Origin of the sequence: Pantoea alfalfae, from assembly GCF_019880205.1 — a bacterium.
Taxonomy (GTDB): Bacteria; Pseudomonadota; Gammaproteobacteria; order Enterobacterales; family Enterobacteriaceae; genus Pantoea; species Pantoea alfalfae.
Window position 1 is genome coordinate 1,720,801 of record NZ_CP082292.1, and the last position, 922,746, is coordinate 2,643,546.

At 55.3% G+C, this 922,746-nt stretch carries 885 protein-coding genes, 11 tRNA genes, 1 other RNA gene, 7 pseudogenes and 2 other annotated features (2 of these 906 cut by a window edge); of the genes and pseudogenes, 400 read left to right on the top strand and 504 right to left on the bottom strand.

The genetic code is table 11. The annotated features are described in order from the left end of the window. The 7 genes from cheR to flhE all read left to right on the top strand — a co-directional run. Positions 1–258, top strand: partial view of a protein-glutamate O-methyltransferase CheR gene (gene cheR / locus K6R05_RS07980; RefSeq protein WP_161733157.1) — the 3' end only. Its footprint begins 615 nt before the window's first position; only the last 258 of its 873 coding nucleotides appear in the window; its start codon lies off the left edge, out of view; its stop codon occupies positions 256–258. Beyond that, a complete protein-coding gene (locus K6R05_RS07985; RefSeq protein ID WP_150015331.1) occupies positions 258–1,307 on the top strand; it encodes a protein-glutamate methylesterase/protein-glutamine glutaminase in 1,050 nt (349 codons plus the stop codon). The genes cheR and K6R05_RS07985 overlap by 1 nt, the downstream gene beginning before the upstream one ends. 39 nt (positions 1,308–1,346) lie before the next feature. After that, positions 1,347–1,736: a chemotaxis response regulator CheY gene (gene cheY / locus K6R05_RS07990; RefSeq protein WP_010258559.1), complete on the top strand. Its 390-nt coding sequence runs from the start codon at positions 1,347–1,349 to the stop codon at positions 1,734–1,736. Positions 1,737–1,745: 9 nt separating this feature from the next. Beyond that, complete coding sequence (cheZ, locus tag K6R05_RS07995) at positions 1,746–2,387, top strand: protein phosphatase CheZ (RefSeq protein ID WP_013358224.1); 642 nt, start codon at positions 1,746–1,748, stop codon at positions 2,385–2,387. Between the two features lie 191 nt (positions 2,388–2,578). After that, positions 2,579–3,730, top strand: a complete 1,152-nt coding sequence (gene flhB / locus K6R05_RS08000) for a flagellar biosynthesis protein FlhB (protein WP_161733155.1) — start codon at positions 2,579–2,581, stop codon at positions 3,728–3,730. Next, entirely contained in the window at positions 3,723–5,822 is a 2,100-nt protein-coding gene (gene flhA / locus K6R05_RS08005; protein WP_098050260.1) for a flagellar biosynthesis protein FlhA, read from the top strand. Before flhB ends, flhA begins: the two co-directional genes overlap by 8 nt. Beyond that, entirely contained in the window at positions 5,822–6,214 is a 393-nt protein-coding gene (gene flhE, locus K6R05_RS08010; protein WP_161733153.1) for a flagellar protein FlhE, read from the top strand. The genes flhA and flhE overlap by 1 nt, the downstream gene beginning before the upstream one ends. A gap of 61 nt (positions 6,215–6,275) precedes the next feature. Here flhE and K6R05_RS08015 read toward each other — a convergent pair whose 3' ends face one another. From K6R05_RS08015 to K6R05_RS22105, 4 genes are all read right to left on the bottom strand, one after another. Beyond that, complete coding sequence (locus K6R05_RS08015) at positions 6,276–7,274, bottom strand: aldo/keto reductase (RefSeq protein WP_222925366.1); 999 nt, start codon at positions 7,272–7,274, stop codon at positions 6,276–6,278. 125 nt (positions 7,275–7,399) lie between these two features. Beyond that, positions 7,400–8,347 carry a LysR family transcriptional regulator gene (locus K6R05_RS08020; RefSeq protein WP_222925367.1) on the bottom strand — a complete coding sequence of 316 codons (948 nt, stop codon included), beginning with the start codon at positions 8,345–8,347 and terminating at the stop codon, positions 7,400–7,402. A gap of 91 nt (positions 8,348–8,438) precedes the next feature. Continuing rightward, a complete protein-coding gene (gene argS / locus K6R05_RS08025; protein ID WP_222925368.1) occupies positions 8,439–10,169 on the bottom strand; it encodes an arginine--tRNA ligase in 1,731 nt (576 codons plus the stop codon). Positions 10,170–10,378: 209 nt separating this feature from the next. After that, positions 10,379–10,501 (bottom strand): hypothetical protein, encoded by a 123-nt coding sequence (locus K6R05_RS22105; protein ID WP_009089698.1) that lies wholly within the window; start codon positions 10,499–10,501, stop codon positions 10,379–10,381. Positions 10,502–10,812: 311 nt separating this feature from the next. Here K6R05_RS22105 and K6R05_RS08030 point away from each other — a divergent pair, with 311 nt between their 5' ends. Next, on the top strand, positions 10,813–11,376 hold the full coding sequence (locus tag K6R05_RS08030; protein ID WP_161733145.1) for a VOC family protein: 564 nt from the start codon (positions 10,813–10,815) through the stop codon (positions 11,374–11,376). Here the strand turns inward: K6R05_RS08030 and K6R05_RS08035 are convergent. Next, on the bottom strand, positions 11,373–12,518 hold the full coding sequence (locus K6R05_RS08035) for a MalY/PatB family protein (protein WP_222925369.1): 1,146 nt from the start codon (positions 12,516–12,518) through the stop codon (positions 11,373–11,375). The two genes, K6R05_RS08030 and K6R05_RS08035, sit on opposite strands and share 4 nt — an antisense overlap. An 85-nt stretch (positions 12,519–12,603) precedes the next feature. On the opposite strand from K6R05_RS08035, the gene cutC reads away from it, so the two are divergent. Then, entirely contained in the window at positions 12,604–13,356 is a 753-nt protein-coding gene (cutC, locus tag K6R05_RS08040; protein WP_161733140.1) for a copper homeostasis protein CutC, read from the top strand. Positions 13,357–13,693: 337 nt separating this feature from the next. Continuing rightward, positions 13,694–14,539 carry a hypothetical protein gene (locus K6R05_RS08045; protein WP_161733138.1) on the top strand — a complete coding sequence of 282 codons (846 nt, stop codon included), beginning with the start codon at positions 13,694–13,696 and terminating at the stop codon, positions 14,537–14,539. Positions 14,540–14,569: 30 nt separating this feature from the next. Here K6R05_RS08045 and K6R05_RS08050 read toward each other — a convergent pair whose 3' ends face one another. After that, positions 14,570–15,667, bottom strand: a complete 1,098-nt coding sequence (locus tag K6R05_RS08050; RefSeq protein ID WP_222925370.1) for a glycerol dehydrogenase — start codon at positions 15,665–15,667, stop codon at positions 14,570–14,572. 146 nt (positions 15,668–15,813) lie between these two features. On the opposite strand from K6R05_RS08050, the gene K6R05_RS08055 reads away from it, so the two are divergent. After that, positions 15,814–16,437 (top strand): LysE family translocator, encoded by a 624-nt coding sequence (locus K6R05_RS08055; RefSeq protein WP_222925371.1) that lies wholly within the window; start codon positions 15,814–15,816, stop codon positions 16,435–16,437. A 4-nt stretch (positions 16,438–16,441) separates the two neighbouring features. Here the strand turns inward: K6R05_RS08055 and cmoB are convergent, their stop codons facing one another. The 4 genes from cmoB to K6R05_RS08075 form a co-directional block, all read right to left on the bottom strand. Then, positions 16,442–17,410: a tRNA 5-methoxyuridine(34)/uridine 5-oxyacetic acid(34) synthase CmoB gene (cmoB, locus tag K6R05_RS08060; protein ID WP_222925372.1), complete on the bottom strand. Its 969-nt coding sequence runs from the start codon at positions 17,408–17,410 to the stop codon at positions 16,442–16,444. Continuing rightward, entirely contained in the window at positions 17,407–18,135 is a 729-nt protein-coding gene (gene cmoA / locus K6R05_RS08065) for a carboxy-S-adenosyl-L-methionine synthase CmoA (RefSeq protein WP_222925373.1), read from the bottom strand. Before cmoA ends, cmoB begins: the two co-directional genes overlap by 4 nt. An 81-nt stretch (positions 18,136–18,216) precedes the next feature. Beyond that, positions 18,217–18,612: an MAPEG family protein gene (locus tag K6R05_RS08070; protein ID WP_161733130.1), complete on the bottom strand. Its 396-nt coding sequence runs from the start codon at positions 18,610–18,612 to the stop codon at positions 18,217–18,219. Positions 18,613–18,681: 69 nt separating this feature from the next. Then, a complete protein-coding gene (locus K6R05_RS08075; protein WP_222925374.1) occupies positions 18,682–19,503 on the bottom strand; it encodes a DUF72 domain-containing protein in 822 nt (273 codons plus the stop codon). Positions 19,504–19,714: 211 nt separating this feature from the next. On the opposite strand from K6R05_RS08075, the gene aspS reads away from it, so the two are divergent. The 6 genes from aspS to ruvB all read left to right on the top strand — a co-directional run bounded on the left by aspS (position 19,715) and on the right by ruvB (position 25,236). After that, positions 19,715–21,493 carry an aspartate--tRNA ligase gene (aspS, locus tag K6R05_RS08080; RefSeq protein WP_222925375.1) on the top strand — a complete coding sequence of 593 codons (1,779 nt, stop codon included), beginning with the start codon at positions 19,715–19,717 and terminating at the stop codon, positions 21,491–21,493. Continuing rightward, on the top strand, positions 21,493–21,924 hold the full coding sequence (nudB, locus tag K6R05_RS08085; RefSeq protein WP_161733124.1) for a dihydroneopterin triphosphate diphosphatase: 432 nt from the start codon (positions 21,493–21,495) through the stop codon (positions 21,922–21,924). The genes aspS and nudB overlap by 1 nt, the downstream gene beginning before the upstream one ends. Before the next feature lie 284 nt (positions 21,925–22,208). Next, positions 22,209–22,952 carry a YebC/PmpR family DNA-binding transcriptional regulator gene (locus K6R05_RS08090; protein ID WP_033732924.1) on the top strand — a complete coding sequence of 248 codons (744 nt, stop codon included), beginning with the start codon at positions 22,209–22,211 and terminating at the stop codon, positions 22,950–22,952. A 34-nt stretch (positions 22,953–22,986) separates the two neighbouring features. Then, on the top strand, positions 22,987–23,514 hold the full coding sequence (gene ruvC / locus K6R05_RS08095) for a crossover junction endodeoxyribonuclease RuvC (protein ID WP_003849205.1): 528 nt from the start codon (positions 22,987–22,989) through the stop codon (positions 23,512–23,514). Between the two features lie 94 nt (positions 23,515–23,608). Next, positions 23,609–24,223 carry a Holliday junction branch migration protein RuvA gene (ruvA, locus tag K6R05_RS08100; protein WP_003849207.1) on the top strand — a complete coding sequence of 205 codons (615 nt, stop codon included), beginning with the start codon at positions 23,609–23,611 and terminating at the stop codon, positions 24,221–24,223. 8 nt (positions 24,224–24,231) lie between these two features. After that, complete coding sequence (ruvB, locus tag K6R05_RS08105; protein WP_013358170.1) at positions 24,232–25,236, top strand: Holliday junction branch migration DNA helicase RuvB; 1,005 nt, start codon at positions 24,232–24,234, stop codon at positions 25,234–25,236. On the opposite strand, the gene znuB is transcribed toward ruvB, so the two are convergent. Together znuB and znuC are read right to left on the bottom strand one after the other, a co-directional pair. Continuing rightward, positions 25,237–26,022, bottom strand: a complete 786-nt coding sequence (gene znuB / locus K6R05_RS08110) for a zinc ABC transporter permease subunit ZnuB (RefSeq protein ID WP_098050283.1) — start codon at positions 26,020–26,022, stop codon at positions 25,237–25,239. It lies immediately after the preceding gene. Next, positions 26,019–26,774 carry a zinc ABC transporter ATP-binding protein ZnuC gene (gene znuC, locus K6R05_RS08115; RefSeq protein WP_013358168.1) on the bottom strand — a complete coding sequence of 252 codons (756 nt, stop codon included), beginning with the start codon at positions 26,772–26,774 and terminating at the stop codon, positions 26,019–26,021. Before znuC ends, znuB begins: the two co-directional genes overlap by 4 nt. A gap of 77 nt (positions 26,775–26,851) precedes the next feature. Here znuC and znuA point away from each other — a divergent pair, with 77 nt between their 5' ends. The 3 genes from znuA to lpxM all read left to right on the top strand — a co-directional run bounded on the left by znuA (position 26,852) and on the right by lpxM (position 30,244). Next, positions 26,852–27,799 carry a zinc ABC transporter substrate-binding protein ZnuA gene (znuA, locus tag K6R05_RS08120; protein ID WP_095707041.1) on the top strand — a complete coding sequence of 316 codons (948 nt, stop codon included), beginning with the start codon at positions 26,852–26,854 and terminating at the stop codon, positions 27,797–27,799. A 13-nt stretch (positions 27,800–27,812) separates the two neighbouring features. Then, positions 27,813–29,144 (top strand): murein DD-endopeptidase MepM, encoded by a 1,332-nt coding sequence (mepM, locus tag K6R05_RS08125; protein WP_161733122.1) that lies wholly within the window; start codon positions 27,813–27,815, stop codon positions 29,142–29,144. A 125-nt stretch (positions 29,145–29,269) separates the two neighbouring features. Then, a complete protein-coding gene (gene lpxM / locus K6R05_RS08130) occupies positions 29,270–30,244 on the top strand; it encodes a lauroyl-Kdo(2)-lipid IV(A) myristoyltransferase (RefSeq protein WP_222925376.1) in 975 nt (324 codons plus the stop codon). Positions 30,245–30,475: 231 nt separating this feature from the next. Here the strand turns inward: lpxM and K6R05_RS08135 are convergent, their stop codons facing one another. From K6R05_RS08135 to K6R05_RS08145, 3 genes are all read right to left on the bottom strand, one after another. After that, positions 30,476–31,708: an MFS transporter gene (locus K6R05_RS08135; RefSeq protein WP_161733118.1), complete on the bottom strand. Its 1,233-nt coding sequence runs from the start codon at positions 31,706–31,708 to the stop codon at positions 30,476–30,478. A gap of 85 nt (positions 31,709–31,793) precedes the next feature. Continuing rightward, positions 31,794–33,236, bottom strand: coding sequence for a pyruvate kinase (gene pyk, locus K6R05_RS08140; RefSeq protein WP_161733116.1), 1,443 nt, complete (start codon positions 33,234–33,236; stop codon positions 31,794–31,796). A 107-nt stretch (positions 33,237–33,343) separates the two neighbouring features. Further along, entirely contained in the window at positions 33,344–34,222 is an 879-nt protein-coding gene (locus K6R05_RS08145) for a MurR/RpiR family transcriptional regulator (protein WP_202604894.1), read from the bottom strand. Positions 34,223–34,586: 364 nt separating this feature from the next. On the opposite strand from K6R05_RS08145, the gene zwf reads away from it, so the two are divergent. Together zwf and K6R05_RS08155 are read left to right on the top strand one after the other, a co-directional pair. Beyond that, the gene (zwf, locus tag K6R05_RS08150) at positions 34,587–36,062 is read left to right on the top strand and encodes a glucose-6-phosphate dehydrogenase (RefSeq protein WP_033732917.1); all 1,476 of its coding nucleotides are present in this window, start codon (positions 34,587–34,589) and stop codon (positions 36,060–36,062) included. Between the two features lie 444 nt (positions 36,063–36,506). Continuing rightward, positions 36,507–37,145 (top strand): bifunctional 4-hydroxy-2-oxoglutarate aldolase/2-dehydro-3-deoxy-phosphogluconate aldolase, encoded by a 639-nt coding sequence (locus tag K6R05_RS08155; protein ID WP_010258674.1) that lies wholly within the window; start codon positions 36,507–36,509, stop codon positions 37,143–37,145. Positions 37,146–37,179: 34 nt separating this feature from the next. On the opposite strand, the gene purT is transcribed toward K6R05_RS08155, so the two are convergent. Next, positions 37,180–38,358 (bottom strand): formate-dependent phosphoribosylglycinamide formyltransferase, encoded by a 1,179-nt coding sequence (gene purT, locus K6R05_RS08160; protein WP_161733114.1) that lies wholly within the window; start codon positions 38,356–38,358, stop codon positions 37,180–37,182. 167 nt (positions 38,359–38,525) lie between these two features. Between purT and K6R05_RS08165 the strand changes: the two genes are divergently transcribed. Next, positions 38,526–39,182, top strand: coding sequence for a tellurite resistance TerB family protein (locus K6R05_RS08165; protein WP_161733188.1), 657 nt, complete (start codon positions 38,526–38,528; stop codon positions 39,180–39,182). A gap of 126 nt (positions 39,183–39,308) precedes the next feature. Beyond that, complete coding sequence (locus K6R05_RS08170) at positions 39,309–41,372, top strand: prolyl oligopeptidase family serine peptidase (RefSeq protein WP_161733112.1); 2,064 nt, start codon at positions 39,309–39,311, stop codon at positions 41,370–41,372. Here the strand turns inward: K6R05_RS08170 and exoX are convergent. Both exoX and K6R05_RS08180 read right to left on the bottom strand, forming a co-directional pair. Then, a complete protein-coding gene (gene exoX / locus K6R05_RS08175) occupies positions 41,366–42,034 on the bottom strand; it encodes an exodeoxyribonuclease X (RefSeq protein WP_161733186.1) in 669 nt (222 codons plus the stop codon). The genes K6R05_RS08170 and exoX overlap by 7 nt on opposite strands. Beyond that, the gene (locus tag K6R05_RS08180; protein ID WP_033733020.1) at positions 42,034–42,267 is read right to left on the bottom strand and encodes a DNA polymerase III subunit theta; all 234 of its coding nucleotides are present in this window, start codon (positions 42,265–42,267) and stop codon (positions 42,034–42,036) included. The genes exoX and K6R05_RS08180 overlap by 1 nt, the downstream gene beginning before the upstream one ends. A 150-nt stretch (positions 42,268–42,417) precedes the next feature. On the opposite strand from K6R05_RS08180, the gene copC reads away from it, so the two are divergent. Genes copC through K6R05_RS08195 form a run of 3 tightly spaced genes read left to right on the top strand, consistent with a single transcriptional unit; the run spans position 42,418 to position 44,051 of the window. Beyond that, entirely contained in the window at positions 42,418–42,795 is a 378-nt protein-coding gene (gene copC, locus K6R05_RS08185; protein ID WP_161733109.1) for a copper homeostasis periplasmic binding protein CopC, read from the top strand. Between the two features lie 4 nt (positions 42,796–42,799). Continuing rightward, positions 42,800–43,675, top strand: coding sequence for a copper homeostasis membrane protein CopD (gene copD, locus K6R05_RS08190; RefSeq protein WP_222925377.1), 876 nt, complete (start codon positions 42,800–42,802; stop codon positions 43,673–43,675). A gap of 28 nt (positions 43,676–43,703) precedes the next feature. After that, a complete protein-coding gene (locus K6R05_RS08195; protein WP_161733105.1) occupies positions 43,704–44,051 on the top strand; it encodes a YebY family protein in 348 nt (115 codons plus the stop codon). A 478-nt stretch (positions 44,052–44,529) separates the two neighbouring features. Here the strand turns inward: K6R05_RS08195 and K6R05_RS08200 are convergent, their stop codons facing one another. After that, on the bottom strand, positions 44,530–44,904 hold the full coding sequence (locus tag K6R05_RS08200; RefSeq protein WP_253418868.1) for a phage baseplate assembly protein V: 375 nt from the start codon (positions 44,902–44,904) through the stop codon (positions 44,530–44,532). Between the two features lie 381 nt (positions 44,905–45,285). Here K6R05_RS08200 and K6R05_RS08205 point away from each other — a divergent pair, with 381 nt between their 5' ends. From K6R05_RS08205 to K6R05_RS08215, 3 genes are all read left to right on the top strand, one after another. Continuing rightward, a complete protein-coding gene (locus tag K6R05_RS08205; protein WP_202604893.1) occupies positions 45,286–45,570 on the top strand; it encodes a hypothetical protein in 285 nt (94 codons plus the stop codon). 302 nt (positions 45,571–45,872) lie between these two features. Further along, positions 45,873–46,895, top strand: a complete 1,023-nt coding sequence (adhP, locus tag K6R05_RS08210) for an alcohol dehydrogenase AdhP (protein WP_161733103.1) — start codon at positions 45,873–45,875, stop codon at positions 46,893–46,895. A gap of 215 nt (positions 46,896–47,110) precedes the next feature. Beyond that, a complete protein-coding gene (locus K6R05_RS08215) occupies positions 47,111–47,248 on the top strand; it encodes a hypothetical protein (protein ID WP_167493426.1) in 138 nt (45 codons plus the stop codon). 95 nt (positions 47,249–47,343) lie between these two features. Here K6R05_RS08215 and K6R05_RS08220 read toward each other — a convergent pair whose 3' ends face one another. From K6R05_RS08220 to betI, 8 genes are all read right to left on the bottom strand, one after another. Further along, complete coding sequence (locus K6R05_RS08220; protein WP_150015032.1) at positions 47,344–47,529, bottom strand: hypothetical protein; 186 nt, start codon at positions 47,527–47,529, stop codon at positions 47,344–47,346. 116 nt (positions 47,530–47,645) lie between these two features. Beyond that, on the bottom strand, positions 47,646–47,906 hold the full coding sequence (locus K6R05_RS08225; protein ID WP_013358126.1) for a hypothetical protein: 261 nt from the start codon (positions 47,904–47,906) through the stop codon (positions 47,646–47,648). Between the two features lie 163 nt (positions 47,907–48,069). Next, positions 48,070–49,212 (bottom strand): acyltransferase family protein, encoded by a 1,143-nt coding sequence (locus K6R05_RS08230; RefSeq protein ID WP_222925378.1) that lies wholly within the window; start codon positions 49,210–49,212, stop codon positions 48,070–48,072. A 200-nt stretch (positions 49,213–49,412) separates the two neighbouring features. Continuing rightward, positions 49,413–49,742: a multidrug/spermidine efflux SMR transporter subunit MdtI gene (mdtI, locus tag K6R05_RS08235; protein WP_161733099.1), complete on the bottom strand. Its 330-nt coding sequence runs from the start codon at positions 49,740–49,742 to the stop codon at positions 49,413–49,415. Beyond that, positions 49,729–50,079 (bottom strand): multidrug/spermidine efflux SMR transporter subunit MdtJ, encoded by a 351-nt coding sequence (gene mdtJ, locus K6R05_RS08240; protein WP_150015024.1) that lies wholly within the window; start codon positions 50,077–50,079, stop codon positions 49,729–49,731. Before mdtJ ends, mdtI begins: the two co-directional genes overlap by 14 nt. A 427-nt stretch (positions 50,080–50,506) precedes the next feature. Continuing rightward, positions 50,507–52,189 (bottom strand): choline dehydrogenase, encoded by a 1,683-nt coding sequence (gene betA / locus K6R05_RS08245; protein ID WP_161733097.1) that lies wholly within the window; start codon positions 52,187–52,189, stop codon positions 50,507–50,509. Between the two features lie 23 nt (positions 52,190–52,212). Beyond that, entirely contained in the window at positions 52,213–53,685 is a 1,473-nt protein-coding gene (betB, locus tag K6R05_RS08250) for a betaine-aldehyde dehydrogenase (protein WP_161733095.1), read from the bottom strand. 14 nt (positions 53,686–53,699) lie between these two features. Beyond that, positions 53,700–54,293: a transcriptional regulator BetI gene (gene betI, locus K6R05_RS08255; RefSeq protein WP_222925379.1), complete on the bottom strand. Its 594-nt coding sequence runs from the start codon at positions 54,291–54,293 to the stop codon at positions 53,700–53,702. Between the two features lie 255 nt (positions 54,294–54,548). Here betI and K6R05_RS08260 point away from each other — a divergent pair, with 255 nt between their 5' ends. From K6R05_RS08260 to K6R05_RS08275, 4 genes are all read left to right on the top strand, one after another. Further along, on the top strand, positions 54,549–56,579 hold the full coding sequence (locus K6R05_RS08260) for a choline transporter (protein ID WP_161733091.1): 2,031 nt from the start codon (positions 54,549–54,551) through the stop codon (positions 56,577–56,579). A gap of 134 nt (positions 56,580–56,713) precedes the next feature. Beyond that, the gene (locus K6R05_RS08265) at positions 56,714–58,075 is read left to right on the top strand and encodes an MFS transporter (RefSeq protein WP_222925380.1); all 1,362 of its coding nucleotides are present in this window, start codon (positions 56,714–56,716) and stop codon (positions 58,073–58,075) included. A gap of 146 nt (positions 58,076–58,221) precedes the next feature. Then, positions 58,222–58,434 (top strand): DUF1272 domain-containing protein, encoded by a 213-nt coding sequence (locus K6R05_RS08270; RefSeq protein ID WP_161733087.1) that lies wholly within the window; start codon positions 58,222–58,224, stop codon positions 58,432–58,434. A gap of 258 nt (positions 58,435–58,692) precedes the next feature. Further along, on the top strand, positions 58,693–59,340 hold the full coding sequence (locus tag K6R05_RS08275) for a metallophosphoesterase (protein WP_161733085.1): 648 nt from the start codon (positions 58,693–58,695) through the stop codon (positions 59,338–59,340). A 1-nt stretch (position 59,341) separates the two neighbouring features. On the opposite strand, the gene rsmF is transcribed toward K6R05_RS08275, so the two are convergent. The 3 genes from rsmF to yebS form a co-directional block, all read right to left on the bottom strand. Further along, positions 59,342–60,808, bottom strand: a complete 1,467-nt coding sequence (gene rsmF, locus K6R05_RS08280; RefSeq protein WP_222925381.1) for a 16S rRNA (cytosine(1407)-C(5))-methyltransferase RsmF — start codon at positions 60,806–60,808, stop codon at positions 59,342–59,344. Positions 60,809–61,098: 290 nt separating this feature from the next. Beyond that, a complete protein-coding gene (locus K6R05_RS08285; protein ID WP_161733081.1) occupies positions 61,099–63,732 on the bottom strand; it encodes a PqiB family protein in 2,634 nt (877 codons plus the stop codon). Beyond that, positions 63,701–64,945 carry a membrane integrity lipid transport subunit YebS gene (yebS, locus tag K6R05_RS08290; protein WP_161733079.1) on the bottom strand — a complete coding sequence of 415 codons (1,245 nt, stop codon included), beginning with the start codon at positions 64,943–64,945 and terminating at the stop codon, positions 63,701–63,703. The genes K6R05_RS08285 and yebS overlap by 32 nt, the downstream gene beginning before the upstream one ends. A gap of 214 nt (positions 64,946–65,159) precedes the next feature. Here yebS and msrC point away from each other — a divergent pair, with 214 nt between their 5' ends. The 4 genes from msrC (at position 65,160) to htpX (ending at position 69,643) form a co-directional block, all read left to right on the top strand. Beyond that, positions 65,160–65,660, top strand: a complete 501-nt coding sequence (gene msrC / locus K6R05_RS08295; RefSeq protein ID WP_161733077.1) for a free L-methionine (R)-S-oxide reductase MsrC — start codon at positions 65,160–65,162, stop codon at positions 65,658–65,660. Between the two features lie 96 nt (positions 65,661–65,756). Continuing rightward, entirely contained in the window at positions 65,757–66,458 is a 702-nt protein-coding gene (proQ, locus tag K6R05_RS08300) for an RNA chaperone ProQ (RefSeq protein WP_033732888.1), read from the top strand. 19 nt (positions 66,459–66,477) lie between these two features. Then, on the top strand, positions 66,478–68,517 hold the full coding sequence (prc, locus tag K6R05_RS08305; protein ID WP_161733075.1) for a carboxy terminal-processing peptidase: 2,040 nt from the start codon (positions 66,478–66,480) through the stop codon (positions 68,515–68,517). Positions 68,518–68,761: 244 nt separating this feature from the next. Continuing rightward, positions 68,762–69,643 carry a protease HtpX gene (htpX, locus tag K6R05_RS08310; protein ID WP_161733073.1) on the top strand — a complete coding sequence of 294 codons (882 nt, stop codon included), beginning with the start codon at positions 68,762–68,764 and terminating at the stop codon, positions 69,641–69,643. 341 nt (positions 69,644–69,984) lie between these two features. Here htpX and K6R05_RS08315 read toward each other — a convergent pair whose 3' ends face one another. Beyond that, positions 69,985–71,355 (bottom strand): MFS transporter, encoded by a 1,371-nt coding sequence (locus tag K6R05_RS08315; RefSeq protein ID WP_161733071.1) that lies wholly within the window; start codon positions 71,353–71,355, stop codon positions 69,985–69,987. 187 nt (positions 71,356–71,542) lie between these two features. Between K6R05_RS08315 and kdgR the strand changes: the two genes are divergently transcribed. Beyond that, positions 71,543–72,334 (top strand): DNA-binding transcriptional regulator KdgR, encoded by a 792-nt coding sequence (gene kdgR, locus K6R05_RS08320; protein ID WP_222925382.1) that lies wholly within the window; start codon positions 71,543–71,545, stop codon positions 72,332–72,334. A gap of 30 nt (positions 72,335–72,364) precedes the next feature. On the opposite strand, the gene K6R05_RS08325 is transcribed toward kdgR, so the two are convergent. Further along, positions 72,365–72,601, bottom strand: a complete 237-nt coding sequence (locus K6R05_RS08325; protein ID WP_161733067.1) for a YobH family protein — start codon at positions 72,599–72,601, stop codon at positions 72,365–72,367. Between the two features lie 204 nt (positions 72,602–72,805). Between K6R05_RS08325 and K6R05_RS08330 the strand changes: the two genes are divergently transcribed. The 4 genes from K6R05_RS08330 to rlmA all read left to right on the top strand — a co-directional run bounded on the left by K6R05_RS08330 (position 72,806) and on the right by rlmA (position 75,905). Further along, complete coding sequence (locus K6R05_RS08330) at positions 72,806–73,078, top strand: YebO family protein (RefSeq protein WP_150014979.1); 273 nt, start codon at positions 72,806–72,808, stop codon at positions 73,076–73,078. Between the two features lie 18 nt (positions 73,079–73,096). Beyond that, complete coding sequence (locus tag K6R05_RS08335) at positions 73,097–74,101, top strand: MBL fold metallo-hydrolase (protein ID WP_161733065.1); 1,005 nt, start codon at positions 73,097–73,099, stop codon at positions 74,099–74,101. Between the two features lie 647 nt (positions 74,102–74,748). Beyond that, a complete protein-coding gene (gene cspE, locus K6R05_RS08345; RefSeq protein ID WP_003852684.1) occupies positions 74,749–74,958 on the top strand; it encodes a transcription antiterminator/RNA stability regulator CspE in 210 nt (69 codons plus the stop codon). A gap of 137 nt (positions 74,959–75,095) precedes the next feature. Next, entirely contained in the window at positions 75,096–75,905 is an 810-nt protein-coding gene (gene rlmA, locus K6R05_RS08350; RefSeq protein ID WP_161733063.1) for a 23S rRNA (guanine(745)-N(1))-methyltransferase, read from the top strand. Here rlmA and K6R05_RS08355 read toward each other — a convergent pair. The 4 genes from K6R05_RS08355 to manX all read right to left on the bottom strand — a co-directional run bounded on the left by K6R05_RS08355 (position 75,902) and on the right by manX (position 79,139). Beyond that, complete coding sequence (locus tag K6R05_RS08355) at positions 75,902–76,360, bottom strand: DUF986 family protein (protein ID WP_161733183.1); 459 nt, start codon at positions 76,358–76,360, stop codon at positions 75,902–75,904. The genes rlmA and K6R05_RS08355 overlap by 4 nt on opposite strands. Positions 76,361–76,451: 91 nt before the next feature. Beyond that, positions 76,452–77,297: a PTS mannose transporter subunit IID gene (locus K6R05_RS08360; RefSeq protein WP_161733061.1), complete on the bottom strand. Its 846-nt coding sequence runs from the start codon at positions 77,295–77,297 to the stop codon at positions 76,452–76,454. 15 nt (positions 77,298–77,312) lie between these two features. Next, positions 77,313–78,113: a PTS mannose/fructose/sorbose transporter subunit IIC gene (locus K6R05_RS08365; protein ID WP_033733019.1), complete on the bottom strand. Its 801-nt coding sequence runs from the start codon at positions 78,111–78,113 to the stop codon at positions 77,313–77,315. A gap of 63 nt (positions 78,114–78,176) precedes the next feature. After that, entirely contained in the window at positions 78,177–79,139 is a 963-nt protein-coding gene (gene manX, locus K6R05_RS08370; RefSeq protein WP_222925383.1) for a PTS mannose transporter subunit IIAB, read from the bottom strand. Between the two features lie 509 nt (positions 79,140–79,648). Here manX and K6R05_RS08375 point away from each other — a divergent pair. After that, positions 79,649–81,241 (top strand): TerC family protein, encoded by a 1,593-nt coding sequence (locus K6R05_RS08375; protein WP_161733057.1) that lies wholly within the window; start codon positions 79,649–79,651, stop codon positions 81,239–81,241. 133 nt (positions 81,242–81,374) lie between these two features. Here the strand turns inward: K6R05_RS08375 and pdeD are convergent, their stop codons facing one another. The 4 genes from pdeD to pabB all read right to left on the bottom strand — a co-directional run bounded on the left by pdeD (position 81,375) and on the right by pabB (position 86,641). Then, on the bottom strand, positions 81,375–82,937 hold the full coding sequence (gene pdeD / locus K6R05_RS08380; RefSeq protein WP_161733055.1) for a cyclic di-3',5'-guanosine monophosphate phosphodiesterase PdeD: 1,563 nt from the start codon (positions 82,935–82,937) through the stop codon (positions 81,375–81,377). A gap of 224 nt (positions 82,938–83,161) precedes the next feature. Further along, complete coding sequence (locus tag K6R05_RS08385; RefSeq protein WP_161733053.1) at positions 83,162–84,526, bottom strand: L-serine ammonia-lyase; 1,365 nt, start codon at positions 84,524–84,526, stop codon at positions 83,162–83,164. A 188-nt stretch (positions 84,527–84,714) separates the two neighbouring features. After that, a complete protein-coding gene (locus K6R05_RS08390; protein WP_222925384.1) occupies positions 84,715–85,278 on the bottom strand; it encodes a CoA pyrophosphatase in 564 nt (187 codons plus the stop codon). After that, complete coding sequence (gene pabB / locus K6R05_RS08395; protein WP_222925385.1) at positions 85,262–86,641, bottom strand: aminodeoxychorismate synthase component 1; 1,380 nt, start codon at positions 86,639–86,641, stop codon at positions 85,262–85,264. The genes K6R05_RS08390 and pabB overlap by 17 nt, the downstream gene beginning before the upstream one ends. 110 nt (positions 86,642–86,751) lie before the next feature. Between pabB and K6R05_RS08400 the strand changes: the two genes are divergently transcribed. Further along, on the top strand, positions 86,752–86,946 hold the full coding sequence (locus K6R05_RS08400) for a YoaH family protein (protein ID WP_013358092.1): 195 nt from the start codon (positions 86,752–86,754) through the stop codon (positions 86,944–86,946). A gap of 12 nt (positions 86,947–86,958) precedes the next feature. On the opposite strand, the gene K6R05_RS08405 is transcribed toward K6R05_RS08400, so the two are convergent. Continuing rightward, on the bottom strand, positions 86,959–87,303 hold the full coding sequence (locus tag K6R05_RS08405; RefSeq protein ID WP_003852699.1) for a RidA family protein: 345 nt from the start codon (positions 87,301–87,303) through the stop codon (positions 86,959–86,961). 67 nt (positions 87,304–87,370) lie between these two features. Then, positions 87,371–87,730 carry a hypothetical protein gene (locus K6R05_RS08410; RefSeq protein WP_222925386.1) on the bottom strand — a complete coding sequence of 120 codons (360 nt, stop codon included), beginning with the start codon at positions 87,728–87,730 and terminating at the stop codon, positions 87,371–87,373. 351 nt (positions 87,731–88,081) lie between these two features. Here K6R05_RS08410 and K6R05_RS08415 point away from each other — a divergent pair, with 351 nt between their 5' ends. Further along, positions 88,082–88,249: a hypothetical protein gene (locus K6R05_RS08415; protein ID WP_222925387.1), complete on the top strand. Its 168-nt coding sequence runs from the start codon at positions 88,082–88,084 to the stop codon at positions 88,247–88,249. A 385-nt stretch (positions 88,250–88,634) separates the two neighbouring features. Here K6R05_RS08415 and K6R05_RS08420 read toward each other — a convergent pair whose 3' ends face one another. Then, positions 88,635–89,309 (bottom strand): ATP-dependent Clp protease proteolytic subunit, encoded by a 675-nt coding sequence (locus tag K6R05_RS08420; protein ID WP_222925388.1) that lies wholly within the window; start codon positions 89,307–89,309, stop codon positions 88,635–88,637. A 1,761-nt stretch (positions 89,310–91,070) separates the two neighbouring features. Between K6R05_RS08420 and K6R05_RS08425 the strand changes: the two genes are divergently transcribed. From K6R05_RS08425 to rnd, 6 genes are all read left to right on the top strand, one after another. Next, entirely contained in the window at positions 91,071–91,808 is a 738-nt protein-coding gene (locus K6R05_RS08425) for a carbonic anhydrase (RefSeq protein WP_222925389.1), read from the top strand. Between the two features lie 243 nt (positions 91,809–92,051). Further along, entirely contained in the window at positions 92,052–93,968 is a 1,917-nt protein-coding gene (gene yoaA, locus K6R05_RS08430; protein ID WP_222925390.1) for a DNA repair helicase YoaA, read from the top strand. 44 nt (positions 93,969–94,012) lie between these two features. After that, positions 94,013–94,711 (top strand): tRNA (adenosine(37)-N6)-threonylcarbamoyltransferase complex dimerization subunit type 1 TsaB, encoded by a 699-nt coding sequence (tsaB, locus tag K6R05_RS08435; protein ID WP_161734048.1) that lies wholly within the window; start codon positions 94,013–94,015, stop codon positions 94,709–94,711. Between the two features lie 60 nt (positions 94,712–94,771). Continuing rightward, the gene (locus K6R05_RS08440; RefSeq protein WP_061062628.1) at positions 94,772–95,368 is read left to right on the top strand and encodes a Slp family lipoprotein; all 597 of its coding nucleotides are present in this window, start codon (positions 94,772–94,774) and stop codon (positions 95,366–95,368) included. 206 nt (positions 95,369–95,574) lie between these two features. After that, positions 95,575–97,251: a long-chain-fatty-acid--CoA ligase FadD gene (gene fadD / locus K6R05_RS08445; RefSeq protein ID WP_222925391.1), complete on the top strand. Its 1,677-nt coding sequence runs from the start codon at positions 95,575–95,577 to the stop codon at positions 97,249–97,251. A 98-nt stretch (positions 97,252–97,349) separates the two neighbouring features. Beyond that, positions 97,350–98,471 (top strand): ribonuclease D, encoded by a 1,122-nt coding sequence (rnd, locus tag K6R05_RS08450; RefSeq protein WP_161734042.1) that lies wholly within the window; start codon positions 97,350–97,352, stop codon positions 98,469–98,471. A 53-nt stretch (positions 98,472–98,524) separates the two neighbouring features. Here the strand turns inward: rnd and minE are convergent, their stop codons facing one another. The 3 genes from minE to minC are packed head-to-tail and all read right to left on the bottom strand — an operon-like array spanning position 98,525 to position 100,357. Beyond that, complete coding sequence (gene minE / locus K6R05_RS08455; protein ID WP_008925314.1) at positions 98,525–98,794, bottom strand: cell division topological specificity factor MinE; 270 nt, start codon at positions 98,792–98,794, stop codon at positions 98,525–98,527. Between the two features lie 3 nt (positions 98,795–98,797). Then, positions 98,798–99,610 carry a septum site-determining protein MinD gene (gene minD / locus K6R05_RS08460; protein ID WP_003852716.1) on the bottom strand — a complete coding sequence of 271 codons (813 nt, stop codon included), beginning with the start codon at positions 99,608–99,610 and terminating at the stop codon, positions 98,798–98,800. A 33-nt stretch (positions 99,611–99,643) separates the two neighbouring features. Beyond that, positions 99,644–100,357 (bottom strand): septum site-determining protein MinC, encoded by a 714-nt coding sequence (minC, locus tag K6R05_RS08465; protein WP_222925392.1) that lies wholly within the window; start codon positions 100,355–100,357, stop codon positions 99,644–99,646. 155 nt (positions 100,358–100,512) lie between these two features. Between minC and K6R05_RS08470 the strand changes: the two genes are divergently transcribed. From K6R05_RS08470 to ycgN, 3 genes are all read left to right on the top strand, one after another. After that, the gene (locus K6R05_RS08470) at positions 100,513–100,788 is read left to right on the top strand and encodes a YcgL domain-containing protein (protein WP_161734038.1); all 276 of its coding nucleotides are present in this window, start codon (positions 100,513–100,515) and stop codon (positions 100,786–100,788) included. 316 nt (positions 100,789–101,104) lie between these two features. Then, a complete protein-coding gene (locus tag K6R05_RS08475; protein ID WP_222925393.1) occupies positions 101,105–101,764 on the top strand; it encodes a fumarylacetoacetate hydrolase family protein in 660 nt (219 codons plus the stop codon). Positions 101,765–101,829: 65 nt separating this feature from the next. Then, positions 101,830–102,276: a cysteine cluster protein YcgN gene (gene ycgN, locus K6R05_RS08480; RefSeq protein WP_222925394.1), complete on the top strand. Its 447-nt coding sequence runs from the start codon at positions 101,830–101,832 to the stop codon at positions 102,274–102,276. A 72-nt stretch (positions 102,277–102,348) separates the two neighbouring features. Here the strand turns inward: ycgN and dsbB are convergent, their stop codons facing one another. Beyond that, positions 102,349–102,879, bottom strand: coding sequence for a disulfide bond formation protein DsbB (gene dsbB, locus K6R05_RS08485; protein WP_222925395.1), 531 nt, complete (start codon positions 102,877–102,879; stop codon positions 102,349–102,351). A gap of 471 nt (positions 102,880–103,350) precedes the next feature. On the opposite strand from dsbB, the gene fadR reads away from it, so the two are divergent. Beyond that, positions 103,351–104,070 carry a fatty acid metabolism transcriptional regulator FadR gene (gene fadR / locus K6R05_RS08490; protein WP_013358075.1) on the top strand — a complete coding sequence of 240 codons (720 nt, stop codon included), beginning with the start codon at positions 103,351–103,353 and terminating at the stop codon, positions 104,068–104,070. Between the two features lie 41 nt (positions 104,071–104,111). Here fadR and K6R05_RS08495 read toward each other — a convergent pair whose 3' ends face one another. Next, positions 104,112–105,647, bottom strand: coding sequence for a SpoVR family protein (locus tag K6R05_RS08495; protein WP_033732860.1), 1,536 nt, complete (start codon positions 105,645–105,647; stop codon positions 104,112–104,114). 504 nt (positions 105,648–106,151) lie between these two features. Between K6R05_RS08495 and K6R05_RS08500 the strand changes: the two genes are divergently transcribed. Both K6R05_RS08500 and dadX read left to right on the top strand, forming a co-directional pair. Continuing rightward, a complete protein-coding gene (locus K6R05_RS08500; RefSeq protein ID WP_013358073.1) occupies positions 106,152–107,453 on the top strand; it encodes a D-amino acid dehydrogenase in 1,302 nt (433 codons plus the stop codon). Positions 107,454–107,472: 19 nt separating this feature from the next. Continuing rightward, positions 107,473–108,543 carry a catabolic alanine racemase DadX gene (gene dadX / locus K6R05_RS08505; protein ID WP_222925396.1) on the top strand — a complete coding sequence of 357 codons (1,071 nt, stop codon included), beginning with the start codon at positions 107,473–107,475 and terminating at the stop codon, positions 108,541–108,543. Here the strand turns inward: dadX and K6R05_RS08510 are convergent. The 6 genes from K6R05_RS08510 to yeaG form a co-directional block, all read right to left on the bottom strand. After that, on the bottom strand, positions 108,536–109,729 hold the full coding sequence (locus K6R05_RS08510) for a multidrug effflux MFS transporter (protein WP_222925397.1): 1,194 nt from the start codon (positions 109,727–109,729) through the stop codon (positions 108,536–108,538). The two genes, dadX and K6R05_RS08510, sit on opposite strands and share 8 nt — an antisense overlap. A gap of 127 nt (positions 109,730–109,856) precedes the next feature. Then, entirely contained in the window at positions 109,857–111,323 is a 1,467-nt protein-coding gene (wbaP, locus tag K6R05_RS08515) for an undecaprenyl-phosphate galactose phosphotransferase WbaP (protein WP_161734028.1), read from the bottom strand. A 376-nt stretch (positions 111,324–111,699) separates the two neighbouring features. Beyond that, positions 111,700–111,933, bottom strand: a complete 234-nt coding sequence (locus K6R05_RS08520; protein ID WP_013358069.1) for a DUF1480 family protein — start codon at positions 111,931–111,933, stop codon at positions 111,700–111,702. A 78-nt stretch (positions 111,934–112,011) separates the two neighbouring features. Beyond that, the gene (locus tag K6R05_RS08525) at positions 112,012–113,739 is read right to left on the bottom strand and encodes a potassium/proton antiporter (RefSeq protein ID WP_161734026.1); all 1,728 of its coding nucleotides are present in this window, start codon (positions 113,737–113,739) and stop codon (positions 112,012–112,014) included. Between the two features lie 248 nt (positions 113,740–113,987). Then, a complete protein-coding gene (locus K6R05_RS08530; RefSeq protein ID WP_222925398.1) occupies positions 113,988–115,262 on the bottom strand; it encodes a YeaH/YhbH family protein in 1,275 nt (424 codons plus the stop codon). An 89-nt stretch (positions 115,263–115,351) separates the two neighbouring features. Next, positions 115,352–117,286: a protein kinase YeaG gene (gene yeaG / locus K6R05_RS08535; protein WP_003852739.1), complete on the bottom strand. Its 1,935-nt coding sequence runs from the start codon at positions 117,284–117,286 to the stop codon at positions 115,352–115,354. A gap of 420 nt (positions 117,287–117,706) precedes the next feature. Here yeaG and K6R05_RS08540 point away from each other — a divergent pair, with 420 nt between their 5' ends. Both K6R05_RS08540 and K6R05_RS08545 read left to right on the top strand, forming a co-directional pair. Then, positions 117,707–118,456, top strand: a complete 750-nt coding sequence (locus K6R05_RS08540) for a MipA/OmpV family protein (RefSeq protein WP_222925399.1) — start codon at positions 117,707–117,709, stop codon at positions 118,454–118,456. A gap of 72 nt (positions 118,457–118,528) precedes the next feature. Further along, positions 118,529–119,380: an aldo/keto reductase gene (locus K6R05_RS08545; RefSeq protein ID WP_222925400.1), complete on the top strand. Its 852-nt coding sequence runs from the start codon at positions 118,529–118,531 to the stop codon at positions 119,378–119,380. On the opposite strand, the gene K6R05_RS08550 is transcribed toward K6R05_RS08545, so the two are convergent. Together K6R05_RS08550 and gapA are read right to left on the bottom strand one after the other, a co-directional pair. After that, positions 119,377–120,276, bottom strand: coding sequence for a D-hexose-6-phosphate mutarotase (locus K6R05_RS08550; RefSeq protein ID WP_222925401.1), 900 nt, complete (start codon positions 120,274–120,276; stop codon positions 119,377–119,379). The genes K6R05_RS08545 and K6R05_RS08550 overlap by 4 nt on opposite strands. A gap of 74 nt (positions 120,277–120,350) precedes the next feature. After that, a complete protein-coding gene (gene gapA / locus K6R05_RS08555; RefSeq protein WP_013358063.1) occupies positions 120,351–121,349 on the bottom strand; it encodes a glyceraldehyde-3-phosphate dehydrogenase in 999 nt (332 codons plus the stop codon). A gap of 342 nt (positions 121,350–121,691) precedes the next feature. Between gapA and msrB the strand changes: the two genes are divergently transcribed. Further along, positions 121,692–122,102 carry a peptide-methionine (R)-S-oxide reductase MsrB gene (gene msrB, locus K6R05_RS08560; protein WP_222925402.1) on the top strand — a complete coding sequence of 137 codons (411 nt, stop codon included), beginning with the start codon at positions 121,692–121,694 and terminating at the stop codon, positions 122,100–122,102. 4 nt (positions 122,103–122,106) lie between these two features. Beyond that, the gene (locus K6R05_RS08565) at positions 122,107–122,388 is read left to right on the top strand and encodes a YeaC family protein (protein ID WP_013358061.1); all 282 of its coding nucleotides are present in this window, start codon (positions 122,107–122,109) and stop codon (positions 122,386–122,388) included. 30 nt (positions 122,389–122,418) lie between these two features. Here the strand turns inward: K6R05_RS08565 and pncA are convergent, their stop codons facing one another. From pncA to sppA, 3 genes are all read right to left on the bottom strand, one after another. Next, entirely contained in the window at positions 122,419–123,027 is a 609-nt protein-coding gene (pncA, locus tag K6R05_RS08570; RefSeq protein WP_161734016.1) for a bifunctional nicotinamidase/pyrazinamidase, read from the bottom strand. A gap of 16 nt (positions 123,028–123,043) precedes the next feature. Beyond that, on the bottom strand, positions 123,044–124,057 hold the full coding sequence (gene ansA / locus K6R05_RS08575; RefSeq protein WP_161734014.1) for an asparaginase: 1,014 nt from the start codon (positions 124,055–124,057) through the stop codon (positions 123,044–123,046). Between the two features lie 85 nt (positions 124,058–124,142). Next, positions 124,143–126,005: a signal peptide peptidase SppA gene (sppA, locus tag K6R05_RS08580; protein WP_222925403.1), complete on the bottom strand. Its 1,863-nt coding sequence runs from the start codon at positions 126,003–126,005 to the stop codon at positions 124,143–124,145. A gap of 173 nt (positions 126,006–126,178) precedes the next feature. Here sppA and K6R05_RS08585 point away from each other — a divergent pair, with 173 nt between their 5' ends. The 3 genes from K6R05_RS08585 (at position 126,179) to K6R05_RS08595 (ending at position 129,147) form a co-directional block, all read left to right on the top strand. Continuing rightward, a complete protein-coding gene (locus K6R05_RS08585; protein WP_161734010.1) occupies positions 126,179–126,730 on the top strand; it encodes an NAD(P)H nitroreductase in 552 nt (183 codons plus the stop codon). A gap of 192 nt (positions 126,731–126,922) precedes the next feature. After that, positions 126,923–128,839, top strand: a complete 1,917-nt coding sequence (locus tag K6R05_RS08590; protein WP_161734008.1) for a DNA topoisomerase III — start codon at positions 126,923–126,925, stop codon at positions 128,837–128,839. Next, positions 128,836–129,147, top strand: a complete 312-nt coding sequence (locus K6R05_RS08595; protein WP_161734006.1) for a DUF1496 domain-containing protein — start codon at positions 128,836–128,838, stop codon at positions 129,145–129,147. Before K6R05_RS08590 ends, K6R05_RS08595 begins: the two co-directional genes overlap by 4 nt. Positions 129,148–129,180: 33 nt before the next feature. Here the strand turns inward: K6R05_RS08595 and xthA are convergent, their stop codons facing one another. The 5 genes from xthA to K6R05_RS08620 form a co-directional block, all read right to left on the bottom strand. Further along, positions 129,181–129,987: an exodeoxyribonuclease III gene (xthA, locus tag K6R05_RS08600; RefSeq protein ID WP_161734004.1), complete on the bottom strand. Its 807-nt coding sequence runs from the start codon at positions 129,985–129,987 to the stop codon at positions 129,181–129,183. A 258-nt stretch (positions 129,988–130,245) separates the two neighbouring features. Next, positions 130,246–130,330 (bottom strand) — tRNA-Tyr (locus K6R05_RS08605). Between the two features lie 36 nt (positions 130,331–130,366). Further along, positions 130,367–130,451, bottom strand: a tRNA-Tyr gene (locus tag K6R05_RS08610). A gap of 144 nt (positions 130,452–130,595) precedes the next feature. Next, positions 130,596–131,444: a formyltetrahydrofolate deformylase gene (gene purU / locus K6R05_RS08615; RefSeq protein ID WP_111140030.1), complete on the bottom strand. Its 849-nt coding sequence runs from the start codon at positions 131,442–131,444 to the stop codon at positions 130,596–130,598. 56 nt (positions 131,445–131,500) lie between these two features. After that, entirely contained in the window at positions 131,501–131,956 is a 456-nt protein-coding gene (locus K6R05_RS08620) for a YchJ family protein (protein WP_161734002.1), read from the bottom strand. 96 nt (positions 131,957–132,052) lie between these two features. Between K6R05_RS08620 and rssA the strand changes: the two genes are divergently transcribed. The 5 genes from rssA (at position 132,053) to K6R05_RS08645 (ending at position 137,561) form a co-directional block, all read left to right on the top strand. Then, positions 132,053–132,958 carry a patatin-like phospholipase RssA gene (gene rssA, locus K6R05_RS08625; RefSeq protein WP_161734000.1) on the top strand — a complete coding sequence of 302 codons (906 nt, stop codon included), beginning with the start codon at positions 132,053–132,055 and terminating at the stop codon, positions 132,956–132,958. A 99-nt stretch (positions 132,959–133,057) separates the two neighbouring features. Continuing rightward, complete coding sequence (rssB, locus tag K6R05_RS08630; protein WP_013358053.1) at positions 133,058–134,074, top strand: two-component system response regulator RssB; 1,017 nt, start codon at positions 133,058–133,060, stop codon at positions 134,072–134,074. A 193-nt stretch (positions 134,075–134,267) separates the two neighbouring features. Next, positions 134,268–135,176, top strand: coding sequence for a UTP--glucose-1-phosphate uridylyltransferase GalU (gene galU, locus K6R05_RS08635; RefSeq protein WP_161733996.1), 909 nt, complete (start codon positions 134,268–134,270; stop codon positions 135,174–135,176). 22 nt (positions 135,177–135,198) lie between these two features. Further along, positions 135,199–136,539, top strand: a complete 1,341-nt coding sequence (locus tag K6R05_RS08640) for a UDP-glucose dehydrogenase family protein (protein ID WP_222925404.1) — start codon at positions 135,199–135,201, stop codon at positions 136,537–136,539. Between the two features lie 14 nt (positions 136,540–136,553). Beyond that, a complete protein-coding gene (locus K6R05_RS08645; RefSeq protein ID WP_161733992.1) occupies positions 136,554–137,561 on the top strand; it encodes an NAD-dependent epimerase in 1,008 nt (335 codons plus the stop codon). A gap of 77 nt (positions 137,562–137,638) precedes the next feature. On the opposite strand, the gene hns is transcribed toward K6R05_RS08645, so the two are convergent. Beyond that, positions 137,639–138,049: a histone-like nucleoid-structuring protein H-NS gene (gene hns / locus K6R05_RS08650; RefSeq protein WP_161733990.1), complete on the bottom strand. Its 411-nt coding sequence runs from the start codon at positions 138,047–138,049 to the stop codon at positions 137,639–137,641. Positions 138,050–138,457: 408 nt separating this feature from the next. On the opposite strand from hns, the gene tdk reads away from it, so the two are divergent. Beyond that, positions 138,458–139,078 carry a thymidine kinase gene (gene tdk, locus K6R05_RS08655; protein ID WP_033783265.1) on the top strand — a complete coding sequence of 207 codons (621 nt, stop codon included), beginning with the start codon at positions 138,458–138,460 and terminating at the stop codon, positions 139,076–139,078. A 68-nt stretch (positions 139,079–139,146) separates the two neighbouring features. On the opposite strand, the gene adhE is transcribed toward tdk, so the two are convergent. After that, complete coding sequence (adhE, locus tag K6R05_RS08660) at positions 139,147–141,834, bottom strand: bifunctional acetaldehyde-CoA/alcohol dehydrogenase (RefSeq protein ID WP_161733988.1); 2,688 nt, start codon at positions 141,832–141,834, stop codon at positions 139,147–139,149. A 448-nt stretch (positions 141,835–142,282) separates the two neighbouring features. Here adhE and K6R05_RS08665 point away from each other — a divergent pair, with 448 nt between their 5' ends. From K6R05_RS08665 to oppF, 7 genes are all read left to right on the top strand, one after another. Next, positions 142,283–142,930: a YchE family NAAT transporter gene (locus K6R05_RS08665; RefSeq protein ID WP_161733986.1), complete on the top strand. Its 648-nt coding sequence runs from the start codon at positions 142,283–142,285 to the stop codon at positions 142,928–142,930. A 581-nt stretch (positions 142,931–143,511) separates the two neighbouring features. Beyond that, positions 143,512–145,137 (top strand): ABC transporter substrate-binding protein, encoded by a 1,626-nt coding sequence (locus tag K6R05_RS08670; protein ID WP_222925405.1) that lies wholly within the window; start codon positions 143,512–143,514, stop codon positions 145,135–145,137. A 154-nt stretch (positions 145,138–145,291) separates the two neighbouring features. Beyond that, on the top strand, positions 145,292–146,932 hold the full coding sequence (gene oppA / locus K6R05_RS08675) for an oligopeptide ABC transporter substrate-binding protein OppA (protein WP_222925406.1): 1,641 nt from the start codon (positions 145,292–145,294) through the stop codon (positions 146,930–146,932). 92 nt (positions 146,933–147,024) lie between these two features. Then, on the top strand, positions 147,025–147,945 hold the full coding sequence (gene oppB / locus K6R05_RS08680; protein WP_222925407.1) for an oligopeptide ABC transporter permease OppB: 921 nt from the start codon (positions 147,025–147,027) through the stop codon (positions 147,943–147,945). Positions 147,946–147,959: 14 nt separating this feature from the next. Further along, the gene (oppC, locus tag K6R05_RS08685) at positions 147,960–148,868 is read left to right on the top strand and encodes an oligopeptide ABC transporter permease OppC (RefSeq protein ID WP_161733977.1); all 909 of its coding nucleotides are present in this window, start codon (positions 147,960–147,962) and stop codon (positions 148,866–148,868) included. An 11-nt stretch (positions 148,869–148,879) separates the two neighbouring features. Continuing rightward, positions 148,880–149,893: an ABC transporter ATP-binding protein gene (locus K6R05_RS08690; protein ID WP_161733975.1), complete on the top strand. Its 1,014-nt coding sequence runs from the start codon at positions 148,880–148,882 to the stop codon at positions 149,891–149,893. Next, positions 149,890–150,891, top strand: coding sequence for a murein tripeptide/oligopeptide ABC transporter ATP binding protein OppF (gene oppF / locus K6R05_RS08695; RefSeq protein WP_161733973.1), 1,002 nt, complete (start codon positions 149,890–149,892; stop codon positions 150,889–150,891). The genes K6R05_RS08690 and oppF overlap by 4 nt, the downstream gene beginning before the upstream one ends. Positions 150,892–150,934: 43 nt before the next feature. Here oppF and K6R05_RS08700 read toward each other — a convergent pair whose 3' ends face one another. Together K6R05_RS08700 and cls are read right to left on the bottom strand one after the other, a co-directional pair. Continuing rightward, positions 150,935–151,258 (bottom strand): HI1450 family dsDNA-mimic protein, encoded by a 324-nt coding sequence (locus K6R05_RS08700; protein ID WP_003853921.1) that lies wholly within the window; start codon positions 151,256–151,258, stop codon positions 150,935–150,937. Between the two features lie 45 nt (positions 151,259–151,303). Continuing rightward, complete coding sequence (gene cls, locus K6R05_RS08705) at positions 151,304–152,764, bottom strand: cardiolipin synthase (protein ID WP_013358038.1); 1,461 nt, start codon at positions 152,762–152,764, stop codon at positions 151,304–151,306. A gap of 170 nt (positions 152,765–152,934) precedes the next feature. Here cls and K6R05_RS08710 point away from each other — a divergent pair, with 170 nt between their 5' ends. Then, positions 152,935–153,108, top strand: a complete 174-nt coding sequence (locus K6R05_RS08710; RefSeq protein ID WP_095707117.1) for a YciY family protein — start codon at positions 152,935–152,937, stop codon at positions 153,106–153,108. 22 nt (positions 153,109–153,130) lie between these two features. On the opposite strand, the gene K6R05_RS08715 is transcribed toward K6R05_RS08710, so the two are convergent. Beyond that, positions 153,131–153,448, bottom strand: coding sequence for a hypothetical protein (locus tag K6R05_RS08715; RefSeq protein WP_161733971.1), 318 nt, complete (start codon positions 153,446–153,448; stop codon positions 153,131–153,133). Between the two features lie 345 nt (positions 153,449–153,793). Between K6R05_RS08715 and ycgZ (K6R05_RS08720) the strand changes: the two genes are divergently transcribed. Beyond that, a complete protein-coding gene (ycgZ, locus tag K6R05_RS08720; RefSeq protein ID WP_161733969.1) occupies positions 153,794–154,036 on the top strand; it encodes a regulatory protein YcgZ in 243 nt (80 codons plus the stop codon). A 199-nt stretch (positions 154,037–154,235) separates the two neighbouring features. Here ycgZ (K6R05_RS08720) and K6R05_RS08725 read toward each other — a convergent pair whose 3' ends face one another. Both K6R05_RS08725 and K6R05_RS08730 read right to left on the bottom strand, forming a co-directional pair. Next, on the bottom strand, positions 154,236–154,421 hold the full coding sequence (locus K6R05_RS08725; RefSeq protein ID WP_161733967.1) for a hypothetical protein: 186 nt from the start codon (positions 154,419–154,421) through the stop codon (positions 154,236–154,238). 76 nt (positions 154,422–154,497) lie between these two features. Then, positions 154,498–154,794 carry a YciI family protein gene (locus K6R05_RS08730; protein WP_003853909.1) on the bottom strand — a complete coding sequence of 99 codons (297 nt, stop codon included), beginning with the start codon at positions 154,792–154,794 and terminating at the stop codon, positions 154,498–154,500. Positions 154,795–154,991: 197 nt separating this feature from the next. Between K6R05_RS08730 and tonB the strand changes: the two genes are divergently transcribed. Continuing rightward, entirely contained in the window at positions 154,992–155,735 is a 744-nt protein-coding gene (gene tonB, locus K6R05_RS08735) for a TonB system transport protein TonB (protein WP_222925408.1), read from the top strand. A gap of 36 nt (positions 155,736–155,771) precedes the next feature. Here the strand turns inward: tonB and yciA are convergent, their stop codons facing one another. From yciA to K6R05_RS08755, 4 genes are read right to left on the bottom strand one after another with little or no spacing between them, the layout of a single operon-like run. Next, positions 155,772–156,194 carry an acyl-CoA thioester hydrolase YciA gene (gene yciA / locus K6R05_RS08740; RefSeq protein ID WP_161733963.1) on the bottom strand — a complete coding sequence of 141 codons (423 nt, stop codon included), beginning with the start codon at positions 156,192–156,194 and terminating at the stop codon, positions 155,772–155,774. A gap of 58 nt (positions 156,195–156,252) precedes the next feature. Further along, on the bottom strand, positions 156,253–156,792 hold the full coding sequence (locus K6R05_RS08745; RefSeq protein ID WP_161733961.1) for a septation protein A: 540 nt from the start codon (positions 156,790–156,792) through the stop codon (positions 156,253–156,255). 51 nt (positions 156,793–156,843) lie between these two features. Continuing rightward, the gene (locus K6R05_RS08750) at positions 156,844–157,578 is read right to left on the bottom strand and encodes a YciC family protein (protein WP_222925409.1); all 735 of its coding nucleotides are present in this window, start codon (positions 157,576–157,578) and stop codon (positions 156,844–156,846) included. A 27-nt stretch (positions 157,579–157,605) separates the two neighbouring features. Further along, on the bottom strand, positions 157,606–158,022 hold the full coding sequence (locus K6R05_RS08755) for a YkgJ family cysteine cluster protein (RefSeq protein WP_161736509.1): 417 nt from the start codon (positions 158,020–158,022) through the stop codon (positions 157,606–157,608). Between the two features lie 254 nt (positions 158,023–158,276). Between K6R05_RS08755 and ompW the strand changes: the two genes are divergently transcribed. Continuing rightward, entirely contained in the window at positions 158,277–158,909 is a 633-nt protein-coding gene (gene ompW / locus K6R05_RS08760) for an outer membrane protein OmpW (protein WP_237566755.1), read from the top strand. A gap of 46 nt (positions 158,910–158,955) precedes the next feature. On the opposite strand, the gene K6R05_RS08765 is transcribed toward ompW, so the two are convergent. The 6 genes and pseudogenes from K6R05_RS08765 to K6R05_RS08795 form a co-directional block, all read right to left on the bottom strand. Next, the gene (locus K6R05_RS08765) at positions 158,956–159,270 is read right to left on the bottom strand and encodes a BON domain-containing protein (protein ID WP_009089937.1); all 315 of its coding nucleotides are present in this window, start codon (positions 159,268–159,270) and stop codon (positions 158,956–158,958) included. Between the two features lie 149 nt (positions 159,271–159,419). Further along, positions 159,420–160,223 (bottom strand): tryptophan synthase subunit alpha, encoded by an 804-nt coding sequence (trpA, locus tag K6R05_RS08770; RefSeq protein ID WP_161736508.1) that lies wholly within the window; start codon positions 160,221–160,223, stop codon positions 159,420–159,422. Beyond that, entirely contained in the window at positions 160,223–161,413 is a 1,191-nt protein-coding gene (trpB, locus tag K6R05_RS08775; protein WP_161736507.1) for a tryptophan synthase subunit beta, read from the bottom strand. The genes trpA and trpB overlap by 1 nt, the downstream gene beginning before the upstream one ends. A gap of 45 nt (positions 161,414–161,458) precedes the next feature. After that, the gene (gene trpCF, locus K6R05_RS08780) at positions 161,459–162,820 is read right to left on the bottom strand and encodes a bifunctional indole-3-glycerol-phosphate synthase TrpC/phosphoribosylanthranilate isomerase TrpF (protein ID WP_222925410.1); all 1,362 of its coding nucleotides are present in this window, start codon (positions 162,818–162,820) and stop codon (positions 161,459–161,461) included. 2 nt (positions 162,821–162,822) lie between these two features. Continuing rightward, positions 162,823–164,417 (bottom strand): annotated as a pseudogene (trpD, locus tag K6R05_RS22110) (bifunctional anthranilate synthase glutamate amidotransferase component TrpG/anthranilate phosphoribosyltransferase TrpD). Beyond that, positions 164,417–165,982 (bottom strand): anthranilate synthase component 1, encoded by a 1,566-nt coding sequence (locus K6R05_RS08795; protein ID WP_222925411.1) that lies wholly within the window; start codon positions 165,980–165,982, stop codon positions 164,417–164,419. Before K6R05_RS08795 ends, trpD begins: the two are co-directional and overlap by 1 nt. 23 nt (positions 165,983–166,005) lie before the next feature. Continuing rightward, positions 166,006–166,107 (bottom strand) — a sequence feature (Trp leader region). 153 nt (positions 166,108–166,260) lie between these two features. Between K6R05_RS08795 and rnm the strand changes: the two genes are divergently transcribed. Next, complete coding sequence (gene rnm / locus K6R05_RS08800) at positions 166,261–167,145, top strand: RNase RNM (RefSeq protein WP_161736503.1); 885 nt, start codon at positions 166,261–166,263, stop codon at positions 167,143–167,145. 12 nt (positions 167,146–167,157) lie between these two features. After that, a complete protein-coding gene (locus K6R05_RS08805) occupies positions 167,158–167,778 on the top strand; it encodes an L-threonylcarbamoyladenylate synthase (RefSeq protein WP_013358020.1) in 621 nt (206 codons plus the stop codon). A gap of 12 nt (positions 167,779–167,790) precedes the next feature. Here the strand turns inward: K6R05_RS08805 and K6R05_RS08810 are convergent, their stop codons facing one another. Continuing rightward, on the bottom strand, positions 167,791–168,438 hold the full coding sequence (locus K6R05_RS08810) for a serine protease (RefSeq protein WP_161736502.1): 648 nt from the start codon (positions 168,436–168,438) through the stop codon (positions 167,791–167,793). Between the two features lie 781 nt (positions 168,439–169,219). Here K6R05_RS08810 and rluB point away from each other — a divergent pair. Next, entirely contained in the window at positions 169,220–170,110 is an 891-nt protein-coding gene (gene rluB, locus K6R05_RS08815; RefSeq protein ID WP_061062581.1) for a 23S rRNA pseudouridine(2605) synthase RluB, read from the top strand. Positions 170,111–170,164: 54 nt separating this feature from the next. Here rluB and cobO read toward each other — a convergent pair whose 3' ends face one another. Next, the gene (gene cobO, locus K6R05_RS08820) at positions 170,165–170,755 is read right to left on the bottom strand and encodes a cob(I)yrinic acid a,c-diamide adenosyltransferase (RefSeq protein ID WP_222925412.1); all 591 of its coding nucleotides are present in this window, start codon (positions 170,753–170,755) and stop codon (positions 170,165–170,167) included. Beyond that, complete coding sequence (locus tag K6R05_RS08825; protein WP_222925413.1) at positions 170,755–171,516, bottom strand: YciK family oxidoreductase; 762 nt, start codon at positions 171,514–171,516, stop codon at positions 170,755–170,757. Before K6R05_RS08825 ends, cobO begins: the two co-directional genes overlap by 1 nt. A gap of 171 nt (positions 171,517–171,687) precedes the next feature. On the opposite strand from K6R05_RS08825, the gene sohB reads away from it, so the two are divergent. Continuing rightward, positions 171,688–172,734 (top strand): protease SohB, encoded by a 1,047-nt coding sequence (sohB, locus tag K6R05_RS08830; protein WP_222925414.1) that lies wholly within the window; start codon positions 171,688–171,690, stop codon positions 172,732–172,734. 27 nt (positions 172,735–172,761) lie between these two features. Here the strand turns inward: sohB and K6R05_RS08835 are convergent, their stop codons facing one another. After that, entirely contained in the window at positions 172,762–173,010 is a 249-nt protein-coding gene (locus tag K6R05_RS08835) for a YciN family protein (RefSeq protein WP_150015109.1), read from the bottom strand. Positions 173,011–173,381: 371 nt separating this feature from the next. Here K6R05_RS08835 and topA point away from each other — a divergent pair, with 371 nt between their 5' ends. The 5 genes from topA (at position 173,382) to acnA (ending at position 181,176) form a co-directional block, all read left to right on the top strand. After that, entirely contained in the window at positions 173,382–176,006 is a 2,625-nt protein-coding gene (gene topA / locus K6R05_RS08840; protein ID WP_161736498.1) for a type I DNA topoisomerase, read from the top strand. Positions 176,007–176,265: 259 nt separating this feature from the next. Further along, on the top strand, positions 176,266–177,240 hold the full coding sequence (gene cysB / locus K6R05_RS08845) for an HTH-type transcriptional regulator CysB (RefSeq protein WP_013358012.1): 975 nt from the start codon (positions 176,266–176,268) through the stop codon (positions 177,238–177,240). 496 nt (positions 177,241–177,736) lie between these two features. Continuing rightward, positions 177,737–177,895: a YmiA family putative membrane protein gene (locus K6R05_RS08850; protein ID WP_003853864.1), complete on the top strand. Its 159-nt coding sequence runs from the start codon at positions 177,737–177,739 to the stop codon at positions 177,893–177,895. Between the two features lie 4 nt (positions 177,896–177,899). Further along, the gene (locus tag K6R05_RS22490) at positions 177,900–178,079 is read left to right on the top strand and encodes a YciX family protein (RefSeq protein WP_497825328.1); all 180 of its coding nucleotides are present in this window, start codon (positions 177,900–177,902) and stop codon (positions 178,077–178,079) included. Between the two features lie 415 nt (positions 178,080–178,494). Continuing rightward, positions 178,495–181,176: an aconitate hydratase AcnA gene (gene acnA, locus K6R05_RS08855; RefSeq protein WP_222925415.1), complete on the top strand. Its 2,682-nt coding sequence runs from the start codon at positions 178,495–178,497 to the stop codon at positions 181,174–181,176. A 31-nt stretch (positions 181,177–181,207) separates the two neighbouring features. Here the strand turns inward: acnA and ribA are convergent, their stop codons facing one another. Then, a complete protein-coding gene (ribA, locus tag K6R05_RS08860; protein WP_161736302.1) occupies positions 181,208–181,801 on the bottom strand; it encodes a GTP cyclohydrolase II in 594 nt (197 codons plus the stop codon). Positions 181,802–182,028: 227 nt separating this feature from the next. Here ribA and pgpB point away from each other — a divergent pair, with 227 nt between their 5' ends. From pgpB to yciH, 5 genes are all read left to right on the top strand, one after another. Then, the gene (pgpB, locus tag K6R05_RS08865; protein WP_013358010.1) at positions 182,029–182,787 is read left to right on the top strand and encodes a phosphatidylglycerophosphatase B; all 759 of its coding nucleotides are present in this window, start codon (positions 182,029–182,031) and stop codon (positions 182,785–182,787) included. 134 nt (positions 182,788–182,921) lie between these two features. Further along, on the top strand, positions 182,922–183,230 hold the full coding sequence (locus K6R05_RS08870) for a LapA family protein (RefSeq protein WP_013358009.1): 309 nt from the start codon (positions 182,922–182,924) through the stop codon (positions 183,228–183,230). 6 nt (positions 183,231–183,236) lie between these two features. Further along, positions 183,237–184,406 carry a lipopolysaccharide assembly protein LapB gene (gene lapB, locus K6R05_RS08875; RefSeq protein WP_222925416.1) on the top strand — a complete coding sequence of 390 codons (1,170 nt, stop codon included), beginning with the start codon at positions 183,237–183,239 and terminating at the stop codon, positions 184,404–184,406. 196 nt (positions 184,407–184,602) lie between these two features. After that, positions 184,603–185,322, top strand: coding sequence for an orotidine-5'-phosphate decarboxylase (gene pyrF / locus K6R05_RS08880; protein ID WP_222925417.1), 720 nt, complete (start codon positions 184,603–184,605; stop codon positions 185,320–185,322). Then, positions 185,322–185,645, top strand: a complete 324-nt coding sequence (yciH, locus tag K6R05_RS08885; RefSeq protein WP_061062571.1) for a stress response translation initiation inhibitor YciH — start codon at positions 185,322–185,324, stop codon at positions 185,643–185,645. The genes pyrF and yciH overlap by 1 nt, the downstream gene beginning before the upstream one ends. 79 nt (positions 185,646–185,724) lie before the next feature. On the opposite strand, the gene osmB is transcribed toward yciH, so the two are convergent. After that, a complete protein-coding gene (gene osmB, locus K6R05_RS08890; RefSeq protein WP_003853848.1) occupies positions 185,725–185,940 on the bottom strand; it encodes an osmotically-inducible lipoprotein OsmB in 216 nt (71 codons plus the stop codon). A gap of 348 nt (positions 185,941–186,288) precedes the next feature. Here osmB and araD point away from each other — a divergent pair, with 348 nt between their 5' ends. From araD to K6R05_RS08905, 3 genes are all read left to right on the top strand, one after another. Continuing rightward, a complete protein-coding gene (araD, locus tag K6R05_RS08895) occupies positions 186,289–186,987 on the top strand; it encodes an L-ribulose-5-phosphate 4-epimerase (RefSeq protein WP_222925418.1) in 699 nt (232 codons plus the stop codon). Between the two features lie 207 nt (positions 186,988–187,194). Next, on the top strand, positions 187,195–188,178 hold the full coding sequence (kdgT, locus tag K6R05_RS08900; protein ID WP_161736298.1) for a 2-keto-3-deoxygluconate transporter: 984 nt from the start codon (positions 187,195–187,197) through the stop codon (positions 188,176–188,178). Between the two features lie 145 nt (positions 188,179–188,323). Then, on the top strand, positions 188,324–189,190 hold the full coding sequence (locus K6R05_RS08905; RefSeq protein ID WP_003853843.1) for a crotonase/enoyl-CoA hydratase family protein: 867 nt from the start codon (positions 188,324–188,326) through the stop codon (positions 189,188–189,190). A gap of 12 nt (positions 189,191–189,202) precedes the next feature. Here the strand turns inward: K6R05_RS08905 and pdeR are convergent, their stop codons facing one another. The 5 genes from pdeR to K6R05_RS08930 all read right to left on the bottom strand — a co-directional run bounded on the left by pdeR (position 189,203) and on the right by K6R05_RS08930 (position 198,251). Beyond that, positions 189,203–191,188 (bottom strand): cyclic di-GMP phosphodiesterase, encoded by a 1,986-nt coding sequence (gene pdeR / locus K6R05_RS08910; RefSeq protein WP_222925419.1) that lies wholly within the window; start codon positions 191,186–191,188, stop codon positions 189,203–189,205. Positions 191,189–191,347: 159 nt separating this feature from the next. Then, positions 191,348–191,638 (bottom strand): YbdD/YjiX family protein, encoded by a 291-nt coding sequence (locus tag K6R05_RS08915; RefSeq protein WP_013358002.1) that lies wholly within the window; start codon positions 191,636–191,638, stop codon positions 191,348–191,350. Beyond that, positions 191,631–193,700 carry a carbon starvation CstA family protein gene (locus K6R05_RS08920; RefSeq protein ID WP_222925420.1) on the bottom strand — a complete coding sequence of 690 codons (2,070 nt, stop codon included), beginning with the start codon at positions 193,698–193,700 and terminating at the stop codon, positions 191,631–191,633. The genes K6R05_RS08915 and K6R05_RS08920 overlap by 8 nt, the downstream gene beginning before the upstream one ends. A gap of 200 nt (positions 193,701–193,900) precedes the next feature. After that, the gene (locus tag K6R05_RS08925; protein ID WP_161736295.1) at positions 193,901–195,835 is read right to left on the bottom strand and encodes an exoribonuclease II; all 1,935 of its coding nucleotides are present in this window, start codon (positions 195,833–195,835) and stop codon (positions 193,901–193,903) included. A gap of 112 nt (positions 195,836–195,947) precedes the next feature. Further along, a complete protein-coding gene (locus tag K6R05_RS08930) occupies positions 195,948–198,251 on the bottom strand; it encodes an FdhF/YdeP family oxidoreductase (protein ID WP_161736294.1) in 2,304 nt (767 codons plus the stop codon). Between the two features lie 261 nt (positions 198,252–198,512). Between K6R05_RS08930 and K6R05_RS08935 the strand changes: the two genes are divergently transcribed. From K6R05_RS08935 to K6R05_RS08960, 6 genes are all read left to right on the top strand, one after another. Continuing rightward, the gene (locus K6R05_RS08935) at positions 198,513–200,099 is read left to right on the top strand and encodes a PTS transporter subunit EIIC (RefSeq protein ID WP_161736293.1); all 1,587 of its coding nucleotides are present in this window, start codon (positions 198,513–198,515) and stop codon (positions 200,097–200,099) included. A gap of 186 nt (positions 200,100–200,285) precedes the next feature. Continuing rightward, positions 200,286–201,830, top strand: a complete 1,545-nt coding sequence (locus K6R05_RS08940) for a methyl-accepting chemotaxis protein (protein WP_161736292.1) — start codon at positions 200,286–200,288, stop codon at positions 201,828–201,830. Positions 201,831–201,973: 143 nt separating this feature from the next. Next, positions 201,974–202,705 (top strand): YoaK family protein, encoded by a 732-nt coding sequence (locus K6R05_RS08945; RefSeq protein WP_222925421.1) that lies wholly within the window; start codon positions 201,974–201,976, stop codon positions 202,703–202,705. Between the two features lie 684 nt (positions 202,706–203,389). After that, positions 203,390–203,575: a con-10 family general stress protein gene (locus K6R05_RS08950; protein ID WP_222925422.1), complete on the top strand. Its 186-nt coding sequence runs from the start codon at positions 203,390–203,392 to the stop codon at positions 203,573–203,575. A 228-nt stretch (positions 203,576–203,803) separates the two neighbouring features. Beyond that, complete coding sequence (locus K6R05_RS08955; protein WP_222925423.1) at positions 203,804–204,373, top strand: DUF4142 domain-containing protein; 570 nt, start codon at positions 203,804–203,806, stop codon at positions 204,371–204,373. Positions 204,374–205,294: 921 nt separating this feature from the next. Further along, positions 205,295–206,191 carry a LysR family transcriptional regulator gene (locus K6R05_RS08960; RefSeq protein WP_161736805.1) on the top strand — a complete coding sequence of 299 codons (897 nt, stop codon included), beginning with the start codon at positions 205,295–205,297 and terminating at the stop codon, positions 206,189–206,191. Positions 206,192–206,196: 5 nt separating this feature from the next. On the opposite strand, the gene K6R05_RS08965 is transcribed toward K6R05_RS08960, so the two are convergent. The 7 genes from K6R05_RS08965 to sapA all read right to left on the bottom strand — a co-directional run bounded on the left by K6R05_RS08965 (position 206,197) and on the right by sapA (position 213,720). Continuing rightward, the gene (locus K6R05_RS08965) at positions 206,197–207,306 is read right to left on the bottom strand and encodes a CMD domain-containing protein (RefSeq protein WP_222925424.1); all 1,110 of its coding nucleotides are present in this window, start codon (positions 207,304–207,306) and stop codon (positions 206,197–206,199) included. A 217-nt stretch (positions 207,307–207,523) separates the two neighbouring features. Further along, positions 207,524–208,312: an enoyl-ACP reductase FabI gene (gene fabI, locus K6R05_RS08970; RefSeq protein WP_090960651.1), complete on the bottom strand. Its 789-nt coding sequence runs from the start codon at positions 208,310–208,312 to the stop codon at positions 207,524–207,526. Between the two features lie 141 nt (positions 208,313–208,453). Continuing rightward, entirely contained in the window at positions 208,454–209,257 is an 804-nt protein-coding gene (sapF, locus tag K6R05_RS08975; protein ID WP_161736802.1) for a putrescine export ABC transporter ATP-binding protein SapF, read from the bottom strand. Between the two features lies 1 nt (position 209,258). Further along, complete coding sequence (sapD, locus tag K6R05_RS08980; protein ID WP_161736801.1) at positions 209,259–210,254, bottom strand: putrescine export ABC transporter ATP-binding protein SapD; 996 nt, start codon at positions 210,252–210,254, stop codon at positions 209,259–209,261. Continuing rightward, the gene (gene sapC / locus K6R05_RS08985) at positions 210,255–211,145 is read right to left on the bottom strand and encodes a putrescine export ABC transporter permease SapC (RefSeq protein ID WP_013357991.1); all 891 of its coding nucleotides are present in this window, start codon (positions 211,143–211,145) and stop codon (positions 210,255–210,257) included. Further along, on the bottom strand, positions 211,132–212,097 hold the full coding sequence (sapB, locus tag K6R05_RS08990; protein ID WP_161736800.1) for a putrescine export ABC transporter permease SapB: 966 nt from the start codon (positions 212,095–212,097) through the stop codon (positions 211,132–211,134). The genes sapC and sapB overlap by 14 nt, the downstream gene beginning before the upstream one ends. After that, complete coding sequence (gene sapA / locus K6R05_RS08995) at positions 212,098–213,720, bottom strand: ABC transporter substrate-binding protein SapA (RefSeq protein ID WP_161736799.1); 1,623 nt, start codon at positions 213,718–213,720, stop codon at positions 212,098–212,100. 170 nt (positions 213,721–213,890) lie between these two features. Between sapA and K6R05_RS09000 the strand changes: the two genes are divergently transcribed. Beyond that, positions 213,891–214,094: a hypothetical protein gene (locus K6R05_RS09000; RefSeq protein ID WP_222925425.1), complete on the top strand. Its 204-nt coding sequence runs from the start codon at positions 213,891–213,893 to the stop codon at positions 214,092–214,094. On the opposite strand, the gene K6R05_RS09005 is transcribed toward K6R05_RS09000, so the two are convergent. Genes K6R05_RS09005 through K6R05_RS09015 form a run of 3 tightly spaced genes read right to left on the bottom strand, consistent with a single transcriptional unit; the run spans position 214,055 to position 215,360 of the window. Next, entirely contained in the window at positions 214,055–214,477 is a 423-nt protein-coding gene (locus K6R05_RS09005) for a hypothetical protein (protein WP_161736798.1), read from the bottom strand. The two genes, K6R05_RS09000 and K6R05_RS09005, sit on opposite strands and share 40 nt — an antisense overlap. After that, complete coding sequence (locus K6R05_RS09010; RefSeq protein ID WP_222925426.1) at positions 214,455–214,871, bottom strand: polymorphic toxin type 44 domain-containing protein; 417 nt, start codon at positions 214,869–214,871, stop codon at positions 214,455–214,457. Before K6R05_RS09010 ends, K6R05_RS09005 begins: the two co-directional genes overlap by 23 nt. A gap of 3 nt (positions 214,872–214,874) precedes the next feature. Next, entirely contained in the window at positions 214,875–215,360 is a 486-nt protein-coding gene (locus K6R05_RS09015) for an Hcp family type VI secretion system effector (protein WP_122458382.1), read from the bottom strand. 421 nt (positions 215,361–215,781) lie between these two features. Between K6R05_RS09015 and K6R05_RS09020 the strand changes: the two genes are divergently transcribed. Continuing rightward, positions 215,782–217,017, top strand: coding sequence for an MFS transporter (locus tag K6R05_RS09020; RefSeq protein WP_222925427.1), 1,236 nt, complete (start codon positions 215,782–215,784; stop codon positions 217,015–217,017). Between the two features lie 92 nt (positions 217,018–217,109). On the opposite strand, the gene pspF is transcribed toward K6R05_RS09020, so the two are convergent. Then, a complete protein-coding gene (gene pspF, locus K6R05_RS09025; protein WP_161735239.1) occupies positions 217,110–218,111 on the bottom strand; it encodes a phage shock protein operon transcriptional activator in 1,002 nt (333 codons plus the stop codon). A 164-nt stretch (positions 218,112–218,275) separates the two neighbouring features. On the opposite strand from pspF, the gene pspA reads away from it, so the two are divergent. From pspA to K6R05_RS09055, 6 genes are read left to right on the top strand one after another with little or no spacing between them, the layout of a single operon-like run. Continuing rightward, on the top strand, positions 218,276–218,941 hold the full coding sequence (gene pspA, locus K6R05_RS09030) for a phage shock protein PspA (RefSeq protein WP_098050427.1): 666 nt from the start codon (positions 218,276–218,278) through the stop codon (positions 218,939–218,941). A gap of 35 nt (positions 218,942–218,976) precedes the next feature. Next, complete coding sequence (gene pspB / locus K6R05_RS09035) at positions 218,977–219,204, top strand: envelope stress response membrane protein PspB (RefSeq protein ID WP_161735233.1); 228 nt, start codon at positions 218,977–218,979, stop codon at positions 219,202–219,204. Continuing rightward, positions 219,201–219,551, top strand: coding sequence for an envelope stress response membrane protein PspC (gene pspC, locus K6R05_RS09040; protein WP_013357981.1), 351 nt, complete (start codon positions 219,201–219,203; stop codon positions 219,549–219,551). The genes pspB and pspC overlap by 4 nt, the downstream gene beginning before the upstream one ends. 55 nt (positions 219,552–219,606) lie before the next feature. Beyond that, complete coding sequence (pspD, locus tag K6R05_RS09045) at positions 219,607–219,855, top strand: phage shock protein PspD (RefSeq protein ID WP_003853796.1); 249 nt, start codon at positions 219,607–219,609, stop codon at positions 219,853–219,855. Further along, the gene (locus K6R05_RS09050) at positions 219,836–221,233 is read left to right on the top strand and encodes a YcjX family GTP-binding protein (protein ID WP_222925428.1); all 1,398 of its coding nucleotides are present in this window, start codon (positions 219,836–219,838) and stop codon (positions 221,231–221,233) included. The genes pspD and K6R05_RS09050 overlap by 20 nt, the downstream gene beginning before the upstream one ends. Beyond that, positions 221,230–222,291, top strand: coding sequence for a YcjF family protein (locus K6R05_RS09055; protein ID WP_222925429.1), 1,062 nt, complete (start codon positions 221,230–221,232; stop codon positions 222,289–222,291). The genes K6R05_RS09050 and K6R05_RS09055 overlap by 4 nt, the downstream gene beginning before the upstream one ends. Positions 222,292–222,333: 42 nt before the next feature. On the opposite strand, the gene K6R05_RS09060 is transcribed toward K6R05_RS09055, so the two are convergent. The 3 genes from K6R05_RS09060 to K6R05_RS09070 are packed head-to-tail and all read right to left on the bottom strand — an operon-like array spanning position 222,334 to position 225,107. Beyond that, on the bottom strand, positions 222,334–223,752 hold the full coding sequence (locus K6R05_RS09060) for a hypothetical protein (RefSeq protein ID WP_222925430.1): 1,419 nt from the start codon (positions 223,750–223,752) through the stop codon (positions 222,334–222,336). A 48-nt stretch (positions 223,753–223,800) separates the two neighbouring features. Beyond that, a complete protein-coding gene (locus K6R05_RS09065) occupies positions 223,801–224,751 on the bottom strand; it encodes a glycosyltransferase family 2 protein (RefSeq protein ID WP_222925431.1) in 951 nt (316 codons plus the stop codon). Then, complete coding sequence (locus tag K6R05_RS09070) at positions 224,751–225,107, bottom strand: GtrA family protein (protein ID WP_161735219.1); 357 nt, start codon at positions 225,105–225,107, stop codon at positions 224,751–224,753. Before K6R05_RS09070 ends, K6R05_RS09065 begins: the two co-directional genes overlap by 1 nt. A gap of 229 nt (positions 225,108–225,336) precedes the next feature. On the opposite strand from K6R05_RS09070, the gene tyrR reads away from it, so the two are divergent. Further along, complete coding sequence (tyrR, locus tag K6R05_RS09075; RefSeq protein WP_161735216.1) at positions 225,337–226,902, top strand: transcriptional regulator TyrR; 1,566 nt, start codon at positions 225,337–225,339, stop codon at positions 226,900–226,902. Positions 226,903–227,231: 329 nt separating this feature from the next. Here tyrR and tpx read toward each other — a convergent pair whose 3' ends face one another. Then, a complete protein-coding gene (gene tpx, locus K6R05_RS09080; RefSeq protein ID WP_161735213.1) occupies positions 227,232–227,735 on the bottom strand; it encodes a thiol peroxidase in 504 nt (167 codons plus the stop codon). Positions 227,736–227,881: 146 nt separating this feature from the next. Between tpx and ycjG the strand changes: the two genes are divergently transcribed. Further along, the gene (ycjG, locus tag K6R05_RS09085; RefSeq protein ID WP_222925432.1) at positions 227,882–228,865 is read left to right on the top strand and encodes an L-Ala-D/L-Glu epimerase; all 984 of its coding nucleotides are present in this window, start codon (positions 227,882–227,884) and stop codon (positions 228,863–228,865) included. On the opposite strand, the gene mpaA is transcribed toward ycjG, so the two are convergent. Next, the gene (mpaA, locus tag K6R05_RS09090) at positions 228,840–229,547 is read right to left on the bottom strand and encodes a murein tripeptide amidase MpaA (protein WP_222925433.1); all 708 of its coding nucleotides are present in this window, start codon (positions 229,545–229,547) and stop codon (positions 228,840–228,842) included. The two genes, ycjG and mpaA, sit on opposite strands and share 26 nt — an antisense overlap. 152 nt (positions 229,548–229,699) lie before the next feature. Here mpaA and K6R05_RS09095 point away from each other — a divergent pair, with 152 nt between their 5' ends. The 3 genes and pseudogenes from K6R05_RS09095 to ynaL all read left to right on the top strand — a co-directional run. Beyond that, positions 229,700–231,319 carry a peptide ABC transporter substrate-binding protein gene (locus K6R05_RS09095; protein ID WP_222925475.1) on the top strand — a complete coding sequence of 540 codons (1,620 nt, stop codon included), beginning with the start codon at positions 229,700–229,702 and terminating at the stop codon, positions 231,317–231,319. Between the two features lie 118 nt (positions 231,320–231,437). Further along, positions 231,438–232,421 carry a zinc transporter ZntB gene (zntB, locus tag K6R05_RS09100; RefSeq protein WP_161735206.1) on the top strand — a complete coding sequence of 328 codons (984 nt, stop codon included), beginning with the start codon at positions 231,438–231,440 and terminating at the stop codon, positions 232,419–232,421. 300 nt (positions 232,422–232,721) lie between these two features. Continuing rightward, positions 232,722–232,826 (top strand): annotated as a pseudogene (ynaL, locus tag K6R05_RS22315) (proline-rich small protein YnaL); the annotation flags it as partial. Positions 232,827–232,912: 86 nt separating this feature from the next. Here ynaL and ttcA read toward each other — a convergent pair. Both ttcA and K6R05_RS09110 read right to left on the bottom strand, forming a co-directional pair. Further along, positions 232,913–233,848 (bottom strand): tRNA 2-thiocytidine(32) synthetase TtcA, encoded by a 936-nt coding sequence (gene ttcA / locus K6R05_RS09105; protein WP_161735202.1) that lies wholly within the window; start codon positions 233,846–233,848, stop codon positions 232,913–232,915. A 1,601-nt stretch (positions 233,849–235,449) separates the two neighbouring features. Next, a complete protein-coding gene (locus K6R05_RS09110) occupies positions 235,450–236,106 on the bottom strand; it encodes an MgtC/SapB family protein (protein WP_150010231.1) in 657 nt (218 codons plus the stop codon). A 184-nt stretch (positions 236,107–236,290) separates the two neighbouring features. Here K6R05_RS09110 and K6R05_RS09115 point away from each other — a divergent pair, with 184 nt between their 5' ends. Further along, complete coding sequence (locus tag K6R05_RS09115) at positions 236,291–236,566, top strand: putative hemolysin (protein WP_003853763.1); 276 nt, start codon at positions 236,291–236,293, stop codon at positions 236,564–236,566. Between the two features lie 46 nt (positions 236,567–236,612). Here K6R05_RS09115 and K6R05_RS09120 read toward each other — a convergent pair whose 3' ends face one another. Next, positions 236,613–237,605, bottom strand: coding sequence for a 2-hydroxyacid dehydrogenase (locus tag K6R05_RS09120; protein ID WP_222925434.1), 993 nt, complete (start codon positions 237,603–237,605; stop codon positions 236,613–236,615). A 145-nt stretch (positions 237,606–237,750) separates the two neighbouring features. On the opposite strand from K6R05_RS09120, the gene K6R05_RS09125 reads away from it, so the two are divergent. Genes K6R05_RS09125 through K6R05_RS09135 form a run of 3 tightly spaced genes read left to right on the top strand, consistent with a single transcriptional unit; the run spans position 237,751 to position 240,913 of the window. Then, entirely contained in the window at positions 237,751–240,378 is a 2,628-nt protein-coding gene (locus K6R05_RS09125) for a YdbH family protein (protein ID WP_309568528.1), read from the top strand. After that, the gene (locus K6R05_RS09130; protein WP_009090058.1) at positions 240,375–240,563 is read left to right on the top strand and encodes a YnbE family lipoprotein; all 189 of its coding nucleotides are present in this window, start codon (positions 240,375–240,377) and stop codon (positions 240,561–240,563) included. The genes K6R05_RS09125 and K6R05_RS09130 overlap by 4 nt, the downstream gene beginning before the upstream one ends. A gap of 11 nt (positions 240,564–240,574) precedes the next feature. Continuing rightward, positions 240,575–240,913 carry a YdbL family probable chaperone protein gene (locus tag K6R05_RS09135; RefSeq protein WP_161735194.1) on the top strand — a complete coding sequence of 113 codons (339 nt, stop codon included), beginning with the start codon at positions 240,575–240,577 and terminating at the stop codon, positions 240,911–240,913. 64 nt (positions 240,914–240,977) lie between these two features. Here K6R05_RS09135 and K6R05_RS09140 read toward each other — a convergent pair whose 3' ends face one another. Continuing rightward, complete coding sequence (locus K6R05_RS09140; RefSeq protein ID WP_161735191.1) at positions 240,978–241,577, bottom strand: FMN-dependent NADH-azoreductase; 600 nt, start codon at positions 241,575–241,577, stop codon at positions 240,978–240,980. 256 nt (positions 241,578–241,833) lie between these two features. On the opposite strand from K6R05_RS09140, the gene hrpA reads away from it, so the two are divergent. Further along, positions 241,834–245,736, top strand: a complete 3,903-nt coding sequence (gene hrpA, locus K6R05_RS09145; RefSeq protein ID WP_222925435.1) for an ATP-dependent RNA helicase HrpA — start codon at positions 241,834–241,836, stop codon at positions 245,734–245,736. Positions 245,737–245,790: 54 nt separating this feature from the next. Here hrpA and K6R05_RS09150 read toward each other — a convergent pair whose 3' ends face one another. From K6R05_RS09150 to rstA, 6 genes are all read right to left on the bottom strand, one after another. Next, a complete protein-coding gene (locus K6R05_RS09150) occupies positions 245,791–246,600 on the bottom strand; it encodes a trypsin-like serine peptidase (protein WP_008925243.1) in 810 nt (269 codons plus the stop codon). 114 nt (positions 246,601–246,714) lie between these two features. After that, positions 246,715–246,813, bottom strand: coding sequence for a small membrane protein YdgU (gene ydgU, locus K6R05_RS22495; RefSeq protein WP_008925242.1), 99 nt, complete (start codon positions 246,811–246,813; stop codon positions 246,715–246,717). An 81-nt stretch (positions 246,814–246,894) separates the two neighbouring features. Continuing rightward, positions 246,895–247,416 (bottom strand): acid resistance repetitive basic protein Asr, encoded by a 522-nt coding sequence (gene asr, locus K6R05_RS09155; protein WP_222925436.1) that lies wholly within the window; start codon positions 247,414–247,416, stop codon positions 246,895–246,897. Positions 247,417–247,575: 159 nt separating this feature from the next. After that, entirely contained in the window at positions 247,576–249,063 is a 1,488-nt protein-coding gene (locus K6R05_RS09160; protein WP_161735183.1) for a carboxypeptidase M32, read from the bottom strand. A gap of 19 nt (positions 249,064–249,082) precedes the next feature. Continuing rightward, positions 249,083–250,384 carry a two-component system sensor histidine kinase RstB gene (gene rstB, locus K6R05_RS09165; RefSeq protein ID WP_222925437.1) on the bottom strand — a complete coding sequence of 434 codons (1,302 nt, stop codon included), beginning with the start codon at positions 250,382–250,384 and terminating at the stop codon, positions 249,083–249,085. Beyond that, entirely contained in the window at positions 250,381–251,106 is a 726-nt protein-coding gene (gene rstA, locus K6R05_RS09170) for a two-component system response regulator RstA (RefSeq protein ID WP_013357953.1), read from the bottom strand. The genes rstB and rstA overlap by 4 nt, the downstream gene beginning before the upstream one ends. Positions 251,107–251,284: 178 nt before the next feature. Between rstA and K6R05_RS09175 the strand changes: the two genes are divergently transcribed. Next, the gene (locus K6R05_RS09175; RefSeq protein WP_161735178.1) at positions 251,285–251,698 is read left to right on the top strand and encodes a hypothetical protein; all 414 of its coding nucleotides are present in this window, start codon (positions 251,285–251,287) and stop codon (positions 251,696–251,698) included. A gap of 19 nt (positions 251,699–251,717) precedes the next feature. Here the strand turns inward: K6R05_RS09175 and K6R05_RS09180 are convergent, their stop codons facing one another. Beyond that, the gene (locus K6R05_RS09180) at positions 251,718–253,109 is read right to left on the bottom strand and encodes a basic amino acid/polyamine antiporter (RefSeq protein WP_222925438.1); all 1,392 of its coding nucleotides are present in this window, start codon (positions 253,107–253,109) and stop codon (positions 251,718–251,720) included. A gap of 204 nt (positions 253,110–253,313) precedes the next feature. Continuing rightward, entirely contained in the window at positions 253,314–254,267 is a 954-nt protein-coding gene (ydgH, locus tag K6R05_RS09185; RefSeq protein ID WP_061062532.1) for a DUF1471 family protein YdgH, read from the bottom strand. A gap of 539 nt (positions 254,268–254,806) precedes the next feature. On the opposite strand from ydgH, the gene pntA reads away from it, so the two are divergent. Next, complete coding sequence (gene pntA / locus K6R05_RS09190; protein WP_161735172.1) at positions 254,807–256,339, top strand: Re/Si-specific NAD(P)(+) transhydrogenase subunit alpha; 1,533 nt, start codon at positions 254,807–254,809, stop codon at positions 256,337–256,339. A gap of 3 nt (positions 256,340–256,342) precedes the next feature. After that, positions 256,343–257,731: a Re/Si-specific NAD(P)(+) transhydrogenase subunit beta gene (gene pntB, locus K6R05_RS09195; RefSeq protein ID WP_161735169.1), complete on the top strand. Its 1,389-nt coding sequence runs from the start codon at positions 256,343–256,345 to the stop codon at positions 257,729–257,731. 47 nt (positions 257,732–257,778) lie between these two features. Here the strand turns inward: pntB and uspE are convergent, their stop codons facing one another. After that, positions 257,779–258,735: a universal stress protein UspE gene (gene uspE, locus K6R05_RS09200; protein ID WP_013357947.1), complete on the bottom strand. Its 957-nt coding sequence runs from the start codon at positions 258,733–258,735 to the stop codon at positions 257,779–257,781. Positions 258,736–258,852: 117 nt separating this feature from the next. Then, a complete protein-coding gene (fnr, locus tag K6R05_RS09205) occupies positions 258,853–259,605 on the bottom strand; it encodes a fumarate/nitrate reduction transcriptional regulator Fnr (RefSeq protein WP_010244686.1) in 753 nt (250 codons plus the stop codon). Positions 259,606–259,922: 317 nt separating this feature from the next. Between fnr and smrA the strand changes: the two genes are divergently transcribed. Then, complete coding sequence (gene smrA / locus K6R05_RS09210) at positions 259,923–260,489, top strand: DNA endonuclease SmrA (RefSeq protein ID WP_222925439.1); 567 nt, start codon at positions 259,923–259,925, stop codon at positions 260,487–260,489. On the opposite strand, the gene K6R05_RS09215 is transcribed toward smrA, so the two are convergent. Next, a complete protein-coding gene (locus K6R05_RS09215) occupies positions 260,486–261,406 on the bottom strand; it encodes a LysR substrate-binding domain-containing protein (protein ID WP_161735160.1) in 921 nt (306 codons plus the stop codon). The genes smrA and K6R05_RS09215 overlap by 4 nt on opposite strands. A gap of 322 nt (positions 261,407–261,728) precedes the next feature. Here K6R05_RS09215 and K6R05_RS09220 point away from each other — a divergent pair, with 322 nt between their 5' ends. The 4 genes from K6R05_RS09220 to K6R05_RS09235 all read left to right on the top strand — a co-directional run bounded on the left by K6R05_RS09220 (position 261,729) and on the right by K6R05_RS09235 (position 268,304). Beyond that, complete coding sequence (locus tag K6R05_RS09220; RefSeq protein WP_222925440.1) at positions 261,729–263,063, top strand: MFS transporter; 1,335 nt, start codon at positions 261,729–261,731, stop codon at positions 263,061–263,063. Between the two features lie 67 nt (positions 263,064–263,130). Beyond that, complete coding sequence (gene hglS / locus K6R05_RS09225) at positions 263,131–264,474, top strand: 2-oxoadipate dioxygenase/decarboxylase HglS (protein WP_161735158.1); 1,344 nt, start codon at positions 263,131–263,133, stop codon at positions 264,472–264,474. A 427-nt stretch (positions 264,475–264,901) separates the two neighbouring features. Further along, the gene (locus K6R05_RS09230; RefSeq protein ID WP_222925441.1) at positions 264,902–266,422 is read left to right on the top strand and encodes a carboxylesterase/lipase family protein; all 1,521 of its coding nucleotides are present in this window, start codon (positions 264,902–264,904) and stop codon (positions 266,420–266,422) included. Positions 266,423–266,639: 217 nt separating this feature from the next. Continuing rightward, a complete protein-coding gene (locus K6R05_RS09235; protein ID WP_222923993.1) occupies positions 266,640–268,304 on the top strand; it encodes a methyl-accepting chemotaxis protein in 1,665 nt (554 codons plus the stop codon). On the opposite strand, the gene K6R05_RS09240 is transcribed toward K6R05_RS09235, so the two are convergent. Beyond that, positions 268,262–269,143 carry a LysR family transcriptional regulator gene (locus K6R05_RS09240; protein ID WP_222923994.1) on the bottom strand — a complete coding sequence of 294 codons (882 nt, stop codon included), beginning with the start codon at positions 269,141–269,143 and terminating at the stop codon, positions 268,262–268,264. The two genes, K6R05_RS09235 and K6R05_RS09240, sit on opposite strands and share 43 nt — an antisense overlap. Before the next feature lie 125 nt (positions 269,144–269,268). Here K6R05_RS09240 and K6R05_RS09245 point away from each other — a divergent pair, with 125 nt between their 5' ends. Both K6R05_RS09245 and K6R05_RS09250 read left to right on the top strand, forming a co-directional pair. Next, complete coding sequence (locus tag K6R05_RS09245) at positions 269,269–270,435, top strand: methionine aminotransferase (protein ID WP_222923995.1); 1,167 nt, start codon at positions 269,269–269,271, stop codon at positions 270,433–270,435. 62 nt (positions 270,436–270,497) lie between these two features. Then, positions 270,498–271,274 carry a transporter substrate-binding domain-containing protein gene (locus K6R05_RS09250; RefSeq protein WP_161736913.1) on the top strand — a complete coding sequence of 259 codons (777 nt, stop codon included), beginning with the start codon at positions 270,498–270,500 and terminating at the stop codon, positions 271,272–271,274. 36 nt (positions 271,275–271,310) lie between these two features. Here the strand turns inward: K6R05_RS09250 and pepT (K6R05_RS09255) are convergent, their stop codons facing one another. Continuing rightward, the gene (pepT, locus tag K6R05_RS09255) at positions 271,311–272,537 is read right to left on the bottom strand and encodes a peptidase T (RefSeq protein ID WP_222923996.1); all 1,227 of its coding nucleotides are present in this window, start codon (positions 272,535–272,537) and stop codon (positions 271,311–271,313) included. Positions 272,538–272,664: 127 nt separating this feature from the next. On the opposite strand from pepT (K6R05_RS09255), the gene K6R05_RS09260 reads away from it, so the two are divergent. Further along, positions 272,665–274,260, top strand: a complete 1,596-nt coding sequence (locus K6R05_RS09260) for an ABC transporter substrate-binding protein (protein ID WP_222923997.1) — start codon at positions 272,665–272,667, stop codon at positions 274,258–274,260. A gap of 512 nt (positions 274,261–274,772) precedes the next feature. Here K6R05_RS09260 and K6R05_RS09265 read toward each other — a convergent pair. After that, positions 274,773–275,687 carry a LysR family transcriptional regulator gene (locus K6R05_RS09265; RefSeq protein WP_161737003.1) on the bottom strand — a complete coding sequence of 305 codons (915 nt, stop codon included), beginning with the start codon at positions 275,685–275,687 and terminating at the stop codon, positions 274,773–274,775. A 140-nt stretch (positions 275,688–275,827) separates the two neighbouring features. Here K6R05_RS09265 and K6R05_RS09270 point away from each other — a divergent pair, with 140 nt between their 5' ends. Continuing rightward, entirely contained in the window at positions 275,828–277,249 is a 1,422-nt protein-coding gene (locus tag K6R05_RS09270; protein WP_222923998.1) for a M20 family metallopeptidase, read from the top strand. Beyond that, complete coding sequence (locus K6R05_RS09275; protein WP_161737001.1) at positions 277,246–278,514, top strand: MFS transporter; 1,269 nt, start codon at positions 277,246–277,248, stop codon at positions 278,512–278,514. The genes K6R05_RS09270 and K6R05_RS09275 overlap by 4 nt, the downstream gene beginning before the upstream one ends. A 463-nt stretch (positions 278,515–278,977) precedes the next feature. Here K6R05_RS09275 and aldA read toward each other — a convergent pair whose 3' ends face one another. Next, entirely contained in the window at positions 278,978–280,414 is a 1,437-nt protein-coding gene (gene aldA, locus K6R05_RS09280) for an aldehyde dehydrogenase (protein WP_222923999.1), read from the bottom strand. Between the two features lie 196 nt (positions 280,415–280,610). Here aldA and K6R05_RS09285 point away from each other — a divergent pair, with 196 nt between their 5' ends. Next, entirely contained in the window at positions 280,611–280,877 is a 267-nt protein-coding gene (locus tag K6R05_RS09285) for a DksA/TraR family C4-type zinc finger protein (RefSeq protein ID WP_098050469.1), read from the top strand. Between the two features lie 3 nt (positions 280,878–280,880). Here the strand turns inward: K6R05_RS09285 and K6R05_RS09290 are convergent, their stop codons facing one another. Further along, positions 280,881–280,979: a YoaK family small membrane protein gene (locus K6R05_RS09290; protein WP_008925225.1), complete on the bottom strand. Its 99-nt coding sequence runs from the start codon at positions 280,977–280,979 to the stop codon at positions 280,881–280,883. 43 nt (positions 280,980–281,022) lie between these two features. Beyond that, entirely contained in the window at positions 281,023–281,346 is a 324-nt protein-coding gene (locus K6R05_RS09295) for a hypothetical protein (RefSeq protein ID WP_013357928.1), read from the bottom strand. Between the two features lie 358 nt (positions 281,347–281,704). On the opposite strand from K6R05_RS09295, the gene rhaT reads away from it, so the two are divergent. Beyond that, on the top strand, positions 281,705–282,739 hold the full coding sequence (gene rhaT, locus K6R05_RS09300; RefSeq protein WP_222924000.1) for an L-rhamnose/proton symporter RhaT: 1,035 nt from the start codon (positions 281,705–281,707) through the stop codon (positions 282,737–282,739). Positions 282,740–283,268: 529 nt separating this feature from the next. Here rhaT and rhaR read toward each other — a convergent pair. Further along, positions 283,269–284,135, bottom strand: coding sequence for an HTH-type transcriptional activator RhaR (gene rhaR / locus K6R05_RS09305; RefSeq protein ID WP_161735872.1), 867 nt, complete (start codon positions 284,133–284,135; stop codon positions 283,269–283,271). A gap of 11 nt (positions 284,136–284,146) precedes the next feature. Beyond that, on the bottom strand, positions 284,147–284,968 hold the full coding sequence (gene rhaS / locus K6R05_RS09310) for an HTH-type transcriptional activator RhaS (RefSeq protein ID WP_222924001.1): 822 nt from the start codon (positions 284,966–284,968) through the stop codon (positions 284,147–284,149). 291 nt (positions 284,969–285,259) lie between these two features. Between rhaS and rhaB the strand changes: the two genes are divergently transcribed. From rhaB to rhaM, 4 genes are read left to right on the top strand one after another with little or no spacing between them, the layout of a single operon-like run. Continuing rightward, entirely contained in the window at positions 285,260–286,732 is a 1,473-nt protein-coding gene (gene rhaB / locus K6R05_RS09315; RefSeq protein ID WP_222924002.1) for a rhamnulokinase, read from the top strand. Continuing rightward, positions 286,725–287,981, top strand: a complete 1,257-nt coding sequence (locus K6R05_RS09320; protein WP_222924003.1) for an L-rhamnose isomerase — start codon at positions 286,725–286,727, stop codon at positions 287,979–287,981. Before rhaB ends, K6R05_RS09320 begins: the two co-directional genes overlap by 8 nt. A gap of 10 nt (positions 287,982–287,991) precedes the next feature. Next, positions 287,992–288,834: a rhamnulose-1-phosphate aldolase gene (rhaD, locus tag K6R05_RS09325; protein WP_222924004.1), complete on the top strand. Its 843-nt coding sequence runs from the start codon at positions 287,992–287,994 to the stop codon at positions 288,832–288,834. Then, the gene (gene rhaM, locus K6R05_RS09330; protein ID WP_161735880.1) at positions 288,824–289,138 is read left to right on the top strand and encodes an L-rhamnose mutarotase; all 315 of its coding nucleotides are present in this window, start codon (positions 288,824–288,826) and stop codon (positions 289,136–289,138) included. The genes rhaD and rhaM overlap by 11 nt, the downstream gene beginning before the upstream one ends. Positions 289,139–289,172: 34 nt before the next feature. Here rhaM and K6R05_RS09335 read toward each other — a convergent pair whose 3' ends face one another. Next, complete coding sequence (locus K6R05_RS09335; protein ID WP_222924005.1) at positions 289,173–289,823, bottom strand: TetR/AcrR family transcriptional regulator; 651 nt, start codon at positions 289,821–289,823, stop codon at positions 289,173–289,175. A gap of 308 nt (positions 289,824–290,131) precedes the next feature. On the opposite strand from K6R05_RS09335, the gene bhsA (K6R05_RS09340) reads away from it, so the two are divergent. Continuing rightward, positions 290,132–290,389, top strand: coding sequence for a multiple stress resistance protein BhsA (gene bhsA / locus K6R05_RS09340; RefSeq protein ID WP_222924006.1), 258 nt, complete (start codon positions 290,132–290,134; stop codon positions 290,387–290,389). A 36-nt stretch (positions 290,390–290,425) separates the two neighbouring features. After that, positions 290,426–290,683, top strand: a complete 258-nt coding sequence (gene bhsA, locus K6R05_RS09345) for a multiple stress resistance protein BhsA (RefSeq protein ID WP_090960886.1) — start codon at positions 290,426–290,428, stop codon at positions 290,681–290,683. Positions 290,684–290,761: 78 nt separating this feature from the next. On the opposite strand, the gene K6R05_RS09350 is transcribed toward bhsA (K6R05_RS09345), so the two are convergent. The 3 genes from K6R05_RS09350 to ynfM all read right to left on the bottom strand — a co-directional run bounded on the left by K6R05_RS09350 (position 290,762) and on the right by ynfM (position 293,912). Further along, positions 290,762–291,946 carry a sugar transporter gene (locus tag K6R05_RS09350; protein WP_222924007.1) on the bottom strand — a complete coding sequence of 395 codons (1,185 nt, stop codon included), beginning with the start codon at positions 291,944–291,946 and terminating at the stop codon, positions 290,762–290,764. A 286-nt stretch (positions 291,947–292,232) separates the two neighbouring features. Next, a complete protein-coding gene (locus K6R05_RS09355) occupies positions 292,233–292,493 on the bottom strand; it encodes a hypothetical protein (RefSeq protein ID WP_033732735.1) in 261 nt (86 codons plus the stop codon). 168 nt (positions 292,494–292,661) lie between these two features. Next, on the bottom strand, positions 292,662–293,912 hold the full coding sequence (ynfM, locus tag K6R05_RS09360) for a multidrug efflux MFS transporter YnfM/SxtP(Kp) (RefSeq protein ID WP_222924008.1): 1,251 nt from the start codon (positions 293,910–293,912) through the stop codon (positions 292,662–292,664). Positions 293,913–294,007: 95 nt separating this feature from the next. Here ynfM and K6R05_RS09365 point away from each other — a divergent pair, with 95 nt between their 5' ends. The 4 genes from K6R05_RS09365 (at position 294,008) to K6R05_RS09380 (ending at position 298,618) form a co-directional block, all read left to right on the top strand. After that, a complete protein-coding gene (locus tag K6R05_RS09365) occupies positions 294,008–294,901 on the top strand; it encodes a LysR family transcriptional regulator (RefSeq protein WP_161735890.1) in 894 nt (297 codons plus the stop codon). Positions 294,902–295,031: 130 nt separating this feature from the next. Continuing rightward, entirely contained in the window at positions 295,032–296,249 is a 1,218-nt protein-coding gene (mlc, locus tag K6R05_RS09370; RefSeq protein WP_161735892.1) for a sugar metabolism global transcriptional regulator Mlc, read from the top strand. A 113-nt stretch (positions 296,250–296,362) separates the two neighbouring features. Next, complete coding sequence (gene bioD / locus K6R05_RS09375; protein WP_222924009.1) at positions 296,363–297,061, top strand: dethiobiotin synthase; 699 nt, start codon at positions 296,363–296,365, stop codon at positions 297,059–297,061. A gap of 180 nt (positions 297,062–297,241) precedes the next feature. Further along, positions 297,242–298,618, top strand: coding sequence for a nucleobase:cation symporter-2 family protein (locus K6R05_RS09380; RefSeq protein ID WP_222924010.1), 1,377 nt, complete (start codon positions 297,242–297,244; stop codon positions 298,616–298,618). Positions 298,619–298,858: 240 nt separating this feature from the next. Here K6R05_RS09380 and osmV read toward each other — a convergent pair whose 3' ends face one another. From osmV to K6R05_RS09400, 4 genes are read right to left on the bottom strand one after another with little or no spacing between them, the layout of a single operon-like run. After that, on the bottom strand, positions 298,859–299,995 hold the full coding sequence (gene osmV / locus K6R05_RS09385) for an osmoprotectant ABC transporter ATP-binding protein OsmV (protein WP_222924011.1): 1,137 nt from the start codon (positions 299,993–299,995) through the stop codon (positions 298,859–298,861). Then, the gene (osmW, locus tag K6R05_RS09390; protein ID WP_010244802.1) at positions 299,995–300,642 is read right to left on the bottom strand and encodes an osmoprotectant ABC transporter permease OsmW; all 648 of its coding nucleotides are present in this window, start codon (positions 300,640–300,642) and stop codon (positions 299,995–299,997) included. Before osmW ends, osmV begins: the two co-directional genes overlap by 1 nt. A gap of 9 nt (positions 300,643–300,651) precedes the next feature. Further along, a complete protein-coding gene (locus tag K6R05_RS09395; protein WP_161735898.1) occupies positions 300,652–301,563 on the bottom strand; it encodes a glycine betaine ABC transporter substrate-binding protein in 912 nt (303 codons plus the stop codon). A gap of 17 nt (positions 301,564–301,580) precedes the next feature. Continuing rightward, positions 301,581–302,297 (bottom strand): ABC transporter permease, encoded by a 717-nt coding sequence (locus tag K6R05_RS09400; protein ID WP_222924012.1) that lies wholly within the window; start codon positions 302,295–302,297, stop codon positions 301,581–301,583. Positions 302,298–302,689: 392 nt separating this feature from the next. Between K6R05_RS09400 and K6R05_RS09405 the strand changes: the two genes are divergently transcribed. Then, the gene (locus K6R05_RS09405; RefSeq protein WP_161735902.1) at positions 302,690–304,156 is read left to right on the top strand and encodes an MDR family MFS transporter; all 1,467 of its coding nucleotides are present in this window, start codon (positions 302,690–302,692) and stop codon (positions 304,154–304,156) included. Between the two features lie 39 nt (positions 304,157–304,195). Here K6R05_RS09405 and K6R05_RS09410 read toward each other — a convergent pair whose 3' ends face one another. Beyond that, positions 304,196–304,492 (bottom strand): DUF1161 domain-containing protein, encoded by a 297-nt coding sequence (locus K6R05_RS09410; protein ID WP_161735904.1) that lies wholly within the window; start codon positions 304,490–304,492, stop codon positions 304,196–304,198. A 45-nt stretch (positions 304,493–304,537) separates the two neighbouring features. Next, on the bottom strand, positions 304,538–304,861 hold the full coding sequence (locus tag K6R05_RS09415) for a DUF1283 family protein (protein WP_013357904.1): 324 nt from the start codon (positions 304,859–304,861) through the stop codon (positions 304,538–304,540). A gap of 133 nt (positions 304,862–304,994) precedes the next feature. Here K6R05_RS09415 and K6R05_RS09420 point away from each other — a divergent pair, with 133 nt between their 5' ends. Further along, the gene (locus K6R05_RS09420) at positions 304,995–305,321 is read left to right on the top strand and encodes a YnfA family protein (RefSeq protein WP_061063722.1); all 327 of its coding nucleotides are present in this window, start codon (positions 304,995–304,997) and stop codon (positions 305,319–305,321) included. Positions 305,322–305,352: 31 nt separating this feature from the next. Here K6R05_RS09420 and ydfG read toward each other — a convergent pair whose 3' ends face one another. Continuing rightward, positions 305,353–306,099: a bifunctional NADP-dependent 3-hydroxy acid dehydrogenase/3-hydroxypropionate dehydrogenase YdfG gene (gene ydfG, locus K6R05_RS09425; RefSeq protein ID WP_161735918.1), complete on the bottom strand. Its 747-nt coding sequence runs from the start codon at positions 306,097–306,099 to the stop codon at positions 305,353–305,355. 400 nt (positions 306,100–306,499) lie between these two features. Between ydfG and guaD the strand changes: the two genes are divergently transcribed. The 5 genes from guaD to dcp are packed head-to-tail and all read left to right on the top strand — an operon-like array spanning position 306,500 to position 314,489. Continuing rightward, entirely contained in the window at positions 306,500–307,828 is a 1,329-nt protein-coding gene (gene guaD, locus K6R05_RS09430; RefSeq protein WP_222924013.1) for a guanine deaminase, read from the top strand. Beyond that, positions 307,825–309,267 carry a xanthine dehydrogenase small subunit gene (gene xdhA, locus K6R05_RS09435; RefSeq protein WP_222924014.1) on the top strand — a complete coding sequence of 481 codons (1,443 nt, stop codon included), beginning with the start codon at positions 307,825–307,827 and terminating at the stop codon, positions 309,265–309,267. The genes guaD and xdhA overlap by 4 nt, the downstream gene beginning before the upstream one ends. Then, complete coding sequence (gene xdhB / locus K6R05_RS09440) at positions 309,257–311,623, top strand: xanthine dehydrogenase molybdopterin binding subunit (protein WP_222924015.1); 2,367 nt, start codon at positions 309,257–309,259, stop codon at positions 311,621–311,623. Before xdhA ends, xdhB begins: the two co-directional genes overlap by 11 nt. Beyond that, complete coding sequence (xdhC, locus tag K6R05_RS09445) at positions 311,610–312,386, top strand: xanthine dehydrogenase accessory protein XdhC (protein ID WP_222924016.1); 777 nt, start codon at positions 311,610–311,612, stop codon at positions 312,384–312,386. Before xdhB ends, xdhC begins: the two co-directional genes overlap by 14 nt. A 60-nt stretch (positions 312,387–312,446) precedes the next feature. Then, complete coding sequence (gene dcp, locus K6R05_RS09450) at positions 312,447–314,489, top strand: peptidyl-dipeptidase Dcp (RefSeq protein ID WP_222924017.1); 2,043 nt, start codon at positions 312,447–312,449, stop codon at positions 314,487–314,489. Between the two features lie 42 nt (positions 314,490–314,531). Here the strand turns inward: dcp and hpxO are convergent, their stop codons facing one another. After that, complete coding sequence (gene hpxO, locus K6R05_RS09455; RefSeq protein WP_222924018.1) at positions 314,532–315,689, bottom strand: FAD-dependent urate hydroxylase HpxO; 1,158 nt, start codon at positions 315,687–315,689, stop codon at positions 314,532–314,534. Positions 315,690–316,317: 628 nt separating this feature from the next. Between hpxO and K6R05_RS09460 the strand changes: the two genes are divergently transcribed. The 5 genes from K6R05_RS09460 to K6R05_RS09480 all read left to right on the top strand — a co-directional run bounded on the left by K6R05_RS09460 (position 316,318) and on the right by K6R05_RS09480 (position 320,034). Continuing rightward, complete coding sequence (locus K6R05_RS09460; protein WP_222924019.1) at positions 316,318–317,499, top strand: glycosyltransferase family 4 protein; 1,182 nt, start codon at positions 316,318–316,320, stop codon at positions 317,497–317,499. A 67-nt stretch (positions 317,500–317,566) separates the two neighbouring features. Then, complete coding sequence (locus K6R05_RS09465) at positions 317,567–317,812, top strand: hypothetical protein (protein ID WP_161734815.1); 246 nt, start codon at positions 317,567–317,569, stop codon at positions 317,810–317,812. 30 nt (positions 317,813–317,842) lie between these two features. Then, positions 317,843–318,997, top strand: coding sequence for a class C beta-lactamase (gene ampC / locus K6R05_RS09470; protein WP_222924020.1), 1,155 nt, complete (start codon positions 317,843–317,845; stop codon positions 318,995–318,997). A gap of 87 nt (positions 318,998–319,084) precedes the next feature. Continuing rightward, positions 319,085–319,537, top strand: a complete 453-nt coding sequence (locus K6R05_RS09475) for an Xre family toxin-antitoxin system antitoxin (RefSeq protein WP_161734809.1) — start codon at positions 319,085–319,087, stop codon at positions 319,535–319,537. Then, entirely contained in the window at positions 319,537–320,034 is a 498-nt protein-coding gene (locus tag K6R05_RS09480; RefSeq protein WP_222924021.1) for an RES family NAD+ phosphorylase, read from the top strand. The genes K6R05_RS09475 and K6R05_RS09480 overlap by 1 nt, the downstream gene beginning before the upstream one ends. 13 nt (positions 320,035–320,047) lie before the next feature. Here the strand turns inward: K6R05_RS09480 and K6R05_RS09485 are convergent, their stop codons facing one another. From K6R05_RS09485 to K6R05_RS09495, 3 genes are all read right to left on the bottom strand, one after another. Further along, positions 320,048–321,871, bottom strand: coding sequence for a glycoside hydrolase family 15 protein (locus tag K6R05_RS09485; RefSeq protein WP_161734802.1), 1,824 nt, complete (start codon positions 321,869–321,871; stop codon positions 320,048–320,050). Between the two features lie 92 nt (positions 321,872–321,963). After that, a complete protein-coding gene (locus tag K6R05_RS09490; RefSeq protein WP_161734799.1) occupies positions 321,964–322,857 on the bottom strand; it encodes an SDR family oxidoreductase in 894 nt (297 codons plus the stop codon). A gap of 263 nt (positions 322,858–323,120) precedes the next feature. Next, positions 323,121–324,155: a LacI family DNA-binding transcriptional regulator gene (locus tag K6R05_RS09495; protein WP_222924022.1), complete on the bottom strand. Its 1,035-nt coding sequence runs from the start codon at positions 324,153–324,155 to the stop codon at positions 323,121–323,123. Between the two features lie 222 nt (positions 324,156–324,377). On the opposite strand from K6R05_RS09495, the gene K6R05_RS09500 reads away from it, so the two are divergent. The 4 genes from K6R05_RS09500 (at position 324,378) to K6R05_RS09515 (ending at position 329,587) form a co-directional block, all read left to right on the top strand. Beyond that, positions 324,378–325,400, top strand: a complete 1,023-nt coding sequence (locus tag K6R05_RS09500) for an ABC transporter substrate-binding protein (RefSeq protein WP_222924023.1) — start codon at positions 324,378–324,380, stop codon at positions 325,398–325,400. Between the two features lie 88 nt (positions 325,401–325,488). After that, positions 325,489–327,714 (top strand): ABC transporter permease, encoded by a 2,226-nt coding sequence (locus K6R05_RS09505; protein ID WP_222924024.1) that lies wholly within the window; start codon positions 325,489–325,491, stop codon positions 327,712–327,714. Beyond that, positions 327,711–328,772, top strand: a complete 1,062-nt coding sequence (locus K6R05_RS09510; RefSeq protein ID WP_161734788.1) for an ABC transporter ATP-binding protein — start codon at positions 327,711–327,713, stop codon at positions 328,770–328,772. Before K6R05_RS09505 ends, K6R05_RS09510 begins: the two co-directional genes overlap by 4 nt. 23 nt (positions 328,773–328,795) lie before the next feature. Then, complete coding sequence (locus K6R05_RS09515) at positions 328,796–329,587, top strand: inositol monophosphatase family protein (RefSeq protein WP_161734785.1); 792 nt, start codon at positions 328,796–328,798, stop codon at positions 329,585–329,587. A 33-nt stretch (positions 329,588–329,620) separates the two neighbouring features. Here the strand turns inward: K6R05_RS09515 and K6R05_RS09520 are convergent, their stop codons facing one another. Beyond that, positions 329,621–330,058, bottom strand: a complete 438-nt coding sequence (locus K6R05_RS09520) for a GNAT family N-acetyltransferase (protein WP_161734783.1) — start codon at positions 330,056–330,058, stop codon at positions 329,621–329,623. 180 nt (positions 330,059–330,238) lie between these two features. Here K6R05_RS09520 and hipB point away from each other — a divergent pair, with 180 nt between their 5' ends. The 5 genes from hipB (at position 330,239) to K6R05_RS09545 (ending at position 335,822) form a co-directional block, all read left to right on the top strand. Then, positions 330,239–330,487, top strand: coding sequence for a type II toxin-antitoxin system antitoxin HipB (gene hipB, locus K6R05_RS09525; RefSeq protein WP_161734780.1), 249 nt, complete (start codon positions 330,239–330,241; stop codon positions 330,485–330,487). After that, positions 330,487–331,800, top strand: coding sequence for a type II toxin-antitoxin system HipA family toxin (locus K6R05_RS09530; RefSeq protein WP_161734778.1), 1,314 nt, complete (start codon positions 330,487–330,489; stop codon positions 331,798–331,800). Before hipB ends, K6R05_RS09530 begins: the two co-directional genes overlap by 1 nt. A gap of 136 nt (positions 331,801–331,936) precedes the next feature. Next, the gene (locus tag K6R05_RS09535) at positions 331,937–332,110 is read left to right on the top strand and encodes a type II toxin-antitoxin system MqsA family antitoxin (protein ID WP_262390859.1); all 174 of its coding nucleotides are present in this window, start codon (positions 331,937–331,939) and stop codon (positions 332,108–332,110) included. A 169-nt stretch (positions 332,111–332,279) separates the two neighbouring features. Then, on the top strand, positions 332,280–333,662 hold the full coding sequence (locus K6R05_RS09540; protein WP_222924025.1) for a M24 family metallopeptidase: 1,383 nt from the start codon (positions 332,280–332,282) through the stop codon (positions 333,660–333,662). A gap of 114 nt (positions 333,663–333,776) precedes the next feature. Further along, positions 333,777–335,822, top strand: coding sequence for an FUSC family protein (locus K6R05_RS09545; protein WP_222924026.1), 2,046 nt, complete (start codon positions 333,777–333,779; stop codon positions 335,820–335,822). 373 nt (positions 335,823–336,195) lie between these two features. On the opposite strand, the gene K6R05_RS09550 is transcribed toward K6R05_RS09545, so the two are convergent. From K6R05_RS09550 to K6R05_RS09615, 14 genes are all read right to left on the bottom strand, one after another. Then, positions 336,196–336,531, bottom strand: coding sequence for a gamma-glutamylcyclotransferase family protein (locus K6R05_RS09550; RefSeq protein ID WP_161734767.1), 336 nt, complete (start codon positions 336,529–336,531; stop codon positions 336,196–336,198). Positions 336,532–336,755: 224 nt separating this feature from the next. Further along, the gene (locus K6R05_RS09555) at positions 336,756–337,472 is read right to left on the bottom strand and encodes a fimbrial assembly chaperone (RefSeq protein WP_161734764.1); all 717 of its coding nucleotides are present in this window, start codon (positions 337,470–337,472) and stop codon (positions 336,756–336,758) included. Further along, positions 337,438–338,763 (bottom strand): fimbrial usher protein StbD, encoded by a 1,326-nt coding sequence (gene stbD / locus K6R05_RS09560; RefSeq protein WP_222924027.1) that lies wholly within the window; start codon positions 338,761–338,763, stop codon positions 337,438–337,440. Before stbD ends, K6R05_RS09555 begins: the two co-directional genes overlap by 35 nt. A 4-nt stretch (positions 338,764–338,767) precedes the next feature. Then, positions 338,768–341,350, bottom strand: a complete 2,583-nt coding sequence (locus K6R05_RS09565) for a fimbrial outer membrane usher protein (protein WP_374206928.1) — start codon at positions 341,348–341,350, stop codon at positions 338,768–338,770. Further along, positions 341,301–342,047, bottom strand: a complete 747-nt coding sequence (locus K6R05_RS09570) for a fimbria/pilus periplasmic chaperone (RefSeq protein WP_222924028.1) — start codon at positions 342,045–342,047, stop codon at positions 341,301–341,303. Before K6R05_RS09570 ends, K6R05_RS09565 begins: the two co-directional genes overlap by 50 nt. 57 nt (positions 342,048–342,104) lie before the next feature. Next, positions 342,105–342,650: a fimbrial protein gene (locus K6R05_RS09575; protein WP_161734756.1), complete on the bottom strand. Its 546-nt coding sequence runs from the start codon at positions 342,648–342,650 to the stop codon at positions 342,105–342,107. Positions 342,651–342,669: 19 nt separating this feature from the next. After that, positions 342,670–343,284: a LuxR family transcriptional regulator gene (locus tag K6R05_RS22115; RefSeq protein ID WP_497825291.1), complete on the bottom strand. Its 615-nt coding sequence runs from the start codon at positions 343,282–343,284 to the stop codon at positions 342,670–342,672. 1,713 nt (positions 343,285–344,997) lie between these two features. Next, entirely contained in the window at positions 344,998–345,561 is a 564-nt protein-coding gene (locus tag K6R05_RS09585) for a fimbrial protein (RefSeq protein ID WP_222924029.1), read from the bottom strand. A gap of 12 nt (positions 345,562–345,573) precedes the next feature. Next, complete coding sequence (locus K6R05_RS09590) at positions 345,574–346,638, bottom strand: fimbrial protein (protein ID WP_161734750.1); 1,065 nt, start codon at positions 346,636–346,638, stop codon at positions 345,574–345,576. Further along, positions 346,635–349,247, bottom strand: a complete 2,613-nt coding sequence (fimD, locus tag K6R05_RS09595) for an outer membrane usher protein FimD (RefSeq protein WP_161734747.1) — start codon at positions 349,245–349,247, stop codon at positions 346,635–346,637. Before fimD ends, K6R05_RS09590 begins: the two co-directional genes overlap by 4 nt. Positions 349,248–349,332: 85 nt before the next feature. Further along, a complete protein-coding gene (locus K6R05_RS09600) occupies positions 349,333–350,019 on the bottom strand; it encodes a fimbria/pilus periplasmic chaperone (RefSeq protein ID WP_161734744.1) in 687 nt (228 codons plus the stop codon). A gap of 29 nt (positions 350,020–350,048) precedes the next feature. Next, a complete protein-coding gene (locus K6R05_RS09605; RefSeq protein ID WP_222924030.1) occupies positions 350,049–350,630 on the bottom strand; it encodes a fimbrial protein in 582 nt (193 codons plus the stop codon). 64 nt (positions 350,631–350,694) lie between these two features. After that, positions 350,695–351,252: a type 1 fimbrial major subunit FimA gene (gene fimA, locus K6R05_RS09610; protein WP_222924031.1), complete on the bottom strand. Its 558-nt coding sequence runs from the start codon at positions 351,250–351,252 to the stop codon at positions 350,695–350,697. A gap of 993 nt (positions 351,253–352,245) precedes the next feature. Next, the gene (locus tag K6R05_RS09615; RefSeq protein ID WP_222924032.1) at positions 352,246–353,055 is read right to left on the bottom strand and encodes a DsbA family protein; all 810 of its coding nucleotides are present in this window, start codon (positions 353,053–353,055) and stop codon (positions 352,246–352,248) included. Between the two features lie 77 nt (positions 353,056–353,132). Here K6R05_RS09615 and K6R05_RS09620 point away from each other — a divergent pair, with 77 nt between their 5' ends. Together K6R05_RS09620 and uraH are read left to right on the top strand one after the other, a co-directional pair. Further along, positions 353,133–353,438: a hypothetical protein gene (locus K6R05_RS09620; protein ID WP_222924033.1), complete on the top strand. Its 306-nt coding sequence runs from the start codon at positions 353,133–353,135 to the stop codon at positions 353,436–353,438. Between the two features lie 527 nt (positions 353,439–353,965). Next, positions 353,966–354,388, top strand: a complete 423-nt coding sequence (gene uraH / locus K6R05_RS09625) for a hydroxyisourate hydrolase (protein WP_222924034.1) — start codon at positions 353,966–353,968, stop codon at positions 354,386–354,388. 32 nt (positions 354,389–354,420) lie between these two features. Here the strand turns inward: uraH and K6R05_RS22120 are convergent. Next, a pseudogene (locus K6R05_RS22120) lies at positions 354,421–354,720 on the bottom strand (type 2 periplasmic-binding domain-containing protein); the annotation flags it as partial. 222 nt (positions 354,721–354,942) lie between these two features. On the opposite strand from K6R05_RS22120, the gene K6R05_RS09630 reads away from it, so the two are divergent. Further along, positions 354,943–356,043, top strand: coding sequence for an NADH:flavin oxidoreductase/NADH oxidase (locus K6R05_RS09630; RefSeq protein ID WP_161734727.1), 1,101 nt, complete (start codon positions 354,943–354,945; stop codon positions 356,041–356,043). Positions 356,044–356,085: 42 nt separating this feature from the next. On the opposite strand, the gene K6R05_RS09635 is transcribed toward K6R05_RS09630, so the two are convergent. Beyond that, on the bottom strand, positions 356,086–356,670 hold the full coding sequence (locus K6R05_RS09635) for an NUDIX domain-containing protein (protein ID WP_161734724.1): 585 nt from the start codon (positions 356,668–356,670) through the stop codon (positions 356,086–356,088). Positions 356,671–356,752: 82 nt separating this feature from the next. Between K6R05_RS09635 and K6R05_RS09640 the strand changes: the two genes are divergently transcribed. After that, positions 356,753–357,502, top strand: coding sequence for a DeoR/GlpR family DNA-binding transcription regulator (locus tag K6R05_RS09640; protein ID WP_222925478.1), 750 nt, complete (start codon positions 356,753–356,755; stop codon positions 357,500–357,502). Here K6R05_RS09640 and K6R05_RS09645 read toward each other — a convergent pair. Continuing rightward, positions 357,495–357,974 (bottom strand): glutamate racemase, encoded by a 480-nt coding sequence (locus tag K6R05_RS09645; RefSeq protein WP_237566716.1) that lies wholly within the window; start codon positions 357,972–357,974, stop codon positions 357,495–357,497. The two genes, K6R05_RS09640 and K6R05_RS09645, sit on opposite strands and share 8 nt — an antisense overlap. Positions 357,975–358,133: 159 nt before the next feature. Next, complete coding sequence (locus K6R05_RS09650; RefSeq protein ID WP_222924035.1) at positions 358,134–358,532, bottom strand: VOC family protein; 399 nt, start codon at positions 358,530–358,532, stop codon at positions 358,134–358,136. Positions 358,533–358,953: 421 nt separating this feature from the next. Between K6R05_RS09650 and curA the strand changes: the two genes are divergently transcribed. Next, a complete protein-coding gene (curA, locus tag K6R05_RS09655; RefSeq protein WP_161734715.1) occupies positions 358,954–359,985 on the top strand; it encodes an NADPH-dependent curcumin/dihydrocurcumin reductase in 1,032 nt (343 codons plus the stop codon). Positions 359,986–360,026: 41 nt separating this feature from the next. Here curA and K6R05_RS09660 read toward each other — a convergent pair whose 3' ends face one another. From K6R05_RS09660 to K6R05_RS09690, 7 genes are all read right to left on the bottom strand, one after another. Next, positions 360,027–360,887 carry a PfkB family carbohydrate kinase gene (locus tag K6R05_RS09660; protein WP_161734712.1) on the bottom strand — a complete coding sequence of 287 codons (861 nt, stop codon included), beginning with the start codon at positions 360,885–360,887 and terminating at the stop codon, positions 360,027–360,029. A gap of 2 nt (positions 360,888–360,889) precedes the next feature. Further along, the gene (locus tag K6R05_RS09665; RefSeq protein ID WP_161734709.1) at positions 360,890–361,747 is read right to left on the bottom strand and encodes a MurR/RpiR family transcriptional regulator; all 858 of its coding nucleotides are present in this window, start codon (positions 361,745–361,747) and stop codon (positions 360,890–360,892) included. Beyond that, entirely contained in the window at positions 361,747–362,718 is a 972-nt protein-coding gene (locus K6R05_RS09670) for an ABC transporter permease (protein ID WP_010244946.1), read from the bottom strand. Before K6R05_RS09670 ends, K6R05_RS09665 begins: the two co-directional genes overlap by 1 nt. 32 nt (positions 362,719–362,750) lie before the next feature. Further along, positions 362,751–364,253, bottom strand: coding sequence for a sugar ABC transporter ATP-binding protein (locus K6R05_RS09675; protein ID WP_222924036.1), 1,503 nt, complete (start codon positions 364,251–364,253; stop codon positions 362,751–362,753). A gap of 16 nt (positions 364,254–364,269) precedes the next feature. Next, complete coding sequence (locus K6R05_RS09680; RefSeq protein WP_161734703.1) at positions 364,270–365,310, bottom strand: sugar ABC transporter substrate-binding protein; 1,041 nt, start codon at positions 365,308–365,310, stop codon at positions 364,270–364,272. 55 nt (positions 365,311–365,365) lie between these two features. Then, positions 365,366–366,346, bottom strand: a complete 981-nt coding sequence (locus tag K6R05_RS09685; RefSeq protein ID WP_161734700.1) for a TIM barrel protein — start codon at positions 366,344–366,346, stop codon at positions 365,366–365,368. Between the two features lie 297 nt (positions 366,347–366,643). Next, positions 366,644–369,001, bottom strand: a complete 2,358-nt coding sequence (locus tag K6R05_RS09690) for a membrane-bound PQQ-dependent dehydrogenase, glucose/quinate/shikimate family (protein WP_161734696.1) — start codon at positions 368,999–369,001, stop codon at positions 366,644–366,646. 666 nt (positions 369,002–369,667) lie between these two features. On the opposite strand from K6R05_RS09690, the gene K6R05_RS09695 reads away from it, so the two are divergent. Together K6R05_RS09695 and K6R05_RS09700 are read left to right on the top strand one after the other, a co-directional pair. Then, positions 369,668–370,672 (top strand): GT-D fold domain-containing glycosyltransferase, encoded by a 1,005-nt coding sequence (locus tag K6R05_RS09695; protein ID WP_161732330.1) that lies wholly within the window; start codon positions 369,668–369,670, stop codon positions 370,670–370,672. Positions 370,673–370,863: 191 nt separating this feature from the next. Then, a complete protein-coding gene (locus K6R05_RS09700; protein ID WP_161732332.1) occupies positions 370,864–372,186 on the top strand; it encodes an MFS transporter in 1,323 nt (440 codons plus the stop codon). A 107-nt stretch (positions 372,187–372,293) separates the two neighbouring features. Here K6R05_RS09700 and K6R05_RS09705 read toward each other — a convergent pair whose 3' ends face one another. Beyond that, positions 372,294–373,724, bottom strand: coding sequence for a purine-cytosine permease family protein (locus tag K6R05_RS09705; RefSeq protein ID WP_222924037.1), 1,431 nt, complete (start codon positions 373,722–373,724; stop codon positions 372,294–372,296). A 355-nt stretch (positions 373,725–374,079) separates the two neighbouring features. Continuing rightward, on the bottom strand, positions 374,080–374,454 hold the full coding sequence (locus K6R05_RS09710; protein WP_237566676.1) for a winged helix-turn-helix transcriptional regulator: 375 nt from the start codon (positions 374,452–374,454) through the stop codon (positions 374,080–374,082). A gap of 210 nt (positions 374,455–374,664) precedes the next feature. Between K6R05_RS09710 and K6R05_RS09715 the strand changes: the two genes are divergently transcribed. Both K6R05_RS09715 and K6R05_RS09720 read left to right on the top strand, forming a co-directional pair. Beyond that, positions 374,665–375,876, top strand: coding sequence for an MFS transporter (locus K6R05_RS09715; protein WP_222924038.1), 1,212 nt, complete (start codon positions 374,665–374,667; stop codon positions 375,874–375,876). Next, entirely contained in the window at positions 375,873–376,757 is an 885-nt protein-coding gene (locus K6R05_RS09720; protein ID WP_033757612.1) for an EamA family transporter, read from the top strand. The genes K6R05_RS09715 and K6R05_RS09720 overlap by 4 nt, the downstream gene beginning before the upstream one ends. Before the next feature lie 16 nt (positions 376,758–376,773). Here the strand turns inward: K6R05_RS09720 and K6R05_RS09725 are convergent, their stop codons facing one another. The 4 genes from K6R05_RS09725 to K6R05_RS09740 all read right to left on the bottom strand — a co-directional run bounded on the left by K6R05_RS09725 (position 376,774) and on the right by K6R05_RS09740 (position 381,035). Then, positions 376,774–377,406: a DapH/DapD/GlmU-related protein gene (locus K6R05_RS09725; protein ID WP_010244979.1), complete on the bottom strand. Its 633-nt coding sequence runs from the start codon at positions 377,404–377,406 to the stop codon at positions 376,774–376,776. Between the two features lie 626 nt (positions 377,407–378,032). After that, on the bottom strand, positions 378,033–379,334 hold the full coding sequence (locus tag K6R05_RS09730; RefSeq protein ID WP_010670132.1) for a PQQ-dependent sugar dehydrogenase: 1,302 nt from the start codon (positions 379,332–379,334) through the stop codon (positions 378,033–378,035). A gap of 12 nt (positions 379,335–379,346) precedes the next feature. Further along, complete coding sequence (locus K6R05_RS09735; protein ID WP_010244987.1) at positions 379,347–379,754, bottom strand: DUF2231 domain-containing protein; 408 nt, start codon at positions 379,752–379,754, stop codon at positions 379,347–379,349. Positions 379,755–379,919: 165 nt separating this feature from the next. Continuing rightward, entirely contained in the window at positions 379,920–381,035 is a 1,116-nt protein-coding gene (locus tag K6R05_RS09740) for an ABC transporter substrate-binding protein (RefSeq protein ID WP_222924039.1), read from the bottom strand. Positions 381,036–381,381: 346 nt separating this feature from the next. On the opposite strand from K6R05_RS09740, the gene K6R05_RS09745 reads away from it, so the two are divergent. The 6 genes from K6R05_RS09745 to K6R05_RS09770 all read left to right on the top strand — a co-directional run bounded on the left by K6R05_RS09745 (position 381,382) and on the right by K6R05_RS09770 (position 387,801). Then, complete coding sequence (locus K6R05_RS09745; RefSeq protein WP_222924040.1) at positions 381,382–382,536, top strand: mandelate racemase family protein; 1,155 nt, start codon at positions 381,382–381,384, stop codon at positions 382,534–382,536. A 90-nt stretch (positions 382,537–382,626) separates the two neighbouring features. Further along, positions 382,627–384,258, top strand: a complete 1,632-nt coding sequence (locus K6R05_RS09750) for an ABC transporter substrate-binding protein (RefSeq protein WP_161732352.1) — start codon at positions 382,627–382,629, stop codon at positions 384,256–384,258. Beyond that, positions 384,255–385,286 (top strand): ABC transporter permease, encoded by a 1,032-nt coding sequence (locus tag K6R05_RS09755; RefSeq protein WP_222924041.1) that lies wholly within the window; start codon positions 384,255–384,257, stop codon positions 385,284–385,286. Before K6R05_RS09750 ends, K6R05_RS09755 begins: the two co-directional genes overlap by 4 nt. Beyond that, complete coding sequence (locus K6R05_RS09760; RefSeq protein ID WP_161732354.1) at positions 385,283–386,188, top strand: ABC transporter permease; 906 nt, start codon at positions 385,283–385,285, stop codon at positions 386,186–386,188. The genes K6R05_RS09755 and K6R05_RS09760 overlap by 4 nt, the downstream gene beginning before the upstream one ends. Continuing rightward, positions 386,160–387,026, top strand: coding sequence for an ABC transporter ATP-binding protein (locus K6R05_RS09765; RefSeq protein ID WP_161732553.1), 867 nt, complete (start codon positions 386,160–386,162; stop codon positions 387,024–387,026). Before K6R05_RS09760 ends, K6R05_RS09765 begins: the two co-directional genes overlap by 29 nt. A gap of 10 nt (positions 387,027–387,036) precedes the next feature. Next, the gene (locus tag K6R05_RS09770; RefSeq protein ID WP_222924042.1) at positions 387,037–387,801 is read left to right on the top strand and encodes an ABC transporter ATP-binding protein; all 765 of its coding nucleotides are present in this window, start codon (positions 387,037–387,039) and stop codon (positions 387,799–387,801) included. Positions 387,802–387,866: 65 nt separating this feature from the next. Here K6R05_RS09770 and K6R05_RS09775 read toward each other — a convergent pair whose 3' ends face one another. Further along, positions 387,867–388,505 carry an RpiB/LacA/LacB family sugar-phosphate isomerase gene (locus tag K6R05_RS09775; RefSeq protein WP_161732358.1) on the bottom strand — a complete coding sequence of 213 codons (639 nt, stop codon included), beginning with the start codon at positions 388,503–388,505 and terminating at the stop codon, positions 387,867–387,869. A gap of 139 nt (positions 388,506–388,644) precedes the next feature. Between K6R05_RS09775 and K6R05_RS09780 the strand changes: the two genes are divergently transcribed. From K6R05_RS09780 to K6R05_RS09790, 3 genes are all read left to right on the top strand, one after another. After that, positions 388,645–388,974 (top strand): cupin domain-containing protein, encoded by a 330-nt coding sequence (locus tag K6R05_RS09780; RefSeq protein ID WP_222924043.1) that lies wholly within the window; start codon positions 388,645–388,647, stop codon positions 388,972–388,974. Positions 388,975–389,238: 264 nt separating this feature from the next. Continuing rightward, complete coding sequence (locus K6R05_RS09785; protein WP_013357838.1) at positions 389,239–389,478, top strand: hypothetical protein; 240 nt, start codon at positions 389,239–389,241, stop codon at positions 389,476–389,478. Positions 389,479–389,785: 307 nt separating this feature from the next. Beyond that, positions 389,786–390,280 (top strand): P-loop nucleotide/nucleoside kinase family protein, encoded by a 495-nt coding sequence (locus K6R05_RS09790; protein WP_222924044.1) that lies wholly within the window; start codon positions 389,786–389,788, stop codon positions 390,278–390,280. Positions 390,281–390,292: 12 nt separating this feature from the next. On the opposite strand, the gene K6R05_RS09795 is transcribed toward K6R05_RS09790, so the two are convergent. Further along, a complete protein-coding gene (locus K6R05_RS09795) occupies positions 390,293–391,186 on the bottom strand; it encodes a dihydrodipicolinate synthase family protein (protein ID WP_222924045.1) in 894 nt (297 codons plus the stop codon). 144 nt (positions 391,187–391,330) lie between these two features. On the opposite strand from K6R05_RS09795, the gene K6R05_RS09800 reads away from it, so the two are divergent. The 4 genes and pseudogenes from K6R05_RS09800 (at position 391,331) to K6R05_RS09815 (ending at position 394,350) form a co-directional block, all read left to right on the top strand. Further along, positions 391,331–391,645 carry an antibiotic biosynthesis monooxygenase family protein gene (locus tag K6R05_RS09800; RefSeq protein ID WP_161732365.1) on the top strand — a complete coding sequence of 105 codons (315 nt, stop codon included), beginning with the start codon at positions 391,331–391,333 and terminating at the stop codon, positions 391,643–391,645. Between the two features lies 1 nt (position 391,646). Then, a pseudogene (locus K6R05_RS09805) lies at positions 391,647–391,904 on the top strand (amino acid-binding protein); the annotation flags it as partial. Positions 391,905–392,225: 321 nt separating this feature from the next. Then, a complete protein-coding gene (locus tag K6R05_RS09810; protein ID WP_371876301.1) occupies positions 392,226–393,530 on the top strand; it encodes an MFS transporter in 1,305 nt (434 codons plus the stop codon). A 10-nt stretch (positions 393,531–393,540) separates the two neighbouring features. Beyond that, positions 393,541–394,350, top strand: a complete 810-nt coding sequence (locus K6R05_RS09815) for a substrate-binding domain-containing protein (protein ID WP_222924046.1) — start codon at positions 393,541–393,543, stop codon at positions 394,348–394,350. On the opposite strand, the gene psrA is transcribed toward K6R05_RS09815, so the two are convergent. The 9 genes from psrA to K6R05_RS09860 form a co-directional block, all read right to left on the bottom strand. Further along, a complete protein-coding gene (gene psrA, locus K6R05_RS09820; RefSeq protein ID WP_222924047.1) occupies positions 394,325–395,224 on the bottom strand; it encodes an L-proline-binding transcription factor PsrA in 900 nt (299 codons plus the stop codon). The two genes, K6R05_RS09815 and psrA, sit on opposite strands and share 26 nt — an antisense overlap. Before the next feature lie 111 nt (positions 395,225–395,335). Beyond that, on the bottom strand, positions 395,336–395,776 hold the full coding sequence (locus tag K6R05_RS09825; protein WP_161732371.1) for a thiol-disulfide oxidoreductase DCC family protein: 441 nt from the start codon (positions 395,774–395,776) through the stop codon (positions 395,336–395,338). After that, positions 395,745–396,368, bottom strand: coding sequence for a P-loop nucleotide/nucleoside kinase family protein (locus K6R05_RS09830; RefSeq protein ID WP_161732373.1), 624 nt, complete (start codon positions 396,366–396,368; stop codon positions 395,745–395,747). The genes K6R05_RS09825 and K6R05_RS09830 overlap by 32 nt, the downstream gene beginning before the upstream one ends. Next, positions 396,365–396,802, bottom strand: coding sequence for a PTS sugar transporter subunit IIA (locus K6R05_RS09835; protein WP_033732648.1), 438 nt, complete (start codon positions 396,800–396,802; stop codon positions 396,365–396,367). The genes K6R05_RS09830 and K6R05_RS09835 overlap by 4 nt, the downstream gene beginning before the upstream one ends. 9 nt (positions 396,803–396,811) lie before the next feature. Next, entirely contained in the window at positions 396,812–397,081 is a 270-nt protein-coding gene (locus K6R05_RS09840) for a hypothetical protein (RefSeq protein WP_222924048.1), read from the bottom strand. Between the two features lie 94 nt (positions 397,082–397,175). Then, positions 397,176–398,018: a class II fructose-bisphosphate aldolase gene (locus tag K6R05_RS09845; protein ID WP_222924049.1), complete on the bottom strand. Its 843-nt coding sequence runs from the start codon at positions 398,016–398,018 to the stop codon at positions 397,176–397,178. After that, the gene (locus K6R05_RS09850; protein ID WP_222924050.1) at positions 398,005–399,372 is read right to left on the bottom strand and encodes a PTS sugar transporter subunit IIC; all 1,368 of its coding nucleotides are present in this window, start codon (positions 399,370–399,372) and stop codon (positions 398,005–398,007) included. The genes K6R05_RS09845 and K6R05_RS09850 overlap by 14 nt, the downstream gene beginning before the upstream one ends. Beyond that, positions 399,365–399,679 (bottom strand): PTS sugar transporter subunit IIB, encoded by a 315-nt coding sequence (locus tag K6R05_RS09855; protein ID WP_013357820.1) that lies wholly within the window; start codon positions 399,677–399,679, stop codon positions 399,365–399,367. Before K6R05_RS09855 ends, K6R05_RS09850 begins: the two co-directional genes overlap by 8 nt. Positions 399,680–399,688: 9 nt before the next feature. Then, on the bottom strand, positions 399,689–400,669 hold the full coding sequence (locus K6R05_RS09860) for a 6-phosphofructokinase (RefSeq protein ID WP_161732383.1): 981 nt from the start codon (positions 400,667–400,669) through the stop codon (positions 399,689–399,691). A gap of 577 nt (positions 400,670–401,246) precedes the next feature. Between K6R05_RS09860 and K6R05_RS09865 the strand changes: the two genes are divergently transcribed. Continuing rightward, complete coding sequence (locus K6R05_RS09865; RefSeq protein ID WP_161732385.1) at positions 401,247–402,149, top strand: pyridoxal-phosphate dependent enzyme; 903 nt, start codon at positions 401,247–401,249, stop codon at positions 402,147–402,149. A gap of 53 nt (positions 402,150–402,202) precedes the next feature. Here K6R05_RS09865 and K6R05_RS09870 read toward each other — a convergent pair whose 3' ends face one another. The 8 genes from K6R05_RS09870 to K6R05_RS09905 form a co-directional block, all read right to left on the bottom strand. Next, a complete protein-coding gene (locus K6R05_RS09870; protein WP_222924051.1) occupies positions 402,203–402,787 on the bottom strand; it encodes a YceI family protein in 585 nt (194 codons plus the stop codon). Positions 402,788–402,903: 116 nt separating this feature from the next. Beyond that, positions 402,904–405,177, bottom strand: coding sequence for a pyrroloquinoline quinone biosynthesis protein PqqF (pqqF, locus tag K6R05_RS09875; protein WP_222924052.1), 2,274 nt, complete (start codon positions 405,175–405,177; stop codon positions 402,904–402,906). Then, positions 405,177–406,343 carry a pyrroloquinoline quinone biosynthesis protein PqqE gene (gene pqqE, locus K6R05_RS09880; protein ID WP_161732391.1) on the bottom strand — a complete coding sequence of 389 codons (1,167 nt, stop codon included), beginning with the start codon at positions 406,341–406,343 and terminating at the stop codon, positions 405,177–405,179. The genes pqqF and pqqE overlap by 1 nt, the downstream gene beginning before the upstream one ends. Next, positions 406,306–406,584: a pyrroloquinoline quinone biosynthesis peptide chaperone PqqD gene (gene pqqD / locus K6R05_RS09885; RefSeq protein WP_161732393.1), complete on the bottom strand. Its 279-nt coding sequence runs from the start codon at positions 406,582–406,584 to the stop codon at positions 406,306–406,308. Before pqqD ends, pqqE begins: the two co-directional genes overlap by 38 nt. 3 nt (positions 406,585–406,587) lie before the next feature. Further along, positions 406,588–407,343, bottom strand: coding sequence for a pyrroloquinoline-quinone synthase PqqC (gene pqqC, locus K6R05_RS09890; RefSeq protein ID WP_161732395.1), 756 nt, complete (start codon positions 407,341–407,343; stop codon positions 406,588–406,590). A 3-nt stretch (positions 407,344–407,346) separates the two neighbouring features. After that, positions 407,347–408,264, bottom strand: a complete 918-nt coding sequence (gene pqqB, locus K6R05_RS09895; RefSeq protein ID WP_013357812.1) for a pyrroloquinoline quinone biosynthesis protein PqqB — start codon at positions 408,262–408,264, stop codon at positions 407,347–407,349. 53 nt (positions 408,265–408,317) lie between these two features. Beyond that, positions 408,318–408,389 (bottom strand): pyrroloquinoline quinone precursor peptide PqqA, encoded by a 72-nt coding sequence (gene pqqA, locus K6R05_RS09900; protein ID WP_010245082.1) that lies wholly within the window; start codon positions 408,387–408,389, stop codon positions 408,318–408,320. Positions 408,390–408,532: 143 nt separating this feature from the next. Next, positions 408,533–409,549, bottom strand: coding sequence for a dipeptidase (locus K6R05_RS09905; RefSeq protein ID WP_161732397.1), 1,017 nt, complete (start codon positions 409,547–409,549; stop codon positions 408,533–408,535). A gap of 86 nt (positions 409,550–409,635) precedes the next feature. Between K6R05_RS09905 and K6R05_RS09910 the strand changes: the two genes are divergently transcribed. Together K6R05_RS09910 and leuA are read left to right on the top strand one after the other, a co-directional pair. Continuing rightward, positions 409,636–409,818, top strand: a complete 183-nt coding sequence (locus K6R05_RS09910; RefSeq protein ID WP_222924054.1) for a hypothetical protein — start codon at positions 409,636–409,638, stop codon at positions 409,816–409,818. Beyond that, positions 409,799–411,514, top strand: a complete 1,716-nt coding sequence (gene leuA, locus K6R05_RS09915) for a 2-isopropylmalate synthase (RefSeq protein WP_222924055.1) — start codon at positions 409,799–409,801, stop codon at positions 411,512–411,514. Before K6R05_RS09910 ends, leuA begins: the two co-directional genes overlap by 20 nt. On the opposite strand, the gene K6R05_RS09920 is transcribed toward leuA, so the two are convergent. Continuing rightward, entirely contained in the window at positions 411,435–412,214 is a 780-nt protein-coding gene (locus tag K6R05_RS09920) for an AraC family transcriptional regulator (protein WP_161732401.1), read from the bottom strand. The genes leuA and K6R05_RS09920 overlap by 80 nt on opposite strands. After that, positions 412,211–413,071: an NAD(P)-dependent oxidoreductase gene (locus K6R05_RS09925; protein ID WP_253421857.1), complete on the bottom strand. Its 861-nt coding sequence runs from the start codon at positions 413,069–413,071 to the stop codon at positions 412,211–412,213. Before K6R05_RS09925 ends, K6R05_RS09920 begins: the two co-directional genes overlap by 4 nt. On the opposite strand from K6R05_RS09925, the gene K6R05_RS09930 reads away from it, so the two are divergent. Together K6R05_RS09930 and pqqU are read left to right on the top strand one after the other, a co-directional pair. Continuing rightward, positions 413,070–413,348, top strand: coding sequence for a hypothetical protein (locus K6R05_RS09930; RefSeq protein WP_222924057.1), 279 nt, complete (start codon positions 413,070–413,072; stop codon positions 413,346–413,348). The two genes, K6R05_RS09925 and K6R05_RS09930, sit on opposite strands and share 2 nt — an antisense overlap. Further along, on the top strand, positions 413,266–415,386 hold the full coding sequence (gene pqqU, locus K6R05_RS09935; RefSeq protein WP_222924058.1) for a TonB-dependent receptor PqqU: 2,121 nt from the start codon (positions 413,266–413,268) through the stop codon (positions 415,384–415,386). The genes K6R05_RS09930 and pqqU overlap by 83 nt, the downstream gene beginning before the upstream one ends. Before the next feature lie 51 nt (positions 415,387–415,437). On the opposite strand, the gene K6R05_RS09940 is transcribed toward pqqU, so the two are convergent. From K6R05_RS09940 to K6R05_RS09950, 3 genes are all read right to left on the bottom strand, one after another. Further along, positions 415,438–415,998, bottom strand: coding sequence for an isochorismatase family protein (locus K6R05_RS09940; RefSeq protein WP_222924059.1), 561 nt, complete (start codon positions 415,996–415,998; stop codon positions 415,438–415,440). A gap of 15 nt (positions 415,999–416,013) precedes the next feature. Further along, positions 416,014–416,439, bottom strand: coding sequence for a MarR family winged helix-turn-helix transcriptional regulator (locus tag K6R05_RS09945; protein ID WP_222924060.1), 426 nt, complete (start codon positions 416,437–416,439; stop codon positions 416,014–416,016). Between the two features lie 66 nt (positions 416,440–416,505). Next, a complete protein-coding gene (locus K6R05_RS09950) occupies positions 416,506–417,063 on the bottom strand; it encodes a helix-turn-helix domain-containing protein (protein ID WP_161732409.1) in 558 nt (185 codons plus the stop codon). A gap of 122 nt (positions 417,064–417,185) precedes the next feature. On the opposite strand from K6R05_RS09950, the gene K6R05_RS09955 reads away from it, so the two are divergent. From K6R05_RS09955 to K6R05_RS09970, 4 genes are all read left to right on the top strand, one after another. Beyond that, complete coding sequence (locus K6R05_RS09955; RefSeq protein ID WP_222924061.1) at positions 417,186–418,358, top strand: benzoate/H(+) symporter BenE family transporter; 1,173 nt, start codon at positions 417,186–417,188, stop codon at positions 418,356–418,358. 171 nt (positions 418,359–418,529) lie between these two features. Continuing rightward, positions 418,530–419,930 (top strand): SrfA family protein, encoded by a 1,401-nt coding sequence (locus K6R05_RS09960; protein ID WP_222924062.1) that lies wholly within the window; start codon positions 418,530–418,532, stop codon positions 419,928–419,930. 2 nt (positions 419,931–419,932) lie between these two features. Then, positions 419,933–422,896, top strand: a complete 2,964-nt coding sequence (locus K6R05_RS09965; RefSeq protein WP_222924063.1) for a virulence factor SrfB — start codon at positions 419,933–419,935, stop codon at positions 422,894–422,896. Continuing rightward, positions 422,893–425,259 (top strand): virulence factor SrfC family protein, encoded by a 2,367-nt coding sequence (locus tag K6R05_RS09970; RefSeq protein ID WP_222924064.1) that lies wholly within the window; start codon positions 422,893–422,895, stop codon positions 425,257–425,259. The genes K6R05_RS09965 and K6R05_RS09970 overlap by 4 nt, the downstream gene beginning before the upstream one ends. Here K6R05_RS09970 and K6R05_RS09975 read toward each other — a convergent pair. From K6R05_RS09975 to K6R05_RS09985, 3 genes are all read right to left on the bottom strand, one after another. After that, positions 425,256–425,519 (bottom strand): barstar family protein, encoded by a 264-nt coding sequence (locus K6R05_RS09975; protein WP_161732419.1) that lies wholly within the window; start codon positions 425,517–425,519, stop codon positions 425,256–425,258. The two genes, K6R05_RS09970 and K6R05_RS09975, sit on opposite strands and share 4 nt — an antisense overlap. A 2-nt stretch (positions 425,520–425,521) precedes the next feature. Continuing rightward, positions 425,522–425,956, bottom strand: a complete 435-nt coding sequence (locus K6R05_RS09980) for a ribonuclease domain-containing protein (RefSeq protein ID WP_161732421.1) — start codon at positions 425,954–425,956, stop codon at positions 425,522–425,524. 86 nt (positions 425,957–426,042) lie between these two features. Then, positions 426,043–426,384, bottom strand: a complete 342-nt coding sequence (locus K6R05_RS09985) for a helix-turn-helix domain-containing protein (RefSeq protein WP_013357796.1) — start codon at positions 426,382–426,384, stop codon at positions 426,043–426,045. A 301-nt stretch (positions 426,385–426,685) separates the two neighbouring features. Here K6R05_RS09985 and K6R05_RS09990 point away from each other — a divergent pair, with 301 nt between their 5' ends. Together K6R05_RS09990 and oqxB are read left to right on the top strand one after the other, a co-directional pair. Then, positions 426,686–427,840, top strand: coding sequence for an efflux RND transporter periplasmic adaptor subunit (locus K6R05_RS09990; protein ID WP_222924065.1), 1,155 nt, complete (start codon positions 426,686–426,688; stop codon positions 427,838–427,840). A gap of 12 nt (positions 427,841–427,852) precedes the next feature. Beyond that, the gene (gene oqxB, locus K6R05_RS09995) at positions 427,853–431,005 is read left to right on the top strand and encodes a multidrug efflux RND transporter permease subunit OqxB (protein ID WP_222924066.1); all 3,153 of its coding nucleotides are present in this window, start codon (positions 427,853–427,855) and stop codon (positions 431,003–431,005) included. 68 nt (positions 431,006–431,073) lie between these two features. Here the strand turns inward: oqxB and K6R05_RS10000 are convergent, their stop codons facing one another. The 4 genes from K6R05_RS10000 to K6R05_RS10015 form a co-directional block, all read right to left on the bottom strand. Next, a complete protein-coding gene (locus K6R05_RS10000) occupies positions 431,074–431,430 on the bottom strand; it encodes a type II toxin-antitoxin system HicB family antitoxin (RefSeq protein ID WP_161732427.1) in 357 nt (118 codons plus the stop codon). After that, positions 431,423–431,704: a type II toxin-antitoxin system HicA family toxin gene (locus tag K6R05_RS10005; RefSeq protein ID WP_262390861.1), complete on the bottom strand. Its 282-nt coding sequence runs from the start codon at positions 431,702–431,704 to the stop codon at positions 431,423–431,425. The genes K6R05_RS10000 and K6R05_RS10005 overlap by 8 nt, the downstream gene beginning before the upstream one ends. Before the next feature lie 151 nt (positions 431,705–431,855). Continuing rightward, positions 431,856–432,350 (bottom strand): RrF2 family transcriptional regulator, encoded by a 495-nt coding sequence (locus K6R05_RS10010; RefSeq protein WP_161732429.1) that lies wholly within the window; start codon positions 432,348–432,350, stop codon positions 431,856–431,858. 207 nt (positions 432,351–432,557) lie between these two features. Further along, positions 432,558–433,742, bottom strand: a complete 1,185-nt coding sequence (locus tag K6R05_RS10015; RefSeq protein WP_222924068.1) for an MFS transporter — start codon at positions 433,740–433,742, stop codon at positions 432,558–432,560. 202 nt (positions 433,743–433,944) lie between these two features. Between K6R05_RS10015 and tus the strand changes: the two genes are divergently transcribed. Beyond that, entirely contained in the window at positions 433,945–434,874 is a 930-nt protein-coding gene (gene tus, locus K6R05_RS10020; protein ID WP_222924069.1) for a DNA replication terminus site-binding protein, read from the top strand. A 42-nt stretch (positions 434,875–434,916) separates the two neighbouring features. Here tus and fumC read toward each other — a convergent pair whose 3' ends face one another. After that, positions 434,917–436,314 (bottom strand): class II fumarate hydratase, encoded by a 1,398-nt coding sequence (gene fumC, locus K6R05_RS10025; RefSeq protein WP_222924070.1) that lies wholly within the window; start codon positions 436,312–436,314, stop codon positions 434,917–434,919. A 199-nt stretch (positions 436,315–436,513) separates the two neighbouring features. On the opposite strand from fumC, the gene manA reads away from it, so the two are divergent. The 3 genes from manA (at position 436,514) to add (ending at position 440,506) form a co-directional block, all read left to right on the top strand. Then, positions 436,514–437,698 carry a mannose-6-phosphate isomerase gene (manA, locus tag K6R05_RS10030; RefSeq protein ID WP_222924071.1) on the top strand — a complete coding sequence of 395 codons (1,185 nt, stop codon included), beginning with the start codon at positions 436,514–436,516 and terminating at the stop codon, positions 437,696–437,698. 123 nt (positions 437,699–437,821) lie between these two features. Then, positions 437,822–439,321: a YdgA family protein gene (locus tag K6R05_RS10035; RefSeq protein WP_222924072.1), complete on the top strand. Its 1,500-nt coding sequence runs from the start codon at positions 437,822–437,824 to the stop codon at positions 439,319–439,321. A gap of 189 nt (positions 439,322–439,510) precedes the next feature. Next, complete coding sequence (gene add, locus K6R05_RS10040; protein WP_161732440.1) at positions 439,511–440,506, top strand: adenosine deaminase; 996 nt, start codon at positions 439,511–439,513, stop codon at positions 440,504–440,506. A gap of 368 nt (positions 440,507–440,874) precedes the next feature. Here the strand turns inward: add and K6R05_RS10045 are convergent, their stop codons facing one another. From K6R05_RS10045 to K6R05_RS10065, 5 genes are all read right to left on the bottom strand, one after another. Next, positions 440,875–441,921: an oxidoreductase gene (locus K6R05_RS10045; protein ID WP_222924073.1), complete on the bottom strand. Its 1,047-nt coding sequence runs from the start codon at positions 441,919–441,921 to the stop codon at positions 440,875–440,877. Positions 441,922–442,022: 101 nt separating this feature from the next. Further along, positions 442,023–442,940: an arabinose operon transcriptional regulator AraC gene (gene araC / locus K6R05_RS10050; RefSeq protein ID WP_003853440.1), complete on the bottom strand. Its 918-nt coding sequence runs from the start codon at positions 442,938–442,940 to the stop codon at positions 442,023–442,025. A 76-nt stretch (positions 442,941–443,016) separates the two neighbouring features. After that, positions 443,017–444,000: an L-arabinose ABC transporter permease AraH gene (gene araH, locus K6R05_RS10055; RefSeq protein WP_013357784.1), complete on the bottom strand. Its 984-nt coding sequence runs from the start codon at positions 443,998–444,000 to the stop codon at positions 443,017–443,019. Positions 444,001–444,012: 12 nt separating this feature from the next. Continuing rightward, positions 444,013–445,533, bottom strand: a complete 1,521-nt coding sequence (gene araG, locus K6R05_RS10060; RefSeq protein WP_222924074.1) for an L-arabinose ABC transporter ATP-binding protein AraG — start codon at positions 445,531–445,533, stop codon at positions 444,013–444,015. Positions 445,534–445,632: 99 nt separating this feature from the next. Continuing rightward, entirely contained in the window at positions 445,633–446,616 is a 984-nt protein-coding gene (locus K6R05_RS10065) for an arabinose ABC transporter substrate-binding protein (protein ID WP_003853437.1), read from the bottom strand. 365 nt (positions 446,617–446,981) lie between these two features. On the opposite strand from K6R05_RS10065, the gene K6R05_RS10070 reads away from it, so the two are divergent. From K6R05_RS10070 to K6R05_RS10080, 3 genes are all read left to right on the top strand, one after another. Beyond that, positions 446,982–448,667, top strand: a complete 1,686-nt coding sequence (locus K6R05_RS10070) for a ribulokinase (protein ID WP_222924075.1) — start codon at positions 446,982–446,984, stop codon at positions 448,665–448,667. A 12-nt stretch (positions 448,668–448,679) separates the two neighbouring features. Further along, complete coding sequence (araA, locus tag K6R05_RS10075) at positions 448,680–450,179, top strand: L-arabinose isomerase (RefSeq protein ID WP_161732448.1); 1,500 nt, start codon at positions 448,680–448,682, stop codon at positions 450,177–450,179. 618 nt (positions 450,180–450,797) lie between these two features. Beyond that, entirely contained in the window at positions 450,798–451,265 is a 468-nt protein-coding gene (locus K6R05_RS10080) for a GNAT family N-acetyltransferase (RefSeq protein ID WP_222924076.1), read from the top strand. Positions 451,266–451,301: 36 nt separating this feature from the next. Here the strand turns inward: K6R05_RS10080 and yjfF are convergent, their stop codons facing one another. The 4 genes from yjfF to ytfQ all read right to left on the bottom strand — a co-directional run bounded on the left by yjfF (position 451,302) and on the right by ytfQ (position 455,847). Next, positions 451,302–452,288, bottom strand: coding sequence for a galactofuranose ABC transporter, permease protein YjfF (gene yjfF / locus K6R05_RS10085; RefSeq protein WP_161732452.1), 987 nt, complete (start codon positions 452,286–452,288; stop codon positions 451,302–451,304). Continuing rightward, positions 452,285–453,301: a galactofuranose ABC transporter, ATP-binding protein YtfT gene (gene ytfT, locus K6R05_RS10090; protein ID WP_222924077.1), complete on the bottom strand. Its 1,017-nt coding sequence runs from the start codon at positions 453,299–453,301 to the stop codon at positions 452,285–452,287. Before ytfT ends, yjfF begins: the two co-directional genes overlap by 4 nt. Continuing rightward, positions 453,294–454,814 (bottom strand): sugar ABC transporter ATP-binding protein, encoded by a 1,521-nt coding sequence (locus K6R05_RS10095; RefSeq protein ID WP_161732456.1) that lies wholly within the window; start codon positions 454,812–454,814, stop codon positions 453,294–453,296. Before K6R05_RS10095 ends, ytfT begins: the two co-directional genes overlap by 8 nt. 76 nt (positions 454,815–454,890) lie before the next feature. Then, complete coding sequence (ytfQ, locus tag K6R05_RS10100) at positions 454,891–455,847, bottom strand: galactofuranose ABC transporter, galactofuranose-binding protein YtfQ (protein ID WP_150009958.1); 957 nt, start codon at positions 455,845–455,847, stop codon at positions 454,891–454,893. Between the two features lie 684 nt (positions 455,848–456,531). Between ytfQ and ydgT the strand changes: the two genes are divergently transcribed. The 12 genes from ydgT to K6R05_RS10160 all read left to right on the top strand — a co-directional run bounded on the left by ydgT (position 456,532) and on the right by K6R05_RS10160 (position 468,005). Then, complete coding sequence (gene ydgT / locus K6R05_RS10105) at positions 456,532–456,747, top strand: transcription modulator YdgT (protein ID WP_033782999.1); 216 nt, start codon at positions 456,532–456,534, stop codon at positions 456,745–456,747. Positions 456,748–456,857: 110 nt separating this feature from the next. Then, positions 456,858–457,301, top strand: coding sequence for a DUF2569 domain-containing protein (locus K6R05_RS10110; protein WP_161732458.1), 444 nt, complete (start codon positions 456,858–456,860; stop codon positions 457,299–457,301). 123 nt (positions 457,302–457,424) lie between these two features. Then, the gene (rsxA, locus tag K6R05_RS10115; protein ID WP_003853423.1) at positions 457,425–458,006 is read left to right on the top strand and encodes an electron transport complex subunit RsxA; all 582 of its coding nucleotides are present in this window, start codon (positions 457,425–457,427) and stop codon (positions 458,004–458,006) included. Further along, on the top strand, positions 458,006–458,584 hold the full coding sequence (rsxB, locus tag K6R05_RS10120) for an electron transport complex subunit RsxB (RefSeq protein WP_222924078.1): 579 nt from the start codon (positions 458,006–458,008) through the stop codon (positions 458,582–458,584). The genes rsxA and rsxB overlap by 1 nt, the downstream gene beginning before the upstream one ends. Then, positions 458,577–461,156: an electron transport complex subunit RsxC gene (gene rsxC / locus K6R05_RS10125; protein WP_222924079.1), complete on the top strand. Its 2,580-nt coding sequence runs from the start codon at positions 458,577–458,579 to the stop codon at positions 461,154–461,156. Before rsxB ends, rsxC begins: the two co-directional genes overlap by 8 nt. Beyond that, positions 461,157–462,215 carry an electron transport complex subunit RsxD gene (gene rsxD / locus K6R05_RS10130; protein WP_222924080.1) on the top strand — a complete coding sequence of 353 codons (1,059 nt, stop codon included), beginning with the start codon at positions 461,157–461,159 and terminating at the stop codon, positions 462,213–462,215. It abuts the gene before it with no gap. 3 nt (positions 462,216–462,218) lie between these two features. Then, a complete protein-coding gene (gene rsxG, locus K6R05_RS10135) occupies positions 462,219–462,851 on the top strand; it encodes an electron transport complex subunit RsxG (RefSeq protein WP_222924081.1) in 633 nt (210 codons plus the stop codon). Then, positions 462,844–463,548: an electron transport complex subunit E gene (locus tag K6R05_RS10140; RefSeq protein ID WP_222924082.1), complete on the top strand. Its 705-nt coding sequence runs from the start codon at positions 462,844–462,846 to the stop codon at positions 463,546–463,548. Before rsxG ends, K6R05_RS10140 begins: the two co-directional genes overlap by 8 nt. Then, entirely contained in the window at positions 463,545–464,177 is a 633-nt protein-coding gene (nth, locus tag K6R05_RS10145; protein ID WP_161732468.1) for an endonuclease III, read from the top strand. Before K6R05_RS10140 ends, nth begins: the two co-directional genes overlap by 4 nt. 203 nt (positions 464,178–464,380) lie before the next feature. After that, positions 464,381–465,100, top strand: a complete 720-nt coding sequence (locus tag K6R05_RS10150) for an HPP family protein (protein ID WP_161732470.1) — start codon at positions 464,381–464,383, stop codon at positions 465,098–465,100. Positions 465,101–465,340: 240 nt separating this feature from the next. After that, a complete protein-coding gene (locus K6R05_RS10155) occupies positions 465,341–466,684 on the top strand; it encodes an MFS transporter (protein ID WP_161732472.1) in 1,344 nt (447 codons plus the stop codon). Further along, a complete protein-coding gene (locus K6R05_RS10160) occupies positions 466,662–468,005 on the top strand; it encodes an enolase C-terminal domain-like protein (protein ID WP_222924083.1) in 1,344 nt (447 codons plus the stop codon). Before K6R05_RS10155 ends, K6R05_RS10160 begins: the two co-directional genes overlap by 23 nt. A 39-nt stretch (positions 468,006–468,044) precedes the next feature. On the opposite strand, the gene K6R05_RS10165 is transcribed toward K6R05_RS10160, so the two are convergent. Beyond that, a complete protein-coding gene (locus K6R05_RS10165) occupies positions 468,045–468,740 on the bottom strand; it encodes a CTP synthase C-terminal region-related (seleno)protein (protein WP_161732476.1) in 696 nt (231 codons plus the stop codon). A gap of 682 nt (positions 468,741–469,422) precedes the next feature. On the opposite strand from K6R05_RS10165, the gene dtpA reads away from it, so the two are divergent. Together dtpA and gstA are read left to right on the top strand one after the other, a co-directional pair. Then, positions 469,423–470,904, top strand: a complete 1,482-nt coding sequence (gene dtpA / locus K6R05_RS10170; protein WP_222924084.1) for a dipeptide/tripeptide permease DtpA — start codon at positions 469,423–469,425, stop codon at positions 470,902–470,904. Positions 470,905–471,066: 162 nt separating this feature from the next. Next, complete coding sequence (gene gstA, locus K6R05_RS10175) at positions 471,067–471,672, top strand: glutathione transferase GstA (protein ID WP_222924085.1); 606 nt, start codon at positions 471,067–471,069, stop codon at positions 471,670–471,672. A 32-nt stretch (positions 471,673–471,704) separates the two neighbouring features. Here gstA and pdxY read toward each other — a convergent pair whose 3' ends face one another. From pdxY to K6R05_RS10195, 4 genes are all read right to left on the bottom strand, one after another. Further along, on the bottom strand, positions 471,705–472,565 hold the full coding sequence (gene pdxY / locus K6R05_RS10180; RefSeq protein WP_161732483.1) for a pyridoxal kinase PdxY: 861 nt from the start codon (positions 472,563–472,565) through the stop codon (positions 471,705–471,707). Positions 472,566–472,621: 56 nt separating this feature from the next. Beyond that, positions 472,622–473,896, bottom strand: a complete 1,275-nt coding sequence (gene tyrS, locus K6R05_RS10185) for a tyrosine--tRNA ligase (RefSeq protein WP_161732485.1) — start codon at positions 473,894–473,896, stop codon at positions 472,622–472,624. A gap of 140 nt (positions 473,897–474,036) precedes the next feature. Then, positions 474,037–474,693, bottom strand: a complete 657-nt coding sequence (pdxH, locus tag K6R05_RS10190) for a pyridoxamine 5'-phosphate oxidase (protein WP_013357759.1) — start codon at positions 474,691–474,693, stop codon at positions 474,037–474,039. Positions 474,694–474,718: 25 nt separating this feature from the next. Further along, positions 474,719–475,033: an MliC family protein gene (locus K6R05_RS10195; protein WP_161732489.1), complete on the bottom strand. Its 315-nt coding sequence runs from the start codon at positions 475,031–475,033 to the stop codon at positions 474,719–474,721. A 189-nt stretch (positions 475,034–475,222) separates the two neighbouring features. On the opposite strand from K6R05_RS10195, the gene K6R05_RS10200 reads away from it, so the two are divergent. The 5 genes from K6R05_RS10200 to ycgZ (K6R05_RS10220) all read left to right on the top strand — a co-directional run bounded on the left by K6R05_RS10200 (position 475,223) and on the right by ycgZ (K6R05_RS10220) (position 477,436). After that, on the top strand, positions 475,223–475,426 hold the full coding sequence (locus K6R05_RS10200; RefSeq protein WP_061062381.1) for a hypothetical protein: 204 nt from the start codon (positions 475,223–475,225) through the stop codon (positions 475,424–475,426). 369 nt (positions 475,427–475,795) lie between these two features. Next, a complete protein-coding gene (locus K6R05_RS10205; RefSeq protein ID WP_010245442.1) occupies positions 475,796–476,029 on the top strand; it encodes a YgdI/YgdR family lipoprotein in 234 nt (77 codons plus the stop codon). 15 nt (positions 476,030–476,044) lie between these two features. Further along, positions 476,045–476,275 (top strand): YgdI/YgdR family lipoprotein, encoded by a 231-nt coding sequence (locus K6R05_RS10210; protein WP_010245445.1) that lies wholly within the window; start codon positions 476,045–476,047, stop codon positions 476,273–476,275. A 421-nt stretch (positions 476,276–476,696) separates the two neighbouring features. Further along, positions 476,697–476,969, top strand: a complete 273-nt coding sequence (locus K6R05_RS10215; protein ID WP_222924086.1) for a hypothetical protein — start codon at positions 476,697–476,699, stop codon at positions 476,967–476,969. 227 nt (positions 476,970–477,196) lie between these two features. After that, a complete protein-coding gene (ycgZ, locus tag K6R05_RS10220) occupies positions 477,197–477,436 on the top strand; it encodes a regulatory protein YcgZ (protein WP_161732493.1) in 240 nt (79 codons plus the stop codon). 30 nt (positions 477,437–477,466) lie between these two features. Here ycgZ (K6R05_RS10220) and K6R05_RS10225 read toward each other — a convergent pair whose 3' ends face one another. The 4 genes from K6R05_RS10225 to umuD all read right to left on the bottom strand — a co-directional run bounded on the left by K6R05_RS10225 (position 477,467) and on the right by umuD (position 480,656). Continuing rightward, complete coding sequence (locus K6R05_RS10225; protein ID WP_237566674.1) at positions 477,467–477,607, bottom strand: hypothetical protein; 141 nt, start codon at positions 477,605–477,607, stop codon at positions 477,467–477,469. Between the two features lie 147 nt (positions 477,608–477,754). Then, positions 477,755–478,369, bottom strand: coding sequence for a TetR/AcrR family transcriptional regulator (locus K6R05_RS10230; protein WP_222924087.1), 615 nt, complete (start codon positions 478,367–478,369; stop codon positions 477,755–477,757). 596 nt (positions 478,370–478,965) lie between these two features. Further along, on the bottom strand, positions 478,966–480,234 hold the full coding sequence (umuC, locus tag K6R05_RS10235) for a translesion error-prone DNA polymerase V subunit UmuC (protein ID WP_222924088.1): 1,269 nt from the start codon (positions 480,232–480,234) through the stop codon (positions 478,966–478,968). Positions 480,235–480,236: 2 nt separating this feature from the next. Then, the gene (gene umuD / locus K6R05_RS10240; protein ID WP_013357748.1) at positions 480,237–480,656 is read right to left on the bottom strand and encodes a translesion error-prone DNA polymerase V autoproteolytic subunit; all 420 of its coding nucleotides are present in this window, start codon (positions 480,654–480,656) and stop codon (positions 480,237–480,239) included. Positions 480,657–480,992: 336 nt separating this feature from the next. Here umuD and K6R05_RS10245 point away from each other — a divergent pair, with 336 nt between their 5' ends. Beyond that, positions 480,993–481,244 carry a hypothetical protein gene (locus tag K6R05_RS10245; RefSeq protein ID WP_161732499.1) on the top strand — a complete coding sequence of 84 codons (252 nt, stop codon included), beginning with the start codon at positions 480,993–480,995 and terminating at the stop codon, positions 481,242–481,244. A gap of 100 nt (positions 481,245–481,344) precedes the next feature. Here K6R05_RS10245 and K6R05_RS10250 read toward each other — a convergent pair whose 3' ends face one another. Then, positions 481,345–481,569, bottom strand: coding sequence for a hypothetical protein (locus tag K6R05_RS10250; protein ID WP_033732545.1), 225 nt, complete (start codon positions 481,567–481,569; stop codon positions 481,345–481,347). A 551-nt stretch (positions 481,570–482,120) separates the two neighbouring features. On the opposite strand from K6R05_RS10250, the gene K6R05_RS10255 reads away from it, so the two are divergent. The 3 genes from K6R05_RS10255 (at position 482,121) to K6R05_RS10265 (ending at position 484,443) form a co-directional block, all read left to right on the top strand. Next, the gene (locus K6R05_RS10255) at positions 482,121–482,378 is read left to right on the top strand and encodes a biofilm development regulator YmgB/AriR family protein (protein ID WP_161732559.1); all 258 of its coding nucleotides are present in this window, start codon (positions 482,121–482,123) and stop codon (positions 482,376–482,378) included. Between the two features lie 290 nt (positions 482,379–482,668). Then, positions 482,669–483,517: a manganese catalase family protein gene (locus K6R05_RS10260; RefSeq protein WP_161732501.1), complete on the top strand. Its 849-nt coding sequence runs from the start codon at positions 482,669–482,671 to the stop codon at positions 483,515–483,517. 62 nt (positions 483,518–483,579) lie between these two features. Further along, entirely contained in the window at positions 483,580–484,443 is an 864-nt protein-coding gene (locus tag K6R05_RS10265) for a glucose 1-dehydrogenase (protein WP_161732503.1), read from the top strand. On the opposite strand, the gene K6R05_RS10270 is transcribed toward K6R05_RS10265, so the two are convergent. Continuing rightward, a complete protein-coding gene (locus K6R05_RS10270; protein ID WP_222924089.1) occupies positions 484,436–485,446 on the bottom strand; it encodes an apurinic/apyrimidinic endonuclease family protein in 1,011 nt (336 codons plus the stop codon). The two genes, K6R05_RS10265 and K6R05_RS10270, sit on opposite strands and share 8 nt — an antisense overlap. Before the next feature lie 101 nt (positions 485,447–485,547). On the opposite strand from K6R05_RS10270, the gene K6R05_RS10275 reads away from it, so the two are divergent. Continuing rightward, the gene (locus K6R05_RS10275; RefSeq protein WP_150012898.1) at positions 485,548–485,913 is read left to right on the top strand and encodes an MmcQ/YjbR family DNA-binding protein; all 366 of its coding nucleotides are present in this window, start codon (positions 485,548–485,550) and stop codon (positions 485,911–485,913) included. 65 nt (positions 485,914–485,978) lie between these two features. On the opposite strand, the gene zinT is transcribed toward K6R05_RS10275, so the two are convergent. Further along, positions 485,979–486,629, bottom strand: coding sequence for a metal-binding protein ZinT (gene zinT, locus K6R05_RS10280; RefSeq protein WP_222924090.1), 651 nt, complete (start codon positions 486,627–486,629; stop codon positions 485,979–485,981). 386 nt (positions 486,630–487,015) lie between these two features. Between zinT and katE the strand changes: the two genes are divergently transcribed. Further along, entirely contained in the window at positions 487,016–489,280 is a 2,265-nt protein-coding gene (gene katE, locus K6R05_RS10285) for a catalase HPII (protein WP_222924091.1), read from the top strand. A gap of 97 nt (positions 489,281–489,377) precedes the next feature. On the opposite strand, the gene K6R05_RS10290 is transcribed toward katE, so the two are convergent. Then, positions 489,378–491,036, bottom strand: a complete 1,659-nt coding sequence (locus K6R05_RS10290; RefSeq protein WP_222924092.1) for a methyl-accepting chemotaxis protein — start codon at positions 491,034–491,036, stop codon at positions 489,378–489,380. A gap of 224 nt (positions 491,037–491,260) precedes the next feature. Between K6R05_RS10290 and K6R05_RS10295 the strand changes: the two genes are divergently transcribed. Continuing rightward, positions 491,261–492,517 (top strand): mechanosensitive ion channel family protein, encoded by a 1,257-nt coding sequence (locus tag K6R05_RS10295; protein ID WP_161732516.1) that lies wholly within the window; start codon positions 491,261–491,263, stop codon positions 492,515–492,517. Between the two features lie 58 nt (positions 492,518–492,575). Here K6R05_RS10295 and K6R05_RS10300 read toward each other — a convergent pair whose 3' ends face one another. Further along, positions 492,576–492,872, bottom strand: a complete 297-nt coding sequence (locus K6R05_RS10300; RefSeq protein ID WP_161732518.1) for a hypothetical protein — start codon at positions 492,870–492,872, stop codon at positions 492,576–492,578. Positions 492,873–493,300: 428 nt separating this feature from the next. On the opposite strand from K6R05_RS10300, the gene treZ reads away from it, so the two are divergent. The 4 genes from treZ to budC all read left to right on the top strand — a co-directional run bounded on the left by treZ (position 493,301) and on the right by budC (position 500,634). After that, positions 493,301–495,085, top strand: coding sequence for a malto-oligosyltrehalose trehalohydrolase (gene treZ, locus K6R05_RS10305; RefSeq protein WP_222924093.1), 1,785 nt, complete (start codon positions 493,301–493,303; stop codon positions 495,083–495,085). Next, positions 495,082–497,610 carry a malto-oligosyltrehalose synthase gene (treY, locus tag K6R05_RS10310; RefSeq protein WP_222924094.1) on the top strand — a complete coding sequence of 843 codons (2,529 nt, stop codon included), beginning with the start codon at positions 495,082–495,084 and terminating at the stop codon, positions 497,608–497,610. Before treZ ends, treY begins: the two co-directional genes overlap by 4 nt. Before the next feature lie 57 nt (positions 497,611–497,667). Beyond that, positions 497,668–499,743 (top strand): glycogen debranching protein GlgX, encoded by a 2,076-nt coding sequence (gene glgX, locus K6R05_RS10315; protein WP_161732524.1) that lies wholly within the window; start codon positions 497,668–497,670, stop codon positions 499,741–499,743. 126 nt (positions 499,744–499,869) lie between these two features. Beyond that, a complete protein-coding gene (gene budC / locus K6R05_RS10320) occupies positions 499,870–500,634 on the top strand; it encodes a meso-2,3-butanediol dehydrogenase (RefSeq protein WP_222924095.1) in 765 nt (254 codons plus the stop codon). Between the two features lie 98 nt (positions 500,635–500,732). Here budC and K6R05_RS10325 read toward each other — a convergent pair whose 3' ends face one another. Further along, positions 500,733–501,008, bottom strand: coding sequence for a hypothetical protein (locus K6R05_RS10325; RefSeq protein ID WP_222924096.1), 276 nt, complete (start codon positions 501,006–501,008; stop codon positions 500,733–500,735). A gap of 543 nt (positions 501,009–501,551) precedes the next feature. Here K6R05_RS10325 and K6R05_RS10330 point away from each other — a divergent pair. Further along, positions 501,552–502,088, top strand: a complete 537-nt coding sequence (locus K6R05_RS10330) for a TetR/AcrR family transcriptional regulator (protein WP_222924097.1) — start codon at positions 501,552–501,554, stop codon at positions 502,086–502,088. Continuing rightward, positions 502,088–503,236: an MFS transporter gene (locus tag K6R05_RS10335; protein WP_222924098.1), complete on the top strand. Its 1,149-nt coding sequence runs from the start codon at positions 502,088–502,090 to the stop codon at positions 503,234–503,236. The genes K6R05_RS10330 and K6R05_RS10335 overlap by 1 nt, the downstream gene beginning before the upstream one ends. A 144-nt stretch (positions 503,237–503,380) precedes the next feature. On the opposite strand, the gene K6R05_RS10340 is transcribed toward K6R05_RS10335, so the two are convergent. Continuing rightward, positions 503,381–503,677 (bottom strand): hypothetical protein, encoded by a 297-nt coding sequence (locus K6R05_RS10340; protein ID WP_237566675.1) that lies wholly within the window; start codon positions 503,675–503,677, stop codon positions 503,381–503,383. Between the two features lie 224 nt (positions 503,678–503,901). Here K6R05_RS10340 and K6R05_RS10345 point away from each other — a divergent pair, with 224 nt between their 5' ends. From K6R05_RS10345 to K6R05_RS10355, 3 genes are all read left to right on the top strand, one after another. After that, entirely contained in the window at positions 503,902–504,423 is a 522-nt protein-coding gene (locus K6R05_RS10345) for a GNAT family N-acetyltransferase (RefSeq protein WP_222925479.1), read from the top strand. A 104-nt stretch (positions 504,424–504,527) separates the two neighbouring features. Then, on the top strand, positions 504,528–505,739 hold the full coding sequence (locus tag K6R05_RS10350) for a diguanylate phosphodiesterase (protein WP_222924099.1): 1,212 nt from the start codon (positions 504,528–504,530) through the stop codon (positions 505,737–505,739). A 227-nt stretch (positions 505,740–505,966) separates the two neighbouring features. Next, a complete protein-coding gene (locus K6R05_RS10355; protein WP_013357724.1) occupies positions 505,967–506,200 on the top strand; it encodes a DUF4060 family protein in 234 nt (77 codons plus the stop codon). Between the two features lie 47 nt (positions 506,201–506,247). Here K6R05_RS10355 and anmK read toward each other — a convergent pair whose 3' ends face one another. Continuing rightward, entirely contained in the window at positions 506,248–507,369 is a 1,122-nt protein-coding gene (gene anmK, locus K6R05_RS10360; protein WP_222925480.1) for an anhydro-N-acetylmuramic acid kinase, read from the bottom strand. Between the two features lie 282 nt (positions 507,370–507,651). Here anmK and slyB point away from each other — a divergent pair, with 282 nt between their 5' ends. Beyond that, entirely contained in the window at positions 507,652–508,119 is a 468-nt protein-coding gene (gene slyB, locus K6R05_RS10365; RefSeq protein ID WP_161732532.1) for an outer membrane lipoprotein SlyB, read from the top strand. Between the two features lie 40 nt (positions 508,120–508,159). On the opposite strand, the gene slyA is transcribed toward slyB, so the two are convergent. Continuing rightward, the gene (gene slyA, locus K6R05_RS10370) at positions 508,160–508,597 is read right to left on the bottom strand and encodes a transcriptional regulator SlyA (RefSeq protein WP_010245551.1); all 438 of its coding nucleotides are present in this window, start codon (positions 508,595–508,597) and stop codon (positions 508,160–508,162) included. 150 nt (positions 508,598–508,747) lie between these two features. Between slyA and K6R05_RS10375 the strand changes: the two genes are divergently transcribed. Genes K6R05_RS10375 through K6R05_RS10385 form a run of 3 tightly spaced genes read left to right on the top strand, consistent with a single transcriptional unit; the run spans position 508,748 to position 511,844 of the window. Further along, the gene (locus K6R05_RS10375; protein WP_013357721.1) at positions 508,748–508,984 is read left to right on the top strand and encodes a DUF1656 domain-containing protein; all 237 of its coding nucleotides are present in this window, start codon (positions 508,748–508,750) and stop codon (positions 508,982–508,984) included. A 5-nt stretch (positions 508,985–508,989) separates the two neighbouring features. Further along, positions 508,990–509,847, top strand: a complete 858-nt coding sequence (locus K6R05_RS10380) for an efflux RND transporter periplasmic adaptor subunit (protein WP_222924100.1) — start codon at positions 508,990–508,992, stop codon at positions 509,845–509,847. Further along, complete coding sequence (locus K6R05_RS10385) at positions 509,844–511,844, top strand: FUSC family protein (protein WP_222924101.1); 2,001 nt, start codon at positions 509,844–509,846, stop codon at positions 511,842–511,844. Before K6R05_RS10380 ends, K6R05_RS10385 begins: the two co-directional genes overlap by 4 nt. Here K6R05_RS10385 and K6R05_RS10390 read toward each other — a convergent pair whose 3' ends face one another. The 4 genes from K6R05_RS10390 to K6R05_RS10405 form a co-directional block, all read right to left on the bottom strand. Next, entirely contained in the window at positions 511,845–512,312 is a 468-nt protein-coding gene (locus K6R05_RS10390; protein ID WP_161732538.1) for a hypothetical protein, read from the bottom strand. 130 nt (positions 512,313–512,442) lie between these two features. Further along, a complete protein-coding gene (gene sodC / locus K6R05_RS10395; RefSeq protein WP_161732540.1) occupies positions 512,443–512,961 on the bottom strand; it encodes a superoxide dismutase family protein in 519 nt (172 codons plus the stop codon). An 84-nt stretch (positions 512,962–513,045) separates the two neighbouring features. Beyond that, a complete protein-coding gene (locus K6R05_RS10400; protein WP_161732542.1) occupies positions 513,046–513,942 on the bottom strand; it encodes an aldo/keto reductase in 897 nt (298 codons plus the stop codon). Positions 513,943–514,010: 68 nt separating this feature from the next. Continuing rightward, on the bottom strand, positions 514,011–514,250 hold the full coding sequence (locus K6R05_RS10405; protein WP_107320176.1) for a DUF1289 domain-containing protein: 240 nt from the start codon (positions 514,248–514,250) through the stop codon (positions 514,011–514,013). Between the two features lie 174 nt (positions 514,251–514,424). On the opposite strand from K6R05_RS10405, the gene K6R05_RS10410 reads away from it, so the two are divergent. The 4 genes from K6R05_RS10410 (at position 514,425) to rnt (ending at position 517,482) form a co-directional block, all read left to right on the top strand. Further along, the gene (locus K6R05_RS10410) at positions 514,425–515,021 is read left to right on the top strand and encodes a TetR/AcrR family transcriptional regulator (protein WP_222924102.1); all 597 of its coding nucleotides are present in this window, start codon (positions 514,425–514,427) and stop codon (positions 515,019–515,021) included. 50 nt (positions 515,022–515,071) lie between these two features. Then, the gene (locus tag K6R05_RS10415; RefSeq protein ID WP_161732546.1) at positions 515,072–516,169 is read left to right on the top strand and encodes an alkene reductase; all 1,098 of its coding nucleotides are present in this window, start codon (positions 515,072–515,074) and stop codon (positions 516,167–516,169) included. 116 nt (positions 516,170–516,285) lie between these two features. Next, positions 516,286–516,693, top strand: coding sequence for a lactoylglutathione lyase (gloA, locus tag K6R05_RS10420; protein ID WP_008926200.1), 408 nt, complete (start codon positions 516,286–516,288; stop codon positions 516,691–516,693). Positions 516,694–516,813: 120 nt separating this feature from the next. Further along, positions 516,814–517,482 carry a ribonuclease T gene (gene rnt / locus K6R05_RS10425; RefSeq protein WP_161732548.1) on the top strand — a complete coding sequence of 223 codons (669 nt, stop codon included), beginning with the start codon at positions 516,814–516,816 and terminating at the stop codon, positions 517,480–517,482. 43 nt (positions 517,483–517,525) lie between these two features. Here rnt and K6R05_RS10430 read toward each other — a convergent pair whose 3' ends face one another. Then, entirely contained in the window at positions 517,526–517,861 is a 336-nt protein-coding gene (locus K6R05_RS10430) for a Grx4 family monothiol glutaredoxin (RefSeq protein WP_170933470.1), read from the bottom strand. A gap of 364 nt (positions 517,862–518,225) precedes the next feature. Here K6R05_RS10430 and K6R05_RS10435 point away from each other — a divergent pair, with 364 nt between their 5' ends. Further along, positions 518,226–519,035, top strand: a complete 810-nt coding sequence (locus tag K6R05_RS10435) for a C40 family peptidase (RefSeq protein WP_161736478.1) — start codon at positions 518,226–518,228, stop codon at positions 519,033–519,035. A 47-nt stretch (positions 519,036–519,082) separates the two neighbouring features. Here the strand turns inward: K6R05_RS10435 and cydH are convergent, their stop codons facing one another. Continuing rightward, a complete protein-coding gene (cydH, locus tag K6R05_RS10440; protein ID WP_095707274.1) occupies positions 519,083–519,172 on the bottom strand; it encodes a cytochrome bd-I oxidase subunit CydH in 90 nt (29 codons plus the stop codon). Between the two features lie 281 nt (positions 519,173–519,453). Between cydH and purR the strand changes: the two genes are divergently transcribed. After that, complete coding sequence (gene purR, locus K6R05_RS10445; protein ID WP_013357708.1) at positions 519,454–520,479, top strand: HTH-type transcriptional repressor PurR; 1,026 nt, start codon at positions 519,454–519,456, stop codon at positions 520,477–520,479. Here the strand turns inward: purR and punR are convergent. Continuing rightward, positions 520,476–521,381 carry a DNA-binding transcriptional activator PunR gene (punR, locus tag K6R05_RS10450; RefSeq protein WP_222924103.1) on the bottom strand — a complete coding sequence of 302 codons (906 nt, stop codon included), beginning with the start codon at positions 521,379–521,381 and terminating at the stop codon, positions 520,476–520,478. The genes purR and punR overlap by 4 nt on opposite strands. Before the next feature lie 107 nt (positions 521,382–521,488). Here punR and punC point away from each other — a divergent pair, with 107 nt between their 5' ends. After that, positions 521,489–522,691, top strand: coding sequence for a purine nucleoside transporter PunC (punC, locus tag K6R05_RS10455; RefSeq protein ID WP_161736476.1), 1,203 nt, complete (start codon positions 521,489–521,491; stop codon positions 522,689–522,691). A gap of 310 nt (positions 522,692–523,001) precedes the next feature. Further along, positions 523,002–524,150, top strand: a complete 1,149-nt coding sequence (gene cfa / locus K6R05_RS10460; RefSeq protein ID WP_161736475.1) for a cyclopropane fatty acyl phospholipid synthase — start codon at positions 523,002–523,004, stop codon at positions 524,148–524,150. A gap of 339 nt (positions 524,151–524,489) precedes the next feature. Here the strand turns inward: cfa and K6R05_RS10465 are convergent, their stop codons facing one another. Beyond that, positions 524,490–525,152, bottom strand: a complete 663-nt coding sequence (locus K6R05_RS10465) for a riboflavin synthase subunit alpha (protein WP_222924104.1) — start codon at positions 525,150–525,152, stop codon at positions 524,490–524,492. Positions 525,153–525,355: 203 nt separating this feature from the next. Between K6R05_RS10465 and K6R05_RS10470 the strand changes: the two genes are divergently transcribed. The 6 genes from K6R05_RS10470 (at position 525,356) to K6R05_RS10495 (ending at position 529,423) form a co-directional block, all read left to right on the top strand. After that, positions 525,356–526,729: an MATE family efflux transporter gene (locus K6R05_RS10470; protein WP_222924105.1), complete on the top strand. Its 1,374-nt coding sequence runs from the start codon at positions 525,356–525,358 to the stop codon at positions 526,727–526,729. A gap of 152 nt (positions 526,730–526,881) precedes the next feature. After that, positions 526,882–526,958 (top strand) — tRNA-Val (locus K6R05_RS10475). 3 nt (positions 526,959–526,961) lie between these two features. Then, positions 526,962–527,038, top strand: a tRNA-Val gene (locus K6R05_RS10480). 11 nt (positions 527,039–527,049) lie between these two features. Further along, positions 527,050–527,126 (top strand) — tRNA-Val (locus tag K6R05_RS10485). A gap of 344 nt (positions 527,127–527,470) precedes the next feature. Continuing rightward, positions 527,471–528,883 carry a pyruvate kinase PykF gene (pykF, locus tag K6R05_RS10490; RefSeq protein ID WP_161736472.1) on the top strand — a complete coding sequence of 471 codons (1,413 nt, stop codon included), beginning with the start codon at positions 527,471–527,473 and terminating at the stop codon, positions 528,881–528,883. 303 nt (positions 528,884–529,186) lie between these two features. Then, on the top strand, positions 529,187–529,423 hold the full coding sequence (locus tag K6R05_RS10495; protein ID WP_003853216.1) for a major outer membrane lipoprotein: 237 nt from the start codon (positions 529,187–529,189) through the stop codon (positions 529,421–529,423). Positions 529,424–529,504: 81 nt separating this feature from the next. Here K6R05_RS10495 and K6R05_RS10500 read toward each other — a convergent pair whose 3' ends face one another. The 7 genes from K6R05_RS10500 to sufA are packed head-to-tail and all read right to left on the bottom strand — an operon-like array spanning position 529,505 to position 536,167. Continuing rightward, a complete protein-coding gene (locus tag K6R05_RS10500) occupies positions 529,505–530,530 on the bottom strand; it encodes a L,D-transpeptidase family protein (protein WP_222924106.1) in 1,026 nt (341 codons plus the stop codon). A gap of 56 nt (positions 530,531–530,586) precedes the next feature. Further along, positions 530,587–531,003 (bottom strand): cysteine desulfuration protein SufE, encoded by a 417-nt coding sequence (sufE, locus tag K6R05_RS10505; protein ID WP_161736470.1) that lies wholly within the window; start codon positions 531,001–531,003, stop codon positions 530,587–530,589. 21 nt (positions 531,004–531,024) lie between these two features. After that, a complete protein-coding gene (gene sufS, locus K6R05_RS10510) occupies positions 531,025–532,248 on the bottom strand; it encodes a cysteine desulfurase SufS (protein ID WP_161736480.1) in 1,224 nt (407 codons plus the stop codon). Continuing rightward, positions 532,248–533,528 carry a Fe-S cluster assembly protein SufD gene (gene sufD, locus K6R05_RS10515; RefSeq protein ID WP_161736469.1) on the bottom strand — a complete coding sequence of 427 codons (1,281 nt, stop codon included), beginning with the start codon at positions 533,526–533,528 and terminating at the stop codon, positions 532,248–532,250. Before sufD ends, sufS begins: the two co-directional genes overlap by 1 nt. Next, positions 533,503–534,249: a Fe-S cluster assembly ATPase SufC gene (gene sufC, locus K6R05_RS10520; protein WP_161736468.1), complete on the bottom strand. Its 747-nt coding sequence runs from the start codon at positions 534,247–534,249 to the stop codon at positions 533,503–533,505. The genes sufD and sufC overlap by 26 nt, the downstream gene beginning before the upstream one ends. A gap of 42 nt (positions 534,250–534,291) precedes the next feature. Beyond that, the gene (gene sufB / locus K6R05_RS10525) at positions 534,292–535,785 is read right to left on the bottom strand and encodes a Fe-S cluster assembly protein SufB (protein ID WP_013357696.1); all 1,494 of its coding nucleotides are present in this window, start codon (positions 535,783–535,785) and stop codon (positions 534,292–534,294) included. Positions 535,786–535,792: 7 nt separating this feature from the next. Beyond that, complete coding sequence (gene sufA, locus K6R05_RS10530) at positions 535,793–536,167, bottom strand: Fe-S cluster assembly scaffold SufA (protein ID WP_003853229.1); 375 nt, start codon at positions 536,165–536,167, stop codon at positions 535,793–535,795. Between the two features lie 388 nt (positions 536,168–536,555). Here sufA and K6R05_RS10535 point away from each other — a divergent pair, with 388 nt between their 5' ends. Next, positions 536,556–536,960 (top strand): hypothetical protein, encoded by a 405-nt coding sequence (locus tag K6R05_RS10535; RefSeq protein ID WP_161736479.1) that lies wholly within the window; start codon positions 536,556–536,558, stop codon positions 536,958–536,960. Between the two features lie 33 nt (positions 536,961–536,993). Here the strand turns inward: K6R05_RS10535 and ydiJ are convergent, their stop codons facing one another. Next, positions 536,994–540,047 carry a D-2-hydroxyglutarate dehydrogenase YdiJ gene (gene ydiJ / locus K6R05_RS10540; protein WP_222924107.1) on the bottom strand — a complete coding sequence of 1,018 codons (3,054 nt, stop codon included), beginning with the start codon at positions 540,045–540,047 and terminating at the stop codon, positions 536,994–536,996. Between the two features lie 205 nt (positions 540,048–540,252). On the opposite strand from ydiJ, the gene ydiK reads away from it, so the two are divergent. Then, positions 540,253–541,371 carry an AI-2E family transporter YdiK gene (gene ydiK, locus K6R05_RS10545; protein ID WP_371876300.1) on the top strand — a complete coding sequence of 373 codons (1,119 nt, stop codon included), beginning with the start codon at positions 540,253–540,255 and terminating at the stop codon, positions 541,369–541,371. A 292-nt stretch (positions 541,372–541,663) separates the two neighbouring features. Further along, an RNA gene (gene rprA, locus K6R05_RS10550) (antisense sRNA RprA) lies at positions 541,664–541,771 on the top strand. A gap of 69 nt (positions 541,772–541,840) precedes the next feature. On the opposite strand, the gene ppsA is transcribed toward rprA, so the two are convergent. Beyond that, positions 541,841–544,222 (bottom strand): phosphoenolpyruvate synthase, encoded by a 2,382-nt coding sequence (gene ppsA, locus K6R05_RS10555; RefSeq protein ID WP_222924108.1) that lies wholly within the window; start codon positions 544,220–544,222, stop codon positions 541,841–541,843. A 436-nt stretch (positions 544,223–544,658) separates the two neighbouring features. Between ppsA and ppsR the strand changes: the two genes are divergently transcribed. After that, positions 544,659–545,486 carry a posphoenolpyruvate synthetase regulatory kinase/phosphorylase PpsR gene (gene ppsR / locus K6R05_RS10560; RefSeq protein ID WP_013357691.1) on the top strand — a complete coding sequence of 276 codons (828 nt, stop codon included), beginning with the start codon at positions 544,659–544,661 and terminating at the stop codon, positions 545,484–545,486. 151 nt (positions 545,487–545,637) lie between these two features. After that, positions 545,638–546,684: a 3-deoxy-7-phosphoheptulonate synthase gene (locus K6R05_RS10565; protein ID WP_161735818.1), complete on the top strand. Its 1,047-nt coding sequence runs from the start codon at positions 545,638–545,640 to the stop codon at positions 546,682–546,684. 7 nt (positions 546,685–546,691) lie between these two features. On the opposite strand, the gene K6R05_RS10570 is transcribed toward K6R05_RS10565, so the two are convergent. The 15 genes from K6R05_RS10570 to K6R05_RS10640 form a co-directional block, all read right to left on the bottom strand. Further along, positions 546,692–548,143 carry a protein adenylyltransferase SelO gene (locus K6R05_RS10570; RefSeq protein ID WP_222924109.1) on the bottom strand — a complete coding sequence of 484 codons (1,452 nt, stop codon included), beginning with the start codon at positions 548,141–548,143 and terminating at the stop codon, positions 546,692–546,694. Positions 548,144–548,222: 79 nt separating this feature from the next. Continuing rightward, complete coding sequence (locus tag K6R05_RS10575; RefSeq protein ID WP_161735821.1) at positions 548,223–548,969, bottom strand: EAL domain-containing protein; 747 nt, start codon at positions 548,967–548,969, stop codon at positions 548,223–548,225. Positions 548,970–549,262: 293 nt separating this feature from the next. Then, entirely contained in the window at positions 549,263–549,721 is a 459-nt protein-coding gene (locus tag K6R05_RS10580) for a C40 family peptidase (protein ID WP_013357687.1), read from the bottom strand. A gap of 68 nt (positions 549,722–549,789) precedes the next feature. Beyond that, a complete protein-coding gene (btuD, locus tag K6R05_RS10585; protein ID WP_222924110.1) occupies positions 549,790–550,539 on the bottom strand; it encodes a vitamin B12 ABC transporter ATP-binding protein BtuD in 750 nt (249 codons plus the stop codon). After that, positions 550,540–551,085 carry a glutathione peroxidase gene (locus K6R05_RS10590; protein ID WP_222924111.1) on the bottom strand — a complete coding sequence of 182 codons (546 nt, stop codon included), beginning with the start codon at positions 551,083–551,085 and terminating at the stop codon, positions 550,540–550,542. Positions 551,086–551,135: 50 nt separating this feature from the next. Further along, on the bottom strand, positions 551,136–552,119 hold the full coding sequence (gene btuC / locus K6R05_RS10595; protein ID WP_222924112.1) for a vitamin B12 ABC transporter permease BtuC: 984 nt from the start codon (positions 552,117–552,119) through the stop codon (positions 551,136–551,138). A gap of 200 nt (positions 552,120–552,319) precedes the next feature. Next, complete coding sequence (ihfA, locus tag K6R05_RS10600) at positions 552,320–552,622, bottom strand: integration host factor subunit alpha (RefSeq protein WP_003853259.1); 303 nt, start codon at positions 552,620–552,622, stop codon at positions 552,320–552,322. A gap of 4 nt (positions 552,623–552,626) precedes the next feature. Beyond that, the gene (pheT, locus tag K6R05_RS10605) at positions 552,627–555,014 is read right to left on the bottom strand and encodes a phenylalanine--tRNA ligase subunit beta (RefSeq protein WP_161735828.1); all 2,388 of its coding nucleotides are present in this window, start codon (positions 555,012–555,014) and stop codon (positions 552,627–552,629) included. A 14-nt stretch (positions 555,015–555,028) separates the two neighbouring features. Then, the gene (pheS, locus tag K6R05_RS10610; protein ID WP_161735830.1) at positions 555,029–556,012 is read right to left on the bottom strand and encodes a phenylalanine--tRNA ligase subunit alpha; all 984 of its coding nucleotides are present in this window, start codon (positions 556,010–556,012) and stop codon (positions 555,029–555,031) included. Positions 556,013–556,083: 71 nt separating this feature from the next. Next, positions 556,084–556,209: a sequence feature (Phe leader region), on the bottom strand. Continuing rightward, complete coding sequence (gene pheM, locus K6R05_RS10615; protein WP_106120997.1) at positions 556,160–556,204, bottom strand: pheST operon leader peptide PheM; 45 nt, start codon at positions 556,202–556,204, stop codon at positions 556,160–556,162. It overlaps the preceding feature by 45 nt. Positions 556,210–556,326: 117 nt before the next feature. Next, positions 556,327–556,683 (bottom strand): 50S ribosomal protein L20, encoded by a 357-nt coding sequence (gene rplT, locus K6R05_RS10620; protein WP_003853267.1) that lies wholly within the window; start codon positions 556,681–556,683, stop codon positions 556,327–556,329. Positions 556,684–556,727: 44 nt separating this feature from the next. After that, the gene (rpmI, locus tag K6R05_RS10625; protein ID WP_004157374.1) at positions 556,728–556,925 is read right to left on the bottom strand and encodes a 50S ribosomal protein L35; all 198 of its coding nucleotides are present in this window, start codon (positions 556,923–556,925) and stop codon (positions 556,728–556,730) included. A gap of 99 nt (positions 556,926–557,024) precedes the next feature. Next, on the bottom strand, positions 557,025–557,576 hold the full coding sequence (gene infC, locus K6R05_RS10630) for a translation initiation factor IF-3 (RefSeq protein WP_033732471.1): 552 nt from the start codon (positions 557,574–557,576) through the stop codon (positions 557,025–557,027). 3 nt (positions 557,577–557,579) lie between these two features. Next, positions 557,580–559,508, bottom strand: a complete 1,929-nt coding sequence (gene thrS / locus K6R05_RS10635) for a threonine--tRNA ligase (protein WP_161735832.1) — start codon at positions 559,506–559,508, stop codon at positions 557,580–557,582. A gap of 248 nt (positions 559,509–559,756) precedes the next feature. Continuing rightward, positions 559,757–560,518: a DUF481 domain-containing protein gene (locus K6R05_RS10640; protein ID WP_161735834.1), complete on the bottom strand. Its 762-nt coding sequence runs from the start codon at positions 560,516–560,518 to the stop codon at positions 559,757–559,759. A gap of 351 nt (positions 560,519–560,869) precedes the next feature. Between K6R05_RS10640 and ghoS the strand changes: the two genes are divergently transcribed. Both ghoS and K6R05_RS10650 read left to right on the top strand, forming a co-directional pair. Beyond that, positions 560,870–561,190 carry a type V toxin-antitoxin system endoribonuclease antitoxin GhoS gene (gene ghoS / locus K6R05_RS10645; RefSeq protein WP_222924113.1) on the top strand — a complete coding sequence of 107 codons (321 nt, stop codon included), beginning with the start codon at positions 560,870–560,872 and terminating at the stop codon, positions 561,188–561,190. Positions 561,191–561,268: 78 nt separating this feature from the next. Then, on the top strand, positions 561,269–562,162 hold the full coding sequence (locus K6R05_RS10650; RefSeq protein WP_222924114.1) for a fructosamine kinase family protein: 894 nt from the start codon (positions 561,269–561,271) through the stop codon (positions 562,160–562,162). 12 nt (positions 562,163–562,174) lie between these two features. Here the strand turns inward: K6R05_RS10650 and K6R05_RS10655 are convergent, their stop codons facing one another. Then, a complete protein-coding gene (locus tag K6R05_RS10655; RefSeq protein WP_013357676.1) occupies positions 562,175–562,711 on the bottom strand; it encodes a YniB family protein in 537 nt (178 codons plus the stop codon). 149 nt (positions 562,712–562,860) lie between these two features. Between K6R05_RS10655 and hxpB the strand changes: the two genes are divergently transcribed. The 6 genes from hxpB (at position 562,861) to K6R05_RS10685 (ending at position 568,179) form a co-directional block, all read left to right on the top strand. Continuing rightward, entirely contained in the window at positions 562,861–563,529 is a 669-nt protein-coding gene (hxpB, locus tag K6R05_RS10660; protein WP_161735839.1) for a hexitol phosphatase HxpB, read from the top strand. Between the two features lie 174 nt (positions 563,530–563,703). Continuing rightward, positions 563,704–564,540: a 5-dehydro-4-deoxy-D-glucuronate isomerase gene (gene kduI / locus K6R05_RS10665; protein ID WP_161735841.1), complete on the top strand. Its 837-nt coding sequence runs from the start codon at positions 563,704–563,706 to the stop codon at positions 564,538–564,540. Positions 564,541–564,556: 16 nt separating this feature from the next. Continuing rightward, positions 564,557–565,318: a 2-dehydro-3-deoxy-D-gluconate 5-dehydrogenase KduD gene (kduD, locus tag K6R05_RS10670; RefSeq protein WP_222924115.1), complete on the top strand. Its 762-nt coding sequence runs from the start codon at positions 564,557–564,559 to the stop codon at positions 565,316–565,318. 149 nt (positions 565,319–565,467) lie between these two features. Next, positions 565,468–566,058 (top strand): metal-dependent hydrolase, encoded by a 591-nt coding sequence (locus tag K6R05_RS10675; RefSeq protein WP_161735843.1) that lies wholly within the window; start codon positions 565,468–565,470, stop codon positions 566,056–566,058. Between the two features lie 151 nt (positions 566,059–566,209). Then, positions 566,210–567,601 (top strand): L-cystine transporter, encoded by a 1,392-nt coding sequence (locus K6R05_RS10680; protein WP_161735845.1) that lies wholly within the window; start codon positions 566,210–566,212, stop codon positions 567,599–567,601. Between the two features lie 188 nt (positions 567,602–567,789). Next, entirely contained in the window at positions 567,790–568,179 is a 390-nt protein-coding gene (locus K6R05_RS10685) for a DUF6515 family protein (RefSeq protein WP_222924116.1), read from the top strand. Between the two features lie 66 nt (positions 568,180–568,245). On the opposite strand, the gene osmE is transcribed toward K6R05_RS10685, so the two are convergent. Beyond that, complete coding sequence (gene osmE / locus K6R05_RS10690) at positions 568,246–568,581, bottom strand: osmotically-inducible lipoprotein OsmE (RefSeq protein WP_010245718.1); 336 nt, start codon at positions 568,579–568,581, stop codon at positions 568,246–568,248. A gap of 303 nt (positions 568,582–568,884) precedes the next feature. Here osmE and K6R05_RS10695 point away from each other — a divergent pair, with 303 nt between their 5' ends. The 4 genes from K6R05_RS10695 (at position 568,885) to cho (ending at position 572,909) form a co-directional block, all read left to right on the top strand. Next, positions 568,885–570,087 (top strand): multidrug effflux MFS transporter, encoded by a 1,203-nt coding sequence (locus tag K6R05_RS10695; RefSeq protein ID WP_222924117.1) that lies wholly within the window; start codon positions 568,885–568,887, stop codon positions 570,085–570,087. Positions 570,088–570,205: 118 nt separating this feature from the next. After that, positions 570,206–571,030 (top strand): NAD(+) synthase, encoded by an 825-nt coding sequence (gene nadE, locus K6R05_RS10700; protein WP_222924118.1) that lies wholly within the window; start codon positions 570,206–570,208, stop codon positions 571,028–571,030. Positions 571,031–571,090: 60 nt separating this feature from the next. Continuing rightward, positions 571,091–571,981 (top strand): aromatic amino acid DMT transporter YddG, encoded by an 891-nt coding sequence (yddG, locus tag K6R05_RS10705; protein WP_222924119.1) that lies wholly within the window; start codon positions 571,091–571,093, stop codon positions 571,979–571,981. Positions 571,982–572,048: 67 nt separating this feature from the next. Further along, entirely contained in the window at positions 572,049–572,909 is an 861-nt protein-coding gene (cho, locus tag K6R05_RS10710; protein WP_161735854.1) for an excinuclease Cho, read from the top strand. A gap of 72 nt (positions 572,910–572,981) precedes the next feature. On the opposite strand, the gene spy is transcribed toward cho, so the two are convergent. The 6 genes from spy to K6R05_RS10740 form a co-directional block, all read right to left on the bottom strand. After that, positions 572,982–573,476 carry an ATP-independent periplasmic protein-refolding chaperone Spy gene (gene spy, locus K6R05_RS10715; protein WP_161735856.1) on the bottom strand — a complete coding sequence of 165 codons (495 nt, stop codon included), beginning with the start codon at positions 573,474–573,476 and terminating at the stop codon, positions 572,982–572,984. Positions 573,477–573,783: 307 nt separating this feature from the next. Further along, the gene (astE, locus tag K6R05_RS10720) at positions 573,784–574,779 is read right to left on the bottom strand and encodes a succinylglutamate desuccinylase (RefSeq protein ID WP_161735866.1); all 996 of its coding nucleotides are present in this window, start codon (positions 574,777–574,779) and stop codon (positions 573,784–573,786) included. A 49-nt stretch (positions 574,780–574,828) separates the two neighbouring features. Further along, complete coding sequence (gene astB, locus K6R05_RS10725; RefSeq protein WP_222924120.1) at positions 574,829–576,157, bottom strand: N-succinylarginine dihydrolase; 1,329 nt, start codon at positions 576,155–576,157, stop codon at positions 574,829–574,831. After that, a complete protein-coding gene (gene astD, locus K6R05_RS10730; RefSeq protein ID WP_222924121.1) occupies positions 576,154–577,623 on the bottom strand; it encodes a succinylglutamate-semialdehyde dehydrogenase in 1,470 nt (489 codons plus the stop codon). Before astD ends, astB begins: the two co-directional genes overlap by 4 nt. Further along, positions 577,620–578,651, bottom strand: coding sequence for an arginine N-succinyltransferase (gene astA, locus K6R05_RS10735; protein ID WP_161735862.1), 1,032 nt, complete (start codon positions 578,649–578,651; stop codon positions 577,620–577,622). The genes astD and astA overlap by 4 nt, the downstream gene beginning before the upstream one ends. Next, a complete protein-coding gene (locus tag K6R05_RS10740; protein ID WP_161735864.1) occupies positions 578,648–579,868 on the bottom strand; it encodes an aspartate aminotransferase family protein in 1,221 nt (406 codons plus the stop codon). Before K6R05_RS10740 ends, astA begins: the two co-directional genes overlap by 4 nt. Positions 579,869–580,794: 926 nt before the next feature. Between K6R05_RS10740 and K6R05_RS10745 the strand changes: the two genes are divergently transcribed. Then, positions 580,795–581,868 (top strand): porin, encoded by a 1,074-nt coding sequence (locus tag K6R05_RS10745; RefSeq protein ID WP_309568525.1) that lies wholly within the window; start codon positions 580,795–580,797, stop codon positions 581,866–581,868. Positions 581,869–581,945: 77 nt separating this feature from the next. Here the strand turns inward: K6R05_RS10745 and K6R05_RS10750 are convergent, their stop codons facing one another. Then, positions 581,946–583,502 carry a putative bifunctional diguanylate cyclase/phosphodiesterase gene (locus K6R05_RS10750; RefSeq protein ID WP_161736838.1) on the bottom strand — a complete coding sequence of 519 codons (1,557 nt, stop codon included), beginning with the start codon at positions 583,500–583,502 and terminating at the stop codon, positions 581,946–581,948. Positions 583,503–584,108: 606 nt separating this feature from the next. Between K6R05_RS10750 and K6R05_RS10755 the strand changes: the two genes are divergently transcribed. The 4 genes from K6R05_RS10755 to K6R05_RS10770 all read left to right on the top strand — a co-directional run bounded on the left by K6R05_RS10755 (position 584,109) and on the right by K6R05_RS10770 (position 587,085). Beyond that, a complete protein-coding gene (locus tag K6R05_RS10755; protein ID WP_161736839.1) occupies positions 584,109–585,653 on the top strand; it encodes a methyl-accepting chemotaxis protein in 1,545 nt (514 codons plus the stop codon). Beyond that, entirely contained in the window at positions 585,650–585,961 is a 312-nt protein-coding gene (locus K6R05_RS10760; protein ID WP_161736840.1) for a hypothetical protein, read from the top strand. The genes K6R05_RS10755 and K6R05_RS10760 overlap by 4 nt, the downstream gene beginning before the upstream one ends. Positions 585,962–586,296: 335 nt before the next feature. Continuing rightward, a complete protein-coding gene (locus K6R05_RS10765; RefSeq protein WP_161736841.1) occupies positions 586,297–586,791 on the top strand; it encodes a MarR family winged helix-turn-helix transcriptional regulator in 495 nt (164 codons plus the stop codon). Between the two features lie 93 nt (positions 586,792–586,884). Next, positions 586,885–587,085: a hypothetical protein gene (locus tag K6R05_RS10770; RefSeq protein WP_237566777.1), complete on the top strand. Its 201-nt coding sequence runs from the start codon at positions 586,885–586,887 to the stop codon at positions 587,083–587,085. Between the two features lie 153 nt (positions 587,086–587,238). Here K6R05_RS10770 and K6R05_RS10775 read toward each other — a convergent pair whose 3' ends face one another. From K6R05_RS10775 to K6R05_RS10810, 8 genes are all read right to left on the bottom strand, one after another. Further along, on the bottom strand, positions 587,239–588,561 hold the full coding sequence (locus K6R05_RS10775) for a methyl-accepting chemotaxis protein (protein WP_202605114.1): 1,323 nt from the start codon (positions 588,559–588,561) through the stop codon (positions 587,239–587,241). Between the two features lie 229 nt (positions 588,562–588,790). Continuing rightward, positions 588,791–590,224, bottom strand: coding sequence for a YchO/YchP family invasin (locus K6R05_RS10780; protein WP_222924122.1), 1,434 nt, complete (start codon positions 590,222–590,224; stop codon positions 588,791–588,793). A 175-nt stretch (positions 590,225–590,399) separates the two neighbouring features. Next, positions 590,400–591,197 (bottom strand): SDR family oxidoreductase, encoded by a 798-nt coding sequence (locus K6R05_RS10785; RefSeq protein WP_161736842.1) that lies wholly within the window; start codon positions 591,195–591,197, stop codon positions 590,400–590,402. Between the two features lie 11 nt (positions 591,198–591,208). After that, positions 591,209–592,276 (bottom strand): ABC transporter permease, encoded by a 1,068-nt coding sequence (locus tag K6R05_RS10790; RefSeq protein ID WP_222924123.1) that lies wholly within the window; start codon positions 592,274–592,276, stop codon positions 591,209–591,211. A 38-nt stretch (positions 592,277–592,314) separates the two neighbouring features. Continuing rightward, complete coding sequence (locus tag K6R05_RS10795) at positions 592,315–593,847, bottom strand: sugar ABC transporter ATP-binding protein (protein ID WP_222924124.1); 1,533 nt, start codon at positions 593,845–593,847, stop codon at positions 592,315–592,317. Positions 593,848–593,857: 10 nt separating this feature from the next. Then, positions 593,858–594,469 (bottom strand): DUF2291 family protein, encoded by a 612-nt coding sequence (locus K6R05_RS10800; RefSeq protein ID WP_222924125.1) that lies wholly within the window; start codon positions 594,467–594,469, stop codon positions 593,858–593,860. A 45-nt stretch (positions 594,470–594,514) separates the two neighbouring features. Then, positions 594,515–595,450 (bottom strand): D-ribose ABC transporter substrate-binding protein, encoded by a 936-nt coding sequence (locus K6R05_RS10805; RefSeq protein ID WP_222924126.1) that lies wholly within the window; start codon positions 595,448–595,450, stop codon positions 594,515–594,517. Positions 595,451–595,505: 55 nt separating this feature from the next. Further along, positions 595,506–596,303, bottom strand: coding sequence for a GolD/DthD family dehydrogenase (locus tag K6R05_RS10810; RefSeq protein WP_222924127.1), 798 nt, complete (start codon positions 596,301–596,303; stop codon positions 595,506–595,508). 350 nt (positions 596,304–596,653) lie between these two features. Between K6R05_RS10810 and K6R05_RS10815 the strand changes: the two genes are divergently transcribed. Then, a complete protein-coding gene (locus tag K6R05_RS10815; protein ID WP_095707297.1) occupies positions 596,654–597,466 on the top strand; it encodes a DeoR/GlpR family DNA-binding transcription regulator in 813 nt (270 codons plus the stop codon). A 703-nt stretch (positions 597,467–598,169) separates the two neighbouring features. Here the strand turns inward: K6R05_RS10815 and cobA are convergent. The 7 genes from cobA to K6R05_RS10850 form a co-directional block, all read right to left on the bottom strand. Further along, positions 598,170–599,030: a uroporphyrinogen-III C-methyltransferase gene (cobA, locus tag K6R05_RS10820; RefSeq protein WP_222925483.1), complete on the bottom strand. Its 861-nt coding sequence runs from the start codon at positions 599,028–599,030 to the stop codon at positions 598,170–598,172. Next, on the bottom strand, positions 599,030–601,648 hold the full coding sequence (locus tag K6R05_RS10825; RefSeq protein WP_222924128.1) for a nitrate reductase: 2,619 nt from the start codon (positions 601,646–601,648) through the stop codon (positions 599,030–599,032). Before K6R05_RS10825 ends, cobA begins: the two co-directional genes overlap by 1 nt. Next, on the bottom strand, positions 601,645–605,709 hold the full coding sequence (gene nirB, locus K6R05_RS10830; RefSeq protein WP_222924129.1) for a nitrite reductase large subunit NirB: 4,065 nt from the start codon (positions 605,707–605,709) through the stop codon (positions 601,645–601,647). Before nirB ends, K6R05_RS10825 begins: the two co-directional genes overlap by 4 nt. Before the next feature lie 10 nt (positions 605,710–605,719). Continuing rightward, positions 605,720–606,511 (bottom strand): ABC transporter ATP-binding protein, encoded by a 792-nt coding sequence (locus K6R05_RS10835; RefSeq protein WP_222924130.1) that lies wholly within the window; start codon positions 606,509–606,511, stop codon positions 605,720–605,722. Positions 606,512–606,521: 10 nt separating this feature from the next. Beyond that, positions 606,522–607,394 (bottom strand): nitrate ABC transporter permease, encoded by an 873-nt coding sequence (gene ntrB, locus K6R05_RS10840; protein ID WP_222924131.1) that lies wholly within the window; start codon positions 607,392–607,394, stop codon positions 606,522–606,524. 11 nt (positions 607,395–607,405) lie between these two features. Then, on the bottom strand, positions 607,406–608,656 hold the full coding sequence (locus tag K6R05_RS10845; RefSeq protein ID WP_222925484.1) for a CmpA/NrtA family ABC transporter substrate-binding protein: 1,251 nt from the start codon (positions 608,654–608,656) through the stop codon (positions 607,406–607,408). A gap of 263 nt (positions 608,657–608,919) precedes the next feature. Then, complete coding sequence (locus tag K6R05_RS10850; protein WP_222924132.1) at positions 608,920–610,131, bottom strand: nitrate regulatory protein; 1,212 nt, start codon at positions 610,129–610,131, stop codon at positions 608,920–608,922. Between the two features lie 487 nt (positions 610,132–610,618). On the opposite strand from K6R05_RS10850, the gene K6R05_RS10855 reads away from it, so the two are divergent. The 8 genes from K6R05_RS10855 to K6R05_RS10890 all read left to right on the top strand — a co-directional run bounded on the left by K6R05_RS10855 (position 610,619) and on the right by K6R05_RS10890 (position 619,625). Continuing rightward, positions 610,619–611,110: a hypothetical protein gene (locus K6R05_RS10855; RefSeq protein WP_013357636.1), complete on the top strand. Its 492-nt coding sequence runs from the start codon at positions 610,619–610,621 to the stop codon at positions 611,108–611,110. A gap of 85 nt (positions 611,111–611,195) precedes the next feature. Next, entirely contained in the window at positions 611,196–612,413 is a 1,218-nt protein-coding gene (gene icmH, locus K6R05_RS10860; RefSeq protein WP_161735605.1) for a type IVB secretion system protein IcmH/DotU, read from the top strand. Beyond that, entirely contained in the window at positions 612,413–614,527 is a 2,115-nt protein-coding gene (gene tssM, locus K6R05_RS10865) for a type VI secretion system membrane subunit TssM (protein WP_222924133.1), read from the top strand. Before icmH ends, tssM (K6R05_RS10865) begins: the two co-directional genes overlap by 1 nt. A 13-nt stretch (positions 614,528–614,540) precedes the next feature. Continuing rightward, positions 614,541–615,239 carry a type VI secretion system-associated protein TagF gene (gene tagF, locus K6R05_RS10870; RefSeq protein WP_161735601.1) on the top strand — a complete coding sequence of 233 codons (699 nt, stop codon included), beginning with the start codon at positions 614,541–614,543 and terminating at the stop codon, positions 615,237–615,239. Positions 615,240–615,275: 36 nt separating this feature from the next. Continuing rightward, on the top strand, positions 615,276–616,412 hold the full coding sequence (gene tagH, locus K6R05_RS10875) for a type VI secretion system-associated FHA domain protein TagH (RefSeq protein WP_161735599.1): 1,137 nt from the start codon (positions 615,276–615,278) through the stop codon (positions 616,410–616,412). Then, positions 616,409–617,185: a PP2C family protein-serine/threonine phosphatase gene (locus K6R05_RS10880; RefSeq protein ID WP_161735597.1), complete on the top strand. Its 777-nt coding sequence runs from the start codon at positions 616,409–616,411 to the stop codon at positions 617,183–617,185. The genes tagH (K6R05_RS10875) and K6R05_RS10880 overlap by 4 nt, the downstream gene beginning before the upstream one ends. Positions 617,186–617,199: 14 nt before the next feature. Continuing rightward, complete coding sequence (locus K6R05_RS10885) at positions 617,200–618,153, top strand: hypothetical protein (RefSeq protein ID WP_161735595.1); 954 nt, start codon at positions 617,200–617,202, stop codon at positions 618,151–618,153. 44 nt (positions 618,154–618,197) lie between these two features. Continuing rightward, on the top strand, positions 618,198–619,625 hold the full coding sequence (locus tag K6R05_RS10890; protein ID WP_222924134.1) for a serine/threonine protein kinase: 1,428 nt from the start codon (positions 618,198–618,200) through the stop codon (positions 619,623–619,625). A gap of 94 nt (positions 619,626–619,719) precedes the next feature. On the opposite strand, the gene K6R05_RS10895 is transcribed toward K6R05_RS10890, so the two are convergent. Together K6R05_RS10895 and chaB are read right to left on the bottom strand one after the other, a co-directional pair. Next, the gene (locus K6R05_RS10895; RefSeq protein WP_202605020.1) at positions 619,720–620,394 is read right to left on the bottom strand and encodes a gamma-glutamylcyclotransferase; all 675 of its coding nucleotides are present in this window, start codon (positions 620,392–620,394) and stop codon (positions 619,720–619,722) included. A gap of 227 nt (positions 620,395–620,621) precedes the next feature. Beyond that, the gene (chaB, locus tag K6R05_RS10900) at positions 620,622–620,852 is read right to left on the bottom strand and encodes a putative cation transport regulator ChaB (protein ID WP_161735589.1); all 231 of its coding nucleotides are present in this window, start codon (positions 620,850–620,852) and stop codon (positions 620,622–620,624) included. 373 nt (positions 620,853–621,225) lie between these two features. Here chaB and chaA point away from each other — a divergent pair, with 373 nt between their 5' ends. Next, complete coding sequence (gene chaA / locus K6R05_RS10905) at positions 621,226–622,317, top strand: sodium-potassium/proton antiporter ChaA (RefSeq protein WP_161735587.1); 1,092 nt, start codon at positions 621,226–621,228, stop codon at positions 622,315–622,317. A gap of 59 nt (positions 622,318–622,376) precedes the next feature. Here chaA and kdsA read toward each other — a convergent pair whose 3' ends face one another. From kdsA to hemA, 6 genes are read right to left on the bottom strand one after another with little or no spacing between them, the layout of a single operon-like run. Further along, positions 622,377–623,231 (bottom strand): 3-deoxy-8-phosphooctulonate synthase, encoded by an 855-nt coding sequence (kdsA, locus tag K6R05_RS10910; protein WP_033732390.1) that lies wholly within the window; start codon positions 623,229–623,231, stop codon positions 622,377–622,379. Positions 623,232–623,256: 25 nt separating this feature from the next. Further along, complete coding sequence (gene sirB1, locus K6R05_RS10915) at positions 623,257–624,066, bottom strand: invasion regulator SirB1 (RefSeq protein WP_161735585.1); 810 nt, start codon at positions 624,064–624,066, stop codon at positions 623,257–623,259. Between the two features lies 1 nt (position 624,067). After that, positions 624,068–624,460: a SirB2 family protein gene (locus K6R05_RS10920; RefSeq protein WP_161735626.1), complete on the bottom strand. Its 393-nt coding sequence runs from the start codon at positions 624,458–624,460 to the stop codon at positions 624,068–624,070. Positions 624,461–624,483: 23 nt separating this feature from the next. Further along, positions 624,484–625,317 carry a peptide chain release factor N(5)-glutamine methyltransferase gene (gene prmC / locus K6R05_RS10925; RefSeq protein WP_161735584.1) on the bottom strand — a complete coding sequence of 278 codons (834 nt, stop codon included), beginning with the start codon at positions 625,315–625,317 and terminating at the stop codon, positions 624,484–624,486. Continuing rightward, on the bottom strand, positions 625,317–626,399 hold the full coding sequence (gene prfA, locus K6R05_RS10930) for a peptide chain release factor 1 (RefSeq protein WP_161735582.1): 1,083 nt from the start codon (positions 626,397–626,399) through the stop codon (positions 625,317–625,319). The genes prmC and prfA overlap by 1 nt, the downstream gene beginning before the upstream one ends. A 43-nt stretch (positions 626,400–626,442) precedes the next feature. After that, positions 626,443–627,699 (bottom strand): glutamyl-tRNA reductase, encoded by a 1,257-nt coding sequence (gene hemA / locus K6R05_RS10935; RefSeq protein WP_013357619.1) that lies wholly within the window; start codon positions 627,697–627,699, stop codon positions 626,443–626,445. Positions 627,700–627,915: 216 nt separating this feature from the next. On the opposite strand from hemA, the gene lolB reads away from it, so the two are divergent. From lolB to K6R05_RS10955, 4 genes are all read left to right on the top strand, one after another. Continuing rightward, positions 627,916–628,539, top strand: coding sequence for a lipoprotein insertase outer membrane protein LolB (lolB, locus tag K6R05_RS10940; protein WP_033782873.1), 624 nt, complete (start codon positions 627,916–627,918; stop codon positions 628,537–628,539). Then, positions 628,536–629,393 carry a 4-(cytidine 5'-diphospho)-2-C-methyl-D-erythritol kinase gene (ispE, locus tag K6R05_RS10945; RefSeq protein WP_222924135.1) on the top strand — a complete coding sequence of 286 codons (858 nt, stop codon included), beginning with the start codon at positions 628,536–628,538 and terminating at the stop codon, positions 629,391–629,393. Before lolB ends, ispE begins: the two co-directional genes overlap by 4 nt. Positions 629,394–629,529: 136 nt before the next feature. After that, entirely contained in the window at positions 629,530–630,477 is a 948-nt protein-coding gene (gene prs / locus K6R05_RS10950; protein WP_003850825.1) for a ribose-phosphate diphosphokinase, read from the top strand. 211 nt (positions 630,478–630,688) lie between these two features. Further along, the gene (locus tag K6R05_RS10955) at positions 630,689–631,840 is read left to right on the top strand and encodes a GGDEF domain-containing protein (RefSeq protein ID WP_222924136.1); all 1,152 of its coding nucleotides are present in this window, start codon (positions 630,689–630,691) and stop codon (positions 631,838–631,840) included. On the opposite strand, the gene ychH is transcribed toward K6R05_RS10955, so the two are convergent. Continuing rightward, positions 631,837–632,112 carry a stress-induced protein YchH gene (gene ychH / locus K6R05_RS10960; protein WP_013357614.1) on the bottom strand — a complete coding sequence of 92 codons (276 nt, stop codon included), beginning with the start codon at positions 632,110–632,112 and terminating at the stop codon, positions 631,837–631,839. The genes K6R05_RS10955 and ychH overlap by 4 nt on opposite strands. A 255-nt stretch (positions 632,113–632,367) precedes the next feature. On the opposite strand from ychH, the gene pth reads away from it, so the two are divergent. Continuing rightward, positions 632,368–632,955 carry an aminoacyl-tRNA hydrolase gene (gene pth, locus K6R05_RS10965; RefSeq protein ID WP_013357613.1) on the top strand — a complete coding sequence of 196 codons (588 nt, stop codon included), beginning with the start codon at positions 632,368–632,370 and terminating at the stop codon, positions 632,953–632,955. Between the two features lie 108 nt (positions 632,956–633,063). After that, the gene (gene ychF / locus K6R05_RS10970) at positions 633,064–634,155 is read left to right on the top strand and encodes a redox-regulated ATPase YchF (RefSeq protein ID WP_013357612.1); all 1,092 of its coding nucleotides are present in this window, start codon (positions 633,064–633,066) and stop codon (positions 634,153–634,155) included. Between the two features lie 173 nt (positions 634,156–634,328). Here ychF and K6R05_RS10975 read toward each other — a convergent pair whose 3' ends face one another. The 43 genes from K6R05_RS10975 to exaC all read right to left on the bottom strand — a co-directional run bounded on the left by K6R05_RS10975 (position 634,329) and on the right by exaC (position 689,752). Beyond that, positions 634,329–634,937, bottom strand: a complete 609-nt coding sequence (locus K6R05_RS10975; RefSeq protein WP_013357611.1) for an ANTAR domain-containing response regulator — start codon at positions 634,935–634,937, stop codon at positions 634,329–634,331. Further along, positions 634,934–636,091, bottom strand: coding sequence for a transporter substrate-binding domain-containing protein (locus tag K6R05_RS10980; RefSeq protein ID WP_222924137.1), 1,158 nt, complete (start codon positions 636,089–636,091; stop codon positions 634,934–634,936). Before K6R05_RS10980 ends, K6R05_RS10975 begins: the two co-directional genes overlap by 4 nt. A gap of 43 nt (positions 636,092–636,134) precedes the next feature. Beyond that, positions 636,135–637,841: a nitrilase-related carbon-nitrogen hydrolase gene (locus K6R05_RS10985; RefSeq protein WP_222924138.1), complete on the bottom strand. Its 1,707-nt coding sequence runs from the start codon at positions 637,839–637,841 to the stop codon at positions 636,135–636,137. Next, a complete protein-coding gene (locus K6R05_RS10990) occupies positions 637,841–639,334 on the bottom strand; it encodes a purine-cytosine permease family protein (RefSeq protein WP_095707311.1) in 1,494 nt (497 codons plus the stop codon). Before K6R05_RS10990 ends, K6R05_RS10985 begins: the two co-directional genes overlap by 1 nt. Before the next feature lie 337 nt (positions 639,335–639,671). Beyond that, positions 639,672–640,580: a LysR family transcriptional regulator gene (locus K6R05_RS10995; RefSeq protein WP_222924139.1), complete on the bottom strand. Its 909-nt coding sequence runs from the start codon at positions 640,578–640,580 to the stop codon at positions 639,672–639,674. A gap of 354 nt (positions 640,581–640,934) precedes the next feature. Next, on the bottom strand, positions 640,935–641,756 hold the full coding sequence (locus K6R05_RS11000; RefSeq protein WP_222924140.1) for a M55 family metallopeptidase: 822 nt from the start codon (positions 641,754–641,756) through the stop codon (positions 640,935–640,937). After that, entirely contained in the window at positions 641,753–642,796 is a 1,044-nt protein-coding gene (locus K6R05_RS11005) for a DmpA family aminopeptidase (RefSeq protein WP_222924141.1), read from the bottom strand. The genes K6R05_RS11000 and K6R05_RS11005 overlap by 4 nt, the downstream gene beginning before the upstream one ends. Before the next feature lie 2 nt (positions 642,797–642,798). Further along, the gene (locus tag K6R05_RS11010; protein WP_110331786.1) at positions 642,799–643,683 is read right to left on the bottom strand and encodes an ABC transporter permease subunit; all 885 of its coding nucleotides are present in this window, start codon (positions 643,681–643,683) and stop codon (positions 642,799–642,801) included. Then, a complete protein-coding gene (locus tag K6R05_RS11015; protein ID WP_195857077.1) occupies positions 643,680–644,612 on the bottom strand; it encodes an ABC transporter permease in 933 nt (310 codons plus the stop codon). The genes K6R05_RS11010 and K6R05_RS11015 overlap by 4 nt, the downstream gene beginning before the upstream one ends. 82 nt (positions 644,613–644,694) lie before the next feature. Further along, on the bottom strand, positions 644,695–646,236 hold the full coding sequence (locus K6R05_RS11020; protein ID WP_195857078.1) for a glutathione ABC transporter substrate-binding protein: 1,542 nt from the start codon (positions 646,234–646,236) through the stop codon (positions 644,695–644,697). A gap of 25 nt (positions 646,237–646,261) precedes the next feature. Then, on the bottom strand, positions 646,262–648,124 hold the full coding sequence (locus K6R05_RS11025) for an ABC transporter ATP-binding protein (RefSeq protein ID WP_222924142.1): 1,863 nt from the start codon (positions 648,122–648,124) through the stop codon (positions 646,262–646,264). Between the two features lie 15 nt (positions 648,125–648,139). Continuing rightward, positions 648,140–649,105: an N-acetyl-D-Glu racemase DgcA gene (dgcA, locus tag K6R05_RS11030; protein WP_222924143.1), complete on the bottom strand. Its 966-nt coding sequence runs from the start codon at positions 649,103–649,105 to the stop codon at positions 648,140–648,142. A 1-nt stretch (position 649,106) separates the two neighbouring features. Further along, on the bottom strand, positions 649,107–650,114 hold the full coding sequence (dgcN, locus tag K6R05_RS11035) for an N-acetyltransferase DgcN (RefSeq protein ID WP_222924144.1): 1,008 nt from the start codon (positions 650,112–650,114) through the stop codon (positions 649,107–649,109). Positions 650,115–650,726: 612 nt separating this feature from the next. Then, positions 650,727–651,113, bottom strand: coding sequence for a hypothetical protein (locus tag K6R05_RS11040; RefSeq protein WP_110331780.1), 387 nt, complete (start codon positions 651,111–651,113; stop codon positions 650,727–650,729). Then, complete coding sequence (locus K6R05_RS11045) at positions 651,110–655,480, bottom strand: RHS repeat-associated core domain-containing protein (RefSeq protein ID WP_262390865.1); 4,371 nt, start codon at positions 655,478–655,480, stop codon at positions 651,110–651,112. The genes K6R05_RS11040 and K6R05_RS11045 overlap by 4 nt, the downstream gene beginning before the upstream one ends. Positions 655,481–655,483: 3 nt before the next feature. After that, positions 655,484–655,924, bottom strand: a complete 441-nt coding sequence (locus K6R05_RS11050) for a DcrB-related protein (RefSeq protein ID WP_222924145.1) — start codon at positions 655,922–655,924, stop codon at positions 655,484–655,486. Between the two features lie 58 nt (positions 655,925–655,982). Beyond that, on the bottom strand, positions 655,983–656,345 hold the full coding sequence (locus tag K6R05_RS11055; protein ID WP_222924146.1) for a hypothetical protein: 363 nt from the start codon (positions 656,343–656,345) through the stop codon (positions 655,983–655,985). A gap of 77 nt (positions 656,346–656,422) precedes the next feature. Then, positions 656,423–656,851: an Ivy family c-type lysozyme inhibitor gene (locus tag K6R05_RS11060; protein ID WP_222924147.1), complete on the bottom strand. Its 429-nt coding sequence runs from the start codon at positions 656,849–656,851 to the stop codon at positions 656,423–656,425. Between the two features lie 257 nt (positions 656,852–657,108). Beyond that, positions 657,109–657,669 (bottom strand): hypothetical protein, encoded by a 561-nt coding sequence (locus K6R05_RS11065; RefSeq protein WP_222924148.1) that lies wholly within the window; start codon positions 657,667–657,669, stop codon positions 657,109–657,111. Between the two features lie 13 nt (positions 657,670–657,682). Continuing rightward, positions 657,683–660,400 (bottom strand): type VI secretion system tip protein TssI/VgrG, encoded by a 2,718-nt coding sequence (tssI, locus tag K6R05_RS11070; RefSeq protein ID WP_222924149.1) that lies wholly within the window; start codon positions 660,398–660,400, stop codon positions 657,683–657,685. A 16-nt stretch (positions 660,401–660,416) separates the two neighbouring features. Beyond that, a complete protein-coding gene (locus tag K6R05_RS11075) occupies positions 660,417–661,919 on the bottom strand; it encodes a serine/threonine protein kinase (RefSeq protein WP_222924150.1) in 1,503 nt (500 codons plus the stop codon). A 27-nt stretch (positions 661,920–661,946) separates the two neighbouring features. Next, positions 661,947–664,556: a type VI secretion system ATPase TssH gene (tssH, locus tag K6R05_RS11080; protein WP_222924151.1), complete on the bottom strand. Its 2,610-nt coding sequence runs from the start codon at positions 664,554–664,556 to the stop codon at positions 661,947–661,949. Positions 664,557–664,610: 54 nt separating this feature from the next. Next, entirely contained in the window at positions 664,611–665,657 is a 1,047-nt protein-coding gene (tssG, locus tag K6R05_RS11085; RefSeq protein WP_222924152.1) for a type VI secretion system baseplate subunit TssG, read from the bottom strand. After that, positions 665,654–667,525, bottom strand: a complete 1,872-nt coding sequence (tssF, locus tag K6R05_RS11090) for a type VI secretion system baseplate subunit TssF (protein WP_222924153.1) — start codon at positions 667,523–667,525, stop codon at positions 665,654–665,656. The genes tssG and tssF overlap by 4 nt, the downstream gene beginning before the upstream one ends. Before the next feature lie 2 nt (positions 667,526–667,527). Next, on the bottom strand, positions 667,528–668,103 hold the full coding sequence (gene tssE, locus K6R05_RS11095) for a type VI secretion system baseplate subunit TssE (protein WP_161736253.1): 576 nt from the start codon (positions 668,101–668,103) through the stop codon (positions 667,528–667,530). Beyond that, positions 668,093–668,920, bottom strand: coding sequence for a type VI secretion system accessory protein TagJ (locus K6R05_RS11100; protein ID WP_222924154.1), 828 nt, complete (start codon positions 668,918–668,920; stop codon positions 668,093–668,095). The genes tssE and K6R05_RS11100 overlap by 11 nt, the downstream gene beginning before the upstream one ends. Before the next feature lie 16 nt (positions 668,921–668,936). After that, complete coding sequence (locus K6R05_RS11105) at positions 668,937–669,914, bottom strand: hypothetical protein (protein WP_222924155.1); 978 nt, start codon at positions 669,912–669,914, stop codon at positions 668,937–668,939. Between the two features lie 10 nt (positions 669,915–669,924). After that, on the bottom strand, positions 669,925–670,716 hold the full coding sequence (locus K6R05_RS11110) for a PP2C family protein-serine/threonine phosphatase (protein ID WP_013357582.1): 792 nt from the start codon (positions 670,714–670,716) through the stop codon (positions 669,925–669,927). After that, positions 670,713–672,587: a type VI secretion system-associated FHA domain protein TagH gene (tagH, locus tag K6R05_RS11115; protein ID WP_222924156.1), complete on the bottom strand. Its 1,875-nt coding sequence runs from the start codon at positions 672,585–672,587 to the stop codon at positions 670,713–670,715. Before tagH (K6R05_RS11115) ends, K6R05_RS11110 begins: the two co-directional genes overlap by 4 nt. Before the next feature lie 386 nt (positions 672,588–672,973). Then, positions 672,974–673,270: a lysozyme inhibitor LprI family protein gene (locus K6R05_RS11120; protein WP_262390866.1), complete on the bottom strand. Its 297-nt coding sequence runs from the start codon at positions 673,268–673,270 to the stop codon at positions 672,974–672,976. A 244-nt stretch (positions 673,271–673,514) separates the two neighbouring features. Continuing rightward, entirely contained in the window at positions 673,515–673,916 is a 402-nt protein-coding gene (locus K6R05_RS11125; protein ID WP_222924158.1) for a lysozyme inhibitor LprI family protein, read from the bottom strand. A gap of 12 nt (positions 673,917–673,928) precedes the next feature. Next, the gene (locus K6R05_RS11130) at positions 673,929–674,804 is read right to left on the bottom strand and encodes a DUF8812 domain-containing protein (RefSeq protein ID WP_222924159.1); all 876 of its coding nucleotides are present in this window, start codon (positions 674,802–674,804) and stop codon (positions 673,929–673,931) included. 124 nt (positions 674,805–674,928) lie between these two features. Next, entirely contained in the window at positions 674,929–675,411 is a 483-nt protein-coding gene (locus tag K6R05_RS11135; protein WP_033779371.1) for an Hcp family type VI secretion system effector, read from the bottom strand. Between the two features lie 545 nt (positions 675,412–675,956). Next, positions 675,957–677,456: a type VI secretion system contractile sheath large subunit gene (gene tssC, locus K6R05_RS11140; protein WP_013357575.1), complete on the bottom strand. Its 1,500-nt coding sequence runs from the start codon at positions 677,454–677,456 to the stop codon at positions 675,957–675,959. Beyond that, complete coding sequence (gene tssB, locus K6R05_RS11145; protein ID WP_013357574.1) at positions 677,453–677,986, bottom strand: type VI secretion system contractile sheath small subunit; 534 nt, start codon at positions 677,984–677,986, stop codon at positions 677,453–677,455. The genes tssC and tssB overlap by 4 nt, the downstream gene beginning before the upstream one ends. A gap of 79 nt (positions 677,987–678,065) precedes the next feature. After that, positions 678,066–679,082, bottom strand: coding sequence for a type VI secretion system protein TssA (tssA, locus tag K6R05_RS11150; RefSeq protein WP_222925485.1), 1,017 nt, complete (start codon positions 679,080–679,082; stop codon positions 678,066–678,068). A gap of 16 nt (positions 679,083–679,098) precedes the next feature. After that, positions 679,099–679,815 carry a type VI secretion system-associated protein TagF gene (tagF, locus tag K6R05_RS11155; RefSeq protein WP_013357572.1) on the bottom strand — a complete coding sequence of 239 codons (717 nt, stop codon included), beginning with the start codon at positions 679,813–679,815 and terminating at the stop codon, positions 679,099–679,101. Positions 679,816–679,829: 14 nt separating this feature from the next. Then, positions 679,830–683,459: a type VI secretion system membrane subunit TssM gene (gene tssM, locus K6R05_RS11160; RefSeq protein WP_222924160.1), complete on the bottom strand. Its 3,630-nt coding sequence runs from the start codon at positions 683,457–683,459 to the stop codon at positions 679,830–679,832. 3 nt (positions 683,460–683,462) lie between these two features. Beyond that, the gene (locus K6R05_RS11165; RefSeq protein WP_161736239.1) at positions 683,463–684,701 is read right to left on the bottom strand and encodes a DotU family type VI secretion system protein; all 1,239 of its coding nucleotides are present in this window, start codon (positions 684,699–684,701) and stop codon (positions 683,463–683,465) included. A 17-nt stretch (positions 684,702–684,718) separates the two neighbouring features. Then, complete coding sequence (gene tssK / locus K6R05_RS11170) at positions 684,719–686,059, bottom strand: type VI secretion system baseplate subunit TssK (RefSeq protein WP_222925486.1); 1,341 nt, start codon at positions 686,057–686,059, stop codon at positions 684,719–684,721. Between the two features lie 5 nt (positions 686,060–686,064). After that, on the bottom strand, positions 686,065–686,562 hold the full coding sequence (gene tssJ, locus K6R05_RS11175; protein ID WP_222924161.1) for a type VI secretion system lipoprotein TssJ: 498 nt from the start codon (positions 686,560–686,562) through the stop codon (positions 686,065–686,067). 23 nt (positions 686,563–686,585) lie between these two features. Then, positions 686,586–687,185: an SH3 domain-containing protein gene (locus K6R05_RS11180; RefSeq protein ID WP_161736237.1), complete on the bottom strand. Its 600-nt coding sequence runs from the start codon at positions 687,183–687,185 to the stop codon at positions 686,586–686,588. Positions 687,186–688,231: 1,046 nt separating this feature from the next. Then, on the bottom strand, positions 688,232–689,752 hold the full coding sequence (gene exaC / locus K6R05_RS11185; protein ID WP_222924162.1) for an acetaldehyde dehydrogenase ExaC: 1,521 nt from the start codon (positions 689,750–689,752) through the stop codon (positions 688,232–688,234). Positions 689,753–689,985: 233 nt separating this feature from the next. Between exaC and K6R05_RS11190 the strand changes: the two genes are divergently transcribed. Then, a complete protein-coding gene (locus K6R05_RS11190) occupies positions 689,986–690,549 on the top strand; it encodes a class I SAM-dependent methyltransferase (RefSeq protein WP_161736059.1) in 564 nt (187 codons plus the stop codon). Here K6R05_RS11190 and K6R05_RS11195 read toward each other — a convergent pair. Next, complete coding sequence (locus K6R05_RS11195; protein WP_161736060.1) at positions 690,537–691,262, bottom strand: glutamine amidotransferase; 726 nt, start codon at positions 691,260–691,262, stop codon at positions 690,537–690,539. The two genes, K6R05_RS11190 and K6R05_RS11195, sit on opposite strands and share 13 nt — an antisense overlap. Before the next feature lie 172 nt (positions 691,263–691,434). Here K6R05_RS11195 and K6R05_RS11200 point away from each other — a divergent pair, with 172 nt between their 5' ends. Continuing rightward, positions 691,435–692,319, top strand: a complete 885-nt coding sequence (locus K6R05_RS11200; RefSeq protein ID WP_222924163.1) for a DMT family transporter — start codon at positions 691,435–691,437, stop codon at positions 692,317–692,319. Between the two features lie 46 nt (positions 692,320–692,365). Continuing rightward, positions 692,366–693,745: a CoA transferase gene (locus K6R05_RS11205; RefSeq protein ID WP_161736062.1), complete on the top strand. Its 1,380-nt coding sequence runs from the start codon at positions 692,366–692,368 to the stop codon at positions 693,743–693,745. Position 693,746: 1 nt separating this feature from the next. Here the strand turns inward: K6R05_RS11205 and K6R05_RS11210 are convergent, their stop codons facing one another. The 3 genes from K6R05_RS11210 to ghrA are packed head-to-tail and all read right to left on the bottom strand — an operon-like array spanning position 693,747 to position 696,060. Then, positions 693,747–694,313, bottom strand: a complete 567-nt coding sequence (locus K6R05_RS11210; protein ID WP_161736063.1) for a TorD/DmsD family molecular chaperone — start codon at positions 694,311–694,313, stop codon at positions 693,747–693,749. 28 nt (positions 694,314–694,341) lie between these two features. Further along, positions 694,342–695,079 carry a phosphatase gene (locus tag K6R05_RS11215; protein WP_222924164.1) on the bottom strand — a complete coding sequence of 246 codons (738 nt, stop codon included), beginning with the start codon at positions 695,077–695,079 and terminating at the stop codon, positions 694,342–694,344. Between the two features lie 39 nt (positions 695,080–695,118). Next, entirely contained in the window at positions 695,119–696,060 is a 942-nt protein-coding gene (ghrA, locus tag K6R05_RS11220) for a glyoxylate/hydroxypyruvate reductase GhrA (protein ID WP_161736065.1), read from the bottom strand. A 209-nt stretch (positions 696,061–696,269) separates the two neighbouring features. Here ghrA and treA point away from each other — a divergent pair, with 209 nt between their 5' ends. Both treA and K6R05_RS11230 read left to right on the top strand, forming a co-directional pair. After that, on the top strand, positions 696,270–697,955 hold the full coding sequence (treA, locus tag K6R05_RS11225; protein ID WP_161736066.1) for an alpha,alpha-trehalase TreA: 1,686 nt from the start codon (positions 696,270–696,272) through the stop codon (positions 697,953–697,955). 191 nt (positions 697,956–698,146) lie between these two features. Then, a complete protein-coding gene (locus K6R05_RS11230; RefSeq protein WP_222924165.1) occupies positions 698,147–700,246 on the top strand; it encodes a TonB-dependent siderophore receptor in 2,100 nt (699 codons plus the stop codon). A 66-nt stretch (positions 700,247–700,312) separates the two neighbouring features. Here K6R05_RS11230 and K6R05_RS11235 read toward each other — a convergent pair whose 3' ends face one another. Further along, complete coding sequence (locus K6R05_RS11235) at positions 700,313–700,561, bottom strand: GlsB/YeaQ/YmgE family stress response membrane protein (protein WP_031375306.1); 249 nt, start codon at positions 700,559–700,561, stop codon at positions 700,313–700,315. 209 nt (positions 700,562–700,770) lie between these two features. On the opposite strand from K6R05_RS11235, the gene K6R05_RS11240 reads away from it, so the two are divergent. Both K6R05_RS11240 and K6R05_RS11245 read left to right on the top strand, forming a co-directional pair. Beyond that, positions 700,771–701,505 (top strand): flagellar brake protein, encoded by a 735-nt coding sequence (locus tag K6R05_RS11240; RefSeq protein ID WP_161736068.1) that lies wholly within the window; start codon positions 700,771–700,773, stop codon positions 701,503–701,505. Between the two features lie 96 nt (positions 701,506–701,601). Continuing rightward, positions 701,602–702,732 (top strand): mechanosensitive ion channel family protein, encoded by a 1,131-nt coding sequence (locus K6R05_RS11245; protein ID WP_222924166.1) that lies wholly within the window; start codon positions 701,602–701,604, stop codon positions 702,730–702,732. Positions 702,733–702,843: 111 nt separating this feature from the next. Here K6R05_RS11245 and K6R05_RS11250 read toward each other — a convergent pair whose 3' ends face one another. From K6R05_RS11250 to K6R05_RS11285, 8 genes are all read right to left on the bottom strand, one after another. Then, complete coding sequence (locus K6R05_RS11250; protein WP_161736070.1) at positions 702,844–704,262, bottom strand: L-fucose/L-arabinose isomerase family protein; 1,419 nt, start codon at positions 704,260–704,262, stop codon at positions 702,844–702,846. Positions 704,263–704,282: 20 nt separating this feature from the next. After that, on the bottom strand, positions 704,283–705,770 hold the full coding sequence (locus K6R05_RS11255) for an FGGY family carbohydrate kinase (protein WP_222924167.1): 1,488 nt from the start codon (positions 705,768–705,770) through the stop codon (positions 704,283–704,285). A 2-nt stretch (positions 705,771–705,772) separates the two neighbouring features. Continuing rightward, positions 705,773–706,717: a transketolase family protein gene (locus K6R05_RS11260; RefSeq protein ID WP_161736072.1), complete on the bottom strand. Its 945-nt coding sequence runs from the start codon at positions 706,715–706,717 to the stop codon at positions 705,773–705,775. After that, complete coding sequence (locus tag K6R05_RS11265; RefSeq protein WP_033732315.1) at positions 706,710–707,540, bottom strand: transketolase; 831 nt, start codon at positions 707,538–707,540, stop codon at positions 706,710–706,712. The genes K6R05_RS11260 and K6R05_RS11265 overlap by 8 nt, the downstream gene beginning before the upstream one ends. 182 nt (positions 707,541–707,722) lie before the next feature. Continuing rightward, entirely contained in the window at positions 707,723–708,829 is a 1,107-nt protein-coding gene (locus K6R05_RS11270) for an ABC transporter permease (RefSeq protein ID WP_161736073.1), read from the bottom strand. 2 nt (positions 708,830–708,831) lie between these two features. Continuing rightward, a complete protein-coding gene (locus K6R05_RS11275; RefSeq protein WP_222924168.1) occupies positions 708,832–710,346 on the bottom strand; it encodes a sugar ABC transporter ATP-binding protein in 1,515 nt (504 codons plus the stop codon). Next, the gene (locus tag K6R05_RS11280) at positions 710,346–710,945 is read right to left on the bottom strand and encodes a DUF2291 family protein (protein ID WP_161736075.1); all 600 of its coding nucleotides are present in this window, start codon (positions 710,943–710,945) and stop codon (positions 710,346–710,348) included. Before K6R05_RS11280 ends, K6R05_RS11275 begins: the two co-directional genes overlap by 1 nt. A gap of 2 nt (positions 710,946–710,947) precedes the next feature. Beyond that, entirely contained in the window at positions 710,948–711,889 is a 942-nt protein-coding gene (locus tag K6R05_RS11285; RefSeq protein WP_222924169.1) for a D-ribose ABC transporter substrate-binding protein, read from the bottom strand. Positions 711,890–712,072: 183 nt separating this feature from the next. Here K6R05_RS11285 and K6R05_RS11290 point away from each other — a divergent pair, with 183 nt between their 5' ends. Continuing rightward, entirely contained in the window at positions 712,073–713,029 is a 957-nt protein-coding gene (locus tag K6R05_RS11290) for a sugar-binding transcriptional regulator (RefSeq protein ID WP_161736077.1), read from the top strand. A gap of 10 nt (positions 713,030–713,039) precedes the next feature. Here the strand turns inward: K6R05_RS11290 and emtA are convergent, their stop codons facing one another. Next, positions 713,040–713,669 carry a membrane-bound lytic murein transglycosylase EmtA gene (gene emtA / locus K6R05_RS11295; protein ID WP_161736078.1) on the bottom strand — a complete coding sequence of 210 codons (630 nt, stop codon included), beginning with the start codon at positions 713,667–713,669 and terminating at the stop codon, positions 713,040–713,042. A 166-nt stretch (positions 713,670–713,835) separates the two neighbouring features. Here emtA and ldcA point away from each other — a divergent pair, with 166 nt between their 5' ends. Further along, positions 713,836–714,759, top strand: coding sequence for a muramoyltetrapeptide carboxypeptidase (gene ldcA / locus K6R05_RS11300; protein WP_202605041.1), 924 nt, complete (start codon positions 713,836–713,838; stop codon positions 714,757–714,759). A gap of 22 nt (positions 714,760–714,781) precedes the next feature. After that, on the top strand, positions 714,782–715,444 hold the full coding sequence (locus tag K6R05_RS11305) for an MBL fold metallo-hydrolase (RefSeq protein WP_033782762.1): 663 nt from the start codon (positions 714,782–714,784) through the stop codon (positions 715,442–715,444). Here K6R05_RS11305 and K6R05_RS11310 read toward each other — a convergent pair whose 3' ends face one another. From K6R05_RS11310 to K6R05_RS11320, 3 genes are all read right to left on the bottom strand, one after another. Then, complete coding sequence (locus K6R05_RS11310) at positions 715,445–715,858, bottom strand: GNAT family N-acetyltransferase (protein ID WP_061062233.1); 414 nt, start codon at positions 715,856–715,858, stop codon at positions 715,445–715,447. It lies immediately after the preceding gene. A 15-nt stretch (positions 715,859–715,873) separates the two neighbouring features. After that, a complete protein-coding gene (locus K6R05_RS11315) occupies positions 715,874–716,257 on the bottom strand; it encodes a hypothetical protein (RefSeq protein ID WP_135909190.1) in 384 nt (127 codons plus the stop codon). Positions 716,258–716,443: 186 nt separating this feature from the next. Continuing rightward, a complete protein-coding gene (locus K6R05_RS11320) occupies positions 716,444–716,623 on the bottom strand; it encodes a hypothetical protein (protein ID WP_013357539.1) in 180 nt (59 codons plus the stop codon). 214 nt (positions 716,624–716,837) lie between these two features. On the opposite strand from K6R05_RS11320, the gene K6R05_RS11325 reads away from it, so the two are divergent. The 3 genes from K6R05_RS11325 (at position 716,838) to K6R05_RS11335 (ending at position 718,820) form a co-directional block, all read left to right on the top strand. Further along, positions 716,838–717,167 carry a hypothetical protein gene (locus K6R05_RS11325; RefSeq protein WP_222924170.1) on the top strand — a complete coding sequence of 110 codons (330 nt, stop codon included), beginning with the start codon at positions 716,838–716,840 and terminating at the stop codon, positions 717,165–717,167. Between the two features lie 61 nt (positions 717,168–717,228). Continuing rightward, positions 717,229–717,786 (top strand): hypothetical protein, encoded by a 558-nt coding sequence (locus K6R05_RS11330; protein ID WP_161736081.1) that lies wholly within the window; start codon positions 717,229–717,231, stop codon positions 717,784–717,786. 23 nt (positions 717,787–717,809) lie between these two features. Beyond that, positions 717,810–718,820: a Ppx/GppA phosphatase family protein gene (locus K6R05_RS11335; protein ID WP_161736082.1), complete on the top strand. Its 1,011-nt coding sequence runs from the start codon at positions 717,810–717,812 to the stop codon at positions 718,818–718,820. Between the two features lie 20 nt (positions 718,821–718,840). On the opposite strand, the gene K6R05_RS11340 is transcribed toward K6R05_RS11335, so the two are convergent. Further along, positions 718,841–719,053: a DUF2767 family protein gene (locus tag K6R05_RS11340; RefSeq protein WP_161736083.1), complete on the bottom strand. Its 213-nt coding sequence runs from the start codon at positions 719,051–719,053 to the stop codon at positions 718,841–718,843. Positions 719,054–719,233: 180 nt separating this feature from the next. On the opposite strand from K6R05_RS11340, the gene K6R05_RS11345 reads away from it, so the two are divergent. The 4 genes from K6R05_RS11345 (at position 719,234) to K6R05_RS11360 (ending at position 721,563) form a co-directional block, all read left to right on the top strand. Further along, positions 719,234–719,482, top strand: coding sequence for an ElaB/YgaM/YqjD family protein (locus tag K6R05_RS11345; protein WP_013357534.1), 249 nt, complete (start codon positions 719,234–719,236; stop codon positions 719,480–719,482). A gap of 163 nt (positions 719,483–719,645) precedes the next feature. Next, a complete protein-coding gene (locus K6R05_RS11350; RefSeq protein WP_013357533.1) occupies positions 719,646–719,816 on the top strand; it encodes a hypothetical protein in 171 nt (56 codons plus the stop codon). A gap of 356 nt (positions 719,817–720,172) precedes the next feature. Continuing rightward, positions 720,173–721,234, top strand: a complete 1,062-nt coding sequence (locus K6R05_RS11355; RefSeq protein WP_222924171.1) for a glycosyltransferase family 9 protein — start codon at positions 720,173–720,175, stop codon at positions 721,232–721,234. Next, positions 721,234–721,563 carry a DUF1493 family protein gene (locus K6R05_RS11360; RefSeq protein ID WP_161736982.1) on the top strand — a complete coding sequence of 110 codons (330 nt, stop codon included), beginning with the start codon at positions 721,234–721,236 and terminating at the stop codon, positions 721,561–721,563. The genes K6R05_RS11355 and K6R05_RS11360 overlap by 1 nt, the downstream gene beginning before the upstream one ends. Here K6R05_RS11360 and K6R05_RS11365 read toward each other — a convergent pair. The 6 genes and pseudogenes from K6R05_RS11365 to K6R05_RS11390 form a co-directional block, all read right to left on the bottom strand. Next, positions 721,557–722,567: a glycosyltransferase family 9 protein gene (locus K6R05_RS11365; protein WP_222924172.1), complete on the bottom strand. Its 1,011-nt coding sequence runs from the start codon at positions 722,565–722,567 to the stop codon at positions 721,557–721,559. The two genes, K6R05_RS11360 and K6R05_RS11365, sit on opposite strands and share 7 nt — an antisense overlap. 299 nt (positions 722,568–722,866) lie before the next feature. Next, positions 722,867–723,064, bottom strand: a complete 198-nt coding sequence (locus K6R05_RS11370) for a hypothetical protein (RefSeq protein WP_033732300.1) — start codon at positions 723,062–723,064, stop codon at positions 722,867–722,869. Between the two features lie 163 nt (positions 723,065–723,227). Then, complete coding sequence (locus tag K6R05_RS11375; protein WP_161736980.1) at positions 723,228–723,425, bottom strand: hypothetical protein; 198 nt, start codon at positions 723,423–723,425, stop codon at positions 723,228–723,230. Positions 723,426–723,770: 345 nt separating this feature from the next. Beyond that, positions 723,771–723,938 (bottom strand): annotated as a pseudogene (locus K6R05_RS11380) (isocitrate/isopropylmalate family dehydrogenase); the annotation flags it as partial. Positions 723,939–724,155: 217 nt separating this feature from the next. Continuing rightward, positions 724,156–724,353 carry a hypothetical protein gene (locus K6R05_RS11385; protein WP_222924173.1) on the bottom strand — a complete coding sequence of 66 codons (198 nt, stop codon included), beginning with the start codon at positions 724,351–724,353 and terminating at the stop codon, positions 724,156–724,158. A gap of 69 nt (positions 724,354–724,422) precedes the next feature. After that, positions 724,423–724,647, bottom strand: coding sequence for a hypothetical protein (locus tag K6R05_RS11390; protein ID WP_222924174.1), 225 nt, complete (start codon positions 724,645–724,647; stop codon positions 724,423–724,425). A gap of 229 nt (positions 724,648–724,876) precedes the next feature. Between K6R05_RS11390 and K6R05_RS11395 the strand changes: the two are divergent. The 3 genes and pseudogenes from K6R05_RS11395 to K6R05_RS22125 all read left to right on the top strand — a co-directional run bounded on the left by K6R05_RS11395 (position 724,877) and on the right by K6R05_RS22125 (position 727,056). Continuing rightward, positions 724,877–725,566: pseudogene (locus K6R05_RS11395) on the top strand (hypothetical protein). A gap of 415 nt (positions 725,567–725,981) precedes the next feature. Then, positions 725,982–726,461: an Hcp family type VI secretion system effector gene (locus K6R05_RS11400; protein ID WP_222924175.1), complete on the top strand. Its 480-nt coding sequence runs from the start codon at positions 725,982–725,984 to the stop codon at positions 726,459–726,461. Positions 726,462–726,894: 433 nt separating this feature from the next. Next, positions 726,895–727,056, top strand: coding sequence for a site-specific integrase (locus K6R05_RS22125; protein WP_202605064.1), 162 nt, complete (start codon positions 726,895–726,897; stop codon positions 727,054–727,056). 137 nt (positions 727,057–727,193) lie between these two features. Here K6R05_RS22125 and icd read toward each other — a convergent pair whose 3' ends face one another. Further along, positions 727,194–728,444 (bottom strand): NADP-dependent isocitrate dehydrogenase, encoded by a 1,251-nt coding sequence (gene icd / locus K6R05_RS11410; protein WP_013357495.1) that lies wholly within the window; start codon positions 728,442–728,444, stop codon positions 727,194–727,196. A 104-nt stretch (positions 728,445–728,548) separates the two neighbouring features. Between icd and rluE the strand changes: the two genes are divergently transcribed. The 8 genes from rluE (at position 728,549) to K6R05_RS11450 (ending at position 736,401) form a co-directional block, all read left to right on the top strand. After that, positions 728,549–729,211 carry a 23S rRNA pseudouridine(2457) synthase RluE gene (gene rluE, locus K6R05_RS11415; RefSeq protein WP_222924176.1) on the top strand — a complete coding sequence of 221 codons (663 nt, stop codon included), beginning with the start codon at positions 728,549–728,551 and terminating at the stop codon, positions 729,209–729,211. A 44-nt stretch (positions 729,212–729,255) separates the two neighbouring features. Beyond that, positions 729,256–729,729, top strand: a complete 474-nt coding sequence (locus tag K6R05_RS11420; RefSeq protein ID WP_222924177.1) for an NUDIX domain-containing protein — start codon at positions 729,256–729,258, stop codon at positions 729,727–729,729. A gap of 42 nt (positions 729,730–729,771) precedes the next feature. Then, a complete protein-coding gene (mnmA, locus tag K6R05_RS11425; RefSeq protein WP_150038179.1) occupies positions 729,772–730,884 on the top strand; it encodes a tRNA 2-thiouridine(34) synthase MnmA in 1,113 nt (370 codons plus the stop codon). A gap of 42 nt (positions 730,885–730,926) precedes the next feature. Further along, the gene (gene hflD / locus K6R05_RS11430) at positions 730,927–731,568 is read left to right on the top strand and encodes a high frequency lysogenization protein HflD (RefSeq protein WP_033732295.1); all 642 of its coding nucleotides are present in this window, start codon (positions 730,927–730,929) and stop codon (positions 731,566–731,568) included. Positions 731,569–731,612: 44 nt separating this feature from the next. Beyond that, positions 731,613–732,983 (top strand): adenylosuccinate lyase, encoded by a 1,371-nt coding sequence (gene purB, locus K6R05_RS11435; RefSeq protein ID WP_161736355.1) that lies wholly within the window; start codon positions 731,613–731,615, stop codon positions 732,981–732,983. A gap of 104 nt (positions 732,984–733,087) precedes the next feature. Beyond that, positions 733,088–733,756: a two-component system response regulator PhoP gene (phoP, locus tag K6R05_RS11440; RefSeq protein ID WP_003849836.1), complete on the top strand. Its 669-nt coding sequence runs from the start codon at positions 733,088–733,090 to the stop codon at positions 733,754–733,756. Positions 733,757–733,758: 2 nt separating this feature from the next. After that, complete coding sequence (gene phoQ / locus K6R05_RS11445) at positions 733,759–735,219, top strand: two-component system sensor histidine kinase PhoQ (protein WP_161736354.1); 1,461 nt, start codon at positions 733,759–733,761, stop codon at positions 735,217–735,219. A 57-nt stretch (positions 735,220–735,276) separates the two neighbouring features. Further along, positions 735,277–736,401 carry a ribosomal protein uL16 3-hydroxylase gene (locus K6R05_RS11450; RefSeq protein ID WP_222924178.1) on the top strand — a complete coding sequence of 375 codons (1,125 nt, stop codon included), beginning with the start codon at positions 735,277–735,279 and terminating at the stop codon, positions 736,399–736,401. A gap of 73 nt (positions 736,402–736,474) precedes the next feature. On the opposite strand, the gene pepT (K6R05_RS11455) is transcribed toward K6R05_RS11450, so the two are convergent. Further along, positions 736,475–737,704: a peptidase T gene (gene pepT / locus K6R05_RS11455; protein ID WP_161736352.1), complete on the bottom strand. Its 1,230-nt coding sequence runs from the start codon at positions 737,702–737,704 to the stop codon at positions 736,475–736,477. A gap of 312 nt (positions 737,705–738,016) precedes the next feature. On the opposite strand from pepT (K6R05_RS11455), the gene potA reads away from it, so the two are divergent. Genes potA through potD form a run of 4 tightly spaced genes read left to right on the top strand, consistent with a single transcriptional unit; the run spans position 738,017 to position 741,801 of the window. After that, positions 738,017–739,132: a spermidine/putrescine ABC transporter ATP-binding protein PotA gene (gene potA / locus K6R05_RS11460; RefSeq protein ID WP_222924179.1), complete on the top strand. Its 1,116-nt coding sequence runs from the start codon at positions 738,017–738,019 to the stop codon at positions 739,130–739,132. After that, positions 739,116–739,976 (top strand): spermidine/putrescine ABC transporter permease PotB, encoded by an 861-nt coding sequence (potB, locus tag K6R05_RS11465; protein WP_161736350.1) that lies wholly within the window; start codon positions 739,116–739,118, stop codon positions 739,974–739,976. The genes potA and potB overlap by 17 nt, the downstream gene beginning before the upstream one ends. Continuing rightward, entirely contained in the window at positions 739,973–740,746 is a 774-nt protein-coding gene (gene potC / locus K6R05_RS11470) for a spermidine/putrescine ABC transporter permease PotC (protein ID WP_222924180.1), read from the top strand. The genes potB and potC overlap by 4 nt, the downstream gene beginning before the upstream one ends. A gap of 11 nt (positions 740,747–740,757) precedes the next feature. Then, positions 740,758–741,801 carry a spermidine/putrescine ABC transporter substrate-binding protein PotD gene (gene potD, locus K6R05_RS11475; RefSeq protein WP_222924181.1) on the top strand — a complete coding sequence of 348 codons (1,044 nt, stop codon included), beginning with the start codon at positions 740,758–740,760 and terminating at the stop codon, positions 741,799–741,801. 32 nt (positions 741,802–741,833) lie between these two features. On the opposite strand, the gene cobB is transcribed toward potD, so the two are convergent. The 4 genes from cobB to lolC form a co-directional block, all read right to left on the bottom strand. Then, positions 741,834–742,667 carry a Sir2 family NAD+-dependent deacetylase gene (cobB, locus tag K6R05_RS11480; protein WP_161736347.1) on the bottom strand — a complete coding sequence of 278 codons (834 nt, stop codon included), beginning with the start codon at positions 742,665–742,667 and terminating at the stop codon, positions 741,834–741,836. Between the two features lie 146 nt (positions 742,668–742,813). Beyond that, positions 742,814–744,058 (bottom strand): lipoprotein-releasing ABC transporter permease subunit LolE, encoded by a 1,245-nt coding sequence (lolE, locus tag K6R05_RS11485; RefSeq protein WP_161736346.1) that lies wholly within the window; start codon positions 744,056–744,058, stop codon positions 742,814–742,816. After that, positions 744,058–744,762 carry a lipoprotein-releasing ABC transporter ATP-binding protein LolD gene (gene lolD / locus K6R05_RS11490; protein WP_222924182.1) on the bottom strand — a complete coding sequence of 235 codons (705 nt, stop codon included), beginning with the start codon at positions 744,760–744,762 and terminating at the stop codon, positions 744,058–744,060. Before lolD ends, lolE begins: the two co-directional genes overlap by 1 nt. Further along, a complete protein-coding gene (gene lolC / locus K6R05_RS11495) occupies positions 744,755–745,954 on the bottom strand; it encodes a lipoprotein-releasing ABC transporter permease subunit LolC (protein ID WP_161736344.1) in 1,200 nt (399 codons plus the stop codon). The genes lolD and lolC overlap by 8 nt, the downstream gene beginning before the upstream one ends. Before the next feature lie 247 nt (positions 745,955–746,201). Between lolC and K6R05_RS11500 the strand changes: the two genes are divergently transcribed. Continuing rightward, positions 746,202–746,411 carry a hypothetical protein gene (locus K6R05_RS11500; RefSeq protein ID WP_013357479.1) on the top strand — a complete coding sequence of 70 codons (210 nt, stop codon included), beginning with the start codon at positions 746,202–746,204 and terminating at the stop codon, positions 746,409–746,411. Positions 746,412–746,638: 227 nt separating this feature from the next. Continuing rightward, positions 746,639–750,082, top strand: coding sequence for a transcription-repair coupling factor (mfd, locus tag K6R05_RS11505; RefSeq protein WP_222924183.1), 3,444 nt, complete (start codon positions 746,639–746,641; stop codon positions 750,080–750,082). A gap of 132 nt (positions 750,083–750,214) precedes the next feature. Here the strand turns inward: mfd and K6R05_RS11510 are convergent, their stop codons facing one another. From K6R05_RS11510 to K6R05_RS11525, 4 genes are all read right to left on the bottom strand, one after another. Continuing rightward, positions 750,215–750,757 carry a glycine zipper 2TM domain-containing protein gene (locus K6R05_RS11510; RefSeq protein ID WP_033732285.1) on the bottom strand — a complete coding sequence of 181 codons (543 nt, stop codon included), beginning with the start codon at positions 750,755–750,757 and terminating at the stop codon, positions 750,215–750,217. A 405-nt stretch (positions 750,758–751,162) separates the two neighbouring features. After that, positions 751,163–751,702 carry a hypothetical protein gene (locus K6R05_RS11515; RefSeq protein ID WP_222924184.1) on the bottom strand — a complete coding sequence of 180 codons (540 nt, stop codon included), beginning with the start codon at positions 751,700–751,702 and terminating at the stop codon, positions 751,163–751,165. A 118-nt stretch (positions 751,703–751,820) separates the two neighbouring features. Beyond that, entirely contained in the window at positions 751,821–751,946 is a 126-nt protein-coding gene (locus tag K6R05_RS22395; RefSeq protein WP_222924185.1) for a DUF2569 family protein, read from the bottom strand. 584 nt (positions 751,947–752,530) lie between these two features. After that, the gene (locus tag K6R05_RS11525; RefSeq protein WP_222924186.1) at positions 752,531–753,094 is read right to left on the bottom strand and encodes an Ail/Lom family outer membrane beta-barrel protein; all 564 of its coding nucleotides are present in this window, start codon (positions 753,092–753,094) and stop codon (positions 752,531–752,533) included. Between the two features lie 822 nt (positions 753,095–753,916). Between K6R05_RS11525 and K6R05_RS11530 the strand changes: the two genes are divergently transcribed. After that, positions 753,917–754,150, top strand: coding sequence for a SymE family type I addiction module toxin (locus K6R05_RS11530; RefSeq protein WP_222924187.1), 234 nt, complete (start codon positions 753,917–753,919; stop codon positions 754,148–754,150). Positions 754,151–754,320: 170 nt separating this feature from the next. On the opposite strand, the gene K6R05_RS11535 is transcribed toward K6R05_RS11530, so the two are convergent. The 7 genes from K6R05_RS11535 to hinT all read right to left on the bottom strand — a co-directional run bounded on the left by K6R05_RS11535 (position 754,321) and on the right by hinT (position 759,644). Beyond that, positions 754,321–755,625 carry an NAD(P)/FAD-dependent oxidoreductase gene (locus K6R05_RS11535; RefSeq protein ID WP_161733741.1) on the bottom strand — a complete coding sequence of 435 codons (1,305 nt, stop codon included), beginning with the start codon at positions 755,623–755,625 and terminating at the stop codon, positions 754,321–754,323. 212 nt (positions 755,626–755,837) lie between these two features. Further along, positions 755,838–756,380 (bottom strand): alpha/beta hydrolase YcfP, encoded by a 543-nt coding sequence (ycfP, locus tag K6R05_RS11540; protein ID WP_222924188.1) that lies wholly within the window; start codon positions 756,378–756,380, stop codon positions 755,838–755,840. Between the two features lie 40 nt (positions 756,381–756,420). Then, on the bottom strand, positions 756,421–757,461 hold the full coding sequence (nagZ, locus tag K6R05_RS11545; RefSeq protein WP_161733745.1) for a beta-N-acetylhexosaminidase: 1,041 nt from the start codon (positions 757,459–757,461) through the stop codon (positions 756,421–756,423). Between the two features lie 39 nt (positions 757,462–757,500). Further along, a complete protein-coding gene (thiK, locus tag K6R05_RS11550; RefSeq protein ID WP_222924189.1) occupies positions 757,501–758,313 on the bottom strand; it encodes a thiamine kinase in 813 nt (270 codons plus the stop codon). Continuing rightward, positions 758,300–758,893 (bottom strand): penicillin-binding protein activator LpoB, encoded by a 594-nt coding sequence (gene lpoB, locus K6R05_RS11555; RefSeq protein WP_161733749.1) that lies wholly within the window; start codon positions 758,891–758,893, stop codon positions 758,300–758,302. The genes thiK and lpoB overlap by 14 nt, the downstream gene beginning before the upstream one ends. Positions 758,894–758,904: 11 nt before the next feature. After that, positions 758,905–759,273 carry a YcfL family putative periplasmic lipoprotein gene (locus K6R05_RS11560; RefSeq protein WP_033732268.1) on the bottom strand — a complete coding sequence of 123 codons (369 nt, stop codon included), beginning with the start codon at positions 759,271–759,273 and terminating at the stop codon, positions 758,905–758,907. Positions 759,274–759,293: 20 nt separating this feature from the next. Further along, positions 759,294–759,644 carry a purine nucleoside phosphoramidase gene (hinT, locus tag K6R05_RS11565; protein ID WP_013357465.1) on the bottom strand — a complete coding sequence of 117 codons (351 nt, stop codon included), beginning with the start codon at positions 759,642–759,644 and terminating at the stop codon, positions 759,294–759,296. Positions 759,645–760,008: 364 nt separating this feature from the next. On the opposite strand from hinT, the gene K6R05_RS11570 reads away from it, so the two are divergent. Then, complete coding sequence (locus K6R05_RS11570) at positions 760,009–761,607, top strand: MFS transporter (protein ID WP_161733753.1); 1,599 nt, start codon at positions 760,009–760,011, stop codon at positions 761,605–761,607. 3 nt (positions 761,608–761,610) lie between these two features. Beyond that, positions 761,611–762,750 carry a beta-galactosidase BglB gene (gene bglB / locus K6R05_RS11575; protein ID WP_222924190.1) on the top strand — a complete coding sequence of 380 codons (1,140 nt, stop codon included), beginning with the start codon at positions 761,611–761,613 and terminating at the stop codon, positions 762,748–762,750. 53 nt (positions 762,751–762,803) lie between these two features. Here the strand turns inward: bglB and ptsG are convergent, their stop codons facing one another. The 14 genes from ptsG to yceD form a co-directional block, all read right to left on the bottom strand. Continuing rightward, the gene (gene ptsG / locus K6R05_RS11580; protein WP_161733757.1) at positions 762,804–764,240 is read right to left on the bottom strand and encodes a PTS glucose transporter subunit IIBC; all 1,437 of its coding nucleotides are present in this window, start codon (positions 764,238–764,240) and stop codon (positions 762,804–762,806) included. Between the two features lie 289 nt (positions 764,241–764,529). Then, a complete protein-coding gene (locus K6R05_RS11585) occupies positions 764,530–765,321 on the bottom strand; it encodes a metal-dependent hydrolase (protein WP_161733759.1) in 792 nt (263 codons plus the stop codon). 18 nt (positions 765,322–765,339) lie between these two features. Continuing rightward, a complete protein-coding gene (gene holB / locus K6R05_RS11590; protein ID WP_161733761.1) occupies positions 765,340–766,329 on the bottom strand; it encodes a DNA polymerase III subunit delta' in 990 nt (329 codons plus the stop codon). Then, entirely contained in the window at positions 766,329–766,961 is a 633-nt protein-coding gene (tmk, locus tag K6R05_RS11595; protein ID WP_161733763.1) for a dTMP kinase, read from the bottom strand. The genes holB and tmk overlap by 1 nt, the downstream gene beginning before the upstream one ends. Further along, on the bottom strand, positions 766,951–767,970 hold the full coding sequence (gene yceG / locus K6R05_RS11600; protein ID WP_222924191.1) for a cell division protein YceG: 1,020 nt from the start codon (positions 767,968–767,970) through the stop codon (positions 766,951–766,953). Before yceG ends, tmk begins: the two co-directional genes overlap by 11 nt. Further along, positions 767,967–768,782: an aminodeoxychorismate lyase gene (gene pabC, locus K6R05_RS11605; RefSeq protein WP_161733768.1), complete on the bottom strand. Its 816-nt coding sequence runs from the start codon at positions 768,780–768,782 to the stop codon at positions 767,967–767,969. The genes yceG and pabC overlap by 4 nt, the downstream gene beginning before the upstream one ends. Before the next feature lie 91 nt (positions 768,783–768,873). Further along, on the bottom strand, positions 768,874–770,115 hold the full coding sequence (fabF, locus tag K6R05_RS11610; protein ID WP_222924192.1) for a beta-ketoacyl-ACP synthase II: 1,242 nt from the start codon (positions 770,113–770,115) through the stop codon (positions 768,874–768,876). Positions 770,116–770,199: 84 nt separating this feature from the next. Next, the gene (gene acpP / locus K6R05_RS11615) at positions 770,200–770,436 is read right to left on the bottom strand and encodes an acyl carrier protein (protein ID WP_003849865.1); all 237 of its coding nucleotides are present in this window, start codon (positions 770,434–770,436) and stop codon (positions 770,200–770,202) included. A 154-nt stretch (positions 770,437–770,590) separates the two neighbouring features. After that, positions 770,591–771,325: a 3-oxoacyl-ACP reductase FabG gene (gene fabG / locus K6R05_RS11620; protein ID WP_013357455.1), complete on the bottom strand. Its 735-nt coding sequence runs from the start codon at positions 771,323–771,325 to the stop codon at positions 770,591–770,593. A 10-nt stretch (positions 771,326–771,335) separates the two neighbouring features. Next, positions 771,336–772,268, bottom strand: a complete 933-nt coding sequence (gene fabD, locus K6R05_RS11625) for an ACP S-malonyltransferase (protein WP_161733772.1) — start codon at positions 772,266–772,268, stop codon at positions 771,336–771,338. A gap of 16 nt (positions 772,269–772,284) precedes the next feature. After that, on the bottom strand, positions 772,285–773,238 hold the full coding sequence (locus tag K6R05_RS11630) for a beta-ketoacyl-ACP synthase III (protein ID WP_161733774.1): 954 nt from the start codon (positions 773,236–773,238) through the stop codon (positions 772,285–772,287). Beyond that, entirely contained in the window at positions 773,239–774,279 is a 1,041-nt protein-coding gene (gene plsX, locus K6R05_RS11635) for a phosphate acyltransferase PlsX (protein ID WP_161733776.1), read from the bottom strand. It lies immediately after the preceding gene. A 25-nt stretch (positions 774,280–774,304) separates the two neighbouring features. Further along, on the bottom strand, positions 774,305–774,475 hold the full coding sequence (gene rpmF / locus K6R05_RS11640; protein ID WP_003849870.1) for a 50S ribosomal protein L32: 171 nt from the start codon (positions 774,473–774,475) through the stop codon (positions 774,305–774,307). Between the two features lie 14 nt (positions 774,476–774,489). Continuing rightward, positions 774,490–775,011, bottom strand: a complete 522-nt coding sequence (yceD, locus tag K6R05_RS11645) for a 23S rRNA accumulation protein YceD (protein WP_008925931.1) — start codon at positions 775,009–775,011, stop codon at positions 774,490–774,492. A 140-nt stretch (positions 775,012–775,151) separates the two neighbouring features. Here yceD and K6R05_RS11650 point away from each other — a divergent pair, with 140 nt between their 5' ends. Further along, positions 775,152–775,739 (top strand): Maf family protein, encoded by a 588-nt coding sequence (locus K6R05_RS11650; protein ID WP_161733778.1) that lies wholly within the window; start codon positions 775,152–775,154, stop codon positions 775,737–775,739. Positions 775,740–775,752: 13 nt separating this feature from the next. On the opposite strand, the gene rluC is transcribed toward K6R05_RS11650, so the two are convergent. Beyond that, complete coding sequence (gene rluC, locus K6R05_RS11655; protein WP_161733780.1) at positions 775,753–776,709, bottom strand: 23S rRNA pseudouridine(955/2504/2580) synthase RluC; 957 nt, start codon at positions 776,707–776,709, stop codon at positions 775,753–775,755. 573 nt (positions 776,710–777,282) lie between these two features. Here rluC and rne point away from each other — a divergent pair. Continuing rightward, positions 777,283–780,711 carry a ribonuclease E gene (gene rne / locus K6R05_RS11660; RefSeq protein ID WP_222924193.1) on the top strand — a complete coding sequence of 1,143 codons (3,429 nt, stop codon included), beginning with the start codon at positions 777,283–777,285 and terminating at the stop codon, positions 780,709–780,711. Positions 780,712–781,060: 349 nt separating this feature from the next. On the opposite strand, the gene flgL is transcribed toward rne, so the two are convergent. From flgL to flgB, 11 genes are all read right to left on the bottom strand, one after another. Continuing rightward, positions 781,061–782,026, bottom strand: a complete 966-nt coding sequence (gene flgL, locus K6R05_RS11665) for a flagellar hook-associated protein FlgL (protein ID WP_161733784.1) — start codon at positions 782,024–782,026, stop codon at positions 781,061–781,063. Between the two features lie 14 nt (positions 782,027–782,040). Next, complete coding sequence (gene flgK / locus K6R05_RS11670) at positions 782,041–783,690, bottom strand: flagellar hook-associated protein FlgK (RefSeq protein ID WP_161733786.1); 1,650 nt, start codon at positions 783,688–783,690, stop codon at positions 782,041–782,043. Between the two features lie 122 nt (positions 783,691–783,812). Next, positions 783,813–784,775 carry a flagellar assembly peptidoglycan hydrolase FlgJ gene (gene flgJ, locus K6R05_RS11675; RefSeq protein ID WP_222924194.1) on the bottom strand — a complete coding sequence of 321 codons (963 nt, stop codon included), beginning with the start codon at positions 784,773–784,775 and terminating at the stop codon, positions 783,813–783,815. Continuing rightward, positions 784,775–785,884: a flagellar basal body P-ring protein FlgI gene (locus K6R05_RS11680; RefSeq protein ID WP_161733791.1), complete on the bottom strand. Its 1,110-nt coding sequence runs from the start codon at positions 785,882–785,884 to the stop codon at positions 784,775–784,777. The genes flgJ and K6R05_RS11680 overlap by 1 nt, the downstream gene beginning before the upstream one ends. 9 nt (positions 785,885–785,893) lie before the next feature. After that, positions 785,894–786,604 (bottom strand): flagellar basal body L-ring protein FlgH, encoded by a 711-nt coding sequence (locus K6R05_RS11685; RefSeq protein WP_033732242.1) that lies wholly within the window; start codon positions 786,602–786,604, stop codon positions 785,894–785,896. A 60-nt stretch (positions 786,605–786,664) separates the two neighbouring features. Then, positions 786,665–787,447: a flagellar basal-body rod protein FlgG gene (flgG, locus tag K6R05_RS11690; RefSeq protein ID WP_222924195.1), complete on the bottom strand. Its 783-nt coding sequence runs from the start codon at positions 787,445–787,447 to the stop codon at positions 786,665–786,667. Positions 787,448–787,464: 17 nt separating this feature from the next. Continuing rightward, complete coding sequence (locus K6R05_RS11695) at positions 787,465–788,220, bottom strand: flagellar basal body rod protein FlgF (RefSeq protein ID WP_013357443.1); 756 nt, start codon at positions 788,218–788,220, stop codon at positions 787,465–787,467. Between the two features lie 20 nt (positions 788,221–788,240). Continuing rightward, a complete protein-coding gene (gene flgE, locus K6R05_RS11700; protein ID WP_222924196.1) occupies positions 788,241–789,497 on the bottom strand; it encodes a flagellar hook protein FlgE in 1,257 nt (418 codons plus the stop codon). Positions 789,498–789,523: 26 nt separating this feature from the next. Further along, positions 789,524–790,198, bottom strand: coding sequence for a flagellar hook assembly protein FlgD (gene flgD / locus K6R05_RS11705; RefSeq protein ID WP_013357441.1), 675 nt, complete (start codon positions 790,196–790,198; stop codon positions 789,524–789,526). 12 nt (positions 790,199–790,210) lie between these two features. After that, complete coding sequence (flgC, locus tag K6R05_RS11710; RefSeq protein WP_013357440.1) at positions 790,211–790,615, bottom strand: flagellar basal body rod protein FlgC; 405 nt, start codon at positions 790,613–790,615, stop codon at positions 790,211–790,213. A 2-nt stretch (positions 790,616–790,617) separates the two neighbouring features. Continuing rightward, positions 790,618–791,031 (bottom strand): flagellar basal body rod protein FlgB, encoded by a 414-nt coding sequence (gene flgB / locus K6R05_RS11715; protein WP_003849889.1) that lies wholly within the window; start codon positions 791,029–791,031, stop codon positions 790,618–790,620. A 154-nt stretch (positions 791,032–791,185) separates the two neighbouring features. On the opposite strand from flgB, the gene flgA reads away from it, so the two are divergent. The 3 genes from flgA to flgN all read left to right on the top strand — a co-directional run bounded on the left by flgA (position 791,186) and on the right by flgN (position 792,692). Further along, positions 791,186–791,845: a flagellar basal body P-ring formation chaperone FlgA gene (gene flgA, locus K6R05_RS11720; RefSeq protein WP_222924197.1), complete on the top strand. Its 660-nt coding sequence runs from the start codon at positions 791,186–791,188 to the stop codon at positions 791,843–791,845. Positions 791,846–791,949: 104 nt separating this feature from the next. Next, a complete protein-coding gene (gene flgM, locus K6R05_RS11725; protein WP_161733797.1) occupies positions 791,950–792,255 on the top strand; it encodes a flagellar biosynthesis anti-sigma factor FlgM in 306 nt (101 codons plus the stop codon). 5 nt (positions 792,256–792,260) lie between these two features. After that, positions 792,261–792,692 carry a flagellar export chaperone FlgN gene (flgN, locus tag K6R05_RS11730; RefSeq protein WP_161733799.1) on the top strand — a complete coding sequence of 144 codons (432 nt, stop codon included), beginning with the start codon at positions 792,261–792,263 and terminating at the stop codon, positions 792,690–792,692. 304 nt (positions 792,693–792,996) lie between these two features. Here the strand turns inward: flgN and murJ are convergent, their stop codons facing one another. The 4 genes from murJ to rimJ all read right to left on the bottom strand — a co-directional run bounded on the left by murJ (position 792,997) and on the right by rimJ (position 796,824). Beyond that, a complete protein-coding gene (gene murJ, locus K6R05_RS11735) occupies positions 792,997–794,535 on the bottom strand; it encodes a murein biosynthesis integral membrane protein MurJ (protein ID WP_161733801.1) in 1,539 nt (512 codons plus the stop codon). Positions 794,536–794,656: 121 nt separating this feature from the next. Next, a complete protein-coding gene (locus tag K6R05_RS11740) occupies positions 794,657–795,577 on the bottom strand; it encodes a Gfo/Idh/MocA family protein (protein WP_222924198.1) in 921 nt (306 codons plus the stop codon). 1 nt (position 795,578) lies between these two features. Continuing rightward, on the bottom strand, positions 795,579–796,217 hold the full coding sequence (locus K6R05_RS11745; RefSeq protein ID WP_222924199.1) for a DUF480 domain-containing protein: 639 nt from the start codon (positions 796,215–796,217) through the stop codon (positions 795,579–795,581). 13 nt (positions 796,218–796,230) lie between these two features. Next, positions 796,231–796,824: a ribosomal protein S5-alanine N-acetyltransferase gene (gene rimJ, locus K6R05_RS11750; protein WP_150009757.1), complete on the bottom strand. Its 594-nt coding sequence runs from the start codon at positions 796,822–796,824 to the stop codon at positions 796,231–796,233. A gap of 288 nt (positions 796,825–797,112) precedes the next feature. Here rimJ and grxB point away from each other — a divergent pair, with 288 nt between their 5' ends. The 9 genes from grxB to K6R05_RS11795 all read left to right on the top strand — a co-directional run bounded on the left by grxB (position 797,113) and on the right by K6R05_RS11795 (position 803,496). Next, on the top strand, positions 797,113–797,760 hold the full coding sequence (grxB, locus tag K6R05_RS11755) for a glutaredoxin 2 (protein ID WP_161733809.1): 648 nt from the start codon (positions 797,113–797,115) through the stop codon (positions 797,758–797,760). A gap of 116 nt (positions 797,761–797,876) precedes the next feature. Further along, positions 797,877–798,440 carry a lipoprotein gene (locus tag K6R05_RS11760; RefSeq protein ID WP_222924200.1) on the top strand — a complete coding sequence of 188 codons (564 nt, stop codon included), beginning with the start codon at positions 797,877–797,879 and terminating at the stop codon, positions 798,438–798,440. 133 nt (positions 798,441–798,573) lie between these two features. Beyond that, positions 798,574–799,617: a dihydroorotase gene (pyrC, locus tag K6R05_RS11765; protein WP_161733813.1), complete on the top strand. Its 1,044-nt coding sequence runs from the start codon at positions 798,574–798,576 to the stop codon at positions 799,615–799,617. Positions 799,618–799,679: 62 nt separating this feature from the next. Next, complete coding sequence (dinI, locus tag K6R05_RS11770; RefSeq protein WP_003849907.1) at positions 799,680–799,925, top strand: DNA damage-inducible protein I; 246 nt, start codon at positions 799,680–799,682, stop codon at positions 799,923–799,925. Between the two features lie 144 nt (positions 799,926–800,069). Then, entirely contained in the window at positions 800,070–800,342 is a 273-nt protein-coding gene (locus K6R05_RS11775; protein ID WP_150009763.1) for a hypothetical protein, read from the top strand. Between the two features lie 244 nt (positions 800,343–800,586). Continuing rightward, positions 800,587–800,841, top strand: coding sequence for a biofilm formation regulator BssS (bssS, locus tag K6R05_RS11780; RefSeq protein WP_013357427.1), 255 nt, complete (start codon positions 800,587–800,589; stop codon positions 800,839–800,841). 94 nt (positions 800,842–800,935) lie between these two features. Further along, positions 800,936–802,048, top strand: a complete 1,113-nt coding sequence (solA, locus tag K6R05_RS11785; protein ID WP_161733815.1) for an N-methyl-L-tryptophan oxidase — start codon at positions 800,936–800,938, stop codon at positions 802,046–802,048. 295 nt (positions 802,049–802,343) lie between these two features. Beyond that, entirely contained in the window at positions 802,344–802,919 is a 576-nt protein-coding gene (locus K6R05_RS11790) for a cytochrome b (protein WP_161733817.1), read from the top strand. 1 nt (position 802,920) lies between these two features. Then, entirely contained in the window at positions 802,921–803,496 is a 576-nt protein-coding gene (locus tag K6R05_RS11795; RefSeq protein WP_161733819.1) for a YceI family protein, read from the top strand. A 39-nt stretch (positions 803,497–803,535) separates the two neighbouring features. On the opposite strand, the gene trhO is transcribed toward K6R05_RS11795, so the two are convergent. Next, positions 803,536–804,585 carry an oxygen-dependent tRNA uridine(34) hydroxylase TrhO gene (gene trhO / locus K6R05_RS11800; protein WP_150009771.1) on the bottom strand — a complete coding sequence of 350 codons (1,050 nt, stop codon included), beginning with the start codon at positions 804,583–804,585 and terminating at the stop codon, positions 803,536–803,538. Positions 804,586–804,838: 253 nt separating this feature from the next. Here trhO and K6R05_RS11805 point away from each other — a divergent pair, with 253 nt between their 5' ends. From K6R05_RS11805 to K6R05_RS11810, 3 genes are all read left to right on the top strand, one after another. Continuing rightward, entirely contained in the window at positions 804,839–805,762 is a 924-nt protein-coding gene (locus K6R05_RS11805) for a Kdo(2)-lipid IV(A) acyltransferase (protein WP_150009773.1), read from the top strand. A 540-nt stretch (positions 805,763–806,302) separates the two neighbouring features. After that, on the top strand, positions 806,303–806,569 hold the full coding sequence (locus K6R05_RS22130) for a hypothetical protein (protein ID WP_237566701.1): 267 nt from the start codon (positions 806,303–806,305) through the stop codon (positions 806,567–806,569). Positions 806,570–806,699: 130 nt separating this feature from the next. Beyond that, positions 806,700–807,101 (top strand): MysB family protein, encoded by a 402-nt coding sequence (locus K6R05_RS11810; protein WP_013357421.1) that lies wholly within the window; start codon positions 806,700–806,702, stop codon positions 807,099–807,101. Here K6R05_RS11810 and K6R05_RS11815 read toward each other — a convergent pair. The 3 genes from K6R05_RS11815 to K6R05_RS11825 all read right to left on the bottom strand — a co-directional run bounded on the left by K6R05_RS11815 (position 807,092) and on the right by K6R05_RS11825 (position 811,542). Further along, complete coding sequence (locus K6R05_RS11815; protein ID WP_161733850.1) at positions 807,092–807,304, bottom strand: YceK/YidQ family lipoprotein; 213 nt, start codon at positions 807,302–807,304, stop codon at positions 807,092–807,094. The genes K6R05_RS11810 and K6R05_RS11815 overlap by 10 nt on opposite strands. 157 nt (positions 807,305–807,461) lie before the next feature. Continuing rightward, positions 807,462–810,014: a glucans biosynthesis glucosyltransferase MdoH gene (gene mdoH, locus K6R05_RS11820; protein WP_222924201.1), complete on the bottom strand. Its 2,553-nt coding sequence runs from the start codon at positions 810,012–810,014 to the stop codon at positions 807,462–807,464. Further along, positions 810,007–811,542: a glucan biosynthesis protein G gene (locus tag K6R05_RS11825; protein WP_190285891.1), complete on the bottom strand. Its 1,536-nt coding sequence runs from the start codon at positions 811,540–811,542 to the stop codon at positions 810,007–810,009. Before K6R05_RS11825 ends, mdoH begins: the two co-directional genes overlap by 8 nt. Positions 811,543–811,810: 268 nt before the next feature. Here K6R05_RS11825 and mdoC point away from each other — a divergent pair, with 268 nt between their 5' ends. Further along, on the top strand, positions 811,811–812,935 hold the full coding sequence (gene mdoC / locus K6R05_RS11830; RefSeq protein WP_161733823.1) for a glucans biosynthesis protein MdoC: 1,125 nt from the start codon (positions 811,811–811,813) through the stop codon (positions 812,933–812,935). Between the two features lie 191 nt (positions 812,936–813,126). On the opposite strand, the gene K6R05_RS11835 is transcribed toward mdoC, so the two are convergent. After that, the gene (locus K6R05_RS11835) at positions 813,127–814,587 is read right to left on the bottom strand and encodes a phospholipase D family protein (RefSeq protein ID WP_161733825.1); all 1,461 of its coding nucleotides are present in this window, start codon (positions 814,585–814,587) and stop codon (positions 813,127–813,129) included. A 155-nt stretch (positions 814,588–814,742) separates the two neighbouring features. Here K6R05_RS11835 and K6R05_RS11840 point away from each other — a divergent pair, with 155 nt between their 5' ends. After that, complete coding sequence (locus K6R05_RS11840; protein WP_222924202.1) at positions 814,743–815,927, top strand: glycoside hydrolase family 1 protein; 1,185 nt, start codon at positions 814,743–814,745, stop codon at positions 815,925–815,927. Here the strand turns inward: K6R05_RS11840 and K6R05_RS11845 are convergent. The 6 genes from K6R05_RS11845 to K6R05_RS11870 form a co-directional block, all read right to left on the bottom strand. Further along, positions 815,894–816,067, bottom strand: a complete 174-nt coding sequence (locus K6R05_RS11845; protein WP_202604932.1) for a hypothetical protein — start codon at positions 816,065–816,067, stop codon at positions 815,894–815,896. The two genes, K6R05_RS11840 and K6R05_RS11845, sit on opposite strands and share 34 nt — an antisense overlap. A gap of 40 nt (positions 816,068–816,107) precedes the next feature. Further along, positions 816,108–816,251, bottom strand: coding sequence for a hypothetical protein (locus K6R05_RS11850; protein ID WP_010246429.1), 144 nt, complete (start codon positions 816,249–816,251; stop codon positions 816,108–816,110). Between the two features lie 407 nt (positions 816,252–816,658). Beyond that, positions 816,659–818,044 carry an efflux transporter outer membrane subunit gene (locus tag K6R05_RS11855; RefSeq protein WP_222924203.1) on the bottom strand — a complete coding sequence of 462 codons (1,386 nt, stop codon included), beginning with the start codon at positions 818,042–818,044 and terminating at the stop codon, positions 816,659–816,661. Beyond that, positions 818,041–819,135, bottom strand: coding sequence for an HlyD family secretion protein (locus K6R05_RS11860; RefSeq protein ID WP_161733829.1), 1,095 nt, complete (start codon positions 819,133–819,135; stop codon positions 818,041–818,043). Before K6R05_RS11860 ends, K6R05_RS11855 begins: the two co-directional genes overlap by 4 nt. Beyond that, positions 819,119–820,816: an MFS transporter gene (locus K6R05_RS11865; protein ID WP_222924204.1), complete on the bottom strand. Its 1,698-nt coding sequence runs from the start codon at positions 820,814–820,816 to the stop codon at positions 819,119–819,121. Before K6R05_RS11865 ends, K6R05_RS11860 begins: the two co-directional genes overlap by 17 nt. 2 nt (positions 820,817–820,818) lie before the next feature. Then, entirely contained in the window at positions 820,819–821,250 is a 432-nt protein-coding gene (locus K6R05_RS11870; RefSeq protein WP_013357394.1) for a MarR family winged helix-turn-helix transcriptional regulator, read from the bottom strand. A gap of 145 nt (positions 821,251–821,395) precedes the next feature. Here K6R05_RS11870 and K6R05_RS11875 point away from each other — a divergent pair, with 145 nt between their 5' ends. The 4 genes from K6R05_RS11875 (at position 821,396) to K6R05_RS11890 (ending at position 824,991) form a co-directional block, all read left to right on the top strand. Next, positions 821,396–822,244: an AraC family transcriptional regulator gene (locus tag K6R05_RS11875; RefSeq protein WP_222924205.1), complete on the top strand. Its 849-nt coding sequence runs from the start codon at positions 821,396–821,398 to the stop codon at positions 822,242–822,244. Positions 822,245–822,285: 41 nt separating this feature from the next. After that, on the top strand, positions 822,286–822,693 hold the full coding sequence (locus K6R05_RS11880; RefSeq protein ID WP_222924206.1) for a DUF2000 domain-containing protein: 408 nt from the start codon (positions 822,286–822,288) through the stop codon (positions 822,691–822,693). 394 nt (positions 822,694–823,087) lie between these two features. Further along, a complete protein-coding gene (locus K6R05_RS11885; protein ID WP_161733837.1) occupies positions 823,088–823,348 on the top strand; it encodes a biofilm/acid-resistance regulator YmgB/AriR in 261 nt (86 codons plus the stop codon). A 137-nt stretch (positions 823,349–823,485) separates the two neighbouring features. Continuing rightward, positions 823,486–824,991, top strand: coding sequence for a SulP family inorganic anion transporter (locus K6R05_RS11890; RefSeq protein WP_161733839.1), 1,506 nt, complete (start codon positions 823,486–823,488; stop codon positions 824,989–824,991). A gap of 35 nt (positions 824,992–825,026) precedes the next feature. Here K6R05_RS11890 and K6R05_RS11895 read toward each other — a convergent pair whose 3' ends face one another. Then, positions 825,027–825,227 carry a DUF6404 family protein gene (locus K6R05_RS11895; protein ID WP_161733841.1) on the bottom strand — a complete coding sequence of 67 codons (201 nt, stop codon included), beginning with the start codon at positions 825,225–825,227 and terminating at the stop codon, positions 825,027–825,029. Positions 825,228–825,420: 193 nt separating this feature from the next. Here K6R05_RS11895 and K6R05_RS11900 point away from each other — a divergent pair, with 193 nt between their 5' ends. Continuing rightward, positions 825,421–825,588 carry a hypothetical protein gene (locus K6R05_RS11900; RefSeq protein ID WP_222924207.1) on the top strand — a complete coding sequence of 56 codons (168 nt, stop codon included), beginning with the start codon at positions 825,421–825,423 and terminating at the stop codon, positions 825,586–825,588. Positions 825,589–825,619: 31 nt separating this feature from the next. Here K6R05_RS11900 and K6R05_RS11905 read toward each other — a convergent pair whose 3' ends face one another. Both K6R05_RS11905 and K6R05_RS11910 read right to left on the bottom strand, forming a co-directional pair. Continuing rightward, complete coding sequence (locus K6R05_RS11905) at positions 825,620–826,465, bottom strand: substrate-binding domain-containing protein (protein WP_222924208.1); 846 nt, start codon at positions 826,463–826,465, stop codon at positions 825,620–825,622. Positions 826,466–826,626: 161 nt separating this feature from the next. Beyond that, positions 826,627–826,702, bottom strand: a tRNA-Lys gene (locus K6R05_RS11910). A 209-nt stretch (positions 826,703–826,911) separates the two neighbouring features. Between K6R05_RS11910 and K6R05_RS11915 the strand changes: the two genes are divergently transcribed. Further along, positions 826,912–827,169, top strand: coding sequence for a hypothetical protein (locus K6R05_RS11915; protein ID WP_033732209.1), 258 nt, complete (start codon positions 826,912–826,914; stop codon positions 827,167–827,169). A gap of 133 nt (positions 827,170–827,302) precedes the next feature. Here the strand turns inward: K6R05_RS11915 and K6R05_RS11920 are convergent. From K6R05_RS11920 to uvrY, 6 genes are all read right to left on the bottom strand, one after another. Further along, positions 827,303–827,389: transfer RNA gene (locus K6R05_RS11920), tRNA-Leu, on the bottom strand. Between the two features lie 10 nt (positions 827,390–827,399). Further along, positions 827,400–827,473, bottom strand: a tRNA-Cys gene (locus tag K6R05_RS11925). A 40-nt stretch (positions 827,474–827,513) separates the two neighbouring features. Next, a tRNA-Gly gene (locus tag K6R05_RS11930) sits at positions 827,514–827,589 on the bottom strand. A gap of 152 nt (positions 827,590–827,741) precedes the next feature. After that, positions 827,742–828,290 carry a CDP-diacylglycerol--glycerol-3-phosphate 3-phosphatidyltransferase gene (pgsA, locus tag K6R05_RS11935; RefSeq protein ID WP_013357385.1) on the bottom strand — a complete coding sequence of 183 codons (549 nt, stop codon included), beginning with the start codon at positions 828,288–828,290 and terminating at the stop codon, positions 827,742–827,744. A 69-nt stretch (positions 828,291–828,359) separates the two neighbouring features. Beyond that, a complete protein-coding gene (gene uvrC, locus K6R05_RS11940; protein ID WP_161733847.1) occupies positions 828,360–830,192 on the bottom strand; it encodes an excinuclease ABC subunit UvrC in 1,833 nt (610 codons plus the stop codon). Continuing rightward, entirely contained in the window at positions 830,185–830,844 is a 660-nt protein-coding gene (gene uvrY / locus K6R05_RS11945; RefSeq protein ID WP_013357383.1) for a UvrY/SirA/GacA family response regulator transcription factor, read from the bottom strand. Before uvrY ends, uvrC begins: the two co-directional genes overlap by 8 nt. A 431-nt stretch (positions 830,845–831,275) precedes the next feature. Here uvrY and K6R05_RS11950 point away from each other — a divergent pair, with 431 nt between their 5' ends. Further along, positions 831,276–831,500, top strand: coding sequence for a DUF2594 family protein (locus K6R05_RS11950; RefSeq protein WP_003849983.1), 225 nt, complete (start codon positions 831,276–831,278; stop codon positions 831,498–831,500). A 33-nt stretch (positions 831,501–831,533) separates the two neighbouring features. Here the strand turns inward: K6R05_RS11950 and K6R05_RS11955 are convergent, their stop codons facing one another. From K6R05_RS11955 to K6R05_RS11965, 3 genes are all read right to left on the bottom strand, one after another. Beyond that, on the bottom strand, positions 831,534–832,145 hold the full coding sequence (locus K6R05_RS11955; protein WP_161733856.1) for an acyl-homoserine-lactone synthase: 612 nt from the start codon (positions 832,143–832,145) through the stop codon (positions 831,534–831,536). 122 nt (positions 832,146–832,267) lie between these two features. Continuing rightward, a complete protein-coding gene (locus tag K6R05_RS11960; protein WP_222924209.1) occupies positions 832,268–832,990 on the bottom strand; it encodes an autoinducer binding domain-containing protein in 723 nt (240 codons plus the stop codon). 1,171 nt (positions 832,991–834,161) lie between these two features. After that, a complete protein-coding gene (locus tag K6R05_RS11965) occupies positions 834,162–834,857 on the bottom strand; it encodes an extensin-like domain-containing protein (protein WP_222924210.1) in 696 nt (231 codons plus the stop codon). Positions 834,858–835,143: 286 nt separating this feature from the next. Between K6R05_RS11965 and cycA the strand changes: the two genes are divergently transcribed. Continuing rightward, the gene (cycA, locus tag K6R05_RS11970; RefSeq protein WP_161736428.1) at positions 835,144–836,529 is read left to right on the top strand and encodes a D-serine/D-alanine/glycine transporter; all 1,386 of its coding nucleotides are present in this window, start codon (positions 835,144–835,146) and stop codon (positions 836,527–836,529) included. 46 nt (positions 836,530–836,575) lie between these two features. Here the strand turns inward: cycA and K6R05_RS11975 are convergent, their stop codons facing one another. Together K6R05_RS11975 and rutR are read right to left on the bottom strand one after the other, a co-directional pair. Continuing rightward, positions 836,576–837,550 (bottom strand): metal-dependent hydrolase, encoded by a 975-nt coding sequence (locus tag K6R05_RS11975; protein ID WP_222924211.1) that lies wholly within the window; start codon positions 837,548–837,550, stop codon positions 836,576–836,578. Positions 837,551–837,588: 38 nt separating this feature from the next. Further along, positions 837,589–838,224 carry an HTH-type transcriptional regulator RutR gene (gene rutR, locus K6R05_RS11980; RefSeq protein ID WP_033732203.1) on the bottom strand — a complete coding sequence of 212 codons (636 nt, stop codon included), beginning with the start codon at positions 838,222–838,224 and terminating at the stop codon, positions 837,589–837,591. A 306-nt stretch (positions 838,225–838,530) separates the two neighbouring features. Between rutR and rutA the strand changes: the two genes are divergently transcribed. Genes rutA through rutG form a run of 6 tightly spaced genes read left to right on the top strand, consistent with a single transcriptional unit; the run spans position 838,531 to position 843,470 of the window. After that, positions 838,531–839,622, top strand: coding sequence for a pyrimidine utilization protein A (rutA, locus tag K6R05_RS11985; RefSeq protein ID WP_222924212.1), 1,092 nt, complete (start codon positions 838,531–838,533; stop codon positions 839,620–839,622). Then, positions 839,622–840,335 carry a pyrimidine utilization protein B gene (rutB, locus tag K6R05_RS11990; RefSeq protein ID WP_161736431.1) on the top strand — a complete coding sequence of 238 codons (714 nt, stop codon included), beginning with the start codon at positions 839,622–839,624 and terminating at the stop codon, positions 840,333–840,335. The genes rutA and rutB overlap by 1 nt, the downstream gene beginning before the upstream one ends. A gap of 20 nt (positions 840,336–840,355) precedes the next feature. After that, on the top strand, positions 840,356–840,751 hold the full coding sequence (rutC, locus tag K6R05_RS11995) for a pyrimidine utilization protein C (RefSeq protein ID WP_161736432.1): 396 nt from the start codon (positions 840,356–840,358) through the stop codon (positions 840,749–840,751). Then, entirely contained in the window at positions 840,751–841,560 is an 810-nt protein-coding gene (gene rutD / locus K6R05_RS12000) for a pyrimidine utilization protein D (protein WP_222924213.1), read from the top strand. Before rutC ends, rutD begins: the two co-directional genes overlap by 1 nt. A gap of 19 nt (positions 841,561–841,579) precedes the next feature. Further along, entirely contained in the window at positions 841,580–842,092 is a 513-nt protein-coding gene (rutF, locus tag K6R05_RS12005) for an NADH-dependent FMN reductase RutF (RefSeq protein WP_161736434.1), read from the top strand. 49 nt (positions 842,093–842,141) lie between these two features. Further along, positions 842,142–843,470: a pyrimidine utilization transport protein G gene (gene rutG, locus K6R05_RS12010; RefSeq protein WP_161736435.1), complete on the top strand. Its 1,329-nt coding sequence runs from the start codon at positions 842,142–842,144 to the stop codon at positions 843,468–843,470. Here rutG and K6R05_RS12015 read toward each other — a convergent pair whose 3' ends face one another. Together K6R05_RS12015 and K6R05_RS12020 are read right to left on the bottom strand one after the other, a co-directional pair. Beyond that, positions 843,471–844,385, bottom strand: a complete 915-nt coding sequence (locus K6R05_RS12015; RefSeq protein ID WP_222924214.1) for a DMT family transporter — start codon at positions 844,383–844,385, stop codon at positions 843,471–843,473. A gap of 96 nt (positions 844,386–844,481) precedes the next feature. Further along, the gene (locus K6R05_RS12020; RefSeq protein ID WP_161736437.1) at positions 844,482–844,655 is read right to left on the bottom strand and encodes a con-10 family general stress protein; all 174 of its coding nucleotides are present in this window, start codon (positions 844,653–844,655) and stop codon (positions 844,482–844,484) included. Between the two features lie 299 nt (positions 844,656–844,954). Here K6R05_RS12020 and wrbA point away from each other — a divergent pair, with 299 nt between their 5' ends. Genes wrbA through K6R05_RS12035 form a run of 3 tightly spaced genes read left to right on the top strand, consistent with a single transcriptional unit; the run spans position 844,955 to position 847,234 of the window. Then, complete coding sequence (gene wrbA / locus K6R05_RS12025; protein ID WP_161736438.1) at positions 844,955–845,554, top strand: NAD(P)H:quinone oxidoreductase; 600 nt, start codon at positions 844,955–844,957, stop codon at positions 845,552–845,554. 20 nt (positions 845,555–845,574) lie between these two features. Further along, positions 845,575–845,805 carry a YccJ family protein gene (locus K6R05_RS12030; RefSeq protein ID WP_003850006.1) on the top strand — a complete coding sequence of 77 codons (231 nt, stop codon included), beginning with the start codon at positions 845,575–845,577 and terminating at the stop codon, positions 845,803–845,805. A gap of 55 nt (positions 845,806–845,860) precedes the next feature. Further along, complete coding sequence (locus K6R05_RS12035; protein ID WP_222924215.1) at positions 845,861–847,234, top strand: NAD-dependent succinate-semialdehyde dehydrogenase; 1,374 nt, start codon at positions 845,861–845,863, stop codon at positions 847,232–847,234. Between the two features lie 65 nt (positions 847,235–847,299). Here the strand turns inward: K6R05_RS12035 and agp are convergent, their stop codons facing one another. The 3 genes from agp to K6R05_RS12050 all read right to left on the bottom strand — a co-directional run bounded on the left by agp (position 847,300) and on the right by K6R05_RS12050 (position 849,513). After that, complete coding sequence (gene agp / locus K6R05_RS12040; protein WP_222924216.1) at positions 847,300–849,000, bottom strand: bifunctional glucose-1-phosphatase/inositol phosphatase; 1,701 nt, start codon at positions 848,998–849,000, stop codon at positions 847,300–847,302. A gap of 270 nt (positions 849,001–849,270) precedes the next feature. Beyond that, a tRNA-Ser gene (locus K6R05_RS12045) sits at positions 849,271–849,358 on the bottom strand. Between the two features lie 67 nt (positions 849,359–849,425). Beyond that, positions 849,426–849,513 (bottom strand) — tRNA-Ser (locus K6R05_RS12050). Positions 849,514–849,733: 220 nt separating this feature from the next. Here K6R05_RS12050 and yccA point away from each other — a divergent pair. Together yccA and tusE are read left to right on the top strand one after the other, a co-directional pair. After that, on the top strand, positions 849,734–850,387 hold the full coding sequence (yccA, locus tag K6R05_RS12055) for an FtsH protease modulator YccA (protein WP_090962424.1): 654 nt from the start codon (positions 849,734–849,736) through the stop codon (positions 850,385–850,387). A gap of 105 nt (positions 850,388–850,492) precedes the next feature. After that, positions 850,493–850,819: a sulfurtransferase TusE gene (gene tusE / locus K6R05_RS12060; RefSeq protein ID WP_161736441.1), complete on the top strand. Its 327-nt coding sequence runs from the start codon at positions 850,493–850,495 to the stop codon at positions 850,817–850,819. Here tusE and yccX read toward each other — a convergent pair whose 3' ends face one another. After that, entirely contained in the window at positions 850,820–851,098 is a 279-nt protein-coding gene (gene yccX / locus K6R05_RS12065) for an acylphosphatase (RefSeq protein ID WP_161736442.1), read from the bottom strand. Positions 851,099–851,183: 85 nt separating this feature from the next. Here yccX and rlmI point away from each other — a divergent pair, with 85 nt between their 5' ends. Together rlmI and hspQ are read left to right on the top strand one after the other, a co-directional pair. After that, positions 851,184–852,374: a 23S rRNA (cytosine(1962)-C(5))-methyltransferase RlmI gene (rlmI, locus tag K6R05_RS12070; protein ID WP_161736443.1), complete on the top strand. Its 1,191-nt coding sequence runs from the start codon at positions 851,184–851,186 to the stop codon at positions 852,372–852,374. A 59-nt stretch (positions 852,375–852,433) separates the two neighbouring features. Then, positions 852,434–852,751: a heat shock protein HspQ gene (gene hspQ / locus K6R05_RS12075; RefSeq protein ID WP_161736444.1), complete on the top strand. Its 318-nt coding sequence runs from the start codon at positions 852,434–852,436 to the stop codon at positions 852,749–852,751. A 35-nt stretch (positions 852,752–852,786) separates the two neighbouring features. Here the strand turns inward: hspQ and K6R05_RS12080 are convergent, their stop codons facing one another. Continuing rightward, on the bottom strand, positions 852,787–853,200 hold the full coding sequence (locus K6R05_RS12080) for a CoA-binding protein (RefSeq protein ID WP_150009839.1): 414 nt from the start codon (positions 853,198–853,200) through the stop codon (positions 852,787–852,789). Positions 853,201–853,376: 176 nt separating this feature from the next. On the opposite strand from K6R05_RS12080, the gene K6R05_RS12085 reads away from it, so the two are divergent. Together K6R05_RS12085 and mgsA are read left to right on the top strand one after the other, a co-directional pair. Then, positions 853,377–854,018 (top strand): YccT family protein, encoded by a 642-nt coding sequence (locus tag K6R05_RS12085; RefSeq protein ID WP_161736445.1) that lies wholly within the window; start codon positions 853,377–853,379, stop codon positions 854,016–854,018. Positions 854,019–854,087: 69 nt separating this feature from the next. Next, a complete protein-coding gene (mgsA, locus tag K6R05_RS12090) occupies positions 854,088–854,546 on the top strand; it encodes a methylglyoxal synthase (protein ID WP_161736446.1) in 459 nt (152 codons plus the stop codon). A gap of 1 nt (position 854,547) precedes the next feature. Here the strand turns inward: mgsA and helD are convergent, their stop codons facing one another. The 11 genes and pseudogenes from helD to K6R05_RS12140 form a co-directional block, all read right to left on the bottom strand. Next, entirely contained in the window at positions 854,548–856,602 is a 2,055-nt protein-coding gene (gene helD, locus K6R05_RS12095; RefSeq protein ID WP_222924217.1) for a DNA helicase IV, read from the bottom strand. Positions 856,603–856,835: 233 nt separating this feature from the next. Then, positions 856,836–857,054 (bottom strand): ogr/Delta-like zinc finger family protein, encoded by a 219-nt coding sequence (locus K6R05_RS12100; protein ID WP_010246660.1) that lies wholly within the window; start codon positions 857,052–857,054, stop codon positions 856,836–856,838. Next, complete coding sequence (locus K6R05_RS22135) at positions 857,014–857,139, bottom strand: hypothetical protein (RefSeq protein WP_262390920.1); 126 nt, start codon at positions 857,137–857,139, stop codon at positions 857,014–857,016. The genes K6R05_RS12100 and K6R05_RS22135 overlap by 41 nt, the downstream gene beginning before the upstream one ends. A gap of 5 nt (positions 857,140–857,144) precedes the next feature. After that, a complete protein-coding gene (locus K6R05_RS12105; protein WP_222924218.1) occupies positions 857,145–858,326 on the bottom strand; it encodes a phage late control D family protein in 1,182 nt (393 codons plus the stop codon). Next, entirely contained in the window at positions 858,323–858,850 is a 528-nt protein-coding gene (locus tag K6R05_RS12110) for a phage tail protein (RefSeq protein ID WP_222924219.1), read from the bottom strand. Before K6R05_RS12110 ends, K6R05_RS12105 begins: the two co-directional genes overlap by 4 nt. Positions 858,851–858,853: 3 nt before the next feature. After that, the gene (locus K6R05_RS12115) at positions 858,854–861,316 is read right to left on the bottom strand and encodes a phage tail tape measure protein (protein ID WP_222924220.1); all 2,463 of its coding nucleotides are present in this window, start codon (positions 861,314–861,316) and stop codon (positions 858,854–858,856) included. Beyond that, a complete protein-coding gene (locus K6R05_RS12120) occupies positions 861,306–861,431 on the bottom strand; it encodes a GpE family phage tail protein (protein ID WP_222924221.1) in 126 nt (41 codons plus the stop codon). Before K6R05_RS12120 ends, K6R05_RS12115 begins: the two co-directional genes overlap by 11 nt. A 32-nt stretch (positions 861,432–861,463) precedes the next feature. Further along, positions 861,464–861,742 carry a phage tail assembly protein gene (locus tag K6R05_RS12125; RefSeq protein WP_222924222.1) on the bottom strand — a complete coding sequence of 93 codons (279 nt, stop codon included), beginning with the start codon at positions 861,740–861,742 and terminating at the stop codon, positions 861,464–861,466. A 58-nt stretch (positions 861,743–861,800) separates the two neighbouring features. Continuing rightward, a complete protein-coding gene (locus K6R05_RS12130) occupies positions 861,801–862,310 on the bottom strand; it encodes a phage major tail tube protein (RefSeq protein WP_222924223.1) in 510 nt (169 codons plus the stop codon). A gap of 12 nt (positions 862,311–862,322) precedes the next feature. Further along, positions 862,323–863,492: a phage tail sheath protein gene (locus K6R05_RS12135; protein WP_222924224.1), complete on the bottom strand. Its 1,170-nt coding sequence runs from the start codon at positions 863,490–863,492 to the stop codon at positions 862,323–862,325. Positions 863,493–863,572: 80 nt separating this feature from the next. Beyond that, positions 863,573–863,857: pseudogene (locus K6R05_RS12140) on the bottom strand (recombinase family protein); the annotation flags it as partial. A 46-nt stretch (positions 863,858–863,903) separates the two neighbouring features. On the opposite strand from K6R05_RS12140, the gene K6R05_RS12145 reads away from it, so the two are divergent. Together K6R05_RS12145 and K6R05_RS12150 are read left to right on the top strand one after the other, a co-directional pair. Continuing rightward, positions 863,904–864,002 carry a tail fiber assembly protein gene (locus tag K6R05_RS12145; RefSeq protein ID WP_262390917.1) on the top strand — a complete coding sequence of 33 codons (99 nt, stop codon included), beginning with the start codon at positions 863,904–863,906 and terminating at the stop codon, positions 864,000–864,002. 205 nt (positions 864,003–864,207) lie between these two features. Next, complete coding sequence (locus K6R05_RS12150; protein ID WP_222924225.1) at positions 864,208–865,887, top strand: hypothetical protein; 1,680 nt, start codon at positions 864,208–864,210, stop codon at positions 865,885–865,887. A gap of 37 nt (positions 865,888–865,924) precedes the next feature. Here K6R05_RS12150 and K6R05_RS12155 read toward each other — a convergent pair whose 3' ends face one another. From K6R05_RS12155 to K6R05_RS12235, 18 genes are all read right to left on the bottom strand, one after another. After that, positions 865,925–866,140: a hypothetical protein gene (locus K6R05_RS12155; RefSeq protein WP_222924226.1), complete on the bottom strand. Its 216-nt coding sequence runs from the start codon at positions 866,138–866,140 to the stop codon at positions 865,925–865,927. Then, positions 866,137–867,480 (bottom strand): phage tail protein, encoded by a 1,344-nt coding sequence (locus K6R05_RS22470; RefSeq protein WP_445259340.1) that lies wholly within the window; start codon positions 867,478–867,480, stop codon positions 866,137–866,139. The genes K6R05_RS12155 and K6R05_RS22470 overlap by 4 nt, the downstream gene beginning before the upstream one ends. Further along, entirely contained in the window at positions 867,477–868,085 is a 609-nt protein-coding gene (locus K6R05_RS12165; RefSeq protein ID WP_222924227.1) for a phage tail protein I, read from the bottom strand. The genes K6R05_RS22470 and K6R05_RS12165 overlap by 4 nt, the downstream gene beginning before the upstream one ends. After that, positions 868,078–868,986, bottom strand: a complete 909-nt coding sequence (locus tag K6R05_RS12170) for a baseplate assembly protein (protein WP_222924228.1) — start codon at positions 868,984–868,986, stop codon at positions 868,078–868,080. Before K6R05_RS12170 ends, K6R05_RS12165 begins: the two co-directional genes overlap by 8 nt. Positions 868,987–868,990: 4 nt before the next feature. Continuing rightward, a complete protein-coding gene (locus K6R05_RS12175; RefSeq protein ID WP_222924229.1) occupies positions 868,991–869,341 on the bottom strand; it encodes a GPW/gp25 family protein in 351 nt (116 codons plus the stop codon). Continuing rightward, the gene (locus tag K6R05_RS12180) at positions 869,338–869,928 is read right to left on the bottom strand and encodes a phage baseplate assembly protein V (RefSeq protein ID WP_222924230.1); all 591 of its coding nucleotides are present in this window, start codon (positions 869,926–869,928) and stop codon (positions 869,338–869,340) included. The genes K6R05_RS12175 and K6R05_RS12180 overlap by 4 nt, the downstream gene beginning before the upstream one ends. Before the next feature lie 79 nt (positions 869,929–870,007). Beyond that, positions 870,008–870,802: a hypothetical protein gene (locus K6R05_RS12185; RefSeq protein ID WP_222924231.1), complete on the bottom strand. Its 795-nt coding sequence runs from the start codon at positions 870,800–870,802 to the stop codon at positions 870,008–870,010. 23 nt (positions 870,803–870,825) lie between these two features. Beyond that, positions 870,826–871,272 carry a phage virion morphogenesis protein gene (locus K6R05_RS12190; RefSeq protein WP_222924232.1) on the bottom strand — a complete coding sequence of 149 codons (447 nt, stop codon included), beginning with the start codon at positions 871,270–871,272 and terminating at the stop codon, positions 870,826–870,828. Next, complete coding sequence (locus tag K6R05_RS12195) at positions 871,269–871,736, bottom strand: phage tail protein (protein ID WP_222924233.1); 468 nt, start codon at positions 871,734–871,736, stop codon at positions 871,269–871,271. The genes K6R05_RS12190 and K6R05_RS12195 overlap by 4 nt, the downstream gene beginning before the upstream one ends. Beyond that, positions 871,669–871,941: an Rz1-like lysis system protein LysC gene (gene lysC, locus K6R05_RS12200; protein ID WP_262390867.1), complete on the bottom strand. Its 273-nt coding sequence runs from the start codon at positions 871,939–871,941 to the stop codon at positions 871,669–871,671. Before lysC ends, K6R05_RS12195 begins: the two co-directional genes overlap by 68 nt. Beyond that, entirely contained in the window at positions 871,838–872,260 is a 423-nt protein-coding gene (lysB, locus tag K6R05_RS22140; RefSeq protein WP_262390868.1) for an Rz-like lysis system protein LysB, read from the bottom strand. Before lysB ends, lysC begins: the two co-directional genes overlap by 104 nt. Continuing rightward, positions 872,257–872,766 (bottom strand): lysozyme, encoded by a 510-nt coding sequence (locus K6R05_RS12205; RefSeq protein WP_222924235.1) that lies wholly within the window; start codon positions 872,764–872,766, stop codon positions 872,257–872,259. Before K6R05_RS12205 ends, lysB begins: the two co-directional genes overlap by 4 nt. Next, a complete protein-coding gene (locus K6R05_RS12210) occupies positions 872,750–872,968 on the bottom strand; it encodes an HP1 family phage holin (protein ID WP_010255079.1) in 219 nt (72 codons plus the stop codon). Before K6R05_RS12210 ends, K6R05_RS12205 begins: the two co-directional genes overlap by 17 nt. Positions 872,969–872,970: 2 nt before the next feature. Further along, entirely contained in the window at positions 872,971–873,174 is a 204-nt protein-coding gene (locus tag K6R05_RS12215; protein ID WP_064704198.1) for a tail protein X, read from the bottom strand. After that, complete coding sequence (locus tag K6R05_RS12220) at positions 873,174–873,644, bottom strand: head completion/stabilization protein (protein WP_150043895.1); 471 nt, start codon at positions 873,642–873,644, stop codon at positions 873,174–873,176. The genes K6R05_RS12215 and K6R05_RS12220 overlap by 1 nt, the downstream gene beginning before the upstream one ends. Before the next feature lie 92 nt (positions 873,645–873,736). Next, a complete protein-coding gene (locus tag K6R05_RS12225) occupies positions 873,737–874,405 on the bottom strand; it encodes a phage terminase small subunit (RefSeq protein WP_222924236.1) in 669 nt (222 codons plus the stop codon). Positions 874,406–874,408: 3 nt separating this feature from the next. After that, positions 874,409–875,518, bottom strand: coding sequence for a phage major capsid protein, P2 family (locus K6R05_RS12230; RefSeq protein WP_222924237.1), 1,110 nt, complete (start codon positions 875,516–875,518; stop codon positions 874,409–874,411). Positions 875,519–875,570: 52 nt separating this feature from the next. Next, on the bottom strand, positions 875,571–876,419 hold the full coding sequence (locus K6R05_RS12235; RefSeq protein WP_222924238.1) for a GPO family capsid scaffolding protein: 849 nt from the start codon (positions 876,417–876,419) through the stop codon (positions 875,571–875,573). 144 nt (positions 876,420–876,563) lie between these two features. Here K6R05_RS12235 and K6R05_RS12240 point away from each other — a divergent pair, with 144 nt between their 5' ends. Then, positions 876,564–878,327, top strand: a complete 1,764-nt coding sequence (locus tag K6R05_RS12240; protein WP_222924239.1) for a terminase ATPase subunit family protein — start codon at positions 876,564–876,566, stop codon at positions 878,325–878,327. After that, on the top strand, positions 878,327–879,373 hold the full coding sequence (locus K6R05_RS12245; RefSeq protein ID WP_222924240.1) for a phage portal protein: 1,047 nt from the start codon (positions 878,327–878,329) through the stop codon (positions 879,371–879,373). The genes K6R05_RS12240 and K6R05_RS12245 overlap by 1 nt, the downstream gene beginning before the upstream one ends. Before the next feature lie 83 nt (positions 879,374–879,456). On the opposite strand, the gene K6R05_RS12250 is transcribed toward K6R05_RS12245, so the two are convergent. The 14 genes from K6R05_RS12250 to K6R05_RS12310 all read right to left on the bottom strand — a co-directional run bounded on the left by K6R05_RS12250 (position 879,457) and on the right by K6R05_RS12310 (position 888,259). Beyond that, positions 879,457–880,104, bottom strand: a complete 648-nt coding sequence (locus K6R05_RS12250) for an HIT family protein (protein WP_262390869.1) — start codon at positions 880,102–880,104, stop codon at positions 879,457–879,459. Continuing rightward, positions 880,094–880,615 (bottom strand): hypothetical protein, encoded by a 522-nt coding sequence (locus tag K6R05_RS12255; protein ID WP_222924241.1) that lies wholly within the window; start codon positions 880,613–880,615, stop codon positions 880,094–880,096. The genes K6R05_RS12250 and K6R05_RS12255 overlap by 11 nt, the downstream gene beginning before the upstream one ends. Before the next feature lie 590 nt (positions 880,616–881,205). Then, a complete protein-coding gene (locus K6R05_RS22145; protein ID WP_262390870.1) occupies positions 881,206–881,430 on the bottom strand; it encodes a hypothetical protein in 225 nt (74 codons plus the stop codon). Positions 881,431–881,504: 74 nt separating this feature from the next. Next, positions 881,505–881,684, bottom strand: a complete 180-nt coding sequence (locus tag K6R05_RS12260) for a DinI-like family protein (protein ID WP_262390918.1) — start codon at positions 881,682–881,684, stop codon at positions 881,505–881,507. A gap of 63 nt (positions 881,685–881,747) precedes the next feature. After that, complete coding sequence (locus K6R05_RS12265; protein ID WP_222924242.1) at positions 881,748–881,933, bottom strand: hypothetical protein; 186 nt, start codon at positions 881,931–881,933, stop codon at positions 881,748–881,750. Positions 881,934–882,122: 189 nt separating this feature from the next. After that, the gene (locus K6R05_RS12270; RefSeq protein ID WP_222924243.1) at positions 882,123–884,381 is read right to left on the bottom strand and encodes a replication endonuclease; all 2,259 of its coding nucleotides are present in this window, start codon (positions 884,379–884,381) and stop codon (positions 882,123–882,125) included. After that, complete coding sequence (locus K6R05_RS12275; RefSeq protein ID WP_222924244.1) at positions 884,378–885,382, bottom strand: phosphoadenosine phosphosulfate reductase domain-containing protein; 1,005 nt, start codon at positions 885,380–885,382, stop codon at positions 884,378–884,380. The genes K6R05_RS12270 and K6R05_RS12275 overlap by 4 nt, the downstream gene beginning before the upstream one ends. Beyond that, positions 885,379–886,242: a DNA adenine methylase gene (locus K6R05_RS12280; protein ID WP_222924245.1), complete on the bottom strand. Its 864-nt coding sequence runs from the start codon at positions 886,240–886,242 to the stop codon at positions 885,379–885,381. The genes K6R05_RS12275 and K6R05_RS12280 overlap by 4 nt, the downstream gene beginning before the upstream one ends. After that, entirely contained in the window at positions 886,239–886,466 is a 228-nt protein-coding gene (locus tag K6R05_RS12285) for a TraR/DksA C4-type zinc finger protein (protein ID WP_157353756.1), read from the bottom strand. Before K6R05_RS12285 ends, K6R05_RS12280 begins: the two co-directional genes overlap by 4 nt. Continuing rightward, positions 886,466–886,696: a DUF2732 family protein gene (locus K6R05_RS12290; protein ID WP_222924246.1), complete on the bottom strand. Its 231-nt coding sequence runs from the start codon at positions 886,694–886,696 to the stop codon at positions 886,466–886,468. Before K6R05_RS12290 ends, K6R05_RS12285 begins: the two co-directional genes overlap by 1 nt. A gap of 68 nt (positions 886,697–886,764) precedes the next feature. Beyond that, complete coding sequence (locus K6R05_RS12295) at positions 886,765–887,082, bottom strand: hypothetical protein (RefSeq protein ID WP_010256638.1); 318 nt, start codon at positions 887,080–887,082, stop codon at positions 886,765–886,767. A gap of 64 nt (positions 887,083–887,146) precedes the next feature. After that, entirely contained in the window at positions 887,147–887,329 is a 183-nt protein-coding gene (locus K6R05_RS12300) for a phage filamentation protein Fil family protein (protein WP_222924247.1), read from the bottom strand. Between the two features lie 9 nt (positions 887,330–887,338). After that, the gene (locus K6R05_RS12305) at positions 887,339–887,848 is read right to left on the bottom strand and encodes a phage regulatory CII family protein (protein ID WP_222924248.1); all 510 of its coding nucleotides are present in this window, start codon (positions 887,846–887,848) and stop codon (positions 887,339–887,341) included. A gap of 33 nt (positions 887,849–887,881) precedes the next feature. Then, a complete protein-coding gene (locus K6R05_RS12310; RefSeq protein ID WP_010255041.1) occupies positions 887,882–888,259 on the bottom strand; it encodes a hypothetical protein in 378 nt (125 codons plus the stop codon). 122 nt (positions 888,260–888,381) lie between these two features. Between K6R05_RS12310 and K6R05_RS12315 the strand changes: the two genes are divergently transcribed. The 5 genes from K6R05_RS12315 to yccS all read left to right on the top strand — a co-directional run bounded on the left by K6R05_RS12315 (position 888,382) and on the right by yccS (position 893,385). After that, the gene (locus K6R05_RS12315; RefSeq protein ID WP_222924249.1) at positions 888,382–889,245 is read left to right on the top strand and encodes a phage repressor protein CI; all 864 of its coding nucleotides are present in this window, start codon (positions 888,382–888,384) and stop codon (positions 889,243–889,245) included. 8 nt (positions 889,246–889,253) lie between these two features. Further along, positions 889,254–889,595, top strand: coding sequence for a DUF2511 domain-containing protein (locus K6R05_RS12320; protein WP_222924250.1), 342 nt, complete (start codon positions 889,254–889,256; stop codon positions 889,593–889,595). 22 nt (positions 889,596–889,617) lie between these two features. Continuing rightward, positions 889,618–890,667 carry a site-specific integrase gene (locus tag K6R05_RS12325; protein ID WP_031592826.1) on the top strand — a complete coding sequence of 350 codons (1,050 nt, stop codon included), beginning with the start codon at positions 889,618–889,620 and terminating at the stop codon, positions 890,665–890,667. A gap of 134 nt (positions 890,668–890,801) precedes the next feature. Continuing rightward, a complete protein-coding gene (locus tag K6R05_RS12330) occupies positions 890,802–891,242 on the top strand; it encodes a YccF domain-containing protein (protein ID WP_161735652.1) in 441 nt (146 codons plus the stop codon). Beyond that, positions 891,226–893,385: a YccS family putative transporter gene (yccS, locus tag K6R05_RS12335; RefSeq protein WP_222925489.1), complete on the top strand. Its 2,160-nt coding sequence runs from the start codon at positions 891,226–891,228 to the stop codon at positions 893,383–893,385. The genes K6R05_RS12330 and yccS overlap by 17 nt, the downstream gene beginning before the upstream one ends. On the opposite strand, the gene K6R05_RS12340 is transcribed toward yccS, so the two are convergent. Next, positions 893,382–894,011, bottom strand: a complete 630-nt coding sequence (locus tag K6R05_RS12340) for a TfoX/Sxy family DNA transformation protein (RefSeq protein WP_222924251.1) — start codon at positions 894,009–894,011, stop codon at positions 893,382–893,384. The two genes, yccS and K6R05_RS12340, sit on opposite strands and share 4 nt — an antisense overlap. A gap of 210 nt (positions 894,012–894,221) precedes the next feature. On the opposite strand from K6R05_RS12340, the gene sulA reads away from it, so the two are divergent. Together sulA and ompA are read left to right on the top strand one after the other, a co-directional pair. Next, positions 894,222–894,713: an SOS-induced cell division inhibitor SulA gene (gene sulA / locus K6R05_RS12345; RefSeq protein ID WP_161735658.1), complete on the top strand. Its 492-nt coding sequence runs from the start codon at positions 894,222–894,224 to the stop codon at positions 894,711–894,713. Between the two features lie 350 nt (positions 894,714–895,063). Next, positions 895,064–896,134, top strand: coding sequence for a porin OmpA (ompA, locus tag K6R05_RS12350; protein WP_010255028.1), 1,071 nt, complete (start codon positions 895,064–895,066; stop codon positions 896,132–896,134). A gap of 94 nt (positions 896,135–896,228) precedes the next feature. Here the strand turns inward: ompA and matP are convergent, their stop codons facing one another. Next, complete coding sequence (matP, locus tag K6R05_RS12355) at positions 896,229–896,696, bottom strand: macrodomain Ter protein MatP (protein WP_143813132.1); 468 nt, start codon at positions 896,694–896,696, stop codon at positions 896,229–896,231. A 53-nt stretch (positions 896,697–896,749) separates the two neighbouring features. On the opposite strand from matP, the gene K6R05_RS12360 reads away from it, so the two are divergent. Both K6R05_RS12360 and fabA read left to right on the top strand, forming a co-directional pair. After that, entirely contained in the window at positions 896,750–898,618 is a 1,869-nt protein-coding gene (locus tag K6R05_RS12360) for an AAA family ATPase (protein ID WP_222924252.1), read from the top strand. A 68-nt stretch (positions 898,619–898,686) separates the two neighbouring features. Next, on the top strand, positions 898,687–899,205 hold the full coding sequence (gene fabA / locus K6R05_RS12365) for a bifunctional 3-hydroxydecanoyl-ACP dehydratase/trans-2-decenoyl-ACP isomerase (protein ID WP_008925876.1): 519 nt from the start codon (positions 898,687–898,689) through the stop codon (positions 899,203–899,205). 68 nt (positions 899,206–899,273) lie between these two features. Here the strand turns inward: fabA and rmf are convergent, their stop codons facing one another. The 6 genes from rmf to rlmKL form a co-directional block, all read right to left on the bottom strand. Next, on the bottom strand, positions 899,274–899,441 hold the full coding sequence (gene rmf / locus K6R05_RS12370) for a ribosome modulation factor (RefSeq protein ID WP_008925875.1): 168 nt from the start codon (positions 899,439–899,441) through the stop codon (positions 899,274–899,276). 280 nt (positions 899,442–899,721) lie between these two features. Beyond that, positions 899,722–900,291 (bottom strand): membrane integrity-associated transporter subunit PqiC, encoded by a 570-nt coding sequence (pqiC, locus tag K6R05_RS12375; RefSeq protein ID WP_222924253.1) that lies wholly within the window; start codon positions 900,289–900,291, stop codon positions 899,722–899,724. Beyond that, positions 900,288–901,931 carry an intermembrane transport protein PqiB gene (pqiB, locus tag K6R05_RS12380; RefSeq protein ID WP_222924254.1) on the bottom strand — a complete coding sequence of 548 codons (1,644 nt, stop codon included), beginning with the start codon at positions 901,929–901,931 and terminating at the stop codon, positions 900,288–900,290. The genes pqiC and pqiB overlap by 4 nt, the downstream gene beginning before the upstream one ends. Continuing rightward, the gene (gene pqiA / locus K6R05_RS12385; protein WP_161735666.1) at positions 901,918–903,186 is read right to left on the bottom strand and encodes a membrane integrity-associated transporter subunit PqiA; all 1,269 of its coding nucleotides are present in this window, start codon (positions 903,184–903,186) and stop codon (positions 901,918–901,920) included. The genes pqiB and pqiA overlap by 14 nt, the downstream gene beginning before the upstream one ends. A 14-nt stretch (positions 903,187–903,200) precedes the next feature. Continuing rightward, positions 903,201–905,117: an ABC transporter ATP-binding protein gene (locus K6R05_RS12390; protein WP_161735668.1), complete on the bottom strand. Its 1,917-nt coding sequence runs from the start codon at positions 905,115–905,117 to the stop codon at positions 903,201–903,203. A 6-nt stretch (positions 905,118–905,123) separates the two neighbouring features. Continuing rightward, the gene (rlmKL, locus tag K6R05_RS12395) at positions 905,124–907,238 is read right to left on the bottom strand and encodes a bifunctional 23S rRNA (guanine(2069)-N(7))-methyltransferase RlmK/23S rRNA (guanine(2445)-N(2))-methyltransferase RlmL (protein WP_161735670.1); all 2,115 of its coding nucleotides are present in this window, start codon (positions 907,236–907,238) and stop codon (positions 905,124–905,126) included. Between the two features lie 110 nt (positions 907,239–907,348). On the opposite strand from rlmKL, the gene K6R05_RS12400 reads away from it, so the two are divergent. Then, positions 907,349–908,458 (top strand): YcbX family protein, encoded by a 1,110-nt coding sequence (locus K6R05_RS12400; protein ID WP_222924255.1) that lies wholly within the window; start codon positions 907,349–907,351, stop codon positions 908,456–908,458. Here K6R05_RS12400 and K6R05_RS12405 read toward each other — a convergent pair whose 3' ends face one another. From K6R05_RS12405 to K6R05_RS12420, 4 genes are all read right to left on the bottom strand, one after another. Continuing rightward, positions 908,459–908,998, bottom strand: a complete 540-nt coding sequence (locus K6R05_RS12405) for a cell division protein ZapC (protein WP_222924256.1) — start codon at positions 908,996–908,998, stop codon at positions 908,459–908,461. It lies immediately after the preceding gene. A 153-nt stretch (positions 908,999–909,151) separates the two neighbouring features. Continuing rightward, complete coding sequence (gene pyrD, locus K6R05_RS12410) at positions 909,152–910,162, bottom strand: quinone-dependent dihydroorotate dehydrogenase (RefSeq protein WP_161735674.1); 1,011 nt, start codon at positions 910,160–910,162, stop codon at positions 909,152–909,154. A gap of 134 nt (positions 910,163–910,296) precedes the next feature. After that, positions 910,297–911,598, bottom strand: a complete 1,302-nt coding sequence (locus tag K6R05_RS12415) for a flippase (protein WP_013357342.1) — start codon at positions 911,596–911,598, stop codon at positions 910,297–910,299. 101 nt (positions 911,599–911,699) lie between these two features. Beyond that, entirely contained in the window at positions 911,700–912,680 is a 981-nt protein-coding gene (locus tag K6R05_RS12420) for a glycosyltransferase family 2 protein (protein ID WP_222924257.1), read from the bottom strand. Positions 912,681–913,428: 748 nt separating this feature from the next. Here K6R05_RS12420 and ssuE point away from each other — a divergent pair. Genes ssuE through ssuB form a run of 5 tightly spaced genes read left to right on the top strand, consistent with a single transcriptional unit; the run spans position 913,429 to position 917,690 of the window. Then, entirely contained in the window at positions 913,429–913,980 is a 552-nt protein-coding gene (gene ssuE / locus K6R05_RS12425) for an NADPH-dependent FMN reductase (RefSeq protein WP_013357340.1), read from the top strand. Positions 913,981–913,991: 11 nt separating this feature from the next. After that, positions 913,992–914,945, top strand: coding sequence for a sulfonate ABC transporter substrate-binding protein (locus tag K6R05_RS12430; RefSeq protein WP_161735677.1), 954 nt, complete (start codon positions 913,992–913,994; stop codon positions 914,943–914,945). Positions 914,946–914,954: 9 nt separating this feature from the next. After that, a complete protein-coding gene (ssuD, locus tag K6R05_RS12435) occupies positions 914,955–916,103 on the top strand; it encodes an FMNH2-dependent alkanesulfonate monooxygenase (RefSeq protein ID WP_222924258.1) in 1,149 nt (382 codons plus the stop codon). A gap of 10 nt (positions 916,104–916,113) precedes the next feature. Next, positions 916,114–916,905: an aliphatic sulfonate ABC transporter permease SsuC gene (ssuC, locus tag K6R05_RS12440; RefSeq protein WP_222925490.1), complete on the top strand. Its 792-nt coding sequence runs from the start codon at positions 916,114–916,116 to the stop codon at positions 916,903–916,905. After that, positions 916,902–917,690 carry an aliphatic sulfonates ABC transporter ATP-binding protein gene (ssuB, locus tag K6R05_RS12445; protein WP_222924259.1) on the top strand — a complete coding sequence of 263 codons (789 nt, stop codon included), beginning with the start codon at positions 916,902–916,904 and terminating at the stop codon, positions 917,688–917,690. Before ssuC ends, ssuB begins: the two co-directional genes overlap by 4 nt. A 35-nt stretch (positions 917,691–917,725) precedes the next feature. Here ssuB and pepN read toward each other — a convergent pair whose 3' ends face one another. Continuing rightward, on the bottom strand, positions 917,726–920,341 hold the full coding sequence (gene pepN / locus K6R05_RS12450) for an aminopeptidase N (RefSeq protein WP_161735683.1): 2,616 nt from the start codon (positions 920,339–920,341) through the stop codon (positions 917,726–917,728). A gap of 243 nt (positions 920,342–920,584) precedes the next feature. On the opposite strand from pepN, the gene pncB reads away from it, so the two are divergent. Together pncB and asnS are read left to right on the top strand one after the other, a co-directional pair. Continuing rightward, positions 920,585–921,790, top strand: a complete 1,206-nt coding sequence (gene pncB / locus K6R05_RS12455) for a nicotinate phosphoribosyltransferase (RefSeq protein ID WP_222924260.1) — start codon at positions 920,585–920,587, stop codon at positions 921,788–921,790. A gap of 156 nt (positions 921,791–921,946) precedes the next feature. After that, positions 921,947–922,746, top strand: partial view of an asparagine--tRNA ligase gene (gene asnS / locus K6R05_RS12460; protein ID WP_222924261.1) — the 5' portion only. It continues 601 nt past the right edge of the window; 800 of the gene's 1,401 nt are visible here — the first part of the coding sequence; the start codon lies at positions 921,947–921,949; its stop codon lies beyond the right edge, outside the window.

Genomic DNA, 922,746 nt, shown 5'->3' on the forward strand with positions numbered 1-922,746 from the left:
ACCAACCTCGTCACCTACGCACAGCTTAACCTGCTGGCCAACGACTGGGCGCTGCCGGGTCAGTTCGACGCAATTTTCTGTCGCAATGTGATGATCTATTTCGATAAAGAGACGCAGGAGAAGATTCTGCGTCGGTTTGTGCCGCTGCTGAAGCCGGGTGGCATCCTGTTCGCCGGACACTCAGAAAACTTTAGTCAGATCAGTAAAGAGTTCTGGCTGCGTGGACAAACCGTCTATGGACTGACGAAGGAAAGATGATGAGCAAAATCACCGTGATGTGCGTAGATGACTCTGCGCTGATGCGGCAGTTGATGACCGAGATCATCAACAGCCATCCGGATATGGAGATGGTCGCTACGGCGCCCGATCCGCTGGTCGCCCGCGATTTGATCAAGCAGTTCAATCCGCAGGTGCTGACGCTGGATGTGGAAATGCCGCGCATGGATGGCCTCGATTTCCTGGAAAAACTGATGCGGTTACGGCCAATGCCGGTGGTGATGGTTTCATCGCTGACCGGAAAAGGCTCCGAAATCACCCTGCGTGCGCTGGAACTGGGGGCGGTGGATTTCGTCACCAAACCCCAGCTCGGCATCCGCGAAGGCATGCTGGGCTACAGCCAGATGATTGGCGACAAAATCCGCGCGGCGGCCCGGGCCCGCCTGCACAACCGTGCAGCGATGCCGGTGCCCGCGACGCTGAAAGCGGGGCCACTGCTGAGTAGTGAGAAGCTGATTGCGATTGGCTCCTCTACCGGCGGCACCGAGGCGATTCGTCACGTGCTGCAGCCGTTACCGGCCACCAGTCCGGCGCTGCTGATTACCCAGCATATGCCGCCAGGCTTTACCCGCTCTTTTGCCGAACGTCTGAACAAGCTGTGTCAGATCACGGTGAAAGAGGCCGAAGACGGTGAGCGTATTCTGCCGGGGCACGCTTATATCGCGCCAGGCGCGATGCACATGGAGCTGGCCCGAAGTGGTGCCAACTATGTGGTGAAACTGAATGAAGGTCCACCGGTCAACCGGCACAAACCCTCAGTGGATGTGCTGTTTAAATCGGTGGCAACGTACGCCGGACGAAATGCGGTAGGGGTCATCCTTACCGGAATGGGCAATGATGGTGCCGCCGGGATGCTGGAAATGCATCGGGCAGGTGCCTGGACTATCGCCCAGAACGAAGCCAGCTGTGTGGTATTTGGCATGCCGCGTGAGGCCATCGCCACAGGCGGCGTGAGCGAAGTCGTGGATTTAAGCAACATCAGCCAGCACATGCTGGCGAAAATTAGCGCCGGACAGGCATTGCGTATTTAACAGGCCCGTCCCGCCGGGCGAGACAACTCAGGAGTAGATATGGCTGATAAAAACATGCGCTTTTTGGTAGTAGACGATTTCAATACGATGCGTCGTATTGTGCGTAACCTGCTGAAAGAGCTGGGCTTCAATAACGTAGAAGAAGCGGAAGATGGTGTGGATGCCCTTGGCAAACTGAAAGCGGGTGGCTTCGACTTCGTGATTTCCGACTGGAACATGCCAAACATGGATGGCCTGCAGCTGCTGCAGACTATTCGTGCCGACGCGGCGATGAGTTCGCTGCCGGTGCTGATGGTGACCGCGGAAGCGAAGAAAGAGAACATTATCGCCGCCGCCCAGGCGGGAGCCAGTGGATATGTGGTGAAGCCATTCACTGCGGCAACCCTGGAAGAGAAGCTGGGCAAAATTTTCGAAAAACTGGGCATGTAAGGGGATGTGATGAGCGACTTTCCGAAACCAACTGAGGATGCCGCGGCACACGACATCATTTCACGTATTGGCTCACTGACGCGCATGCTGCGCGACAGTCTGCGCGAGCTGGGGCTGGATAAAGCCATTGCCGATGCAGCTGAAGCCATTCCTGATGCCCGCGATCGTCTTGATTATGTGGTGCAAATGACGGCGCAGGCAGCCGACCGTGCGCTGAACTGTGTTGAAGCAGCACAACCCCATCAGGATAAGATGGAAGCCGGGGCAACTCAGCTGAAAGGGCGTTGGGATGCGTGGTTTGAGAACCCGATTGAACTGGGTGATGCGCGGGAGTTGGTGACGGATACGCGCGAATTCCTCACCGCCGTGCCAGAGCACACCGCCTTTACCAACAAGCAGCTGCTTGAAATCATGATGGCACAGGATTTCCAGGACCTGACTGGTCAGGTAATCAAGCGCATGATGGATGTGATCCAGGAGATTGAGCGCCAGCTGTTAATGGTGCTGCTGGAGAACATGCCAGAAGTCAGCGCTGAGAAGCGTCAGGAAGGCACCAGCCTGCTGAATGGTCCGCAGATCCACGCCGATGCACCGGGTGTGGTGGCGAACCAGGATCAGGTTGATGACCTGCTGGACAGCTTAGGATTCTGATCCGGTGTTGTCCGCCTGCGGGCGGGCAAAACGGCTCCCGGCGTCAAAAACAGGGTCACCTTCGGGTGGCCCCGTTCCGCATTGTCAGACCCATCCCCGAAAGAACGCCTGTTTTCCCCATCTTATCTCCGCTTTAACTTAAGCCAGATTTGGCATTCTAAGCTCAGAATTCCTGCCAACCGAGGTTTGTCGTGGCTGAAGATAGCGACGAAGACAAAACAGAATCGCCCACGGCCCACCGACTTGAGAAAGCGCGTGAAGAGGGCCAGATTCCGCGTTCGCGCGAACTGACGTCACTGCTGATGCTGCTGGCCGGCATCATGATCCTGTGGATGGGCGGCAATATGATGGCGCACCGGCTGGCGGCCATGGTGGCCACCGGGCTCCGTTTTGACCACGGCATGGTCAGGGATGACAAAATTATCGTCAGCCACATCGGCAGCCTGATCACCCAGGCACTGATGGCGCTGCTGCCGCTGATGGGCGGGCTGGTGCTGGTGGCGATTGCCGCGCCCATGCTGCTTGGCGGTATCATTTTCAGCGGCAAATCGATCAAGTTCGACCTGAAAAAGCTCAATCCGATGGCCGGTTTTAAGCGAATGTTTGCGGCACAGGCGTGGACCGAACTGTTTAAAGGCATTCTCAAAACCATTCTGGTGGGCGCAGTAGGCTGGTGGTACATCTGGAGTCACTGGCCGGAAATGTTGCGGCTGATCAGTGAAGCGCCCGTCACCGCGCTGATTCACGGCATGGAGATGATCGCGGTCTGCTGTTCGCTGGTGATGCTGGGGCTGATCCCGATGGTGGGATATGACGTCTTCTGGCAGCTCTACAGCCACTTCAAAAAGCTGAAGATGTCGATGCAGGAGATCCGTGACGAGCATAAGCAGCAGGAAGGTGACCCGCACGTTAAAGGGCGCATCCGGCAGCAGATGCGCGCCGCCGCGCGCCGCCGAATGATGGCCGATGTGCCAAAAGCCGATGTCATCGTCACGAACCCGACGCACTACTCAGTGGCATTGCAGTACAACGAGAAGAAGATGAGCGCGCCGAAAGTGGTTGCGAAAGGCGCGGGCGAGATCGCCCTGAGAATTCGTGAACTGGCTGCTGAACACCGCATCCCGGTTCTGGAAGCACCGCCGCTGGCGCGTGCGTTATACCGACATACCGAAATTGGTCAGCACATCCCCGGCGCGCTCTATGCTGCCGTGGCAGAAGTACTGGCGTGGGTCTGGCAGTCGCGTCGCTGGAAGCGCGAAGGCGGCCTGATCCCAACCAAACCAAAAAACCTGCCGGTTCCGGCAGAGATGGACTTTGCAGGAGAGAGCAAAAACGATGGCTAATAACCTGGCCGCAAAACTACGTTTACCGGGCAACTTTAAAGATATGCAGTGGCAGGTGCTGGCCGGGCCGGTGCTGATCCTGATGATCCTGTCGATGATGGTTCTGCCATTACCGCCGTTCATTCTTGATCTGCTGTTCACCTTTAACATTGCGCTGTCGATCATGATCCTGCTGGTGTCGATGTTCACCCAGCGGACTTTGGAGTTTGCGGCGTTCCCGACTGTTCTGCTGTTCTCTACGTTACTGCGTCTGGCACTGAACGTGGCCTCAACCCGTATCATCCTGATGGAGGGGCACACCGGTGCCGCTGCGGCAGGACAGGTCGTTGAAGCCTTCGGTCACTTCCTGGTGGGCGGTAACTTCGCCATCGGTATCGTAGTGTTTATCATCCTGGTCATCATCAACTTCATGGTTATCACCAAGGGTGCCGGTCGTATCGCCGAAGTGGGCGCGCGCTTTGTGCTGGACGGGATGCCTGGTAAGCAGATGGCGATCGATGCCGACCTCAACGCCGGGCTGATCGGTGAAGATGAAGCTAAACGCCGCCGTGCTGAAGTGACCCAGGAAGCGGACTTCTACGGTTCGATGGACGGTGCGAGTAAGTTCGTTCGTGGTGATGCCGTCGCCGGTATCATGATCATGGTGATCAACGTCATCGGCGGCCTGCTGGTGGGCGTAGTGCAGCACGGTATGGATGTGGGGCACGCCGCAGAGACCTATACGCTGCTGACCATCGGTGATGGCCTGGTTGCGCAGATCCCGGCGCTGGTTATCTCTACCGCAGCCGGTGTTATCGTGACGCGCGTCGCCACCGATCAGGATGTCGGCGAGCAGATGGTCACCCAGCTGTTTAAGGATCCTCGCGTGCTGATGCTCAGCGCCGGGGTGATTGGCTTGCTGGGTCTGGTGCCAGGCATGCCTAACTTCGTCTTCCTGCTGTTCACCGCCGCCTTGCTGGGTCTGGCCTGGTGGCTGCGCGGACGCGAAACGCAGCCGAAGAAGAAAGTGGACGTTGCTGGCAGCATCAGCAACAAAGCGGCAGCGGACACGCCCGCCGCCACTGAAGCATCCTGGACCGATGTACAGCTGGAAGATACGCTGGGCATGGAAGTGGGCTATCGCCTGATTCCGATGGTCGATCATCAGCAAAATGGCGAGCTGCTGGGCCGTATCCGCAGTATCCGTAAGAAAGTTGCGCAGGATGTCGGTTTCCTGCCGCCGGTGGTGCATATCCGTGACAACATGGAGTTGCCACCTGCGCGCTATCGCATTCTGATGAAAGGGGTGGAGATTGGCAGTGGGGATGCCTATCCGGGCCGCTGGATGGCGATTAACCCAGGCACGGCTGCCGGCAGTCTGCCGGGAGAAGCAACTGTCGATCCGGCCTTTGGCCTGGCGGCGGTCTGGATCGACAGCGCGCTGAAAGAGCAGGCGCAGATCCAGGGCTTTACCGTAGTAGAAGCCAGTACCGTGGTGGCAACACACCTTAACCATCTGATCGGCCAGTTCGCCAGTGAGCTGTTTGGCCGTCAGGAAGCGCAGCAGCTGCTGGATCGCGTGACGCAGGAGATGCCGAAGCTGACCGAAGATCTGGTGCCGGGGGTGATCTCACTGACCACGCTGCATAAGGTACTGCAGAACCTGTTGGTTGAGCGGGTCTCGATTCGCGATATGCGCACTATTATCGAAACACTGGCGGAACATGCGCCGGTACAGAGCGATCCGCAGGAACTGACCAGCGTAGTCCGTGTGGCGCTGGGTCGCGCAATTACTCAGCAGTGGTTCCCGGGCAATGATGAAGTGCAGGTTATCGGGCTGGATTCCACGCTTGAGCGTCTGCTGTTACAGGCGTTGCAGGGCGGTGGCGGCCTGGAGCCGGGGCTGGCCGATCGGCTGTTGAGTCAGGCACAGGCGGCATTGCAGCGTCAGGAGATGCTGGGTGCGCCACCGGTGCTGCTGGTCAATCATCCGCTGCGTGCGCTGCTGGCACGGTTCCTGCGCCGCAATCTGCCGCAGCTGGTGGTGCTCTCGAATCTGGAACTGAGCGACAACCGCCAGATCCGTATGACTGCCACCATCGGAGGCAAATAATGCGCGGGCTGCTGTTGGTGCTCTTCATGCTGCCGATGCTGGTTCAGGCGGCCGGGGGGGCCTGGAGCGCCACGGCCAACGGACCGCTGCTGGCGAATCGCGGCAGCTGGCAACGGACGCAGCCGCTGACGCCACCCGCCGATGTTGGCGGGGAGGTCAGCATCATTAACTGGCGTTATGAGCTGAGCAGACCTGCGCCGTCGGGCCTTGAAGTGCGGCTGTGCGGCGAACAGCGCTGCACCACGCTTGAGGGTGCCAGCGGCACCACGCGCGGGCTGGCACATCTTAACGCTGGAGAAACCCTGCATATGGTGTTTGGTTTTGCCGGCAGCGGGGCGCTGCCACCGGGATTACGGGTAGTGAGCAGCGAAGTCATGGTCAATTACGAGTAAGAGTCTCGTTGCTGAATTGACTGGCGCACCGCTGCACGGTGCGCCAGTGCGCAATGTGTCTTCAGGCGTTAACTCCCTTCATTCCCTCCTCAGAATAGCGACCGCCTTTGACCTCAATCTGCTGATGTATCGTATTCAGTAACCGCACGTCGTCCTCTTCCAGCCTGATATCCGCGGCGTGCGCATTCTCAGTGAGATAAGCAATCTGTTTGGTGCCCGGTATCGGCACAATTTTTTCATACTGTGCCAGCAACCACGCCAGCGCAATCTGTCCGGTGGTGGCGTGATATTTCTCAGCAAGTGGCGTCACCGCGTTAAGAAGCTGGAGATTGTGATCGATATTTTCCTGCCGGAAACGGTCATTATTTTTGCGGAAATCACCCTCGGCAAAATCGCTGTTTTTACGGTATTTACCCGTCAGGAATCCTCTGCCCAGCGGCGAATAGGGCACCAGTCCGATACCGAGTTTTTTCACCATAGGGAGAATCTCTTCTTCGATGTCACGCGTCCAGAATGAATACTCCGTCTGCAGCGCGGCCAGCGGATGGATCGCCTGCGCCCGATTCAGTGTTGAAGCCGATGCTTCACACAGCCCAATCCGGGCAATCTTTCCCTCCTGCACCAGACGGCTGAGACACTGCATGCTCTCCTCAATCGGTGTCGCCGGACTGATGCGATGCAGATAAAAGAGATCGATACGCTCAACGCCCAGCCGTTTCAGAGAGGCATGGCAGCTGCGGGTTAGGTAGTCGGGCTGATTATTGATAGTGCGGGCATAAGCCTCCTCCGCCGGACGCTCAATGCCACACTTGGTGGCGACGGTGAATTTCAGCCGTTCGGCTTTGCTCAATCCGGCAAGAAACTGGCCTATCAACTGCTCGTTGTGGCCGCGCCCGTAAAGGTCTGCAGTATCGATAAAGGTGATATCCAGATCACGCAGCCGGCTGAGCAGCTGGAGGGAATGGCGGTCATCGGTCTGACCATAAAATTCGCTGAGCCCCATCGCACCATAACCGATGGCGCTGACCTCCAGACCCTGAGTTAACGATCGCTTTTTCATCTGTCTCTCCTCGTAAGTGAGAGATGATTGTTTCACCTGGCGTGAAAGCAATGAATTGCTCTTTCGGTCATGCAAAAAAGGTATCAGCGAGCTTCAGGTACTATTGGTGCGGATAGTACAGCGACTTAGCCGCGCGGATGGGCGGGGGCTTCGGGTTCATCAGGCTGCGAGAGTGCGATCAGCGCATTAACAACTGCCGCATTGGTTTCATCGGCGCGAATAGCCGCATAAACGTCAATTGCCAGCTGTTTAGCTGCATCGTCAGCCAGTGGCCGGTAACAGAGGCCTGCCTGATGAAAGGTACATTTTGACTGCGGCATCAGGGCGAACCCTTTGCCTCTGGCGATGTGCGCCAGCATCAGCAGGGAGTCTTCTGGCTCTCTGACCCGTTTCAGCGTGACGCTGAGTGTGGAGAAGTAGCGCTCACATTTATCATAAAACTGCGGATTGGCACTGCGCGGAAACCAGCACAGCGGGAGGTCAGCCAGCGCCTCCAGCGCAACGTTTTCAGAGAGGCTGGCGGGGTGTGCTGACGGCATCGCAATCCGCAGTGGCTCACGGTATACCCAGGCATACCGGACGGTATCTTCCGCCTCCGGACCTTTTTCCCCGGTAAGGATCAAATCCAGGCTATTTTTCGCCAGGCTCTGCAGCAGCTGAGCCGAAGTGAGGCTGGGCATCTCCATCTCATCGCTGGCATGAAAAGCGGCGAGCAGCCGGTTAAGTGGGGAAATCAGTTCAAAGTTCAGCGTGCGGGTCAGCCCGATGCGTAGTCGTGCCGCGGCGGGCTGCGCATCCTGCTTCAGGGCACTCAGCGCAGTCAGGATCGCTTCCGCTTTCGTGACCAGCGCGTGGCCAGAATCTGTCAGGGTGACCTTATGCGTCGTGCGCCCGAAAAGCGGCTGGCCCAGCAGATCTTCCAGACTCTGAATCTGACGGGTGAGCGGAGGCTGCGTCATGCTAAGGCGTTCTGCAGCCCGGCGAAAATTAAGCTCGTGCGCGACCGCCAGAAAGCACTGTAACTGTTTAATTGTGGGAAGGTGGCTGCTGATGAGATGCGCGGCTAAAGACATGGCACCATCCTGCTGCTGAAAGAGTGGAGGGAGAACAGGGGAAACGTGAGGAGTCAGCAACGGAGAGGGAATTCCCTCTCCGTTGTAGCGATTACATGCGCTCGACGGTGTCGATACCGAGCGTATCCAGACCCTGCTTCAGTGTCTTCGCGGTCAGCGCGGCCAGCTGCAGTCGGCTCAGACGAGTCGCGTCTGATTCTGCGCTGAGAATCGGACAGTGCTCGTAGAATCCGGAGAACAGACCGGCCAGATCGTAGAGATAAGCACACATCACGTGTGGCGTACCGTCGCGAGCCACCTGCGTGATAACCTCTTCGAACTGCAGCAGGCGGGTTGCCAGCTGTGCTTCGCGCTCTTCGCTAATCACGATCTCTGCATCCAGCGAATCGGCATCAATGCCTGCCTTGCGGAATACAGAGAGCACGCGGGTGTAGGCGTACTGCATGTAAGGCGCCGTGTTGCCTTCAAACGCCAGCATGTTGTCCCAGTCGAAGATGTAGTCGGTGGTGCGACTTTTTGACAGGTCAGCGTATTTCACCGCGCTGATGCCCATCACTTCCGCCAGCGCTTTGACTTCCGCTTCGCTCATCTCCGGATTCTTCTCACGCACCAGCGTGTAGGCACGCTGCCAGGCTTCATCCAGCAGATCGGAGAGCTTGATGGTGCCGCCGCTGCGGGTTTTGAACGGACGGCCATCTTTGCCCAGCATCATGCCGAACGCATGGTGCTCCAGCGGCACAGATTCCGGCACATAACCCGCTTTACGCACGATGGTCCAGGCCTGAACCAGATGCTGATGCTGACGGGAGTCGATGTAGTAGAGCACCCGATCGGCTTTCAGCGTTTCGTAACGGTATTTCGCACAGGCGATATCAGTCGTGGTGTAGAGGTAGCCGCCATCCTTTTTCTGGATGATGACGCCCATCGGCTCCCCTTCTTTGTTCTGGAATTCATCCAGGAACACGACGGTCGCACCTTCGCTCTCAACCGCTAAGCCTTTCTGCTTCAGATCGGAGACGATGCCAGGCAGCATATCGTTATAGAGGCTTTCACCCATGACGTCGTTGCGCGTCAGCGTCACGTTCATACGGTCATAGATTTTCTGGTTCTGACTCATAGTGATGTCGACCAGCTTCTTCCACATCTGGCGGCAGTATTCATCGCCGCTCTGGAGCTTCACGACATAGCTGCGCGCGCGCTCGGCAAACTCAGGATCTTCATCGTAGGTGCGCTTGGCTTCACGGTAAAAGCCTTCAAGATCGGCCAGCGCCATCTCAGCGTGGTGTTCATTCTGCTGTTTTTCCAGGAACGCAATCAGCATGCCGAACTGCGTACCCCAGTCGCCAACGTGGTTCGCACGGATCACCTTGTGTCCGAGAAACTCCAGCGTGCGCACCGCCGCATCACCAATGATGGTGGAGCGGATGTGGCCCACGTGCATCTCTTTCGCAACGTTGGGCGCAGAGTAGTCGACCACAATGGTCTGGGGTTCGGCCAGTTGCACGCCCAGGCGCGGCAGACTCAGCGCTTCGCGGGCATGCTTTGCCAGCCAGTTGTGGTCGAGGAAGATATTGATGAAGCCCGGTCCGGCAATTTCAACTTTGCTGGCGATACCGGTCAGGTCGAGGTGCTGGATTACCGCTTCCGCTAATTGTCGCGGTGCCTGTCCCAGCTTTTTCGCCACGGCCATAATGCCGTTGGCCTGATAGTCTCCAAACTGAACCCGGGCAGACTGGCGAACCTGCGGTTCGCAATCGGCGGGTGCGCCGGCTAAAACCATTGCCTGACTGACTTTTGCGGAAAGAAGTGCCTGAATATTCACCGAGTTACCTTCATGTGCTGAACAACGCCCGGATGAAAAGCCGGGCTGTCATCATCTTGCCTGAGCGCATCGCGTAACGAATTGGCCGAAACGGATAGGACAGACAAAACGGAAAAAAATGAGGGGAAAAGTATACGTGAAATGTGGATGGGCGTCAGCAGTTGGATGAAGCGGGGAAACAGAGCTGAAGAAGATGTTTCCCGGAGGCGTTAACGACGTCGCAGATGACGGCGAGGGTTCTTTACGCTTTTATCTTCGCGCACCTTCCAATGGCGGGAAATTGCAAACCCCATCAGTGCGATCAGGACAGCGACAACGATGAGCATAGACATAGAGCCATTCCTTTTGGTTGTGTTAGGTCAAATTTATAGGAAGGCGGGGGAGGCTGCAATTGTTTGCCGTTCAAATAAGAGTTATCTTATTGTATTAAAGAAGGTCATTTAAATCAAATGCTTAAGGTGCTTTCATCAAGGAACTCATGGCCCTAAACAGGAGATAAATCCGAAATGAAAGATGTTATTATACGGTTTTGCGTTAAATTCCGGGCCAAATAAGATGAATCTTACCATTTTGTGATGCGGAGCACGCGGTGCACAATGAACCAGACTGATTATAAAGACTAAACAAACAGAGAGGAATCCCGGTGGCTGAGCAATCTTTTCCGGCAGAATTGGATGATTTAAAGACAGATTTAGGACGTTTTGAAGAATCGTTGCAAAGTTTTGCGCAGAGACTGGGTTTGCGCCTTAACGATCTGGAAGTTGACCATATTTCGCTGCGTTGTCATCAGGACACGACGGCAATGCGCTGGCAGCAAGGCCTGCAGCAGATTGGTACTGAATTTTCAGCAGCGATGATCAACGGAAGACAGATATGCCTGTTTAAACTACATGATCCGCTGTTCGTGGCGGGCAGGCAAGTTGATGTGGTTGAACTGCCGTGGCCGGGTGAAAAGCGTTATCGCCATGAAGGCTGGGAGCATATTGAAGTGGTGTTGCGCGGCGATCATCAGACGCTGGGCATGCGCGCGATGGCATTGCTTTCCGATGACGCGCTGACGCAGCCGGGTATTTCATTTAAAACCAGCTCACCGCAGGGCGAGAATGAGCGTTTGCCCAATCCGACCCTGGCGGTAACGGATGGGCAGACAACAATCAAGTTTCACCCATGGCGACTGGAAGAGATTGTCGCCAGCGAGCAGAACTAGATACGGGCGGCTACTGCGCGCTTCAGGCGCGCAACGGCCTCATCCAGCAGCGCGCGGGTACAGCCAAAATTGAGCCGGACAAACTGGTCATTGCCAAACTCGCGACCGGCGGTTAAGCCGAGTCCGTGCTTCTCAAAATAGAGGGCAGGACTGGCCACACCCAGCGCACTGGCGTCGATCCAGGCCAGGTAGGTCGCTTCCGGCGCGGCGACGGACAGACCGGTCATTTTATTAACCTGTGAGACCAGCCAGTCACGATTACTTCGCAGGTAGGTATTCTGCGCCTGCAGCCAGGGTTCACCTTCGCGCCATGCCGCTGCCGCGGCGGTGAGCGCCAGAATATCCACATCCGGCACAATACCGCGTCGCATTCGGTTAAAGCGCGCACGCAGTTCAGCATCAGGGATAATGGCAATGGACGCACCCAGACCAGCAATATTAAAGCTCTTGGAGGGTGACATCAGTGTCACACTGCGCTGAGCGGCATCTTCACTCAGCGACGCAAACGGAATGTGTTTAGCGCCCGGTTCCAGCAGCAGATCGCTGTGGATCTCGTCTGAACAGACGATAAGATCGTGCTTATGCGCAAATTCCAGCTGCGCCTGCAGTTCGTCGCGCCGATAAACGGTGCCGCCCGGGTTCTGCGGATTACACAGCATTAACAGCCGCTCTTTGCTGGTGAACTGATCTTCAGCCGCATCCATATCCAGCACCCAGCGTCCCTGTTTCAGCGTCAGCGGCAGATTGAGCTGACCCCGTTCTGCCAGTTTTGCCGAACCGCGAAACGGTGGATAGATTGGCGTAGGGGCAATCGTCAGCTCGTCCGGCGCGGTAAACGCACGCACGGCGAGATTAAGCCCGCTCACGACACCCGGCAACACCACAATCCACTCCGGATTAACGTGCCACTGATAGCGTGAGGCGAGCCACGCTATCGCACTGTCAATAAACGCCACCGGCGTATCACCATAACCAAAAATCCCATGCACGGCGCGGGTCTTAATTGCCTCGATGACGCAGTCAGGGGATCGGAAATCCGTATCTGCCACCCACAACGGCAGAATGTCCTGGTCCGCATATTTGTTCCATTTAAGGCTATCGCTGTGACGACGGTCTATCCGTTGGTCGAAATTGAATGCCATAGTTAACTTTCCCGGTAAACTCATTCCAGCAGCCAGACTAACTGATGAATCTGCCTTGAACCAGAGTCATGTAAAGGAGAAGAGAATGACCACACTGGAAATTTGCTGCTATGGCGTGGATTGCGCCGTGACCGCACAACAGGCGGGCGCTGATCGGGTTGAACTTTGTGCCGCACCGCGCGAAGGCGGCCTGACCCCGTCTGCGGGGATGCTGAATGCCGCCCGGCGCGAGGTTTCGATTCCGGTTCATCCTATTGTCCGGCCACGGGGTGGCGATTTTTGTTACACCGCACGTGAATTCGAGGCGATGAAATCGGATGTGGCGTTAATTCGTGAACTCGGTTTTCCCGGTCTGGTGATTGGGATGCTGGATGAAGACGCCCATATTCATCAGGGGCAGATGCGACAGATTATGGCGCTGTGTGACGGTCTGGCGGTGACCTTCCATCGCGCCTTCGATCTCTGTCACAGCCCTAAGCGCGCACTGGAAGCGTTAACGGATTTGGGTGTAGCGCGCATTCTGACATCCGGTCAGCAGCAGAGCGCTGAAAACGGAATTGCATTACTTCGGGAACTAAATGAGACCAGTACCGGTCCTATTATTATGGCAGGTGCGGGCGTGCGTCTCAGCAACCTGCAAAAGTTTCTCGACATGGGGATTGATGAAGTCCATAGCTCGGCCAGTCGCCTGACGGCGTCACCGATGCGCTACCGCAAAGCGGGTGTCTCCATGTGTTCTGAAGCCGAAACCGATGAGTTCAGCCGCTACTGCGTAGACGGCGATGTGGTTGAGGCGATGAAAAGCGTGATGCAGATGAGCACCGTTCGGGTTGCCTGAACCACAACAGATTTTGCCGCGCAGCACGCCGATCATTGACGTGGTGTTTGCAAGTACCAAACCCCAGTACAGCTTGCTGGGGTTCTTTTTGTGTAAAACACGCTCCGTTTGCCGTGACAGCGTTTCGTCCGGTTCAGTTAAAATGCCTGCCTTTTACTAACTAATTAATGTCATCCAGGAATTTAAGGCCTGACGGCATCCTTAACATGCGCTTTATCCGTTACGCTGGCGCCTTGTCGCATTTTCGATGTTTAAAAGGCGATGCTGGCTTAAATCATCGCCGCTGTTCATCTCCACAGCGTTTACACTGAAAGCAACGTCGCCTGGAATTTACCCTATGAAACGCAATCAGATTCTTACTTTAAGCCTGATACTGACCGCTAGTACTGGAAGCGCTGCGGCCAGCGTATGTGGGCCAGACAACACCGCCGTTTCCAGCAGTAATACCCTGATTTTGCTTGGCGGAAATGCGAAAGGCGCGGTGAAGCAGGTGATTGCAGGTGAATTTGGTAAAGATGTGAATTCGCAAAAGCGGGTGCTGGGACAGTTTGACGCCTGCGGCAATCTGACGGTGGCTGACGTCAGCTACGACAAAAGTGAACGCAACGTGATCCTCAGCATGGAGCAACACATCGCCCGGGTACAGGACGGCTGGGTGGCGGAATATGCGTATCTGGTAAAAGTGCTGAAAGAGGGCAGGGAAGTCGTGGTTGATAACCGGCAGGGAACGATTAACTGGCAGAAAGGCCAGCGTGGCACTATCACCAGCGCTTCCGACAGATTTACCAGCATGGGTAAAAGCGGCTTTACCGACACCACCTATCGGTATGATCGCCAGCTACGACTGGAGAAGAGTGTGGCACGTGGCAGCGATCCGCTGACCAACGGCGAGTTCCACTACCACTGGAACCCAAAAGGTCTGGTGACGCGCACCACCTCTGCCCGGGGGACCGACGAATACACCTACGATCACCAGTGGCGTGAAGTGCGGCTCAACGGCACTGCGACCACACCGCTTAGCACTATCCGGTCGGTCGATGAGTGTCAGTCCTGGGATGAGGTTGGCAACTGTACACTGAGCTATCTGCATGAAACCGAAATCTTTACGCGTGGCACCATTGAGCGCCATCTCAGTTCCGCCTACAAATATGAGTACTGGGACCAGCCTGCGGCAGAAGAGTAACAGGCGATCGGATGATCGCCTGTTGGCGGCTTATTTCACCATCTGACTAAAGGCATCCAGCGCCAGCAGGGCGTTGGCGATATCTTCCGGTGACAGATGAGGGTTGAGGTTTTTCAGCGTATCGCCCTCACTGTTCGCCAATGCCCCCACTTTCACCAGATTTTCCCAGCTTTCATTTTCCAGATGCATTTCACGCAACGTGGTCGGCATGTTGATGCTGCGATAGAAACGAATATAGCGCGCAATTTCCTCATCCGACCGCTGCTCAAGCACCATCTGCGTCAGTGTGCCGTAGGCGACTTTCTCGCCGTGGGTGAGATGATGGATATCGCCATCGATGGCGGTAAAACCATTGTGAATAGCGTGGGCGGCTGCCAGCCCGCCGTTTTCAAAGCCCAGCCCTGAAAGCAGCGTGTTCGCCTCAACCACCGCTTCCACTGCGGGCGTGACCCGTTTTTCGGTAACGGCGATGTATGCGCTGTATCCCCACTTAAGCAGTGTTTCTTCGCAGGCGCGGGCAATCGCCAGTCCGGCAAGGGTCGGATCGCCGCTGACCATCGATTTCGCATGGGAGCGCGCCACTGCCTGCGCTTCAACCCAGGTGGCCAGACCATCGGCAATGCCGGAGGCAAAGAGCCGCGCAGGTGCACTGGCGCAGACTGCCGTATCGACCAGCACCAAATCGGGATTTTTGCTGTAGAAGCGATAGCTCTCAAATACGCCGCTGTCAGAGTAGATGACTGATAGCGCACTACAGGGGGCATCGGTGGAGGCAATGGTCGGCACGATGGCCACCGGCTGTTTAAGTTCGTCCGCCACCGCCTTAACCGTGTCCAGCGTTTTGCCGCCGCCCAGCCCGACAATCACGTTACAGCCCTGGCTCTTCGCCAGCGCACTGAGACGGGTGATCTCATTACTGGATGCCTCGCCGTTAAACTGCTGCCAGCTGAATTTCACCCCGGCGGACTGCAATGTCTGTTGTGTGCGTTCGCCAATCAGCTTCCAGACAACGTCATCCGCCACCAGAAAGGCCTGATCGCCCAGTTCAGTCAGGTACGTTCCCAGCTCATCCAGCACACCTGCGCCCTGCACATATTTACGGGGTGATGAAAAAATAAATTTACTCATAATCACATCTCCTTAAAATGAATGGTTCGACCCGATCCAGCCTGGCACAATCCACTCAGAGTGGCAGTCGATTCCGCGCATGACTGCTCCATGGGCTGTTAAGCTGCCTGAACACCCCTTGCCGGGAGAAATAACGGAGAATCGTCATGAGCGCCACGCTCTTTTCATTTCTGTTTGCGATAACTATTCTGACACTCACACCTGGATTTGATACCGCGCTGGTGCTGCGAACCGCCATTGCACAGGGCTGGCAACGCGCCTGGGCGACAGCCCTTGGCGTAACGCTGGGTTGTCTGCTTTGGGGGATCGCAGTTGGGCTGGGGCTGGGCGCGCTGCTGATGGCCTCTGAAATCGCCTATAACCTGCTAAAGTGGATCGGTGCAGGCTGGCTGCTCTGTCTGGGCATAAAGCTGCTGCTTAAGCCGCGTCAGCAATCCGTGGGGACAGCTGAACAGCCTGCACATCAGCAGGGCTATCTGGCCTGCTTCAGTCGGGGATTAATGGGAAATCTGCTGAATCCGAAAATTGGCGTGTTTTACGTCACTTTTCTGCCACAGTTCATTCCGGCGGGGGCGTCCGTGACGCTCTGGTGCACACTGATGGCACTGGCGCACATGCTACTGGGGCTGTTCTGGAATGCGGTACTGATTGGCGGCAGCCACTATTTCGCCAGCCATCTGCGAAAACCGACGGTGCTGAAGGGGATGGATCGTCTGACCGGCTGTGTATTTATTGGATTTGCGGCGAAACTGGCGTTGTCTCGCCGCTAGGGTATTAAGGTTTGGTGGCGACCAGAACGGCGCGCAGAGGCGCCGGATAGCCTTCAACCGTTTTGCTGGGATCATCAGGGTCGAGGAATTCAGCCAGCGACTCGCTGGTCATCCAGTCGGTACGGCGCTGCTCTTCGGTGGTGGTCAGAGCAAAATCGACAATCCGCACATCGACAAAGCCGCTTTTCTCCAGCCAGCTTTTCAGCGCTTTCGCTGAAGGGATAAAGAACACATTGCGCATCTGTGCATAGCGTTCACCGGGCACCAGCACCTGATTCACATCGCCTTCAATCACCAGCGTTTCCAGCACCAGCTCGCCTCCGCTCACCAGCTGATTTTTTAGTTGTAGCAAGTGATCCAGCGGCGAACGACGGTGATAGAGAACACCCATCGAAAATACAGTATCAAACGCCTGTAACGCTGGGAGTTGCTCAATGCCCAGCGGCAGCATATGCGCACGGCGATCGTCATTCAGCAGCTTACGCACTGCTTCGAACTGCACCAGGAACAGCTGCATCGGATCGATGCCGACCACCAGGTGTGCGCCTGCGCCAATCATCCGCCACATGTGGTAACCGCTGCCACAGCCGACATCCAGTACTGTGCGGCCCGCCAGCGGGGAGATGTGCGGTATCACGCGTTCCCACTTCCAGTCAGATCGCCATTCTGTGTTGATGTGGGTGCCATAGAGGAAATAAGGCCCTTTGCGCCACGGCATCAGGTTACGCAGTAATTTCTCAATCCCCTCACGATGGCGGTCGCTGATGTCATCGCGGTCGGCGGTGACGCTGTGCAGCAGGTCCAGTTTTTGCGGTTCCAGCAGCGGCAGATACTCCAGCGACTTGTACCAGTCACGAAAGTGCCCGTGCAGGTTTTCACGCTGCCACTCACTGATTTGCGCCGGTAAGACTTCCAGCCACTTCGCCAGCGGGCCCACTGCAATTTGCTGATAAAAACGGCCAAAGTCGATCATTTCAACGCCACCAGAGATCCAAAATTAAAGCACTGGAACCAGAGTTCGGCGTGCGAGAACCCGGCCTGTTTCAGGCGGGCTTTATGCGCTTCAACGCTGTCAGTCAGCATCACATTTTCCAGCATGCTGCGTTTCTGGCTGATTTCCAGTTCGCTGTAGCCGTTGGCGCGCTTGAAGTCGTGATGCATGTTAAACAGCAGCTCACCGACCTCGGCATCTTCAAAGCTGAACTTCTCCGACAGCACCAGCGCGCCGCCGGGTTTCAGTCCCTGCCAGATCTTTTCCAGCAGCGCCAGACGCGCAGGCGGCTCAAGAAACTGCAGCGTGAAGTTGAGTACCACCAGCGAGGCGTTTTCAATCTCAATGTCGCGGATATCCGCTTCCAGCACCGTGACCGGTGTGTCCGCGCGAAACGCATCAAGATGGCGACGACAGCGCTCCACCATCGCCGGGGAGTTATCCACCGCGATGATCTGGCAACCCGGCACATGAATATTGCGACGCACCGAAAGGGTGGCCGCACCCAGCGAGCAGCCCAGGTCATAGACCCTGCTGTCCGGAGTCACAAAACGTTCTGCCAGCATGCCAATCATCGAAATGATGTTGGAATAGCCGGGCACCGAGCGCTGAATCATGTCAGGAAAGACTTCAGCTACACGCTCGTCAAAAGTCCAGTCGCCCAGTTTTGCAATGGGCGCTGAGAAGAGTTGATCGCGGTCAGACATATCGAAAATCCGAAGAGACGACGGAAAGGGCGCTATTCTCGCAGAAAGTGGGGCGGGCTGCACCCCTTAACCCAGGCTGGCTTAATGGAACGTCAGGACCAGTTCCCACGGCATATAAATCAGGTTGAAAATCACCATGCCACACAGTGAAAACAGCGTCAGGAGCATGCCATATTTACGGCCCGCCATGGCGCTGCTGCGCAATCCCCATGCGTGCAGCAGGCGGCTGATAAAGAACAGCAGGCCGGTGAGATGCACCATCCAGATATCGGCGCCGTTCATCTCCATCATCACCAGCAGAAACAGCGCCAGTGGAATGGTTTCGATGGCATTGCCATGAATGCGGATCGCCATTTTCAGGTCGTGATAGCCGCCATCGCCATACGCCACCCGGTAGAACCGACGGTAACGCACCACGTCCAGCGTGAATTTCATTATCAGCAATGCCCCTATCACCACATATAACGCGCTAACCATAGCCACTCCCGCGACTGTCCATAATGATTCGATTCTAACGGGCGCACAGCCCGCTGTCCTGTAACGCAATCAAAACAGTGACGTCTGTTGCGGCCAGTCGGGTCCGTTACCAATAGCCGGATCGATCTCCTGCAACTGCGGCCAGAGTGCCTGCACCAGCGGAAAGACCTGACCCATATCGGGCGTGTGCAGAAACAGCATGGCGTCGCCCTGTCGCTGCCACTCAGCCAGCTTAGTACGCCAGATCTGGAACAGCGGCACGCTCTCGTCCACGCTGTCGCTGCCGATAAACCGCACCATCGGCTGCGAGCCAGTTCGCAGGGCATGCGGCGGCACTCTCGGCTTCTGCGAACGCGCGACCAGCGCCGCCGGGCTTTGCGAGGTGGAGGCGTGAACCGGACGGCTGTCGAGGATTACACGATTGATGCCACGGGTCAGCAGGCCCCGATTCAATGACCGTTCCGCCTCGCCCTTGGCAAAGAAAGCCGGATGACGCACTTCAACGCCATAGTGAAAACGGCGCGGCAGACTATCCAGAAAACGCCACAGGTCGTTGAGCTGTGCCGGGGAGAAGCTGGCGGGCAGCTGCAGCCAGTACTGACCGATGCGATCGGCCAGCGGCTCCATCAGGCGCAGAAAATCGGTCAGCAGATCATCGCTATGCTGCAGCGCCGCCTGATGGCTGATGGTGTTGGGAAATTTAAAGCAGAAGCGAAATGCATCGTGGGTCATGTCGCGCCAGCGCATCACCGTTTCAGCATTCGGCAGCGCATAGAGGGTGGTATTTCCCTCTACGCAGTGAAAGTAGCGGGCATAGTCCGCCAGGCTTTCGATACCCCAGCGTTTCCAGTGTGAATGCTGCCACTGGGGCAGGCCAATACGAAGTGTCACGCGCGCTCCTGGCTGCAGGTTAAGTGATCTCATTATCCGCTATGGTCAGGCTGAGGGGCAAATGCACACAGGAAATCGGTGCTTTGGCGCTGATCTGCTTATCCTGTCTGGCTTTTTCCATTATAATGGCCGCCATTTTTGCGACAGCATCGCATCAGGTAACGCGGCCGGATGCTGTCAGCTGCAGCGGCGAAGTTAAAAGGATAGTGTTATGCGTACAGAATATTGCGGACAGCTCAATCTGTCTCATGTGGGTCAGCAAGTCACGCTTTGCGGCTGGGTAAACCGCCGTCGCGATCTGGGCAGTTTGATTTTTATCGACATGCGCGACCGTGAAGGCATCGTGCAGGTATTTTTTGATCCCGATCGTCAGGACGCATTTAAGCTGGCTTCTGAACTGCGTAACGAATTCTGCATCCAGATCACCGGTACTGTGCGCGCACGCGATGAGAAGAACAAAAACAGCGACATGGCGACCGGCGAAGTCGAAGTGTTTGCCCAGGCGCTGACCATTATCAACCGCTCTGAGCCACTGCCGCTGGACTCCAACCAGACCAACAGCGAAGAAGCGCGCCTGAAATACCGCTACCTGGATCTGCGTCGCCCTGAGATGGTGACGCGTTTGAAAACCCGCGCAAAAATCACCAGCTTTGTCCGTCGCTTTATGGATGACGAAGGGTTCCTGGATATCGAAACCCCGATGCTGACCAAGGCGACGCCAGAAGGCGCGCGCGACTATCTGGTGCCAAGCCGGGTTCACAAAGGCAAATTCTATGCGCTGCCGCAGTCACCACAGCTGTTCAAACAGCTGCTGATGATGTCCGGCTTTGACCGCTACTATCAGATCGTAAAATGCTTCCGCGATGAAGATTTACGTGCCGATCGTCAGCCAGAGTTTACCCAGATCGACGTAGAAACCTCCTTTATGACTGCGCCACAGGTGCGCGAAATCATGGAGCGTTTAATCCGCAATCTGTGGCAGGACGTGCAGGGCATAGATCTCGGTGCGTTCCCGCAGATGACCTTTGCGGAAGCGATGCATCGCTACGGTTCCGATAAGCCGGATCTGCGTAACCCGATGGAGCTGGTGGACGTTGGCGACCTGCTGAAAAACGTGGAGTTCCAGGTCTTCTCTGGCCCGGCTAACGACGAAAAAGGCCGTGTTGCCGCGCTGCGTGTACCGACGGGTGCGCAGCTGAGCCGTAAGCAGATTGATGAATATGGCAAATTCGTGGAGATTTACGGCGCGAAAGGGCTGGCGTGGATGAAGGTTAACGTCCGTGCAGATGGCCTGGAAGGCGTGCAGAGTCCGGTTGCCAAGTTCCTGAATGCAGAGATCGTTGAAGGCATTCTGAGCCGTACCGGCGCGCAGGATGGCGACATTATCTTCTTTGGTGCTGACCGCGCCAAAGTGGTCGCTGACGCACTGGGTGCGCTTCGCCTGAAAGTGGGCCGCGAGCTGAACATCACCGATGAGAACGCCTGGGCACCGCTGTGGGTGATCGACTTCCCGATGTTCGAAGAGGACGAGGAAGGCGGTCTGGCCGCCATGCACCATCCGTTCACTGCGCCAAAAGAGATGAGCGCAGAAGAACTGGCAGCCGACCCGACACGTGCCGTGGCGAATGCTTATGACATGGTGATCAACGGTTATGAAGTTGGCGGCGGTTCAGTGCGTATCCACAACGGCAAAATGCAGCAGACGGTGTTCAGCATTCTGGGTATTGAAGAGCATGAGCAGCGCGAGAAGTTTGGCTTCCTGCTGGATGCGCTGAAGTTCGGTACACCACCGCATGCAGGCCTGGCTTTTGGTCTGGATCGCCTGACCATGCTGCTGACCGGCACCGACAACATTCGTGACGTTATCGCGTTCCCGAAAACCACGGCGGCAGCCTGCATGATGACCGAAGCGCCAAGCGAAGCGAACCCGGCTTCTCTGCTGGAGCTTGGCATCCAGGTGGTTAAAAAAGAAAAGCCTGAGAATAAATAATGGGCTATAAACACCCGGTTTCAGTGCTGGTCGTCATTTCGGCGCGCGATACTGGCCGGGTGCTGATGCTGCAGCGGCGTGACGATCCCACGTTCTGGCAGTCGGTGACCGGCAGCCTGGAAGCGGGAGAGTCACCGCTGACAACCGCGTGTCGTGAGGTGCATGAAGAGGTCGGCATTAACGTGCTGGCTGAGCAGCTGGAAATAGAGGATTGTCAGCGTCAGATTGATTTTGAAATCTTCCCCCATTTCCGCCATCGCTATGCGCCGGATGTTACCCATAATCACGAGCACTGGTTTCGCCTGCAATTGCCGGAAGAGCGTAATATCACGCTGACCGAGCATCTGGCGTTTCGCTGGCTGGCACCCGCTGACGCTGCAGCATTAACCCGATCATGGAGTAATCGCCAGGCAATTGAAGAATTTATCTGAATGCTCGCCATCGCCCGGTATTCCGGCGGCGGATAGATTAAATTTTATGAATCTGGTGAGTTTTAACAGGACTACACCAACCTATTGAACAGTCAGGCGTCATCCTCGCCACGAAATTGTTCACCGTCAGCGCGAATCCCCTGCGTACACAGATACGTGAGGATAACGCGTAACGCTCGCCTCTCAGGGCCGTCAGGTTGTCACTTACCTGGCTGAGCACCGACGGTAAATAAGCTCGCAGCCAGGAGAGTCTGCACCCTGTAAAAGATCGGAGAATATTTAACATGGCAGGACACAGTAAGTGGGCAAATACCAAACACCGTAAGGCGGCGCAGGATGCCAAGCGCGGCAAAATTTTTACCAAAATCATTCGTGAACTGGTGACGGCGGCCAAGCTGGGTGGTGGCGATCCGGGTTCCAACCCGCGTCTGCGTGCAGCGATGGATAAAGCGCTGGCCAACAACATGACCCGTGACACCATGGATCGCGCCATCGCGCGCGGGGTGGGCGGCGATGACAACGCCAACATGGAGACCATCATTTATGAGGGTTACGGTCCTGGCGGCTCAGCCATCATGATTGAATGCCTGAGTGATAACCGTAACCGTACCGTAGGCGAAGTGCGTCACGCCTTCACCAAAACAGGCGGCAACCTGGGCACCGACGGTTCCGTGGCGTACCTGTTCAACAAAAAAGGTGTGATCTCCTTCGCGCCAGGTCAGGATGAAGACGCGGTGATGGAAGCCGCACTGGAAGCGGGCGGCGAAGACATCGTCACCTATGACGACGGCGCGATTGATGTCTTTACCGCATGGGAAGAGATGGGCACCGTGCGTGATGCACTGGAAGCCGCTGGCCTGAAAGCGGATACCGCAGAAGTGGCAATGATCCCGACCACCAAAGCGGAAATGGATGCAGAAACCGCACCAAAACTGCTGCGTCTGATCGACATGCTGGAAGATTGCGATGATGTGCAGGAGGTTTATCACAACGGTGAGATCTCCGACGAGGTGGCGGAAACGCTGTAATGGCGGTTGTCACCCTGTTAACCGGAGAGGCGTAATGTCGATTATTCTGGGTATCGATCCCGGCTCACGCATCACCGGTTATGGTGTTATTCGTCAGACCGGCCGCCAGCTCACGTATCTGGGCAGCGGCTGTATCCGCACCAATACCACCGAATTGCCCGCCCGCCTGAAGCTGATTTATGCGGGCGTCTGTGAAATCATCACGCAGTTTTCACCCGATTTCTTCGCCATTGAACAGGTGTTTATGGCGAAGAATGCAGACTCCGCGCTGAAGCTCGGCCAGGCGCGCGGTGCCGCGATTGTTGCTGCGGTAAACCACGATCTGCCCGTGTTTGAGTATGCTGCCCGTCAGGTAAAACAGACTGTAGTTGGCATCGGTAGCGCCGAGAAAAGTCAGGTGCAGCATATGGTGCGAACCCTGCTGAAGCTGCCAGCAAACCCGCAGGCGGATGCTGCCGATGCGCTGGCGATAGCCATTACTCACTGTCATGTGGCGCAGAACGCCGCTCGCATGAGTGACAGCAAGCTGGTGCTGACGCGCGGACGGTTGCGCTCAGGTTAGGGCATGGCACAGAACAGACACTCAGGCTGGATATTCATCCAGCCTTTTTTATGTTATAAAATCCGCCACATTCGTTAGTTAAGGAAGCATTCAGGTGATAGGTCGTTTACGGGGCAACATTCTGGAAAAGCAGCCGCCACTGGTGCTGCTTGAGGCACACGGCGTCGGCTATGAAATTTACATGCCCATGACCTGTTTTTATGAGTTGCCTGAACTTCAGCACGAAGCGGTTATTTTTACCCACTTTGTCGTGCGTGAAGATGCTCAGCTGCTGTTTGGTTTTAACAGCAAGCAGGAGCGCGCGCTGTTTCGTGAGCTGATAAAAGTGAATGGCGTCGGACCCAAGCTGGCGCTGGCGATCCTCTCCGGCATGTCGGCGCAGCAATTTGTGACCGCTGTTGAGAAAGAAGAGATCGCGTCACTGGTGAAACTGCCTGGCGTAGGTAAAAAGACCGCTGAGCGTCTGGTAGTCGAGATGAAGGACCGCTTCAAAGGGATGCACGGCGACCTGTTTGGCGGCGATTCGGCCTTTACGCTCACCACGCCGAGCGCCGAGCCGGAAACCAACGATGCGGAATCTGAAGCGGTTGCAGCACTGGTATCACTGGGTTATAAACCGCAGGAAGCGAGCCGTATGATCAGTAAAGTCGGTCGACCGGATGCGGATTGTGAAACCCTGATCCGTGAAGCGCTCCGCGCCGCCATTTGAGGTAAGTCATGATAGAAGCCGACCGCCTGGTCTCCGCTGCCAGCATTAACGAAGAAGAGATAATCGACCGCGCCATTCGTCCGAAGATGCTGACCGAGTATGTCGGTCAGCCACAGGTGCGTGAGCAGATGGAGATTTTCATCAAAGCCGCACAGCTGCGTGGCGATGCGCTGGATCATCTGCTGATCTTCGGTCCGCCAGGTCTGGGGAAAACCACGCTGGCGAACATCGTGGCCAACGAGATGGGCGTGAACCTGCGTACCACATCGGGTCCGGTGCTGGAGAAGGCGGGCGATCTGGCGGCGATGCTGACCAACCTTGAACCCCATGACGTGCTGTTTATCGATGAGATCCATCGCCTGTCACCGGTGGTGGAAGAAGTGCTCTATCCGGCAATGGAAGATTATCAGCTCGATATCATGATCGGTGAAGGCCCGGCGGCGCGTTCGATCAAGCTCGATCTGCCGCCGTTCACCCTGATTGGTGCCACCACGCGTGCAGGCTCACTGACCTCGCCGCTGCGTGATCGTTTTGGCATTGTGCAGCGTCTGGAGTTTTATCAGGTTAAAGATCTGCAGCACATCGTAGGACGCAGTGCCGCCTGTCTGGGACTGGCGCTGAGTGACGAAGGGGCATTAGAGATCGCTCGTCGTGCACGCGGCACCCCGCGTATCGCTAATCGCCTGCTGCGCCGGGTACGTGACTTCGCTGAAGTTCGGGCGAATGGTGATATGAGCGGTGAGGTCTCCTGCAGTGCGCTGGATATGCTTAACGTCGACAGCGAAGGGTTCGATTATATGGACCGTAAACTGCTGCTGGCGATCATCGACAAGTTTATGGGTGGGCCGGTAGGGCTGGATAACCTGGCTGCGGCGATTGGTGAAGAGCGTGAAACCATCGAAGATGTGATTGAACCCTTCCTGATTCAGCAGGGCTTCATTCAGCGCACACCGCGTGGCCGTCTGGCCACGCAGCATGCTTATCGTCACTTCGGCATTACGCGCGAAGAGTAATTACACAGCCGGTTTGCGCACCATGCTGAAGATAAACAGGATGGCGGCACAGAGCACCACTGACGGCCCGGCAGGCGTGTCGTAAAACGCCGAGAAGGTCAGACCGCCAGTGACGGCGATCACGCCGATGACCACCGCGACGGCCGCCATGCCTTCCGGCGAGCGCACAAAACGGCGTGCGGTAGCAGCCGGAATAATCAGCAGTGAGGTGATGATCAGCGCACCCACAAACTTCATCGCCACGCCAATCGTCAGCGCCGTGACCAGCATAAGAATCAGCCGGGTACGCTGGATGTTGACGCCATCGACCTGCGCCAGTTCCGGGCTGATGGTCATGGACAGCAGCGACCGCCACTGCCACGCCATCACCAGCAGCACAATCACCACGCCGCCACCCATCATCCAGAGATCGTCTGGCGTCACCGCCAGCAGATCGCCAAACAGATACGCCATCAGATCGACGCGCACATTCTTCATCAGGCTGACGACGACCAGGCCCAGCGACAGCGCGCTGTGCGCCATAATGCCCAGCAGGGTATCGATAGCCAGATGCGGACGACGCTCCAGCCAGACCAGTCCCAGTGCCAGGCAGACCGTCACCAGAATCACCGCATAGTAGGGGTTCACGTTCAGCAGCAGGCCAAAGGCTACGCCGAGCAGAGACGCGTGCGCCAGGGTATCGCCAAAGTAGGACATCTTACGCCAGACGACGAACGAACCCAGCGGACCGGCAGCCAGCGCTAACATCACACCGCCTATCCAGCCCGGTAATAACAACTCAATCATGATGAACCCTGTCCTTTGCGTAAAACGATACGTCCCTGAAGGTCGTGACGATGATTATGATGATGACGGTAGATCGCCAGCTCCTGCGCGCCACGCGGGCCAAACATCGCGATAAATTCGGGATGCTGCGAGACGGCTTCCGGCGTGCCGGAACAGCAGATATGGTGGTTGAGGCACAACACTTCGTCGGTTTTTGCCATCACCAGATGCAGATCGTGGGAAACCATCAGCACACCGCAGTTCAGTTCCACACGTAACTGATTGATCAGGTCATACAGGGCAACCTGACCGTTCACGTCCACTCCCTGCGTCGGTTCATCCAGCACCAGCAACTGAGGCTGGTTCAGAAGGGCGCGCGCCAGCAACACACGCTGAGTTTCACCGCCGGACAGCTTCTGCAGCGGAGAGTTGAGCAGATGGCCTGCCTGCACTCGTTTCAGTGCCGGCATAATCTCCGCGTGTTTGCTGCCACGGGTCAGACGCATAAAGCGCTCAACCGTGACCGGCAGGGTAGGATCGATGTGGAGCTTCTGTGGCACGTAGCCGATACGCAGAGCAGGATCACGCTGAACCGAACCGGTTGTAGGGGCGAGCAGGCCAAGCACCACACGCACCAGCGTAGATTTTCCGGCACCGTTGGGACCCAGCAGGGTCAGGATGCGGCCAGGCTGCAACGCCAGGCTGACGCCTGATAACACATTGCGCTGGTTAAATTTTATGGAAACGTTATCGAGTGTGACAAGTGAGGTCATAGTATTTACAGGTTGCACAGAATTTCGAATGTTATAATATCACATTCCACCTCATGGTCACGATGGAATGACGCAATATGTTACATAATAAAAAGGGCACAATTTTCGCCCTGACTGCTTTATCTGTTTCAGCTTTGTTAACCCTTCCTGCCCAGGCGAATGTCGTGGCTTCACTCAAACCGGTAGGTTTTATCGCCGCAGCTATTGCTGATGGCGTTACACCGGTCGAGGTGCTGCTGCCAGACGGCGCGTCCGAACACGATTATGCCCTGCGGCCATCTGATGCAAAACGCTTAAAAAACGCGGACTTAGTTGTCTGGGTCGGGCCAGAAATGGAAGCCTTTATGGCAAAGTCTGCGGCTGAACTTCCGGCTCAAAAAAACCTCGCGATGGTGAACATCGACGGGGTAAAACCGTTATTGATTAGTGGTGGTGAAGATGAAGATGAACATGCAGCGGAAAAATCCGAAGATCAGGATGCTGAAGCCCATCATCACCATCACGGCGAGTTTAATATGCACCTGTGGTTGTCGCCAGAGATTGCGCGCAAAACCGCGGTTGCAATCCATGGAAAATTATTGGAACTTATGCCGCAAGATAAAGCCAAACTTGACGCCAACCTCCAGCAGTTTGAGGTAGCTTTGGCGGACACGGACAAACGCGTCAGCGCACAACTTGCTCCGGTCAGAAATAAAGGATATTTCGTTTTTCACGACGCTTACACGTACTTTGAAAAGCACTACGGTCTCTCGCCCGCCGGGCATTTTACCGTCAATCCTGAAATTCAACCGGGCGCTCAGCGTTTACACCAGATACGAACACAGTTGGTTGAGCAAAAGGCGGTCTGCGTCTTTGCTGAGCCACAATTCAGGCCAGCAGTCATCGATGCTGTCTCCCGCGGAACACAGGTGCGTAAAGGCACGCTTGATCCCCTGGGCACGGACATCAGCTTAGCCAAAGACAGCTATGTGAAATTCCTCTCACAACTGTCGAGCCAGTATGAAAGCTGCCTGAATGGAGCATGAGGAATAGGTAAAAGTGCAGCAGATAGCCCGCTCTGTCGCCCTCGCATTTAATAATTTGCCGCGCCCCCACCGCGTAATGCTGGGTTCTTTAACTGTAGTCACTCTGGCCGTCGCTGTCTGGCGGCCCTACGTTTATCATCCCACGGATGATGTGACGCCCATCGTTAAGAACATTGAACTGGATAAGAACACGCTTCGCACGCTGTTGCCGGAAGCCAGTGAGCCGATCGATCAAAGCACACCGGAACCGGACGAAGAGCTGCCTGCGGATGATGTCGACACCGACGCGCCCGAAACGGCAGGGGTGCATGACTACACCGTGTCATCTGGCGATACCCTGAGCAGTGCCCTTAATCAGTATGGCATCGACATCGGTGACATTAATGCGCTGGTGGTGAGCGATCGCGATCTGCGTAATCTGCAGGTCGGTCAGCAGCTTAGCTGGACGCTGGATGATGATGGCGGCCTGAAAACCCTGAGCTGGGAAATTTCCCGCCGTGAAACCCGCACCTATGAGCGCACCCCAGCGGGTGGCTTTAAGATGGATGCGGAGATGCAGAAGGGCGAATGGCGCAACAGCGTAATGCAGGGCGAAGTGCGTGGCAGTTTTGCCGCCAGCGCCCAGCGTGCAGGACTGAGCAGTGCCGAAGCCAGCGCGGTGATCAAAGCGATGCAGTGGCAGATGGACTTCCGTAAGCTGCGTGCCGGTGACCAGTTCAGCGTGCTGATGTCACGCGAAATGCTGGATGGTAAGAGTGCGCAGAGTCAGTTGCTGGGCGTGCGCCTGCGCAGCGGCGGTAAAGATTATTACGCATTCCGCGCGGAAGATGGCAAGTTCTACGATCGCAGCGGCTCGGGTCTGGCACGCGGCTTTATGCGCTTCCCGACGGTTAAGCAGTATCGTGTCTCTTCCAACTTTAATCCGCGTCGTCTTAACCCGGTAACCGGCCGCATTGCGCCGCACAAAGGCGTCGACTTTGCGCTGCCAATCGGTACGCCGGTGCTGGCAGTCGGTGATGGTGAGATTGTGGTAGCGAAGAACGGCGGAGCCGCGGGTAACTACGTCGCTATCCGCCATGGCCGTCAGTATATGACGCGCTATATGCACATGAAGAAAGTGCTGGTGAAACCAGGTCAGAAAGTGAAACGCGGCGACCGCATCGGACTGTCTGGCAACACCGGACGCTCCACTGGCCCGCATCTGCATTTCGAAATCTGGATCAATAACCAGGCGGTTAACCCATTAACGGCGAAGCTGCCGCGCATGGAAGGTCTGACCGGCAAAGATCGCAGCGATTACATGGCACAGGTTAAATCCTGGCTGCCCCAACTGGGTCTGAAGTAAGCGAATTTCGTCAAATCGCGCAAAAACCGACGGCTTCTCCGTCGGTTTTTTGCTATCTGGCGCAGGATGATTGCAAATTTTCAGGTCGTCACTATCATAAGCCGGTCATTGCTTGAGGCGAGTGCATGGAAACCCGTAAAAAAAATAACATTGAATTTATTCCCGTTTTTGAACGTTCTTTTCTCAAACCTAAGTACTGGGGCAGCTGGCTGGCAATAGGTGCGCTGGCGGGTCTGGCTTATTTACCGCCGAAAGTGCGCGATCCGCTGCTGGGCCGGTTAGGCCGGTTTGCCGGTAAGCTGGCAAAGGGCGCACGTCGCCGCGCGCTGATTAATCTCTATTATTGCCTGCCGGAACTCAGTGAAGCGCAGCGCGCCACGCTGGTCGATGAGATGTTTGCGACAGCGCCGCAGGCGATGACAATGATGACCGAGCTGGTGCTGCGCGATCCTGCGCGCATCCGGCAGCGCGTTGAGTGGCATGGTCGTGAAATCATCGACCAGATGAAAGCTGAGCAGCAGAATGTGATTTTCCTGGTGCCACACGGCTGGGCGGTGGATATTCCCGCCATGCTGCTGGCGTCAGAAGGCCAGAAGATGGCGGCCATGTTCCACAACCAGAGCGACCCGCTGCTGGACTATGCCTGGAATACGGCCCGTCGCCGCTATGGCGGCCGGATGCATGCCCGCAATGACGGGATTAAGCCGTTTATCAGTTCAGTACGTCAGGGTTACTGGGGCTACTATCTGCCCGATCAGGATCACGGTGCCGAGCACAGCGAATTTGTCGATTTCTTCGCTACCTATAAGGCGACGTTGCCTGCGGTAGGCCGGCTGATGAAGGTGTGTCGTGCCCGCGTGGTGCCGTTGTTCCCGGTTTATAACAGTGAAACGCATAAGCTTGAGATTTATGTGCGTCCGCCGATGGATGACCTGCTGGAGGCAGACGATCACCAGCTGGCTCGCCGGATGAATGAAGAGGTGGAAGTGTTTGTTCGCCCGCATCCAGAGCAGTACACGTGGATCCTTAAGCTGCTGAAGACCCGTAAAGAGGGTGACATCGAACCCTATTCGCGCAAAGAGCTTTATCCACGTAAATAGCAGTAAGGCCGCGAAAGCGGCCTTTTTTGATCCTGACGTTTGCGCCAGTCAACTGTGAAACGGAGCACGCTTAGGGCACAGTGTCAGATCGCAGATAACTGGCTCAGAGAGCATACGGCCTACGCAAAGACGCAAAACCACCATCCATGGCCCGCGATGCTTTGCTACAGGCGCATGCTCGCATCGCTTTGACTATGGTAGCCGTCTGAGAAAAGCGATTATGCAGGTTTTTTATAACGCTTCCAGCCTGCTGCGACGTTTACGCTCGCGCATAAACAGGGTGACGAGACCAAACCATAACACGCCACTGATAAAGTTGATCAGACAGAACCACAACGTGCCGCCGCTGAAGTAGCCACTTTTCGCCAGCTCAATCCCCACCGCCAGCGTCAGAATGCTAATCATTCCCAGCATGGCCGCCACGCTGCCTTTGCCTTCATCGCTGGCGTAGAGCGTCAGGCGATAGAGTCCGGCATTCACCATTCCCGCACCAAAAGCGTAGAGACTCAGGCCTGCCGTAATCAGCAGATAACCGTGACTGTTGAGCAGGCTTGCCACCAACGCCAGGCTCAGACCAATCAGAATCGGCCAGGCGGCGAACTTCACCGGCTGTTCAATCGGCACGCGTCCGGCCAGCTTACTCAGCGTCAGGTTACCGGCGATCATCGCCAGAAACACCGGCAATTGCAGCAGGGCATACTGCATGCGAGAAAGACCTTCGTCATGCATCAGGATCACCGGCGACAGAGCAACCCAGGTGAGGATCGGAATAAACACCAATCCGATAGCAAAAGATCCGAACATCACCAGACGGTCTTTCATTAGTCGGCCATAGTTGCGCGCCAGATTGGGCAGGGCAATGGAGTGACTGCGATCGCCGGCGGTTTCGGGCATCACACGCCACAACACCACAAACGCAACGAGGCTGCAGGCGGCAAACAGCCAGAACATACTGCGCCAGCTGCCCACGGTGAGCCAGGCGGCACCGGCCAATGGGCCTGCCAGCGGAGCCATCAGCGCGACGTTGGCCATCAGCGCCATCATGCGCACCGCCAGCGCCTCATCAAAGGCTTCCTGAATCGCGGCATAGCCGACTGCGCCAATAAAGCAGAGACTGATGCCCTGAATAAAGCGCAGGCTGACAAATTCTTCAATCGAACTGACCCAGTGCGTGAGCATACAGGCGACGGCAAAAAACAGAATGCCGGACAGCATCACGGGTCGCCGGCCAAACTTATCGGAGAGTGGACCCAGCAGCCATTGCAGCACCACGCCACCAATCAGGTAAGCGGTCAGCGACGTAGAAACCCATTCCGGGCCAACAGAAAACTCACTGGTGACGATCAGCATGCCGGGCTGAATCATGTCGTGAGCGATATAGGTCGCAAACTCGAACAGCACTAACGCCAGAGGAAAAAGTAAAATTCGGCCTGTAAGCTGGCTGATGGGCTGGAAACGGGGCATCTTGCCTCCTTGTCAGAAAAGAAAAACGCGACTGCCAGGCAGTCGCGTCGTTGATTCTACACCGACAATGTCAACGCGGGCGCAATTAATCCACGCGCAGCACACGAGTCGTATTGGTGGTGCCGGTGGCGCCCATTACATCACCCTGCGTCACGATGACCAGATCACCGGAAACCAGGAAACCTTTATCGCGCAGCAGGTTAACCGCGTCGTGTGCGGCCGCGACACCGTCGTTGTTACTGTCGAAGAACACCGGCGTCACACCGCGATAGAGCGCGGTAAGATTCAGCGTGCGCTCATGGCGCGACATCGCAAAAATCGGCAGGCCCGATGTGATACGTGAGGTCATCAGTGGAGTACGGCCCGACTCGGTCATGGTGATGATCGCGGTGACGCCCTGCAGATGGTTTGCGGCGTACATGGAAGACATGGCGATCGCTTCTTCGACGTTGTCGAACTGCACATCCAGACGGTGCTTGGAGACGTTGACGCTTGGGATTTTCTCCGCGCCCAGGCAGACCTTCGCCATCGCTGAGACGGTTTCCGCCGGATACTGACCCGCTGCGGTTTCCGCAGAGAGCATCACGGCATCGGTGCCATCCAGTACGGCGTTAGCCACGTCCATCACTTCTGCGCGAGTTGGCATCGGGTTCGTGATCATCGACTCCATCATCTGCGTCGCCGTAATGATGGTGCGGTTAAGCTGACGGGCACGACGAATCAATGCTTTCTGAATGCCGACCAGTTCCGGATCGCCAATCTCAACGCCCAGGTCGCCACGCGCAACCATCACCACGTCTGAGGCCAGAATGATGTCATCCATCGCTTCCTGACTGGCGACCGCTTCGGCACGTTCCACTTTAGCGACCAGCTTAGCGTCACAACCCGCTTCACGCGCCAGACGACGCGCCAGGTTCATATCTTCGCCACAGCGTGGGAAGGAGACAGCCAGATAATCGACGCGGATCTTAGCGGCGGTGATGATGTCTGCCTTGTCTTTTTCGGTCAGCGCTTCAGCTGACAGGCCGCCACCCAGCTTGTTAATGCCTTTGTTGTTCGACAGCGGGCCACCCACGGTGACCTCGGTGAAGACTTTCGTATCCTGAACTTCCAGCACCTTCAGCTGCACGCGACCATCATCCAGCAGCAGGATATCGCCCGGCACCACATCTTCAGGCAGACCTTTGTAGTCGATACCGACGCGCTCTTTATCGCCTTCGCCTTTACCCAGGCTCGCATCCAGCAGAAAACGGTCGCCAATATTCAGGAAAACTTTGCCTTCTTTGAAGGTCGAAACACGAATTTTTGGACCCTGGAGGTCACCAAGAATAGCCACGTGGCGGCCCAGCTTTGCGGCAATCTCACGCACTTTATCGGCACGTAGCTGATGGTCTTCTGCGGTGCCGTGAGAGAAGTTGAGTCGTACAACATTCGCACCGGCAGCGATGATTTTTTCGAGGTTATTATCACGATCGGTAGCCGGGCCGAGGGTTGTTACGATTTTGGTTCTTCTGAGACGTCTTGACATCGAGGACTCCGTAAACATTTAAGCGTGTCCGGGTCTGTGGACACAGCATGGTTATCTATTCTATATGATCGACGGGTTGTGATACGACTCACATTGTAAATGTGATGTTAATTTTTTTGCTGATCACTCTCTTCCCGAATGGTGTTCTTTTCGTAACGCGACGCTTTCAACGCCTCTTTCACGCGTTTCAGGTTTTCCCGGAAGGGAGCTCCCCGTTCCAGAGTAAAACCGGTCGCCAGCACATCGATCACGGTTAACTGCGCCAGGCGCGACACCATCGGCAAATAGACATCCGTATCTTCCGGTACATCAAGCACTAAAGCTATCGCTGCTTCATGGGCAAGGGGTGAATCGGGAGAGGTGATGGCAATAACGGTGGAACCGTTTACACGGGCCAGGCGAGCCAGTTCTACCATATTTTTTGTGCGTCCAGTATGCGAAATGAGAACAAAAACGTCACCGGCTCGACTATTTATGCAACTCATGCGCTGGATCACAATATCGTCCGACCAGATCACCGGCAGATTAAAGCGCAGAAATTTGGTAAAGGCATCATGCGCCACGACTGCGGACGCTCCCAGCCCGAAAAAGGCGAGTTTGTCGGCCTGCGCAAGCAGGGTGACGGCCTGTTGCAACTGCGTGCTGTTTAGTTGATCCCGTACACGCTGCAGTCCAGCCAGCGCCGAGTCGAAGATCTTGTGGCTGTAGTTCTCCACACTGTCGTCATCCTCCACGCCCCGGCTGACCCAACTGCTGCTTTTCACCAGACTCTGCGCCAGTTGCAGTTTAAAGTCAGGAAAGCCGCGTGCGCCAAGGTGATGGCAGAAGCGATTTACGGTGGGCTCACTCACGCCGGCAACGCCTGCCAGCGTCGCAATGCTGGAGTGCATTGCCGCCTGGGGTGCAGCCAGAATCTGCCGGGCGACTTTCTGTTCCGCTTTGCTCAGCGCAGCAAACTGCGCTTCAATTTTTTCCAGCATATTCATAAGCCGATAACCATTATCACTTTTATCAATTTCAATTATCACTGTCGCAGGAGGCGATTAACAGCGACTATATCGCGCCAGCACCCGGCGAGCGCAACGGCTGACAAGCCGATAGCGCTTTTTTTTGGGATACTTTGACCGATGCCAGATTTTCCTGACACCAGCAGACACAGAAAAAACCGGCAATCCGCACGTGTCATCACACGCGCTCAGCGTATCCGGTACAGAGTTAATGCGGTTGACCCGGCGAGTCGGTTTACCTGGCGCCGGGAAAAAAGTACATTGTGCTGAAAGAAAATAATAACCTGGACCCGGTGGCAGAGGATGCATCACCACCGGACTATCCTGCAACGAGGAGAGGAAAATGGCGGTAACACAAACAGCCCAGGCATGCGATCTGGTGATTTTCGGTGCCAAAGGCGATCTTGCACGCCGTAAACTGTTGCCTTCACTGTACCAGTTAGAGAAAGCGGGTCAGATCCACGAGGAAACCCGCATTATTGGTGTCGGCCGTGCCGAGTGGGACAAAGCGGAATACACCAAAGTGGTACGTGAAGCGCTGGAAACCTTCATGAAGGAGAAGATTGACGAAGCGCTGTGGGACAAACTCAGCAATCGTCTCGACTTCTGCAACCTCGATGTTAATGACACCACGCACTTCCCGAAACTGGGCAAGATGCTGGACCAGAAAAACCGCACCACCATTAACTACTTCGCGATGCCGCCGAGCACCTTTGGCGCGATCTGTCAGGGACTGGGCACCGCGAAGCTGAATGCGAAACCGGCGCGTGTCGTGATGGAGAAGCCGCTGGGTACCTCACTGGAAACCTCGCAGGAGATCAACGACAGCGTTGGTGAATACTTCGATGAGAGCCAGGTGTTCCGTATCGACCACTATCTCGGCAAAGAGACCGTGCTTAACCTGCTGGCGCTGCGCTTTGCGAACTCTATCTTCGTGAACAACTGGGATAACCGCACCATCGACCACGTGCAGATCACGGTGGCCGAAGAGGTGGGTATCGAAGGCCGCTGGGGTTACTTCGATAAAGCGGGTCAGATGCGTGACATGATTCAGAACCACCTTTTGCAGATTCTGACCATGATCGCCATGTCGCCGCCGTCCGATCTTAGCGCCGACAGCATCCGTGACGAAAAAGTTAAAGTGCTGCGCTCGCTGCGCCGCATCGACCAGACCAACGTGCGTGAGAAAACCGTACGCGGTCAGTACACTGCGGGCTTTGTACAGGGTAAAAAAGTGCCAGGCTACCTGGAAGAAGAGGGTGCCAATAAAACGAGCGCTACGGAGACTTTCGTCGCAATTCGTGTCGATATCGACAACTGGCGCTGGGCAGGCGTGCCGTTCTACCTGCGTACCGGCAAGCGTTTACCGACCAAGTGTTCCGAAGTCGTGGTCTACTTTAAAAACCCTGAGATGAACCTGTTCAAAGATTCCTACTCAGAGCTGCCGCAGAACAAGCTGACCATTCGTCTGCAACCGGACGAGGGCGTGGATATCGAGATCCTGAACAAAGTGCCGGGCCTCGATCACAAGCACAAGCTGCAGACCACCAAGCTGGATCTGAGCTACTCCGAGACGTTCAACCAGTCGCACCTTGCCGATGCTTACGAGCGTCTGCTGCTGGAGAGCATGCGCGGTATCCAGGCGCTGTTTGTGCGTCGCGATGAAGTTGAAGCCGCATGGACCTATGTCGATTCCATTATTGAAGCCTGGGCGGCGGATGGTGACTCTTCCAAGCCGTATCAGGCCGGCACCTGGGGCCCGGTAGCCTCGGTGGCGATGATCACCCGCGATGGCCGCTCATGGAACGAGTTTGAATAACTGAAGTGATGATGAAGCCCGTAACGCGGTGGTGAGATGGGTGATTATATCAGCCCGGTCTGTTGTAAGACTGTGACTGCGAAAGGAACACGGTCAGATCGGAAAGGCGCTTGCGCCAATCCCTGGCCGCTCGGCCCGCGCCGTCCATGGCGCGGGACGCTTTCCTCCTCTGCCCGTGTTCCCTGCGCCTTAAACTAAGACATTGCGGCCAGGCAAATACGAAACCTGGCTTCATCTGCAGTTACAGCCCGCAATGCGGGCTTTTTTTTCGCTTTTAAACCGGGCCAGCGGATATGAATAAAACTGAACTGCTGTTTCAAAATCGGCGCAGGAGGATAGACGCTCAGGAAGCGGATCATGTATGGTAGTGACGCAAATTACAGGGCAGGAGCCGATGCTCCATGACCGGGCCACAATCCCGGTGTTATCAAGCAAGGGGAACTGATGAAAAACTGGAAAACGAGTGCTGAACAGATTCTGACCACCGGACCTGTCGTGCCGGTCATCGTGGTGAACAAACTGGAACACGCTGTGCCGATGGCGAAAGCGCTGGTGGCAGGCGGTGTCAGAGTGCTGGAAGTGACGCTGCGCACGCCCGTAGCGATGGATGCACTGCGTGCGATGATCAAAGAAGTGCCGGATGCGATCGTCGGGGCAGGAACGGTGATTAATCCGCAGCAGTTACAGGAAGTGACCGATGCCGGTGCGCAGTTTGTTATCAGTCCTGGCGTAACAGAATCGCTGCTGAAAGCGGCGGTTGAAGGGCCGGTTCCGTTGATTCCGGGCATCAGCACCGTTTCAGAGTTAATGACCGGTATGGACTATGGTCTGCGCGAGTTTAAGTTTTTCCCGGCAGAAGCGAATGGCGGCGTGAAAGCGCTGCAGGCGATTGGCGGACCTTTTCCGCAGGTACGTTTCTGTCCGACCGGCGGCATCTCTCCCGCCAACTACCGTGACTACCTGGCGCTGAAAAGCGTGCTGTGCATCGGCGGCTCCTGGCTGGTACCCAACGACGCCCTGGAAGCGGGCGACTGGGATCGCATCACCCGCCTGGCACGCGAAGCTGTCGAAGGCGCGAAGTAAGTAATGGCGGTGAGCGTCTGCTCACCGCACAAATTTACCCCTGAACCGTAACCGCCGCTGCGCTGGCCACTGCACGCGCAATCGCCTGCGTGGTGCTGTCACCGCTGGCCAGCGCAACGCCAAGACGACGCTGCCCGCTGATCTCCGGCTTCCCGAACAGCCGCAGCTGCAGACCGGCCCCCAGTGCTGCTTCGACATTCACAAACTGCACATTCTGGCTGGTCAGTTGCGGCAGGATAACGGCAGATGCCGATGGACCATACTGACGAATCCCGCCAATCGGCAGACCCAAGAACGCCCGTACGTGCAGCGCAAACTCTGACAAATCCTGTGAAATCAGCGTCACCATGCCGGTATCATGAGGACGAGGTGATACTTCACTGAACACCACCTCATCACCGCAGACAAATAGCTCAACGCCAAACAGGCCATAGCCGCCCAGCGCCTTCACCACCTGCGCGGCAACATCCTGCGCTCGCTGCAGCGCCAGTTCACTCATCTGCTGTGGCTGCCAGGATTCACGATAATCGCCATCCTCCTGACGGTGACCAATCGGCGCACAGAAGTGAATCCCGTCGACCGCGCTGATGGTCAGCAGGGTGATCTCAAAATCGAAGTTAACAACGCCTTCGACGATGACGCGACCGGCACCGGCGCGGCCACCCTGTTGCGCATAATCCCAGGCTTTCTCAAGCTGACTGACGTCGCGGATAAAGCTCTGACCTTTGCCGGATGAACTCATCACCGGCTTTACAATGCACGGGAAGCCGATTTCGGTTGTGGCTTCATCAAAACGCGCTTTGCTGTCGGCAAAGCGATAGCTTGAGGTCGGCAACGCCAGCTCTTCAGCCGCAAGGCGACGAATGCCTTCACGATTCATAGTCAGCTTTGCGGCGCGGGCGGTCGGAACCACGCGCTGGCCCTGCTGCTCCAGCTCAACCAGTGTATCTGTAGCGATGGCTTCAATTTCCGGCACCACAAAGTCTGGCTTCTCTTCGGCAATCAGCGCAGCCAGCGCTGCGCCATCCAGCATATTAATCACATGACTGCGATGGGCGACATGCATCGCCGGGGCATCGGCGTAACGATCAACTGCGATGACTTCCACACCCAGACGCTGACACTCCAGCGCCACCTCTTTACCCAGTTCACCTGAACCCAATAGCATTACGCGCGTCGCCGCCGGACGCAGCGCTGTTCCGAGAGTCGTCATACATTCCTCTAAGCAGTCAAAATTCGCGCGCAAGTATAAACGAAAACGTTTGCGTTCTCATCTTTCGTACATACGACACCGCCGTTTGCCGTACTTTTCCCGCTCTGACGTTTCCTGACATCCTTTTGGTCAGGATAGCGGGCTGACATCTCAAAAAGGAGTGGATGATGAACAACTGGTTGCAACAGATTCAGTCGGTACTGACTAAGAAGGGCGGTGAAAGCAAATCGGGCAGCGGCTTAAGTGACATGCTGGCGCCGGGTGCGCTGGGCGGTCTGGCCGCAATGCTTGTCTCCAGTAAGTCTTCACGCAAACTGCTGACAAAATATGGCGGTAAAGCGCTGATTATTGGTGGTGGTGCGACCGCAGGAGCGTTGCTGTGGAACAAATACAAGCAGCGGGTCAGCGAAGCGCACCAGAATGAACCTGACTTTGGCGTGGCCCAGACGCCAGTCGATCAGCGCGCTGAACGTCTGGTCACGGCGCTGGTGTTTGCCGCTAAAAGTGACGGACACATCGACGATCAGGAGCGGGCAGCTATTGAGCAGAATATTCATCAGTCCGGTTACGGCCAGGATGCAGAGCAGCTGATTCAGAAAGCGATGAACCGCCCGCTGGATCCGCAGTGGCTGGCCGCCGATGTGAAAAATGAGGAAGAGGCGCTGGAGCTTTACTTCCTGAGCTGTGCCGCTATTGACGTCGATCACTTTATGGAACGCAGCTATCTCTCCGCGCTGGGCGACGCGCTGAAAATTCCTCAGGATGTGCGTGACGGCATCCAGCAGGATCTGGAGGCTGAAAAAGCCCGTCTGCCCGCCGGTTAATCCTTTCAAACGTCCGCTGGCAGGTCACAGAACGTGATTCGTCAGCGGCAGCTTCTCTCGTCATACCTGGCTTCCCACGGCTGAAGTGTTACGCTTACAGATCATTACGTTCACGGAGACGGATGGATGAAAGCACCCATCGCAAAAAAAATTCCCCATGAGATGACGCTGCATGGTGAGACGCGCGTTGACGACTACTACTGGCTGCGCGACGACAAACGCGAAAACAGCGAGGTTCTTGATTACCTGCGTGCCGAAAACAATTACGGCAAAAAAATCATGTCATCGCAGCAGCCGCTGCAGGACCGGGTTTTAAAAGAGATTATCGATCGACTGCCGCCGGAAGATCACTCTGTGCCCTATGTGAAAAACGGTTATCGCTATCAGAGCCGCTATCAGAGTGGTAACGAATATCCGGCTTATTACCGTCAACCGGCAGCAAGCGAGGAGTCTGGCGAGTGGAGCCTGCTGCTGGATGCTAACCAGCGCGCCTCGCACAGCGATTTTTACACGATGGGCGCGCTGCACATCAGCCCCGATAACCGGGTGATGGCGCTGGCCGAAGATTTCCTGTCGCGACGCCAGTACGGCATCCGGTTCCGCAACCTGGAGAGTGGCAGCTGGTATCCTGAAGTGCTGAGTAACGCCTCATCCAGCTTCGCCTGGGGCAACGACTCGCGCACGATCTACTATGTGCGGAAACATCCGCAGACGCTGCTCTCTTATCAGGTGTGGCGACATGAACTGGGGATGCCGCAGTCGGAGGACAAGCTCGTCTACGAAGAGCAGGATGACACTTACCATCTCAGCGTGCACAAGAGCACCTCTAAGCAGTTCATCATGATTGCGCTCTACAGCACCAACACCAGTGAAATTCAGCTTATCGATGCGAACTTCCCCGATGCGCAGCCACATGTCTTTCTGCCGCGCCGTCGCGACCATGAATACAGCATCGACCATTACGATCATCAGTTCTTCATTCGCTCAAACCGCGAAGGCAAAAACTTCGGTCTCTACCGCAGTCGTTATCTGGATGAGTCACGCTGGGAAACACTCATCCCGGCGCGGGAACAGGTGGTGATGGAGGATTTCCAGCTATTCCGCGACTGGCTGGTGGTTGAGGAGCGCCAGCGCGGTTTAACCAGCCTGCGTCAGATTAACTGGGCCAGCGGCGAAACCAGCGGCATCGCCTTTGACGATCCCACCTATGTGACCTGGCTGGCCTATAATCCGACGCCGCGTACCAGCAAACTGCGCTACGGCTATTCGTCGATGACCACGCCGACCACGCTGTTTGAACTGGACATGGATACCGGCGAACGCCGCATCCTGAAGCAGAGCCAGGTTAAAGGCTTCAACGCGGAAGATTACAAAAGTGAGCACCACTGGATTAAAGTCAGCGATGGCACTGAAGTGCCGGTGTCGCTGGTCTATCACCGCAAACATTATCAGCCCGGTCAGAACCCGATGCTGGTCTATGGCTATGGTGCCTACGGCAGCAGCATGGATGCCGATTTTAGCGTCAGCCGTCTGAGCCTGCTGGATCGCGGCTTTGTCTATGCGCTGATACAGGTGCGCGGCGGCGGTGAGCTGGGGCAGCAATGGTATGACGGCGGTCGCCTGCTGAACAAAATGAACAGCTTTACCGACTTTATTGATGTCACGGATGCGCTGGTGGCGCGCGGCATCGGCCACCCGGAACGGCTCTATGCGATGGGGGGCAGTGCAGGCGGCCTGCTGATGGGTGGCGTGATTAATCTGGCGCCTCAGCGGTTCCACGGCGTCGTGGCGCAGGTGCCGTTTGTGGATGTGGTCACCACCATGCTGGATGAGTCAATTCCGCTGACCACGGGTGAATATGACGAGTGGGGTAACCCCAACGATCCGGAATATTACTACTACATCCGCCAGTACAGCCCCTATGACAACATTGAGGCGAAAACGTATCCCCACCTGCTGGTCACGACCGGCCTGCATGACTCACAGGTGCAGTACTGGGAACCGGCCAAGTGGGTGGCGAAGCTGAGAGCGATGAAAACCGATAACAACCTACTGCTGCTCTGCACCGATATGGATTCCGGTCACGGCGGGAAGTCGGGGCGTTACAAAGCCTACGAGGGCATCGCGATGGAGTACACCTTCCTGCTCGGACTGGCACAGGGTACCCTGCCGCCAGCTCAGGACTACTGAGACTCCGACAGGTACTTATTCAGCGCCTGCCGTAATGGCGGGCGCAGATCGCTAACATTATTCAGCACCCACTTCAGGTAGCTCGGATCCTTTCTCGCAATCACTGCAATCGCCTGGCCGCGGTATTTGCCGAACGGCAGAATATCGTCGCGCTGGGCCGCTGGTTGTGAACGCACAATCATCTCGGAGGCCCCCCAGCCGGAGACCTCCATAATGCGAATCAGCAGCGCCGCTGTGACATAGCAGTCATAGAGTGCGCGGTGGGCATGCAGGTCAGCAGGCGGCGTCACATCCAGCTTCAGCGAATGACGCAGTGCCTGGTTGCCATATTTAATGCCCGGCCAGAGCTGGCGCGCCAGCTGCATGGTGCAGATCCATTCACCGTACATCTCCGGCAGCATCCGGCGATCAAAGCTGGCGTTATGCGCCACGTAGAAAGCACTGCCGTAATAGCGCGGGATCGCCTCTTCAATCGTCGGTTTACCGGCGACCATCGCTTCGGTGATGCGATGCACCGCCATCGCCTGACGGCTGATAGGGCGGTCGGGCAGGGTGAGATCGCTCATCGGATTCACAATCTGACCGTTGACCACATCCACGGACGCGACTTCCACCACGCCGCCCTGCAGACCGCAGGTTTCGGTATCGATAACGCGAAACATCATTGCTTCATCTTCGGTTCATAAGGAAGGCGCGACAGGCTGAGTGACGCCTGGCGGTATTGCATCAGACGCTGACGAAACCAGTCACGCAGCGCTTCGGGCTGCTCCTGCGCCACCATTTCGGCGACGACCGGCATGTTATAGCGCTCTTTGAACGCCACGCCCGCTGCCGCCAAATCGACATTGATCTTGTCTTTCTCTTCCTGGGACAGCACGGCAAGGTTATGGCTCATAATATTCTCCTGACGATAGCCGGCAAAAGTAATGTTTTCGGCGGTCTGAATCAAGGATAAGGATCGCATCGCTGGCCTCGACAGTGCAAATGCAGCAGCGTATCCTTTTGCCACGTTTTTCGCCCTGGCGGCGGTTAAAAGGATGATATTATGCAGAAAAAACCCATTTCCCGCATGGTTATTGCGCTGGCGACAGCAGGACTGATGGCATTCAGCTCGCTGGCCGCCGCGCATGCGCATCTCCAGACTTCTATCCCGTCAGCCAAAGCGCAGGTGACGACATCCCCCGATGCGCTGACGCTGAACTTCAGTGAAGATATTGAAGCGGCCTTCAGCGGCGTTACGTTGCTGGACAGTGAACAGAAGCCGGTCGCGACCGCCAAAGCCCGCGTTGAGTCTGACCAGAAAAATCGCCTGATTGTCGGTCTTCCTCAGCCGCTGAAAGCGGGGAGTTATCAGGTTAACTGGCATGTGCTGTCAGTGGATGGACATAAAACTGCAGGAAGCTATCGCTTCAGCGTGAAGTAACCCGGTGAACACCTTCTGGATCCTGCTGCGCGGACTGCATTTCGCTGCCGTGATGCTGCTGACCGGCAGCGCCTGTTACAGCGCGCTGCTGGCACCCAGACGCTATCGACTCCTGCTGGCGTTACGGTTAAACCCGCTGGTGAAGGGGAGCGCCTGGCTGGCGCTGCTGAGTGCGCTATTGATGCTGGCCTGTCAGAATGTGCTGATGAGCGGCGACAGTACCAATCTGGCCGATACCGACATCTGGCTGGCGGTGCTCGGCACACATTTTGGTGCGGTGTGGCAGTGGGAAATCATTTTCGGCGTCATGGGCATTTTCGCGCTATTACTGACCGGAAAGCTGCGCCAGCAGGTGTTACTGCTGGCAGGCGTGCTGCAACTGTCCTGCATGGCCCTGATTGGTCACGCCGCAATGCGCGATGGAGTGCCCGGTCTGCTTCAGCAGATCAGCCAGGCAATGCATCTGATTGCGGCGGCGTTTTGGGTGGGGGGATTATTGCCCTTGCTGCTGTTGATGCGCGAGGCGCGCCAGATTGATCGCCGCACCGACGCGATTCGTACCATGATGCGGTTTTCGCGCTACGGTCATCTGGCGGTGGCGTTAACGCTGCTGAGCGGCGTGATAAACAGCGTGATGATCTCAGGCTGGCCACTGATGTGGCACGATTCACGCTACATTATATTGTTGCTGTGCAAAATGCTGCTGGTTGCCCTGATGGTGCTGGTGGCGCTGATTAACCGGTACTGGCTGGTGCCGCGTTTCCGCCTGGCGGGCAGCGGCACGCAGCAAAAATTTATTCGCATGACGCAGCTTGAACTGCTGCTGGCGTGTGGAGTGGTTGGGCTGGTGAGCGTATTTGCCTCGCTGTCGCCAGCCTGAATGTGGTTTAAGAGAGAAAAGGGTAGTTATGTTGCTGAAGAAAGTGATCCCCGCAATCCTGTTGTTATCCGTATGCGGCCAGGCGCTGGCGACACAAATCATTACCGTCAGCCGCTTTGAGATCGGTAAAGAGAAGTGGCCGTTTAACCGTGAAGAGGTGATGCTGACCTGCGAGAAAGATGGAGCAATGTTTGCCATCAACCCGAGCACACTGATGCAATATCCGCTGAACGACATCGCCGACCAGCTGTTCAAAAACAAGCAGGTGAAAGCGCAGCCGATCAGCGTGATTCAGGCCGAAGACAAAGCGCATCCGGGCCAGATGATGAGCCTGCAGCCGATTATTGAGCGCACCCAGGCGCTGTGCGGTAAATAAACCTCTCGGGTGCAGCCTCGCGCTGCGCCCAATCTCCGATTTTTTGCCGTTGCGATCACAAACTGATCCACTTTATGGCCCTGATCCCCGCGTTTGCTGGCATTTCCACCGCGCTGTTCTAACCTTAAATTGCAAGGCGACATCGCCTTCATAAATGCCAACTTTTAGCGCACGGCTCCCTGAGAGCCATTTCCCTGGACCGAATATAGGAATCGTATTCGGTCTTTTTTTGGCTGGAATTTAAAAAATTTAATATCTAAATCAACCAGTTAAAACCCATTCTGTTACCTGAATTTCTATTCTGCTGGAATTTTACCCGCCACTTTGTCGCCATTTTTCTTCGCCAGGAACGCCAGCGAATTGCATCCTCAGGATGAGCGGGCGCGAAGTGGATGTAATACATAATTATCCGCATCAACGTTATGCTCACGCTTGAACACGGCCGCTTGCACTCACTGCCATATGTGCTCAAGATCGGTCAGCGTGCAGCCTTGGGTGACTTCCAGCTGCGCAATTTTCGCAGCGTTTTGTATTCCACTTCAGCCAGGTCGAACAGGATTTTTAACGCCGTCTTGATGGTGGCCGTTTGTTTGCCGGTTTCGGCCAGTAAGCCAGTTCCCGGCTCGTACTCGATCACCGCGCCGTCATGAAATGACCAGTGCAAAGCATAGGCCGGGGTGTTGTCAGATAAAATATCTGACAGCATAAAGCCGGTATCAATTTCATCGCCCAGACACAGAACAAGAACTTGTTCGCCCACTGACGGCGCATTCCATGAGCGGGTTTTATCCGCATCGGTGCTCAGCCAGTTGATTGTGTTTTCAGGTAACAACACGGCATAAAGGGCTATCAAGATTGAGGGCCGACACGGTTCCGATGCTGGTCACGTTGCGTAGCAGGCGCAAATCTTTAAGATTTGTAAGTTGATGGGGCTAGAGTGTCCCATCAACCAGAGAAAAAAGGGATTTAGCGTTTGTTCATGTATAGCTAAACATCAGAGGAAGTCAGAAAAGAAATAGTACCAAACCTCATCTTAGGTTCAGTAAGTTTCTGGTGACACTCTCGCTTAACTAGCAGCCCAACAGCAGAGAATAGCCTTTAAGGAACACAATCCTACCTAAAATTGACCTCAATCAACCTCTTCCAACATCCTCCCCAAACCCCTCACCATGTTTACCCAACGTATAAAAACTCAGTCGTAACCTGCCCCGGTGATATTCAATCAGGATCTGTTATGTTCTTAAAAAAAGTTATCCCATGTGTAATTGTAGCGTTAGCGAGTGCCGCAACGTCAGGTTGTGTGATGGCTGATGGTGGTCATCATCGTGGCCCATCTTCTGACTGGCATCGTCATCATGAAAACCATCATAATGACGCCAGCTGGAGTCAGCACGCCGGACCTGCTTCGCCAGTAAACAATGCTTCTCAGCATATGGGACCACCACCAGCGCCGGATAGTGCCGCTCAGCATATGGGGCCGCCACCCGCTGACAGTGGCATCCACCGCTGGCACTCTTAAGACGCGTTTGAGCAAATAGTACGAAATCATCTGAAGCGACAAGGGGCTTTATTGCCCCTTTTAACGGGCAATCTTTACCTGACTAAAATCGTACCGTAAGCGCGCTTTATTTGTCCCCGACAGAAAACTCAAGCCTGACGAAGCGTTGCCGCTAAACACAATCCCGCGGCTTCACCTAAAAAACCGACCCCACTCGCAAAAGCCACAACAACTCCCGCAGCAAGCACCCAAAGCTTACCTGTCATCTTGTCATCACCGCGGTTTGGCTTATTCTTAACCTCCAATCAAATGGAGGAACGTTTATGAAAGCGGCAATTGCTAATAGTGAACACCAGGTTGAAGTGGTTGAGAAGACGCTACGTCCTCTCAAAACCGGCGAAGCGCGGCTCAGGATGGAATGCTGTGGTGTATGCCATACCGATTTACATGTGAAGAACGGTGATTTTGGTGATAAGACCGGTGTAACGCTGGGTCATGAAGGGATCGGTATCGTTGAGGAAGTCGCGCCGGATGTCACCTCGCTCAAGCCGGGCGATCGCGCCAGCGTCGCCTGGTTCTTCAAGGGCTGCGGACACTGTGAATACTGTAACTCCGGTAATGAAACGCTCTGCAGGGACGTCATCAATGCCGGTTTTACCGCCGATGGCGGCATGGCTGAAGAGTGTATCGTCGTTGCTGACTACTCGGTCAAAGTTCCCGACGGACTTGATCCCTTTGCCGCCAGTAGCGTTACCTGTGCCGGTGTCACTACCTACAAAGCGGTAAAAGTATCAGAGGTCAAACCGGGACAGTGGCTGGCGATTTATGGCCTTGGTGGGCTGGGTAATCTCGCTCTGCAGTATGCGAAAAACGTCTTCAACGCCAAAGTGATTGCGATTGATGTCAGTGATGGACAGCTGGCGCTGGCGAAAGAGATGGGAGCCGATCTGGTCGTTAACTCTGCCAGCGAAGATGCGGCACGCTTTATTCAGGAGAAGACCGGTGGGGCACATGCTGCTGTGGTCACAGCCGTCGCCAAAGCGGCCTTTAATTCAGCGGTGGACGCGGTCAGAGCCGGAGGTCGGGTCGTAGCAGTCGGACTGCCGCCGGAAGCAATGAGCCTGAATATCCCGCGACTGGTGCTTGATGGCATCCAGGTGGTGGGATCGCTGGTCGGAACGCGCAACGATCTGGCGGAAGCTTTCCAGTTTGCGGCAGAAGGCAAGGTGGTGCCGAAAGTGACCAAAAGGAAGATTGGTGAGGTCAATGCCATCTTCGATGAGATGATTCACGGCAAAATCCGCGGCAGGATGGTTATCGACTTTACCGGTCAGCCTGCCAGTTAGAACCCAACTGAGCGTTACTAAGGCCCGCGCATTGCGGGCTTTTTTATGTCAGCAGCGCCTGGTCCTGCCACGTGAAGGCCTTAACGCGTATTCCCCACAAACATTAATAAGCACGGCTTTATGTTTCATTGTGTGATTTTCGCTTGCACTTTACCGGTAACATTATAGTTTATGAGGGGAAGGCATGATTACACACAACCGAAGGAGGGTTATTTATGGCGAAGCATCACTTACTTAAATCCATTGAAATTGCTGCAATTGTACTGTTTGTCCTGATACTGGCGTATCTGGCTGTGACCGGTCTGATGTCATCGACGGGCATGGATCACGCCTGGCCTTATCCCACTAAGTAACTGAGTGCGGCACCAGGGAAATTATAAATAATATAAATAGATAACCTTTCCCTCTCGAAAGGGATAAACCCCGCTATCGCGAGGTTAATCAGAGGTTACACCAGACTTACCGACAGCAGCGTCAGTTCTTCAGTTTCCAGCGACAGGCTTTTTTTGGTTTCGAACATAAAGGTCTCAAGCGCCTCCTCAACATCATCACCTTCAATAAAGGCATGCGTCGTAACATGATTTTCACCTTTTGGCTTAATGACGTAGGAAACAAACCACTTCTTCTTTTCCATGATGCTTTTCCTCTTCTGAAAATAGTAATGCCGCGTGGCGATAATGCCTTAACAGGCCGTTCTTTCGCCGGACTCTCAGCGGAACCTGACCTTAAACGCACCGTGGCCGATAAAGGCTAATCAAGCGGGGCAGGATGCAGCAGGTCAATTACGTCATCGATTTCATTGCTGGCCGCGTGGCGATCAAGGGCAACCGCATAATAGCGTCCCTTGCAGTAGTGCTTTGTTACCGCCACTCGATGGCCGGTATCGCTGTCAGCTTCACCGCCGCTCAGGGTCTGCAGATGGGGCGGGATAACCAGCTCACTTTCGAGTTGTTCTGCTTCAATGATCACCGCGCCACCGTCACTGGATAGCAGCAGATGCTGAATGCTCATGTTCTCTCCTTTGCTTCAGATTGCTAACCGGGAAAGTGTAGTTCACCTCAGCAGGCGTGCTGGCGAGGGCGCTTAATCATTGCCTGTACAGGGCTGATCAACGGTGTCAGAGGCAATAAAAAAGCCCCAGACAGGGGCTTTTAAGAAATGAGTGGACTGAAACTTAGCTGGTCTGATTGGCCAGCTTAGGCTTCAGTACGCGCTTACCCATCTGAATGCCGGGCTTCTCAACATACTTATAGAGTAAAGAGGCCAGCGCATAGGTCACCGGGATGGCAGATATGCAGACAATCAGGAAACGCATCATGTCGCTCTTAAACTCAAAGTCAGTATGAGTGAGCAGCAGGGCGATCAGCGGGATCACGATCAGCAGGTGCAGCAGGTAGACCGAGAACGAGACGTCGCCCAGCCACGTGCTGAGTCGGTTGTTCAGAAGTTTCCGCGGCAGGGCAATCAGCTGAGCCATCATGCTGCCCTGCGGGTATTGCCACAGAATCGCCGTCATACCGACGATCATCAGCGCCTCCATTATCACCTGCAGCTTAATCGCGTCCATGCCAATCGCCACGGTGACGACCGGGCCGAGCAGCGCATAGCCGACATAGAGCAGCGATTTACGGCGAATTGCTTCGGCCAGCAGCATTCCTGCCAGGAACATGTTCAGCTTAATCAGGATCATCGAAGGCATCTCAAACGCCTCATAATAATCGGCCAGCACGTACCGACCGGCGCAGCAGAGCGCCATGATGCCAATCAGGGAGGCGGCATAACCAAAGCGCAGCGTGACCAGCATGATGAACGGGAACAGCAGATAGAACTGCATCTCCAGCCCAATACTCCAGTCAGGTAGCACGGTGTTAAACCCATACTCGGGCAACATGCCGAACAGGAAGCTGAAGTGAGTCAGGATATTTGCCAGCGACTGGTCGTTGTAACGCGACGACTCCGTGGCGGTGCCGGAATAAAAATGCGCAATGGTGTCACGCATTTCACCAAACCACGGGCCATAAATCAGGGCAATGATTAACAGCAGATAGTAGAGCGGGGCGATACGGAAGAAGCGGCGGATCCAAAACTTCTTAATCGTCTCCGCGCTCTGCCATGGCTCTTTCTGCTGGCGCTCGACGTAGTTTTTCGCCATCAGATAACCCGATAACAGAATAAAAAGGTCGACCCCGATGCCCGGTGATGAAATTAGTGTGATATGGCAATGAACCAGTAAGCTGATATGGCCAACCAGTACCCAGAGAGAGGCAATGCCGCGTAACCCTTCCAGCTCCGTTGACCAACCTCGTGTTGCAGACATAACTTTTCCTCGTTTTTACCCGGCTTTTGGCGCTCACTAAGCCTTAAGGCAAAAGATATGTAAACGGGCCTTTACAAAAGTAAGAGGATTCCGAGCATAGAGATTAGGAAGAAATCAACTGCACAAGGGCTGGAAGGCACGCAAAGGTAAGAGTGTACAAGCGCACACCCTTAACCAGAATTACTGATTGAGATAAGCGATCAGGCCAGCTTTAACAGGATCATGCCAGCCAGCAGAAGAGTCAGACCGGCCCAGCCTTTGCGGTTTAGTCGCTGGCCAAACAACACCCATCCAGCCGCGACAGTGGCAATAATCCCAAAACCGCCCCAGACTGCATAGGCGATCGACAGATCGATGCCTTTGACCGCCTGAGCGAGTGCGCTGAAAGCGAGCAGCACACAGCAGAGTGATAGCAGACCGTACAGCGGTTTCTTAAACCCATCAGAATATTTAAGGAATATGTTGGCGGCAATCTCCAGCACGATAGCAAGTGCCAGCCAGACGGCATGAATAAAATCAGCGATGACCATGATTAACCTCCGCTGATGATTGGGTGCCAGTCTTGATCAGCACAATCCCGACGATCAGCGTTACCAGACCGCAGATTTTCAGCGCTGACAGCGCTTCGCCAAATAGTTGTACGCTGAATAACGTAATCAGCATGATGCCAATCCCTTCCCATAGGGCATAAGCCACACCCAGGGCGATACGTTTGATGGCGAAACTCAGCAGAATATAGGAACAAGCGATCATGCCCAGCATCATGAGATAGCCTGAATGGCTGCCATTGAGGCTGGACCATTTCATGAAAAGGGTACCAATAATTTCAGTAACAATAGCGAGTGATAGTAAAACCCAGGCGCGCATGGGTGCTCTCCAGCAACGATAAAAGACGACCTGCCACAGTACACAGGGCAGACTCAGAACAGTGTCGAAGTGGTGAGGGGACTACAGGGCGTTACGCCAGTGCTGATCGGCGACGTTCCAGCCAGAAAGGAAGGTGGGGGTAAGATGTGACATGAACATTCTGCTCATAAAATTTACAACGCATCCACATTGTTGCTTCTCGTCAGTGGACGGATAATGCCTCCGGTGAAATACACGCCGGATTTATACCATTCTGCACATCATGAAATCAACAGCAGATGCTGCTATTTTTGATTCCTGTTGAGGTTTGATGGTTCAAAAATCAGTTTTTTTTAAAACGTATGTAGGGAAGCGCGAGTTCGTAAAACAGTGCAAAAAAAACCGGGCAACAGAATGCCCGGTTTTTGTTACGTGACACCGTCACGAATCACTCAGCGCGCTGCGGCACGGTGCGAACCGGCGCATCACCCGCGACATAGTAAGTGGCGGTGCTGCGTGGCAGCGGATTGCGGCCACGAATCTTATCGGCAATCTTCTCGCCAATCATGATAGTGGTGGCATTCAGGTTACCGGTGATAATCAGCGGCATAATCGACGCATCAACGACACGTAAACCTTCCAGCCCATGTACACGACCTTCGCCATCCACGACGGCCATCGGGTCGTTACCCATCTTACAGGTGCCGCACGGATGATAGGCGGTTTCGCCGTGGTTGCGCACGAACTCGTCCAGCTGCTCATCCGTCTGGCAATCCAGACCCGGACTGATTTCACGGCCACGATATTTATCCAGCGCTGGCTGATTGATTATCTGACGCGTAATGCGGATAGCATCGCGGAACTCATGCCAGTCCTGCTCATGTGACATGTAGTTGAACAGAATAGCCGGATGACGACGCGGATCGCGTGACTTCAGGCGCACATGACCACGGCTTGGCGAACGCATAGAGCCGACGTGACACTGGAAGCCGTGGGCATCAACAGCGTTAGAACCGTTGTAGTTAATTGCTACCGGCAGGAAGTGATACTGAATGTTCGGCCAGCTGAACTCTTCGCGGCTGCGGATAAAGCCGCCTGCTTCAAACTGGTTGCTGGCACCGATACCGGTGCCGTTAAACATCCACTCTGCACCGATTTTCGGCTGGTTCCACCACTTCAGGGCCGGATAGATAGAAACCGGCTCTTTACACTCATACTGCAGATACATCTCCAGATGGTCCTGCAGGTTTTCACCCACGCCCGGCAAGTCGTGCACCAGCGGAATGTCGAATTGCTTCAGCAGCTCAGGCGAACCCACGCCAGAACGCTGCAGGATCTGTGGCGAGGCGATAGCACCCGCGCACAGCAGCACTTCACGACGAGCCGTCACTTTATTGATGGTGTTGCTGTCGCCCTGCAGATACTCCACGCCAACCGCGCGCTTGCCGTCGAAGATGATGCGATCGGTGGTGGCATGCGTAATGATCTTCAGGTTGGGGCGACCTTTGGCCATATCGAGATAGCCACGGGCAGTGCTGGAACGACGACCCTTTGGCGTCACGGTACGATCCATCGGACCAAAACCTTCCTGCTGGTAGCCATTCAGATCGTCGGTGCGTGGATAACCCGCCTGTACACCCGCCTCAATCATCGCTTCAAACAGCACGTTGTTGCCCGCTTTCGGCGTTGCCACGCAAACCGGGCCATCGCCGCCGTGGAAATCGTTCGGGCCGATATCACGGGTTTCCGCTTTACGGTAGTAGGGCAGGCAGTCCAGATAACTCCAGTTCTCCAGTCCCGGCTCGCTGGCCCAGTTGTCCAGATCCATCGCGTTGCCGCGGATGTAACACATGCCGTTAATCAGGGATGAACCACCCAGGCCTTTGCCGCGACCACACTCCATGCGGCGGTTGTTCATGTAAGGCTCTGGCTCAGTCTCATAGGCCCAGTTATAGCGTTTTCCCTGCAGCGGGAAGGCAAGGGCCGCAGGCATCTGTGTACGAAAATCAAAACGGTAATCCGGGCCGCCCGCTTCGAGCAACAGGACGCTCACGTTGCTTTCCTCGGTAAGACGGGTCGCCAGAACATTACCTGCGGATCCGGCTCCAATAATAATGTAATCAAATTCCATTCGTCGTTCCTCAGGTTAAGTGATTAAAAGACTGACTGAAAACGCGTCAGCTCAACCTGCACGGACTTCACCTGGGTGTAGCTCTGCAGCGTCATCAGACCATTCTCGCGGCCAATACCGGAGTGCTTGTAGCCGCCCACCGGCATCTCTGCGGCGGACTCGCCCCAGGTGTTGATCCAGCAGATACCGGCTTCGATCTGATGAATCACGCGGTGCGCTTTATTCAGGTCCTGCGTCACCAGTCCGGCGGCCAGACCAAACTCGGTATCGTTGGCGCGGCGGATCACTTCTTCTTCACTTTCATAGCTCAGGATCGACATCACCGGCCCGAAGATCTCTTCACGGACAATCTTCATCTCATCACGGCAGTTGGTGAACACGGTGGGGGCCACCCAGGCACCCTGGTCGAAATCACCACCAGTCAGACGTTTGCCGCCACACAGCACGCGTGCGCCTTCAGCAATGCCGGATTCGATGTAGCGCATCACGTTGTCGCGATGGCTGAAGCTGACCAGCGGACCAAAGTTGGTAGCCGGATCACGCAGATCGCCTGCTTTAATACGGGCAACGCGTTCGCTGATTTTGGTCTCGAACGCCGCCTGCAGTTTTGCAGGGATAAAGACGCGGGTGCCGTTGGTGCAGACCTGACCGGAGCTGTAGAAGTTCGCCATCATGGCGATGTCAGCGGCCAGATCGAGATCGGCATCATCAAAGATGATCAGCGGTGATTTACCGCCCAGCTCCATAGTGACCTCTTTCAGCGTTGACCCCGCTGCATTAGCCATCACTTTTTTGCCGCTGACAACGCCGCCGGTAAAGGAGACTTTGTCGATGCCCGGATGCTCGGTGAGCAACTGACCGGTCACCGAACCGATGCCCGGCAGCACGTTAAACACGCCATCCGGCAGGCCCGCTTCGGTGTAGATTTCTGCCAGCTTCAGGGCAGTAAGCGGAGTCATTTCGCTGGGTTTGAAAATCATCGCGTTACCCGCTGCCAGCGCGGGTGCGGATTTCCACAGGGCGATCTGAATCGGGTAGTTCCAGGCACCGATACCGGCGACCACGCCCAGCGGTTCGCGGCGGGTATAAACAAAGGAGGTTTCACGCAGTGGGATCTGCTGACCCTCCAGCGCCGGAACCAGACCCGCGTAGTACTCCAGCACGTCTGCACCGGTGACGATATCGACTGCTGAGGTTTCGCTGTAAGGTTTACCGGTGTCCAGCATTTCCAGCTCTGCCAGCTCATCATTACGCTCGCGCAGGATGTCGACGGCGCGACGCAGGATGCGTGAGCGCTCCATGGCGGTCATTGCCGCCCAGACCTTCTGGCCTTTTCTGGCGGCAGCAACGGCGCGATCGACATCTTCCTGGCCGGCGGCATGAACCTCTGCCAGGACTTCGCCGTTGACCGGGTTGATTGTCTGGAACGTTTCGCCAGACGCTGCGGCAACATAAGCGCCATCGATGTAGAGTTTCTGCTCGGTGAATCGGGACATGTTTTCTCCTTCCGTTATTCGTGCTCGCCAGCCAGTTGCTGACGGATGAATTGGGTGGTCAGTGTGAGCGCGATAGCGGGATCGAATGGCTTACCGCTTAGCGCGGCGCGCAGCCACAGACCGTCGATCAGGGCAGCCAGACCGTGTGCGGCCAGGCGTGCTTTTTCCAGCGGCAGTTCACGCCGGAATTCGACGACCAGCGTTGAGTAAAGCCGACGGCTGCTGACCCGCTCAAGCCGGTTAAGCTGGGGCTGATGCATGCTACTCGACCAGAAGTCGAGCCAGGCTTTCATCACCGCGGTGTGCACCTGGGTTTCATCAAAATTTCCATCAACAATGGCACACAGCCGCTGTTCTGCAGAGGCATCGGCCAGCGGTTTTAGCCGCGACAGTACTGCCTCGCGTAGCTGACGCGTCACATCACGCATCGTAGCTTCCAGTAAACCGTTCTTGTCCTTGAAGTAGTGACTGATGATGCCGGTTGAGACCCCCGCCCGCCGGGCGATCTGGGCAATCGTGGCATCATTAATCCCCATCTCATTAATCGTGCTCAGGGTCGCATCAATCAGTTGCCGACGTCGTATCGGCTGCATCCCTACCTTTGGCATAGCTCCAGCTCCACCCTCAAATCGAGCCCCTATTTAATCTTTTTTTGATTGCACGTTCAATATAAAAAGAAAATTTGTTAGGATGCTGTTTTTTAAATGTAACGTAAGCGAAACGGCAATGAGTGCTAAAATAGGCTGGATTGTCATAGCGATTAACAGGAAGTGACAGAACGAGACAGAGCCGCACGGCCTGAACACCGTGGGCGGCAAGACGTATCCATTGCGAATTTTCAGGACATTAACCAGAGGTAATCGATGAATAATCCACCTTCCGGTGAAAAAGACAGACTCAATCCCGTTGTATTTTATACCTCTGCCGGATTGATTCTGACGTTTTCACTTGTGACGATTCTCTACAGTGAACTGGCCGCGAGCTGGATCCTCAAGGCGGTCAACTGGGTTTCCGCCACCTTCGGCTGGTACTACATGCTGGCTGCCACCCTCTACATCGTCTTTGTGCTCTATATGGCCTGCTCACGCTTTGGCTCTATTAAGCTTGGGCCGGAGCACTCTAAACCCGAATTCAGCGTGCTCAGCTGGTCCGCCATGCTGTTTGCTGCCGGGATCGGCATCGACCTGATGTTCTTCTCGGTCGCCGAACCGGTGACGCAGTATATGCAGCCGCCGGAAGGAGCAGGGCAGACGCTGGAAGCCGCCCGCCAGGCGATGGTCTGGACGCTGTTCCACTACGGACTGACCGGCTGGTCGATGTACGCACTGATGGGCATCGCGCTGGGCTACTTCAGCTACCGTTATAACCTGCCGCTGACTATTCGTTCGGCGCTCTATCCCATATTCGGTAAACGCATCTATGGCCCGATTGGTCACACGGTAGATATCGCAGCCGTGGTCGGCACCATCTTTGGTATCGCCACCACGTTAGGGATAGGGGTCGTACAGCTGAACTACGGCCTGAAAGTGCTGTTTGATATCCCGGAAGGCCTGACCGCGCAGACCGCGCTGATAGTCCTTTCTGTGGTGATCGCTACCATCTCTGTGACGTCGGGTGTTGATAAAGGGATCCGTTTCCTCTCCGAACTCAACGTGATCATGGCGCTTGGCCTGATTCTGTTTGTGCTGTTCTTCGGCAACACCGAGTTCCTGCTGAATGCTCTGGTGCTGAACGTTGGCGATTACATCAACCGCTTCATGGGCATGACGCTCAATACCTTTGCCTTTGATCGTCCAACCCAATGGATGAACAGCTGGACGCTCTTCTTCTGGGCGTGGTGGGTGGCGTGGTCGCCGTTTGTCGGCCTGTTCCTGGCGCGTATCTCACGCGGTCGTACCATTCGTGAGTTCGTGCTGGGCACGCTGATTATTCCGTTCACCTTTACACTGCTGTGGCTGTCCGTGTTCGGTAACGCCGCGCTGTATCAGATCATTCACGGTAATACGGAATTTGCGCAGGAAGTAATGAATCATGCAGAGCGTGGCTTCTACAGCCTGCTGGCGCAGTATCCGGCGTTTAAACTCAGCGCATCGGTTGCCACCATCACTGGCATGCTGTTCTACGTGACCTCTGCGGATTCCGGTTCGCTGGTGCTGGGTAACTTCACCTCGCGGCTGAAAGACATTAACAGCGATGCGCCAAACTGGCTGCGCATCTTCTGGTCCGTGGCGATTGGGGTGCTGACGCTGAGCATGCTGATGACCAACGGTATCACTGCCCTGCAGAACACCACGGTGATCATGGGACTGCCGTTCAGCTTTGTGATCTTCTTTGTGATGGCGGGTCTGTTTAAATCACTGAAGATTGAGGATCACCGCCGTGCCAGCGCCACGCGCGATACTGCGCCCTATCTGGCGCATGCGACCGACCGTCTGACCTGGAAGAAGCGTCTGTCACGCCTGATGAACTACCCGGGTTCGCGTTACACCCAGCAGATGATGGAAAAGACCATTTTCCCGGCGATGCAGGAAGTGGCAAAAGAGCTGGAACTGCGTGATGCCCGCGTCACACTGGAAAGCGTCGAGGCAGATGAGGCGAACCCGATTGGCTATCTGGATCTGCGTGTTCATCTGGGCGAAGAGCAGGACTTCATTTATCAGGTCTGGCCGCAGCAATATTCGATTCCGGGCTTTACCTACCGCGCCCGTAGCGGTAAGTCGACCTACTATCGGCTGGAAACGTTCCTGATGGAGGGCAGCCAGGGTAACGACCTGATGGATTACAGCAAAGAGCAGGTGATCATCGACATACTGGATCAGTATGAGCGACACCTGAACTTCATCCATCTCAACCGTGAAGCGCCGGGCAGCAATATCAGCTTCCCAAGCGTGTAAACCAGGCCCGTCAGCACTGTGCTGGCGGGTTTTTTTTTGCCATCGACGAGCCGTTACACGCCGTCGCCTGCCGATATCGTCTATCTTTAGGGCTATGCTGGCCTGATGCCTGAAGGGTATAGACAGGGAGTCATATGGGAAAAATATTCAGTACGTTTCTGCCGCTCTACACCACCACGCTGCTGATGCTGCTTGGTTCCGGTTTACTGACCACCTATGTCTCATTACGGCTGGCCAGCGAGCAGGTTAACGGCGCGCTGATTGGTGCAATTATCGCGGCAAACTATATCGGGCTGGTCATTGGCGGCAAGGTGGGGCACAACCTGATCGCCCGCGTCGGCCATATCCGTGCCTACGTCGCCTGCGCCGGGATCATTACCGCCTCCGTGGTGGGTCACGGCCTGACTGACTTTATTCCGCTTTGGGTCTTTCTGCGTCTGATTATCGGACTCTGCATGATGTGCCAGTACATGGTGCTGGAGAGCTGGCTCAACGATCAGGCGGAATCGTCGCAGCGTGGCATGATTTTCGGCTTATATATGGTCGCTACCTACCTTGGGCTGAGTGGCGGGCAGGTGATACTGAGCCTGCAGACCGGATTTGGTGTGAGTACGCTGCTGATTGTCGCACTCTGCTTCGCGCTCTGTCTGGTGCCGATAGCGCTGACCACCCGCACCCATGTCAGGCCGATGACGCCCGCACCCATGGAACTGGGCTATTTTATCCGCACCATCCCCAAACTGCTCGGCACCACACTGGTAACCGGCATGGTAATTGGTGCCTTCTACGGTCTGGCACCCGTTTATGGCAGCAGCAAAGGCTTCACCACCGGTCAGACCGGCTATTTTATGAGTCTTACGATCTTTGCCGGGCTGGTGTCGCAGTTTCCACTGAGCTGGCTTTCTGACCGCTACGATCGTCAGCGACTGCTGTTTATTATTGCGATGCTGTTTGCCGTCATCTGCGTGCCACTTATCCTGCTGCCGCATCTGACGTTTGACTGGATGATCGGCATCGCCTTTGCCGCCAGCATGATGCAGTTCGCGCTCTATCCATTGCAGGTGGCGCTGGCCAACGATCAGGTGGCCGCCGAGCGCCGCGTATCGTTAACCGCCTGTCTGCTGATGGCGTTTGGTATTGGTGCCAGTATCGGCCCGCTGGTGGTCGGTGCGCTGATGCAGCCGCTGGGCAGCAATATGCTCTATCTCTTCTTTGCGCTCTGTGCGCTGGTGATTGGCGGACTGAGTTTTGTCCGTGCGCCAGGTCCGCTTCCGACAACCGAAGTCCCGCTGCCGCACGTTGTCATGCCTGACAGTCTGGCGACCTCGCCACTGGGTGCTGCGCTGATCCCGACGCTGGAAGAGGAGGTGATTCAGGCGTCAATGGGCGGTCAGGCACCGGAGGAGGAGTACGGTGGAGACGAGGGCGCGACTGATGAAGAGGCATTGTCCGACGATCATCCCGGGGAGGTTTCCGAAGATCAGCGCCATAAATAGCCGCGACAGGGCAGGACCTTGTTCGCCAGGCTTTGCATGGCTTTATGCATAATGTCCGGATCTGGCTCACTTCTGTCCGGTCACTGGCTCGACAGGCGGGCCAGCAGCAGCGATGCTGAGTCACCCGCTTCTTCAGGAGTCATACCATGCTGGAACTGCGCCCGAACTGTGAACACTGTGACGTCGATCTGCCGCCATCGTCTCTGGCGGCACGCATCTGCTCGTTTGAATGCACCTTCTGCGCTGACTGCGATGAGCATTTCGCGCATGTTTGCCCCAACTGCGGCGGTGAACTGGTGCGCCGTCCGGTGCGTCCGGCAGAGAAACTACAGAAATATCCGGCCAAAATGCGCAGCTGATCTCAAATGACGACGATTACGTCAGAGGCAGAATAGCCTGCGTGGCCCGATGCCGTTATGATGAATCTCGTCCCTGACAGAGCTACCACCTTAACTGAGTGCCGGAGATAAGCGCCGGGAGGGACGCACTTTTCTTCCACCCTCTGTTTCTCTTCGCCCCACAGCCTTACTGGTTCTGTTTCCCCGTTCATCACGCCGATTCGTGGCCAGCCCTGACTATACTCTGATAATGTTTTCAGCAGAGAGGCGCATGCACCCATGTATTACGACGTCCTGAATGGCGCAGCATGGCGACGGATCTGGGTGGTGGGCGATATCCATGGATGCCGCCGCGAACTCGATGCGCTGTTGCAGCAGCAACAGTTTGACTCTCAGCAGGATTTACTGATTTCGGTAGGCGACATTATTGATCGCGGGCCCGACAGTCTGGGTTGTCTGGCCCTGCTGGACGAGCCCTGGTTTCGCTGCGTGCGCGGCAATCATGAGGAGATGGCGCTGGCGGCGTTGCAGGGACAGGAAATGGCGCTCTGGCGGATGAACGGCGGCGACTGGTTCTTCCGGCTGCGGGGCGCAGCGTTAATCGCGGCACGTCATGCGTTGCGGCGCTGTGGTGAACGGCCGCTGATACTGCATCTGCAATTGGGTGAGCGCACTATTGTGATTGCCCATGCAGATTATCCGGCCCGGGAATACGCATTGAATAAGTCACTCGACTGGCAAAAGGTGGTCTGGAGCCGTCAGCGGCTGGAGGACCTGGAGTCAGGTGAGCAGGCGGGCATCCATGGCGCAGATGCCTTTTACTTCGGTCATACCCCGCTGAAACAGCCGCTGACGATTGCCAATCTGCATTACATCGATACCGGCGCCGTGTTTGGCAATCATCTGACGATGCTGCAACTCAAGTGAGTTAGCGGAACAGGCGACCGTCGCGCACCAGTTCGCGCGGATAGCTGTTCTTGATGCGGGTGCCAACTTTCTTCGCCAGCCCCAGCGGCTGCTGCTGATAGGTCACAATCATCTCATTGTTAACGGGTGCCGTTTCCGGATAGATATCCCGGCCGCGATACCACTCTTCAGCTTCTGCCGCCGTGAGCTCAAAGGCCTGCGTCGCATCGCGTTGCGCCAGTGCAATCACGGCTTCATGCTGCCAGCGATAGCCTTTAGCAAAGGTTTCTGCCAGCTTCAGGCCAATGCGCGAAAAGCGCACTTTGCCCAGCAGCGGGGTGACGGCTTTCGGGAAGAGCCAGATCTCTTTATCACGCTGCCACAGCTCCAGTGCGTCATCCCATTTGATAGAGACAGTGGCGGCGGCCTGTACGATCTCACTTTCCAGCTTACGGTTGAGAGGGGAGAAGGGCAGCTTACCCACTTTGTAGCCCGGCAGGGGTAAGGGCTCGACTGACGCGATTTTACGCAGACGCGCCACGAAAAAGCCTTCGCTGTCGAACATCTGCGGAAAGACATGCAGATAGCCTTCGGGCGTCGCGGCCTGATCACCACCCTCAAAAAGCCTGTCGAGCGGCACGACCTCAACCGCGTCCGGATAGCGCTGCAGCAGCCAGCTAATCACCTGCTGATTCTCAATCTGATTCAGGGTGCAGGTTGAATAAACCAGCGTGCCGCCAGGTTTGAGTGCGTGAAAGGCACTGTCGAGCAGATCACGCTGGGTCGCGGCGATCTCTTCGGTACTCGCCAGCGACCAGTTTTTCAGTGCATCCGCATCTTTACGAATCACGCCTTCGCCGGAGCAGGGTGCGTCGAGGAGGATGGCGTCGAACTGCTCCGGCAGGGCGGGCCCGAAGACCCGCGCGTCAAAGTGCGTCAGGGCACTGTTGCTGACGCCGCAGCGGCTGATGTTAGCGTGCAGCACTTTGACCCGGCTGGAGGAGAATTCGTTTGCCAGGATTACGCCCTGATTGCCCATTCGCGCCGCAATCTGGGTGGTTTTGGAACCCGGTGCCGCCGCCATATCCATCACGGCGCTGACCTCTGGCTGGGTATCAAACAGTGCAGTTACCGGCAGCATGGAGCTGGCTTCCTGAATGTAGAACAGGCCGCTGAGATGCTCAGCGACGCTACCCAGCGGCAGGCTCTCATCTTCCCGGCTGATCCAGAATCCCTCTTCGCACCACGGCACCGGCGTCAGCTTCCAGTCATACCCGGCGGTCTGGCTCAGGAAGGCAGCTACGCTGATCTTCAGGGTATTGACGCGAATACTGCGGCGCAGCGGTTGCTGACTGTAGGCGATAAACTGCGCGAAGCTCGCCTCATCGGGCAGGCTCTGACGCATTAATGAGAGAAAATCGGCGGGGAAAAACGAAGACGCATCTGACACGGGCACATTCCAGTTAAGGCAAAGGCGGCAGTGTAACATGAGGAAAGAAAACGGGCAGCCAGGCTGCCCGTTTGAGAGTGAGAATAACGTGAAGGCTCAGGGAGCATACGCCTTTCGCAAAGACGCTAAAGACGCCATCCCAGGCATGCTCAGCGCGGGCGATTACGCACCTCATCCCTGAGGTGCGCCCGTAAACGGGCCAACGCGTTGCGTTGTTCAAAAACGCTCCCGGCGTTTTTGTCCATGGCCCGCGATGCTTTGCTACAGGCGTATACTCCCATCGCTTTACGTTTTGAGCCGTCTGAAAGAAGCGGCTCGTTCAGAGTAAATTAACGCGGAGACGGAATCGCCGTTCCCCAGGTACGCCACTCTTTCGGCGCTTCATCCTGCAGCAGGAAATGTTTATCCGGGTTCGCCTGTGGCGCCAGCGGCACCGTTGGTGGCGTCGCAAACTGAATACCGCCGCGAATAAACTGCTGGAAGGTCCCGGTTTTCACCACGCCGCCCACCAGACCGAAGTCGAGGTTGTATCCGGACGCCAGCCAGAACACCGAATTGTTCCGCACCAGATGCTGGTACTTCTTACTGATGCGAAGGGCGATCTGCACGCGGTCGGCCATATTACCCAGTGACGTGCCGGTGACGGTACCCACTTCCACACCCCGGAACAGCACCGGCGTACCCAGCGACAGTGAACCGGCCTCAGTGGCATCAACATAAATGTTCAGGCCATTCAGGTAGCGCGAATCGGTAATGGTGCTTTCCTGCAATTCAAAGGTGCGTGCAGCACCGCCTTTGCCCGGATCAACGTTGACGTACGGCTGTAACAGGGTCTCCAGATGATTTACACCCGTAGCGGAAATCTCCGGTGAAACCACTGAGAAACGGCTGCCGAGGCGGGCAAAATCATTCACATATTCAGGGTAGAGTACGGCTTTCGCCACGACCTGATTGTTATCTTTGCTTAACGACAGTGACTCCACCTGACCGACGTTGATACCCAGATAACGAATCGGCATCCCGGCAGAGAGCTTGCTGGCGTCATAGGTGTGCAGCGTAATCTGACTGCCCACCGCGCGGGCGGCGGTTTCAGAGGAGTAGAGCATGCGTTTAGCCCCTTTGACCGACTGCGCACCACTCATATTGTCGAAGCTGATTGCGCCTTTCAGCGCACGGTTAAGGGGCGATGCCTGCACCGTCAGACCGCTGCCGTTAAGGCTGACGCGTGCGCCACCCTCAGCCCAGAACACGCTTTCGCTGGTCAGCAGCTTGCGATACTCCGGCTGAATATGCACCGCAATATCAAAAGCGTCAGCGCGCGGCGTCACTTTGACAATCTCGCCCACCTGGAATTTACGGTAAAGCACGACCGAACCGGCCTGTACGTCAGGCAGGCTGTTGGCGGTCAGCATCAGCGTCGTGGACGGGCCATCGCCGGTAATGCCTTCGTCCGCTTTTTCAGCATCGGCAAACAGCGGATAGGCGCTTTTTGGCTCGCCTTTTTTGCCCGGCTCCAGCCGGATGCCGCCATCTACCCACTCGCGGGCGCTGGCACCTAATACCTGCATGCCATCAAGACCGAACTTCACATCGAGGCGACTGTTGACGATAAATTTGCTGTCGCCATGCACCAGATTGCGATTTTCAGGATTGACCGCGACGACGAAATTGACGCCATTTTCATCCAGCGAACGTGACATGACCTGACCAATCTGCATACCGTGCAGCATCAGCGGCTGGCCCTGATCGATGCCGTAGCTCTCTGGTGCGCTGAGTTTGACCGTGAGTACGTTGGGTTTCTGCAGCAGTGTCTCATTCGACGCCAGCACGGTGAAGTGCTGCTGCGGCTCGCCTTCACCCGGCACCAGTTCCAGCGTATTACCGGTCAGCAGTGCGCTGAGGCTGGTATCGGTCAGGCTGATTTTCGGGCTGTGCATTTCGATGCGGGTACCGCTGCGCATCAGTCCAACCACAGAAGGATCAATCGTCAGCTCGCCGGTCACCTTGCCGCCATCCAGCAGGTTCAGTTTAGTCAGCGTACCCACCTCCAGGCCCTGGTACATCAGCGGGGTGCTGCCGGCCTTGAGATTTTTACCATCAGGCAGGTCAAGCGTGATTTGCACGCCGCGCTGGCTGTGCGCCAGATCGGGATAGAGCCGGTAGTTCTGCTCCGCTTTGGCGGTTTCCGCCCCCTGCGGTGAGTCAAACGCAATCGCGCCATTGACCAGCGCCGCCAGACTCTCCAGCTGCACTTTAGCGCCGCTCAGGCTGACGTCCGCATTGACGCCCGACACGTTCCAGAAGCGGCTGTTGGTCTTCACCAGATTAATAAAGCGACGCTCAATCAGCACATCAATTGCCACGCCATCGGCCTTATTATCAATACTGTAGTCATAGACCCGACCAACCGGAATTTTACGGTAGTAGACCAGCGAGCCAGTGTTGAGAGAGCCAAGATCGGGCGCATGCAGATGGATCATCAATTCGCCGGTATTGACCCGGTATTTCGGTTGCGTATCCAGCGCGGTAAACGCCTCGCTGGGTTTACCTTTACCCGGCATCATCCCGATATAGTTACCGCCGACCAGCGCATCCAGACCCGAGACGCCCGCCAGTGAGGCTTTGGGCGTCACCAGCCAGAACTGAGTATCCTCACGCAGCGCGTCGCGCATGTCGCTCTTGATGCTGGCTTTAATCTGGATTCTACGATAGTCGTCGCTGAGATTAATGCCCTGCACGGTGCCCACTTCTACGCCCTGATAACGGATCGGGGTACGACCCGGCACGATACCATCCGCCGTCTGAAAATTGATGGTGATGGTGGTGCCGCGCTCCTGATAATTAGTCCAGAGCAGCCAGCAGGCGATCAGCATCGCAATGACCGGCAGCAGCCAGAAGGGCGAAATTTTGCGCTTATTACGCAGCGTTGCGTTAGTCGGTGTAGTCGGCGTTTCCTGTTGCATGTGCATCCCAGAGCAGGCGGCTGTCCAGCCACTCAACAGACATAATGGTCAGGATGACGGCCGCGCCAAAAAACAGCGCAGCCGGTCCCATGGTAAAAGCCAGCAGCTGATCACGGTTGACCAGCGACATGGTTAACGAAATGACAAACAGATCGAGCATGGACCAGCGGCCAACCCAGGTCACAAACCGCAGCAACCGGATGCGGGTTCTCAGTCCCTGTTCACAGCGGAAATGAATGCTAAGCAGCAGCGTCAGCATGACCAGTACCTTGGTAAAGGGCACCAGAATACTGGCGATAAACACAATCGCTGCCACCGGAATATTGCCTTCACCCAGCCCCAGGATGCCGGAGAAGATGGTGTCCTCGCGCCGTGAACCGTTCAGGTAAACCACGGAAATAGGCAGCAGATTCGCAGGGATCAAGAACACAATCGACGCGATCAGCGCAGCCCAGGATTTCTGCAGGCTGTGGCGGCGACGGAAGTCGAGCGGCGTATGGCAGCGCGGGCAGCGGCCCCGTTCATCAGCGATGCCGGTGTTATGACAGTTGAGGCAGACCTGCATGTCGTCACGGGCCATATTGCCGGGGCTTTGCGGGTAGAAATGCTCCCACAGCTGTTCCATATTCAGATGGATCATGGTCAGCACGCTCAGCACCGTCAGGGCAATGTAGGCCGCCAGCCCATAGCCTATCTCCAGCGAAGCATAGTCCTGCACCTTGATGGATGCCACGGCGATGCCGACCAGGTAAATATCGAGCATTACCCACTCTTTGAGCTTCTCCAGCATGATCAATACGGGCCGCAGGTTCATGCCCAGACGATGACCAATACCGAGATAACAGATGCCGGCGACCAGCGTTACCGGCGCACCGATGGTGCAGAAGGCCACCATCGAAGCGGTCAGCACATCACCCTGCTGAGTCATCTGAATCACCCCTTCCAGCACGCTGGCATTAATGCGCATACCCAGCAGCCGGATATCCACCAGCGGCAGGGAAAAAGCGAAGGGCATTAACACGATCATGGTGGCGGCCATGGCCATCAGTCGGGTCATTGGCCAGTCGCGTCCACTGAGAATCTCAGCGTTGCAGCGCGGGCAGTGTGCCGACTGATGCGTTTTCACATCCGGTAAGGAAAAAAGGGTATCGCATTGCGGGCAACGCTGATAACGTGCGTGAGGCAATGTCTGGCTGATAGCGTGAATTTTCATAGGGTGATGCAATTTTCGCTCTTCAGAGGGAACAGATATTGGTCATTAAGACATTGTCTGTGTGCCTGTCTCGGGCATCACGCTTCGATCCACAGAATGCTAAGGGTATAGCAACTAACGCTATGATTCACCTTGTGGCTCTGGATATTTAAAACTTATTTTTAACGAACGGTCTCTATTGCCCCGTTCAGATGTCATTGGTAACGGTTAAATAATGAACAAAACTGCCTTTTACGCCGATTTGAATCGCGATATGCGCGCCTTGCTGGCGGGAGAAACGGCGTTCCTCGCCGCAATGGGAAACTTTAGCGCGCTGCTGTACGAACGTCTCGATGGCGTGAACTGGGCAGGTTTCTATCTGCTTACGGAAGCCGATACGCTGGTGCTTGGCCCGTTCCAGGGGAAAATCGCCTGTGTGCGCATTCCGGTCGGTAAAGGTGTGTGTGGCACGGCGCTGGCAGAAGAAAAAGTGCAACGAGTCGATGATGTGCATGCTTTCCCGGGCCATATCGCCTGTGACGCTGCCAGTAATGCTGAGATTGTGATTCCTCTGAAAGTGAATGGCACTGTGGTTGGGGTGCTGGACATCGATAGCGTGGAGTACAATCGCTTTGACAGCGACGACGAATCGGGGCTGGTCAAACTGACTGATGGGCTTTGTGAAGTGCTTGCGAACAGCGACTTAGAAAAATATCTGCAGCTGACGCGCAGCTAATCGACTGGATCACATGGCATTTAGCGATGTTGTCATTATAATGTCGCCTGTTCATGCCTGCGCTGGTCGGCAAACCCGTTGTAATCAGGAAATTTCATGGAAAATCAACCTAAGTTGAATAGCAGTAAAGAAGTCATCACTTTTCTGGCGGAGCGCTTTCCGCACTGCTTTAGCGCTGAAGGTGAAGCGCGTCCGCTCAAAATCGGTATCTTTCAGGATCTGGTCGAGCGTGTTCAGGGCGAAATGGGTCTGAGCAAAACACAGCTGCGTTCCGCGCTGCGTCTCTATACGTCAAGCTGGCGTTATCTGTACGGCATCAAAGCCGGTGCGATTCGTGTCGATCTCGACGGTAACGCCTGTGGCGTGCTGGATGAGCAACACGTTGAGCATGCACGTAAGCAACTGGAAGAAGCGAAAGCACGCGTCCAGGCGCAGCGTGACCAGCAGCGTGCTGCACGTCGTGAAGCGGGTGAAAGCGAAGAGGGCGCGGCACCGCGTCGTCCACGCAAGCCCGCGCCACGTAAGCCTGCAGAAGGCGATGCTGCGCGTAAACCACGTCCGCAGACGACTGCACCGCGTGCGACCGCCTCACAGCATCGCAAGCCAGCCCCACGTCCGGAGCAGGAAGCCCGACCCATCACTGATACCTCAACTTTGCAACCCGGCCAGAGTATTAAAGTTAAAGCAGGCAAAAGTGCGATGGACGCTACCGTTCTTGAAGTATCAAAAGACGGCGTTCGGGTCCAGCTCGCTTCCGGCATGGCAATGATTGTGCGCGCAGAACACTTGCAGTTCTGAAACGGAGGCTAACCCCGGCATGAACACCCTTTTTAAAGTTGGACTTATTGCGGGCCTGCTCTTAGCAGGCCCAACCTTCGGCGCAGAGAATATTACCCGCGCCGATCAGATTCCCCAGCTTCACGAAGACCCGCAGGATCCGACGGTCAGTGAGCGCGTCACCTCGCGCTTTACCCGTTCCCACTACCGCCAGTTCGATCTGGATCAGAACTTTTCAGCGAAAATTTTTGATCGCTACCTGAACATGCTCGACTACAGCCACAATGTGCTGCTGGCGTCAGATGTGGCGCAGTTTGCCAGCAAAAAAACCACCGTCGGCGATGAGCTGCGCAGTGGCAAGCTGGATCTCTTTTACGATATTTATAATCTGGCGCAGAAACGCCGTTTTGAGCGCTATCAGTATGCGCTGACGGTGCTGGCGCGTCCGATGAATTTCAGCGGCAATGACACAATCGACATTGACCGCGCCAAAGCGCCCTGGCCGAAAGATCAGGCTGAACTCAATGCGCTCTGGGATGCCAAGGTCAAATATGACCAGCTGAGTCTGAAGCTGGCGGGCAAAGACGATAACGAGATCCGCGACGTTCTGACCAAGCGTTACAACTTTGCTATCCGTCGTCTGGCCCAGAGCAACGGTGAAGACGTTTTCCAGCTGGTGATGAACGCGTTCGCCCGCGAAATCGATCCGCACACCAGCTATCTGTCGCCGCGTAACACTGAGCAGTTCAACACGGAGATGAGCCTGTCACTGGAAGGCATCGGTGCGGTACTGCAGATGGATGACGACTACACCGTGATCAACTCGATGGTCGCAGGTGGCCCGGCCGCGAAGAGCAAAGCCATTACCGTTGGCGATCGCATCGTCGGTGTTGGTCAGCCAGGCAAGCCGATGGAAGATGTGATTGGCTGGCGTCTGGATGATGTCGTGGCAAAAATTAAAGGACCCAAGGGCAGCAAAGTGCGCCTGGAAGTTCTGCCCGCCGGTAAGGGTACTAAAACCCGTACTGTAACGCTGACGCGTGAGAAAATCCGTCTTGAAGATCGCGCGGTTAAACTGACCATCAAAAATGTCGGCAAGCAGAAAGTGGGCGTGCTCGATATTCCTGGTTTCTATGTCGGCCTCACCGACGACGTGAAAGTACAGCTGCAGAAACTGCAGAAACAGAACGTCGATAGCGTCGTGATCGATCTCCGTACCAATGGCGGTGGTGCGCTAACCGAAGCGGTCTCGCTTTCCGGCCTGTTTATTCCGAGTGGTCCGGTGGTGCAGGTTCGCGACAATAATGGTCGGGTGCGTGAAGACAGTGATAACGACGGCGTGGTCTACTACAAAGGCCCGCTGGTGGTGCTGGTCGATCGCTTCAGCGCCTCCGCCTCTGAGATCTTTGCTGCTGCGATGCAGGACTATGGTCGTGCAGTGATTGTCGGCGAGCCAACCTTTGGTAAAGGCACCGTTCAGCAGTATCGCTCGCTGAACCGCATTTACGATCAGATGCTGCGTCCGGAATGGCCAGCGTTAGGCTCCGTTTCTTATACGATCCAGAAGTTCTATCGCATTAATGGCGGCAGTACACAGCGTAAAGGCGTCACGCCGGATCTGCTGATGCCAACCGGCGTTGAAGCGGCTGAAACCGGTGAGAAATTTGAAGATAACGCGCTGCCGTGGGACAGCATCAAAGCGGCAACCTATACCAAAACCGGTGATGTTAAACCGCTGGTTGCGCAGCTGACGAAGCAGCATGCGGACCGTATCGCTCAGGATCGCGAGTTCCAGTACATTATGAAGGACATTGCCCGTTACAATGCCCTGAAAGATAAGCGCAATATCGTGTCACTCAATCTTGCCCAGCGCGAGAAAGAGAACCACGAAGATGATGCGTCACGACTGGAGCGAATCAACGCGCGCTATCAGGCCGAAGGCAAAAAACCGCTGAAAAACCTGGATGAGCTGCCGAAAGATTATAAAGAGCCGGATCCCTATCTCGACGAGACGGTGAAGATCGCGAACGATCTTGCGCAACTGGAGAAATCCCAGCCAGAGGCGCCAGCGGCGAAATAATCCGCTGTTGCCAGAAAAAGCACCGCTCAGCGGTGCTTTTTTTTGTACTCAGAAAAGTTTCCAGTAAGCAATGATTAGCGCTGGTGAAGGTGCCTGAAGGCTGGGCTACTCATCAGGCGTGTCAGAATGTAAAGTTATGTTTTTTTAGGCACTTAAACGTTAAGGTCGCTTGAAAAGCCGCCCAATGCTCATAGGATATGTATCCGCGTATAGGCGCGTGAACTACTGAGGAAGATTAACAAAAATGATGCGTATTGCTCTTTTCCTGATGACCAACCTGGCTGTGATGTTGGTATTCGGGCTGATTCTCAGCCTGACAGGGATCCAGTCAAGCAGTGTTCAGGGCCTGATGATCATGGCAGGCCTGTTTGGCTTCGGCGGTGCGTTTGTTTCACTGCTGATGTCGAAGTGGATGGCGCTGCGTTCGGTTGGCGGTGAAGTGATTGAACAGCCACGCAATGAAACCGAGCGCTGGCTGGTGGATACCATTGGCCGTCAGGCCCAACAGGCGGGCATTGCGATGCCACAGGTCGCGATCTATCACGCACCTGATATCAATGCCTTTGCGACTGGTGCGCGTCGTAACGCCTCACTGGTGGCTGTCTCAACCGGTCTGTTGCAGAACATGAGCCGTGATGAGGCGGAAGCGGTGCTGGCGCACGAAGTGTCGCACATCGCCAACGGTGACATGATTACCATGACGCTGATCCAGGGTGTGGTGAACACCTTCGTGATTTTCGTTTCACGTATTCTGGCACAGATTGCGGCGGGCTTTATGTCCGGCAACCGTGATGGCGAAGAGAGCAGCAACGGCAATCCGTTGGTCTACTTTGCGGTGTCGATGGTGCTGGAGCTGGTATTTGGTATTCTTGCCAGCATCATCACCATGTGGTTCTCGCGTCATCGTGAGTTCCACGCCGATGCCGGTTCAGCGAAGCTGGTCGGTCGTGAGAAGATGATTGCGGCGTTGCAGCGCCTGAAAACCAGCTACGAACCGCAGGAGCCGAGCAGCATGCTGGCGTTCTGTATCAACGGTAAAGGTAAATCATTCAGCGAGCTGTTTATGTCGCATCCGCCGTTAGATAAGCGTATTGAAGCACTGCGCAGCGGTCAGTATCTGAAGTAGCGTTAAGCAGAGCAAAAAAGGCGACCCGCGGGTCGCCTTTTCTGTTTAGAAACCATAATCAGACTGCCTCTGACAGCAATATCTTAGCTCAACATGCAGGGAACCCGGGCAGAGGAGGAAAGCGTCCCGCGCCAGGACAAAAACGCCGGGAGCGTTTTTAAACAACGCAAAGCGTTGGACCGTTTACGGTCGCACCTCAGGGATGAGGTGCGCAATGGTACGGGCCGACCGTTATGGATGACAGAAATCTTTCCGAGCTGACCGGGTTCCCTGTGAAGGCCCGGCCTGACAGCGAATCGGCTCACCCTCTGCCAGGTGGGTCGCCTTTTCTGTTTCTGCCATCAGGCGCGGGTCTGCGTCATCCGCGACACACTGACCAGTGCGGCCACGGCGGCAAAGCTGCCCGCCAGCAGCAGCGAAACGTGCGTCCCACGTTCATTAAACAGATTAAACATCAGTGCGACCAGCGCGGCACCCATACTCTGTCCCAGCAGGCGCGCAGTACCCAGCATGCCGCTGGCACCGCCACTGCGATTACGTGGCGCGGAGGTGACAATCGTGTGGTTGTTGGGTGACTGGAACAGCCCGAAACCGGCACCGCACAGCATCATGCGCCAGATAATATCGCCATCATCCGGATTTACCGGCAGCCACGCGAGCAGGAACAGTCCCAGCGCGAACATCGCCAGTCCAATTCCACCCAACAGCCCGGCATGCACCCGTTCAATCAGGCGGCCGGCAATCGGCGCAAATACCATCGTTGCCAGCGGCCAGGGCGTCAGCAACAGACCGGTTGCCACCTCATTACGCTGCAGGACGTTCTGCAGAAAGAAGGGCAGTGAAACCATCGCCAGCATCTGGGCGCAGAACGAACAGACCGACGTCCCCATCGACAGGCTGAAAATCGGGATACGCAGCAGATCAACCGGCAGCAGCGGCACCGCCATGTTGAGCTGACGACGAATAAAGAACCAGCCAATGACCAGCAGCGCAATGACCTCGGAGAGCACCAGCAGATGACTCTGTCCCTGAGCAAAGCCGCTCAGCGCGGAGATGATCAGACCAAAGAACAGGGCATTCATGATCGCGCTGGGCACATCGAATTTTTGTGTTGTGGCTTTCTGCGGGTTATCAGGCAGCGTTCGCAGCGCCAGCCAGAGCGCAATGGCACCCAGCGGAACATTAATCAGAAACAGCCATTTCCAGCTGGCGACCGAGAGTATTGCTGCCGCTACCGTCGGCCCTGCCGCAGTTGACACCGCCACCACCAGCGAGTTGATCGCCATACCGCGTCCCAGATACCGCTGTGGATAGATAATGCGTATCAGCGCGGTATTCACACTCATCAGCGCCGCGCCGCCCAGGCCCTGCAGCACACGGGCAAAGGTCAGCATGGTTAGCGTGGTCGAAAAGGCGCAGAACAATGATGTCGCAATAAACAGTGCCAGGCCTGCCTGGTAGACGCGGCGGTAGCCCAGCATATCGCCCAGAAACGAGAGCGACAGCAGCGAGACGATAATCGCAATCTGATAAGCATTCACAATCCAGATCGACTGCGCCGGGCTGGCATTCAGCTCACGCGATATGGTCGGTAACGCGACATTGGCAATCGCGCCGTCTAACACCGCCATGGTCAGGCCCAGCGCAATGGTAACGATGGCCATATAGCGCTGACGCGTGGGTAATCCATCCTGAGGAGGAGAGCGTGTCATAAGTTAATTACTAAAGAGGGTGAATATCATCATGCTAATGAAATAAGCGCGGAAAAGCAGCGTCCGGACGAATAAAAAACTGTCTTAAAATATGACTCAATGGTTAAAGCATTGCTGCCGACCTGTGCGTCACTCTATACTGACAGTCCGTTCCATTTTTTTTGAAACAGATTTAACAAGGTGCGCGATGTCCTCTGCTGAAAATGATAAACAGCCCGATTCCGTCTCTTCAGTGCTTAAAGTATTTGGCATTTTGCAGGCGCTGGGTGAAGAGCGCGATCACGGTATTACCGAGCTTGCGCAGCGCGTGATGATGTCAAAAAGCACCGTCTACCGTTTTCTGCAGACCATGAAGTCGCTGGGCTATGTCACGCAGGAAGGTGAAAGCGAGAAGTATTCACTGACGCTGAAGCTGTTTGAACTGGGTGCCAAAGCGCTACAGAACGTCGATTTAATCCGCAGCGCGGATGTGCAGATGCGCGAGCTGTCGCGTCTGACCAAAGAGACGATTCACCTTGGGGCGCTGGAAGAGGACAGTATTGTCTACATCCATAAAATCGACTCGCTTTACAATCTACGCATGTATTCGCGCATTGGCCGCCGCAACCCGCTGCATACCACCGCAATTGGTAAAGTCCTGCTCGCCTGGCGCGATCGCAGCGATGTTGAGGAAATTCTGCGGGATGTGGAGTTCAAACGCAGCACGGCCAATACGTTGCTGAGCGCGGAGGCGTTGATCACGACGCTGGATCAGGTCAGAGTGCAGGGTTATGGCGAAGATAATGAAGAGCAGGAAGAGGGGCTACGCTGCCTTGCCGTGCCAGTGTTTGATCGGTTTGGCGTAGTGATTGCGGGACTCAGTATCTCATTTCCCACCATTCGTTTTTCAGAAGATGCCCGCCAGGATTATGTGGCGATGTTGCATCGGGCGGCCCGCACGCTCTCAGCAGAAATGGGCTATCACGACTACCCATTCTGAACAAAGCGGGCCATCCGGCCCGCTTTATCACTAGTTATCGATCACTTCTCCGCTTTTCTTCAGCAACGGACAATCCGTCACGCCCACCACACCGCTGTCGGTATGCAGATACTGCGCGTTGATGACGCCGCGAGCGGTAAGATAGCTGCACTGCAGGCCAAGTCCGGCGGCATTTTTAGTACTGCCGGTTAACACGCCATAGCCGGTAAACAGCATTGCCAGCCAGATCACCGCCAGCAGGCCTATTGTGCGAATAAACAGTTTCATTGTGTCTCCTTGTGAAAGATAACTCAGCGCGCCACCTGGTGCTGCCGGTTATGATGATACCAGCATGCCTCGCTTTTCTGACGGGATCGATCAGAGATAACTGAAACGGCAAATTCTGCATTGATGTATCTCCCATTATCTTTTGCGATGGCTACAGGTAGAATGAGCGGTTGTTTAATTTCCACTGAGTTTTACGAGGCAGTTATGAATGAGTTAGCCGCAAATTCGGGCCCCCTGGTCAGCTATGGTCTGCTGGTCATTATTTTGATTGTGGCGTTTATCGCCTGGTTCTTTGTAAACCGGGCCAGCGTGCGCGCGGGTGAGCAGATCCGTTTACTGGAATCCTTACTTGAAGAGCAGAAGAAACAGAATCAGCTGCTGCGCCGTCTGATTGAGATGCAGCCTGGGGCAGAAAGTAAAAAAACCGAAGACGATCGGGAAAAGCGCGACTTTATCCGGTTAATCCCGGAACGTTAATCACACCAGAGAGACGGAATGGCCTGGAAAAATCCGTGGTATGACAGCAGCAAAACGCATCACACGCCAGAGGGATTTCGTAATCCTGAACCGGAGCAGCGCAGGCCGGGTGACCTGAAACGCTGGCGCAGGGAGCGCAAAGCACTGGGGCTACCAATACCCCCACAGCAGGGTTATGCGGCGTTCACCAGGCAATGGTGGCAGCCCGCGGATATCAGCGGCAGTGACGATCGTATCTGGTGGCTTGGACATGCTGCCGTACTGTTACGGCTTAAGGGACAATATATCCTGATCGATCCGGCACTCGGCTCACGCGCCTCGCCGCTGGCGTTTGCGGGGCCACAGCGTAAAACACCCGCACCCATCAGCATCGCTGATCTGCCACGGCTTGATGTCGTGCTGATTTCACACAACCATTACGACCATCTGGATAAACCGACGGTTAAAGCGATTATCCGGCATTTTCCGCAGGCGACCTTTATTGTGCCGCTGGGACTGGCGAAATGGTGCAGAGCGCAGGGCGTAAATCAGGTGCACCAGCTCGATTGGTGGCAGCAGGTAACGCTCGGTAATCTCTGTTTTGATGCGGTGCCAGCCCGTCACTGGAGTATGCGAACCCCATGCGATCGCAACCGTTCACTCTGGTGCGGTTGGGTCGTACGCTCTGCCTCACTGCGTTTCTGGTTTTCTGGCGACAGTGGCTACAGTGACCGCCTGCAGGAGATTCCGGCCCGGCTTGGCCCGTTCAGCGTGACTGCGTTACCGATTGGCGCGTATGCACCTAAATGGTTCATGGCAAGCCAGCACATGGATCCCGATCAGGCGGTGGCGTTATGGCAGGCAGCAGGCAGGCCATTGACGCTGCCTATTCACTGGGGCGTGTTTGAACTGGCCGATGAGTCGCTGGATGCGCCACCACAGGAACTGGCGAATGCGCTACAGCGGGCAGACGAACATAATGGCCGCTTCGCCCCCTGGCGAATAGGCGAAGGTCGCAGTCTGAATAATTGCAGCCAGGAATAATCCTAAAGCCTCCGGTGTAAATAAAAGACGGAGGTTTTTATCAGACATCAATTTTTCAAATCAAAAGTTAAATTCTTAATAAGTAAAATCCGCATCCCTGCTTTTATTTGGAGCAAGGCTAATGGCTGGCTCCTGCTTTTGGTGCAAAAAAAGCGTTATTTGTACGAAATAAAAGGCGCTGTACAGGATTGACGTCAGATTTTGGATATCTACAACCGTTACCGCTTCGCTTATTCATTTCGCCATTGCCATATTTGTGAAATATTAATTTCTTATGGTATCCATCGGGTTATGCCTGGCAACACAGGCAGGAGCGCGCGCTGGCCGCGCATGGACTTTATTCTCAGACACATTTGTAGACCCCGCGGAACAGGCAATGTGAGCCTTCTGGCAAATATGTGCGCAGGCGCGTCAGGGCTTTAAAAATGGCTTGCCATTATTTTTGGGATATGTGATAACAATTCGTGGGTTAAACGAGGTACAGTTCTGTTTATGCATGGCATCTTCAGTAAAGAAGTACGAGTAAAGACGTTGACGTTGAATACCGCTTCCTTGCCGAACCTTAATTAGTGCCTCATGCAGTAATGTCTCTGGTTTTTCTGTAAGACAGCTTTCGGGCTAAATAAACATCTAAAGGAATTTGCAAAATGGCAAAGATTAAAGGTCAGGTTAAGTGGTTCAACGAGTCTAAAGGTTTTGGTTTTATCACTCCTGCTGACGGCAGCAAAGATGTGTTCGTACACTTCTCTGCTATTCAGGGCAACGGTTTTAAAACCCTGGCTGAAGGCCAGAGCGTTGAGTTCGAAATTCAGGACGGCCAGAAAGGCCCGGCAGCTGTTAACGTCACTGCTATCTGATTCGACTCCGCCTCGGTGCATTGCACCCTGACACGGAATCTTAAAGCCCTGGCTCTACAGCCGGGGCTTTCTTTATGCTTCCGATGCGGAAACGTTAAGGTTACACTGCGCCGCGTTATCTGATGCCGGAGCACCTGATGTCCCTGACCTGCCCTCTTTGTCACTCTCCATTGACCTTTACCGACCGCAGCTGGTGCTGCGAAAACCGCCATCAGTTCGATCAGGCAAAAGAAGGGTATGTCAATCTGCTGCCCGTTCAGCATAAACGGTCACGTGAACCGGGTGACAGTGCAGAGATGATGCAGGCACGACGGGAATTTCTTGAGGCAGGCTATTATCAGCCGCTGCGTGAGCAGGTAGTCAACCTGCTTGCGCCGGTGCTGAATCAGCCAGAGTGTAAAATCCTGGATATCGGCTGCGGTGAAGGGTACTACACCGCAGCACTGGCAGAGGCGGCAGGCGAAGAGGCCCAGATTTATGGGCTGGATGTCGCCCGAATGGCCATCCGGCTGGCAGCAAAGCGTTACCCTGCGGTGCGCTTCTGCGTCGCCTCCAGCCAGCGCTTACCCTTTGCCGATCACTCACTGGATGCGATTGTACGCATCTACGCACCCTGCAACGAAGCGGAACTGGCCCGTGTGCTGAAGCCGGGTGGCCTGGTGCTGACGGTTACCCCAGGCCCGCACCATCTGCAACAGTTCAAAGCGCTGATTTACCGCGAAGTGCAGCTGCATGTGCCAGAGCAGAAAGATTATCCCGGCTTCCGGCAGGTAGCGCAGCATGCCCTGCGCTACCCGATGGCATTAACCGGCGCAGCCGCCACAACCCTGCTGCAGATGACGCCTTTTGCCTGGCGGGCACGTGAAGACGTCTGGCAAACGCTGCAGCAGAGTGAGCTGTTCGGTTGCGATGCGGATTTTACCCTGACAATGTGGCAGCGCGACTAGCGCGCGTCGACCAGCGTATTGTAGATGCGCTCCAGGTCGTCGAGTTGCTGCACGGCAATCAGCAGACGGCGCTGTTCCAGCTGAATGACCAGAATGCCATCCTCAGAAAGATTCATGCCCTGAATCCGCCGGTAATCGATCCAGACGCCGGCGTAAAACAATCCCTCATTCTTCATCAGCAGCGTGGGTTTGCGCAGCCAGAAGAGCCAGAACGCCATAAAACTCAGCACCATCAGCAGTGAGGTGGTGAGCTGCGGGCCATGATGACTGACATTGTTCCACAGCAAAATCAGCAGCAGGCCGATGAAAATCAGACTGTCGAGTTTATGCTGCCTGCGCAGTGTTACCCGTAGGCGGGTCGGCCCGTGCCGACGTGGCAGAATAGCCTCATGGTAAACGGCAAATCCCATCAGGACGGCGACACAACACGCAATCAACGCGTCAGTTAAAGACATCACTTCTACCTCAAACAGGGTGAGCTCAGCCGGTTGTGGCTCAGCTCACCACGCTTAAAAGCCGGGAGCAGAGGCTCCCGGCAGGATGAAATTACAGACCGAGCAGGCCGATCCAGTAACCAAAGATACCGATGGCAAAGAAGCCGACGATAATCCATAGCGCATTCACTTTACGGCGTAACAGCCACATACACCCAAAGGTCAGCAGCAGTGGCACAATGCCTGGCATCAGCTGATCGAGGATCGACTGTACCGTGGTAACAGTGGTTTTGCCGGTAGAGTCAGTAATGCGCGACACCACCAGCGGGATGTTGACGTGCGTCCACTTGTTGACCAGCGCCCCCATGACAAACAGCCCTAGAATCGAGGCGCCCTCCGTGAGCTTCTGCAGAAAACCGCCGCCCATGTCGCTAACGATGTCGATCCCTTTGCGATAGCCATACGCCACGCCGTAGTAGCGGGTCAGCAGACGAGCCAGGTTAAACAGTATAAAGAACAGCAGGGGACCCAGCAGACTGCCGCTCATGGCGATACCGGCACCCAGTGCGGCAAACACCGGACGTACCGTACCCCAGAAGATCGGGTCGCCAACACCGGCCAGCGGTCCCATCAGCCCGACTTTCAGGCCGTTAATCGCACCGTCGTCGATAGGTGCGCCGTTGGCACGCTGCTCTTCCATCGCCATGGTGACGCCCAGTACCGGTGCGGCGACATAGGGATGGGTATTGAAAAACTCCAGATGACGTTTTATCGCCTGCCTGCGCTCATCGTTATTCTCAGGATAGAGACGGCGGATGACCGGCACCATTGAGAAGCAGAAGCCCAGCGCCTGCATACGCTCAAAGTTCCATGAACCCTGGAAAAGGTTAGAGCGCAGAAAGACGGCGCGGACATCACCGGGGGTCAGTTTCTTTTCAACTTTCGTCATATCAACCATGTGATCACCTGTTCCTTAATCGAGTTCGTTATCAAGATCGTTTGCGGTTGCAGCACCTGTGGGTGCTCCCGCCACACGGTTGTATTTCGGGCTGAGCTGAATATAGAGCACTGCCATAACCACGCCAATCACGCCCAGCGCCACCAGGTTAAAGTTGGTGAACGCTGCGGTTACAAAGCCGAGGTAGAAGAACGGCATCAGATAGCCTGCGCGCATCATGTTGATGACCATCGCGTAACCGACCACCACAATCATGCCACCGGCGATATTCAGGCCATTGGTGACCACTTCAGGAATAGAACTCAGCAACGCATGAACGGCACTGGTGCCGACAGAAATCGCCACAATCAGCGCCGGGATGGCGATACGCATTGCCTGTAACAGCAGGGCAGAGACATGAATCCAGGAGATGGCCGTAAGATTGCCTTTCTCGGCGGCTTTATCAGCCGCGTGCTGGAAGGCCACGGTCAGCGTACGCACGATAATGGTCAGCACCTGTCCGGCTGCAGCCAGCGGAATCGCCAGCGCGATACCGGCACCCACACTCTGACCACCAGCGATGACCAGGATTGTCGAGATGATAGAGGCGAGGGCGGCATCAGGGGCAACCGCTGCACCGATGTTCATCCAGCCCAGCGCAATCATCTCCAGCGTACCGCCGATGATAATACCGGTTTTCATATCACCCAGTACGATACCAATCAGCGTACAGGCGACAAGCGGACGGTGAAACTGGAACTCATCCAGAATTGACCCCATACCGGCAATACAGGCGACAATAAAAATCAAAATAATTTGTAGCGAGGTTATTTCCATCATACTTCTTGTCCTCAGCAGGTTAATCAGGAGCCCGGAAACGCAGGCGCAGAAGTGCTTCTGTTACGCGTTTACTTTCGCAATCAGATCCATCATTTTCAGTTTTTGATCGCTGGAAACTTTACGCACTTCCAGTTCAATATTACGTTCATTGAGTTTGCGGAATGCGGCAATATCTTTCTCATCAACCGAGACCGCATTATTGACCTGGGTTTTCCCCTGGCGGAACGCCATACCACCGATGTTGACCGTTTTAATATCGACACCCTGTTCAACTACGCGCAGGACATCGGTAGGGTTGGTAAACAGCAGCATGACGCGATCCTGACCATATTTCGGGTTGTTCCATACCCGGACCATTTTGTCGACATCCACCACATGAGCCGTCACGCCGGGCGGCGCGACCTGCGTCAACAGGGTTTTGCGCACATGATCGTTGGCCACTTCATCGCTGACCACAATAATACGCTGAACGTTTGTCTCTTTAGTCCAGCGCGTCGCGACCTGCCCATGAATCAGACGATCATCAATGCGCGCCAGCCCGATTTTCATGTGATCCCCGGGGGCCATCGGCTTAGCTGGTTGCGCCGCCGCGGCCGGTTTCTCAGCAGCCGGTGTCGGTGCTTCTTCTTTGGCTTTCAGGGCTTTGACCCCTTCACGACCGGTCTCCACCGCCACGGCGACCAGTTCGTCAAATCCGGGATCGTCATCGCGCGCCATCAGCGTTTCAACCAGCATCGGAATATTGACCCCGGCAATAACCTCATAGTGTGGCTTGTCGACAACAATGCGGCTGGCCGCATTGAACGGGCTGCCGCCCCAGGTATCGACCAGAAAAAGAACCCCTTTACTGGTATCCAGTTCAGCCAGTCGTGCCTGATATTTTTCAATCAGCGTTTCTGCATTTTCACCGGGGACAAAATCTATCCAGCCGATATTCTCCTGCTCGCCTAAGAGCATTTCTGCTGTTTTCAGCAGTTGTTCCGCTGCCCAGCCGTGTGTACCAATTACAATCGCAATGGTCACGTGCTACCTCCGTTCGCTAGAGATGCTCATCTGAGTAAATGAACTGTATTGAGACATGTTTTGATTATCCGTTTAACCCGGTCATTCGACTTTCTGATATAGCGTCGAAAAAACAGGGGTTAACTTCATCAAGGCGGTAAAGTCGCGATTTATTTTAGTGATCGAAAAAATAAATTATGTGATGTCCGTCAGCTATTCACCCCGTGAAGTGGCGCTTTACCTTTTTTATGCGCCCGATCATCCCTTACAGAGATTGTAAAAATAAGAAAATTTTTTGACGCAATTTGCCGACCTGATACATTAACGTTCTGTTTATTGCTCAGGAGTAACGGGCTTCAGCCCACCTTTATGGATCGTCACCGACGTCGCTTAATCTGTTCTTTGCGCCTGCTGGCGCGTCACCCTTCGCCTCACGGCGTTTTCACCGCTTTCCCGACTACCCGGATGTCACGCTTCGCTGCGCTGACAGGCACCGGCTCGATCTGTTCCCTGCTCTGGAGTCATAAATAATGGAATTTTTATTCGACCCCTCAATCTGGGCGGGTTTACTGACGCTTATCGTGCTGGAAATCGTACTGGGTATCGATAACCTGGTGTTTATTGCCATCCTGGCCGACAAACTGCCGCCAAAGCAGCGTGATAAAGCACGCCTGATCGGCCTGTCACTGGCGCTGGTGATGCGGCTGGGTTTGCTGTCGCTGATCTCCTGGATCGTCACGCTGACAACGCCTCTCTTCAGCGTAGGCGGTTTCAGCTTTTCCGGACGAGATTTAATCCTGCTGTTCGGTGGTTTCTTTCTGTTGTTTAAAGCGACCATGGAGCTACACGAGAGGCTGGAGAACCGTCAGCTTGATGGTTCCGCAAATCGCGGATACGCCAGTTTCTGGGCAGTGGTACTGCAGATTGTGGTGCTGGACGCGGTCTTCTCGCTGGATGCGGTGATTACCGCCGTAGGTATGGTGAACCACCTGCCGGTGATGATGACCGCCGTGGTGATTGCCATGGGGGTGATGCTGCTGGCGTCTAAACCGTTAACCAACTTTGTTAACGCGCATCCGACCGTAGTGGTGCTCTGTCTGAGCTTCCTGTTAATGATCGGTCTGTCGCTGGTGGCAGAAGGCTTTGGTTTCCATATTCCTAAAGGCTACCTCTATGCGGCGATTGGCTTCTCAATTCTGATTGAGCTGTTCAACCAGATTGCACGTCGTAACTTTATTCGCCATCAGTCAAATCGTCCAATGCGTGAGCGTACCGCAGAGGCCATTCTGCGCCTGATGGGCGGCCGTAATCGTGCGCTGGCATCCAGCAATGGCAATAGCAGCGGTAACACCAGCACCAGTGAAGAGTCTGCGCTGACGGAAGCGATGCCGCAGGAAGCGTTTAAAGATGAAGAGCGTTACATGATTAATGGTGTGCTGACCCTGGCTTCCCGCTCGATTCGCAGCATTATGACGCCGCGCGGTGATATCTCCTGGGTCGATGCGAATCGTCCGGTGGATGAGATTCGCGGTCAGCTGCTGGATACGCCTCACAGCCTGTTCCCGGTCTGCCGGGGTGAACTGGATGAAATTGTTGGCGTGGTGCGCGCCAAAGAGCTGCTGGTGGCGCTGGAGCAGGGTGTTGATGTGGCGACCTTCGCGGCGAATACACCGACCATTGTGGTGCCGGAGACGCTGGATCCGATCAACCTGCTTGGCGTGCTGCGTCGTGCTAAAGGCAGCTTCGTGATCGTCACCAATGAGTTTGGCGTGGTGCAGGGTTTGATTACGCCGCTGGACGTGCTGGAAGCGATTGCGGGTGAATTCCCGGATGAAGACGAAACGCCTGATATTGTTGCAGATGGCGATGGCTGGTTAGTGAAAGGCGGAACCGATCTGCACTCGCTGCAGCAGTTACTCGACTTCCATGAGCTGGTCGATCCGACAGAAGATCACGCCTCGCTGGCGGGCCTGCTGATTGAACAGAAAGGGCAGTTACCGCTTCCTGGCGAGGTGATTGATATTACGCCGCTGCACTTCCAGATTATCGAAGCGACGGATTACCGTATCGATCTGGTGCGTGTCACCAAAGATAAACCGCATGACGAAGAGGAAGAGGGTTAACGCTTCCCGTTGTTGCTGAGGCGCTGCCGGTATTACCGGCCGCGCTGAATCTCTCTGACAGCCGCTGCTGAAACGCCGCGGCTGTTTTTTTGTGGGGAAGTCGTATAAGGGCGGAACGGCGCTGACGCGGCAGTTAACGGTGCGTATCAGCCTGATGCAGCGTCAGCCAGGCTGGAAAATCTTCCAGCGGCATCGGGCGGGCAAAATAGTAGCCCTGCAGATGATCCACACCGCGTTCGCGCAGATAAGCTGCCTGTTCAGCCGTCTCTACCCCTTCGGCGACCAGACTGATATTCAGGCGCTGGGCCAGCGAAATCACCATATCCGTTACCGTGGCGTTAATGGCATCCGTACCGATGGCCGCTGTGAAAATCTTGTCGATTTTGAGCACGTCTGGCTGTAAATCTTTCAGGTAGGAGAGCGAGCTGTGACCGGTGCCAAAGTCATCAATCGCCAGCCGGACGCCAATGTCGTGCAGTTGTGCAATCACCGACTGATCGACGACCGGCAGGGCATCCCGTTCAGTGAGTTCCACTACCAGTTGCGGCACCGGACTGGCAGGCCACCACAGGTTCTGCAAATCTTCCAGAATGGCGCGGTCGCGGAAATGACTGGCGGCCACATTGATGGCGATATGAAAGGCGGGATCATTGGGCAACTGAGGCAGATGCCTTACTACCTCGTTCAGCACAAAGCGCGTCAGCGGCTTGATCAGGTTCTGGCGCTCGGCCAGCGGAATAAAGACATCCGGTGCGATCCAGCCCTGTCGGGCGTTATGCCAGCGCAGCAGTAATTCTATCCCGTCACACCCGCCGCTTTTGCTGTTGATCAGCGGCTGACAATAGACCATAAACTCACGGGCCGTGATGCCATAACTGATTTGCCAGCTAAGGCTCATGCGATTTGCCGTCGCAAGCCAGATAATATAGCCCATCAGCAGGCTCAGCAGCAGCGCCAGCGGCAGCTGTGAGGGAAGTGTCGCCAGCGCCAGCCGTGTCGGCGAAGGGCCATAGAGGGTAAGGGTAAACGGGTAGCGCAGCGAGCCCTGCTCGTAGCTCACTTCGTCATCTGCCGGCACCGTTGGCTGTATCAGCGGATTGCCATATTCCAGGCTCTCACCATTGACGTTAAACACGGCGCGTTCCACCCAGGGCAGTTGAGGTTCCAGCAGATAATTGCTCATCATTTCAATGTTGATGACCTGCAATATTCCCGACCGGTTATCCAGACTTTTTGGCGTCCATAGCAGTAAGACCGGCGAGCCTTTCAGCAGATACTGGTCGGTTGACAGGGTCATACGCTGGCTGTTGAAGGCAAGGTCAGGATAAGTCTGGCTGAAAGGGATATTGCGCGAGCCGTAAATACTGGAGCAGTAAAGCATGTCGTTTTCGACCAGTAGAATGGCACGAACCGTCTGCAGTGATGAAATTTTTTCGACGAGCGGAAAACGCACGTCCTGACAGGGAACGCCTACCAGCCCCAGCGTATTATTGGCTGAAACCTCCAGCGGTGAAAACATCCTGTCAAACCGCATAATCGCTTTGTCGGCAAAAGCCATCGCCTGCTGTTCAATACGTGACTTCTCTTCGATATAGCGAAAGGCCAGCGTTAATATCAGCATTACGGTGGCGATTGACAGGGCGATCAGCAAACGCTTGCGCCTGAATTGTCCAACAAATTGCTGGGCCATAAACATCAGTATCCACCTTCCCAAAAAGCCAGAAAAAAGCAAAAAATACGGGGTTAGTATCGGCACGGCCAGATCAATATTGAGGCCGGAATGCAGAAAAGCGGGTCTGGAAAGCTGCGCAGACCGGACGGCTGCGCGGAAAACACTCTACCGTTTAAACCTGCGCTGAGATAGCGCAGGATGCGGATTTTATTACGTTTGCATGTTATTTAAACGATTAAACGTTTCGCTTAGTCACACTGAACTTTAATCGCCAGACCGCCACGGGAAGTTTCACGGTATTTCGCGTTCATATCCTTGCCGGTCTCATACATGGTCTCAATAACCTTATCCAGCGAGACGCGGGGTTCACTGGTGCGACGGAGTGCCATACGCGCCGCGTTAATGGCTTTTACCGAGGCGATAGCATTACGTTCAATGCAGGGAACCTGAACCTGACCGGCCACGGGGTCACAGGTCAGTCCAAGGTTATGCTCCATGCCGATTTCAGCGGCGACGCACACCTGCTCCGGGCTACCGCCCAGCAGCTCTGCCAGACCAGCGGCCGCCATCGAACAGGCGACACCCACTTCACCCTGGCAGCCCACTTCCGCGCCTGAAATAGAGGCGTTCATTTTGTACAGCACGCCTATAGCGCCAGAGGCGAGGAAATAGCGCAGGAAAATATCGGGCGTCACCGGCTCGATAAAGTGATCGTAGTAAGCCAGCACTGCAGGCACGATACCGCAGGCACCGTTCGTCGGCGCGGTCACCACACGGCCACCCGCGGCGTTCTCTTCGTTGACCGCCAGGGCATACATATTGATCCAGTCGATAACAATCATCGGATCGCTGGAGTGCTTGGTGGAGGAGGTCAGCAGGCGACGCAGGGAGGCGGCTCGACGGGGTACGCGCAGCGGTCCGGGCAACACGCCTTCAGTATTCAGACCGCGATCAATACAGGCCTGCATGGTCTGCCAGATGTGGGTGAAATAGGCATGAATCTCGTCGCGGCTATGCAGTGCCAGCTCATTTTTCATCACCAGACCCGACAGCGACAGACCGGTTTCGCGGCAGTGCGCCAGCAGATCTTTGGCGGAGTGGAACGGCCAGGGCACAGAGACTTCATCCAGTGCCGACTGACCGAAGTGCTCTTCATCCACAATAAATCCGCCGCCCACAGAGTAATAGGTTTTCGACAGGATCAGCAGGTCGCCCGCGAATGCCAGCAGGCGCAGGCCATTTTCATGCAATGAGAGGTTCTCACTGCGGAACACCATGCCGCCTTCACGCGGGAAATCGACTTCATGCGCGCCTTTCGCCAGCAGCAGTCGCTCACGCTGTTCGACATCTTTAATGAAAGCGGGGATCGCATCGATATCCACCGTGTCCGGCGATTCGCCCGCCAGACCCATAATAATGGCGATATCCGTGTGGTGGCCTTTACCGGTCAGAGACAGAGAACCGTAAACATCCACGGCGATCCGGGTGACCTCCTGCAGCTTTTCCTGTTCGCACAGCAAATCCACAAATTGTTTACCCGCTTTCATCGGGCCGACAGTATGCGAACTCGAGGGGCCAATGCCCACTTTGAACATGTCGAAAACACTAATCACAGGTGACACTCCTCACATTTATTCTCAGTCTGCCGGGGCAGTTTATGGCGCCCATAGTAATGGTCATGCACCGGAAAAGAGCAGCTTTTCGCATGAAATAAACTTATCAAAACAGATAGAAAAAATTATAGCGCAGCCCGGCAGGTCGCTGATGGGCTGGAAGGGAATAAAAAAGAGGAAGAAAGGTCTCAGAAGGCGATCTGCGTACTCAGTGAACGAATAATTCCTGCTGTCATGCCCCACACCAGATAATCCTGATAGCGCGACAGCCAGACCGGATGGCGTACACCCGCCCGATGCACCTCCAGCGCGCTGTAGCGGCTGAGCTGCAAAGCCTCGGCCAGTGGCATCTCGAAGGCACTGCTCACCTCATCCGGATTAATCGTTAAGCGCAGGTCGGCCGGAATAATGCCCAGCACGGGTGTCACCTGAAAGCCGGTGCTGCTGGTGACAGCGGGCAGCGCGCCTAATATCTCGACCTGATGTGGATCGATACCGACCTCTTCCTGCGCTTCACGCAGGGCGGTGGCGATCAGCGAGGCATCGGTGTCATCCTGCATCCCGCCGGGAAAGGCGACCTGTCCGGCGTGTTTGCGCAGGGCGTGCGAGCGCTGCGTCAACAAAAGCCCCGGTTCATGGCGGGCTATAATCGGCACCAGCACCGCGGCATGACGTCCGGAGAGATGCTGCGTGCTGCGGGCCGGCTGCTGCAGCAGAAAACGGCTGCGAAAAACCTCAAGCGTCAGTGCCAACTGAACCTCCTGTCTGTTCCAGTGCCGGTAAAATCCGGCTGACTTTATCGAGCGTTTCCTGATATTCCGCTTCAGCATCGCTGTCTGCTACCAGGCCGCCACCCGCGGCACAGTAAAGCTGTTGGCCTTCGGCGATCAGCGTGCGGATCGTGATACTGGTGTCCATCCGGCCACACAGGCTGAGATAGCCGATACTGCCGCACCAGGCATTGCGCCGCTGCGGCTCCAGCTCATCAATAATCTCCATCGCCCGAATTTTGGGCGCACCGGTTATCGAGCCGCCCGGAAAACAGGCGCGCAGCAGATCGGTGGCCTGCAGGGTGTCAGGCAACTGTGCGCGCACCGTGCTCACCAGATGATGGACGGCGGGGAAGGGTTCAACCACAAACAGTTCAGGCACCGTGACCGAGCCGGGCTGCGCCACGCGGCCAATATCGTTGCGCAGCAAATCGACAATCATCAGGTTTTCAGCCCGATCTTTCTCCGCATGGCGCAGTGCCTCAGCCTGTTGCGCATCGGCAATCGGATCGGCACAGCGTGGCCGGGTACCTTTAATCGGTCGGGTTTCAATCTGGTTTTGATTCAGCGACAGAAAGCGCTCCGGCGACAGGCTGAGAATCGCACTTTCCGGCAGGCGCAGAAACGCGCTGAACGGCGCCCGGTTAGCCGCGTTAAGCAGAGTAAACGCCTGCCACTCATCACCCTGATAACCGGCCTGAAAACGCTGCGCCAGGTTAACCTGATAACAGTCACCGGCCTGAATATAGGCCTGAACCGCGGCAAAGCGTGCGGCGTAATCGGCATAGCTCAGATTGGAGCGCCAGCGGCTGGTCAGTGAAAAGGGCACGATTTCACGCGCGGGCCACTGCGCCAGCCAGGCGGCGCGCGCTTCAGCGTTCTTCAACGCCACCAGCGTCAGGGTTTGCTGATGATGATCGGCAATCAAGGCCCAGTCATAGATCCCCACCGCCATGTCCGGCGTGGTGAGATCGGCTGTGGCTTTTTGGGGCAGTGACTCAAACCGGCGGCCCAGGTCATAACCAAACAGGCCCAGCGCACCGCCCTGAAACGGCAAAGCCTCACTGGCTGTGGGTCTGATGCCCAGCGCATCACACTGCTGCTGCACCAGCAGCAAGGGATCCGCGGTCGATTCGGTGGTGCCGGTCGTGTCGCTGATGGTCGTGATCGGCCCGCGGGTCACCAGGGTGACGCGGGGATCGGCGGTCAGAATGTCGAAGCGGTTGTCGCTGTGGCTGGCCTGCGCGGAGGAGAGCAGCATCGCCCACGGCAGATGGGCAAGGGTGGCAAAACGCTGTGTCAGCGCATCCGGGGTATAATCAAGCGTGAGGGTTTCAACAATCATCAGGCAGACAAATCAGAAAGCAAAGAGGCGGTCAGACTGACATATTTTTTCCCGACTGGCACCTGTTAGTTCCGCATGGGATACTGTGTGCCCCAACGCAGGAGTAGAACATGTTTATTGGATTACCGGCTCTCTCACATGAGCAGCAACAGCAGGCCGTTGAACGTATTCAGGAGTTGATGACGGGTGGTTTATCGAGCGGTGAAGCGATCGCCCAGGTGGCGCAGGAAATCCGTCAGAATCACAAGGGCGAACAGATTCGGGCGTTATTCGACGACGAAGATGAAGAAAACGAAGAGGAATAACACCCGACATCGTTAACGTGCAGCGATAATTTTAATTTCGATTTTGTACTTTGGATTCAGCAGGCCGGCCTGAACGGTGCAGCGCACCGGCGCATTACCCGGTGAGACCCAGGCGTCCCAGGCCCGGTTCATGGCGGGGAAATCGGCTTTATCCACCAGAAACAGCGTCGCATCCAGGATCTTACTTTTATCACTGCCGAGGCGAGTCAGGATCGCGTCAATGACCGCCAGCGCATTGGCGGTCTGCGCTTCTGCGTCGGCATCCAGATTCTCAGGCACACTGGTGTAATAGATGGTGTCGTTGTGGATCACAGCTTCGGACATACGATGTTCCGGGTCAATGCGGGTAATACTCATCGGTTTCTCCCTGGTTAAGTGCGCATTAGCCTGGCACACTCCCGACATCGCTGTCACGCCTTACGCCTTACAGGCAGCGTTGCACAATCGCCTGTCTGTCCGCTATTACCTGAGGAGCCATCCGGAAGGTCGTGAAATATTTTACCTCTGCCCCTTTTCTGTGGGGAGAGATATCCGCAAAAATCGAATCTTCCCAGGTAAAGACGCTGATCTCGTTGCCGTTCGGCTGGGTGTGGGTGGTGTTATCTCTGGCAATAACGCTGGTGGTTGACCAGCCACGATAAATACAGTCGCTGAGCTGAGGGACGGTACGGGTACTTTGACTCTGAAAAACGGGTGGCTGCAGACGAGCCTGATCAGAAGTGGGAGCCTGGCAGCCGCAAAGCAGCAGCACGCCAGCCAGAGAGCCGATGCGGTAATAGTTCATAACATGCCTCCGCCTGAGTCAGGCAGTCGGGTTAAGGCCATCTGCATAACATCGCCTGAACGACAATGTTAAGCCAGTCTCAGCACGTCAGCTTACGGGTGCCACATCCCAACAGTAAGCTGATTTAATCATTATAAGCCGGGCCTTTGTTTCCTCGCTGCGTTCCTCTGCATTTGCTAACTGCATCACACTGTCTGCATCATGATCATGAGCCGCGGACGTTGTCACTGTTGCAGCCCTGCTGCACTAAAGCAGCATAAAGCGTCGAAAGAGCGGGAGAAGTGAGGGCACGCGCGGCAGAAAAATGTTATAAAACAGCAGATAAATCGCGCTACGGATGAGGATTCAGGCATGGCGAATACGCAGTATCTTTTTTGGGTGATGGTCAGCGCACTGACGCTGCTGTTTATTGTGGTTTCGGCATTTGTTGGATTGTCCCGTGGCAGTAAGCAGGGATTTATCACCTTTGCGGTGCTGTTCATCGTTATGCTGGCGGGTGCGTTGTACGTCCGCTTATAAGCAGGTCACAACAGCAGCGTCGCCCACAATCGTGATATCAGGTCACCAGCCAGAAACAGATAAACGCCCTGTACCAGAATGAGCCGTATCTGACTGAGCGGCCTGCTTTATTTGCCGCTTTTTATCTGGCCAGTGTTGAATCAACCCTGCTATTGCTGCTCAAAAAACTCACCAGGCAAGGGTATCGCTTACCGCGAAAATCCGCCGTGATATTGATGGTGAGATCCTGCTGCTTCCCATCTGGACGTCGTTTGCGTTATGTTCTTCTCTGGATTACCCGCCATCGGATCGATATGTCTCCCCGCCAGCACGCCCACCTGTCCAGGCGGCGAATATCTGATAAAAAGGCACTCGACCAGCAGGTATAATTAACGTTATTTTTTTGCTAGCTGCTGGCCTCTGAAGTGAAGATGTAATAAGCGACATCAGCAGGGGCGATTCCTTCAACACGTTTTTGTGCAATACCCTGTTTTACAGATTCTGGAAAACGCAGGTAAATACGATGATCTTCACTGAATAAGGCCTTGTCTATTTCTTTGCCGTCATCTTTGAAACAGGATGCATAGGTGTCCCTGAATATTTTAGTGGCATTATCGATATCTCTGCTGAGTAAAGTGACTTCATTTTTTTTCAGATAGTTATTCTGAATGTTTTGACTCGCTACAGGGTGGATTAAAAACGTTGCGCTGGGTAATGTTTCCCTTTTCGCACCTGCACAATAGATGAGAGTAGCCGCCGAACCCGTCATTGCGGCATTGATGGTTTTTATCGGAATCCTTGACCCTCTGACGGCCTGGCCGCCCATATAGCCAGCTTCCATGTCGCCGCCAAAGCTGTTTATATAAATCGATATTTCTTTTACAGCAGGATAACTTGCATTAATATCATCGATGCCTGCCATCAATTCTGCCACTTTATTGCCATTAACCTCGCCAATGTAAACAATTTTTGCCGATTTTATCTCTTGTGCCTTCAGGGTGTTATTCATCACCACTGACGTTTTTGCTATGCAGCAAGCCGAAGTGACGCCAAATAATAGAAAAGTGAAATAACGCACCATAAAAAACTCCATTTAAGGGTATGACGCTTTCAGTTTAAGGATCAGTAATGTTTGAAAAGAAAGTAGCCGGTCGTCATTTCAATCGTGATGATATAAAAGAGAATTATGACAAGTATCAACAGCAAACTCGCTCTGGCGTAGTTTTTCTTTGAACGTTTAGTCCTTCGGTTTAAGGACCAGTAAAGCAGCATGAAAAGATTTAATACGGGTATGCCGGTTAAAATTAATGTGACAATCCAATCCCATAGAGAGACATCATCGACGTGTTGATTATTTTCCACAGTGTTTTTTACGCTATGTGAGTGGTGGAATAACGACGTTAGCCGCTACGACGTGCAGATCATTTTCTGACTGCTGGCGAGTTTTTATTGATTCGCTGAGGATAAACGTCAGACCAGTCTGGTTGTTCGCCGGACATAATCGCGCGCCGCTGTGCAGGGCTGATTCCCTGGTTTATATGCGGCATGACAGTTTCACTATGTTGTCCGACTGGGTTAAGTTTGACCTCATCGTTGGTAACGCAACCGCTCAGCGTCAGAATCACTAAGCTATACCGGGGTAATTTAGGGAACAATGATATTTCTCCTTATTGATGTAATGGTGTCCAGTTTGACAGATAGATGCAACAGCGTAGCAACAGCCAGATTACATCCCACTTAACTTATAATATAAAATCCCACTTCATTTACATTAACGGATATCTTTAGCGAGATAGTCTCAAACGGTCTTTTAAAGAGGACGGATGCCGTGGGCATCATTTCTATTGTGATGTGGCTGCATCAGAGAAAAAATTCAATCCGCTAGCGCTCATGATTTTCGTTTAAATTCTGTCTCTTTTATATCAGGGATTTTTTCTTATAACAACATAACGATGTTTAATGCTATTCCTGTTGAGTTTTTATTTAATGTAATCTTTCCTCGTGCATAATTGTGCTTTGAATCGCATCATTACCTGTTCGTGCCCCTATATTATAGGCAGTTAAGTTCCGCCTTTTATTCATTAAACAAGTAAGAGGTTTTTTAAAATCACAGACTTTTCAGCGGCGAATTATTAAACCCGCTATCAGACTGACGTCAATGATAACGCGGCTGGGGGAAGCGAATAGGCCTCCGATTAACCGGTACGTTATCAGCACCGGCTGTGACGCAAGGCTGTATCACGCAGTGGCGAAGCAGAGTCTGCGGCAGCGCCCGCATTTCTGATATCTTTTGCGAGCCTTGCAAAACAGATGGCAGGAGTAAGCTACACTCAAAGGGCATAGCAAAATTGCTATCTGACACCGGAGGAAATTATGTCTGAACGCCCTGATTACGATGAACCGCTGCCCGATGACGCTGAGATTTATCCTGAAGATGAGGAAGAAGATGAAGAAGAGGAGCCATTAGAAAAGGATGTCTAGCGTCACCTGTATAGTCTTTTATGACGCTTTATCGCGTTGCACCGCAAAACCGCCTGCGTGCAGTTTTGCGGTTTCTTACGCCGCCTGAGTTGATTGCAAAAATTCCCCTCCCGGCTCGTTTCGACGATCAAACTGATAAATACAGCAAATGAAACTCTTTTTATTCAGTGATATCGATATCAACCCTTTCCTGAAGTGCTTAAAAACGTCAAATCGTGATGTTTATTAAATTAACATTGATTGTAATTATAAACTCTTTATTCGTTCTGATTTTGATTTAACGCATTTTGTCACCTTGCTGACTCAGTAGTCAGCAGAATAGTATCCCTGCCGCAAATAAGCTTATAAAGCAGGGATAAAAATGAAATTACCAAAAATGTTAAGTCTTGTTGTGGCGCTTTCTACCCTCAACGTAGCCGGTGCGGCGGAACCGCACTGGACGTACGAAGGCAAAGCTGGCCCGGAACACTGGAGCGAACTGACCAGCGACTTCCACATCTGTCACGAAGGTAAGTCCCAGTCGCCAATCAATATTAAAGATCCGATTGAGGGGCATTTACAGGCACTCGATCTGGCCTACCACACATCGGCTGAGAAGGTGCTCAACAATGGCCACACGATTCAGGTGACCGTTGATGAAGAAGATGATTTTGTACTGGATAGTGAAAAGTTCACGCTGCGCCAGTATCACTTCCATACGCCGAGTGAGAACCAGATTAATGGGCACACCTTTCCCCTGGAAGCCCACTTTGTGCATAGCAAAGAGGATGGCGATCTGGCCGTGGTCGCGGTGATGTTTGAGGTCGGTAAAGAGAATCCGGCGCTGACACCTTTGATTGACGCTATGCCGAAACAGGAGAACCAGCAGGTAAGTATTAATCGCCAGGTAAATTTACGGGATCTCTTTCCGGAAGATCTGCACTATTATCGTTTCAGCGGCTCCCTGACGACGCCACCCTGTAGCGAAGGGATTCGCTGGCTGGTGCTGAAACAGCCGGTTACGCTCTCTCAGGCGCAGCTTGACGCCTTTAAACAGGCGCTGAAAACCACCAATAATCGTCCGTTGCAGCATCTCAATGGGCGCATGATTGTAGAGTAAGCACAGCGGTTTCTGCTTCCTTTCGCGGTGCGACTTTTCCATCAGGAATCCCGGTGCTGCGAGCGCTTCTCTTCAGGCGGCCCCGTGCCGCCTTTTTCCTCATCTTTCAGACGCGATCCAGAGTCTTTAGCTGCCACGCTCCCAACCGCTGAAAATAGATAAGATATTGATAATTATCAATTTTGCTTTGTTGATCCAATACTGACATAATTACAGTGTTTTTGCCGTTCTTAGTGAGGGTATGTGGCAGACGATTTTGCAGTGGATGGCGCGCTGGCGCTGGCGATCGCAGGCTTTAAGCCGCGTGAAGCACAGCGTGAGATGGCGCAGGCGGTATCTGAAGCCGTAAAACAGCAGGGTGAACTGGTGGTCGAGGCCGGTACCGGTACCGGAAAAACTTATGCCTACCTGGCTCCCGCTCTGCGGGCCGGTAAAAAAGTGATTGTCTCCACCGGATCCAAAGCGCTGCAGGATCAGCTCTATGGCCGTGATCTGCCTACGATGATCAAGGCGCTGGATTTCAAAGGTAAAACGGCCTTGCTGAAAGGACGCTCTAACTACCTTTGCCTGGAACGCATGGAACAGCAATCGATGGCGGGCGGCGATCTCACCGCGCAGGGGCTGACCGATCTGGTGACGCTACGCAACTGGTCATCGCAGACGGAAGATGGCGACATCAGCAGCTGTGCGGGCGTGACCGAAGACAGCCCGGTCTGGCCGCTGGTCACCAGCACCAACGATAACTGCCTCGGCACTGACTGCCCGCGCTATAAAGAGTGCTTTGTGGTCAGGGCGCGTAAACGCGCAATGGACGCCGATGTGGTGGTCGTGAACCACCATCTTTTTCTTGCCGATCTGGTGGTGAAAGAGGGCGGCTTTGGCGAACTTATTCCCGAAGCGGATGTGATGATCTTCGACGAAGCCCATCAGCTGCCCGATATCGCCAGTCAGTATTTTGGTCAGCAGCTCTCCAGCCGCCAGTTACTCGATCTCGCCAAAGATATTATTACCGCCTACCGCACCGAGGTGCGTGATGCTCAGCAGCTGCAGAAATCCGCTGACCGCCTGGCGCAGTGCGCGCAGGATTTTCGCCTGTCATTAGGCGATCCCGGCTATCGCGGTAACCTGCGTGAACTGCTGAGCGATAACAACATCCTGCGGATGTTTACGCTGCTGGATGATGCGCTTGAGCTCTGTTACGACGTTATCAAACTCTCACTGGGCCGTTCAGCCCTGCTGGATGCCGCCTTCGAGCGAGCCGCGCTCTACCGTACCCGGTTAAAACGGTTACGGGCGATTAACGAGCCGGGCTACAGCTACTGGTATGAATGCACTTCCCGCCACTTTATCCTGGCGCTCACGCCGCTCTCGGTAGCGGAACGCTTCCGTGAGGTGATGGATAACCGCAAGGCCGCATGGATTTTCACCTCGGCCACCCTGGCGGTAGATGAGAAAATGGCCCACTTTGCCGAACGGCTGGGTGTCAATGCGGCAAAGAGCCTGATCCTGAACAGTCCGTTTGACTTTGCGAAGCAGGCTTTGCTCTGTGTACCACGCAATCTCCCGGAACCTAACCGTCCCGGTGGCGCGCGCCAGCTGGCCGCAATGATGAAACCGTTGATCGATGCGAATAAAGGCCGCTGTTTCTTCCTCTGTACTTCGCATCTGATGATGCGAGAGCTGGCCGCAGAGTTTCGCGCCTCGATGACACTGCCGGTGCTGGTGCAGGGTGAAACCAGCAAAGGTCAGTTACTGAAGCAGTTTATCGAGAAGGGTAATGCTCTGCTGGTGGCGACCAGCAGCTTCTGGGAAGGCGTGGATGTGCGGGGTGATGCGCTGTCCCTGGTGATCATCGACAAACTACCGTTCACCTCACCGGAAGATCCGCTGCTAAAAGCCCGAATGGAAGATTGCCGGATTCGCGGCGGCGATCCCTTTGCGGATGTGCAGTTGCCGGATGCGGTGATTACCCTGAAGCAGGGTGTAGGCCGTCTGATCCGTGATACGGACGATCGTGGTGTGCTGGTCATTTGCGATCAGCGTCTGGTCTCACGGCCTTATGGCGCACTGTTTCTTAACAGCCTGCCGCCGACGCCGCGCACCCGCGACATTGCTCAGGCCATCGCCTTTATCCGCCAGCAACCCGAACCAGACGCGTAATTTTATGCTAAGATGCGCGCCGTTTTCTTTCTTCTGAGGTAGTCATGTCAGCCCGAATTTTAGCGCTGGATACGGCGACAGAAGCCTGTTCAGCCGCCTTGCTGAATCAGCAACAGATTGATGCCCGATTCGAGATTGCTCCGCGCGATCATACGCAGCGTATTCTGCCGCTGGTCGAGGAACTGCTGCTGGCGCAGCAATTGGAACTGACCGAACTGGACGCGCTCGCCTTTGGCCGGGGTCCTGGCAGTTTTACCGGCGTGCGGATCGGTATTGGTATTGCTCAGGGCCTGGCACTGGGCGCATCACTGCCGATGATCGCCGTTTCCACGCTGGCGACGCTGGCGGAAGGGGCCTGGCGTCTGCACGGTGCAACCCGGGTGTTAACCGCTATCGATGCGCGAATGGGCGAGGTTTACTGGGCCGAATATCAGCGTGATGAGCAGGGTGTCTGGCAGGGTGAAGCCAGCGAATGCGTGCTGTCCCCTGAGGCAGCACTCACCCGGATGCAGGCGCTCTCTGGCGACTGGATGACCGCCGGCACCGGCTGGCAGGCCTATCCTGCCCTGCAGCAGGGACACGATCTGACCCTGAACACCAGCGACGTTACTTTGCCTGCCGCACAGGATATGCTGCCACTGGCGATGCTTGCGCTGGCGCAGGGGAATACGTTGCTGCCGGAGACGGCGGAGCCGACGTATCTGCGTAATGAAGTCGCCTGGAAAAAATTACCTGGCCGGTAAAATACACGCAACTTATTGTTATGCATCCAGTCTAACGCTTTACCTAGCGGGAGAACGTCTATGTCGTCAATGTGTGGTAAAGGGCTTTCAGGTCTGCTGCTGACCTGTGTGCTGGCGTTAACCGGTTGTGTCTCCATTCCTGACACACTGCAGGGCAGCTCACCTCAGCCACAGCAGGATCTGTTGCGGGTGATGAGCGATCCTTCGCTCTTTGTCGGGCAGGAATCGCGCTTTGGCGGCAAGGTAGTGAATGTCACTAACCTGAACGGCAAAACCCGGCTTGAGATTGCGGCACAACCGCTGGATGAGAGCGCCAGACCGCGTCTGGGGGCAGCCTCGGTTGGCCGGATTTATGCAGACATTCACGGCTTTGTTGATCCGGTGGATGTCAGAAACCAGTACGTTACCGTGCTGGGTACGCTGAAGGGCACGGAGCAGGGTAAAATTGGTGAGGCCGATTACAAATTTGTGGTCATTGATGTGCGCGGTTATCAGCGCTGGCGCATTGCCCAGCAGGTAACCGCACCGCCACAGCCAATGGATCCCTGGATCTGGTATGGTCCGACCCGTCATCGCGGCGGATACTGGGGACCTAATCCCTACTGGGGAATGGTCAACACCGGACCCTCAGAGGTGCAGACCATCCTGACCGAATAAGTGTAAACATGATTTATCCAGCCCGGTCGCGGCGCTCGCTACCGGGCTTTTTATTGGCCTGTTTTCCCGGCACGAAATTTAGTGATGCACTTCGCAACCTCAACATGCCGAAACAGGCAAACTGGTACAATCAGTTAAAATATTGTTAACAAACCAGATTGGCTGAGGCAGCGATGGAAATACAACATAATTATCGGGGTGGATCCTTGAATAAGGTTTGGCTGAAACGCTACCCGGCAGATGTACCTGCCGAAATAAGTGCAGATCGTTACACCTCGCTGGTGGATCTTTTTGAGCAGGCAGTAAAACGCTACGCCGATCAACCCGCATTTCTGAACATGGGTCAGAAGATGAGTTATCGTCAGCTGGAAGAGAAGAGCCGTGCCTTTGCTGCTTATCTCCAGCATCAGCTGGGCCTGAAAGCAGGTGATCGGGTGGCGCTGATGATGCCTAACTTACTGCAGTATCCGGTGGCCCTGTTTGGTGTACTGCTTGCCGGTATGGTCGTGGTCAATGTGAATCCGCTCTACACGCCGCGTGAGCTGAAGCATCAGCTCAATGACAGTGGTGCCAGCGCCATCGTTATTGTCTCAAATTTTGCGCATACCCTGGAAAAAGTGGTGGCTGAAACCGCTGTGCGGCATGTCATCCTGACCCGGATGGGCGATCAGCTGGCACCGATAAAAGCCACACTGGTTAATTTTGTCGTCAAGTATGTGAAGAAGCTGGTGCCCAAATACCATTTACCCGGCGCCATTTCGTTTCGTCAGGTGCTGGAAGTGGGTGCCACGCTCAATTATCAGCGACCGACTGTCTCGAATGACGATCTTGCCTTCCTGCAATACACCGGCGGCACCACCGGCGTGGCGAAAGGGGCAATGCTAACCCATCGCAACATGCAGGCGAATCTGGAGCAGACCCGTGCGACATACGGTAAGGTACTGCGTGACGGAAAAGAATTTGTTGTCACCGCGCTGCCGCTTTACCACATCTTCGCTTTAACCGTGAATGGCCTGCTGTTCCTGGAGCTGGGCGGTCAGAATCTGTTAATCACTAATCCCCGCGATATTCCCGGCTTCGTTAAAGAGCTGGGTAAAGTTCCGTTTACCGCGATTACCGGCGTGAACACGCTGTTTAATGCGCTGCTGAACGATGAGCAGTTCAATAAACTCGATTTTTCAACGCTGCGCCTCTCTGCGGGTGGCGGAATGGCAGTGCAGAAAGTGGTGGCTGAGCGCTGGGAAAAGCTCACCGGACACTATCTGCTGGAAGGCTACGGCCTGACCGAATGTTCGCCGCTGGTATCCGTCAATCCGTATGACATCAGCTGCCATACGGGCAGTATCGGCCTGCCGGTTCCTTCGACCGACGTACGCATTCTCGATGATGCCGGAAACGAAGTAGTGCCGGGGGAGCCGGGCGAACTCTGTATCAGTGGTCCGCAGGTGATGCTGGGCTATTGGCAGCATCCGGAAGCAACAGCGGAAGTGCTGAAAAATGGCTGGCTCCACAGCGGTGATATTGTTACCGTTGACCAGGAAGGGTTCATTCGCATCGTTGACCGCAAAAAAGATATGATTCTGGTCTCCGGTTTTAATGTCTATCCGAATGAGATCGAAGATGTACTGATGCAGCACCCGAAAGTGCGTGAAGCCGCGGCAATTGGCGTGCCCAGCGACCTGTCAGGCGAAGCAGTAAAAGTCTGCATCGTGAAAAAAGAGGCGTCGCTGACCAAAGAAGAGGTGCTCGATCACTGTCGCCGCCAGCTGACCGGTTACAAGGTGCCAAAAATCATTGAGTTTCGTGATGAGTTACCGAAAACCAACGTCGGAAAGATCCTGCGACGTGAGCTGCGCGACGAGGCCAAGCCCGGCGCGAACTGAATCTGTATAAGAATTGAGGTTGAACGCCGGCATGTCCGGCGTTTTTATTGTTTTTAACATGGAGCGCCGCGCGTTGTTGGCTGCGGTGGAAATCAGACGTGAATTATTCCCTTATCGACCAGGATGAACAACTGGCTGACGTGTGTCAGAAAGCCCGCCAGCATACAGCGGTGGCACTGGACACCGAATTTGTCCGCACCCGCACCTACTACCCTCAGCTTGGCCTGATCCAGCTGTTCGACGATCACCAGCTGGTGCTGATTGACCCGCTGAATATCCGTGACTGGTCACCCTTTATTGCGCTGCTGACCGACACCCGCGTGACTAAATTTCTGCATGCCGGAGGGGAAGATCTGGAAGTCTTCCTGCACCGTTTCGGCGTGCTGCCGACGCCTATGATTGACACTCAGATTCTGGCAGCCTTCTCCGGCCAGCCACTTTCCTGGGGCTTTGCTTCCATGGTGGCGCATTTTACCCAGGTCGAGCTGGATAAAAGTGAATCCCGTACCGACTGGCTGGCGCGCCCTCTGACCCAGCGTCAGTGCGAGTATGCGGCGGCGGACGTTCACTATCTGCTGCCGATTGCCCGTCAGTTGATGATCAACACGGAAGAGGCTGGCAACATGGCGGCGGCACTCAGTGAGTGCGATAACCTCTGTCAGCGCCGTCTCGACAGCGTGGCACCGGATGAAGCCTGGCGGGATATCACCAATGCCTGGCAACTGCGTCCGCGTCAGCTGGCGGCACTGCAGCGGCTGGCGGCCTGGCGTCTGAAACTGGCGCGTGAAAAAGATATGGCGGTGAATTTTGTGGTGCGCGAAGAGCATCTGTGGAAAGTGGCGCGCTTTATGCCTGGCTCTCTGGGGGAGCTGGATCATCTGGGGCTGTCAGGCCACGAAATCCGTTTCCACGGCAAAACGCTGGTGGCGCTGGTGGCCGAAGCGGAGGCGCTTGACGAGAATGAACTGCCGGCACCGCTGGGCAATCTGATCGACCATCCGCACTATAAGCAGGTGTTTAAGGCGATGAAGGCGCTGGTGCAGCAGGTCAGTGAGCAGAGCGGATTCAGTCAGGAGTTACTGGCGTCACGACGTCAGATTAATCAGGTATTAAGCCAGCACTGGGGCCTGAAGCCACAGGGACGTCAGCCGGAATTACTCACCGGATGGCGGGGCGAACTGCTGAAACCCGGCATTGAGGAGATTCTTGCGGGTTGTTAACCGGTTAAACTTCCCCTGCCACTGCGCAGGGGAAATTCAGGAAACGGTCAGCGTCATTTAGTCACTTCATCCGTTTCTGGCAGCGTGACGTTCAGCTCCAGAATCGAGATGTCATCACCTTTCTGATCGAGCTGTACCGTGACCATTTCCGGATCGATCTTCACATATCTGCAAATCACTTCCAGAATGTCGCGCTTAAGTTGCGGAAGATAGTGGGGCTCACTGTCGCCCCTTCTCCGTTCTGCCACGATAATCTGCAGCCGTTCCTTGGCTATGTTGGCAGTGTTCTTCTTCCGGGATAAAAAGAAATCAAGTAATGCCATGGTTTATCCCCCGAACAGGCGTTTCAGGAAACCCTTCTTCTCTTCTTCGATAAAGCGGAAGGGGCGTACTTCACCGAGTAACCGTTCAACGGTATCGGCATAGGCTTTGCCAGCATCAGATTCGCCGTCAAGAATCACCGGCTCACCCTGGTTAGAGGCACGTAACACCGATTGATCTTCAGGGATCACACCGACCAGAGGAATGCGCAGAATTTCCAGCACATCTTCCATGCTCAGCATATCGCCACGGTTTACCCGGCCAGGGTTGTAGCGGGTCAGCAGCAGATGCTCCTTCACCGGGTCCTGACTGTTTTCAGCGCGGCGGGATTTCGATGAGATGATGCCGAGGATACGGTCGGAGTCGCGGACAGAAGAGACTTCCGGGTTAGTGGTGATGATTGCTTCGTCCGCAAAGTAAAGTGCCATCAGTGCGCCCGTTTCAATCCCTGCCGGTGAGTCACAGACGATGAAGTCAAACTCCATTGCGGCCAGATCGTTCAGGACTTTCTCAACACCTTCACGGGTCAGCGCATCTTTATCGCGGGTCTGCGATGCAGGCAGAATGTAGAGCTGCTCAGTGCGTTTGTCGCGAATCAGCGCCTGGTTCAGCGTGGCATCGCCCTGGATAACGTTAACGAAGTCGTAGACCACACGGCGTTCACAGCCCATGATCAAATCCAGGTTACGCAGACCGATATCAAAGTCGATAACGACCGTCTTTTTGCCTTTCTGCGCTAAACCGGTGGCGATGGCCGCGCTTGACGTGGTCTTACCAACGCCCCCTTTACCGGATGTAACTACAATAATGCGTGCCATAAATGTTGATTTCCTTAACAAAAGAAAAGGGGCCTAATTAAGTGTCTGGATAGTCAGCGCGCCATCCTGCAGGCACAGGCGCGCGGCTTTACCAAAAAATTCTTGCGGGATCTGATCCATGATCCAGTACTCTCCGGCAATCGAGACCAGCTCGGCAGCCAGGTTAGTACAGAAAATCTGGCAGTTGCGATCGCCGCTGGCACCTGCCAGAGCGCGACCGCGCATCATGCCGTAAATATGAATGTTGCCATCGGCGACCAGTTCGGCACCGGCACTGACGCTGCTTGTGATGATTAAGTCGGCGTCACGCGCATAAATCTGCTGGCCTGAGCGCACCGGCGTGTTCACGATGCGGGTTTTCGCTGCTGCCGTCTCGGTTACAACCGGCTGTGGTTCAGGAATGGGGGCCGGCTGCTGTGTCTCGGCGCGCGGTCTGGACTCTTTGCCTTCTGCCAGTACCGGCAGCCCTGCACGGGCGATCATGCGTTTCAAAGCATCATCTTTGCAGCCGCTTACGCCGACAATGCGTAAACCGGTAGCAAGAATGGCCTGCTGCAGCTGTTTCCAGTTAACATCGGCACTCAATGTGGCGACGTTTAGCACCACCGGGGCGTTTTTCAGGAAATCGGGAGCCTGGTCAATCTTGTCCTGGAGTGCCTTGCGAATCACCACAGGGTCTTGGTGATGCAAATGGACGACAGACAGGGTGAAACTGCTACCTTTGAATTCGATTGGCGTTTGCGACATCTGTCCCGACTCAGTCCTGTTTTCACTACCGTTAACCCGGCGATGATAAAATCATCGCTGAAGCGCTAACGGTGAATATTCGAAGTTCTGCAAGCATGTTATAGTTACAGCTATATTCAGACAAGCCTCAACGCCGGTTAATTCGAGTAAAAAATATGTTTTGTGTGATCTACAGAAGCCCGTTACGTGACCAGACTTATCTCTATGTTGAAAAAAAGGACGATTTTTCGCGCGTTCCGGAAGAATTGCTGAAAGGATTTGGCAAGCCGCAACTGGCGATGGTGCTGAAGCTGGCGGACCGCGACAGGCTGGCTAACGCAGATATCAATAAAGTTAAGCAGGGATTGAGCGAGCAGGGTTATTATTTACAGCTTCCACCGCCGATTGAAAGTCTGCTAAAAATTCATTTAGAGGCCGATAAAAAAGTTTAACTCGGATTCTTCTGTAAATATAAATCCTGTCGGTGCGATACTGCAGGGTTAATATTGCTCTGAAGCTGCGCAAAATTAACGGCGCAGCTTATCTGTTTACCCCTGTTTAAATACCCAGTCCACATTTTCACATCTTATTTGTACGATTATTCAGCACGCCAGGGGCATCGTTTACGCTTTTTGACAAATTCCGCACCCCGGATGGTTAAAAGGATCTTATTATCACGCTCTGTTGCTGGCATTTCGATCAACGCATCAGCAAACATCAACCCGCCAGCCGCGCTGGCACAACACCTAACCTGAACAGGGGATGAGCATGTATCAGCATCATAACTGGCAAGGCGCTCTGTTAGATTTTCCGGTCAGCAAAGTGGTTTGCGTCGGCAGTAATTATGCAAAACACATTAAAGAGATGGGCAGTGCGACCCCAACCGAGCCGGTAATCTTTATCAAACCGGAAACAGCGCTATGTGATTTGCGCCAGCCGCTCTCTATTCCCGACGCCTTTGGCGAAGTTCATCACGAAGTAGAACTGGCGGTGCTGATAGGTGCGACGCTGAAGCAGGCGAGTGAAGAACACGTGGCTAAGGCGATTGCAGGCTATGGTGTGGCGCTGGATCTGACGCTGCGTGACCTGCAGTCCGGGTTGAAAAAAGCGGGCCAGCCATGGGAAAAATCCAAAGGCTTTGATAACGCCTGTCCCATCTCCGGTTTCATCCCGGTAGCCGAATTCAGTGATGATCCACAGAATGTCGAGCTTAAGCTGGTGGTAAACGGAGAAGTGCGTCAGCACGGCAACACAGCCGATATGATTCACAAAATTCTGCCGCTGATTGCACATATGAGCCACTATTTTACGTTGCGTGCAGGCGATGTCATTCTGACCGGGACACCTGAGGGTGTGGGTCCGATGCGCTCGGGTGACAAGCTGGACGTGTCGCTGGCGGGTCACGGCATCAGCACGCGCGTACTCTAAAAACTTGCATCACCGCAGCATAGGCTTTATAAGGTGCGTTTCAGGCACAACCCGGACAAATCATCATGACTGACACCCCTTTCTGGCAACAAAAACGCCTGGCACAAATGAGCGATGAGGAATGGGAATCCTTATGTGATGGTTGTGGCCAGTGTTGCCTTAACAAGTTGCAGGACGCTGACACGGATGAGATTTACTTCACCAACGTCGCCTGCAATCAGCTCAATATTAAAACCTGCCAGTGCCGTAACTATGAACGCCGCTTCGATTTAGAAGAGGATTGCATCAAGCTTACGCGCGAAAATCTGACTACCTTCAACTGGCTGCCGCGCACCTGCGCCTACCGGTTGCTGGGCGAGGGCAAAGGATTGCCGGTCTGGCATCCGCTGCGGGCTGGTTCGAAAACCGCGATGCATGCGCAGCGAATTTCGGTGCGTTATATTGCAGTGCGGGAGAGTGAAGTGCGGGACTGGGAAGATCACATTATTGATCGTCCCGATCGCAACGGCTAAGCGCTACTGCCTCATCTGAAACGTAAAAAGGCTGCCACTGGCAGCCTTTTTTGATCTCAGCAACGTTTCGTGTCAGCGACTAAAGAGATCGCGACGCTTAGGTTTGAAAGGCTGGGCAATCAGTACCAGCACTGCGACCAGCAGATAACCGGCAAATACCCCTATCATCCACTGCGGCATGCTGAGCGTCAGGAAAGTCCAGCTACGTTCTGCGCAGTCACCGCTGGCCAGAAACACCGACGGCAGCCACTTATCCAGCGGTAATCCGCTGGGGAAACGGGCGGCAAAATCACAGGTAGTAAACGGGTTTGGATGCAGCTGAATCATCGTGTGTTCATAAGAGAGACGCAGACCCTCCCAGGCACTGTAGATCCATAACGCCAGAGCGCCCAGACGCAGCGGTGATTTCGGTGCAATCGCACCCACCAGACCCGCGCCCAGTACACCAAACAGCGCATTACGTTCATAAATACACATCACGCAGGGCTTTAGTCCCATCACGTGCTGAAAGAAGAGTGCCGTTAATTCCAGTGTAAGCGCTGTCAGTGCCAGTAATAACCAGGCTCCCCGACCACGAGAACATTGATTCAGATATCGCAACATATTGCATTCCCTGTAAACGTTAATGCCACGCAGTGTAAACCAAAAGCGCGGGCAAACCAGCCAGGGACAGGGAAAAATCGTGTGCAAACATGGCCTGATTCTGATCCAGAGCAGGTTACATGAGGATAAGCGGAGGCCCTCAGGGTTTTGCCTGCTCAGTAAACAGCTTGAAGGTGGGGACGTTAAGAAAACCCGGCTGCGATCGACAGGAAGCGAAACGGCAAGCGCAGGCCATCCGGTACCAGCATGCTGTACTTTCAGGATGTTTTTCTGCTGGTTTTTGAGACTGAATGTTCCCGCGCAGAAAAACGTGCACCCGGCCGTCGCCTTATAACAGTTGCACTCGTCGCCAGCCAGTCTGAAATATGCGCCCGCGCCCGGTTTTAATGGTTACGCAGGCTATATCCGCTATAGGGCGTCTGGTATGATGAGTCCCCATCATGATTAGAAAAGCAACGAGAACACATTGCTATGGTTATAAAGGCTCAGAGTCCAGCGGGATTTGCTGAAGAGTATATTATTGAAAGCATCTGGAACAGTCGCTTTCCGCCCGGATCGATTCTTCCTGCTGAGCGTGAGCTTTCTGAATTGATTGGGGTGACACGCACTACATTGCGTGAAGTGCTGCAGCGCCTGGCACGTGACGGCTGGCTGACGATTCAGCACGGCAAACCGACGCGCGTGAACGATTTCTGGGAGACATCTGGCCTGAATATTCTGGAGACGCTTGCCCGCCTTGATCACGACAGTGTGCCGGTGCTGATTGACAACCTGCTGTCAGTCCGCAGCAATATTTCATCAATTTTTATCAGCCGTGCGCTGCGCCATCATCCGGACAAGGCGCGTGAAGTGCTGGAGACGGTAAGTGCCGCGGCCGATCAGGCGGATGCCTATACCGAACTCGACTATCGGGTGTTCCGCGGTCTGGCATTTGCATCAGGTAATCCGATTTACGGTCTGATCCTCAATGGCCTGAAAGGCCTCTATACCCGTGTAGGTCGTCACTACTTTTCCAGTGCGGAAGCGCGTCAGGTTGCGCGTGATTTCTATCTGACACTTCTGGCGCTGTGCGACAAAGAGCCAGGACAGGATGAGATTGTAGAGGTGGTGCGCAACTATGGCCGCCGCAGCGGCGAAATCTGGCACAGTATGCAGAAGAACCTGCCAGACGACCTCGGCAATAAGCGATAAAAAAACCGGACATCGCGTCCGGTTTTTTTATGTTTAGCCTGTCAGAGCGATGAACCGCGCGGCGGATTACGATCCAGTAACTCAACGCTGCCATCTTCGTTCTGCTGTTCCAGAATCACATCAAATCCCCACAGACGATGCACATGCTTCAGCACCTCGCGACGACTCTTATCGAGCGGCGTCCGGCTCTGCGGCACATAGCGCAGAGTCAGTGAACGGTCACCGCGCACATCCACGTTATAGACCTGAATGTTGGGTTCGAGATTACTCAGGTTGTACTGCGCAGAGAGCTGCTGGCGAATTGCCCGATAGCCTGCTTCATCATGAATAGCGGCGATTTCGAGATAGTTATTGCGGTCATCATCCAGCACGGTAAACAACCGGAAGTCACGCATCACTTTCGGCGACAGGAACTGGCTGATAAAACTCTCATCCTTGAACTCACGCATCGCAAAATGCAGCGTTTCCAGCCAGTCTGAACCGGCGATATCCGGGAACCAGTAGCGATCCTCTTCGGTCGGTGACTGACAGATGCGCTTAATATCCTGCATCATCGCAAAGCCTAAGGCGTAAGGGTTGATGCCGTTATACCACTGACTGTTATAGGGTGGCTGAAACACGACGTTAGTATGGCTGTGCAGGAACTCCATCATAAAGCGTTCAGACACTTTGCCTTCGTCATAGAGGTGATTCAGGATGGTGTAGTGCCAGAAGGTCGCCCAGCCTTCATTCATCACCTGGGTCTGTTTTTGCGGATAGAAATACTGGCTTACCTTGCGCACGATGCGCAGAATCTCACGCTGCCAGGGCTCCAGTAGCGGAGCGTTCTTCTCCATAAAGTAGAGCAGGTTTTCCTGCGGCTCAGAAGGGTAGCGCGCGGCTTCAAAGGCCACGGCTTCTGTTTCACGCCGTGGCAGCGTACGCCACAGGGTGTTCACCTGGCTCTGCAGATACTCTTCGCGGCTTTTCTGTCGCGCCTTCTCCTCCTGAAGGGAGATTTTTTGCGGGCGTTTATAGCGATCAACGCCATAATTCATCAGGGCATGGCAGGAGTCGAGCAGCCGCTCGACTTCTTCGACGCCATAGCGCTCTTCGCAGTCACTGATGTAGTTTTTGGCGAACAGCAGGTAATCGACAATCGATCCGGCATCCGTCCAGCTGCGGAACAGATAGTTATTCTTGAAGAAGGAGTTATGGCCATAACAGGCATGCGCCATCACCAGCGCCTGCATGGTCATGGTGTTCTCTTCCATCAGGTAGGCGATGCAGGGGTTGGAGTTGATAACGATTTCATAGGCCAGACCCTGCTGACCATGCTTATAGCGCTGCTCGGTCTCAATAAACTTTTTACCGAATGACCAGTGTGAATAGTTGATGGGCATGCCAACGCTGGAATAGGCATCCATCATCTGTTCTGAGGTAATCACTTCAATCTGGTGCGGGTAGGTATCAAGCCGATACAGTTTAGCAACCCGGTCTATCTCTGCTAAATAGACATCAAGCAGTTCAAATGTCCAGTCTGGTCCGTCATTGAGTCGTTTGCTGTCTCTGATGGCTTCGTCAAAGATCGTCGTCATAGCGCACCTCTTTTTTGCAAACCGGCTGACCCGAAAGACAACCCGTTCTGGTTATTTAAGGCTTCATCCTGAAAAAGGGAACCCGAAAAAAACTGAGCGAACACAACAATGATAGCCCACTGTCGCTTATCCGAAATGCGAACTCAAACGAATTCTTTGGCACAAAATCATTCAGACAGATGCGGCAGAGAAATTAATAGCCTTTAATTCGAACGTTATTTTATAACGCGGAATATCATCCTGTTTATAAGCAGAATGTATGGGGTTGAAGCATTCTCCTGCCATGCGCAGATTTAACTGCCTCCGTTGTCATTTATTTCTGTGTTTATGGAATAAGACGCATAAAGCGCTGAAATTGGCTGTGCGACAAGATTTTAGTTACCTGAAAAGTGAAAAAGATGTGAAATAGATGCTGAATTTATGGGGTGGTGTCCGCTGTGTAAATCCGCTGACTATCATCTCCTGAACAGTGAATTATGCTTTTACATGCCGGGTGGGGGAGCTATGCACGTAGTCATTCTTGGAAGTGGTGTGGTTGGCGTGGCAAGTGCCTGGTATCTGGCGCGTGCCGGACATCAGGTTACGGTCATTGATCGTCAGCCTGCTGCGGCGATGGAGACCAGCGCAGGAAATGCTGGTCAGATCTCACCGGGTTATGCCGCGCCCTGGGCGGCACCAGGCGTGCCGCTGAAAGCAGTGAAGTGGATGTTCCAGCGTCATGCGCCGCTGGCTATCCGGCTGGATGGCAGTAGTTTTCAGCTGGAGTGGATGTGGCACATGCTGCGTAATTGCGACATCAACCATTATCAACAGAACAAAAGCCGCATGGTGCGGATTGCCGAATACAGTCGTGACTGTCTGAAAGCGTTACGCGCTGAGACCGGCATCGCCTATGAGGGTCGTCAGGGCGGAACATTGCAGCTTTTCCGCACGCAGCAGCAGTTCGACAGCGCCAGTAAAGATATTGCGGTGCTCCGCGACGCGGGCGTGCCCTATGAGCTGCTGGAGGCGCATGAGCTGTCTCGCGTGGAACCGGCGCTGGCGGCAACCCAGCATAAACTCACTGGTGGACTGCGCCTGCCTAACGATGAAACCGGTGACTGCCAGCTCTTTACGCAGCGACTGGCAAAAATGGCCGAAGAGGCAGGCGTGGTTTTCCGCTTTAACACCCCGGTCGATCACCTGCTGCGCGATGGCAATCGCATTTATGGTGTGAAGTGCGGCGAGGAGATCATCAAGGCGGACAGCTATGTAGTGGCCTTTGGTTCCTACTCGACCGCACTGCTGAAAAACGTCATTGATATTCCGGTCTATCCGCTGAAAGGCTACTCACTCACTATTCCGATTAAAAATCCTGAGGCTGCACCGGTTTCGACGATTCTGGATGAAACCTACAAAGTGGCGGTGACCCGGTTTGACGATCGTATCCGCGTCGGCGGGATGGCGGAAATTGTTGGTTTTAACACCAGACTCACCGAAGCGCGGCGGGAAACGCTGGAGATGGTGGTCAGTGATCTCTATCCTGAAGGCGGTCATCTCGCGCAGGCGAGTTTCTGGACCGGTCTGCGTCCGATGACGCCAGACGGTACGCCGATTGTCGGTGCCACGCCACTCTCCAATCTTTATCTCAATACCGGTCACGGTACGCTGGGCTGGACGATGGCGTGTGGTTCTGGTCAGTTGCTGGCCGATCTCATCTCCGGTAAAAAGCCAGCCATTGCGGCGGATGACTTAGCGGTGTTCCGCTACTTACCCGGTTTCGCGGCGACCTCATCGCCGCTGCGTAACGCCAACGCAACTCGTTAAGTATTCAGGGAGAGAGAGGATGTCACGTCCGATTGTCGCTACCATTAACCAACAGGCGCTTCGTCATAACCTGACGGTTGTTCGCCAGGCGGCGCCCGTATCCCGCGTCTGGTCAGTGGTGAAAGCCAATGCTTATGGCCATGGCATTGATCGTGTACGCGAAGCGTTATCTGCCACCGACGGCTTTGCGCTGCTTAATATGGAAGAAGCCATTCTGCTGCGCGAGCAGGGCTGGAAAAAACCGATTCTGCTGCTGGAGGGATTTTTCCAGCCAGAGGATCTGCAGCTGATTGACCGCTATCGCCTGACCACCAGCATACACAGTAACTGGCAAATCAAGGCGCTAGCCAGTGCGAGCCTTTCTGCGCCGATTGATATCTATCTCAAAATGAACAGCGGCATGAACCGTCTGGGCTTTCGCCCGGAGCAGGTTTCTGGCGCCTGGCTGAAGCTGCGGGCGCTGAGCAATGTTGGTGAGATGACGCTGATGGCCCATTTTGCCGATGCCGAAAATCCGCAGGGCCTGATTACACCGCTGCAGCGTGTTGATCAGGCGGCGGAGGGGCTGAACTGCCCGCGGTCGCTCTCGAATTCCGCCTGCACCTTATGGCATCCTGAAGCGCATTTTGACTGGGTCCGGCCCGGTATTATTCTGTACGGTGCGTCGCCCAGCGGTGACTGGCAGGACATTGCCGGCAGTGGCCTGAAGCCAGTGATGACCCTGAGCAGTGAGATTATTGCGGTTCAGCAGTTACAGGCGGGCGATGGCGTCGGTTACGGCTACCGTTATCACGCCAGTACGTCGCAGCGGATTGGCGTCGTAGCCTGTGGTTACGCCGATGGCTATCCGCGCCATGCCCCGACGGGCACGCCGGTCTGCGTCGATGGCGTGATGACGCAGGTGGTTGGTGCCGTTTCCATGGATATGATCACGGTGGATTTAACCCCCTGTCCGCAGGCGGGCATCGGTTCTTCTGTTGAGCTGTGGGGTGAGCAGGTGAAAATCGATCAGGTGGCAAAAGCGGCCGGAACGGTAGGGTACGAACTGATGTGTGCGCTGGCACCCCGCGTCCCGGTCACGGTTATTTAAGCGCGGTCAGGCTGCCGCGCATCTTTCTGCTGCAGCGCCAGGCGATAAAGGCCAGCGCTGCACCCAGCAGCATCATCAGACTCAGCGACAGCTTCTCCGCCACCGGCAGCGCGACGGTCACCAGGCTGCCTGCCGCACCACCGGCCATCTGAATAAAGCCCTGCAGGGCGGACGCCACGCCCGCCTGTTGCTGATAGGGCTCCAGCGCATAGCTGGTGGCCGGTCCCACCGTAAAGGCCAGTCCGGCCACCGACACGGCGACCGGGAACATGTAGAGCGCCCAGTGCGTCTGCATCTCCGCCGGGAAAATCTGCATCCCTGCCACCAGCAGCACCGCGCCCAGCAGCATGGTGAAGAATCCCATTGCCAGGCAGAACGGCCGACCTGCTTTACGAATCGCTTTATTCACGAACATACTGACAAACATGATCCAGAAACCGTTAGCGCCGAACGCAAACGAGAACTGGATCGGCGTCAGCCCGCCTTCGGTCATTAGTACCTGCGGTGCCAGCGACACATAGGTCAGCACCATACCCAGCGCACCGGCATTGGCAAAGGCGAAGGCCAGGAAGCGCGGCTGACGCAGAATTTCAGCGTACTGTTTAACCGGTAATCCTTTTACCCGCAGCGTATCAGCCGGACGTGTTTCTGGCAGCCATATAATCACCAGCAGCGTAATCAGCACGCCGTAGGCGCAGAGGAACCAGAAGGGTGCGCGCCAGTCGAAGGCGCTGGCCAGGAGTCCGCCCAGCAGCGGTGCCAGGGCTGGAACGATGTTCAGTGCACCGTTCAGAAAACCATAGGCGCGGGCGGCATCATCACCGCTGAGGCGGTCGCGGACGCCGCTAAAGGCGACTACCGCGCTGCAGCAGACGCCACAGCCCTGCACCAGACGGGCAAGGACGAATAGCGGAAATGAGGTGGCGGTAGCGGCGATGGCGCTGCCGGTGATGTAAAGGCCCAGCCCCAGCAGGGCAATCGGCTTACGGCCATAGTTGTCCACCAGCGGACCGGTCACCAGCTGGCCCAGTCCCATCACCAGCAGAAACAGAGGAATGGTGGTCTGTACCAGTGAGACCGGCGTATCCAGCCCTTCAGCGATTTGCGGCAGCGTGGGCAAATAGAGATCAATGCCTAAAGGTGCCAGCAGCACCAGGCTTAATAACAGCAGAGTAAATTTTTGCATAACAACCAGAGGGTAAACGTTCTGTTAAAAAACGAGCGCAGAGGGTAATGATTCAGAGGCAAAAAAGATAGAGGAAGTCGTGCGGAAAGTGCGATGCCTGCTGTAAACAGGCATCGCAGGGTCTTGCTTAGTAAGCACCGTCGCGGCGTAGCACCACGCCTGCGGTTTTGAACAGGATCGCGATATCGGTCCAGAGCGCCCAGTTTTTGACATACCAGGAGTCAAAATAGACGCGGGTATCATAGTCGATATCGTTACGTCCGCTGACCTGCCAGAGGCCGGTCATGCCTGGCTTGGCCATCAGGTAGTAGTCGACGTCACCGGCATAACGCTCCAGTTCAGCTTCGATGACCGGACGCGGGCCGACCAGACTCATCTCACCGCGAATCACGTTCCAGAGCTGCGGCAATTCGTCGAGGCTGGTTTTACGCAGGAAGCTGCCAATCCGGGTTACGCGCGGGTCATTCTTCAGTTTGAAATCTTTGTCCCACTCCATCCGTGCCTCTTCACTGGTCGCCAGCAATTTCTCCAGCACCTCTTTGGAATTGGTCACCATGGAACGGAATTTCAGACATTTGAATTTTTTGCCATTCTGGCCCACACGTTCGTGACCATAAATTGCATTGCCGCCGTCACGTTTCACCATATAGCAGAGCAGGGCGAAGATTGGGCCAAGGAACAGCAGCAGCATCGACGCTACGACGATATCAAAGGCACGCTTCATGAAACGTGAGGAGTGCTTCGCCAGGTTATTGCTGACTCGCAGGATCATCACTTCATGACTGAAGATAAAGGACATGTCGGTGCCGTAAAGCGGCACGCCGCGCAGCGTCGGGATCACCGAGACGGACCGGCAGTTCATCTTCGACAGGAATTTCAGCCAGCGATCGCGCATCGGCTGCTGCTCATACTCCATGGCAACAATAAACTGCACATTGTCACGGTCAATGGTCTGCCAGTTAATGTCTTTCCAGGTGATCACTGGCACACCATTCACGCTCTGCTGAGCAGGAACCTCATCCACCGAGATAAAGGCCTGCACGTTGTAGCCCAGGATCTCTTCACTCTGCAGCGCCGCATACGCTTCAGTGGCGTTGCGGCCGGAACCGATAATGATGGTCTCTTTCTGCCACTGGCCCGCCTTGTTAATGGCACGTTTAACCAGAGCACGCATCAGCGGCAGCAGCAGCAGGGCATATGTCCAGCTGAAGACCCACACCATGCGGGAGAAGTCCCATTTAGAGAAGGCGATAAGCGCCAGGTCAAGCAGCGAGAAAACAAATAATGTTTTAACGATCTCTTTCAGTTCAAACCAGAAGGGTTTGCGATAGGTGTAATGGCGCAGACGTACCCAAAACCAGCCGGTACACATGACTGACATAATAAACTGAGCCACAAAACGATATTCAATCTGATGCGGTGGAATAAAGGTATCCAGCTCGCCCCAAATACCCTGTATCGTCGCGGCAGATAAAAACAGCGCCAGGTTGAGTGCAATCAGATCGGAAAAACTCAGGGCGAATTTCACGATGATATTTTTACGCGTTCCGCTCCACGAGCGGCTCGGGCTATTCATTATCAATGTACTTGCCATAAAACCTGCTCTCTTTCTCAAGTAAAAGATGGCCTGATCAGAATCAAATACGCGCTCAGGAGTGGGCCTCTGAAAAATTAAAAAATAATTTTCAGTCTGTTGCAGTCAGTACAGCCAGTGCAGCTGCAAAAAAGGTAACGATTAAAGCGTGATGGTAATCACGAAATGTTGCAGCATTGAGAATGAGTATGCAGGAGTTATTTGACAGAGTTAATACGGAAAAAATCTGAAAACATCAAAAGTGATTAAAGTTTTAAATCTATAACTACATGTTTTTGTTTAATAAAATAAGGAAGAGGTCAGTTATAACCAAACTGTTTAAGACACTTTTTAGGAATTACCGCCAAATCATATGACTGGCGGTAGTGATAGTGACTCAGGCAGGTTTCTTTAAAATCCAGCGGTCCTGCTGTTTATCGTAGTGGCCAATCTGCAGATTCACTGGCTCCCCGTCAATCCAGGCCGGTACGCTGGTATCACGATCCCAGCCATCGAGTTGGGTAATTAAGCCGGGATTGGTGTGACAGGGGATACTGACGGTGTCGGCGTTCTCACTGTCAAGATCGGCATCTACAATCTCATAACGACCAATTTTAACCACGTGTCCCATTCATTTCTCCCGTTTTAACTGGCATTGACTGTTAAGCTTAGCGCACTGAGAGAAAATAACGTGGCTGAATGATTAGGATTATTCCTTCTCTTCAGCCGGACGGACACCAATCTTTACGATGCGGTTATCCTCTTTCTCCGCGACGGTCCAGGTCAGCTGATTCCACTCCACCTGATCGCCGACGACTGGCGAGCCACCCAGCATCGCCAGCACCAGTTGCCCCAGCGACTGCTGATCGTTGGTGCGCTCATCCAGCTCGAGTCCGTAAATCTGCGCAACGTCGCGCAGGCGGGCCTCTGCATCCAGAATAAAGTCACCAAAGAAGCGCTGGTCGAGCGAAACCGGCGGCGACTGGCTAAACATTTTGCCCAGCGCCGGAAGATCGCGCTCACGGCCAATCACGCAGATGACGTCGTTCTCTTTCAGCCGTGTGCCGCCGTTGGGGTGCATCAGTACATTGTCACGGAACAGGGCAGCGATGCGGGTCTCGCGCGGCATCTTTAGGTCACGCAGCGCGGCACCGACGCACCACTTGTCGGCGCTGAGCTGATAGACAAACTGCTCCCACGGGTTTTCCGGGTGAATGTCCAGACCGATACGGCTGATCGGCGAGGCGGTCGGCGGCACCACTACTTTGGCTTTTTTCGCCGCAAAGCCCAGCGAGGTACCCTGCAACATCAGGGAGACCAGCACCACAAAGAAGGCGATATTGAAATAGAGCGAGGCGTTCTCTAAGCCGGCCATCATCGGGAAGACTGCGAGGATAATCGGCACCGCACCGCGTAAGCCGACCCAGCTGATAAAGACCCGCTCGCGGGTGGTGAAGTTGCGGAATGGCAACAGGCCAATAAACACCGACAGCGGACGCGCCACCAGAATCAGCCACAGGGAGAGGATCATCGCGGGTACCGCGATATGCCATAAATCAGACGGCGTCACCAGCAGACCCAGCACAATAAACATGCCAATCTGGCTCAGCCAGGCCATCCCATCAAAGGTCTGCAGAATGCCGTGACGGTTACGAATCGGGCGGTTGCCCAGTAAGAAGCCGCACAGATAGACCGCCAGGATGCCGCTGCCCTCTAACACGGTGGTGAGGGCAAACACCAGAATGCCGCCACTCAACGCCAGTAGCGGATAAAGCCCTGGGGCCAGACTGATCCGGTTAATCAACTGCTGCAGCGCCCAGCCACCACCCAGGCCCAACACGATACCCAGACCGAACTGCTGCACCAGATGCACCAGGAACATCCAGTCAAGGCCGCTGCGGCCCTGTTCAATCATCTCTATCAGGGTGATGGTCAGAAACACCGCCATTGGGTCGTTACTGCCCGACTCAATCTCCAGCGTAGAGCTGACGCGCTCATTCAGGCCTTTGTCACCCAGCAGGGAGAAGACGGCGGCGGCATCTGTGGATCCGATAATGGCGCCAATCAGGAAGCCCTGCATCATGTCCAGGTTAAATAGCCAGGCGGCCACCACGCCGGTCAGACCTGCGGTGATCATTACCCCGACAGTGGCCAGCGACAGCGCAGGCCCCAGCGCGACTTTAAACGAGCTGGCTTTGGTTCGCATGCCACCATCCAGCAGGATGATCGCCAGTGCCAGGTTTGAAATCAGATACGCCGCGGGATAGTTATCAAAGGCGATGCCGCCGATACCATCAATACCGGTCAGCATACCCAGTGCAAGGAAGATAACCAGAATAGGAATGCCCAGCCGGGACGAGAAAGAGCTGAGCAGAATACTCGATGCGACCAGCACGGAACCAATGATAAACAGACTGTAGACAATAGTGTGGTTCAAACCCGGTCTCCTGAGATATGACAGTGCGATGCAGCAAGGGGTGACAAATATCCATGCTATCTCTGAAAGATAATGTTTTATCAAGGAGTTGTCATTGTGAAAATGCGTATTATACGAATTGCTTAACAGCATATGGAATCAGATTAATGTGAAGAATGAGGGGATTGGCAGGCAAGCGGGAGAAAACAGACTGTTTTAGCATGTTATTCAGCAGATAAAAAAAGCCGGTGATTAACCGGCTTAGTGCATCAGGCTTCCGTTGCCTGTTTATGGAACAGCGTTCGGAATACCGGATAGATATCTTCCGGCTCACGAATATGTTCAATGGCAAAGTTATCAAACGTCGCCTGCAGATGCTCATACTCGCGCCATAGGGTCTGATGCGCCCGGCGGGTGATCTCGATATAACTGTAGTAACGCACGACCGGCAGAATGTGCTTCGCCAGAATCTCATGACAGAGCGGCGAATCGTCGGCCCAGTTATCACCATCGGAGGCCTGAGCTGCATAGATATTCCATTGCGCCGGGTCATAACGCTCTTTTACTACCTCATCCATCAGTTTCAGCGCACTGGAAACGATGGTGCCGCCGGTCTCCTGAGAGTAGAAGAACTCCTGTTCATCCACTTCTTTAGCCTGCGTATGATGGCGGATATAAACCACATCGACATTCTTGTAGGTGCGGCTCAGGAACAGGTAGAGCAGGATATAGAAGCGTTTTGCCATGTCCTTAGTCGCCTGGTCCATCGAACCGGAGACATCCATCAGACAGAACATCACCGCCTGGCTGGAGGGCTCCGGGCGCTTCTCAAAGTTTTTGTAGCGCAGATCGAAGGTGTCGATAAAGGGCACCCGTTCAATGCGCGCCCGTAACTCGGCAATCTCTCTACGCAGCCGTTCCTCCTCCAGCAGTTGTGCCGGTTCAGCATTCTCAACTTCCTGCAGCGTCTCTTCCAGTTCGTGCAGCATGCGGCGTTTACCTGCCGTCATCGCCGTACGACGCGCCAGTGAGTTCTGCAGTGAGCGCACAACGCTGATATTGGCTGGCACGCCATTAGAGGTGAAACCGGCCCGGTGGGTCTTATACTCATTAAGCTGACGATGCTGGTTGCGACGCAGGTTAGGCAGGGCGAGATCTTCAAACAGCAGGTCAAGATACTCATCTTTCGATATCTGAAAGACAAACTCATCCTGACCTTCACCATCCTGACTGGCATTGCCCTGACCACTGCCGCCACCACCGCCACCCTGCGGACGCTCAACGCGGTCATTCTGAACAAAATGGTCGTTGCCCGGATGGACCCGATGGCGGTTACCGCCGCGGCCCTGATGGAAAATGGGCTCATTAATATCGTCAATCGGGATAGAGACGGACTCACCGCTGCTTACGTCGGTCACCGAGCGTTTATTGATGGCCTCGGAGATCGACTGCTTAATTTGCGACTTATAACGGCGCAAGAAGCGCTGGCGGTTAACCGCGCTCTTGTTTTTGCCGTTAAGCCGGCGATCGATGAAATAGGCCATGGTATTCCCCCAAACTACATTGTAAGCAGGCCGGGCGAACCCGACCCTGTCAGACCGGTATCACTTACCGGCAAGCTTACAGACTCTTATCAGGACGATTTACGCACACGCAGATACCATTCGCACAGCAGGCGAACCTGTTTGCGGGTATAGCCTTTTTCCATCATGCGATCGACAAAATCATCATGCTTTTTCTGCTCATCGGTAGAGGTCTTGGTGTTAAACGAGATGACCGGCAGCAACTCTTCCGTATTTGAGAACATTTTTTTCTCAATCACGGTGCGCAATTTCTCGTAACTGGTCCAGTTTGGATTGCGACCGTTATTGTGTGCCCTGGCGCGCAGCACGAAGTTGACGATCTCGTTACGAAAATCTTTCGGATTACTGATACCAGCAGGCTTCTCGATCTTCTCAAGCTCCGCGTTGAGCGATTCACGGTCAAACAACTGTCCGGTATCGGGATCGCGATACTCCTGATCCTGAATCCAGAAGTCGGCATAGGTCACATAGCGATCAAAAATGTTCTGACCATATTCAGAGTAGGATTCCAGATAGGCGGTCTGAATCTCTTTGCCAATAAACTCAGCATATTTGGGAATCAGATAACCTTTAAGGTGCTCAAGGTATTTCTCAGCCTGATCCTGCGGGAACTGCTCACGTTCGATTTGCTGCTCAAGCACGTAGAACAGATGCACCGGGTTAGCCGCTACTTCGGCGTGATCGAAGTTAAATACCCGCGACAGGATCTTAAAGGCAAAGCGGGTTGAAAGACCGTTCATACCTTCATCCACACCGGCGTAGTCGTGATATTCCTGCCATGACTTCGCTTTAGGGTCGGTATCTTTCAGGCTTTCGCCGTCATAGACCCGCATTTTAGAGTAGATACTGGAGTTCTCCGGATCCTTGAGACGTGACAGGATAGAGAAGCGTGCCAGCGTTTCCAGCGTACCCGGTGCGCAGGGCGAGGTTGCCAGCTCACTATGATTAAGCAGTTTGTCGTAAATTTTGATCTCTTCAGAAACCCGCAGGCAGTAGGGCACCTTGACGATATAAACGCGGTCAAGGAACGCCTCATTATTCTTGTTGTTACGGAACGTCACCCACTCTGATTCGTTGGAGTGCGCCAGAATAATGCCGTTAAACGGCAGCGCCGAAATCCCCTCGGTGCCGTTGTAGTTCCCTTCCTGCGTTGCTGTCAGGAGGGGGTGCAGCACCTTAATCGGCGCTTTAAACATCTCCACGAACTCCATGATGCCCTGGTTCGCGCGGCAGAGTGCACCAGAGTAACCGTAGGCATCAGGATCGTTTTGCGCGTGGTTTTCCAGTTTACGGATATCCACTTTACCCACCAGAGCAGAGATATCCTGGTTGTTCTCATCACCCGGCTCGGTTTTGGCGATCGCCAGCTGTTCCAGAATCGACGGCCAGACTTTTACGACTTTGAACCGCGAAATATCGCCACCAAAGTCGTGAAGGCGTTTCGCGGCCCACGGCGACATGATGGTGCCGAGGTAACGGCGCGGCACGCCATACTCTTTTTCGAGAATATGCGCGTCTTCCTGCGGATTGAACAGGCAGAGAGGATGATCATTGACCGGACTGCGTTCACCGTCAGCGCTCAGCACATAGATGGGCACCCGCTGCATCAGCGACTTAAGCCGTTCCGCCAGGGAAGATTTACCACCACCGACCGGACCCAGTAAATAGAGGATCTGTTTCTTCTCCTCAAGTCCCTGAGCGGCATGTTTCAGATAGGAGACGATCTGTTCAATCGCTTCCTCCATGCCATAAAATTCCTCGAACGCCGGATAGCGTCCCATCACACGGTTGGAGAATATTCTGGAAAGGCGTGGCTCCTGAGCAGTGTCGACCATTACTGGCTCTCCGATGGCCATTAACAGTCGCTCTGCAGCGTTGGCGTATGCACTGCGATCCTGCTTACAGATAGCAAGAAATTCCTGCAGTGTGAACTCTTCGTCCTTGGCAGCTTCATAACGCTGACGATAGTGATCGAATATATTCATAGCGATGCCCGTCCTTTCGTTTTTAGCACAGGTAAGGAGCGTAATTTAAGACGTGTAGCAGCTCCCGGAAGATATTCTCTGTTGAGTACAGCAACCCTTATGCCAACCTGATCTTTTTTATCGGGATACACAACTTTTATGGTTACTCTGCTCGTACAAAATCTCTGCTGTTAATTCTAACTGTAGATGGCTTCTAGGAAATTTCCTCCACGGGTTTGTGCGAATGAGGGGGAGATCAAGACGAATTCGGATCAGTTAAGAGATGAGTTCGTATGGGTGATGCTTTAACTTAACGTGTTTTTAACCTTTGGTGCCACATTCATCTGTTGGTTGCTTAAAGGATTTCGATATAAGTTAATCCAGCCGTAAAAAAACGTTAGACTTCCTGTTTGATTGTTATATTTATGGAATGAATAAATTGTGAACCAATTCAAATTTAAGACGCTTGTTGCACTTTTACCCTGTTGTTTACTGGCGGCGCACGCCAGTGCCGCTCCGCTTTCTGTAGGGGCATCGGTTATCTATGCCGACTCACCTTATCGTGGCGGACAGGACCGTTATCTTCCGGTTCCGGTTATCAATTATGAAGGTGAAAACTTCTGGTTCCGTAGCCTGCAGGGCGGTTACTACCTGTGGAAAGATCCTCAGAATCAGCTCTCTCTGACGCTACTGGGCTCACCGCAGGAGTACAAACCCAGCGACAACGATCTGGGCGATATGAAAGGGCTGGATAAGCGCCGCATGACGCTAATGGGTGGCGCAACCTATCGTCACACCGCCGACTGGGGGGTTGTCCGTACGGCATTGCTGGGCGACGTGCTGAATAACAGCAACGGCATGATCTGGGACCTGACTTACCTCTACCCCATCCAGATGGGCGACTTCAGCCTGACGCCGGGCATCGGTGCCATGTGGAATAGCGCCAATCAAAACCGTTATTATTACGGTGTTTCCGCGCATGAAAGCGCACGTACCGGCATCAGTCGTTACAATCCGGACGACAGCTGGTCACCTTATGTTGAGCTGAGTGCCAGCTATCAGATTGCAACGCAGTGGAATGTTGGCGTGGTAGGACGTTACACCCGCTTTGACAGCGAAATCAAAGACAGTCCAATGATTGATAAGAGCGGGCAGACGACGATCTGGACAGGTGTCAGCTACACCTTCTGATAACGCACCGAAAGAGGGCACCCAGTGCCCTCTGTTCTTTTATGGGGCCTCAGAATGAGGCGGGAGAGCAGAATGCACAACACGATTAACTTCGCTGGCTTCAATAACCTGCCGTTAATCGGGCAGGGCACATGGTATATGGGCGAAAACCCGGCGCAGCGGGCCGGTGAAGTCGCGGCATTGCAGGCAGGTCTTGAATGTGGATTGCAGCTAATTGATACCGCCGAAATGTATGCAGACGGCGGCGCTGAAGAGGTGGTCGGGCAGGCACTGCAGGGGCGTCGCGATAAAGCGTTGCTGGTGTCGAAGGTCTATCCGTGGAATGCCGGCGAAGTGGATGCCATTGAAGCCTGTGAGCGCAGCCTGCGCCGTCTGCAGACCGATTACCTTGATCTCTACCTGCTGCACTGGCGCGGTAATATCCCGCTGGAAGAGACTCTGCGCGCCATGGAGCGCCTGCAGCAGCAGGGCAAGATTCGTCACTGGGGCGTCTCGAATTTTGATACTGATGATATGGCCGAACTGTGGGACGAACCCGGAGGCGAACAGTGTGCGACCAACCAGGTACTCTACCATCTGGCTTCACGCGGTATTGAATTTGATCTGCTGCCCGTCTGTCAGCAGCGTGGCGTGCCGGTGATGGCCTATTGTCCGCTGGCACAGGCTGGACGGCTACGGGACGCGCTGTTTACCGACGTGGTGCTGAATCAGATTGCACAACAGAAGGGCATCAGCGTGGCGCAATTACTGCTGGCCTGGGTAATTCGTCAGTCTGGCATCATTGCCATTCCCAAAGCCAGTTCTGTGGTTCATGTTCATGAGAATGCTGCGGCACTGGAGGTGGAACTGACCGATGAAGAATTGCAGCTCATCGATCGTGCCTGGCCAGCACCACAGCATAAATTACCGCTGGATATCGTTTAGCCGTTGCCCCTGTCGCTGGCTGCGGCTTTCTTCTTAAGGCGGAATGTTGTAGCCAGACGTGCTGGCTTTTCACCTGCGCTGCGTAACGGTTTGCTGATACGTGCCGTCTCTACGCAGACCATCGTCTTGTAACCTTCATTTGCCATGTCCGACATACTGCAGGAGAGTTCAACACCCGGATTCCACGTGACAACGTCACTATGATGATGGTGATAAACCTCAATCTGCCGTTCACCCGCCGTATCATTGATGACCGAGCAATCTTCTGCTGCAGTAAAAATACGGTCGATGCGCCCCGGATAACGCTGTTTGCCATCACTGCTGGCAACCTCGCCATTATTGACTTTGTCGATATAGCGGTTGCCCAGACCGGAGACCTCAACCCCGTTGATGTCACTGACGGTAAAGTAGCTATGCAGCGCTGCCGTGGCTTCAAAGTCACCATGAGCTTCCAGCTCAATCTCACAATGCTGACCCAGGCGGAAGCGGGCGATAAGGGTAAATTCGTGTGGCCACAGTTTCAGCGTCTGAGCGTTGCTCTCCAGCACCAGCGTCAGCATCACGCCATCTTCATTCTCATCATGCGCCGTCAGTTTCCATGTCTGAATCCGGGCGAAACCGTGAGCCGGTTCGCCTGCCGGACCAAACCAGGGCCAGCAGATCGGTACACCGCCACGAATCGCTTTGCTTGGTGAAAACAGACTTTTGCCGCTCAGCCAGAGTACCGGCTTTTCGCCACTCGGCTGCCAGGCGATCAGGTGCGCGCCCTGCAGCGTAATCGCTGCGCGTACCTTAGGGTGACTGATGACAATCGTCGGCAGTTCGCCAACCTGACGCTGCGAAAGGTAAGGGGAGATCTGCGTGACTACGGGCAGAGAAAACAGTTTATCTTGCATGTTCGATTCCTTCCTGTGCGGATCAAAAAAAGGGCGACCGAAGTCGCCCTTAATCTTAATGATGTCTGTCTGCCTTATTTAGCAGAAACCAGCGCAATCAGGTCAAGAACTTTGTTTGAGTAGCCAGTTTCGTTGTCATACCAGGAAACCAGTTTCACAAAGTTGTCGTTCAGCGCGATACCCGCTTTAGCATCAAACACTGAAGTCAGGACTTCGCCGTTGAAGTCGGTAGAAACCACGTCATCTTCAACGTAGCCCAGAACGTCTTTCATCTCACCTTCTGCAGCAGCTTTAATGGCAGCACAGATTTCTTTGTAAGAGGCCGCTTTTTCCAGACGCACGGTCAGGTCAACAACGGAAACGTTAGGGGTAGGTACGCGGAATGCCATACCGGTCAGTTTGCCGTTCAGCTCTGGCAGAACTTTACCAACGGCTTTTGCTGCGCCAGTTGATGAAGGAATGATGTTCTGCGATGCGCCACGGCCGCCGCGCCAGTCTTTGTGAGACGGGCCATCAACGGTTTTCTGGGTAGCAGTGGTAGCGTGAACAGTGGTCATCAGACCTTCAACGATACCGAACTTGTCGTTGATGACTTTTGCCAGCGGTGCCAGGCAGTTGGTGGTACAGGAGGCGTTAGAAACGATATCCTGGCCATCATATTTGTCGAAGTTTGCACCACGAACAAACATTGGGGTGTCATCTTTAGATGGACCGGTCAGAACGACTTTCTTAGCACCTGCGGTGATGTGTTTACGCGCGGTTTCGTCGGTCAGGAAGATACCGGTTGCTTCCGCAACAACGTCAACGCCCACTTCATCCCACTTCAGGTTCGCTGGATCACGTTCAGCAGTAACACGGATTTTTTTACCGTTAACCACCAGTGCGCCATCCTGAACTTCTACGGTGCCGTCGAAACGACCGTGCGTAGAGTCATACTTCAGCATGTACGCCATGTAATCCGCGTCCAGCAGGTCGTTGATAGCAACGATTTCGATGTCAGAACGCTTTTGAGCAGCACGGAAAACGATGCGACCGATACGGCCGAAACCATTGATACCTACTTTGATAGTCATATATTCCACCAGCTATTGGTTAGTGAATAAAAGGTTGCCTGTAAAATTACAAAAACCTTACCAGGCGTCAAGCGGAATCGTGTCAATTGTTGCGACAGGTCAATTCGCCTGACAGGAATAATTCGATGCGCAACCGCTTGCGCGCCGCCAATGATATCGCGTTTCGTCGAACCAATCGCCGAATATATAGGGATGCCCGGGATAAAAGGTGATCAAAGTCACAATTACGCTTTGCAGTGGACGGCATGAAAGGGTGAGCACAAAAAAAGACCCGGTAATGTTGATCATTTGTTAGAATAATAGTCGAATTTTTCAGAATGGCACTTCCCCGGAATCCTAAAAATGGCTAAAGACACCGCACCCGACGCAAAAATCGCCGAGCTGACAGAAATGCAGCGTTATGTGACACAGCAACGCGGAACGGAACCGCCTTACAGCGGCGCACTGTTGCACAACAAGCAGGAAGGGATTTACCACTGCCTGGTCTGTGAGGCGCCACTTTTTCTCTCAGAGACTAAATATGATTCTGGCTGCGGCTGGCCCAGTTTCTATCAGCCGTTCAGTGACGATGCAATTCGCTACATCGAAGATAATTCACACGGCATGCAGCGTGTTGAGATCCGCTGTGGCAGCTGCGATGCGCATCTGGGGCATGTCTTCCCCGATGGCCCGCAACCGACCGGTGAACGCTACTGTGTTAACTCCGCCTCGCTGAATTTCACCGACGAGCAGGGCGAACAGACAAAAGGGTAAGGCGATGAAGGAACAACTTGAAGCGATGCTTGCGTCGATGACACCTGAAGTCTACGAACGACTGGCAACAGCAGTTGAGATTGGAAAATGGCCGGATGGCGTGGCACTGACGCAGGAACAGCGCGACAACTGTCTGCAACTGGTGATGTTGTGGCAGGCAAGACATAACGATGCGCCGCAGCATATGACCATCGCTAAGGGCGGCGAGATGGTGATGAAGTCGAAAAAAGAGCTGAAAGAAGCGTTCGGCATCGATCCGGATGTCACCCGCATTCATCTGCACTAAAAAAAAGCTGGCGTCATGCCAGCTCCTTTTTTAAATCAGAATCGCGCCCTGCGCCGTCATCTGAGCAAAGGCGATTTCACTGTCCTCAGGATTGAGATTAACGCCGCGGCAACCTTCTTTGACCACCTCGACGTGATACCCCAATTCCAGCGCATCCAGCACGCTATATTTCACGCAGTAATCTGTCGCCAGCCCCAGCATCACCAGATGGGTGATGCCACGCTCACGCAGCCAGCTGTCCAGCTCGGTTTTACGACGGTGGCCATTATCAAAAAAGGCGCTGTAGCTGTCGACATCCTGATCTTCACCTTTATGGAACGTCGCATCGAACAGTGAACGATCCAGACCGGGATGGAAATCCGCACCTGCTGAGCCCTGAATGCCGTGATCGGGCCACCAGATTTGCGCCAGACCATTTAACTCGCCCAGCGTGTAGACCGGCTCACCGGAAACCGAGGCAAAGCTGCCGTGATCGGCCGGGTGCCAGTCCTGCAGGGCCAGTACGCATTCACCGTTCTCACGGAACAAACGCGCATAGCGATTAGCCACCTCGACCGTGTGGTCGCCCTCATGGACTGCCATCGGGCCGCCGGGGCAAAAATCGTTCTGAATATCAATAATGATGAGTGCCCGCTTCATTACATGTCGCTCCGTTTCAGTCTTCAGTCAGTTCGCCGCGCAAATTCTGCTGCATTCTGGCACGGATTTGATCGGCAGAGAGTTCCTGACTGAGTAAAAAGTGTAGCTTGGTCAGCGCGGCTTCTACCGTCAGGTCAAATCCGCTAATCACGCCAGCCTCTTCCAGCGCATTGCCGGTGGCGTATCCGCCCATATTCACCTTGCCTGAAATACACTGGGTCAGGTTTACTACCACGATACCACGTTCGCTGGCCTGCTGAAGTTCGGCCAGAAATTCCTTGTTCTGCGGGGCATTGCCCACGCCATAAGAACGCAGGATCAGCGCCTTCACCGGCTGACGCAGGAAGTTACGCACCACGTCGGCGGAAATTCCTGGATAGAGGGTGACCACACCAATGGGCTGAGGCGTAATGGTGTGAACGTTCAGTTCACCCTGACCGGACGGGGCAGGTGGCGTATTGAGGCGGCGAATATGAATGCCCGCTTCCAGGAGTGCGGAGAGGTTCGGCGAAGCAAAGGCGTTGAAGCCATCGGCATGAGCCTTGGTGGTACGGTTACCGCGATAAAGTGTGTTATTGAAAAACAGAGACACTTCGCTAATCGGATAGTTAGCCGCTACATAAAGAGAATTCAACAGATTCTGCTGACCATCTGAGCGCAGTTCCGCCAGTGGAATCTGCGACCCGGTCACGATCACCGGCTTGGCCAGATTTTCCAGCATGAACGAGAGCGCAGAGGCGGTAAACGCCATGGTGTCAGTGCCATGCAGAATCACAAAGCCATCGTAGCGATCGTAATTTTGTCGGATATCGTTGGCGATAAACTGCCAGTCTTCCGGGGTCATGTCGGATGAGTCGATCAGCGGCTGATATTCATGAATGGTGAAATCAGGCATCTCGGGGCGGTGGAACTCGGGCATATTCGCCAGCTGCTGCTGCAGGTGCCCTGAGACCGGAATATAGCCCTGCGCAGAGCGCTGCATACCGATTGTCCCGCCCGTGTAGGCTACGTAGATGTTTTTCTTTTGCATTAGAGAACTCAGACTCGCCATAAAACGCGCAGTATAAGGGGAATAGCGGGGAAAAGCAGCCCGACCAGCGGCCGGGCTGAGAGGTTTATCGCACTTCGCCGCAGTTCAGGCAGAAGGCATAACGATTCTGAGGATCGTTCTGCTTGTCGAACAGACCCGGCTGGGCTTTCATGGCACTCATCACATCCAGCATCGGTGCGGGCAGCCAGGCTTTCAGCGTATCCGGCAATACGGCCTGTACAGAGGCGTTCATCTGGCCCAGCACCATATCCAGGAAGGTCGGTTCATCCTGATACCAGCTCAGCATAGGTTTACTGACTTTCGCCAGCTCGCCCGCCTTCTTCACGGCATCATCGAAGTCACCCAGCGCATCCACCAGACCATTGGCTTTGGCATCGCTGCCGGTCCAGACATGGCCCTGCGCGATCGCATCAATCTGCTCTGGGGTTTTATGACGCGACTTCGCCACCAGACCCACAAAGTTGCGGTAGCCATTTTCGATAGTCAGCTGCATCAGCTGCTGAACTTCCGCTGGCAGCGCTTTGGTGGTAGAGATATCCGCCAGCGGGGAGGTCGCGACACCATCTGTGTGTACGCCAATGCTGTCCAGACTGTTCTCCAGCGTATTAATCACACCGAAGATACCAATCGAGCCGGTCAGCGTGCTGGGGTTCGCCACAATATAGCTGGCAGGCGTTGAGATCCAGTAACCGCCGGATGCCGCCATGCCGCCCATAGAGACCACAATCGGCTTACCTGCGGCCTGGGCCGCCGCCAGCTCTTCACGAATGGCTTCCGAAGCCGTCACGCTGCCACCCGGGCTGTTGACCCGCAGAATGATCGCTTTGATTTTTGGATCGAGACGCGCATCGCGAATCTGCGCGGCCGTGGTATCACCACCCACGTTGCCCGGCGTCTCTTCCCCATCCATGATGGCACCGCTGGCCATGACGACCGCAATGTTGCCATCCTGCTGCGAGGAGGCTGGTTTCACGCTGTAGTCATAGATGCTGACGTTACGGTAATCGTTGCTCTGCTTATCCAGACCAAAGGTTTTTACCAGCTCCTGATCGGCTGCTGCACGGGAACCCAGGGCATCGACCAGCTTGTTATCCAGCGCATATTGCGCGGTATCGCCTTTAACCGCGTTTAAACCAGCAATAATCGCTGCTGCGCCAGGGAAGAGTTGTTCCGGCGTCAGCTGGCGATTCGCCGCCACGGTATTCAGGTAGTTCTGCCACAGCTGACCGACCCAGCGGCTGTCAGCATCACGTGCCGCTGGTGACATGTCGTCACGCAGGAATGGCTCGACCGCTGATTTATAGGTCCCGACACGGAAGACGTGTGAGGTGACTTTCAGCTTCTCCAGCAGGGTTTTGTAGTAGAGTCCATTGGTGGCGAAACCATGCAGATCCACGGTGCCCTGCGGCGACAGATAGATTTTCGTGGCGTAGCTGGCAAGGTAGTATTGCGCCTGGCTGTAGCTGTCGCCCAGAGCATAAATTGGCTTGCCGCTGTCGCGGAATTCACGCAGCGCTTTACCCACATATTGCAGCGAAGGCTGATCGCCACCGGCAAACTCGCGTAGATCGAGCACCATGCCTTTAATGTTGCTGTCATCTTTTGCCTGGCGAATGGCATCGACCACATCAAACAGCGAATTTTCCTGTAAGCGATCACTGCTGGCACCCAGCAGCTGGCGACCAATTTTACTCAGACGGTTGCTTACCGACGGTTTATCCACCAGCACGCCGCTGAGATCGACCTTCAGCGCGCCCTGCTGAATCGGCGCTGAACTGCCGCCCGATCCGCTGACCTGAAGCCAGATCCCTACACCCACCACAATCAACAAAATCAGGAAAATATTCAGAATAAATTCCCTGATAAAATTCAATACCCGCCAGCTCCAGCGGAACAGACCTGCAATTATTCGCCACAATGTGCGCATCAGACTCTCCATAAATATGTAGCAGGAAGTGGCCGCCGCGCGGACCAGACTTCCCCGACGAGCTCATCCTAAAGAGCGGCGTGTGAAAAGTCAGCAGGAAATCACTGCGCACTGTTACAAAAAATCTGCCTGTGCCAGGATAATGGCAACATTACAGAGATCGGGAGAGAAACATGGACGCACTGGAGTTACTGGTCAACCGACGTTCGGCTTCACGCCTGACTGAGCCGGCACCGGCAGGTGACGCACTGGAAAATATCCTGCGGGCTGGCATGCGCGCCCCGGATCACGGCACGCTGCAACCCTGGCGCTTCATCATTGTAGAAAATGAAGGGCGTGACCGGATGAGTCAGCTGCTGGAGAGGGCGGCACGCGATAGCCAGCTGGATGAAAAGGCGATTAATAAAGCGAGCCAGGCGCCGTTTCGCGCACCGATGATTATTACCGTGGTGGCACATTGCGAAGAGCACCACAAAGTGCCGCGCTGGGAACAGATTGCCTCGGCCAGCTGTGCGGTGATGGCGATGCAGATGGCAGCGCTTGCTCAGGGTTACAACGGTATCTGGCGCAGCGGTCCCTGGACCGATGACGAGCAGGTACGGCAGGGTTTTGGCTGCCGCGAGCAGGATGCCATTGTTGGCTTCCTTTATCTGGGGACCCCGCAACTGAAATCCAGCACCACGGTGCTCCCGCCTGACACCGCGCCTTTCGTCCGCTACTTCTAATCTGCATGTCCGGTTCCGGCAGGGTGCATTTCAGCCCTGCCTTTTGCACGGTTCCTGTGCGAACGATCGCTAACACCGCGCGTCACGCTTACGCCCGAAGCCCTGCCAGGCTAACATAGCCCCAAGATTCAAACCGACAGCGAACAACCGGTTATCACTGTGTTCCCCTGATGTTAAGGATGTCCTGATTCAATGCGTTTGTTTATTGCGGAAAAACCGAGCCTTGGGCGTGCTATCGCAGATGTGCTGCCGAAACCGCATCGCCGCGGTGATGGCTTTATTGCCTGCGGCAACGATCAGATCGTCACCTGGTGCGTGGGACACCTTCTGGAGCAGGCGCAGCCCGACAGTTATGACAGCCGTTACGCACGCTGGTCGCTGAACGATCTGCCGATCATCCCGGAAAAATGGCAGCTGAAACCGCGTCCGTCGGTCGCGAAGCAGCTGAAAGTGGTTGAAAGTCTGCTGGCGCAGGCGAGTGAAGTGGTGCATGCCGGTGACCCGGATCGGGAAGGGCAGTTGCTGGTGGATGAGGTGCTGGATTACCTTAACCTGCCGGCTGAAAAACGCAGCAAAGTGCAGCGCTGTCTGATCAACGATCTTAACCCTCAGGCAGTGGATCGAGCCGTAAATCGCCTGCGTGAGAATCGCGAGTTTATCCCGCTGTGCGTCTCTGCGCTGGCCCGCGCCCGGGCGGACTGGCTTTACGGCATCAACATGACCCGTGCCTGGACGCTGCTGGGACGCAATGCTGGCTACGATGGCGTGCTGTCGGTAGGTCGGGTGCAGACACCGGTACTGGGGCTGGTAGTCCGGCGCGATGAGGAGATCGAAAACTTCGTGCCGAAAGACTACTTCGAAGTTAAAGCACATATCCTCACGCCGGATGGTGCCAGATTTGTTGCCAGCTGGATCCCCAGCGAAGCCTGTGAGCCTTGGCAGGATGAAGAGGGGCGTCTGCTTAAACGCGCACTGGCCGATCATGTGGTAGCGCGTATCACCGGTCAACCCGCTATCGTCACGGCCTACAGTGATAAGCGCGAAAATGACGTCGCTCCGCTGCCATTCTCCCTGTCCAGCCTGCAGATCGAGGCCGCAAAACGGTACGGACTGAGTGCCCAGACGGTTTTGGACGCCTGTCAGCGGCTCTATGAAACACACAAACTGATTACCTACCCGCGTTCAGACAGCCGCTATCTGCCGGAAGAACATTTTGCTGGTCGTCATGCGGTCTTAAAGGCGATACAGGCGCATCAGCCCCAGCTTACCCCACCAGCAGACTTTAACGCCGATCGCAGAAATCGCTGCTGGGATGATAAAAAAGTCGATGCTCACCATGCCATTATTCCCACGGCCCGAAGCAGCGCGGTAAAGCTCAGCGAAAATGAACAGCATATCTATGAGCTGGTGGCACGCCAGTATCTGATGCAGTTCTGCCCGGATGCAGTATTTCGTAAATGTGTCATCGACCTTGATATTGCGGGCGGAAAATTTGTGGCGAAAGCGCGCTTCCTGGCTGAGGCGGGCTGGCGCGCACTGCTGGGCAGCAAAGAGCGTGATGAAGAGAACGACGGCATGCCGCTGCCAGAGGTGGCGAAGGGTGATGAGTTGCTGTGTGAGCGTGGCGAGGTGCTGGCGAAGCAGACTCAGCCGCCACGCCCGTTTACCGATGCGACGATTCTTTCTGCAATGACCGGCATCGCCCGTTTCGTTCAGGATAAAGAATTAAAGAAAGTGCTGCGTGCGACCGATGGTTTAGGAACGGAAGCCACACGTGCCGGCATTATCGAATTACTGTTTCGTCGTGGCTTCCTGGTGAAGAAGGGCCGTTACATCAATTCCACGGATGCAGGACGCGCCCTGATTCACTCTCTGCCCGATCTGGCCGCGCGCCCGGATATGACGGCGCAGTGGGAATCGACACTGACGCGTATCAGCGAAAAGGCCTGCCGCTATGATGAGTTTATGCAGCCGCTGGTGCAGACCTTAACCGGCCTTATCCAGCAGGCGCGGCAGCAGCCTGCGGCGCATGCATTTCGGGGATTACCGTCCACCGGACAGAAACGTCCGGTGCGCAAAACCAGGCGTAAAGTGAAGGAGACGGAATGAGGCATTATTCAGTATTACTGGCCCTGGCTCTGATGCTGGCGACCAGCGCAGTGCAGGCCAACAGTCGTTATCAGTCGATGCCACAACAGGGCAACAATGGTGTAAACACTGATGTAGTGGTGGATATGCCGCCTGAAGCCTGGACGCAGTCAGAGAGACGTCAGCAGGACTGTCTCCGCTGCTGTATCTTTGAGAACCGCAACTACACAGAAGGTGCGGTAGTGAAATCTGAGGGCGTGCTGCTGCAGTGTGCGCGTGATGAACAGTCTCTTGGCACCAACAACCTTATCTGGAAGATAGTGAAATAGCCGTCGCGTGGCGCTCTGCCACGCGACCATTAATTAAAAGTGGAAGGTTGACCAGATGGGGGCGTGGTCAGATGGTTTTTCCATGCCCCGGATCTCATAATCAATGCCGGTCTCAACGCAGTGCGACGCCAGGGTTTTGCTCGCCAGCACCAGATCGATGCGTAACCCGCGATTATCATCAAACCCTTTCGAACGGTAATCGAACCAGGAAAAGCGATCCGCCACCTCCGGATTGTGCTCACGCCAGGTATCAACCAGTCCCCAGCCCAGCAGGCGGTCCATCCACTCGCGCTCTTCCGGCAGGAAGGAGCATTTGCCGGTGCGCAGCCAGCGCTTGCGGCTCTCCTCACCAATACCAATATCCCGATCGGTGCTGCTGATATTCATGTCGCCCATAATCAGAACCGGCTTATCAGCAGGCAGATCCTCGGTCAGCAGACGTTGCAGATCGCGATAGAACTTCTCTTTAGCCGGGAACTTGGTGGGATGGTCGCGACTTTCGCCCTGCGGGAAATAGCCATTAATCACCGTGATGTCGCCAATCGGGCTGGGAATTTCCGCCATGATCAGGCGGCGCTGGGATTCTTCATTATCGCCCGGAAAACCCCGGCTGACTGACACTGGCTGAGCTTTGGTTAGCAACGCCACGCCGTAATGGCCTTTCTGACCATGATAAAAGACGTGATAGCCAAGCTTTGCCACCTCCTCCAGTGGGAACATGTCGTCATGGACTTTGGTTTCCTGCAGACCGATCACATCGGGCTGATGCTGTTCGACAAGCGCCTGAAGCTGATGTGGGCGGGCACGCAACCCATTGATGTTAAATGAAACAAATTTCATGAGATCGACCATTATTCAGCAAGTAATGGGCGAAGATGGTAGCGATTTTTATTGAGAAAGTCATGACGGAACAGACTGAGATTGTGCGAAAGCGGGTAAGAAACGTGAGGAGGCGTAAGGCAGACCAGGAAGCTCAGGTATCGTTTTGGGAGTCGTGTGCACGATGCCCGACCCGAACCTTAATCGAAGGTTCTCATCCCTCTCCGCGCAGAACAGGAGGCTGTGATGTTTTTTTGGGATTAAGTGCGACATGCAGGATGGTGGTGGGAGAAGGATTCGAACCTTCGAAGTCTGTGACGGCAGATTTACAGTCTGCTCCCTTTGGCCGCTCGGGAATCCCACCAGGGATTGAAGTGGCTTAAGATGATTCAGATTCAGATGGTGGTGGGAGAAGGATTCGAACCTTCGAAGTCTGTGACGGCAGATTTACAGTCTGCTCCCTTTGGCCGCTCGGGAATCCCACCATGGCCTGAATCTTTGTCTTTTAAAGCGGGGCGCATCATACCAAATGCGATAAGGGTGTAAAGCGCCCACTGGCAAAACCACAACTGTTTGCCCACTTTTTACACGTAGCGCTGAATCTGCAGGCAATTCAGCGTCCTGGCTGATTAAAGAATAATCGTACGGTTGCCGTAAACGAACACGCGCTGTCCCAGCACTTTATACAGTGCGTTGCTCAGTACATTCTTTTCTACGTCGCGACCGGCACGCATCATCTCATCCGCGGTATAGCTGTGATCAACGTTAATCACATCCTGCATGATGATGGGACCTTCATCGAGATTGTCATTCACGTAGTGCGCGGTAGCACCGATGATTTTCACGCCACGCTCATAAGCCTGGTGGTAAGGGCGGGCTCCAATAAAGGCGGGCAGAAAGGAGTGATGAATATTGATAATCTGGTTCGGATAACGCTGCACGAAAGCGGGCGTCAGAACGCGCATATATTTTGCCAGCACCACGTAATCGGGCTGATAGCGGTCAATCTCTTCTGCCATGCGGTTATCGTGCTCTTCCCGCGTCAGCCCCTCATGACTCACCAGCACAAACGGAATATCGAAACGCTCAACCAGTGAACGCAGGGTATCGTGGTTACCCACTACCGCTGCAATTTCCATATCCAGGCCGCCAAACGCGCTCTTCATTAACAGATCGCCCAGGCAGTGTGCCTCTTTAGTCACCAGAATCACCACGCGACGGCGACCGGCACTGTGAAGTTCCCGCACTGAACCCTGCGGCAGGGCGCTGTCGAGATCAGCGAGCAGGGTATTATCGTTGAAAATTCCTTCCAGCTCGGTGCGCATGAAAAAACGCCCGGTGCGATGATCAACAAACTCATTGTTCTGCACGATATTAAGTTCGTGCTTGTAACAAATATTGGTGATTTTGGCGATCAGACCTTTTGCATCGGGACAAATGGTTCGTAAAACTTTTCTTTGCATGGTTTGCGCTTGCATCTCAATCAGAGTCCTGTCAAAGCATTAGGGTGTAAACCGCTGGGGTAGCCGTCAGCTTAACCACAACATTTTTTGTATTTTTTGCCACTGCCGCACGGGCAGGGATCGTTACGCCCGACGGGCGGTATTGTACCGTCAACATAGTACCAGCGTTGATCCTCGCGAAGAAAGCGTGAACGCTCATGAATGGTATGAATGTTTGTTTTCTCGCGGTATCGCGCAAAAAAGGTAACGAAAGCTTCTTTCTCATGGTTTCCATGATTACAACGGGTTACATTCAGGCTAAGCCATTCGGTGCCCGAAAAACTTTCAGATAAAAGCCCCGACAGCCCCGGATGGCGTTTGTCAGGATGCCAGGTTGCAACCAGATAGTCCGCATTCTGCTGAACATAGGCGCAATAACGGGATCGCATAAGTTGTTCAGCTGTAACAGGAGTCTGGTTACCCTGCAGAAAGGGCCCGCAACATACGCTATACTGCTCTCCGCTACAACATGGGCAGGTTTCTGACACATTGTCTCCCGGGAATGATGAGTCGATTTCACAAGCGCGCTATGTTAGCTGACCCCACGTTGTGACGCTACGTATTGACGGCAGGACCAGATACAAATGAGAAAGGTAAGAATTGGATTGGCTCTTGGATCTGGCGCGGCCAAGGGATGGGCGCATATTGGCGTGATTAACGCGCTGGAGCGGGCCGGTATTGAGATTGACGTTGTTGCAGGCTGCTCAGTCGGCGCACTGGTCGGGTCTGCCTATGTGAATAACCGTTTACCGCTGATGGAAAAATGGGTCAGTGCATTTCGCTACTGGGATGTGATTCGCCTGATGGACGTCTCCTGGCAGCGTGGCGGGTTGTTACGCGGCGAAAGAGTATTCAGCCATGTCCGTCAGCTGATTCCCAATGATGCGATTGAGCACTGTAATAAACCCTTTGGCGTGGTGGCGACCAACCTCAGTACCGGACGTGAGCTCTGGCTGACCGAGGGCGATCTGCATCAGGCAGTACGCGCATCCTGCAGTATGCCAGGTTTATTACCGCCGGTGGGCTACAATGGGTATTGGCTGGTGGATGGTGCTGTGGTTAACCCGGTGCCGATTTCACTGACGCGCGCCCTAGGGGCAGACATTGTTATCGCCGTTGACTTACAGCATGACGCACATTTAATGCAGCAGGATCTCTTTTCCGTTACACCTCAGAACAGTGAAGAAGAAGCCGCCGCAGCGGCATTAAGTTGGGGGGGGAAGTTGCGACAGCGCCTGGTGAATTTCACCCAGCGCCGTGCATCTCAGTCACCTGGCGCGATGGAGATTATGTCTACTTCTATTCAGGTACTGGAGAATCGCCTTAAGCGAAACCGTATGGCAGGCGATCCGCCCGATGTTTTGATACAGCCGATCTGTCCGCAAATTTCGACGCTGGATTTTCATCGTGCTGAAGAGGCCATTGAGGCAGGCAGGGCCGCCGTAGAGAAGAAAATGGATGAACTATTACCACTGGTCCGTGGCAGATAATCAGGTTGTTCATTCAAAACGGTGACTTCGGGCAATACTGAAAGGCGCAACTGCGTTTTATGAACCACTATTGAATTATCTGGTACGCAGGGGGAAAGAATGGAAAAACCACTACTCGGCAAAAAGATACTCATTGTCGAAGATGAGGCTGTTTTCCGTTCGTTGCTGGACCAATTTTTGTTATCGATGGGTGCTGTGACGTTACAAGCGGAAGATGGTCTGGAAGCAATTGCACAACTACAACAGCATACTGTCGACCTGATTATCTGCGATCTGGAAATGCCCCGTATGAGTGGCATCCAGTTTGTTGAACATATTCGTACCCGTGGCAATGTCGTGCCGATATTGATCATCTCGGCCACTGAAAACATGTCTGATATCGCTCATGTGCTGCGTCTTGGGGTGCAGGATGTGCTGCTTAAGCCACTCAAAAACTTCGAACGCTTCCGTGAAGCGGTTTATGAGTGCCTTTATCCCTCAATGTTCACCTCAAAAGTGGAGGAGGATGAGCAGCTTTTCCAGGACTGGGATGCGCTGGTTCGCGATCCAAAAGCAGCCGCCAAGCTGCTCAAGCAACTTCAGCCGCCGGTACAGCAGACCATTGCCAACTGCCGGATTAACTATCGCCAGTTGACGATGGCCGAGCAGCCTGGTCTGGTACTTGATATCGCGGCACTCTCCGACAAAGATCTGGCGTTTTACTGTCTCGATGTGACGCGCGCCGGTGATAACGGCGTGCTGGCGGCACTGCTGCTGCGCGCACTGTTTAATGGCCTGCTGCAGGAGCAGCTCACGGGCCAAAAACAACGTCTTCCGGAGCTGAATGGACTACTCAGACAGGTCAATCTGCTGCTGCGTCAGGCGAACCTGAGCGGTCAGTTCCCGCTACTGGTTGGTTACTATCATCGCGGTTTAAAAAATCTGATTCTGGTTTCGGCCGGATTAAACGCCACACTACATGTGCATGCCCATCAGATTCAGCTCAGTAATGGTGTCCCGCTTGGCACTATGGGCAGCACCCATCTTAATCAAATCAGTCAGCGCGCAGATAACTGGCAGTGCCACGTATGGGGCGCGGGTGGTCGCATCCGGCTGATGCTGTCTACAGAAGAGTAAGGGTAAAAAACAGAGAGATTCTGGCGATGAACTCAGGGCCAGAGTTTAGCTTTACAGTTGGGTAATAGTCTTAATTTCGACAGTTTAGTCCCTTCCAGGATAAATCCGTTCGATACTAACTGATATACTCATTTCCGATTTTAAACCGACATATCAAGTATTAACTTGAACGGCCTATAAGAGAGGTATCTTAATGTCTGCCAATAATACCAAAGTAAAAAAAGCGGTAATCCCGGTAGCGGGTTTGGGTACGCGTATGCTCCCGGCTACCAAAGCGATTCCAAAAGAGATGTTACCGCTGGTTGATAAGCCGTTAATCCAGTATGTCGTCAACGAGTGTATCGCTGCTGGCATCAACGAAATTGTGCTGGTTACGCATTCATCAAAAAATGCCATCGAAAACCATTTTGATACCAGCTTCGAACTGGAATCAATGCTGGAAAAACGCGTTAAGCGTCAGCTGCTGGATGAAATCCAGTCAATCTGCCCGCCACACGTTACCATCATGCAGGTCCGTCAGGGCATCGCTAAAGGTCTGGGTCACGCTGTGATGTGTGCACACCCGCTGATCGGTGATGAGCCATTTGCGGTCATCCTGCCAGACGTCATCATCGACGAATATGAATCCAACCCAACCAAAGATAACCTGGCAGAAATGCTGAGCCGTTATGAAGAGTCTGGCCGCAGCCAGATCATGGTTGAGCCGGTTGACGATGTTACCGCGTACGGTGTTGTTGATTGCCAGGGCGCAGAACTGAACCCAGGCGACAGCGCACCTATGGTTGGTGTGGTTGAAAAGCCTAAAGCGTCAGAGTCACCATCAAATCTGGCCGTTGTAGGTCGCTATGTGCTGTCTTCAGACATCTGGCCACTGCTGGCGAAAACTCCTCCAGGTGCAGGCGGCGAAGTTCAGCTGACTGACTCCATTGCGATGCTGATGGAAAAAGAGACGGTTGAAGCTTATCACCTGAAAGGCGTGAGCCATGACTGTGGTAATAAGCTGGGCTACATGCAGGCTTTCGTTGAGTACGGTGTTCGTCATCCGGTATTGGGCAAAGATTTCTCTGAATGGCTCGATGGCGCAGTTGGCAACAAAAAGTAATTCATAAACACAGGATAACTCGATGAAAGTCACTGTATTTGGTATCGGCTATGTCGGTCTGGTTCAGGCTGCGGTGTTAGCCGAAGTCGGACATGACGTTCTCTGCATTGATGTCGACGCTAATAAAGTCGAAAATCTGAAAAAAGGCATCATTCCTATTTTCGAACCAGGTTTAACACCGCTGGTAATGTCCAATTACGAAGCGGGTCGTCTTAAGTTCAGCACCGATGCTGAGCAGGGCGTAAACCATGGTGTTATGCAGTTTATTGCAGTCGGTACTCCACCGGATGAAGACGGCTCTGCCGATCTGAAATATGTGACCGCCGTAGCGCGCACTATTGCGCAGCATATGAACGATCACAAGGTGGTTATCGACAAATCAACCGTTCCGGTTGGCACAGCAGACAAAGTTCGTGCAGTAATGACGGAAGCGCTGAAAGCGCGTGACGCCAACATCACCTTCGATGTGGTTTCAAACCCGGAATTCCTGAAAGAGGGTGCAGCAGTTAATGACTGTATGCGTCCGGAGCGTATTGTTGTCGGTACTGACAACGACGACGTGGTAGAACTGTTACGCGAGCTCTATGAGCCGTTTAACCGTAATCACGATCGCATGATCATGATGGATATCCGCAGCGCGGAGCTGACCAAGTATGCCGCAAACTGCATGCTGGCAACCAAAATCAGCTTTATGAACGAGATGTCTAACCTGGCTGAACGTTTAGGTGCGGATATTGAGAAAGTACGTCAGGGTATCGGTTCTGATCCCCGCATTGGCTATCACTTTATCTATCCTGGCTGTGGCTACGGCGGCTCCTGCTTCCCGAAAGATGTGCAGGCGTTAATCCGTACCGCTGAGTCCATTGGCTATCAGCCACGTCTTTTGCAGGCGGTGGAAGATGTGAATGACAACCAGAAAAACAAGCTGCCTACCTTTATCAAGCGTCATTTTGGTGACGATCTGAAAGGTAAGACGTTTGCACTCTGGGGTCTGTCATTTAAGCCGAACACTGACGATATGCGTGAAGCCTCCAGTCGTGTGCTGATGGAAACGCTGTGGGAAGCGGGCGCATCTGTTCAGGCGTTTGACCCTGAAGCAATGGATGAAGCGCAGCGCATCTATGGTCACCGCAGCGATCTGAAGCTGATGGGTACCAAAGAAGCCGCACTGCAGGGCGCAGACGGTCTGGTCATCTGTACGGAGTGGCAAAATTTCCGTGCGCCTGACTTCGACGTTATCAAAAATGCACTGAAAGAAGCCGTGATTTTTGATGGTCGTAACCTGTATGATCCAGAGCGTATCAGCAAACGCGGTTTCGTTTATTATGCAATCGGCCGCGGAGCGTCTATTCAAACTGCATAATTAACGAGGGATTTATGAACTTTCTGGTCACCGGCGCCGCAGGCTTTATTGGTTTTCATGTCAGTCAGCGTCTGCTGGCCGCCGGTCACCAGGTTGTCGGTATCGACAACCTGAATGATTATTACGACGTAAATCTCAAGCATGCCCGTCTCAATTTAATTAAAGCCGATTCTGGTTTTACATTTATTGAGATGGATCTGGCGGACCGTGACGCAATGGCGTCACTGTTCGACCAGCACACATTCCAGCGAGTTATTCACCTTGGCGCTCAGGCTGGCGTCAGGTACTCCATTGAAAATCCCCATGCCTACGCAGACTCGAATCTGATCGGTCACCTCAATATCCTTGAAGGCTGTCGTCATCATAAAATTGAACATCTGCTCTATGCCTCATCCAGTTCAGTTTATGGCCTGAATCGCAAAATGCCGTTCTCAACCGAAGATAGCGTTGATCATCCGGTTTCTTTATATGCGGCGACTAAAAAAGCTAACGAGTTAATGTCGCACACTTACTCGCATCTTTATCAGCTGCCGACGACCGGATTGCGCTTCTTTACCGTTTACGGTCCCTGGGGCCGTCCTGATATGGCACTCTTTAAGTTCACCCGGGCAATGATTGCAGGTGAAGCGATAGATGTTTATAACCAGGGCCAGATGAAACGCGACTTTACCTATATTGACGATATTGCTGAAGCGATTGTACGTCTGCAGGATGTTATTCCGCAGCAGGATGATAACTGGACTGTTGAAACCGGTTCACCTGCAACCAGCTCTGCGCCTTATCGGGTTTATAATATTGGTAACAGTCAGCCGGTTACCTTGATGAACTATATCGAAGCGATTGAGAAAGCGTTGGGGATTACGGCGAAGAAAAACCTGATGCCAATGCAGCCCGGTGATGTGCTGGAAACCAGTGCGGATACCGAAGCGCTGTATAAGGCCATTGGTTTTAAACCGCAGACCGGGGTCGAAGAGGGCGTTAAAAATTTCGTTGACTGGTATCGCGATTTCTACCGCGTCTGATTAAAAGAAAAAGGAAGCTCCGGCTTCCTTTTTTATTGGGGTAGCAGGCTAACGCTTAAGCAGCGAAGCAGTCAGCATTACAGTAAAAAATCGTCCAGCGTTTTACCCTGTTCTTCCAGCGCTTTTTTAATCACGGCCGGTGTCCGTCCCTGACCTGTCCAGGTTCTGGACTCGCCTTTTTCATCGGTATAACCATATTTGGCCGGGCGCACTGAGCGTTTACCTTTTGCCGCAACCCGGTGAGTGGCGGTCAGCGTGTTAATCAGTTCATTCGGGTCGATTCCATCTGCCAGCAGCATTTCACGATACTGATTAAGCTTACGCGTGCGTTCTTCATTTTCTGCCTGAAAATGTGACTCTTCTTCGCGGCGTTCTTTTACCACCACGTCCAGTTTTTCCAGCATCTCTTCCAGTGTTTCGACGGAATACTCTCTGGCCTGGGCGCGCAGCGTACGGATATTATTAAGAACTTTTAGTGCTTCGCTCATTGTCCTGGTCTCTGAATAAGGAAAAAGTTGTGTTGCCCGCTAATAGTAGTGGTGACATTAAATAACTTCAATCTTAAAACAATATCAGAACGATAATTCCCTGAGTAATTAAAATAATCACAGTGAAAAATTCACGGTTATGGCAAATAAAAAAAGAGTTTCCGCAAGTCTGATATGCAATAAATTTAATGTATTTAGCGTGGTAACAAAAATGTCATTCCTTTTGTTGCGGGTAAAATAAGCAAAACTTATCCAGCGTGAAGCGCACATAACCGGCTCCCGGCTATGCACCAGGATGAATAACCGGTCAGCCGTTACGCTTTAATTACCGCTACACCGCAATGTATTACCTGCACTTTGTGTTAATATGCGCGCCATTCCGTTAAGTCCTGATGAAGATACGCTCCTATGGCTCAACTCTATTTTTATTACTCTGCCATGAATGCAGGGAAATCGACGGCACTGCTGCAATCCTCCTATAACTATCAGGAGCGCGGCATGCGCTCGCTGGTCTATACCGCTGAAATCGATAACCGGTTTGGTGCCGGGCAGGTGAGTTCCCGTATCGGACTTTCGTCACCGGCCATGCTCTACAATGCTGAAACCGCACTCTATAGTGACATTGCCGCCGAGCATGCCGCGCAGCCAATCCACTGTGTGCTGGTTGATGAGAGTCAGTTCCTGACCCGGGAGCAGGTTAAAGCACTCTCTGATGTCGTAGACGATCTGGATATTCCGGTGCTCTGCTATGGCCTGAGAACCGACTTTCGCGGTGAACTGTTTGTGGGCAGTCAGTATCTGCTGGCATGGGCTGACAAGCTGGTTGAATTAAAAACCATTTGTCATTGTGGCCGCAAGGCGAGCATGGTGCTGCGACTGGATAGCGAGGGTAAACCTTTCAGCGAAGGCGAGCAGGTGGTCATTGGCGGTAACGAACGCTATATCTCCGTCTGCCGTAAGCATTATAAACAGGCGATAGAGCAGGGGTCGTTACAGGCGATTCATGGCGCACAGACTCCGCTGAATTAACCGCATCATTCAGGTAATAAAAAACCCGCCGCGGCGGGTTTTTTTATCAGACAGTCAGAACCGGACTATCAGACTTTCTTCACTTTCTTATCAACCTTCACGCCTTTCACCGGCTGCTCAGAGACAGCTTCGGCGACACTTGAGAACGGTTCGACAAATTCACGTCCGTAGTAGGTATCGAGCATAATCTGTTTCAGCTCAGCAATCAGCGGATAGCGTGGGTTCGCGCCGGTACACTGGTCATCGAACGCATCATCGGCCAGTTTATCGACTTTCGCCAGGAAGTCCGCTTCCTGCACACCGGCTTCGCGGATTGAGGTCGGAATACCGAGTTCAGTTTTGATCTCGTCCAGCCATACCAGCAGCTTCTCAATTTTCTGCGCGGTGCGGTCGCCTGGTGCGCTCAGACCTAAGTGGTCAGCAATCTCTGCGTAGCGACGACGCGCCTGCGGACGATCATACTGGCTGAATGCGGTCTGTTTAGTCGGGTTGTCATTCGCGTTGTAGCGAATAACGTTCGAGATTAACAGGGCATTAGCCAGGCCGTGTGGGATATGGAACTCTGAACCCAGTTTGTGTGCCATTGAGTGACAGACCCCGAGGAATGCGTTGGCAAACGCAATACCGGCGATAGTTGCGGCATTGTGTACGCGTTCACGCGCCACCGGATTTTTAGCGCCTTCGGCATAGCTGGCCGGCAGGTTCTCTTTCAGCAGTTTCAGTGCCTGCAGCGCCTGACCATCAGAGTATTCATTCGCCAGCACAGAAACATAGGCTTCCAGAGCATGGGTGACTGCATCCAGACCACCGAAGGCGCAGAGTGAACGTGGCATATCCATCACCAGGTTGGCATCGACAATTGCCATATCTGGTGTCAATGCATAGTCAGCCAGAGGATATTTCTGACCGGTCGCATCGTCGGTTACCACAGCGAACGGTGTGACCTCTGAACCGGTACCTGAGGTAGTCGTGATGGCAACCATGCGTGCTTTGACGCCCATTTTTGGGAACTTGTAGATACGTTTACGGATGTCCATGAAACGTAACGCCAGCTCTTCGAAATGGGTTTCGGGATGTTCGTACATCACCCACATGATTTTCGCGGCATCCATTGGGGAACCGCCGCCCAGGGCAATGATGACGTCAGGTTTAAAGCTGTTCATCTGCTCTGCACCTTTACGTACGATGCTCAGCGTTGGGTCAGCTTCAACTTCGAAGAATACTTCAGTCTCGATGCCGTGTGATTTCAGCACGCGGGTCACCTGGTCAGCATAACCGTTATTGAACAGGAAGCGGTCAGTGACGATAAAGGCACGTTTCGCGCCGTCCGTTGCCACCTCTTCCAGCGCAATTGGCAGTGAACCCCGACGGAAGTAGATGGATTTAGGAAGTTTATGCCACAACATATTCTCAGCTCGCTTGGCGACAGTTTTGGTATTGATCAGGTGTTTTGGACCGACGTTCTCTGAAATAGAGTTACCGCCCCAGGAACCACAACCCAGCGTCAGAGACGGCGCCAGTTTAAAGTTGTAGAGGTCACCGATACCGCCCTGAGAGGCCGGGGTGTTGATCAGAATACGCGCGGTTTTCATTTTGTCGCCGAAGTAGTGCACGCGCTCAGTCTGGTTATCCTGGTCGGTGTAAAGGCAGGAGGTGTGACCGATACCGCCCATGGCGACCAGTTTCTCGGCTTTATCTACAGCATCCTGGAAATCTTTTGCCCGATACATTGCGAGGGTAGGTGAGAGTTTTTCGTGGGCAAATGGCTCAGACTCATCCACCAGTTTCACTTCACCAATCAGGATCTTGGTGCTCGGCGGCACGGTGAGACCGGCCATCTCTGCAATTTTGAAGGCAGGCTGACCCACGATCGCCGCATTCAGACCGCCGTTTTTGAGGATGATATTCTGTACGGCGCTTAGTTCAGCACCCTGCAGCATGTAGCCGCCATGGCTGGCGAAACGTTCACGCACGGCATCATAAACTGAATCAACCACAATGACAGATTGTTCAGAGGCGCAGATCACCCCGTTATCAAAGGTTTTTGACATCAGAATGGAGGCAACGGCACGTTTCACATCGGCGGTTTCATCAATCACTACCGGCGTGTTACCGGCACCGACACCAATCGCCGGTTTACCGGAGCTGTATGCTGCTTTCACCATGCCCGGACCGCCAGTGGCGAGAATCAGGTTGATGTCAGGGTGATGCATCAGCTGGTTTGAAAGTTCAACAGACGGGGCATCGATCCAGCCGATAATGTCTTTCGGCGCACCGGCAGCAATGGCGGCCTGCAAGACAATATCGGCAGCTTTGTTTGTCGCATCTTTGGCGCGAGGGTGTGGCGAAAAGATAATGCCGTTACGGGTTTTAAGACTGATTAATGCTTTAAAGATGGCGGTTGACGTTGGGTTGGTTGTCGGGACGATACCGCAAATCAGGCCAATCGGCTCGGCGATGGTAATCGTACCGAACGTATCGTCAGTGGCTAATACACCACAGGTTTTTTCATCTTTATAGGCGTTGTAGATATACTCGGAAGCAAAGTGGTTTTTAATGACCTTGTCTTCGACGATGCCCATACCGGATTCGGCAACGGCCATCTTGGCTAGCGGGATTCTGGCGTCAGCGGCGGCAAGGGCGGCGGCACGGAAGATGGCGTCGACCTGTTGTTGAGAAAAGTTGGCATATTCACGCTGGGCTTTTTTTACACGTTCGACCAGTGCATTGAGTTCAGCGACATTGGTTACGGCCATGGTGTTCTCCTGAAGGAAGTTAAACTTTTTTAGTAAACAATCCTGCGTCCTGAGTATAGTCACGCTGAAATAACGTGACTGGCTGACAGGTAAATCCCGGATTTTCAAATATTTACTGAACGAGTCTTCTGCTGGCGTTAGCGAGCTTTCTTATCCTTCCGTTAAGAAAAGATTACCTGGTTTGGGGTAGGTCAATTTTGATGCAGATCAATTTAAGCGCAAGCTGACACCTTTCAGCAGCCCTTTATAGTGCTTTCCTGTTAAGTCAGCGTGCTCCTGTGCTCAGCCGTCCTGGCAGTGGCTAAATCCAGCCACTTTTTAATCTCTGGCGGAAAGCGCTAATTGCTTTGCTGTTCATCAGGATAAATACCCAGGCGCACATCTGGCGTCTCTGCACGTTTTCACATACATTAGGCGCGTTTTCCCCCCTGTGGTACGGAGTAGAGTTGTGAATCCAGCGCTGTTAGATCTATCAGGCTACATAAAATTTTTTGTCGGGCTCTTTGCGCTGGTCAATCCGGTAGGCATTATTCCGGTGTTCATCAGCATGACCCGTTATCAGGGGGTAGCTGAGCGTAACAAAACCAACCTTACAGCTAATCTGGCCGTTGCCATTATTCTCTGGACGTCACTTTTCCTCGGCGATGCGATTCTGCATGTGTTTGGCATCTCGATTGATTCCTTCCGGATTGCGGGCGGGATTCTGGTCGTCACCATTGCCATGTCGATGATCAGCGGCAAGCTGGGCGAGGATAAGCAGAACAAACAGGAGAAGTCAGAAACGGCGATTCGTGAAAGCGTGGGGGTTGTGCCGCTGGCATTGCCACTCATGGCGGGGCCGGGTGCCATCAGCTCAACCATCGTCTGGAGTACCCGCTACCACAGCTGGCTCAATCTGCTGGGATTCACCCTGGCCATTGCTATTTTTGCCTTCTGCTGCTGGCTGCTGTTCCGCGCCGCGCCGTTAATGGTGCGCATTCTTGGGCAGACCGGTATCAACGTCATTACCCGAATTATGGGCCTGTTACTGATGGCGCTGGGTATTGAATTTGTTGTGACCGGCATGAAGTCGATTTTCCCCGGCTTGCTGAACTAGAAACTCACTTATTTCATGCAGCGAAGCGAATTGGTGACCTGAATTGGTGCAGTAAGGTAATTTATTGCACCATAGTAATGCAGTCATTCATCCTGCTTAATAAAAACAGACGATTATAAATTCCGTTACTGTGGGTTTGCTCACAGACTTTTTTTCTCAGAATAATGTCACTATTTTCACACGATAATCTGCTATCTGATCTCCGCTCAACCCGATAAATACCCAGGCTTCAGCGGCCAGCCTGAATTTCATCACGTCGATGCTCTTTTTATCAATACAAATACCAAAACAGACGCTTTTTGTAGCTGCATAACGCCCTGGAAACAGGTTTCCAGCTAAATAGCCTATTTTTCATATCGATATAATATTTTCAGGACGAAAATTAACACTTTCGCTGCCTGACATCTCATGATAAAAGAGACTTAGTTAACATTTTAGCTATTTTGCTTTGGCGCCCCTTCGCGGCTTCTGATAATTTTTGGCCCAGCGTAAATTTTTTCTCCGAAAGTCCAAAGTGAGAACGCTTTTTGCTTAAGCCTATCGGGATACTTAATTAAAGGTTGGCGTTTCGCATGATTGGGATGAAAAACTTGCAACAACAGCGGTCAGCAATCGCACTCTTTTTGTTCACGGCTTTTTCTCCGGCTTATGCCGCCACCATTCCGCCTGGAACGGTTCTGGCCGCCCAACAGCAAATAGTGATCAACAACGGAAGCGAAGTCTCTTCGCTGGATCCACATAAAACCGAAGGCGTGCCGGAATCTAATGTTATCCATAACCTGCTGGATGGCCTGGTTAACACCGATAACCGCGGTCAGGTTGTGCCGGGCGTCGCCAGAAGCTGGGAAAATCCACAACCCACGGTCTGGATTTTTACTCTGCGTGATGATGCAAAGTGGAGCAATGGCGAACCGGTGACGGCCGCTGATTTCGTTTATAGCTGGCGTCGGCTGGTGGACCCGAAAACAGCATCGCCATATTCCAGCTATCTGCAGGCAGCTCATTTTGCCGGTATTGATGCCATCCTCGCCGGTAAAGCATCACCCGATCAATTGGGCGTAAAAGCACTTGATGCCCATCGCCTGCAGATTACCCTGAGTGAACCCGTGCCTTACCTGGTGGCGATGTTAGCGCACACGGCGATGAAGCCGGTTTATGCGCCAGCCATTAAGCAGTGGGGCGACGCCTGGACCCGTCCCGGTCACTACATCGGTAACGGTGCCTATACACTGAGCGACTGGGTGGTGAATGAAAAAATCGTTGTGACGCGTAATCCCCTCTACTGGGACAATGCGCATACGGTGATTGAGCAGGGGACCTTCCTGCCGATCGCTTCTGAAAACAGTGACATTAATCGCTATCGCAGTGGCGGCACGGATATCACTAACAGTGCGATACCGCCAGAGATGTTTGGCAAGCTGCGCAAAGAGCTGGGTGATGAAGTCAAAGTCAGTCCGCTGCTTTGCACCTTCTACTACGAAATCAACAACAAAAAAGCGCCGTTCACCGATGCACGGGTGCGCGCTGCGCTGAAAATGACCCTCGATCGCGAGGTGATTGCCAATAAGATCATGGCTCAGGGACAGATTCCGGCCTATAGCCTCACGCCACCGTTCACGGCTGGTATTAAGCTATCCCCGCCTGAATGGTTCACCTGGACCCAGGCGCAGCGTAATGAGGCGGCGAAAAAGCTGCTGGCAGAGGCGGGTTTTGATGCCAGCCATCCGCTGAACTTTACGCTGCTCTATAACACCTCTGATCAAAATAAGCGGCAGGCGATTGCCGCCGCGTCGATGTGGCAGAAAAATCTGGGCGCGAAGGTGACGCTGCAGAATCAGGAGTGGAAAACCATGCTGGAGACCCGTCATCAGGCCCAGTATGACGTGGTACGTGCCACCTGGTGTGCCGATTACAACGAGCCCTCCACCTTCCTGAACATGCTGATCAGTAACGCCTCGATCAACACCGCGTTTTACAGCAGCGCGACCTTCGATCGCTTAATGGCGGAAACGTTGACGGCGGGCAGCGAGGCGCAGCGCGTCGACCTGTATCAGCAGGCTGAAACACAACTCGACAAAGACTCACCAATTGTGCCAGTTTACTACCGCGTAAGTGTGCGCCTGGTAAAGCCCTGGGTTGGCGGCTTTACGGGCAAAGACCCGCAGGACATGACAGACCTGAAGTACTATTTCATCAAACAACACTGATCTGATCGCCGTTTCGGCGAGACAGTCGGGACACGCATCAGCGTACAGACCATTTTGGGGTCAATCTCCCTGGGAACAGGCCAGGGAGCCCGGAGACGGGGGACGCCGTGGCGGAGCATCGCCACGGTGACGATAATAAAACTGGAGTGTAATAATGAACAACATCACGAAAAAAAGCCTGATTGCAGCGGGCGTTTTTGCCGCAGTGAGTGCCCTGGCAGGGAATGCGGCTTTCGCGGCAACCGTGCCTGCGGGCGTTGAGCTGGCCGCTAAACAGGAGCTGGTTCGCGGCAATGGCGATGAAGTACAGTCGCTCGATCCGCACAAAATCGAAGGCGTGCCGGAAGATAACGTGGCGCGCGATCTTTACGAAGGTCTGCTGGTCAATGACAGCAACGGTAAACCGATCCCGGCCGTAGCGGAAAGCTATGAAAATAAAGATTTCAAAGTGTGGACTTTCCACTTACGTAAAAATGCCAAATGGTCCAATGGCGAGCCGGTCACCGCGCAGGATTTCGTCTACAGCTGGGAGCGTCTGGTCGATCCTAAAACCGCCTCACCGTATGCCAGCTATCCGCAGTATGGTCATATCCTGAACGTCGATGACATCATCGCCGGTAAAAAACCAGTTACCGATCTGGGCGTAAAAGCTATTGATGACCACACGCTGGAAGTCACCCTGAGCGAGCCGGTTCCCTATTTTGATAAGCTGCTGATTAACTCCGTCATGTCACCGGTTTACAAACCGGCGATTGAGAAATTTGGCGATCAGTGGACGCAGCCGCAGAACTGGGTCGGCAACGGTGCCTTTAAGCTTGAAGCGCACGTGATTAACGAACGTATCACCCTGGTGCGTAACCCGAACTACTGGGACAATGAACATACGGTGCTGAACAAAGTCACCTTCCTGCCGATCAGTTCAGAAGTCAGTGACGTTAACCGCTACTTCTCCGAGAACGGCAGCGACATGACCTATAACAACCTGCCAATTGAGCTGTTTAAAAAGCTGCAGCGTGACAACGGTAAAGAGCTGCACGTCGATCCATATCTCTGCACCTATTACTACGAAATCAACAACCAGAAAGCGCCATTCACCGATCCTCGCGTGCGCGCGGCCCTGAAGCTGGGTCTGGATCGTGACATCATGGTGAATAAAGTGCTGGCGCAGGGCCAGAAACCTGCCTATAGCTACACGCCACCAGCGACCGACGGCATGGACATTCTGCCGCCAGACTGGTTCACATGGTCACAGGACAAACGTAATGCCGAAGCGAAGAAGCTGCTGACTGAAGCGGGCTACACCGCTGACAAACCGCTGACCTTTAACCTGCTGTATAACACCTCCGATCTGCACAAGAAGCTCGCGATTGCCGCCTCGTCGATCTGGAAGAAAAACATCGGCGTAAACATCAAGCTGGAAAACCAGGAGTGGAAAACCTTCCTGGATACCCGTCATCAGGGTAACTACGATGTGTCGCGTGCGGCCTGGTGTGCGGACTACAACGAACCCACTTCCTTCCTGAACACCATGGTGTCCAACAGCAGCAGTAACACATCGCACTACAAGAGCGATGAGTTTGACAAAGTGGTGCGTGACGCGATCAAAGCCCCGGATGCGAAAGCCCGCGCAGTGGATTATCAGAAGGCTGAGCAGATCATGGATAAAGACAGCACCATCGTACCGGTTTACTACTACGTAAATACGCGTCTGGTGAAACCTTATGTCGGCGGTTATACCGGTAAAGATCCACTGGATAAAACCCTGGATAAAAACTTCTACATCATCAAACACTAATAGCATTCAGGCTATCAGCAGTGGCGGCGCGTCTGGCGCCGCCTTTTTTAATTTTTTATATGTTGTGAAGCAACAGCCTGGTAGGTACGGCAATGTTAAAATTCATCCTGCGTCGCTTGCTTGAAGCGCTACCGACGCTGTTCGTCCTGATTACTATCTCCTTCTTTATGATGCGCCTGGCCCCCGGTAGTCCTTTTTCCGGTGAGCGTACGCTGGCACCCGAAGTCATGGCCAACATTGAGGCGAAGTACCACCTCAATGATCCCATTGGTAAACAGTATGTCGATTACCTTGTGCAGCTGGCGCACGGCGATTTCGGCCCGTCGTTTAAATACAAAGACTATTCGGTCAACTATCTGGTCGCACATGCGTTCCCGGTTTCTGCCAAACTCGGTCTGGCCGCGTTCCTGCTGGCGATAGTGCTGGGCGTGACCGCCGGCGTCGTCGCTGCGCTCAAACAAAATACGTTGTGGGACTTCGCGGTGATGGGGGTGGCAATGACCGGTGTGGTGATACCCAGTTTCGTGGTCGCACCGCTGCTGGTCCTGCTGTTCGCCATCAGCCTGAAATGGCTGCCGGGCGGTGGCTGGAATGGCGGGCAGTGGAACTACATGCTGCTGCCGATGGTGGCGCTGTCGCTGGCGTATATCGCCAGTATCGCGCGTATTACCCGTGGATCGATGATTGAAGTGATGCACTCCAACTTTATCCGCACCGCGCGCGCCAAAGGCCTGCCGCTGCGCCGCATTGTGCTGCGTCATGCGCTGAAGCCCGCCTTGCTGCCGGTGATCTCCTACATGGGACCGGCGTTTGTCGGCATCATCACCGGGTCGATGGTCATTGAGTCGATCTATGGTCTGCCGGGTATCGGTCAGCTGTTTGTGAACGGTGCGCTGAACCGTGACTACTCACTGGTGATGAGCCTGACCATTCTGGTCGGTTTGCTGACCATTATCTTCAACGCGATTGTTGACGTGCTCTATGCCGTTATCGATCCAAAAATTCGTTACTGATTGCGGAGTTCGCCATGATGTTAAGTAAGAAAAACAGCGAAGCTCTTGATGCGTTCAGTGAGAAGCTGGAAGTAGAAGGGCGCAGTCTCTGGCAGGACGCGCGTCGTCGTTTTATCCATAACCGGGCGGCCTTAATCAGCCTGCTGGTGCTGCTGGTGATTACCCTGTTCGTGATCTTTGCGCCGATGATGGCGCAGTTCACCTACGACGATACCGACTGGGCCATGATGTCCTCGCCGCCGGATACCACTTCCGGCCACTGGTTCGGCACTGACTCATCGGGTCGTGACCTGCTGGTGCGCGTGGCGATTGGTGGCCGTATCTCCCTGATGGTGGGTGTGGCCTCAGCGCTGATCGCGGTGATCGTGGGCACACTTTATGGTTCGATTGCTGGCTATCTCGGCGGCAAAACGGACTCGGTGATGATGCGTATTCTGGAAATCCTTAACTCCTTCCCGTTTATGTTCTTCGTCATCCTGCTGGTGACCTTCTTTGGTCGTAATATCCTGCTGATTTTTGCCGCTATCGGCATGGTTTCATGGCTGGATATGGCGCGTATTGTGCGCGGCCAGACGCTGAGCCTGAAGCGTAAAGAGTTTATCGAAGCGGCCCATGTCGGCGGGGTATCAACCTGGAAAATCGTGGTGCGCCACATCGTGCCAAACGTGCTGGGCGTGGTGGTGGTTTACGCCTCGCTGCTGGTGCCAAGCATGATCCTGTTTGAATCCTTCCTGAGCTTCCTCGGTCTGGGTACGCAGGAGCCTTTGAGCAGCTGGGGCGCACTGCTCAGCGACGGCGCCAACTCGATGGAAGTCTCACCCTGGCTGCTGCTCTATCCAGCGGGCTTCCTGGTGGTTACGCTGTTCTGTTTCAACTTTATCGGCGATGGCCTGCGTGATGCCCTCGACCCGAAAGATCGTTAAGGAGTTTCCCGATGACTATTCATGAATTTCAGCCAGCAATGGCGGCCCGCGCGGGAAGCGAACAGCTACTTACGGTCAAAGATTTACGCGTGACCTTTGGCACGCACGATGGGGATGTGACCGCCGTTAATGACCTCAACTTCTCGCTGCGCGCCGGTGAGACGCTGGGCATTGTTGGCGAGTCCGGTTCCGGCAAATCACAGACGGCCTTTGCCCTGATGGGGTTGCTGGCAAAAAATGGCCGCATTGGCGGCTCGGCGATGTTCAACGGCAAAGAGATCCTGAACCTGCCTGAGAACCAGCTTAATAAACTGCGCGCCGAACAGATTGCAATGATCTTCCAGGACCCGATGACGTCGCTGAACCCCTATATGCGGGTGGGCGAGCAGCTGATGGAAGTGCTCAAGCTACACAAAGGGATGAACAGCGCACAGGCGTTTGAAGAGTCAGTGAGAATGCTGGACGCGGTGAAAATGCCGGAAGCACGTAAACGCATGAAGATGTACCCGCATGAGTTCTCCGGCGGGATGCGTCAGCGCGTGATGATTGCCATGGCGCTGCTGTGCCGGCCAAAACTGCTGATTGCCGATGAACCGACCACGGCGCTGGATGTGACGGTGCAGGCGCAGATCATGACGTTGCTCAACGATCTGAAGCGTGAATTCAACACCGCTATAATCATGATCACCCACGATCTCGGCGTGGTGGCCGGGATCTGCGATAAGGTGCTGGTGATGTATGCCGGACGCACCATGGAGTATGGCCGCGCTCGCGATGTCTTTTATCAGCCTGCGCACCCTTACTCAATTGGTCTGCTGAATGCAGTGCCGCGCCTGGATGCGGAGGGCGAGAGCCTGACCACCATTCCGGGCAATCCACCCAACCTGCTGCGGCTGCCGCAGGGCTGTCCGTTCCAGCCGCGTTGTCCGCACGCAATGGATATCTGCACCCAGGCTCCGCCGCTGGAGCCGTTTGGCGAAGGCCGTCTGCGTGCCTGCTTTAAGCCGGTGGAGGAGTTAGTATGAGCACCGTAGCTGAAAAAAGAGTGTTACTGGAAATCGCCGACCTCAAAGTCCATTTTGATATCAAAGATGGCAAGCAATGGTTCTGGCAGCCGTCAAAAACCCTGAAGGCAGTGGATGGCGTCAGCCTGCGCCTTTATGAGGGAGAAACGCTGGGCGTGGTAGGCGAGTCTGGCTGCGGCAAATCGACACTGGCACGCGCCATTATCGGTCTGGTTAAAGCCACGGAAGGTCGGGTGGCCTGGTTAGGCCGCGATCTGCTCGGTCAGAGTGAAGAGGAGTGGCGCAAGGCGCGCAGCGATATCCAGATGATTTTCCAGGATCCGCTGGCGTCGCTGAACCCGCGTATGACCATCGGCGATATCATCGCCGAGCCACTGCGCACCTACCATCCAAAAATGGCGCGGCAGGAAGTGAAAGACCGCGTCAAAAATATGATGATGAAAGTGGGGCTGCTGCCCAACCTGATTAACCGCTACCCGCATGAGTTTTCGGGCGGTCAGTGTCAGCGTATCGGTATCGCCCGTGCGCTGATTCTGGAGCCGAAGCTGATCATCTGCGATGAACCGGTCTCGGCGCTGGATGTTTCGATTCAGGCGCAGGTGGTGAATCTGCTGCAACAGTTACAGCGTGAGATGGGGCTGTCGCTAATCTTCATTGCCCACGACCTGGCTGTGGTGAAGCATATCTCTGATCGGGTGCTGGTGATGTATCTGGGGCATGCGGTGGAGCTGGGTACCTACAGCGAGGTCTACAGCAATCCGCAGCATCCTTACACCCGTGCGCTGATGTCTGCCGTGCCGATCCCCGATCCTGATCTGGAAAAGAATAAGCAGATTCAGCTGCTGGAAGGGGAGTTGCCGTCGCCGATTAATCCGCCGTCAGGCTGCGTGTTCCGCACCCGCTGTCCGATCGCCGGGCCGGAGTGTGCGAAAACCCGGCCGCTGCTGGAAGGCAGTTTCCACCATGCGGTCTCTTGCCTCAAGGTCGATCCGCTCTAAAGCAAAACGCCGGGCACGTGCCCGGCGTTTTCTTATCTGATGCTTACTCGCGCCACAGGATATGACAGAGCTTGTGATCTTTCTCGCGGCACAGCAGCACGCGGGCAAAGACATCAGTGATTGGCTCACCATCCGCTTCACCCAGCCCGATGACTACCTCGGCGAAAAAGTCCGGGTTCAGATCAAAATCGACATGGTCTTTCCAGTCTTCAGAGGGATCAAACAGCTCTGCGCCACCGCGCTCTTCGAACTGCAGATTGAAGAGAATGACGTCTGCCGGGTCGAGATTGTCGACGGCCAGTTCGAGAAAAATATCGTAGGCCTGTTCCAGCGTTTCATCTTCGGTAAGGCGATTATTCAAATCCATAGTCTGTCCTGTCGGCCTGCGGCCATTTACACAATCTGGCTCGTTTTACAGTAAAGGACTGAAGAAGTAAAACAGTCGTTCGACGATGCGCTGCCACCAGGCACGTTTTGCCCAGCGCTTACCGTCCAGCAGGCGGGAGCGGGCAATGTAGTCATCCTGCACACAGGCGAGATCGCTGCCAAATCCTGCATCATCCACCACCAGCGTCACTTCAAAATTCAGCCATAAACTGCGCATATCAAGGTTAACGGTTCCCACCAGACTCAGCTGTCCGTCGACCAGCACGCTTTTAGTGTGCAGCAGACCATCTTCAAACTGATAGATTTTCACGCCCGCTTCCAGCAGTTCGCTGAAGAAGGAGCGGCTGGCCCAGCCGACCAGCAGGGAGTCGTTGTGGCGCGGCACAATCACGCTGACACTCACGCCACGCTGCGCAGCGGTACAGATAGCATGCAGCAGATCGTCGCTGGGCACTAAGTAGGGTGTGGTCATAATCAGCTGTTCACGCGCTGAATAAACCGCGGTCAGCAGCGCCTGATGGATCATATCTTCCGGGAAGCCAGGTCCGGAGGCGATCACCTGCACGGTGTGGCCGCTCTCCTGCTCAAACGGCATGATGTTGCGATCGGGCGGTGGGGGAAGAATGCGTTTACCGGTCTCAATCTCCCAGTCACAGCTGAACACAATGCCCATCGCGGTCGCAACCGGGCCTTCCATACGCGCCATCAGGTCAATCCACTGGCCTACACCCGCGCTCTGTTTAAAGAAGCGTGGATCCACCAGGTTCATGCTGCCGGTATAGGCAATGTAATTATCAATCAGAACGATTTTGCGATGCTGACGCAAATCCATTCGCCGCAGGAAGACGCGCAGCAGGCTGACCTGCAAGGCCTCCACGACGTCGATACCGGCATTGCGCATCATGCCGACCCATGGGCTGCGGAAAAAGTTGACGCTGCCTGCGGAGTCGAGCAGCAGTCGGCAATGAACGCCACGGCGTGATGCGGCCATTAGCGATTCGGCGACTTCATCCGCCAGGCCGCCGGGATGCCAGATGTAAAACACCATCTCAATGTTATGACGGGCCAGCTGGATATCACGAATCAGCGCCTGCATGACGTCGTCGGCGCTGGTGAGCAACTGAAGCTGATTGCCCTTAACCCCGGCAATGCCCTGACGATGGTAGCAAAGCTCAAACAGTGAACGGGCAACGTCACTGTGCTCGGTGGCAAAAATTTCACGGCACTGTTTCAGGTCGTTGAGCCAGCGTGCGGTCGACGGCCACATAGTGCGGGCGCGCTCCGCGCGACGTTTGCCCAGATGCAGTTCGCCAAACGAGAGATAAGCGATAATACCCACCAGCGGCAGAATATAGATAACCAGCAGCCATGCCATCGCCGAGGTTACGGCCCGGCGCTTCATTAATACACGCAGCGTAACCCCGGCGATCAGCAGCCAGTAACCAAATACCAGCAACCAGCTGATCAGGGTATAAAAAGTGGTCATAAAGTGGACATCCCGTTCGCGCTTTCGTCTGGCAAGTTTACGTGCAGATCATCGCTAACGAAACCCTTTATCCCGGACAGTCTCGATGAGAGATCTGATTTGGCATTACGACGGAGATCTCTATAATGCCTTCGCACAGGTCTTGCATGTATGAAGTCAGAGAGGATGTGATGAAACGAAGCAGAAATGAAGTGGCGCGCTGGAGAATGTTACGTCAGGTGCATCGCCGCCGCTCCCGCTGGCTGGAAGGGCAGTCGCGGCGTTACAAGCGTATCCATTGCATTCGCCATCAACTGGCACAGCAGCAACGTCGCTCGATCCTGTTTATTACGCAGTTAGTTTAGGTTATATCGGCAGCAGCCCTGCTCAGGCTTCAAAAAATCCCGACTCTGCCATGACTCGTCGCGCTATAGCATGCTCCTGACGCGACGCACCCCGGTCACTGACTTCGCGCATGAGGCACTCCATCGTGCTGCCCAGCGCCGCTGGTCTGCGATACCCCGTCCGATCGTACCATTCGTAAGACCATTTTCCCGATTTACGCTGGTAATAGAGGGTCAGCCATGCAGAGCAGTTTGCAGGATAACCACTCATGACTTCGATTTTCGGATCAATAATCGCCACAATTCGGGATAACAGTGGCTCGATCAGAGTAAGTGACTGGCCGGGATAGGTTTTATTCATAATTTGCCCGCGATTACGCTGTGCTTCCATTCAGAGGTTTAACTCACAAAAGCTAAATGTAGACAGCTCTGCCAGATAATTCCTCCCGACGGCTAAAAAAATGACACAGAGATCATTTTTAAAAGCTAAACAGGCTATCTCAAGGTGTAATTTAAGAGGTGTACAGCCGCTGACGTTAAACCTGTACAACTTTACATTTTTGCAAGTCACTGTTCCTAAATGATTTATTCATTTAATCAGCAGGCACGGCGAAATTTTGAGTTAAATATCTGTACAGTTAAGGGGTTGTTGTATAACTTTACCGTATCGGTTACTAACTTTTAATGAATCCTATGAGGGCCAACCATGCAGACTAACGTTCGTATTCCCGCTTCAGTATCTGACCTCTCCGCTTATTTACACAGTGCTGCACAGCCTTCACAGCAGGCCATTCTGGGGTCTGTCGTGACGGAAATCATCGCTTCTGGCCGTAGCCTGAACCGTAAAGCGATTTGCTCAAAGTTGATCAGCCGTTTACAGCATGTCACCAGCCCGGAAGAAGAGCAGCACTATCATGCGCTGATTGGTCTGATTCTGGACAGGGGTTAATTCAACGCCACTATGCCAGTGAGTGACGGGAAAACAAAGCGGGCTAACTTAACGAGCAGGCCCGCTTAGCCATAAATAAGCTCTTAACGGTCAGGCGGAGAGCGTCGCGTTCAGCCGTATGGGCAGAGGAGTAATGCAGTACGAAAGCTTTTTCTGACAGGGGTATTTACGCTGATATCGCAATAAGCTGCATGAATCATTAACCCGAAAGACGTTGTGACGTCATCATCAGCGTTACATTCACCAACTGCAGTGCTGCCGCCAGCACGACCAGCATCACAATCCACTGCTTTTTACTACGCCAGCCCTTTGTTCGCCAGAGGTATAGCGCACCGCCAATCAGTAAAGCGATAATTGCCAGTAGCCCCAGAATGATTATCTGCATCTTTCCTCTCTGAATATTCAAAACAAAAATGGCGTCTGTGCCAGGCACAGACGCCATTTTGACTGCAGATACGTTATCAGAAGACGCGTTTAAACGGCTTAACCGAGACCTGTTTATAGACGCCCGCCGCAAAGTAAGGATCATCCTGGGCCCATGACTGTGCGGCTTCTAAGGACGGAAACTCAGCAATAACGGTTGAGCCAGTGAAGCCCGCCACGCCGGGATCGTTGCTATCCACAGCAGGCATTGGGCCTGCGATGATCAGGCGTCCCTCCTCCTGCAGCAGTTTGAGCCTCGCCAGGTGGGCAGGGCGCACGGCGTTACGTTTTTCCAGTGACTCTGCAGTATCTTCTGCATAAATGACGTAAAGCACTAAGGAACTCCTGGTTATCAGAATTTTGCAACACGTTAAGGGATTGACGATTAGAGTGCAAACGAAACCTGTGGGCGGCTAATGGCTCAGCATAAAGGGCTAAAAAGCGCTTTTCTTCAGGCCGGATGGCGGGAGTTATTGAAACTGATTGCTATTTGCATTTAAAATCGCTGCTCTATTCAATCACTGCGACTGTTATGACCACGCTGACTATGCCATTTCCTAAACGCACGCCTGTCTCCATGTTGTTGTCTGTTGCTCTGCATGGAGTCGTGATTGCCGGAATTCTTTATGCTTCATTCCAGCAGGTGATTGAGGTGCCCAAAGCATCGCAGCCCATCAGCGTTACCATGGTCGCGCCCGAAGTCCAGCCCGAGCCAGCACCGGCTATCGCAGAGCCGCCTGCGCCACAACCTGAACCGCAGCCTGAACCGGAGCCACAGCCAGTGCCGGAACCGCCAAAAGCGGAGCCGGTACCCCTTCCGAAACCTGAACCGAAGCCTAAGCCTAAACCAAAGCCGGAACACAAACGGGAGCAGCCAAAACGCGAGGTGAAGCCGCGTCAGGAGAGCAAACCGAAGGCCGACCCGTTTAAGCAGGAAGCCCCGGCGACGCAAAACAAACCGACCACGGCGCCAAAATCTACACCGTCACCTGGCTCATCGGCCTCAACTGGCCCTAAGGCACTGAGCGTGAGTAAGCCTGGCTATCCTCAGCGTGCTTTTGCATTGCGGGTAGAAGGACGTGTAAGGGTGAAGTTTGATGTGGACAGCGACGGACGGGTGGATAACATCCAGATTCTCTCTGCTGAACCGCGCAATATGTTTGAGCGGGGCGTTAAGCAGGCGATGAAAACCTGGCGCTATGAGAAAGGAAAGCCAGGGCAGGGTCTTACCATGAATATCGTGTTTAAAATTAATGGTGGTGCCAGCATTGAATAAGGTACCGGGTCAGGCAGACGCCGCCTGACCCGTCACTTATCCAGCAGGCTGCTGATTGGCGCGACCGGCTGGCAGAGGACGGGAATTGCCCGCATTGTCGACCGCCACATAAATAAACACCGCTTCCGTCGCAATGTAAGTTTGTCCAATCGGCTCAGACGACACTTTTTTGATCCACACTTCCACATTAATCGTCATGGAACTGTTGCCGGTACGAAGACAGCTCGCATGGCAGCTCACCACATCGCCCACCGCGACGGGCTTCATAAATGACATGCCGTCGACGCGAACCGTCACCACGCGTCCTTCAGCGATCTCTTTCGCCAGGATAGCGCCACCCATATCCATCTGTGACATCAGCCAGCCACCAAAAATATCGCCGTTGGCGTTGGTGTCTGCTGGCATGGCGAGCGTACGCAGCACCATTTCGCCTTTCGGCAATTTATGTTTTTCGCCCATTGCTTCCACTTCTATGCAGGTGAATGCTAAAAAAATGCCCGGCGGACCGGGCAGATGATTATTTTTGTTCCTGCTGCGGCATCTGTCGCCAGATGTAAAGCCCGCTGAGCAGGGTAAACAGTAAGGTCAGACCGGAGAGACCGAACACTTTAAAGTTAACCCAAAACGCCTGAGATAACCAAAAGGCGACATAGATGTTTACCAGGCCGCAGATGAAGAAGAACAGCGCCCAGGCAACGTTGAGCCGACGCCAGACCGCATCGGGCAGGTGTAACTCTTTGCCCAGCATGCGCTGAATCAGCGTCTGCTCCATAAACCACTGGCTGTAGAGCAGGGCGGCGGCAAACAGGCTGTAGATCACCGTGACTTTCCACTTAATGAACTCATCGTTGTGGAACACCAGCGTCAGGGTGCCAAAAACCGCCACCAGCACAAAGGTGAAAATCGTCATCTTTTCCAGCTTGCGATAGAGCACCCAGCTGACAACCAGCGCCAGGCCGGTGGCCACGATCAGTGCGCCCGAGGCGACAAAAATGTCATACAGCTTATAGAAGATGAAAAAGACCACCAGGGGGAGAAAGTCGAGTAGCTGCTTCATAGTTTTTCCATTCAGAGTTGGCTGCGAATGTGCCCGAAGGCACACCGCCAATCAACGTAACAGCATATAGAGCCGATAAAGATAGATAATCAACATCGCTGAAACCACATTGCCAGCCGCGGTAAAAATCACCGACGAGACATTGAGGGGTAATACCGTCAGCGATGAGAAGAAAAGCATCACAATGACTTTAGCCAGCAGCCAGAGCAAAATCGCCGGGGCGATCAGCCTGACATTCTTCCACGCCATCCGCATACTGGCGCGCATGGCGGCAAAGACACCCATCTTCTCACTCGCCACCATCACCGGCGCCAGCGACAGCAGGATCGTCAGCAGAATGCCTGGCACGACCAGCACCATAAAGCCCAGCTGCGCGACCAGCGTCATCAGGAAGGTGAGCAGTAGCAGCTTTGGCAGCAGCGGAGCTGAGGCACCAATGGCCCGCAACGCACTGACACGCTGGCCGGAAGAGACCATCGGGATCAGATAGAGCATACCGCCAAGCAGCAGGGTATTCCCCATCAGCGCGGCAAAAGTGCTGGCCGCTGAGGCGCGCAGCAGTACCTGTTGCTGTTCCGGTGACATATTCTGCACCATCTCAAATAACGAACTGGCGCTGTCATCACCCTGCTGCAGGATGGCCATCTGATCGGCACCAGGCGTCAGCACATGCACCAGCATGACGGTGACAAACGCGGCCAGCAGCGACATCAACAGCACCGTAGCCAGTTGATGGCGCGCGAAATTTCCTGTGTCACGGTATAACGAGCTTGCCGTGATAGACATGTACACTCCTTGGAGGAACCGGGTTAATTAACCCGGCGATTGTACATGTTCTGGCAGCTCCGGGGCACCCGGCAGGGCATAACTTTCTGTAATATGAGGTAAAGAGGGCGCAAAAAGGGCAGGAAGGCCATAACGCGCGCGGGCGCGATCGCAGGCTTCATTATGGATACCTGCTTCACCCGACATTGAAAACTCCCGACAGGGCGTCGGACGTTGTTCATAAATGCCGCAGGAAACGCAGCCGCCAATGTCGCCCTGCAGGGCGACGCAGCGGGGCGCACGATCGTTGGTACCCCGCATGTTGCGCATTAACAGGCCTAAAGGCTCCGTTAATTCAGTGGGAACCAGACCGCCCGCATCATCGGCTTCAGCCCAGTAAAATGAGACGCGGAAATGGGCGCAGCAGGCGCCACAGCTGACACAAGGGTTAGAGAGCTCACTCATTTGATCACCCGCCCCTCCCAGGGCATCGAACCAAAATCAACAATGAAGATAAGCAACATAGGGCCAGCGAAATTATTCAGCAAGCGGAATTTGCATGCTGCTGACAGCGCCGAAATTGATCTAAATCAATTCATTGTTTTTTAAGCAATTTATCTCAGGGGTACTGAGTGCAATTTTCTGTAAATCGCGTTAAATAATTGCCAGCAAAAAAAGCGATTCCGTTCGCGACATTAACATTAAGCAAAGGAGTGATAATGAAACTGGCAAAATGCGCGATGCTGCTGGCCCTGGCCCTGCCTCAACTGGCGATGGCCCACGAAGCAGGCGACTTCTTTATGCGTGCCGGCAGCGCTACCGTCCGGCCGACTGAGGGTTCCGATAATGTGTTAGGAATGGGCGAGTTCAGCGCCACTAATGACACACAACTCGGCCTGACCTTCACGTACATGGCAACAGACAATATTGGTGTTGAGTTACTGGCCGCCACGCCTTTCCGTCACAAAGTGGGTCTTGGCCCGACGGGTACGCTGGCTACCGTTCGCCAGTTACCGCCGACGCTGATGGCGCAGTACTATTTCTTTGACAGCAAAAGCAAAGCGCGCCCTTACGTTGGCGTGGGGATCAACTACACCACCTTTTATGATGCCGATTTCAACCAGACGGGCCGCGATGCGGGCCTGACCGATCTCAGCGTGAAGGACTCCTGGGGTGTGGCGGGTCAGGTCGGTCTGGATTATCAGATTAACCGTGACTGGATGCTGAATGCATCAGTGTGGTACATGGATATTGATACGGAAGTGAAGTTTAAAGCAGGAGGCGAGCAGCAGAATATCAATATGCGCATCGATCCCTGGGTCTTCTTCTTCGGAGCGGGTTACCGTTTCTGATGAGAAAAAGGCCGCTGAATCAGCGGCCTTTTTTTCTGTTACGACGTTATTTGATCTGCATATTGTTGACGACTGACTTCACGCCCGGCACGCTGCGCGTAACCTGAACGGCACGATTCGCCATCTGTGGTGATGAAACAAAACCGCTCAGCTGAACTTTACCTTTGAAGGTTTCTACGTTGATTTCAGTCGATTTCAGCGAGTCATCTTTCAGCAGTTCACCTTTCACTTTTGTGGTCACCACGGTGTCATCAATATAGCCACCGGTTCCCTCTTTGGTTGCGGTTGGCGCACAGGCGCTCAGTGTCAGCGCAACCACGCCCGCCAGTACAGCACCTGTCAGCAGTTTAACGAATTTCATTGCTCTCTCTCCCTGTCACAAAATGGATGCGACGTTACCGTAACGGCGCATTGTCATTGTGGTGCAGATTTTGCAAAAAGGGCAAATAGCGGAATGAAAAAAAAGGAAACAAATCATGCCTTATCGCGCGATAAGGCATGATGGCAGGATTAACGGCTGGCGGCCTTGAGGCGGCTGACAAAATTCTTCAGTTCACTCAGCATGACCTCAGGCTCTGCATGGTGTTTTTCAATGATTCTGACAATCGCAGATCCGGAGATAGCACCCGCTGCACCTGCAGCGATCGCTTCTTTCACCTGTTCCGGTTCTGAAATACCAAAGCCCTGCAGCGGCGGCGCGGCGTGGTATTCACGCAGCTTGTCGATCAGGTGCTGCAACGGCAGGCTGGCACGGTTTTCAGCACCGGTCACACCCGCGCGTGACAGCAGGTAGGTGTAACCCCGTCCGTGTGACGCGATCTCGCGCAGCAGCTCATCGCTGGCGTTAGGCGGACAGATAAAGATAGGTGCTATGCCATGACGCAGCGCCGCCTGACGGAAGGGTGCAGACTCTTCAACCGGCACATCCGCAACCAGCACCGAATCCACACCGGCTTCAGCACAACGGGCATAGAACGCATCCACGCCGTTGGTGAAAACCAGGTTAGCGTACATCAGCAAGCCAATCGGCAGATCCGGGTATTTACGGCGGATAGTCGCCAGCATTTCAAAACACTGGCTGGTGTTGGTACCCGCCGCAAAGGCGCGCAGCGTGGCGTTCTGAATGGTCGGGCCATCTGCCAGCGGATCGGAGAAGGGAATACCCAGCTCCAGTGCATCCGCGCCACCTTCCACCAGCGCGTCAATCACGCGCAGTGAAAGCTCCGGAGAGGGATCGCCCAGCGTAACGAAAGGAACGAAAGCGCCTTCGTTATTCGCTGACAGCCGTGTAAACAGTTGATTGTAACGTTCCATCAGATTTCTCCCTGCGCTGTCAGAATGTCATGAACGGTGAAAATATCTTTGTCGCCGCGGCCAGAGAGGTTGACCACGATCAACTGCTCTTTTTCTGGTTCAGCGTGAATCATCTTCAGGGCATGCGCCAGAGCATGAGAAGACTCCAGCGCCGGAATAATCCCTTCCGCACGGCACAGCTGTTTAAAGGCGTCCATCGCTTCATTATCGGTAATGGAGACATACTCCGCGCGACCAATGCTGTTCAGATGCGCATGCTGCGGACCCACTGACGGGAAGTCGAGGCCGGCAGAGATTGAATAAGACTCCTCAATCTGGCCATCGTGGGTCTGCATCATCGGCGATTTCATACCGAAGTAGATGCCGACGCGACCATGTTTGAGCGGTGCGCCATGCTCGCCGGTTTCAATGCCGTGACCCGCGGGCTCCACGCCGATCAGCTTCACGCTGGTCTCATCGATGAAGTCGGCAAACATCCCGATGGCATTTGAACCGCCGCCTACGCAGGCGAGGATCGCGTCAGGCAGCCGGCCTTCTCTTTCCAGAATCTGCTTTTTAGTCTCTTCACCAATCATGCGCTGGAACTCACGCACGATAGTCGGGAAGGGATGCGGACCCGCCGCGGTGCCGAGCATATAGTGTGAAGTCTCATAGCTGCCAGACCAGTCACGCAGCGCTTCGTTACAGGCATCTTTCAGCGTGGCGGAGCCGCTGTGAACCGGGATCACTTCTGCACCCATCAGACGCATACGAAACACGTTAGGAGACTGACGTTCGACATCTTTCGCACCCATATAGATGCGGCACTTCATGCCCAGCAGCGCACAGGCCAGCGCGGAAGCGACGCCGTGCTGACCGGCACCGGTCTCGGCAATGATTTCGTTTTTGCCCATACGTTTAGCTAACAATGCCTGACCCAGCACCTGGTTGGTCTTATGCGCGCCACCGTGTAGCAGATCTTCACGCTTAAGATAGAGGCGGGTTTTGGTGCCTTTCGTCAGATTTTTACACAGTGTCAGGGCAGTAGGACGACCGGCATAGTTCTTCAGCAGGTCGGTAAACTCGGCCTGAAACTCAGGATCTTTCTGGGCGTCGACAAACGCCTCTTCCAGCTGGCGCAGGGCTGGCATCAGGATCTGCGGAACATACATTCCGCCAAATTCGCCAAAGTAGGGATTCAGTAACGTCATTTTTCTCTTCCTTTCTCGGGCCCGCCGTTGAGCAGGCCAGGCAAATCAGTAGGCACGCAGCGTCTGAAACACCGCGGCAATTTTTCGGGCATCTTTGATGCCAGGCGCGCTTTCCACACCAGAGTTGAAGTCCAGTCCGGCACAGCCCAACTGCGCGGCTTCAACACAGTTATCCGCACTCAGGCCACCGGCCAGCAGCACATTGTCCAATGTCTGCCCCTGTAACAGCGACCAGTCAAAACACTGTCCGGTTCCGCCATCACCATTATCAAATACATAGCGATCGACATGTGGCCAGTCGCGCGCAGGTAATGCGCCTTCAATGCGAAGTGCTTTCCAGATTTGAATCTCTGCAGGTAAGGAAGCACGCAATTCTGCCACAAATTCCGGCGTTTCATTGCCGTGAAGCTGCACTGCTGACAGCGAAATCGCACTGGCCTGCGTGACAACGTCACTGATGGAGTGGTTGCGGAAAACCCCGACGTAACGCAGCGGCGCGGCGGCAATCACATGTTGTGCCGCGGCGGTGTCAATCTGGCGCGGTGACCCTTCCGCGAAAATCAGACCGCCATAGATTGCACCGGCTTCATACGCAGCGCGGGCATCTTCGGCACGGGTCAGACCGCACACTTTATTGCTACCCAACGTAACCCGACGTACCGCACCGGTCAGGTCAGCTTCTTCCATCAGGGCAGACCCAATCAGGAAGCCGTTGGCAAAGTGGCTCAGCTCACGAATATCTGCGTAGCTGTTTATGCCTGATTCGCTGATTACGGTGACGCCGTGTGACAGGCGTGGCGCCAGCTGACGAGTGCGGTTGAGATCGATAGAGAGATCGCGCAGGTCGCGATTGTTAATTCCCACGACTTTTGCCTGCAGCGCGATAGCCCGCTCCAGTTCCTCTTCATTACTCACTTCCGTCAGGATGCCCATTTTCAGGCTGTGCGCTACGGCGGCCAGCTGACGATATTGCTCATCATCCAGCACCGACAGCATCAGCAGGATCGCATCCGCCTGGTAATAGCGGGCCAGATAGATCTGATAAGGGTCGATAATAAAATCTTTGCACAGCACCGGCTGGGTGATGGCGGCGCTGACAATCGGCAGAAAGGCGAAGTCACCCTGAAAATATTTCTCATCGGTCAGCACGGACACCGCAGAAGCATAGTGGCGGTAAACCCCGGCTATGGCGGCCGGATCGAAATCCTCGCGAATCACACCTTTTGAGGGCGACGCCTTTTTACATTCCAGGATAAACGCAGTTCTTGCACCCTGCAGCGCGTCATAGAAATGACGGCTGGCAGGTTCAATGCTGTTCTGAAAGGTGGAGAGAGGCTGCTGCTGCTGACGGGCTTCCACCCAAATCGCTTTGTCCTGAACAATTTTTTCTAACACGGTGCCTTTCATGATTATCCTCTTGCTGCCAGTGCGACAACACGCTCATAAGCCTGTCCGCTGCGGATGGCGTTAAGCGCCTGCTGTGCGTTTTCACGCAGATCTTCCTGACCGAATACTTTAAGCAACATCGCCACGTTGACGGCGACCGCCTCCTCATGGGCCTGCTGGCCATTACCCTGGAGTAAAGCCGTCAGAATGTCACGATTTTCTTCCGGCGTGCCGCCCGCCAGCGCCTCTTTGGGATGGAAGCCAAAACCAAAGTCTTCCGGCGAGAGCTGATAGCGGGTAATTTCCCCTTCACGCAGCTCAGCCACATGGGTCACATCGTGCAGCGCCACTTCATCCATGCCGCCACCGTGAACCACCGCGGCGCGCTGATAACCCAGTACTTTCAGGGTCTGCGCAATCGGCAGCACCAGTTCCGGGCTGTAGACGCCAATCACCGCCAGTGGCGGGCGCGCCGGGTTGATTAATGGGCCTAACACGTTGAACAGCGTGCGGGTCTTCAGCTGCTGGCGCACTGGCATCGCGTGGCGAAAGCCAGTGTGATACTGCGGCGCAAACAGGAAGCAGACGTTAAGGTCGTCCAGCGCCTGACGCGCCCGGTCAGCGGGCATATCAAGGTTGATTCCAAAGGCGGCCAGCAGGTCAGACGAGCCCGATTTACTGGAGACGCTGCGGTTGCCGTGCTTCGCCACTTTCAGACCGCAGGTTGCGGCAACAAAGGCGCTGGCCGTGGAGATATTAATGCTGTTACTGCCATCGCCGCCGGTGCCGACGATGTCGGCAAACGCGTATTCCGGGCGGGGAAACGGTTTAGCATCTTCCAGCAGCGCCGTCGCGGCTCCGGCGATCTCTTCCGGTGTTTCACCGCGTACTTTCATGGCGATCAGCGCGGCAGCGAGCTGCGTTGGCTCCAGCTGTCCGGTAATAATGGCGCTGAATAGCTGATGACTCTCCGCCTGATTCAGCGTCTGCGCCTGGTAAAGTTTTTCCAGTGTCTGTTGCATTATTATTCTCCCTGTTACTTTGCCAGCGCCCAGGCCAGCGTCTGCTCAAGCAGGCGCGCGCCCTGAGAAGTCAAAATCGATTCAGGATGGAACTGAAACCCGCAGACGCGATCGGTTTCATGACGAACCGCCATCACCATCCCGTTAAAGCTGGCGTTGACTGTCAGCTCATCCGGCGTGTTGCTGCCCACCAGCGAGTGATAGCGCGCCACCGGCAGTGGATTACTCAGGCCGGCAAACATCGCCTCGTCGTCATGGACGATAGACGAGGCTTTGCCGTGCAGGATTTCGCCCGCCTGGCCTACATGGCCGCCATAGGCTTCCACAATCGCCTGATGGCCCAGGCAGATGCCGATAATCGGCAGACGTCCACGCAGCACCCGCAGCAGTTCCGGCATACAACCGGCATCTTTTGGTGCGCCGGGACCCGGTGACAGCATCAGCACCGGATCTTCCATCCGCTCCAGCTGTGCAATTAGCAGTTCAGCGGGCAGGTTGTTGCGGTAGATCACCACGTTGTGACCAAAGGTCCGCAGCTGATCAACCAGGTTATAGGTAAAAGAGTCGATGTTATCGAGCAGCAGAATATCGGCCATCAGAAGATCTCCTTGCAGTGATGGGCAGTCGCGATAGCGCGCAGAACGGCACGGGCTTTATTGCGGCTTTCATCCGCTTCAGCCTGCGGATTCGAATCCAGCACCACACCAGCGCCCGCCTGAACAGTGGCGACGCCATCTTCGACATAGGCCGAACGAATAACGATGCAGGTGTCGAGATCCCCCTGCGCGGTGAAGTAGCCCACCGCGCCACCATAGCTGCCGCGACGGGTGCGTTCAGCACCGGCAATCAGTTGCATCGCGCGAACTTTTGGCGCACCGCTCAGCGTGCCCATGTTCATACAGGCGCGATAGGCGTGCAGCACGTCGAGGTCGGCGCGCAGCGTGCCGACGACGCGGGAAACCAGATGCATCACGAACGAGTAGCGATCAACTTTGGTCAGGTCAGCCACGTAGCGGCTGCCTGGCACGCAGATGCGCGCCAGATCGTTACGCGCCAGATCCACCAGCATCAGATGTTCAGCCAGCTCTTTATGGTCGGTGCGCATCTCCAGCTCAATGCGGCTGTCAAGATCGCGGTCCAGTGAGCCATCGGCATGGCGACCACGTGGACGGGTACCGGCAATGGGGTAGATCTCGATCTGACGAGAGGTCGCGTCATACTTCAGCGAGCTTTCCGGCGATGCGCCAAACAGGGAGAAATCCTGATCCTGCATAAAGAACATATACGGGCTTGGATTGCTGTTTTTCAGCGTGTCATAGGCGGCCAGCGGTGACGGGCACGGCAGTGAGAAGCGGCGTGATGGCACGACCTGGAAAATTTCACCGATGCGAATCGCCTGCTGCATGGTGCGAACCACATCACAATACTCTTCATCGCTCTGGCTGGTGGTCAGCGTCATCTGTTCGACCTTTTGTACCGGCAGCGCAGGTGCTGGCTGCAGCATCTGGCCGTGCAGTTGCTCAATACGGCGTTGCAGACGCTGGAACTCGCTGGTGGACGGGCAGAACAGGCTGGCCTGCAGACGCGCACTGCGGGTCTGGTGATCGATCACCAGTAACGTCTCTGCCAGGTAGAAACAGTAGTCGGGGCAGCGTTGCTGATTATCCAGTTCCGGCAGGGTTTCAAAACCAGCCACCAGGTCATAGGCAAACAGGCCACCCAGCAGCACGGCTTCGCGCTCGTCGGCAGAGGCGTTAACCAGCTGTGGAATCAGACGCAGTGCATCAAACACCGAGAGTGCTTTGAGACGGGAATCTTCGTCCTGATGCGGATCGGTGCTCTGCGGAAAAGTCAGCTCACGTCCATCGGGACGGACCTGATTGCTGACGGAAGCGGGCAGGGCCTCATCCAGCAGCGGCAGCACGGCACGGCCATTTTCTGACAGCGCCTGAACGATAACCGTATTACCCATGGCGCTGATACGCAGCGCGCTGTCGACAATCAGCAGACTTTTTAAATTACGCTTGCTGTCGATATCCGCAGATTCGAGCAGCAGGGTTGCCGGACGTGCGCCGCACAGCTGGTGAAACACTGCGGCCGGATCTTCGCGATAAGGCGCGGTGCCGGTAATCAACTTCACTGTAGGTTTCGCATTTGGCATGATGATTTCTCTGAATTTCGCTCAAAAAAAAGCCCGCTCGGTGGCGGGCTTAGGTATTAGCACAGCGTTTACGCAAAGTGTGCACGATCCTGTCGCCCGTTTTCGGGAACATTGCGCCAACCGTTTAAATGCGTGATTACAACAGCCATGATTGAATACCCGTTACGTGTGAACTTGTGTACTAGTTAACGGGTTCATGGCGTAAATGTCAATACACTTTTTCACTGACCGTGAAAATCGTTATCATGCTGGCCGGTTTAGTTTTAGCAGGAGTTCTCTTGAGCGATATCGCCCGTTTCCCGGTTTATGATTTACACAGCCACACGCGCGCCTCCGATGGCTTACTGACGCCAGCCGCGCTGGTGCAGCGAGCCGTTGAGATGCGCGTGGGCGTACTGGCGATCACCGATCACGACAGCGTTGCAGGGGTAGAGGAAGCGCAGCAAACGGCACGCGACCACGATTTACCAATAAAAGTGCTGCCCGGGGCAGAGATCTCCACGCTGTGGGAGAACCATGAGATTCACATCGTCGGCCTGAACATTGATATTCACCATCCGGCGATGGTGACCTTTCTGGCCGGACAACATGACTGCCGCCGGACGCGGGCGCAAGAGATTGGTGAGCGACTCGCGAAGGCACGTATCCCGGATGCGCTGGCGGGTGCGATGCGTCTGGCTGATGGCGGCGTCATTACCCGTGGTCACTTTGCCCGCTTCCTGATTGAGCAGGGCAAAGCGGACAATATGGTACAGGTATTCAAAAATTATCTGGCGCGTGGCAAAACCGGCTACGTGCCGCCACAATGGTGTACAATTAAACAAGCCATTGATGCGATTCATCATTCTGGTGGGTGTGCCGTGCTGGCGCATCCTGGCCGATATGGCTTATCGGCGAAGTGGCTCAAACGGCTGGTCGCCCATTTCCGCGAGGCGGGCGGCGATGCGATGGAAGTCGCGCAGTGCCAGCAGCCACCCAATGAGCGTACAACGCTGGCACAATATGCCAGAGATAATGCACTGGCCGCATCACAAGGTTCTGATTTTCATCAACCCTGCCCGTGGATTGAACTGGGTCGTAAACTCTGGCTGCCCGCAGCGGTTGAGCCGGTCTGGGAACGCTTCCCGGATCTCGCGCCCGGCCTGACAATCACGGAAAGGTGACACGAGGTTTCTATGAGTCAATTGTTTCACATTCATCCGGACAATCCCCAGCCACGGCTGATTAACCAGGCGGTCGACTACCTGAACAAAGGCAGCGTCATTGTCTATCCCACCGATTCCGGCTATGCGCTGGGCTGTCGGCTGGAAGAGAAGGGCGCGATGGAGCGGATTTGCCGTATCCGTCAGCTCGACGGGCACCACAACTTCACCCTGATGTGCCGGGATCTCTCTGAGCTGTCGGTTTATTCGCAGGTGGGTAACTCGGCTTTTCGTCTGCTGAAAAACAATACGCCCGGCAACTACACCTTTATTCTCAAGGCGACCAAAGAAGTGCCGCGTCGCCTGATGAATGAAAAGCGTAAGACCATTGGTCTGCGCGTGCCCTCCAATCCGGTAGCGCTGGCGCTGCTGGAAGCGCTGAATCAGCCGATGATGTCGACCTCATTGATTCTGCCAGGCAACGATTTTACCGAGTCAGACCCGGAAGAGATCCAGCACAGCATTGGTAAGCTGGTCGATCTGATCATCGACGGTGGTACGCTGGGTCAGCAGCCGACCACGGTGGTCGATCTGACCACCGATTCGCCGGAAATCGTGCGTGAAGGCGTGGGCGATACCCGCCCGTTCCTGTAATTACGTCGGGCTTCAGACACCGCGCGTCGGTGTCTGAGCCAGATTCGACTCTAACCAGTTCTTAAACTGACCGTAAGGAATATAAAGTGATACATCTTTGAGGATCACTTTGTTATTACGCCCATTCCTGATCGAGTCAGAATAGCCAACAATAACGCCGCCCAGCGTATCATCCCGGTTATACACGCCACCGCCAGACATTCCCTGAACGACGCCCGCATTCGAGGCCATCGCTAAGCAGGGACTTTTATTCCATTTATTCCGAATAGCCGTGCGGGCTAAATTAACCCCGGACGATTCAACCGGCATCGCTGAAATAAAGCTGTAGCCATACATTTTAACTGGATCACCGATGTCACTGCTGCGGAACTTAGTCAGCGTGCTGGCATCATTCTTGTGATAAATAATCGCAAGGTCGCAATAAGGGTGATAAGACTTAACGCGCTGCACGGCGGTTTTAGCCACGTGCGCAGCCGTAAGGCTATATTCAGGCGTCAGAGGAATGCTGGTGCCCAGTGTGCCCAGACCGAGGATCGTCGGAATGCCTGTCACGCTCATATCTACGTGCTGCATCGCCGTACGACTGTACTCGGTGTGGCCCACGGAACACCCGCTCAGCACCAGTGCAGCAAGCACCGGGCTCAGAAACAGGTTTCTCATGATGTTTTTCTTTATTCAGGCATGTCGGGAAATCCCTGGTGAAGATTTTTGACATGCAAGCAAGGTTCATCACTGAACCGTATTAACGCAACAACTCCGGATGCGCCGGTTTATTGGATTAATGTAAAAACACTTTTTTTATTAACGAATCAATTAAGCAAGACTCAAATGTCGCAAGAACGCTTTATCGCGTGCTTTGCTTTTTTATTATGCTGCCGTGATAAAGTGTATCAGCTTAATAATGTCGTACAATTTATTAAAGCTAATAACAATCAAATTGCATGAGAAATAAGGTTTTAAATCAATCTTCATTAGGAATAATCTGACTTTTTGATTTTGGCAGTGCATACGGAATGATTAAATTCAATTAACCAGCATTTTATGCTGTCTTTGATATTTTTTTTAGATGTTATAAAGCCTGGTAAGAGTGATGGAAGTGTAAGATAGCGTTAAGGTTTTATTCTCAGAATATCGCGTTGATGAAAAACGGGTGGTTAGAAAATTTAATAGTGATCAGCTATAAAGTTTTTGATACACGCGTTTTATTAAACATATTCTCTTACCATACGCCGCGTTTTTTATTAAATCAGCAGCAAGGATTATCAGAGCTCAAACTATGAGAGGTTAACCTTTCTTTATTTACGATGGCACTATCCATAAAGGGCGTTACTTCAGCGTTAAATGCCTGTATAATGGGGCAAACTTGCTAAGTTAACTTGTTGATTTAGAAAGGATTATCACCCAATCATGACGCCTGGGAAGGCGACAAAGAGGAAGCTCAATGAGCGAAAAGTTACAGAAAGTCTTAGCGCGTGCCGGACATGGCTCGCGTCGTGAAATCGAATCAATGATTGCTGCCGGCCGTGTCAGCGTTGACGGCAAAATCGCCACCCTGGGCGACCGCGTCGAAAGCAGCAAATCTCTGAAAATCCGTATTGATGGCCATCTGGTATCGATTGCTGAATCAGCAACCGAAGTTTGCCGCGTGCTGGCTTACTACAAACCGGAAGGTGAACTCTGTACCCGCAGCGATCCTGAAGGCCGCCCGACGGTGTTTGACCGTCTGCCTCGTCTGCGCGGTTCACGCTGGATTGCCGTTGGCCGTCTGGATGTGAACACCTGTGGTCTGATGCTCTTCACTACCGACGGTGAACTGGCGAACCGCCTGATGCATCCGAGCCGTGAAGTGGAACGTGAGTATGCGGTGCGCGTGTTTGGTCAGGTAGACGACGATAAAATTCGTCAGCTGAGCAAGGGCGTTCAGCTGGAAGATGGCCCGGCTGCGTTTAAAACCCTGAAGTTTGGCGGCGGAGAAGGCATTAACCAGTGGTACAACGTCACTCTGACGGAAGGACGTAACCGTGAGGTGCGTCGTTTATGGGAGGCGGTCGGCGTACAGGTCAGTCGTCTGATGCGCGTTCGCTATGGCGATATCACCTTACCAAAAGGCCTGCCGCGCGGCGGCTGGACCGAACTGGATCTGCCTGCGGTGAACTACCTGCGTAACCTGGTGGAGCTGGATGATGAAACGGTCACCAAGCTGGTGGTCGAAAAAGATCGTCGTCGCACCAAGGCGAACCAGATTCGTCGTGCAGTAAAACGTCACAGTAAAGTGAGCAGCACGCCACGTGCGCCACGCCGCAATCCGGGCAGCAAACGTAACGCCGGTTAATATCGTTGCTCGATCGCTAAAAACGCAGCCCCAGGGCTGCGTTTTCTTTTTATGTTACCAGTCAATTCCCTGCTGAGCCTGTATACCGGCATCAAAGGCGTGCTTCACCGGCCGCATTTCCGTCACCGTATCCGCCATTTTAGTCAGGCGACGATGACAGCCACGTCCGGTAATGATGACGCTCTGATGCGCCGGGCGCTGTTGCAGGGCAGTGATCAGATCGTCCAGCGGCAGATAATCCATGCTGACCATATAGGTTATTTCGTCGAGCACGACCAAATCGAGCTGCGTATCGGCCAGCATCCGTTTTGCATGCTGCCACACGGCCAGACAGGCGGCAGTATCCGTTTCGCGGTTCTGTGTGTCCCATGTGAAACCGGTTGCCATCACCTGAAACTCAACACCATGCTGTTCCAGCAGGTTACGCTCACCATTCGGCCAGTCCCCTTTAATGAACTGAACAGCCGCTGCGCGTTTACCGTGTCCGGTGGCGCGCAGGGCGGTACCAAAAGCCGCAGTGGTTTTGCCTTTGCCATTGCCGGTAAACACCATCAGGATGCCACGCACCTCGGTGGCTGCTGCAATCCGCGCATCGACCTGCTCCTTCAGGCGCTGCTGACGCTGCTGATGACGATCGTCAGCCATTACTCTGCGGCTCCGGGTTTTCTGCCCGGCTGCGCATCAAAGCTGATACCGGTTTTGCGCCGGCTGTCATCACCCATCAGATAAAGATAGAGCGGCATCAGATCGGCAGGCGTTTTCAGCTTGTTAGCATCTTCCTGTGGGAAGGCGCTGGCGCGCATTTTGGTCCGCGTTCCACCCGGATTAATGCAGTTCACCCGCAATGCCTGCGTTTTATACTCATCGGCCAGTACCTGCATCATCCCTTCGGTGGCAAATTTAGAGACGGCGTAAGCGCCCCAGCCCGCGCGACCGGTACGGCCAACGCTTGAGGTGGTAAAGACCAGTGAACCGGCATCTGACTTTAACAGCAACGGCAACAGCGCCTGGGTCAGGAAGAAGGTGGCGTCCAGGTTGATGTTCATCACCTGCTGCCAGATCTGAGGGTCGAGTTCCGCCAGCGGAACGATTTCACCAAGGATACCGGCATTGTGCAGCACGCCATCAAGGCGAGAAAACTGCTGTGACAGCTGTTCGGCTACCTGATGGCAACGTTCCGGCGTCGCTTCAGCCAGGTCGAACACGACGGTATGAGCAGCACATTTATTAAGTTGATCGATTGCCTCTTTAACCCGCTGAAGTTTCTCAGGGCTACGGCCCATCAGGATCACTTCAGCACCATAACGGGCATACGTCAGCGCCGCTTCCCGACCAATGCCATCTGAAGCACCCGTGACCAGGATAATACGGTGATTGAGCAGGTCGCTTTTCGGTTGATAATGCACAGCGGGGTCCTCCGGCGAAAACAACATGATTCCGCTTTATGCCCGAATTTACGAATGGGCGCAATCGCCAGACTACCCATTCTGTGCCGGCTGCTGGCATTTCAGGCGACGGAGTAGGGTAAAACGGCTAAACTGGCGAATTGTTTTTTTATTCTTTGTGAAGGCGACCTGATGGATTTTATTTCAACGTATGGACTGTTTTTAGCGAAAGCGGTGACACTGGTGGTTGCCGTCGCTGCGATTGTCATGATTATCATGAATGCCGCGTTACGCAAACGGGCACAAAATGGTCAGCTTCGTCTGACCCATCTGGGTGATGACTATCAGCAGATGAAAGAGGATTTGCAGCTGGCAAAAATGAAGCCGCAGGCGCAGAAGGTCTGGCTGAAAAATCATAAAAAAAGTGAAAAGCTGAAAGCCAAAGCGGAAAAACAGGCGGCAAAGCAGGGACAGACAGACAGCGTTAAGCCCACGCTCTACGTTCTTGATTTTAAAGGCAGCATGGACGCCGGTGAGGTGAGCTCACTGCGTGAAGAAATTTCAGCTGTGTTGGCGGTGAAGCAGCCTGGCGACGAAGTGCTGCTGCGCCTGGAAAGCCCAGGCGGCGTGGTGCATGGCTATGGCCTGGCAGCATCGCAGCTGCAGCGTCTGCGCGATGCGGGTCTGCACATCACGGCAGCCGTAGATAAAGTGGCAGCCAGCGGGGGCTACATGATGGCCTGCGTGGCCGATCGCATTGTGGCGGCACCGTTCTCGATCATTGGCTCCATCGGCGTGGTTGCGCAAATCCCTAACTTCAACCGCCTGCTGAAGCGTAACGATATTGATGTTGAGCTGCATACTGCCGGACAGTACAAGCGCACGCTGACGCTGTTCGGTGAGAATACCGAAGAAGGGCGCGAGAAATTTCAGGAAGATCTTGATGAAACGCACCTGCTGTTCAAGCAGTTTGTTCACCAGATGCGCCCGTCACTCGATATTGACCGGGTGGCAACCGGAGAGCACTGGTATGGTCGTCAGGCGCTGGATCTCGGCCTGATTGACGAAATCGGCACCAGCGATGACCTGATCATCCGTCAGATGGATCAATTCAGCGTACTTGGCGTGCATTATGTACGCCGGCGTAAAATGATGGACCGTTTTACCCAGAGCGCCGGCTCGGTGGCGGAACGGTTGCTGCTGAAACTCTGGCAGCGCGGCGAAAAGCCACTGCTTTGATGCGAAACCCGGCCTGTGCCGGGTTTTTTATTCCAGGTGATAGCGCGGCGACAGCTCCACAGCAAGGTATTTGAAGACGTTAAACACCGCTGTGGTTTTCGTGGTCGGCAGTCCATCCGCATCAAGAAAGAACGGTCCGCGAAAGACCAGCACATCCGCCTGCTGAATCACCTCATCCGCCTGCATGCCTGCTAAATAATCATCATGTTCTTTAATCAACGCATTGGCCTTTTCCAGCAACGCCTGACGGGAAATAGCCTGAGTCGATCTCTGCATTTATTCGCTCCTTTTTGACAGCATCCAAATTCTTTCTATATTACTGGCCTGTCTCGCACTGTGACAAATCGGTCTGAACGATGAAAACCTGGCGTAAGTTCGGGCTGAGTGCTAATTAAGTTGCGTAACAGATTTTATCAGGTAGAGTGTGGGCGATTCCGATTTCAGGGATTTTGCACCGGGATGTGCGAAGAGTTCAGATGGAAAAAGCACGCTTTATCATGCAGTTGCAGCAGGCCGCATCATCTGATCTGAGATTGACCCCTCCGCCTTGAAATGTTAAACAGGCGCAGCAATATTGAACCCACTGGGTTTTTGGGCATCCAATCCTCTCCCGTTAAGCAGGATGTTTTCATTAGGTAAAGGTAAATATGGGTAAAGCACTCGTTATTGTTGAGTCCCCGGCAAAGGCTAAAACAATCAATAAATACCTGGGTAGTGACTACGTGGTTAAATCCAGCGTAGGTCATATCCGGGATCTGCCGACCAGTGGTTCAACCGCGAAGAAGAGTGCTGACGCCTCGACAGATAAGAAAGTCAAAGACGCTTCAACTGACAAGAAAGTCAAAAAAGTTAAAAAAGATGAGAAAGCCGCACTCGTCAGCCGCATGGGTGTAGACCCCTATCACGGCTGGGAAGCGGATTATCAGATTCTGCCCGGCAAAGAGAAAGTGGTTGCTGAACTGAAGGCGTTAGCCGCTAATGCTGACCACATCTATCTCGCAACCGACCTTGACCGTGAAGGGGAAGCCATCGCCTGGCACCTGCGGGAAGTCATCGGTGGCGATGACTCGCGCTTCAGTCGTGTGGTCTTCAACGAAATCACCAAAAATGCGATTCGTCAGGCATTTGAAAAGCCGGGCGAACTGAATATTGACCGGGTAAATGCGCAGCAGGCGCGCCGTTTCATGGATCGCGTGGTGGGCTATATGGTCTCACCGCTGCTGTGGAAAAAAATCGCCCGTGGCCTCTCTGCCGGCCGTGTGCAATCTGTTGCGGTTCGCCTGGTGGTGGAACGTGAACGTGAAATCAAAGCCTTTGTTCCCGAAGAGTACTGGGAAGTTAATGCCGCATTGACCACGCCAAAAGGCGATGAACTGTCGATGGACGTGACGCACAAAGGTGACAAAGCCTTCCGTCCGGTCAATCGCGACGAGACCTATGCCGCGGTAGCGCTGCTGGAAAAAGCGCGTTATGAGATCGTCGACCGTGAAGATAAGCCGACCAGCAGCAAGCCGGGCGCACCTTACATCACCTCGACGCTGCAGCAAGCTGCCAGTACCCGTCTCGGCTTTGGCGTGAAGAAAACGATGATGATGGCTCAGCGCCTGTACGAAGCCGGTCACATCACTTATATGCGTACCGACTCAACCAACCTGAGTCAGGATGCGGTCGCCATGGCGCGTGGCTATATCGAAAGTCATTTCGGTAAAAAGTATCTGCCTGAAACCGCCATTACTTACGCCAGCAAAGAGAACTCCCAGGAAGCGCACGAAGCGATACGTCCTTCTGATGTGGAAGTGGTGGCGGAAAAGCTGAAGGATATGGAAGCGGATGCGCAGAAACTTTATCAGCTGATCTGGCGTCAGTTTGTTGCCTGTCAGATGACACCAGCAAAATATGATTCCAGCACCATTACAGCGGCGGCGGGTGAATTTAAACTCAAAGCGAAAGGCCGTATTCTGCGTTTCGATGGCTGGACCAAAGTCATGCCTGCGCTGCGTAAGAATGATGAAGATCGTACATTGCCAGCCGTCAGCGTGGGTGATGTTCTGGATCTGCAACAGCTTCTTCCGGGTCAGCACTTCACCAAGCCACCGGCGCGCTTCAGCGAAGCGTCACTGGTGCGTGAACTTGAGAAACGCGGCATCGGTCGTCCATCCACTTATGCGGCTATTACCTCGACCATTCAGGATCGTGGCTACGTGCGGGTAGAGAACCGTCGCTTCTATGCGGAAAAAATGGGTGAAATCGTTACCGATCGTCTGGAAGAGAACTTCCGCGAACTGATGAATTATGATTTCACCGCCCGCATGGAGAGCAGCCTCGATCAGGTAGCCAATAACGAGGCGCAATGGAAAGCGGTTCTCGATCACTTCTTCGCCGACTTTACTCAGCAGCTTGAACTGGCAGAGAAAGATCCTGAAGAAGGTGGCATGCAACCGAACCAGATGGTGCTGACCTCGATTGCGTGTCCGACCTGTAGTCGTCAGATGGGAATCCGTACCGCCAGCACCGGCGTTTTTCTGGGCTGCTCCGGCTATGCGCTGCCGCCTAAAGAGCGCTGCAAACAGACCATCAACCTGATTCCGGAAAATGAAGTCCTCAATATTCTGGAAGGCGATGATGCTGAAACTAACGCCCTGCGTGCCCGTCGACGCTGCCATAAGTGTGGCACCGCGATGGACAGCTACCTGATCGACAATGAGCGTAAACTACACGTCTGTGGTAATAACCCGGAATGTGACGGTTACGAAATCGAGAAGGGCGAATTCCGCATCAAAGGCTATGACGGCCCGATAGTGGAGTGCGAGAAGTGTGGTTCGGAGATGCACCTGAAGATGGGACGCTTTGGTAAGTACATGGCGTGTACCAACGAAGAGTGCAAAAACACCCGCAAGATTCTGCGCAGTGGTGAAGTCGCACCGCCAAAAGAAGATCCGGTTCCACTGCCAGAACTGGCGTGTGAGAAGTCCGATGCTTACTTCGTGTTGCGTGACGGCGCAGCGGGTGTTTTCCTTGCGGCTAACACCTTCCCGAAATCACGCGAAACGCGTGCACCGCTGGTGGAGGAGCTTCAGCGCTTCAAAGATCGTCTGCCTGAGAAGTTGAAATATCTGGCCGACGCGCCAGCCGCCGATCCGGAAGGCAATAAAACGCTGGTGCGCTTCAGCCGCAAAACCAAACAGCAGTATGTTTCCTCTGAAAAAGAGGGTAAGGCAACCGGCTGGTCCGCCTTCTATATAGACGGAAAGTGGCAGGAAGCGAAAAAGTAATCCACACAGGCCAGCGTTTGCTGGCCTTCTTCTTACTGTTTTTACCCGATTTGACCACTGACACTGACAACGCACCACATTCAGGCCAGCGCTCGCTGGCCTTTTTCTAAGCCTTATATCAATCCGTTCTACTCTGTCACTTAAAATGATATAGTTGTTATAGCATTTCCGACCTTTCCTGATGCATAGCATTTCTTGACCCTTGCGACTATACGTCAAGCGGGGATGCGACTCTGTAACTTACCGGGATGGAATAGATATGAAATTACAGCAGTTGCGCTATATCGTCGAAGTGGTGAACCATAATCTCAATGTCTCTTCGACAGCGGAAGGTCTCTACACCTCTCAACCCGGCATCAGTAAACAGGTGCGTATGCTGGAAGATGAGCTGGGCGTGCAAATTTTTGCCCGCAGCGGTAAACATCTCACTCAGGTGACGCCTGCAGGCGAAGAGATCATCCGTATAGCGCGTGAAGTTCTCTCCAAAGTCGATGCGATCAAATCCGTTGCCGGCGAGCACACCTGGCCGGATAAAGGCTCGCTTTATGTCGCCACCACACATACCCAGGCACGTTACGCGCTGCCAGGCGTCATCAAAGGATTTATCGAGCGCTATCCGCGCGTCTCTTTACATATGCATCAGGGTTCGCCAACCCAGATCGCCGAAGCGGTTTCCAAAGGCAATGCGGACTTTGCCATAGCCACTGAAGCCCTGCATCTCTATGACGATCTCATCATGTTGCCGTGCTACCACTGGAACCGCGCGATTGTCGTCACGGCGGATCATCCGCTGGCCGGAAAAGGGCAGGTGAGCATCGAAGAGCTGGCTGAATATCCGCTGGTGACCTACACCTTTGGCTTTACCGGGCGCTCGGAACTCGATACGGCCTTTAATCGGGCAGGATTAACACCCCGCATCGTCTTCACCGCTACTGATGCCGACGTCATTAAAACCTATGTCCGTTTAGGTCTGGGCGTGGGGGTTATTGCCAGTATGGCGGTGGACCCGGTGGCCGATCCTGATCTGATTCGTATTGAAGCTGCCGATATCTTTACCAACAGTACTACCAAAATTGGCTTCCGCCGCAGCACCTTCCTTCGCAGCTATATGTATGATTTTATCCAGCGTTTTGCACCACACCTGACCCGAGACGTGGTGGATACCGCCGTGGCGCTGCGCTCAAATGAAGACATTGAGGCGATGTTCAAGGACATTAAGCTGCCATTTAAATAGCGTTGATGCTCTCCGCGACAACATAAGGCTGCCTGGTGCAGCCTTTTTTGTTGTCAGGCTTTAGCGCCAAATGAGAATCAAAAGTTTTTATGATTTTTTTGTAAATGAAACATTGATCACATGTTTTCCGGTTGGGCTTTCTTAAATGCGAAATACAACACACTTTTAACTATGTCACTTTGCGACTCGCCAGGATTATTCCCATACTCCAGTTAAGAGCTGATGTGTGGAGCCAGTAAACATAAGGTTCTTTAGATGTATCTTTAGTTTTAAATGGATCTGTTTTTAATTTAACTCAAATTTTTTAGCTGACTGTTTAATTAAATATTCGTTCGGGAGTTAATGATTTCTTACGTTATCGAAGCCTATTGATTAATACCGTTAATCGTTTTACTCAATAAAAATAACTGGATTTTTGGCCTTAACGCGTTTAGGATTCCTCCTAAATCTTAATCGATGTTATCAATCATTTTGTTGAGAGTGATTATCAAAAACTATGAATACACGACTGACTGTACAACCGGGTTTCCCGGCAAAAAGCACCAAGGTTGAGCGTACTGGCAATACCCGTCGCAATGCCTGGTTAACCGTATTCGCTGCCTCTGCGCTGTTCTGGGTAGTTGTAGCGTTAATGATTTGGCGTATCTGGGGCTAAAGCCATGTGGGCACATACACTCAGTCATAAACGTTCTTTGACCACGGGTCAGCACAAGCCAGTATCCTGTAAAGGAAAAGAAGCCCTTGCAAAGGACGAAAAAGTGTCTATCCCCGAGTCATGGGATTTGAGTGATAACCAGCGACTGTTTATAGAGTCGTTTCTGGATCCTGAAAACAAATAACGTTGTAAGACCATCTCTTCGTCATTGCTCTTTTATAACCGGAGTTTCCGGTGGGCTTTAAAATGCCCCTATCCACATCCAGCAAGACCAAAGGGTGTCGCCGATTGACAGGCGACCGCAAAAACTTTTACGCCCGATTCCGGCGAAGGAGTGAACCAAATGAATATTATTAAAATGTCCTGGCTTAGCGCGTATGCTTTCTCCTTTGCGTTCTGGTCTGCGGCGGTGTGGATAACACTGTAATTTGAATTAAATCACCTCTTTCTGATGCCTCGTGTTTTCACGGGGCATTTTCGTTTTCAGGCGATTGTAGCAATTTGTGTTGTAATCAAAACGTTAACGAATTTGTGGTCTATCTTTAACATAAACCTTTGTCTCACTAAGGTTTAAGACCATGAACGAAAAAGGAGGAGCTATGTCGTCTACCCTACGCGAGCAGAGTCAGGAAATACTGCAGGTCGACACCAATAACTATCACATCTTCAGTCTTCCCCGCGCTGCTCAACAACTGGGCAATATTGATAGCCTGCCCAAATCTCTCAAAGTTCTGCTGGAAAACTTACTGCGCTGGCAGGATGGCGACTCTGTCACCACTGAGGACATCCAGGCGCTGGTTGACTGGCAGAAAGATGCCCACGCCGACCGCGAAATCGCCTACCGGCCAGCCCGCGTATTAATGCAGGACTTTACCGGCGTGCCGGCGGTGGTCGACCTGGCGGCCATGCGCGAAGCCGTGAACCGTCTGGGCGGCGATGTAGCCAAAGTGAATCCGCTGTCGCCCGTCGATCTGGTTATCGACCACTCGGTCACTGTGGACCATTTTGGTGATGATGACGCTTTTGAAGAGAATGTCCGGCTGGAGATGGAGCGTAACCATGAGCGCTACGTTTTCCTTCGCTGGGGTCAGAAAGCGTTTGATAAATTCCGCGTCGTGCCGCCAGGAACCGGTATCTGTCATCAGGTGAACCTGGAATATCTCGGCAAGGCGATCTGGCATGAAACCCTTGATGGCGAAGAGTATGCCTGGCCCGATACGCTGGTCGGTACCGATTCTCATACCACCATGATCAACGCGCTTGGCGTGCTGGGATGGGGAGTCGGGGGCATCGAAGCGGAAGCAGCCATGCTGGGTCAGCCTGTCTCCATGCTGATCCCGGATGTCGTAGGTTTCAAACTTACCGGCAAACTGCGCGCAGGCATTACCGCAACTGACCTCGTTCTGACTGTCACTCAGATGCTGCGTAAGCATGGCGTTGTCGGTAAATTCGTTGAGTTTTACGGTGACGGCCTGGCCGACCTGCCGCTGGCAGATCGTGCGACCATTGCCAACATGGCCCCTGAGTATGGCGCAACCTGCGGATTCTTCCCGGTTGATGACGTCACGTTGAGCTACATGACGCTGACCGGACGCGATGCCGATCAGGTAGCTTTAGTGGAAGCGTATGCCAAAGCGCAGGGGCTGTGGCGCAATCCCGGCGATGAGCCGCGTTTCACCAGTACCCTGGCACTGGATATGAACGAGGTGGAGTCGAGCCTGGCAGGACCAAAACGTCCGCAGGATAGGGTGTCGCTGGGCGATGTGCCCGCTGCGTTTGATGCCAGCAACGAGCTGGAAGTGAATCAGGCGCAAAAACCGCATAAAAATGTTGAGTATACCGACAGCGGCACCGGCCTGACTCACACACTGACCGATGGCGCGGTGGTGATCAGTGCGATTACCTCCTGTACCAATACCTCTAACCCAAGCGTGCTGATGGCGGCCGGTTTACTGGCGAAGAAAGCGGTAGAGCGTGGTCTGAAACGTCAGCCGTGGGTTAAAGCCTCGCTGGCACCCGGTTCTAAAGTGGTTTCCGATTATCTGGCCGTCGCGCAGTTGACCTCGTATCTCGACGAGCTGGGCTTTAATCTGGTCGGCTATGGTTGCACCACGTGTATCGGTAACTCCGGCCCGCTGAAAGATGAGATTGAGACTGCGATCAAAGCGGGCGATCTCACAGTTGGTGCCGTTTTATCCGGCAACCGCAACTTTGAAGGTCGTATTCATCCGCTGATTAAAACCAACTGGCTGGCTTCGCCGCCGCTGGTGGTGGCTTACGCGCTGGCGGGTAACATGAAGATCAACCTGCAGACGGAGCCGCTTGGCCACGATCGCCAGGGCCAGCCGGTCTATCTGAAAGATATCTGGCCGTCACCGGAAGAGATCGCCACAGCCGTGCAGCAGGTCACCAGTGATATGTTCCATAAAGAGTACGCCGAAGTCTTCGATGGCACGCCAGAGTGGCAGGCGATCAGGGTCAGTGAAGCGGCAACATACGACTGGGATGAAGGCTCGACATACATCCGTCTGTCGCCGTTCTTTGATGATATGGAGAAAGAGCCTAAGCCGGTGCAGGATATTCGCGGTGCGCGGGTGCTCGCCTTGCTTGGCGATTCTGTCACTACGGACCATATCTCGCCAGCGGGCAGCATTAAAGCGGAAAGTCCCGCCGGACGCTATCTGCTGTCACACGGCGTTGAGCGCAACGATTTTAACTCCTATGGGTCGCGTCGTGGTAACCATGAGGTGATGATGCGCGGCACCTTTGCCAATATCCGTATCCGCAATGAGATGGTGCCAGGCGTAGAAGGTGGCTATACCCGACACTATCCGAGTGGCGAACAGCTGGCCATCTACGATGCAGCGATGAAATATCAGGCTGAAGGGGTGCCGCTGGCGGTCATTGCGGGTAAAGAGTATGGTTCTGGCTCCAGCCGCGACTGGGCCGCTAAAGGGCCGCGTCTGCAGGGGGTGAGGGTGGTCATTGCCGAATCGTTTGAGCGTATTCATCGCTCCAACCTGATTGGGATGGGCATTTTGCCACTGGAGTTTCCGCAGGGCGTGACGCGTAAAAGCCTGGGGCTGACGGGTGAAGAGCGGATTGATGTGGAAAACCTTCAGGCACTGACGCCAGGCTGCAGCGTGAAAGTCACGCTGACCCGTGCTGACGGCAGTAAGGAAGAGCTGGACACCCGCTGTCGCATTGATACCGGCAATGAGCTGACCTATTACCGCAATGATGGCATCCTGCACTACGTTATCCGCAATATGCTGGACTGATAAAAAAGCCGGGGAAACCCGGCTTTTTCATTTATGACTTCGGCAGCAGATGCCCCATCTTTTCCGCTTTCGTATCCAGATAGTGCGCATTCTTCGGATTTCGTCCTGCGACCAGCGGCACACGTTCAACAATGTTGATCCCGGCTTCGCTGAGGATCTCCACTTTGCGCGGATTATTGGTCAGCAGACGCACTTCATTCACGCCCAGCAGTTTAAACATATCTGCGCACAGGGTGAAGTCGCGCTCATCGGCGGCAAAGCCAAGCTGATGGTTCGCTTCTACGGTGTCATAACCTTTATCCTGCAACGCATAGGCGCGGATCTTATTCAGCAGACCAATGTTACGGCCTTCCTGGCGGTGATAGAGCAGCGCGCCGCGACCTTCTTCTGCGATGGCATTGAGCGCGGCTTCCAGCTGAAAACCACAGTCGCAACGCAGGCTGAAGAGTGCATCGCCGGTCAGGCATTCGGAGTGAACGCGCGCCAGTACCGGCTCGTTATCATTAATATCGCCAAAGACCAGTGCAACATGGTCATGTCCGGTTGCCAATTCTTCAAAACCAACCATCAGGAAATCTCCCCATGGCGTGGGCAGTTTGGCTTCTGCCACCCGTTTAAGCTGCATGTGACTCTCCAGAACCTTCAGAGGATGCACTATCATCATGATAGCGCACAGGCCAGTGTGGCCCGACAAACGTGCAATATTGTGCCACAACCCGGAAGCGGGCTGGTAATCTCTGAGACCAATTGCAGTGATAAAGCACAATTATCCAATCGGCAACGGTTATGTTATTCTTTTTTAAGCTAAAGTTATGCAAATGTTGTCATTTGACGCCAGGATAAGGGAAGAAGATGTTTAAGATTTCGCGTCGTACCACCTTCGGAATGCTGCTGCTGCTCATCATGCCGGTTGCCGTCTGGCTTACTGGCTGGCGCTGGCAGCCAGGTGAAAGCAATGCGCTGCTGAAAGGTCTCTTCTGGATGACGGAAACCGTCACCAATCCGTGGGGTATCGTCACCAGCGTGCTGCTGAGCGCCTGGATGCTCTGGTGCCTGCGCTTTCGCCTGAAGCCTGCCATATTGCTGCTGCTGATCATGAACGCCACTATTCTGGCGGGGCAATACACCAAATCTTTTATCAAAGAGCAGATTCAGGAGCCGCGTCCCTATGTGATCTGGCTGGAGCAGCATCACGGGCTGGATGAGAAGACTTTTTACGAGCTGAAACGTAAACAGCGTGGTGAAATGGTGACTTCACTGATTGCCGATGAGACACAGATTCCGGGCTGGCTGAAACGACACTGGGCGTTTGAAACCGGCTTTGCTTTTCCGTCCGGGCATACCATGTTTGCCGCCAGCTGGGCACTGCTGGCACTGGGTCTGCTCTGGCCGCGTCGGCATTATAAAACCGTGGTGGTCATTTTTCTGTGGGCGACGGGCGTGATGGCAAGCCGTCTGCTGCTGGGCATGCATTGGCCACGCGATCTGGCGATGGCAACCGTGCTCTCCTGGTTGCTGGTCACCGTTGCGACATGGCTGGCACAGCGTTTCTGTGGCCCGCTGACGCTGCCGCCGGAGGAGCAAAAAGAGGTGGCACAGCGGGAGCCCTGATTGTAATTCACCCTTAAGACCCCATATTATTAGTCGGGCCTGCGCAAAAGCGACTCGCCCGATGCTGCTGGGAGCAGCATTTTTGCCGGAGTTTTGGCATAATTCTACCCGATAACCTCACAACAGGATGCACTGTGAAATATTTGCTGATTTTTTTAGTGGTACTGGTCATTTTTATTATTTCCGTCACCTTAGGCGCGCATAACGACCAGGTCATTACTTTTAACTATCTGCTGGCGCAGGGTGAGTTCAGCATTTCGACCTTACTGGCATCACTGTTTGGCGCAGGTTTTGTGCTTGGCTGGGTCATCTGTGGGCTGTTCTGGTTGCGGACCCGTGTTTCACTGGCCAATGCCAATCGAAAAATTAAGCGTATGCAGACGCAAATCGAGCAGAGCACCGCCCTGGCGACCACGCCATCTTCTCCGGCTGGCCGGGAATAATCCTCAATGCATGAATTGCTGTTTCTGTTACTGCCGGTTGCGGCTGCCTATGGCTGGTATATGGGCCGCCGCAGCGCGCATCAGGATAAGCAACAGGAAGCCAACCGGCTGTCACGTGAATATGTGGCGGGCGTCAATTTCCTGCTCTCAAATCAGCAGGACAAAGCCGTTGACCTGTTCCTCGATATGCTAAAAGAGGACAGCGGCACGGTAGAGGCACATCTGACGCTGGGTAATCTGTTCCGATCGCGCGGAGAAGTCGACCGCGCTATCCGTATCCATCAGGCATTAATGGAAAGTGCTTCCCTGAGCTACGAGCAGCGTCTGCTAGCCATTCAGCAACTCGGCCGCGACTATATGGCAGCGGGCTTATATGACCGCGCAGAAGATATGTTTAAGCAGCTCACCGATGAAACGGATTTTCGCATCAATGCGCTGCAGCAGCTGTTGCTGATTCACCAGGCCACCAGTGACTGGCTACAGGCCATCGAGGTTGCAGAACGTCTGGTTAAGCTCGGCAAAGAGAAGCAGAAGGGCGAAATCGCCCACTTCTACTGCGAACTGGCGTTACAGGCGATGAGCAGCGACGATCTGGATCGTGCCATGGGCCTGCTGAAGAAAGGGGAGGCAGCCGATCGCAACAGTGCACGCATCTCTATCATGATGGGCCGTATTCTGATGGAAAAAGAAGATTTCGCCAGAGCGGTGGGTCATCTGCAGCGCGTGCTGGATCAGGATAAAGAGCTGGTGAGTGAAACGCTGGGCATGCTGGAAACCTGTTTCCAGCGGCTCAATCAGCCTGACGCCTGGGCAGACTTTCTGCAGCGCTGTGTGGAACAGAACACCGGCGCGGCAGCGGAACTTTATCTTTCTGACATCCTTGAGCAGCAGCAGGGCGCTGAAGCGGCACAAAACTATATCAGTCGTCAGCTTGAGCGCCATCCGACGATGCGTGTTTTCCATCGCCTGATGGATTTAAATCTGCGTGAAGCAGAAGATGGCCGGGCCAAAGAGAGTCTGATGGTGCTGCGCGACATGGTGGGTGAACAGATCCGCACCAAGCCGCGCTATCGCTGCCAGAAGTGTGGTTTTACCGCGCACGCACTTTACTGGCACTGCCCATCCTGCCGGACGTGGTCTTCAGTGAAGCCGATTCGTGGTCTCGACGGCCAGTAAAGTGGCCGTTATGACCGACTTAATCGCACCCATAATAGTTACAACATACTATATAAATACTCATCAACTAACTTTGGCTGTCGTGCACTTATTGCCAGGCAGAATGGCAATGGCGATTGTGATGGCCAGACACCGCGGGTAGAATGCTTGCCGTTTGTCAATCGCGCCTGCGGGTGCTTACTGCAGAGGAAATGCCATGCCTTCACCCCACAACGTGACCGCTTCGCCGATTCTGGTAGCGCTGGATTATCATGACCTCGACAGCGCATTGCGTTTCGTCGACCAGATCGATCCCCGCAGTTGCCGCCTGAAAGTGGGCAAAGAGATGTTTACGCTGTTTGGTCCCTCGCTGGTTAACACTCTGCAGCAGCGTGGTTTTGAGCTGTTCCTCGATCTTAAATTTCACGATATTCCCAATACCACCGCGCATGCCGTAGCTGCCGCTGCCGATCTTGGCGTCTGGATGGTCAACGTTCATGCCAGCGGCGGGGCGCGGATGATGAACGCGGCGCGTGAGGCGCTGCTTCCCTTTGGTAAAGATGCGCCGCTGTTGATTGCGGTGACCGTACTGACCAGCATGGATGCAGGCGATCTCAGAGAGCTGGGCATTACGCTTTCCCCTGCCGAACAGGCAGAGCGACTGGCAAAACTGACCCAGTCGTGCGGACTGGATGGGGTGGTCTGTTCCGCACATGAAGCGGTCCGCTTCAAACAGGTGATGGGTAGGGAGTTTGCGCTGGTCACGCCGGGGATTCGTCCGGCAGGCAGCGATGCCGGCGATCAGCGTCGTATCATGACACCGCAGCAGGCGAAGCAGGCGGACGTAGACTACATGGTTATCGGGCGTCCTATTACGCAATCCGCCGACCCCGCCGCCGCCCTGCAGGCGATTCTGGCCAGTCTGGAGACACAATAATGGCGAATGACAATCCACTGGTTTATTCAACCGACAGCGGGCGCATCACGCAGCCGGAGCCAAAAGCAGAGCGGCCAAAAGGGGATGGTGTTGTGCGGATCCAGCGTCAGACCAGCGGACGCAAGGGCAAAGGCGTCTGCCTGATCACCGGCATCGACCTGGATGATGCGGCTCTGACGCTGCTGGCGGCAGAACTGAAAAAGAAATGTGGCTGTGGCGGTTCGGTAAAAGAGGGCGTTATTGAAATTCAGGGCGATAAACGCGACTTGCTGAAAACCCTGCTGGAAGTCAAAGGGATGAAGGTCAAACTGGCGGGCGGATGAATAAAAAAATCGGGCTACCAGAGTAGCCCGATTGTCATGCAGATGCTTAGCGTAGCCGATTATTCTTTTAATAAGGTCCTTAGTGGACCTGATGACCAATAATACCACCGACAGCGGCGCCGCCGACTGTGCCGAGTGCGCTACCATTGGTCAATACTGAACCCCCAATCGCACCCGCGCCCGCACCAATGGCGGTATTGCGGTCACGCTTAGACCAGTTAGAACAGCCGCTCAGTGCAACAGCTAACGTGGTCGCCAGTACAACGGCAGTGATTCGTTTCATTGTTGTTGTCATACACTTCTCCTTTGATGTGCTCACAGAGGCAACACTCTTAGTATAGCTCCGATATTTCCTCAGCCCGCTTGTGTCGCATCATTGCCGCGTCCGTGACGGCATCGAAATGTGATCACCATGGACAAACCGTTTGTAGCGGGTGAGGCACAATGCCGGACCGGACAGGTCCAGGCATTGCCTGAGAAGATTCTAAGCATTCTGGATAAATTCCGAAGATAGAAAATTCTGAAATCACGACACATTTTTGCATTCACAGCCATTCCTTCTGCGTTTATAGCCATTTGCTCCATAACCCTTTGGCCTCTGACTCCGCAAAATTCAGGGACGATTGTCAGCAGGAGAAAAGGCATGCTGGAACACCTTAAACAACAGGTTCTGGAAGCGAATCTGGATCTACCTAAATACAACCTGGTGACCTTCACCTGGGGCAATGTCAGCGCGGTTGATCGTGAACAGGGTTTGCTGGTGATTAAACCGTCTGGCGTAAGCTATGACGTGATGAAGCGCGACGACATGGTGGTCGTCGATCTGGCGAGTGGCGAGGTAGTGGAAGGGGATAAACGCCCTTCATCGGACACGGCGACACACCGTGCGCTCTATCTCGCCTGGCCAGAAGTCGGTGGCATTGTCCATACACATTCGCGGCATGCGACCATCTGGGCGCAGGCTGGACGACCGATTCCTGCCTGGGGAACCACCCACGCTGACGATTTCTATGGCGAGATCCCCTGTACCCGCGCAATGCGCAACGAAGAGATTCAGCACGAGTACGAGTGGAATACGGGGGAAGTGATTATCGAAACCTATGCGCAGCGCGGATTGTCACCTTCGGCAATTCCTGGGGTGCTGGTCAACTCGCACGGCCCGTTTGCCTGGGGCAAAGACGCCCATGCGGCCGTGCATAGCGCGGTAGTGCTGGAGGAGGTGGCCTATATGGGCCTGTTCAGCCGGCAGTTGACACCAGACCTGCCGCCGATTAACCAGACGCTGCTTGACCTGCACTATCTGCGAAAGCATGGCGAGAATGCCTGGTACGGGCAAAAATAACAGGCGGGACGCAATAGCGTCCCGCTTTTTATTAGTCTCTTTTGAGACTGGTATGGCGATCCCCGTCATAATTAACAAAACAACTTGTCATTAAAAATAAAACAGCGTTTCATTTTACCGAGTCGATCACTGTTTTGATTACCTCAAGTCACTACTTTGCCTGCATCGCCTTCGGGCACCCTCTGGCATAGCAAAGGTGACATGTATATGCACATCAAACGGGCAATAGATAAAATTCCGGGCGGCATGATGCTCATTCCGCTGTTTATCGGCGCACTCTGCCATACGTTCTCACCGGGGGCCGGGAAATATTTCGGTTCTTTCACCAACGGTCTGATGACCGGCACCGTGCCCATTCTGGCCGTCTGGTTCTTCTGCATGGGGGCGTCGATAAAACTCAGCGCCACCGGAACGGTACTACGCAAATCCGGCACGCTGGTGCTCACCAAAATTGCCGTGGCATGGGTGGTGGCCGCAATCGCCTCACGAGTGATGCCGGAAAATGGCGTAGAAGTGGGGATGTTTGCCGGCTTATCGACGCTGGCGCTGGTCGCCGCGATGGATATGACCAATGGCGGTCTTTATGCCTCCATCATGCAACAGTACGGTTCTAAAGAGGAAGCCGGTGCCTTTGTGCTGATGTCGCTGGAGTCCGGGCCATTAATGACCATGGTGATTCTGGGCACCGCCGGTATCGCGTCATTCGAGCCGCACGTGTTTGTCGGCGCGGTCCTGCCGTTTGTGGTGGGGTTTGCATTAGGGAATCTTGATCCGGAGTTGCGCGACTTCTTCGGAAAAGCGGTACATACGCTGATTCCCTTCTTCGCTTTTGCACTGGGCAACACCATTAACCTGGGTGTCATTGCGGAAACCGGCCTGCTGGGCATCATGTTGGGCGTGGCAGTTATCATCATCACCGGCATCCCGCTTATTCTGGCCGATCGGCTGATTGGTGGGGGGGATGGCACGGCGGGCGTGGCCGCATCCAGTACGGCAGGCGCGGCGGTGGCTACACCGGTGCTGATTGCCGAAATGCTGCCGCAGTTTAAACCGGTTGCCCCGGCGGCCACGGCGCTGGTGGCCACTTCCGTGATTGTGACCTCTGTGCTGGTGCCCATCATCACCGCCATCTATTCAAAACGTCTTAAGCGTCTTCATGTTGCCGTCGGACAGCGTGCCGCTATTAAGTAACCCGCCTAATCAATCCCCGACGCGCCAGTCGGGGATCACTCTGGATTTTATGTTGTAAATCAATCTCTCATTTGGTCTGGCCTCACTCTGCATTACGCTGATGTGGCGTATTTAACGCATCAAAATATAAACAGAGGATGAGACAATGACAGTTATTAACCAAGCAACGTGCAGATTATTTACCGAAGTCGGCAATACCACGCAGTTAGTCGCCTATTACGAAGAAGGGCGTCGTACCATGTGGATGATGCTGCGTGCTCAGCCCCGTCCGAGCTTCAACCACGAACTGATTGAGGAGATCATGAATCTGAGCTATGCCGCTCAGCGCTCCGGTCTGCCAATTGATTTCTGGGTCACCGGCTCACTGGTGCCGCAGATGTTTAACGCCGGGGGCGATCTGCGTTTCTTCGTCGAGTGCATTCGCAATAACCGCCGTGAGGCGCTGCGAGCCTATGCCCGTGCCTGTGTGGATTGTATCCATTCGGCCGCACGCGGTTTCGATACCGGCGCGGTGACGCTGGCGATGATTGAAGGCAGTGCGCTGGGCGGCGGATTTGAAGCGGCGCTGGCGCATCACTTCATTCTGGCGCAGAACAACGCACGGATGGGCTTCCCGGAAATTGCCTTTAACCTGTTTCCTGGCATGGGCGGCTATTCGCTGGTGGCGCGTCGTTCCGGCATGAAACTGGCAGAGGAGTTAATCTGTGAAGGGGAGTCCCATAGCGCGGAGTGGTATGAGACGCGCGGACTGGTGGATAAAGTCTTCCAGCCTGGCGACAGCTATCGTGCCACACGCACCTTTATCGATACGTTACGGCCTAAGCTCAATGGCGTACGGGCAATGCTGAAAGCGCGTCAGCGCGTGCTGCAACTGTCACGCGCTGAGCTGATGGATATCACTGAGGATTGGGTTGATTATGCCTTTACTATCGAACCCAAAGACATTGCTTACATGGAACGCCTGGTACAGTTACAAAACCGCCACAGCGCATCACTGCGTAAAGCGGGTTAATCTTAACCAGCGTTAAACGCGGGCAGGATGCTTAGCCAGCCAATGCCCAAATTGTTCCGCGGGCATTGGTTTTGCGTAATAGTAACCCTGACGCCCATCGACACCACTTTTGAGGACAAACTTCTCTTCATCCGGGTTCTCAATACCCTCAGCGATTACCTGCAAATCGAGCGCCTTGGCAACGGCGACGATAGCGCGCACCAGCGACTGTGAAACCGGCTGCTTGTTAATGTCGCGGATAAAGCTCTGGTCGAGTTTGATGGCATTGATTGGCACGCGTGCCAGCTGAGAAAGCGAAGAGTAACCGGTGCCAAAGTCATCCAGGTGCACCTGTGCGCCCAGTTCCTGAAACTGCTTCATCAGCTTCAGCGCTTCAGTTTCATTCTCAATCAGGCAGCTTTCGGTCAGCTCAATATCGATGGGGCAGTCGGTGATATGAGCTTCGTGCAGCGCCTGTTTCAGGTCAGTGTAGATGCTCTGATCAATCAGCTGACGGGCCGAAACGTTGACGGCGACGCGCAGAAAAATGCCCTGCTCACGCCAGGCGATAATCTGCTTCAGCACGTTGAGCATGACCCAGCGTCCCAGCGGCACAATCAGCCCTGACTCTTCAGCATAGGGAATAAAGTCAGCAGGCGAGACCAGACCACGCTCAGGTGAGTTCCAGCGCACCAGTGCTTCGGCGCTGCGGACCTGGCCATCACTGTCGATTTTTGGCTGGTAGTGCACCAGCAGATGATCCAGTTCCAGCGCCTTGCGCAGGTTAGTATCCAGCCACAGATACTCAAAGACCCGCTGGTTCATCTCAGCCGCAAACACGCAGAACTTGCCGCGCCCATTCTCTTTGGCGTGATACATCGCGGTGTCCGCGTTGCGAATCAGGCTCTCGCGATCGTCGCCATGCAGCGGCGCGAAAGCGATGCCAATAGAACAACCGCTGTAAACTTCAATTAGCCCGATACGGAACGGCTGACGCAGCCGCTCAAGAATGCGGGAAGACATTGCTTCCAGTGCCGCCTGGCTGGTGTGCTCAGCCAGCACCACAAATTCGTCGCCACCCAGACGGCCCAGAGTCTGGTCTTTACCCAGACAGCTGAGGATGGCCAGTGATACTGCCTGCAGTAACTGATCGCCGAACATATGACCGTAGGCGTCGTTCACTTTCTTAAAATTATCGAGATCGAGATAGACCACGCCGGTCTCATCACCTTCAGAACGCTCCAGCGCCAGGCTAATCTGTTGATGAATGGCGTTGCGATTGGGTAAACCGGTCACCGTATCGGTGTTTGCCAGTACCCGCAGACGTTCCTGGGCGCGTCGTTCCTCAGTGATGTCTGTGCCAGAACAGATGAGGAAAATTTCATTTTTTCCACTGCCGCTGTGAACAAACTTATTACGAAACAGAAACAGTCGCTGACCTTTTTTGGTTTTAACCCAACGCTCAACCTCATAAGAGTTGCCGTCGCGGAAGAAGCCCGCAATGTTGCGTCGTGACTGTGAGGCTTCCTGTTTGGTCATAAAAAGCTGAAAGACGTTACGGCCAATAACCTCGTGCTCATTCAGGCCGGTATATTCTTCACTCAGGCGGTTAAAACGCTGAATATTGCCGCGCTGATCGAGGATGACAATCACCGAATTAGCTTCAGAAACCACCTGTTCAGCGAATGAAAGCCCGAGAGTTAAATCGCGGGCAACCGCAGACGTATCACCCCAGGCAGAGGCGGTGCCAGCCCATGAAGCCTGATTCACTTTACGTCCGACAAAATGCATCGGCACGTCAATGCCCTGTAGGGTCATAGTCAGATTGATGCTTGAGGTGATGACCGGCATCGCGCGGATCATGGCGGCCTGACCGGGGGTCAGCGGCAGGGCAATATTGGTTTGTGATGACTCATCTTCGGCAAAATGCAACGCATCGCTGTCCGCGGTCAGACGCCAATGAGGGCTGGTTGTACCAAAAAGAGTGTACAACAACGTTTGCCCGTGTTCATCGGTCATGGAAACTTCCTCCGGGAAGTGCTATGCAGGCGTTATCTCATTATTTTAGCAACAGTATTCATCATCTGACGCCAGCACAAGATGCAAACCAAATATATTTTCCCATCCAGATAAGAATGGCACAAAAAAGCCCCGACGACGCGGGGCTGTAGCGTGCGGTCAGCAGGGACATTTACCCAATTTACCCGCCTGGCTGGGGAAGCGGGCATCCAGGCAGTAGCGGTGGAAATCACGCTCATTCATCGGCGGCTGGTCGGGATGATGCAGACGCATATGCTGCAGATATTTTTGATAATCCTGGACCCCGACCATTAAGCGGAAGCACTGTTGCAGACCGCGCCAGAATCCCCGCCAGCTGAGTGCCTGCGGCATCGGCGAAGCCGTCAGGTGGCAGCGAATAATCTGCCACTCACCCTGTGGACGATGGCCCTGATGAATGGCATCAGACATGACGTACCACCTTGTTACGCAGCGCCGCAGGCGTCTCGCTGGTGGTCGGCACCGCACTGTTCAGCGCACGACGAATCACAAAGAACGCGGCGACCAGCATCGTGACCGCCACCAGCATAAAGAAAGCGCACAGCGCCGCATTGATCTGATTGCTGAACACAATGGTCTGCATATCCGCCACGCTTTTTGCTGGCGCAATGATCACCCCTTCATCCAGCCCTTTGCGGAACTTACTCGCCTGGGCCAGGAAGCCAATGGAGGGTTTTTCATGGAAAATTTTCTGCCAGCCCGCGGTCATCGAAGTGATAAACAGCCAGACGGTGGGCAGAATAGTTACCCAGGCGTAGCGCTGCTTTTTCATTTTAAACAGCACCACGGTGCCGAGAATCAATGCCATCGACGCCAGCATCTGGTTGCCGATGCCGAACAGTGGCCACAGGGTGTTAATGCCGCCCAGTGGATCGACCACGCCCTGATAGACAAAGAAGCCCCAGCCCGCGACTGCGACGGTGGTACCCGCCATATTCCCCAGCCAGGATCGGTTGTTCGCCAGAGAAGGCACCACGGTTCCCACCAGATCCTGCACCATAAAACGGCAGGCGCGGGTACCCGCATCCACGGCGGTCAGGATGAACAGCGCTTCGAACAGAATGGCAAAGTGATACCAGAAGGCCATCATCGCCCGGCTGTTAAAGATCTCGGTAATGATGTGGGCCATGCCGACCGCGAAAGTAGGCGCGCCGCCTGCGCGGGAGAGAATCGAGCCTTCACCCACGTCCCGCGCAATCCCGCTCAGCATTTCAGGCGTCACGACAAAGCCCCAGCCATTGATCACCTGTGAAGCGCTTTCAACGGTGGTGCCAATCAGTGCAGCGGGTGAGTTCATGGCAAAGTAGACGCCCGGATCCAGCACCGAGGCACAAATCAGCGCCATGATCGCCACAAATGACTCCATCAGCATCGCACCATAGCCAATAAAGCGGATATGACTTTCCCGCTCTACCAGCTTCGGCGTTGTGCCGCTGGAGACCAGTGCATGGAAGCCGGAGATCGCACCGCAGGCAATGGTAATAAACAGGAACGGGAACATCGCACCGGAGAAGACCGGGCCGGTGCCGTCGATAAATTTGGTCACCGCTGGCATTTTCATCTCAGGCATGGCAAAAACGATGCCCACTGCCAGCCCGACAATCACGCCGATTTTAAGAAAGGTCGAAAGGTAGTCGCGGGGTGCCAGCAGCAGCCAGACCGGCAGCACAGAAGCAATAAAGCCGTAAATCACCAGTACCCAGGTCAGTGAGGTGCCTTTCAGGGTAAAGAAGGGCCCCCAGTAAGGATGCTGTGCGACGTCGCCGCCATAAATAATCGCCGCCATCATCAGCACAAAGCCAATCAGTGACACTTCGGCGATTTTACCGGGCCGGATAAAGCGCATGTAGACGCCCATAAACAGCGCAATGGGAATGGTGGCTGCAATGGTAAACAGGCCCCATGGGCTGTTCGCCAGCGCCTTCACGACAACCAGCGCCAGCGCCGACAGGATAATGATCATCACACCCAGCGCGCCGAGCATCGTCACCACACCGGCAAACGCACCCAGCTCCTGCCGCGCCATCTCGCCCAGCGAGCGGCCATCACGGCGGGTTGAGATAAACAGGATCAGGAAATCCTGAACCGCGCCCGCCAGCATGACTCCAACCAGAATCCAGATGGTTCCCGGCAGAAAGCCCATCTGCGCCGCCAGAATCGGGCCGACCAGCGGACCGGCACCGGCAATAGCCGCAAAGTGATGACCAAACAGCACCCATTTATTGGTCGGGACATAATCGAGTCCGTCGCTCAGCCGCTCGGCGGGGGTCATCCGGCGATCGTCCAGTTCGAAGATATTGCGGGCGATAAACAGGCTGTAGAAGCGATAAGCGATGCTGTAACAGGCGACAGCGGCTATCACCAGCCAGACTGCGTTGACGTGTTCGCCGCGGCTGAGGGCCAGCATGGCGAAAGCGCCCGCGCCGATTAACGCCACTACTAACCAGATCACACTGGTTTTGACGTTTTTCATGACTAACTCCTTGTAGGGACCGAGAGGAAAGCGATCGAAAACAACGAGTTAAACTTAATGTAATGGAATGTAAGTGAAAGTTAATCAGTGGAGAAGTGTGAAGCGGGGTACAAATTTAACGTTTTTGCAACGCAGGTAGGGTAGAAACAGGCGGGATAACCAGGTTATCCCGCCAGATTTATCGCTTAAACACACCGTGTTCAGACGGCGGGACGGGCCACAACGCTGCGGGTTTCCATACGGACTTCGGCGATGGTGACATCAATGACGTCAGTGACGCGGTAAACCACTTCACCTTTGATCTGTACGCTGCCATTTTCCTGGCTGAGGACCAGCTCATCACGCACTGCGTGAATGAACGGTGCCGGGATAAAGGCGACGGCGCCAAACTCGACCAGGCGAACGCGCATACCGCCACGCGAAACATCAATAATCTCAGCGCTGAAGCGACGGTCAGTGGCCGCAAACGGGGCCAGATAACGGGCGTAAAGCCAGTCGCCAACATCACGTTCCGCCATCCGGTTCAGGCGGCGGCGCTCACTCATCGTCACCGTTACTGCATCATCCGGGCGGGCAATAGTCTCACCGCGAATAATCGCCTTCAGCAGACGATGGTTGATCATGTCGCCGAACTTACGAATCGGTGAGGTCCAGGTGGCGTATGCCTCCAGACCCAGGCCAAAGTGGGGGCCAGGCTCAGTGCTGATCTCCGCGAAGGTCTGGAAACGACGGATGCGGCTGTCGAGGAACTGGGTCGGCTGGGCATCAAGCTCACGACGCAGCACGCGGAAACCATCCAGCGTGGTGATCGCCTGTGCATCCACGGAAATACCGTGATTGGCCAGCACGGCGGCAGCCTGCTCAGCATTGGTGGCGTCGAAACCGGCATGGACGTTGTAGATACCAAAGCCGAGACGGTCACGCAGCACTTTCGCCGCACAGACGTTTGCCAGAATCATGGACTCTTCAACGATGCGGTTAGCGATGCGGCGAGGTTCAGCCACGATCTCCAGCACTTCGCCTTTTTCACCCAGCAGGAAGCGGTAATCCGGGCGATCTTTAAACACCAGCGCGTGGGTCTGGCGCCACTCGCTGCGCGCCAGGCAGAGACGGTGCAGCAGACGAATCTGTTCCGCAATCGCCTCACTCTCCGGCTGCCAGGTGCCGCTGTTTTCCAGCCAGTCAGAGACGTCGTCGTAGGCCAGTTTGGCTTTGGACTCAATCCAGGCAGCAAAGAACTCAACGTCATCACTTAAGGTGCCATCGGCGGCCACCGTGACGCGGCAGGCCAGCGCCGGACGGCGCACATTCGGACGCAGCGAGCAGACATCATCAGAGAGTTCGCGCGGCAGCATCGGGATGTTAAAGCCCGGCAGGTAGTTGGTGAACGCACGCTGTGCCGCCAGCTTATCGAGCTGACTGCCTTCCGCCACATAGGCAGTCGGATCGGCGATGGCGATGGTCAGACGCAGCGTGCCATCATCGTGCGCTTCCACATAGAGCGCATCATCCATATCCTGGGTGCTGGCGCTGTCGATGGTGACGAAATCCAGCGCGGTCAGATCTTCACGCGTCAGATTTTCATCCATCATCTCGCCAAAGCTGACATCGGGCGCTTCACGCTCAAGGTTATGACGCGACAGCGTCACCCACCACGGCGCCAGATGGTCATCGGCTTTGACAATAAAATCGGTAAGTTCGGCATAAAAGCCGCGATCGCCCTTGAGTGGATGGCGACGCATTTCCGCCACAGCCCAGTCGCCATTTTCAAATGCATGGCTGACATCGCGTGCAGGGCGACACTGAATGGCATCTTTCAGCAGGGGATGATCCGGCACAATCGACAGGCGATCGTCTTTCTTCTGCACCCGGCCAACAAAGCGGCTCAGGAACGGTTCAATCAGGGTTTCCGGCTCAGCGCTTTCGCGATCTTTATCACTGTGGATCACGGCGGTGATACGATCGCCATGCATCACTTTCTTCATCTGCGGTGGCGGGATGAAGTAACTTTTTTGCGCATCGACTTCCAGAAAGCCGAAGCCTTTTTCGGTGCCTTTAACGACGCCTTCAGCACGAGGCGTTTGCGAATGGAGCTTCTCTTTCAGCTGCGCGAGCAGCGGGTTATCCTGGAACATAATTTTTACGTTTCGTTGGCTGATTGCGGCTGACAGTTTTACGCGAATCGACGCCGCGCGGCAAGGCAAAAAGCCGGACGAACCGGCTTTTAAGGGAGTGGCGAAGGCGCTATCAGGCGATGCGCTGATCGGCCAATGCCTCAGAGCGTTCCAGCTTTACCGGCACCGATTTAGAGGTCGGTGTACCGCTGTCATCGCCAAAGCTGTTCAGCGGCACCAACGGGTTGGTTTCGGGGTAATAAGCCGCCAGGTTACCGCGCGGAATATTGTAGGGAACCAGTTTGAAGCCGCTGACACGACGGGTGATGCCATCATTCCACAGCGTTTCGATATCAACATTCTGGCCTTCGGTGAAGCCCAGATCTGCCATATCGTCCGGGTTGATGAACACCACTTCACGCTGACCAAACACGCCACGGTAACGATCATCAAGACCGTAAATAGTGGTGTTGTACTGGTCATGGGAACGCAGCGTCTGCAGCGTGAACGGCACATCCTGATCCAGCGTCGGGAACAGCGAGGTCGGCAGCGCCGAGGCGTTGAACTCCGCTTTCTGGCTTGGCGTATTAAAGCGCAATTCCGCTGCTGCATTGCCCAGATAGAAACCACCCGGGATATCGCATTTGGCGTTGAAGTCGGCAAAGCCCGGAATCGTCGCGGCAATGTGCTCACGGATCAGGTTGTAATCACCCGCCAGCTCGCGCCATTTCACTTTCTCATCGCCCAGCACCGCCTGGGCGATACCCGCAACAATCGAGGTTTCTGAACGCTGCGTTTCCGCCAGCGGAATACCGATCCCTTCAGAGGCGTGAACCATGCTGAAGGAGTCTTCCACGGTGATAAACTGATTGCCGGTCGCCTGGATATCGCGCTCGGTGCGCCCCAGCGTTGGCAGAATCAGCCCTTCGTGTCCCGGCACCAGATGGCTGCGGTTCAGTTTGGTGCTGATATGTACGGTCAGACCACAGCGTGACAGCGCCTCTTCGGTGCGGGGTGAATCGGGCGCAGCCGCAGCCAGATTGCCACCCAGCGCGATCAGCACTTTGACTTCATCACGCAGCATCGCGTTCAGCGCTTCAACGGTGTTGTGGCCTGGCGCACGCGGTGGCTCGAAACCAAAATGATTACCCAGCGCATCCAGGAAGGCTTTAGCCGGTTTCTCATCAATACCCATGGTACGGTTGCCCTGCACATTGCTGTGACCGCGAACCGGGCAGAGGCCTGCACCTTTTTTGCCCAGCTGACCAAACAGCAGCTGCAGGTTGGTGATTTCGCGCACCGTGTCGACCGAGTGTTTATGCTGGGTAATGCCCATCGCCCAGGTACAGATCACGCGGTCAGCGCTCTGGTAGATCGCCGCAGCTTCGCGGATTTGCGCCTGAGTCAGACCAGACTGCGCCACAATCTGCATCCAGCTGGTGTTATCCACGGCGTCGAGATAGGCCTCAATACCGTTGGTTTTGGCATTAATAAACGTCTGATCAAACAGGCCACTTTCACCAGCTGCCAGACGCGCGCGATGGGTTTCCAGCAGGGATTTGACCATGCCCCGCACCGCTGCCATATCACCGCCAAGGTTCGGCTGGTAATAAGAGGAGCTGATATTGCCCGCTTTCGAGGTCACCACTTCCAGCGGTTTCTGCGGATCGGCAAAACGTTCCAGACCGCGCTCGCGCAGGGTATTAAACGTGACGATCTTCGCGCCGTGATCGGCAGCGTGACGCAGGCTGTGCAGCATACGCGGATGGTTGGTGCCAGGGTTCTGCCCGAAGACAAAAATGGCATCAGCGTGGTCGAAATCATCCAGGCGAATGGTGCCTTTGCCGACGCCAATGCTGCGCTTCAGACCAGTGCCGCTGGCTTCGTGGCACATGTTGGAGCAGTCAGGGAAGTTATTGGTGCCCATCAGGCGGCCAAACAGCTGATAAAGCCAGGAGGCTTCATTGCTGGCGCGACCAGAGGTGTAAAGCTCCATCTGGTCCGGATGGTCCATCGCCTTAATGTGCTGCGCGATCAGCGCAAACGCATCATCCCAGCTGATGGGCTCGTAGTGGTCGGTTTCCGCGTTATAGCGCAGTGGATGGGTCAGACGCCCCTGATACTCCAGGAAGTAGTCACTCTGGGTATAGAGCGTTGTCACGCTGTGCTTCGCGAAAAAATCGCTGTCGACCATGCGGCGTGTTGCTTCCCAGGTCACCGCTTTAGCTCCGTTTTCGCAGAAGCTGAAGGTACTTTTATTGTCATCACCCCATGCGCAGCCCGGACAGTCAAAACCGCGTGCTTTATTCATGCGCATCAGGTTGCGCATATTTTTCAGTGCCGCTTTGCTGTCAAGAACGAAACGCGTGGTGGCTTCCAGTGAACCCCAGCCGCCCGCAGCCGCGCGGTAGGGTTTGATTTGGCGTTTAAATTTCATATTGAGTGCAGGCTTTTTATAGTAGGAATTATTGTTTGGTGTTTGTTATCAGGTTATAGCCTGATGGTGAAACAAAGTCTGCAGATATCCTCATACCTTGTCTAATTGATTGACTTAATGGTGCGATAGCTGGCGTTTATCGTGCATCGGCCAGATTTGTGATGGTGGTCAGATTTTACTCGCCTTTAACTGGCTGATAACGGGAGTTCTCACCACAACGCGCTAATACTTGCTGTTCACTCTCAGAGAGGGCACAAATCTATGAAACAGCTGACCAGCCAGATTCATGCGTTCGGCAAAGCGTTGATGATGCCAATCTCGGTCATCGCTGCCGCCGGTATTTTCCTCGGGCTGGCGGCAGCGATGCAGAACCCGGCGGTGACCGGCGAGGCCTTTGCGCAGATGCAGGTGCCGCAGTTAATCATTGGGTTTATCCGCAAAGTCGCCGGGGCGCTGTTTGCTAACCTGCCGGTCTTCTTTGCAGTAGCGAGTGCCATCGGACTGGCGAAAGCGGAAAAACCTACCGCCGCCTTTGCCGCGGTGATTGGCTATATCGTGATGAACGTCGGTATCAGCGCGACGCTGGCGGCCAAAGGGATCACCGCCGCCACCACCACACCGGCAGCACTGCAGCAGGCGGGGATGGATCAGACCACCGCCATGATGACCTCAGCGGAATATATCAACATGCTGGGTGTCTTTACCTATAACATGAGCGTGCTGGGCGGGGTGATTGCCGGTCTGATCACGGTGGTACTGCATAATCGCTTCTATACCCAGCAATTGCCCACGGCGATCAGCTTCTTTGGCGGACGGCGTTTTGTGCCAATCGTTACCGTGGTCTGTCTGCCGCTGGTTGGGGTACTACTGGCCCTGATCTGGCCGACTATTGGTGACGGTATCGCCTGGATAGGTCAGATGATTGGCAAAAGCGGGCAGTACGGCGCATTTTTGCTGGGTGCCTTTGAGCGCATCCTGATCCCCACCGGTCTGCATCACATCCTGAATGAAACCGTGCGCTTTACGCCGATTGGCGGCATGGCGGTGGTCGATGGTCAGACCGTTGTCGGTGCGCTCAACATCTTTAATGCCTCGCTGACTCATCCGGGTTCTATCCCCGATGAGACGCTGCGCACCGCCACGCAGTTTCTGGCACAGGGCAAGATTCCGGTGATGATGTTTGGTCTGCCCGCTGCGGCGCTGGCGATCTACCACACCGCGCGGCCCGAACATAAACAGCGTGTCAAAGCACTGGTGATGGCGGGCGCACTGACCTCATTTACCACCGGGATTACCGAGCCGCTGGAGTTCTGCTTTATCTTTGTCTCGCCGGTGCTCTACCTGCTGCATGCTTTCCTGACCGGCCTGTCGTTTATGCTGATGTCGATGCTGCATCTGATGATCGGCAATGTGCAGGGTGGTGTCATCGATCTGATAGTGTTTGGCATGCTGGGCGGCGCGAAAACCCACTGGTGGTGGACGCTGGCGCTGGGGGCAATCTACGCGCCGATCTACTACTACGCATTCCGGCTGGTGATCACCCGGATGCATGTCGAGACGCCGGGCCGCGAGTCGGAGGAAGAGAAACCGCAGCAGGTCGCTGCGGATGAGCGGACACAGGTGATCATCAGCGGGCTGGGCGGGCAGGCCAATATTGAAGATGTCGATTGCTGCTTTACCCGTTTGCGGGTAAGGGTCAAAGAGATGAATCAGGTGGTCGATCAGACATTGATGAGCACCGGTGCTAACGGGGTAAATCGCGTCAGCGAGCATGACATTCAGGTGATCTACGGCCCGCAGGTTGAGAAGATCGCTAACGAAGTGAAAATGGCGCTGGGCGTCGCGTAACGACAGTTCTCTTCAGACGTGATTACTTCGCTAACCGTCCGGCGCTCGCGGGCGGTTAGCACCTCTTCCTGCAGATATGCAGATCGCTGCCGTCCCGCTTATTGTAACTAAAAAAAGCCCAGCCCTAATGGGCCGCATCTTTCTGCCGATATAGCGACTCATCCTCCTTATTATCGGAACTTCGCGATGTCGTTAAAAAAGTCCTCCCTGATTATCTTCACCTTCCTGTTGGCGTTGTTTCTTACCAGCGTGGCAATCAGTACCTGGCTGCTGATTCAGAGCAATCATTCTTTGAATGCGGTCAACAAAGAGATCCGCGTGGTGCTTTCGGTGATTGACCCGATCAACCATAGCCGTACGCTGCGTGTCCGTCTGATGGAGTACATGAAGGAGATTGAGGGCAGTGACGCCAGCAATCCCGCCACGCTGGACAGCGTGCGGACCGTGGCGGGTAAAGCGGATGCCGCATTCCAGGCCTACATGAACGCGCCGCGTCTGCCGGGCGAAGAGGCGGAAGCCGACGCCTATAGCCAGGCTTATCAGGCCTATCGTCAGCAGGGTTTACAGCCGTTGATCGAGGCGGCAGAGGCGCACGATCAGGTGCGCTTTAAAAATCAGATTGCCACCGTGGTTCGCCTTGATCGTCAGTATGAAATCATTCTGGACCGTGTTCTGGCGCAGCACGAAACCTACGCCAAAAAGCTCAACAGCGACGCACAGAGTCACTTCACCTCGGGTGTTACCCTGCTGGGTCTCTTTGGCGTGCTTTTTTTTGGCATCGTCATCGCCATTTACATCTTCATGAAGCGCTATGTGCTTTCGCCAATCAATGATGCGCAGGAACACTGTAAGCTTATTGCGGCAGGCGTTCTGGATGCCACAGTGCCAGTGAAACCGGGTTCACGCAGTGAAATTCAGATGCTGATGGGTTCGCTGGAGCAGATGCGCAGCGCGCTGACTGCCATTATTCTGCAGGTGCGGGATTCAACCCGCTCAGTCTCTACCGCCTCGCAGGAAATTGCGGCGGGTAACATCGATCTCGCCTCGCGCACCGAACAGCAGGCCGCCGCGCTGACGGAAACCGCAGCCAGCATGGAGCAGCTGGGCGCAACGGTGAAACAGAACACTGAAAACGTCTTTGAAGCCTGTCGTCTGACCAGTGAAGCGGTGAAAAATGCGGAAAGCGGCGAAAAAGTCTCGCAGGAAGTGGTGACATCGATGGCGCTGATTAACGCCAGCTCGAAGAAGATTGAAGAGATCACGACCGTTATCGACAGTATCGCTTTCCAGACGAACATTCTGGCGCTGAATGCGGCCGTCGAAGCCGCCCGTGCGGGTGAGCAGGGACGTGGCTTTGCGGTAGTCGCAGGGGAAGTGCGTAATCTGGCCCAGCGCAGTGCTACCGCAGCCAAAGAGATTGAGGGGCTTATTGCAGAATCTGTCTCCATCATCCACGCCGGTTCCGATCAGGTCAGCCGGACGGGCGAAGCGATGAGCGCGATTATCTCCTCAGTCAGCCGCGTGAATTTGCTGATGGAGCACATCTCTACCGCATCTGATGAACAGAGTCGCGGCATCGGTCAGATTGAACAGGCGGTCACCGAGATGGACAGCGTCACCCAGCAGAACTCGGCGCTGGTTCAGGAATCTGCGGCGGCGTCGGCCTCGCTGGAGGAGCAGGTGCAGTACCTGACGCAGTCGGTCTCCACCTTCCGTCTGGCAAACAGCTAACTGGTTTCTTCCGCGCTGCGTCTATGCAGCGCGGGATGCTGTGATGCGTCTCGTCAGGCAGAGAAGAGCATGTTTGATTCCGCGCCTTGTGACGGTGGCAGAATGAGCGGATTATACGGCTTTCCACTGAATACGGGGTTGTCATGCTAATCAGCATAGAAAGTGCCCGCAGCAACAGCGCCGATACCCGACTGGCCTGCACGCTTGCCGCTGCTGCAGGCGCGCTCAATACCGCCGCCTTTGAAATTGTCGGTTTCTTTTCAGCTAACATGACCGGAAATGTCTCGCTGCTTTCCGATCATCTGGCAAAAGCCAGTCTCGGGCCGGGCCTGTTTTTTCTGTCTATCGTCCTGCTGTTTATTGCGGGCTCCGTTTTTTCAACGCTGATGATTAATGCCGGGCACCGCAGGAATATCCGTACTATCTATGCCTTCGTTATCCTGATTGAGGGCATCGCGCTGATTACGCTGGGCATAATTGAGAATCACTTTCCGCCGCTGTCGCCCGGTGTAGTCTTGATCCTGAGTCTGAGTTTTTTGATGGGGCTGCAGAATGCGGTGGTAACGCGCATCTCCAATGCCCGCGTTCGCACCACTCATGTCTCCGGTACGGCGACCGATATTGGAATCGAGCTGGCGATGCTGTTTGAGGTGCTGCGGCGCAAAGTATCACCGAAAGATGCACCGATCTGGCTGGGGCGGCTGCGGCTGCACTGCCTGACACTGCTCTCGTTTCTGGTTGGCGGAATTGCCGGTATAGGGCTTTACAGATTGCTCAGCTATGATTTTTTATTGCCGGTGGGAGCCGGGTTACTCTGTCTGGCGCTGAACGCCATCTTTACCAGGCCAGTAAAATCAAAGGGCATACTTAATTAAGCCAGACAATTATCTCTGCTGCTTGTATCAGGATTGCGCAAATCCGGATTGCATCATTCCGCCAGCGCAGATGAACCGTGTGGTTAAAGAGCTGAGCTATAGCAGGATAATAATAAGCATTATATTCTGGTTAATGCTGCCACCAAATCAGTAGCACAAACACGCTTAAATGTGCTCATGGATAATTAACATCGGCATGACACAATGATTAACTGGAAAATGAACTGAGAGAATATCGCCTGCCCGTCAGCGTTCCTTCTTATCTTTGAACGCTCATATAAAAATCAATAAATCATTGAGTTAATGGCCCGTTCGGTCATGCCAGTATTTTATTTTTTGTCTTTGTCGAAATTATCCCGCTCTGGTTTTCATGCATTTCTGCAGACCCCTTATACCAGCCCATAAACTGATAATAACTGATTAAAATGCCGGTTACAGAAGAGTGGGTCATAAGAATCATCTCAAAAGAAACTTAAATTAAGTTGTACAATGAGTAGGTTTTTTGTACAAGCTTTATTCCGAAGCTGTTGCTTATGATAGATAAAAATTCTTATATAAGCGGAGCGGAAGACATTTTTAATGTTTTTGTTCTGCTGCAATTATCTGTTTATGTTTGTGATTATCTGCAAAGGCAACCATGCTTAATGAGTAAACCCTATTTGAAATGATATATGAGGAAAAAATATGACAAATCATCGGGGCGGGGCAGGTAATTTTGCAGAAAATCCACAGCGTGCTGCGGAAGCAGGAAGTAAAGGAGGGAAGGCCAGCAGTGGAAATTTCAAAAATAACCCTGAGAGGGCGGTTGAGGCCGGCCGTAAAGGCGGCTCAGTCAGTCGAAGGGGTAAGGCACAGGAAGGCCGTGTTTAAATTGATGAACGGCGTCAGGTTTAATTGAAAGGTGCTCTGTCCGAAACTTTATGCCTGCTTTTTTATTGTCTGTTTGCGTAAGTTACAGCCATTCAGTGGCAGAACAACATTCTGACTGATTTCTTAAAATCGGAGGTCCACTTTATGGACCATGACACTTGTTATTTCACGTCGATGATAAAGAGCGTTATCTGCCATCGATCTCTTCGTGATATTAAGGAGAATATAATGAAAAAGAATCACTCCCTCAAAGGGTTGCTGGCTATATCGGCAGTCGTCACCCTGTTCAGCACTGTCAGCGTGCAGGCCCAGACTGAGACGAGCGCCCCGCAGGGCGGGAATGCAGAGCAGACCGTTGCCAAAGGTAAGCTCAGCGCGGGCGATGAAAAAGCGCTGAAAGATATGGCGCAGGCCAACATTAACGAAGTTGCCGCAGCCAGAATTGCGCTGAATAAAACACAAAGCGCTGACGTCAAAATCTTTGCTCAGAAAATGGTCGATGATCACAGTAGCGCCCTGACAAAAGTTAAGGCGGTTGCGCAACAAAAAGGCGTGACACTGCCTGCTGAGCCGGATGCTAAACACAAGGCCATGGCCGATAAACTGGAAAAGCAGAGCGGTGGCGCATTTGATAAAATGTATATGGAAAACGCAGGCGTAATGGACCATAAGATGGTGCTTTCGACGCTGAAGAGTGATGCCATGAAGATAAAAGATCCGGATGTGAAGACACTGGCAGACGAACATACCCCTGTAGTCGAGCAGCATCTGAAATCTGCCGAGCATATGGCGATGTAACCGGATTAGCCGGTTAATGCGTAATGAAACCGTCCGGTGAACACCGTGTTGCTGACCGGACGCCTTTTTCAGCGCTGGCTGGAAATATCGACTGATTAGCCTCTTTCTGCATGCTTAAGTCTCTCCAGAGAGGTCTTTATAGTGCGCCGGACTGACGCCACGTGTGAGCAGAAGACCGCCATGACTATCAAATAAAGGTCGCAACCGTGTCCATTTCCAGGTCTGGTAGTGAGCCGGAACGCGTCTAAAGCATTGTTGACCAGAAGTTCGGCCAGACCTGAGTTAAGAAGGGCTACAGGATGGCTATTCGCCTGTAAGCTGGCTCTGTACCCGACGAGACTTGTGATAGTCTTCATCGCACTCAACTGAACAGACCGCAGTGCTGGCTACCACAGCTTCATCTTTACATCACATGCTTAATCCTTGAGATCCTTGAGACTTTTGAATTTTGGCTTACGGGCTGCAAGAGATGCGGAAAGATGCGCTTCTTCACGCACCTGAGCCTGGTCGACTTCATCCATAAATATTCTTAACCTCATCGAATTTTAACTAATCAGACACAAATCAATCACTGCAGAGAAATTCTTTGTATCCACAGATGCGCCAATTGTGAGAGCGGCTAAACAGAATTGAATCATATCTTCTTGTTTTCAAATTAATTTATTCTGATGTCATGAGCGCTACGGGAAAGTGTAGACGGAAGCTCTGCTTTACAACAGGCTCAGGCAGAACAGGATAGGAGCTTTACTGACTCACCGTCTGACGGGTCGGGTCTCTGCCAGTTTGAAGCATGACTGCATTAGGCATAATATAAACGTAATAATGGCAGTAAGAGGGTAGTTAAATTTTAATCCATCGCTTAGTGCATAAAAGTATGCCCCTCTAAAATATTAATCTGTAAGTTACTGATGGTAAAAGAACATCGACATTAAACAACTTATTTACCTGTGTAACCTGGAGCGGGAACGTCATTTCGGACGGGCCGCGGAAGCCAGTTTTGTCACACAACCCACACTCTCCATGCGCCTGAAAAATCTTGAGCGCGAACTGGGCCTGCCGCTGATTAACCGCAGCAATAACTTTGCCGGTTTTACGCCAGAGGGCGATCGGGTACTGGCGTGGGCGCGGGAAATTGTTTCGGTCTATCAGGGACTGAAGCTGGAAGTGGAATCGCTGAAACATGGGGTGAACGGTACGCTGCGGGTTGGCGTAGTGCCGCAGTGCAGCGTGGCATTGCCGCTTCTGCTGAAAGCCGTGCAGGCGCGCTATCCTCAACTCGACTATCGCATTGCGGTGCTCAGTGCTGACCAGCTGCTGGAAGCGTTAAACAGCCACACCGTGGATGTCGGTATTGGCTTTTTCGAAATGGCGACGCTACGGGAGCTTCATTTCCAGACCGAGATGCTGGCCGATCGGGGCGTTGAAGCCATATTCCATCCCGACCATTTCCCGGCGCTGGTGGCAGAAACTCCGCTTACGCTGGACGAGCTGGCACAGCAGCCGCTTTGCCTGGCGGAGCCGACGCGCTATTTCCGGCGTTATCTTGATATGGCTTTTCGCGAAGCGACGCTGGTGCCACGGGTTATCGTGGAGAGCGCCTCTGTCATGCAGCTGATGCAGTGTGCACAGGTCGGTCTGGGGCTTCTGGTGTCGCCGGTCGGTCATCTGCTGCCCGCTTCATTACAGGGATTACAGCAGCGCGCCATTACGCTGCCGCCGATGGCGCGGCAGGCGGCGCTGGTCATCGCCGAACCTGGCCGAGCCACACCGCTGGCTCAGCACTTTTTTGACGAAGCACGTGGTCTGTTGCCGGTTTAGCCCAGCTACTGCGCTTCGCCCAGGGCGTAAAACAGGCGACTGTTCCAGTTTCCTATCGCGACAAGCTGAATCAGCGCGAACAGTGCCTCAGGCTCCCAGCCCGCCTCCATCAGCGGTTGCAGGTGAGCCGCGCTGAATCGCTCAGGAGAGCGGGTCAGCTGCGCTGCCAGCGCAATAATCTGCTGCTCTTCACCTTGAGATACCCCGTCCACACCGTCAATTAAAACCTCATTCCCGGCCAGCAGCCGGAACGCCCAGCGACTGCCCAGAATACGGGCGGCGGTCGCCTCTGCCAGGGTGTTTTCCTGCGAGAGATGCTGACGCAGCTGCGCCCAGCCATAGAGCGTCGACGGGTCGTGAACCAGCAGCCATACCGCATCCTGCATGCCGGGCAAAGACTGACAGCGGGTAACGGCAGCGAGCTGCTCGGCACTGGCATACCGCAGCTCCAGCGGCTTCAGCACGGGCTGCCAGTGGGCAGGCTGGTCAAAACCGGTGGCGTCGGCGTCGGATGGGGCAGTGGTGCCCGGTAACCAGCGTACCGGCTGGGCCTGCAGCGCCTGTAATCCGGCGACGACGCGGGCCTGATAACTGACAAAGCCGATCACCTGATTCAGCGTCACAATATCGGGTTCGGTCAGGCCTACGGCATCCAGAGCGGTGATCGCACTGGCGTTAATCAGCTCAGGCTGCATCGCCAGCAGGCGCGCATACTGCGTAATCTGGGTCAGGCGGTTATTACTCTCGCGCGAAGAGTCAGGGCCGGGCAGCGGATTCAGGCGGGCAGAGTAGTGATTACACAACCGCTGTACACCTGCGACCTGCGCCACGGTCAGCGCGGTGCTGAGGCGGTCGTAGAGCGTTAAGGTGTGCGTCAGCGAGGTGACAACGCGATCGGGAAACAGCAGCTGTGCCAGATCGCGTGCTGCCAGCAGGGCTGGCTGATTCGTGCGCAGCAATGACTGCACCACAGCGTTATCGGCATAGCAGCCCAGGAGGAAACGATCGTCGATATGGGCGGCCTCTGGCACCAGCGGTGCGGCCTGAGCGGTACGTGGACTGGTCTGGCTCTCGTAAAACCAGTGGTTATGGCCCGGATAGCGGCGTTGTTCCATGATCAATCCTTTTACAAATTCAGGTTCGGCATGCAGGCGGCACAATCTGAAAATGTGCATTAACCGAAGGGCAGGCTTATCGTCGCTGATGGGCCGTCCGGGGCAAAAGAATGATCGGTGATAATTAATAGCGTTACGGTATAACGGCAGCGAAATCAGGCGGGAAGGGCAAGGCGGGCGTATTGAGAAGGGCGAGCCAGGCTCGCCCTTGCAGAACTTATTTCAGTTCCAGTTCGTTCATTGCGGCGATGCTGAAGCCGCCATCAACGTGTACCACTTCACCGGTGATGCCGCCAGCCAGATCAGAGCAGAGGAATGCTGCTGAATTGCCGACATCTTCGATGGTAACGGTACGGCGAATCGGGGTAACCGCTTCGCAATGTGCCAGCATCTTACGGAAATCTTTGATGCCTGATGCGGCCAGGGTACGGATTGGACCGGCAGAAACGGCGTTAACACGCACGCCTTCAGGGCCCATCGCGTTTGCCATGTAACGCACGTTAGCTTCCAGCGACGCTTTCGCCAGACCCATGACGTTATAGTTCGGGATCGCGCGTTCAGCACCCAGGTAAGAGAGGGTCAGCAGCGCAGAATTTGGATTCAGCATCTCGCGGCACTCTTTGGCCATCGCGACGAAGCTGTAAGCACTGATGTCATGCGCGATTTTAAAGCCTTCGCGGGTAACGGCATTCACGTAATCGCCAACCAGCTGATCGCCTGGGGCGAAACCGATAGAGTGAACGAAACCGTCAAATTTCGGCCAGGTTTTTGCCAGTTCAGTGAACAGCGATTTGATGCTCTCATCTTCGGCTACGTCACATGGCAGCACGATGTCTGAACCCAAATCTTTAGCAAACTCTTCCACACGACCTTTTAACTTGTCGTTCTGGTAGGTGAAAGCCAGTTCTGCGCCCTGTTTGTGCATCGCCTGTGCAATACCGTAGGCGATGGAAAGTTTACTGGCAACGCCAGTAATCAGAATGCGCTTACCGGAAAGAAAACCCATAGCTGTAATCCTTATGGTCATTGTAGTTGGCGGCCGCATGGTTAAAAAGTAAGCGACCGACGTTAATCGACGTGCGGATTCTAGCACGTCTCTCATAAATCAGGTAAATCGGCCCGCAATTTCCGCGATATGCAGCAAAAATCAGCGCTCGCGCCGCCAGGCTTCGGCACTCAGTGCTTCGCCAAAATGGCTGCTGATCAGGCGTCGGGTCAGATCGTGCAGCGGGGAGGCGAGCACATCAGCCGTGCCGCCGCGCTCGACCACTTCGCCCTGATGCATCACCAGCACCTTATCGCTGATGTGCTTCATCATGCCCAGATGCTGAGTGACATAAATGTAGGCGATTCCGTGTTTCTCCTGCAGTTCCAGCATCAGATTCACCAGTTGGGAACGCATGGTCATATCCAGTGAGGCCAGCGCTTCATCGGCCACAATCACTTTGGGTTGCAGGATCAACGCGCGCGCCAGGCCCAGACGCTGTTTCTGACCGGGTGCCAGCATGTGCGGATAATATCCGGCATGATCGCGCAGTAATCCCACCTGACGCAGAGTAGCGATAATGCGTTTTTCGCGCTCTTCCGCAGTGAGTTCGGTATTGAGTCGCAGCGGGAACTCCAGGATCTGGCTGATGCGCTGACGTGGATTGAGTGAGGTTGAGGGATCCTGAAAAATCATGCGGATGCGCTGGCTGCGATAGCCGTAATCGCCAAAGGTAAGCGGATGGTCGTCAATCAGAATCTCACCTTCAGTGGGGGCGATCATGCCGCTGAGCATCTTCGCCAGCGTGGACTTGCCGGAACCGTTTTCACCGATAATCGCCAGCGTCTGCTTTTCGCGCAGGGTAAAGCTGACCGACTTCACCGCTTCAACGTGCTGGCGGCGGAACAGGCCGGTGCGATAGCGAAAGGTTTTACTCAGGTTGCGCACTTCCAGCAGGGTCTCCATGCTACTGGCCCTCCATATTCAGCGGGAAATGACAGGCGAAGAGATGTGTCTTACTGCCGGTGAGGCGCGGCGTTTCAACACATTTGCGTTGCGCGTAGGGGCAGCGCGGCCCCAGACGGCAGCCAATCGGCAGGCTTTCCAGCGAGGGGATGGCGCCTGACAGCGTATTGAGACGGCTTTTATGCGGCAGCGCGCGGCCAAAGTCGGGCATCGCCCGAATCAGCGCCTGCGTATAAGGATGATGCGGCGTACTCATTAAATCTTCGCTCTGAGCGGTTTCCACCGTCTGACCGCAGTACATCACGTTAATGCGGTCCGCCCACTGACTCATGCTGCGCAGGTCGTGGCTGATCAGCAGAATAGTGGTGTTGTTATTCTGGTTCAGACGGCTTAGCAGGCGGAATATCTGCGCCTGCGTCGTGGGTTCCATAGCATTGGTCGGTTCATCGGCAATCAGCAGACGCGGCTGGTTAGCCAGCGCAATGGCGATCATCACTTTCTGGCATTCGCCTTCGGTCAGCTCGTAGGGGAAGCTGCGCATGATGTCTTTATGATCTTTGATGCCGACGCGATGCAGCAGTTCGATAGCGCGGGTTTTGCGCCAGAACCAGAAGCGTTTAAGCCATGGACCTTTATACGTCCAGCGTGGGATCACCTGCATCAGCTGACGGCCAATGCTCTCAGAGGGATCGAGACAGGATTGCGGCTCCTGAAAAATCATTGAGACGTTATGTCCGATAATGCGACGGCGCTCGCGCGGGGAGAGGCGCAGCAGGTCCACATCATCAAATACCATGCGATCGGCGGTCACGCGCCAGTTATCGTTGGTCACGCCGCAGATAGCTTTGGCGACCAGACTTTTACCGGAGCCGGACTCACCAACCAGACCCCGTATTTCACCTTCGCCCAGCGTCAGATTAACACGGTCGACCGCTTTGACCGGCCCGTCAGCGGTCATAAATTCAATGGTCAGATTACGGATATCAAGTAATGGCATTTATTCCACTCCCGCTTCGACGGCGCGACGGATGCCGTCACCGAGCAGGTTAACAATTAATACGCTGACCATCAGCGCCACACCGGGCAACATCACGGTCCAGGGCGCAACGTAGATCAGCTCCAGCGAATCGCCCAGCATCGCACCCCATTCCGGCGAAGGCAATTGCGCGCCGAGGTCAAGAAAGCCGAGTGCGGCAATATCCAGAATCGCCATCGACAGCGCGCGGGTAATTTCGGTAATCAGCAACGGTAAAATGTTTGGCAATATAGCGTAGCGCAGAATATTACGGCCACGCGCACCGTCCAGGCGTGCGGCAACCACATACTCTTTTTCCAGCTCATCATGCACGGCACTGTAAATCTCGCGCACCAGGCGTGGCATCAGCGCCAGCCAGACCGCCAGCAGGGCATGCTCAAGACGCGGCCCGAGGAACGCCACTACGATAATCGCCAGCAACAGCGACGGAAGAGAGAGCAGTGTGTCCAGCACGTGGTTCATCACCGCCGAGCGAATGCCGTGCGTCATGCCCGCCAGCACGCCCAGCACCAGCGCGCCCAGCGTAGCGAATAGCGTCACAAGAATCGCCGAACCCACCGTCGGGCCAGCACCACTCAGCAGGCGACTCAGTACGTCACGACCCAGATCGTCGGTGCCGAGGAAAAACGAGACATCGCCGTAGCGCGACCATGACGGCGGCAGCAACTGATATCCCAGGAACTGCTGGTCGATACCATAAGGTGCCATGAACCCGCCAAACAGGCAGAGCAGCAGCAATGCGCCAAAGCCATACAGGCCGACCATCGAAATCGGGTTGCCATAGAAATGATGCCAGCTCTGACGAAACGCGCTGGGCAGGCGTTTTTCGGCGTAAATATTATCGGAGGGCATACCATTCCTTATGTTTCAGCGGATTCATTGCCGCACCAATCACGTCAGAAATCACATTCACCAGAATCACCAGCCCGCCAATCACCATCACACCCGCTGAGATCGCCGCATAATCCTGCTGACGAATCGCGTTGATCAGCCAGCGGCCCAGGCCAGGCCAGTTAAAGACCATTTCGGTGATCATCGCCAGCGTCAGCATGGTGGAGAATTGCAGGCCCAGACGCGGGATGACGGGCGGTAACGCGTTGTGCAACACATGGCGGCGGATCACCGTAAAGCGCGAAAGACCGCGCGTGGCCGCTGCTTTGACATAATTTTTATCCATCACATCGCTGGTGCTGTTGCGCAGCAGCCGGATCACTTCTGTGGTCGGCGCCATCGCCAGCACCAGCACCGGCAGAATCAGGTGGGACAGGGCGCTGATAATCATCTCATGCCGCCAGGGTGAAGGACTCAGCCAGGCATCAATCAGCGCAAAGCCGGAGATATTCTGCACCGGATAGAGCAGGTCGTGACGTCCCGATACCGGCAGCCAGCCCAGTGTCAGCGAGAAGAACAGCGTCAGCAGCAGTGCCAGCCAGAAAATGGGTGCAGAGAAGCCGATCAGGGCCACCGCACTGATAGTTTTATCCTGCCATTTATTGCGCATCACACCGGCGCAAATCCCCAGCGGGATACCGACCAGCAGCGCAAACAGAAACGCCAGGATACAGAGCTCCATGGTGGCCGGGAAAACCTCACGCAGCTGCAGCCCAATCTCCTGACCGTTGGTGCTGGAGACGCCGAAATCAAACTGCAGCATCCCTTTAAACCAGAACCACCAGGCATCGGAGAGCGCAGCGCCTTCCAGCGGAGCGTTAGGGGTAAAGTAGCTCAGGCTGAAGCTGACCAGCGACAACAGGAACAGGGTAATGAGCAGCAGCAGCAGGCGGCGCAAAATATAGATAATCACTTACTTACCCTCATCAGCTTCACGATAGACTCCGGCAAACGAGGCGTTGCCAAACGGACTCAGTACCAGCCCTTTGATGTCATGACGAAATGCCTGCAGTCGCAGAGAGGAGGCCAGCGGCAGCACCGGTAACTCCTGCGCAAGAATCTGCTGCGCTTTGTCATAACTGTCGATGCGGCCAGAGAGTTGTTGTGATAACAGAGCATTCTGCAGCGTTTCGTCAAAAGCCGGAGAGCACCAGTGCGCGTAATTGGTCTGCGAGCGAATCGCCGCACAGCTGAGTAGCGGGCGGAAGAAGCTGTCCGGATCGTTACTGTCGGTTGCCCAGCCTGACAGCGTCAGATCATGATTCATTGCCATCAGTTGCGCCTCCTGAAAACGTCCCTCTACCGGCACAATTGTCAGCCGGACGCCAACCTGCGCCAGATCCGCCTGTAACAGTTCGGCGGTTTTCAGCGGGCTGGGATTCCACGACTGCGAGGCGGCAGGCACAACCAGCCTCAGATGAAGATCGCTGATGCCGAGTGCAGCCAGCGCGGCGCGGGACTTCCCGGGATCATAGCCGGTAATGCGTGCATCATTGTCATAAGCCCATGACGCGCGCGGTAATATCGAAGCGGCCGTTTCGGCAGTGCCGTAATAAATCGACTCCATTAACCGCTCATTGTTGATGGCCAGCGCCAGCGCATGCCGCACTTCAGGGCGGTCGAGCGGCGGTTTACGGGTATTAAAAGCCAGATAGGCGATGTTCATACCGGGACGCAGCGTCATCCGCAGGCGCGGGTCATCGCGCAGTATGCTGAGCTGGCTTGCAGCGGGATAGGCAAGTACATCGCATTCACCGGTTAACAGTTTGGAGAGGCGCCCGGTTCCGCCGGAGCCAAGATCGATCACCGCCTGTTGCAGACGCGGCACCCCACGCCAGTAGTGAGGATTGCGCGCCAGACGGATGTACTGACCGGTGCGATATTCACTGAGCTGATAAGGACCGGTGCCCACTGGCTGACGATCCATCTCTTCCTGACGGCCCTTAGCGGTGAGCTGGTCGGCATACTCTTTCGACAATACCGGCGCATAGTGGGTCGCCATATGCCACAGGAACGAGGCATCCGGGCTGTTAAGCCTGAACTCAACCGTTCTGTTGTCGATCTTCTTCACGCTCTGTACGGAATCGGCAAATTGCAGACTATCAAAGTAGGGGTAGTTACCGCCATTGACGTTATGCCAGGGGTGATGACGGTCAAACATCCTTGCAAAGCTGAAGACCACATCGTCGGCGTTCAGCGGCCGGGTCGGGCGAAACTGATTAGTCTGCTGAAACTGGACGCCACTGCGCAGATGAAAACGATACGTCGCGCCGTTATCGCGTACTTCCCAGCTCGACGCCAGATCGGGCTTGAGACGATAGGTGTAGGGATCGACATCCAGTAAGCGGTCATACAACTGTGCTGCCAGCGTATCGACAGTCAGCCCGCTGCTGGCCATCTGCGGATTAAAGGTGTTCAGCGTCCCGCTGACGCAATAGACAAAGCCGGTCTGACGTATATCACCGGCAGGCGCTGACCACGCAGGGGCACTTAACGCGCTGAGGCCAAGCAACAGCGAACATAGTAGTTTTAACATAGAACTCAACGATTTTGAGGCATTAACCGAAGTGTATCGCAAAGCGGGCATAGTCCCAAAACCTGCAGCCACTGGCAGCCTGATTTTCGTCATCGCAACGCATAATGCGCACACAGAAGGTGTGGTAATGAGAAAAATTCTCAATAACTGCTTTACAGATGATAATAAGAATGATTATTATTCACCTGCGCTTCGACGGTGGCTCTGCCGAAGAAGAGCACGACATTGCTCACATTGCTTCCAGTATTGTTGCCCGCCTGTTGGCGGGCTTTTTTTTGGCTTTTGTAGAGTGGCATGCCTGTCTGGACGGGGAAGAGATTGCAAGCAAAGGGGATCAAAGTGGTGAGGCGGTGAGGAAGACCGGGACGGAATAGGGCTCCTCGTTGATGCGAATACCAGGCAAATTGTGGAAAGCGAAAATCTCGCCGTTAATCGTCAAATATATCGCCTTATCACGAACGCGAGGAAAGACGTCATCATCTGAGGTGATCAGGAAAGGCTTTAGGTCGTCGTTCAGACTTTCTTTAAAAGATTCATCGCTTCGGGATGCATCATAAAGATAAAAACGGTATGAGAAGGCAGTTGTGGCACCCGCACTGGCTTCGGTGATGTAAAGGTTAATCCGGCTGCTGACGTTAACTTTCCTGATGATTGACTGTTCAAGCGGTGATAACTGCGAAAGCCGCCAGCCTGCAAAGACAATAGTCATCAGCATCAGAACCAGCGTGCGCTTTTTAAAAACCGGAACGTTTTGCATAATCTATCCCAGCTCTTATCCAGTATTGATCGTCAGGGTCATCTCCAAAAGGCGCTGCGCCATACCAGACATCAAATTCCTCTCTGCGGGTTCCGGCCCGGTTTTGCGCCCAACCGGCTGCGCGAAGAAGAACAGCGTCTTTTATTCCAGCGGCATGCCCCACAGCACCATAATGAAAATTACCAAAATGTTCATATTGGCTCCCCTGTTGAAATTTATAATCCCATGGGCCATGTCCTTTAACCTGGTTATAAAACCAGACATATGTCAGGGCTGAGGGTCCCCTGTGAAAACGTGCAACCATCATATTGTTTATCAACAAAACTCCAGCTGGAGTAAATGAAAGAATATCATAAGGAGGAGATGGAGATGCCGCTAAGGCAGGATATCTCATGATTTATGCCTTTTCATTCCAGCTATCTGAAAAAATGATGTTACCATCACAATGCTTCCAGGTTATTTTCTCGTAAGCAAACTCAACGCATTCAAGATGATTATGTTTTTCTTTTTCAGGGTCTTTAGTGTCATGCATAATGGGCGAGATACCGACAATTCTGACATTTTCAAGTAATATGTTGAAGTATTCTTCTTCCTGACCTGCGTAGTTGATATTGTACCATCTGAACTCGGCTGACCTTAATGTTTGTCCAGTTGCCACTGCTTTATAAAGGTAGGGCGAAGAGGAATCGAATTCTTTTTGAACGATGATGGGTGCATGTTTTCTTGTCCCTGTGGGCTTGCCTGTCATAGAATCAGTCGGCAGTCTTAAGTTATGAGAAAAACCCGTAACTTCAATGCTTCCCTCTCGGTCTTTAACATCTACTGAACCATTGATGCTCGCACCACTATCATCTTTCAACCAAAGATATGCTGGAATAGCCATATTAAAAATCCTTTAATGGGTTAAGTTATATTCCTTTTGGAGGAGAGTTAATGCTGGCTTCGCATAAACCTCAAGTGCATATTAAAAAAACGAAGGCATAATGATAAAGATCAATATTTAATAATTTCATATGTAATGGCTGGGATCTTTCCACACCATGGTTATGTAGTGCGAAATGGATTATTCAATTAATTGCTGTGAATCTGATTAAAAGCCACTTCAACTATTAACGGGTATTGGTATCATTAGTTTAGTTAAGATTCAAACCAGAATAGTAAATCATGTAATCCCTTGAATTATAGATTGTGTTTATATCCGCATGCATTCGATGTATCTGACGCTGGAAAGTGTAATATCGCGCTTAACTTTTACAAAAACGCAGGTACTATAAGCTCATCTTCTGGTCACCTACTTCCTGGCAATGAATAAATTCCAAAAAAACGCTCAGGCTTTTCAGCATTCATCCTTTCGTTATCTCTTTTTCGGACGTCTCTTCACCGTACTGGGCAATGGAATTGCTCCCATTGCGCTGGCTTTTGCGGTACTGGATATTGGTGGTTCTGCCTCTGATTTAGGGATAGTTGTTGCGTCCCGCTCACTGTTCAACGTGCTATTTCTGCTGGTAGGGGGTGTCATTGCCGATCGCTACTCACGCAGCCGTGTATTAGTTGTATCGGCGCTGGTTGCCGCTGTTTCTCAGGCTATCGTCGCCTGGTCTGTACTCAATGGTTCAGCAACCGTCATTAGCCTGACTTTGCTGGGTGCCCTGAATGGTGCGGCAGCAGGCATCGCTCTGCCAGCTTCGTCTGCGCTGGTTCCGCAGGTGGTTCCTGCAACGGATTTGCGTCAGGCTAACGCGTTAATTCAGCTGGGGATTTATGGCGGTACGGTAATGGGGGCATCGCTGGGGGGAATTCTCACCAGCGCTGTCGGGCCGGGATGGGGACTGGCAATTGATGCGCTGGGTTTTGCCGTTTCCGCGCCGCTCTATTTCCTGATCCGTGTGAAATCGAATAAAGCCGCGACTTCGCAAGGCAATATCCTGCGTGATATCAAAGAAGGCTGGGCAGAGTTCGCCGGACGAAGCTGGATTTGGTCGATAGTCCTTCAGTTTGCCATTATCAACGTCGCGTTCAATGGCATCGTCGTGGTACTGGGCCCAATGATTGCCGATGCCTCTTTCGGACGGGCGCGATGGGGAATTATTGTGGCCGCCCATAGCGCGGGTTTAATTGCAGGTTCATTTCTGGCTATGAGATGGCATCCACGTCGTGATCTCTTTATTGGCGCGATGCTGGCAGGTCTTTACGCACTCCCAATACTTATGCTGAGCCAGAATGCGTCAGCAGCACTGCTGATAGCAGGGTTCTTTATTGCTGGCATGTCATTGGGCCTGTTCGGCGTAACCTGGGCGCACGCATTACAGACTCATATTCCACCGGATAAGCTGGCTCGCGTGTACGCTTATGATGCGATGGGTTCCTTTATCGCCATTCCCTTTGGACAACTGGTCGCGGGTCCGCTGGCAACACACTTTGGTATGAGTGCTGTATTGCTGATGTCAGCGCTGGCCGTGGTGATGGCTACCGCTGGCGTCGGTCTGGTTCCTGCCATCAGGCAACCTGAAAAAATGGGGACTAAGTCGCACAACACATAATGGATAGATGGCTCTACGTGAAAAACAGCCCGGTTTATACCGGGTTGTTAATTCACAAGGACGAGAAAAATCATAGGTTGGGGTGGCGTAAATTAACTCTCTGCTTTTATATCGTGCTTCTTCATCATTGCTCGCAACTGATGATAGGTGACGCCTAATAATCCGGCAGCGCGGCGCTGGTTATAACGAGCCTGGTGCAGGCTGGCATCGACCAGATCCCGCTCCTGCTGATTCTGCCATTGACGCAGATCCAGCGGCAGAGCAGGCAGGCCGCCACGCTGCGTCTCCTGACTGAATCGCGGGAGCACAACCGGTTCAGAGCGTGAAGCGAACGGGTTGATAATGACATTATCCAGCGGCAACTCGCTGCTGTTGTGACGATAAACCGAACGCTCGACCACATTTTTTAGCTCGCGAACATTGCCGGGCCAGTGGTAATCAAGCAGGGCCTGCTGCGCTTTAGCGGTAAATCCGGGAAACAGCAACAGGCCAAGCTCGCGGCACATCTGGATGGCAAAATGCTCGGCCATCACCAGAATATCGCTGCGACGTTCGCGCAGAGGCGGCAACTGAACCACATCAAAGGCAAGACGATCCAGCAGATCGGCGCGGAATTTCCCTGCCGCCGCCAGGGCAGGCAAGTCTTCGTTGGTGGCGCAGACCAGCCGTACGTTAACCTGCAGGGCATGATTGCCGCCTACGCGCTCCAGCTGCCCGTACTCAATTACCCTGAGCAGTTTTTCCTGCACCAGCATTGGTGCGGTTGCCAGCTCATCCAGAAACAGCGTGCCGCCGTCAGCACGTTCAAAACGTCCCAGATGGCGCTTCTGTGCCCCGGTAAAGGCGCCGGCTTCATGACCAAACAGCTCAGAGTCGAGCAGATTCTCATTCAGCGCGGCGCAGTTCAGTGAGATAAAGGGTCCCTGCCAACGGTCAGAAAGATAGTGCAGTCGGCTGGCGATCAGCTCTTTACCCGTGCCGCGCTCGCCAATCACCATCACCGGTTTCTCAAGGGGAGCCAGTTTTGAAACCTGCTCCAGTACCTCCAGAAAATTATTAGACTCACCCAGCAGATTATCATTAGTGCCTGTCATGATGAATTTCGCCATCCCTTAATCATTTTGACTATCTTAAAACAAGGCGAAAAGGCTGTAAAATTTAAAATTACATTGAAATCAATATGATAAAAAGTTGGCACGCATATTGTATTAATCAGGCAGGGCATCACGTTTTAAAACATTAAAAGAGGAACATCATTATGGGTATTTTTTCTCGTTTCGCTGACATCGTAAATGCCAACATTAATTCCCTGCTGGAGCGTGCGGAAGATCCACAGAAACTGGTCCGCCTGATGATTCAGGAAATGGAAGACACGCTGGTCGAAGTGCGTTCCACCTCTGCCCGGGCGCTGGCTGAAAAGAAACAGCTGTCACGCCGTATTGAGCAGGCTGAGCTGCAACAGGCTGACTGGCAGGAAAAAGCGGAGCTGGCGCTGCGCAAAGACAAAGATGATCTGGCGCGTTCGGCGCTGATTGAAAAACAGAAACTCACCGACCTGATCGCCTCCCTGAAACAGGAAGTGGGCCAGGTTGAAGAGACGCTGGAACGCATGAAAGGCGAAATCAGCGAGCTGGAGAAAAAACTGAGCGAGACGCGTGCTCGTCAGCAGGCGTTGACACTGCGTCATCAGGCGGCTTCTTCATCACGCGATGTGCGTCGTCAGCTCGACAGCGGCAAAATCGACGAAGCGATGGCTCGGTTTGAATCTTTTGAACGTCGCATTGACCACATGGAAGCCGAAGCTGAAAGCCACGGTTTTGGTAAACCTAAAACTCTGGACCAGCAGTTTACTGACCTGAAAGCGGATGATGAAATCAGCCAGCAGCTTAATGCGCTGAAAGCCAAAATGAACCGCAGTGAGTAATCATCGACGTTGCGATAAGTGATTAAGGAGAGTCAATGAGCGCACTTTTTCTCGCCATACCGCTAACGATCTTCGTGCTGTTTGTCGCACCGATCTGGTTATGGCTGCATTACAGCAACAAACGCAGCGGCGGTTCGGAACTGTCGCAAAGCGAAATCCAGCGCCTGCAGCGCGTCACGCAGGATGCGCAGCGGATGCGTGAACGTATTGATGCGCTGGAAGCGATTCTGGACGCCGAGCATCCTAACTGGAGGCAGCCATGATGAAAGGTCGTAAATTATGGCGCAAGCCTGATGAAGGCAAGCTGATGGGCGTCTGCGCGGGTCTGGCAGAGTATCTCGACATTCCGGTTCGCCTGCTGCGGGTTATTGTGGTGTTATCGCTGTTCTTTGGACTGTTTGTCTTTACGGTGATCGCCTACTTCGTGCTGGGTTTTGTGCTGGATGAGAAGCCTGCCAATGCCAGTGACGGCGAACGCCAGCCAACCGCCAGCGAGTTGCTGGATCAGCTGGAGAGCACCCTGCAACGGGATGAGCGCAACGTGCGCGACCTGGAGCGCTATGTCACGTCTGAAACCTTCAGCGTACGCAGCCGTTTCCGCCAGATTTGATTATTTTATTCCCGGGCCGTCTTCAGGCCCGTCCGCTCTCTCTATGGAGGTGTTGATGTCTTTTTCGCGATCCACTGCTTTTCGTCACCGCGCGGCACCTGCATTGAAGTCGGCGGCTAAATTCATCATTATCAATGCTGTTACCTACGGTCCTGCTGGTGTGACTGGCTGGGCGGTGAAATCGGTAGCGCGACGCCCGTTACGTCTGTTGCTGGCTGTGGCACTTGAGCCACTGCTGAAACGCGTGATGAACCGGGTGGCATCGCGCTTCATCAGGGAGAACGATGAAAAGACTGCAAACTGAATTAGTGGCGTTGATGAACCGTGGCGTCGATCGCCACCTGCGGCTGGCGGTCACCGGTTTAAGCCGCAGCGGTAAAACCGCCTTTATCACCTCACTGGTTAATCAGCTTTTAACGGTTCACAGCGGCGCACGTTTGCCGCTGTTTTCCGTTGTGCGGGATGAACGCCTGCTGGGCGTGAAACGGGTGCCGCAGCGCGACATGGGCACGGCGCGTTTTACCTACGACGAAGGTCTGGCACAGCTCTACAGCACGCCGCCCGCCTGGCCCACGCCAACCCGCGGCGTCAGCGAAATGCGTCTTGCGCTGCGCTACCGGCCTAATGATTCACTGCTGCGCCATCTGAAAGAGACGGCGACCCTCTATCTTGAGATTGTCGACTATCCCGGCGAATGGCTGCTCGATCTTCCGATGCTGGCGCAGGATTACCTCACCTGGTCCCGACAGATGAACGCTCTGCTGCAGGGCGATCGCGCTGAGTGGGCTAAGTCGTGGCGCGCACTTTGCGAAAAACTCGACCCGTTAGCACCCGCCGATGAAACCCAGCTGGCGGAAATTGCTGCCGCCTGGACCGACTACCTGCATCGCTGTAAAACGGAAGGCTTACACTTTATTCAGCCGGGCCGCTTCGTGCTGCCTGGCGATATGGCAGGCGCGCCCGCGCTGCAGTTCTTCCCCTGGCCGACTTCTGATGAGGCGCAACTGACTAAGCTTGCGCAGGCCGACAAAGGCAGCAACTTCAGCATGTTGCAGCAGCGGTTTAACTACTACTGTCAGCATGTGGTTAAAGGCTTTTATAAAAACCATTTCCTGCGTTTTGATCGCCAGATTGTGCTGGTGGACTGTCTGCAGCCGCTGAACAGCGGACCTCAGGCGTTTAATGATATGCGACTGGCACTTACGCAACTCATGCAGAGTTTTCATTACGGTCAGCGCACCCTGTTCCGCAGGCTGTTCTCACCGGTAATCGACAAATTACTGTTTGCCGCCACCAAGGCGGACCACATTACCAGCGATCAGCATGGCAACATGGTGTCTCTGTTGCAGCAACTGGTGCAGGATGCGTGGCAGAACGCGGCATTTGAAGGCATCAGTATGGATTGCATCGGGCTGGCGTCAGTGCAGGCGACGCAAAGCGGGCTGGTCGATCACCGTGGCGAGAAGATCCCGGCCCTGCGCGGTCATCGACTGACCGATGGCGAGCCGCTCACCGTCTATCCCGGCGAAGTGCCGCCGCGCCTGCCCGGTAACGCTTTCTGGCAGCAGCAGGGTTTTCAGTTTGAACAGTTCCGGCCGCAGCAGCTTGACGTTGATCGTCCGCTGCCGCATATCCGCATGGATGCCGCGCTGGAATTTTTATTGGGAGATAAATTGCGATGAGCGATCCGCTGAAGCCGCGTATCGATTTTGCCCATCCGCTGGATGAGAGCAGCACGACGCCGCTGCGTCCGGCGCAAACCTTTGAAGCAGAAGCGCAGGCTGCGTTTCTGGCGGTGCAGGATGAAGATGCCGCCGTTGAAGAGGAGGGCGCAGGTGAACGGGCGGTAGAAGCCGCGCTGAAGCCTAAGCGGAGCCTGTGGCGCAAAATGGTGACAGCAGGCGCACTGCTGTTCGGCGTCAGCGTGATGGCGCAGGGTGTACAGTGGACGCACGATGCCTGGCTGGCCCGCGACTGGTTTTCGCTGGGCAGCGGCGTGGCAGGTGGCCTGATCGTCCTGGCCGGTGTGGGCGCGCTGACCACCGAGTGGCGTCGCCTCTATCAGTTGCGTCAGCGCGCAGAGGAGAGGGATGTGGGCCGCGAGCTGCTGCACAGTCATGGCATCGGCAAAGGCCGCGCATTCTGCGAAAAGCTGGCGCAACAGGCGGAGCTGGATCAGGCGCATCCGGCTCTGCAGCGCTGGCATGCTTCACTGCACGAAACCCACAATGACAGTGAAATTGTCCGTTTATATGCACAGCTGGTGCAGCCAGTGCTGGATCGTCAGGCGCGACGCGAGATCAGCCGTCATGCAGCGGAAGCCACACTGATGATTGCGGTCAGCCCGCTGGCGCTGGTGGATATGGCGTTTATCGCCTGGCGTAATCTGCGGCTGGTCAACCGTATCGCGGCAATCTATGGCATTGAGCTGGGTTACTTCAGCCGCATCCGGCTATTCCGTCTGGTGCTGCTTAATATGGCCTTTGCCGGGGCATCTGAACTGGTGCGGGAAGTGGGTATGGACTGGATGTCGCAGGACATTGCCGCCCGGCTTTCTACGCGGGCCGCGCAGGGTATTGGTGCAGGGTTATTAACCGCAAGACTTGGCATAAAAGCGATGGAGCTTTGCCGTCCATTGCCCTGGCTGGAGCAGGATAAGCCGAGGCTCGGCGACTTTCGTCGTGAGCTGCTGGGCCAGTTGAAAGAGACGCTGCAGAAGGGCGGCAATAAGTCCGCCTGAACCTTTGGAGGACAATAAAGGCGGCCTTGCCGCCTTTATTATTTAATGCGGCTGACGCAGGATCTGCCGCGAATCGATAGTCAGGCACTCACCCGGACAGGCAGATTCATCAGTGATCACCGGGTCCGCTGGCAGCGTAAAAGCCATCCCATTCTTCTCCCTGATAAAATGCGCCATTCCGGCGAATGTCCATGACATGCTCAGGCCCAGCCCGCCGAAATCATCATATTTACGTAACGTCGCAACCTTCGGCAGGTACTCCCCGGTCAGGCGATAATAGAGTGCGCCCTTAAAATCTTTCGGAACCTGCTGAATGATTGCCTGATCGAGCAGGGCAAACTCTTTGCGAGCCGGAACGGAGTAGCCGTTGATCAGATGGCTTATCGTCAGCGAGCCAGCCGCTATCACCAGCAGCGTATAAAAAGGCTTTTTCCATTTTATCTTTTTGCTGATTTCAAACAGGCCGAGAATAAATGCGCTGGTGGTAATCAATGCACCGGCAATCAACGTGCGGTAAGCAGCCATGCTTTCGCTGACAATCAGATTGGGCAGTGCGGCGATCAGCAGTAAGACGAACATCAGATAAAATTTGTCGTTGCCTGCGGCTTTAATTTTCTTAAGCCCAAAACCAATAATGGTCGCAGAGAGGATCACCGACACCGTTTTTGCACCGAGATCAAAGTTGCAGATAACGTTTTTCAGGTACTCGGTAAAAAACCATTTCAGCTTAACCGGGATGTCGTAGCTGAATGCCGAGCGGGGCAGCGTGTGACCATAAAGCTGAACGGGCAGCACCTTCGAGGCGAGTAGCGCAGCAAACATGCCTGCGCCCAGCACCATCAGTGAGATTAGCGCCTGTTTCTTATCAATTTTCCGCGCGGAAAAGCAGAGGTCCAGCGCAGCAAAGAAGGTAAAGCTCATTGCGGCCGGTTGGTAGAGACAGAAAGCGATGGTCAGCAGGCAGAATGCTAACAGCCTGGCTGGGATGCCCGGTTTAATCGACAAACGGTAGCTGGCACCCGCCAGTAAAATCGCAGCGATATAGGGGAAACAGGATGCCCATGCAACGTAAACCTGAAATGAAGGGAGCAGACAAATCAATAATGCAAAAGTGATCCGCTGAGCCTGATTCTCCAGCAACGCATCTTTCTGACAAAGGGTATAGATGTAATACCCGGTAAAAATGAGCAGAACAAGGGCGACAGAACGCAACAGCGCCAGTCGTTCTACGCTCTCCACCAGAAAAGAAGCACTGTACTGAATAACGCCATACACCGGCCTGCCGGATAACGTGTCCCAGTTTAAGATGCTGAGCTTGTCAGAGTTAGCCCAGTAGAGATTTGTCCAGTCATCGGTATAGGCGTAATGGGTTAAATAAGCGGGGCTATAAGCAATCAGAAAAACGATCGCAATAAGTAAAAAAACCTTACGGTGTGTCAGTACGGTATCAGTGGCGAACATCTTACATCCTTATTAATCAGGCCATCTCTCTGCGCCTGAACGCGTGGTTTAATCCGTGTTCTGAGGCGGGGTTAGTCTGGTCGTCGCGGATTTTCGCAAAATATAGCGAGGACGGTTTTTGGTTTCCATATAGATGCGGCCAATATATTCACCCAACACACCAATGCCAATAAGCTGAACCCCACCGAGAAAAAGCACAGAAACCAGAATAGAGGGGTAGCCGGGCACCGGATTACCGAACAGCAGTTTATCCACGATCATCCAGAGTCCATACAGAAAGGCCAGCGAGGCCACTAAGAAACCCAGATATGACCAGATGCGTAACGGAACAGTAGAGAATGAGGTCAGTCCCTCAAGCGCAAGATTCCACAGCTTCCAGCCGCCGAATTTACTGCGGCCAGCAATTCGCTCAGTGCGTACATATTCCACGATGTCCGTCTGTCCGCCGACCCAACTCAGAATGCCCTTCATGAAGAGATTTTTCTCGGGCAGCAGCTTAATGTTCTCAACCACTTCACGCGACATCAGCCGGAAATCACCGACGCTCTCTTCTATTTGCGGATCGCTGATACTGTTGTGCAGTTTATAAAACCAGTGCGCAGTTTTGCGTTTGAGGTGACCATCGGCACGTCTGTCAATCCGCTTGGCTAACACGATATCAGCGCCCGCCTGCCATTTTCGGATCATGTCGGGAATAATCGCGATCGGATCCTGCAAATCCACATCAATCGGGATAACGGCGTCGCCGGTGGCGGCTTCCAGTCCGGCAAATAGCGCCGGTTCCTTGCCGAAATTACGAATAAATGACAGGCTGCACACCAGTGGATCGCGCTGGCTCAGTTGCGTTATCAGCTTATACGTTGCGTCTGTGCTGCCATCATCGATAAAAACAATCTCAACCTGCCACTCTGCAAGCGCTTCATATTTTCTGACCGCATCATAAAAAAGAGGGATGACCTCCTCTTCATTAAATACCGGCACCACCAAAGAGATTTTCATTATTCTCCTTTGAATACAACAAAGCGGGAAAAAAGAAAGCCACATACCAGACTGATAGCCGATGAGGCAATCAATGTAATAATTGGATAGAGGCCCAACCGGTCAGCCAGATAACCTACGCTGAATGCCATCGCGCCCATAAAAACGAGGTAAAGAATATAACGCCATGCCGTGGCCTGCTGTTTAAAGGTCCAGCGCGCATTAACAAAGAAAGAGAAGGTGACGGCCATGCAAAAAGCAATCAGGTTAGCGGTCGATTGCATGAGACCCATGCTCAGGACGAGGAAAAAGGTCAGCCAATGAATCAGGGTATTAACCATACCCACAGTCAGATATTTTGCGAAGAAAGTCAGCATTTTAAAATCAATTCTACTCAGTTAAGAAAAATATACCGTAATCAGCCCGCAATCAACAGTCCGGTGCTGACAAAGACTGACATTCAACCGGAAATGATCGTCGACAGCAGGTTAGTACAAAACCTCACCATACGAGCCAGAACTGTCAACATTTCCTGACAGACACCTTTCTGCAGGTGCGCCACATAGCGTATTATTGTTTTATCTGAACCTGATTAAGGCGAACGCAATGCGTCTGGAAGTGTTCTGTCAGGACCGTATCGGTCTGACGCGTGAACTGCTTGACCTGCTGGTGGCACGCAACATTGATTTACGCGGTATCGAAATCACGGCACTGGGCCGCATCTACCTGAACTTTTCTGCACTGGAATTTGACGCCTTCAGTAATCTGATGGCGGAAATCCGCCGTACACCCGGCGTAACAGATGTGCGCACGGTTACGTACATGCCCTCTGAACGGGAGCATCGCGCGCTGAGTGCGCTGCTGGTGGCGATGCCAGATCCGGTCTTCTCTATCGATCTGAAAAGCAAGGTTGAACTGGCGAATCCCGCTGCTCAGAACCTGTTTAATCTCGATGAAGAGAAGATGCGCAACTTTAGCGCCGGTCATCTGATTAACGGCTTTAATTTCCTGCGCTGGCTCGAGAGCGATCGTGTTGAGGCGCAGGCCCAGCATGTCGTCATTGAGGGGCGTGATTTTCTGATGGAGGCACGTCCCATCTACCTGCCGGGTGAAGAGGGCCAGAGCGACAGGCCGGTTGGGGCGATGGTGATGCTGAAGTCGACAGCCCGTATGGGCCGCCAGTTGCAGAATCTGGTGGTTACCGACGAATCGGAGTTTGACCATATCATTGCCGTCACGCCGAAGATGCGTCAGGTGGTCGATCAGGCACGTAAACTGGCGATGCTTGATGCGCCGCTACTGATTGTTGGCGACACCGGGACCGGGAAAGATATGCTGGCACGCGCCTGTCATCTGCGCAGTGCCCGCGGGAAAAATCCTTTCCTGGCGCTGAACTGTGCCTCTCTGCCCGACGACGTGGCGGAAAGCGAGCTGTTTGGTCATGCTGCCGGCGCTTATCCGAATGCGCTGGAAGGCAAAAAAGGCTTTTTTGAGCAGGCCAATGGCGGCTCGGTTCTGCTGGATGAAATTGGCGAGATGTCGCCAAGAATGCAGACCAAGCTGCTACGTTTTCTTAATGACGGTACTTTCCGTCGCGTCGGCGAAGAGCATGAAGTACATGTCAATGTGCGGGTGATTTGCGCCACGCAAAAGAACCTGATTGAGCTGGTGCAGCGCGGGGAATTCCGCGAAGATCTCTTTTATCGTCTCAATGTGCTGACGCTGCAACTGCCGCCGCTGCGCGATCGTCCACAGGACATTCTGCCACTGACTGAGATGTTTGTGGCCCGCTTCGCGGATGAGCAGGGAATGGCGCGTCCGCGTCTCTCGCCACAGCTCAATGCGTTTCTGACCCGTTATGCCTGGCCTGGCAACGTGCGTCAGTTGAAAAACGCGCTGTATCGGGCATTAACCCAGCTGGAAGGTTACGAGCTGCGTCCGCAGGATATCGTGTTGCCCGAACAGGCGCTGGATGTGTCACTCGGAGATGAAGCCCTGGAAGGGACACTGGATCAGATCACCAGCCGTTTCGAACGTTCGATTCTGACGCGGCTTTATCTCTCTTATCCCAGTACCCGAAAGCTGGCAAAACGGCTGGGTGTTTCTCACACCGCGATTGCCAATAAGCTGCGGGAATATGGTCTGGGGCAGAAGCGTACCGAAAGCGAATAAGCTTTTCAGTTCCTCTTAGCAGACTCATGGCGAATCTGGCAGTCATAGATTAACTCAACGCGAAGCGTTGGCCCGTCTACGGGCGCACCTCAGGGATGGGGTGCGTAGTAACAACGCCGGGAGCGTTTTTGAACAACGCGAAGCGTTGGCCCGTCTACGGGCGCACCTCAGGGATGAGGTGCGTAATTGTGCGGGCCGGGCGGTCATGGATGACAGATTTTGCGTCTCTCCGATCTGACCCAATTTTCTGTGCAGGCTCGTTCTGACAGCTAATCGAGCCAGACATTATCTGTAACATCGGCGAATAACCTGGCTATCCGCTTTTTGTATTACTTCAACGCGGCCAGCGCAGCGTCGTAATCAGGCTCAGTAGTGATTTCATCAACCAGCTGGCTGTAGAGCACTTTATCGTTCTCATCCAGCACGATCACCGCACGAGCAGTCAGACCTTCCAGCGCACCATCGGCAATTTCCACGCCATAATCATACTTAAACTCTGAGCCGCGCAGCGTCGACAGGGTCACTACGTTGCTCAGGTTTTCTGCGCCACAGAAACGTGACTGGGCAAACGGCAGATCCGCTGAAATACACAGCACCACCGTATTATTCAGTTCACTCGCGGCCTGATTGAATTTGCGCACTGATGAAGCACAGACGCCGGTATCAACACTCGGGAAAATGTTCAGAATCTTGCGTTTTCCTGCATACTCAGAGAGCGCAACGTTGACCAGATTTTTAGCGACCAGCGTAAAAGCTTTGGCTTTATCGCCAGCCTGAGGAAACTGACCAGCAACTGGTACGGCGTTACCCTGAAAATGAACAGTCTGAGACATAGTGATTCCTTTTGATGAGAAAAAACATCCAACACAAAACGGCTAAAGATAGCCGTTGTTTATGACATAAATGTTAAGGGTTTACGAGTTCAATTGTTGAATCTAACGTGGCGGGCTGCCACTGCGTCCTACATTCTGGAGTGGAAATGAGAACGGTAAAAAGTTACCCCGAAGCCTGGCCATTGCATACGCCGTTTGTCATTGCCCGTGGAACGCGAACCGAAGTCAAGGTGGTGGTGGTTGAAATTGAGGAGGACGGCGTCAAAGGCGTCGGAGAAGCGACCCCTTATGCGCGCTACGGTGAAAGCGAAGCCTCGGTGCTGGCGCAAATCGCCACGCTGCTGCCTGCGCTGCAACAGGGCATGACGCGTGAAGCGCTGCAACAGGCACTGCCTGCTGGTGCCGCGCGCAACGCCATTGACAGCGCCCTGTGGGATTTGGCCACACATCAGCAGCAGAGCAGCCTCTGGCAGCTTAGCGGCGTTACCGCGCCTGAGGATGTGGTCACCGCACAGACCGTCAGTATCGATACCCCGGAAGCGATGGCCAGCAGCGCGCTGGCGCTGTGGCAGCATGGTGCAACGCTGCTGAAGGTTAAGCTTGACGATAATTTCATCACCGAACGGCTGATGGCGATCCGCGCCGCCGTGCCGGACGCGACCCTGATTGTGGATGCGAATGAGTCATGGCACGCCGAAGGCCTGGCAGCACGCTGTCAGCTACTGGCCGATATCAATGTGGCGATGCTTGAGCAGCCACTGCCCGCGGATGAGGATGCGGCACTGGAGAACTTTATCCATCCGTTACCGATCTGCGCTGATGAGAGCTGTCATACCCGCGAAAGCCTGGCGGCACTACGAGGCCGTTATGAGATGGTCAACATTAAACTGGATAAAACGGGTGGACTAACCGAGGCGCTGGCACTGGCCGATGCGGCTCAGCAGCAGGGCTTTACGGTGATGCTGGGCTGCATGCTCTGCACCTCGCGGGCGATACGTGCTGCGTTGCCGCTGGTGCCGCAGACCCGCTTCGCCGATCTTGACGGGCCAACCTGGCTGGCGGCCGATGCAGAACCGGCGATCAACGTGCGCAACGGTCAACTGATTATTGCTGCCAGCGCAGCAGGTTGACCATCATCTCAAGGTAAGTCTCTGTGGCTTCATCCACGGAAATCACCGGCATTTCAGCGGTGACGCAGGGCAGACTGAGATCGTGACACCAGCTGCCGAATGAGCCTGGCGTGTCATAGCCGACGCTGCTGACTCGGGGAAGGCGGGTGTGGCTGGCCAGCCAGCCGCCTATATCCACCTGATGCGGATCGTCAATGCAGCCCAGCGGTTCATGCCATGAGACGATCCAGCACGGCTTAAGCTGATGAATCAGAGCACAGAGTGCCTGGGTTTCCGGTTCCGAACCCGGATGCGTACCGGTTGAGAGCGCCACATCACGCGCATCGGCCGCGCTGTTCCAGCGATATACCGTCTCGCCTGATCGCCAGTTTGCGGCGGGGAAGTTACGGTTGAGATCGACGCCATTTGCGTTAGCGCGCAGCCCAAGCTGGCAGCCATCCGGATTGACCGCTAATACCACATGGTGCCGACGCATGCCGTCGGGCAGCGTGCGTAATGCGGCAGAGAGCGTCGCGATGGCCGCATTCTCATCACCGTGGGTGCCGGCAAGGATCAGACCGCTGTCGGGATCGCCCAATGGGGCCGGAAACCACAGCAGCGGTGCGCCCAGCACAGAGCGGCCATACTGCTGATAGGGAACGTCAAGTTTGCCCCGCAGGGGTCGCGGATGGAGTGGTGACATACTCATTTCCTCAAAGGGTTTTACTCAAAGTAGCGGAAAAGCCGTGTGCGGAAAATAGCTATTTATCTGTCAGCCATTTGCGCTAAAGTGCCCTGCACAAGCTGTATCAGCAACAGACTGATGCAGCACTTCTTTGGGGTAAAGGAGTGATGATGGTTAAGACCTTTCGCATGACGCTGGCAGCAATCAGTCTGAGCAGTGTTATCACACCCGCTATCGCGGCGAATCCACCCGCTGGCGCACAGCTGGCTGAACAGCAGCAGATCGTTCGCCACATTAAAGATGAACCCGCTTCACTTGATCCGCTTAAAGCAGTCGGACTGCCGGAAATTCAGGTGATTCGCGATCTGTTTGAAGGCCTGACCAATCAGGATGCGCAGGGCAAAATTGTGCCGGGCGTGGCGCAGAGCTGGAGCAGTAGCGACAACAAAACCTGGGTCTTCACCCTGCGCAATAACGCGCGCTGGTCAAACGGCGATCAGGTTACCGCACAGGACTTTGTCTCCAGCTGGCAGCGCCTGGTCGCTCCTGAAAACAGTTCGCCCTTTGCCTGGTTCGCGGGTTTAAGCGGCATTGAAAATGCGGCAGCCATTACCAAAGGCGAAATGACGCCCGATAAGCTGGGTGTGGTCGCTCAGGGTAAAACGCAGCTGAAAGTGACGCTGGATCGTCCGGTGCCGTGGTTCCCGGCGCTGGTGGCTAACGTCGCGCTCTTCCCGGTTCCTCAGAAGACGATTGCGCAGGAGGGCGACAGCTGGACGGCACCCGGCAAACTGGTGGGCAACGGTGCCTATCAGCTCAGTGAGCGGGTCGTAAATGAAAAAATCGTCCTGATCCGTAATCCGGACTACTGGGATGATGCGCATTCGGTGCTGACAAAAGTGACCTTTGTCCCGATCAATGAAGAGTCGAGCGCCACTAAGCGCTATCGCGCAAATGATGTCGATATCACCGAATCCTTCCCTAAGAATATGTATGCGATGTTGAAAAAAACATTGCCGGGTGAGGTCTACACACCTGACCAGTTAGGCACCTATTACTATGCTTTTAACACGCAGAAGGGGCCGACTGCCGATGTGCGGGTCCGCAAAGCGCTTTCATGGTCTATCGATCGCAAAGTCATTGCTGAAAAAGTGCTGGGCACCGGTGAGAAGCCGGCGTGGCACTTTACACCAGATGTAACAGCAGGCTTTAAGCCATTGCCCACTTTCATGCAGCAGCACGATCAGAACACCCTGAACGCGCAGGCGAAAGCGCTGCTCGCCGCCGCCGGTTATGGCCCCGCTAAGCCGCTCAAACTTAAGTTGCTCTACAACACCTCTGAGAGTCATCAGAAAATTGCGATTGCTGTGGCCTCGATGTGGAAAAAGAACCTCGGGGTAGATGTCACGCTGGAGAATCAGGAGTGGAAAACCTATATCGACAGCCGTAATAGCGGGAACTTTGATGTGATTCGTGCTTCGTGGGTGGGTGACTACAATGAGCCATCTACCTTCCTGAATCTTCTGACCTCAGGCAACAGCAGTAATATTTCGCGTTTCAGCAACGCGGATTATGATGCGGCCATCGCCAAAGCCAGCAAAGAGACAAATGACCAGGCGCGCAACAGCGACTACAACCGGGCGGAGCAGATCCTGGCTGAACAGACGCCCATTGCCCCTATCTATCAGTACACTAATGGCCGCCTGATTAAACCCTGGGTCAAAGGCTACCCCATCACCAATCCTGAAGACGTCGCCTACAGCCGTGAACTCTGGATTGAAAAGCACTAAGCCTGTCATGGCCGGTTTTCCGGCCATCGGCTGACATCTTTCTACACAGCCCGGAGATTGCAACTCAACGCCGTCACGCTAGACTGTATCATATTGATTTTAGTAGAGAGGCGACGGAGTGGACGTTATTGAAGGAAAAGCATTACAGGTTTCAGATGCCATCATTTCCTGCCAGCTGGATGGCAAGGGGGGAATGATCCCGATTGCTGAAGATGAAGTCATCCAGTGTGAGCAGCCCTGCTGGCTGCATCTGAACTATACCCATCGCAAGAGCGCCGAATGGCTGCAGTCCACGCCACAAATCCCCGATGCTGTGCGTGACGCGTTAGCGGGCGACAGCATGCGTCCCCGCGTGAGCAGGCTGGGCGACGGATTTATGATTGTGCTGCGCAGCGTTAACCACAACACCGATGCACGTCGCGACCAGCTGGTGGTCATGCGGGTGTTTATCAACGATAAGCTCATCGTCTCCACCCGGCGGCGCAAAGTTTCTGCCGTCGATGAAGTGCTCACCGATTTGCAAAACGGCAATGGCCCGATTGACTGCGGCAGCTGGCTGGTGGATGTCTGTGATGCGCTGACCGATCACACCAGCGAATTTATTGAAGAGTTACATGACAAAATTATCGAGCTGGAGGATGCGCTGCTCGATCAGCGGATGCCCGCGCGCGGCGAGCTGGGCCTGCTACGCAAACAGCTGATTGTGATGCGGCGTTATATGGCCCCTCAGCGCGATGTCTATGCCAGGCTGGCCAGTGAAAAACTGGCCTGGATGGATGACAGTGAACGCCGCCGGATGCAGGAAATTGCCGACCGTCTGGGGCGCGGGCTGGATGATCTGGATGCAGGCGTGGCGCGCACTGCGATTCTGGCTGATGAGGTCGCCTCTGCGATGGCGGAGTCGATGAACCGCCGCACCTATACCATGTCACTGATGGCGATGATCTTTCTGCCCGCCACGTTCCTGACCGGCCTGTTTGGTGTCAATCTGGGCGGCATTCCGGGCGGCGAATGGAAATATGGTTTTTCAATCTTCTGTCTGCTGCTGGTGGCACTGGCAGTAGGGGTCGCAGGTTATCTGCGTAAACGGCACTGGCTCTGATGCGACAAAGGTAATGCGGCAATCCCGCTATGTGGGCTGAAAATCCCGTTAAGCGAACAAAAGCTGATCGACATCAAGAACCCATTGTCGCTGCTGACGCAAACTCTCTCCCGCAGGTGAATGCAACGTCAAGCGATGGGCGTTGCGCTCCATATTGTCTTACTTCCATATTTAGAATTGATGCATAGCACATTTAATTCGAAACATGCCGGCCAGTGTGCCGGCTTTTTTTTGTCTGCCTGGCTGTAACGCCGTTCCTTATCTAAGCTTAAAGTCCATTCGCAAGAAAAGGAGTACGGCATGAGCGCGATTCTTAACAGCGAGCCGATCCCCACGGATCCAGTCCCGATTCCTGAGCCAATTCCCCAGCCGCAACCGCAGCCTGATCCACCAACCGATCCGGAATTTCCGCCGATAATGGATCCACCGCCACATCGCAACATATAAAAAAGGGCGTGCTGCCTGCAGCACGCCCTTAATCTTTTCCGGACTTATTTAATCTGTAGTACATCCAGACGCACGCTGATATCGGGTGCATCGTCTTCATCGACCCGCCAGCCGACAGGCTGTGATGGCAGCGTTTCCCGGTCAAAGGCGAGATCGCCGCCATCAACGACTGCATCGCCATGTTTGATGCCTTTAAAATCGAACAGATTGACATCGGCCAGGTGCGACGGCACCACGTTTTGCATCGCGCTGAACATGGTTTCGATGCGGCCAGGATAGCGCTTATCCCAGTCACGCAGCATATCGGCTACCACCTGACGCTGCAGGTTCGGCTGAGAACCGCAAAGGTTGCACGGGATAATCGGGAACTGACGTGCTTCGGAGAAACGAATGATATCTTTCTCACGGCAGTAGGCCAGTGGACGGATCACAATCTGCTTACCATCGTCGCTCATCAGCTTTGGCGGCATCCCTTTCAGTTTTCCACCGTAGAACATATTCAGGAACAGCGTCTGCAGGATGTCATCGCGATGGTGGCCCAGCGCAATTTTAGTACAACCAAGTTCTGTCGCGACGCGATAGAGAATGCCACGGCGCAGGCGCGAGCAGAGTGAGCAGGTGGTTTTGCCCTCAGGTACCTTATCTTTGACGATGGAGTAGGTATCTTCTTCGACAATCCGGTACTCAACACCCTGCGACTCAAGATATTGCGGCAGGATGTGCTCAGGGAAGCCCGGCTGTTTCTGGTCGAGATTGACGGCAATCAGGCTGAAGTTGACCGGTGCGCTTTTTTGCAGACTGCGTAAAATTTCCAGCATGGTGTAGCTGTCTTTACCGCCCGACAGGCAGACCATGATGCGGTCACCTTCTTCAATCATATTAAAATCTGCAATCGCTTCGCCGACATTACGACGCAAACGCTTCTGCAGTTTATTCAGGTTGTACTGCTCTTTCTTGTCAACCGTTTGATTATCTTGCATTTTTACCTATCTCAAAAACCAGAAAGCGTAGCTAAAGGGCAAATTGATGCACGCCCAGCCAGTCACTTCACTGTGATGTTACGAATATGCAGCGTATGGTACGGATTGTTGCCGCGAAAGCCAGCCCGGAGTGAAGTAATCAGCGGATAATCGCCGTCAGAGTCATCGGCCGCGTGACCCGTCTGGGCAATCATTGTCGGAATGCGGTGCTGAGCAAGCGCGTGAGGAAAGAGGGCAGGCTTTGCTTTGTCGTGAGCAAACGGAAAGCGTTCAGCTGCGCGATGTCAGCTGACGGGCACATCTTTCCACTGACAATCAATTTCATCACTGTGCGTTGAGCAGGACGGCGGTGATGACGGGTAAGCATCAGTCCGCGCATGATCTCTTTTAACTGCACAGCTTGTGGCCATAAAAATGACAGAGATAATTAAAAAAATTTTCATCAGCACTACCGAATTAATAAAAAACACAGCATGCGCTGCCATGAATCAATCGGGACTAAATAGATTTCGGGTAGTATTTTTATGCTTTGATGTACATCAAAAGAAATGTTTTCATTAAATTATCAGAGAGTCAGATATTAATCGCTGCTTTCGTTTTTCAGGTGATAATCTTAAAAAAGGGCTCTGTTGAATGTGCGTTGACCCGTTGGGTTTATAATAATAAATTCAGACGTACTGGCGTGTTATGCATCTCATTAAAACGATGGTTTTATCATCTCTTAGCACGCACTAAAAAGTGATTTTTTAATAAATCAGGTGATGTTAAGGACATCTGATAAGCAGATTTCGCAAGAGCGGGTGTTTACGTTTTATGCTTAAATGCGTTTACGCAGACTCTCTTATAAAGTGAACTGTCGGTTCGCACATTTCGTCAATACAGACTGCCTGTGAAGCCGTTTAATGTCGGGCTATCAATGTGAATAACAAATGAATCAATATTTAATGTCTATGAGGCATCCCGATAAAAATCGTAAAATAAAAAAGTACGGCACCAGATTTATTGTGACGCTGATACTCTTTTTACTTTGCTATGTTGCGGTTATGTATTGCGGTGTTCTGCTGCTGGTCAACCGGCATGGCTTACTCCATTTTATGCTGCACTGAATTCAGCCGCAGGCCTTAAAAATCCAGCGATAAGCATGATGTAAAAAATGCCTGAGTACTTCCAGAATATCTTCCGCACTTTCTTCAGCCAGACATTGTCCGGTCTCCAGCGCGTTATTAACCGAGTTCCGATGATCCAGTATCATCATGATCCCCGCAGCACCCGCAATCAGTGTAAAAATCAGCAAGATTAATGCTGGCTGGTAATTTTTGCGCGAAGCAGCAGGCAGGGTGTCTTCAGAATGGTCAGAGTCTTGGCGCATTTGTCCCCGGGTAAAATGATTACATTGATAAACAATAACGGATTATGCCATTAATTATCGGCACGCACTATGTCTCAGGTCAGTCAGTAAGCTTCTTTACAGGATAGCCAGATGTGCGGTCAGCCAGATTTGGATGGGGGAGTGCAGAAGGCGCTGGCTGCTACTCACCGCCTTCTGCGATGTCCGGATGCCTGCAGGGAGACATCGGGTATGAGCGGCTTTTGTGGCGGAATCACATCATTTCCAGCGACTGAACGCCCTTGATCTCCATAACCTTATCATAAAGGTACGCATCGTTTGATTTGCGGGAAAGCGTCACCTGGACACTGAGTTCACAAAGACCGCTCTCTTCATCACGATTAATCACCGTCACATTGCCGTAGCGTATGCCTTCCCGCTGCATGACCAGCAATACCAGCGGCACGCTTTTAGGCTTAAGAAAAACCAGCAGTGTATGGTGTTTGCCGATTAAAAGATGACTGAGGCGGCGAAACACTTCCAGCACGACCAGCGCCAGCACCGTGCCATAGATGCCGATCTCATACATGCCGCTGCCGATTACCAGACCAATCGCTGCCGTTACCCACAGGCCGGCCGCCGTGGTTAAACCCTTCACCACCTGCTTCTGGATCATAATGGTGCCCGCGCCAAGAAAGCCCATTCCGCTGACCACCTGAGCGGCAATACGGCTGGGGTCCAGTGCTACGTGGTCGCTGCTGAGCATGTCGGCGAAGCCATATTTCGACACCAGCATAAACATGGCACTGCCGATACCGACCAGAATATGCGTACGTAATCCCGCTTCTTTAGCCCGCATCTGCCGCTCCAGGCCTATCAGGCCGCCGAGAATACCGGCCAGCGCTATGCGAATTAACATATCCATTAACATGGGTTTACTCCGAATTAATATGGGCTGAAAAAGGGTGGCAGTTCAGTGATAACAGGTAAACAAGATAATTCTGCTTGCAAATGACGCTGCAGAATTTTGTAAAAAGCTGTTTCACCTCTCGACCCCTTGTGCTGCCTGACATATGCTGAGCCAGCCTTTTACCTCAATTCCCGGAGTCCGACTGATGAAAGCAGCCACCTTTTTGCTGGCCGGTGCCGCGCTATTACTCTCTGCCTGTAGCAGCAACAGTGATGATAACGAGCCACCGCAACAAGCCACCGCCGCCCATATCCAGCCACGGGTGGTGATGTCTTCCCTGGCAGAAAGCACCTGTTCGAATGCAGGCGGAACGCTGGCATTTTCGCATCAGCTGGATGGCTCGCGCGTGGGAATGTGTCAGTTAGTGAATGGACGCCGCTGTGATGAGCAGGCGTTGATTGGCGGGAATTGCGCGCGCTGATGAACGGGCCGGATTTCTCCGGCCCGCGCAGTCACACCGAGAACAGTCAGGCTGAGAGTCGGTTCGGGCAGTTTTCACCCCGATCGAGCTGGCTGAGATTACTCAGCGTCGTTTCAGAAATGGCGGTCAGCGCTTCTGCGGTTAAAAACGCCTGATGGCCAGTGAACAAAACGTTATGGCACGCTGACAGACGACGGAATACGTCGTCCTGAATCACATCATTCGACTTATCTTCAAAGAACAGTTCGCGTTCATTCTCGTAGACATCCATGCCAAGCGCGCCGATTTTCTGCTGTTTTAGCGCGTCAATGGCCGCCTGTGAATCAATCAGACCACCGCGACTGGTATTGATAATCATGACGCCATCGCGCATCTGTTTAAACGCGTCGGCGTTAAGCAGATGATGATTCTCCGGCGTCAGCGGGCAGTGCAACGTGATGACGTGAGATTCAGCGAACAGCGTCTTCAGATCGACATATTCCGCGCCCAGCTCCAGTGCCTGTTCGCTTGGGTAAGGATCAAACGCCAGCAACCGCATACCAAAACCTTTCAGAATGCGCATCGTCGCAATCCCGATTTTACCGGTGCCGATAACGCCCGCAGTTTTGTTGTGCATATTGAAGCCGGTCAGCCCATCGAGCGAAAAGTTCGCGTCACGGGTACGCTGATAAGCGCGATGAATACGGCGGTTCAGGGTCATCATCAGGCCGATCGTATGTTCAGCCACCGCTTCTGGTGAGTAGGCTGGAACCCGGACGACTTCCAGACCCAGCTCTTTCGCCGCAGCCAGATCGACATTATTGAAACCGGCACAGCGCAGCGCGATGTATTTCACACCCAGTCCGGCCAGTTCTTCCAGTACCGGACGGCTGCCGTCATCGTTAACAAAGATGCAGACGGCATCGCAACCCACAGCGGTTTTAGCCGTGCTTTCAGAGAGTAAAAAGTCATAAAACACCAGTTCAAAGCCGAACTGCTGATTGACCTGCTCAAGGTATTTCTGATCGTAATGTTTAGTGCTGTAAACCGCGATCTTCATTGTTATGCTCCTGCAGAGTGATAAACCAAGGATAACGTTTTCTGACCGACTTTGCTGAAACTGCTGATTTGCGCCTGGCACAGGCCTTCACCTCTGGCAGATTACATGCCATCATCGTTGTCAGGATATTGTAAGGAAAAGGATTATGGCTTTTATGCCACGGATTTTCCGGCGACGGCTGGCGGCCATTCTGGCGGTTATCCTGCTTCTGCTCGGCCTGATCTTAACTGTGACGCAATGGCTGCCGCGGCTGGCCGGCATCTGGCTGCCTGACGGGACGCGCATTGCGTTGTCAGGCGCACCCCGCTGGCGTGAAGGTGGCCTGTGGTTACCTCAGATCCGTTATCTCGCTGGCGATTGCTCACTGGCCACCGTAAAGGCGGTGTCACTGGGCTGGCATCAGTCACGCTGGAAACTCAATGCTGAAGCGCTGACGCTGGATAGCGCCTGCCTGCAACAATTACCTGCCAGTAACAGTACGGCTGCGCCCAAAACGCTGGCCGAATGGCAGGCAATGCTGCCTGGCGCCGACGTTCATCTGGGCAAATTAATCGTTACGCCGTGGCAGACGTATGCGGGCGCGCTGGATCTGACGCTGGAAAAAGATCGCCAGCAACTCAGTTACCAGGGCGATAATCTGCAGCTGGCGGCCACGCTGACCGGTCAGCAGCTCGCTATCCGTCGCCTGACGCTCACCCATCCTGCACTGCCTGACCCCGTCACGCTGAGTGGTCATCTGGCGTTACCCACCTTTGCCACTGATCTGCCGGTGAACGGCGATGTGACCGGACAGCTGGCGCTGGACGCGCTGCCGCATCCCCTGAAGCTGACGCTTAACTGGCAGCAGCAGCAGGGCGAGCTACGCGTGGCAATGGCCGAAGTGACCAGGCCGCTTCTCAGACTGCCGTGGCAGATCAGCCGCGATCAGATTCGGATTGAAAAGGGCGAATACTTCTGGCCGCTGGAGGCTCAGCCGCTATCAGGGTTTGTTAACCTGACGCTGGATAACTGGCAGTCTGGCCTTGAAAGTAGCCAGATTAGCGGTCGCGTTAACCTGCTGACCCAGGGACGCGGCGGCAAGGGCAACGTGGTGCTGGGCATAGGTCCTGGTAACCTCAGCCTGACCAACAGCAACCTTCCCTTTCAGTTGACCGGTGAAAGCAAACTGGCCGCTCTGCAACTTTATGGCTCGATTCCTGGTGTGCTCAGTGGATCGCTACTCGATCCTCAGCTGGTGCTGCAACCTAAATCGCTGCTGCGTCTGCGCGGTCGGCTGCTGTCAACGCTGGAAGTGGACGAGGCGCGCTGGCCGCTGGCGGGTGTGCGGCTCTCCTCACAGGGCATTGATGGTCGCCTGCAGGCGATTCTCAACGCACACGATGCCAGTTTTGGCCGCTTCTGGCTGCATCTCGATGGTCGCGCCACAGACTTCTGGCCCGATAAGGGCGAATGGAACTGGCGCTACTGGGGCGGAGGCGAGATGCTGCCGCTGCAGGCGCGCTGGGATGTTAAAGGAACCGGTGGCTGGCACGATACGCTGATCCATCTTGACACCCTGTCTGCCGGCTTTAATCAGCTGGCGTACGGCAGCGTCAACATAGCAAAACCGCGTCTGACGCTGACTGCACCGGTAGACTGGCAGCGTGATGCGGCGCATCCGGCGTTCAATGGGCATTTCCGCCTGCAGGCAGGAGAGACCCGCTTCAGCTATGGCGGACATCTGGCAGATTCCATGCTCGACTTTGAGGCTAAAGGTCGTGATCCCGGCTATTTCCTCTGGCGGGGCGAGTTAAAAGCGGGCAAGGTCGGCCCGCTGCGTGTGAATGGTCGCTGGGACGGCGAACGGTTACGCGGCCAGGCCTGGTGGCCCGCTCAGTCGCTGACAGTATTTCAGCCACTGCTCAGCCCCGACATGAAAATGCAGATTCAGGGCGGCAGTCTGCAGGCACAGGTCGCTTTTTCCGCCGCCAGCGATCAGGGCTTCCAGGCCGGAGGCCACTGGACGGTCAGACAGGGCAGCGTCTGGACGCCTGACAGCCAGGTGAACGGTATCGACTTCTCGCTGCCGTTCCGATTTCATGATCAGCAGTGGCAGTTTGGGCAGCACGGCCCGGTATCACTGCGCATTGCCGAGGTTAAGAACCAGTTTGCGATGCAGAACATTCGCGCCGACCTGCAGGGGAACTGGCCATGGTCTGAACAGGCGCCGCTGACGCTGCAGGATGTCAGCCTCGATCTGCTGGGCGGACAAATCACGCTGCCATCCCTGCGTATGCCTCAGCATGAGCCAGCCCGGGTGTCGCTGCGTCAAATCAGCCTCAGCGAACTTGTCACGGCGCTGAAGCCTAAACAGTTCGCCATGTCGGGCAAGGTTAACGGTGAGCTTCCGCTGTGGCTCAATAACCCACGCTGGCTGGTGGAGAAAGGGTGGATTGCCAACAGCGGTCCGCTGACCTTCCGGCTGGATAAAGATATGGCAGATGCCATTACCGGCAATAACGTGGCGACGGGCGCCGCGCTGGACTGGTTACGCTATATGGAAGTCTCCCGCAGCTGGGCCACGATCAATCTGGATAATCTTGGCGACCTCACTATGGAGGCGCAGGTGCAGGGCGTGAGCCAGTTCAGTAACCGTCGTCAGACGGTTAATCTCAACTATCATCATCAGGAAAACCTGTTTCAGCTCTGGCGCAGCCTGCGCTTTGGCGATAATTTGCAATCCTGGTTAGAGCAACATGCGACTTTGCCATCGAACAAGGACACTTCACCATGAGCCTGAGGGCACTACTGGTTCTGGCAGCCGGACTGCTGAGCATCGGCTGCGTGCCGCGCATTGAAGTCACGGCACCCAAAGATCCCATCACCATCAATATGAACGTGAAAATCGAACATGAGATCCACATCAAAGTCGATAAAGATGTGGAAGCGTTACTGAAAAACCAGAGCGGTCTGTTCTGAGGAGAGCAACGATGAAACGCATAAGCGCGGCGCTGTTCCTCGCCCTGGCGATAGCTCAGCCTGCCTGGGCACTGACGCTCGATGAGGCGCGGCAATCGGGCCGGGCAGGTGAAACGCTTTCCGGCTATCTGGCGGCACGTTCGCAGGACAGTGAAACGCTGGCGCTGGTGCAGCGGATTAATGCCGGACGTCAGCAGGAGTATCAGCGGCTGGCAGAGCAGAATAATCTCTCCACGGCTGACATCGCCAGTATTGCCGGACAGAAGCTGGTGGGCCGTGCGGCAGCGGGAGAATATGTGCGCGGCATTAACGGTCAGTGGCTGAGAAAAGTGGCACAGAGCAGTCAGTAACCGGCGAAAAAAAACCGGGCGCATGGCCCGGTCTTTTACAGCGTCATCCTGAGATGAGTGAGACTTATGCCGTCACGATCTGCTTAATAGCGTCTTTCGCTTCAGCGGTCGCTTTGCTGGCCACTTCAGGACCGTAAGCGATGCCTTCAGCAAACACGAACTCAACGTCAGTGATGCCGATGAAGCCCAGGAACAGCTTAACGTATGGGGTAAGAAGATCGGTTGGGGTATCTTTATGAATGCCGCCACGGCTGGAGATCACCACAGCCTTTTTGCCTTTAACCAGACCTTCCGGACCTGCTTCGGTGTAGCGGAACGTCACGCCAGCACGGGCAATCAGGTCGAAATAGTTTTTCAGCTGCGTCGGGATGTTGAAGTTGTACATTGGCGCGGCAATCACCACTTCATCATGAGCCTGCAGTTCTGCAATCAGTTCATCGGACAGGTCCAGTGCTTCCTGCTGACGTGGTGACAGTGGCGCTTCGGATGGGCGCATTGCACCCACTAACTCACCATCCAGAACCGGAATCGGGTTAGCGGCCAGATCACGTACAGTGACTTCTTTACCCTGTGCCTTTGCCTGTTCAACGTAGAAGTCAGCGAGCTGGCTTGACTGTGAGTAGCCTGCAAGGATGCTTGATTTCAGAACTAAAACTTTGGTCATGGTGGTTTCCTGTCTGTTACGCGGAAGACTTTCCGCTCAATGGTTTACACTCTACGGTTATCAATGGCGCGGTGAAAGCGCAATATTTCGAGACCCATGTTCGAATTTATTGAATAAGCGTAACCGGGGCCAGCCGCCGGAACGGTTCAGAATGTGCTATGATGCGCACAATTATTTTATTGAATCAGCTGGTTATCCCGGCTTGCAGGGCGCTGCTTCTCGCAGCGACACCGTCTGAGTAAGGTACGTCACTATTATGTCATCTCCCGATACTTCCCCACTGGCAGCGCTCTGGCCACGGCTCGACGGTGTAATGCTGCGCGATCGCCAGCGTCTGCAGCGCCGCTTGCAGGGTGCCAGAAAAGCTAAAAATTCCGAGGCACAGCAGGGCATTGCCCGTGAGCTGGAGCAGGAATTTATTGCTGCTGAACAGCGCGTGGCCCAGCGCCACGCGGCTACGCCAGCCATTACCTTTCCGGACAATCTGCCGGTCAGTCAGAAACAGCAGGATATTGCCGCCGCGATTCGCAACCATCAGGTAGTGATTGTTGCGGGTGAAACCGGCTCAGGTAAAACCACGCAGCTGCCGAAAATCTGTCTGGCGCTGGGACGCGGTATCACGGGTCTGATTGGTCATACGCAACCGCGCCGTCTGGCTGCGCGCACCGTGGCGAACCGTATTGCTGATGAGCTCAGCACCTCACTGGGTGGCTGTGTCGGCTATAAAGTGCGGTTTAACGACCAGGTCAGCGAACTGACGCAGATTAAACTGATGACCGACGGGATCCTGCTGGCGGAGATCCAGCAGGATCGCCTGCTGATGCAATATGACACCATCATCATTGATGAGGCGCACGAGCGCAGCCTGAATATCGATTTCCTGCTCGGTTATCTGCGTGAGCTGCTGCCGCGCCGCCCCGATCTGAAAGTGATTATCACCTCGGCGACCATCGATCCGCAGCGCTTCTCGCGGCACTTCAACAACGCGCCGGTGATTGAAGTCTCCGGCCGGACTTATCCGGTCGAAGTGCGCTACCGGCCGGTGGTTGAAGAAGCGGATGATGGCGATCGCGATCAGCTGCAGGCGATTTTTGATGCGGTGGATGAACTGGGACGCGAGAGTCGCGGCGATATCCTGATCTTCATGAGCGGTGAGCGCGAAATCCGTGATACCGCCGATGCGCTGAACAAACGCGACCTGCCGCACACCGAAGTGCTGCCGCTCTATGCGCGACTGTCGAACGCGGAACAGAACCGGGTATTTCAGTCGCACAGTGGCCGTCGCATCGTGCTGGCGACCAACGTCGCGGAAACCTCACTAACGGTCCCGGGCATCAAATATGTCATCGATCCTGGCACGGCGCGTATCAGTCGCTACAGCTTCCGCACCAAGGTGCAGCGCCTGCCGATTGAGCCGATATCGCAGGCCTCCGCTAACCAGCGAAAAGGGCGTTGCGGCCGTGTTTCGGACGGTATCTGTATTCGCCTCTACTCGGAAGATGACTTCCTGAGCCGTCCGGCTTTTACCGATCCGGAAATCCTGCGCACCAACCTGGCGTCGGTGATCCTGCAGATGACCTCACTGGGACTAGGCGATATCGCCGCCTTCCCGTTTGTGGAAGCGCCCGATAAGCGCAATATTCAGGATGGCATCCGCCTGCTGGAAGAGCTGGGCGCGCTGACCCTGAATGAGGAGAGCGGACACTACAAACTCACCGGGTCCGGGCGTCAGCTGGCACAGCTGCCGGTCGATCCGCGTCTGGCGCGGATGGTGCTGGAAGCGCAGAAATTTGGCTGCGTACGTGAAGTGATGATCATCACTGCCGGTCTGTCGATCCAGGACCCGCGCGAGCGCCCGGCAGAGAAAAAGCAGGCGTCCGATGAGAAGCACCGGCGCTTTGCCGACAAAGATTCCGACTTCCTCGCCTATGTGAACCTGTGGAACTACCTGGCGGAGCAGCAGAAAGCGCTGTCCGGCAACCTCTTCCGTCGCCAGTGCAAAAGTGACTTCCTGAACTATCTGCGGGTGCGGGAATGGCAGGATATTTATACCCAGCTGCGGCAGTTAGTGCGCGAACTGGGCATTTCGGTTAACAGCGAGCCGGCTGAACTGCAGCCTGTTCACTGCGCGCTGCTCAGCGGTCTGCTGTCACATATCGGCCAGAAGGACACCGACAAGCAGGAGTACACCGGTGCACGCAATACCCGCTTTTCGATTTTCCCCGGCTCCGGGTTGTTTAAAAAACCGCCGAAATGGACCATGGTGGCAGAACTGGTCGAGACCAGCCGCCTGTGGGGCCGCACTGCGGGTCGCATTGAACCGGAGTGGATTGAACCGCTGGCGCAGCATTTGATTAAACGCAGCTACAGTGAACCGCACTGGGAGAAATCGCAGGGTGCGGTAATGGCTGCCGAGAAGGTTACGCTCTATGGTCTGCCCATTGTCGCCGCGCGCAAGGTGAACTATGGAAGCATTGATCCCACTCTGAGTCGTGAGCTGTTTATCCGTCACGCGCTGGTGGAGGGCGACTGGCAGACCCGACATGCTTTCTTCCGTGCTAACCAGAAGCTGCGCAGTGAAGTCGAAGATCTGGAACACAAATCCCGCCGTCGCGATATTCTGGTAGATGACGAAACGCTGTTTGCTTTTTATGACCAGCGCATTGGCAAAGAGGTTGTTTCAGCGAAGCATTTCGACAGCTGGTGGAAAAAGGCCAGCCGTGAAAACGCGGAGCTGCTGAACTTCGACAAACAGATGCTGATCAAAGAGGGCGCGGATAAGGTCAGCCAGCTTGATTATCCTAACTTCTGGCATCAGGGCAACCTTAAACTGAAGCTGAGTTACCAGTTCGAGCCGGGGGCCGATGCGGATGGCGTGACGGTACATATTCCGCTGCCGCTGTTGAATCAGATTGAAGATAGCGGTTTTGAATGGCAAATCCCGGGCGTACGCCGTGAGCTGATCATCGCGCTGATTAAGTCACTGCCCAAGCCGCTGCGCCGCAACCTGGTGCCGGCACCCAACTACGCCGAGGCGTTCCTGGGGCGTGTCAACGCAATGGAGATGCCGCTGCTCGATGCGCTGTCGCGTGAGTTTCGCCGCATGACTGGTGTCACGCTGGAGCGGGAAAACTGGCAGTGGGAACAGGTGCCCGATCATCTGAAAATGACCTTCCGTGTGCTGGATGAGCACAACCGCAAACTGCTGGAAGGCAAAGATCTCACCGCGCTCAAAGCACAGCTGAAAGGCAAAGTGCAGGAGACGCTATCGAAAGTGGCAGATGACGGGCTGGAGCAGAGTGGTCTGCATATCTGGAGCTTTGGTGAACTCCCGCGCAGCTACGAACAGAAGCGCGGTAGCTATCAGGTCAAAGCCTGGCCTGCGCTGGTCGATGAGAAAGAGAGCGTCGCCATTCGCCTGTTTGACAGCGAGCAGGAGCAGCAGAAAATGATGTGGCGCGGTCAGCGTCGTCTGCTGCTGCTGAATGTGCCGTCACCCGTTAAATATCTGCACGAGAAGCTGCCGAACAAAGCCAAGCTCGGACTTTACTTCAACCCTTATGGCAAAGTGCTGGAGCTGATTGATGACTGCATCGCCTGCGGCATCGACAAACTGATGGATGAAGCGGGCGGTCCGGCCTGGGATCAGACCTCATTTGAGCAGTTGCGTGACAAAGTTCGCGGCGAACTCAATGAGACCGTAGTGACCATCGCGAAGCAGGTTGAACAGATCCTGACGGCCGTCTTCAACATCAATAAGCGTCTGAAGGGCCGGGTCGATATGACGATGGCGCTGGCGTTGTCCGACATCAAGGCGCAATTAAGTGGCCTGGTCTACCGCGGCTTTGTCACCGGAAACGGCTGGCAGCGGCTGGCGGATACGCTGCGTTACCTGCATGGCATTGAGCGTCGGCTGGAAAAACTGCCTGCCGATCCACACAGCGATCGTGCGCGCATGTTAAAAGTGCAGGCAGTGGAACAGGCGTATCAGGCGTGGCGTAACAAATTGCCGCCGCAGCGTCAGGATGATGAAGAGGTGCAGAATATCCGCTGGATGATTGAAGAGCTGCGTATCAGCTTCTTTGCTCAGCAGTTGGGTACGCCGTACCCCATCTCAGATAAGCGAATTCTGCAGACAATGGAGCAGATAGCAGGATAAAAGCCAGGATGCGTGCCTTAACAGGCACGCATCAACAGTGAAGGGTTGGGAAGGCTACTGCGCGAGAGATTCCAGCTTATCTTTAAACGAGGTGACCGAAATCGCGCGATTGTCAGCCAGATAGCGATCTTTCGCTGCCGGTGCTGAGCTTTGTACCGCGATTAACTGCCAGCCTTTATCGCTTTTGAGCAGCAGCGGTGAACCACTGTCGCCCGGCAGGGTGTCACACTGATGCGACAGCACGGCACGCTGCGCCCAGCCGGTAATCAGGCAATCACTGTGAGAATAGAGCGTATCCAGATGATCGGCCGGATAGCCTGCCTGCGTCACTTTGCGTCCGGTCAGCTTCAGCGCCGCAGTAAGGTCGCTGCGTGAGCCATCGAACAATGGAATCGGCGTAATTGCAGAGGGCGGATTGCGTAAAATCACGATGCCATAATCATAGGGCGCAGCACTGCTCGGCACGATCCAGCCTTCACCATCCGCTTTTAATTTTGACGCCAGCGAGGGTTCAACGCGCGCATCAATATCATGAAGCTCGTAACGCCAGCCTTTATCACTGGCCATAAATCGCAGTGCCACCGGCTTATCGAAATTACCCGGTGGAGAGAGCAGACAGTGTCCGGCCGTCAGCGCCAGATGCGGAGAGATGAGCGTGGCAGTACAGAGGTTGCCGCTTTCGGTTTCCAGCTGACCAATGGCATCCCAGGGGGCAGCGGTAATATCGGTGATTGCCTGGCGATGATCCTTGCCGAAGAACAGCATCTTAATTTCAGCAGGAGTAGGCGAGTCATCGTCATCATCGGCGTGAACCGTGGTGGCAAAGCTGAAGAGTCCAACCATTAACAGGGTAGCCAGGCGCATAGAAATCTCAATGGCGACAAAAATTAACGTTATTGTTATTACGTAAGTACGGTAACTATAGTCGGTGAGCGTTGAAAAAGGGAGTTTTATTGGTTAATCAGTACGCTACAGCGGCTAAATAAAAAAGCTGGCTGCAACAATGCCACACAGGATCATAACAAGCAGAATAATTTCGAAGCGATAGCGACGCACTATTTCATCCACTCTCGTCATTTCATCCACTCCAGTAAAGAAACACCCGGCATAACCGGGTGTTTTTAATTATCATCTCGTGGCCGTGCGCTGAAGGCGACCTTAGTTTTTAGCTGCTGGTTTCACAACTTTTTTGTGGTGAACTTTTTTAGCGGCCTGCGCTTTCTGAGCAGGTTTTACCACTTTTTTGTGGTGCACTTTTTTAGCAGCCTGGGCTTTCTGAGCAGCTGGCTGAGTTACTTTTTTATGGTGAACTTTTTTAGCAGCCTGGGCTTTCTGAGCAGCTGGCTGAGTTACTTTTTTATGGTGAACTTTTTTAGCAGCCTGGGCTTTCTGAGCGGCTGGTTTAGTTGCTTTTTTATGGTGAACTTTTTTAGCCGCCTGCGCTTTCTGCGCGGCATCTTTTTTCACTGCTTTTTTGTGGTGTTTCTTAGCAGCCTGGGCTTTCTGAGCTGCTTTATGGTGTTTCTTGTGCGCAGTTTTGTGAACGGTTTTAGCCGGTGCTGCAGCGGTAGTTGTTGTTGCGGCTGGCGCAGCAGCTGGAGCAGCTGTGGTGTCAGCAGCGAAAGCAACAGAAGACATACCCATAGCAGCGGCGACAACCAGTGCAAATAATTTTTTCATTGCAAATCCCTCGGAGACTGTTTTTTCATGTGTAGCCCACTGCGGGGCCGGTGAAGAGACTATAGGGAAATCAATGAACGGTGTCCGTGGGTGTTTGGTATCGGCGTGTAACCGATTGTACAAAGGCGGAAAAGGGCGGTCAGCAGACCGCCCGGAAGCTTAGCTATTCAGGTAGCGTTGTTCAAGATGCTGGCGGAAGAGAGCCGGATTCAGCGCTTCGCCGGTAGCATTGATCAGCAACTGGTCGGTGGAGAAACGGCTGCCGTGCTGCCAGATGTTCTGTTGCAGCCAGTCAAATACCGGCTGCAGTTCACCATGCTGAATCAGCTCGCTGAGTTGAGGGATGGCCTTCTGAACTGACCGGAACAGCTGTGCGGCATACATCGCGCCCAGCGTATAGGTCGGGAAGTAACCAAATGCGCCGTCGGTCCAGTGGATATCCTGCATACAGCCATCGCGATAATTACCCCGGGTATCCAGACCCAGTGACTGCATCATCTTCTCATCCCACAGCGCCGGAATGTCTTCAACCTCAATCTCGCCTTCAATTAGCGCCTGCTCGATTTCATAGCGCAGAATGACATGCGCCGGGTAGCTCAGTTCATCTGCGTCAACCCGGATCAGGCCGGGTTTCACCTGCTGGGTCAGGCGCACGAAATTATCCGCCTGCAGAGCGGGCTGATCGCCAAAGGTAGCGATCACCTGCGGTAAAATGCGCTGCAGGAATTCGCGGCTGCGACCCAGCTGCATCTCCATAAACAGGCTTTGTGATTCGTGAATAGCCGTGGAGCGCGCCAGCGCCACTGGCTGACCGCGCCACTGCTGCGGCAGATTCTGCTCATAGCGGGCATGACCGGTTTCGTGAATCACGCCCATCATGGCGCTGAGAAATTCATTCTCGTTGTAACGGGTGGTGATGCGCACATCTTCCGGGACGCCGCCACAGAAGGGATGCGCACTGATGTCGAGGCGGCCATGGTTAAAGTCAAAACCCAGCGTCTCCATAATGCTCAGACCGAGCTGACGCTGCGCTGGAATGGCGAACGGCCCGTGCGGCGTGATAAATGACTGCTGTGCCTGTTTTTCCACGACTTGTTGCAGCAGATCGGGCAGCCAGGTTTTCAGCTCGCCAAAGGTTTCATCCAGTCGGGCGCGGGTCATACCCGGCTCATAGAGATCCAGCAGCGCATCGTAACGCGAACAGCCACGGGCGTCAGCGCGGCGCTGGGCCTCTTCGCGGCTCAGTCGTACGACTTCTTTGAGGTTGGCGGCAAAGCCCTGCCAGTCGTTGGCGGGACGCTGAGTGCGCCATGCATGTTCACATACGGAACCGGCGATCGATTTGGCTTCAACAAAATCATCAGGGAGCAGGGTGGCCTGCTGATATGCGCGCTGCATCTCGTTGAGGTTGGCCCGCTCGACATCGTTCAGCGACTGCTGCTCGGCGGCTTTAAGCCACTCGCCGACCTGTGGGGCGGTCAGGATCTGGTGCTGCAATACGCTCATTTCGGCCAGCGCTTCACCACGCGCCTGACTGCCGCCAGGTGGCATGGTGGTTTGCATGTCACAGCCAGCGATGGCCGTGACGTGACTGAAACGGGAAAGGCGCTGGAACGTTTTGGTAAGTTGTTGATACGCTGAGGTCACGTAAGACTCCTTGTGGATTTTAACGCAGCGGAATTTCACGCAAGGTTAGATCAACCGGCCAGCAAAAGCGAACGCTGGCACCGCCCAGCGGGCTGGACTCAATGGTTACGTTGCCGCTGAGTGCCTGGGCAATGGAGTGAACAATGGCCAGGCCCAGTCCGCAGCCGCCTGTGGCGCGATCGCGGCTGGGATCAAGCCGGACAAAAGGTTCGAAAACCCGTTCACGTTCGTCGGGCGGAATGCCCGGGCCGTCATCTTCAACCTGCAGACAACCGACCGGACCGTCGAACCATAAACTGACGCGCAGTCGCTGCTGCGCATAACGCAGCGCGTTGTTCACCAGGTTATCCAGCACCCGCTCCATCAATCGGGTGTCAGAAATGCCGATGTTTTCACGCTGCGGCAGATCAAGGTCGAGTCGCATGTCCGGGTTGATGGTGCGGAAATCGTCCAGCCGCTCGCTCAGCCAGCTGGCCAGATCCAGCGATTTAAGATTCAGATCGACGCGCGGCCGGTCAAGACGCGCATAGGTCAGCAGCTCCTCAATCAGGCTTTCAAGCTGGCCGATGTCGCGATTCAGCGCCACCCGTTCGCCATCCGTAAGGTTATCGCTCATCTCCAGCCGGTAGCGCAGGCGTACCAGCGGCGTTCTCAGCTCATGGGCAATACCGTCAATCAGCTGCTTCTTGCTGGCGACCAGCGTGTTGATGTTCTCGGCCATCTGGTTAAAGGCGATACCCAGCCGGAACAGACTGGAGGTGCTGTCGAAATGGGTACGTACATCCAGTTCGCCCCGGCCAAAGCGCTGTGCCGCTTTTTCCAGGCGCTGCATCTCCTGCCAGTGCGGGCGGAGCCAGATAAACACCGGCAGCGCCAGCGACATGCCAATAAACACCAGCAGAGCAATATCCAGCAGTCGCATCTGGTGCAGATAAAAGAGATAGGGAATCGGCCCCACCGATAAGACATAGTGGCTGCGCGGAATATGCTGCAGAAAGGTGTATTGATCGTCGAGCGCCACGATCTCGCCTGCCCGTAACCGCCGCATGTTGGTCTCATCGAGCTGATATTTGTTCATCGGCTCAATGTGCAGGTCGAACGACAGGCCGAGATCAAGACTCTTGATGGTTTTGTTCCAGTCACGCGGCGGGATCTCACGCAGTTCGCTGCGGATCAGGTAGAGCGAGCTGGCCATCAGATCATTCATCGACTGCCGGCCCGCGCGCTCAGCGGTGAACTTATAGACCAGACCCACCAGCAGCGCCATGACCAGAAAGCAGACAAACAGCAGCAGATAGAACTGAATAAAAAGCTTTCTCATAATTCGCGCGTATCCCAGGCCTGGGGTGCGAACAGATAGCCTTTATTGCGGATGGTTTTAATGCGGAACGGCTCGGTGGCACTGTCGTGGAGCTTTTTACGCAGCCTGGAGATGGCCACGTCGATACTGCGGTCCAGGCCGTCATAACTGACGCCACGCAATGTTTTCAGCAGTGCATCACGGTTAAGCGTCTGACCTGCATGGCTGGCGAGAACCCACAGCAGATCGAAATCCGCAGTGGAGAGGGCGATCTGCTCGTCAAACAGCGTCACCTGACGGTTCAGGGCATCAATGGTCAGCGAGCCAAAACGCAGCATACGATTCGCGGCAGGCGCAGCAGGCGCATCTTCCGGCTGCCCATGCTGGGACTGGCGCAGATGCAGGCGCAGGCGGGCCAGCAGCACAGCGGGTGGTGTGGTTTTCAGGATGTAATCCTGCGCACCCATCTCCAGGGCCAGAATATGGTTCATGTCGCTGTCCAGTGAGGTAAGCAACACGATTGGTCCCTGCCAGTTGGCCCGCAGGTCGCGACAGATGGTCATGCCATCTTTGCCCGGCAACATGATATCCAGCATCACCAGGTCGGGCTGCTGTTCGGCGATGACCGCTTCAGCACGGTCGCCGCGTGTTTCAACAATGACTTCAATATCGTGACGGCCAAGATAGGCCGCAATCAGCGAACCCACTTCGGGTTCATCTTCTACATAAACAATTTTGTTCATAGTTCACAGGGCAGAGTCAGGGATGAATGAAAGCATATCTTTTCCTGGTCCTGAGCTCTACGTTATCGCACGAAATATCCGTGGCTTGCTGGTATATAACCGGCAAAATGTGCAATCATTAGCGCGGCCTTTTTGCGCCAGGTTTGGGATATTGATGATTACTATGAGGAGCGTTAGTATGTCTGATAAAGAGCTGGCATCAGCCATATACCCTGACCGCATCTGCTTCAATTACAGTGACTTTCTTTCCGCTTCCTGCAAAAAGCGCTGGAGCTTCGTCGATGCTATTTATGGTGTGATGCCGATATTTGGCATGGTGACACGTAAATCGGCACACCGTTTACAGGGCAGTGACGACCCGTTAAAAGAATTAGCATTACAAATCATTTCCACTCAGGTTAGCGACGAAATTAATATCGCGCGCCTGATTACTCTCGCAGAACAACAGCATATTAGTCGCTTTGATATCCAGCTCCCTTATCCGCTTTCGGCGGAGCAGCTGGATGCCATCCACTATGAGTATGCGAAGCCGCTGAACCTCACACAGCAGGATGACCTGCTGTGTGTATCCATTCCAGTGCAGGCACACTGAGACCCCTTTTTATCGGGCGTTAAGTCGTCAGCTCCCACACGGCGGGCAATGTCGCGGCAATCAGCAATCCCATCGCAATGCGCTCCAGCGAGGTCAGCGCAATATCGCCGCGGCCGCCGCGTCGTGCAAACAGAAACAGCAGCAGGCCCGGTGTGTAAAGCACCACTGACATCATCAGGTGCATGGGTCCCGAGGCGTACAACAGCCAGATGCCATACACGCTGGCACCCACACCGATTGCCATCGCCAGCGGCTTATGCTGTCCGCGCACCACTTTGATCAGATATAACCCCACCAGCAGATAGGGCACCAGAATCATCTCCGAGGCGATGGTCAGCAGGTTGTTGTAGTCAGCACCGGTCAGGGCAATCAGGATCAGGCAGAGCTGAATACTGCCGTTGGTCAGCCACAGCGAGGCAGCTGGCGCGTTATGGCGGTTCTGCCGGGCGATACTGCGGGGAAAAGCACCCTGTTGCGCGGCAATCAGCGGCACTTCCGCGGCCATAATCGTCCAGCTCAGATAGGCACCGCACACGGAAACAATCAGACCCACCGCAATCACCGCATCGCCCCAGTGCCCCATCAGTCGGGTCATTAATCCGGCCATTGACGGGTTACGCATTTCAGCCAGTTCAGCACGCGGCACCACGCCAAGCGACAGCAGTGTCACCAGCAGATAGACCAGCAGCGCAGCCAGCACGGCGAATAAGGTTGCGCGGCCCACATCCTTTTTCTGGCGTGCACGGGCAGAGACGACCACAGCACCTTCAACCCCGATAAAGACCCACAGGGTAATCAGCATGGTCTGCTTAACCTGCTCCCAGAGCGGTTTTCCCAGCGTGACACCGGAAAAATCGAAGCGGAAACGATCATAGTTGAACGCCATCACCGCCAGTACAATAAACAGCAGCAGCGGCACCAGCTTGCCCAGCGTCGCCATCAGATTGATGCTGGCCGCGGTCTGCACGCCGCGCAGTACCAGCCAGTGAACCAGCCACAGCAGCACGGACGCACCCAGCATCGCCTGCCAGGTATTGCCATCACCAAAGATAATCCGGTCGGGTGTATCGGTGAAGAAGCTCAGGGCAGAGAAGACAATCACCAGATAGGAGACATTGGCGATTACGGCGCATAGCCAGTAGCCCCAGGCGGAACAGAAGCCCATCAGTTCGCCGAACCCGGCGCGTGCATAGGTAAAGATGCCGCCGTCCAGTTCGGGCTTAAGGCGGGTCAGCAGCAGCATCGCCAGCGACAGAAAAATAATGCCGACACCGGTAATCAGCCACCCCAGCAGCAGCGCGGCCGGACCGGCCACTGCGGCCATGTTTTGCGGCAGACTGAACACGCCTGCGCCCAGCATTGAGCTGAGCACCAGCGCCGTCAGCGCACCGAGACCTAATTTTTTCTCCAAAACTACCTTCCCGCTAGCATATATGGCTGGGTAAATCGGATTCTGTCGCTGGGTTATGTCACACCAAAGGCAGAATACAGGGACAATATCCGGTAAACAGGCGGAGGATTTTACGGAGAGTGGCAGGGGATGGCAATGCGTGACTATGCAAAACAGCGCAGGAATTATGCAAACAGCAGGGCGGCGGGTGCCGCCCTGGAGGGATTACTTAAACAGGTCAGCCGTAACGGTCAGGTTGCCGCCACTCTGGTTCTGCCACTGACGGGTGACGTGGTAGAACTTGGCACCTTTATCGGCTGCACGCTTTGCCACTTCTTCTGAAATCGCCGTTGGTGTACCGAAGTGCCCGGTGAAGGTGACGGTATCAAACGGCTGCATCTGCGCGGCAGTGATTGCGTTCACTTCCTGTACGGATTTACCGTTTGGCAGATTGACGGTATAGCGCTTGCCGGTAGAGCTTTGGGTTTCGAAGAAACGGCCCACTTTGTTGCTTGGCGTTTCAGACGAGGCCACGCCTGGAATCTCGACGTTAGCCGCCGCAGCGCCACCGGTAGCCAGAGCGGCTTTACCCGCTTCTGAATCGGCAGGAATCGCATTCGGTGTCTGCACCTTGCGTTCTTTAGCATCCGCTTTATAAACATAGGCGGTGACATACTGATTGCCGCCGCTGTTGGCATCGATCTGGCGAACGATAAAGAAGGAGGCCGCGCCTTTCTGTTTAGCCGCTTTTGAAATCGCGTCGTTCACATCCGGCTGGCTGGCAAAGAAGCCGCTGACCGAAACGGTATCGAACGGTTCAAGCTTATACGCTTCTGCTTTTGGCAGTTCATTGACGCCATTGAAACGACGGTAGGTCGTGGACTGGGTGGCTGCCGGGGCATCAGCTTTATAGAGGTCAGCCGTGACGCGCCAGTTACCGCTGTTGCCGTTGCTGTCGTTGATCGCCTGGATGTAATAAGAGGCAGCGCCCATCTGATCTGCACGCTTAGAGACCGCATCGGCTGCGTCGCCAATTGCGTTGAAACGACCGGTGATATTAATACGTTCGAATGGCTTCAGCGCGGCCGCTTTTTCTGGCGTTAACTCCTGCGCAGCGAATGCATTGGCTGCCAGCAGAGACAACAGAGTGGACGCCAGAATAGTGTTCTTCAGCTTCATAAAAATAATCCTTCGCCTTACGCAAAAATGAGTACGAAAACGTGCTGGACTCTTGATGTATAACAGATTAGCCGCTGATTATTGCATGTTATAAACAGACTGTCGCAGCGATTTTTTGTGTCAGATCGCGTTATTCAACCATGATTTTTTCATTTGTTTGTCATCAAACACAGTTATGGCGTGTTTTCGTGCGGGTTACCATTAAAAGCGGTAACTGTTAGCGCTTAAACAGTTAATACATTGTTAAATAAAGGTTTTTATTGAAGATTAATTCGGCCGGGCACAATTTATTCTGGCAGATTATCTGCTTGCAGGACTGTTTCGCAGTGGGATTACGCAGCTTTTTTAGCAGAATCCTGAATAATCATGTGAATGTCACTACTCTGCGTAGCTGCTCTGGATCGCTCGTCACATTTTAAGTAGGTCATAAACACTTTGAAATACATGCATTCCGACTATAAGTCGCTGAAACGCTGTTTTAGCTGCGATGTCGTCATGCAGATCCGGGCCATCATCCTTAACCGATGAAAGGAAACACTATGTTAATTGGAATCCCCAAGGAAAGGTTGCCAAACGAGTCGCGCGTGGCTGCCACGCCAAAGACCGTGGAACAACTCATTAAGCTGGGTTTCAGCGTCACCCTGGAGCATGACGCCGGTCAACGCGCCAGCTTTGATGATGAAAGCTACAGAGCAGCAGGTGCCACACTCTGCGACCAGAAACAGGTATGGCAGTCCGATATCGTTCTGAAGGTGAATGCACCGGATGAGGATGAGATTGCGCTCACCCGGGCGGGCAGCACGCTGGTCAGCTTTATCTGGCCTGCACAGAATCCCGACCTGCTTTCAAAGCTGGCTGCGCGTCAGGTCACCGTCATGGCAATGGACTCGGTACCGCGTATTTCGCGGGCGCAGTCGCTGGATGCTCTGAGCTCGATGGCGAACATTGCCGGTTATCGCGCTATCGTCGAAGCCGCCCATGAATTTGGACGCTTCTTTACCGGTCAGATCACCGCCGCCGGAAAAGTGCCACCGGCCAAAGTTATGGTGATTGGGGCCGGTGTGGCAGGGCTGGCCGCGATCGGTGCAGCGGGCAGTCTGGGCGCGATTGTCCGGGCCTTTGATACCCGCCCTGAAGTTAAAGAGCAGGTGCAGAGTATGGGTGCCGAATTCCTTGAACTCGATTTCGAAGAGGAAGCGGGCAGTGGCGATGGTTACGCTAAAGTCATGTCCGAGGCGTTCATTAAAGCGGAGATGGCACTGTTTGCCAGCCAGGCTAAAGAGGTGGACATCATTGTCACCACGGCGCTGATCCCAGGCAAACCGGCACCGAAACTGATCACCGAAGAGATGATCGCCAGCATGAAACCAGGCAGCGTAATTGTTGATCTGGCGGCGCAGACCGGCGGCAACTGTGCGCTGACCGTCGCTGATCAGGTGACCGTAACGCCTAACGGCGTGAAAATTATCGGTTATACCGATCTGCCCAGCCGTCTCGCAACTCAATCTTCCCAGCTTTACGGCACCAACCTTGTCAATCTGATTAAGCTGCTGTGTAAAGAGAAAAATGGCGAAATCCAGGTCGATTTCGACGATGTAGTGGTGCGGGGCGTGACTGTCGTGCGTGAGGGTGAAGTCACCTGGCCAGCACCGCCGATTCAGGTCTCTGCTGCGCCACAGGCTAAACCGGCAGCCCAGAAACCCGCAGAGAAGGCTGAAGCAAAGCCTGTGTCTCCGTGGCGTAACTACCTGCTGATCGCACTGGCTGTCGTGCTGTTTGGCTGCCTCGCAAACGTAGCGCCAGCTGAGTTCCTCTCCCACTTTACCGTGTTCGCGCTCGCCTGTGTGGTGGGTTATTACGTGGTCTGGAACGTCAGTCACGCGCTGCATACGCCGCTGATGTCCGTTACCAACGCCATCTCCGGCATTATCGTCATCGGTGCGGTACTGCAGATGGGCCACGGTGGCTGGGTCACCTTTATCTCCTTTATTGCCGTGCTGATTGCCAGCATCAATATCTTTGGTGGCTTTACCGTCACCCAGCGCATGCTGAAAATGTTTCGTAAGGGGTAACACATGTCTGGCGGATTAGTCACTGCAGCCTATATTGTGGCTGCAATTCTTTTCATCTGTAGCCTTGCGGGTCTCTCGCGTCACGAGACCTCAAAGCGCGGGAATATTTTTGGTATCAGCGGCATGGCGATTGCGCTGGTTGCCACCATCTTTGGCCCGGACAGCGGAAATGTCGTCTGGATCCTGCTGGCGATGGTCATTGGCGGCGCTATCGGGATTCGTCTGGCGAAGAAAGTCGAAATGACAGAAATGCCGGAGCTGGTCGCGATTCTGCACAGCTTTGTCGGCCTGGCCGCTGTGCTGGTCGGCATCAACAGTTACATCGACCACGCGCCTGGCCTGCCAGCCGTGATGGAGAATATCCATCTGAGCGAAGTGTTTATCGGTATCTTTATTGGTGCTGTCACCTTCACCGGTTCGCTGGTAGCGTTTGGCAAGCTGTGCGGCAAAATCTCTTCAAAACCGCTGGCGTTACCGCATCGTCACAAGCTGAATCTGCTGGCGCTGGTCGTCTCGTTCCTGCTGCTGCTGTGGTTTGTTAACACCAGCAGCACGGGTGCTCAGGTGTTCGCACTGCTCCTGATGACAGTGATTGCGCTGGCGTTTGGCTGGCATCTGGTTGCCTCTATCGGCGGCGCGGACATGCCGGTTGTGGTGTCGATGCTGAACTCCTATTCAGGCTGGGCCGCTGCCGCTGCCGGTTTTATGCTGAGCAACGATCTGCTGATTGTAACCGGTGCACTGGTGGGGTCGTCGGGTGCGATTCTCTCCTACATCATGTGCAAAGCGATGAACCGTTCGTTCATCAGCGTGATTGCGGGCGGGTTTGGCACGGAAGTCAGCAGCGGCGATGACAGTCAGGAAGCGGGCGAGCATCGTGAAATCACAGCTGAAGAAACCGCAGAGATGCTCAAGGCATCCAGCTCGGTGATTATTACCCCTGGCTACGGTATGGCAGTGGCGCAGGCGCAGTACCCGGTTGCGGAAATTACTGCCCGACTGCGTGCACTCGGCATCAACGTGCGCTTCGGCATTCATCCGGTGGCAGGGCGTCTGCCGGGTCACATGAACGTGCTGCTGGCCGAGGCCAAAGTACCTTATGACGTGGTGCTGGAGATGGATGAGATCAACGACGATTTCAGCGACACCGACACGGTGCTGGTTATCGGTGCCAATGACACGGTTAACCCGGCGGCGCAGGATGACCCCCGCAGCCCGATTGCGGGCATGCCGGTACTGGAAGTGTGGAAAGCGCACAATGTCGTGGTGTTTAAACGCTCAATGAACACCGGTTATGCTGGCGTACAGAATCCGCTGTTCTTCAAAGAGAATAGTCAGATGCTGTTTGGCGATGCCAAAGCCAGCGTGGAAGCCATTCTCAAAGCGCTGTAATAAAAAAAGGGCGGCTAATCCGCCGCCCGTCTTCTATCAGGGGAGAATCAATCCTCCTCATCCTCTTCATCATCCAGGTCAATCGGCGATTTGAAATCGTCAGGCTTGAGCGCCAGCAGATCGCAGCGCAGATGATCAATCACCTGTTCCGCCGTATTACCCAGGAAGGCTGCCGACAGGCCGGTACGTCCTATGGTACCCAACACCACCACACCAGCACCCAGATGCGCCGCCAGATCCGGGATGACTTCTTCCGGCAGGCCTTTAGCCACATGGGTGAACTCTTCACCAATCGAGAACTTCTGCCGCAGCGCTTTCATCGCCACCAGATGCTGACCACGAATCGCATCGTTATAAACGCTGGGATCAAAGTCCGGCAGTTCGATAGCGATGTTGATAGGCGTAATCGGATAAGCGCCGACCAGGTGCACCTCGGTCTGATTCACTTTTTCTGCCAGTTTCACCGTTTCACGAATCAGCTTCTGGTTCAGGCCATCGTGATGTGGCTCTTCACTGGCAAGATTGACCGCGACAATAGCTTTACCGCCTTCCGGCCACGGCTGATCTTTGACCATCCAGACCGGACACGGGCATTTACGCAGCAGATGCCAGTCAGTCGGGGTGAAGATCACGGATTCAAGACGATCATGCTGATGAGCCATCTTCAGCACCAGGTCATGCTGATGGGCAAGCACTTCCTGAATGATGGCCTCAAAAGGACGGTTGTGCCAGATCACTTTGATGTCAATTTCGACACCGGCATCCAGATAAGCGCGGGCCTGCTCACGGATCCATTCAGTGCGCTGGCTGATGACGCCCTGGCGCATTGATGCGCGTTCGTCAGGCGAAAGCAGGGTGGTCATCTCGTATGAGAAATCATAGATAGGCAGAAAGGCTTTGATCCTTCCGCCAATGCGTTGATTCAGATAGACCGCACGTCGCAGCGCGGGCTGATCGTCTTGCTGGGCATCAATGGCGACCAGAATATTTTGGTACTGGGACATGAGGCGTTCTCCTTAAACCAGAGCGACTGGAATAAAGATAGCCTATGTTGCACAGCGGAAGAAGGGAAAAAGTTACTGCCGGATCAACAAAATAAGATTTATTGATCCGGCTGCGGATCAGGCGGCCTGATGGCTCTGACCGGCTAACTCTTCCAGCAGGGCGTGGTTTTCAATAGTGATGTATTTCCCTTTCACCGCCAGCATACCGGACTTCTGAAAACGACCCAGCAGGCGACTGATGGTTTCAACCGTCAGGCCCAGGTAATTACCAATGTCACCACGCGTCATGGTGAGGCGGAATTCACGCTGAGAAAAACCGCGCTGGCCGAAACGACGGGAAAGGTTCCAGATAAACGCCGCCAGGCGCTCTTCGGCATTTTTCTTCGACAGCAGCAGGATCATATCCTGATCGCCTTTGATTTCACCGCTCATCAGACGCATCATCTGCTGACGCAGGGCAGGCATTTTTCCTGACAGGTCATCCAGGGTTTCAAACGGGATTTCACAGACCATTGCAGTTTCCAGCGCCTGCGCAAAGCTGGGATGGCTGGAACCCATGATGGCATCAAAGCCGACTAAATCGCCCGCCAGATGGAAACCGGTGATTTGCTCATCACCCTGCTCGGTAATGGTGTAACTTTTGATCGTGCCGGAACGAATCGCATACAGAGATTTCAGTTCGTCGCCTGCTTTGAAAAGGGTTTGCCCTTTCTGAATTGGTTTTTTACGCTCAATGATATTGTCGAGCTGATCCAGCTCATGTTCATTTAACGTGAAGGGGATGCAGAGCTGACTGATGCTGCAATCCTGGCAGTGAATGGCACAACCGCCCGACTGAATACGACGAATGCTGCGTTTTTCAGGGATCATAATGGTTTGCTCGACGATTATTGACTGGTGTCAATTTTAACATTTTTTGTGCTGAAGGGAACTCATCCGAGCAGTTTTACACCCACAAACATTATGGATGAAGCACACATCGATAAACGCTGATGTGACGGGCTTCTCAGAATGCCGTTACCGTTAACTGTCACGAAAAGTTTCCGCTTTTGTGATCTGTTACCCATATCTTCTTCAGCGGCAACATGGATAAAAGCGGGGTAGCCCGGCGATTGCAGCTTTTGCTACGCTAACTGCTTAAGCCTGTTTTGTAGGTTCCATCAATTTTAATCAGGTGTGAGAAAACCATGAACCTTGATGACAACGATCTCTTTCGGGATGCCATGGGCGATGTCACGCCGTTAAAAGACACCACCATAACGTTATGGCTTAAGTCGCCCTCGACTAAAGCGCCCCGTAAACCGCCAGGAGAGAAGGAGCAGGAGAATTTCCTGACACGGGGTTATCTGGAGATTATCCCGCTTAACACACCGCTGGAGTATAAAGCCGACGGCATACAGCAGGGTATTCTGGATAAGCTGCGTCGGGGTGAGTACAAACTGGATGCCAGTCTCAACCTGTTGCGGCAACCAGTGGAGACCTGCCGTCAGGCGCTGTTTAACTTTATGATGCAGGCGCAAAAGCAGGACTTACGGAATCTGCTTATCATTCATGGCAAGGGCCGTGATGACGAATCCCATGCCAATATTGTGCGCAGCTATCTGGCGCGCTGGTTACAGCAGTTTGATGACGTGCAGACTTACTGCGTGGCCCAGACCCGCCATGGCGGAGCCGGGGCGCTCTATGTGGGACTGCGGAAGACCGATAAGGCGCGCCTTGAAAACCGCGAACGGCATGCGAAACGCAGCCGCTAGCTGTGAAACTTACGGATGGTGGACATTAACACTTCAGCACTCAGGCTCAGCTCTGCGCCGGTACGGGTAATGATGCCCACCGGCTCGCCTGGCCCGGAGGAGTTGATTGGCAGCGCACAGACCGCGTTATGGCTGAGGTCCTCTTTAATCGCGCCGGACGGCACGAACCAGATGTAGTCGTAGCGAAGCGCCAGTTGGCGCGCCAGTGAAGTCGACGACGTTTCAATGCAATGGGGTGGCAGCGTGCAGCCCTGTTCATCAAGCATCTGCTGCGCAATCCGGCGCGGTGCGGTGCCTTCCGGGGAAATCACCACGGGCCACTGCATTGCCCTCGACAGCGTGACATTGTCACTCAATAATGGGTGTTCGGGCCTGACCACCAGCTTCAGTGACTCCAGAAACAGCAGTTCGTAAGTCAGCCCGGTCATCATATCGCTGTCCGCCATCCGGCCAATACCGATGTCAAACTCGCCGCCGCGCAATCCCGCCAGTAACACATTGTTATGCAGCGTCGCCACCTGGATAGTGGTGTTAGGCTGCAGCTGATGAAAACGATCAAGGATGCGGGGCAGCATGCCCATCGCAGCAGTAGTCAGCGCGCCCAGCCGGATAATCACTGGGGCATCGCCCGACTGCTCATTAAAGCTCTGTCCGGCATGATTCAGCGCATCAAGCACCCGCACTGCATGCGTCAGAAACTGTTCTCCCATCGTGGTGAGCTGGGCACCCAGGCGACCCCGCTCAAACAGACGAACGCCTGTCAGCTCTTCCAGCTCATTCAGGGTTTTGGACAGAGCAGGCTGACTCAGGCTCAGCGTCTCTGCTGCCCGGCCCAGTGTGCCTTGCTGCGCGACAGCAACAAAGGTATGTAGATGGCGCAAGCGAATGCGCTGATTGAAAAGGATATTTTTTTCCATACCTTAAACTTAATGAGAATGACCGCTTACAGGCAACTGTTTAAAATGAATTCTGTTAACTTTGCTGCAAATTTATTTTAACAAGCGTGGCAGAATGGCTACTTAATCCGCTAACTCTCTGATTAAGAAGCGCTCATCTCATATTGTCACAGACGCACTGGTTTCTGAGACTACGATATATCAAGAGCTTAACGGCTTAAAGTTGAATAATTCTCACTATCATATAAAAATCTGACCGCTTAAGGTTAACGATGGGCTATCATAAACGCCGTTTTTTTTACTTAATCTGATGCCAGATTGCGCTATTGCCAGGGAGTGTTCATTGACCAGCATCGGGGCGGTAGATGTCCGCCAGCTTATCAACCAGCAGAGCCTGAGCCACTGGCAAAAACGGCTCATTGCGCTCTGTTTTATTGTGGTGGCACTCGATGGCATGGACATTGCGATCATGGGATTTATTGCGCCAACACTTAAAGCTGCATGGGGCGTCACCAATCACCAGCTCGGGGTTGTCATCAGCGCAGCATTGATCGGGCTGGCGCTGGGAGCCATGGTCGCGGGCCCGCTGGCTGACCGCTATGGCCGACGTATGATGATCATCCTCAGCGTTTTCTTTTTTGGTCTCTGGACACTGGCAACAGCGCTGTCTCAGAACATCGAGCAGATGATGCTTTTCCGCTTCCTGACCGGTCTGGGACTGGGTGCGGCAATGCCCAACGTCGGTACGCTGGTGGCGGAATATGCGCCTGAACGGAGACGGGCCTTTATTATCACTGTGGTGTTCTGCGGTTTTACCTTTGGTGCCGCCAGCGGTGGATTTGCCGCATCCTGGCTATTACCGCGTTATAACTGGCACTCTGTGTTGCTGCTGGGTGGCATTCTGCCGCTGCTGGTGTTGCCATTCCTGTTCCGCGGCCTGCCGGAGTCAGTGCGGTTTCTTATCAGTCGTGGCGCACCCGCTGCCCGCATTCACGCCATCCTCGAACGGATGATGCCGGGAAAAACGGTGCCTGATTGCGCATTTCACGCGCCTGAAGCGACATTGCCGGCAGGCGGCGCGATTAGCACCGTCCTGTCGCGCCGCTATCTGTTTGGCAGCACAATGCTGTGGGGGGGCTATTTCATGGGACTGTTCATGGTCTACCTGATTGGCAGCTGGCTGCCATCTCTGGTGAATACCCTGGGTATGTCAGTGACCGAAGCGGCGATTATCACCGCCATGTATCAGGCAGGCGGAACGCTGGGCTCACTCTTTGCGGGCTGGATGATGGATCGCTTCAATGCCAATCTGGCCCTGGCGGCCATCTACGGCTGCGGCGGACTGTTTATTGTGGCGCTTGGCTTTTCGCCCGCCGAAGTCGGCATGATGAGCGCGATCGCCTTTTGCAGTGGCTTCTGTTTTAACGGTGCCAATACCGGGATGAATGCCTTATCCGCCAGCTACTATCCTACACACGCTCGCGCCACCGGCTCCAGCTGGATGCATGGCGTGGGGCGCATCGGCGCAATTCTGAGCGCCTTCGTCGGCGCAGAGATGATGTCACTCGGCTGGTCTTTCAGCGTGATATTTTTGCTGCTGGCGATACCCGCTGTGATCACTACCCTGATGCTGCTGTTAAAAAACCGCTACGGCTTTAAGCCGATCACAGATTCGTGATTTTTTCCACTGAGGCCAGCGCGTTGCATTACATTAGCAGCAACGCTCATGGTGTCAGGTGGATAAGATGGACAAGTTTATCAGTGCGGATCTCATCCGCACCCGTTTCTCTCAGGCGATGTCAGCAATGTACCAGCAGGAGGTGCCGCAGTATGGCACGCTGATGCAACTGGTCGCCACCGTCAACGAGCGCTCGCTGGAAGCCGATATCGCGCTGAAAGATCGTCTCACGGCCGCCGATGAAATTGACCGACTCAGCCTTGAACGACACGGCGCAATCCGTGTGGGCACGGCAGACGAATTAGCCACGCTGCGGCAGCTGTTTGCGGTGATGGGGATGTATCCGGTTGGCTATTACGATCTCTCTCAGGCGGGTGTGCCGGTGCACTCTACGGCGTTCCGGCCGGTCACCGATGCGGCGCTGCGGCGCAATCCTTTCCGGGTCTTTACCTCGCTGTTACGTCCTGAACTGATCGACGATCCCGCGCTGCGCGAAAAGACGGCGGAGATTCTGGCCGCACGCGACATTTTCACTTCCCGTTGCCGGGCGCTGCTGCAATTGCATGAGCAGCAGGGCGGATTAACTGACGTTCAGGCTACCGAGTTTGTTACCGAAGCACTGGAAACCTTCCGCTGGCACGCCCACAGTAGCGTGGACAGTCAGACCTATCAGGCGCTGAACCAGCAGCATCGATTGATCGCAGATGTCGTCTGCTTTCCCGGCTGCCACATCAACCATCTCACCCCGCGCACGCTCGATATTGACCGCGTTCAGCAACTGATGCCATCGCGCGGCATCGATCCGAAAACGCTGATCGAAGGACCGCCGCGTCGTCAGGTGCCGATTCTGCTGCGTCAGACCAGCTTCAAAGCGCTGGAAGAGCCGATCATCTTTAAGGACGGGCATCAGGGCACCCATACAGCGCGCTTCGGTGAAATTGAGCAGCGCGGCGCGGCGCTGACGCCTGCAGGTCGTGCGCTCTACGATCGGCTGCTCAGCGAGGCGGGGAGTGGTCAGGACAATCAGCAGCACCAGCAACATCTGGCGGCCATATTCCGCGACTTTCCCGACGACGAGACCACGCTACGCCAGCAGGGGCTGGCCTGGTTCCACTATCGCCTGAGTGAAAAGGGCGTTGCCACGCCGCCGGACAAGGGTGAAGTGCTTGAGGATCTGATCAGGGAGGGGCGTGTACTGGCAGACCCGATCGTCTATGAAGATTTTCTGCCCGTCAGCGCGGCGGGAATTTTTCAGTCCAACCTCGGCGATCGGGCGCAGGTCCGTTCAGCGGGACAGGCGAGCCGGCAGACGTTTGAAGCAGCGCTGGGCTCTGCGGTGCTGGATGAGATGGTGTTATATGAAGAGCGCCAGCAGCGCTCGCTGGCACAGTGCGGAGTACGGCCGTCCTGATGTTATCCTCGGGCAACACCTCCGTTGCCCGTAACAGCTTAACTGATCCGGATATTAAAGCTCTGCTCCTGAAGCAGAGCAACAGGGAAACAGACTGATCTCATTAAAGAAAAATTACCCTTTACCGGCCAGCGCAGATTTCGCGGCGTAAGTATCTTAATCGGTTAGCATTCTGACTACTTAACGATGTTAAAAACTGCACAGAATCACAGCCGGTCACCGCTTTCAGGCGATATGGCACGGTACTCATCCTGGGTAAAAGGATAAACAATGCTAAACCCTGACTGAGGCAGTAGCTCTGAACCTGTTGATGAGCATATTCACGCCCGCCTCTGATGTTTCGGCATAATCTGCAAATCCCCTCCATACCTGGACAATGGTGGCGGGCCTGCAAATAATGGAGGAACGTCTGAACAGGGAAACGGGAATGAAAAACGAAACAGGTCTGAGGATCATGACGGCCGAGGGGGAGTTGCGTGGATGCATGGACGATGACCTTTTCGTATTCAAAGGTATACCTTATGCGGCGGCTCCGGTTGGCGCGCTGCGCTGGCGTCCACCACAGCCGGTCACGCCCTGGCATCAGATGCGCGATGCCACCGCATTTGGGGCTTCTGGCTGGCAAAATCGCACATACTGTCAGGCGGTGGGCGGTGGCGATCCCGGTGAGTTTAGTGAAGATTGCCTCTACCTGAATGTCTGGACACCCGATGTGGCGCCGTCAAAGCCGCTGCCGGTAATGGTGTGGCTGCACGGTGGGGGCTTCACCATCGGTGCAGGCGGGCTGGCGCCGTACAACGGTAAGCCGCTGGCGTCACGTGGTGCAGTGGTGGTCACGCTGAATTACCGGCTGGGTCACCACGGTTTCTTCTCCCATCCTGCGCTGGATGCGGAATACCCTGCTGCGGGTAGAGTAAACAATTTTGGCCTGCTCGATCAGATTGCCGCACTGCAGTGGGTGCAGCGCAACATTCCAGCTTTTGGTGGCGATCGCCACAATGTGACGCTTTTCGGTGAATCCTCTGGCGCGCGCAGCGTGCTCTCCCACTGCTGTTCGCCGCTGGCTGAAGGGCTGTTCCATAAAGGGATCGTGCAAAGTGCCTATAGCCTGCCGGATACGCCGCTGAAAAAAGCGCGTCAGCAGGGAATAGCGGTAGCCCGCCATTTTGGTCTGCCGCCCGATGCCAGCGCGGATGACCTGCGCGCACTGCCTGCCGATGCCTTCTGGTCGCTGGAAGGGCCACTGGCGATCCCGCCGGTGCCGATTGCCGGTGATGCCGTGCTGCCTGAGCCGATGCTGAAAACCTTTATGGCAGCTAAACAGCATCGCCTGCCGCTGATGGCGGGCAGTAACAGCGATGAAGCCAGCGTGCTGGAATATTTTGGCGTGGATGCCACCGCAGTATTGCATCAGCTGCGCAATAAAAACCGGCTCACCTATCGGACGCTGAAATGGATGTATGACATCCATGACGATCAGCTGCTGGGACGTGCCGTGGCGCGTGATATGGCTTTCAGCCTGGTGCCGTGGCTGGTGATGCGGGCGCAGCACAATGCCGGCATGCCGGGCTGGCGCTACTGGTTCGATTATGTTTCTGAGCACGCTCGCGACCTTTATCCCCATGGCACCTGGCACGGTAACGAAATGCCTTATGTCCTGAACACCCTGAGTCAGATGCCGGATCCCAATGAAGCGCGGCCATTCAGTGAAGCCGATCGCGCTTTTGCGGCACGTGTCAGCGAATACTGGTTTACCTTTGCCCGTGACGCCACGGAATATAAGCATCAGCTTGAAGGCGAAGTTATCTGGCCAGCCTGGCATCCAGGCAATGACGTGACAATGTCACTTGGGAATAAGCGTATGAGCGGGTTGACTCTGAAAAGAAACTTTATGCGCGCCCGTATGCGGCTTTTCAGGCTGTTGATGACGCGTATGGTCAGGCTTTAAGCAGATGATGAAAATTAGCCTGCTAACCATTAAGTTATGCGAATGCAATTAATCTACTTATTTAATTTTAACTTTATGAATTTAAGGATTTTTTACTGATTAACTCATCGTTGACGCTGTAAATTAATAGGTAACAAAACAGTTACATTTTCACTATCTCATGCCGATAAATCTCCTATGCCCGACGCTTGCGGGTCAACGTGTATAGGATTTTGGTATGGGAATGCTCAAAAATTTTACCATTCGCGCAGTGATGCTCACTATTCTGGGCCTGTTTTGTTTACTGTGGAGCGGCGTCGGGTTGTACAGCATCCACTCGCTTGGCGCGCTCAGCGAAGGCAACAATGTTGACCGTCATCTGGTTGAGCAAATGACGGTGCTGAGCAAAGGCAACGATCAATATTTTCGTGTTATCACGCGCCTTTCCCGCGTAATGGAAAGCAAAGCAGCAGGTAAAACGCTGACTGATGAGGCCTATGCCCCTGTGCAGCAGGCGCTGGACAGCATGACTCAGCAACTGGCGCGTTTTAAACAGCTTGCACCCGGTCCGATGAATCCGGAAGTCGTCGATGGCGTAATTCAGAGCTGGCAAAAGCTGGTGGATGAGGGCGTAACGCCACAACTGCAACTGGCCCGCCAGGCCTCACCGGACCCGTATCGCCAGCAGGCGAACAATGTCACACCGCCGCTCAGTCGTGCCTTTGGCGTCAGCGCAGAGAAGTTTAACCTGGGCGCAGCCGAAAAACTGGACAAAACCCGGGTTGAAGTTGATCACCTCACCGCGATGACCAAAACGATTATTACCATCACGGTGATTATTGGCCTGCTGATTCTGCTGTTTACCGACCGCTATCTGGTGGCGATGCTGGTTCGTCCGCTGGAAAGTATTCGTACCCACTTCGCGGTGATCGCGACAGGCGATCTCAGCCAGCCGGTAGCCGATTTCGGTCGCAACTGTGTCGGTAAACTGGTGCCGCTGCTGAGCGCTATGCAGGATAGTCTGCGGGAAGCGGTCAGCGCCATTCGCAGCGGCACCGAGAACATCTCGCGCGGTGCTGCAGAGATTTCTGCCGGTAACAATGACCTCTCTTCACGTACCGAAGAGCAGGCCGCTGCGCTGGAACAGACTGCGGCCAGCATGGAGCAGTTGACGGCCACGGTGAAATTCAACGCCGATAACGCTCGTCAGGCCAGCCTGCTGGCAGAAACCGCCACCACCACGGCACAACGTGGCGGTCAGCTGGTGAGTGAAGTGGTCAGCACCATGGATGGCATCTCCGGCAGCTCGAAGAAGATCGCTGAGATTACCAACGTGATTAACGGCATTGCCTTCCAGACCAATATCCTGGCGCTGAACGCTGCGGTCGAAGCGGCACGTGCCGGCGAACAGGGGCGTGGTTTTGCGGTCGTGGCATCTGAAGTGCGTAACCTGGCACAGCGTAGCGCCAACGCCGCCAAAGAGATCGCGACGCTGATTGAAGACTCGGTGCAGCGTGTAGGGAAAGGCGCGGAGCTGGTCAGCACCACCGGCGGCACCATGAACAATATTCTGAAATCAGTGCAGGATGTGGATGCGATCATGAAACAGATCGCTTCCGCCTCGGAAGAGCAGAGCAAAGGCATCTCTCAGGTGGGTGCCGCGGTAACCGAAATGGATAGCGTGACCCAGCAGAACGCCTCACTGGTTGAAGAGGTTTCTGCCGCGGCGAGCGCACTGGCATTGCAGACAGAAGCGCTGCAGGCCTCTGTGTCGAAGTTCCGTCTCTCCAGCAACCGCCAGACCGCACCGGTCATCACGAATAAACCTGCCGCGCCGAAAGCAACCGTGCTGAATGCGCCTCAGGCTAAACCGGCGGATAACGGCGACTGGGTCACCTTCTGATCCCTGCACAGCCACGCCACCAGTTCCGCCAGGAACGGTGGCGCATCCGGCGCGGGCCGTTGCAGTAAACTGTAAACGGCTCCGGTTTTGACCTCGCCAGCGAACGGCTTAATCAGCCTGCCGCTGGCGATATCACTCTCCACCAGATTGCTGTCGGCAATCGCCACACCAAACCCCTGAATCGCGGCACTGATCGCTAAATCCATCGTGGCAAAATGCTGATTTCGCTTCATGCTGAGCGTCACCTGCTGCGCCTGTAACCAGCACTGCCAGTCACGCGTGTCTGACGTGGGATGCAAAAAGGTCATTGCGTCCAGCGCCGCCGTCGTTTCCGGGCAGGGCTGACCAGCCGCTATCACCGGCGTCAGCGACTCGCTGAACAGGCAGATCCCGTCAGGATGCGGCTTGCCATAGATAATCGCCGCATCAAAGTTCTCAAGCTGGGCCGCATGATCCAGCGTGGTGGTCAGGGCCACATGCAGTTCAGGGCAGTGACGTTCAAGCGCCATCAGCCGCGGTACCAGCCAGCGCATAGCACAGGTCGGCGCTTTCAGGCGAAGGCTGACCTGACTGCGACGGACCTTTTCGCTGGCCTGGACCATCAGATCAAAGCCCTGGCTGAGTTCAGGCAGCAGCGCGTCACCCTGCGGTGTCAGCCGCAGCCCGCGCGCATGGCGGTCAAACAGCGTCACGCCCAGCCACTGTTCCAGCGCGGCAATCTTACGACTGACCGCGCCCTGGGTCAGGCAGAGCTCGCGGGCAGCATGGGTGAGATTAAGGTGACGAGCTGTTACCAGAAAGGCGTGAATGGCATTGAGTGGCAGCGATGAGCGTGACACGGTGGACCTCAGCTATGCAATTTTGTCATGGCTATTATGACGACATTTCGCTTGCCGACTCAAGCCACAGCCCGTTGAATAACGATTTATCGCATCTGAACAGTTATGCACCTGACGGAGAAAATATGTCCCTGAAAACGCCTGTCGCTATTCACTCAAAATTGCCGGACGTTGGCACCACTATTTTCAGCGTAATTGGTCAGCTTTCGGCGCAGCATCAGGCGATTAACCTGTCGCAGGGCGCACCCAGTTTCCCCTGCGATCCGGCGCTGGTCGACTCGGTCAGCTGTGCCATGCAGGAGGGGCACAATCAGTATGCCGCTATGATGGGCTTGCCGGCCCTGCGCGAGGCACTCGCCGGCAAAGTGCAGACGCTCTATGCACAGAAATATGATGCCGCGAGTGAGGTACTGATCACCGGCAGCGCCAGTCAGGGACTCTATATGGCGATTACCGCGCTGGTTCATCAGGGCGATGAGGTGATCTTCTTTGAACCGGCGTTTGACAGCTACGCGCCGGTGGTGCGGTTACAGGGCGGTACGCCGATAGGCCTGAAGCTGCAGGTGCCGTCTTTTGCTATCGACTGGGATCAGCTGCGTGCGGCGATCACGCCGCGCACCCGGATGATCATTATTAATACGCCGCACAACCCCAGCGCGCAGGTGCTGACGCCCGACGATCTCAATCAGCTGGCGGCTCTGATTCGCAACACCGATATCGTGGTGCTCTCCGATGAGGTTTATGAACATATTCTGTTTGATGGCCGGCCGCACTGCGGCATGGCGAGGCATCCGGAGCTGGCCGCACGCAGTATCATCGTCTCCTCGTTTGGTAAAACCTTCCACGTCACCGGCTGGCGGGTAGGCTACTGTCTGGCACCGGCAGAGCTGATGACCGAACTGGTGAAGGTGCATCAGTTTATGATGTACGCCGCCGATACGCCGATGCAGGTTGGGTTCGCGCACTATCTGCAGACGCCAGAGAACTACCTGTCACTTAACGCTTTCTATCAGCAGAAGCGCGATCGGCTAATTACTCTGATGCAGGACTCGCCGTTCCGGCTGCTACCGAGCGCCGGTTCGTTCTTTATGCTCGCCAGCTATGGACATTTCAGTGACGAACCGGACAGTGAAATGGTAAAACGTCTTATCGTCGATCACGGTGTGGCAACCATACCGCTGTCGGCGTTTTATATGGATGGCACAGACAACAAACTGATTCGTCTCTCTTTTGCGAAAGACGAGGCGACACTAGAGGCTGGCGCGGCTGCGCTATGTGCTTTTTCTCACTGAATCACGCGAGCGTGATTCAGTACGGGGAACAGGTAACCAGGACTTTTCGGGGTAAATAAATAATGAAAAAACTGAACGCGCTTTTTCTCGCTCTGGGCATGATGACAACGGTACAGGCACTGGCTCAGGATTTACGTTACGGCGTGGAGTCACAGTATCCGCCGTTTGAAAGCCGCAACGCTAAAGGTGAGCTGGAAGGCTTTGATATTGAACTGGGTAATGCCATCTGTAAGGCAGGCAACTTCAGCTGCCACTGGGTTGAGAGCAGCTTTGATGCGCTGATCCCGGCACTTCAGGCGAAAAAGTTCGACGCCATTAACTCGGCGATGAATATCACTGAAGCGCGCGCCAAAAGCATCGCGTTTACGCAGCCAATCTACCGTATTCCGACCATGTTAGTGGCGAAAAAGGGTGAAAATCTGGCCCCGACCGCCGAAGGTCTTAAAGGCAAAAGCATTGGTGTATTGCAGGGATCGATTCAGGAAACCTATGCGAAGAAGCACTGGGAGACGCAGGGCGTGACGGTGACGTCGTATCAGGATCAGAACCAGGTCTACAACGACATGGTCGCGGGCCGCCTTGATGGCACGCTGGTGATGTCTGCCGCCGGTCAGTCTGGCTTCCTCGATAAGCCACAGGGCAAAGGGTTTGGTTTTGTGGGCAAGCCCGTCGAAGATGACGCGATTCTCGGCTCAGGCATCGGCTATGGCCTGCGCAAAGATGATGCGTCGTTGAAGCAGTCGCTGGACGCGGCGATCGCCAAAGTGCAGGGCGATGGCACCCTCAAAAAGCTGGCTGAAAAATACTTCCCGGGTATTGATGTCAGCGCGAAGCCATAATCGCAATCGGGCGCGTTCTGCGCCCGATTTCCCTGCTTAACCCGCCGCCATATAACAGAGCTTTTCTGCCACCTGATAGGACTTCACAAACGACGGTATCGGCAGAAACTCGAAACGTGAATGGAAGTTATGTGCGCCGGTAAAGAAGTTCGGCGTCAGCAGCCCTTTGGCGGACAGTGCCGCGCCGTCCGTGCCGCCACGCATCGGAATCACTTTCGGCTCAATCTCCAGCGCGGCAAAGGCGCTGAAGATCAAATCTATTGCCCGGCGATCCTCACCCAGTGCATTACTGATGTTGCTGTAGATATCGCTGATTGTGATGCTGACCTCGCCGGTGGGATAGCGCGCCGCAAGATCCGCTGCCGCCTGCTGCAACTGCTGCTTACGGGCTGCGAAGCTTGTCAGATCAAAATCACGGATTGAAGCCTTCAGCGTCGCCTTGCTGGCGTTGGCCTGAATCTCATTAAACCAGATGTAACCTTCGCGGCCTTCGGTGTGCTCCGGTGTCTGCTGACGATCAAACAGGCTGATGTAGTCATGCGCCATCAACAGCGGATTGACCAGCACGCCTTTGCCCGACATCGGATGTGCCGGCACACCGGTAAACACAATCTCTGCCGCGGCACCATTAAAGTTCTCGTACACCACTTCGCCCAGTTCGCAGCAGTCGATGGTCCAGGCAAAATCGACATTAAAGCGCGTTTCCAGATCCAGAGCTTTCGCACCGCGCAGGCCAATCTCTTCATCCGGCACAAAGGCCACCACGATATCGCCATGATCGCCTTTGAGGTTCGCCAACAGCGTCATCACCACGGTGACCGCCGCTTTATTGTCTGCGCCCAGCACGCTGGTGCCATCGCTAAAGATCACCTGCTGGCCGACGTAAGGCGCGATCTCCGGATGCTCATCGCGGCGCAGCCAGATATCCTGCTCTGCATTCAGACAGAGATCGTCACCCTGCCAGGTGAGAATCTGCGGGTGGATATCGGGCGACAAACCGACATCAACGGTGTCGATGTGCGTAATAAACCCGATGCGCGGTGCGTCTGGACGGTTGCCACGTTTCACCGCGGTCACCGTAGCATGTTTATCAAGCACCACCTCATCCAGCCCCAGCGCTCGCAGCTCGTCCGCCAGCAGTTCCGCCATGGCGTGCTGGCTCGGCGTACTCGGCAGAGTCGTGGATTTGGCATCGCTCTGACTGCTGACGGCGAGGTAACGGAAAAAATGTTCGGTGAGTTGCGACTCAAGTTTGTCTGTCATCACTATTCCTTATTAGTCAGCCATGGGCGGGGTTCGCTATGGTGCCGAATTGTGCTATCAATGAAGCATCTGAATGATTCATTTAGATATTGTGATCACCGGAAGTCAATACAAAGCGAGGATGATAATGAAAATCAAGATAGCCACCTTAGCGCTTGTTACGGCTGGGATAGCGCTGGCTGGCAGCGTTAACGCCAAAACGCTGGTCTACTGTTCTGAGGGATCGCCAGAGAATTTTAACCCTCAGCTCTATACCTCCGGAACCAGTGTTGACGCCAGTGCGGTGCCGGTCTTTAACCGGCTGGTGGACTTCACGCCTGGCACCACCGACCTGGTGCCCAGCCTGGCAGAACGCTGGGAGATCAGCCCGGATGGCACCGTCTACACTTTCCATCTGCGCAAAAACGTGAAGTTCCAGAGCAACAAACAGTTCAAACCCAGCCGCGACTTTAACGCCGATGATGTGATCTTCTCGTTTATGCGCCAGATGGACCCGAAAAATCCCTACCATAACGTCTCTGGCGGCACCTATTCCAACTTCGAAAGCCTCGAACTCTCCACGCTGATTAAAAGTATCGACCGGGTTGATAACCACACCGTGCGCTTTACGCTCGCCCATCCTGAAGCGCCGTTCCTTGCCGATCTCGCGTGGTATTTCGCCTCAATCCACTCGGCTGAATACGCAGATGCCATGCTGAAAGCGGGGACGCCGGAGAAGGTCGATATGAACCCGATCGGCACCGGCCCGTTTGAGCTGGTGCAGTACCAGAAAGATTCCCGCATCCTCTACAAAGCGTTCCCGGACTACTGGCAGGGTAAGGCGAAGCTTGATCGACTGGTGTTCAGCATCACGCCGGATGCCTCTGTGCGCTATGCCAAGCTGGAGAAGAACGAGTGCCAGGTGATGCCATTCCCGAATCCCGCCGATCTCGACAAAATGCGCGCCAATCCGGATATCACCCTGGAACAGAAGGCGGGTCTGAACACCGGCTTCCTGGCATTCAACACCACCAAAGCGCCAACCGACAACGTTAAAGTGCGGCAGGCGCTGGCAATGGCGATCAACAAACCGGCGATCATCGAGGCGATATTTAAAGGCACCGGCACGGTCGCGAAAAATATCCTGCCACCAGGCGTCTGGAGTGCGGACAAAGATCTGAAAGATTACGACTACGATCCAGAAAAGGCCAAAGCGTTACTGCAACAGGCGGGTGTGAAACCGGGCACCGAGATTGCACTCTGGGCGATGCCGGTTCAGCGGCCTTACAATCCGAATGCACGCCGCATGGCGGAGATGATTCAGTCGGACTGGGCCAAAGTTGGCATCAAAGCCAGTATCGTCAGCTATGAGTGGGGCGAGTACCTGAAACGCGTTCGCAGCGGCGAGCATCAGGCGGCGCTGATGGGCTGGACCACCGCGACCGGCGATCCGGATAACTTCTTTGGCCCACTCTACAGCTGCACCTCTGCACAGGGTGGTTCCAACTCCTCAAAATGGTGCTATCAGCCGTTCGAGAAGTTAATCACCGAAGCCCGTGCTGAGCCGGAACAGGGCAAACGTACTGCGCTCTATCTGCAGGCGCAGCAGATGATGCATGACCAGATGCCCGCCGTAATGATTGCACACTCCACCATCTTTGAGCCGGTGCGCAAATCGGTCAGCGGCTATCAGGTCGACCCTTTCGGCAAACACATCTTCTATCAGGTTGATATTAAGCAGTAACCCGTAGCAGTTAACTTTAATGGCCCGCACATCAGTGGGCCATTGCAACTGCTGACAAACTCACATGAGTTTGATTCTAACCGCAACACATAAGCTGAATGCGAAGGGAACACGAGCAGAGGAGGAACGCGTCCCGCGCCATGGACAAAAACGCCGGGCGTTTTTGAACAGCGCAACGCGTTGGCCCGGGTACGGGCGCACCTCAGGGATGAGGTGCGTACTAAAAACGCCAGGCGTTTTTGAACAACGCAACGCGTTGGCCCGGCTACGGGCGCACCTCAGGGATGAGGTGCGTACTAAAAACGCCGGGAGCGTTTTTGAACAACGCAACGCGTTGGCCCGGCTACGGGCGCACCTCAGGGATGAGGTGCGTAATCGCGCGGGCCGGGCATGCCATGGATGGCGGCTGTTGCGACTTTCCGGTCTGCTCGTATTCCCTTAGCCGGCACCGTCTCACAGCGAATCGGCGCAGATCTTAATTACTATTCAAAATACCCACGCTAGTGTACCCCTTATCCCATCCTCACCTGCTGATCCATCTCAGTCAGCCGATGCTGCAAAAACTGCAAAAACAGCGTCAGAGCCGCATTGCGCTGACGTCCCGACACTGTCTGAAGCTGCAGCGTGCGTTGACTCAGTTGGTCCACCCCCATCGATCGCAACACCAGATTTCGGGACTCGCGCTCAAACAACAGGGTAAACGCGCTACAGATGGTCACCGCCTGCGGCGTATGCAGCAAAAAGTGATAAAGCGTAGCGAAATAGTCGCAGGTCAATACCGGTTCAACCACGCAGTCATTCATCTGACAGGAGAGATCAAACAGCTGCCGCACGGTCGTGTGATGGCCCGGCAGCGCCAGCGGCCAGCGATGCAGATCGCCCAGTGTTACCTCACGTGACGCCAGCGGATGTGACTCATGCATCGCCAGTAACACCGGGGCAGGCCACGAGCCAAGCACCTCAACGCTGCGCTCAGGCTGGAGACTGAATTGCAGCGCCACATCGCATTCACCCGCCCTGACACATGCCGCCACGCCCTGGGAGTGCGTCACAATAATCGCAAACAGTGCGCCGGGATTCGCCAGTCGAAACTCCGCCAGCAGGCCAGGCAACAGACTAAACGCCATGCCATCCGTGCAGGCGATACGGATCAGGCTGCGGCGTACCGCTTTCAAGCCCTTAATCTCCGCAAGCGCATATTCCATATCAAGCTGACTTTTACGCACGTGGTGCGCAAAAATCTCACCCGCCTCATTCAACACCATACCGCGCGCATGCCGCTCAAACAGGGGCACACCAACCTGCGCTTCCAGCCGCTGAATCTGACGGCTGATCGCCGACACCGCGACAAACAGTTTCTCACTGGCGGCGCTCAGCGAGCCGCTCTCAACAACCGCCAGGAAATAGCGTATCTCGCTGCTTAACATGGTCACTCCGACAAAATGCATCATAAAAGGGCAGCATAGCCTTGCTTTAAAAGCAAAGCGCACTCGATAAATTGATAATTGTGGCAAAGGGTGAAGTTTGTCAAAGATAAAGCACGATAAAAATAACAGACAGGGCAAACATGACAGAGCAACAGGCAGTTGACCAGGCGATGCACTATTTCGATAGCGGTGAGTTTCAGAAGCTGCTGGCACGGCGTGTCGCCTGCGTGACAGAAAGCCAGCTCACCAACCGACGGACAGAGCTGGACCACTATCTGCAGCAGGAAATTGGCCCGCAACTGGCGAAGATGGGGTTTACGCTGCACCCGTTTGACAATCCGCAACCCGGCAGCCCGCCGTTTCTGATCGCCACCCGCATTGAAGATCCGCTAAAACCGACGCTGTTCTGCTATGGCCACGGCGATGTCGTGTTTGGCGACGATGAAAACTGGCGAGAAGGATTATCGCCGTGGCAACTCACAGCTGAAGGCGACCGCCTGTATGGACGGGGAAGCGCGGATAACAAAGGGCAACACTGCGTTAATTTCGCGGCGCTGGAGCAGGTGTGGCAGGCACGCGGCGGCGCGCTAGGCTTCAACTGCAAAATCCTGTTTGAAATGGGTGAGGAGATCAGCTCGCCGGGGCTGGCTGAGATCTGCCATCAACAGCAGGCGCTGTTAAAGGCCGATCTTTTTATCGCCTCGGATGGCCCGCGTCTTAATGCGCAGCGGCCAACACTGTTTCTGGGTTCGCGCGGTGCGGTGAACTTTCGTCTGACTATTCGGGCGCGTGACAACGCCTACCATTCCGGCAACTGGGGCGGATTGCTGAGCAATCCCGGTACCCAGTTGGCCAGTGCGATCGCCTGCCTGGTGAATGCGCAGGGCGTATTACAGGTTACCACGCTGAAACCGGACTCTCTGACCGACGCCGTGCGCGCCATCCTCAGTGATATTGATGTGGGCGGCATGCCGGGCGATCCCACACTTGCTGACGGCTGGGGCGAGCCTGGTCTGACACCTGCCGAGCGGCTCTATGGCTGGAACACGCTGGAGGTGCTGGCCTTTGAAACCGGCAATCCGGCACGACCCATGAACGCGATTCCGGGCAGCGCCACAGCGGTATGTCAGCTGCGTTTTGTGGTCGGCACCGACTGGGAAAATCTTGTTGAGCATGTCGAGCGTCATCTGCATCAGCACGGTTTCGATAACGTCAGCGTGGAGTTTCTGCGCGGCTCACCGGCAACACGGCTTGATCCGCAGGATCCGCTGGTGGACTGGGCGCTGGATACGCTGGCCCGTAGCAGCGGCAAAAAACCGGCACTGCTGCCCAATCTCGGCGGCTCGCTTCCCAATGAGGTCTTCGCCGACATTCTGGGCCTGCCGACGCTGTGGGTGCCACATTCCTATCCCGCCTGCGGCCAGCATGGCATTAACGAACATATGCTCAACTCGATTGCACGGGAGGGTCTGGCAATCATGACCCGGCTGTTCTGGCAACTGGGAGAAGAGGGCGAACAGCTGATGACGCGCCACCATCAGTGGCGGAGAGGTGAACAATGAGCAGCATCGCGCAAAGTGCCCCGCAGGTGAAACCGAGCCTGCACAAAACGCTGTTCGCCACCTGCATCGGTAACGCGCTGGAGTGGTTCGACATTGCGGTTTATGGCTTTTTTGCCAGCTATATCGCGCACGTCTTCTTCCCGGTCAGCGATCCGTCGGTATCGCTGCTGCTGACCTTTGGTAGTTTTGGTATTTCCTTCCTGATCCGTCCGCTGGGAGCCATTGTGCTCGGCAACTATGCCGACCGGTATGGTCGCAAAAAGGCGCTGCTGCTGTCGATTAACCTGATGATGCTGGGCGGGGCGATCATTACCTTTATGCCGGGCTACGCCACCATCGGTCTGGCGGCACCGCTGCTGATCATCCTGGCGCGTCTGATTCAGGGCTTCTCTGCTGGCGGCGAATTTGGCAGTTCGACCGCCTTCCTGGTGGAGCACTTTCCTGAGCGCAAAGCCTTTATCGCCAGCTGGCAGTTCGCCACCCAGGGGGCGAGCACGCTGATGGCATCGGTTTTTGGGCTGGGGCTGACACAGTGGCTGAGCGAAAGTGAGATTCAGGCGTGGGGCTGGCGTATCCCGTTTGCTTTCGGCTTACTGATTGGGCCTCTGGGGATCTACATTCGCCGTCATGTGCAGGAACCTGCCAGCTTTGCATCGCAGGAAAAGGAAGCCGCACCGCTTAGAACGCTGTTCGGGCGGCAGAAAGCGCTGATCGCGCTGGCAATTGGCGTGATGGTGATCTCGACCGCAGTCAACTACATGCTCAATTACATTCCGACCTATGCCACCAAAACGCTGCACCTGCCAGGCTCGGTCGCCTTCACCGCCACGCTGATAGCGGGGATTATCCTGACGGTGGTAACGCCCATCATGGGGTTGTGGGCGGAGCGTATTGGCCGGTTGCCGCTGATGTGGGGATCGCTGCTGTTACTGGTGGTCACCATCTATCCCGCATTTAAATGGATGGTCGATCATACCACGCCCACCACGCTGATCCTGCTGGTGGCCTGGATGGCGCTGCTGAAGTCGATCTACTTCTCGACGGTGCCGTCGGTGATGGCCGATCTCTTCCCGGCGACTACCCGCGCCAGCGGGATGGCGATCAGTTACAACGTGGCTGTAACGGTATTCGGCGGGTTTGCGCCGCTGATTTGCAGCATGCTGATTGCCGCCACCGGCAGCAGTCTGGCACCAGGCTACTACCTGATGGCAGTGGCTGTGCTGAGCGGTATCGCGCTGCTGCGCTGCAGTAAGCGGGTGTCATAGCAGAATCAGAAACGTTCTGTGGTGAGATCGAGCCTGCGCAGAAAACACGGTCAGATCGGAAAGTCGCAAAAGCCGCCATCCCTGGCATGCCCGGCCCGCGCGATTACGCACCTCATCCCTGAGGTGCGCCCGTTGCCGGGCCAACGCGTTGCGTTGTTCAAAAACGCTCCCGGCGTTTTTAGTACGCACCTCATTCCTGAGGTGCGCCCGTACCCGGGCCAACGCGTTGCGTTGTTCAAAAACGCTCCCGGCGTTTTTAGTACGCACCTCATCCCTGAGGTGCGCCCGTTGCCGGGCCAACGCGTTGCGTTGTTCAAAAACGCTCCCGGCGTTTTTGTCCGTGGCGGGGAACACTTTCCTGCTCTGACCGTGTTCCCTGCGCGTTGAGCCTATAGGGTGCTGCCACACTCACACTGATTCAGTCTTGTCATGACTCTGTCAGGTCTGAAAATCGAGCCTGCGCTTAACTGAATTGCAGATAGGCAACATGGGTCTGCAGATACTCCTCCAGACCATGTTTTCCATCGGCTCCGCCGACACCCGACTTACGCCATCCGGCGTGAAAGCCCTGCATCGCCTCAAAGTTCTCACGATTAACATAGGTTTCGCCAAACTTAAGTTTGCGCAGCGCAATCATGGTGGTATTGAGATTCTGCGTATAAATTGAGGAGGTCAGTCCGTACTCGCAGTCGTTGGCCAGCGCAATTGCCTCATCCAGCGTTTTAAAGGTCATTACCGGCAGCACCGGACCAAAAATCTCCTCCTGCATAATCGCCATCTCCTGACGGACATCGGTCAGCAGCGTGGGCTGGAAGAAAAAGCCTCGCTCTCCGGCACGCTTGCCGCCCAGTACTACTTTTGCGCCTGCGGCAACGGCGTCTGCCACTTTCTGCTCGACCCGATCCCGTGCGGCGGCATTAATCAGCGGTCCCATATCGATATCACTGCGTTCGGCGGGATCGCCAAACGTCACCTGCTGAAATGCGGTAGTCAGTGCGCTGATAAAACGATCGTAAATACCTTCCTGCACATAGACGCGCTCCACGCAGTTACAGACCTGGCCGCTGTTGATAACTCGTGAGCTGATAATAGATCGCACCGCGAGATCCAGGTCGGCATCCTCCATCACGATGGCGGGCGCTTTGCCGCCCAGTTCCAGCGACACTTTGGTCACATTTTTAGCCGCGGCTTCCATGGTGGCGATACCTGCGCCGACGCTGCCCGTCAGGCTCACCAGCCCGACCTTAGGATTTGCCGCCAGTTCCTGTCCCACTTCCGGTCCCAGACCATAGACAATGTTGATGACGCCAGTGGGCAGACCCAGCGTCTGGATAATGTCGGCAAACAGTGCGGCATTGTTCGGCGTCAGCTCGCTGGGTTTAATCACAATCGTGTTGCCCGTGATCAGGGCTGGCGCCGCTTTGCGGGCGATCAGGAAAAAGGGAAAGTTCCACGGTAAAATCCCGGTGGTGACGCCAATCGCTTTTTTAAACAGGAAGATGTTTTCGTTGGGGCGGTCGCTGTTGATGATCTCGCCTTCATAACGGCGGGCCCACTCCGCCATGTAATCGAGGTAGTCGGCGGTAAACAGCACTTCCGTCCTGGCCAGTCCCTGGGTTTTGCCGCCTTCCGCCACGATGGTTGCCGTCAGTTCAGGCTCGCGGTTGCGGATGGTGCCGGCGATTTTGTGCAGCCAGACGCCGCGCTCTGCCGCAGGCAGCGCTTCCCACGCCGGCTGAGCGGCTTCGGCGGCATTGATCGCAAGGCTGGCATCCTGACGGGTGCCCTGGGGTATGCGTGACAGCAACGCTTCAGTGGCCGGATTGGTGACTTCAATCCACTGGTCACCCTGATGGGCGACAAACTCGCCATTAATGTAATGTTGATGATGTGTTGTCATTCGCTTAGCTCTCCGCTATCGATACGTTGCAGTAATGTGATAGCAGGGTGAAACAGATCGCTAAACGTGACCTTTAGCTTATTGCCAGCCTGGCGGTCCGGATGGCAGCCAATCACAGATATCGGTGAGTTCTGCGGCAAAAACGTCAATCTGTTGTAGATTTAAAGGAGTGAAATCGTGAAAAAGGGGTTAAATCATGGCAAGCGGATGGGCGGCAGAAGGCGCAGTACAGGAACAGATTGATAGCACCGTTAACGACGGGATTGAGCGGGTCAGACAATCGCTCGGGCAGGGCGAAAGCGCCACCGAATGTGAACTCTGCGGCGAACCGATTCCCGAAGCGCGCCGTCAGGCACTCAAAGGGGTGCATTACTGCGTGGCGTGTCAGGAAAAAATCGACAAACAGCAGCAGACCAGCAGCTTATATAACCGTCGGGGCAGTAAAGACAGTCAGCTGCGCTAACTCTCAGGAGCCTGGCATCGCCAGGCCGCTGCCAATAAACCACGCCAGAAAGCCCACGCCCGCCACGATGATGGCGATCGGAAACAGAATTCCAATTCTCATATTCAACCTGCTGCAAACAGCGATTTCAGGGAGCGCGATCTTATCATGAGATCTGGAGGACTGCGCGGTGGGTTTTCAGCAGGGTGAAAAGCTGGAACTGCGTTGCCTCGTTCTCCTCACGCAGCACCTCGCCTTTTTTATAAATAATATGATGTACATGGCCGAGCTGACGCCAGACCACAATCGCCGAGGCGATAAGGGCGCAATGTTGCTCCGCCTGCACACACTCAATGGTGGCATAGTGCGTTTCATCCAGACCATTCACAAACACCTTTATCGCATCTGCAGGTAATATCGCCCGGAGATCATCCAGCATCACCCGGCTGACTGACTGCGAAAGAAACAGTGTTAACCACTTCGTTGTCATCCCAATCCCTGATCCAATCAATTTGCCCCAGTTTATACGACCTTCTCTGCGGTAAAGAAGGCTTCTTTGCCCTTTTGCCACCATACCAGTTTAAATGGCAGTCAGTTTAAAAGTGTGCTGCGCCACACAGCAAAATGATAAAAAAGTCAGAATAATAAGATACTTAACATATTCATTGTCCGGTTATCTGACAACGTTGAAATTGTGATCCTTAACGTTGATAACGGGTAAATATTGCCACTTCGCTGCGGCTTCCGGCATTTATCCAAAGGCTGAGGAATTCCTGCAAAACGTAGACTGCATGCTGAACGGAAGCTGACAGGTTTCCGACAGGCCTCAACCTAACCGGGGAATAACAATGAACAGCGCCATTATTGCAGGTATATTCTGGCATTTTGTCGGTGCTGCCAGCGCCGCATGTTTTTACGCGCCTTTTAAACAGGTGAAAAGATGGTCATGGGAAACCATGTGGTCAATTGGTGGCCTGATGTCGTGGCTGATCCTGCCGTGGGCGGTGAGTGCCATTTTACTGCCAGACTTTATGACCTATTACAGCAGTTTCACGCTGTCGCAACTGACGCCGGTCTTTCTGTTTGGCGCGATGTGGGGCATTGGCAATATTAACTACGGCCTGACCATGCGTTACCTCGGCATGTCGATGGGAATCGGTATCGCAATTGGCATTACCCTGGTGGTCGGCACGCTGATGACGCCACTCCTGCAGGGCCGTTTTGGCGAACTGTTCGCCTCGGCGGGGGGCCGGTTAACCCTGCTGGGCGTGCTGGTGGCGCTGATTGGCGTTGGGATTGTGACACGTGCCGGGCTATTAAAGGAGCGGGCGCTGGGAATAAACGCCGAAGAGTTTAATCTCAGAAAAGGACTGCTGCTGGCGGTAATGTGCGGCATTTTCTCAGCGGGTATGTCCTTTGCGATGGATGCGGCGAAACCGATGCATCAGGCCGCCGCTAATCTGGGCATCGATCCGCTTTATGTGGCTTTACCCAGCTACGTCATTATCATGGGCGGCGGTGCACTGGTGAATCTGGCCTTTTGTTTCTGGCGGCTGGCCACCCGGCCTGAGCTGTCGGTACGTAAAGATTTCTCTGTCGGGAAGTCGCTGCTGATTGCCAATACCGCTTTTGCGGTGCTCGGCGGCACCATGTGGTATCTGCAGTTCTTCTTTTACGCCTGGGGCCACGCCAGAATCCCGGCGCAGTATGACTACGTCAGCTGGATGTTGCACATGAGCCTTTACGTTCTGTGTGGTGGCCTGGTGGGCCTGCTGATGAAAGAGTGGAAGTCAGCAGGGCGTCGCCCGGTGAGCGTGTTATCGATCGGTTGTGTGGTGATCATCATTGCCGCTAACATCGTCGGGCTGGGTATGGCGGCCTGATTGCGAAGAGTAATGCTGTCTTTATGCAGGAAGGGCCTGAATAACAGGCCCTTAGCGTTAGCAAAGATGCGGTCAGATCGTGCGCGCTCAGGGAACACGATCAGATCGGAAAGACGCAAAAGCCGCCATCCATGGCATGCTCTACCCGCACAATTACGCACCTCATCCCTGAGGTGCGCCCGTTACCGGGCCAACGCTCTGCGTTGTTCAAAAACGCTCCCGGCGTTTTTAGTACGCACCTCATCCCTGAGGTGCGCCCGTTACCGGGCCAACGCTCTGCGTTGTTCAAAAACGCTCCCGGCGTTTTTAGTACGCACCTCATCCCTGAGGTGCGCCCATTACCGGGTCAACGCTCTGGGTTGTTCAAAAACGCCTGGCGTTTTTGTCCATGGTGCGGGACGCTTTCCTCTTCTGACCGTGTTCCCTGCGCTTTGTAGCAAGTGCATTGCTGCTCATTCATTGCGGCAATCTCAGTGCGCTAAATTGTTTGCCGCAAGGGTGTTGAATGGGCCTCCAACACAGGCCCTTTTTATTCAGACTCGGCACTTTTCAAAACCTGCCGTGGCGCAATAAATCGCTGACGCCAGGCGCTGGGCGTTAAACCGGTATCACGGGTGAAGACCACCGAGAAATAGTTACTGTCATCAAAGCCGCAGCGGGCGGCAACCTCACTAATCAGGCAATCCTGAGTGCGCAGCAGATATTTTGCCTGGCAGAGCTGCAACTGGCGCAGGTAATGACCAATGGTCATTCCGGTCTGCTGACGAAAAAGCTGCCGCAGCGCCCGCTCACTGAGCTGATTCTGCTGACAAAATGCCGCCAGATCGAAGGGACGGGCAAGGGCACCCTGCAAGGCTGACATTAGCAGATCGAGCTGTTCCCCCTCCGGCAATGCCCAGGGGCGATCGGCAGCGTAACCATGGCGGCGCAGAATCAATGCCAGCTGTAAAAACAATGCCTCAGAGAGCTGCACTGACAGCGGATCGCTTTTGCGGCTTTCACGCTCCAGCTGGCTGATAACACCACGGGCCAGTGACATGCCGCGCGTGGTCAGACGCCAGCAGCTGGGCGAGTCCGGTCCCTGTTGTGGCAGGAGCTGATTCCAGTCAAGGCTAAGGCCAAAGCGGTCACGGCAGTAGAGGATATTATCCAGCACCAGATTGTTGACGCTATCGTAGCTATGGCAGTCACTGTCGCGGATATAAAAAACATCGCCGCAGGTTATCAGCCAGGGACGATCATTGAGGACATGCAGGCCGTTACCGCGCCAGACAATCACGATTTCGCTGAATTCGTGTTGATGGGGCGGAAAGGAGGGTTGGGGCATCCTTTCGGCAACCGCCACCGGTAAACTGGCGGCGGGAAAATAGTCATCCCGACTGAGTATCAACGCCATACTTTGCTCCTTTACAACATCTGCTGGCGCTCCGCTCGCGGTGCGCAGCCAAATTCGCGCCTGAACAGGGTTGAGAAATGGTTACTGTCACCAAATCCACACTGGAAGGCGATATCGGTAATTCGCATATCACTGTGACGCAGCAGATGACGAGCCTGTAACAGCCGCAAACGGTTCAGATAGCGCTGCGGCGTACTGCCGGTTTGCTGTTTCATCTGCCGATGCAGGGTTCGCAGTGACAGGGAGAAGCGATCAGCCAGCTCCTCCCAGACAATCTCGTCACTGTAATGGTCGCCGAGCCAGTCGAGCAGGCGATGCAACCGTGCCTCCTGATCCTGACTCTGCCCGTCAATGCAGGCTTCACGCAGCAGCACCAGCAACTGTAAAAAGAGCTGTTCCTGGTGCGCCTGTTTCTCCAGCGACCAGGTATCTTCCTGCTGCATTTTCGCTGTCACGCTCAGCGCCTGCGCCATTACTTTATGATTGATACGCCAGTGAGAGGTATATTGCCCGTCCTGATCGCAGGGCAACAAAGCCTGCAGCCCGGAGAGAAAGCGAAACGCGCCGGGACTGCGATAAAGCACATTGGTCAGGCAAAGATTGTCTGTCTGCTCATAGAGATGACGATCGTGATCGCGCACAAAGCAGACACAGCCCGCACATAGCGTCTGCGGCTGGCCATTAAACACATGAATGCCGGAGCCTTGCTCCACCAGTACAATCTCATGAAAATCATGATGATGTTCCGGAAAAGCTGCCTGCGGTATGCGGGGTTCAATCGCTATCGCGTAATCGCCTTCGGGAAAAAAATCTGCACTGTGCAATATGGTCATCGTCGTCTCTCGCTGCTTAACAAAACCGTAACGCAGTCTAATCAGGACGCTGTTACCTTACCTTGAATTTTCAGCTGGACTCAGCAGGAATCATGCTGATTTTTCAAGAAATCCCTGGCAGCTAACAGATTTGCGGCAGGGGTCACATCGCCTCTGCTGCCATCTCTGTGATCTCTCTCACGAAGTTCTTTGCCCATCTGCCAGCCACTAACGCCTGTTGGCATTCTCGGGAAGGTGACGACCAGGCAAGATTTTTACTCTGTGACCACTTAATCACAGGGAAAAGTCGCCATGACCAGGAGAAACATTGTTGCTATCGATCTCGGCGCATCCAGCGGACGGGTTATGCTCGCCAGCTGGGATGCCGCGCAGCGCCAGCTGGCACTGCGTGAGGTCCGGCGCTTTAAAAATAAGCGCCAGCGTCGTGCCGGTTATGACTGCTGGGATCTGTCTATGCTGGAGCAGGAGATACGCGCCGGGTTGGCTCAGTTAGATGATGAAGGCATCGTCCCTGACAGTATCGGCATCGACACCTGGGGTGTTGATATGGTGCTGCTGGATGCAGAGGGTGAGCCGGTGGGTGAAGCGGTCAGCTATCGTGATGCGCGCACGCATGGCCTGATGGAGCAGGCGCAGCACGAGCTCAGCCGTAGCGCCATTTATGCCCGAACCGGCATTCAGTTTCTGCCGTTCAATACACTCTATCAGATGCGCGCTCTGCATCAGCAGCAGCCCGACTGGCAGGCCCGCGTGGCGCATGCGCTGATGATACCTGACTACCTGCATTATCGCCTGACCGGTAATCTCAACTGGGAATACACCAACGCGACCACCACGCAAATGCTCAATATTCACAGCGGTGAGTGGGATCGCGATTTGCTCGCCTGGGCGGGCGTTGATGCGCGATGGTTTGGCCAGCCGCAGGCACCAGGCAATACCGTCGGTCACTGGATCAATCGCGCAGGCACGGCGGTTCCGGTGATCGCCGTCGCCACTCACGACACGGCCAGCGCAGTTCTTGCAACGCCGCTGATGCAGGACGACGCCGCCTATCTTAGCTCGGGTACCTGGTCGTTGATGGGCTTCGAAAGTCTGCAGCCCTATGCCTGCGATACTGCACTGCGCGCCAACATCACCAACGAAGGCGGCGCAGAGGGGTATCGCGTACTGAAAAACATCATGGGGCTGTGGCTGTTGCAGCGAATCTGCAGCGAACTGCAGATTGACGATCTCAGCATGCTGATTGAAGAGACAGCCCGTCAGCCCGCCTGTGTTTCACTCATCAGTCCCAATGATGCGCGTTTCATCAATCCAGACAGCATGGTCAATGAGATTCAGAACGCCTGCGCAGAGCAGGGCATGCCGGTGCCACAATCTGCCGCTGCGCTGGCGCGCTGCATATTTGATAGCCTGGCGCTGCTCTACCGTGAAGTAATCCAGGAGCTGGCTCAGTTGCGCGGCAAGCCTTTCAGCCAGTTGCACGTGGTGGGAGGCGGCAGCCAGAACCGCTTTCTTAATCAGCTCTGCGCCGATGCCTGCCAGATCCCGGTCCTGGCAGGCCCGGTTGAAGCCTCCACGCTGGGTAACGTTGGTTGCCAGCTGATTGCACTGGGCGAGCTGACCGATGTGGCTGATTTCCGCTGCAGCGTCATTAACAACTTCCCACTCGAAAAATTCGAACCGCAAACACACAGCGTCTTCAGTGCCAGTCAGGCACGCTTCGCGACGCTGAGTCAACCCGCTAAGGAACCCGCTTATGACTAAGCAGATTGAACAGGCTTTTGAACTGGCTAAACAACGCTACGCTGAAAATGGGGTTGATGTTGAGCAGGCCATCTGCCAGCTGGATCGCATTCCGGTCTCCATGCACTGCTGGCAGGGTGATGATGTCCGGGGATTTGAGAACCCCCAGGGCGCATTGACCGGCGGCATTCAGGCGACCGGTAACTACCCTGGACGGGCACGGAATGCCAGTGAACTACGCAGTGATATCGACAAGGCTATGTCGCTGATCCCTGGCGCTAAACGTCTGAACCTGCACGCTATCTACCTTGAAAGCGACAAGCCGGTGGACAGGGATGCCATTGAACCTGCCCATTTTGCCAATTGGGTCGCCTGGGCCAAAGAGAATAAGCTGGGTCTCGATTTTAACCCAAGCTGCTTCTCGCATCCAAAGAGCGCTGATGGCTTTACGCTATCGCACAGTGATAAAACCGTCCGTCAGTTCTGGATCGACCACTGCAAAGCGAGTCGCCTCATCTCCGCTTCATTTGGTGAGCAGCTTGGCACCCCCTCAATGATGAATATCTGGGTGCCGGACGGTATGAAAGATATCACCGTGGATCGGCTTGCCCCGCGTGAGCGCCTGATGAGTGCGCTGGATGAAATCATCTCAGAAAAAATCAACCCGCAGCATCATATCGATGCGGTTGAGAGCAAGCTGTTTGGCATAGGCGCTGAGAGCTACACCGTAGGTTCTAATGAGTTTTATCTTGGCTATGCCGCCAGTCGCCAGACGGCGCTGTGCCTGGATGCAGGACATTTCCATCCCACTGAAGTGATTTCCGACAAAATTTCCGCCGCCATGCTCTATGTGCCGCGCCTGCTGCTGCACGTCAGCCGTCCGGTGCGCTGGGATAGCGACCATGTTGTGCTGCTGGATGATGAGACCCAGGCTATCGCCAGTGAGATTGTCCGTCACCAGCTGTTCGACAAAGTGCATATCGGCCTCGACTTCTTCGACGCCTCAATTAACCGTATTGCCGCCTGGGTTATCGGCACCCGTAATACCAAAAAAGCGCTGCTGCGTGCCTTACTGGAGCCAACCGACCGCTTACGGCAGGCCGAGAACAGCGGCGATTACACCGCGCGGCTTACCCTGCTGGAAGAGCAAAAATCACTGCCATGGCAGGCGGTCTGGGAAGCGTGGTGCCTGCGCCATGACGTCCCGGCTGATGCCAGCTGGTTAGGCGATGTCCGTCATTATGAACAACAGATCTTGAGCCAACGTTAAGGATTTCATTATGCAAAGCATTCTTTCTTCCGGATTTGTTAAGGGAATGGTCAAAGCGACCAGCGACATGTGGCTCAAGGGCTGGGACGAACGTAACGGCGGTAACGTCAGCCTCCGTCTGCTGGAGGAGGAGGTTAAGCCCTTCGCCACCGATTTCTATAAGGAGCCGCGTTGCATTGAGCTGACACAGCCAGCGCCAGCGCTGGCGAATGACTGGTTTCTGGTAACCGGGTCAGGTAAATTCATGCGCAACGTCCAGCTGGATCCGGCGGATTGTCTGGCACTGCTGCAGGTGGATGACAAGGGACTTTCCTATAAAATTCACTGGGGCCTGTCGAATGGCGGTTTGCCCACCTCTGAGCTGGCATCACACTTTCAGTCTCATGCGGTACGTAAAGCCGTCAGCAAAGGCGCAGATCGGGTGATAATGCACTGCCATGCGACCAACTTTATGGCTCTGAGTTACGTGGTTGAGATGGACTCTGCGCGCTTTACCCGTTTGCTGTGGGAAGGCAGTACCGAATGTCTGGTGGTCTTCCCGGATGGCGTGGGTGTGCTGCCATGGATGGTTCCTGGCACCGATGAAATCGGCACTGCGACTGCCGGACAGATGCAGTCTCACACCCTGGTGATGTGGCCATTCCACGGCGTCTTTGGCACAGGCCCGACACTCGATGAAACCTTTGGTCTGATTGATACGGCGGAAAAATCGTCAGAAGTGATCGTCAAAGTGCTTTCAATGGGCGGAATTCGCCAGAGCATCACCACCGAACAGCTGATTGCCTTGGGTGAGCGCTTTGGCGTGAAGCCGTGGCAACCGGCGCTGAATGTGGGGCCAGCCAATGCTGCGTAAAGCCTTTGTGATGCAGGTGAATGCCGACTGTCATGCAGAGTATGAGCGTCGTCACTCCCCAATCTGGCCTGAACTGGCTGAGACGCTGAAAGCACACGGCGCGCATAACTATGCCATCTGGCTGGACGCAGAGCGCAGTCTGCTGTTCGCCAGCGTTGAGATTGAATCTGAAGCACGCTGGGAAGCGGTGGCAAAAACCGAGGTGTGTCAGCGCTGGTGGGCATCAATGAAAGATGTGATGCCGTCTAATGCGGATAACAGCCCGATCAGTCAGTCATTGAAACCAGTGTTCTTTCTGGAATAAAGCAGGGAAAGGGCGGCATCGCCGCCCTGATACTCTAACGCTTAGCCTGACACAAGCCGGTCAGCGTTGGCCACATGGCCATCAGCGTATCAATAATACCCTCAAGATCGTCACGCTCTGCGCCTTCGCGCGCGCGCACTGACATGCCCTGCAGCATACAACTCAGATAACGTGACAGCGCCGGAATATTTACTGCCGCACTCAGTTCGCCACGTCGCTGGCGCGCCAGCAAAAAATCACTCAGCACATGCTCCTGCGACTGATGTTGCTGTTGTAGCATGGCGGCAATCTCTGCCGACGCCGCCGACAGGGCAGTTGAGGTGCAGATAAAGAAGCACCCACCGGGAGAGTCACGTTCGGTAAAACAGGCTGCAGTAGAGCGGAAATAGGCTTCAATGGCCCGATCCACCGGTAACTGATCATCGCCTAATGCCGCTTTACGCCATGCGCTGAACTTCTCTACATAACGCTCCATCGCTGCGCGAAATAGTCCCTCTTTATTCACAAATTCTGCGTAGAGGGTTGGCGCTTTTGCGCCGGTTGCGGCGACCAGATCGGCGAGAGAGGTTCCCTCGTAACCGTGCGTCCAGAACAGGGTCAGAGCTTTATCAAGCGCGGCTTCGCGATCGAACACTTTGGGTCGGCCGCGGCATTTTTTTACATCGCAATCCTGAACCTGACTCATACACCCTCTCAGACAGTAAAACATCTTATTAAATTACCGATCATTATAAAAATGTGCAAGGTCTATTAAAAACGTCACCCACAAGCGTTGTCATTTTGTGCGTCGGCGCAATCTTACCGCCCCTATGGTTAAGTCAGAAAAGGGGCTGAAGCCCATAATCACGCCACTTCACGAATAAAATAACGTTCATTAAATAAATGTTGACGACGAATCGGATCAGAGTCTATCATTTATTTAACGTTCGTTAATTAAACGACGACAACTCGACTCAGACCATCCGAATTCAAATACCGAATAGAGAGAATTTTATGAAATCCATCAAAACTACTTTGGCAGCACTGCTACTGACTACCCTGACTTTTGGCGCTTATGCCGCTGATCTCGTGACCAGTGAGCCGTCTAATCAGCAGCCAGTAGGCACCATCTCAGTACAAGGTGGCACCAACCTGACTTCCCTTGAATCACAGCTGAGTGCCAAAGCTGATGAAGCCGGTGCGAAATCATTCCGCATCACCTCAACCAGCGGCCAGAATAAACTGCACGGCACGGCTGTGATTTATCAGTAATTTGGTTTCAACAGATGAAGTGAGAAGGGGTTCGTTATGAAACGTATCAATATGATGGTCGCGGCGGCGGTGCTAAGTGGCCTCTCCTTTGCCAGCGTGGCGGCCCAACAGGTAAGCAGCACCCCGCTGGATCAGCAAAAAATCGGTGTCATCAGCGCAACGGGCAGCACGAATCTGACCTCGCTGGAGCAGCAGCTGTCAGAGAAGGCCAGCGATGTCGGCGCAAAGTCTTTCCGCATCACTTCGACCTCTGGCAGCAACAACCTGCATGGCACAGCCGTTCTTTATAAGTAACAGGCGCTATAAATAATCATAAACAGGCTTCAGATAAACCTACTTATCTGAAGCCTTTTTTATTTAGTACCGCGCTGATTATCCGTTACTGCGTAACTGCGGATAGCGTCGGAAAATATAAACACACCACAGCAACGCCACCAGACCAATCACCCCGCCGACATTCCCCACTTCAGCCATGCCCAGATGGAGACTGACCTGGTTACCCAGCAGCGCGCCCGCGCCAATACCAATATTGTAGATACCGGACATCAGCGACATTGCAACATCCGTGGCATCTGGTGCCAGCGAGAGTACCCGCACCTGCATACCCAGCCCGATCATCATCATCGCCACTCCCCAGACAACGCACAGCGTGGAGATAGCTGCAGGGCGGACGGCGGCAAAGATCAGCAGGCCCATGCAAAGGGTGATCAGCGCAATGGCAGCAATCAGCAGGGCGGAAGGAAATTTGTTACCCAGCGTACTGAAGAGCAGGCTGCCGATAATGCCCGCTGAACCAAACAGCAGCAGCAGCAGGGTTGTGAAATTGCCGCTGGCGTGCGCGACGGTCTGCATAAATGGCTCGATATAGCTGTAGGCGGTGTAATGCGCGGTCACCACCAGCGTCACCAGCAGATACATGCTGACCAGCGCCGGACGACGAAACAGCATCGGGACGCTGCTCAGCGAACCGGTATGCTCACTCGGCAAGCGTGGCAGAATACGTACCAGCATGATCATCAGCACCAGAGCCGAAAGCCCAATTGCGCCGAAAGTGGTGCGCCAGCCAAGATACTGTCCCACTACGCGGCCAATCGGCACGCCCAGCACCATCGCCAGCGCGGTACCGGTCGCCAGCATACTCAGCGCCTGGGTTTTTTTACCCGCCGGGGCAACACGAATCGCCAGCGAGGCGGTGATCGACCAGAACACCGCATGAGACAGGGCGATGCCGACGCGCGATACCATCAGCGACCGGAAATCCCAGGCGACGGTCGAAAGTATGTGGCTGACGATAAAAATCAGGAACAACACGCCCAGCAGCAGCCGTCGCTCAATGTTGCGGGTCAGCAGCATCAGCGGCAGTGAAAGCAGTGCGACTACCCAGGCGTAGATGGTCAGCATGATCCCGACATCAGCCGTCTGCATTGAAAAGTCAGCAGCGATATCGGACAACAGGCCAACCGGCACGAACTCGGTGGTATTGAAGACAAATGCGGCGATGGCCAGCAATACCACGCGTAGCCAGGCAGTTTTACGTGAAACAGTTGTTGGTTGCATGAGGAGTCAAGTCAGTCAGTACAGCGAAATCGGATGTGGCAGAAACATCCAGTGAAAGTGACCTGCGTCACAAATTACTGACCATTGTAGTGAATAAAGCGGGAAGCGAAACCTTATAAATGCCTTTTATTGCTGATTTTTAATTATCTCCCTGTCACAGGGCGATAGCCTGAGGTTATCAGGAGCGAAGAGGTGCAATCATCATTCAGAGCAGCGGGTTACCCTCAGGCAGGATGTCATGGAACAGCACAGCGGGAAGCGTTTCACCTCTGGGCTGTCCGTTTGATTAACGCGATGGCGGAGTATGTTTCAGGGCCACACTAAGCTGACTGGCCTGCGGGTCGCTGTGATTAAGCGGACAGCAGTTTTCGCAGCCGATGGCTCCCGCATAATATTTTTTTGCCTGCAGAATGGCGGCATTCACATGATAAAAACTGCCCAGAAACAGTCGGTTATCCATGTCAGGAAGATGGGGGCAGCCCGCGGCATGAACAACATGATTATCGTTATATCCCGATTGTTTATTAACGTAGTAGTAGAGAGCCACAGGCGGTCCTTGTTGCCGTGTTAAAAGGCAAAGCAGATGAATTATTACAATAAAAAGGATTATAGCGGGAAAAGCACGTTTTGTTTGTTATGGATCTGAAGGGAATGTTCAGCATGATAAGCTGCCAGGCCCGCTGGAGAGGTCGGAGCCTGGCTCGGGAGAAAACGGTCAGAGTCTTTTACTATGCAGACGCGAGGCAACCAGCAGCGCCAGGATCAGCAGAACGCTGATAAACAGCGTGATTCCGCTCCAGCCAAAATTATGCCAGAACAGACCGCCCAGCGTGCCCGCCACGCTGGAACCCACGTAGTAACTGAACAGATAGAGCGAGGAAGCCTGCCCACGCGCCCGGCGTGCACGGGGACCAATCCAGCCGCTGGCGACCGCATGAGCGGCAAAAAAACCGGCGGTGAACAGCATCATTCCAGGCAGAATCAGCCAGAGCGAGTTAAAGGCAGTGACCAGCAAACCCAGCAGCATGATGGCTGTTGCGCCCAGCATCACCGGCCCGCGTCCCAGACGACTGGTCAGCGCACCCGCTTTAGGTGAACTCCATGAGCCGGTGAGATAGACCACTGATAACAGACCCACCACGGCCTGGCTGAGATGCCAGGGCGCATCCAGTAAACGGTAGCCAATATAGTTAAACAGGGTGACGAAGGCACCCATCAGCAGAAAGCCTTCGGCAAACAGCCAGGGCAGGCCCGGATCGCGCCAGTGCAGCCGGAAGTTAATCAGCAGATTACGTGGACGCAGCGTGATGGGGCGGAAATGACGCGATGCAGGCAGGATCTTCCAGAACATCAGCGCTGAGGCCAGCGAAAAACAGCCAATCACCGCCACGGCGATGCGCCAGGAGAAGAGGTCGGTCAGGACACCGCTTAACAGACGCCCGCTCATCCCGCCAATTGAGTTACCGCTGATATACAACCCCATTGAAAAGGCGACGACCCGCGCATCCATCTCCTCGCTAAGATAGGTCATACCGACCGCCGCAACACCGCTGAGCGACAGTCCCATCAGCGCCCGCATAATCAGAATGCCGTGCCAGCTGGTCATGGTGGCGGAGATCAGCGTGCAGATGGCCGCCAGCATCAGAGCGGTCACCATTACCGATTTGCGCCCGATAGCATCAGAGAGCGGCCCGGTCACCAGCAGACCTAGCGCCATCAGGCCGGTAGAGATAGAGAGCGACAGGCTGCTGGTCGCCGGAGAAACACCAAACTGCTGTGACAGCACCGGCAGAATCGGCTGCACGCAGTAGAGCAGGGCAAACGTCGCCAGCCCCGCAGAGAAAAGCGCCAGCGTGACGCGCATAAAAGCGGGTGTTCCCCGCCGGATATGACCTGCTGCGGCAACGGACTCCTGCGGTTCAGCCACCGCTTTCTCATCCACTGTGGCCTGTATTGAGCGACTCACACATCTTCCTCTCAGTCTGAAAACCTGTCGTCAGCTTAGGAAAGTGGCATTATGTTGTCTAATATATTAATAATCTCAAATAAGACGTTTAAAATATGAATATCGAACTGCGTCATCTGCGCTACTTCATTGCGGTGGCGGAAGAGCTCCATTTCGGGCGGGCAGCCCAGCGTCTGAATATTTCCCAACCGCCGCTCAGCCAGCAGATTATTCAGCTGGAGGCGGAGACCGGCGCAAGGCTGTTTACCCGTAACAACCGCAGCGTGCAGCTGACCGCCGCCGGCCATCAGTTGCTGAGCGATGCCCGGGCGATACTGTTGCAGGTTGAGCAGGCGGCCGATCGCGCTTCCCGGTTACATCGTGGCGAAGAGGGAGAGCTGCGGATCGGCTTTACCTCATCGGCTCCGTTTACCGCCGTAGTTTCTGATGCGCTGTTCCAGTTTCGTCAGCGCTGGCCGCAGGTGCATATTCAGATGCAGGAGATCAACACTCGCCAGCAGCTGGCACCGTTACATGACGGACGGCTCGATCTCGGCGTGATGCGCAACACGCCGCTGCCCGCCGACCTGCGTCATCAGCTGCTACTGAGCGAGCCGCTCTATGCCGTGGTGCACAAGGCGCATCTGCTGGCTGAGGCTGAAAAGATCTCTGTGACGGCGCTGGCGGCTGAACCCTTTGTCTTTTTCGATCCTCAGGGCGGAACCGCGCTCTATAGCGATATTCTGGCATTGCTGCACCGCTACCACATCAAGCCTTACATCACCCAGGAAGTGGGTGAGGCGATGACCATCCTGGGGCTGGTGGCAACCGGTTTAGGCGTTTCCATTCTGCCCGCCTCCTTTCGCCGGGCACGGCTGGCCGATTTGGTCTGGCTGCCCTTAACGGAAGAGGATGCGATTTCAGAACTCTGGCTGGTCTGGTCAGCCGGACGCGAAATAAATGCGCAGATGGAGAATATGATGGCGTTGCTGCGTGAAAACCACGCCTGAAGCGAGCGTGACACAGCATCAATCTGTGCGATAAATCACATTTCTAATCAAATATTTGACGCTGTCGCCTGATCTGCCTCACCATGGCGCATGTTTATTTAGAAGCGCGAAAATAACCGGGAGCAGGGTTGTGAATCCGGACAGTCAACCTGGCCACATTGACCAGATCAAGCAGACTAATGCAGGTGTCGTATATCGATTAATTGACCGTTACGGTCCCATTTCGCGTATCGAACTTTCCCGCCGTGCCCAGCTTGCTCCGGCCAGCATAACCAAAATTGTGCGCGAGATGCTGGATGCGCATCTGGTGCAGGAGACTGAGTTTCAGGATCCCGGCAGCCGTGGCCGTCCGGCCATTGGCCTGATACTGGATACCGACGCCTGGCACTATCTGGCGATTCGTCTGCATCGCGGTGCCATGACCTTTACGTTGCGCGATCTCAGCAGCCGTGAGCTGGCAGAAGAGAGTCTCCCTCTGCCGGATGAAGCTGCTCAGCCCTTACTGACCTCGCTGATTGACCAGGTCGATGCTTTCTTTATTCGTCATCAGAAGAAGCTGGAGCGTCTCACGGCCATCGCCATTACGCTGCCGGGGCTGATCAACGCGGCATCAGGCGTGGTGCATCGGCTGCCGGGTTATCAGGTACGCGATATGCCGCTGGGCGATGCGCTGGCGGCGCGAACCGGCTTACCGGTGTTTGTGCAGCATGACATTTCAGCCTGGACGCTGGCGGAGTCGCTGTTTGGTGCTTCCCGGGGCGCGCAGGATGTGATTCAGATTGTGATTGATGAAACCGTGGGGGCTGGCGTCATCAGTGGCGGTCAGCTACTGCATAAAAGTGGCCGGGCGCTGGTTGAGATTGGCCATACTCAGATCGACCCTTATGGCCAGCAGTGCTATTGCGGGAATCATGGCTGTCTGGAGACGGTAGCCAGCACCGGCAGTTTGCTGGCGCTGGCGGCGCAGCGTCTGCCTGCCCAGCCTGACAGTCTGCTCAATAACCAGCCGCTGACGCTGACTTCACTGTGTGCGGCCGCGCAGTCGGGTGATCGTCTGGCGCGTGACACCATTGCCAGCGTCGGGCATCACGTTGGGCGGATCCTGGCAATGATGGTCAACATTTTTAATCCACAACATATTCTTATCGGTTCTCCTCTCAATGCCGCCGCTGATGTGCTGTTTCCCGCAGTGCGCAACACTATTCTGCAGCAGTCACTGCCTGCCTACAGTGCTGGTATTCAGCTGGCACCTACTGAATTCAGCGAGCCTGGAACGCTGGGCGGAGCCGCGTTGATCAAAGATGCGCTCTACAACGGACACCTGTTAGTGAAACTGTTGCAAGGTTAAGCAGGCCTGAACTTGCGCTAACGCAATCTGTTCTCATCCTCCATTCCTTAAAATGCCGGTTCGCAGCAAGGTTAATCACCGATTAACCGCAACGGTTCGAGAGGAGAAGTTGAGTGAACAGACTATTTGTTACCGGCACCGACACCGCAGTAGGCAAAACGGTAGTGTCCCGCGCGCTGTTACAAAGTTTTATCGAGACCGGACAGAGTGCTGTGGGCTTCAAGCCCGTCGCGCGCTGTGCTGTCAAAACCGCGGATGGCCTGCGTAACAAAGATGCACAGGTTCTGCAAAGCGCGTCGTCAATCGACCTGGCATACCAGGCGATCAATCCGCTGGCTTTCCAGGAAGAGGAGATCTGCACCCATCCGGGGCAGATTATCGATTACGGATTGCTGACCCGGGGATTAACCAGCCTGACGCAGCAGGCCGATCGGGTGGTTGTTGAGGGCACAGGTGGCTGGCGCAGCCTGATGAACGACGGACGTCCGCTCTCCTGCTGGGTCGTTGAGCAGCAATTGCCGGTGGTACTGGTGGTCGGCATCCAGTCGGGCTGTATCAGTCACGCCCTGTTAACCGTAGAAGCGATAGCGCAGGATGGACTACCACTGGTGGGCTGGGTGGCCAATCGCATCAATCCGGGACTGGCGCAGTACAGCAACATTATTGAGATTCTGCGTGAAAAAATTAGTGCGCCGCTACTCGGCGAGCTGCCTTATCTGCCGCGTGCAGAACAGCGTGATCTGACCTCTTACATCGATATTTCTCTGCTGGAGCAGAACAATCTGCACGCTGTGAGTGCAAAGATCGCCTGATTATGAAACAAACTAAGTCATCTGAGTCGGCAATGAGCCTAAAGTTTCAGGCTTGTTGTCGGCTGTCTTTAACTATTTCCATTTAGAATTGAAAGACCTGGATCGGATATCGCGAAACCCTGACGTCATGGCGCAGAAAATGCATTAACTCCGCTTATCACACTGAGCTGGAGCCCCATCATGTCGCACTCGCACGAGAAAGGTTTGTTATATGGGCTTGAAGCCCGCATTGGCCCCATCCCGGCGTTCTTTGCCGCGCTGCAACATCTGCTGGCCAGCGTGGTGGGCATTATCACACCCCCCCTGATTATTGGCTCGGTTCTGGGATTGCAGGCCTATATTCCTTATCTGATTAGCATGTCGCTGTTCGTCTCCGGCTTAGGCACGTTTATGCAGGCCAGACGTTTTTATGGCGTCGGGGCGGGCATGATCTGCCTGCAGGGTACCAGTTTCGCATTTCTGGGCGTGATTCTCTCCGGTGGCCTGATGGTAAAAGGGCGCGGCGGTTCGCCCGAAGAGATTATGGCGATGCTGTTTGGCTGCAACCTGGCGGCGGCGCTGATCCCGGTTCTGATCAGTCGCTGCGTCGGCACGCTGCGCAAAGTGCTGACACCAGTGGTAACCGGTACGGTAATAACCCTGATAGGCATCAGCCTGATAAAAGTCAGCATCACTGACTGGGCGGGTGGTCACAACGCCACAGATTTTGGCTCGCCGGGGAATCTGGCGCTGGGTGCGTTGACGCTGCTGGTGATCGTGGCGCTGAACCGCTCGCGTAACCGCTGGGCGCGACTGGTGGCGGTAGTGGCCGGCATCGCGGTGGGATGTATTGCAGCAGCCTTAACCGGTCATCTGCAACTCAGGGCCGCGCCGGAGAGCAGCTGGCTGGTGTTGCCTGCTTTCTTCCGGTTTGGTTTCGCCTTTGACTGGACCATTTTTCTGCCGATTGCGCTGGTGTCTGTGATTGCGGTGATTGAAGCGGTCGGGGATCTCACCGCTAACTGCCTGATTTCCCGGCAGCCAATCACTGGTAAACCTTTTCAGCAGCGGTTGCAGGGCGGCCTTGTTGCCGACGGCCTGAGCTGCGTGCTGGCTGCGGTCTTCTCCGCATTTCCAAACACCACCTTCGCGCAGAACAATGGCGTGATCCAGATGACCGGCGTCGCCAGTCGTTATGTCGGTATGCTTCTGGGGATTATGCTGGCGCTGCTGGGGCTCTTTCCCTATGTTGGGTCGCTGTTGCAGCAGATTCCGCCACCCGTACTGGGGGGAGCGACAGTGGTAATGTTTGGCAGTGTAGTCGCTGCCGGTATCCGGGTAATGACCCAGACGCCGCTGGGTCGCCGCGAGATGCTGATTGTCGCGATCTCATTCGGGATTGGTCTGGGGGTGGAAGCGGTGCCGGAGGTGCTGAAGCAGTTCCCGCCGCTGATTAACCATTTATTTGGTCACGCGGTGACAACCGGCGGCATTCTGGCGATTGTGCTCAATCTGGTCCTGCCAGACGAGGCACCTGCGGTGGCAGAGGTGGAGGCGGAAACGCTCACGGAGAGCTAAAAGCTAAAAAGCCGTTAAATGCAGAAGGGCCGATGTTGTCCTTACAGACAACGCAGAAATTCAAAGCGATGGGAGCATACGCCAGTAGCAAAGTATAGCGGGCCAGGGATGGCGGGTTTTGCGTCTTTCCGATCTGACCCGGTTCCCTGCGCATTAAACTTTTGTATTGCTGTCAGTTTCACCCGGATTAGGGTTTCTCTGCGAATGAAAGGGCCATGGCGGCCCTTTCGTCTGACTGCACTATGGATTCAGACGACGACGGGTACGACCCGAGCTGAGATAATCCGCGATATAATCCTGCGAAATTTCCCCGCTGTAGCGCCCCTCTTCATCAACAATCGGCATCCAGACCGTGTTGTGCTCATAGAGTTTCGACAACACCACTCGCAGGTTCTCTTCGGCTTTACCGGTCACCTTAAAGGTATGCAGCTTCTCTTCACAGCGGCCGCTAACGTTACGCGCCTCACGACGCTTCACGAAGCCCAGCGGTTTGCCATCCTCATCAACAACGGTAATCGACCGCATGTCGTTATCATCCATCATGCCAAAGGCTTCATCCAGCGGCGTCGAGCGGCGCACGGTGATGGTCGGCTGCTGATCGGTTACGTCACCCGCCTGCACCAGTAACAGACGCTTAAGCGTGCGGTCCTGACCGACAAACGAGCCAACGAAATCATTGGCTGGCGTCGCGAGCAGTTCATCCGGACTGGCGCATTGCACGATCCTGCCCTGACCAAATACCGCGATGCGATCGCCGAGTTTCAGCGCCTCATCGATGTCGTGACTCACCAGCATCACGGTTTTCTTAAGCTGACGCTGCATGTCGAGAAACTCGTTCTGAATCACTTCACGGTTAATCGGGTCGACAGCACCAAACGGCTCATCCATCAGCAATACCGGTGGATCCGCCGCCAGCGCACGAATGACGCCGATACGCTGCTGCTGACCGCCAGACATCTCACGCGGATAGCGGTGCAGGAACTTTTTAGGGTCCAGTGCCACCATGCTCATTAATTCCGTGGCGCGCTCATGACACTGCTTCTTATTCCAGCCCAGCATGCGTGGCACAACGGTAATGTTCTCTTCGATAGTCATGTTGGGAAACAGGCCAATCTGCTGGATCACATAGCCAATGTTGCGGCGCAGGGTAGTGGTGTCCTGAGTACTGGTATCTTCGCCATTGATCAGGATCCGACCACTGGTGGCCGGAATCAGACGGTTAATCATCTTCAGCGTGGTGGTTTTGCCGCAGCCTGATGGCCCCAACAACACGCACATCTCACCGGCTGGCACATGCAGGCTGACGTTATCGACGGCTTTATTAGTCGTGCCGTTTTTCTGGGTAAAGGTTTTCGTCAGGTTTTCCAGCGTAATCATTATCGAATCCCCTTTGGAGTCAGCGCCTGCTGCAAACGGTGCAGCAGCCAGTCAAGAAAAATAGCCAGCAGACAGATCATCAATGCGCCGGCAATTAACATACGAATATCACTGCCACTGATACCATCCAGCAGCAGCTGGCCCAGACCGCCCGCGCCAATCACGGCGGCAATCGCCATCACGCCAACGTTCATCACCACAGCGGTTCGGATGCCACCAAAAATCACCGGTAGCGCCATCGGGATTTCAACCCAGCGCAGACGCTGCCAGAAGGTCATGCCAATGCCGCGACCCGCTTCACGCAGACCGTCCGGCAGATTCTCCAGTGCGGTGTGGGTATTACGCACAATCGGCAGCAGCGAGTAGAGGAACACGGCGGTAATGGCTGGCAGCGCACCGATGCCCTGACCGATCAGCGAAAACAGCGGGATCATCAGACCAAACAGCGCAATGGTCGGGATAGTCAGTACTACGGTAGCGATACCGAGAATCGGCGTTGCTAACCATCTGACGCGCACGATCAGAATGCCCAGCGGCACGCCAATCACAATGGCCAGACCGACCGCAACCAGCACCAGCCAGCTGTGCTGCCAGCTCAGAGTGAGCAGGGTGCTCCAGTTATCCATGATGTAGTGAAGGGTATCCACAGTGCCTCCTTACAGCATGTTTTTGGATTGAAGGAAATCACGTGCCACTTTTTCCGGTGACTGATGATCGATATCGACCCGCTTGTTCAGCTCGGTAATCGCCTCATTGGTGATCTGTGCAGAGAGCTGATTAAGGGCACTATCCAGCCCTGGATGACTCGCCAGCACATCCTGACGCACGACCGGCGTCACGTTGTAGCTCGGGAAGAAGTGTTTATCATCCTCCAGCACTTTCAGGTTAAAGCCCTTAACCCGGCCATCGGTGGTGTAGATCAGACCGGCATCCACAAATTCGTCGCGAATGGCGTTATAGACCAGGCCCGGATCCATCTGACGGATCTGCGGGCGATCCAGCGCCAGATTATAAGTCTTCTGCAGCGGTTTCAGGCCGTCTGAACGACCTGCAAACTCCAGGTCCAGTCCCAGTCGCCAGTTGTGGTCCGGGTCAGACTGACGAACCTGTTCCACTTTCGCGACCAGCTGTGACATCGTAGTGATGCCCTCTTTTTTGGCCCGCTCCTGAGTCATGGCAAAGGCGTAGGTGTTGTTCATCGGTGCCGGGTTCAGCCAGACCAGCCCCAGTTTTCCGTCCAGTTTTTTCACCGTCTCATAGGCCTGTTGTGAAGACATCGGCTGGCTGATGTGGTTGAAGATAATCAGTGACGTACCGGTATATTCCCAGACCATATCAATCTGCTTATTCAGCAGCGCGTTACGGCCAATGGTGGTGGCGATATTACGTTTGGGCACCACCTCAAAGCCTTTTTTCTGTAGCCACAGCACCGTCATCGCTGACAGGATATGCTGTTCGGTAAAGCTCTTGGTCGCCATCACCAGCGGGGCCGCCGCCTGTGCCGTCTGGCTAAGCAGCAGCGTCGCGGTCAGCGCGACAGCGCTTTTCTTAATCCACTTCGTTAGCATTGCAAAGCTCCTTGTGGTCAGGCCGCAGCGTGCGGACTCAGAAAGCGGCCCAGCGCGGCCAGCATCATATCCAGAACCAGTGCCACCAGCGCAGTAGCAACGGCACCCAGAATCAGTGTCGGAAAGTCATTCAGATAGATACCCGGGAAGATCAGCTCGCCAAAGCTGCTGGCACCAATCAGGAAGGCCAGTGGCGCGGTGCCGACATTGATGGCGGTGGCGATGCGCACGCCTGCCAGGATCACTGGCATCGCGTTAGGCAGTTCAACCTGACGCAGACGTTGCCATTTGGTCATGCCGATGCCGTTGGCGGCCTCAATCAGCGACGGAGGAACTGCACTCAGACCGGAGAAGGTGTTGCGGACGATGGGCAGCAGCGACGCCAGAAATAGCGCAATCAGCGCCGGACGGTCGCCAATCCCGATGATAACCATCGCCAGTGCCAGTACCGCGAGCGGTGGCAGAGTGTTACCGACATTGAAAATCTGCATCACATACTCGGCCCAGCGACGCGCAAACGGGCGACTGAGCAGGATGCCGCTGGGAATACCGACCAGCAGAGCGAACAACATTGACCAGAAAACTAAGAAGAGGTGTTGCTGCCCGAGATAAAGCAGATCGACTTTACGTGCGACCAGCTGATCCCAGCCTAAGCCCCAGATCAGTACTGCGATCACCGCGACCACTGCAAGCAGTGCCAGACCGGCGCGTCGGGCCAGTGAAGCATTTTGCATAGGAGAATCTCCCTGATGACGATCTCAATTGTTATAACAACCATAAACAGCCCGACAGGTGCGACAAAAACTGCCGCCGCGCCCAAAACCGAAACTGCGATAAAATGTAGATAAAATGACTGTTTATCCACTCTTTTTCAGTAAATACCGAACAAGATGGGGTAATGCTATAGCAGGCCTTTTTTGCACAAGCCAGCTTTTAAGCCATCTATCAGGCAGATAGAAACAGGTTAAAAGTGTGTTAAAGCCGCGTAGCCGCTGGGCTAATGCGACAATAAAAAATATTCATCGACTTTAGGTGACACCGTCACAGATGGCGCAGAAGATGCGCACGCGCGGGAAACTGCTTTGGCTGTTTTTGAGCTAGCCTTGCAGATTAAAAAAGGAACCCTATGACTGAAAGCGCACAACTCCAGACCGGGCATCGCCACTGGATCTTAATTGCCTGCATGCTGGCAATGTTTATGGCGGCCATTGAAGTCACTATTGTGGCCACTGCGATGCCGACCATTATTGCTGACCTTGGCGGTTTTTCTCAGTTTGGCTGGGTCTTCTCAATCTATCTGCTGACTCAGGCGGTCAGCGTGCCGCTATACGGGCGGCTGGCGGATATGGTGGGTCGGAAAACGATGTTATTTGTCGGCACCGCCATCTTCCTGGTGGGATCGGTGCTGTGTGGCTTTGCCCACACCATGACCTGGCTGATTCTTTTCCGGGCGTTTCAGGGCCTGGGAGCGGGCGCGATTATGCCGCTCAGCTCCACCATTGTGGCCGACATCTATTCACCGCGTGAACGCGCCAGCGTGCAGGGCTGGCTCTCCAGCGTGTGGGGTGTGGCGGCGATAGTCGGGCCATTGACCGGCGCCTGGCTGGTGCAGCACTTTAGCTGGTCGGTGATTTTCTGGGTCAATCTGCCGATAGGCCTGATCAGCATGCTGATGCTGGCGCGCTGGTTACCGGCGCACCAGAAGGAGGAGACAGCGAAGCCGCTGAATCTGGCGGGCAGCAGCTGGCTGATGCTCTGCGTGACCGCGTTGCTGATTGCGCTGTTGCAGGCCGAACAGCTTGGCGTCTGGCTGGTGCCGTTCCTGCTTTTCTCCCTGTTCGCAGGCTGGCAGCTTAAACGCCATGAGCAGCGTTCAGCGGCACCGCTGTTTCCGCTAATCATCTGGCGCAGCCGGCTTATTGTGGCGGGCAATGCGGGCAACCTGATTATCGGGGCGGCTATGATGGGCATCAGCGCGTTTCTGCCCACCTGGATTCAGGGGATACACGGCGGCTCACCGTTACAGGCGGGCAGTGTGCTGGCGATGATGTCAATTGGCTGGCCGCTGGCCAGCACGCTGAGCGGCAGGCTGATGCTCCACACGTCCTACCGCTTTACCGCCCAGCTTGGCGCGCTGTTGCTGGTCGCTGGCAGCGCCTTGCTGCTGTTCCTGCAGCCCGCCAGCTCCCTCTATCAGGCAGGCTTCACGGCGTTTCTGATTGGCACCGGCATGGGGATGACCAGTACCACCTTCCTGGTCTCTGTGCAGAACCAGGCGGACTACCAGATCCGCGGGATCTGTACCGCGTCTATCATGTTCAGCCGGATGATCGGGTCGGCGGTGGGGACGGCGATTATGGGCGCGGTGCTGAATCTCAATCTGCAGTGGCGACTACCGCAGGTGCAGGATCCGGTACAGCAGGTCATGTCTGAATCCAGTCGTCAGCAGTTACAGCCGGAAAACCTGCAGCAGATGGTGGCGGCGATAGCCGTCTCACTGCACTGGGTGTTTGTAGTCGCACTGGTCATTGCGCTGTTTGCGGTGGGGGTGGCATGGATGATGCCGCGTCAGCGGCCGGAACAGGCGGACTAGCTGGCAGGGCGACAGGATGTCGCCCTGGTTTGACGTTGACTACTGTGCTGGCGCGTCCTGAGAACTGCCGGCACTGGCAGGGACGCTGGCTTCATCGTCACGGCCTGTTCGCTTGTAAACAATCTTTTGTGTGTCGTTTTCACAATGTCCGACGACCTGACCGCCCGCCTGATCAACCTGATCGTTGGCAACAACGTCGAGACTAAAACCTGATTCAGGCACACCGTTCTGAATGATTTTCTGGCTGATATCGGCTTTCACCGATTCACAGGATGCCTGCGCCATCAGCGGCAGAGATAAAAACGCCGCGCTTAACAAAACCCTCTGTAGCTTCATCACGTCTTCCTTATGTTAGTCGTCCGTCATTACTATAGCTCAAATTTACGGCGCTACCGGGCGACCTGAACGGCGATCCAGGCAACGCAGGGTGTTAGGTTCCCAGTACGCGTTGAGATTGAGGCTCTGCTCGCACTTGTCTCGGGTATCAAAGGCGCGGTCGGTTTTATCAAACTCTTTTTCGACGCGGGTGTTTACTTTGTTGCGCAGCATACGTGTGTCATTCCATTGCTCTTTGTCCTGACGCGCTGCTTCATTGCTCAGCGCAGAACTGCCATCTTCAATGATCAGACGGTTAGTATTCGCAGTGGCAGTCAACGCCGCGGTAGAGAGCAGCACCATCAGCACGGCAGGGATCATTTTTTTCATCACAATATCCTTTAGTTAACGCAAACATCGCCATCCGGGACGGCTGTTGCAGCGAGTTCTCATAGTATATCATCGCCGTTTCTTTGCTCACCAGCGGTGAGTCGTTTGTTTACGTTCAGGAGAGGTAAGGGTGCTGATTAAGACCGCCTTGCTGTTTTTTATAACCGCGCTGGCGGAGATCACCGGCTGCTTTCTGCCGTGGCTATGGCTTAAAAAAGGGGGATCGGCGTGGCTGTTACTGCCTGCCGCGGCCAGTCTGGCGCTGTTTGTCTGGCTGCTGACTCTGCATCCGGCTGCCAGCGGACGAGTGTATGCCGCCTACGGTGGCGTCTATGTGCTCACCGCACTGCTCTGGTTACGGGTGGTGGATGGCGTGAAGTTAAGTGCGTGGGACTGGAGCGGGGCACTGATTGCCTTTAGCGGCATGCTGATCATCGTCATGGGCTGGGGACGCGGTTAACGCCAGCCATCATGGCTGGCGCGGCAGAGGCTTACGGCTTATGTACTTTAAGACCCGCCAGCGTCTGGCTGACCGGCATCATCTCCAGACTATTGATATTGACATGCTTAGGCAGCGTGGCGACCCACCAGACCGCTTCTGTCACATCCTCTGGCGTCAGAGCAGTAGCGCCTTCATAGACCTGACCGGCTTTGTCATCATCGCCTTTGAAGCGCACGTTGGAAAACTCGGTGCCGCCAACCAGACCCGGCTCAATGTCGGTCACACGCAGCGCGGTGCCGTGCAGATCGGTTCGCAGGTTCAGGCTGAACTGGCGCACAAAGGCTTTGGTCGCCCCATAAACGTTGCCTCCGGCATACGGCCAGCTGCCGGCAATGGACCCGATGTTGATGATATGACCTGCATCCCGCTCCACCATCTGTGGCAGCAGGGCACGGGTCATATAGACCAGCCCCTTGGTGTTGGTGTCGATCATGTTTTCCCAGTCTTCCACGTTAGCCTTGTGCGCAGGCTCAATGCCCAGTGCCAGACCGGCGTTATTAACCAGCACGTCGATATTGCGCCATTCGGCCGGTAACTGTGCCACCGCCTCTTCAATAGCGGCACGGTTACGCACATCCAGCTGCACGGTATAAAGGTTGTCGCCCAGCTCATCCTTCAGCGCTTTCAGACGTTCAGCGCGTCGGCCGGTCGCAATCACTTTGTGACCGTTCTCAATAAAGCGGCGGGTGATGCTTTCACCAAAACCGGCAGTCGCGCCGGTGACAAAGATAATCATCTCACTGTTCCTTATGCCATTTTCAGAGTCGAGGGCTTCACCATAGCATTTCATTTCTGCTTCTGCGCGAGGAAAAGCAGCCTGGCCCGTAAACGGATTTTAACGGGCATCCCGCTGCGCCTTTTCAGGGCAGTCTGCACCGCAAAAGGGCAGATTGTCTGGCAACAGGCCATACTCACATTAAGTCATCCGGGCTATATCGAATCGCAACCGTTTGCATCGGCTTCGCAAACGGTTGCGACGCTAACGAAGGCCACCTTTGTTGCGCAACGCTTAACTTTTTCGATAGGGTTTTGATTTTAAAGGGTTTTGTTGTATTTCAGATCTGGCACGCAGGTTGCAAGATTTTTACAGAGATTCATCTGCAGATAATCAATCGCGCTTTCAGAAAGGACATACCATGCTATCAGCAACCGATATGGCGATACGCGCCAGCTTTTTTGACTTCACAGGCGTGGTGGATCATCCCGACGACCTGACCGGAAAGGCTCGCTATCTGGAGGATGGCCTGCTGCTGCTGCGTGACGGACACGTGGTTGGGCTGGATAGCTGGGAGAACAGCGAGGCGAGGCTGGCGGGCCAGCCTGTTACCGATATGCGCGGCAAACTGATTGTGCCTGGCTTTGTCGATACCCACATTCACTATCCACAGACGGAGATGATTGGTGCCTTTGGCGAACAGCTGCTGGAGTGGCTGAATCACTACACTTTCCCGGTTGAAGCGCAGTATCACTGCCCGGATCACGCCGCAAAGATGTCCGCCTTTTTCCTGCATCAGCTGCTCTCCAACGGCACCACCAGCGCGCTGGTGTTTGGCACCGTGCATCCGCAATCCGTCGATGCGCTGTTCAGCGCGGCCGAAGCCCTGAACATGCGGCTGATTGCCGGCAAAGTGATGATGGATCGCAATGCACCCGACAATCTCATCGAAACCCCGGAACAGAGCTACCAGCAGACGCGAGCGCTGATTGAGCGCTGGCACAAGCGTGGACGGCTGAATTATGCACTGACACCGCGCTTTGCGCCGACCTCATCCCCGCAGTTGCTGGAGAAAGTGCAGCAGCTGCGTCAGGCGTTTCCGGATACCTGGCTGCACACTCATCTCAGCGAAAACCCGCAGGAGGTTGCCTGGGTAAAAGAACTGTTCCCGGAGCGTGAGGGTTATCTGGATGTTTATCATCATTACCAGTTGACGGGTCGCCGCAGCGTGTTTGCGCACTGCCTGCATCTGGAAGAGCAGGAATGGCAGTGTCTGCACGATACCGATTCCTCCATTGCCTTCTGTCCTACCTCAAACCTGTTCCTCGGCAGCGGCCTGTTTAACATTAAACGCAGCTGGCAGCAGGGCGTGAAAACAGGCATTGGCACCGATGTCGGCGCAGGCACCACCTTTAGTATGCTGCAGACCCTGGGCGAAGCCTACAAGGTAGGCCAGCTGCAGCACTACCGGCTCAGCGCCGCCGAAGCCTTTTATCACGCCACGCTGGGCGGAGCGCACGCGCTGGATCTCGACCATGCAATCGGGAACTTCAGCGTCGGTAAAGAGGCGGACTTTGTGGTGCTCGATCCGGCGGTCTCTGCGCTTCAGCAACTCCGCATCGGCAACAGCAAAGACATCTGGGAAAAACTGTTTGTATTAATGACGCTGGGCGACGACCGCAACATTGCCCAGACCTGGGTCGGTGGTCGTCCGGTCTGGCAGCGCGATGCACAGGAGCAAGCCGCATGATCCAGTTTCTGTTAAATAACCAGCTGGTCAGCGAAGATGCGCTCGACCCGAATCTCACGGTGCTCAACTACCTGCGCACTTGTCAGCATCGGCCTGGCACTAAAGAGGGCTGCGCCTCCGGCGACTGCGGTGCCTGCAGCGTCACGCTGGGTAAAGCTGTCGGCGGTGAGATGCAGTATGAAACGATCAACAGCTGCCTGACGCTGGTCTCCGCGTTACAGGGCAAACAGCTGATCACGGTTGAGGATCTGCGCCACGGTCGCGCACTGCATCCGGCGCAGCAGGCAATGGTCGACTGCCACGGCTCACAATGCGGATTCTGCACGCCAGGCTTTGTAATGTCGCTCTTCAGCCTGCAAAAAAAGTCAGCGGGCTGGGATCGGCATCAGGCGGAAACTGCGCTGGCGGGCAATCTCTGCCGCTGCACCGGCTACCGGCCAATCATGGCTGCGGCCGAACAGCTCTGCTCGCAGCCGGTCAATGACCAGTTCGATCACAGTGCCGCCAGCACCGTACAGCGGCTGGCCGCGCTGGCTACTCCGGAAATGCAGGAGATAGGCGTTGAGGGTCATCGCTGCTTCCTGCCAAAAACTCCGTCCCAGCTGGCCGCAATCTATCAGGCACATCCCGATGCGAAGCTGATTGCGGGTGGCACCGATCTCAGCCTGCAGATCACCCAGCAGCATAAAAAAATACCGCTACTGATTGCACTTGAGCAGGTTGCCGCGCTGAAAGTCTGCAGCGAATTTGACGATCACTATCTGCTGGGTGCAGGCGCATCGCTACAGCAGGTCAGCGAGTTTCTTGCCAGCCGCATTCCCGGCGTCAGCGAGATGCTGCAACGCTTTGCTTCACTGCAAATCCGTTTGCAGGGGACACTCGGCGGTAACATCGGTAATGCATCACCCATAGGGGACGCGTCGCCGGTGCTGCTGGCCCTCAATGCCAGCTTGCTGCTGCAGCGCGGTGAGCAGCAGCGGAGCCTGCCGCTGGATCAGTTCTTTACCGGCTATCGCCAGACGCAGCTGGAAAAAGGGGAGTTTATCCGCGCCATTCGCATCGATAAAGTGACGGTGTCACCAGATTTTGTTGCCTGGAAAGTCTCTAAACGGCTGGATGATGATATCTCCGCCGTGTTCGCTGCCTTTAACCTGCAGATGGAACAGGGCGTGGTAAGTTCCGCCCGTATCGCCTTTGGCGGCATGGCGGCCACACCGCAACGCGCCCGGCACTGTGAACAGGCGCTGGTCGGTCAGCTGCTGAGTTCCGTGACAGTGTCACGAGCAGCCGCCGCGCTGGCAGAAGATTTCCAGCCGCTTTCTGATTTCCGTGCCAGCAGTAACTACCGCCTTCAGGTGGCACGCAATCTGCTCCGCCGCTACTGGCATCGCCACCACGGCGAAATCACCTGCCTCGAGGTCTCCCGCTATGTCTCATAACCGTCCTGAACTCAACGAAGAGGTGATCAAGGCGCAGTATGCCGCGGATTTACAGAGCGGCGTGGGTCGCAGTCATCGTCATGAGAGCGCGGAAAAACATGTCTCCGGCGAGGCGCGTTTTATCGACGACAAGCCGGAATTGCCTGGTCTGCTGCACCTCTGTCCGCGCCTGAGTGAGCATGCTCATGCGCGCATCCTGCGCATAGATATGCAGCCCTGTTATGCCGTGCCCGGCGTGGTGAGCGTATTAACCTGGCAGGATGTGCCGGGCATCAATGATGTCGGGCCGCTGGAGCCGGGCGATCCGCTGCTGGCACATGACAAAGTAGAGTACCTGGGGCAGATCGTGATTGCGGTGGCGGCGGAATCCCCTGACGCTGCGCGTCTTGGCGCGGCCGCGGCAGTGATTGAGTATGACGTGCTGGAACCGTTGCTGGATGTGGAGCAGGCGCTGGCGCAGGGCAGCTTTGTGCAGGAACCGCACATTCACCAGCGCGGGGATGCAGACGCGGCACTGGCACGCGCGCCGCATCGGGTCAGCGGATCGTTCCATATCGGCGGCCAGGAGCATTTCTATCTGGAAACCCAGACGGCAATGGTCATTCCTGGCGAAGATCAGCAGTTGCAGGTCTTCTCCTCAACCCAGAATCCCACCGAAGTGCAGAAGCTGGTGGCGGAAGTGATGGGCATCAGCCTGAATCAGGTGACCATCGATATGCGCCGGATGGGCGGCGGCTTTGGCGGTAAAGAGACACAGGCGGCCGGGGTTGCCTGCCTCTGCGCGATCGTGGCGCGTCAGACCGGCCGGGCGGCAAAGATGCGGCTCTCACGCCGCGACGATATGCGCGTCACCGGCAAACGCCATCCGTTCTTTGTACGCTACGACGCGGGCGTTGAAGAGGACGGGCGTCTGTGCGGCATCAGAATCGATCTTGCCGGCAACTGCGGTTATTCGCTGGATCTTAGCGGATCAATCGTCGATCGTGCCATGTTCCACGCCGATAACGCTTATTACCTCGGCGATGCGCTAATAACCGGCTATCGCTGCCGCACCAATATGGCCTCGAATACCGCCTATCGCGGTTTTGGCGGACCGCAGGGCATGGTGGCGATTGAACAGATCATGGATCATATCGCCCGCGACCGTGGACTGGACCCACTGGCGCTGCGCAAGCGTAACTATTACGGCAAGCAGGAGCGTAACATCACCCATTACCACCAGCAGGTAGAGGATAATCTGCTGGATGAGATCACTGAACAGCTGGAGCTGAGCAGCGACTATCAGGCACGGCGCGCGGAAATCACAGCGTTTAACGCCCGCAGTCCGCTGCTGAAACGCGGCCTGGCGCTGACGCCGGTAAAATTCGGCATCTCCTTTACCTCCAGCTTCCTCAATCAGGCGGGCGCGCTGATTCTGATCTATACCGACGGCACGGTGCAGCTTAACCACGGTGGCACCGAAATGGGCCAGGGACTGAACACCAAGGTGATTCAGATTGTTGCCGAAGTGCTGCAGATTGAAACCGATAAAATCCAGATTACCCCCACCGACACCGGCAAAGTGCCCAACACTTCGCCGACGGCGGCCTCCAGCGGCGCTGACCTTAACGGTAAAGCAGCGCAAAACGCTGCGGAAATCCTGCGCGACCGCATGACCGCCATGCTCTGCGAACTGCATCAGTGCGATGCGGCGGCGGTGAGCTTTCGTAATGGCGTAGTGCGCGCTGGCGAAAAGCATTATACCTTTGCCGAGGTAGCGAAGCTGGCGTGGCTCAATCAGGTGCCACTCTCTGCCTCCGGCTATTATCGCGTGCCGGGGATTCATTACGACCGGCTGGCCGGGCGTGGCACGCCGTTCTACTACTACGCCTTTGGGGCTGCCTGCTGCGAGGTGGTGATCGATACTTTAACCGGTGAATCCCGCCTGCTGCGCGCCGATATTCTCCATGACGTCGGGGCCTCGCTGAACCCTGCCATCGACATCGGGCAGGTCGAAGGGGGCTTTGTGCAGGGCGTCGGCTGGCTCACCTGCGAAGAGCTGGTATGGAGTGACAAAGGCCAGCTGCTGACCGATGGTCCGGCAAGCTACAAAATTCCTGCCATCAGCGACGTTCCGGCGGACCTGCGGGTCACGCTGGTGGAGAACCGCAAAAACCCGAAAGACACAGTGTTTCACTCCAAGGCCGTAGGCGAACCGCCGTTTATGTTAGGGATAGCCGCCTGGTCTGCTCTGCAGGATGCGGTCGCCAGCGTCGCCGGTTACCAGCAGCACCCTGGGCTGGATGCGCCTGCGACACCGGAGCGGATCTTCTGGGGCGTGCAGCGCCTGACTGGAGTTGTTGATGATCTATCATGACTGGATCGGCGTGCTGCATCAGCTGCGTGAAAAACGCCAGAGCTGCGTATTGATCACCGTGCTCAGTGAGCACGGTTCGGTGCCGCGTGACAGCGGCAGCAAAATGGTCGTCACGCAGCAGGAGAGTTTTCTCACTATCGGTGGCGGTCATCTGGAGTTTGCGTGCATCGCTCAGGCCAGGGCGATGCTGCAGAGCGGGGCAACTGCGCCCCACATCGAGGATTTCAGCCTCGGCGCGCGGCTCGGACAGTGCTGTGGCGGCAAAACCACACTGCTGTTTGAGCCGCTGCTTCAGGCGCAGCCGGAAATTTACCTGTTTGGCGCGGGCCATGTCGGACAGGCGCTGGTGAATCTGCTGGCGACGTTACCCTGTCACGTAAACTGGATCGATAGCCGTCCGGCGCAGTTCAGCCACGTTCCCGCTGGCGTGATGACACTGCAGCCGGACGATCCGCTCGACTGTGTGACCCAGGCGCCTGCGGGCAGCTACTTCATCATCATGACCCATCATCATCCCCTCGACTTCGATTTGTGCGAGGCGGTGCTGAAGCGCGGCGATTTCCGCTATGCCGGGGTGATCGGTTCTGAAACGAAAAACCAGCGTTTCCGCTACAGGCTGGCAGGCAAGGGTGTGGCAAGCGAGCCGCTGGCGCGCCTGCGCTGTCCGATTGGCCTGCCGGACGTCAAAGGCAAGCTGCCCGCCGAGATTGCGGTGGCGATTGTCGGGGAAATCATCAGCGTGTATCAGCAGCAAATCGCCTGAGTTGCGCTTTCGCGGCAACCTGTCAGGATAAGACTTTGCGATGCCCACCAGGAGCGAACCATGAACGCCCGTCAGAATCCTTTCTTTAGCGTCAGCACACTGCCTTATCAGGCGCCTCCCTTTGACCAGATTGAGGAGCAGGATTTTCTGCCCGCGCTGCAGGCGGGCATTGAGGAGAAGCGTCAGGAGATCGAGGCGATCGCACTGAACAGCGACGCGCCCAGCTTTTTCAACACTTATGAGGCGCTGGAGAGGAGCGGACAACTGCTCAACCGGGTGAATCTGGTGTTCAGTGCCATGACCTCGGCGCATACCAGTCCGTATCTTCAGCAGGTGGATGAGGAGATTGCGCCTCAGCTTACCGCGCTCAACGATGACATCATGCTGAACCGCCCGCTGTTTTCGCGGCTCGATGCGGTCTATCTGCAGCGCGCTAAACTGGATGCTGAATCAAAACGGCTGGTCGAGGTGATCTGGCAGCGTTTCCAGCTGGCGGGGGCCAATCTGCCGGAAGCGCAGAAACAGCAGCTTAAGGCACTGAATCAGGAGGCGGCCCGCCTCAGCACCCGCTTCACCAACAGACTGCTGGCCGCCACTAAAGCGGGTGGGCTGGTCGTCGATGATCTGCAGAAGCTGGAGGGACTCTCACCGGCCGATCTGGCGGTGGCGCAGGCGGAAGCGCAGGCACGCGGACTGGAAAAGCGCTGGCTGCTGGTGTTGCAGAACACCACCCAGCAACCCGCACTTCAGAGCCTGGCCGATCGCGCAACCCGTGAAGCGCTGTTTAAGGCGGGCGTGACGCGCACTGAAAAAGGCGATGAGAACGACACCCGCGAGCTGGTATTACGTCTGGCGCAGGTCAGGGCGGAGCAGGCGCGGCTGCTGGGATTTGCCAGCTATGCCGAGTGGAAGTTACAGGATCAGATGGCCAAAACGCCTAAGGCGGCGCTGGCGTTTATGCATAACATCGTGCCTGCCGCGCGCGGTCGTGCGGAGCGTGAAGCGGCGGCTATCCAGCAGACCATCGACCAGCAGCAGGGCGACTTTACCCTGCAGGCCTGGGACTGGCGTTTTTATGCCGAACAGGTGCGGCGTGCCCGTTACGATCTGGATGAGAGCCAGATTAAGCCCTACTTTGAACTGAATTCAGTGCTGCAGAATGGCGTGTTCTGGGCGGCGACGCAACTCTATGGCATCCGTTTCACGCCGCGACAGGATCTGCCCGTTTACCATCCCGACGTCCAGGTCTACGAGATTTTTGACGCCGATGAGACCCCCCTGGCGCTGTTTTACACCGACTTCTTTAAGCGCGACAGCAAAGGCGGCGGCGCCTGGATGAGCAACTTCGTCAACCAGTCTACGCTGCTCGACAGCAAACCGGTGATCTACAACGTCTGTAACTACACCAAGCCGCCAGCCGGTGAACCGGCGCTGCTGAGCTGGGACGACGTTATCACGATGTTTCACGAGTTCGGTCACACGCTGCACGGTCTGTTTGCCAGCCAGCGCTATCCGAGCCTGTCGGGAACGGAAACCCCGCGCGATTTCGTTGAGTTTCCTTCGCAGATCAATGAGCACTGGGCCAGCGAGCCAGCGGTGTTCCGAAACTATGCCCGTCACTATCAGACTCATGAGCTGATGCCTGCTGAGCTACATGAAAAGATCGTCCGGGCCGCGACGTTCAATAAAGGCTATGAGATGAGCGAACTGCTGGCTGCCGCGCTGCTGGATCTGCACTGGCACAGCCTTAACTGTGATGCCGCACCGCAAAGCGTAGAAGGGTTCGAGCAGCAGGCGTTGCAGAGCGACAATATGGCGCTGTCGGCGGTGCCGCCGCGCTATCGTTCCAGCTATTTCCAGCATATCTGGGGCGGTGGTTACGCCGCAGGTTATTACGCCTATATCTGGACGCAGATGCTCGCCGACGATGGCTATCAATGGTTTGCGGAGCATGGCGGACTGACCCGTGAAAACGGCGACATCTTCCGGCAGAAGATTCTGTCACGAGGTAACAGCAGCGATCTTAAAACGCTGTATGAAAGCTGGCGGGGCGCAGCACCTCAGCTTGAGCCCATGCTGAAGAATCGCGGTCTGGCGAATTGATAATTAAAAGGGCTGTCATGGTGACAGCCCCTGTTTTTTTGGTCAGCCCAGCGGGCCGCCTTCGATGGTTTCGCACATTCCGGCCAGCACTCGCTCACCGGTTTCGTTTTTCAATGACTGATACCACTCCGCCGTGACCGCCGGGTCGCGCGCATGGGTCACGTCACAGCGTTTGCGCGCCTTCAGCACCAGATCTTTTACCCGCTCAACCCGTCGCGCCTGATAGCGCAACAGGGCATCTTCTATACCCAGCGAATGAGAGGCCAGCGTCGCGGCCAGCACGACGGCATCTTCCATCGCCGCACAGCCACCCTGACCAATATCGGGCGTGGTGCTGTGGGCCGCATCACCAAGCAGCGCTACTCGCCCTTTGACAAAGCGGCTGAACGGTTCAATGTCGTGGATCTCAACCCGGTTAGTGGTGTCGGGATGAATTGCCGCAATCAGTTGCTGCACCGGATCCGCCCAGCCCTGGAAGTAGCCGGTCAGGTCCGCTTTCACCGTGCTGCGATCCTGCGGCAGTCCCTTCGGTAGCGGCACATCAAAGAAGAAGTAGAATCGATTGCCGCTGACCGGCATCAGTGAAACACGCTTACCGTCACCAACAAAGGTGGTCCACTGATCGGCGGGCGCAATACGTTCGTCTATGGTGACCAGGCCATTCCAGTTAACGTAACCGGCATAACGTCGTTCCAGCTTCTGCTCCAGCACATAGTCGCGGACGACGGAATGGGTGCCATCGGCGGCAATCAGAAAATCGCCGTGCGCCTGACTGTTGTCAGAGAAAGTGGCGATGACGCCATTTTCAGTCTGTTCGACCTGGATCACCCGCTTGCCAAACTGCACCCGTTCTCGTCCGAAGGTATCAATCAGCATCGCCTGCAGTTCTGCTCGTGCCACCGGACAGGGATATTCGCCCACCTGCTGCACCAGCGGAGCCATGCTGAAGCGGGTCAGGGGCGCACCGGTTGCGCCGTCGTGATAGGCCATATAGGCCATATTGCCGCCCAGCTTACGTAGCGCGGTTTTCATTCCCAGCGCATTCAGGCATTTAACGCCATTGGGCCAGATAGAAATCGCCGCGCCGACGGGTTTCATCGCCTGAACGGCCTCAAACACCTCAACGTCGATCCCGGCTTTCTCCAGCGCAATCGCGCTGCTCATTCCGCCAATACCGCCACCAATTACGATTGCTTTCATAATGCTCTCCTGTCTGCATGGAGAGATTCCTGCAACTTTTGTACCAGAGAGGTGGCTACGCTGGGGTTTGCTACAAAATTAAATTAAAACATGGATTTACTTTCATTCTTGCGGTGTGCGGCAGGCAACCTCTTTCTGATGTGATGCACTTAAATGTGGCAACTCAGGGAGCCAGAAGAGTGCAGATGTGATCAGGCTGCATCTTTTGTTTCATCATTTGTTTTATGGTCGCTATCAGGTTTCCGGGACATTCATCAGTCAGTGAGAGTCAACATCCCGTTATCCCGCGCCGTAAATTACTTTAAAAGTTGTAAACTAAATAACTACCTCGCTTTGATAACATTACTAACAAATAATTAAACATACACATAATAAATGGCGCAGGTATTGCCCATGAAATCCTTGCCTTATTCAATAGACAGTTGGGCTGAAACAATTAAACACACCTGTTAATAAAAAATGCAGATTCATAAACAGACACAGTTATGACTGTTTTATCACCGGGCGCAATCATTAGCAAAACTGTGCAAGCCACAGCAGAATGGGCTTTTAGGAAATTGCTCAAACGTATCCGCCGCGATCGCGTGATATAGATCACTCTGGACATAAAGGACTCTGGAAGACGATCATGAAAATTGGAATCACGAATAACCAGTATCCGGAGCAACGTAATATCTTAGTTAATCCGGATAACGACTATATAAATCTGAAAAAGAGCAATCTGTTCTATTTTATTAATCCGTTACGTACCCGATTGCTTAAAAAGAATAAAACCTTTGTCTTTCAGCCTGTGCCTTTTTCCGGGGCATCGCGGGCTGACATCCTTCATCTGTTCAACGAAGTCGCCATCACTCAGCAGAAGTGGGTCGCCTCGTTTGAAACCGAGCTGCCGCGCGTGTTGCCGGTAGCGGGTGTTGCCAAGCAGGATAACCCTGAGCTGCAACGGCTTATTCCTTATCTGTTAAAAGATAACTGTCTGGGGCTGATTGCCATCTCAGACGCTACGCTGAACATTCAGATGAAACTGTTCAAACCGGATGTTGCGCAGCAAATCCGCCGTAAAACCCTGGTGCTGCATCCGCCGCAAAAGCTGTTCGTTCAGCAAAAAACGCCGCGTCAGCCCGGTATTCTGAAGCTGATCTTTGCCGGTAATGAGTTCTACCGTAAAGGCGGGGCGGAAGTGGTGCTGGCAATCAGTGAGCTGATTGAAGAGCACCGGCTGGACGAGTCGCAGCTGGATCTGCAGCTGATTGGCGATCTCACCAAACGTCGTAATGTTGCTCACCGTCAATTCCAGGATGATGATGCTTTTTGTCGCGACATTGAGAACCGCATCAAGCGCTATCGCTGCATTACGCATCATTCACAGATGGAAAACAGTGCGCTGATGCAGCTGTTCCGTCAGAGCGATGCCGGTTTATTACCGACCTGGCAGGAGACTTACGGTTTCTCCGTGCTGGAGATGCAGGCCAACGGCTGTCCGGTCATCACCAGCAACGTGCGTGCGCTGCCGGAAATCAATCCTGCCAATGCGGGCTGGGTCATTGCGAGTCCGCTGAACCCCGATCGCGAATACAGCATCACCTCGGCAGAGCAAAAATCGCAGTTGCGCCGGTCGCTGGTGGACGGGCTGAAATCGACGCTGCTCGCCATCATTGAACGTCCTGAAATATTGCAGGAGAAAGGGGACGCGGCCATTCTGCGTATCAAAGAGCAGCATGACACCCAGCGTTATATCGCCCGGCTCAATGATATCTACAGTCGTGGCGTGATGAATGTCACTCAACACCCTCCTGGGGTCTCAATTTGATGAGATTTCTCTGACGGCGCGCGCCAGACTGGCCATACTTAGTGCTGCGTACCTCAGGAGAAATGTTATGAAAATTATCCTCGCTCTGCTGCTGTCCGGATTACTGGGCAGCAGCGCCTTCGCTCAGCCTGCACCGATTTTTCCGGCCCGCGCGCCGCTGGTGCAGTTGACGCCCGTCGCTGACCGCTGCGATCTCTCCACCTGTCAGACCAATTGCTACGTAGAGCAATCCCATTGCAACACCCGGGATAGCGGTGCCTGTAGCTCAAAGGCTCAGATGTGCGTACAGGCCTGTTCCAGCCAGTGTAAATAATTCGATTCAGTGAAGAACGCTTAGTTAACAATGAAAAAGTCCTTTTTTTACCTTGCTTTATTTTCTCTCTCTGCCAGCTGTGTTGCCGCCGATCTCTCCTCACAGCAGGTCACTTCTCTGGTTAAAGCCGTGATCGAACCGCTGATGGAGCAGCAGGCGATCCCCGGTATGTCGGTGGCGGTGCTTTACAAGGGCCGGGCGCAGTTTGTGAACCTCGGCGTGGCCGATCTTGAGTCACGCCGCCGGGTTACGGAAAACACGCTGTTTGAACTGGGGTCGGTGAGTAAAACCTTTACCGGCACCCTGGCCGGAATCATGATCCGCAACGGCGAAATCCGTCTTAACGATCCGGTACAGAAAGTCTGGCCGCAGCTGACGGGTGAGCAGTGGCGTCCGGTGCGGATGCTGCATCTGGCGACCTATACCGCGGGCGGCCTGCCTCTACAGCTGCCCGATGAGGTGACCGATCAGGCTTCGCTGCTCCGCTTCTATCAGAACTGGCAGCCAGAGGCAGCACCCGGTTTGCAGCGCCAGTACTCTAACGCCAGTATCGGTCTGTTTGGCTCGCTGATGGTGAAGGGCGATTATGAGCAGGCGATGGAGCGACATGTGTTTCAGCCGCTGCGCCTGACGCGCACTTACATTACCGTGCCGCCGTCGATGATGCTGAACTACGCCTGGGGCTATAAAAACGGTCAGCCGGTTCGGGTTTCCCCCGGCATGCTGGATGCCGAAGCCTATGGCGTCAAATCCACCGCGCGTGACATGCTGACCTTTATGCAGGCCAACGTCGATCCCAACCGGTTGTCGGCGGGCAATGCCGTATTGCGCAATGCCATCCGCACCGCGCAGTCGCGCTATTTTAACGTCGGGAGTCTTTACCAGGGGCTGGGCTGGGAGATCTACGACTGGCCCGTCGATGCTGAGACGCTGCTCAAAGACAACGATAATGGCGTGGCGCTGAAACCGCGTCCGGCGACCCTGATCAATCCGGTCGGACCGTCGCAGAGCGCCAGCTGGGTGCATAAAACCGGCTCTACTAATGGATTTGGTGCCTATATCGCTTTTATTCCTGAGCAGAACAGCGGCATCGTGCTACTTGCCAACAAAAATTACCCCAATCCGCTTCGCATCCGCGTAGCGTGGCAGATTCTGCAGGCGCTCCGGCAGGGTACGGCTGAATAATACGCCTCACGCCTGCTCAGCCCGAGCAGGCTGGCACCCTCTGTTCATTTGCGCTAAAATGAAAATCAAATGAACAGGAGGGCTGCTATGTCCATCGCCATCTACACACCCGCTCAGCATCAGCACAACCGTTCGCTCCTGCACGCCCTGAACCTGCCGGAAACGCTGCCTGATGCACACCAGCGTATCGCAACAGGATTCAGCAGCGGCGTGCTGAAACGCACCGCGTCATTGTCCACCTTTGATGAGGGCTGGCTGTGCCGTCTGGCGGGCATCGATCGCACCACTTATAACCGTAAAGTCAAAGATCCGCAGCAGACCTTTTCGCCCGATCAGAGCGGACGGATCTATATGTTGATCCGCGTTCTTTCTGCCGCCAGCACCCTGTTTCGAGACGACAGAGAGCGGCTGGTGCAGTGGCTTGAAACGCCCGCCAAAGCGCTGGGCGGTAAAAAACCAGCCGAAATGACCACCACGGTGGTGGGTGCTGAAGCGGTGATTAACCTGATTGGTCAGCTTGAGCATGGCGTGATCACCTGATGGCGGTGCCTTTCTTTCGCCTGGTGAAGCGTGAGTATGCGATGACCGCCTTTGATGGGTTCGGTGCCCGTACTTATGGCGGGCGCTGGAATTCTGTGGGAACGATCTGTGTCTATATGGGATCGAGCCGGGCGCTCTGTGTGCTGGAGGCGCTGGTGCACCTCACCATTCAGGATCTGGCGCATGACTACACAATGCTGGCGATTAACGTACCGGAATCGCTGATCACCGAGCTTTCTCTGGCGGCGTTACCCGCTGACTGGCAGGCCGATCCTGCACCATCTTCTACCCGACAAATTGGTGATGACTGGCTCGCCAGCCCGGACAACGGCCTGGTGCTCAAGGTGCCGAGCACGCTGACGGGTGAATGGAACGCGCTATTCAATCCCCGTCATCCGGCGGCAGCGGGCATCATCAGTAAAGTGGTGGCAGAACCGTTTTTCTTCGACCCGCGCTTCCGGCTGCAACAGGACGCCGGTTCCCTGACCTCCCTGTAACATGAGTGATGCATCATGCTGACGACTGCGATTCCGATAACGCCTGCGCCGCACAGATCAATGCCAGATGGCTCAGCCCCTGCGGCATATTGCCTCGCCAGCTCTGACTGCGGACATCATACATCTCATTGAAGATATCGACGTTACCGTGGCCGTTCAGCGTATCAAGAATCTCCTGCATCGCCTGTTCCGCCTGGCCGGTCTCGCCCATCTCTGCCCATGCTTCTACCAGCCAGAAGGCGCAGGCGAGAAAGGTACTCTCTTCCTCTCTGACGCCGCTGTAGCGATAGAGCATGGCGCTGCCGTCGCCCAGCGCCTGCTGGATTGCGCGGTAGGTCGAAAGCATCCGCTGCGGATTAACCGCGTTGCCGTAGCCGTGAACCAGCGCCAGCGATGCGTCGAGGCGATCGTCACTGCCGGCGTAAAAGAGATAAGCCTGCTGTTGCTCTGACCAGCAGTGCGACTCAATCCAGTCGCGAATGCGGTCACGTTCCCGCTGCCAGCGTCCCAGCCAGGTCGGTTCGATATGCTGGCTTTCGGCCAGCGCGACCGCCCGGTCCAGCGCCATCCAGCAGGCCATCTTGGAGTGGGTGTAATGTTGCAGCTCCGGCAGTTCCCAGATGCCGCAATCTTTCTGCCGCCAGTGATCGGCGCAGCAGTTTGCCAGCTCACCCAGCATGCGCGAGGTGGTGATATCCAGTACGTGTCCCGCTTCAATAAAGTGCTGTGCGGTGACCAGCATGTCGCCATACATGCTGAGCTGCAGCTGGTCGCGGGCGTTGTTGCCAACCCGCACCGGCTGAGAGTTTTTATAGCCGCTCAGCGGCGGATAACGCTCGGCGGGCACCTCATCGCCATTCAGGGCATAGCAGGCCCGCAGTCTGACACCGTGACGCATAATGGTCTGCGACAGCCAGGAAAAGGCCGCCTTACAATCTTCCAGCGCCCCGATATAGACGAACGCTTTAATAATCAGGCAGGCGTCGCGCACCCAGGCGTAGCGGTAATCATAATTTTTCTCGCCGCCGATACCTTCCGGTAAGGAGGTGGTCGCGGCAGCGGCCAGCGCACCGGTCGGAGAGTACCAGAGAAACTTCAGCGACAGGGCAGAGCGCTTTACCAGTGCCGGATAGCTGCCAGCGTAACGCAGGCTCTCCACCCAGCTGGTCCAGCCGGTGTGACTGGTTTCGATCCGCTGATCGATAGCCTCCAGTGGCGGCACCGCCAGCGGCTCTTTTTCGGTCACCAGCAGCGCGCAGAGCGATCGGGAACCGGCCGTTGTGCGCAGCGTGGCGCAGACCTGCTCATCATCCAGCTCGGTTATCTGAATATCTTCGCTGGTGCGAAACATAGCCATGATCTCCGCGATGTGAAATACCTTGCCTTTCTCATTGTCAGCCACCCAGGGCGAACGGGTTTCAGCGGCAGTGCCGAAACGCAGGGTGATCGCTAATTCCACCTCCCCGCTGACGCCCTCAATGCGACGCGCCAGTTCACACCACGGCAGACGGCCCGCCAGCGTGCTGTTGATTGATTCCGTCAACAGTACGCTGCCGCTGTCCGTTTCGAAACGGGTTTCCAGCACATTGCTGTTGTCACGGTAGCGGCGCGAAACCTGATAGGGCGTGCGCGGCACGATCTGAAAGTAGCCACCGAGTCCGGCATCAAGCAGGCGATCAAACAGCGGTTTCGCATCGAGATTAGGCGCGCACCACCAGTCAATAGCCCCATCCGGCGCGATCAACGCCACCGAGCGGCCTTCACCAATGGCGGCATAATCACCCAGACCCGCAAAGCCATCTTCTCTGACCGGCGAATGAATGATCGGGTTTTGCATGGTCTGCTTCCTTATTTCACTGTAACGAGAATTCTTCTGTGGGCAAAAACGGGACAAAAAAATGGCCGCGTTATGCGGCCATCAGAGACAATTTACAGCGTGCCGGTGCCGCCATCAGAGCACCAGACCTGACCGGAGGAGTAGCTGCTCTCGGTTGAGGCCAGGGTAACGTAGAGTGGGGCGATCTCAACCGGCTGACCGGGACGGCCCATCGGTGAATCGGCACCAAACTGCTTCACTTTTTCCATCGGCTGTCCGCCGCTGGATTGCAGTGGCGTCCAGTATGGGCCTGGCGCGACTGCGTTGACGCGAATACCGTCGCCACCCAGCTGCTTAGCCAGCGATTTGGTGAAGGCAACGATACACGCTTTGGTCTGCGCATAGTCGAGCAGAATATCGCTGGGTTTAAAGGCCTGTACTGATGAAGTATTAATAATCGACGCACCGCGTGGCAGATATTCCAGCGCCGCTTTGGTGATCCAAAACATCGCATAAACGTTGGTTTTAAACGTTGCGTCAAAATCTTCCGTACTCAGAGTACGAATGGACTCATTAAATTGCTGACGACCGGCGTTATTCACCAGAATATCCAGACCGCCTAATTTATCAGCGGCGTCTTTCACCAGCTGCTGACAGAATTCTTCAGAACGAATGTCGCCGGGAATAGCGAAAACTTTACGGCCTTCCGCTTCGATTAATTTAATCACTTCATCGGCATCGGGCTGCTCTTCCGGCAGGTAGTTAATCACCACGTCTGCGCCTTCACGGGCATAAGCGATGGCTACAGCGCGGCCAATTCCGGAGTCACCGCCGGTAATCAGCGCCTTACGGCCGGTCAGTCGGCCAGTACCGCGGTAGCTGGTTTCACCGTGGTCGGGAACCGGGATCATCTTGCTGGCCAGGCCTGGCGCCTGTTGTGGCTGGTCCTCAAACGGAGGCTTAGGAAATTGATCCAGATCGAGCGTCTTGTTAGTTGGTGTAGCCATTGTATGCTCCTTGAACAGAGTTATCTGAGACATTAAGCCTGGCACAAATGTGATATTTGTCACATCTGACTGCTGATTCATTGAGCAGATAAAACCAGAAGAACTTAATAATGCAGATAAAGCGTAGTCAGGAAATCGATATTGTGTGCGGCACTGTCCGATTATTTTCAAAGGGGGCAGGAAATAAGTAAAGCGAAGCGTAAAACCGACTGGGGATTATTTCAGCAGGTGAAATGTTCCGGCTGAAAATAAACAAAGGGCAGTTAACCGCCCCGTACTGAACCCCGCCAGACCACATCGACCGGATATATTCTCCGCTCCTGCTGTTGTTCATTTTTGGGTGTTAGCGTTTCCGGTTGCGCTTCTTTCTCCACCAGCCAGGCAATCGCATCGCGGGCAAACTGCTCCACTGGCTGCGCAAAGGTGGTGAGGTTATACGAGGACCAGCCCGACTGCGGGATATTGTCATGCCCCATGATGCAGAGATCCTCCGGAATACGCAGTGCAAAGCGGTAACGCGCCTCATCCATAAAACCGCAGGCGAGCAGGTCGGTAGCACAGTAAACCGCATCCGGGCGAATGTTACGCGTCAGCAGACGCTGGGCCAGAATCTGGCCGCTTTCATAGGAGGTGGTGCCGAACCGCTCCACCTGAACTGTGATACCCGCTTTTTGCGCCGACGCCAGAAAATCGGCTTCGCGCTTCAGCAGACTCGGCGTGCCTGCCAGCGAATTGACAAAGGCGATGCGATTGCAGCCTGCCCGAACAAAGGCGTTAACCGCCATTTCGGCGGCAGGGCGGGAGTCGGGATTAATATTGAGCGTGCCGGGCAGGGATTCGTCGCGGTTAATCAGCACCAGATGCTGACCGTGCTTGTAGCAGAGCCGGGTAATGCCGCTGTCCGGCATACCGGAAAGAATGATTGAGGCGTCGGCACGGAAATTAATCGCCTGTTGCAGTGCGTCGGAAACCCGCGCATCCGAGCGGTCGGTGTTGATCAGCATCGCCACTTTTCCCGCTTCCTGCAAATACTGGGTCATCCAGCGCACCAGGCTGGCACGGTAGGGCGTATCCACTTCGGAGGCGATTAAGCAGACAATGCCGCTGCGGTTGCGTACGAGACCGCGAGCCAGATGATTGACGTGATAGCCCAGCTCTTCAGCCGCTTTCATCACCCGCTGACGGGTGGACTCCGACACGCTGGCACCTTGCGTAAAGGTGCGGGAGACCGCTGACCGGGAGACGCCTGCCCGGTCAGCGACATCCTGCGCACTCACTACTGCTTTAAGCTGCTGCATCTTTTTCCTCGCCCCTCTGTTGCCTGTACTGAGTCTGCCTGAAATTGCAAGGGTGTGCAAAGGGCGCCTGCCTGCCAGATGTTTCAAATTTGTGACAGACCCTGACAATTGCATAACAACTCAATTGACAGGGTCGCCGGGTCGCCGTACTACTTTGCTTACATCTTTGCACACATGTGCAAAAGCTGGCGCACATGCGTCATCCAGCCCCAGGAGAACACCATGCGTTATCCCTCTCTGCTCGCTGCTGTCATCATCTGCCCTCTGGTGCCGTTTGCTGCCTCGGCGGCGGGCCTTAATATGATCTGCTCTGCTGATGTGGTGGTGTGTGAACAGATGACCACGCTGTTCAGCCAGAGTCATCCCGACATCAAACTCAGCATGGTGCGGCTCTCTGCCGGTGAAGCTTATGCCCGTATCCGCAGTGAAGCGCGCAATCCCCGTACCGATATCTGGTGGGCGGGCACCGGTGACCCGCATATGCAGGCCGCCGAAGAGGGCTTAACCCAGGCCTACAAATCTCCTCTGCTCGATGAGCAGCAGCCGTGGTCACAGAAAGTCGCGGAGATCTCCGGGTATCGCACCGTGGGCGTCTATGCCGGTGCGCTGGGCTGGGGCTACAACACGAAACTGCTGGCGGTGAAAAAGCTGAAGGTCCCGGCCTGCTGGGCGGATTTACTCGACCCTGGCTTTAAAGGGGAAATTCAGATCGCCAATCCTAACTCCTCCGGCACGGCCTATAACACTCTGGCGACGCTGGTGCAGATCATGGGTGAAGACAAGGCCTTTGACTACCTGAAGAAGCTCAATGCCAATATCTCTCAGTACACCAAGTCCGGCTCTGCACCGGTTAAGGCCGCCGCGCGCGGTGAAACCACCGTCGGCATTGTCTTTATGCATGATGCCGTGGCGATGGAGGTGGATGGCTTCCCGATTAAGCCCGTCGCGCCCTGCGAAGGCACCGGCTATGAAATTGGTTCAATGTCGATCATTAAAGGTGCGCGCAATCTGGCTAATGCTAAAAGCTGGTACGACTGGGCGCTCAGCGCGGAGGCTCAGTCGCACATGAAAGAGGCGAAGTCGTTCCAGTTGCCTTCTAACCGCAAGGCGGAGATCTCTCAATACGCGCCGCGCTTCGAGAATATCAAACTGATCGATTATGACTTCAAAACCTATGGTGACTCGGCAAAACGCAAGGCGTTGCTGGGTCGCTGGGATAAAGAGATTGGTGCCAGCGCGCAATAACGGTGGTGTGCGCCCGGCCTTCTGAGCCGGGTCTGTGCCAGACCGCGGTGGCGTAAGCCTGATGTCCGCTTCCTGATGGAGGTGATTTATGAATGCGCACAATCGTCGCTTAACCGGCACGCTGCTGGCGGGGGCCATCGCGCTGACGCTGCTGCCCTGGTATAGCCTGGAGCAGGGCTTTTTTACGGGAGACTGGCTGTCTAGCCTGTGGGCCGATGAGAACAACACACCGGCGCTGGGGCAGCTCGCGTTACGCAGCTGGCTGGGGATCGCCGTCGCGCTATGGCTGCTCTCTGCGGCCAGCGTCTTTCTGCCGCCAGGCCGCTTCCGCAGCACGCTGCTGCTGCTGTTCAGCGTGGCGGGCATTCTGTTTCTGGTGCTGGAAGGGCATGCCATTGGGTTTAGTGGCTGGAACTGGCTGTGGCTGGAGAACCTCTTCGGGCCGCTGGCGCAGGGGCAACCGGCGATGGGTGCGGGCGCACTGCTGCTGCTGACCGTCTTTCTGCTCATCTTCGCCTTTGCCCTGGCGGAGCGCGGCGTGCTGAAAGGCGATGCCTTTGTGGTGGCGTCAATTGTGCTGCTGGTGGCGCTGGTTACGACCTTTGTGCTCTATCCGGTGCTGAGCCTGTTTGTTGCCTCGGTGCAGGATAGTGACGGCAGCTTTAAACCGGACGGGCTGATTGCCAATGTGCAGGATCCCGCCATCTGGAGCCTCGGCTGTTTCACCGGCGGCTCCTGCGGCACGGCCTGGCGCACGCTGGGACTGGCGCTGATGACCGCCAGTGGTTCTACGCTGCTGGGCCTGGCGTTTGCGCTGGCGGCCACGCGTACGGGGCTGCCCTATAAAAAAGCGCTGCGGATGCTGACCATATTGCCCATTATCACGCCGCCATTTGTTATCGGTCTGGCACTGATCCTGCTGTTTGGCCGCTCCGGCGTGGTGACAGCATCGCTGGCGACGCTGTTCGGTATCGAGCCGGGCCGCTGGCTCTATGGGCTGACCGGCATCTGGATTGCCCAGGTGCTGTCGTTTACTCCCATTGCGTTCCTGGTGCTGATGGGCGTAGTTGAGGGGGTCAGTCCGTCACTGGAAGAGGCGTCGCAGACCCTGCGCGCCAGCCGCTGGCGCACGTTCTCCCGCATCTCGTTGCCGCTGATGGCGCCAGGTCTGGCCAACGCGTTCTTAATCAGCTTTATCGAAAGCATGGCCGATTTCGGCAACCCGATGGTGCTGGGCGGCAGTCACGGCGTGCTCTCGACAGAGATCTTCTTCTCCGTGGTCGGCGCTCAGAACGACCCAAGCCGCGCGGCGGTGCTGGCGATGATCCTGCTGGGTTTTACCCTTGCCGCTTTTCTGGTGCAGCGCGTCTGGCTCTCCGGCAAAAGCTTCGCCACCGTAACCGGCAAAGGCGACGGCGGCCGTCATGTGATGCTGCCGCGTCCGGTGCGCTACAGCGTCTATGGCATGGTGATCCCGTGGGGACTCTTCACCCTGGTGATCTATGGCATGATCATGATTGGCGGCTTTGTGCAGTCCTGGGGGCTGAATAATAACCTGACGCTGGATCACTATATCCGCGCCTTCAGTGTCAGCGTGAATCAGGGGCAGCTGGTCTGGAGCGGCGTCGCCTGGAATTCCTTCTGGACCACGCTGGAAATCGCCCTGATTGCCGCACCGCTCACCGCCATTGTGGGGCTGCTGACTGCCTGGCTGATCGTGCGACAGAAGTTTGCCGGCCGTCAGACCTTTGAATTCATGCTGATGCTGAGTTTTGCCATTCCCGGCACGGTGATAGGTGTGAGCTATGTGATGGCCTATAACCTGCCGCCGCTGGAGATCACCGGCACCGCGATGATCCTGATCGCCTGCTTTGTCTTCCGTAATATGCCGGTCGGCGTGCGGGGCGGGATGGCGGCGATGAGCCAGCTGGATAAGAGTCTGGATGAAGCCTCACTGACGCTGGGCGCCAACAGTTTCCGCACGCTGCGCAAAGTGGTACTGCCGCTGCTCAAACCTGCGATCAGCGCCGCGCTCGTCTACGCCTTTGTGCGGGCCATTACCTCGATCAGTGCGGTGATTTTTCTGGTCAGCGCCCAGTACAACATGGCGACCTCTTATATTGTCGGGCTGGTGGAGAATGGCGAGTATGGCGTCGCGATTGCCTACTCCTCGGTACTGATTGTGGTGATGCTGCTGATCATTGGTCTTTTCCAGCTGCTGGTGGGCGAACGTCGCCTGCGCCGTGCAACCCAACCGGCGGTAATTGTTGCCTCACCCTCTGCATCTACTCTGACTCAGGAGAGAGCCGTATGACGACCATTAACGCCGGATCGGTGGTGTTTGAACATGTCGCGAAGCGATTTGCTGGTTTTACTGCAGTGCCGGATCTGTCGCTTACCGTAGAGCCGGGCACGCTGGTAACGCTGCTCGGGCCATCCGGCTGCGGTAAAACGACCACGCTGCGGCTGCTGGCCGGGCTGGAGCATCCTACCTCGGGGCGGATTCTGATTGGCGGCAAAGAGGTGACCCATCTGCCCGCTAATGAGCGCGACGTGGCGATGGTGTTTCAGTCCTACGCGCTGTTTCCGCATATGAACGCCATCGACAACATTCTTTACGGTCTGCTCTCTTCTGGCATGAACAAACGCGAGGCGCAGGACAGGGCGCGCGAGGGGCTGAAGCTGGTGGGGCTGGAGAGTCAGGGACAGCGGCTGCCATCCGAACTGTCCGGCGGACAGCAGCAGCGTATTGCAGTGGCCCGTGCGCTGGTGCTGGAACCGCAGGTGCTGCTGCTTGATGAGCCGCTGTCGAACCTCGATGAGCGTCTGCGCCGTCGGGTGCGCACCGATATCCGCGATCTGCAGCAGCGGCTCGGGTTTACCGCCGTCTACGTGACCCATGACCAGGAGGAGGCGCTGGCGGTCTCCGATAAGATTATTGTCATGAAAGAGGGAGATATTGCTCAGCAGGGCGCGCCGGAGACGCTTTACCATTCGCCCAATTCAGTCTTTATCGCGGATTTTATGGGTGAAGCCAATATTCTGCCCTGTGAAGTAGAACAGGCGGATGCAGATGACGCGCTGGTGCGGCTGGGTAATCAGCGCTTCCGGGTGCGGGGTGCCGGCGCTAAACCCGGCACTGCTCAGCTGGCGGTGCGGCCACAGTTTATTACGCTGTCCGGCGACGGTCAGGGTGCGTTGCAGGGTGAAGTGATCCACAGCACCTGGCTGGGCGATCATATCGAATATGAAGTCGCTACCGAGCTTGGCGCGCTGTTCATTATCGACCCGCAGATGGAACAGCGTCTGCCGCTCGCCGCCACGGTTGGCGTCAACTTTAAGCCGCAGGGTTTAGCCCTGATAGCCCGTTAATCTGATTAACCCGAGGAGTTCGCATGGAATCGCAGGAAATAATGGCGCGACTGGCGTTAGCGGAAGCCGTTGCCCGCGAAGGGGGCGCTACCGCGTTATCCTGGTTTAACCGCCGCGAGACGCTGGTAGTGGAGACGAAGTACGATTTGCAGGATGTGGTGTCGATTGCCGACCGGGAAGTGGAGCAGTTGATCGCCAGCCATATACGGGATGCGTTTCCCGATGATGGCTTCCTGGGCGAGGAGACGGGTCTGCAGGCGGGAACCTCTCACTATACCTGGGTGGTGGATCCGATCGATGGCACCAGCCCGTTTCTCAATGGGATGCCGAGCTGGTGTGTTTCTGTTGCGGTGCTGCGTGGCGATGTACCGGTCATCGGGGTGATTTTCGCACCCACCTATGAGGAGTGCTACGTAGCGGCACTGGGGCAGGGCGCGACGCTTAACGGGCGTCGTCTGCAGGTCGATGCCACACGCACGCTGCAAAACCACGTTACCGGCTTTGGTGCTAACAGCTATGTCAGTCCGCAACAGGTGGGCGAGATTGTGGCGGCGCTGTTGTCGGCGGGCGGTAACTTTATCCGCATCGGCTCCGGCGCGCTGATGCTGGCCTGGGTCGCGGCTGGTCGGGTCGTGGGTTACTACGAACCTTATATGCACGCCTGGGATTGCCTGGCGGGTTACTGCCTGGTGAAAGAGGCGGGCGGCTGGTGCCACCCGTTCAATACCGAAGGCGACCGCATCACTAAAGGGGCCCAGGTGCTTGCTGTGGCACCCGGCGCCGAAGCGGACCTCCGCCGCATTGCTGATTTGTAGGTCAGTGACCCTGTCACGCTGACTGTACTCAGGTCAGCGTGATGCCGCAGGGCTTAGCGTTTTCGTCAGATAGTGGCGCTGCATGCCGTCCTGCGGAAAATCGGGCAGGGACATCTGCTGCTGATAACCCTGTTTCTGATAAAACGGCAGCGCCTGAAAACTAAATGTATCCACCAGCGCAAAGAGACAGCCCAGTTTAACCGCCTCCTGCTCTGCCGCTTCCATCAGCGCACGCCCCAGACCACTGTCACGCAGTGTTTCGTCCACCCAGAGATAATCAATACAGAGCCAGTTTCCTTTGCGCGAGGCGATCAATCCGCCGCGTAACACACCTTCTGCATCTTTGTGAGAAACCGACAGCGGCCCCCAGTTCTCCCGACTGATAAATTGCCGGTTGTAAGCCCCTAATCCTGCCAGTAGCGCTTCCCGATCGTCGTCGTTTTGCTGATGGGTAAGGATAAATGTGCTCATCCTGTTCCTCTCTTATCCATGCGTTGTCTTTATCCCTCAAAAAGGATAAATTCAATATTATCCTCTAAAAGGTATAATCTGTATATTATCCTCTTAAGGGTATAAAGTGCGCTTTATACCCTATCGGGGATAAACCCTCTGCGCTATGCTTACAGCCTGTGATTCTTTAGGAGTTACCCCATGATATACAGCCCGCTACAGCTGGCAAACCGGCTAAAGCTTATCCGCCAGCGCAACGGCTGGACCCAGAGTGAACTGGCGAAAAAGGTTGGCCTGAAACAGGCTACCATCTCTCACTTTGAAAATGCGCCTGACACTACCTCGCTGGCCACGCTGTTTAAGCTTTTACAGGCGCTGGAAGTGAGTCTGGACGTAGTGGAAAAAGAGGAGGCCAGTGCGCCTCAATTGCATGATGAGGATGCGTGGTAATGCAAAGGCTGATTGCGTGGATGAACGGTGAGCGGGTAGGCGTGCTCACCCGGCAGCGGAATGGCGCTCATGAGTTTCAGTATGACACCGGCTGGCTGAGTAACCCGCTATCCAGGCCACTGTCACTTTCTCTGCCGCTGCAGGTTAAGGCAATCACCTCACACGCCGTGATTAACTTCTTCGATAACCTGCTGCCAGATAGCCCGCTGATTCGTGACAGAATCGTGGCGCGTTACCAGATTAAATCCCGTCAGCCGTTTGACCTGTTGCAGGAAGTGGGACGTGACAGCGTCGGGGCGACTATGCTGTTGCCGCCCGATATGCCGCTGCCCGCGCTGCAGGCTCGCTATGAGGTGCTGGATGAAGCCCGGCTTGAGAGTGTGCTGTCAGCCTATCAGTCAGATATCCCGCTGGGGATGTTGCGTGAAGAGACTGACTTCCGCATTTCGGTGGCGGGCGCACAGGAGAAAACGGCGCTGCTGCTGACCGAAGAGGGCTGGAGCATTCCTGCCGGTGCCACGCCTACCTCGCACATCATTAAGCTGCCGATCGGTGAGATTAAACAGCCAGCCGCGACGCTGGATATGCGTGAAAGCGTAGAGAATGAGTATCTCTGTCTGGCGCTGGCCCGCGCACTGGGTATTGATGTGCCGCAGGCGACGATTATCCGGGCCGGTAAGATGCGCGCCCTGGCCGTTGAGCGCTTTGATCGCCGCTGGTCGCGCGACCGAACCCGGCTGATTCGTCTGCCACAGGAGGATTTCTGTCAGGCGCTGGGGCTACCATCCTCGACCAAATATGCGTCGGACGGCGGGCCGGGCATTGCAGAAATAATGCAGATACTGATGGGATCGAGCAACGCCATTGAAGATCGCTATCGCTTTATGATGTTCCAGGTGTTTCAGTGGCTGATTGGTGCTACCGATGGTCACGCAAAAAACTTCTCGCTGTTTATTGAGCGCGGCGGCAGTTATCGACTGACACCCTTTTATGATGTGATCTCCGCTTATCCGGTGCTGGGCGGTACCGGCCTGAACAGGCGTGCACTAAAGCTGGCGATGGGGCTGCGTGCCACTAAGGGGAAGAAGACAGAAATCGACAAAATCTTTCCGCGCCATTTTATCGCCACGGCAAAAAGCGTCAGTTTTGATCGTGACAGTTTGCAGCAGATCTTCGACTTCTTCGTCCGTGAGTTTCCCAAAGCGGTGGTCTCAGTGCGCGAGGCCTTACCGGCCGATTATCCACAGCACATCGCCGACGCCATTTTCAGTCATTCACTGATTATGCTGGAGCGGCTGCGGCACAAAGAGTGATGGCGCTATAAGCTGGCACTATCCTGAAAAACCTCGCCTCCTGTGTATGGCTAAAAGCCTGTCGGCTATGCTTATCTGACAGGCTTAACAGGAGAGTCATGGTATGAAGTGTCCGGGATGTGAAGGAGAGGCGTTTGTGTACGCCACGCGCGACGTCAGTCTTAATACGGGTAATCCCGAGGACGTTGTGCCGGATGTAAAGGGCGATCACTGCATCCGCTGTGGCGCGGTGATTATGAATGCCGGAACGTCGGAGTTATATCCCGAAAAGGCTGAAGCGCTGGAGAATGCCGGCGTGCCTGTTAAATGAGACAAAGAGCCCGCCTAGTGCGGGCTTCCTTGTCTCTGTGACAGGTGAATGTCCCTCTTTTGATAACACGCAACGAGTAAGTTGTGTGATGGTGGCACCGTACAGGAGAAACCTCTTTACCCTGGGAACGGGAATCACAATCACATCAATCTGGCCACTGGAGTGCGTTATGGATGCCAATCGCTATGCCCTGAAAACAATTCCGTCACCGCCGGTCTTTCCCGGTGCTGCCAGCCCTGTGATATCTGATGAAACACTGCATCGCCGTCTGGTCGCCATTATTGAGCGGATGCAGCAGCAGCAGATTGCGCAACTGATTATCTATGCCGACAAAGAGCACGGCAGCAATTTTGAATATCTGGCGGGATTCATTCCGCGTTTTGAGGAGGCGCTGCTGGTGGTGAATCAGCAGGGCGAGCTTACCTATATCATGGGTAATGAGAACCTCAAGCTGGTGCCTTTTGCCCGCAATCCGGGACGCTGTCTGCATGCGCCGATCTTTTCGTTGCCCAATCAGCCGATGCATGGGGAGCAGCCATTGGATCAGCTGTTAACAGAGGCAGGCATTAAGGCGGATGAACGCACCGGGCTGGTGGGCTGGAAGCTGTTTACCGGCAGGCAGCAGGCGCTTTTTGATCTGCCGCAGTTCGTCTACGCTGCAGCGGCTCAGGCGGCGGGTGGCGATGTGCATCTGGTTAACGCCACCGGATTGTTTATCTCGCCAGACCTCGGTGCGCGTTGCGTTAACTGCGCCGATGAAGTCGCCTTTTATGAGGCTGGCGCCAATCTTGCGTCAACCGCGATGCTGGCTGCGCTGGATAGCGTAGCGCCGGGTGTGACAGAGAAGGCGTCAGGCGCACGGCTGAATGCAGAAGGGCAGCCAAACAGTGTCGTCACGATTGCCGCGACCGGCGATCGTTTCGCCCAGGCCCGGCTCTATCCGTCAGACAAACAGATTTCAACTGGCGACAAACTCTCACTGACGGTCGGCTATAAAGGCGGCCTGACCAGCCGCTCTGCGTATGTCGTCAGTGAGGCTTCTGAGTTACAGTGTCACGTTTCTGACTGGTTAGACCGGCTGGCGATCCCCTATTATCATGCTGTGGTCAGCTGGCTGGAGCAGTTGCGAATCGGAATTACCGGCGGCGAACTCTATACGCATATCGAAACGGTACTGCCCAAAGCGCAATATGGCTGGCATCTCAATCCAGGACATCTGGTGGCTGACGAAGAGTGGTTAAGCTCGCCCATCTATCCCGATTCAGCAGTGACCCTGAAGAGCGGTATGCTGTTGCAGATTGATATTATCCCATCGGTGCCGGGTTATGGCGGCTGCAGTATTGAAGATACGGTCGGACTGGCTGACGCCGCATTGCGTGACGAGCTGGCGAGCCGTTTTCCGGCGGTGTGGCAGCGTATGACCCGGCGCAGAGCCTACCTGACCGAGGTACTGAAAATCCGGTTGTCCGGGGAGGTGATTTTGCTCTCGAACACGGTAGGCTATCTGCGCCCTTTCTTACTGGATAAGCATCGTGCGCTGGTGCGCCGGTAGAGAATGCACCGGCCTCCTCAGGCCGGTAATAATTTGTAAAATTTAACTGAGAGTAAAACCCAAACGCATCTGTCAGGATACGCGCCTCAGAAAGTTCCTGGTTGCTCTCATTCGATGAAATGGTTTACCAAAAACGCGGTTTTGTTTGCCTGCAAAACCTCCCTTGCCGCGTTTATCGCACTCTCTGTGGCGCTGTTACTCAACTTTGAAAAACCGGCCTGGGCACTAACCACCGTGTTTGTCACCTCACAACTCTATGCCGCCTCGACCGTCTCGAAATCGCTGTTTCGTCTGATGGGCACGCTGCTCGGCGGCATCTTTATTCTGCTAATCTATCCCGAAACCGTGCAGTCGCCGGTGCTGTTCAGCCTCAGTGTGTCGCTATGGGTGACGGTCTGCCTGTATCTTTCTCTGCATGACCGCACGCCGAAGAGCTATATCTTTATGCTGGCGGGTTACAGCGCGGCGATTATGGGCTTTCCCGATGTGGATACGCCATCTGCGATTATCAGTACCGTGATTTCACGTATTGAGGAGATCACGCTGGGGATCCTCTGCAGCACGCTGGTTCACCGGCTGGTGTTCCCGGTGTCGATGCACCATCTGCTGGGGCAGAGCGTCAATCTCTGGTTTCAGAACGCGCGCAAATTATGCGATGAATTGATTAGCGGGATGGCAAAGAACAAATCGCTGGAGCGGGAAGATATCCTGATCCAGATGGCGGGTTATCCACTGAGTGTTGAAACGCTGCTGACCCACTGTGTTTATGAGGGCGAAGCGGCGCGTAATGTCATTCGTCTGGTCAGCGTGCAGTATCAGCATCTGACCTATCTGCTGCCAACCCTGACCGCGATTGAGGCACGGCTGGGTGTGCTGGCCGAACTGAATATCCGTTTCCCGCAGTGCGTTACCGATGTATTTCAGGCGTTTCTGCTGTGGCTGCATCATGACCGCATTAATGATATCGCCGGACTGCGTGAGGCGATTGCTGCCAGTCAGGCCACCCTGGAAAATCAATGGCGGGCAGGGCAGCTTGCCACCGAAGAGAGTCTGCTGCTGATCGGCCTGCTGGAGCGGATGGCTAACTTTGTCCGTATTGCCGATGCCTTTGAGAACGTCAGTGCGCGCGCCGGGGATCTCTATAGCCATGGAGATGGGGCGGCGATCCGCAATATCCGCGAACACCGTCATATCGACAAGGGGCTGCTGAGACTCTCTGCGCTGACCGCTTTTCTGGCAACCTTTCTCTCCAGCCTGTTCTGGATTGGCAGCGGCTGGGCCGATGGCGCGAATGCACCTTTAATGGCGGCCATCATCAGCTCATTTTTTGCCGGCGTTGATTCCCCGGTAACGCCTATGAAACTGTTCGTGAAAGGGGTAATGATTGCCCTGGTGGTCAGTCTGTTCTATATCGCCTTTCTGATCCCGCAGGCTAACACGTTGCAGGCGCTGATGATCTGTCTGCTGCCGGGTCTGATGCTGCTGAGTCTGGTCATTGCTAACCCGGCGACCAATATGGTGGGGCTGAGTGTTGCCATTCAGATCCCTGGCTTTATCGGCCTGAGCCATCACTATGTCCCGAACCTGATCGTCACGCTTAATGCGGCCATCTCATCAATGGTGGGGATTATGTTTGCGGTGGTGCTGACGGCGTTGATCCGTAACAAACGACCGTCATGGATTGCCAGAAGAGCGGTGCAGCGCGGACTTCGCGATCTGTTAGGGTTTATCAAAATGGTGGAGCGCAATTCGGCCACGCTGCTGTCTCGCCAGCAATTTATTGCGCGGATGCTCGACAGGGTGAACGTGATTCTGCCGCGCAAACGGCTCGATCCGGTACCGGATATCGTGGTGGGGGGGTATCTGATTACCGAAACCTGGCTGGGTGCTAACTGCTATGATTATTATGCGCGCTATCGTGAGGTGCTTGAAAGCCATCGGATTGATAGCGGACAGATGTTTCACGAAATGGCGCTCTATCTGAAGCGCAAGATGAAGAGGCTACAGCTTGCGCCGCATCAGGATCTGCTGGATGAGCTGGACCTGTTACTGCTGCGGCTAGAGCCGATTGCCCGACAGGAGAGTGGTGCAGTTGCACCGCTAATCCATCTGTTTAATATTCGGGTATCACTATTTCCACATCAGCGCTGGCCAGATTAACCCGGTGTAACAGGGCTGGCTGGTGGGGCTAAGAGAGTGCTTGCCAGGACCAGAGCGGATGATCTGATTTTAGTTACATCATACATTAGATCTTAGTTGAATTATGAATCAGGCAGCGTGCCCGTATAAATTGTCTGGCAGAAAAATAAGGTCAGCAAAGCGGAAAGGTTGGTTGGTAGAAATGGCCAGCAATGGCCTGAGCGTGAAGCGCAGGCATTATACCGCTTTTAATTCAGTCTGTTGCATTCGATTCTCTGGCCAGACACGCCTGGTTGATACCAGTCATAAACGCGTCCTGCTGCGCCAGAAGCCTGCAATAAGAGCAGGGCGCGTGCATCTCACTGCAGGAAAGCAGGGTTGATGCAGGAAAAGTTCAGCGGCTTTCCTGCGGCTGGAGTTGATAAATCCACGCACTGTATTGCCGATTATCCTCGGCAGAAACGCAAACCTCGACGCGATCGTAACCATCTTCAAACGCATCCAGCATCGGCCAGTGGGCATCCAGCTGGTCGGAGAGAAACAGATAACCCGGCACGTCGGGGCCATGCTCATCCAGAACGATGCCCGGAAAATCAGCCGCTGCGCCCCAGCCTTGCTGATAGAAGGTACCGTTAACCGAACCGGCCAGCCATTCTCCGCCAATATTTTCCAGGATATGGGCATTCTCGCGGCCCGGACAGAGAGTGCCATAGACAAATAAGCGTTTCATTTTTTCTCGTTGTTGAAACAGTGGAAGCCAGCAACTCTAGCGCGGCTAAAATGGATTGTCTTGCGGAACCGCCTCATGAGCCTCTCAAAACGCCATGCACAGGTAAATTCTGCCTACTGCCAGCCCCATCAGATGCGCAGAATTCATGTAGCGACGCCCAGGACTGCCGCAAAAGGTCGGTTTTATGTGCACTCTGCCTGTTGGCAGATGGCACTCCCGTCCGGTTACTTCAAGATTGTCGTGTAATTAACCGGAATCCCCTGGTCATTGATCACCGCATAACTCACTGACTCACCGGGTTTCGGCGGAGTGTGACTGTCAATATAAGCATCAGATTGTGGGGCAAGAGTGAGATTTTTTATTGATTGCTGACCTTCAGAATAGACATTCAAGCTCATGAACCAGGGAGTAGGATTCGTTATGGCGATTTTATTTCCCTTTACCGCGAAACGGAGCTTTTCCGGATCGGTGGTCAGCGGGGCGTTTAGTCCCTCAGGCCGGATAAAGATTTTTAGCCGGATTCGTAGCGGTAACACCACTTTACGTTCAGCCGCGTTAAGCTCTTTTTTCAGCGCAGGGATCTGATAAATATTTAACCAGTAGAGGCTCTCTTTGTCCGCGGGCAGCCCCTGACGTGAAGTAAGTAACAGACGCAACGATCGCATTTCTTCCGGATACATTTTTACCACCGGCGGTATGACTATGACGGGTGTGATGCTGGCATCGGGTGAGAGAGTCAGGTCACCGTCATCCGTCCAGATTTGCAAATACGTTTCGTTTTCGCCGCTGTTGACGACGTTAACAGACTGGCTCAGATCCGATTGATTGAAAACGATCCGGGTTTTATCCACATTGACCACCGCCCAGACGCTGAATGAGAGCAGGAAGCCAGATAGCACGACGACGTTACTGAAAACTGACCACAACCTGTAACTGCGCATTGACTGTTCCTGCTGTAATAGTTTGCCCGCTGAGCGCTTCAAGAGAGGCGGTGAAATCACCACTGTAAATATCAGCGCCTCCTGAGGAGATTTGCGACGTTAAATCTTTATAGGCATACCAGCCACGGCTGTTGCCCGCGCCCGTCACCGTTCTGTCAGGCAGTAAATTGAGCGCCATATTATGACTGTCATAAATTTTTATACCGACACCGGAGGCGGCAGCGCTGCTACCATAGTGGGTATCCAGCAGCCAGGTTAACCCGCCGCCAGCTGTAGTCAGCCCCAGATTTCTTGCCTGCGTCACCGCATTTGACTGGTTAACGAGAAAGCCCATAGCGACATTTGCTGACGTGATCGTCGATGTAGTGGTGCCGGAGATGGCACCGGACTCGCACTGGATAGTGATAGTAAAAGGAGCCTGACTTTTCCCGCCCGCGGCAAGGGTATTCACGCTTACGGTAGGCAGCACCACCACCGAAGGATAATCCTGGACTTCGCATAGCGCGCCACGGACATAGGTGACATTTGAGAAGGTGCTCCAGGCGGCGGGCCAGTTACGATAAAAACCATACCAGTAAGAGAGACTATCCTGGCCCACTTTCAGATTATTGGTATCCAGCCCGGGTCCTTTAAAAGCAATATATCCGCGAGGTTGTGTCCAGTTGTCCACATAGCGATTGCTGTTGCTGGCGTAATAGCGCGTAGAGTCTATTTTGAACATTTCATACAGCACATTGCTGAAAGCACTGGCCGGAATATAAATATAGGTGCCATCAGAATACCAGTCACTGGCCGTCAGCTGTCGGGCTTTCCAGTAGCGACTGTAATATTCGCCGGTTGTCAGGTTAGTTAGCCTGACGGCAACATTTGCAGCGACATCATAATAGGCACCGTCCACTTCAGAAGTAATATATTGACCGGCATAGGGGCTGTCGCCATTGGTGGCATACATCTCATACAAACTGTCTGCATCTGCCACGGCGCAGCGGTAAAGAATCTGGTTAGCTGAGTAGGGAACATTGCTGGCCGAAGACAGAAAGCTGCCGACCGAGCTGGCCAGCAGTGTGCCGGATGGCTGGAAGGTCTTTCCGCTATTGATGCTGATTACAGATGGCAGGCCCACATTCCCTGAGCAGGTGTCGCAGGCGCCGGTCCAGTAGGCGGCGGTATAGCCTGCTGCAATCGCGCTTTGAGACAACGAGGATGTGGCGGTAACAACGCTGCAATTAGCCCAGGCGGGCACATTGAACAGCAATAAAAAGATATACAGGAAATAGTTTTCGATTCTCACACGTTTAACCCTTATGGCAGACAGCATCCAGGCGAACAATATCCTCATTGACGCGGCCGGTTATTTGATAATTAACAAAGCATGTTTTGTTGCCCTTATATTCCCAGTTTACCTTTAAGGTTCCAGAGTCATGCGGTACACGTGCATATAATTGCCCACCCTGGCCCACAATACCTATCACGGTATTATCAGCATCACGGACCTCAGTGCCCATTGGCGGGATTTCATGATCTTCATTTTTGAGCGCGATTAAGACGGCCTTACCCTGCAGCGTGGCAAAATTAATTCGGGTAACGGAACCGGCATAGGGCACAACGCGCTGGCTTCCGCCGCTTAATTCGGCATCAGCATTCATATAGCGTGTATCAAGGCTGACGGTGTTGGCCTGATATGGCGTCAGCGACGGCAGAATAGCGTAACCAAAATGATCAATGACGGCACCCTGACCATTGCGTACGCTGGCGCCCTGGGCACCCTCCGCATGGATAAGCGCAAAAGTGTCGCTGGTATAAGGTCCGGCGGTGACGCCGCCGCGATGAATCAGCAACGTACCAGAAAGCCCTAATCCAGCCTGGCGATAATTATCCCCCTGACCATAATTCGCTCTGACCGCACCTGCGCGCGTATTCTGCTGAATATTTCCGCCGAACGAGACACGGTGGCCGGTGTTACTTTGCGTATTTTCGGTTCCGCCATACAGGGACCAGGATCGCTGATTATTCTCGCCAGATGAACCGGTCAGTGAGAGAGTCGAATTGCGCGTTTCTTTAGACTGGTTGTAGTTATAGGCCACTGAGGTAGTGTGATTGCCCCAGTTCAGCGGAACCGAGACATTCAGTGAAACGGTATTTTCGGTATATTTCTCGCGGTATGAGTTATTACCCTCGTCAAGGTTCAGCCCGAAACGATCGTAATTCCAGGTAGTACGCTGACGGGCAACGTTGAGACTGTAACTGATGTTATTCCAGCTGTTGCTGTAACCTGACTGAAGCTGAGTAATACGTGACCGGTTATTATAGTAATCCGCCGTGCTGCCGCTCAGGCTGATTAAGCCATAATCGGCCATAGACTGACTCAGGGTCACAGAAAAATTATTACGCTGATGCAGCGTATCTGAATAGTAACTGACGCCATTGTCCTGCTGGCGCCGAACGCCCAGCACATCCTGCAGATCGCGATAACCGCTGGTTGAGTAACGATAGGCGGCCAGGACCAGGTTGGTGCCGGTAGCAAAAGTTTTGCTGTAGCTCAGCTCGGCGCGCCATCCCGAAGCATTTCTGTTCTGTGCGACCTTTGCATCAGAAAAGGTGGTGTTTAATCCCACTGCGCCCGCCGCCGAGGTCCAGACACCGCCAAGCAGCCAGGCCTGATAGTCCTGAGCAAGCCGCGCTCCTGCCGTAGCGGTCAGTCGGTTACTGATACCGCGCAGCAACAGCCCTTCGAAGAAGGTGTTATTAACTGAGTAGAATTGCCGTACCCGACCCAATGCAACCGAGTAATGCCAGTTTCCCGGCCTGACCGAATCAGGCACGGAGGCATAAGGAACGGTAAACGAGGACGTTTTGCCATTGGCTTCAATAATCTCAACATCGAGATCGCCCTGGCTTCGGGTATTGTACAAATCGTTGATAACAAAGGGACCAGGCGCAACGCTGGTCTCATAAATAACGCGATTCAGCTGCCTGACGATAACCCGGGCACTGGAGGAGGCCACACCGCGAATTTCGGGCGCATAACCACGCCGGCTTTGCGGACGCATCCTTTCATCGGTAGTGAGCTTAATACCATTATAAGAAAGGCTGCCAAACTGCGAACTTTCTGTATAACTGTCGCCCAGTGTCAGCAGACTGTTCAGCGGTTCAATGGGGCGCTGAAGCCAGGTTCTGACCGTTGTGTAGCGAACATCGCTGCCGGTAACGTTATTGTCGATAAACCGCAGATTGCCCTGATGGCGCAGCTGCCAGTTATCAATATTCGTGCCCGCCGTGATGCCACTCCAGAGATACTGGTATCTGTAACCAGAAGCGGTATTTTCCGTCCAGCTATAATTGGTGTTATGCCGGATGAAAAGGGCAGAGATCCCTTTGTCCCATTCGGTGACGGGAATATTTCCCCTGGGCAGATGAATTAATTCCGCATCCGGAATAGTGAATTGCAGCCGCAATGAAGCCTGATCAAATTGCCAGCGGGCCGCTGATGACCAGTAACGCAAGGGCTGACAGTCCTCGCTGGCTGAGGATTTATTCAGTGACTTGAGGCTTAATGATTCAGCCACCGTCAGCGGGAGACAAGGTTCTATCGGCTGACCTTTCTCTGCTGATAGAAAGTTCAGGGTGACGCCGCTTTTAACCAGCTTATTGTTAACATAGATATCGACATAATAGTTGCCGGGGGCGATAGTCTGATGGTTAAACTGATCAATATTCTGGCCAAAGGCGGAACCTTTAAACAGTGAAGGATCGAAATAGTACTCATCAGCGTGTCCATACGTTGAAAAAGTAAATGATGCACAGAGAGGAAAAAAAAAGATGCGGATATTACCTGCCTGCAATCGGATAGTCTTCACTGACTTTAGCTCCCTGGTCATTCATTGCTGAAAGAGAAATCACGCTATTAGCTGATAAAGAGTGCGTTGCCGGTTTACACCTGACGATTTTTTTGGAAAAGGGCGCAATCATGTCGGCTTTGCAGGCTGTTTTTTTTCCTGCTGTTTTTATTGCAACTTCTGTAAGTGAGAGATACCAGGGTTGAGTGTTGTTGATTTCAACCCCCTCTTTTTGCATTGTTACTTTTACACTGTCGAAAACATTAACCGGCTGACCAATCACTTTAGGACGATAAAAGAGTTTCATGCGGTTACGTAACATTAAAACAATACTGTTACGACCTGATTCCGCCTGAATATTCCCAGGGGGGATCTGCAGAGAGTTGAACCAGTAAATCGTTTCGCGATCCTGTGGTAATGAGACCTTTGGCAGAAATCGGATTCTTAAAACCTGACCGGTCAGAGGCTGGATCCGAAACAGTGGTGGCGTGATAATAAAAGGCACGTCACTCTTATCGCCAGGTTGCGAATCCATATTGCCATTATCAAGCCAGGCCTGAATGACATAAGGCATATTATAGTTGTTCTTTAACTGAACATCGACGGAGAGAGCATCGCCCGGATAAATAATTCGGCTGCCAAGAATAGTGACGCTTGCCTGGACGTTATCCGAAATAAACGTCATCAAAAAAAACAGTATTACCATTTTTAATGGGAACAGCATAATGCGCGAATACATGTCGGATATCTCAAGCGTGGCGTGCGTATCTGGCTATCCGGATACGCACGAAAAATATTACTGGTACGTCACGGCATATTGCAGTGATGCGGTAACGGTACCCGCCGTTGGCGTCCCTGATGCGTAATAACGGGCAGAGTAGGTGGCAGAGCCAGAAGTTTCACCGGTCTGCAATGTCAGATCACCGCTGCCGGTATAACCGCTGGTCAGATTAACCACTGCATCTTTCGGATCTAGGATTTGTACCTCAACATTTTTTGCGGTTCCGGTGTTAGATAAATTACCGGCAGCGCTAACGTTATTCCCCACAAACACCGTCGAGATTTTGGTGGCCGAGGTACTGTCCCCGGCGCAGCCGCTAACGCCCACGGTGAAGGTGGTATCCCCCGCAGTTGCACCAGAGGCAGCAAGGTCCGAAGTACTGACCGTTGGAAGCAGCACGACAGGGGATGCATTGTTGCCATTTACGGAAACAGAACAGGTTTCAGTAGTAACTTCTCCCTGAAAATTGATGGTGTTATCTGAAGCTGCAAACACGCTGGCTGACACCAGTCCGGCACTGATTAACACAGCAAAATTAAGCGTTCTGAGTTTGGTGTTCATTAATACTCCTTTATCATAATTATGCGGAAAATAACTGATTGAGGCTGATGCCCATTTTCCGGCGAATGGCATCTTTGATGTTATAAACACGCTTGACTTCAACTCCCATTTCTCTGGCAATAATCGGCAGTGAAAGTCCGTTCATCGCCAGATCAAGGAACCGAACTTCATCCTGTTTAAGTGCATTCACTTTTTTCCTGACTTCGCCTTTTAAACCGAAATAACAGCCCTGGATTTGCCCGTTTATCTCCTCCAGGGACAGGTCGGCATAAATCACAGTTTGTATACGCAGGTCCTCTTTTTGCCAGTAAGCCGCAAGCGGCTCCATATGGCGATCACTGACGATAATCAGCATTAATCCGGTATGTTTTAAATACTCAATCCAGTTGCTATTGGTAAAGTACCTGACATTTTCCCTGGAGAAGTCAACGAATACACATCCTCTGCAAAAGAGGCTCTCATATTTTCCAGCGACCATGCTGAGTATGGATGAAGAGAAAAAATGATTCCCTCCAGGCCAGGTGGTAATTTTTTGCAACGGACATCTGTTATAAATGTCTGATGCGCGATGGGTGAGATCACAGCCATATTTACAACTGGCGCAGCGAATTTCCTCTCTGGTTATCTTTATCATAATATTTTGGCGTTGTTGCGAGAGTTGTGATTATTTTATCGATAAAAATCTCCGCCTTTCAAGGCGATGAAAATTATCCGCTATTTTCTTTATTCGGATTTTTCTTAAGGAGCCACCTCCACGGGCGGGAGTAATATTTGTTGAAAATTCGGGAAAAAAAGGGCGACGACGTCTTCAGCAGTGCTGAGAGACCAGGATTTTTTTACGTCCGTTAGGAATATTTCGCAAATAACGCCACTTTGATCAATAAAAATTCCGCACTCAATGCTAAATGTGAGCGAATTTTGTTCAGTGGCCGATTTTGTCTATAACGGCCACTATGATGGCATTGATAAATGATTTTTTACTGGCTCTATCAGGACTTACTCCCTTTTTCATTGAAACGAGCTGCATTTTAAATGGGTTTAATAAAAAAATTAGCGACGATATTTATCGTTCACATCCCATTTAATTAAGAATACTCCTGGTAACAAATATGTTAATTGACGCACTTGCTATAAATATTGATCTAAATCAGTTATTTAGCGCATGAAAACATCACTCTTTTTGGCAGTGTCATTAAAAGAAAAGAGATCTATATTTATTTCTTTCCCGGGCGTTATCATTCAGAATTTGTATGCGAAGAATCATCTTTGCTGTGCGAAATTTACGTTTCTCTTTTTTGTCAGATTATACAAGATAGTTATTGGATGACGGGACAGAGCAGGGACGTTACGTCTCATTTTGCGTGTCGCCGATAGTACTGAAAACAACCGGATGTCACTGACTCTTATTTTCAAGGCTCAGGGCAAAAGCATCACTGCGCCACGGTGACTGCCTTGCAATCGAAACGCGAATAGCCAGTATGAGTCCGGCTGACCAGACAGCCAGCAGAAAGCTGACTCAGGCTTTCTTGCTTATTACAGGATTAACCTGGCAAGGAACGGAGTGAAGAAAGCGTAGTTACACGTGGACGCGTTTACGACAACTTAGTGGTTTGCACGGCAGACTATGAGGATGAACATAAAGCGGTGATGTATAGACGCCTCTACAGCATTTTTGTGGCCGACAGCCCTGATGAATGCGCTAATTTTCACGTAGCGACGTCACTGCTTAAGTTGTGCAAAGCACCTGAGCAGAGAAACGGTCAGAATACGCAGCAGTGCATTCAGCCAGCCGCAAAGGGCGAAGCTGTCATCGCATCGTCCGACTGCACATTTTCGACATCAGATTTGTTGGTAAGAGGATAGCGTGTAGCGTCACTGAAGAAGCTGTCCCGCAGGGAAAGCCATGCTGAATAAGTAGCATCACATTATTTCAGTTTCGGAACAGAGTAAGCGACAGTAACAAGGCCAGGCAGACATTGTGATCGTTTCTGACAGATTTTGCTGTAAAGAGGAAAACCGTCAGGATCAGCCCAAAATGGTGAGCAGACCATACAACAGAGCATCACGCTTCCGGCCATAATGAGTATGCGCATAATGTATATTATGTTAAATGATAGAGATTATTGCAGGCTTAACTGCGGGTCCGATGTTCCCTGCTTTGCTTCAACCCTGAATCATTAGGTTCATTCTGTCCCTGAGGGTCTGTAAATCGCGATTGGCAAGCGTGCCATTTCACTGTTCTGAAATCGCACCGCCACTGCCACCTTACCTGTCGGGCCTGAACACATTGATTGTTTTCTTTCTGCACCGAAAGCAACCACAATTCCGGAGGTCGCACAGCTATCCATCAATCATAAGTCAGTGTGAATTGCGTCGCGGCGTTCGCATCCCCTGGCTTTACGTTTTTCACGTCAGTTGAAACATAATCAGCCCAGAAATCCAGGGTGGCATCTCCGTTTGCATCGATCACGGCAGACGGCGTATCCCCACCCATCGGGATACGATGATGCTGGCTGTCCAGAATCTCAATCGCCACACCGGAAGCGGCATTCTCATCGCTGCTATCAATGGCCAGTAACGTATTGTCATTGGTATCTTTAGTGCCGGTGAACGTCAGTTTTGCATTGTCGGCACTACAGCCGGTCAGATGAAGACTAAACGGCACCGGTTTGGTTGTCTGCCCCGTTTTAACCAGCTGCTTAGTCTGCCATTCGCCGAGGTCAACGGGTTTATTGACATCGCCCGGATCGACCGTACAACCGACCGCGACGACGGTTGCTGTAAGGCGAATATTAATTTGTGCCAGCGCATCGGCTGCCACCGACTGCGAGGTATAAAAAAGTATCGCTGCACCACCGGCCATCAGGATGATTTTTGGCAAAATAGTGCGACCTGACTGATTCATAGCCATTATCTTCCCGCCTTAATCAAAATCGACCCGAAGATAGCCTTCGGAGGTAAATCTGCCTTCCGCTGGCTTATTGCCGGTAATGCTGACGGGCCAGGCCGTAATGGGAACGGTTGCAGAGGCATTGCCATCAAGCTGAAAAGGGATTTTACTCTCCGCATTATTGGGAATTAAGGGTTTACTGTCTTTATCGGCCAGAACGAAACCGAGATCCGGGTTATCCGAGACAATCGCATTGCTGGCGACATTGTTCGCCTCAAGCCTTAAGGAGAGCATGGCTTGCGCATCAATATTTTTACATGAAATACCAATATTGCGGGTCTGCGGATTTACACCGGCGGGTTTATTGCCCGCGCCTGCAGCGGCAAACGCAGAGGCACCAATATTACCAAAATCAATCGTAATGATTTTATCTGGCGAAAATTCACAATTTTGCGGAATGGTAATTTGTCCGCCAATAGTTACGCTGGCGATAGCCTCACCGCTGACCTGAATGCCCTGCTGCGTATTTAAGTAGGTCTGTAGCGCCAGAACGCTGAATTGTGAGAAGCCGATAAAAGGTTTTCGGATCCTTAACGAGATCTTTCCGCTGTTGCCGGTTCCCCAGCCACTGCTCATCTGGCTCCGGTTCATCGGTAATTTATTTGACACATCATAAAAAGGCACCTGTGGAAACGTTTGACTGTTCCCGCCTACAAAAACCTGAAACGATGCATCAAGATAGTCGTTGAGTTTATACCACTGCGTGTCGCCGATTTTTTCTGAGGGCTGAAGCGGACTGACCGCTGTCGCATAGGCTTCGGCTGTAAAAGGATAAGGGGGTTCATCACAATGGCCGGTATACGATCCCTGCCCCTGAAAATCTTCCGCATCGGTAATAATAGCCCCCGCTTTATCCTTATCTTTATCTGAAATATCCTTCTGGATATTATCAATTACAAAATTGTGCGTTCCACCCTGTGCGGTGCAGTGGTAACTGTAGCCAAAGGCAGGCGCGCTGCCTGCCAGTAATGATAAATATAAAAGCACTGAAGCAGACAGTGCTGACTTTCTGTGCATTAGTCCCGGCAATAGAGTCATTTATTATTTTTCACCATAGCAATACAGTTAAGTGTCATACGCGCGACAGGTAATTTTTCACTTTCTGCAGGCAGCTCATAAGGAATCATGCAACTATCCGACGAGCCGCTTCCCCATATCACAGAAAGCGTGCCTTTAGGTTTAATCCCTGTCATATAGACGTCGCCAGTGTCACCAACAATACTGGTCGCACCGGTGATTTTATCGGTCACTGAAGCCCCAAAGGGAACGGGACGACCGTTGTGCATCAGACTGAAAATTGCGCGTAATCCGACATGGGCAGTGTACTCCGCCCGCACGATCGCGCCTTCCGTTGGCACCACTTCGCGGACGGTATCGTCAAGATCGGTGTGCATATCCAGGCTTTTTACATCCAGCGCGACCCGGTTACTGCGATAAACCGAGGCATACGGCATGACCGCATAGCCCCGCCAGTCAGTACTGATGCCGGTTTCATTCTCGACATGCACACCTTTAGCACCCGGCGCTTTGATCAGGACATTGGTATCCCCAAGTGGCTCACTGAACGTGATGCCGTTGGCATGGGCGATGATCCCGCCTGAAACGTCCCAGTTCATCGCGTGGTTGCCATTACTGTAACTGTAACCCCCGCTCGCTCTGGCATCTGACCCGTCCCAGCTGACGTTCATATTACCGCTGTCGCCATTTCGGTTACTGTGTCCCTGCATGATGCTATAGCTGAGGTTATTGCCCTGCAGCAATGTGCCGGTCACCCCCGTCTGCATCTGGGTAACCCCATCCTGATCGCGGTTAGCCTGGGCCGTCGCATACATACTGTTGAGTGCTTCATGCTCGGCCATGTCATGGCCCAGCCAGCGTCCGAATGGAATCGAGATGTTCAGCGAGATAAGCCGGTCGGTTTGCGGCATCCCCTTGCTGCGGCTGAGCGCATAGGAGAGATTGTAATTAATGCCGTGCCAGCCGCTGGAGAAACCAGCCTGATACCATTCATCGCTGCCGCTGCTATTCCAGTAGTCCTGATGTGTGGCGGTTAGACTTAGCGAGCCCCAGTCGCTGATCTGCTGGGCAACGCTCAGCTGAAAGCGCCCTTTTTTGCTGTTCATAAGATTGTGGTAACTGACGGGTTCAAGCTGCGGACCGCGCCCGTCCCCCCTATCTTTCCATTCATTCTGATATCCGTTCATCGCTTCCCATGCGGTTTCACCCAGCGTGTAGAAGCCGCGCGTTGAGTAGCGATAACCCAGCAGTTGAAATGTGGTGCCGGTATGATTCAGCGATTTAGCATAAAGAAACCGGACAGACTGGCCATTATGCGTACTGCCATCCGCCAGTTCACTGCGGGCAGCGGTGATATCAACAGAGACTGCACCCCAGTCACCGAGATTGCGTCCCAGCCCCGTGAGAACCGAGAGGTAATTTCTGGCAATCTGGCTCCCGCCATACAGCGTTGTGCCATTGCTGAGACCTCTGGCAAGCGTGCCCTGAGCAAATAAAGGATCCTCCTTACCTGCCAGACCGCTCCGATAACGACCTGCAACCAGATCATATTTTGTTCGCCCCTCGCGCTGCAGCAGCGGCACGGTAGAATATGGCACAACAAATTTTTGCACTGCACCGGCATCGTTTTTAATCGTAACGTCCAGGTCACCGCTGGATGATGTGGCATTCAAATCCGTAATTTCAAATGCACCGGACTGCACAATATTCTGGTAAATCACATAACCATTTTGCCGCACCGTAATCTGCGAGCGCCCTGATGCAATGCCACGAATCACCGGCGCATAGCCCTGTTGACTGTTTGGGTACATCGCATCTGAGGAGTAGAGCCGTACGCCGCGAAATCCCAGGCTATCGTAGATATCACCTGAGCTGCTGCTGTCTCCCAGAACCAGTTCACTTTTAAACGGAATGATGGTGCGTTCCGCAAAGGTGGAGATATTCTGCCACTGGCTTTGATGATAGCCATCAGCATAATCGGAGTGGTTCCAGGCACCGTTATTTCTGAGCCGCCATGCTCCGATATTCAGACCACTGGTAAGGTTCAGATAATAGCTATTGTTTCTGTCACCTTTACTGCCGGTGAGCGTGTAATTCAGCAGCGCCGCATTGATACCTTCGTCCCACTCCTCTGGCGGAATATAGCCTTGCGCACTGTTTCTCAGCGCAGCCTGAGGAAAGGTCAGCATCAGGCGCTGGGAGGCAAAATCATAATATGAGGCGGCACCCGGAAAGCTTTTCGCGAGATCGATGCACTGATCCTGATTATCCGTCGCCTTTAACGCCGTCAGATTTTCAGTATGAACGCCCAGCCGTTTCATCCATGCTACAGTCACGCAGGGTTGCAATCCTGTCCCGTCCTGTTTCACCGCTTCAGATGCAGGGCTGACCTGAGGCTGAGAAGCAACGGCAACAAAGCGCATCGGACTGGTGGTCACAAACTCATCGTTGCGCCAGATATCAACACGATAAACGCCGGGAAGTTGTCCTGAACCGTTTTCGAAGCGAGAGAGATCGGCAACTTCATTGCCATCTTTCGTCAGAAAGGCCGGGTTAAACCAGTCCTGAGCCTGAGCCGAACCGGATAGCGCGACAAACAGGGCAAGAGCTGAATACCGAAAAGAGGGCATCTTCTCCTGAACCGGCCTGCTAAATACCGAGTGGCGCATTATCGTGTCCCTGAGCGTTTAAAAAAGATGAAATCGTGGCAAGCGATTAATGCGTGCCGCTGGTTTGTGGCGCGGTGATAGCACCATAATCATTTATGGTCTGGTAATGAACGCTTCCTGAGACGCCTCGTGGTAATGAAAGCGCGAGCTGACCAAACGGGGCAACCATGCTGTTTTCAAGCTTCTTATTTCCCACGCTGATATTGACCAGCGATTGATAATAGGGCGTTGGATTATTAATGGTGAGCTGCCCTTCTCTTTCCTGAAACCCGATTTTTTTCGCCGATTCCACTTCGCTAATCGGTAAGCCATCCGGCCGCATAAAAAGCTTCATTCTTGACAAAACCGCCAGTTGCAGGGTATTCCCCCCGCTCATCGCCTCTTTATTAACCGCCGGAATCGCTTTTACGTTCATCCAGTAAACTTTTTCACGATCTTTGGGCAGGGCCGCGCCGGTATAAACAATACGCAGATTGTTTTCACTTTTTGGTGCCGCGGCAAACAGCGGTGGCGTGACGATAAAATCATTTACCCGCTGCCCTTTTTCATCCTCCACCCATGCCTGAATAAGATAGCGCTCATGACTGTCGCTATTGGTGACTGATAGCGATGTCTGATGGTCACTTTCCGGGTAAATAATACGGGTGGCCCCTGGCGCAATACCGCCAGCATGAGCCGTATTTACTACACAGGCAGCCAGCATGGCCGCAGAGATTAATGATTTTTTCAGCATGATTACTTGACCTGATTAAGGGATTCAGATTAGGGGTACGCGATATTCAGACGAACTTCACTGTGCAGCTCTTCAGGATGAACACGTACAGAAGAGGCGAGATAACGTGCGATAAAATGGATCTCCGTATCCTTTCCACTCGCCTGACGTAGCACCACGGGTGCCCCATCCGGTTTAATCTGTTTCCCTTGTGGGCCAGAGATTAATAATCCTACATGACTATCTTCACTACTCTGGCTGACGTTTTCCGTACTCTCATCATCGGACAAAACCTGAAAGAGGTTCGGCATTTGCGGGTTCGCCCTTCCTGAAAAGGAAATATTTACGCCGCTGCTGATTTCACTTTTGCAGTCAGCTAAGTGAACCGTAAAGGGCCGCGCCGCGGTGGTAATATCACCAGGCTGCTTAAATCCGTGCAACGTAAACTGACCCATATCAACGTGCATATCCACATTATCTGAGGTGACTACGCAGGCCCCGGCAATAACCTTGCCGTGAATATGTAATTTCCCACTTGTTATTTCAGCAACGTCATTTTTCATAGCGCCATATCCGGCGAAAGAAGTCAGCAATAAGCCAACAGACAAAGTGATAAAATCAGAACGCATCATCAATTCAGCCTCTAAGAAATGCCCATTCGGCCCGTTCAACAACCGGACGAAATGGGCACAGAACTTAGTTGTACTGCATGATGAAATTCGCGTCAGCGTTCGCATCACCCGCGGTTGCTACGCCGGTTGACTTATATTGCGCAGCAAATTTAAGGATATTTTCGCCATTAATCAGTGTGGTTTTATCAGTGAAGGTAGAACCATCCAGTTTCACCACGGCAGAACTGTTATCCAGAATCTGAATACCGATGTTGGTAGCAGTTCCGCTGTTAGACGATGAAAGGTCCTGGTCTACTGCCAGGAGTGTTGGATCTGTCGCATCTGCACGGCCAGAGAAAGCAACCGCTGCGGTAGTCACTACAGAGGTATCGCAGTCTTCCAGTTTAATCTGGAAGGGTACAATCGAGCCAAGCACGCCAGCACTTTTGAAATGGTGAGTGGTGTATTCGCCCAGTTTAACTTCCTGGTCGCTGGTGTCGGTGCTTACTGAGCAAGGTGCAGCAACAAGCTTACCTTTGAAATGGACCGTGCCGCCATTAACAGTAATTGGAGTAGTCTCAGCATGGACTACACCTGCAAATAAAGCGACTGCTGTGCTCATGGCGACAGCCAGTTTTTTCATTTTATATCCCTTGATTAAAGTTTCTGTAACTACACAACATAACTTCACGCTTCTCCCGGTTATTCCGCCCCGTGAGAGTCATGAGTGCCCTGCTTCTGCGCCTTATTTAAGTCGCAGAGAAAGATCAAGTATTACGCTGTTGTTCATTAAACGGACTCTTTCAAAAATGAATCTAAAAATCTGTTTAATCTGCACGAAACAGTTACGCCATACAGCATCAGCATCTTCTTAAATACATTTAACCTAATCAAACCGGCGAGCTATCCCTTTTCACGCAACAGGGAAGTCACGATTTAAATAATTCTATTCTGATAGCCTGATGGTCCAGAGTATAAGGCCGGCGTTTAAAGATAACAATCATCACCCCTTAACTCCGTTTAAAGATGACGAGCAAAAAAAACAGAAAATTTAAATACAGCAATCGCCACAGGCTAATTAATAGCCAGTCCGGGTTTATTATAAAACAGCAGGTTAGATAAACATGCATGCCAGATGAATGCTAATGTTATGAATATAAATTTTAAAAAAAACAAAAGCCCGAAATTAATTTAACCAGATATTTACCCATCTCGTTTCTGAAGGGTTTAACTTCTTAAACCAGATGTAAACACAAGCCATTGACAATCCAAGAAATTCACAACCACTTCAAATCAAAAATAAGAATCATTACCACAACCAGAAAGTTACACAGAAAGATAAATAGCCAGAAAAGGACACTGTTTCATTATTAATTTAAACCTGACATGTACGGGTTGCCGGAGCAGCGTTGATAATTATCAAATCGGGTAAGGCAGATGAACCCGGGAACAGCTCAGGTTAAGAGCAGCAGAATTATGTGGGCGCTGAACGCGAGGCATCATGACGAAACAGGAGGATGGGGATTTTGCCGGTTAATCGCAGAGCGCATCAACGGTGAACATCCGGAACAGAACAGATGCCGGCAGGATATCCTTTGTCCTGCCGGCAGCTTATGGTGATGTTATTCGCTGTCGGCTAGTGCCCCGCCTGAACAGAGGCTTTGTTGATCGCATCCTGCAGCATCGATTCCATCGCGCCTCCCGGGAAAATCGTCACTGTATCTGCGGTCGCACCTGACAGAGGCATCACAACGATTCCTGGCGTACCCTGAAAGCCTGTATTTTTCGCCAGAATATCCGTGCGGGACAGTGTGTCGAGCATATCGTTATTTTTTAACTTACCGGCACCGGCTGCAGAAGCGGCTTGAGTGACATCCTTTTGTGTCAGCGCGCCCTCAATATGACCACTGGCAAATAGCGCATTGTGATACTTCATATAGGCATCACCGCCTCTTTGCTGCCAGATTCGTAAACCGGTTTCAGCCGCCTGGAAAGACGGTTTCCAGCGATAGCCAAAAATGGGCCACTCTCTAAAGATAAAGCGTACCTGGGGATTCGCTTTCATCAGTGACTGAATAACGGGGGCCTGACGGGCACAGACGCTGCACTGATAGTCGAAGAATTCTATAACCGCGACTTTAGCGTTCTCAGGCCCAATAGCAGGCACCGTTTTATCATTCAGCAATTCATCCTGATGTTTAATTGCCGCAGTGGTCATCGCTTTCATCTGCTCGTCATACTGAATTTTCTGCAGTTTCTGATCCACTTCAACCAGTAATTCCGGATGCTTCAGCAGCCAGGCTTGTGCTATCTCGCCAATACGGGCTTCCTGTTCAGGTGTAAACAGCGGTTCGTCGGCGGCAGCTTGAGTCCGGGCAGGCTTTTGCGAGGTGTTTTCGTCTGTGGCCTGCTGCTCTGAGGTTACTGCCGGATGTGGCTCACTCATTTCTGCCCCGGAAGATGAATCAGCTGTCGGTTTTGTAGCCGGTGACGGTTGATTACTGTCCGATTGGGGCTGAACCGGTGCAGAAATCTCAGCCTGCTGCGTTGCCGGCGCTGAACCGGATGCAGCTTCTGGCACCGTTGCGACGGATTGCTGCTCTGATATTGCCGGGCTGGATGAAGTTGTCGCTACAGAACCAGCCGGTTGCTGCGATGCAGCAGCGGTTGTTGTCGCGGCTGGTGCTTCAGTACTGGCTGGCGATAGCGGGCTCGTCTCCGGTTGCGAAACCGCTGCTGCTGCAGGTGCAGGCTGGGTATTCACCGGGCTATTTAAGGCGGGATCGGCAGTCGATGACTCCGTCGCCATTGCCGTTGAAACATCAGTAGCGCCTGCCAGTAACACAAGGGCCAGCGCCAGTTTACGCATTCTCATTGCTTGTCGTCCTGAATAGGGTTGTTTATGTGGTATGGCGATAGCCATCGTCCTGATGCCTTCTGATAATGATTACCGGCATTGCCAGGAAGGGATTCTCTGCGCTGCCATGCCGGATCAGGACAGCAGGAGTAATAAAAAAGAGCGGCGCTACTCTGGGTGCAGCGCCGCTCTGGCTATTTTCATTAGTGAAGCCTGTAACTTATTGACTCACGTCATATAAAGACAATTCATACCCGTTAACGCCCTGCTTTCAGGACAGAATTGAGAAGTGGTTTAACATGAACTTTTATTCTGGTAAGCAATGCCTGCACTGAAGCAGATCTGAGGTTTATATTTGATATTTGTATGATGTAACTAAAAAAGTGTGTCTTTTCTCAGAAATTTCACATTTCCTGTGGCTGAATATCTCTTTGCCCTCAGGCGCATTACTCTTTCTGAACTGTCACCCGACTTCAACCAATCAATAAAGGAAACATTGATGAAAACTTCATATGCTTTGATCGCAACATTACTGATGACCTCTGGCGCATCCGCTATCGCAGCTCAGCCTGCTACCGCTAAAAATCCACTGAGCGTGCACGTTCTTAATCTGCAAACCGGCCAGCCAACAGCCGGTATTGAAGTTGAACTGGATCAGAAGCAGCAGGATAACTGGGTGAAACTGGCGTCAGGCGTCACCGATAACAATGGTCGCATCAGCGCCCTGTTCCCGCAGGACAAAACGGCCAGCGCGGGCAGCTACCGTGTCGTGTTTAAAACCGGTGACTTTTATAAAAAAACCAATCAGAAAACCTTCTTCCCGGAGATCCCGGTTGAGTTCAACATGGACGCCAGCGGTGAGCACTACCATATCCCGTTACTGCTGAGCCCGTTTGGTTACTCAACCTATCGCGGCAACTAATCTGCCCAATCCGGCACTCAGGTGCCGGATCCTCACTCTTCTGCAACCCGCGCCGGAAAGCACGCCACCAGCCAGTCGATACCCCCCCCGTAACCGTTGCTTCACGTGCCGGTTTTGCGGATAAACCCGATGAAACGAATAACCCGCTGGACGCCAGTCGCGCAGGATCTCCACCATGTCACCCTGCCGCAAAATTGATGACAGCGAATAGCTGAACGTCTTAATGAACCCTGCCCAGCCAGTCCCGCGGCCAGATGCCCGTTACTCTCATTGAGGCCAATACGATGCGCTCTGGTGATCTTAACTTTCACTCCCTGACGTTCGAACCGTAACGAAGCTTCCGCGACAAACTCCCGGTTCAGCCAGACCTGCACAGTACAGCCTGGCTGAACCATTAACGTATCAGTCCCTGCTTCAGAACCCGCAGGGATTGCTGCAATCTACCCGTTACCCGGTACGTAGTCATAAAATGTCACGTTGCATTAACCCCGGTCTCTCCAATCCCCCGCTATAGTTATTGCCTGTCACGTCAGTCATAAAACCATGGAGATAACATGAGCCAACTTTTTTCCACTGTCTCGCTGGGCGAACTTACGCTGGATAACCGCATTGTGATTGCGCCGATGTGCCAGTACTCCGCTGAAGCAGGCAATGCCACCGCCTGGCATCGTATCCATCTTGGCCAGCTGGCCTTTTCCGGCGCAGGTTTGATGATTATTGAAGCCACCGCCGTAGAGGATATTGGCCGTATCTCTCCCGGCGATTTGGGCTTGTGGAATGATGACAATGAAGCTGCGCTGAAAACGGTGCTGGAAGATGTGCGCCGCTACTCCTCTATTCCGGTGGGCATTCAGCTCGGCCATGCGGGCCGCAAAGCGTCGTGTGCCGTACCCTGGGAAGGCGGTAAGCAGATTGCACCTGAAGCCGGCGGCTGGCAAACCGTGGCACCGTCCGCACTGAGCTACAGCGCGGATGAAGTGAAGCCGGTTGCCATGAGCACTGACGATCTGGCGCGGGTAAAACAGGCCTTTGTCGATAGCGCCCGACGCGCGGTGCGTCTGGATATTGAGCTGATCGAAGTCCATGCCGCACACGGCTATCTGCTGCATCAGTTCCTGTCGCCGCTGTCGAATCAGCGCAGTGATGAATATGGCGGCTCGCTGGAAAACCGTATGCGCTTCCCACTGGAGGTGTTCAAAGCCGTCCGTGAAGCCGTACCCGCGTCCGTGCCGGTAGGCGTGCGTATTTCTGCTACGGACTGGGTCGAAGGCGGCTGGGAAATCGAGCAGTCGATCGCCTTTTCACGTGAGCTGGAAGCGCTGAACTGCGCCTATATCCACGTCTCAAGTGGGGGTCTGTCGGAAGATCAGAAAATCAGCGTGGGGCCTAACTACCAGGTGCCGTTCTCACGCGATATCCGTGAACAGGTGTCGATTCCGGTGATTGCGGTTGGCCTGATTACTGAACCGCAGCAGGCGGAAGGTGTGCTTCAACAGGGCGATGCCGATCTGGTCGCACTGGCGCGCGGTATTCTCTACGATCCACGCTGGCCGTGGCACGCTGCGGCTGTGCTGGAAGGCAAAGTCCAGGTTCCGCCGCAATATCTGCGTTCTGAGCCACATGATGTTAAAGGCATTCTGACGCAGGATCAGTAAGCTTTACGGGCAGAACACATAGACGTTGCTCTGCCCGCTTTCTTATAAGATACCTTTGAGTCGCAGATGCTGCAGCAGCATGATGGTTTTAGCATCCACAATCCTGCCCTGATCGATGGCCTGTAACGCCTGATCAAAATCGAGAGCCAGCACCTCGATATCCTCACCCTCTTCCGCAATTCCGCCGCCTTCGCCGCTGCGGTGCTGATCGTCATACTCAGCAATAAAGAAATAGAGCTTCTCCGTCACCGAGCCGGGGCTCATAAAGGCTTCAAACACCTTCTGAACATGGCTGACGCGAAAACCCGTCTCCTCTTCCGCTTCGGCAACAATACGCGCTTCGGGCGAGGCGTTATCCAGCAGACCGGCGGCCGCTTCAATCAGAAAGCCATCATGTCCATTCAGGAAAACCGGAAAGCGAAACTGACGGGTCAGCACCACCGTACGTTTGTCACGGTTGTAGAGCAGGATCACTGCGCCGTTACCGCGGTCATAGGCTTCACGGCTCTGCTCCTGCCAGCGGCCGTCACGGCGCAGCAGCGAGAAGGTATATTTCTTCAGGGTATACCAGTTATCTGACAGCAACTGCTCATTGATGATGCGCACGCGGGGATGGTTCTGCTGCATGATGCTCTCCAGTATAGTAGACAGCTATCACGCTATCATGCAAAATCGTGCAACTTCAAGAAAAAACATGCAAAGGCCAGTCATGCTATCCCGCCAGCGAAAACAGACGATTCTTGCCCTGCTCGCCCAGGAAAAACAGGTGCAATCGCGCGACCTCAGCCAGCGCTTTGGCCTCTCCGAAGACTCTATCCGCCGCGACCTGCGTGAACTGGCGGCTGAAGGCTTATTGCAGCGGGTGCATGGCGGTGCCCTGCCGGTTTCCGCTGCGCTGGCCACCTTTGAAACGCGCAAAAGCGTGCAGACCGCCTCAAAGCAGGTTATCGCGCAGAAGGCAATCTCGCTGATCCAGCCGGGACAGATTGTGCTGATTGATGGCGGGACCACCAGCGCGGAACTGGTGCGACAGTTACCCGCAGCGCTGAGCTTTACCGCCATCACCCACAGTCCCAGCGTGGCGCTGGCATTAGCCGATCATCCACTGGTGGAGATCATTATGGTTGGCGGGCAGCTCTATAAGCATTCAGTGGTGACGGTGGGCGCATCAATGCTGGAATCGATCAACCGCATTAATGCCGATCTCTTTTTTATGGGCGTGACCGGTGTGCATCCGGCGGCCGGGCTGACCACCGGCAATTACGAAGAGGCGACGGTGAAGCGTGCGCTGGCAGGACGTGCAGCAGAAACCGTGGTGCTGGCATCAGCCGAAAAGCTGAATTCCGCCTCCGCCTTTGCCATTGGCGATCTGTCACTGGCCAGCACGCTGATTGTAGAAACGCAGCCGGACGACGCGCTGCAACTGGCGCTGAGCCAGCAGGGTGTGACGATCATCTGAGTTCGTAGCAGGCGTGCAGCGCAAGATGCGGGCCTGTCAGCGGTCGCCGTGCCGCGGGAAACTGCAGGGCAACCGGCGTCATTGAGCTTTGCGCCAAAGCCACAGCAATGGCTCCCTGCTGATACGCCTGCTCGGCGGCTGCCGCAATCAGTGCAAAGTATCGTGTTGTGTCCCCCGCTTTAAACGCCGCCCACGCGCCCTCCACCAGCGCAATCTCTGTCTGGCTGCCCCGCTGGCAGAAGAGCGTCCGCGTCGCCGCCAGTGTTGATTCTGCCGCACAGAGCGCGACTGTCCGCCCTGCCTGCCGCTGCAGCGCCTCCGCTAACATCCCGTCGGTGCGCATAACCCGATCCTGCGCGCTGAAATCACCGGCAACCGGCCCCAGCGTCGAGCAGGTGATCAGCACCGCATCGAACTGCGGCAGCAGCGTTTCAATCATTTGGGCAATACGGCGGCGTAATCCAGTTGTCATCCCGCCGCTGCATTCCGCTTCTGCCAGCAGCGCAGGCATTACCAGATGATTCAGCGGCGACGTCTCATATGCCAGTGCGCTGGCGGCATCATCAAATATTGCGATATTACTGGCCGCGGTGTGAAAGCAAAGAATGTTCAGGGTGAGCTCCGTTACACGTCAGATTGCGGATTGCCAGGCTGCATGCTGGATAACAACACGATAACCATCCTTGTCGCTAAATGTCACGCCCCGTTGATCCCAGTAAGGATTAAATGCAGGAACCCGCAGAAATCCTGCCTCATCCATACAGGCACATCGGGCCTGCCAGTCAGGCCGTTGCGGAATGTAGAGCACCAGCAGGTCCTCATCCGTTGGCGATGGCCGGACGGGATGCGTGTGACAGAGCGTGAATTCGAGATGCCAGCCCAGCCCTTCAGCGCCCAGCATCACGCCACTGAACCCCTGATGATCAGTAAACTCACCGATTTCTTGCAACCCCAGCCCGTGGCAATAGCTCTGACTGCTTTGCGTCAGGTCTGTCACCGGTCGGGCAATACGCAGATGCTGGATAATCATGGTTCTCTCCCTGTAAAATTCCCTGATATTTATCACAATCTTCAGAGCTACCCGTGACGCCGGATGCGCAGCAACTTTCCATGTCCATAAATTGAAGGCATAAAAAAACCGCTTTAGCGGATTTGGGAGGGAGCTGACAGTCAACCCGCGTTTACTTCGCGTAATGCGTGTCATACCGCACGGCTGAAGACTCGCCTGCCCGTTTTTTTGCAAGCGGATGTGAACAGCCGTCAGTCTGAACCCGCGACATGAATGGTCCTGCATCCGCGGTGTCCCCGCGGTTAGCACCTTATGCGCTGTTATCGGTAAATCATGCTTACCGCTCACAGCGTTAAACGCATTCCCGCCGCTGTCATCTACACTTTCCCGGTATTCATATGGTGATGCCCTGAGCATTGCCCGGCTATAAAAGGATGACAATATGACTGAACAAGCAACCCAGAACCACGCCTGGTTACTGGCTTCACGCCCTCACGGTGAGCCGACCAAAGAGAATTTCCGCCATGTGGCCCAGCCCGTCCCGGAAATCAAAGAGGGTGAACTGCTGCTGAAGACCATCTATCTCTCGCTTGACCCCTACATGCGTGGCCGGATGGACGAGGGTAAATCCTACGCCGCGCCGGCAGAGCTGGATCAGCCGATGGTGGGCGGCACCGTCTGTCAGGTCGTCGAATCGAAAAACAGCGAGTTTAAAACCGGTGACTGGGTGCTGGCGCAGAGCGGCTGGCAGGAATATGCCGTCTCCGATGGCAAAGAGATTGCGAAGCTGGGCAACGATCTGCCACATCCGTCATGGGCGCTGGGCATTCTCGGGATGCCAGGCTTTACCGCCTATATGGGCCTGATGGATATCGGTCAGCCAAAAGCGGGTGAAACCCTCGTCGTTGCCGCCGCAACCGGTCCGGTAGGCGCAACAGTTGGTCAGTTGGGTAAACAGAAAGGCTGCCGTGTCGTCGGTGTGGCGGGCGGTGAAGAGAAATGCCGTTTCGCGGTCGATACGCTGGGCTTTGATGCCTGCCTCGATCACCACAGTGCCGACTTTGAAGAGCAGCTGAAAAATGCCTGCCCGGATGGCATCGATATCTACTTCGAAAACGTCGGCGGCAAAGTGTTTGATGCCGTGTTCCCGCTGCTGAACACCGCTGCGCGCGTGCCGGTCTGTGGTCTGGTCTCGGCTTACAGCCAGCGTGAGCTGCCGGAAGGCCCGGACAGAACCTCACTGATCATGGCGGGCATTCTGAAGCGCCGCATCCGTATGCAGGGCTTTATCATCTTCCAGGATTACGGTGACCGTTATCCGGAGTTCCTGGAGGCGATGCGTCCGCTGGTGGAGAGCAAAAAAATCCACTATCGCGAGCACATGATTGAAGGGTTAGAGAACGCGCCACAGGCGTTTATCGATATGCTGAATGGCAAAAACTTCGGTAAAACCGTGGTGAACGTCGGCGCCTGATGACGTTAGCGTGCCACGTCATTGACGTGGCACGCCATTAATCAGTGCGGCTGCCGGGAAACGTGTTCGGCAGCTGCACGATTTGCCGCACTCACCGCTTCTGCCAGCGTTACCCCGCTACTCAGGCGCTGACACAACACGCCGACAAAACAATCCCCGGCACCGTGGGTGCTGACCAGTGTCACCTTCTGCGCCGCCAGTGTATGCGTCTCTCCCGCCTCGCTGTAAGCCACACCATGTTCACCAGCGGTAACCACCACTCTGGCAAACCGGCTGGCCAGCGATTCTGCCGCTGAGCGCGCCGACGTCAGATCCTGCACGCTAATCCCGCACATATCGCGTGCTTCAATGGCGTTCACCACCAGCAGATCGATACAGTTTTCAAACGCGGCTGACAACGGCCGGGCGGGCGCGGCATTGACGCAGACCGTAATCCCCCGCTGCTGTGCCGCCTGGGCCGCACAGAGGTTCACCGCTTCCGGGACTTCATTTTGCAGCACCAGCAGCGACACCTCCTGCCAGAAGCCGGGTTGCACAAAGGTCTCCAGCGGGATCTGCTGATTGGCATTGGAGACCACCACAGCACCGTAATCTCCTTCGGCATCGGTAATCGCCACGCTCATCCCGGAGGGAAGCGCATCAATGATGCTGACGGCGGTGCAATCGACCCCCGCCTGCTGCAGATGATCCAGCAGGAATTGCCCCTGCTGATCGCGCCCCACTGAACCGGCAAAGCGCACTGTGGCACCCGCGCGTGCCGCTGCGACGGCCTGATTACCTCCCTTGCCACCAAACTTATAGTGACAGGCGCTGCCCATCACGGTTTCGCCTTTTTCCGGGCGATGGTGTGCATCCAGCATAATGTCGTAGTGAAGACTGCCGGTGACTGCAATTTTGCTCATAGCTAGAATTCCCGCAGATCCTGAACCGCATGCTGGGTTTTCATCAGGTTCTTCTCCGCCCGCTTCAGATCTTTCTTGGCGATAGCGACAAACAGCGCATCCAGAATATTGAGTTGGGCGATGCGTGACGCGGCGTTTTCACCCAGCAGATGCGATCCCTGAGAGGTTGAATTGAGGACCACATGCGCACTCTGCGCGATCGGGGATTCGGCGTAGTTGGTAATGGCGATAACCTTCGCGCCATTCCTTCCCGCCAGTCTGACCGGATCGTTCACCGCACGCGTAGCACCCGAATGGCTGATGGCGATAACCACATCGTCATCAGATAACACGGCGGCAGACATCAGCATGATGTGGGCGTCGTCATAGGCAGTCGACTTAATGCCAATCTTCAGCATCTTGTGTGACAGGTCCCGCGCCACGGCGGCAGAGCCGCCCACGGCGTAGAGATCGATATGACGCGCTTTAAAGATAATGTCCGCCGCACGATTGAATTCAGAAACATCCAGAATCGATAAGGTCTCTTCAATCGCCTGGATAGAGGTTCTGAAAACTTTGGCCAGCAACTGCTCCGATGAATCATCCGGCTCAATTTCCGCATGCAGCCCTGCCACTTCAGACTGGTTGTAATAGATCAGGCCACTTCTGAAATGCCTGAAGCCGGTGAAGTTAAGTTTTTTGGTAATCTTAACGATCATCGCTTCAGAGACATTATTCTCCCGCGCAATCTCCTTTAATGAGGATTGCTCGGTAATGTCGGTTCGGGCAATTATCGCCTCAGCTACCCGACGTTCTAACGGCGTCAGCTGGGGCAAACGCATACGAATCTGAGCGCCAATGGCTCGCGGATCTTGCTTCATTACTTGCCTCGGGTCGCCCGGTCAATCAACATCGCTATGATAATAATAAGGCCGGTAGCGAGCAATTGGTAAAAGGCCTGAATGTTCAGTAAGGTCAAGCCATTACGTAACGCACCGAGGATAACCACGCCGATCAGCGTCCCGAAGATACTGCCCTTGCCGCCCATTAACGACGCACCGCCAATGGCCGCCGCCGCAATCGCATCCAGTTCCCACAGGTTGCCGATGGTCGGTTCGGCAGCCCCCAGACGACCAATCAGAATCAGCGAGGCCAGTGAGGCCAGCAGGCCGGAGAAGATATAGACCGTGACCTTGGTGCGCTTAACCGGCACACCCGCGACCCGCGCCGCCTCTTCATTGCCGCCAATCGCCAGAATATATTCCCCCAGCGGGGTCTTATTCATCACCGTCCACAGCAGCAGTGCAATCACTGCCACAATCACAATCGGCGTGGGGATACCGAAAAGCGTACTGTTGATCAGGCTGCGAAATTCCAGCGGAATACCAAAGATGGGATTGCCGCCGGTGTAGATCAGCGCTATCGCTCGGAACAGCGACAGGCCGCCCAGCGTGACAATAAACGGCTGCAGCCCGGCATAGGCGATCAGCGTGCCGCTGAACAGCCCGCACATCGCGCCCACACCCAGCGTCGCAAGGATCGCCAGCGGCACCGGCACGCCCGATGCCATCAGGGTTGCACCCAGCACCGCAGAGAGCGCCGCCGTGGGACCGACCGAGAGGTCAATCCCGCCGGAGATAATCACCAGCGTCATGCCCAGTGCAATCAGGGCGTTGATGGAGGACTGCTGCAGAATATTCAGCAGATTAGGCAGGGTGAAAAAGACCGGCGACAGAAACGAAAATGTCACCACGATAATCAGTAAGCCAATTAAGGTACCGGCATCACGCAGATTAAATTTAAGCCGCAGCGCAGGTCGGGTACCCGGCCCGGTAGATGTCTGAGTTGTCATAGTTATAACCTTAAATAGTGTCAGGTAAGCGGTCAGGCGGTCTGGTCGATATCTTTGATGGCATAACGGGCAATGTTCTCTTCGGTGATCGCGCTGCCGGTTAACTCTTTGGTTATCCGGCCCTCGCGCATCACCAGCACCCGATCGGAGATGCGCATGATCTCGGTCATTTCTGACGACACCACCACAATGGCTTTGCCCGCCTGGGCCAGTTTTTCAATCAGGTGATAGATTTCAGACTTGGCACCAATATCGATACCGCGCGTCGGCTCATCAAACAGAAATACATTAGCATCCGCCGCAACCCAGCGGCCGATGATCACTTTTTGCTGATTGCCGCCGCTCAGCGTGCCGATGGTTTTCTCAATGTCGAGCGGGCGCAGTTTCAGGTCGCCCATGACCTTCAGCGCCTCGCGGTCCAGCCGGGCCTGGTTCATCAGCCCCGCCGACGTGAAGCGGTGCATCGACGGCAGCGCCATATTCATCTTCACCGCCCGCTCTTTGATAATGCCCTCTTTTTTGCGGTCTTCAGGTACCAGGCCAATGCCCGCCTTGATCGCCGCACGCACGTTGTGGTTCTTCACCGCGGCACCGTTGACGCTCACCGTGCCACGGGTGCGCCGGTCGATACCAGCAATCAACTTCAGCAGTTCTGTGCGCCCGGCACCCACCAGCCCGGCAATCCCCAGCACTTCGCCCGCACGAACGCTGAAATTGGCCGCCACCACCTCATTGCCACGCGTCAGATCCTCTACCCGCAGCACTTCGCGATCGGTGACAAATGCCTGATGGTCAAGCTTGTCGATCTTCCGTCCGACCATTTTGGCGACGATGCTCTCCTCATCCTCATCACTGATGTTGACCACCCCAACCTGCTTTCCGTCACGCATAATGGTGGCGCGGTCGCACACCCGGAAAATCTCATTCATCTTGTGCGAGACATAGATCAGCGAAACGCCGGTCGACTTCAGATCGCCAATCAGCTCCGCCAGCCGATCAAATTCGCGTGGCGTCAGGCTGGAGGTCGGTTCATCCATGGCGATGATTTTGGCGTCATCCAGCAGCGCCCGGGCAATCTCAACGATTTGCTGCTGCGATACCTTGAGGTTCCTGATCGGCGTATCGGGATCGATAGTGGGATCCAGCGTCTTCAGAATCAGGTTGGCCCGCGCCAGCTGGGCCTTTTTATCCACCCACCAGCCCCCGGCGCGGGTCAGCGGGCGACCCAGAAACATGTTCTGCGCCACGGAAAGCTCAGGCACATGCTGCAACTCCTGGTGGATCATCGCGATCCCGGCCTGACGGGCGCTGAGCGGACTGCGGATCTGCACCCGGTTTCCGTTGACGCTGATCTCTCCGCTGTCCGCGCCGCGAACGCCGGAGAGGATATTCAGCAGCGTCGACTTACCCGCGCCGTTTTCCCCAATCAGCGCGTGCACCTCGCCGGGCCGCACTGAGAAATCGACCTCCTGCAGCGCGGCGGCGTTACCGTAACTTTTGCTGATGCCACACATCATTAAGCGAAACTGTTCCATACCCGCTCCCGCTGATCTATTGTTGAGCCAGCAGCTGACGCAACCGGTTGTTGTCTTTGGTTGAGAACGCCTCAACATTCTCTTTGGTGATCAGCGCCTGAGGTGTCGAGACAACGCGCGACAGTTTCTGTCCGTTGATCAGACGGATAATGACGTCCATCGCCACTTCACCGGTCAGCACCGGGAAACTGTCGACCGTGCCGGTCAGCTCGCCGCGCTTAATCGAGGCGTAGGCATCGGAAATACCGTCAGTGCCAAAGATGGCCACCTGTGACGCTTTGTTCTGCGCGCGTACCGCCTCCACCACGCCCAGCGCCATGGTGTCGTTGTTGGCATAGAAGCCGATCAAATCAGGATGCTGCTGCAGAATGGTCGATGCGGCGTTAAAGGCCTGCTCGCGACTCCAGTTAGCGGGCACGCTGGCCACGATGGTGAACTTCCCTGCACTGTCCAGCGTCTCTTTAAAGCCACGGGTGCGCTGTCCGGCGGCATAAACCCCTGGCTGCCCTTCAATCACCGCCACTTTGCCGCCCTGCGGATGGTGCTGAATAAACCACTTCGCCACCCGCACGCCATTGTCCTTCTGGACGTTGCCGACGTAGTAGCGCGCATTCGGCATTACTGCATCATTAACGTTCACCACCGGAATATTTTTACTGTTGGCACTCTCCAGTGCAGGCTCCAGGTTGATATCGGTCTGCGGCGAAACCAGCAGGCCGTTAAAGCCCTGCGAAATCAGTGTTTCCGCAATGGAGAGCTGACCGAGCTGATCGTCTTCATTGGCTGCCGCCTGATAAGCGACAGTGAAACCATACTTTTTCGCCACGTTCTGATAGCCCTGACCGAGTGAGCGCCAGTACTCATTGGTCAGGGTTTTCGATACCCCGCCAATCTTCAGCGACTTATCGACTTTTGGCAGTGCGCCATATCTGGTGTCGAGCTGGGTCCAGTCGGTGCGATCCGGTTCAGTATCGGATTGCAGCGGTGCCAGTTCTGCCGCATAAACCGTGCTGCAGAGCAGTGAGGAGGCGATAAGAGCAAGCAGGCGTTTTTTCATTTTTTATTCTCAGGGTGTTGGGTAGAGGTGTGATGTTTTTATGATTAATCGGCTGTCAGCGCGCCAGCATGATGTCATTGACGATCTGCTGAGAGGCCACCGCATCCTGACGCCCGATGGCCGCCAGTAACGGCGCGTTGTCGTGCAGCTGGTCACACAGCCTCAGCAGACGGGTCACGGTCGCAATATTGCTTTCTGCCTCACGGATTGGGTCAAGACCGCTGGCATCCGGGAAGGTATCGAAGTAGTAGGCACCGCGGTAGCCATCACGCTGCATCTGCCAGAGAAACTCCAGCGTGGCGCGTGGGTTAACTGAGCCGACCATCAGGCCGTCATCACGCTTGCCCCAGCCGTCATTAAGGTCCAGCCCCAGCAGCCGTGAGCGGCGCGCCACCATGGCGGCGGCGTAAGCCGGGATCTCATTGGCAAACAGGACATGAGCAAAATCCAGGGTGATCCCCAGGTTGGCGCAGCCCGCCTCTTCCACAGCCAGCAGACAGGTGGTGGCGTTGGGAAAGATGCTGTAGGCGCGTGGCTCATTGGGTTTATATTCGATGCTGACGTCAACGTCCGGTGCATACTCCGCCACTTCACGCACGGCGCTGACCGCATCCTCCCAGATTTTCTTATAGTCCGCCTGGAAGCAGTAATCGAAACCGTCCTGCCCCATCCACAGCGTCATCAGCCGTGAACCAAATTCCCGACCCGCGTCGATGCCGCGCTTGGTCAGCTCAATCGCTTCGCGACGCACTTTCGCGTCGGGATGGGTAAACGCGCCGATTTTGAACTGCGGCGCGTCCCAGCGCATCTGCATACCGTTAACGGCCAGACCCGCATCACTGATCGCCTGGCGCAGTGTGGCGATATCGCTGGTGAGATGTTGCGGATAGTTGAGGTCGAGATGCGTTAAGCCTTTGACCTTGCCTGCACGGGCAACCATCTGCAGCACAGAGGGCTTGCCCTGCTGATCGGGCCAGTAGAGGTGCGCCCCCGAGGCGAAAGAGTTAAGACGGGTAGCAAATTTCAGTTCCGACATGAGCATCAATCCTTCAGAGTGCGTATTGTGAAGTACTTTTCGTATTCACGATTAATTGTGAAGTCATATATTAATCTACGCCTCGCGGCTTAATGCGCAAGTCTGTCAGGCAGGAGAAATCGTTAAAGCGGGAGCGCTGTCACGAAATGGTTTCGATGCGTTATCAGATGGTGTGAATACGGAGATGAAAGAATTGAGATGAAATACAACAGGTTGTCGCGATAAGCCGGGCGTGAGATCTGACAGGCAGAGGTGTGAAAAAAGCTGAGCGCCGGGGCGGCGCTCAGCGGGTCAGGATTACTTCAGACGGAAAGCGACAACGCTGTCGCCCGCCGTGGTGCCGAGCGAGCCGTGGCCGCCCGCGGCAATCACCACATACTGCTTGCCATCTTTGCCCATAAAGGTGGATGGCGTGGCCTGCGCACCCGCGCTCAGTTCAGTCTGCCACAGCAGTTCGCCAGTGGTGCTGTCGTAAGCACGGAAGAAGTTATCTGCCGTTGCGCCGTGGAACACCAGATCACCCGCCGTCAGCAGCGGTCCGCCGTGCGCCACCATACCCATCGGGAAACCGAGCGGGAAGCGGCCAGGCAGGAAGCTGGTCTTGAGGTTTTTGGTGGTACCGACGCGACGCAGCCATTCAGTTTTGCCGGTGGTCAGATCCACACCGACCATCCGTCCCCACGGTGGCGCGATGCAGGGAATACCCAGACCCGACGCCATCTGCTGGATGTGGATAGCGTAATCTCCGTGGAAGTTTTCATTCCAGTACGGCGTGCCATCTTTGGTGAAAGTACGCTGGGTTTCGGTTTCCGGCGTGCGCTTAATCAGGTTGTATTTGTAGGCCAGGCGCACCGGTGCCGCAATCAGCATCTGACGCTGCGGATCAACAGCCACGGAACCCCAGTTAAACACCCCGATGTTGCCCGGGAAGATCAGCGAGCCTTTCTCGGTTGGCGGCGTCCAAGGGTTACCATCATAACGCAGCTCACGGAAGGTCGTGCGACAGGCCATCTGGTCAAATGGCGTAATGCCCCACATCGACTTCTCAGTCAGCGGCTGCGGAATGAAGTTCAGGCTGGAGACCGGCTGGGTCGCCGCGTACTGTTCGCCCTTAATGCCATCCGTGGAGACCTTAACCTGCTCTACCGGGTAAACCGGCTCACCGGTCAGGCGGTTCAGCACAAACAGGTTGCCGGTTTTCGTCGGCAGGATCACCGCCGGTTGCGGTTTGCCCTGATAGTTGATGTCCACCAGCGACGGCTGTGACGGGTTATCGCGATCCCAGAGGTCGTGGTTCGAACTCTGATAACGCCATTTGAACGCTCCTGTTTTCAGATCCAGTGCCACCAGCGCATCACGGAATTTTTCAGTGTTGCTGGCGGGATCGCGTTCAAGTCCCACTTCATCCGGCGAGGCGTTACCAAACGGCACATAAACCAGGCCGTTTTTCAGGTCGGCGCTCAGGGTGGCCCAGGCGACCGGGGTATCCTGTGGATAGGTTGCGCCTGCGGCGACCGGTGCGGTGTTATCCGGATTAGCCGGATCGAAGTTCCACACCAGACGACCCGTAACGGCATCATAGGCACGGATCACACCCGATGGGTTGCCGCTGTTGAAGCCGTTATCCATCACCGAACCGCCAACGATCACCAGATTGCCTGCCACCAGTGGCGCGGCAGTCTGCATCAGCGCGTGCGGACGCACCTCGCCCATGTTGGCGCGCAGGTTTACCACGCCGTTGTCACCAAAGTCAGCACAGGCTTTACCGGTATCGGCATCCAGCGCCAGCAGGCGGGCATCGGTGGTCGCATTAAAGATACGTTTACGGCAGATAGCCGGGGATGCGCCTGTCTGCTGCTCCGCCTGTTGACCGGCATCGAAGTAGCTCACGCCACGACAGGTCTGGTGCTGCTGCAGATAAGAGCGGTTTTTATCCGGCGCTGTTTTCCACTTCACCGCACCGGTTTCCGGATCAAGAGCATGGACTTCATTGTGCGGCGTACAGAAGTAGAGCATGCCGTTGGCTTTCAGCGGTGTCGCTTCAAAGGTGTATTCAGTCGCATCATCACCCTGGCGCAAATCGCCGGTGTGATAGGTCCAGGCCACTTCCAGATCTTTCACGTTATCTTTAGTGATCTGCTTCAGTGCCGAGAAACGCTGGCCATCCGTCGTACCGCCATAGGCGTTCCACTCTTCAGTAGCACCGCCGGTCGCGGAACTATTACGTTGGGTGTTAATGGTGCCCTGTTGCGGCAGCGGATCGTAGAAGCAGAGGCCAATCACCAGCAGCACCATCAGCACCACTGAGCCGCCAAGGAAAGGATGGAAGCGACGCTGTCCCTGATAGAGAGGACGTACCACCCATGGCAGCGCCAGCCAGAGACCCAGCACGCCAAACAGGTCGCCGCGCGGGATCCACTGCCATTTGTCGAAGCCCACTTCCCAGATCGTCCAGAACAGCGTAACCCACATCAGCAGCGCATACAGCGTCAGTGCACTACGTTTGTTCATCATCAGCAGAATCGCGCTGAGCAGAACGCCCACACCCATCAACGCATAGAACGCGCTGCCTCCTGCAAGCAGAAGTTGTCCTCCCATGTAAATCAGGGCGATAGCAAATATCACCATGATTACGCTGGTTATTTTATTGATCATGATCCATCCTCGGGTCATTAGCGGTCATCAGAAAGTTAAGCTGGAAACATAAATTCAACGAGATTTTAACGTACATGAGAAATATGTAAAAACGTGTACAGGCGTAAATCATTAGTAATATTTATTAGAAATGTCGACTGCAGAGGCTTTACCACCGCTTTATTTACTTTCCTAAGGGCCAAATACGCGATATCCATCACAAAAAATTAACGATAGGCCGTGCGTTATCGCACCTTTTGTTCAAAGGTGAATAACTGACAGATCCGTTGCGCTTCATGAACGCCAGCTTAAGTCTGATCAAACAGGGGTAATAAGTGTCAAATAAGCCTAATGGTTTATTCACGTCGTGCTGCAAAAGCTCTTAATGCTATAAGCAGAAAACTTAATACACTGCAGTTTTAAACTGTCTGCTGATCAGTGCTCATGCGGTGTCAATGATTTTCAAAGTATTAATTCTGGCAGTTGACTTTAATCTGCCATTATTTTTTTAGCGCTTCATTTAATAAGAAACAGATTAATAATAAAAGGGATTCTGACCATGAAATCGCTTTCAGATATTCCGTAGCCTGACGCTGTTTCTATCTGTGATATATATCAGCACTGTTATAAGAATTTATCCGGCCAGCAGGCGGGATTTTCTCTGGCAGCAATAACCCAAGGCTAACTATGTCCGCACTTCACAGTATTTATCGTAAGTTTCGTTTCCCGTTTAAATTTATTAATGCAGCCATTCGCTATCCTGCCGCGCAGGTACGGGTAAAGCGTTATTCCGTCATGTCGATAGAAGAAACTATCGATCTGCTATTACGTAAACCGCAATTATCACTGGCCCGTTACGGCGACGGGGAACTGGAGATGACCTGGTATAAAAACATTGGCTTTCAGCCATTTGACCCAAAACTGTCGGCAAGGCTCAAGGCGCTGCTGCTGCAGGCCCCCCAGGACAACCCGGACTGTCTGATTTGCCTGCCGGATGCTTTTCGCACCACCCGCAGTATGAAAAATGGATCGGCCCTGTTCTGGTTCTTCCATAAATCATTTTACTTTAAACATTATGATGCTCTGCTGAATCATCAGTACCAGTATGGCAATACCTCAGTGACCCGCCCTTATCACGATTATAAAAGCAAACAATTATCCAGGACGATATTCGATAAATTTAAACAGCTTTACCAGGGTCGCCGGGTATTAATTGTTGAAGGCAGTGGCACACGTCTGGGATTAGGCAATGATTTACTGGAGGGGGCCAGCGAAATTAAACGTATTACGACGCTGAACCGTAATGCTTTTTCCGTTTATGATCGTCTTTTCGATACGGTATTAGCGAATGCCGTCAACTTTGACCTGGTCTTAATTTCATTAGGGCCGACGGCAACCGTGCTGGCGTATGATTTAAGTCAGCGCGGAATTCGCTGTATTGATAGCGGCCATGTCGATATTGAATATGAGTGGATGCTGGCCAGTGCCACCAGCAAAGTAAAAGTGGCAGGAAAAAATGTTAATGAAGCGGGCGTGCTGCTGAGTGAACAGACAACAGTCGCTGATGCGACGTATCAGCGTCAGATGTTGCAGCACGTTGGCGAAATGCCACAGGATAAAACCACGGCTGAAGCGGACGTCGTGCTTATCCCACTGCCCCACGTCAGCAGCACGCATCATAACGCTGCCTGAGGTTCACCATCGACAGGCAATGACTGCACCGCATTGATGCGCAGGCGAATAATTAGCGGGATCAGCTAACCCTACACGGGGCGGGCTCAGCGGCCCGTACCCAGTGCTTGTCCGCTGTTTGCCGGATAAATGCCCTTTCCGGCATCAATTTTGCTTCTGCTCTCCTGAGACATTTAATCAGGAGAAGTGAGATGACAACCAGCCGTTACCGTTACACCATATTTTCACTGCTGTTCCTGATCGCCCTGATCAACTACATTGATCGCGGCGCCCTGTCATTTGCGGCCAACGCCATAGCGGCGGAGTACCACTTCAGCAAAGTCCAGCTCGGTGCCGTGCTGGGTTACTTTGGCTTTGGCTATCTGTTTGGTTCGCTGTGTGGCGGCTTTCTTGCCGACCGTATCGGCACGAAAAAAGTCTGGCTGCTGGCCGGCGTGCTCTGGTCGCTGCTGGAGATCGCCACCGCCTGGGCGGGTGAACTGGGCATGGCGCTGTTTGGCGGCTCCGCCATTATGGGCTTTGCTGCCCTGCGCATCCTGTTTGGTTTTTCCGAAGGCCCGGCCTATGCGCTGATGAACAAGGCGATTGCCCACTGGGCACCTGACAGCGAGCGTGGCTTCGCGTTGGGTATCGGCCTGCTTTCGACCCAGGTGGGTGCGCTGCTGACCGCCCCGATTGCAGTGGGCCTGCTGCTGCTGACCCATGACTGGCGGATGATGTTTATCCTGCTGGGTGTGTTCTCCCTGCTGGCGATGGCGCTGTTTGCCCGCACCTTCAGCGACAGCCCGGAGAAAAGTCCACATACCAACGCCGCAGAACGTCAGCTTATCCAGACTGGTCAGCGCCGCAGCGCGGGCGACAGTGTCCCCCTCCCCTGGTGGCGCTTCTTTACCAGCCGCACCCTGGTCTGCAACGCGCTCGGTTACTTTTCATTCCTCTACATCACCTTTACTCTGGTGACCTGGATGCCGAAATATCTGCAGGATAATTTCCACTACGACCTGCACTCACTGTGGTACGTCGCGATGATCCCGTGGAGCGGCGCCTGTATCACGGTGCTGTTGGGCGGTCGCATTGCCGACGCCCTGCTGGCCCGCTTCCGTAACCTGCGTCTGGCGCGCAATCTGTTTGCCGCCGTCACGCTGTGCGGCACTGCCTGCTGCTTTATGGCGATCCCCTATGTGCAGTCGGCTGCCGGGATTATTGCACTGATGACCCTGGGCAATGCACTGAATGCACTGGTGAACAATGTCTACTGGTCGGTGGTGATTGATGTCACCCCGAAAGCGTCGGTGGGCACCTACAGCGGCATGACGCTGGCGATAGCCAATCTGGCAGCGATTATCTCTCCGATGCTCTGCGGCTGGCTGGCGGAATATTACGGCTACAACGCAATGTTTACCGTCACCGCGCTGATCGCCTTTGGCAGTATGCTGGCAATGACGCTGCTGCAACCGGAGAAACCGCTGGTGGCAGAGGCGCAGACCGGCGCAGCGGATGTTTCAGCCGCCTGATTTCAGACAATCAGATTGTCTGGCACGACGGTCATCTGACATGCGGGCGATCACACCCACACAGACTGACAGCCCCTGAGCGCTGGTTGCTCAGGGGCTTCAGCGTGTCACTCTGCGGGATAAACTGACTGTTCAGGTGTGCCCCGGCGATCCCAGCGGCTGGCGATCAGCCATAACAGTGCCGTCGCAAACCAGCCGATGATCCACGAGACATCATTACCGGCAAAAATCCAAGTCAGCGATCCATGGTGCAGCGGATTATCGATAAACGGCAGTTGCACCAGCACGCCCAGAAAATAGACGGTAATACCGGCCAGGTTCCAGCGACCATAGCGTCCACCCGGCTGCGACAGTGCCGGGACATCAACCTTGCCCCTGGTGATCAGATAGAAATCGGTCAGGCTAATCGCGCTCCACGGCACAAAGAAAGCCAGCAGAAACAGCAGGAAGTGGGTGAAGGATTTCAGAAAGGCCGGCTCACTGACCAGAGCAATGACGCAGGCCAGCGTCACCATCAGCACCACAAACAGAATACGCCCGCCCCGACTCAGCGTGGTTTGCTGACGGAAGCCAGAGATAATGGTGGTCAGTGACATAAAACTGCCGTAGGCGTTCAGCGTGGTAAATGTGATTTTTCCAAAGCAAATGGCGAAATAAATCACCATGGCCATGGTCGCCGTGCTGCCCATGCTCACGATGTAACCGACCTCATTGCCTGCAAACGCACTTCCGGCAATGGCAGCAACAATCACCCCCAGCGTCATTGAAGCCTGCGTGCCAAGTACGGTGCCAAAAAAGACCGAGCAGAAGAGTTTCTTCGCGGAGACATCAGCTGGCAGATAGCGCGAATAGTCCGACACATAGGGACAGAAGGCAATCTGCCAGGAGGAAGAAAGGGAAACCGCCAGCAGGAAATTTGCCGGGGTAAAGTGCTGATTCTGCCACACGGCGGATAAGTCATGCGTGGTGAACAGCGTGATAAACAGATAAGCAAAAGCTAAAACGCCGATGACGCTCGCGACCTTCCCGAGCTGATGAATCATGCGATAGCCCAGCACCGCGATGATCACGATGAGCATGCTAAACAGGATCATCCCGGCTGAATTGCTGACATCGATAAGTTTAGCCAGCGCCTGTCCCGCTAGCACTGTCCCGCTGGCGGAAAATCCCACATACATCATGCACACCAGCACCAGCGGAATGACGGCACCAAACACGCCAAACTGCATACGGCTGGTGATCATCTGCGGTAAACCCAGACGCGGGCCCTGGATCGCATGCAAAGACATGATCGCTGCACCCAGAATCTGTCCCACAAGTAAGCCGATAAGCGACCACACGACGTCTCCACCCAGCACCACCACCAGTGCACCCGTGACAATGGCCGTGATTTGCAGATTGCCACCGAACCAGAGCGTGAACTGGCTAAAGGGATGACCATGACGCTCACGCAGCGGGATGTAATCAATGGAACGGGTTTCTGACAGGCGTGGTTTCTCTGCGCCTGAATAAGCTGATACAGATGATTTGACCGACATAGATTCCTCGCTGGAACAGTGAGAGACGCGTTAACTGAAAAAGTAATGTGCCCGGTTTGTGATTGAAGATACATGTCTATACAATTAGCGAGAATGTCATGCGCCCTGGCAAGTTACAAGGCAACCGGTCATTGGAAAATGTGATGATATCGACAGGCCTGTCATGATGCGGGGCACGAAAGGATGAGGAAGCGCGGGGACCTGTTTCCGGGAATAACGCCCTTATGACGGAGCGTAAAACGGGAGTAAGGCATTTTGTTCGATCACCGCCACCGACAATAGCGATGATCGGGTAACGCGTGCGATGTCAGGCCTGTCCGTTTCAGAGTGTGCGGAAGAGGAAAAATCCTGACGGTTACCCTTCAGCAACCACTCGCTGACGATGACAGTCGGCCGGTTCCAGTTTTTGCCCCTGTGAGGAAATAACCTCCAGCCGCGCAAGCGGCTTTCCTTCCGCATTATCCAGCAGCACGGAGTGTGTCTCGCCTTTCTCAAACAGGTAACGCTCGCCCCACTGGCGCATCGCGACCACAACCGGAAACAGCGCACGACCTCTTTCGGTCAGAACATATTCGCTGTAGGCACTGCCGTCGGAGGCTGGCGCAATCTCAAACACCCCTATCTCCACCAGCTGCTTCAGGCGTGACGCCAGGATGTTTTTCGCCAGCCCTAAATTCCGCTGGAAGTCACTGAATCTGCGGACGTCATCAAAGGCTTCACGCACGATCATCATGCACCAGCGCTCACCTATCGACTCCAGGGTTCTGGCGATCGGACACTCGCTGGTTCTCAGGGATTCCTGCTTAGCCATGCTCTTCTCTCACGCTGCCTGTCTCATGATGCCAGTTTAGCCACTCCGAAAAGGAGTGGCAAAAAAAAACCAGCCCGGTTAAAGATATCGCCAATCCAGTTTCAAATAAAAACCAGAAAGGAAAGCAACATGACCTGTACGATTGGCAAGGCGCATGATCCTGAAGCCGATTCGCCCCCAGCCGCGATCCCGGCGCTTTCGTCCCGGATGATCTTTTTGTTCTCACTCACCTCTGCGCTGGCGGTCGCCAATGTTTACTCGGCACAACCTCTTCTGGAGTCGATCGCCGCCAGCCTGCAGGTTTCCAGCGGTACCATTGGCACAGTGGTAACGGCTATGCAGAGCGGCTACGCCCTTGGGCTGATCTTTCTGGTGCCGCTGGGCGACTGCGTGAACCGCAAAAAACTGGTGATTACCCAGTTGCTGTTTTCCGTGCTGGCGTTAATCACTGCTGCGGTTGCGCCAGACCTGATGACGCTGCTCTGCGCAATGCTGCTGGTGGGATTCATGGCGGTGGTCACGCAGCTAATGGTGGCGTGGGCCGCCATGCTGGCGTCACCAGAACAGCGCGGACAGGTGGTGGGCAGCGTGACCCGCGGCATCGTGATCGGCATCCTGCTGGCGCGCTTTGTTGCCGGGATGATTGCCGATCTGGCGGGCTGGCGTGCGGTCTATCTGACGGCCGCGGGCCTGTTACTGCTCATTTCGCTGATACTGGTGAAAGTGCTGCCCGCTACAACCGGCCAGACGCCGCGCACCGCTTACCCTCAGCTGTTACTGTCGGTGCGTCGGTTGTTCCGCACAGAACCGCTGTTGCACAGGCGAGGCATCCTGGCGCTGCTGATTTTTGCGGCCTTCAGTATGCTCTGGTCCCCGATGGTGCTGCCGCTGACCGCCCTGTCGCTGACACACACTGAGATTGGGATGTTCGGACTGGCGGGCCTGGCCGGGGCGCTGGCGGCCTCCAGAGCGGGCACATGGGCTGATCAGGGACGGGGGCAACGCGCCACGGGATTCGCACTGGCGCTGCTGACCTTCTCCTGGCTGCCGATAGCCGCGCTGCAAAGCGCGCTTCTGCTGCTGGTTTTAGGGGTGATCCTGCCAGACTTCGCTATCCAGACGGTGCATGTGATTAATCAGAGCCTGCTCGTGGCGGCCCGGCCCGAGGCGGCCAGTCGTCTGGTGGGTGCCTATATGTGCTTTTACTCGCTGGGTAGTGCGCTGGGCGCGACTGCCGCCACCCAGCTTTACGCCCTCTGGGGATGGCATGCCGTCTGCTATGCCGGTGCCGCGGTCAGCGCCTGCGCCTTTCTCTGCTGGTCCGGAGTACGTCAATCATGAAATTAACGCATCTGCTGCTCGCCGTCATGATCACCGCCATCTGGGGGGTTAACTTTTCCGTTATCAAACTCGGCCTGCAGGCGGTCGACCCGTTTATCCTGGCAGGCATCCGTTTTACGCTCTGCGCCCTGCCAGCGCTGTTCTTTATTAAGAAACCGGACGTGCCGTGGCGCTACCTGATCAGCTATGGCCTGGTCTTCGGGATTGGCCTGTGGGGTCTGGTGAATCTGGGGATTAAAACCGGACTGTCGGCGGGCATCGCCTCGCTGCTGCTGCAGTTCAGCGCCTTCTTCACGCTGCTGCTCGGTGGCTGGGTATTTAAAGAGCGTCTCAGCCGCTATCAGATCGCCGGGTGTGCGCTGGCCTGCGCCGGTCTGCTGAGCATTTTTTTCATTACCGATGGCTCGGTGACGTTTTCCGGCATGCTGCTGGTGCTGGCAGGCGCGGTCGCATGGAGTATTGCCAATATCATCAATAAAAAAGCGGGCACCCGGCAGGTTTTTGCTTTTCTGGTCTGGTCGAGCGCCTTTGCACCCATTCCACTCTTCCTGCTGGACGGGCTGGTCAATGGCAGCGCGGGCTATCACGCACTGTTCACCCAACTGGATGTGAAGGCGGTGTTGTCGATACTGTTTCAGGTCTATCCCAATACCCTGCTGGGCTACTGGGTGTGGAACTGGCTGCTGAAACACTATCCGGTTTCAACGGTCGCGCCACTGTCGCTGCTGGTACCGGTGTTCGGCATCCTGGGTTCAGTGGCGATATTTGGCGAAACGGTTTCACCTCAGAAAATCGCCGCGCTGCTGCTGATCGTCGCCGGACTGGCTGTCGGGCTCTATGGCCAGCGGGTTGTGCGCTATTTCGCCGTACAAACCGGCTGACGGCGCCGTGGGGTGGCTATGCACCGTGCCGCTGGCAGAACGCTTCGATGTCACCGTGCTGAAAATCGGGCAGATTCGCCAGCAGTTTCTCCAGCGGCCAGTTCCACCAGGCAATGCGCTGGAGACGGGCGGCGATAGCCGGTGTAAAGCGCACCCGCAGTGGCCTGGCCGGAACACCACCCACTACGCTGTAGGGCGCGACGTTTTTCGTCACGACTGCACCCGCAGCCAGCACCGCACCATCACCAATGGTGACGCCAGGCAGCACAATTACGCCGTGACCTATCCACACATCGTGACCGATTATCACCCGATCGGCGCGACGGGCGGAAAAGAAGCCCTGATCGCGCCGGGCGTCGGGGTGGTAATACTCCGGGCAGTAGGTAAAGCGATGCTGGGAGGCGCGGTCCATAGGATGATTCGGCGCGCCAATGCGCACCTGATTAGCAATGGCGCAGAAGCGCCCCACCTGGGTATCGGCCAGGCAGCAGTGTTCGCCGACATAGGAGAAGTCACCCAGCTCGCTATACTCCAGCGTGCTGTGCGCCAGGATCTCACACTGCTGACCCACAGTGGTTTCGCGCATCTTCACACTCTCATCAATCCAGGTGTGCGCTAATCGGGCGGGCATAACGGCGGCAATGGACATAAAACTCCCGGTCTGGATAAGCAGCGCCCCGGCGGCGTGCTTTGCCGCACCACCTTACCCGCCTCCGATGACAGAGAATTGACAAAGAAAAAAGGCGGAGTGGTTAGCTCCGCCTTGTTTCAAGTTCCGGTTAACCTGCGTGACCGGTCAGTTGCATAAGGGCAACGATGATCTGCAAGATGACCCGGATAAGATCCAGAATCAGCTTAGTCAGTTCCATCACTTTCCTTCTCCTTTTACAGGAGCGCGCTGTTCGGCAACCAGGGCTTTGACTCTACCCGCCGGGCGCCTAAGCACATCTTTGTGGAGAGAGCTGAGCGGCACTCATGGTTAAAGCCACAGGCCAGCACCACCTGATGCCTGCCGGGATTTTAAAACCGTGCCCCTGGGAGCGGCCAGTCGACAATGAGGCGATGCTCAACACTCAACACCTGTATAAACATACAGCATTTTGGCGAAACTTGAAATCCTTAGCCGCACATTTTACAATCTTGTTTGTGGAGAGTGCTGAGCACCTCGTTCGCAGCGCGGTTACCAGCCGGGTAGCGAACAAAAAATAAAGGATTTGGCGAAATGCCAAATCCTTTTTTTATGCCTGCTTTCTGCTTAAAAAAGCAGCGCAATGCTTACTTCGCGGCGCTGATTCGCCACACGGTATTACCCGCATCGTCAGCAATCAGGACACCGCCCTGTTTGTCGCTGGCCAGGCCGACCGGTAATCCACGCACCTGCTTTTCGTCGTCCGTCAGGAAGCCCGAGACCACCGTCTGCGGCTGACCCACCGGCTTGCCGTTTTCAAATTTCACCCACACCACTTTGTAGCCATTCAGCGGCGTACGGTTCCAGCTGCCATGTTCACTGATAAACGCACCGCCCTGGTATTGCGGCATGTTATCTGCGCCGTAGAACAGCAGCCCCAGCGGAGCGACATGCGAACTCAGGGCATAATCAGGCTTAATCGCTTTCTCAACCAGATCGGGACGCTGCGGTTCGGCACGGGTATCCACATGCTGACCAAAGTAGCTGTAGGGCCAGCCATAGAAGCCTTTGTCCTGCACTGAGGTCATGTAGTCAGGCACCAGATCGGAGCCGATTTCATCACGCTCGTTGACGATGGCCCACAGTTTTCCGCTCTGCGGTTCCCACTGTAAGCCGGTCGGATTGCGCAATCCGCTGGCGTAGATCCGGCTGGCACCGCTGGCCGCGTCCACTTCCAGCACCGCGGCGCGGCGATACTCTGCGCCAATGCCGTTCTCGGTGACGTTACTGTTGGAGCCGACACCCACATAGAGCTTGCTGCCGTCGGGGCTGGCCAACAGCGCTTTGGTCCAGTGGTGGTTAATCGGCCCACCCGGCAGTTCCGTCACCTCTTCAGGCGCGGTGCGGATCTCCGTCTCTCCTTCGCGATAGGGGAACTTCACCAGGCTGTCAGCATTCGCGACGTAAAGGGTATTGCCAATCAGCTGCATACCAAACGGCGAGTGCAGATTCTCAATAAAGCGGTGCTGCTCCCATTTGCCATTGACGTTGCGCAGCAGCGTAATCCGGTTGCCGCCAGCGCCGCCCTTACCTGACGCTTTCTGCACAATGCCCATAATCAGCTGTTTAGGCCGGGTGGTGGGTTTGGCCGGGCCGTTGGATTCCGCCACCAGCACATCGTTATTCGGCAGCACATAAACCTGACGCGGATGCTGCAGATTGTCAGCGATCTTTTCGATTTTCAGCCCGTCAGCCACTTTTGGCATTTCGCCCGCTTTCCACGGCGTGCCTTCCGGCACCTGCATCGGCGGCATAAAGAAGTTCTGTGCCTGCGGCAGTTCGGGATTCGGTCCGATCTGCTTTTGCGGATCGACCAGCGCACCATCATCACAGCCTGCCAGCAGTGCTGTCAGGGTAAGCGCGAGCAACGTTTTATGCGGTATCTTCATGGTGGCTCCTCCTTAAGCGCTACGCTGACGTAACGCAAGTTGCACATTCGCCAGCAGCAGCAGCGCTACCACCAGCGTCGAAAGCGTCACGCCCAGCGGGATGACAGCGGCGGCATCACGGCTGTGAATAAACGCATTGACGATAGCGATCACAATCGCCACCAGCCAGAGCCAGAAATGACTCTTTTCCGCACTGTCACTGCCGCGGAACAGATAAACCAGCGCGATGAGTCGCGGCACAATCGCCAGTATCAGTCCCAGCGCAATCAGCCAGCCTGCGGCATCCGTCCAGAACAGCACAAAGGTCTGGCTATAGAGAATATCGAACAGCCAGGCCGCGACAAAAAAGCCCAGCGGCACCGGCTCCAGCAGAGCGTACAGCGTCACGGCAAAGGCCGATCTTCCCAGGGTATTGCGCATGTTTCTCTCCATTTTTAACGTGAATGCGGACCGCGTCAGACGTCGCGCTGCTCAGAGCAACTGACTCCGCGCCTGTAAAAGATTAGTAAATCTGAAGAGAAACAGAGGGTTTATTCGGGAGGAATTGCAAATCAGGCGGATGACGTCCCTGTCATCGCCGGTCAGTCAGGGTTTATCAGCGGGTAAAGTAACCCAGTATCCTGGCTGATAAGGCAGCGGCAGGAACTTCTCGTGGAACGTGCGGAAGGTGGCATCCGGATCGACATCGGCAAACAGATCGGGATGCAGCCATTTCGCCAGCGTCTGAATCGCCACAAACTGATACGGGCTGTCATAGAACTGATGCCAGATAGCGTGGACGTTGCCGTTGTGTGCCACCGGCAGGGTTTTAAAGGCATCGCGCATCATCAGCGCCTTAAGACGCGCCGTCGCGTCGGTGACATTGGCACCCGGACCGACGCCAACCCATTTGCCCACGGTGTTGTAGTTCTTCCAGTTCGCGCCGGTTACCACCACCACGTCCGGCTGGCTGGCGATAATCTGCTCCGGGTTAACGGTGCCAAAGGTGCCAGGGATCAGGTCTTTCGCGATGTTGCGACCGCCCGCGATCTCCACCATCTGACCAAAGTTTTCATTGCCAAACGACATGCAGCACTCGTCGCTGTAGCCGCCTGCGCGATCAATCATCACTTTCGGGCGGTAGCCGGTAAAGTTCTTCAGGCGCGAAGTCACAAGGTCAATCTGCTGCTGGCGGAAGGTGATAATTTCCTGGGCACGCGCCGGCTTGTTCACCAGTTCGCCCATGATGCGGATACTTTTCTCAGCATTCACCATCGGCGCTTCACGGAAATCGATAAACACCACCGGCACACCCACGGCCTGCAATTTTTCAATCAGCTTGCCTTCATCAGTCGCCGCTTTCGACTCCAGATTCATCAGCACCAGATCGGGTTTCAGGGTTAATGCCTGCTCGACGTTGAAAGTGCCATCTTTAGCGCCGCCGAAGGTCGGTAATTTTTTAATTTCCGGATAGCGCTTTTCATAGGCCTGATAACCGTCCCAGTCCGCTTTGTGGAGATCATCACGCCAGCCAATCACCCGTTTAAACGGGGCGTCGGTATCAAATGCGGCCAGCAGATAGATCTGACGGCCCTCACCCAGAATGATGCGCTTTGCCTCCTGCGGCACCTCAACCTGACGGCCTGCGACATCGGTAATCATTTTGGCCGAAGCCGTCCCTGCCAGCGTGAGCATCCCCAGCGCTAAAAACCATTTTTTCATGATGAAAACCCGCACAAATGATAATGAGAATTATTAATGTAAAGCGGCGTTACTATCACCTAAAACGGCGTTCAGGGGAAGTCATCCGGTTAAATGTTTTTTGCGGCGAGGTTAATGAGTTAAGTGGCCATGAACCGGGATCCGGATCAGGGTAAAGCGCAGCGTGTTGCTGCTCACAAAACGGACAGCTTTCGTGAATATGCTCACAACACCCTGGGCGACTGCACACATATTAGCCATTAATCGTATCGATTTGGCCAATGCGTTAACGAATTGTGAAGGTTAGATTAAAAATGAAACAGCGTTTTAATAATCCATCAGGAAAGCCAGCCACAGGAGTATAACCGTGAAGATCAGCGCCATAGATGTCACCCTCTTTACCTATCCTACCCGGCGCGTTGCCGACAGCGCCGGCCACTCCCATCCCGGCCCGGAAAATGATGCGCAGATGGCGCTGTTGACCCTCAGCAGCGAGGATGGCGATTGCGGCTACGCCTTTGCGCCGCCTGAAGTGGTGCGATCTCATGTCGTTAACGCCTTCTTCCGCAAGGTGCTGATCGGTCAGAACGCCTTTGACCGCGAGCGGCTATGGCAGGATCTGGTGCACTGGCAGCGCGGCAGCGCCCATCAGCTCACCGAGCGTGCGCTCTCCGCTGTTGAGCAGGCGCTGTGGGATCTCATTGGGCGCAGGCTGAAACAGCCGGTGCATAAGCTGCTTGGCGGCTATCGCGAGAAGATCCCGGCTTACGGCAGCACCATGTGTGGCGACGAAATGAGCGGCGGTTTATCGACGCCGGATGAGTACGCACAGTTCGCGGAGAAGCTGGTGGCACGCGGCTATCGGGCAATCAAGCTGCACACCTGGATGCCCCCGGTCGCCTTTGCGCCCAGCCCGGCCATGGATATCAAAGCCTGCGCCGCGGTGCGTGAAGCGGTTGGCCCGGATATCGCACTGATGCTGGACGGCTACCACTGGTACAGCCGCAGTGACGCGCTGACCATCGGCAAGGCGCTGGAGAAGCTTAACTTCACCTGGTTTGAAGAGCCGATGGAGGAAGAGAGCATGGCCTCTTACGCCTGGCTGGCGGACAACCTCTCTATCGACGTGCTCGGCCCGGAGAGCCTGGGCGGCAAACATCACAGCCGTGCCGACTGGGTCCGTGCTGGCGCCTGCGACATTCTGCGTGCCGGGGCCAATGGCGTAGGCGGCATCTCCGCCACGATGAAAGTGGCCAGTCTGGCGGAAGCCTTTGGCATGGATTGCGAAGTTCACGGCAACGGCGCAGCCAGCCTGGCGGTAGTCGGGGCAATTCGTAACTGCCGCTGGTATGAGCGCGGCCTGCTGCATCCCTTCCTGGATTATGAGACGCCGCCTGCGTATCTCAACAGCCTGATTGATCCGATGGACGATCGGGGCTTTGTCACCCTGCCCACCCGCAGCGGGCTGGGAGAGGATATCAACTTCAGCTGGATTGAGACCCACACGCTGAACCGCTGGTAATGAAGTACGGCAAACAATAATAACCCCGTTGCCGCGTAGCCCTGATGATGCGGTAAACGGGAAAAACCTCTGACCTGCTGGACTTTACCTATGACCCTGACACAACGATGTGGCGCGTGGCTGATCACGCTGCTGGTGCTCACGGGCAGCGCGTCAATCCAGGCAAAGACCCCGGATGACCAGCTGATCGTCGGCATGAACATGAACAACCTGCTTACCCTGGATCCGGCCGCGATGACCGGCAACGAGGTGGTCGGTATTGTGGTGAATCTTTATGACGGCCTGGTGGAGCTGAATCCGCAGCAGCTCACCGAAGTACGCCCGGCGCTGGCGGAACGCTGGTCAGTCAGCCCGGATAACCGCACCCTGACCTTTCACCTGCGCGACAACGTCAGGTTTCACTCCGGCAATCCGCTCACCAGCGCCGATGCGGTCTGGTCTATGCGTCGCGTGCTGCATCTGAATCTGGCGCAGGCGTCGGTGTGGAAGTCCTACGGTTTCAGCCGCGACAATGTGGACCAGATGGTCACCGCCCCCGACGACCGCACGCTGGTGATCACCCTGCCTAAACCCAACGATCCGCAGCTGGTGATCTACTCGCTGGCGGCGCTGGGCAGCATGGTGGTGCTGGACCGCAAAACGGTGCAGCAGCATGAAGTCGATGGCGACTGGGGCAACCGCTGGCTCACCACGCATGAAGCGGGTTCCGGTCCGTTCCGGCTGGATGTCTGGCAGGCAAAAGATGTGCTGCGCATGAGTCGCGCGACAGACTACTGGCGCGGTGAGGCGAAGATGTCGCGGGTGGTGTTCCGTCACCTGCAGGAATCGCAGACCCTGCGGCTGATGATGCAGAAAGGCGATCTTGATATCGCCAGCAACATGGCGATCCCCGACGTGCGCGCCCTGCGTCACGATCCCGACCTCACTATTAATGCCGTCAGAAAAGGGACAATCTACTACCTGGCGATGAGCATGAAAGATCCGCACTTCGACAATAACAACGTGCGTGAGGCGGTCCGCTACCTGGTCGATTACCAGGGCATTAACAAAAGTCTGATGACCGGCTACGGCGAACTGCATCAGCGCCCGATTCAGGCGGGGATGCCCGCCACGCTGCCCGATCCCGGTTACCGGCTTGATGTGCCGCGCGCCCGTGCGCTGCTGGCTGAAGCCGGCTATCCGGACGGCTTCGACACTACGCTGCGGGTGCTGGCCGATCAGCCGTTCCTGAATATCGCCATCGCCATTCAGTCAACGCTGCTGCAGGGCGGCATCCGGGCAAAAATCATTACCGGCACCGGCAACCAGATTTATGGCGCGATGCGCGATCGCCAGTTCAGCCTGCTGGTCGGACGCGGTGGCAGCGGCGTCGAGCCGCACCCCCACTCCAGCCTGCGCGCGCTGGTCTACAACCCGAACAATGCCGACAGCGCCCGGCTGACCAACTTCCAGGGCTGGCGAACCGGTTTCTACGACGCGCAGCTCAACCGCATGATCGATCAGGCGCTGGTGGAACGCGACAAAACCCGCCAGCAGCAGGCCTATTTCGCTATCCAGCAACGCTATGACCAGCTGGTGCCTGCGCTGATGCCGATTTCACAAATGCTCGACTCCGTGGTGGTCAGTAACCGTGTGCAGGCGTATCAGCCGCATCCTTCTGCAACGACCTTCCTGCGCGACGTCTGGAAAACGCCTGAAGCCCTGGCGGGAGGCACACCATGATGATGACCCTGACACGAAATCAGTGCCGCCGCATCAGCCATCGCGCGATGCAGGTGTTAATTACGCTGTTCGGCCTGCTGCTGCTGACCTTTTTTATTGGCCGGGTGATGCCGCTGGATCCGGTGCTGGCGATAGTCGGCCCCGACGCCGACCAGGCCACCTATCAGCAGGTCTACCACCAGCTTGGCTTTGATAAACCGCTGTGGGTGCAGTTTGGCATCTATCTCAATGCGCTGCTGCATGGCGACCTGGGCCACGCGCTGCTCACTGGCCAGCCGGTAGTGCATGACATTCTGCGCGTCTTTCCCGCCACGGTTGAGCTGGCCACGCTGGCAATTGTGATTGGCGCAGGGCTGGGCGTCCCGCTGGGCGTGCTGGCGGCGGCGCGGCGTAACAGCGTCATCGACTATCTGGTACGGATGCTCAGCCTGGCCGGTTACTCCACGCCGATCTTCTGGGTTGGCATGATGGGGCTGCTGCTTTTCTATGCCCATCTCGGCTGGGTTGGCGGTGCAGGACGTGTGGACTTCAGCCTGGATGGCATCGTGCCGCGCCGTACCGGCTTTATGCTGATTGATGCCCTGCTGGCGGGCAACGGTCAGGTGTTCCGGAATGCGCTGAATCATCTGGTGCTGCCCGCCTCGCTGCTCGGCTTTCACTCCATGGCTTACATCAGCCGGATGACGCGCAGTTTTATGCTCGCGCAGTTGTCGCAGGAGTTCATTCTGACCGCGCGGGTCAAAGGTCTGACCGAATGGCAGGTTATCTGGCAGCACGCGTTCCGCAATATCCTGGTGCAGTTGCTGACCGTAGTGGCGCTGGCCTATGGCTCGCTGCTGGAGGGTGCCGTGCTGATTGAAACAGTCTTCTCCTGGCCCGGTTTTGGTTCCTATCTCACGGGCAGCCTGATGCTGGGCGATATGAATGCGGTAATGGGCTGCGTGCTGGTGGTGGGTCTGATCTTTGTGCTGCTTAACCTGATCTCCGACCTGCTCTATCAGGTGTTCGATCCGAGGACCAAAGTATGACTATCTCGTTTGATGCGGCGTCTGTCAGTCCTTCCCGCGAGCGGCTGGCGCGCTGTCGGCGGTTTGCTGCCCGCTGCGGCACTTTCCTCTGGCGCATGGCCTGTAATCCCCTGACCGCCATCGGCGGTGGCATTGTGCTGCTGCTCTGCATCGTAGCGCTGTTTGCCCCCTGGATCGCACCGCATCACCCGCTGATTCAGGATCTGGACAACGCCCTGATGCCGCCCGGTGCGGCCCACTGGTTCGGCACTGATGAGTTTGGCCGGGATATCTTCAGCCGTCTGGTGTGGGGGGCGCGCATCACGCTCTACATCGTGCTGCTGGTCTCAGTGACCGTCGGGCCGCTGGGCCTGCTGCTGGGCGTGACCGCGGGTTACTTTGGCGGCAAAGTCGATGGCGTGCTGATGCGCGTCACCGATATCTTCATCTCCTTTCCCAGCCTGGTACTGGCGCTGGCGTTTGTGGCGGCGCTGGGTCCGGGTCTGGAGCATGTGGTGATTGCAATTACCCTCACCGCCTGGCCACCCATTGCCCGTCTGGCGCGCGCTGAAACGCTGTCGCTGCGCCAGGCGGACTTTATCTCGGCGGTGCGTTTACAGGGTGCGTCGCCGCTGCGGGTGCTCTGGAAGCACATTATTCCGCTCTGCCTGCCGTCGGTGATTATCCGCATCACCATGAACATGGCGGGCATTATTCTTACCGCCGCCGGGCTGGGATTTCTCGGGCTGGGCGCGCAGCCGCCGGACCCGGAATGGGGCGCGATGATCGCCAGCGGCCGCACCTACATGCTGGAGTGCTGGTGGGTGGTGACCGTGCCCGGTCTGGCGATCCTGATTAACAGCCTGGCATTTAACTTCTTAGGAGATGGCCTACGTGACCTGCTCGATCCCCGCAGTGAGTAACGCCTCGCCGTTGCTCGACGTGCGCGATTTGCACGTGAACTTTGTTAACGGACGCCAGATCACCCCGGCGGTGCGCGGCGTCTCCTTTCAGCTCGGACAGGAGAAGCTGGCGATTGTCGGCGAGTCCGGCTCCGGTAAATCGACCGTGGGCCGCGCCCTGCTGCACCTGCATCCGGCCAGGGCGCGCATTGAGGCGAGCCGGATGCAGTTTGGTGATATTGACCTGCTGCACGCCAGCCCGGCACAGATGCGCGCCATTCGCGGTAAACGCATCTCCATGATTATGCAGGATCCGAAATATTCCCTGAACCCGGTGATTCGGGTTGGCGAGCAGATCGCCGAAGCCTGGCGCAGTCACCATCGCGACCAGAAAGCGGCGGCCCGTCAGCGGGCGCTGGCGATGCTGGAAGAGGTGCAGATCCGCGATCCTGAACGGGTTTATCAGCTCTATCCTCATGAGATTTCCGGCGGTCAGGGGCAGCGGGTGATGATCGCCATGATGCTGATCACCGAGCCGGAACTGGTGATTGCCGATGAGCCGACTTCTGCGCTGGATGTCTCGGTTCGCCTGCAGGTGCTGGCGCTGCTGGACAATCTGGTGAAGGCGCGCGGGCTGGGGCTGATTTTTATCAGCCACGACATCAGTCTGGTGCGCAGCTTCTGCGATCGGGTGCTGGTGATGTACGCCGGACGCGTGGTGGAGTCGCTGGCCGCCAGTGAACTCGATCGCGCGCAGCATCCCTATACCCAGGGATTGCTGGCGGCACTGCCCGACCTTGATCACCGCCGTACACGCCTGCCGGTATTACAACGTCATGCCAGCTGGTTGACGGACTAAGGAGTACGTGATGATTGATGTGAAAAATCTCAGCCTGAGTTTTGGTGATGACGCTCGCCAGCGTCAGGTGCTGTTCGACGTAAATCTGCAGGTGAAACCGGGTGAAATTTTCGGGCTGGTGGGCGAGTCGGGATCGGGCAAAACTACGGTACTGAAGTGCCTGGCGGGACTGTTTACTCACTGGCAGGGTGAGCTGAGCATTGATGATCAGCCGCTGGCGCACCGCATCGACCGGACGCGCTGTCGTCAGGTGCAGATGGTGTTTCAGGATCCTTATGGTTCGCTGCATCCGCGTCACACGCTGGGCGACATCCTTGAAGAGCCGTTGCAGATTCAGGGTATCGGGCAGCGCCAGCAGCGGGTGGTGGCGATGCTGGATAAGGTCGGGCTGAATCGCGCCTGGCAGACACGCTATCCGCACCAGCTTTCGGGAGGCCAGCGTCAGCGCGTGGCGATTGCCAGGGCGCTGATTTTAGAGCCACGCGTACTGCTGCTGGATGAGCCAACCTCCGCACTGGATGTCTCGGTGCAGGCGGAGATCCTGAATCTGCTCAGCGATCTGCAGCAGCAGGAGAACCTGACCTATCTGATGGTGACACACGATCTGGGCGTGGTGGCGCATCTCTGCCATCGCGTGGCGGTCATGCAACAGGGTAAGGTGCTGGAGACGCTGGATGTGCCGACGCTGGTGGCGGATCGCGCTGCGATGCCCTATACGCGGATGCTGGTCGAGGCGAGTCGCCACAACCCTCCGGCGCTTGCGCAGCAGAGCTGAAGAGCAATGGACGCCGAGAGAAAATAAAAAAGGCCGGTCAGACCGGCCTCGTGAAATCGGATGGCTTAGTGCGTCAGCTGACGCACAAACGCAACGATCTCCTGATTCTTGCCATGCTCAGACAGGCACTGCTGGAAACGCGGGCCGCTGACCGCGGTACGCACCAGTTCAGGATCGATAGCGCGCAGGGTGTCGAGATAGTTATCTTTAATCACCGCAGCCTTAACCTGATTCAGCAGACCGGCATTGCGTACCTGCGGCTCTTTACGCTCTGGCGGATAGCCATTGCCCTTCTCACCGGTAAACGCTTTTTCAAAGATAAAGCGCAGATTCAGTTCTGCGCCCCAGCCAAACCCTTTGGCAAACGGCAGCGCCAGTGCGTTACCGTTGTTAATCTGGGCAAACAGGTAGGCATCCGCCGGATCGATACAGTAGCCGCAGTTGACGCCCGGATGGATATTAAGTGACATCAGCGCGCCCTGCCCGGTGCCGCAGCCCGCGACCACGAAATCCACTGCCTGGCTGTTGAGCAGTATGCTGGCCTGAATACCGAGGTGAATGTAGGTCAGATGGTGATCCTGCTCATCGCTCATACCGACGTTGAAGACCTGATGGCCCAGCGGCTGTGCGACGCCTTCCAGTTCTTTCAGCACGGTAACGTTTTTAGCGGCCTGGCTGTTTTCCATCATTAACGCGATTTTCATGATCTACCCTTATAAATTAATTGAAACACTGTTTCATTTTAGTGAAAAACCACTAAAGTGCATGAACTAATTCACCCGAGTGCTGTGAGATCCATCACAAAACGGTTACCGCAGCAGGGGCAACCGCAGGAGGATTGCGATGTTTATCTACCATAAAGAGCGACCATTGGAAGATCTGGGTAACGGCGTAACCCGCCGTGTGCTGGCGTACGGCGGCACCATGATGGCGGTAGAAGTGATTTTTGAGAAAGAGGCTGTCGGCCCGCTGCATCACCATCCCCACGAGCAACTGACCTATGTGCTGAGCGGACGTTTTGCCTTCACCATCAATGGTGAAACGCGTGAGGTGGGCGCAGGAGATACGCTCTACAAAGCGCCCAATGTGGTTCATGGCTGTGTCTGTCTTGAAGCAGGTGTGCTGCTGGATACGTTTACACCGCAGCGCGAAGATTTCCTCGCCGCTAAATAATTCACGCGGCCCAATGGGCCGCCTGTTTAACTGCCCAATGCTGTGTCTTTTCCCTGCCCGCCGGATTTAACTTAAAACCGGTACAATTTTTCTGAAATTCCGTTCACTCCTAACTGAATGATTAGCCAGCACTTCCTCTTCAGCCGCGCTGCGCTTAGCCCCGGCTTAAAAATCATTCAGGCAGATTCCTGTACAAAAACCGGATCGTTGTATAAGTTTAATAGCAACATCAGTGCGTTTTTTAACCCGAAACAGGACAATAATATGCCAATGCAAAACACCCTGACCCTGCCGGTGAACCATACCATCCCGGTCAAAAATGAGTTCACATCATCCTTTGCCGCCTCTGAGCAGGACAAACTCAATTTTCTGATTGAGGAATTACTGGAAGCAGGCAAAGAAAAAAGCTGCATGGAACTGCTGCGCCATCTGGCCTCTGCGGACAGTGCCGAAGAAGAAGCGTGCTGCCGCGAACTGTTGACGTTGCTGATGGCACAAAAATGATGCCTGTGGCTGGCTGTTCAGCGCAGCTTCACTACGCTTCGGGACGTTCATCGATATTCCGCACATACGCCTGACCGCATTCCGCCGTTCAGGCGTATTAGTGTCTGTGTAAACATTGCCTGGTGTTCTCAACACCATATTGCCCACAGCTACGGATGCTGATCCGGGTGGTCAATGCGGGTTTACTTACACGCCCCCAGCCTCTCATTGCTTATCCCTCCATGCTTTTGTTAGCCTGAATCGCGCATCGACGAGACGCGTCTTACATCGGCCGCACGGTTTATTCCCCGTCTGTTAAAGGAGTGACATGTTCATGACCTCTGCACCTGCCACACTGCATCTGCTGTGCGGCAAAATTGCTTCAGGAAAATCGACGCTGGCGGCTCAGCTGGGCGCGTTGCCCGGTTACGTCGTCCTCAGCGAGGATCAGTGGCTCGCCGCGCTTTACCAGGACGAGATGCATTCAGTGGCCGATTACGTGCGCGTTGCGGCAAAACTCAGGAAGGCGATGACGCCCCATCTGGTGGCGCTGCTTAACGCGGGTGTCCCGGTGGTGCTCGATTTTCCGGCCAACACCCGGGCAAATCGTGACTGGATGCGCTCGGTGATAGAGGCGTCCTCTGCTGATCATCGCCTGCATTATCTGGACGTGCCGGACGCACTGTGTAAATCGCGTCTGCACGCCCGTAATCAGAGCGGCGAACATGCCTTTGCTGCAACGGAGGAGCAGTTCGCGCTGATTACCCGCTATTTTGAACCGCCGCAGGAGGAAGAAGGCTTTCATCTGGTGCGCCACGTTTAACGTCTTCTGATATCAGGAGAGTCCGAGAGCGGCAAGCACGTCAGCAATCTCCCGACAATCGGCAGCAGAAAGCGGCAACAGCGGGCGCGGTACACAGTCGCGTTCAGTCAGCCCCAGCAGCCCTGCTGCGGCACTGATCACCCGGAAACTGCCGCCGTGATGGCGGAACAGTGCCCACAATGGCTGAAGACGATCGGACTGCGCTCTGACGCTCGCATAATCGCCTGCGGCTGCCGCATCGGTCATCGCTTTTGCGACGCGCGGAAACAGCCCGCCGCACACCGAATACCAGCCATCACAGCCTGCAATCAATCCGTTGGAGGCAGCGGCATCACCGCTGACGCCAACCGACACGGAAGCAGGCAGCGTGCCGCGCAGTTGCATGAGGCGATCATTCGCTACTGATTGCTCCGCCGGTACACCCGGAATTTTCACTGAACCCACACCAGGCAGTTCAGCGATACGGCCCAGCAGCGTATCCGAAAACGTAAAATGGGTTGTGCCCGGATTGTCATAGACGCAGATCGGCACCGAGGCGTAACGCGTTACGGTCTCATAGAGCGTGAACACTTCCTCCTCTTTCAATGCCTGATAACCCAGTGGCGGCAGTAATAGCGCGGCGGCACCCGCCTGCTGCGCATCTTCCGCCAGCGCCAGCACCTCGTCGGTGCTTACCGCACCCACGCAGATCATCACCGGAATCGAATCTGCATGTTCCACAGCCAGCGTTGCGATGCGCCTGCGCTGCGTGCGGGTCAGATACGCATAGCTGCCGGTTGATCCCAGCACACCAAGGGAGTCGACTTTTGCCTCCGTCAGCCTGCTCAGCAGCCGCAGAAAGGCCGCTTCATCGGGGTTACCCTCGGCAAAGGGAGTAAGGGGAAAGGCACTGAGTCCGCTGAACATATCATCTGCTCCATCGTAAGAATGCGTTGCCTGGCTGACGTTCGTCCGCACAGCCATATTTCGTTACGGGCCGAAGCCTCGGTTGGCTCCGCCCGCTATTTTTGCGCCATCACCCTCTTTACTCTCGTCTGAAGGAAGATAGCGATGATTGTCGTACTGTTTGAAGCTGAAGCCCGCCCCGAACACCAGATGCGTTATCTGCAACTGGCCGCTGACCTGAGACCGCTGTTAAAGGACAGTGATGGATTTATCTCTATTGAACGCTTTCAGAGCCTGGGTGATGAGAGAAAAATACTCTCGCTCTCCTGGTGGCGCGATGACGCCGCGGTGCAGGCCTGGAAACATAACCTCTGCCACCAGGCCGCACAGCGTGAAGGCCGTGAAACCCTCTTTGCCGGTTATCGCATTCATATCGCCGCGCTGGTCAGAGAATATGCCTCACAACAGGGAGTAAATTAACATGTTCGATATTCATATGATCCTGCAAAATAGTCCAGGCACCCTTTCCCGTCTCGCCACGCTGCTGGGCCGTAATGGAATCGGCCTGGAAGGCGGCGGCCTCTTCTCGTCTGGTGCGCAGAGCCATGCCCATTTTCTGGTTGCGGAAGGCGAACGGGCGCGTGCCGTGCTGGAAGCGGAGCGGATCACCGTCGAGGCGGTAAATGTCCCGTTGATTCGCAGGCTACCGCAGCAGCGTCCTGGCGAGCCTGGAGCGATATGGCTCGCCTGAGTTCAGAGACCCTTTGCCGCAAGACTCTGCACGGGCGGCTTCACACTGCCCGGAATCCCCTTATCTGCCCGTAACAGGCTTATGAATTCTGTCACATTTTCGCAAACTCACCTCAGAGCCGATAACACGCCGACAAAATCGGCAGTCTCTGTAACTTTATGAATCAAAATGCTTTTAAATAGTAACCCTATGAAATCATGCGGTGCGCACATTAATCATTGTCCTTTTTGCACTTATTTAGCGCCGGGCACTGATCCACTCTTCAGTCACAGGCGCGGCAAAAAGCGTCATACCTTACTGGAGTTACTGATGCAGACAACCTCACCCATGACTCACCGCGCCAGGATTGGCGCCATTTTTCGTGTGACCTCTGGCAATTTCCTCGAACAGTTTGATTTCTTCCTGTTCGGTTTTTATGCCACCTATATCGCCCATACCTTCTTCCCGGCCAGCAGTGAGTTTGCCTCACTGATGATGACCTTTGCCGTGTTTGGTGCAGGGTTCCTGATGCGCCCGATTGGCGCAGTGGTGCTGGGGGCGTACATCGATAAGGTTGGCCGTCGCAAGGGGCTGATCGTCACGCTCTCCATCATGGCGGCAGGCACCTTTATGATCGTGCTGATCCCCTCTTACCAGAGTATTGGCCTGTGGGCACCGCTGCTGGTGCTGATCGGCAGACTGCTGCAGGGTTTCTCCGCAGGAGCAGAGCTGGGCGGCGTGTCGGTTTATCTGGCCGAGATCGCGACGCCGGGCCGCAAAGGCTTCTACACGAGCTGGCAGTCGGGCAGTCAGCAGGTCGCGATTATGGTCGCGGCGGCGATGGGCTTTATCCTCAACGCGGTGCTGGAAGAGAGTGCCATCCGCGAATGGGGCTGGCGCATTCCGTTCCTGTTTGGCTGTCTGATTGTGCCATTTATTTTCGTGCTGCGTCGCAAGCTGGAAGAGACGCAGGAGTTCAGCAATCGTCGCAGTCATCCTGATGTGAAACAGGTGTTCCGCATTCTGCTCAGTAACTGGCAGGTGGTGATTGCCGGGATGCTGATGGTCGCGATGACCACCACGGCGTTTTACCTGATTACGGTTTACGCGCCGACTTTTGGCAAGAAAGTCCTGCTGCTGAGCGCCTCTGACAGCCTGCTGGTAACGCTGCTGGTGGCGGTATCTAACTTCATCTGGCTGCCGATTGGCGGCGCGATCTCTGACCGCTTTGGCCGCAAACCTGTCCTGGTTGCCATGACGCTGCTGGCAATCGCCACCAGCTATCCAGCCCTGAGCATGCTGGCGGCGGCACCGGGCTTTTCCATGATGCTGGGCGTGCTGCTGTGGCTTTCAATGATTTATGGCCTCTACAACGGCGCGATGATCCCGGCACTGACCGAAATCATGCCAGCGGAAGTGCGCGTGGCGGGCTTCTCGCTGGCCTACAGCCTGGCAACGGCGCTGTTTGGTGGCTTTACCCCGGTGATGTCGACCGGCCTGATCGAGCTGACCGGCGACAAAGCTTCGCCAGGTTACTGGATGAGTTTCGCAGCTGTCTGCGCACTGGGCGCAACACTGTATCTCTATCGCCGCACCCGCAGTGCCGTCTCACCTGTCCATAAAACCGTTAGCTGAGGAAATGAAAATGAAACTGAAAACGATGTCGCTGTACGCTGCCCTGCTGTTCAGCGTGGCGGGCAGCGCCACGGCGCAGGCGAAAGAGCTGACGGTAATGATCTCCGGCGGATTTAAAGCGGCATGGGATACGCTCTCGCCACGCTTTGCCGAACGTGAAGGGATCACCATTAACACGGTTGCCGGTCCGTCAATGGGCAAGACGCCACAGGCCATTCCGGCGCGGCTGGCGCGCGGTGAACCGGCCGATGTGGTGATTATGGTCGGTGATGCGCTAAGCGATCTGCAAAAAAAGGGGGCGACGCTGCCGGGTTCACGGGTTGAGCTGGCGGACTCGCGCATCGGTGCGGTGATCAAACAGGGTGCCACGCCAGTGAAAATCGGCAGCGAAAGCGCACTGCGTACCACCCTGCTGAACGCCTCTTCTATCGCCTACTCTGACAGCGCCAGTGGCAAATATGTGAGCAGTCAGCTCTTCAGCCGACTGGGCATTGAGGATCAGGTGAAAGCGAAGGCGGTCAAGGTTGAGCGCATTCCGGTGGCCTCCGAGGTCGCGGCCGGTAAATACGCCATCGGCTTTCAGCAGGTCAGTGAGCTGCTGCCGGTATCAGGCGTTACTTTTATTGGCGAACTGCCGGACACGCTGCAGTACACCACCCGCTTTGCCGGTGCCGTAGTACGCAGGTCAGCGCAGCCCGACGAGGCGGCGAAGCTGCTGCACTGGCTCGCCTCGCCTGAGGCGCAGCAGGCAGTGCACGCCAGCGGCCTGCACAGCGTAATGGCGTCAAAACCCGCTAACGTCGCTGATACTGTTCAATAATCAGATTCTCCAGTTCGCTGGCGATATGCGACAGCGTCCGGCCATTCTTGCGCAGCAGTCCCACGGTGCGTTTCACCTGCGGATCGGTTAACGGCACCGCCATCAGCAGGGCGTGATCGTAGCCTGGCATCGACATGGCGGGGACGGCAGCAATGCCCAGCCCCGCCTCAACCATCCCCAGCATGGTGGTCACGTGCCGGGTTTCGCAGATACAGGACTTCTCCGGCATAACCGCCTGCAACGCCAGATCCAGCAGGTTGCGATTGCCGGAGGTTTTATCCAGCCCAACCCACTCATACTGATAAAACGCCTGCCAGCTCAGACTCTTTTTGCCGGCTATCGGATGGTCACGCCGACAGGCCGCCACATAAGGATCGTCCATTAGCGGCTGGAAGTGCACATCCGGCTGTGACCGGCTGGAAAAACTGATGCCGAAATCGGCCTGACCGCCAATCACCGCGTCATAGACGTTGGCCGCACTGCTGTCGACCAGTTTGACTCGTACGCGGGGATAGCGCGCCTGAAACAGCCGGATGATGTTAGGCATAAAGTAGTAGGCAGCTGACGGCACACAGGCGACGGTGATCAGGCCGGTGCGGGCTAAGCTCACTTCACTGAGATCGGCCATCACCTCTTCAAAATCAGCCAGCAGCTTTTCCGAGCGCTGAGCAAACGCATGCCCCTTCAGCGTCAGCGTGACGCGGCGCGTGGTCCGCTCAAACAGTTTGATCCCCAGCCTAGTTTCCAGCTTGTCGATCCGGCGGCTCAGCGCGGACTGTGAGAGGCAGATCGATTCCGCCGCCAGACGAAAATTGCCAAACTCCACCAGCGCGCGAAACGCGTAGAGGTCATTGAGATCGAAATTAACCGGCATAAGTCCTTCTATCCGTGGTCTGTCAGTGCTAGCAATTAACATTGAGGAAACGTAACAATAACATCATTGTTCTCACTGATCTCATTGCCACCTGCTGCTGACGGTAAAACCTTAATGGGACGTCTCCACCTCATGCAGAAATCGACCCGGATAATCGGGTTGGATCGCGTGCTGGCTGCTGTAGCGGCCAAACAGCTTATAGCGGTTTAACGCTATGCGGTCGTAGGCAAAATTACTGATCGCGTCGGGAAAGTGGCGCAGCACCGCCAGCCCGCGCCACGGGGCAGGCAAATGCTGCATCACGCGGAACACCGCCTGCGCCCGCAGCCAGTGTTGATTACCGTCAATGTAGACAATGGTGCTGATGTTATCTTCCGGCATACCGGCCCAGCGCAACAGCGCTTTGCCCTGCTCGCTCTGTACTGAGGCAAAACGGACCTGCCGCGCCAGATGGTGACGCAGCAGAAACTGAACCCAGCCGTTACATAGTTTACAGACGCCGTCATAGAGCACGGCGCTTTCACCGGTTTGCAGATACGGGGGTAACGACATCCTGCAACTCCTCACTCATCTGATGATGAGCTGAAGTGTAGCGGGTTCTGGTCAGTTGCTGGTGCAGCCAGCGGATAACGGCCGCAAGATCCTGAGCGCAGGCATCCACTTCACACACCGGCCCCAACGCCATCGGACTGGCCTGGTGCGCCAGCTGGCGCAGCTCCGGCAGATACTCAGCCCCCGGATGACCTGGCAGCCGCTGCGACAGTCGCGCCTGATAGCGCGCCACCGCCACCTCCGGCTCAATCCTGAGCCACAGTTCGAGCGCCTCATCGACACCCGCCTGTTTCAGTCCCTGCTCCAGCAGCGCGCGCGGCTGAAAACCAAACCAGGCATCAATCAGCCAGATCTGACTGGCGGGTGCCTGGTCGACGATGTTCCAGATCGCCTGATAAGCCGCGCAGCCCAGTTGCCGGTTGCGCTGGCGATCGACTGGGGAAAAAACCTGCATAAACGGCTCTTTCAGGCTGTCGAGTGTCAGCACCGGCCAGCCAAAATGTTGTGACAGCGCGTGCGTCAGGGTGCTTTTACCCGATGCCGGAATACCGTTAACCAGCACCACGCGTTTGAGGGGGGTATTTTGCGTCATAGAATGTCGATAACCTCCGCCACGCTGCTGGCCTGACGTAACCGGACCAGCGTCTCCTCATCCTCCAGCAGCGACACAATCGCGCGGATCCCCTCTTCGATATGCGCGTTGCTGTCGCGCGCGCCAAACATAATCACGATGTCCGCCTTGTCACTGCCTTCAAACGAGATCGGCTCATTCAGCAGAATCAGACTGAAACAGTCGCGGATCACCCCCGCTTCCGGTCGCGCATGGGGAATGGCGATCCCCTCCTCAAACACATAATAAGCGCCATGGGCCAGCGTATTGGCGATCACGGCATCAGGATAGGTGGCATCGAGATAACCGCCGCTGACCAGCGGTTCGGCAGCCAGCGCGATAACCTGACGCCAGTCCGTGGCGTCAATCCCAATCTGAATAGCGTTTGCCTCTTGCAATAACTGCTTAATCGTCATCAGCTCTCCTTAAATCGACTGGCGAACCACATTGCGTAATTCATCGATTTTGACAAACAGCGCATCAATTTCATTGCGGTAGCGACGGCTTTTCGCAAACAGGCTTAATGCACGATTATATTCCAGCATTAATTGTTTTTGCGTTTCGCCATCACGCGGATTAATCGCCAGCTGCTGCTCCAGTTGCGTTATTTTCTCGCGACTTAATTCCGCCAGATGATCCTGCTGCTGCTCGCTGGGTGGTTCCGCAGCCTGAGACTTTTTGAGGAATCCAAACATAGGCTCTCCTGCCCCGCATAATATTGGGGTGGCTAATATAAACTGAGAATAAAAGATCGTTAACGCATTAAGCCGGTGATGGCGGCACGTGTCATTACCGGAATAACTGCATTTTCTCTACCAGTACATTGGTTACTGCATCATTGGCCGGTACCAGGAAATTACGCACGCTGTCATTGACCTTGCCTTTTTCAAAGGTCGATTTGCACTGCGCTACCCACTGCACGTTCATTTCGGTGCCGACATTCACCTTCTCAATCCCGCTGCTGACCGCCAGCCGCATATCTTCATCGCTGACGCCGGTGCCGCCGTGCAGCACCAGTGGCGTATGCGTTGCCGCCGTAATATCCGCCAGTCGCTGATGCTGAATATGCGCTTTACCGGTGTAAAGGCCATGTACGGTGCCGATAGAGATCGCCAGCATATCGACGCCCGTCTCTTCGACGAAACGGCGAGCATCTTCCACGGGCGTGAACGCTATCGCCTCCATCTCTACGCATTTACCATCTTCCGACCCACCAATGGCACCCAACTCAGCCTCGACCGAAACATTGTGTGGCCGCGCCATATCGATGACCCGGCGGGTATTCGCAATATTCTCGTCAATGGGCAGATGGGAGCCGTCATACATGACAGAACTGAATCCGGCATCAATCGCTGTCTGAATCGCGGCTAAATCGGAACAGTGATCCAGATGCAGACAGGTCGGCACATTCATACTCTCTGACAGCGATTTAATCGCATCAACCAGCAGCTTGTGGCCAAGATATTTCGCCGTGCCTGTAGAGATCTGAATCATTAACGGACTGTTGGTTTTCTCTGCCGCTTTAAAATAGGCGGGCAGCATCTCCAGACAGTGAAGATTAAACGAACCGACCGCTTTAAAGTCACGCTGTTTGGCCAGCTGTAACAGATCGGCGAAGTTATAAAGTTTCATGGATTTTTTCCTCCTGAGGTTTGGTCGATTTGCCATTAACAAACCAGGCAAGCGCGGTAACAAAGGCAATAAACAGGGCGACGAACAGCCAGTTATTCTGGAAGGCATGGCCGAGCACCAGGCCGGTACTGATCACGTCGGAGTCACTGAAGGTGACGCCGGTAAAGCCGTAGCTCTCCAGCATCGGCACCAGGATGGCAGGCAGAATGGTGATAAAGAGTCCATGGACGAAGCCGCCGATCATTGCGCCGCGCCGTCCGCCCATGGCATTACCAAATACGCCGGCGGTGCCACCGGCAAAGAAGTTGGTCAGCAGGCCAGGCAGGATCATCGCCAGACCCAACATCGGGAAGACCAGCATGCCGACGATGGAACCAAGTGTGGTGGCAAGGAAGCCAACGATCACCGCGTTCGGGGCGTACGGAAACATCACCGGACAGTCCAGTGCCGGTTTCGCATCCGGCACGACGCGCATCGCGATACCCCGGAAGGCAGGCACCAGCTCGTTCAGCAGCAGACGGACACCGCTGTAGAGCACGAAGACCCCGGCCACGAACTGAATCGACTGCATAAAGGCGTACATCAGGTAGTTCATGCCGTTGCTGTACTGGGCAATGAAGGCCGGACCGGCTGCCACGGCGGGAATCAGGTACATCGGCACCATCACCAGCGCCATCGACAGATAGGTATCCTGCAGAAACTTAAAGTTATCGGGCAGCTTCAGGTCTTCGGTGGAGCGCGATCCTTTGCCAACCACTTTGGCGACCGCCGCCGTGACCAGATAACCGATGGTGCAGAAATGACCCAGGGCGACATCGTCAGAGTCGGTGATGCGCCGCACCACCGGCTGCGCCAGCGCGGGCATCACGACCGCCATGATTCCGCCAAAGATACCGCCGGTCAGGATCAGCGGTAGCCCGGTCAGCCCCGCTTTATAACCGATCACCGCGCCAATGGTCGCCATCCACAGCAACGCCTGGCCGGTCAGGAAGATGTATTTAAAGGGCGTCAGTCGCGCGACGATGATATTGACGATAAAGATCACCAGCAGCGTCAGCGCGACTTCAGACCCCAGCTCACGGTTAGCCAGCCCGGCAATGGCGGCCACATCGGTGATATAGCCGCGCATGCCAAAGCCATGGGTAAAAATAGTATTGAGGAACGTCAGGGTGCCTACAATAATATTGATACCCGCCATCATAATTAAAAAGCCGAGCAGGGTTTTAAAGGTGCCTTCCACCACCTTGCCTGCCGATTTTTTTTGCAGCAGCAGACCAATCAGGGCAATAAAGGCGATCAGAATCGACGCCTGCCCCAGCAGATCTTTTACCAGAAAGTCGATCACACTATTCATGGGCGGCGACCTTCTGATTGCGTTCTTTTAAAAAGGCCAGGATCTTCTGCTCAATTTCCGCTTTATCGGTGAGCCGGTTAAGAATTATGACCCGTTTAATCTGCTCCGGACTGGCGTCGGCGTTTAAAACATCGGCAAACGCTTTTTGCGTCAGGATCATATCTGACTTAAAGGCATTCGCTTCTGAAATGGTGGTGTGATCGATATCGGCCTCAATCTCCAGTTTTTTTAATACCGCTTTTGCGCTCATCTCAATCGCAAAACTGGAACCTAATCCACAACCACAGACACATAATATTTTCAGCATGGTTTTTCCTCACACTATATTGAGTTGTTTAGCGAGTTTGTAATGGTGCCCGTCAATATCGACCAGGCGTTTTTGCATGCTTATTAAATCAATCGGGATTGGTTTATTGCTGCCATTAATAATGACCGCTTTATTCCGCATGCCTGACTGAATACAACGCACCACTTCACTGGCTATAATGGTGCCCTGAAAGATCTCTTCGCAGGTGGGATCACCATTGCGCAGCCCGTAACCCATAATGGTTTTACGGATGCGCACGCCAATGAGAGGTTCAAGCTGTTTGATTAAGGTGTCGATCGCCCCCTGAAAACCGGGCGAATATTCACGGGTGTAGCCTTCCGAACAGAGGATGACTACGCTATTCTGCGCTGCCAGCCGCCCGGTGATGCGCTGCGCCAGTTGTGGCAGCGGGATCTGGCACTCCGGAATTAACGCAATATCTGCGTTAGATTTAATCGCGGATTGCAGCGTTAATTCGCCGCAATAGCCACCGAGCAACTCCAGCATAAAAACCCGGCCCGGTAAGGCGCGGCCGGTATTGCGCAGTTTCGCCACCTCTTTAAATACCTGCTCGCAGGCGGTGGAGAATCCCAGCGTGTAATCACTGCCGAAAACATCATTATCGATGGTCATGCCGACGCCGAAACAATTTACGCCATACGCCGACAGGGTATGGAGAAATTGCAGCGACCCGTCTCCACCCGCCATAATTAATATGTCAATCCGGGCACTTTTCAGCTGGCGTGCAATTAACTCATATTCGCTGCGCACCAGTTTCTTTTCAGTGCGTCCCGATTGCATAACCGGAATAGAGGCGATGGAAAAGTCGAGCAGATCGCGCTGGCTGATCTCACGATGATGATTTTGCAGCAGGCCGGGAATACCGCCATCAAATATCACCATCTCCGCCTGTGCCATACGCCCAATCTGGAAGACAAAATTATTAATGCCGGTCACGTCACCGCCACTGATCACCATTCCAATTCGCATCACCCTCACCTCGCTGGCTTACTCTGCTGAAGGTTATTCTTCCGGTTAGCGGGGTTGCTATTTGCAGAGGAGATCACAGTTACGCGCGGTTTTTCTCAGACAGGAATATTGACAGGGCAATTCACACTCCTTTATTTGTGATTTAACTCACACTATTCCTACTTATTGCGCTTAAGGCGAATCGATATAAATCATTGGGTTAGCGGATGACGGGGGTGAGCTGGCCAGAAAGCAGGAGGAGGTAAAATCGGTCATTCACGTGGCGTTGCAGATTTGTGACTTTCACCTCATTTTTCCCGGTTTCACAGAACAGAAACCGCAATTAAGATGCAAAAAGAAAATCTGCAAGCCGATTCAGCATCGCTGTTGCGAACAAGTCGTATTCTTCGGTATAACCTTTCTATGTAGACAGAACAGGTAGCCTGACGATAATGATTTTTAAGGAAAAACCTCCACGCTTTTTCTGAGGGGTGACTTTCTCTTCTGCGTCCGACGCTGCTATTCCGCACGGCAAAACCGACGTTCACCGTGACGACAAACCGGTTCTCTGTGACCCCATTTAACCTGGATCAGACGCATGGAAATAGCTATCCGTACCCCTCTCATTCACTCCCTGCCACTGAGTCAGCTCAGCGGCAGCAACGTCTGGCTGAAAATGGAGTCGGCGCAGCCGACCGGATCCTTTAAGCTCAGAAGCGCAGGCCATATCTGTCAGTACTACGCTGCACAGGGCGCTAAGGCGTTTGTCAGCTCCTCCGGCGGCAATGCGGGTATTGCTGTGGCGCACAGCGGCCGCAGGCTGGGGCTCCCGGTCACGGTGGTGGTACCTGAAACGACCCCGGCGCGCGCCAGACAGCTTATCGAACAGGAAGGTGCCAGGCTGATCGTACACGGCAGCGTCTGGAGTGAGGCCAACGCGTACGCGTTATCGCTGGCGTCGCAGGAACATATCTACATCCATCCGTTTGACAATCCGCTACTGTGGGACGGTATCAGTACGCTGGTCGATGAAGTGATTGATGAAGGGTTACGTCCCGATGCGGTAATCCTCTCCGTGGGCGGAGGCAGTCTGCTCTCCGGCATTGCCCAGGGTCTGGAAAAGCATCAGCTCAGCCATATCCCGATTTATGCGGTTGAAACTGAGGGAACCGCGTCGCTTAACGCTGCGCTGGAAGCCGGGGAGCGGGTCACGCTGGACCGGGTCAGCGGTATCGCCACTACGCTGGCAGCCAGTCAGGTGTGTGAAAATGCGTTTAACGTGGCACGCCGCGCAGATGTCAGGGGAAAGGTTGTGAGCGATGATGAAGCTGTGAATGCCTGTCGCCGCTTCCTGGACGATCATCGTGTTCTGACAGAGCCAGCCTGTGGCGTCTCATTATCGATGCTGTATGACGGGAAAATCGGCTTTAAATCGGATGATAACGTGCTGGTTATCGTCTGTGGCGGGGCGTCTGTCACGCTGGAGAGTCTGCAGAGCTGACGAATTAAAGGGAAAAACGATGGCGCAGCCAGAGGGGCTACGCCATCCGTTGATTACTTCGCGTAAGCTTCGGTAGACAGCGTCAGCGTAACGTCGTCGCTTACCGCAGGGACATATTTGTCCAGCTTGAAGTCAGAACGCTTGATGGTGCCGGTGGCGTCAAAACCAATCGCCTGCTTCTTGACCATCGGATGCTCGCCCTGCTTGTTCAGCGTCGCGTGCAGCGTAACCGGTTTGGTGATCCCTTTCAGGGTCAGGTTACCTTCAACGTCAAATTTATTGTCGCCCTTCGCCACCACTTTGGTGCTGTGGAAGGTCGCTGTCGGGTATTTGGCGGTGTCGAAGTATTCGGTACCTTTGAACTCTTTGGTCAGCGCCGCGACGTGGCTGTCGATTTTGCTGACTGGCAGGGTCACGTCAACGCGTGAGGCCTCCGGATGATCTTTATCGAACACCAGAGTACCGGTTGCGTCCGGGATATCCGCGGTAGGATTTGAGAAGCCAAAGTGGTTCCAGGCAACAATTACCGACGTATGCTCAGGGTTCAGCTGGTAGTGCATCGCCTCAGCCTGAGATAACGGAGCGTAGAGGGTAGCAGCGGCTAACAGGGGCAGTGCAATACGTTTGAAGTTCTTCACGGTCAATTCCTTATGCGGACAAAAGTGAATTGAGTGTGGTCCAGTTTTCCCGGAATAGACAGTGAAGAGATTTGTCGGTAATTTTCAAATAAATTCAGCAACCTTAAAACCGGTCACTACGTATTCCCGCCGGTAAACAGCACCCGCCAGCGGCGGCGATCCTGAATCAGCGTGCGGTGCAATTGCAGTAAATCTGCAAGGGTCAGCGCCGCAATCTGCGTCGCGTCCGGTTCTGCCAGGCCATTTTCACGGCGTAGCAGGGCCAGTGGCTGCTCAACCTGCTGGCTCAGCAGTCGCGCTTTCAGGGCCACAAGATCACATTCCGCCAGCGTCTCGTTCAGTGACCGCAGGAAGTTACGGCAGTAGCGCAGTAGTGACAGCGCACTGTAATCGGGCGACTGTAGCGCAAATAACACCCCCTCTTCATCAGCGCAGCGCATATAGCGGCTGCTGACCACGTAACCTATTGGCTGCTCAACGCGGTAGCGCTGGAAAAAACGTGGCTCGTAGATGAGCGCCAGTGCGCGCAATGCAGCCAGCTGTTCAGGACGCTGCAGCGGAATAAACAGCAGCAGCGCGTTGTCTGCACTGGCGTGTGGAAGGCGCGTCATGCCGGTCTGCGTGGTCATACGCTTGGGCGGCGTGTCCGGGTTAACCGGCAGCGACAGCGCGCTCAGCAGTCGGGCAATGCGTGAATGCAGCGCGGCGTTGCCGCCCTTCAGCGCCGCCCGCCAGCACCCTGGCGTAACATTGGCTGCCAGCTGATAAGGCAACTGTCGCAGCAACGCACGGATAGCGATGCTTTCGACAGGCGATGGCAGATTTGCCTCAACCGGCAATGCCAGGGCAGAAACAATCTGGCTCAGCGTCTGGTCAGTTACCGCCTCATCCTTTGTCAGGCGGAGCGTCAGTTGCCACACGCCCTCTGTTTCCTGCCAGCTGCCGTGCCCCCCCTGATGACGCAGCGCCGCAAATAGCGGACGCAACCGCCGGCCCAGCGTTTCTCCCGTCTCCGCAGTAAAGGTTGACCAGAACTCCGGTCGCAGGATAAGCGTTGCCTGCGGGTCATCTGACTGATGATGCGGCAATGCCACCGCCTGCGCGGGCAGCGGCGCAGGCGTCGCAGTGATGTCGGGCGGATAGAAGGTGAAACGGGCAGCGGGCAGCGTCTCATCCGGGGCTGGCTCACAGGCCGTCAGCGCCAGAGTGAAGCCCTGCGTGACGATGTGTTCCTTTGCCGGTTGTGACGTACAGCACAGCACGGTGCCAGACGCATGGGTGAGTTTCTTCAGCAACGGCTGCAGCGCAGGCAAGCTTTCATCAGGTGCGAAGCCGATAGCGCGCTGACGCAATTGCTCCAGTGGTGACAACGTCACAAAGTAGTGATGTGCAAGCTGATGATAGTGCTGATGTTGCTGATTATTCGTCTGGCGCAACGCATCGATGTAACCATTAACCAGATGATTTACCCTCGCAGGCTCGCTGGTTTCGATACCCAGCGCCAGCCAGCACGCATCTTCAGCCTGATAAATCCATTTCAGCTCCAGCGCCTCCGCCAGTCCCTGCTCACGCAGAGTAGCCAGCAGCGAGCCGGGCGCTTCATCCAACAGAAATTCACGCCATAACGTGACACCGTCACTGTTATCCAGCAGCCAGGTGCGCCATAACGCTGCCTGGGCAGTCTCTGCCAGCTGCCAGCCGGTATCGCTGTTGAGCTGCGGCGGCGCCAGATCCTGCTGCCACTGACCGGCAGGCAGCGCGGCGGCAAACTGACGCGCCAGCTCTTCCAGCGCATCCAGCGACTGCGGTCCCTGCAGCCAGAGCCGCATATTGCTGGCAACGTAGTAGCGCTGGTGAAACTGGCGCAATGCCCGTTGCAGCGCCGACAGCTCATTGCCAAAGCTCGCCCGGCTGCCAATATGAAAGCGCTGAAATTCAGCGGGGGTTGCTGCGGCGTGCAGCAATGCCGCTTCGATGCGGGATGGCTCATGACGCTGCAACAGCCGATATTCCGCGTCGATGACCGCCACTTCCTGCGCAATCGCCTGATTATCAAGCAGCGGAGAGACCAGCATATCCTGCAGTCTTGCCAGACCGTCTGCCAGCAGTGACGGCGTGGCCTCAAAGAAGTACGCGCTGCGCCGGGCCAGCGTGGTGGCATTAACCCTGCCGCCCTGCGTCTGGATCCAGCTCATCAGCCGGCCCTCGTCGGGCCAGCCGGTGCTGCCGGTGAACAGCAGATGCTCCAGCAGATGCGCCAGTCCGGGCCAGCGATCCGGCTCGTCGTGACTCCCTGCCCCTATCTGAATCAGGGCGGCGGCCTGGCTGGCATCAGCCTGATGCACCAGTTCAACCATCAGACCGTTTATCACCAGGCCGCGCGGGGTCATCAGAGGTTCCGGGTTTTGTAGATCAGTTGCGAGTTGCTGCGGTTGCGGAACTGCAGCTGACCAATTTTAATGTCGCTGCAATCCGCCTCACGCCGGGCCTCAAGGATTTTGCCGTGATGCGGTGATTTGCTGCAGACCGGATCGGTGTTGTCAGCATTACCGGTCAGCATAAACGCCTGACAGCGACAGCCACCAAAATCTTTCTCTTTCTCATCACAGGAGCGGCACGGCTCCGGCATCCAGTCAAAACCACGATAGCGGTTGAAGCCGAACGAGTTGTACCAGATATCGTCCAGGCGCTGTGTCAGTACCGACGGAAATTCTACCGGCAGCTGGCGCGCACTGTGGCACGGCAGCGCGGTGCCCTCTGGTGTGACGCTGAGGAAAATGGCACCCCAGCCACCCATGCAGGGTTTAGGTCGCTCTTCGTAGTAATCCGGCGTGACAAACAGCAGATTGGTCAGATTGCCGGTGGTGCTCATCCGCTCGCGGTAGCGCCTGACCACCGCTTCCGCCTGAGCGATCTGCTCACGCGTCGGCAGCAGGCCTTCTCGGTTGAGCTGCGCCCAGCCGTAGAACTGACAGGTTGCCAGCTCAACGTCATCCGCTTCCAGCTCAATGCAGAGGTCAATGATCCTGTCGATCTGGTCGATATTATGGCGATGCAGCACAAAGTTCAGCACCATCGGATAGCCGTGCGCTTTTACCGCTTTCGCCATCTCCAGCTTCTGCTGAAACGCTTTCTTCGACCCGGCCAGCGCCGCATTCAGGGTTTCGTCACTCGCCTGGAAGCTGATCTGGATATGATCCAGACCGGCCTCGCTGAACGCATCCAGCTTCTTCTCCGTCAGGCCAATGCCCGACGTGATCAGGTTGGTGTAGAAGCCGAGATCGCGCGCCGCTTTAATGAGCTCAGGCAGATCTTTACGCACCAGCGGTTCGCCGCCGGAGAATCCGAGCTGGACGCTGCCCATGGCGCGCGCCTGACGAAAGACCTCAATCCACTGTTCCGTGGTCAGCTCCTTCTCCTGCTGTGCGAAATCCAGCGGGTTGGAGCAGTAGGGACACTGCAGCGGACAGCGATAGGTCAGCTCGGCCAGCAGCCAGAGCGGCGGATTCACGCCAGGTTTATGCGGGGTCACGGAACTGTATCCACTTCTGTTCATGGGCTGACTGCAGGAACTCTAAAACGTCCGGCCCCACACCGCCCGCCTCAGGGAACCGGCTATCCAGCGTTGCGATAATTGCGGCGATATCCTGTTTGCCATCCACCAGCTCAAGAATGGCGGCGGCGGTTTCGTTCAGCTTCGCCATGCCTTCGGGATAGAGCACCACATGGGTATCCTGGGCAGCTTCCCACTGCATGCGGTAGCCGCGACGAAACGCGGCAATCGAGTTTTCATTCATCTGTTATACCAGTCGGGTGGTGTGCCACGCCGCCTTGTCGGTGACGGTGTGATAAGGCGGACGTTTCAGCTCATAAGCCATGGTCATGGCGTCAAGCATGCTCCATAAAATATCGAGCTTAAACTGCAAAATTTCCAGCATCCGGTTCTGCGTTTCGGCGGTGGTGAAGTACTCCAGCGCCAGTGCCAGGCCATGCTCCACATCGCGGTTCGCCTGACCCAGGCGGCTGCGGAAGTAGAAGTAGCCCTCTTCTTTGATCCACGGATAGTGCTGCGGCCAGCTGTCGAGTCGTGACTGGTGGATCTGCGGGGCGAACAGCTCGGTAAGTGAACTGCAGGCCGCCTCCTGCCAGTTAGCGCGGCGGGCGAAGTTAATATAGGCATCGACCGCAAAGCGTACGCCCGGCAGCACATGTTGCTCAGACAATAATTCTTCGCGCGTCAACCCGACCGCCTCGCCCAGCCGCAGCCAGGCCTCAATGCCGCCCTCTTCGCCGTTACTGCCGTCGTGGTCAAGGATGCGCTGCACCCATTTACGGCGGGTAGCCGGATCGGGGCAATTCGCCATGATCGCCGCATCTTTCAGCGGAATAGTGGTCTGGTAATAGAAGCGGTTCGCCACCCAGCCCTGAATCTGCTCGCGCGTGGCCTGACCGTTATGCATCGCGATGTGATACGGGTGATGAATATGGTAGAAAGCGCCTTTGTCGCGCAGGGCCTGTTCAAAAGCCTGCGGCGACAGCGTGTCAGTAATCTGCATGATTTAGCCCTGAAGGTGGATCGCCATTCCGTCCCAGCTCACCTCTATTCCCTGCTCCGTCAGAAACTGACGCTGGGGTGACTGCTCATTAAGGATCGGATTAGTGTTGTTAATGTGGATCAGAATTTTACGTTTTGCCGGCAGCGACGCCAGCAGCGCCATCAGCCCTTGTTCTTCCGCCAGCGCCAGATGCCCCATCGCCTTGCCGGTGTTGTGACCCACCCCGGTGGTCAGCAGTTCATCATCCTGCCAGACGGTGCCGTCAATCAGCAGGCAATCCGCTTTTTGCAGCCACGGCAGGATCACCGCATCCGGTTCGCCCAGACCTGGCGCGTAGAGCAGCGTCTGCCCATTCGCCCGGTTTTCAATAAACAGCGCCACGTTATGACCGGGCAGCGGCCGGTCGCGATACGGCGAGTAAGGCGGTGCATTACTGATAATAGGAATCGCGGTGAACTGCAAATCGGTGCAGACATCGACGCTGAACGGGGTCAGTGGCGCAATCGGCCGGTGCTGTAAACCGCCGTTCCAGTGGGTCAGCATCGGAAAGATCGGGAAGCCGGTGCTGAGGTCGGCATGCACTTCCGGCGTACACCAGACCTGATGCGGGCAGCCCTCACGCAGGCTCAGCAGCCCGGTGGTGTGATCGATCTGGCTGTCGGTCAGGATAATTCCCCCGATCGCCGTGCCGCGCAGTACGCCCTTACGGGTCAGTTCTGGCGTGTGCAGGATCTGCTGGCCGATGTCAGGTGACGCGTTACATAACACCCAGTCTTCGCCGTTATCGCTGAGGATAATCGATGATTGTGTGCGTGCCTGAGCCTGAATGGTGCCATTTCGCACGCCGTGGCAGTTGGCGCAGTTACAGTTCCACTGCGGAAACCCGCCACCCGCGGCTGAGCCGAGGATTTTGATAAACATAGAGGACAACCAGAAGTTGAAAAAAATGCCCGCTCAGAGGGCGGGCAGAACGATTAACGGTTGGAGATGTAAAGAGTCACTTCCAGACCGAGACGCATATCAACGAAAGTTGGTTTTTTCCACATGAGTTACTTCCTCTTGGTTAACAGTAAATGTGCTGTCTGAAATCGGCGTGACGGCTGTTAAATGAGAACACCGTCACAATTTCCAGGCAGATGTTGCGCCAATGGCGCGTCGGGATCAAGCCCGGAACATAAGGAAATTGTTATCACAGCCCGGTCAGATGTAAAACCCGCTGCCAGTTTCCCCATGCCAGCTTCTCTGTCAGTCTCTGATCATAGCCCGCTTCCTGAAAAGCGGCGAGCAATCGCGGCATTCCGCTGACATCGCCCAGCGCGGCCGGAGGGGTAATCCCGTCGAAATCAGAGCCAAAGGCCACATGGTCGCTGCCCATTATCTTCAACAGGTGATCACAATGCTTAACAATTTCTGTTAATGGCGTTTCAGCGTCGCGTTTTCCATCGGCGCGCAGAAACGCATTGCCAAAGTTAATGCCAACCAGACCGCCGCTGTCGCGGATCGCTACCAGTTGATCGTCGGTCAGATTGCGCGGCTGTGGACAGAGGGCGTGCGCGTTGGAGTGGCTGGCGACCAGCGGCGCACGGGAAAGCCGGGCGGTGTCCCAGAACGCATTGGTATTCATGTGCGACACGTCGATCATCATCTTCAGGCTACTCGCCTGCTGAATCAGCTTTTCACCGACGGCGGTCAGCCCCGGCCCGGTATCGGGCGTGCCGGGAAACGAGCCACTGACGCCTTCACCAAAGCGGCTGCGCAGATTCCAGAATGGCCCGATACTGCGCACACCCGCCTGCCAGAAGGCGTGCAGCTGCTCGCCCTCTTCGTCCAGCGCATCGGCACCTTCAATGTGCGCCACCATCGCCAGCACGCCTTCCGCGCGGCAGGCGGCAATCTCGTCACTGCTGAGGCAGAGTCGCGCCCGTCCGCCTGGTGCCTCGGCCAGCTGCCTCAGGATATCGAGCTGCTGCCACATGATTTGCAGCGGTTCATACGGCTCATCGGCGCGGGCCGGAACAGTGCTGGCAATGTACGCCTGCGGCGGCACAAAAATCGCAAACAGCCCGCCGCCCATCTCGCCCTGCTGAATGCGCGGATAGTCGAGGTGGCCCCGTTCAATGCCCTGATAAAACGCCTGCACGGGTGCATCGCGATGATGCAGCCAGAGGTTAAGCAAGAGATCATTGTGGCCGTCAAAAATCAGCATAAGTGTTCACCCGGATAAACAGGTGACCATGCTAACCCTGCCCGGCGGATTCACCAAACCAGAGCGCACGCAGGGCAACACAGGTCATGCAGGTCATGCAGGTCATGCAGGTCATGCAGGTCATGCAGGTCATGCAGGTCATGCAGGTCATGCAGGGTATTGTCACTTTTGCGCGTCAGGTTGTCAGCCTTGCGCGCGCGGACCCGGAGCCGTGTCGGCAGACTGATAAAAAAACCACAGGAGACTCCTATGCTGACCCGACCCGCTGATAAATATCGTCCCTCCCCGCTGATCACCCTGCCCGATCGCCAGTGGCCCTCACGCCAGCTGACCCAGGCGCCGCGCTGGCTTTCCACCGATTTGCGTGACGGCAATCAGGCGCTGGCAGAACCGATGGATCGGGAACGCAAAATGGCCTTCTGGGATCTGCTGCTGCGCTGCGGGTTTCGGGAGATCGAGGTCGCCTTTCCCTCTGCCTCGCAGACGGATTTCGGTTTCGTCCGCGACCTGATTGAGCAACAGCGTATCCCGGAGGATGTGACGTTACAGGTACTGACTCAGGCGCGGGAAGACCTGATTGCCCGCACGTTTGTGGCGCTGCAGGGCGTCCCGCGCGCCATCGTGCATCTTTATAACGCCACCGCGCCGCTGTTTCGCGAGCGGGTATTTAAGCAGAGCAAAGCGGAAATCGTGGCGCTGGCCACCGCTGGTGCACGGCAGATCCGCGCCGAATGCGAGGCGCAGCCGGACACCCACTGGACCTTTGAATATTCACCAGAGACCTTCTGCTTTACCGAGCCGGAGTTTGTGCTGGAGATCTGCGAGGCGGTAGCCGATGTCTGGCAACCGGACGCGCAGCGCCCGATGATCATTAACCTTCCCGCCACGGTAGAGGTCAATACCCCCAACGTTTATGCCGATCAGATTGAGTATTTCTGCCGTCACTTCAGCCGCCGTGATGCCGTCTGCATCAGCGTGCATCCGCACAACGATCGCGGCACCGGCGTCGCCTGCGCAGAACTGGCGCTGCTGGCGGGCGCTGACCGGGTCGAGGGCTGTCTGTTTGGTAACGGTGAACGCACCGGCAATGTGGACCTGGTGACGCTGGCGCTGAATCTCTATACCCAGGGCGTTTCGCCCCAGCTCGATTTCAGCCAGATGCATGAGGTGATTGAAGTGGTAACCCGCTGCAACCAGCTGCCGGTTCATCCGCGCCATCCCTATGCGGGCGAGCTGGTCTTCACTGCCTTCTCTGGTTCTCATCAGGATGCAATCAAAAAAGGGTTTGCCATCCGCGCTCAGCAGCAGGAAACAGAGTGGCAGATGCCTTACCTGCCGCTGGACCCGGCCGACATTGGCTGTAGCTATGAGGCGGTGATCCGCGTCAACAGCCAGTCGGGAAAAAGCGGGGCCGCCTGGCTGCTGGAGCAGAATCACGGGTTACAAATGCCGCGAGCGCTGCAGCAGGATTTCAGCCGCTGTGTTCAGCAGGAGACTGACCGGCACGGCGGAGAGATGACGCACTACGCGCTGTGGCAGCTCTTCTGCCGCCAGTATGGCGTAACGCAGCCCGCGTTGGCATTACAGCGGGCTGACAGCCAGAGTGACAGCGGCGGGCAGACGCAGATTAGCGCCAGCGTGGTGTATCAGACGCAATCGCTGATGCTGACCGGCAGCGGCAACGGCTGGCTGTCGGCGGCGGTCAATGCCCTGCGCAGCACGTTTGATCTGCATCTGACCATCGAGGGCTATCACGAGCATACGCTGGGACGGCGCAGTGACAGCCGCTCGGTGGCCTATATCAGCTGCGTGGATGCCCGTGGCGCGCGAGCCTGGGGAGTGAGTATCGACAATGACGCTGCCCGCGCCGCGATGCAGGCGCTGCTCAGCGCAGCAGGCCAGTTTCTGCAGGCGAAAAGTAGTCCGTCGGAGAGGCGCCCAGCAGACGACGAAACATCGCACTAAACGCGCTGGGGCTTTCATAGCCCAGCTCCAGCGCCACCCGCAGTACGGAGTCGCCCTGCGCCAGTCGCGTCAGGGCGATAGCCAGGCGGGCGCGGCGCACCCAGTCGCTGAACTGCAGGCCGGTTTCGCGCATAAAATGGCGGGCCAGAGTGCGGCCCGAAACATTCAGGTGGGCGCTGGCGCGCAGCAGCGTCCAGCTTTCACCGGGCGTCTGCTGAATCAGCTCGCACAGGGCCTGTAAACGGGGGCTGTCGGGCGTCGGCAAGGCAAATGGCAGCACCTCCATGCCGCGGATTTCATCCAGAATCAACTCCATCACCCGCTCGGCCCGACTGCCTGCGGCGTAACGATCTGGCAGGCTCAGCGCCGTGACAATCAGTTCGCGCAGCAGCGGTGAGATTTGCACCACCTGACAACTGGCGGGCAGATCGGCGCGCGCCAGCGGATCGATAAACAGCGTGCGCGCCGCCACACTGCCGGTAATCTGCAGCGCATGACGGGTAAATGCGGGCAGCCAGACGCCGCGACTCGGCGGCACAATCCAGCTGCCATACTCCGTCTCCACCCGTACCACGCCGCTCAGGGTGTGGATCAGCTGGGCACAGGCGTGCTGGTGCCAGGGTTCGCTGGCACCGTGCAGATAATCGTGTGCCAGCGGCACCAGCGGACGCGTGCTGAAGTCAAAATGTTGCTGACTCATTGCGCCTTCAGGTAGCGGTAGATCACCGCCAGGTCCTCTTCACCGTGTCCGGCCTCCACCGCCTGCTGCCAGAGCTGGGCGATATTCTCCAGCGCCGGCAGCGGCGTCTCTGCGGCATCCAGCGCCAGGCGGGCATCTTTCAGCGCCCAGACCAGATGCATCTGCGGCGTGAAGTCGTCGCTGGCGATCATCCCGAGCTTCATTTTTGCATACGGTGCGGCCAGCGGACCGCCCTCCAGCACCTGCCAGAGATCGTCGGTAGAAAAGCCGAACGCCTCCGCCAGCCGGGTGCTCTCTGCCAGGCTCTGCATCATGCCAATCAGCCAGCTATTGATGACCAGCTTCATGCGGGTGCTTTTGCCCGCCTCGCCCAGCCACTTTGTCTCTTTGCTGATGGCGGCAAACACCGTTTCTGCCGCCTGGGCACGGCTCTGATCGCCACTGGCCAGCACCAGAATCTGTGCGTTTTCTGCGGGTGCTTTGGTGCCGGAAACCGGCGCGTCGATGAACAGCAGATCCGGTCGTTCCGCTGTGAAAAAGGCGATCAGCGCATCGGTTTTTTCCACGCCGATGGTGCCCATCTGACATAGCGTCGCACCCTGCTTAAACGCCGCTTTGGCCTGATGCAGCACCTGCTCTGTGGTGTCACCGTCGGAGAGCATGGCGATTACCACATCTGCCTCGCGTACCGCCTCTGCCGGTGAATCAGCCAGCTGCAATCCGGCGCCCAGCAAATCCTCGCCGCGCGCGCGGGTACGGTTCCAGCCGTGTACGCGAAAGCCTTTTTTCAGCAGGTTGGCGGCAAATGCATGCCCCATTGCGCCTAATCCCAGAACCGCCACTTCAGGTTGTTTCATGCTGACTCCCATAAGTTTGTGTCTGCATCCGTCAATGCTGGATGCCTTATTACTGCAAAAGATGGATTCCAGCCTGGCGGTAAACAGAGAAAAAATCCAGCGTGAAACGGTGTACCCCGGCACCCCGAAGCCTTACCCTATGCGGCAATTGTTCCACCTGGTTCATTTATGCTTCTCTTTTCAGGCCTCTGATAATGAAAATACTCTCTCTGCGGCAGGCGACGCTGCTGATGTTGCCTGCCATTTTGCCGCTGCCGCTGCTGGCAGCAGACAATGACAATACCCTGGTCGTCACGGCCACCCCGCCAGAAACGGGCCTTAACGAGCTTGATACCCCCGCCGCCCTGAGTGTGGTCAGCGGCGACGATATGCGTCAGGCTGCGCCGCGCGTTAACCTGTCGGAAAACCTCAGCAGCGTGCCGGGTCTGCAGATCCAAAACCGCCAGAATTACGCCCAGGACCTGCAGCTGTCGATGCGTGGCTTTGGCTCCCGCTCAACCTACGGCGTACGCGGGCTGCGCATCTATGTGGATGGCATCCCGGCCACCATGCCGGACGGTCAGGCGCAGACCTCCAATATTGATATCGGCTCGATTGATCATGTCGAGGTGCTGCGCGGCCCCTTTTCTGCGCTCTATGGCAACGCATCGGGCGGCGTGATCAATTTGACCACCCAGCAGGGTCAGCAGCCGGCCACGCTGGAAGCGAGCAGCTGGTACGGCAGTTACGGCAGCTGGCGCAACAGCGTTAAAGCCAGTGGCGCAACTGGTGACGGCACGCACGCCGGGGATGTGAACTACACCGTCTCCGCCTCACGCTTTACGACCCACGGTTATCGCGATCACAGTTCTGCGCAGAAAAACCTCGGCAACGCCCGGCTCGGCGTGCGCATCGATGATGTCAGTACCCTGACGCTGCTGTTTAACAGCGTGCACATTGACGCCCAGGATCCCGGCGGCTTAACCGAAGCGCAGTGGCGTGACAATCCGCGCCAGGTGGTCAGTAACGTTACGCTTTACAACACCCGTAAAACGGTCGATCAGACCCAGGGCGGCCTGCGTTATCAGCGCCAGATGAGTGAAAACGATGACCTCAGCGTAATGCTCTATGCAGGAGTGCGTGAAACCACGCAGTTCCAGTCCATTCCTGCCGCCGTTCAGCGTAATCCCTCTCATCCAGGAGGCGTGATCGACCTTACCCGCCACTATCAGGGCGTCGATACGCGCTGGACCCATCGCGACACGCTGCTGTCGATGCCGGTGGCGGTGACCGGCGGACTCGACTACGAAACCATGACCGAGCGCCGCAAGGGTTATGAAAACTACACCGTCAGCAGCGGCGTAACGCAGCTGGGCGAACAGGGCAATCTGCGCCGCAACGAGCGCAACCTGATGTGGACGCTCGATCCTTATGTGCAGACCAACTGGCAGCTCACCGATAAACTGTCGCTGGATGCAGGCGTGCGCTTCAGCACCGTTAACTTTGATTCCAATGACTTCTATATCCGGCCCGGTAACGGTGACGACAGCGGTGAGGCGCGGTATCACAAGTGGCTGCCCGCGGCGGCGCTGAAATATGCGTTTGACCCGAGCTGGAACGCGTGGATCTCCGCCGGACGCGGCTTTGAAACGCCGACCATTAATGAGCTCTCTTACCGCTCGGATGGCGCGACCGGCCTGAACCTGGGGCTGAAACCGGCCACCAGCGACACGCTGGAGATCGGCAGTAAAAAACGCATCGGCAATGGCCTGGTCAGCGCGGCGCTGTTCCAGACCGATACCCGCGATGAGATTGTGGCGGATACCAGCAGCGGCGGACGAACTACCTATAAAAATGCCGGTCAGACCCGCCGCCGCGGTCTGGAGTTAAGCCTGGATCAGCAGTTTGCCTGGGACTGGCGGCTGAAGATGGCCTATACACTGCTGGATGCGCGTTATCGCAGCAACGCCTGCGGCAGCGATAGCTGTGACGGCAACCGCATTCCGGGCATCGCGCGAAACATGGCGTACGCCGGACTCGGCTATCTGCCGGAACAGGGCTTTTACGCCGGCAGTGAAGTGCGTTATCTGAGCCAGATCGCCGCTGAAGATCAGAACAACGTGAATACCCCGTCTTACACCGTGGCGGCCGTAAACAGTGGCTATAAGTGGCTGGTGGAGAACTGGACGCTGGATCTGTTTGGCCGGGTCGATAACCTGTTTGACCGGCACTACGTGGGTTCAGTGATTGTGAATGAGAGCAATGGTCGCTACTTCGAGTCTGCGCCGGGCCGCAACTATAGCGTCGGTGTGACGCTGGGTTACGCCTTCCGTTAAAACTATCCGGGCCACCATTGCGGTGGCCCGGATCATACCGTCATACGCTTATCAGGCACGGGATTTTAGCTGCGCCACAATATCGTCACAGCTGCCGGATTCACCCAGGCGCGGGAATATCAATTTTACGCTGTTGTTGTGCGTATCCATGTTGAGATCGGTCATCGCATCGGTCGTCAGCGTGACGTTGTAACCTAATTCATACGCCTGACGTGCCGTCGACTCCACGCCGATGCTGGTCGCAATACCGCAGATCACGACCTGAGTAATGCCGCGCTTTTGCAGTTCCTCATGTAGCGCCGTGTTATGAAACGCGCCCCAGGTTTTCTTGGTGATGGTGAGATCATTCTGCTGCGGCGTCATCGCCGGAACCAGCGTGGCCCAGTCGTCAGGCAGATCGCCGTTGTGACGCGCCTGCTCGTTACGGCCAGGTGCCCCACCGGCCACGTTAACCAGCACCGCCGGCAGGTCGTGCGCGCGAAATGCCTCAGCCAGATCGGCACAGCGTTCGATCACCGGCTGCGGCTCATGGACCAGAGGCAGCGCTACAATGCCATGTTGCAGGTCGATAACAATCAGCGCAGTTTTTGCATCAAGTGTGGTTACAGCCATGTTGGATCCTCAGGTTCAATAGTCAGTGAGTCGTTGCAGCAGAGGGAGAACGTCGATCAGTTGTTGCTGCTCTGCCGGACTGAGCCGCGCATCCAGTGTCCTGACCAGCCAGTCATCGCGCATTGCACGACTCGACGTAATTACCGCCAGGCTCGATGCGGTGGGCAGATAGCGTGTTTTACGGCCATCATGGGGATCGGGCTCGCCCGTTATCAGTTCTGCCGCCACTAATCCGGCGACGGTCGTCCCCATTGACTGGGTGCGCACGCCCTCGGCGGCGGCCAGTTGCGTCACCGTCATCGCCCCGTCGCGCACCAGATGCCCCAGCACCGCCACCTGCGACCAGGTGAGTTCGCCAGGCGGTGCCGATTCGCGCAACCGGCGACCCAGCTTGCCCACCAGCATGCGCAGCGTGGCAGCAGATTCAGTCAGATCGCGCATTTCCCGTCTCCATCGATAAGCGAAAGTATAAAGATACGAAGGTAAACTGTGTAGTTTGCTCAGGTATCAATTTGTAACGTCCGGGCGCTGCAGATAGTGAATCAGGCTGTGAAAGCGCAGCGGCGTGCTGAGCGGGTTGCGGTAGCTGTGCGGCACGTCGGCGCTGAACTGAAACGCCTCGCCTTTTAGCAGACGCCGCCAGCGATCGTTGACCCCCAGCAACAGTTCGCCCTCAATAACCACCACCTGCTCCACGCAGCCCGCTTCATGTGGCGAGGAATGGCTCTGCGCGCCCGCGGCCAGCTCCACCGCCAGCAGATCAAATCGCAGTTGCGGATCGTAAGGCAGCACGGAGCGTACCGACATGTCAGCGTTGGGCTGACTGAATCCCGATATGGTGCCGGAAGGCAACGCGCTCCCGTCGATAAAAAAGGAAAAGGGAACGTTAAACCCGGTAGCAATCTTCCACAGCGTCGCCACCGTCGGACTGGATTCACCCCGCTCAATCTGCCCCAGCATCGCTTTACTGACGCCGGTTCGCTCCGCCGTCAGCGTCAGGCTCCAGCCATTGGCCTGGCGCAACTGTCTGAGCGCACCGCTCAGGTGTTGCTGAAAATCTGCCATTTTTTCTCCTGAGTTCTCGTCACCCTGGCAGGTGACGTTATGCCGATAGTGTAACACTTGTGCGTTATAGCGCACTATGCGAACATGTGCGCTATAACGCACACCTTAAATTGAGTCTGACCATGACGAGAGCCGAACCGTCCCGTTTTACCCTGCCGATGCTGGTCTCCGGCTTTGTTGCTGTGCTGGTGGGCTACAGCAGCAGCGGCGCGATTATTTATCAGATGTTTCAGGCGGCGGGCGCTTCACCGGCGCAGATTGGTGGCTGGCTGTCAGTGCTGGGTCTTGCGCAGGGGATTGTCTCGCTGGGTCTTTCACTGCGCTACCGCATGCCGGTGCTGGCCGCCTGGTCCACGCCCGGTGCCGCGCTGCTGGCGACCAGCTTTCACGGCGTTACGCTGAATGAGGCGGTGGGCGTGTTTGTTTTCGCAAATCTGCTGATCGTGGTGTGCGGCGTGACCGGCCTGTTTGCCCGGCTGATGAACCATATTCCCGCCTCGCTGGCGGCGGCGATGCTGGCCGGTATTCTGTTGCGCTTCGGGCTGCAGACCTTTGCCGATTTGCAGAGCAACTTTGTGCTGTGTGGCAGCATGTGCCTCGCCTGGCTGCTGGCCCGTCGCTGGCTGGCACGCTATGCCATTCTGGTGACGCTGATGGTAGGGATTGCCGTGGCACTGGCCCAGCATGCCATCCATTTTCCCCCGCAGGCGATGATGCTGGCACTGCCGGAGCCGGTGATGCCGCACTTTACCCTGACCACGCTGCTGGGGATCGGCGTGCCCTATTTCCTGGTGACCATGGCGTCGCAGAATGCCCCTGGCATCGCGACGTTACAGGCGCACGGCTACCGTCCGCCGGTCTCTTCTCTGATGAGCTGGACCGGTGTTACAGCGCTGCTGTTGTCGCCTTTTGGAGGCTTTTCGGTCTGCGTGGCGGCGATTACGGCGGCGATCTGCATGAGCGATGAAGTCGACGCTAATCCGCAGCAACGCTGGCGTGCCGCTGCGCTGGCCGGGGTCTTTTATCTGCTGGCGGGCGCGTCCGGTGCGCTGATTGCCGTGCTGTTCAGTGCGCTACCTGCGGTGCTGATTGAGGCGCTGGCGGGTCTGGCTCTGCTGGCTACCCTGGGCGGCAGCCTGCATCGCGCACTCGATGTGCCTGCCGAACGCGACAGTGCGCTAATCACGTTTCTGATCACCGCATCAGGCGTCTCTTTGCTGGGTATTGGCCCTGCCTTCTGGGGACTGATCGGTGGCGTTATCGCTCACCTGGTGCTGGTGCGTAAAACCGCCTGATTGCGTGATAGCTGCTGAAATATCGGTTATTTTTCCGCCCGCCGGTGAAAAAAACACTGGATTTACCTCCTTTTCTGCCGTTTGATTTGTCATTGCCCCGCGTAAAATCAACCTAATCGTCGATAACACGCGATTTTCTGCCTCAGACAACGACCGATAAGGGCCCAACAGGTGGCAAAAACTTTTCTGCGCAGCGGTAATTTAGATGCAGTTCTGGCATTAGGTGAAAATGGCCAGCCGGTCTATGCCTCAGCATTGCAAATTCGTGAAACCCTGCGCCTGCGCCGTCAGAGCGCACTGGCAGATTGCCTGGCCATTCCTCAGGCCAATGAACGGGGCGACCGCCTCGACTGGTATGCCCCTTTCAGCGGCCGGGTGAAATCCTGGCTGGGCGCCAGCGATCATGAACGTCGGGTGGCACTGCAGCAGCTTACCGCATGCCAGCAGGATATGCAGGATCTCAGTACGCGCGCGCGCGCGGCAGAGAACCCGTCGATGCGGCTGTTTGGTGCGCTGCTGAGCAAAACCCTGCAATTCCCCGATCAGCAGTATGTTTATCTGGTTGATGGCAAACCGGTCATTACCTTCTGGGGCTTTGTTGATGCCCAGGCACGCAGCCGTGACGATGCGCTGGCCTGCCTGCGCGACACGCTGGAAGAGAATCTGCCGGTGACGCTGGTTGAACCGCTGCCTGAGCTGCCTGCCGCACCTGTTGCCGTCGAGCCGGTCATCGTCGCTGAGCCTGAACCTGCACCTGAACCTGAAGAGGAGCCGCTGCCAGTCGCGGCAGCCGTTGCGCCTGAGCCGGTTGCACCTGTAGCGGCTCGCCGTCGTTTCCGCGTCTGGTATCTGTTACCGCCGGTGGCGATTGCTGCCGCCGTAACGGTGGCCGTGCTGCTGCATCGTCCTGAACCTGTCGCCACACCGGTGGCATCAACGAAGCCAGCCGCCGCCCCTGCGGTTGTTTCAGCGCCCGCCGCGGTTTCTACTCCTGCCTCTGCGGCGAGTCAGGCCCCGGCAGCGGCCACACCTGCCGCTACACCGGCAGCAACGACACTTGCGGAGACAGCAACAACTGAGAAACAACCCGAGTCGCAGCCGCAAAAACCAGCCAGCGCTGGCACGACCGAAGCCGCACCAGCCGCTTCATCTGCTACCCTTGCCAGTGCAGTGACCCCGCCGGTTCCGGCTAAGCCTGATGATTTGATTGTCACGCCGGACGCCGTGCGCGAAGGTCAGGTACAGGTGATTGATGGCCGCTGGCGTGTGACTATCGACCAGATGCCGACGCCGACCGGTAAGCCGCCGGTGATGCGCTTCCAGTTTAAAAATGGCAAAGGCAGCGTGCAGGTTGCCCAGGGTAATACCACCTGTAAAGCTGATGTCAGCGCCGCCATGACCAGTGCCGGTAACCTGGTGATTGAGAGCCGCTACACGGCGAAGTGTCAGAACAGTTCGCGCTACCGTATGCCACTGCTGATCTGCCATGCGAGTATGGGCGCCGCCGTGTGTGAAGCACAGTATGCTGAAGACCGGGTATTCCCGATGACGATTAAGCGTGAGAGTAAATAACGATGCTGGCTCCCCTGATCGATGACAAACAAAAAATTTCGCTGATTGAAAACAGCGGTGTGCAGTTTCTGGATTTTGGCCTGCAACTCTCAGCTACCCAGGCACGCCGTCAGTTTGTGCGCCAGACCGCTAACGGCCCGCTGCTGCGCCTGAACGTCGATGGCAACAGCGGTAAATTCATGCTCTACCCGGAAGATGGGGGCGCTGCTGAAGTGGTGCGACCGGAGTCGGATATCGCCCTGGCAGACTCACTCACACTGCTGTCAGCCTGCTGGCTGCCGCTGCCGATGCTGCGCTGCGCCAGCGGCCGTCGTTTTATCGGCGGCCCGGAAAACTGGGCGCGGATGCGTCTGGTGGCCCTGCCCGCGCCCGATGCGGCAGGCAATACCCATCGCGTTACTCTGGCCTTTGATACCCGCTGTGTAGCGGAACAGGATGGCGGCGAACAGCTCGGCCTTAGCGCTGCCGATGCGCAGAACGGCGTGACCTTTGCGCTGGCCTGGCACAACTACGAGCTGGGCGATTTTCTTGACCTGACCTGGGTTGACGGCTGGCTGCGAGAATCCTTTACCGACCGTGTTTCCGATCGCCGCGAACAGGCAATTAATCAGGCCCTGCGCGAGTTTGAGTATCAGGCGCACTACCTCAATCTGCTGGAACTGATGGGCGAGCAGCTCGACCTCAGCGAGATCCATATCCAGGCCGCCACGCTACAGACCCCGGCGGTCAACGTCGATATCATTCTGGATGTCGGCAATTCTCATACCTGCGGCATTCTGGTGGAAGATCACCCGGAAGAGAGCAACGGCCTGAAGCAGACCTATGAGCTGCAGCTGCGCGATCTCTCGCAGCCGCATCAGGTGTATAACGAGCTGTTTGACAGCCGTCTGGAGTTTGCTGAGGCGCGTTTCGGCAAAGCCAGCTTCTCGCTGGAGAGCGGTCGTGAGCAGGCCTTTATGTGGCCTTCCCTGACGCGCGTGGGACGCGAAGCAAGCCGTCTGGCGCTACAGCGTGTGGGTCTGGAAGGCAGCACCGGCCTCTCCAGTCCACGTCGTTACCTGTGGGATGAAGCCCGCTATCAGCCAGGCTGGCGTTTTAACACCCCTGGCGATCAGGCTGAACCCCTGGCTTATGCCGCACCCTTTACCACCCTGCTCAACGACGAAGGCCAGCCGCTTTCCTCACTGGCACCCGACGATCGTCTGCCGGTCTTTTCACCGCACTATAGCCGCAGTTCGCTGATGACCTTTATGCTGTGTGAGCTGCTGGCACAGGCGCTGATGCAGATGAACAGTGCAGCACAGCGTCAGCGTATGCCGCAGAGCCACGCGCCGCGTCAGCTGCGCCATGTGATCCTGACGCTGCCGTCAGCGATGCCGAAGCCGGAGCGCGAAATTTTCCGCCGCCGGATGCAGGAAGCGCTGGCGCTGGTCTGGAAAGCCGAGGGCTGGCTGGCGGACGACGATGACCTGTCACCTTCTCTGCCGCGTCAGAACCCGAAACCGCTGCCGGATGTGCAGATGGAGTGGGATGAAGCGACCTGTGGTCAGATGGTCTGGCTGTTTAACGAAACCCAGGTCAACTTTGCCGGTCGCGCCGAAGACTTTTTCAGCAGCATGGCCCGTCCTGATCGCCCGCGCGAGGCCGACGAACTGCCAGGCAAAAGCCTGCGTATCGCCTCAATAGATATCGGCGGCGGCACCACCGACCTCGCCATCACCCAGTATCGTCTGGATGATGGTCAGGGCAACAACGTCAAAATCACGCCGCGTCTGCTGTTCCGCGAAGGCTTTAAAGTGGCGGGCGACGACATCCTGCTGGATGTGATTCAGCTATGGATTTTACCGGCGCTGCAGCAGCATCTGCAGAAAGCGGGCCTGACCCTGGCGGAACCGCTGATGAACAAGCTGTTTGGTCACGACAGCCGCATGGACGGTCAGGCGACACTGCGTCAGCAGGTTACCTTACAGCTGTTTATTCCACTGGCGCAGGCGGTGCTTGAGCGTTACGAAAACTGGGATCCGCTGGAGAGCCATGCGGAGATCAATGCGCTGTTTGGCGAGCTGGTCGAGCAGCCACCGGGCGAGGCGGTGCTGGCGTTTGTTAACGGCGAAATTCAGCGCGAACTGGGCGGTAACAGCCGCTTTGACCTGCTGCAGGTGCCTCTGGTGGTGAGCCTGTCGCTGCTGCATGGTGAGTTTATGCAGCACCGCATGGCGATTATTCCGGCGCTGCGCTCCATGTGTGAAGTGGTGTCGCTCTATCAGTGTGACGTGCTGCTGCTGACCGGTCGTCCGTCGCGCTTCCCGGGCATTCAGGCGCTGGTCCGTCATCTGCAACCGCTGCCGGGCAGCCGTATTCTGTCGCTGGAAGGCTATCACACCAGTGACTGGTATCCGTTTAACAAACATGGCCGCATCGACAACCCGAAATCTACTGCAGCAGTCGGCGCGATGCTCTGCCTGCTGGCACTGGATCTGCGTCTCAGCAGCTTCTGGTTCCGCGCCGGGGATTTTGAACCCTATTCGACCATTCGCTACCTGGGTATGCTCGATGAAAATCAGGCGCTGACGGACGAGAACCTCTGCTACAGCGAAATTGACCTCGACGATCCTGGCTATGCGCTGGATAAAAAAAGCAGTTTCCGTATTCGCGGCAACGTCTGTCTCGGTTTCCGTCAGCTGGATAATGAACGCTGGCCCGCCTCGCCGCTTTACAGCCTGACGCTGAACGACGCCACGCTGGCGCGTAAAGTAGCCGGTGAGAGCGTGCTGCGTATTCGTCTGGCCGTCAAAGCCGGTCCCGACGCCGCCGGCCCGGAAAGTCTGGTGCTGAGCGATGCGCGCCTGGACGATGGCACCCGCGTGCCGCTGGAGCAGTTAAGTCTGAAGCTGAATACCCTGTCGGCGACCGGCAATGCCAATGCGCAATACTGGATTGACAGCGGGAGCGTGTGTAAACGATGAAAGCGTTAAAACCCCGTCAGCCACAAACACTGGCAAAACGTCTTAGCCTGTTGCAGGACGCCCTGAATAACAGCCTGAACTGGATTGAGACCACACGTGAGCAGTCGCCGCGTCTGGCGCTGGAAGCCGAAACCCTGACGCTGCAACTGCGCCAGGCGCGCGTGCAGACTCAGGCGCTGGCGCAGCAGGTGGCGCGTCCGGTCACGCTGGCGCTGTTTGGCCAGTCGCAGGCAGGTAAAGCCTGGCTGCTGAACGAAATGGTGGCCGATGCCCAGGGCCAGTTAGTCACCCGCATGGGTGATAAACAGCTGAGCTGGTTTCAGCATATCAATCCCGGCAACCTCGATTTTGCGACCGCCACTCGCTTCAGCCATCAGCGCGAACCGCTGTCAGGCGAATGGCCGGTTGAACTGACGCTGCTGAGCGAAGCGGAACTGGTGCGGCTGATGGTCGCCTGTGCCAGAACGTCCACGCCCGACACCGCGCAAATCGACAGCACCCTGCAGCGCCTGCAGCGTCATCGTCTCACCACGCCGCTGGCCGGTCTGGAAGGCGACGCGCTGGTCACACTCTGGTCCTGGTGCCGCCGTCGCCCGCACCACGATGCACGGCTGGATCGCCATTTCTGGCCACAGGCCGTTGAGCTGGCGCCCTGGCTCAGCGTTGACGACCGGGTGCAGCTCTTTTCACTGCTGTGGCCTGCTCAGCCTGCCCTGAATGAGATGCTGCGTACCCTGCTGCACCTGCGTCACCAGCTGCGTAACAGCAGCCGGGTACTCGCGCCGCTGAGCCTGCTGACCGATGCGTCACTGCTACCTGCCGAGCAGCTGATTGTGCCCGCCAGTGAGCAGGATCAACAGCAGTCAGTAGAAGTCTGCCCGATGAACGGTAACCGCATCGGCAAGGCGCAGAACGTGCCGCTGGGGCTACTGGCGCTACTGACGCTGGAGGTACTGGTCCCGCTGAGTTCCACACCGCGAACCGCGCTTTATGATGATGCCGATATGCTGGAGCTGCCCGCGCCGGGTCAGTCCAGTGATGCGGCAACGCAGGAAGATCGTCAGCGCCTGCAGCAGCAGGATCCGCTACGAGCACTGCTGCTGGAACAGAAACGCGCCCTGCTGCCTGGCTTCTATGCTGCGCGGCAGGCGATTGATCTGTTGCTGGTCTGCACTGCCGCCAGCCAGCGTCAGGATGCTGACCTTGCCAGCGAAACGCTGCGTGAATGGCAGCGCCACCAGCCTGCCCAGGAATCTGCAGAGAAACCGCGTCTGATCTGGGCGATTACTCCTTTCGATGCCCGTCATCAGCAGGTCAATGTCGATGAAGCCGTTCAGCGTCAGATGGGACAGCCCGGTCAGCACTGGGGGTCGATGCTGGCACTGGATCGCGCAGGCGTCGATCGCATGGCGAGCTGGTTGCTGGACGAAATGCAGCCGGAAGCGCGCCGCGACATGTTGCTGGCTCAGCTGGCGCAGATCCAGCACACCGTGGTGGAGCGACGTCTGCTGCCCTGGACCGAAGCGGGGGCCAGCCCGGAGCAGGCGGCACGCAAACAGAATATCGCCGACACGCTGCTGAAGTGTTTGCAGCATCGCACCGGTCTGCATGGCGAGCTGCTCGAGCGCCTGCAGCCGCCGCGTGAAGCACTGCGCCAGCTCTGGCTCAATCAGTCGGCCCAGCCAGGCAGCAAACCGGCCACAATTCAGGCACCGGAAAATCAGTTTGGCATCGGGTTTGAATTTGATCTGTTCAGCGAAAGTCCGGCGGAAGCGCCGGTTCAGCCGCGTCAGAGTCTGCAGAGCGCTCAGCAGTATCCGCGTCAGGTGCTGCTACTGTGGCTGGATCATCTGCGCCAGTTGCCGGAAAATCGCAGCCTGCTGGCATTACTTAACGTCGACAAGGCGACGATGGAGTGGCTGGTTGAAGAGCTGATCACGGCCGGTTTCCGCACCGATATCGCGCAGAAACTGCAGCAGGCGTTGCATGAGCCGGATACGCAGAGCGTCAGCTATGAATCACGCGCCGATCGTCAGGTGACGCGGGCGATGACAGTGCTGGGGGATTTTGTGGCCTGGCTCGGCTTTTTACAGCGTCCTGAATCCGAACGTCCGGCCAGCCGGGTTAACCGGGGTCAGGCAATTTTCTCCCGTCCTCCGGCACCCAGCGTCAGCTTCAGTGCCGGTCAGCGCCTGACCAAACTCTCTGCTGCTCCGGCCAACCACACCGCCTACTATATTTACGACTGGCTGGTGGGGCTGAATCAGGTGATTATTGAAAACAATGGTTATACCGGCGGCGGCGACCTGCCGGTGGCGGCCCGTGAAGCGCTGATTGCTCTCCTTAAGCCCCTGCGCACTTAATCGATAATCAGGCGCAGTTCGCCCTCCAGCGACTGCGTCGCCTCTTCCAGCAGCGCCAGCACCGGCGCTAAATCCGCTTCATGCGCAGCATAGTGCTGCAGCCAGACCGTAGCAGGCAGCGCCATGCCGCCCGTCAGCCAGTCCCATAACGCATCCAGATTATGGCCGAAGCGCTGCGGGCAGCCGCTCTGCTCAGCAAACTGCTGATAAAAGGCCGCACGCGTGGTGAGCTGACGCAGGTCGAAGGTCAGGTTAAGCATAATCAGGGCACCTGTCTGAAGCTGCGGTAGTGGTCGGTGGAGAGGAACACCAGCCCGTCAGAGGAGTATACCAGGCGGTCGGCGTCGCGGTGACCGCAGCGATAATTCACATCCGCTTCATACCACTGACGGCCCGCACGCGCGGGAAGCCGCTTTTCACGGTTGGTAAAGCGATCGCCGCCGATAGCTCTGCCCGGCAGTACCTCGCACAGATTACCTGTGGCCGGATTCCAGCCACGCTTACGCGCATCACTTTTAGTGAGGTAGTAGTCCGGTAATTGCTGGTGCTGCAGCACCCAGCGCGCCACGGTATGGGCGTCAGTCAGGGTGGCGATATCTGCCTGAGAAGGGGCTGAAACAGTGTTCAGATAAGGTTTAAGGCCGTAGAAACAGGCCGCGAGGACAAGGAAAAGTCCAATCCAGAGTTTTTTTGACATGATGGCATCCGAGACAACAGGACGCAGATAATACCAGTTTTGTGCGCTGAGAAAAGCGCGGGCCAGACAAGCTGGCCCTGGCGAGGTTATGCGGCGTGCGATTCCCCGCTGTGACGACGCCATGCACCCGGCGCGACACCATACTGACGTTTGAAGCTGCGGTTAAAGGACTGCTGGGAGTCGAAACCTAACGAGATCGCCACATTGAGAATCGGTTCATCGGTGCTGGTCAGACGATCGGCTGATTTCTTCAGCTTCTTAACCCGGATGTATTCACCCAGTGGATAACCGGTGTGCTCTTTAAACATGCGCTGCAGGTGCCATTTGGAGTAGCCCGCGCGCTCTGAAACGGTATCCAGATCCAGACGTGCTTCGATGTTGTTATCAATCCAGTCGATTAAATCGTGAATAAAAGCATCACTCATCATTCCAGTCTCTCCTGTCGCCATGGCGAAAAGTATTAGTATCAGTTGCAGTTACACTTAAGGGTGGCTGACTATGCCATTTAATGCAAGTTTTATTAGTACATTAAATGCCGCACTGTTTATAGGGTTTTAGCGCAACTGGTCAGGCTTTCATCGCTCTGCCCCAAACCGCACATAAAGTGTATCTGTTATTCTTGCAGTTGCCCGCGACGCAAGCCTACACTCCCTGCGATTAATTGCAATATTAAAAGTTGCAAATATTGGCCTGCAGGTCGTCTTTTATATCTATCGCGGAATAACAACAATGATTACGAACCGGGTTCGTCAGGGTTTAACCCTCTTAGGGATGGTACTGCTCATCACGCAACTGAGCGGCTGCGATAAAGGTGTGGCGCAAAACGCCCCGCCACCACCGCCTGAAGTGAGTGCCGCGCCGGTGCTGATCAAGCCGGTCAGCCAGTGGGACAATTTCAATGGCCGGGTTGAAGCGGTGCAGAGCGTACAGCTGCGGCCGCGCGTCTCGGGTTATATCGACGCCGTTAACTATCGTGAAGGCGATGAGGTCAGAAAAGGTCAGGTGCTGTTTACCATCGATGACCGCAGCTACCGCGCAGCGCTGGAGCAGGCCAAAGCGGAACTGGCGCGGGCGCGCAGTCAGGCCAGTCTGGCCCGCAGCGAATCAGGTCGCAGCGAGAAGCTGATCGGCACCCAGGCGATTTCCCGCGAGACATGGGAACAGCGTCGCTCAGCCGCCAGTCAGGCGCAGGCCGATGTGCTGGCCGCTGAAGCTGCGGTCGATATGGCGCAGCTGAACCTCGACTTTACCCGCGTCACCGCACCGATTGATGGCCGCGCCAGCCGGGCGATGATCACCGCCGGTAACCTGGTGACCGCCGGCGACAGCGCCAGTGTGCTGACTACGCTGGTGTCGCAGCAGCAGATGTATGTCTATTTCGATGTCGATGAGAACACCTTCCTGAACTATCAGGCGATGGCGCGTCAGGGCCAGCAGCGCCATGCGCTGCCGGTTGAGATTGCGCTGGTCGGCGAACAGGGTTTCCCGCACCAGGGCAAAATTGATTTTCTGGATAACCAGCTGACCGCCAGTACCGGCACCATTCGTATGCGCGCCCTGCTCGACAATCAACAGCGGCAGTTTACGCCTGGCCTGTTTGCCCGCGTACGTCTGCCCGGCAGCGCACAGTTTGAGGCGGTGCTAATCGATGATAAAGCGGTATTGACCGACCAGGATCGCAAATATGTCTACGTGGTGGATGGTGAAGGTAAAGCGCAGCGGCGCGATATTCAGCCCGGCGCAATGGCAGATGGCCTGCGTATCGTTAAATCGGGTCTGCAATCCGGTGACAAGGTGATCATCGCCGGTCTGCAAAAAGTCTTTATGCCCGGCATGCCGGTCACAGCTCAGCAGGTCGCCATGCGTGCGGCAACCGCTCAATAATTCGAGGCCGCTATGGACTTTTCCCGCTTTTTTATCGACCGGCCTATTTTTGCTGCGGTGCTGTCGATCCTGATTTTTGTCACCGGCATGATTGCCATTCCGCTGCTGCCAATCAGTGAGTACCCCGACGTCGTGCCACCCAGCGTGCAGGTGCGCGCCGAGTATCCTGGCGCTAACCCGAAAGTGATCGCGGATTCCGTGGCAACGCCGCTGGAAGAGGCGATCAACGGCGTCGAAAACATGATGTACATGAAGTCAGTGGCCGGTTCGGACGGCGTGCTGGTGACAACCGTTACTTTCCGTCCGGGCACCGATCCCGATCAGGCACAGGTACAGGTGCAGAACCGCGTGGCACAGGCGGAAGCCCGTCTGCCGGAAGATGTGCGTCGGCTGGGCGTGACAACCCAGAAGATGTCGCCGACGCTGACGCTGGTCGTGCACATGTTTTCACCGAACAATACCTACGATTCGCTCTACCTGCGTAACTACGCCACGCTCAAGGTCAAAGATGAGCTGGCGCGCCTGCCGGGTGTCGGTCAGATCCAGATTTTTGGCGCAGGCGAATATGCGATGCGCGTCTGGCTTGATCCCAGTAAAGTTGCGGCGCGTGGCCTGACGGCCGCTGACGTAGTGACGGCGATGCAGGAGCAGAACGTGCAGGTCTCTGCCGGTCAGCTGGGCGCGGAGCCTCTGAAAAAGCAGAGTGACTTCCTGCTGTCGATCAACACCCAGGGACGACTGGAGAGCGAGCAGCAGTTTGGCGATATTATCCTGAAAACCTCAGAAGATGGTTCGCTGGTGCGGCTGCGCGATGTGGCGCGGATTGAGATGGGATCAGGCAGCTATGCCCTGCGCTCGCAGCTCAATAACAAAGATGCGGTCGGTATCGGCATCTTCCAGGCTCCGGGCGCTAACGCTATCGATCTCTCCAATGCGGTTCGCGCCAAAATGGATGAGCTGGCAACCCGCTTCCCCAACGATGTCAAATGGGCTGCACCTTACGATCCAACGGTGTTTGTCCGCGACTCGATTAAAGCGGTAGTGCAGACCCTGCTGGAAGCGGTAATCCTGGTGGTACTGGTGGTGATTCTGTTCCTGCAGACCTGGCGCGCCTCGATTATTCCGCTGCTGGCGGTGCCGGTTTCGGTGGTCGGTACCTTTAGCGTGCTCTATCTGCTCGGCTTTTCGCTGAACACCCTGAGCCTGTTCGGGCTGGTACTGGCGATCGGTATCGTGGTGGATGACGCCATTGTGGTGGTGGAGAACGTCGAACGTAACATTGAGATGGGACTGTCTCCGCGCGCCGCCGCCCATCAGGCAATGCGCGAGGTCTCCGGGCCGATCATCGCCATCGCGCTGGTGCTGTGCGCGGTGTTTGTGCCGATGGCGTTTCTCTCTGGCGTGACCGGGCAGTTTTATAAGCAGTTCGCCACCACTATCGCGATCTCCACGGTGATCTCGGCGATTAACTCGCTGACGCTCTCGCCCGCGCTGGCGGCGATGCTGCTGAAAGGACATGATGCGCCGAAAGATCGGCTGACGCGAATCATTGATGCCCTGTTCGGCTGGCTGTTCCGTCCGTTTAACCGCTTCTTCCAGCGTAGTGCGCACGGTTATGAATCGCTGGTTGGCCGCACGCTGCGTCGCCGTGGCGCGGTATTTGGCGTCTATATCCTGTTACTGGCCGGTGCTGGTTTTATGTTCCACACCGTGCCGGGTGGCTTTATCCCAACCCAGGATAAGCTCTATCTGATTGGCGGCGTGAAGATGCCGGAAGGCTCCTCACTGGCCCGCACCGATGAAGTGATTCGTAAGATGAGCGAAATCGGTATGCAGACCGAAGGCGTCGCCTATGCGGTGGCCTTCCCCGGCCTGAATGCGCTGCAGTTCACCAACACCCCGAACAGCGGCACGGTGTTCTTTGGTCTGAAGCCGTTTAATGAGCGCAAACATACGGCGGCAGAGATCAACGCGGAGATTAATGCAAAAATCGCGCAGATCCAGCAGGGCTTTGGCTTCTCGATTATGCCGCCGCCGATTCTGGGACTGGGTCAGGGCTCTGGCTATTCGCTCTATGTGCAGGACCGTGCCGGTCTGGGCTATGGCGCGTTGCAAACGGCAATTAATACGCTGTCGGGCAGCATCATGCAGACGCCAGGGATGCACTTCCCTATCTCCTCCTATCAGGCCAATGTTCCACAGCTTGATGTGCAGGTTGACCGGGATAAAGCCAAAGCTCAGGGCGTGTCGCTGACCGCACTGTTCAGCACGCTGCAGACCTATCTCGGCTCGTCATACGTGAATGACTTTAACCGCTTTGGGCGCACCTGGCGCGTCATGGCGCAGGCGGATGGGGAGTTCCGCGACAGCGTCGAAGATATTGCGAACCTGCGTACCCGCAACGACCGCGGTGAGATGGTGCCGATTGGCAGCATGGTTAACATCACCACCACCTACGGCCCCGATCCGGTGATCCGCTATAACGGCTATCCTGCGGCGGATTTAATTGGCGATGCCGATCCACGCGTGCTCTCTTCGGCGCAGGCGATGAGTCAGCTGGAAGCGATGTCCGGCCAGCTGTTGCCGAACGGCATGAACATCGAGTGGACCGACCTGAGTTATCAGCAGTCAACCCAGGGTAATACCGCGCTGATTGTCTTCCCGATGGCCGTCCTGCTGGCGTTCCTGGTGCTGGCGGCGCTGTATGAGAGCTGGACGCTGCCGCTGGCAGTGATCCTGATTGTGCCGATGACGATGCTCTCTGCGCTGTTTGGCGTCTGGCTGACCGGCGGTGACAACAACGTCTTCGTGCAGGTCGGACTGGTGGTGCTGATGGGCCTCGCCTGTAAGAACGCGATTCTTATCGTGGAGTTTGCGCGTGAGCTGGAGATTCAGGGCAAAGGGATTATCGAAGCGGCGCTGGAAGCGTGTCGCCTGCGTCTGCGTCCGATTGTGATGACCTCAATCGCCTTTATCGCCGGTACGATCCCGCTGATTCTGGGTGAAGGTGCGGGTGCAGAAGTGCGCGGCGTGACCGGGATTACCGTCTTCTCTGGCATGCTCGGCGTGACACTCTTCGGTCTGTTCCTGACGCCGGTGTTCTACGTCGCCCTGCGCAAGCTGGTGACGCGCCGGTCAGGTGATGCCGAAACCGTGACGGCGTAAACACTCAACATTAAAAGGGGCGATCGGATGATCGCCCCTTTTTTTGTCTGTGACTGGCAACATGTTGATTAGCGCCGCTTCAATCTTTCATTCAGCGTTTCAATGATAAACGCATTCAGCGAGGTTTCATTTTGCGCGGCAGCCTGAGACAGGCGCTCTCCCATCGATTCAGGATAGCGCAGCGTAAAGGTCTTAATTTTTTCCTGCTCAGCATAGGGATTAATGCCGGAGGCTGCACAATCTTCCAGGTATTCGCGCAGCGAAATCTCGCCCTCTTTGTACAGCCCCTGTACGCTGTCAGAGACAAAATCACAGTAGCCTGACAGGCCAGTAAAACGCCCACGGAACATGTGGAGTTCAGGAACATAGGTGATCACGGCGGGTTGCCCGGCGACGGTGATTGATGAATTTGAACGATTATTCATAAGGATCGACTCCAATACTTTCCAGCCATTCACGCAGATTAATAACAGCCCCTCTGTCGGTGTCTGGCGAAGGATGCGGCCGGTGAAAACGCGCTATTCTTCCTCTGAGAAGAAAACGCACCCGTGAACCACTGCCTTCTTTAATCTCACCACCCAGAGCCCTGATTAATGACTCAACTGCCTGCCATTTCAGTCCGGACGGCGGCGGCATTTGAAAAACCTGCTCCAACGTTTCACGCTGTTTTTTCCGTAAGTCCCTGACAACGGTGTTCATCCTGACCTTCGCGACTTCATCCAGTGAAGTCATTTTATTACGATACGGTAAGAGGTCAAGATGGAATTTACGGAGAGAGGGCCTGTGTTGCAGGTTTGGGAAAGAAGTGGCTCAGAAATGGACGTTCAGCAGGCATAAAAAAAGCCGCTAATCAGCGGCCTTTTTTGCAGAGTTCTTCACTCTCTTCGGGTTCAGGTTCCGGCACGGCGGTGCAGTTGCTGGTATCGCGTTTCTTCAGTTCGTTCAGTGCGTCTGCCACGGTGCGTTTTGCCAGCACATCCAGCGACGCCTGCTCGGCTTCATCGGCTATCGACTTAAAGTACCAGCAGAGGTTGGCACTGACCAGACAGCGCGGCGCGACGTCAGGGCGCGCAGCCCAGATTTTTTTGTCTTCAATCACTGAGACATAGATATCCCGCAGGGTGATTTCCGCCGCAGGACGGCCCAGATGAATCGAACCGGTTCGGCCCAGCGTAGAGACGATAATGCCGTCACGGGTCAGCGGGACCATTAATTTTCGAATGAAACTGGGATTCGCTTCAAGCCCGTAGGCCAGAATCGCGCTGGTAGAGCGTTTACCCATTTGCTCCGCCATCGCTACGCTCAGAACCATTTGCAAAGCTGTCGGGAAGCGGTAATCAAGCATTTCTTTATCCTGAGTTGCGGTGCATCTTATTGTTTTATTGCCGCATAAGTGAACAATCAATGAGCAATAAATATAACAAACACTGTTGCTTTTTTGAAGCAAGCCCACGGTGACAAGGCACGTATTCACCAAAGGCTGAGGCCTGATAGCACAAGGTGCTTACCCTGTTCTTTGTCCTTATTCTGCTGAACACGGAGAACAGTGCGATCATGCGGTGGTGACAGACGCCGCCGTTAATCGCTGCTTTAGCGCCATAACCAGCACCACGTTAAAGATTGCTAAAGCGCAAAGCAACCACAGCGTCGCCGATGCACCCATCTTTTCAAACACATATCCACCCATCAGCGGTGTCAGTGCCTGTCCCATTAATGCCGGGCGGGCCATTTTACCCACTACAATCGCGTAAGACTCTGGTTTGACCATCGCCAGCGGTAAAGTTCCGCGCACGATGGCGCGTAAGCCATTTCCTGCGCCATACAGCACCATGCTCAGCAGCGCCATCTGCGGAAAAAGTGCCAGTAATAGCAGGCCCAGCGCCACCAGCCCGACAGAAAAAAAGGTAGTGCGGATCGGATGACTGCGTTTAAAGGCGATATCGACGAGTCGGGATCCCACCTGGCACGGGCCAAGTACGGCGCTGATCGCCAGCGCCGACGTCAGCGTATGGCCACTCGCCTGCAACAGCGCGATAAGCTGCACAGAAATCGCCGTCATGATCACAGACGCGAGAGTAAAAATGGCGCACAGCAGCCAGAACAGCGCAGGTTCAATCTCCGGCATGGCAGACTGTTTAACCGCCCTTTTTGCAGGCGGCTTAGCATGGCTCGCCGGTAAGGCAAACAGATAGGCAGGCAGCACGCAGATCACCATCATTGCCGCAATAATCAGTGACGCATCCCGCCAGCCAAATCCATGAATCAGTAACGCTGTGCCGGGCCAGACGAGCGTGGTACAGAAGCCTGAAATCAGCGTAATACCGGTGATCGCTGAACGTGCCTGACCGCCATAGCAGGTGCCGAGTGTGGCAAACAGGGCATCATAAAGGCCCATCGCCATACCGATGCCGATGATCACCCAGGCAAACAGAAACAGCGGCAGCGAGTCGCTGACCGCCACTATCACCAGCCCCACCGCCATTACCAGACCGCTTAACGCCAGTAACAGACGACCGCCGGTACGGGCGATAATCCTGCCAGCCAGCGGTGACAGCAGGCCTGACACCAGTATTCCCGTCGAGAGCGCGCCGTAGATCCACTGCTGTGACCAGCCTGTCTCAGCCGCAATCGGATTCGCCATCACCGCCATCAGGTAGAATGACCCGCCCCATGACAGGATCTGCACCAGGCCCAGGGTGAAAATGGCGGCGATACCGGGTTTGTTGTTCTGATTCACAGGCAATCTCTTGGTTAGCAGGCGAACCGTTTTTATAACATGTTCCGCGATAAGCCAAAATGCGTGATGCCCTTTTGACTGGATAGCTACGCAGGCCGCACGGTTTTAAGTAAAATACTTTTAGTATGTTGTAACTATATGGTGCTTGCATCCTCGCCAGGCTTCTGCCACATTGTGAACGTTGTAACTATGGAGGCACGACATGACGCGCTACGACTTAGTGGCTGATATGCATCAGTGTATAAACGACCTGGAACTGGCGCTGGGCGAGTTGCGTCAGCAGATTGAGGCGCAGCCTTTGCTGATCGCCCGCATCTTCAGCCTGCCGCCGGTGGTGAAAGGCCGTGAACATGAAGCGATAACTCAGATTGCCGTTGAACAGCATCTCGGTGAGAGCGCGTTGAAGATGGCACTTGATCATTATTGCCGCCTGTTTATGCAGCATCAGTCCGAACAGCTCAGCACCAAGGCTGCCGTTCGCTTACCCGGCGCGCTCTGTATTGAATGCGATGCGCAGCGGGAAGCGGAGATCGGCTCGCTGGTCGACCTCATCAACCAGTTGAAAGCCCGGCTGGAGCAACTGATCACGGTAGACTCGGGCCTGCCGAGCGAAGCGCGTTTTGAGTTCGTCCACCAGCACCTGCGCGGCCTGATTACCCTGAATGCCTATCGCACGATCACCCTGCTCAGCGCCCCTGACAGCCTGCGTTTCGGCTGGGCCAACAAGCACATTATCAAGAATCTTAAGCGCGAAGAGGTGATCGCCCAGCTGGAAAAAAGCCTGAAGTCGGGACGCGCGAAGGCACCCTGGTCACGCGAACAGTGGGCGGAAAAAGTGCAGGAGGAGCTGGCAAGCGTGCGTGCCCTGCCCGCCTCGGCACGGCTGAAAATCAAGCGCCCGGTGAAAGTCCAGCCAGTGGCACGCGTCTGGCGCGCGGATGAACAAAAACAGACCCAGCTGGCCTGCCCTTCACCGATCCTGGTGATCTGTCGCGATCGCAGTCAGGTTCCGGTACTGGGCGAGCTGCTTAATTACGACGCCGATAACATTACGCATCGTCATAAGCCCGCCGCTGAACCGCTTAATCTGCTGATACCCCGACTGCATCTGTGGGTCGATTGCCCGATATAAAAAAAAGGCCAGCATTCGCTGGCCTCTTCTTCATCGCTGACCTTACGACTTCATGCTGCCGACCATCTCTTCCGGACGAACCCAGGCATCAAACTCTTCTTCGGTCAGATACCCCAGCTTCAGCGCCGAACCCTTCAGCGTCAGCCCCTCTTTGTGCGCCTTCTTGGCAATTTCAGCCGCTTTGTCATAGCCGATGTGGGTGTTCAGCGCGGTCACCAGCATCAGTGATTCGTTGAGCAGTTGATCGATGCGCTCACGCACCGGCTCAATGCCGACGGCACAGTGATGGTTAAAGCTGTCCATGCCATCCGCCAGCAGGCGAATCGATTGCAGGAAGTTATGGATCACCATCGGACGGAAGACGTTAAGCTCAAAGTTACCCGACGCGCCGCCCATGTTGATCGCCACGTCGTTTCCCATCACCTGACAGCAAAGCATGGTCATCGCTTCACACTGCGTTGGGTTAACTTTGCCCGGCATGATTGAGCTGCCAGGTTCGTTTTCCGGAATGGCGATTTCGCCAATGCCGCAGCGCGGGCCGGAAGAGAGCCAGCGTACGTCATTGGCAATTTTCATCAGCGAGGCGGCAAGCCCTTTTAGCGCGCCATGCGCATGCACCAGCGCATCACAGGTTGCCAGTGCCTCAAACTTGTTGGGTGCGGTGACAAATGTCTGCTGCGTCAGATCGGCCAGCGCCTTCGCCACGCGCACTGCATACTCCGGATGGGTGTTCAGACCGGTGCCTACGGCGGTTCCGCCCAGCGCCAGCTCCGCCACGTGCGGAATGCTCTGTTCGATATGCTTCAGGTTGTGCTCCAGCATCGCTACCCATCCGGAAATCTCCTGGCCCAGCGTCAGCGGCGTCGCATCCTGCAGGTGAGTACGACCAATCTTAACGATGTCTTTAAAGGCGTCAGACTTCTGGCTCAGCGTCTTTTTCAGTACCTGAATCTGAGGTATTAACTGTTCGCGCAGGGCGATCACGGCGGCAACATGCATCGCCGTCGGGAAGACGTCGTTGGAGCTCTGGCTCTTGTTCACATCGTCGTTAGGATGGACCAGGCGCGACATCCCGCGCTCCCCGCCGAGGATTTCACTCGCGCGGTTTGCCAGCACCTCATTCATGTTCATATTGGTCTGGGTGCCGGAACCGGTCTGCCAGATCGCCAGCGGGAACTCGTCCGCATGCTTATCCGCCAGCACTTCATCCGCCGCGCTGACAATCGCATCCGCGCGGTCAGCAGGCAGTAGCCCCAGATCGCGGTTTACGCTGGCCGCGGCGCGCTTGGTCAGTGCCAGCGCATGCACCAGCGCGGTCGGCATTTTTTCGGTTGAGATACGGAAGTGTTCCAGTGAGCGCTGCGTCTGCGCGCCCCACAGTTTGTCTGCCGGTACATCGATGGGGCCCATTGAATCTTTCTCAATGCGATTGGCTGCCATGAATACGTCTCCTTCACCTGTTTTTTAAAAGAATGATCGCCCGTTCTGTCATCGCAATCGATAACCCGGCGGTCAGGATACTGATATACAATAATTTAACATTATCAGAGCTTAGCGTCCTTTTGCGCTGGATATGTATTTTTACCGGTAGTTTCTGCTTTAATAGCCGCAATAATTTCCCGTGATAAAGGGTTACACAATGCAAAAAATGAATAACTCGCTGCAAAATTACGCATGGGGCAGCAAAACAGCGTTGACTGAGCTGTATGGGATTGCCAATCCCGAGGGCCTGCCGATGGCAGAGCTGTGGATGGGCGCACATCCGAAAAGTCCCTCTATCGTGATGGATCAGGGCAGCGAGCGTTCGTTACGTGACGTGATTGATGCGGCGCCCGCCGCGATGCTGGGCGACGCGGTGGCACAGCGCTTTGGTGAATTGCCGTTTCTGTTTAAAGTGCTGTGTGCCGATCAGCCGCTGTCGATTCAGGTCCATCCCAGCAAACGTGCAGCCGAAGTGGGCTTTGCCCGTGAGAATGCGGCGGGGATTCCCCTGACGGCCGCCGAGCGCAACTATAAAGATGCAAACCACAAGCCGGAGCTGGTCTATGCGCTGACGCCGTTTCAGGCAATGAATGGCTTTCGCACGCTGACGCAGATGGCCTCACTGCTCGAGCCGGTTGCAGGTGCACATCCTCAGATTGCCCATTTTCTGCAACATCCCGATCGGGAGACGCTTGCTGCGCTGTTCTCGACCCTGCTGTCACTGGAGGGTGAGGCGAAATCGCTGGCGCTGGGCGTGCTGAAATCCGCACTTGATGCGCAGCAGGGCGAGCCGTGGGAAACCATCCGCATGATTGCGGCTGAATATCCTGACGACAGCGGCCTGTTTTCACCGCTGCTGCTGAATGTCATCACCCTGCAGCCCGGCGAGGCAATGTTCCTCTACGCTGAAACCCCGCACGCGTATCTGAAAGGCGTAGCGCTGGAGGTGATGGCCAACTCTGATAACGTATTACGAGCCGGTTTAACCCCGAAATATATCGATATCGACGAGCTGATGGCCAACCTGAAGTTTGAGGAGAAGCCTGCGAGCTCGCTGCTGACGGAGCCAGAGCAACAGGGCAACATGCTGCGCTTCCCGATTCCGGTGGAAGATTTTGCCTTTGCCATCCATAGCCTGAATGCAGAACCGCAATCGCTGGCGCAGCAGAGCGCTGCCCTGCTGTTCTGCATCGAAGGCCAGGCGGTCATCGCCAAAGGCGATCAGCAACTGACGCTAAAACCGGGTGAATCCTGCTTCATTGCCGCCAGCGAATCGCCAGTAACGGTCGCCGGTACGGGCCGACTGGCGCGGGTATTTAACGACTTAGGGCAGCGCGGCTGACGGAATCTCTGTTAACTGCTATTATTTCAACCTATTAGCTTTTAAACGCCTGCGGGCGTTTTTCTTCGGTCGCTGGGGTAAACCTGCGGCATAAGCGGACTCAAGGATAAGGACGAATCAGCAATGAAAAAGACCAATGTTGCCGTAGGTGTCATCATCGCACTGGGCGTAGTCTGGACTGGCGCGGCGTGGTTCACCGGCAAGCAAATTGAAAGCCACAGGGATGAGCTGGTGCAGAACGCCAATGCACAGCTGAACGCTTATGCCCCTAACAGTCGACTGAAGATCAGCTATCAGGACTATCAGCGCGGCGTGTTCAGCAGCAAGGTGAATCTGGTGGTTCAGGCCAATTCGCAGACGGAAGATAATCCGCTGCTTAAGCCGGGTCAGAGCATCATCCTGAATGAAACCATCGATCATGGCCCTTTCCCGTTTGCGCAGCTCAGGCATTTCAATCTGATCCCGAGCATGGCATCTGTTCATACCGAGCTGGCTAACACCGATGCGGTGAAGAAGCTGTTTGAGCTGACCGGCAATAAATCGCTGATTAACGCAGACACCCGCATCGGCTACAGCGGTGCTACCGATACCGCACTGCGTGTCCTGCCGGTTGATTATCAGAATGCGCAAACCGGTGAACGTTTTGCCACCAATGGTGGCACTTTCAACATCAGCGCCGATAATAAAGGCGATAAAGTGTCGCTGGACAGCGATGTGGATAGCCTCGCGCTGACCAGTAAAAATGAGATGGGCCAGCCGGTACTGTTCACTGTCAATGGTCTGAAGCTGAGCGGTAACACGCACCTCAGCCCCGAAGGCGTACGCATCGGCGATCAGTCGGTCGGTATTGAGAAGGTAAATGCCAGCATCAATGGTCAGGACGCCCTGACGCTGCACAAAATGAAAGGCACCTCCTCTTTCGACAACAGCGCCGGTAAAATTGGCGGCGATATCGACTACAAGGTTGAAAGCGTTCAGCTGCAGAAGCAGGACTTTGGTCAGGCAGCGCTGAAAATGAAGCTGTCACAGTTTGATGCGCAGGCGGTCAAAGCGTTCTCCGATCGTTATAACCAACAGATGCAGGAACTGCTGACCCAGCCTGGCGTTGCAGAAGATCCTATCCGCTATCAGGCAGGCGTACATCAGATTCTGATGGCCAATCTGCCGATGCTGCTGAAAGGCTCGCCATCCATCAGCATCGCTCCGCTGAGCTGGAAGAATGACAAAGGTGAAAGCACCTTTAATCTGACGGCCAGCTTCAATGACCCTTCTGCTGTTACCGGTGAAGCCCAGACTCTGAGCGCTATGGTTGATCGGGTACTGAAAAGTCTGGACAGCAAGCTGGTCATCAATATGCCGATGGCAACCGAAACCATGCATAAAGTGGGTCTGGCTGAAGGTTATCAGGCCGACGACGCGCAGAAGCTGGCGGATCAGCAGGTTAAAGGTCTGGCGGCGATGGGTCAGATGTTCCGCCTGACTCAACAGCAGGATAACAACATCGTGACCAGCCTGCAGTACACCAACGGTCAGGTGAACATGAACGGCGACAAGATGACGCTGGAACAGTTTCTGTCCCGTTATATGCTGGGTATGCCGACCAGCGAAGGCATGCCGCAGTAAGCGCTGTCTTCCACCAAAGGCGACCTCCGGGTCGCTTTTTTTATGCCTGACCGCTGCGGAAGTGAGTTTGCCCGCCAGTTATGGGTAATTAAGCAGCATCCGGCGCGGCTGTTGCGCAAATAGCTGGCGCTGTTGCGCAAGATATTTTTATAATGCTCTGCACTTCACCGACAACTCAGCGAGTGCGCCATGATCGATTCTAAAATTCCTCTGACTGATATTCACCGCCACCTTGATGGCAACATTCGTGCACAAACCATTCTTGATTTAGGCCGCCAGTTTAATCTCGCCCTGCCCGCATCAACCCTGGAGACGCTGCGTCCGCATGTGCAGGTTGGCCAGAATGAACCTGATCTGGTGAGCTTCCTGCAGAAACTCGACTGGGGCGTGAAAGTGCTGGGCGATCTGGATGCCTGCCGCCGCATTGCGCAGGAAAATGTCGAAGATGCCGCGCGCGCGGGCATTCATTATGCTGAACTGCGTTTTTCGCCCGGTTATATGGCGATGACCCACAATCTGCCAATTGCCGGTGTGGTGGAAGCGGTCATTGACGGCGTGCGCGCAGGCCGTCAGCAGCACGATATCGACGTGCGTCTGATTGGGATTATGAGCCGGACCTTTGGCGAAGATGCCTGCCTCAGCGAGCTGGAAGGTCTGCTTGCCCACCGCGATCATATCACTGCGGTCGATCTTGCGGGTGATGAGCTGGGCTTCCCGGGCAGCGAGTTCCTGAGTCACTTTACCCAGGCGCGCGATGCCGGTTTCCGCGTTACCGTGCATGCGGGCGAAGCGGCTGGTCCGGAGAGCATCTGGCAGGCGATTCGTGAGCTGGGCGCAGAACGTATCGGTCACGGCGTGAAAGCGATTGAAGATCGCGCGCTGATGGATTTCCTGGCGGAGCACCATATTGGTATTGAGTCCTGCCTGACCTCCAACATCCAGACCAGCACCGTGCCTTCACTGGCGCAGCATCCGCTGAAGACCTTCCTTGAGCATGGCATTCTGGCGACCATCAATACCGATGATCCCGCGGTTCAGGGCATTGAACTGGCGCATGAATATCATCATGCCGCACCGGCTGCCGGTCTGAGCGCGGCACAGATCCGTCAGGCGCAGGAGAATGGTCTGACGATTGCCTTCCTCAGCGACGCTGAGAAAGCGGCTATTCGCGCTCGCGTGCAGTAATCCTGAAGCGTAGCGACAAAAAACGGGCCGGATAACCGGCCCGTTTTTATGGTAACGAGGTATAGATCTTTTCGCTGTGGGACCGAGCCTGCGCAGAGACTACGGTCAGATCGGAAAGACGCAAAAGCCGTCATCCGTGACACGCTCGGCCCACGCAATTACGCACCTCATCCCTGAGGTGCGCCCGTACCGGGCCAACGCGTTGCGTTGTTCAAAAACGCTCCCGGCGTTTTTGTCCATAGCGTGGGACGCTTTCCTCTTCTGACCGTAGTCCCTGCGCGCTAAACAGATTTATTGCTGTCTGATTCACGCTACGGGCTTGTTAGCAATCTGACAGGCTGGTACCCAGCCCGTATTGCACCTACAGATTAAACGCGCTTCAGCGACAGCGTCTGGCGTTTCTCGGCGGATTGCAGACCCAGTTCGATCAACTCCATCACCTGAATCGCCTCTTCCGCCGTTACCGGATTATTACCGCGTCCGGCAATCGCATCGCGGATGCCTGCATAGTAAGCAGGATAGTTGCCCGGCTGGGTCAACTGCGTGGTTTCGGTCAGGGAGTCGCCCTCAACCAGCGTCAGTGTGCCGTCGCGCATGTCATAGCCCCAGTCTGCCTGCGGCGGGAAATCACCTGACTTCAGGCGATCTTCCTGCGGATCAAGACCATATTTGACGTAACTGCCGCGCGTGCCGTGGACGGTATAACGCGCAGATTCCGCTGCCACCAGCATGCTGGCGTGCAGCACGACGCGGCGCTGCGGATAGGTCAGCGTGGCGTGGAAGTAGTCGGTGGTCTGCGCACCCGGACGCATTTCGGCCAGATCGACATTGATGGCGACCGGCGGGCCAAACAGCTGCAGCGCCTGGTCCAGCAGATGCGGTCCCAGGTCATACCAGATTCCGCTGCCTGCGCCCTTCATTTCACGCCAGCGATTACGCACTTCCAGACGGAAACGGTCAAAATGCGATTCGAAGTAGCGCACGTCACCCAATGAACCTGCTTCAAGCAGGGATTTCAGCGTCAGAAAGTCACTGTCCCAGCGTCGGTTGTGGAACACCGACAGCAGCAGCCCTTTGGCTTTCGCCAGCGCATCCAGCTCACGTGCCTGTGACAACGTCACGGTAAACGGCTTATCGACCACCACATGTTTACCGGCGTTCAGCGCCGCTTTAGCCAGCGGGAAGTGGGTATCATTAGGGGTAGGAATAACAATCAATTGCAGAGTCGGGTCGTCCAGCAGCGCCTGAGGATCGGCCACCACCTTTACGGCGGGCCAGTCGGCGTGAACTTTGCTGGCGTCGCTACTGGAAATGGCGGCCAGTTCGACGTCCGGCGTTCCCGCAATCAGCGGGGCATGAAACGTTTTACTGGCAAAGCCGTAGCCGATCAGACCAACACGTAATTTATCGCTCATTTGGATTCCTCTCAGAGCCTGTATGGCAGGCTCTTAGTTGATAACCTGATTGATTTAAGACTATTAACCAGGTGAGGACAAGGCGGAATCCCCCGAAAAAACTAGGAGATAGCACTTCGCGCCAGGGGCCAGGCCGTCTGCGCCGCCAGGCTGTCGTGCGCATCCTGATTGCGACGGCGGAAGTCGCTGGGACTGACGCCAACACGCTTGCGGAATACCCGTGAGAAGTAGAGCTGGTCATCGTAACCCACTTCACGCCCTACCGAGGCGATAGGTTCCTGGGTAGTCTGCAGCAGCAGTTTAGCGCGGATAACGCGCTGATCTTCACGCCAGCGTAGCAAATTCACACCCATCTGCTCGCGGAACAGGTGCGCCAGCCGCGACGGTGAAAGACAGACGTGACGTGCCACCTCTTCAATCTTCACCTCGCTGGCGAGATGGTTGGTCACATACTGGCAGGCTTCAATCACGCGCGGATCGCGGATTAGCTGATGGCTGCGCGGATCTTCTTCAACGGCGCGCAGCAGCAGTCGCTCCAGCAGGTTCATCGCCAGCTCTTCCGCAAAGCGACGGCCCGAGTTATGGGTTTGTTCGATACTGGCAAACAGGCGGTCGAACTCGCCGCGCAGCGATTCCGGCAGCAGCAGTCGTCCCACGCCCTCCTGCTCATCCTGCCAGCGCAGCCAGTCGTGCCAGTAGGCGCGTGGACGGAAATAGACCCAGCGGTGGAACCACTGCGGGCTGTCCGGCGCGCGGCCATAATAGTGAGCGGTTTTTGGCTGAAACAGCAGCATTTCGCCCGGTTCGCAGTCAAATGCCCGCTCGCCGTCGAATACCCGCCCTTTGCCTTTGATGGTGAGGTTCAGAATGTAACCTTTCATGCCGTGCGGGCGATCGATAAAGAAATCGAGCGGGCCATCAGCGGTGATGGGCGTCAGCCCCGCCACCAGCCAGGCATTGAATGAATAGCCCGGCAACAAGGGGTTTTGCTGCTCGGCCGGTAATTCGCGGTGATACATAGCGTCCTCACTCAGTTTGTTATTGTTCGGATAGCCCGCAGAGACCTTTGCCTCTGCGGGCCAACGGCTCGATCAGTCAGGCTTTTTTCTGTTTGTAACGGTCAAAAATCACCGCAGCTAACAGTATCAGACCGCGCACCACATACTGTGAGAATGGCGAGATATTCAATAAATTCATCGCATTCTCGACGGTGCCGAGAATTAACACCCCTGCCACCACGTAGGAAATCTTGCCGATGCCGCCTTTCAGTGACACGCCGCCCAGTACGCAGGCAGAAATCACCACCAGCTCATAGCCGATGGAGGTCATTGGCTGACCACTGGTCATACGTGACGCCAGGATGATGCCCGCGGCCGCCGAAACCAGACCGGAAAGAATGAAGATGATGATACGGGTTCGCACCACCGGCACACCGGCCAGTCGCGCGGCCTCTTCATTGCCGCCAATCGCCAGGGTATTACGGCCAAAGGTGGTTTTGTTAAGCAGGAAGCCGAAGATCAGCATGGTAGCCAGCGTCAGCCAGATGGGCGCAGGCACGCCAAGCCAGTTGGCAAAACCGAGTTCAAAGAAGCGCTCATCTTCAATCCCGACTGCTTTACCGTCAGAGAAGATATAAGCCAGGCCGCGCACGATTTGCATCGTCGCCAGCGTGGTGATCAGCGCATTGATCTTGAGTCGGGCAATCACAAAACCGTTGATAAAACCGGTGATCATGCCGAGCACCAGACCGGCCGCTACACCAATCCACAGGCTTTCGGTCATGTTGATCACCACGGCGGTCACAACACCTGCACAGGCGATAACTGACGCAACCGACAGGTCAAAATCCCCGGAGGCCAGACAGAACAGCATGCCGCAGGCGACCATGCCGGACATCGACATCGCCAGCCCTAAGCCTTTCATATTGATAAACGAGCCGAAGTTCGGCACAAAAATCGCACAGACAATAAACAGCAGTGCAAATACCACCAGCATGCCGAAGTTGTCCCAGATGCGACCTAACTGCAGGCCGCCGCGTGAAGCGGGCTGCGGCGTATTTGAGGTCGTGGATGAAGCCATGATGATCTCCTGTCAGGCCACGGCGGCCACTTGAGTGGTTTTGGGCATCGCCAGGCTCAGCGTCTGCTGCTCCGTGGCGTCGTCGTGCAGCAGTTCACCGGCAATGGCACCTTCACGCATTACCACGATGCGGTCGGCCAGGCCCATGACTTCCGGTAAATCGCTTGAGGCGAACAGCACCGCAATACCCCGGTTCGCCAGTTGATAAATCAGGTTGTAAATTTCATGTTTGGCACCGACATCGATGCCGCGCGTTGGCTCATCCAGCAGGATCACTTTCATATCCTCAGAGAGCCAGCGTCCCAGAATCGCCTTCTGCTGGTTACCGCCGGAGAGGTACATGATCAGCTGGTCGGCGCTGGGCGTTTTGATGTTCAGCGAGCGGATATGACTGTCGGCGTTTTTGTTTTCCCAGCCGTTTTTAATCAGACAACCGGCGGTGAGATTGTGACGACGGGCGCTGATGTTGATGTTGTCGCGCACCGAGTGCACCGGAATAATGCCTTCGGCTTTGCGGTCTTCCGGACAGAGCATGATGCCCGCGCGGATGGCATCGATCGGCTCCCGCAGCGGCAGCGGTTTACCGTCCAGGATCACCTGACCGCCGCGCAGCCGCGTGCCGCCAAATAATCCTTTCAGCAGTTCACTGCGTCCGGCTCCGACCAGGCCAAACAGCCCGACGATTTCACCGGCATGAACTTTCAGCGAAATTGGCGTCCGCACGCCCTTCGCTTCAACCTTGTCCAGCTCCAGCCGCACTTCGCCTTTGGCCCGCGGTGAGTAGCCATAGATATCACCCAGGTTACGTCCCACCATCGCCTGCACCAGATCGTCATGATGAGTGTTGGCCATGTCAGTAAAGGTCCGCACGTAGCGACCATCTTTGAAGACGGTGATGGCATCGCTGAGGGCAAAGATCTCCTCCATGCGGTGAGAAACGTAGAGCACCACCCGGCCCTCCTCGCGGAGCTGGCGGATGACGCGGAACAGGTTGTCGATTTCACGCGCTGACAGGGAGCTGGTTGGCTCATCAAAGGCGATAATGCGCGCGTTGCGCGCCAGCGCTTTGGCAATCTCCACCATCTGCCACTGCCCCAGCGACAGGTATTTCAGCGGCATATCGGGATCGATATCCATGCCGAGATTTTTCAGCTGCACGCCCGCCTCAAAGCGCATCAGCTTACGATTAACCAGCCCGTGCTTGTGCGGAATCTGACCGAGGTAGATGTTCTCCGCCACGCTCATTTCCGGTACCAGATGCAGCTCCTGGTAAATAATGGCAACGCCCGCGTCCAGCGCATCTGTGGTGCGCTGAAAGCTCATTGGCTTGCCTTTAATACGAATCTCACCGCCGCTCGGCTGATAACTGCCGCTGAGTATTTTTAACAGCGTCGATTTGCCTGCGCCGTTTTCGCCCATCAGCGCATGGACTTCACCGCCCCGGCAGTTGAAGGAGATATCCTGCAACGCTTTCACGCCCGGGAAGGTTTTACTGATGCCATGAAACGACAGAAATGCTGAATCAGTGTTCATGTTGGTCCTCACTCTTTCGCGCCACCGGCCTGTTACGGCGGGCGGCGCGAAATCGGCTATTAAGGATGCCAGGCTGCGGACAGCCCGACAGGCTCAGGGTTACATCAGTCCTTTTTTCGCCAGTTCAGTTTTGAAGTTGTCACGGGTGATCAGCACCACATCGGTAACTTCGGTGAATTTCGGTGGCTCTTCACCTTTGCTGACCCAGTTGTAGAGCATCTGGCTGCTTTTATAGCCATGGATATCCGGGCTTGGCAGCAGCGAACCGTAGAAGCCAGTCGCCTTGTCTTTCGACAGTTCACTGATGGCATCGACGCCGTTGATGCCGATACCGATGACGTCAGCCGCTTTAAAGCCCTGGCCTTCGGTGGCACGCACGCCGCCCAGCACGGTGTTGTCGTTCATGCCGACAATCAGCCAGTGTTTAACTTCAGGATGCTGCACCAGCAGGGAGTTACCTGCGTCAAACGCGCCTGGGATATCGTTAGATTTGGTTGGCACCTGGTAGATCTGCGCTGCCGGGAAACCTGCGGCTTTGATCGCGTCCATTGAGCCGCCGGTACGGCGACGTGCGGTATCAAGTTCATTCGCGGTAATCGCCATCACGCCAGTGGTTTTTACATCCCAGCCGCGTTTCTGCATCTCTTTATAGAGTTCCTGACCCTGACGCTCACCAATTTTGGTGGCCGCCATCATCACCAGTGGCACGGTGTCCATGGGTTTACCTTTCGCGGTGACGAACTGGTCATCCACAGCGATGACTTTCAGACCATAGCCCCGCGCTTTTGCCATGATGGCAGAGCCAAGTTTCGGATCGGGGGTACAGATAACAAAACCTTTCGCGCCATTGGCCGCCAGGCTGTCGATGGCATTCAGGGTTTTTTCACCATCCGGCACGGCAATTTTGATGACATCAAAGCCAAGATCTTTGCCCGCTTTGTCGGCGAATTTCCATTCAGTCTGGAACCAGGGTTCCTCTGGTTGTTTGACTAAAAAACCCAGCTTCATGGTCTCGGCGATAGCGGATTGTGACATAACCGCTGCCAGGCCGATGGCCGCGAATGCTTTAGTGAATTTATGCATGATGCTCTCCGGTACCAGGTTATTTTTCGCTGCTAATAACGAATTGGTGTAAACGCTACCAGTTAATTTTCTTATGTGGGTACAGCCATAAATCAGTGCGTTAGGCTGGCATGTGCCGACAGACTGTCCAGACGCTGGGCTAGTTTTAGCGGTATTAGCGAAGAAAAATGTAGAGCGGTATCACACATTAAAATCACGACAAAATGATCCATATATTCAGCAAATTTAACCGGACCTTAACTTTTGCAATGGATCACAAAATCACTGCCGATGACAGAAAAGTGCATATTGTCAGCCAGCGATGACTAACTGATTTGGCGCGCCGAACCCAGGATACAGGAGTTAACTAACTACAGGAGATTCCGATGCGTGCTGGAGCCATCACCCTTGGGCTGGACTTTGGTAGTGATTCGGTGCGTGCGCTGGCCGTAGATTGTCATAGCGGCAAAGAGCTGCAGAGTGCGGTGTGCAGCTACCCGCGCTGGCAGCAGGGCTTATACAGCGATCCGCACACTAACCGTTTTCGTCACCATCCACAGGATTACATCGACGCGATGGAGCAGGCGCTGCTCGGCGTGCTGAATGCACTGAGCGACGATCAACGCGCCGCCGTAGCCGGCATTGGCGTTGACAGCACCGGGTCAACCCCGGCGCCAATTGACCGCGACGGCAACGTGCTGGCGCTGCGCCCCGAGTTCGCGGAGAACCCCAACGCGATGTTTGTGTTGTGGAAAGATCACACGGCGATAGAAGAAGCAGAAGAGATTAATCAGCTGTGTCACAGCGGCCGCTTCGAGGATTACAGCCGCTATATCGGTGGCATTTACTCCTCGGAGTGGTTCTGGGCGAAGATTCTGCACGTGTCGCGTGAAGATGCGGCCGTACGTGAGGCCGCGGTCTCCTGGGTCGAACTGTGCGACTGGGTACCCGCCCTGTTAAGCGGCACGACCGCGCCAGATAAGCTGCGCCGTGGCCGCTGTGCGGCCGGGCATAAAGCGCTGTGGCACGGCGACTGGAACGGCCTGCCCGATGTCGATTTCCTTAATGCGCTCGACCCGCTGTTAACCCAGCAGCTCGACTCCCCGTTATTCAAGGATACCTGGACCGCGGATCTGCCGGTCGGCACGCTCAGTCCGGAATGGTCACAGCGTCTGGGCCTGATGCAGACCGTCACGCTCTCCGGTGGCGCGTTTGACTGCCATATGGGCGCAGTCGGTGGCGGAGCTAAACCCTATACCCTGGTGAAAGTGATCGGCACATCCACCTGCGACATTCTGATTGCTGACGCAGATAAAGTCGGCGATCGCGCTATTAAAGGCATCTGTGGTCAGGTCGATGGCAGCGTCGTGCCAGGCGCTATCGGACTGGAGGCGGGTCAGTCTGCTTTTGGTGATATCTACGCCTGGTTCAGCCGTTTACTGGGCTGGCCGTTACAGCTGGCGGCGCAGCAGCATCCTGAGCTGAAGCCTCAGCTGGCTGAGATGCAAAAGAATCTGATTAAGGATCTGACCGAGGCCTGGGCTGCCAATCCGCAGCTCGACCATCTGCCGGTGGTACTGGACTGGTTTAACGGTCGCCGCACGCCAAATGCCAATCAGCGGCTGAAAGGGGTGATTACCGACCTGAATCTGGGCACCGATGCCACCGCGCTGTTTGGTGGTCTGGTCGCGGCAACCGCGTTTGGCGCACGTGCCATTATGGAGTGCTTCGAGCAGCAGCAGATTCCGGTCGAGAGCATTCTGACACTCGGTGGCATCGCGCGGAAATCCCCGGCGATTATGCAGGCCTGCTGCGATGTGATGAACCGCCCACTGGATATCGTCGCCTCTGACGAGTGCTGTGCGCTGGGTGCGGCCATTTTCGCCGCCGTCGCCGCTGGTGTTCACGCCAGCGTACCGGATGCACAGCAGATCATGGCCAGCCCGATTGCCGTGACGCTGCAGCCCGATCCGGCGCGCGTCGCCCGCTATCAACAACTTTATCAACGCTATCAACAATGGTGCGTGACGGCAGAACCACAATACGCCGCCCGCCCCGCTTCCGCTAAGTGAAGGAGTGGTTTTATGGAACAGTCAAATAACTACAGCGTGTGGTTTGTCATCGGCACGCAGCACCTCTACGGGCCGGAGACATTACGCCAGGTTGAAGAGAATGCACGTCAGGTCGTCGAGGGGTTGAATCAGGCCGGTTTACCCGTGCGTCTGGAGCTGAAACCGCTGGTGAAGTCACCGGATGAAGCCCTGGCCCTGTGCCGCGACGCCAACTATGACAAGCAGTGCGTCGGGATCATTACCTGGCTGCACACCTTTTCTCCGGCCAAGATGTGGATTGGCGGCCTGAGCGTGCTTAACAAGCCGCTGCTGCAATTTCATACTCAGTTCAATGCAGAGATCCCATGGGACAGCATGGACATGGACTTTATGAACCTGAACCAGACCGCCCACGGCGGCCGTGAGTTTGGGTTCATTGGCGCACGTATGGGCCTGCAGCACAGTGTGGTGACCGGTCACTGGAAAGACAGTGCCAGCCAGCAGCGTCTTGGCAACTGGATGCGAGCGGCTCTGGCTAAACAGGCCAGCCAGCAGCTGAAAGTCGCCCGTTTTGGCGACAACATGCGTGAAGTGGCCGTGACCGAAGGCGATAAAGTCGCTGCACAGATTCAGTTCGGCTATTCCGTGAATGGCTGGGGCGTCGGCGATCTGGTTGAGGTGATCAATGGCGTCAGCGATGGCGACGTGAATGCACTGATGGACGAGTACGAAAGCCTTTATCGCTTTACTGATGTCGCTGCGTCTGGCGGCGAAAAACGTCAGAACGTGCTGGATGCCGCGCGCATAGAACTCGGTCTGAAGCGTTTCCTGGAAGCGGAAGGCTGCCACGCCTTCACCACTAACTTCCAGACGCTGCACGGCATGACGCAGTTGCCCGGTCTGGCGGTTCAGCGTCTGATGGGTCAGGGCTATGGTTTCGCAGGCGAAGGTGACTGGAAAACTGCTGCGCTGCTGCGCATTTTCAAAGTGCTGGCAGGCGATCGCAAAGGTGGCACCTCATTTATGGAGGATTACACCTATCACTTCTCACCGGGCAACGATCTGGTGCTTGGCTCGCACATGCTGGAAGTCTGCCCGTCGATTGCCATTGAAGAGAAGCCTTTAATCGATGTGCAGTTCCTGGGTATTGGTGACAAAGCCGATCCGGCACGCATGATTTTCTCCACGCCAGCCGGTCGTGCGGTTAACGCCAGCGTGATTGATATGGGCGATCGTTTCCGTCTGCTGGTTAACGTGGTGGATGCTATCGAACAGCCGAAACCGCTGCCGAAGTTGCCGGTTGCCCGCGCACTGTGGAAAGCGCAGCCATCACTGGCGACCGCTTCCGAAGCGTGGATTCTGGGCGGCGGCGCGCACCATACGGTGTTCAGTCAGGCGCTGACGCTTGAGGATATGTATCTGTACGGTGAGATGAACGATATCGAAGTGCTGGTGATTGATGAGCACACCACCTTGCCAGCATTTAAAGATGCGCTGCGCTGGAACGAAGCGTATTACCGGTTGAAACGTTAATAGGTGATTGGTGCTGCCTTTCTTTGATTGGTAGCGTGCCTAAGTGATTAAAAAAGACCGACGCAGGAATTAATTCCGCGTCGGTTTTGATAAAAACTGTGCTATTCAGTCGGGAATGGCGGGCGTTACGTAAAGTCGCCGTAAATACATCCCTGTAGGCTCGGCCGCCGCATCCATGCGGCGGACGCTTTACTCCACTGCCCGCCATCCCCTCCTTTTTGTTGAGTCTGAGCGAATATTTCAAAGCTCAGAGCATCAAGCGTATTAGCAATAACTTCATGCGTCAGATGTTTCACTCAACCGCCTACGATTCCTTCCTTTTTGATAGCTCAGTGCAAGTTGTTAAAAGCCATGATCAAACCCAACCGGGAAGGAATGGTATGCCTGAAGAGCAAAGCGTCCGCGCCAGGGATGGCGCGGCCGATCCGCATGGATGCGGGAATTCTTTGCGATCAGGCATACCTTTCCTGACCTTGCACACAAATCCCATAGCGATTGTATTTCCGGACATACAAAAGAGCGCTTTAGTCTTTGCTATAACGCTACTCTTTCACCATCTTGCACTTTCCCCCACCAGCCTGTATCGCTACATACCTGATAAAACAAGGTTAAAGCGCCATGCAAATTACCGATCTGAACCTACATCCCGACTACGCCCCACAAACCGCAAAACTGTTGCACACTGAATGGTCACATCTTCCTGCATGGTCGGATCATCACACTATCCTTACGCGTTTAACAAAACGGAATCAGACCGGCTCGGCGGAATTTACCCTCGTCGCCACATCGGACGGTGAAACGGTTATCGCGACCTGTAGCGTCATCCGTTTTGAACTGGACGATATCGCGGCAAGGGAGTACTGGATTGGTGAAGTGGTGACGGACAAGAAATACCGGGGCCGGGGCGTGGCGAAAGCCTTGATCCAGCAGGCGATTGTCCGGGCAAAACAACAGCAGATTGGCGAGCTCTGGCTCTATACACCCGATCAACAGGCATACTATCAGCGTTCAGGATGGCAGGCGGTGGAACAGCGGCAGGTAGCGGGTGAAGCGGTCACGGTGATGGTACTGCATCTGGCACAATAAATGGCGGCTCCTGAGAGCCGCCATTCAGCCATTTATTCAGGTAGGGATTCGCTTAACCGGCGCGTTCTGCTGACGATCCCAGATCACCGTCAGTAACCGCTGCAGGGCGATAAACGCAAACAGCAGGATCCCGATGGCGATCTTGGTCCACCACGAACTCAGCGTGCCGTCGAAATTAATCCAGGTCTGAATCAGCCCCTGAATCAGCACGCCAAACAGCGTGCCCAGCACCGTACCGACACCGCCCGACAGCAGCGTGCCGCCAATCACCACCGACGCAATCGCATCCAGCTCCACACCCAACCCGGCCAGCGCATAACCTGCCGAGGTATAGATCGAAAACACGATGCCAGCCAGCGTCGCCAGCGTGGTGGAAAGCATATAAATCTTAATGGTGGTGGCTCGGGTTGAAACACCCATCAACTGAGCCGACGTCATATTGCCGCCGATGGCGTAAACCCGGTTACCAAACCGCGTGCGGTGCGCCAGAATAATCCCGCCCAACACCACTACCAGCATAATCACCGCCAGCAGACTAAGACGCCCTCCGCCCGGCACTTTCCACGCCAGACTGGAAAGCAGGGTGTAAAACGGATGATCGATAGGAATCGAGTTTTCCGACACCAGATAACTGCAGCCGCGCAGGAAAAACATCCCCGCCAGGGTAATGATAAAGGCCGGGATCTTCAGCGCATCGATCAGCCAGCCCATCATGGCGCCGAACAGCGCGCCCAGTGACAGAATCAGCGCAAACGCCAGCAACGGATCGACATGGAAATCGCCAATCGCCCGCGCCAGGAACACGCCGGTAAAGGCAATGACTGCGCCAACCGACAGATCGATACCACCCGACAAAATCACAAAGGTCATGCCGACGGCGATAATCCCGAGGAAGGCGTTGTCGGTCAGGATATTGCATATCACCCGGGTAGAGGCAAAGCCGGGAAACTGACTCAGACAAAACAGGTAACCCGCCACAAACACCAGCAAGGTGATCATCAGCGGAAGATGACGTTTAATCATGTCGGGCGTCTCCGTTTCAACATCGCAATAAACCGCGGTGACTGCAGCAGCAGCACACACATCACTACTACCGCTTTCACCACCTGATTCAGCTCCGGCGGGAAGCCAGAAAGCAGAATCCCGGTATTCATCGACTGAATAATCAGTGCGCCAATCAGCGACAACACCAGATTAAAGCGGCCACCCATCAGCGATGCACCGCCAATCACCACGGCGAGAATCGCATCCAGCTCCAGCCACAAACCGGCGTTATTGGCATCCGCACCGCGAATATCCGCCGCAACGATCAGACCCGCAACAGCGGCACAGACGCCACTGAGCGCATAGGTGGACATCACCACCAGCCAGCCCGTCACGCCCGCATTGCGGGCAGCGCGCAGGTTAATCCCCACCGCTTCGATAAACAGACCCAGCGCGGTCTTGCGCGTCAGCAGCCAGACGGCCAGCGCCACCACCAGCGTGATCCAGACCGGGACCGGCAACATCCACAGCGAGCCGTTACCAAACCAGCCGAGACTGTCACTATCGAATGTCACAATCTGCCCCTGCGTAATCAGCTGAGCGATACCACGCCCGGCGACCATCAGAATCAGCGTGGCAACAAACGGCTGAATACGCAGCAGCGCCACCAGCACCCCATTCCATAACCCACAGGCTAAACCGGTTCCCAGCGTGCAGAGAATAATGAACGGCACACCGTGTCCGGCGACGGTCAGTGTGGCGGCGGTCGCGCCCGCTATCGCCATCACCGCACCCACGGAAAGATCGATGCCGCCAGTGGCGATCACCAGCGTCATGCCAATTGCCAGCAGGGCAACCGGGGCCGCACGATTAAGAATATCGATCGGGCTGCCGAACAGGCGACCATCCTGCAGGTGCACGGCAAAAAAGTTATTGGCTACCAGACTGTCGATCAGCAGCACCAGCAGCAGCGCGGCGATTTGCGGCATCCCTGGCGGAAACTTCAGCTTACGACGTGGTGGTTTTGCAGATGTCATAGGCGACTCAAGCATGTTTTGCTCCTCCGTCCGCGATAGCATTGACGATCGACGCCACCGAAAGCTGCTCCAGCGGAATTTCTGCCACCTGCTTCAGATCGCGCATGATCAACACCCGATCGGCATAACCGACCAGCTCTTCGAGTTCAGAGGAGATCACCAGCAGCGCCAGACCATCGGCGCACAGGGATTCAATTAAACGGATAATCTCGGCGTGTGCGCCTACATCAATGCCGCGCGTCGGTTCGTCGAGGATTAAAAACTGCGGTTTAGTCACCAGCCAGCGCGACAGCAGCACCTTCTGCTGGTTGCCGCCCGATAACAGCTCTACCGGCTGCTCGGCGTGTGGCGTGCGAATGCCCAGGCTCTTAATAAAACGGTCAGCAATCGCCTGCTGCTCGCGCTTCTTAATTGGCCTTAACCAGCCGCGCTGCGCCTGCAACGCCAGAATAATATTTTCGCGAACGGAGGCTGCGCCAATAATCCCATCCGTCTTCCGATCCTCCGGGCAAAATCCCATGCCAAGTTGTGAGGCTTTCGCCGGGTTGGTAATGCGCTGCACTTTGCCTTTGATCTTCGCGGTTCCGCGATCGGCCCGACGAATACCAAACAGTACTTCAGCGGTTTCTGTGCGGCCAGATCCCAGCAGCCCGGCCAGGCCGACGACTTCACCAGGACGCACCGCCAGGTTGAAGGGTTCGATGGTGCCCTTCCTGCCGTAATCTTCAAACGACACCACCGGCTGATTACTTCGCAGCGTGCTGCCCTGACGCTGTAATGCAGTCTCCAGCAGTTCGCGACCCAGCATCAGCTTAATCAGCTCAATCTGCGGCAGCGTGGCGGTATCGCGGGTGGCGATAAACTGCCCGTTACGCAGCACGGTAATCCGGTCAGTAATGCGGTACACCTGGTCGAGAAAGTGGGTCACAAAAATCAGGCTCATCCCTTTGGCTTTTAGCTGCGCCATCAGGGTAAACAGCATTTCGACTTCGCTGGCATCCAGACTCGCGGTTGGCTCATCGAGGATGAGCACCTGCGCCGAAAGATCCACCGCGCGGCAGATGGCAATAATCTGCTGCATCGCCACCGAGTAGTGGCCCAGTGGGCGCGTCACGTCGAGGGAAAAACCGTAGTTCCGCATCAGCGCATCGGCATCGCGTACCATGCGGCGACGGTCGATCATGCCAAAGCGACGCGGCTCACGACCAATATAGAGGTTATCTGCCACCGACATGTTCGGCAGCATATTCACTTCCTGATAAACGGTACCGATGCCCATCTCCTGCGCCTGCGCGGTGTTATGCGGGGTAATCGGTTCACCATTGAGGGTAATCGTTCCGGCATCACGGCTGTAAACACCGGTCAGCACTTTTATCAGGGTCGATTTCCCCGCACCGTTTTCCCCCAGCAGCGCCATGATCTCCCCTTTGCGAATATCAAAGGAAACATGACTCAGCGCTTTAACGCCGGGAAACCCTTTGCTGACGCCGCTGATGGATAACAGCGGTGTTTCATTTTGCGTGGTCATTCTGCTCACTCCGCCTCACGTCATGAAAAACCGCCCCGTAGGGCGGTCTGCGGCTGGTCTTTGGCAGGTCTGTGGATCAGTAACCCATACCCTTTTTCTTATCCAGTTCCGCCTGCGCGTCAGCAGGCAGGAACAGCTTCGACTCGGTCTTGATGACTTTAGGCGGCAGCGTGCCATCTTTTTTGAATTTCTCCAGGGCATCAAATGCCGGACCAGCCATGTTCGGTGTCAGCTCCACGTTGGCGTTGGCTTCCCCTGCCAGCATCGCTTTGTAGATATCCGGCACACCATCAATCGAGCCGGTCAGAATGTCTTTGCCTGGTTTCAGGCCGGCTTCTTTAATCGCCTGAATGGCACCGATCGCCATATCATCGTTATGCGCGTAAACCATGCAGATGTTTTTGCCGTTGTTCTCAGCCTTGATAAAGCTCTCCATCACCTCTTTACCCTTACTGCGCGTAAAGTCACCGGACTGCGAGCGGATCACTTTAATGTTTGGATGGTTGCTGATCGCTTCAGCAAAGCCTTTCTTACGATCGATTGCCACGCTGGCACCGACAGTACCCTGCAGTTCCACCACGTTACACTGCTTGTCACCCACGGTTTTCACCAGCCAGTCGCCAATCAGTTTGCCTTCCAGCACGTTGTCCGCCGTCACTACGGCCTGATAGAGCGATTTGTCTTTCACCACGATGGCGCGGTCCAGCAGGTAAACCGGGATTTTGGCATCTTTGGCTTCTTCCAGAACCGGCTCCCAGCCGGTCTGTACGACTGGCGCGATGAAAATGGCATCAACGCCCTGCGCAATAAACGAACGTACTGCCTTGATCTGATTCTCTTGTTTCTGCTGCCCGTCGGCGATTTTCAGGGTGATTCCGCGTTTTTTGGCTTCGCTTTTCGCCACGCTGGTCTCTGCCGAACGCCAGCCAGATTCCGAACCTACCTGCGAGAAGCCCACCGTCATATCTGCAGCGAGCACCGGGCCGGTTAACGCGGCGCTGACCAGCGTGGTCAGAAGTAAACGTTTCCACATAGTTTTTAATCCTCTGAAAGGCGTTTGCTGTTTAGGGTAGAGAGCCTGCTTAGACTGGACTAAAAAAGCGTGCATAATGGCGACACACTTCACAAATCAGAGCAATTTAAAGGAGTTACGTGCAGCCAGACGGGTTCGCTGGTCACAGCGTTATGGATAAAACGACTGAGTAATAAAACAATGTCCGTTAAATAATTGTAATAAACAGAATCGCTTATGCTTAACGCCACTGGAAACGATTACAGACAGGCGTACTAAATGGGTTATCCGGCCTGCGATGAACAAAAAATGGGATTTGTGATTGCCCGCACAGTCGTTTGCGCGTGCTGATTGGGCGCGAAACGTTTCTATGCGCGTGGTTTCAAAAGGATTATTTCTTCTGACCGGAAATTGTCAGAAAGGAGGCATTGATGCATTGGCTGGCCTGAAGGAATGCAAAATGATATTTAAAATACGCGTTCAACGATGTATTCCGGCATGGATTTGTGTGAGCTAATGCCATATTTACTATCATCGCGCGGGCAGGCTGGCACTGACTGCGATAAAAATAGCAGATTTGGACTTTTAATAGCTGATAAGGTGCTTTAGTCTGATTTTCGCCTTTTTTAACCGGCCCGATCTGGACAGCCCTGGCTTGCCCCCTATACTGAGCACTCCTTTGTACTTCTATCTGTTATGGCAATGATGACTGCGCACGATTACCTGCTTAAGTTCCGCAAAGTAAATAATTCAGACAGTCTGGAAAAGCTTTTCGATCACCTTAACTACTCCCTTACAAATGATATGGAAATCATCAATATGTATCGGGCTGCCGATCATCGTCGTGCCGAACTGGTTTCTGGCGGACGATTATATGATCTTGGCTGTGTCCCTAAAACGGTGTGGCGCTACGTGGTCTGATATCCGGCTGATTAATGGCTCTCTTTACCTCTGACCTTGTCCGGATGGGCGTGCCCCTCTGGACATGTTATTCTGCTGCGCTTCGACTCCCCGAGACAGGAATAACCACGATGAATGAACAGGTTGCTGCGCCGCGTATTGGTGGCTGGCTTTTGCTGCCGCTGGCCTGGCTGATAATGACCCTGTTAACCACCGTTCTGGTGCTGGCGATGTATCTGACCCCCCTCTTTAATCCGGAATGGCGTGTGGCGCTGTTTTCACACGGCAGCACCCTCCTTTCTTACTGGGCCATCTCGCTGCTTACCGCCGTGGCGGTCTGGGCCTACAGCCTCTGGATCAGCTGGCTTTTCTTTAAGCGCTCGCGCCGTTTGCCGCGCCACTATCTGCTCTGGCTGCTCATAACCGTGCTGCTGGCGCTGAAAACCTTTGCTTTTACGCCGGTTGCCGATAGCCGTGCTCTTCAGACGTTACTGCTGTCACTGCTCGCGGCGGCGGTATTTGCACCCTATTTCAAACGTTCAAAGCGGGTAAAAACCACCTTTATCGCGCCGTAACGCTGTGAGTTATGTCAGGAATTTAATTCTGAGTGCGGTCTGCCGCCTTGCGGGAGGCGCGGATATTGAGATACGCCGCGCTATCAATGATAATAAGCCGCTTTCCGGCTCCCAGGCGAAAAAATGACCGATTATCTGCTTCTCTTTGTTGGCACCGTGCTGGTGAATAACTTCGTCTTAGTGAAGTTTCTCGGCCTCTGTCCTTTTATGGGCGTTTCCAAAAAACTGGAAACGGCGATTGGCATGGGCCTCGCCACGACATTCGTGATTACGCTGGCCTCTATTTGCGCGTGGCTGGTCAACCACTTGATCCTGCTGCCGCTGGACCTGGTCTATCTGCGCACCATGGCCTATATCCTGGTGATCGCTGTCGTCGTGCAGTTCACCGAAATGGTGGTGCGTAAAACCAGCCCGTCGCTCTATCGCCTGCTGGGTATCTTCCTGCCGCTGATCACCACTAACTGTGCAGTGCTGGGCGTGCCTCTGCTGAGCGTTAACCTTAACCACACCTTTATGCAGGCCGCGCTGTATGGTTTCAGTGCCTCTATCGGCTTCTCGCTGGTCATGGTGCTGTTCGCGGGAATGCGTGAGCGACTGGTGCTGGCCAACGTGCCTGCGCCGTTCAAAGGCAACTCCATTGCCCTGATTACCGCAGGCCTGATGGCGCTGGCGTTTATGGGCTTCAGCGGTCTGGTGAAATTCTGATGACCGCGATCTGGATTGCTGTAGCTGTATTAAGCGCCCTGAGCCTGGTGTTTGGCGCCCTGCTGGGTTACGCCTCGCGCCGCTTTGAGGTCGAAGAAGATCCTATCGTTGAGCAGATTGATGCCATTCTGCCACAGAGCCAGTGTGGCCAGTGCGGCTATCCGGGCTGCCGACCCTATGCCGATGCGGTCGGCAACAACGGAGAAGCAATCAATAAATGCACGCCGGGCGGGGAGCAGACCATGCTCAAGCTGGCTGCGCTGCTTAACGTTGAACCGCAGCCGATTGATGGCGATGAAACGGCGAAAGAGCCGGTGCGCACCGTGGCGTTTATCGATGAAGCCAACTGCATTGGCTGCACCAAATGTATTCAGGCCTGTCCGGTTGATGCGATTGTCGGCGCAACCCGCGCCATGCACACTGTGCTGAGCGATGTCTGCACCGGCTGCGATCTCTGTGTCGCGCCCTGCCCGACTGACTGTATTGAAATGCGTCCGGTCGCCACCACGCCAGCTAACTGGAAGTGGGATTTGAATACCATTCCTGTACGGGTGATCCCGGTAGAAACTCATGCTTAATCTGTTTAACTTCCTGAAAAAAGAGAAGGTCTGGGATTTTCAGGGCGGCATTCATCCGCCCGAAATGAAAACCCAGTCCAACGGCACGCCGCTCAGCGAACTGCCGTTGCCGCACCGTTTTATTATTCCGCTGAAACAGCACATCGGACATGAAGGTGAGATCTGCGTTGCGCCCGGCGACAAAGTGCTGCGCGGTCAGCCCCTGACCTTTGGTACCGGCCGTATGCTGCCGGTCCATGCACCTACCTCTGGCGTAATTGCGGATATCGGTCAGCATATGACCGCGCACCCTTCTGGTCTGTCCGAACTTTGCATCTTCCTGACGCCCGATGGTGAAGACCGCTGGATGCCGCTCGATCCGCTGCCAGACTACCGTCAGCATCCGCGCGCCGACATCGTGCAGCGAATTCATGATGCGGGCATCGCGGGGCTGGGCGGCGCGGGCTTCCCGACCGCCACCAAACTGAAAGGCGGCCTGCGCGGGGTTAAAACCCTGATTATTAATGCGGCGGAGTGTGAACCTTACATCACCGCTGACGATCGCCTGATGCAGGATTACGCCGCCGAAGTGCTGGAAGGCAGCCGCATTCTCGCCTGGGTGTTACAGGCTGAACGGGTACTGATTGGCATTGAAGATAATAAACCCGAAGCGATCGCCGCACTGAAACAGGCGCTGGGCAGCGAGCGCGATCTGCAAATCCGGGTGATCCCGACCAAATATCCTTCCGGCGGTGCCAAGCAGCTGACCCGCATTCTGACCGGCATGGAAGTGCCGCACGGCGGACGCTCAACCGATATCGGCGTGCTGATGCAGAACGTCGGTACCGCCTGGGCGGTTAAACGGGCCATCATCAATGGTGAACCGATCACCGAACGCGTCGTGACGCTGACCGGCGAGGCGATTGCCCAGCCGCGTAACGTCTGGAGTCGTCTTGGCACGCCAATCAGCCATCTGCTGCATCAGGTGGGTTTCACGCCTGCACCGCGTCAGATGGTGATTATGGGCGGTCCGCTGATGGGCTTTACCCTGCCATCGCTGGATGTGCCGGTGGTGAAGATTACCAACTGTATTCTTGCGCCCTCTGCCAGTGAGATGGGCAATAACGACGAAGAGCAGTCCTGCATTCGTTGCTCTGCCTGTGCCGATGCGTGTCCGGCTAAGCTGCTGCCGCAGCAGCTTTACTGGTACAGCCAGGGCGGCGATCACGATAAAGCGCGTGCACATCATATTGATGACTGCATCGAATGCGGTGCCTGCGCCTATGTCTGCCCGAGTAATATCCCGCTGGTGCAATATTACCGTCAGGAAAAAGCGGAACTGCGCGCCATCGATCTGGAAGCGAAACGCACGCTGGAGGCCAAAGCCCGCTTCGAAGCGCGTCAGGCGCGCCTGGAGCGTGAGAAGCAGGCCCGTGAAGCGCGTCATGAAGAGGCGAAACAGCGAGTTGCCCGCACCGATACCAGCGAACTGACCGCAGCCAAAGCGCGGGTGAAAGCCCGCCAGGCCGCTGAACCGGATGAAGCGTCGCTTGAAGCGCAGCGTGAGGCCCGCCATGCGCAGGCGCGTCTGCGTCAGGCAGAGGCGCAGGCTGAAACCCAGCCGGTGACGCGTCAGTCAGTCGATCCGCGTAAAGCGGCGGTTGAAGCGGCTATTGCTCGGGCAAAAGCGAAGAAAGTTTCACCGGCTGATACGGCTGCTGACGCCAGTGTCGATCCGCGCAAAGCCGCCGTCGAGGCCGCTGTAGCGCGCGCCAAAGCGAAGAAAGCGGCACAGGCTGAAGGCGCTGATGCGACGACGCGGGCTGTATCGGAGAGCGTTACAGAGGCCGCGTCGGACGCTGCCGCTGAAACCGATCCGCGTAAAGCCGCGGTTCAGGCGGCTATCGCCCGTGCTAAAGCGAAGAAAGCCGCGCAGGCTGAAGGCGCTGATGCGACGGCTCCGGCTGCTTCGGAGAGCGTTCCAGAAGCTGCGTCGGACGCTGCCGCTGAAACCGACCCGCGTAAAGCCGCCGTTCAGGCGGCTATTGCCCGCGCTAAAGCGAAGAAAGCCGCGCAGGCTGAAGGCGCTGATGCGACGGCTCCGGCTGTAGCGGAGAGCGTTACTGACGCCGTATCAGACGCTGCCGCTGAAACCGACCCGCGTAAAGCCGCCGTTCAGGCGGCTATTGCCCGCGCCAAAGCGAAGAAAGCCGCGCAGGCAGAAGGCGCTGATACGACGGCTCCGGCTGCTTCGGAGAGCGTTCCAGAAGCCGCGTCGGACGCCGCCGTAGAAACCGATCCGCGTAAAGCCGCGGTTCAGGCGGCTATCGCCCGCGCTAAAGCGAAGAAAGCGGCACAGGCTGAAAGTGCGGCGGATGCCGCGTCACGTGACGCCGCAGCGCTCGCCACCGCCGCACACTTTGCGGTAGAGAACGCGGAACAGGCGCAGGAGCAGGCAAATAACGCCAATGCTGAACCTGAACAGGCACCTGAACTGAATCAACCCGATGATGCGCGCAAGGCCGCTATTGCCGCCGCCATCGCCCGTGCCAAAGCGCGTAAAGCGCAGTCGTCTACGACGCTTGAGGATTAAATGGCTTTTCGTATCGCAAGTTCTCCCTATACCCATAACCGCCGAAGTACCGGCAACATCATGTTGCTGGTGGTGCTGGCGGCGGTGCCCGGTTTTGCTGCACAGTGTTATTTTTTTGGCTACGGCACCGTTTTACAGGTCTTACTGGCGACCCTTACCGCCTGGCTGACAGAGGCGGCGATCCTACGTCTGCGTAAAGCACCGGTTGCCAGCACCCTGGCGGATAACTCGGCGTTGCTGACCGCCATCCTGATCGGTATCAGCCTGCCGCCGCTGGCACCCTGGTGGCTGGTGGTCATTGGTACCCTGTTTGCGGTGGTCATTGCCAAACAGCTCTATGGCGGACTGGGCCAGAACCCGTTTAACCCGGCGATGGTTGGCTATGTGGTGCTGCTGATCTCCTTCCCGGTGCAGATGACCAGCTGGTTGCCGCCTGACATGCTACAGGCGATTAAACCCGGACTGATGGACAGTCTGAGCATGGTGTTCCAGGGCCACACGGTGGCGGGTGACACCATGCAGCAGTTGCAGCTGGGTGTGGATGGCATCAGCCAGGCGACCCCGCTGGATACCTTTAAAACCGGCTTACGTGCCGGCCACAGTGCCGAACATCTGCTGGCGCAGCCGATTTACAGCGGCGTGCTGGCCGGGCTCGGCTGGCAGTGGGTGAACGTCGGTTACCTGGCGGGCGGCCTGTTCCTGCTGTGGAAGAGTGCGATTCGCTGGCATATTCCGGCCGCCATGCTGCTGTCACTGGCGTTCTGCGCCACACTGGGCTGGTTCTTCTCCCCGGAATCGCTGAACAGTCCGCTGATTCACCTTTTCTCCGGTGCCACCATGCTGGGCGCGTTCTTTATTGCCACCGACCCGGTGACCGCCTCAACGACTAACCGTGGCCGCCTGGTGTATGGCGCGCTGATTGGACTGCTGGTCTGGCTGATCCGCAGCTTTGGCGGCTATCCCGATGGCGTGGCGTTTGCGGTTCTGCTTGCCAACATCTGCGTGCCGCTCATCGATTACTACACCCAGCCGCGCGTTTACGGCCATCAGAAGGATTAAGCGATGCTGGAGACGATTCGTAAAAATGGCGTCACGCTGGCGATTTTCGCCGCGATTACCACGGCCGCTACCGCGGTGGTGAATACGGTCACCAAACCAACGGTGGAGCATCAGACCCAGTTACAGCAGAAAAGTTTGCTGGACCAGGTGGTGCCGGTTGAGCTGTATGACAACAACATTCAGCAGGATTGTTACGTTGTCACGGATGCAGCACTGGGCAACAATGCGCCGCATCATCTCTTCCTGGCACGTAAAGGGGGCCAGCCGGTCGCGGCTGCACTGGAGACAACCGCACCTGACGGCTATTCTGGTGCGATACAGATGCTGGTCGGTGCCGATTTCCAGGGTAAAGTACTGGGCGTGCGGGTGATTGAACACCATGAAACGCCTGGCCTTGGCGATAAGATCGAACTGCGCATCTCTGACTGGATCAACAGCTTTAATGGCAAAGTGGTGCAGGGTCCGGCGGATAAAGCTTTTGCAGTTAAAAAAGATGGCGGCGATTTCGATCAATTTACTGGCGCCACCATTACCCCACGCGCGGTGGTCAATGCGACGAAACGCACCGCGCTATTCATGAAAACGCTTCCGGAGAGACTCTCTTCGTTACCGGCATGTGGAGACACAAATGAGTGAAGCTAAAAGTCTGCTGGTTGGTGGATTGTGGAAGAATAACTCAGCACTGGTACAGTTGCTGGGCCTCTGCCCGCTGCTGGCGGTAACGGCGACGGCGACGAACGCGCTGGGTTTAGGTCTGGCTACCACGCTGGTGCTGACCCTGACCAACAGTTTCATTTCCGCCTCGCGCCGCTGGGTGCCGTCGGAAATCCGTATTCCGATTTATGTGATGATCATCGCTTCGGTGGTGAGCTGCGTGCAGATGCTGATCAACGCCTATGCCTACGGTCTCTATCAGTCGCTGGGAATTTTTATCCCGCTGATCGTGACCAACTGCATCGTGGTGGGCCGTGCTGAAGCCGTCGCCTCTAAAAGCAGCATCCCGCTCTCGGCGCTGGATGGCTTCGCCATCGGTATGGGCGCAACCTGCGCCATGGTGGTGCTGGGTTCGCTGCGCGAAATCATCGGCAGCGGCACGCTGTTTAACGGTGCCGACCAGTTGCTTGGCCCGTGGGCAAAATCGCTGCGTATCGAAGTGGTGCATTTCGACTCGCCGATGCTGCTGGCCATGCTGCCGCCTGGCGCGTTTATCGGCCTGGGCATGATGCTGGCGGGCAAGTACCTGATCGATCAGAAGATGAAACAGCGTGCAGCGCTGCGTGCTCAGGCGGCTGAAACCGCGGCCCCTCAGGGCGTAGCCGGGAAAGCGGTGTGAATCAGACCAAACGCACCGAAATCCTCCACCGGCTGCAGCAGAACAATCCGCATCCGACCACCGAGCTGAACTTCAGCACGCCGTTTGAGCTACTGATTGCGGTGCTGCTCTCGGCGCAGGCGACCGATGTCAGCGTGAACAAAGCCACCGCGAAGCTCTATCCGGTGGCGAATACGCCTGCCGCGATGCTGGCGCTGGGCGTGGATGGCGTAAAGGAATACATCAAAACCATCGGCCTGTTTAACAGCAAAGCGGAGAATGTGATTAAGACCTGCCGCATTCTGCTGGAGCAGCACAACGGCGAAGTGCCGGAAGATCGTGCAGCGCTGGAAGCCCTGCCCGGTGTTGGCCGTAAAACCGCCAATGTGGTGCTCAATACCGCCTTTGGCTGGCCGACGATCGCCGTTGATACCCATATTTTTCGCGTCAGCAATCGGACAAAATTTGCGCCGGGTAAGAATGTGGAAGAGGTCGAGCAGAAGCTGCTGAAGGTAGTTCCGGCAGCCTATAAGGTTGACTGTCACCACTGGCTGATACTGCACGGCCGCTACACCTGCGTGGCACGTAAACCGCGCTGCGGCGCCTGCCTGATTGAAGATCTCTGCGAGTACCCCGACAAAGTCGAGTGATTTGATAACTGACCCGCTGCGGCGGGTTTTTTATTATCTTGCTGTGCCCGCTGCATGACCTCTCCTGCGCGATCCGCCTTTTCACCACGCTTTCCGACGCGCCTGAATACCGGCACAGTTTGTCGGGTTGTTACATTGATGTTGATGATGGAAAATCGCCGCCCCTGATGATAAGAAAAAGTTATGACACGGTGAGTAACGTAATGAAGAAAAGCCCTTCTGCTGGAAGGCATCGTCTGCGCCTGCTTCTGGCACGCCTCTGGCCGCATCCGCTGGCAGTCAGTAAAAAACATGTGGTGATCGCCGGACTGGGTGCGGGCATTGGCCTGGTGCTGACCAGCCTGCTGAGCCACTGGATGCTGGGCGAGCTGAACCTCTGGTTTGTCGCCCCGGTTGGCGCATCAGCAGTCCTGCTCTTTGGTTTGCCTGCCAGTCCGCTGGCGCAGCCGTGGGCAATCGTTGGCGGCAACAGCCTGTCCGCGCTGGCAGGCGTCACTGTCAGCCAGCTGATTCCCGATCCGGCCATCGCCTGCGGTGTCGCGGCCTGTGTGGCGATCCTGCTGATGTTCCAGCTGCGCTGTCTGCATCCGCCCGGCGGCGCAGTGGCGCTGACCGCTATTCTGGGCGGGCCTTCAGTGCAGCAGCTGGGTTATCACTTTGTCCTGACGCCGATTCTGCTTAACTCACTGACGCTGGCTCTGCTGGCCCTGCTGTTAAATAATCTGGCCGGTCGTCGCTACCCCCATCCGCTGGCGCCTCAGGAAGTTAAACCCGAGCCGGTTGCCATGCCGGTCCCGCTCACGCGTGCCGATCTGCATCAGGCTTTACAGGGCGGCGAACTGCTGGATATTGACGAAGATGATTTGCAGGCGCTGCTGCTGCGCGCTGAAGAGATTGCGCAGCGCCGTCAGTTTAGCGGCTGAAGTCTGACCGCTGCTGGCGCATCCTGTACTGTCGGCATATTCCGCGTGGCCGACTGACACACACAACGTTGATCGCTGCCACAGTTTTGCTCAGCCGCTTCGCCTCACCTTTCCAGTAACATCTTGATAACACAGCCACCCAGGCCGGACGCCCATCCGGTCCTGGGCGGATGCCCATAGAGCTCGCCTTTTCAGCGCCCTACACTTTGCTCTTCTTTACGTTTCTCATGAGGAAGAACGATGGATAGCGCCTTATCCCCGCAGCACGATGAGCTGATCGCCTCCGCCATCAAAAAATTCTTCACCCATATCATCCCAATGCTGGTGGTGATGCTGATCATTAATCAGATCGACCGCGCCAACATTGGCTTTATTAAAGCCGAGCTGCGCACCGATGCCGGGATCAGCGCCGCCGCCTTTGGTCTGGGTGCGGGCCTCTTTTTCATTGGTTATGCGCTGTTTGAAGTGCCGAGCAATCTGATGATGAAGCGATTTGGCGCACGCGTCTGGCTGACACGCATCATGATTACCTGGGGATTCGTGGTGGTCCTGACCGGATTCGTCACCTCACCCATTCAATTTTACCTGCTGCGCTTCTTACTGGGCGTCGCCGAAGCGGGCTTCTTTCCCGGCGTGCTGTTCTATTTCCGTCAGTGGGTGCCCAATGCCTGGCGCGGCCGGGCCACTGCAATGGTCCTGAGCGCCACGGCTGGCGCCTTCCTCTTCTCCGGGCCGATCACAGGCGCTATCCTGATGATGCATAATTTTCTGGGAATAGCGGGCTGGAAATGGGTGATGTTTCTCGAAGGTGGTGCCTCGGTACTGATCGGGATCCTCGCCGCCTGGGTACTGGTGTCGCGTCCTGCTGATGCGCGCTGGCTGAGTGACGCGGAGAAACAGGCGCTGGTGCAGCAACTGGATAGTGAAGAGGCGCAGCGTGACGCGCTTAATCGTGAGCCGGGAAAAATGTCGCTGTTACGCAATCGCAGCCTGTTGTTCTTCTGCGCAATCTTCTTCACCATGACCATGACCGGTTACACGCTGGTGTTCTGGCTGCCGCAGATTATTCAGCGCATTCAGGGCTTCAGCAGTTTTGGTATCGGCATTCTCACCGCCGTGCCGTGGCTGTGCGCCATTATCGCCATCAACCTGCTGAGCCGCTTTTCAGATCGCCACCGTGACAGACTCGATAAAGCGCTGGGCGTCGCCATGCTGGTCGCGGCCTGCGGCACTTTTATGGCGACGTTAGGTTCCCCGTGGTTTGGCTTCCTGGCGATGATCGTGGCCTGCATCGGCTCAAAAGTCAGCGCCACCTTTTTCTGGCCGATGCCGCAGGGAGAACTGCCCGCCTCGATTGTCGCGCCGGGTATTGCGCTGGTGAATTCTGTTGGCAATCTTGGCGGTTTTTTCGCACCGACGGTGTTTGGCTATCTGGAGATGAAAACCGGCTCCACTACCGGCGGCCTCTATGCCCTGACCAGCGTCTCGCTGCTGACCGGGTTGTGGCTGCTGCTGCGCCGCAGGCCATCCCCGCCTTCCCTTGATCCTATGGAGAATCACCATGTCAGACAGTCCAGTCATTAAAACAATGCGTGTGGTGCCGGTCGCCGGGTATGACAGCATGCTGCTGAACATTGGTGGCGCGCATAACTGCTACTTTACCCGCATCCTGGTAATCCTGACCGATTCCGCTGGCCGTACCGGCGTTGGCGAAAGTCCCTGTCACGCTTCGACGCTGGCGCTGCTGGCACGTTTTCGACCGCAGATTGTGGGCAGCGAGCTGCTGCGGCTGAATGCGACGATCGCCACGCTGTTTGCGAGTGATGCACGACATCAGCAGACCGCGCATACCGATGACATCCACATTCCGCAGATGAACCCGGAGAAGTTCTACAACGCCACCGCAGCGATTGAAGCCGCGCTGCTTGATCTGATGGGCCAGCACCTGAATCTGCCGGTTGCCGAGTTACTTGCCAGCGGCAGGCAGCGCGATCGGGTGCCGGTGCTCGGCTATCTGTTCTATATCGCCGACCGCAACCTGACCAGTATGAACTATCAGGCAGGCCAGGCCGGCGGTGATGCCTGGCTGCAACTGCGCCATGAAAAAGCAATGGATGCGCAAGGCGTCGTGCGGCTGGCTGAGGCCGCAGCGGAACGCTATGGCTTCCGCGACTTCAAACTCAAGGGTGGCGTACACCACGGTGAAGTGGAGGTCGAGACGGTTAATGCCCTGCTGGCGCGTTTTCCGCAGGCTCGTGTCACGGTCGACCCTAACGCCAGCTGGTCGCTGGACGAAGCCATTTATTATGGTAAACAGCTGGCGGGCCGCATTCCCTATCTGGAAGATCCCTGTGGCGCAGAGCAGGGCTACTCCGGCCGGGAAACGCTGGCCGAGTTTAAACGGGCCACCGGTATTCCGGTCGCCACCAATATGATCGCCAATGACTGGCGACAGTTGCAGCATGCGTTACAGCTCAATGCTATTGATATTCCGCTGGCCGATCCGCACTTCTGGACGATGCGCAATGCGCATACCGTGGCACAGCTCTGTCAGGAGTGGGGGCTGACCACCGGCTGCCATTCAAACAACCATTTTGATGTCTCACTGGCGATGGTGGCGCATCTGGGGGCGGCTGCACCCGGCGATCGCCTGACGGCCTTTGATACACACTGGATCTGGCAGGATGGACAACAGCTGACGCAGCATGCGCCGCAGATTCGGGATGGGCATCTGGAACTGCCAGAGGGGCCAGGGCTGGGTATTACCCTGAATATGGAACGAGTCGAAGCGGCACATGCACTCTACAATTCGCTGCCGGATAAAAATCGTAACGATGCGCTGGGCATGCAGTTTCTGATTGATAACTGGTCGTTTAACGCCAAACGCCCGGCGTTGCTGCGCTGATGACGGCCATCCTGTGACAGTGTCACAGGATGGCCGCGTTTAACGTTGTGCCAGCGCCGCCTGCATCCAGGCAATGACCAGGGGAGACTCTTTCTCCTGTAGTGCCGCGCGCTCGGACTGGAACAGCGTCGCGACGAAGAAAGGATGATCTGGCAGCTCCACACCGCGTACGTCACCTGCTTCATCCCAGGCGGTAATACGCAGGGTGTTATCACCCAGCGCCGCACTGAATTCGGGGTTGACGCCAAAGTTACAGTGATAGCCTTCATCGCTTTCCAGCATGCCGTAGGCCGTAGCAATACCCGAACCAGGTTCGAATCTGACCGCGCCGCGCTGTTCCACCAGCGAGCAGCTCAGCGGGGCTATGACCATGCGCCCACCGGTGTCGGTTTCGGCATGACTGGCATCGTGCCAGCCCAGTACATTGCGTGCATACTCGATGACCGCATACTGGAATCCCCCGCAGGAGCCCAGGAAAGGCTTTCCACTTTCCCGCGCCCAGCGAATGGTATCAAAAACGGCCTCATCATTATGATAGGGACTGCCCGGCACCACCCAGACTGCGTCACTGCGCCTGAGATCGGATTCAGCGAGTTTTTCGCTGGCAACCCATTCAGCTTCAACCGCTATGTTCAGCCAGCGGGCAGCACGTTCAATAGCAAGAGGAATGGCCTGATGGGCAACCGCATCCGCGCGGTAGTCACCAGCCAGAGATAAGCGCAGGGGAGACGACATTGGAATGATCCTTTCCGGAGAAATGGAGAGGTTACAGGAATGTTAATTTCAAGTCGAGCGGCCTGACAGTCGCGTCATAATGCTGCCACTCAGTACAGGGAGCATCATGCCTTCATCACAGTCTGCTTCTCTTTTCTTCAGCGGAAACTTTTTTGCAGGTTTATGCTGCCGACAGGCTTTTTAGCTTTCCTGCGCAGCAACGCAATCGGTTTCTTCTTTTGCTTTCTGAATTAAATCGCTGGTTTGTGCTCTCGATCAGCAATTGTATGCTTTGCCGCCAGATGAGACGCGTTAACGTTTACTTTTTCGTCACACTGCCTGAATAATGGCCTGAAACCTCCTATAAATGCTGCTGATAAAATCTGCGGCAAACGTTTCATCTGAATTACTCTTCATTAGCAGTTAATGTTAAATTCATCCAGCGCCTCACTCGCATTCAGTTGATTTATACTGATATACTCTTTTCCATCAATATTAAAACCTGATCAACAGTTTGTTATAAGGTTTTTAACTCTGGATTATCAGCTCAGGCAGGTTGTCAGAAAATTCTTGCCCTGCCGCCCGTAATCAGCCAAATTAGTCGCCGCTTTTCCCTTCTAATAACAATCTCGCGCATGAAAAACTCACATGACGCGGACTTAATTGCTGTCCCGAAACAGGGTATGAAAAAACTGAGGTACATGTGTCAACTGCAAACAAACACACTGATGAGGCTGTCAGTCTCAATGCGTTTAAACAGCCGAAGGCGTTCTACTTAATCTTCTCGATTGAGTTATGGGAACGTTTTGGCTTCTATGGCCTGCAGGCCATTATGGCGGTTTACCTGGTGAAGCAACTGGGATTGTCTGAATCAGACTCCATCACCCTGTTCTCTTCATTCAGCGCGCTGGTTTATGGACTTGTCGCCATTGGCGGCTGGCTCGGCGATAAAGTGCTGGGCACGAAACGTGTGATTGTGCTGGGCGTGCTGGTGCTGGCGCTGGGTTATGCGCTGGTGGCATTCTCCGGTCATAACGTCAGCACCGTCTATATCGGTATGGCAACGATCGCCGTGGGCAGCGGCCTGTTCAAGGCGAACCCCTCTTCTCTGCTCTCCACCTGCTACGAAAAAGATGATCCGCGTATCGATGGTGCCTTCACCATGTTCTATATGTCGATCAACATCGGTTCACTGTTTTCGATGATGCTCACCCCGTGGTTAGCGGCGAAATATGGTTACAGCGTTGCCTTCTCACTGTGCGTTATCGGTCTGATCATCACCCTGTTTAACTTCCTGTTCTGCAAACGCATGGTCAAGGATTACGGTTCTAAGCCGGACTTTGCACCGTTGCAGGTTGGAAAACTGCTGATGACCCTGGTTGGCGTCGTGGTGCTAATCGCGCTAGCGAACTGGATGCTGCATCATCAGGTCATTGCACGCCTGGTGCTGGCGGTCATTGCGCTGGGTATCGTGCTGGTGTTTGCTAAAGAAGCCTTTGCACTGCAGGGCGCGGCGCGTCGTAAAATGATTGTGGCCTTCCTGCTGATGGTCGAAGCGATTCTCTTCTTCGTGCTCTACATGCAGATGCCAACGTCACTCAACTTCTTTGCTATCCGCAACGTTGAGCACACGATTTTCGGCATTACCTTTGCGCCCGAGCAGTTCCAGGCGCTGAACCCGTTCTGGATCATGCTGGCCAGTCCGCTGCTGGCGGCGCTCTACAACAAGCTGGGCGATAAGCTGCCTATGCCGCACAAGTTTGCCTTTGGTATGGTGCTCTGCTCCGCGGCGTTCCTGGTGCTGCCGGTGGGCGCGAAGTTCGCCAGCGATGCCGGTATCGTTTCTGTTAACTGGCTGATCCTGAGCTATGCATTGCAGAGTATCGGTGAGCTGATGATCTCCGGCCTCGGCCTGGCGATGGTGGCACAGCTGGTGCCTCAGCGTCTGATGGGCTTTATCATGGGCTCCTGGTTCCTGACCACCGCAGGCGCGGCGGTCATTGCCGGTAAAGTGGCCAACCTGATGGCGGTGCCGGAAAACGTTACCGATCCACTGATTTCGCTGGCGACCTACAGCCGCGTATTCCAGCAGATTGGTATCGTGACGGCGGTGATCGCCCTGCTGATGCTGATTACGGCGCCGATGCTGAACCGCATGGCGCAGGATCCTGACGCGAAAAAATAACGTGCAGGCGTCATCGCTGCCGTGATACGAATCAGCCGGGCTCTGCCCGGCTTTTTTTATTGCTGACCCTTTCCCCTCATCGATCCCTGATCCTTATCACTGGTAATTCCACCCTGAGCCTTTACTATGCTGTGATCCCATTGCAACAAGGAGTACATGGTCATGAAACTGTTTTGCAAAGCAGGAGCCTGCTCTCTTTCTCCCCATATTGTCATGCGCGAATGCGGTCTCGATTTCACTCAGGTGAACGTTGATCTGGCCACAAAACGCACTGAACGGGGCGATGATTTCCGCCAGATTAACCCTAAAGGTCAGGTGCCCGCGCTGCTGCTCAGCGACGGCACCGTGCTGACGGAAGGCGTTGCCATTGTGCAGTACCTGGCAGATCTCAAGCCCGATCGTCATCTGCTGGCACCGGTCGGCAGCCTGACGCGTTATCACACCGTGGAGTGGCTCAGCTACATCGGCAGTGAGCTGCACAAAAGCTTCGGGCCGCTGTTTCGCCCGGGTTACTCCGATGAGGTGAAAGCGCAGACGCGCAGTCAGCTGGAAGCGAAATTCCGCTATGTCGATGCGTCACTGCGTGACAAACAGTGGCTGATGGGGCTGCATTTCAGCGTGGCGGATGCCTATCTGTTTGTGGTGACGCGCTGGGCAAAAGCGCTGGGACTGGATTTGTCCGGCTTTACGGCGCTGGAGGCGTGGTTTGATCGTGTTGCGGAACGTCCTGCGGTGCAGGCGGCGCTGAAAGCGGAAGGCTTAGCCTGAGTGAACAGGGCCGGTCAACCGGCCCTGATGCATTACAGCTTTTCGGCCGTGAAGTGCTGCGTTGGACTGGCGATGGCATCCTGGGCCGCCACCAGCTGCAGCTCATACTCGCCCATTTGATGGGTTTTCAGCATCACCTCATAGACCGCCGCAGTGACGTGCTCCAGCGCATCCTGCAATGATTTGCCGTGCAGCAGATTCACCAGCAGCAGACCGCTGGTAAGATCGCCTACGCCGACCGGCTGACGCACACCGAAATCGACCAGCGGACGGCTGATGTGCCAGGCGTCTTCCGCCGTCACCAGCAGCATCTCAAAGCGATCGCTGCGACGACCGGCGCGCGCCAGATGCTTCACCAGCACCACGCGTGGTCCCTGGGCAATCAGCGCCCGCGCAGCGTCGACTGCCGCGTCGACGTCGGTGACAGTGCGTTCGCTCAGCATCTCCAGCTCAAGCAGGTTCGGGGCGATGATGTCGCTGGCCGGCATCGCCATTTTACAGTGAAACTCCGCCACGCCGGGTGCCACGATGCAGCCTTTCTCGGGATGACCCATCACCGGATCGCAGAAGTACCAGGCATCTGGATTAGCCGCTTTGACCTGCTGAACAATCTGCAGAATCTGCTCACCCTGCTCTGCCGAACCCAGATAGCCGCTCAGCACCGCGTCGCAGGTCTTCAGACGGTCAATATCTGCGATGCCTTTAACGATGTCAGTTAAATGCGTGGCAGGCATCACCGTGCCGGTCCAGTGACCATATTGCGTATGGTTGGAAAACTGCACGGTGTTCAGCGGCCAGACGTTTGCTCCCAGACGGCGCATCGGAAACTCAGCCGCCGCATTACCGGCGTGACCAAAAACAACATGCGACTGAATCGCTAAAATATTTTTCACTTGTTTGCCCTGTCCTGCCTTGCCATAAAAAAGGGCCGGAAACCGGCCCTGAAATCTTACTGCCAGTTAATCAGGCAGTAATGTTTCTTACCGCGACGCAGCAGCGTAAAGCGGTTAAACAGTTTGTCGCTGTCGCTGAAGCGGTATTCCGCGTCAGACTGCTTTTCACCATTCAGAGAAACGGCATTGGAGCCGATCATGGTGCGTGCCTGACCGCGAGACGGCACCAGCTCGGCTTTCACCAGCGCCTGCTGCAGATCGTCGTCAGCGCCCAGTACGATAGTGGGCATACCATCCTGCGCCAGCTGTTCAAAATCGGCTTCGGTCATGTCGCTCACGGAGCCAGAGAAGAGGCTGGCCGTGATGCGTTTTGCCGCCGACAGACCCGCTTCGCCATGCACCAGACGCGTTACCAGCTCAGCCAGCACATACTGCGCACGTGGCGCGGTGCCGCTGTTTTTGTCCTCCTCTTCCAGCGCGTTGATCTCTTCAATGCTCAGGAAGGTGAAGAACTTCAGGAAGCGATAGACATCGGCGTCAGCGGTGTTGATCCAGAACTGATAGAACTTGTACGGGCTGGTTTTCTTCGCATCGAGCCAGACTGCGCCGCCTTCCGTTTTACCGAATTTGGTGCCGTCAGACTTGGTGATCAGCGGAACGGTCAGACCAAAGACCTGGTTCTGATGCAGACGACGGGTCAGGTCGATACCGGAGGTGATGTTACCCCACTGATCGGAACCGCCAATCTGCAACGATACGCCGTGACGCTCGTTCAGGCAGGCGAAATCATAGCCCTGCAGCAGATTGTAAGAGAATTCGGTAAAGGAGATGCCCTGATCGTCACGGTTCAGACGCTGCTTCACCGCTTCTTTATTGATCATCTGGTTAACGGAGAAGTGTTTACCGATGTCACGCAGGAAGGTCAGCACGTTCATGCTGCCAAACCAGTCGTAGTTGTTGGCGGCGATTGCGCTGTTGCTGCCGCAATCGAAGTCGAGGAATGGCGCCACCTGCTGGCGGATCTTCTCAACCCATTCGTTGACGGTGTCGCTGGTATTAAGTTTACGCTCTGCAGCTTTGAAGCTCGGGTCGCCAATCAGGCCGGTTGCCCCCCCGACCAGTGCCACCGGCTGATGGCCGGCATCCTGAAAACGCTTCAGGCAGAGCAGCGGTACCAGATGGCCCAAATGCAAGCTGTCAGCAGTGGGGTCAAAGCCGCAATAGAGCGAAATTGGCCCCTGCGCCAGTTTCTCTGTTAACGCGTCTTCATCCGTCACCTGGGCGATAAGGCCCCTCTCCTGCAATTGTTGTATCAGGTTACTGCTGGTCATTACTGACTCCAAATTGATCAGACTGCACCTATGCTGGTACACAGCTTTCCGCTGAGTTGCGGAATCGAAAAAAATGAGGGCTATAGCATAAAGCGCTGACGCCTTCTGTGCCAGCGCTGATAGGGGGAAATCATGCAGATTCAGGGTGCCAGACGGTCGATTTTCCAGCCATCGTGATCGCGCTGATAGATGAAACGATCGTGCAGGCGATGTTCGCCGCCCTGCCAGAACTCCACTGTGTGAAATTTCACGCGGTATCCACCCCAGAAGCTGGGCAGCGGCACATCACCCTGCTGGAACTTCTGTTTCAGTTCCAGAAACTTCCCTTCCAGAATGCCACGGGCCGAAATACGGCTCGACTGCTTCGACACCCAGGCTCCAATCTGACTGTCGCGCGGGCGGCTGTGGAAATATTTCAGCACCTCCAGCGGCGACAGTTTCTCCACTTCGCCCAGCACCATCACCTGACGCTCCAGGTAGTGCCACGGGAAGTGCAGGCAGATACGTGGATTGTGCGCCAACTGCAGCGCCTTGCGGCTGCCAAGATTGGTGTAAAACACCATGCCCTGCGCATCGAAGTGCTTCAGCAGCACGATACGCTGCCACGGCTGGCCCTGCTCATCCACGGTGGCCACGGTCATTGCCGTGGGATCGGGCAGTTTTGCTTCACACGCCTGGCTCAGCCACTGTTCAAACAGCGCAATCGGATCATCCGGCAGATCCTTACGACGCAATCCGCCGCGGGTATATTCACGCCGCAGATGGGCAATGGTGTGTAGCGTTTCGCTGTCGCTCATAATGCTCGCCTATTCAGATAAAGAGTCAGCTGGCAGGTTGCAGCTCACAATCGTTCACGACGATTTTATCGTTACGTTCGATAAATGCGCCGTTTCCTTTGGACCAGAACACATAGGTGTTGTCGCTATAGCGTGCGCCGGAAGCCGATACCGTCTGCTTCAGCGTCAGGGGCTGGCCATCCATGATGAAGCTCACCTGCTCGTTCGCCTCATCCAGTGTCACGGTCAGGGGCAGGGTTCCACAGCGATAATGCAGGGTCTGCGGCAACGGTGGCTGTTTATGCATCAGACTACAGCCGGACAGCAACAGCACCGCGGCAACGGTCAATCCTTTCAACATAAGCGGGTCTCCTTCACGAGTGAAGCTGGCATTATAAGAAGGATTTTGCGCGAAGTAAGTGGGAATCCGCGCCAATCTGGTGGATGCTGTCATGCCGCCTGAATTATTCCGCATTTTCAGGCGGTTGTCTGAATGCACAGACCGCGTTCTCAGGCTACGCTCTATAGATCTTAAGCGAGGAAAACAAATATGAAATTTGATAACGAAGATGCATTTAAGCTGGCTGTGGCGTTTATGAACCACAAAGAGAATGCCACCGTCGCCAGCAGCTACTTTAAAACCTTTATCGACACCTACCAGAAATTTGATCGCTGGCTGAGCGCATCCGATCCGGTCAGCGCCATGAAAGCGGAAAAAGCGGCAGCCAAAGCCGGCGAAGACTCCATTCTTTGATCCCCTTCTTCACTGGCCCGATAGTCATCAGGGTATCGGGCCAGCGGATATAAGCAGCCGTTAACGCTGGTGCAGACGATTACCCCTATGGCGACGCTGGCTTTAACGAAGAATATCTGCTCCGGCTGCCGTGCTTATTTTCCACCCTGACCTCACTTTTATTCAGGCCATGTAATGCCTCTGCTGAAACGGCATAAACAGCCGTGCACATTTGCAATAAATGCTATTCCCCACCGTCATTCCCGTGAATAATCGCTACACCCCCCTTTTTTGTCTAAAAAACCGGCAGCGAAACGTGACAGGGTCAGCAAACTCTATAAAGCCGTCTATGCTGTAAACGTCTGGTTATACTTCATGGAGTTAAAAAAAATGAAAATGAAATCCCTGTCAGCCATTGCTTTGCTGGCGCTTTCTTTAGGTACGCTTGCAGGCTGCGCCTCGAATCAGTCAATTAAGACCACTGATGGCCGTACCATTGTCACTGATGGTAAACCGCAGATCGATTCAGATACTGGCCTGGTTTCTTATCGCGATGCTCAGACAGGAAAAACTGAGCAGATCAATCGCAATGAGATCAGTAATATGAGTGAACTCGACAACTAATATAAGGTGAATAAGATGAAAAAAGCGCTGATTTTACCTCTCGCCGCATTGATTGGTATGACCGTATTAACCGGCTGCACCCGTACCAGTTATGCGATTCAGACTAATGATGGACGTACCATTATTAGTGATGGCAAGCCTTCTGAGTCAGATGCCGGTCTGCTGGCCTACACCGACGCCAATGGCGTGAAGCAACAGATTAATAAAGCGGACGTTAAAGCGGTTTCTGAAGTACCGAAGAAATAAACCGGGCACTATCGTTCATTTAATAAAGCCGCCTACGGGCGGCTTTATTTTTTCCTGTGCTTAGCGCGACATGTGGTACGAACGAAGCTTCCCGCCACCTGCCGATTCGAATCAGAAATATCCGTTATGTTATAGCCATAATATGGCAGTCAACATGACAGTAATCGTGATTCACCTGCTTATTACTTATCTGAATTTCAGGCAACCCCTACCCTTTTTAACCAGCTTAATAGCTCAAGCTCTTTTACCCGTAAAACAGAACTCTGTTTTTATTCTTTTTTATTAGAGGCTTATCGCTTCGCTTAAAGGTTCATTTTATTTTTTAATCATTTCAACTGTGTTTATCGGCGGTTTCCGATCTTTTAGTCCGGATGACCTTTAACTAGACTATTCATATCGTTATTCAATCAGGAGGTCGCTGATGGTTTACCATGATAAAACAATCGGTCATATCATTCTTGGTGAAGCCGCCATTAATCTGGCGTTTGAAGAGCAGGAGATCACGCTGGTATCACTGATTCGCCAGCTGGCTGAAATGGCTGAAAACGAACGCAGCGATGAGCGCGTCGCGCAGATTGCTGCTACACGCAACTGGCTTAAAGGCTTTATCGAGGCCTCAACGCGCGACCGCGCCGAATTAAACTGGCTGGTTGAAACCGGACAGGCGCCGGTTTACCTTAAAGATTACCGCTAATGTGCTAAAGAATGTCCTGTCGGTTCAGGGTGCCAGGCCTCGCCTGGTGCCACTCACCACTCCGCGGCATCACGCCAGTTTTTGCATTTTTTCTGTTTATCGCCAGAAGCTATGCAGATCGCACGAAAACCACCGGTCCTGCCCTGAAATAGCTATACAGATTCGATTTTTTTGTATAACTTTGGCGCAAGCCGATCGTTTTTCCATCACCTCACAGGAAATTATCCATGTACCCGAACCAGAGACTGCCGCGGACGGCAGACGATATTGCCCGTTATTTTAATGCGGCAAGCCTGCCCTCACAGCAGGAAACGCTGGGTCAGGTGGTGGTGGAAATTCTGCATGCAGGCGGGAACGTAAACCGTAAATCGATCTGCACCAAACTTCTCCGTCGGCTGGAGACAGCGTCCACGCAGGAAGAGGAGCGTCATTACCGTGCCCTCATCAGCCTGCTGTTTGGCCGTTAAGCAGCGGACGCTCTCTGCCAGCGACTTCTGTCAGCGCGTCAGCGGCTCTCCGCTTTCCGTCACCTGCTGTTGCAGCGGATGTTTCACTGCGCGGGTTTCAAATCCCCCCTGTGCAGCAAAGACAGAGCAGCCAATAGCGGCGACGAGTGTCAGTAAGATTGAGGTTTTCACGAAGCAGGCCTTAATTTTCTACGCTACAGAATAAAGCGTAAAAGCCTGGCACATAAACAGCGTCGGGAAAAGCGCACTGCAGACTTTTTCTGTCCGAAAAACGTGGGCGGGGAAATGCCGGTTTACTGATGCCCCTCCCCGTAATGATTACCCCAGCACTTTCAATGCCAGCGCCAGCGTCTGCTGTTCGTTGGTCACATCGCTGACCTTGCCTGCAACCCGCATCCCGTATGCTATGCAGAGGATTAAACCGGCTGCCGCTTCACTGTCCAGTGTGTTATCGATTGAGCCATCCCGTTGCCCCAGCTCCAGCAGCGAGACCAGGAAGCGCTGATTACGCTGAACCACCTCATCAATGCGCTGCCCCAGCGCCTGATCCATCGTCTGCAGCGCAATGGCGCTGGCAACGACCAGACAGCCGCGCCGCCCTTCGATGGCGCGCGCCGAGTCAAGATAGAACTGCAATAGCTCGGTTATTTTTTCCCGTCCGCTGACACAGGGTGCCAGACGACGGCGCAGCTCGGTATTTCTGAGCAACAGATAACGTTCAAACACCTGCAGAAAGAGCGAGCGCTTATCTTTAAAGGCCTTGTAGATGCTGCCTGCAGAGAGGTTCATCGCCTCACCCAGATCGCTTATTGATGTGGCGTGATACCCTTTTTGTCGGAAAACGATCATGGCGTGATCCAGAGCCTGTTCAATATCGAACTCTCTGGGACGTCCCCGCTCTTTGTTTTTTTGCGCTGTCGCTGTCATGATCATTGTTACCGGTCTGGTAAGGACGTTCCTGTCAGAATCAGCCCGGATTCTATCCCAGGCATGGGTAACAAGTATAGATAGCGGCCTGACACTGACGCCTGTCCGTTTCTGTCGCCTGATGATCAAGGGGAGTAACCGGTTGTACCCTGCAACCCGGCAGAGGTTACAGAGCAAACCGGTCACGATTTACTCAGATAATAACGCGGTCTCTTTGCGGCGATCTGCCCGTTGCTGCGTGTTTATTTTAATCAGCCATAACATAGACTGCTTAATAAGCAGGCTGGCGTGGTGCTCATTGTCAGCAAAACATAAAAAGAGTCGGGTTTTTATAGTGCTGTTGCCGTCGACCACATAAATCTCATCGTCGTCATGGTGGCGGGATTGAATGATTGCTGTGAAATGTATTGCAGGCCAGAGCATGACTCTGGCTTCAAACGCTCTGAAACCCACTATATTTACGTGGTTATTTTTTTAAAATGCCCGATGAAAAACTACTCATCGGGCCAGGCAAAGCATCACTTCCTGTCACTTTAATCGCGTGATAAAAAAGCGTATAACAGCTGCTGCTACGTCAGCAACAGAGGAAGCCGGACCCGCGCCTACTTAACCGCCGCCACCGGCAAATCCGTTACCCGCGTGGTATAGGCAGGTGACAGCATCTCGCGCTTCATTGCCCAGGCCTTGTTGATCCCCTGCCCGGCAAACCAGAGTTTTCCGCTGCCGATTTTATTAATTTTATCAATCAGCTGCATCAGCTCCTGGCTGTTGCGGCGCGGCTGATGCTCGTCAAACAGATCAAGCTGGGCCACGCCCTGACTGAAAAAATCCCCCAGCACGATGCCCGCCTTGATATAGCGATGCCCCTCAATCCAGATGTTATCCAGACACGCCATCGCAACACCGACAATATCGCGCGTGTCCTGTGTCGGGATGACCAACTGGCCGGTAGACTGATTACCATAAAAGGGTTCATCCGTAGCATGCGGGCTGGTACGCACAAAGACCCCCACCTGACGGCAATACTGGTTACCGCGGCGTAGCTTCTCTGCCGCACGCTCAGCATAGGCACAGACGGCTTCACGCATCTGGTCATAATCGAAGATGCGGCTGCCAAACGAACGGGAACACATGATTTGCTGCTTATCCGGTGTCACTGACTCCAGTTCCAGGCAGGATTCGCCACGCAGTTCTCTGACGGTACGCTCCATCACCACGCTGAACTGTTTGCGAATAGATTCGGTGCTTTGATCGGCCAGATCTTTCGCCGTCATAACGCCCATGGCGTTGAGCCGTTTGCCGATCCGGTGCCCTACGCCCCAGACGTCAGCCACATCAATCAGCGCCAGCAGCTTTTTCTGTCGTTCGGGGTCCGACAGATCGACAATGCCGCCGGTTTTGCTCCACTTTTTGGCCGCAAAATTCGCCAGCTTAGCCAGCGTTTTGGTCTGTGCAATGCCGACGCCGACGGTCAGATGGGTCTCTTTGCGGATCCGTTCTTTAACCTGCCGGCCAAAGGTCTCCAGCGCCATGCAGTTCTGCACGCCGGTAAGATCCATAAACGCCTCGTCGATCGAGTAGATCTCCACCGAGGGAGCCATCTCTTCGAGGATGGTCATCACCCGTTCACTCATGTCGGCATAGAGCGCGTAATTTGAGCTGAAGACCTTTACCGCATGACGCGTCAGCTCTTCACGCATTTTAAAATAGGGTGCACCCATTTTAATGCCGGCTTTTTTTGCCTCGGCGCTGCGCGCAATCACACAGCCGTCGTTATTCGACAGCACCACCACCGGTTTGCCTTTCAGATCGGGCCGGAAAACGGTTTCGCACGATGCATAAAAGCAGTTCACATCGACCAGCGCGAACATGGTCAGTGCGTCGATTTAATAACAAAGGTCACAACACCAAACACTTCCAGCGCATCTTCGGTCTGGATAGCGATCGGTTTAAATTTGGTGTTCATCGGCATCAGTTGCAGGCAGGGATGAAGCTGAAGACGTTTAACGGTAAATTCACCATCGACGGCGGCCACCACGATATCGCCGTGTGAGGCGGTGAGCGAGCTGTCGACCACCAGCATATCACCATCGTTAATGCCCGCCTCAATCATCGACTCGCCGCTGACGCGGACAAAATAGGTGGCACTGGGATGCTGCACCATCAGCGCATTGAGATCGATACGTTGTTCGACATAATCCTGCGCCGGGGAGGGAAATCCGCACGGCACACGTTCGATATAAAGCGGTAAAGGCATAACGGCGCGAATGTCCGCAGGTTTAATGAATTCCACAATTTCACTCCTTGCTCAGATTACTGTATATAAATACAGTAATAGCTAATCCCCCTTTTAATCAAGTGACACGGAACATTTTTAAGCAAAGGAGTTGATGGTAATACACTTTTTTAATCCTCTTTTTTCTCACTGCTGTGAGAGTAAGCGGAAACGGGTTACTTTTGCCGCAGCACGGGAATATCAGCGTTTTTTCTTTCAGTAACTAATCTTATAAATTCACCCGCTGATTATTTTTACTTAAGGAAAATCTGACAACGTCTCTGTGGCATTCGCCGAGGTTTGAATATTCAGAGCGGGCTGGTTATTCTGCCTTTTTTAAGGCATGGAGAGGTTATGACAGACGACGATAGAATTAAACATCTGGAAGAAGCCGTTGCGCAGTTAACGGTTGAGACCACGGTATTAAAAGCGATACTCGGTCAGCAAATTGCGCTCAATAATCTCAACTACAAAGGGAAATTTGACGATGTGCTGGCCGCGCTGGCGAAAGAATATGCCGAACGTGGTCTGGAGGAAGGCAATAATCAGGCAATCCATGACGCCCTGCGTCAGTATATTAAATATGAGCCACCCACGATGGAATAGGACTCTCCGGCAGCGTCCGCTCACCGGACGTTACCGGCTCCTGAACACTGCCATCCCCTGCCCCGTCCCGGCAGCCGTCTGAGACGCTGCGGATTAGCCTTTAAGCCTGGCTATCACTCTCCAGCGCATCCTGAATCGCATCGGCCAGATTACCAATTTCATTCGCCACGGCCTGCAGGTCCCAGGAGGCTTTTGAACCGGTTGCTGACGTTGAAGCGCTGACGGATTCCTTTGCCACTGACAGCGCCGCTGCCACAGCCACTGAACGTTTATGTTGTTCCTGCGTCACGCCCGCAGGCGGAATCGCAAAATAGTCGTGAACCATGATCATTTCCTTGTGATGAATAAGGGCTCAACCTTAGCCTTCTGCATCAGGCGTGGGAAGTGAATTATGTGGCATGACCTGTCAGGCGGACAGGATTGCAGCAGCTGTGTTGCGTTGTCCGCTTTTCCTGCGCAAAAAAAACTGTACGGGCTGTACAGGTTTTTTGCAAAAATGTCTGCCTGAACGGCTATTGTATCGTTTTACAGGACGGCAGAAAAATAGCTGGCACTCACCAGCAGACGTTATCATCTTATGGGAAATCCCTGTTAATTCACTGAATAATATAACATAAAGAGTGAAAGCCTCGCTTTGTCCTGTGTGCCATCTCTCCCTCAACACATCTGACCAGTGATCTTTTGTCAAATTTTATTGTACAACTTTGCCATTTTTGTATAACTTTACCTCGTGATGTTAAATCACTTGTAACGAGCGTGCTTTGCACCGCATCTGAAGGTGTTGTGGATTTCCACCTTCAGATGCAATTTTTTTGCGTCAGCCGGTTACCGGATCTGAATCAACGCATTCCTTCCCAATTTCTTATGAGGCCTGACATGCAAACAACGATGAATACAGAGTCTCAGATTTCTGATTACTTCATGAACTCTGGTACAGCGCTGACCACAGAAAAACAGGTGATCGCCGCAGTTCATGCTGAACTTGCGCGAGCCAAAGCCCATGTCTCCGATAAAGACATTGTGCTGGGTCTGATTCACCGCCTGGAGAGCGAGCGCGACATGGTTAAGCAGGATATTTACCGTCAGGCTCTGGAACATGTTCTGCAGCGTGCAACGGCCACCAGCGAAAGCTAAAAACCTGTGTCTGTCATGACGGAACGCGAATTAGCACGGATGCTTTTCCACTACGGAATCGGCCCCTTTTAAAGGGGCTTTTTTATTTCTGCTGCACTGCATCGCCCGCTTCTATATTCACCTCCCGTACTGCCTGCCCTGCCGGACCAGATATAGCTCTACTATTTACCGTTTTTGCCGCTTATTTCACCTTAAATTGCGATTAATTGCTCTCGGTTCGCTTTATTTATCCGATATCTGTGTCCAGGCTTTTTCTGCATCTACTGCAAACACAGACGAGGAAAATAATCATGTTTCATCATTCATCAAAACTTCAATTCCCGGTTCGTGTAGAGAAGCCCGATCCAGAGTTTGCCATGCTGTTACAGCAGGCCATCGGCGGCGTCGAAGGTGAGATTCGTGTAGCGATGCAATACTTTTTCCAGGCGATGGGCGCGCGGGGTGATGTGCGGATTCGGGATCTGCTGATCTCCACCGCCACCGAAGAGCTGAGCCATATCGAAATGCTGGGCTACGCCGTGGCGCTGAACCTTGAAGGCGCACCGCTCTCTTACCAGGAAGCGTCAGCCAAAGACCCGGTGGTTAATGCCATTCTGGGTGGCATGAACCCACGCCATATCCTCTCTTCCGGTCTGGCTGCGATGCCGGTGAATGCCAACGGCATGCCGTTCGACATGAGCCACATCTACGCCTCCGGCAACGTGGCGGCAGATATGCTGGCTAACGTCACTGCAGAAGCCACCGGCCGCGTACTGGCTACCCGGCTCTACAACATGACCGAAGACAAAGGGATGAAGGACTTCCTCTCCTTCCTGATCGCCCGTGACACGATGCACCAGCAGCAGTGGCTGGCGGTGATCGAAGAGATGGGTGGCCTGAACGCATCGCTGCCGATCCCGAACAGCTTCCCGCAGGAACATGAGGCGCAGGAGCACTCGTACTACTGCCTGAATACCTCACTGGACAAACCGCTGCCGGAAGGTCGCTGGAGCAGTGGCCCGGCTTACGATGGTCATGGGCAGTTCAGCGCGAAGCAGCAGCCCGAGATTCTGGGTGATGAGCCGCTGCTGGGCAATGCCCGTCCCGGCTCCGGTGCACAGTCAGAGCAGATTGATGGCGTTACGCCACCGAAACCATAATTACCCGCCTGTCAGGGACCAATGCCCTGACAGGTTTTTCCATTTTTTACGGAGGAGAAGTCATGTCATCCACTCAGCGTCCACAACCCCCATTCACAGAGCAGCAGCAGACGTGGCCTGGCAGCACCGCCGCGATGCAGCCACAGCCCGATCATGGTGAAGAGAGTTATCAGGGTTCAGGCCGTCTGGCGGGTAAAAAAGCGATTATTACCGGCGGCGATTCCGGCATTGGCCGGGCCGTGGCGATTGCTTTTGCCCGGGAAGGTGCTGACGTGCTGATCTCTTATCTTGATGAGCATGAGGATGCGCAGGATACCGCCCGACTGGTTGAGGCCGCCGGTCAGAAAGCCGTCCTGGTGCCCGGCGACATTACCGATGCGTCACACTGCAACGCGCTGGTTGATAAAGCCGTTGAAGCCTTTGGTGAGATTAACATTGTGGTGAATAACGCGGCGTATCAGATGACGCGCGACTCGCTGGATGCGATCAGCGACGACGAGTTTGATCGGACGATGAAGACTAACCTGTACGCGATGTTTTACATCACTAAAGCGGCCACAAAACATATGCCTGCAGGCGGGTCGATCATTAATACGGCTTCGATCAATGCTGACCAGCCGAAACCGAAACTGCTCGCCTACTCCGCCACCAAAGCCGCCATCGTTAACTTCTCCGGTGGCCTGGCAGCCTTGCTGGCGGAAAAAGGCATCCGAGCCAATGCGGTTGCGCCCGGCCCCATCTGGACACCGCTGATCCCGTCGACCATGCCGGTTGAACAGGTGAAGACCTTTGGCAGTGAAGTACCGTTGCAGCGTGCCGGTCAGCCTGCTGAGCTGGCGCCAACCTATGTGATGCTGGCCAGTGATGAAGCCAGCTACATTTCCGGGGCGACCATCGCCGTCACGGGCGGCGTGGCGATTATTTAACGTTTGCCGATTCCCTGGTCGCTTCGGCCAGGGGATTCTCTATCAGCTTCTGCGTTATTCCCCACTGATAAAGCGGCTCCCGCGCCAGATTCTTCATTTTCACTTCGCACATGATGTCGAAAGCGTGGAACGACAGCGCCCAGCCATTCAGCGTCGGATTGAAAAAGAAGTCGGAGTGCGCCCGCAGTTTGCTTTTGCTCACGCCCAGTTGCTGCTGATCGGGCCAGCCCGCCTGCGGAATAATCCCCTCCTGCGAAATCGAATAGTGCAGCACCGGCCGTACGCCGCGCCATGAGTCGATTACTCTGGCAACGCGCGCATCATCCGGCTGAATAAACTCACTCTCTTTTACCCAGTGATGGTGGATATCCAGCACGACCGGACAGAGGGGTGCCGCCTGCAGCACATCATCCAGCGAGCAGGAAATCTCATCATTCTCCACCGTCAGCATCAGTCGCGCTTCCGGGCTGAGCTGATTAAATGAGTGTTTAAAGCCGTCGAATCCCGCCTTACCATTCATATGAATGTTGATTTTAAAATCCTGGAAGGTTTTGCCGTAGCCCATCAGACAGGCGCAGAGCGTGTGATACTCCACATCTTCCAGGGCTCGCACCACGACATCGGGATTGTCGGAAGCCAGCACGGTATATTGGCCCGGATGGAATGAGAGCCGGATGTCATGCGCCCGCGCCAGCTCACCACAGCGGGCAAACAGCGGGTAGAGTTCAGGCAGGAATTCCGCAAACAACGGCGTCGCTTCGGGCACCGTATAAAGCGGCAGCAGATCGCTGCCGATACGCATCATTCGCAGCGGCGCGGGTAACGTGGCCAGATGCTCAAGCGTCAGGTAGAGATTATTGAGATTGGTAACGGTGATCTCATGAACCAGCTGGTGACGTTCAGCGTGCGGTAAACTCAGAAATCGTTTACGGGTAGTCGCGCGAAACGGGAAAAACTGTTTGCCGTCGCTATTGAGATACTTACATGCAAAGCCTAATTTCATGACTGCTCCTGATTGATGCTTATCAGAAGTGTAACAGGCCTCTGGCGACCAGCCAGTCGCGGGCCACAGAGGCAGAGTGAATAATGACAGGGAGAGAGACTATGCAGGGTCACGCGATCCAGCGTATCGCTATCGACGCAGCTGAACGGCTGCCCGCCGCCGAATCGGGCTATCCGTTCGGGCCGGAACATCAGGTTTTTAAAGTGTGTGGGAAAGTGTTTTTACTGCTGACCGAACTGCGGGGCGTGCCGATTATCACCCTGAAATGCGAACCGCAACAGGCGGAGCTGCACCGGGTGATCTATCCCTCGATTACCGCCGGTTACCATATGAATAAGCGCCACTGGATTACGGTTTATCCCGGCGACGGCCTGTCGCCAGGCCTGATTCAGCAGCTGGTTGAGGAGTCATATCAGCGGGTGGTGCGCGGCATCCCTGCCTCACGCCGCCCGGTGTGGGTGGGATAAAGGCGGCGAAAGGTAATAATGAAAACCCGCCCTGACCAGCACGCCATCAGCCCCCGCCCCGGCACTCAGTGGTGCAGCATCTCATCCAGCACCTGTGCGTTCGACATCTGGTAAGGGTAATAGGTTGGCCAGTTGTCCATCTCCGCCAGCAGGGCCTGCTGAGAGGCGTTACCCATAAAGATATGGAAATGGGCGGACTTACGCGGCCCGATGGTGTGATCGCTGAACTGCACATATTTCGGGGCGGTGCTGCTGGCGTCCTGACACTCGAACAGATAGCGCACCCCTTTCTTCCCGGACGTGTAGGTCAGGATTTTGTGCCCTGAATAGTGATAGTGGCAGGCGCTGATCTTATCGCCGACATGGAACTCCATCACGCCATTTTCGATGCCAATGGTATCGACGTCGGTGGCGTAGCCTTTGCGATAATAGGCCTTGTACTGTTCTGCCGTTTTACTGTTGTCCTGCTGGGCTTTCTTCTGCCAGACCGGGTCCAGCTCGCCACTTTTCAGCAGCGGATAGACCGACTGCCAGATTCCGTCCCAGTCAGAGAGCGGACGATCTTTTACATCGCTGTCAGCGAAGATGCCTTCAGCCGCCTTCTGCTCCATCGCTGACAGCGGTTTTCCATGGGCATGCGTACCATGTGCCAGCGCCTGCTGACTGATTAACAGCGTGCCTGCGATTCCTATCCATTTACCTGCATGATTTTTCAAAGCCCGATCCCCGATTCATGTAACAGGATGAAATGTTATGATATAACATTTCACAATTCAACCTAAATCTGCCTGTCGCCCTATTAATTTTTTTAATGATCAGAGTCATCTTCTGGTGCATAGCCTTCTCCTGTCGCAGAGCAATCTGACGGGGTTGTAAAGCGCGTTGCCAGCACAGCAGGCGCGAGCTGGCAGGCCGCTAAGCCAGACGGCACAAGGTGTAAATAAGCGAAGCGATAATCAGCAGTCAGCGATAAGCCCGGTTTTGCTGTCGGATGAAAAAGGCGCTGTCACTACAGTTAAATGGCCGAATTAACCTCAGCATTGTTCAGGTTGTTCTATATTTAGTGTCGCCGAACGTAAAATACCAGCTGGAGCATGAATTAATGTCGAAAGAAACTGAGAAGAAACCCCTGAGCGAACGCGCACCGACCACCGGCCCGGAATCATCAGAGCCGGGTCTGGGATCGCTGGCACCGAAAGATGGTTCGCATCAGCCCCCAGCCGAACCGACCCCGCCAGGCAAGCAGCCTACCGCCCCAGGCAGCCTGAAAGCACCACAGACGCACAACGCCAAACTTGACCAGCTTGAAGCCAGCCGTAAAAACGGCACCGACCGCGCCCTTACAACCAACCAGGGCACACGCATCGCCAACGATCAAAACTCACTGCGTGCCGGTTCGCGCGGTCCGACGCTGCTGGAAGACTTTATTATGCGTGAGAAGATCACGCACTTTGACCATGAGCGTATCCCGGAGCGCATCGTGCACGCCCGTGGCTCTGCCGCACATGGCTATTTTCAGCCTTACCGCTCCCTGAAAGATCTGACCAAAGCGCAGTTCCTCAGCGATCCCGAGCAGACCACGCCGGTTTTCGTGCGTTTCTCTACGGTTCAGGGCGGTGCCGGATCGGCTGATACCGTGCGTGATATTCGCGGTTTCGCCGCCAAGTTCTACACCGAAGAGGGTGTCTTTGACCTGGTCGGCAACAACACGCCGGTATTCTTCATTCAGGATGCGCACAAATTCCCTGACTTTGTGCATGCCGTGAAGCCAGAGCCACACAACGAAATCCCGCAGGGCCAGAGCGCCCATGACACCTTCTGGGACTACGTCTCTCTGCAGCCGGAAACCATGCATAACGTCATCTGGGCGATGTCTGACCGCGGCATTCCGCGCAGCTATCGCACCATGGAAGGCTTCGGTATCCACACCTTCCGCCTGATTAACGCCGAAGGCAAAGCGACCTTTGTCCGTTTCCACTGGAAGCCGGTGGCGGGTAAAGCCTCGCTGTTGTGGGACGAGTCGCAGAAACTGACCGGTCGCGATCCCGATTTCCATCGCCGCGATCTGTGGGAAGCGATTGAAGCGGGTGATTTCCCGGAATATGAGCTGGGCCTGCAGCTGATCCCGGAAGAAGATGAGTTCAAATTCGACTTCGATATTCTGGATGCCACCAAGCTGATCCCGGAAGCACTGGTGCCGGTGGAAATTGTCGGCAAGATGGTGCTGAACCGTAACCCGGACAACTTCTTTGCCGAAACCGAGCAGGTGGCGTTCCACCCTGGCCATATCGTGCCGGGTCTGGATTTCTCCAACGATCCGCTGCTGCAGGGTCGCCTCTTCTCCTATACCGACACGCAGATCAGTCGTCTGGGCGGACCGAACTTCCATGAGATCCCGATCAACCGACCGACCTGCCCGTACCATAACTTCCAGCGTCAGGGCATGCATCGTCAGGATATCGACACCAATCCGGCAAACTACGAGCCGAACTCAATCAACGACAACTGGCCGCGCGAAACCCCACCTGCTGCAACAGGCGGCGGCTTCGAAAGCTATCAGGAGCGGGTTGAGGGCCACAAAGTGCGCGAGCGCAGCCCGTCATTCGGCGAATATTATTCCCAGCCGCGCCTGTTCTGGAACAGCCAGACTGAAGTCGAGCAGCAGCACATCATCGGTGCTTACTCGTTTGAGCTGAGTAAAGTGGCGCGCGCCTATATTCGTGAGCGTGTGGTCGATCATCTGGCACGCATTGATACCAGACTGGCGCAGGGCGTGGCGGATAACCTCGGACTTGCCCTGACTGATGAGCAGCTCAATCTCCAGCCACCGGCTGCGGTGAACGGCCTGACCAAAGATGACAGCCTGAGCCTTTACGCTATCCCGGATGGTGAGATTAAAGGTCGTCAGGTGGCGCTGCTGCTGAGCGATGGTGTAAAAGCCGCTGATGTGCTGGCGATTTTGCAGGCGCTGAAAGCGGAAGGTGTGCATGCCAAACTGCTGGCGCCGCATATGGGTCAGGTGCGCGCGGATGACGGCTCTGTGTTGCCGGTTGATGCCACCTTTGCCGGCCTGCCTTCTCTGACCTTTGATGCGGTCATCGTACCGGATGGCAATATCGATGCCCTGCTGTTAAGCGGCGATGCCCGTTATTTCCTGCTGGAAGCCTACAAGCACCTTAAGGTGATTGGTCTGGTGGGTAACGCGCGTCGCTTTAAAGCGCAGTTCGGTCTGGAAGATGCGGATCAGGAAGAAGGTATTGTGCAGGGCGACTCGGCGGAGAGCGCGATGATGTCAGAGTTCACGCAGGCGATGAAAGCGCACCGCGTCTGGTCGCGCAGCCAGAAGGCACAGTCCGTCCCGGCCTGATGCGTTGAGTGAATAAAAACCGCCTCCAGGGGCGGTTTTTTTATGCTGAAAACCGGAGCACTGTCGCATGTGCGGTGATCCGTCAGACGTTCCATTATCAGAAGGTCTGCCAGTTCTCATTATCCATCACAGCGACAGGCTGACGTTTTGGCACAACAATCGCCTTCGCTACCGGTGCGGCAGAGAACGCCGTATGCAGCGTGCCGGTTTTGAATACCGATACCGTTTTACGCAGGTAGCTCGCCTGCTCTTCCAGTGAGGCGGCGGCAGTGGCGGATTCCTCCACCAGCGCGGCGTTCTGCTGCGTCACGCCATCCATTTCCGAGACCGCTTTGCAGACCTGCTCAATGCCACGGGTCTGTTCCGTCGAGGAGGCGGCGATCTCTTCGATCAGCTGCGTGACGCGACTCACCGACGTCACGATGCTCTCCATCGCGACGCCCGCCTGCGCAGCATGGCCGGCACCGGTTTTAATCCGCTCGGCTGAGCGGTCGATCAGTCCGCGAATTTCCTGCGCGGCGCTGGCGCTGCGTCCGGCCAGCGAGCGCACTTCACCCGCTACCACTGCAAATCCACGACCCTGCTCACCGGCACGCGCGGCTTCAACGGCGGCGTTCAGCGCCAGAATATTGGTCTGGAAGGCGATACTGTCGATAATGGCGATAATACCGGCGATCTGATTCGAGCTTTCGCTGATCTGATCCATGTTGGCGATCACCCGGGCAACGGTCTCACCGCCCTGCAGAGCCGTAGCTGATGCCTCTTTCGACACCGTGGTCGCCTGCTGCGCATTGTCTGCGTTGAGTTTCACCGTCGAGGTAAGCTGCTCCATGCTGGCGGCAGTCTGTTCCAGCGCGGCTGCCTGCTGTTCGGTACGCGAGGAGAGATCGGTGCTGCCGGCGGAAATCTCCGCTGCACCCGTGAAGATCGAGCGGGTGGCGTCATCGACCGAGGTAATGGTGACCACCAGCGCATCGCGCATCTGCTGCAGCTCCTGAATCAGCTGGCCCATCTCGTTGCGGCCCTCGTGCTGAATATCAGAGGTTAAATCACCGGCCGAGATAGCGCGCATATGCGCGGTCAGCCTGGCCAGCGGGTTAATCAGCAGCTTCTGCAGTCCCATCCAGACTGCCACACCAATCACAGCCGTAATCAGGCCGATAGTCAGCAGCGCCCAGAGCGCGTCGGTCAGGCTGCGCTGGTTGTGCAGAGAGGTATCTTTCATGAGCTGGATGTTCACCGCACGCCAGGCTTCATAGGCCGTGTCGAGCTGGTCCTGCGCCGCCTGTGCTTCGAGATTGCCATACGCCGGGTAGTTGCCCTGCTTCAGAAAGGTAATGGAGGCCAGCATGGTGTCACGCATCTGCTGATAGGCAGTCTGAACCTGCGTTGACTGGGCTTCGCCCTGTCCTGCTTTACGCGGCATCGCCTGCCACGCTTTAAAGTCTGCATCCGCTTTTTCCGCTGACTGACCTGCCTGTGTTAGCAGCGCAGCCATCGCCGCAAGGGATTTTGGGTCCTGCTGATTTTTCAGGAAGCGGATCGCCACGCGGTTGATGGTGACGCGGGTTTTTATCAGGGTTTTTACGGCATCACTCAGGTGCTGCTGCTGCAGCGTCAACTGCTCGGCCGCCACAAAGTTTTTGTCGGCTTTGGATACGCCGTTGTAGAACAGAAATCCGGTCAGAGTCAGTAACGTAATAAAGACGGCAAGCACCGCCAGAATACCGTGAGTTATTTTAAGATTTTTAAGCATGTCCGCAGACTCATATCAGAGAAGATAAAGCTGTTATCGGCCAGCGAGGCATTTATCTGAGCACAGTCGCGGAGAAGCTTGCTCTCCGCAACACGCCGGATGCAGCCAGCCCGTCGTACTGCACTGAAAAAAGGGGGCGACGGGGCCTGAACGCATTCCGCGCTTAACAAGCAACCCCATGCTGTGGTTGAATTCGCCCCTTACATTTTTCGCACGTGGTTAACATGCATTACATTCAGAGTCTGATGAGTTTTATTGAGGGAAACCGGGTGCTGTCGATCGGCTTCAGCCTGCTGCTGCTGATTATGGCCGGGATGGTCACTCACCTGATCTGCAAATTTTTCATCGTCAAAGTGATCAGGAAGGTCTTTTTCAGCGGTCATAAAAAAGACGTTCCGCTGGATAAAGATGTCCGCCTCTCTCAGAAGCTGTCAAATTTTGTGCCGGTGATTGTGGTCTACAATTTCCTGCAATTTATGCCGGGCCTGCCTGAAAACCTGAAAGTGGCGATTCAGACCATCTGCGGCATCCTGTTTTTTGTCTATCTCTCGATCTTCTTCAACGAAGTGCTGGAGATTGTTAACAACTCTTACTCACGCAAATCGAAGCGCAAGAATCACTCGATCAAGGGCTATATCCAGATTGGCAAAATCCTGGTGCATATTATTGCCGCGATCATGATTCTGGCGATTATGTCCAACAAGTCGCCCGCGATTATCATCTCCTCGCTGGGTGCGGTCGCCGCGGTGCTGATGCTGATCTTCCAGCATACGCTGCTGTCGCTGGTGGCGAATATCCAGCTCTCTTCCAACGATGTCCTGCAACTGGGTGACTGGATTGAGATGCCGGACAGAAATATCAGCGGCGAGGTGATCGATATTGCGCTGCATACCATCACCATCCGCAACTGGGATAACACCATTTCGCGCATTCCGACCAAGAACTTCCTGACCGAAACCTATACCAACTGGCAGGCGATGTTCTCCTCGGGCGCACGCCGCATCATGCGCAGCTTTTATCTTGATCAGAAATCGATCACTTTTGTAAATCAGGAGATGCTGCAGGCGATGAGCCAGATCCGCATCGCCAGCGAATCAATTACTGAGCTGCTGGATGGACGGGATATCAGCGCCGTTGGCGACCGCTGGTTTATGGAGAACGGCATCACTAACCTGATGGTGTTCCGTAAATTCCTGACCGCCTGGCTGGCGCAGCGTGATGATATTAAGAAAGAGATGTATATCGTGGTACGGCCACTGAAACCGTCGCCGGATGGGTTGCCGGTGGAGATCTACTGCTTCACCTCATCCATTTTCTGGGCCGATTATGAAAATACCCAGGCGGCGATTTTTGAGTATATTTTTGCCATGGCCCGCCACTTTGAGCTACAGATTTACCAGCATCCGGCAGGGTCTGATTTCGCCCGTCTGGCGCAGCCGCGTCCCGTCAGCGGGGATGCAGAGCCAAACGGCATGCCGTAACCGGTGACCTGCTGGGGCAGTCCCGCACCGCCACAGCAGCTCACTGAGGCTCAGGTCATTAACTCTTACTCAGTGCATAGTTCAGCACTTTGTCATTTTTCATCTGCACGGTCAGCGTCTGCCCCTCAGTGGTGTTCAGCGTGCGCGCCTCGCTGTAGGTCCACTTCAGCAACCGCTGACCGTCCGGATAAGGCGTCTCACTGTCAGGCTGACCAAACAGCGCGATCAACTGGGCTTTAGTCGTCTGACCGGCATGAATTTGCTGCAGATTACGGCTGTCCAGCCGGTGCCCGACCCGGTTAGAACAGGCGGAAATCAGTAGCAGCAGCGTGACTAACAGAACGCGTTTCCTCACGTAATATCCTTTTGATATGTTCAGTGTCGCAGGTCCTCCCGCGTGACCGGCGCGATCGCGCTTAAGCTTATAGCGAATCCGCGCCATCCGGCAGGGTTTTCTGAACCTGCCTTCCATGATTTCCCCCTGTCAGAGGCCGATTCCAGGCAATTAACGCAAATTAATGCGCCTGAACCGCCTGCCGCCCTGCGACTGCAACATCTTAGTCTATGATTACTCTCTGTATGCCGCGTGGAAGCGGTCTCACTTTTCCCTTCCCGACGCACCACGCTGAATACCAGTCCAGCTTCCTGGCTGAAGAGGCGCGCCAGCCCACCTGGCATCCGGGTCTCACTGATAGCTTTACGATTTTTTGACGCTTGCGTCATCGACATCCTATTCGCGCGATGGTCACCATCGCGTAATTCCAGGCTAAATGAGGCAACTGAATGGAATCCAAATCTTTTTCTAAAAGTTGGGGCGCTGAACGGGTTGCCAGTGACGAGGTGCGTTTCCGCCTCTGGGCAACCGGTCAGCAACGCGTGACGCTGCGTCTCGCCGGTCAAGACATTGAGATGACACCGCAGGCTGACGGCTGGTTTGAAGCCCAGGTCGCCGGAGTGGCGGCGAATGCCGAATATGATTTTGTGCTGGCAGATGGCACGGCAGTGCCCGATCCCGCCGCCCGCGCCCAGAAAGCGGAGGTCAACGGTCCCTCACTGGTGATCGATCCTGACGCGTATCAGTGGCAGAACATGGGCTGGAAGGGTCGTCCATGGACAGAGTCAGTGGTCTATGAATTGCACATCGGCACCTTTACCCAGGAAGGCACCTTCCGGGCGGCGATTGAGAAACTGCCAGTGCTGGCTGAGACCGGCATCACCATGATTGAAGTGCTGCCGGTGTCGCAGTTTGGCGGTAATCGCGGCTGGGGCTACGATGGCGTGCTGCTCTATGCACCGCATGCCGCCTACGGATCACCCGATGATTTCAAAGCTTTTATCGATGCGGCGCACGGTCACGGCCTGTCGGTGGTGCTGGATATCGTGCTGAACCACTTCGGCCCGGAGGGCAACTATCTTCCGCTGCTCGCGCCAGACTTCTTCCATAAAGAGCGGCAGACGCCGTGGGGCGCCGGTATCGCCTATGACGTTGATGCAGTACGCCGCTATATCGTGGAAGCACCGCTCTACTGGCTGCAGGAGTTTAATCTGGATGGCCTGCGCTTTGATGCCATCGATCAGATTGATGACCCGAGCGAAAAGCATGTGCTGGTTGAGATTGCCGAGCGCATCCGCGCCACCATTACCGATCGCCCCATTCATCTCACCACGGAAGATTGCCGCAACGTCACTTTCCTGCATCCGCGCGACGAAAACGGAGACGCTCCGCTGTTTACCGGCGAATGGAACGATGACTTCCACAACGCCGTACATGTGCTGGCAACCGGTGAAACTCACGCCTATTACCAGGATTTCGCTGACCAGCCGGCACAGCGGGTAGCGCGGGCGCTGGCAGAAGGCTTTGTCTATCAGGGCGAAATCTCAAAGCAGTCGGGTGAGCCGCGCGGCGTGAAGAGCAGCAGTCAGCCGCCGGTCGCCTTTGTCGACTTCATCCAGAACCATGACCAGACGGGCAACCGTGCGCAGGGCGAAAGGCTGGTCTCGCTGGCGGGTGCAGAGCGGACGCAGGTGCTGCTGGCCATGCTGCTGGTCTCGCCACACATTCCGCTGCTGTTTATGGGCGAAGAGTATGGCGAAACCCGACCGTTCCTGTTCTTCACCGATTTCCACGGCGATCTGGCTAAAGCGGTGCGTGAAGGTCGCGCCCGCGAGTTTGAAGGCCATGCCGGTCACGGCGAAACCGTGCCGGATCCTAACGATATCACCACCTTTGAACAGTCGAAACTTGACTGGCCGCGTACAGAAACGCCTGAAGGTCAGCAGTGGCTGGCGCTGACGCGTCATCTGCTGGCGCTGCGTCAGGAACATATTGTGCCGCTGCTACAGACCGCTGGTGGTGATGCCGGGCAGATAGTGAAAACAGCAGACGATTTCCTGGCGGTGCGCTGGGACTTCCCGCTGGGCACGCTATCACTGGCGCTGAACGTTGGCGACAGCACGCAGCCAATCCCGGATTTGCCGGGTGAAACGCTGTTTGCCTGGCCGCAGACCGCAACCGAACTGATTCCCAACGCTATCGTGGTGCGTCTGGCTAAGAGAGAAGCAGAATGACTATTCCAACCGCAACGTACCGCATCCAGTTCCGCAATGGCATGACCTTTGACCGTGCGGCGGCGCTGGTGCCCTACCTGAAACAGCTGGGCATCAGCCATCTTTATGCCTCGCCGATCTTCAGCGCTACCGCTGAATCAACCCACGGCTATGACGTGACCGACGTTAACCAGATTGAGCCGTCGATTGGCGGCCGGGAAGGTTTTGACCGCATGGTGGCCGCGCTGAAAGCGGCCGGGCTGGAGCTGATCCTCGACATCGTGCCTAACCATATGGCCGCCTCGCTGGAGAACCCGTGGTGGCGCGACGTCATTGAGCATGGCCAACAGAGTCGCTATGCCACTTATTTCGATATCGACTGGTCACGCCGCCTGACGCTGCCGTTCCTCGGTGACACGTTTGAGGCGGTGCTGGAAAACGGTGATATCAGCGTGCAGCGCGATCCGCAGACCGGTAAACCGGCGCTGGCCTACTTTGACAATTTCTATCCGCTGAAACCTGAGACCTGGCAGGATCGTGAAGAGGCGGTACTCGCCCTGCGCGATGCCGCAGAGATCGCCGAGCTGCACGACCAGCAGCCGTGGCGACTGATGTCATGGCGCGACGCACCCAACGATCTCTCCTACCGTCGCTTCTTTGAAGTGACCGGTCTGGTCGGCGTGCGCGTGGAAGACAAGGCCGTCTTTGATGCCGCTCATCAGCTGATCCTCGAACTGGTCCACAGCGGCGCGGTGCAGGGATTGCGCGTCGACCACGTGGATGGTCTGGCCGATCCGCGCGGCTATCTGGAGCAGTTACGCCAGGCTGCCGGTCCCGACTGCTATCTCACCGTGGAAAAAATTCTTGGTGACAATGAACAGTTGCCGGACGAGTGGCCGGTCTCCGGCACCACCGGTTATGAGTTTATGGCTGCACTCGCTAATCTGCTGGTCGACAGCGAGCGCCTGAGCGGACTGCGTAAAGCCTATCAGGCCGTGATTGGCAAAACCGTCGACATGAAAGCGGAGCTGCGTGCCGCTAAGCTGCTGATGGCCAACCGCAACTTTGCTGGCGAATTTAACCGCTTACTGCAACTGGCACTGAAGATTGCTGAGGCAGAAGGCACGACTCAGCCGGAAGCAGAGTTGAAAAATGCCCTGCGTGAGCTGCTGGTCGCGTTCCCGGTTTACCGCACCTATGGCACGCCGGAAGGCCTGACGCCAGCCGATACCGCGCTGCTGGACCAGGTGGTCAGCCAGGTCAAAGCCAGTGCACACGCGCCCGACACACAGGCGCTCGACTTCCTGACCCGCATTCTGCGTGCAGAGGTGGGCGACACGGCTCGTGACGATGCCACGCAGTTCCGCACCCGCTTCCAGCAGCTGACTGGTCCGCTGATGGCGAAATCCGTCGAGGACACCCTCTTCTTCCGCCAGCATATGGCGCTGGCGCTGAATGAAGTCGGCGCTGAGCCGCTGGCGCGCCACTTCTCGCTGGATCAATTCCATGCGGAAATGCAGGCGCGGCGCGAACATCAACCCGATGCGCTGTCGGGCACCTCAACGCACGACACCAAGCGCGGTGAAGATGCCCGTGCGCGGCTCTATACCCTGACCGAAGCGCCACAGCGCTGGGCGGCGTGCGTGAGCCGCTGGCGGGAGATGAACAGGGATCACGTCGTACGCCTGAAAGATGGCCCGGCACCGGAACCGGCGGTTGAGTGGATGCTGTATGAAGCGCTGGCCGGCGTCTGGCCGACCACCCTGCAGCCGCAGGATGCGGAAGGTCTGGCGGCGCTGGAAGCCCGCTTTGTGGTCTATGTTGAGAAAGCGATGCGTGAAGCCAAACTGCGCACCGACTGGGCCGACAATAACGATGACTATGAAGAGGCGGTGCTGAGCTATGCCCGTCATCTGCTTGCGCCCGGCAACAGCACCTTCCTGACTGATTTCTGTCAGTCGCTGCAACCCTTTATGCGCGCCGGACTGGTCAACAGCCTTACCCAGACCGTTGTAAAACTGACCGCACCTGGCGTACCCGATATTTATCAGGGCAGCGAGGCGCTGGACTTCAGCCTGGTTGATCCCGATAACCGCCGCGAACCCGACTTTGATGCGCTGGCGGCGATGCTTAACGCGCCACAGCACGATGACAGTGAGACGCACTGGCTGCGCGGTCAGGTCAATCAGCAGGCGATTGTAAAGCTGTTAACGCTGCGTCAGCAGCAGCCTGCGCTGTTCCGCCACGGTGACTACCTGCCGCTGTCCGCAGAGGGCGCGCAGCAGGATAACGTGCTCGCCTTTGCCCGCACCCATGAGGATCAGGCGGTCATCGTGATTGTCTCACGCCGGGTTTTTAACGCATTGCCGGAGAATCTCGATCAGCCGTCTGAGGCGCGCTGGGCTGATACGCATATCGCCCTGCCCGCGGCACTCGGTCAGCGCGGCTATCAGGATGTGCTGAGCGGTAAAACCCTCAATGCAGGCGACCCGCTGCCGCTTACCGCACTGGCGTCACAGTGGTGCGCCGTGCTGGTGGCACAGTGAAGTCAGAAAGAATTTGTTTATTACGCGTCAATCTGTTCATTGAATAACGAGGCATAAATGTCAAACAGTCAGCGTTTTGAAATTACGGCGGGTTACAGCCATTTGCTGGGGGCCAATTTTGATGGCCAGGGCGTGAACTTCGCCCTGTTCAGCGCCCACGCCGAGCGGGTTGAACTCTGTCTGTACGATCCCAGCGGCAAAACGGAAATTGCCCGGCTGGAGCTACCGGAATATACCCATGAAGTGTGGCACGGCTACATTCCAGGTCTGAAGCCCGGCGCGCTCTATGGCTATCGCGTCTATGGCCCTTATGACCCGGAAAATGGTCACCGCTTTAACCCGAACAAGTTGCTGCTCGACCCGTACGCCCGTGAACTGGCGGGCGACATCGCCTGGAACGAGGCGCACTTCGCGTACGATCTCTACCATGACGATAAAGATCTGACGTTCGACACCCGCGACAGCGCGCCGTTTACGCCAAAGTGCCGGGTGATCGACCCTGATGAATTCGACTGGCAGGATAAAAACCGCCCGAATGTGCCGTGGCCGAAAACCGTCATCTATGAAACCCACGTGAAAGGCTTTACGCAGCTCAACACCGCACTGCCACCTGAAATGCGCGGCACCTTTGACGGCATGAGTCACAAATCGACCGTTGACTACATCAAAAGCTTAGGCATTACCTCGGTCGAACTGCTGCCGGTGCACTGGTTCCCGGACGATCAGCACCTGCTGGATAAGGGGCTGAAAAACTTCTGGGGCTACAACACGCTGGGCTTCTTTGCGCCCGCGACCCGCTACTTCGGGCCGCGCGGCATTCAGGGCTTCCGTGACATGGTGCGTGCCTTCCATGATGCCGGTATTGAGGTCATCCTCGACGTGGTCTACAACCACACCGCCGAGGGCAATGAACTGGGGCCGACGCTATCATTTAAAGGCATCGATAACTTCTCCTATTATCGTACGATGCCCGACCAGCATCGTTACTACATCAACGACACCGGCACCGGCAACACCGTGAACACCTCGCATCCGCGTGTGCTGCAGATGGTGCTCGATTCACTGCGCTACTGGTCTGAGTCGATGCATATCGACGGTTTCCGTTTCGACCTCGGTACGATTCTGGGGCGCGAACCGGATGGTTTTGACCCGCGCGGCGGCTTCTTCGATGCCATCATGCAGGACCCGATCCTGTCGCAGAAAAAGCTGATTGGTGAACCCTGGGATATCGGTCCGGGCGGCTATCAGGTGGGCAGCTTCCCGCCAGGCTGGGCAGAATGGAACGATCAGTATCGCGATACGGTGCGTGACTACTGGAAAGGCAACAACGTCTCCACAGACTTTGCTGCCCGCCTGCTGGGTTCCGGCGATCTCTACGATCAGCATGGTCGGCGTCCATGGGCCAGCGTCAACTTTATCACCGCGCACGACGGCTTCACGCTAAACGATCTGGTGTCGTACAACGACAAACATAACGATGAGAATGGTGAAGACAACAACGATGGCCACAACGACAACCGCTCTTACAACTATGGCGTTGAAGGCCCGACCGATGACGAAGGCATTAACGCGGTGCGCGAGCGACAGAAACGCAACTTCCTCGCCACGCTGATCTTCTCCCACGGCACGCCGATGCTGCTGGCAGGCGACGAGTTTGGCCGCAGCCAGATGGGCAACAACAACGGCTACTGCCAGGACAGCGAAATCTCCTGGGTACACTGGGATAACCTGCCGGAATCTGCCGAGGCGCTGCGCGAGTTCACCCGTCAGATCCTGACATTGCGTGCTCAGCAACCGTTGCTGCGCCGTGAAAACTGGCGCGACGGCATGGATATCAAGTGGTTTAACGCCGGTGGCGGCTTCCAGCAGAGTGAGCAGTGGGATGAAGGCTCAACGCTGGGCGTCTATATCGGCCGGCCGGATCTGCAGACCGAGGAAGGCATCTGGCATGACGTCCTGATGCTGCTTAATCCGTTCGAAGGCAATGTGCCCTTCCGCATTCCACAGTTTGGCGAAGGCGGCTGGGTGCTGGAGCTGACCACCAGCGACGTGACAAAGCGGGGACTGGTGATCACCAAAGAGAAGGATTTCGAGCTGGAAGGACGCAGCTTTGCCCTGTTCAGACGTCCCTAGTCACTGAACAGGTTAAAAATCAGGCATCAGGCGCAGCGCATTTCGCGCTGCGCTTGTTTTTTTGCAGATCGTTGCCAGGCTTAACCGGTTGTTAACAGTAAGAATTGATGCTGATAAGGAGGCATAATGTCCAGATTTACACAGAAGGTTGTGGTTGTGACAGGTGCCGGATCCGGCATTGGCGAAGCCAGCGCAAAGCGCTTTGCTGAAGAAGGGGCATCCGTGGTGCTGGTAGGACGCACCCGACAGAAACTGGAAGAGACGCTGGCCGAAATGACGGCGGGCGATCATCTGGTGGCTGCCTGCGACGTCTCAGAAGCCGAACAGGTTAAACAGCTGTCAGAAACGGTGCTGAAGAAGTATGGCCGTGTAGATGTGCTGGTAAATAATGCGGGCGTTATCGTTCAGGGTCGCATCCATGAAGTCGACCTCGACGCATGGAAAACCCTGATGAAAACTGACCTCGACGGCGTTTTCCATGGTGTTCACTACTTCATGCCAGCGCTGCTAAAGAGCAAAGGTAACGTCGTCAACATTTCCTCCGTTTCCGGCTTAGGCGGCGACTGGGGTATGAGCATCTACAACGCAGCTAAAGGGGCGATTACCAACTTCACCCGTGCGCTGGCGATGGATTACGGTACGGATGGCGTGCGGGTCAATGCTATCTGTCCCGGATTCACCTTTACCGATCTCACCGAAGATGCCAAACAGGATCAGGAACTGCTGGAGCGTTTTTACGATCGTATTCCGCTGCGCCGTGCCGGTGAAGCGGATGATATTGCTCGTGCGATTCTCTTTATTGCCAGCGATGAAGCCAGTTATATTACCGGCGTCAATCTGCCGGTTGATGGCGGAATTACCGCCTCAAATGGCCAGCCTAAACAGGCATAAGTATCAGGGCAGCGTATTACGCTGCCTTTTTTATTCTGAACGCCCCGCCCTGTTAATTCCTTTTATTCTCTTTTACTGCTGCCATTTAATTTCAGCAATCAATGTTTTGGCGTGTGGCGGGTTGGCGTTGCCGCCCGGGCCGGTTTAATTGCCGTGCTGGTTGTGGTCGGGCAAATAAAGGTGCTCAGACAGGCATTACACAATATGGCATTAGCGTGATGGACTTTCGCCACCGCCAGCGCCTGCTGTCGGGTATAAAGCGAACCAATAAAAACGCGTTTATCGTTCTTTGACAGATTTACGCAATCTTCTTTGTGTAAAATCCATCCACCCATGGGACGCGGGCACAGATAATAATAGCTGGCTTTGAGCATGGTAGTCATCCTGATAGTTGCTGTATGTATCGTAAAAAACGAACCAAAATTCGTAAGAGTTTTTATTTGTAATCTGAAGCTTTATTAAACTAACTGAGAATTATCCCTAAAACCACTTTATTGCGTCACTCAAACCGACTTTGAGAATATGCCCTTTTCAGCCACGATTATCGCTTCAGTCATTCAGCGCGCTTAAACTTCCCGCCCCGCTTTACAGCCCCGCTTTCATTTAGGGTTCTAATGCATCAATAAAAAGCCAGCAACCCTAATAATCGTTATAAAACAGTCATTTATTTGAAATTTCACTATAACCAGCCTGATATGTCACGGCCGTTATGATTAGAGCCACAACAAACGATATTACTCGCCGCAGGGGTACTTATGAGTATTGATAAACTGAGGCTGAAAAAGTGTGAAAGCGGCAGAGCGCCTCTCTTTTAGCGAAGCGCTGATACAGGCAGAGTCAGGGGTTTATCAATACCGGCGGGAGTAATTAACCGTAACTGGCTTGAAAAAGTAAAACGATCGGTTTACTTTTAAGGAATGAAAAAGAGAGACGATATTCTTCAGGCCGCCGAGCGGCTCTTCTATACCCATGGCTTCCACGCCACCAGTACCGATCAACTCTGTCGCGAAGCGGGCGTCTCAACACGCACGCTTTATCATCATTTCGCCTCTCGCGAAGCACTTACCGCCGCGGTGCTTGACGCCCGCGAGCAGCGCTTTATGGCGGAACTGTTGCCAGCGCAACAGCCTGAGGCAATCGCGCATCTGTTTGCAGTGCTGAATGAGTGGACGGTAGTAAACGGCGCGCGTGGCTGCTTCTTTCTGAAAGCCTGGGGAGAGTATGCCGAGCGGGATAGTGAGCTGGCATCGCAGGCACTGACCTTTCGCGCCACGATGCGTGCTTACATTACGCAATGCGTGACGCATCTGCGCGGCGGTGTTAATCAGCAGCTGAGTGATGCCATCTGGATACTCTTTGAGGGGGCGATTACCACAGCGCTGATTACCGGTCCTGACGCTGTGCGGCAGGCGGAACAGGTCGCCAGCCAGTTATTGCAGAGTGGTGCGGTCTGATGAGGTCACCCGCCACGCTGGCGCTGACAGGCTTTAGCCTGATTGCTGTGACTTACGGCATGGCGCGCTTCTCGTGGGGGTTAATGCTGCCTTCGATTTCAGCAGATATTCCGTTCAGCCCGCAGCAGGCGGGATTATTGTCAGCCTGCAGCTTTGTGGCCTACTGCCTCACTATTCTCACCGCAGCCGCACTGGCAGACCGCTATGGTGCCCGACAGACCGCGCTGCTGGCGGCCCTGAGTGCAGCATCAGGGCTGCTGCTGCTCGCCTGTGCCTCCTCACCACTACTGTTGGCGACAGGACTGTTTGTTGCAGGATTGAGTTCAGGGCTGGCATCGCCCGCTCTGGCCGCGGCAGTCAGTAACCGGATTGCGGTTGCCGATCAGCCGCGCATCAATACCCTGATCAACGCCGGCACCAGCGCAGGTATCATTCTGACCGTGGTGATCCTGAGCGTGCTGCCTGGCGGATGGCGGGCCGCCTGCCTGCTGTTCGCCCTGCTGTCACTGGCCTGTCTGCTGCCGGTGATGCGCGTGCTGTCGGTTCATGGGGCTGGTCGCGCCGCCCGCGTCACCCGCTGGTACCAGCGTCTTTACCGTCGCGCGATGCGGCGGCTGATGGGCATAGCGTTGATGTCGGGTCTTGTCAGTGCGGCCTGGTGGAGCTTTGGGTCGGCGCTGCTGCGCCAGCATGTCGGCGTTGATGCAGAGACCGCCCGTTTACTCTGGCTGGTTGCCGGAGGTGCAGGCATTGTGGGTGCCGCAACCGGCCCGGTCGCTGCCCGTATCGGGCTGAACGCGGTTTACCGGCTGTCATTGTGCGGAATGGCATTGCCACTGCTGGTTCTGGCCTTCAGTCACGGTGAATCTGCCGGTTTACTGATTGCGGTGGCCTGCTGCGGCGCAGGTTACGTCACGCTGTCGGGCGTGTTGCTGGTGTGGGGAGCACAGGCCACAGCTGAAGAGCCCGCGACAGGCGTCGGTATCCTTTTTTTTATGCTGGCAGCTGGTCAGGTCGCAGGATCGCTGCTGTTTGGTCAGCTTTACGCCGCGCTGGGTGCCATTACGGCATTAACGCTGTTTGCACTCAGTGCCCTGCTCCTGCTGTTTATTACACCGTCGCAGAATAGTAACGCATCAGATAAATAAGACGTTAATAATTAAAAGCAGCATAAAGCCGGGGAGTTAACTGGTTATATTATTTGCCAGACAGCGTAAAACAGAACTGTCCGGCTCATCAGGAATAACCATGTCACTTTATAATTAAACGGATAAAGGCAGCACCGACGCTTTTCAGATCGCGCGGATATTTTTAATTCGTGGATTGACCTTCTGCTGAAGCAAATCTTCATCGGGCCCCAGATAATATGGCACCGCACACTGCTTACCATCTTTGGTGAAAATAATCTGATTATCCTGCAGGAATAACGCTGTGAAATGGCCCAGCACAACCCCATTTAATTCGAAGCAGTGATTTCGTGCTGCACGCAGCCCCTGCTTACTATTCAGAAAATCAACAAATCGCATCACGCTGCGCCTCCCGTGAATTATTAACCCTATCGGAACGGCACAGATAATAGCCTTAACCACGGCATGAATCATCCGGCTAACGCTGTTTTCAGAATAGGCTTAACCGCCATTCAGTAGCGGGACTCAACCGGCAGGAATGAGTCTCTCTTTTTCGCCAGGAATAGTCCTGGAGGAAGCGCCCATAATAAAATTGCTAATGCGCACGAGAATTACATTGCGCGCTATGAGCGCCCGCTATACCGTTGTTTTCCAACAGGTGCAGACGATAAGGGCAAAACCCCATGATGGAAATTTTTGATGCAGATGAACGCCATATCCCGGCGATTCAGCAGATCTACGCCTGGCATGTCCTTAACGGCACCGGCTCATTTGAGACCGTGCCCCCTGACGCTGCAGAGATGGGCGAGCGAATGCGTAAGATTCAACAGGCGGGGCTGCCGTGGTTCATTGCTGTCAGCGACGGCGACGTACGTGGATTTTGCTATCTGGCACCTTATCGCCTGCGCTACGCCTACCGGCATACGCTGGAAGACTCGATTTATATCGATCCCGGCTTTCAGAAGCGTGGTGCCGGCTCACGTCTGTTAGAGCATGCCATTGCCTGGGCTGAGCAGGCAGGGTTTCGTCAGATGATCGCCAACGTGGGCGACAGCGAGAACCAGGGGTCGATTGCCGTGCATCAGGCAGCAGGTTTTGAGATGACAGGCATCCTGCGTGCGGTGGGTTTCAAACAGGGCCGCTGGCTGGATACCGTTTTCATGCAACGTTCTTTGGGAACCGGCGATACCACGCCGCCAGTTGATTAAAATAATAGCGTAAGAATAAGAAAGTCATACTGGCCCTCGTTTTCCCCAGGAGAAGCTTCTGGTAAAGTGCCTTAACAAAAAAATAAAAAAGTCGGGAAACCTTTATGTTGTCGACAATCATCTATCGCAGCCACCTCACTGAAAATGTGCAGCTCGAGACCCTGAATGATTTGGCGCGGAAAGCAAATAAAATCAACAAATCGTCCAATGTCACCGGAATTTTACTGTTCAATGGCACGCATTTTTTCCAGCTTCTGGAGGGTCCGGAGGCGGCAGTAAAGGCGGTCTATAGCCGGATTTGCCAGGATCCGCGCCACCATAATCTGGTCGAACTGCTGCGCGATTACGCCCCGGCGCGACGTTTTGGTCATGTTGGTATGGAGCTCTTCGATCTGCGGCTCCACGATCAGGAAACCGTGCTGGAGTCAGTGCTGGAAAAATGCACCACGAAATATCAGATGACCTATGCCGATCGCGCACTGCAGTTCCTGCGCACCTTTGTTGAAGCGCGCGAAAAAGAGAACTATTTCGAGATCCCTGCCGCCAGCGGCTGGACGTTTATTCGTAACGAGACAGAGCAGCGCGAAGGCGATGCGGCGCTGGTGGCTACGAATGAAGTCAGCTTTGCGTTTCAGCCTATTGTTGATCCCTTCGCCTGCGAGATCGTTTCGCTGGAAGCACTGCTGCGCGGTCCGCAGGGAGAATCGCCGCTCGACTATTTTGCCCGACTGACACGCGAAGAGCTTTATCAGGTCGATCTTCGGTCAAAAAAGATCGCCTTTGCTCAGGCGAAGAAGCTGGAGATTAAGGGGATGACCCTGTCGATTAATCTGTTGCCGATGACCCTGGTGGAAGTGCCCGACGCCGTCCCCTTTTTGCTGAATGAGATTGCGGCCCAGGGACTGGTGCCAGAGCAGGTCATGGTTGAGTTTACCGAGAATGAAATCATCTCGCAGCCGGAGGCATTTGAAGCCGCCATCAGGCAGCTGAAAGCAGCCGGCATCAGCCTGGCGCTGGATGATTTCGGTGCCGGTTTTGCCGGGCTGTCGCTGCTGACCCGCATTCAGCCCGACAAGATTAAGATCGACCGCGCCATCATCTCTGACGTGCATAAAAGTGGGCCCAAACAGGCAATCATTCATGCCATTCTGAAATGCTGCGCCTCACTGGAGATTGGCGTTATCGCCGAAGGCATAGAACAACCGGAAGAGTGGATGTGGCTTGAAGCGGCGGGCGTGACCCAGTTTCAGGGCTTCCTGTTCTCTAGGCCTGAACTGAATGGCGTTGCGGCCGTCGCCTGGCCGGAGCTGATTTAACCCCTGCGATTTGGATGAATTTACGCTTCCCTGCCTTGCTGGATCATCCGGCTGCTGCTAAATAATTAACAGCGCCGGAGGATCATCTTTCTGTCATCTTCCTGCGTCACAGTCAGTCATAACCCCCATCAGTGATTAAATGTTTAGCAGTCAGATGTTCAGTGTTAGGCCAGCGCTACGCGCCATTACGTGCGACGTGACTCCAGGGACAGCATTTGAGGAACTGAATGAAGCAAATCATCCGCGGTGATAAAGAACCCTCCCATATCCTGGCAGCGACCCGTGCGCTCGAAGCGCACTACGCCCGCTACGGAGAAGGTAATAAGTACCATCCCATCATCTATTCCATCGCCTACCGCAGCCGGTTTTATCAGGTTGAGGTGATTACCCGACGTGAAACCATGGTTGCCACGGTGATCACCGGGGTTCGTAATCTGACGCATCTCTCCGGCGCCGCCTGACGGCCGCCTGTAACATCAGGGGGCAGAACTTGCCCCCGTACTCCTGCTTAGCGTCGATAGAGAGCGTTAGCCGGATAGATTGCGCCAATTACGCTTTTCTCCCGTGCGCCTGTCACCGCAGGCAGATTGCCCGGCAGGCCGGAGAGCGTGCGAAATGCCAGCCAGGCAAACGCCAGCGCTTCCATGTCATCACCACTGATACCCGCCGCATCGGTGGTCGCCACCTCCGTTCCGGGAAGGTGCGCCGCCAGCCGCGCCATCAGCAGTGGATTGCGACTGCCGCCGCCGCACACCAGCAGACGATCGCAGCCATCATTGAGTAACACCTGCTGTGTGATGGTGATGGCGGTCAGCTCCACCAGCGTGGCCTGCACATCCTGCGGTGCCTGACCCGGGAAATAGCGCAGATGCTGCTCCAGCCAGCCCAGGTTGAAGTGTTCGCGCCCGGTACTCTTCGGCGGTGGCAACGCAAACCAGGGTTCACGTAACAGCGCCTCCAGCAGTGCCGGGATCACCGAGCCGCTGCGCGCCCACTGCGCATCTTTGTCATACGGCTGTCCCTGATTCCGCCAGATCCAGGCGTCCAGCAGCATATTGCCGGGACCGGTATCGAAGCCGCGTACCGCCTGTCCCGGGATCAGCAGCGAGAGATTGGCGATGCCACCAATATTCAGCACCATGCGGCGTTCCGTGGCATCCATCAGCAGCGCCTGATGAAAAGCGGGCACCAGCGGCGCGCCCTGCCCGCCCAGCGCCATATCACGACGGCGGAAATCGCCCACCACGGTGACGCCGGTTGCCGCGACAATCTGGTTATTGTCACCAATCTGCAGCGTATTCGGCGCGTCACTCTGGGGCTCATGCCAGACGGTCTGACCATGACAGCCAATCGCCGTGATATCGCTGGCATCCAGCGACTCGCGCTTCATTAATGTCACCACGGCTTCTGCAAACAGCTGGCCGAGGCGGGTATCAAGCTGACCGAGCTGTGACAGCGTCAGGGATTGTCCCTGGCAAATCCCCAGAATGGCCTGACGCAGTGCAGATGGCATCGGATGGCAGTAACTCGCCTGCTGCGCCACCATATTCCCATCAATGGCGGCCAGCACCACATCCACGCCATCCAGGCTGGTGCCTGACATTACCCCGATATAGCGTCCTGATTTCATAACCATTCCTTACTTCCGGCGGGAAGTGCGATTCATCTGCGGCTAGCCTGACAAATAATGATCGCTAATTCTATGATTAAATTCTTTTTATCCGATCGTGCTAACCAGTTACGTTACGGGACTATTTTTAAATGACGATTGAATTATTGTTGATCTTACATAGTCTATGCTTCGTCCAACCGTGTTTTATTCGGACAGGGATTAATTTGCCAGTTTTGTGTCTTATACTGTGTGCAGGATACAGCGATAAACGTGGCGCCTTCTCGACTAAAGGAGTTTCAAATGATTAAGCGTGTAATTGTGGTCGCTCTGGCCGGTGCGATGCTGGCAGGTTGTAGCAATACCAGTACGCTGTCGGGTGATACCTACAGTGCCAGTGAAGCGAAGCAGGTGCAGAGCGTGTCGTACGGTACTCTGGTCTCTGTGCGTCCGGTGAAAATCCAGGGCGGTGATGAGAGCAACGTTATCGGTGCAATCGGTGGTGCGGTACTGGGTGGCTTCCTGGGTAACACCATTGGTGGCGGTACCGGACGTAGCCTGGCGACAGCCGGTGGTGCGGTTCTGGGCGGCGTAGCAGGCCAGGGCGTACAGGGCGCAGTCAATAAAGCTGATGGCGTTGAGCTGGAAATCCGCAAGGATGATGGCAACACCATCATGGTGGTTCAGAAGCAGGCTGCCTCACGTTACTCCGTTGGCCAGCGTGTAGCGATGGCGTCCAACGGCAGCCAGGTGACGGTTTCACCTCGCTAAGGCTGCAAAACAAAAAACCGACGCGCAGGCGTCGGTTTTTTTATTTCTCTTTGTGCTGAAGTTCGAGAATGTTTTTCTCAAGCCGGGCGATCAGCGTCACCATCTGACTGATCTCTTCCCGACTGATGCCGGACAGAATGTCATCCCGCGTCTCATCAATCACACTCTCAACCTGTTCGATAATCGGCTCAGCCTGCTGCGTGAGCTTAATGCGCTTGGCACGACGATCGTTGGCGCAGGTCGACCGGGTAATCAGTCCTTTCTCTTCCAGCTGATCCAGCGTCCGCACCAGAGAAGGCTGTTCAATACCAATCGCCTTGGCTAACTGAATCTGCGACTGTTCGGGCGGCAGTTGATGAATATTATGCAACGTCACCCAGTGAGTCTGAGTCAGCTCAAGCGGCTTGAGCCGCTGATCAATCAACGCGCGCCAGATGCGCACCAGGCGAGATAAATCCGTTCCGAGGGGCGTATCCATTTCATCTCCTTATAATTAGCTTGCTAGCTATCAAGCCAGATTTTACACTATTCTGCGAGTTTACAGGACAAATTACAAATCCCGGACCAGGCTACGATTACGCGGCAGCGCGTTCAGTCTGCCGTTTGGGTTAACGAAGGATGTTATCACGTGCTCACTCCTGCTTTTTCAGGTGCGAAACCGCTAACCGATCTGGTCGTGGGCGCCTCGCTTTTTTTCCCGCCGATATTTAAAGCGGTACTGCTCGGCTTCTTTTTCTGGCTGCTGATTCACCCGCTGGTGCGCGGCTGGATCTACTCCGGCGATGTCTGGCATCCCACCCTGTTTGATCTCTCTCTGTTTGTGCTGTGCGTTACCGCCGCACTCTGGCTCATCGGTCACGGATAATCGATATGAAATTTAACGCGGTAAAATATTTCTCAACGCTGATTGTGTTTGCGCTGGCGCTGCTGGCTGCTGGCTGGCTGTGGAACTACTACATGCAGTCGCCCTGGACGCGTGACGGGAAAGTACGGGCGGAGCTGGTGGATATCACGCCCCAGGTGTCGGGCCGGATTACGCAACTAAAAGTCAAAGACAATCAGTTCGTGCATCAGGGCCAGCTGCTGTTAACGCTGGACCCGGTGCCATGGCAGATTGCGCTCGACAACGCTGCCGCTCAGCTCAGCAAAGCGCAGGCGGACCTGGCGAAAGCGCAGCACGAATATCACCGGCGCAGCAGCCTGCCGCGCAACATCATCTCCGCCGAGGATCTTGATGCGGCACGCTTAAGCGCGGAAGCCGCCGCCGCCAGTGCCAAAGCCGCGCAGGCGGAGCTGGAGCGGGCGCGCTGGAATCTGCAGCAAACGACGCTTACTGCACCGACTGATGGCTGGATCACGAATCTGACACTTCGTCCCGGCAACTATGCGACAGCGGGATCGCCCCTGTTTGCGCTGGTCGACAGCCACTCTTACTACGTCTTAGGCTATTTCGAAGAGACCAAGCTGCGCCATATTCACACAGGCGCGGCGGCGCAGGTGGTGCTTTACAGTAATGGCATGCAGCTGCAGGGCCAGGTGGACAGCATTGGCCGCGCTATCTATGACCAGAGCATTGAGACTGACAGCGGCCTGGTGCCCGATATCAAACCCAATGTGCCCTGGGTACGGCTGGCGCAGCGGGTGCCGGTGCGCATTCGTCTCGATACGCTACCGGTTGATGCCAATCTGGTGGCAGGCACCAGCTGCACCATCACCATCCAGCCATGAATGTTCAGTGGCTGGCCTGGGATCAACTGCCCTGGATTAAGGCGAATGCCGGTCAGTGGCGCTATGCGTTGCGGAATGCTATCGCGATGTGTCTGGCGCTGAGCATCGCCTATGGCCTGGATCTTGATGAACCTTACTGGGCAATGACCTCTGCTGCGGTAATCAGCTTTCCTACCGTTGGCGGCGCAATCAGTAAAAGTCTTGGCCGCATCGTTGGCAGTCTGCTTGGGGCGAGCGCCGCGCTGCTGATTGCCGGACATACCCTGAATGAACCCTGGCTGTTTACCTTTGCGATTGCCGGCTGGCTGGCGTTGTGCACTGGCATTGCAAACCACCACCAGAACAACGTTGCCTACGCCTTTTCGCTGGCGGGCTACACCGCCGCTATTATCGCCTTCAGCAGCGTCAATATCACTGATATCACCTCACTGTGGACGATCGCCCAGGCACGTGTTTGTGAGGTGATCTCCGGTATTCTTTGCGCTGGATTGATGATGATGGTGCTGCCGAGCACCTCCGATGGCGAAACGCTGATTACCTCCCTGAAACAGATGCATGCGCGATTGCTGGAACATGCGGTGTTACTGCTGCAGCCCTCGACCAGCGACACCATTCGCACCGCACATGAAAACGTCATCAGCCAGATCCTGACCATGAACCTGCTGCGGATTCAGGCGTTCTGGAGCCACTACCGCTTTCGCCGACAGAACAACGTCCTGAACTATGTGCTGCACCAGCAGTTGCGACTCACCAGCGTGCTCTCCAGCCTGCGCCGCATGTTGCTGAACTGGCCCGACGCGCCAGAGGCGCTGTTTGAGGCGCTGCAGCAACTGCTGGCGGAGCTGGCGAAACCGGCGTGTGATAAATATCGTCTGGCGCAAATCCTGCGTAGCGTGACGCCTGCGGCAGAGGGGGACTACCGGCAGCGCGCCTTTTGTCAGCGGCTGCGCTACTTCTGCTGGATGTACCTCAACGTGCTGCGCTGGATCCGCCTGCTGGATCGCGCCGATGCCGATACCCGCTTTCAGCCGCCGCCGGTTCCGGCGCTGGCGCGTGACAGTGACAGTGCCGAAGCGGGCTGGAGCGCCCTGCGCACCTTCTGTGCGATTGTACTGGGCTGCGCCTTCTGGATTAATACGCAATGGTCTTCCGGGGCCTCGGCGCTTACCCTGACCGCTATTGCCTGCGTGCTCTATGCCTCTGCCCCTTCACCCGGCGGCAGCGTCACGCTGCTGCTGAAAACGCTGCTGTGGCTGTTTGCATTTAGTTTTGTGATGAAGTTTGGCCTGATGGTGCAGATCGGTCAGCTATGGCCGTTTTTACTGTTTCTGTTTCCGCTGCTGGTGACGCTGCAACTCTTCAAACTGCAGCAGAAACAGCGCGCCGGGATGTGGGGACAGTTCATCGTCTTTATGGGCTCGTTTATCGCGGTGACTAATCCGCCCACCTGGGATTATCAGGACTTTTTTAACGATAACATCGCCAAAGTCTGCGGAGTGCTGCTCGCCTGGCTGGCGTTTCAGATTTTGCGGCCCAGCTCCGATGCGCGGCGCAGCCGGCGGCATATCCGGGCGCTGCGGCTGGCATTTCTCGATCAACTGCGGCAACGGCCACGGCTCAGCGAGAGCCGCTTTGAATCGCAGATTTACCATCGCATCAGCCAGCTCAGTCACAGCCGGGATGAGCAGGCGCGTGTCTGGTTACTGCGCTGGGGAGTGGTGCTGCTTAACTGCTCGCATATCGTCTGGCAGTTGCGTGAATGGCGCGCCGGTTCGGCAACGCTGATGGCGTTTCGCGATAACAGCCTGCAGAATTTGCAGCAGATTATCAGCAGCCGCGGCGTACGGCACATTTCGCTGGATCAGATGCTGACGGAACTGGAAGCGACGATTACCGCGTTACTGGCCCTGAAAAACAACGAGGCCAGCGAACTGGCGGGGATTATCTGGCGGTTACGCTGTTCACTGGCACAGCTGAAGCAGGCTGTGCCGGAGTGATTACTGGCAATACTGCTGCTGTTGCCGGTTAAAATCATCCTGCAGCTGTTGCAGCGTTTTATGGCCCTCAAAACGGGTTTTATCCATCTCGGTCATCGGTTCAATCACCAGCGCTTTCTCATCAGGTGAAAAGATAAAACGGCGTGTCAGTTCAGTGCCGGTGAAACTCTGACCATGAATGCCACCGCACACCATAGTCATGGTGCGGCGATAGATCGTGGTGTCAGTAAAATTGGTTTCAGTTGCGCTGCGAAAGACCTGATCGCATCCCTGCGCTTCCAGCTTGCGCACCATGTGGCGGCTGAGCCATTCACGACCTTTAGCAATCTTTTCACAGGTGACCCGCATCGGACTGGTATCGATGGTGCGCTGAAGCTCCCGTCCGGTTTCAGTGACCAGTTGCGTATCATTGGGTTTATCGCATCCCACCAGCAGCAGACACAGCAGTAATGCGCCCTTGAATTTCATTTTCCTGCTCCTTTCCCCATCACGCTTTCTTACCTGAATCAATATCATAGGGGGGAAATGTCAGGGATGGTATAACAATTCATAAACAGGCGGGATAAAAAAGGGCGGCTATCGCCTGCCGCCCGGAAATTCAGATAACGCCGCAGGCATAACGAGCTCCGCCGCCGCCCAGCGGGGCAGGATGATCGGCATGATTATCCCCGCCAGCATGCACCATCAGCGCTTTACCCTTGATCTCTTTCAACGACTTCAGCCGTGGTGCCAGTACCGGATAGGAGGCGTTGCCTTTCTCATCGACATAAATCGCGGGCAGGTCGCCCAGATGCCCTTCAGCATAGGGCCCCAGATGTTTGCCGCTGTTAGCCGGATCAAGGTGACCGCCTGCCGCACCGGCAGCGACCACTTTGCCTTCAGATTCGCCTGGCTCACAGCTGCCTTTAGCATGGACATGAAAACCGTGAATGCCCGGCTTCAGTCCCTGCAGTTCCGGCGTAAACTGCAGACCATACTGGGTCTCGTCAATCTTAACGGTGCCCAGCGATTTTCCTGTTCCTTCAGCGGTAACCTGATGGATTGTAACCTGCTCGCTGGCAGCCTGTGCTGAGCCGCAGGCAATTAGGGCAAAAAGCGCAACTGCTTTCATTTTCATGGTGACTCCATTTGTATCCCAGGGTTTGAGATAAGTCTGGCCGCTGTTGCACTATTTTGCCGAAGATTGACGCAGTTTTACGCTTCAGGGCACATCAAATCCCAGCGCCGCTTTTCGAATACGGAACCACTGCTGCCGGGACAGGGACAAATTCAGTGACCCGGCGGCTTCGCTGACCCGCGCCGCTTTGCCTGAACCAATGATGGGCAGCGGTTGCGACGGCAGCATCAGTATCCAGGCATAAACCACCTGTTCCAGACTGGTCGCACCGGTTTCCTGCCGCACCACCTCCAGTTCATTACGCAGTGGCTGGAAGTGAGGATCGTTAAACAGGCGTCCGCCGCCGAGACAGGACCAGGCCATCGGACGAATGCGCAATTGCTGGCACTGATCCAGCGAACCATCCAGCAGCACGCTTTGCTGGACGGGTGAAATCTCCAGCTGATTCGTGACCAGCGAGAACGGCAAACGGGATTGCAGCAGTGAAAACTGGGATGGCGTGAAATTCGAGACGCCAAAATGCAGCACTTTGCCGCTTTGATGAAGTGCCATAAAGGCTTCGGCCACTTCATCGGCCGACATCAGCGGATCGGGGCGATGGATCAGCAGCAGGTCGAGACGATCGGTATGGAAATGACGCAGTGAGTTTTCAGCACTCTGCAGGATATGATTTTTGTCGGTAATGTAGTGCCCAATCTGATGTTCAGGCCGGGCGCGGGTAGCGATGCCGCACTTGGTCACAATCTGAAGCTGATCGCGCAGTCCGGAAGCCAGCTTCAGCGCCTCACCAAAAGCCGCCTCACATTGGTAGTCGCCGTAAATGTCCGCATGATCAACGGTAGTAATGCCGAGCCTCAGATGGTGCTCAATAAACGCAACCCGCTCCTGCGGCGACATGCCCCACTCCATCAGACGCCAGTACCCCATAACCAGCGGTGAAAAATCGGGGCCCTGTAAAGCGATGGCCTGCGGTTCTAACATGGCGTTCTCCCTGTTGCGCGTTGGCTGTAATTAATGTGTCAGAGAGTATAACGGAAAGCGGAAAGTCGTCAGAATAACTCCGGCTGTTGTGGCTCAGGTGGCTCCTCACCTTTCTGCTGCCGCTGCAGGCGCAGACGACGCTGCTGACAGAGACGAATGACCTCCCGCTTTTGCGCATCGCTGAAGCGCAGCCAGTTGAACCGCTCATCGCGGCTGCGTAAACATCCCAGGCAGTAGCCGCGCGCATCCGTCTGGCAGATGCCGCGACAGGGGCTGGGAACCGGGAAAAACTCAAGCTGCTCGGCCACCATGACTCCGGATTCACAGAATAAACAGTCCAGTAAAAAGCGTAGCCTGGTTGCGCAGGAATTAAGCCATGCCCCGTCAGAATTATCCTTTTCTTTAGCGGGTGCATGAACACTCTGTGCCAAATGCCCGGTGCCGCGTTGCATTAGACCAACCGGTCTACTACTCTCTCTGCCATGAATAAGACGCTACAACGCAATGAAACCCGCGAACACCTGCTCCAGACAGGTGAACAGCTCTGTCTGCAACGCGGCTTTACCGGAATGGGCCTTAGTGAACTGCTGACTCAGGCGGCGGTGCCGAAAGGGTCCTTCTACTATTACTTCCGATCTAAAGAAGCGTTTGGTGTGGCGTTACTGGAACGCTACTTTGTGCGTTACCTGCAGGATGTGGAGTTACAGCTCAACCAGACAGACGGCACGCCGCGTGAACGTCTGCTTAACCATTTTCGTGCTGCCGTTGAGCTGTTTGTGCAGCAGGGTCACATCGTTGGTTGTCTGGGCGTGAAAGTTTCTGCTGAGGTGTGCGATCTCTCTGAGCCGATGCGTGATGCACTGCAGCAGGGTGCAGCAAAGATTACCGCGCTTTATGCCCGAACGCTGATTGCCGCAGAGCAGCAGGAGTCGCTGAGCCTGCCGCAGCCCCCCGCGCAGATGGCTGAGTTGCTGTCGCTGCTGTGGCTGGGCGCCAGCCTGCAGAGCAAAATTTCCCGCGAGGCGCAGCCACTGCGTCTGGCACTGAGTACCATCGAACAGTGGCTTAAAAGCCACTGATTTTTAAAAAACGTGTTTGTAGACGACTGGTCTACTAATCAGGAGCTATTATGGCGAGTACCCAGCTGTTTCGTCCGCTGAAAGTTGGCGCAATTACCGTCCCAAACCGCGTATTTATGGCACCGCTGACCCGTCTGCGCAGCATTGAGCCAGGCGACATCCCTACCCCGATGATGGCGGAGTATTACCGTCAGCGCGCCAGCGCCGGTCTGATCATCACCGAAGCAACCCAGATTTCTTTCCAGGCAAAAGGCTATGCCGGTGCGCCAGGCCTGCATACTCAGCCACAGATTGCCGCATGGAAAGTGATTAACGAAGGTGTCCATCAGGCGGGCGGTCACACCGCAGTACAGTTATGGCACACCGGCCGTATCTCGCATAACAGCGTGCAGCCGGAAGGCAAAGCACCGGTCGCGCCATCAGCCATTGCTGCGGGTACGCGTACGTCACTGCGTGCTGAAGATGGCAGCGTCTATCGCGAAGACACGTCTGTACCGCGCGAACTGACCGTGCCTGAGATCCAGCAGATCGTAGCCGATTTTGGTCAGGCTGCGGCGAACGCACGTGAAGCAGACTTCGACCTGCTTGAGCTGCACTCCGCGCATGGCTACCTGATGCATCAGTTCCTGGCGCCGGGTTCAAACCAGCGTACTGACGAATATGGCGGCAGCATCGAAAAACGCGGTCGCTTTGCGCTGGAAGTGGTCGATGCGGTGATCGCTAACTGGTCTGCCGATCGCATTGGTATCCGCGTCTCGCCTATCGGCAGCTTCCAGAATCTGGACAACGGTCCGGACGAAGAAGAAGCGGCGCTGTGGTACATCGGCGAGCTGGCAAAACGCAACATCGCCTATCTGCATCTCTCAGAGCCAGACTGGGCCGGTGGTCAGCCTTACACCGACGCATTCCGTCAGAAAGTGCGTGATCTCTTCCCGGGTGCCATCATTGGTGCCGGTGCCTACACCGTTGAGAAAGCAGATGATCTGATTGGTCGCGGTCTGATCGATGCGGTTGCGTTTGGTCGTGATTACATTGCTAACCCGGACCTGGTTGAGCGTCTCCAGCAGGATGCCCCACTCAACCCACAGCGTCCGGAAAGCTTTTACGGCGGCGGCGCGGAAGGTTATATCGACTACCCGACGCTGTAATCCGTTTGGGCTGCCGTCCGGGACGATGACGGCAGCCATTATTCAATGGCGATTTTCGTCGCTATACTTAGCGCCTGGGTCATCCGGCGATGGCGTTTTATTTAAAAGAGGATGTTATGCGTTTACTTCATACCATGCTGCGCGTTGGCGATCTGCAACGTTCAATCGATTTCTACACCCGTGTGCTGGGCATGCGCGTGCTGCGTCAGAGTGAAAACACCGAATATAAATATACCCTGGCATTCGTGGGCTACACCGACGAAAGCGAAGGTGCGGTGATCGAGCTGACCTACAACTGGGGCGTTGATAAATATGACCTCGGTAATGCTTATGGTCATATCGCGCTGGGCGTCGATGACGCAGCAGCAGCCTGCGAACGTATCCGCAAAGATGGCGGCAATGTGACCCGTGAAGCGGGCCCGGTCAAAGGCGGCTCCACCATTATTGCCTTTGTTGAAGATCCCGATGGCTACAAAATCGAACTGATCGAAAACAAAGATGCCGGTAACGGCCTGGGCAACTAAACCTGCCTCTCAGCCTGCCTGATCAGGTGGGCTGAATCCCCTTCTCTGCGCTTCATCTGCTGCACCCGGCCCTGTTTTTTGCCATAATACGCGCTGCCCTTTTTCTGCAACGAGATCCTGATGTCTGAATCGAATTCCCCTAATGCACTCAATCAACGTTTCCGTGGCTTCTATCCGGTGGTGATCGACGTTGAAACCGCGGGTTTCAATGCGCAAACCGATGCGTTACTGGAGATTGCCGCTATCACGCTGAAAATGGATGAAGAGGGATGGATTCAGATTGATCAGACGCTGCATTTCAACGTCGAACCCTTTGTCGGCTCGCTTTTGCATCCGGAAGCGCTGGCCTTTACCGGTATCGATCCGAGTAATCCGCTGCGCGGCGCAGTCAGTGAATATGAAGCACTGCATGCCATTTTCAAAATGGTCCGCAAGGGCATTAAAGACAGCGGCTGCAATCGCGCCATTATGGTGGCGCACAATGCCACGTTTGATCTGAATTTCATGTCGGCGGCAGCAGAACGTGCCAGCCTGAAGCGCAACCCGTTTCACCCGTTTGCCACCTTTGATACTGCGGCCCTGAGCGGACTGGTGCTGGGTCAGACGGTGCTGGCGAAAGCCTGTATTGCGGCGGGAATGGAGTTTGACAGTACGCAGGCGCATTCTGCGCTCTATGACACTCAGCAGACAGCGACACTGTTCTGCGAGCTGGTAAACCGCTGGAAACGGTTGGGCGGCTGGCCACTGCCCTTCGCCGAGGGCGACGCAGACGCCTGCGCCTCCGCATAAGGGATGCCACAATGAAAAAGGCCGACATGATGTCGGCCTTTTTTTATTCTGCTTCTTTAAACTTTTCTGCAGTCTCTTTGATCAGTGTCTGCAGCTCACCACGTTGTAACATCTCAACGATGATATCGCATCCACCAACCAGCTCACCATCGACCCACAGCTGCGGAAAGGTCGGCCAGTTAGCGAATTTCGGCATCTCGGCACGAATGTCCGGGTTCTGCAGAATATCCACGTAAGCAAAACGCTCACCGCAGGCTGACAGCGCCTGCACCGCCTGTGCAGAGAAACCGCAGCTTGGCAGTTTCGGGGAACCTTTCATGTACAGCAGGATCGGGTTTTCTGCGATCTGGCGCTGAATTTTTTCTACAGTACTCATAATTGCCTTCCTTAATTCGTTACTTCGTGTTTGTTTATTGTAGCGACTTCGCAGCGTGACTGAAAACGAGATTTTACCGCTGTCCGATTAAATCGCCATCATTGTTAAGTTCCGCCTCGGGACGCCTGAATGCCTGATTATTAACAGCTGGTAACAGTTTAATAATTCGTAATAATTTCGTTGAGATAAGATGCTGAAAATGTTCATTTTCAGCGCGATTGCATGGGTTGCAAAGATTAATATTAAAAGGCATTACAGTTTTTAAAAGAACTGGACTAGAATGGCCTGGGCACTGATCCTGGATCAGATTAATCTCAACTTTGTCGCGGTGCGTAGTGGCCCTGACAACTTAACTAATCAACGGACTATGCGTTTAATCATTACGCTTTTCATGCTGGCCTTTGCGCAACTGTTTTTCAACGTCGCTGCTGCTTCCCCGCACACGCCGGTGAACGTCAGTACGCATAAAGCAGAAAAAAAGAGTGCGCGCGATGATGAGCGCCGCAAGCGTCGCCAGGTAAAAACGGTGACCAAAAAAACTCGCCTCAGCCCTGTTCAAAAACTCAAAACGAAAAAACAGAAAAAAGTCGAACTCACTGCTAAACAGACGCCTGCTAAGAAGACCTCGCTTAAAACCGCCCGTATCAGCAAAAGCAAAGAAAAAAATAAAGAAAAAAAACGCTATGGTCATCAGCGCCTGCTGAAAACCGCTGAGGTCACCACCAGCGAACCTGGCACGATTAAAATGAGCAAATCACACCGTCAGCGCTACCAGAAAGCGCGAGAAACCGCGATGACGAAGCTGATGGGACAGCTGGGTAAACCGTATCAGTGGGGCGGCACCTCACCACATACTGGTTTCGATTGCAGCGGTCTGGTCTGGTATGCCTATAAAGATCTGGTGAAGTTTAAGATCCCGCGTACCGCTAACGAGATGTATCACCTGCGTGACGCAGCACCGATTAAGCGTGAATCGCTTGAGAAAGGCGATCTGGTCTTCTTCCGCATTAACGGTCGCGGTACGGCGGACCACGTCGGCGTTTACCTGGGCGATGGCAAGTTTATTCAGTCGCCACGTACCGGCAAAGATATTCAGATCAGTGCATTAGGCGAAGATTACTGGCAGCGCCACTATATTGGTGCCCGTCGGGTGATGACGCCGAAAACCATTCGCTGAGCAGCACTACAGTCCGAAAAAAGCCGGGATAATCCCGGCTTTTTTTATTAGTGCAGAATGGCGGTAAAACTGAAAGCCACAATCATCAGCAGACAGCCGACAGTGGTCATTAACGCCAGTTTAAGATCGGTACTCATTGTTTGCTCCTTAGTCACACACTTTGTAGGGATATGGCATTTTCCCACAGGGTCCGGTAAAAATCTCGTTTTATCCGTTCAGCCTTGTTAGAATCTCGCCTTTGTTGCGCAACGCGTGCAACCCTGATTCCGTTTGCGCATCTTTTGAGGCGTTTTTTCTCCGCCAGAAGCCTGTTTACCGGCCAGAAAAGCCGCATTTTTGCGGAAAAAACCCTGAGCAGACGCAAACGTTTAACATTACGCTTATCATAGAGTTAGGTAAGGACTGGAGTCCGATTTTCATGGCAACAATTAAAGATGTGGCGAAACGCGCTGGCGTCTCAACGACCACCGTTTCGCACGTCATCAATAAAACCCGCTTTGTCGCTGAAGAGACGCGCGAGGCGGTCTGGCAGGCAATTAAAGAATTGCACTACTCGCCGAGCGCTGTAGCACGCAGTCTGAAAGTAAACCACACCAAGACGCTGGGTCTGCTTGCCACCTCCAGCGAAGCGCCCTATTTCGCTGAAATTATTGAGGCGGTTGAAAATCACTGTTTTGATAAAGGCTATACGCTGATTCTGGGTAATGCGCATAACGACCTGCAAAAACAGCGCGCCTACCTCAGCATGATGGCGCAGAAGCGTGTCGATGGCCTGCTGGTGATGTGCTCTGAGTATCCGGACGATCTGCTGCAGATGCTGGAAGAGAACCGCAATATCCCGATGGTGGTGATGGACTGGGGCGAATCGCGCGCCGACTTTACCGATACGGTTCTCGATAATGCCTTCCAGGGCGGCTATCTGGCGGGACGCTATCTGATTGAACGCGGACACCGCGATATCGGTGCCATTCCGGGTCAGATGGAGCGCAATACCGGCGGCGGACGCCATGCCGGTTTCCTGAAGGCACTGGAAGAAGCGGGAATTCAGCCGCGCGCGGAGTGGATTGTGCAGGGTGACTTTGAGCCAGAGTCGGGTTATCAGGCGATGCAGCAGATCCTGTCGCAAAAGCAGCGCCCGACCGCCGTCTTCTGCGGCGGCGACATCATGGCGATGGGGGCCATTTGCGCCGCCGACGAGATGGGTCTGCGCGTGCCGCAGGATATTTCGGTAATCGGTTATGACAATGTGCGCAACGCACGCTATTTCGCCCCTGCCCTGACCACGGTGCATCAGCCTAAAGCCCAGTTGGGTGAGAAGGCGCTGGATATGCTGCTCGACCGCATCACCAGTAAGCGCGAAGTGTCACAAACGATTGAAGTCCATCCGACGCTGATTGAGCGCCGTTCAGTGGCCGATGGTCCGTTCCGCGACTATCGCCGCTAATCCTCGCTTAACCACTCCTGATTAAGCGTTTGCGTATCACCCAGATAGCTGAGCAACCAGCCTGTCGCCGGTGATGCGCGATCCTCGGCCCAGCTAACGCAGCAGGGGCTGTCCGGAAATGCTACCGGAAGCGTTAGCTCCACCAGCTCGCCACTGTCGAGCAGTGGCCTGGCCAGATGCCCCGGCACCATCGCCACGCACAAGCCCGCCTGCACGCATTCCAGTCCGGTTTGCCACTCCGGCACCACCAGCCTGCGCTGGTTATCCAGCGTCCATGTCATACGACGCGGCAGTGCGCGTGATGTATCTTCCAGCACCAGGGACGGCCAGCTACGCAGCGTGTCGTCATCTATCTGGCTCGCCTGCGTCAGCGGATGATCGGGCGCGACCACGCAGCGCCAGTTGAGCGTACCCATATCGCGAAACGCAAACCGTCCGCCCACCGGAATTGCCTGTGTGGCCCCAATCGCAACTTCTACCCGGCCATCGGCCAGCGCATCCCAGACACCATTAAAAACTTCATAGCTGATGATCAGCTCCATATCGGGGAAGTGGCGATAGAAATCTTTGACCAGCTGCCGGGTGCGCTGAGGTTTGGCGATACGGTCAACGGCAATGCTGAGCTGCCCGCGCCAGCCATTGGCCAGCTGCTGACACTGCCGCCGTGTAGCAAGCATTTTTTTGATGACGCTGCGCCCTTCCCGGACAAAATGTTCGCCTGCTGGCGTCAGCACCACTTCACGATGCTGGCGTTCGAACAGCGGCACCGCCAGCCAGTTTTCCAGCTGACGCACTGTATAGCTGATGGCAGAAGGTACCCGATGCAGCTCCTGCGCGGCTGCGCTGAAGCTGCCCCCTCGGGCAACCGCGTCAACGACCTCTAATGCATATTCTGACCACATAATCTGCCTTCAAAAATTTTAACAGCAACCGGCAAATATTACCGTTTCACAGCGGCAAACGCACCTTTTACACTCTGCCGCGTTTATCCTGCAAAAATGAGAATGAGATGCTGTCGAATAAAGGATTTATGCCCTATCTTGCCCTGCTGAGCATGCTCGGCTTTTTAGCCACTGACATGTATCTGCCCGCCTTTGGTGCGATGCAGCACACCTTTAATACCTCGCCCGGCCTGATTAGCGCCAGTATGAGCCTCTTTCTGGGAGGCTTTGCCGTGGGTCAGCTTTTCTGGGGACCGCTCTCCGACCGCATCGGCCGTAAGCCGGTGCTGCTGGCCGGACTGACCCTGTTTGGCGTCGGCTGTGCGGGCATGCTGTGGGTGAATGATATTACTCTGATGCTGGCGCTGCGCTTTGTGCAGGCCATTGGCGTCTGTGCTGCCGCCGTGAGCTGGCAGGCATTGGTGGTGGATCGCTACCCCGCCGCGCGCGCCAACAAAGTCTTTGCAACGATTATGCCGCTGGTTGCGCTCTCCCCGGCGCTGGCCCCGTTGCTGGGTGCCTGGCTGATCGGTCACTTCCACTGGCGTTCGATTTTTCTGGTGCTGACACTGATTGCGGTGGCGTTGATTCTGACCACCCTGCGTCTGCCCACAGTACGCCCGGAAGCACGCGAAAAAGGAGCACAGCCCGGCTTTCTCACCCTGCTGAAATCCCGGGTCTACAGCGGCAACGTGCTGATCTACTCTGCCTGTTCTGCCAGCTTCTTTGCCTGGCTGACCGGATCGCCGTTCATTCTGGCGGATCTGGGTCTCTCGCCCGCCGATATCGGCCTGAGTTATGTACCCCAGACCCTCGCCTTTTTAATCGGTGGATTTGGCTGTCGCGCCCTGCTCAACCGCTTTAACGGCGCACAGCTGCTCCCCTGGCTGTTAGGCGTCTACAGCCTGAGCATTCTGGCGCTGTTTGCTGTTGCACTTGCAGGCAACAGTACGCTGGTGAGCCTGATGGTGCCGTTCTGTGGGATGGCGCTGGCTAACGGCGCAATTTATCCGATTGTGGTTTCCAGTGCGCTGACGCCCTTCCCGCACGCCACCGGTAAAGCGGCCGCATTGCAGAACACCTTACAACTCGGACTCTGCTTCGCTGCAAGCCTGGCAGTCTCTGCCGGATTAACCCAGGCGCTGTTTACCACTACGCTGATAATGACGGTAACGATTCTGCTGGCGCTACTCGGTTACGCCATGCAGCGTACCGCAAGCGCACAATCTGTTGTTGCCTCTCCGCAACCTGCCTGCCAGGATAACCAGTGACACATTGACTTTTTCGTTAGCATCCTAACAATAAGTCATTGAATATTGACCCGCGTGAGAATATACTCATTCGGGTCAACAAACCTGTAATAAATCAATAATATACTAACGTAATAATCTGATTGGCACCCTGTTGCCGGGACGGTATTCGCGCGCGTTATTCTTAGCCTGACCGACCTGCTGCAGGCTATTCCAGTCCTCTGTATCACACAGTCAACCGGTGTGCGGAATCATCCGTACCGTTTCTCAATGCCTGACAAAATTGACTACTCTTTGTTCAGGTTCAGATTGGACAGGTGGTGGAAAAGCTATGAGTTCATCTTATGCAGAAGCAGTGAGCCCTGAAGAAAACCATTGGTATCGCATCGTCCACGAAATGCTGGAAAAAGCGGATATTGAAATTAATGGTTCACGTCCCTGGGATATTCATATTAATCATCCCGGCTTTTTTAAGCGTGTTCTGCAGGAAGGATCGCTTGGGCTCGGTGAGAGCTACATGGATGGGTGGTGGGAGTGCGACCGGCTGGATATTTTCTTCCATCAGGTGCTTAAACATAAACTCGATCAGCAACTCCCGCATCACTTTAAAGATACGCTGCGCATCGCCGCTGCCCGCTTAACCAATCTGCAGTCGAAAAAGCGGGCCTGGATTGTCGGTAAAGAGCATTACGACCTGGGTAACGATCTCTTTTCACTGATGCTTGACCCCTATATGCAATATTCCTGTGGCTACTGGAAAGAGGCCACGACCCTGGCGACGGCGCAGGAAGCCAAGCTGGATATGATTTGCCGTAAATTAGCGCTGGAACCGGGAATGTCGCTGCTGGATATCGGCTGTGGCTGGGGCGGACTTGCGGAATTTGCCGCACGTCATTATGGCGTTAAAGTGCATGGCGTGACGATTTCCGCCGAACAACAGAAACTGGCGCAGCAGCGCTGTAGCGGATTAGATGTCACGATTCTGTTGCAGGATTATCGCGATCTGAATGAGCAGTTTGATCGCATCGTTTCAGTAGGCATGTTCGAGCATGTCGGGCCAAAGAATTACGCCACCTATTTTGATGTGGTTGATCGTAATTTAAAACCTGATGGTATTTTCCTTCTTCACACCATTGGCGCGATTAAAACCGATATGAGCGTCGATCCCTGGATTGACAAATATATCTTCCCTAACGGCTGCCTGCCTTCAGTGCGTCACGTGGCGGATGCCAGCGAGCCCCATTTTATTCTGGAAGACTGGCATAACTTCGGGGCCGATTACGACAAAACGTTGATGGCCTGGCATGAGCGCTTTTTGCAGGCCTGGCCGGCGCTGGCCGACAACTATGGCGAACGCTTTAAGCGAATGTTCTCCTATTATCTCAATGCCTGTGCCGGTGCCTTCCGGGCGCGCGATATTCAGCTGTGGCAGATTGTGTTCAGCCGCGGTGTTGAGGGTGGATTACGGGTGGCGCGATAGGGAGTATAAAAGCTGGTAATTACGAAGGCGCTTTCCCGGCCGAAGACCTGAAAAGAAAGGTCTGTTTTGCTTTAACAGGGAGCGTTGCGCACGAAACGGGGTCAGATCGGAAAGTCGCAAAACCCGTCATCCCTGACATGTTCGGCCCGCGCGATTACGCACCTCATCCCTGAGGTGCGCCCGTTAACGGGCCAACACGTTGCGTTGTTCAAAAACGCCTGGCGTTTTTGTCCATAGCGCGAGACGCTTTCCTCTTCTGACCTGATTCCCTGCGCCCTGAACTTTTATAATGCTGACAGATTAAAACCGATTTGGCTGCCTGCAGCGCTTACACGCCTTTTATTCATTCTCGGAGGCTGAATGGCCGGTCAGCATGCTCATTGCCGCCGCGGCATCGCGCTGTGCTAACACCCGCTCAACGGTCTCTACGATTGCCTGCGTGTGCGGATCGATCTCAATATTGACCCGGTCGCCAAACGTCTTCGCGCCCAGAGTGGTGCGCTCCAGCGTTTCCGGGATCAGATAGACACAGAATTTAGTCTTTGTCACATCGCCTACCGTCAGGCTGATGCCGTCGATACCGACAAAACCTTTATGCAGGATATATTTCATCTGCATTGGATCCTGGATTTTAAACCAGACTTCGCGATTGTGTTCTGACTGGATAATCTTGCAGATTTCAGCGGTGGTCATAATATGACCTGACATCAGATGACCGCCTATTTCATCGCTGAATTTCGCTGCACGCTCAATATTAACCACATCGCCCTGACGTAAATCGCCAAGGTTAGTGACCCGCAGCGTCTCTTTAATTAAATCAAAACTGACGCAATCGCCTTCAATGGCCGTTACGGTTAAACAGCAACCGTTATGGGCAACAGATGCGCCCAGCGCCAGGCCCGGTAAGAGCTCTTCCGGCAGTCGGACAGTGTGGGTACGAAACAGTTCTTTTTCTTCAATGGACACGATTTCTGCGGTGCCCTGCACAATACCGGTAAACATAGTCTTTGCCTCTGCGAAGTTTACGCTAGTTTATCACAGCTCCGGTAGGCTGTTAGAATTCAGCCCGCACCGCCTCTGTAATCTGTGGCAAAACGCATTGTGTGACAAAGATTGGCGAATTCTGTTACCCCGGTTACACTGGTTCGCGCTATTCCCAAGGGCTTTTCTGCCCTTTTAATTCATTTAATAAGTCAGGTGTTAACGTGCAGAAGTATTTAACAGAAGCGCGTCAATTGCTGGCCCTTGCGATTCCGGTCATCCTTGCTCAGGTGGCCCAAACCGCAATGGGATTTGTGGATACCATTATGGCCGGCGCAGTCAGCGCCACGGATATGGCCGCCGTTGCTGTCGGCACCTCTGTCTGGCTTCCGGCCATCCTGTTTGGTCATGGTCTTCTGCTTGCATTGACGCCCACCGTTGCGCAACTCAACGGTTCAGGCCGCCGCGAACGCATCGGCGAACAGATCCGCCAGGGCTACTGGCTCGCCTTTTTTGTCTCACTGCTGATTATGGTGCTGCTGTGGCACGCCGGTTATCTTATCCGGGCGATGCATGACATCGATCCCGCGCTGGCGCTTAAAGCCGAGGGCTATCTGCATGCCCTGCTGTTCGGCGCGCCAGGCTATCTCTTCTTTCAGGTGCTGCGTAATCAGTGCGAGGGGCTGTCGAAAACCAAACCCGGCATGGTGCTGGGCTTTCTGGGCCTGATGTTTAACATCCCGCTGAACTATGTCTTTATCTACGGCCACTTCGGCATGCCCGCGTTGGGCGGTGTCGGCTGCGGCGTGGCAACGGCATCGGTCTACTGGGTGATGTTTATCTGCATGCGCTTCTGGGTGCGCCGGATGGGCAGCATGCGCGATATCCGTATGGAGAGCCGCTGGTCGCCGCCTTCGCGTCCGATTCTGAGCCGTCTCATGACGCTGGGATTGCCGGTGGCACTGGCGCTGTTCTTTGAGGTCACGCTATTTGCCGTTGTGGCCCTGCTGGTTTCACCACTGGGGATCGTGAATGTGGCCGGTCACCAGATCGCGCTGAACTTCAGTTCACTGATGTTTGTATTACCGCTGTCGCTGGGCGTCGCAACCACCATCCGCGTCGGCTATCGTCTGGGTCAGGGTTCTACTGAGCAGGCAAAAGTCGCCGCCTGGACCGCTCAGGGTGTGGGCATCAGCATGGCAGCGCTGACCGCGATTTTTACCGTGACGTTTCGTCACCAGATTGCCCTGCTCTATAACGACAACCCTGAAGTGGTCACACTGGCGGCGCAGTTGATGCTGCTGGCAGCGATTTATCAGTTCTCGGACTCGATACAGGTGATTGGCAGCGGGATCCTGCGTGGGTATAAAGACACAAGGTCCATTTTCTTTATTACCTTTATCGCTTACTGGCTGCTGGGACTGCCCGCCGGGTATCTGCTGGCGCTGACTGACTGGCTGGTGCCCCGGATGGGGCCAGCAGGCTTCTGGTGCGGCTTTATTATCGGTCTGACCTCGGCGGCAGTCATGATGATCTGGCGCATCAGACGCTTACAGCGGTCACCTGCGGAAATCATTCTGGCGCGCGCGGCGCGATAACCGTAAAAGCGGGTTAATTATGGCCCGCGATGACGAAAAAAACGACGGTTAGCACAGTTGCTGCTCAGTCATGGCGAAAAAACTATTTTCCCCTTGCCAGGCTTCTGCGCTGCCGTTAATATTCGTCCCCGCTGTCGCCCTGACAGCATGTTGCGCTCTTAGCTCAGTTGGTTAGAGCACCACCTTGACATGGTGGGGGTCGATGGTTCGAGTCCATTAGAGCGCACCAAGTGCGTCCGTAGCTCAGTTGGTTAGAGCACCACCTTGACATGGTGGGGGTCGGTGGTTCGAGTCCACTCGGACGCACCAATATTCAGTATGCGCTCTTAGCTCAGTTGGTTAGAGCACCACCTTGACATGGTGGGGGTCGATGGTTCGAGTCCATTAGAGCGCACCACTTTCAGAATTTCTTCAGCTTGCGCAACTCTCCCTTTTATTGATCTGCATCGCTCCCCCCTCTGCTTTTTGATTGGTTTTCGCATACTTAGCGTCTATACTGTCCCGCGTTGCTTACTTGAAAGGTTTCAGCGATCACGTGCTTACTGCGATAACTCAAATGATTTGCGCAACAACAGCGTGGTGGTTACCAACCGTAACCACACAACTTCCCTGCACGCCTGGCCTTCGTCACCTATTCTTACTCAGTACTGCCCATTTCAGTCTCAATCAGAATTTTCACTTCGATGCGCTGCCATCGGATTTCGCCCTTATTCATCCATCACAACTTACAGAAAATCCGTCATGAAAAAGACTAAAATCGTTTGTACAATCGGCCCGAAAACCGAATCCGAAGAGATGCTGACTCAACTGCTTGAAGCGGGCATGAATGTTATGCGTCTTAACTTCTCTCACGGCGACTACGCTGAGCATGGTCAACGCATAACTAATATGCGTGCCGTCATGCAAAAAACCGGTCGTCAGGCGGCTATCCTGCTGGACACCAAAGGCCCTGAAATCCGCACCATGAAGCTGGAAGGCGGCAACGATGCGGTGCTAAAAGCTGGCCAGACCTTTACCTTCACTACCGACCAGAGTGTGATCGGCAACAGCGAACGCGTTGCGGTGACCTACCCGGGTTTCACAGCCGACCTGAAAATTGGTAACACCGTGCTGGTCGACGATGGACTGATTGGCATGGAAGTGACCGAAGTCACTGAAAATACCGTCGTGTGCAAAGTCCTGAACAATGGCGATCTGGGTGAGAACAAAGGCGTTAACCTGCCGGGCGTCTCCATCCAGCTGCCTGCTCTGGCTGAGAAAGACAAGCGCGACCTGATTTTTGGTTGTGAGCAGGGCGTAGATTTTGTCGCCGCCTCTTTCATCCGCAAGCGTTCAGACGTCCTGGAAATTCGTGAGCACCTGAAACAGCACGGCGGCGAGCATATCCAGATCATCTCTAAAATCGAAAACCAGGAAGGCCTGAATAACTTCGACGAAATTCTCGAAGCGTCAGACGGCATCATGGTTGCGCGTGGTGACCTGGGTGTTGAGATCCCGGTCGAAGAAGTGATCTTCGCGCAGAAGATGATGATCAAAAAATGTAATAAAGCACGCAAAGTTGTTATCACCGCGACGCAGATGCTTGATTCCATGATCAAGAACCCGCGCCCTACCCGTGCAGAAGCCGGTGACGTAGCGAACGCCATCCTCGACGGTACCGATGCAGTCATGCTGTCCGGTGAGAGCGCTAAGGGTCGTTATCCGCTGGAGTCGGTCACCATCATGGCGACCATCTGTGAGCGTACCGACCGCGTCATGAAGTCACGCATCGACAGCCAGAACGATACCCGCAAGCTGCGTATCACTGAAGCAGTCTGCCGTGGTGCGGTAGAGACGGCTGAGAAGCTGGAAGCGCCACTGATTGTGGTCGCGACCGAAGGTGGTAAGTCTGCTAAAGCCGTACGTAAATATTTCCCGAACGCCACCATTCTGGCACTGACCACCAATCAGACCACCGCACGTCAGCTGATCCTGAGCAAAGGGATCGAGACCCGTCTGGTCACTGAAATCGCCTCAACCGATGATTTCTATCGTCTGGGTAAAGAAGCCGCGCTGGAAAGTGGTTATGGACAGAAAGGTGATGTTGTGGTGCTGGTGTCAGGTGCATTAGTACCAAGCGGAACTACCAACACCGCCTCTGTACACGTACTGTAAAACTCTTTTTTGCCATTATTTTAAAGCGCCTTAATGAGGCGCTTTTTTTATTTCTACTTAAACCAAATCCCGGAAAATTCCAATCGAAAATAACTATTCAAATACTCTTAATATTAAGGTTAATCCGATTAAATCTCTCTGTTTTCGCTAAATTTTTTTATCATATTCTGGGATTCGCTGCTTCTTTGAGCGAACGATCAAATTTAAGCATCTTCTCATCAAAAATTTATTCTCAACTTAAAAAGCTTTGTGTAATACTTGTAACGCTACATGGAGATTAACTCAATCTAGAGGGTATAAATAATGAATCGTACTAAACTGGTACTGGGCGCGGTAGTTCTGGCTTCAACTATGCTGGCTGGTTGCTCAAGCAACGCTAAAATCGACCAGCTGTCTTCAGACGTTCAGACTCTGAACGCTAAAGTTGACCAGCTGAGCAACGACGTGAACGCAGTGCGTTCAGACGTTCAGGCTGCTAAAGATGACGCAGCTCGCGCTAACCAGCGTCTGGACAACCAGGCTCACTCTTACCGTAAGTAAGAGTTCTGGTTTAAAAATGGCGCCTTTATGGCGCCATTTTTTTTGCTCCGAATTCAGTGCCCTCCACAGACACTTATCCAGTCAGGGTTGAACCGCGTTACCCTCAGCCTGTGTCACCGGGCTATCAGCCCCCACAGATGCACTCTCCAGCCCCGCAGGCGGCACGGTATCACTTTGCACCGGCTCGCCACTGCTGACCAGTACAGGCATGCCTGAGCGTCGCGTTAAGCTGGCTTTAATGAGCGCGCTATCACTCTTCTCACTCTTCATGAATTTCTTCAGGTCACTGCCGATCGCAATGGCCATGGTCTGTGGATCGTCTTTATCGTTACGCGACAGCGGCTGATGCACTTCCACGTAGCGTTTTCCATCCGGCTCCACCGCGTACTTAACCGGCTGATTGATGATCTGAACACGCGTGCCTTTGGGGACGGCGTTGAACAGCGCTTCTATATCCTCTGAACGCAGACGGATACAGCCTGAACTGACCCGCATGCCGATGCCAAACTTCGCATTGGTGCCGTGGATCAGATACTGGCCGGTACCCCGTGCCAGACGCATGGCGAACTGTCCCATTGGATTATCCGGTCCGGCTGGTACCACGCCAGGCAATGTAATGCCCTCTCTGGCGTAGCGCTTGCGAATGTTAGCCGTGGGGGTCCAGGTCGGATTCGGGATTTTCTGGCTGATCTGGGTCACCATGACCGGCGTTGCCGCACCCAATTGGCCAATGCCGATGGGATAGACGATAACCTTATCTTCCCCTTTGGGATAGTAGTAGAGACGCAGCTCGGCCAGATTCACCACAATCCCTTCGCGTGGCGTGTCGGGCAGGATCATCTGCAGCGGTACCGTCAGTTGGGTACCCGCTTTGGGCAGCCAGGGATCGGTGCCGGGATTCGCCTCCAGCATGCCCAGCAGCCCGACCTGGTAGCGGGCTGCAATGGCTTCCAGTGGTTGTTTATCATCAGGAACCTGAGTCAGAACGTTTTCGCCAATCAGGCGACTGTCAGGCGGTGGCAGCGGGTATTCGGTGGCGAATGCGGGTGCAGAGAGCCCAAAGCAGGTCAGCAGCAATGCACCGGCTAAACGTAAAGCAGGTTTCATGCAATTTTCTCGTCAGATAAAAAAACAGACGCCGGATGGCCTCTGTCGAGTGTAACTTAGCTGAGGTTCTGAGCGGTATGGCGAATAGACCGAATCATCGCCTCCAGCCCCTGCGATCGGGTGGGCGTCAGGTGCTGCACCAGTGCCAGTTCGCCAAACCAGTGGCGCACATCCAGCGCCAGAATTTCAGCGGGTGGCAGGTTCTGATAGAGACTAAATACAATAGCAATCAAACCTTTAACAATAGCAGCGTCACTGTCACCTTCAAATGCGATGGAACCATCGGCCTGCGGGGTCATTCTAATCCACACCTGACTCTGGCAACCCGAAATCGCGTTTTCCGGCTGGTGTAACGTTTCAGAAGATTCCGGAAGCTTTGAACCCAGTTCGATAATGTAGAGGTACTTCTCTTCCCAGTTAGCGCAACGGTTGAAGTTGCGAACCAGTTTCTCTTTTTCAGGCAAATTTGCCATCAGTGACTCCGTTAAAACTGTTCAGCCGCCCAGCAGACGATGAATGCGTGCCAAACCAGCAGCCAGACGATCCACTTCCTCTTCACTGTTATAGAAGGTGAAGGAAGCACGGCACATCGCCGGGACATTGTAGTGCTGCATCAGTGGCATCGCACAGTGATGTCCGGTGCGGATGGCAATACCGTATTGATCCAGGAAACTGCCGACATCGAAAGCATGATGTTTGCCCAGGTTAAAGGCAATAACACCGGCACGAGACTGCGGGCCATAGATCTGAATATCCGGAACGGTGCCCAGCTTATCGAGCGCGTAATTCATCAATGCCGTCTCACGCTGATGAATGGTATCCAGTCCCAGCGCCTGCACATAGGCCATCGCCGCGCCAAAGCCGATAATGCCGCCGGTGTTCGGTGTACCTGCTTCAAAACGCCACGGCGCACTGTTCCAGGTGGTGCCGGTGGGCAGCAGAACCTGACCGATCATCGAACCGCCGCCTTCCCACGGTGGCATCTCATCCAGCAGTGCTTTGCGCCCATAGAGAATACCGACGCCATTCGGACCATAGAGTTTATGGCTGGAGAAGACGTAGAAGTCGCAGCCGATATCCTGCACATCCACTTTGTCATGCATCACGGCCTGCGCGCCATCCACCAGCGTAATCACGCCAGCGGCTTTTGCCTGGGCCACGATGGCTTTAACCGGGTTAACGGTGCCGAGCACGTTAGAAACGTGCGTGACCGCCAGCAGGCGCGTGCGGCTGTCTATCAGCCCCGCCAGCTGCTCCAGCGCCAGCTCACCGTTGTCATTTAATGGCAGAACACGCACTTCTGCACCGGTACGCTGTGCCAGCATCTGCCACGGCACGATATTGGCGTGATGCTCCATCTCCGTGATGATCAGGTTGTCGCCAGACCTGAGGTTACTGCTGCCCCAGGTATTCGCCACCAGGTTGATGCCTTCGGTGGTGCCTTTAACGAAGATAATCTCTTCCTGTGAGCCGGCGTTAATGAAACGGGCAGCCTGATCGCGCACGTTCTCCATGTCGCTGGTCGCCTGCTGGCTCAGCGTATGGATACCACGATGCACGGCCGCATAGCCGTGCTGATAGAAATGACTCTCGGCGTTAATCACCGAGAGTGGACGCTGTGCGCTGGCCGCACTGTCAAGATAGGCCAGCGGATGACCGTTGACCTCACGCTTCAGGATAGGAAAATCAGCCCTGACGCGTTCGAGATCGAAGTTCATCATATGTCGCCTCCGGGAAAACGTTGCGCGATACGCTGCAGCACGGCCTGACGCATCACCTCATTTTCCAGTGTTTCGGTGAGTTCAGCTGCAAACGCATGAATAATCATGGTCTGTGCCGCATCCTGCTCAATACCGCGAGAACGCAGATAGAACATCTGCTCATCATCAATACGACCAATGGTAGCACCGTGGCTGCATTTAACGTCATCCGCGTAAATTTCGAGCTGCGGTTTGGTATCGACTTCAGAAAGCTTGCCCAGCAACAGGTTATTATTGGTCATCTGCCCGTCGGTCTTCAAAGCATGCTGCGCCACTTTGATATGACCGTTAAACACCGCACGCCCTTTGTCACGCACGATGGTTTTATGCATCTGGCGGCTGACACAGTGGCCTTTGTTGTGCTCCAGGTAAGTACGGGTATCCGCCACTTCCTGTTTCACCGGCAGAACCAGACTGTTAATTGCCAGTGTGGTATTTTCGCCATTCAACTGAGTACTGGTATTGTGACGCGACAGGCCCGCACCCAGCAGGAAGCTGGTGCTGCTGACCTGGCCATCGTTACCAATCACCAGATCGTTATGCGCAAAGTGGTAGCTGGCGCTGCTTTCAAAGGCCAGCTTGGTGTGAGTCAGTTTCGCATTGTCACCAATTGCAAAGGTAAAGCGCGTGCCGGTGAAATGGGCGCGCTCATCCAGTGAAACGTAGTGCTCAATGACTTCCGCCTCGGCACTCTCTTCCAGCTGCAGGTGATGACGATAGTGAACTGTGTTCATGCCCGTCTGCTGGCCGCTGGTGATATGCAGCAGGTAGACCGGACGGGCTGCGGCTTTACCGCGTGCCAGACGCAGTGTCGTCACCGCTTCTGCCAGACTCTCGGTCAGGTGCAGGAAGACTTCCGGCTGAACCGCTGCAGGCAGCGGACGGCGCTCGGCGGCCACGCTGTGCTGGATCTCAAACAGTTCGACGTCGCGGCTGCTGAAGGCGGGCTGGAACTGACCGTCGACATACACCAGACGGATCGCATCCAGCGGCAGGGCCAGTGCATCAACCTGTTCAGCACTCAGGGTCTGCGGCGCATCGGGCAGCACGAACTGCTGGGACAGTAGCGTATCCAGCGGCGTGTACTTCCAGTTTTCATGCTTGCGGGTTGGCAGGCCAACCCGCATCAGTTGCTGCCAGTGCTGCTGTGCCTGCAGAGAACGCACGTCGCCACGTGATTCAAACAGGTGATGCCACTGTTGCAGCGCAGAATCACTCTTCGTCGGTAAGCCAGCCATAACCTTGCTCCTCCAGCTGTTTCACCAGCGAGAAGTCGCCAGATTTCACGATTTTGCCCTGATACAGAACATGAACGAAGTCTGGCTTAATGTAGTCCAGAATACGCTGGTAGTGAGTGACGATGATAAAGGCACGCTTCTCGTCACGCAGGCTGTTCACGCCATTAGCCACGATTTTAAGGGCATCAATATCCAGACCGGAGTCAGTCTCATCCAGGATGCAAAGCTCAGGTTCAAGCGCCGCCATCTGCAGGATGTCGTTACGTTTCTTCTCACCACCGGAGAAGCCAACGTTCACTGAACGGGTCAGCAGATCTTCCGGCATCTTCAGCAGCTGAATTTTTTCTTCAATGAAGTCCTGGAAATCGAAGCGATCCAGCTCGTCCTGCTGACGATATTTGCGCACCGCATTGACCGAGGTTTGCAGGAAAAACTGGTTGCTGACGCCCGGAATCTCTACCGGATACTGGAACGCCATAAAAATGCCTTCACCGGCACGCTCTTCAGGGGCCAGCTCCAGCAGATCTTTACCTTTGAAGCTGACTGAACCGCCAGTGACTTCATAATCTTCGCGGCCTGCCAGCGTGGCTGACAGCGTGCTTTTACCTGAGCCGTTCGGCCCCATGATGGCATGCACTTCGCCCGGTTTAATTTCGAGATTCAGGCCACGCAGAATGGCTTTATCTTCAACACTGACCTGCAAATCTTTAATGCTTAACATTCTTATTCCTTCACATTGCTTCCGGCAAGGCGTGTGACGGCATCAGCCCACACTGTGCTCAAGGCTGATGGCTAACAATTTCTGGGCTTCCACAGCAAATTCCAGTGGCAGCTCCGAGAATACGTCTTTACAGAAGCCGTTCACGATCATCGAGATGGCGTCTTCTTCACTGATACCGCGCTGCAGACAGTAGAACATCTGGTCTTCGCCGATACGTGAAGTCGTGGCTTCATGCTCAAGCTGGGCAGTATTGTTGCGGGTTTCGACATACGGGAACGTATGTGCGCCGCAATCAGGGCCGATCAGCATTGAGTCACACTGCGTAAAGTTACGGGCATTGGTGGCAGTTGGCATGATTTTTACCAGGCCGCGATAGGTGTTCTGACTTTTACCGGCCGAAATCCCTTTGGAGATAATGGTCGATTTGGTGTTTTTACCAATGTGGATCATCTTGGTGCCGGTATCGGCCTGCTGACGACCGCTGGTCAGTGCCACCGAGTAGAACTCACCCACCGAATAATCCCCGCGCAGAATGCAGCTCGGGTATTTCCAGGTGATCGCTGAACCGGTTTCAGACTGGGTCCAGGACATCTTGCTGTGGTCACCTTCACACAGCGCACGCTTGGTCACGAAGTTGAGGATACCGCCCTCGCCTTCGCCGCCAGGGAACCAGTTCTGAACGGTCGAATATTTCACTTCAGCATTTTTATGGATGATCACTTCCACCACGGCGGCATGCAGCTGATAGCTGTCACGCACGGGGGCTGAACAGCCTTCGATGTAGCTGACGTAGCTGTCTTCATCGGCAATCAGGATGGTGCGCTCGAACTGACCGGTTTTCGCTGCGTTAATGCGGAAATAGGTCGACAGCTCCATCGGGCAACGCACCCCTTTCGGGATATAGACGAAGGTGCCGTCAGAGGCCACCGCCGAGTTCAGTGCGGCAAAGAAGTTATCGTTAGCCGGAACTACCGTGCCGAGATATTGCTTCACCAGCTCCGGGTGTTCCTGAATCGCTTCGCCGAATGAACAGAAGATAATCCCCTGCTCCGCCAGCTTGCCGCGATAGGTGGTTGCCACAGAGACGGAGTCAAAAATGGCGTCAACCGCCACTTCCCGCCCTTCACGCACCGGCACACCCAACTGATTAAAAGCGTTCTCCACTTCCTGCGTCAGGTAGTCGCTGGCTGGCGCGCTGCCTGAAGCCTGCGTCACACCCGGCTCTGAGGCGCAGGTGTCATCGCAGTTACCGCACGAGGGCGCGGAGTAGTAGCTGTAATCCTGATAGTCGAGTTTTTCGTAGTGCGCTTTCAGCCAGTGCGGCTCTTCCATTTCAAGCCAGGCACGAAACGCTTTAAGACGAAACTCCAGCATCCACTCTGGCTCGTTACGCTTAGCCGAGATCGCCCGCACCACATCTTCATTGATGCCGTTGGCAAATTCTTCGGTCTGCAGTTGGGTAAAGAAGCCCTCTTTGTAGTTGAGCTTGCCTTCCCAGATTTGTACATCGTCAGATGTTTCGCTGTGTCGTGACATATTTCACTTACTCGACGCCAAAGCTCTCACCGCACCCGCAGGCGTGCTGAGCTTTAGGGTTATTGAATTTAAAAATCTGATTCAGGCCTTCGCGAACGTAATCCAGTTCAGTGCCATCAACGAATGGCATCGCCTGTAGCGGCACAAACAGCGTTGCGCCGTGGAATGAGAACTGCAGATCGTCTTCGACGGGTTCTTTCACCAGATCCATGACGTAGCCAAAACCGGCGCAGCCGGATTGTTTTACGCCCAGACGCAGCCCCTTGACTTCAGGGTCCTGAGCCGCCAGATTGAGAATTTGTTGCGCTGCGGTTTCAGTCAGCGTCAGACCTTTCCAGACAAAATCGTCGGGTGAGAAAGAGTCTGTATTAACAGATGCCATGTTGATACCTCTTGAGTCCGGACCTTTTCAGGCTATCCCCCTATGGTAGTGATCTGACCAATCACTTCAACCTCTTGTTTTGCAGGGATAATCATCTTGTGCTGTTTTATTTGCTCAATTATTAAGCATAGCTGCTTCCGTTCATCCTGTGTGAACAGAGTCAGTCTCAATAAGCCATTGATAACCTATTAATAAATCACTCTATTTGAAATAACCATTTTTGATAAAAATGCTTATTGATAGGTTACGCCTTTCTCTGATGTAAACAGATTGTTATTTCCGATTATACCGACAGGCAGGATAAATCGATAAATTTTTCTCTCCTGCAATTGCAATCGCGCCTCGAATGAATATGATAATTATTATCATTAACATTGAGGGTGACGCCATAATGCTTTCTGTCTCCGCCTGGCTGCAGCATAAAATCGACGAGTACCAGTTTTCGGTGCGTGATATCACCGTCGACTTTTATATGGCGCAGGCAAAACTCGACCGGGCCGACTGCACGATTCATCAGCTACGTCAGTTTAACGATGCCTGCCAGGATATGGCAGAAGTCTGCCAGTTGAACGGTGACGATCAGAGTTACCTGCATGCGATGGGTAAACTGCATCACCGGTTGGTGCAGGAGATGGGAAACAACGATCGCGATCGCCTGTTTCGCCTTCAGGCCTATCAACTGGCGCGATTGTCCCTGACCCGCCTCTGCCATCAACTGGCTATGGTCGGAGAGTGGAACAAAGCCGCCGTGCTGCAAAGTGACTTCGTGCGTCACGCAGGCTGGATATTCTAATCCAGTCACGACGTGACGTCGCGCACAATTTTTTTACATTAGCGTTAACAATGCCTGTAGCGGATGGCGCATGCCGTTGCCTTCCACACGCTTGACCTGGCTGCGGCATGAATAGCCGGTGGCCAGACAGCGCTGGCGCGGCAGTCGCTGAAGCTGGGGATGCCAGGAGAGCGCATAGATCCCCAGCGAGTTTTCAAGGTTCTGACTTTCGTGCCCATAAGTGCCCGCCATGCCGCAGCAACCTACATTAATGTTCTCCAGCTTTGCGCCAAAACGGGAGAAAATCGCCTGCCACTGGTTGGGCGCTGAAGGCAGCGCTGTTACCTCAGTGCAGTGTGCAAACAGATACCAGGACTCCCCGCCCGTGGCCTGTACCTCACGTTCTGCCAGGGCACGCTCTAACCATTCATGCACCAGCAATACGTTGAAGTCGCCGCGCGATTCACCCAGCGTGTGACGATACTCATCGCGATAGCAGAGCACGGTAGCCGGATCGACGCCGACCATCGGCAGTTCCAGTTTTGCGACCCGATTGAGAAAATCGGCGGTACGGGCTGCCGTGCGTGCGAAACGTTGCAGGAAGCCTTTCACGTGCTGCGCTTTGCCGTTTGGCGAGAAAGGCAGCAGCACCGGGCGGTAACCCAGCTTCTCAATCAGCCTGACAAAATCGTTCACCAGCTGTGCCTCATAGAAGCTGGTAAAGGGATCCTGTACCACCAGCACACAGCTGGCGCGTTCCGTGGCTGTCAGTCCCTCCAGCTGTTCCAGCGTCATGTTCATGGCGGGATGGCCGCTGAGCTGCTGTTTCAGGTTAGGAGACGAAAGCAGCGGCAGATCGACCATGCCGATATGCGTTTTACTTAACTCTTTCACCCACGGCTGGCGCAGGAAAAAGTTGAACACTTTTGGTGCCTTCGCCATCAGAGGCGCATAACCTTCGACTGCCGCCACCAGGTGATCGCTGACCGGGCGCAGATAACGGGTGTGATAGAGCTGCAGAAAGCGCGAACGGAAAGCAGGTACGTCAATTTTAATCGGACACTGGGTGGAACAGGCTTTACAGGCCAGACAGCCGGACATGGCCTCTTTCACCTCGTGTGAAAAGTCATACTCCCCTTTGCTGGCGTGCCAGCTGTTGCGGGTACGGGCGATCAACCCGCGTAGCGACAGGCTGTTTTCCGGCAGCTGTTTTTCGAGTACCAGCGGATCAACGCCCTGCCCGGCCAGCAGCCGCAGCCACTCCCGCGTCAGCGTTGCCCGCCCTTTTGGCGAGTGAATACGGTTGCGGGTGATCTTCATGGAGGGACACATCGGGCTGCGGGCATCAAAATTGAAACATAACCCGTTGCCGTTACACTCCATCGCTCCACGCCATTCATCCCGGACCGTTAACGGAATCTGCCGATCGTATGTTCCGCGCTTAACCGCATCAACCTGCATCATCTCGTCGTTGCTGTTAAAGGGCGTACAGATTTTGCCCGGATTCAGGCGGTTAAGCGGGTCGAACGCCGCTTTGATGCGACGTAACTCATTAAACAGCGTCTCACCGAAAAATGCCGGACTGTACTGGGCGCGGAACCCTTTGCCATGTTCGCCCCACAGCAGGCCGCCATAGCGCGCGGTCAGCGCCACCACTTCGTCAGAGATCTGTTTCATCATCATCTCCTGCTGCGGATCGCACATATCCAGCGCCGGACGCACGTGCAGGACGCCTGCATCGACGTGACCAAACATGCCGTAGCTCAGGCCGTGACTGTCGAGCAGCGCGCGAAACTCGACAATGTAGTCCGCCAGTTTTTCCGGCGGAACGGCGGTATCTTCGACAAACGGAATCGGCTTAGCCCGGCCTTTAGCATTTCCCAGCAGACCTACCGCTTTTTTACGCATGTTATAGATGCGCTCAATGCCCGCCAGATCGTTACAGAACTGATAGCCAATCACGCCGCCCTGCTGCTGCTGCATCAGCGCATCAAGCCGGGCACACAGTTTTTCGATCTGCTGATCGATGAGCGCGGCATTGTCACCCGCGAACTCAACGATGTTCAGACCCAGCATCTCTTTATCGGGTACGTCAGCAATCAATTCACGTACCGAGTGCCATACGATATCTTCCCGCGCCAGGTTCAGCACTTTGGAATCAACGGTCTCAACTGACAGCGCCTGCGCTTCCACCATAAAGGGCGCGTTACGCAGGGCAGAATCGAAGGAGTCATATTTAATGTTCACCAGCCGCCGCACTTTCGGCAGCGGGGTGATATCGAGACGCGCCTCAGTGACAAAGGCCAGTGTGCCCTCAGCGCCACATAGCAGACGTGTCAGGTCAAAGGTTTGCATATCGTCGCTGAAGACATGACGCAGGTCATATCCGGTCAGGAAGCGATTCAGCCTGGGAAACTTTTCCACAATGAGATCGCGGTGCTCGCGGCAGCGTGTCAGCACCTGCTGATAAATACGGCCTTCGAGGGTTGCCGTCTGTGCCAGCGTTTCAGCCAGCGCGGTGGCCATCGGCCGCGTATCAAGAATATCGCCGCCCAGCAGCACGGCGCGCAGGCCCAGTACATGGTCTGAGGTTTTGCCATAGACCAGCGATCCCTGGCCCGACGCGTCGGTATTGATCATGCCGCCCAGCGTGGCGCGGTTACTGGTGGACAATTCAGGCGAAAAGAAAAAGCCGAAAGGCTTCAGCCAGGCATTCAGCTGATCTTTGATGACGCCGGCTTCGACGCGTACCCAGCCCTCATCGGTATTGATTTCCAGGATGCGGTTCATGTAGCGCGACATGTCTACCACAATGCCCTGATTCAGCGACTGACCGTTGGTGCCGGTGCCGCCGCCGCGCGGGGTGAACACCAGGCTGGCAAAACGTGCTTCTCCAGCCACACGGGCCAGCAGCGCAACGTCCGCCGTCGAACGCGGAAAGAGCGCCGCATCGGGCAGCAATTGATAGATGCTGTTATCGGTGGAGAGTGAAAGACGATCGGCATAGCTGGTTGCAATGTCGCCGGTAAAACCCTGCTCTTTCAGCGACTCAAGGAACGTCAGCACCAGTTGAACGAGGCCCGGTGCCTGCGAAATCTGTGGGATCATGATTGTCTGACCGAAGGTGTTGTAAACGTTTGCGTTTATACGTGAGCGATTTCTCGTTTTATCATATTTTTTCTGCGACTGCCCTTTTTTCAGAAAAGACAAAAACCTTTCTCCGCGACGCTGTTTAAACCCTGGCAAATAGATCATGATAAAAACGGGCATCCGAATGCCCTGAAATGAAGGATTAAGACGAGGTTATGAGTCAATGATGAAAAGCCAGTACCGGGATATGGATTTACCGCAAATACTCTTCACCCTGATGTTCATTCTGCTGCTGATCGTCGCCTGCTTATGGGTGGTGCAGCCGTTTATTCTGGGCTTTGCCTGGGCCAGCATGGTGGTGATTGCGACCTGGCCATTGATGCTGAAATTCCAGCGACTGTTATGGGGGCGCCGTTCGCTGGCGGTGATCGTGATGACAATGCTGCTGCTGCTGCTGTTTATCATCCCTATCGCACTGCTGGTCAGCAGCCTGATCGATAACAGTGCCCCGGTTATCGCCTGGGTTACCCAGGGTCATACGATGCCGCAGTTGCTGTGGCTCAGGGATGTGCCGATGGTCGGCAAAAAGCTTTATGTCAGTTATGACACGCTGGTAGCGAGCGGTGGTGCCGGCATCATGGCCAAAATTCAGCCCTACATTGGCCGTACTACCGGCTTTTTTGTCGCGCAGGCCGGTCATTTTGGCCGCTTTATGATCCATCTGGGCGTGATGTTGCTATTCAGTGTGCTGCTTTACTGGCGTGGCGAACAGGCTGCCCAGGGCATACGTCACTTTGCTTTCCGCATGGCGGGACGGCGCGGTGATGCCGCCGTGCTGCTGGCAGCACAGTCCATTCGTGCCGTGGCGCTTGGCGTGGTAGTGACGGCACTGGTGCAGGGCGTGCTGGGCGGTATTGGTCTGGCGATCTCCGGCATTCCCTATGCCACGCTGTTAACGGTGCTGATGATCCTCTGCTGTCTGGTTCAGCTTGGCCCGCTGCTGGTGCTGGTCCCGGCCATTATCTATCTCTACTGGAGCGGCGATACAACCTGGGGGACCGTGCTGCTGGTCTGGAGTTGTGTGGTCGGTACAATGGATAACGTTCTGCGCCCCATGTTAATCCGGATGGGTGCCGATCTGCCGATGATCCTGATCCTCTCTGGCGTAATAGGTGGCCTGTTTGCCTTCGGCATGATTGGTTTGTTTATCGGGCCGGTAGTTCTGGCTGTTTCTTACCGTCTCGTTTCCGTCTGGGTTCATGAAGCGCCAGCGCCAGATAATGACCCGCTGGCCGTGGCGGATGCGCTGGCCGATCATGAGGGAACCCCGCCTGCCGTCTGATGCGATGCAGTAACGCGTTTCGCCAATCCCCCTTTTGAGCATTGATTAGTGCGGTTAATGATGATTAACCGCACCTACTCTCACCAATCAGATAAATTCTGTTTTCCATTAGCGATTTTTAAGAAAAAAGCCATCTTTGGCCTTTATTTGACCTTTGCGGCCTAAAAAAGATTACTTTCTGCACTGTTTCTTAAGTCAAACGGCGAAGTAAAGGTGACAAAAGATTATCGGCTTTAAACTAATAAGAGGATTCTTAAAGACGCCAGCCAGCGGTATGAATAACATGTTTCCTATGTTCGAAGTCAAGCTATTGATTTTCAGACAACCTGATTCCCCTGAGTAGCGTAAAGAATTGCTGTGTGTAGTCTTTGCCCATCCCCTGTGATGGGCTTTTTTTTTGCCTGAACCTGACCAGCTATAACAGAAAAAGGCCCGCAGTGCGGGCCTTTCATCATTTCTGCAAGCGGTGTCAGGCGGTTTTGTTTAACTGTGCCAGACTCACCCACGTTTCCACTACGGTATCCGGATTCAGCGACAGACTATCGATGCCCTCTTCCATCAGCCATGCGGCGAAATCCTGATGGTCTGACGGTCCCTGCCCACAGATTCCAACATATTTGCCCTGCTTTTTGGCTGCTTTGATGGCCATGGAAAGCAGCGCTTTCACGGCTTCGTTACGCTCGTCAAACAGCGCGGAGACGACACCGGAATCGCGGTCCAGCCCCAGCGTCAACTGCGTCATGTCATTAGAGCCGATAGAGAAGCCATCAAAGTGCTGCAGGAACTGCTCTGCCAGCAGCGCATTAGACGGGATCTCGCACATCATGATGATCTTCAGCCCGTTCTCACCGCGCTTCAGCCCCTGACGGGCCAGCTCTTCCACCACGGCCTGCGCCTGATCCACAGTACGCACAAACGGAACCATGATTTCGACGTTGGTCAGGCCCATCTCGTTGCGAACGCGTTTTACCGCTTCACACTCCAGCGCAAAGCAGTCGCGGAAGTTATCCGCCACATAGCGACCTGCACCACGGAATCCCAGCATCGGGTTTTCCTCCTGCGGCTCATAGCGTTCACCGCCAACGAGGTTGGCATATTCATTGGTTTTAAAGTCGGAAAGTCGGACAATTACGCGTTTCGGTGCAAATGCTGCACCAAGCGTGGCAATTCCCTCGGTCAGACGAGCGATGTAAAACTCCACCGGATTATCAAATCCTTTCATCATTTTACGGATCTGCTGCTGCAGTTCCGGCGTCTGCTGATCAAATTCAAGGAGCGCTTTAGGGTGGACGCCAATCATTCGGTTAATAATAAATTCCAGCCGCGCCAGGCCAACACCCTTGTTCGGCAGACAGGCAAAATCAAAAGCACGATCGGGGTTGCCCACGTTCATCATGATTTTCAGCGGCAGTTCAGGCAGTGAATCGACCTGCGAACTGGTGACGTCGAAGTCGAGCAGCTGATCATAAACGTAGCCTGTGTCGCCCTCAGCGCAGGAAACGGTAACCTGATGGCCCTCTCTTAGCCGATCGGTGGCATCGCCACAGCCCACTACCGCCGGAATACCCAGCTCACGCGCGATGATTGCCGCATGACAGGTTCGTCCGCCACGGTTAGTGACAATGGCTGACGCCTTTTTCATGATGGGTTCCCAGTCCGGGTCGGTCATGTCCGTCACCAGCACATCGCCTTTTTCAATGCGGTTCATTTCGCTGATATCGTGGATGACCTTCACCACGCCTGCGCCGATACGATGACCGATGGCTCGCCCTTCAACGACGACGCTGCCCTGACCCTGCAGCGTATAACGCTCCATTACCTGACCATTTGAGCGCACGGTTTCAGGACGCGCCTGAACAATAAACAGCTTGCCGGTATGTCCATCTTTGGCCCACTCAATATCCATCGGCCGCTGATAGTGTTGTTCAATCAGCACCGCCTGCTTCGCCAGCGCCTGCACTTCCTCATCATTCAGGCAGAATCGGTCGCGTTCGGCCTCAGGCACATCTTCGATGCGTACCTGTTCGCCATGCGCCTGAGAATCGGCATACACCATGCGCACCTTTTTTGAGCCCATGTTGCGGCGTACGATAGACGGACGATCGGCCGCCAGCGTTGGCTTGTGAACATAGAACTCATCCGGGTTAACAGCGCCCTGCACCACCATCTCACCCAGTCCCAAGGCGGCAGTAATGAAGACCACCTGATCAAAGCCGGACTCGGTATCAATGGTGAACATCACACCTGACGAGGCCAGGTCCGAACGCACCATGCGCTGTATGCCCGCAGAGAGCGCCACGCCACGATGGTCGTAGCCCTGATGCACACGGTAAGAGATAGCACGATCGTTAAACAGTGAAGCAAAGACATGCTTGACCGCCACCATCACGGCGTCAATGCCCTGCACATTCAGGAAGGTTTCCTGCTGGCCGGCAAAGGAGGCGTCGGGCATATCTTCGGCGGTGGCAGAGGAGCGGACGGCAAACGACGCGTCAGCATCATCGGCAGACAGTTGCTGATAAGCGTCCAGAATGGCGGACTCCAGCTCCGGCAGAAACGGCGTTTCCACCACCCACTGACGAATCTGTTTACCCGCTTTTGCCAGCGCATCAACATCATCAATATTTGTCTCATCCAGCAGCGCATAAATTCGCTGGTTCAGCCCGCTTTGATCGAGGAACAGGTTAAAGGCGTACGACGTGGTCGCAAAACCATTGGGCACGGAAACGCCCAGCGACGACAGATTCGTTATCATTTCACCTAAGGAGGCGTTTTTGCCGCCTACCCGATCAACATCATGCATACCAAGCTGGTTATACCAGAGCACCAGTGGCTGTTCTTGAGTGGACATCGCGCTTATCCTTAATCAATTATCAATGAATGGACACAGAGAGTGAGCTGTTTCCAGCCTGGCATATCACCCCATCAATAACGATCTGTTGAATCGTTAAAGCAGAATTTCAGCCGCAGTTTCGGAATTGTGAGCGGATTATTTTGCTGTTGCGCAAAGTCGCTATATTCCTCTAACTGATTGATGTGGCAGGAAATGGAAGATTTTCAGCCACTTATGCATTCTGTTTTGTTGCGCAACAGACGCAGGGCTATTTGTAGCCCGATCACGGTTGAAAAGAATTCCGGCGAATCGAAACGCCTTTTCATTTTTATTAGTGTGATGAAACTGCAGACAGATAATCCGGGCAGACATTCCATAAATTAAAATCAGAGATGATTTATTAAGTCGCATCGCGCATGCTGATGGCTCACTCCTGGCTGAGGCAGAATTCATTATGACAACTGACAGAAGCGTTTTCTATATCTCCGATGGTACAGCGATTACAGCTGAAGTCCTGGGCCATGCGGTGCTGTCGCAGTTTCCAGTCAATATCACCAGCCTGACGTTGCCATTTGTGGAAAACGTCCAGCGGGCGCTGGCGGTTAAAGCCCAGATTAACGCACTCTATCAGCAGAGCGGCGTACGGCCGCTGGTGTTCTTCTCCATTGTCACACCCGAGGTGCGCGACATTATCGTGCAGAGTGAGGGTTTTTGTCAGGATATCGTGCAGGCGCTGGTGGCTCCTCTTCAGCAGGAACTGGGCTTATCGCCAGCGCCAGTGGCACATCGTACCCACGGACTGGACGCCAGTAATCTGGGGAAATATGACGCGCGTATTGCGGCGATCGATTACGCCCTGGCACATGATGACGGCATCTCGCTGCGCGGGCTGGAGGATGCGCAGGTGATTCTGTTAGGCGTCTCGCGCTGTGGCAAAACACCCACCAGCCTCTATCTGGCGATGCAGTTTGGTATTCGTGCCGCCAACTACCCGTTTATTGCCGACGATATGGATAATCTTAAACTGCCGCCCGCGCTGCGCGCCCACCAGAATAAACTCTTCGGGCTGACCATCGATCCGGAACGCCTGGCAGCAATACGGCAGGAGCGGGCGGAAAATACCCGTTACGCCTCAATGCGTCAGTGCCGGCTGGAAGTAGGCGAAGTGGAAGCGCTGTTCCGCACCCATCAAATCCGCTATCTCAACAGCACCAACTACTCGGTCGAAGAGATCGCTACCAAAATTCTCGACATTATGGGCCTGACACGCCGCATGTATTGAAGGGAAATCAGATCGAAGATGTAAAGCGCCGCTGCCGTGGGTTTTGATTTCATTATCAAATCACGGGTTGAATTCGCAGACTAATGGTTTATTGTGACCACCATCACTTCCCGGTATTCCACCGCTGCGAAGAACCCTTTTCGAGATACTCATGAACAAAACCGACGAACTGCGTACCGCACGCATTGGTAGTCTGATTACCCCCGCCAGCCTGGCGGCTGAACATCCTGTCTCCGCGGCGATTGCCGACAACGTCACCGCTGCCCGTAAACGTATCGCCCGTATATTGACGGGTGAAGATCCCCGCCTGCTAGTGGTGATTGGCCCCTGCTCGCTGCACGACCCGAAAGCGGCCCTGGAGTATGCTGCGCGTCTGAACGCGTTGCGCAGCCGCTATGAAGATCGGCTGGAGATTGTAATGCGTGCCTACTTCGAGAAGCCACGCACCGTTGTCGGCTGGAAAGGTTTAATCTCCGATCCGGACCTGGATGGCAGCTACGATGTGAACCGGGGCATCGGCATTGCCCGCAAGCTTCTGATTGATATCAACGCGCTGGGCCTGCCCACTGCCACGGAGTTTCTGGATATGGTGATCGGCCAGTTTATTGCCGATCTGATCAGCTGGGGCGCGATTGGCGCACGTACCACCGAAAGCCAGATCCATCGTGAAATGGCCTCGGCCCTCTCCTGCCCGGTCGGCTTTAAAAACGGCACTGATGGAAACGTGCAGATCGCGGTAGATGCAATTCGCGCCGCACGCGCGAGCCACATGTTCCTGTCGCCGGATAAACTGGGCCAGATGACTATCTATCAGACCAGTGGCAACCCGCATGGTCATGTGATCCTGCGAGGCGGCAAACAGCCAAACTATCATGCCAGTGATGTCGCCGCCGCCGCGGAGAGTCTGGGGGCATTTAATCTGCCGCAGCAGCTGGTGATCGATTTCAGTCACGGCAACTGCCTGAAGCAGCATCGTCGTCAGATGGATGTGGCGGCAGAGGTGGCAGAGCAGATTAAATCAGGATCGCGAGCCGTTGCCGGTGTGATGATTGAAAGCTTCCTGGAAGAAGGCAATCAGAAAGTGGTGAGCGGCGAACCGCTGGTTTACGGCAAGTCGATTACCGATCCCTGCCTCGGCTGGCAGGAGAGCGAACAGGTGCTCGCCCTGCTGGCCGAGGCGGTTTCGCACCGCCTCTGAGTTCCGATTAGCTGGAGCAGCTGACCTCTAAGGTTTTGCCCCAGTCTGGCGGCCGCTGACGATACTCAGCGGCTGTTTCATCGCTAAAGGGTTGCTGTAACGCCTGATGCAGACGAGCCAGCGCACCCTGCTCGCCCCGCTCCGCCTCTTCAATTACCTGCTGTGCCAGATAGTTGCGCAGAATCACCGCCGGATTGGCCGCCTTCATCACAGCCTGACGCTCCGCATCGCTGACCTGCTCGTCCATCAGACGGCTGCGGTAGCGCTGATACCAGCTATCAAACGCCTCACGATCGATGAACTCGTCGCGCAGCGGTGAGCGACGTTCAGTCTGCCGGGTCTCACTCAGCAGTCTGAACGTCAGGGTGTAATCACTGTGATCCTGCGTCATCAGCGCCAGCAGATCGGTCAGAATCTGATTGTCGCTGCTCTGTTGTGTCAGCAGGCCGAGTTTTGCCCGCATCCTTTCACCCCAGACCCGCATCAGTTCAGGTTCATAGGCGCTCAGCGCCGTTCGCAACTGCTCAGTGGTCAGCAGCCCCGACAGCGCATGTGCCAGACGGTTAAGATTCCACATGCCAATCATCGGCTGATTTTCAAAGCTGTAGCGCCCCTGATAGTCGCTGTGATTACAGATAAAGTGAGGCTGATAATCATCCAGAAAACCATACGGGCCATAGTCGATAGTCAGGCCAAGGATCGACATATTGTCAGTATTCATGACGCCATGCGCAAAGCCCACGCTCTGCCACAGCGCAATCAGGCGAGCCGTGCGTAACACAATGTCGGCAAACCACTGTTGATAACGGTCCGCTTCTCCTTCCAGATGCGGCCAGTGATGGCGAATGGCGTAGTCGGCCAGTTGCTGTACTTTCTCCTGCTGCTGGCTGTAAAAGAAATGCTCGAAATGACCGAAACGCAGGTGGCTCGGTGAAATGCGCATCAGCATCGCGCCACGTTCAGTGGTTTCGCGGTAGACCGGCTCATCGCCTATCGACAGAGTGAGTGCGCGCGTGGTGGGGATGCCCAGATGGTGCAGCGCTTCCGAGGCGAGAAACTCCCGGACGCTGGAGCGAATGACGGCACGACCATCGCCCATGCGGGAATAAGGCGTCAGGCCTGCACCCTTGAGATGCCAGTCAAGTTTGCTGCCATCATCAAGACGCTGTTCACCCAGCAGGATACCGCGCCCGTCACCGAGCTGACCCGCCCAGACACCAAACTGATGGCCACTGTAGACCTGCGCCAGCGGCTGCATGCCGGGCAGCAGTGCCGCACCGTGCCACACATCGTGACCGTGACCCTCAAAAAGCGCACTATCCAGCCCCATTGAGGTTGCAAGCGGTGCGTTGTGATACAGCAGACGTCCGCCTGCCAGCGGCGTGGGGTTCAGCGCGGTATAACACCCGGAAAGCTCACGGAACCAGGTGTTGTCAAAAGAGGCCTTGCCTGAGGACATTGTTTCTCCCATGCGATACTCAGCGATACGTAGGTTAGTCCTTTAGTGTAACGCTGATGGCGGGGATTAACAGGTCAGGTCAGCCAGGATGCTGAGAAGATGGCATGCGCTCGTCGGCACAGAGCAGCGAATGCAGCGCATCAGATTTTACCACCGGGAAGAGTGAACCCTGAAACTCAGCGCCATTCAGCTGACTCACTTTTTCGAACAGCACTTCATCGTCAATGCCGCAAATAATAAGGCGGTCACAATGCGTGCGGAAATTATCAATAATGCTCTGAATAAACGGCACGAATGATGCGCGCTTTGCCAGGGAGTGAATAAACTCTTTGTCGAGACAGATGCAGCTGAATAAATTATCGTAGACCGCATTAGAGGGTGTTTTGCCCGCGCCAAAATGTGAAAGTGCTAAATTAAACTCAGCATGCAGGCTCGCCAGCAGCGGATTATTGTTGCCCAGCTTAAGTTGCGGAAACGTTTCAGTGATATTCAGGAGAATGAACGGCAGCTGTTTTATTTTGCGCATGACTAATTCACTGGCAAGCAGCGTCCGGGCCATGCCTTCATCAATACGGATAAAGGCTGACACGGAATGCGCTTCAAATAATCCGCGATTCTGCTCCAGCAATCCAATCTGGCTTTGCAGCAGGCGCAACTGCTGCGACTCGTCAAGCTGGGGAAGCAGCAGATCCTGTGGCAGGGTGATGGGCGCACTTTCATGCACAAACTGCGTAACCAGCTCGACAGCGGTCAACCGTCCGTCAACATCACAGACAGGATAAAACCAGATTTCCGACTGATAGTCGGCCGAGAGATGAATTTTCATTTTAATGCCAGAATATGCGGCGATGTTGATATCGTATAGTAATGGTCAGCTGCAGGCAATAGTGCCAAATCATTGAAGAGACGACCTTCTTTACGCTTCCATTGCCGTTTGACAACAGCCGATCACGCTTAAGCCAAATAAAGGTGATAAAACACCGGTTATTAGTGAAATTAAATCAGCCATTATTCTTTTTATTAAATCCTCACGCTAAACGTTCATTTAAAATAAAACTTTTACCCTTTGTTTTAACTCTATTTTAAATTGGACTTAAGTCTGATTTCGCAAACCTGCTGTTAAATACGGCGAGCCTGCCAGAACACTTTTCGCCAGTAGACATTGTCGAGTGAGGAGCGAATGACGCCCTGACTCGTCGAGGCGTGGATAAAAGCGTTATCGGTATCATAGATGCCCACATGCAGGCCATTTTCACCGCGTCCGGTTTTGAAAAAGACCAGATCGCCTGGCAGCAGTTCATCTTTGCTGATGCGGGTGCCAATATCGCTTTGGGCTGAGGTGGTGCGCGGCAGTTGCAGTGCAAATTTATCGCGGAAGGTCAGATAGACAAAGCCGGAGCAGTCAACACCGTTACGACTCATGCCGCCATAACGATAAGGGGTACCGCGCCAGTGACCGAGCTGATCGTTCAGTTCCGCTATCACGGTGATTGAATCGGAAAGACGACCATTAATCGGCGGAGCGTGATGACTGCATCCCGTCAGCAGCAGAACTAAAATCAGCAAACCCAGGCGCATCGCCAAATGTCCTTATCAGAAGTTGCAACCGGCATAATGTAGCGGTAAAGCCCGCCAGGTAGCAAGTATCAGGGCAGAACGGTCAGCAGCGTGCGTCCTTCAAGCTCAATCTGCCGGAATGCAATCTGGTAGAGCGGTGTCAGGCGCTGCGGCGTCAGAACCTTTGAAGGTTCGCCCTGCGCGATCACCTGCCCGCTATCCATCAGCCAGACCCTGTCTGCCTGTTGCAGGCTGTGGTTAAGATCGTGACTGCTGGCGATTACGCTGATCCCCGTCGCGCACAGCGCTGCAATCAAATCGTCCACCGCTTTTTGCTGGGCGATATCCAGCGCCGTCAACGGCTCATCAAGGATCAGCAGCCGCCCGTGAGGATTGATGTGAGGATCAATCTGAGCACAGACGGCTGCCAGCCGGACGCGCTGCCATTCCCCGCCGGAGAGCCGGGTCAGTGAACGCGATAACTTATCCTGCAGCTGAAGCCGCTGCAGCAGCATGCTGAGACGGGCATCGGCCTGCGGCCCCGCCGATTTAAGATGAAGACGCAGATAGTGCCAGATCGGCATCTGACTCAGGGGTGCCTGCTGCTGTGGCAGCCAGCCGCGCACCCTGGACAGTGCCGCACCGTTCCAGTTACTTAGCAGCTGTTCATCCAGCAACACCCTGCCAGAGGCGGATTGCAGCCCCGCAATGACACTCAGTAAGGTACTTTTACCGGCTCCGTTCGGGCCTGCAATGTGAAGCAGTTGACCGGCGGCAAGTTCGCCGGTCAGGGGCAGCAGCCGTCCGGGGACGGCGGCCTGTTGCAGGCGCAACAGCATCTATTTTGCCAGCGCCTGTTTAATCGTTTCCAGAATGATGGGATCTTCCGGCGTCATGTCTGGTGCAAAACGCTGGATCACACTGCCGTCACGGCCAATCAGGAACTTTTCGAAGTTCCACAGGATGTCGCCCTGCTCTTTCGGCGCGCGTCCTTTACTTTCCATACGCGCGTAAAAGCCGCTGCCTTCAGGACGCACCGCGTCAGGTCGGGCCGCAATCAGCTGTGCATAGAGCGGATGACGCGCCGGGCCATTAACCTCGGTTTTGGCAAACATCGGGAACGTCACGCCATAGGTGGTACTGCAGAAGGTTTTGATCTCCTCACTGCTGCCCGGTTCCTGCTCCAGAAACTGATTGCAGGGGAAGCCGAGTACGCTGAAACCCTGATCCTGCCAGGCTTTCTGCAGGTTCTCCAGCTCTTCGTATTGCGGCGTCAGACCACATTTCGAGGCAACGTTGACGACCAGCAGGACTTTGCCCTGCCACTTTAACAGCGTGGTTTTTTCCCCGTCGAGCGTAACCAGTTCAGTCTCATAAATGTTCATGCTTTTTCCTGTAATGGATGCGGTTGTGGATACAGAGTAGCCAGCCGAAGCTAGCGCGAAGATTTCACCAGTAAAATAATAAACAGTGGCGCGCCCAGTGTCGCCGTCACGACGCCTATCGGCAACTCCGCTGACGTCAGTGCCAGACGCGCCACGATATCGGCTGCCAGAAGCACCGCCGCGCCCGCCAATGCCGATGCCGGCAGCAGATAGCGGTGATCGCTGATGCCGCTCAGGCGCAGCAGATGCGGGATGACCAGCCCGACAAAGCCGATAGCGCCGGCCATCGCGACGCTGATGCCGACCAGCCAGCCCATGGCCAGCACCAGCAGGTTACGCCAGTAGAAGAGTGACAGCCCGAGCTGACGGGCGGAGGTCTCGCCCAGAGCCAGCAGATTGAGAATCGGCCCGGTCGCCCCCAGCGCCAGCATCACCGGCAGCAGTGCCAGCATCATCCAGCCATAGCGCCAGTCAATGCCGCTGAATCCCCCCATCATCCAGTACATCAGCTGACGCAGATCGAGGCTGGTGCTGAAGTAAACCGCCCAGGTCATGATGGCACTGCAGATAATCCCCAGCGCCACGCCGGTCAGCAACAGCCGGGTGACCGAGAGCTGACGATGAGCAAAATGCAGCAGGATTAGCGTAATAATCAGCGCGCCGGCCATCGCCGCCAGCCCAAGGCTCCACAGCGAGCCGCTGCCCAGCAGCATGCCGAGCACCAGGCCGATACCGGCACCATTCGAAACGCCGAGCAGGCCCGGCTCCGCCAGGGGATTGGTAAACAGCGCCTGCATCACCACGCCGCATACCGCCAGTGACGCGCCCACCAGGACGACAGCCAGACTGCGGGGCAGCCGCAATTGCCACACAAAGAGCTGTCCGCTATCGCTGAACCACGCAGAGGGCGCGACCCAGCTGTCTCCAGCACAGAGGCTGAGACAAAGCAGTGCAGCGAGCATAAGGGCGAGCGCAATCAGCCACTTCTGGCCGCGTTGACCGGCCTGGCGTGCGAACGTGTCGAGCAGAGACATAAGCGGGATTAGCTGAGAAAACAGTGATTTGATTGTAGAGAGATTGGTGAAAAAAGAAAGGCTGAAAGGGGCTCTGCGCCAGGCTGGTGTGGGCATTGACGGGCGCGGGAAGCGGGATCCTGGCTTACTGAAACCCTGAAAGCTGCTTACCGGAACCATGAAAAAAGGCCGCTTGCGCGGCCTTTTTGAAACGCTGAAATTCAGTCAGTCTCTTTGGGTGTAGCGTTCTCTACGCGGCTTTTCAGCTTCTGTCCTGGGCGGAACGTTACTACGCGACGCGCAGTAATCGGAATATCTTCACCCGTTTTCGGGTTTCTGCCAGGACGCTGGTTCTTGTCACGCAGGTCAAAATTACCAAACCCAGACAGTTTTACCTGTTCTCCATTTTCCAAAGCGCGACGTACCTCTTCGAAAAACAGCTCTACTAACTCTTTGGCATCGCGTTTGCTCAGCCCGAGTTTCTCAAACAGGTACTCTGACATCTCAGCTTTTGTAAGCGCCATAGGTTCAATCCCTCAAGGTTGCCTGGAATCGCTCTTTTAATGCCGCAACGCATTTGCCAACGGTCGCGGCAATCTCCTCTTCTTCGAGTGTCCGGCTGGTATCCTGCAAAATCAGGCTGATTGCGAGGCTCTTGAAGCCCTCAGAAACGCCCTTACCGCGGTACACGTCAAACAAGTTTACGCCAACTACCTGATTTACGCCAACTTTCTTACACTCCGCAATGATATCTGCTGCAGGGACGTTTTCAGCCACTACAACGGCAATATCACGGCGGTTCGCCGGGAAGCGAGAAATCTCGCGCGCGTCAGGCAGGACGCGGTCTGCGACCTTATTCCAAAGCAGTTCAAAGACTAAGGTGCGGCCATTGAGATCAAGCTTACGTTCCAGCTCAGGATGAACAACGCCGATAAATCCGATATGTTCATCACGTAAATAAATCGCCGCGCTCTGTCCTGGATGCAACCCCGGATTCGCCTCAGCCCGGAAGCTGATCTCATCCAGTTTGCCGGTTAAATCGAGCAGCGACTCTAAATCGCCTTTCAAATCATAGAAGTCAACTGTCTGACGCGCCAGATCCCAGTGCTCTTCAACGCGGTTGCCGCTGATGACGCCAGCCAGCATAAGATCCTGACGAATGCCCAAATCCGCCTGCGTATCTGGCACAAAGCGTAAGCCGCTCTCAAACAGACGTACACGGCTCTGCTGACGGTTCTGGTTGTAAACCACCGCACTGAGCAGACCGGTCCAGAGTGACAGACGCATTGTCGACATATCGCTGGAGATCGGGCTTGGCAGTAGCAGCGCCTCTTCACCTGGATGCAGCAGCTGCTGGATTTTCGGATCAACGAAACTATAAGTAATTGCTTCCTGATAACCTTTATCTACCAGCAGGTTTTTGGCGCGTTTCAGCGACAGATCCGCTTCACGGTGATGGGTCATCACCAGACCCGCCTGTACCGGCACATCAGGAATATTGTTGTAGCCATAAATACGGGCCACTTCTTCGACCAGATCTTCTTCAATGGCCATATCGAAGCGCCAGCTCGGTGCGACGGCCTGCCACTGCCCTTCACCTACAGTCACGTCACAGCCGAGACGCGTCAGAATGTCGGTAACCTGCTCATCTGCAATCACGTGACCAATCAGACGATCCAGCTTTTCGCGACGCAGCGTGATCGTGGCGGGTACAGGCAGCGCTGACTGATGAGTCTGATCGATAATCGGGCCCGCTTCACCGCCGCAGACAGACAGCAGCAGCTGAGTGGCACGCTCCAGCGCAACGTGTTGCAGTGCCGGGTCAACGCCACGCTCGTAGCGATGTGATGCGTCGGTATGCAGACCGTGACGACGAGCGCGACCAGTGATAGAGAGCGGATCGAAATAAGCACACTCAAACAGGATGTTCTGCGTTTCGCCGTTCACACCCGAATGTTCACCACCAAAGATACCGGCCATCGCCAGCGCTTTATGATGATCGGCGATCACTAAAGTATCACTCTGCAGGGCGGCTTCCGTACCATCCAGCAGCGTCAGCTTTTCGCCCTCTTTCGCCATACGCACCACGATACCGCCATCAACACGGTCAAGGTCGAAGGCGTGCATCGGCTGACCCAGCTCCAGCAGAACGTAGTTGGTGATATCGACGACCGGATCGATAGAGCGAATGCCGCAGCGACGCAGCTTCTCTTTCATCCACAGTGGCGTAGCAGCCTTAACGTTAATCCCTTTCACGACGCGGCCCAGATAGCGCGGGCAGGCTTCTGCCGCGTCAACCTGAATCGGGAACGTGTCGTTAAGCGTCGCCGCGACCGGCTGCATCTCCGGTACGTTCAGCGGCAGGCCGTTGAGCACGGCAACATCACGGGCGATACCGATCAGACCCAGACAGTCGGCGCGGTTAGGCGTAACGCTGATTTCGATAGTGTTGTCGTCCAGCTGCAGATAAGCGCGGATATCGGTGCCAACCGGCGCATCCGAAGGCAGTTCGATGATGCCGTTGTGATCGTCGGAAATACCCAGCTCAGAGAACGAGCAGAGCATTCCTTCAGAGGGCTCGCCACGCAGTTTGGCCGCTTTGATTTTGAAATCACCTGGCAGCACAGCGCCTACGGTCGCGACGGCGACTTTCAGTCCCTGACGGCAGTTCGGCGCGCCACAGACGATATCCAGCAGGCGATCGCCGCCCACGTTGATTTTGGTGACACGCAGCTTGTCGGCATTAGGGTGCTGGCCGCACTCGACTACTTCACCGACCACAACGCCGTGGAACGCACCGGCAACCGGCTCAACCCCGTCCACTTCCAGACCGGCCATAGTAATTTGTTCAGACAGCGCAGCGCTGTCCAGGGCTGGATTTACCCATTCGCGTAACCAGAGTTCACTGAATTTCATTGGATATCCTGCCCTTACTTAAATTGTTTGAGGAAACGTAAATCATTTTCGAAGAAAGCACGCAGGTCAGTCACGCCATAGCGCAACATGGTCAGACGCTCCATGCCCATACCAAAGGCGAAACCAGAGTAAACTTCCGGATCGATGCCGACATTGCGCAGCACGTTAGGGTGCACCATGCCGCAACCCAGCACTTCCAGCCACTTGCCGTTTTTACCCATAACATCCACTTCTGCCGATGGCTCAGTGAACGGGAAGTAAGAAGGACGGAAACGAATCTGTAAATCTTCTTCGAAGAAGTTGTTCAGGAAATCGTGCAGCGTGCCTTTCAGGTTGGTAAAGCTGATGTTTTTATCAACGATCAGCCCTTCCATCTGATGGAACATCGGCGTGTGAGTCTGGTCGTAATCGTTACGGTAGACGCGGCCTGGCGCAATAATGCGGATAGGCGGCTGCTGAGCCTGCATGGTGCGGATCTGCACGCCAGAGGTCTGAGTACGCAGCAGACGCGTGGCGTCGAACCAGAAGGTGTCGTGATCGGCACGTGCCGGGTGGTGCGCAGGAATATTCAGCGCATCGAAGTTATGATAATCATCTTCAATTTCTGGCCCTGTTACCACGCCAAAGCCTAACTCGCCAAAGAAAGTCTCAATGCGATCCATGGTGCGGGTGACCGGATGCAGACCGCCATTCTCAATACGGCGACCCGGCAGCGAGACATCAATGGTCTCTTCCGCAAGACGGGCATTCAGCACGGCGGATTCCAGGGCATCTTTGCGTGCATTCAGGCGCTCAGTGACCTGCTGCTTCGCTTCGTTGATTACCGCACCTGCTGCAGGACGCTCTTCTGCTGGCAGCTCGCGTAACGTCGTCATCTGCAGTGTCAGATGTCCTTTCTTACCCAGGTATTCGACGCGCACCGCGTCAAGGGCGGCGATATCCGTCGCCCCGTCGATGGCCGCCGTGGCGCTGGCCACCAGTTCTGCGAGTTGGGACATAATTTCCTCTTTTTCCAGTCAGGCTGGTCAGTTCTCGTTGGGACCTGCCGGTCCAATATGCTAGCGCCAGAAACAAAAAAGCCTCCACGAGGGAGGCTTTTAGCGCGGTTTTTCGTTTCTTCTCTTATGCGCAAAAGCCCCCGAATGTCAGGCGCTAAAGTAAAAAAAGAAACGGAAAATAGCAGCATTCATGCTTGCGGTTACCTTGTCATGCGATACAGGGGGTCTATTGAAAAGCTCTGCGACGAAAATGTCAATCTTTTGCGTAAGTTACAGGCAATAAAAAAGGGAGCAAGCTCCCTTTTTCATCTGACTTACGCCAGGGCTGATTTCGCTTTTTCGACCAGTGCAGAGAATGCCACTTTGTCGAATACTGCGATGTCGGCCAGGATCTTACGGTCGATCTCAATGGCTGCTTTTTTCAGACCATTGATGAAACGGCTGTAAGACATGCCGTTCTGACGTGCCGCTGCGTTGATACGCGCGATCCACAGCTGACGGAACTGACGCTTACGCTGACGACGGTCACGGTAAGCATACTGACCAGCTTTGATAACAGCCTGGAAAGCAACACGGTAAACACGTGAACGTGCACCGTAATAGCCTTTAGCTTGTTTTAAGATTTTTTTGTGACGTGCGCGAGCAACTACACCACGTTTTACACGAGCCATTTAGCTCTCCTGTTTAATATTCTGAATTAATGAAAAAAATTTACTTATGCGTACGGCAGGCAGGCAATAACCAGACCCAGATCGCCTTTTGACACCATGCCTTTAGGGCGCAGGTGACGTTTACGCTTAGTAGATTTTTTAGTCAGAATATGACGCAGGTTTGCGTGTTTACGCTTGAAGCCGCCAGAAGCGGTCTTCTTGAAGCGCTTAGCCGCGCCACGTACAGTTTTAATCTTTGGCATTTTAAAAATATCCACTTCGCATTGTTAATAACATGACCCAGACAGGCGAACAGATAACCGCACGGCGCGAACGCTGCGCGGCTATTGCTACTTGAAAGCCTACTGTTTCTTCTTAGGAGCGAGCACCATGATCATCTGGCGGCCTTCGATCTTCGAAGGGAAGGATTCGACAATGGCCAAATCCAGATCTTCACACAGGTCTTTACGGACGCGGTTAAGCACTTCCATACCGATCTGCTGGTGCGCCATCTCACGACCGCGGAAGCGGAGCGTGATTTTGGCTTTATCGCCATCTTCCAGAAAGCGAATCAGGTTGCGTAGTTTGACCTGATAGTCGCCATCATCGGTTCCAGGACGGAATTTGATTTCCTTAACCTGAATAACTTTTTGCTTCTTCTTCTGTTCCTTAGAAGATTTGCTTTTTTCATAGAGGAACTTGCCGTAATCCATAATACGGCAGACCGGCGGTTCGGCATTCGGGCTGATTTCGACTAAGTCGCCGCCCGCTTCCTCGGCTTTTTCCAGAGCTTCGCGTAATGTGACAATGCCAATCGGCTCGCCATCCATGCCCGTTAAGCGCACTTCAGTTGCGCGGATTTCACTGTTAATTTTGTTCGGACGCGTCGGTAGTACTCGTTTTCCGCCTTTAATACTTTATTCCTCCAATTGGTGAAGATTTCGGCTGCGAACCTCTTGTTGCAACTTCTCAACAAACAGATCGACATCCATCGTTCCCAGGTCTTTACCACGGCGGGTGCGAACGGCAACTTTGCCTGATTCCACCTCTTTATCACCGCAGACCAACATATAAGGGACGCGACGTAGTGTGTGCTCGCGGATTTTAAAGCCTATCTTCTCATTTCTCAAGTCTGCCTTCACACGAATGCCAGCATTCTGCAGCTTACGCGTCAAAGACTCAACATATTCCGCTTGTCCGTCGGTAATATTCATTACCACAACTTGCAGCGGTGCCAGCCAGGTTGGGAAGAAACCGGCGAACTCTTCGGTAAGAATACCGATGAAGCGCTCCATCGATCCCAGAATCGCACGGTGAATCATCACTGGCGTCTGACGGTCGTTGTTTTCACCTACGTAGGTTGCTTCAAGGCGTTTTGGCAGGGAGAAGTCTAGCTGAACTGTTCCGCACTGCCAGGCGCGATCAAGACAATCGTACAAAGTGAACTCAATTTTAGGGCCGTAGAACGCGCCTTCGCCGGGCTGGAACTCAAACTCAATGTTGTTTTCGTTCAACGCGGCGGCCAGGTCTTCCTCGGCACGATCCCACATCTCATCTGTACCGATGCGCTTCTCAGGACGGGTGGATAACTTCACCACAATCTTTTCAAAGCCGAAGGTGCTGTACATGTCATAGACCATGCGGATACAGCTGTTCACTTCGTCACGCACCTGCTCTTCTGTACAGAAGACGTGTGCATCATCCTGGGTAAAGCCGCGAACGCGCATCAGACCGTGCAGCGCACCTGATGGCTCATTACGGTGACAGCTACCAAACTCTGCCATACGCAGCGGCAGGTCACGGTAGGATTTCAGACCCTGATTAAAGATCTGAACGTGTCCAGGACAGTTCATCGGTTTGATGCAGTATTCACGGTTCTCAGATGAGGTGGTGAACATGGCTTCTTTATAGTTTTCCCAGTGCCCGGTTTTTTCCCACAGAACACGGTCCATCATGAACGGACCTTTAACTTCCTGGTACTGGTACTCTTTTAATTTGCTGCGGACAAACACTTCCAGCTCGCGGAAGATGGTCCAGCCGTCATTATGCCAGAAGACCATACCGGGGGCTTCTTCCTGCATGTGATAGAGATCCAGCTGCTTACCAATCTTACGATGGTCACGCTTCGCCGCCTCTTCCAGACGCTGCAGATAGGCTGCCAGCTGCTTTTTGTCGGCCCATGCGGTGCCATAAATACGCTGCAGCATTTTATTGCTGCTGTCGCCGCGCCAGTAGGCACCGGAGATCTTCTGCAGTTTAAAATGATGGCAGAACCGCATGTTCGGCACGTGCGGACCGCGGCACATGTCGACATATTCTTCGTGATGATACAGGCCAGGCTTATCGTCATGGCTGATGTTTTCATCAAGAATGGTGGTCTTGTAGATTTCGCCGCGCGCCGCAAAGACGTCGCGTGCTTCCTGCCAGCTGACTTTTTTCTTCACCACATCGTAGTTGGTTTCAGCCAACTGATGCATGCGTTTTTCCAGCAGGTCGATATCTTCCTGGGTCAGGGTACGATCGATGTCGACATCATAATAGAAGCCGTTATCAATGACCGGGCCAATCGCCATTTTCGTATCCGGCCACAGCTGTTTAATGGCGTGCCCTAACAGGTGCGCACAGGAGTGACGGATAATTTCCAGACCCGCTTCATCTTTTGCGGTAATGATCGCGACAGCGGCATCGTCGGTGATGGGATCAACAGCATCAACCAGTTCACCGTTAACGCGACCAGCGATACAGGCTTTCGCCAGACCTGGACCGATGTCCAGCGCAATATCCATGACACTGACAGGGCGGTCAAACACGCGCTGGCTGCCATCAGGAAGCGTAATTACAGGCATTTCATGTCCTTATTTGCAGTGGTAAGCCACACGAAAGCTTACATGCAACGTAATGTAAAATGAGTGACCTGGCGTGATATCAGACCCACATTGTCGGAATGTCGCCAGGATTGCAGTGCGTAGCGGATGATAGCAGTTTTCGCCGACGAGAAAAACCATCCCCTTTTCGCTAAGCCATGGAGCGAACAAAAAAAAGCGGCCTGACACACAGTGTCAGACCGCCAGGCATGTCGCAGTTTAAAATGCGCTTACATTGCGTAAGAGAGCATGATTGAGGTTTTGGTGTCGGTACGATCTGGCGCAGACTCAGCCGGATTGTTGTTCCAGGTGACGTTGTAAGCCAGCTTCAGCGCGAAGTGGCTATTGATAGCGACCTGCAGGCCGGTTTCGGAGTTCACTGTGGTGTCTTCACCAAAGCTGCTCAGCACGGATACGCCCTGAATAAATTTGGTGGTGTCGGTCAACTGCCACTGATAGCTCACTGCGCCATAGCCCAGCGCCTTGGTCTGATGACCGCCAGCGTGGTAATCGTCATAACGCACACCCGGACCCAATTCCGCACGCAGCGAGTGCACCGGACCATTCAGAATCTGACGACCGTAACCGGCAGTCAGCACGTCACGTGAATCATAACCATTGAAACGATCGCTTAACCAGCTCGCCTGCCCAAACAGGTAGTCATAGGAGTTGAGGTTGTAGCGTGAACGACCACCGATGTTGTACGTCTCTGAAGAGCGTTCATCATTTGACGAGGTGTTCGCTGCGTTACCCCACAAGCTGTAGGCCATAGATGACTGATACCAGGTCATATTGGTCTGAGCCGTCATTGATGAACTGGTGGTGTTACCGGTTTGCGCCAGGTATCCCGCAGCAGCAGAGCCTTCAAATGGCTTCTTAGCCGTGGAAGGGTCATCCATTGAGGTGAATACGGCGTTATCGGCCAGTGCCTGGTGACAAAACGCTCCGGCGGAGAGCAAAAGAACAGCAGACAGCTTGTTATAGGCTTTCATTAAATGTGATCCGTGCGACTGTTTAAAAAACGGAGAGTCTGAAGCGTTTTGCCCGGCATTCAATGCAATTTACGGTAAGTTTTGTAAAAAATTATTAACTTACACAAAATGCCTGGAATCACCCTGACAACCCATGTTAATTGGGACTCATCTTATTAACGTCGCGCATTATAGTGCTGCCCAGATGAAAAGCCAGACGTAACGGCAGAAAGATTTTTACGTCAATGGCAGGGCTCCTGACACTGATTTACGTTATGCGTCACGACAGACATCCAGCATCTCTTTCATAATTCGCCTGAATTTTCACCATAGTCTACGCTCAGTTCAGTTTCTCTTTCCCGGAGGTGCCTCATGAGCAATACGGCCTTAACCCGTTATATCGTGACCTTTCATTATCAGGAGTCGGGATTAAGTGACATCCTGGAGCTGACCAGCGCGATGACCGCCGCCGGTTTCACCACCACGCTGGCTGATGAAAACGGCCATCCCCATGAACTGGGCACGAACAGTTATGGCATCGTCAGTACGCTGGACGCTGAGGATCTGCGACAGCAGGTTGCGGCTGCCGGTGAAAACGCACTGGGTCAGAAACCGGATGTGACTGTCATGACCTTTGAAGAGTATCTGCGGGACACTGCCAGTCATCGCCCCGCCACCTCCGCGCCAGAATAAAAGGTGCAATCACGCTGGTTTTGGTGAATATTCAGGCATCAGCATCGGACTTACGCAGCGAACAACGAGGATAGCCCTATGTGGTCAGCCATCAGTCGTCTGTTAAGCGAGCAGTTAGGCAACGCCGAAATCACTCAACGTCACGCCCTTGCGGGTGGTGATATCCATCCCACCTGGCATATTCGCTACGGTGACCACGATGTCTTCGTCAAAAGTAACAGCCGCGAGATGCTGTCGCTTTTTACCTGGGAAGCCGACCAGCTTGCCTTGCTGGCGCGCACCGGCACGGTTCGAGTGCCAAAAGTGTATGGTGTGGGTCATCATCGCGAGGAGAGCTTTCTCTTGCTGGAGTACATCAGGCCACAGCCGCTTGATGAGCAGCGTGCATATCAGCTGGGTCAGCAGCTGGCGCACCTGCACCAGTGGAGCGAACAGACGCAGTTCGGCCTCGATTTCGACAACAACATCACCACCACGCCCCAGCCTAATAGCTGGCTGCGACGCTGGTCGGTCTTTTTTGCCGAACAGCGCATTGGCTGGCAGCTGCAGCTGGCGGCCGAAAAGGGGATTCAGTACGGGGATACCGAGCTGATAATCGCCTCCGTGCAGCGGGTGCTTGCGTCACATCATCCGCAGCCATCGCTGCTGCATGGCGATCTCTGGCCCGCTAACTGCGCCAGCAGTGACAGTGGCCCCTGGCTGTTCGATCCCGCCTGTTACTGGGGTGACCGTGAGTGCGATTTAGCCATGCTGAGCTGGTATCCTGACCTGCCCCGCCAGATTTACGATGGCTATCAGGCGGTGTGGCCGCTACCGGATGGTTTTTCGCAGCGTCTGCCGGTCTACCAGCTCTACTATCTGCTGAATCGGGCTAACGTGTTTGGCGGACACTGGCCTGGCGATGCGCAGTTCGCCATTGGCCAGTTGCTGGATGAAGATGCGCTCGGCACCCGTCAGGCCAGACCGGCCTGACGGCGTTCACGGTCAGATAAAGCCCAGCAGCGACAGCGCAAAATATCCGGCTATCGCAATCACCACTGGCAGGACGTAAAGCGGGAAAATCTGCAGGAAGATGGTGTGGCGAGGAACGCGCACCTTCTCTTCCAGTTGCTGACGGCTGCGTCCTTCACTGCCCTTTGCCTGCTCCAGAATCATCTGATCTTCAATGCCCTCTTTGACGTGACGTGCCTGCCGTCCCATCCGCGCGCCTGATGACTCCAGCGCCAGTCCGACAAAAATCAGAATGTAGATCAGCCAGAAACCCAGGTTCATCTGACCATTAAATTCCGGTACCGGCGAGTTATGCCAGAAAACGTTCAGGAACGGCGTGTTGAAGCGCAGCATATCGACAATGACATGCACGAAATCAAGCATAACGGCGTCAATACCTGGCTGCTTCTCGCTGTGCTTAAACATAAAGCTCAATACTGAGATAATGGTCGACAGGAGTGCCACTAAAAAGAGCACCCAGCCCACCACGCGCTTAAGGATGGCGATACGGCCAGCCTGTTGATAGGTCATAATATCTCCTGAACCTGGAATCCAATTTGCCGTCAGTCTACCTGCCAACGGAGAAATTTCCCAAATAAAGCGTGGTCAATAGGATGAAGCAGGCGTCAGCAGAGAATGATGTTATGGTTAAACCGACTTTATTTATAAGGAGACCGCTGATGGCCTGGCACCGCCCTGTCCTTGCTGCCCTGTTTGATATGGATGGCTTACTGATCGATTCTGAACCGCTATGGGATCAGGCTGAGCTGGATATCTTTTCAACGCTGGACGTTGACCTGTCACGCCGCAGTGAAATGCCCGATACCCTTGGCCTGCGTATCGATCAGACTGTGCGGATGTGGTACGAAACGCTGCCGTGGCATGGCCCCTCTCAGCAGGAGGTCACTGAGCGGATTATTACGCGCGCCATGACGCTGGTGGATCAGACGCGGCCACTGCTGCCGGGCGTGGAAACGGCACTGCAACTGTGCCGGGAACATGGGCTGAAAATCGGCCTGGCCTCCGCATCGCCGCTAAAGATGCTGGAACAGGTGCTGGAAATCTTCAATCTGCGCCCTTATTTTGATGTGCTGTCTTCAGCAGAAGCGCTGCCCTACAGCAAGCCCCATCCGCAGGTCTATCTCAACGCCGCCGCCAGCCTTGCGATCGATCCGCTCAACTGCGTCACGCTGGAAGATTCGTTTAATGGCATGATCGCGACCAAAGCGGCCCGCATGCGGTCGATTGTGGTACCCGCCGCTGAACACCGTGACGATCCGCGCTGGGCGCTGGCGGATGTCCGGCTGGACAATCTGACACAGCTTAGCCTGCAGCATCTGCAGGGATAATAAACAGCCCGCACATAGCGGGCTTTTTTTTGCCCACTGCGCCTGCCAGTTGATCTACCCCGCAAAAAATAAAACAACGTTTCATTTTTATTGAATTCCCCTCGCGCTCTGCCTAAGATGCCCGAAGCGTCCGCATTCGGGGCATGAATAACCTGACCTGCAGAGAGGCCTGAGATGGACATTCGCCAAAGCATTCACAGCGATCACGCTAAACAACTCGACACTGACGCGCTGCGCCGCGAGTTTCTGATTGAAACGATTTTTTCCGCTGACAATTACACCCTGACCTACAGCCACATCGACCGCATCATCATTGGCGGCGTGATGCCGGTTAATAAGCCAGTCATTATCGGTGATGAGATGGGAAAACAGCTGGGCGTCAGTTACTTTCTTGAACGCCGCGAGCTGGGCATGATCAACATTGGCGGCCCGGGTCTGGTCGAGGTTGACGGTAAAGCCTGGGAGATCGGTCACGAAGAGGCGCTTTACATCGGCAAAGGTGCGCGCAACCTGCAGTTCCGCAGCCTGAACCCTGCACAGCCGGCCAAATTCTATTACAACAGTGCGCCAGCACACAGCACCTTCCCGGACAAGAAAATCACGCTGCAGGACGCAGCAACCGCGACGCTGGGTGATGCCGCGACCTCTAATCGCCGCACCATTAACAAATTTATCGTGCCGGATGTGTTGCCCACCTGCCAGCTCACCATGGGCTTAACCAGACTGGATGAAGGCAGCCTGTGGAACACCATGCCCTGCCACACCCACGAACGCCGCATGGAAGTCTATTTCTACTTCGATATGAGCGAAGAGTGCGCCGTCTTCCACATGATGGGGCAACCGCAGCAAACCCGCCATCTGCTGGTACACAACGAGCAGGCGGTGATCTCACCCAGCTGGTCAATTCACGCCGGTGTCGGCACCCAGCGTTACACCTTTATCTGGGGCATGGTGGGTGAGAATCAGGTCTTTGATGACATGGACCACGTCAAAATCAGTGAACTGCGCTGAGCAGAGGAGAAATACCATGGTACTGAGTACGTTTAACCTGGAAGGTAAAGTCGCGCTGGTGACCGGCTGTAATACCGGTTTAGGGCAAGGTATGGCGCTGGGCCTGGCCCAGGCGGGTTGTGATATCGTCGGCGTTAACCGTGATGGCCCAGATGATACTCACAGTAAAGTGGAGGCGCTGGGTCGCCGGTTCTGGCCGGTGCAGGCCGATCTGATGCAGACCAGCGTGGTGGCCTCAGTGGTTGAACAGGCGCTGGCCGCTGCCGGTAAAATTGACATTCTGGTCAACAATGCCGGCATTATCCGCCGTGAGGACGCACTGAATTTCAGCGAGCAGGACTGGGATGACGTGATGAATCTTAACAGCAAGAGCCTGTTTTTCCTGTCGCAGCAGGTTGCCCGTCAGTTTATCGCGCAGGGTAATGGCGGCAAGATCATCAATATCGCCTCCATGCTCTCCTTCCAGGGCGGTATCCGGGTGCCCTCTTATACGGCGTCGAAAAGTGCCGTGATGGGTCTGACCCGTCTGATGGCGAACGAGTGGGCAAAACATGGCATTAACGTCAATGCCATCGCTCCCGGTTACATGGCCACCAACAATACGGAACAGCTTCGCAATGATGAGTCGCGTAGTGAAGAGATTCTGGGGCGTATTCCGGCAGGCCGCTGGGGCGTGCCTGATGACATGATGGGCCCGATAGTTTTCCTGGCCTCTTCCGCATCTGACTACGTGAATGGCTATACTCTGGCGGTAGATGGCGGCTGGCTGGCACGTTAATCTTTCTGGCAGAACGGGCGGGCAGTGTTTCATCGCTGTCCGCCTTGTTAAAAATATTCATGCTTCGTTACAGCGTCACATGTTCTCATTTACTGGATAAATCCCTATACTGGATGCATCGACAGCTTTCTTTGCAACCAGGTTCTATCATGACGGGCGAAGGCCACATTATTTTTGCCATTGCCAGCGCTATCTTTGCGAAGCGTGCTGAGCTGACACCCGTACTGGCGCAGGCCGACTGGTGGCATCTTGTTCCCTCAGCCCTGCTGACATGTCTGTTGCCCGATATCGACCACCCCAAATCTTTGCTGGGACAGCGACTACGTTGGCTTTCTCATCCTATTGCGCGCGCGTTCGGTCATCGGGGCTTTACCCATAGCCTGCTGGCGGTGGCCGCCGGTTTATGGCTTTTTCAGATAAACCTGCCCCAGTCGTCGCCAATACCGGCAGACGTACTGCAGGGTCTGACGCTGGGCTACCTCAGTCATATTGTGGCCGATATGCTGACACCCGCCGGTGTTCCGCTGCTATGGCCCTGCCGCTGGCGCTTCCGCCTGCCGATTCTGCGCAGTCAGAAAGGAAACCAGCTTGAGCGGGCATTGTGTCTGGGACTGGTCGGCTATGCGCTGTGGTTCCCGGTCGGCATGCCATATTTTGGTGCAAACGGCTGGCCGGCTCAGCTGTTTGATACGCTACAAAATGGCGTCAGTCGATTAATTTCCAGTCATACTGCGCAATAAATCCGCACAAAACACCATTAAGTTATAAACCATGCCATTTGGATATAAGGCACCCTCTGCACCTGCTGTTACCATTCCTGCTGTCTTAATTCGTGATTAACATTATGCGGCTTTCCCGGGTGGGAAAGCCGCATTACTCTGGAGTTTCAGCATGGACCTTCCTCTTACGCTTAATATCGTGGCCTTTGTAGTGCTGCTGGTATTACTCTCCCGCTTCAGCCGTCAGAACTGGAGCCTGTCGAAAAAAGTGCTGACCGGTCTGGTGATCGGCGTGCTGTTCGGCCTGGTTTTGCAGTTGATCTACGGCGAAAACAGCGCAGTGGTAAAAGAGTCTATCAGCTGGTTTAACATCATCGGTAATGGCTATGTCCAGTTGCTGCAGATGGTGGTGATGCCGCTGGTGTTCGTTTCAATTCTGAGCGCGGTTGCCCGTCTGCATAACGCCTCGTCACTGGGGAAAATCAGCGTACTGACCATTGGTGTACTGCTGTTTACCACCGCAATTTCGGCGCTGGTTGGCGTGTTCGTGACCGGCCTGTTTGGTCTGAGCGCGGAAGGTCTGGTACAGGGTGTGCAGGAAACCGCGCGTCTGAGTGCGATCCAGAGCAACTATGTCGGCAAGGTCTCTGACCTGAGCGTGCCACAGCTGGTGCTCTCCTTTATCCCGAAAAACCCGTTTGCCGATCTGACCGGCGCCAGTCCAACCTCCATTATCAGCGTCGTCATCTTTGCCGCCTTCCTGGGTGTCGCTGCCCTGCAGTTGCTGAAAGATGATGAAGTGAAAGGTCAGCGCGTGCTGGTCGCAATTGATACGCTGCAGTCGTGGGTTATGAAGCTGGTTCGTCTGGTAATGAAGCTGACCCCCTACGGTGTGCTGGCGCTGATGACCAAAGTGGTTGCCGGTTCTAACCTGCAGGACATCATCAAGCTGGGCAGCTTTGTGGTCGCCTCTTACCTGGGTCTGGCCATCATGTTTGGTGTTCACGCCCTGTTGCTGTCGGTGAATGGCATCAACCCGCTGCGCTTCTTCCGTAAAGTGTGGCCGGTGATCACCTTCGCCTTCACCAGCCGCTCCAGCGCAGCGAGCATTCCACTGAGCGTAGAGACGCAGACCCGTCGTCTGGGCGTACCTGATTCGATTGCCAGCTTCGCGGCCTCCTTTGGTGCCACAATTGGACAGAATGGCTGTGCCGGCCTCTATCCAACCATGCTGGCCGTGATGGTTGCGCCAACGGTTGGAATCAACCCGTTTGATCCGCTGTGGATTGCCACCCTGGTTGGGATAGTGACGCTGAGCTCCGCAGGCGTGGCCGGTGTCGGCGGTGGTGCCACCTTTGCCGCCCTGATTGTTCTGCCTGCAATGGGCCTGCCTGTTACCCTGGTGGCGCTGCTGATCTCCATTGAGCCGCTGATTGATATGGGTCGTACGGCACTGAACGTTAACGGTTCCATGACCGCCGGTTCCCTGACCAGCCGCTGGTTAGGTCTGACCGATAAGCGCGTACTGGAAAGTGACGACAACGCCGAGCTGGCGCATCGTTAATCTGCTGTAAGCCTGGCGCGCCCGCGCCAGGTTATTTCCACTCTGCCTCTCCATAATCCTCCCCATTGATGGCGACGCCGTTAAGAAAGCGTTAAGCATGGTAAACAGGCGAAAAATCGCCGCTTTAATGCTTGTCTTTGCCCGGCAAAAAGCGAATTCTGCATCCAGTCTTATGAGGAGGACATCCGATGAAAAAAATTATTGCCTCGCTTCTGACGCTGGCGCTGTTGACGCCCGCGCTGGCTTTCGCCCACCCTGGCGACTGGGGCCCGGGTGGATGGGGTCGACATGGCGGACCCGGCCCCCACTGGGGCGGTCCTGGCCCGGTGCGTTTTTTACCTGAAGCCGCTACCGCGGTGCTGATTGGCGGACTGACCTACTACCTGCTGAACGGCAGTTATTATCAGCGTCACGGGGATGAATATGTGGTGGTCGAACCGCCAGCCGGGTCGCGGGTCAGCAATGAAATGCGGGTACTCGACTTTAATGGTAAACGTTTTTATGTGCAGGACGGCCACTACTACCAGCGGCAGATAGACGGTGATTATGTTGAGGTGCCACGTCCGGCAGGATTGTAGTCCGCGCCACAACGAAAAACGGCCCGTCATGACGACGGGCCGTTTGCTATTCAGGAGTGCTACGTGTTACTGCTGAACCTGCGGATCGGTGTCATATTCCGCACAGCTCTGGAAGCCGTAGTTCATCACACGGCCAGTATCGTTGTAGCTCACGAAGTAAGTCTGTGCTTTACCGTCGCGCTGGCCCAGTACGTAAGTCTGGCAGGTGCCGCGCGCGTGAACCATGGTGATTTCAGTAGACGGCGTACCGGCGATCTGACGAACCTGATCACGGGTCATACCTTTTTTAACATCCTTAACAACTGGCTTAGTCACGTAGCTTTCAGCACGATCGTAAGTCGTACAACCAGACAGTGCAGCCAGCGTCAGCGCCGCAGCGATACATCCCATCACTTTATTCATCTTGTTGTTCCTCATTTATTGTCCATGTGGAAACAAGCCTGGAACATAAATGCTGATTTATCAAGTTTATGAGTAACAATTCGTGGCATGGTAAACGTCAGGATATCGTAAAGAAGGCTGTTTTGCTGTCAACGCAGACGTATACTTCCCCGCAAAACAGACACGCCGTAACGACCCGTTTTCAGACTCATCGGCCATCATCTGTGAGGGCGTTGATCAGTGTGATAGCTGCGTAACGGGTCTCTGTAATTTACTGGCTTACCTGCTTTCTGTTCACCCCATCGCTGACGAATCCGAGGATAAATGACCCCTGTACACGCCAACCGCCTGGTTTACGCCATTACGCTCGGCCTGCTGGCCGCACTGGGCCCGCTCTGCATCGATCTCTATCTGCCTGCCCTGCCACAAATGGCGCAGGATCTGCACACTGAAACCGCAACCGCGCAGCTGAGTCTTACCGCCGGTCTGTTGGGTCTGGGCGTTGGACAGCTGCTGTTTGGTCCAATGAGCGATAAGTTCGGCCGCCTGCGTCCGCTGACCCTGTCACTGGGGCTGCTGTTTATCGCCTCGATGGGCTGTGCACTGGCGCAGGATATTAACCAGCTGCTGCTGGCACGACTGTTCGAGGGACTGGCCGGTGCAGGTGGTGCGGTATTGTCACGGGCGATTGCGCGAGATATGTACAGCGGTCATGAGCTGACGCGTTTCTTCGCGCTGCTGATGCTGGTCAACGGCCTGGCACCGATTGGCGCACCGGTACTGGGCGGTGTGCTGATGACGATAGTCAACTGGCGCGGCATCTTTATGGTGTTGGGCGGCATAGCCATTCTCCTGATTCTGCTGGCACGCTGGAAGCTGCATGAAACGCTGCCAGAAGAACGGCGCAGTAAAGGATCGATTTTCTCCGCCTACGCAGCGCTGGGTCAGGTGATAACCCATCGCCCCTTTATGGGCTTCTGCCTGACCCAGGGATTTATGATGTCCGGCATGTTCGCCTACATCGGTGCCTCACCGTTTGTCCTGCAACAGCTTTATGGCCTGTCGCCTCAGGCCTTCAGCTTCTGTTTTGCGGCCAACGGATTTGGTCTGATCATTGCCTCGCAAACCAGCGCCCGCCTCTGTCCACTTTGGGGCGAGTATCGGGTGTTGAAAGGCGGGCTGACGCTGGCCTTTGTCGCCTCCAGTCTGCTGCTGCTGGCCGCGCTGTTACATGCCCCGTTAGCGCTACTGCTGGTGGCACTGTTCTTTACCATCGCCAGTAATGGCGTGATCGCCACCACCGCCTCATCACTGGCGATGCAGAGTCAGGGCCACCGCGCGGGCAGCGCCTCCGCAGTGATTGGCGTCACCATGTTCACCCTGGGCGCGGTTACCGTGCCGATCACCGGCATCGGCGGTACCTCGGTACTGAGCATGTGCGCCACCATTTTTGGCTGCTTTATGATGGCAATTCTGATGTTCAGCCTGCTGGCCAAAAAACCGCTGCCGCGGGTAAAAACTCACTGATTTCGCAATGTTAAGCCTTAATCAGTTGCCGCTTAAGCTTGTTGTTTTGGCGAAGGCACGTTAGCTTTATTAAAACGTTCGCATTAAGCCGACAGGCCACTGACCTGAGGAGAAGTTCATGTCACTGCAGCAGGAAATTATTGAAGCACTGGGTGTGAAACCCGCTATCGACGCCGACCAGGAAGTGCGCGTCAGCGTCGATTTTCTTAAAGCCTACCTGAAACGTCACAGCGGACTGAAAACGCTGGTGCTGGGAATAAGCGGCGGCCAGGATTCAACCCTGGCAGGCAAGCTGGCGCAAACGGCGATTACGGAACTGCGTCAGGAGAGTGGCGATAATGACTACACCTTTATTGCCGTGCGTCTGCCCTATGGTGTGCAGGCGGATGAGCAGGATTGTCAGGACGCGCTGGCGTTTATCGGGCCTGACCGTTCACTGGTGGTCAATATCAAAGAGTCGGTGCTGGCCAGTGAGCGCGCGCTGAAAGAAGCCGGTATTACGCTTTCCGACTTCGTGCGCGGTAATGAAAAAGCGCGCGAGCGAATGAAAGCGCAATACAGCATCGCAGGCATGACCAAAGGGGTAGTGGTCGGCACCGACCACGCGGCAGAAGCGGTCACCGGATTCTTCACCAAGTATGGCGATGGCGGCACTGATATCAACCCACTGTTCCGCCTGAACAAGCGCCAGGGCAAACAGCTGCTGAAGCATCTTGGCTGCCCGGAGCATCTCTACCTGAAGAAACCGACTGCCGATCTGGAAGACGATCGTCCTGGCCTGCAGGATGAAGTGGCGCTGGGTGTCACCTACGAGATGATCGATGATTATCTGGAAGGGAAAACCATCAATCCTGATAACGCCCGCATCATCGAAGGCTGGTATCTGAAGACCGAGCACAAACGTCGCCCGCCGATCACGGTATTTGACGACTTCTGGAAGTAATTCCACGCCTCCTTTGCCCCGACAAGGGAGGCTTCTCTCACTCACCTTGTTGATCGCTGCATGCCTGTCACCGTTTCGCGCGCCACTTTCATCGGACTTATTGCCATTCTGCTATGGAGCACCACCGTTGGCTTGCTGCGCAGCGTCAGTGAAGCCTTTGGTGCCACTGGCGGCGCGGCGCTGATCTATACCACCACAGCGCTCCTGCTCTGCCTGACCCGCGGCCTGCCAAAGCCCGGCGCAATGCCTGCGATCTATTTATGGCTGGGCGGGACCCTCTTCGTGGGCTATGAAATCTCTCTGGCGCTGGCGATCGGGCTGGCCAGCGATCGCAGTCAGTCGCTGGAGCTGGGAATGATTAACTATCTCTGGCCCTGCCTCACCATCGTGCTGGCTATTCCATTTAATCAGCAACGTTTCCGCGTCTGGCTCTGGCCCGGACTGCTGCTGTCGCTGCTGGGGATCGTCTGGGTAATGAAAAGCAGCGGCAGCGGGTCGCCTGCGCTGTTATGGCAGAACATGCTGCGTAATCCTGTCGCCTATGCACTCGCCTTTATCGCTGCCCTGACCTGGGCGATCTACAACAACGTTACCCGCCGCTGCGCCCGGGGTTCGAACGGCGTCACGCTGTTTTTTATCCTGACCGCGATGGCGCTGTGGATTAAATATGTCTTTAGCGATCGTGCCGCGCCGATGACCTTTGCACTGGTTCCACTGCTGGAGGTGCTGTTTGTCGGACTCTCTACCGCTATCGCCTACTCCGCCTGGAACCACGGGATTCAGCAGGGCAACCTGACGCTGCTGGCCACTGCCTCGTATTTCACGCCCGTGCTGTCGGCCCTGCTGGGATCGCTATGGCTCGGCCTGACGCCACCGCTGGTCTTCTGGCAGGGGGTCGCGATGATTACCCTGGGTTCGCTGATCTGCTGGCTGGCGACACGGCGTCTTTAACCAGACGGCTGGCGATCATTTCGCCTGCCTGTTATGCTGTATGGACAACCAGTAAGTGGAGTTCATTTTGGCCAGACGTGCTGCCATTCTTCGTCCCGAACCCGACGCGAATAAAATTTATCAATATCCTGAACACCTGCGTGAATGGCTGGAAGGTCTGCCGAATCACCCTGGTGTCTATACCTTTCACGGCGAGAGTGAGTCACTGCCGCTCTACATCGGTAAAAGTGTCAATCTGCGTTCGCGGGTAATGTCCCATTTTCGCACCCCTGATGAGGCGAAAATGCTGCGTCAGTCGCGGCGAGTAAGCTGGATCCCTACCGCAGGTGATCTCGGTGCACTGCTGCTGGAAGCGCAGATGATCAAAACCCAGCAACCGCTGTTTAATAAGCGGCTGCGCAAAAACCGGCAGCTCTGCTCGTTACAGATTACCGATGGCAAACCGAATGTGGTTTACGCAAAAGATCTCGATTTCAGCCAGTCTCCCAACCTGTTTGGCCTCTATCGCAGTCGCTTTGCTGCGCTTGAACGACTGAAGCAGCTTGCGGATGAGTATCAGCTCTGTCATGGCCTGCTGGGTCTGGAAGCGCTGAGTGCGGGTCGGGGCTGCTTCCGTTCGGCACTGCGCCGCTGCGCCGGTGCCTGCTGCGGTAAAGAGCCGGTCAGCGATCATCAGGATCGTCTGCTGGAAGCGCTGGAGAATGTCCGGGTCTTTTGCTGGCCCTGGCAGGGTGCCGTAGGTCTGGTGGAGGAAGGCAAAGAGATGACCCAGATTCACGTCATCGACCACTGGTTCTATCTTGGTTCGGTGAACAGCATGGATGAGGCCAGAAAACTGCAGCGGCCCAAAGGCGGTTTTGACCACGACGGCTACAAAATCCTCTGCCGCCCGATTCTGTCGGGTGCCTACCCGATTCTTCCGCTATAAAAAAACCGCCGATGCTGCCCACTTACTTCAGTGGACAGCGTCGGCGGTCTCAGACCGGTGGCTTAGCTAAGGTTATTCAGCCGGTTCTGCTGGCGGTGCCATTTTTCCATCATGCGGGCCTTTCTCAGTCAGACGCTTTTCAAAGTTCGCGTTGTACTGTTTTTTCTGTTCCGGCGTCAGCACGTTATAGAGCTTGTTCTGAGTTTCCAGCATCTTCAGCGCATGCTCTTTCGCATTTGCGGACATTTTTTCTGCCTGCGCTTCTGCTTTGCTCTGGTCGAAGCTGTCAGAGGCAATGATGCTGTGGGCTGCGCGACGCTCATCCAGCGACGGACGCTGCATATCTTTGTGGCTCTCTTTCATGATGTCACGCATCTGCGTTTTCTGCGCGTCGGTCAGGTTCAGACCTTTAAACATCATCTCCGGGCCATGACGCATTGGCGGTTTATGCAGTGCTTTTTCGCTGCCTGCTGGCGGTGGAGTCAGGTTATCTGCAGCAGCATGGACGGCGGTAGCTGCACCAAACGCCAGCGAAGAAGCCAGTAAAAGGGAAGTCAGTTTGCGCATAATCGTGTCCTTATAATTCATGATAATGACGACAGCACTCTGTCGCGTCTTCGGAAACAAGCATACGACGCTGAACGTCAACTACTCAGAGCCTGAGTAAAGCCGTGAAAGCATAAAAGATAAAAATCGGGCAATCATGAAGAGAATAAGAAGAAAGGCGTGAGGAATTGAAAACGTTTATGAATTTACAGCGAATTTCGCAGAAATCATGGAGGAGTGTAAGGGTTACGACAGGAAAGCGGAAGGCTCTCTCGCGCTTTTCCTGCCGATTTTTTAGCGCCATGAACAGCGCTGGTAAGTTCAGCCATCAGACCGGCAGTGCCTGAGTCTGTTCGCCCTCTTCTATCAGCATCAGCCCGGCACGCAACCCGGCTGCTACGTTGGGGTTTGGGAACAGCACATATTCCCGTGCCTGCTGCACGTAATAGCGGGTGTTGCCATCTTCCGCCAGTAACGTCCCCTGTGGAAAGGCGGTAAAGTTCAGCGTTTCCGGCGACATATGGAGCGTGAAGTGCTCACTCAGCCGGGTGATCTGCTGCGCAACCCGATAGTGGCGCGGCTTAACGGTAGTGACGGGCATGGCTTCACCATAGAGTAAAGATGCCAGCGCCTGCTGTGCTGCACTGAACTGGCTGAGATCGTTCTCGCCAAACGGCAGCGCTTTGCCCAGCTCGAGGGTACAGCTGGCCGCACCGAAGTGTTCGCAGCTGAAGTGAGTAAAGGTGCCGCCCGGCGCGCGATGGAAAACCAGCGCTTCCAGCCCGGCAGCGGCCAGCCAGTCAAGAAACGCAGGCGGCCAGGGGCGCTCGTTGTGCGGCATCACGCCGAACTGAGGATGATAAGAGCCGCGAATCGCCGTGTGCATGTCGAGATGCCAGCGCGTCTCATCGCACTCGCCCAGCTGCCAGAACGTTTCCAGCGTCTGCTCCAGCCGCAGCACGCGGCGGGCCTCATCGCCATCGTCAATCTGCTGCCAGCGTCCGCCAAACAGCCGGTTGATGTCATAGCGCACATAGCGCTTACCCGCCCGCAGCGCTGTGGGATTACCCAGAATCACCAGCATGCGCTGCTGCAGCGATTTTTCACCGCGCAGCAGGGGATTAATCAGCTGGTTCACGATTTCAACCGGGGCGGTTTCATTACCGTGGATCCCGGCGGAAAGAACCAGCGCCTGTTTAACCGGCACCGTTGGCTCCATTAACAGTATGCCGTGATACAACCACTGCCAGCGAAGATGCGCCGTTTCACCACTGCGCTTACGCGGCACCTCGCCGGAAAGCGTTTGCTGTAAAAAGTCCTGCATCATTCCTCCTTTGCGCCTGAGCAGATGGCAGACTCTTCTACCTCCTGCTTCACTGCTGAAATGCGTATACATTTCCTAAGTCTAGCAGCTTCGTCAGTTCATCCAGCGCGTCCCGTCCCTCACGCAGCAACTGCGGGTCGACCAGATCGGCCTGCGTCAGGCGATCGCGGTAATGGCGGTCAACCCAGCTATTCAGTGTGCTAAAGAGTTGATCGTTCATCAGCACCGCCGGATTCACTGCCTGCTGCTCCTCTGGTGTCAGCACGACCCGCAAACGCAGGCAGGCTGGCCCCCCTCCGTTATACATGCTTTCGCGCAGATCAAATACCTTCAGGGCTTTCAGTGGCGAGTCCCCTTCGACCTGTTCGCACAGGTAGCGCCAGACGCCCGCATGCTGACGTGACTCTTCCGGCAGCACCAGCATCATCGTGCCGTCGGGACGGCTCAGTAGCTGGCTGTTAAACAGATAAGTCTCTACCGCCTCTTTCACTGACACCCGATCTGCCGGCACTTCCAGTGCCACAAAACCGGGGACGCGCGCCCGAAGCTGCGCCAGCAGTTCAGGCTGATCAACAAAGGCGTGCTGATGACAGAACAGCATCTGCTGGTTGCTGACCGCAATCACATCGTTATGAAACACACCCTGATCGATCACCACAGGATTCTGCTGGGCGAACAGCACGCGTTCGGGTGAAAGCTGATGCAGACGGGCCACCGCCTCGCTGGCCTCACGTGTCTGCCGCGCCGGGTAACGTTGCGGAGCGTTGCCCTCATGGCTGCTGTCGTGGCCATAGACAAACAGCTGCACGCCGCGCTCACCATAGGCGCCGCCGAGCCGGTTGTGGTTAGCCGCGCCTTCATCACCAAACATCGCTACCTGCGGCAACGCATCATGCACGGCAAAATGGCGGTCGTCGCGGAAGATGGAACGCAGCAACCAGACCGTTTCCGGCGCTTCCATCGCCCGGTGGAATTTGTTGTTAAGGTTTGCCACCGTCAGGTGAACCCGGCCATCCAGGCTGTCTGCTGACGGCGAAACCGTAGCGGCATTGGCGACCCACATTGCCGACGCGGAGCTGCAGGCGGAAAGTATTCCCGGCGTAGTTTTCCCGGCCGTCGCCAGCACCTGCTCATCGCTGCCGCTGAATCCGAGCTGACGCAGCGCCGCAATATTGGGCCGCTCATGTGGCGGGATCACCCCTTGCACGTAGCCCATATCGGCCAGCGCTTTCATCTTCAGCAATCCCTGCTTTGCCGCCAGACGGGGATTCGAGGGCTGCAGCTGGTTGCGGGTTGAGGCTTCGTTACCAAACGACAGCCCGGCATAGTGGTGTGTTAATCCCACCAGCCCATCAAAGTTGGCTTCGGTTGCCTTCATGATCTCGTCTCCGGTGCGGAGAAATCGAGTCCCGGCGACAGCGTAGCGGGTAACGTAAGGTCTGGCGTCTCCAGTGAGGCCATCGGCCAGGCGCAGTAATCCGCCGCATACCAGGCACTGGCGCGATGGTTGCCCGACGCCCCAATGCCGCCAAATGGTGCGGTACTGGCTGCGCCAGTCAGCGGTTTGTTCCAGTTGACGATGCCGGCGCGTGCTTCCAGCAGCAGCTGATCAAACTGCTGGCGCGAAGGCGAAATTAATCCGCACGACAGCCCGTAACGCGTCTGGTTCGCCAGCGCAATCGCCTCATCAAAGGTGTCATAGCGGACGACGCCCAGCAGCGGACCAAAGACCTCTTCATCCGGGATGCCCTGCACGTCGGTCAAATCGATAATGCCTGGCGTCAGAATGGCGCTGTGGCGATCCGGCCAGCGCATCGCCAGCCGCACCTCACCGCCCGCCTCAACCCGACGTTGCCACTCACTCATAATCTTCTCTGCCGCGCCGGTCGAGATCACACTGCCCATAAAGGGTTGTGGCTCCGCATTCCACGCGGCCGGTTGAAGTCGCCCCGCCACCTCCACCAGCCGCTGCAGAAACGCATCACCCGCCTTGCCGCGTTTAACCAGCAGACGCCGGGCGCAGGTGCAGCGCTGTCCGGCGGTAATAAAGGCGGACTGCAACGTGATGTTGACGGCCGCATCCAGGTCAGCCGGATCTTCTACAATCAGAGCGTTATTGCCGCCCATCTCCAGCGCCAGCATCTTCTCAGGCTGACCGGCAAACTGACGATGCAGCTGATAGCCGGTATGGGCGCTGCCGGTAAACAGCAGGCCGTCGATCTGGCTACAGGTGGCCAGCGCCTGCCCGGTTTCACGTCCGCCCTGCAACAGCGCCAGTACGCCAGCTGGCAAGCCCGCGGCCAGCCAGATCTCAACCGTTTTTTCGGCAGTCAGCGGCGTCAGTTCGCTGGGTTTAAAGACCACGCAGTTGCCCGCCAGCAGCGCCGGGACGATATGACCGTTTGGCAGATGACCGGGGAAGTTATAGGGACCAAACACCGCCAGCACGCCGTGGGGACGATGGCGCAGCGAACTTTCGCCTTCATGCTGCTCACCGGTGCGGCTATGGTACGCCTTTACTGAAAAGCCGATTTTATTGATCATCGCGCCGACTTCGGTCAGCGCTTCCCAGCGCGGCTTGCCGGTTTCACGGGCAATGGTTTCTGCCATTTCTGTTTTGTGCGCTTCAAGCCCGGCCGCAAATTTCTCTATGATCGCCTGCCGTTCCGCCAGCGGGCGTCTGGCCCAGACCGGAAAGGCGCTGCGCGCCGCGTCACAGGTCGCCGTGACCTGCGCGGCCGATGCCGCCTGGCCCTGCCATAGCGTCTCGCCGCTGACCGGATCCGCTTTGGTCAGGACCTCCGCGTCACCGTCTACCCATTCTCCCTTTATCAGGTGCGTCATGCTGTTTTCTCCTCTTTGCAGAGCGTCACCACGCGCAGGCTGTCGCCCGGCTGGCAATGGAGCGCCCGCATCTGTTCATCCGTAAGCTGTACGCTGTCGCTGTCGGCATGGGCCGGGATCAGCGCCACACGGAACTGGCGGTAATGGTTATTGGCAACCAGGCAGAGCGGCGCATCAGCCGGGTTTTCACCCCGATCTGCGCTGCGCAGACGGCTTTTGCGCACAGCACGGATATGGTCGATATCGCACTCCAGCGTCGGGCCGCCATCAAAGATGTCAACATAGTTGAGGTAGCGGAAACCTTCCGCCTCCAGCACGGCACGGGCAGGGGCAGTTTGTGGATGCACCTGCCCGATGACCGCCTGCGCCTCTGGCGTCAGGTAGTCGATATAGAGCGGGTGTTTCGGCATCAGCTCCGCGATAAACGATTTCTGGCCGGTGCCGCTGAGGAAATCGGCTTTACTGAATTCCATTGAGAAAAAACGGCTGCCCACGCTCTCCCAGAACGGCGAATGGCCCTGCTCATCGCTGACACCACGCATCTCAGCCACCACGCGGTCGGTGAAGCGTTCACGGAAGTTCGCCATAAACAGGAAACGGGACTTCGAGAGCAGATAACCATTTTTGCCGTCACGGTAATCGGGATCGAGAAACAGCGTACACAATTCACTGCTGCCGGTGTGATCGTTACTCAGCGACAGCGTTGGCAGCGCGGCGTAGACATTCAGCTCTTTCGAGGCGTGCACCTGCGTGCCGACGCGAAAGTTGTACCAGGGATCCTGCAGGCCGACCGCCACCTCGATAGCGCAGATGCCGACAGCGCGATTATCTTCACTGTCCGCCAGTACAAAGACATAACCCTGTTCAGCACGCGGCAGCGTATCCTCCCAGGTCTGCAGCGATCGATCGATACGCGCCTGTAAGGTGGCGCTATCAACGGGCAGCGAGGTCAGTCCACCGCCGGTTTTACCGGCCAGCGCCATCAGCTGGCTTAAATCATCGCGTTCAACCGGACGGATTACCATCATGATGCGGACCCTCGAACCAGGCGTGCACACACCTCAGCAAAGCGTGCCATGCCGAGCTTCACTTCCTGCTCACTGATATTCAGCGCGGGGGCAAAACGTACCACGTTGGCCCCGGCAATCAGCACCATCACGCCCATCTCAGCGGCGGCAAGGTTGATTTCTTTGGCTTTACCGGCAAAGTCGTCGCTGAGCACCGCGCCAATCAGCAGACCCAGACCGCGCACCTCTTTAAACAGATGCAGGCGCTGATTGATCTCATCAAGGGCCGCGACAATCCACTCGTGGCGCTGCGTGACACCTGTCATCATGTCAGGCTGGTTGATCAGCTCCATCACTTTACCGGCAACCGCGCCCGCGAGCGGATTGCCGCCATAGGTGGTGCCATGGGTACCGACGCCCATCACCAGCGCCAGATCGTCACGGGTCAGCATCGCACCTATCGGGAAGCCGCCACCCAGCGCTTTGGCGCTGGTGAGGACATCCGGCGTGACGCCATAGTGCATATAGGCGTAAAGCGAACCGGTACGCCCCACGCCGCTCTGCACTTCATCAAAAATCAGCACGGCCTGATGCTTATCACAGAGTTCACGCAGTCCGCGCAGGAACGCTGGATCGGCAGGCAGCACGCCGCCCTCACCCTGGATCGGTTCAACAATTACGGCGCAGGTATGGTCATTAATCAGTTCGGCAGCTGCAGCCAGATCGTTAAACGGTGCATGCTGAATCTCAGGCGGCAGCGGCGCAAAATCTTTTGAGTAGGCGGGCTGACCACCGGCTGAGACGGTAAACAGGGTGCGACCATGAAACGCATTTTTAAACGCCACAATGCCACTTTTATGCGGGCCAGCACGATCATGCGCGACTTTACGCGCCAGTTTCAGTGCTGCTTCGTTTGCCTCCGCGCCGGAGTTACAGAAGAACACCCGGTCTGCAAAGGTGGCGTCGATTAACTGCTTCGCCAGTCGCAGAATCGGTTCGTTGGTGTAGCCATTACCGGTGTGCCATAACCGTGCGGCCTGTTCCTGCAACGCCTGCTGTAACGCCGGATGCGCATGCCCTAACGCATTGACGGCGATGCCACCGGCAAAGTCGATATAGTCTTTACCGTTTTGATCCCAGACGGTCGAGCCTTCTGCGCGAACCGGTATAAAGGTCGCTGGTGCATAAACCGGCATCATCCATTGATCGAAATCGTGACGCGAAACGTGCAGTGCCATAACCCACTCTCCTGCTTTACTTTACCGGCCGGGTAAAGCTTATGTTTTAAAATTGTTAAAAGATGTTGTAGTGCAGCCCTACTGTAGAGTGCAGTTAACGTGCCAGCCAGAGAATTAATGCATAAAATGGTTACCACAACGCAATATCAATGAGTTAGGTGGTTACAATATTCACTTAATTTGCATATATAGTGAATAATTTTCTGACTGAAGCGGCAAAGCCGGGTTTTAAACAGCAGAATTATGCATTCGCGGGATGAAATATCGCTTTTGTGATCGCTGATAAATTATCTCTCCATAAAAACCCATTCTTTGCCCTTTTTTAGCGCAGTTTGCCTCTCACTGGTGCAGCCGTAGCTGCGGGATTTCGTCTGGCAAAAGAGGGTTTAATGGCAAAACTTAACAAACTATTTTCATTTATCACGCCAGGCGAATTAATTTCCCCGCCTGTTATCGTTCAATTAATGATCAATATGATGACGCTTTAATCACTCTCGTGCGGATTATTTCTGACGTGATTATCGGGCGGGAAATAATATTTATTAAAAGATGCACAGATATTAATATGCAGGCTAATGGTTAGAAGTGAATCCTTGTGGAATTATCACTATCAGAATACTCACTATAATTAATGCAGAGCTTTATCTGATTAATTTATATACTTTAAAGTTATGAACTTTAGCGAAAAAAGGCATTTAACTCATTGATTAAAAACCATATCAATACAGAAAGTTCAGGCATTTTATTAGAAGAAAATCTTATTACCTTGTCATTTAATCTTCTGTTGTCCGATGATATCCATTAGCTGAATATAGACATCACATTTTGTTACTTTTATTGCACTTTGTAATTTTAACTTTTTGTGTCATTTTCATTTCACCCCGCATCAGGGGAATAATAATTAATGAATACAGGGTAATAATTAAATGATGAAGCGCACTTTACTGGCGGCTATTATGCCGTTACTGATCGGTCTTTCCTCCGCACAGGCCGCAGAAATTTATAACAAGGATGGCAATAAGCTGGACCTGGTCGGCAAGATTAACGTGTCACACCTCTTTTCTGATGACGATAACAACAACGGCGATACTTCTTCGTATGCCCGTTTTGGTTTCAAGGGCGAGACGAAGATTACCGATCAGCTCACCGGTTATGGTTTCTGGCAGTATCAGTACAGCCTTCACAACTCCGAAGGCAGTGACGCACAGGCTACCAACCGCACCCGTCTGGGTTATGCTGGCCTGAAATTTGGCAAGGCCGGTGCGCTGGATTACGGACGTAACTATGGCCTGGTCTATGATGCGCTGAGTTACACCGATATGCTGCCGTTCTTCGGCGGTGATTCCGGTTATACCGACGCCTTCCTCTCTGGCCGCTCAACCGGCGTGCTGACCTGGCGTAACAGTGATTTCTTTGGTCTGGTAGACGGGTTAAACCTTGCTGCACAGTATCAGGGCGAAAACGACCGCAGCAGTAACATCGACGGCGTGCGTCGTTCCAATGGCGATGGTTTTGCCCTCTCCGCGTCTTATGACTTCGATTTCGGCCTGAGCTTCGCTGGCGCATTTGCCAGCCTGGATCGCACCACGGCGCAGAACGCAGCCGCACGCGGTGAAGGCGATAAAGCCCAGCACTGGGCGACCTCAGTCAAATATGATGCGAACCAGGTGTATCTGGCCGCGATGTACGGCGAAACTCTGAACGCCACGCCGATTAGCGGCGGCTTCGCCAACAAAGCGCAAAACTTTGAAGCCGTGGCGCAGTATCAGTTCCTGAACGGCTTGCGTCCATCCGTGGGTTACGTCTCATCGAAGGGCAAAGAGATTGAAAATATCGGCGATGCCGACATTATTAAGTACACCGCCGTGGGTGCCACCTACTACTTCAACAAGAACATGTCGGTCTATGGTGAATATCGCATCAACCTGTTGAAAGATAACAACCCGCTCGGTCTGGCGACCGACGACATCACCGCGCTGGGTCTGATTTACCAGTTCTGATGAGACAGCAGGCCCGGCGCTTCCTGCCGGGCCTGTTGACTGACTCACGCCAGGCATAATCTGTTCTCACGCCGGTTTCAGCCCAGCGCCCTGACTAAGTTAACCGCCACGGCCTCTTCCTCCATCAGCTCTTCCACGTTGGCCGAGGCCAGCAGCGTGGTTGCCTGCCCGGCAGGTACCGGACGGCTGAAAAGATACCCCTGACCATAATCACAGCCGCGTTTTCTCAGCCACCGCAGCGTGGTGACGTCCTCGATCCCCTCTGCCGTAATCACCACATTCAGTCCCTGACAGAGCGCCAGCAGCGTTTCCACGACTTTCCGCTGCTCCGACCCGGTCACAATTCCGGCAATAAACGTCTGATCAATTTTGATTTTGGTAATACCCAGCCCCAGTAATACGGAGAGATTGGAATAGCCGGTACCGAAATCGTCCAGTACCACGCCGATACCGTCCTCTTTCAGCTGACGTATCGCCTCACGGGCATCATCAGAGATGGTCATGACGTTCTGTTCCGTGATCTCCAGTTCCAGCATAACCGGTCCGGCTTGCTGCATAATGCGGGACAGACAGGTGGTCAGCGACGGTCTCAGCAGCTGCTCCGGGGTAATGTTCAGCGACAGGCAGAGCCCGGCAGGCCATGCCCGTGTTGCACTGACCGCATCCTGCAGCAGCGCCACGGTCATGCTGTCCATCAACCCCAGCCGTTCCACCACCGGCAAAAACTCGGCCGGTGAAACCGTCTGCCCCGACGCGGTGATCCAGCGTGCCAGTATTTCAAAGCCGGTAATATTTCCGCTTCGCAGCGACACCAGCGGCTGCAGAAAGGGAACGATAGCGTGGCCGCTGACGGCGGCAACCACCTCCTGCTCCAGCCTTTCGCGCTGGCGAAAACGCAGTTCCATATCTGGCGAGAAGCGCGCCATATAGGCGCCCTTATCCTGCTTCGCCTCGTATAACGCCAGATCGGCTGCCCGCATCACATCAGCCTGCGCCGTGCAGGTTGAGCTGGCAATACCGGCTGAGAGACTCAGGAAGGTGTGGGGACCGGTGCGGATGGATGTCGCCTGCTGACAGAAACGCCTCGCGGCATCAAGCGCCTGATCCGCCTGAGAAGCATCGGCAACAATGGCAAACTCATCCCCACCTACGCGGAATACCTGGCTCCCGCTGTCGGCCGAGGCAGTCAGCAGACTGGCCAAAGCGATCAGCGTGGCATCACCCTGACGATGACCGTTCAGATCATTGATACTTTTGAACTCATTAATGTCGAGCAGTGTCAGGGTATAGGGCACCTCACCAGCATCAAGTTCTGCAATATACTCATTCAAGGACCGGCGGTTCAGGACCCCGGTCAGCGCATCGGTTCCGGCCAGCCTGAGCGCATCTTTTTCCGCTCTGAGTGCTTTGCGGATCAGATTCGCGATAAACAGCGCCGGAATAATCATCGCCAGCCCGGCAAATGAGGTTGAGGTCACGATAAACCGCACCCGCTCACTGGTTTCAAAATCGGGATCGTAGCCCAGGCCCAGCAGGCTGGAAATCCGTGCCTCAAGCCCGAATTCCCACAGTGTTGAGAGTAAAATGATGGTCGCAATATTCAGCACTGCGAGCCAGAAAAGTTTCAGGCGCATGCGTTCATTCCCGGTGATGGAGAGTGTCAGAGTGTTGTTTTAATTATCAGTAAAAAACCGGGGTGTATTTCTTATAGCCTGTCAGCTTAACTACCGACGATAATCACCCCTCCGCTATTTCTTTTTATAGAAATCACGCGTTCTCACCCGCCTCGCGCCAGCACAACAGAAGAGCTGCACTGAGCGGCGCGTGCCGGTTACGTCATCAATATCGATGAGTGTTCTATCGGCAGCGGCGGCGAGATTAACAGGCCGGTCCGGTTATATTTGTGCATTACAAGGGTTCCGACGGGTTATGCATCCGGGATGGTGCACCACCGCACAGCGCGTCAGAATGCACCATGCCAGCCATATTAAATTTTTAATTAACAATAAGTTGATGTGTCATTATCGCCGCAGGTCGTTGCGCAAATTTGCGTTACAAAGCCTGAGAATATGACACTTTTTTATTTTTTTACTGTCGGTCCAATCACGCGGGGCACACTCCGGCAGAACGGACTTTTGTTGTACAAAACTAAATAGCGATCAATTTAGTTGAACCCAACCCTACAGAACCCTCTCCGACTGCCGATACCGGATTACCCAACGAACGCTTCTGGAAGATCGATGAAAATCTCAACGCGCCTTAGCGCAGGTTTTGGCCTGCTGATTTTGCTATTTATTATTTGTGCCGGTACCGCGATTCAGGCGCTTAATAGCGCCCGTAATAGCATGGACGAAGTGGTCAATGTCCGGCTGAAAAAGTACCAGACCGTACTGGATATGCGTGGCGGCGTGCGGGATATGGCTATTGCAGTGCGTAACCTGGCCCTGATGACCGATCCTGTTGCGATGAAGCCAGAATGGGAACGTCTGCAAAAACAGCAGGCGCTTTACATCAGCAATCGTGAAGCGCTGTCGCACATGATGCAAACTGACGCCGGCCCCGCGGGACGCGAGGCGATGGGCAGAATTGAATCTGCCGAAGGGGCCGCGCTATCCACCCTGATGAACGCCGGGAAACTCGGGCTGGAAAACCGTCAGCAGGAGGTTACCGACTATCTGTTAACCGTAGCGCGTCCTGCGCAGCAGACTCTGCTTAAAGCGATCAACGATCTGACGGAGCTTGAGATGCGCAACAGCCGGGATGCGGTGGTGGAAAACGGTAACGCGATCGCCCGCACCACCTGGATACTGATCATCCTGGCAGCAATCTCCGTGCTGGCTGCGGTCGCCACCTGCGTGTTTATTGTGCGTATGCTGATGCGTCAGCTGGGCGGCGAACCTGTTCAGGCACAGACGCTGGCTGCCGCAATTGCCGCTGGCGATCTCACCTCCGCAGTTACGCTACGCCGTGGCGACAGCACCAGCCTGCTTGCCTCGTTAAGCGGTATGCAGACCAATCTGCGCGGGCTGGTGTCGCAAATTAAAGAGGCTTCCGCTTCGGTGGCGCTGGCGGCCGATGAGATTTCTCAGGGCAACAGTGAGCTGTCATCCCGTACCGAGCAGCAGGCTGCTGCGCTGCAGGAAACCGCAGCCAGCATGGAGCAGCTCACTGCCACCGTAAAAAGCAATGCGGCGGGCGCGCATCAGACGGCGGGTTCAGCACGCGAGGCTGCCACGCTGGCTCATGCGGGCGAAGTGGATGTTCAGCGCCTGTCAGAAACCATGCATGACATTTCGCTGAGTGCCGTGCGGGTGCGTGACATTACCTCTGTGATAGAAGGTATCGCTTTCCAGACCAATATTCTGGCGCTTAACGCTGCCGTAGAAGCAGCACGTGCCGGTGAAGACGGTCGCGGATTTGCTGTGGTCGCGGGTGAAGTCCGCTCGCTGGCCCAGCGCAGCGCCACTGCAGCGCGCGACATCAAGCAGCTGATTGAGCAGGCGGTCACGCAGGTTGAGGAAGGCGTCACCGTGGCGGCAGGAACGGGTGAGCGCATCCTGGAAATTGTCAGCCGCGTGGGCGAACTGGCCGATGCCATGGACAACCTCTCACTCTCCTCCGGTGAACAGATGCAGGGCATCTCCCAGGTCAGTATTGCAGTCAGTCAGATGGACGGCGTCACGCAGAATAACGCTGCGCTGGTGGAAGAGTCCTCTTCCGCGTCACAGTCCCTGCTGGCGCAGGCGCGCGATCTGCGCGGCATGGTGGGGACCTTCACCGTATGAACCCTTCCGGCGGACAACTCTCCGTCGGCACGGCTGACCTTATCAGCCGGATCGGTGGCCTGAAACAGGATGTGGATATTCTGCTTCAGCAACTCAGTGAAGGCGAGTATCTGAGTGTGGATACGTTCGCCAATAACTGGATACATCTGACCCAGCTTTACAGCCGGATTCAGGCGCACATGAGTGATCGCGCCCTGATGGACAAACTGGTGCGCAGCGACCTGTTGCTGGCCGCTGACCTGCTGGCGGTGGGAAGAATGATTGCGGTCATGGATAACTTTCTGCGCTGCGCGGTCATTACCCGATGACCGGATCAGGGCGCTGACAGTGCACGGCATTCACTTCTGCGTTAAATGCTGAAATTTTGCAGCAAATCTTCGCCGTTTTGCCCCTGGCGCACGTTGTGCGCCAGGGGCTGCGCCCGGTTATATTGACTTCAATTTAATTTGACTCAATACTGAGCCACCTTTCAACCGGAGGCGTAGCCAACGGCTTTTCCTCTCGCCGCGAAAGCGATTGAAAGTTGGGTTTCTGACACCCGAAAAGAGATGCTGCTGCAGTCAGCATCTGCCCGATATACACTTAGCAAGACTTCAGGGCTGATAAGCCGCCGGTGGTCTGGCTCTCCTGCCCCGGACTCAGAATGAGTAAAAATATGAATGATGAAACCGTGGGGATCGCTGATACGTCTCCCGCCAGTGCCGCGCCAGAAACCATCGACCAGTTTCTCTGCTTTGCGCTCTATTCCGCATCGCTCGCCATGACAAAGCTCTATCAGTCGCGGCTGAAACCGCTTGGGCTGACCTATCCGCAGTATCTGGTACTGCTGGTGCTGTGGGAAAAAGATCGCCTGACCGTTTCTGAGATTGGCGCGCGCGTCCGGCTGGATTCCGGCACGCTCAGTCAGCTTCTGAAGCGGCTGGAGAGCGCTGGCATTATCTGTCGGCAGCGTGACACCGGGAAGGATGAGCGTCGGGTTGTGGTCTCACTGACGGAACAGGGCCACCAGCTTAAAGTCGCGGCGGCGGGTGTCCCGGCAGATATGATCTCAGTAATGGATACCGCCTGCAGTGAGCTGGGTGAACTGACGACCCAGGTTGCCACACTGCGGGAAAAACTGCTTAAGGCTCTGCCATAATGCTCGCTTTCGATAAACAGACGGGCAGGCTGAATCACCGACGCGTTGCCCATTCAGATGCTGTTCAGCAGAATTGCTGCCCTGGAGTTTCTTTTGAGCATCGATAAACCGGCGGATATGGATGATGTCCATGCCGTGGTAGGACAGGCTGTTTCCAGCCTGCTGAAGTCAGGTAAGACAGCAGGAATCCAGGAAATCATTGCGTTTCTGAAACAACAGGAAGCGCGGTCTGTCAACGGTCAGAGAGAAGTCTACGCCAGAGCCGTTCGTGTCGTGACGAAACTGGTTAACTGACCATGCCAGGCTGAGCGGCGCTGTTCAGATAAGCGTCACAACCGCCGTTCCTTATTCTCCTGTTCGTACCCACGCCGGACCTGGCCCGATTCATCCCTGCTCTTCCGGGCCACGCCTTCACCGGCCCTGTTTACCCGGCCGATGAAGGCGTCGTTATTCGCTATGTGCCGCGCGGGCAACGTCTCTGACGGCGCTTTCAACCCGCTCTGAATCCTTCTTAATACTGGCAATCACGTCTCCTGCCTCACGCATCAGCAGTACCCCCTGACCGGTGTTCGCCAGCGAGGTTTCAATTCCCCGCAGCACCTCTCTGGCCAGTTGATTATTCCCTGTGGCTACCCGCTCAATCTCCTCGGTCGCACTGCTGACGCTGGCCGCCAGGCTGCGGACCTCTGCCGCCACAACGGCAAAGCTGCGGCCTGACGTGCCCGCCCGCGCCGCTTCAATGGCGGCATTCAGTGCAATAAGGCGGGTCTGCATGGCAAAGCGTCGGATGGTTTCAACCATGCCATTAATGCTGTCAGACTGGCTGTTCAGGCGCGTCACATCTGCCGAGACCACGCTCATCTCTTCAGCAATCCGGCTGATCATCTGAATGCTGTTGTCGATAACATCCGCACCCGCCTGTGCACTTCCCCGCGTCTGTACGGCCATGTTCCAGGCATTTAATGCCGCATCATATTCCTGCTGATTACGTAGCACCTGTTCCGTCACATCGGTGGCGAATTTAACAATTTTAATGAGCTGCCCATCGCTGTTAAAAACCGGGTTGTAAGTGGCCCTGAGCCAGAGCGGTTCGCCACGCCGGTTAAGACGGGGAAACTGGCCCGAAAAAAACTCGCCCTGATTCAGCCTCACCCAGAACTGCCGATACTCCTCACTCTGAGAGAGCGCATCCGAACAGAAAAGCCGGTGATGCTTTCCTGTTACTTCAGCAGCCTGATAGCCGGTAGCCTTAAGGAAGTTATCATTTGCCTCCAGCACGTGGCCGTCAGGACTGAATGCGATCACGGCCATGGAGCGGCTGATCGCATTGATGATGGACTCCTGCTCCAGTGATGACTGCATTCTTTCTGAAATATCAGCCGCTATTTTCACGATTTTGAATACCCGTCCGCGCCGGTCAGTCACCGGAATATAGCTCGCCTCCAGCCAGACCGGTCGCATGCCGTTCGCCAGCCGCAGATATTTATCACTGAAGCTTTCGCCTGCCGCCAGACGCTGCCAGAAACGTTGGTACTCTGGCGAGTTCACCAGCGCGGGCGGGCAGAACATGCTGTGATGCTGGCCGACAATGTCGTCCGCCCGGTATCCCATGGCGGCCAGAAATAGCGGGCTGGCTTTCTGAATAATGCCCTCAGGCGTGAACTCAATCACGGGCATAGCGCGCCCCAGCGAGCGGAAAGACGCGGCGGCGTGCAGATCACGCTGACGAAGAAAAGCAGGGACAAGATATTTCAGTAAACTCAGGCGCATAAGCAAGACCAGTAAACGATGGAATTGCTCTTATCATCGGCATTTTGCCAGCGTCCCTTACGCATCGCTGCGATAGTTGCGACTGATGATTGCAACATGATGTTACTACTGACACATAAGCCTGACGGCCGCACAGCATCGGTACAGTGGTCAGATGAATCCGGGCGGACGGGTCATGCATCACGCTGGTCAGATTTACCCGCCAGAGCGCAGTGCTGGCAGGTTCCCGCTACAGCGCCGTACCGGTAGGCGCCATTAAATCGTAACGATCGGTCTGCGGAGCCGCGTCCATCGCCATCGGTGGCTCAACCTTCAGGGTGATCCAGTTAGAGGTGACACGCTGCTGCTTGCTGTCCTCCAGCGTCACCGACAGCCGGTATTCGTTGCTGGCGTCTGGCGACGGATCCCATTGCGGTAAAATCACACTCCAGCCCTGCGGATCGGCGTTATTGGCCGGTGGCGTCAGGCTCAGCGCCTGCGTGTCACCCTGCCAGCTCACTGCCCTGATGTCATTGCTTGCCCGCACCTGTAGCTTCAGCGGCAGACTCTCGCCACTGCTTAACTGCCAGGGCGGTGTCGCCAGAAATACCGACAGGGTTTTGCGCTGACGGAATGAGAGCACCGGCGTATCGCTGCGGGTCACGGTATCGTAACGGCTGCCACGCAGAGAGCGCGCTTCCGCGACGTTACCGGCGTCAAGCTGACGGCTCAGCGCCACGCCGAAGCGATAGTTCAGTTTCAGCCCCAGTTGATCCTGGCTTTCACCGGCACTGCTGGTTTTGTGAGTAGCAGACAGCGTTACCAGCGGCACCGGTGTGTAAGAGAGGCCAAACGACATGGCAGAGGGATTGTGATAGCGGTTGCCGCTGTTAAACAGATCGACATTTTCACCCAGATATTGCTGATAGCTTACCGAGACGCCCAGCTGACGATAAAAGGGCAGATAGCTCTGGCTGGTGATGTCATAGCCGCGCGCCATGCGCTGCTGCTGCGAACTGCCAAGATTTTTCCAGCCGGAAAGTGGCTGATAGTAGTTGGCAGAGAAACGCATCGAATCACTCCAGGCTTCAGTTCCCACCGAGGCGCGCTGCAGGCCGCTGCTGAAGACGTGATCAACAAAGCCGTTGTAGCCCAGCAGCCAGTTACCGGCGTCCCACCGCTGTCCCAGTCCCGCATTGCCGACCAGACCCTCACCGGTATCATGCAGGCCAAGCTGGCTGAAGGTAAGCTGGCTATTCTCGTCGGCTAGTGCGCTGAAGAGATCGCCGCCAGTGCCGGTGAAGTTTCCGTTCATGTCGACTTTCAGGTCCAGCTGCGCGTTACCATAAGGCGACAGCAGTGACTGCCCTTCGCTCTCAACCCGACCGGCCACTTCATCACGCAGATGATTGAACGCCCAGACGCCCGCCTGCTGGCCAAACGTCACATTGCTGTCGCTGTTGTTACTCGCTTCACCGATGCTTTTCGCCACAGCCGCCAGCTTTTTGCTCCATGCTTCATCCTCGTCGCTGGTGCTGCCGAGCGTCGGGAGCGAATCACTGTAGCGCGCAGGATTGTCGAAGGGCGTTTCTGACACTGTTGTTTCAGTCTGGAACGCGTGAGCGCTCTGCAAGGCAGAGAGCGACAGCGCAATCAAAGAGAGAACCCCTGTTTTCCGTATCATGTCACCTGGCACATTGATTAATTTGTCACTGCGATAAAAGTCAAATTCATTCACAGTTACCTTAACATATTGTGACGGCGATGCAGGACAGCAGAGGCAAATTGTGCATATACCAGAAAAGTCTGGCAGAAAAAAAGGCCTGCTATGTAGCAGGCCTGGATCATCTCTGGCGTCATCAGGAGAAGATTAAGCCGCCATCGACATTAATAGTCTGTCCGGTGATATAGCGCGCATCTTCTGAAGCCAGAAACGCCACCAGCCCGGCCACATCCTCCGGCTGACCGGCACGCTTCAGCGGAATATTTTTCACCCACTCGGCCATCAACTCACCTTTGCCGTAGGTTTTCTCCTCGCTGCTGAGGATCTCGCCCCAGACGCGATCGTTGTAATCCCACATCTCACTCTCAATGATGCCGGGACAGAAGGCGTTGACCGTAATGTTCCACGGTGCCAGCTCCAGCGCCAGACTCTGAGTGATGCCGATGACCCCCATTTTGCTGGCGGCATAGTGCGGCGTGTAAATAAAGCCCTGCCGTCCCTGCCCCGATGAGGTGTTAATCAGACTGCCGCTGCCCTGCTTCACCATATATTTCGCGGCTTCACGACAGCAGAGCCAGACGGCGGTGGTGTTCACAGCCAGAATCCGCTCAAAGTCGCTTTTCGGCATGGTGTCGAAACGGTCAATGGTGATCACGCCCGCATTCTGAATCGAGACATCAATCTGTCCAAAGCGTTCAAAGGCCTGCTGATAGAGCTGCTGCACCGCCGCTTCATCCGTAACGTCGACCCGCAGCGCCAGAATCTCACTGCCGTACTGCTCTTGAAGCTGGTCAGCTGTGGCAAAGACCCGATCGGCATTCGACACCATCACCAGCCTGGCCCCGTCGCGGGCGAAACGCGCCGCGATCCCGGCACCGATGCCGCGACAGGCACCGGTAATCACCACTGTTTTTGCACGTTGTTCGCGGCTCATAATTGCTCCTGTTAACTGTGACGAACATCAGTGAGAGGCGCTGCCTGCTGCTTTTTTTCATGGCGACGCAGCAGCACCACTTTGCTTTGCAGACGCTGCTGGAACTGGTCGATCACGACGGCTGTGACAATCACCAGACCTTTAATTACCATCTGCCAGAAATCGCTGACGCCCATCATCACCATGCCATCCGCCAGGAAGACGATAACGAACGCGCCAATAATCGAGCCGGACACCCGCCCACGCCCGCCCGCCAGCGCCGTGCCGCCCAGCACGGTGGCACCAATGGCATCCATCTCAAACATGTTGCCGGTCATCGGATGCGCAGTCTGCAACTGAGAGGCCACCACCAGTCCGACAAGCCCCGCGCAGAGGCCGGAAAAGGCGTAGACAAAGACTTTCACCTTGATAATCGGCACGCCCGCCAGCCGCGCGGCGGACTCATTGCCGCCAATGGCGTAGATGTAACGACCCAGCGGGGTTTTGCGCGTCAGATAGAGGCCGAGCAGTAAAAAGCCGAGCATCAGCCAGATTGGCAGATAAACACCCATTACGGTGCCGGAGCCGAGCAGCGAAAAGCCGGTGTTGCCCAGCGCGGGCACTCCCACCAGGTTAGCGTAGGTGCCGCCGTCGTTGAACAGCAGTGCCGCCCCGCGCGCCACATACATCATGCCCAGGGTGCAGATAAAGGGGGCCACGCCCAGTCGGGTGATCACCGTGCCGTTAATCAGCCCCACCAGCACGCCAAAGATCGCCACCACCAGAATCACTTCAGGCACGTTGAGAAACAGCGTATTGCCGCCCCATAACGGAATGCCATTGGTCAGCAGCGCGCCCGCCACCATGCCGCAGATCCCCGCGACCGCGCCCACCGAGAGATCGATACCGCCGGTGAGGATCACCAGCGTCATGCCAATCGCCAGCAGTCCGGTAATGGCGACGTGCTGCGTCATAATCAGCAGGTTAGAGGGCGTCAGAAAGTTCGGCACCATCACGCTGAAGAAGCCGACTACAATCAGCAGCGCAATAAAGGTGCGCGCCTTGAGGAGGTACATATAGAGCAGGTATTTTTGGTTCATGACATTCTCCGGCCAGCTTAGCCCAATGGGTCAGGCGCTTAATCCTGCGGGGTTGATGCCGCGATCAGATGTTCTCTCGTTGCCGCTGCGCGGGGCAGATCGGCAGTTATCCGGCCATCGGCCATCACTAAAATGCGGTCCGCGAGCGCCATCACCTCATCCAGTTCAGACGATGAGAACATGACGGCCAGCCCCTGCTGAGCCAGATTGCCAATCAGGTGATAGACGTCGTTTTTGGCACCGACATCGATGCCGCGCGTCGGCTCATCCAGCAACACCACCTGCGGCCCGGTCATCAGCGCTTTACCCAGCACGACCTTCTGCTGATTACCCCCGCTTAGCGCCGTGACCGGCAGATCGGGATCGCTGACTTTGATCGCCAGATGGCCGATCATCTCATTGACCCGCTGCTGCTCCCGGCCGGGATTCAGCAGCCCCAGCGCCCGGCGAAAACCGCGCAGGCTGAAATCAGAGAGTGTCATGTTGGCGGTGATCGACATCAGTTCAATCACCCCTTCGCCTTTGCGATCTTCCGGCACCAGCGCGATGCCACTTTTCAGCCGCTGCTGGAAGCTGCGCTTTGCCAGATCCTTACCGGACAGCCGTACCCGGCCCGACTGACAGGGCATCAGGCCAATCAGCCCCTTAAACAGCTCGGTGCGCCCGGCACCCAGCAGACCATAAATGCCGATTACCTCGCCCTTGCGCAGGGTAAAACTGACCTCATTAAGCTTGTAGCCACCGTTCTGATGCAGCGCGGTCAGCCCCTCGACCTCCAGCACCGTTTCTCCTTGTGGCGCAGGCTGATAGTCGAACTGTTTTTTCTTATCGCCCACCATCTGGGCGATAATCCACGGCACGCTGGCGTCGCGCACCTCGCGCTCACTGATAAAACGGCCATCGCGAAAAATGGTGATGTGATCGCCTATCTCCATCAACTCTTCCAGCCGGTGTGAGATGTAGATAATGGTGACGCCGCGTCGCTTCAGCTGGTCGATGACATTGAACAGCACTTTGACTTCCGACTGACTCAGGGCACTGGTGGGTTCATCCATGATCAACACCCTGGTATCCTTCGACAGCGCTCTGGCAATCTCCACCAGTTGCTGATGCCCGATGCCCAACTCGCCCAGCGGTGCATAGGGATCGACATCGAGCTGCAGCCTTTGCAGCAGCGACTTCGCCAGCGCGTACTGATACTTCTCATTGATGACGCCGCGCTGGAAAAACTCGTTGGCGATAAAAATGTTGTCCATCACGTTCATGTTGGGAAACAGATTCAGCTCCTGAAAAATGATGCTGATCCCCTGCTTCTCCGCCTGATGGGTGGAGTTCAGCGACACCACCTTGCCATCCAGCAGAATCTCGCCCGACGACGGCGTTTCAACCCCGGCCAGCATCTTCATCATGGTGGACTTGCCGGCCCCGTTCTCCCCAATCAGGACATTCACTTTGTTGCGGTAGACCCGATAGCTGACCTGATCGAGCGCGGTCACGCCGGGATAGAGACGCGACACGTTGCGCGTTTCGATAATCACGTCGCCGGACGTTTGCGGTTGCGGATTTTGCATCTGCCGCTCCTTATTGCCGGGTGATGGCAGCCGGGGTGATATCCGGCAGCTGTTGCGGAATGTCCCAGCTGCTGAACACGCCGCTGACCATCACTGTGTCGCCCACTTTTGGCGCGAACTGTTGCATCAGGGCTGAGGCGTGCTGGTTAATCGCCTTACCGTAATCACCAAAAAGCACCTGATCGTTAAAGTCCTGATAACTCGCGCCTTTATAGACATCGCGCAGCGCCGTGCCCCGGATGATCGGTCCCACCTGAATAGTGACACTGTCACCTGATTCATCCTTTACGGTCATCTTTCCGCTGCGGGAAGTGGTATTGACAGCCGTTACCTGACCGCGAACGGAGACGCTGAAAATACAGGGGTTCTCAGCCTGACTGCGATAGCCGTAGGTCTGACAGGCGCTGTCAAAGTCTTTGGCAGACTGGAGCGACGTCATCAGCGCTGCCAGCGGTTTCGCCTCCGCCTGGACCTGCGGCACCAGCTTCTGTTGCCAGAGCTGGTCGATGTTGGCCATCTTCGGATTGGGGGGATTCTTCAGGTCAGCCAGCTCCTGCTGCGACACAATTTTGCAGCCGCTTAGCAGCATGACCACCAGCGTCAGCCAGACTCTTCGGGACATCTTCTTCTCCCTGGCGCCCGCTCGCGCAGGCGCGGCAGCGGTTAATTACGACTTGTAGTTAAAGTCCTGGACGCCTTTGGCGTTTTCCGGAGTAATCAGAATGCCGCGGAACATGACACGCTGTTTCTCCGGCTTCACGCCTTTCTGAATGAAGTTATCGAGATCGGTCACGCCTTCAGCGGCAATCGCCTGCGCCTGCAGCATCACCGTGGCTTTCAGCGTACCCGCTTTGACCGCATCGCGTTCGTCGTTGCTGCCATCAATCCCCACCACGATGACATCGTTGCGACCGGCTGCCTTGAGCGCCGCAATGGCACCCAGCGCGACCGGACCGTTACCACAGATCACGCCTTTCACATCCGGGTGCGCCTGCAGGATGCTGTCCATAATGCGCTTGCCATCGATCAGGGTGCCTTTGGCATCCTGACGCGCCACGCTCTGCATATCGGGATACTGATCCAGCACCTGATGGAACGATTTAGAACGGGTCACGCAGTTGTTGTCGGCCAGGTTACAGGCCAGCTCGGCGTATTTGCCCTTTTCCCCCATCTTTTCGACAAAGACGTTGGCCACATCTGAACCCGCCTGGAAGTTGTTGTGGGTAATCTGCGCCAGCGCCACGTCATCTACCGGGATTTCACGGTTGATCAGCACCACCGGAATGCCGGCATCTTTGGCTTTTTTGATCGCCGCTACGCTGGCGGTGGAGTCGGCGTTATCCAGCACGATACCCTGCACTTTCTTACCGATAGCGGCATCGATCAGTTCGCTCTGCTTCTTCACATCTTCGCCGTGCGACAGCACCGTGGTTTTGTAGCCCAGCGACTGCGCTTTGAGGTTGGCCCCTTTGGCTTCGGAGGCGTAGTAAGGATTATCGAGTGAGTTAACCAGAATCATAATGGTGCCTTTTTCGGCGGCAAACGCCGCCTGAGAAACCAGACAGGCAGCCACGGCAGTACACAGCAGGGTACGGTTTTTCATGATGTTCTCTCTTATCGTTATGGCAGGGTATGAAGTCCCGGGTGTTGGGTTGGCCTTACCAGATGGTGAAGCCACCATCGATCATCAAATCTGCGCCGGTAATCATGTCGCTGCCGTTGCTGGCAAAGAACAGCACGGCGGCGGCGATCTCATCGGTATAGGCAAAGCGACCCAGCGGAATCAGCTTTTTCATCTGCTCGCCTTTCTCGCCGCGCCAGGCTTTCTCGCCCATCGGCGTGAGCACCACGGTGGGCGACAGGGTATTCACGTTGATGCGATGCGGAGCAAACTCTTTGGCCATCACTTTAGTCATGCCCAGCAGACCCGCTTTGGCGGAGGTGTAGGCGACATGATTGTCGATCGCGATGGACGCCGCCTGGGAGGCGATGTTAATAATCTTGCCGCCCGCACCGGCACGAATCATCAGCCGTGCGGCCGCCTGCGAGCAGAGGAAAGGGCCGGTAAGATTCACCGCGATCTGCTTCTGCCACTCAGCAAAATCAGTCTCAATCACCGGCTGCAGCATCACGTAGCCTGCGCAGTTGACCATAATATCGATGCGGCCATAGTGGGAAACCACCGCGTCAAACGCCTTTTCCACCGACGCGGGATCGGTGACGTCACAGCAGACAAACTGTACCCGATCGGCCGCGAAGTCCGCCTGCAGACTGGCAACTTTCTCCGCTTCAAACGGCGGATAGAGCAGTGCCAGATGCGCGCCCTTCTCCAGCAGCATGCCATTGGTTGCCATGGCGATGCCGCCCAGCCCGCCGGTCACCACCGCCACCTTACCGGCCAGATTCATTGCAGTATCCACGCCGTAGCGCAGGTTTACGTCATATTCACCACTCATCCCACTCTTCCCCTGATTTTTGCTGATGCCGTTGACTCAATCATTTTCGAACAAAAATATAAGCTATCGAAAAGAAATGATATGTGGAGCAGATCAAATTTCGACCATCTGCTGTACAAAGCGGCTTATCTGATTGAAAAGACGTGATCTGGGTTCCAGTCCCGAAATAAAGCTGCTCTGCGGCAATCGGGAAAGCCTGGGAGATTCAATAACCTGCTGATTATTTATTTTCGTTCGAAAATCACAGACCTGTCAGGTCATCTCGCATTCATAAAAATGGCGCGTTAAACTCAGCCACAGAGACCTTGTCCGCCCAAGCCATCAGGTTACTGAAAAAGGGAGCATTTCGATTGAAAAGCAAAAGTGAGCAGTTCGCTGACATGCAGCAACGCCGCGAGAAAATTCTGGAGATGATCCGTGAGGATGGTACGGTCACGGTCAAAGCGCTGACCGAGACCTTTGGACTGACTGAAGCCACATTACGCAGCGACCTGCGCATGCTGCAAAAACAGGGGTTTGTGCAGCGCTACCACGGTGGCGCAACGCTGATGACGGGCAAGCAGAATACCGGCGCGATGCTGCTGGAGCGGCAGACCCATCTGGAAGAGAAAGAGGCGATTGGCCGACTGGCGGCGCAGCATATCGAAAATGGCGACACGGTGATTTTCGATTCCGGCACCACCACCACGGCGATTACCGACGCCATCAGCCACATCCGCCGTTTGTCCGTGGTGACCACGGCAGTCAATATCGCCCTGAAACTGGGCGGCGAGCCGGGGATCAATATCCTGCTGACCGGCGGCACCTTTAAGTTTCCGACGCTCTCCACCTCGGGCGAGAAAGCGGCCAGCTTTTTCGAAAATGTGCTGGCCGAAAAACTCTTTCTGGCCACCGCCTGCATCTCACCGCGTCTGGGCCTGAGCTTCCCCAGCGAAACGGACATCAAGGTAAAACTGGCGATGATCAAATCTGCCAGCACGGTTTACGTGGTGGCAGACTCCAGCAAAATCGACAAGGTGTCCATGTTCGCGCTGCCCTGTGACTGGAGCAACATCCACTACCTGATTACCGACAGCGGCATCAGCGCCGCGCAGGTCAAAGCGTTTGAGGCCCTGGGCGTGAAAGTGCTGGTGGCTCCGCTGCCGCTGAAGCGGGCGATGTAATTGAACTTCCGTACCGAAGTGCCGTGAGTGATTCCAGAGCACGGAGAAACGAGAATTTCAGGCGCAGGAAAGCGCGGGCATGCCTGCAAACCATCAAAACCTCCACACTCATGCCAACCGTGCAGGAATGGCCTGCCTGAAAAAGCAAAGTGTGCGAGCCAGGGATGGCGAGCCCAGTCCGCAGGGAGGCGAAATTCCTTTGCGATCAGGCCGGTTTTTCCTGCACGACGCACCGTACTTCCACTCCATTGCAACAAATCTGCAAAACCCCTCACCCATGCCAGCCGTGCAGGAATGGCCTGCCTGAAAAGCAAAGTATGCGAGCCAGGGATGGCGAGCCCAGTCCGCAGGGATGCGGGATTCCTTTGCGATCAGGCAGGTTTTTCCTGCACGACGCACCGTATTTGCACTCCATTGCAACAAATCTGCAAAACCCCTCACCCATGCCAGCCGTGCAGGAATGGCCTGCCTGAAAAGCAAAGTATGCGAGCCAGGGATGGCGAGCCCAGTCCGCAGGGATGCGGGATTCCTTTGCGATCAGGCAGGTTTTTCCTGCACGACGCACCGTATTTGCACTCCATTGCAACAAATCTACAAAATCCCTCACCCATGCCAGCCGTGCAGGAATGGCCTGCCTGAAAAGCAAAGTGTGCGAGCCAGGGATGGCGAGCCCAGTCCGCAGGGATGCGGGATTCCTTTGCGATCAGGCAGGTTTTCCCTGCACGACGCACCCTACTTCCTGCCCATCGCACCGGCTCACCGTCACATCATCCCGCACCTGCAAATCCGCCCGATAGAACCGCACGACCTCACCCACCACCAGCAGCGATGGCGAAACCGGCTTTTCCTGCGCCACCGTCTCCGCCAGCCCTCCCAGCGTGGTAATCAACACCCGCTGATCCGGCCGGGTGCCGTTCTCTATAATCGCCACCGGCGTCGCCGTATCCCGTCCCTGTGCCTGCAGCTGCGCACTGATCGACGCACTCCAGCTTAGCCCCATATAGAACACCAGCGTCTGATTCACCGCCGCCAGTGCGGCTGCATCCAGCTGCGGCTCGCCACGCCGGCCATGCCCGGTAATCAACCGCAGCGACTGCGCACAATCCCGATGCGTCAACGGAATCCCGCTGGCGGCCGCACAGCCCACCGCCGCCGTAATTCCCGGCACTACCTCACAGCGGATCCCGGCCTGTTGCAGACTCACCATCTCCTCGCCACCGCGCCCAAAAATAAAGGGATCGCCCCCTTTCAGCCGGATCACATTGCGCCCGCTGCGCGCCAGATCCCCCAGCAACTGATTAATCTGCGCCTGCTTCAGCCCGTGCTGACCCGGCTGCTTACCCACGTCAATGCTTAACGCGCTCTCCGGCACCTCCGCCATCACCGCTTCACTCACCAGCCGGTCATACACCACTACTTCAGCCCGCTGCAGCAACCGCAACGCCTTTACTGTCAGCAACTCCACATCGCCAGGGCCTGCGCCCACCAGCCACACCGCACCCTGCGGCTTTGCCACACCGACCGGGGCCAGTAACTTATCCAGAGAATTAATTGCTCGCGTCATCATTCCTCCACAACCACATCGGACAGCAAAAGCTGCTTCAGCTCCGGAATACAGGAGCCACACTGCGTGCCGCACTTCAGCTTCCGGCCAAGCGCCTGAGTGGTACGACATCCCTCCGCCACCGCCTGCAAAATCGTCTGTTCGCCTACCCCCATACAGCTACAGATAATCCGGCCTGCCGCGCTGCCCTGCATCGCCTGACCCGCCAGCACGCTGTGCCGCCCGGCAGCATCCTGCGGCGCATCCGCAAAGGCCGCCGCGACAAATGCGCTATCCAGCGATGGCAACGCGCTACCGGCATAAAACGCCAGCTGCAACTCACCGTCGCGCCATGCCAGCAACCGGTAATCACAACCGCTGCCGGAGGCGACCTGCAGGTCATAACCTGACAAATCAACCTGTCCGGCCAGCCACGCCTGCGGCACTCCCTCGCCCGCGACCGCATAGCGCTGCGCCGCCGGATAGGGCGTACGCGACCAGTAGCGCAAGCCTGCGGGCTGCGTCATTCCACGCTGCCACAGCCAGCCCTGCCAGCTCACCGTCAGCGGCAGAATCCGCACCGGCGTCTGCTTCAGCGCGGGTTGCCCTGAAAACGGACAGGCGCGGGCGGCGACCAGCATATCGACGTGACTCTGCTGGCTGAACTGCCGGTTCCAGTGCATCGGCACAAACAGCTCGCCGCGCCGCATCCCGCTATCACCCCGTACCCGTACAGTGATCCAGCCCTGTACTGACTGCACCCGCGCCAGCCCACCCGCCGTCACGCCATACTGCACGGCATCAGCGGGATGCAGCGCCACAAACGGCTCATCACAATGCTGCATCAGACGCGGCACCAGCCCGGTGCGCGTCATGGTATGCCATTGATCGCGCACCCGACCGCTGTTCATCAATAGCGGATAAGCCGCATCACGCGGGGTTAAGGCAGGCGTAGCCGGGACACGCAGCCGGGCTTTCCCGTCCTCGTGGAAAAAGCGGCGATCGCCAAACAACCGCGCACAGCCCTGCGGATGAGCAGCATTAACCGGCCACTGAACCGGACGCAGCGCATCCCATGCAGCCTGGCTCAACGGCGCCAGCCCGCTGATATCAAACGCCCGCTGACCGTCGTTCTCAAACCCCGACAGCGCCGCATGTTCGCAGAAAATCTCCGACGGATGCTGCCAGTTAAAGCCCTCTCGGAACCCTAGTCGCTGCGCCACCTGCGCCAGCAGCCACCAGTCAGGCCGGGCATCCCCCGGCGCGGCGGCAAAGGCGCGCTGACGCGAAATACGCCGCTCTGAGTTCGTCACGGTGCCGTTCTTCTCGCCCCAGCCCTGGGCGGGCAGCAGAATATCGGCAAAGGCGCTGGTGTCGGTCTGCGCCATCACATCCGAGACAATGACCAGCGGACACGCCGCCAGCGCCTGCGCCACGCGGTTGCCTTCCGGCATTGACACCGCCGGATTGGTGCCCATAATCCACACTGCTTTCACCTCACCTTCCGCAATTGCCCTGAAGAGATCCAGCGCGGTCAGTCCCGGCTGGCGGGCCATCGACGGGCTGCGCCAGAAACGCTGCACCCGATCGCAGTCCGCTTCCGTAAAACTCATGTGCGCCGCCAGCTGATTCGCCAGGCCACCCACTTCGCGTCCGCCCATCGCATTTGGCTGTCCGGTCAGCGAAAAAGGCCCGCAGCCCGCACGGCCTATTTTGCCCGTCAGCAGATGCAGGTTAAGAATCGCCTGGTTATTGTCGCTGCCGGTGGCGGACTGATTAATCCCCATGCACCACAGCGTCAGCATCCGATCGTGCTGGCTGACCAGCCGGAAAAAGTGCGTCACCTGCTGTTCCGTTAAATCACAGGTCTCTGCAACCCGCGCGACATCCCACTGCGCGGCGGCCACCAGGGTTTCACCCACGCCATTCAGATGCGGCAACATGCTGGCATCCAGGCCATCGTGCTGCGCCAGCCAGTGCAGCAGACCGGAAAGCAGCGCCGCATCACTGCCAGGGCGCAGCGGCAGATGCAGATCGGCCTGGTCACAACTGGCCGTGCGGCGCGGATCAATCACCACAATGCGCATCGCCGGTCGCTGCTGCTTCGCCTGCATCAGCCGCTGCCAGACCACCGGATGCGCCCAGGCGGCATTGGACCCTACCAGCAGTACCAGATCCGCCTGTTCCAGATCGTCGTAACAGCAGGGCACCGCATCCGCCCCCAGCGCCCGCTTATAGCCGACCACCGCCGACGCCATGCAGAGCCGGGAATTCGTATCGATGTTGGCGGCACCGATATAGCCCTTCATCAGCTTGTTGGCGACGTAGTAATCCTCGGTGAGCAGCTGCCCGGAGCCATAAAACGCCACTGCCTGCGGACCATATTGATCGATTACCGCGCGCAATCCTGCCGCCGCCGCATCCAGCGCCGCATCAAGGCTGACCGGCTGGCCGTTAACCTGAGCGGTAAGAAGACGCCCCTGTGGCGTCAGCGTCTCGCCCAGCGCCGCGCCCTTAACGCACAACCGGCCTGCGTTAGCGGGATGATGCGCATCGCCGATCACCGTTGCCTGATGATTACCCTGCGGCGTGACGCAGACGCCACAGCCGACGCCGCAATAGGGACAGGTGCTGTTCATGATGCCTGCGCCAGCCGATTTTGCGGACGGTTTGCCAGCCAGATCTGCCCCGCTTCCAGCTTCACCGGCCAGCAGCGCAGCTGATGCTGCGGATTATCCAGACTCTGCCCGTCACGCAGCCGTACCCGCTGCTTGTAGAGCGGAGAGATCACCACCGGCTCGCCGCCGACATCGCCCAGAATCCCGCGCGACAGCACGCTGGCGTCGCTGCCGGGTTCACGATCTTCCAGCGCATAGAGCGCATCGCCAAAGCGGAACAGGGCAACACGCTCGCTGCCGAGTCGCGCCCCGATCCCGGCTTCGGGCGGAATCGCCTCCAGTGCGCAGACTGCGCTCCACGGCTCGGCGGGCAGCTGTAGCAGCGGACGCGCAGCCACGGATTCAGGCTGACGCTGACCGCGTACCCGGCTGTAGTGCAGGGTTTCATCGGGCTGCTCGCTGTTGATCGTCGGCGTAAACAACGCACGTCGCGATGGGTCCGCCAGCGTGGTCTGCCACTCGCACTGCCAGGCGTCAACCACCCGCTGCATCTCCTGCTCCAGCGTTGCACCCAGCCCAAGGCTGTCCTCAATCACCACCTGACGCAGGTAATCGAGACCGCCTTCCAGATTGTCCAGCCAGACGCTGGTGCGTTGCAGACGATCCGCAGTACGGATATAGAACATCAGCAGACGATCGACATAGCGCAGCAGCGTGGCATCGTCGAGGTCGCTGGCAAACAGATCGGCGTGCCGCGGCTTCATGCCGCCGTTGCCGCAGACATAGAGGTTCCAGCCCTTTTCAGTGGCGATCACGCCGATATCTTTACTCTGCGCTTCCGCACACTCGCGAGTACAGCCCGAGACCGCCATCTTGATTTTATGTGGGGCGCGAAGTCCCTTGTAGCGGTTCTCCAGCGTGATGGCGAAGGCGGTCGAGTCCTGCACGCCGTAGCGGCACCAGGTGGATCCGACACAGGATTTCACGGTGCGCAGCGACTTGCCGTAGGCGTGACCGGTTTCAAAACCGGCCTCAAGCAGCGTCTGCCAGATAGCGGGCAGCTGATCGAGCCGCGCGCCAAACAGGTCGATACGCTGCCCGCCGGTGATTTTGGTGTAAAGGTCATAACGCGCTGCCACTTCACCAATGGCGATCAGCCCCTGTGGCGTAATTTCACCCGCCGGGACACGCGGCACTACCGAATAGGTGCCATCTTTCTGGATGTTGGCGAAGTAGCGGTCATTCGTATCCTGTAACGGCAGGTGCGCCGGTTTCAGCAGATAGTCATTCCAGCAGGAGGCAAGAATCGACCCCACCAGCGGCTTGCACACTTCACAGCCCTGACCCTTACCGTGTGAGGCTAGCAGCGCATCAAATGTTCTGAACTCACCCGCCCGCACCAGGTGATAAAGCTCCTGCCGTGAATAACTGAAGTGGTCGCAGACATCTTTTTTCACCTCGACGCCGAGCGTTTCCAGCTGAAACTCCATCACCTGTTTCACCAGTGCCACACAACCGCCGCAACCAGTGGCTGCTTTGGTGCAGCTCTTGATGCTACTCATCTCACCGCATCCGCCTTTCACCGCTGCGCAGATGTCGCCTTTGCTGACGTTGTGACAGGAGCAGACCTGTGCGCTGTCGGGCAATGCCGCGACGCCCGGCGCTTTTGGCGCACCGGCCAGCGCAGGCAGGATCAGGCTCTCCGGCGCGGCAGGCAGCGGCAGGTCGTTGAGCATCATCTGCAGCAGCGTGGCGTAATCGCTGCTGTCGCCGACCAGTACGCCGCCCAGCAGTCGTGTGCAATCAGCACTGACCACGATTTTTTTGTAAACGCCTTTTGGCCCGTCGGTCCAGTGATAGTGCTGACTGCCCTGGGTGCGGCCATGGGCATCACCGAACGACGCCACCTCCACGCCCAGCAGTTTCAGCTTAGTGCTCATGTCCGCGCCGCTGAAGGCGGCAGGTTCAGCCGCCAGATGTCCGGCCAGCACCCGTGCCATCTGATATCCTGGCGCGACAAGGCCAAAAATCTGGCCGTTCCACATCGCGCATTCCCCAATGGCAAACACATCGTCATCGCTGGTCTGGCAGCGATCGTTAATCTCAATGCCGCCGCGCGGTCCCAGCGTCAGGCCCGCTTCACGCGCCAGCTCATCGCGCGGACGGATACCGGCGGAGAACAGCACCAGATCGCCGGGTAAACTGCTGCCGTCGGCAAAGCGCAGTACCACGCTGCCATCGGGCTGCTGCTCGATCAGCTCGGTCTGTTTTGAGGTGTGGACGGTGACGCCCAGCGCGTCGATCTTCTGGCGCAGCATCAGCGCCCCGCCCTCATCAAGCTGCACCGCCATCAGGCGCGGCGCAAACTCCACCACGTGCGTTTCAAGCCCGAGCTGCCGCAGCGCATTCGCCGCCTCCAGACCCAGCAGGCCGCCGCCAATGACGATACCGCGCTGGCTATGGCGGGCGCAGGCGGCAATGGCATCAAGATCGTCCAGCGTGCGGTAGACAAAGCAGCGGTCGCCATCGTGGCCCGGCACCGGCGGGACGAATGCGCGTGAGCCGGTCGCCAGCACCAGCTTATCCCACGCCAGTTCACTGCCCGCGCTGTCACGCAGGCTGCGCTGCTGGCGATCGATGGCCACAACCGTGCAGCCACTGCGCAGTTCGATACCGTGCCGGACAAAGAAGTCCGCGCCGACCAGCGACAGATCGCCGGCCGTTTTGCCATTGAAATAGTCCGACAGATGCACGCGATCGTAGGCCTGCTGACGCTCCTCGCCGTAAACCACGACGTGATAGTGCTGATGCAGTTCGCGGGCAACCAGCTGCTCAAGAAAGTGGTGACTGACCATGCCGTGACCAATCACGGCTAAAACCGGTTTACTCATCTCAGGACTCTCAGCAGCCTGCGGCTGCGGTTCAGGTTGATGGTGATCGAACAGGGTATCGAGCGTGACAGGTTCGGCACGCTGCAGACGTTCAAGCCACGCCGCACCCTGCCGGGTATCGCCAGAGAGCAGCACGCCACAGAGGCGGCCCTGACGGAGAAAAAGGCGGCGATAGTCGCCGGAGATCGGATCAAAACTGCTGATGGATGGCGCCTCACTGACATCACCGGCGCTGAACAGCGAAATGCCGCTAACCTTAAGCCGCGTCGCCAGCGGCTCACTGACGAAATCCGCCAGCGGCGATCCCGCCAGCTGCGCCGCCAGAATCTCTGCCTGCGCCAGGCAGGGCGCGACCAGGCCAAAGGTTTCGCCCGCGATTTCACAGCACTCGCCCACGGCGTAAACATCGGGAATGGCGCTGCGCAGCTGACCATCAACCATAATCCCGCGCTGACACGGCAGACCCGCCGCCAGCGCCAGCTTCACCGCAGGCTGAACACCGATGGCAATCACGACCTGCGTGGCGGCGCAGTGACGCCCGCAGGTCAGCGTTACGCCCGCCTCGTCAATCGCCGTGAGTCCACTGCTGAGTTCGCAGCGAATGCCGCGCTGCGCTAATGCCGTCAGCAACAGCTCGCCCGCTTTGGCATCCAGCTGGCGGTCCAGCAGCCAGGGTTTGTGGTGCACCAGCGTGACCTCACGGCCACGGGCGCGGAGTGCCGCCGCCGCTTCAATGCCGAGAAAACCGCCGCCCAGAATCACCACCGGCCCCTGGCCCGTCAGCAGTTGCCGGACGTCGGCGATGCTGCGAAAACCGAGTACGTGGCGGGCATCAATACCGGGAATCGCGGGCAGACGAGGCTGTGAACCGGTGGCAAACACCAGCCGATCCCAGCCGAGCTGGCGCTGATCGGTCTGCACCGTACGCGCGGCCAGATCGACCTGCTGCACGGTTTCCCCGGTCAGCAGCGTGACGCCATGCCGCTGATACCAGTCGCGATCGTGGATCAGGGTTTCACCAAAGGACTTTTCACCGGCCAGCACCGGCGACAGCAGCACGCGGTTGTAGTTGCCGTGCGGCTCGCGGCCAATGACCGTAATGGCGTAGCGCAGCGGCGCACGCTGCAGCAGGCTCTCCACCATCTGCATCCCCGCCATGCCATTACCTATCACCAGCAACCGTTGCCTCATGGTCTGCTCCTTATGCGGCCGTGGTCTGTTTTTCATAGAGGAAATGCAGCACTTTCTGGCGCAGCTGGTGGTAGCGCGGCTCATCCGCCAGCGCGATCCGCGAGCGCGGACGCGGCAGATCGACGGTGAGGATTTCACCGACCTGCGCTGCCGGGCCGTTGGTCATCATCAGCACCCGATCGGAGAGCAGCACCGCTTCATCCACGTCATGGGTGATCAGGACAATGGTGGTGTTCAGCTCCTGCTGAATGCGCATCACGCTGTCCTGCAGGTGGGCGCGGGTTAAGGCATCCAGCGCGCCAAATGGCTCATCGAGCAGCAGCACGCGCGGCTTCATTGCCAGCGCCCGGGCAATGCCGACACGCTGCTTCATGCCGCCGGAGATTTCGCCAGGCCGCTTGTGCATGGCGTGGCTCATCTGCACCCGATTGAGGTTGTGTTCGATCCAGTCGCGCATCTCCGCTTTGCTGAAGCGTCCTTTAAACACCTGCTGCACCGCCAGTTCGACGTTCTGAAACGCCGTCAGCCACGGCAGCAGCGAATGGTTCTGAAATACCACCGCACGCGCCGGGCCGGGTCCGGTGATTTCGCGGTTATCACATAGCAGCACGCCGCTGCTGGGACGGGTTAATCCGGCAATCAGGTTCAGCAGCGTCGATTTGCCGCAGCCGGAGTGGCCGATCAGGCTCAGGGTTTCCCCTTCGTGGATATCAAAACTGACGTTGTCCAGCGCCAGAAACTCGCCGCTGGCGGTGTTGAAACGCTGACTCACCTGCTGAACGCGAATAATGTGTTGCTGCATGATGTTCTCCTTATTTTTCCCAGCTGAAACGACGCGCCAGCAGCATCAGACCCTGCTCCAGCAGCAGCCCGACGACGCCGATAATCAGAATGGCGATCAGAATGTTTGCCACGTTGAGGTTGTTCCACTCGTTCCAGATCCAGAAACCGATCCCCAGCCCGCCGGTCAGCATTTCGGCGGCCACAATCACCAGCCAGGCGATGCCGATAGAGAGACGCACCCCGGTGAGCACCGCAGGCAGCACGGCGGGCAGCAGGATCCGGCGCATCACCGTCCATTCAGAGAGCTGTAACACCCGCGCCACGTTGAGGTAATCCTGCGGAATGCGCTGCACCCCTTCGGCGGTGTTGATGATCATCGGCCAGATCGAACAGATGAAAATGGTCCAGCTGGCGGCCGGCTCGGCGCGCTGAAACAGCAGCAGCCCAATCGGCAGCCAGGCCAGCGGGCTGACCGGGCGCAGTAAGGCGATAATCGGATTGAACATGCGCGCCATAAAGGTGAAGCGCCCCAGCAGAAATCCGGCAGGAATGCCCACCAGCGCGGCGAGGCCGAATCCGATGGCGACGCGCTGCAGCGAGGCCAGCACATTCCAGCCAATGCCCTGATCGTTGGGACCATTGCTGTAGAACGGGTCAGCGAACAGTACCTGCGCGGCCTGCCAGGTCGCGTAAGGCGAGGGAAACGAGGGTTCGGACAGGGCGGCGATCTGCCACACCAGCAGCATCAGCAGCAGGCCGCCCGCAGCCGGAATGCAGTGCTGCAAAAACGGACGCAGCCGTGCCGGCCGAACGGCGGCTTTGGGGGTGACCTGTAACGGAATAACGGTGGCACTGCCGGGGGTTTGTACCGGCTGCGTCAGGGCGCGCACGTCAGTTTTCATAACAACCTCTCTTAACGTTTGATGGCGAAACTGGCGGCATAGGCGGCAGGATTGCTGCCATCCCAGACTTTGCCGTCGATCAGGGTGCTGCTGCGCATCTCACTGGCGGGCAGTGCCATCTGCCCGACGGCGCTGGCGGCCTGTTTGTAGATGTCGATGCGGTTGATCTGGCGGGCCACGGCGAGGTAATCGGGATCGCTGGCCAGCAGTCCCCAGCGTTTCATCTGGGTCAGGAACCACATCCCGTCGGAGAGCCACGGAAAACTGACGTTGCCGTTGTCGAAGAAGCGCATCGGATGCGCGTCCTGCCACGACTGTCCCAGCCCGTTCTGATACTGACCAAGCATCCGCCCCTGCAGCGTCTCCACTTTGGTGTTGATCCAGGCGCGACCGGCTAACACCTGCGCGGTTTCACGGCGGTTATTGTCTGAGGCATCGATCCAGCGCGCCGCCTCCAGTACGGCAGCAGTGAGCGCACGGGCAGTATGAGGGTTCTCTTTCACCCACTGCGCGCGGGTGCCTAGCACTTTTTCCGGATGCTCCGGCCAGATCTGCTGGCTGGTCGCAGCGGTAAAACCGATGTTGTCGCTGATGGCACGCTGGTTCCACGGCTCACCGACGCAGAAACCGCTCATGTTGCCAATCTTCATGTTCATCACCATCTGGGGCGGCGGCACGACCACGGTGCGCACATCGTCAAACGGATGAATGCCGGCATTGGCGAGCCAGTAGTAGAGCCACATGGCGTGCGTACTGGTAGGAAAGGTATGGGCGAAGGTCAGGCTGCCTTTCGGACTGCCATCAACGGCTTTTTTCAGGCTGGCCGCATCGGTGACGCCGCCTGCCTTGAGCTGGTTCGACAGGGTGATCGCCTGGCCGTTGTGGTTAAGCGTCATCAGGTTTGCCATATCGTGCTGCGGCCCCGCCACACCCAGCTGCAGCGCGTAGATCATGCCGTAAAGCACATGCGCCGCATCCAGTTCGCCGGAGGTCAGTTTGTCGCGCACCGCTGCCCAGCTCGCCTCTTTGCTGACCTGCAATGTCAGGCCATACTTTTTGTCGAAGCCTTTTACTGACGCCATGACGACCGGCGCGCAGTCGGTGAGTGGAATAAAGCCGACCCGCACCTGCGCCTTTTCTGGCGCATCGGAGCCGGCTGCCCAGACTGCATTTCGTAATCCCGGCACGATCCAGGCCGCACCCAGCGCCGCACCGGAGATCAGCGCCTGACGTCGTGTCAGTGAAAATGGCGTTTTGCTCATCATGTTGCCCCTGAACAGAAATAAAAAAAGGCATCCTCCGACAAGCCGAAGCCTGCGGATGGACGCCTTTATCCAAAGCACCGACCCCACCGCCATTGGCGGGAGCAATGCGTACTCTCTGTAGGGTTAAAGCAAAGGGTGTGCCAGATCGCTCAAGCCGTGTTAATGCCAATCTGCGGGGGGCAGCCTGGTGAGAAATCAACCTTTTTTGCACGTTTCTGACGCAGATCACGCACAAAGGCTGTGCAGCTACCTCATCCGGGTTAGTTGCTCAGGGTTTTCGCCACCGCCAGCACCGCCTGCGCGATCTCCAGTACCCGTTTGTTCTGGTTCATCGCACTTTTGCGCAGCGCCTGCCAGGCGGCCTCTTCGCTGAAACCCTGCTGCTTCATCAGCCAGTGCTTGGCCTGATCGATCACCCGTCGCTCGTCAAGTGAAGCGCGCATTGATGCCAGCTCATCCGCCTGCTGCTGCAGGCGCTGTGACTGCTCACCAATCAGCGACAGCACCGACCGTCCAAGTTGCGGGGCCAGACCGTCACTGTTGAGCGCAGCCGCGCCGGGCAGCCAGTCAGCTCCCGAGACGTAGAGCGAGAAGTTGCTGTCGCCCCGAACGACCGGCGATGCCGCCTGCTGCTGCGCCTGCTCAATCGCCTCACGACAACGCTGCATCAGCGTGGCCGTCAGGGCATCCTCCAGGGTTTTCATCTGGTCCAGCCGATCGGAGAGCAGAGAAAACCACTCCAGTGCGCCGGTTTCATCATACTGGCTACCGGTGCAGGCGATGCGCCGCAGCCGTTCGATATCCCGGCTGGCCTGAGACAGCGGCTGCCAGCTTGCACAGGCGACGCCGTCGGCAAACTCCCGGAAGGTGGTAAAGCTTTGCTCCTGAGCCGCAATCAGCGCCACCATCTGGCTGCGCTGCTCAGGCGTGAAGTGCCCCGCCGCAAAGCCCGCGGAGCCGATGGCCCGCTCCTGTCCTGCCAGCTCTTTGCCCTGCATAAAACTGAACAGCGCGATAAGTGCACGCGAGATACCGGGATCGCTGGCGGTGTCGGCTGCCTCAAACACCAGATTGAGTAAGGTGCGGATCACCTGATTAAACGCCGCCATCGCCGCAGCCTGATCCCGCTCATGCTGGCTGATTTGCTGACGCAGCGCGGGCAGTCCCTCCAGTGCCTGCAGGGCGGCGGCAATCAGGTTGCAGAAACGACTGAAACCGGGCTGTGCTATGGCGTGCGGCAGCGCCTGGTAAAAATGGTGCAGGCCGGCGCTGACCTCCTGCTGACGGGCGTGGCGCTCGGCGCTGAAGAGCGTGCCACCGGAGCAGATCCAGAGATTGTTTGCGCCGCGTTCCCGCTGCAGCCGATGAACCAGCTCACTGACGGCGGCCATCAGCTCGCCGGTTTCAAGCAGCCGTTGCAGGCTGGCAATATCGCTGTCACGCGAGGCCTGCAGCCAGGTCAGGGCATCCATGTTTCACCTCTCCGCCGTTAAAACCTTTCTGAAGCAAAAGGCGTGCCGCTTTCCGGAAAACAGGCAGGCGTATCCGGCGCGTAAATTCTGATTTTGATAAGATTGTTTAGCTGAAGAGATAAATTTTATCGGCAGCAAAAGATTAGAAAGACTTAATAGTTTCCAATCGAATCCATTGCATGTCAGAATGCGCGGCACTGTTCTCAACCAGTTTGTCCCCGCGATAATTCAGTTCGCTTTAACTATCGCATTGCCTGGCGCTTTTCTTATATCGCAGCCCGCCCAGAAAGCGTCTGCTATCACGCATCGGCAGCGTGTGCAATGGTTTGAATTCTCAAAAGTCTTAGGTAGACTAAACGCGTAACTATCCTGATGTAATCTGAACTTTTTTTGAAAAACAGACTTTCGGCACGATGCGGCGCGAAAAACAGCGCCTCCTGCATCGGGCCTGGCAATATGCAGATACTTTGATGAGATCACGAGGAACATGGTGAAAAAGAGTCTTGCGTTAACGCTGCTGGCGGTGCTTACCCTGGCAGGCTGTAAGGCCCCGCCGCCGCCCGTCACTGACGATACGCTGGTCACCAGCGAAATTAACGGCGTTAAACTGGTCCATCGACACGCTGTCGCAGCACCGACTGAATTTGAGCCGGTCAATCAGACCTGGCGGGCGCTCTATGGTGCCTCGGTTATGACCTCGCCGGATTACGGCGGCAAAGTCGTTCGCTATCTCGAAACGGGTAAACCGTTTGAAGTATTAGGTAATGTGGAGCACAGCTGGCTGGCGATTGCTGACCAGGCCGATGGCCCATTGATTGGTTATGTACCGTTAAAAGCGGGTGTAGAGAGCAGTCGTTACGATGCCACGCTGCAGAGCGATCGTCCCCGTCCGCGGAAAGCGAAACAGGTCTGCGTGGCCGTCGGGGGCGCGAGTAAAGCCTGTCGGACTAACGATACCGCGACCTGGATCTTAGACTGAATATGAAATCCGGCGCATATTGCCCGCAGCACCGTCCTGTGTTGCGGGTAAAGGGATTTGCCATTGGCTGGAAGATCACGAATTAATGACTGTGGAATCCCCTGCGCGTGAGGCGACCCCCTCGGGCAATGAGAATCTATTACTTCAGGCTGCGGCGCCACTGCTGAATGCGGTGGTGCAAATTCGTCAGGCAGCCACCCATGATGACCCTGCGGGTCTGCGCCAGTCTCTGATCGATGAAATTCGCCAGTTTGAACAACGCTGTAAACAGGCAGGGCTGCCGTTTGAGATGATTATCGGCGCGCGTTACTGCATCTGCAGCGCGCTGGACGAAGCCGCGGCGCAAACCCCCTGGGGCACGCGTGGCGTCTGGTCGGGCAACGGCATGCTGGTGACCTTTCACAATGAAAGCTGGGGCGGCGAGAAATTCTTTCAGCTGCTGTCGCGCATTTCACAAAGTCCGCAACAACACCTCTGGCTGCTGGAAGTGGTGCAATATTGCCTGCTGCTGGGCTATGAAGGCCGCTATCGCGGCAGTGAAAATGGCCGCGCCCAGTGCGACGGTATCCGTAAGCGCCTGAAAAGCCTGATTGACGAGACGCGCGCCCAGCGCCAGACCCCGCAACCCCCGCTGGTCGAGGTGCATCCGCTGGTCAGTACCCTCGCCCGCCCGATGGTGCCGCTCTGGGCCTGCGCCATGCTGGTCGCGCTCATCGGCTGCCTGATCTACAGCGGCCTGAACTGGCGGCTCGGCAACGCTGCCGAACCGCTGCTGCGCACCATCTATCAGACCCCGCTGCCGCAGATTACTGCGGGCCGCCGTCCCTCTTCTCCGCAGGCGCTGCTCGATCTGCGTCAGCGACTGAACGATGTGATCGCTGCCGGACAGCTCGAAGTCAGCGATGGTGCCTTTGGCAGTAAAGTGATTATTCCCGCAGACAAATTGTTTGCCGAGCAAGGCACGGTGATTAACCCGGTGGGCCGCGCGCTGCTGGCCCGCGTCTCAACTGCGATGAAAGATGTCAAAGGCACCATTCTGGTGTCCGTGTTTACCGACGATCATCCGGTGGATAACAGCCGTTTTGCCTCCAGCTATGAGTTCTCATTCGCCCGCGCCCGTGCCATCACCCAGCTGCTGCAGCTGCAGCTGGAGGACGGTCATACGGTACGCTCTGAAGGCCGTGGTGACAGCGACCCGCTGCTGCCCAACGACAGCAGCGAAAACCGGACCCGCAACCGCCGCGTTGAGATCACCCTGTTTGCCGCGCCTGAAACGCTCAGTAATCATCAAGGAGCACAATAATGCGCGCTTCCCTTCGCCTGCTGTTAACGCATCGCCTGCTGTGGAGCTTTATTGGCGTCACGGCGCTGAGCTGTCTGGTCTGGATGCTGGGGCCGTTCTGGACATGGGGCGAGTCGCGTCCCCTGGAACCGGTGCTGCCTCGCCAGCTCACCGTGAGCGCGCTCTATTTTCTCTGGATCCTGTTCCAGCTAATCCCGTCGCTTTATCGTGCCTGGTTTAACAGCCGCTTACTGACCCAGCTTCAACTGGCGGGCAACGACGATCCGGCGGAACGTCAGATGACGGAGGAGCGGCTTAATCAGCGCTTCAGCGAAGCGGCGATGCAGCTGAAACGCACCCAGTTTGGCCGTCGTCACAACGGCAATCTGCTCTCGCGCTTTAATGCTAATTATCTCTACCAGTTGCCCTGGTATCTGGTGATGGGTGCGCCCGGTGCCGGTAAAACCACCGCGCTGTTTAATGCGGGCCTCGATTTCCCGCTTACCGATACGCTGGGTAAACAGGCGATTCGTGGCGTCGGCGGCACCCGCAACTGCGACTGGTGGTTTACCGACAGCGCGGTGCTGATTGATACTGCAGGGCGGTATGCGCTGCAGGAGAGCCAGCGCGTGCGCGATGCCGCGGAGTGGCACAGTTTTATCAATCTGCTGAAACGCTATCGTACCCGCCAGCCGATTAACGGTGTCATCATGACCATCAGTGTGGCCGATCTGCTGAGCGATTCTGCCGAAGCGCGTTTTGCCCAGGCCAGTGCGCTGCGTGAGCGCATGGCGGAACTGCATCAGCAGACAGGCATTCACTTCCCGGTCTATGTGATGGTCACCAAAACTGATTTGCTGAAAGGCTTTATGAGCTACTTCGGCAACATTGATAAAGCGCGGCGTGACGCTATCTGGGGCTTTACGTTTAACCGGGAGACGACCAGGCCGCATAGAGATGACTGGCATCGTCATTTTGGCCAGCAATTTCAGCGGCTGGAAGAGCAGCTACAGCAGCAGCTGGCGGAGCAGATGACTCAGGAGCGCGACCTGAATGAGCGCGCTGAATGCTTCCTCTTCCCGCAGGAGTTCGCCTCACTGCGCCCGCTGCTGAACGAGTATCTCGATATCGTCTTTTCTGATCATCAGGATGCCGTCGCCTGGAGCCCGCGCGGCCTCTTCTTTACCAGCGGCACGCAGGAAGGCCTGCCGTTTGATCGGGTGATGGGTGAACTGAGCCGTAAACTGCAATTACGTCAGGCGGGCGAACATTCGATTGCCGCCTGGGACAGCGTTAATCGCAACAGTCCGATTCCCGGCAACAAAGGCCAGAGCTTCTTTATTCGTGACCTGTTGAGCGATCTGGTCTTTAAAGAGAGCGGGCTGGCGGGCAGTAATCGCCGCTGGGAGTATCGCAATCAGCTGTTCCACTGGATTGGCTACGGCGTGCTGGCAGGCGCGCTGTTAATCGCCTCCAGCCTGTGGGGCATCAGCTACTACCAGAATCAGCACTATCTGCAGCAGGTGGCCGCGCGCGTACCCGCCATTCGTGAGCAGAGTCAGCAGGTGATTCATCAGCCTGCTGATAATATTTTTGATCTGCTACCCTTTCTTAACAACCTGGTGAAGCTGCCGCTGTCGGAACGTTTTTCTCTCGATAATCCGCCGCTTACTATGCGGGCTGGCTTATATCGCGGCAGTCAGGTCAGCGATGCCGCCTGGGTGCTTTATCAAAATGCGCTTAAGTCTTTGCTGCTGCCGCGCGTGGCGCAGCAGATCACCAACATTCTGCGAAACGATCCGGGTGATGATAACGCCTACAGCCGCAATGCGCTGCGCGCCTATCAGATGCTCTATCAACCGCGCAATTACGATGGCGAATTTTTACGGGCATGGCTGCTGCAAAACTTACAGCGCTCGCTGCCCGATACGGTAAGCGCCCGCGATCTGCAGCAGCTCGACTGGCACCTGAGCCAGCTGCTGGATCAGCAGATTCAGTCATCGCCTTATGCGCGTGACAATGCACTGATGATGCGCAAGCTGGCAGACAATCTTAAAATCGCGGGCCAGGCGGGCAGCGTGCTGGCGGCAGCACCGCTGCACCCGGCCGCGCGATCACACTCGCAAAGCGAGTAATGGTGAGGTGAACATGGCTGCTTACACCGCCCCCGGCTGGTATGGCAAGCTGCCGTCGACCGGTGACTTTCTGCACCGTCGTCTGAGTGAGCAACAGATTAGCCCGTGGAATCACTGGTTCCAGCAGGGATTAATGCACTGGCATCAGCAGGCCTGGTCATACAGCGCGAACTTTCTTCACGCGCCGGTATGGAACTTTGTCCTGCCGGTGACCGCGACCCGGCCACACGTACAGATGGGCTGTCTGTTGCCCTCCTGTGACCGCGTCGGGCGCGCCTGGCCGCTGCTGGCACTGCACAGCTTTCCGCTGGCACAGTGGCATCCGGCTCAGCTGACCATCTCCGGTGACTGGTTTCAGGATCTGGGCGTGACCCTGTTACGGGCGGTTCAGACGCCGCTGAACGGCGAGCAGTTAGAGCAGCAGATCCAGGCGCTGCCGCCGCTGCTGGTGCCCGCCAGGAAGCCCTCTGAGATTATGGATGTGATCGGTTTTCAGGATCTGCCCTGCACGCTGAGCTGGCGTGAAGTGGCCGAACGTTTCGACCCTCAGCAGCATATGAGCTACTGGTGGAGTAATCGCAGTGATGGTTTTGCCCATGCGACCCACAAGCACAGCGGCAACCTCACGGCGCAACTGTTTTCGTTACTGTTTAACCCGGCGGCAGGTGCACAGCCGGGACGTAATGGCCTCTATCCTCCGATGTTCGAGTGAGGCCGGATGCGTTTGCCGTTCAATCTGGGATAACTCATGCAATTTACCATCGTGCAATGCACTACGGATGTTCCGGTCAGAAGCGTCGCGTTTCAACCGCCTGGCGGCACCATCGGCCGCAGTCAGGACAACGATCTGGTGCTGCCGGATGAGACGCGGGCTATTTCGCGCCTGCAGGCGCTGGTTCACCTGTCGCATGACGGGGAGTGCCGGCTGACCAACCAGGGCAGCGTAACGCCGGTCGAGCATAACGGCATTACGCTGGGTCGCGGCATGCAGGTGCTGCTTAAGCACGGCGACGCATTGCGTATCGGTGAGTATGCGCTCGAAGTGCGCGATCCCGCCTGCCAGAACGCGCAGAGCGATCCGCTGGCGCTGTTTGCGGGTGACAGCGCCCAGCCCGCGAATCCTTTGGGCATTCACGAACATCACGAGGTTGAGGATCGGCTGCTGGTCAACGACGTGCCGCCTTCACGTCACGAGCGTCACAGTGATGCGCGGCTGGCGATCGAGCCGCAGGCCAGTGAGCCACGCCGGGCGCTGGCGGCACAGCCGGTGGATCAGGATCGGCTAATCGCCGCCCTGCTGGACGGCATGGGGCTGAGCAACGGCCACGCCACACCGGTTGACGAAGAGCAGATGCGCATTACCGGCCGGATGCTGAGCCTCTTTTCTCAGGGCACCGTGGCCCTGCTCTCATCACGTTCCATTCTCAAACGGGGCGTGAAAGCGGACATGACCATGATTCTGAATGAGGCCAACAACCCGTTCAAAATCCTGCCCTCCGGCAAAACCGTGCTGATGCAGATGTATCAGAGTCAGATGCCCGGATTTATGCCGCCGGAACAGGCAGTGCGCGATGCGCTGGTCGATCTGCAGGCCCACCAGCTGGGCATGATTGCCGGCATTCGCGCCATTATCGCGGCGATGTTGCAATCCTTTAATCCGCAGCGGCTGGAGGAGCAGGCGCGCGCCGATGGTCTGGTGTCAAAACTGCCGTTTTCCACCGCGAAGAAAGCGGCGCTATGGGACTACTTCATGCGTAATTACCAGCGTACTGCCGGTGAGATCGAAGATGATTTCCATACGCTGTTTGGCGAAGCTTTCCTTCATGCCTATGACATGGAAGTGAATCAGTATAAAGATTCTCAGACGCGGGTGGACGACGCATGAAAATCGTTTTTGCCAGCCGCTGCCAGCAGGGGCTACGCGATGAGAATCAGGATCGCACGGGTGCCGAGCTGGATGAGCGAAAAGCCTGTTTTGTGGTCTGCGATGGCGTGGCCGGTCTACCCGGTGGCGAGATGGCGGCACAGCTGGTGCGCGACACCCTGCTGAGCCAGATACAGGCGCACACCGACTTTACGCCGGAAATCACCCATCAGGCGATCGAGCAGTGCCGCTTAGCGCTGCATGAGGCACAGGGTAAAAATCCGAAATATTCCCGCATGAGCACCACGCTGGCAGCCCTGTTTATTGACCGCCAGAAACAGCGTGCATGGTGGGCGCATGCCGGTGACAGCCGGGTTTACCACTTCCGACGGGGCGTGCTTCACGAGGTGACCCGGGACCACAGTCTGGCCCAGCAGCTGAAAGAAGCGGGCTATGAAAATACCGGCATTAACAGTAATTTACTCTATAATGCGCTCGGCGCTGAGCCGCCTCGCTTAGTCAGCTTTTCGCAGGAGATTGCGCTGGAGGATGGGGACGCTTTTCTGGTCTGCACCGATGGCTTCTGGCTGAATCTGACCAGTAGTGAAATGGAACAGGCGCTGCGCATGGTAAATGCCTGCGAAGAGTGGCTGGCTCTGATGGAACAGGCGGTGAGCCGCAACGTTAAAAAAGATAATCTCAGCGCACTGGCGGTCTGGATTGGTGAGCCGGAGGAGGCAACACTGCTCTATTCACTGGCTGATTCGGCGCGCTTTCTGCCGCCTCGTTTTTGATTCCAAGGATCCTTATGAAACTGTGGTTGCCCGGCATCATCACTCTGCTGATTGCCTTTAATGCCCAGGCTGAAAATTATCGTGTGGTCTACTCCCCCAGCCTGGCGCTGGAGGTTTATATCGATAATGTGGTGAGTAAAGCGCCTGACGACTGGTGTAAAGAGACGCTGCCGCTGCGTATCGTCTCCGGCAAAAGTAAGGATTCGGCCGTACTGACCACCTTTTTACCGCGCGTGGGCACCCTGCTCGCAAATCAGTGCGGCTTACTGGACGAACTGCCCTGGCAGATGACCAATAAAGAGGGTGGCGTACTGGCCAGCGGCAGCGCCAGCAAGTTGCAGAACTGGCGGCCGATTGTGATGGCGGATGCGACAGCCAGCGCCAGTGACAGCAATGCTGCCCCACTCGACCTGTCACGGCCCGCCAACAGCACACCGCTGCAACATTTTGATCTCCCCAGCGGCTGCCATTTCCGCACCGCCTGGGATGACAATGCACAGACCCTGTTTATTCCGGATGTCAGCAAGCAGCAGTGCTCGCCGGACGGCTGGGCAGAAGGCAAAAGTGAACTGACGCTGGCGACAGCGGATCATCCGACGCCGGTTGCGGTCACCTTTTATCAGGGTTACCCCATCGCCAACCTGACGATTCCGGACAGCAAGCTGGAAGTCATTGCTGCCAATAATCAGCGCATGATTGTGACACGCCAGGATACGCCGGATAGCTGGCTGGTGCTGCCTTTTGATCCCCGGCAGCATGTCTGGCGCTTCAATGGTGCGCTGTTAATAAAGATGGATAAGAATGCTGCGCAGCAGGATGCTGACGCTGTGAAATCGCGAGTCGATACATTGCGCAGCCAGTGGGCGCCCTATTTCATGCCACAGCAAAAAGTGAATGTGTTACTCATCGACACCCTGCACGCGGATCTGGTTGATCCTGCCATTGGTGCCTGGCGTAACATCAATTAATTACCGCGCAGCCTGACGACCAGGCCGTGTACAGAGAGTTCACTATGTCGGCTAATGATAATCCGAAAACCGTTCCGAATGCCCTGCCTGACGGATACCGTTTCAATGAATTTGAGATCAAGGAAGTGATCGGAGGCGGCGGCTTCGGCATCGTCTATCGCGCGTGGGATCACCAGCTTGAACGTACTATTGCCATTAAAGAGTATATGCCTGTGTCGCTGGCTGTCCGTGCCGCCGACTTAACGCTGGAGCTGCGCGGTGAACGTTTCCAGAAGCTATTTAATGCCGGGCTGACCAGTTTTATTCAGGAAGCGCGTCTGCTGGCCCGCTTTAATCATCCCGGCCTGCTGCACGTGCTGCGCTTCTGGGAACAGAACGGCACGGCCTATATGGGCACGCTTTACTACAGCGGGATGACGCTGAAAGAGTGGCAGCTGACCAGCCCGGCCTCGATCTCTGAAGCCTGGATCCGTCGCCTGCTGCCGCCGCTCCTTGGGGCCATCAGCACTATTCATCAGGCCGGCTATCTGCATCGTGACATCTCGCTCGACAATATCCAGATTCAGGAGAACCAGCTGCCGGTACTGCTGGATTTCGGCTCGGCGCGTAAAGAGATTGGCAACCTCTCTGATGAAACCGAAATCATGCTTAAACCTGGCTTTGCGCCGATTGAGCAGTACAGCGAAGAAGGTGAAGTCGAACAGGGACCGTGGACCGATATTTACGCGCTGGGCGCGGTGCTGCATAGCCTGATTACCGGCAATCCACCGCCAGTGAGTGTGGTGCGCTGTATTGAAGATAATTATCAGCCGCTGGTGGAACGTCAGCCAGAAGGCTACTCGCTGCCGCTGCTGCATGCCATTGACTGCGCGCTGGCCATGAAACCCGGCGATCGTCCGCAAACGATTGACGCCTTTGCGGCACTGATTGATCTGCCGGTCAGTGATGTGGAAGCCGTGGTAAACAGCTTCCCGGTGCCGGGCGAGCCGCCCGCGCTGCCCGTCGAGGAGCCGGTTGAAGCGGCTCCGCCGGTGGTGATGGCGATGAATCATGCTGCGGCGTCAGCGGAGCCGGTAACGCCGCGCACGGTGCGGCGGCTGTCGCCAGGCTTGCTGGGGCTGGCTGCCGTGGCGCTTCTGGCCGTGGTCGTCACCGTCTGGCTGGCTAATCGCCACAGTGCCACACCGGATGTCGTTAATAACCCGGCAGCCGCAACGCAGGCACCCGCATCAACCCCGCCAGCCGCCGCCGTGCCTGCCGCGCTGGCGACGGTTTATCTTAAGCTGGAGAGCGGTGAAAGCGTGGTGCTGAATGGACAGCCGGTTGAGGTCAAACCTGGCAGCAGCGGATTTGCCGCGCTGAATCTGGCGGCGGGACAGTATAAAATTGACGTTAAAAATGGCAGTGAGCTGCACACGCAATCTCTGACGATTGATAAGCCGGGCACCTGGCTGATTAATCCTGGCAACTAGCTGACCGGATTAGCAGGTTCGTCGCAGCTGTCAGCGGCGCAGATAATAAAGGGCGCGTCATAAAAACGCGCCCTTTTGCTATGCCGGTCGGGATTCAGGCCTGCCTGAGGCAGGATTGCTGCAGCGTCCGCACCTGATGCGCCAGTCGGCTCAGACTCTCTTCTTCCATACCGCGCCGGGTCAGTTCTTCTTCCAGCGCAAACAGATACTGTGCATTCGATCCCAGTGGGCCGCTGGCTGCGGCAATTAAAGGCGCAATTGCCTCCGGGCAGGAGTCCGATTCATAAAGCGGATGGCGCGGGTCCATAATGAAGGTCAGCGCAGTGACGCTGCGGCCATCCTCCAGCTGTAACTCACACCATGTTGGTAAATAACAGCCAGTAATCATCTCACGCTTCCACAGCAGCGTCAGTTCTTCATGTAACCGCGCTTCCGGCAGACGAAATGCCAGTCCCGTGGTGCGGCCACCCTGCTTCAGTGCCAGCATGCGGCCGGGATGCGTGGCGGTGCCGCGTCCGGCAATCAGCCGCAGGCAGAAAGCACGATGCCAGCCCTCCAGCGAACCGGATGCGACTTCATCCGCCTCAAAAATCGGGTTCCACATCAGCGAGCCGTATCCGAAGATCCAGACCGGGCTGTGATCGGGACGGCAGGCCAGCGTGGCTGCCAGCGAAGCCGCGCGCTGCTCGCAACTCCAGAGCAGCGTCTCATCGATATCCCCGAATGACGTTTTACAATCCGCTCTTAATAGAAATTCCCGGGTAAGCAATGCGACCTCCTCGACTTCAACAGCGTCCTGCAGAATGGCTCCTTTAACAGGATCGCCAAAACGGCACGGCGTTTCGATCATCAAACTGACATTAATCTATTTACGCGCGGCGTTTCAAGCGTGATTCCCGTCGCAGGTTAAAAAAAACCAGATAAAACTGATAGCGCAGACAAAAAAAAAGGACCAGATAATCCTGGCCCTTTACCGCAAACCGGCTAGCCGCCAGGTTAACGTTTAGGATGCCACTTATCATCATCACCTTTTTCGTACTCTTTCTTCACGGCGGCCCAGGCGACTTTATGCGCCACTTCTTCCCGTGAGTCATCACCGCGGCGATCTTCAGCCTCTTTATACTGATCCCAGGCACTGTTAAAGGCCTGCTGATAGATCTCCTGCGCATGTGCAGGAAGTACATGTTTTACATTGTCCGGTAAGTCGGCTCGGTTAGCGTAAGGCATAACGGCTCCTCAGTTTATGGATTCACACTAAGCCTGGCGCAGGACAGCAAAAATACAAACAGTGACTTATTAGCACTTCAGATTAAAAAGGAGAATCTCGCCCTGCAAATCACAATCATAAGCCGGATTTGCGGCAGAATGAGACCGGATAGGTGCATAAGTCATAATTGTTGTGGACTGATTACTATTGCAATATTTGAGATAACTTCAGGTTAAGACCCCTTCGGAAATTTATTGCATTTAAGTAAAAAGCAGTAAATTTTTCCCATCCGGGCCGGTGAAAAGATAAACTGCGCCCTGCCCTAAAACTGATTATATTTCTAACAGCAGCATCCGCTGCGTCCGGATAATCATTAACCAGAGAGGATGGTGAATGCCTTCACATGAAAAAACACGTCACAAGGAATTCTCACTGATACTTCCGCTTATCACGCTGGGTATACTCTATTTTTTTGGTGCAAACACCTCGTTTCCGATAATTGTCGGTATTAACTTAGTGGCGCTGGTTGCCATTCTGAGCAGCGCCTTCAGCGTTGTGCGTCACGCTGACGTGCTGGCCCACCGCCTGGGTGAGCCTTATGGCTCGCTGATCCTGAGCCTGTCAGTGGTGATTCTCGAAGTGAGCCTGATCTCAGCGCTGATGGCGACCGGCGATGCCGCACCTGGGCTGATGCGCGATACGCTTTATTCGATAGTGATGATTGTGACCGGCGGGCTGGTGGGTTTTGCGCTGCTGCTGGGCGGTAACAAATTTGCGACACAGTACGTTAATCTGGCGGGCGTAAAGCAATATCTCATCGCTATCTTCCCGCTGGCGATTCTGGTGCTGGTGTTTCCCAACGCGCTGCCGGGCGGCAATTTCTCGGTGGCGCAGGCGCTGCTGATTGCGGCGATTTCCGCGGCGATGTATGGTGTTTTCCTGCTGATTCAGACCAAAACGCATCAGAGCCTGTTTGTCTATGAGCATGAAGATGATAGCGATGATGGTGATCCGCATCATGGTAAACCCTCGGCTCACAGCAGCGTCTGGCACACCATCTGGCTGATCGTGCATCTGATTGCTGTTATTGCCGTAACCAAAATGAACGCCAACACGCTGGAAAGCCTGCTGACGGAGATGAATGCACCAGCACAGTTCACCGGTTTCCTGGTGGCCCTGCTGATCCTCTCCCCTGAAGGCCTGGGCGCGATTAAGGCGGTGCTGATGAATCAGGTGCAGCGCGCCATGAACCTCTTCTTCGGATCGGTGCTGGCGACCATCTCACTCACGGTACCGGCGGTAACCATTATCGCCACGCTGACCGGACAGGAGCTGATATTCGGGCTGGAGCCGCCGCAGATGGTGATTATGATGGCATCGCTGATCCTCTGTCAGATCTCCTTCTCAACCGGCCGCACCAATGTGCTGAACGGTGCTGCGCATCTGGCGCTGTTTATTGGCTATCTGATGACCATCATGCTGTAACGTCACCGGAGTTCAGGCGAAAAAAAAGAGCGATTAATCGCTCTTTTTTTGCAGCAAACTTACTTGCTGGTATCGAGTTCCGGGAAGCTTTTCACCAGATCGTCAATCGCTTTCATCTGCACCAGGAACGGCTCCAGCTTATCCAGCGGCAATGCAGATGGGCCATCACACAGGGCATGTTCCGGATCCGGGTGCGCTTCGATGAACAGACCGGCAATGCCGACTGCCATACCGGCACGCGCCAGCTCTGCCACCTGCGCACGACGCCCGCCGGATGCTGCGCCAAACGGATCGCGCGTCTGCAGCGCATGGGTCACATCGAAAATCACCGGGCTGTTTTTGGTGACTTTCTTCATCACGTTAAAGCCCAGCATATCGACAACCAGATTGTCATAGCCAAAGTTGCTGCCGCGATCGCACAGGATAACCTGCTCGTTGCCACCTTCAGCGAACTTATCCACGATGTTGCCCATCTGACCTGGGCTGACGAACTGCGGCTTCTTGACGTTGATAACCGCACCGGTTTTCGCCATCGCTTCCACCAGGTCAGTCTGACGCGCCAGGAAGGCCGGCAGCTGAATCACATCCACCACTTCGGAGACGGGCTGCGCCTGTGCCGCTTCATGGACATCAGTGATAATCTTCACGCCGAACGTCTGCTTCAGCTCCTGGAAAATCTTCATCCCCTCTTCCAGGCCAGGGCCACGGTAAGAGTGAATGGAGGAGCGGTTCGCTTTATCAAACGACGCCTTAAACACGTAAGGAATACCGAGTTTATTTGTTACGGTGACATAGTGCTCGCAGATGCGCATCGCCAGGTCGCGCGACTCCAGCACGTTCATCCCGCCAAACAGTACAAATGGCAGATCGTTTGCAACGTTGATATCGCCAATACTCACGACTTTCTGTGTCATGCCCTTTCCTTTTCAGTGGGTCCGCTTAGTGCAGCGTGACCTGTTTTTGTTCGATTGCGTGAATCTGAACTTTGATCATTTCGCTGACCGGATCTTCAGGACACTGCTCAACGAAATAGTTTAAATCACTCAGGGCGATATGTTCGCACTCCAGCTGCGCGTAGATTAAACCGCGATCGCGGATTTCATAAGGATCATCCGGATCGATACGCAACAGCACCTGACTGACATTCAGCGCCAGCTCCATCTTCTTCTCTTCCATCAACGCTGCTTTCAGCGTGTCGAGCATCTTGCGCATCACGGTGACGGTTTTGGCTTCATCAAGATCATCGTCATACAGACGCGCGGTAGGGCTGATATTGCCTTTCAGCCACACTTCCAGCGTATGCCGGTCAAGGGTTTCACCATTGAATGGGTTGATCATCCACTTATCGCCATCAATCCAGTCGGCGCGCAGAATCAGCTGCGTCGGAAAGATCACCGGCATCAGCGGCAGTTCCAGCTCGGCGGCGATATGCAGCAGAATCACGCCCAGTGACACGGCGGTGCCCTGACGGGTCTTTAATACATTGTCGATCCAGAGCGCATCAGAAAGATTGTAGACGCCGCTGGCACCGCCAAATCCCCACTGGCGATAAAACAGTTCCAGCAGCTTTTCCAGCTGCATGTCAGCATCTTCGATGTCGCTGACATAGTCGCGCGCTTCGGCGACTAACGCCGCAAGCTGCGCTTCCACCGACACCGCCGGGAAATCGGCGCGGATGGCAAGCGTGGCACCAATCACCGCTTCACACAGCGGTGTCTGGCTGAAATCTAATTGTTCGGTCGAGGTCATGCTATCCCCATAACGGCATTTTGGTCAGCGCCAGCGTAATGATGGTCACCAGGGCGATTAACGCCACCAGAAAAGCGATCCAGCGGGTGCGATCAGTGCGTGGACGGCGACTCAATGCCACAAATCCTAAGGCGATGTAGATGATAACCGCTAAAAGCTTCTCCGTCAGCCAGCTTCCTTGTGGCGTGAAGGGATAGAAGTGGGTAATCACCACCAGCAAGACCCCAGTCAGCAGTAACAGGGTATCGTTAACGTGCGGCAGAATGCGGACCCAGCGTTTTGTCATCATCGCCGAACCACGGCGCAGCCAGTAAAACCGCAGCAGAAACAGCGTCACGGTCAGCACGACCGTTAAGATATGCAGATTTTTAATCAGGGGATAAAAAGCAAACATCATGAATCCTTTTCAAAGCGCTTTTATGAAGGGAACTGACCCAGCGTCACACGCGGATTACCGCCGTAATCGGCGACGGTTTCAACGGCGTGATAGCCATTATTCCGCATCAGCGTGGCCACCGCCTCACCCTGCTGCCAGCCATGTTCCAGCAGCAGCCAGCCACCCGGCAGCAGCCACGCGGGCGCCTGCCCGATGAGCGTGCGCAGATCGGCCAGTCCCGCTTCATCCGCCACCAGCGCGCTGCGCGGTTCAAAACGCACGTCGCCCTGCTCCAGGTGACTGTCGCTGGCATCAATATAGGGTGGATTGCTGACGATGAGCGTAAAGCGCTGCGGCGTCAGCGCCTGGAACCAGTGACTGAGCAGAAAGGTGGTATTAGGGAGGTTGAGCTGTGCTGCATTGCTGCTCGCCAGCTCAACAGCGGCTTCAATGCGATCCACGCCGGTCACCTGACAGTCGGGCCGCTCGCTGGCCAGCGCCAGCGCAATCGCCCCGGTGCCGGTGCCCATATCCAGAATGGTCGAGGGCGTCGCGGGCAGATGCGCCAGCGCCTGCTCAACCAGCAGTTCGGTATCCGGGCGCGGGATCAGCGTGGCGTCACTGACACGTAACGGCAGCGACCAGAACTCGCGTTCGCCCACCAGATGCGCCACCGGTTCACCCCGTGCACGCCGTGCCAGCAGGCTGTCCAGCTGTGCGAGTTGGGCATCGCTGAGCACCGTTTCATCGAAGGCAATTAACCAGCTGCGCGATTTGCCGGTCACGAAACCTAACAGGATCTCTGCGTCACGCTTCGGACTGTCACCCCCGCACAGCGTGGCGACAGCCTGTTTCAGCCAGTGACGAATATCCATTAATCCTGACCAGCCAGCGCTGCCAGCTGATCCGCCTGGTACTCCTGCACAATTGGCTCAATCAGGCTGTCGAGTTTGCCTTCCATTACTTCGTCCAGACGGTAGATTGTCAGGTTGATGCGGTGGTCAGTCACGCGGCCCTGCGGGAAGTTATAGGTACGGTTACGGTCAGAACGATCGCCGCTGCCCAGCAGGTTGCGGCGGGTACTGGCTTCGGCAGCGTGACGGCGGGCCATCTCTGCCGCGTGAATACGGGAACCCAGCACCGCCAGCGCTTTGGCTTTGTTTTTATGCTGAGAACGTTCGTCCTGACACTCCACTACGATGCCGGTTGGCAGGTGGGTAATACGGATCGCGGAGTCGGTGGTGTTAACGTGCTGACCGCCTGCGCCGGATGAGCGGAAGGTATCGATCTTCAGGTCACCAGCGTTGATTTCCGGCAGTTCCGCTTCCGGAATTTCCGGCATCACGGCTACGGTACAGGCTGAGGTATGAATACGGCCCTGGGATTCGGTCTCCGGCACACGCTGCACACGATGTCCGCCTGATTCAAATTTCAGGCGGCCATAGGCACCGTCGCCGGTGACGCGGGCAATCACTTCTTTGTAACCGCCATGCTCGCCTTCGTTGGCGCTGATGATTTCCACACGCCAGCGACGCGCTTCGGCATAGCGGCTGTACATGCGGAAGAGATCGCCGGCGAAGATCGCGGCTTCATCGCCGCCCGTTCCGGCGCGCACCTCGATAAAACAGGCGCGCTCATCGTCGGGATCTTTCGGCAGTAACAACACCTGCAACTGCTGCTCCAGCACGTCACTCTTCTCACGCGCTTCCTGCAACTCTTCCTGCGCCATATCGCGCATTTCAGGATCGTCGAGCATCTGCTGCGCCGTTTCGATATCGTCCTGAACCTGCTGCCAGTCGCGGAAGCAACGGGTCACATCGGTCAGTTGAGCATATTCACGTGACAGCGCACGGAAACGTTCCTGATCGGCGATCACGCCAGCATCACCCAGCATGGCTTCCACTTCTTCGTGGCGCTCCTGCAGGGCTTCCAGTTTGGCAACTATAGAGGTTTTCATTTAAATGTGGGATTCCCGTAAACAGGTGGCGACAGCGGTGTGCCTAATCGAGACCCAGGCTGTCGCGTAAAATCTGCAGGCGTTCATTATCGCCATCGCGGGCGGCCTGCTGAAGTGATTTGGTTGGCGCATGTATTAAACGGTTGGTCAGCTTGTGCGCCAGTTCCTGCATGACTTTCTGCGGATCGGCACCCTGCTGCAGCGCCTGCAGCGCACGGCCTTCCAGCTCAGCACGGATATCCTCCGCCTGAGAACGATATTCACGGATGGTATTCACCGCACCCTGTGAGCGCAGCCACGCCATAAATTCGCTGCTTTCCTGAACGACGATGCTTTCGGCCTGAACCGCGGCCGCTTTGCGCTGCGCCAGGTTCTGCTCGATGATCGCCTGCAGGTCATCCACGCTGTAGAGATAGGCGTTAGGCAGATCGCCGACTTCCGGCTCTACGTCACGCGGCACGGCAATATCCACCAGCAGCATGGGTTTGTTGCGGCGCGCTTTCAGGGCGCGCTCCATCATCCCTTTGCCAATAATCGGCAGCGGACTGGAGGTTGAGGAAATTATGATGTCGGCTTCGGCCAGACGGGCATCGATCTCCGCCAGCGTGATCACTTCCGCGCCGACTTCCGACGCCAGCGCTTCGGCACGCTCGCGGGTACGGTTCGCGATGATCAGATTTTTCACCTGATGTTCACGCAGATGACGTGCCACCAGCTCAATGGTTTCACCCGCGCCAACCAGCAACACATTGACGGACGAGAGGGATTCGAAGATTTGACGGGCCAGCGTACAGGCGGCAAACGCCACTGACACCGCATTGGCACCGATATCGGTTTCCGTGCGTACGCGTTTGGCAACAGAGAAGGTTTTCTGGAACATGCGTTCCAGTTCACTGCTCAGCGCATGACCGCGTGAGGAGTCGGCAAACGCTTTTTTTACCTGACCGAGTATTTGCGGTTCGCCCAGCACCAGTGAATCGAGTCCGCTGGCGACGCGCATGAGGTGACTGACCGCCTCGTTATCCTGATGCCAGTAGAGGCTGTTGCGCACATCCTCTTCATCCAGCTGATGATAATTGCATAACCAGCTCACCAGACGTGCCTGTAAATCGGCCTGCTGCTCTACACTGAGGTAGAGTTCCGTCCGGTTACAGGTGGACAACACCACGCCGCTCTGCACCATTGGCTGTGATAACAGGCTGTTCAGCGCCTGCTCAAGCGTCTCCGGCCCGAACGAAACGCGTTCGCGCAGAGCAATGGGGGCAGTCTTGTGGTTGATTCCGAGAGCGAGCAGCGTCATGGCGATTTTGGTTGGGATGTCCCAATAATGTCAGGGTTTTGTGAGGCGCATTCTACAAGATGCGACAGATCAAGAAAAGCCATACAAAGGCTATGACTGTAATAAGATTAACCTGTTCGTGCTCAATTTGCTGCATAACAGCATTGACGGTTAAAACCGGGACGGTTAGCGTTATCCGTTACGAATAATAAATGTGTCCGAGGAGATGACCACTTGATGCTTAATTCACCACGCAATCTGTTGCGCCTTTTGCCCCTTGCCAGCGTGCTGCTGGCGGCCTGTAGCGTCAACAAACCGCAAGGTCCCGGCCCCAGCGTTACCGCGCCACAGTGGCAACAGCATCAGCAGGCGGTCTCAAAGGTCACGCACTACCAGACCCGCGGCGCCTTTGCCTACCTCTCTGACAAGCAGAAAGTCTACGCCCGCTTCAACTGGCAGCAGACCGCACCCGATCGCTATCGCCTGCTGCTGACCAATCCGCTCGGCAGCACTGAACTGCAGCTTGATGCGCAAGGCTCGGTGGTGCAGATCGTCGATAACAAAGGCAAGCGCTACGTCAGTAACGATGCGCAGAAAATGATCTCGCAGCTGACCGGCATGAACATTCCGCTGGCCAATCTGCGTCAGTGGATGATGGGTCTGCCAGGCGATGCCACGGATTATAAACTTAACGATAGCTATCAGCTGAGCAGTCTCAACTACAGCCGCGACGGTCAGAACTGGCAGGTTTCGATTGCGGGCTACGACAGCAAGGTTACCCCGCCGCTGCCGTCCAGCCTGGAGCTGAAAGAGGGTGACCAGCGGATTAAACTGCGTATGGACGGCTGGACCGTTCAATGATCACCCACTGGCCTGCTCCGGCAAAACTGAATCTTTTTCTCTACATTACTGGCCGTCGTCCCGACGGCTATCACAACCTGCAGACGCTGTTTCAGTTTCTCGATTACGGTGATGAATTGCAGATTAGCGTCGATCACAGCGATTCTATTCAGCTGTTAACGCCGGTGCCGGGCGTCGCGGATGCGGACAACCTGATTGTGCGGGCCGCGAACATGCTGAAACAGGCGGCACAGGATAACCATCGCCTGCCCGCACGCGCGGGTGCGCAGATTGCTATCGAGAAAAGGCTGCCCATGGGCGGCGGCATCGGTGGCGGCTCTTCTGATGCGGCGACCGTGCTGGTGGCGCTGAATCATCTGTGGCAAACCGGCTTCACACCGGATGAGCTGGCGACAATCGGCGTGAAGCTGGGCGCGGATGTACCGGTCTTTGTGCACGGCTTTGCGGCCTTTGCAGAGGGCGTGGGTGAACAACTTCAGCCCGCAGCGCCGGAAGAAAAGTGGTATCTTGTCGCTCATCCCGGAGTGAATATCAGCACGCCCGTGGTATTCAACGACCCCGGGCTGACGCGGGATACGCCATCGCGCAGTTTATCGACGCTTTTAGCCTTACCCTTCACCAATGATTGTGAAGCAGTGGTAAGAAAACGTTTTCGTGAGGTTGATGCGCTTGTTTCCTGGCTGCTAGAATACGCGCCGTCACGCCTGACTGGCACAGGCGCTTGTGTGTTTGCTGAATTTGACACCGAGTCCGCCGCCCGCCAGGTGCTGGAGCTTGCCCCGAATGGGGTACGCGGATTTGTAGCCCGGGGCGTTAACGTCTCACCGCTACAGCGTACCCTGCGAGGCGATTAGCGAATGCGTGACAGTGTCACCCCGTTCCGGACACTGCACGTTTCGCATTAACACACCCGTGTGAACGTCTATGACCGTACGCGCCGGTTACAGTCATGCCGTTCATTCTCTGGACGCAAAGCCTGAGGTTCTTCTCGTGCCTGATATGAAGCTATTTGCTGGTAACGCCACCCCGGAACTAGCACAACGTATTGCCAATCGCCTTTACACCAGCCTGGGAGACGCCGCTGTAGGCCGTTTCAGTGATGGTGAAGTGAGCGTACAGATTAATGAAAATGTACGCGGTGGTGATATTTTCATCATCCAGTCCACCTGTGCTCCCACCAACGATAATCTGATGGAACTGGTTGTGATGGTCGACGCGCTGCGTCGTGCTTCTGCTGGTCGTATTACCGCAGTCATCCCCTACTTTGGTTATGCCCGTCAGGACCGCCGCGTGCGTTCCGCGCGTGTACCTATTACCGCTAAAGTAGTGGCAGACTTCCTTTCCAGCGTCGGTGTTGACCGTGTTCTTACGGTTGATCTGCACGCCGAGCAGATCCAGGGCTTCTTCGACGTCCCGGTTGATAACGTATTTGGCAGCCCGATCCTGCTGGAAGATATGATGCAGATCGGTCTGGAAAACCCGATTGTGGTTTCTCCCGATATTGGTGGCGTAGTACGTGCCCGTGCTATCGCTAAACTGCTGAACGACACCGATATGGCTATCATCGATAAACGCCGCCCTCGCGCGAACGTTTCTCAGGTAATGCACATCATTGGTGACGTTGCTGGCCGCGACTGCGTGCTGGTCGACGATATGATCGACACCGGCGGCACGCTGTGCAAAGCGGCTGAAGCGCTGAAAGAGCGTGGTGCCAAGCGCGTGTTTGCTTACGCGACGCATCCGATCTTCTCCGGCAATGCGGTTGAAAACCTGCGTAAATCTGTACTCGACCAGGTCATCGTCTGCGATACCATCCCGCTTTCAGACGAGATTAAATCACTGCCGAATGTGCGCACGCTGACCTTATCTGGCATGCTGGCCGAAGCGATTCGCCGCATCAGTAACGAAGAATCTATCTCGGCGATGTTCGAGCATTAATCTTCGCGGAACCGGGCCCTGTGCCCGGTTTTTTTATCTCTGCCTTCCGGATTAACCCGCTTCTTTTTCTGCCTTTTCCCCGATAAATTTCCTTTTAATCTCCTGTTTTCAACGCCACCCACTTTTTTACTAAAACGCGGTGTTCCCCCGCTTCTGCCCTCCAGTATTAAGTGGTAATTTGCTGCGCATTTCTCATCTGAATTCAGCCATCATGAGCCTCGATATCTACACATTATTTGTCTGCGAGCTCTACGTGCTGGGGTTTCTGAGCATCATTATGGTGTTTGCCTGGGTGGGGTCGCACTATGACCGCGTTCTTGGCTTCACCTGTCTGTCACTGGTTTTCACCCTGATTGCCGTATTCTTAAGCAGCCTGCGCAGCAGCGGCCTGCATTTCCTGCCGGTTGCGGTGGGCAATGTGTTAGTGATGCTCGCTTATGGCGGATTATTAAATGCGTTCCGGCGTTTCTGCGGTAAACCCATCGGCACACACTGGTTACTGGGTGCCCTGCTCTGGGCACTCCTCTGCTGCTTTCCGGCGTTTTATTACAGCTTACCCAAACGGGTACTGGTATTGTGCATCGCCTGCGTCGCCTATACCGCCGCACTGATCCAGCTGGTCTGGCAGGCGCGTGACACGCTGAAAGCCACTTTCTGGCCTGCCCAGCTGCTGTTGTGGATCCACCTGCTGTTTCATCTGGTGCGCCTGTTTCTGGATAGCGCCATTGCCAGCACGCAACCTGGCGCGATTGGCGGATCGGACTTCTCGGTTTACGTGATTCTGGAATCCATTCTGTTTGTCATCGGCCTGACGTTTACCATTCTGGCCATGGTAAATGAGCGGATGCAGATCGCGTTAAAACACACTTCCCTGCACGATCCGCTGACCAGCGTCTGGAATCGCCGCGCCCTATTTGCTGAAGCGGAGAAAATAGTGGCGCGCTGCCGCCGTCAGAACCGGCCGTTCAGCGCGATACTGTTCGACCTCGATCATTTTAAAAGCATCAACGATCGGTATGGCCATCATCAGGGCGACCAGATTTTGATTCACTTTTGCGAAATTGTCAGAGGATTGATACCGGCTGAGGGGCGTTTTGCACGACTGGGCGGCGAAGAGTTTGCGGCCATCATTCCGGCTGAAGCACGGGATGCAGAGGCGTGGTGTGAGGCGATCCGGCTGGCAGTCTGTGCATCGCAACCCAATGAAATTGCCTGGTCGGTCAGCATTGGCTTTGCCACGGTCACGCACGGCCAGCAGGATTTTGAGAGTTTACTGGCGCTTGCTGATGCGGCGCTCTATCACGCCAAAGCCAGTGGCCGGAACTGCACAGCGCAGCATCCGGTCCCGGCAGCCATCAGTTAGTGGTGGGAATTGTGTGACCGGCGGCAGCGCTTGTCATAGTGACGCAGCCAGTAATAGCGATCTTCAATTTTTTCACGGCCACTGATACGCGCGCCCACCAGCCACATCAGTGCGCCAATAAAGATGCTCAGAATCGCGCCCTGCGCCAGAAACTGCGGCAAATCGAGTGACGGCAGCTGGTTCATGATTGAAAACCCAACACCCAGCACCATTGTGACTAATCCCAGTACCATCAAGCTGTTACCCGCTACGCGGCAGTGTTGATGTTTCATGCTGCACCTCCATCCATATGAGTTAATAACCGCACACAATGTTAAGTGCCATAAGTTTAGGCAATGGCTGGGGTCCACGTTGCGGACTGGATCACACATCAGCTATAAAGAATGACCTGGCCCTGAATGCAGCCTGTTGATTTAGATAGAAAATGATTAATCACCGTTCTGAACCATTTCAATGCTTGTGCTTTGTCATCTCGCCTGTGGCGAAGTAAACTAACGCCCTTTCGCGATAACAGCAGGATAATCATTGTGAGCAGCATTAAACTGATTGTGGGACTGGCCAATCCGGGCGCTGAATATGCCGCCACACGCCACAATGCGGGTGCCTGGTATCTGGATCTACTGGCTGAACGCCACAATCAGTCACTGAAAGAGGAAAGCAAATTCTATGGCTACACTGCACGCCTGGCGATAGCCGGCGAGGATGTACGCCTGCTGGTGCCGACCACCTTTATGAACCTGAGCGGTAAAGCGGTGGCGGCAATGGCGACCTTTTATCGCATCACGCCAGAAGAGATTCTGGTGGCGCACGATGAACTCGATTTGCCGCCCGGTGTGGCGAAGTTCAAGCAGGGCGGCGGCCATGGCGGCCATAACGGCCTGAAAGACATCATCAGCAAGCTGGGCAACAACAATAATTTCCATCGGCTGCGCATCGGTATCGGGCATCCCGGCGATCGCAACAAGGTGACCGGATTTGTGCTGGGCAAGCCGCCCGCCAGCGAGCAGAAGCTGATTGATGATGCCATTGATGAGGCGGCGCGCTGCACCGAACTGTGGCTGAAAGAGGATCGCATCAAGGCAATGAACCGGCTGCACGCCTTCAGGCCTGCTTAAACGCCCGAATCGTCGTGATTCCGTGTATAATGCGCGAAATTTTTCCATTCGTCTCCGACAGTCCGCCCTCTGGCGCGCTGTCCATCCAGTTATAAAGGGTATCAAACCATGGGATTCAAATGCGGTATCGTGGGCCTGCCGAACGTCGGTAAATCCACTCTGTTTAACGCGCTGACTAAAGCGGGCATCGAAGCGGCTAACTTCCCGTTCTGTACCATTGAGCCAAACACCGGCGTGGTACCCATGCCTGACCTGCGTCTCGACCAGCTTTCTGAGATTGTTAAACCACAGCGCGTGGTACCGACTACCATGGAATTCGTCGATATCGCGGGCCTGGTAAAAGGGGCGTCCAAAGGTGAAGGCCTGGGTAACCAGTTCCTGACCAACATCCGCGAAACCGAAGCGATCGGCCACGTGGTGCGCTGCTTTGAAAACGACAACATCATCCACGTGGCGGGTAAAGTGAACCCGGCGGAAGATATTGACGTCATCAACACCGAACTAGCACTGTCCGATCTTGAAACCTGTGAACGTGCGATTCAGCGTGTGCAGAAGAAAGCCAAAGGCGGCGATAAAGATGCCAAAGCCGAGCTGGCTGCGCTGGAGAAGTGCCTGCCGCATCTTTCTGAAGCGGGCATGCTGCGTTCACTGGATCTGGATGCCGACGACAAAGCGGCCATCCGCTATCTGAGCTTCCTGACCCTGAAACCAACGATGTACATTGCTAACGTCAATGAAGATGGTTTCGAGAACAACCCGTACCTGGATCAGGTGCGTGCGATTGCTGAAGCAGAAGGTTCAGTCGTCGTGCCGGTGTGCGCCGCCGTTGAGTCGGACATTGCCGAGCTGGAAGATGAAGATCGTGAAGAGTTCATGGCGGAGCTGGGACTGGAAGAGCCTGGCCTGAACCGCGTTATCCGCGCCGGTTACTCGCTGCTGAACCTGCAGACCTACTTCACCGCTGGCGTGAAAGAAGTGCGTGCCTGGACCATCCCGGTTGGCGCCACTGCCCCACAGGCAGCCGGTAAAATCCACACCGATTTCGAGAAAGGCTTTATCCGCGCCCAGACCATCGCGTTTGAAGACTTTATCGCCTACAAAGGCGAGCAAGGCGCGAAAGAAGCCGGCAAGATGCGTTCAGAAGGTAAAGAGTACATCGTGAAAGATGGCGATGTGATGAACTTCCTGTTTAACGTCTGATTTGCTGATTGCCTCATGAGGTTTCGCTGAATCTCATAACAACGCAAAAACCCTATAAAAATATCCACGCAATTGCGTGGATTTTTTATTTCACAGCGTCCCAATATCTCTCGCAACAACGCACTCAAAGATGCGTATGAAAAACAGTACAGCCTCCGGTTAAACAATGCCCATTACTCCGTCAGCATTGACCTCAGCCGGTTGATCCAGGACTCCGTATCGTTCAGCAACGCACAACTGAGATTTTCAATGGTCATGTGTTGCGCCATTGAAGCGCGGCGCAGCAGGCTGTAAGCATCGTCCTCCTCAAGCCGTAGCGCAGACATTACCCGCAGTTGCGCGGAAAACAGAAATCTGCGCGCCCTAAGACGCTCCTCCTGCCGCCGGAGCTGCGCTTCGAGCTGGTGGATCTGTGCAGCATGAGTAAGCGCCAGGGTAAACGCAGTCATCACACCGTCAAAGCGCACGGGTTTGCGCATGTAGCTGTCGATCTTCTGTTCGGCAATCCACTGTAGTCGTGATGGCGTTTCAATGGCAGTCAGCGCAATCTTTGGCAGCGCGGGCCAGGGGAGCGGGTTTGTGGGGTGAAACAGGGTAGAGTTATCGCCATCGAACACCAGCAGCTGCTGGTCAGCCAGCTGGTTCTCATCCGGAAACACTGCACAGAACAGGCCTTCTATCCCTATGCGGCTAAACTGCTGCGCCAGATGGTGGTTATCACGGTCAGAACAGCCGATCACACACACCTTTAATCCGCGCATCTGCACGTTTTTTCGGCTCATTCGCCACCTCCATGCGGCGTAAGGCTCGCGAGGTCCACCCAGGCCAGCCAGGGATCGGGTTCCACCGGCGCATCAGCCTGCCAGAAACTCTCCAGCCTGCCGTTGTGGCAACGCGCCAGATGCGGGGTCAGCCAGCAGTGATTATTTCCGGCGTTAAGGCGGATTCGCCCGGCTGGCGAATCCATTTCATCCAGCAATACCGCATCGCGTACACCTTCAACGTCATCATTGCCGTGGCGCGCAATGGCTCTCGCCAGCAAATGCCCGGCCAGCCAGGCACTCTCGCTGTCCACTGATGGCGAAACATGCTCACCAAAGCGCTGGTGATAGCTGCTGAGAAAACGCCGGTTGGCGGTGTTGTCTATCGACTGAAACCAGCTGGCAGAAACCAGGTATCCCTCTAACGCCTCTGCGCCAATCAACTGAACTTCCGGTTCACACAAGGTCAGGCTTAGCTTTAGCACCTCATTTAACCAGGGCTGCTGCTGGCAGGCCTGATGCCAGGCGCGGTAAAAACTGTAAGCGCTTTTACCGACCAGGGTATTCAGGAGGACTTTCGGGCGGCAGGCGATAATATCCGCGATTATCGTCTCGACATTTTCTTCGCCCATCGGCAGTAATTTGCTTTGCAGCACGCTGCCGCCCGCGGGGATCATGGCTTCACGGGTGATGCGATCCATCTCCCAGGACCAGACATAGTTCGAACCGATGTGATAGATCTCTGCCGCCTGCTGCTGTAAAAGCCAGCTCAGCATCGGCAAAATATGCTGATTAGGGGTGGCGCCCAGGTAAATCACGCTATTGCTGCTCTCAAACCCCTCATAGCGCGCGGAATGCCACAGCAGCGCGTTGGCACCCTCGATCAACGGCAGAATGGTCTTTCGCGCCGCGGACGTGTAGCAGCCGATCACATGACGCACGCCGTGGCGATAGAGTAAGTCGTGACAATATTCATAGTAGAGATCCAGCGAACCCTGCGGATCGCGGATCACAGGCGCAAGGGTAAACGGATGGGCGGGATTAGCGTTTATCTCCTCGATTGCCAGCAGGATGCCATTAAGCATCTCGCGCCCGATCACCGCATAATCGCCTGAAACAGAATAGAGAATACCAACCGGAATAACGCGTTTAGGCAGCGGCTGAGTGGCAGTCATAATAGCTCCTGAATCAACGCGGCCCGCAGGCCGCGTCTGTTTCTCAGCGCGGTGGTAGAGTAATCAGCGCAGTGTAGTAATGCGGCTGACGCATCAGCACCAGATCTTTACGTCTTACAACATGATCCGGGTAAGGAGTGCCGGCTGAACCCGTGGATATCTCCAGTACGGCCAGCCCTTTCTCACCGAGAGCTTTCGCTTCCTGACGCGGAAAAGCAAACGTGTCCGGGCCAAAAATCCCGCTCAGACCAAAGCTTTTTCCTTCAGCGGCTGGCCAGTTAGCGAACGCCAGCCAGACATTATTCTCACCCGCCCGAACGCGCGGCAGAAGCCAGTGGTAAGGATCGGCACCGCGCGGAATCGGCCAGACATGGGGGATCGCCGTGCCCGCGTGCGCCATGGGAACGGGGGAATGAAGCTGCGCCGGACAGGCGATGATGTCACAGCCTTCCAGCGCCAGAATCCGTGCGGCTTCCGGCACCAGCAAATCTTCGCCCAGCAAAATACCGACGCGCCCGCACGGCAGATCGCACGTCACCCACTGATTGCCTGCGCTGGCCCACTGCCGATCCTGGTCGCTGACGTGAATCTGCCGATAGTGCGCACTCAATCCGCTACTGCTCACCAGTACCGCGCTGTTAAAGTACTGCTCCCCTTCCCGCTCGGCGAATCCCGCGAGCAGCGCGATATCCAGTTCCATCGCCAGTGCGATCAGCGTCTGTACAGGCGTATCATCCAGCGTTAGCGCGAAGCGGCTACCGTCACTCCCGGTCAGCGCCCGCTCCGGCAAGACCAGCAGTTCTGCGCCGCCCGATTTTGCCTGTTCGGCCTGGTGCCGAATCTGTTTCAGATTAGTACTTACATCGTTTTGCGGGCGAAACTGCGCCACCGCAATCCGGGACGCTTTGCCATCGGGCAGTGGATGACGTCCGTACAAGCCAAAAAAGTCCTTTGGATTCCAGAAGAACGTATTGGTCATCAAACGCTGATACAGCTCAGGCCGGCGCTTATTCAGTTGCGGATTTTCCTCCGGAAGGGGTAATTCAGCGCTGAGTATCCGATCGCCGCCGTCGCAACTGGCCAGCAAACGCCCCTGGCTATCCACAATGCAACTGCCGCCGCTGAACTGCACGCCCCGCTCCCATCCCCAGCGATTACTTTCAATCAGCGCGCAGCCATTCTCCCAGGCGCGCGTGAGCCAGTAAGGCGCAGGTGTACGTTCAGCCAGCCAGTTGCTGATGTGGCAGATAATGTGCGCGCCGCCCAGCGCGGCCAGCCGGGCGGTTTCAATAAAGTGAATATCCATACAGACCAACATCGCAATATTGCCGATCTCCGTCTGAAAGACCTGATGACCGCTATCACCATTCGCCGCCCATTTCGGTTCCGAAATATAGGGGTGGGTTTTACGGTGAACGCCGATTACGCCCTGCGGTCCGACCAGGATGGCGCTGTTATAGTAGAGGTCGGTGACCCTGTCCCGCTCCGGCATGCCGAAGACCAGAAAGCAGTTAAACTCACGCGCAATAGCAGCAAATGCCCGGCTGGTGGCGCCGTCTGCCGTTTCGACATAGGGGGCGACTTCCGCGCGATCCAGCCAGCAGTAACCGGTGGTGGCCATTTCCGGCATTACGATCAAACGTGCGCCATCCCGCGCGGCCTGGGTTGCCAATGCCAGCAGGCGAGCGACATTCTCCTCTTTTCTGAACTGCGTGGGTTCAAACTGGATGGTTGCCACATTGATTTGCATTATTCTGCCTCCTTGCTCAGTAACGGATTAAATACCGGTTTCGGTCCCTGGTAAGCATCAGAGGGTTTCCAGTTGGTTTGCATATCCTCAGGGAACGTTTTGAAGTAATAGCTGCCGCGCGTTGCCACGCTGATAGCAACATGCAGCACAGGACCCACCAGCATGGCAATAAACGAGGCGTACACCATCGGATACAGGCCCAGCACACCCGCCGCGCCTATCGCAACCGCGACGCACAACGCAATGACGCCGGACGGGTTCCACATACGCAGATACGCTTTGCGAAACTCCACGAAATCAGAGGGCGCAAGATGCAGCACTTTGCGGCAGATAAAGTAGTCAGCAAGGATAATGAATACCCAGGTGTTGGTGAGAATGCCGGTAATCGACAGGAAAGTGCCGGTGTACTGCAGGATATTGCAGATATAGAACACCACGCCGAGCAGCCAGACCAGCAACATCCACCACTGACGTCCCGGCCGATAGTTAAACGCCATATCCATGGTATTCGACAGGGCAATCGAACCCGAGTAGAGATTGAGCACGTTAATGCGGATCTGAGTAATCACCGCAAATAATACGCCGGTCAGCCCAATGATCAGCGGGAAGACGAAGCCCGGATCGAGCGCCAGCGACCAGACATCATCGCCCTGAATATGCGGCATCAGGGTGTAGGCCATAAAGGCACCAAACAGCATGACCACGACAATCGGGATCAGCATCCCCAGCATGATCGTTGCGGTGCCTTTATGACTGATACCCGGGCGGGCAAAACGACCGTAATCGGTGGCCATCAGGCCCTGAAAAACAATCTGCCCGTTGGCCATATTCATGACCAGCCACAAAGCGTTACTGTCGACCTCCCCCTTTGGCTGCCAGCCGCTGAAGCTGACCGCCGGATAGTGGTGCGTTAATTGCCAGATACAAAAACCAAACAGCACAATGAAAATGGGAACGCCCCAGGTTTGCAGAAATTGCATTGATGACATGCCTTTCCAGACAAACCAGATGGCGGCCAGCCCCATCAGCGCAAAGATGGCGATACCGGTCGGGGAGTTGACCGGCACGCCCGCATAGTTGGCGATGGCGTGGGAAACAATGGTGCCTTCGAACAGGAAATAGAAGATGAAGTTGACCGCATAAATCAGCGAGGTGACGGCGGAGCCCATATAGCCAAACCCCAGACCGCGTGTCATCAGATTAAGAGAAAGCCCCTCTTTGCTTGCCATCTTCATAATGCACGAGCCAATCAGGGTGGCGAATACCACCATATAACCTATCGGCAGCAGCAGCATTGGCCAGCCGACCTGGTAGCTCATGTCTGCGCCAAGGCTGAACCAGAACATGGCGGTAGAGTTGCCAAGCAACACCAGAATAATGGCCGGAATGGGCCAGCGATAGTGCGACGGCACGCGACCAACCGCGTAATCCTCAACGGCCTCTGCTTCGGTAATATCCTGTGGCCCCTGAAACCATGCTTTCAACTTATTCATAGATTTACTCCAAAAAAAAGCCCCGCCGACAGCATTGCCGGCAGGGCTTCTTCGCCTGAAATCGATGTAGTGGAGTGGCGGGTCGCCACAAGCCGCTTACCAGGCTACGGTGCCTGTTCCTGCGCTGCAGAATACGGTAACGATGAGAAAGCAATTACTGCGCCAACTGTTAAAAACAGCGGAGGAAGGCGGTCTGCAGACTTGCTGGCCGGATTAACGCGCATGATGTCAGTGCAGTGTGCACCATTGTGAAACAGACGCACTGCGCGTTATTTCATGACGTATCCGGGTTAAGAATGAATAAAATCTCAGGCAACCTGACAATGCAGACGCGGGTTCAGCCCTCCATAAACTGCGCCTCACACTGCCGGGCTATCTCCCAGAGTCTGTTACGAATCACCTGCTTGAGTTGCAGCGTGGACTGCGACTGTGGCTGGTCACGACGGCTGATCAGCATCACTTCAAACGGCAGGGGCTGGGCGACGGGCAGCAGCTTTAGCTGATCGGCATAGCGACAGGCGGTGAAGAGATCCACGACGCCCACGCCACCGCCTGCCAGCACCATATCTGCAATGACCGAATAGGTTTTGATCGACAACGAAACGGCGGGATTCAGTTTCTTATCACGCAGCGCACGATGCAGGACGCGTCCAAGAGGATCCTGCGCCTGCATCATCAGTAAATTATTGTCGCATAACCATTGCAGCGTAACGGGTTCATGGCGGGGATGATGGCGCGGTAACAGCGCCACCATGGAAGACTGAAAAAGAGGTTCAGCCAGCAGATCCGCATCGACCTGCTGACCGAAGACCAGCGTGAAATCGAGCTGATTTTCCAGAATCATCTGGCATAAGGTACTGAAGTGCTCGGTGACCAGTTCGACACTGACCGAAGCCATCTGTTGCCGCCAGGTGACCAGAGCCGGGGCCATCACCATCTGACCAAACGCGTGAGCCGCGCCAACGCGGACTAACTGCCCTTCACCACGCCGCAGCTGTTCGGTGAGCTGGGTAATGGATTGCAGACGCTGGCAGAGATCGTCGATTTCAGGCAACAGGCGTCGCCCTTCTGCCGTCACACTCATACCCTGTATACGTCGCTCAAACAGCGCAAATCCCAGTTGCTGTTCAGCGTGATTCAGCACACGGCTGATATTCGGTTGCGACACATTCAGCAGGCGCGCCGCTGCGCTGATGCTGCCGGTCTGTACGATGGCCTGAAAGACCTCTATATGGCGGAGCCGCATGATGATTTATCCTGGATGGAATACCGGACCCGGAGGCCTCTCCGACAGGCTGCACCGGCGGAGAGTGAAAGTAATTATTCCCCTGTTGCAAAAACTGTACCGCAAAACCAGCGCAGGCTCAGCGACCTGTCACGCACCTTTTCGCATCCGGCAGTCCCGTCTGAAGCCTCTGCAGAGAGCGGGGCTCGCGCTGCCGTGGTGCAGCTTTAATCAGAAGCTTGGATTTATAGGGATGAAGCCAGCAGAAATGCTGTCCCGCCAGAGTAAAAATGGGCATGTACAGTATGCAGTTCAGGAGAGTGCCTGGTAGCGCGTAATCAGCACAACAGCAAAGGCAGCCCTGGGATAATGCTGCTACGACTGGGTACTCGCCAGATAGGAGAAGGCACTGAGTAAGCTGATTAACGTCTCCATCTTCTCCGCCTGATAACCCACGGTAACGGCATCCAGGCGCGTGACGCCAGGGATCAGGCTGAACAGATCGGCCAGCACCGGTTTTGTGGCCTGAAGCCGCATAGCGTAAGGCGCTGTAAGGCGGGTCGTGTTCACCTGAGAAGGATGGTGCAGTGCAGCGCTCGCTGCGGCCGCGATCGCACGTTGGGCCGTCTGTGGACTAATGGATTCCGCGCAGGTATGCGAAATGGCGCGTTTTACACAGACGTAATCGACTGAGGGGTAGTGTTCCGCTATCCAGCTCTGTAACTGATCGTCGCCGGTGACCAGCAGCAATGGCGTACCCTGTTCAGCGGCGGCGGCGGCATAAATATCGGTTTCGCCCATCACCAGGCCATTGATGTGTATACGCCAGAACGCACGCCCATTGATGGTATGCGCCAGTACGCCGGATTCACCCGCTGCACTGTGAAACCCCACCAGAAACAGTCCGTCGAACGTCTGCTGTTCTATCCCTTCCACCATCGACAGGCAGCGAGGTTTGCCCTGCAACAGTCGGGCGCGGGGATCGATATTTTCCGCACGCAAATTGGTCATCTGCGCATGGCTATCGGCAACAACTACTTCCATTGCGCCGCCGGCGAACGCCCCCTCAATCGCGGCATTCACTTCCTGTTCCATCAGACCACGGGCGATCTGATGCTCCGGGTGACCAGGTGTACACTGCTCCGGACGCATGACGCCCGCGATGCCTTCAATGTCGGCTGAGATAAAAATTTTCATGAGGTTAACCTGTCCAGAATCTGCGTCAGTGAGGGTCGATGGTGACCGCGAAAGCCGGTAACAGCCTCGGCGCTCAGCAAGGCATCCAGTACCGCCTGTTCAGTGGCATCGGCTGCCGCGGCAAGCAGCGGCTCCAGCGTGTCGTCCTGCGGCGGTTGCGGCAGCGGTTGCGTGGAAAACGCCACCGCAATATCTCCTGAGCCGTGGCCCCAGTAACTGCCCAGCCGTCCCAGACCGGCACCGGCTCGCTTCGCGATGCGCTTCAGCTGACGTGCATCCAGCGGCGCATCTGTGGCAATAATGATGATGACAGAACCGGCATCCAGCTGCGGCGCATTCCCCGCCAGCAGCGGCGCGATCATCTCACCCGCCCGCACGCCATCGATCGTTAAGGTCTCCAGTGCGCCGAAATTGGCCAGCACCAGCACGCCAAGCGTGGCGTTGAGGGAGGGTATCAGCCGCGAGGCGGTGCCAATCCCCCCTTTCAGGCTGAAACAGCTCATTCCGCGCCCCGCGCCGACGCTGCCACGTGCGAAGTTAGCGGAGACCGTCTGCAGCGCCGCCTGCGCCATCGCCTCGCTGACGGCCAGCGCCTGAATATCATTCAACCAGCCATCGTTGCACTCCAGCACCAGTGGGTTGACCGTGGGCAATGCCCGGCCCAGTTCCGGGTTACGACGGATGGCCTCCCGCACCAGCGCGGTAAACAGCGTGCCGACCGCCAGCGTATTACTGAGCAGAATCGGCGTCTGAAGCACGCCAAGTTCCTCTATCTGCACTAGTCCGACGGGTTTCGCAAAGCCGTTCAGCACCTCAGCTCCACACGGCAGCGGCGTGAGAAACAGATTGTCGCCCGGCGGTACGATAGCGGTGACGCCAGTCTGTATTTCACCTTCACTCAGCGTGTCATGTCCGACACGCACACCCGCAACATCGCTGATGCGATTCGTGGGTCCGCATGCGCTTCGCGGTTGCCCGAGCTGACGCAGGTCACGCCAGCGATCCAGCAGCAGGTCGCGCTGCAGTTGTTGATAATCCATCTTCAGCCCTTGAGTTTGGGATCGAGCGTGTCACGCAGCGCGTCGCCAAGCAGATTAAATGCCAGCACGGTGATAAAAATCGCCAGCCCCGGAAATACGCTCATATGCCAGGCTCCGGCCATCATCATGCTGCGGCTCATCGCCAGAATATTGCCCCATTCCGGCACGTCTGGCTCCGGGCCCAGTCCGATAAAGCTCAGGCCCGCCGCCGTCAGAATACTGGTGCCAATCCGCATGGTGAAATAGACAATCACGCTGGAAAGCGTGCCGGGCAGGATATGCCGCAGAATGATGACACGGTCTGGCGCACCGGCACAGCGCACGGCTTCAACATAGGCAGCCTGTTTCAGAGAGAGCGTCGACGCCCGCACGATACGGGCAAATACCGGTACGCTGAAGACCGCGACCGCGATAATCACATTGTTCAGGCCGGTCCCCAGCAACGCCACCACCGCAATGGCCAGCAACATGCCGGGAAACGCGAATAGGACGTCGGCACCGCGCATGATCAGCATATCGACCCAACCGCCGTAATAGCCCGCCAGTAAGCCCAGTATCACCCCGACCAGCATGCCCATCGTCACCGACAGCACGCCGATATAGAGCGAGATGCGCGCCCCATAGATAATGCGGCTGAGCAGGTCGCGCCCCAGCTCGTCGGTCCCCATCCAGTGTGCCGTAGAAGGCGGCGACGACAGCGCCATCCAGTCCGGGACCATGGGATCCCAGGGTGCCAGCCAGGGGGCAAAAATCGCCACCACAATTAGCAGCAGCACAAACCCGCCAGAGACCAGCGCCAGCGGGTTACGCACAAAGGCATGCAGGAAATCACGCCACGGCGAACGAATGATCTGAGGCGGATTTTCGGTCAGCGATTGACTACTCATTTCGGCTCCTGTCGCAGACGAATGGCCGGATTGACCACCGCGTAAAGCAGATCGACCAGCAGGTTAATCACAATAAACTCAAACACGAACAGCATCACCAGCGCCTGAATCACCGGCTGATCCTGCGCTTTGATCGACTCAATCAGTAACCAGCCTAATCCCGGCCAGTTGAAAACACTCTCCACAACGATGGATCCGCCCAGCAGAAAACCGAACTGCAGACCCAGCATGGTGATCACCGGGATGAGCGCATTGCGCATCACATGTTTCCACGTCACCAGGCGGTTGCGCAGCCCTTTGGCTTTAGCGGTACGCACGTAATCTTCCTGCGCCACCTCCAGGAAGGCCGAACGGGTAAAGCGCGCCATGACCGCCGCCACCGACGAACCCAGCGTGATGGCGGGCAGAACAATATCGCTGGCCCTGTTAAAGCCGCTGACGGAGAACAGCCCGAAAGGCATCGCGACGAACTGGATGAGCAACAGCCCCAGCCAGAAAGCGGGCATCGAAATGCCGCCGACCGCCACGCTCATCAGCGTCCAGTCCTGCCATTTTCCCCGTTTCAGGGCCGCCATCACGCCAAATAACAACCCGAGAATAACGGACCAGGTAAAACCCGCTAAGGCGAGCCACAGCGTCGGCATAAAGCCCTGCCCAATCACCTCCCGCACTGGTTGCTGGGTGCGATAGGTAGTGCCCAGATCGCCCTGCAACAGGCTGCCGATCCAGTGGAGATACTGCTGCGGCAGCGGATCGTTCAGCCCGAGATGCTGACGCGCCGCCTCGACCGCCTCAATGGGCGCATCCGGTCCGGCATAAATGCGCGCCGGATCGCCCGGCATGAGCTTGATAAAACCGAAAACCAGTAGCGAGACCACCAGCAAAACCGGGATCATCTCCAGTAATCGGCGAAGGATGTATGCAATCATGCCATTCCCTGAAATGAGGTGCGACGGGCCTTCTCACGTCCCCGACCCGTTCCGGACAGGGGACGAGAAAGAAGAAACCGTCTTATTTAAAGGACGCCTGAGTGAACAGCAAATTGCCATCAGGCAGCATCGAAACGCCGCTCAGCGTGTTGCGCTTGCCCACCAGATTGTCTGGCGTGCCAAGGAACGCTACTGGTGCCTCTTTCCAGAGCACCTTTTGCGCCTGCGCATAGGCGATGCCGCGCTTTGCCGGATCGGCGGTCGCCAGTCCGGCCGCAATCGCTTTGTCTGCATCCGGATTGCTGAAGTAGGAGACGTTGTAGGAGGTCGGCACCCAGGATTCGGTGGCAAACAGCGGACGCAGCGCCCAGTCGGCGTCGCCTGTAGAGGTCGACCAGCCGCCATAATAGAGGTCAAACTCCGCCATTTTCGGATCCTTTACGCCCCACAATTTGGCGTTGCGCGTGCCGGAATCCATCGGTGTCACGGTGGCACGGATGCCCACGGTGGCCAGCTGCGCTTTCAGCACCTGTGCGGCACGGACGCTGGCCGTGGCATTGGTCACCCAGAGCTTAAGATCCAGACCATTCGGATAGCCCGCGGCTTTGAGCAACGCTTTAGCCTCGTCCGGTGCATAGCGATAGTCAGGGTCGGTTTGTTTCTGATAAAACTGCACCCCTTCCGGCATCGCGGAGGTGGCCGGTTTGCCCAGTCCGGCAAAGGCCACTTTCAGCCATAGATTACGGTCAATCGCATAGTTGATGGCCTGACGCACCCGCACATCGGCCAGCGGCTTGTGCTGCGTGTTGATCGCCATGTAATAGAGATAGATGCTGGGGTCACGCTGAATCGAAAGGTGGCTGTCCTGCTTCACGGTCGCGATCAGGTCTGACGGCAATGGCCAGATGGCATCCACCTGCCCCGATTTTAATGCGGCGACGCGGGTCGCATCTTCCGGACTCGGCGAGAAGATCACATGGTCGACTTTAGGCCATCCCTGCTGCCAGTAACCGTCATACTTCGCCAGCGTGACCGCTTTGCCCGGTGTCCAGTTGACGAATTTAAACGGACCGGTTCCCACCGGATGCAGCCGCAACTGCGCTTCGTCCGGATATTGCTTAAGAACGGACGGGCTCCACATCACCGCCGAAGGATGCGCCAGCGTGTTGATAAAGGCCCCGAACGACTGATTGAGATCGATTTTTACCTGGTCAGGTGCCAGCACCGTGACCTTATCGATCATCTTGTAGAGGCTGTTACGCTTCAGCCCTTTTTTCTGGTCTGCCAGCCGATCAAGGTTAGCTTTGACAGCGTCCGCATCAAACGGGGTACCGTCCTGAAAGGTGACGCCTTTGCGCAGCGTCAGCGTAAATTCGGTGGCACTGTCATTGGAGGTATAACCGGTCGCCAGCCAGGGCTGCAGCTTCATCTGAGGATCAAACTGGAACAGGCGCTCAAAGATGCCGCTCTGCACCGAGTAACTGACATTATCCGAGGTGTCGTGCGGATCCAGTCCCGTAATATCGGCATACATGGAGATGCGCAGATCCTGTGCCTGCGCAGTCATGACCAGCGTTGTCGTCAATGCGAGGGCCAGCGAAGTACGGCGAAACAGCGTTTTCATATATTCTCCTGGGCGTTGAGGATAATTACAATGCAATGCCGTCAGCGACCCAGTGCTGGCGCGCAACCTGGCGATAACGGGGTTTAGTGACCGTTTCACCCACCTTACGTAACGGCGAAGGAATTTCGCTGTCATCGAAAAGACGGGGCTGACGGTTCTCAGGATCGGCGACCGGCACGGAGGCCAGCAGACGCCGGGTATAGGGGTGTTGCGGCTGATTAAAGACCGACTGGCGCGGACCAAGCTCGACTATCTGGCCGAGGTACATCACCGCGACGCGATTCGCAATGCGCTCGACGACCGCCATGTCGTGAGAGATGAAGATCCATGCCACGCCCGTCTGGTGCTGCAGGTCCATCATCAGATTCACCACCTGCGCCTGAATCGAGACGTCCAGGGCCGATACCGCTTCATCCGCAATGATCACTTTCGGTTTCAGCGCCATGGCGCGGGCGATGGCAATACGCTGACGCTGACCGCCAGAAAATTCGTGCGGATAACGACGCGCGTGTTCGGGCAGGAGGCCGACGCTCTTGAGCAGCGCATCGATCTGTGGAGAAGCCTGTTCAAGCGAAGAGACCATGCCATGTAGCAGCAACGGCTCGGCAATGGTGAACCCAACTGTCAGACGGGGATTCAGAGACGCATAGGGATCCTGAAACACCATCTGGATTTCACGGCGCAGCGGCTGAAACTCTGCCTCTTTCAGGTCAGAGATCTCCTTTCCTTCAAAATGAATGCTTTCAGCGTCACTGTTGATGAGGCGCATCAGCGCCCGTCCGGTTGTCGATTTGCCGCAGCCGCTTTCACCCACGATGGCCAGGGTTTCACCCGGCCACAGCGTGAAATCAATCTGCTCAACCGCGTGCACATGATGCGTCAGGCCCGATAAAATGCCGCTGCGAACCGGGTAATAGACTTTCAGCCCACGCACATCCAGCAGCGGCGACTCATCATAGCGAGCGGTTTTCTGCTCGCTTTGCGCAGCATCCCGCGCACCCGGCAGAGGAAAGCGTTGCGGCCATGCGTGCTCCCGCATATCGCCGAGTCTGGGCACGGCCGCCAGTAACGCTTTGGTATAAGCGTGCTGCGGGGCGGCAAAAATCTCAGACACGGTTCCCTGCTCGACCACTTCGCCACGCAGCATGACCACCACGCGATCGGCGATTTCCGCGACCACGCCCATATCATGGGTGATAAACAGTACCGCCATCTGTTTCTCACGTTGCAGCTCACGCAGAATATGGAGAATGCGCGCCTGCACGGTGACATCCAGCGCAGTGGTCGGTTCGTCGGCAATCAGGAGCTGCGGATCACAGGCCAGCGCCTGCGCAATCATCACACGCTGCCGCATGCCGCCGGACAGCGAGTGCGGATAGCTTTTCATCACGCGATCCACATCCGCGATACGCACCTGTCGCAGCAGCTCACGCACGCGGGCATGGGCCTGCTTTCTGTCACACTGCTGATGATCGCGTAATGCCTCGGTGAGCTGATCGTCAATGCGCAGCACCGGATTCAGCGAGGTCATCGGCTCCTGAAAGATCATTGCCATTTCATTGCCACGCAACGTGCGGCGCTGTGCTTCGTTCAGGGTTTCTAACGCGTGCAGTTTTCCGCTGCGATCACGAAACTGCATGCTGCCGCGATCGACACGTCCATTGCCGGACAGCAGGCCCATTACCGCCAGCGACGTAACCGATTTACCTGAACCGCTTTCACCCACCACGGCGACAATTTCACCCGGATGAATGGCAAAACTGATGCCTTTGAGTGCCTGATTCTCACCGCTGCGTCCATGAAATGAGACGTTAAGGTCCTGAATCGCCAATACGGGAGATGGCGAGGCCGCACGGGTAGCAGGAGAAGTACGTTGTGTGTCTGTCATCGTCGCCTCAAAGCGTTATAGCCAGATACGGCCTTCGGAGTAGCTCAGGAAAGGAGAACTGTCGGCGGCAAGCCAGATGGGGCCGTCCAGATCGACGAATTCCGCGTTAACCGCGACGGGCAATGCCGCCTCCATCGCCAGTGACGAACCCAGCATGCAACCGACCATGATGCGCATTTTGCGCGCGCGGGCTTCCTCCACCATCGCCAGCGCTTCCGTCAGGCCACCGCACTTATCCAGTTTGATGTTGATCATCTCGTAGCGGTCGCGTAATCCGGCAATATCCGCCCGCGTATGGCAACTCTCATCGGCACAGACCGGTATGGGATGTTTAAAACGTTGCAGGTCATGATCCTGTCCGGCGGGAATGGGTTGCTCCACCATCGCAATATTGAAAGCCTTCAGTGCCACCAGCAGGCTTTCCAGTTCCAGCCCTGACCAGGCTTCATTGGCATCGATAATGAGCGTGGCGTGCGGTGCCGCCGCACGAATCGCCGCCACTTTTTCCAGAATCTCATTACGGTCGAGCTTAATTTTGAGCAGGATGGCGCCACGTGAGACCGCATCTGCCGCCGCGATAGCCATGAATTCCAGCGTATCGAGGCTAAGGGTCTCTGCCGTCACCACCGACGATGGCTGAGCACATTGGCTCTTTTGCCACAGCGTCTGATTCGCCCGTACGGCATCAAGTCGCCATAGTGCACAGTCCAGCACGTTGCGCGCTGAACCGGCGGGTAACCGGTGTTGCAGATCGTGACGGCTCAGGCCCGACTCCACCTCAGTCCGTATCGCTTCGAGCACGGCCTGAACACTGTCGGGCGTCTCATCGTAGCGGGCCGTCGGGGTACATTCGCCCTGCCCGATGAACCCGTTTTGTTCCAGCGTGACCCGGACGACCGTCACGGCGGTGCGGGTACCGCGTGCGATAGCAAAGGGTCGCGCCAGCGGCAGCTCCACCACCTCAATCTGCAACTGTCGCATTTCAGCCACGCTCCTGAAGCAGTGCGGCGATCTCATCAATACCAAAACGCACAGGATCCGTAGCCGGTAAGCCGAACTCAGCGCTGATTTCGGCGCAATAAGCGAGCGCCTCTTCTTCACTGTAATTTGAGGTGTTGATCGCAAAGCCCGCCAGCTGAACCGACTCACTGGTCACCTGCGCGGCACGCAGATTGGCTTCAACGCACGCCTGCAGGCTGACCATCGGCTGGTGCGGCAAATGACGCATATGAGGACGTCCCATTTCATGGCACATCACCACCCAGTGTGGCTGCGCTCCGTGCATCAGCCCCATACTGACGCCCGCATAAGAGGGATGGAACAGCGAACCCTGACCTTCGACGATATCCCAGTGGTCCTCGTCATTCGCCGGAGAAAGCGCTTCTGCTGCACCGGCAATAAAATCAGCGATGACCGCATCCACAGCAATACCCTCTCCCGCGACCAGAATGCCGGTCTGCCCCGTGGCGCGAAAATCAGCTTTCATGCCGCGCGCACGCATCGCCGCCTCCAGCGCCAGTGAGGTGTACATCTTGCCCACTGAGCAGTCCGTACCGACGGTCAGGATGCGCTTACCTGTGCGCTTCTTGCCGCTGCCAACATTAAGCGCCGGACGCATATGACGCAGGTCAAACAGCTCAACGCCAGAAGCCTGCGCAAGCGTCACCAGTTCCGGCTCATCCACCAGTCGGTGGTGCAGACCACTGGCAACGTTCATGCCTGCTTTGATGGCACTTTTGATGGTTTCCAGCCAGTGCGCAGGCAGATAGCCGCCGGCATTGGCCGTGCCCAGCACCAGCGTTTTCGCACCGCGCGCTTTGGCACCGGGAATATCCAGTTCATCCAGACCCAGACTGACCGTGCAGCCCGGCAGTTTAATTTCGCCAACGCACTGCTCAGGCCGCCAGATATGAAGACCGCGCGCCGTTTTTGCTGCGAGGGGATCGGTAACATCGCCAAGAAAGAGTAAATAGGGTTGTGGGATTAGCATGTTGTCTCTCGTTTCAGCCAAAAGATCAGGTTCTGAAACCACTATTTCATGCGTTCAGAAAGGTGACGAATGCTTGTTTAGCAGGAGGGTATAACGGCAGGTTATAGCCAGAGGGAATAGTGATGATGGGTGGGTTTTTCAGGGGGTTTGGGACAGGGATTGGAGTAAATGGAGGGGTGGGTCATAGGAAAAAGATTGTGTTCGGGGAGGAGGGAGGGATATGGGCAAGGGGAGGAAATGGTTTATCCAACACTTAATGCCACTGGTATATTTTAAAAGTCGAACTCCAAAAATATACTTCGCCAGCCTTTGGAGTTAGTGAAATCATAAAAAACAACTAGCTCACTGCTAGCATTTTATTTTTCTATAAATTTAGTGAGAAGGTAATAAATAAGCCAGAAAGATATACTCTAAAGCTAAAGAGTATATTGTGAAAAATGACATTGCAATGAAATTCTTATTTAATGTCCGAAGCTCAGCCATTTACTTAAATAATCGAATAATACGTATTAATGAAGCAGACCACTTTATTAACAGCATTAAATTTAAACTACATCATTGCTAACCATATAAAAATGCCGGAAGAACCTTTTGATCCTATCCGGCCTAAACTCATGGGCGTACAATTCCTAACTTATCCCTCTCCCACTTTAATTCATCCTCACTCTTTATTCTAAGCTTAATAATTAATACACCAAGTACTTTTGTTTTATCTTCGCCAAGGTAAAGATCAAAACCAAATATTTTATCACAACCACTTAATATATATACATACTCATCCTCAACATCATAAAGAATATCTTTGAGTTCGGAATACCCAATAATATCACCGCCATTCCTCCTAACATTTTCGATATGAATTTCCATTTCTTCAAGCGTTCTTTTCTTGAGCTTTTTTATAAGAATTAAATTACTAGCATCTGCAAGATCAATATAATCTCGCAGTATTTTTGGCGCCAATGCATCTAAAATTAATTTTTCATTACTATTTTCAATCATGGCAAAAATACCTCTATGTCTCCGCTTCGAGGTCCTCTCAGAAGGACTTCCTGCTCATAGTATCTATCTGGTGACCAAGCCCATGACCAACCAGCACCTTCTGGAGGAGCGCCAGTCTTGACTCTCAAAACCACACCGTCTTCTTTGGCAAATTTTCTTGCAATATCAGGATCTCTGGTCCATGAAGTAAACGGACTATTTGCGGATACTTCGCCTAGATTATGTTCATCTTCAGTAATATTTGATTTGGGATTGCCAGGGGCGACATGCCCCCTAAGAGCATTGGCTTCATCTGGATGTCCACGGTATATCCCTCGATATAAATACTCACCTTCGATATGTGGTGGCAACGGTTTAGTTGGTCTGGCACTTGAGCACTTACTCAACCCCCACGGATCCACCCAACCCAGCGCATTCGGCGCATACTGGTAAAGATTGATCCCGCCCGCCAGCCCTATCGGGTCCTGCTGGGTAAAACGTCCGCTGTCCGGGTCATAATATCGAAACAGATTGTAGTGCAGTCCGGTTTCCCGGTCCAGGTACTGGCCCTGCATACGCAGGTTCTGCTGAACGACAGGCATTCGCTGGCTGGACTCGCGCAGCAGTTTGCCCCACGGGCTGTTAATTCCTTCCCAGGCTTTTTGCCCTTCACCGTCAGTCAGCAGCTCCGGCATCCCGTTGGCCGCATTATGGAACCAGTAAATCTCCGGGCTTTCCACGCCATCAATACGGGCCAGCGGTTCATAGTTCTGGCTGTCGCTGTAAACGTAGGTCAGAGGGATCCCGTCGTGAATTTCCTGCAGCAGACGATAGCCTTCCCACACAAAGCGCGTCGTGACGGCGTTGCCAGACGTCCTGCCCTGTAACAGCTGCTGGCTGGTTTTACTGATGCGGCGTCCCAGCGGATCGTAGCGGAAACTCACCTTAGTGCGCGGCTTGTTACGGTCCCGCGGCTCGCTGATCACTTCCGTCAGGCGATGCTCACCATCGTAACGGTAGCGCCAGCGGGTGTGCCCGTCATCTTTCTCAGTGGTGCGGCCATGAATATCGTACTGCCAGCGGATACCGTTCAGTTCAGTGACGCGGTTATGCGTAACATGAGCGGAACTATGGCGATCCAGCGGATTGCCTGCGCCATCCCAGCGCCACTGCTCATTACCCGGCTGTGCGCCTTCCTGTGACAACAGCCGGCCGGCGTTATCGTAGTTCCATAATGTCTGGCTGAACGGATTATCGTCACGCTCTTCACGGATCAGGTTGTTACCGTAATCGAAGTCACGCCGACGGGACCAAACGCGCGGTGCAGGACGCTGTGCGTCTCCCCTGAACACGTCACGGCGGCGCAGCCTGCCTAACCGATCATACTCACTGCGCATGGTCAGGCCGCCCTGCGTCCGGCTCAGTTCCCGGTGCAGCGTGTCACGGGTAAACTCGGTGACCGGCAGGTTGCCTAACGCGATGCTCAGTAAATGACCGCTGCCGTAGTAAAGCTGCTTGAGATTGCGACCATCCGGCAGGGTTAAGGCTGTGCAGTTACCCAGCGCGTCATACTCCCATGCCAGTTCGCCCTGCTCTCCCTGTTCAGCAACGATGCGGCCCAGTGCATCATATTTAAAGGTGATCTCCTGCTCGGCCTGCTGGCTCCACTCCGCGTCAGACAGCGGCAGATGCTGCGACACTTTACCCAGCTGACCGCCGCCACTGTAGTGATAGCGCGTCTGGCCTTCCGGCGTGGTCCGCGCCAGCAGTTGTCCCGCACGGCTCCAGTGATAGCGATGGGTGATGGACTGAGGATGCTCGGCGGCAAAGGTACGTGATACCGTGCGGCCCGCTGCGTCATAATCATATCGCGTGGCAACGCCATCCAGCCCGACCTGAGCCAGCAACAGAGAATCCGCGCCCCACTCGAACTGATACTGTTCTCCGTTTTCGTTTTGCAGCGCCGTCAATCGGCCACGGCTGTCCCAGCTTCGCTGAACCGTCTCACCCTCTGCATTGCGGTTGGCAATCAATCGCCCGACGTTGTCGTAACGGAACTCACTGCGCTTGCCATCAGCCGACTCATAGGCCAGCGGCAGTCCGCTTTCACTCCAGTGCAACCGCTCTTCCCATCCCTCTGCACGTTCCAGCTGAAGAGGACGGCCTGCTGCGTCATAGTGATAACGGGTTTCTTCACCATCCGGCGCAATGACAGAGCTGAGCCATCCCAGGGGATGATAACGGTAGCGCGTGGTCAATCCTGAACAGTCGGTTTCACGGATAACCTGGCCGGCATCGTTAAACTCCCGGCGGTAGCTGTTACCCGCTGCGTCAATCTCCTCGACAACCAGTCCGAATTCATCCCGTTTATAGAGCGTGCTTTGCCCGAGCGCATCAACGACGCGCTCAAGGCCATGATGGGGATCGTAATAGTACTTCGTGGTGGAACCATCTGCTCCGGCAACCACTGTCGGCAGCGAACGGTGGGACAGCCATTGCACAGCCTGCACACCGCCGTCAGCATCTTTCTCTTCAATGCGGTTGCCCAGATCGTCATAGGTGAAACTCACCGCGTTGCCCAGCGGATCGATGCGGCGCGTCAGGAGTTCGTTTTCATCCCACTCATAACGCCACTTCTCGCCCCGCTCGTCGATAAAACAGGTGATGAGGCCCGCAGCATTCCAGTGATGTTCACGCTGCTGACCGTCATAGGTTGAAACCCGCGTGATGCCCGCCTCAAGATCGTAATGCATGTGGCAGCCATCACCGGTATTGGTGCGGTTCTCGACTACGCGCCAGTGATCCAGCTTCTGCCAGCGATATTCGCTTTCCAGCCCGCCGGGCAGCTGATGCCAGACCATTAACCCGTCGTCGTTGTACCGGAAGCGCCGCGACACAACGCCAGCCGCATCAGTAACGCTGGCAAGCTGGCCCTGTTCAGTGTAGGTCCAGCGCGTCAGAGGCCAGTGTTGATCGCCATCAAAATGGCTGGCTGATGTCGGGCGCCGCGCGTGATGTTTGTCGTCGTAATGCAGCGTAACGTCGATCGCCAGCGGCGCGTCATGAATACGCACCAGACGAGCCTGTTCATCCCAGCCCATCTCCAGGGCGTTGCCGTACTCATCACTCAGTGAAGCCAGCCGAAGCACCTGCGGATCAGCAGCCGTGCGTCGGTATAGACGCCAGACCGCACCGTCGTCATCGGCAATGGCGATATCGCCTGACGCGTTGCGCCGCACCATCAACCCTTCGCTGATGCTGTAGAGCACCTCTTTTTCACCGGGCACGTCAAAGCTTAGTTCGCGTCCGTTGTCATCAAACCAGGTCGCCCGATTCCCTTCCAGCGTCAGGTAACTGTCAAACACCGTGGCCCAGCCCTGACCAAACAGGCCAGCACGCTGAGTCAGGCTGTTATAGCTGCGCTGAAAACTAAGCGGGAAACGTCCGGGAAGGGAAAAATCGCGCTCGGCATCATCATTCAGGACTTTGACGCCGGTCGCCGCATGAACCGGGAACAGCGACGAGAAAGCCGCGTTGATGGCCATGTCCGCTGCCATACCGCCCACGGCACCGGCCAGCGCGCAGGGCATGTTTTTGAGGATCTGACTGGGGCGACCACGGATCAGAGAAAGGCCGATCATCATCACAGCCAGGCCTGGCACCTTGCCGCTTTTGATCTCTCTGACCGTGACCGTTTCACCACCAATGATGACATTGGGGGAGACGTCGTCACTCACGGTGGCATCACAGGTAGTTTTATCCTTTGCGCGCACCGCTGGCTGGCCATTGATAAAGACGCTTTTCGATCCCTGCGCCAGATATTGCGGTGCACTGTGTTTTTCACAGGCTACTTTGTCCTGCTCCAGTGGAGAGGTGCCCGCATCGGCGGAGGCGACCGTAGGTTGCCACATTGCACTGCCAAACTGGCCCACCGCAGAGAGCAGCATGCCGCCATAATCCGCGAAGCTCTTCGGCGATTGCGGTTCCGGTGGCGGTGTCTCGCCGGGCGTGAGCATACCGGCCGCGCGCACGGCTAAAAGACCATTTACGTAAACGTTGTCTGAACCGCTGGATATCACACCGGCGGGTGACGGCGGGAATATCATGTTTCCCAGCCCATCGGCCGCTTTGCTGATCTCCTGTGACAGACCCACGGCATTGGCCAGTATACCGCCAAGAATACCGCTGAGCAGGCAACTGTTACCTACGGCGGCTACACTCGCCGCTGCCGCCCCTGTACCCAGCAGGGGCGCTGCCGAGACGATAGCAGCACCCACTGCGGCACCAATGACGGCATACGCCGCACCTTCTGCCACAATGCTGGTGATATCAGCAAAAATGCTGGAGTGAATGATCTCATCGCCCACGCGGGCCGCAGGATTATCCATAAGTTATGCTTTCCGTGGCGTGTTCAGAGTCAGGCTTTGTTTAAAAGCACTCCAGCGCTGTTCGTCTTCTTCATTGAATGGGCGCATCGCGGAGAGCGTAAAAATCATTAAGGTGTTCGAATCCGGCACCTGCGTAGCCAGCTGTTTCTGCCACACGGCCTGCCCATTACGGTCAAACATAGTTTCAACTTCAATTGCGTGTAAGGTGTTATCTACACCCGCCATCACGCGTACAAACTCACTCTGCTGGATGTGACCCATCTGACTCCGCAACGTGTCCCACTGACGCTGGAATTCTTTTTCCGCATCACTGCCCTCAGAAATAACACCACGGCTTACAACCCATGCCAGCCCACTGGCCTCGTCGCGGAGAATATTCATGGTGGTGTCCTGCCAGGCAGCAGGAAAAAGCGCAAAGGCGCCCTCATTGAATTGGTAATTCATAATAGATTTCCATATGGGGAAAGTAAAAACGGGATGTTATTAACAGCAGAGTAATTAACTATTTATTTTCATCATAATCAGGTGCGATACCAGTATGTGTTTCAACTAATCTGAATTTTTCGACCCAGCCATTAACTTGGTTTCCGTCATTGGCCACATACATTACGCTGTAATACTTTCCATACTCGACGTAAGCATATAGTTCATTGCCAGGCACCACAAAAACATCTTTTTCTGCACAACGGCTATCAGGCGCAGAATAAAACTGCAACCGTCCTGACCCGCCAACCTTGTAGACATTATCTGTATTGTCGAAACGCACGCCTTTTGCGTTGGCGTTTCCAGCCTTAAGTTGACAAAAATCATTTGCAAAGGCAATTAATGGAAAGAAAACCATTAAAATGCATAAAATTTTAAACATTTTAACCTGCAATGAATTTTGGCGAATATATAAATTTCACTAAAAAATCGATCAAAATCATGACAAAGAATGGCTGACTATTCATTATCAAAACGCTTAGACCAGTGTGCAATATCATCCTGAATCTTATTAACTTCAGGCGCGTTAGTGACATAATGAATTTTGCTTTTGTCTGGCATTATCCAGGCAGCATAAATTTTGCCATCTGCCTGTATGACAAATGCAGACGCTTGCACAAGATAGAGATCTTTTAACCAGCCCTCAACGAATATACCGCCGTCATCTGTTTTATGTGGTTCGCCAAAAACATCAAAGTTCTGGCTGAAGTTATCATAATCATTACCTAAAACAGATTTTAAACGGGAGACAACGCCCTGATTACTAAAGACCTTTGAAACATTGTCTAAGCTATTGTAGTGAGTCAAAGATACTTGTGAAGATGTCGCAACGCCTATCGGGCAAATGAAAGATATAATCAAGAGCATCACATTAACAAATAAATTCATAGTTTTACCTGATGAGTTGATTCAGTGGCGCTGTTTTACCATGCTGACCGGTCTATTTTTTAACTGATTACTCAACTCACCAAATGGTAAGTTGTTGTATACAGTTGATCCTGTCACAGATAACTGTGGTTTTTTATTAACTCACACACCTCAGAATCAATAAATTAACAGCCAATGACAAAATTAAAAGCTCCCTATGAAGAGTTAATATTCAAAACTTAATTTAATCCTGCGTGACGTGTCACGCAGGATTATTTTCATTCATCAGTATTAATCGTCATCATAATATGACTGACTTTTTTATTCTCTAGCTGAAATGACATGCGCTTGTTATCAGCGTCATAATATAACCAGTGCTGATTATCACTGTCATCCACTGTGCCCTGACCATATTTACTGACCAGCATATCCTGACTGTCACCGGTCCCTACGCCTCTGGCTGTTTTGATAGCAGGCGTATTTAAAGTGATTTGTGCAATAAGATAGCTATCAATATCACGCTGTTCTTTTTGCCAGAACAGGTTCGCAGTGTAGATTTCAAAACCATCATACTTGTGCTGGTAGTATTTATAACTGGTGTCACCGGCAGGCACATCGCCAACGAAGTTTTCACTTATCTGCGCGCCCATCTGCTTCTGAGTTTCATCGCTCCATTTATCACCTAAAGAAAAAGGATGATTGTTTATTTCCACACTAAAATCAGCCGCGGTTAATGCAGCAGGGACTGTGAGGCTTGTCGCCGCAGTAGCCAGATTCACCTGAATGGCAGGGAACAGCAGCGCACACAACAACACTGCATTTTTCAGAGGAGAAATCATATTTATCAGTCCCTTATTTAAACTCAGGTATATCATAAGAAAGATTCGCATTCGGAAAGCTGTCGAACATTTTTTTCATGCTGGTTGTCTGAGCAGTAGCCCAGTTAACGTCTGTCGCATACTGATGTGTTCCCGGAGAGGCAGGATTCCAGCGCATTTTATACAAAGTATTCTGACCAGAGCCAACAAACTTATCAGATATCCATTTAGCGCCGCCGTCAATCGCCTTTTCCGGCGTTGTCCAGCCCTGCTTATAGGCATAGTTAGCACCGGTTTTTACCGCATTGCCATCAAGCGCGCCGATACCGTACATATTGTAAACTTTGGTTCCATTAACCATGACACCTTTAGCTAACTCACTGGTGCCATTTCCCGTCTCCAGCGCGGAATGCGCGGCCAGGTATGCCTCATTGACATTATATTTTTTAGCTGCATCCAGGTAAGTTTGTTCCTGACCGGACAGCGTGCCTTTATCTTTAAGGAAAGTGCTCATATCCTCTTTGCTAATCCCGGCTGAGGAGGAAAGATCCACAAACTGATATTTGTCTTTGCCTTCCATGTGGTTGGCAGGATCGACATATTTTTTAATATCATCCTCGGTTGCGTTTACAAAGCCTTTTTTGGTTTTATCCCATTTCACTGGCGTGGCTTTAAGTCCTTTTTGCTTTTTGACCATTTCATCTACCGAGTAGTCATATTTGCTCTTCTTATCGCCAGAAGCAGAATTGGCCAACGGTGCAGCCGCCCCTTTCGCCGGTGCCGCCGCAGCCTTTGGTGCAGCGGGCGCGGCCTGGCCTTTTTGCTTCGGCGGGAACAGGTTCTCCACCGCCTGGCTGATGTTCTGTTTATGACTGGAGCCCGGTGCGCTAGTGCCTGGCTTCGCACCATCTGTGTTCAGGTTCAGTTTGCCGCCAGAGGTGGTGATGTGACCATCGCCCTGCACGAAAATATTGAAGCCTTTACCCACAATATTAATCTGGCCATTCGCATTGAGTTCGATAGCGCTCTCTCCGCATTCAAGGCGAAGTTTAGTGCCCGAACCCACAACATAGGTATCGACTACCGCATCAAGCTTGCCTTTACCGGTCAGCCGCTCTTCGCCCCCTTTTACGCCGTGGACGCGATTGGTTTCGACCCGATACAACTCATTGCCGCCCGCATAATGGCTGTGATTGTTGGCGACGGAATGGCTGGCGTCATTTTTAACATGCGTATCCATGTTCTTCTGCGCCTGAATCCACAGGTGTTCCTCACCCGCCTTATCCTCAAACCTCAGCGCGTTCGCGGTGTCCGCCGTGCCATCCTTCGACCGGCTCAGAAAGCCCATCTGCGTCGCCGCCGCCGGCAGCGCCCACGGCGGCATGCTCGCCTCGTTATACACGCGGCCGATGATCAGCGGGCGATCCGGATCGCCGTTGATGAAGTCCACCACCACTTCGTCGTTAACACGCGGGATCTGCACCCCGCCGAACCCCTGACCGGCCCAGGCGCTGGAGACGCGCACCCAGCAGGAGCTGGTGTCGTCGCCCTTCGCCAGCCGGTCCCAGTGAAACTTCACCTTTACCCGGCCGTAGCGGTCGGTCCAGATCGATTCGCCTTTGGGTCCCACCACCTTCGCCGTCTGCGGGCCGTGCGTTTTCGGCCACGGCGTCTCCGGCGGCGTGCGGTACGTCACCGACGACGGCAGCACCGTGAAGTGGATGTTGTGACGGCTGTCGCCGGTGTCGCCGCTGGCGTAGGCGTTCTCGGCAAAGTCATAGGTCGCCGAGGTCACCAGATACTCGCCGTTGTCGCTGAAGTGCGGCGCGTTGATGATGGCGAAGGTAAAGCCCGGCGCGATGCCGGTGGCCGTGCCCGACCCGCTGACGCTGTGGTGCTCGGCCTGCCACACCTCCTGACGGATGCGCGCGTAGGACTCGCCGTGGCTGTGGTCGACAAAATGGCCCGGCCAGTCGTAAACGTCCACCGAGCCCGGCACCGGCGACGCCGGGTTCTGGCGGGCCTGCAGCATCCAGGCGTTCGGCTTGCGGAAGTCGTAGTCGTCGGTGCTGTAGATGCCCGGCGTCACGCTCTCCGCCAGCGACCACTGGCTGATGCCCTCTTCCGTGACCACGCCACCCGACTGCGTGACGTGATAGGCGATGGTCTCATAGCCCGGAAACGCCTGATGCTGGTCCGGCGCGTCGCACAGCACCAGCGTATGTTTGTCCGCCTCGTGGCGGAAGAAGTAGTAAATCCCCTCCAGCTCCATCAGGCGGCTGATAAAGTCCAGGCTGCTCTCCTGATACTGCACGCAGTACTCCCACACCCGGTAGTTACCCGCCAGGCGCGTCTCCACGTTAACCGCGTACTCCTTCAGCAGCGTCTGCACAATCTGCGGCACCGTCTGGCTCTGGAAGATGCGCAGATTGCGGTCGCGCTTCATCGGCCACAGGTCCGGCTCGACCGTCAGCTCATAGACCGCGTAGCGGGTGCCGCTCAGCTCCTGGCTGCGCACCGCCACCCGGGTGATTTTGCCGTTGAGGTAGCGCGGACTGAGCGCGCTCATCAGGCCATCGGTCGGCAGCGAAAAGGTCACCGGCTTACCCAGCAGGGCGTGACGATCGATGCGCGCGTCGGTGGCCAGCAGTTCGGCGGTGAGCACAAACGGACGGGACAGCGTCTCGGTGCCCGTGAGCGTGTGGAACAGCAGGCCGTCCGCCGACAGCTGTGCAGTAATGCGTGAGAACATAAGTAATCCCTGACTATTAACTGTGTGGATCGAGCAACCAGACGCCTTCTTCGCTGATGTTCAGCGTCTGCTGGCGGGTGCCACTCTGGCCGCTGATGGCAAAGGTGTAGTTACCCGGTGCCAGCTGCAGCGTGGCGAAGCCATTCACCGCCGGGACCAGCGCCTGCGGCTGACCGTTCACCTGAACGCGTTCACCCTGCTGCAGACGGATATAGACCTGAGCAACCGGAGCGGGTGGTGGTGCCGGTTGTGGATCAGGGTCACGCGCGGCGGTCTGCGCGGGTTCAGAAGTCTGAGCCGGGGCACTGGCAACGGTATCCGGCGGGGTCTCAACCTGCGTCGGTGGCGCAGCCACCGGCTGGTTAACCGGCGCGACGGTGACGGCAGGTGTGCTGTTTTGCGCGGTCTCAGCCAGCGCCGTCTGGTCATCACCACGCGACATCAGCAGACCGGCACACAGGCCGACCAGCACGCCCGCGGCCACCAGGCCCGGCAGTGCAAAGCGGTGTCCCAGTAGCGTTTTCAACGGCGAGGCGGTTGTGACGACTTCTTCTTCTACGATCGGCACCAGCATGGTGCCTGGCCCGCTCATTTTTGCACTGAGTAGCGGTTCAGGCTCGCGTTCCGGCAGCGCCATCAGCACCGCAAAATCATCAATGCTCTGCGGACGATCTTCCGGTTTCAGCGCCAGCGCGCGATCGACAGCGCTAAGCAGCGCGGTGGAGTAGCCCGCCAGACGACGCTGCACCAGCGGCTGGTAGTTATCTTCGATGCTGCGCACTACGCTCACCGGCGGTGGCGCACCGGTGATCAGCGTATGCAGCACCGCGCCCAGCGCGTAGATATCAGTCCATGCGCCCTGCTCACTCTCGTCGTTGTCGCTGTACTGCTCAATCGGCGCATAGCCGGGACGCAGCATGGTCTCGCTCTCATCCGACAGGTTGCCGATGGTTTTACGGGCCGACCCGAAATCCAGCAGGATCGGCTCGCCGCTACTCTGGATCTGGATATTATCCAGCGAGATATCGCGATGCAGATAGCCCGCTTCATGGATGGTTTTAATCGCCCCCAGCAGCGGCGGCAGCATGCGACGGATCCACGCCTCATTCACCGACTGCGGATGACGTTCGCGGAAGTTCGAGAGCGTGGTGCCGCTGTAGAACACCGTGCCCATATACGCGGTGTCGTTCTGCACCCAGAAACGCAGCACGTGCAGCAGGTTCGGATGGTTAAAGCGCGCCAGCAGCCGCGCCTCCTGGATAAAGCTGTTCAGTCCGGCGTGAAAGGTTTTGCTGAAGCGCTCACTGCGCAGCACCAGATTGAGGTCATCGCTGCGCACCGCCAGCGAAGCGGGCATAAACTCTTTGATGGCGATATCGCGCTCAAGCTGGTGATCCCAGGCGCGATAGACGATGCCAAAGCCGCCACCGCCGATGACCTCTTTGATTTCAAACTCATTGAAGCGGTAACCCAGCGGCAGGGCGTTGGGGACATTCAGGGGTTGATCATGTTCCGACATATTCGAAAACTCTCTGATGACTGGGCTTTAAACAGCGAACTGGCAGACAAATTCGCCCTGCTCACAACGCACCTCAACGCGGCGATAGCGTTCATCGCGGGCATGGGCGCTCAGCAGTATCTGGCTCATCTGCGGCAACAGCGTGTTGGTAAGGATGGCATCGACCATGCGACCGCCCGACTCGACTTCGGTGCAACGCTGGACGATCTGGCTCACTACCGACTCGTCGATCTGCGCCTCAATGCCGTGGTTGTCGGCCAGACGACGCACAATGCGCGCCAGCTGCAGTCGCACAATCTCCGCCAGCATTTCATCGCTGAGCGGGTAATACGGCACCACCAGCAGACGGCCCAGCAGCGCAGGCGGGAACACCTCCAGCAGCGGCTTACGCAGCGCGGTGCTCAGGGCATCGGGATCGGGCATCAGCTCAGGATCGGCGCACATCGCGCTGATTAACTGCGTACCGACGTTTGAGGTCAGAATGATGATGGTGTTGCGGAAATCGATGTGGCGGCCTTCGCCATCCTCCATCCAGCCTTTGTCAAACACCTGGAAGAACAGCTCATGCACATCCGGATGGGCTTTCTCAATCTCATCCAGCAGCACCACGCTATAGGGACGACGGCGAACGGCTTCGGTCAGCACGCCACCTTCGCCGTAGCCGACGTAGCCCGGCGGTGCGCCTTTCAGCGTCGAGACGGTGTGCGCCTCCTGAAACTCGCTCATGTTGATGGTGATGATGTTCTGCTCGCCGCCATACAGTGACTCGGCCAGCGCCAGCGCGGTCTCGGTTTTCCCGACGCCGGACGGACCGCACAGCATAAAGACGCCTGCGGGCTTGTTGGGGTTATCCAGGCGCGCGCGCGTGGTGCGAACCCGCTTCGCGATCAATTCCAGACCGTGACGCTGACCGATGACGCGCTGGTTAAGGGTATCCGCCAGATTCAGGACGGCGTCGATCTCATTTTTCACCATCCGGCCCAGCGGAATGCCGGTCCAGTCCGACACCACGGCAGCCACTACGCCCGCATCGACGGCGGCAAACAGCAGCGGCGTGTCGCCCTGCAGCGCAGTGAGCTGCTGCTGCGTTGCATCACGCTGTTCACACAGCGCCGCATCCTCTTCGGTTACACAGCGGGCGCGCAGTGCAATCAGGGTCTCGACCAGTTCACGCTCCTGCAGCCAGCACTGTTGCAGCGCATCGCGTTCGGCTTCCAGCCCCGTTCGCTCTGCGGTAATCGCCTGCTGTCGGGTCACATCGCCGAGGCCGACGCGGATTTCGCGTTCAATGATCTCCGCTTCAATCTCCAGCGCGGCCAGACGGTGCAGGCAATCTTCCAGCGCCGCAGGCTGCGCGCCCTGGCTGACCGCCACGCGGGCGCAGGCGGTATCCAGCAGCGCCACGGCTTTGTCCGGCAACTGGCGCGCCGGAATATAGCGATGCGACAGTTTCACCGCCGCACTGACCGCATCATCCAGCAGCAGCACGCGATGGTGTTTCTCCAGCGCGCTGACGGTGCTGCGCAGCATCAGAATCGCTTTGGCTTCATCCGGCTCCTGCACCTGCACGGTCTGGAAGCGACGGGTCAGCGCCGGATCTTTCTCGATGTACTTTTTGTATTCGGCCCAGGTGGTCGCGCCGATGGTGCGCAGCTGGCCGCGCGCCAGCGCCGGTTTCAGCAGGTTGGCGGCATCGCCTGTGCCCTGCTGACCACCTGCGCCGACCAGGGTGTGGATCTCATCCACAAACAGCACAATCGGCGTCGGGCTGGACTGCACCTCATTGATCAGCGCCTGCAGTCGCGCTTCAAACTCCCCTTTCATCCCGGCACCCGCCTGCAGCAGGCCGATATCCAGCAGCCAGAGCTGCACATCGCGCAGCGGCGCAGGGACATCGCCCGCCGCGATACGAAGCGCAAGGCCCTCGACCACCGCGGTTTTGCCGACGCCCGCTTCACCGGTCAGCAGCGGGTTGTTCTGGCGACGACGCATCAGGATATCGACCATCTGGCGGATCTCATCGTCACGCCCGGTCACTGGATCGATGCGGCCTTCACGCGCGCGCGCAGTGAGGTCCTGCCCGTACTGCTCCAGCGTGCTGCTACCGGCCGCAGGGGGTGCGCCAGCGGCATCCGCCGGTGCGCTCATCGCCTGCTGGGCTTCTTTGCTGTTGCTAAGCAGCGTGTCGAACTCCGCCAGCAGCGCATCGGCGTTGACGCGGCTGAACTGGCCGGAGATGCCCTTCAGCACGCTGGCCAGGTTGAAGGTTTTCAGCATGCCGATCAGCAGATGGCCGCCGCGAATGCGGGTCGCACCATATTTGAGCGAGGCGTAAACCCACGCCCGCTCGACGGCGCTGTCGATATGCTCAGAGAGGTCGGAGACCGCACTGGCACCGCGCGGCAGACGATCCAGCGCGGCAACGATGTCCTGAGTCAGGGCCTTTTCATCCAGTGAAAAATGTGTGATGACCTGCTGTAAGTCGCCATCCTGCTGCTGCATCAGCTGATGCAGCCAGTGCACCAGCTCGACATAGGGATTGCCGCGCAGTTTGCAAAAGGCGGTGGCGCTTTCCAGCGAGGTAAATAACAGCGTATCCAGTTTGCCGAATAGCACGGCACGGCTGATTTCTGACATAGGGGGCTCTCTTCAATGAAAGACGCAGGCTGTGTAACAGGGAAAGCGGCTGGGCTAGCGCGAAGCCGCCTCAACCTCAAACATAAAATCTTCTCGATCCTGCGGCTGCGGCATCTGCCCCAGCCAGCTGGTGTAACCAAGTCGGGCAATGCCGCCCAGTGCCACGCCCTGCACCTCGTCAGCGGCCAGGATCAGGCTGAGATCCCACTGCATTTCGATGCCGAGGTAGTGACGCACCCAGTCGCGCACTTCCTGCGCGCCGGGGGCATCCGGCAGAAAACGGGCATACTGCGCGGCGCTGAGCGGGCCCAGGTGCAGGTGAAAACGGTGCTGCACGTCGCGCACCGCCACGCCGAGAAATGCAGAAGCGCCCAGCCGGGGCATGTGACGTCCCGCGCCCAGCCGGGCCTGATCGCGACTGTCCAGCGTCAGCCAGTGCGGCAGGTTCTGCGTCAGCCGGACCGGCACGCCAAAGTAGTGGCGCAGAATGCGCACCAGCCCTTCGGCATCGTGGCCGTGGCGGCTGAGGTGACCCACCAGCATCAGTCGGGCATGAAGGCTGAGCGAGCTGGCCTGCTGCTGGGCCGGTAAACCGATGCCCGCCAGGCAGGCGAGATAGTTCAGGAAGCGACTGTCGTCGGGGCGATCCAGCGATACGGTCGGCTGCGCATCGGCCCAGGCACGATAAAAAAGCAGCGTAGCGCGATGGTGAAACAGGTCAGCAAACGCCGACAGGCTGTGATCCTGATGATGCACGATACGTTCATGCACATATTCGGTCAGATGGGTCGGCAGCGGGCCATTGGGGCCAAACAAACCAAAGCTGTAGATCGACAGCTCATGGCGTCCCGCCTCCTCACGTGGCATGGCGCTGGCGACGGTGGCGGGCGCAAACGCCAGTGATGGCGTCTGACCGATGCGTACCGATTCGAACTTCGGCAGCGGCGCACGGCCCAGCGGATAGCGCTGACCGCCCTGCGCATCCAGCCGCCGCAGCAGCTGGAACAGATCGTAGCGCCACGGCGCGGCCATCACTTTTTGCCAGAAATCATCCGGCAGTCGGGTCAGCCGCGGCAGCGAAATCACTTTTTCGCCACTCATATCAGCGCTTTCCTGCCCATGCGCGGCGGCCAGTAGCCCACTTCGCCGCGCTGCTGGCTGTTAAGGGTGAACTCCGTGAAGCTATTCAGTGCCACGAGGCGGCCACAGACCCGCTCCAGTACGCTGCCGAACAGCCACGGGCTGGCGCCCGAAAACGCCTGCTCATCCACTTCCAGCGTGATGCTGACACCGCGCGCAAACACCACCGGACCCGGCTCCGGCACGCGGCGGTTGACCGCGCTGAGCGTACAATGGCGGATGCCGTCAATCTGGCGGGCAACCGGCGCTTCCGCCAGGTTAGCGTAGAGGCTCAGCAGCTGGCGCAGCGCCGCCGCGCCCTCGCCATCGCTGCTGTCCATCAGGCTGAGGTAGTTCATCTGCAGATGGCTGATCAGCCGCCACGCCGAAAGGCCCTCGGCCAGTGCCGGACGTGGCGGCGTCGGCCCTTTGCACAGTTTCAGTTCCGACACCGGAATGGAGTCCGGCATCACGAAGTTGCCCTGATCCTGCTGCAGCATCAGCGGCAGATCGCGGCTGGTACACATCACCTCGGCGGAGAGATAGCGCACGTCATCGCGCCACGGCGCGTGATGTTCATCCACCAGCGACAGAAACACTTCGGAACCGATGTAACCGGTGCGCGTGCCGTAGCGCTGCGCCTGCTCAGACAGGGTGCGCTGTTCGCGGCGCAGCGAGAAGTAAGCGCCGTAGTCACCCTGGTCACCGCTGAAGGTGCTCCAGAACGGACGGAAAACCTGCTCTTCCCGCTGGCCTTCTACGGTGGCGAACAGCCGCTGCACCGAATGCACTTCGTAATCCAGTGGCCGGATGTTATCCACCACCAGATGATATTCATGCTGGCTGTCGCTGACCTTCAGGCGCTCGGCGGTTTTCGGGAACAGATTGATAACCGGCGTGCAGTGCAGCGCCAGATGGCTGTGATCGACCACGCTTTCCAGCGCGCTGTCCGCTTTGTCGAGCAGGATGATGATGTCGAATGCCGTGGCGTTGTCGCAGCGGCGCAGGAACGGGCCGAGCTGACTCAGGCTGATAAACTGGAAACGTGCCGGAAAGGCAAAATACTCCTGCAACAGACGATAACCGTCGAAGTTGCGCAGATCGTCTGGCAGCAGCGCCTGCTCCGGCGCAAAGCCCTCCTGCTGCAGGGCCTCATCCGTCAGCACCTGACGCTGCGGCCGCTTCTCAACCGACTGCAGCACGATGCCCACCCGGTGCTGCATCAGCAGCTCCAGCAGTTTCAGCGCCTGGATATCCGGGCCGCTGAGAAACAGCATCAGGTCATCCACACTGAGCTGACTGAGCGAGGAGATCCCTTCACACGTGATGCGGATACGCAGCGCACTGACCGCCCCCAGACCACCCAATTTAAGTTCGCCGGAGGGCAGATCGCCGGGCACGCCGCCGAGAGTGACTTCGCTGATGCGCAGCGGATGCAGTATCACATCGTGCGCGGTAGTGTAGCTGCAGGTCACCCCGGTTTTTTTCAGGTTCTGGCTCTCCATCATGGTGCCGCGCGGCACGCGAAAGCCCTGGGTGATGTCACCCTTGCGGCTGTCCGGCGTCAGCTGAGCGATCGCCATTGACGGGGTTGGTGAGAGATAGGATGGCGCAATCATCTCCAGCAGACGCTGCGAGAAGCGCGGAAACTCCGCATCCATCTTCAGCTGCACGCGCGACGTCAGGAAGGCGAATCCTTCCATCAGTCGCTCGACGTAGGGATCTGCCACGTCGATGCCATGCATGCCGAGACGTCCCGCCACTTTAGGGTAACGCGTCGCGAACTCCGCCCCCATCTCGCGCAGGTAAGCCAGTTCACGGTTGTAATAGTCGAGCAGATTGCTGTCCATGATTACCCTGCATCCTGAAGTTCGAAATGGCCGCTCTCCAGATCAACCTGAGTGCGGAACAGAAACGCCAGCGGATAAGGCACGCACCAGAGCCGCCCTTTGATCTCAATCGACAGCACGTTGTGCAGACTAAGCGAGCCGAGATCGCTGACGCAGCGCACCTGGAGTCCCTGCGGCAGAATGCGCGGCTCGAAGTGCAGAATGGCGTTGGTCATTTTGCGCTGCATATCCTGCCATTCGATATCGGAGACGTTCTGCCCGGCCAGCGGCGCAACGCCGAAGTTCCAGACCGAGCGCTGCACCTGACCGAAGCCGCTGAGGTCCTGCTGCGCTTCGTTATTAATGGTGTTGAACAGCCACTGCAGATCGCGCAGGACGTGGCGGCGCAGCGTGCTGTGGCTGATCAGCATGCTGTTTTCCGCCTCCTGCTGCCTGTCCGGCGCGTTGTCGGTCAGGCGATCCAGCAATGAGGATTGCAGCTTGTCGCGGGCGGTTAGGGCATCGCGCTTTTTGCGCGCGCGAAAGCCGCCATGCAGCTGGGCATAGCCATCATTGTGTGCGCCGGAATCATGACTCATCGGCAGACTCTGTATTATCAAACGCGACCTGCTGCAGGCTCAGCAGCGAGAACTCTGCGCTGTCGCTGAGCCACATTTTTTGTCCCTGGCCGATAAACTGGTCCGGGTCGTCGCTCAGCGGCTGCCATTCGGTAACGCTGGCACGCAGAAAACGCTCATCCGCACCCGCCAGCAGCGGATAGCGCGCCGGGATCTGACACACCTGCTCGCTGCCATCCACCAGCTGCACCCGCGTATGACGCCACACCAGATCGGTGACGCTGGCGGGTGCCTGGAACTGCATCTCACGAATGGCGGCGAACGGGATCCAGTAATAACGGCCCTGATTGATCACTTCACACACCGGCCCAAAACGGCTGTCACCATCCATCAGCCAGCTGAAGGCGGTCGGCTGATCCTGCTGAGTCGCGGTGCCGGGATTGGCGGCCGCACGCTCCAGCGCGTCAGCACGCAGTGCGCTGCCGCGCGCGACATCGCCCGCGGTTTCGGCCTGCAACGCGGCCAGCAGCGTATCGCACCAGTGCCACGCGCTGCCCGGCAGCACCGGCTGTGCCACGCCACGCAGCACGGCGTCACGCTGCAGCTCACCGGCAATCGCCTGCTGCAACAGATTGACGGTAGGTTGCGCCTGCGGGCTTAACGCCAGCCAGGATTGCAGCTGCGTCTGCGCACGCGACCAGTTGCCCGCCAGACAGAGCAGCTGCACAAAGGCGGCGCGCAGATCGGCGTTCGCCGGATTGGCCTGAATCTGGCGGGTAACGTCAGCCAGCGTCTCGCTGAGCGTGGCGTTCGCAAGATGATGTTGTAAGGATTCCATGCAAACTCCTTTTGCGTCAGTTAAGGGTGCGATAAACCGCAGCGGCGGGATCTTTCAGTTCAGGGTGCAGTTTTTCCACCAGCTGCACGCTCAGCGTGGTATTGCCACTGACCCACGGTGACCAGACTTTACGGACTTCCTGCAGACGTGCCTGCAAAGCACTCTCATCAGCGGCTTCACTGGCGGGCATCAGCACCACCACCTGACGGGTCGCCTGCCAGCCGTTAAAGCGGTTGCTGAACGGCAGAACCAGCCAGCTGTCCGGGGATTTCTCGTTACTCAGCACCATGCGCTCGCTATTAACCGTGGTGATGTGCAGTTCGGCGGTGGGCGACTGACTGTTCAGCCCCATCACCGGGAAGCCCTGCAGGAAGGTCACGCCGACGGTTGCCGGTGCGCCGTTGCCCTGCTGCGTCAGACGACTGTGTCCGCTGAGCCAGCCATCGGAACCGCAGACCAGCCCTTGCTTAGCCGGCACAAACATTGCGCTACCCTGCGCCGGATGCTGCCACCAGGTGCGGAAATGGCAGCCGTCGAGCAGGCTGAACTGCAGCCATGGCGAGGTATCCGCCTGGGCGGCATTGACCAATGGGTCCGCGGGCACGGCAGCCGTGGCTGGCTGTTGCTGTGCTGGCGGCGCGGGCGGCGTCACCACGGTCTTCCACTGCTGCGCCCGGGCGGCACTGCCGGTAGCGATTTCACTGCCCGCTGTATCGGTCAGCTGCCAGTGCAACTGCTGCAGCGGTTTACACTGCGACGCCATCAGGCCAGCCACCCGTGGCAGAAACTCTTTCAGCACCGACGCGTTTTTCTCACCCAGCGTGACGATGCGCAGGTTAATGGTGCTGTTACACCAGCTCGACAGCTGATTGTTTTTGACGTCATCAATCCAGACATCCAGTTTCTGAGCCGGGGACTGAACGATGCGATAGTTTTCAGCATAAGCGTGCGTGCTGAGCAGCAGCGCAGCCAGACCCAGTAATCCATATTTCATGTTGGCGTTCTCAATCTCGCAGAGGGAAGAACTGCGCCGCTTCAGAGAGCGAGTGCAGCAAAGTGGTGTCCTGGGGCGATCCAATCCAGACGGCCAGTGCGCTGAAATTATCCTGCTGCCCCTGATCTGACTGATCGTTTTTGATGATTTGCTGCATCAGCGTCAGCCACTCTTCCGGCGTATTCACCATGTGCAGTGACTGCTGCATCTGCTCCAGCGTCACGCCGTGCCAGAAACCATCGGTGCAGAGCAGAAAGGCATCGCCATCCTCAATCCCGACCACGTCGCTGTAGCTGGCGTCGCGCTGCTCATCACCCATTCCCAGTGCAAAATAGAGCAGATTGCTGTTGATGCCTTCGGTACGATGTCCGGCATCTTTCATCTGCTGTACCAGGCTGTGGTCAGTGGTGACCAGATAGAGATAGCCGCGGCGGAACAGATAAAGGCGACTGTCACCGGCATGGGCCCAGCAGGCAAGATGGTAGTCGCGGTCGATGAACAGGCTGACCAGCGTGGTGCCCATCCGGCTGTGCTCGCTGCTGGCTTTCTGCTGCTGCCGGATAGCGTGATTCGCGTGATTGACGTAGTTGCGAATCGACTGCGCATTGAGATGCGCATCCCCATCAAACGCTTCCAGCAGGCTGCTGCGGGCGATGGCGGCCGCCCTATCGCCGCCGGGAAACCCGGCCACACCGTCGCACACCACAAAGCAGGCGGAGCGCTTACCGATGACATCACCGATCTGATCCTGATTACTGGCGCGATCGCCCTGGTTCGACGTCGAGGCAATAGTGATATTCATGCGTCATCCGTGTGGGTTTGTGAGTCTTTGTACTGATTAACTTCCAGGTCATAGGCGTGCAGAAACGCTTCGCCAAACAGGGTGTGGAAATCGTCTTCGATCTCGCCCGCTGTCTCGCCGTAGCGCTCAACAAAATGCTCCCACAGCGCCGCTTTACGGCTACCCGGCAGGCCGATACGGGAAACCGACCCCGCCTGACGCGCCTCCTCTTCCAGCTGCTCGGGATTAAAGGATTGCAGCATCGAGGCGATGATGGCGCGGATACCGGCGATCATGCCCAGCTGGTGCGCCTGCAAATCGATCAGCGCATCCCGCACCGCCTGACGCGGTGGCATAAAGCCCGGCATCCGGCTGCCGAACATCTGCATTAATACGGTTTTGCCCGATGGCAGCAGCTTGAACGGGTTGTTGGCGTCGTCGAGGATCACCGTCATGTCGGCCTTGACGCCGCGCTTAAGGATCGAGCGCGACGAGAGCAGCGCGACCGTACCCTGCGAGAACATACTGAGCATCTGACCAAACTGCAGCATCTGCTCGCGGTCAAACTGCGGCGTCGGCTGCAGATCGCGAAGGCCCATCCCTTCCAGCAGCGCGTCCAGCAGTTCGCCTTTCAGGGCCTCGCCGCTGCTCTGGCTGGAGGTGGAGGGCTGCACGGCGGCGGCATGCTGGTGACCCGAGGCAACCGGATCAATGCGCAGCCGCCCTTTTGGCGTCGGAGAAGGAGTACGCTGCACCGCCTGCGGTGTCGGCAGCGTAATGCCGCCGTAGTCGTTTTGCGGATTAACAGCGTCTGTCTGACCGGACTCTGCCTCATCAGTCAGTGGTGCCTGGCGCGGGGTTTCGCTGTGGGGCTGGCTGTGAGCATCAGGGTTAATGGTCTGAGATTCACCGAAGCTGAACAGCGGCGAGTGATCCATTTCGTCCGGGCTGACAGAGATCTGGTCTGGTGAGCGTGCAGCAACCGGCTCAGGCTTTGCCTCTTGCTTAGGCGGTACCTGCAACGTCGCCGGTTTCGCTGGCTCTGGCTGTGCCAGCGGCACCGCGTTCCCCATCATCAGTCCTAATGGATCATCATGGTTGCGCACGTCCGCACTGTTCTCGCCGTCGAACAGGCTCAGTGGATCCAGTTCAGCGGCAGGCGTTTCAGCCTGCGGTGGCGTAGTGTTCTGCTGAGCCGCCAGCGTGCTCGGCGTCCGGTCGTCAAAAATGCTCTGCTGCGCAAATAGCGCATCACCGTCGTCAAACAGGCTGCTGTTTTTAGGCTGCTGACCATAGTCCAGCGGGGCATCGTTAATCAGCTGTGCCAGCGGATCTTCGGGATTACGATCTGGCTTGGCGGGCGCGGTCAGCGGATGGGCATCCGGCATCTCCGGCACCGCTTTACGTTTAGAGAGATCGTCGGAAATCGAGAACTCTTTCGCCAGGCTGTCCCAGATTTCGCTGGGAATGGCGGCGGTGGTGCTGGCTTTTTCGGCTGCCGGTTCGCGAACGGGTGCTGCGGGCTGGACCGGCTCCGGACGCGGAACGGCCCTTTCCATCTGCGGCTGACGATCGCTGTTGAGGTCGCTGACCAGCAGCTGATAATCATCGATGCCCAGAATGTCCCCATCCTGCAGCTCAACCTGCCGACCGCGTTCCAGCGGAATATCGTTGAGCAGCACGCGCGTCACATTGCCACGGTTGGTCAGGCGACATTCGCCGTTAGCCGTGATGTGCACAATGGCCTGCAGGCGGGAGAGCGTTCGGTCGTCATCTGGCAGCACCAGATTGTTATCCACGCCGCGACCAATGGTGCCGCCGGGCGGGAAGAAATCACAATGAGTCTGAGGCGGCTGTTGGCCGGGTTTAGTCGTTATTATCGTAAAGCGCATAACGGATTCCTGCGGTTAGCGGTTCGGCATCTATACCGCACACCTCTCGGGGAAAGGCGCGGGGTATAGGGAGCGGTGAGTTTTTAATAGTGGGGTTGGGTTTTTATATTATCGCTGGGCTGACTTACCTATTTAAACAGAGCGGTTAGGCAGCTTTTTTAAATAAGATTATTGCGAAAAAAATTAATCCCAATGAACGATGGGATAAGAATAAAAATAGACTCGAATTTAGCTTCCATACAAATCAACAGTGCGTAATCCGCAGGAATATAATTAACAAAATATTACTTACCTGAATTTAATAAACGCGATTACAGCGTAATGCAGAGAGTTATTTTATAATTAATGTCGTGCCCATTCTGTAAAGACTGAGCACGACAACGTAATCAGTAAGGCAGTTGCTTCAGAATAGCAGTACGCTCTTTGTCGATGCGGATAACACAGAGGCTGGTGGCAACCGCATTCGCATTGCTGCCTTCTTCAGCGGCAAAGGCTTCCAGTTTGCACTGACCGTCACGATACCTGAGCCAGCTGCGCTGCGTATCCACCAGCGTGGCGACATAATCATCAGCCAGTTTTTTCTGCGTGCCGTACATCTGTACAATGCGTTTTTTAGCTGTCTGGTACGCTTTGTTCAGGTCATCTTCCGCCAGCTTCTTCTGCTGAACAGTACACTGAAACAATGCACCGTCTGATGGCTGTTTTGCACAGGTATCTTCAGCGAATGCTGAAGCGCTTATGCAAAGAGAGACAGCGATCAAAGCCACTTCATGTAGTCTTTTCATACTTTTTTCAGCCGTTTTAATACAAACCAAATTTTTATCAACCCCGACTTTATCGGGGCTGATAAATAATTTTAAGAAATCATATAACGCTTAATTTTTTCACGGCATGCAAATTTCAACACTGTCAACAGTACTTTCACTATCAATGATAAGGTAGTAACTTAAGTTTTTTAATTCTTTGCTCATTAAGTTCTGAAGTGCACATATTGACGTTAGCGTTACTTAAATCACTTCCCTTATCTGCAGCATAAGATGCCAGCTTACAGTCATTCTCTCGATATTTCAGCCAGGCTCGCTGAGCTTCAGTCAACGTATCCATATATTGACTTAACTCTTTATCATCACCTTTAAAAAGTGTTTCAACTCTTCCTTTAGCAAGTTTATATTCTTTATTTAAATCAAGCTCAGTTTCATTTCTGTTTTTTTGGGCACAGGAATAAACTTCCTGAACATTATTACCTTGTGAGCAGTCCGTTGTTGCATAAGCAGGCTGCACCGCAAAAAAACCAGCTGCTAACATCGAGATAAATAACAACTTTTTCATACATCTCCCATTTCATTTCCGGCTTCGAAGATAACGAGCACGATTACGGCCTTTCTCATACTGTTGAAGAAAGCTTGAACTATCAATAAAATCAGCCAGCTTGTCAATATCATTATACATAGCGGCTTGCATGTTAAGTTTAAAACCAGCTCCCTGATAAACCAAATCCACCACGATATCTTTTATCGCCGGTTTTAATTCATCCCAACTCGTTCTTTCAGCTTTCTCCGCAGTCGCTGATAAATAAACCGATCTGGCCCGACTTACATATATAGGATAGATAGTTTCAAAAAGCCTGGCCTGCGATTCACGCGTAATTACACCGCACTCTATTTTGTTTCTTCTTACCCATAATTGCGCTGAAGTTTCTTTTTTAGTAGCACCTAAAGATAGCGCTCTTGCCCGCTGTTCTTCAACTCCAACCCGAATAAGATCCAGATAGACTTCATCTGAACTTCTTCCTCCCATATCATAACCCCGGCCAATGGTTACGCCTGACTTACCACCAGGCCAGTGTATATGCCGGCTAAAAAAAGGACTATGGGGATTATCATTACCTTCGGCATCGAAGGTAACCTGTCCGGCACTCACAGTAAGGCGACCAGAATTATTATTAATATTTTCTGATGGCGTAGACGGAGGGTTTATTGTATTGCTACCTGAAGGATTAGAAAGCGTATTCCATGTCTTGCCATGGATATCGACAACACCATCCGGGCGAGACATAAAACGGGATTGAAACTGCTTAATCGCCTCAATGGTTTTGGGTCCCATGCGGCCATCGGCACGGAGTTGTGGATATCCATTGCGCTGTAACAACTGTTGTACTGTTTTCACGTCGCCGTACTGATTACGGCCACCGACACCAACCGAGCCAGAAATACTCATTTACTCTCTCCGCACAATAATGTTGATTCAGAGAATCCGTGTAAACCGGCTGGAGAATGCGCATGACGACGCGTGCTTCTCTGGCCAGGAGAGATACGCCTCCTGTACGGAGGCGTATCGCTTCTTACGCTTCTTTGTTGCCTTTGATATCCCAGCCAGCGCTGGTTTCTGCGCCTTTACCACCGGAAGAACTCTGCTCCCAGTACTGCTGTTTCACTTTAGAAGCCTGGAAGGCATAAGTTACGCCCAGGGTGTCGTCGTGTTCAGAACCCACAAACTGAACGTTAGTCACCAGCACATCTTCCAGCGTGATGCGGGTGTATTCGATTTGGGTGCCACCCGCTTTGCAAACTGACACTTCGACTTTCGCGACGTGCTTACCGCTGGCGCAGTTTTTCAGCAGTGCAGTGACCGCCTTATCGATTTTGGCGTTGATGTGCAGGTCGTTGAAATTAACTTTACCCGCACCGCCACCGCCACCCACGCTCATATTGCCTGGCTGACTGGCACCCCAGGAAAAGGAGTCAATATCGATCCATCCAGTGTGGTTTGAATCTTTAGATTCGCCGGTAATGCCGTCTACCTTCAGATACATATCAATAGCCATTATCTTTCACTCTTTATTGGTTGAGATTATTGCTTTCAAAAAAGCAAGGATATGGCAAAAAGAAAAGCATGGGGCTGAATAAAACAGTCCATATTTTACCTTTGCCTTGCTTCTGAAATATCGTCATAAACCATATTTCAGATAGTGCGTTGCCGGGCACCAGGCCGGGCAATGTATTTATTGAATTCTCATGATGAGAAATTGAGGTTCTGACCCGTTATTCAGGAAGCAGACAAGCACTCAATAAATTTCCTTAGCTTACCCGCCGCCCAGTAAAAACTTAACGATACAGTGACTGAAAGAGTAATCAGAATGCCGTTAGTTATTTTCCTGATCATCGTGACATTCCAGTCACAGAAGAAAATGAAATAACCTGCGCAGGTGGATAAAATCAGGGCTGAAATAAAAACCAGTAAATAACGTAGTAAATGCAGAACTAATTTTTTAACCATTCTGTCATCCTCCCTGACGTTCATCTCAGCAACCTTTCTGTGAGACATCAGGCGCAAAACCCTTTCGCGCCTGATACCACTGCAACTCAGCCCTTACGCATTATCATTTTTCAGTGACGGCAGCTTAGAGACCAGACGCAGCGAAACGGTCAGCCCTTCCAGCTGATAGTGCGGACGCAGGAAGAACTTCGCGGCGTAATAGCCTGGGTTATCTTCCTGCTCTTCCACATTCACCTCGGCAGCCGCCAGCGGCTTGCGTGACTTGGTCTCCTGCGAGGAGTTAGCCGGATCGCCATCGACGTAGTTCATCACCCAGTCGTTCAGCCAGCGTTCCATTTCATCACGCTCACGGAAGGAGCCGATCTTGTCACGCACGATGCACTTCAGGTAATGCGCGAAGCGGCAGCAGGCGAACAGATAAGGCAGACGCGCGGCCAGACGGGCATTGGCGGTGGCATCGGCATCGTGATATTCCGTCGGCTTCTGCAGTGACTGCGCGCCAATAAAGGCAGCGAAGTCAGAGTTTTTGCGATGCACCAGCGGCATAAAGCCATTTTTCGCCAGCTCGGCTTCTCGACGATCGCTGATGGCGATTTCGGTCGGACATTTCATATCCACGCCGCCGTCGTCGCTCGGGAAGGTGTGACACGGCAGATTTTCCACTGCCCCGCCCGACTCCACGCCGCGAATGGCCGTGCACCAGCCATACTCTTTAAAGGAGCGGTTGATGTTGGCGGCCATGGCGTAGGCGGCATTGCTCCAGGTGTAGTTGCCGTGATCGGAACCGTCGGTCTGCTCTTCGAAATCGAAGCTGTCGACCGGGTTAGTGCGAATACCATAAGGCAGACGCGCCAGGAAGCGCGGCATCACCAGGCCCAGATAGCGTGCATCTTCCGACTCACGCAGGCTGCGCCAGGCGGCATATTCGGTGTTCTGGAAGATCTTGGTCAGATCGCGCGGATTCGCCAGCTCCTGCCAGGATTCCATCTGCATCACTTCCGGCGCGGTGCCGGTGATAAACGGACAGTGGGCGGCCGAACCGATGCGCGCCATCTCACCCAGCAGCTCAACATCCTGCGGGCTGTGGTCGAAATAGTAGTCGCCGACCAGACAGCCAAACGGCTCACCACCGAACTGCCCATACTCCTGCTCATAGATCTTCTTGAACAGCGGGCTTTGATCCCAGCCAGCACCTTTATAGCGCTTGAGGGTACGACCCAGCTCCTGCTTGGAGATGCTCATAAAGCGGATTTTCAGCATCTCGTCCGTTTCGGTGTTGTTCACCAGATAGCTCAGGCCGCGCCAGGCGCTTTCCAGCGACTGAAACTCCGGATGGTGAATAATCTGGTTCACCTGCTGTGACAGCTTTTCGTCGATCTCCGCGATCAGCGCCTGAATGGTGCGATAGGCGTCGCTGGAGACGGTGACGGTGTTCTCCAGCGCCTGCTGCGCCAGGGTTTTCACCGCGCTTTCGACGGCGGCGCGTGCCTGGTCGCTTTTCGGCCGGAACTCTTTGTTCAGCAGCGCGCTGAACTCATCCTGGCTGAAACTGGCCGCGCCCTGCGACTGGGGTTGTTGTGAAGTCTGCGTCATGCCTGCGGCTCCTTACCTTCAGTGGCCTCATCCTGCTTAGGCAGATGGGTCAGAGCCTGCAGCAGCGTTGGGTCCTGCAGCACCTTACCAATCAGCTCTTCAGCGCCGTTTTTGCCGTCCATATAGGTCAGCAGGTTTGCCAGCTGGGTACGCGCTTCCAGCAGCTTGCTCAGCGGCTCGACGTTGCGGGCCACGGCATCCGGCGAGAAGTCATCCATGCTGTCGAAGGTAAGATCGATGTTCAGCTTGCCTTCACCATTCAGGGTGTTGTCTACCTGGAACGCGGCGCGTGGCTTCAGCGCTTTCATGCGCTCATCGAAGTTATCGATGTCGATTTCAAGGAATTTGCGGTCGTCGATGCCCGGCTGCGGCTCCAGCGGTTTACCCACCAGATCCGCCAGCACGCCCATCACAAACGGCAGCTGAATTTTGCGTTCCGCGCCATAAATTTCCACGTCATATTCAATCTGAACGCGAGGCGCGCGATTGCGGGCAATGAACTTCTGCCCACTGGATTTGCTTGTTGCCATGGTTTTCTCCATCAATGATGCGCGGATAATGTGTCACAGCAGGCGCGCAGGTCCCGCTGTGTGAGTGGGTCACGCCTGCTTAGTCGCGACGTCCGAAAATGGTTTCCAGCTGATGCACGCCATCGGGTGCCAGTTCGCGGATGATCTCCAGGAAGTCGCGCTCGATTAAGCGCTGCACCCGGTCGATCATCAGCGGGGCCGGATGACTCGGCTCATGCTGAGTGAAGTAGAGCTTCACCTTCTCCAGCATCAGCTGGGCATCGGCGCGGGAACCGATCTGCACCGTACGCCAGTCCGCGGCCGCGCGCGGCGCCGTGGCGACTGCCGCCGGGGCCGCCGCTTCTGCGGGTTGTTCCGCCGCTGCGGTGGGAATCAGCTGGCTGATGTCGGTGGCCTGGCAGCGTTCGGCGATCAGCGCAATCTGTCTGCGCAGCAGGGCCAGTTCCGGCACCGCCGCGTCGCCCAGCCGTTCGGCCACGGTTTCGCAGATGGTCTGCAGCCGCTCATGAATCTGCAGTACCGCCTCTATACCAGGCTGGTCGCCACGCGCCAGTTCGTCGATCAGACGCGGCAGACCGCCAGGGTAGTCCGCCACCTCGGTTTTGCTGCCGTCGCACAGGGCGGCCGCATCGCGCAGCGTGATGCCGTCAGACGGATAGCGCAGCAGCCAGCACTGACGCACCGCGCCACTGAGTTCAGTCTTGTCACCCAGCAGCGCCAGGGCATTGATGCGATAGAACGGGTCCTGCTCGCCGTACTCTTCCAGCCGGGGCCACAACGGCTCCCAGTAGAGCAGCAGCGCCTGTTCAATCAGCTTCAGTCCCTGGGCATAGCCCGGCAGCCCTTTCAGCTCCGTCCAGGCATGGGTCAGCGCCAGCATCACCCGTAAATCTTTACTGCGGGCCAGCAGCGCTATCGCCAGCTTCTCAACTTTGTTCCAGTCGGCGGGTTCTGCCGGAATGATGGTGTTGCCGAACTGCTGTTCCGCTTTACCGGCACTGGCCTGCTCCATCGCCTGAAAATCGGCGTCGTACTCCAGGTTATCGCCGCCGGGATTGTCATCACTGACCGGAGCCAGTAAAGCCTCTGTATTCATCGTCATGCGTGTCGCCTCAGGATTCAAACATCGGGGGATAAAGTCCGTTTCGTCCCGGCTTTGCCCCACCGGCCGGATCAAACAGCAAGGAAAAGAGCTGCGCGGTGAAGTTACCGCTGTGAACCTGGGTATAAAGCGGGAACCCATCGCTCTGATTGGTCCACCAGAAACTGGTATAGAACTGCGGGTCGAAATTCTCGCCCGGCAGTGTCCAGTTCAGCGTTGAAGGCGTGTCGCCATGGCCGATAACGTTAAGAATATCTGACGGCTCGCCCGTCTCCTGCGGCGGTTGCGGCTGCGGAATGCTGATCAGCGCCTGATCCAGCTGCTCCGGCGATCCGCCGCCCTGTACCACCCGCAGCAGCGTATTGCCCACCTGCTGATACCACTCGCCGGAGCGTGCCAGCAGGGCCGGCGACCACTCGGCGGGGGTAAAGTGACGCAGCGCGCAGAGCGGGTAGTTACGTCCCACGCTGTCCCGAGCCGCAATCAGGCAGCCCATCTGGATCAGCTGACTGCCCAGCATCGGCGGCACCACAAAATTCCAGACCGGCGCGTTGAGGAACGGGCGCGACGGCGCGTTATCCCCCTCCTGACTGCTCTGCCAGTGATGCAGGCCCACCTGGAACCAGCTGGACCATTGGCGATAGAGGACATCAGGAAAGCGGCGCTTCACAAAGTCACCGGCGCTGGGCAATTTGCCGTACCAGCAGGGTGCAGCGTAATGAGTCATTGTCGGGTCCTGTTTCAGGGGCAGCTAAAGCCGGGAAGCTGGAACGGGTTACGAATGCTGCCAGGGGTGAACGACAGCGTGACCTGATGCCCCTCCACGCTGAATGTGGCTTCGCGGGTCAGGCCGCCGGCCGCCGTAACACGGGCGCGATCGAAGAAGCGATTGAGTGCCCAGGGCCCACTGGTGACCAGCGTTGAGGTAGTGCCGTTGGTCAGGCCCAGCTGCATCCGCACCTGGCTGGTGCCGCCCGGACCGGGCCAGCTGACCATCTGCACCGCCTGTGGCCCGTGGCTGTAACGCAATTGCTGTCCATCCACATCCAGCGTCAGGTTAAGAATGTCGTTGTCCATTTTTACGGTGCGCAGCGTGACGCGGAAACCTGGCGTGGTGGCGCCGTTGGCAAAGAACGCATCACGAATCGACTGCGCCTGCTGGAAAGGACGCAGAAGTGCTTCGCCACCCGGCAGCGTTTTGCCGTCAATACCCGGCGTAAAGCGCCATGAGGCGTTAGTGGTATCCACTTTGCTGGCCAGATTGTCGCGGAAGAAGCTGTCCATCATGCCGCTGCCGGGAGCAAACATCCGCGCCAGATCGTCGGGTGTCACCTCACTGCGCGCGGAGCGCACCAGCGGATAACGTCCGGCGATCGCCTGACGACAGAAACTGCCGACTTCCATGGTGATGCGTTTACGGACGTTATCCATGTCGCGGCGCTGCGCATCGCTGCTGGCCCCGACCGCCATGCTGGAGACCATATTCTGCAGCGAACCGGGCAGCCGTCCGGCGCTGGCCTGCAAACGGCTAATCGCATCGCTGGCCGGTGGCGGCATTCCGCTGTTGGCGGCATCCTGCACCGCCGTGAGGTAGCGATAGAGATCGTCAATCTGGTGCAGGAAGTCGTCCACCGCCAGCACCTTACTGCCCTGCTGTAACGGCTGGGCCAGCTCAAGCACTGGCGCAAAATGCACCGCAACCGCCTGCTCCGGTGACGCCTGCGCTGCCGCCTGCCCACGCGCCGCAGCCGCTTCGGGCGAGGTAAACAGCGCTTCAAGGGTGCGGGTGGCGCTGTTATCCGACGGCTTCGCCGCCTGCGCGGTTTTCTCATCGGGCTGCGCCCGGTTCAGCGTCAGCAGGTTACTGAGGTTGATTACCAGCTGGCGCAGCGGCGAGTGGTTGCCCGACAGCAAGCGCGCAGTGTTGATGCGTTGCGCAAGATCGGCACTGCTGTTGAGCTGAATATCGCTCAGGAACTGCTCCCACTGCCGGATGTAGTCCTGCACATAGAGCTGGCGCACCGCAAGATCGGTCTGCTCACTTTTCTGCTGCGGCGCAGCGCCGTCCAGCACCCAGAGATCGTCCTGATAAAGCGCCTGCGTCACCGGACCAATCTGCTTGTCCACATGCTGCCAGTAGCCGTCCGGCGTATAGAGCCCCGCTACGCCATCATTCACCGATTTACCGCTTTTACGGGAAAAAACCAGCTCGCTCTGGGGACCGCCCAGCGCTGCCAGCGTCACCGGCTGCAGGCTGTCATCACGTTGCAGCAGGCGCTTCAGCCGTCCGTAGACGCGCTGTGACAGCGGCATCTGATTAATCAGCGCCTGCTCGCGCTTTACCAGCGCGTCATCCTTCGCATACGGCGACGAGTGAATCTGCGTCTCCAGCAGCTGTTGCAGATGCCACGCCAGCTGTTTTACCTGCTGCTGCGTCACGTTCTGCGGCAGCTCGCGCGACAGGTTAAGCATCAGCCACGCCTGCAAAAACTTGCCGTCGTAGTGCTTCGGCTGGTAGAGCATCTGATATGCCTTCAACGCTTCATAGCTGTAGTCAGCGTCACTGCCATTGTCATTGCGCAGCCAGCGGGTGATGTTCTGCGCCACCTGCGGCAACAGCAGCTGCTTCAGCGCTTTATCGTAGAGCGCACGCGTCGCATCGCTGACCTCGGTACCACGATAAAGGCCCATACGGCGCGTCAGCGGCGGCGATTCCAGCGAGAAGTCGGCGCTTTCCGGCAGGTGTAACAGGGTGTTGAGATAAGGCACCAGCGCAAAGAGATCGCCGTTGACCTGCTTCTGAAGCTGGTCGCCGAGTTGCTCCACCTGCGGCGCTTTAGCGGCCATCTCCTGCAGATAGGCTTTGTTCTTGCTGTAGCTGGTGAGCCACAGACCGCCCGCGACCAGTAACAGCAATAGCAGCGCCAGATAGCCTGACCAGAGTCCGGCGCGGTTGCGCAGCTCCCACCAGCGGTTGCTGCCTGCCAGACCTGACTCCTGGAAAATCACATTCTCCAGCACGCCTTTCAGGAAGAAGCTCTGCCCTTTGTTCTGCGGAATCGGGGCGTCCTTATCGACCCGATCCCAGCTGCCCGATTCGCCCGCCTGCTGGCCAGGCAGATTCAGGGCACGGTTCAGTTCACCCATTACCCGATCAAACGGCAGACCTTCCTGGGTGCCGCTGGCAAAGTAGATGCCGCGTGGCGCGAACTGGGTTTCAAAATCGGAGCGGGCGAACAACGTGTCGAGCGCGTCGGCCAGCAACGGACGCAGCGCAGCGAACTCCTGCGGGAAGAGATAACTTTCTGCCCGCGCCTGCGCGTCGCTCTCCGTCAGCAGCCGATCGGCCAGTCCGGCATCGAGCCGCTGTTGCAGCAGGGAATACTCCTGCTGGAACTGGCTGTTCAGCTCGAAATCGGCGGCGGACGCTTTCGCCCACGGGAAGGTGAATCCCCAGATCTGTTCACGCTGCGCTTTGTCCAGCGAGGCGAAGTAGCTGCGGAAGCCTTTGAGCAGGTCCGCTTTGGTGACCAGCACATAGACCGGGAAACGGATGCCGAGACGATCGTGCAGCTCCATCAGGCGCTGACGCAGCGCCAGCGCCTGGTTGCGCAGCGCCTCAGGTGACTGACTCAGCAGATCGGAAACGCTCAGGGTGACGATGACGCCGTTGATCGGCTGACGTCCGCGATATTTACGCAGCAGGTCGAGGAAATGGTGCCATTCGCTGGCATCCCGCTCCTGCTGACTCTCCTGGGTGCTGTAGCGCCCGGCGGTATCGAGCAGCACCGCGTCGTTGGTGAACCACCAGTCGCAGTTGCGGGTACCGCCAATGCCGCGCAGCGCTGACTTGCCAAACTTATCCGCCAGCGGAAACTGCAGGCCCGAGTTGACCAGCGCCGTCGTTTTACCGGCACCAGGTGCGCCGATAATCATGTACCACGGCAGCTGATAGAGATACTGACGGCCAAAGCGCTGCGCCCAGAACGGCGTGCCTTTGCTGCTGTGGCGCTGGAAGTGCGCCTTTCTCAGCATCTCAGTCGCTTCGGAAAAACGCCCTGCCAGCACCTGCTCTTCACTGGTCAGACGCTGACGATCGGCTTCCGGTGCATCGCTTTTGCCGGTTTCAAGACTCGACATCAGCTTGCGGTTAAGCCAGTAGTTGTAGAGCCGCGGGATCGCCTGCCCCAGGCCCCAGACCAGATAGAGCAGCGCGATACTGATCATGCGGTTCTGCTCTGGCTCAAGCGGCCGCGAATCAACGATAGAGAAGACCGGGCCAATCACCCAGATAATAAATGAGAGCGCGGTGATGCCGACAAAGCCCCACGCAAGGCGGCTGGTCAGCACCGCAAACAGAATATTCAGCATGGATCAGTTCCCTCTCGCCAGGCCGTTGAGTTCGGCATGCGTCGCATCCGGCGCAACCAGTAACGTGATTTCAACACGACGGTTACGCGCGCGATTCTCTGCGCTGGTGTTCGGCACCAGCGGATTGCTTTCACCGCGCCCTTCCGCTTTCACGCGTGACGGCTGCGCCAGCTGCTGTTGCAGCAGAGTCTGGACCGAACGGGCGCGCGCCAGCGACAGTTCAAAGTTGGAGGCGAAGCGCGCGCTGCGGATCGGCACGTTATCGCTGTAACCAATCACCTGAATCTGCCCGCTGACGTTGTTCATGGCCGCCGCGATGCGCTGGATCACGTCAATGTAGCCGCCGCGCACCTCGGTCGCCGCCGAAGCAAACAGCCCATCCCCTTTCAGCGTCACCACGCTGCGGTCCGCTTCATCACGCACCGCCACCAGCCCGGCATCAATTTCCGGCTTCAGGAAGGCCCGCAGGTTGAGCGTGGCAGGCGGAGGCGGTGCCGGGTTGCCGATCTTCACTTCCGGCAGCGCCGTCTGATAGATGCGGGCCAGTACCGGCGAGGTGTAATCGCCCAGACGCCAGTTGAGCACGATATAGAACAGACAGGCCGCCAGCCCGGCCACGGCGGCGCAGGCCCACAGCGGGATCATTGGTCGCCACAGCTTGCGCAGCACCGGCTGATCGGTGGGATGCGGTGACAGCGCCGCGGCGTAACTGCCGCGCACGCTTTTAATCATCTGCAGCAGGCGCTGTTTGATGGTCTCCAGCTGCGAGCGGCCATTGTCCAGCACCCGATAGCGTCCTTCGAACCCCAGCAGCAGGCAGAAGTAGATCAGCTCCAGCATCAGAATGTGACGTCTGGGGTTCTGCGACAGCTTCGCCAGCAGCTGGAAAAACTTCTCGCCGCCCCAGGTTTCGTTGTGAAAGGTGACCAGCAGACCATTGCTGGTCCAGACGCCGCGACTGCCCCACGGCGTCAGCGCCGCCGCCTCATCCAGCGCGGTACAGAGACAGTAGCGCGCGCCGATGATCACTTCGTAGCCGAGGCCAGACTGCTGGCAGCTCAGCTCGAAGCGGCGGATCTGGTCGATCAGCTGCTGACGCAGTTGCGCCGGGTCTTCATGCGACACCGAATGGCGGATCTGTGGAATCGCGTTAATCAGGGGGTTGGCCGCTGCAACCAGCACATTCTGGTGGCTGGCATCCGGCGCAAGATCGCTGTGTGAATGTTGTTGTTCCTGCATCATGCTGCGTGCTCAGTTTATTATTCTGACTGACTGCGGATGGCCCAGAACTCCATGTTCAGGCCCGGAAACTCACCGGCAAGATGCAGCGCAAAAGCGCCCGAGCGCTCCATCTCTTTCCATAGCTCGCTGTTCTTATCCAGTTCGAAATAGCTGTATCCGGCATGCCACGGGATCTGCGGCGGCGCGCCGGGCATCGCCCGAAGTGCGAGACCCGGCAGCTGAAGCTGCACCAGATCGCGGATTTTGCTGACCGGCGCGACTTTCATCTGTGCCGGGAAATGGGTTTTCAGGGTGTCGGCCGGCACGCTGGCTTTCACCGCCAGCACAAAGCCGAACTCATGCACCATGCTGCTCTCCGGCACGGTGGCGACGTTCAGGCCGTGCGAACGCTGCGTCAGCGGCAGCTGAATGGCGCTCTCCTCCATCACCTGCGATAGCCCCTGACGCAGCAGCAGCGACAGACGGCTGAAGCAGTTGTGCAGGTCGTCATGATCGTAAAGCGGCAGTCCTTCCGGCGCGCGCGCGGGCGTCCAGGTGCTGAGCTCGGCGGCCAGTTGCAGCCAGTGGCTGTAGAGGGTTTCAGGATGCAGCAGCGGCAGATGTTGCAGATGGCTGTGCAGGCCAAGCTGACGATTGAGCAGCGCCAGCAGCATAAAATCGACCATATCGGCGCTGTTGAAGCGGCCGGTTCCGGGTGCACGCTGACTCAGCTGCTGGCTGCGCTGCTGGATCAGCCCGTGCAGGTCATTAAACATGTTTTGCAGCGGACGGCTGCTATTCAGGGTCAGCATCGGCGGGATGTAATCGCTGTCGAGCCGGATGTGGTTGTCGCTGCGTTTTTCAATCACCTGCGCAACGCCCATTGCGGTCCACTCGGCGGTCAGATCCTGCTCCAGCATCAGCCGCAGGCGCAGCTTGCCGAACTGTACCGTCGCGCTGCCCACGGCCTGTGCGTTGTCATCTTCCACGTCCGCTTCCCAGGCCAGATAGCGCGCCAGAGAATCCTGCGACTCCTGGAAGGCGACGGCTTCGCGACCGTTGCGCCGGGTCGGTATTGCCAGCACCACTTTGCTGCGATCAACAGTGGCCGGCAGATCAAGCGGTGCCGGGCCATGCTGTGGCTGGCTGAAGGCGAAAAACGTGCCGTCTGGCAGACAACCGCTGGCCGCGCTCAGCGCCAGTTTGCCCTGACGCAACAGCGCTTCATCAAACTCAAGATCGTAAAAGCCCCAGGTGTATACACGCTGTGACTGACCCCATTCACGCAGGGTGCTGAGAAGATAATTTTCTGACTGCTGGAAATGGTGAGGACGCAGAAACATCCCCTCGGTCCAGATGACCTTTTCGGCTCTGTTCATCGGCATCACTGTTTTTCCACGCGAAGGCCATTCATTCCCGCCACGATGCGCGCATTCAGCTCGCTATCGTCTCGTTTCCAGAATGCCCAGAATGAGGGCGACTCCCCTTCGGGAACCGGCAGCGACAGTCGCCACACCTTGCCATCCAGCGCCTGATATTCCGCCATGATGCCGATAAAGCGCGCCTCAGGCAGGCTCTTAATCCGCAGCGTTTTGCTGCGCTGCTCTGGCGTCAGGAAGAATTGCTGGGTGTTAAGCTGCGCACTGCCCAGCACCGTTGCAGACTGGTTTTGCAGGGAGTAAAAGTCTGCTGACATGAACTCCGCATCGGAGCTCAGTAACACCACACGGACCTTCAGCGGCGCACCGCCGTTAAGCTGATTCTCCCCCTGAACGTCCAGGTTGTAGTAAGCCACCGGCGGCGTACTGCTGCCGCTGCAGGCCGTCAGCAGCCACATCAGCAGCACGATCAACCCACCGCGCAGTTGTGTTGTTCTCATCATCAAGCCCTCCCTGCTCAGTGCGATTAGTTAATGATCCAGGTTCCGTTAGTGCTGTTCTGACAGGCGGTGCTGTCACCGTTAACCGCGACGCAGGTTTTTTTCTTGCTGCTGCTGCGCACGCGGCGTTTCGGCTGATCGGCTTTAACGGTCTGATCGTAGAGTGCGCTTTTCACTACGGCGCGGAATGGCACATAGCCTGTCAGCTGGACGGTTGCCTGCGGCGCGGCAGGCTGAGCGGCATCTTTCACGGCAGTGGTGGCGCTGTCCGGCTTAGCTTCTGCTGCGGCCTGTGCGGGTTCACCCAGCGCCAGCCAGTTGTTCTCGACCTGACCAATCACGGTGTAGCTTTCGCCGGTTTTCAGCGTCTCTACCACCTTGCCGCCGTAACCTGGCTGGCTCATCACCGAGCCGGGATAGAGGGCGCGATAGGTTTCATTGACCGGACTGAATTGCGCTGGCGGTTTTACGGCATAACGGTGACTGATCGCCACACCGTCCACCGTGCTGGTCACCAGGGTGTCATCGGTCATTTTTGGCGGGGTTTTACAACCGGCGACTGAAAAAACAAACATCAGGCCTAACGCAACGCGGAGCTTCACCATTTTTTTCATGTTGTGTTCCATTCATACCTTGGAGAGTGGCCAGAGGCCGGGTGTCAGTAATGAAAATCGAGATGTCATCTTCACAGGAAGCCGCTTAGTGCCAGATTAAAAAATAATCCTTAAACAAAAAGCGCTTAAGCGTCTTGCTGCGAAAGGTTAACCGATCAGCAAAAGTTAAGTATAAAAAAGCAACACCGGGGACGTAAACGGGAAAAGGGAGGAATCTGACCTGGTAAACAACGATCAGAAACATGATCAATTTTTTCCCGGCAAATTTAAGAAGGTGGGGTAAACCCAAGCTTTCCTTATGCCATCCCTGGTCGAAAAACCGTCGAATTGAATTAAGCCAGTAACAGTGAGTTAATTACCCGGCAGTAAAAAATGACGCGTTATGCCCGATAAATTCTCATTATATTCTTTTAATTTCAATACTTTATAACTTTAACGAAATTTCATAGCTACCGCACGAGTCAGGTAGATCCTGCCCGTGAGTCTGAAATTACAATCCATGTGTAAATATTAGCTGCGAGTTTACAGAAGATTGACAAAATTTCAACGGCCCACTTTCAGAAGAATTTAGTTAAGTAAAGTTTAACTAATTAAGTTAATACAAATAGGGGTTAGTTTTAAGCACGCGGTTAGGACTAATCTTAACAACATACGAAAGTATGAAGTTTTATTGCACATAAATAAGTTTTTTCTGAGACTGGCATTAAAATCACTCATGTTTTAAATGGTTCTGATTTAAGCCAAATCAAAAGACGTTCATGTTGTTCAGGCAGCCAGACTCAGCGTTTTGCGTCAGTCGGCTGCGCGGCAAATGCCTGATTATCAGATGATTAAGCAGCTATGCGCCTGGCATGGCGCAGACAGAGAATGGATGGCGATTAAAACGCAATAAGCGAAGCGTTAACCAGGTCATGCCCGCTTTAAGAGCAGACTGATTAATTATGCTTTACCGGCTCGCTTAGTGAGCAGCTCACAGCCCCGACAGAGCATAAAAAAACCACGCCGTAGCGTGGTTTAGCGAGAGAGCGTGCCGCATTACTCCGGCACGATTAAGGCTATCAGAAGAAGCCCAGCGGTTCGATACTGTAGCTGACCAGCAGGTTTTTCGTCTGCTGATAGTGATCGAGCATCATTTTGTGGGTTTCACGGCCAATGCCCGACTTCTTGTAGCCGCCAAAGGCAGCGTGCGCCGGATAGAGGTGATAACAGTTCGTCCAGACGCGCCCCGCTTTGATCGCCCTGCCCACCCGATAGGCACGGTTGATATCACGGGTCCAGACGCCGGCACCCAGGCCATAAATCGAGTCGTTGGCGATACTGATCGCTTCCGCTTCATCTTTAAAGGTGGTGATGCCGATCACCGGGCCAAAGATCTCCTCCTGGAAAACCCGCATGCTGTTGTTGCCTTTCAGCAGGGTTGGCTGGATGTAGTAGCCGCTGTTGAGTGAGTCATCCAGCTTCTCTACGCCGCCGCCCACCAGCACTTCGGCCCCCTCCTGCCGCGCCACTTCGAGATAAGAGAGAATTTTATCGAACTGTTGCTGCGACGCCTGCGCGCCTACCATGGTCTCGGTGTCCAGCGGGTCGCCGCGTTTGATGGTTTTTACCCGCTTCATTACGGCTGCCATAAACGGCTCGTAGATCGACTCCTGCACCAGCGCACGCGATGGGCAGGTGCAGACTTCACCCTGATTCAGGAAGCCCAGTACCACGCCTTCGGCCGCTTTCTCAATAAAGCTCTCCTCCGCCTGCATGATGTCTTCAAAGAAGATGTTCGGTGACTTGCCGCCCAGCTCGACCGTCGAGGGGATCAGGCTTTTGGCTGCCAGCTCCAGAATATGCCCGCCAGTAGCGGTGGAGCCGGTAAAGGCGACCTTGGCGATACCGGGATGGGACGCCAGCGCTTCCCCCGCCTCTTTACCAAAGCCGTGCACCACGTTCAGCACACCCGGCGGCAGCAGATCTTTAATCAGATCGACAAAGATGGTGATCGACAGCGGCGTCTGTTCAGCCGGTTTAAGCACCACGCAGTTCCCTGCTCCCAGCGCCGGAGCCAGTTTCCAGGCTGCCATCAACAGCGGGAAGTTCCAGGGGATAATCTGCGCCACCACGCCCAGCGGCTCATGGAAATGGTAGGCGGCGGTGAACTCATCAATCTCTGCCGCGCTGCCCTCCTGCGCTCGGACACAACCGGCAAAGTAGCGAAAGTGGTCGACCGCCAGCGGCATATCGGCCGCCAGCGTTTCGCGCACCGGTTTACCGTTATCCCAGGTTTCATAGACCGCCATGGTCTCCAGATGCTGTTCCAGCCGATCGGCAATTTTCAGTAGCAGCAGTGAGCGTTGTTGTGGCGAGGTCTTGCCCCAGGCGTCCGCAGCAGCAGCAGCAGCGGCCACCGCGTTATCCACATCAGTAGCATCTGAGCGCGGGAACTCACCGGCCGCAGAGCCGTTTACCGGCGAGGTATTAGTAAAGTAGTTACCCTTCACTGGCGCGACGAATTCACCATTAATGAAGTTGCCATAATTCTTCTGTAGCGTAATCAGAGAACCTTGTTCTCCGGGGGCAGCGTAACGCATGATCATTCTCCTGACAGGTGACTGACGTAACAATGATTAAACTTATTATTAACATGAAGGATCATTGTGAGCCTGTCAGGTCTGTTAACCGGAAACTGTGACCGCCCCGAAGGAATAGGCGTTTACGCTGCGCTTAGAGAAAATTCCGACTTTTTCCCGAAAACGTAGTCAGAGAGAAACTTGTGCGGCACAAAGGGGGTCAACCTGAGGATGAATTCATTCTGGAGATAAGCATGCTGGCTTCAGCTTTTACCCAGATGCGCGCTAAAGCCAATTTCGTGCATCAGTTTATCCGCAATCCGCGCAAGATGGGCAGCATTACCCCCTCGTCAGAGGCGTTGTGCCGGACGATGATTACATCGGTGAAATGGCCTGAAGCGTCGCGCATCGCGGAACTTGGTGCGGGCGATGGCGTACTGACCCGGCAGATACTGGCACAGATGGCGCCCGACGCCACCCTGGATGCCTTTGAAATCAGCACTTCGCTGGCAGGCAAGCTAACCGCGCTGGAGGATCCGCGCATGACCGTGCGCACCTGTTCTGCGGAGTATCTGAACGGCAACTATGACGTGATCTTCTCCGGCCTGCCGTTGTTATCCTTACCGCCCGAACTGCGTGAAGCCATTCTGCGGGCGGTCTATAACGCCCTCGGCCCGGACGGCGTTTTTATACAGTTTCAGTACACCTCGCTGACCCAGCCTGACCTGTCGCGGTACTTCACCTGGGAGCGCCAGCGGGTGCTGAAAAATGTACCACCCGCCTGGGTTTACCGCTGCACGCGTCACTACGCGCCCTGAGCACGCCCTACTGCCGGGCGCGTCTGTTGCCAGAAGGTCACCAGCAACTCACGCGCCCAGTCTTTCCCTTCAATCTCGTTGGCCCCATCCTCTGTGCAGCCCGGCGGCGTACAGACACTCATGATGTGCCGTGAAAATTCGGGATGAAACTGTACCGAGAGCGCCTGCGGTGAATAACGCACAATCTGACAGCCATCGCGCGCAGAAGCGGCCAGTACCTGCGCCCCGGACGGCGCGCTGACGACCGACTGACGATGCGACAGCCAGACGCTGAAGTCGGCGGGTAGCGTCTGCAGCAGCGGATCGCGCTGTGTCTGATCTGAGCAGCGAATGGGTAACAGACCGCGCTCCCAGCCGTTGGGATTGTCTGCCACTTCACCGCCCAGCGCATACGCCATCAGCTGATGGCCGTAGCACACACCGAGCAGCGGCAGACCATGATCAATCGCCGCTCTGATCCAGGCGGCGCTGCGTTCACTCCAGTCGGCGTGATCGGTGACCATTGCCCAGGAACCGCTGAGGATTGCGCCGGAAATCGTGTCAAAATCGGGTAACGCTTCGCCCAGATGAGGCCGCACAATCAGGTACTCATCGGGTTGGAGATTCAGTGCATCAATAAACCAGCGCGGCTGTTCACCAATCTCTGAAACGACGTTTGCGGGTGGGACTTCAAGCTGAATTAACGCAAGGGGTAAGGCGGACGAATAGGTCATACCGAATCGGTTCCTTTAAGAAGTCATTTCGAATCAGTCTGCCAGCATCGCATCCGAAAGTCTCATCGGGCTGCACCGCCATCGCAGAAAATTTCTCACTGCGATTGGCTGGAGTACCGCAGTTCGTGCCATCATTAGCGGGCTAAGCAAAAATCATCAAAAGGATATTATCGTGGCTGTGCGGCATTTTTTTCTGATTCTGATGGTGGTTTCTATCTGGGCCTTCAACAACGTGGCGGTGAAATGGGGGCTGCTGGAACTGCCGCCGCTGTTTCTGACCTTTATGCGCTTTGTAGTCGTCGCCATCGTGCTGGTACCGTTCTGCCGCATTAACCGTCAGCAGTTGCCCTGGCTTTTGCTGCTGGCTTTCACCTTCGGTTTTATGCACTTCTCGCTGCTATTTGTCGGCCTGCGCTACACCGATGCCGGCACGGGCGCGATTGTAGTGCAGCTGGGCACACCGATTGCAATGTTGCTGGCAATGGTGGTACTGAAAGAGAAGCTGAAGCTGGTGCAGCTGCTGGGCATTATGATTTCGCTGAGCGGCGTGGTGGTGCTATCAGGCAGTCCGACGATTCCCTCGTGGTGGGTGCTCTGTCTGCTGTTGTGCAGCGCCACCGGCTGGGCCGTCAGTAACCTGATAGTGAAAAAGTCACCGCCGATTAAACCGCTGACCATGACCGGCTGGATTGCGTTTCTGGCGATTCCCATCGTCGGCGGCTCCAGTCTGGTGATGGAATCCCATCAGCTTTATGCACTGCAGCATGCGGGCTGGCGCGGCTGGTTCGCCATTCTTTACAGCGCCATCGCCTCGTCGATTGTGGCCTATACGCTGTGGTATATGCTGCTGAAGAAATATAACGTCAATCTGATCATGCCCTATTCGCTGCTGACGCCGGTTTTATCGGTGGTGATGGGGATTGTCGTGCTGGGTGACAGCCTCAACAGCTTCAAGATTATCGGGGCCTCACTGGTGATCCTCGGCACGGCTATCGCGGTGCTCAACCTGCGAAACCTGCGGATGCATGCCCGCTTCCCGCGCCTGCGGCGACGTTGATCCTGCGTGCTATGCTTGAGAAATCACCCCTTTCAGGAAGCACAACATGGACTCACAGCTTGCCGCCTCTCTCTGGCAGCAGATGCAGCAGGGATTGCGGGGTCGCGACGACGCCTTGCCTCTTCCTGCCTTCATTGATCGCGCCACCTTCGCTTCTGCTTTTGCCGTCAGTGAACTGGCGGCCACCAGCATCGGTCTGGCAACGCAGGCCACCGCCGCACTGATCGCCGCCTCCTGCCCTGAATATCGCTCTCCGCCTGTCGCCGTCAATGTGCGCCTGGCGTCACGCTGGTTCCAGCAGAGTTTTATCCCGCTTAACCGTGCGGCACCTGCGATGTGGGACGCGTTTGCCGGTGACTATCGCAGCCGCGATGGCTGGATCCGCCTGCATACCAACGCCACACATCACCGGCTGGCGATGGAAAAGGTGCTGGGTACGCACGCCGATCGCGTGGCGCTGGCGCAGCAGGTGCAACAGTGGCAGGCCAGCGAACTGGAGCAGGCGATTATTGATGCCGGTGGCTGTGCCGCAGAAATGCGCAGCGCTGCCGCCTGGCAACGGCATCCGCAGGGCCAGGCCGTACAGCATGAATCGCTGTTTAGCTGGCAGACCACACAGCCTGCTCCTGCGCCGGACTGGCCGCTGGCCGAAGCGCGTCCGTTGCTGGGTATTAAAGTTCTGGATCTGACGCGGATTATCGCCGGGCCGGTCGCCACCCGTTTTCTGGCCAGTCTGGGCGCCAGCGTGCTGCGCATCGATCCGCCCGGCTGGCAGGAGCCGACGCTGGATGAGGAGATAAGCTGCGGCAAGCGTCGCGCGGTGCTCGACCTGACGCAGCCCGCCGATCGCGATCGGTTTATCCGCCTGCTGCGTGAAGCGGACGTGCTGGTGCATGGCTACCGGGCGGATGCGCTGGAACGCCTTGGATTTGATGCCCAGACGCTTCAGTCACTCTCGCCCGGTCTGGTTGATGCCGGTCTGAATGCATGGGGCTGGCAGGGTCCGTGGCGCAACCGCCGGGGTTTTGACAGTCTGGTGCAGATGGGATGCGGCATTGCTGAACGGGGCATGCAGTGGCAGCAGAGCGACAAACCGGTTCCGCTGCCGGTGCAGGCCCTGGATCATGCCACCGGTTATCTGCTGGCAGCCGCCGTGCTGGAAGGATTACGGCGACGCGTGACGCAAGGAGAGGGCAGCCAGGTGCGGCTGTCGCTGGCACGCACCGCGTGGCTGTTGCAGCAGCATCCCACCGGTGAGCACGCGGGTTCCGGCATTGTGCCGCAGGTTAAGGATAACCTGCCCTGTTACGAGTTAACGCAGTGGGGGTTTGGGGTAAGGCTCAGGGCAGCCGCCTGGCTGCCCGGTACTCCAGAGCTCTGCGCAACACCGGGTTGTACGCCGGGCACGCACCCGGCGACGTGGTGAATCAGGCGTCGGGCGTCTCTTCACTGCTCTCAAGCAGTTCGTTGTACATCGCCTGAATCGCCTCACGGCTCAGCATCGCGAGGGTGCGATAAAACGCGGTAGTCGCGTGTGCTTCCACTTTGCCCAGAAACGCACCGCACCACGGCAGCAGGTACTCTTCAAACAGCGCCAGCTGCGCTGCGCTCTCATCTTCCGCTGACTGATCTTCCAGCCAGGACGCGGCCAGCAGCAGCACGCCAAAATGGTCAGCAGGCGCATCGCTCAGCGGCATGCCGCGTGAGGTTAAGAACGCACGTACTTCCGGTTCCGTTTTGCCTTCCGGCCACTGTGAGGCGTAAGGCGGCACATTACAGTCGCTGCCCACAAACAGCGCGTTGTAATCGGCGGCCAGCGCCTGCGGATCGCTGTTCTGTTGCAGACGGGTCAGTAGCTCATCCTGCTCCAGCGGCCACTGCGACTGCAGTTTGCCTTCACGCAGCAGTGTAAACAGCGGCACCAGCAGCGGGTCCTGCGGCTGACGATTAAACAGTGAGCCGATCACGCGGCACAGAATGGAAAACTCATTCATGAGTCAGATTTCCTTGAGGCAAAATAAATTAAAAGTCAGCCAGTTCAGCAATATGTTTGCCGCTACGCATTTCCAGAAAGTCGAGCAGGCGACGCGGCGTGACATTTAACACCCGATCCTCAGGAAAATCCACTTCGCGGGCAATCCGCAGGCAGTGATCGAAATGGCCGAGCGTAAACGCGGTGTGGGAATCGGAGCCGAATGCCAGGCGTCCACCGGCATCGCGCACGGCGGCGGCGATAGCGCGGCAGTTAGGTTCGCTGCCCGGACGCGAATGGGTAAAGGAGGAGTTGTTCAGCTCCAGCGCCACGTCGTAGTGCGCTGCGGCCTCGGCAATCGCCGGAATATCGACCGGGAATTTCGGGTTGCCCGGATGGCTGATAATATGGACCAGTCCGCCCGCCATCGCGGCGATCATCGCGTCTGTGTGATGTTTCCGGTCGCGCGGCGCATAAACCGGCTCGTGAAAACCGGCGACGATTAAATCCAGCGCATCGAGCATCGGGCCGGAACAGTCGATTTCGCCCTGCTGATTTTTAATATTGGCTTCGATACCGCGCAGAATCCCTACGCCATCGATCACGCGCGGCCAGACGCGCATATTAATAAAGTGCCAGTAGTGCGGTGCGTCGGCCATATCGGGGCCGTGATCGGTAATGGCAAACAGTTTCAGGCCAGTTTGCTTCGCCTGGGTCACGTAGTCGTGCAGCGTGCTGTAAGCATGCGTGCTGGCGATGGTGTGCATATGCAGATCTACCGGATACATCCTCTTCTCCTGCTGAGTGCCCCTGACGGGGCCGGTTCATTAATAGCCGCGCTGACGATCAACCCTGCCCTGCGGCGGCTCGCCTGCCTGATCCTGGGTAATGGCGCGGGCGATGTAGTCGATAGCTTCGTCGATCAAGGTTACCGCCGCATTATGGGGCGTAATCGTCACACGCGGATGTGACCATAACGGATGCGCTTCGGGCAGCGGTTCAACCTGAAACACATCCAGCGCCGCCGCTTTCAGCTGCCCGCTATTGAGCGCGGCCAGCAGATCGTCTTCCACCACCTGCGCGCCACGTGCGATGTTGAGGAAGAACGCGCCGTGCGGTAGCTGCTGTAAAAAGGCGTGGTCAATAAGATTAATGGTCTCGTGCGTGCTCGGCAGCAGGTTGATCACCACCCGCGTCTCCTGCAGAAAGGCTGACAAGGCATCGCGTCCGGCAAAGCTGGTCACGCCGTCGATGGTTTTCGGTGAGCGGCTCCAGACGCGCAGCGGGAATCCCCAGGGTTTCAGGCTCTCCGCCACGCGCTGCCCCAGCACGCCCGCCCCCAGAATCCCGACGGTGAAACTTTCACGCGGGTAAGCAGGCAGCGGCTGCCAGCACTGTTGCTGCTGCTGAAGACGGTAGTCGTCAAAACGACGGAACCAGTTCAGTACGCTATGGACGGCATATTCCTGCATCTGGCGCGCCATCCCGGTATCTTCCAGCCGGTAGAGCGGCACGCTGTCGGGCAGCATCTCAGGGTGCTGCTGCAGCTGTTTCAGAATCTCATCAACGCCTGCACCCAGCGCAAAGACGCCGCGCAGTGTGGCGCGTCCCTGCAGCATCGCTGCGGGCGGTGAGCGGACCAGCGCATAATCAGCCGGGCCGTCGTCGCCCGGCTGCCAGGCACGCACCCGCGCCTGGGGCAGACGCTGTTGTAAACCGTTAATCCAGGCCGCTGCAGACTGCGACGGGTGATACCAGATGATCTCCATCCTGCTCTCCTTTTTTCTTTCAGCGTCAGGGAAAAGCGAGGTGAGAGCAAGAAAAAACCCGCGTGAAAAAGCGGTTTTTCCCATAAAAATAATTCCCGTGGCTTCACATTTCCGGCTCGCTTCAGGGTGAAGTGGGCAGATAAGGTCTAAAGTTGGTCCTGTGGTCAATGCGTTACGCGCGGCCGCATTTCGGACAAGGAGAAAAACCGATGACAAAAATTGAGGTAAACGCCGACTCACGGCGTCAGCGTTATGCGCCTTTTCTGCTCACGTTGCTGCTGAGCGTACCTGCTTTCACCGCCCATGCCGACGACAACAGCCGCATGCTGAATAATCAGCCGCAGCCGCCGGACGTGCGTTTAGGGCCGCTGTTTAATGCCGTGCAGCAGGCGAAGTTCTACCCCGATCAGAAGACCTTTGCCGATGCGGTGCCGAAATTTGATCCCGCGTCGATTCTTGCCGACTGGCAGATGCAGAAGAAACAGCGCAATTTCGATCTCAAACGTTTTGTTGACGCTAACTTTACGCTGCCCGCTGCGGGCGACAAATATGTGCCGCCCGCCGGCCAAAATCTGCGTGAGCACATTGATGGCCTGTGGCCAGTGTTGACCCGCACCACCAGCAGCGCTGGTCAGTATGACTCGCTGCTGCCGCTGCCTAAGCCCTATGTGGTGCCAGGCGGGCGTTTCCGCGAAGTCTATTACTGGGACAGTTACTTCACCATGCTGGGGCTGGCCGAGAGCGGACACTGGGATAAAGTGCAGGATATGACGGATAACTTCGCCTCACTCCTCGACCGTTATGGCCACATCCCCAACGGCAACCGCAGCTACTACCTGAGCCGTTCACAGCCACCGTTCTTCAGCCTGATGGTCGATCTGCTGGCGACGCACGATAACGGCAAAGCCTATACCCGTTATCTGCCACAGCTGCAGAAAGAGTACGACTACTGGATGGCAGACAGCGATAACGTCGCGGCGGGTGCAGCCAGCAAGCGGGTGATTAAGCTGTCGGACGGCAGCCTGCTCAACCGCTACTGGGATGCGCGCGACGTGCCACGCACCGAATCCTGGATGGATGACATTGCCACCGCGCAGAAAGCGCCGCAGAGGAATAAAGCCGAACTCTACCGTGAGCTGCGTTCCGGTGCGGCGTCGGGCTGGGATTTCAGTTCGCGCTGGTTTACCGATGCGCATAACTTGTCGACAATCCGTACCACGCAACTGGCTCCGGTTGACCTCAACAGCCTGCTGTTCCATCTGGAGCAGACCCTGTCGAAAGGCTATCAGATGAACAAGCAGAGCGATCTGGCGAAGCAGTACGCCGATCGCGCAGAGAAGCGCCAGGCAGCGATCAACCGCTATCTGTGGGACAGCAAACAGAACTGGTATGCCGACTATGACTGGCAGAAAAAGCAGGTTCATCCGCAGCTGACGGCTGCCGCGCTGTTCCCGCTCTATCTGCAGGTCGCCAGCGATAAGCAGGCTGAAAGCACTGCCAGCGCGGTTGAAAAGCAGCTGCTGAAGCCCGGCGGTCTGGTGACTACCACCGTGAACAACGGCCAGCAGTGGGATGCCCCGAATGGCTGGGCCCCGCTGCAGTGGGTTGCCGTGGAAGGCCTGGAGCATTACAACCAGCCAAAACTGGCGAAAGAGGTAGGCTTACGCTTCCTGCAAAACGTCCAGATGACCTATGACCGTGAGCATAAGCTGGTGGAGAAATATGTCGTTGATGGCAAAAATCTCGGCGGTGGCGGTGGCGGTGAGTATCCGCTGCAGGACGGCTTCGGCTGGACCAACGGCGTCACGCTGAAACTGCTCGATAAGTACTGCCCGAAAGATAAAACCTGTAACAGCGCCCACGATATTCCTCAGGCGTCTGCCTCGCAAAACTGATCCACTCTGGATACCTCTGGCCTCGCCGGAGGTATCCGCACGCCTTTTCAGCGAATTTTACTTGACCTTCTTACATCAACAGGCAAAATTGCAGCCAATTTACAAAAGGTAATAATTCTCATTATGATAATGAGATTGCCTATTAACAACTTTACTCACCTGCCTTAATCTTTGCTATGAAAGGAACTCCGATGAAACTGTCACTGTCGCTGAGAGGGTATATTCGCCTCTGCACCCTGGCGCTGACCGCGCCTGCTCTGAGTTTCGCTGCCGATATGGTGGTGACTGCACAACCGCAAGAAGATTCGACCTCGCCGACCCAGGGCTATCTGGCCACCACCAGCCAGGGCGCAACCAAAAGCGACCGTCCGCTGATCACCACGCCGCAGTCGATATCCGTGGTCACCCGCCAGCAGATGCAGGATCAGGGCGCGCTGACCCTGAACCAGGCACTGGGCTATAGCTCCGGCGTCTTCACCAACTTTGGCGGTGCCGCGACCCGTTACGACACCATTGCGCTGCGCGGCTTCCACGGCGGCGATGTCGATAACACCTTCCTCGACGGCATGCGGCTGATGAGCGACGGCGGCAGTTTCAACGTATTGCAGGTGGATAACGCCTTCCTTGAGCGCATCGACGTGATCAAAGGCCCCTCTTCTGCCCTTTATGGTCAGACGGTGCCGGGCGGACTGGTGAACATGGTCACCAAACGTCCGCAGTTCAGCGAAGAGGGGCATATCCAGCTGCAGGCGGGCAGTAATGCCACCACCGGTACGATGTTTGACTACACCAATGCCATCAACGATCAGTGGGCGTTTCGCCTGACCGGCGTGACCCGCAACAGCGATACCCAGTACGATCACACCCGCGAAGAGAAATATGCACTGATGCCGCAGCTGATGTGGCAGCCGGACGAAGATACCCATCTGATCCTGAAAGCCTATCTGCAGAAGGATCCGTCGGGCGGTTATCACGGTTCGGTACCGGGTGACGGCAGCCTCACCGAACATAACGGCTACAAGCTGAGCAACGGCTTTTATGAGGGCAACAGCGATCTCGATCAGTTCAAGCGTCGCGAGCAGATCTACAGCTTCGATTTCGCCCATCGCTTCAACGACGTCTGGTCATTCTCCTCAACTGGCAGCTACAGCCACTCGAATGTCGATCTCGATCAGGTCTATCAGGTTGGCTGGGATGAAAATAATCCCGACCTGCTGAACCGTTCTTACTCCGGTGAGCGCTCGTCGCTCTCCGCCTGGTCCACCGATAACCGCTTACAGGCGGAGTTCGACACCGCTGAACTGGAGCACCGCGTCACCCTGGGTGCCGAGTATCATCGTTACAAAAATGAGATCAGCGCGGCGGGCGGTTCAGCCAGTCAGCTCAATGCCCTGACCGGCGAGCAGGTAGGCGACATGCCGGATTACACCTGGGCCGATAAAACCCGTCGCTACTATCAGACCGGCCTCTATCTGCAGGATGAGATGAAGCTGGATCGCTGGCATCTGGATCTCTCCGGTCGTTATGACCGCATCGTCGCCAATAACAGCGGCAATGAGCGTCGTCAGGATGATCACATCAGCGGACGCGCTGCGCTGCTCTATGCCTTCGACAACGGCATCTCGCCTTACGTCAGCTGGAGCCAGGCGATTACCCCGACCGCGCTCACCGATTCCAACAATAACCTGCTGAAGCCCACCACCGCGGAGCAGTATGAAGCCGGGGTGAAATATCAGCCGGTCGGCACCCGCGATCTCTATAGCGTGGCGGTCTATGACCTGACGCAGAAAGATGTGGCGAACCGGGAAGCACCGACGCCGTTCTTTACGCCATCGGGCAAAGTTCATTCACAAGGTATCGAGCTGGAAGCGCGTAATCAGTTAACCCCGCGTCTGAGCACCGTGGCGAGCTATACGCTGAATCGTCTGCGCTTTAAAGAGTCGGTGGATGGCAACGACGGACATACGCCGTATGTCACCCCCAACAGCATGGCGGCGCTCTGGGGTCACTATCAGTTTGATTACGGTCTGAGTGCGGGTGCAGGTGTGCGTTACATCGGCAAACAGTGGGCAGACAATGAAAACACCACGCGCGTGCCGTCGGTGACGCTGTTTGATGCGTCAGTGCGGGCCGATCTCGGCGTCTGGAACAGCAGCCTGAAAGGTGCCTGGGTGCAGGTAAACGCCAATAATCTGACCGACCGCACCTATGTGGCAGGCTGTTACGGTACGGGCTTCTGCTACTGGGGCGCGGAACGCAGCGTGATGGCGACAGTCGGTTACGACTTCTGATTAAAAGTAAGAGATAAAAAAAGGGGACGAATCGCTTCGTCCCCTTTTTCGTTTAAACCGTTACGGTCAACTGCGTACTTTGCGGTAGATAAACAGCACCACGATGGCACCGATAACAGCGACCACAAAGCTTCCGAAGTTAAACCCATCGACGCGGCCGAAGCCAAACAGCGTACTGATCCAGCCACCCACTACAGCACCGATAATACCCAGAACAATAGTCAGAATGAAACCGCCACCGTCTTTACCCGGCATAATCCACTTAGCCAGAATACCCGCGATTAAGCCAAAGACGATCCAGGAAATAATACCCATCTGTTGCTCCTTCCTTTTTATGATTAAAGCGTGAACGCCTGATTTATCAAGCGGTTTACCGCGATAAGTATAGCCAGCTTTTTGAAAAACGCCTCACGGGTCACACTATTTTTTAAGAATTCAGCGACTAAAGCTTTTTTTTGCCGCGCCGATAACCGGGATGAGGCAAAAAAACAGCATAAATACAGTAACCCCTTGCGGAGCAGGACGTGAAAGAAGCCGACCAGGAACAATATTTAAAACGTGGCACGCTGGCGGTTCTGGGCGTAATGAAAGATCTGCTGCGCCTGCAGACGCCACTACTGGTGCGCTTCGCGCGCGGGCAGTTTATCAGCCGGATGCTGGCTGCCGATGAAGATCGCCTGCTGTTTGACCTGGGCAGTAATAATCTGGATAACGAGTACGCCCTGACCAGCGACGATCTCAGCATTACTGCTGAAACCTATGGCGCGAAGGTAGAGTTCAGCCTCGCCTCACTGGAGAGGGTGGAGTTTGAAGGATTGCCTGCCTTCAGCGCACCGTTACCGGAGCTGCTGTGGCAGATTCAGCGTCGTGAGTTTTTCCGCGTCTGCGCCCCGCTGGAACCGCAGTTCTGGTGTCATACCGTGTGGCCGGATGGCAGTAAAACACGCCTGCGGTTACAGGATCTGTCACTGGGCGGAATCGGCGTGCTGGTGGATGAACCGCTGCCGGAGGGGTTGCAGAACGGTGACAGCTTCAATCCGTTCCGGGTCGAGCTGGGGGAGTATGGTCATTTTGACGTGCCGGTAAAGCTGCTGAGCATTGGCGAGCGCAGCGTGGTGACCCGCAAGAACGAAACCCGCATCACACCGCGACTGAGCTTTCGTTTTGCCACGCTGAACCCGACGCAGGAGCGGCAGCTTCAGCAGATTATTTTTGCCCTTGAGCGCCTGGCTCGCGATAAATCAAACCGCTTCCAGTAACCGCTTTATGGATGCGCCACGCAGGTGGGCCGCATCCAGGCTATGCTTCTTGCTTGTTTTCTTTTAAACCGGAACCCAGCAAGGAGACCCTCCCCAATGGAAAACTGGCTCGCTTCACGTCGTTTTCAATCCCTCTTTTTTAATCAGGAACTCTGGCTCAACAGCGCCATCGTAGTAGTTTCCACGCTGGTGATTTACTGGGTATTACGTACCCTGATTCGCTTTATCTCCAACCGGATTGCACTTTACAGCGAACATCGTCATGTCCGCGCGACCGCGATTCTGGTGGAGATACTGCGCAGCACCAGCCAGACCCTGCTGCTGATCTTTTCACTGCTGATTGCCCTGAAGTTTGTGGATCTGCCCGCGTCCTGGAGCGTCACCATCGCACACGGCTGGTTCCTGGCGCTGATCGTTCAGCTCGCGCTGTGGATCGACTGCGGCATCCGGCTCTGGCTGAAAAGCCTGCTGCGTGACCCGCTGCACGTACGCAACCCGGTCACTACGGTGATCCTCGGGATTTTGCTGCGGGTGGTGGTCTGGATCATGATGTTCCTGGCCATTCTGTCGAACATGGGCATCAATATTACCGCACTGGTCGCCAGCCTTGGAGTGGGTGGTATCGCGATTGCGCTGGCGATTCAGACGGTACTGAGCGATGTGTTTGCGTCGCTGGCGATTGGCTTCGATAAGCCGTTCGAGCACGGCGATTTTATTGTCTTTGGTGATATTGCCGGTTCCATTGAGCACATTGGCCTGAAAACGACCCGGCTGCGCAGCCTGAGTGGTGAGCAGATCGTCTGCTCAAATACCATTCTGTTGCAGCAGACGATCCACAACTATAAGCGTATGCAGCAGCGCCGCATCGTGTTTAAGTTTGGTATCAGCTACGCCACGCCGTCAGAGCAGGTCCGGGAGATCAGCCCGCTGGTGAAAGAGATTATCCAGGGCGTTGAGACCACCCGTTTTGACCGCGCCCACTTCCTGGCCTTTGAAGATTCAAAACTGACCTTTGAAGTGGTCTATTTTGTGCTGGATGCGGATTACAATAAGTACATGGATATTCAGCAGGAGATTAACCTGCAGCTGATGGCGGCACTGGAAGAGCGTAACATCCGTTTCGCCTTCCCGATTCGTCAGGTTGAGTTCAGCGGGGGTAATCTGCCGCCGGTGGATCTGGTTGCGATACAGAATGACGATGACGAGGTGCGCAGAATGGTGCGCTAAATCAGTGCCCGCCTTTCTTTTCAGGCGTGGCGCGCATACAAGCCGGTGCGGGCGGAATCGTGACCGCATCGGCTGCTTCACCCCTTGCATTCAGCCGTTCCGCCTTACCGCTTACTGATGCCGGTAGCAGCTCACGCCGAGATACTCACTGAACGCTTCCTGCAGCACGCCAGCCGTGGCCGAGTGGTTCATCGCCACGTGATGCTCAAAGCCATTGCGGCAGATCCACGCCAGCAGCGTCTCCAGCTGCGGCACCTGAATGACCGCGCGACAGCCGACCGTGTCCAGCGGATCGGTGACAGATATTCCTTCACCCACATAGGCTTTGATTTCGCCGCTGAAGTCATCGGTCGAGAGGCGAAAATAGGTGAGATCGCCCTGCTTCATCCGGCCATGCACCGCGCCGCAGGTGTTCTCTTTGCCCACGGTGGTGCCAATAATATCCGCCGTGCCCATGGTCGGTGACTCCAGGCTGGCGCTGGCAAAATTCCCGCAATGAAACAGCACACACTTGTCCCGCTCGTCGCCAAAGTTGTTGTTCCAGTCCGCCAGTGAAGCAGGACTCAACGAACAACTGGCGAGCGCATACATCGACAGCGCACCCATCACGTCCACTTCACAGGCGCTGGGCATCAGTTGACCCGACATCACGCTCATAATTGAGCAGACGTTGATGCCCAGGTTTTCCTGCAGCGACGTCCAGCACTGAATGGCAGTCGTATCGATATCGTTGTCGCTGATCCACTCGCTGATCACCACAAACAGTTTGGCCATGGTCACCAGTTTGTCACCCGGAATCCCGCGCGCATCGGCGTTGGCTTCCAGGATTTCGCGCTTCTCTGCCACGCGGATATCGTCATCACGCAGCCGGTTAGTGCGGGTAAAAATTTCTGATAGATCCAGGGTTTCTACCGCGATGCCCATCTTCTCCAGCAGCTTTTCGCTGTAGCGCACGGTGTTGAATCCGGCGGGCCGCGCACCAATCGCGCCGACACGAACCCGCCGCATCGCATTCACCACCCGACAGAGCTGGCTGAAACGCTGTAAATCCTGCTGAAAAACTTCGCCGCTCAGGGCGCAGACATGCTGACGGGTCAGGGTAAACGGGATGCCGTACTGCCGCAGGTTGTTGCAGAGCGAGATTTTACCGCAGAAGCTGTCACGTCGGGTCGCCAGCCCCATTTTATCCAGGTTGTCCTCTTCTGCCTGCACCAGCACTGGCACATTCAGCCCGGCCAGACGCAGCGCTTCGGCAATGGCCTTTTCGTCACCAAAGTTAGGCAGCAGCACCACAATGCCGTGAATCGCTTCGCGATGCTGGCGAAACAGCGCAGCGCAGGTTTTGGCCTCCTGCCGCGTCTCGACGCCGCCCAGATTGGTCTGGGTTTCATCCAGCATCACCGTATTAATGTTCATCTTTTCAAACAGCGCAACCGCCTGCTGGCGCGCCTCGCCCACCAGATAGCTGGGAAAAAATCCCCGGTTGCCAATAATGACGCCGAAGGTTAACTGCTGAGGAAGTGTTGACATGTCTCTGCTCCGGTTAAGGATTAATGTGGCTGATAACGACAGCGTGCAACGGCGTCGATCCAGCCTTTATAGTTTTCCTGCATACGCTGCGCGAGCTCTTCACGCGGCATGATGACACTGCCACCCTGCAGTGCCTGCATATCACTGCCCTGCTGCCACCATCCCAGTACTTTGCCCGCCAGCAGCGCCGCGCCCAGCGCGGAAACCTCGGCGGTCGGCACACGCTGCAGCGGCCGCTGTAACACATCCGCCTGTAACTGCATCAGCCAGCTGTTTTCGGTGGCGCTGCCATCCACACAGAGAGCCGGGAGCTGCTGGCCGCTGGCCTGCTCCATCGCAAAAAAGACGTCGGCGATTTGCCAGACGATTGACTCCAGCGCGACCCGTGCCAGTACATCGGGCGTGGCGGCGTCCGTCAGTCCACATACCATGCCGCGCGCCTGCAGATCCCACCAGGGCGCGCCCAGACCGGAGAGCGCCGGGACAAAATAGATGCTCTGATTGTCGTCGCAGCGCTGCGCCATGGCGGTCAGCGCACGCGGATCCTGCACGCCGAGCAGTTTGCCCAGCCAGGCGGCACCGGAACCGGTATGGGTGATATTGCCTTCAAAGGCATAACGCAGCGTGCCGTCGTGCCAGGCCACGGTGGTGCTGAGGCCATTTTCCGTCAGCAGCGGCGTCGCCATCGACATCATCAGTGAAGAGCCGGTGCCGTAGGTGGCTTTCACCACTTCTGACTCGCCGCGCCGCTGCGCCTGCAGTGCAGCATGGGAGTCACCGATGCGCGCCAGAATTGGCGTGCCGGGCGCTAAGCCGGGAATGTTACGCACCGCGACAACGCCCTGTTCGCTGGCGGAGGAGGTAATACGTGGCAGTGCGGCGCGCGGTAGCTGAAACAGCGTCAGCAGCTCGTCGTCCCAGTCATTGAGATGCAGGCTATAAAGTTGAGTGCGGGCTGCGTTGGCGTGATCGGTAACGAATATCTCGCCTGCGCTGAGCTGCCAGCTGAGCCAGCTGTCGACAGTGCCGATGCAAAGCTCACCGGCTGCGGCCCGCGCTGCGCCATCGGGAATGGCGGCCAGCATCCCGGTCAGCTTGGCGGCAGGAAACATCGGATCAACGGCGAGCCCGGTTAAGCCGGTGATACGTGGCGCTTTGCCCGCCTGATGCAGATCGCGACAGAATGATTCAGAGCGGCGATCCTGCCAGCTCACCAGTGGCGTCAGGGGCTGACCATCACACCGCTGCCAGATCAGCACCGACTCGCGCTGATTGCTGATCGCCACGGCCGCAACAGGCGCGCCATCACAGGCTGACAGACACTGGATGATTGCCTGCTTTACCGCCTGCCAGATTGCCATAGGGTCCTGCTCCGCCAGTCCGGGCTGCGGATGTTGCAGGGTTAAACTCTGGCTGCCGCGCGCCACTACGCGGCCACTGCGATCAACCGTAATCGCCTTGGCGTTGGTGGTGCCTTCGTCAATCGCCAGAATCAGGGGTCCCACCATTTTTATGCTCCTGCGCAGATGCGTGCTGCACTGTTAACTATGCTGCTGGCATCAATGCCATGACGGGCGCGGGTCGAGGCGCGATCGCCGGCAATCGCATATTCGCCATCCGGAATGCCGAGCCGTAACAGCGGGATGCCGCAGCCGCCCTCCGCCAGCACCTCGGCCACCAGGCTGCCGACACCACCATTGACGTTGTGCTCTTCTACGGTAATCACCGCTGGGTAGTGATTTAACAGGTTGCGCAGCTGTTGGGTATCACAGGGACGAATCGATGGAACCGCGATCACACCGGCTGAAATGCCCTGTTCAGCCAGTTGCTCAGCGGCGTGAACCACCTCGTGAACCGTTGAGCCCATTGCCACCAGCGCGATGTCGCTGCCTTCCCGTAACAGGTCGATCGCGCCCGGCCTGAACCGGTAGTTTTCGTCATGCAGCTGCGGCAGATCTTTGCCATCCAGACGGATATAAACCGGGCCGACATGCTCAAGGGCGTAGTCGATGATCTGGCGGCACTCCAGCGGGCAGGAAGGTGCATAGATCTCGATGTTGCCGAAACCGCGCATCACCGCGATATCATCAATGCTGTGGTGGGTGCTGGCTAACGGGCCATAGCTAGCCCCGGCATTCAGCCCGAACAGTTTGACGTTGGTGTTGTTGTAACAGACGTCAACTTTCACCTGCTCATTGGCGCGTGATACCAGAAACGGCGCGGCGTTACAGGTCACCGCAACTTTGCCACCCAGCGCCAGCCCGGCCGCTGTGCCCACCAGCGTCTGCTCGGCGATGCCGACGTTGATCAGCCTGTCGGGAAACGCCTTAATAAAGGGGGAGATTTTGGCGGTTGAGGTGGAGTCAGCCACCACCGGCACCAGATCCACGCCGCGATTCACCGCGTCGATGAAAGCCGTCACCATGACGCTTGCTAAATGTTGTGCATTACTCATCTTTCAGTTCCTCCAGTGCCAGTGCGATCTCTTCGCCTTTCGGCACCCGGTGATGCCATTCGGCTTTGCTCTGAATAAAGGAGATACCAAAGCCCTTTTCGGTATGCGCGACAATGACCTGCGGCTTGCCGTTCTTCGGCAGGTTTTCGATGGTGTCGACGACCGCCGCCATCTCATTGCCGTTGCATTCGGTAACCTCCAGCCCGAAGGCACGCCATTTTTCCGGCAGCGGATCGGTGTTCATGATGTCGCGGGTCGCGCCCGCCAGTTGCAGCTTGTTCTTGTCATTAATGATGATCAGGTTGTCGAGGCCGTAATGTGCCGCGACCAGTGCCGCCTCCCAGTTGCTGCCTTCGGCCAGTTCCCCGTCGCCGGTCACCACAAAGATGCGGCGCGAGCTGTTATCTTTTTTCGCTGCGATAGCGATGCCCACCGCCACCGGCAGGCCGTGACCCAGCGCGCCGGTGTTTAGCTCAACGCCAGGCGTTTTCTGCCGCACCGGATGGCCGGGCAGATGTGAGTCGGCATGCTGATAGGTTGCCAGCCAGTCGGTAGGAAAGTAGCCCGCCTCCGCCAGCACGCAGTAATAGCCGCCCACCGCGTGTCCTTTAGACTGGATGTAGATGTCACGCTGATCGTCGTCCGTGCGATCCGGGGCGCAGTTCAGGATGCGGAAGTAGAGCGCGGTGAGGATCTCCACCTGTGACAGATCGGCACCGGTATGACCGCCTGCCGGGCTACCCGCATTTAGCTGGATGATGCGACGACGGATAGCACGCGCCCGACGCTCAAGGTCTTCGACCGGAAGATTGAAAGGATTCATACACTACCTCTGAATTTTAAATCGTTTATGAATATATATTCACGTCGGTTAAAAAAATTTCTGCCAAAAATACGTGCCTTACACTGGCACGCCCTTCTGTTTGCCACTCTGCGCGTCTGACCGGGCAGGCCATCCCCGTGAGCAGAAACATGCAGCAGTCCGGCCTGCCCGACTCAGCGCGATCAGGGTTTTGCCGGTGTGCCCTCCTCGATTAATGCTTTCTGTGCCACCACCGCCGCCTTCTGCTGCATCCGGCTCTGAGTCTGATCGATAATGACCGCAATGATGATGACAATACCCTTAATGACCATCTGCCAGAATTCGCTGACGCCCATCATGATCAGGCCATCCGCCAGAAAGCCGATGACAAACGCCCCAATCAGCGTGCCGACAATGGTGCCGCGTCCGCCCGCCAGCGACGTGCCGCCCAGCACCACGGCGGCAATCGCGTTCATCTCAAACGCGGTGCCGTTCGCCGGATGGCTGGCGACCAGTTGCGATGAGACCACGATGCCGGCAATGGCTGCGCAGAAGCCCGACAGGGTGTAGACCAGAATTTTCACCTGCCGGGTTTTCACCCCCGACAGTTCAGCAGCACGCTCGTTGTCGCCGATGGCATAGACCTGACGGCCAAACGGCAGACGACGGGCGATATAGCCGATGACCAGCGCCAGCAGCACCATCATCCAGATGGCATACGGCAGCCCGAGTAACGTCCCCGCACCAATCCGATCGAAGCCGGTATTGCCCAGTAGCGGATTACCCTGTAAACCGGGAAAGGTCTCGCCGCCGGAGGTGAGCATGGCCGCGCCGCGCAGGATATACATGGTGCCGAGAGTGCAGATAAAGGGGGCCACGTTGTAGCGGGTAATGATCCAGCCATTGCCCGCGCCAATCAGCGCGCCGATAAACAGCACCACCGGCACAATCACCCAGACACTGGGAAAGATAGCGATGCCAAACATCGGCAGCACAATCCCTTTAGTGATCAGCCAGCCGGCGATCATGCCGCACAGCCCTAAGGTGGCCCCAATCGACAGGTCGATCCCCGCAGTGATAATGACAAAGGTGATGCCCAGCGCCAGAAAGGCGTTGATGGCGATATGCTTCACCATGATCACCAGGCTGCCGGTGGCGAGAAAGTCCGGCACGGTGATGGCGAAGAAGCCGACAATCAGAATCAGCGCAATAAAGGTGCGCAGTTTCAGAAGCAGCAGCAGAATGCTTTCGCGTGAACTGAATGCCTTAGCCGGAAGCGTGTTCAGCGCGACGCTGTTATTGCTTTTCATGCTCAGAACCCCTGCGCACTTGCTTTCACCAGCGCTGCCTCTTCCGCCTGGTCGCGGGGAAGATCAGCCGTAAGTTTGCCGCCCGACATCACCAGGATGCGATCGGCTACCGCCATAATCTCTTTCAGATCTGAGGTGGAGAACAGCACGGCGATACCCTGCTGCGACAGCGCCACCATGGTGCGAAACACCTCGGCTTTGGCCCCGACGTCAATGCCGCGGCTCGGCTCATCCAGCAGCAGCAGGCGCGGATTGGTCAGCAGCGCACGGCCAATCACCACTTTCTGCTGGTTGCCGCCGCTGAGTGCGCTGATGGCGACGTCCGGCGAAGAGATTTTGATCGCCAGGTTGCCCACCGTCTGGTTCACCGCCTGCAGCTCCGCCTGATGCGCTATGGCAAAACGGCGCGACAGCCGCCGCCACAGGCTGGCGATGGTGAGATTACTGGCGACCGACGAGACCGGGAAAATCCCGGCGCGTTTGCGATCTTCCGGCACCAGACTCATGCCCATGCGGATGCGATCGGCGGTCGGCAGACGGGTTGGCAGCGGTTTACTGTCGAGCCACAGCTTGCCGAGATAGTGACGCTGGCTGCCGAGCAGACACTCAAACAGTTCGGTGCGACCCGCGCCCATCAGTCCGTAGATCCCGACAATTTCGCCGGCACGCACCTGAAAACTGACATCATCGACCAGCGTATTGCCGTTGGGGCTGACGCAGGTAATATGCTGTGCTTCCAGCACCGGCGCGCCAAACTCACGCTCATCCGGCAAAAAGGTCGTGACCGGCTCACTGCCCAGCATCTCGCGCACGATCCATGGCACATCAATGGTGCTGACTGGTGCTTCCGCCTGGAAACGTCCGTCGCGCAGAATGGTAATCACGTCACCAATTGCCATCAGCTCCTCCAGCCGGTGGGAGATATAGATAAGGGTCACGCCCTGCTGCGTCAGGTCGCGGATCACCCGGAACAGGATCTCCACTTCGGTTTTGCTCAGCGCAGAGGTCGGCTCGTCGAGGATCAGAATGTCTGCATCTTCTGCCAGCGCTTTGGCGATCTCCACCAGTTGCTGCTGACCCACTTTGAGATTGCCGACCCGCTCAGTGGGCGAAATCGGCTGGTCGAGTCGTGCCATCAGTGCGGCGGTGCGGCGTGCCTGCTCCACCTCATTGATGGGTAACAGGCCGCGCTGGATCTCCCGGCCCAGAAAGAGGTTCTCCGCCACCGTGAGGTTTTCAAACAGATTCAGCTCCTGATGCACCATGCCGATACCGTGCCGGGCGGCGTCACGGGTGCTGCTCAGCGTCAGCGGCTCGCCATTCAGGAACAGCGAACCGGCGGTGGGCTGCTGCACCCCGGCCAGAATCTTCATCAGGGTCGATTTTCCCGCCCCGTTTTCACCGATGATGACGTTAACTTTGCCGCGCCAGACCCGGTAGTCGACGCGATCCAGCGCCAGCGTGCCGGGAAACAGCATCGATATCTGTTCGGCCCGCAGTATGATCTCATCGTTCATCAGGGCGTCCCCCGCTTCAGCTCAACCGCCACCACCTCTTCAACGCTGTTGTGACCGATGCTCACCGCCAACAGCGCCTGCACCGGCTGGTTGACCCAGCTGGCATCCAGCGGCGGCAGCTGCTTCACCGCATGACGGTTCAGCGCCCTGGTCAGCTGGGCGTACTGCACCTGATTCGTAAACTCCTCGAAACGGAACCCGGCGGCGTCGCGAATAGCGTTGCTGCGCAGCACCGGCCCGACGCTGACTGCCACCGGTTTACCGTTGATCGTCAGCGTCAGCGTGCGTTCACGCGGATTACTCTCATCCAGGGCGCTGGCCGTCCCGCTGGCCCGTACGAAGACGCTTTCACGCCCGTCGGGTTTAACCGTCTGACTTTTCGCCTCCATGTCGGCCCAGCTCAGCGCGTGGCTGTTCGCGGTGGTCATGACCCGCGGCTGCCAGGTCTCTTCCGCAATCTGCTGTGGCGTCTGGGTGGTATAGCTGGGCTTCGCGTGCGGATCTTTCGGCAGAATCGGGTTACCGTCCGCATCCAGATCCACCACGGTGCAGGCGCTGAGCAGCGCCATACCGGTCAATACCGCCAGTATCCGTTTCATGGTTATTTCGCCAGGTTGAAGTTTTTCAGCTTAGCGGCGTTGCTGTCGTCAATCAGCACACAGTCCATCAGCTGCTTCTCCTGTTTCTGCGCTTTGCCGTTCTTCAGGTAGTAGTCCGCCTGCGTGACCGCCATCTGCGCCTGATCCCAGCCCGGTTGCAGTACCGTCGCTTTGATGTTGCCTTTATTGAGGATCGAATCGCGGGTGTAATCGCTGCCGTCAAAGCCCACCACGATGACTGAGGTTTTCCCGGCGGCTTTCAGCGCGGCTTCCGCGCCCAGCGCCATGGTGTCGTTACCGGAGATCACACCCACGATGTTGGGGTGCTTCTGCAGCAGGGTTTCCATGCGGCTGAAGGCTTCGGTCTGGCTCCAGTTAGCGCTCTGCTGCGCCACCATTTTCAGGTCGGTGTAGTCATCCAGTACGTCGTGATAGCCCTGCGACCGCACGCCCGCGTTGGTGTCAGACTCCTTGCCCAGCAGTTCAACGTACTCGCCTTTGCCGCTCAGCAACTTTGCAAATTTCTCTGCACCCAGCTGCGCACCCTGATAGTTATTGGAGACGATCTGCGCCACGGCGATACCGGTTCTGTTAATTTCACGATCAATCAGGAAGGTCGGGATACCGGCATCTTTGGCTTTCTGCACCGGCCCGACGGTGGCGTCCGCGCCAGCGTTATCCAGAATGATCGCTTTCGCTTTGCGCGCAATCGCGGTCTCAATCAGCTGGTTTTGCTTGTTAACGTCATCGTCGTGCGACGCCACCAGCGTGGTGTAACCCAGCTCTTTGGCTTTGGCTAACGCGCCTTCTGCCTCGGCTTTGAAAAACGGGTTGTCATGAGATGGGGTAATAATCGCCAGCAGGCCTTGCTCTGCCGCCAGCGCCGTTGCAGAAAAAGCGAACATCGAAGCCAGCAGGGTTAGTTTGATCAGAGGACGCGTCATTATTTCTCTCCGCTTGAATATATATTCACAGGCGATTTTATATGCATAATGACTATGCGCCTGCGCTGACGCGCCGTCCAATGCGCGATCGTTAAAAAGCGAAAACGATCACAAATTAGCCTGCGTTGTGATTTTGATCATCCTGGTTAACAATACCGGGCAGATTCAGAGAGGGAAAAACCGATGGCAAAACAGGATGAACAGCGACTGATGGTGAAGATTGCCACGCTTTACTATGTCGAAGGGCTGAAGCAGTCAGAGATTGCACAGTCGCTGACCCTATCGCAATCATTTGTCTCACGCATTCTTAATCGCAGCGTGAAAGAGGGGGTGGTCAAGATCAGCGTGGTGCCACCGGCCAACGTCTATCCGGAACTGGAAAAGGCGATTGAGCAGACCTACAACCTGCCGCAGGCGATTGTGGTGGATGTGCCGGATCAGGCCTCGCCGCTGCAGATTAAACAGGCGATTGGTTCGGCGGCTGCTCACTATCTGGAGACCCGGCTGCGCAACGATGAGCTGATTGGTATTTCGTCGTGGAGCGGCACTATCCGGGCGATGGTGGATGCACTGCATCCGCTCAACAGCGCCTGTAAGGGCGTGATCCAGCTGCTGGGCGGCGTCGGAGCCAACGGCAACGTGCAGGCCACCATTCTGACCCAGAATCTGGCGGCGCTGCTGAACTGCCCTGCCTGGCTACTGCCGTCGCAGTCGATTGAGCATTCGGTCAGCGATCGCCAGCGGCTGTCGGCCAATGCCGAGGTTGCCGAAGTGCTGAGTAAATTTGAGCAGGTCGATCTGGCGATTGTCGGCATCGGCGATCTGGAGCCGTCAGCGCTGCTGCGCAATTCTGGCAACTACTACGATGGCAAAATGCTGCAGACGCTGGCGGCACGCGGTGCGGTCGGTGATATCTGCCTGCACTATTTTGACGCCTGTGGCCAGCCGGTATTGAAAGCTGAAGAAGATCCGGTGATCGGAATGGAACTGGCGCAGGTGAAACAGTGCGCGCAGGTCGTCGGACTGGCTGGCGGACGGGAGAAAGCGCAGGCGATTCGCGGTGCGCTATTGGGCGGTTATATCAAGGTGCTGATTATTGACTATCCCACGGCCCGGCTGCTGCTCACGCCGCAGGCGTAGTCAAAACCGGTCAGATGGTGCGGTAAGCGGTGGTGACTTTCCAGAGATAGCGCGGTGCCTGCGCCGCCGGATGCCTGTTCTGCACATGCTGATAGAACTCATCCGGTGACATGGCGTTGATCATCGCAATGGCCCGATCGCGGTCGCGGGAAAATGTTCGCAGCAGCGCACCGGCACCGTTGGCATAAGAGACGATGGTGGCGTAGCGCAGGGTCAGCGGATCGCGGATGCCCGACAGCGCAGAGTCCTGCAGGATGCGGATATAGGCGGTGCCGATATCAATATTTTTGGCCGGATCGCGCAACTCGGCATTCGACGGCTGACCCCGGCGGCCCAGCGTGCGATAGACTTCACGTCCCGCGGTCGACGCTTTAATCTGCATCAGCCCGACCGCATTGGAACGGCTCACTACGCCCGGATTTCCACCCGATTCGACACTGATAATGGCGCTGATCAACTTCTCATCAACGCCATAATGACTGGCGGCATCTTCGGTAAACATGGCCCAGGTTCCATTGACGCTGGAAGGCGGTGCCTGCGTTAACGGCGTGTTGCGCTGCTTAACGGCATGGTGCGGTGGCTCGCTGGTACAGCCAGTCAGGAGTAACGCCGAGAGTATAAGGTGTCGGATTTTCAGCAATTTTTCGTCTCATCGCGATTGTGGCGAATGCTATCATACCCAGGCAGCCTGAGAGCAAAATTACCGTTTATCCTAAATACACGATTATGCGGCGCGCACCGTGACTTCAGCGGGCTTTTTCGCCATCATCGCCGTCAGTCATGTGCGCTAACAGCAGGAAAGTATGATGATTTCACGTTCAGTTCGTCTTATCTCCCCTTCCGGTTACTGTCATAATCAGCCTGCGGCACTGCAGGGCATTGCACGACTGCGCGCGGCGGGCCATCAGGTGGAGAACGAGCAGGTGATCACCCGCCGTTTTCAGCGCTTCGCCGGAACGGACGCAGAGCGCCTTGAGGATATCAACCAGCTTGCCAGCCTCACTACGCTGCCCGACGTGGTGCTGGCGGTGCGCGGCGGTTATGGGGCCAGCCGGTTACTGGCGTCCATCGACTACGTCGCCCTGCAACGCCGTCTGCTGAATCAGCCGCTGGCGCTGTGCGGCCACAGCGACTTTACCGCGATTCAGCTGGCTCTGCTGGCGCAGGTCGGCCTGATTACCTTCAGTGCACCGATGCTGGCCGGTAACTTCGGTGCCGCGACCTTATCTGAATTTACCCTGCACCACTTCTGGCAGGCACTGACATCACCTACAGTAGAGGTGAAATGGCAGAGCGAAACGCCAGATCAGGGTGACTGGCAGGGTACGCTGTGGGGCGGAAATCTGGCGATGATCTGCTCTCTGATCGGCACGCCGTGGATGCCGCAGATTGAGAACGGCATTCTGGTGATAGAAGATGTCAATGAGCATCCGTTCCGCATTGAACGCATGCTGATTCAGCTGGAGCAGAGCGGCATTCTGGCGCGACAGCGGGCAATCGTCACAGGCAGCTTCACCAGCACAACCCTGTCGGACTATGACAATGGGTTTGATTTCAGTACCGTCTGGCAGCGCGTGCGTGATACTACCGATCTGCCGGTGATCTGTGGATTAGATTTTGGACATGCCGCTGACACCGTCACACTGCCGCTGGGCGCCAGCGCACGATTAGCGGTCAGCCAGGGCAACGCCCATTTGCAGGCGACCGGGCATCCCGTCCTGCGGGAATAGAGAGCGTTTCAGGAGATCGACATTGAAGCCGTTGTATGACGATTTGTGGATCTCAACCCCGGAATTCCCGGTGGAAGATGCCGTTAATGACCTGATGATGCATGGCTTTATGCTGCGTCACCCGCGCGGCAATCTGCTGATTGGCCGCGTAGAAAATCCGCTCGATCATGAAGTGATTGCCGATACCGGCGGCGTGATCCGTCACTATCTGACCCACTGGCACGAATCCGCGCCCGGTGCGGCAGTGATCCAGCAGCGGTTTAGCAGCGCGCTCTACTGCCACAGCCGCTCATTAGGCCCTATCAGTCGTTTTGCGGAGCCGGATGACACCTTTTCGCAGCCGGAGACACATTTCGGCGATTTCCATCTGCTGCCAACGCCCGGACACACGCCGGGTAGTTGCAGCTTTCTCTATACCTCGCCGCTGGGGCTAACCTATCTGTTTGTCGGCGATACCGTGACCCGCTCTCATGACAACTGGATCACGGTGCTGGTGCCGGACAGTAATCCGGCTGAGCTGAGTCAGACGCTGGAATTTTATCGCTCGCTACGTCCCGACGTGGTACTGATGAGTACCACGCGCGGCCATCTTTCCTGGAAAAAAGTGACGCTGCAAAGCTGGCTGGCTGCCATTGATGAAGCTGAACAGCATCCCCTGGATCTGCGGGAAAATCCGCTGTTCTGATTACAGTTCTTTGGTCAGATAGTGCCGCTGATGATGATCCATGTAGTTCGCCAGTGTAAGCCGCAGGGTATAGCCGAGTTTTTCGTAAAACGGCCGCGCCTGAAAACTGGCGGTATCTACCTGTGCATAGCGGCAGCCGCGATCCCGCGCCTCCTGCTCGGCAGCCTGAATCAGCCTGCTGCCTGCCCCCTGCCCGCGTAGCGCCTCACTCACCCAGAGCATATCAATCCGCAGCCAGTTACCGGTCGTTGAGCCGGTCAGTCCGGCCAGCTTTTTACCCTGCTCATCACGGATAAACACGCCAATTGACCTGATCGTATTCACATCAATAAATTTGCTGTTGAAGGCATTGAGAGCCAGCCTGACCTCATCCAGATCCTGCGCAGTAACGTTGTCGGTAATCTCAGGTTGCATAGTGGCTCCAGGGGGTTAACTGTCGGAACGCTGACGATCGTCGTAACGCTCCAGGGTCAGCGCATCCACATCGCGTTTTTCGCTGCGGCTGCAGGGCAGCAGTTTATCGCTGTCGCGGTAAACAAAGAAGGTTGCCTGGCTGCGCTGGTTCACAATCAGCTGATCGCCATTGCGAAAGCGGGTAATCGCCACCTGATCGCCCGCTTCTAAGCGGGTTCGCTGCTGACCGGCGGCAATCTGGAAATGATTTTCCGGCCACATCAGGGTGGTTAAACCATATTCGGCACGTGAAACTGTCATGGTCGGCCGACCGGGACAGTTAAGCTGAAATTCGGTTTCACTCCAGGCGGGTGCGATATGACAGGCCAGCAGGCCCAGGGCAATTAACGCTGCCTTCATGCTGTGTCTCCACTGATTTCATTGAGAATTTTCTTAGCTTAACATAGAAAAACCAGAGGAGAGGCGTGAGGGGAGCGTGACTAAGACCATTAAAAGGTGGAATCGGTGTGCGAAAAAACCTGAAAGTTGAGAAAAGATAAAGTAATCCGGCCAGCCTGACAGCGTACCCGCCTGGCCGGATTGTGACTATTCGGCAGCGACCTCGGCGGCCACTAACATCAGCGCCAGCCCGGCATTTTCGCTATCATAAGCCTGCATGGCTGCACGAATATTCGCTGAGCAGGCGAGCACCTGTTGCTTCTTATCGGCTTCCAGCTCGTCAATCGCGTGGCGAATAATCATTAGACTTGCTTCTTCTTCTTTCATCATTTATCCCTGGATTTGCCTAAGTGGTGCGCAAAGGAGCCAAGAATACCGTTTATTGATAAGCAAAGTCACCCCTTTACATTCCTGTTGCTTAACGATTAAACAAATCACAAACAGGAAGCGTAGCGGAAACTGCTATAATTACGTGATTGGTGGTGCAACAGGATAGACTCTGCGCCACGACACTCCCAGGGATTGAAGCAGGTAGAAAATCATGATGCGACTCAGCATTTTTATCCTCATCGCGTTGGTGACTGGATGTTCATCTGGCCCGAAAGGGGTGGAATGTCCGGGTGAGGTCTCGACAATTTATGGTCAGTCGATGGGACAGACACAGGGCGTGATTTTTGACCTGGTTAACAGCTTTACCGTGACACGAGACAATGTCAGCGTTAACAGTGGCCCGCTGCAGTCGCTGGATCGGTTTAAATATGTCCCCTCCGCCGTGACGCATGAAGGTTACTTTGCGCAGCGCCTGTCAGATAAGCAGTTCCGCCTGATTAATCCTTATCAGGACACCCAAATCACCTGGACCTGTCCATAAGGGATGAATCCTGCTGCCAGATGGTTTATTGTCAGGAAACGTCAAGCAGCAGGGTTCCCCGATGGAAAAGCGTCTGGATAACAACGGTTATATCGACTTCCCCTTCCCCGCTACGCGCAATGCGGATGGCTCGGTTAATCCCTGTGGCTTTGATCTGACGCTGGAAACCGGTCGCCTTGAAGAGATCGTCGTACTGAATCGCTCAGCGAATCTGCGGCGACTGGTCGAGGAGGTTAATCTGCAGGAGGGGCTGTTTATGACCCTGGCCTGTGACTGGCAGCAGCAGGAAGATGCGGTCTGTGGTTTTATCGATGTGGCTTTTCGTCCCGACCTGCCGCAGCACGGTCACCAGGAAGCCCTGCAGCTGGAGGCGAGCTTTCACCATTACCTGACCGGACAGGAGCAGCAACATCAACTGCCCGCCGGGACACTGGTCAACTATGCCCGTTCGGTACTCGACTGGAGCTGGTCGCCGCTGCATCAGCGTCAGCGCGATTACGAAAAAATCACTATCCAGTTCTATTGTCCGCAGGCCGATGACGCCGAATGGTGTTTTGACCATCTGCGTCATTTCCTGGTGAGCGTCTATCCGACCTGCATCGCCGGCCGTTCGCTCTGATCCCCACTTCTCCCGGAGTCGCTATGCGTTCTGCTGCGCTGTCTGTTTTTACGCTGTTCTGCTCGCTGTTTTTTGCCGCGTCGGCCCAGGCCGATCGCTGCCAGCAAATCCGCGCCGGTCTGGATATCGGTTCCGGTACCACCAAAATTGCGGTGGCGCGCGTCAATGTCTGCCAGCAGCGTATCGAAAAAGTGCTGTATCAGGATCAGCGCGCCGTGGCCTGGAACGACGCATTAGCCCATTCAGCGGATAACCAGCTGAGTCCGGCAGTCACCCACGAAGGTGCCGCCGCACTGCAGCAGCTGGTCGCGCACGCACAGCGCTTTCATCCACAGCGAATCAGCGGCGTGGCGACGGCAGTGTTTCGCAATGCCAGCAACGGTCAGGCCGTAATTGAACAGTTGCAGCGCCAGAGTGGTGCGCAAATCAGCATTATTTCGCAGCAGCAGGAAGCGATGCTTGGCTTTCTCTCTGCCAAAGCCGCGCTTAACGATCCGGCAGTACGGGATGAGCAGTTGCTGGTCTGGGATATTGGCGGTGGGTCAATGCAGATGACGGCATGGCGACAGCAGGCGGGCAAGCCGGTAGCGGATATTTACCAGGGCAGACTGGCCTCAGTGACGCTGAAAAACTTTATCCTGACGGTGCTGAAGAACAGCCCGGAGGCTAAATCGCCCAACCCGATTGGTTCCTGGCGGCAGTCGGTGCTGCGCTTTGTGCAGTTTTACGCGACTAACGAAGTCAGCCCGCAGATCAAACAGGATGTGGCCGGTCGTCGGGTGATTGGGATCGGAGGCGTACACGGTTTTTCGATTCGCAATCAGTTACCGGGTAAACCCAACCACTATACGCTGGCGACCCTGAGCCAGCTCTCGCAGCAGCAGGTCTGGAAAGGCGACAGCGAATTGCAGGGTGACTACCGCGCCACTGACGTGAGTAACCTATTACTGGTGGAAGGGTATATGCAGGCGCTGAAAATGGATGAGGTGGAGATTGTTGAGGCCAGCCTGATTCAGGGCGTGCTGCTGCAATAGCGCAACGCTTCCACACTTCGCTACACGTCAGATTTAACCAGCCGGATAGCGTGATCCAGCATCCGCTGCTCATCCCGTTCACTGTGGGCGCGCTGCTGGCGGATACGCTTAAGCAGGTCGTAGATTTCGCCACGCCGGGTGTCATGACCGCGCTCCATCAGCACAATGACTGCATCGCCAATAACGCGGCAGACTTCATCATAGTCATCATCATTCAGTGCATCACGTTTCATCGTTTCTCCTCCGGCTGTGAGTTTCTTCTCAAAAGGCTAGACAGGAAATGGCGGGCCCGCAAATGCAGCGCCATTAACAGCCGGAAATGATTTTTTAGGCCCTTATCGGGCGCTGGCGGAGCAGAACTCACTATCTTTGCTACGCTTTGAGAGTCTTACTCAAAACCAAGGAGCATTTAAATGTCAGGAAAAATCGAAGATAAAGTAAAAGAAGCGGCTGGCGCAGTTCAGGAACAATGGGGTGCAGCAACCGGTTCATCTGAGCATCAGGCTAAAGGCGCAGCGCGTCGTTACACCAATCAGGCAAGCTATGCTGCACGTGATGCTGCTGAGACCATTCGCGATCAGGTTCAATCCAATCCTGCTGCCGGTCTGGCCATTGCTGCAGGCGTTGGCGTATTTATCGGCTTCCTGCTGGGTCGTAAGTAATACCGCCACACGTCGACAGAACGGGAGCCACTGGCTTCCGTTTTTTTTGGCTTTAGCTGACTGCATGCTGAGAAACATCTGAAAGATAAGCCTTCACAGGCCAGCGCACGGTGAGTCTTCAGTCTTAATTACGTTCTCTTTCTGACAACATCAAGGTGACCTTATGAAAACGATACCTGCTTTGCTGCTGGTGGCAGCGACCTTAACCTCTCTGGCGGGCTGCTCACATAAAAGCGACGCGATTAAAGAAGATGGCCGTCCCCATGCGCCAAGTGGCCAGTCATCACCGGGCGGTACGCTGGGTTCAGGCCCGGTGGGTCAGCCACAGTCGTAATACCCTGCCCCGGCACACGTGCCGGGGTTTGTTTCTCTTTTTTTATATTGAATAGCACCCGTAAAATAAATCCTCTGATAGTTAACCTGCTAGTAATTAAGTGCGGGATTAAAAATATGGAATATCATTATTATAAGAATTGTCCCAATTCTTTTCGCTAATTTCCTACCTCTTTTACACAATTTTGTATATATACCCTGAATAAACAACACTAAAAATGTGGAAACAGTTTAAACAAATACTCTACGGAGAATAAAAAATATTTCTCCCTACTGAACTTTAGACGTAAGAATATTCTCTAATAATGCACAACACCTTTTGTTTAATATTATTGATGCATTAAAGAGAATTCAGCCGTGAAGAAAAGAAAGATTTATCTGATAGACCGACTTTTAACGCTTTATTCTCGATTTTCAGGCAGAACAAAACTGCAGGCCCTGCAGGCCCTGACACCCGGCACAGTCGTGATTTACTCCACCACGGCACTGGGCGATTTTCTGATGAATACGCCGGCTATCTGGAGCCTGAAAAATCGCTTTCCCACCAGCAAATTTATTCTGGTTTCCAGCAAGAAAAATAAGGATCTGGTCAGTCGTTATAACTGGTTCGATAAGATCTATATCTGGGATAACAAAGTGGCGAATTTCCTGCCGCTATTTTTCAAACTGCGTCGCCAGAAACCTGATCTGTCAGTGATATTACACGCCCATTTCCCTTACGATATTATGAGTTCGGTGCTGACCGGCAGTAAAGCAATTGTGCGCGATCATTACGGCAGCGAATCCCCTGTACTGAATAAATATCTTGATCACTATTCAGGTTATTTCGACGACCACACCATTAAGCGTAAGCTGAAACTGATTGAAGCGCTGGGTGCAGAGACAGAGCAGACCCGGATGCATCTTCCCGAGGTAACGAGCAGCTCGGCTGCAACGGCCAGCCATCGCCGTATCGGTTTTCAGTTAGGCGCATCAAAAGATATTCGCCGCTGGCCGCTGGCTTCATTCAGCCAGCTGGCGACCGCGTTGCTCGAACGCTGGCCTGACGCTGAAATCATTGTCACCGGTACGGCTGCTGAGCAGCCTCTTGAGAAACAATTTATCGAAAGCCTGCCGCTGCACTGCCGTAAGCGTGTGACGCCAATGGCGGGCAAAACGAATCTCAGCGGCCTGATTACGCTGATCCGCACGCTGAACGTGCTGGTCACCGGCGATACCGGCCCACTGCACATCGCCGTGGCGGCACAGACGCCAACGGTCAGCCTGTTCTCTACCGCCAATCCACGCTATACCGGCCCCTGCCAGGACAGCGATCGCCATATTGTTATTCATCGCCCGGATAAAACGGCGACACAGCATCCGATGGCGTCGATCAAGGCTGAAGAAGTCGAGCAGGCCGTGGCGAAACTGGTGGGATAATGAACGAGCTTTCTCACGCCATTATGGCGCTGATTGAATACCACAATCAGCCAACCGCCCTGGGCGGGTTCCGGAAAGTGGATCGGGCGGGTTTTCATCTGCAGCAGCTGCCACTGAATGAAGTGGAGTTTGCGATTCTGATGAATGATTTTTTTGCCACGTTCAACGTCTGCTCTGAGCATTATGATGATGCCCGCTATTTTCCGGCGGCGCACCTGCGGCGAATGACACCAATGAAGTGGTTTAAATCTGGCGGATATTGTCCCGTAACGGTCGCGATGTTATGTGAAGCGGCCAGCCGTGGACGCTGGCCTGAAGCAGATTACTGAATAATCATATGGACGAAGGCATCATAGACCTCGCGGCTGCTCAACGCGTTGACCTCACGTGACGCCGGTTGCAGCACCTGATAGTTGACCTTCCACGGATGCCAGCACGCCGGATCGCTGTCACCAAACAGCGCCACCACCGGCAGGCCCAGTGCGGCACCGATGTGCATTGCTCCGCCATCACTGCTCACCAGCCCCTGACATAACGACATAGCCGCAATCAGCTGTGGCAGGCTGGTAGTTGCTACCGCCTTTATCGGCAGGTGCGGACAGAGCGCCATGATTTCACGCGCTTTTTCATCATCCCCCGGATGACGCGGATTATCGCGGCTGCCAGGTGACCAGAGCAGCATGATCTGGCAGGGATGATGCGCCGCGATCTTCTCCGCCAGCCCGGCAAACCGCGTGGCTTCCCACTGCTGACTTGGCTTACGGGCGCTGATCTGGAGTGCATAGATCGGAAGAGCAGAATCAATCGCACAGGTGTCTCGCAGGCTGGCCGCAATAGCCGCATCCGGCCGCAGGGTCAGTTTACCTGGCGCAGTGGCGCTGAGACGCAAATCCCTCCCCAGGCTAAACAGGGTTTCGCTGATATGACAGGGTGACTGGCTGGGCGGCGGCAGTAAATCGCTGATCAGCGGATGCGGCTGCTTCCCCAGCGCGATCACTCTGGCGGGACGTACGATTTTAACCCACTTCAGGCCATGCTGATCCCAGCGGCTTTTGGCCAGAATCACTATGTCGTAACGTTGCTTTTTCAGATTCAGCATCAGCTTCAGTCGCTGTAACACACAGGCCAGTCGTCCCTGCCCTGCCTCACGGTGATGCAACTTGGTGTAATAGAAGAGCTGCCGGATATAGGGGTTATGCTGTAACACGGGCGCAGCGTAGTTGTTAGTCAGTACATCGACCTCATACTGGCCCGACTGCGCCAGCGCACTGATGAGCGGCGTGGTCAGCAAGGTATCGCCAATATTATCCCGACAAATAATTAAAACCCGCATGTCTGACATCCTCTGCGCACAGGCTACGCCGTTCTGGCTGAATAAAAGTGAGACTCGCACAATTAACGTCTCTGAAGCGCTAACGTAACGGCATAAGTCAGCAAATTAGTCAGCGCAGATTGAGGTTGGTTCCATGGTCGCCGTATTGTGGAAAGCCGATGGGTGCTTTTCAGGCAAGTGAAATGCCTCACACATCCGCCGGATGATTGATTTAACAACACCCATGCTAAGGCGTCAGCGTAAAGAAGGAGGAAAGGCCGCGAATGGCGGCCTGACGTGGTGGTTACATTACCGTTATATTAGCTGGCGCTATTTTTCAGCAGGCTGATGGCCAGCCTCATAACGGGTTCAGGTTCAATGCCGGTGAACATGCGGTGAATTTTTTCAGTAATGGCCTCGCGGGTTACCGGCTTATCTTCAGCCACAATTTCCATCACAGCCTGACCAAACAGCAGTCGACATGCCGCAATGGCATCACTTACAGCCTCATCATCCATAATATTCTCCCTGTGTATCGGCAGAAGAGTACACTCCTGCGGCAGCGGGATCATGCTGAACTGTTTATTTTGCGGCACAGATTACAAAAATGAATCCTGTGAAACGCGCGGAGAGCCTGGCGCGTAACCGTTAATGCCGGGCACTGACCTGAAGCAGGGGTTATTAACAAAGAGTGTCGTTCAACAGATCAAGAGCAACATTATAAATCATTGCAGGCTGCGCATCAGGTAACATTACCTTTATCTTTGCTTCCAGTGCGCGGTTAGTTACTGGCTGATTATCTGCTAATAATTCCAGCACAGCCTGCCCAAACATCAGGCGACAGATATAAATCGCGTCTTTTGTATAATTAGCGTCCATAAATCCTCCTTATGAGTGAGCTATTACAGTAACGATATTCAGTCACAAACAGATGCCAGTTTTGCGTTCACGGTTTCTTTTGTAGTGGCATCAGATAATGCATTTTGCAGAAATATTAAAATATTCAGTCGCAGGTAAGAATTTTTCAGGATGTTGATAATGAAAAGTAATTCAGTCATACGTTGAAGGGGACGCTAATCGCCCCTTATTTACTGAGTCAGCAGAGCATCAATGCTGACCACGTCATGGCTGAAGAGGCGAAGAAGGAGAGAATGGAAAAGTGTGAAAAGCGGATACAAAAAAAAGCCCACATCGTGTTTAACGCAATGTGGGCTTAAGCAGACGTTACATATTTTCGATGATCGCGTCACCAAACTCGGAACATTTCAGCAGTTTATCGCCATCCATCAGGCGTCCGAAATCGTAAGTCACGGTCTTGTTAGCGATAGCGTCTTCAACACCTTTAACAATCAGGTCAGCCGCTTTGAACCACTCCAGGTGACGCAGCATTACCCTAATATCAGGAGGTTAATCTATTGATTTAGTGCGATAAAAAACTTAACTGGGGTAGTTCAAACTGTTTTTTATGTGAGGGATTAAGCTATATAGATTTTTGAATTTATTAGGGTTTTGCAGAAAAATCCACTGATAATCTAGCCCGCCACTGAGCGGGTTATTTGTGGTCAGCCCGGCAGTTGACGCTGCCGGGATTTTTAACCAGCCTCACATTTTAGTGAATGTTATGCTTGAGCAACATAATAGCCACATCGTAAACCAGTTCGGGCTTGCAGTCGGGAAGCATTTTCTTCACTTTATCTTCCAGGGCAACCTTGGTTAACAGCTGATCATCGCTGAGCAATTCCAGCACCGCTTGACCAAATATCAACCGACAGATGTGGATTGCATCTTTTGTATATTTATCTTCCATAACACCTCCTCCCGTAAGCGATGCCACAATACGAAGAAGCAGATTCGACCTTATCTGACAGTGCGTTTTTTAAGCAAAGAAGCCACAAAGCAATAAAGTTGAATAACAATTAAATTTATTGAATTTACAGGCCGGTGGATGAGTTTTCCATTCTTGCCGCAGGACTGACAGTGCAATGCTGGCAGCCAGATTATCGCGGCGCTCTGATAGCGCCACAACCACGCTGGCGATTGCCTCCTGCGTCACCGTTTCACCTCTGGCCACCAGCTGCCAGACAGCCTCGCCCATAGTCATGTCAGGCTATGCTGCCTTATAAATAGCTTCTTCAAATCCATTTTCTATATTCCGACTCCTGTTCAAAGAAAACCATTTAAACGTTGTGTTAAACTGATCACAAAATTGTAGCACCTCTTCCAAATTATATTGATCAAACGCACCACTGAAACGATTAACGTATTTACATATAAAGATTTTTTTAATAATTTGAAAACACTAATCATGGATTGATCATAGGAAATGGCTAATGCAATACAGCAACCAGGTAATAGGATTTTTACAAGGAAATGACATTTTAGCTAAAAATCTCGACAACGCTCTTTTAGGCGTCAAAGAAGCAGTCTCAAACCAGATTGATACTATAGGTGCAGGTGCCAGACGCGCGCTCTATTACACTTCCTGCTTTACCGATGCCTATAACGATGTTTGCCAGCAACAAAAGACTGAGGATGCTCGATTCGTAAAAGGTATTTACCATATTTTGCGACATGAAGACATTGTTTATGAAATGCTCACAATCTACTTTAATGAGGTATTTCGCCATAAAACATCTGAACAGTTAGAATAGATCAAACGTTTGTTGATGGGGGTGAATATTCATATCGCCGCTAGCTCCCTGACTAATCACGGATTTGTGTTGGCGACGGCAGCCGCCGTTTCTCTCGGATTGTATTTTAATCTAGACATGGCCGCACTTACAGGGCGATTTACAGGTGGTATTATATTGCTATCAGGTCTTTACGGCGTCGTACAAAACGCTGCTGACAGTGCTCATCGATTAAGTATTCAGTCCCCTACTTATCACAATGCTCTTTATACACAAGAACTTGAAATGATGTATTTCTTAATAGAGCCATTATTTAAACGCGCTGGTGCTTTCCAGCAACCCCTATCGGATAAAAATATAGCAAACATTATCACCAGGATGATAGGATAATGCTTTTGAATATTATTAAACGATTACTGAGGCGAGTTTTCACATCTCTAGTAGGGTTATACGCTCCACAGGCATTAATAATAACCTATGCAATGATTCAGATAAATTATTTTCCTGCCGCCCCGCTTTGGCTTGTGCCGGTTTTCGCCATAGCAGTTATATATATATTTAGTCGATATGTGAAATGGTAATTATAATTAAAATTTTTTTAAGCCGAATTTCCAGATCTTTAATCTCGGATTACGGACCGACAGCATTAACCATATTGTTCGCTCTGATTCAGGGTATGTTTTTCCCGGATAGTCCTATATAGCTAATCCCTCTATTCTTTGTATTTTTGATGGTTAGTTTATCAATATATGAAGTCTTAAAGCTCAAACGAAAGCAATAACATAAGATTTTATAAGGAAATAACATGTCTACACCAGCTCATTTATGGCTTGAATATGAAAACGGATCACCAATTGTTGGTAGTTGCCAGATGCCATTAAGGTTAGGCTCAATTGAATTAAAATCATTCTCACACGGCGTAACTATCCCTGTAGATCCCAGCTGGGGAAAATTAACAGGTACGCGTGTACACAGCCCCATTACAATAGTTAAAGAGTTTGATCAAACAACGCCACTCCTATACCGCGCTGTCTGCGAAGGCCGGACCATGAAGAAAGCGATAATCCGAATGTATCGTATTCTGGAATCTGGCATCGAAGCAGAATATTTCAATATCATTCTGGAAAACGTAAAATTTACAACGGTTGCGCCGTATCTGGCCCCTAACGGTATGAGTAGTACTCATCTCGAAACGCTCGAATTACATTATGAGGCGATTACATGGAAGTATACGGAGGGTAATGTAATTTACCGCGACACATGGAATCAACGAGCCACATATTGAACAAAAAAAGCCCGGCAATAGCCGGGCTGGTGTTGGCAGATAAAATTAAGAAAACTCTATAAAATCTCATTATTAAAAATATTATTATCCACCCTATCACACACCCAAATAATATTAACTTCACGTTGTTTTCCTATTCATATATCAGGCTCTCTCTAACCATGTTCAAAATATACTCATCTTTAATTTGGCTCCGACTTGTTTAACCGATCAATTCTCCAGAATTGATCGGTTAAACAAGTCGACTGACATAAGGCCCTGTAAAAAAGGTTTATTAGCTAATTCATAGCAACTATTTTTTTGGTTAACCCTCAACCTCAGTATCAGAGCTTTCGTACTTGTGATTCACCATCATCACACAACATCACAGGCAGAACGTTGCGAAGCGCTAACTATCAGCTCCATCACTACCGGCTTAATCAAAGCACGTAAAATGACAAGCCTGACAGAGAATGACACCCCACCAACATTCTACGAGCAGCGCTCACTGGCTGAGCGGTTATATCGTGAACAGGGCATGGACATACAGCACTACCTGGTCATAAAAAACCAGACGCAGACCGATAAATACGACGATGACAGGGGCAAAGATTGACTGGTGGTGGCGGTATAAAACAGTACGATTTACGTTCAGTTTAGCAGAAGGATTTTGCTGGCGTTTTGCAGGAAAAAGTCAAAAAAAAGCCAACACGATTTTTACATTCGTGTTGGCTGTATGTTATGTAATGCAGATTACATATTTTCGATGATCGCGTCACCAAACTCTGAACATTTCAGCAGCTTAGCGCCATCCATCAGGCGTTCGAAATCGTAAGTCACAGTCTTGTTAGCGATAGCACCTTCAACACCTTTAACAATCAGGTCAGCCGCTTCGAACCACTCCAGATGACGCAGCATCATTTCTGCAGACAGGATCACTGAACCTGGGTTCACTTTATCCTGACCGGCATACTTAGGTGCTGTACCGTGGGTTGCTTCAAACAGCGCGCACTCGTCACCGATGTTAGCGCCTGGTGCGATACCGATACCGCCAACCTGCGCCGCCAGGGCGTCAGAGATGTAATCACCGTTCAGGTTCATACAGGCGATAACGTCATATTCTGCCGGACGCAGCAGGATTTGTTGCAGGAACGCATCAGCAATCACATCTTTCACGATGATCTCTTTGCCGGTGTTCGGGTTTTTGAACTTCATCCACGGGCCGCCGTCGATCAGTTCGCCGCCGAACTCGTCTTTCACTAACTGGTATCCCCAGTCTTTGAAAGAGCCTTCGGTGAACTTCATGATGTTGCCTTTGTGAACCAGGGTCAGTGAATCACGATCGTTGGTGATGGTGTATTCCACTGCCGCGCGGACCAGACGTTTGGTACCCGCTTCTGAACACGGCTTAACGCCGATACCGCACTGCTCAGGGAAGCGAATTTTCTTCACGCCCATCTCTTCGCGCAGGAACTTGATCACTTTGTCCGCTTCGGCAGAGCCCGCTTTCCACTCAATACCCGCATAGATATCTTCGGAGTTTTCACGGAAGATCACCATGTCGGTCTCTTCAGGGCGTTTAACCGGGCTTGGCGTGCCTTTGTAGTAACGTACCGGACGCAGGCAGACGTAGAGGTCAAGCTCCTGACGCAGTGCTACGTTCAGTGAACGAATACCGCCGCCGACCGGGGTGGTCAGTGGGCCTTTAATGGCCACGCGATATTCTTTGATTAAGTCGAGCGTTTCCTGTGGCAGCCAGACATCCTGACCGTAGAGTTCAACTGACTTCTCACCCGTGTAAATCTCCATCCAGGAGATTTTACGCTCGCCGTTGTAGGCCTTCTTCACCGCCGCGTCGACGACTTTCAGCATCACCGGGGAAACATCAACACCGATACCGTCACCCTCAATGTAAGGAATGACCGGATTGTTTGGCACTGTAAGCTTGCCCTGATTCAGGGTGATTTTCTGACCTTCCGCCGGAACTACTACTTTGCTTTCCATTAACCTCTCCTGGGCGTTTGTTAATGATTTGTAAGATGCGCGTCAATACTACTTGAATATTTCCGTCACGCCAATCACCGCAATTTCACGTTATAATGCGCCGAATGTTTCTGACTGCAAAGCCCATGCGAAAAACAACTCAACGAATTCACCAGGATAAACGATTCAGCCGCCCGACGCGTGATGTGCGACGTGCGCCTGCCCGCCCTGCTGCTCCACGACGTGTCATTCTGTTTAACAAACCGTTCGACGTTTTGCCGCAATTCACCGATGAAGCGGGCCGCCGCACCCTGAAAGATTTTGTCAGCGTCGCAGACGTTTATGCCGCAGGTCGCCTTGACCGTGATAGCGAAGGCCTGATGGTACTGACCAACGACGGTGCCCTGCAGGCCGCGCTGACGCAGCCCGGCAAACGCACGGGTAAGGTCTATTATGTGCAGGTGGAAGGCGAGCCACAGGAGGCGGATCTTCAGCCTCTCCGGGGAGGGGTTAATCTGAAAGATGGCATGACGTTGCCCGCTGGTGTGGAAAAAGTGGCTGAGCCGGCGTGGCTCTGGCCGCGTCAGCCGCCAATCCGCGAGCGCAAAAATATCCCGACGCAGTGGCTGAAAGTCACCCTGTATGAAGGCCGTAATCGTCAGGTGCGCCGGATGACAGCCCATATCGGCTTTCCCACCTTACGGTTAATTCGGTACGCCATGGGAAACTATTCGCTCGACGATCTGGCGCCGGGTACGTGGCGTGAAATCAGCGAGAGCCCTGCCTGAAAATCTATTTTTTATAACCTCAGGTTAACAATTGCGGAGAAGTAATGTTTAAACCTCATGTTACTGTCGCCTGTCTGGTTCAGGCAGAGGGTGAACTGCTGGTAGTGGAAGAGACGATCAACGGTCGTCCTACCTGGAACCAGCCTGCCGGACATCTCGAAGCGGATGAAACCCTGCTGGAAGCCGCCGAACGTGAACTCTATGAAGAGACGGGTATTGCGGCATCGATGCACTATTTCATCGGGATAAACCAGTGGATCGCGCCCGACAGTACGCCTTTTGTGCGTTTTCTGTTTGGCGTCGATCTGGCGGAAAAAGCGCCAACTCAGCCGCAGGACAGCGACATCGATTGCTGCTGGTGGCTGCCGCCAGCGCAGATTCTCACTGCGTCTAACCTGCGTTCGCCACTGGTCGCTGAAAGCGTACGCCTGTGGCAACAGGGCGCGCGCTACCCGTTACATCTGGTCAGCACGTTCCAGTGGCCGTTTCACGAGGGTGCGCGTCTGCCTTCTGCATGATAGAATGCGCCGCCTGTTTTTTTATCGTAATGCGAGCGTGTCATGTCTGACAACAGCCAGAAAAAAGTGATCGTCGGTATGTCCGGCGGCGTCGATTCTTCCGTTTCCGCCTGGTTACTGCAGCAGCAGGGCTACCAGGTTGAAGGCCTGTTCATGAAGAACTGGGAGGAGGACGATGGCGAGGAGTATTGTACCGCCGCGGACGATCTGGCGGATGCGCAAGCGGTGTGCGACAAGCTCGGTATGAAGCTGCATAAAGTTAACTTTGCCGCAGAGTATTGGGATAACGTCTTTGAGCATTTCCTCGAAGAGTACAAAGCGGGCCGCACGCCTAACCCCGATATCCTCTGCAACAAAGAGATCAAATTCAAAGCGTTCCTGGAGTTCGCGGCGGAAGACCTGGGCGCAGATTTTATCGCCACAGGTCACTACGTGCGCCGCAAGGACGTCGATGGTCAGAGCCAGCTGTTACGCGGACTGGACGGTAACAAAGACCAGAGCTACTTCCTCTATACTCTGAGCCACGAGCAGATTGCCCAAAGTCTGTTTCCGGTCGGCGAGCTGGAAAAACCGGAAGTGCGCCGCATCGCGGAACAGCTGGACCTGATCACCGCGAAGAAAAAAGACTCGACCGGCATCTGCTTTATCGGCGAGCGCAAATTCCGCGACTTCCTGGCGCGCTATCTCCCGGCTCAGCCTGGCGAAATAGAAACTACGGAAGGTCAGATCGTCGGTGAACATCAGGGGCTGATGTACCATACGCTTGGACAGCGTAAAGGTCTCGGTATCGGTGGCCTGAAAGAGAGCAAAGATGATCCCTGGTATGTGGTCGACAAAGATGTGGCGCGTAACCGTCTGATTGTTGCCCAGGGCGGCGATCATCCGCGTCTGATGTCCGTTGGCCTGATTGCGCAGCAGTTGCACTGGGTTGATCGTCAGCCAATCACCGCTCCGCTGCGCTGCACTGTGAAAACCCGCTATCGTCAGACCGACATTCCCTGTGAGATTATTCCACAGGGCGACGACCGGATTGCGGTGCGTTTCGACGAGCCGGTTGCTGCAGTCACGCCAGGTCAGTCTGCGGTGTTTTATCTTGGCGACGTCTGCCTCGGTGGCGGTATTATCGAACAGCGTCTGCCGTTAGTGGCGGAGTAAGCGGGCTCAGCCCGCGTTGATGACGCGTAAACAGGAGTAACCGTGGCGAAAAATTATCAGGAAATCACGCTGGCGCTGGCGGGCATCTGTCAGTCCGCCCATCTCGTGCAGCAGCTGGCTCAGCAGGGTCACTGCCAGCCCGAGGCGCTGACCGTGTCGCTGCGCAGCGTGCTGGATCTTAATCCTGGCTCCACGCTGGCGGTGTTCGGCAATAATGAAGCCAACCTGCGCCTCGGACTTGAAACCCTGATGGCGGTGCTGAACAGCAGCAGTCGCCAGGGTGCCGGCGCAGAACTGACACGTTACACGCTCAGCATGATGGTGCTGGAGCGCAAGCTCAGCGCCAGTAAATCCGCCATGGCGACGCTGGCACAGCGCATCACGCAGCTGGATCGCCAGCTGGCACATTATGAACTGGAGTCAGACACCATCCTCAGCGCGATGGCTGGCATCTATGTGGATGTGATCAGCCCGCTTGGCCCGCGTATTCAGGTTACCGGTTCGCCTGCGGTGCTGCAGAATACGCAGGTGCAGAGCAAAGTGCGCGCCACCCTGTTAGCCGGTATCCGCGCTGCCGTGTTGTGGCAGCAGGTCGGCGGTGGCCGACTGCAACTGATGTTCTCGCGTCAGCGTTTGCTGCGTGAAGCGAAAACCCTCTTATCCCGGCTGCCACTGACTTACTAAGTCGGTGCGGCAAAACACTGCTAAATGATTCAGGAGTTGCACTGATGGAATTATCCTCTCTGACCGCCGTCTCACCTGTCGATGGTCGTTACGGCGATAAAGTCAGCCCGCTGCGTGCGATTTTCAGCGAGTTCGGTCTGCTGAAATTCCGCGTTGAGGTTGAAGTTCGCTGGTTACAAAAACTGGCCGCGACCGCAGAGATCAAGGAAGTTCCTGCATTTGATGCCGACGCAAACGCTTTCCTTGATGCAATTGTCGCCGGTTTTTCAGAAGACGATGCCGCCCGCATCAAAACAATTGAGCGCACCACCAACCACGATGTAAAAGCGGTTGAGTATTTCCTGAAAGAGAAAGTGGCTGATATCCCTGCCCTGCATGCCGTCTCTGAATTTATTCACTTTGCCTGCACCTCTGAAGATATCAATAACCTGTCGCATGCCCTGATGCTGGAAACGGCCCGCCGTGACGTGATTTTGCCTTACTGGGACCAGCTGATTACCGCCGTGAAAGGTCTTGCCAGCGAATACCGTGACATTCCGCTGCTCTCCCGCACCCACGGTCAGCCGGCGACGCCGTCGACCATGGGTAAAGAGATGGCCAACGTCGCCTATCGTCTGGAGCGTCAGTTACGTCAGCTGAAGCAGATTGAAGTGTTGGGTAAAATCAATGGCGCGGTCGGTAACTACAATGCTCACATTGCTGCCTATCCCGAAGTGGACTGGCACGCGCTGAGCGAGAACTTCGTGACCTCACTGGGGATCACCTGGAACCCGTACACCACGCAGATTGAGCCGCACGACTATATCGCTGAGATGTTCGACTGTATCGCCCGCTTTAACACCATCCTGATCGATTTCGATCGTGATATCTGGGGTTATGTGGCGCTGAACCATTTCAAACAGAAAACTATTGCGGGTGAAATTGGCTCCTCAACCATGCCGCACAAGGTGAACCCGATCGACTTCGAAAACTCCGAAGGCAATCTGGGTCTGGCGAATGCTGTCATGCAGCATCTGGCCAGCAAGTTGCCGGTCTCACGCTGGCAGCGTGACCTGACCGACTCCACCGTGCTGCGTAACCTCGGGGTGGGCGTGGGCTATGCGCTGATCGCCTATCAGGCGACGCTGAAAGGCATCTCTAAGCTGGAAGTGAACCGTGACCGCCTGCTGGACGAGCTGGATCACAACTGGGAAGTGCTGGCAGAGCCGATCCAGACGGTGATGCGTCGTTACGGCATTGAGAAGCCCTATGAGAAGCTGAAAGAGCTGACGCGCGGCAAACGCGTGGACGCTGCCGGTATGCAGGCCTTTATCGACAGCCTGGCGCTGCCGGAAGAGGAAAAAGTGCGTCTGAAGCAGATGACGCCTGCAAACTATATTGGTCGCGCTATCCAGATGGTTGACGATCTGAAATAATGCCCGCCGCAGACCGGCTCAGTCCGGTCTGCGTTAACATCTTGTTTAATACATTTCGCGTATACTTTCTGCAGGTTGACTCAAACAGAGTGTAAGGAATTTCTATGCGTGTTCTGGTTGTTGAAGACAATGCCCTGCTGCGCCATCATCTCGCCGTCCAGTTACGTGACATGGGCCATCAGGTCGATGCCGCCGAAGACGCCAAAGAAGCTGACTATTTTCTTCGCGAACATCTGCCCGATATCGCGCTGGTGGATCTCGGCCTGCCGGATGAAGATGGCATGTCGCTGATTCGTCGCTGGCGCAGTGATGCCGTGCGTCAGCCAATTCTGGTCCTGACTGCCCGTGAGGGCTGGCAGGCGAAAGTCGAAGCGCTGGAAGCCGGTGCGGATGACTACGTGACCAAGCCATTTCACATTGAAGAAGTCGCGGCACGCCTGCAGGCGCTGATGCGCCGCAACAGCGGTCATGCGTCGCAAATCATCGATATGGCCCCGTTTCAGGTGGATCTCTCACGCCGTGAGCTGACGGTGAATGAAGAGCCAGTAAAACTCACCGCCTTTGAGTACACCATTGTCGAGACGCTAATCCGTAACGCCGGCAAAGTGGTGAGCAAAGACTCACTGATGCTGCAGCTCTATCCTGACGCTGAACTGCGCGAAAGCCACACTATCGACGTCCTGATGGGTCGTCTGCGCAAAAAAATTCTGGCGTTGCACCCCACTGATGTCATTGCCACCGTGCGTGGCCAGGGTTACCGCTTTGATCTCTGACCATGTCCTGGTTTAATCGTTACCGCCCTATTTCGCTGCGCGCCCGCTTTCTGCTGGCCTCCGCAGCGATAGTTCTGTTCCTCTCACTCTCTTACGGCATGGTCGCGGTGATTGGCTATGTGGTGAGTTTCGATAAAAATACCTACCGGGTGATGCGCGGCGAGAGCAATCTGTTCTTTACGCTGGCGCAATGGCATGACAACAAGCTCACCATCGCGCAGCCGGAACGAATGACGCTGAATTTTCCTACCCTGGTCTTCATCTACGATGAGCATGGTAAGCTGCTGTGGCAGCAACGCGACGTGCCGGATATTCGCAAAAAGATCCGCCGCGAATGGCTGCTGAAGCCTGATTTCTACGAGATCGATACCAGCAACCGCACCAGCATGGTCGCGATGGGCAATAATCTCAATGCTAAGCAACGGCTTAATGACTGGGACACTGACAGCAACGATACCTTTACCCATTCGGTTGCGGTTAACCGTTACGATGCCACGACGAATCTGCCCGCGCTCACCATTGTGGTGGTCGACTCTATTCCGCAGGAGTTGCAGCACTCTGATGTGGTCTGGTCGTGGTTCAGCTATGTGCTGGCGGCTAACCTGATTCTCATTATTCCGCTGCTGTGGCTGGCGGCGCACTGGAGTCTGCGGCCAATTGGTACGCTGACACAGCAGGTGCGCGAACTGGAAACCAGTCAGCGCGAAAATCTGGCGGATAATCCACCGCAGGAGTTGCGCAGTCTGGTGCGCAACCTCAATCTGCTGCTGACCAATGAGCGGCAGCGCTATACACGTTATCGCACCACCCTTTCTGATCTGACCCATAGCCTGAAAACGCCGCTGGCCGTGTTGCAGAGCACCCTGCGATCGCTGCGCAACGGCAAAGAGCTGACAGTAGAACAGGCGGAGCCGGTCATGCTGGAGCAGATTAGTCGTATTTCACAGCAGGTGGGATATTACCTGCACCGCGCCAGTATGCAGGCCGATCACAATCCGCTGCAGCGCGATATCCATTCCGTTTCCGGTCTGCTCGACAAGCTCTGTTCAGCACTGAATAAAGTCTATCAGCGCAAAGGCGTGGCGATTACGCTGGATATCTCTCCGGAGCTGTCCTTCATTGGCGACCAGAATGACTTTATGGAAGTGCTGGGCAACGTACTGGATAATGCCTGCAAGTACTGTCTGGAGTTTATCGAAGTCAGCGCTTTTCAAAGCGAAAATGCACTGCATCTCTATATTGACGACGATGGCCCGGGCATTCCCGAGAGCAAGCGCGATTTAGTGTTTGTCCGGGGTCAGCGTGCCGATACGCTGCGGCCAGGCCAGGGCTTAGGTCTGGCAGTGGTACGCGATATACTGGAACAGTATGATGGAAATGTCATCGCCACTAGCAGTGCGCTTGGCGGAACACGTATGGAAGTAGTTTTTCAGCGCCAGGAAGTCGAACATCACCGCGAGTAGAAAACCCTCAGGACTGTTATACTTGCTGGCATTTACAGCCCTAAGCGGAACCCTTGTATGGACTATCAGCTCGATATTAACTGGCCCGATTTTATTCAGCGCTACTGGCAGAAACGCCCGGTCGTGCTGAAGCGTGGTTTTAAAAACTTTGTCGATCCCCTTTCACCGGATGAACTCGCCGGACTGGCAATGGAAAACGAGGTGGACAGCCGCCTGGTCAGCCATCAGGACGGCAAATGGCAGGTCAGCCACGGCCCGTTTGAGAGCTATGATCATCTGGGAGAGAACAACTGGTCACTGCTGGTCCAGGCGGTCAATCACTGGCATGAACCCTCAGCCGCGCTGATGCGCCCTTTCCGCTTTCTGCCTGACTGGCGTGTTGATGACCTGATGGTATCGTTTGCCGTGCCTGGCGGAGGCGTCGGCCCCCATTTTGATCAGTATGATGTCTTTATTATTCAGGGTACTGGCCGCCGTCGCTGGCGCGTCGGTGAAAAAGTGGCGCTGAAGCAGCACTGCCCGCACCCGGATCTGCTGCAGGTTGAACCGTTCGATGCCATCATCGATGAAGAGCTGGAGCCGGGCGATATTCTCTACATTCCGCCGGGATTCCCGCACGAAGGCTACTCGCTGGAAAACGCACTGAACTACTCTGTGGGTTTCCGCGCCCCCAGCGGTCGCGAGTTAATCAGCGGCTTTGCGGACTATGCCCTGGCCAATGAGCTGGGCAGCCTGCGCTTCAGCGATCCGGATGTGCCTGCACGTGATTGCCCGTCGCAGATCCTGCCGCAGGAGATTGAAGGCGTGCGCCAGCTGATGCTGGATGTAGTTAATCAGCCAGCGCAGTTTGAGCAGTGGTTCGGCGAATTCATTTCGCAGTCACGCCACGAACTCGACGTCGCGCCGCCGGAACCGCCTTATCAGCCTGATGAAATTTATGATGCGCTGCAACAGGGCGATGCGCTGAGCCGGTTGGGTGGCCTGCGTGTCCTGACGATTGGTGAGGCTGTTTATATCAATGGTGAGCGGGTTGAGTGTTCGCGCCCGGATGTGATGGCAGTTCTGGCGAATCACTATCGCATCACACTGGAGGATCTGGGTGATGCGCTGGATGATCCGGCCGTACTGGCGCAGATCGCCGGTCTGGTGAATGCCGGTTACTTGTACTTCGGCGAGGAATAACCCGCAGCGCGTAACAGTGCGCTGCGGCTGAATCAGGCTCTCCTGCCGTCATGGCAGGAGAGCCTTTTTTAATTTAATCCTTCTTCTGCGCGGCCAGTTCTGACAGACGCACAATCACTTCCACTGACTTCGCCATGATATTCAGCGACGCAAACTCATGCTTGCCGTGATAGTTATAGCCTCCGGTAAAGATGTTCGGGCAAGGTAATCCTTTCCACGACAGCGATGACCCATCGGTGCCGCCGCGAATCGGTTTCACCACGGGTTCAATGCCGCAGTCACGCATCGCCTGCAAAGCCAGATCAATGATATGCGGGAACGGCTCGACCTTTTCACGCATGTTGCGATAGCTATTGGTGATCTCAACAGTGACCGAGCAGTCAGGGTGCAGGGTTTTGTTGATCTCCGCAGCGATCTGCAGCAGCGTCTGTTTACGCTGTTCAAAACTCTCTGTTTCAAAGTCACGAATGATGTAGAGCATCTCGGCGTGCTCGACGCTGCCTTTGATCTGATGCAGATGGTAGAAGCCCTCATAGCCGTCGGTGTACTGCGGTTTTTCGCCGGCCGGTACGGCCGCATGAAACTGGTTAGCCAGCTCCAGTGCATTGACCATCACGCCTTTCGCGGAGCCTGGATGTACGTTGTTACCGACGATTTTGACCGTAGCCGAGGCGGCATTGAAGTTCTCATACTCAAACTCACCCAGATCGCTGCCATCAATGGTGTAGGCCCAGTCGGCGGCGAACGCCTCCACATCAAAATGTGAGGTGCCGCGACCGATCTCTTCATCAGGGGTAAAGGCGACGCGGATCGCGCCGTGGGGCGTATCGCTGTTAGCCAGCTGCGCCATCGCCGTCATGATCTCGGCGATACCCGCTTTATCATCCGCGCCCAGCAGGGTTTTGCCATCGGTGGTAATCAGCGTATGTCCAATCAGCTTGTGCAGCACCGGGAACATGACCGGTGACAGGACCTCGTTGCCATTACCCAGCGCAATGTCGCCACCGCGATAATCTTCGATGATCTGCGGGTTCACATGTTTCGCTGTGAAATCAGGCGAGGTATCCATGTGGGAGATGAAACCGATAACTGGCGTCGGCCAGTCAACATTGGCGGGCAGCGTGCCCATGACGCAACAGTGATCGCTCAGGGTGACATCAACAAAACCCAGGGCCAGCAGCTCCTCCTGCAGCTGACGCGCCAGCGTCCACTGTCCTTCACTGCTGGGCACCTGGCGCGCCTGCGGCTTAGCCTGTGTCTCAACTGCCACATAACTTAAAAAGCGCTCAAGTAACTGTTCCATATCCCATCCTTTAAAAGTGCCGTCCGGTATTATTCACAGACCCGCCGGTCACAACGTTGCGTAAAATCATTCGCAGACAGGTTAGCGCTGTCGGTGACCTTTGGGAAAGTAATAAGCCCGAAAAAAACGCCTGATTACGTGATTGTTGCGGCAAACCTCGCAATGTTGTTAACAGCCGGGCGAATTGCCGCGGCCAGGCGGGCAAAACATGGCAATGCCTTATTTTTCAGGTATCATCCGCCCCTCTTTGCTGGCTGGCTGCACTGAGCGGCTATGCTGTAACTGTTCGACCTTAGACAGACTGAGACTAAAATGACGCAAACACGCGCACAGCAGGCGCTGGTTACGCTTTCTGGCATCAGTAAAGCTTTTGATGGAAAGACCATCATTGATGATTTTAACCTGACCATCCATCACGGTGAGTTCATCACCCTGCTCGGCCCGTCGGGCTGTGGCAAAACCACCATTCTGCGCCTGATTGCCGGGCTGGAAGCGGCTGATCGCGGCCGTATCTCGCTCGATGACCAGGACATTACTGATACGCCGGCCGAACACCGTCACGTCAATACCGTGTTTCAGAGCTACGCGCTGTTTCCGCATATGACCGTATCTGAAAACGTTGCTTTTGGCCTGCGGATGCAGAAAACCCCGTCGGCAGAAATTGAGAGCCGGGTAAAGGATGCGCTGGCAATGGTGCAGCTGGAGCACTTTGCCGATCGCCGTCCGCATCAGCTTTCCGGTGGCCAGCAACAGCGTGTGGCCATTGCCCGCGCGGTAGTCAATCGCCCTGAAGTGCTGCTGCTGGACGAATCCCTCTCGGCGCTGGACTACAAGCTGCGCCGTCAGATGCAGAACGAGCTGAAAGCCCTGCAGCGTAAGCTCGGCATTACCTTTGTCTTTGTCACCCACGATCAGGAAGAGGCGCTGACCATGTCCGATCGCATCGTGGTCATGCGCGACGGCAAGGTAGTGCAGGATGGTACACCACGCGAAATCTACGAAGAGCCCGAAAACCTGTTTGTTGCCCGCTTTATCGGCGAAATTAATGTCTTTGACGCTGAAGTGCTCGCCAGCGACAGCGCGCCAGACGTGCGGGCCCGGGTAGAGGGACGCGAGTGCGAGATCCACTGTACTTTCCCGGTTAGCGTGGGTGACCGGCTTCATGTGCTGCTGCGTCCGGAAGATCTGCGGGTGCAGGAGATCCATGATGACAGCGCATCAGATGGCCTGATTGGCTATGTGCGCGAACGTAACTATAAAGGTATGACGCTGGAGTCTGCGGTAGAGCTGGAGAACGGTAAGCTGGTTACGGTCAGCGAGTTCTTTAATGAGGATGACCCGGACGTTGATCACTCGCTTAATCAGAAGATGGCCGTGAGCTGGGTGCCGGGATGGGAGGTGGTACTGCCCTATGAAGCTGATGCGTAATGGTTTTCAGAAGGGGGTCATCGTACTGATCGTCGGCTGGCTGGCGCTGTTCGTTTTTGTGCCCAATCTGATGATTTTTGTTACCAGTTTTCTGACGCGCGATGATGCGCACGTCGTCAGCGCGATGTTGACCTTCAGGAATTACACCCGGCTGCTCGACCCGCTCTATGCGCAGGTGCTGCTGCACTCGCTGAACATGGCGCTGATTGCCACGATCGGCTGTCTGCTGCTCGGCTATCCCTTTGCATGGTGTCTGACAAAACTCACGCCGCGCCTGCGTCCGCTGATGCTGTTTCTGTTGATTGTACCTTTCTGGACCAATTCGCTGATCCGTATCTACGGCCTGAAAATTTTCCTCAGCACCCGGGGCTGGCTGAATGATTTCCTGCTGTCGCTGGGGCTGATCGATAAACCGTTTCGCATCATGTATACCCCGGAAGCGGTGATCCTCGGGCTGATCTACATTCTGCTGCCGTTTATGGTGCTGCCGCTCTACTCCAGTCTGGAGAAGCTTGATAAACCGCTGCTGGAAGCGGCGCGCGACCTGGGTGCCGGTAAGCTGCAGACCTTTTTCCGTATTATTCTGCCGCTGACCATGCCGGGCATCATTGCGGGCTGTCTGCTGGTGTTGATCCCGGCGATGGGGCTGTTCTACGTCGCCGACCTGATGGGCGGCGCAAAGAATCTGCTGATCGGCAACGTCATCAAAAGTCAGTTCCTCAACATCCGCGACTGGCCGTTTGGCGCGGCCACCAGCATTGTGATGACGCTGTTGATGGGATTGCTGTTGCTGATTTACTGGCGCGCGGCGCGACTGCTGAATAACCAGGTGGATTTAGGATGATGGCACGCCTGTTACGCGGCAGTTTTATGGCGATTATTTACGCCTGGTTCTACATACCGATTGTTATTCTGATCGTGAATTCATTTAACGCCTCCCGCTTTGGCATTAACTGGCAGGGTTTCACGACCCATTGGTACAGCCTGCTGCTGAACAATGACAGTCTGATTCAGGCGGCGCAGCACTCGCTGATCATGGGCGTGCTCTCAGCCAGCTGTGCCACACTGATCGGCGCACTCACCGCTGTCGCACTCTTTCGCTACCGTTTTCGGGGCAAGCCCTTTGTCAGTGGCATGCTATTCGTGGTGATGATGTCGCCGGACATTGTGATGGCTATCTCCCTGCTGGTGCTGTTTATGCTGCTGGGCATTTCGCTGGGCTTCTGGTCACTGCTCTTTTCCCACATTACATTTTGCCTGCCGTTTGTGGTGATTACTGTCTACTCACGTCTGAAGGGCTTTGATGTGCGCATGCTGGAGGCAGCCAAAGATCTGGGTGCCAGCGAAACCATCATCCTGCGCAAAATCATTCTGCCGCTGGCGATGCCAGCCGTCGCCGCTGGATGGTTACTGAGCTTTACCCTGTCAATGGATGATGTGGTGGTCTCTTCCTTTGTCACCGGTCCGACGTTTGAGATTTTACCGCTGAAGATCTACTCGATGGTAAAAGTAGGCGTCTCACCGGAAGTGAATGCGCTGGCCACCATTTTAATGCTGCTGTCATTGCTGCTGGTCGCGGCCAGTCAGTGGCTGCTGCGTGACAGAAATAAATAAGAGGATTGAAGATGAAAAAGAGATCTCACTGGCTGGCGGCAGGTGCACTGTTGCTGGGTATGAACGTGGCGCAGGCAGACAACAGTAATACCCTCTATTTCTACAACTGGACCGAATATGTGCCGCCGGGGCTGCTGGAGCAGTTCACGAAAGAGACCGGCATTAAAGTGATCTATTCGACCTATGAATCCAATGAGAGCATGTACGCCAAACTGAAAACCTGGAAAGATGGCGCTTACGATCTGGTCGTGCCGTCAACTTACTTCGTGGCAAAAATGCGAAACGAAGGGATGCTGCAGAAAATCGACAAAAACCAGCTCAGCAACTTCAGCAACCTCGATCCCGACCTGCTGAATAAACCCTTCGATCCTGACAATAACTACTCGATTCCCTATATCTGGGGCGCGACGGCAATCGGTGTCAACACCGATGAGATCGACGTGAAAAGCGTGACCCGCTGGGCCGATCTGTGGAAGCCGGAATATAAGCAAAGCCTGCTGCTGACCGACGACGCGCGCGAAGTGTTTCATATGGCGCTGCGCAAGCTGGGATACTCCGGCAATACCCGCGATCCTGAGCAGATCAAAGCCGCTTATTCTGAGCTGAAAAAGCTGATGCCCAATGTGCTGGCCTTCAACTCTGATAATCCGGGTAATCCCTATATGGAAGGCGAAGTGAATCTGGGCATGCTATGGAATGGTTCGGCGTATGTCGCACGTCAGGCGGGCACGCCGTTAGCGATCGTCTGGCCTGAAGAGGGCGGCATTTTCTGGATGGATAACCTGGCGATCCCGGCTAACGCGAAGAACAAGGCAGGCGCGCTGAAGCTGATCAACTTCCTGCTGCGTCCTGACGTCGCGGCGAAAGTGGCGGAAACCATCGGCTATCCTACACCGAACCTCGCAGCGAAGGCGTTGCTGCCACCCGCCGTGGCGAACGATCCGTCACTCTATCCACCTGCTGACGTGATTAAGCACGGTGAATGGCAGGATGATGTTGGCGACGCCAGCCTTCAGTACGAAACTCTGTTCCAGCAGCTTAAAGCGGGCCGTTAGAAGAGTTAAAGAGGCGGCTATCAGCCGCCCGCCTACTTATACAGTCCGCGCAGCAGGGTATGAACAAATTCCGGCACCACTTCGCTCGCCAGGCCGTAATGCCGTTCGGCAAACTCGTTACCCACCTGGCTCGGCTCCAGGTTCAGCTCAACGGTGTGCGCACCCTGCAGTTTGGCCTCATGCACAAAGCCTGCGGCCGGATAAACATGGCCTGAAGTACCGATAGCGATAAAGTAATCGGCCTGTTCCAGCGCCTGATAAATCTGCTCCATACCCAGCGGCATCTCGCCAAACCAGACCACGTGCGGCCGCAGCACAGAGGGGAACTGGCAGCAGGTGCAGCGATCGTCCGGCGTGATATCGCCGGTCCACTCAATCACCTGACCGCTGGTGACGCAGCGCACTTTTAGCAGTTCACCGTGCATATGCAGCACCCGGCTGTTACCGGCACGCTCATGCAAATTGTCGATGTTTTGCGTGACCAGCAGGAAGTTATCGCCCAACACCTGCTCCAGCTCAGCCAGCGCCAGATGGGCAGCATTAGGCTGGATGTCGGCTTCCTGTAGCTGCTGGCGGCGCGCATTGTAGAAACGCTGCACCAGCGCGGAATCGCGCTGAAAGCCTTCGGGCGTAGCAACGTCTTCAACGTGGTGCTCTTCCCACAGGCCGTCAGCCGCGCGGAAGGTCCGGATGCCGGACTCCGCTGAGATGCCTGCGCCGGTCAGCACCACAACATGCGGCTGAGGGTGGGCGGCCAGTTCGGCCTGACGATCGCGCTCAAATATGCGCTGGCGAAAGCGCTGATGCACTTTTCTCCGGGTTTTCTTCAGGCGGGCAAGTCGTATGCGGCGACGTGGTGTACGCATAAAATCTCCTGGCGTAGCAGCTGCGGCGAGCCGCTCTAAACAGATTCCGGGTTAACATCACCCGATAGTAACGGTTGCTGAGGGCATGACCCAACAGCAAAGGTCTTAAACAGATGCGGCGCGAAATCACTCGCGCCGCATTTTTATCACTGACCGCTTAATACCCGAGCCGGGTCAATGCGGCTGGCGCGTCTGGCGGGATACCAGCTCGCCAGCAGGCTCAGCAGAATGGCGGTAATCAGTACTGAGAACACGTCAATCCAGTGCAGTTCCGAGGGCAGGAAATCAATAAAGTAGATATCTCCTGCCAGCAGATGATGACCGGTAATCGATTCCAGCCCACGCACCAGTGAGGTCAGATTCAGTGCCACCAGCACGCCAGCCACCACGCCGCTGACGCTGCCCAGCAGACCGGCCAGCAAACCGTACCAGATAAAGATGGCGCGGATCAGCCGGTCTTTCGCGCCGAGGGTACGGAGTACCGCAATGTCACTGCTCTTATCCTTCACCGCCATCACCAGCGTGGAAACGATGTTAAAGCAGGCGACGCCGATCACCAGCACCATCGCCAGATACATGATGGCGCGGATCATCTGAATGTCGCGGTACATATAGCCGTAGGTGCCAATCCAGCTCTTGATGTAGACATAGGAGCGGGTCGCTTCACCGGCATCGCGCACCAGTTTCACGGCCTGGAACGGGTCTGTCATCTTCAGCGCAATACCGGACACGCTGTCACCCATCTCCAGATAGTGCTGCGCATCGGCCAGCGGCACCAGTGCCAGACTGTGATCGAGCATGCCGCTGAGTTGCAGGATACCGCTGACCTGCAGCCGGATGCGTTTTGGCTGCAGCAATTTGTTATCACCATCGTTGTTCGGGATCATGATGGTGATCCAGTCGCCCTGCTTCACCTTCAGCGATTTAGCAATGCCGCCGCCCAGAATGATCTGTTGCTTACCGGCGGCAAAAGAGGACCAGGCGTTATCGGCGACAAACTGTGGCAGCGCGCTGAGGCGCGGTTCCTGGGCCGGATCGACGCCCTTCACCTGCAGCGCTTCCAGCCGGGCACCGCTCTCAATCAGACCGGTGAAGTTGACATAGGGGGCTGCCGCCGCAATGCCGGGCACTTTTTCAATCGGGGCAATCATCGACTGCCAGTGCTGGAACGGCTGATTAACTGCCTCGATTTCACCGTGCGGCACCACCGCCAGAATGCGGTTATTCAGCTCACGCTCAAAACCGTTCATGGCGCTGAGGCCGATAATCAGCACCGCCACGCCCAGCGCAATCCCGATGGTGGAGATCACCGAAATCAGCGAAACCATCCCGCCACGACGGCGTCCACGGCTGAAGCGCAGGCCCAGCAACAGGGATAACGATGAACCCATTACAGCGCTCCTGCCAGAGTGAGCTGATCGCTTAAGTGACCATCACGCATCTCCATCTGACGCGTCATGCGTTTTGCCAGCATCAGATCGTGCGTCACCACCAGAAAGGCGGTGCCCTGACGGACGTTCAGCTCGCCCAGCAACTCAAAAATAGCGTCGGCGTTACGCGCATCCAGGTTGCCGGTGGGTTCATCTGCCATTACCAGCCGTGGACGGTTGACCAGCGCACGGGCGATCGCTACGCGCTGACGCTCGCCGCCGGACAGTTCAGACGGCCGGTGCGCGGCACGATGGTCCAGCCCGACTGCAGCCAGCATCTCGCGGGCGCGATCCTGCGCTTCCGCTTTCGCGATTTTGCCAATCAGCAGCGGCATCGCCACGTTCTCCAGCGCACTGAAGTCCGGCAGAAGATGGTGGAACTGATAAATAAAGCCCAGCTCGCGGTTACGCAGCTCTGCTTTGGCCGACGAGGACATGGCGTTCAGCGACTGACCATCAAACACCACATCGCCCGACGTCGGCGCATCCAGACCGCCCAGCAGATGCAGCAGCGTACTTTTACCGGAACCGGAGCTGCCGACAATCGCCGTCAGTTCACCGGGCTGGAGGCTGAAAGCCACATTGCGCAGCACATCGGTCTGCACGCTGCCTTCCTGATAGCGTTTGCACAGGTCGCGGCACTGCAACAAAGGAGTGTTACTCATAACGTAAAGCCTCAGCAGGTTGAACGGCGGCAGCGCGCCACGAAGGATAGAGCGTAGACAACAGCGCCACAATCATCGCGCTGAGGGCGATGGTGACCACCTGCCACACATTGATATCAACCGGCAACGCGGCGCCATCGAGGAACAGGCCAATCACCGGCATTAAGTTATTAAGCTGGCTGGCCAGCAGTACACCGAGCAGCGTGCCGAGCAGCGTGCCGATAATCCCGGCGCTGGCACCCTGCACCATAAACACCGCCACTATTTGCCGACGCGTCAGGCCCTGGGTCTGGAGAATCGCCACTTCGCCCTGCTTCTCCATGATCAGCAGGCCTAATGATGTAATGATGTTAAAGGCGGCCACGGCGATAATCAGGCTCAGCAGCAGACCCATCATGTTCTTCTCCATGCGTACTGCCTGGAAGAGATCGCCTTTGCGCTCGCGCCAGTCTTTCCAGACCAGGCCCGCAGGCAGTGTCTGCTGACTCAGACTGTCGACCGACAGCGGTTTATCCAGCCAGAGTCGCCAGCCGGTAATGTTACCGGCCGGATAGCGCATCACGCGCGACGCATCCTGAAGATTGACCAGAATCTGATAACCATCGACTTCGCTATTGGCGGCATAGGTGCCTGCCACGGTAAACAGACGCTGGCTCGGTACGCGTCCCATCGGGGTAAACTGGCTGACCGACGGCACCATCAGACGCAGCTGATCGCCACGTTTAACGCCAAGCTGTGACGCCAGCTGTTCACCGAGGATCACATTGTACTGTCCGGCCTGCAGCACGCTCTGCTGGGTGTTGACCAGGAACGGCGTCAGCGGATCTTTTTCTTCCGGCTCAATCCCCAGCATCACACCAACGGAGACGCTGTGCGGGCTTTGCAGCACCACACTGGCGGTGGTCAGCGGCGCGATACGGCTGACGCCCTGCAGATTCAGCGAAGTGGCGGGTTGCTGCTGTGGATTGAGACTGCCTTTGTCGCTGGTGATCAGCGCCTGAGGCATCAGGCCAAGAATATTGCCTTCAAGTTCACGCTCAAAACCGTTCATCACCGATAAGACAGTGACCATCGCCAGCACGCCGAGCGTGATGCCAATCGTTGAGAGCCAGGAGACAAAGCGACCAAAGCGATCCGATGCTCGTCCGCGCATGTAACGCAGACCGATAAATAGCGCGACAGGTTGATACATGGAATCCAGTAAGCCGTTGCCTGAAAATAGGTAGGGGGATGATAAAGGAGCGGCTCGTTTTATGAAACCTCTAACCCTCTGAGTCGGCAGCAAAGTTGCGTCAGAATACGTCACATTTACGACTAAAGCCGCAGAATAGACGATAAAGCCATCGCTTATTGGCTGATTATCCAGCGCCCTGGCGCGTAGACTATAATCTGTAACAGGATAAGAGGTAATTTATCGCACAGCGATAGAGGCAGCGACCATGTTGAAATTTCCCAAAGGCAGCATCGTTAAACATCAATCCGGGGAAATCAGAGGCGAAATCATCAACGTCTTTGAGCAGGGAAGCGCACCAGCCGGCTACTACGTAAAGTGGGACGACGGCAACCTCAGCTATCATCCTGAGCAGGAGTTATCCTGGGCAAATATCGACCGCCCACGCATGTATTACACACAGCAATCCATAAAATAGAATGCCCGTTTAACCCCGTCGCTGCACAGCGACGGCGGTTTTTTCTGATCCCGCTCCAGACTCGTCTATCCTCTCTCTATCCGCTGTATTACCGCCGACGCCCGGTAATGGCTGACCGATCCCCGGGTTCAGCGCGGCGCGGCAGGAAAATTGTGCCGCAGAGGTGATCCCCCTGACATAATATGGAATGATTACGTCCTGGAAAAATGGAGCAACCCCGAGATCCCATGCCCGAACAGACTCGTTATACCCTGCCCGTTAAATCCGGCGATCATCGCCAGCTCGGCCAGCTTATCGGCGCTGCGCATGCGGTTGAGTGTGCCAGCATTACCGAACGACATGCTGGTCCGGTGTTAATGATTACACCCGATACCCAAACCGCTCTGCGTCTGCTGGATGAAATCCGCCAGTTTACCGATCTGCCGGTGTCGCACCTTGCCGACTGGGAGACGCTGCCGTATGACAGCTTCTCGCCGCATCAGGATATTATCTCTGCGCGACTGTCGACCCTCTACCAGCTGCCGGTGATGCAGCGCGGTCTGCTGATCATGCCGGTCAATACCCTGATGCAGCGCGTCTGTCCGCACAGTTTCCTGCACGGCCATGCGCTGGTGATGAAGCAGGGGCAAAAACTGTCACGCGACCGGCTGCGCGATCAGCTTGAGCAGGCCGGTTACCGCCATGTCGATCAGGTGATGGAGCACGGTGAATACGCCACGCGCGGCGCCCTGCTCGATCTGTTTCCGATGGGCAGCGATCAGCCCTACCGCATCGACTTTTTCGATGATGAGATCGACAGCCTGCGCCTGTTCGACGTCGAGAATCAGCGTACGCTGGAAGCGGTGCCGGAAATCAATCTGCTGCCCGCACATGAATTTCCCAGCGACAAAGCCGCCATTGAGCTGTTCCGCAGCCGCTGGCGCGAAATTTTTGATGTGCGCCGCGAGTCGGAGCACGTCTATCAGCAGGTCAGCAAAGGCACGCTGCCCGCGGGCATCGAATACTGGCAGCCGCTGTTCTTCGAGCAGCCGTTACCCAGCCTGTTCAGCTATCTGCCTGACAACACCCTGATTGTGAACTGCGGCGACCTTGAAGTCAGCGCCAGCCGCTTCTGGCAGGATGCTGAGGCGCGCTATGAGAACCGTCGCGTGGACCCGATGCGTCCGCTGCTGGAACCGGTCACCTTGTGGCTGCGTCCCGACGCGTTAATGGGCGAACTGAAAGCCTGGCCGCGCATCCAGATGACCAACGAGGTGCTGCCCGCCAAAGCCGCGAATACCAATCTCGGTTACATCCCGCTGCCAGATCTCGCCGTTCAGGCGCAGGCGAAAGCGCCGCTCGACCATCTGCGGCAGTTTATTGAGACTTTCAGCGGCGCCGTGGTCTTCTCGGTCGAAAGTGAAGGCCGCCGCGAGAGCCTGCAGGAGCTGCTGGCCCGGATTAAACTGCGTCCTCAGTCAGTGCACCGTTTTGATGAAACCGTCGACGATCGTTTCACGCTGATGATCGGGGCCAGCGAGCGCGGTTTTATCGATACCCAGGGCAACCGGGCGCTGATTTGCGAAAGCGATCTGCTGGGCGAACGCGTCAGCCGTCGCCGTCAGGATACCCGTCGTACCATCAATCCCGACATTCTGATCCGTAACCTGGCGGAGTTGCATCCCGGTCAGCCAGTAGTGCATCTGGAGCACGGCGTGGGCCGCTATATCGGCCTGACTACGCTGGAAGCAGGCGGCATTGAGGCGGAATACCTGATGCTCTCCTACGCCAATGACGCCAAACTCTATGTGCCGGTTTCATCGCTGCACCTGATCAGCCGCTATGCGGGCGGAGCTGACGATAATGCGCCACTGCATAAGCTGGGCAGTGATGCCTGGTCGCGCGCGCGGCAGAAAGCGGCGGAGAAAGTACGCGATGTGGCGGCCGAACTGCTGGATATCTATGCCCAGCGCGCCGCCAAAACCGGTTTTGCCTTTAAGCATGACCGTGAGCAGTATCAGCTGTTCTGCGAAAGCTTCCCGTTTGAAACCACACCCGATCAGGCACAGGCGATCAACGCCGTGCTGAGCGATATGTACGAACCGCTGGCGATGGATCGTCTGGTGTGCGGTGACGTGGGCTTTGGTAAAACGGAAGTAGCGATGCGCGCGGCGTTTCTGGCCATCGAGAACCACAAACAGGTGGCCGTACTGGTGCCGACTACCCTGCTGGCACAGCAGCACTACGACAACTTCCGTGACCGCTTCGCCAACTGGCCGGTTCGCATTGAGATGCTTTCCCGCTTCCGTACCGCCAAAGAGCAGGCACAGGTGCTGGAACAGGCCAGCGAGGGTAAAATCGACATTTTGATCGGCACCCACAAACTATTGATGAGTGACCTCAAGTGGCACGATCTCGGCCTGCTAATTGTCGATGAAGAGCACCGGTTTGGGGTGCGTCACAAAGAGCGCATCAAGGCGATGCGTGCTGATGTGGACATCCTGACCCTGACCGCCACGCCGATCCCGCGCACCCTGAATATGGCCATGAGTGGCATGCGCGATCTTTCCATTATCGCTACCCCGCCTGCCCGCCGTTTAGCGGTAAAAACCTTTGTCCGTGAATACGACGACGTGGTGATCCGCGAAGCGATTCTGCGCGAAGTTCTGCGTGGCGGACAGGTCTACTATCTCTACAATGACGTTGAAAATATAGATAAAGCGGCGCAGCGTCTCAGCGATCTGGTGCCGGAAGCGCGGGTGGCGATTGGTCATGGACAGATGCGCGAGCGTGAGCTGGAGCGGGTGATGAACGATTTCCATCATCAGCGTTTCAACGTGCTGGTCTGTACCACCATTATCGAAACCGGGATCGACATTCCGACCGCGAACACCATCATCATCGAACGGGCCGACCACTTTGGCCTGGCGCAGCTGCATCAGCTGCGTGGTCGCGTCGGTCGTTCGCATCATCAGGCGTATGCCTGGCTGTTGACGCCGCATCCGAAGTCGATGACCGCGGACGCACATAAACGCCTGGAAGCGATCGCCTCACTCGAAGATCTGGGCGCCGGTTTTGCGCTGGCAACCCACGACCTGGAGATTCGCGGGGCGGGCGAACTGCTGGGTGATGAGCAGAGCGGACAGATGGAGACGCTGGGCTTCACGCTCTATATGGAGCTGCTGGAGAATGCTGTTGATGCGCTGAAAGCGGGTCGCGAGCCGTCACTGGAAGATCTCACCAGCAACCAGACAGAGGTGGAACTTCGCATGCCAGCGCTGCTGCCCGAGACCTTTATCCCGGATGTCAGCACCCGTCTTTCACTTTATAAGCGCATTGCCAGCGCGGAGGCTGAAGAGGAGTTGCAGGAGCTGAAGGTTGAGATGATCGACCGCTTCGGCCTGCTGCCTGACCCTGCGCGTAACCTGCTGGACGTGGCGATTATCCGTCTGAAAGCCCGCGCGGTCGGTCTGCGTAAGATCGAAGCCAGCGACAAAGGCGGCTATTTCGATTTTGCGCCGCAGAACAAGGTCGATCCGGCATGGCTGATTAGTCTGCTGCAGAAAGAGCCACAGCAGTGGAAACTGGATGGGCCAACACGCCTGCGGTTTACCCGTGAACTGTCGGAAAGAAAAATTCGTATGGATTGGGTGCAGGGCTTCGTTTCACAACTGGCTGAGCATCAGGCGTAACCCTCTGCCCGCGCTTTGCTGAGCTAATCGGTAAAGTGCGGGAAAATGGCGATAAAAAAGGCGCATCTTTGAGATGCGCCTTTTTCATTACGTCGTGCTGTGTGGCCGCCAGTGCGGCAAAGCTTTGCCCAATTACGCCTGGTCACCGTTGAGAATCAGCTGACCATTGCGATCCAATGGAATACGCGTGCCGGGGTCGTTCTCCATACGGATTTTACCCTGCTGATCGCCTATTTTATAGGTCACGTCATATCCCAGTTTTTTCTCTTGTTTGTCATACACTGTTTTACAGCGCTGTTCGGTTGTGGTGTAGGTATCACGATCCTGCAGTCCGCCCTGGACCTGATTACCCGCATAACCGCCTGCCAACGCACCTGCTACTGTCGCGACATCCTTACCGCGACCGCCACCGAACTGGTGACCGAGAACTCCACCTGCCACTGCACCTAATACAGAGCCAGCAAGACGGTTCTCATCCTGTACGGCCCGACGGTGAGTCAGTGTGACATTACGGCACTCCTGACGTGGCTGTCTGATGCTCTCTTTGATTGGCGTTGCAGCCAGTACCTGAGCGTATTGAGGACCGCGATCAAACACGTTCATGCCTGCTACGGCGGCAACACCCAGCGCTGCTGCCACACCAATACCGATACCCGCTAACATTGATTTATTCACAGGAAGTTCCTCCTGAAAGTGTTACCGCGCAATCCTGCTGTTAAAGCATCCTCATTGACTGAGGTATAACCGGCGTGCGCGACGCGCCGTGTTTGTTGAGATGAAGTTTTACAGATGGACCGAAAATGCAACATCAGATAAATGGAGGAAATTGGTCACTTTGCTATCAGGACCAGTTTTTAGGAGAGTTCTGAGGTGAAGGGAGTTGTTGCTGGTGTCGATTTAATAAAAAAATTTAACTAATTAAATCAACTGGATAAATTTATCTCAAGCGTTATGCAGACGCTGACTGTCTGTTCTGGCAGCGGCCTTTTCAGCGCTACCTGTAAGCATGTTCACTGGATGCCGTCATCGGGCATATTCCTTCCTGAAGCACCCAGGCTTCAGGAAGGAAGAAAAAGGAGACTAATCAAAAATACTCTCTGACGGGCATTCCTTCACCTCGCCCCAGCCCACAACGATGCCGTTTGGGGTGAGATTTTTGATTGAAACGCTATCGCCTGAATATTCAGAGCCTCTGACCACGATATCGTAATCATCGTTAGCCTGAGGAATAAATTCAACAGTGGCAGATTTTTGAGTGTTCTGATAGTACCCAGTCTTAGTCCAGTAGTGGATGACCCGAATCATTTGTCCCGGCTTCAGGGTGAACTCATTGATGAAAGCACCATTATTATCAGATGAGGCTGGCATACCTATTCGTTTATTCCCTGTGACAGGGATAACCAGAATGGCAAAGCCAGAAGTAATACGGCGTTCCAGTACTTTTTTATAGCAACCTGAACCCTGCTTTTCAAAGAACTGAAGAGCCGTATTGCCCTCTGAAGCGACGCGGATCCGGGCCGCATCCTGTCCTTTATAATCATCCAGTGAAGGTCTGAAACCTGCCGTGCAGCCACTCAATAATAGTGCTATCAATCCGGTGATCAAAATTTTTGCAGCCATTCTTTATTATCCTTAATTTAACTGACACAGACTGGAACTGGTTATTTTATTGGTACTATAACGAGGCGGGTGTTGCGTTACACATCGTTTATTTTGTGACAAAAAAATATTGACCGTATTAATGCACAAAGACTTTATTAATCCTGCTGGAAAAAATAAAGTATGGTACCCATATCAGACAACTGATTAAGGCCCGAGCCAGCATATTGATAGCAGGCTGCGTAAGGTTTACGTGAAAAACCAAAGCAGGATAAAGCGTGCAAAAACTCGCAAAGATAAGACCGTATAAATATTACGTTATCATCACGTATCTGGTTTTTACTTTCTTCCTAAAGAAGAACCAGCAAGCCAGCACTGTTACGGGAGCATTAATAATGGACAGCGCTAATAATAAAACACTAAAACTATTAACCACACCTTGTTTCTGATAAGTGTTGGCAATCAACAAAACAATACAAAAATCATTATACAGCATCGTAAAAAAAACCAATAATCAAGCCTAAAGCTGGCAGATATAATAAACCATTAATCCTGCCCTCTTCTTTTTTTTCACAATTATCACAAAAGCCTGATTATTTATTCTCTTCTGCTTCCTGACATTTAATGCATAACATTCTCGCCCCCTGAAGCTTTAATTGTTTTTCTTTGTTTTAACAAAATTCAAACCGGTTAATTCAGAAGATCGACGTCTTTGGTCAGACAGGATCAGGTACTATTTTAAATGTATCGAAGAACTGCCTGATTCGACCTTTATAAAAAACGGTCCTTTCCAGAGTGCAAAAAAACAACCCTGACCAGATGACCAGGGTTGCGGTTTTTAGCGTTGAATCAGAAACGGTATCCGATGCCGATGTTAAAACCATTGATGGCAACATCTTCGTTATATTTTACGCGAGTACCTTCATAGCCAACACTCACAGAGAGGTTGCTGATAGGATTCACGACAACGCCAGCGCCATAGGCAAAAGAGGTTTTATTTTCGCTATATTCTTCGGAGTAGACTCCGGGATAAGTCACGTTCTCATCCACTTTGGTATGGGCAACACCAATTAATCCATAGAAGCTGATGTAGTCATTGATGCGATATGCAGGACCTGCCATCAGTGAGTAATATTTCACTTTGGTTTTTCCATCATATCCGCTGACATCGCCATAAAAATCTTCTCGCTCAGAAAAACTTTCATCGCCTTTCATGTAGCTGAATGAGCCAATCACACTGAGAGGAGAATTCCATTCATAGCGATACTGAACATTGACACCGCGAATGTTTTTGAAGTCTTCAACTTTACTTTGAGCATAGCCGATAGAGACAGTGTGATTATCAGCTAGCGCATTGCTGCCCACGAGAAGACCGCCACACAGTAATGCCAGCATCGTCATTTTAGAGGTCATGTAATTAATTCCTTTTCATAATTTAACATTATTTCCCTGCGCTTAATGCAGGACTTCGCTCCCTGAATCACCAATACCCGACGGACAGGATAGAGTTTTTATCAATCCATCTGTATCGGACAGGAATTTCATGTAGCGCTCCGCGCCTGATGTTCAGATCGGTCGGAGAGCATCTATTCATACCCGGATTTTTTAAAACAGGCTGGCCTGAGTCAATGTGAAACTTAAACGCCAGCCTTATTAAATGGAACTTCGGCCATTTAATTTAGGTTAAGTAAAGAATTTAACCACAGGAATCATTCTCGCGGTTAATTACCAATCAATCCTTAATGGCATTATTAGACCAAAAAGAATTAGAGGTATCAAGACCGAGTTGCCATAAAAAAGCAAAAATCCCTGGAAACCATTTCGGCACATACATCCAGAAAATTATCCGGCCTTATACAATCCATTAACGCAGATTATTAACTGACCTGTATACCCACAACCCATTAAAAGACTAAGTTACAGTTCTATTTAAACCCCTCTGAATAAATGAAAGCATTCGGAAAAATAATACCTGTATTTTCCCAAAAAGCGTTACCCTCAAGCTGACTGCGAAGAAAAAATGAACGAAAGCCAGACCGGAGAAAAACTATCTGGTTTTCAGAGATAGCTCGCAATTTATTACTCAGCTTTCAGCGAGTTTACGTGGCAGGAGGTGTATATTTAAACAGGTAAAAACGGAACAGGAAGCACATAACGAGAGATTTTTTAGCGCGGGCTGAAGGTGGTGGAACACCAACAGCCCGCTGACCACAACTAACTGATTGGGAGTTAATTATGGCTGACACGCATCATAAGTCAGGGACCCGCACGTCCACAACCGCCGCTGGTGAATCGCGAGCACATTATTACAGAGTGGGATACCGGCCTAATAGGGGCCAGCCGAACCCACTGCCGCAGCTCACCATTAAAGGCCGCTGGCTGGAAGCGCTGGGATTTACGACCGGGCAGAAGATCGAGGTGATCACCGGGCCGGGACAGTTGATCATCCGGCTGGCGAATGAAGGATAATTGACTGACCTGTAAAGAAAAATCCCGGCATTAAGTCCGGGATTTCTTATTAATCATCATACAGAAAACTGAAGTTTAATTTGTCTTAATGTGTGCCCCTCAAGGGCATAAAAAAGCCCCCTCAGAATCGAGGAGGCTTAGCATTAATTAGCCAGCGTTATTGCTGTTGCTTAGTGCAGCTTAAGCCGCGGGCGGATAACCCGGTTAATACTGCCGACCAGCATCATCAGGCCGGTTTTAAAATAGCCATGCAGTGCTATCTGGTGCATACGATAGAGAGAGATGTAGACAAAGCGCGCTATGCGCCCTTCTACCATCATTGAACCGCGCATCAGGTTGCCCATCAGGCTGCCGACCGTACTGAAGCGGGAGAGCGACACCAGCGAGCCATGATCTTTGTAGACATAAGCCTTCAGCGGTTTGCCCTGGCGCTGAGCAAGGATATTGTCCATGGCGCGTGAGGCCATCTGGTGCGCTGACTGGGCGCGCGGTGGTACAAATCCGCCGCCCGGCAAGGCACAGGAGGCGCAGTCGCCAATCGCGTAGATGTCATCATCCAGCGTGGTCTGCAGCGTCTCCTTTACCACCAGCTGATTGATGCGGTTGGTTTCCAGTCCGCCAATCTCTTTCAGGAAGTCCGGCGCTTTAATGCCCGCCGCCCAGACCATCAGATCGGCTTCAATAAACTCACCGCCTTTGGTATTCAGGCCATTCTGCTCAGCGCTGGTAACCATGGTCTGCGTCAGAACGCGCACGCCCAGTTTGGTCAGCTCCTGATGCGCCGCAGCTGAGATGCGCGGTGGCAGTGCAGGCAGAATACGTTCGCCCGCTTCGACCAGCGTCACGTTCAGCGCTTCGCGTCCCAAACCTTTAAATCCGTAGCTGTGCAGCTGTTTGACCGCATTATGCAGCTCCGCTGACAGCTCAACGCCCGTTGCGCCGCCACCCACGATGGCGATGTTGACTTTTTCGACCCTGCCTTCGCTGGCGGAGAATTTCAGGAACAGGTTAAGCATCTCATTATGGAAACGACGCGCCTGATGCGGGTTATCCAGGAAGATACAGTGATCTTTGACGCCCGGCGTGCCGAAATCGTTTGAGGTGCTGCCCAGCGCCATTACCAGCTGGTCGTAGGCCACTTCACGCTGTGGCACCAGCACTTCACCCTGCGCATTCAGCACTTCTGCCAGACGGATTACTTTGCGGCTGCGATCGATGTCGGTGAGCGAACCGAGCTGGAACTCAAAACCGTGATTGCGGGCATGAGCAAGATAGCTCAGCGCATCAATCCCTTCATCCATCGAACCGGTAGCGACTTCGTGCAGCAGCGGTTTCCACAGATGGCTGTGGTTACGGTCCACCAGGATAATCTCGGCCTTCTTTTTACGACCCAGTTTATGGCCCAGCTGCGTTGCCATTTCCAGGCCGCCCGCTCCCCCTCCAACAATAACAATTCTCTTAACAGACGTAGTCAACAAAGACCCCCTCAAATTGTGAACCAAAAGTTAACCAAAGGTTAAATTAAACCTTAAGAAACATAGGGTTGGCGAAGTTAAAATCGCAATCTGCTGGCAGAATAACATGGCGGGAAGAGGAGAACATAAGAATATTGATATACATCAAAGCGGGGAAATAAAACTCGGATAATTACGTAATGAAAACAGGCACCTTGCGGTGCCTGTCCGGCTTAACCTGATGTTTTGAAAGCTTTTATCCGCTGAAGATGTGGGGATATATTTTTGAACTTATGCCCCTCAGTCTCGTCCCAGACGATTTCATAGAAGGGATGCAGCTGGTCGGCGGTGCGCTGGCTGTCCAGTGCCTCATCCTGACGGGAGAGAAAAGTCAGACAGCGGTCACGATTGCGTTCGCGAAAATCGCTGACGCATTTCGTGGCGATGTCCTGGTACTCTTCTGGCCGGTCGATCTTCCCCTCCATATTCTCCTGCGGAAAGAGGTTGGGATTGAAGATCGCCTGCCGGATACCGCACAGAAAACCGATGCGCTCTGACCAGAAACCGCCCAGCCCGACGCCACAAATCAGCGGGCGGTCGTCGTCGGACAGCGTCAGCATTTTATCGGTCTCTTTCAGCAGAAATTGCATGTCATGTTTAGGATGACGGGTGCTGTAACTGATCAACCTGACGTCTGGATCGATAAATTGCAGTTGCAGCACCTTTTCGTGATTGCCCGGACTACTGGAATCAAAACCGTGCAGATAGATGATCATAATAATCCTCAGGTTAGTGATAGCGCCGGGCAGTCACTGCCTACCACGACGCTTTGTGAGCCAGCCAGCGTTCCTGAAGTGCACTCAGTTGCTGGGCATTATTTTTCCAGCGATGCGTAGCCTGCAGTTCATCGCGGGTAAACCTGCCCTGATGATACAGCTGCGTAATCCGCTCTGACCCGACCGGGATCAGGTTATCCAGCACACTGATAGCACCCTGCCGCTGATTGCAGACCAGAATCATGTCACAACCGGCAGAAAGGGATTGCTGCGCGCGCTCAGGATAGCTGCCCATTACAGCGGCGCCTTCCATTGAGAGATCGTCGGAGAAAATCACGCCGTCGAAGCCCAACTGTTCGCGCAGCACAGTTTTAAGCCAGTAGGGCGAACCACTGGCGGGCAGCGGATCAACGTCGGTGTAGATGACATGTGCAGGCATAATCGCATCCAGTGCCTGCTCGGTAATCAGCCTGCTGAAAATCGCCATGTCGTGCTCACGCAGCGTTTTTTCATCGCGTGGATCGCGTGGCGTCTCTTTATGCGAATCAGCGCTGACCGCGCCATGTCCCGGGAAATGTTTGCCGGTCGTCTTCATGCCCGCCTCGTGCATCCCCGCAATAAAGCGGCGGGCAACAGCCAGAGCAATCGCCGGATCGGCATGGAAAGAACGATCGCCAATCGCGGCGCTGATATGACCAATATCGAGTACCGGCGCGAAGCTGATGTCGATATCCATGGCAATCATCTCGGCCGCCATCTGCCAGCCCGCCTGCTGCGCCATTTCGCCAGCGGTTTCTGCATCGTGAAGTGCCGCAAAGGATTGCATGGCAGGCAGTTGGGTAAAGCCGTCACGGAAACGCTGCACGCGACCGCCCTCCTGATCCACCGCCACCACCAGCCGGGTGTGAGAGGCGGCGCGGATCTGTCGCACCAGCTCTGCCAGCTGAGCCGGGTCGTGATAGTTTCGGGCAAATAAAATTAAGCCGCCCACCAGCGGATGCTGCAGGATGTCGCGTTCTTCGCCATCCAGTTCATAACCCTCGACGTCGAGCATCAGAGGGCCGGGTAAATCTGATCTCATAACCTGAATCCTGTAGCGAAACGCACCTGCGTAACGCGATTAAATCTGTTCCCAGCTCTGTCGGGCCAGCTGGTGTAATGTTTCATCGTCACCCTGACCGGCACGCAGCTGATACCAGCTGGCCATCAGCAGACGCAGCCAGGGTTGCCAGCGTCTGACCTGCTGCACCAGCGCGGGAAGAGGCAGTTGCATCGCTGCGGCGTACTCTGCCAGCCAGTCAGCATGGTGCTGCGGATCGCTGGCACAGACAGCCGCCAGCTCCAGCGCCACGTCGCCATCGGCGGCATACTCCCAGTCGATCAGACGCAGACCTTCGGGACCTTGTATGACATTGCCGGCATGCAGATCCATGTGCAGCGGAGCCAGCCTCAGCGGCTGGGGTTCACCCTGCTGCGTCAGACGCCTGAGCGCCCGCAACCAGCGGTGATGCCGCTGTGGCGTGAGCTGCCAGTAGCGCCATAACAGCGGCAACAACTGCAGACGATAGCCGGTCAGCGGCTGCTGATGTAGCTGCCGCAGGAGTGCCACGATCTGTGGACGCTGCTGGCTGAAGCAGTGTTCATCCAGCGCTTCGCCTGCGCACCAGGTCAGGATAATCCCCTGACGATGCCCTGCCACGGGCTGCGGTGCCAGTCCGCTGTCTTGCAATTTGCGTAACAGACGGAATTCGCGCTGCCGATCCACAAACGGAATAGTCGGTTGCGGTGCCGCCCGCGCGATAAAGGTTCCGCGCGGGCTGACAATCTTCTGGCTGTGCCCGGTCAGACCGGCCAGCGGGATAGTTGATACCTTATCTGGCTCGCCGGTAACCTGCTGAATTACCCGCTGAAAGACGGAATTAATTCTGTGCAATGCCGTTGCCGGACCAGATGATCTCGCCTGTCTGAACCAGCATCAGCTGCATCTGCAGCGTCGGCGCTTTGACATCGCCTCGCGCGTTGCTGTAAAGCACATACTGAGCATTAACGTTACGCGCCAGGCCAATCGCTTTACTGCGCGAGTTCAGGCTGTCATCCGGCGATAATCCCAGCGTCTGCTTAGCCTGCGCCAGTTGATCGGCAGAAACCAGCGTGAATTTGCCGTTGTTGTTCAGCGCATTCTGGATAGCCGCTGTCGCTTTTTCGCTTTGCAGCGCGCCATTGGTACTGTTTTTGATGCGGTCTACCAGCAACACGCTGCCCGGCTCGGCGCTGGCGGCCTGTAACATCTGCGCCACCAGCGGCTGAACGCTGGCATCCCAGTTGATAGTGACCAGTTTCGGTGGTTGCGGCACTGGCTGTGGTTGCGGCACCGGTTCAGGTTGTGGAACGGGCTGCACCGGCTCCACAGGTTGAGTCGGTTCAACCGGTGCAGGCTGCTGCTGTTTCACCACACAGCCGGTCAGAATGAGCGCCATCAGGAGCGCTCCGGTACGATTAACACTGCGTATCACGTAGAAAATCCTTAAAGATAGAGATAAAGACGAACCTTGCTGGCAGTCAGGTTACCCAGCTGCGAGGTGGCGACAATGCTGCCCTGCGCCGGAACGGTAACGGTCTGCGCCGGTTCCTGCGGGGTGATTTCCAGCCCTTTGTCGTCATACCAGTAGTAACGATAGTGCACAACAACCGGTGTTTCGCGCTGATTATAGAGCACGCTGGTGGCACGCTTCAGTCCATCGTTCTCATCCAGCGTCGGTTCATCGGTAATGATCCCTGCCGACAACACAGAGGACTCCATCACCAGCGACTGTGACGTATTGATCATCGGTTTTTCACTGCTGCAGGCCGTCAGGCAGAGCAGGATCGGCAGGCCAGTCAGCCAGGATCGCATAGCATTTTTCCGTTATCAGGTCAGTCAGAGAGCATCGGGCCTAGCGGTTCGCCGCCCAGCAGATGCATATGGATGTGATAGACCTCCTGACCACCATGTTGATTGCAGTTCACAATCAGCCGATAACCATTTTGATCGATACCTTCCTGACGCGCGATTTTCGCCGCGGTAGTAAACATACGTCCCAGCGCATGCTCATGCGCCGCTTCCGCCTCGTTGACCGTTGGGATCAGCACATTCGGCACGATTAAAATATGGGTCGGGGCTTTGGGCGAAATGTCGCGAAAGGCAGTGACCAGCTCATCCTGATAAACCACATCAGCGGGGATTTCGCGGCGGATAATTTTACTAAAAATGGTTTCTTCTGCCATGGTGCAATTCCTTTAGCTTTAGCCTGAGTCTTAATCAATCAGTATGCGGGAGAAATTTGTTTTCTTTCAACCTCAGGACCACTTTTCTTGCATTGTTCGCCTGCCTTTGCAGCAGCACCCTCTCTCCGTGACCCGCACCCTGTTCAGAATGCCGGCAACGCCGCTGCCACACCATAAAATGAAACGCTGTTTTATAAATTAGAATTTCGCCACCCTTTTCTTTGTATGACTGCCACTTCAGCGCCAGCACTTGCCAAATTGCGAAGGTTTAGCCGCCCCGTCAGTTCTACTTTGCTAACCAGTCCGGGTGAGATGACCGGCGTCACCAGGGATAAACCGCCATAAACATCAAGGAGCATCAGACATGCGCTCACGTAAAATTGGTCTTGGCCACTATCTGGCCTACGGTTCCGGAGATTTTCTTGGAGCAGGTACCACGGCGCTGACCGCCGCCTGGTTGCTCTATTTTTACACCACCTTTTGTGGGTTAACCCCGATTCAGGCTACGCTGATCTTTGCCGCTGCCCGCGTGCTGGATGCGATAGTCAGTCCGCTGATGGGCTTTCTGACCGATAACTTCGGTTCGACCTGGCTGGGCAAACGCTTTGGCCGCCGCAAATTCTTTATCCTGCTCGGCATACCCTGTGTATTCAGTTATAGCCTGATGTGGGTCAGCGACATGAGTTTCTGGTGGTATCTCTGCACTTACCTGCTGTTTGATATCGTCTACACCATGATCCTGGTGCCGTATGAAACGCTGGTGCCGGAAATGACCGACGATTTCAAACAGAAAACCCGCTTCTCCGGTGCCCGTATCGGCCTGGCTCAGCTATCGGCCATTCTGGCCGCCTTTTTACCCGGTATTTTGCTGGGTATGCTGGGCAAAGATAATCCTCTCTCCTTCTTCTACGCCAGCCTGGTGTTCTCGGTAATCTGCGCGCTGGTGCTGACGCTGGTGTGGTGCTTTACCTGGGAGCGTCACCCGGATGATTTCTCTGCCGAGTCGCGGCGTGCTGAACAGGAAAAACAGCAGCTGACGCTGATGCAGAATCTTAAACGGCTGTACGTTGAGCTGGCCTCAACTTTACGTATCCGCATCTTCCGCCAGCACCTTGGCATGTACCTCGGCGGCTACATTGCCCAGGATGTTTTTAATGCCGTCTTTACCTGGTATGTGGTCTTTGTGCTGATGCAGAGTGCCCAGGTTGCCTCCAGTCTGATGGGCACCATGGCAGTGCTGCAGTTTATTGCCGTGATGGCGATGATCCCGCTCTGTATCCGCATGGGGCCTGCACCTGCCTACCGTCTGGTGGCTATCCTGTTTGGCCTGGCGTCGCTCTCCTATGCCGGATTGTGGTATGCCGGCATGAACGACAACATGTCCCTGCTGTTAGCGATCTCTGCCCTGGCAGGCCTGGGACGTGGCGGCATTAATTATGTGCCATGGAACACTTATACCTATATCGCAGATGTCGATGAGGCCATCACCGGTCAGCGCCGTGAAGGCATTTTTGCCGGCATTATGACCCTGACACGTAAAGCGTCGCAGGCTGGTGCCGTCATGCTGGTCGGTATCGTACTGCAGCTCTCTGGTTTTGTCTCTGGCCAGGCGACCCAGCTACCCGGCGTCAGCCACACTATCCTGGCGATCCTGAGTATCGGTACAGTGGCCGTTCTGGCCTGCGGCTTTATTGTGTCGCTGCGCTTTAAACTTAATCTACAGACCCATACTGTCCTGCGCCAGGAGACGCTGAAAATGCGCGAAGCGGACCGCATCGTGCCGGAAAGCATCACCCCGGAAGCACGTGGGGTAGTTGAAACGCTGGCAGGCATGCCTTACGAAAATCTGTGGGGCAACAATAACATTGGCTTTCTTAACCGTAATAAGCCAGCGCCGGAAAAATTGTCCGCGCACCCCTCTTTACACCCTTCTATAAACCCGACCTTAAAACGACAGGAATAAACCATGACTGTATTTCCCGTTAAACACAGCAAATTATTGTGCCAACCTGAGCATCTGCTGCCACGCAGCGAACTGGTACAGCTGATTCAAAAGCTGACACAAAATCTGGTTAACATCACCGATGAAACAGGCGAATTTTTATTACGGCTGGACGATAGCCGGGTGATTGATACCAAAGGCTGGGCGGGTTGGGAATGGACGCATGGCATCGGTCTGTATGGCATGTTGCACTACTATCAGCAAACCGGCGATCAGCAGACGCTGGCGATCATTGATGAGTGGTTCACTGAGCGTCTGGCGGAAGGAACGCCGACCAAAAATGTGAATACCGTTTGTCCTTTTCTGACGCTGGCTTACCGTTATGAAGAGACCGGTAACCCGGCCTGGATGCCGGTGCTTGAGCGCTGGGCTGAGTGGGTCATGTATGAAATGCCGCGCACCGAACAGGGCGGCCTGCAGCACATCGTCTATAACAATGAAAACACACAGCAGCTCTGGGACGATACGCTGATGATGAGCGTAATGGCGCTGGCCAAAATCGGCCAGTTGCTGAAACGCGACGAGTGGGTGGAAGAAGCGAGCTATCAGTTCCTGCTGCACACCCAGTATCTGATGGATTGCGAAACCGGCTTATGGTTCCACGGCTGGAACTTCGATGGCCGCCATAACTTTGCTGATGCACGCTGGGCTCGTGGCAACAGCTGGGTAACGATTGTGATTCCTGACTTCCTGGAGATGATGAACTGGCCTGAGCATCACGCTACCCGCCGCTTCCTGCAGCAGGTGCTGGAGACACAGGTCAAAGCGTTAAAGGCCTGTCAGCACAGCAGCGGCTTGTGGCATACCCTGCTCGATGATCCAGACAGCTACCCGGAAGCCTCCGCCACGGCAGGATTTGCCTATGGCATTCTGAAAGGGGTTCGCAAGCGCTATCTCCCTGCTGAGTACCGTGAGGTAGCGGAAAAAGCGTTGCGCGGCATGATTGCGAATATCGATGACGATGGCGAGCTGAAACAGGTTTCCTTTGGTACCGCGATGGGCAGTGATCTGGACTACTACCGCACGGTTCCTCTCACCTCGATGCCCTATGGTCAGGCAATGGCCCTGCTCTGCCTGACTGAGTATCTGCGCGTTTACCTGTAACACATGCCAAAAAAAAGCCCCGCTAAGCGGGGCTTTTTCATATCGCTGAATCATTACATGCTGCGGATGTAATCATCCATATCGGTTTTCAGGTTATCGGATTTAGTCCCGAAAATTGCCTGAACGCCGGAACCGGCAACCACTACGCCACGGGCGCCGAGGTTTTTAAGTTCAGTCTGATCCACTTTCGCCACATCGGCGACGCTGACGCGTAAACGAGTGATACAGGCATCCAGGTTAGTGATGTTCTCTTTACCACCAAACGCCGCCACCAGCTTGCCCGCCATCTCGGTACCGGTCGCGGTAGATTGCTCACTGCTGCTGCTCTCTTCACGGCCAGGCGTTTTCAGATCCAGCTTCGCGATCAGTACACGGAACACGGTGTAGTAAACCAGACCATAGATGATACCAACAATCGGGAACAGCCAGATTTTGCTGCTGTTGCCGCTCAGTACGATAAAGTCGATCAGACCGTGTGAGAAGCTGGTGCCATCACGCATCCCAAGCAGGATACAGATTGGGAATGCCAGACCCGCCAGCAGCGCATGGATCACATACAGGATCGGTGCCACGAACATGAATGAGAATTCAATCGGTTCGGTGATACCGGTCAGGAATGCGGTCAGTGCGGCGGAGATCATTATACCGCCCACTTTAGCGCGATTTTCAGGCTTCGCTGAATGCCAGATAGCAATCGCTGCCGCTGGCAGACCGTACATTTTGAACAGGAAGCCGCCAGAAAGTTTACCTGCGGTCGGGTCACCCGCCATATAGCGTGGGATATCACCGTGGAACACCTGACCTGCCGCATTGGTGTATTCACCAATCTGCATCTGGAAAGGAACGTTCCAGATGTGATGCAGACCAAACGGCACTAACGCACGTTCGATTACGCCATAAATACCAAAGGCGACAACCGGGTTCTGATAGGCAGCCCACTGTGAGAACTCCTGAATCGCAGAACCTATCGGTGGCCAGATAAAGGAGAGCAGCACGCCGAGAATGATAGCTGCCAGACCGGAAATAATCGGCACAAAGCGTTTACCTGCAAAGAAGCCCAGATATTCCGGCAGCTTAATGCGATAAAAGCGGTTAAACATGTAAGCGGCGATGGAGCCCGCGATAATGCCGCCCAGAACCCCGGTGTCGGCGAGGTGTTTAGCCTCAATCTCTGCCGCAGGCATATGCAGCACCAGCGGCGCAACCACCGCCAGGGTTTTCACCATGATGCCATAGGCAACCACTGCTGCCAGCGCCGAAACGCCATCGTTATTGGTAAAGCCCAGCGCCACACCGATAGCAAAAATCAGCGGCATGTTGGCGAACACCGATCCACCCGCTTCTGCCATTACATGCGAAACCACTGCAGGTAACCAGCTGAAATTGGCTGAACCGACCCCTAACAAAATACCGGCAATCGGCAGAACCGATACCGGCAGCATCAGCGATTTACCGACCTTTTGAAGGTTGGCAAAAGCATTTTTGAACATAGCGTGAAGCTCCTGAGTATGAGTGCATATTTGCGCAGTGCGCGTGGCAAAGAGGGAGGATTCTTTGCCGGGCTGGCGGTGACCGCCTTTTGATTTATTACGAAGGGTAAAATAAATCCCGTTTTGTTACTTTGATGGCTATCACGTTTCGACAATTACAGAGGCGCACTTTACGAAATTTCTCACTGAAGCGCATCGGTAATTGACGATAAAAAGCTGACCCTGTCTGAAAAAACAGGGTCATGCAGGCAGGTTACAGATTAATTACAGAGGCTGAAATAAAAGCCGATCACGCGCCAAGCTGGCTCATCGGGATATGGAACAGCGTTGAGAAGTTTTGCGTGGTAGCGGCGGCCAGCGTTTCCACATCGACCCCTTTCAGTACCGCCAGGTAATCGGCAACATCGCGTGTGTAAGCAGGCTGATTCTCTTTACCACGATACGGCACTGGCGCCAGATAAGGTGAATCCGTTTCGACCAGCATCCGGTCCAGCGGCACATAACGCGCCGCTTCGCGTAACTGTTCTGCATTACGGAACGTGACGATACCGGAAAAGGAGATATAAAAGCCCATATCGAGCAGCTTAGCTGCGGTGGGCTGATCCTCAGTGAAACAGTGCAGCACACCGCCACAGCGTTCCACCTGCTCTTCGCGCAGAATCGCCAGCGTATCTTCGCGCGCATCACGCGTGTGGACAATGATCGGTTTATTCAGTGCAATCCCGGTACGGATATGTTCCCGGAACGAGCGCTGCTGCTGATCTTTTGTCTCAGGCTGATAATGATAATCCAGCCCGGTTTCACCGAGCGCGACGACCCGAGGATCGGCAGAGAGCTGGCGAAACGCCTCAACGTCATAGGCCTCTTCCTGATTCAGCGGATGCACGCCGCAGGAGAGCGCAATATTTTTCCGATCGCCGACCAGGCTCTTCAGGGTATGGAAACCCGGCAGCGTGGTGGCGATGGCCAGCATAAATTTCACATCACGTGCCGCCGCTTTGGCGATCACATCATCCAGGTCACGATGGTTCTTTTCATAGTCCAGGCCATCAAGATGGCAATGGGAATCCACAATGAACATAATTACTCTCAGATAGGTTTAGCACACCTGCGCGGGCTTCTGTTTGTCCGCCCAGCTCAGAAGCTGATCGGTCAGCAATAATTCGCGATTCACTGACGCTATATGCAGTAACTGCTCGCGACAGCGCATCCATGCCAGGGTACTGCTGTTGAGCGCGCTGGCTGAAAAGTATCCGGCCAGCAACTGCACCACATCCTGACGGTCAATATTACTCAGCCACTGACCTGCATTTTGCTGCCATTTCATCGCATCCAGCAGTAAAGAGAGCAGCCAGCCGATACGTGCTGCCGCATCGTCAGCATTCAGCGCAGGCAGCAGTTGCAGGATGTCCTGCTGCAATGCCGCGGGCAGCGCATCGCAAAGCTTTTGCCGCGCCTGCCACGGCCCGTTTTCCAGCAGGCTGAGCGCCGCGCCCGGCGCACCTGCGCTGAGGCGTAGCGCCGCCAGCAGCATCTTTTCATCGTGCGAGGACTGCTTTTTCAGCCAGAGCAGACTTTGTCCTTCATCGGGCGGCGTCAGATGCAGCGTCATACAGCGACTGCGCAGCGTGGCCAGCAGACGTGACGGATCGCGACTGCTGAGGAAGAACCAACTGTTGGCTGGCGGCTCTTCCAGCGTTTTCAGCAGGGCGTTGGCCGCCGCTTCCGAAAGCTGCGCGGCATCCGGCAGCCAGACTACTTTCGCGCCGCCCTGCTGACCAAAGTGATACATTTTTTCTGTCACCTGCCGCACCGCGTCGATGCCCAGGGTACTTTTGCCCTTCTCCGCCTCTAACCGATACCAGTCAGGATGCGTGTTAGCCTGCATCAGCTGGCAACCGTGGCACGCTCCACAACTTTTCAGTCCATCCGGCTGCTGGCACATCAGCCAGCGGCTCATCCCCCAGACCAGCGCGTCATCGCCCATCCCAGCCATCGCCTGGATCAATAGCGCATGATGCGCGCGATTCTCCTGATGCTGGCCAATCACCTGGCGATAAGGCTGATTCAGCCACGGATACCAGTTCATCACATCTGCTCCGCCAGCCAGCTGTCCAGCGCCATCTGAAGTGACGCTGTCACCTCGGTCAGTGACTGAGTTGCATCGATAGTCAGGATAGTGGGATCGTCTGCGGCCAGCGCCAGATAGCGTGTACGGGTACGTTCAAAGAAGCGCAGCGACTCCTGCTCGATGCGATCCAGCTCACCGCGCGCACGGGCGCGCTGCAGGCCGATTTCAGGCGTGACATCAAGATAGAGCGTCAGATCGGGACGGAAATCGCCCAGGACTGCATCTCGCAGCGTCTGCATCAGTTCGCTGTCCAGACCACGGCCACCACCCTGATAAGCCTGAGAGGAGAGATCGTGACGATCGCCAATTACCCATGCACCGCGAGCCAGTGCCGGTTTGATTACGGTCTCCACCAGCTGAACCCGCGCCGCATAGAGCATCAGCAGTTCGGCTTTATCCGTCACCTGCTCACCCTCAATGCCCTGCTTGACTAACACCCTGAGCTGTTCTGCGAGCGGCGTACCGCCAGGCTCACGGGTAAAAACCAGATCACTAATGCCACGAGCGCGCAGTGTAGCGACGATGGCGTCGCGTGCGGTGGTTTTTCCGGCGCCTTCCAGGCCTTCGATGACGATAAACTTACTGTTCATTTTTTTCCTTTAGCGTCTGCCGGTAGACCTGCACCGCCTTATTATGGCTGGCGAGGTTGGTGGTAAACGTATGTCCGCCCTTGCCGTCTGCAACAAAGTAGAGATAGTTCGTTTTCTCGGGATGGGCCGCTGCCTGCAGTGAGGCTTTGCCCGGCATCGCGATCGGTCCCGGCGGCAGACCATTAATGATATAGGTATTGTACGCGCTCGCCGTCTCAAGATCTTTGCGGGTCAGCGTACCGTTATAGCTGTCACCCATGCCGTAGATCACCGTGGGATCGGTTTGTAAACGCATACCTGTGCGCAGGCGATTGATAAACACCGAGGCCACGCGCGCCCGCTCTTCGCTGACGCCGGTCTCTTTCTCAATGATCGAGGCCAGGGTCACCAGATCCTGTGGCGTTTTGTACGGCAGATTATCCGCCCGTCCCTGCCAGACCTCATCGATGGTTTTCTTCATCCGCTCATGCGCGCGTTGCAGCAGCGCCATATCGGTCGTATTGGCGGTGTAGAGATACGTGTCCGGGAAGAAGTTGCCCTCCAGTTGCTCAGGCTCCACGTTGAGTGCGCTGGCAAGCGTGGCGAACTGATCATCTTTCAGAGTGTGACGGATATAGGGCGCTTTACGCAGCTCATTGAGCCACTCTTTCAGCCGCTGCCCCTCCACAAACCGTAAAGGGAACTGCGCCTCTTTACCACTGGCCAGCAGCTGTAACAGCGCGCGCACGGTCATGGCCGGTTCAAGGCGATAGGTGCCCGCTTTAAAGGTCGCCAGCTCCGGCTCCAGACGCAGCAGCGCGCCAAACCAGATACTGTGTGGAATGATGTTTTTCTCTTCCAGCTGTGCCTGGAGCGCGACCCGGCCCGTACCGGCTGGCAATGTGTAGATTGTTTCCTGCTTAATGGTCAACGGGGTAGCCGCAAACTGCTTAACCTGCCAGTAACTCAGCGCAGCCGCGAGACCCACAATCGCCAGCAGGCTGACGAGAATTTTTTTGCTTCGAATCATGATGCATCCATTATCTTTTTACAGCCTGCGTGCAACTGATTAAACAGCGAGCGCTCAGTAAACTGTACGGCTTCTATCTGTCGGACCGGCAGAACCGGCATCAGCGCGTTACATATCACCACTTCATCAGCGGCCAGCAGCTGTGCCGGTTCGCTTTTTATCACCTGACAAGCCTGACCTGCTGCTGCAAGTTGCGCCATCAGACTTCGCCGCATAATGCCATCCACGCCTGACGCGGAGATATCAGGCGTAAAAATTTGCCCGCCCTGCCGCCAGAATAAATTGGCCGCACAGCATTCCACCACCCAACCTTCAGTGTCAAGCACCAGCGCCTCGTCAGCGTCTGTCTGGTCAAGATGAGCCCGAATCATCACCTGTTCCAGCCGGTTAAGGTGCTTGATACCGGCAAACTGCGGGTTTCGCGCCAGACGAATCGGACTCAGCCGGAGTAAAGCTCCCCGCTGCCGTAAATCGGCGTAGTGTAGCGGCCAGGGCGCCAGCAAAACGACCCGGGTGGGTTCACCACAGCCGCGCCGGCTGTAACCCCGTCCGCCGCTGCCCGCGCTGATAATCACTTTCAGCACCGCCTGCGCCTGCTCATGCGCGGCCTGACTCATCTCAGCCTCAAGCTGATCCCAGTCGACGCCGCCAATCCATAACCGCTCGCAGCCCGCTTTGAGGCGCTGGATGTGGCTTTCCAGCAGCACGATTTTCCCCTCGCGCACAGCAGCGGTAGTAAAACAGCCATCCCCAAACTGCAGGCCGCGGTCGCTGGCGGCCAGCGTCGATTGTTTGAATCCGTTAATCCACATGGTTCTCTCCTGAGCGTGACCCGTGATTTCAGCGCATTCTGCAGGATAAAAAAAGGCCCGCATCGCGGGCCTTTTTAACAATCTGCAACGATTACACTTTACGGAAGATCAACGAACCGTTGGTTCCACCGAAACCAAAGGAGTTACACAGGGTGTACTCCAGACCGGGAACCTGACGCGCGGTGTGCGGCACGAAGTCGAGATCGCAGCCTTCATCCGGATTGTCCAGGTTAATGGTCGGTGGGATGGCCTGGTCGCGCAGTGCCAGAATCGAGTAAATTGATTCAACAGCGCCTGCGGCACCCAGTAAGTGTCCGGTCATTGATTTGGTTGAGCTGACCATGACACTGCTGGCTGCTGCCCCAAAGACCGATTTCACCGCCTGCGCTTCCGCTTTATCACCGGCTGGCGTGGAGGTACCGTGCGCGTTGACGTAGCCAATCTGCTCTGGCGTAAGCTGAGCATCACGCAGCGCATTGATCATGGCCGCCGCTGCACCTGAGCCATCTTCTGGTGGTGAAGTCATGTGGTAGGCATCGCTACTCATACCAAAACCTACGATTTCTGCGTAGATTTTCGCACCACGTTTCTTCGCATGTTCGTACTCTTCGAGCACCACAATGCCAGCGCCGTCACCCAGCACAAAACCGTCACGATCTTTATCCCACGGGCGGCTGGCCGCTTGCGGGTTATCGTTACGGGTTGAAAGGGCGCGTGCTGCACCAAATCCACCGACGCCTAATGGCGTGCTGGCCTTCTCTGTGCCACCCGCCAGCATCACGTCAGCATCGTTATAGGCGATGATACGTGCGGCATGACCGATGTTATGCACACCAGAGGTACAGGCTGTCGCGATAGAGATGCTTGGACCTTTCAGGCCATACATGATGCTGAGATGACCCGCCACCATGTTAACGATGGTTGAAGGCACAAAGAATGGGCTGATTTTACGCGGGCCGCCGTTGACCAGTGAGGTATGATTCTCTTCAATCAGACCTAAGCCACCGATACCGGAGCCAATTGCTGCGCCCATACGGCTTGCATTTTCATCGGTAATAACCAGACCGCTGTCCTGCATGGCCTGCATACCGGCCACAATGCCGTACTGGATGAAGGCATCCATCTTGCGCTGATCTTTGCGCGAGATGTAGTCATCACAATTAAAATCTCTTACCAGACCTGCAAAACGGGTTGCATAAGCACTGGTATCAAAATGGTCGATCAGGGTAATGCCGCTCTGACCGGCAAGGAGAGCACTCCAGGTAGACTCTACGGTATTGCCGACAGGAGACAACATGCCAAGACCAGTCACAACTACACGACGCTTAGACACGTTCGTCCTCCAGGGAGGGGAAATAGGGAACTATGTTGGACAAACAAAAAATCAGGCGGTCGAGCGACCGCCTGAAGATATTCATTAGCCTTTATGGCTATTGATGTAGTCGATCGCTGCCTGAACGGTAGTGATTTTCTCAGCTTCTTCGTCTGGAATCTCAGTATCAAACTCTTCTTCCAGAGCCATCACCAGCTCAACGGTATCAAGAGAATCGGCACCCAGGTCTTCTACGAAAGATGCAGAGTTGGTGACTTCTTCCTCTTTCACACCCAGCTGCTCACTGATGATTTTCTTAACGCGTTGTTCGATATCGCTCATACTATTTAATTTCCTATCAAAACTCGCTTACGCGATGGTTTTCGTAGTGTATAAAATGGTGAAAAAGATGCAACAAAATCCCGGCTGGTCGAACCACGATTTTGCGTTATTTTGCGGTTTTAACCGCAAATAAAGCAAATGATTTCGTGATTTATCAGACCATGTACATTCCGCCATTGACGTGCAGCGTTTCACCTGTGATGTAGGCTGCTTCGTCAGAGGCTAAAAATGCCACAGCATTGGCGATTTCCTGTGCATCGCCTAAGCGACCCGCAGGGACTTCCGCCAAAATACCGGAACGTTGATCTTCGTTCAGTGCCCGCGTCATGTCAGTCTCAATAAAGCCTGGAGCCACGACGTTGACGGTAATGCCACGTGACGCGATTTCGCGCGCCAGTGATTTGCTAAAGCCAATCAAACCCGCCTTTGCTGCTGCGTAGTTTGCCTGGCCCGCGTTACCCATGGTGCCAACAACGGAACCAATGGTGATGATACGGCCCACGCGCTTTTTCATCATGGCACGCAGGACCGCCTTAGAAAGGCGGAATACCGATGTGAGGTTAGTATCCAGGATATCCTGCCACTCATCGTCCTTCATGCGCATGAGAAGATTATCACGCGTAATGCCTGCATTATTGACTAAAATATCCACTTCGCCAAATTCAGCGCGAATATTCTCTAAAACGCTGTTAATTGAATCAGCGTCAGTCACGTTCAGTAACAGGCCTTTACCCTTGTCGCCAAGGTAAGCACTGATGGCATCGGCGCCACTCTGGCTGGTTGCAGTTCCTACCACTTTGGCACCACGTGCCGCCAGTGTTTCTGCAATCGCACGACCAATGCCGCGACTCGCGCCGGTAACCAGCGCAACTTTACCTTCAAAGCTCATGATTTTCCTCTTATTCCTTACCGAGTGCAGCCGTCAGGGATGTCGTATCGTTAACGGCAGCCGCTGTCAGGGTATCGACAATACGTTTAGTCAGACCGGTCAGGACTTTACCTGGACCCATCTCCAGTAGTTGTGTCACGCCCTGTGCCGCCATCGCTTCCACGCTCTCGGTCCAGCGAACCGGGCTGTAGAGCTGACGAACCAGCGCATGACGGATGGCCGCAGCGTCAGTTTCCGCTTTCACATCGACGTTATTGATCACCGGTACTGCAGGGGCATTAAAGGTAATGCTTTCCAGGGCAACGGCCAGTTTATCGGCAGCGGGCTTCATCAGTGCGCAGTGAGAAGGCACGCTGACCGGCAGCGGAAGAGCACGCTTAGCGCCCGCAGCTTTACAGGCAGCACCCGCACGTTCAACGGCTTCTTTGTTACCCGCAATAACCACCTGGCCCGGCGAGTTGAAGTTAACCGGTGAAACGACCTGGCCCTGCGCGCTTTCTTCACACGCTTTACGGATAGCCGCGTCATCCAGGCCAATAATTGCCTGCATTGCGCCGGTGCCTTCTGGCACCGCTTCCTGCATCAGTTTGCCGCGCAGTTCAACCAGCTTCACCGCATCCGCAAAGTTAAGCACACCCGCACAAACCAGCGCCGAATATTCGCCCAGGCTATGACCGGCCATCAGGACAGGCTGTTCACCGCCCTGCTGCTGCCAGACACGGTAGATTGCTACAGAGGCGGCTAACAGTGCAGGCTGAGTCTGCCAGGTTTTGTTCAGCTCTTCAGCCGGCCCCTGACTCACTAACTGCCACAAGTCATAGCCCAGCGCGTCAGAGGCTTCACGGAAGGTCCCTTCTACCAGCGGATACGTCGCCGCTAATTCAGTCAGCATGCCCACAGTCTGTGAACCCTGACCCGGAAAAACAAATGCAAATTGCGTCATCTTCTGTTCCTGTCAATCAAAAGCGAACCAGCGCAGAACCCCAGGTGAATCCACCACCAAAGGCTTCCAGCAGAATAAGGTGTCCGGGTTTGATGCGGCCATCACGCACCGCTTCATCCAGTGCGCTGGGCACCGATGCAGCAGAGGTATTGCCATGGCGATCCAGTGTGACGACCACTTTATCCATGGTCATACCGAGTTTTTTCGCGGTAGCGCTGATAATGCGCAGGTTAGCCTGATGCGGTACCAGCCAGTCCAGCATTTCACGATCGAGATTATTGGCCTGCAGCGTTTCATCAACGATGTGGGCCAGTTCGGTGACGGCAACCTTGAAGACTTCGTTACCTGCCATAGTGACATAGGCAGGCTGATCCTGATGGGCACGATCCTGATAAGGCAGCGTCAGAAGCTGTGCATAGCGACCATCAGCATGAAGATGGGTAGAGATAATTCCCTGCTCTTCGCTCTGGCCCAGCACGACCGCACCCGCGCCATCACCAAACAGAATGATGGTGCCGCGATCGTCCGGATCCAGTGCGCGTGCCAGGACATCAGCGCCGATGACCAGAGCATGCTTAACCGCGCCATTTTTGATGTATTGATCAGCTACGCTCAGTGCATAGGTGAAACCTGCACAGGCAGCAGCAAGGTCAAAGGCCGCGCAATCTTTGATTTCCAGCATTTGCTGGATCATGCAGGCGGAGCTGGGGAAAGCATGGCTGGACGACGTTGTGGCGACAATAATCAGCCCAACATCGTTCGCGTCAATGCCTGCCATTTCAAGCGCGCGTTGCGCCGCGCTGAATCCCATGGTGGCGACGGTTTCGTCAGGCGCAGCAATGCGACGCTCACGGATGCCGGTACGGGTAACAATCCACTCGTCCGACGTCTCCACCATTTTTTCCAGATCGGCATTGGTGCGAACCTGGCTGGGCAGATAACTGCCCGTACCGATAATTTTGGTATACATCTAGGCTTTGTCACTCCTGGCTAATACAGCATCAAGGCGCGCAGCAATTCGCTCGGGAATTTGCTGCCTCACCGCCTGCTCTGCCTGTTCTATCGCCACGGCGAAGGCGTGTTGATTTGCTGCGCCGTGACTCTTGATCACTGTTCCGCGCAATCCTAACAGACAAGCGCCATTGTACTGGTCAGGGTTGAGTTGTCCGAAGCGCTTCGCCAGACGTTTCTGGATTAAGCGCCCCAGCAACTGAAGCCACCATGACCGTTTTTTACTTTCCCCTGATGACTTCAGCAGAGAAAGAAACATTCTTACCACGCCTTCCATCGTCTTCAGCGTGACGTTTCCGACAAAACCGTCACAGACCATCACATCTGTTTTACCGGTAAGCAGTTCGTTACCTTCAAGGTAACCAATATAGTTGATTTGCGGTGATTCTCGCAGCACTACTGCGGCGTCGCGGATGGTTTCCAGCCCCTTGGTCTCTTCGTGACCAATATTAAGCAACGCGACGCGGGGCCGTGGAATACCAAGCACATGCTCAGCCATCACCGACCCCATCACAGCAAACTGCACCAGCATCGCACTGTCTGAGCCCACATTCGCACCCAGATCCAGCACCACGGTTTTACCCTGTTGCTGATGCGGTAAAACGGACATCAGCGCAGGACGCTTAATCCCATCCAGCGGTTTTAATAAGAGTGTCGACAGCCCCATCAGCGCACCGGTATTGCCAGCGCTGATGCAGGCCTGTGCACGTCCCTCTTTAACCATCTCCAGTGCCACGCGCATTGAACTGCCGCGACTGTTCCGGATGGCCTGAGCGGGCCGCGCATCACTTGCAATAACCGATTCGGCAGGGATAACCTGCAAACGCCCCATCAGGGAGGAATCCGCTTTGGCAAGCAATGGCGTGAGGGTGTCGGGATGTCCGACCAGAAGAAGGAATAGTTCCGTATGAGAGGCCAGTGCCTGCAATGCTGCAGGCACTGTCACGCAGGGACCAAAGTCCCCGCCCATGGCATCAATCGCCAGGGTCAAACGTGTCAAGGTATCGCCTTGCTAAGCAAGAAACTTACTTAACGATAACCTTGCGACCGCGGTAGTAACCGTCCGCAGTGATGTGGTGACGCAGATGAGTTTCGCCAGAAACTTTATCTACTGACAGAGCAGCAGTGGTCAGCGCATCGTGTGAACGACGCATACCACGCTTAGAACGGGTGGGTTTATTCTGTTGTACGGCCATGGACCTTACTCCTATTACTTACGCTTTAAACTGGCTAATACGGCAAATGGATTTGGTTTCTCCGCCTCTGCAGGCAGTTTGCCAAAGACCATGTCCGCCTCGGACACTTCACAGTGTTCAGAATCGTGCACCGGAACGACCGGCAGCGCGAGAATCAGTTCATCCTCGACAACCGCCAGCAGATCGATCTCACCAAACTCGTTGACATCGACCGGCTCGTACGCTTCCGGTAGTGCCTCGGCCTGCTCTTCAGAAGAGACAGGGCTGAAGCAATAACTCACTTTTACGTGATGGGGAAAGGTCTGGTTGCAGCGCTGACAACGTAACGTCACCTGTACTTCAGCAGTACCCGTCAGTACCGCCAGACGTTGGTTATCAACCGCAAACGACATGGCACAATCCACATCACTGTCCACACTAACGACCGACTCGGCCACACGCTCCACCTGAACAGATGTGTAGACACCCTGATAATCAAGGCGCTTCTGAGCGGTGCGGACAGGGTCCAGCGTTAGGGGTAATTTTACCTTTTGCATAGGGCGCGCATATTAACTTTGTAATGTCATAGAGTCAAAGAAAAAGGCCGTTAAACAGCATCTTTCAACCACTATTCGCATCCAGTGCGGCGCACAGTTTAAAATGACTGTCACCAATTCGCTATCACTATTGAAAAAAAATGACGCCATCAATTCTTTTAGCTTCAACCTCGCCCTTTCGGCAGGCATTACTGCGCAAGCTGGGCCTGCCTTTTATTACCGCTGCGCCTGAGGTGGATGAGTCACCGCAGCCCGGTGAAAATGCCGAAGCGCTGGTCACCCGTCTTGCTGTAGCGAAAGCGCAGGCGCTGGCAAAAGCCTGGCCTGATCACTGGATAATCGGCTCAGATCAGGTCTGCGTGCTGGATGGCGCGATCGCCGGTAAGCCTCATACGGCAGAGAATGCGCGGGCGCAACTGCGTGTCGCCAGCGGTCAGGCGATTACCTTTTACACCGGGCTGGCTCTTTTTCATCCGGCCAGCGGCAGGCTGCTGCAGTGTTGCGAACCCTTCGTGGTGCATTTCCGCTCCTTAACGGACGCTGAAATCGCCGGGTATGTGGAAAAGGAGCAGCCGCTGCAATGTGCAGGTAGTTTTAAAAGTGAAGGTCTGGGAATTTGTCTGTTTGATCGGCTGGAGGGGCGCGATCCTAATACGCTGGTCGGGCTGCCGCTGATTGCACTCAACGGAATGTTGCAGCAGGCCGGCATCAACCCTTTAACGGACTGATGCCGGAGAACGATTACACTTTCAGCTGACGCAGCTTATTCAGGCACTGCTTCAGGCCATCATCCAGCGGCGCTTCAACACGCATGACTTCGCCAGTGCCGGGATGAGTAAAGGTCAGTGCCGCCGCGTGCAGGAACAGGCGTTTCAGACCTGTTGACGCCAGCTGACTGTCAAAGTCACGTTCGCCATAGCGATCGTCGAAGGCAATGGGATGCCCGGCGTGCAGCGTATGTACACGAATCTGGTGGGTGCGTCCGGTGACCGGACTTGCTTTCACCAGCGTGGCAAACTCAAACCGCTCTTCCACTTTAAAACGGGTTTCAGAGGCTTTACCTTCGCTGCTGACACGCACGACACGCTCACCGCTCTGGAGAATATTTTTCAGCAGGGGAGCCTGAACGACCTTAAGATGTGACGGCCAGTTGCCGCGCACCAGGGCCAGATAATCTTTCTGCATCCCCTTTTCACGCAGTTGCTCGTGCAGGGAACGCAGCGCCGAGCGTTTTTTTGCGACCAGCAGAATGCCCGAGGTGTCACGATCCAGGCGATGCACCAGTTCCAGGAAGCGCGCTTCCGGGCGCAGCGCACGTAGCCCTTCAATCACCCCAAAACTGAGTCCGCTGCCGCCATGCACGGCAGTGCCAGAGGGCTTGTTCATCACCAGCAGCGACTCATCCTCAAAGAGGATAGCGTCCGCCAGCGAAGCGACCTTTGCCAGCTTAGGTGATACGGCATCTTCATCGCGTTCCGCTACCCGGACCGGTGGAATGCGTACCTCATCACCCTCCTCCAGCTTGTACTCAGGCTTGACGCGCTTTTTATTCACCCGTACCTCGCCCTTGCGTACGATGCGATAAATCATGCTCTTTGGCACACCCTTGAGCTGGGTGCGCAAAAAGTTATCAATGCGTTGTCCGGCATTTTCAGCCGTGATGGCGACAAAATGTACGCCGGGATTCTCTGTTTTCATGGCGGCGATTCTAAATAGTGTCCCCTGATAGCGCCACCCCTTTTTCTGTGCTTAACTCTGGGGTTGATGTGATGGCAGGTCGCTTCTCTGCTGGCTTTTTCAGCAAACCGCTGCTTTGTCCGACACATTAGCAAGTTAAATGTAAAGAAACTTCACAAGCTGGCTAAAGTCGCCTTGCTATATGAAGGTTAGCAATGGAATAATGCCTGAGTTTCTTAACTGAAGCATTTCAGTGCAGAAACCGAGCGAAATTGTCATTTTGCCGGATTGAGCAGACACGCAGCAATGGCGTAAGACGTAATGCGAAATCAGGCACTTAGCGGGCTGCGGGTTGCGGCCTGGACAACAGTATGGGATGCACGGGTTTTCTTTATTCTCTCAGGCATTTCCACTATCTGGTGCTGTTTTTCCTTATGAAAAACAGGCCACCGACGTTATTTGCGCCCCTCGCGCGGTCGACAGCCGTGAGGTTGACGACATTGCACTAAGTCACGGGGCCATCGGTTGATACTCGTCCAGGGTAACTATGCCCGCAGCTGTAATCACTCATGAAAGAATAACGAGTAAGTCACGATGAAAAGAATGTTAATAAACGCAACTCAGCAGGAGGAGTTGCGCGTTGCCCTGGTTGACGGTCAGCGTCTGTACGATCTGGATATTGAAAGTCCTGGACACGAACAGAAAAAAGCCAACATCTACAAAGGTAAAATCACTCGCATTGAACCCAGCCTTGAAGCTGCGTTTGTCGATTACGGCGCAGAGCGTCACGGTTTCCTCCCGTTAAAAGAAATTTCCCGCGAATATTTCCCCTCCAGCTACAACGCACATGGTCGTCCGAATATTAAAGACGTGCTGCGTGAAGGCCAGGAAGTCATTGTTCAGATCGATAAAGAAGAACGCGGCAATAAAGGCGCTGCACTGACGACCTTTATCTCTCTGGCGGGCAGCTACCTGGTACTGATGCCGAATAACCCACGTGCAGGCGGTATCTCTCGCCGCATCGAAGGTGACGATCGTACCGAACTGAAAGAAGCGCTGTCGGCGCTGGATCTGCCGGAAGGCATGGGCCTGATTGTGCGTACTGCCGGCGTCGGTAAATCTGCCGAGTCGCTGCAGTGGGACTTAAGCTTCCGTCTCAAGCACTGGGAAGCGATTAAGAAAGCTGCTGAAAATCGCCCTGCTCCGTTCCTGATCCATCAGGAGAGCAACGTGATTGTGCGTGCCTTCCGCGACTATCTGCGTCAGGACATCGGTGAAATCCTTATCGATAATCCGAAAGTGCTGGAACTGGCGCGTCAGCATATCGCGGCGCTGGGTCGTCCGGACTTCAGCAGCAAAATTAAGCTCTACACCGGTGAAATCCCGCTGTTCAGCCACTACCAGATCGAATCGCAAATCGAATCCGCTTTCCAGCGTGAAGTCCGCCTGCCTTCCGGTGGATCGATTGTGATCGACAGTACCGAAGCACTGACCGCTATCGATATCAACTCAGCACGCGCCACGCGCGGCGGTGACATTGAAGAGACTGCGTTCAACACCAACCTTGAAGCGGCCGATGAGATTGCCCGTCAGCTGCGCCTGCGTGACCTGGGCGGCCTGATCGTTATCGATTATATCGATATGACGCCGGTACGCCATCAGCGCGCTGTTGAAAACCGTCTGCGTGAAGCTGTCCGCCAGGACCGCGCCCGCATTCAGATCAGCCACATTTCACGTTTCGGCCTGCTGGAGATGTCCCGTCAGCGTCTGAGCCCGTCATTAGGTGAATCCAGTCATCATGTCTGCCCACGCTGTAGCGGTACCGGCACTATCCGTGATAACGAGTCACTGGCGCTGTCCATTCTGCGTCTGATCGAAGAAGAAGCGCTGAAAGACAACACCAAAGAAGTTCACGCCATTGTTCCGGTTCAGGTTGCGTCTTACCTGCTGAATGAAAAACGTGAAGCGGTCAACGCGATTGAAAAACGCCAGGGCGGCGTGCGGGCAATCATTGTTCCTGATGACAAGATGCAGACCCCGCACTACTCCGTGCTGCGCGTACGTAAAGGCGAAGAGACGCAGACCCTGAGTTATCATCTGCCGAAGCTGCATGAAGCCGAAATGGCCATGCCGTCGGAAGAGGAACATGCTGAGCGCCGTCGTCCTGAGCAGCCTGCTCTGGCCGCCTTTGTGATGCCTGATGCGCCTCCTGCGCCGGTAGAAGTTGAGCCAGAAGTGAAGCGCGCTGAAGCTCAGCCAGCAGCAAAATCAGCCCCGGCTGTCGCTGCACCCGCGACCGTCAGCACCGGTTTCTTCGGGCGTCTGCTTGGCGGCCTGAAAAAAATGTTCGCTGGCGAAGAAGCGCCTGCTGCTGCGCCAGTGGCCACTGAGGTTGCTGAAACGCAGAAAGCAACTGAAGAGCAGGAAAGCAACAGTGGCCGTGGCGAGCGCCGCAGCAACAATAACAACCGTCGTAACAACAATCGTCGTGAGCGTACGCCGCGTAACGGTGATAATGCACAGTCTCGTGAAGGCCGTGAACCACGCGAAAGTCGCGAGCCGCGTGAAAGCCGTGAACCGCGCGAAAGTCGTGAGCCACGTGAAAGCCGCGAGCCGCGCGATGGCAACGATAACCGTCGCAACAAGCGTCAGTCTCAGACGGGTGAAGTACGCGAAGAGCGTCCGGCACTGAGCGAAGAAGCGCGCCAGCAGCGTGACGAGCAGCAGCAACAGCGCCGTGAACAGCGTGCTGAACGTCAGCGTCGTCGTCAGGAAGAGAAACGTGCCGGTGAAGAAGCGGCCAAAGCGGCTGAGCAGCCAGCAGTCGTTGCTGAAGCCCTGAGCGTCACTGAGGCGCAGGATGATGAACGCGTTCAGGTTATGCCGCGTCGTAAGCCGCGTCAGCTGAACCAGAAGGTGCGTGTTGATGATAACCGTCAGCCTCTGCCAGCCGAAGCCAGCGACATCGCTCCGCCTGCTGAAGGGCGTCAGGCACAGCCAGCTGACGTTGCTCAGACACAGCCTGATTTCCAGGCTTCGCAGAGTGACGAGCAGGATGATAACGATAACCGTGATAACGCCAATATGCCGCGTCGTTCACGTCGTTCGCCACGTCATCTGCGCGTCAGCGGACAGCGTCGTCGTCGTTACCGTGATGAGCGTTACCCGACGCAGTCAGCAATGCCGCTGGCTGCTGCCGCTGCTTCACCTGAAATGGCATCCGGTAAAGTCTGGATTCGCTATCCGGTGAGCCAGGCCAGCGAAGAGCAGGTTCAGAATGTAATGCACGAGACGCCAGCTTATAACAGCGAAGAGACTGCAGACGTGACCCATGCGCTGCCGGTTGCTGCCGCCGTTGAATCGGTTGCTCAGGACGCGCCAGTGCAACAGGCCGAGCCGCAGGCAGAAACGCCAGTAGCGATCGTCAACACTGACGATACCCGTGCTATCGACGCCCCGGTTGACGAGCAGCCTTCTGTTGTTCCGGCTGCTGATGAAGCCAAAGCGGAAGCGGTAGCGGCTGAAGCTGTGCCTGCTGAGCCCGTCGCTGAAACGCCAGTGTCACAGCCTGCTGACCTGGTCACCGAAACAGCGGTGGTAACGCCAGCCGCTGAAGTTTCACAGCCTGCAGACGTTGCAGAGCAGTCAGCTACTGATGTCAGTGAAGAGATCGCCGCAGAGGTGGAAGAAGTGCTGAACGCGCCGGTTGCTGCTAACGCTGAAAGCGCGCCAGTCAGTGAACCTCATGCCCCGGTTGCCGCTCGCGATATCGCGCCTGCAGCACCGGTAACGGCGGTCGAGCCTGGTGCATCAGCGCCTGCTGCTGAAGCGGTGCCAAATGACGGTACGCGCTGGAAGCACTATGCCTCTGCACCGATGACCAAAGCGCCTGCGCCGGTCTGGCAGTCAGAGCCTGCTCCGCACAGTGACTGGGTACGGGCACCTTATGAGTTCGATGGTCGCGGTTCTGCGGGTGGTCATAGCGCCACACATCAGGCCACTGCCCCGGCGACAAAGCCGTAACGCATAAGCTGTTGTAAACTGAACCCCGGCCTGAAAGCCGGGGTTTTTTTATGGCGTCGATTCAGTCATCAGGCCGTCAAAGGGGAAATAACCAACCCGTTTAATTCGTCAGCCATCAGTAAAGAGGGCGTCAGGCACGCTGGCCGTAATAAAGTGCGGGAAAGCATCAGGCAGGCATGCGGCGGGATAGCGTGAAGTGAGGAAGCAAAAAAACCAGACAGGCAGGCTTTATGACCAATCGCCCTGCCACCGGCTGAATCACAGGCAAAAAAATCCCACCTTCCTTTAGCAGGAGGGTGGGAAAAAGTAAGCGCATCCGGTTAAAGTACGCTCAAAATTTCAGGTCAGACTACGAATTCATCTGGAACAGTGACATCTTAGACATATCAGTAAAGGTCTTATAAGAAGCCTGAAGTGCTGTCTGCTGCATGGTGTAGCTGGAAGCCGCTTCAGTTAAATCCACGTTAACCAGGTCACTCATCTGCGAGCTGTAAATCACTTTACGGTCATCACCCTGCGCATTCAGCGTATCGATTTCACCAAGCTGAGTACCAATCTCAGAAACCACGGTTGAGACATTATTCAGCGCATTACCCAGCCCGCGGTTGGTTTTATCCATTGCGGCCTGGAAGGTCTGTTTAGTCGTGGCGTCCGCATCATCCTGCGGGACTTTTAATGCCGCAATAGCGCTATCCAGCATCTTAAACACATTGGTTTCGCTGGCGCTGCCATCCGGCTCTTTGGTGGCATTGCCGGTGATTGACATGAAGATGCTGTCACCGGTATGCGCCACGGTCATGGTACGGCTGGTATCAACCTTCTGGGTGATCGCTTCGGTGCCGCCAGCATAACTGACGCCCGTGCCTGCCGTATCAACAAACGGCGCGCTGTCAGTTTTATAGCCGGCAAAAATATAGCGGCCATTGGCATCTTTGCTGTTGGCCAGGTTAAGCAGCTGTGAGCGGATCCCCTCCAGCTGAGTGGCAATCGAGCCACGGTCATCGTCACTCAGCGTACCGGTTGAGCCATTGACGATCAGCGTCTGCGCCGCAATGATGCCATTGGTAACGCCCTTCAGCGTATTGTCTTCCAGTGACAGGCCCTGCTCAGCAAAGGTACGCGCCAGCGCATACTGTTCACCCTGCTGCTGAGTCTGAGTCAGCACAACAGCACGTGACGCGGCAATCGGGTCATCGGAGGGATTCGTTACACGGCGACCGCTGGAGAGCTGCTCACCCACTTTCAGCCAGGAGGCTTGCGAGTCAGTAATGCCGCGCACCTGCTGTTCAAAAATCATATTTGTACTGATTCGCATGTTATCTCCTGCCCTTAGCGAATATTAATCAATGCGTTAAACACGGTGCTGGCAGTCTGGAGCACCTGCGCATTGGCCATGTAATATTGCTGGTATTTGGTCAGATTGGCGTACTCCTCATCGAGGTTGACGCCAGAGACTGACTGCTGGCGTTCGGTCAGCTGACTGACCACACTTTTCTGCGTCGTGCTGGTGGTTTCCAGCGAGCTGGTTTTGTTACCCACGGTGCTGACGATAGCCGCATAGGCCTGCGACAGCGTGGCGTTGCCGCCGACCAGCTTTACATCCTGCAGATTCAGCAGTTTCTGCGCATTGCGGTTATCACTTTCACCGCCAACCGCGCTCGCAGCAGCCACCTGAGATTCACTGGTGATTGCCACGGACATGTCGTTAATCACATTCTGGACCGGCTTCACCAGGAAGCTGTCTTTGGCGGCAGGTGCAGGCGAGGCACCCACAGTCAGTTTCAGGCCATCAAAACTCAGCGTGGTATTGCCACTGGCATCGGTACTCTGGGTGATGGCGGCTGCGGTGCTGTCTGACGCACGCGTTGCGGTCCAGTTATTGCCGTCATAACTCACGGTGTAGTTAGTGGCTTTCAGCGCGCTGGTGTCGGTCCATTCAGCGGTCACGGAGGCGGCGGTACTGTTTTTACTGTTGCTCACCACGGCTGGACTGCCGATATTAAAGAAGTCGACGCCCTGGTCGCCGTGGCTGTCAAAGCCCTGCTTATGGACGTCGTTGAAGCTGGTGGTAAACGCCGCCGCTAACTGACCCAGCTGGTTCTGTGCCAGATCCAGATCCTGAGTGCGGAACGCCAGCAGACCGCCAAGCGAGCCGGTGGTGATCAGTTTTTCCGGAATCTCAACGTTGCCCGCCTGCCTGTCGACATAGCCAATCGTGGTACGCGTCGGATCGCTGCTGGCGCTCATCGCCACCAGCTCGTGAGATTTGTTGCCGTTAACCAGCGTCAGGCCGTTGGCCATTGATACTGTGTAATTGCCATCCTGCTGCGATACCGTCACGCCAACGACTTTATTCAGGTCATTGACCAGCTGATCACGCTTATCAAGCAGATCGTTAGGCGCCGCACCGTTGCCATTAGTCAACTTGCCAATCTGCTGGTTAAGATCGGCAATCTGGCTGGTGAGGGTGTTGACCTGTTTAACACTGGAGCTGACATCAGCATTGACGCTGTTCTGCATATTGTTCAGGTATTGCGCTGAGGTCTGGAACTGGTTCACCAGACCCTGTGCATTGCTGAGCATCGACTGACGCGCTGACGGATCGTTGGCGTTACTGACGACGTTCTGCAGGTTGGTAAAGAAGCCCTGCAGCGAGGTCGACAGGCTGGTCGTCGCGGTCGACAGCAGATCGTCAATGTTAGAAATCTGCGTATGCTGAGTGTCGACTGCACTGTAACTCGCGCTGGCACCCCGCAGCTGTGTGGCAATAAATGAATCATATTCACGTTGTACACCGGTAATGTTCACGCCGTTACCATAATAGCTATTACCCTGAAGGGTACTGTTCGCCTGCGCCAGTACCGTGGTCTGACGTGAATAGCCCGCCACGGTGTAGTTAGAAATGTTGTTACTGGTGGTGCTCAGAGCGGCCTGCGCGGCACTCAATCCGCTCATCGCGGAGTTAATTATGCTGGACATCTCGGTTCCTTACGTTCCCCGTCAACCGGGCTGGCAGACATCAAAGTGGGCGCCAGCAGGCGAAACGCTTCTGGCTATAGGGATGTTATCGGCTTGCTTAAGTGAAACTTGAGGCGAAATGATCAGAACAGGTCGCCAATATCCTGGCTGTATGCTTTGACGACTTTATCGCCCATGCTTTTGAATTGCTGAATCATTCCCACCAGCTTTTGCGCATATTTCGGGTCGGTGGCATAGCCTGCCGCCTGTAACGCCTGCGCGCCCTGCTCTGCGCTTGAGGCGTTGGTCACTGCCGCATAGCGAGGGTTTTTGGTCAACAGTTTGACGTAGTCGGTCAGCGCCTCGAAATAGGAGTTGTACACCCTGAAGCTGGCACGGACTTTCTTCGCTGCACCCTGCTCATATTCGGTGGTCATGATATCGGTGGTGTCACCTTTCCAGTCTCCGCTGGCTTTAATCCCGAACACGTTATAGCTCGGCTTGCCGTCGCGGGTCAGGATCTGTCGCTGGCCCCAGCCCGACTCCAGCGCAGCCTGCGCCAGAATCAGGTGATGTGGAATACCACTCTGCTGACTGGCCGCCTGCGCTGGCTGCGTCAGCTGAGCGATAAACTCACGGCTGTCGCTCGGCAGCCCCGTGGATGACGCGACCGGCGGCAGTCGTGGCATCGCCTTCCGCACCATCTGCTCCAGCTGCTGGGCGGGCAGTGGTGTGGCTCCGCTGGTGCTGAGAATAAAGCTGTTATCCAGCTTCATCGGCACCGTACCGGCTTTTTCATCCGGCGCGGTGGCGGGCTGCATCTGTTTGACGATGGTTTCCGCCAGACCGAGGCCACGCTTGCCCATCTCCTGTGCAATCTGCTGGTCATACATAGAGGTAAAAAGTTTGGTCTGCTCGTTGCCCATAATGCCGTCCTGCGGCAACGCATCGCGCATACTCTTCAGCATCATCTGTACAAACATCCCTTCAACCTGACGTGCAACCTGCAACGCATGTCCTTTCGGATCGTTGCTCGCCTGGCGTTTAAGATCATTCAGGGAGCGGCTGTCGAAAGCCGGACTCGTGACAGATTGCATATCAGCCATCAGATAATTTCCAGTTTGGCACGCAGACAGCCGGCACTCTGCATCGACTGCAGAATCGACATCAGTTCGATAGGTGATGCACCCAGCGCATTCAGCGCACGGACTACGTTATTCAGATTAGCGCTGGCATTGACGCGCTGCAGCGCACCGCCGGTCTGGCGGAGATCGATCTGGGTCTGCGTCGTCGCCACGGTCTGACCACCGGCCAGCGGTGTATCAGGCTGACTGACGTTCTGCTGCTGGTTAACCGTCACTGACAGGTTGCCCTGCGCCACTGCACACTGATTCAGCGTGACTTCGCGGTTCATGACGACCGAGCCGGTACGGGAGTTGATGATCACTTTGGCATCTTCAACCGGAATCGAGACATCAATGTTCTGGATCTCAGCCAGCAGACGCACCTGCGCACCATTATTCGGTGACACGCGGATCTGCACGGTACGGGCATCCAGCGGCTGCGCTGCGCCATAACCGCCACGGGCGTTGATCGCGTCCGCAATACGCTGCGCCATCGAGAAATCTTCATTGTTAAGCTGCAGGTTAAGGGTGTTCTGCGAGCCAAAGTTGCTCTGCAGTTCACGTTCAACCGTTGCACCGCCAGTGATGCGGCCACCGTTCAGCTGGTTGACCTGAACACTGCTGCCGCCCGCAGAGGCACCTGCACCACCGACCAGGATGTTACCCTGAGCCAGCGCATAGACCTGGTTATCAACCCCTTTCATCGGCGTCATTAACAGCGTGCCGCCGCGCAGGCTTTTAGCATTACCCAGCGATGAGACCACCACATCCAGGTTCTGTCCCTGACGGGCAAACGACGGCAGCTTAGCGGTCACCATAACGGCTGCCACGTTTTTCAGCTGCATATTGGTGCCCGCAGGCACGGTGATGCCAAGCTGCGACAGCATGTTGCTCACCGTCTGGGTAGTAAAGGGCGTCTGCGTGGTCTGGTCACCGGTGCCATCCAGACCCACGACCAGGCCGTAGCCCAGCAGCTGGTTATCACGTACGCCCTGTACCGTGGTTAAATCACGAATCAAATCGGCTTTGGCCAGCAGGCTGACGCCCAGCAGCAGCGCCAGCCCGGCGCGTAACAGCGTTAACTTTTTCATTGAAACCTCTTACATCGGCGAGATGTTCAGGAAGAAACGCTGGAACCAGCCCATGGTTTGCGCCTCATTGATGTAACCATTTCCGACGTACTCAATACGTGCATCGGCGACAGCGGTAGATAACACGGCGTTACTGGCGCTGATGGTGCGTGGGTTGACCACGCCCGAGAAGCGAATGAACTCCGTGCCCTGATTAATGGCGATCTGTTTTTCACCGACTACGTGCAGGTTGCCGTTTGACAACACCTGATCCACGGTGACGGTAATGGTGCCGGTAAAGGTGTTATTGGCGGATGCGCCGCCTTTACCTGCGAAGTCGTTTTTGCCTTCGGCGCTGAGATTGGCTTTTTCGCCACCTGCACCCACCAGGCCTGCCAGACCCGTCGGCACGCCGCTCACACCAAAGCTGTTGCTGCCGTCGCGGCTGGCACTGGCTGAGGAGCTTTTGCTGGCGCTGACGTTTTCCTGCAGCGTGATGGTCAGGGTATCGCCGATGTTGCGTGGACGGCGATCTTCAAACAGCGGCTGATAGCCGTAGTTAAGTGGCGCGACGCCCTGGAATATAGAGCCGTTTACCACCGGTGGCGCGGACGGCATCGGCTGCGCCGTGGTTGCCCCCTCGACCAGCGGAGTACGCGGGACCAGGGCACATCCGTTAAGAGTTAGCAGCAACGAGGCGACTAACCAATGTCCAGGCTTGAGAATCTGTTGCTTCGCCACGGTGTCACGACCTTATTAATGTCTGTATCTCAGGCCAGCACGGGCTGGCCCTGTTCGGGATTAAAGCTGGGTTAATTTCGCCAGCATCTGATCAGAGGTGCTGATCGCCTTGCTGTTGATTTCATAAGCGCGCTGCGTCTGGATCATGGTGACCAGCTCTTCCGCTACGTTAACGTTCGAGGTTTCGGTATAGCCCTGATAGAGCAGACCCGCGCCGTTCTGGCCTGGCGTGCTGTCGGTCGGTGCGCCCGATGCCTGGGTTTCCTTGTAAAGGTTTTCACCCACGCTATCGAGACCGGCGTCGTTCATAAAGGTGCTCAGCGTTAACTGACCGACCTGTGCGGCCTGAGCCTGACCCTGCTGCGTCACGCTGACCACACCGTCACGCGACACCGTAATGCTGGTGGCGTTGGCCGGAATGGTAATGCCTGGCTGTACCGGGAAACCGGAGTTGGTCACCAGCTGTCCGTTCTGATCAACCTGAAACGCGCCATCACGGGTATAAGCAGAGGTGCCGTCCGGCATCTGAATCTGAAAATAACCCTGACCGTTAATAGCAATATCTTTTGAGTTACTGGTCTGCGACAGGTTGCCCTGAGTATGCAGACGCTCAGTGGTCACCGGACGCACACCGGTACCGATCTGCAGGCCCGATGGCAGCGTTGTCTGTTCTGACGACTGCGTGCCCGGCTGGCGCATAGTCTGGTACATCATATCTTCGAACACGGCACGTGAACGTTTAAAGCCGTTGGTGCTGACGTTTGCCAGGTTGTTGGCAATGACGTCCATGTTCATCTGCTGCGCATCAAGACCGGTCTTAGCGATCCATAAAGAACGAATCATGTTGTTATCCTCGCGCCTTAGCTCATGTTCAGGAGCTGATTGGCTTTTTGTTCATTTTCGTCGACGTTGGTGATGACTTTCATCTGCATCTCAAAACGTCGGGCGTTGGCGATCATATCGACCATGGTTTCCACTGGTTTAACGTTGCTGCCTTCCAGCACGCCAGGCATCACCTGCATAGTGGCGTCAGCCTGCAGTGCGGCACCACGGGTCGCCTGCGTCGACGCAGTGGGACGGAACATGCCGTCATCACTGCGCTGCAGCTCCTGCCCGGTTGCCCTGACCAGCTTCAGCTTGCCCAGCTGAACCGTGGCGTTCGGCGAATCACCGGCGTTCAGCCCGGTGATGGAGCCGTCTGCCGCAATGGTGATTTCCGTACCCTGCGGGATCACAATCGGACCGCCATCGCCCATCACAGGATTGCCCTGAACCGTCAGCGTACCGGTCGGACTGATTTGCATATTGCCGTTGCGGGTATAGGCTTCGCTGCCGTCAGCGGTACGCACCGCCAGCCAGCCATCCTGCTGCACCGCCACATCGAGCGGACGCTCGGTGTAATCCATCGCGCCCTGACTCATGTCGGCGCCGGGTGTCGAGGCGGCGACCAGCGTACGGGTCGGCAGCGACCAGCCACTCACCGGCACCGCGCGCAGCGCATTCAGCTGTGCACGAAAACCCGGTGTTGAGGCGTTGGCGAGGTTGCTGGCGGTCACCGCCTGCTGATCCAGCGTCTGGCTGGCCGCGCCCATCGCGGTATATATCGCGTGATCCATATGGCAATCCTGTTAGCGAATTAACGTAAGTTAACCAGCGTGTTGAGAATCTGGTCCTGAGTTTTGATGGTCTGCGCATTCGCCTGATAGTTACGCTGCGCGACGATCATGTTCACCAGCTCTTTACTCATGTCGACGTTGGACGATTCCAGAGCGCCCGACGTCAGTGAACCGAAGGTGCCGGTGTTGGCCAGACCAATGGCTGCCTGACCGGATGCGCTCGAAGCCTGCCAGACATTGTCGCCCTGTGACTGCAGACCTTCCGGGTTAGAGAAGCTCGCCAGGACAATCTGACCCAGCAGCTGGGTTTTCTTGTTTGAGTAGCTACCGGTAATGGTGCCGTCATCATTGATCGCGTAGCTGGTCAGATCGCCTGGCGCATAGCCATCCTGCGTCGGGCTGCCAAAGGTGGTCGCGCCGGTGTTCTGCTGCAGGCTGCCCAGCATGCTCAGGTTGATTGGCTGATTGGCGACCGCGCCATTGGCGCCACCTACGTTCAGCGTCAGGCCAACAGTGCCATCCGTGGTGGTGCTCGCTACCGTACCGTTTGCAGCCAGCTTAGAGACGCTGGTCAGCTTACCGCTGGTATCAAACGCCATTCTGAAGTCACCCGCTGAGGTGCCGGTGTTGCCATCAATGGTGTGGACGGTCCAGCTGTTGCTGGTGGTGTCTTTCACGAAATACATGTCGAGCGCATGGTCATTACCCTGCGAATCGAACACGGTGGCGGTGGTTTTCTTGTTGTAGCTGTCTGCATTCGCCGTCGAGAAGGTGGTCACCGTTGGCGTGGTATCCGTTGAGTTCAGGTTGGCAACCAGACCGGCGGTGGTAGTGGCGCGGGCTGGCATCTGCTCAGTAGGAATTCGCAGCGCTACCGGGTTGGCACCCGACTGGATAGTGGCCGGTGAACCGCTTGCCGGATAGCCGGTGACGTTCAGGCCCTGGGTGTTTACCAGGTTACGGTTGGCATCCAGCGTTAACTGGCCGTTACGTGAATAGAAAACGCCGCCGCTGCTGTCGGTCATACGGAAGAAACCGTTGCCGCTCAGCGCAACGTCCAGGCCACGGCTGGTGGTGGTGGTCGCGCCATCGTTAAAGTTCTGGATCACCGCAGCGACTTTGGTACCGAGACCGACGTTAGAACCGGCGAACATATCGGCAAACGCGATGGTGCTGGATTTAAAGCCCGCTGTCGCGGAGTTAGCAATGTTGTTACCGATGACATCAAGGTTACTTGAAGCAGCACCAAGGCCGCTGACCGCTTGGGAAAATGACATGTGTTTGTTTCCTGTCTACAGGTTAATCAGAGAATCTGACGTACGTCGTCAAGGGTGGCGGAGCCCATGGTGCCGAGATCCAGTTTTGTGGTGTTGTTCGCAGTACTCACCCCATTGACGTAGGCGTAGTTAAGCGGTTGTGCCACCAGTTGTGTGTTGCCATTGCTTGCGGCAATCGCAACGCTGTATTTACCATCCGGCGCGACAGAGCCATCAGTCAGCTTGCCATCCCACGAGAAGGTGTGGACGCCAGCACTCAGCGCGCCCAGATCGACGGTGTCGATCACCGTGCCATTGGCATCTTTAATGGTGGCGGATGCGCCGGTAGAGGCGGAAGCCAGCTCCACGCCAAATGGCGTGGTGGTGCCGTTGCCTACCAGAATCTGTCCGCCATTAACCATCACGCCATGCCCAATCAGCGTGGAGCTCTGCAGCGACTGGCTGGTGCTGATCTGTCCGGAGATCGATCCCAGTGTGGTATTCAGTTTTTCAATGCCGCTCAGGGTATTGATCTGTGCCAGCTGCGTGGTGAGCTGGCTGTTATCCATTGGATTGGTTGGATCCTGGTTCTTTAACTGCGTCACCAGCATGGTCAGGAACTGATTCTGCAGATCCTGCGCGTTGTTGCCGGTGCCGCTGGTGCTGGATGAGCTAAGGACCGTGGGGTCCAGCTTTTCATTAACGCCTACCGCGATAGCCATCATTTTTCTCCGTTATTGCCCGATCGTCAGGGTTTTCATCATCATCGACTTCACGGTGTTGAGCACCTCGACGTTGGCCTGGTAGCTGCGTGACGCCGACATGGTGTTGACGCTTTCAGAAACCACATCCACGTTCGGCATCTTCACGTAGCCTTTGGCATCGGCCATCGGGTTGCCCGGGTCATAGACCAGCTTCGCAGGTGTCGGATCGTCCACGACGCGTGCCACTTTCACACCGCCGGTCGCTGAACCCGGGGCCGCATCGGTCTGGAAGACCACCTGCTTTGCCACGTAAGGCTTGCCATCGGGGCCGGTGACGCTGTCGGCGTTTGCCAGGTTACTGGCACTGACGTTTAATCGCTGTGATTGCGCGGTCATCGCTGAGCCGGCAATGTCAAAAATATTCAGCAAGGCCATAATTATTGCCCTTGTAACACGCTCATCATGCCTTTGATCTGGCTACTGATGAGGGTGAGGTCGGTTTGATATTTCAGGCTGTTATCCGCGAACTGCGTACGCTCACGGTCCATATCTACGGTGTTGCCGTCGGCAGAAGGCTGGTCAGGAATGCGATAAAGCATATCCATTGATGGCGCCCCGTTTGTCTGAGCTTCAATGTGGCGAGCTGACGTGACTTTTAACGCCATGCTGCTGCCTTCCGCACGACCATTGGACATCACCCGACTCAGCTCGCTGGCAAAGTCGATATCCCGGGCCTGATAACCAGGGGTATCGGCGTTGGCAATATTTGACGCCAGGATCTCCTGACGTTGAGCACGCAGGTTGAGGGCCTCCGTTCCAAATTTCAGCGCCGCATCCAGTTTGTCGAGCATGTTTCCTCCGCGTATGAGAATTTTGAGCTCGCAGCTTAATTTGAAAAAGCAAGCCGTCATCGTCTGAATAACGCCTTAAATGACCGCTATTTTGACAATTGAGGATTTTTCTTAACGGGTACACTCGTCGCCATCATCAGTGAGGAACTGCACAATGCGTCGATATCTGACTCTGCTGACCAGCCTGCTGGTCGTGATCGCCCTGCCGGCTTCTGCCGGGGATCTCAATGCACAACTGAATCAATTTTTTAAAGCGCGTGACGCTCAGCATGCTGAAGGCATGGTTGTCGTGGTGCGCACGCCGAAAGAGCAATGGCCAGCCTGTGAGATGCCAAAGTTCACCCTGCCAGGCAATAGCCGGTTATGGGGCAACATGAGCGTGGCGGCAAACTGCGATGAGAATCGCCGTTATATCCAGGTACAGGTTCAGGTCACCGGTTCCTATCTGGTGGCGACCCGGCTGCTAAGCCAGGGCAGCAGCGTCAGCGAAAGTGATTTCACGCTGCAGACCGGCCGCCTTGATACCCTGCCTGCCCGCGCCCTGCTGAATGCGGACGCAGTTGCAGACGCCGTAGTGCTGCGTGATATCCAGCCAGGACAGCCGATTAATCCTTCCACGCTGCGTCAGCCATGGCGTGTTAAGGCGGGTCAGAATGTGATGGTGATTGCCAGCGGTGACGGCTTTGACGCCAGCGGTGAGGGCAAGGCGCTGAACAATGCCGCCCGCTCGCAATTGGTTCGGGTAAGGATGGGAAATGGCCAGATTGTCAGCGGTAAAGTTCGCGAGGATGGGAATATTCTTATAACGCTGTAAAGTGTTAAAGAAGCCCGTAGTGCTGCCGATAGAAGAATCAACAAAGCGATAACGCTATTATGATTCAGGTGGCAGACTTCCCCTGACCGTACAGGAGCCCGAATATGAGCATTGACAGAACGCAACCTCTGAAACCCGCCAGCACCGTCCAGAGCCGTGACAGCAGCGAGACTGGCAGCAGCAAAGTGCGTCAGAGTGCCAGCCCGGTAGCAGCCACGACCCCCGCTGCAGCCCAGGTCAGCCTGAGCAGCGCGCAGTCGCAGCTGATGCAGCCGAGCAGCAAAGATATTAACGTCGAGCGCGTTGAACAACTGAAAACGGCCATTCGTAATGGCGAACTGAAGATGGATACCGGCAAAATCGCCGATGCGCTGATTGCCGACACTAAGGCGTATTTAGAGGGTAATTAATTGCCATGAGTAATTTGCAGACCACATTAGATAAGATGCAGGACGTGCTGGCGTCGCTTTCAGCGGTGCTGGAAGAAGAGCAGCAGCAACTGGCAGCGGGCAGCATTAACAGCAACCTGTTGCAGCGCATCACCGAAGATAAAAGTGCACTGCTCAGTACGCTGAACTATCTGGATGAGATGCGCCGCACCGCTGAACAGAGTCAGGCGACAGCAGCACCTTATCGTGGTCAGAACGACATGGCGCGCCGCTGGGACAGCATTCAGCAGCATACCCGTCGTCTGCAGGACGCCAATGTTCATAATGGCCTGCTGCTGCAACACCAGATCCGCTACACGGAAAATGCACTTGAAGTGCTGAAGCCGCATCAGACCCAGGCCTTTTACGGCCCGGATGGGATGGGTAAAGGCCAGGCGACGTTAAGTCGCAAAGCCTGAACCGGAAAGTAGCGAAAAAAATCCCGCCTGGTGCGGGATTTTTTATTGGTGCGTTTTTCCTTCACCATGATGAGCTTTAAAATTGAGCCTGCACAGGGAACAGGGGCAGATCGGAAAGACGCTAAAGCCAATCCCTGGCCGCTCGGCCCGCGCGTTTACGCACCTCATCCCTGAGGTGCGCCCGTTGCCGGGCCAACGCGTTGCGTTCTTCAAAAACGCTCCCGGCGTTTTTGTCCATGGCGCGGGACGCTTTCCTCCTCTGCCCCTGTTCCCTGCGCGTTGAATTTATTTATTGCGGCACGCTTTACACAGCGGTGCGCCGCGCATAGTCACGCAACCGGAAGCCCAGCAGCCCCAGCGCCAGGAAATAAGCCCCGCCACCCACTGCACAAACCGCCGCCAGACGCAGCAGTCGCCACAGCATGGAGCCCTGTTCCCATGCCGGCATCCACTGCAGCATGGCAAACAGCGCGCCGGCCATCACCACCACGGCAATCAGCAGGCGGAGCAGGAAGCTGCTCCAGCCCGGCTGCGGCATAAAGATATTCTTCTTACGCAGCTGCCAGTAGAGCAGCGACGCATTCAGACAGGCCGCCAGACCAATCGACAGTGACAGACCGGCATGTTTCAGCGGACCAATAAACGCCAGGTTCATGAGCTGCGTCATGATCAGCGTGATAATCGCGATTTTCACCGGCGTTTTGATGTCCTGACGGGAATAGAAGCCCGGTGCCAGCACCTTAACCACAATCAGGCCCATCAGTCCCACGGAGTAGGCGATCAGCGCACGCTGCGTCATCAATGCATCAAAGGCGGTGAATTTACCGTACTGGAACAGCGCCACGGTCAGCGGACCGGAGAGCATGCCCAGCGCCACGGCACTCGGCAGCGCCAGCAGGAAGCAGAGGCGCAGCCCCCAGTCCATCAGTCGGGAATATTCATCATGGTTGCCGCTGGCAAAACTTTTAGCCAGCGACGGCAACAGAATGGTGCCCAGCGCCACGCCCAGCACACCCGAAGGAAACTCCATCAGCCGATCGGCGTAGTACATCCAGGAGACCGAACCCGAAACCAGAAACGAGGCGAAGATGGTGTTGATGATCAGTGAGATCTGACTGACGGAAACGCCCAGAATGGCCGGTCCCATCTGACGCATCACCCGCCATACGCCCGCGTCACGCAGATTCAGGCGCGGCAGCACCAGCATTCCCAGCTTCTTCAGGTGAGGAAGCTGATAGCCGAGTTGCAGCACACCGCCCGCGACCACGGCCCAGGCCAGCGCCATCACTGGTGGATGAAAATGCGGCGCAGCAAACAGCGCAAAACCAATCATGCTGACATTCAGAAGGGTCGGCGCAAACGCCGGCACCGAGAAGCGGTTCCAGGTGTTCAGCACCGCCCCCGCCAGCGAGGCCAGCGAAATCAGCATAATGTAGGGGAACGTCACTCGCAGCAGCGAGCTGGTCAGTGCAAACTTATCGGCACTGTCGGCAAAGCCGGGCGCCGTGACCATGATGACCCAGGGCGCAGCGATCATCCCCGCCATCGTGACCAGCGCCAGTGCCAGCGTCAGCAGGCCTGAGACGTACGCCAGGAACAGTTTTGTCGCCTCTTCACCCTGCTTGCTTTTATATTCAGCCAGAATCGGCACGAACGCCTGAGAAAATGCGCCTTCAGCGAAAATACGGCGCAGCAGATTGGGCAGTTTAAACGCAACAAAGAAGGCATCGGTCGCCATTCCGGCACCAAACACCCGCGCCACGATGGCATCACGGGCAAAGCCCAGTACGCGGGAAAACAGGGTCATAGAACTGACCGCTGCCAGCGATTTCAACAAATTCATAATTGACGGCGCATCCTGAAAAGAATCGGCAAAAAAGGAGAATTAGCGCGGGCACCCGAGGATGCCCGGCGACAGTCTACTGCCACGGAGGGAAATGACCAGCACGGAGTGTTACAAGGCGTTATTCCTGCGTCGCCTCACGCCACAGTTTTTCCACCACACGCTGCGCCATCAGCGCCTGCTCACCGCTGGTTTCAGGCTTCGTCTGATTTTGTACGCAGTCAATAAAATGGCGTGCTGCACCGCTGAAGCCGCGCTGCGTCAGATGGCTCTGCCAGGCAGGCGGCGGAGTGATTAGCAGGCCATCACTGCGCTCTTCCTGCCAGTCGCGCATCTCGCTGATGTCGATGCACTTACCGTCACACACTGCGCTGATCCGCTCGCGCTGACTGCCTGCGCGCCGGTGCATACTGGTGGTGATCGCCAGGCCTTCAACAGCGAAATGGTGTTCGGCATAGAGCATCTGCCCCTGCTCGTTGGTATCAATGCGTCCGTGAACCTGGCGAACAGGCTTGCCGCCCAGCCAGAGCGCGGTGTCCACCACATGCAGGTAGTCATCAAGCAGGGTAAAACGAAGATCCCGTGGCCCGACGCTGTCGCTGCGGTGCTTTTCAATCCGCAGAGAAGCCGCGCCAGCCATCTCCGCCTGCAGCTGCTGATAGCGCGGGGCAAAGCGGCGGTTAAATGCCACCATCAGTTTACGCTGGCGTTTTTCCGCCAGCGCCACCAGCGCTTCAGCCTGCTCCAGGGTTTCAGCCAGCGGCTTGTCGACGCAGACATCTTTTCCTGCCAGCAGCAGAGCCCTGACCACCTCATAGTGGGTGTCGGTGCTGCTGTGGACAAACACCGCGTCGCAGGCTGCGGCTACTTCATTCAGTGAACCAAAGCACTGCATGCGATAGCTGTCACAGATTGGGCGGGCTTTGGCCTGATTCGGGGAAAACGCCCCCACCAGCGTCCAGTCCGTCGCCGCAGACAGCACCGGCAGCCAGGCTTTCTGCGCAATACCACCCAATCCCACCACGCCTATACGTAATGTCATCTCAGCTCTCCGTTTGCAGCAATTGGGTAAGTTGCGCCTGAAGTGCTGCGACCTGCTGTTCCAGCGTAGTAACACGCGCCGCCAGATCGCCCTGCTCGTCCGGCGCGTCGGCAGCCTGATGTGCATCATCTTCATCGCCCAGCAGATGCATAAAGCGGCTTTCGCGCTTGCCTGGCTCACGTGCCAGGCGGATGACCTGTGCACTGTCGTCACGCTGCATCAAGCCTTCCAGCGTCTGTTCCACGTCGCCGACATCGCTGAACTCATGCAGACGACCGCTGCGGGTTCGCAGTTCGCCTGGCGTCTGCGGCCCGCGCAGCAGCAGCAGGGTGAGAAGAGCCACTTCCGCACTGTTGAGTTTCAGTGTGCCAAACGCAGAATTACAGAAACGCTGCTCATATTTTACCACCCGCTGTCCGGCGGCGCTGCTGGCGGTGATCAGATGACGCTTTTCCAGCTGATCGAGCTGATTCTGTACCTCGCTTTCACTCAGCTCCATCACCGGCTCGCGATTCGATTTCTGATTACAGGCCACTACCACGCCATTCAGTGACAGCGGATACTGCTCTGGCGTGGTGACCTGCTTCTCCAGCAGGCAGCCCAACACGCGCAACGCCTGCGCTGATAAAGCCATCTTCATGCTCGCGTCCTCATTATTGTCCACGCCGGTCAGGCGTCCATTCCCGCAGAGTTAAGGCTGTCAGCACGTGATCCTGCCAGCGTCCGTCGATCAGCAGATAATCTTTCGCGTAACCCTCTTTCTCAAAACCAAGTCGCGCCAGCAGATCGCCGCTGCGCTGGTTGTGCGGCATGTAGTTCGCCATAATGCGATGAATATGCTGCTGGCGCTGCATATAGCGGATAGCCGACTGCAAGGCTTCGAACATCAGCCCCTGCCCCTGCCACTTTTCACCCAGTGAATAGCCGAGATAACAGGCGTGAAAGGAACCGCGCAGCACGTTACTGAAGTTCGCCACGCCCCGCACTTCGGTTTCATCGCTGTCCATGAGAATAAAATAGAAGGCCGTTCCCTGCTTATGCATGTCGGAAATCAGCCCGAGGCGCGCCTGCCAGCCTGAAGGGTAGCAGTGGCTATCGTCGCGCACCGGCTCCCATGGTTTTAAAAACAGGCGGTTTTCCGAATAGTAATCTGCCATTCGCCAGGCATCACGTTCGTGAACCAGACGGACCACCAGACGATCGGTGGTTAATCGCACCCTGGGCGCGGCAGAACGATAGCCAAACATCCTGACTCCTGAAATCAATGGCTGTGAGTGAAAGCCGTCATTACCCGGCGTTCACTATAACCGCCGCCTGGGCTGCGGTAAAACGTTACAGTGGTTTAGCTTTAAAGAGGTTGATTTTACTCTGTTATCACAGCGATGACCCGTCGGTTCGCCCGGCTAAAGTCCCACATGCTGGCTGGCAGGTTTGCCCTGCAGGGTAATCTCTTCCATACTTTTTACGCGCCCGAAAACAGGATGAATTGATTCACTCTGTTAAACACTAAACCTGTAAAAATCCGGGAGATCAGGATGAAACTGTATATCTATGACCATTGTCCTTTCTGCGTTAAAGCGCGAATGATTTTTGGTCTGAAAAATAAGCCGGTTGAGCTGGTGGTGATGCTCAACGACGATGAAGAGACGCCAAAACGACTGATCGGGCAGAAAATGGCACCGATTCTGCAAAAGCAGGATGGCAGTGCAATGCCTGAGAGCATGGAGATCGTGCAGTACGTCGATCAGCAGGATGGCGCACCGCTGATCACCGGCGCGCTGAACCCGGCAATTGGCGACTGGCTGCGTCACATGAACAGCTATGTCAATAAACTGCTGCTGCCGCGCATTGCCGAAGCGGCGTTTGCCGAGTTCGCTACGCCTGAGGCGCGTGACTATTTCCGCAGCAAAAAACAGGCGAGCCTCGGTGATTTTGAAACGCTGAAAAGCCACTCGGCCGGGCTGATTAAGAATGTGAGTGAAGATCTGCGCAAACTGGACAAATTAATCGTTCAGCCCAATGCGGTAAACGGCGAGCTATCGGAAGATGATTTTAATCTCTTCCCGCTACTCCGCTCTCTGACGCTGGTCGCCGGTATCGACTGGCCGAGCCGGGTCGCGGACTACCGCGATAACATGGCCAAACAGACTCAGGTAAATCTGCTCTCTTCGATAGCGCATTAGTCCCGCCTCCGATGAGAGACGCTGCGGCGTTTCTCATCCCTTTCCTGATGACACCCGCCACGCATTCAGGCAGGCTATGGCCTGTTTACTGGCTCTGATATTCAGGATAAAGATCGATGAAAAAGTTTTTTTTCGGGCTGACTGCCCTGTTGATGGCGCTGCTAATCAGCGGCTGTAATCAACTGACGCAATACACCATCAGCGAACAGGAAGTAAACCAGGCGCTGCAGAAACACAACAACTACGAGAAAGATATTGGCGTTTCCGGCCTGGTTAACGCACACATCGTGCTGACCAATCTGACCAGTCAGATTGGTCGCGAAGAACCAGGTAAAGTGACGCTCTCCGGTAACGCAAAAATCAACGTCACCTCACTGTTTGGCCCGCAGCAGGCCGATATGCAACTGAAAATGCGTGCTCAGCCGGTTTATAATCAGCAGCAGGGCGCAATTTATCTGCGCGATCTGGAGATTGTTGACGCCCAGGTGGCCCCGGAAAAAATGGCCTCAATCATGAAGACGCTGACGCCTTATCTGAATCAGTCGCTGAAAAGCTACTTTGATCAAAAACCCGCCTATGTGCTCAGCGCAGACCGCAGCAAAGGCGAGTCGCTGGCGAAGAAATTTGCCAAAGGACTGGAAGTGAAGCCTGGCGAACTGGTTATTCCCTTTACGCAGTAATCCCGATTTCCGCGCCCCTGGCGCGGATTTTCTCTGGCGGCATAAAAAGCAGGTGCAAACGGTTGCCTGAATCCTTATGCTTAGACCCCGGCCAAAACACGCCTTTTGTTTCCCTTCTGCCGGAGCTTCACTGATGACAGCACAACCTCAGCAACTTACCCTGCGTCGCCCTGACGACTGGCATATTCATCTGCGCGACGATGAGATGCTCAACACGGTCCTGCCCTATACCAGCGCGGTGAATGGTCGTGCCATTGTGATGCCTAACCTGGTGCCGCCGGTGACCAGCGTGGCAGCAGGTGAAGCGTACCGCGATCGCATCCTGGCGGCGCTGCCCGCCGATCACGCCTTTACGCCGCTGATGACCTGCTACCTGACCGACTCGCTGGATCCTGATGAGCTTGAGCGCGGTTTCACCGCCGGTCTGTTCACTGCGGCGAAGCTCTATCCGGCGCACGCTACCACCAACTCCAGTCATGGCGTGACCAACATCGCGTCCATTGCCCGCGTGCTGGATCGGATGCAGACGCTCGGTATGCCACTGCTGATCCATGGTGAAGTCACCGATGCGCATGTCGACATTTTTGACCGCGAAGCCCGGTTTATCGAAACGGTTATGGTGCCTCTACGCAGCCAGTTTCCGGCACTGAAAGTGGTGATGGAGCACATTACCACTCAGGACGCCGCAGAGTATGTTGCCGCCGCCGATGAGACGCTGGGCGCGACCATTACCCCGCAGCATTTGATGTTTAACCGCAATCACATGCTGGTGGGCGGTATTCGTCCTCACCTCTATTGCCTGCCGATTCTTAAACGCAACGTGCATCAGGAAGCATTGCGCAAATTAGTGGCGAGTGGTCATCCGCGCGTCTTCCTCGGCACCGACACAGCACCGCATCTGCGTCATCTCAAAGAGGCCAGCTGCGGGTGTGCGGGCGTATTTAATGCGCCGACGTCGTTGCCCGCCTACGCCACCGTTTTTGAAGAGCTGAACGCGCTGGAACATTTTGAAGCGTTCTGTTCTGAAAATGGCCCGCGTTTTTACGGTCTGCCACTGAATGAGGGGACGATCACGCTGGTGCGTGAGCCGTGGCAGGTACCAGAGTCAATTGCGCTTGGCAGCCACTCACTGGTGCCGTTCCTGGCCGGTGAAACGCTGAACTGGCGCATCGCATAATTTTGCTTGCCTCCGGCTCATTGATACTGTAAATATATACAGCATCTTAACCAGAGGCTATTATGCGCGTTGAAATTACCGTATCCAATACCCGACCTCTTCCTGCTGGCGCGATTGAAGCGTTAAGCGATGAATTATCGCGCCGCATCGACGAACAGTTCCCTGACTCGACCAATCACGTCAAGGTACGTTACGCCAGTGCCAACAATCTCAGCGTGCTGGGCGGTGGAAAAGAGACGCGCGACCAGATCAGCGAAATCCTGCAGCAGACGTGGGAAAGCGCTGACGACTGGTTCATTACTGATTAACCGCCACTGTGCTTTTTTCCGGGTGTCGCCACCCGGTTTTTTTATCTTTTCTCCCCTCTCGCACTTCCCCCTCTCTGCATCTAGACTCTTAATGATCAATGCCCTATCCTTGCGCTCGTCACGCATAACAGGAGGTGCGACACCATGACTACTGATAAACCGGAAGAGGCGATGACCTTTGGTGAGTTGTTAGCACTGATTGGTGATCAGAAGCGTCGTTTAACGGTGCTGGAAAATGCCTTTTCCAGTCTGATTTTCTGTCTTGACGATCGTGCCAGTCAGTTGCTGGTGCACAATCTGTCGCTGGAAGCCCAAAATCAAAACCATGATGAGCAGCTCCAGCAGCACTTTGCCCGTCTTGCAGAAACACTGCAAAAACGTGGCGGTGGCATCGTGCCGGAAACCCCGACACTTTAAGCCCGCTCACGTGGCTAACCCGCTTTTATATGCCCATTGAACAGTGATAAAAATGCCTGCCCGTCAGGCATTTTATTTTTCAACGCCCTCCTTTCAAACGCAAATATTCTATGAGAAGCTGGTTCACGGCATTTTTTAAACAGTGATACCCAGGTTTACTGTTATAATTGTTCCGCTATCGCAATAAAAAAGCCGCATTGAACCTCATCATGCACTTCGTTTAACGAGTAATAAGGAGGTTATAATGGACAGAAGAAAAGACGTTATCCAGACCCATCCTCTGGTGGGCTGGGACATCAGTACCGTTGATAGCTATGATGCCATGATGATCCGCCTGCACTCGCTGTCGTCGCAGGATCAAAAAGAAGAAGAAGCGGATGTTGGCCCGACCTACTGGCTGACAACGGATGTGGCAAGGCAGTTTATCTCGATCCTCGAAGCGGGCATCGCCAAGATAGAATCAGCTGAGCAACCAGAACGACTTCTTAATAAGCATTAATTTCTGCCGCATCAAAGAGGCGCCCTCAGGGGTGCCTTTTTCGTTTCTGTTTCTGGTATGCTTTTGATTATCTGACTCTTAGAGTGTCGTTATCATGATTTATGATCTTATCGTCGTCGGCAGTGGTTCAGTGGGCGCGGCGGCTGGCTACTATGCTACCCAGGCAGGTTTATCGGTATTAATGATTGACAGCGCCCATCCTCCTCACAATCAGGGAACGCATCATGGTGAGAGCCGGCTGATTCGTCACGCCTATGGTGAAGGCGAACATTATGTTCCGCTGGTTCTGCGGGCGCAGACGCTGTGGGATGAGCTGGAACAGCGCGCCGGTGAGCGCATCATGCATCGCAGCGGCGTACTTAACCTTGCTCCTGACCACTCCCCCTTTATCCGGAACGTTATCGACAGTGCGACCCGCTGGCAGCTCAATATCGAGGTGATGCAGCCTGATGAAGTGCGAAAGCGCTGGCCGCAAATCAACGTGCCAGAGGGTTATCTGGGCATATTTGAGCCGCAGTCCGGCTTTCTGAAATGTGAACAGGCGGTTCGCAGCTGGATCCAGCTGGCGGAACAGGCGGGCTGTGCGCAGCTGTTTAACTGCCCGGTCTCTGAGATTGGTCGTGATGGCGACCTGCAGCAGGTCACCACCCTGGATGGTATCTATCGGGGACGCAAAATGCTGATAAGCGCTGGAACCTGGGTCGGCAAATTAATTCCTGGCCTGCCGGTCGCCCCTACCCGCAAGGTATTTGCCTGGTATCAGGCAGATGGCCGCTACAGCGAGAATAATCAGTTCCCCGGCTTTACGGTTGAGATGGCAGATGGCAGCCAGTTTTACGGCTTCCCGGCGGACAACAACGCACTGAAGGTAGGTCGCCATGATGGCGGTCAGCTGATGCAGCAGCCTGAAGATCGTAAACCTTTTGGCACGGTAGCGGCGGACGGCAGTGAGGCCTTTGGTTTTCTCCGTCAGTTTTTACCTGGTGTCGGCGTCTGTCTGCATGGCGAAGCCTGCAGCTACGATTTCAGTCCGGACGAAGACTTTATTATCGATACCCTGCCGGGTGAACCCGACCGCATGGTCATCACCGGACTCAGCGGACATGGGTTTAAATTTGCCAGCGTTTTAGGCGAGCTTGCTGCGGAATTCGCACAGCAAAAACCGTTCTCCTTTGATTTGTCCCGCTTCCGCCTCTCGCGTTTCTGACTCTGATAACGGGTGGCATCAGTCTGATGCCACCCGGCTGACATAATCTGACGAAAACTGAATTTTCCTGACATAATGATAGTGTTTATTTCGCCCATATGGTTAATTGCCGCCATTTAACGTTGACGACTCTCCCGCCAGAAATATCTCATTCAGTAATATTGCTCATCTCGCTGCAGTTTTATTCAACCTTTTCATCTTGGAAATTAAAATTTATAGAAGCGTAAGGACGATTGCTTTTATATTTCATAATGTGGATGCTTATTTCAGATTATTTCTTTATGAAACCCACATTATGTTATTACGTAATACACCCCATCAGTTTGGATTGGTTGCTGTGCTACTGCACTGGTCAATGGCGCTGGCGATTTATGCCATGTTTGCGCTAGGACTCTGGATGGTTGGTCTTGGCTATTACGATAGCTGGTATCACGACGCGCCGGAAATCCATAAAAGTATTGGCGTCATTCTGTTGCTGACGCTGATCATTCGCCTGCTATGGCGCGTTATTTCCCCACCGCCAAAGCCGCTGAGCAGCTATTCCCCGCTGGTGCGCATCAGTTCAGTAGTGGCGCACCTGCTCCTTTATACCCTGCTGCTGGCCATTCTGATCAGTGGCTATCTGATCTCCACCGCCGATGGCAAGCCCATCTCCGTATTTAACTGGTTTACGCTGCCCGCGCTGTTCAGCGGCGCAGGCGAACAGGCAGACCTGGCAGGCGACATTCATCTCTGGCTGGCCTGGACGGTTGTGGTCCTGTCGGTACTGCATGGTCTGGCTGCGCTAAAGCATCACGTTATCGATCGCGATATCACCCTAAAACGGATGTCAGGTTTACGTCTCCCCTTCCCCTCTGAAAAGGATAAATAATATGTTTAAGAAGACCCTGCTGGCGATGACCGGTGCCAGCCTGCTGCTCGGCTCAATGACTGCGGGTGCCGCAGACTATAAGATTGATAAAGAGGGCCAGCACGCCTTTATCCAGTTCCGCATTCAGCACCTGGGTTACAGCTGGCTCTACGGCACCTTCAAAGATTTTGACGGCAGCTTCACCTTCGATGAGAAGAACCCGGCAGCAGATAAAGTTGACGTGACCATTAACACCAGCAGCGTCGATACCAATCACGCGGAACGTGACAAGCACCTGCGTAGCGCTGACTTCCTGAACAGCAGCAAAAACCCGCAGGCCACCTTCAAATCCACAGCAGTAAAGAAAGAGGGTGATGAGCTGATGATTACCGGCGATCTCACGCTGAATGGCGTGACTAAGCCGGTGACGCTGGAGGCGAAAATGCTGGGTGAAGGCAAAGACCCGTGGGGCGGCTACCGCGCTGGCTTTGAAGCCGAAGGCGAAATTACACTGAAAGATTTTAACATTACCAAAGATCTGGGGCCAGCTTCGCAGAAGGTGGAGCTGATGATCTCGGTTGAAGGTGTGCGCCAGTAACACAGCAAGCCGCCTGAAGCTGACTTCAGGCGGCCACGATTATTTCTTCACTGGTGACGGAATGGTCATGTTTAACAGGCCACGCGACTTGTTAAAGATCTTGTTGCCATTCTCGCGTCCAGCCCGACGAGCGCGCTGCTCCTCCGGTGAGAGTTTCGCCTCTTCCTGACAGATCGGGCTACAGCAGTTCTCAAATTTCTCTGCGCAGCTTTTGCACTGGATAAACAGCAGATGACAGCCGTCATTGACGCAATTGACATGGGTATCACAGGGCTCGCCGCACTGATGACAGTTCGATAGCACGTCGTCAGAGATCCGTTCACCCATCCGCTCATCAAACACAAAATTTTTGCCTTTGAAGCGAACCGGTAATCCCTGTTCACGGGCGCGCCGGGCATACTCGATGATACCGCCTTCAATGTGGTAAACATCCTCGAAGCCGTTATGCCGCATCCAGGCGCTCGCCTTTTCACAGCGGATCCCGCCGGTGCAGTACATTACGATCTTTTTGTCTTTCTGATCCTGCAGCATATCAACCGCCATCGGCAGCTGATCGCGGAAGGTGTCAGCAGGCACTTCCAGCGCATTATCGAAGCGGCCCACTTCATATTCATAGTGGTTACGCATATCAACGAACAGGGCATCAGGATCGTCCAGCATGGCGTTAACCTCGGCCGCTTTCAGATACTGACCTACGTCGCTGGCATCAAAACTGGCGTCATCGATACCGTCCGCAACAATGCGATCGCGCACTTTAAGGCGCAATACCCAGAATGATTTTCCATCATCATCCAGCGCAATATTCATTCGCAGGTTGTTCAGCGCCGGATCAAAGCCATACAGCCACTCTTTCATCTTTTCATACTGGCTGGCGGGCACGCTGATCTGTGCATTAATACCTTCGTGCGCGACATAGACGCGGCCAAAGACCTTGAGTGACGTCAGGCCAAGGTAGAGCGCATCGCGGAAAGCTTTAGGGTCGGCAATCTGGAAATATTTATAAAAAGAGACTGTGGTGCGCGGCTCAGTTTCAGCCAGCATGCGCGCCTTCAGCTCTTTATTGGAAACGAGGTTATGTAACACTGGCATGGTGTTCTTTCCTGTTATCAATAGGAGAAATTTAGCGGGCACATGATACCTGATTTCACCGGGATGCAAAGACCAGTCTCGGAATCAGGCGCGGGTTGCTGTTTTTTCCGGCACTATCTGGCTATTTAACAGCAGCCTGCAGTCGTCCGTTCTGTCAGTGATATTTATACGCACGATAAAAACTGGCACAATGGCGTAAATCAATGAGATATCAGCACTGCATGGTGCGCGACGCAGGAAAATTAATCTTCACATGACTCAGTTGCCTCAGTTTTCACGAGAACTGCTTCACCCGCGCTATTGGCTGACCTGGCTGGGTGTCGCTTCTCTTTATCTTTTGGTGCTACTTCCTTATCCCCTGCTTTATGTGCTCGGCTGCAATATTGGTCGTATTGGGATGCGTTTTATGACGCGACGCGTCAGTATCGCCCGACGTAATCTGGAATTAACATTTCCTGATATGCCGGTTAACGAACGCGAAGCGATGGTTAAGCACAATTTTGAATCAGTCGGTATGGGATTGATTGAGACCGGTATGGCGTGGTTCTGGCCAGACTGGCGCATCAACAAATGGCATAAGCCTTCGGGTCTGGAGCATATCCAGCAGGCGCGAGATAGTCAGCGTGGCGTGCTGCTCATCGGCATGCACTTTCTGACGCTGGAGATTGGTGCACGCATGTTTGGCATCCATAATCCTGGCATTGGTGTCTATCGCCCCAATGACAATAAACTGATCGACTGGCTGCAGGTAAAAGGCCGGATGCGGTCAAATAAAAGCATGATCGACCGTAAAGATCTCAAAGGCATGATCCGCGCACTGAAGCACGGTGACATCATCTGGTACGCACCCGATCATGATTATGGCCCGCGTAGCAGCGTCTTTGTGCCCTTTTTCGCTGTAGAAAAAGCAGCCACGACAGTGGGCACGCATCTGCTGATCCGCACCGGTAAACCGGCAGTTATCCCCTTTGTGCCGCGTCGTCTGCCCGACGGCCGTGGTTATGAACTGATGATACTGCCTGACATCAGCGCCGAATTTACGCTGGAAAGCGATGAAGTGACCGCCGCCAGGATGAATAAAGTGGTCGAAGAGGGCGTCCTGCTGGCTCCCGAACAGTACATGTGGCTCCACCGCCGCTTTAAAACACGCCCTGAAGGCGAGCCTTCACGTTATTAATCAGTTCGCGCTAAATGTTCACCTGACATTTAGCGCGTTTTTGACCCGACATCCTGCTAAATAAATCAGTCACTCAGCACAGAAGAATCCTTTCAGCCATATTTCAGGGCCAGCGAGGAGTATGGGACTATAACCGGAATATAATTTCTTTCTGTTTACCGTTAAAATCGCTAACCAATTAATTCACCGCAAAGCGCTGCACGCTCACTTTAGCTTTTTATTAATTAATATTGCAGCGATCTCTGTTTAGTTTTATTTGGCGCTATTTATTCCGCATGCCAGGCCTAATCCTATTTAGCCGGCCTTAATGATATCTCTGCGCTTATGAATCGATAAAAATTAACTGATTTTACAATCAATTACTCAGTAAATCTGGCTTATATTCCATTTTTTATTTTTTTAACATACTGATAGATCGTTATGGAATTTGAAGTCGTTTGTGATTATCGGTAATTTCATTTGTAACAGTCAGACCTTTAACAGACCTGGCCAAAACTATAAAAAAGACAATACACAGCAACCTCTAACGGGACAGATTATATGAACAAAGGTCTCTACTATTACGTTACTATCGGCACCGATCAGGACAATTATCATTTTCTCCATCGAAAGGGGTGCAAACGCTTGCCTGATAAAGACGAGCTGATATTTATCGGCACATTATATAATCTGAGTCAGGCACTTTCGATCGCCAGAATTAATTTTAAGAAAGTGAAGCCCTGTATAAAATGTTGTATCCGCTACTCAGCACCGGTGATTCATGAGTCTGTTCAACCCGTCCTGCACTTTCCGCAAAAGATGATCTGATCCTGGCTGGCGGAAAATGGCTTATTTCCCGCCAGTTGCACCGCCCTGCCCTTTCCCTCCCTCAGATTTCGTCTATCCTTCACTGAAATCAAAACAATCCGTAGTTAATGAACCCGTAAGGAGAAGAGCGATGAGCATGTACAGTACGTTAGAGGAAGCGATTGATGCTGCACGTGAGGAGTTCCTCGCTAACAACCCTGAAGTGGATGAAGAAGAAGCTTCAATCGGTCAGTTTGGTCTGCAAAAATATGTGATGCAGGATGGCGATATCATGTGGCAGGCTGAGTTCCTGGCAGATGAAGGTGATGCGGGTGAATGTCTGCCTTTCCGCAGTGGCGAAGGTGCGCAGGCTATTTTTGATGCTGACTTTGATGAAGTGGAGCTGCGTCAGGAGTGGTTAGCGGAAAATACGCTGCATGAGTGGGATGATGGCGAATTCCAGCTGGAGCCGCCGCTTGACACCGAAGAGGGTGAAGCTGCGGCACAAGAGTGGGAGGATGATAACAGCGACTCCGATCGCAGTTATTCGTAAGGACCGTGACTGGCATCCACCGGTAATAACAGGGTGTCCATCACCAGTGACAGCGGCAGATCAAGGATGGTCAGTACCCGCCACCCGCTGTCACGCACGTCCCACTGCACGCCGGGATAATACTGATTACCGTGCCCCTGTCCGGGCACGGTACGGCTGATAATACTGCCGCATCCGCTTAAACAGAGCACAGCCGCAACGATAACGCCTGTCTTAAATAACCCTTTCACCACTGATATCCGCCCTGAACAGCCTTTGAAATCGTCACACGCTGCCTGCGGTGACGGCCAGCACTCAATTTATCATCCTGATGCTGTTTTAATCCGATAAAAAAAGCGGCATCGCTGCCGCTTTTTCAGATTACGCGTTTTTTGCCAGCGCGTGAGGGTTAAGCGTGAGTTTCTGATAACTCTCTACCCACTGATGATACTTGTCCGCATTTTCCCACAGTCGGGTATGAACACGGGCCAGCACCACCGGATCGCTGATCAACTGCAAACGCTGCTCGCGACCCAGTTTGTCCGGAGCATCGCTCAGCGCCTGATCTACACGTCGATCGCGGGCATAGTCCAGTAACTGACTCTGTTTATGACGTGATGTCGCCAGTGCCGTTGCCAGCGCGTTAAAGGCGGGATGGAACAGGGCATGCATAAAGCCATTTTCCAGCGCACGTTCGCGGTTCAGCAGCACATAGCGATCGGTATCGACCAGCTCCTGCGGCGGCGAGAACTCTTCCGGGATCAGAAACAGTTTGGCTTTCTTGCTCTTAAGGCCCAATGTTGCGCGGCTCGACATCACCGAAACAAACGGCGACAGGATCAGTGAGAAAACAATAGGAGCCAGCCACCACAGGAAGTTGAGATCCAGCAGTCCCATACCAATTGCCCATACCAGACCCAATGCCATCTGCGAACCGTGACGTTTAAACGCCTCGCTCCACGGCGTGGCATCGTCATCACGCTGCGGTGAGTTCCAGACCACTTCCCAGCCCAGGAAGGCACTGACCACAAACACCGTATGGAACAGCATGCGCACCGGTGCCAGCAGCACCGAGAACAGCGTTTCCAGCACCAGTGATGCCAGCAGGCGCAGCGGCCCACCGTAGGCTTTCGATCCTTTAAACCAGATCAACACCACACTCAGCATCTTTGGCAGGAATAGCAGCACCATCGTGGTCGAGAAGAGCGCTATCGCCAGCTCAGGACGCCACTGCGGCCAGACCGGGAACAGCTGCCGCGGTTGCAGGAAGTAGGTCGGTTCCATCAACGTATGCACCACCTGTAAGGCAGTGGAGAGCGCCAGGAACATAAACCACAGCGGAGCCGACAGGTAAGACATGACGCCGGTCAGGAACACCGCACGGTGAACCGGGTGCATCCCTTTTACCAGGAACAGGCGGAAGTTCATCAGGTTGCCGTGACACCATCGACGGTCACGCTTCAGCTCATCCAGCAGGTTCGGTGGCAGCTCTTCATAGGAACCCGGCAGGTCATAGGCAATCCAGACGCCCCAGCCGGCACGACGCATCAGCGCGGCTTCAACGAAGTCATGTGACATGATTGAACCGGCAAAAGAGCCTTCACCCGGTAACGGGGCCAGCGCACAGTGCTCAATAAAGGGTTTCACGCGGATAATGGCGTTGTGACCCCAGTAGTGAGACTCGCCCAACTGCCAGAAGTGCAGACCGGCAGTAAACAACGGACCGTAGACGCGGGTTGCGAACTGCTGACAGCGCGCATAGAGCGTATCCATACCCGAGGCTTTCGGCGACGACTGGATAATACCGGCATTCGGATTCGCATCCATCATGCGCACCAGACCGGTCAGACACTCACCGCTCATGACGCTATCGGCATCCAGTACGACCATGTAGCTGTAGTTGCTGCCCCAGCGACGGCAGAAGTCATCGATGTTACCGCTTTTACGCTTCACACGACGACGACGGCGGCGATAGAAGATCTTGCCCGCCCCGCCAACATCCCGCACCAGTTCCATCCAGGCTTTCTGCTCGGCAATGGCGATATCCGCATCGTAGCTGTCACTGAGGATGTAGACATCGAAATGTTCAGCGTTACCGGTGCGAACCACAGACTCCCAGGTTGCACGCAGACCCGCATAGACACGCTCAACGTCTTCATTACAGATCGGCATAATCAGCGCGGTACGATGTTCCGGATTAAGCGGCTCATCTCCGACCGTTGAGTACGAAATACTGTATTTGTCACGGCCAATCAAGAGTTGCAGGAAGCCCATCAGGGCGGTCCAGAAACCGGCTGAAACCCAGCAGAACAGGATAGCGAACAGGAACAGGATGCCGGTCTGCAACACATAGGGCAGGATCTGCATCACTGACTGCTGCCAGTTCTGATTGATCATCTCCATAGGGTCCAGCAGCGTCCAGCCCTGATAGGGCAGAATACTTTTCATGTACCAGGTGGCGACCACGGTCTGGAAAATGGTCAGGATCAGCAGGATATAGCGGCGAATCGAACCGACATGACGCCACTTCTCTTCGGCACGCTGCTCTTCCGCATTGGCATAACGCGGCACCGATTTATGACCACGCAGTGAGTCCCAGGCACGGGCAACCGGGTTGGTACGCCAGGCTTCCGGGAACATCAGTGAGCGTTTAACCTTCGGCATCGCTTTCAGCGTGGTACGGTCGAGATAATCTTTACCCAACTGCTGGCCGTCGGCCAGCGAATCGGGCCAGGCCATTTCGACCCGCGATGAGACCGATTTTAACGGCGCATCGTCGGGACGATCACTGGCTGCGACATCCCTGCCCAGCGCATCATGGATGAAGTGGAACTCGCTGGCATTCTGCAATGAGACGCTCAGGCGGGCCTTCCCTGCCGCATCCAGCGGCAGAGATTCCACATAACGTTGAGGTGTAAAAGTGGATTTATTCATTGGCAGGTAACTGATAGCTCCAGGTTTCCGTCAATGTCTTGTCGCCGCTGACCAGGGCCGCACGCATTTCGGTGGACTGTTTGGCATCCTTTACACGCAGACGCAACACCAGACGCCAGCCTTTGGTGACCGGGTTATAACGTACGCTCTGCTCGACCACATCAGCATTTTTGCCGACGCTGACCTGCGGTGCCACCTGGCTGTTTTCCGCCATCTTACTCATGTCTTTACCCACGAAGTCGATGGTGAAAGCCACGGTGCCATCCGGCTGACGCACGAGATTAGACTGCTTCACGTCACCCGCTGAACGGAGGGTGTTTTTGACCCAGGCCGTATCGTCGGAGTGCAGCTGGTTTTCATCGCGTGAGAAGTGCAGACGATATTTGAAGTTCATCTCTTTGCCAGGCTCTGGCAGCGTCTCTGGCGTCCAGAACGCAACGATGTTGTCGTTGGTTTCGTCGGCCGTCGGGATTTCAACCAGTTCGACCCGGCCTTTACCCCAGTCGCCGATTGGCTCAACCCAGCCGCTTGGACGCAGATCATAGCGGTCATCAAGATCCTGATAGTTGTTAAAGTCACGCCCGCGCTGCAGCAGACCAAAGCCTTTTGGATTCTCGATAGTATAGGTGCTCACCGCCAGATGACGCGGGTTATTCAGCGGACGCCAAATCCACTCCCCGTTGCCATTGTGGATGGAGAGACCGTCAGAGTCGTGCAGAGCCGGACGGAAGTTGTTCACCGTAGATGGCTGGTTCTGCCCGAACAGGAACATACTGGTCAGCGGTGCAATACCCAGTTTGCCAACGTTATCACGCAGGTAAACTTTTGACTGCACATCAACGGTTGACGCTTCACCCGGATGCAGCACAAAGCGATACGCACCCGCCGCGCGCGGCGAATCGAGCAGTGCATAGATCACCAGCTGTTTGTCCTGTGGTTTAGGACGCTGAATCCAGAACTCTTTGAAACGCGGGAACTCTTCACCGGACGGCAGCGCCGTATCAATGGCCAGTCCACGCGCCGACAGGCCATAAACCTGACCGGCACCGATCACCCGGAAGTAGCTGGCACCCAGGAAGCTGGCGATCTCATCGTTTTTACCCTTGTTGTTCAGTGGATAAAGGACTTTGAAACCGGCAAAACCGAGGTTTTTCACCGCATCCGCGTCATGTTTTACATTACCGAAATTAAAATAATCGGGGTTGTATTTAATCTCGCGCACCGCGCTGGCGGTCACTTCGTTAATCTGCACCGGGGTATCGAAGTACATGCCCTGATGATAGAACTCCAGCTTGAATGGCGTGCGCAGTTTGCCCCAATACGCTTTATCGTGGTTAAACTGGATCTGCTGATAATCAGCAAATTTCATTTCACGAAATTGAGAGGGTAAATTGCTTTTAGGCGCTTCGAAGCTTTTCCCTGCCAACGCTTTGGCTTGTTTTGCAACATCATCGATATTAAACGCCCAACTGTTATTAGCGTACAACGCCAGCAGAACTGCAGTACCAATCCAGCGTACCTTCATCAGTCCGGCTTTATTTTTTTCTTTAGTCAGCACATCCCCCCCTTTCGTGTGCTTAAATCAAACCCGTTTATCTTAAAGGATTATTCGGTTTTCCGACAGCTTATGCGCAACATTGTTCCCGCATTTCGTCAGGCTTAACGCTACTTTTAGGACAATTAGACACTACGGATTCCACTGATAGTATACCCGGTTTATCCCAGGTAGAATTTTGCCCGAGCATAATCCGGTTTCAGGGTGAAACTGGCCAAACGTACTAACGAACTGGAACTTTATGAGTACTGTAAAACCTGAACGTGAATACTTCCTCGACTCCATCCGCGCGTATCTGATGTTACTGGGGGTGCCGTTTCACGTTTCCCTCATCTACTCAGCACAGAAATGGGCAGTAAACAGCCAGGAGGCCTCATTATGGCTGACGCTGCTGAATGATTTTATTCATGCGTTTCGTATGCAGGTCTTTTTTGTCATCTCGGGCTACTTCTCCTACATGCTGTATCTGCGCTATCAGCCACGACGTTTCCTGAAGGTGCGTCTGGAACGCGTGGGGATACCGCTTCTCACCGCCGTTCCACTGCTCACGCTGCCACAATTTTTCATGCTGAAAGCGTGGACAGATAAGCTGGCTGACTGGCCTCGTTTCACGCCGTATGAGAAATTTAATAACCTGATGTGGGAACTGATTTCACACCTGTGGTTTCTGGTAGTACTGGTGATGCTGACCACGCTGGGCATGGTGACGTTCCGCTGGTTGCGCGATCAGCATCGCACCATTGATTACACGCGGGTTGGCTGGGGTGCACTGACCGCTGGCGTACTGGCGTGGGCGCTGGTCTGGTGCGTGTTTCGCCGTCTGGTGTTTCTGTTCCAGCCCGCCTGGCTGATGGATGGTTTGTTCAATATCATCGTGATGCAGACACTTTTCTATCTGCCGTTCTTTATGCTCGGGGCGCTGGCGTGGAAGCATCCACCGCTGAAGCAGCTGTTTGTGCGGTTTAATCCCGTGATGTGGATTGGCGCGGTGTTGATGTTTGTCGCCTACTGTACCAATCAGCGTCTGAGCAGCGGCGATGGCTGGTTATATGAGCTGGATGCAATCATCACGACGCTAATGGGACTTTGCATGCTGAACGTCTGCTTCTGCTTTGGTCACAAACTGCTTAACGCGCATTCACCGCGCATCATGTATCTGGTCAATGCATCACTGTTTATCTATCTGGTGCACCATCCGCTGACGCTGCTGTATGGCATTTATGTCACGCCGCGCATCGAAAACAACACGCTGGGCTTCTTCGTTGGCCTGTTGATGGTGTTTGGCATCGCATTTCTGCTGTATGAGATTCACCTGCGCATCCCGCTGCTGCGGTTCCTGTTCTCGGGGAAGTTTGAACGTAAATAAGATGGTTCAGCCATTTATGGTTTTAGCCGCAGACAGCTAAAGAGTTCAACAGCGATGGGCGCATACGCCCGCAGCAAAGCATAGCGGGCCAGGTACGGCCCGCGCTGAGCCCGCCAGGGATGGCGGGTTTTGCGTCTTTGCGGAAGGCGTATGCTTTCTGAGCCAGAGCCTGTACCCAGGTAAGTTGCAGCTTACAGCAGCCATTCAATCGGCAGTCGCCACACTAACCGCACCTGCAGCCGTTGCCACCAGGAGCAGCCCGGCTCGTGTTTATGCACGATCTGCTGCGGCTCATCCGGATACTCCAGCCAGTTTACCCGTCCCCACTTATCCAGCCGCAGCGTCCATGCCCGATCGCGCATCGACTGACTGAAGCGCTGATGCGTTTCTCCGGCCAGCGCCGCACTCTCAATCACCAGTCCCATTTCCGTATTCAGCACCGCTGAACGGGGATCGAAGTTAAACGAGCCGATAAACAGCGTCTGTTGATCCACCGAAAAGGTTTTGGCATGCAGGCTGGAGCCAGAGTTACCGGTTAATCCCCGATCGTGCGGGGCTTCAGGGACGTTCGCCTGTGGTTTTAGCTCATAGAGCGCAATGCCATGGCGCAGCAATTTCTTGCGCCATTTGGCGTAACCGGCATGAACAATCGACACATCGTTGGCCGCCAGCGAGTTGGTCAGAATGGCAATTTTCACCCCTTTGCGCTTCAGCGCCAGCAACTGGGCGACGCCTGCACGGGTTGGCACAAAGTAGGCAGAGATGATATCGAACTGCTCCTGCGGCGTGCCAATGACCTCCAGCATCCGCTGCGGCAGCAGGCTTCTGGCGCGCGCTTTACCCAGCCCTTTACGCGGATCGTCACTCAGCAGGCGTGCTTTTGCCCAGGTCAGCGCCAGCGTCCCCTCTTCCAGCTCCTGCAGCAGCGATGAATTTTCCAGCCGCTTCAGATAGCGCTGAACCGGCTCACTGTGACGCCATTCTGCTGGCAGACTCACACTGTCCTCATCCGGCGCCTCATCATCCAGCACCTTCTGCAGCGGCGACACCGGCTTACTGTGCCAGTAGCGCTCAAAATCCTCTGCCACCTCTTTCACCACCGGGCCAATCGCCATCACGTCGAGATCGGCAAACAGCGGTTCATTACCGGTGCCGAAATATTCGTCGCCGACATTGCGCCCGCCAACCACGGTCGTCACGCCATCCACCGTAAAGCTCTTGTTGTGCATGCGGCGGTTCAGACGGGCAAAATCGGTGAGATAGCCCAGCGCTCGCAGGGTGCGAAACGAGAATGGGTTAAACAGCCGGACCTCAATATTGGGATGGCGATTAAGCTGGGCCAGCGTCTCGTCCAGGCCCGGCGTATTATTATCATCCAGCAACAGCCGTACCTTTACGCCGCGTCGGGCTGCCTCCAGTACGGCGCTGAACAGCAGCCGGCCAGAGAGATCGTTTTGCCAGATGTAATACTGAATATCGAGTGACCGCTCCGCTTTCTGCATCAGCAGATAACGGGCAGCAAAGGCATCCAGCCCGTCGCTCAACTGATGGACACCGCTCAGCCCTGGGTGGCGCTGGCACTGAGGCTCCAGCCGTGTTTCCAGCCAGCTGGTCTGTTCTGATCGCTGCGAGAGCTCAAACGCTTCGGTCATGAAAATTCCCTGTAAAATGCAGTTATTTTTATTATTCCCCGGCCCGGCGTCTGACGCCATACCTCTGCGCCGATTGAATGAGCGGTCACGGGCGTTTTTTAGTCTAGACTTAACCGGACGATCTGTGACCGGCATTTGTCCGGCAGGAGAGGAATATGTCCCATCAATCCCTTACAGATGCCCGCCAGCGCTACCATCCCAGCCTGTTCCGCAGCTTTTTCCAGGGCAGTTTTCCCTGCTCCACTGCCTGCCGTACGCCAGGGAAACGGCTGGATATGGTGATCAGCAGCGGACACGATATGCTGCTGGAAAAAGATTATGCCGCACTGGCTGAGCAGCATCTGCATACCGCCCGTGACGGTGCGCGCTGGCATTTGATTGAAAAGATTCCAGGTCAGTATGACTTTCAGAGCTTTCTGCCCATGATTGACGCCGCACGACGTCAGCAGATGGAGATCATCTGGGAGCTGGCGCACTTCGGTTATCCCGATCATCTTAATATCTGGAAAGCCGAATTTGTTGATCACTTTAGCCGGTTCGCCCGCGCAATGGCGCAACTGATGTGCGACCAGGGCATTGAACGCCCCTTCTTTACGCCGGTGAATCAAATATCATTCTGGTCATGGGCTGGTGCAGATGTCGCCTGGTTTAATCCCCATGCCGCACAGCGTGGTAAAGAGCTGAAGCGCCAGTTGGTCCGCGCCTCGCTGGCAGCCATTCATGCCATTCGCGACATCTATCCGGAGGCACGTTTTGTCCTGACCGACCCGCTGGTTCAGATTGCCCATCATCCCGATAACCCGGACAGCAAACCCTATGCCGATGCACAGCATCAGGCGCAGTTCGAAGCCTGGGATATGCTGGCCGGTCGCGTTGATAAGGAGTTAGGCGGCAGTGAAGATTGCCTGGATATTCTCGGCCTGAACTACTATCCCGACAACCACTGGTTTTTCCCCGATCAACCGATGTCACAGGATGATCCGGTGCGCGAGCCGCTGCATATTCTGCTGGCGCAGTGCTGGCAGCGCTACCAGCGGCCGATGCTGATTGCCGAAACCGGCGCAGAAGGTGACGCACGTGCGCCCTGGCTGCAGGAAATCAGTGAAAATGTGGCGGTGGCGCTGGATCAGGGCATTGCGGTGGAGGGTATTTCGCTCTATCCGGTGGTGGAATATCCCGCCTGGGCCGATGACCGGCGGTCGCCAGGTCCGCTGCTGGGACTCGCCGATCCTAATGGCAACCGAAACCTGCATGAGGCGTTAGCGCTGGTGTTGCGCAGTCAGCAGATTAAGTTTGCGACGCGTAATCAGACATGCTCAGACGGTGGCTTTTTGGGGTGACACGACTGAACGTCGAGCGTGGGGTCGGCAGGATGACGAACGTCGGTCAGCCAGACCATCGTAAACAGGAACGTCACCCCGATCAGGCAGGCAGCCAGTAAACCGATAATTGCGATTAATTTATCATCTCCGGAGTCCATCGCCTTCTCCTTATTCAGTCCGTTGGAGCCCCTGTGTGCGTCAGCTCATCCAGAGCGTAATCATCAGCACAAAGATTATAAGCGTTACCGAGGTCACCGCAAGCACCACTATCGCAAAGTGCGCATCGTCAAGTGACTGGCGAATTGGCTCATCGTGATCGTCGGGCGGCAAGGGCAAAGACATAACTATCCTGTAAAAAATAGGGGGGCGCCGGACGTGATGCGGCAGGTGACAGTGTAAATGAAAGGCGGATTATCGTCCGGTTCTTTCGTCCGGAAAATAAACCGGCTCGTGAAATCATGGAACCCGAGCCTGTCAGTCGACCTGTGAGTAAGCGAGTTTCATCCCTGCACTCTTTTCGTTATCGGTGTGAAGCCGGCGTTCGTTGGGTTGCTCCCGCTGGTGTTAAAGAGTGCGTGCCTGAAAGCCTTTATAAGCGCCGCATCAGGCTTTCACAGTAGAAGTTTATTCTGCGGTTCAGCAATAGCGGGTCATCTGATTTGTCGGCAGGTTGCTGGCAATCTTTATACTCAAAACGTCTGCCGACAGATCATGGCAACCGCGCGCACATTACTGAGCGGCCAGGGCAATTACGGTGTGGCAGCGGGAGTCCAGCCACCGCCCAGCGCGCGGTAGAGGTCGATCTGCGCCAGTAGCAGATTATTTTTAACCGTCACCCGATTGAGCTGGGTTGAAAACAGAGTTCGCTGGGCATCCAGTTCATCAAGATAAGAGGCGTAACCGTTCTGATAGCGATTGCGGGCAATGCGCAGCGCCTCCGTTACATAGGCCTCCTGCTTTTGCAGCTCCTGAAGTTGTGCCTCACGCTGCCTGATAGCGTCTATCGCATCGTTAACTTCCGAGAAGGCGTTGCGCACCACTTTTTCATAGCCATAAAGTGCCTGATTGCGTGTCGCCATGGAGACATCCACCTGCGCCGTCAGCGCTTCACGGTTCAGCAGCGGTGCGAGGATGCTGCCACCCACGCTCCACAACCGGAACGGGTCATCCGCCAGCTGATGTAGCACCGAACTCTGCAGGGTGCCGGTGGCGGTGAGGTTCAGACCTGGCAACAGCTTCGCCCGCGACGATGCCAGGCTCCCATCTGCGGCCAGTAACTGACGCTGTGCCTGCACAATGTCCGGACGGCGATTGAGCAGCTCTGAGGGCAGCAGTGACGGCATCTGCTGCGGTAAGATCTGGTCGAACTGCTGACGACGGGCGATGCTGCGCGGATTCATGCCCACCAGAATGCTTAGCGCATTCTCCTGCTGGGTGATCTGATGCTGCAGCTGCGGCATCTGCGCTCTGGCAGACTGATATTCCGAGGCGGCCTGCATCCACTCCAGTCTGGAGGTATAGCCGGTTTCAAACTGACGCTGTGCCAGCTTCAGCGAATTGTTGCGGGTCGCCAGCGTCGCCTCCGTCACCCGCAACTGCTCATCCAGCGCACAGAGGTTAAGATATCCTGACGCCACCGAACTGGCGATGGTCAGCTCGGCCGCAGATGCGGCGGCCTGCTGCGCCGCTAAGGTCGCCTGTGCGGCCGAAATGCTACTGCTGCGCGCTCCCCAGAGATCGACCTCATAGTTCGCCTGTAATAAGCCCTGAAAAACATCGGTTTCATACGGCTGGCCCGTCACTGATGAGAGCGTGCGTTCGCGGGACGCAGCAACCCCGGCGCTCAGGGTCGGAAAGTTATCGCCCTGCGTGGCGCGTAGCTGAGCACGATACTGATCAACGCGGGATCGCGCTGTGAGAATATCGGGATTATTGCGCAACGCCTGCGTCACCAGCCGGTTGAGGTATTCATCATGAAACGCGCGCCACCACTCTGCTTCCGGCGCAGCCGTTGGACCGACACTGTTGCGCCAGGCTTCGGGGATCGGCAGAGAGGCCGGTGCCTTTTCAACCTGCGTGGCGCAGCCTGTCAGTGCCAGCGTCAGCGCGCTGATCAGTAAGCCGCGTCGTATCATGGCGCGGCCTCAGCAGTGGGCTGAGCGGCGGTGTCGATGTTAACTTCGACCGACATCCCCGGACGCAACTGATGCATATCCTGATCGTGGATGCGGATGCGAACCGGAATACGCTGTGCGATTTTAACGAAGTTGCCGGTAGCGTTGTCGGGCGAAATGGCGCTGAACTCCGAACCGGCGGCCGGTGAGATAAATTCCACCTGCCCGTTAAAGCGTTTGCCATCCAGTGCATCGACCCGAATTGTCACCGGCAGGCCGGGACGAATATGGGCCAGTTGGGTCTCTTTCAGATTCGCGATAATCCATTTGTGATTCGGGACCACCGAGGTCAGGCGCGTACCTGCCGTGACATAGGCACCGGTGCGAACCGACAGCTGACCGAGCTGGCCATCATCGGGCGCAGTAATGCGGGTATTTGCCAGATCGATCTCCGCCAGCTCCAGCGCAGCGCGTGCGCTGTCGACATCGCCTTCCAGCGCATCACGGTTAACGATGACGGTTTGCAGATTCTGCTGGGCGACGGCGATCTGCGCCGCAGCCTGACGTACCTGCGCCTGCGCCTGGGCGTCTGCGGCTCGGGCGGCGTCGCGCTCACGCACTGACAGCGATCCATCTGCCGTAAGATTTTCAACGCGCTTCAGGTCAAAGCCGCTTTTCAGCGCCTGGGCTTTAGCATTCTCCAGCGCCGCTTTGTTGCTCTGGATAGTAGCTTCGGCACTGCGCCGCTGCTGCAGATTATTGTTGAGTGCCGCCTGCTTCATCGCCAGCTGCGCCTGCGCCTGATGCACCCGCTGGCGATAGATACGGTCGTCAATCGTCATCAGCAGCTGCCCTTTTTTCACCGGCTGCAGGTCAATCACTTCTACCGAAGTGAGATAGCCATTAACCTGCGGGCTGATAAAGGTGACCTGACCGCGCACATAGGCGTTTTCGGTACTTTGTATAGCGCTGGTGAAGGGCCAGAGTTGCCAGGCGTAGAGAATAACCAGTACGCCAATCACCACAATGCCGCTGCCTGCGGCAATAGAAAGAATACGGCGGCGATTCGCGCGCTCGCGTTCCGCCGCCTGAAGCTCATCCTGCTGACTCATGTTTCTCCGTTGATTCCTGTAACGCGGCCAGCTGTTGCTGCTCACGCAGGTTAAATTGCGCCTGACGCCAGTCAAGATAGCGACGTCGGGTTAAACGCCAGATCACCCACATCAGCGTAATCAACGCCAGTGCCGCGGTTAACAAATAAGTGTCGTTCCAGGCGAGCACATTGGCCTGCAGCGTGGCAACCGTCTGTAACTGGCTGGTGCTCTGCGCACTGCGCAGAACGTCGTCACCCACCAGCGAATTAAACAGCGCATTGTACTGGCTGAGTCGCTCGGTAACATTGGGATCGAGCAATGAGAGCTGATCGCCCAGCAGGCTGGAGTGATATTTTTCCCGCCAGACCTGAAACGTGCCCAGAATCGCCGAGCCGATCAGCCCGCCCAGGTTCTGACTCATGCCAAACAGCACCACAAAGCTCACCAGATTTTTCGGCTGCGTAACCACGCTGCCAATGCCCATCAGCATGGCGGGTGCCATGAAAAAAGCGCTGCTGAAACCCAGCAGAAACTGGCTGAAATACATCTCGGGGCCACGGGTCAGCGGACTGGATTGCGCATCCATCAGTGAGGCGATAATCATCACCAGCAGCGAGGTGACAATTGGCCAGTTAAGATGTGCAGGCTTGATGGTCAGCGCACTGGCAGCAATGCCCGCGATAACCCCGGCCATGATTGCCAATGCCAGACCGCGCATCTGATCGTTCTGCAGGCCGATTTGCTGCAAAAAGCCGACCGCACCGGTGTTCTGTTCCGCCAGCACAATACGGATCATGATCATCACAATGCCCAGCCGCACCATCATGCCGCTGCTGAGCCAGCGGGTATTAATCAGCGGGTTGCGCCGGTTATGCTCAATGACGATCGCCGCGACAATTAGCGTCAGGGCAATCGCGGTACAGATACCGAGCCAGGGCGTGGTAAACCACCACTCAATACGCCCCAGCGTCAATACACCGCACAACAGCGCCATGCCGGGCGCCAGCAGGATAAAGGTGACGAAGTCCATCTTCTCAAAAGTTTTAATGCGATCGCCCGGAGGCAGTTTCACCAGCAGGACCCCACCGAGCGCAATCAGCGCCAGACCGAGTTCAAACAGATAGAGACCGCGCCACTCGTTGAGCTGCAGTAGTTCCGACGAGAATAAGCGGGCCAGCGGGATAGCCAGCTGCGAGACCGTCAGGCCTATCACCAGCGCTTTCAGCCTGTGTTTCGCGGGCCAGGCCTGTACCTGGTAGTAAATACCCAGCGAGCTGAGCGCCGCAGCCACCATACCATGGGCCGTGCGCACAACGATCGCCGAGCTGAGGTCGTTGGCGAACAGATGAAAGAACGCCACCAGCACATAGAGCACCAGAAACGCTTCGGTAAAGACACGCAGGCCAAACTGCTGACGGAACTTCACCAGCAGCAGGTTGATCGAGATATTACCCATTACGTAGACCGCAGGCAGCCAGGCAATCTCATTCGACCAGGCCCCAAAGGTGCCCTGCAGATTAACCAGATTTGCCGTGACCAGCGCGTTACTTAGCGCACCAGTCAACGAGATCAGTAAGCCGATCAGACCAAACGCCAGACGTTTTGGCATCGGATGCAGCGGGGTCGAGGGCGAACCCGGCAGCATCGGTTTTTCATGCGGCAACCACTCGCGGACAGCGTAGGGATTTCGCTTTGCCACTGCTACATACTTCCCATACGGCTCAGCAGTTGTTGCAGTACACGTTCGGTGACGGCCAGATCCTGCGGATCAATATCGGCCAGCATTTCAGTACGGAGTGCATCAGCTTCGGTTTTCACTTTAGCAAACGCTTCATTGCCCTTTTCGGTCAGCACCAGGTGGCGTTTACGGCGATCTTCCGGCGGTTGTACCCGCGTCAGCAGTGACTGTTTGACCAGCCGATCCACCAGCGGCACCATGCTGGCATCTTCCAGTCCCAGCAACTGAGCCAGTTCGGTCTGGGTCATGCGTTGCGGTTCGCTGGCAATCAGCCCGATAGCCATCCAGCTGCTCATGCTTAAGCCGCTATCTTTGAGGTGACGATCCACCGCCAGCCGCCAGGCATGAGCGGTCAGATGCAGTAAATGGGTAAAGGTACGCGTGTGCTGAGACAAATGTTAGCAGCCTAATAGTAAGAGTTCTAATTGAGTGGAAGCGTTATTATACGCAAAGCGAAACACGATTGAAAAGCGTCCGGCCTGTTAAAAATTAGTGGATCGCGGCAGAATGTCCAGAGGCCGCAACCGGGAGCCAGACAACATGCAACAGGCATCAGCAAACTGGATCGATCTGCATCGCGACGCCGTCAGTGGTATCGAGGCTCTGCGCGCCCATTTTACCGGTCACGCCTATGATCCGCACTGGCACGACAGTTATCTGATTGGCGTGACCGAGCAAGGTGTACAGCAGTTTCATTCGCGACGCAAACAGCATCAGAGTCGTCCCGGAACGGTCTTTATGCTGGAGCCGGAGGAGCTGCATGATGGGGATGCCATCAATGACAGCGGTTTCACCTACCGGATGCTCTATCTTTCTCCACAGCAGATTGCCCGCCACCTCGCCCCTGATCAGGCTGATGCCCCCTCACCGCGTGAGCTGCGGTTTGCCGCCACGCTGCGCGATGACCGCCCGCTGGCGTATGCCGTCTGGCACGCATTTGATGCGCTGTGGCACAACCATCCTGCCATCATCAAAGAGGCAGCGATGGACCGGATGTTTGGTCAGCTCACCCCGCACCGGCATTGGTCACTGCCCGCACAGCCCATAGACAAAGATGCCCGGCTGGCGCTGCAGGCGCGTGACTGGCTGATTGCCCATCATGCGGATAATCCCGGGGTAGCGCAGATGGCACAGCATCTTCAGACAGATCGCTTCCGGCTGTCGCGCCTGTTTCAGACGCACTGGGGTTTGCCGCCCCACGCCTGGCTGGTGCAGTGGCGACTGAGCCAGGCACGACGCCAGCTGGCGCAGGGCCAGCCTGTCGCCGATGTAGCCGCTGCGCTGGGTTTCGCCGATCAGAGTCATCTGGGCCGCTGGTTTAAGCGCGCCTGCCAGCTCTCCCCCGCCCGTTATCAGCACGCCTGCACAAATCTTCCAGACCTGAGTTAAGCCACTTGCCACAATGCGTTTTTTCAGACAGGAGAAGCGCTATGCAGGACAAACGATGTGTAATGATACTCAATGCCGCTCTGCCGCCAGGCAAAGCAACCAACGCCGCCGCCGTAATCGCCTTAACCCTGGGACAGCGTCATCCGATGCTGGTTGGCAACGCGCTGACAGACGCAGAGATGCGTCCTTCTCCCGGTTTGATTACTACCGGCATTCCGGTCCTGGCCGCCACCGACGAACAGCTCAGTGTTTTGCGGGAACAGTGCGAACAGGCGGAGTACGATCTGGTGCTGTTTCCCGAAGCGGGTCAGAGCACCACCGATTATCAGGCGCTGGGTGACGTACTACGGCAACAACCGCGTCAGCATTGGCGTCTGTCTGGACTTGCTATCGTTGGCGATAAGAAAGCGCTGCGTAAGATGACGGCAAAACTGGCGCTTTTCAGTTAGTTTTTCAACAGGAAGCAGACTGCTGTTTCCCTTGACTCTCCCATTCCATCAGCCGGCCCCGTCGTTTGTATAGGTTATTTGTACAGATTTTGATTCGGATTAATCCTTATAAGCGACTGATAAGTGAATAATAGCACTTTTTATCAAAGGTTCTGATTGTACAAATTACCCTTCATTGTATAAGTTTACTGCCATGAGTTGTCATGCGACTCTGTAACGAATGATGCACTTGCGTCGCCTCTGAAGGTGTCAGTGGATTTCCACCTTCAGAGGTTATTTTTTATCTGTTCAGTCTTTGCAGCTGGCACCATTGCATCTGTCCATGTGATGGTTTTTTTGATCGATTTTGTCCTGACATCCGAACCGGAATCGGGCTGTTCTGAAGGGCTTACACATGCAAACTATTCTTCCCCGGACCAATCAGGAAATTGCTGATTACTTTAATCCTGCTGCCAATAAGCCAGCCAGCGAGATGGAAATGCTGGGTATCCTTGTTGCAGAAATTTTGCAGTCAGGCATGCCAGTGAGTAATAAAGCCATTATCTCAAAGCTTATTCACCGGCTGGAACTGGAAAGCGACAGGGAGATGCTGGACATCTACCGGCAGCTGCTTGACCTGGTAGTCCATAAAACCCCGGACGATTTTTCACTGTAATCGCGACTCCATGGAGGGAGTCATCCCCCTTTTTCTGGCATCTTCGCCAGTCGCCCGGTACTATCTGCCCTTACCATTATCCAAATCTTCCCGCCCCTCGTGCGGGAGCAAAACAACTAAAGAGCCTGCAAAACTTTATGACCCAAACCAATGATGTTGCCGCGACCGACGTTGTGGCGGGCGATGTCAGTGTGGGGCGCGTTCTGCGTTCGCCTGCGCTGCTGACCCGCGAATGCCTGGCCGGTGTGATTACCGCGCTGGCGCTGATCCCTGAAGTGATCTCCTTTTCCGTTATTGCTGGCGTTGACCCTAAAGTCAGCCTGGTCGCCTCGGTGGTGCTCTGCCTGACGCTGTCGATACTGGGCGGACGCCCGGCAATGGTCACGGCAGCGGCAGGTTCTGTGGCGCTGGTTATCGGGCCGATGGTCCATCTGCACGGTGTTGAATATATTTTGCCGGCAGTGGTGATGGGCGGTGTCATTCAGATTCTGTTTGGCGTCGTCGGTCTGGCGCGCATGATGCGCTATATCCCCCGCTCGGTCATGCTGGGATTTGTGAATGCGCTCGGCGTGCTGATTTTCTTTGCTCAGGTGCCGCACGTCTGGGGGCAGTCATCACTGGTGTGGATCTTCTTTGCCGTCACCCTGGCTATCGTGCTGCTGTTACCGCACCTGTTAAAGAGTATTCCTTCTCCTCTGGTCGCCATTGTTGTGGTGACTGCGGTCGCACTGTTAATGGGCTATCGCATGCCGAACGTGGGCGACGAAGGGCCAATGAGCCCCGGCCTGCCCGGTTTTAACAGTCTGCTGGTGCCGCTCAACCTGCAGACCCTGCAGATTATCTGGCCCACCGCACTGAGCATCGCCTTTGTCGGACTGATGGAATCACTGCTGACCGCCAAACTGGTCGATGATCTGACCGATACCCCCTCCAGTAAGCGACGTGAAGCCTGGGGCCTTGGGGTAGCAAATATCTTTGCCGGTTTTTATGGCGGCATTGCCGGGTGCGCGATGATAGGGCAGACGATTGTTAACGTTGAGCTGGGCCGGGCGCGTAGCCGTGTCTCCACCGTAGCCGCCGGTCTGGTGCTGCTGTTACTGGTGACCGGACTCAGCCGGATTATGGCGCAAATCCCGATGGTGGTGCTGGCTGGGATCATGATGGTGGTGGCGGTGAAAACCGTTAACTGGCATAGCCTGCAGCCCGCTACCCTAAAACGTATGCCGTGGTCAGAGACGCTGATTATGGTGCTGACGGTGGCAGTGACGGTCTGGACAGGGAATCTGGCGCTGGGCGTGCTGGCTGGGGTGCTCCTCGCGATGCTGCTCTTTGCCCGCCGTATTGCCCACGTTATCCATGCGGAACGCCAGCTGAGCGACGATGGCAGGTCAGTGCGCTATGTGGTGCGTGGTCCACTGTTCTTTGCCAGCAGCAACGATCTGTTTGAGCATTTCGATTATGCACATGACCCGAAAAAGGTGACGATCGATTTAACCCACGCACAAATCTGGGATGCATCCAGCGTTGCGGCACTGGATGGCATTGAGTATCGCTATCAGCGTTATGGTGCAGAGGTGACCATTGAGGGGCTGGATCCACGCAGTACTGATTTCCATCAGCGCCTGACCGGTAATTTCGGCTAAGAGGGTGTGTTCTGCTGCCTCTCAGGCAGCAGAATTTACTCAGCCTGTTGTCGGCGCGCCCGATAACGGCCCACCATCGTAATCAACGCCTGATAGATTAAACCGGCGTAGAGACTTGTCAGAATCGCCAGACCAGGCTCCTTGCCCTGCTGCTGCCATGACATAAACCACATGAATACGCCCCACAGTACAGAGAACACCAGCCAGCCGCGGACGAACTTCATAATGCCATTCATAACGACTCCTCTTAAATAAAGCGCTACCTTAGCGTGCTCATGCCCGTAATGCATTTCCGGCTTGCAGGAGTTGCGAGGCGTTTCAAATAATCACCCTTAATTTACGCAACGTTGTGGGCGCTCAACGCTGACTGCGCGATTTTTTGGCGATTCTCTATACTTTACGTTCCGCTTACCTGATCAGGGAATTACGATGAAACGTACGGTTTATCTGTTATCGACGCTGGCTATTCTTGCTACTCTCACCGCCTGTGCACCGCCACCGCCGGGCAGAGATGCCCCACCACCCCCACCGCCAGGCGGACAGCAGCCAGTGGGTGCACCGGGCGGTGTCGGCCCGGCAGGACAGCCGCAGGCGTAATGCTCTTTAGCCAGCCTGCCTCGCAGGCTGGCTAGTGCCGGAAGGCGCAGCCGCAGGCTGACATCTCACCCGGAATGACTTTGCCAGAATGAGAATGACGCTGCTGTAATTGCCCCTCTTCACCGCTGTTTTCTGCCTGCTGCCCCAGCCAGCGATCTAACGCCCGGCCAATGAGCTGTCTGATGTCAGGTGACCAGCTGGTCAGATGCCAGGTCGGACTGCGGGCTTCCTCACTGTCGCCGAATCCAGCCACCGCCAGATGCGTACCCTGACCAAAATCGCGTACTGCCTGTATCGCACCAAACGCCAGCAGATCGCTTTCACAGAAAAGTGCCTGAATGCGCTCAGCGGCACGGGTTTTTTTCAGATACTGCATCATCGCCTGATAAGCGCCGTCACGGTCGTCAGCGCCAGCAGTCAGTTCTGCATCCAGCGTCATGCCCGCCGCCTGTAATGTGGTGCAGTAGCTCTGCTTCTGCGCCATGTCACCGGGCTGACTCTGCAAAAAGCCAAACCGCTGATGCCCCTGCGCGAGCAGTAACGCTGCGGTTACTTCGCCCGCCCGTAGCGCATCCGCCTGCCATTCAGGTTCTGCGTCAATCTCCAGCACCGGCAGATTGCAGGCACTGATAGCCTTGTTTCCGGGCAACAGCAGCAACCCCCGCAGCGCAAGGGGTGTCGCCTGCTGGATGAGTGCGGTCAGTGCCACGTCGGTTTCGGCATTCAGCAGCACGGTGATAATCCCGCGCGCATTGAGCTGGCGCGTTACCTCATCCAGCATTTTTTGTTGGCAAGGGTTGAGCAGCCGGCTGGCGACAACGCCGATAATCGGGGGTAAAGCCGGTACCGTTAAAACAGGAATAGAAGGTGAACTCATTGGCGTTAACTTCTCTGAGACGACAAACAATCCCCCACTTTACGGTAAGCAAGGGTGTTACAACAGGTTACAGAGTTCGATGCAGGCCGCAAAAATGAGTGAAATCAGATGTAACTGGGTTTGCGGAGGCAGAGCAGCGGGGGTTAAGAAGAGGCGAGAGATGGACCGGGCAGCAGGAATTGAACCCGCATCGTCAACCCATTAAGAGTTGCAGTAATACCTTTATACCATGCCCGAAAGTTTGCCAGGAAAGCGCACTGTGTAAACAAGGTTAGTACTCCTTTCAGAACTGACAAGCGCAAGCGGCGTGTATAGTCAGCAATCGCGGCATAATCCCATAAACAAGGCACGGGCACCTGCAGACATTGATTATTCCGCTAACCTTAAATTTCAGGCAGCCTGTCCCGGCCGGGACATATGGCCAACACAACACAGAGGTCAAGACTATGCCTTCAGGACAATTCTACGTGGTTGATCAGCCCGAACTGAGCTTTACCGCCAACTATCGTCTGGATAGGGTCAATGATAAACCCTTTGCCTCGCGAATGGTTCTGGAGATCCAGAAGCAGTCACAGCCAACAGATGCATTCGATGCAATCAGCATCGGGCATGAAGTGACCTTTGTTTCATCCAGTGGAGAGGCGCAACGAATGGTGCTGGTAAGTGATACGGATGATGAACTGGTGTTCAGCTCCCGCGGCTGACGGCGGTTAATACCGCCAGTCGGATGGTTTCGTCGCCGTCATGCCAGATAACAGGCACAAAAAAACCGCCCTTGGGCGGTTACGACATTACTGCATATTACTTTGTTTTATTCGTTTTTCTGCGCCAGAAATATGGTGCCCGGGGCGGGACTTGAACCCGCACAGCCTTACAGCCGAGGGATTTTAAATCCCTTGTGTCTACCGATTTCACCACCCGGGCAGGGTGTAACTGGAGGCGCGTCCCGGAGTCGAACCGAGGTACACGGATTTGCAATCCGCTGCATAGCCACTCTGCCAACGCGCCTTAAACTGATGTGCCGTCAGGTTAACCTGACCTGCGAATCTGGAGCGGGAAACGAGACTCGAACTCGCGACCCCGACCTTGGCAAGGTCGTGCTCTACCAACTGAGCTATTCCCGCAATTTTCAGCAATTTCGTCGAACCTGCTGATTTCATTTATCTTCTGGCAGCCTGGCTGCCGTTCGATGCGTTGCATTCTACTTAGATGACGCAATGAGTCAATAAAATTATCCTTACAGCGTGTCCGTTTGCTGCTTTTTAAATCGTATCGATCACGGTTCGAGCAGATCGCCGCGCGCGGCGCTTAAATACTGGAACATAGACCAGAAAGTCAGCACGGCAGCAATGTATAACGCGACTACGCCCACCGCGACAACGGTGGCATCAGGACGCCACAACAAGGCAAACAGAGAGAACATTTGTGCGGTGGTTTTCACTTTACCAATCCAGGAAACCGACACGCTGCTGCGTTTGCCAATTTCCGCCATCCATTCACGCAGCGCAGAGATAATGATTTCGCGGGCAATCATGGTGGCTGCAGGCAGCGTGATCCACCAGGCGTGGAAATATTCCGCCACCAGTACCAGCGCAATCGCCACCATCACTTTATCCGCTACCGGATCGAGAAACGCACCAAAGCGCGTCGTCTGTTTCCAGCGGCGCGCCAGAAAACCATCAAACCAGTCGGTGATGGCAGCAAAAACGAAAATCAGTGCGGTAGCCAGCGGTGCCCAGGTGAACGGCAGATAGAAAGCCAGCACAAAGAACGGGATGAGCACGACTCGAAACAGGGTGAGACACGTCGGGATGTTTAATTGCATATGCCGGTAACTGTCTGGATATAGGTAAAATTTAGCCTATGTTCCTACATTGCCCCCCCCGTTTCAATGCTAGTGTTTCAACGAGTAGTATATTTTTTCTGCCAGCGCGTGGGAGATACCGGGTACATTGGCGATCTCCTCTACCGACGCATTCATCAGCGGTTGCAGGCCCCCCATGTACTTAAGCAGTTGCTGACGCCGTTTAGGCCCTACCCCTTCAATGCTTTCCAGTGCGCTGGTGTTCTTTACTTTGGCTCGTTTTTTACGATGACCAGAAATGGCATGATTGTGAGCGTCATCACGAATGTGCTGAATCACATGCAGTGCTGGCGCATCCGGTGGCAGCGAAACGCCCTCACCTTCCGCTTCAAAGAACAGCGTTTCCAGTCCGGCTTTACGGTCGCTGCCTTTCGCAACGCCGAGTAAAATGGGCCGGTTTTTGTCCCAGGGCACATCCAGCTCCGCGAAAACCTGCTTTGCCTGAGAGAGCTGGCCTTTACCGCCATCGATCAGAATCACATCCGGGATTTTATCTTCTTCAATCGCCTTACCATACCGGCGTCGTAACACCTGATTCATGGCAGCGTAATCATCGCCCGGCGTAATGCCGGTAATGTTATAGCGACGATAGTCAGCACGGAGCGGACCATTCTGGTCAAACACCACACAGGAGGCGATGGTCTGCTCACCCATGGTGTGGCTGATATCGAAACACTCCATGCGCGTGATCCGGTCGAGCTCAAGAAACTCTGCCAGTGCCATCAACCGCTGATGAATCGTGGAGTGCTGCGACAGACGCGTGGTTAATGCCGTCGCGGCGTTGGTGCGCGCCAGCTTAAGATAACGGGCGCGATCGCCACGCGGCTTGCTCTGGATATTCACGCGGCGTCCCGCCAGTGCACTGAGCGACTCCGCCAGCAATTCGCGCTCCGGCAAGGTAAAGTCCAGCAGAATATCACCCGGCAGCGTCCGTGCCTCGCTGCCCTGCAGATAGAACTGCCCGACAAAAGTCTGAACCACCTCGGCAAGATCGGTATCCACCGGCACTTTCGGGAAGTAGCTACGGCTGCCCAACACTTTGCCCTGACGGATAAACAGCACGTGAAGACAGGCCATTCCCGCTTCATAAGCTACACCCATCACATCCAGGTCATCCCCCTGATTGGAGACAAACTGCTTTTCGGTGATGCGGCGCACGGCCTGAATCTGATCGCGCAGTCGTGCCGCCTCTTCGAAGCGCAGGCCAATGCTCGCCTCTTCCATGCGTTTGACCAGCTGATTGAGAACCTGATCGTCTTTACCGGCTAAAAACAGGCGTACGTAATCAGTCTGCTGCGCATACTCCTCTTCACTGACCAGACCCGCGACACAGGGACCAAGACAGCGACCAATCTGATATTGCAGACAGGGCCGGGAGCGATTGCGGTAGACGCTGTTTTCACACTGGCGAATAGGAAAAACTTTTTGCAGCAGGCCCAGCGTTTCACGCACCGCATAGCCGTTGGGGAACGGGCCAAAGTATTCGCCTTTGGCATGCTTTGCGCCACGGTGCATCGCCAGCCGCGGATGGGTATCACTGCTAAGAAAAATGTAGGGATACGATTTATCATCGCGCAGCAGTACGTTGTAGCGCGGCTGATAGAGCTTGATGTAGTTATGCTCAAGCAGCAGCGCTTCGGTTTCGGTGTGGGTAACGGTGACATCGATGTGCTGGATATTGCTGACCAGCGCTTCGGTTTTGCGGCTGCCGACCTGGGTGCGGAAGTAGCTGGTGAGACGCTTCTTCAGGTCTTTGGCTTTGCCCACATAGATGACGGTGCCTGAGGCGTCATACATGCGGTAAACACCGGGTTTGCTGGTTACCGTACTCAGAAAGGCTTTGGAATCAAAAACGTCATTCACTACTGATTAACGGCTCCGCATTATAGAGGCCATGTCGAATGGCCAGATGCGTTAACTCTACGTCGCCACTGATATTCAGCTTACTGAACATTCGGTAGCGGTAGCTGTTAACGGTTTTAGGACTGAGATTTAACTGCTCGGAAATTTCCGTCACCTTTTGTCCTCGGGTGATCATCAGCATAATCTGCAATTCCCTTTCCGACAAACAGCTAAAGGGCGATTCCGCTTTTTGCGGCTCAATCTGGCTCAGCGCCATCTGCTGAGCAATGTCTGACGCGATGTAACGCTGACCAGCATTCACCGAGCGAATCGCATTAATCACTTCCTGTGGCGCAGCACCTTTACTGAGGTAGCCTGCTGCACCCGCCTGCATCACTTTAGCAGGCAGCGGATTTTCCGTGTGGATGGTCAGCATGATAATTTTGATATCGGGATTATAACGCACGATTTTGCGCGTCGCCTCCAGTCCGCCGATCCCCGGCATGTTCATGTCCATGAGGATCACATCAACCTGATTGGCACGGCACCATCTGGCGGCATCCTCACCACAGTTGACCTCTCCGACCACGGCCAGACCTTTCACATCCTCCAGGATGCGACGGATACCCGCGCGGACAAGTTCATGGTCATCAACAAGAAGCACACTGATCAACGGGGAAACTCCAGAGGCTAAAAAAGAAGAAGTAATTCACGATTTCAGGCGTCAATCATACCCGCTTTTACCTCAAAAGCACATCAACAAAGCAAAACAGTGTAAGCATTACATGATTGCTGCCAGGTCCATCCTGAAGAGATTGAGGGACGGTTATGCATTGTGTCCAGATGGCGAAATAACCGTTAAATGATAGTTTTTTCAGTGTATTAAGACCGTATCGCTTCAGGGTTCAGTGCCGTGCATCCTCGCGGTTGCTGAGCCGATGAAGCCTGTGATTACTTTCAGCGATTGATTAGTTGTACTGGACAAACCCGCCTTTCAGGGCGAAGCGGAGCGGCCGTCTCAGCAACTTACCGCCCCTGTGATATACTCACGCACTGCTGTTCGGACAGATTGCCGACACGTTGTCATTCACCAAGGAGAAACGCATGAGCGATGAAGATTTTGCAACTTCCCAGGAAGCCCGGAAATTAGCGGATGAAATCGCGGGCCTGAAGATGATGATTACCCTGATTCTCAAAGGTATGGGACAGGCTGATGCCGGAAAAGTGATTATTAACATGGAACGCTATGTGCAGACGCTGGGCGACAAGCCTCAGGCGGAAGTGTTCAGCAATACCATCAAACAGATCAAAACAGCCTACCGTCAGTAAGCTTTTTTGCCCCCGGTAGCGGGGGCAAATACGCTAACTGTGCGCCTGCCAGTTAACTGAAACGCCCAGCGTTGGCAGTACCTCTTCCGGGCTGAAACGACGTGTTCCCCGATATTTTTCTGCCAGAGTGGGCTGAACAACCGGAATACGGATCGCAAACAGATTATCTTCTGACAGAATGAGCCCCGGCGTAAGCGGCTCATACACCACGCCGTGCTCCTCAAACATCGTCTCCAGCATCGGCGTTGCCGAACTGATGATGTACTCCATGCCGTTCAGCTCTGCCAGCTGTACCGCGTGCCAGAGAATGTTCAGCGGCAGTTCAGCGTCAACTTCCAGCCGTGCCGAGAAGCGCGACATCTCCCACACTTTCTCATGGCTGAAAGGCAGCACAATGCCCTCACTCTGCTCAGGTTCGAACCAGGGCATCAGACGCGCGCAGCCACTGATGCCCTCGCGCGCATTCCATGCGATTAGCCAGGTGACATCTGAACGATCGTAGCGATCATATTCCTGCCCTGGCGTGCTCAGGCGTGGGGGTATTGACCACCCTTCGCCGCGCGCAAAAACGCTATAACGGTAGCTGCCGAGTTCGGCAAGCAAAGAGGATGGCATATCCTTTAATTGCGTTTGCACTATTTTCATCATGCGCCTCTGACATCCCCATATTTGCAATGATTTCTTTGCGCCAGCCCGGCAAAGCCCCGGCGCAGGGTAGACAACAGACCTGTACAAAGGAACTGCCAAATGTAGCAGTTGTATTATGTTCAAATCAGTCCGATTGCCGCTGCATAGCAGGCAATCTGCGTTTTATTGGAAACATTGAAACGCTTTTGCATATTTTTCTGGTGAAAGTTAACGGTATGTTCAGAGATGGATAAAATAAGTGAAATTTCGACCGCCGTTTTTCCTTCGGCTGTCCATTTCAGAATTTCCAACTCGCGCTGACTAAACGTTTTTCTTAGTACCATCATTGCATCATCGTTAAAGCGTTCCAGCGTATCCAGGCTTAGTTCCGCTAAAAGGTGTAGTTTCACCTCCAGCTCAGCATGGCGGAGCTGGACAGAAATGGGCTGTTGCGACGATATAGATAATATACCAATGACGCGATTTGGTGCCATTGCGGAGCAAGAAAATCCGCTCTGGAGCCCATACTCTCTCGCCTCCTGCCAAAGATTGCCGGCGTCAGCGAACTGTTCCTCTATCCAGGCCATCCCTCTGCCCGGTCGCTGACACAATGTGAGCACCGGATCGACAGCGTAATAATTCTGCTTCTCATAACGTTTAACCCATAATTTGGGATAGGTGCTATGTAAATGAAAACGCGGCCGGGTAAATGGCACCGGATGCTGAATCAAAAAGGCAAAATAATCGAAGCCTAGTGATTCAGTAAACTGTTGCAATAACGTCTTCAATTCAGAAGAAGCCGTTAACGCCTGAAATTTTTCTTTCACCTCATTTCGCCAGGCGAAATAGTTTTCAGTACTCATATTGCCTCAGCGTTAATTTTCACTCGCCCTTCCGGTATTATTCATTCGGATTCATCGGATAAATTTAATTAATCTTAGAAAATTAATTTATCGTTGAGGTGAATCCTTCACCCTAAACAGCGCATAATGCCATTCAACGTTATGGCAGAGTGAAAAAATGCCCCTGCCCCTATAATGTGAGGCCAGCCACAGCAATTTCAATCACCTCAGGAGAATAAGATTTTTCTGATAGAAATTCAATCCCTGCCAATGAATCAATTTCATCTCAGATGTTGAAAAGCTGCCGGGAATATTGAATCGGTCTACGGGATGTCGAGTAAATAATGTGTAAACAATGCGTTAATTGCGTCCTAATAAGCGAAGCGGCAGCCGAAAATTGCTGGCATATTTTTTATCAGGAAATAAGCTCTGCTGTTCAGGCGATACCGCATTCCTGTGCACAGTCTCTCTACACGGAAGCGCGCGCCTCTCTGACCGGAAAAGCTAACAGGTGCGCAGACTACATCTGCCGCCTCTCAATGCTGATTCAGCTCCCTTTGCCTTAGCTATCCGACAGGCGTAGCGAAGAGTTGTTTAATTAGAATATTCTGCCCGACAGCAATCACTACCGGACAAATTGCCCCGCTCAACCCTTAAACAATTTTTGACTGAGAATAATCTGAACCGAAAGCAACGTATTAAAGAAAATCAGCTTTATTTATCTCCTGCCTGCACATAATGCGTGGTACAGATCACTATTTATGCTGACAGTATGTTATGGCAGCAGTACGCTCAACGCTGGCTCTCTTTTAGTCACGAAAATCACTATACCGATAGTCACGCAACAAAATCACTAAAAAAATCCAAGGTATAATCCCCGATCGTTATTTAATTCTGCACACTTTATCGATGCAGTTAATTTCCCTTAATTCACTTTGCAGCATCGTGAATTAATTTCATCCTGACGTTGCTCGCACTGTCCAGATGAGGCGGCGAAACTTTACGGCTGATTGCATTTATGGGCACTTTTCTGTTGTCACTTGCGGCCCTGAAAAAGGCTGCCTGATCAGCCGCCTGATTTGTTGCTACTCATTGTCAGGTATGTCCGCGCTGGCAATGATAACTGGTTTGGTTTTTCCCTTACCGGCAGTTTGATTCTTAATCAAACACGGTATTAATCCTGCCTGATGATTTATCGGCAGTAGCCCGCGCCACGCATACCCAGATGAAAATGTGAGGCGTGCGCGGCGTTGTAGTCCGGTCCCAGCGCATTGCCGAATACGTCACAGCCGCCACGCCACAGCGTGTGCAGCATGGCCGCTTTCTCTTTTGGCTGTTGCCAGTGACGACTGACCTCAAGCCGCTGGCCATCAGCCAGCTGGAAGCCGGTCACATCCCAGGCCTCTGCGGTGGCATGCTCACTGAGCCGCCCCTTTGCGCGATGATAAATATTACGACAGGCATAGCTGCCGACATGGGTAATTCGTACCAGTGAACTGTGCATATCCCGGGCAATCTGTTCCCGGCTGCGGAGGGCATACATGGTGCTGGCGACGGCCATTGGACAGCTGGCGAGAAAGCTGCTGCTGAGGCTGACCGGGCCAAATTTCTGAATTCGCAGTGGATGGCTGATCGGACAGTTGCCCGTGACAGCAGGACGCTCGCTGAAACTGACCCAGCCTGCCTGTTGGGCATGACGCATCACCGCCAGACATTCGTCAGGATCCTGGGCGAGCCTTTTCATCTTTATCTGCGTCATCCAGCCTGGAGGATCGGTGACGGAGAGCGGTGTAAAGGGATTGAACTGCGGCGGGAGATGCTGCTTAAGCCAGGGTAAGCTGACCCATCCCAGCGCAATTAACAGCAGAAACAGGATAAGCGTGCGCATAATTCCCTTTGCAGCATAATGATTAATAACTAAAAAGTGTAGAAGCACATTCCGCTTCACGCAGTCTGCCTGACATAACGTGATGAATAATTACCCATACTGACGCAGGATTGAACGAAACTGCCCGTTATTACGGCTTGCGGGGCGTCAGGCTTCACAATTGATAAAAAAGCGTTACCCGATTCCGGCCCTCTTCCTCTATCTTATGCCCACTTGCCCCTCGGGCAGACTCGTTTACTAACAGCCAGCAGAGCTGACACAACATCAAGACAGGAAAGACAATTCTATGGTTGACCAATCTAAAGAAACCGCACGCGCGCCCGACAAGCTACAGCGCAACCTGCATAATCGCCATATTCAGCTGATCGCCATAGGGGGTGCTATCGGTACCGGCCTCTTTATGGGTTCCGGTAAAACCATTAGTCTGGCTGGTCCCTCGATCATTTTCGTCTATATGATCATCGGCTTTATGCTGTTCTTCGTGATGCGCGCCATGGGAGAGCTGCTGCTTTCCAACCTTGAGTACAAGTCTTTCAGCGATTTTGCCGCGGATCTGCTTGGACCGTGGGCGGGCTATTTTACCGGCTGGACTTACTGGTTCTGCTGGGTAGTAACCGGCATCGCCGACGTCGTGGCCATCAGCGCCTATTTCCAGCTCTGGTTTCCGGGCTTCTCGATCTGGATGAGCGCCCTGCTCTGCGTGGTGGTTTTTCTGGCGCTGAACATCGCCACGGTTAAGCTGTTTGGTGAGATGGAGTTCTGGTTCGCGATAATCAAAATCGTCGCCATTGTTGCGCTGATCGTCACCGGGATTGTGCTGGTATCGATTCACTACCCTTCACCCGGTGGCGGCACCGCGGCGTTGAGCAACATCTGGGATCACGGCGGGATGTTCCCGAAAGGCCTCAGCGGCTTCTTTGCCGGATTCCAGATTGCGGTGTTTGCCTTTGTCGGCATTGAACTGGTTGGAACGGCAGCCGCTGAAACCCACGACCCACATAAAGTCTTACCACGCGCGATTAATGCAATTCCGTTGCGGGTCATTATGTTTTACGTGCTGGCGCTGATGGTGATCATGGCGGTAACGCCCTGGACCCAGGTTATGGCTGACCGCAGTCCGTTTGTTGAGATGTTCGTGCTGATTGGCCTGCCTGCTGCGGCGAGTATCGTTAACTTTGTTGTGCTGACCTCTGCCGCCTCTTCAGCCAACAGCGGCATCTTCTCCACCAGCCGTATGCTCTATGGCCTGTCGCAGCAGGGCGTCGCGAGCCGCGCGTTTGGCCGTCTCTCTGCCCGTTCGGTCCCGACTACCGGCCTGTTCTTCTCCTGTCTGTGTCTGTTACTCGGCGTGGCGTTGATCTACCTGATCCCGGATGTGATGAAGGTCTTTACGCTGGTCACCACCGTTTCAGCCATTCTGTTTATGTTCGTCTGGACCATCATTCTGTGCAGCTATCTGGCTTACCGTAAAAAGCATCCTGAGCGCCATGCCAGATCGGCCTTTAAGATGCCACTAGGCAAATTCATGTGCTGGGTCTGCATGGCCTTCTTTGCGTTTGTGCTGGTGCTGCTGACGTTGCAGGAAGATACACGCCAGGCCCTGATGGTGACGCCACTCTGGTTTGCGCTGCTGGGTGTGGGCTGGATGCTGCGTACGCGTCGCAGCCGCTAATCGCTGACAGCATGAAAAAAGCCCGGTCACCTGACCGGGCTTTTTTTTACAGGCGTTCACTGAGCGCAGAGAAAATGGCGGACAACGTGGGACGTTCATTAGGTAAGCGCTGCGGCCGGGGATCGGGCTGCTGAGGCGTGCCCAGACCAAAGGTGAAGGTATAGTTATCGCCTTCGCCCATGCGCAGGTCGGCAATCGTCGTCTGCCCGTCCTGCTCACGCAGCGCGTAGAAGCCGTGGCTGAACCAGGCAACACGTTCTGCATACCAGCTACCCCGGAAGGCGTCGAACAGTTCAGGATGACGCGGGTACCAAGCCACCTGCAGTGGCCGTGAGGGCGACAACAGCGACCAGTAAACTTCGCCATAGCGATCCGGCGTCATAATCACGCTGCGCCAGACCAGCGTATTAAAGGCCGTCGGCGTCACCAGCACTTTATTGTCCGGAATACCCTGCTCCGCCAGCGATGCGCTGATCTGCCAGCCTGCGACACCCTGAATGGCCACACTCCAGACCAGATAAAGCGTACTCAGCGCCAGGCCGATCCGGTTCCCACGCATGCCTTTGTCACCACGACGCCACAGCGCGACACTCAGCCCTATCAGCAGTGGCAACGTATAGAGTGGATCGACGATATAAATACTGCCGATGGCATAGGGATAATCGGTGATCGGCAGGCCAAGCTGGGTGCCGTACACCGTCATTAAATCAAGCAGCGGATGGGTAATCAGCGCCAGCCAGACGGCGGGCCACCAGTGCGACCACTTCACCCGCTGCCTGAACATTGCCGACACTCCCCACGCCATCAGAGGTGAGATCAATGTAAGCCAGAGCAGCGCATGTGTTTCCGTACGGTGCAGGGTCATGTTGCGTATCGCATCGCCATGGTCAATAAACACATCCAGATCGGGTAAGGTGCCGCAGACGCCGCCCACCAGCGCGGCCTGCCAGATCGGCACCCGACGTCCCATCACCGCAACACTGACTGAAGCACCCAACACCAACTGCGAAACAGAATCCATTGATTCACTCCGTCACCGAATTGTAAATGTGTCCTGAATTAGCGTACGCGAATCCCTTCAATGATCATGCGCTGGACGTTTTCGACGGTCTGATCGAAAAACGCCGGATCGCTGAGCGTCTGACCGGTTACGGCCTCAACCTGGGTGGCAAAGTCGGCGTAATGTTGCGTGGTGGCCCACAGCATGAAGATCAGGTGCTGTGGCTGTACGCCCGCCAGCCGTCCCTCATCAATCCAGCGTTCAATAATGGCTGCTTTGTCATCCACCAGTTGCTTGAGGTCGCCCGCCAGTTCCCCTTTCAGCAAGGGTGCGCCCTGAAGCATCTCCAGGCAGAACAGACGAGAAGCCTGAGGATGATCGCGCGACACTTCCAGCTTTAGCCGGATATAGCGCCGGATGGCGACCAGCGGATCCTGGTCATGCGCCAGCGCGCGCAACGGGGCCAGCCAGACATCCAGAATTTGTTTCAGCACGGCCACATAGAGCACTTCTTTAGAGGGAAAATAGTAGAGCAGATTCGTTTTAGAGACATCGGCCCGTTCGGCCACCTTATCGAGGCTGGTGCCGTGAATGCCAAACTGTGAGAAGAAGGTTAAGGCCGCTTCCAGTATGGCAGCCCGCTTCGCTGCCACCGCACGCGAACGACGCGTTGGCTTTTTTTCATCGCTATTCACACGTTTACCTCATCCTTCTGGTGTCAGCGCATCATAGCAAAGGGATGAGTCGCTGCCCAATCCGCGCCCTGCACCTTTTTTGCTCAGCCTGCATGCAAAACGTGCAGTGAATTTTGACCAGATGGTCCGAAATGGACCAGTTACTCCACTTACCTCTTTCGGGTTAATTTTAACTGTTTGTTATTTATAAGAATAAAAAATGTGGCACACGATTTGCAGAATTGTGACTGAGCGCGGCTTATACGGACGTAGCAGGATGCAGTGCAGCGCGTGAAACACCTTTCCCCCATCGCAACGAGGTTTCACATGAAGATAGGCGTCTTTATTCCGATTGGTAACAATGGCTGGCTGATTTCGTCCAACGCGCCGCAGTACATGCCGACCTTTGACCTGAACAAAGCCATCGTGCTGAAAGCAGAGCATTACCACTTCGACTTTGCACTCTCGATGATCAAACTGCGCGGCTTCGGCGGAAAAACAGAATTCTGGGATCATAACCTGGAGTCATTCACCCTGATGGCGGGCCTGGCGGCCGTTACCTCTCGCATCGAAATCTACGCTACCGCGGCCACCCTGACGCTGCCACCGGCGATTGTGGCGCGCATGGCGTCCACTATCGATTCCATTTCAGGCGGTCGTTTCGGCGTTAATCTGGTGACCGGCTGGCAGAAACCTGAATATGAGCAGATGGGAATGTGGCCAGGCGATGAGTACTTCGGCAGCCGTTATTCTTATCTGACCGAGTACGTTACCGTGCTGCGCGACCTGTGGGGCACCGGAAAATCGGACTTCAAAGGTGAGTTCTTCACTATGAATGACTGCCGCGTCAGTCCACAGCCGCAGCGTCCGATGAAGGTGATCTGCGCCGGACAGAGCGATGCCGGTATGGCCTTCTCTGCTCAGCACGCCGATTACAACTTCTGCTTCGGCAAAGGGGTTAACACACCTGCTGCTTTCAGTTCAACTTCGATTCGCATGAAGCAGGCCGCCGAAAAAGCGGGCCGCGATGTTGGCTCCTACGTGCTGTTTATGATTATTGCCGCCGAAACAGATGAAGAGGCGCGGGCTAAGTGGGAACACTACAAAGCTGGTGCAGATGAAGAGGCGCTCTCCTGGCTCACCACCCAGAGTCAGCAGGATACCAAATCAGGCAGCGACACCAATGTGCGCCAGATGGCGGACCCGACCTCAGCCGTCAATATCAATATGGGCACCCTGGTGGGTTCATATGCCAGTGTCGCGCGGATGCTGGATGAAGTGGCGCAGGTAGAAGGCACGCACGGCGTGCTGCTGACCTTTGATGATTTCCTGGAAGGTATTGAGAACTTCGGCCAGCACATTCAGCCGCTGATGGCCTGTCGCAGCGCCCTGCTCGACGCACAGCAGGAGGTGGCATAATGAATACCGTTTATTGCGCCCACACGCCGGATGTTCCCCAGGTTGAACTGCCTGCTCGTCCTGAGCCGATCGCCTTTCCGCCTGGCCAGACGGCACTGATTGTTGTGGATATGCAGAACGCCTACGCCACCGAAGGTGGCTACCTCGACCTGGCGGGCTTTGATGTTTCCGCGACGAAGCCGGTGATTGCGAAGATCCATCAGGCGGTGACGGCGGCCCGTGCGGCCGGCGTTCAGATCATCTGGTTCCAGAACGGCTGGGACAGCGACTATGTTGAAGCCGGTGACGCCGGTTCCCCTAACTTTCACAAATCGAATGCGCTGAAAACCATGCGTAAACGGCCAGAACTGCAGGGTTCACTGCTGTCAAAAGGCGGCTGGGATTACGCGCTGGTCGATGAGCTGATGCCACAAGCCGGTGACATCGTGCTGCCAAAATCGCGCTACAGCGGCTTCTATAACACCCCACTCGACAGCATGCTGCGCAGTCGCGGGATCCGCCATCTGATTTTCACCGGCATCGCCACCAACGTCTGTGTGGAGTCGACCTTGCGCGACGGCTTCTTTCTGGAGTATTTCGGTGTGGTGCTGGAAGACGCCACGTATCAGGCTGGCCCGCCCTTTGCTCAGCAGGCAGCGCTGTTCAATATCGAAACCTTTTTTGGCTGGGTATCGGATGTCGATACCTTCTGCGAAAGCCTGAATGCCCGCTAATCCACTAAGAGGACGTCGCTATGCCGAAAAGTATTATTGTGCCACCAGGCACCACCACACCCATCGCCCCGTTTGTCCCTGGCACGCTGGCGGACGGCGTGATCTATGTTTCCGGCACGCTGCCATTTGATGGTGACAACAACGTGGTCCATGTGGGTGATGCTGCCGCGCAGACCCGTCACGTGCTGGAAACCATTAAAAAGGTGATTGAGACCGCTGGTGGCAACATGGCCGATGTGACATTTAACTCGATCTTTATCACCGACTGGTCGAATTATGCCGCGGTAAATCAGGTTTACGCCGAATACTTCCCCGGTGATAAGCCTGCCCGTTTCTGCATTCAGTGTGGGCTGGTCAAGCCTGACGCGCTGATTGAGATCGCCAGCGTGGCGCACATCGGCAAGCCGGAGGTCTGATGCAGCTGGATATTCTGGGCCTGCAAAATCCCGAAGCACCGACGCTGGTGCTCTCTTCCGGTCTGGGCGGCGTGGCGGGTTTCTGGCAGCCGCAACTGGCGGCGCTGACAGCACGCTATCGGGTCGTGCTCTATGACCAGCGCGGCACCGGTCGCAGCGCGGACAGCTTACCGGAAGGCTACAGCATGACGATGATGGCGGCGGAGCTGGCCGACGCGCTGGCGCAGCATGGCATCCTGCGATTCAGCCTGATTGGACACGCGCTGGGCGGTCTGGTGGGAATGCAGCTGGCGCTGGATTATCCGGATCGGATCGAACGGATCGTGGTGATCAACGGCTGGCTGACGCTGCATCCGCATACCCGCCGCTGCTTCCAGGTGCGGCAGGATCTGCTGCTCAATGTCGGCGTCGAGGCTTTCGTCCGCGCTCAGCCGTTGTTTCTCTATCCTGCTGAGTGGATGGCCGGGCATCAGACGCGTCTGGAGCAGGAAGACAGCCATCACGTCACGCATTTTCAGGGGATGGAAAATCTGATGCGACGGCTGCATGCCCTGATGAGCGCCGACTTCAGCGCCCGGGCTGCCGCCATTCCGCAACCGATGCTGGTAATTGCCAGCCAGGACGATCTGCTGGTGCCGTGGAGCTGTTCAACCGAACTGGCCGAGGCGCTGCCGAACGCGACTGAACAGATGATGGCCTGGGGCGGCCACGCCATGAGCGTTACCGACCCCGAAAAATTTAATGCCCTGCTGCTGCAGTGGCTGGATCAGACTGATGACGTGCAGCCGCTGCAGCGCGTCGCAGGATAACCCTTTCGCGGAGAACACTATGAGCCTGGATACCCTTACCCCCGCCGTTGAGAAAACTGAGTTTCGTCATGCGATGTCGCGGCTCGGCGCTGCGGTCAACATCATCACGACGGAAGGCCCGGCCGGACGCGCAGGCTTTACCGCCTCAGCGGTGTGCAGCGTCACCGATTCGCCGCCAACGCTGCTGGTCTGCCTGAACCGCTCAGCCTCGGTATATCCGGTGTTCCGCGAAAACATGCAGCTCTGCGTCAATACGCTGGCGGCGGGACACGAAGCGCTCTCCAGTCTGTTCGGCGGAAAAACGCCGATGGCTGACCGTTTTATTGCCGCTGAGTGGTCGACGGCCGTGACCGGCTCGCCGGTACTGAGCGGCGCAGTTGCCTCCTTTGACTGTCGCATTACGCAGATTGTCAGCGTCGGTACACATGACACGCTGTTCTGCGAAGTCGTGGGCATAGTGCGAAATGATGATACCCATGGCCTCATGTGGTTTGACCGGGGCTATCATCCCCTGATGCGGCAGGAAGCCTGATAACTCTTCCCTGAACCTTACCGGCATTCATCACGCTCTGGAGTAAACGATGGCACGATCCTGGTTTCCGCAATGGCAAAAGAAGTCGGCACTGACCGAAAACGGTATTATCGCCCCGGATGAAACACTGCCGCTGGGGCAGACGCTGGTGCTGGGTTTGCAGCATGCGGTAGCGATGTTTGGCGCAACGGTGCTGATGCCGCTGCTGATGGGGCTGGATCCCAATCTGGCGATTCTGGTCTCGGGTATTGGCACCCTGCTGTTCTTCTTTATAACCGGTGGTCGCGTGCCCAGCTATCTCGGGTCGAGCGCTGCCTTTGTTGGCGTGGTGATTGCGGTGACCGGCTTCAGCGGTCAGGGACTGAATCCCAACCTCAGCGTGGCGCTGGGCGGCGTGATCGCCTGCGGCCTGCTCTACACACTGATTGGGCTGGTGGTCATGAAGTCAGGCACGCGCTGGATTGAAAATCTGATGCCGCCAGTGGTGACCGGCGCGGTGGTGATGGCAATCGGGCTGAATCTGGCTCCCATCGCGGTGCATAGCGTCTCCGCCTCTTCATTCGACAGCTGGGTTGCGGTGATGACCGTGCTCTGTATCGGTCTGGTCGCAGTGTTTACCCGCGGGATGGTACAGCGTCTGCTGATTCTGGTCGGACTGATTCTGGCCTGGGCGATCTATGCGCTGCTGACTAACGTTCTGGGGCTGGGCAAGCCGGTCGATTTTAAGCTGCTGTCACAGGCAGCCTGGTTTGGCCTGCCACATACCACCGCACCGACCTTTGATCTGCAGGCGATGGTGCTGATCGCCCCGGTCGCGATCATTCTGGTGGCGGAAAACCTGGGACATCTGAAAGCCGTGGCGGGGATGACCGGCCGTAACCTCGACCCTTACATGGGACGAGCCTTTGTGGGCGATGGACTGGCTACGATGCTTTCCGGCTCGATGGGCGGCAGTGGCGTAACCACCTATGCTGAGAACATCGGGGTGATGGCCGTAACTAAGGTCTACTCCACGCTGGCGTTTGTCGCCGCAGCTATTATCGCCATCCTCGCCGGTTTCTCACCGAAGTTTGGTGCGCTGATCCACACCATTCCGGCCCCGGTGATTGGCGGTGCATCCATTGTGGTGTTCGGGCTGATTGCGGTGGCGGGCGCACGCATCTGGGTGCAGAACCATGTCGATTTAGGTCAGAACAGCAACCTGATTATGGTCGCCACTACGCTGGTGCTTGGCGCAGGGGATTTCGCGCTGAAAATCGGCTCTTTCACGCTTGGCGGGATCGGCACTGCTACCTTTGGCGCGATTATCCTCAATGCCATTCTGCGCCGACGCAGTGCGACACAGCAGGATAAACCGCTGGTGCGACAGCAGGGTTAACTACTCCAGCGGTGTCGCAGCAGGCTGCACCGCTTTTTTCCGTTTCAGCCGCAGTTCACTGACGATAACCCCGCAGACGATCAGCGCCCCACCCAGCAACGCCAGCGCAGGCAGTCGCTCACCGGCAATTCGCCCTACCACGCCCGCCCAGACCGGTTCCCCGGCATAGATTACCGTGGCGCGGGTTGGCGAAACGCTGCGCTGCGCCCAGTTCATGGTGACCTGAATCAGGGCGCTGGCCGCGCCCAGCCCCAGCGCGCTGAGCAGCAGCGGCGTTGAAATTGCGGGCACTGTTTCGCCATTGGGGATCATCAAAGCAAAGGCACACAGCGACGCCACCGCCAGCTGGATTAGCGTCACGCGGCGTACATCAACCTGACCGGCATAGCGGCTGATTAAGATAATTTCGGCGGCAATCGCCAGGGTGCTGAGCAGCGTCGCGATTTCACCTGCATTCAGGCTGATACGGCCATCCTGCGGCCCGGCCACCAGCAACAAGCCGGCAAAGGCCAGCACAATCCCCAGCCACGACATTAACCCCGGCGGACGGCGTAAAAACAGCCACTGCAGCAATGGCACCACCGGAACATAAAGCGCAGTAAGAAAGGCGGACTGACTGCTGGAGATAGTCTGCATGCCCCAGGTCTGAAGACCATAACCTCCGGCGATAGACAGACCAATCAGTGCGCCCGCTTTCACTTCCATCCAGGTCATGTCGGCCAGATAGCGGCGAAAAAAGAGCGCCAGCAGCAGTGCGGCGGTGGCAAAACGAAGGCCGACAAAGAAGAACGGGCCGGAGTGCTGCATCGCCCGATGCACCACCAGAAAGGTGCCGCCCCAGATCATGGTGATAAAAAGTAATACCAGCTCCTGCCGCGTCAGGCGCAGGGTTAAACTGCGGGATGTGTCCGACATAATTCACCTGATGATGTGTCCGGACGATATTGTGGGGAGAGCGAGGGGGAAAAGCAACGACGTTAACCGCCGGCCTTAACCGGCGGCAGAGTGGGATTATGCGTCCGTTTTTTTAGGACTGCTGCGCCCGCCCTTCTCACCGGCACGCGCGGCGCGCTGCGGATCGTTTTTGAAATTCCCACCGCTGTTTTTGCCCCCTTTACGTCCCGCTTCTGCGGCACGTTCACGGTTCTCAGCAAAATTCCCTGAACCTCCACGATGTGTTGCCATGATTTGCTCCTGTCGCATAGTGCGATAAATAAGAATGAAATAGCAGAGAGCTGACGGCCCGAAGCCGAATTCAACTCATGGTTAAATAATAGCCAGATTCTTCTTTAACTCCCACGACAGTCACATTTAGCAACAGAGTAATCATCAGCAATTTGATTAAAGAACGAACATTCTGCCGACATATAACCGATTAGCTGCAGATTTCTTGCCCGACTCATCCACTGCGGAGTAAGCATCGCCTGCGTAAAGCGAAAGCTCTTCTATACTTTTCTGGACGTCAAAACCATCTGGAGAGACCTATGGCCAGGATTCTGGTGCTCTACTACTCGATGTACGGACATATCGAAACGATGGCGAACGCTGTAGCAGAAGGCGCTCGTCGGGTTCCCGGCGCGGAAGTGGATATCCTGCGGGTTCCTGAAACGATGGAGGCCGATCGCTTTGCACAGGTGGGCGGCAAAACCCATCAACAGGCAGCAGAAGCGACGCCTGAGGTACTGCCGCAGTATGACGCGATTATCGTCGGTACTCCGACCCGCTTTGGCAACATGTCCGGACAGATGCGGACGTTCTGGGATCGCACTGGCGGTCTCTGGGCGTCAGGCGCGCTGTTTGGCAAGGTTGCCAGCGTCTTTACCTCAACCGGTACCGGTGGCGGTCAGGAACAGACCATTACTTCGGTCTGGACCACACTGGCGCATCACGGCATGGTCATTGTGCCTATCGGCTACGGCACCAAAGAGTTGTTCGATATCTCACAGGTTCGCGGTGGCACGCCATATGGTGCGACCACGCTGGCGGGCGGCGATGGTTCGCGTCAGCCGACTGAAGCGGAACTGAATATTGCCCGTTTCCAGGGTGAACATGTTGCCGGACTGACAGTGAAACTGCAGGACTGATTTAAACAAAGGAGAAAAGTATGTCTACTGAACAATCGAAAGCACATCACGTTGGCGAATGGGCCAGTCTGCGTCATACCTCCCCTGAAATTGCCGAGGCCATTTTCGAAGTGGCGAATTACGATGAGAGACTGGCAGAAGAGATCTGGCGTCAGCAAGGCAGCGATGACGTGCTGATTCGTGCCTTTGAAAAAACCGATAAAGATCTCCTGACCTGGGATGACAAGCCCGTAGAACGTAAGAACGTCTGATTCAGGGGCGGGACTTTCCCGCCCTCAATTTTTTTACCTCACCAAGGAGTACGCTATGTCTTCCTATCAAAGCATTAATCCCGCGAACAACCAGTTGCTGAAAAGCTGGCCGTCACATGATGAGGCCGCCGTCAGCCATGCCCTGGATGTGGCCGATCATCTTTTCCACTCCTCATGGAGCAAAGGTGACATTCAGCCGCGTCTGCAGGTGCTGAAAAAACTGGCTGACCTGATTGATAGCCGCGCGGAAGAACTGGCCACCATCGCCAGTAAAGAGATGGGGAAACTGATTGGTCAGAGCCGTGGCGAAGTGAAAATCTGTTCGCAGATTGCCCGCTACTACGCAGAGAATGCGGAACGTATTCTGCAGCCGCAGTCCTATCCCAGCGATCTGGGCGAAGCCTGGGTTGAGTATCACCCGATTGGCGTGTTAGTCGCTGTCGAGCCGTGGAACTTTCCTTACTATCAGCTGATGCGCGTACTCGCTCCTAACCTGGCGCTGGGTAATCCGGTACTGGCGAAACACGCTAACATTGTGCCGCACTGTGCCGATGCCTTTGAAAAGCTGGTGCGTGAAGCAGGTGCGCCAGAAGGCGCCTGGACTAACCTGTTCATCTCTACAGATCAGGTCGCCGATCTGATTGCTGATGATCGGGTTCAGGGTGTTGCCCTGACCGGTTCCGAGCGCGCGGGCAGTGCCGTGGCTGAGCAGGCCGGTAAGCATCTGAAGAAATCGACGCTTGAACTGGGCGGCAATGACGTGTTTGTGGTGCTGGATGACGCCGATCTTGATGAAGCCGTCCGTCAGGGCGTGCAGGCGCGTCTCAGTAACTGCGGCCAGGTCTGTACCGCCGCAAAACGTTTCATTCTGCATGAGAAGATTGCCGACCGCTTTATCAGCCAGTTCAGCGCCGCGCTGAGTTCTGCCACACTGGGCGATCCACTGGATGAGAAGACCACCCTTGGCCCACTCTCTTCTGCTGACGCGCGCGACCGCCTGGTGAAGCAGGTAGACGAAGCCGTAGCGAGTGGCGCAAAACTGGTGACGGGCGGCAAAGCTGTTGAAGGAACGGGCTGCTTTTATCAGCCAACCATTCTGACTGGCATTACCCCGGACAACCCCGCCTATTATGAGGAGTTCTTTGGTCCTGTCGCGCAGATCTACGTTGTGGGTGATGATAACGCAGCTGTGGCGCTGGCAAATGACTCGCACTACGGTCTGGGTGGCTCAGTCTGGACCCGTGACATTGCACGTGGTCGTAAACTGGCTTCTGCCATTGAAACCGGTATGGTGTTTATCAACTCCCAGAGCGATACCTCTGCTGAGCTGCCGTTTGGTGGTGTGAAACGTTCAGGCTATGGTCGTGAGCTTTCTGATCTGGGCATTAAAGAGTTTGCTAATCAGAAACTGGTTGTCGTAGCGGGATAATCGTCCTGCAGCCATAAAAAAACCCCGTCTCGACGGGGTTTTTTCGTATTGGCCGTAAAGCGCAATTACTGTGTGGCCACAGCCGCTGACGTTGAATGGTCATCTTTCGCGGTTGCAGGCGCGTTTGCGGCGTCAGCTTTGTCAGTCGTGGCTTTATTATCACTGGCTGATTCTGCTGCATTGTCAGCTTTCGCTTTCTCAGCAGCGGCTTTTTCTGCTGCTGCTTTGTCAGCTTTTGCCTTTTCAGCCGCAGCTTTCTCGGCTGCAGCCTTATCCGCTTTTGCCTTTTCTGCTGCAGCTTTCTCGGCTGCAGCCTTATCCGCTTTTGCCTTTTCTGCGGCAGCTTTATCCGCTTCAGACTTCTCAGCGGCAGCTTTATCGGCGTCAGCCTTCTCTTTGGCTGCGGTCGCTTTATCCGCTTCAGCCTTATCAGCAGCAGCGTCATTCGTCGCTGCGGCTTTCGCACTGTCGTCGTCAGACTGGGCTGCCGGTTGTGGTGCCGCCGCTGGCTGCATTGGCGTGCCCTGCAGCGCAGCATTCAGCACCTGAGAGAACTGATCCCAGCTGCAATAGCCGTTCGCATCGGCCTCACAACCCGCCAGTTGCAGCGTCACGCGCTTCGGCGGGTTTTTCAGGCTCAGTACATCCGCATTGCGCAGCTGATCGGCGGTCTGATAGACATACTCCACCCTGAGCAGGTCTTTATCGTTTTTCGCATCATGCCAGCGTTCGAAAACAACCTGACCGCCAATCGGCGTTTTTTCGAAGGTGTCAGGCAGGTCATAAGGCTTGACCTGTAACGCACTCAGCAGCGAGGCGATGTTCGAGTCATGGCCGACCATCAGCATAATTTTCGGCGCGTTAGCTTTGTCCTGATCCACTAACTGACTGCGAATGTAATCCACGAGCGGTGCAGCCACTTCACGGGAAACATCCGGGCTGGTGAATAGCGCATCCTGATAACCATTTTTAATGGCTGACAGCTCTTTCCACTGTTCAGGCGTTTTGATCTGCCCCCAGGCAACCTGCTCCAGCGGGAAGCCTTCATAATATTGCAGCGTGAAAGCATCCATCAGCGAATTACCCACTTTCAGTGGACCGCTGACACCAGGCTCTTTACCATTTTCAGCGCTGAAGGTGTTCTGACCACTGCTGAGGTCGCACTGCTTTTTATTGTTACAGGCAGGCGAATTTTTGTAGTCGACAATCTTTTCCAGACGCTGGAAGGCGGGTTTTAGCGGCAGTTTTTCATTGGCGGCGGCCATGGCGGCTAACGCTTTTTTATTGAAGGCTTCGCTGTCATCGGTGATGACCGGATTGAAGACAGGATCCATGGAGCCCATTTCATCCTGATGCGTGACGGCAACGTCACAGCCTGGGAAGGCACCATTGACAAAGAACTGCGCGGTAGCGACAGTGCGCTGCAGGCTGTTCGCGTAAACAAAGACATTATTGCTGTCAGGACAGCTGCCGTTCTTTACCAGGCCCTGCTGTGCCAGCCACTGACGGGTGTAGTTACCCATGTAAACTTCCAGCACGCCACCTTTCGTGGTCAGCTGTCCGCCGGGAACATCCCACTGCGGCCAGCTCTTTTTGGTCGACTGCTCCAGCACGCTGCCATTATCCGCCAGCGGCGCGCGCAGATTGTGACGGCTTACCATCAGCACCTGTTGCAGCTGCATATCGCCATCAGCAGCAAATGCTGCCGTTCCGACCGGCAATGCAGCGAGCACTGACAATGCGCAAAGACTCAGTTTCTTGATCATTGTGCCTATTCCATTCATTCAGTAAAGAAACACTCAGGCTATCAACCGATTAGCTCGCCTCAGAGCGATGTATTTAACAGTGTAACTCAGCTCGCCTCAGAAAAGCGCCAGATGTTTGCAAAAACAGTGAGTGGACTATAGCAGAGATGCATAGGGCAGATGAATGTGCAGCCGCACGTCATCAGAAGAGGCGTAATTTTTCAGACTGGAGGAAGAAACAGGAGTGGCAGAAACGAAACAGGCCAGCACTATGTGCTGGCCTGTAAAATGTGGCGGAGGAGGAGAGATTCGAACTCTCGGATGGTTTCCCATCGGCGGTTTTCAAGACCGCTGCCTTAAGCCGCTCGGCCACCCCTCCGTTTTGAAACTGTACTGCTTCGGTAAACTTATTGATTTTACCGCTTTATTGCCCGTGGCAGATAAAGTGGCGGAGGAGGAGAGATTCGAACTCTCGGATGGTTTCCCATCGGCGGTTTTCAAGACCGCTGCCTTAAGCCGCTCGGCCACCCCTCCGCAATGACGCGCACTATAAACATCCCGTTTAGCGATGTAAAGCGTCTATCTGTCTATTCGCCTGAAAAACAGCCAGATTGTGATTTTTCGCTGTGAAAACCGCCACTCTGCTCAAACAATTAGCAGAATAGCGCGTAAAGAAGGGTAAAACGCCTTTTCCCTCTTTAATGGCCTGCGTATTCTCGGCACATATTTAGTGTTCTGCTTAAAGGAGCGCAACATGGAAAGAATTGTCACCTCATCGCAGTCTTCACTGCTGTCAACGCACAGAGTTCTGCGCAATACCTATTTTCTGCTGGGGCTGACCCTGGCCTTTTCCGCGGTGACGGCGACAGCCAGCACCCTGCTGGCCCTGCCTGCGCCTGGTCTGATCCTGATGCTGGTCGGCTTCTATGGCCTGATGTTTTTAACCTACCGTCTGGCAAACAGCCCGATGGGGATTCTGGCCGCGTTTGCTTTCACCGGCTTCCTGGGATATTGCCTGGGTCCTATCCTGAGTTCGTTCCTGACCGCAGGCATGGGCGACGTGATCGCGCTGGCACTGGGTGGTACGGCGCTGGTGTTCTTCTGCTGTTCTGCCTACGTGCTGACTACCCGTCGTGATATGTCTTTCCTGGGCGGCATGATGATGGCTGGTTTTGTGGTGCTGCTGGTGGCGGTGGTCGCGAATATCTTCCTGCAGCTGCCTGCGTTGCATCTGGCTATCAGCGCCCTGTTCATCCTGTTCTCCGCTGGTGCCATTTTGTGGGAGACCAGCAACATCATCCAGGGTGGCGAAACCAACTACATCCGGGCGACGGTCAGCCTCTATGTTTCGCTCTATAACATCTTCGTCAGTCTGCTGAGCCTGCTGGGTTTTGCCCGCAGCAACTAACCGGCAGTGACAGTCACCCTTTGAAACCCCGCTTCGGCGGGGTTTTTGCTTTTACTGCCCGCCAGGTTTGCTAAACTGCGCCGTCATTTACAGAGAGGACATCACGTGAATTTTAACGGTAACGAAATCGCCGTCGATGCCGAAGGCTATCTGAAGCATACTGCCGACTGGAGTGAGGCGCTGGCGGCGCACATCGCGGAACAGGAAGGGCTTACTATGACTGAAGCGCACTGGGAGGTGGTCCATTTTGTGCGCGCGTTTTATCTGGAATTTAACACCTCACCCGCCGTGCGAATGCTGGTAAAGGCAATGGCGCAGAAGTATGGGGAAGAGAAAGGCAACAGCCGCTACCTGTTTCGCCTCTTCCCGGAAGGACCCGCTAAACAGGCGACGAAAATCGCCGGTCTGCCTAAACCGGCGAAATGTCTGTAATTAACCGGTTTTGAAATCGCGGGGCGGTTCTGCGGGCTGATGTGGCTCCACCAGCACCTTATCCACGCGCGCACTGCGAGGTCCGCCCGCTTTAATCCAGGCAATCAGCGCTTCAACCTGATCCGCCTCGCCCCAGGCCAGCACCTCGACGCTGCCGTCATCCAGATTTCGCGCGTACCCCAGTACGCCCAGGGTTCTGGCTTCAGCCTGCGTACTGTAGCGAAACCCAACGCCCTGGACGCGGCCATGAACCCATGCTTTAAAACAGGCTGCTGACATGATTCTCTCCTGCTGCTGTTCGTTGCAATTTCCCGTTATCCACCGGACAATGGCGCCTCATTTTTTCAGGTAAGCATAGCAAACTATGACAGTCAGATTGATTCTCGCAAAGGGACGTGAAAAGTCCCTGCTCCGTCGCCATCCATGGGTCTTTTCAGGGGCCGTTGCACGTCTGGAAGGTAAAGCGCAACTGGGTGAAACCATTGACGTGTGTGACAGCAACGGTAAATGGCTGGCGCGTGCCGCTTATTCACCCGAGTCGCAGATCCGCGCCCGCGTCTGGAGCTGGCAGGCCGATGAATCCATCGATATCGCCTTCTTTGTCCGCCGTTTTGAACAGGCGCAGCAGTGGCGCAAATGGCTGGCGGCCCGCGATGGTCTGGATAGCTATCGCCTGATCGCCGGTGAATCAGATGGTTTACCGGGCGTTACCATTGATCGCTTTGGCAACTTTTTAGTACTTCAGCTGCTTTCAGCAGGTGCGGAATATCAGCGCGCGGCGATCATCACTGCCCTGCAACAGTGCTTCCCTGGCTGTGCCATCTATGACCGCTCTGACGTCGCTGTTCGTAAGAAAGAGGGCCTGGAACTGACGCAGGGCACCGTCACCGGTGAACTTCCCCCGCCTCTGCTGCCGATTACCGAGCATGGCATGAAGCTGCTGGTTGATATTCAGGGCGGTCATAAAACCGGCTATTACCTTGATCAGCGTGACAGCCGTCTTGCCACGCGTCGTTACGCGCAGGATGCCCGCGTGCTTAACTGCTTCTCTTATACTGGCGGCTTCGCGGTTTCTGCATTGATGGGCGGCTGTAAAGAAGTGATCAGCGTGGATACCTCACAGGAAGCGCTGGACGTTGCCCGTCAGAACGTTGAACTGAATGAGCTGGATCTTTCCCGCGCGCACTTTGAACGTGATGATGTATTCAAATTGCTGCGCCGTTATCGTGACAGCGGGGAAAAATTTGATCTGATCATCATGGATCCGCCAAAGTTTGTCGAAAACAAAAGCCAGTTAATGGGTGCCTGCCGCGGCTATAAAGATATTAATATGCTCGCCATTCAGCTACTTAACCCGGGCGGCGTGCTGCTGACGTTCTCCTGTTCCGGTCTGATGGCTACCGATCTGTTCCAGAAGATCATTGCCGATGCCGCACTGGATGCTGGTCGCGAAGTGCAGTTTATTGAGCAGTTCCGGCAGGCAGCGGATCATCCGGTTATCGCCAGCTATCCGGAAGGTCTCTATCTGAAAGGTTTCGCCTGCCGCGTGATGTGACTTGAAAAATCAGCTCCTGCCCCCATATTGGAAAGAGAGCTTTTTTTTCGGAGGTCACTATGATTGCCAGTAAATTTGGTATTGGTCAGCAGGTTCGTCATCGTCTGTCCGGCGTACTGGGCGTTATCGTCGATGTCGATCCTGAATACTCGTTAGATGCACCTAAAATTGAAGATGTTGGCGCAGAAGAGAAAATGCGCACCGCACCCTGGTATCATGTGGTGATGGAAGATGAGGAAGGCGATCAGGTTCATACTTATGTTGCCGAAATTCAGCTGTCCGGTGAAACAAGCATTGAGCATCCTGAGCAGCCATCAATGGATGAGCTGGCGGCGTCAGTACGTCAGCAATTACAGGCACCTCATCTGCGGCATTAATCTGTGGCGGCACGCTCTGCCGCCACGCTAATTTTTTAACGCGTTATCCCCAGACGCGGAATTTCAATCTTCGGGCAGCGATCCATAATCACCGTCATACCCGCATCCTGTGCCAGTACCGCCGCCTGCTCATTAATCACACCCAGCTGCAGCCATAATGTTTTTGCACCTGCAGCAATGGCTTCCTGCGCTACGCCCCATGCGGCTTCTGAATTGCGGAAGACATCTACCATATCAATCTCGCCCGGTACATCCGCCAGGCTGCCATAAGCCTGCTGCCCCAGCAGGGTTTTACCGGCCAGTTTCGGGCTGACCGGGATCACGTCATAGCCCTGATCGAGCAGATATTTCATCACACCATAACTGGGACGGTCGGGACGATCGCTTGCCCCTACTAAGGCGATACGTTGGGTACGCGTCAGCACATCGCGAATTGTCTGGTCGTTCATCTTTATCTCCTTTCAGGTCAGTGTTGAGTGTAGTTTGACGCATGCTTTAACAGTTAAGTCCCTGACGAAATTAATTGAACCTGCGCACGAATAAATATGTTCAAATGTAAATTAGCTGCCATAATGTAAGAATTTGCTACACGCCATCCTTTGCGTCACCACTTACCGGAGTTGAAATGAAGCTGTCGCTGGCCTTAACGGGGTTACTTACACTCCTTGTTTCGGCGTCCTGTTCTGCCATCACATTAAAGCTCGATCCCCAAATCGATATGCTGGTGCTGGATGGCCGAAAAATTTCAGGCTCGTTCCTCAAAGGAGCAGACAGCTTAGAGCTGGATAGCGGTCAGCATCAGTTTCTGTTTCGGGTAGAGCAGCAGCGTGAAGGGCAGAAAGAGAGTGTGATCGCTTATCAGTCTGCACCGATGATCGTTACCTTTACTGCCGTGGCCAAAACCATCACTATCCGGTTGCCGGCGCTGGAGACAAAACGTGAGCGTTATCATTTTGACCGCAGTCTGAATTTTCAGTTGGTGGATGAGAAAGGCAATGAGATAACCAGCGTGCGTGACCACCTGCCAGCAACCGCGACAGCTGATATGGAAAAAGCGATGCTGAATTACAATCGCACCCATCAGATTGCCTCTGTACCCCGGTTTGCAAATTCCGCTTCTGCTACGCCCTCTTCTTCCCGCCTCACCGCCGATCTGGACTGGACAACGCAGGCCGAACTGCCCTCGCTGCATCGCTGGTTTCACCGCTTCGACGAAGCCACGCGTCAGCAATTACTGACCCTGGTCAAAATGTTACGTACGAGTTGATAGCGTTGAAGGGCCAGAGGTACACTCGTGCTCTCTCTTCTTGCGCATGAGCCTTATCAGGACGCCTTTATGGAACAGACTTTTCGTACCCTTGGCACCACAAAACATATCGCGCTGGTCGCCCATGACCACTGTAAAGCCGCTCTGCTTGAATGGATTAAACAAAACCAGCCCGCACTTGAACCACACATCCTCTATGCGACCGGCACCACCGGAAACCTGATCAATCGTAATACCGGTCTGAATGTGACAGCTATGCTGAGCGGCCCCATGGGCGGCGATCAGCAGGTAGGTGCGCTGATCTCGGAAGGTAAAATTGATGCGCTGATTTTTTTCTGGGATCCACTCAACGCCGTGCCGCACGATCCGGATGTAAAAGCCCTGCTGCGTCTGGCGACCGTCTGGAATATCCCGGTCGCCACGAACCGCTCCACAGCGGATTTTATTATTCAGTCGCCACTGTTTGCCCAAAACGTTGAGATTATGATTCCTGACTATCAGCGCTATCTGGCCGATCGTCTGAAATAACTCAGGCTTTACGCAGCACAGGAACGCCCAGTTCGCGGAAGTGATCAACAAACGGTGACGGCGCGGCCTTATCAAACATCAGAAAAACCTGCTGGCGCGCTCGCGTCAGCGCCACATAGGCCAGACGGCGCTCTTCGGCATCCGGAAACGCTTCGGGCTGCGGTAACAGGCCCTGTTCGATAATCGACTCACGTACTTCCGCCGGGAAACCCTCTTTGCCCTGCTGCAATCCCAGCAAAATAACGTAATCCGCCTGCTGACCTTTGCTGGCATGGATTGTCATAAATTCCAGATTAAGTTTCGGCCAGCGGGTTCTGGCTTTATCGAGCAGTTCCGGTCGCAGATAGTGATAGCGCGCCAGTAGCAGAATCCGCTCTTCAGGCTTCGCATAACCGCTGAGTTTGTTCAGCAGGGCTTCCAGCTGATCCTCCGCCAGCAGCGAAATCGACTTTTTATTGCCTTTGGTGACGCTGTTCAGCGGTTTTGCCAGCTGCTGCGGATTCTGCTGGATAAACCGGTTCGCAATGTCACCGATGCGATCATTAAAGCGGTAGGTGGTGTCCAGCACGCACCGATCGCCCTCACCGAAGTAGTGATGAAATGCGGTGGTCAGCGTCATCTCTGCGCCGCTGAAGCGGTAGATAGCCTGCCAGTCATCGCCGACAGCAAACAGCGCGGTGCGCTTATTCTGCTGGCGTAGTGCGCTGAGCAATGCGGCACGCTGAGGCGAGATATCCTGGAATTCATCCACCAGAATGTGTTTCCACGGACTGATAAAGCGTCCTTTTTCCAGAATGGCAATCGCCTGGTGAATGAGTCCCGAGAAATCGACCGCGCCCTCTTCTTTCAGCGCGCTTTTCCACGCTTTCAGCAGGGGTGCCATCAGTTTGATGCGTTTACTGAAGCGATCCCGAATCTCTTCCGGCACGTCGGCGATCATCGCTGCCTGCGCACCGCCATGCATGCGCATCAGACCGAGCCAGCGCTCCAGACGTGACGCCAGCCGGTTTGCCAGCCTCTCGTCCTCCCAGAATGGCCCTTCCGGTAACTCCCACGCCAGTTCGTCACGGAGCCACTGACGCCAGCCGTTTGCCATCGCCTTTTTCTCGTGGCACTGCTGCCGCCACTCCCTGAGTAGCAGCGTGCGACGTGCATCCGCATCGCTCTCCAGCTTGCTGATAACCGGCTGCTTATTGCTCCCTTCACGAATAATATGCAGAGCCAGAGAATGGAAAGTCTTTGCCTGGATGTCACCCGCAGAGAGCCGGGACTGAATACGTGCGTTCATCTCTTCAGCAGCCTGGCGGCCAAATGCCAGCAACAGAATTTGATCGGCGCTGGCCAGTCTGCGCTCCATTAACCAGCCTGCACGGGCCACCAGCACCGAGGTTTTACCGCTGCCCGCACCAGCCAGTACCAGCAGAGAATCCTCGCCATTAACCACCGCCTCACACTGCGATTGATTGAGTGGCGTGCTCTCGACGCTGGCAAAGAACGACTGATAGCGGGTCAGCATAGCGTTAGTCCAGTCACGGTTTCGCTGCCGCAGAGCCAACTCACCCTGATCCAGCCAGTGCTGGCAAAATGCCAGGCTATCACGGCAGTCAGGAAAATCGTTTAAGCGGGTGAGCGGCATCGGTAACGCGTCGAACTGTTTGAGAATTTTTATCTTCAGCGCCTGCAGCTCGTGGCGATTCAGCCAGCGATCCTGCGCGCCAAACGTCCCGATTTCGTCGCGCAGTGACTGGAGTACCTCGCGGCACACCGTGCTCATCTCCAGACTCCAGTTCTGCCAGGCCTGCATCAGATAGTGGTGAAAGCGCTGCGTCTCCTGCCATTCCGTTCCGTGCAGCCGGACCACTTTTTCATCGTCCAGCAAAAATTCCAGCTCGCCCCATACCAGCCCACGCTTGCAGGCGATATTAAGTAACTGGTTAAAGGGGATCAGATACTCATGCTTATCGCCACTGACTTCGACACCCGCTGCCAGCAGACGAACACGGTTATAAGGATGCTGAGCAAGCCGTTTGCCCATTGAAGTTGCTTTCAGTTCCACGCCGACACCAACGTCAGATAAGAGGATTAGGGGGAGTTTACCTGTCAGACCCTTGGCGCTCCAGCCTTAAAACAGGCTATACTGATCTTGAAAGTAATTTTCATTATTTTATCTATAAATATCAACATATTAAATAAAATTACGGCCTTTATATTTTTACTATGGCAGCAAAATGGCAGCAGATAATTTTCAATGGCAGCATGCATAAAAAAACCCGCTTTCGCGGGCTTTGCTTAGTGCAACTGTAATGGCTGCTGTTCTTGATGTACATGGAGCATCACCTTGTTCACCTGCCCCGGACTTACGATAATCCCGGCTAGAGCCTCGTGCGTTTTAAACGTACAACTGCAATTGATGTTGGTGCATTGGTGGTAACGCTCTTTTGTTTCTTTTGAGATATAGCGGCTGCTTTTAGCGTGAGCTGCGGTGCTGCATAACGGGCAGTGCATCATGATCAATAATCCTTGGGATGGCGAAGCGGTGGCGGCTGTTTGTATTTTGAATATTCAAACTTGATTTTGCAAATTTAAGTTTCATCTTATTTACACCTCTTCGTCATTTGCATGGTCATCCTCTTCTGCGGTGTACTCAACATCAGATAGCAATACCTCAAAATCAAGTTGTGTCGTATAGCCTCCACTTGAAAGGCTATGAGTCACTTTGCTAATCAGCCACGGCTGCGCATCGATCACCGACTTAAAGCCGCTCACTTTGACCGGCGTCTCCGGGTACAGGTCGGCGCGCCCCATCGCGAGCGTGAGCGAGAACTCAGCGACGCCACGCTGTAGCTTATCCCACTTTGCTTTAGCTGCCCGCATCGCGGCCGCTTTCGTCGCATACACGGTCGTCAGCGTAAATATATTGTCTACCGTACCAGCCAGATAATCACCCTCTCTGGCCTCCGGTGTTTTGGTCGCGGTCGTCTTTTTCTTTTTAGCCGCCGGGTGCTCCAGCGCGCGCAGGTGCTTTTCTTTGGGCTTGCGCTTTACCTTAACTTTCTTAGGTTTAGGGTCTTTGGTATGCAGCCAGCTCGCTGATACGCCAGTATATGCGCCTCGGTCAGCAATGCTGAAGCTGTGCCGGTCGCCATCCTGTCGCGTGATAGTCATCTGCGGGATTAGCTTTCCGCTGGCGGTGACGCCGTTACCGGGCTTTATAAACAGAAGTCGCCCGGCCTTCACTGCCGCAACCGCGCCGTACAGCGTGGCGAGTCGCGTCAGGAATTTAGCATCTGTCTCCTGCGTCTGGTCAATGTGCGCCACGGCAATTCCGGCGAATCCATCGGCCAGCATTGGCTTTAAATTATTGCGCCCGGCTATCTGCGTGACGACTTCCCCCAGGGTAGTATCGTGATAGGAAACCTCCTGGCGGGAATTGAGCGAGCCACGGAAATCAGCGCTGCGGGCGCGAATGGTCATGGTGTCCGGCGCGCCGTGGTGCTCAACCTCATCAACGGTGAAATTACCTTTGCCGAAAAGCGTCTGCCCCTTCCAGCCGAGAAACAGCGTTATCACTGCGCCGCGCACCGGCATTGCAAGCTGGCCGTCGGCATCGTCCAGCTCAAAATCCAGCTGGTCAGCTTCAAAGCCGCGATTATCGGTCAGCGTCATCGATATAAGGCGATCCCGGATGTTGGTTGTGACGTCCTTAGAGTTAACCTTCAGCAAGAAATCCGGCGTCAGCTGCGCCCCGGCCTGCACCGGCAGGCTGCTTATCCCGATCATCCCAGCAGCCCCCCTGCAGTTGAAATCAGGCTACCGGCCGCCGACTTCACGCCGTCAATTGCAGACGTAAGCTGCCCTGGCAGATTCGCGGTTCCGCTGATAAGCCCGTCAGCCTGTTTCTTCAGATCGCCAAACATCGAGGTGAGCGACTCATCAACGCGCTTCAGGCTCAGGGTAAACATGATTTTGCTGGCCGTTCCGTTGGGATAAAACTCGCTGAAGGTGTTAGAAATACTCTCGATCACGTACATGCCGTAAATCATTCCGCTGCCGCCAATCAGCGGCCACGCCCTGCCCTCGTCGGCCATCAGGCGGATGGTCATCAGCGACACCGAGCCGCCTGTGATTTCCGGGCGCAGCTCCCCGGATAGCGTGATTTTTTCATCGCCCGGCCCGATAAACTGCGCCGCCGGACGCTGCCCGAACCGGCTGTTAGTGGGCCAGCGATAGTCGATATTCTGCTGCATATCCCCGTAAGGTAGGGTCTGTCGCATAAACGGCATCATGCCGTAAATCATCATCATCGGTTAATCCTCCCAGCCCATTTTGCTGCGGTTCTGTGCCTGGCGGTTTCGCTGCTCTTTAGCCTGGTGCTGGGCCATCAGCGCCATTGCGTCGTCTTTGTTCATGCCCTCGTGCATGTTAATTTCATACTGATAGGTATTCTGACTGCGGTCAGTGAATCCGCCCCCGGCTGACGGTGAGGAAACCGGGCGGTAAGGCGCGCCCCCGTAGGCGATGTTGTATTGCAGCCCGCCGGTATCTGCGCCCGCGCCGCCGGTCGCTACCGGGTCAGGCGACGGCACTTTGTCTTTCAGTCCATCGGATTTCGTGTCGATAATGCCGAGCTTATCCAGCACCCAGTTAATGCCGCCCATAAGCTGATCGAGCGCGTGACTTGGAATTTTCAGCGCCTCGGCCAGCATGTTGCCGAACTTCTTACCCATGTCTCCGGCGCCGGCAAGTTCGGTCTGCGTGGATTTAACCGGCTCCAGCAGTTTGCCGAACCAGTCCCAAAGCTCTTTAACCTTGCCACCTACCCACTCAAACACCGGCTTTAGCGAACCAAAGGAATCACTGATCGGCCCCATCGCAGCGGTAAAGCCTTCGGCCATGCCTGCTATAAAGGCGCTGATGGGTTCCCAGTATTTGCGCACCAGTAACGCACCGGCCACGATTACCGCCGCAACGGCCACAACCGGCAGCGTGATAGCGCCGAGCGCGGCCGTGATAGCTCCGCCCGCGATGCTGAATGCCGTACCGAGGAAGCCCGCCCCGGCAATCAGAGTATTTACGCCCGCAATTACCGGCCACGCTACCAGCCCGATAGCACCCAGCGCGCCAACAAAAATCAGTCCCGCCATTGCCGCTTTTGCAAGGCCCGCGGACAAAGCCGGGTTTGCCTGTACCCATTTATCTATGTTGAGCAGAAATTTCGTTGTGTCCTGGGTAAGTGTGCGCAGGCTGCTGTCCATCTGGTCATAAATATCTGTGCCCAGCGCCTCATAGCCTGACTGCATTTCCTTGAAGTCGCCCCCGAGATTGTCCTGCTGCACTTTTACCAGCTTTTCTGTGCTGCCATCAGAGTTCTGGAAATTCTTAGTCAACCTGTCCAGCTCACCGCTGGATGCAGATTTCATCAGCGTCACTGCTGAAGACGCAGCCTCCTCCCCGAATATTGTTTTCAGGTATTCGGCCTGCTGCGCATCACCGAGTTTGTTTTTTTCAAATGATTTTTGCATCTCCTTCAGGATGGTGAAGAACGGGCGCATGTTGCCTTTTTTGTCAGCCGTGTTAACGCCCAGCTCTTTTATGGCCTTGAAGGCTTCGCCAGTAGGTGCCTGCACGCGCAGCAACATTGCACGAATGCCAGTACCGGCCATGCTGCCGGTCGTCCCATTATTTGCCAGCGCGCCAATCATCGCCGCTGTTTGCTCTGCACTGACTTTGGCATTTTTAGCGACTGAAGCGACATAGGGCATGGCATCGCTCAGATCCTGAAACTTTGTAGCTGTTCCATTAAGCGTTGCGGAAATCACGTCGCCCAGATGAGCGACTTCGCTGTTAGCCAGGCCAAAAGCGTTTTTAGTGCTCATCAGAAGCTCTGCACTGTCTTCCATTGTCTGGTTGTTAGCGAGTGACATATTCAGCGTAACCGGCGTTGCCGCCTTGATGTCATCAACGCTGCCACCTGCTTTCGCTATAACAATCTGCGCCTGCGCGGCATCGTTCGCTGAGGCTGCGGTGTTGTCGCCGATGCTTCGTGCCTGGGTTCTCAGAGACTGAAATTCAGGCGACTTTTTATCGAGGCCAAGAGTTGCCTGAAGTGTGGAGTTCGCCAGGGCGAAATCATAGCCAGGACGCAGCACAGATGAAGCGGCCACAGCTCCGACCGTTGCTGCGCCGACACCGGCTGCGCCGCCGTTGCGAACTTTAGCTGACAGCTCCTGCCCTTTACGGTAGCGCTCGCTTGTCTGGTTCAGCCGCTCCTGCTGCGCATTCAGCCGCTGCAGCTCCATCTTCTGTCGGCTCAGGCTGACGGTTGCCTGCGCTGAAGTGGTTCTCAATCGCTGCTGCTCACTGCTCAGGCTTTTAGTGGAAATCCCCGCCGCGTTAAGCGCCTCGCGCTGCTGCTGCACCGAAAGGCGCAGGCTGTTGGACTTCGTCTGCAGCTCTGCCGCTGCCTGCCGGGCCTTTTCCAGTACGCGGGCCTGTTTTGTCGTCGGGCGCTCCGTGTTTTTAAACTGCACGGCCAGCGCTGCCGCCTCCTGCTTCGCGTCCTTAAGGCTCTGCTGCGTGACGGCCAGCTGCGCGCTGGCCTTGCGAAAGCCGTCAATTTTTCCGGCCTGCGCATCCAGCTCCTTAATGGTTGATTGTGTCTGGCGAATGTCAGACGACAGATTTTTAGCGGCGGTCTGCATGGCTTTGAAGGGGCGCGAGGCTTTGTCTACCGCGTTCAGCAGCACCTGCACCTTGAGGTTATTGCTCATCCGGGGTTGCTCCGCTGCGGATAAAGGCTTTATGCCGCCAGTCCATCAGCTCGACCAGCGGCATGTCGTACATCTCGGAAGGTTGCCAGTGAAATATCGTGGCAATGTCGGCCATCAGGTCATTAACCGTCAGGCCGTGCGGCCAGTCTATTCGTCCGACTTCGACTGCAAAAAACCGATCACCTTTCCGCCCAGCGCAATCAGGTCTACCGGGTCAAGGGCATTACACTCGGCCTTTGTCAGCGCTGGCAGGGTAATGCGGGGCAGCACGGTCAGCAGGGCGTCAACATCAGACTGGCACAGGTCGGCCAGGCGCACGCCGCGCAGACTTCCGGCCGTCGGCTTAATCAGCTCCACGCTTTTGATTTCGGTTTCGCCGCGCTTCAGCGGGGTTTCAAACTCAACAACGTTATCTTTCTTTTCCATGATGTTTCTCTGTTCACTGTATTCAGGTAAAGCCAGCGGCGGGCGCTGGCGTCAGGGTTTATACCAGGCCGAGGTTTTTACGGCGCTGTTCCAGGCGGTCAACGCCGTTTACCTTCTCCACCATGTTGATGGTGTCGATTTCGATCAGCTCTTTGCCGTTGAAGGTCAGCTTGTAATAGGTGTTTTTGCTGGTGATTTTAGTTTCGGTGTCTTCACCCTGTTTGGTTTCGCCAAAATCAAACGACTGATGCTTGCCGCGCACCTCAATCTCTACCGCGATTTCCTCGCCGGTATCGTCGCGCTGGTAAGAGCCGGTAAAGCGCAGGGGAATGTCAGACGCACCCCACTGCGTGAGTACCAGCTCATCAATACCGCCGATGCTCCATTCAACATCAAGCGCGTCATCTTCCAGACCGTTATCAATAAAGGCCGCGCCGCTCATGCCGCCCGCGCGGAACGGGTCGAGCTTGCGCGCCAGCTTCGGCAGGGTGACGGCGGTAACGACGCCCTGATAGCTGTTGGCGTTATTAAAAAGGTTCATGCCCTTTAGTTTGCGTGGCAGTGCCATTTATCCGGCTCCTCAGCTGTTTACGGATGCGGCGAAGTTCGCCAGATAGGTGTCGGTGATGCGCTGGCGCAGGGTTAAATCTTCCAGCGGCGGAACCGGCGTATAGTCGTAATCGATAAAGAGCTTGCCCGCCTTCAGGGTGTCTTTATCGTTGGCGCTTTCGTCATACCAGGCGGATGCACCCAGCAGATAACCGGCGTTAACCAGCTCGCGGAATTTCGCATTGATGCCCGCGATAATCTCGCGCACCAGAACCGGCGTCAGCGGCTTATCAACCGCCCACATATGCGCCTCGGCCATGGTGTCAGCCAGCACCTGCGCAGTGCGGGTGTAGTTCTCAAACTGAAACAGCGGGTCATCGCTGCAGGTGCGGTTGCCCCAGAAGCGGAAACCGTCTTTACGGATCAGCGTCGTAACGTCGGCCTCGTTGAGCAGGTCGGCGTCGGTGCCGGTCTGCTGCAGATCCCAGAACACTGATGCAGAAATGCCGGTCACACCATTAACGCCGACGTTAGACAGGGTTTTATGCCAGCCTGTGTCATTGTCGATTTTGGCGCGCAGGCCCAGCGCGCGGGCGGTCGCAAAAGCGGTATCGGATTTGCTGGTCGCTGTGTTCCACGCGACGAAATCAGGCCAGATAACCATCAGCTCACGCTGGCTGAAGTTCTGGCGATACAGGCGGGCTTCGGAAATGGTTTTGCATTCCCAGGCTGACACGTAGGCAAAGGCGCGCAGCTGCTGCGCAATGCTGGCAAGCGCTGTCGCCACCGCCAGTGAATCCAGCCCCGGCACGCCGAGAATACGCGGCTTAACATCGAGCTGGGTCTGCGCGGCGAGCAGCGCTTTCATGCCGGTATACTGGCCGTTTTCATCCGTGCCGCCGATGATATTGGACGTGGTTTCGGCTTCGTCGGCTCCTTCAGCGACGCGCACGACGACGGTAACGGGTTTTGACTGGTCAGCAATGGCCTGCAGCGCAGCGGCAAGCGTGCCTTTCTTACCGGCCTTACCGACAGCGGCCTGCACGTTAGTGATAAGTACCGGCGTATTGAGCGGGAAAGTTGCCGCATCCGCATCCTGTGCGGTGCAGACCATGCCCACGATTGCGGTTGATACGGTTGTAATGGTGCGCGTGCCGTCGTTAACTTCGACGACGCGGACACCATGATGATAATCAGACATCTGATGCACTCCGTTTTGAGGGTGTGCTCATGGTGTCAGTTCAGGTTTAGCGGTGCATCTGATGGGGGTTTGCTGGTCAGTCAGCAGACAGAATTAGTAATCTGGCGCTGCCTGTCGGCCGGTATGTACCGGTAAAGGGTTTTTACTGACACCTCCAGCACAAGTGCAATCTGCTGCAGTGTTGCGCCGTTGGCCAGCATTCTTTCAGCCCGGCCGATAACGTCCGGCGTCATTACGCGACGTCTGCCGCCGATGCGCCCTTTATCCCGCGCAGCGGCCAGCCCAGCGCGCGTGCGCTCTATTATAAGCTCGCGTTCCATCTCAGCCAGCGCACCCATGACGTGAAAGAAAAACCGGACCATTGCGCCGCTGCAGGACGCGGTTGATATAAGTATTGCGACAGATGAGGAGATCAATCGTCTGGCAGAGTGGAAACGTTTTCGGGTGGCACTTAGTCGGGTGAGTATCCTTCAGCTTACAAATACTGAATGGCCAGTAAAACCATCATAAAAAATTTTTATGATGCAGTTTGCATTTAGCAAAACTAGAGGAGTTTATTTTTTCAATTATAATTGATTTATTTCTTAAATTAATCTAAAAGTACTTCAGTCATATAAGAGTTTACATATTTGTAGTTAAAAAAGGAGTCGCAACCCTAAGAGTTAGGACGTAAATATTAACTCAATAATTCGCTTAATAAAAAGGCACTCAAAACATGGATAATGAAAATAAAAGCCAAGAGGAAGTTGAATACGAAACAAGACTTCGCAGAAGACTAAAAATATTACAAGAGCAATTTAAAGCCGGAAAAGTAAAAATAATGGAAGGCCTAGATGTTGTAAATAGCCTCGAAGCTGTAAGACTCAGAGACGATGGGGAAGTAGACCTTACCACTGTGGATGGTTTAGTCCGCTCTATGGCACTGGCTGTAACTGCAATGCATGACAGAGAGGAATTGAAAAATGAAATGACACTCTCCGAAATCCAAACGACCTATTTCTCTTTTATATATACACAGTTTAATGAATATTATGAACAAATGGTTAAGCATAGGTTAACTCCACATGCTGTGAGTATGGGTTTAACAAGGAATAAAGATTTCGTAGATGATATTAATAAAAACATTGATGAGTTCTTAGATGTTATTTATCAATTCTGGGAAAGTGTAGGTGAGATAGCGCATATTCACATGGAGGACATGCATGGAAATATTAAAGGTGTTTTTGGAGGGGATTTATTCCCGTCTCATAACGAGAACATAGCTTCTAAATGTGGGATTTATGCTGATACGATCATATTGCCAGACCCTTTTGTTCGCTCAAAGCATGTTTTTGAAAATCAGCCTGGAGAAGAGCGTGCTTACTACTTAATAAAGCATGCAATGAATATTTTACAGTATAGAGAGCTTGCATGTGCAGATGTCAATGTTCCTATAGTTGTAATTCTCCCTGACTTATCAGTAATCCAAGAAGGTGAAAGAGATTTCTTTCATTCTTTAGGGAAGCAAGACTCGCTTGTCCATGCCGGAAAACTTTTTGGAAGAAGATTCGATTCATTCGATGAATTATTAGATTTTGCTAAATCTCTCGATACTGTTGAAAGGGCTGTGGCTGAAATAGAAGATTCAAGTCGAATTTTATTCGATACGGATTGGACTGGAGATGCTGGCGAACAAATAAAGCGTGCATTAAATACTAAACATTACAATCAATTTGTTAAATACCCTGGAGTTTTACTTGCATCTCAATCACTTAGCCGAATGAGCATAAGTAATGAGATACTTGTGAAAGCAAGGCGATTGAACGGTACTCCGATAATTGATGCGCCTACATCTTGGCAATACTTAGTTTGGAAGATGGAGTATGACGCTCAACGGGCTGAGGCTGAGTTTAAATCAGATGGCCTACATATCATTAAAGGATTGACCGATTTAGCTGATAAAGAAATGCAGTGGATAGGTAATATACCTCCACAGGCTCTTATACAACTTCGAAAAGATGGCGCTTTGGATGAGATACGTGTTATTTTAGGTGCGGGAATAAAAGATATTATAGAATCTAACCCTTCAAATTTCTTCAGGAGTAGGGATGCAATATTAGAAAACATTGATTCAGCATTTAGGAACCATCAAAAAAACCTTGACAACTTAATTAGTAAGAAGTGGAAATTTGCAGGAAAAGATATCGGTTCCTGGCTTGTGGTTGGCGCTCTTGAAGTAACAGCTGCAGTGACCGGAACGCCTGTTTGGGGATTAGCAACTATAGCAGCTGACCAATTATTAGAAGTGCCAAAACTTAAAGATATACCTAAATCCATCCGAGATTTGGCTGACGAAAACAATAAAATAAAAAAATCCCCTGTAGGGATGTTATTTAATATTCATAAAAAATGCTAAGCCTCAATAAAGCACCCCGCATAAGCGGGGCTTTTTTTTAAATTATTCTGAATTCTCTGAAATCGGTTTTGTAATTGTCATCTCCATAAAAAAAACCGTCATTAGGATTATAAAAAGCGCCTGGTTGCGTAGTTTTCCCTTCGCCTATTTCGATCAGGTAACAACCCTTAACTTCAAAACCCAAGGGTGCGGCAATAGTATTTTCAACAAGAAAGCTGCCTGTTTTAATGACTGCATATTGTTTATTCATCATGTGTACTCGTAAAAAATAGCGACACCATCTGCACCTGCGCCAGATGGCTTAACGGTATAAGCAATTACATCAGGATTGCTGTCATCGTATAGATTGCAACTTCCGCTGCCTCCGGCCCCAAAGCCTGCATCTGCTCCCTTATTGCCGTTTCCTCTGTTGCCTGCAGCAGCAGCTGAGCCGGACAACAAACTGGCCCCCCCAGAACCGCCCAACTGCCCCTGTGATCCGAGATATCCCCAGCCGCCGGGATTACCATTGCCTATGCGTAGAAGTCGATAGCCTGTCGCAGTCTCTTTAAATTCCCCCATCCCAGGCGCGCCTGGTATAATCATCAGCGAACTTACCGAGTTTGCGTAGTCCGCTCGTGGCCGTGTCGCTATTGCTCCATTGCTTCCACCAGATGCGGAAATTTTGGTACCAAACCACGTATTGCCGCCTTTGATTCCTACGTTGCCTGATACGGCTGCTCCACCAAGTCCAATTGTGACAGGAACGGCATTAACCTTTGCTTTGGTCAGATCAATCTCAAATTCTACAAACCCGCCACCACCACCACCGCCCCCTGCTGCGGTATAGGATGAAGAATTCACCGTGGCTGGACTACCGCCACTGGCACCGGCCCCGACTATCTGGCAACGCACCTTTGTAGCTGCAGGATCGGGCGTGTAATTGCCGGAAACGGTCATCACTACAGTGCGCAAAAGTCTGCCAGAAAACCTTTCTGTTAAACCGAGGTTTTTGAGAACGTCAGCAATCAGCCCAGCGTCTTTGATTTCAGCCAGGGCATTTGCAATCTGCAGGTACTGGCTGTGGGGGTTATCAGCAGCGGCATGTTTTTTCATTACGCTGTCTGTGTATGCCTTCACTTCGATAACGGCATCATCAACATATTTACGCGTTGCCAGCACGACTGACGGATCAATTTTCAGCGTGACAGCGGTAGTGCTGTTCACAATCAGAATCATGCGTACGGTCTGCGTCCGGCCGCTGCCTTCAGCCAGTTGCGGCTTATAGGTTTCAGGGCAGTTAGCAACGGCAATCAGCACGCCGTCGGCATCATAAAGGCCGATTTCGCGGATCCAGAAACCGCCTTCGCTTTCCGGGATAATCTGCTCGGCGATAATCTGGCTGCTGTTTGCTGCGTCAACGGTAAGCGAATTAAGCTGCGCGCGGCGCTTCTCGCCGATGAGCTTAGTCTGTGCCGCGTCAGGCGTCGGCAGTGTGCCGCCACCATCCCCGACGCCCAATGATGTGATATTCACTTTTGAGCCGAGCGCGGCGGCGTTCGCCAGCTTAGCCGCGCCCTGATTGGTCAGCAGGGCAAAATATTTTGTCGTCATGCGCTCACTTCCGTCAGGTCAATAAGATGCACCGCCACGCCGGAATAACCCGGCCCGCCGACGCTGATAAGTTCAGGGGTATAGGGATAAACGGTCAGCTCGTCGCCGCTATAGCTGGCAACGGCGACCGGCACAACTCCGTTAACATCGAGATTAATGGACAGGCCGATCAGGTGACGGCTGCAGGGCTTCGCGTCCGCTATCAGGCGCTCCAGCTCGTTATACATTTCCTCGGTAATGCCGGTATCGAGTACGCCCACGTCAAGCCGGAACGTGCCTGGCGCTTCGTTGGTTTTCCACCACTCAATGATTCTGATGAGATAGCCCAGCGGCTCAACGACGCGGCGGATAGCACCTATCGTTCCCTTGTGCCGGTGCACGTTCTGCGAGGCGGCAACTACGGCGCGCTTTGTCGTTTCCGGCCAGGCTGAATCCCAGCGGTCAACTGACCACGCCCACGCCAGATAGGGCAGAAGCTCCACCGGGCAGGTTTGCGGATTCCATAACTGGCGCAGCGGCACGCTCATAGCACCAGGGCTTGCCAGCGCCTCAGCGGCGGCAACCTCAAGCGCTGACGAGCCGGTCGGCAGCAGGCGATCACTCATCCGAGCCTCCAACGGTCAGTGTGTAGCCTGTGCAGTAAGCGGCCTGCGTTTTGTCGAGCACCACGTCAGCAGAAGGCTTGATAAGGTTGACGCGCTGCACGCCCTCAACGTGCATGGCGGCATAGAGCGCAGACAGGCGAATGTCCCGGCCGAGGCGCTTTTGTGCGCTGACAAAGGCGGCGAGCTTTGCCTCAGAGGCGGCGCGGATCGGTTCAGCTTCCGGCCCCGGATAGAGGTACAGCTCGGCCTCGATTTCGTAATTAACAATTTTCGCTGACTGCACGCTCACCCGGTCGGCAACCGGGCGCACGTCTTCGTCATTGAGCGCAGCACTAACCACGGCCAGCAAATCATCACCGGCCACGCCGTTGCCCTCACGCGCGAGCACTGTCACCGTGACCACTGCAGGCGACGGGCTGATGGCTGATGCATCGGCTACGCGGCCGTCGGCGCTTCTGGAGTGATACTCGTATGCACCGGTCGGCCCTGCAACGCTAAGCCCCTCAAACGCCGAGGCAATGCGTAGTCGGAAATCGTCGTTACTTTCCATCACGGCGGCTGTCGGCGGTATGGCTGTGTCATCGGCCGGGGTAATCGTCAGGCGGGTTACGCCATTGTTTGCGCCGAGCTGGTCAAGGTCGGCATCCAGTGAATACGCCACCATGACGGCTTTTGCCGCCTCATTAATGCGCTGGCGCAGGATCAACTCTCGATATGCATTTTCCTGCAGCATCTTAACGATGGGTTCCGACTCCAGCGTCAGCGTGCGGGCGACGGCCTCCTGCTGGTCAGCCGGGTAAAGGGAAATCAGCGTTACCTTTCGCTCGGCCAGCAGGCTTTCATAATCCAGCAGCTCCACCACATCAGGGGCAGGCAGCTGGCTCAGGTCGATAGTTGCCATAGTCTCAGCTCACAGGAACGGTTAAGGAAAAAGGCTGCGCGTTGTCGGTGCGGTTGCCGGACAGCTCAACCACCATTGCGCCGTTGATATCCGACTCAAAGCTGATGGCGGTCAGTTTTATGCGCGGCTCCCATTTCAGAAGGGCCATATAGCAGGCCGACATAATCTGCAGGCGCAGCGCCTCGTTTTGCGGCTGATCAATCAGCGCGGATAAAAGCGAACCATACTGGCGGCGCATCACCCTGGTGCCAACAGGGGTCAGCAGAATGTCACGCACCGATTGCCGGATATGATCGAGATCGGTCAGCGTGCCGCCGGTTTCCCGGTTCATGCCGATATATTTTGCGGTTGTCATCGTGGGCCATCCGTTCTGCTACCGCCGCGCTGCACCCCGCCATGATCGTGGTCATCTACGACGACACCGTTAGAACTCAACTTGCCACCGCTATGCGTAACGTTGCCTTTCATCGTTGCGCCCTTCGTGACTTCCAGTTGCGCAGTTTTGAGCAGCGTTGTGCATTCCACTTCGGGCGAGTCGAATAGGATTTTTACCGCTGCTTTGATGGTTGCCGTCTGTATGCCGGTTGCGGTCAGTGCGCCCGTTTCCGGCTCGTACTCGATCACCGCGCCGTCAGGGAATGACCAGTGCAGTGCATCAGCCGAGGCAGACGGAGCTGGGTTGTCATCCGAGAAAATGCCCGGCAGAACAAAGCCGGTATCTAGTTCGCCGCCCAAGCACAGAACCAGAACTTGCTCACCCACTGACGGCGCATTCCACGAGCGGGTTTTACCCGCGCGGGCGGTCAGCCAGTGCAGCCAGCCGGTTGTGTTTTTTCCTGTATCGACGCGACATAGCCCGCCGTCAAGGTTGACGGCCGACACGGTTCCGATGCGAATCAGGTTGCGCAGCAGGCGCTGAATTTCTGCAATTTGTTCGTTCATGAAGTGAGGATGCCGCTAAAGTGGAGCATCCTCAAAAGATTGGAGTTTGGTGAGATACTACAGAACAAATCCGTACCGATTAGTAGCGGAACCAGACTTCAGGCCTTCTTAGCTCATGCTTTTCTATTAAATAATCTAAATCCAAAAGTTCTTCTTTAAATCTATTTCTCAGCTCCTGCTTAACTTCTGGCTTTAAACTCTTCAGGTTATTAATGAGACCATTTAAATAACTTGGGTATGACTTGTAGTCTTTGTAGTTTAACTCCATGCTCTCATCAAACTCGTGCAATTCAATTTGAGCCATTGTATAAAGATCATCAAACTTTTTAGCTTGTTCTGCCGAATAACTTGAAGCTCCTGAGAAAATCTCCCCATTGATTTTTTCAAGCTCAACACATAAAGAGGTAAGTTTATATCTGATTCCTTGAAGGACAGGTACGGCCATGTTAACTGCAGTAGCTGTGTACCATCCACGCTTAACTCTCTCAATCTTTTTCTTACTCACCTTCATTTTCTCAAGAGCACTACTAATAGACGAGACGTAGTCATGTAACTGCTCTCTCTTCAAATGCTGCTGATAACCTCCAGACTGAGATGCGGATGAAATAGCTATTTCACTAACCGGGACTGATATTGCCCGCAATTTATCTAATATCTCATCGGCTTCTGTTAACTTTTCCCGAAGCTCTGCTGCCAGCCCAAAAACCTTGAAACTCTTAACATCAAATTGAAAAAGAACTATCGTTAATATTCCCGCAACCAAACAAATCGTACCTCCAGAAGCATTACCTACAGTAGCGTTTATAGCGCTTGCAATGATTAGCGATAGCCCTAGCAGCAAAAACATCACTTTGAAAAATAGGTCGATTAACATTAAGTAGCCCTCGTCATTTTTTATTATATTAGTGCTGATGTTATTAAATCCTCAATCATTTTTATCTCTTGCTCACTAATACCCAGTAAAGGGCGGGCTTCATACTGTATTTCTTTACCTTTACGCGATGGCCGGTCGCGCAGCCCGTAATGATGCACGCGGGCCATGCGCTGCACGTTACCCGCAAACTCGATCACGGCTTCATTCGGGCTGGCCTGCGTCTTCATGTATTTAGCCGTGCGCAGCTTTGCAAACATCTCGCGCTTTATGCGGCCCTTTTTGCTGCGCACCGGCTGCGTTTTGCGGGGCTTAAACGGCGTGCCGTCTGGAGCCTGCTGTCGCTTGATGTTCTGCTGCTGACTCGCGCGCAGCTTCTTCGCGATGGTGCGCGCCATCTCTTTACGCGCCGGGGCTGACAGGCTGCTGATAAGCGCCTCCAGCCGGTCATTTACCAGCTGCAGCTCGCTCATGTCTGCAACTCGCTGACCAGCTCGCCCTTAACGTAAAGCTGCACCGGCCGGGCGTCATTCTCCGGCAGCGGGTTCTCGCCGACGTGGGTCACGTGCAGCCCGTCGTCGGCCTGCTTCACGATCACGCGCTCGCTCAGCTGCAGCTCAATGCTGATATCGCTGTCCGTGTCGCTGATAACATCCGCCTCAAAGGTAAAGCCCGTCCGGCGCTTTTCCTCGCTTGCCATGATGTCGGGTTCATTCGTCCGAAGCCATGCCAGCAGCGGCACGATCAGCAGGTCGATGTTACCGGCGTAATCGGTAATGACCATGTTAAGCCGGTACTGGTATTCAAACGACAGCGAGCTGGCAAGCGTCGAGACGATGCGCCCACTGTCGATAAACACGTTCAGCGCGTCAGGGTTTCGCTGCAGTTCCGGCACGCTGTCGGTCAGCGCCTGACGTAATTGTTGTGGTTTCAGCATCGTGCTGCTCCTGACAGTCTTTGATGATTTCGACCTGCAGCCCGCAGGCAGCGAGCGCAGCCTCTAACTGGCGATTATCCGCCGCCAGATCGCCCGCCGTTTTAAGGCTGTTTCCCGGCACCGGGCAGCTTGTCACGCGCGGACACCCAATCCAGATAATCTCTGGCGCTGCTGAAAGCCGGGCGGGCGTGCAGCCGGATAACATCGTCAGGCAGAGCAGCAGCAGACCAGTCACGCAGTATCGGATTTGCATCGGTTTCTCTCTGTATGGTCATTTCACGGTTAAGCGCGGCCGTACTGGCGCGCCCCTGCATCAGCCGCAGCTCGGCCTCACGCTTCTGGCTGGCCCTTGCATCGGCATCCAGCCTCGCTATCGCTTTATCCCGGCTCTCGATACCGGCCGACAGCGTGCCGATAATGCGCTGCGCGCTGGTCAGATCGTCCTTCGCGACTTTCCACTGCCAGCCGGTCACGCCCAGTGCCAGCAGAGCGACGGCCAGCAAAGCGGCAATCAGGCGCGTCATGACACGCCCCGCAGGCAGTAGGCTGTCTCATTCGCGCGGCGGTTCTCCAGCCCGCGATTTCTCACGCCCTTAACGAACACCCAGCGCCGCAGCTCATTACAGGCATCAAGCCAGTGCTGCAGCCTGATATAACGGGCAAAGGTCGAGCTGCAGGCCGCGCGCACGCCGACGTTAAAGGCGAATGAAACGGCCGTGTCATAGACCGGCTGTGGCATATCGCTGCGCATGCAGGCATCGATCCCGCGCTCCACACGCATCACGTCATACACCAGATTAACCGCCACCTGCCGCTCGCTGACCTGGCTTTGCGGCGTCACGCCCTCTGTGTGACCGATGCCATTCGTCCAGACTCCGGCGCTGCACTGATAGGGCGAGGTGCGGCACCCCTCGGCGTTGGCGATAAGCGCAAGCCCGGCCTCGGACGTTTTCAGGGTTTTGAACTGTGGCAGCAGCGCAGCAATTGCCAGCACGGCCACCACGGCGCAGCGTTTAACGGTCTGGCTCAAGGCTCACCCCCCGCAGGCGCTGCAGCTCGTAGGTTTTACGGCGGTAATGCCAGTTGATAAAGAACGTCGCCACGTTAGTAATAAGCGTGATAACGGCCACGCCGGAACCGACCATAAAGGCGATATCCTGTGGCGTATGACGGCCAAACCACATCAGGATGAGGCCAATCAGGTAGTTGATCACAGAGCTGATTTTTTCCATGTTTAGTCCCACAGGTTGACGGTTTCACCTGCTGAAGATTCAGGCAGATCAGGCAGCGTCACCTCGCAGCCGTGTGGCAGCACCGGCCCGCTTTCGGCGAGGCCCGGATTAGCCGCATAAACCAGCTCGACGGCCTGACCGGTTCGCCCGTAATAGCGCTGACAGATTTCGTCAACGGTATCGCCCTGCTGCGCGTAAACGTTCATCAGAGCAGATCCACAATGCAGCCAGGCTTACCGGCAATGCGGCTGATACTGAATCGCGCGTCACGCCAGTACTCGTCGGCGCTCGCTTCGATTTCGCCCGCTTTTTTCGTGCCGCTGGCGTCATAGCCCCGATAGCGCTCAACGATGGTGGCGGCGGTCAGCGCGCCGACGGCGGCAAGGTAGGCCGTAATCTTTTCGCTCTCGCCGTCCAGCGATTCCGCAGGCACGTCGGCCAGCACCTTAAAGCCCGCCGCAATCTGCGCGGCGCGCCAGTCGTACAGCTCGGCATTCACTTCTGAAATCGCCGTTTTCACGGCCAGGCGCAGGCGCTGCGCCGTGACCGTTCCCTCATAGCGCAGTGAATCGCGCAGCTGCTGCAGGTCAACGTCAGGCCAGAAAAACGTATTCTTTACCGGCGGCTCGGCAGCGTCTGCCGGTCGCGGGGCGGGGATAACAACCGTGTTATTCATAATCGGCCTTTGAAATAGGTGGGCGGTGGAGGATGGCGCAGACACTGAAAGTGCGTTGCCGTCCTGCCGCCCGTGCGCGGGGTCGCGTTCGGTCAGCGGCTGGCAATGGCCTGTTTTTTCATCGCCGTTCCCAGCCGCTCAATGTCTTTTTTGACGCCGCAGCCGTCGTGCAGCTGATGCGCCCTTGCAAGGTGGGTCATCGCCTCCGAAGCCCTGCCCGCATCGCGAAGCACATACCCGGTTATCTTGTGCAGCTTGGCGCGCACCTGATCGGGCATGTCTTCGGATTCCGTCATCGCAATGGTTGCCAGCAGCGGGTCTAAATCGACCGGCGCTTTTGCCGTCCAGGCGCGCGTTGCCGCGCTGGCGACTTCCTCGGCCAGCAGATAAGGCAGGCTGGCGCGCTTAAAGCCGTCAGGAGACACAAGGCCATGCGTCAGCGCGTACCGGGCAATCTCCAGCGCGCCGGGTACGTCGCCTGCATCGAGCCGCCAGATCATGACGGTCATCAGCACGGCATCCTGTGCGCCTTTGCCTTTCTCCAGCACGCCGGACACCCACGGCAGGTACTCAGGCAGCAGCTGATGCTTCAGTTCCGCCTTGCGCTCGTTAGAGTGCACTTTCTTCAGGCGGCGCTTGTCGTCGTTGAGCTTGATGAGCATCTGCTCATAGCCGCTGGCGTAGCGCAGCGGGTTGTCGGCGTTCTGCGAGGCTTCGATAGCCTGCTGGCGCATGCGGTGACGTCGGGCAGGGCTTAACATGCGTTACGCCTCCGTTTTTTCGGTGCCAGCAGCGCCGCTTTCTGCCGCTGCTTCCTGCGTTGTAGCTGCAGGTGCAGCGAACTCACCGACTTCGATGTTTTCAACCAGGCAACCGGCCGCGTAATCCTCGATCACGTAGTCCTCGTTGATGGACTCATAGTTCTCGATGCGGTCGCGCTTCGGCACTTCGTCAATCAGACGGCGGTGCGTGCCCTCCTGCCAGTAAATCGACAGATTATCGGTGCGGGTGATAAACATGGCGTCGGCCGGGAAGTAAGGCACGCGCACCGCTGGCAGACCGCCGATGCGTTTCTGACTGATAATGACGTCAGCGGCCAGCTGCTCGGTGTTGGCCTGCGACTGGTTGACGATCGGGAAGTACTTATCAGCCAGCAGCTGACGGCCCACGATAACAACCAGCTCCGGGTCTTCCTGATACCACGGCTCGATCAGGGTGTTGGTGGCATCCATCACCAGCGCGTCGAGGTTGGCATAGTCGCCGTTTTTGCCGACGCGGATTTTTTCAGAGACGACGGTGCCGTCCTCTGCGGTGATTTTGCTCATCACGCGCGCCGGTGCATCGTTGCGGTACTTCTGCAACCAGCCGACGGCCACGTCCTGCAGCATCGGGAACTTCGCACGGTTCGAGGTTTTGGCGCGGGTCACGCCGTTGAAGCCGATCATGATGCGGTCAAGCGCCTGGCGCTTCACGATGGCATCACGCAGGCGGGCCTGAAAATCTTCATAGCGCGCCCACAGGTCGAGCGTGTTATAGCGGATATGAAAGTCGTAGTTGACCTGCACACACTCATAACCCTGCTTATCCAGCGCGGCAAAGTCAGCGGTTTCGCGCTCGTCGCCGCCTGCCGTGTCGGTCACGCTGGCAATCGAGCCGGACACGCCAATCCCGATTTTCTCGCCCTTCATTTCGGACACCGGCACGATGTTGATGCGGGTCAGAAAGTCGGAAGACTCCTGCACGCGGCTCATCAGGGTCTGCGTAACCGACGGCTCAACGGTAAACTTTTTGTTCATGTCGTCGGTTTCGACGCCGTTCAGCTCGGCGAGGCGGGTCATAAACTGGTTAAACTTAAAGCGGGTATTCTTGCGCATTGGCGTTCCTGTTTATCTCTGTGTTGGGTTTTAACGTTCAGGCAACGCCTGATTAGCAGTCGGTCTGCGCGCCGGACTTCGGATCGCTGCCGGTTGCCGCCGGGCGGCGGGTAAAGCTGCCGTCGGTCTGCGAAAGCTGGTCCTGCAGCGCAGCGAAAGCGGCGCGGTCTTCCCCGGCCTGCTGCTCGATAGCCTCCAGTCGTGCGCCGACGGATTGCTCCAGCGCCGACAGCTTCTGCGTCTGGCTCTCCGCGTTCAGCTGCACCTGCTCAGCAACGGCCGTTACCGCCGCGCCGACGTCGGCGAACTGCTCGCCGTCGATTTTCTTTTTGGCAGAGAACATCGCCGAGATGCGCGCCAGCAGGGACGGTGACGGCTCCGCCACTTCTTCAAACTCGATCACGGTTTCTTCAGCGGCGGTAAAGAGGTTGCCTTTGTCCAGCTTGCGGGACGCCAGCGGATTAACTTTGGCCGTGGCGCTGAAGCTCAGAATCTCCGTGCCGAGGCTTGCCGGGTCGTCGGTGACAGCCAGGCCGACCAGATACGCCTCGCCCGTGTCGGCGAACTCAGGGTTAACTTCAATGGAGGTGTAGATTTTCTGGCGCGCTTTGGTCAGCTCGACCAGCTCAGGCGTCGGATCAATCCAGCCGAACAGCGCCAGCTTGCCTTTGAGCGGGCCGTCGCCGATTTCTTCAACCTCGACGGCAGTCACGTCACCAAAGCGGCGGAAAGTGCTGTCAGCGGCATAGCCCCGGATGTGCTCCATGTTGATGCGTGCGCCGTACACTTCCGGGCTGTAGTTTTTCGCCATCTGCGAAATCCAGTCACGGGAAATAACACGGCCGTCAGTGGTTGCGCCTTCAACTGCGATACGAAAACGCTTTGCTTTAATTGCTGCCATTAATCAGGCTCCGGTCAGGTGTTGGGTCGGTTCGGGGCCAGTTTCCCCGTCGCCACACAATCCCTCAACGAATGCCAGCCCGCTGATGCATCAGCAAACAGGGACAGCAGGCGCGCCATTTTCGGCACCGGTAGCCTTGCCGGTATGAACATGATACCGACAACCATCATCAGCGATCCGCGCCGTCAGGCCGCGCTGCTTTACTGGCAGGGTTATTCCGTACGCCAGATTGCGGAGACGCTCGGACAGAAAACGCCAACCGTGCAGAGCTGGAAGCTGCGCGACGCGTGGGACAACGTTGCGCCCATCAGTCGCGTGGAATCCAGCATGGAGGCCCGGCTGATCCAGCTCATCATGAAAGAGGTAAAGGGGAATGGTGATTACAAAGAGATAGACGCGCTCGGCCGTCAGATTGAGCGCCTTGCCCGCGTTGAGCGCTATCGCAGCAGCGGCAACGAGGCCGACTTAAACCCGAACGTGCGCAACCGCAACAAAGGCGAGCGCCAGCCGGTCGTTAAAAACGAGTTCAGTGAGGAACAGACAGACAAGCTGACCGGCGTGTTTATGGATAACTGCTTTGAGTATCAGCTCAACTGGCACCGCGCCGGGCTGACTCACCGCATCCGCAATATCCTGAAGTCGCGCCAGATTGGCGCAACGTTCTACTTTGCCCGCGAGGCGCTGATCGATGCGCTGACCACCGGGCGTAACCAGATTTTTCTTTCAGCCAGCAAGGCGCAGGCACACGTCTTTAAAAACTACATCCTCGACTTCGCCCGCCTGGCTGACGTTGACCTGAAAGGCGATCCCATCGTGCTGCCGAACGGCGCGCGCCTGATATTCCTCGGCACGAATGTGCGTACCGCGCAGAGCTACACCGGCAACCTCTATCTGGATGAATATTTCTGGATCCCGAAATTCCAGGAGCTGCGCAAAGTCGCCAGCGGGATGTCGCTGCACAAGAAGTGGCGCACCACCTACTTTTCCACGCCGTCGGCCCTGTCGCACAGCGCCTATCCGTTCTGGTCTGGCGAGCTGTTTAACAAGGGGCGGCGCAGCAGAGATGATCGCATTGAGATAGACCTGTCGCATTCTCACCTGGCGAAAGGCGCGCTGTGCGGTGACGGGCAGTGGCGGCAGATCGTGACGGTTGAGGATGCGCTGACCGGCGGCTGTAACCTGTTCGACATTGACCAGCTGCAGCTTGAATACAGCCCGGCGGAATATCAGAACCTGCTGATGTGTGAGTTTGTCGACGACGCCGCGAGCGTATTCCCGTTTGCCGAGCTGCAGAGCTGCATGATCGACAGCCTGGAAGAGTGGGAAGACTTTAACCCGTACCTGCCGCGCCCGTTTGCATACCGGCCCATCTGGATCGGCTATGACCCGTCGCATACCGGCGACAGCGCAGGCTGTGCGGTTATCGCGCCGCCGCTCGTTGCGGGCGGAAAGTTCCGCGTGCTGGAGCGTCACCAGTGGCGGGGCATGGACTTTGCCGCGCAGGCGAAATCTATCGAGGACTTAACCAAAAAATACACGGTTGAATATATCGGCGTGGATGCCACCGGCATCGGCCAGGGGGTTTTCCAGCTGGTACGCCAGTTTTACCCGGCCGCGCGCGAGATTAAATACTCGCCGGAAGTTAAAACGGCAATGGTGCTGAAGGCGAAAGACACCATCAGCAGCGGTCGGCTTGAATATGACGCCGGGGCGACGGATATCACGCAGTCGTTTATGGCTATCCGCAAAACCATGACGGCCAGCGGCAACCGCTCAACCTATGAGGCGAGCCGCAGCGAAGAGGCCAGCCATGCTGACGTCGCCTGGGCAATCATGCATGCACTGTTAAACGAACCGCTTACCGCAGCCAGCGGCGGCGCTAACCCCTCTATTCTGGAATTTTACTGATGAGCAAACGCAGAGGCCGCAAGGCTCACACCGCCACCGCGCAGCCGGTACAGGCAACCGCACCACAGCAGCACGCCGAGGCGTTTACCTTTGGCGACCCGACGCCGGTTATGGATAAGCGCGATATTCTGGATTATGCCGAGTGCATCGGTAACGGGCGCTGGTTTGAGCCGCCGGTCAGCTTTAGCGGGCTGGCTAAGAGCCTGCGCTCGGCCGTGCATCACAGCTCACCGATTTACGTGAAGCGCAACATTCTGGCCTCAACGTTTATTCCGCACCCGATGATGAGTCAGCAGGAGTTCAGCAAGTTTGCACTGGATTATCTGGTCTTCGGCAATGCCTTTGCCGAGCTGCGCCGCAACGGCCTGGGTAAGCCGCTGCGCCTTGAAACCACTCCGGCCAAATTTACCCGCAGAGGCGTTAAGGATGGCGTTTACTGGTTTGTTAACGATTGGAAAGAGCCGCACGAATTTTCGGCCGGCAGCGTGTTTCACCTGCTGGAGCCGGATATTAATCAGGAGCTTTACGGCCTGCCGGAATACCTCAGCGCGCTTAACTCCGCCTGGCTGAATGAGGCGGCAACGCTGTTCCGCCGCAAGTATTATCAGAACGGCGCGCACGCCGGTTACATCCTGTATATGACCGACGCGGCACAGAGCAGTAGCGACGTTGACCGGATGCGTCAGGCGATGCGCGACACGAAAGGGCTGGGTAATTTCCGCAACCTGTTTATGTACGCGCCGAACGGTAAGCCGGACGGGATCAAGATTCTGCCGCTTAGTGAAGTGGCGACGAAAGACGATTTCTTTAACATTAAGAAGGCCAGCCGCGACGACCTGTTAAGCGCGCACCGCGTACCGCCGCAGATGATGGGGATTATCCCGGACAACTCCGGCGGGTTCGGCGACGCGGTGAAAGCGTCTCAGGTATTTGTGCGTAACGAACTGACACCACTGCAGGAGAGGATGAAAGAGATCAACGATTGGATAGGAGAAGAAGTGATCATGTTCCGTAGGTATTTGCTTGAGACAGCCGAGAAAATTTAAATTCCATTCCATGCTAATTAAATATTAAGTGTAACTTTCCGGGGAGTTTTATACATGGCTGGCTTAACGCCAGCCATTTTACATCAAAGTTTGAATCCCTTGTATTTTTCAATAACCTCTAACACTCCGCTAATGTTATAATCCCGCCGCCAATTCCAAGATCCTCGAATGAGGTTTGAGTCGGAATATAGATACCTTAAAAACTGAGAAGGTAATAACGGCTTGTTACATAGAAACTCTTTATATGAAGGATTCATATACCAAACGTAACCTCCCTGAACATCATACTCAGATGAATGGGTTCCTACCGATTTGAATTCAATTTCTTTATTCAAAGCAGTTTCAAACACTCTGGTGTAACTAACACAATGTATATGAGCATGAAAAATGCACCCGCCAGAGTGATCTATTGTTTCCCCTGCCCCACTTTCAAAGAAAATAAGCGGAAACCCAAACTGTTTAATTGAGTACTCGTTTAGCAGAGATAATATTTTTCGTGACTCACTCTTACATTCATCATCTAATGCCGCAAATGAATTGACGTGCCATTTGGGAACGAGCATCACATGTGATGCGTTAAGAGGGCCAATGCTTGGAATTATTATAAAACTATCACTTTCAGCTATTATATTATTTTTTTCACGGACAATTGACTCGTATCCTTGGATAGAAGTCAAACCGTTTATTTCTCTGCAGATCCCACATGCCTCATTGCAAAAATCAGTCATCATTCCCCCTCGCTGTGTTTTTTGGGAGCAATTTTTCAGCCCAAGCTGCCAAGCGACTTAAAACCAAGTCAGAAAAGTACCCCAAAATAAAACAAATTGAAAATGCTATCTTTGCTTTTCCGTGTCCTTTGAGAGTGGAAATGAATGCATCTGGTGAGACTATTGTGTAAGAACAAAATGCTACTAATGCAGAAAGAAAAGGTATTGAGATTCTCCAATAAAACTTATGTGACTCCCATGAAAAGTCATACTGATTACTTTTACCTCTTGCAGTTACGCGATAAAACCATTTAGCATCATATACCCAACCACCAAAAAATCCACCAAGTAAAGAAAACAAAGAAATCTTATTATTATATTCTAGGTCAAGTTGAAACTGGAATAAGTATGCAAGATAACATCCAAACAGAAAAAGACCTACCAAATATGAAAACTCGAACTTTATCTGATCAGCATTGCTATTAAAATATGGAACGACCTCATCGTCACCTAAAGTTTTATTCCTTTGACTCATCCTTTCCGCCTTATAAATTATAATGGAGCCTTGCTCATAAAAAACTTGATAATTTAATTTAAAATAAAAATCATAACCTTAATAAAAAACCATTTTAAACAATCATAAATAAAGAAAACTACAGGAAAACATCCACCAGTAAAGTATGTATGATTTCAAAATAACCCGTTCCGTTTAATGAAGTAGCTTACAACAAGCAATTAGTAAAGATATTTAGCCATGTAATAAAACTAAAATCAATCCTTATAGATTAAGTTTTACAGCAATTGATACTAGTATAGCCACTAAACTATATCTTAATGGTCTATTGTATTTGTTACTTATAGGCTTCGCTTATGTGCTGCCAGCATCTGAACTTAACAAATGATGAGATACAGTCTGCTACATACATGTTTTCTGCTTCGCGCGCAATGCTATCCCCGCCACGCCTGCCCGCTTTGTGTATCGCTTTTAATGCAGTTGCATTCACATCGCAAAACAGCGCCATTACTGGCGCTGCAGGGTGTTACATGGCTTCAAAAACTAATGCGAATCCATGCGCGTTATGCATGCATGGCTCATTTACGTATCAGAGCGCCTGAAATTTCGGTTTAAGAAGCGCTTTCATATTTCAGCTGCTGCAGATAAAGGATGCCTTCACGAAGAGAAACGGGCCGCGGTAACTCGATCATAAAAACAAAATCGTAAGTCCTGCCGAGCCAGAACCCTCCCCCCGCCTCTTTAGGGCGCTGGAAAAAAACCCATCCGCCTGGATGGAAATATTCAAGGTGATGGCCTCGGTAAACTATCTGGTAATTAGTGTCGCTTACGCCCATTTGCTAACGCCTCGCAATGCTCGTTGTTCAACCGTGCCACCGCCAAAATCAAGATTTTGGCATCAGCCCGGTTATCAATGAAGCCAGCTGTCATCTTCCCAGACGTTCTGAAGTAGATCATTTAGCCTGCGCTGGTCTTCATCCACATTCACACCGGGCATTACAATCTTGGTGTAACTCCCATGCCGCACCTGTACCACTGCTTCAGGAAAAAGCGCAGTTAAACGTTTATGCACTTCTTTCCCGAAAAGCATCTGCCATTGACTGACTGATTTTCTGATTCTTATCGAGCATGATTTCAATACGCATATCAATCCCTAATCAGCAGCGTAAAAGATTTCCTCGCCAGCGTCCTGATGAGTCTCCGAGTTTGCCAATTCGGCAATAATGGTGAGTGCCAGTTTCAGGTCTGACGGCTTGCAGTTTGCGATTAACGAAACCTCCGCGATGAACTGCACGCATGCCATTTTTTTATGTATCTGGTTTGATTCCTGAACCGTCATTTTCCCTCCCCGACTTGTACTGTGTATTTATACAGTAGCATAGCATTTGCAAGTTGAGAAAGAAAATTGTCCGAACCAAATACTTTTTTATCTGGCTGATACAAAACAATTTTATCTAAGGAGTACCACTAAAGTAAGCTGGCTATGAAACATAATGAGCTATTTATCAGACATCTAAAGATTGTTAATTCAACCCATTAATTGCGTATTTTTTGTACGATTTTTCTCTGCTAAACGGTTAAAACGTTCTAATACGCTTGTCTTCTTCGGCTCTAGTATTGGGCGGGCCAGTTCTCCATTAGGTAAGCTACGGAACAAATGACCGGCGATTTTAGTCTGCGTGCCACCAATCAGACGCACGGCAAGCCCGCGACTGATGGTTTCACCGCTTAAATCTCTCACCTCGGCTATAACGTTGTCGCACGCAGCTTCGATTTTGTCCGATCGCCTCAGTTTCAAATGCCGCTTTTCTGGCCGTTCCGCCCTTAACCGGCTAAGAAGCTGACGTTGTTCTTTTCTGCTCATGCTGTCCAGATCGAATTTTTTGAAATTTTCCGGTTGGTTCGAATCTTCAGATCTCAAACCTCCCGTACAGTTATTGACAGAACTCCGAGAGGACGCAGACGCGTCCTTAAATTCAAAACCCAAATCAACGGCACGTTTCGGGACAATCTTCCATTGCATCAGACGGGTTAAAATTGGCGTATCGTCGCCAACTTCAGTTGCGTAAACGCCCTTGATGCGCACGGTTTCCTCGCCGTACTCATTCATATCTTCGCTTGCCTGATACCAGGTGCGTACAGCCAGATCGTCACGGCGCACGAACGGCCCGCCCTGGGCGTTAACGTATCCGGCCCAGTCTCCCGCATCGGCGGCGTCATGCGCGGCCGCAAATTCAATGCTCAGGCCGTGTGCGGTTTCGCTGTCAGCCATGCGGCGCAGCTCGCGGTAAACTGTGACCGGCGCACCGCCCACAAACTGAAATTGCCGGATATGCCAGCGTGCCGCCCAGGCAGAAACGGCCGAGGCAGTTTCTTTCAGATCTTTGCCGCTCTCGTCGTCTGTCTCGCCATCCAGCGCATAACCATCAATATTTTTGGAGATGTATTTAGCAACGTAACCCGTTGCGCTGCCTTTCTCCGGGTCGATAGCCTCGGCGTGAAAACGGGCCTTACGGGCCTTGTCGGTTGTCAGCTCGCTGCCATCTTCCTGCCAGGCGTAGTCGCGCATAATCTCGCGCACACGCTCGGCCTGCTCAGGGCGCATAAACATAAGCATGTGCCAGTGTGGGGTCGCATCATGATGAGGCTCAGCAACGCGGATCCCGAAGATGCGGATTTCTTCGCGGTGCAGCTTGGCGCGGATTTTCTGCCATACACTGCAGAGATAACGCTGCGTGTCGGCCGGGCTGGCACCGTTCCATTTGCGGTTACGATGCCCGGTTTTGATTGTGGCGTGATAGCGCGCCGGGGCGGTAAGCGTATAGAACTCGCCGATAAAGCCCATTTCATTGCAGATGTTTTCGAAGCCACGAATGCGGGTCATCAGCTCGCAGCGGCGGATCGCCGGGTTGGCCACACTGCCGTCGTATTTCTCGATCAGGCTGATGCGGTTGCCTTCCTCGTCTTCCAGCTCCATTCCCTTTAAAAACTCACGGGTGCGGCGCTTCTGCTCGCGCCACTCTGAAACGGTCATGCTGCTGGCGTATGGGGTATGCTTTTTGCTGACATTAGCCAGGGCGATCTGAAGGTGTTCACGCCATGATGCGGCCACGCGGCGCAGTCGGCCTTTCCACCATTTTTCCGTCTGCATACGCATGATCGCCGGGGTAACTTCCTCCGGGTCAAACAGCCGGGACGTGACTTTATCCCACAGCGGCGGCGTCTGGCTCAGCTCGCGGGTGATGGTGGCGGCGGTCATGTAAACGCGGTGCGTGTATTTATAATCTGACTCGTAGCTGGCCTGCGCGTGTGCCTGTACCAGCTCGGCGAGAATGAAATTAGCTACATCCCCGGCAAGCAAATCGACGTCGGCGCGAGCCATATCCGGCAGGCGGTTAAAGCGGCGCATCAGCTCCCAAAGAGTGCCGCCCGCGCTGGCCGCGCCTGCCTGTTTAGTGGCATTGCCTGCCAGCAGGTTAAACGTGCCGTGACTCATTTCACCGAGGCGATATTGAGCGTTAACGGTTTCAACGCGTGGCAATGTGCGCTCAACGAAAGTTTTCGTTAAGTACGCATTGGCACGATCAATACCCTGTGTTTTTTCCAGCTCACTGACGCGGCGTTTAACGTCGAGCTGGATAAGTGTCGGCTGCTTTTCAAGTAGTTCCTGCGCACGCATTAAAGCCGCAATCATCTGAGTGCGGCTGTGCATTTCCTCATAAGTGGGGTACGGGCTGGCGATGGCTTCCCGTGGAGCATTCCACGGGTAGGCGTATTCCTGAATCACTCGCAAACCCCCAGATAGACGCTGCTGCAGGCGGACTTGTTATCCATAGCTGCAAGCATGTCAAACTGACGTCCGCCGCGCGTTGTCAGCGCCCAGTCGCGATAGGTTTCAATGCCGTGTGAGGCGAGGGATACTTTGCTGCCGTCTGTTTCTGCTTTAACGGGATCCATTCCTGAATGGAAAAATGCTGCGTTTCCACGGCGCGAGCATCGGGCAACAATCCGTTCCCATTCAGCAACCCGGCTTACTTCTTCAGGCCAGCGGGTAAAGATTTCCCCGAGTTCAGCTTTGTTTACGTTAACGCATGGCATGCAACCGACACGGCTGCACCCCTGCTGATAAAGAGGGTTTGGCTTGATACCGTGACGCCTGGCCAGCGCAAAAACGTCATCATGCGTCCATTGAAGGATCGGCCGGTAAATCGACAGGCCCGGCCCGAGATCAAACCCAGCTTCCCACTCAGGAAGCTCTGCCCGTTTTGCGGATTCCTGAGCGCGAACTCCCTGCCACGTGATGACGCGCTTACCTTCTGCAATCAGCGGGTCTACAACCTGCTCCTGCATAGGGATCTGTTTAAGCTCGAAAGAGCAGAACTTGCGCTGGGTGGAAGGAAATGTGCCTTTCCAGATGCACATATCAAGAAAAGGAATGCCGGTAGGTTTTAGGGCATTCAGAGCGCGACGCACTATCAGGGCCGCCTCTTCCTCTGTGAATCCTAAATCTCTGACCAGGGTAACTGGCCACTTATCTTTTACAAACGTTCTCTTGTCAGCTATACGCTGTGAGAAGTCAGCCCTGACGCGGCGTAATGGACCGAGTTTGGTCTCAAGGTATTCCAGATATTTGACTGTTTCGGGGTGTTCATGTCCGGTGTCGGCAAAAGCAGCCTCGAATGTCACTCCGGATTCTATAGCCAGCAGCCACTGAGCAAGGCTGTCTTTACCTCCAGACACGGTAACAAGGTTCATAACACCAGGGGCGAAGCAACGCGTATCGATCATTGCTGCACCTCTACTTTTACAGAGCAGTCCGGCCCAGCTGCCATATCGAAGCCAGTAAAAATGACGGCGGATTTAGGCTGACGTACCGCAATGATTTCTGATGCGCGCTTTCCTTCACCTGCAGCTACGCCAACCGAGCGGGCTACGCTGATTCTGGTGATGTCGAAAGCGCGCAGGATGCTGCGGGTGTAAAGGGTGTCGCTGTTTGAAACCACAACCGGGCAGCGTTCCGAGACGTCGAGCAACATGCTGACCAGATCGTGATGCTCATCTTTGCCAAAACCTGCAGAGTGATATTCCGCGAATGTACCGTCATAGGGCGGATCGCAATACACAACATCCCCGGATTTAGCGAGGCGCAGCGTTTCCCGGAAGTCGGCACAGATAAACGTCGCGTGCTGGGCCTTCTCTGCAAATGCCTCAATCTCACGCAGCGGGAAATATGGCTCCAAGTAGTTACCAAACGGGATATTAAATTCGCCGCGCTTGTTGTAGCGGCAAAGACCGCGATAGCCATTGCGGTTCAGGTACAGGAAATAAGCGGCGCGCTCCAGAAGAGGCAGCGCAGGGTTGTGATTAAATGCTTCACGCACAGCGTAATAACTTTCGCCGGTTGTGTTCTGATTAAAGAGGCTAGCCGCCACAACGATAAACGGGCGGGTGTGCTCTTTTATCTGGCGATAGAGATTAATGAGGTCAGGGTTTATATCCGCAACCAGATAGGCCGGGTAATCGGTGTTCATCATTACTGCGCAGGAACCGGCGAAGGGTTCGACCAGGCGCTCACCTTCAGGCAGGTGCGCCAGCAGCTCCGGCATAACGCGGGACTTGTTGCCCGCCCATTTCAGAATCGTGCTCATACCGCACCGCCTTTTGATACTTTGGTGCGAAGTTCGGCCACGTCCTGACAGCCGACGCAGCGAGTTACGCCACACACCGCGCGGCGGCGCTGTTCCGGGATTGGGGCATCGCAGTCTTCGCAGAATGAAGCCGCCACGCTGACCGGGCGGTTAACCACGCTGGCGATATTGCGCGCCAGCAGTTCATCGGCGCGGGCCTGCGCCATGTCGATTGAGTCGGCCATTAGTGAATCGCCTCCTGCGCTTCGCTCTGATAACGCTCAGCTTCCTGACGCAGTAACTCGGCAGCTTCAACACCGCTAAGCCCTTTTTGCTGAATACGCATGGCAATCTCAGTTAAGCGGTGAGCCACCTGCAGACCGCGCTCGGCACGCTCTTCAGCGCGGGCGGTCGTGATGAATGCGGAAAGTTGCTCCACGTCGGCGTCAAATTTTCTTGTTTCGATATTTCTCATTTCACTTTCTCCAGAATTTAGGCAAAAGAATGCCCGGCGGGTTTACGCCTTTCGTTTTTGGAATTTAATTACTCAGGTAAAAAACAGTCTGCGGTTGAAAACTGACGAGGTAAAATGCTGCCCCATCGCGCCATCTTATTCATGGCGATAATAATCAACTCCCTGCGGTGTTCTTCGAAATACTGAAATGGCTTACCTATTTCTTCCGGCTTAAAACTTTTTGGATTCTCACGATTTGCCAGCGTAAGCACACAGAATTTAAATTCGTCATTCTGATGGTTGAAATAACGCAATGCGGCGTTAGCGTTATTGTCACGCATCTGACGCCACGTTTTACGAAATTCATCAAACGTCATTGGCTGAATCTTATCAACACGACCGCCCATCAAATGAATTTTGGAAAATCTGGCGGGTTCGTGTTGCTTTGGTACTTCCCATAAAACTCGCATATTAGCCACCGAAAAAACGGCGCAGGCGTTGAGAATATCCGGTGCGCTTTGTTGTAATACTTTTCAGCAGCTCCTGCTGATTTTTACATGGATGCCAGGGTCTGCCGTTCTCGCCCATAATCCAGCCGTTGCCGTAGGACATTGAGGGACTTTGGCGCTTGAGTTGTGCCGCAAATGAAATCATCTTGCGCCCTCAGCTGATGCCAATCGAAGCACCCAGCCCGCTGATAGCGTCAACGGTTGAGGCTAAGGTCGGGTTAGAGTGAACGCGGGTCTGCACGGCCAGTGCGGCCAGCATCATGCAGCGAATGCCGGTATTTGCGGCTTCCATAATACTGCGGCGGCATGTTGCAGTTATCCGCTCCGGGTTTGCAGCGCTGGCGGCCATGCTTCCGACTTCAGCGGTAGCCTTCAGCACGTAGGACGGAAACTTATCTTTTGCCAGCTCATTAACCGGTACGCATGGCAGGCACTGCAGCTGCGCTAACATCCCATCCATCAGCGTGGCATCTTCGGTCAGGTCGGTAAGTAACAGCACTTCTGGAGCGGTCAGTTGATGCACCTGATCCGGGTTGAGCTTGTTACGCAAAGTTTGCACTTTCATGCCTGCACGCTGCGCCAGCTCAGCCATGTTGTGCGTAAGTGCGAACTTGCGGCAGGCGTCGTCATAGTGGTTATGGGTGGAAGTCTTAAAATCAAACATGGCTATTCCCTTGCTCAACTTAAATAATCAAACTCAGTTCAGAGATTGCGAAGTGCGGGCATCGATATAGCGACAATCGACAGCCTGCTGTGTGAGTTTGTCGCGCCATGCTTTGACGTTGATAAGGACTTTGCTGCGTTTTTCAGCACTTTTTTTATTGTTGAAATCTTTGGTTGGAGCCTTTAGCAATATGCCCTCGTCAAGCCACTGCCAGACAAGGCGCTCACTGACGCCGCGCATTGCTGCAAAGTCGCGAACGCTCATGGCGTCAGCCATTGCAGAGCCGATCATTTTTTGCAGGCTTGGCAGTAAGGCTGAGACAAGCGCATTGATTTGTGAGTCGGTAAAAGGACTTGATTGCTTTTGCGAGCTTTCAGGCTCATGCGTTGAAGTTGCTTTTGCATCTTTCATATCGCATTATCTCCGGTTAAGTAAAATATAGTGCAGTGATGTGCATCTTGGTCGATGAGCGTCACTATAGATCGTTAAAAATTACCTGTAAATAACTTTATAGATACTGGTGGTGCTTTCTTATGTCCGATGAACAGGGCGGTAGCTGGAAGATAGATGCGTCTGGCGGGGTTTTGGAACGCATCATGTCTGCATACGGCGTTAAAATGCAGAAGGATTTGGCTGATGTATTGGGCATTGCTAAGCACAGCGTTAGCGGATGGGTGCAGCGTGACACAATACCTGGCACGATCGTTGTTCGCTGCTGCATAGAGACTGGCGCGGATATTAATTGGCTGATTACCGGCAATCTTGCAAATGCAAATTTGCGTGATTCTAAGCCTCAGCTCAAAGGCAAGGATGCCTATGAAGAAGTTATGGCTAACGGTGGCAAGCATGTCTTACGCCGCCTATTAGATGCCTACGGCTTTACCATGCAAAAGGAGCTGGGCGATTTACTTGATATCTCTTCTGGCACAATCAGCACATGGATCCGCAGGGAATATTTCCCCGGAGATGTAGTTGTTGCATGCGCGCTAGACACAGGCGTGTCTCTCAGATGGTTAGCAACTGGTAAAGGTGAGATGTTCGATAGTCAGCCCGAAGTTGTCACATCATCAATAAGTATTCCGAAGAAAAAATTAGTGTCAGGCGTTCTGAATGACGCAGGAAATTGGCTTATGGATCCGGCGCTTTCCGCAGTCGATAAAGATTGCTTAGTGTTTATTGATGGTGTTGGCCACTCATGGCTAGTGAATACAGAGGCTAAGAACATCGCCAATGGTCGCTGGTTCGTTAATATTGATGACTCTTATGATGTGTATGATATCTCTCGCCTACCCGGCGGGAAAATTAAACTAACCAATCCAAATGTCTCGTTTGAATGTGGTGCATCAGACGTTACCCCATTTGGGGCGGTATTATTTACACTGGAAAAACACGTTTAAGGAATGGAATGAAAAAGTTATTTCTTGCCATAGCATGCCTTATTGGGGCATCTGCATCTTATGCTGCCGAAAAATCTGTAGATTTGGATTCATCAAAATTAGGTGAAGACTGGCCCCTTACTTTTAAGAAAGCTAAGGTGTCCTGCATTAATAAACGTTTCATCTTCGTTTATAACACTGATACTGAGGACCGATATCCTGTAAATGGCAACGCAAAAGATGCAGTCCAGTCCGGGAAAATGGATGGTTATGACATAGATGCTGTATGGGCTGACGATCCAAACTATAAAGGGGTTAAGAAAAGCATCAGCCCAATTCTTGATGCTGGCAATAACCTTTGTGAACAATAAGTAATTTACCTCGGTTCTCACTATGACTGTTACTAAACAAAAAAATGGCAAATGGCTTGCGCAGATATTCCCTAACGGTAGGGATGGAAAGCGAATCCGTAAGCAATTTAACACTAAAGGTGAGGCCGAGGCTTATGAAGATTATGAAAGAAAGAAGACCGAAGATAAGCCCTGGCTCGGTGAAAAAGAGGATCGCCGGAAGCTAAGCGAATTAATCCAACTTTGGCACAACCTACACGGGCAGTCACTGACAGCAAGCAAACTGCGTCTTGCAAAGTTGAAGATTGTTTGCAGGGGAATGGGTGATCCGATTGCTTCGAGGATAACAACTAAAGATTGGGCGCATTATCGAGACCAGCGGTTGAGCGGGAAAATTGATAATGGTTATCATGCCAATCCTCAGAAATGGATAGCACAACCCATTACCGTAAACCGCGAACAATACTACCTCGAAGCTGTATTCAACGAGTTGCGCCGACTTGGAGAGTGGAAGCTACCTAATCCTCTTGATGGAATCCGGCCTTTCAAAGAAAAAGAAAAAGAGATGTCCTGGCTAACTGACGGACAAATCAAAACACTACTTGAAGCCTGCAACTCGTTTGGCAATAACAACCTTACGCTCATCGTTAAGATTTGCCTTGCAACAGGTGCCAGATGGCGCGAAGCCGAGAACCTAACCCGTTCCCAGTTGTCACCCTATAAGCTTACCTTCATAAAAACTAAAGGTGGGAAAAACCGAACCGTACCTATCCCACGGTGGCTTTATGATGAGCTTTCGCCCCTTAAAGATAAAATGTTTCAGCCTTGCTATAAGTCTTTCAGTGAAATGCTGAACATTGCCAATATCCAGTTAGCTGATGGTCAAAATACGCATGTGCTCCGGCACACATTCGCGAGTCATTTTATGATGAATGGAGGCAACATCTTGGTACTGCAGCGGATACTTGGTCATGCAAACATTCGTGAAACTATGAGGTATGCACACTTCGCACCAGACCATCTTGAAGAGGCTGCACAGCTCAACCCTATCGCGGGTTATAGTGGCAGCAATGTGGCAGCAGAGGATTCATAACACTGCATTTCCCTGCACTTAAAATTAACTTAACTAATTGTTTTTACTGCCAAGTCATTGTTGTTAAATAGTGTTTTTTAAAACAGGCTAAACTTGGCGTCACATCTTGCGGAATGCAAAAGGAAAAGAAGATCATGCGCACCGTTTTAAATATTCTGAATTTTGTTCTGGGCGGCTTTTTCACCACCCTGAGCTGGCTGTTTGCCACATTGATCAGCGTCGTGCTGGTTTTTACCCTGCCGCTGACCCGCTCCTGCTGGGAAATCACTAAACTCTCGCTGCTGCCGTTTGGCAACGAGGCGGTGCATGTCGATGTGCTGCGTCCTGAAAGTAAGAGTCATATTCTGAATACCGGCGGCACCTTTCTGAACATCTTCTGGCTGATTTTCTTCGGCTGGTGGCTCTGCCTTTCGCATATTTCCGTGGGCATTGTGCAGTGCATCAGCATCATCGGTATTCCGACAGGGATTGCAAACTTTAAGATCGCCGCTATTGCGCTCTGGCCGGTTGGACGCCGGGTGGTGTCAGTAGAAGAGGCGCGTGCTGCGCGCGACGCCAATGCCCGCCGCTATTAATATGATGTCTGATGCAGTGCCTGGCTGGCGAAAATATCTGTTTAACAGTACGTGGCGCTATCTGCTGCGGATCCTGTTTGCCCTGAGTGGCTGCGCTGCCATCCCCTGGTGGCTGCATCAGATTGAGTGGACGATTCCTCTGACGCTGGGGGTGGTCGCGGCTGCGCTGGCCGATCTTGATGATCGTCTGGCCGGACGTCTGAAGAATCTGCTGATTACCCTGCTCTGCTTCTGCATCGCCTCGGTTTCCGTAGAGCTGCTGTTTCCCTGGCCGTTCGCCTTTATGGTCGGGCTGGCGATTTCGACCTGGGGCTTTATTCTGCTGGGTGCTCTGGGGCAGCGCTACGCCACTATCGCTTTTGGTGCGCTGCTGATTGCGGTCTATACCATGCTCGGCATCGGGCTGTTCAGCCAGTGGTACATGCAGCCAATGCTGCTGCTGGTCGGCGCTCTCTGGTATAACCTTCTGAACCTGCTGGGTCATCTGATGTTCCCGGTCCGACCGGTACAGGAACAGCTGGCGGGAAGCTTTTCACAACTGGCCCGCTACCTTGATGCAAAGGCGAATCTGTTCGATCCTGATGCGGGCGAGCAGGATGATGCTGCGTTTATTGATGCGGCAATGGTCAACAGCCAGTTAGTGGCGCAGCTCAATCTGACCAAAACCACGCTGCAGAGCCGTCTGCGCGGCGATCGCGGATCGCGCGGCACCCGTCGCAGTCTGCACTACTACTTTGTGGCGCAGGATATTCATGAACGCGCCAGCTCCTCTCATCTGCAATATCACCTGCTGCGCGGCGACTGGCGCTATAACGAAATTCTGTTTCGCTTTCAGCGTCTGCTGAATATGCAGGCGCAAGCCTGTCGCCAGCTGGCACACTGCATCCTGATGCGTGAAAGATGGGTGCATGACAGCCGCTTTGAACGTGCGTTTGAACGATTGCAGAAAGCGATTGAACGACTTGAGCAACATGAGCCTGAGGCGCCACATACCCGCGCGCTATTCTGGCTGCTACGTAACCTGCGTGCCATTGACGCACAGCTCGCATCCATTGAGTCAGAGCAGACGCTGGCCGGTGAAGATCCGCAGCACAGTGACAATCTGCTGTCACGTGAAGGGTTGAGTGGCTGGAGTGATATCCGGCTGCGCTTCAGCCGCCATCTCTCTCCCGCGTCGGCACTGTTCAGGCATGCGGTTCGCATGTCAGTGGTGCTCTGTATTGGATACGGCTTCATTCAGATAACCGGACTGGAGCGGGGATACTGGATTTTGCTGACCAGCCTGTTTGTGTGCCAGCCCAACTATAACGCCACGCAGCGACGCCTTGCCTTGCGCATCGGCGGAACGCTGGCGGGGATTGCGATCGGTTTACCCGTTTTATGGCTGGTACCCTCCATTGAAGGGCAGTTAATCCTGATAGTGATTACCGGCGTGCTGTTCTTCGCTTTCAGGCAGGTGCAGTATGCGCAGGCTACGCTGTTTATCACTCTGCTGGTGCTGCTTTGCTTTAACCTGTTAGGTGAAGGGTTTGAAGTCGCGCTGCCCCGTGTCGTGGATACCTTACTCGGTTGTGGTCTGGCCTGGCTGGCTGTCGCCTTTATCTGGCCTGACTGGCGCTTTCGTCAGCTGCCAGCTGTGGCAGAGCGAACGCTGAAAGCGAACTGTCGTTATCTGGATGCCATCATGGAGCAATATCACCAGGGTAAAGATAACCGGCTTGCCTATCGTATTGCCCGCCGTGATGCGCATAATGCGGATGCTGAACTGGCGTCTGTCGTCTCAAACATGAGCAGTGAAAGTCGTACCAGCCAGAAACTGCGTGATTCAGCTTTTCAATTGCTCTGCTCCAATCACTCATTTCTGAGCTACATTTCCGCGCTGGGCGCTCACCGCGATAAAATTACAGCGCCGGACCTGCTCGCCTTACTGGATGATACGGTTTGCTATGTCGAGGATGTGCTTCAGACGGACGTGGTCAGCGATAAACATGTTGAACTGATGCGCCAGCAACTGGCTCAGCGAATCAGCCAGCTGGCTGCAGATGCAGATACGCGTGCGCCGCTGGTGCTCCAGCAACTCGGTCTGTTGGTGGCATTAATGCCGGATGTGGCTCGCCTGCGCCGCACGCTCATTACTGACTAGCTTTCACTACTTCTGAGGTCCGGGTGTGATAAAAGCGTGCGCTGGAACCATGCATTCAGCTCCGCCCGGGTTGCCTGCGGCAGCGCAGCCGCATGGCGGCCCGTAATAGCCCCTTGCAGCGCCAGTAATGTCTGAAATCCCACGTGCTGGTTGATCGCTTTCAGCTTCAGCCAGCACTGCTTGGCCCCTATCTGGTAGAGATGATTGACGCTCATTACGCCCGCCTCAAAGAGCATCATCTCCATGCGTACACTGAGATTAGGCAAATCTTTCAGCCGCGGAGACGCTTGCCTGTCCTGCAACTCCAGCTGCGCCGTCTCTAATGAGGCAGCAGAGAGCGCCAGCAGATGGTCAGAATCGCGCCATAAGGCCTCATCAACCCGAAAGTAATTGAGGCTGACCAGTTTTCCCCGCTTGCGAAAAATCAACGGTTGCAGCGGGCGATCGGTAATGTATTCGCGCAGCGGTTCACTGGCCCGCAGATAGAGTTCGTCTTGATTAATTAAGGCAAAAACCACACTTTCGACAGCCAGAGCATACCCCCCAAACTGGGTGCGGGACTCTATTGGTCCCAATGGGGCCAGGCGCGCTCTGGAGCGCTCTACGACCGGATTCACCTTTTTCATTGCACCACCTCCATGTCAGAAATACTTCTTAAATTGCCTTGGGTATCAGGCAATTAGAAGATAGAAAAAAGTGTCAGCCGGTTCAATGAATAAATAACGCTTCAACTAATCTTGTCGCGTTTTTGCGAGGCGTTTTCAGAAATTTGGGTTGATCTTTATCCAGGATAACAGTACTGTATATTCATACAGTCAACTGCTGGTGATTAACTTATGCGAACACAACATCCTGATAATGCACGCTATGCTCATCATTACGCGTCCTCTTCCGTTCCGGCCTCTCAGGGCGGTGGAATTACTGAGTTACGCTGCAGCGAGCAGCCCGGTATGATGCAGATGCTGCTGTTGCCATTATTACAGCAGCTGAGTCAGCAATCACGCTGGCAGTTGTGGTTAACACCGGCACATAAACTGAATCGCACCTGGATGCAGGAGTCGGGATTACCGCTGGATAAAAGTATGCATATCGCCGATTCTGAACGTCTGAATGCGGTGGAAGCGATGGTCAAGGCATTACGTACAGGAAATTACAGTGTCGTTCTGGCATGGATTCCTTATGACCTTGGCGAAGATGAGCGCCGTCAACTTGAAAATGCGGCGGCAGAGGGTGACGCGCTGGGTTTGATTTTGCGGGCAAGCGGGACATCGGAAGCGCCTCTCAGACCGCAAAGTGCGATAAAAATTCAGTCGGATTTGTTTCATTAAGTAAAAATCAGAAGTTTCCCAAGCTATTTTTCTTATCTGTCGTCGCTAAACCACTGATTCTTTTAGTTCGAGCTGTGACAATGGTTTAGCAGGTTTTTAAGGCTTTTTGCCGCGACAATACTACCAGGCTAATTGTTAGAAATTGTGTATAAATCGCTGTTTTTTTACAGAAGCGCCTCACATCATACTTGTAAGTTTCCAATCTCGTTGTAGACTTTATCTCGCCAGGGTGCTCAATAACCTCCGTTTTTTGCGGTAGAGTCATAAGCGAGCGTTTTGACCCGGCGAAGGATTTAAACCAAGAGCAACCTTTTTGCTCATTGCCTATTTGGATGATAACGAGGCGCAAAATGAAAAAGACAGCTATCGCAATTGCAGTGGCACTGGCTGGCTTCGCTACCGTAGCGCAGGCCGCTCCAAAAGATGACACCTGGTACACCGGTGCTAAACTGGGCTGGTCTCAGTATCACGACACTGGTTACTACGGTAACGGTTACGAAAACAATGACGGTCCAACTCATGAAAGCCAGCTGGGTGCAGGTGCATTCGTTGGTTACCAGGCAAATCCATACCTGGGCTTCGAGCTGGGCTATGACTGGCTGGGTCGCATGCCTAACAAAGGCAACGTGACTAACGGCGCATTCAAAGCACAGGGCGTTCAGCTGGCTGCTAAACTGAGCTACCCAATCTATGACGATCTGGACGTGTATACTCGTCTGGGCGGCATGGTATGGCGTGCAGATTCAACGCAGACTAACCCAACTACTGGCCGCATCAGCGACCACGACACCGGCGTATCTCCGCTGGCTGCTGTTGGTGTTGAATATGCGCTGACCAAAAACTGGGCTACCCGTCTGGACTACCAGTGGGTTAACAACATCGGTGATGCACAGACCGTTGGTACGCGTCCAGACAACGGCATGCTGAGCGTAGGCGTTTCATACCGCTTCGGTCAGGATGACGTCGCTGCTCCGGCGCCAGCTCCGGCTCCAGCACCAGCTCCAGTTGTTGAAACCAAGCGTTTCACTCTGAAGTCTGACGTTCTGTTCACCTTCAACAAATCTACCCTGAAGCCAGAAGGCCAGCAGGCTCTGGATCAGCTGTACAGCCAGCTGAGCTCAATGGATCCTAAAGATGGTTCCGTTGTCGTACTGGGCTTCACCGATCGCATCGGTTCAGAGCAGTACAACCAGAAACTGTCTGAGAAACGTGCTCAGTCAGTCGTAGATTACCTGGTATCTAAAGGTATTCCTTCTAACAAGATCTCTGCACGTGGCATGGGTGAATCTAACCCAGTTACCGGCAACACCTGTGACAGCGTGAAAGGCCGTAATGCCCTGATCGACTGCCTGGCGCCGGACCGTCGTGTAGAAATCGACGTTAAAGGTATCAAAGACGTTGTAACTCAGCCACAGGCTTAAGTTTACACGTCATAAAAAACCCCGCCTTAGCGGGGTTTTTTTGTGCCGGTAATCAATCGGTCTTTAGCGCCTATACTCTGAATTCCCTGCCCGCTTACTCGCTCTCTGAACCCGATTTACCCAGAATCGCCTGCAAATCCTGCTTCAGACTCGACATCTGAGTGGCATATTTCTCTTTGCGTTCCGCATCTTCTATCAGCTGAACAATCGTTTCAGAAAGCGTGCAGCCACGCCGCTGAGCGAGGCCTGCCAGCCGCTGCCAGACCAGATACTCCAGGTCTATCGATTTTTTTCGGGTATGCTGATGTTCAGCGTTGAAATGGCGTTTGCGCCTGGCACGGATGGTCTGCTTCAGCCGGTTATCAAGATCAGAATGAATATGTTCTGCAATCCACTCGTTCACCGTCACCGGATTATTTTCCATCGCCAGCAGTTTATCCACTGCCGCCTGTGCCGCGCTTAACTCAAGGTGACGCGTGATCAGTTCACCTTCCCGATGTTTTTTCACCAGGTATTTCCACTTCCATCCACATTCAAGATTTTCGAGTTGCTGGTATTTCATCGGAATCTCATCGTGATCACGTAACGGGCTAAGAATAACAGCTTTTTTCCCGGATGCAGCAACGAAAAACATGCTGCCATCATCACATCTTCAACAGGAAGTCTGCAGTGCTTAACAAGGATGAATCCTGTATAATCTCGCTTTTCTTAAAACAGATAAATGCGATTATTTTGACCAGCACTCAACTTACGTGGCAGACCTTACAGCCGGATAGCGCGCAATACCAATCCGTTTTCTCCCGAATTGCTGATGAAGAAACTGATGCTCTGGCAACGGTACAGCCCCGGTTGCTGAATGCGCTGGCGCATTTACATCACCAGTCGCAGGGATTCCCGTTACTGCTGGTTAGAAGCCAGGAGAATCGCGATTATCTGACATTCATCGTTCAGGCCGCGCAGCGGGTCATGGCTGACAGTACCACTCTGTCCGGCGGTGATTACCATATCATGGCTGACAACGTCACGCTTCAGCCCCCATCCGATCCGCAACGCCCATTCACCAGTCAGGGTGGTATTCACTTTGCTGAGTGGATTGAGATGGAGCAGTTGTTTGGCTGCGTGCGGCAGTATAAAGATCGCATCCAGCTTGAGCCAGGGCTGATCCATCGCGCCAATGGCGGCACGCTGGTACTGTCACTGCGTAGCCTGCTGACGCAGCCAATTCTATGGCTGCGCCTGAAAAAGTGTATTGAGCAAGGCTATGTTGAGTGGACCTCTCAGGATGAACGCCGCCCGCTACCTGTCTCGATTCCTTCATTACCGCTCAGTCTTAACCTGGTCCTGTGCGGCGACCGCGAAGCGCTTGCGGATTTTCAGGAGCTCGACCCTGAAGCGCATGAAATGGCCATCTATACTGAATTTGAAGAGAACATTCAGGTTCTTGATGAAGATGACATGCTGGCCTGGTGTCGCTGGAGTACTGAACTGGCGCAACAGGCGGGCCTGCCCGTGCCGGAAGCGGACTTCTGGCCAGAGCTGATCAAAGAAGGTGTCCGTTACAGCGGCGATCAGGATACGCTACCCCTCTGCCCGCGCTGGCTGCAGCGTCAGATGCGCGAGTCGGCTCTGATGGGCGACGTACTCAATGCTGAAGCATTGCGTGATGCGCTTGAAGCGCGCTTGTGGCGCGAGAATTATCTCAATGAACGGATGCGTGATGAGATCCTGCTGCGACAGATTCTGATTGAAACCGAAGGCGAAGTAGTCGGTCAGATTAACGGCCTGTCGGTGGTGGAATATCCTGGTCATCCCCGTGCCTGGGGCGACCCCTCTCGTATTACCTGCGTGGTTCATCCCGGCGATGGCGAGTTCATGGATATTGAGCGTAAGGCGGAGCTGGGCGGTAACATTCATGCTAAAGGCATGATGATCATGCAGGCATTTTTGATTGCCGAGCTGGAGCTCGATCAGCAACTGCCCTTCTCAGCCTCAATGGTCTTTGAGCAATCCTATTCCGAGGTGGACGGTGACAGCGCTTCGCTGGCTGAACTCTGTGCCTTAATCAGCGCATTGGCGAATCAGCCGATCAATCAGCAAATCGCCGTGACTGGTTCAGTCGATCAGTTTGGCAACGTACAACCGGTAGGCGGACTGAATGAGAAGATCGAAGGCTTCTTTGATATCTGTCATCAGCGTGAACTAACGGGTCAGCAGGGTGTGATTATTCCTGCCTGCAACGTTCGTCATCTCAGTCTTAACCAGCCCGTTGTGACAGCGGTTGAACAGGGTCGCTTCCACATCTGGGCGATCGACCGTGCTGATGAAGCGCTGCCGCTCCTGACCGGTAAAATCTGGAGTACTGAAGATGGTCAGGGTGACTGCCTGCTGAACACCATCCAGGAACGCATTAGCCTGTTTAACCAGCCGGACGTGCCGCAACGTCCCTGGGCGCTCCGCTGGCTTAACTGGTTCAACCACCGTTAATCCGATTTGCTCAGCGTACAACTGTTCGCTAATATTCGTGATTCACTAAAACAAGGCTTATTGAAAACATGGTAGATAAACGCGAATCCTATACCAAAGAAGATCTGATTCTGTCAGGTCGTGGTGAACTGTTTGGCGAAAATGGTCCGCCGCTTCCATCTGGCAACATGCTGATGATGGACCGCGTGGTCAAAATGACCGAAGACGGCGGCAAATATGACAAAGGCTTTGTTGAAGCGGAGCTGGATATCAATCCTGATCTCTGGTTCTTCGGCTGTCACTTTATTGGCGATCCGGTGATGCCGGGCTGTCTGGGCCTGGATGCCATGTGGCAGCTGGTCGGTTTCTATCTGGGCTGGCTGGGCGGCGAAGGTAAAGGTCGTGCGCTGGGCGTGGGTGAAGTGAAATTCACCGGACAGGTCCTGCCTGAAGCGAAGAAAGTCACCTACCGCATTCACTTCAAACGTGTGATTAACCGTAAACTGGTGATGGGCGTGGCAGATGGTGAAGTGCTGGTTGACGGCAACCTTATTTATACCGCCAGCGATCTGAAAGTCGGCCTGTTTAAAGATACTGCCGCTTTTTAAGCGTTTCCCCTGGAAACAAAAACCTCCGCGCATGGCGGAGGTTATATTCCCTTTTCAGTGACATCCGGTTATGCAGCTACCGACCTGTCCTCCATGGCTTGTCGCCAACCTCCCAACCAGTGAGACTTAGCGTCAATCAACTGATACGGACACATCTCTTTTGAGCGTCCAGTAATGCCTGCCTGATAACCACGTGAATGGGCGCGTTCGAGGCGGTCTCGTTTCTGTCTCTTCATACTCCGTGTCCCTCATGTAAGGTCTGTGGAATCTGGTGGAAAGAAAAAGTGGTGAATTAATGTTCAACCACCCTAATGTTCTACCTCCTGCGCACCCAAAGATCAATGCCCAATCTTCATGCCAGTGTCATAAATGTGACCTTAATCGGTAAAATTAAGGACGTTTTGTGATGCATACGCCAACATTATCTTTCTGAATAAGCTAATAAAAAAGCCCCTGAATGACGCCGATAAAACACGACAATCGTTCAGGGGCTTAGCTTATTTATTCACATTAATCTTAATTTAACGCAACCACATTATTAGCAATCGTCTGTGCGGTCTGCTGCCAACCCGCCGCCAGCGTTCTGACCATCGCATCGTAGCCATCTTCAGTCTGCGGCAGCACGAGGTTAAATGCCTGTTTGGTCACACGGCCCTGATGTTCCAGCGTCCATTCTCCACTGACAATCGCTTTGCCATCGTAGCGTCCCTGGAAGCCTGTAATGGTTACATTCAGCGTGTCGTGCTGGGCGCCTAACGGTGACCCGGCTACCAGCCGGCCTGGCAGCGCCTTGCTCAGGTTAGTGATCAATGTCTGCTGCAACTGCTGATCAAGCGGGCTGGCCCAGAGATTATTCGCGGCGATAACATATTTGACATCGCTGGTCTGATAAACCAGTCCGTTGCCTGCCAGATAATCCGGCACCGTCACCTGCTGCACCCATAACATCGGCTGCGCTTCATTCAGCTGGCTGCTGCTGACCTTCATGGAAGCCGCCCCGGATGGCAGCTGATACCAGGTATTGTCAACGCTGCTGCTGCACGCACTCAACACCAGCGCGGCACAAAGTATCAATCCTTTTTTCACTGTTTCGCCCTCTTCGGCTGGGGATCCTGTCCCGGTTTCGCCTCAAATACCAGCGCATTGCTCTTGGTGTTAAGCGTTTTTAACACCGGCTGGAGTTCACGCAGAACCTGATCCAGCCGCTGCATATCGCCGACCAGCTTGCTGTAGGCAGGCGAACCTGGCTGCAGGCCTTTCATGCTGCGGTTAAGCTCGCGTAACGTCTGCTGCAAATCTTCTGGCAGCGTTTTCATGGCCGGACTGCCGGTGACTTTATTGATGTTGTCGATGGTGCGCTGCAGATCACGCATCGTTTTCTGGCTCTCTTTGAGCGTACCTGTCGCTTCATTGACCATACCGTTCAGTGGCAGACTATTGATCTTATCCAGCGCCGCCATCAGCTTCTGCTGAATCTGGCTCAGGCCGCCGCTGACCGTTGGGATGACTTCATAACCAGAAACTTTCTGCGGGCCTTTATAAGGCGGTGCATTGTCATAGAAGTCGAGATCGACATAGAGCGCACCCGACAGCAGGCTACCGGTTTTCAGCGTCGCACGCAGGCCACGTTTTTTACCATCCTGCAGATGCTGCTCCAGATCGAAGTTCTCACCCAATCGGCTGACAAAACGATCCGGCTCAATGCGGATCAGCACCGGCACCCGGTAATCGTTATTCAGTGCCTGGACCAGGCCCGCTTTCATCAGTGGCGCTTCGGAGACAGTACCCAGACGAATGCCACGGAACTCAACCGGCGCGCCCGCCTGCAGCCCACGAATCGAGTCAGAGAAGAACATCACGTAGTCGATATGATTGGTGTAGAGCGAGTCCTGAATACTGCGCTGATCATCAAACAGATGGTAGTCAGACTTGTTCTGCGCGGGCTCGCCCAGCGCCCAGCCATCCGGCACGTCAAAACTGACACCGCCGCTGAAGAGCGTGGTGAGCGATCCCATTTCCACCCGCATTCCTGAGGCGGACATATCCACGGCAATGCCGCTGTCCTTCCAGAAGCGGACATTGGTGGTAATCAGGCGATCGTAGGGTGCAGCGACAAACAGCTGATAGGTCATCATACGTTTGTCAGTATCAAAAACGCTGGTCTCAACCGTACCGACACGGTAGCCACGGAACAGCACCGGATCACCCGGATTAAGCTGGCCTGCCTTTTTGCTGTCCAGCACGATACGAATACCTTTGGCATCCGGTGGCGCTAACGGCGGCGCATCCAGCAGCTTAAATTGCTCGGGTGGCTGTTTTTTGGTGCCGGGCTGCAGTTCGATATAAGCACCTGACAGCAGCGTGCCAAGCCCGCTGATCCCTTCACGCCCCACCTGCGGTTTCACTACCCAGAAAACACTGTCGCTGTGGAGCAGCTTTTCCATGCCCGCATTCAGACGCGCTTTGATTTCCACATGGTGAAGATCGTCGCTTAATACCGCGCTCTCCACCACGCCGACATCGACGCTGCGACTTTTAATCGTGGTTTTACCGGCAACAATGCCTTCGGCATTTTCGGTGATTAAGGTGACTTCCGGCCCCTGATGGCTGAAGTGATAAAAGAGGATCCAGCCACCGATTAACAGCGTAACGATGGGGACAATCCAGACCGGCGACCAGCGCTTAATCTGTTCCACCTTTGCATGGCCGTGGTTAGTTTCCGTCAAGGCGCGACTCCTTCATATTGTTTTCGCGTACACGATCCCAGGTTAATCGCGGGTCAAAGGTCATGGCAGCGATCATGGTAATAATCACCACCATCGCAAACAATACTGCCCCCCACGCGGGATAAACATTCATTAATTGCCCCATACGCACCAGCGCAGAGAGCACGGCAATCACAAACACGTCGATCATTGACCAGCGGCCAACAAACTCGACCACTTCATAAATTTTATGCATCTTATGACTGTCACGCCGCCCGCGTCCGCTGGCATCCCAGCAGAGCCAGCCGATGGCCAGCATCTTCAGCGTCGGCACCATGATACTGGCGATAAAGATTACCAGCGCCACCGGATAGGAACCATCGCCCCACAGCACAATGACCCCTGCCATGATATTGGAGGGATAAGCCGTACCGAGGGTTTCCGTCACCATGATCGGCAACAGATTGGCCGGGATGTAAATCAGTATTGAGGTGAACAGTAGCGCCAGCGTCCATTGCAGGCTGTGCTTACGCCGCGCCTGTGCGGTAACGCCACAGCGTGGACAGGTGTGCTCAGCTTCCGGCAGAATGGCGGTACAGCAGGGACAGGAGCGCAGGCCCTGCTCTAAACCACTGATGCCCACTTCGGGTGAATGAGGGATCGCAGGTCGCGGGGAAAGACTGTCCCACAAGCCCCGCCGGTCAACGCACTGAAAGGCCCGCAACTGTAACAGGCAGAACATCACCCACGGCCAGAAGCTGGTTTCCAGTCCGATATCCCCATAGGCCATCAGTTTGACAAAGCTGACCAGTACACCCGCCATAAAGATTTCGGCCATGCCCCAGTTACGCAGCTGAAACAGAATACGCGCCAGACCAGTTTTGAGACGGACGGGCAGAGGGACCGGATTGACCAGCAGAATAATGGTGATCATGCAAAAGGCCGGAACCGCCTGCACAAACAGCAGAAACAGTGTCGCCAGGCTGCTGTAATCTTCCGTCACCATCACTTGTGGGATCTGCGACAGCGTAATCTGGCTGGTCAGCCCCGCCACTTTCATGGAGACAAAAGGAAACAGATTCGCCAGCAGCAGCATAAAGAGTGCCGCCAGCGCATAGCCCGTTGGCCGTTTACGGGGTTCGTGCCAGTTGGCCGTCAGAGAGGTATCGCAGCGCGGGCATGACGCACGGCTGCCAACGGGAATGTCCGGCAGCTTAATCATTAAATCGCATTGTGGACAGAGCATCCACGCGTTACTTTTCACTGCTAAACACATCCGTTAGCCCTGCCCTACGCGCCGTTTTTCAGTGACTCTAGCTCTTCCCAGCGCGCAAAAGCGGTTTCCAGCTCCTGCTCAGCCTGAGCGAGATTATCCAGCACCGGTTGCGTCTGATCGTGTGCCTGACTGAAGAAGTCCGGGTGACTCATCTTCGCCTGCAGTTCACCGATGCGCGCTTCCAGCTGCTCCAGTTTTTGCGGCAGCTGTTCCAGCTCACGCGCCAGATTGTAGCTGAGCTTATTCACGCTACGCTTCGCTTCACTCTTTTCGGCGGCTGGCTTAGCGGTATTCGCTGTCGCTTTTGCCGGCGAAGCAGACCTGTGCTGCCGGTAAGCGGCACGCTGCTGCTGTGCATCGTGATAACCGCCCACAAAGGTACCGATTTCGCCGTTGCCTTCAAAAATCCAGCACTCGGTGACCGTATTGTCGACGAACTGACGATCGTGACTCACCAGTAAGACGGTGCCCTGATAACCATCAATCAGCTCTTCCAGCAGCTCCAGCGTTTCGACGTCGAGGTCGTTGGTCGGTTCATCCAGAATCATCAGGTTGCTGGGACGCAGGAACAGGCGCGCCAGCAGCAGACGGTTACGTTCACCCCCTGAGAGTGCACGCACCGGCGTCATGGCACGTTTTGGATGGAACAGGAAGTCCTGCAGATAGCCCAGCACGTGGCGCGGTTTGCCGTTAACCAGCACTTCCTGCTTGCCTTCGGCCAGGTTGTCCATCACGGTGCGATCCGGATCCAGTTCAGCGCGATGCTGGTCGAAGTAGGCCACTTCCAGCTTGGTGCCGGAATGGACGCGGCCATGATCGGCTTTCAGCTGCTGCAGCATCAGACGCAGTAAGGTCGTTTTACCGCAGCCGTTCGGCCCGATCAGCGCAATTTTATCGCCACGCTGAACCTGGGTAGAGAAATCCTTCACCAGCGTTTTGCCGCCCACTGCGTAGTCGACATTTTCCAGCTCAAATACAATCTTGCCGGAACGGGAGGCTTCACCGACCTGCATGTTGGCTTTGCCCATCACTTCGCGACGTTCTGAATGTTCGCGACGCAGCGCTTTCAGCGCACGTACACGGCCTTCGTTACGTGTACGACGGGCTTTGATGCCCTGACGGATCCACACCTCTTCCTGCGCCAGCTTGCGGTCAAATTCCGCGTTCTGCATCTCTTCAACGCGCAGCGCCTCCTCTTTGCCTTCCAGATAGAGATCGTAGTTGCCCGGCCAGGAGACCAGCTTGCCACGGTCAAGATCGACAATGCGCGTCGCCATATTGCGGATAAACGAACGGTCATGCGAGATAAAGACGATGCTGCCGCTGAAGTTCTTCAGGAAGGTTTCCAGCCAGTCGATGGTTTCGATATCAAGGTGGTTGGTTGGCTCATCCAGCATCAGGACGCGCGGGTTACTCACCAGCGCACGACCCAGCGCGGCTTTACGCAGCCAGCCGCCAGAGAGCGACGACAACTCGGTATCGGGCTGCAGACCAATCTGTTCCAGCACGTCATGGATGCGGCTCTCCAGCTGCCACAAATTCTGATGGTCGAGAATGCTCTGCAGTCGCGCCATCTCATTGAGGTTTTTATCGCTGGGATCTTCCATCACCACATGGGAAATGGCGTGATAGGCTTTGAGATGCTCAGCCTGCTCTTCAACGCCCTCAGCTACGAAGTCGTAGACCGAACCGGTAATATTGCGCGGCGGATCCTGTTGCAGACGCGCCACCACCAGATCGGTTTCATAAATAATGCGGCCATCATCCAGTGGCTGTTCGCCATTGATGATTTTCATCAGCGTGGATTTACCCGCACCGTTACGGCCCACCAGACAGACGCGTTCGTTCTCTTCGATGTGCAGCTCGGTATTGTCTAACAGCGGCGCATCGCTGAAGGAGAGATAAGCGCCGTGGATACTGATTAATGACATGTAATCTTATTCCTTACCGGCATGAGTGATCAGCCAGCAGTTGTGAATCTGACGGTTACGCGCGAAGTCCTGCGACTGCGTTTTCTGGGTAATATCCTGCGCCTGCAGGCCCAGTGCTTTCAGACCATCCATGTCCATTTTGAAACCACGTTTGTTATTGGAGAACATGATGGTGCCACCGCGACGCAGCAGGCGTTTCAGGTTACGCATCAGCATCATATGATCGCGCTGAACGTCGAAGCTCTCTTCCATACGTTTTGAGTTAGAGAAGGTTGGCGGATCGATAAAGATCAGGTCAAAATTCTCGTCACTCTCATTCAGCCAGCTCAGGCAATCCGCCTGCATCAGGCGGTGCTGACGTCCGGTTAGTCCGTTAAGACGCAGGTTGCGCTCCGCCCACTCCAGATAGGTACGCGACATATCTACCGTGGTAGTTGAACGCGCCCCACCCAGGCCGGCATGCACACTGGCGGTGCCGGTGTAGGCAAACAGGTTCAGGAAATCTTTACCCTGACTCATCTGGCCGAGCATTTTACGGGCAATGCGGTGATCGAGGAACAGGCCGGTATCGAGATAGTCGGTCAGGTTCACCCAGAAACGCGCATTAAACTCTTTAACGTCGAAATAGTCGCCTTTCTCGCTGAGCTTCTGATACTGCGCTTTACCTTTCTGGCGCTCACGCGTTTTCATAATCAGACGGTCAGCAGGCAGCTGCAGTACGCTCAGTGTCGCGCTGATGACATCGAACAGGCGCTGACGCGCTTTATTCGGATCGATGGTTTTCGGTGGCGCGTATTCCTGAATAATGACCCAGTCGCCATAGCGATCGACAGCAACGTTGTAGTCTGGCAGATCGGCGTCATAAATGCGGTAGCATTCAATGCCTTCCTGACGCGCCCACTTCTCCAGCTTCTTCACATTTTTACGCAGACGGTTTGCGTAATCTTCCGCAATCTGCCCGGCGCTTTCATGGCTGTTAACCGCCAGCTGATAGTTTTTCTGCACGCAATCCAGCGGACCGTTCTTCGCTTTGAACTGGCGATCGGCTCGCAGTTGCAGGCAGCTCAGCAGTTCAGGCGAGGCGCTGAACAGCGACAGGTTCCAGCCGCCAAAATGCTGCTTCATCAGACGTCCGAGCTGGCTGTGCAGCGCAATCAGCGCCGGTTCGCTCTCCAGACGTTCACCGTACGGCGGGTTACTCAGCACCGTACCGTGAACCGCCGGTTCGAGCGGATTGGTCAGTTGCAGCAGGTCCTGCTGCGCAAATGTAAAGAGTTCAAAGACGCCAGCACGACGGGCATTCGCCTGCGCCCACTCCAGCACCCGGCCATTGTTATCGTAGCCAAAGAAGCGCGCCTGAGTCGCGGCTGTGCCCGCGCGGGCACGGTTCTGCGCCTCGGTTTTCACGTCCTGCCACAGCGCAGCATCAAACTTGTTCCAGGCAGTGAAGCCCCAGTGCTTACGTAACAGGCCCGGAGCCCGATCGCTGGCGATCAGCGCCGCTTCAATCAGCAGCGTACCCGAACCGCACATCGGGTCGATCAGCGGCGTGGTCGGCTCCCAGCCTGAACGCAGCACGATAGCCGCCGCCAGCGTCTCTTTTAACGGTGCCTGACCGGTCTGCTGGCGATAACCGCGCTGATGCAGCGAGGTGCCGCTGAGATCCAGCGCAATGCTGGCGCGGTCGTCATTCAGCCAGACGTTGACACGAATATCCGCCTGCTCACGATCGACATCAGGCCGCTCGAGATTCTGACGGGTAAAGCTGTCTACGATGGCATCTTTAACTTTTAGCGCACCGAACTGGCTGTTACGAATCGCGTCGTTGGTGCCGCTGAAATGCACAACAAAGGTTTTGTCGCTGCCGAACATCGACGGCCAGTCCACGCTCTGTACACCCAGATAGAGATCGAGATCGCTGTAGACGCCGAACTCTCCCAGCGGCAACAGGATGCGTGATGCTAAACGACTCCACATCAGGCTTTGGTACATGGCGCGATCGTCGGCTTCGTAGTGAACGCCTCCCTGCACCACTTGCAAATCCTGCGCACCCAGCGCGTCCAGCTCACTTTTTAACAGCTCTTCGAGCCCACGCGCCGTGCTGGCAAACAGAGAATTCATATTGTCACTTTTTAACTCTTGAGAAAATTGTCGCGCATTATAGCGAATCGGAGACCTATGTCATAAAGTTAGCTTCTTTTGTGTCGCGCGTCGGGTTCAAGGAGAACACCATGATCACGCTTTCCCGCTTATTTATTCATCCTGTGAAGTCAATGCGGGGATTAGCGTTGTCACATGCGCTGGTCACTGACAGCGGGCTGGCGTTTGATCGTCTGTTTATGGTGACCGAACCTGATGGCACCTTTATTACTGCACGCCAGCACCCGGAGATGGTGCGCTTTACACCGGCGCTCCTGCCGAATGGCCTGCTGCTGGCTGCGCCGGATGGCAGCCAGACCCTGATCCGCTTCAGCGATTTTAGTGAGCAGGGTCATCCCACCGAAGTCTGGGGCAACCACTTCACTGCGCGCATTGCGCCCGAAGCAGTTAATCAGTGGCTGAGCCAGTTCTTCCCGCGTGACGTTCAACTGCGCTGGGTCGGGCCGCAACCGACTCGCCGGGTCAAAAAGTTTGATCATATTCCGCTGAGCTTTGCCGATGGCTTTCCGTTTTTGCTGATCAACAATGCTTCGCTGCACGATCTGCAACAGCGCTGCCCGGCCAGCGTGCGTGCCGAACAGTTTCGCCCGAATCTGATCGTCAGCGGTGCGGCCGCCTGGGATGAGGATAGCTGGGCAGAGATTCAGATTGGCGACGTCATCTTTGAGGCTCCCAAGCCCTGCAGTCGCTGTGTACTTACTACGGTCAGCACCGAGACCGGACTTAAGCATCCCACCGGTCATCCGCTGGCGACACTGCAGACTTTCCGCACCGCTCAGGATGGCAGTGGCGACATCGATTTCGGTCTGAACTTAGTGGCGCGGAACAGTGGTGTGGTGCGTACGGGTGATGAAATGATCGTCCTGAAACGTCATGCGCCCCGCATCTATGGTGCCGGCGAAGTGGTCGAAACGCTGAAACCACAGCAGCAGACGCCGGATGCCGTGACCATCACGTTTCAGGGTCAGACCTTCACCGGGGATAATCAGCAGGTATTACTGGATCAGCTGGAGATGCAGGGCTTTCGCATCCCTTACTCCTGTCGGGCAGGTCTGTGTGGTAGCTGCAAGCTGAGTCTGGTAGCCGGTGAAGTAAAAGCGCTTAAACAGAGTGCCCTGCGTCAGGACGGCACCCTCTTAAGCTGCAGCTGTATTCCGGCAGGTGATATAGAAGTGAAGTAATCAGACAGCGCGGGCGTAGTGCGCGACATCCTGGTACCAGGGTTGCAGCCGGTCGTTCATGACCTTGATGGCATCGCCGAGCACCATATTTTTACCGGCCAGGGTTAATCCAGGCTGCGCCAGCAGGCAGAGCGCCGCATTATCACCACTCTCAACCACCAGCAGACGTGCCTGTGTGCCCTCTTCTGCCAGCGTAACCTGCACCATTTCACTGGGACGGGGCTGCATTGCAGGGGCATAAGCGGCGAAATGCCAGCTTTTTGGCATCAGTGGTTTGAGGAAACGCGCGGCGACCAGCGCATTCAGCACCAGTTCAGCGCAATGGCTGCCACTGAGTTTGCACTGACGACAGGTCTCTTCAAAGGTGTAATACAGAGCGGCGTCATCGACACAGAAACCCGACTCAGAGAACGCATCCGGCGTGAGCATTTTGCGGGAAAAGCGGGAACGAAAAAGCATCCCGTCAGCCAGGTCGAGCATCATTCGGTCGTGGCTGCTATCAAAATACCAGCGCCAGTTATCATCGGGTTTAATTTTCATCGTGTGCCCTGTATTTACCGCTGCGCCAAAAATCGCGCAGAATTCAGCGAAAAAAGAAACATAAGGAAAAGCTGAAAAAGCGTGCAACAGGACAAAATATAAACGAGCCGAGGGGATAAATAAACCCCCCGGCCAATCATTGTGAGAATTGTCTTAGAGATGCGTAACGATGTCTTTAATTAATCCTGGCCCCTGATAAATAAAGCCTGAATAAATCTGAACCAGCGTTGCGCCAGCGGCGATTTTTTCACGCGCAGCGGTCAGAGAATCAATGCCGCCAACGCCGATAATGGGAAGACGCCCCTGCAGCTCCTGAGAGAGGCGCTGGATCACTGCCGTACTGCGCGACTGCACTGGCCGTCCACTTAATCCACCCGCTTCTTCAGCATGCTTAAGACCGCTTACCAGCGAACGATCGAGCGTGGTATTGCTGGCAATGACGCCATCAATCTGATGACGAATCAAACTGTCCGCGACCTGAATTAACTCCTCTTCAGAGAGATCGGGCGCAATTTTTACGGCCAGCGGAACATATTTCAGATGGCGCTTTTCAAGCTCTTTTTGTTTCTGTTTAATGGAAGAGAGCAAATCATCCAGCGCCTCACCATATTGCAGTGAACGCAAACCTGGCGTGTTAGGCGAGGAAATATTGATGGCGATATAACCGGCATGGGCATAGACCTTTTCCATGCAGATCAGATAATCCTCTTTGCCCTGCTCAACCGGCGTATCTTTATTTTTACCGATATTGATCCCAAGCACGCCGTTAAAACGCGCTTTTTTCACATTCTCAACCAGGTGGTCAACGCCCAGATTATTAAATCCCATCCGGTTGATAATGCCGCCCGCTTCCACCAGACGAAACATCCGCGGCTTATCATTACCTGCCTGGGCGCGCGGCGTGACGGTGCCGACTTCAACAAAACCAAAGCCCATCGCCGCAAACGCATCAATGCACTCGGCGTTCTTATCCAGACCCGCAGCCAGGCCCAGGGCATTCTTAAAGGTCAGTCCCATGCAGGTGACCGGACGCGACGGCAGATTCTGGCGATAAAACAGCTCCAGCGGCGTGCCGTTCATAAAACGCAGTTGCTTAAAGGTGAGTTCGTGCGCGCGTTCGGGGTCGAGTTTAAACAGCGCCGGTCGGACGATAGGATAAAACATGCACTCTCCTGAAGGACGGAAGCAATCGTGAAAGTCGGTGCACGGGAAAATGTGCGCCAGAATGGTAAAGTGCTCTGGCGCAAAAGTAAATCGAAGGGCGGGGATGCAGAAAACTATATGAAAATGCTTTGATCTTAAACGGCGGAATCGTTTACGGGCTGGTTTTTCACTTCGGAAGGAAACAGATACTCCCGCAGAATGCCGTGACGCTGCATGATGCCAAAGATACCGAGACAGACAAACGCTTCAGCCCCTACCATCGACCACGCAGCACCGATAGCACCAAATTTCCACGCCAGGAAACAGCATAGCGGCACGTTTATCACGCCAGCGGCCATCATGACCCACATACGCTGACGCGCCAGACCGTGCGGGATGAGAATCTGTAATCCAGCCGGATAGGCAATGTTGCCGAACAGGAAGCAGAGCACGAAGACGCGCAGCACATCCGCCGACGGAATAAAGTCTTTACCCAGTAAAATAGAGACCACCAGGTCAGCAAAGAACCAGGTAAAGATCACAATCGACAGACTCAGTGAGAATGACAGCAGCAGGCTTTTGCGCGTTGCCGCAATGGCGGCACGTTTATCCCGACCAAACAGATGGCTGACACGCGGGAAGAAAGCACTGCCGATCTGCTCGGGTACGGAGTTAGCCGCTTTACGCAGACGATCCGCACCGTTGTAGATCCCGACCATATAAGTAGAGGTAAAGGAGGCCAGGATCACCACGTTGACGCTGTTAAACAGATTGGCACCCGCGATAGCAATAAACACATCCATGCTGTCGGTGATGCGCTGTTTGATTTCGCGCGGCTCAAAGCGGTAACGGCCAATGACCTTCATCTCCAGCACAAACTTCAGCGTAATCGCTGCACTGATGATGGAGACAGTGCCAGGGATCAGCGCCGCCAGCCAGGTATCCTGCGGGGATTTCACCAGCAAAAAGGTCAGTGGAATGGCACAGAAGTTACCGAAGGTGGCGATCATCGCCGTTTTACCCAGTTTCTCAAACCCCTGCATCAGCCAGCCGAATGAAAACAGCGAGCCTATCAGCGTGGTGCAGTTCGCCAGAATGATAAAAAACAGCGGATGCCAGGCGGGATTAAACCAGGTCGCCGTCAGTAACGTGCCACTGGTCACCACCAGCAGCATCAGCTTGGCGTTAAACGTTGACCAGAAAAGCTGACTGACGCGTTCCTTATCATCACGATGATGAGCAATGTCTTTAGTAGTAAAGACGTTGAATCCCCAGTCAGAGATGGTACTGCAATAGAGCACGCAGGCGATGGCCAGCGCCAGCGTCCCCATCTGCTCTACACCCAGAACGCGGGCAAGATAGGGCAGCGTGGCCAGCGGAAACAAAAATGATGCGCCGCGGTAGGCCAGCAGCGAGAAAATATTAATAACCAGACTTTTATCGAGTACTTTTGCCATGACGCAACAACCTTATACACATTGCATGTCTCACCTTCTCATTTCGCAAAGGCATAAACAATATCGCTTCACATTTTTCAGAATCAGGCTGCTTTTCAGAATCAGGCGGCGTTTTTCAGCTCTTTTTTGACCTTGTAATGCTGAAGTGCAATAAAAAGTTCAGGCCGATTGAACAATAGCCACTCTTTAACGTTTTCTGTTTTCACATTGCGACCCATAAAGCGAATTGCGTTAAGCACATATTCCGGCACAGGCGTACGATTATAAAGTGATAAGTAGATCATCAGACGAAACGAGTGAATTAAATAGGCTTTTTCAAGCGTATCGCGCCACGCTGATTTAACCAGAGAGCCGGTTAACGTATTGTAGGCGTGCATAAAGGCATCATAACGCTGATAGAAAAACTCATTACTTTTGGTACTGTTCGTCAGTGAGCCGTTACGAATACGCTGTTTATAATAAACCTGATGGCTCACCCAGGCCTGCTGACTTTTCATAAAGCAGGAGAGCGTAAAATTGTGGTCTTCATGAACGCGTTTAACAAAGCGTAATTTATGCTGTTCAATAACACGTTTGCTGATGACATAGCTCCACGCCGCTGACGTATAGCTGCCGTTACGCAGCAGGCCCAATAAGACGTCCTGCGGTTTTTGCTGCCCAAAGTATTCGTGTCTGACTTTTGGCGAGGTGATATCAATATGGCCGTCGCGATAGACGCACGATTTAAAACAGAACAGATCCGTTTCAGGATGCTTTTCCGCCACCATGCTCAGTTCAGCGACCAACCCATCCGCCACGACGTCGTCTGGATCGCAGAAAAAGAGAAACTGACCCTTAGCCTGCTCAATACCCACATCACGTGCATGACCGGCACCACCATTCTCAGTCGTCATTATTTTCACCTGAGCAAGGTGTGCATAATTCTGTTCAAGTAAGGCTAATGTTCCATCGGTGGAGCCATCATTCACAATGATTATTTCATTGGGTGCTTTAACCTGACGTAATAATGAATCGACGCACTCCACAATATATTTTTCAACATTGTAGGTTGGAATAATCACTGATAATAAAGTGTCAGACATAGGCAATTCTCTGCTGTTAGAAAAAAGACAATACGAGTCACCTGCCAGATGCAGGGCCTGACCAGAGGCGAAACGTCGAAAAGAGTAATACGCTACTATTATGATGGCTTTGATTGAGCCTGATTATCTTAAACCGGTTATGCGAAAAAAGACCACTTGTAAAAATTATCTAAACGTTTCACCTGATTTTCACTGTTAAAAAAAGTGCATCTATAGCCCGCTGTAATGTTAAAACCGTTGAGGAATGATTTAAAATCCCCCCACAAAGCAGGCGTAACCAGATTCAGAAATCTGTAAGCGAACATCTGAAAAGATGAATATCTTCACTATTCCTTCATTTTTATTACAGTTTACTTTCTGCAATTAATCTTAATCTTTGGCGGATGCGGCCGCAGTTACGCTGATTCCGTGCCGCTTCAGAGGCTATTTTTTCAACCGTTTCGCTTTAACACCGCGTCATTCTCAGGAAGATTGATTAAGCAATCAGACGAAAGAGAATTTTTCTGATCAATCACCCCATTATGGCAATCTCATATCATACCCATTAATGAATTGCTCAGCTGCCAGCGCCTAATTTAAGAATTATCGGAAGCGGTAGTTTTATTCGCTGCTACAGGCACGTCTATTTGCAGTTTTTATCCTTGCTTTGCCGGATAAATCATTTAAGCCCACTCCCCTGCTCTGACAGTATGAAGGCATAAGTTCTCAACATTAAATAATCAATAACTTTTAGTTATAAGGAGTGATAATGCGAGTTATTACGCTGGCAGGCAGCCCACGATTTCCCTCCCGCTCAACTTCATTACTGACGTTGTGTCAGCACAAACTGGAAGCTCGTGGCATTGAAGTCATTCCCTGGAATATTCACAATTTTCAGCCTGACGATCTGATTAATGCGCGCTTTGATGCACCCGCGCTGCTGGCCCTGCGTGACGATCTGGCCTCGGCTGATGGGCTGATTGTGGCAACACCTATCTATAAAGCGTCGTTTTCGGGCGCGCTGAAGACCCTGCTCGATCTGCTGCCTGAGCGCGCACTGGAGCATAAAGTTGTGTTACCACTCGCCAGCGGCGGCAGTGTCGGCCATATGCTGGCGCTGGACTACGCGCTGAAACCGGTTCTCAACGCGCTGAAAGCACAGGAAATTCTGCATGGGGTCTACGCCGAAGACAGCCAGGTCACGCATTACGATCGTCAGCCTGTACTGGAAGATTCACTGGCAGAGCGTCTTGACGAAGCCGTCTCCGCGTTCTGGCTGGCGCTGACCCGTCATCACCATCCCGTTGCGCAGGCAGTATAAGGAAGCGATCAATGAAGCAGAGATTAGGAAAGTGGCTGGTGGCGGGACTCTTACTGGCTGGCCTTCAGGTACAGGCCGCAGAATCGGATCCGGCTGAGATTCGCATCGGCTATCAGAAAGGTTCGGTCAGCATGGTACTGGCGAAGTCACATCAGTTGCTGGAGAAACGGTTCCCCCATACTCAGATTAAGTGGATCGAGTTCCCGGCTGGCCCGCAAATGCTGGAAGCGCTGAACATTAACAGTATCGATCTCGGCAGTACCGGTGACCTTCCGCCACTGTTTGCCCAGGCCGCAGGCGCAGATCTGCTCTATGTCGGCTCGGAGCCGCCAAAACCGAAATCAGAAGTGATTCTGGTGCCGAAAAACAGCGCTCTGAAACAGGTCTCCGATCTGAAAGGCAAAAAAGTCGCTTTCCAGAAAGGCTCCAGTTCACACAATTTACTGCTGCGCGCATTACAGCAGGCGGGCCTCACGTTTAAAGACATCACGCCGGTTTATCTGACGCCAGCCGATGCGCGCGCTGCCTTCCAGCAGGGTGATGTGGATGCCTGGGCAATCTGGGATCCCTACTACTCTTCAGTACTGTTGCAGGGTAATTCGCGCCTGCTGATTGATGGCAGCTCACTAAATCTGACCGGGTCCTTCTATCTGGCGACGCGTAGCTATGCCGAAGCCCACGGCGCGTTTATCCAGCAGGTGCTGGACACCTTCAGCAGTGCCGACGCGCTGACGATCAGCCAGCCTAAGCAGAGCACCACGCTTCTTGCCCAGGCGATGGGCCTGTCTGAACCCGTTATTGCCAGCTATCTCAGCCATCGTCCACCCACCCGGATTTCGCCGGTCAGTGCTGAAACCGCAGCCGCACAGCAGCGTACCGCTGATCTGTTTTATGCCAATCATCTGTTGCCAGTCAAAGTGACGATTCAGGATCGCATCTGGCAACCGCATACCGTAACGCAGTAAGGAGCAATAATGAGCGTATCCATATTCTGGTTCCTGCCGACGCATGGCGACGGCCACTACCTTGGTACCGCCGAAGGCGCGCGACCGGTTGATCACGCCTATTTACAGCAGGTGGCGCAGGCCGCTGACCGTCTCGGCTTTGGTGGTGTATTAATCCCGACCGGCCGCTCCTGCGAAGATGCCTGGCTGGTTGCCGCCTCGCTGATCCCGGTGACGCAGCGCCTGCGTTTCCTGGTCGCGCTACGACCCGGCGTCATTTCACCGACTCAGGCGGCGCGTCAGGCTGCCACGCTGGATCGTCTCTCCAACGGCCGTGCGCTGTTCAATCTGGTGACCGGCGGCGATCCGGAAGAACTGGCGGGCGACGGCGTGTTCCTGGATCACCGTGAGCGTTACGCAGAATCTGCCGAGTTCACCCGCGTCTGGCGCCGGGTGCTGGAAGGCGAAACGGTTGATTACGAAGGCAAGCACGTGAAGGTTCGCGGCGCGCGTCTGATGTTTAAACCGGTGCAGCAGCCTCGCCCACCGCTGTGGTTTGGCGGCTCTTCTGAACCGGCTCAGGAACTGGCGGCCGAACAGGTCGATGTTTACCTTACCTGGGGCGAACCGCCTGCTCAGGTTAAAGAGAAGATTGATCAGGTGCGCGCGAAAGCGGCCGCGCAGGGACGTACGGTGCGGTTTGGTATCCGTTTGCATGTGATTGTGCGCGAAACCAACGAAGAGGCCTGGCAGGCCGCCGACCGGCTGATTGCCAATGTCGATGACGCCACTATTGCGAAGGCACAGGCAGCGTTCCAGCGGGCCGATTCTGTAGGGCAGCGCCGGATGGCCGCGCTGCACGGTGGTCGCCGCGACAAACTCGAAATCAGCCCGAATCTGTGGGCAGGTGTGGGTCTGGTACGCAGTGGAGCCGGTACAGCGCTGGTCGGTGATGGCCCAACCGTTGCCGCACGCATCAAAGAGTATGAAGCACTGGGCATTGAGACCTTTATCCTGTCAGGTTATCCGCATCTGGAAGAGGCTTATCGCGTCGGCGAACTGCTGTTCCCGCATCTTGATCTGCAGGTTCCACTCGTGCCTCAGCCGCGCGTCGTTCAGGCGCACGGTGAAGCGGTAGCCAACGATTTTACCCCTGAGAAAAAAGCCGCCCGGGGCTGAGGAGAGCATGATGGCCAGAACCCGAAAACGCCTTGCTGATACGCTGGTGCCGTGGCTATTGCCGACACTGCTTGTCGTGGTGTGGCAGATTGCTTCGCAAACCGGCTGGTTATCGAACCGTATTCTGCCCGCGCCGGAGAAAATTGTGACCACCTTCTGGCAGCTGACTGTCAGCGGTGAACTCTGGCAGCATCTGGCAATAAGCAGCTGGCGGGCACTGATCGGTTTCAGCATTGGCGGTTCGATCGGCCTGATACTTGGGCTGATCACCGGCACCTCAAAAACCGGTGAACGGCTGCTGGATACGTCGGTGCAGATGCTGCGCAATGTGCCACATCTGGCGCTGATCCCGTTGGTGATCCTCTGGTTCGGTATCGACGAGTCCGCCAAAATCTTTCTGGTGGCGCTGGGCACGCTGTTCCCGATCTACCTGAATACCTATCACGGCATCCGCAATATCGATCGCGGACTGGTTGAGATGGCACGCAGCTATGGCCTCTCCGGCTGGAGCCTGTTTATCCAGGTGATCCTGCCCGGCGCACTGCCGAATATTATGGTCGGCGTGCGTTTTGCGCTGGGTCTGATGTGGCTGACGCTGATTGTCGCTGAAACCATCTCCGCCAACGCGGGCATCGGCTATCTGGCAATGAACGCACGTGAATTCCTGCAGACCGATGTGGTGGTGGTCGCCATCATTCTCTATGCCCTGCTCGGCAAACTGGCGGATGTCGCCGCGTTGTTACTGGAACGCATCTGGCTGCGCTGGCATCCCGCTTACCAACTAAAGGAGGAGAACGCATGAGCCAGGCTCTCTCACCAGCCCGCCTTAACACTGGCACGCCGGTTGGCGTTAACGGCGTCAGCAAACAGTATGGCAGTCGTACCATTCTCAATAAGATCGACCTGCATATTCCTTCGGGTCAGTTTGTGGCGGTAGTGGGTCGCAGCGGCTGCGGCAAAAGCACCCTGTTGCGCCTGCTGGCCGGACTTGAACACAGCTCCAGCGGTGAATTGCTGGCAGGGAATACGCCGCTGCAGTCAGCACGCGACGATACCCGCCTGATGTTTCAGGATGCGCGACTGCTGCCGTGGAAAAAAGTCATTGATAACGTCGGGCTGGGCCTGCGCGGCCGCGAATGGCGCAGCGCAGCGATGGATGCCCTGACGGCGGTGGGACTGGCCGATCGCGCCAATGAGTGGCCGGCTGCACTCTCTGGTGGACAGAAACAACGCGTGGCGCTGGCCCGAGCGCTGATTCATCGGCCCGGCTTACTGCTGCTGGATGAACCACTGGGGGCGCTGGATGCCCTGACACGCATTGAAATGCAGGGATTGATTGAGTCACTGTGGCAGCAACATCATTTTACCGTGCTGCTGGTCACGCATGATGTCAGTGAAGCGGTCGCGATGGCGGATCGTGTGTTGTTGATCGAAGAGGGCGAAATCGGTCTGGATCTGCTGGTAGATTTGCCGCGACCACGGCGTCGTGGGTCTGCGCGGCTGGCCGAGCTGGAAGCAGAGGTACTGGATCGGGTGATGCAGCGTACGGAACGACCGCAGCCGGTACGTTACGCGCAGCAGCGCTGAAAAAGGGAGCGTCTCAGACGCTCCCTTTTTTATTATCAGGCGTTCAGTGCCCGGGTAATTTTTTCGTAGAGATCGCCAGAGAGTTTATCCAGTTCCAGCAGTTGCTCCAGCGCCTGACGCATCATCGCCTGACGGCCTTCGTCATAACGTTTCAGACGAATCAGCGGCTCCACCATTCGTGCCGCAACCTGCGGATTGCGGGTGTTCAGATCGGTGAGCATCTCCACCAGGAACTTATAACCGCTGCCATCTTTAGCATGGAATGCGGCCGGGTTAGCCGAGGCAAAAGCCCCCACCAGCGAGCGAACGCGGTTTGGATTACTCATGGTGAAAGAGCGATGATTCAGCAGCTGACGCACGTTGCGCATCACGTTGGCAGCCGGACTGGTCGCCTGCAGCACAAACCATTTATCCATCACCAGACCGTCCTGATGCCAGCGCTCATCGTAAGCTGCCAGCAGCGCATCACGGCACGGTAACTGTGCCGCAACAGCAGCGGAAAGCGCCGCCAGCGCATCGGTCATGTTGGTCGCCTGGTGATACTGCGTCTGCACCAGTTTATCCGCCAGCTGCGCATCGCTGAAGGCAAGATAGGTCAGGCAGATATTTTTCAGGCTGCGCTGACCAATCGCGTCATGCTCCACGCGATATTCAGGCTGCTGATTGGCGTTGTAGATCGCAAAGAACTCATCGGCCAGTTCGCGTGCCAGTGTGCGTTGCAGGGCATCACGCACCAGCGCAATCGCCTGCGGATCGATAGTGTCAAACAGCTCGGCAATCTCATTTTCTGACGGCAGCGTCAGGATCAGCGCGGTCAGGGCCGGGTCACAGTCGGTATCGAGCAGCACCGCGCGGAAAGCATCGGCAACATGCAGCGGCAGCGACAGATGCTGGCCCTGCTGATAGCGGGCGACATTCAGACGGATATAGGTCGCCAGCAGGCTCTGAGCCGCATCCCAGCGGGAGAAGTCATTGCGTGCATGACGCATCAGGAAGGTGAGCTGAGCATCACTCCATTTGTAATCGAGCTTCACCGGGGCGGAGAATTCACGCAGTAGCGACGGCACCGGCTGGAAGTAGACATTATCGAAAATAAAGGTCTGGAACTCTTCGGTGACATTCAGCACATGATGCACCGGATGGCCGTTATTCTGCAGCGGGATCACCTTGCCTTCACCGTCATATAGCTCGATATCCAGCGGAATATGCAGCGGCAGCTTCTCTTTCTGATCGGCAGTTGCAGGGGTGTGCTGCGTGACGTGCAGCGTATACTGCTCCAGCTCCGGGTTGTAATCATCGCGCACCGTCAGTACCGGCGTACCGGACTGGCTGTACCAGCGGCGGAACTGCGACAGATCGATATTTGAGGCATCTTCCATCGCCTGAACAAAGTCATCACAGGTGGCGGCGCTGCCGTCATGGCGATCAAAATAGAGCTTCATGCCCTTCTGGAAATTCTCTTCACCCAGCAGGGTGTGCATCATACGGATGACCTCTGACCCTTTTTCATACACCGTCAGGGTATAGAAGTTGTTCATCTCAATGACCTGATCCGGACGGATCGGGTGTGCCATCGGGCTGGCATCTTCGGCGAACTGCGCGCCGCGTACGATACGCACGTTATCGATGCGGTTCACCGCACGTGAACCCAGATCGGAGCTGAACTCCTGATCGCGGAACACGGTCAGCCCCTCTTTCAGGCTGAGCTGGAACCAGTCGCGGCAGGTCACGCGGTTACCGGTCCAGTTGTGGAAATATTCGTGACCGATAACCGCCTCAATGCCAAGGTAATCTTTGTCCGTCGCCGTTTCCGCTTTCGCCAGCACATATTTGGCGTTGAAGACGTTAAGGCCTTTGTTCTCCATGGCGCCCATGTTGAAGAAGTCCACTGCGACGATCATAAAGATGTCGAGGTCATACTCCAGGCCGAAACGCTCTTCATCCCACTTCATACTATTTTTCAGCGAGGTCATCGCCCAGTCGGCACGATCAAGGTTACCGCGATCGACGAAGATCTCCAGCGCCACATCACGACCTGAACGGGTGGTGAAGCTGTCGCGCAGCACGTCGAAATCGCCCGCCACCAGCGCAAACAGGTAGCACGGTTTCGGGAACGGATCCTGCCACTTCACCCAGCTGCGACCCTGCTCATCCCGGCCGCTGTCAATCCGGTTACCGTTGGAGAGCAGGAATGGATAACGCTCACCATTGGCATAAATGGTGGTGGTAAAACGTGCCAGCACATCAGGGCGATCGAGATACCAGGTAATATGACGGAAGCCTTCAGCCTCACATTGGGTGCAGAGCGCCTCGCCCGATTTGTACAGCCCTTCCAGCGCGGTGTTCTGATCCGGATGAATATCATTGATGATTTTCAGGGTGAAGCTGTCCGGCAGCTGGCTGATGACCAGTGCGCCCTCTTCTTCACGGAAGGCCGTCCAGGCTTGCCCGTCGACCTCCAGCGCAATCAGCGTTAACGCTTCGCCGTCCAGTCGCAGCTCAGCCTGGCTGTCGCCCACGCGTTTAACCTGGCTGATGGCCGTTACACGGGTCGTCGACGCATCCAGTTCAAAAGTTAAATCGATATCGGTGATGGTGTAATCGGGTGCACGGTAGTCGTGGCGATACTTGATTTGGGGCTGTTGCGTCATATTGCGTCTCGCATTGTTATAAGTTTACCGGCAAAGTCTAAGCTTGTTACTACAAGCTTGCCACGCACAATGCACCTAAAGGGTGAAATGGCTACACTTTGTTAACAAAGGCACAGATTGGCCTCGACCCGCCCGACTGAAATATGCTGTGATCGGCTTCAGATAGTGAATTATACTTTTGCGTCTTTATGACTGTGTACAACACCGGGCACTGCGCCACCGAACAGGATGCTGAAACGCGCCATGACAGGACATGCTTCCCCGATACTGACCTCCCTGCTGGATACGGACGCCTATAAACTCCATATGCAGCAGGCCGTTTTCCACCGCTATCATGACGTAACGGTGGCGGCGGAGTTTCGCTGCCGCGGCGACGAACTACTGGGTCTCTACGCTGACGAAATTCGTGACGCGATTACTGCCATGCAACACCTGGCGCTGACTGATGATGAAGCGACCTGGTTATCCCGCCTTCCCTTCTTCCGGCAGGATTATCTCAGCTGGTTGCGCCAGTTCCGCTATAACCCGGAGCAGGTTGAGGTGCGCAATCACCATGGCAAACTGGAACTTCGTATCCAGGGGCCGTGGCGGGAGGTGATCATGTGGGAGGTGCCGCTACTGGCGCTGATCAGTGAGATTGTGCATCGACATCGCACGCCGCAGGTCACCACTCAGCAGGCGATCGACCATTTGCATCAGAAACTCGGCGACTTTAAGACGCAGGTAGCGGATCTGGATATGTCGCGCTTCCGCCTGATGGATTTCGGCACCCGTCGCCGCTATTCGCAGGATGTGCAGCAGGCGATTGTCTCCACACTGAAACAGGATTTTCCGTGGCTGATTGGCACCAGTAATTATGATCTGGCGCGCCGTCTGTCTCTGACGCCGGTCGGTACTCAGGCGCATGAGTGGTTCCAGGCCTTCCAGCAAATCAGCCCGGTTCTCGCCAACAGTCAGCGTGCTGCGCTGCAGGCCTGGCTGGACGAGTATGACGATCAGCTGGGTATCGCGCTGACCGATTGCATCGCGATGGATGCGTTCCTGCGCGATTTCGGTCCGATGTTTGCCCGCCGCTACCAGGGGCTGCGTCACGACTCCGGCGATCCGGTTGAATGGGGCGAGAAAGCACTGGCTCATTATCAGAAGCTGGGTATCGATCCGCAAAGTAAACATCTGGTCTTTTCTGACAACTTAAATCTCGACAAAGCGCTGGCGCTTTATCGCCACTTTGGTCAGCGGACGAATGTCGTGTTCGGCATCGGTACCCGCCTGACCTGCGATATTCCGGGCGTAACGCCACTGAACATCGTTATCAAGCTGGTGCAGTGCAACGGCAAGCCAGTAGCGAAACTTTCAGACAGCCCGGGCAAAACCATCTGCCAGGATAAGGCTTTTGTCAAAGCGCTGCGAAAAGCCTTTGATCTGCCGCTGGTGAAAAAAGCGAGTTAAACCTCTTCTTATCGGGGCGTTGATGCGCCCCGCCTCTGCTGTAATAAATCCGCTTTCCCCCTGAATTTTGCTTGTTTCCTGAAGACTCACAAGTAACATAGCAAAACCCCGGATGGGGCAACTTTTAACTCACTTCTTCTATATAGAGAGATATTTATGAGCGTAGTGCCTGTAGCGGACGTACTGCACGGTCGCGTCGCGGTTGACAGTGAAGTCACCGTACGTGGTTGGGTGCGTACCCGAAGAGATTCCAAAGCCGGTCTTTCCTTCATCGCTGTCTATGACGGCTCCTGCTTTAATCCCGTTCAGGCTGTCGTCAATAATTCTCTGAATAATTATCAGGATGAAGTGCTGCGTCTGACCACGGGCTGTTCCGTCATCGTGACCGGTAAAGTGGTGGCGTCGCCGGGTCAGGGCCAGGCGTTTGAAATTCAGGCGACCAGCCTGGAAGTCGTCGGCTGGGTAGAAGATCCGGACAGCTACCCGATGGCGGCGAAGCGTCACAGCATCGAGTATCTGCGCGAAGTGGCACACCTGCGTCCACGCACTAACCTGATTGGCGCGGTCGCCCGCGTTCGCCATACTCTGGCGCAGGCGCTGCATCGCTTCTTCCATGAAAATGGCTATTTCTGGGTTTCCACTCCGCTGATCACTGCATCCGATACCGAAGGTGCTGGCGAAATGTTCCGTGTCTCGACGCTGGATATGGAAAACCTGCCGCGTAATGATCAGGGCAAAGTCGACTTCAGCGAAGATTTCTTTGGCAAAGAAGCCTTCCTGACTGTTTCCGGTCAGCTGAACGGCGAAACCTATGCCAGCGCCCTGTCGAAGATCTACACCTTCGGCCCGACGTTCCGCGCAGAGAATTCCAACACCAGCCGCCATCTGGCGGAATTCTGGATGCTGGAGCCGGAAATCGCCTTTGCCTCACTGGATGATGCGGCTGCACTGGCCGA

Bases quoted from the DNA above. Each gene is read 5' to 3' on its own strand.
- K6R05_RS09510 (WP_161734788.1), top strand. From the start codon at position 327,711: ATGACGACCATTAACGCCGGATCGGTGGTGTTTGAACATGTCGCGAAG.
- hrpA (WP_222925435.1), top strand. From the start codon at position 241,834: ATGTCATCTCCCGATACTTCCCCACTGGCAGCGCTCTGGCCACGGCTC.
- gstA (WP_222924085.1), top strand. From the start codon at position 471,067: ATGAAACTGTTTTGCAAAGCAGGAGCCTGCTCTCTTTCTCCCCATATT.
- K6R05_RS09630 (WP_161734727.1), top strand. From the start codon at position 354,943: ATGAGCCAACTTTTTTCCACTGTCTCGCTGGGCGAACTTACGCTGGAT.
- K6R05_RS09665 (WP_161734709.1), bottom strand. From the start codon at position 361,747: ATGAAGCAAGATCCGCGAGCCATTGGCGCTCAGATTCGTATGCGTTTG.
- glgX (WP_161732524.1), top strand. From the start codon at position 497,668: ATGTCAAACAGTCAGCGTTTTGAAATTACGGCGGGTTACAGCCATTTG.
- cmoA (WP_222925373.1), bottom strand. From the start codon at position 18,135: ATGTCTGACCGCGATCAACTCTTCTCAGCGCCCATTGCAAAACTGGGC.
- treZ (WP_222924093.1), top strand. From the start codon at position 493,301: ATGGAATCCAAATCTTTTTCTAAAAGTTGGGGCGCTGAACGGGTTGCC.
- K6R05_RS09290 (WP_008925225.1), bottom strand. From the start codon at position 280,979: ATGAGAATTGGAATTCTGTTTCCGATCGCCATCATCGTGGCGGGCGTG.
- K6R05_RS08265 (WP_222925380.1), top strand. From the start codon at position 56,714: ATGGGAAAAATATTCAGTACGTTTCTGCCGCTCTACACCACCACGCTG.
- K6R05_RS09845 (WP_222924049.1), bottom strand. From the start codon at position 398,018: ATGAAACTTTATAACTTCGCCGATCTGTTACAGCTGGCCAAACAGCGT.
- smrA (WP_222925439.1), top strand. From the start codon at position 259,923: ATGAACCTTGATGACAACGATCTCTTTCGGGATGCCATGGGCGATGTC.
- K6R05_RS11315 (WP_135909190.1), bottom strand. From the start codon at position 716,257: ATGAAGGCAGCGTTAATTGCCCTGGGCCTGCTGGCCTGTCATATCGCA.
- K6R05_RS09680 (WP_161734703.1), bottom strand. From the start codon at position 365,310: ATGAAAAAACGCCTGCTTGCTCTTATCGCCTCCTCACTGCTCTGCAGC.
- K6R05_RS08905 (WP_003853843.1), top strand. From the start codon at position 188,324: ATGACAGTTATTAACCAAGCAACGTGCAGATTATTTACCGAAGTCGGC.
- K6R05_RS09515 (WP_161734785.1), top strand. From the start codon at position 328,796: ATGGAATCGCAGGAAATAATGGCGCGACTGGCGTTAGCGGAAGCCGTT.
- pdxH (WP_013357759.1), bottom strand. From the start codon at position 474,693: ATGAGCGACAGCGAAACGCTACACACCATTGCCCATCTGCGGCGTGAA.
- K6R05_RS11450 (WP_222924178.1), top strand. From the start codon at position 735,277: ATGGACTATCAGCTCGATATTAACTGGCCCGATTTTATTCAGCGCTAC.
- ispE (WP_222924135.1), top strand. From the start codon at position 628,536: ATGATCACCCACTGGCCTGCTCCGGCAAAACTGAATCTTTTTCTCTAC.
- K6R05_RS09010 (WP_222925426.1), bottom strand. From the start codon at position 214,871: ATGAGATATCCTGCCTTAGCGGCATCTCCATCTCCTCCTTATGATATT.
- chaB (WP_161735589.1), bottom strand. From the start codon at position 620,852: ATGCCTTACGCTAACCGAGCCGACTTACCGGACAATGTAAAACATGTA.
- K6R05_RS08850 (WP_003853864.1), top strand. From the start codon at position 177,737: ATGAATACACGACTGACTGTACAACCGGGTTTCCCGGCAAAAAGCACC.
- K6R05_RS11775 (WP_150009763.1), top strand. From the start codon at position 800,070: ATGACTACTGATAAACCGGAAGAGGCGATGACCTTTGGTGAGTTGTTA.
- K6R05_RS09140 (WP_161735191.1), bottom strand. From the start codon at position 241,577: ATGACCAAAGTTTTAGTTCTGAAATCAAGCATCCTTGCAGGCTACTCA.
- K6R05_RS11345 (WP_013357534.1), top strand. From the start codon at position 719,234: ATGTCAGGAAAAATCGAAGATAAAGTAAAAGAAGCGGCTGGCGCAGTT.
- K6R05_RS12360 (WP_222924252.1), top strand. From the start codon at position 896,750: ATGCAGCAACGAAAAACATGCTGCCATCATCACATCTTCAACAGGAAG.
- K6R05_RS08230 (WP_222925378.1), bottom strand. From the start codon at position 49,212: ATGTCTGCAACACGAGGTTGGTCAACGGAGCTGGAAGGGTTACGCGGC.
- K6R05_RS09800 (WP_161732365.1), top strand. From the start codon at position 391,331: ATGATTGTCGTACTGTTTGAAGCTGAAGCCCGCCCCGAACACCAGATG.
- K6R05_RS12170 (WP_222924228.1), bottom strand. From the start codon at position 868,986: ATGGCAACTATCGACCTGAGCCAGCTGCCTGCCCCTGATGTGGTGGAG.
- K6R05_RS11845 (WP_202604932.1), bottom strand. From the start codon at position 816,067: ATGGACTCCGGAGATGATAAATTAATCGCAATTATCGGTTTACTGGCT.
- K6R05_RS08400 (WP_013358092.1), top strand. From the start codon at position 86,752: ATGTTTATTGGATTACCGGCTCTCTCACATGAGCAGCAACAGCAGGCC.
- K6R05_RS10880 (WP_161735597.1), top strand. From the start codon at position 616,409: ATGAAAATCGTTTTTGCCAGCCGCTGCCAGCAGGGGCTACGCGATGAG.
- K6R05_RS08035 (WP_222925369.1), bottom strand. From the start codon at position 12,518: ATGGCATTCAATTTCGACCAACGGATAGACCGTCGTCACAGCGATAGC.
- astD (WP_222924121.1), bottom strand. From the start codon at position 577,623: ATGACGCACCTGATAAAGGGAGAATGGGTAGACGGTGACGCGGAGGTC.
- K6R05_RS11385 (WP_222924173.1), bottom strand. From the start codon at position 724,353: ATGGAAGATAAATATACAAAAGATGCAATCCACATCTGTCGGTTGATA.
- K6R05_RS12285 (WP_157353756.1), bottom strand. From the start codon at position 886,466: ATGGCCGACTCAATCGACATGGCGCAGGCCCGCGCCGATGAACTGCTG.
- K6R05_RS09565 (WP_374206928.1), bottom strand. From the start codon at position 341,350: ATGACCAGGGAGCTAAAGTCAGTGAAGACTATCCGATTGCAGGCAGGT.
- K6R05_RS09550 (WP_161734767.1), bottom strand. From the start codon at position 336,531: ATGAAACGCTTATTTGTCTATGGCACTCTCTGTCCGGGCCGCGAGAAT.
- K6R05_RS08510 (WP_222925397.1), bottom strand. From the start codon at position 109,729: ATGCAAAAATTTACTCTGCTGTTATTAAGCCTGGTGCTGCTGGCACCT.
- K6R05_RS09395 (WP_161735898.1), bottom strand. From the start codon at position 301,563: ATGCTAACGAAGTGGATTAAGAAAAGCGCTGTCGCGCTGACCGCGACG.
- K6R05_RS11235 (WP_031375306.1), bottom strand. From the start codon at position 700,561: ATGGGTATTATTTCCTGGATCGTCTTTGGCTTAATCGCGGGTATTCTG.
- spy (WP_161735856.1), bottom strand. From the start codon at position 573,476: ATGCGCAAACTGACTTCCCTTTTACTGGCTTCTTCGCTGGCGTTTGGT.
- K6R05_RS10825 (WP_222924128.1), bottom strand. From the start codon at position 601,648: ATGAACAGCACCTGTCCCTATTGCGGCGTCGGCTGTGGCGTCTGCGTC.
- ydiK (WP_371876300.1), top strand. From the start codon at position 540,253: ATGATGAAAAGCCAGTACCGGGATATGGATTTACCGCAAATACTCTTC.
- sulA (WP_161735658.1), top strand. From the start codon at position 894,222: ATGCGAACACAACATCCTGATAATGCACGCTATGCTCATCATTACGCG.
- rlmI (WP_161736443.1), top strand. From the start codon at position 851,184: ATGACAGTCAGATTGATTCTCGCAAAGGGACGTGAAAAGTCCCTGCTC.
- K6R05_RS09275 (WP_161737001.1), top strand. From the start codon at position 277,246: ATGAGCAGCATCGCGCAAAGTGCCCCGCAGGTGAAACCGAGCCTGCAC.
- hipB (WP_161734780.1), top strand. From the start codon at position 330,239: ATGATATACAGCCCGCTACAGCTGGCAAACCGGCTAAAGCTTATCCGC.
- fabI (WP_090960651.1), bottom strand. From the start codon at position 208,312: ATGGGTTTTCTTTCCGGTAAGCGCATTCTGATTACTGGCGTTGCCAGT.
- znuC (WP_013358168.1), bottom strand. From the start codon at position 26,774: ATGACCTCACTTGTCACACTCGATAACGTTTCCATAAAATTTAACCAG.
- K6R05_RS12260 (WP_262390918.1), bottom strand. From the start codon at position 881,684: ATGCTTTTCGGGAAAGAAGTGCATAAACGTTTAACTGCGCTTTTTCCT.
- pspF (WP_161735239.1), bottom strand. From the start codon at position 218,111: ATGACAGGCACTAATGATAATCTGCTGGGTGAGTCTAATAATTTTCTG.
- K6R05_RS11875 (WP_222924205.1), top strand. From the start codon at position 821,396: ATGCAACAGGCATCAGCAAACTGGATCGATCTGCATCGCGACGCCGTC.
- aldA (WP_222923999.1), bottom strand. From the start codon at position 280,414: ATGACAACACATCATCAACATTACATTAATGGCGAGTTTGTCGCCCAT.
- leuA (WP_222924055.1), top strand. From the start codon at position 409,799: ATGCTGACCCGACCCGCTGATAAATATCGTCCCTCCCCGCTGATCACC.
- K6R05_RS11375 (WP_161736980.1), bottom strand. From the start codon at position 723,425: ATGGACGCTAATTATACAAAAGACGCGATTTATATCTGTCGCCTGATG.
- yciH (WP_061062571.1), top strand. From the start codon at position 185,322: ATGGCGAATGACAATCCACTGGTTTATTCAACCGACAGCGGGCGCATC.
- manA (WP_222924071.1), top strand. From the start codon at position 436,514: ATGCAAAAAATGAATAACTCGCTGCAAAATTACGCATGGGGCAGCAAA.
- rpmF (WP_003849870.1), bottom strand. From the start codon at position 774,475: ATGGCCGTACAACAGAATAAACCCACCCGTTCTAAGCGTGGTATGCGT.
- tsaB (WP_161734048.1), top strand. From the start codon at position 94,013: ATGTCAGCCCGAATTTTAGCGCTGGATACGGCGACAGAAGCCTGTTCA.
- K6R05_RS09965 (WP_222924063.1), top strand. From the start codon at position 419,933: ATGCTGGCTCCCCTGATCGATGACAAACAAAAAATTTCGCTGATTGAA.
- K6R05_RS10000 (WP_161732427.1), bottom strand. From the start codon at position 431,430: ATGAATAATCGTTCAAATTCATCAATCACCGTCGCCGGGCAACCCGCC.
- rsxB (WP_222924078.1), top strand. From the start codon at position 458,006: ATGACCGCGATCTGGATTGCTGTAGCTGTATTAAGCGCCCTGAGCCTG.
- cheY (WP_010258559.1), top strand. From the start codon at position 1,347: ATGGCTGATAAAAACATGCGCTTTTTGGTAGTAGACGATTTCAATACG.
- ansA (WP_161734014.1), bottom strand. From the start codon at position 124,057: ATGCAAAAGAAAAACATCTACGTAGCCTACACGGGCGGGACAATCGGT.
- K6R05_RS11950 (WP_003849983.1), top strand. From the start codon at position 831,276: ATGAGCGATGAAGATTTTGCAACTTCCCAGGAAGCCCGGAAATTAGCG.
- K6R05_RS09575 (WP_161734756.1), bottom strand. From the start codon at position 342,650: ATGAACACCAAACTCAGAACGCTTAATTTTGCTGTGTTAATCAGTGCC.
- K6R05_RS09700 (WP_161732332.1), top strand. From the start codon at position 370,864: ATGACAACCAGCCGTTACCGTTACACCATATTTTCACTGCTGTTCCTG.
- fimA (WP_222924031.1), bottom strand. From the start codon at position 351,252: ATGAAAAAACTGGCTGTCGCCATGAGCACAGCAGTCGCTTTATTTGCA.
- xdhA (WP_222924014.1), top strand. From the start codon at position 307,825: ATGATCCAGTTTCTGTTAAATAACCAGCTGGTCAGCGAAGATGCGCTC.
- K6R05_RS11260 (WP_161736072.1), bottom strand. From the start codon at position 706,717: ATGAGTAATGCACAACATTTAGCAAGCGTCATGGTGACGGCTTTCATC.
- htpX (WP_161733073.1), top strand. From the start codon at position 68,762: ATGATGCGTATTGCTCTTTTCCTGATGACCAACCTGGCTGTGATGTTG.
- K6R05_RS22490 (WP_497825328.1), top strand. From the start codon at position 177,900: ATGTGGGCACATACACTCAGTCATAAACGTTCTTTGACCACGGGTCAG.
- rluB (WP_061062581.1), top strand. From the start codon at position 169,220: ATGAGCGAAAAGTTACAGAAAGTCTTAGCGCGTGCCGGACATGGCTCG.
- K6R05_RS09490 (WP_161734799.1), bottom strand. From the start codon at position 322,857: ATGGCTACACCAACTAACAAGACGCTCGATCTGGATCAATTTCCTAAG.
- trpB (WP_161736507.1), bottom strand. From the start codon at position 161,413: ATGACGTTACTGAATCCCTACTTTGGCGAATTTGGCGGAATGTATGTT.
- K6R05_RS09520 (WP_161734783.1), bottom strand. From the start codon at position 330,058: ATGAGCACATTTATCCTTACCCATCAGCAAAACGACGACGATCGGGAA.
- K6R05_RS09910 (WP_222924054.1), top strand. From the start codon at position 409,636: ATGCAGGTCATGCAGGTCATGCAGGTCATGCAGGTCATGCAGGTCATG.
- K6R05_RS09380 (WP_222924010.1), top strand. From the start codon at position 297,242: ATGTCGCACTCGCACGAGAAAGGTTTGTTATATGGGCTTGAAGCCCGC.
- mnmA (WP_150038179.1), top strand. From the start codon at position 729,772: ATGTCTGACAACAGCCAGAAAAAAGTGATCGTCGGTATGTCCGGCGGC.
- K6R05_RS12195 (WP_222924233.1), bottom strand. From the start codon at position 871,736: ATGCTGAAACCACAACAATTACGTCAGGCGCTGACCGACAGCGTGCCG.
- K6R05_RS09005 (WP_161736798.1), bottom strand. From the start codon at position 214,477: ATGCAAAACGTTCCGGTTTTTAAAAAGCGCACGCTGGTTCTGATGCTG.
- K6R05_RS08755 (WP_161736509.1), bottom strand. From the start codon at position 158,022: ATGAGTGAGCTCTCTAACCCTTGTGTCAGCTGTGGCGCCTGCTGCGCC.
- pqqE (WP_161732391.1), bottom strand. From the start codon at position 406,343: ATGAACAGAAGTGGATACAGTTCCGTGACCCCGCATAAACCTGGCGTG.
- K6R05_RS09050 (WP_222925428.1), top strand. From the start codon at position 219,836: ATGAAAAGACTGCAAACTGAATTAGTGGCGTTGATGAACCGTGGCGTC.
- K6R05_RS09590 (WP_161734750.1), bottom strand. From the start codon at position 346,638: ATGACTCTATTGCCGGGACTAATGCACAGAAAGTCAGCACTGTCTGCT.
- rutF (WP_161736434.1), top strand. From the start codon at position 841,580: ATGAGCCTGGATACCCTTACCCCCGCCGTTGAGAAAACTGAGTTTCGT.
- K6R05_RS22125 (WP_202605064.1), top strand. From the start codon at position 726,895: ATGACAAGCCTGACAGAGAATGACACCCCACCAACATTCTACGAGCAG.
- xdhC (WP_222924016.1), top strand. From the start codon at position 311,610: ATGATCTATCATGACTGGATCGGCGTGCTGCATCAGCTGCGTGAAAAA.
- K6R05_RS11905 (WP_222924208.1), bottom strand. From the start codon at position 826,465: ATGAGTTCACCTTCTATTCCTGTTTTAACGGTACCGGCTTTACCCCCG.
- K6R05_RS11965 (WP_222924210.1), bottom strand. From the start codon at position 834,857: ATGCGCACGCTTATCCTGTTTCTGCTGTTAATTGCGCTGGGATGGGTC.
- K6R05_RS08745 (WP_161733961.1), bottom strand. From the start codon at position 156,792: ATGAAGCAGCTACTCGACTTTCTCCCCCTGGTGGTCTTTTTCATCTTC.
- potD (WP_222924181.1), top strand. From the start codon at position 740,758: ATGAAAAAGAGATCTCACTGGCTGGCGGCAGGTGCACTGTTGCTGGGT.
- K6R05_RS12120 (WP_222924221.1), bottom strand. From the start codon at position 861,431: ATGGCCGACATTGCCACGATATTTCACTGGCAACCTTCCGAGATGTAC.
- K6R05_RS10270 (WP_222924089.1), bottom strand. From the start codon at position 485,446: ATGAAATTAGGCTTTGCATGTAAGTATCTCAATAGCGACGGCAAACAG.
- K6R05_RS11530 (WP_222924187.1), top strand. From the start codon at position 753,917: ATGGCTGACACGCATCATAAGTCAGGGACCCGCACGTCCACAACCGCC.
- K6R05_RS11340 (WP_161736083.1), bottom strand. From the start codon at position 719,053: ATGAAACGTGATGCACTGAATGATGATGACTATGATGAAGTCTGCCGC.
- K6R05_RS09400 (WP_222924012.1), bottom strand. From the start codon at position 302,297: ATGCAAAATGCTTCACTGGCCCGACGCGCCGGTCTGGCACTGCTTGCA.
- dadX (WP_222925396.1), top strand. From the start codon at position 107,473: ATGTCACGTCCGATTGTCGCTACCATTAACCAACAGGCGCTTCGTCAT.
- K6R05_RS08945 (WP_222925421.1), top strand. From the start codon at position 201,974: ATGCTAATCAGCATAGAAAGTGCCCGCAGCAACAGCGCCGATACCCGA.
- K6R05_RS09475 (WP_161734809.1), top strand. From the start codon at position 319,085: ATGTCCATCGCCATCTACACACCCGCTCAGCATCAGCACAACCGTTCG.
- K6R05_RS11190 (WP_161736059.1), top strand. From the start codon at position 689,986: ATGCTGGCTTCAGCTTTTACCCAGATGCGCGCTAAAGCCAATTTCGTG.
- K6R05_RS12420 (WP_222924257.1), bottom strand. From the start codon at position 912,680: ATGTCTGACACTTTATTATCAGTGATTATTCCAACCTACAATGTTGAA.
- K6R05_RS08325 (WP_161733067.1), bottom strand. From the start codon at position 72,601: ATGAAACTGTTTATTCGCACAATAGGCCTGCTGGCGGTGATCTGGCTG.
- pncB (WP_222924260.1), top strand. From the start codon at position 920,585: ATGACAGGACATGCTTCCCCGATACTGACCTCCCTGCTGGATACGGAC.
- K6R05_RS09570 (WP_222924028.1), bottom strand. From the start codon at position 342,047: ATGTATTCGCGCATTATGCTGTTCCCATTAAAAATGGTAATACTGTTT.
- K6R05_RS11050 (WP_222924145.1), bottom strand. From the start codon at position 655,924: ATGAATTACCAATTCAATGAGGGCGCCTTTGCGCTTTTTCCTGCTGCC.
- kdgR (WP_222925382.1), top strand. From the start codon at position 71,543: ATGTCCTCTGCTGAAAATGATAAACAGCCCGATTCCGTCTCTTCAGTG.
- K6R05_RS12340 (WP_222924251.1), bottom strand. From the start codon at position 894,011: ATGAAAAAGGTGAATCCGGTCGTAGAGCGCTCCAGAGCGCGCCTGGCC.
- phoQ (WP_161736354.1), top strand. From the start codon at position 733,759: ATGTCCTGGTTTAATCGTTACCGCCCTATTTCGCTGCGCGCCCGCTTT.
- K6R05_RS09545 (WP_222924026.1), top strand. From the start codon at position 333,777: ATGAAATGGTTTACCAAAAACGCGGTTTTGTTTGCCTGCAAAACCTCC.
- K6R05_RS08805 (WP_013358020.1), top strand. From the start codon at position 167,158: ATGAGTCAATTGTTTCACATTCATCCGGACAATCCCCAGCCACGGCTG.
- K6R05_RS12390 (WP_161735668.1), bottom strand. From the start codon at position 905,117: ATGTCATTAATCAGTATCCACGGCGCTTATCTCTCCTTCAGCGATGCG.
- K6R05_RS08410 (WP_222925386.1), bottom strand. From the start codon at position 87,730: ATGAACTATTACCGCATCGGCTCTCTGGCTGGCGTGCTGCTGCTTTGC.
- K6R05_RS10250 (WP_033732545.1), bottom strand. From the start codon at position 481,569: ATGGTTCACGACTATTTTGCGATTCCGCCTGCGGGCGTGACGCAGGAA.
- K6R05_RS11795 (WP_161733819.1), top strand. From the start codon at position 802,921: ATGTTTAAGAAGACCCTGCTGGCGATGACCGGTGCCAGCCTGCTGCTC.
- K6R05_RS12315 (WP_222924249.1), top strand. From the start codon at position 888,382: ATGTCCGATGAACAGGGCGGTAGCTGGAAGATAGATGCGTCTGGCGGG.
- mdtJ (WP_150015024.1), bottom strand. From the start codon at position 50,079: ATGCGCGCCTGGGTTTTACTATCACTCGCTATTGTTACTGAAATTATT.
- btuD (WP_222924110.1), bottom strand. From the start codon at position 550,539: ATGCTGTTGCGCCTGCAACAGGCCGCCGTCCCCGGACGGCTGCTGCCC.
- tssA (WP_222925485.1), bottom strand. From the start codon at position 679,082: ATGAATACAGAGGCTTTACTGGCTCCGGTCAGTGATGACAATCCCGGC.
- K6R05_RS11835 (WP_161733825.1), bottom strand. From the start codon at position 814,587: ATGACCGAAGCGTTTGAGCTCTCGCAGCGATCAGAACAGACCAGCTGG.
- bhsA (WP_090960886.1), top strand. From the start codon at position 290,426: ATGAAACGTATCAATATGATGGTCGCGGCGGCGGTGCTAAGTGGCCTC.
- rsmF (WP_222925381.1), bottom strand. From the start codon at position 60,808: ATGTTACACTGCCGCCTTTGCCTTAACTGGAATGTGCCCGTGTCAGAT.
- K6R05_RS08020 (WP_222925367.1), bottom strand. From the start codon at position 8,347: ATGTCTTTAGCCGCGCATCTCATCAGCAGCCACCTTCCCACAATTAAA.
- K6R05_RS09320 (WP_222924003.1), top strand. From the start codon at position 286,725: ATGACTAAGCAGATTGAACAGGCTTTTGAACTGGCTAAACAACGCTAC.
- K6R05_RS10350 (WP_222924099.1), top strand. From the start codon at position 504,528: ATGTTGTCGACAATCATCTATCGCAGCCACCTCACTGAAAATGTGCAG.
- K6R05_RS10640 (WP_161735834.1), bottom strand. From the start codon at position 560,518: ATGAAAGCCTATAACAAGCTGTCTGCTGTTCTTTTGCTCTCCGCCGGA.
- sohB (WP_222925414.1), top strand. From the start codon at position 171,688: ATGGATTTTATTTCAACGTATGGACTGTTTTTAGCGAAAGCGGTGACA.
- K6R05_RS12015 (WP_222924214.1), bottom strand. From the start codon at position 844,385: ATGTCGGACACATCCCGCAGTTTAACCCTGCGCCTGACGCGGCAGGAG.
- prmC (WP_161735584.1), bottom strand. From the start codon at position 625,317: ATGGATATTCGTCACTGGCTGAAACAGGCTGTCGCCACGCTGTGCGGG.
- K6R05_RS12255 (WP_222924241.1), bottom strand. From the start codon at position 880,615: ATGAGTCAAAGGAATAAAACTTTAGGTGACGATGAGGTCGTTCCATAT.
- flgG (WP_222924195.1), bottom strand. From the start codon at position 787,447: ATGATTCGTTCTTTATGGATCGCTAAGACCGGTCTTGATGCGCAGCAG.
- rimJ (WP_150009757.1), bottom strand. From the start codon at position 796,824: ATGTTTGGCTATCGTTCTGCCGCGCCCAGGGTGCGATTAACCACCGAT.
- hemA (WP_013357619.1), bottom strand. From the start codon at position 627,699: ATGACGCTGCTCGCTCTCGGAATCAACCACAAGACTGCCCCCATTGCT.
- rlmA (WP_161733063.1), top strand. From the start codon at position 75,096: ATGTCCCTGACCTGCCCTCTTTGTCACTCTCCATTGACCTTTACCGAC.
- K6R05_RS09975 (WP_161732419.1), bottom strand. From the start codon at position 425,519: ATGCTTAACCTGACCTTCGACCTGCGTCAGCTCACCACGCGTGCGGCC.
- galU (WP_161733996.1), top strand. From the start codon at position 134,268: ATGTCTGCCAATAATACCAAAGTAAAAAAAGCGGTAATCCCGGTAGCG.
- K6R05_RS08810 (WP_161736502.1), bottom strand. From the start codon at position 168,438: ATGAGAAACCTGTTTCTGAGCCCGGTGCTTGCTGCACTGGTGCTGAGC.
- ydgH (WP_061062532.1), bottom strand. From the start codon at position 254,267: ATGAAGCTGAAGAACACTATTCTGGCGTCCACTCTGTTGTCTCTGCTG.
- lolB (WP_033782873.1), top strand. From the start codon at position 627,916: ATGCTTAATTCACCACGCAATCTGTTGCGCCTTTTGCCCCTTGCCAGC.
- K6R05_RS10805 (WP_222924126.1), bottom strand. From the start codon at position 595,450: ATGAAAAACCGTACCCTGCTGTGTACTGCCGTGGCTGCCTGTCTGGTT.
- pepT (WP_222923996.1), bottom strand. From the start codon at position 272,537: ATGACAGACAAACTTGAGTCGCAACTCACCGAACATTTTTTCCGTTAC.
- proQ (WP_033732888.1), top strand. From the start codon at position 65,757: ATGGAAAATCAACCTAAGTTGAATAGCAGTAAAGAAGTCATCACTTTT.
- yceD (WP_008925931.1), bottom strand. From the start codon at position 775,011: ATGCAAAAGGTAAAATTACCCCTAACGCTGGACCCTGTCCGCACCGCT.
- K6R05_RS12415 (WP_013357342.1), bottom strand. From the start codon at position 911,598: ATGGCAAAAGTACTCGATAAAAGTCTGGTTATTAATATTTTCTCGCTG.
- pncA (WP_161734016.1), bottom strand. From the start codon at position 123,027: ATGAAGCGGGCACTCATCATTATTGATATTCAGAACGATTTTTGCCCC.
- K6R05_RS11205 (WP_161736062.1), top strand. From the start codon at position 692,366: ATGGACTCACAGCTTGCCGCCTCTCTCTGGCAGCAGATGCAGCAGGGA.
- K6R05_RS08965 (WP_222925424.1), bottom strand. From the start codon at position 207,306: ATGGAACAACGCCGCTATCCGGGCCATAACCACTGGTTTTACGAGAGC.
- cutC (WP_161733140.1), top strand. From the start codon at position 12,604: ATGACCACACTGGAAATTTGCTGCTATGGCGTGGATTGCGCCGTGACC.
- K6R05_RS11335 (WP_161736082.1), top strand. From the start codon at position 717,810: ATGCGTTCTGCTGCGCTGTCTGTTTTTACGCTGTTCTGCTCGCTGTTT.
- K6R05_RS08715 (WP_161733971.1), bottom strand. From the start codon at position 153,448: ATGAATAAAACCTATCCCGGCCAGTCACTTACTCTGATCGAGCCACTG.
- ycfP (WP_222924188.1), bottom strand. From the start codon at position 756,380: ATGATCATCTATCTGCACGGTTTTGATTCCAGTAGTCCGGGCAATCAC.
- pepT (WP_161736352.1), bottom strand. From the start codon at position 737,704: ATGGAACAGTTACTTGAGCGCTTTTTAAGTTATGTGGCAGTTGAGACA.
- K6R05_RS09260 (WP_222923997.1), top strand. From the start codon at position 272,665: ATGAAAATCAAGATAGCCACCTTAGCGCTTGTTACGGCTGGGATAGCG.
- osmB (WP_003853848.1), bottom strand. From the start codon at position 185,940: ATGACAACAACAATGAAACGAATCACTGCCGTTGTACTGGCGACCACG.
- K6R05_RS10855 (WP_013357636.1), top strand. From the start codon at position 610,619: ATGGTGAAAAAGAGTCTTGCGTTAACGCTGCTGGCGGTGCTTACCCTG.
- K6R05_RS09540 (WP_222924025.1), top strand. From the start codon at position 332,280: ATGGATGCCAATCGCTATGCCCTGAAAACAATTCCGTCACCGCCGGTC.
- K6R05_RS12280 (WP_222924245.1), bottom strand. From the start codon at position 886,242: ATGAGCACGATTCTGAAATGGGCGGGCAACAAGTCCCGCGTTATGCCG.
- K6R05_RS11245 (WP_222924166.1), top strand. From the start codon at position 701,602: ATGGAAAACTGGCTCGCTTCACGTCGTTTTCAATCCCTCTTTTTTAAT.
- K6R05_RS09985 (WP_013357796.1), bottom strand. From the start codon at position 426,384: ATGATGAGTGATGCTTTTATTCACGATTTAATCGACTGGATTGATAAC.
- ssuE (WP_013357340.1), top strand. From the start codon at position 913,429: ATGCGAGTTATTACGCTGGCAGGCAGCCCACGATTTCCCTCCCGCTCA.
- K6R05_RS12130 (WP_222924223.1), bottom strand. From the start codon at position 862,310: ATGGCACTGCCACGCAAACTAAAGGGCATGAACCTTTTTAATAACGCC.
- ydgU (WP_008925242.1), bottom strand. From the start codon at position 246,813: ATGACGAGAGTGGATGAAATAGTGCGTCGCTATCGCTTCGAAATTATT.
- K6R05_RS11350 (WP_013357533.1), top strand. From the start codon at position 719,646: ATGAAAACGATACCTGCTTTGCTGCTGGTGGCAGCGACCTTAACCTCT.
- K6R05_RS09230 (WP_222925441.1), top strand. From the start codon at position 264,902: ATGAAAAACGAAACAGGTCTGAGGATCATGACGGCCGAGGGGGAGTTG.
- K6R05_RS12165 (WP_222924227.1), bottom strand. From the start codon at position 868,085: ATGAGTGATCGCCTGCTGCCGACCGGCTCGTCAGCGCTTGAGGTTGCC.
- K6R05_RS11110 (WP_013357582.1), bottom strand. From the start codon at position 670,716: ATGAATATCACTATTGCCTCGACGTCGAACCAGGGCGATCGCGCCAGT.
- araA (WP_161732448.1), top strand. From the start codon at position 448,680: ATGGAACAGTCAAATAACTACAGCGTGTGGTTTGTCATCGGCACGCAG.
- K6R05_RS09795 (WP_222924045.1), bottom strand. From the start codon at position 391,186: ATGTTCAGCGGACTCAGTGCCTTTCCCCTTACTCCCTTTGCCGAGGGT.
- K6R05_RS12310 (WP_010255041.1), bottom strand. From the start codon at position 888,259: ATGAAAGATGCAAAAGCAACTTCAACGCATGAGCCTGAAAGCTCGCAA.
- K6R05_RS09755 (WP_222924041.1), top strand. From the start codon at position 384,255: ATGATGATGACCCTGACACGAAATCAGTGCCGCCGCATCAGCCATCGC.
- K6R05_RS09775 (WP_161732358.1), bottom strand. From the start codon at position 388,505: ATGAAAATCGCGTTAATGATGGAAAACAGCCAGGCCGCTAAAAACGTT.
- K6R05_RS08550 (WP_222925401.1), bottom strand. From the start codon at position 120,276: ATGCAAGATAAACTGTTTTCTCTGCCCGTAGTCACGCAGATCTCCCCT.
- K6R05_RS10795 (WP_222924124.1), bottom strand. From the start codon at position 593,847: ATGCAAAATCCGCAACCGCAAACGTCCGGCGACGTGATTATCGAAACG.
- K6R05_RS09410 (WP_161735904.1), bottom strand. From the start codon at position 304,492: ATGAAGCTACAGAGGGTTTTGTTAAGCGCGGCGTTTTTATCTCTGCCG.
- K6R05_RS09860 (WP_161732383.1), bottom strand. From the start codon at position 400,669: ATGCGAATTGGAATGGTGATCAGTGGCGGTGACGTGACCGGCATTAAT.
- K6R05_RS09245 (WP_222923995.1), top strand. From the start codon at position 269,269: ATGTCCCTGAAAACGCCTGTCGCTATTCACTCAAAATTGCCGGACGTT.
- K6R05_RS12150 (WP_222924225.1), top strand. From the start codon at position 864,208: ATGGATAATGAAAATAAAAGCCAAGAGGAAGTTGAATACGAAACAAGA.
- K6R05_RS11525 (WP_222924186.1), bottom strand. From the start codon at position 753,094: ATGACCTCTAAAATGACGATGCTGGCATTACTGTGTGGCGGTCTTCTC.
- slyB (WP_161732532.1), top strand. From the start codon at position 507,652: ATGATTAAGCGTGTAATTGTGGTCGCTCTGGCCGGTGCGATGCTGGCA.
- rutB (WP_161736431.1), top strand. From the start codon at position 839,622: ATGAATACCGTTTATTGCGCCCACACGCCGGATGTTCCCCAGGTTGAA.
- tagH (WP_161735599.1), top strand. From the start codon at position 615,276: ATGCAATTTACCATCGTGCAATGCACTACGGATGTTCCGGTCAGAAGC.
- K6R05_RS08135 (WP_161733118.1), bottom strand. From the start codon at position 31,708: ATGCCCCGTTTCCAGCCCATCAGCCAGCTTACAGGCCGAATTTTACTT.
- K6R05_RS22135 (WP_262390920.1), bottom strand. From the start codon at position 857,139: ATGAAACTTAAATTTGCAAAATCAAGTTTGAATATTCAAAATACAAAC.
- pntA (WP_161735172.1), top strand. From the start codon at position 254,807: ATGTTAATTGGAATCCCCAAGGAAAGGTTGCCAAACGAGTCGCGCGTG.
- cmoB (WP_222925372.1), bottom strand. From the start codon at position 17,410: ATGATCGACTTTGGCCGTTTTTATCAGCAAATTGCAGTGGGCCCGCTG.
- ydiJ (WP_222924107.1), bottom strand. From the start codon at position 540,047: ATGATCCCACAGATTTCGCAGGCACCGGGCCTCGTTCAACTGGTGCTG.
- K6R05_RS11740 (WP_222924198.1), bottom strand. From the start codon at position 795,577: ATGACATTACGTATAGGCGTGGTGGGATTGGGTGGTATTGCGCAGAAA.
- sufC (WP_161736468.1), bottom strand. From the start codon at position 534,249: ATGTTAAGCATTAAAGATTTGCAGGTCAGTGTTGAAGATAAAGCCATT.
- K6R05_RS09020 (WP_222925427.1), top strand. From the start codon at position 215,782: ATGAATAAATTCCAAAAAAACGCTCAGGCTTTTCAGCATTCATCCTTT.
- K6R05_RS10230 (WP_222924087.1), bottom strand. From the start codon at position 478,369: ATGATCATGACAGCGACAGCGCAAAAAAACAAAGAGCGGGGACGTCCC.
- K6R05_RS11885 (WP_161733837.1), top strand. From the start codon at position 823,088: ATGCAAACTATTCTTCCCCGGACCAATCAGGAAATTGCTGATTACTTT.
- zwf (WP_033732917.1), top strand. From the start codon at position 34,587: ATGGCGGTAACACAAACAGCCCAGGCATGCGATCTGGTGATTTTCGGT.
- K6R05_RS11560 (WP_033732268.1), bottom strand. From the start codon at position 759,273: ATGCGATCCTGGCTGACTGGCCTGCCGATCCTGCTCTGCCTGACGGCC.
- K6R05_RS10995 (WP_222924139.1), bottom strand. From the start codon at position 640,580: ATGCGGCTCCGCCATATAGAGGTCTTTCAGGCCATCGTACAGACCGGC.
- oppA (WP_222925406.1), top strand. From the start codon at position 145,292: ATGAACAACATCACGAAAAAAAGCCTGATTGCAGCGGGCGTTTTTGCC.
- K6R05_RS10885 (WP_161735595.1), top strand. From the start codon at position 617,200: ATGAAACTGTGGTTGCCCGGCATCATCACTCTGCTGATTGCCTTTAAT.
- pgpB (WP_013358010.1), top strand. From the start codon at position 182,029: ATGTTTAAGATTTCGCGTCGTACCACCTTCGGAATGCTGCTGCTGCTC.
- K6R05_RS10165 (WP_161732476.1), bottom strand. From the start codon at position 468,740: ATGTCGTCTCCCCTGCGCTTATCTCTGGCTGGTGACTACCGCGCGGAT.
- pqqC (WP_161732395.1), bottom strand. From the start codon at position 407,343: ATGCAGATTACTGACACGCTGTCGCCGCAGGCTTTTGAACAGGCCCTG.
- K6R05_RS11420 (WP_222924177.1), top strand. From the start codon at position 729,256: ATGTTTAAACCTCATGTTACTGTCGCCTGTCTGGTTCAGGCAGAGGGT.
- hinT (WP_013357465.1), bottom strand. From the start codon at position 759,644: ATGGCAGAAGAAACCATTTTTAGTAAAATTATCCGCCGCGAAATCCCC.
- cfa (WP_161736475.1), top strand. From the start codon at position 523,002: ATGAGTTCATCTTATGCAGAAGCAGTGAGCCCTGAAGAAAACCATTGG.
- ruvC (WP_003849205.1), top strand. From the start codon at position 22,987: ATGTCGATTATTCTGGGTATCGATCCCGGCTCACGCATCACCGGTTAT.
- K6R05_RS08700 (WP_003853921.1), bottom strand. From the start codon at position 151,258: ATGGATTTGAATAATCGCCTTACCGAAGATGAAACGCTGGAACAGGCC.
- flgE (WP_222924196.1), bottom strand. From the start codon at position 789,497: ATGTCATTTTCCCAAGCGGTCAGCGGCCTTGGTGCTGCTTCAAGTAAC.
- K6R05_RS09295 (WP_013357928.1), bottom strand. From the start codon at position 281,346: ATGACAACGAAGTGGTTAACACTGTTTCTTTCGCAGTCAGTCAGCCGG.
- K6R05_RS10920 (WP_161735626.1), bottom strand. From the start codon at position 624,460: ATGTTTGCTTTTTATCCCCTGATTAAAAATCTGCATATCTTAACGGTC.
- K6R05_RS08725 (WP_161733967.1), bottom strand. From the start codon at position 154,421: ATGCAGATAATCATTCTGGGGCTACTGGCAATTATCGCTTTACTGATT.
- rutC (WP_161736432.1), top strand. From the start codon at position 840,356: ATGCCGAAAAGTATTATTGTGCCACCAGGCACCACCACACCCATCGCC.
- K6R05_RS09060 (WP_222925430.1), bottom strand. From the start codon at position 223,752: ATGTTCGCCACTGATACCGTACTGACACACCGTAAGGTTTTTTTACTT.
- K6R05_RS10760 (WP_161736840.1), top strand. From the start codon at position 585,650: ATGAACCCTTCCGGCGGACAACTCTCCGTCGGCACGGCTGACCTTATC.
- K6R05_RS09940 (WP_222924059.1), bottom strand. From the start codon at position 415,998: ATGGCTGTAACCACACTTGATGCAAAAACTGCGCTGATTGTTATCGAC.
- K6R05_RS08270 (WP_161733087.1), top strand. From the start codon at position 58,222: ATGCTGGAACTGCGCCCGAACTGTGAACACTGTGACGTCGATCTGCCG.
- K6R05_RS09365 (WP_161735890.1), top strand. From the start codon at position 294,008: ATGAATATCGAACTGCGTCATCTGCGCTACTTCATTGCGGTGGCGGAA.
- K6R05_RS11255 (WP_222924167.1), bottom strand. From the start codon at position 705,770: ATGGTGGGACCCCTGATTCTGGCGATTGACGAAGGCACCACCAACGCC.
- holB (WP_161733761.1), bottom strand. From the start codon at position 766,329: ATGAACTGGTATCCGTGGCTGAATCAGCCTTATCGCCAGGTGATTGGC.
- K6R05_RS10790 (WP_222924123.1), bottom strand. From the start codon at position 592,276: ATGAACCAAAAATACCTGCTCTATATGTACCTCCTCAAGGCGCGCACC.
- fabG (WP_013357455.1), bottom strand. From the start codon at position 771,325: ATGAGCTTTGAAGGTAAAGTTGCGCTGGTTACCGGCGCGAGTCGCGGC.
- K6R05_RS12030 (WP_003850006.1), top strand. From the start codon at position 845,575: ATGTCTACTGAACAATCGAAAGCACATCACGTTGGCGAATGGGCCAGT.
- K6R05_RS08015 (WP_222925366.1), bottom strand. From the start codon at position 7,274: ATGAAAAAGCGATCGTTAACTCAGGGTCTGGAGGTCAGCGCCATCGGT.
- K6R05_RS09585 (WP_222924029.1), bottom strand. From the start codon at position 345,561: ATGGCTATGAATCAGTCAGGTCGCACTATTTTGCCAAAAATCATCCTG.
- K6R05_RS10780 (WP_222924122.1), bottom strand. From the start codon at position 590,224: ATGATACGGAAAACAGGGGTTCTCTCTTTGATTGCGCTGTCGCTCTCT.
- rhaR (WP_161735872.1), bottom strand. From the start codon at position 284,135: ATGGCGTTGATACTCAGTCGGGATGACTATTTTCCCGCCGCCAGTTTA.
- ppsR (WP_013357691.1), top strand. From the start codon at position 544,659: ATGACAACTGACAGAAGCGTTTTCTATATCTCCGATGGTACAGCGATT.
- rnt (WP_161732548.1), top strand. From the start codon at position 516,814: ATGTCTGAATCGAATTCCCCTAATGCACTCAATCAACGTTTCCGTGGC.
- pqqB (WP_013357812.1), bottom strand. From the start codon at position 408,264: ATGTTTATCAAAATCCTCGGCTCAGCCGCGGGTGGCGGGTTTCCGCAG.
- K6R05_RS11320 (WP_013357539.1), bottom strand. From the start codon at position 716,623: ATGAAAGAAGAAGAAGCAAGTCTAATGATTATTCGCCACGCGATTGAC.
- K6R05_RS08545 (WP_222925400.1), top strand. From the start codon at position 118,529: ATGCACAACACGATTAACTTCGCTGGCTTCAATAACCTGCCGTTAATC.
- K6R05_RS11515 (WP_222924184.1), bottom strand. From the start codon at position 751,702: ATGGCTGCAAAAATTTTGATCACCGGATTGATAGCACTATTATTGAGT.
- K6R05_RS09695 (WP_161732330.1), top strand. From the start codon at position 369,668: ATGTCCGCACTTCACAGTATTTATCGTAAGTTTCGTTTCCCGTTTAAA.
- K6R05_RS12135 (WP_222924224.1), bottom strand. From the start codon at position 863,492: ATGTCTGATTATCATCATGGTGTCCGCGTCGTCGAAGTTAACGACGGC.
- K6R05_RS10385 (WP_222924101.1), top strand. From the start codon at position 509,844: ATGAATGTTCAGTGGCTGGCCTGGGATCAACTGCCCTGGATTAAGGCG.
- K6R05_RS11275 (WP_222924168.1), bottom strand. From the start codon at position 710,346: ATGAACGATGAGATCATACTGCGGGCCGAACAGATATCGATGCTGTTT.
- tagH (WP_222924156.1), bottom strand. From the start codon at position 672,587: ATGCGCTTTACGATAATAACGACTAAACCCGGCCAACAGCCGCCTCAG.
- K6R05_RS11210 (WP_161736063.1), bottom strand. From the start codon at position 694,313: ATGAATGAGTTTTCCATTCTGTGCCGCGTGATCGGCTCACTGTTTAAT.
- K6R05_RS09150 (WP_008925243.1), bottom strand. From the start codon at position 246,600: ATGCGCCTGGCTACCCTGTTAATGGTTGGACTCTTCAGCTTTGCCACC.
- K6R05_RS08405 (WP_003852699.1), bottom strand. From the start codon at position 87,303: ATGAGTATTACCCGCATTGACCCGGAACATCGTATGTCCGAAGCTGTG.
- K6R05_RS11890 (WP_161733839.1), top strand. From the start codon at position 823,486: ATGACCCAAACCAATGATGTTGCCGCGACCGACGTTGTGGCGGGCGAT.
- slyA (WP_010245551.1), bottom strand. From the start codon at position 508,597: ATGGATACGCCCCTCGGAACGGATTTATCTCGCCTGGTGCGCATCTGG.
- ychF (WP_013357612.1), top strand. From the start codon at position 633,064: ATGGGATTCAAATGCGGTATCGTGGGCCTGCCGAACGTCGGTAAATCC.
- K6R05_RS09715 (WP_222924038.1), top strand. From the start codon at position 374,665: ATGACCTGTACGATTGGCAAGGCGCATGATCCTGAAGCCGATTCGCCC.
- K6R05_RS11650 (WP_161733778.1), top strand. From the start codon at position 775,152: ATGACGCCATCAATTCTTTTAGCTTCAACCTCGCCCTTTCGGCAGGCA.
- curA (WP_161734715.1), top strand. From the start codon at position 358,954: ATGACTGAACAAGCAACCCAGAACCACGCCTGGTTACTGGCTTCACGC.
- K6R05_RS11900 (WP_222924207.1), top strand. From the start codon at position 825,421: ATGAAACGTACGGTTTATCTGTTATCGACGCTGGCTATTCTTGCTACT.
- K6R05_RS12035 (WP_222924215.1), top strand. From the start codon at position 845,861: ATGTCTTCCTATCAAAGCATTAATCCCGCGAACAACCAGTTGCTGAAA.
- K6R05_RS10065 (WP_003853437.1), bottom strand. From the start codon at position 446,616: ATGCATAAATTCACTAAAGCATTCGCGGCCATCGGCCTGGCAGCGGTT.
- K6R05_RS10150 (WP_161732470.1), top strand. From the start codon at position 464,381: ATGAAGAAAAGCCCTTCTGCTGGAAGGCATCGTCTGCGCCTGCTTCTG.
- pyrD (WP_161735674.1), bottom strand. From the start codon at position 910,162: ATGTTTTATCCTATCGTCCGACCGGCGCTGTTTAAACTCGACCCCGAA.
- pdeR (WP_222925419.1), bottom strand. From the start codon at position 191,188: ATGACCGATGAACACGGGCAAACGTTGTTGTACACTCTTTTTGGTACA.
- K6R05_RS11850 (WP_010246429.1), bottom strand. From the start codon at position 816,251: ATGTCTTTGCCCTTGCCGCCCGACGATCACGATGAGCCAATTCGCCAG.
- rmf (WP_008925875.1), bottom strand. From the start codon at position 899,441: ATGAAGAGACAGAAACGAGACCGCCTCGAACGCGCCCATTCACGTGGT.
- K6R05_RS12085 (WP_161736445.1), top strand. From the start codon at position 853,377: ATGAAGCTGTCGCTGGCCTTAACGGGGTTACTTACACTCCTTGTTTCG.
- tus (WP_222924069.1), top strand. From the start codon at position 433,945: ATGACGCGCTACGACTTAGTGGCTGATATGCATCAGTGTATAAACGAC.
- K6R05_RS09270 (WP_222923998.1), top strand. From the start codon at position 275,828: ATGACAGAGCAACAGGCAGTTGACCAGGCGATGCACTATTTCGATAGC.
- pspB (WP_161735233.1), top strand. From the start codon at position 218,977: ATGAGCGCACTTTTTCTCGCCATACCGCTAACGATCTTCGTGCTGTTT.
- K6R05_RS09770 (WP_222924042.1), top strand. From the start codon at position 387,037: ATGATTGATGTGAAAAATCTCAGCCTGAGTTTTGGTGATGACGCTCGC.
- K6R05_RS09015 (WP_122458382.1), bottom strand. From the start codon at position 215,360: ATGGCTATTCCAGCATATCTTTGGTTGAAAGATGATAGTGGTGCGAGC.
- K6R05_RS10295 (WP_161732516.1), top strand. From the start codon at position 491,261: ATGCATTACATTCAGAGTCTGATGAGTTTTATTGAGGGAAACCGGGTG.
- K6R05_RS10980 (WP_222924137.1), bottom strand. From the start codon at position 636,091: ATGACTGCCACTCAGCCGCTGCCTAAACGCGTTATTCCGGTTGGTATT.
- K6R05_RS10685 (WP_222924116.1), top strand. From the start codon at position 567,790: ATGAAAAAAATTATTGCCTCGCTTCTGACGCTGGCGCTGTTGACGCCC.
- potA (WP_222924179.1), top strand. From the start codon at position 738,017: ATGACGCAAACACGCGCACAGCAGGCGCTGGTTACGCTTTCTGGCATC.
- oppB (WP_222925407.1), top strand. From the start codon at position 147,025: ATGTTAAAATTCATCCTGCGTCGCTTGCTTGAAGCGCTACCGACGCTG.
- K6R05_RS11005 (WP_222924141.1), bottom strand. From the start codon at position 642,796: ATGGATTATCAACAACTGCAGCGCGACCTGCTGCTGGATCGCTGGCGT.
- K6R05_RS08495 (WP_033732860.1), bottom strand. From the start codon at position 105,647: ATGACGACGATCTTTGACGAAGCCATCAGAGACAGCAAACGACTCAAT.
- lysB (WP_262390868.1), bottom strand. From the start codon at position 872,260: ATGACGCGCCTGATTGCCGCTTTGCTGGCCGTCGCTCTGCTGGCACTG.
- yddG (WP_222924119.1), top strand. From the start codon at position 571,091: ATGCCTGTCACCGTTTCGCGCGCCACTTTCATCGGACTTATTGCCATT.
- cheZ (WP_013358224.1), top strand. From the start codon at position 1,746: ATGAGCGACTTTCCGAAACCAACTGAGGATGCCGCGGCACACGACATC.
- K6R05_RS10330 (WP_222924097.1), top strand. From the start codon at position 501,552: ATGAAAAAGAGAGACGATATTCTTCAGGCCGCCGAGCGGCTCTTCTAT.
- araG (WP_222924074.1), bottom strand. From the start codon at position 445,533: ATGAACACTGATTCAGCATTTCTGTCGTTTCATGGCATCAGTAAAACC.
- K6R05_RS09810 (WP_371876301.1), top strand. From the start codon at position 392,226: ATGCAGACAACCTCACCCATGACTCACCGCGCCAGGATTGGCGCCATT.
- K6R05_RS10415 (WP_161732546.1), top strand. From the start codon at position 515,072: ATGGCGAGTACCCAGCTGTTTCGTCCGCTGAAAGTTGGCGCAATTACC.
- betI (WP_222925379.1), bottom strand. From the start codon at position 54,293: ATGCCAAAGGTAGGGATGCAGCCGATACGACGTCGGCAACTGATTGAT.
- rutD (WP_222924213.1), top strand. From the start codon at position 840,751: ATGCAGCTGGATATTCTGGGCCTGCAAAATCCCGAAGCACCGACGCTG.
- fumC (WP_222924070.1), bottom strand. From the start codon at position 436,314: ATGGCAGCCAATCGCATTGAGAAAGATTCAATGGGCCCCATCGATGTA.
- sufB (WP_013357696.1), bottom strand. From the start codon at position 535,785: ATGTCACGACACAGCGAAACATCTGACGATGTACAAATCTGGGAAGGC.
- pykF (WP_161736472.1), top strand. From the start codon at position 527,471: ATGAAAAAGACTAAAATCGTTTGTACAATCGGCCCGAAAACCGAATCC.
- K6R05_RS11055 (WP_222924146.1), bottom strand. From the start codon at position 656,345: ATGTTTAAAATTTTATGCATTTTAATGGTTTTCTTTCCATTAATTGCC.
- K6R05_RS12430 (WP_161735677.1), top strand. From the start codon at position 913,992: ATGAAGCAGAGATTAGGAAAGTGGCTGGTGGCGGGACTCTTACTGGCT.
- ycgN (WP_222925394.1), top strand. From the start codon at position 101,830: ATGACTGACACCCCTTTCTGGCAACAAAAACGCCTGGCACAAATGAGC.
- K6R05_RS11000 (WP_222924140.1), bottom strand. From the start codon at position 641,756: ATGAAAATTTTTATCTCAGCCGACATTGAAGGCATCGCGGGCGTCATG.
- mpaA (WP_222925433.1), bottom strand. From the start codon at position 229,547: ATGTCACCACTCCATCCGCGACCCCTGCGGGGCAAACTTGACGTTCCC.
- mdtI (WP_161733099.1), bottom strand. From the start codon at position 49,742: ATGGTCATCGCTGATTTTATTCATGCCGTCTGGCTGGCACTTGCTATC.
- K6R05_RS10110 (WP_161732458.1), top strand. From the start codon at position 456,858: ATGAATGAACAGGTTGCTGCGCCGCGTATTGGTGGCTGGCTTTTGCTG.
- K6R05_RS11975 (WP_222924211.1), bottom strand. From the start codon at position 837,550: ATGGATTCTGTTTCGCAGTTGGTGTTGGGTGCTTCAGTCAGTGTTGCG.
- K6R05_RS12330 (WP_161735652.1), top strand. From the start codon at position 890,802: ATGCGCACCGTTTTAAATATTCTGAATTTTGTTCTGGGCGGCTTTTTC.
- K6R05_RS08530 (WP_222925398.1), bottom strand. From the start codon at position 115,262: ATGGCCTATTTCATCGATCGCCGGCTTAACGGCAAAAACAAGAGCGCG.
- flgA (WP_222924197.1), top strand. From the start codon at position 791,186: ATGCGTCGATATCTGACTCTGCTGACCAGCCTGCTGGTCGTGATCGCC.
- tssM (WP_222924133.1), top strand. From the start codon at position 612,413: ATGCGCGCTTCCCTTCGCCTGCTGTTAACGCATCGCCTGCTGTGGAGC.
- psrA (WP_222924047.1), bottom strand. From the start codon at position 395,224: ATGCCGGTTAATTTCGATCTCAATGACCTCTACGCGTTTCGCGCGCTG.
- betA (WP_161733097.1), bottom strand. From the start codon at position 52,189: ATGGAATTTGATTACATTATTATTGGAGCCGGATCCGCAGGTAATGTT.
- ppsA (WP_222924108.1), bottom strand. From the start codon at position 544,222: ATGTCCACTCAAGAACAGCCACTGGTGCTCTGGTATAACCAGCTTGGT.
- K6R05_RS08585 (WP_161734010.1), top strand. From the start codon at position 126,179: ATGGACGCACTGGAGTTACTGGTCAACCGACGTTCGGCTTCACGCCTG.
- K6R05_RS12115 (WP_222924220.1), bottom strand. From the start codon at position 861,316: ATGAGCAATAACCTCAAGGTGCAGGTGCTGCTGAACGCGGTAGACAAA.
- K6R05_RS11955 (WP_161733856.1), bottom strand. From the start codon at position 832,145: ATGAAAATAGTGCAAACGCAATTAAAGGATATGCCATCCTCTTTGCTT.
- K6R05_RS10080 (WP_222924076.1), top strand. From the start codon at position 450,798: ATGCAAATTACCGATCTGAACCTACATCCCGACTACGCCCCACAAACC.
- ssuB (WP_222924259.1), top strand. From the start codon at position 916,902: ATGAGCCAGGCTCTCTCACCAGCCCGCCTTAACACTGGCACGCCGGTT.
- K6R05_RS08050 (WP_222925370.1), bottom strand. From the start codon at position 15,667: ATGAGTAAATTTATTTTTTCATCACCCCGTAAATATGTGCAGGGCGCA.
- K6R05_RS12300 (WP_222924247.1), bottom strand. From the start codon at position 887,329: ATGATTTCATTTGCGGCACAACTCAAGCGCCAAAGTCCCTCAATGTCC.
- ycgZ (WP_161733969.1), top strand. From the start codon at position 153,794: ATGCAGACTAACGTTCGTATTCCCGCTTCAGTATCTGACCTCTCCGCT.
- K6R05_RS11045 (WP_262390865.1), bottom strand. From the start codon at position 655,480: ATGGATAATCCTGCGGCCCGCGTGGGCGATGAGATCATTCACTCCAGC.
- flgC (WP_013357440.1), bottom strand. From the start codon at position 790,615: ATGGCCTTGCTGAATATTTTTGACATTGCCGGCTCAGCGATGACCGCG.
- K6R05_RS11745 (WP_222924199.1), bottom strand. From the start codon at position 796,217: ATGAAGATGGCTTTATCAGCGCAGGCGTTGCGCGTGTTGGGCTGCCTG.
- cobB (WP_161736347.1), bottom strand. From the start codon at position 742,667: ATGCGTACACCACGTCGCCGCATACGACTTGCCCGCCTGAAGAAAACC.
- K6R05_RS08920 (WP_222925420.1), bottom strand. From the start codon at position 193,700: ATGAAAAACGTCAAAACCAGTGTGATCTGGTTAGTAGTGGCGTTAATC.
- K6R05_RS10355 (WP_013357724.1), top strand. From the start codon at position 505,967: ATGAAGCAAATCATCCGCGGTGATAAAGAACCCTCCCATATCCTGGCA.
- rssA (WP_161734000.1), top strand. From the start codon at position 132,053: ATGAGAAAGGTAAGAATTGGATTGGCTCTTGGATCTGGCGCGGCCAAG.
- pyrF (WP_222925417.1), top strand. From the start codon at position 184,603: ATGCCTTCACCCCACAACGTGACCGCTTCGCCGATTCTGGTAGCGCTG.
- sodC (WP_161732540.1), bottom strand. From the start codon at position 512,961: ATGAAAATGAAAGCAGTTGCGCTTTTTGCCCTAATTGCCTGCGGCTCA.
- fimD (WP_161734747.1), bottom strand. From the start codon at position 349,247: ATGCCCTCTTTTCGGTATTCAGCTCTTGCCCTGTTTGTCGCGCTATCC.
- K6R05_RS11860 (WP_161733829.1), bottom strand. From the start codon at position 819,135: ATGAGTCAGCAGGATGAGCTTCAGGCGGCGGAACGCGAGCGCGCGAAT.
- dcp (WP_222924017.1), top strand. From the start codon at position 312,447: ATGAACGCCCGTCAGAATCCTTTCTTTAGCGTCAGCACACTGCCTTAT.
- K6R05_RS10140 (WP_222924082.1), top strand. From the start codon at position 462,844: ATGAGTGAAGCTAAAAGTCTGCTGGTTGGTGGATTGTGGAAGAATAAC.
- K6R05_RS11840 (WP_222924202.1), top strand. From the start codon at position 814,743: ATGTCCCATCAATCCCTTACAGATGCCCGCCAGCGCTACCATCCCAGC.
- araH (WP_013357784.1), bottom strand. From the start codon at position 444,000: ATGGCTTCATCCACGACCTCAAATACGCCGCAGCCCGCTTCACGCGGC.
- K6R05_RS11040 (WP_110331780.1), bottom strand. From the start codon at position 651,113: ATGATTGAAAATAGTAATGAAAAATTAATTTTAGATGCATTGGCGCCA.
- K6R05_RS12290 (WP_222924246.1), bottom strand. From the start codon at position 886,696: ATGAGAAATATCGAAACAAGAAAATTTGACGCCGACGTGGAGCAACTT.
- nudB (WP_161733124.1), top strand. From the start codon at position 21,493: ATGGGCTATAAACACCCGGTTTCAGTGCTGGTCGTCATTTCGGCGCGC.
- K6R05_RS09740 (WP_222924039.1), bottom strand. From the start codon at position 381,035: ATGAAAAAATGGTTTTTAGCGCTGGGGATGCTCACGCTGGCAGGGACG.
- K6R05_RS08930 (WP_161736294.1), bottom strand. From the start codon at position 198,251: ATGAAATTTAAACGCCAAATCAAACCCTACCGCGCGGCTGCGGGCGGC.
- K6R05_RS09055 (WP_222925429.1), top strand. From the start codon at position 221,230: ATGAGCGATCCGCTGAAGCCGCGTATCGATTTTGCCCATCCGCTGGAT.
- lolC (WP_161736344.1), bottom strand. From the start codon at position 745,954: ATGTATCAACCTGTCGCGCTATTTATCGGTCTGCGTTACATGCGCGGA.
- minE (WP_008925314.1), bottom strand. From the start codon at position 98,794: ATGGCATTACTTGATTTCTTTTTATCCCGGAAGAAGAACACTGCCAAC.
- rstB (WP_222925437.1), bottom strand. From the start codon at position 250,384: ATGAGAAAGCTTTTTATTCAGTTCTATCTGCTGCTGTTTGTCTGCTTT.
- sufA (WP_003853229.1), bottom strand. From the start codon at position 536,167: ATGGCATCTGTTAATACAGACTCTTTCTCACCCGACGATTTTGTCTGG.
- xthA (WP_161734004.1), bottom strand. From the start codon at position 129,987: ATGAAATTTGTTTCATTTAACATCAATGGGTTGCGTGCCCGCCCACAT.
- K6R05_RS12250 (WP_262390869.1), bottom strand. From the start codon at position 880,104: ATGATGACTGATTTTTGCAATGAGGCATGTGGGATCTGCAGAGAAATA.
- K6R05_RS10095 (WP_161732456.1), bottom strand. From the start codon at position 454,814: ATGACCACGCAAAATGAAACACCGCTGTTATCCATCAGCGGCGTCAGC.
- katE (WP_222924091.1), top strand. From the start codon at position 487,016: ATGTCGAAAGAAACTGAGAAGAAACCCCTGAGCGAACGCGCACCGACC.
- K6R05_RS09615 (WP_222924032.1), bottom strand. From the start codon at position 353,055: ATGAGTGAGCCACATCCGGCAGTAACCTCAGAGCAGCAGGCCACAGAC.
- dinI (WP_003849907.1), top strand. From the start codon at position 799,680: ATGCGCGTTGAAATTACCGTATCCAATACCCGACCTCTTCCTGCTGGC.
- K6R05_RS09685 (WP_161734700.1), bottom strand. From the start codon at position 366,346: ATGTCGGAACTGAAATTTGCTACCCGTCTTAACTCTTTCGCCTCGGGG.
- K6R05_RS12320 (WP_222924250.1), top strand. From the start codon at position 889,254: ATGAAAAAGTTATTTCTTGCCATAGCATGCCTTATTGGGGCATCTGCA.
- K6R05_RS08090 (WP_033732924.1), top strand. From the start codon at position 22,209: ATGGCAGGACACAGTAAGTGGGCAAATACCAAACACCGTAAGGCGGCG.
- bssS (WP_013357427.1), top strand. From the start codon at position 800,587: ATGGACAGAAGAAAAGACGTTATCCAGACCCATCCTCTGGTGGGCTGG.
- K6R05_RS10580 (WP_013357687.1), bottom strand. From the start codon at position 549,721: ATGCGCCTGGGTTTGCTGATTTTAGTTCTGCTGCTGACGGGATGCAGT.
- hpxO (WP_222924018.1), bottom strand. From the start codon at position 315,689: ATGAAAGCAATCGTAATTGGTGGCGGTATTGGCGGAATGAGCAGCGCG.
- purR (WP_013357708.1), top strand. From the start codon at position 519,454: ATGGCAACAATTAAAGATGTGGCGAAACGCGCTGGCGTCTCAACGACC.
- K6R05_RS11630 (WP_161733774.1), bottom strand. From the start codon at position 773,238: ATGTATACCAAAATTATCGGTACGGGCAGTTATCTGCCCAGCCAGGTT.
- rssB (WP_013358053.1), top strand. From the start codon at position 133,058: ATGGAAAAACCACTACTCGGCAAAAAGATACTCATTGTCGAAGATGAG.
- hns (WP_161733990.1), bottom strand. From the start codon at position 138,049: ATGAGCGAAGCACTAAAAGTTCTTAATAATATCCGTACGCTGCGCGCC.
- asr (WP_222925436.1), bottom strand. From the start codon at position 247,416: ATGAAAAAATTATTTGCACTGGTTGTCGCCGCTGCTATGGGTATGTCT.
- K6R05_RS09735 (WP_010244987.1), bottom strand. From the start codon at position 379,754: ATGCGCAATACCCTGGGAAGATCGGCCTTTGCCGTGACGCTGTACGCT.
- cydH (WP_095707274.1), bottom strand. From the start codon at position 519,172: ATGAGTACCGATCTTAAACTGGCGTTAATGACCACTGTCGGCTGTCTG.
- flhA (WP_098050260.1), top strand. From the start codon at position 3,723: ATGGCTAATAACCTGGCCGCAAAACTACGTTTACCGGGCAACTTTAAA.
- K6R05_RS09110 (WP_150010231.1), bottom strand. From the start codon at position 236,106: ATGTTAATGGATATGTTAATTCGCATAGCGCTGGCCGGTATTCTCGGC.
- acnA (WP_222925415.1), top strand. From the start codon at position 178,495: ATGTCGTCTACCCTACGCGAGCAGAGTCAGGAAATACTGCAGGTCGAC.
- add (WP_161732440.1), top strand. From the start codon at position 439,511: ATGATCGATTCTAAAATTCCTCTGACTGATATTCACCGCCACCTTGAT.
- rstA (WP_013357953.1), bottom strand. From the start codon at position 251,106: ATGAACAAAATTGTTTATGTAGAAGATGAACCCGAAGTGGGTTCGCTG.
- K6R05_RS10890 (WP_222924134.1), top strand. From the start codon at position 618,198: ATGTCGGCTAATGATAATCCGAAAACCGTTCCGAATGCCCTGCCTGAC.
- K6R05_RS08645 (WP_161733992.1), top strand. From the start codon at position 136,554: ATGAACTTTCTGGTCACCGGCGCCGCAGGCTTTATTGGTTTTCATGTC.
- K6R05_RS12230 (WP_222924237.1), bottom strand. From the start codon at position 875,518: ATGCGCAAGAATACCCGCTTTAAGTTTAACCAGTTTATGACCCGCCTC.
- prc (WP_161733075.1), top strand. From the start codon at position 66,478: ATGAACACCCTTTTTAAAGTTGGACTTATTGCGGGCCTGCTCTTAGCA.
- sufS (WP_161736480.1), bottom strand. From the start codon at position 532,248: ATGAACTTCGATCTCGAACGCGTCAGGGCTGATTTTCCTATCCTGAAG.
- K6R05_RS08275 (WP_161733085.1), top strand. From the start codon at position 58,693: ATGTATTACGACGTCCTGAATGGCGCAGCATGGCGACGGATCTGGGTG.
- K6R05_RS10850 (WP_222924132.1), bottom strand. From the start codon at position 610,131: ATGGATGCCCTGACCTGGCTGCAGGCCTCGCGTGACAGCGATATTGCC.
- K6R05_RS09250 (WP_161736913.1), top strand. From the start codon at position 270,498: ATGAAAAAACTGAACGCGCTTTTTCTCGCTCTGGGCATGATGACAACG.
- K6R05_RS08365 (WP_033733019.1), bottom strand. From the start codon at position 78,113: ATGGAAATAACCTCGCTACAAATTATTTTGATTTTTATTGTCGCCTGT.
- minC (WP_222925392.1), bottom strand. From the start codon at position 100,357: ATGTCGCAAACGCCAATCGAATTCAAAGGTAGCAGTTTCACCCTGTCT.
- K6R05_RS10650 (WP_222924114.1), top strand. From the start codon at position 561,269: ATGTGGTCAGCCATCAGTCGTCTGTTAAGCGAGCAGTTAGGCAACGCC.
- K6R05_RS10810 (WP_222924127.1), bottom strand. From the start codon at position 596,303: ATGAGTGGTGAATATGACGTAAACCTGCGCTACGGCGTGGATACTGCA.
- K6R05_RS09925 (WP_253421857.1), bottom strand. From the start codon at position 413,071: ATGAAACAACCTGAAGTGGCGGTTCTGGGATTAGGCGCAATGGGGCAT.
- K6R05_RS12325 (WP_031592826.1), top strand. From the start codon at position 889,618: ATGACTGTTACTAAACAAAAAAATGGCAAATGGCTTGCGCAGATATTC.
- K6R05_RS11500 (WP_013357479.1), top strand. From the start codon at position 746,202: ATGTTGAAATTTCCCAAAGGCAGCATCGTTAAACATCAATCCGGGGAA.
- K6R05_RS08795 (WP_222925411.1), bottom strand. From the start codon at position 165,982: ATGCCAAATGCGAAACCTACAGTGAAGTTGATTACCGGCACCGCGCCT.
- K6R05_RS11270 (WP_161736073.1), bottom strand. From the start codon at position 708,829: ATGAAAAGCAATAACAGCGTCGCGCTGAACACGCTTCCGGCTAAGGCA.
- fabD (WP_161733772.1), bottom strand. From the start codon at position 772,268: ATGACGCAATTTGCATTTGTTTTTCCGGGTCAGGGTTCACAGACTGTG.
- K6R05_RS09530 (WP_161734778.1), top strand. From the start codon at position 330,487: ATGCAAAGGCTGATTGCGTGGATGAACGGTGAGCGGGTAGGCGTGCTC.
- K6R05_RS12265 (WP_222924242.1), bottom strand. From the start codon at position 881,933: ATGACGGTTCAGGAATCAAACCAGATACATAAAAAAATGGCATGCGTG.
- icd (WP_013357495.1), bottom strand. From the start codon at position 728,444: ATGGAAAGCAAAGTAGTAGTTCCGGCGGAAGGTCAGAAAATCACCCTG.
- copC (WP_161733109.1), top strand. From the start codon at position 42,418: ATGCAGAAAAAACCCATTTCCCGCATGGTTATTGCGCTGGCGACAGCA.
- yccA (WP_090962424.1), top strand. From the start codon at position 849,734: ATGGAAAGAATTGTCACCTCATCGCAGTCTTCACTGCTGTCAACGCAC.
- K6R05_RS11570 (WP_161733753.1), top strand. From the start codon at position 760,009: ATGCGCTCACGTAAAATTGGTCTTGGCCACTATCTGGCCTACGGTTCC.
- K6R05_RS09405 (WP_161735902.1), top strand. From the start codon at position 302,690: ATGACTGAAAGCGCACAACTCCAGACCGGGCATCGCCACTGGATCTTA.
- K6R05_RS10290 (WP_222924092.1), bottom strand. From the start codon at position 491,036: ATGCTTAAAAATCTTAAAATAACTCACGGTATTCTGGCGGTGCTTGCC.
- K6R05_RS08155 (WP_010258674.1), top strand. From the start codon at position 36,507: ATGAAAAACTGGAAAACGAGTGCTGAACAGATTCTGACCACCGGACCT.
- K6R05_RS10255 (WP_161732559.1), top strand. From the start codon at position 482,121: ATGCAAACAACGATGAATACAGAGTCTCAGATTTCTGATTACTTCATG.
- pheS (WP_161735830.1), bottom strand. From the start codon at position 556,012: ATGTCCCAACTCGCAGAACTGGTGGCCAGCGCCACGGCGGCCATCGAC.
- pspD (WP_003853796.1), top strand. From the start codon at position 219,607: ATGTCTTTTTCGCGATCCACTGCTTTTCGTCACCGCGCGGCACCTGCA.
- rutG (WP_161736435.1), top strand. From the start codon at position 842,142: ATGGCACGATCCTGGTTTCCGCAATGGCAAAAGAAGTCGGCACTGACC.
- K6R05_RS09945 (WP_222924060.1), bottom strand. From the start codon at position 416,439: ATGCGCGATCTGACTGAATCTGCTGCCACGCTGCGCATGCTGGTGGGC.
- K6R05_RS11915 (WP_033732209.1), top strand. From the start codon at position 826,912: ATGCCTTCAGGACAATTCTACGTGGTTGATCAGCCCGAACTGAGCTTT.
- adhE (WP_161733988.1), bottom strand. From the start codon at position 141,834: ATGGCCGTAACCAATGTCGCTGAACTCAATGCACTGGTCGAACGTGTA.
- flgB (WP_003849889.1), bottom strand. From the start codon at position 791,031: ATGCTCGACAAACTGGATGCGGCGCTGAAATTTGGAACGGAGGCCCTC.
- K6R05_RS12210 (WP_010255079.1), bottom strand. From the start codon at position 872,968: ATGGAAAAAATCAGCTCTGTGATCAACTACCTGATTGGCCTCATCCTG.
- K6R05_RS11330 (WP_161736081.1), top strand. From the start codon at position 717,229: ATGGAAAAGCGTCTGGATAACAACGGTTATATCGACTTCCCCTTCCCC.
- K6R05_RS11020 (WP_195857078.1), bottom strand. From the start codon at position 646,236: ATGAAAACGCTGTTTCGCCGTACTTCGCTGGCCCTCGCATTGACGACA.
- tyrR (WP_161735216.1), top strand. From the start codon at position 225,337: ATGCGTCTGGAAGTGTTCTGTCAGGACCGTATCGGTCTGACGCGTGAA.
- wbaP (WP_161734028.1), bottom strand. From the start codon at position 111,323: ATGGCAAGTACATTGATAATGAATAGCCCGAGCCGCTCGTGGAGCGGA.
- sapA (WP_161736799.1), bottom strand. From the start codon at position 213,720: ATGTTAAAACTACTATGTTCGCTGTTGCTTGGCCTCAGCGCGTTAAGT.
- yciA (WP_161733963.1), bottom strand. From the start codon at position 156,194: ATGGGCGAAAAACATAAATTGCCGAAAGGCGAAATGGTGCTGCGTACG.
- rne (WP_222924193.1), top strand. From the start codon at position 777,283: ATGAAAAGAATGTTAATAAACGCAACTCAGCAGGAGGAGTTGCGCGTT.
- flgM (WP_161733797.1), top strand. From the start codon at position 791,950: ATGAGCATTGACAGAACGCAACCTCTGAAACCCGCCAGCACCGTCCAG.
- tpx (WP_161735213.1), bottom strand. From the start codon at position 227,735: ATGTCTCAGACTGTTCATTTTCAGGGTAACGCCGTACCAGTTGCTGGT.
- K6R05_RS11130 (WP_222924159.1), bottom strand. From the start codon at position 674,804: ATGAGTATTTCTGGCTCGGTTGGTGTCGGTGGCCGTAATCAGTACGGC.
- K6R05_RS08360 (WP_161733061.1), bottom strand. From the start codon at position 77,297: ATGGTTGATATGACGAAAGTTGAAAAGAAACTGACCCCCGGTGATGTC.
- sapC (WP_013357991.1), bottom strand. From the start codon at position 211,145: ATGCCCTCCGATAATATTTACGCCGAAAAACGCCTGCCCAGCGCGTTT.
- pheT (WP_161735828.1), bottom strand. From the start codon at position 555,014: ATGAAATTCAGTGAACTCTGGTTACGCGAATGGGTAAATCCAGCCCTG.
- araD (WP_222925418.1), top strand. From the start codon at position 186,289: ATGCTGGAACACCTTAAACAACAGGTTCTGGAAGCGAATCTGGATCTA.
- flgJ (WP_222924194.1), bottom strand. From the start codon at position 784,775: ATGGCTGATATGCAATCTGTCACGAGTCCGGCTTTCGACAGCCGCTCC.
- K6R05_RS10005 (WP_262390861.1), bottom strand. From the start codon at position 431,704: ATGAACACCGTTGTCAGGGACTTACGGAAAAAACAGCGTGAAACGTTG.
- K6R05_RS11180 (WP_161736237.1), bottom strand. From the start codon at position 687,185: ATGGAACACAACATGAAAAAAATGGTGAAGCTCCGCGTTGCGTTAGGC.
- treA (WP_161736066.1), top strand. From the start codon at position 696,270: ATGACAAAAATTGAGGTAAACGCCGACTCACGGCGTCAGCGTTATGCG.
- pyk (WP_161733116.1), bottom strand. From the start codon at position 33,236: ATGTCAAGACGTCTCAGAAGAACCAAAATCGTAACAACCCTCGGCCCG.
- K6R05_RS09465 (WP_161734815.1), top strand. From the start codon at position 317,567: ATGAAAATTATCCTCGCTCTGCTGCTGTCCGGATTACTGGGCAGCAGC.
- K6R05_RS09970 (WP_222924064.1), top strand. From the start codon at position 422,893: ATGAAAGCGTTAAAACCCCGTCAGCCACAAACACTGGCAAAACGTCTT.
- yccS (WP_222925489.1), top strand. From the start codon at position 891,226: ATGCCCGCCGCTATTAATATGATGTCTGATGCAGTGCCTGGCTGGCGA.
- treY (WP_222924094.1), top strand. From the start codon at position 495,082: ATGACTATTCCAACCGCAACGTACCGCATCCAGTTCCGCAATGGCATG.
- K6R05_RS11025 (WP_222924142.1), bottom strand. From the start codon at position 648,124: ATGACAGACACACAACGTACTTCTCCTGCTACCCGTGCGGCCTCGCCA.
- K6R05_RS09070 (WP_161735219.1), bottom strand. From the start codon at position 225,107: ATGCTGACTTTCTTCGCAAAATATCTGACTGTGGGTATGGTTAATACC.
- K6R05_RS08425 (WP_222925389.1), top strand. From the start codon at position 91,071: ATGAAATTACCAAAAATGTTAAGTCTTGTTGTGGCGCTTTCTACCCTC.
- K6R05_RS10265 (WP_161732503.1), top strand. From the start codon at position 483,580: ATGTCATCCACTCAGCGTCCACAACCCCCATTCACAGAGCAGCAGCAG.
- fabA (WP_008925876.1), top strand. From the start codon at position 898,687: ATGGTAGATAAACGCGAATCCTATACCAAAGAAGATCTGATTCTGTCA.
- K6R05_RS08055 (WP_222925371.1), top strand. From the start codon at position 15,814: ATGAGCGCCACGCTCTTTTCATTTCTGTTTGCGATAACTATTCTGACA.
- K6R05_RS12220 (WP_150043895.1), bottom strand. From the start codon at position 873,644: ATGAATAACACGGTTGTTATCCCCGCCCCGCGACCGGCAGACGCTGCC.
- K6R05_RS12400 (WP_222924255.1), top strand. From the start codon at position 907,349: ATGATCACGCTTTCCCGCTTATTTATTCATCCTGTGAAGTCAATGCGG.
- dgcA (WP_222924143.1), bottom strand. From the start codon at position 649,105: ATGCGACAGTTGCAGATTGAGGTGGTGGAGCTGCCGCTGGCGCGACCC.
- pqiA (WP_161735666.1), bottom strand. From the start codon at position 903,186: ATGTGTTTAGCAGTGAAAAGTAACGCGTGGATGCTCTGTCCACAATGC.
- solA (WP_161733815.1), top strand. From the start codon at position 800,936: ATGATTTATGATCTTATCGTCGTCGGCAGTGGTTCAGTGGGCGCGGCG.
- K6R05_RS12240 (WP_222924239.1), top strand. From the start codon at position 876,564: ATGAACATGATACCGACAACCATCATCAGCGATCCGCGCCGTCAGGCC.
- K6R05_RS11805 (WP_150009773.1), top strand. From the start codon at position 804,839: ATGACTCAGTTGCCTCAGTTTTCACGAGAACTGCTTCACCCGCGCTAT.
- K6R05_RS12190 (WP_222924232.1), bottom strand. From the start codon at position 871,272: ATGAGCGAGCTGCAGCTGGTAAATGACCGGCTGGAGGCGCTTATCAGC.
- K6R05_RS12080 (WP_150009839.1), bottom strand. From the start codon at position 853,200: ATGAACGACCAGACAATTCGCGATGTGCTGACGCGTACCCAACGTATC.
- K6R05_RS11215 (WP_222924164.1), bottom strand. From the start codon at position 695,079: ATGTATCCGGTAGATCTGCATATGCACACCATCGCCAGCACGCATGCT.
- K6R05_RS22130 (WP_237566701.1), top strand. From the start codon at position 806,303: ATGAACAAAGGTCTCTACTATTACGTTACTATCGGCACCGATCAGGAC.
- fadR (WP_013358075.1), top strand. From the start codon at position 103,351: ATGGTTATAAAGGCTCAGAGTCCAGCGGGATTTGCTGAAGAGTATATT.
- topA (WP_161736498.1), top strand. From the start codon at position 173,382: ATGGGTAAAGCACTCGTTATTGTTGAGTCCCCGGCAAAGGCTAAAACA.
- K6R05_RS08165 (WP_161733188.1), top strand. From the start codon at position 38,526: ATGAACAACTGGTTGCAACAGATTCAGTCGGTACTGACTAAGAAGGGC.
- ompA (WP_010255028.1), top strand. From the start codon at position 895,064: ATGAAAAAGACAGCTATCGCAATTGCAGTGGCACTGGCTGGCTTCGCT.
- K6R05_RS10245 (WP_161732499.1), top strand. From the start codon at position 480,993: ATGACAGACGACGATAGAATTAAACATCTGGAAGAAGCCGTTGCGCAG.
- K6R05_RS09335 (WP_222924005.1), bottom strand. From the start codon at position 289,823: ATGAGTCAGGTTCAGGATTGCGATGTAAAAAAATGCCGCGGCCGACCC.
- ntrB (WP_222924131.1), bottom strand. From the start codon at position 607,394: ATGAAAACTGACGTGCGCGCCCTGACGCAGCCGGTACAAACCCCCGGC.
- K6R05_RS10975 (WP_013357611.1), bottom strand. From the start codon at position 634,937: ATGAGCCGAAAAAACGTGCAGATGCGCGGATTAAAGGTGTGTGTGATC.
- K6R05_RS10325 (WP_222924096.1), bottom strand. From the start codon at position 501,008: ATGCTCAAAGCCAGCTATTATTATCTGTGCCCGCGTCCCATGGGTGGA.
- murJ (WP_161733801.1), bottom strand. From the start codon at position 794,535: ATGAATTTGTTGAAATCGCTGGCAGCGGTCAGTTCTATGACCCTGTTT.
- K6R05_RS08835 (WP_150015109.1), bottom strand. From the start codon at position 173,010: ATGCAGAGATCGACTCAGGCTATTTCCCGTCAGGCGTTGCTGGAAAAG.
- K6R05_RS09760 (WP_161732354.1), top strand. From the start codon at position 385,283: ATGACTATCTCGTTTGATGCGGCGTCTGTCAGTCCTTCCCGCGAGCGG.
- nirB (WP_222924129.1), bottom strand. From the start codon at position 605,709: ATGAGGCAACGGTTGCTGGTGATAGGTAATGGCATGGCGGGGATGCAG.
- K6R05_RS11165 (WP_161736239.1), bottom strand. From the start codon at position 684,701: ATGATGCAGGAACAACAACATTCACACAGCGATCTTGCGCCGGATGCC.
- flgD (WP_013357441.1), bottom strand. From the start codon at position 790,198: ATGGCTATCGCGGTAGGCGTTAATGAAAAGCTGGACCCCACGGTCCTT.
- znuB (WP_098050283.1), bottom strand. From the start codon at position 26,022: ATGATTGAGTTGTTATTACCGGGCTGGATAGGCGGTGTGATGTTAGCG.
- minD (WP_003852716.1), bottom strand. From the start codon at position 99,610: ATGGCACGCATTATTGTAGTTACATCCGGTAAAGGGGGCGTTGGTAAG.
- rhaS (WP_222924001.1), bottom strand. From the start codon at position 284,968: ATGACCATATTGCACAGTGCAGATTTTTTTCCCGAAGGCGATTACGCG.
- K6R05_RS09710 (WP_237566676.1), bottom strand. From the start codon at position 374,454: ATGATCGTGCGTGAAGCCTTTGATGACGTCCGCAGATTCAGTGACTTC.
- K6R05_RS11125 (WP_222924158.1), bottom strand. From the start codon at position 673,916: ATGAAAAAGTTGTTATTTATCTCGATGTTAGCAGCTGGTTTTTTTGCG.
- K6R05_RS09675 (WP_222924036.1), bottom strand. From the start codon at position 364,253: ATGGAACAGTTTCGCTTAATGATGTGTGGCATCAGCAAAAGTTACGGT.
- K6R05_RS11810 (WP_013357421.1), top strand. From the start codon at position 806,700: ATGAGCATGTACAGTACGTTAGAGGAAGCGATTGATGCTGCACGTGAG.
- K6R05_RS22105 (WP_009089698.1), bottom strand. From the start codon at position 10,501: ATGTCTATGCTCATCGTTGTCGCTGTCCTGATCGCACTGATGGGGTTT.
- K6R05_RS09980 (WP_161732421.1), bottom strand. From the start codon at position 425,956: ATGTCAAAAAAACTCTGGATTGGACTTTTCCTTGTCCTCGCGGCCTGT.
- K6R05_RS09930 (WP_222924057.1), top strand. From the start codon at position 413,070: ATGCTGACTCCCATAAGTTTGTGTCTGCATCCGTCAATGCTGGATGCC.
- ytfT (WP_222924077.1), bottom strand. From the start codon at position 453,301: ATGCTTGAGTCGCCTATGACATCTGCAAAACCACCACGTCGTAAGCTG.
- astA (WP_161735862.1), bottom strand. From the start codon at position 578,651: ATGATGGTAATCCGTCCGGTTGAACGCGATGATTTAAGCCAGCTGATG.
- K6R05_RS10500 (WP_222924106.1), bottom strand. From the start codon at position 530,530: ATGAAACCTGCTTTACGTTTAGCCGGTGCATTGCTGCTGACCTGCTTT.
- K6R05_RS11680 (WP_161733791.1), bottom strand. From the start codon at position 785,884: ATGAAAAAGTTAACGCTGTTACGCGCCGGGCTGGCGCTGCTGCTGGGC.
- K6R05_RS11790 (WP_161733817.1), top strand. From the start codon at position 802,344: ATGTTATTACGTAATACACCCCATCAGTTTGGATTGGTTGCTGTGCTA.
- K6R05_RS10565 (WP_161735818.1), top strand. From the start codon at position 545,638: ATGAACAAAACCGACGAACTGCGTACCGCACGCATTGGTAGTCTGATT.
- K6R05_RS10390 (WP_161732538.1), bottom strand. From the start codon at position 512,312: ATGAAATTCAAGGGCGCATTACTGCTGTGTCTGCTGCTGGTGGGATGC.
- K6R05_RS09905 (WP_161732397.1), bottom strand. From the start codon at position 409,549: ATGCTGATTTTTGACGGCCACAATGATCTCTTGCTTAACCTCTGGCTG.
- nagZ (WP_161733745.1), bottom strand. From the start codon at position 757,461: ATGAGATCAGATTTACCCGGCCCTCTGATGCTCGACGTCGAGGGTTAT.
- K6R05_RS08375 (WP_161733057.1), top strand. From the start codon at position 79,649: ATGGAATTTTTATTCGACCCCTCAATCTGGGCGGGTTTACTGACGCTT.
- K6R05_RS08195 (WP_161733105.1), top strand. From the start codon at position 43,704: ATGTTGCTGAAGAAAGTGATCCCCGCAATCCTGTTGTTATCCGTATGC.
- K6R05_RS10845 (WP_222925484.1), bottom strand. From the start codon at position 608,656: ATGAGCAAAACGCCATTTTCACTGACACGACGTCAGGCGCTGATCTCC.
- K6R05_RS09495 (WP_222924022.1), bottom strand. From the start codon at position 324,155: ATGCAGCAGCTTAAAGCAGTAGTGAGTGCGCAGGATGTCGCTGACCGG.
- sapD (WP_161736801.1), bottom strand. From the start codon at position 210,254: ATGCCATTACTTGATATCCGTAATCTGACCATTGAATTTATGACCGCT.
- lolD (WP_222924182.1), bottom strand. From the start codon at position 744,762: ATGAGTAACACTCCTTTGTTGCAGTGCCGCGACCTGTGCAAACGCTAT.
- K6R05_RS09125 (WP_309568528.1), top strand. From the start codon at position 237,751: ATGGCTTTTATGCCACGGATTTTCCGGCGACGGCTGGCGGCCATTCTG.
- exoX (WP_161733186.1), bottom strand. From the start codon at position 42,034: ATGTTTCGCGTTATCGATACCGAAACCTGCGGTCTGCAGGGCGGCGTG.
- potC (WP_222924180.1), top strand. From the start codon at position 739,973: ATGATGGCACGCCTGTTACGCGGCAGTTTTATGGCGATTATTTACGCC.
- K6R05_RS12305 (WP_222924248.1), bottom strand. From the start codon at position 887,848: ATGTTTGATTTTAAGACTTCCACCCATAACCACTATGACGACGCCTGC.
- K6R05_RS10400 (WP_161732542.1), bottom strand. From the start codon at position 513,942: ATGTTAGAACCGCAGGCCATCGCTTTACAGGGCCCCGATTTTTCACCG.
- K6R05_RS11285 (WP_222924169.1), bottom strand. From the start codon at position 711,889: ATGACGCGTCCTCTGATCAAACTAACCCTGCTGGCTTCGATGTTCGCT.
- uraH (WP_222924034.1), top strand. From the start codon at position 353,966: ATGAAAACTTCATATGCTTTGATCGCAACATTACTGATGACCTCTGGC.
- K6R05_RS11880 (WP_222924206.1), top strand. From the start codon at position 822,286: ATGCAGGACAAACGATGTGTAATGATACTCAATGCCGCTCTGCCGCCA.
- K6R05_RS08215 (WP_167493426.1), top strand. From the start codon at position 47,111: ATGGCGAAGCATCACTTACTTAAATCCATTGAAATTGCTGCAATTGTA.
- K6R05_RS09555 (WP_161734764.1), bottom strand. From the start codon at position 337,472: ATGCGCAGTTACAGGTTGTGGTCAGTTTTCAGTAACGTCGTCGTGCTA.
- sufD (WP_161736469.1), bottom strand. From the start codon at position 533,528: ATGGCTGGCTTACCGACGAAGAGTGATTCTGCGCTGCAACAGTGGCAT.
- ruvB (WP_013358170.1), top strand. From the start codon at position 24,232: ATGATAGAAGCCGACCGCCTGGTCTCCGCTGCCAGCATTAACGAAGAA.
- K6R05_RS09785 (WP_013357838.1), top strand. From the start codon at position 389,239: ATGCCAATGCAAAACACCCTGACCCTGCCGGTGAACCATACCATCCCG.
- K6R05_RS08145 (WP_202604894.1), bottom strand. From the start codon at position 34,222: ATGAATATGCTGGAAAAAATTGAAGCGCAGTTTGCTGCGCTGAGCAAA.
- K6R05_RS12295 (WP_010256638.1), bottom strand. From the start codon at position 887,082: ATGGGCGGTCGTGTTGATAAGATTCAGCCAATGACGTTTGATGAATTT.
- K6R05_RS09830 (WP_161732373.1), bottom strand. From the start codon at position 396,368: ATGACGCAAAATACCCCCCTCAAACGCGTGGTGCTGGTTAACGGTATT.
- tssI (WP_222924149.1), bottom strand. From the start codon at position 660,400: ATGTTCTCACGCATTACTGCACAGCTGTCGGCGGACGGCCTGCTGTTC.
- pdeD (WP_161733055.1), bottom strand. From the start codon at position 82,937: ATGTTTATGGCCCAGCAATTTGTTGGACAATTCAGGCGCAAGCGTTTG.
- K6R05_RS08070 (WP_161733130.1), bottom strand. From the start codon at position 18,612: ATGGTTAGCGCGTTATATGTGGTGATAGGGGCATTGCTGATAATGAAA.
- K6R05_RS09730 (WP_010670132.1), bottom strand. From the start codon at position 379,334: ATGAAGATACCGCATAAAACGTTGCTCGCGCTTACCCTGACAGCACTG.
- K6R05_RS12225 (WP_222924236.1), bottom strand. From the start codon at position 874,405: ATGTTAAGCCCTGCCCGACGTCACCGCATGCGCCAGCAGGCTATCGAA.
- K6R05_RS12245 (WP_222924240.1), top strand. From the start codon at position 878,327: ATGAGCAAACGCAGAGGCCGCAAGGCTCACACCGCCACCGCGCAGCCG.
- ytfQ (WP_150009958.1), bottom strand. From the start codon at position 455,847: ATGTGGAAACGTTTACTTCTGACCACGCTGGTCAGCGCCGCGTTAACC.
- K6R05_RS08285 (WP_161733081.1), bottom strand. From the start codon at position 63,732: ATGCAACAGGAAACGCCGACTACACCGACTAACGCAACGCTGCGTAAT.
- K6R05_RS11960 (WP_222924209.1), bottom strand. From the start codon at position 832,990: ATGAGTACTGAAAACTATTTCGCCTGGCGAAATGAGGTGAAAGAAAAA.
- thrS (WP_161735832.1), bottom strand. From the start codon at position 559,508: ATGCCTGTAATTACGCTTCCTGATGGCAGCCAGCGCGTGTTTGACCGC.
- tssG (WP_222924152.1), bottom strand. From the start codon at position 665,657: ATGAGTGGCGAAAAAGTGATTTCGCTGCCGCGGCTGACCCGACTGCCG.
- mgsA (WP_161736446.1), top strand. From the start codon at position 854,088: ATGGAACAGACTTTTCGTACCCTTGGCACCACAAAACATATCGCGCTG.
- uspE (WP_013357947.1), bottom strand. From the start codon at position 258,735: ATGTCCCAGTACCAAAATATTCTGGTCGCCATTGATGCCCAGCAAGAC.
- K6R05_RS10740 (WP_161735864.1), bottom strand. From the start codon at position 579,868: ATGGCACTGCACGTTTCGCGTCACGATTTCGATCAATGGATGATGCCG.
- K6R05_RS12275 (WP_222924244.1), bottom strand. From the start codon at position 885,382: ATGATCGATACGCGTTGCTTCGCCCCTGGTGTTATGAACCTTGTTACC.
- ydgT (WP_033782999.1), top strand. From the start codon at position 456,532: ATGACTGCGCACGATTACCTGCTTAAGTTCCGCAAAGTAAATAATTCA.
- K6R05_RS08420 (WP_222925388.1), bottom strand. From the start codon at position 89,309: ATGGTGCGTTATTTCACTTTTCTATTATTTGGCGTCACTTCGGCTTGC.
- K6R05_RS11895 (WP_161733841.1), bottom strand. From the start codon at position 825,227: ATGAATGGCATTATGAAGTTCGTCCGCGGCTGGCTGGTGTTCTCTGTA.
- rhaD (WP_222924004.1), top strand. From the start codon at position 287,992: ATGCAAAGCATTCTTTCTTCCGGATTTGTTAAGGGAATGGTCAAAGCG.
- K6R05_RS08950 (WP_222925422.1), top strand. From the start codon at position 203,390: ATGACAAATCATCGGGGCGGGGCAGGTAATTTTGCAGAAAATCCACAG.
- K6R05_RS09645 (WP_237566716.1), bottom strand. From the start codon at position 357,974: ATGACAACTGGATTACGCCGCCGTATTGCCCAAATGATTGAAACGCTG.
- cycA (WP_161736428.1), top strand. From the start codon at position 835,144: ATGGTTGACCAATCTAAAGAAACCGCACGCGCGCCCGACAAGCTACAG.
- icmH (WP_161735605.1), top strand. From the start codon at position 611,196: ATGACTGTGGAATCCCCTGCGCGTGAGGCGACCCCCTCGGGCAATGAG.
- pspC (WP_013357981.1), top strand. From the start codon at position 219,201: ATGATGAAAGGTCGTAAATTATGGCGCAAGCCTGATGAAGGCAAGCTG.
- bhsA (WP_222924006.1), top strand. From the start codon at position 290,132: ATGAAATCCATCAAAACTACTTTGGCAGCACTGCTACTGACTACCCTG.
- ssuC (WP_222925490.1), top strand. From the start codon at position 916,114: ATGGCCAGAACCCGAAAACGCCTTGCTGATACGCTGGTGCCGTGGCTA.
- K6R05_RS09640 (WP_222925478.1), top strand. From the start codon at position 356,753: ATGCTATCCCGCCAGCGAAAACAGACGATTCTTGCCCTGCTCGCCCAG.
- tssF (WP_222924153.1), bottom strand. From the start codon at position 667,525: ATGGACAGCAATCTGCTCGACTATTACAACCGTGAACTGGCTTACCTG.
- flgL (WP_161733784.1), bottom strand. From the start codon at position 782,026: ATGCGAATCAGTACAAATATGATTTTTGAACAGCAGGTGCGCGGCATT.
- K6R05_RS11390 (WP_222924174.1), bottom strand. From the start codon at position 724,647: ATGACTATGGGCGAGGCTGTCTGGCAGCTGGTGGCCAGAGGTGAAACG.
- astE (WP_161735866.1), bottom strand. From the start codon at position 574,779: ATGCAGGACTTTTTACAGCAAACGCTTTCCGGCGAGGTGCCGCGTAAG.
- K6R05_RS09850 (WP_222924050.1), bottom strand. From the start codon at position 399,372: ATGAATAGTGTGATCGACTTTCTGGTAAAAGATCTGCTGGGGCAGGCG.
- K6R05_RS10260 (WP_161732501.1), top strand. From the start codon at position 482,669: ATGTTTCATCATTCATCAAAACTTCAATTCCCGGTTCGTGTAGAGAAG.
- K6R05_RS09750 (WP_161732352.1), top strand. From the start codon at position 382,627: ATGACCCTGACACAACGATGTGGCGCGTGGCTGATCACGCTGCTGGTG.
- ychH (WP_013357614.1), bottom strand. From the start codon at position 632,112: ATGAAACATCAACACTGCCGCGTAGCGGGTAACAGCTTGATGGTACTG.
- osmE (WP_010245718.1), bottom strand. From the start codon at position 568,581: ATGAATAAAGTGATGGGATGTATCGCTGCGGCGCTGACGCTGGCTGCA.
- K6R05_RS09855 (WP_013357820.1), bottom strand. From the start codon at position 399,679: ATGCTGAAAATATTATGTGTCTGTGGTTGTGGATTAGGTTCCAGTTTT.
- K6R05_RS10695 (WP_222924117.1), top strand. From the start codon at position 568,885: ATGACCCCTGTACACGCCAACCGCCTGGTTTACGCCATTACGCTCGGC.
- pspA (WP_098050427.1), top strand. From the start codon at position 218,276: ATGGGTATTTTTTCTCGTTTCGCTGACATCGTAAATGCCAACATTAAT.
- btuC (WP_222924112.1), bottom strand. From the start codon at position 552,119: ATGTCTCTGCTCGACACGTTCGCACGCCAGGCCGGTCAACGCGGCCAG.
- K6R05_RS10345 (WP_222925479.1), top strand. From the start codon at position 503,902: ATGGAAATTTTTGATGCAGATGAACGCCATATCCCGGCGATTCAGCAG.
- rsxD (WP_222924080.1), top strand. From the start codon at position 461,157: ATGGCTTTTCGTATCGCAAGTTCTCCCTATACCCATAACCGCCGAAGT.
- K6R05_RS10010 (WP_161732429.1), bottom strand. From the start codon at position 432,350: ATGCTTGATTACCGCTTCCCGACAGCTTTGCAAATGGTTCTGAGCGTA.
- K6R05_RS09815 (WP_222924046.1), top strand. From the start codon at position 393,541: ATGAAACTGAAAACGATGTCGCTGTACGCTGCCCTGCTGTTCAGCGTG.
- kduI (WP_161735841.1), top strand. From the start codon at position 563,704: ATGGACATTCGCCAAAGCATTCACAGCGATCACGCTAAACAACTCGAC.
- rplT (WP_003853267.1), bottom strand. From the start codon at position 556,683: ATGGCTCGTGTAAAACGTGGTGTAGTTGCTCGCGCACGTCACAAAAAA.
- K6R05_RS08500 (WP_013358073.1), top strand. From the start codon at position 106,152: ATGCACGTAGTCATTCTTGGAAGTGGTGTGGTTGGCGTGGCAAGTGCC.
- lysC (WP_262390867.1), bottom strand. From the start codon at position 871,941: ATGTTATCCGGCTGCACGCCCGCCCGGCTTTCAGCAGCGCCAGAGATT.
- K6R05_RS10335 (WP_222924098.1), top strand. From the start codon at position 502,088: ATGAGGTCACCCGCCACGCTGGCGCTGACAGGCTTTAGCCTGATTGCT.
- K6R05_RS10465 (WP_222924104.1), bottom strand. From the start codon at position 525,152: ATGTTTACCGGTATTGTGCAGGGCACCGCAGAAATCGTGTCCATTGAA.
- K6R05_RS10775 (WP_202605114.1), bottom strand. From the start codon at position 588,561: ATGCGCCTGAGTTTACTGAAATATCTTGTCCCTGCTTTTCTTCGTCAG.
- K6R05_RS11400 (WP_222924175.1), top strand. From the start codon at position 725,982: ATGTCTACACCAGCTCATTTATGGCTTGAATATGAAAACGGATCACCA.
- K6R05_RS09505 (WP_222924024.1), top strand. From the start codon at position 325,489: ATGAATGCGCACAATCGTCGCTTAACCGGCACGCTGCTGGCGGGGGCC.
- tssH (WP_222924151.1), bottom strand. From the start codon at position 664,556: ATGTCAGAAATCAGCCGTGCCGTGCTATTCGGCAAACTGGATACGCTG.
- K6R05_RS09480 (WP_222924021.1), top strand. From the start codon at position 319,537: ATGGCGGTGCCTTTCTTTCGCCTGGTGAAGCGTGAGTATGCGATGACC.
- tssB (WP_013357574.1), bottom strand. From the start codon at position 677,986: ATGGCAACAAGCAAATCCAGTGGGCAGAAGTTCATTGCCCGCAATCGC.
- prfA (WP_161735582.1), bottom strand. From the start codon at position 626,399: ATGAAAACCTCTATAGTTGCCAAACTGGAAGCCCTGCAGGAGCGCCAC.
- K6R05_RS12125 (WP_222924222.1), bottom strand. From the start codon at position 861,742: ATGGAAAAGAAAGATAACGTTGTTGAGTTTGAAACCCCGCTGAAGCGC.
- K6R05_RS08335 (WP_161733065.1), top strand. From the start codon at position 73,097: ATGGCCTGGAAAAATCCGTGGTATGACAGCAGCAAAACGCATCACACG.
- K6R05_RS09065 (WP_222925431.1), bottom strand. From the start codon at position 224,751: ATGAAAATCTCTTTGGTGGTGCCGGTATTTAATGAAGAGGAGGTCATC.
- msrB (WP_222925402.1), top strand. From the start codon at position 121,692: ATGGCTAAAGACACCGCACCCGACGCAAAAATCGCCGAGCTGACAGAA.
- K6R05_RS08180 (WP_033733020.1), bottom strand. From the start codon at position 42,267: ATGAGCCATAACCTTGCCGTGCTGTCCCAGGAAGAGAAAGACAAGATC.
- matP (WP_143813132.1), bottom strand. From the start codon at position 896,696: ATGAAATACCAGCAACTCGAAAATCTTGAATGTGGATGGAAGTGGAAA.
- K6R05_RS12020 (WP_161736437.1), bottom strand. From the start codon at position 844,655: ATGGCAACACATCGTGGAGGTTCAGGGAATTTTGCTGAGAACCGTGAA.
- tagF (WP_161735601.1), top strand. From the start codon at position 614,541: ATGGCTGCTTACACCGCCCCCGGCTGGTATGGCAAGCTGCCGTCGACC.
- K6R05_RS10380 (WP_222924100.1), top strand. From the start codon at position 508,990: ATGAAATTTAACGCGGTAAAATATTTCTCAACGCTGATTGTGTTTGCG.
- K6R05_RS08935 (WP_161736293.1), top strand. From the start codon at position 198,513: ATGAAACAGCTGACCAGCCAGATTCATGCGTTCGGCAAAGCGTTGATG.
- tssJ (WP_222924161.1), bottom strand. From the start codon at position 686,562: ATGATGAGAACAACACAACTGCGCGGTGGGTTGATCGTGCTGCTGATG.
- K6R05_RS11585 (WP_161733759.1), bottom strand. From the start codon at position 765,321: ATGTTCATTGTGGATTCCCATTGCCATCTTGATGGCCTGGACTATGAA.
- tyrS (WP_161732485.1), bottom strand. From the start codon at position 473,896: ATGACCAGCAGTAACCTGATACAACAATTGCAGGAGAGGGGCCTTATC.
- yceG (WP_222924191.1), bottom strand. From the start codon at position 767,970: ATGATTCGAAGCAAAAAAATTCTCGTCAGCCTGCTGGCGATTGTGGGT.
- K6R05_RS09835 (WP_033732648.1), bottom strand. From the start codon at position 396,802: ATGACGATTAAGCAGTTATTGCAAGAGGCAAACGCTATTCAGATTGGG.
- K6R05_RS11015 (WP_195857077.1), bottom strand. From the start codon at position 644,612: ATGATTGCATACATCCTTCGCCGATTACTGGAGATGATCCCGGTTTTG.
- flgN (WP_161733799.1), top strand. From the start codon at position 792,261: ATGAGTAATTTGCAGACCACATTAGATAAGATGCAGGACGTGCTGGCG.
- K6R05_RS08955 (WP_222925423.1), top strand. From the start codon at position 203,804: ATGAAAAAGAATCACTCCCTCAAAGGGTTGCTGGCTATATCGGCAGTC.
- K6R05_RS09660 (WP_161734712.1), bottom strand. From the start codon at position 360,887: ATGAGCAAAATTGCAGTCACCGGCAGTCTTCACTACGACATTATGCTG.
- ldcA (WP_202605041.1), top strand. From the start codon at position 713,836: ATGATTTCACGTTCAGTTCGTCTTATCTCCCCTTCCGGTTACTGTCAT.
- ssuD (WP_222924258.1), top strand. From the start codon at position 914,955: ATGAGCGTATCCATATTCTGGTTCCTGCCGACGCATGGCGACGGCCAC.
- kdsA (WP_033732390.1), bottom strand. From the start codon at position 623,231: ATGACACAGAAAGTCGTGAGTATTGGCGATATCAACGTTGCAAACGAT.
- K6R05_RS08940 (WP_161736292.1), top strand. From the start codon at position 200,286: ATGTCGTTAAAAAAGTCCTCCCTGATTATCTTCACCTTCCTGTTGGCG.
- oppF (WP_161733973.1), top strand. From the start codon at position 149,890: ATGAGCACCGTAGCTGAAAAAAGAGTGTTACTGGAAATCGCCGACCTC.
- K6R05_RS10435 (WP_161736478.1), top strand. From the start codon at position 518,226: ATGCGTTTAATCATTACGCTTTTCATGCTGGCCTTTGCGCAACTGTTT.
- K6R05_RS10215 (WP_222924086.1), top strand. From the start codon at position 476,697: ATGGTTTACCATGATAAAACAATCGGTCATATCATTCTTGGTGAAGCC.
- K6R05_RS10275 (WP_150012898.1), top strand. From the start codon at position 485,548: ATGCAGGGTCACGCGATCCAGCGTATCGCTATCGACGCAGCTGAACGG.
- tmk (WP_161733763.1), bottom strand. From the start codon at position 766,961: ATGAACAGTAAGTTTATCGTCATCGAAGGCCTGGAAGGCGCCGGAAAA.
- yeaG (WP_003852739.1), bottom strand. From the start codon at position 117,286: ATGAATATATTCGATCACTATCGTCAGCGTTATGAAGCTGCCAAGGAC.
- hglS (WP_161735158.1), top strand. From the start codon at position 263,131: ATGGACAAGTTTATCAGTGCGGATCTCATCCGCACCCGTTTCTCTCAG.
- K6R05_RS22145 (WP_262390870.1), bottom strand. From the start codon at position 881,430: ATGGGCGTAAGCGACACTAATTACCAGATAGTTTACCGAGGCCATCAC.
- punR (WP_222924103.1), bottom strand. From the start codon at position 521,381: ATGTGGTCAGAATATGCATTAGAGGTCGTTGACGCGGTTGCCCGAGGG.
- K6R05_RS11195 (WP_161736060.1), bottom strand. From the start codon at position 691,262: ATGACCTATTCGTCCGCCTTACCCCTTGCGTTAATTCAGCTTGAAGTC.
- K6R05_RS10785 (WP_161736842.1), bottom strand. From the start codon at position 591,197: ATGAGCCGCGAACAACGTGCAAAAACAGTGGTGATTACCGGTGCCTGT.
- K6R05_RS11855 (WP_222924203.1), bottom strand. From the start codon at position 818,044: ATGATACGACGCGGCTTACTGATCAGCGCGCTGACGCTGGCACTGACA.
- K6R05_RS10835 (WP_222924130.1), bottom strand. From the start codon at position 606,511: ATGCAGCAACACATTATTCGCGTTCAGCAGGTGAGTCAGCGTTTCAAC.
- K6R05_RS09725 (WP_010244979.1), bottom strand. From the start codon at position 377,406: ATGTCCATTGCCGCCGTTATGCCCGCCCGATTAGCGCACACCTGGATT.
- K6R05_RS10160 (WP_222924083.1), top strand. From the start codon at position 466,662: ATGTCAGACAGTCCAGTCATTAAAACAATGCGTGTGGTGCCGGTCGCC.
- rsxC (WP_222924079.1), top strand. From the start codon at position 458,577: ATGCTTAATCTGTTTAACTTCCTGAAAAAAGAGAAGGTCTGGGATTTT.
- K6R05_RS08640 (WP_222925404.1), top strand. From the start codon at position 135,199: ATGAAAGTCACTGTATTTGGTATCGGCTATGTCGGTCTGGTTCAGGCT.
- budC (WP_222924095.1), top strand. From the start codon at position 499,870: ATGTCCAGATTTACACAGAAGGTTGTGGTTGTGACAGGTGCCGGATCC.
- cspE (WP_003852684.1), top strand. From the start codon at position 74,749: ATGGCAAAGATTAAAGGTCAGGTTAAGTGGTTCAACGAGTCTAAAGGT.
- K6R05_RS08670 (WP_222925405.1), top strand. From the start codon at position 143,512: ATGAAAAACTTGCAACAACAGCGGTCAGCAATCGCACTCTTTTTGTTC.
- kdgT (WP_161736298.1), top strand. From the start codon at position 187,195: ATGCACATCAAACGGGCAATAGATAAAATTCCGGGCGGCATGATGCTC.
- ydfG (WP_161735918.1), bottom strand. From the start codon at position 306,099: ATGATTATCTTTGTCACCGGCGCGACTGCCGGTTTTGGTGAAAGCATC.
- K6R05_RS08045 (WP_161733138.1), top strand. From the start codon at position 13,694: ATGAAACGCAATCAGATTCTTACTTTAAGCCTGATACTGACCGCTAGT.
- trpA (WP_161736508.1), bottom strand. From the start codon at position 160,223: ATGGAACGTTACAATCAACTGTTTACACGGCTGTCAGCGAATAACGAA.
- K6R05_RS10675 (WP_161735843.1), top strand. From the start codon at position 565,468: ATGACGGGCGAAGGCCACATTATTTTTGCCATTGCCAGCGCTATCTTT.
- xdhB (WP_222924015.1), top strand. From the start codon at position 309,257: ATGTCTCATAACCGTCCTGAACTCAACGAAGAGGTGATCAAGGCGCAG.
- K6R05_RS09950 (WP_161732409.1), bottom strand. From the start codon at position 417,063: ATGGCAGATTTTCAGCAACACCTGAGCGGTGCGCTCAGACAGTTGCGC.
- K6R05_RS10955 (WP_222924136.1), top strand. From the start codon at position 630,689: ATGAGCCTCGATATCTACACATTATTTGTCTGCGAGCTCTACGTGCTG.
- K6R05_RS10035 (WP_222924072.1), top strand. From the start codon at position 437,822: ATGAAAAAGACCAATGTTGCCGTAGGTGTCATCATCGCACTGGGCGTA.
- tssM (WP_222924160.1), bottom strand. From the start codon at position 683,459: ATGCTGAATATTCTGTTTGCGGTGCTGACCAGCCGCCTTGCGTGGGGC.
- K6R05_RS10045 (WP_222924073.1), bottom strand. From the start codon at position 441,921: ATGAGCGATAAATTACGTGTTGGTCTGATCGGCTACGGCTTTGCCAGT.
- kduD (WP_222924115.1), top strand. From the start codon at position 564,557: ATGGTACTGAGTACGTTTAACCTGGAAGGTAAAGTCGCGCTGGTGACC.
- K6R05_RS09135 (WP_161735194.1), top strand. From the start codon at position 240,575: ATGAAACGCATAAGCGCGGCGCTGTTCCTCGCCCTGGCGATAGCTCAG.
- K6R05_RS10800 (WP_222924125.1), bottom strand. From the start codon at position 594,469: ATGTCCCGAAGAGTCTGGCTGACGCTGGTGGTCATGCTGCTAAGCGGC.
- K6R05_RS09650 (WP_222924035.1), bottom strand. From the start codon at position 358,532: ATGATTATCCAGCATCTGCGTATTGCCCGACCGGTGACAGACCTGACG.
- purU (WP_111140030.1), bottom strand. From the start codon at position 131,444: ATGCAAGCGCAAACCATGCAAAGAAAAGTTTTACGAACCATTTGTCCC.
- K6R05_RS10410 (WP_222924102.1), top strand. From the start codon at position 514,425: ATGAATAAGACGCTACAACGCAATGAAACCCGCGAACACCTGCTCCAG.
- znuA (WP_095707041.1), top strand. From the start codon at position 26,852: ATGTTACATAATAAAAAGGGCACAATTTTCGCCCTGACTGCTTTATCT.
- K6R05_RS08170 (WP_161733112.1), top strand. From the start codon at position 39,309: ATGAAAGCACCCATCGCAAAAAAAATTCCCCATGAGATGACGCTGCAT.
- yccX (WP_161736442.1), bottom strand. From the start codon at position 851,098: ATGTCAGCAGCCTGTTTTAAAGCATGGGTTCATGGCCGCGTCCAGGGC.
- K6R05_RS10755 (WP_161736839.1), top strand. From the start codon at position 584,109: ATGAAAATCTCAACGCGCCTTAGCGCAGGTTTTGGCCTGCTGATTTTG.
- potB (WP_161736350.1), top strand. From the start codon at position 739,116: ATGAAGCTGATGCGTAATGGTTTTCAGAAGGGGGTCATCGTACTGATC.
- K6R05_RS12180 (WP_222924230.1), bottom strand. From the start codon at position 869,928: ATGAACGAACAAATTGCAGAAATTCAGCGCCTGCTGCGCAACCTGATT.
- K6R05_RS11695 (WP_013357443.1), bottom strand. From the start codon at position 788,220: ATGGATCACGCGATATATACCGCGATGGGCGCGGCCAGCCAGACGCTG.
- rhaM (WP_161735880.1), top strand. From the start codon at position 288,824: ATGCTGCGTAAAGCCTTTGTGATGCAGGTGAATGCCGACTGTCATGCA.
- K6R05_RS08260 (WP_161733091.1), top strand. From the start codon at position 54,549: ATGAATAATCCACCTTCCGGTGAAAAAGACAGACTCAATCCCGTTGTA.
- gapA (WP_013358063.1), bottom strand. From the start codon at position 121,349: ATGACTATCAAAGTAGGTATCAATGGTTTCGGCCGTATCGGTCGCATC.
- K6R05_RS08520 (WP_013358069.1), bottom strand. From the start codon at position 111,933: ATGGGACACGTGGTTAAAATTGGTCGTTATGAGATTGTAGATGCCGAT.
- K6R05_RS12175 (WP_222924229.1), bottom strand. From the start codon at position 869,341: ATGACAACCGCAAAATATATCGGCATGAACCGGGAAACCGGCGGCACG.
- K6R05_RS09825 (WP_161732371.1), bottom strand. From the start codon at position 395,776: ATGTCGTTACCCCCGTATCTGCAAACCGGTGAAAGCGCCGTGCTCTAT.
- K6R05_RS11060 (WP_222924147.1), bottom strand. From the start codon at position 656,851: ATGAATTTATTTGTTAATGTGATGCTCTTGATTATATCTTTCATTTGC.
- sppA (WP_222925403.1), bottom strand. From the start codon at position 126,005: ATGCGCACATTGTGGCGAATAATTGCAGGTCTGTTCCGCTGGAGCTGG.
- pabC (WP_161733768.1), bottom strand. From the start codon at position 768,782: ATGTGGATTAACGGATTCAAACAATCGACGCTGGCCGCCAGCGACCGC.
- grxB (WP_161733809.1), top strand. From the start codon at position 797,113: ATGAAACTGTATATCTATGACCATTGTCCTTTCTGCGTTAAAGCGCGA.
- K6R05_RS11280 (WP_161736075.1), bottom strand. From the start codon at position 710,945: ATGAAACGGATACTGGCGGTATTGACCGGTATGGCGCTGCTCAGCGCC.
- purB (WP_161736355.1), top strand. From the start codon at position 731,613: ATGGAATTATCCTCTCTGACCGCCGTCTCACCTGTCGATGGTCGTTAC.
- cobO (WP_222925412.1), bottom strand. From the start codon at position 170,755: ATGGCTGACGATCGTCATCAGCAGCGTCAGCAGCGCCTGAAGGAGCAG.
- K6R05_RS09865 (WP_161732385.1), top strand. From the start codon at position 401,247: ATGGAAATAGCTATCCGTACCCCTCTCATTCACTCCCTGCCACTGAGT.
- K6R05_RS09175 (WP_161735178.1), top strand. From the start codon at position 251,285: ATGTCTGATAAAGAGCTGGCATCAGCCATATACCCTGACCGCATCTGC.
- K6R05_RS09500 (WP_222924023.1), top strand. From the start codon at position 324,378: ATGCGTTATCCCTCTCTGCTCGCTGCTGTCATCATCTGCCCTCTGGTG.
- oppC (WP_161733977.1), top strand. From the start codon at position 147,960: ATGATGTTAAGTAAGAAAAACAGCGAAGCTCTTGATGCGTTCAGTGAG.
- yjfF (WP_161732452.1), bottom strand. From the start codon at position 452,288: ATGATTAAACGTCATCTTCCGCTGATGATCACCTTGCTGGTGTTTGTG.
- lapB (WP_222925416.1), top strand. From the start codon at position 183,237: ATGCATGAATTGCTGTTTCTGTTACTGCCGGTTGCGGCTGCCTATGGC.
- rpmI (WP_004157374.1), bottom strand. From the start codon at position 556,925: ATGCCAAAGATTAAAACTGTACGTGGCGCGGCTAAGCGCTTCAAGAAG.
- mfd (WP_222924183.1), top strand. From the start codon at position 746,639: ATGCCCGAACAGACTCGTTATACCCTGCCCGTTAAATCCGGCGATCAT.
- sapF (WP_161736802.1), bottom strand. From the start codon at position 209,257: ATGGAGACCCTGCTGGAAGTGCGCAACCTGAGTAAAACCTTTCGCTAT.
- K6R05_RS10155 (WP_161732472.1), top strand. From the start codon at position 465,341: ATGGATAGCGCCTTATCCCCGCAGCACGATGAGCTGATCGCCTCCGCC.
- hspQ (WP_161736444.1), top strand. From the start codon at position 852,434: ATGATTGCCAGTAAATTTGGTATTGGTCAGCAGGTTCGTCATCGTCTG.
- cls (WP_013358038.1), bottom strand. From the start codon at position 152,764: ATGACCACTTTTTATACCCTGATCAGCTGGTTGCTGGTATTTGGTTAC.
- K6R05_RS08915 (WP_013358002.1), bottom strand. From the start codon at position 191,638: ATGTCTGATGCCATTCATCAGGGCCATCGTCCACAGGGTGAGTGGCAG.
- lpxM (WP_222925376.1), top strand. From the start codon at position 29,270: ATGGAAACCCGTAAAAAAAATAACATTGAATTTATTCCCGTTTTTGAA.
- cysB (WP_013358012.1), top strand. From the start codon at position 176,266: ATGAAATTACAGCAGTTGCGCTATATCGTCGAAGTGGTGAACCATAAT.
- ribA (WP_161736302.1), bottom strand. From the start codon at position 181,801: ATGCAGCTTAAACGGGTGGCAGAAGCCAAACTGCCCACGCCATGGGGA.
- oqxB (WP_222924066.1), top strand. From the start codon at position 427,853: ATGGACTTTTCCCGCTTTTTTATCGACCGGCCTATTTTTGCTGCGGTG.
- K6R05_RS10570 (WP_222924109.1), bottom strand. From the start codon at position 548,143: ATGTCCTCAGGCAAGGCCTCTTTTGACAACACCTGGTTCCGTGAGCTT.
- K6R05_RS09350 (WP_222924007.1), bottom strand. From the start codon at position 291,946: ATGCAACCAACAACTGTTTCACGTAAAACTGCCTGGCTACGCGTGGTA.
- rhaT (WP_222924000.1), top strand. From the start codon at position 281,705: ATGAACAGCGCCATTATTGCAGGTATATTCTGGCATTTTGTCGGTGCT.
- trpCF (WP_222925410.1), bottom strand. From the start codon at position 162,820: ATGAAAGGCACCGTGTTAGAAAAAATTGTTCAGGACAAAGCGATTTGG.
- K6R05_RS11065 (WP_222924148.1), bottom strand. From the start codon at position 657,669: ATGATTTCTCCTCTGAAAAATGCAGTGTTGTTGTGTGCGCTGCTGTTC.
- K6R05_RS08925 (WP_161736295.1), bottom strand. From the start codon at position 195,835: ATGTTCCAGGATAACCCGCTGCTCGCGCAGCTGAAAGAGAAGCTCCAT.
- pepN (WP_161735683.1), bottom strand. From the start codon at position 920,341: ATGACGCAACAGCCCCAAATCAAGTATCGCCACGACTACCGTGCACCC.
- K6R05_RS09460 (WP_222924019.1), top strand. From the start codon at position 316,318: ATGAAAATTGGAATCACGAATAACCAGTATCCGGAGCAACGTAATATC.
- K6R05_RS08565 (WP_013358061.1), top strand. From the start codon at position 122,107: ATGAAGGAACAACTTGAAGCGATGCTTGCGTCGATGACACCTGAAGTC.
- sirB1 (WP_161735585.1), bottom strand. From the start codon at position 624,066: ATGACCTCGACCGAACAATTAGATTTCAGCCAGACACCGCTGTGTGAA.
- adhP (WP_161733103.1), top strand. From the start codon at position 45,873: ATGAAAGCGGCAATTGCTAATAGTGAACACCAGGTTGAAGTGGTTGAG.
- K6R05_RS08470 (WP_161734038.1), top strand. From the start codon at position 100,513: ATGTTTTGTGTGATCTACAGAAGCCCGTTACGTGACCAGACTTATCTC.
- K6R05_RS08415 (WP_222925387.1), top strand. From the start codon at position 88,082: ATGGCGAATACGCAGTATCTTTTTTGGGTGATGGTCAGCGCACTGACG.
- pabB (WP_222925385.1), bottom strand. From the start codon at position 86,641: ATGATTGTTGAAACCCTCACGCTTGATTATACCCCGGATGCGCTGACA.
- K6R05_RS09600 (WP_161734744.1), bottom strand. From the start codon at position 350,019: ATGCTGAAAAAATCATTAATCTCTGCGGCCATGCTGGCTGCCTGTGTA.
- wrbA (WP_161736438.1), top strand. From the start codon at position 844,955: ATGGCCAGGATTCTGGTGCTCTACTACTCGATGTACGGACATATCGAA.
- K6R05_RS09285 (WP_098050469.1), top strand. From the start codon at position 280,611: ATGGCAAGCGGATGGGCGGCAGAAGGCGCAGTACAGGAACAGATTGAT.
- ghoS (WP_222924113.1), top strand. From the start codon at position 560,870: ATGAGCAATACGGCCTTAACCCGTTATATCGTGACCTTTCATTATCAG.
- K6R05_RS09000 (WP_222925425.1), top strand. From the start codon at position 213,891: ATGATTATTATTCACCTGCGCTTCGACGGTGGCTCTGCCGAAGAAGAG.
- agp (WP_222924216.1), bottom strand. From the start codon at position 849,000: ATGATCAAGAAACTGAGTCTTTGCGCATTGTCAGTGCTCGCTGCATTG.
- K6R05_RS11360 (WP_161736982.1), top strand. From the start codon at position 721,234: ATGAACGAGCTTTCTCACGCCATTATGGCGCTGATTGAATACCACAAT.
- K6R05_RS10750 (WP_161736838.1), bottom strand. From the start codon at position 583,502: ATGCGCCTGAAACTTTTCTGGCTCGCAGTGCTGAATATTGCGACCATC.
- hxpB (WP_161735839.1), top strand. From the start codon at position 562,861: ATGGCCTGGCACCGCCCTGTCCTTGCTGCCCTGTTTGATATGGATGGC.
- K6R05_RS10990 (WP_095707311.1), bottom strand. From the start codon at position 639,334: ATGAATAAGTTGAAAGCATGGTTTCAGGGGCCACAGGATATTACCGAA.
- K6R05_RS12105 (WP_222924218.1), bottom strand. From the start codon at position 858,326: ATGATCGGGATAAGCAGCCTGCCGGTGCAGGCCGGGGCGCAGCTGACG.
- dgcN (WP_222924144.1), bottom strand. From the start codon at position 650,114: ATGCTAATCCCACAACCCTATTTACTCTTTCTTGGCGATGTTACCGAT.
- exaC (WP_222924162.1), bottom strand. From the start codon at position 689,752: ATGCGTTACGCTGCCCCCGGAGAACAAGGTTCTCTGATTACGCTACAG.
- K6R05_RS12405 (WP_222924256.1), bottom strand. From the start codon at position 908,998: ATGAAAATTAAACCCGATGATAACTGGCGCTGGTATTTTGATAGCAGC.
- ompW (WP_237566755.1), top strand. From the start codon at position 158,277: ATGAAACTGGCAAAATGCGCGATGCTGCTGGCCCTGGCCCTGCCTCAA.
- K6R05_RS09690 (WP_161734696.1), bottom strand. From the start codon at position 369,001: ATGATCAATAAAATAACCAGCGTAATCATGGTGATATTTGCTATCGCC.
- pqqD (WP_161732393.1), bottom strand. From the start codon at position 406,584: ATGAATGAAAACTCGATTGCCGCGTTTCGTCGCGGCTACCGCATGCAG.
- K6R05_RS07985 (WP_150015331.1), top strand. From the start codon at position 258: ATGAGCAAAATCACCGTGATGTGCGTAGATGACTCTGCGCTGATGCGG.
- tonB (WP_222925408.1), top strand. From the start codon at position 154,992: ATGACCACGCTGACTATGCCATTTCCTAAACGCACGCCTGTCTCCATG.
- tagF (WP_013357572.1), bottom strand. From the start codon at position 679,815: ATGACTCATTACGCTGCACCCTGCTGGTACGGCAAATTGCCCAGCGCC.
- K6R05_RS09990 (WP_222924065.1), top strand. From the start codon at position 426,686: ATGATTACGAACCGGGTTCGTCAGGGTTTAACCCTCTTAGGGATGGTA.
- mdoC (WP_161733823.1), top strand. From the start codon at position 811,811: ATGAGTACTGTAAAACCTGAACGTGAATACTTCCTCGACTCCATCCGC.
- ghrA (WP_161736065.1), bottom strand. From the start codon at position 696,060: ATGGAGATCATCTGGTATCACCCGTCGCAGTCTGCAGCGGCCTGGATT.
- K6R05_RS09670 (WP_010244946.1), bottom strand. From the start codon at position 362,718: ATGACAACTCAGACATCTACCGGGCCGGGTACCCGACCTGCGCTGCGG.
- ampC (WP_222924020.1), top strand. From the start codon at position 317,843: ATGAAAAAGTCCTTTTTTTACCTTGCTTTATTTTCTCTCTCTGCCAGC.
- K6R05_RS08595 (WP_161734006.1), top strand. From the start codon at position 128,836: ATGAGGCATTATTCAGTATTACTGGCCCTGGCTCTGATGCTGGCGACC.
- K6R05_RS11265 (WP_033732315.1), bottom strand. From the start codon at position 707,540: ATGAATCCTTTCAATCTTCCGGTCGAAGACCTTGAGCGTCGGGCGCGT.
- rluC (WP_161733780.1), bottom strand. From the start codon at position 776,709: ATGAAAACAGAGAATCCCGGCGTACATTTTGTCGCCATCACGGCTGAA.
- K6R05_RS08225 (WP_013358126.1), bottom strand. From the start codon at position 47,906: ATGAGCATTCAGCATCTGCTGCTATCCAGTGACGGTGGCGCGGTGATC.
- K6R05_RS10200 (WP_061062381.1), top strand. From the start codon at position 475,223: ATGAAATTTGATAACGAAGATGCATTTAAGCTGGCTGTGGCGTTTATG.
- betB (WP_161733095.1), bottom strand. From the start codon at position 53,685: ATGTCCCGATTCACCGAGCAGAAACTCTACATCGATGGCGCTTATGTT.
- chaA (WP_161735587.1), top strand. From the start codon at position 621,226: ATGCCTTCACATGAAAAAACACGTCACAAGGAATTCTCACTGATACTT.
- ttcA (WP_161735202.1), bottom strand. From the start codon at position 233,848: ATGCAAGATAATCAAACGGTTGACAAGAAAGAGCAGTACAACCTGAAT.
- K6R05_RS11760 (WP_222924200.1), top strand. From the start codon at position 797,877: ATGAAAAAGTTTTTTTTCGGGCTGACTGCCCTGTTGATGGCGCTGCTA.
- msrC (WP_161733077.1), top strand. From the start codon at position 65,160: ATGAACAAAACTGCCTTTTACGCCGATTTGAATCGCGATATGCGCGCC.
- K6R05_RS11230 (WP_222924165.1), top strand. From the start codon at position 698,147: ATGAAACTGTCACTGTCGCTGAGAGGGTATATTCGCCTCTGCACCCTG.
- K6R05_RS09635 (WP_161734724.1), bottom strand. From the start codon at position 356,670: ATGCAGCAGAACCATCCCCGCGTGCGCATCATCAATGAGCAGTTGCTG.
- K6R05_RS09485 (WP_161734802.1), bottom strand. From the start codon at position 321,871: ATGCAAAACCCGATCATTCATTCGCCGGTCAGAGAAGATGGCTTTGCG.
- K6R05_RS08330 (WP_150014979.1), top strand. From the start codon at position 72,806: ATGAATGAGTTAGCCGCAAATTCGGGCCCCCTGGTCAGCTATGGTCTG.
- K6R05_RS10210 (WP_010245445.1), top strand. From the start codon at position 476,045: ATGAAAAAAGCGCTGATTTTACCTCTCGCCGCATTGATTGGTATGACC.
- guaD (WP_222924013.1), top strand. From the start codon at position 306,500: ATGCTATCAGCAACCGATATGGCGATACGCGCCAGCTTTTTTGACTTC.
- K6R05_RS10655 (WP_013357676.1), bottom strand. From the start codon at position 562,711: ATGACCTATCAACAGGCTGGCCGTATCGCCATCCTTAAGCGCGTGGTG.
- tssE (WP_161736253.1), bottom strand. From the start codon at position 668,103: ATGAGTCATGATTCCGGCGCACACAATGATGGCTATGCCCAGCTGCAT.
- K6R05_RS10070 (WP_222924075.1), top strand. From the start codon at position 446,982: ATGCGTGCTGGAGCCATCACCCTTGGGCTGGACTTTGGTAGTGATTCG.
- fnr (WP_010244686.1), bottom strand. From the start codon at position 259,605: ATGATCCCTGAAAAACGCAGCATTCGTCGTATTCAGTCGGGCGGTTGT.
- trhO (WP_150009771.1), bottom strand. From the start codon at position 804,585: ATGCCAGTGTTACATAACCTCGTTTCCAATAAAGAGCTGAAGGCGCGC.
- K6R05_RS09095 (WP_222925475.1), top strand. From the start codon at position 229,700: ATGGTTAAGACCTTTCGCATGACGCTGGCAGCAATCAGTCTGAGCAGT.
- phoP (WP_003849836.1), top strand. From the start codon at position 733,088: ATGCGTGTTCTGGTTGTTGAAGACAATGCCCTGCTGCGCCATCATCTC.
- pyrC (WP_161733813.1), top strand. From the start codon at position 798,574: ATGACAGCACAACCTCAGCAACTTACCCTGCGTCGCCCTGACGACTGG.
- K6R05_RS08475 (WP_222925393.1), top strand. From the start codon at position 101,105: ATGTATCAGCATCATAACTGGCAAGGCGCTCTGTTAGATTTTCCGGTC.
- K6R05_RS09955 (WP_222924061.1), top strand. From the start codon at position 417,186: ATGACGAGAGCCGAACCGTCCCGTTTTACCCTGCCGATGCTGGTCTCC.
- K6R05_RS09215 (WP_161735160.1), bottom strand. From the start codon at position 261,406: ATGGAAAAAAATATCCTTTTCAATCAGCGCATTCGCTTGCGCCATCTA.
- K6R05_RS08750 (WP_222925409.1), bottom strand. From the start codon at position 157,578: ATGTCTATCACGGCAAGCTCGTTATACCGTGACACAGGAAATTTCGCG.
- K6R05_RS09130 (WP_009090058.1), top strand. From the start codon at position 240,375: ATGAGCCTGAGGGCACTACTGGTTCTGGCAGCCGGACTGCTGAGCATC.
- K6R05_RS12215 (WP_064704198.1), bottom strand. From the start codon at position 873,174: ATGAACGTTTACGCGCAGCAGGGCGATACCGTTGACGAAATCTGTCAG.
- pqqF (WP_222924052.1), bottom strand. From the start codon at position 405,177: ATGACCCCGCGCGGCCTGGTGATAAACGGTCTGATGGTTGAACTGGTG.
- yebS (WP_161733079.1), bottom strand. From the start codon at position 64,945: ATGAAAATTCACGCTATCAGCCAGACATTGCCTCACGCACGTTATCAG.
- tssK (WP_222925486.1), bottom strand. From the start codon at position 686,059: ATGAACAGAGCCGAAAAGGTCATCTGGACCGAGGGGATGTTTCTGCGT.
- K6R05_RS12110 (WP_222924219.1), bottom strand. From the start codon at position 858,850: ATGATGATGATTTACGGCATGATGCCGTTTATGCGACAGACCCTACCT.
- K6R05_RS11325 (WP_222924170.1), top strand. From the start codon at position 716,838: ATGATGCGACTCAGCATTTTTATCCTCATCGCGTTGGTGACTGGATGT.
- umuC (WP_222924088.1), bottom strand. From the start codon at position 480,234: ATGTTCGCGCTGGTCGATGTGAACTGCTTTTATGCATCGTGCGAAACC.
- K6R05_RS09415 (WP_013357904.1), bottom strand. From the start codon at position 304,861: ATGAAAAAAATGATCCCTGCCGTGCTGATGGTGCTGCTCTCTACCGCG.
- pntB (WP_161735169.1), top strand. From the start codon at position 256,343: ATGTCTGGCGGATTAGTCACTGCAGCCTATATTGTGGCTGCAATTCTT.
- purT (WP_161733114.1), bottom strand. From the start codon at position 38,358: ATGACGACTCTCGGAACAGCGCTGCGTCCGGCGGCGACGCGCGTAATG.
- K6R05_RS10745 (WP_309568525.1), top strand. From the start codon at position 580,795: ATGATGAAGCGCACTTTACTGGCGGCTATTATGCCGTTACTGATCGGT.
- K6R05_RS09790 (WP_222924044.1), top strand. From the start codon at position 389,786: ATGTTCATGACCTCTGCACCTGCCACACTGCATCTGCTGTGCGGCAAA.
- K6R05_RS08315 (WP_161733071.1), bottom strand. From the start codon at position 71,355: ATGACACGCTCTCCTCCTCAGGATGGATTACCCACGCGTCAGCGCTAT.
- K6R05_RS08205 (WP_202604893.1), top strand. From the start codon at position 45,286: ATGTTCTTAAAAAAAGTTATCCCATGTGTAATTGTAGCGTTAGCGAGT.
- K6R05_RS11010 (WP_110331786.1), bottom strand. From the start codon at position 643,683: ATGAGTAGTCAATCGCTGACCGAAAATCCGCCTCAGATCATTCGTTCG.
- K6R05_RS08440 (WP_061062628.1), top strand. From the start codon at position 94,772: ATGTCGTCAATGTGTGGTAAAGGGCTTTCAGGTCTGCTGCTGACCTGT.
- K6R05_RS11250 (WP_161736070.1), bottom strand. From the start codon at position 704,262: ATGTCAACACTTCCTCAGCAGTTAACCTTCGGCGTCATTATTGGCAAC.
- K6R05_RS10495 (WP_003853216.1), top strand. From the start codon at position 529,187: ATGAATCGTACTAAACTGGTACTGGGCGCGGTAGTTCTGGCTTCAACT.
- osmV (WP_222924011.1), bottom strand. From the start codon at position 299,995: ATGATTACGCTGGAAAACCTGACGAAAACCTTTACCCAGAAAAACGGC.
- K6R05_RS11310 (WP_061062233.1), bottom strand. From the start codon at position 715,858: ATGCAACCTGAGATTACCGACAACGTTACTGCGCAGGATCTGGATGAG.
- rsxG (WP_222924081.1), top strand. From the start codon at position 462,219: ATGCTGGAGACGATTCGTAAAAATGGCGTCACGCTGGCGATTTTCGCC.
- K6R05_RS08710 (WP_095707117.1), top strand. From the start codon at position 152,935: ATGAAACGAAGCAGAAATGAAGTGGCGCGCTGGAGAATGTTACGTCAG.
- pqqU (WP_222924058.1), top strand. From the start codon at position 413,266: ATGAAAATACTCTCTCTGCGGCAGGCGACGCTGCTGATGTTGCCTGCC.
- lolE (WP_161736346.1), bottom strand. From the start codon at position 744,058: ATGGGTTCATCGTTATCCCTGTTGCTGGGCCTGCGCTTCAGCCGTGGA.
- gloA (WP_008926200.1), top strand. From the start codon at position 516,286: ATGCGTTTACTTCATACCATGCTGCGCGTTGGCGATCTGCAACGTTCA.
- punC (WP_161736476.1), top strand. From the start codon at position 521,489: ATGCTGTCGAATAAAGGATTTATGCCCTATCTTGCCCTGCTGAGCATG.
- astB (WP_222924120.1), bottom strand. From the start codon at position 576,157: ATGAAGGCAACCGAAGCCAACTTTGATGGGCTGGTGGGATTAACACAC.
- K6R05_RS09720 (WP_033757612.1), top strand. From the start codon at position 375,873: ATGAAATTAACGCATCTGCTGCTCGCCGTCATGATCACCGCCATCTGG.
- K6R05_RS22470 (WP_445259340.1), bottom strand. From the start codon at position 867,480: ATGACGACAAAATATTTTGCCCTGCTGACCAATCAGGGCGCGGCTAAG.
- K6R05_RS08690 (WP_161733975.1), top strand. From the start codon at position 148,880: ATGACTATTCATGAATTTCAGCCAGCAATGGCGGCCCGCGCGGGAAGC.
- rhaB (WP_222924002.1), top strand. From the start codon at position 285,260: ATGACCAGGAGAAACATTGTTGCTATCGATCTCGGCGCATCCAGCGGA.
- anmK (WP_222925480.1), bottom strand. From the start codon at position 507,369: ATGAAATCAGGACGCTATATCGGGGTAATGTCAGGCACCAGCCTGGAT.
- K6R05_RS11075 (WP_222924150.1), bottom strand. From the start codon at position 661,919: ATGTCGGAACATGATCAACCCCTGAATGTCCCCAACGCCCTGCCGCTG.
- K6R05_RS08355 (WP_161733183.1), bottom strand. From the start codon at position 76,360: ATGTCTTTAACTGACGCGTTGATTGCGTGTTGTGTCGCCGTCCTGATG.
- rsxA (WP_003853423.1), top strand. From the start codon at position 457,425: ATGACCGATTATCTGCTTCTCTTTGTTGGCACCGTGCTGGTGAATAAC.
- tssC (WP_013357575.1), bottom strand. From the start codon at position 677,456: ATGACGCAGACTTCACAACAACCCCAGTCGCAGGGCGCGGCCAGTTTC.
- rluE (WP_222924176.1), top strand. From the start codon at position 728,549: ATGTTTCTGACTGCAAAGCCCATGCGAAAAACAACTCAACGAATTCAC.
- flhE (WP_161733153.1), top strand. From the start codon at position 5,822: ATGCGCGGGCTGCTGTTGGTGCTCTTCATGCTGCCGATGCTGGTTCAG.
- K6R05_RS11100 (WP_222924154.1), bottom strand. From the start codon at position 668,920: ATGGAATCCTTACAACATCATCTTGCGAACGCCACGCTCAGCGAGACG.
- K6R05_RS09780 (WP_222924043.1), top strand. From the start codon at position 388,645: ATGTTTATCTACCATAAAGAGCGACCATTGGAAGATCTGGGTAACGGC.
- sufE (WP_161736470.1), bottom strand. From the start codon at position 531,003: ATGGCAAATTTGCCTGAAAAAGAGAAACTGGTTCGCAACTTCAACCGT.
- pgsA (WP_013357385.1), bottom strand. From the start codon at position 828,290: ATGCAATTAAACATCCCGACGTGTCTCACCCTGTTTCGAGTCGTGCTC.
- K6R05_RS12235 (WP_222924238.1), bottom strand. From the start codon at position 876,419: ATGGCAGCAATTAAAGCAAAGCGTTTTCGTATCGCAGTTGAAGGCGCA.
- K6R05_RS11105 (WP_222924155.1), bottom strand. From the start codon at position 669,914: ATGAAATATGGATTACTGGGTCTGGCTGCGCTGCTGCTCAGCACGCAC.
- K6R05_RS09120 (WP_222925434.1), bottom strand. From the start codon at position 237,605: ATGAAGATCGCGGTTTACAGCACTAAACATTACGATCAGAAATACCTT.
- ycgZ (WP_161732493.1), top strand. From the start codon at position 477,197: ATGTACCCGAACCAGAGACTGCCGCGGACGGCAGACGATATTGCCCGT.
- dsbB (WP_222925395.1), bottom strand. From the start codon at position 102,879: ATGTTGCGATATCTGAATCAATGTTCTCGTGGTCGGGGAGCCTGGTTA.
- K6R05_RS11365 (WP_222924172.1), bottom strand. From the start codon at position 722,567: ATGCGGGTTTTAATTATTTGTCGGGATAATATTGGCGATACCTTGCTG.
- aspS (WP_222925375.1), top strand. From the start codon at position 19,715: ATGCGTACAGAATATTGCGGACAGCTCAATCTGTCTCATGTGGGTCAG.
- K6R05_RS22115 (WP_497825291.1), bottom strand. From the start codon at position 343,284: ATGATAAAGATAACCAGAGAGGAAATTCGCTGCGCCAGTTGTAAATAT.
- ihfA (WP_003853259.1), bottom strand. From the start codon at position 552,622: ATGGCGCTTACAAAAGCTGAGATGTCAGAGTACCTGTTTGAGAAACTC.
- rutA (WP_222924212.1), top strand. From the start codon at position 838,531: ATGAAGATAGGCGTCTTTATTCCGATTGGTAACAATGGCTGGCTGATT.
- K6R05_RS12185 (WP_222924231.1), bottom strand. From the start codon at position 870,802: ATGTTAATCGACCTATTTTTCAAAGTGATGTTTTTGCTGCTAGGGCTA.
- K6R05_RS09115 (WP_003853763.1), top strand. From the start codon at position 236,291: ATGAAAGCAGCCACCTTTTTGCTGGCCGGTGCCGCGCTATTACTCTCT.
- K6R05_RS11290 (WP_161736077.1), top strand. From the start codon at position 712,073: ATGGCAAAACAGGATGAACAGCGACTGATGGTGAAGATTGCCACGCTT.
- K6R05_RS10680 (WP_161735845.1), top strand. From the start codon at position 566,210: ATGGACCTTCCTCTTACGCTTAATATCGTGGCCTTTGTAGTGCTGCTG.
- K6R05_RS10205 (WP_010245442.1), top strand. From the start codon at position 475,796: ATGAAAATGAAATCCCTGTCAGCCATTGCTTTGCTGGCGCTTTCTTTA.
- K6R05_RS08590 (WP_161734008.1), top strand. From the start codon at position 126,923: ATGCGTTTGTTTATTGCGGAAAAACCGAGCCTTGGGCGTGCTATCGCA.
- K6R05_RS10195 (WP_161732489.1), bottom strand. From the start codon at position 475,033: ATGTTGAAAGGATTGACCGTTGCCGCGGTGCTGTTGCTGTCCGGCTGT.
- ptsG (WP_161733757.1), bottom strand. From the start codon at position 764,240: ATGTTCAAAAATGCTTTTGCCAACCTTCAAAAGGTCGGTAAATCGCTG.
- K6R05_RS10985 (WP_222924138.1), bottom strand. From the start codon at position 637,841: ATGCAAATCAATGTGGCAACCATCCAGTTTGAACCCACGCAGTTCAGA.
- bglB (WP_222924190.1), top strand. From the start codon at position 761,611: ATGACTGTATTTCCCGTTAAACACAGCAAATTATTGTGCCAACCTGAG.
- K6R05_RS08765 (WP_009089937.1), bottom strand. From the start codon at position 159,270: ATGAAATTCGTTAAACTGCTGACAGGTGCTGTACTGGCGGGCGTGGTT.
- nadE (WP_222924118.1), top strand. From the start codon at position 570,206: ATGTCACTGCAGCAGGAAATTATTGAAGCACTGGGTGTGAAACCCGCT.
- rlmKL (WP_161735670.1), bottom strand. From the start codon at position 907,238: ATGAATTCTCTGTTTGCCAGCACGGCGCGTGGGCTCGAAGAGCTGTTA.
- K6R05_RS09920 (WP_161732401.1), bottom strand. From the start codon at position 412,214: ATGAGTCAGCAACATTTTGACTTCAGCACGCGTCCGCTGGTGCCGCTG.
- K6R05_RS09605 (WP_222924030.1), bottom strand. From the start codon at position 350,630: ATGATGCGTTCTGATTTTATCACTTTGTCTGTTGGCTTATTGCTGACT.
- flgK (WP_161733786.1), bottom strand. From the start codon at position 783,690: ATGTCCAGCATAATTAACTCCGCGATGAGCGGATTGAGTGCCGCGCAG.
- K6R05_RS09840 (WP_222924048.1), bottom strand. From the start codon at position 397,081: ATGTTTGGATTCCTCAAAAAGTCTCAGGCTGCGGAACCACCCAGCGAG.
- K6R05_RS09705 (WP_222924037.1), bottom strand. From the start codon at position 373,724: ATGTCGGTCAAATCATCTGTATCAGCTTATTCAGGCGCAGAGAAACCA.
- K6R05_RS11135 (WP_033779371.1), bottom strand. From the start codon at position 675,411: ATGGCTATTGATATGTATCTGAAGGTAGACGGCATTACCGGCGAATCT.
- K6R05_RS09265 (WP_161737003.1), bottom strand. From the start codon at position 275,687: ATGTTAAGCAGCGAGATACGCTATTTCCTGGCGGTTGTTGAGAGCGGC.
- tdk (WP_033783265.1), top strand. From the start codon at position 138,458: ATGGCTCAACTCTATTTTTATTACTCTGCCATGAATGCAGGGAAATCG.
- K6R05_RS12100 (WP_010246660.1), bottom strand. From the start codon at position 857,054: ATGATGCACTGCCCGTTATGCAGCACCGCAGCTCACGCTAAAAGCAGC.
- K6R05_RS10590 (WP_222924111.1), bottom strand. From the start codon at position 551,085: ATGAACATTTATGAGACTGAACTGGTTACGCTCGACGGGGAAAAAACC.
- K6R05_RS10765 (WP_161736841.1), top strand. From the start codon at position 586,297: ATGAGTAAAAATATGAATGATGAAACCGTGGGGATCGCTGATACGTCT.
- K6R05_RS09235 (WP_222923993.1), top strand. From the start codon at position 266,640: ATGGGAATGCTCAAAAATTTTACCATTCGCGCAGTGATGCTCACTATT.
- mdoH (WP_222924201.1), bottom strand. From the start codon at position 810,014: ATGAATAAATCCACTTTTACACCTCAACGTTATGTGGAATCTCTGCCG.
- K6R05_RS08220 (WP_150015032.1), bottom strand. From the start codon at position 47,529: ATGGAAAAGAAGAAGTGGTTTGTTTCCTACGTCATTAAGCCAAAAGGT.
- K6R05_RS11370 (WP_033732300.1), bottom strand. From the start codon at position 723,064: ATGGATGATGAGGCTGTAAGTGATGCCATTGCGGCATGTCGACTGCTG.
- K6R05_RS10575 (WP_161735821.1), bottom strand. From the start codon at position 548,969: ATGAAAATTCATCTCTCGGCCGACTATCAGTCGGAAATCTGGTTTTAT.
- cobA (WP_222925483.1), bottom strand. From the start codon at position 599,030: ATGACGCGAGCAATTAATTCTCTGGATAAGTTACTGGCCCCGGTCGGT.
- ycjG (WP_222925432.1), top strand. From the start codon at position 227,882: ATGAGAACGGTAAAAAGTTACCCCGAAGCCTGGCCATTGCATACGCCG.
- araC (WP_003853440.1), bottom strand. From the start codon at position 442,940: ATGTATCACCGCGAATTACCGGCCGAGCAGCAAAACCCCTTGTTGCCG.
- acpP (WP_003849865.1), bottom strand. From the start codon at position 770,436: ATGAGCGATATCGAACAACGCGTTAAGAAAATCATCAGTGAGCAGCTG.
- K6R05_RS12155 (WP_222924226.1), bottom strand. From the start codon at position 866,140: ATGATGAATAAACAATATGCAGTCATTAAAACAGGCAGCTTTCTTGTT.